At 60.1% G+C, this 914,098-nt stretch carries 842 protein-coding genes, 15 tRNA genes, 3 rRNA genes, 3 other RNA genes, 6 pseudogenes and 2 riboswitches (2 of these 871 running past the window's edge); of the genes and pseudogenes, 485 read left to right on the forward strand and 384 right to left on the reverse strand.

Annotation, left to right across the window (positions count from 1 at the left end; genetic code table 11):
* From arcB to mtgA, 3 genes are all read left to right on the forward strand, one after another.
* Positions 1-363, forward strand: partial view of an aerobic respiration two-component sensor histidine kinase ArcB gene (arcB, locus tag ACMGF9_RS02140; RefSeq protein WP_015379167.1) — the 3' portion only. 1,977 nt of this gene lie to the left of the window's left edge; only the last 363 of its 2,340 coding nucleotides appear in the window; its start codon lies off the left edge, out of view; its stop codon occupies positions 361-363.
* 237 nt (positions 364-600) lie between these two features.
* Positions 601-1,254, forward strand: coding sequence for an isoprenoid biosynthesis glyoxalase ElbB (gene elbB, locus ACMGF9_RS02145; RefSeq protein WP_414160513.1), 654 nt, complete (start codon positions 601-603; stop codon positions 1,252-1,254).
* Entirely contained in the window at positions 1,251-1,982 is a 732-nt protein-coding gene (mtgA, locus tag ACMGF9_RS02150; RefSeq protein WP_015379165.1) for a monofunctional biosynthetic peptidoglycan transglycosylase, read from the forward strand. The genes elbB and mtgA overlap by 4 nt, the downstream gene beginning before the upstream one ends.
* A 39-nt stretch (positions 1,983-2,021) precedes the next feature.
* Here the strand turns inward: mtgA and dolP are convergent, their stop codons facing one another.
* The 4 genes from dolP to ACMGF9_RS02170 are packed head-to-tail and all read right to left on the reverse strand — an operon-like array spanning position 2,022 to position 5,638.
* Positions 2,022-2,597, reverse strand: coding sequence for a division/outer membrane stress-associated lipid-binding lipoprotein (gene dolP, locus ACMGF9_RS02155; protein WP_004937101.1), 576 nt, complete (start codon positions 2,595-2,597; stop codon positions 2,022-2,024).
* Positions 2,598-2,606: 9 nt separating this feature from the next.
* On the reverse strand, positions 2,607-3,197 hold the full coding sequence (diaA, locus tag ACMGF9_RS02160) for a DnaA initiator-associating protein DiaA (protein WP_004937103.1): 591 nt from the start codon (positions 3,195-3,197) through the stop codon (positions 2,607-2,609).
* 51 nt (positions 3,198-3,248) lie between these two features.
* Positions 3,249-3,602, reverse strand: a complete 354-nt coding sequence (locus ACMGF9_RS02165) for a YraN family protein (protein WP_015379164.1) — start codon at positions 3,600-3,602, stop codon at positions 3,249-3,251.
* Entirely contained in the window at positions 3,599-5,638 is a 2,040-nt protein-coding gene (locus ACMGF9_RS02170) for a penicillin-binding protein activator (RefSeq protein WP_015379163.1), read from the reverse strand. The genes ACMGF9_RS02165 and ACMGF9_RS02170 overlap by 4 nt, the downstream gene beginning before the upstream one ends.
* Before the next feature lie 62 nt (positions 5,639-5,700).
* Between ACMGF9_RS02170 and rsmI the strand changes: the two genes are divergently transcribed.
* Together rsmI and rnpB are read left to right on the forward strand one after the other, a co-directional pair.
* The gene (rsmI, locus tag ACMGF9_RS02175; protein WP_015379162.1) at positions 5,701-6,564 is read left to right on the forward strand and encodes a 16S rRNA (cytidine(1402)-2'-O)-methyltransferase; all 864 of its coding nucleotides are present in this window, start codon (positions 5,701-5,703) and stop codon (positions 6,562-6,564) included.
* A 41-nt stretch (positions 6,565-6,605) separates the two neighbouring features.
* Positions 6,606-6,983: RNase P RNA component class A (rnpB, locus tag ACMGF9_RS02180), an RNA gene on the forward strand.
* 56 nt (positions 6,984-7,039) lie between these two features.
* Here the strand turns inward: rnpB and ACMGF9_RS02185 are convergent.
* The gene (locus ACMGF9_RS02185) at positions 7,040-7,741 is read right to left on the reverse strand and encodes a pirin family protein (protein WP_048794646.1); all 702 of its coding nucleotides are present in this window, start codon (positions 7,739-7,741) and stop codon (positions 7,040-7,042) included.
* Positions 7,742-7,848: 107 nt separating this feature from the next.
* Here ACMGF9_RS02185 and ACMGF9_RS02190 point away from each other — a divergent pair, with 107 nt between their 5' ends.
* Positions 7,849-8,745, forward strand: coding sequence for a LysR family transcriptional regulator (locus ACMGF9_RS02190; RefSeq protein WP_004937113.1), 897 nt, complete (start codon positions 7,849-7,851; stop codon positions 8,743-8,745).
* Positions 8,746-8,796: 51 nt separating this feature from the next.
* Here ACMGF9_RS02190 and ACMGF9_RS02195 read toward each other — a convergent pair whose 3' ends face one another.
* The 11 genes from ACMGF9_RS02195 to ACMGF9_RS02245 all read right to left on the reverse strand — a co-directional run bounded on the left by ACMGF9_RS02195 (position 8,797) and on the right by ACMGF9_RS02245 (position 16,331).
* Positions 8,797-9,783 (reverse strand): glutathione S-transferase family protein, encoded by a 987-nt coding sequence (locus ACMGF9_RS02195; protein ID WP_075685003.1) that lies wholly within the window; start codon positions 9,781-9,783, stop codon positions 8,797-8,799.
* A 70-nt stretch (positions 9,784-9,853) separates the two neighbouring features.
* Positions 9,854-10,249, reverse strand: coding sequence for a DoxX family protein (locus ACMGF9_RS02200; protein ID WP_031300242.1), 396 nt, complete (start codon positions 10,247-10,249; stop codon positions 9,854-9,856).
* Between the two features lie 294 nt (positions 10,250-10,543).
* A complete protein-coding gene (locus ACMGF9_RS02205; protein ID WP_004937121.1) occupies positions 10,544-10,831 on the reverse strand; it encodes a YqjK-like family protein in 288 nt (95 codons plus the stop codon).
* The gene (locus tag ACMGF9_RS02210; RefSeq protein ID WP_015379160.1) at positions 10,828-11,229 is read right to left on the reverse strand and encodes a phage holin family protein; all 402 of its coding nucleotides are present in this window, start codon (positions 11,227-11,229) and stop codon (positions 10,828-10,830) included. The genes ACMGF9_RS02205 and ACMGF9_RS02210 overlap by 4 nt, the downstream gene beginning before the upstream one ends.
* A gap of 2 nt (positions 11,230-11,231) precedes the next feature.
* The gene (locus tag ACMGF9_RS02215) at positions 11,232-11,537 is read right to left on the reverse strand and encodes a DUF883 family protein (protein ID WP_004937125.1); all 306 of its coding nucleotides are present in this window, start codon (positions 11,535-11,537) and stop codon (positions 11,232-11,234) included.
* Positions 11,538-11,700: 163 nt separating this feature from the next.
* Entirely contained in the window at positions 11,701-12,072 is a 372-nt protein-coding gene (locus tag ACMGF9_RS02220) for a DUF1090 domain-containing protein (protein WP_015379159.1), read from the reverse strand.
* 243 nt (positions 12,073-12,315) lie between these two features.
* Entirely contained in the window at positions 12,316-12,690 is a 375-nt protein-coding gene (mzrA, locus tag ACMGF9_RS02225) for an EnvZ/OmpR regulon moderator MzrA (RefSeq protein WP_004937130.1), read from the reverse strand.
* Positions 12,687-13,367 (reverse strand): DedA family protein, encoded by a 681-nt coding sequence (locus ACMGF9_RS02230; RefSeq protein ID WP_004937132.1) that lies wholly within the window; start codon positions 13,365-13,367, stop codon positions 12,687-12,689. Before ACMGF9_RS02230 ends, mzrA begins: the two co-directional genes overlap by 4 nt.
* Before the next feature lie 136 nt (positions 13,368-13,503).
* Positions 13,504-13,950, reverse strand: a complete 447-nt coding sequence (locus ACMGF9_RS02235) for a hypothetical protein (protein WP_004937135.1) — start codon at positions 13,948-13,950, stop codon at positions 13,504-13,506.
* Between the two features lie 186 nt (positions 13,951-14,136).
* Positions 14,137-14,913: a transcriptional regulator ExuR gene (exuR, locus tag ACMGF9_RS02240; RefSeq protein WP_004937137.1), complete on the reverse strand. Its 777-nt coding sequence runs from the start codon at positions 14,911-14,913 to the stop codon at positions 14,137-14,139.
* Positions 14,914-15,032: 119 nt separating this feature from the next.
* Positions 15,033-16,331, reverse strand: a complete 1,299-nt coding sequence (locus ACMGF9_RS02245; RefSeq protein ID WP_015379157.1) for an MFS transporter — start codon at positions 16,329-16,331, stop codon at positions 15,033-15,035.
* Positions 16,332-16,626: 295 nt separating this feature from the next.
* Between ACMGF9_RS02245 and uxaC the strand changes: the two genes are divergently transcribed.
* Together uxaC and ACMGF9_RS02255 are read left to right on the forward strand one after the other, a co-directional pair.
* Complete coding sequence (uxaC, locus tag ACMGF9_RS02250; protein WP_004937143.1) at positions 16,627-18,039, forward strand: glucuronate isomerase; 1,413 nt, start codon at positions 16,627-16,629, stop codon at positions 18,037-18,039.
* Positions 18,040-18,059: 20 nt separating this feature from the next.
* Positions 18,060-19,547, forward strand: coding sequence for a UxaA family hydrolase (locus ACMGF9_RS02255; protein WP_021505094.1), 1,488 nt, complete (start codon positions 18,060-18,062; stop codon positions 19,545-19,547).
* 53 nt (positions 19,548-19,600) lie between these two features.
* Here ACMGF9_RS02255 and sstT read toward each other — a convergent pair whose 3' ends face one another.
* The 7 genes from sstT to ACMGF9_RS02290 form a co-directional block, all read right to left on the reverse strand.
* A complete protein-coding gene (gene sstT / locus ACMGF9_RS02260) occupies positions 19,601-20,836 on the reverse strand; it encodes a serine/threonine transporter SstT (RefSeq protein ID WP_004937146.1) in 1,236 nt (411 codons plus the stop codon).
* Between the two features lie 262 nt (positions 20,837-21,098).
* A complete protein-coding gene (locus ACMGF9_RS02265) occupies positions 21,099-22,067 on the reverse strand; it encodes a TerC family protein (protein WP_015379153.1) in 969 nt (322 codons plus the stop codon).
* Positions 22,068-22,319: 252 nt separating this feature from the next.
* Positions 22,320-23,051 carry a glutamine amidotransferase gene (locus ACMGF9_RS02270; RefSeq protein ID WP_015379152.1) on the reverse strand — a complete coding sequence of 244 codons (732 nt, stop codon included), beginning with the start codon at positions 23,049-23,051 and terminating at the stop codon, positions 22,320-22,322.
* A gap of 1 nt (position 23,052) precedes the next feature.
* Positions 23,053-24,033, reverse strand: coding sequence for a Gfo/Idh/MocA family protein (locus tag ACMGF9_RS02275; protein WP_004937152.1), 981 nt, complete (start codon positions 24,031-24,033; stop codon positions 23,053-23,055).
* 50 nt (positions 24,034-24,083) lie between these two features.
* A complete protein-coding gene (locus ACMGF9_RS02280) occupies positions 24,084-24,596 on the reverse strand; it encodes a M48 family metallopeptidase (protein WP_016930176.1) in 513 nt (170 codons plus the stop codon).
* Positions 24,589-24,912 (reverse strand): HigA family addiction module antitoxin, encoded by a 324-nt coding sequence (locus ACMGF9_RS02285; RefSeq protein ID WP_015379150.1) that lies wholly within the window; start codon positions 24,910-24,912, stop codon positions 24,589-24,591. Before ACMGF9_RS02285 ends, ACMGF9_RS02280 begins: the two co-directional genes overlap by 8 nt.
* Positions 24,913-24,926: 14 nt before the next feature.
* Positions 24,927-25,217, reverse strand: a complete 291-nt coding sequence (locus ACMGF9_RS02290; protein WP_048325546.1) for a type II toxin-antitoxin system RelE/ParE family toxin — start codon at positions 25,215-25,217, stop codon at positions 24,927-24,929.
* A gap of 230 nt (positions 25,218-25,447) precedes the next feature.
* Here ACMGF9_RS02290 and rlmG point away from each other — a divergent pair, with 230 nt between their 5' ends.
* Positions 25,448-26,587: a 23S rRNA (guanine(1835)-N(2))-methyltransferase RlmG gene (rlmG, locus tag ACMGF9_RS02295; protein ID WP_015379148.1), complete on the forward strand. Its 1,140-nt coding sequence runs from the start codon at positions 25,448-25,450 to the stop codon at positions 26,585-26,587.
* A 194-nt stretch (positions 26,588-26,781) separates the two neighbouring features.
* Here rlmG and ACMGF9_RS02300 read toward each other — a convergent pair whose 3' ends face one another.
* The gene (locus tag ACMGF9_RS02300) at positions 26,782-28,803 is read right to left on the reverse strand and encodes an FAD-dependent oxidoreductase (RefSeq protein WP_118891652.1); all 2,022 of its coding nucleotides are present in this window, start codon (positions 28,801-28,803) and stop codon (positions 26,782-26,784) included.
* A gap of 307 nt (positions 28,804-29,110) precedes the next feature.
* Between ACMGF9_RS02300 and ACMGF9_RS02305 the strand changes: the two genes are divergently transcribed.
* Positions 29,111-30,730, forward strand: a complete 1,620-nt coding sequence (locus tag ACMGF9_RS02305; protein WP_118891653.1) for an ABC-F family ATP-binding cassette domain-containing protein — start codon at positions 29,111-29,113, stop codon at positions 30,728-30,730.
* 22 nt (positions 30,731-30,752) lie between these two features.
* On the opposite strand, the gene ACMGF9_RS02310 is transcribed toward ACMGF9_RS02305, so the two are convergent.
* The gene (locus ACMGF9_RS02310; RefSeq protein ID WP_118891654.1) at positions 30,753-32,225 is read right to left on the reverse strand and encodes a PLP-dependent aminotransferase family protein; all 1,473 of its coding nucleotides are present in this window, start codon (positions 32,223-32,225) and stop codon (positions 30,753-30,755) included.
* A 121-nt stretch (positions 32,226-32,346) separates the two neighbouring features.
* Here ACMGF9_RS02310 and ACMGF9_RS02315 point away from each other — a divergent pair, with 121 nt between their 5' ends.
* The 3 genes from ACMGF9_RS02315 to ACMGF9_RS02325 are packed head-to-tail and all read left to right on the forward strand — an operon-like array spanning position 32,347 to position 36,379.
* The gene (locus ACMGF9_RS02315; RefSeq protein WP_016930169.1) at positions 32,347-33,612 is read left to right on the forward strand and encodes a 4-aminobutyrate--2-oxoglutarate transaminase; all 1,266 of its coding nucleotides are present in this window, start codon (positions 32,347-32,349) and stop codon (positions 33,610-33,612) included.
* Positions 33,613-33,624: 12 nt separating this feature from the next.
* A complete protein-coding gene (locus ACMGF9_RS02320) occupies positions 33,625-35,079 on the forward strand; it encodes an NAD-dependent succinate-semialdehyde dehydrogenase (protein ID WP_021505087.1) in 1,455 nt (484 codons plus the stop codon).
* 58 nt (positions 35,080-35,137) lie between these two features.
* Positions 35,138-36,379, forward strand: a complete 1,242-nt coding sequence (locus ACMGF9_RS02325; RefSeq protein WP_004937169.1) for an amino acid permease — start codon at positions 35,138-35,140, stop codon at positions 36,377-36,379.
* A 74-nt stretch (positions 36,380-36,453) separates the two neighbouring features.
* Here the strand turns inward: ACMGF9_RS02325 and yfcF are convergent, their stop codons facing one another.
* On the reverse strand, positions 36,454-37,089 hold the full coding sequence (gene yfcF / locus ACMGF9_RS02330; protein ID WP_004937171.1) for a glutathione transferase: 636 nt from the start codon (positions 37,087-37,089) through the stop codon (positions 36,454-36,456).
* 171 nt (positions 37,090-37,260) lie between these two features.
* Between yfcF and ACMGF9_RS02335 the strand changes: the two genes are divergently transcribed.
* Positions 37,261-37,977 (forward strand): HPP family protein, encoded by a 717-nt coding sequence (locus ACMGF9_RS02335; RefSeq protein WP_088381934.1) that lies wholly within the window; start codon positions 37,261-37,263, stop codon positions 37,975-37,977.
* Here the strand turns inward: ACMGF9_RS02335 and aac(6') are convergent, their stop codons facing one another.
* From aac(6') to ACMGF9_RS02350, 3 genes are all read right to left on the reverse strand, one after another.
* The gene (aac(6'), locus tag ACMGF9_RS02340; protein WP_118891655.1) at positions 37,978-38,418 is read right to left on the reverse strand and encodes an aminoglycoside 6'-N-acetyltransferase; all 441 of its coding nucleotides are present in this window, start codon (positions 38,416-38,418) and stop codon (positions 37,978-37,980) included.
* Positions 38,419-38,556: 138 nt separating this feature from the next.
* Positions 38,557-39,459: a pirin family protein gene (locus ACMGF9_RS02345; protein WP_088381932.1), complete on the reverse strand. Its 903-nt coding sequence runs from the start codon at positions 39,457-39,459 to the stop codon at positions 38,557-38,559.
* 148 nt (positions 39,460-39,607) lie between these two features.
* Positions 39,608-40,216 (reverse strand): FMN-dependent NADH-azoreductase, encoded by a 609-nt coding sequence (locus ACMGF9_RS02350; RefSeq protein ID WP_021505084.1) that lies wholly within the window; start codon positions 40,214-40,216, stop codon positions 39,608-39,610.
* 96 nt (positions 40,217-40,312) lie between these two features.
* On the opposite strand from ACMGF9_RS02350, the gene ACMGF9_RS02355 reads away from it, so the two are divergent.
* On the forward strand, positions 40,313-40,717 hold the full coding sequence (locus ACMGF9_RS02355) for a winged helix-turn-helix transcriptional regulator (RefSeq protein ID WP_021505083.1): 405 nt from the start codon (positions 40,313-40,315) through the stop codon (positions 40,715-40,717).
* Positions 40,718-40,952: 235 nt separating this feature from the next.
* On the opposite strand, the gene ACMGF9_RS02360 is transcribed toward ACMGF9_RS02355, so the two are convergent.
* Together ACMGF9_RS02360 and ACMGF9_RS02365 are read right to left on the reverse strand one after the other, a co-directional pair.
* Positions 40,953-42,017, reverse strand: a complete 1,065-nt coding sequence (locus ACMGF9_RS02360) for a tyrosine-type recombinase/integrase (protein ID WP_142816319.1) — start codon at positions 42,015-42,017, stop codon at positions 40,953-40,955.
* Between the two features lies 1 nt (position 42,018).
* The gene (locus ACMGF9_RS02365; RefSeq protein WP_164123014.1) at positions 42,019-42,579 is read right to left on the reverse strand and encodes a phage repressor protein CI; all 561 of its coding nucleotides are present in this window, start codon (positions 42,577-42,579) and stop codon (positions 42,019-42,021) included.
* 130 nt (positions 42,580-42,709) lie between these two features.
* Between ACMGF9_RS02365 and ACMGF9_RS02370 the strand changes: the two genes are divergently transcribed.
* The 12 genes from ACMGF9_RS02370 to ACMGF9_RS02425 all read left to right on the forward strand — a co-directional run bounded on the left by ACMGF9_RS02370 (position 42,710) and on the right by ACMGF9_RS02425 (position 49,013).
* Positions 42,710-42,928 (forward strand): regulator, encoded by a 219-nt coding sequence (locus ACMGF9_RS02370; protein ID WP_142816323.1) that lies wholly within the window; start codon positions 42,710-42,712, stop codon positions 42,926-42,928.
* A 32-nt stretch (positions 42,929-42,960) separates the two neighbouring features.
* Positions 42,961-43,470: a phage regulatory CII family protein gene (locus tag ACMGF9_RS02375; protein ID WP_046897809.1), complete on the forward strand. Its 510-nt coding sequence runs from the start codon at positions 42,961-42,963 to the stop codon at positions 43,468-43,470.
* 9 nt (positions 43,471-43,479) lie between these two features.
* Positions 43,480-43,683 (forward strand): phage filamentation protein Fil family protein, encoded by a 204-nt coding sequence (locus tag ACMGF9_RS02380; protein ID WP_046897808.1) that lies wholly within the window; start codon positions 43,480-43,482, stop codon positions 43,681-43,683.
* Entirely contained in the window at positions 43,683-44,066 is a 384-nt protein-coding gene (locus ACMGF9_RS02385) for a hypothetical protein (RefSeq protein WP_164123016.1), read from the forward strand. The genes ACMGF9_RS02380 and ACMGF9_RS02385 overlap by 1 nt, the downstream gene beginning before the upstream one ends.
* A 7-nt stretch (positions 44,067-44,073) precedes the next feature.
* Complete coding sequence (locus tag ACMGF9_RS02390) at positions 44,074-44,478, forward strand: hypothetical protein (RefSeq protein ID WP_072628540.1); 405 nt, start codon at positions 44,074-44,076, stop codon at positions 44,476-44,478.
* A 75-nt stretch (positions 44,479-44,553) separates the two neighbouring features.
* Entirely contained in the window at positions 44,554-44,781 is a 228-nt protein-coding gene (locus ACMGF9_RS02395; RefSeq protein WP_046897806.1) for a DUF2732 family protein, read from the forward strand.
* A 2-nt stretch (positions 44,782-44,783) separates the two neighbouring features.
* Complete coding sequence (locus ACMGF9_RS02400; RefSeq protein WP_164123018.1) at positions 44,784-44,936, forward strand: hypothetical protein; 153 nt, start codon at positions 44,784-44,786, stop codon at positions 44,934-44,936.
* 10 nt (positions 44,937-44,946) lie between these two features.
* Positions 44,947-45,384, forward strand: coding sequence for a hypothetical protein (locus ACMGF9_RS02405; RefSeq protein ID WP_414160516.1), 438 nt, complete (start codon positions 44,947-44,949; stop codon positions 45,382-45,384).
* Positions 45,377-46,282: a Dam family site-specific DNA-(adenine-N6)-methyltransferase gene (locus tag ACMGF9_RS02410; RefSeq protein WP_341480183.1), complete on the forward strand. Its 906-nt coding sequence runs from the start codon at positions 45,377-45,379 to the stop codon at positions 46,280-46,282. Before ACMGF9_RS02405 ends, ACMGF9_RS02410 begins: the two co-directional genes overlap by 8 nt.
* On the forward strand, positions 46,275-46,667 hold the full coding sequence (locus tag ACMGF9_RS02415) for a DUF5405 family protein (protein ID WP_060431881.1): 393 nt from the start codon (positions 46,275-46,277) through the stop codon (positions 46,665-46,667). The genes ACMGF9_RS02410 and ACMGF9_RS02415 overlap by 8 nt, the downstream gene beginning before the upstream one ends.
* A complete protein-coding gene (locus tag ACMGF9_RS02420; protein ID WP_414160518.1) occupies positions 46,667-48,718 on the forward strand; it encodes a replication endonuclease in 2,052 nt (683 codons plus the stop codon). Before ACMGF9_RS02415 ends, ACMGF9_RS02420 begins: the two co-directional genes overlap by 1 nt.
* 76 nt (positions 48,719-48,794) lie before the next feature.
* Positions 48,795-49,013 (forward strand): hypothetical protein, encoded by a 219-nt coding sequence (locus ACMGF9_RS02425; RefSeq protein ID WP_060706394.1) that lies wholly within the window; start codon positions 48,795-48,797, stop codon positions 49,011-49,013.
* On the opposite strand, the gene ACMGF9_RS02430 is transcribed toward ACMGF9_RS02425, so the two are convergent.
* From ACMGF9_RS02430 to ACMGF9_RS02440, 3 genes are read right to left on the reverse strand one after another with little or no spacing between them, the layout of a single operon-like run.
* Positions 48,981-49,310 (reverse strand): ogr/Delta-like zinc finger family protein, encoded by a 330-nt coding sequence (locus ACMGF9_RS02430; RefSeq protein WP_046897803.1) that lies wholly within the window; start codon positions 49,308-49,310, stop codon positions 48,981-48,983. The genes ACMGF9_RS02425 and ACMGF9_RS02430 overlap by 33 nt on opposite strands.
* The gene (locus ACMGF9_RS02435; protein WP_391581131.1) at positions 49,307-50,356 is read right to left on the reverse strand and encodes a phage portal protein; all 1,050 of its coding nucleotides are present in this window, start codon (positions 50,354-50,356) and stop codon (positions 49,307-49,309) included. The genes ACMGF9_RS02430 and ACMGF9_RS02435 overlap by 4 nt, the downstream gene beginning before the upstream one ends.
* Entirely contained in the window at positions 50,353-52,143 is a 1,791-nt protein-coding gene (locus ACMGF9_RS02440; RefSeq protein WP_414160519.1) for a terminase large subunit domain-containing protein, read from the reverse strand. Before ACMGF9_RS02440 ends, ACMGF9_RS02435 begins: the two co-directional genes overlap by 4 nt.
* 164 nt (positions 52,144-52,307) lie before the next feature.
* Here ACMGF9_RS02440 and ACMGF9_RS02445 point away from each other — a divergent pair, with 164 nt between their 5' ends.
* From ACMGF9_RS02445 to ACMGF9_RS02550, 22 genes and pseudogenes are all read left to right on the forward strand, one after another.
* Positions 52,308-53,129, forward strand: a complete 822-nt coding sequence (locus tag ACMGF9_RS02445) for a GPO family capsid scaffolding protein (RefSeq protein WP_414160520.1) — start codon at positions 52,308-52,310, stop codon at positions 53,127-53,129.
* Positions 53,130-53,172: 43 nt separating this feature from the next.
* Positions 53,173-54,201, forward strand: coding sequence for a phage major capsid protein, P2 family (locus ACMGF9_RS02450; protein WP_060431885.1), 1,029 nt, complete (start codon positions 53,173-53,175; stop codon positions 54,199-54,201).
* A 6-nt stretch (positions 54,202-54,207) separates the two neighbouring features.
* Positions 54,208-54,912 (forward strand): phage terminase small subunit, encoded by a 705-nt coding sequence (gene gpM / locus ACMGF9_RS02455; protein ID WP_414160521.1) that lies wholly within the window; start codon positions 54,208-54,210, stop codon positions 54,910-54,912.
* A gap of 99 nt (positions 54,913-55,011) precedes the next feature.
* Positions 55,012-55,464, forward strand: a complete 453-nt coding sequence (locus tag ACMGF9_RS02460) for a head completion/stabilization protein (RefSeq protein ID WP_414160522.1) — start codon at positions 55,012-55,014, stop codon at positions 55,462-55,464.
* Positions 55,461-55,961, forward strand: a complete 501-nt coding sequence (locus tag ACMGF9_RS02465) for a phage tail protein (RefSeq protein WP_060431888.1) — start codon at positions 55,461-55,463, stop codon at positions 55,959-55,961. The genes ACMGF9_RS02460 and ACMGF9_RS02465 overlap by 4 nt, the downstream gene beginning before the upstream one ends.
* Positions 55,958-56,668, forward strand: a complete 711-nt coding sequence (locus tag ACMGF9_RS02470; protein ID WP_046897795.1) for a hypothetical protein — start codon at positions 55,958-55,960, stop codon at positions 56,666-56,668. The genes ACMGF9_RS02465 and ACMGF9_RS02470 overlap by 4 nt, the downstream gene beginning before the upstream one ends.
* Complete coding sequence (locus ACMGF9_RS02475) at positions 56,665-57,789, forward strand: DUF2586 domain-containing protein (protein WP_284065694.1); 1,125 nt, start codon at positions 56,665-56,667, stop codon at positions 57,787-57,789. Before ACMGF9_RS02470 ends, ACMGF9_RS02475 begins: the two co-directional genes overlap by 4 nt.
* Positions 57,786-58,241, forward strand: a complete 456-nt coding sequence (locus ACMGF9_RS02480; RefSeq protein ID WP_046897793.1) for a DUF2597 family protein — start codon at positions 57,786-57,788, stop codon at positions 58,239-58,241. Before ACMGF9_RS02475 ends, ACMGF9_RS02480 begins: the two co-directional genes overlap by 4 nt.
* A gap of 9 nt (positions 58,242-58,250) precedes the next feature.
* Positions 58,251-58,553 carry a phage holin family protein gene (locus ACMGF9_RS02485; protein ID WP_060431890.1) on the forward strand — a complete coding sequence of 101 codons (303 nt, stop codon included), beginning with the start codon at positions 58,251-58,253 and terminating at the stop codon, positions 58,551-58,553.
* Positions 58,540-58,881 carry a M15 family metallopeptidase gene (locus ACMGF9_RS02490; RefSeq protein WP_060431891.1) on the forward strand — a complete coding sequence of 114 codons (342 nt, stop codon included), beginning with the start codon at positions 58,540-58,542 and terminating at the stop codon, positions 58,879-58,881. Before ACMGF9_RS02485 ends, ACMGF9_RS02490 begins: the two co-directional genes overlap by 14 nt.
* On the forward strand, positions 58,881-59,252 hold the full coding sequence (locus ACMGF9_RS02495) for a hypothetical protein (protein ID WP_060435828.1): 372 nt from the start codon (positions 58,881-58,883) through the stop codon (positions 59,250-59,252). The genes ACMGF9_RS02490 and ACMGF9_RS02495 overlap by 1 nt, the downstream gene beginning before the upstream one ends.
* A 120-nt stretch (positions 59,253-59,372) precedes the next feature.
* A complete protein-coding gene (locus ACMGF9_RS02500) occupies positions 59,373-59,648 on the forward strand; it encodes a putative phage tail assembly chaperone (protein WP_262189443.1) in 276 nt (91 codons plus the stop codon).
* Positions 59,649-59,698: 50 nt separating this feature from the next.
* Positions 59,699-59,836 (forward strand): DUF6890 family protein, encoded by a 138-nt coding sequence (locus tag ACMGF9_RS02505; protein ID WP_373275230.1) that lies wholly within the window; start codon positions 59,699-59,701, stop codon positions 59,834-59,836.
* A complete protein-coding gene (locus ACMGF9_RS02510; protein ID WP_164123038.1) occupies positions 59,836-62,235 on the forward strand; it encodes a phage tail tape measure protein in 2,400 nt (799 codons plus the stop codon). The genes ACMGF9_RS02505 and ACMGF9_RS02510 overlap by 1 nt, the downstream gene beginning before the upstream one ends.
* Complete coding sequence (locus tag ACMGF9_RS02515; RefSeq protein WP_164123040.1) at positions 62,235-62,582, forward strand: DUF2590 family protein; 348 nt, start codon at positions 62,235-62,237, stop codon at positions 62,580-62,582. The genes ACMGF9_RS02510 and ACMGF9_RS02515 overlap by 1 nt, the downstream gene beginning before the upstream one ends.
* Positions 62,560-63,744, forward strand: a complete 1,185-nt coding sequence (locus tag ACMGF9_RS02520) for a baseplate J/gp47 family protein (RefSeq protein ID WP_164123042.1) — start codon at positions 62,560-62,562, stop codon at positions 63,742-63,744. Before ACMGF9_RS02515 ends, ACMGF9_RS02520 begins: the two co-directional genes overlap by 23 nt.
* Positions 63,737-64,336: a phage tail protein gene (locus ACMGF9_RS02525; protein ID WP_060431896.1), complete on the forward strand. Its 600-nt coding sequence runs from the start codon at positions 63,737-63,739 to the stop codon at positions 64,334-64,336. Before ACMGF9_RS02520 ends, ACMGF9_RS02525 begins: the two co-directional genes overlap by 8 nt.
* A 5-nt stretch (positions 64,337-64,341) precedes the next feature.
* A pseudogene (locus ACMGF9_RS02530) lies at positions 64,342-65,226 on the forward strand (phage tail protein); the annotation flags it as partial.
* Between the two features lie 1,979 nt (positions 65,227-67,205).
* Positions 67,206-67,637, forward strand: coding sequence for a tail fiber assembly protein (locus tag ACMGF9_RS02535; RefSeq protein ID WP_241005045.1), 432 nt, complete (start codon positions 67,206-67,208; stop codon positions 67,635-67,637).
* A gap of 4 nt (positions 67,638-67,641) precedes the next feature.
* Positions 67,642-68,349 (forward strand): hypothetical protein, encoded by a 708-nt coding sequence (locus ACMGF9_RS02540; RefSeq protein WP_241005046.1) that lies wholly within the window; start codon positions 67,642-67,644, stop codon positions 68,347-68,349.
* A complete protein-coding gene (locus ACMGF9_RS02545) occupies positions 68,324-68,890 on the forward strand; it encodes a hypothetical protein (RefSeq protein WP_060431899.1) in 567 nt (188 codons plus the stop codon). Before ACMGF9_RS02540 ends, ACMGF9_RS02545 begins: the two co-directional genes overlap by 26 nt.
* Positions 68,877-70,529 carry a hypothetical protein gene (locus ACMGF9_RS02550; RefSeq protein WP_164123048.1) on the forward strand — a complete coding sequence of 551 codons (1,653 nt, stop codon included), beginning with the start codon at positions 68,877-68,879 and terminating at the stop codon, positions 70,527-70,529. Before ACMGF9_RS02545 ends, ACMGF9_RS02550 begins: the two co-directional genes overlap by 14 nt.
* A gap of 49 nt (positions 70,530-70,578) precedes the next feature.
* Here ACMGF9_RS02550 and ACMGF9_RS02555 read toward each other — a convergent pair whose 3' ends face one another.
* A complete protein-coding gene (locus ACMGF9_RS02555; protein WP_164123050.1) occupies positions 70,579-71,160 on the reverse strand; it encodes a hypothetical protein in 582 nt (193 codons plus the stop codon).
* A gap of 780 nt (positions 71,161-71,940) precedes the next feature.
* Here ACMGF9_RS02555 and ACMGF9_RS02560 point away from each other — a divergent pair.
* Positions 71,941-72,588 carry a hypothetical protein gene (locus ACMGF9_RS02560; protein WP_072628551.1) on the forward strand — a complete coding sequence of 216 codons (648 nt, stop codon included), beginning with the start codon at positions 71,941-71,943 and terminating at the stop codon, positions 72,586-72,588.
* Positions 72,551-72,772 carry a hypothetical protein gene (locus tag ACMGF9_RS02565; RefSeq protein ID WP_139276980.1) on the forward strand — a complete coding sequence of 74 codons (222 nt, stop codon included), beginning with the start codon at positions 72,551-72,553 and terminating at the stop codon, positions 72,770-72,772. Before ACMGF9_RS02560 ends, ACMGF9_RS02565 begins: the two co-directional genes overlap by 38 nt.
* A 106-nt stretch (positions 72,773-72,878) precedes the next feature.
* Here ACMGF9_RS02565 and ACMGF9_RS02570 read toward each other — a convergent pair.
* A tRNA-Ile gene (locus ACMGF9_RS02570) sits at positions 72,879-72,954 on the reverse strand.
* A gap of 146 nt (positions 72,955-73,100) precedes the next feature.
* Here ACMGF9_RS02570 and mug point away from each other — a divergent pair.
* Positions 73,101-73,589, forward strand: a complete 489-nt coding sequence (gene mug / locus ACMGF9_RS02575; protein ID WP_414160523.1) for a G/U mismatch-specific DNA glycosylase — start codon at positions 73,101-73,103, stop codon at positions 73,587-73,589.
* 15 nt (positions 73,590-73,604) lie between these two features.
* The gene (locus ACMGF9_RS02580) at positions 73,605-74,057 is read left to right on the forward strand and encodes an ester cyclase (protein WP_118891681.1); all 453 of its coding nucleotides are present in this window, start codon (positions 73,605-73,607) and stop codon (positions 74,055-74,057) included.
* A 55-nt stretch (positions 74,058-74,112) separates the two neighbouring features.
* Here ACMGF9_RS02580 and rpoD read toward each other — a convergent pair whose 3' ends face one another.
* The 3 genes from rpoD to rpsU all read right to left on the reverse strand — a co-directional run bounded on the left by rpoD (position 74,113) and on the right by rpsU (position 78,212).
* Positions 74,113-75,954 (reverse strand): RNA polymerase sigma factor RpoD, encoded by a 1,842-nt coding sequence (gene rpoD, locus ACMGF9_RS02585; protein ID WP_004937194.1) that lies wholly within the window; start codon positions 75,952-75,954, stop codon positions 74,113-74,115.
* A 157-nt stretch (positions 75,955-76,111) separates the two neighbouring features.
* Positions 76,112-77,860 (reverse strand): DNA primase, encoded by a 1,749-nt coding sequence (gene dnaG, locus ACMGF9_RS02590; RefSeq protein WP_015379098.1) that lies wholly within the window; start codon positions 77,858-77,860, stop codon positions 76,112-76,114.
* A gap of 136 nt (positions 77,861-77,996) precedes the next feature.
* Positions 77,997-78,212 carry a 30S ribosomal protein S21 gene (gene rpsU / locus ACMGF9_RS02595; RefSeq protein WP_001144069.1) on the reverse strand — a complete coding sequence of 72 codons (216 nt, stop codon included), beginning with the start codon at positions 78,210-78,212 and terminating at the stop codon, positions 77,997-77,999.
* Between the two features lie 325 nt (positions 78,213-78,537).
* Here rpsU and tsaD point away from each other — a divergent pair, with 325 nt between their 5' ends.
* Positions 78,538-79,551, forward strand: a complete 1,014-nt coding sequence (tsaD, locus tag ACMGF9_RS02600; protein ID WP_015379097.1) for a tRNA (adenosine(37)-N6)-threonylcarbamoyltransferase complex transferase subunit TsaD — start codon at positions 78,538-78,540, stop codon at positions 79,549-79,551.
* A 30-nt stretch (positions 79,552-79,581) separates the two neighbouring features.
* On the opposite strand, the gene plsY is transcribed toward tsaD, so the two are convergent.
* On the reverse strand, positions 79,582-80,220 hold the full coding sequence (gene plsY, locus ACMGF9_RS02605) for a glycerol-3-phosphate 1-O-acyltransferase PlsY (protein ID WP_004937201.1): 639 nt from the start codon (positions 80,218-80,220) through the stop codon (positions 79,582-79,584).
* A gap of 107 nt (positions 80,221-80,327) precedes the next feature.
* Between plsY and folB the strand changes: the two genes are divergently transcribed.
* Together folB and bacA are read left to right on the forward strand one after the other, a co-directional pair.
* Positions 80,328-80,687: a bifunctional dihydroneopterin aldolase/7,8-dihydroneopterin epimerase gene (folB, locus tag ACMGF9_RS02610; RefSeq protein WP_015379095.1), complete on the forward strand. Its 360-nt coding sequence runs from the start codon at positions 80,328-80,330 to the stop codon at positions 80,685-80,687.
* Between the two features lie 133 nt (positions 80,688-80,820).
* Positions 80,821-81,645 carry an undecaprenyl-diphosphate phosphatase gene (gene bacA / locus ACMGF9_RS02615; RefSeq protein ID WP_015379094.1) on the forward strand — a complete coding sequence of 275 codons (825 nt, stop codon included), beginning with the start codon at positions 80,821-80,823 and terminating at the stop codon, positions 81,643-81,645.
* 39 nt (positions 81,646-81,684) lie between these two features.
* Here the strand turns inward: bacA and ACMGF9_RS02620 are convergent, their stop codons facing one another.
* Both ACMGF9_RS02620 and ACMGF9_RS02625 read right to left on the reverse strand, forming a co-directional pair.
* Positions 81,685-82,929 carry a multifunctional CCA addition/repair protein gene (locus ACMGF9_RS02620; RefSeq protein ID WP_004937206.1) on the reverse strand — a complete coding sequence of 415 codons (1,245 nt, stop codon included), beginning with the start codon at positions 82,927-82,929 and terminating at the stop codon, positions 81,685-81,687.
* Positions 82,930-83,051: 122 nt separating this feature from the next.
* A complete protein-coding gene (locus ACMGF9_RS02625) occupies positions 83,052-83,672 on the reverse strand; it encodes a TIGR04211 family SH3 domain-containing protein (RefSeq protein WP_004937209.1) in 621 nt (206 codons plus the stop codon).
* Between the two features lie 278 nt (positions 83,673-83,950).
* Here ACMGF9_RS02625 and ACMGF9_RS02630 point away from each other — a divergent pair, with 278 nt between their 5' ends.
* The 3 genes from ACMGF9_RS02630 (at position 83,951) to hldE (ending at position 89,649) form a co-directional block, all read left to right on the forward strand.
* Complete coding sequence (locus ACMGF9_RS02630) at positions 83,951-85,258, forward strand: inorganic triphosphatase (RefSeq protein ID WP_021505075.1); 1,308 nt, start codon at positions 83,951-83,953, stop codon at positions 85,256-85,258.
* 45 nt (positions 85,259-85,303) lie between these two features.
* Positions 85,304-88,141, forward strand: coding sequence for a bifunctional [glutamate--ammonia ligase]-adenylyl-L-tyrosine phosphorylase/[glutamate--ammonia-ligase] adenylyltransferase (glnE, locus tag ACMGF9_RS02635; RefSeq protein WP_031300231.1), 2,838 nt, complete (start codon positions 85,304-85,306; stop codon positions 88,139-88,141).
* A gap of 77 nt (positions 88,142-88,218) precedes the next feature.
* A complete protein-coding gene (hldE, locus tag ACMGF9_RS02640; protein WP_004937214.1) occupies positions 88,219-89,649 on the forward strand; it encodes a bifunctional D-glycero-beta-D-manno-heptose-7-phosphate kinase/D-glycero-beta-D-manno-heptose 1-phosphate adenylyltransferase HldE in 1,431 nt (476 codons plus the stop codon).
* A gap of 51 nt (positions 89,650-89,700) precedes the next feature.
* Here the strand turns inward: hldE and ubiK are convergent, their stop codons facing one another.
* Complete coding sequence (gene ubiK, locus ACMGF9_RS02645) at positions 89,701-89,976, reverse strand: ubiquinone biosynthesis accessory factor UbiK (protein WP_004937216.1); 276 nt, start codon at positions 89,974-89,976, stop codon at positions 89,701-89,703.
* A gap of 145 nt (positions 89,977-90,121) precedes the next feature.
* A riboswitch (FMN riboswitch) is annotated at positions 90,122-90,282 on the forward strand.
* Between the two features lie 109 nt (positions 90,283-90,391).
* On the opposite strand from ubiK, the gene ribB reads away from it, so the two are divergent.
* Positions 90,392-91,045: a 3,4-dihydroxy-2-butanone-4-phosphate synthase gene (gene ribB, locus ACMGF9_RS02650; protein WP_004937218.1), complete on the forward strand. Its 654-nt coding sequence runs from the start codon at positions 90,392-90,394 to the stop codon at positions 91,043-91,045.
* A gap of 53 nt (positions 91,046-91,098) precedes the next feature.
* Here ribB and ACMGF9_RS02655 read toward each other — a convergent pair whose 3' ends face one another.
* Positions 91,099-92,631: an alkaline phosphatase gene (locus tag ACMGF9_RS02655; RefSeq protein ID WP_414160525.1), complete on the reverse strand. Its 1,533-nt coding sequence runs from the start codon at positions 92,629-92,631 to the stop codon at positions 91,099-91,101.
* A gap of 325 nt (positions 92,632-92,956) precedes the next feature.
* Here ACMGF9_RS02655 and ygiD point away from each other — a divergent pair, with 325 nt between their 5' ends.
* Positions 92,957-93,739, forward strand: coding sequence for a 4,5-DOPA dioxygenase extradiol (gene ygiD / locus ACMGF9_RS02660; protein WP_076740999.1), 783 nt, complete (start codon positions 92,957-92,959; stop codon positions 93,737-93,739).
* Between the two features lie 48 nt (positions 93,740-93,787).
* Here the strand turns inward: ygiD and ACMGF9_RS02665 are convergent, their stop codons facing one another.
* Positions 93,788-94,948 (reverse strand): glutathionylspermidine synthase family protein, encoded by a 1,161-nt coding sequence (locus ACMGF9_RS02665; RefSeq protein ID WP_015379088.1) that lies wholly within the window; start codon positions 94,946-94,948, stop codon positions 93,788-93,790.
* A gap of 3 nt (positions 94,949-94,951) precedes the next feature.
* Positions 94,952-95,614 (reverse strand): DUF1190 family protein, encoded by a 663-nt coding sequence (locus ACMGF9_RS02670; RefSeq protein WP_004937226.1) that lies wholly within the window; start codon positions 95,612-95,614, stop codon positions 94,952-94,954.
* Between the two features lie 353 nt (positions 95,615-95,967).
* On the opposite strand from ACMGF9_RS02670, the gene ACMGF9_RS02675 reads away from it, so the two are divergent.
* From ACMGF9_RS02675 to dhaM, 4 genes are read left to right on the forward strand one after another with little or no spacing between them, the layout of a single operon-like run.
* Positions 95,968-97,068, forward strand: coding sequence for a glycerol dehydrogenase (locus ACMGF9_RS02675; RefSeq protein WP_075685414.1), 1,101 nt, complete (start codon positions 95,968-95,970; stop codon positions 97,066-97,068).
* A gap of 50 nt (positions 97,069-97,118) precedes the next feature.
* Positions 97,119-98,189, forward strand: a complete 1,071-nt coding sequence (gene dhaK, locus ACMGF9_RS02680) for a dihydroxyacetone kinase subunit DhaK (RefSeq protein ID WP_015379086.1) — start codon at positions 97,119-97,121, stop codon at positions 98,187-98,189.
* A 9-nt stretch (positions 98,190-98,198) separates the two neighbouring features.
* Complete coding sequence (dhaL, locus tag ACMGF9_RS02685) at positions 98,199-98,831, forward strand: dihydroxyacetone kinase subunit DhaL (protein WP_414160526.1); 633 nt, start codon at positions 98,199-98,201, stop codon at positions 98,829-98,831.
* An 11-nt stretch (positions 98,832-98,842) separates the two neighbouring features.
* On the forward strand, positions 98,843-100,273 hold the full coding sequence (gene dhaM, locus ACMGF9_RS02690; protein WP_414160527.1) for a dihydroxyacetone kinase phosphoryl donor subunit DhaM: 1,431 nt from the start codon (positions 98,843-98,845) through the stop codon (positions 100,271-100,273).
* On the opposite strand, the gene dhaR is transcribed toward dhaM, so the two are convergent.
* Both dhaR and hasF read right to left on the reverse strand, forming a co-directional pair.
* Complete coding sequence (dhaR, locus tag ACMGF9_RS02695) at positions 100,270-102,219, reverse strand: dihydroxyacetone kinase operon transcriptional regulator DhaR (protein WP_265261079.1); 1,950 nt, start codon at positions 102,217-102,219, stop codon at positions 100,270-100,272. The two genes, dhaM and dhaR, sit on opposite strands and share 4 nt — an antisense overlap.
* Before the next feature lie 149 nt (positions 102,220-102,368).
* Complete coding sequence (gene hasF, locus ACMGF9_RS02700) at positions 102,369-103,868, reverse strand: multidrug efflux transporter outer membrane subunit HasF (RefSeq protein ID WP_021505067.1); 1,500 nt, start codon at positions 103,866-103,868, stop codon at positions 102,369-102,371.
* A 347-nt stretch (positions 103,869-104,215) separates the two neighbouring features.
* On the opposite strand from hasF, the gene nudF reads away from it, so the two are divergent.
* From nudF to ACMGF9_RS02730, 6 genes are all read left to right on the forward strand, one after another.
* Complete coding sequence (gene nudF, locus ACMGF9_RS02705; RefSeq protein ID WP_004937242.1) at positions 104,216-104,848, forward strand: ADP-ribose diphosphatase; 633 nt, start codon at positions 104,216-104,218, stop codon at positions 104,846-104,848.
* Positions 104,848-105,273 carry a DUF1249 family protein gene (locus ACMGF9_RS02710; RefSeq protein WP_004937244.1) on the forward strand — a complete coding sequence of 142 codons (426 nt, stop codon included), beginning with the start codon at positions 104,848-104,850 and terminating at the stop codon, positions 105,271-105,273. Before nudF ends, ACMGF9_RS02710 begins: the two co-directional genes overlap by 1 nt.
* Positions 105,274-105,300: 27 nt before the next feature.
* On the forward strand, positions 105,301-106,128 hold the full coding sequence (gene cpdA, locus ACMGF9_RS02715) for a 3',5'-cyclic-AMP phosphodiesterase (RefSeq protein ID WP_004937250.1): 828 nt from the start codon (positions 105,301-105,303) through the stop codon (positions 106,126-106,128).
* Complete coding sequence (gene yqiA, locus ACMGF9_RS02720) at positions 106,128-106,712, forward strand: esterase YqiA (RefSeq protein WP_015379081.1); 585 nt, start codon at positions 106,128-106,130, stop codon at positions 106,710-106,712. Before cpdA ends, yqiA begins: the two co-directional genes overlap by 1 nt.
* Before the next feature lie 46 nt (positions 106,713-106,758).
* Complete coding sequence (gene parE, locus ACMGF9_RS02725) at positions 106,759-108,654, forward strand: DNA topoisomerase IV subunit B (RefSeq protein WP_004937254.1); 1,896 nt, start codon at positions 106,759-106,761, stop codon at positions 108,652-108,654.
* An 82-nt stretch (positions 108,655-108,736) separates the two neighbouring features.
* Positions 108,737-109,633: a LysR substrate-binding domain-containing protein gene (locus ACMGF9_RS02730; RefSeq protein WP_015379080.1), complete on the forward strand. Its 897-nt coding sequence runs from the start codon at positions 108,737-108,739 to the stop codon at positions 109,631-109,633.
* Between the two features lie 8 nt (positions 109,634-109,641).
* On the opposite strand, the gene ACMGF9_RS02735 is transcribed toward ACMGF9_RS02730, so the two are convergent.
* On the reverse strand, positions 109,642-109,950 hold the full coding sequence (locus tag ACMGF9_RS02735) for a putative quinol monooxygenase (protein ID WP_004937258.1): 309 nt from the start codon (positions 109,948-109,950) through the stop codon (positions 109,642-109,644).
* Between the two features lie 33 nt (positions 109,951-109,983).
* The gene (locus ACMGF9_RS02740) at positions 109,984-110,565 is read right to left on the reverse strand and encodes an NAD(P)H-dependent oxidoreductase (RefSeq protein WP_004937260.1); all 582 of its coding nucleotides are present in this window, start codon (positions 110,563-110,565) and stop codon (positions 109,984-109,986) included.
* 325 nt (positions 110,566-110,890) lie between these two features.
* Here ACMGF9_RS02740 and parC point away from each other — a divergent pair, with 325 nt between their 5' ends.
* From parC to ftsP, 3 genes are all read left to right on the forward strand, one after another.
* Positions 110,891-113,164: a DNA topoisomerase IV subunit A gene (parC, locus tag ACMGF9_RS02745; protein WP_015379079.1), complete on the forward strand. Its 2,274-nt coding sequence runs from the start codon at positions 110,891-110,893 to the stop codon at positions 113,162-113,164.
* A 246-nt stretch (positions 113,165-113,410) separates the two neighbouring features.
* Positions 113,411-114,145 (forward strand): 1-acylglycerol-3-phosphate O-acyltransferase, encoded by a 735-nt coding sequence (locus tag ACMGF9_RS02750; RefSeq protein WP_004937266.1) that lies wholly within the window; start codon positions 113,411-113,413, stop codon positions 114,143-114,145.
* A 132-nt stretch (positions 114,146-114,277) separates the two neighbouring features.
* Entirely contained in the window at positions 114,278-115,693 is a 1,416-nt protein-coding gene (ftsP, locus tag ACMGF9_RS02755) for a cell division protein FtsP (RefSeq protein WP_004937270.1), read from the forward strand.
* A 17-nt stretch (positions 115,694-115,710) separates the two neighbouring features.
* On the opposite strand, the gene ACMGF9_RS02760 is transcribed toward ftsP, so the two are convergent.
* Positions 115,711-116,622 carry a LysR family transcriptional regulator gene (locus tag ACMGF9_RS02760; protein WP_075685046.1) on the reverse strand — a complete coding sequence of 304 codons (912 nt, stop codon included), beginning with the start codon at positions 116,620-116,622 and terminating at the stop codon, positions 115,711-115,713.
* 137 nt (positions 116,623-116,759) lie between these two features.
* Between ACMGF9_RS02760 and xapA the strand changes: the two genes are divergently transcribed.
* Complete coding sequence (gene xapA, locus ACMGF9_RS02765) at positions 116,760-117,581, forward strand: xanthosine phosphorylase (RefSeq protein WP_004937273.1); 822 nt, start codon at positions 116,760-116,762, stop codon at positions 117,579-117,581.
* A gap of 80 nt (positions 117,582-117,661) precedes the next feature.
* The gene (locus ACMGF9_RS02770) at positions 117,662-118,912 is read left to right on the forward strand and encodes a nucleoside permease (RefSeq protein ID WP_015379077.1); all 1,251 of its coding nucleotides are present in this window, start codon (positions 117,662-117,664) and stop codon (positions 118,910-118,912) included.
* Between the two features lie 34 nt (positions 118,913-118,946).
* On the opposite strand, the gene ACMGF9_RS02775 is transcribed toward ACMGF9_RS02770, so the two are convergent.
* Together ACMGF9_RS02775 and ACMGF9_RS02780 are read right to left on the reverse strand one after the other, a co-directional pair.
* Positions 118,947-119,879 (reverse strand): PfkB family carbohydrate kinase, encoded by a 933-nt coding sequence (locus ACMGF9_RS02775; RefSeq protein ID WP_033632069.1) that lies wholly within the window; start codon positions 119,877-119,879, stop codon positions 118,947-118,949.
* Positions 119,876-121,273, reverse strand: coding sequence for a purine-cytosine permease family protein (locus tag ACMGF9_RS02780; protein ID WP_004937281.1), 1,398 nt, complete (start codon positions 121,271-121,273; stop codon positions 119,876-119,878). Before ACMGF9_RS02780 ends, ACMGF9_RS02775 begins: the two co-directional genes overlap by 4 nt.
* Positions 121,274-121,930: 657 nt before the next feature.
* Here ACMGF9_RS02780 and ACMGF9_RS02785 point away from each other — a divergent pair.
* Together ACMGF9_RS02785 and ACMGF9_RS02790 are read left to right on the forward strand one after the other, a co-directional pair.
* Positions 121,931-122,665: a GntR family transcriptional regulator gene (locus ACMGF9_RS02785; RefSeq protein ID WP_004937283.1), complete on the forward strand. Its 735-nt coding sequence runs from the start codon at positions 121,931-121,933 to the stop codon at positions 122,663-122,665.
* An 80-nt stretch (positions 122,666-122,745) separates the two neighbouring features.
* A complete protein-coding gene (locus ACMGF9_RS02790) occupies positions 122,746-124,914 on the forward strand; it encodes a YgiQ family radical SAM protein (RefSeq protein ID WP_004937285.1) in 2,169 nt (722 codons plus the stop codon).
* 63 nt (positions 124,915-124,977) lie between these two features.
* Here ACMGF9_RS02790 and ACMGF9_RS02795 read toward each other — a convergent pair whose 3' ends face one another.
* From ACMGF9_RS02795 to yqhD, 3 genes are all read right to left on the reverse strand, one after another.
* Positions 124,978-125,583, reverse strand: coding sequence for a transglycosylase SLT domain-containing protein (locus ACMGF9_RS02795; protein WP_004937286.1), 606 nt, complete (start codon positions 125,581-125,583; stop codon positions 124,978-124,980).
* Between the two features lie 141 nt (positions 125,584-125,724).
* Complete coding sequence (dkgA, locus tag ACMGF9_RS02800) at positions 125,725-126,549, reverse strand: 2,5-didehydrogluconate reductase DkgA (protein ID WP_004937289.1); 825 nt, start codon at positions 126,547-126,549, stop codon at positions 125,725-125,727.
* Positions 126,550-126,832: 283 nt separating this feature from the next.
* On the reverse strand, positions 126,833-127,996 hold the full coding sequence (yqhD, locus tag ACMGF9_RS02805; protein WP_015379073.1) for an alcohol dehydrogenase: 1,164 nt from the start codon (positions 127,994-127,996) through the stop codon (positions 126,833-126,835).
* Between the two features lie 226 nt (positions 127,997-128,222).
* On the opposite strand from yqhD, the gene ACMGF9_RS02810 reads away from it, so the two are divergent.
* On the forward strand, positions 128,223-129,110 hold the full coding sequence (locus ACMGF9_RS02810; RefSeq protein WP_156866316.1) for an AraC family transcriptional regulator: 888 nt from the start codon (positions 128,223-128,225) through the stop codon (positions 129,108-129,110).
* A 7-nt stretch (positions 129,111-129,117) separates the two neighbouring features.
* On the opposite strand, the gene ACMGF9_RS02815 is transcribed toward ACMGF9_RS02810, so the two are convergent.
* Positions 129,118-130,146 carry a zinc-dependent alcohol dehydrogenase family protein gene (locus tag ACMGF9_RS02815; protein WP_076740996.1) on the reverse strand — a complete coding sequence of 343 codons (1,029 nt, stop codon included), beginning with the start codon at positions 130,144-130,146 and terminating at the stop codon, positions 129,118-129,120.
* Between the two features lie 108 nt (positions 130,147-130,254).
* Between ACMGF9_RS02815 and ACMGF9_RS02820 the strand changes: the two genes are divergently transcribed.
* Positions 130,255-131,175 carry a LysR family transcriptional regulator gene (locus ACMGF9_RS02820; protein WP_076740995.1) on the forward strand — a complete coding sequence of 307 codons (921 nt, stop codon included), beginning with the start codon at positions 130,255-130,257 and terminating at the stop codon, positions 131,173-131,175.
* Positions 131,176-131,185: 10 nt separating this feature from the next.
* On the opposite strand, the gene ACMGF9_RS02825 is transcribed toward ACMGF9_RS02820, so the two are convergent.
* Positions 131,186-131,848, reverse strand: coding sequence for a DedA family protein (locus ACMGF9_RS02825; protein ID WP_004937300.1), 663 nt, complete (start codon positions 131,846-131,848; stop codon positions 131,186-131,188).
* A gap of 145 nt (positions 131,849-131,993) precedes the next feature.
* A complete protein-coding gene (gene metC, locus ACMGF9_RS02830; protein ID WP_033632075.1) occupies positions 131,994-133,190 on the reverse strand; it encodes a cystathionine beta-lyase in 1,197 nt (398 codons plus the stop codon).
* Between the two features lie 431 nt (positions 133,191-133,621).
* On the opposite strand from metC, the gene exbB reads away from it, so the two are divergent.
* Positions 133,622-134,602, forward strand: coding sequence for a tol-pal system-associated acyl-CoA thioesterase (gene exbB, locus ACMGF9_RS02835; protein ID WP_414160529.1), 981 nt, complete (start codon positions 133,622-133,624; stop codon positions 134,600-134,602).
* A gap of 3 nt (positions 134,603-134,605) precedes the next feature.
* A complete protein-coding gene (exbD, locus tag ACMGF9_RS02840; RefSeq protein ID WP_004937307.1) occupies positions 134,606-135,028 on the forward strand; it encodes a TonB system transport protein ExbD in 423 nt (140 codons plus the stop codon).
* Between the two features lie 56 nt (positions 135,029-135,084).
* Here the strand turns inward: exbD and ACMGF9_RS02845 are convergent, their stop codons facing one another.
* From ACMGF9_RS02845 to ACMGF9_RS02880, 8 genes are all read right to left on the reverse strand, one after another.
* Positions 135,085-136,128, reverse strand: a complete 1,044-nt coding sequence (locus ACMGF9_RS02845) for a LacI family DNA-binding transcriptional regulator (protein WP_015379068.1) — start codon at positions 136,126-136,128, stop codon at positions 135,085-135,087.
* 21 nt (positions 136,129-136,149) lie between these two features.
* The gene (locus ACMGF9_RS02850; protein WP_075685054.1) at positions 136,150-137,559 is read right to left on the reverse strand and encodes a sucrose-6-phosphate hydrolase; all 1,410 of its coding nucleotides are present in this window, start codon (positions 137,557-137,559) and stop codon (positions 136,150-136,152) included.
* Positions 137,559-138,929: a sucrose-specific PTS transporter subunit IIBC gene (locus ACMGF9_RS02855; protein WP_015379066.1), complete on the reverse strand. Its 1,371-nt coding sequence runs from the start codon at positions 138,927-138,929 to the stop codon at positions 137,559-137,561. Before ACMGF9_RS02855 ends, ACMGF9_RS02850 begins: the two co-directional genes overlap by 1 nt.
* 63 nt (positions 138,930-138,992) lie before the next feature.
* Positions 138,993-140,402: a carbohydrate porin gene (locus ACMGF9_RS02860; RefSeq protein ID WP_172575174.1), complete on the reverse strand. Its 1,410-nt coding sequence runs from the start codon at positions 140,400-140,402 to the stop codon at positions 138,993-138,995.
* A 194-nt stretch (positions 140,403-140,596) separates the two neighbouring features.
* The gene (locus tag ACMGF9_RS02865; RefSeq protein ID WP_172574952.1) at positions 140,597-141,523 is read right to left on the reverse strand and encodes an aminoimidazole riboside kinase; all 927 of its coding nucleotides are present in this window, start codon (positions 141,521-141,523) and stop codon (positions 140,597-140,599) included.
* A 178-nt stretch (positions 141,524-141,701) separates the two neighbouring features.
* Positions 141,702-143,228: a p-aminobenzoyl-glutamate transporter gene (abgT, locus tag ACMGF9_RS02870; protein ID WP_048325457.1), complete on the reverse strand. Its 1,527-nt coding sequence runs from the start codon at positions 143,226-143,228 to the stop codon at positions 141,702-141,704.
* Between the two features lie 100 nt (positions 143,229-143,328).
* Positions 143,329-144,780, reverse strand: coding sequence for a M20 family metallopeptidase (locus ACMGF9_RS02875; protein WP_414160530.1), 1,452 nt, complete (start codon positions 144,778-144,780; stop codon positions 143,329-143,331).
* Positions 144,777-146,093, reverse strand: a complete 1,317-nt coding sequence (locus ACMGF9_RS02880) for a M20 family metallo-hydrolase (protein WP_076740993.1) — start codon at positions 146,091-146,093, stop codon at positions 144,777-144,779. Before ACMGF9_RS02880 ends, ACMGF9_RS02875 begins: the two co-directional genes overlap by 4 nt.
* Before the next feature lie 272 nt (positions 146,094-146,365).
* On the opposite strand from ACMGF9_RS02880, the gene ACMGF9_RS02885 reads away from it, so the two are divergent.
* Positions 146,366-147,262, forward strand: coding sequence for a LysR family transcriptional regulator (locus ACMGF9_RS02885; protein ID WP_076740992.1), 897 nt, complete (start codon positions 146,366-146,368; stop codon positions 147,260-147,262).
* A gap of 26 nt (positions 147,263-147,288) precedes the next feature.
* Here the strand turns inward: ACMGF9_RS02885 and ACMGF9_RS02890 are convergent, their stop codons facing one another.
* From ACMGF9_RS02890 to ACMGF9_RS02965, 16 genes are all read right to left on the reverse strand, one after another.
* Positions 147,289-149,412 carry a TonB-dependent receptor family protein gene (locus ACMGF9_RS02890; RefSeq protein ID WP_015379060.1) on the reverse strand — a complete coding sequence of 708 codons (2,124 nt, stop codon included), beginning with the start codon at positions 149,410-149,412 and terminating at the stop codon, positions 147,289-147,291.
* A 160-nt stretch (positions 149,413-149,572) separates the two neighbouring features.
* Positions 149,573-150,709: an ABC transporter substrate-binding protein gene (locus ACMGF9_RS02895; protein ID WP_414160531.1), complete on the reverse strand. Its 1,137-nt coding sequence runs from the start codon at positions 150,707-150,709 to the stop codon at positions 149,573-149,575.
* An 85-nt stretch (positions 150,710-150,794) separates the two neighbouring features.
* Positions 150,795-152,942, reverse strand: a complete 2,148-nt coding sequence (locus tag ACMGF9_RS02900; RefSeq protein WP_166445410.1) for a phosphocholine-specific phospholipase C — start codon at positions 152,940-152,942, stop codon at positions 150,795-150,797.
* 123 nt (positions 152,943-153,065) lie between these two features.
* Positions 153,066-153,905: an NADPH-dependent 7-cyano-7-deazaguanine reductase QueF gene (gene queF / locus ACMGF9_RS02905; protein WP_156866315.1), complete on the reverse strand. Its 840-nt coding sequence runs from the start codon at positions 153,903-153,905 to the stop codon at positions 153,066-153,068.
* Entirely contained in the window at positions 153,883-154,779 is an 897-nt protein-coding gene (locus ACMGF9_RS02910) for a queuosine precursor transporter (protein ID WP_004937338.1), read from the reverse strand. Before ACMGF9_RS02910 ends, queF (ACMGF9_RS02905) begins: the two co-directional genes overlap by 23 nt.
* The gene (locus tag ACMGF9_RS02915) at positions 154,780-155,394 is read right to left on the reverse strand and encodes a helix-turn-helix domain-containing protein (RefSeq protein WP_004937341.1); all 615 of its coding nucleotides are present in this window, start codon (positions 155,392-155,394) and stop codon (positions 154,780-154,782) included. It lies immediately after the preceding gene.
* A 529-nt stretch (positions 155,395-155,923) separates the two neighbouring features.
* On the reverse strand, positions 155,924-157,225 hold the full coding sequence (locus tag ACMGF9_RS02920; protein WP_004937343.1) for a cytosine permease: 1,302 nt from the start codon (positions 157,223-157,225) through the stop codon (positions 155,924-155,926).
* 20 nt (positions 157,226-157,245) lie between these two features.
* Positions 157,246-157,935 (reverse strand): helix-turn-helix transcriptional regulator, encoded by a 690-nt coding sequence (locus tag ACMGF9_RS02925; RefSeq protein WP_004937346.1) that lies wholly within the window; start codon positions 157,933-157,935, stop codon positions 157,246-157,248.
* A gap of 27 nt (positions 157,936-157,962) precedes the next feature.
* Entirely contained in the window at positions 157,963-158,373 is a 411-nt protein-coding gene (locus tag ACMGF9_RS02930) for a GNAT family N-acetyltransferase (RefSeq protein ID WP_004937348.1), read from the reverse strand.
* 427 nt (positions 158,374-158,800) lie between these two features.
* Entirely contained in the window at positions 158,801-159,715 is a 915-nt protein-coding gene (locus ACMGF9_RS02935) for an alpha/beta hydrolase (RefSeq protein ID WP_075686721.1), read from the reverse strand.
* A 638-nt stretch (positions 159,716-160,353) separates the two neighbouring features.
* Positions 160,354-161,238, reverse strand: a complete 885-nt coding sequence (locus tag ACMGF9_RS02940; RefSeq protein ID WP_076740989.1) for an ATP-grasp fold amidoligase family protein — start codon at positions 161,236-161,238, stop codon at positions 160,354-160,356.
* Positions 161,239-161,288: 50 nt separating this feature from the next.
* Positions 161,289-162,584, reverse strand: coding sequence for a lysine N(6)-hydroxylase/L-ornithine N(5)-oxygenase family protein (locus tag ACMGF9_RS02945; RefSeq protein WP_015379054.1), 1,296 nt, complete (start codon positions 162,582-162,584; stop codon positions 161,289-161,291).
* A 923-nt stretch (positions 162,585-163,507) separates the two neighbouring features.
* Entirely contained in the window at positions 163,508-164,368 is an 861-nt protein-coding gene (locus tag ACMGF9_RS02950) for a hypothetical protein (protein WP_226883070.1), read from the reverse strand.
* 36 nt (positions 164,369-164,404) lie between these two features.
* Positions 164,405-164,887, reverse strand: coding sequence for an Hcp family type VI secretion system effector (locus ACMGF9_RS02955; RefSeq protein ID WP_004937359.1), 483 nt, complete (start codon positions 164,885-164,887; stop codon positions 164,405-164,407).
* Between the two features lie 47 nt (positions 164,888-164,934).
* Complete coding sequence (locus tag ACMGF9_RS02960; protein WP_004937362.1) at positions 164,935-165,417, reverse strand: Hcp family type VI secretion system effector; 483 nt, start codon at positions 165,415-165,417, stop codon at positions 164,935-164,937.
* A gap of 771 nt (positions 165,418-166,188) precedes the next feature.
* Positions 166,189-166,264 (reverse strand) — tRNA-Phe (locus ACMGF9_RS02965).
* A gap of 705 nt (positions 166,265-166,969) precedes the next feature.
* Between ACMGF9_RS02965 and speF the strand changes: the two genes are divergently transcribed.
* Positions 166,970-169,135: an ornithine decarboxylase SpeF gene (gene speF / locus ACMGF9_RS02970; protein WP_041922371.1), complete on the forward strand. Its 2,166-nt coding sequence runs from the start codon at positions 166,970-166,972 to the stop codon at positions 169,133-169,135.
* A gap of 48 nt (positions 169,136-169,183) precedes the next feature.
* Here speF and mltC read toward each other — a convergent pair whose 3' ends face one another.
* From mltC to mutY, 3 genes are all read right to left on the reverse strand, one after another.
* Positions 169,184-170,260, reverse strand: coding sequence for a membrane-bound lytic murein transglycosylase MltC (mltC, locus tag ACMGF9_RS02975; protein WP_033632087.1), 1,077 nt, complete (start codon positions 170,258-170,260; stop codon positions 169,184-169,186).
* A gap of 63 nt (positions 170,261-170,323) precedes the next feature.
* Entirely contained in the window at positions 170,324-170,596 is a 273-nt protein-coding gene (locus ACMGF9_RS02980; RefSeq protein ID WP_004937404.1) for an oxidative damage protection protein, read from the reverse strand.
* On the reverse strand, positions 170,593-171,693 hold the full coding sequence (gene mutY / locus ACMGF9_RS02985; protein WP_414160532.1) for an A/G-specific adenine glycosylase: 1,101 nt from the start codon (positions 171,691-171,693) through the stop codon (positions 170,593-170,595). Before mutY ends, ACMGF9_RS02980 begins: the two co-directional genes overlap by 4 nt.
* A 177-nt stretch (positions 171,694-171,870) precedes the next feature.
* Between mutY and trmB the strand changes: the two genes are divergently transcribed.
* The 6 genes from trmB (at position 171,871) to ACMGF9_RS03015 (ending at position 175,257) form a co-directional block, all read left to right on the forward strand.
* Positions 171,871-172,590 (forward strand): tRNA (guanosine(46)-N7)-methyltransferase TrmB, encoded by a 720-nt coding sequence (gene trmB / locus ACMGF9_RS02990; RefSeq protein WP_048325379.1) that lies wholly within the window; start codon positions 171,871-171,873, stop codon positions 172,588-172,590.
* The gene (locus ACMGF9_RS02995; RefSeq protein ID WP_004937412.1) at positions 172,590-172,916 is read left to right on the forward strand and encodes a YggL family protein; all 327 of its coding nucleotides are present in this window, start codon (positions 172,590-172,592) and stop codon (positions 172,914-172,916) included. The genes trmB and ACMGF9_RS02995 overlap by 1 nt, the downstream gene beginning before the upstream one ends.
* Before the next feature lie 95 nt (positions 172,917-173,011).
* Positions 173,012-173,935, forward strand: a complete 924-nt coding sequence (gene glsB, locus ACMGF9_RS03000) for a glutaminase B (protein WP_004937414.1) — start codon at positions 173,012-173,014, stop codon at positions 173,933-173,935.
* A gap of 30 nt (positions 173,936-173,965) precedes the next feature.
* Positions 173,966-174,688 carry a DUF2884 domain-containing protein gene (locus ACMGF9_RS03005; protein WP_015379052.1) on the forward strand — a complete coding sequence of 241 codons (723 nt, stop codon included), beginning with the start codon at positions 173,966-173,968 and terminating at the stop codon, positions 174,686-174,688.
* 94 nt (positions 174,689-174,782) lie between these two features.
* Positions 174,783-175,025, forward strand: coding sequence for a DUF4160 domain-containing protein (locus ACMGF9_RS03010; RefSeq protein ID WP_004937418.1), 243 nt, complete (start codon positions 174,783-174,785; stop codon positions 175,023-175,025).
* On the forward strand, positions 175,009-175,257 hold the full coding sequence (locus ACMGF9_RS03015; RefSeq protein WP_414160533.1) for a DUF2442 domain-containing protein: 249 nt from the start codon (positions 175,009-175,011) through the stop codon (positions 175,255-175,257). The genes ACMGF9_RS03010 and ACMGF9_RS03015 overlap by 17 nt, the downstream gene beginning before the upstream one ends.
* 36 nt (positions 175,258-175,293) lie before the next feature.
* On the opposite strand, the gene hemW is transcribed toward ACMGF9_RS03015, so the two are convergent.
* The 6 genes from hemW to ACMGF9_RS03045 are packed head-to-tail and all read right to left on the reverse strand — an operon-like array spanning position 175,294 to position 179,462.
* On the reverse strand, positions 175,294-176,436 hold the full coding sequence (gene hemW, locus ACMGF9_RS03020; protein ID WP_049189058.1) for a radical SAM family heme chaperone HemW: 1,143 nt from the start codon (positions 176,434-176,436) through the stop codon (positions 175,294-175,296).
* Positions 176,429-177,022 (reverse strand): XTP/dITP diphosphatase, encoded by a 594-nt coding sequence (locus ACMGF9_RS03025; protein WP_004937429.1) that lies wholly within the window; start codon positions 177,020-177,022, stop codon positions 176,429-176,431. Before ACMGF9_RS03025 ends, hemW begins: the two co-directional genes overlap by 8 nt.
* Positions 177,023-177,040: 18 nt before the next feature.
* Positions 177,041-177,331: a DUF167 family protein YggU gene (gene yggU, locus ACMGF9_RS03030; RefSeq protein ID WP_004948014.1), complete on the reverse strand. Its 291-nt coding sequence runs from the start codon at positions 177,329-177,331 to the stop codon at positions 177,041-177,043.
* On the reverse strand, positions 177,328-177,882 hold the full coding sequence (locus ACMGF9_RS03035) for a YggT family protein (protein WP_049189057.1): 555 nt from the start codon (positions 177,880-177,882) through the stop codon (positions 177,328-177,330). Before ACMGF9_RS03035 ends, yggU begins: the two co-directional genes overlap by 4 nt.
* Positions 177,883-177,913: 31 nt before the next feature.
* The gene (gene proC / locus ACMGF9_RS03040) at positions 177,914-178,735 is read right to left on the reverse strand and encodes a pyrroline-5-carboxylate reductase (protein WP_004937440.1); all 822 of its coding nucleotides are present in this window, start codon (positions 178,733-178,735) and stop codon (positions 177,914-177,916) included.
* A 19-nt stretch (positions 178,736-178,754) separates the two neighbouring features.
* A complete protein-coding gene (locus ACMGF9_RS03045; protein ID WP_414160534.1) occupies positions 178,755-179,462 on the reverse strand; it encodes a YggS family pyridoxal phosphate-dependent enzyme in 708 nt (235 codons plus the stop codon).
* Positions 179,463-179,482: 20 nt separating this feature from the next.
* Here ACMGF9_RS03045 and ACMGF9_RS03050 point away from each other — a divergent pair, with 20 nt between their 5' ends.
* Positions 179,483-180,505 carry a type IV pilus twitching motility protein PilT gene (locus tag ACMGF9_RS03050; protein ID WP_015379047.1) on the forward strand — a complete coding sequence of 341 codons (1,023 nt, stop codon included), beginning with the start codon at positions 179,483-179,485 and terminating at the stop codon, positions 180,503-180,505.
* Here the strand turns inward: ACMGF9_RS03050 and ruvX are convergent.
* The 6 genes from ruvX to ACMGF9_RS03080 form a co-directional block, all read right to left on the reverse strand.
* Positions 180,502-180,924 (reverse strand): Holliday junction resolvase RuvX, encoded by a 423-nt coding sequence (gene ruvX, locus ACMGF9_RS03055; protein WP_015379046.1) that lies wholly within the window; start codon positions 180,922-180,924, stop codon positions 180,502-180,504. The genes ACMGF9_RS03050 and ruvX overlap by 4 nt on opposite strands.
* Positions 180,924-181,487 (reverse strand): YqgE/AlgH family protein, encoded by a 564-nt coding sequence (locus tag ACMGF9_RS03060; RefSeq protein WP_004937452.1) that lies wholly within the window; start codon positions 181,485-181,487, stop codon positions 180,924-180,926. Before ACMGF9_RS03060 ends, ruvX begins: the two co-directional genes overlap by 1 nt.
* Positions 181,488-181,632: 145 nt before the next feature.
* Positions 181,633-182,583: a glutathione synthase gene (gene gshB / locus ACMGF9_RS03065; protein WP_021504752.1), complete on the reverse strand. Its 951-nt coding sequence runs from the start codon at positions 182,581-182,583 to the stop codon at positions 181,633-181,635.
* Between the two features lie 10 nt (positions 182,584-182,593).
* Positions 182,594-183,325, reverse strand: a complete 732-nt coding sequence (rsmE, locus tag ACMGF9_RS03070) for a 16S rRNA (uracil(1498)-N(3))-methyltransferase (protein ID WP_015379044.1) — start codon at positions 183,323-183,325, stop codon at positions 182,594-182,596.
* A 69-nt stretch (positions 183,326-183,394) separates the two neighbouring features.
* Positions 183,395-184,090, reverse strand: coding sequence for a deoxyribonuclease I (gene endA / locus ACMGF9_RS03075; protein WP_118891696.1), 696 nt, complete (start codon positions 184,088-184,090; stop codon positions 183,395-183,397).
* Positions 184,091-184,191: 101 nt separating this feature from the next.
* Positions 184,192-184,704 (reverse strand): SprT family zinc-dependent metalloprotease, encoded by a 513-nt coding sequence (locus ACMGF9_RS03080; protein ID WP_004937462.1) that lies wholly within the window; start codon positions 184,702-184,704, stop codon positions 184,192-184,194.
* Between the two features lie 349 nt (positions 184,705-185,053).
* On the opposite strand from ACMGF9_RS03080, the gene fumA reads away from it, so the two are divergent.
* Together fumA and ACMGF9_RS03090 are read left to right on the forward strand one after the other, a co-directional pair.
* The gene (fumA, locus tag ACMGF9_RS03085) at positions 185,054-186,700 is read left to right on the forward strand and encodes a class I fumarate hydratase FumA (RefSeq protein ID WP_004937467.1); all 1,647 of its coding nucleotides are present in this window, start codon (positions 185,054-185,056) and stop codon (positions 186,698-186,700) included.
* A 153-nt stretch (positions 186,701-186,853) separates the two neighbouring features.
* Positions 186,854-187,720 (forward strand): helix-turn-helix domain-containing protein, encoded by an 867-nt coding sequence (locus tag ACMGF9_RS03090; protein ID WP_004937469.1) that lies wholly within the window; start codon positions 186,854-186,856, stop codon positions 187,718-187,720.
* Here the strand turns inward: ACMGF9_RS03090 and ACMGF9_RS03095 are convergent.
* Together ACMGF9_RS03095 and ACMGF9_RS03100 are read right to left on the reverse strand one after the other, a co-directional pair.
* Positions 187,644-188,696 carry an XdhC family protein gene (locus ACMGF9_RS03095; RefSeq protein WP_076740985.1) on the reverse strand — a complete coding sequence of 351 codons (1,053 nt, stop codon included), beginning with the start codon at positions 188,694-188,696 and terminating at the stop codon, positions 187,644-187,646. The two genes, ACMGF9_RS03090 and ACMGF9_RS03095, sit on opposite strands and share 77 nt — an antisense overlap.
* Positions 188,697-188,704: 8 nt before the next feature.
* Positions 188,705-189,289 carry an NTP transferase domain-containing protein gene (locus ACMGF9_RS03100; RefSeq protein ID WP_004937476.1) on the reverse strand — a complete coding sequence of 195 codons (585 nt, stop codon included), beginning with the start codon at positions 189,287-189,289 and terminating at the stop codon, positions 188,705-188,707.
* 208 nt (positions 189,290-189,497) lie between these two features.
* On the opposite strand from ACMGF9_RS03100, the gene ACMGF9_RS03105 reads away from it, so the two are divergent.
* The 3 genes from ACMGF9_RS03105 to ACMGF9_RS03115 are packed head-to-tail and all read left to right on the forward strand — an operon-like array spanning position 189,498 to position 194,070.
* Positions 189,498-192,287, forward strand: coding sequence for a xanthine dehydrogenase family protein molybdopterin-binding subunit (locus tag ACMGF9_RS03105; RefSeq protein ID WP_015379039.1), 2,790 nt, complete (start codon positions 189,498-189,500; stop codon positions 192,285-192,287).
* On the forward strand, positions 192,284-192,838 hold the full coding sequence (locus ACMGF9_RS03110; protein ID WP_118891697.1) for a (2Fe-2S)-binding protein: 555 nt from the start codon (positions 192,284-192,286) through the stop codon (positions 192,836-192,838). The genes ACMGF9_RS03105 and ACMGF9_RS03110 overlap by 4 nt, the downstream gene beginning before the upstream one ends.
* Positions 192,835-194,070 (forward strand): c-type cytochrome, encoded by a 1,236-nt coding sequence (locus ACMGF9_RS03115; RefSeq protein ID WP_414160535.1) that lies wholly within the window; start codon positions 192,835-192,837, stop codon positions 194,068-194,070. Before ACMGF9_RS03110 ends, ACMGF9_RS03115 begins: the two co-directional genes overlap by 4 nt.
* 64 nt (positions 194,071-194,134) lie before the next feature.
* Here the strand turns inward: ACMGF9_RS03115 and ACMGF9_RS03120 are convergent, their stop codons facing one another.
* A complete protein-coding gene (locus ACMGF9_RS03120) occupies positions 194,135-195,511 on the reverse strand; it encodes an amino acid permease (protein ID WP_088381920.1) in 1,377 nt (458 codons plus the stop codon).
* Positions 195,512-196,142: 631 nt separating this feature from the next.
* On the opposite strand from ACMGF9_RS03120, the gene pdhR reads away from it, so the two are divergent.
* The 6 genes from pdhR to yacL all read left to right on the forward strand — a co-directional run bounded on the left by pdhR (position 196,143) and on the right by yacL (position 206,904).
* Entirely contained in the window at positions 196,143-196,907 is a 765-nt protein-coding gene (pdhR, locus tag ACMGF9_RS03125) for a pyruvate dehydrogenase complex transcriptional repressor PdhR (protein WP_004937490.1), read from the forward strand.
* 165 nt (positions 196,908-197,072) lie between these two features.
* Positions 197,073-199,736, forward strand: coding sequence for a pyruvate dehydrogenase (acetyl-transferring), homodimeric type (gene aceE / locus ACMGF9_RS03130; protein WP_004937495.1), 2,664 nt, complete (start codon positions 197,073-197,075; stop codon positions 199,734-199,736).
* A gap of 13 nt (positions 199,737-199,749) precedes the next feature.
* Entirely contained in the window at positions 199,750-201,633 is a 1,884-nt protein-coding gene (gene aceF / locus ACMGF9_RS03135; RefSeq protein WP_075684628.1) for a pyruvate dehydrogenase complex dihydrolipoyllysine-residue acetyltransferase, read from the forward strand.
* A gap of 233 nt (positions 201,634-201,866) precedes the next feature.
* Positions 201,867-203,291 (forward strand): dihydrolipoyl dehydrogenase, encoded by a 1,425-nt coding sequence (lpdA, locus tag ACMGF9_RS03140; protein ID WP_004937500.1) that lies wholly within the window; start codon positions 201,867-201,869, stop codon positions 203,289-203,291.
* A gap of 513 nt (positions 203,292-203,804) precedes the next feature.
* The gene (gene acnB, locus ACMGF9_RS03145; RefSeq protein WP_004937504.1) at positions 203,805-206,402 is read left to right on the forward strand and encodes a bifunctional aconitate hydratase 2/2-methylisocitrate dehydratase; all 2,598 of its coding nucleotides are present in this window, start codon (positions 203,805-203,807) and stop codon (positions 206,400-206,402) included.
* 139 nt (positions 206,403-206,541) lie between these two features.
* Positions 206,542-206,904, forward strand: coding sequence for a protein YacL (gene yacL / locus ACMGF9_RS03150; protein ID WP_004937507.1), 363 nt, complete (start codon positions 206,542-206,544; stop codon positions 206,902-206,904).
* A 32-nt stretch (positions 206,905-206,936) separates the two neighbouring features.
* Here yacL and speD read toward each other — a convergent pair whose 3' ends face one another.
* The 3 genes from speD to ACMGF9_RS03165 form a co-directional block, all read right to left on the reverse strand.
* Positions 206,937-207,731 carry an adenosylmethionine decarboxylase gene (gene speD, locus ACMGF9_RS03155; RefSeq protein ID WP_004937510.1) on the reverse strand — a complete coding sequence of 265 codons (795 nt, stop codon included), beginning with the start codon at positions 207,729-207,731 and terminating at the stop codon, positions 206,937-206,939.
* Between the two features lie 27 nt (positions 207,732-207,758).
* Complete coding sequence (gene speE, locus ACMGF9_RS03160; protein WP_015379035.1) at positions 207,759-208,622, reverse strand: polyamine aminopropyltransferase; 864 nt, start codon at positions 208,620-208,622, stop codon at positions 207,759-207,761.
* 125 nt (positions 208,623-208,747) lie between these two features.
* A complete protein-coding gene (locus ACMGF9_RS03165) occupies positions 208,748-209,095 on the reverse strand; it encodes a YacC family pilotin-like protein (protein WP_004937515.1) in 348 nt (115 codons plus the stop codon).
* A 217-nt stretch (positions 209,096-209,312) separates the two neighbouring features.
* On the opposite strand from ACMGF9_RS03165, the gene cueO reads away from it, so the two are divergent.
* Together cueO and hpt are read left to right on the forward strand one after the other, a co-directional pair.
* Entirely contained in the window at positions 209,313-210,980 is a 1,668-nt protein-coding gene (cueO, locus tag ACMGF9_RS03170; RefSeq protein WP_414160537.1) for a multicopper oxidase CueO, read from the forward strand.
* 98 nt (positions 210,981-211,078) lie between these two features.
* On the forward strand, positions 211,079-211,615 hold the full coding sequence (hpt, locus tag ACMGF9_RS03175) for a hypoxanthine phosphoribosyltransferase (RefSeq protein ID WP_048234659.1): 537 nt from the start codon (positions 211,079-211,081) through the stop codon (positions 211,613-211,615).
* A 38-nt stretch (positions 211,616-211,653) separates the two neighbouring features.
* Here hpt and can read toward each other — a convergent pair whose 3' ends face one another.
* Positions 211,654-212,310, reverse strand: coding sequence for a carbonate dehydratase (gene can, locus ACMGF9_RS03180; RefSeq protein WP_015379031.1), 657 nt, complete (start codon positions 212,308-212,310; stop codon positions 211,654-211,656).
* Positions 212,311-212,520: 210 nt separating this feature from the next.
* Here can and ACMGF9_RS03185 point away from each other — a divergent pair, with 210 nt between their 5' ends.
* The 3 genes from ACMGF9_RS03185 (at position 212,521) to ACMGF9_RS03195 (ending at position 215,669) form a co-directional block, all read left to right on the forward strand.
* Positions 212,521-213,444 carry an ABC transporter ATP-binding protein gene (locus ACMGF9_RS03185; RefSeq protein ID WP_021504747.1) on the forward strand — a complete coding sequence of 308 codons (924 nt, stop codon included), beginning with the start codon at positions 212,521-212,523 and terminating at the stop codon, positions 213,442-213,444.
* A complete protein-coding gene (locus ACMGF9_RS03190; RefSeq protein ID WP_004937535.1) occupies positions 213,441-214,211 on the forward strand; it encodes an ABC transporter permease in 771 nt (256 codons plus the stop codon). Before ACMGF9_RS03185 ends, ACMGF9_RS03190 begins: the two co-directional genes overlap by 4 nt.
* Positions 214,212-214,388: 177 nt before the next feature.
* Positions 214,389-215,669: a polysaccharide deacetylase family protein gene (locus ACMGF9_RS03195; RefSeq protein ID WP_015379029.1), complete on the forward strand. Its 1,281-nt coding sequence runs from the start codon at positions 214,389-214,391 to the stop codon at positions 215,667-215,669.
* 34 nt (positions 215,670-215,703) lie between these two features.
* On the opposite strand, the gene panD is transcribed toward ACMGF9_RS03195, so the two are convergent.
* From panD to panB, 3 genes are all read right to left on the reverse strand, one after another.
* Positions 215,704-216,084: an aspartate 1-decarboxylase gene (gene panD / locus ACMGF9_RS03200; RefSeq protein WP_004937544.1), complete on the reverse strand. Its 381-nt coding sequence runs from the start codon at positions 216,082-216,084 to the stop codon at positions 215,704-215,706.
* Between the two features lie 145 nt (positions 216,085-216,229).
* Positions 216,230-217,084 (reverse strand): pantoate--beta-alanine ligase, encoded by an 855-nt coding sequence (gene panC / locus ACMGF9_RS03205; RefSeq protein WP_015379028.1) that lies wholly within the window; start codon positions 217,082-217,084, stop codon positions 216,230-216,232.
* 23 nt (positions 217,085-217,107) lie between these two features.
* Positions 217,108-217,902, reverse strand: a complete 795-nt coding sequence (gene panB, locus ACMGF9_RS03210; RefSeq protein WP_004937548.1) for a 3-methyl-2-oxobutanoate hydroxymethyltransferase — start codon at positions 217,900-217,902, stop codon at positions 217,108-217,110.
* Positions 217,903-218,068: 166 nt separating this feature from the next.
* Here panB and qseB point away from each other — a divergent pair, with 166 nt between their 5' ends.
* Both qseB and qseC read left to right on the forward strand, forming a co-directional pair.
* The gene (qseB, locus tag ACMGF9_RS03215; protein ID WP_004937550.1) at positions 218,069-218,731 is read left to right on the forward strand and encodes a quorum sensing response regulator transcription factor QseB; all 663 of its coding nucleotides are present in this window, start codon (positions 218,069-218,071) and stop codon (positions 218,729-218,731) included.
* Positions 218,728-220,086, forward strand: coding sequence for a quorum sensing histidine kinase QseC (qseC, locus tag ACMGF9_RS03220; RefSeq protein ID WP_118891700.1), 1,359 nt, complete (start codon positions 218,728-218,730; stop codon positions 220,084-220,086). Before qseB ends, qseC begins: the two co-directional genes overlap by 4 nt.
* A gap of 5 nt (positions 220,087-220,091) precedes the next feature.
* On the opposite strand, the gene folK is transcribed toward qseC, so the two are convergent.
* The 6 genes from folK to thpR all read right to left on the reverse strand — a co-directional run bounded on the left by folK (position 220,092) and on the right by thpR (position 225,193).
* A complete protein-coding gene (gene folK, locus ACMGF9_RS03225; RefSeq protein ID WP_021504744.1) occupies positions 220,092-220,592 on the reverse strand; it encodes a 2-amino-4-hydroxy-6-hydroxymethyldihydropteridine diphosphokinase in 501 nt (166 codons plus the stop codon).
* Positions 220,592-222,139 carry a polynucleotide adenylyltransferase PcnB gene (gene pcnB / locus ACMGF9_RS03230; protein WP_071591451.1) on the reverse strand — a complete coding sequence of 516 codons (1,548 nt, stop codon included), beginning with the start codon at positions 222,137-222,139 and terminating at the stop codon, positions 220,592-220,594. Before pcnB ends, folK begins: the two co-directional genes overlap by 1 nt.
* A gap of 61 nt (positions 222,140-222,200) precedes the next feature.
* The gene (gene gluQRS / locus ACMGF9_RS03235; RefSeq protein ID WP_015379024.1) at positions 222,201-223,112 is read right to left on the reverse strand and encodes a tRNA glutamyl-Q(34) synthetase GluQRS; all 912 of its coding nucleotides are present in this window, start codon (positions 223,110-223,112) and stop codon (positions 222,201-222,203) included.
* 195 nt (positions 223,113-223,307) lie between these two features.
* Positions 223,308-223,763: an RNA polymerase-binding protein DksA gene (gene dksA, locus ACMGF9_RS03240; protein ID WP_004937569.1), complete on the reverse strand. Its 456-nt coding sequence runs from the start codon at positions 223,761-223,763 to the stop codon at positions 223,308-223,310.
* Between the two features lie 183 nt (positions 223,764-223,946).
* Positions 223,947-224,654 (reverse strand): DNA/RNA nuclease SfsA, encoded by a 708-nt coding sequence (gene sfsA / locus ACMGF9_RS03245; protein WP_118891703.1) that lies wholly within the window; start codon positions 224,652-224,654, stop codon positions 223,947-223,949.
* Positions 224,651-225,193 (reverse strand): RNA 2',3'-cyclic phosphodiesterase, encoded by a 543-nt coding sequence (gene thpR / locus ACMGF9_RS03250; protein WP_118891704.1) that lies wholly within the window; start codon positions 225,191-225,193, stop codon positions 224,651-224,653. Before thpR ends, sfsA begins: the two co-directional genes overlap by 4 nt.
* 190 nt (positions 225,194-225,383) lie before the next feature.
* On the opposite strand from thpR, the gene hrpB reads away from it, so the two are divergent.
* The 7 genes from hrpB (at position 225,384) to ACMGF9_RS03285 (ending at position 237,079) form a co-directional block, all read left to right on the forward strand.
* Entirely contained in the window at positions 225,384-227,822 is a 2,439-nt protein-coding gene (hrpB, locus tag ACMGF9_RS03255) for an ATP-dependent helicase HrpB (RefSeq protein ID WP_180295564.1), read from the forward strand.
* A gap of 118 nt (positions 227,823-227,940) precedes the next feature.
* Positions 227,941-230,433 (forward strand): bifunctional glycosyl transferase/transpeptidase, encoded by a 2,493-nt coding sequence (gene mrcB, locus ACMGF9_RS03260; protein WP_015379021.1) that lies wholly within the window; start codon positions 227,941-227,943, stop codon positions 230,431-230,433.
* 251 nt (positions 230,434-230,684) lie between these two features.
* The gene (gene fhuA / locus ACMGF9_RS03265) at positions 230,685-232,877 is read left to right on the forward strand and encodes a ferrichrome porin FhuA (protein ID WP_015379020.1); all 2,193 of its coding nucleotides are present in this window, start codon (positions 230,685-230,687) and stop codon (positions 232,875-232,877) included.
* 47 nt (positions 232,878-232,924) lie between these two features.
* Complete coding sequence (gene fhuC, locus ACMGF9_RS03270; protein WP_021504741.1) at positions 232,925-233,722, forward strand: Fe3+-hydroxamate ABC transporter ATP-binding protein FhuC; 798 nt, start codon at positions 232,925-232,927, stop codon at positions 233,720-233,722.
* Complete coding sequence (gene fhuD / locus ACMGF9_RS03275) at positions 233,722-234,630, forward strand: Fe(3+)-hydroxamate ABC transporter substrate-binding protein FhuD (RefSeq protein ID WP_118891705.1); 909 nt, start codon at positions 233,722-233,724, stop codon at positions 234,628-234,630. The genes fhuC and fhuD overlap by 1 nt, the downstream gene beginning before the upstream one ends.
* The gene (fhuB, locus tag ACMGF9_RS03280; RefSeq protein WP_118891706.1) at positions 234,627-236,621 is read left to right on the forward strand and encodes a Fe(3+)-hydroxamate ABC transporter permease FhuB; all 1,995 of its coding nucleotides are present in this window, start codon (positions 234,627-234,629) and stop codon (positions 236,619-236,621) included. Before fhuD ends, fhuB begins: the two co-directional genes overlap by 4 nt.
* A 305-nt stretch (positions 236,622-236,926) precedes the next feature.
* Positions 236,927-237,079 (forward strand): Hok/Gef family protein, encoded by a 153-nt coding sequence (locus ACMGF9_RS03285; protein WP_004937610.1) that lies wholly within the window; start codon positions 236,927-236,929, stop codon positions 237,077-237,079.
* A gap of 124 nt (positions 237,080-237,203) precedes the next feature.
* Here ACMGF9_RS03285 and metK read toward each other — a convergent pair whose 3' ends face one another.
* The gene (metK, locus tag ACMGF9_RS03290; protein ID WP_004937596.1) at positions 237,204-238,358 is read right to left on the reverse strand and encodes a methionine adenosyltransferase; all 1,155 of its coding nucleotides are present in this window, start codon (positions 238,356-238,358) and stop codon (positions 237,204-237,206) included.
* A 908-nt stretch (positions 238,359-239,266) separates the two neighbouring features.
* Between metK and speA the strand changes: the two genes are divergently transcribed.
* The 13 genes from speA (at position 239,267) to ACMGF9_RS03355 (ending at position 252,313) form a co-directional block, all read left to right on the forward strand.
* Complete coding sequence (speA, locus tag ACMGF9_RS03295) at positions 239,267-241,243, forward strand: biosynthetic arginine decarboxylase (protein WP_004937600.1); 1,977 nt, start codon at positions 239,267-239,269, stop codon at positions 241,241-241,243.
* A gap of 836 nt (positions 241,244-242,079) precedes the next feature.
* Positions 242,080-242,577 carry a fimbrial protein gene (locus tag ACMGF9_RS03300; RefSeq protein WP_380692182.1) on the forward strand — a complete coding sequence of 166 codons (498 nt, stop codon included), beginning with the start codon at positions 242,080-242,082 and terminating at the stop codon, positions 242,575-242,577.
* A gap of 135 nt (positions 242,578-242,712) precedes the next feature.
* Complete coding sequence (locus ACMGF9_RS03305) at positions 242,713-243,225, forward strand: fimbrial protein (RefSeq protein WP_380692181.1); 513 nt, start codon at positions 242,713-242,715, stop codon at positions 243,223-243,225.
* A gap of 128 nt (positions 243,226-243,353) precedes the next feature.
* Positions 243,354-244,028: a molecular chaperone gene (locus ACMGF9_RS03310; RefSeq protein WP_076740974.1), complete on the forward strand. Its 675-nt coding sequence runs from the start codon at positions 243,354-243,356 to the stop codon at positions 244,026-244,028.
* Positions 244,029-244,075: 47 nt separating this feature from the next.
* Positions 244,076-246,604, forward strand: coding sequence for a fimbria/pilus outer membrane usher protein (locus tag ACMGF9_RS03315; protein ID WP_414160539.1), 2,529 nt, complete (start codon positions 244,076-244,078; stop codon positions 246,602-246,604).
* A 10-nt stretch (positions 246,605-246,614) separates the two neighbouring features.
* Positions 246,615-247,535, forward strand: coding sequence for a fimbrial protein (locus ACMGF9_RS03320; protein WP_080497845.1), 921 nt, complete (start codon positions 246,615-246,617; stop codon positions 247,533-247,535).
* Between the two features lie 11 nt (positions 247,536-247,546).
* The gene (locus ACMGF9_RS03325) at positions 247,547-248,101 is read left to right on the forward strand and encodes a fimbrial protein (RefSeq protein WP_277496634.1); all 555 of its coding nucleotides are present in this window, start codon (positions 247,547-247,549) and stop codon (positions 248,099-248,101) included.
* Positions 248,102-248,142: 41 nt separating this feature from the next.
* Positions 248,143-248,655, forward strand: a complete 513-nt coding sequence (locus ACMGF9_RS03330; RefSeq protein WP_198636806.1) for a fimbrial protein — start codon at positions 248,143-248,145, stop codon at positions 248,653-248,655.
* A gap of 80 nt (positions 248,656-248,735) precedes the next feature.
* Positions 248,736-249,269, forward strand: coding sequence for a fimbrial protein (locus tag ACMGF9_RS03335; protein ID WP_198636805.1), 534 nt, complete (start codon positions 248,736-248,738; stop codon positions 249,267-249,269).
* Positions 249,270-249,328: 59 nt separating this feature from the next.
* The gene (locus ACMGF9_RS03340; RefSeq protein WP_198636804.1) at positions 249,329-249,880 is read left to right on the forward strand and encodes a fimbrial protein; all 552 of its coding nucleotides are present in this window, start codon (positions 249,329-249,331) and stop codon (positions 249,878-249,880) included.
* 41 nt (positions 249,881-249,921) lie between these two features.
* Positions 249,922-250,485 (forward strand): fimbrial protein, encoded by a 564-nt coding sequence (locus ACMGF9_RS03345; protein ID WP_380692177.1) that lies wholly within the window; start codon positions 249,922-249,924, stop codon positions 250,483-250,485.
* A 417-nt stretch (positions 250,486-250,902) separates the two neighbouring features.
* Positions 250,903-251,823 (forward strand): agmatinase, encoded by a 921-nt coding sequence (gene speB, locus ACMGF9_RS03350; RefSeq protein ID WP_004937606.1) that lies wholly within the window; start codon positions 250,903-250,905, stop codon positions 251,821-251,823.
* Positions 251,824-252,160: 337 nt separating this feature from the next.
* A complete protein-coding gene (locus ACMGF9_RS03355; protein WP_033638576.1) occupies positions 252,161-252,313 on the forward strand; it encodes a Hok/Gef family protein in 153 nt (50 codons plus the stop codon).
* Between the two features lie 110 nt (positions 252,314-252,423).
* Here ACMGF9_RS03355 and ACMGF9_RS03360 read toward each other — a convergent pair whose 3' ends face one another.
* Entirely contained in the window at positions 252,424-253,665 is a 1,242-nt protein-coding gene (locus tag ACMGF9_RS03360) for an MFS transporter (RefSeq protein WP_015379014.1), read from the reverse strand.
* A 397-nt stretch (positions 253,666-254,062) separates the two neighbouring features.
* Between ACMGF9_RS03360 and ACMGF9_RS03365 the strand changes: the two genes are divergently transcribed.
* The 14 genes from ACMGF9_RS03365 to ACMGF9_RS03430 all read left to right on the forward strand — a co-directional run bounded on the left by ACMGF9_RS03365 (position 254,063) and on the right by ACMGF9_RS03430 (position 267,033).
* Entirely contained in the window at positions 254,063-254,380 is a 318-nt protein-coding gene (locus ACMGF9_RS03365; RefSeq protein WP_004937614.1) for a non-heme iron oxygenase ferredoxin subunit, read from the forward strand.
* Between the two features lie 2 nt (positions 254,381-254,382).
* Positions 254,383-254,691 carry a recombinase-like helix-turn-helix domain-containing protein gene (locus tag ACMGF9_RS03370; RefSeq protein WP_004937617.1) on the forward strand — a complete coding sequence of 103 codons (309 nt, stop codon included), beginning with the start codon at positions 254,383-254,385 and terminating at the stop codon, positions 254,689-254,691.
* A 20-nt stretch (positions 254,692-254,711) separates the two neighbouring features.
* Positions 254,712-255,755, forward strand: a complete 1,044-nt coding sequence (locus ACMGF9_RS03375; protein ID WP_322193038.1) for an aromatic ring-hydroxylating dioxygenase subunit alpha — start codon at positions 254,712-254,714, stop codon at positions 255,753-255,755.
* Positions 255,752-256,507 carry an SDR family oxidoreductase gene (locus tag ACMGF9_RS03380; RefSeq protein ID WP_015379012.1) on the forward strand — a complete coding sequence of 252 codons (756 nt, stop codon included), beginning with the start codon at positions 255,752-255,754 and terminating at the stop codon, positions 256,505-256,507. The genes ACMGF9_RS03375 and ACMGF9_RS03380 overlap by 4 nt, the downstream gene beginning before the upstream one ends.
* A gap of 37 nt (positions 256,508-256,544) precedes the next feature.
* Positions 256,545-257,339 (forward strand): IclR family transcriptional regulator, encoded by a 795-nt coding sequence (locus tag ACMGF9_RS03385; RefSeq protein WP_004937625.1) that lies wholly within the window; start codon positions 256,545-256,547, stop codon positions 257,337-257,339.
* A 109-nt stretch (positions 257,340-257,448) separates the two neighbouring features.
* The gene (locus tag ACMGF9_RS03390; protein ID WP_015379011.1) at positions 257,449-258,390 is read left to right on the forward strand and encodes a VOC family protein; all 942 of its coding nucleotides are present in this window, start codon (positions 257,449-257,451) and stop codon (positions 258,388-258,390) included.
* Positions 258,387-259,598 carry an NAD(P)/FAD-dependent oxidoreductase gene (locus ACMGF9_RS03395; RefSeq protein WP_414160542.1) on the forward strand — a complete coding sequence of 404 codons (1,212 nt, stop codon included), beginning with the start codon at positions 258,387-258,389 and terminating at the stop codon, positions 259,596-259,598. The genes ACMGF9_RS03390 and ACMGF9_RS03395 overlap by 4 nt, the downstream gene beginning before the upstream one ends.
* 23 nt (positions 259,599-259,621) lie before the next feature.
* Positions 259,622-260,878: an MFS transporter gene (locus ACMGF9_RS03400; protein ID WP_015379009.1), complete on the forward strand. Its 1,257-nt coding sequence runs from the start codon at positions 259,622-259,624 to the stop codon at positions 260,876-260,878.
* 32 nt (positions 260,879-260,910) lie between these two features.
* Positions 260,911-261,435 (forward strand): cupin domain-containing protein, encoded by a 525-nt coding sequence (locus ACMGF9_RS03405; RefSeq protein WP_004937634.1) that lies wholly within the window; start codon positions 260,911-260,913, stop codon positions 261,433-261,435.
* On the forward strand, positions 261,435-262,253 hold the full coding sequence (locus ACMGF9_RS03410; RefSeq protein ID WP_015379008.1) for an alpha/beta fold hydrolase: 819 nt from the start codon (positions 261,435-261,437) through the stop codon (positions 262,251-262,253). Before ACMGF9_RS03405 ends, ACMGF9_RS03410 begins: the two co-directional genes overlap by 1 nt.
* Entirely contained in the window at positions 262,250-263,044 is a 795-nt protein-coding gene (locus tag ACMGF9_RS03415; protein ID WP_004937639.1) for an SDR family oxidoreductase, read from the forward strand. The genes ACMGF9_RS03410 and ACMGF9_RS03415 overlap by 4 nt, the downstream gene beginning before the upstream one ends.
* Positions 263,045-263,059: 15 nt before the next feature.
* Positions 263,060-263,854 (forward strand): aspartate dehydrogenase, encoded by a 795-nt coding sequence (locus ACMGF9_RS03420; protein WP_004937643.1) that lies wholly within the window; start codon positions 263,060-263,062, stop codon positions 263,852-263,854.
* A gap of 16 nt (positions 263,855-263,870) precedes the next feature.
* The gene (locus tag ACMGF9_RS03425) at positions 263,871-265,340 is read left to right on the forward strand and encodes an aldehyde dehydrogenase (RefSeq protein WP_004937646.1); all 1,470 of its coding nucleotides are present in this window, start codon (positions 263,871-263,873) and stop codon (positions 265,338-265,340) included.
* Positions 265,341-265,392: 52 nt separating this feature from the next.
* Complete coding sequence (locus ACMGF9_RS03430; protein ID WP_021504733.1) at positions 265,393-267,033, forward strand: thiamine pyrophosphate-binding protein; 1,641 nt, start codon at positions 265,393-265,395, stop codon at positions 267,031-267,033.
* 42 nt (positions 267,034-267,075) lie between these two features.
* Here ACMGF9_RS03430 and ACMGF9_RS03435 read toward each other — a convergent pair whose 3' ends face one another.
* A complete protein-coding gene (locus ACMGF9_RS03435; protein ID WP_004937650.1) occupies positions 267,076-267,828 on the reverse strand; it encodes a M48 family metallopeptidase in 753 nt (250 codons plus the stop codon).
* Between the two features lie 238 nt (positions 267,829-268,066).
* Here ACMGF9_RS03435 and tkt (ACMGF9_RS03440) point away from each other — a divergent pair, with 238 nt between their 5' ends.
* Positions 268,067-270,061 (forward strand): transketolase, encoded by a 1,995-nt coding sequence (gene tkt, locus ACMGF9_RS03440; protein ID WP_380692174.1) that lies wholly within the window; start codon positions 268,067-268,069, stop codon positions 270,059-270,061.
* Positions 270,062-270,130: 69 nt separating this feature from the next.
* Here the strand turns inward: tkt (ACMGF9_RS03440) and brnQ are convergent, their stop codons facing one another.
* The 3 genes from brnQ to ACMGF9_RS03455 form a co-directional block, all read right to left on the reverse strand.
* A complete protein-coding gene (gene brnQ / locus ACMGF9_RS03445; RefSeq protein WP_414160544.1) occupies positions 270,131-271,453 on the reverse strand; it encodes a branched-chain amino acid transport system II carrier protein in 1,323 nt (440 codons plus the stop codon).
* 199 nt (positions 271,454-271,652) lie between these two features.
* Positions 271,653-272,534 carry a 2OG-Fe dioxygenase family protein gene (locus ACMGF9_RS03450; protein WP_099982744.1) on the reverse strand — a complete coding sequence of 294 codons (882 nt, stop codon included), beginning with the start codon at positions 272,532-272,534 and terminating at the stop codon, positions 271,653-271,655.
* Positions 272,535-272,564: 30 nt separating this feature from the next.
* A complete protein-coding gene (locus tag ACMGF9_RS03455; protein ID WP_004931561.1) occupies positions 272,565-272,897 on the reverse strand; it encodes a tRNA-binding protein in 333 nt (110 codons plus the stop codon).
* A gap of 287 nt (positions 272,898-273,184) precedes the next feature.
* Here ACMGF9_RS03455 and ACMGF9_RS03460 point away from each other — a divergent pair, with 287 nt between their 5' ends.
* The 4 genes from ACMGF9_RS03460 to ACMGF9_RS03475 all read left to right on the forward strand — a co-directional run bounded on the left by ACMGF9_RS03460 (position 273,185) and on the right by ACMGF9_RS03475 (position 278,271).
* Positions 273,185-274,102: a DMT family transporter gene (locus ACMGF9_RS03460; protein WP_004931563.1), complete on the forward strand. Its 918-nt coding sequence runs from the start codon at positions 273,185-273,187 to the stop codon at positions 274,100-274,102.
* Positions 274,103-274,271: 169 nt separating this feature from the next.
* Positions 274,272-275,360, forward strand: coding sequence for an ABC transporter substrate-binding protein (locus ACMGF9_RS03465; RefSeq protein WP_041922370.1), 1,089 nt, complete (start codon positions 274,272-274,274; stop codon positions 275,358-275,360).
* 78 nt (positions 275,361-275,438) lie between these two features.
* Complete coding sequence (locus ACMGF9_RS03470) at positions 275,439-277,208, forward strand: ABC transporter permease (RefSeq protein WP_004931567.1); 1,770 nt, start codon at positions 275,439-275,441, stop codon at positions 277,206-277,208.
* Positions 277,201-278,271 (forward strand): ABC transporter ATP-binding protein, encoded by a 1,071-nt coding sequence (locus ACMGF9_RS03475; protein WP_015379001.1) that lies wholly within the window; start codon positions 277,201-277,203, stop codon positions 278,269-278,271. The genes ACMGF9_RS03470 and ACMGF9_RS03475 overlap by 8 nt, the downstream gene beginning before the upstream one ends.
* 30 nt (positions 278,272-278,301) lie before the next feature.
* Here ACMGF9_RS03475 and ACMGF9_RS03480 read toward each other — a convergent pair whose 3' ends face one another.
* The 5 genes from ACMGF9_RS03480 to ACMGF9_RS03500 all read right to left on the reverse strand — a co-directional run bounded on the left by ACMGF9_RS03480 (position 278,302) and on the right by ACMGF9_RS03500 (position 285,014).
* Positions 278,302-279,267: a PDR/VanB family oxidoreductase gene (locus ACMGF9_RS03480; RefSeq protein ID WP_076741296.1), complete on the reverse strand. Its 966-nt coding sequence runs from the start codon at positions 279,265-279,267 to the stop codon at positions 278,302-278,304.
* Positions 279,268-279,308: 41 nt separating this feature from the next.
* The gene (locus ACMGF9_RS03485; RefSeq protein ID WP_164123856.1) at positions 279,309-280,757 is read right to left on the reverse strand and encodes a succinate-semialdehyde dehydrogenase; all 1,449 of its coding nucleotides are present in this window, start codon (positions 280,755-280,757) and stop codon (positions 279,309-279,311) included.
* A 45-nt stretch (positions 280,758-280,802) separates the two neighbouring features.
* Positions 280,803-281,927 (reverse strand): aromatic ring-hydroxylating oxygenase subunit alpha, encoded by a 1,125-nt coding sequence (locus tag ACMGF9_RS03490; protein WP_015378998.1) that lies wholly within the window; start codon positions 281,925-281,927, stop codon positions 280,803-280,805.
* A gap of 26 nt (positions 281,928-281,953) precedes the next feature.
* Positions 281,954-283,564 carry a BCCT family transporter gene (locus ACMGF9_RS03495; protein ID WP_021505733.1) on the reverse strand — a complete coding sequence of 537 codons (1,611 nt, stop codon included), beginning with the start codon at positions 283,562-283,564 and terminating at the stop codon, positions 281,954-281,956.
* Between the two features lie 364 nt (positions 283,565-283,928).
* A complete protein-coding gene (locus tag ACMGF9_RS03500) occupies positions 283,929-285,014 on the reverse strand; it encodes a tartrate dehydrogenase (protein WP_015378996.1) in 1,086 nt (361 codons plus the stop codon).
* Positions 285,015-285,096: 82 nt separating this feature from the next.
* Between ACMGF9_RS03500 and ACMGF9_RS03505 the strand changes: the two genes are divergently transcribed.
* The 4 genes from ACMGF9_RS03505 to fbaA all read left to right on the forward strand — a co-directional run bounded on the left by ACMGF9_RS03505 (position 285,097) and on the right by fbaA (position 289,814).
* Positions 285,097-286,056 (forward strand): LysR substrate-binding domain-containing protein, encoded by a 960-nt coding sequence (locus tag ACMGF9_RS03505; protein WP_274517900.1) that lies wholly within the window; start codon positions 285,097-285,099, stop codon positions 286,054-286,056.
* A 311-nt stretch (positions 286,057-286,367) separates the two neighbouring features.
* Positions 286,368-287,384: an erythrose-4-phosphate dehydrogenase gene (gene epd / locus ACMGF9_RS03510; RefSeq protein ID WP_004931582.1), complete on the forward strand. Its 1,017-nt coding sequence runs from the start codon at positions 286,368-286,370 to the stop codon at positions 287,382-287,384.
* A 70-nt stretch (positions 287,385-287,454) separates the two neighbouring features.
* Positions 287,455-288,618, forward strand: a complete 1,164-nt coding sequence (gene pgk, locus ACMGF9_RS03515; RefSeq protein WP_015378994.1) for a phosphoglycerate kinase — start codon at positions 287,455-287,457, stop codon at positions 288,616-288,618.
* A gap of 116 nt (positions 288,619-288,734) precedes the next feature.
* A complete protein-coding gene (gene fbaA / locus ACMGF9_RS03520) occupies positions 288,735-289,814 on the forward strand; it encodes a class II fructose-bisphosphate aldolase (RefSeq protein WP_004931586.1) in 1,080 nt (359 codons plus the stop codon).
* A gap of 219 nt (positions 289,815-290,033) precedes the next feature.
* On the opposite strand, the gene ACMGF9_RS03525 is transcribed toward fbaA, so the two are convergent.
* Positions 290,034-290,702, reverse strand: coding sequence for a DUF1345 domain-containing protein (locus ACMGF9_RS03525; protein ID WP_015378993.1), 669 nt, complete (start codon positions 290,700-290,702; stop codon positions 290,034-290,036).
* 205 nt (positions 290,703-290,907) lie between these two features.
* Between ACMGF9_RS03525 and mscS the strand changes: the two genes are divergently transcribed.
* On the forward strand, positions 290,908-291,774 hold the full coding sequence (gene mscS / locus ACMGF9_RS03530; protein ID WP_015378992.1) for a small-conductance mechanosensitive channel MscS: 867 nt from the start codon (positions 290,908-290,910) through the stop codon (positions 291,772-291,774).
* Between the two features lie 82 nt (positions 291,775-291,856).
* Here the strand turns inward: mscS and ACMGF9_RS03535 are convergent, their stop codons facing one another.
* The 3 genes from ACMGF9_RS03535 to ACMGF9_RS03545 all read right to left on the reverse strand — a co-directional run bounded on the left by ACMGF9_RS03535 (position 291,857) and on the right by ACMGF9_RS03545 (position 295,413).
* The gene (locus tag ACMGF9_RS03535) at positions 291,857-293,206 is read right to left on the reverse strand and encodes an MFS transporter (protein WP_118891721.1); all 1,350 of its coding nucleotides are present in this window, start codon (positions 293,204-293,206) and stop codon (positions 291,857-291,859) included.
* Positions 293,207-293,378: 172 nt separating this feature from the next.
* A complete protein-coding gene (locus tag ACMGF9_RS03540; RefSeq protein WP_004931594.1) occupies positions 293,379-294,410 on the reverse strand; it encodes a methionine synthase in 1,032 nt (343 codons plus the stop codon).
* 25 nt (positions 294,411-294,435) lie between these two features.
* Positions 294,436-295,413 carry a DUF1852 domain-containing protein gene (locus ACMGF9_RS03545; protein ID WP_033632135.1) on the reverse strand — a complete coding sequence of 326 codons (978 nt, stop codon included), beginning with the start codon at positions 295,411-295,413 and terminating at the stop codon, positions 294,436-294,438.
* 304 nt (positions 295,414-295,717) lie between these two features.
* Here ACMGF9_RS03545 and ACMGF9_RS03550 point away from each other — a divergent pair, with 304 nt between their 5' ends.
* On the forward strand, positions 295,718-296,257 hold the full coding sequence (locus ACMGF9_RS03550) for a DUF2058 domain-containing protein (RefSeq protein ID WP_004931599.1): 540 nt from the start codon (positions 295,718-295,720) through the stop codon (positions 296,255-296,257).
* 7 nt (positions 296,258-296,264) lie between these two features.
* Here the strand turns inward: ACMGF9_RS03550 and ACMGF9_RS03555 are convergent, their stop codons facing one another.
* From ACMGF9_RS03555 to ACMGF9_RS03610, 12 genes are all read right to left on the reverse strand, one after another.
* Positions 296,265-296,963, reverse strand: coding sequence for an RluA family pseudouridine synthase (locus tag ACMGF9_RS03555; protein ID WP_049186812.1), 699 nt, complete (start codon positions 296,961-296,963; stop codon positions 296,265-296,267).
* 142 nt (positions 296,964-297,105) lie between these two features.
* Positions 297,106-297,801, reverse strand: a complete 696-nt coding sequence (gene araD, locus ACMGF9_RS03560; RefSeq protein ID WP_079452420.1) for an L-ribulose-5-phosphate 4-epimerase — start codon at positions 297,799-297,801, stop codon at positions 297,106-297,108.
* Positions 297,795-298,655: an L-ribulose-5-phosphate 3-epimerase gene (locus tag ACMGF9_RS03565; RefSeq protein ID WP_082997448.1), complete on the reverse strand. Its 861-nt coding sequence runs from the start codon at positions 298,653-298,655 to the stop codon at positions 297,795-297,797. The genes araD and ACMGF9_RS03565 overlap by 7 nt, the downstream gene beginning before the upstream one ends.
* Position 298,656: 1 nt before the next feature.
* Positions 298,657-299,313: a 3-keto-L-gulonate-6-phosphate decarboxylase UlaD gene (ulaD, locus tag ACMGF9_RS03570; RefSeq protein ID WP_085058856.1), complete on the reverse strand. Its 657-nt coding sequence runs from the start codon at positions 299,311-299,313 to the stop codon at positions 298,657-298,659.
* On the reverse strand, positions 299,310-300,800 hold the full coding sequence (locus tag ACMGF9_RS03575) for an FGGY-family carbohydrate kinase (protein WP_118891723.1): 1,491 nt from the start codon (positions 300,798-300,800) through the stop codon (positions 299,310-299,312). The genes ulaD and ACMGF9_RS03575 overlap by 4 nt, the downstream gene beginning before the upstream one ends.
* Entirely contained in the window at positions 300,800-302,095 is a 1,296-nt protein-coding gene (locus ACMGF9_RS03580) for an MFS transporter (protein ID WP_118891724.1), read from the reverse strand. Before ACMGF9_RS03580 ends, ACMGF9_RS03575 begins: the two co-directional genes overlap by 1 nt.
* A gap of 124 nt (positions 302,096-302,219) precedes the next feature.
* On the reverse strand, positions 302,220-302,690 hold the full coding sequence (locus tag ACMGF9_RS03585; RefSeq protein WP_099982737.1) for a YhcH/YjgK/YiaL family protein: 471 nt from the start codon (positions 302,688-302,690) through the stop codon (positions 302,220-302,222).
* Between the two features lie 13 nt (positions 302,691-302,703).
* On the reverse strand, positions 302,704-303,702 hold the full coding sequence (gene yiaK / locus ACMGF9_RS03590) for a 3-dehydro-L-gulonate 2-dehydrogenase (protein ID WP_085337109.1): 999 nt from the start codon (positions 303,700-303,702) through the stop codon (positions 302,704-302,706).
* A 256-nt stretch (positions 303,703-303,958) separates the two neighbouring features.
* Complete coding sequence (locus ACMGF9_RS03595; RefSeq protein WP_174435778.1) at positions 303,959-304,834, reverse strand: SMP-30/gluconolactonase/LRE family protein; 876 nt, start codon at positions 304,832-304,834, stop codon at positions 303,959-303,961.
* Positions 304,831-305,931, reverse strand: a complete 1,101-nt coding sequence (locus ACMGF9_RS03600; protein WP_033632144.1) for a substrate-binding domain-containing protein — start codon at positions 305,929-305,931, stop codon at positions 304,831-304,833. The genes ACMGF9_RS03595 and ACMGF9_RS03600 overlap by 4 nt, the downstream gene beginning before the upstream one ends.
* 14 nt (positions 305,932-305,945) lie before the next feature.
* Positions 305,946-307,031: an ABC transporter permease gene (locus ACMGF9_RS03605; RefSeq protein WP_103086245.1), complete on the reverse strand. Its 1,086-nt coding sequence runs from the start codon at positions 307,029-307,031 to the stop codon at positions 305,946-305,948.
* A complete protein-coding gene (locus tag ACMGF9_RS03610) occupies positions 307,024-308,577 on the reverse strand; it encodes a sugar ABC transporter ATP-binding protein (RefSeq protein ID WP_118891726.1) in 1,554 nt (517 codons plus the stop codon). The genes ACMGF9_RS03605 and ACMGF9_RS03610 overlap by 8 nt, the downstream gene beginning before the upstream one ends.
* A 373-nt stretch (positions 308,578-308,950) precedes the next feature.
* Between ACMGF9_RS03610 and ACMGF9_RS03615 the strand changes: the two genes are divergently transcribed.
* From ACMGF9_RS03615 to ACMGF9_RS03625, 3 genes are all read left to right on the forward strand, one after another.
* The gene (locus tag ACMGF9_RS03615) at positions 308,951-309,769 is read left to right on the forward strand and encodes an IclR family transcriptional regulator (RefSeq protein ID WP_033632146.1); all 819 of its coding nucleotides are present in this window, start codon (positions 308,951-308,953) and stop codon (positions 309,767-309,769) included.
* A 125-nt stretch (positions 309,770-309,894) separates the two neighbouring features.
* Positions 309,895-310,512 (forward strand): arginine exporter ArgO, encoded by a 618-nt coding sequence (gene argO / locus ACMGF9_RS03620; protein ID WP_004931603.1) that lies wholly within the window; start codon positions 309,895-309,897, stop codon positions 310,510-310,512.
* A gap of 121 nt (positions 310,513-310,633) precedes the next feature.
* Entirely contained in the window at positions 310,634-311,365 is a 732-nt protein-coding gene (locus tag ACMGF9_RS03625; protein ID WP_004931607.1) for an oxidative stress defense protein, read from the forward strand.
* 48 nt (positions 311,366-311,413) lie between these two features.
* Here the strand turns inward: ACMGF9_RS03625 and ACMGF9_RS03630 are convergent, their stop codons facing one another.
* The gene (locus tag ACMGF9_RS03630) at positions 311,414-312,307 is read right to left on the reverse strand and encodes a LysR family transcriptional regulator ArgP (protein WP_004931613.1); all 894 of its coding nucleotides are present in this window, start codon (positions 312,305-312,307) and stop codon (positions 311,414-311,416) included.
* A gap of 204 nt (positions 312,308-312,511) precedes the next feature.
* Between ACMGF9_RS03630 and rpiA the strand changes: the two genes are divergently transcribed.
* Positions 312,512-313,168 (forward strand): ribose-5-phosphate isomerase RpiA, encoded by a 657-nt coding sequence (gene rpiA / locus ACMGF9_RS03635; RefSeq protein ID WP_004931614.1) that lies wholly within the window; start codon positions 312,512-312,514, stop codon positions 313,166-313,168.
* Between the two features lie 292 nt (positions 313,169-313,460).
* On the forward strand, positions 313,461-314,699 hold the full coding sequence (serA, locus tag ACMGF9_RS03640; protein WP_004931617.1) for a phosphoglycerate dehydrogenase: 1,239 nt from the start codon (positions 313,461-313,463) through the stop codon (positions 314,697-314,699).
* Positions 314,700-314,747: 48 nt separating this feature from the next.
* Here the strand turns inward: serA and ACMGF9_RS03645 are convergent, their stop codons facing one another.
* The 3 genes from ACMGF9_RS03645 to zapA all read right to left on the reverse strand — a co-directional run bounded on the left by ACMGF9_RS03645 (position 314,748) and on the right by zapA (position 315,961).
* The gene (locus ACMGF9_RS03645) at positions 314,748-315,356 is read right to left on the reverse strand and encodes a 5-formyltetrahydrofolate cyclo-ligase (RefSeq protein ID WP_033632150.1); all 609 of its coding nucleotides are present in this window, start codon (positions 315,354-315,356) and stop codon (positions 314,748-314,750) included.
* Positions 315,357-315,408: 52 nt separating this feature from the next.
* Positions 315,409-315,591: non-coding RNA, 6S RNA (gene ssrS / locus ACMGF9_RS03650), on the reverse strand.
* 40 nt (positions 315,592-315,631) lie between these two features.
* Positions 315,632-315,961 carry a cell division protein ZapA gene (zapA, locus tag ACMGF9_RS03655; RefSeq protein ID WP_004931621.1) on the reverse strand — a complete coding sequence of 110 codons (330 nt, stop codon included), beginning with the start codon at positions 315,959-315,961 and terminating at the stop codon, positions 315,632-315,634.
* A gap of 319 nt (positions 315,962-316,280) precedes the next feature.
* On the opposite strand from zapA, the gene ACMGF9_RS03660 reads away from it, so the two are divergent.
* The 8 genes from ACMGF9_RS03660 to ACMGF9_RS03695 all read left to right on the forward strand — a co-directional run bounded on the left by ACMGF9_RS03660 (position 316,281) and on the right by ACMGF9_RS03695 (position 326,571).
* A complete protein-coding gene (locus ACMGF9_RS03660) occupies positions 316,281-316,859 on the forward strand; it encodes a YecA family protein (RefSeq protein WP_004931622.1) in 579 nt (192 codons plus the stop codon).
* 55 nt (positions 316,860-316,914) lie between these two features.
* Entirely contained in the window at positions 316,915-318,231 is a 1,317-nt protein-coding gene (gene pepP, locus ACMGF9_RS03665) for a Xaa-Pro aminopeptidase (RefSeq protein WP_076741298.1), read from the forward strand.
* A gap of 1 nt (position 318,232) precedes the next feature.
* A complete protein-coding gene (gene ubiH / locus ACMGF9_RS03670; RefSeq protein ID WP_242141794.1) occupies positions 318,233-319,411 on the forward strand; it encodes a 2-octaprenyl-6-methoxyphenyl hydroxylase in 1,179 nt (392 codons plus the stop codon).
* An 81-nt stretch (positions 319,412-319,492) separates the two neighbouring features.
* Complete coding sequence (gene ubiI / locus ACMGF9_RS03675; RefSeq protein ID WP_004931629.1) at positions 319,493-320,695, forward strand: FAD-dependent 2-octaprenylphenol hydroxylase; 1,203 nt, start codon at positions 319,493-319,495, stop codon at positions 320,693-320,695.
* A 506-nt stretch (positions 320,696-321,201) separates the two neighbouring features.
* Complete coding sequence (gene gcvT, locus ACMGF9_RS03680) at positions 321,202-322,299, forward strand: glycine cleavage system aminomethyltransferase GcvT (protein ID WP_004931631.1); 1,098 nt, start codon at positions 321,202-321,204, stop codon at positions 322,297-322,299.
* Between the two features lie 46 nt (positions 322,300-322,345).
* Entirely contained in the window at positions 322,346-322,732 is a 387-nt protein-coding gene (gene gcvH / locus ACMGF9_RS03685; RefSeq protein WP_004931633.1) for a glycine cleavage system protein GcvH, read from the forward strand.
* A gap of 92 nt (positions 322,733-322,824) precedes the next feature.
* Positions 322,825-325,704, forward strand: a complete 2,880-nt coding sequence (gcvP, locus tag ACMGF9_RS03690; RefSeq protein ID WP_015378983.1) for an aminomethyl-transferring glycine dehydrogenase — start codon at positions 322,825-322,827, stop codon at positions 325,702-325,704.
* A gap of 108 nt (positions 325,705-325,812) precedes the next feature.
* Positions 325,813-326,571 carry a zinc-binding alcohol dehydrogenase family protein gene (locus ACMGF9_RS03695; RefSeq protein ID WP_414160545.1) on the forward strand — a complete coding sequence of 253 codons (759 nt, stop codon included), beginning with the start codon at positions 325,813-325,815 and terminating at the stop codon, positions 326,569-326,571.
* A 10-nt stretch (positions 326,572-326,581) separates the two neighbouring features.
* On the opposite strand, the gene ACMGF9_RS03700 is transcribed toward ACMGF9_RS03695, so the two are convergent.
* The 3 genes from ACMGF9_RS03700 to ACMGF9_RS03710 are packed head-to-tail and all read right to left on the reverse strand — an operon-like array spanning position 326,582 to position 329,191.
* Entirely contained in the window at positions 326,582-327,109 is a 528-nt protein-coding gene (locus tag ACMGF9_RS03700; protein ID WP_031300620.1) for a GNAT family N-acetyltransferase, read from the reverse strand.
* Between the two features lie 11 nt (positions 327,110-327,120).
* Positions 327,121-328,527: an ATP-binding protein gene (locus ACMGF9_RS03705; RefSeq protein ID WP_021505718.1), complete on the reverse strand. Its 1,407-nt coding sequence runs from the start codon at positions 328,525-328,527 to the stop codon at positions 327,121-327,123.
* 4 nt (positions 328,528-328,531) lie between these two features.
* Positions 328,532-329,191: a response regulator gene (locus ACMGF9_RS03710; protein ID WP_004931642.1), complete on the reverse strand. Its 660-nt coding sequence runs from the start codon at positions 329,189-329,191 to the stop codon at positions 328,532-328,534.
* 189 nt (positions 329,192-329,380) lie between these two features.
* On the opposite strand from ACMGF9_RS03710, the gene ACMGF9_RS03715 reads away from it, so the two are divergent.
* The 12 genes from ACMGF9_RS03715 to rbsK all read left to right on the forward strand — a co-directional run bounded on the left by ACMGF9_RS03715 (position 329,381) and on the right by rbsK (position 339,458).
* The gene (locus ACMGF9_RS03715) at positions 329,381-329,614 is read left to right on the forward strand and encodes a hypothetical protein (RefSeq protein WP_004931645.1); all 234 of its coding nucleotides are present in this window, start codon (positions 329,381-329,383) and stop codon (positions 329,612-329,614) included.
* 96 nt (positions 329,615-329,710) lie between these two features.
* A complete protein-coding gene (locus ACMGF9_RS03720; protein ID WP_031300616.1) occupies positions 329,711-330,457 on the forward strand; it encodes an SDR family oxidoreductase in 747 nt (248 codons plus the stop codon).
* Between the two features lie 77 nt (positions 330,458-330,534).
* Positions 330,535-330,858: a BrnT family toxin gene (locus tag ACMGF9_RS03725; RefSeq protein ID WP_118891732.1), complete on the forward strand. Its 324-nt coding sequence runs from the start codon at positions 330,535-330,537 to the stop codon at positions 330,856-330,858.
* Positions 330,821-331,138: a BrnA antitoxin family protein gene (locus ACMGF9_RS03730; RefSeq protein WP_004931651.1), complete on the forward strand. Its 318-nt coding sequence runs from the start codon at positions 330,821-330,823 to the stop codon at positions 331,136-331,138. Before ACMGF9_RS03725 ends, ACMGF9_RS03730 begins: the two co-directional genes overlap by 38 nt.
* 381 nt (positions 331,139-331,519) lie before the next feature.
* Positions 331,520-332,338, forward strand: coding sequence for a DeoR/GlpR family DNA-binding transcription regulator (locus ACMGF9_RS03735; protein WP_004931653.1), 819 nt, complete (start codon positions 331,520-331,522; stop codon positions 332,336-332,338).
* Between the two features lie 47 nt (positions 332,339-332,385).
* Positions 332,386-333,369, forward strand: coding sequence for a substrate-binding domain-containing protein (locus ACMGF9_RS03740; RefSeq protein ID WP_025304134.1), 984 nt, complete (start codon positions 332,386-332,388; stop codon positions 333,367-333,369).
* 2 nt (positions 333,370-333,371) lie between these two features.
* The gene (locus ACMGF9_RS03745; RefSeq protein ID WP_021505711.1) at positions 333,372-334,889 is read left to right on the forward strand and encodes a sugar ABC transporter ATP-binding protein; all 1,518 of its coding nucleotides are present in this window, start codon (positions 333,372-333,374) and stop codon (positions 334,887-334,889) included.
* Positions 334,882-335,868 (forward strand): ABC transporter permease, encoded by a 987-nt coding sequence (locus ACMGF9_RS03750; protein WP_118891733.1) that lies wholly within the window; start codon positions 334,882-334,884, stop codon positions 335,866-335,868. Before ACMGF9_RS03745 ends, ACMGF9_RS03750 begins: the two co-directional genes overlap by 8 nt.
* Positions 335,869-335,878: 10 nt before the next feature.
* On the forward strand, positions 335,879-336,913 hold the full coding sequence (locus tag ACMGF9_RS03755; RefSeq protein WP_021505709.1) for an ABC transporter permease: 1,035 nt from the start codon (positions 335,879-335,881) through the stop codon (positions 336,911-336,913).
* A gap of 31 nt (positions 336,914-336,944) precedes the next feature.
* Positions 336,945-337,616 carry a D-allulose 6-phosphate 3-epimerase gene (alsE, locus tag ACMGF9_RS03760; RefSeq protein ID WP_118891734.1) on the forward strand — a complete coding sequence of 224 codons (672 nt, stop codon included), beginning with the start codon at positions 336,945-336,947 and terminating at the stop codon, positions 337,614-337,616.
* A gap of 10 nt (positions 337,617-337,626) precedes the next feature.
* A complete protein-coding gene (gene alsK / locus ACMGF9_RS03765) occupies positions 337,627-338,535 on the forward strand; it encodes an allose kinase (RefSeq protein ID WP_414160546.1) in 909 nt (302 codons plus the stop codon).
* Positions 338,532-339,458 (forward strand): ribokinase, encoded by a 927-nt coding sequence (gene rbsK, locus ACMGF9_RS03770; RefSeq protein WP_015378971.1) that lies wholly within the window; start codon positions 338,532-338,534, stop codon positions 339,456-339,458. Before alsK ends, rbsK begins: the two co-directional genes overlap by 4 nt.
* A 40-nt stretch (positions 339,459-339,498) precedes the next feature.
* On the opposite strand, the gene ACMGF9_RS03775 is transcribed toward rbsK, so the two are convergent.
* Positions 339,499-340,107: an HD domain-containing protein gene (locus ACMGF9_RS03775; protein ID WP_004931670.1), complete on the reverse strand. Its 609-nt coding sequence runs from the start codon at positions 340,105-340,107 to the stop codon at positions 339,499-339,501.
* A gap of 183 nt (positions 340,108-340,290) precedes the next feature.
* Between ACMGF9_RS03775 and trhA the strand changes: the two genes are divergently transcribed.
* Together trhA and ACMGF9_RS03785 are read left to right on the forward strand one after the other, a co-directional pair.
* Positions 340,291-340,965, forward strand: a complete 675-nt coding sequence (gene trhA, locus ACMGF9_RS03780) for a PAQR family membrane homeostasis protein TrhA (RefSeq protein ID WP_021505704.1) — start codon at positions 340,291-340,293, stop codon at positions 340,963-340,965.
* A gap of 150 nt (positions 340,966-341,115) precedes the next feature.
* Positions 341,116-341,613, forward strand: a complete 498-nt coding sequence (locus tag ACMGF9_RS03785; protein WP_044030541.1) for a DUF2165 family protein — start codon at positions 341,116-341,118, stop codon at positions 341,611-341,613.
* Between the two features lie 38 nt (positions 341,614-341,651).
* Here ACMGF9_RS03785 and ygfZ read toward each other — a convergent pair whose 3' ends face one another.
* Positions 341,652-342,644 (reverse strand): tRNA-modifying protein YgfZ, encoded by a 993-nt coding sequence (gene ygfZ / locus ACMGF9_RS03790; protein WP_044030542.1) that lies wholly within the window; start codon positions 342,642-342,644, stop codon positions 341,652-341,654.
* A gap of 320 nt (positions 342,645-342,964) precedes the next feature.
* On the opposite strand from ygfZ, the gene sdhE reads away from it, so the two are divergent.
* Both sdhE and ACMGF9_RS03800 read left to right on the forward strand, forming a co-directional pair.
* Positions 342,965-343,231 (forward strand): FAD assembly factor SdhE, encoded by a 267-nt coding sequence (gene sdhE / locus ACMGF9_RS03795; RefSeq protein WP_004931679.1) that lies wholly within the window; start codon positions 342,965-342,967, stop codon positions 343,229-343,231.
* Entirely contained in the window at positions 343,212-343,634 is a 423-nt protein-coding gene (locus ACMGF9_RS03800; protein ID WP_004931681.1) for a protein YgfX, read from the forward strand. Before sdhE ends, ACMGF9_RS03800 begins: the two co-directional genes overlap by 20 nt.
* A 65-nt stretch (positions 343,635-343,699) precedes the next feature.
* On the opposite strand, the gene fldB is transcribed toward ACMGF9_RS03800, so the two are convergent.
* The gene (gene fldB, locus ACMGF9_RS03805; RefSeq protein ID WP_004931683.1) at positions 343,700-344,218 is read right to left on the reverse strand and encodes a flavodoxin FldB; all 519 of its coding nucleotides are present in this window, start codon (positions 344,216-344,218) and stop codon (positions 343,700-343,702) included.
* A 106-nt stretch (positions 344,219-344,324) separates the two neighbouring features.
* Between fldB and xerD the strand changes: the two genes are divergently transcribed.
* The 6 genes from xerD (at position 344,325) to ACMGF9_RS03835 (ending at position 350,720) form a co-directional block, all read left to right on the forward strand.
* Positions 344,325-345,224 carry a site-specific tyrosine recombinase XerD gene (gene xerD, locus ACMGF9_RS03810; RefSeq protein ID WP_004931685.1) on the forward strand — a complete coding sequence of 300 codons (900 nt, stop codon included), beginning with the start codon at positions 344,325-344,327 and terminating at the stop codon, positions 345,222-345,224.
* 26 nt (positions 345,225-345,250) lie between these two features.
* On the forward strand, positions 345,251-345,967 hold the full coding sequence (gene dsbC, locus ACMGF9_RS03815) for a bifunctional protein-disulfide isomerase/oxidoreductase DsbC (RefSeq protein WP_004931688.1): 717 nt from the start codon (positions 345,251-345,253) through the stop codon (positions 345,965-345,967).
* 6 nt (positions 345,968-345,973) lie between these two features.
* Positions 345,974-347,707, forward strand: coding sequence for a single-stranded-DNA-specific exonuclease RecJ (gene recJ, locus ACMGF9_RS03820; RefSeq protein WP_015378966.1), 1,734 nt, complete (start codon positions 345,974-345,976; stop codon positions 347,705-347,707).
* Positions 347,708-347,873: 166 nt separating this feature from the next.
* Positions 347,874-348,972 (forward strand): peptide chain release factor 2 gene (gene prfB, locus ACMGF9_RS03825; RefSeq protein WP_096242572.1). Its coding sequence is split into 2 segments (ribosomal slippage): positions 347,874-347,948 and positions 347,950-348,972, totalling 1,098 coding nucleotides; the frame shifts between segments, so codons are not numbered across the junction.
* A gap of 9 nt (positions 348,973-348,981) precedes the next feature.
* A complete protein-coding gene (gene lysS, locus ACMGF9_RS03830) occupies positions 348,982-350,499 on the forward strand; it encodes a lysine--tRNA ligase (protein ID WP_004931697.1) in 1,518 nt (505 codons plus the stop codon).
* 147 nt (positions 350,500-350,646) lie between these two features.
* Positions 350,647-350,720, forward strand: a tRNA-Gly gene (locus ACMGF9_RS03835).
* Positions 350,721-350,920: 200 nt separating this feature from the next.
* Here the strand turns inward: ACMGF9_RS03835 and ACMGF9_RS03840 are convergent.
* Positions 350,921-352,231: an MFS transporter gene (locus ACMGF9_RS03840; RefSeq protein ID WP_015378964.1), complete on the reverse strand. Its 1,311-nt coding sequence runs from the start codon at positions 352,229-352,231 to the stop codon at positions 350,921-350,923.
* A gap of 85 nt (positions 352,232-352,316) precedes the next feature.
* The gene (locus tag ACMGF9_RS03845; RefSeq protein WP_286093568.1) at positions 352,317-353,267 is read right to left on the reverse strand and encodes a 2-hydroxyacid dehydrogenase; all 951 of its coding nucleotides are present in this window, start codon (positions 353,265-353,267) and stop codon (positions 352,317-352,319) included.
* A gap of 571 nt (positions 353,268-353,838) precedes the next feature.
* Between ACMGF9_RS03845 and ACMGF9_RS03850 the strand changes: the two genes are divergently transcribed.
* The 4 genes from ACMGF9_RS03850 to ACMGF9_RS03865 all read left to right on the forward strand — a co-directional run bounded on the left by ACMGF9_RS03850 (position 353,839) and on the right by ACMGF9_RS03865 (position 358,315).
* Positions 353,839-354,309: a YhcH/YjgK/YiaL family protein gene (locus tag ACMGF9_RS03850; protein ID WP_414160547.1), complete on the forward strand. Its 471-nt coding sequence runs from the start codon at positions 353,839-353,841 to the stop codon at positions 354,307-354,309.
* A 375-nt stretch (positions 354,310-354,684) separates the two neighbouring features.
* Complete coding sequence (locus ACMGF9_RS03855) at positions 354,685-355,272, forward strand: sugar dehydrogenase complex small subunit (protein ID WP_015378961.1); 588 nt, start codon at positions 354,685-354,687, stop codon at positions 355,270-355,272.
* Entirely contained in the window at positions 355,269-356,921 is a 1,653-nt protein-coding gene (locus ACMGF9_RS03860; protein ID WP_004931708.1) for a GMC family oxidoreductase, read from the forward strand. Before ACMGF9_RS03855 ends, ACMGF9_RS03860 begins: the two co-directional genes overlap by 4 nt.
* Complete coding sequence (locus tag ACMGF9_RS03865) at positions 356,918-358,315, forward strand: c-type cytochrome (protein ID WP_164123850.1); 1,398 nt, start codon at positions 356,918-356,920, stop codon at positions 358,313-358,315. The genes ACMGF9_RS03860 and ACMGF9_RS03865 overlap by 4 nt, the downstream gene beginning before the upstream one ends.
* Positions 358,316-358,434: 119 nt before the next feature.
* Here the strand turns inward: ACMGF9_RS03865 and ACMGF9_RS03870 are convergent, their stop codons facing one another.
* From ACMGF9_RS03870 to ACMGF9_RS03880, 3 genes are all read right to left on the reverse strand, one after another.
* On the reverse strand, positions 358,435-359,427 hold the full coding sequence (locus tag ACMGF9_RS03870; RefSeq protein ID WP_031300612.1) for a LacI family DNA-binding transcriptional regulator: 993 nt from the start codon (positions 359,425-359,427) through the stop codon (positions 358,435-358,437).
* Between the two features lie 287 nt (positions 359,428-359,714).
* Positions 359,715-360,947: a cysteine desulfurase-like protein gene (locus tag ACMGF9_RS03875; RefSeq protein WP_021505696.1), complete on the reverse strand. Its 1,233-nt coding sequence runs from the start codon at positions 360,945-360,947 to the stop codon at positions 359,715-359,717.
* Positions 360,944-361,558: a 2OG-Fe dioxygenase family protein gene (locus ACMGF9_RS03880; RefSeq protein ID WP_226883068.1), complete on the reverse strand. Its 615-nt coding sequence runs from the start codon at positions 361,556-361,558 to the stop codon at positions 360,944-360,946. The genes ACMGF9_RS03875 and ACMGF9_RS03880 overlap by 4 nt, the downstream gene beginning before the upstream one ends.
* Positions 361,559-361,946: 388 nt before the next feature.
* Here ACMGF9_RS03880 and ACMGF9_RS03885 point away from each other — a divergent pair, with 388 nt between their 5' ends.
* Positions 361,947-362,423 (forward strand): hypothetical protein, encoded by a 477-nt coding sequence (locus ACMGF9_RS03885; protein ID WP_015378956.1) that lies wholly within the window; start codon positions 361,947-361,949, stop codon positions 362,421-362,423.
* 3 nt (positions 362,424-362,426) lie between these two features.
* Complete coding sequence (locus ACMGF9_RS03890; RefSeq protein WP_015378955.1) at positions 362,427-363,035, forward strand: OmpA family protein; 609 nt, start codon at positions 362,427-362,429, stop codon at positions 363,033-363,035.
* A gap of 188 nt (positions 363,036-363,223) precedes the next feature.
* Here ACMGF9_RS03890 and ACMGF9_RS03895 read toward each other — a convergent pair whose 3' ends face one another.
* Both ACMGF9_RS03895 and ACMGF9_RS03900 read right to left on the reverse strand, forming a co-directional pair.
* Positions 363,224-363,562: a hypothetical protein gene (locus tag ACMGF9_RS03895; RefSeq protein ID WP_015378954.1), complete on the reverse strand. Its 339-nt coding sequence runs from the start codon at positions 363,560-363,562 to the stop codon at positions 363,224-363,226.
* 135 nt (positions 363,563-363,697) lie between these two features.
* A complete protein-coding gene (locus tag ACMGF9_RS03900; RefSeq protein ID WP_004931723.1) occupies positions 363,698-364,267 on the reverse strand; it encodes an HdeD family acid-resistance protein in 570 nt (189 codons plus the stop codon).
* A gap of 149 nt (positions 364,268-364,416) precedes the next feature.
* Between ACMGF9_RS03900 and actS the strand changes: the two genes are divergently transcribed.
* Positions 364,417-365,166 (forward strand): amidase activator ActS, encoded by a 750-nt coding sequence (actS, locus tag ACMGF9_RS03905; RefSeq protein WP_031300610.1) that lies wholly within the window; start codon positions 364,417-364,419, stop codon positions 365,164-365,166.
* Positions 365,167-365,200: 34 nt separating this feature from the next.
* On the opposite strand, the gene ACMGF9_RS03910 is transcribed toward actS, so the two are convergent.
* Entirely contained in the window at positions 365,201-366,058 is an 858-nt protein-coding gene (locus ACMGF9_RS03910) for an AraC family transcriptional regulator (protein ID WP_015378952.1), read from the reverse strand.
* A gap of 180 nt (positions 366,059-366,238) precedes the next feature.
* Here ACMGF9_RS03910 and ACMGF9_RS03915 point away from each other — a divergent pair, with 180 nt between their 5' ends.
* Complete coding sequence (locus tag ACMGF9_RS03915) at positions 366,239-368,008, forward strand: ABCB family ABC transporter ATP-binding protein/permease (protein ID WP_033633586.1); 1,770 nt, start codon at positions 366,239-366,241, stop codon at positions 368,006-368,008.
* A gap of 18 nt (positions 368,009-368,026) precedes the next feature.
* On the opposite strand, the gene betI is transcribed toward ACMGF9_RS03915, so the two are convergent.
* Positions 368,027-368,623, reverse strand: a complete 597-nt coding sequence (gene betI, locus ACMGF9_RS03920; protein ID WP_160125905.1) for a transcriptional regulator BetI — start codon at positions 368,621-368,623, stop codon at positions 368,027-368,029.
* 158 nt (positions 368,624-368,781) lie between these two features.
* Between betI and ACMGF9_RS03925 the strand changes: the two genes are divergently transcribed.
* Positions 368,782-370,326, forward strand: coding sequence for a BCCT family transporter (locus ACMGF9_RS03925; protein WP_044030569.1), 1,545 nt, complete (start codon positions 368,782-368,784; stop codon positions 370,324-370,326).
* A 6-nt stretch (positions 370,327-370,332) separates the two neighbouring features.
* On the opposite strand, the gene ACMGF9_RS03930 is transcribed toward ACMGF9_RS03925, so the two are convergent.
* Both ACMGF9_RS03930 and ACMGF9_RS03935 read right to left on the reverse strand, forming a co-directional pair.
* Positions 370,333-370,764: a VOC family protein gene (locus tag ACMGF9_RS03930; protein WP_015378948.1), complete on the reverse strand. Its 432-nt coding sequence runs from the start codon at positions 370,762-370,764 to the stop codon at positions 370,333-370,335.
* 158 nt (positions 370,765-370,922) lie between these two features.
* Complete coding sequence (locus ACMGF9_RS03935) at positions 370,923-371,840, reverse strand: TIGR03571 family LLM class oxidoreductase (RefSeq protein ID WP_004931740.1); 918 nt, start codon at positions 371,838-371,840, stop codon at positions 370,923-370,925.
* Between the two features lie 669 nt (positions 371,841-372,509).
* Between ACMGF9_RS03935 and ACMGF9_RS03940 the strand changes: the two genes are divergently transcribed.
* Positions 372,510-373,775, forward strand: a complete 1,266-nt coding sequence (locus ACMGF9_RS03940) for an MFS transporter (RefSeq protein ID WP_172574923.1) — start codon at positions 372,510-372,512, stop codon at positions 373,773-373,775.
* A 36-nt stretch (positions 373,776-373,811) separates the two neighbouring features.
* On the forward strand, positions 373,812-374,621 hold the full coding sequence (locus ACMGF9_RS03945) for a MoaF C-terminal domain-containing protein (protein ID WP_015378943.1): 810 nt from the start codon (positions 373,812-373,814) through the stop codon (positions 374,619-374,621).
* A gap of 1 nt (position 374,622) precedes the next feature.
* On the opposite strand, the gene lldD is transcribed toward ACMGF9_RS03945, so the two are convergent.
* The 3 genes from lldD to ACMGF9_RS03960 all read right to left on the reverse strand — a co-directional run bounded on the left by lldD (position 374,623) and on the right by ACMGF9_RS03960 (position 378,632).
* Entirely contained in the window at positions 374,623-375,762 is a 1,140-nt protein-coding gene (gene lldD / locus ACMGF9_RS03950; protein WP_015378942.1) for an FMN-dependent L-lactate dehydrogenase LldD, read from the reverse strand.
* Between the two features lie 42 nt (positions 375,763-375,804).
* Positions 375,805-377,388 (reverse strand): L-lactate permease, encoded by a 1,584-nt coding sequence (locus ACMGF9_RS03955; RefSeq protein ID WP_414160548.1) that lies wholly within the window; start codon positions 377,386-377,388, stop codon positions 375,805-375,807.
* 323 nt (positions 377,389-377,711) lie between these two features.
* Positions 377,712-378,632, reverse strand: a complete 921-nt coding sequence (locus ACMGF9_RS03960) for a LysR family transcriptional regulator (protein WP_021505685.1) — start codon at positions 378,630-378,632, stop codon at positions 377,712-377,714.
* Positions 378,633-378,810: 178 nt separating this feature from the next.
* Here ACMGF9_RS03960 and ACMGF9_RS03965 point away from each other — a divergent pair, with 178 nt between their 5' ends.
* The 3 genes from ACMGF9_RS03965 (at position 378,811) to ACMGF9_RS03975 (ending at position 381,156) form a co-directional block, all read left to right on the forward strand.
* Positions 378,811-380,463 carry a multidrug ABC transporter permease/ATP-binding protein gene (locus tag ACMGF9_RS03965; RefSeq protein ID WP_099982454.1) on the forward strand — a complete coding sequence of 551 codons (1,653 nt, stop codon included), beginning with the start codon at positions 378,811-378,813 and terminating at the stop codon, positions 380,461-380,463.
* Positions 380,464-380,851: 388 nt separating this feature from the next.
* On the forward strand, positions 380,852-380,965 hold the full coding sequence (locus ACMGF9_RS03970; protein WP_049232362.1) for a YmiA family putative membrane protein: 114 nt from the start codon (positions 380,852-380,854) through the stop codon (positions 380,963-380,965).
* 23 nt (positions 380,966-380,988) lie between these two features.
* On the forward strand, positions 380,989-381,156 hold the full coding sequence (locus tag ACMGF9_RS03975; RefSeq protein WP_021505683.1) for a hypothetical protein: 168 nt from the start codon (positions 380,989-380,991) through the stop codon (positions 381,154-381,156).
* Here the strand turns inward: ACMGF9_RS03975 and ACMGF9_RS03980 are convergent.
* On the reverse strand, positions 381,149-382,369 hold the full coding sequence (locus ACMGF9_RS03980) for a CynX/NimT family MFS transporter (protein WP_118891740.1): 1,221 nt from the start codon (positions 382,367-382,369) through the stop codon (positions 381,149-381,151). The two genes, ACMGF9_RS03975 and ACMGF9_RS03980, sit on opposite strands and share 8 nt — an antisense overlap.
* A 503-nt stretch (positions 382,370-382,872) precedes the next feature.
* On the opposite strand from ACMGF9_RS03980, the gene agaR reads away from it, so the two are divergent.
* The 6 genes from agaR to agaF are packed head-to-tail and all read left to right on the forward strand — an operon-like array spanning position 382,873 to position 387,553.
* The gene (gene agaR / locus ACMGF9_RS03985) at positions 382,873-383,646 is read left to right on the forward strand and encodes a transcriptional repressor AgaR (RefSeq protein WP_004931804.1); all 774 of its coding nucleotides are present in this window, start codon (positions 382,873-382,875) and stop codon (positions 383,644-383,646) included.
* Between the two features lie 23 nt (positions 383,647-383,669).
* Positions 383,670-384,953 (forward strand): D-tagatose-bisphosphate aldolase, class II, non-catalytic subunit, encoded by a 1,284-nt coding sequence (locus ACMGF9_RS03990; protein ID WP_103086258.1) that lies wholly within the window; start codon positions 383,670-383,672, stop codon positions 384,951-384,953.
* Between the two features lies 1 nt (position 384,954).
* Positions 384,955-385,431, forward strand: a complete 477-nt coding sequence (gene agaV, locus ACMGF9_RS03995) for a PTS N-acetylgalactosamine transporter subunit IIB (RefSeq protein ID WP_015378936.1) — start codon at positions 384,955-384,957, stop codon at positions 385,429-385,431.
* Between the two features lie 14 nt (positions 385,432-385,445).
* Positions 385,446-386,225 (forward strand): PTS N-acetylgalactosamine transporter subunit IIC, encoded by a 780-nt coding sequence (agaW, locus tag ACMGF9_RS04000; RefSeq protein WP_015378935.1) that lies wholly within the window; start codon positions 385,446-385,448, stop codon positions 386,223-386,225.
* Entirely contained in the window at positions 386,215-387,108 is an 894-nt protein-coding gene (locus ACMGF9_RS04005) for a PTS system mannose/fructose/sorbose family transporter subunit IID (protein ID WP_015378934.1), read from the forward strand. Before agaW ends, ACMGF9_RS04005 begins: the two co-directional genes overlap by 11 nt.
* A gap of 10 nt (positions 387,109-387,118) precedes the next feature.
* Positions 387,119-387,553 (forward strand): PTS galactosamine/N-acetylgalactosamine transporter subunit IIA, encoded by a 435-nt coding sequence (gene agaF / locus ACMGF9_RS04010; RefSeq protein ID WP_004931813.1) that lies wholly within the window; start codon positions 387,119-387,121, stop codon positions 387,551-387,553.
* Between the two features lie 36 nt (positions 387,554-387,589).
* Here the strand turns inward: agaF and ACMGF9_RS04015 are convergent, their stop codons facing one another.
* Complete coding sequence (locus tag ACMGF9_RS04015; RefSeq protein WP_015378932.1) at positions 387,590-389,317, reverse strand: ABC transporter ATP-binding protein/permease; 1,728 nt, start codon at positions 389,315-389,317, stop codon at positions 387,590-387,592.
* A 205-nt stretch (positions 389,318-389,522) separates the two neighbouring features.
* On the opposite strand from ACMGF9_RS04015, the gene ACMGF9_RS04020 reads away from it, so the two are divergent.
* Positions 389,523-390,230, forward strand: a complete 708-nt coding sequence (locus tag ACMGF9_RS04020) for a hypothetical protein (RefSeq protein WP_021505679.1) — start codon at positions 389,523-389,525, stop codon at positions 390,228-390,230.
* A gap of 28 nt (positions 390,231-390,258) precedes the next feature.
* On the opposite strand, the gene ACMGF9_RS04025 is transcribed toward ACMGF9_RS04020, so the two are convergent.
* A complete protein-coding gene (locus ACMGF9_RS04025; RefSeq protein WP_021505678.1) occupies positions 390,259-390,906 on the reverse strand; it encodes a DsbA family protein in 648 nt (215 codons plus the stop codon).
* Between the two features lie 68 nt (positions 390,907-390,974).
* Positions 390,975-391,859, reverse strand: a complete 885-nt coding sequence (locus tag ACMGF9_RS04030) for an MBL fold metallo-hydrolase (RefSeq protein WP_004931820.1) — start codon at positions 391,857-391,859, stop codon at positions 390,975-390,977.
* A gap of 108 nt (positions 391,860-391,967) precedes the next feature.
* On the opposite strand from ACMGF9_RS04030, the gene ACMGF9_RS04035 reads away from it, so the two are divergent.
* Positions 391,968-392,876, forward strand: coding sequence for a LysR family transcriptional regulator (locus tag ACMGF9_RS04035; protein WP_049240061.1), 909 nt, complete (start codon positions 391,968-391,970; stop codon positions 392,874-392,876).
* Between the two features lie 27 nt (positions 392,877-392,903).
* On the opposite strand, the gene ACMGF9_RS04040 is transcribed toward ACMGF9_RS04035, so the two are convergent.
* Positions 392,904-393,827 (reverse strand): LysR family transcriptional regulator, encoded by a 924-nt coding sequence (locus ACMGF9_RS04040; RefSeq protein ID WP_004931824.1) that lies wholly within the window; start codon positions 393,825-393,827, stop codon positions 392,904-392,906.
* Between the two features lie 133 nt (positions 393,828-393,960).
* Between ACMGF9_RS04040 and lysA the strand changes: the two genes are divergently transcribed.
* Entirely contained in the window at positions 393,961-395,223 is a 1,263-nt protein-coding gene (lysA, locus tag ACMGF9_RS04045) for a diaminopimelate decarboxylase (RefSeq protein ID WP_021505676.1), read from the forward strand.
* 27 nt (positions 395,224-395,250) lie between these two features.
* Here lysA and ACMGF9_RS04050 read toward each other — a convergent pair whose 3' ends face one another.
* The 3 genes from ACMGF9_RS04050 to galR all read right to left on the reverse strand — a co-directional run bounded on the left by ACMGF9_RS04050 (position 395,251) and on the right by galR (position 397,082).
* Complete coding sequence (locus tag ACMGF9_RS04050; RefSeq protein WP_004931828.1) at positions 395,251-395,553, reverse strand: helix-turn-helix domain-containing protein; 303 nt, start codon at positions 395,551-395,553, stop codon at positions 395,251-395,253.
* Between the two features lie 5 nt (positions 395,554-395,558).
* Complete coding sequence (locus ACMGF9_RS04055) at positions 395,559-395,903, reverse strand: type II toxin-antitoxin system RelE/ParE family toxin (RefSeq protein WP_160125901.1); 345 nt, start codon at positions 395,901-395,903, stop codon at positions 395,559-395,561.
* A 159-nt stretch (positions 395,904-396,062) separates the two neighbouring features.
* Positions 396,063-397,082 carry an HTH-type transcriptional regulator GalR gene (galR, locus tag ACMGF9_RS04060; RefSeq protein ID WP_004931832.1) on the reverse strand — a complete coding sequence of 340 codons (1,020 nt, stop codon included), beginning with the start codon at positions 397,080-397,082 and terminating at the stop codon, positions 396,063-396,065.
* A gap of 221 nt (positions 397,083-397,303) precedes the next feature.
* Here galR and ACMGF9_RS04065 point away from each other — a divergent pair, with 221 nt between their 5' ends.
* The 3 genes from ACMGF9_RS04065 (at position 397,304) to lplT (ending at position 403,245) form a co-directional block, all read left to right on the forward strand.
* Positions 397,304-399,562 (forward strand): molybdopterin guanine dinucleotide-containing S/N-oxide reductase, encoded by a 2,259-nt coding sequence (locus tag ACMGF9_RS04065; RefSeq protein WP_004931835.1) that lies wholly within the window; start codon positions 397,304-397,306, stop codon positions 399,560-399,562.
* 345 nt (positions 399,563-399,907) lie between these two features.
* Positions 399,908-402,061 (forward strand): bifunctional acyl-ACP--phospholipid O-acyltransferase/long-chain-fatty-acid--ACP ligase, encoded by a 2,154-nt coding sequence (gene aas / locus ACMGF9_RS04070; RefSeq protein ID WP_103086262.1) that lies wholly within the window; start codon positions 399,908-399,910, stop codon positions 402,059-402,061.
* Entirely contained in the window at positions 402,061-403,245 is a 1,185-nt protein-coding gene (gene lplT, locus ACMGF9_RS04075) for a lysophospholipid transporter LplT (RefSeq protein ID WP_004931838.1), read from the forward strand. Before aas ends, lplT begins: the two co-directional genes overlap by 1 nt.
* A gap of 33 nt (positions 403,246-403,278) precedes the next feature.
* On the opposite strand, the gene ACMGF9_RS04080 is transcribed toward lplT, so the two are convergent.
* From ACMGF9_RS04080 to mutH, 4 genes are all read right to left on the reverse strand, one after another.
* Positions 403,279-404,319 carry an NADP(H)-dependent aldo-keto reductase gene (locus tag ACMGF9_RS04080; protein WP_015378923.1) on the reverse strand — a complete coding sequence of 347 codons (1,041 nt, stop codon included), beginning with the start codon at positions 404,317-404,319 and terminating at the stop codon, positions 403,279-403,281.
* 205 nt (positions 404,320-404,524) lie between these two features.
* Positions 404,525-404,743 (reverse strand): YgdI/YgdR family lipoprotein, encoded by a 219-nt coding sequence (locus ACMGF9_RS04085; RefSeq protein WP_004931843.1) that lies wholly within the window; start codon positions 404,741-404,743, stop codon positions 404,525-404,527.
* A gap of 154 nt (positions 404,744-404,897) precedes the next feature.
* Positions 404,898-405,614: a TerC family protein gene (locus tag ACMGF9_RS04090; protein WP_004931845.1), complete on the reverse strand. Its 717-nt coding sequence runs from the start codon at positions 405,612-405,614 to the stop codon at positions 404,898-404,900.
* Positions 405,615-405,713: 99 nt separating this feature from the next.
* Positions 405,714-406,400, reverse strand: a complete 687-nt coding sequence (mutH, locus tag ACMGF9_RS04095; RefSeq protein WP_004931848.1) for a DNA mismatch repair endonuclease MutH — start codon at positions 406,398-406,400, stop codon at positions 405,714-405,716.
* Positions 406,401-407,096: 696 nt separating this feature from the next.
* Here mutH and rppH point away from each other — a divergent pair.
* The 12 genes from rppH to recD all read left to right on the forward strand — a co-directional run bounded on the left by rppH (position 407,097) and on the right by recD (position 425,739).
* Positions 407,097-407,624 (forward strand): RNA pyrophosphohydrolase, encoded by a 528-nt coding sequence (gene rppH / locus ACMGF9_RS04100; RefSeq protein ID WP_004931849.1) that lies wholly within the window; start codon positions 407,097-407,099, stop codon positions 407,622-407,624.
* A 12-nt stretch (positions 407,625-407,636) separates the two neighbouring features.
* Positions 407,637-409,883: a phosphoenolpyruvate--protein phosphotransferase gene (gene ptsP / locus ACMGF9_RS04105; protein WP_015378921.1), complete on the forward strand. Its 2,247-nt coding sequence runs from the start codon at positions 407,637-407,639 to the stop codon at positions 409,881-409,883.
* Between the two features lie 222 nt (positions 409,884-410,105).
* Entirely contained in the window at positions 410,106-410,978 is an 873-nt protein-coding gene (lgt, locus tag ACMGF9_RS04110; protein WP_015378920.1) for a prolipoprotein diacylglyceryl transferase, read from the forward strand.
* A gap of 7 nt (positions 410,979-410,985) precedes the next feature.
* Positions 410,986-411,780, forward strand: a complete 795-nt coding sequence (gene thyA / locus ACMGF9_RS04115) for a thymidylate synthase (RefSeq protein ID WP_015378919.1) — start codon at positions 410,986-410,988, stop codon at positions 411,778-411,780.
* 174 nt (positions 411,781-411,954) lie between these two features.
* Positions 411,955-412,458 (forward strand): prepilin peptidase-dependent protein, encoded by a 504-nt coding sequence (locus ACMGF9_RS04120; protein WP_076741318.1) that lies wholly within the window; start codon positions 411,955-411,957, stop codon positions 412,456-412,458.
* Positions 412,452-413,030 carry a prepilin peptidase-dependent protein gene (locus ACMGF9_RS04125; RefSeq protein ID WP_015378917.1) on the forward strand — a complete coding sequence of 193 codons (579 nt, stop codon included), beginning with the start codon at positions 412,452-412,454 and terminating at the stop codon, positions 413,028-413,030. The genes ACMGF9_RS04120 and ACMGF9_RS04125 overlap by 7 nt, the downstream gene beginning before the upstream one ends.
* A complete protein-coding gene (locus tag ACMGF9_RS04130) occupies positions 413,027-413,473 on the forward strand; it encodes a YgdB family protein (RefSeq protein WP_015378916.1) in 447 nt (148 codons plus the stop codon). Before ACMGF9_RS04125 ends, ACMGF9_RS04130 begins: the two co-directional genes overlap by 4 nt.
* Complete coding sequence (locus ACMGF9_RS04135) at positions 413,463-413,819, forward strand: prepilin-type N-terminal cleavage/methylation domain-containing protein (RefSeq protein WP_261438683.1); 357 nt, start codon at positions 413,463-413,465, stop codon at positions 413,817-413,819. Before ACMGF9_RS04130 ends, ACMGF9_RS04135 begins: the two co-directional genes overlap by 11 nt.
* 32 nt (positions 413,820-413,851) lie before the next feature.
* A complete protein-coding gene (gene recC / locus ACMGF9_RS04140) occupies positions 413,852-417,223 on the forward strand; it encodes an exodeoxyribonuclease V subunit gamma (protein WP_075686104.1) in 3,372 nt (1,123 codons plus the stop codon).
* A gap of 232 nt (positions 417,224-417,455) precedes the next feature.
* On the forward strand, positions 417,456-420,344 hold the full coding sequence (ptrA, locus tag ACMGF9_RS04145) for a pitrilysin (RefSeq protein ID WP_261438686.1): 2,889 nt from the start codon (positions 417,456-417,458) through the stop codon (positions 420,342-420,344).
* A complete protein-coding gene (gene recB / locus ACMGF9_RS04150; protein ID WP_414160550.1) occupies positions 420,341-423,892 on the forward strand; it encodes an exodeoxyribonuclease V subunit beta in 3,552 nt (1,183 codons plus the stop codon). Before ptrA ends, recB begins: the two co-directional genes overlap by 4 nt.
* Positions 423,889-425,739, forward strand: coding sequence for an exodeoxyribonuclease V subunit alpha (gene recD, locus ACMGF9_RS04155; protein ID WP_414160551.1), 1,851 nt, complete (start codon positions 423,889-423,891; stop codon positions 425,737-425,739). Before recB ends, recD begins: the two co-directional genes overlap by 4 nt.
* A gap of 38 nt (positions 425,740-425,777) precedes the next feature.
* Here the strand turns inward: recD and argA are convergent, their stop codons facing one another.
* Positions 425,778-427,103, reverse strand: a complete 1,326-nt coding sequence (gene argA, locus ACMGF9_RS04160) for an amino-acid N-acetyltransferase (RefSeq protein ID WP_004931881.1) — start codon at positions 427,101-427,103, stop codon at positions 425,778-425,780.
* Positions 427,104-427,342: 239 nt separating this feature from the next.
* Here argA and amiC point away from each other — a divergent pair, with 239 nt between their 5' ends.
* Complete coding sequence (gene amiC / locus ACMGF9_RS04165) at positions 427,343-428,596, forward strand: N-acetylmuramoyl-L-alanine amidase AmiC (protein ID WP_004931882.1); 1,254 nt, start codon at positions 427,343-427,345, stop codon at positions 428,594-428,596.
* Between the two features lie 90 nt (positions 428,597-428,686).
* Here amiC and ACMGF9_RS04170 read toward each other — a convergent pair.
* The 3 genes from ACMGF9_RS04170 to ACMGF9_RS04180 form a co-directional block, all read right to left on the reverse strand.
* Positions 428,687-428,763, reverse strand: a tRNA-Met gene (locus tag ACMGF9_RS04170).
* A 65-nt stretch (positions 428,764-428,828) separates the two neighbouring features.
* Positions 428,829-428,905, reverse strand: a tRNA-Met gene (locus ACMGF9_RS04175).
* A gap of 58 nt (positions 428,906-428,963) precedes the next feature.
* Positions 428,964-429,040: transfer RNA gene (locus tag ACMGF9_RS04180), tRNA-Met, on the reverse strand.
* 216 nt (positions 429,041-429,256) lie between these two features.
* On the opposite strand from ACMGF9_RS04180, the gene mltA reads away from it, so the two are divergent.
* Together mltA and tcdA are read left to right on the forward strand one after the other, a co-directional pair.
* Positions 429,257-430,393 carry a murein transglycosylase A gene (gene mltA / locus ACMGF9_RS04185; protein ID WP_004931884.1) on the forward strand — a complete coding sequence of 379 codons (1,137 nt, stop codon included), beginning with the start codon at positions 429,257-429,259 and terminating at the stop codon, positions 430,391-430,393.
* 84 nt (positions 430,394-430,477) lie between these two features.
* Complete coding sequence (gene tcdA, locus ACMGF9_RS04190) at positions 430,478-431,284, forward strand: tRNA cyclic N6-threonylcarbamoyladenosine(37) synthase TcdA (RefSeq protein WP_004931886.1); 807 nt, start codon at positions 430,478-430,480, stop codon at positions 431,282-431,284.
* Here the strand turns inward: tcdA and csdE are convergent.
* Both csdE and csdA read right to left on the reverse strand, forming a co-directional pair.
* The gene (csdE, locus tag ACMGF9_RS04195) at positions 431,275-431,709 is read right to left on the reverse strand and encodes a cysteine desulfurase sulfur acceptor subunit CsdE (RefSeq protein WP_021505663.1); all 435 of its coding nucleotides are present in this window, start codon (positions 431,707-431,709) and stop codon (positions 431,275-431,277) included. The two genes, tcdA and csdE, sit on opposite strands and share 10 nt — an antisense overlap.
* A 19-nt stretch (positions 431,710-431,728) precedes the next feature.
* The gene (csdA, locus tag ACMGF9_RS04200; protein WP_015378907.1) at positions 431,729-432,934 is read right to left on the reverse strand and encodes a cysteine desulfurase CsdA; all 1,206 of its coding nucleotides are present in this window, start codon (positions 432,932-432,934) and stop codon (positions 431,729-431,731) included.
* Between the two features lie 196 nt (positions 432,935-433,130).
* Here csdA and ACMGF9_RS04205 point away from each other — a divergent pair, with 196 nt between their 5' ends.
* The 4 genes from ACMGF9_RS04205 to rlmM all read left to right on the forward strand — a co-directional run bounded on the left by ACMGF9_RS04205 (position 433,131) and on the right by rlmM (position 436,201).
* Positions 433,131-433,355, forward strand: a complete 225-nt coding sequence (locus tag ACMGF9_RS04205) for a YgdI/YgdR family lipoprotein (protein ID WP_025304050.1) — start codon at positions 433,131-433,133, stop codon at positions 433,353-433,355.
* A gap of 385 nt (positions 433,356-433,740) precedes the next feature.
* A complete protein-coding gene (locus ACMGF9_RS04210) occupies positions 433,741-434,658 on the forward strand; it encodes a transcriptional regulator GcvA (protein ID WP_004931894.1) in 918 nt (305 codons plus the stop codon).
* A 51-nt stretch (positions 434,659-434,709) separates the two neighbouring features.
* Positions 434,710-435,105 carry a DUF423 domain-containing protein gene (locus tag ACMGF9_RS04215; RefSeq protein ID WP_021505660.1) on the forward strand — a complete coding sequence of 132 codons (396 nt, stop codon included), beginning with the start codon at positions 434,710-434,712 and terminating at the stop codon, positions 435,103-435,105.
* Entirely contained in the window at positions 435,098-436,201 is a 1,104-nt protein-coding gene (gene rlmM, locus ACMGF9_RS04220) for a 23S rRNA (cytidine(2498)-2'-O)-methyltransferase RlmM (protein WP_015378905.1), read from the forward strand. Before ACMGF9_RS04215 ends, rlmM begins: the two co-directional genes overlap by 8 nt.
* A gap of 39 nt (positions 436,202-436,240) precedes the next feature.
* Here the strand turns inward: rlmM and xni are convergent, their stop codons facing one another.
* The 3 genes from xni to queF (ACMGF9_RS04235) all read right to left on the reverse strand — a co-directional run bounded on the left by xni (position 436,241) and on the right by queF (ACMGF9_RS04235) (position 439,456).
* Positions 436,241-436,999: a flap endonuclease Xni gene (xni, locus tag ACMGF9_RS04225; RefSeq protein ID WP_414160553.1), complete on the reverse strand. Its 759-nt coding sequence runs from the start codon at positions 436,997-436,999 to the stop codon at positions 436,241-436,243.
* A gap of 54 nt (positions 437,000-437,053) precedes the next feature.
* Complete coding sequence (ppnN, locus tag ACMGF9_RS04230) at positions 437,054-438,418, reverse strand: nucleotide 5'-monophosphate nucleosidase PpnN (RefSeq protein WP_021505658.1); 1,365 nt, start codon at positions 438,416-438,418, stop codon at positions 437,054-437,056.
* 192 nt (positions 438,419-438,610) lie between these two features.
* A complete protein-coding gene (gene queF / locus ACMGF9_RS04235; protein ID WP_021505657.1) occupies positions 438,611-439,456 on the reverse strand; it encodes an NADPH-dependent 7-cyano-7-deazaguanine reductase QueF in 846 nt (281 codons plus the stop codon).
* Positions 439,457-439,519: 63 nt separating this feature from the next.
* Between queF (ACMGF9_RS04235) and syd the strand changes: the two genes are divergently transcribed.
* Positions 439,520-440,068, forward strand: coding sequence for a SecY-interacting protein (gene syd, locus ACMGF9_RS04240; protein WP_015378901.1), 549 nt, complete (start codon positions 439,520-439,522; stop codon positions 440,066-440,068).
* A 609-nt stretch (positions 440,069-440,677) separates the two neighbouring features.
* On the opposite strand, the gene ACMGF9_RS04245 is transcribed toward syd, so the two are convergent.
* On the reverse strand, positions 440,678-441,916 hold the full coding sequence (locus ACMGF9_RS04245; RefSeq protein WP_015378900.1) for an MFS transporter: 1,239 nt from the start codon (positions 441,914-441,916) through the stop codon (positions 440,678-440,680).
* Positions 441,917-442,094: 178 nt separating this feature from the next.
* Between ACMGF9_RS04245 and ACMGF9_RS04250 the strand changes: the two genes are divergently transcribed.
* From ACMGF9_RS04250 to ACMGF9_RS04270, 5 genes are all read left to right on the forward strand, one after another.
* Positions 442,095-442,421 (forward strand): YqcC family protein, encoded by a 327-nt coding sequence (locus tag ACMGF9_RS04250; RefSeq protein WP_028127529.1) that lies wholly within the window; start codon positions 442,095-442,097, stop codon positions 442,419-442,421.
* A 146-nt stretch (positions 442,422-442,567) separates the two neighbouring features.
* Complete coding sequence (locus tag ACMGF9_RS04255; protein WP_414160554.1) at positions 442,568-448,543, forward strand: alpha-2-macroglobulin family protein; 5,976 nt, start codon at positions 442,568-442,570, stop codon at positions 448,541-448,543.
* A gap of 49 nt (positions 448,544-448,592) precedes the next feature.
* Positions 448,593-450,941, forward strand: coding sequence for a penicillin-binding protein 1C (pbpC, locus tag ACMGF9_RS04260; RefSeq protein ID WP_015378898.1), 2,349 nt, complete (start codon positions 448,593-448,595; stop codon positions 450,939-450,941).
* Between the two features lie 60 nt (positions 450,942-451,001).
* A complete protein-coding gene (truC, locus tag ACMGF9_RS04265; protein WP_312425326.1) occupies positions 451,002-451,772 on the forward strand; it encodes a tRNA pseudouridine(65) synthase TruC in 771 nt (256 codons plus the stop codon).
* 33 nt (positions 451,773-451,805) lie between these two features.
* Positions 451,806-452,258: a flavodoxin gene (locus ACMGF9_RS04270; protein WP_015378896.1), complete on the forward strand. Its 453-nt coding sequence runs from the start codon at positions 451,806-451,808 to the stop codon at positions 452,256-452,258.
* A gap of 57 nt (positions 452,259-452,315) precedes the next feature.
* Here ACMGF9_RS04270 and ACMGF9_RS04275 read toward each other — a convergent pair whose 3' ends face one another.
* The 4 genes from ACMGF9_RS04275 to map all read right to left on the reverse strand — a co-directional run bounded on the left by ACMGF9_RS04275 (position 452,316) and on the right by map (position 457,224).
* Complete coding sequence (locus ACMGF9_RS04275; protein ID WP_004931929.1) at positions 452,316-452,705, reverse strand: DUF3461 family protein; 390 nt, start codon at positions 452,703-452,705, stop codon at positions 452,316-452,318.
* Positions 452,706-452,834: 129 nt separating this feature from the next.
* Positions 452,835-453,659 (reverse strand): 2,3,4,5-tetrahydropyridine-2,6-dicarboxylate N-succinyltransferase, encoded by an 825-nt coding sequence (gene dapD / locus ACMGF9_RS04280; protein WP_004931932.1) that lies wholly within the window; start codon positions 453,657-453,659, stop codon positions 452,835-452,837.
* Between the two features lie 42 nt (positions 453,660-453,701).
* Positions 453,702-456,356, reverse strand: a complete 2,655-nt coding sequence (gene glnD, locus ACMGF9_RS04285; RefSeq protein ID WP_004931933.1) for a bifunctional uridylyltransferase/uridylyl-removing protein GlnD — start codon at positions 456,354-456,356, stop codon at positions 453,702-453,704.
* Positions 456,357-456,429: 73 nt separating this feature from the next.
* On the reverse strand, positions 456,430-457,224 hold the full coding sequence (gene map / locus ACMGF9_RS04290) for a type I methionyl aminopeptidase (RefSeq protein WP_004931936.1): 795 nt from the start codon (positions 457,222-457,224) through the stop codon (positions 456,430-456,432).
* Positions 457,225-457,569: 345 nt separating this feature from the next.
* Here map and rpsB point away from each other — a divergent pair, with 345 nt between their 5' ends.
* The 25 genes from rpsB (at position 457,570) to ACMGF9_RS04415 (ending at position 488,850) form a co-directional block, all read left to right on the forward strand.
* Positions 457,570-458,295 (forward strand): 30S ribosomal protein S2, encoded by a 726-nt coding sequence (rpsB, locus tag ACMGF9_RS04295; RefSeq protein ID WP_004931937.1) that lies wholly within the window; start codon positions 457,570-457,572, stop codon positions 458,293-458,295.
* Positions 458,296-458,424: 129 nt separating this feature from the next.
* Positions 458,425-459,276, forward strand: a complete 852-nt coding sequence (tsf, locus tag ACMGF9_RS04300; protein ID WP_004931939.1) for a translation elongation factor Ts — start codon at positions 458,425-458,427, stop codon at positions 459,274-459,276.
* A 148-nt stretch (positions 459,277-459,424) separates the two neighbouring features.
* On the forward strand, positions 459,425-460,150 hold the full coding sequence (gene pyrH / locus ACMGF9_RS04305; protein WP_004931940.1) for a UMP kinase: 726 nt from the start codon (positions 459,425-459,427) through the stop codon (positions 460,148-460,150).
* 118 nt (positions 460,151-460,268) lie between these two features.
* Positions 460,269-460,826: a ribosome recycling factor gene (gene frr / locus ACMGF9_RS04310; protein ID WP_004931943.1), complete on the forward strand. Its 558-nt coding sequence runs from the start codon at positions 460,269-460,271 to the stop codon at positions 460,824-460,826.
* Between the two features lie 157 nt (positions 460,827-460,983).
* On the forward strand, positions 460,984-462,189 hold the full coding sequence (ispC, locus tag ACMGF9_RS04315; protein WP_015378893.1) for a 1-deoxy-D-xylulose-5-phosphate reductoisomerase: 1,206 nt from the start codon (positions 460,984-460,986) through the stop codon (positions 462,187-462,189).
* A gap of 268 nt (positions 462,190-462,457) precedes the next feature.
* Complete coding sequence (gene ispU / locus ACMGF9_RS04320; protein ID WP_004931947.1) at positions 462,458-463,216, forward strand: (2E,6E)-farnesyl-diphosphate-specific ditrans,polycis-undecaprenyl-diphosphate synthase; 759 nt, start codon at positions 462,458-462,460, stop codon at positions 463,214-463,216.
* A 9-nt stretch (positions 463,217-463,225) separates the two neighbouring features.
* Positions 463,226-464,068: a phosphatidate cytidylyltransferase gene (gene cdsA, locus ACMGF9_RS04325; protein ID WP_004931949.1), complete on the forward strand. Its 843-nt coding sequence runs from the start codon at positions 463,226-463,228 to the stop codon at positions 464,066-464,068.
* 27 nt (positions 464,069-464,095) lie between these two features.
* Entirely contained in the window at positions 464,096-465,451 is a 1,356-nt protein-coding gene (gene rseP / locus ACMGF9_RS04330; RefSeq protein ID WP_004931952.1) for a sigma E protease regulator RseP, read from the forward strand.
* 35 nt (positions 465,452-465,486) lie between these two features.
* Positions 465,487-467,913, forward strand: coding sequence for an outer membrane protein assembly factor BamA (gene bamA / locus ACMGF9_RS04335; RefSeq protein WP_004931955.1), 2,427 nt, complete (start codon positions 465,487-465,489; stop codon positions 467,911-467,913).
* Between the two features lie 156 nt (positions 467,914-468,069).
* Complete coding sequence (gene skp / locus ACMGF9_RS04340) at positions 468,070-468,567, forward strand: molecular chaperone Skp (RefSeq protein ID WP_004931958.1); 498 nt, start codon at positions 468,070-468,072, stop codon at positions 468,565-468,567.
* A 3-nt stretch (positions 468,568-468,570) separates the two neighbouring features.
* A complete protein-coding gene (gene lpxD, locus ACMGF9_RS04345) occupies positions 468,571-469,593 on the forward strand; it encodes a UDP-3-O-(3-hydroxymyristoyl)glucosamine N-acyltransferase (protein WP_004931959.1) in 1,023 nt (340 codons plus the stop codon).
* 160 nt (positions 469,594-469,753) lie between these two features.
* Positions 469,754-470,209, forward strand: a complete 456-nt coding sequence (fabZ, locus tag ACMGF9_RS04350) for a 3-hydroxyacyl-ACP dehydratase FabZ (RefSeq protein ID WP_004931962.1) — start codon at positions 469,754-469,756, stop codon at positions 470,207-470,209.
* Between the two features lie 3 nt (positions 470,210-470,212).
* Positions 470,213-471,001, forward strand: coding sequence for an acyl-ACP--UDP-N-acetylglucosamine O-acyltransferase (lpxA, locus tag ACMGF9_RS04355; protein WP_004931964.1), 789 nt, complete (start codon positions 470,213-470,215; stop codon positions 470,999-471,001).
* A gap of 3 nt (positions 471,002-471,004) precedes the next feature.
* The gene (lpxB, locus tag ACMGF9_RS04360; protein ID WP_015378891.1) at positions 471,005-472,153 is read left to right on the forward strand and encodes a lipid-A-disaccharide synthase; all 1,149 of its coding nucleotides are present in this window, start codon (positions 471,005-471,007) and stop codon (positions 472,151-472,153) included.
* Positions 472,150-472,743 carry a ribonuclease HII gene (gene rnhB, locus ACMGF9_RS04365; RefSeq protein ID WP_015378890.1) on the forward strand — a complete coding sequence of 198 codons (594 nt, stop codon included), beginning with the start codon at positions 472,150-472,152 and terminating at the stop codon, positions 472,741-472,743. The genes lpxB and rnhB overlap by 4 nt, the downstream gene beginning before the upstream one ends.
* Before the next feature lie 77 nt (positions 472,744-472,820).
* Entirely contained in the window at positions 472,821-476,309 is a 3,489-nt protein-coding gene (gene dnaE / locus ACMGF9_RS04370; protein WP_004931970.1) for a DNA polymerase III subunit alpha, read from the forward strand.
* 12 nt (positions 476,310-476,321) lie between these two features.
* Positions 476,322-477,281, forward strand: a complete 960-nt coding sequence (gene accA, locus ACMGF9_RS04375; RefSeq protein ID WP_004931972.1) for an acetyl-CoA carboxylase carboxyl transferase subunit alpha — start codon at positions 476,322-476,324, stop codon at positions 477,279-477,281.
* A 111-nt stretch (positions 477,282-477,392) separates the two neighbouring features.
* On the forward strand, positions 477,393-479,537 hold the full coding sequence (locus ACMGF9_RS04380) for a lysine decarboxylase LdcC (RefSeq protein WP_075685484.1): 2,145 nt from the start codon (positions 477,393-477,395) through the stop codon (positions 479,535-479,537).
* Between the two features lie 107 nt (positions 479,538-479,644).
* Entirely contained in the window at positions 479,645-480,034 is a 390-nt protein-coding gene (locus ACMGF9_RS04385) for a VOC family protein (protein ID WP_015378887.1), read from the forward strand.
* 89 nt (positions 480,035-480,123) lie between these two features.
* On the forward strand, positions 480,124-481,680 hold the full coding sequence (cadC, locus tag ACMGF9_RS04390; protein ID WP_015378886.1) for a lysine decarboxylation/transport transcriptional activator CadC: 1,557 nt from the start codon (positions 480,124-480,126) through the stop codon (positions 481,678-481,680).
* A 370-nt stretch (positions 481,681-482,050) separates the two neighbouring features.
* A complete protein-coding gene (gene cadB, locus ACMGF9_RS04395) occupies positions 482,051-483,394 on the forward strand; it encodes a cadaverine/lysine antiporter (protein WP_414160555.1) in 1,344 nt (447 codons plus the stop codon).
* A gap of 95 nt (positions 483,395-483,489) precedes the next feature.
* A complete protein-coding gene (gene cadA / locus ACMGF9_RS04400; RefSeq protein ID WP_004931982.1) occupies positions 483,490-485,628 on the forward strand; it encodes a lysine decarboxylase CadA in 2,139 nt (712 codons plus the stop codon).
* Positions 485,629-485,696: 68 nt separating this feature from the next.
* Positions 485,697-487,148 (forward strand): dipeptide permease DtpD, encoded by a 1,452-nt coding sequence (gene dtpD / locus ACMGF9_RS04405; protein ID WP_021505644.1) that lies wholly within the window; start codon positions 485,697-485,699, stop codon positions 487,146-487,148.
* A 56-nt stretch (positions 487,149-487,204) separates the two neighbouring features.
* The gene (gene tilS, locus ACMGF9_RS04410; protein WP_351006120.1) at positions 487,205-488,536 is read left to right on the forward strand and encodes a tRNA lysidine(34) synthetase TilS; all 1,332 of its coding nucleotides are present in this window, start codon (positions 487,205-487,207) and stop codon (positions 488,534-488,536) included.
* Positions 488,536-488,850, forward strand: a complete 315-nt coding sequence (locus ACMGF9_RS04415; protein WP_004931989.1) for a c-type cytochrome — start codon at positions 488,536-488,538, stop codon at positions 488,848-488,850. Before tilS ends, ACMGF9_RS04415 begins: the two co-directional genes overlap by 1 nt.
* A gap of 50 nt (positions 488,851-488,900) precedes the next feature.
* Here the strand turns inward: ACMGF9_RS04415 and rof are convergent, their stop codons facing one another.
* Both rof and ACMGF9_RS04425 read right to left on the reverse strand, forming a co-directional pair.
* Positions 488,901-489,164 (reverse strand): Rho-binding antiterminator, encoded by a 264-nt coding sequence (gene rof / locus ACMGF9_RS04420; RefSeq protein ID WP_004931991.1) that lies wholly within the window; start codon positions 489,162-489,164, stop codon positions 488,901-488,903.
* Positions 489,151-489,351 carry a YaeP family protein gene (locus ACMGF9_RS04425; RefSeq protein WP_004931993.1) on the reverse strand — a complete coding sequence of 67 codons (201 nt, stop codon included), beginning with the start codon at positions 489,349-489,351 and terminating at the stop codon, positions 489,151-489,153. Before ACMGF9_RS04425 ends, rof begins: the two co-directional genes overlap by 14 nt.
* A 214-nt stretch (positions 489,352-489,565) precedes the next feature.
* Here ACMGF9_RS04425 and ACMGF9_RS04430 point away from each other — a divergent pair, with 214 nt between their 5' ends.
* Genes ACMGF9_RS04430 through nlpE form a run of 3 tightly spaced genes read left to right on the forward strand, consistent with a single transcriptional unit; the run spans position 489,566 to position 491,244 of the window.
* A complete protein-coding gene (locus ACMGF9_RS04430; protein ID WP_015378883.1) occupies positions 489,566-490,114 on the forward strand; it encodes a YaeQ family protein in 549 nt (182 codons plus the stop codon).
* Positions 490,115-490,117: 3 nt separating this feature from the next.
* Complete coding sequence (gene arfB, locus ACMGF9_RS04435; RefSeq protein ID WP_004931997.1) at positions 490,118-490,531, forward strand: alternative ribosome rescue aminoacyl-tRNA hydrolase ArfB; 414 nt, start codon at positions 490,118-490,120, stop codon at positions 490,529-490,531.
* A gap of 29 nt (positions 490,532-490,560) precedes the next feature.
* Positions 490,561-491,244, forward strand: a complete 684-nt coding sequence (gene nlpE / locus ACMGF9_RS04440; RefSeq protein WP_004932000.1) for an envelope stress response activation lipoprotein NlpE — start codon at positions 490,561-490,563, stop codon at positions 491,242-491,244.
* A gap of 60 nt (positions 491,245-491,304) precedes the next feature.
* Here the strand turns inward: nlpE and proS are convergent, their stop codons facing one another.
* The 6 genes from proS to metN all read right to left on the reverse strand — a co-directional run bounded on the left by proS (position 491,305) and on the right by metN (position 496,899).
* Positions 491,305-493,023 carry a proline--tRNA ligase gene (gene proS, locus ACMGF9_RS04445; protein WP_075685478.1) on the reverse strand — a complete coding sequence of 573 codons (1,719 nt, stop codon included), beginning with the start codon at positions 493,021-493,023 and terminating at the stop codon, positions 491,305-491,307.
* A gap of 120 nt (positions 493,024-493,143) precedes the next feature.
* A complete protein-coding gene (tsaA, locus tag ACMGF9_RS04450) occupies positions 493,144-493,851 on the reverse strand; it encodes a tRNA (N6-threonylcarbamoyladenosine(37)-N6)-methyltransferase TrmO (RefSeq protein ID WP_411748754.1) in 708 nt (235 codons plus the stop codon).
* The gene (rcsF, locus tag ACMGF9_RS04455) at positions 493,848-494,252 is read right to left on the reverse strand and encodes an Rcs stress response system protein RcsF (RefSeq protein WP_004932006.1); all 405 of its coding nucleotides are present in this window, start codon (positions 494,250-494,252) and stop codon (positions 493,848-493,850) included. The genes tsaA and rcsF overlap by 4 nt, the downstream gene beginning before the upstream one ends.
* A gap of 114 nt (positions 494,253-494,366) precedes the next feature.
* Positions 494,367-495,182 (reverse strand): MetQ/NlpA family lipoprotein, encoded by an 816-nt coding sequence (locus ACMGF9_RS04460; protein WP_004932008.1) that lies wholly within the window; start codon positions 495,180-495,182, stop codon positions 494,367-494,369.
* Positions 495,183-495,221: 39 nt separating this feature from the next.
* Positions 495,222-495,875: a methionine ABC transporter permease MetI gene (locus ACMGF9_RS04465; protein WP_004932010.1), complete on the reverse strand. Its 654-nt coding sequence runs from the start codon at positions 495,873-495,875 to the stop codon at positions 495,222-495,224.
* Positions 495,868-496,899, reverse strand: a complete 1,032-nt coding sequence (metN, locus tag ACMGF9_RS04470; protein ID WP_004932012.1) for a methionine ABC transporter ATP-binding protein MetN — start codon at positions 496,897-496,899, stop codon at positions 495,868-495,870. The genes ACMGF9_RS04465 and metN overlap by 8 nt, the downstream gene beginning before the upstream one ends.
* 189 nt (positions 496,900-497,088) lie before the next feature.
* Here metN and gmhB point away from each other — a divergent pair, with 189 nt between their 5' ends.
* From gmhB to ACMGF9_RS04505, 7 genes are all read left to right on the forward strand, one after another.
* The gene (gene gmhB, locus ACMGF9_RS04475) at positions 497,089-497,652 is read left to right on the forward strand and encodes a D-glycero-beta-D-manno-heptose 1,7-bisphosphate 7-phosphatase (RefSeq protein ID WP_015378880.1); all 564 of its coding nucleotides are present in this window, start codon (positions 497,089-497,091) and stop codon (positions 497,650-497,652) included.
* Positions 497,653-498,044: 392 nt separating this feature from the next.
* A 16S ribosomal RNA gene (locus ACMGF9_RS04480) occupies positions 498,045-499,586 on the forward strand.
* A 74-nt stretch (positions 499,587-499,660) separates the two neighbouring features.
* Positions 499,661-499,737 (forward strand) — tRNA-Ile (locus ACMGF9_RS04485).
* Positions 499,738-499,776: 39 nt separating this feature from the next.
* Positions 499,777-499,852: transfer RNA gene (locus ACMGF9_RS04490), tRNA-Ala, on the forward strand.
* A gap of 207 nt (positions 499,853-500,059) precedes the next feature.
* Positions 500,060-502,967, forward strand: a 23S ribosomal RNA gene (locus ACMGF9_RS04495).
* Between the two features lie 97 nt (positions 502,968-503,064).
* A 5S ribosomal RNA gene (rrf, locus tag ACMGF9_RS04500) occupies positions 503,065-503,180 on the forward strand.
* Together the 16S, 23S and 5S rRNA genes with 2 tRNA genes alongside form the textbook arrangement of a ribosomal RNA operon.
* 258 nt (positions 503,181-503,438) lie before the next feature.
* Complete coding sequence (locus ACMGF9_RS04505) at positions 503,439-504,749, forward strand: MFS family transporter (RefSeq protein ID WP_015378879.1); 1,311 nt, start codon at positions 503,439-503,441, stop codon at positions 504,747-504,749.
* A gap of 36 nt (positions 504,750-504,785) precedes the next feature.
* On the opposite strand, the gene pssA is transcribed toward ACMGF9_RS04505, so the two are convergent.
* The 4 genes from pssA to trxC form a co-directional block, all read right to left on the reverse strand.
* Positions 504,786-506,141 carry a CDP-diacylglycerol--serine O-phosphatidyltransferase gene (pssA, locus tag ACMGF9_RS04510; RefSeq protein WP_076741035.1) on the reverse strand — a complete coding sequence of 452 codons (1,356 nt, stop codon included), beginning with the start codon at positions 506,139-506,141 and terminating at the stop codon, positions 504,786-504,788.
* A gap of 152 nt (positions 506,142-506,293) precedes the next feature.
* Positions 506,294-508,942, reverse strand: coding sequence for a bifunctional acetate--CoA ligase family protein/GNAT family N-acetyltransferase (locus ACMGF9_RS04515; protein WP_322192609.1), 2,649 nt, complete (start codon positions 508,940-508,942; stop codon positions 506,294-506,296).
* A 42-nt stretch (positions 508,943-508,984) separates the two neighbouring features.
* On the reverse strand, positions 508,985-509,680 hold the full coding sequence (locus tag ACMGF9_RS04520; RefSeq protein WP_049187045.1) for a tRNA-uridine aminocarboxypropyltransferase: 696 nt from the start codon (positions 509,678-509,680) through the stop codon (positions 508,985-508,987).
* Positions 509,681-509,793: 113 nt separating this feature from the next.
* The gene (gene trxC, locus ACMGF9_RS04525) at positions 509,794-510,213 is read right to left on the reverse strand and encodes a thioredoxin TrxC (protein ID WP_031300169.1); all 420 of its coding nucleotides are present in this window, start codon (positions 510,211-510,213) and stop codon (positions 509,794-509,796) included.
* Positions 510,214-510,420: 207 nt separating this feature from the next.
* Between trxC and ACMGF9_RS04530 the strand changes: the two genes are divergently transcribed.
* Positions 510,421-511,509 (forward strand): tRNA/rRNA methyltransferase, encoded by a 1,089-nt coding sequence (locus ACMGF9_RS04530; protein ID WP_015378876.1) that lies wholly within the window; start codon positions 510,421-510,423, stop codon positions 511,507-511,509.
* A 58-nt stretch (positions 511,510-511,567) separates the two neighbouring features.
* Here the strand turns inward: ACMGF9_RS04530 and emrB are convergent, their stop codons facing one another.
* From emrB to ACMGF9_RS04565, 7 genes are all read right to left on the reverse strand, one after another.
* The gene (gene emrB / locus ACMGF9_RS04535; protein WP_161800767.1) at positions 511,568-513,109 is read right to left on the reverse strand and encodes a multidrug efflux MFS transporter permease subunit EmrB; all 1,542 of its coding nucleotides are present in this window, start codon (positions 513,107-513,109) and stop codon (positions 511,568-511,570) included.
* 14 nt (positions 513,110-513,123) lie between these two features.
* Positions 513,124-514,296 (reverse strand): multidrug efflux MFS transporter periplasmic adaptor subunit EmrA, encoded by a 1,173-nt coding sequence (emrA, locus tag ACMGF9_RS04540; protein ID WP_015378875.1) that lies wholly within the window; start codon positions 514,294-514,296, stop codon positions 513,124-513,126.
* Between the two features lie 23 nt (positions 514,297-514,319).
* Positions 514,320-515,771, reverse strand: coding sequence for an efflux transporter outer membrane subunit (locus ACMGF9_RS04545; RefSeq protein WP_274872324.1), 1,452 nt, complete (start codon positions 515,769-515,771; stop codon positions 514,320-514,322).
* A gap of 28 nt (positions 515,772-515,799) precedes the next feature.
* The gene (gene mprA / locus ACMGF9_RS04550; RefSeq protein ID WP_004928879.1) at positions 515,800-516,318 is read right to left on the reverse strand and encodes a transcriptional repressor MprA; all 519 of its coding nucleotides are present in this window, start codon (positions 516,316-516,318) and stop codon (positions 515,800-515,802) included.
* 162 nt (positions 516,319-516,480) lie between these two features.
* Complete coding sequence (gene ygaH, locus ACMGF9_RS04555) at positions 516,481-516,828, reverse strand: L-valine transporter subunit YgaH (RefSeq protein WP_004928882.1); 348 nt, start codon at positions 516,826-516,828, stop codon at positions 516,481-516,483.
* Positions 516,818-517,564, reverse strand: coding sequence for an AzlC family ABC transporter permease (locus ACMGF9_RS04560; protein ID WP_004928884.1), 747 nt, complete (start codon positions 517,562-517,564; stop codon positions 516,818-516,820). The genes ygaH and ACMGF9_RS04560 overlap by 11 nt, the downstream gene beginning before the upstream one ends.
* A gap of 121 nt (positions 517,565-517,685) precedes the next feature.
* Complete coding sequence (locus ACMGF9_RS04565; RefSeq protein ID WP_021504985.1) at positions 517,686-518,885, reverse strand: MFS transporter; 1,200 nt, start codon at positions 518,883-518,885, stop codon at positions 517,686-517,688.
* A 105-nt stretch (positions 518,886-518,990) separates the two neighbouring features.
* On the opposite strand from ACMGF9_RS04565, the gene ACMGF9_RS04570 reads away from it, so the two are divergent.
* On the forward strand, positions 518,991-519,869 hold the full coding sequence (locus ACMGF9_RS04570) for a LysR family transcriptional regulator (RefSeq protein ID WP_004928891.1): 879 nt from the start codon (positions 518,991-518,993) through the stop codon (positions 519,867-519,869).
* A gap of 30 nt (positions 519,870-519,899) precedes the next feature.
* On the opposite strand, the gene proX is transcribed toward ACMGF9_RS04570, so the two are convergent.
* The 3 genes from proX to proV form a co-directional block, all read right to left on the reverse strand.
* Complete coding sequence (gene proX / locus ACMGF9_RS04575) at positions 519,900-520,901, reverse strand: glycine betaine/L-proline ABC transporter substrate-binding protein ProX (RefSeq protein ID WP_322192611.1); 1,002 nt, start codon at positions 520,899-520,901, stop codon at positions 519,900-519,902.
* 69 nt (positions 520,902-520,970) lie between these two features.
* Complete coding sequence (gene proW, locus ACMGF9_RS04580) at positions 520,971-522,077, reverse strand: glycine betaine/L-proline ABC transporter permease ProW (protein WP_004928897.1); 1,107 nt, start codon at positions 522,075-522,077, stop codon at positions 520,971-520,973.
* A complete protein-coding gene (gene proV / locus ACMGF9_RS04585; RefSeq protein ID WP_004928900.1) occupies positions 522,070-523,272 on the reverse strand; it encodes a glycine betaine/L-proline ABC transporter ATP-binding protein ProV in 1,203 nt (400 codons plus the stop codon). Before proV ends, proW begins: the two co-directional genes overlap by 8 nt.
* A 126-nt stretch (positions 523,273-523,398) precedes the next feature.
* On the opposite strand from proV, the gene ACMGF9_RS04590 reads away from it, so the two are divergent.
* A complete protein-coding gene (locus ACMGF9_RS04590) occupies positions 523,399-523,656 on the forward strand; it encodes a hypothetical protein (RefSeq protein WP_135638569.1) in 258 nt (85 codons plus the stop codon).
* Between the two features lie 22 nt (positions 523,657-523,678).
* Here the strand turns inward: ACMGF9_RS04590 and ACMGF9_RS04595 are convergent, their stop codons facing one another.
* Both ACMGF9_RS04595 and ACMGF9_RS04600 read right to left on the reverse strand, forming a co-directional pair.
* Positions 523,679-524,365 (reverse strand): response regulator, encoded by a 687-nt coding sequence (locus ACMGF9_RS04595; RefSeq protein ID WP_004928904.1) that lies wholly within the window; start codon positions 524,363-524,365, stop codon positions 523,679-523,681.
* Positions 524,366-524,397: 32 nt separating this feature from the next.
* A complete protein-coding gene (locus tag ACMGF9_RS04600) occupies positions 524,398-525,990 on the reverse strand; it encodes an ATP-binding protein (protein ID WP_414160558.1) in 1,593 nt (530 codons plus the stop codon).
* Between the two features lie 326 nt (positions 525,991-526,316).
* Here ACMGF9_RS04600 and ACMGF9_RS04605 point away from each other — a divergent pair, with 326 nt between their 5' ends.
* Positions 526,317-527,672 carry a 2-hydroxycarboxylate transporter family protein gene (locus ACMGF9_RS04605; RefSeq protein WP_004928909.1) on the forward strand — a complete coding sequence of 452 codons (1,356 nt, stop codon included), beginning with the start codon at positions 526,317-526,319 and terminating at the stop codon, positions 527,670-527,672.
* Positions 527,673-527,769: 97 nt separating this feature from the next.
* On the opposite strand, the gene ACMGF9_RS04610 is transcribed toward ACMGF9_RS04605, so the two are convergent.
* Positions 527,770-528,741, reverse strand: coding sequence for a patatin-like phospholipase family protein (locus tag ACMGF9_RS04610; protein WP_414160559.1), 972 nt, complete (start codon positions 528,739-528,741; stop codon positions 527,770-527,772).
* A gap of 206 nt (positions 528,742-528,947) precedes the next feature.
* On the opposite strand from ACMGF9_RS04610, the gene ACMGF9_RS04615 reads away from it, so the two are divergent.
* The 5 genes from ACMGF9_RS04615 (at position 528,948) to ACMGF9_RS04635 (ending at position 531,697) form a co-directional block, all read left to right on the forward strand.
* Positions 528,948-529,892, forward strand: coding sequence for an MBL fold metallo-hydrolase (locus tag ACMGF9_RS04615; RefSeq protein WP_414160560.1), 945 nt, complete (start codon positions 528,948-528,950; stop codon positions 529,890-529,892).
* A gap of 153 nt (positions 529,893-530,045) precedes the next feature.
* Positions 530,046-530,786, forward strand: coding sequence for an SDR family oxidoreductase (locus ACMGF9_RS04620; RefSeq protein ID WP_076741038.1), 741 nt, complete (start codon positions 530,046-530,048; stop codon positions 530,784-530,786).
* A 64-nt stretch (positions 530,787-530,850) separates the two neighbouring features.
* Complete coding sequence (locus ACMGF9_RS04625; protein WP_075201911.1) at positions 530,851-531,045, forward strand: DUF1289 domain-containing protein; 195 nt, start codon at positions 530,851-530,853, stop codon at positions 531,043-531,045.
* A gap of 77 nt (positions 531,046-531,122) precedes the next feature.
* Positions 531,123-531,410 carry a CopG family ribbon-helix-helix protein gene (locus tag ACMGF9_RS04630; RefSeq protein WP_033632276.1) on the forward strand — a complete coding sequence of 96 codons (288 nt, stop codon included), beginning with the start codon at positions 531,123-531,125 and terminating at the stop codon, positions 531,408-531,410.
* A complete protein-coding gene (locus ACMGF9_RS04635) occupies positions 531,410-531,697 on the forward strand; it encodes a type II toxin-antitoxin system RelE/ParE family toxin (protein WP_033632277.1) in 288 nt (95 codons plus the stop codon). The genes ACMGF9_RS04630 and ACMGF9_RS04635 overlap by 1 nt, the downstream gene beginning before the upstream one ends.
* A gap of 43 nt (positions 531,698-531,740) precedes the next feature.
* Here ACMGF9_RS04635 and nrdF read toward each other — a convergent pair whose 3' ends face one another.
* The 5 genes from nrdF to ACMGF9_RS04660 all read right to left on the reverse strand — a co-directional run bounded on the left by nrdF (position 531,741) and on the right by ACMGF9_RS04660 (position 536,196).
* Complete coding sequence (gene nrdF, locus ACMGF9_RS04640; RefSeq protein WP_004928917.1) at positions 531,741-532,712, reverse strand: class 1b ribonucleoside-diphosphate reductase subunit beta; 972 nt, start codon at positions 532,710-532,712, stop codon at positions 531,741-531,743.
* Positions 532,713-532,720: 8 nt separating this feature from the next.
* A complete protein-coding gene (nrdE, locus tag ACMGF9_RS04645; RefSeq protein WP_015378866.1) occupies positions 532,721-534,865 on the reverse strand; it encodes a class 1b ribonucleoside-diphosphate reductase subunit alpha in 2,145 nt (714 codons plus the stop codon).
* Positions 534,847-535,251, reverse strand: a complete 405-nt coding sequence (gene nrdI / locus ACMGF9_RS04650) for a class Ib ribonucleoside-diphosphate reductase assembly flavoprotein NrdI (RefSeq protein ID WP_015378865.1) — start codon at positions 535,249-535,251, stop codon at positions 534,847-534,849. Before nrdI ends, nrdE begins: the two co-directional genes overlap by 19 nt.
* A 9-nt stretch (positions 535,252-535,260) precedes the next feature.
* A complete protein-coding gene (gene nrdH, locus ACMGF9_RS04655; protein WP_004928934.1) occupies positions 535,261-535,491 on the reverse strand; it encodes a glutaredoxin-like protein NrdH in 231 nt (76 codons plus the stop codon).
* A 273-nt stretch (positions 535,492-535,764) separates the two neighbouring features.
* A complete protein-coding gene (locus ACMGF9_RS04660; protein ID WP_015378864.1) occupies positions 535,765-536,196 on the reverse strand; it encodes a carboxymuconolactone decarboxylase family protein in 432 nt (143 codons plus the stop codon).
* 95 nt (positions 536,197-536,291) lie between these two features.
* Here ACMGF9_RS04660 and ACMGF9_RS04665 point away from each other — a divergent pair, with 95 nt between their 5' ends.
* The gene (locus ACMGF9_RS04665) at positions 536,292-537,722 is read left to right on the forward strand and encodes a PLP-dependent aminotransferase family protein (protein ID WP_015378863.1); all 1,431 of its coding nucleotides are present in this window, start codon (positions 536,292-536,294) and stop codon (positions 537,720-537,722) included.
* A gap of 61 nt (positions 537,723-537,783) precedes the next feature.
* Here ACMGF9_RS04665 and ACMGF9_RS04670 read toward each other — a convergent pair whose 3' ends face one another.
* Entirely contained in the window at positions 537,784-538,092 is a 309-nt protein-coding gene (locus tag ACMGF9_RS04670) for a DUF883 family protein (RefSeq protein WP_004928950.1), read from the reverse strand.
* Positions 538,093-538,321: 229 nt separating this feature from the next.
* Between ACMGF9_RS04670 and asr the strand changes: the two genes are divergently transcribed.
* Positions 538,322-538,672, forward strand: coding sequence for an acid resistance repetitive basic protein Asr (gene asr, locus ACMGF9_RS04675; protein WP_004928953.1), 351 nt, complete (start codon positions 538,322-538,324; stop codon positions 538,670-538,672).
* 196 nt (positions 538,673-538,868) lie between these two features.
* On the opposite strand, the gene ACMGF9_RS04680 is transcribed toward asr, so the two are convergent.
* Both ACMGF9_RS04680 and ACMGF9_RS04685 read right to left on the reverse strand, forming a co-directional pair.
* On the reverse strand, positions 538,869-539,249 hold the full coding sequence (locus ACMGF9_RS04680) for a DUF4440 domain-containing protein (protein WP_166730288.1): 381 nt from the start codon (positions 539,247-539,249) through the stop codon (positions 538,869-538,871).
* Positions 539,246-540,628: an MFS transporter gene (locus ACMGF9_RS04685; protein ID WP_118891761.1), complete on the reverse strand. Its 1,383-nt coding sequence runs from the start codon at positions 540,626-540,628 to the stop codon at positions 539,246-539,248. Before ACMGF9_RS04685 ends, ACMGF9_RS04680 begins: the two co-directional genes overlap by 4 nt.
* A 105-nt stretch (positions 540,629-540,733) precedes the next feature.
* Here ACMGF9_RS04685 and ACMGF9_RS04690 point away from each other — a divergent pair, with 105 nt between their 5' ends.
* The 3 genes from ACMGF9_RS04690 (at position 540,734) to ACMGF9_RS04700 (ending at position 543,343) form a co-directional block, all read left to right on the forward strand.
* The gene (locus ACMGF9_RS04690) at positions 540,734-541,639 is read left to right on the forward strand and encodes a LysR family transcriptional regulator (protein WP_118891762.1); all 906 of its coding nucleotides are present in this window, start codon (positions 540,734-540,736) and stop codon (positions 541,637-541,639) included.
* A gap of 90 nt (positions 541,640-541,729) precedes the next feature.
* Positions 541,730-542,902 carry an MFS transporter gene (locus ACMGF9_RS04695; RefSeq protein WP_414160562.1) on the forward strand — a complete coding sequence of 391 codons (1,173 nt, stop codon included), beginning with the start codon at positions 541,730-541,732 and terminating at the stop codon, positions 542,900-542,902.
* Between the two features lie 102 nt (positions 542,903-543,004).
* Positions 543,005-543,343 (forward strand): DUF2002 family protein, encoded by a 339-nt coding sequence (locus tag ACMGF9_RS04700; protein WP_004928971.1) that lies wholly within the window; start codon positions 543,005-543,007, stop codon positions 543,341-543,343.
* A 25-nt stretch (positions 543,344-543,368) separates the two neighbouring features.
* Here the strand turns inward: ACMGF9_RS04700 and ACMGF9_RS04705 are convergent, their stop codons facing one another.
* The gene (locus tag ACMGF9_RS04705; protein ID WP_025303978.1) at positions 543,369-543,815 is read right to left on the reverse strand and encodes a DUF1198 family protein; all 447 of its coding nucleotides are present in this window, start codon (positions 543,813-543,815) and stop codon (positions 543,369-543,371) included.
* 64 nt (positions 543,816-543,879) lie between these two features.
* The gene (locus ACMGF9_RS04710; RefSeq protein WP_004928976.1) at positions 543,880-544,215 is read right to left on the reverse strand and encodes an MbeD/MobD family mobilization/exclusion protein; all 336 of its coding nucleotides are present in this window, start codon (positions 544,213-544,215) and stop codon (positions 543,880-543,882) included.
* A 184-nt stretch (positions 544,216-544,399) separates the two neighbouring features.
* Between ACMGF9_RS04710 and smrA the strand changes: the two genes are divergently transcribed.
* A complete protein-coding gene (gene smrA / locus ACMGF9_RS04715; protein ID WP_075686641.1) occupies positions 544,400-544,972 on the forward strand; it encodes a DNA endonuclease SmrA in 573 nt (190 codons plus the stop codon).
* 50 nt (positions 544,973-545,022) lie between these two features.
* Here smrA and ACMGF9_RS04720 read toward each other — a convergent pair whose 3' ends face one another.
* A complete protein-coding gene (locus tag ACMGF9_RS04720) occupies positions 545,023-545,436 on the reverse strand; it encodes a DoxX family protein (protein WP_004928980.1) in 414 nt (137 codons plus the stop codon).
* A 192-nt stretch (positions 545,437-545,628) separates the two neighbouring features.
* Here ACMGF9_RS04720 and ACMGF9_RS04725 point away from each other — a divergent pair, with 192 nt between their 5' ends.
* Both ACMGF9_RS04725 and ACMGF9_RS04730 read left to right on the forward strand, forming a co-directional pair.
* On the forward strand, positions 545,629-545,871 hold the full coding sequence (locus tag ACMGF9_RS04725; RefSeq protein ID WP_004928981.1) for a (4Fe-4S)-binding protein: 243 nt from the start codon (positions 545,629-545,631) through the stop codon (positions 545,869-545,871).
* On the forward strand, positions 545,861-546,139 hold the full coding sequence (locus ACMGF9_RS04730) for a GNAT family N-acetyltransferase (protein ID WP_004928983.1): 279 nt from the start codon (positions 545,861-545,863) through the stop codon (positions 546,137-546,139). The genes ACMGF9_RS04725 and ACMGF9_RS04730 overlap by 11 nt, the downstream gene beginning before the upstream one ends.
* Positions 546,140-546,173: 34 nt before the next feature.
* Here ACMGF9_RS04730 and ACMGF9_RS04735 read toward each other — a convergent pair whose 3' ends face one another.
* Positions 546,174-546,356 carry a YodC family protein gene (locus tag ACMGF9_RS04735; protein ID WP_015378856.1) on the reverse strand — a complete coding sequence of 61 codons (183 nt, stop codon included), beginning with the start codon at positions 546,354-546,356 and terminating at the stop codon, positions 546,174-546,176.
* A gap of 120 nt (positions 546,357-546,476) precedes the next feature.
* Here ACMGF9_RS04735 and ACMGF9_RS04740 point away from each other — a divergent pair, with 120 nt between their 5' ends.
* A complete protein-coding gene (locus ACMGF9_RS04740; RefSeq protein ID WP_118891764.1) occupies positions 546,477-546,983 on the forward strand; it encodes a DUF1543 domain-containing protein in 507 nt (168 codons plus the stop codon).
* 69 nt (positions 546,984-547,052) lie between these two features.
* Here the strand turns inward: ACMGF9_RS04740 and ACMGF9_RS04745 are convergent, their stop codons facing one another.
* Positions 547,053-547,787: a class I SAM-dependent methyltransferase gene (locus ACMGF9_RS04745; protein WP_004928990.1), complete on the reverse strand. Its 735-nt coding sequence runs from the start codon at positions 547,785-547,787 to the stop codon at positions 547,053-547,055.
* Positions 547,788-547,887: 100 nt separating this feature from the next.
* Here ACMGF9_RS04745 and ACMGF9_RS04750 point away from each other — a divergent pair, with 100 nt between their 5' ends.
* The 8 genes from ACMGF9_RS04750 (at position 547,888) to ACMGF9_RS04785 (ending at position 556,468) form a co-directional block, all read left to right on the forward strand.
* On the forward strand, positions 547,888-548,340 hold the full coding sequence (locus tag ACMGF9_RS04750) for a GNAT family N-acetyltransferase (protein ID WP_079007667.1): 453 nt from the start codon (positions 547,888-547,890) through the stop codon (positions 548,338-548,340).
* A 558-nt stretch (positions 548,341-548,898) separates the two neighbouring features.
* Entirely contained in the window at positions 548,899-549,528 is a 630-nt protein-coding gene (locus tag ACMGF9_RS04755) for a DUF1120 domain-containing protein (protein WP_021504967.1), read from the forward strand.
* 157 nt (positions 549,529-549,685) lie between these two features.
* The gene (locus tag ACMGF9_RS04760) at positions 549,686-550,327 is read left to right on the forward strand and encodes a DUF1120 domain-containing protein (RefSeq protein ID WP_021504966.1); all 642 of its coding nucleotides are present in this window, start codon (positions 549,686-549,688) and stop codon (positions 550,325-550,327) included.
* Positions 550,328-550,375: 48 nt separating this feature from the next.
* Positions 550,376-551,014, forward strand: coding sequence for a DUF1120 domain-containing protein (locus ACMGF9_RS04765; protein WP_021504965.1), 639 nt, complete (start codon positions 550,376-550,378; stop codon positions 551,012-551,014).
* Positions 551,015-551,095: 81 nt separating this feature from the next.
* Positions 551,096-553,465 carry a fimbria/pilus outer membrane usher protein gene (locus ACMGF9_RS04770; protein WP_230199820.1) on the forward strand — a complete coding sequence of 790 codons (2,370 nt, stop codon included), beginning with the start codon at positions 551,096-551,098 and terminating at the stop codon, positions 553,463-553,465.
* A 16-nt stretch (positions 553,466-553,481) separates the two neighbouring features.
* The gene (locus tag ACMGF9_RS04775; protein ID WP_021504963.1) at positions 553,482-554,165 is read left to right on the forward strand and encodes a fimbria/pilus chaperone family protein; all 684 of its coding nucleotides are present in this window, start codon (positions 553,482-553,484) and stop codon (positions 554,163-554,165) included.
* Positions 554,166-554,318: 153 nt separating this feature from the next.
* Positions 554,319-554,735, forward strand: a complete 417-nt coding sequence (locus ACMGF9_RS04780) for a DUF2946 domain-containing protein (RefSeq protein ID WP_414160565.1) — start codon at positions 554,319-554,321, stop codon at positions 554,733-554,735.
* Between the two features lie 71 nt (positions 554,736-554,806).
* Positions 554,807-556,468: a DUF2534 family protein gene (locus tag ACMGF9_RS04785; RefSeq protein WP_414160566.1), complete on the forward strand. Its 1,662-nt coding sequence runs from the start codon at positions 554,807-554,809 to the stop codon at positions 556,466-556,468.
* Positions 556,469-556,524: 56 nt separating this feature from the next.
* Here the strand turns inward: ACMGF9_RS04785 and ACMGF9_RS04790 are convergent, their stop codons facing one another.
* Positions 556,525-557,460, reverse strand: coding sequence for a LysR family transcriptional regulator (locus tag ACMGF9_RS04790; protein WP_015378823.1), 936 nt, complete (start codon positions 557,458-557,460; stop codon positions 556,525-556,527).
* 135 nt (positions 557,461-557,595) lie between these two features.
* Here ACMGF9_RS04790 and ACMGF9_RS04795 point away from each other — a divergent pair, with 135 nt between their 5' ends.
* Genes ACMGF9_RS04795 through ACMGF9_RS04805 form a run of 3 tightly spaced genes read left to right on the forward strand, consistent with a single transcriptional unit; the run spans position 557,596 to position 559,778 of the window.
* Positions 557,596-558,249, forward strand: a complete 654-nt coding sequence (locus ACMGF9_RS04795) for a DUF3313 domain-containing protein (RefSeq protein WP_015378822.1) — start codon at positions 557,596-557,598, stop codon at positions 558,247-558,249.
* A 38-nt stretch (positions 558,250-558,287) separates the two neighbouring features.
* Entirely contained in the window at positions 558,288-558,632 is a 345-nt protein-coding gene (locus tag ACMGF9_RS04800) for a DUF3302 domain-containing protein (protein WP_015378821.1), read from the forward strand.
* 9 nt (positions 558,633-558,641) lie between these two features.
* A complete protein-coding gene (locus tag ACMGF9_RS04805; RefSeq protein ID WP_041036389.1) occupies positions 558,642-559,778 on the forward strand; it encodes an HlyD family secretion protein in 1,137 nt (378 codons plus the stop codon).
* A gap of 134 nt (positions 559,779-559,912) precedes the next feature.
* Here the strand turns inward: ACMGF9_RS04805 and ssrA are convergent.
* Together ssrA and smpB are read right to left on the reverse strand one after the other, a co-directional pair.
* Positions 559,913-560,276: a transfer-messenger RNA gene (ssrA, locus tag ACMGF9_RS04810) on the reverse strand.
* A 49-nt stretch (positions 560,277-560,325) separates the two neighbouring features.
* Positions 560,326-560,808, reverse strand: coding sequence for an SsrA-binding protein SmpB (gene smpB, locus ACMGF9_RS04815; RefSeq protein ID WP_004929094.1), 483 nt, complete (start codon positions 560,806-560,808; stop codon positions 560,326-560,328).
* 161 nt (positions 560,809-560,969) lie between these two features.
* Here smpB and ACMGF9_RS04820 point away from each other — a divergent pair, with 161 nt between their 5' ends.
* Both ACMGF9_RS04820 and ACMGF9_RS04825 read left to right on the forward strand, forming a co-directional pair.
* On the forward strand, positions 560,970-561,404 hold the full coding sequence (locus ACMGF9_RS04820; RefSeq protein ID WP_004929096.1) for a type II toxin-antitoxin system RatA family toxin: 435 nt from the start codon (positions 560,970-560,972) through the stop codon (positions 561,402-561,404).
* Positions 561,397-561,681: an RnfH family protein gene (locus tag ACMGF9_RS04825; RefSeq protein WP_004929098.1), complete on the forward strand. Its 285-nt coding sequence runs from the start codon at positions 561,397-561,399 to the stop codon at positions 561,679-561,681. The genes ACMGF9_RS04820 and ACMGF9_RS04825 overlap by 8 nt, the downstream gene beginning before the upstream one ends.
* Before the next feature lie 118 nt (positions 561,682-561,799).
* Here the strand turns inward: ACMGF9_RS04825 and bamE are convergent, their stop codons facing one another.
* The 3 genes from bamE to nadK all read right to left on the reverse strand — a co-directional run bounded on the left by bamE (position 561,800) and on the right by nadK (position 565,005).
* Positions 561,800-562,138 (reverse strand): outer membrane protein assembly factor BamE, encoded by a 339-nt coding sequence (bamE, locus tag ACMGF9_RS04830; protein WP_004929101.1) that lies wholly within the window; start codon positions 562,136-562,138, stop codon positions 561,800-561,802.
* A gap of 240 nt (positions 562,139-562,378) precedes the next feature.
* Entirely contained in the window at positions 562,379-564,040 is a 1,662-nt protein-coding gene (gene recN / locus ACMGF9_RS04835) for a DNA repair protein RecN (RefSeq protein WP_004929104.1), read from the reverse strand.
* Between the two features lie 86 nt (positions 564,041-564,126).
* Positions 564,127-565,005 (reverse strand): NAD(+) kinase, encoded by an 879-nt coding sequence (nadK, locus tag ACMGF9_RS04840; RefSeq protein ID WP_118891772.1) that lies wholly within the window; start codon positions 565,003-565,005, stop codon positions 564,127-564,129.
* A 125-nt stretch (positions 565,006-565,130) separates the two neighbouring features.
* On the opposite strand from nadK, the gene grpE reads away from it, so the two are divergent.
* On the forward strand, positions 565,131-565,715 hold the full coding sequence (gene grpE / locus ACMGF9_RS04845) for a nucleotide exchange factor GrpE (RefSeq protein WP_015378816.1): 585 nt from the start codon (positions 565,131-565,133) through the stop codon (positions 565,713-565,715).
* Positions 565,716-565,771: 56 nt separating this feature from the next.
* Here grpE and ung read toward each other — a convergent pair whose 3' ends face one another.
* Positions 565,772-566,455, reverse strand: a complete 684-nt coding sequence (ung, locus tag ACMGF9_RS04850; protein ID WP_004929112.1) for a uracil-DNA glycosylase — start codon at positions 566,453-566,455, stop codon at positions 565,772-565,774.
* 346 nt (positions 566,456-566,801) lie between these two features.
* On the opposite strand from ung, the gene grcA reads away from it, so the two are divergent.
* From grcA to ACMGF9_RS04865, 3 genes are all read left to right on the forward strand, one after another.
* Complete coding sequence (gene grcA / locus ACMGF9_RS04855; RefSeq protein WP_004929114.1) at positions 566,802-567,185, forward strand: autonomous glycyl radical cofactor GrcA; 384 nt, start codon at positions 566,802-566,804, stop codon at positions 567,183-567,185.
* A 182-nt stretch (positions 567,186-567,367) separates the two neighbouring features.
* Positions 567,368-568,333: a phospholipase gene (locus ACMGF9_RS04860; protein ID WP_414160567.1), complete on the forward strand. Its 966-nt coding sequence runs from the start codon at positions 567,368-567,370 to the stop codon at positions 568,331-568,333.
* Complete coding sequence (locus ACMGF9_RS04865) at positions 568,326-569,081, forward strand: ankyrin repeat domain-containing protein (RefSeq protein ID WP_021504955.1); 756 nt, start codon at positions 568,326-568,328, stop codon at positions 569,079-569,081. Before ACMGF9_RS04860 ends, ACMGF9_RS04865 begins: the two co-directional genes overlap by 8 nt.
* Positions 569,082-569,133: 52 nt before the next feature.
* Here ACMGF9_RS04865 and srmB read toward each other — a convergent pair whose 3' ends face one another.
* A complete protein-coding gene (srmB, locus tag ACMGF9_RS04870) occupies positions 569,134-570,459 on the reverse strand; it encodes an ATP-dependent RNA helicase SrmB (protein WP_015378813.1) in 1,326 nt (441 codons plus the stop codon).
* Positions 570,460-570,558: 99 nt separating this feature from the next.
* Between srmB and trmN the strand changes: the two genes are divergently transcribed.
* The gene (trmN, locus tag ACMGF9_RS04875; protein ID WP_414160568.1) at positions 570,559-571,338 is read left to right on the forward strand and encodes a tRNA(1)(Val) (adenine(37)-N(6))-methyltransferase TrmN; all 780 of its coding nucleotides are present in this window, start codon (positions 570,559-570,561) and stop codon (positions 571,336-571,338) included.
* A gap of 38 nt (positions 571,339-571,376) precedes the next feature.
* On the opposite strand, the gene nadB is transcribed toward trmN, so the two are convergent.
* The gene (gene nadB / locus ACMGF9_RS04880; RefSeq protein WP_172574894.1) at positions 571,377-572,978 is read right to left on the reverse strand and encodes an L-aspartate oxidase; all 1,602 of its coding nucleotides are present in this window, start codon (positions 572,976-572,978) and stop codon (positions 571,377-571,379) included.
* Positions 572,979-573,192: 214 nt separating this feature from the next.
* Between nadB and rpoE the strand changes: the two genes are divergently transcribed.
* Genes rpoE through rseC form a run of 4 tightly spaced genes read left to right on the forward strand, consistent with a single transcriptional unit; the run spans position 573,193 to position 575,884 of the window.
* A complete protein-coding gene (gene rpoE, locus ACMGF9_RS04885; RefSeq protein ID WP_004929136.1) occupies positions 573,193-573,768 on the forward strand; it encodes an RNA polymerase sigma factor RpoE in 576 nt (191 codons plus the stop codon).
* Positions 573,769-573,798: 30 nt separating this feature from the next.
* Positions 573,799-574,452, forward strand: a complete 654-nt coding sequence (gene rseA, locus ACMGF9_RS04890) for an anti-sigma-E factor RseA (RefSeq protein WP_015378809.1) — start codon at positions 573,799-573,801, stop codon at positions 574,450-574,452.
* Complete coding sequence (gene rseB, locus ACMGF9_RS04895; protein ID WP_004929141.1) at positions 574,452-575,408, forward strand: sigma-E factor regulatory protein RseB; 957 nt, start codon at positions 574,452-574,454, stop codon at positions 575,406-575,408. Before rseA ends, rseB begins: the two co-directional genes overlap by 1 nt.
* Positions 575,408-575,884 carry a SoxR-reducing system protein RseC gene (rseC, locus tag ACMGF9_RS04900; protein WP_004929144.1) on the forward strand — a complete coding sequence of 159 codons (477 nt, stop codon included), beginning with the start codon at positions 575,408-575,410 and terminating at the stop codon, positions 575,882-575,884. The genes rseB and rseC overlap by 1 nt, the downstream gene beginning before the upstream one ends.
* Here rseC and ACMGF9_RS04905 read toward each other — a convergent pair.
* Positions 575,881-576,717: a hypothetical protein gene (locus ACMGF9_RS04905; protein ID WP_021504530.1), complete on the reverse strand. Its 837-nt coding sequence runs from the start codon at positions 576,715-576,717 to the stop codon at positions 575,881-575,883. The genes rseC and ACMGF9_RS04905 overlap by 4 nt on opposite strands.
* 519 nt (positions 576,718-577,236) lie before the next feature.
* Between ACMGF9_RS04905 and lepA the strand changes: the two genes are divergently transcribed.
* The 7 genes from lepA (at position 577,237) to acpS (ending at position 583,787) form a co-directional block, all read left to right on the forward strand.
* On the forward strand, positions 577,237-579,036 hold the full coding sequence (gene lepA / locus ACMGF9_RS04910; RefSeq protein ID WP_015378806.1) for a translation elongation factor 4: 1,800 nt from the start codon (positions 577,237-577,239) through the stop codon (positions 579,034-579,036).
* Positions 579,037-579,068: 32 nt separating this feature from the next.
* Positions 579,069-580,046, forward strand: a complete 978-nt coding sequence (lepB, locus tag ACMGF9_RS04915) for a signal peptidase I (protein WP_160125873.1) — start codon at positions 579,069-579,071, stop codon at positions 580,044-580,046.
* A gap of 234 nt (positions 580,047-580,280) precedes the next feature.
* Positions 580,281-580,961 (forward strand): ribonuclease III, encoded by a 681-nt coding sequence (rnc, locus tag ACMGF9_RS04920; protein ID WP_004929158.1) that lies wholly within the window; start codon positions 580,281-580,283, stop codon positions 580,959-580,961.
* A complete protein-coding gene (era, locus tag ACMGF9_RS04925) occupies positions 580,958-581,866 on the forward strand; it encodes a GTPase Era (protein ID WP_004929162.1) in 909 nt (302 codons plus the stop codon). The genes rnc and era overlap by 4 nt, the downstream gene beginning before the upstream one ends.
* A 6-nt stretch (positions 581,867-581,872) precedes the next feature.
* Positions 581,873-582,604, forward strand: a complete 732-nt coding sequence (gene recO, locus ACMGF9_RS04930) for a DNA repair protein RecO (protein WP_004929165.1) — start codon at positions 581,873-581,875, stop codon at positions 582,602-582,604.
* 71 nt (positions 582,605-582,675) lie between these two features.
* Positions 582,676-583,407: a pyridoxine 5'-phosphate synthase gene (pdxJ, locus tag ACMGF9_RS04935; protein WP_004929166.1), complete on the forward strand. Its 732-nt coding sequence runs from the start codon at positions 582,676-582,678 to the stop codon at positions 583,405-583,407.
* Entirely contained in the window at positions 583,407-583,787 is a 381-nt protein-coding gene (gene acpS, locus ACMGF9_RS04940) for a holo-ACP synthase (protein ID WP_004929169.1), read from the forward strand. Before pdxJ ends, acpS begins: the two co-directional genes overlap by 1 nt.
* 45 nt (positions 583,788-583,832) lie before the next feature.
* Here acpS and ACMGF9_RS04945 read toward each other — a convergent pair whose 3' ends face one another.
* Both ACMGF9_RS04945 and ACMGF9_RS04950 read right to left on the reverse strand, forming a co-directional pair.
* A complete protein-coding gene (locus ACMGF9_RS04945; protein ID WP_021504526.1) occupies positions 583,833-584,093 on the reverse strand; it encodes a YfhL family 4Fe-4S dicluster ferredoxin in 261 nt (86 codons plus the stop codon).
* A gap of 53 nt (positions 584,094-584,146) precedes the next feature.
* Positions 584,147-584,995 carry a MurR/RpiR family transcriptional regulator gene (locus ACMGF9_RS04950; RefSeq protein WP_004929178.1) on the reverse strand — a complete coding sequence of 283 codons (849 nt, stop codon included), beginning with the start codon at positions 584,993-584,995 and terminating at the stop codon, positions 584,147-584,149.
* A gap of 167 nt (positions 584,996-585,162) precedes the next feature.
* Here ACMGF9_RS04950 and murQ point away from each other — a divergent pair, with 167 nt between their 5' ends.
* Genes murQ through yfhb form a run of 3 tightly spaced genes read left to right on the forward strand, consistent with a single transcriptional unit; the run spans position 585,163 to position 588,096 of the window.
* Positions 585,163-586,056, forward strand: coding sequence for an N-acetylmuramic acid 6-phosphate etherase (gene murQ, locus ACMGF9_RS04955; RefSeq protein WP_015378800.1), 894 nt, complete (start codon positions 585,163-585,165; stop codon positions 586,054-586,056).
* 18 nt (positions 586,057-586,074) lie between these two features.
* The gene (locus tag ACMGF9_RS04960) at positions 586,075-587,436 is read left to right on the forward strand and encodes a PTS transporter subunit EIIC (RefSeq protein ID WP_015378799.1); all 1,362 of its coding nucleotides are present in this window, start codon (positions 586,075-586,077) and stop codon (positions 587,434-587,436) included.
* A 3-nt stretch (positions 587,437-587,439) separates the two neighbouring features.
* Entirely contained in the window at positions 587,440-588,096 is a 657-nt protein-coding gene (gene yfhb / locus ACMGF9_RS04965; RefSeq protein WP_021504522.1) for a phosphatidylglycerophosphatase C, read from the forward strand.
* Between the two features lie 45 nt (positions 588,097-588,141).
* Here yfhb and ACMGF9_RS04970 read toward each other — a convergent pair whose 3' ends face one another.
* Positions 588,142-589,194, reverse strand: a complete 1,053-nt coding sequence (locus tag ACMGF9_RS04970; protein WP_015378797.1) for a DUF2157 domain-containing protein — start codon at positions 589,192-589,194, stop codon at positions 588,142-588,144.
* A 117-nt stretch (positions 589,195-589,311) separates the two neighbouring features.
* Here ACMGF9_RS04970 and tadA point away from each other — a divergent pair, with 117 nt between their 5' ends.
* A complete protein-coding gene (gene tadA, locus ACMGF9_RS04975) occupies positions 589,312-589,818 on the forward strand; it encodes a tRNA adenosine(34) deaminase TadA (RefSeq protein WP_015378796.1) in 507 nt (168 codons plus the stop codon).
* Here the strand turns inward: tadA and mltF are convergent, their stop codons facing one another.
* Positions 589,819-591,279 (reverse strand): membrane-bound lytic murein transglycosylase MltF, encoded by a 1,461-nt coding sequence (mltF, locus tag ACMGF9_RS04980; RefSeq protein WP_004941352.1) that lies wholly within the window; start codon positions 591,277-591,279, stop codon positions 589,819-589,821.
* A 278-nt stretch (positions 591,280-591,557) separates the two neighbouring features.
* On the opposite strand from mltF, the gene purL reads away from it, so the two are divergent.
* The 15 genes from purL to ACMGF9_RS05055 all read left to right on the forward strand — a co-directional run bounded on the left by purL (position 591,558) and on the right by ACMGF9_RS05055 (position 613,495).
* Complete coding sequence (gene purL / locus ACMGF9_RS04985; protein WP_160125870.1) at positions 591,558-595,448, forward strand: phosphoribosylformylglycinamidine synthase; 3,891 nt, start codon at positions 591,558-591,560, stop codon at positions 595,446-595,448.
* A gap of 886 nt (positions 595,449-596,334) precedes the next feature.
* Complete coding sequence (locus ACMGF9_RS04990; RefSeq protein ID WP_004941357.1) at positions 596,335-597,771, forward strand: sensor histidine kinase; 1,437 nt, start codon at positions 596,335-596,337, stop codon at positions 597,769-597,771.
* 3 nt (positions 597,772-597,774) lie between these two features.
* On the forward strand, positions 597,775-598,647 hold the full coding sequence (gene qseG, locus ACMGF9_RS04995) for a two-component system QseEF-associated lipoprotein QseG (protein WP_004941359.1): 873 nt from the start codon (positions 597,775-597,777) through the stop codon (positions 598,645-598,647).
* Positions 598,644-599,984 (forward strand): two-component system response regulator GlrR, encoded by a 1,341-nt coding sequence (glrR, locus tag ACMGF9_RS05000; protein WP_004941361.1) that lies wholly within the window; start codon positions 598,644-598,646, stop codon positions 599,982-599,984. The genes qseG and glrR overlap by 4 nt, the downstream gene beginning before the upstream one ends.
* A 130-nt stretch (positions 599,985-600,114) precedes the next feature.
* The gene (locus tag ACMGF9_RS05005; RefSeq protein ID WP_021504519.1) at positions 600,115-601,737 is read left to right on the forward strand and encodes an NAD+ synthase; all 1,623 of its coding nucleotides are present in this window, start codon (positions 600,115-600,117) and stop codon (positions 601,735-601,737) included.
* 11 nt (positions 601,738-601,748) lie between these two features.
* Positions 601,749-602,087, forward strand: coding sequence for a nitrogen regulatory protein P-II (glnB, locus tag ACMGF9_RS05010; protein ID WP_004847623.1), 339 nt, complete (start codon positions 601,749-601,751; stop codon positions 602,085-602,087).
* 216 nt (positions 602,088-602,303) lie between these two features.
* Complete coding sequence (locus tag ACMGF9_RS05015) at positions 602,304-603,227, forward strand: LysR substrate-binding domain-containing protein (protein WP_015378793.1); 924 nt, start codon at positions 602,304-602,306, stop codon at positions 603,225-603,227.
* A 115-nt stretch (positions 603,228-603,342) separates the two neighbouring features.
* A complete protein-coding gene (locus tag ACMGF9_RS05020; protein ID WP_242141453.1) occupies positions 603,343-604,806 on the forward strand; it encodes a gamma-aminobutyraldehyde dehydrogenase in 1,464 nt (487 codons plus the stop codon).
* 73 nt (positions 604,807-604,879) lie between these two features.
* A complete protein-coding gene (gene ydcS / locus ACMGF9_RS05025; RefSeq protein ID WP_015378791.1) occupies positions 604,880-606,034 on the forward strand; it encodes a putative ABC transporter substrate-binding protein YdcS in 1,155 nt (384 codons plus the stop codon).
* Positions 606,035-606,087: 53 nt separating this feature from the next.
* Positions 606,088-607,116, forward strand: coding sequence for an ABC transporter ATP-binding protein (locus tag ACMGF9_RS05030; protein WP_414160570.1), 1,029 nt, complete (start codon positions 606,088-606,090; stop codon positions 607,114-607,116).
* A gap of 1 nt (position 607,117) precedes the next feature.
* Positions 607,118-608,062 carry an ABC transporter permease gene (locus ACMGF9_RS05035; RefSeq protein ID WP_414160571.1) on the forward strand — a complete coding sequence of 315 codons (945 nt, stop codon included), beginning with the start codon at positions 607,118-607,120 and terminating at the stop codon, positions 608,060-608,062.
* A complete protein-coding gene (locus ACMGF9_RS05040) occupies positions 608,052-608,858 on the forward strand; it encodes an ABC transporter permease (RefSeq protein ID WP_033648928.1) in 807 nt (268 codons plus the stop codon). The genes ACMGF9_RS05035 and ACMGF9_RS05040 overlap by 11 nt, the downstream gene beginning before the upstream one ends.
* A 35-nt stretch (positions 608,859-608,893) precedes the next feature.
* A complete protein-coding gene (gene patD, locus ACMGF9_RS05045; RefSeq protein ID WP_049200734.1) occupies positions 608,894-610,318 on the forward strand; it encodes an aminobutyraldehyde dehydrogenase in 1,425 nt (474 codons plus the stop codon).
* Positions 610,319-610,403: 85 nt separating this feature from the next.
* Positions 610,404-612,314: an NAD(P)-binding protein gene (locus ACMGF9_RS05050; protein ID WP_176326491.1), complete on the forward strand. Its 1,911-nt coding sequence runs from the start codon at positions 610,404-610,406 to the stop codon at positions 612,312-612,314.
* Positions 612,311-613,495 carry a c-type cytochrome gene (locus ACMGF9_RS05055; protein WP_049186753.1) on the forward strand — a complete coding sequence of 395 codons (1,185 nt, stop codon included), beginning with the start codon at positions 612,311-612,313 and terminating at the stop codon, positions 613,493-613,495. The genes ACMGF9_RS05050 and ACMGF9_RS05055 overlap by 4 nt, the downstream gene beginning before the upstream one ends.
* 37 nt (positions 613,496-613,532) lie before the next feature.
* Here the strand turns inward: ACMGF9_RS05055 and hmpA are convergent, their stop codons facing one another.
* Positions 613,533-614,723, reverse strand: coding sequence for an NO-inducible flavohemoprotein (hmpA, locus tag ACMGF9_RS05060; protein WP_004941387.1), 1,191 nt, complete (start codon positions 614,721-614,723; stop codon positions 613,533-613,535).
* A 357-nt stretch (positions 614,724-615,080) separates the two neighbouring features.
* On the opposite strand from hmpA, the gene glyA reads away from it, so the two are divergent.
* Both glyA and ACMGF9_RS05070 read left to right on the forward strand, forming a co-directional pair.
* Positions 615,081-616,334 (forward strand): serine hydroxymethyltransferase, encoded by a 1,254-nt coding sequence (gene glyA / locus ACMGF9_RS05065; protein ID WP_025303922.1) that lies wholly within the window; start codon positions 615,081-615,083, stop codon positions 616,332-616,334.
* Between the two features lie 156 nt (positions 616,335-616,490).
* Positions 616,491-617,636, forward strand: coding sequence for a 3-phenylpropionate MFS transporter (locus tag ACMGF9_RS05070; RefSeq protein ID WP_021504511.1), 1,146 nt, complete (start codon positions 616,491-616,493; stop codon positions 617,634-617,636).
* On the opposite strand, the gene csiE is transcribed toward ACMGF9_RS05070, so the two are convergent.
* Positions 617,637-618,902: a stationary phase inducible protein CsiE gene (gene csiE, locus ACMGF9_RS05075; RefSeq protein ID WP_049186752.1), complete on the reverse strand. Its 1,266-nt coding sequence runs from the start codon at positions 618,900-618,902 to the stop codon at positions 617,637-617,639.
* A gap of 182 nt (positions 618,903-619,084) precedes the next feature.
* Here csiE and ACMGF9_RS05080 point away from each other — a divergent pair, with 182 nt between their 5' ends.
* Positions 619,085-619,720, forward strand: coding sequence for a DUF1007 family protein (locus tag ACMGF9_RS05080; protein ID WP_031299949.1), 636 nt, complete (start codon positions 619,085-619,087; stop codon positions 619,718-619,720).
* On the forward strand, positions 619,711-620,733 hold the full coding sequence (locus ACMGF9_RS05085) for a nickel/cobalt transporter (protein ID WP_049186750.1): 1,023 nt from the start codon (positions 619,711-619,713) through the stop codon (positions 620,731-620,733). The genes ACMGF9_RS05080 and ACMGF9_RS05085 overlap by 10 nt, the downstream gene beginning before the upstream one ends.
* A gap of 56 nt (positions 620,734-620,789) precedes the next feature.
* Here ACMGF9_RS05085 and suhB read toward each other — a convergent pair whose 3' ends face one another.
* Entirely contained in the window at positions 620,790-621,593 is an 804-nt protein-coding gene (gene suhB / locus ACMGF9_RS05090) for an inositol-1-monophosphatase (RefSeq protein ID WP_004941400.1), read from the reverse strand.
* 119 nt (positions 621,594-621,712) lie between these two features.
* Between suhB and trmJ the strand changes: the two genes are divergently transcribed.
* The 22 genes from trmJ to ACMGF9_RS05200 all read left to right on the forward strand — a co-directional run bounded on the left by trmJ (position 621,713) and on the right by ACMGF9_RS05200 (position 641,681).
* Complete coding sequence (gene trmJ, locus ACMGF9_RS05095; RefSeq protein WP_015378781.1) at positions 621,713-622,447, forward strand: tRNA (cytosine(32)/uridine(32)-2'-O)-methyltransferase TrmJ; 735 nt, start codon at positions 621,713-621,715, stop codon at positions 622,445-622,447.
* 193 nt (positions 622,448-622,640) lie between these two features.
* Positions 622,641-623,135: a Fe-S cluster assembly transcriptional regulator IscR gene (iscR, locus tag ACMGF9_RS05100; RefSeq protein ID WP_004941404.1), complete on the forward strand. Its 495-nt coding sequence runs from the start codon at positions 622,641-622,643 to the stop codon at positions 623,133-623,135.
* Between the two features lie 54 nt (positions 623,136-623,189).
* A complete protein-coding gene (iscS, locus tag ACMGF9_RS05105; protein WP_015378780.1) occupies positions 623,190-624,404 on the forward strand; it encodes a cysteine desulfurase in 1,215 nt (404 codons plus the stop codon).
* A 24-nt stretch (positions 624,405-624,428) separates the two neighbouring features.
* Positions 624,429-624,815 (forward strand): Fe-S cluster assembly scaffold IscU, encoded by a 387-nt coding sequence (iscU, locus tag ACMGF9_RS05110; protein ID WP_004941408.1) that lies wholly within the window; start codon positions 624,429-624,431, stop codon positions 624,813-624,815.
* Positions 624,816-624,869: 54 nt separating this feature from the next.
* Positions 624,870-625,193 (forward strand): iron-sulfur cluster assembly protein IscA, encoded by a 324-nt coding sequence (gene iscA, locus ACMGF9_RS05115; protein WP_004941410.1) that lies wholly within the window; start codon positions 624,870-624,872, stop codon positions 625,191-625,193.
* Between the two features lie 62 nt (positions 625,194-625,255).
* Positions 625,256-625,777, forward strand: coding sequence for a co-chaperone HscB (gene hscB / locus ACMGF9_RS05120; protein ID WP_004941412.1), 522 nt, complete (start codon positions 625,256-625,258; stop codon positions 625,775-625,777).
* A gap of 32 nt (positions 625,778-625,809) precedes the next feature.
* A complete protein-coding gene (gene hscA / locus ACMGF9_RS05125; RefSeq protein WP_118891782.1) occupies positions 625,810-627,660 on the forward strand; it encodes a Fe-S protein assembly chaperone HscA in 1,851 nt (616 codons plus the stop codon).
* Between the two features lie 2 nt (positions 627,661-627,662).
* A complete protein-coding gene (fdx, locus tag ACMGF9_RS05130) occupies positions 627,663-627,998 on the forward strand; it encodes an ISC system 2Fe-2S type ferredoxin (RefSeq protein ID WP_004941417.1) in 336 nt (111 codons plus the stop codon).
* A gap of 32 nt (positions 627,999-628,030) precedes the next feature.
* Complete coding sequence (gene iscX, locus ACMGF9_RS05135; RefSeq protein WP_006327336.1) at positions 628,031-628,231, forward strand: Fe-S cluster assembly protein IscX; 201 nt, start codon at positions 628,031-628,033, stop codon at positions 628,229-628,231.
* Between the two features lie 83 nt (positions 628,232-628,314).
* On the forward strand, positions 628,315-629,610 hold the full coding sequence (pepB, locus tag ACMGF9_RS05140) for an aminopeptidase PepB (protein WP_033632327.1): 1,296 nt from the start codon (positions 628,315-628,317) through the stop codon (positions 629,608-629,610).
* Between the two features lie 89 nt (positions 629,611-629,699).
* Positions 629,700-630,530 carry an enhanced serine sensitivity protein SseB gene (gene sseB / locus ACMGF9_RS05145; RefSeq protein ID WP_049186747.1) on the forward strand — a complete coding sequence of 277 codons (831 nt, stop codon included), beginning with the start codon at positions 629,700-629,702 and terminating at the stop codon, positions 630,528-630,530.
* Positions 630,531-630,692: 162 nt separating this feature from the next.
* Complete coding sequence (ndk, locus tag ACMGF9_RS05150; RefSeq protein ID WP_004941424.1) at positions 630,693-631,118, forward strand: nucleoside-diphosphate kinase; 426 nt, start codon at positions 630,693-630,695, stop codon at positions 631,116-631,118.
* Positions 631,119-631,350: 232 nt separating this feature from the next.
* The gene (locus ACMGF9_RS05155; RefSeq protein ID WP_004941426.1) at positions 631,351-632,547 is read left to right on the forward strand and encodes a bifunctional tRNA (adenosine(37)-C2)-methyltransferase TrmG/ribosomal RNA large subunit methyltransferase RlmN; all 1,197 of its coding nucleotides are present in this window, start codon (positions 631,351-631,353) and stop codon (positions 632,545-632,547) included.
* Between the two features lie 98 nt (positions 632,548-632,645).
* Positions 632,646-633,395, forward strand: coding sequence for a type IV pilus biogenesis/stability protein PilW (gene pilW, locus ACMGF9_RS05160; RefSeq protein ID WP_049186790.1), 750 nt, complete (start codon positions 632,646-632,648; stop codon positions 633,393-633,395).
* On the forward strand, positions 633,385-634,359 hold the full coding sequence (rodZ, locus tag ACMGF9_RS05165; RefSeq protein WP_004941432.1) for a cytoskeleton protein RodZ: 975 nt from the start codon (positions 633,385-633,387) through the stop codon (positions 634,357-634,359). The genes pilW and rodZ overlap by 11 nt, the downstream gene beginning before the upstream one ends.
* Before the next feature lie 47 nt (positions 634,360-634,406).
* On the forward strand, positions 634,407-635,528 hold the full coding sequence (ispG, locus tag ACMGF9_RS05170) for a flavodoxin-dependent (E)-4-hydroxy-3-methylbut-2-enyl-diphosphate synthase (protein WP_004941434.1): 1,122 nt from the start codon (positions 634,407-634,409) through the stop codon (positions 635,526-635,528).
* A 139-nt stretch (positions 635,529-635,667) separates the two neighbouring features.
* A complete protein-coding gene (hisS, locus tag ACMGF9_RS05175; protein ID WP_004941437.1) occupies positions 635,668-636,942 on the forward strand; it encodes a histidine--tRNA ligase in 1,275 nt (424 codons plus the stop codon).
* 13 nt (positions 636,943-636,955) lie between these two features.
* The gene (locus ACMGF9_RS05180; protein WP_015378775.1) at positions 636,956-637,576 is read left to right on the forward strand and encodes a YfgM family protein; all 621 of its coding nucleotides are present in this window, start codon (positions 636,956-636,958) and stop codon (positions 637,574-637,576) included.
* A gap of 11 nt (positions 637,577-637,587) precedes the next feature.
* Entirely contained in the window at positions 637,588-638,769 is a 1,182-nt protein-coding gene (gene bamB / locus ACMGF9_RS05185) for an outer membrane protein assembly factor BamB (RefSeq protein ID WP_004941440.1), read from the forward strand.
* Positions 638,770-638,900: 131 nt separating this feature from the next.
* On the forward strand, positions 638,901-640,391 hold the full coding sequence (gene der, locus ACMGF9_RS05190; RefSeq protein ID WP_004941442.1) for a ribosome biogenesis GTPase Der: 1,491 nt from the start codon (positions 638,901-638,903) through the stop codon (positions 640,389-640,391).
* A 98-nt stretch (positions 640,392-640,489) separates the two neighbouring features.
* Complete coding sequence (locus ACMGF9_RS05195; RefSeq protein ID WP_015378773.1) at positions 640,490-641,446, forward strand: AEC family transporter; 957 nt, start codon at positions 640,490-640,492, stop codon at positions 641,444-641,446.
* Positions 641,447-641,459: 13 nt separating this feature from the next.
* Positions 641,460-641,681: a zinc ribbon domain-containing protein gene (locus tag ACMGF9_RS05200; RefSeq protein WP_049186743.1), complete on the forward strand. Its 222-nt coding sequence runs from the start codon at positions 641,460-641,462 to the stop codon at positions 641,679-641,681.
* A gap of 4 nt (positions 641,682-641,685) precedes the next feature.
* On the opposite strand, the gene ACMGF9_RS05205 is transcribed toward ACMGF9_RS05200, so the two are convergent.
* From ACMGF9_RS05205 to ACMGF9_RS05215, 3 genes are all read right to left on the reverse strand, one after another.
* Positions 641,686-642,027: a protealysin inhibitor emfourin gene (locus tag ACMGF9_RS05205; protein WP_048325197.1), complete on the reverse strand. Its 342-nt coding sequence runs from the start codon at positions 642,025-642,027 to the stop codon at positions 641,686-641,688.
* The gene (locus tag ACMGF9_RS05210) at positions 642,027-643,052 is read right to left on the reverse strand and encodes a M4 family metallopeptidase (protein ID WP_049186741.1); all 1,026 of its coding nucleotides are present in this window, start codon (positions 643,050-643,052) and stop codon (positions 642,027-642,029) included. Before ACMGF9_RS05210 ends, ACMGF9_RS05205 begins: the two co-directional genes overlap by 1 nt.
* Positions 643,053-643,115: 63 nt before the next feature.
* On the reverse strand, positions 643,116-644,198 hold the full coding sequence (locus tag ACMGF9_RS05215) for a LacI family DNA-binding transcriptional regulator (protein ID WP_004941451.1): 1,083 nt from the start codon (positions 644,196-644,198) through the stop codon (positions 643,116-643,118).
* A gap of 359 nt (positions 644,199-644,557) precedes the next feature.
* Between ACMGF9_RS05215 and ACMGF9_RS05220 the strand changes: the two genes are divergently transcribed.
* Positions 644,558-645,868 carry an MFS transporter gene (locus ACMGF9_RS05220; protein ID WP_049186739.1) on the forward strand — a complete coding sequence of 437 codons (1,311 nt, stop codon included), beginning with the start codon at positions 644,558-644,560 and terminating at the stop codon, positions 645,866-645,868.
* An 11-nt stretch (positions 645,869-645,879) separates the two neighbouring features.
* A complete protein-coding gene (locus ACMGF9_RS05225; RefSeq protein ID WP_414160576.1) occupies positions 645,880-648,246 on the forward strand; it encodes a TIM-barrel domain-containing protein in 2,367 nt (788 codons plus the stop codon).
* Between the two features lie 3 nt (positions 648,247-648,249).
* Here the strand turns inward: ACMGF9_RS05225 and xseA are convergent, their stop codons facing one another.
* Positions 648,250-649,626 (reverse strand): exodeoxyribonuclease VII large subunit, encoded by a 1,377-nt coding sequence (xseA, locus tag ACMGF9_RS05230; protein WP_414160577.1) that lies wholly within the window; start codon positions 649,624-649,626, stop codon positions 648,250-648,252.
* 170 nt (positions 649,627-649,796) lie between these two features.
* Between xseA and guaB the strand changes: the two genes are divergently transcribed.
* The 4 genes and pseudogenes from guaB (at position 649,797) to ACMGF9_RS05250 (ending at position 653,637) form a co-directional block, all read left to right on the forward strand.
* The gene (gene guaB, locus ACMGF9_RS05235) at positions 649,797-651,260 is read left to right on the forward strand and encodes an IMP dehydrogenase (RefSeq protein WP_004941460.1); all 1,464 of its coding nucleotides are present in this window, start codon (positions 649,797-649,799) and stop codon (positions 651,258-651,260) included.
* A 103-nt stretch (positions 651,261-651,363) separates the two neighbouring features.
* A complete protein-coding gene (gene guaA / locus ACMGF9_RS05240) occupies positions 651,364-652,941 on the forward strand; it encodes a glutamine-hydrolyzing GMP synthase (protein ID WP_015378768.1) in 1,578 nt (525 codons plus the stop codon).
* A gap of 214 nt (positions 652,942-653,155) precedes the next feature.
* Positions 653,156-653,287 (forward strand): annotated as a pseudogene (locus tag ACMGF9_RS05245) (type II toxin-antitoxin system Phd/YefM family antitoxin); the annotation flags it as partial.
* 31 nt (positions 653,288-653,318) lie between these two features.
* Positions 653,319-653,637 (forward strand): annotated as a pseudogene (locus ACMGF9_RS05250) (type II toxin-antitoxin system RelE/ParE family toxin).
* Between the two features lie 254 nt (positions 653,638-653,891).
* On the opposite strand, the gene ACMGF9_RS05255 reads toward ACMGF9_RS05250, so the two are convergent.
* From ACMGF9_RS05255 to ACMGF9_RS05270, 4 genes are all read right to left on the reverse strand, one after another.
* Positions 653,892-654,920, reverse strand: a complete 1,029-nt coding sequence (locus ACMGF9_RS05255) for an MAE_28990/MAE_18760 family HEPN-like nuclease (RefSeq protein ID WP_126180966.1) — start codon at positions 654,918-654,920, stop codon at positions 653,892-653,894.
* A 6-nt stretch (positions 654,921-654,926) separates the two neighbouring features.
* The gene (locus tag ACMGF9_RS05260; RefSeq protein ID WP_075201110.1) at positions 654,927-656,108 is read right to left on the reverse strand and encodes a DUF262 domain-containing protein; all 1,182 of its coding nucleotides are present in this window, start codon (positions 656,106-656,108) and stop codon (positions 654,927-654,929) included.
* A gap of 161 nt (positions 656,109-656,269) precedes the next feature.
* Positions 656,270-658,051 carry a hybrid sensor histidine kinase/response regulator gene (locus ACMGF9_RS05265; protein WP_049186735.1) on the reverse strand — a complete coding sequence of 594 codons (1,782 nt, stop codon included), beginning with the start codon at positions 658,049-658,051 and terminating at the stop codon, positions 656,270-656,272.
* A complete protein-coding gene (locus ACMGF9_RS05270; RefSeq protein WP_015378765.1) occupies positions 658,048-658,680 on the reverse strand; it encodes a response regulator transcription factor in 633 nt (210 codons plus the stop codon). Before ACMGF9_RS05270 ends, ACMGF9_RS05265 begins: the two co-directional genes overlap by 4 nt.
* Before the next feature lie 175 nt (positions 658,681-658,855).
* Here ACMGF9_RS05270 and ACMGF9_RS05275 point away from each other — a divergent pair, with 175 nt between their 5' ends.
* Together ACMGF9_RS05275 and ACMGF9_RS05280 are read left to right on the forward strand one after the other, a co-directional pair.
* The gene (locus tag ACMGF9_RS05275; protein WP_015378764.1) at positions 658,856-659,170 is read left to right on the forward strand and encodes a hypothetical protein; all 315 of its coding nucleotides are present in this window, start codon (positions 658,856-658,858) and stop codon (positions 659,168-659,170) included.
* 194 nt (positions 659,171-659,364) lie between these two features.
* A complete protein-coding gene (locus ACMGF9_RS05280) occupies positions 659,365-662,382 on the forward strand; it encodes an autotransporter domain-containing protein (RefSeq protein WP_126180967.1) in 3,018 nt (1,005 codons plus the stop codon).
* A 138-nt stretch (positions 662,383-662,520) separates the two neighbouring features.
* Here the strand turns inward: ACMGF9_RS05280 and rluF are convergent, their stop codons facing one another.
* From rluF to ACMGF9_RS05295, 3 genes and pseudogenes are all read right to left on the reverse strand, one after another.
* Positions 662,521-663,390: a 23S rRNA pseudouridine(2604) synthase RluF gene (rluF, locus tag ACMGF9_RS05285; protein ID WP_021504493.1), complete on the reverse strand. Its 870-nt coding sequence runs from the start codon at positions 663,388-663,390 to the stop codon at positions 662,521-662,523.
* Between the two features lie 138 nt (positions 663,391-663,528).
* Entirely contained in the window at positions 663,529-664,332 is an 804-nt protein-coding gene (locus ACMGF9_RS05290; protein WP_370531168.1) for an aminoglycoside adenylyltransferase family protein, read from the reverse strand.
* Positions 664,333-664,374: 42 nt separating this feature from the next.
* Positions 664,375-664,812: pseudogene (locus tag ACMGF9_RS05295) on the reverse strand (winged helix-turn-helix transcriptional regulator); the annotation flags it as partial.
* 95 nt (positions 664,813-664,907) lie between these two features.
* Between ACMGF9_RS05295 and ACMGF9_RS05300 the strand changes: the two are divergent.
* Positions 664,908-666,131, forward strand: a complete 1,224-nt coding sequence (locus tag ACMGF9_RS05300) for an MFS transporter (protein ID WP_088381850.1) — start codon at positions 664,908-664,910, stop codon at positions 666,129-666,131.
* Here ACMGF9_RS05300 and ACMGF9_RS05305 read toward each other — a convergent pair.
* The 4 genes from ACMGF9_RS05305 to ACMGF9_RS05320 all read right to left on the reverse strand — a co-directional run bounded on the left by ACMGF9_RS05305 (position 666,128) and on the right by ACMGF9_RS05320 (position 669,904).
* Positions 666,128-666,553 carry a GNAT family N-acetyltransferase gene (locus tag ACMGF9_RS05305; RefSeq protein ID WP_021504444.1) on the reverse strand — a complete coding sequence of 142 codons (426 nt, stop codon included), beginning with the start codon at positions 666,551-666,553 and terminating at the stop codon, positions 666,128-666,130. The genes ACMGF9_RS05300 and ACMGF9_RS05305 overlap by 4 nt on opposite strands.
* A 70-nt stretch (positions 666,554-666,623) precedes the next feature.
* The gene (locus tag ACMGF9_RS05310) at positions 666,624-668,588 is read right to left on the reverse strand and encodes an FUSC family protein (protein ID WP_160125859.1); all 1,965 of its coding nucleotides are present in this window, start codon (positions 668,586-668,588) and stop codon (positions 666,624-666,626) included.
* 4 nt (positions 668,589-668,592) lie between these two features.
* Complete coding sequence (gene mdtN, locus ACMGF9_RS05315; protein WP_015378757.1) at positions 668,593-669,630, reverse strand: multidrug transporter subunit MdtN; 1,038 nt, start codon at positions 669,628-669,630, stop codon at positions 668,593-668,595.
* A gap of 10 nt (positions 669,631-669,640) precedes the next feature.
* Positions 669,641-669,904, reverse strand: a complete 264-nt coding sequence (locus ACMGF9_RS05320; protein WP_004941494.1) for a YtcA family lipoprotein — start codon at positions 669,902-669,904, stop codon at positions 669,641-669,643.
* Between the two features lie 217 nt (positions 669,905-670,121).
* Between ACMGF9_RS05320 and ACMGF9_RS05325 the strand changes: the two genes are divergently transcribed.
* From ACMGF9_RS05325 to ACMGF9_RS05340, 4 genes are all read left to right on the forward strand, one after another.
* Positions 670,122-670,736 carry a TetR/AcrR family transcriptional regulator gene (locus tag ACMGF9_RS05325; RefSeq protein ID WP_261438558.1) on the forward strand — a complete coding sequence of 205 codons (615 nt, stop codon included), beginning with the start codon at positions 670,122-670,124 and terminating at the stop codon, positions 670,734-670,736.
* Between the two features lie 91 nt (positions 670,737-670,827).
* Positions 670,828-670,924: riboswitch (TPP riboswitch) on the forward strand.
* Between the two features lie 35 nt (positions 670,925-670,959).
* Positions 670,960-671,751: a hydroxyethylthiazole kinase gene (gene thiM / locus ACMGF9_RS05330; RefSeq protein WP_015378755.1), complete on the forward strand. Its 792-nt coding sequence runs from the start codon at positions 670,960-670,962 to the stop codon at positions 671,749-671,751.
* Positions 671,751-672,551 (forward strand): bifunctional hydroxymethylpyrimidine kinase/phosphomethylpyrimidine kinase, encoded by an 801-nt coding sequence (gene thiD / locus ACMGF9_RS05335; RefSeq protein WP_048325239.1) that lies wholly within the window; start codon positions 671,751-671,753, stop codon positions 672,549-672,551. The genes thiM and thiD overlap by 1 nt, the downstream gene beginning before the upstream one ends.
* An 84-nt stretch (positions 672,552-672,635) precedes the next feature.
* Positions 672,636-673,094: an inhibitor of vertebrate lysozyme family protein gene (locus ACMGF9_RS05340; protein WP_033644072.1), complete on the forward strand. Its 459-nt coding sequence runs from the start codon at positions 672,636-672,638 to the stop codon at positions 673,092-673,094.
* Between the two features lie 39 nt (positions 673,095-673,133).
* Here ACMGF9_RS05340 and gutQ read toward each other — a convergent pair whose 3' ends face one another.
* The 17 genes from gutQ to ACMGF9_RS05425 all read right to left on the reverse strand — a co-directional run bounded on the left by gutQ (position 673,134) and on the right by ACMGF9_RS05425 (position 690,251).
* A complete protein-coding gene (gutQ, locus tag ACMGF9_RS05345; protein ID WP_004941509.1) occupies positions 673,134-674,105 on the reverse strand; it encodes an arabinose-5-phosphate isomerase GutQ in 972 nt (323 codons plus the stop codon).
* Positions 674,098-674,871 (reverse strand): glucitol operon DNA-binding transcriptional repressor SrlR, encoded by a 774-nt coding sequence (srlR, locus tag ACMGF9_RS05350; protein WP_414160578.1) that lies wholly within the window; start codon positions 674,869-674,871, stop codon positions 674,098-674,100. The genes gutQ and srlR overlap by 8 nt, the downstream gene beginning before the upstream one ends.
* Before the next feature lie 83 nt (positions 674,872-674,954).
* Positions 674,955-675,311, reverse strand: a complete 357-nt coding sequence (gene gutM / locus ACMGF9_RS05355; RefSeq protein ID WP_004941515.1) for a transcriptional regulator GutM — start codon at positions 675,309-675,311, stop codon at positions 674,955-674,957.
* 46 nt (positions 675,312-675,357) lie between these two features.
* Positions 675,358-676,137, reverse strand: coding sequence for a sorbitol-6-phosphate dehydrogenase (srlD, locus tag ACMGF9_RS05360; protein ID WP_015378751.1), 780 nt, complete (start codon positions 676,135-676,137; stop codon positions 675,358-675,360).
* 10 nt (positions 676,138-676,147) lie between these two features.
* Positions 676,148-676,510 (reverse strand): PTS glucitol/sorbitol transporter subunit IIA, encoded by a 363-nt coding sequence (gene srlB, locus ACMGF9_RS05365; RefSeq protein WP_021504438.1) that lies wholly within the window; start codon positions 676,508-676,510, stop codon positions 676,148-676,150.
* A gap of 22 nt (positions 676,511-676,532) precedes the next feature.
* A complete protein-coding gene (locus tag ACMGF9_RS05370; RefSeq protein ID WP_015378750.1) occupies positions 676,533-677,513 on the reverse strand; it encodes a PTS glucitol/sorbitol transporter subunit IIB in 981 nt (326 codons plus the stop codon).
* 15 nt (positions 677,514-677,528) lie between these two features.
* Complete coding sequence (locus tag ACMGF9_RS05375; protein ID WP_004941528.1) at positions 677,529-678,077, reverse strand: PTS glucitol/sorbitol transporter subunit IIC; 549 nt, start codon at positions 678,075-678,077, stop codon at positions 677,529-677,531.
* Positions 678,078-678,313: 236 nt separating this feature from the next.
* The gene (fbaB, locus tag ACMGF9_RS05380) at positions 678,314-679,363 is read right to left on the reverse strand and encodes a class I fructose-bisphosphate aldolase (RefSeq protein ID WP_015378749.1); all 1,050 of its coding nucleotides are present in this window, start codon (positions 679,361-679,363) and stop codon (positions 678,314-678,316) included.
* 205 nt (positions 679,364-679,568) lie between these two features.
* On the reverse strand, positions 679,569-680,255 hold the full coding sequence (locus ACMGF9_RS05385) for a GntR family transcriptional regulator (protein WP_021504437.1): 687 nt from the start codon (positions 680,253-680,255) through the stop codon (positions 679,569-679,571).
* 98 nt (positions 680,256-680,353) lie between these two features.
* A complete protein-coding gene (locus ACMGF9_RS05390) occupies positions 680,354-681,685 on the reverse strand; it encodes an MFS transporter (protein ID WP_048325252.1) in 1,332 nt (443 codons plus the stop codon).
* Complete coding sequence (locus tag ACMGF9_RS05395; RefSeq protein ID WP_015378746.1) at positions 681,666-683,171, reverse strand: mannitol dehydrogenase family protein; 1,506 nt, start codon at positions 683,169-683,171, stop codon at positions 681,666-681,668. Before ACMGF9_RS05395 ends, ACMGF9_RS05390 begins: the two co-directional genes overlap by 20 nt.
* A gap of 52 nt (positions 683,172-683,223) precedes the next feature.
* Positions 683,224-684,513, reverse strand: coding sequence for an MFS transporter (locus tag ACMGF9_RS05400; protein WP_306377888.1), 1,290 nt, complete (start codon positions 684,511-684,513; stop codon positions 683,224-683,226).
* 90 nt (positions 684,514-684,603) lie between these two features.
* Positions 684,604-685,620: a Zn-dependent oxidoreductase gene (locus tag ACMGF9_RS05405; RefSeq protein ID WP_161800768.1), complete on the reverse strand. Its 1,017-nt coding sequence runs from the start codon at positions 685,618-685,620 to the stop codon at positions 684,604-684,606.
* Between the two features lie 5 nt (positions 685,621-685,625).
* Complete coding sequence (manD, locus tag ACMGF9_RS05410) at positions 685,626-686,840, reverse strand: D-mannonate dehydratase ManD (RefSeq protein ID WP_015378743.1); 1,215 nt, start codon at positions 686,838-686,840, stop codon at positions 685,626-685,628.
* A 168-nt stretch (positions 686,841-687,008) separates the two neighbouring features.
* Positions 687,009-687,914, reverse strand: coding sequence for a lipid kinase YegS (gene yegS / locus ACMGF9_RS05415; protein ID WP_015378742.1), 906 nt, complete (start codon positions 687,912-687,914; stop codon positions 687,009-687,011).
* A gap of 467 nt (positions 687,915-688,381) precedes the next feature.
* Positions 688,382-689,734: a tRNA 5-hydroxyuridine modification protein YegQ gene (yegQ, locus tag ACMGF9_RS05420; protein WP_004941558.1), complete on the reverse strand. Its 1,353-nt coding sequence runs from the start codon at positions 689,732-689,734 to the stop codon at positions 688,382-688,384.
* Between the two features lie 178 nt (positions 689,735-689,912).
* Positions 689,913-690,251 carry a YegP family protein gene (locus ACMGF9_RS05425; protein ID WP_004941561.1) on the reverse strand — a complete coding sequence of 113 codons (339 nt, stop codon included), beginning with the start codon at positions 690,249-690,251 and terminating at the stop codon, positions 689,913-689,915.
* Between the two features lie 337 nt (positions 690,252-690,588).
* On the opposite strand from ACMGF9_RS05425, the gene ACMGF9_RS05430 reads away from it, so the two are divergent.
* On the forward strand, positions 690,589-690,852 hold the full coding sequence (locus ACMGF9_RS05430) for an antitoxin (protein WP_004941563.1): 264 nt from the start codon (positions 690,589-690,591) through the stop codon (positions 690,850-690,852).
* 3 nt (positions 690,853-690,855) lie between these two features.
* Positions 690,856-691,245 carry a type II toxin-antitoxin system VapC family toxin gene (locus ACMGF9_RS05435; protein WP_049239890.1) on the forward strand — a complete coding sequence of 130 codons (390 nt, stop codon included), beginning with the start codon at positions 690,856-690,858 and terminating at the stop codon, positions 691,243-691,245.
* A 7-nt stretch (positions 691,246-691,252) separates the two neighbouring features.
* Here ACMGF9_RS05435 and baeR read toward each other — a convergent pair whose 3' ends face one another.
* The 6 genes from baeR to ACMGF9_RS05465 are packed head-to-tail and all read right to left on the reverse strand — an operon-like array spanning position 691,253 to position 702,238.
* Positions 691,253-691,969: a two-component system response regulator BaeR gene (gene baeR / locus ACMGF9_RS05440; RefSeq protein WP_015378739.1), complete on the reverse strand. Its 717-nt coding sequence runs from the start codon at positions 691,967-691,969 to the stop codon at positions 691,253-691,255.
* Positions 691,969-693,351 (reverse strand): two-component system sensor histidine kinase BaeS, encoded by a 1,383-nt coding sequence (gene baeS / locus ACMGF9_RS05445; RefSeq protein ID WP_004941570.1) that lies wholly within the window; start codon positions 693,349-693,351, stop codon positions 691,969-691,971. Before baeS ends, baeR begins: the two co-directional genes overlap by 1 nt.
* Positions 693,348-694,778 carry a multidrug transporter subunit MdtD gene (mdtD, locus tag ACMGF9_RS05450; RefSeq protein ID WP_103086182.1) on the reverse strand — a complete coding sequence of 477 codons (1,431 nt, stop codon included), beginning with the start codon at positions 694,776-694,778 and terminating at the stop codon, positions 693,348-693,350. Before mdtD ends, baeS begins: the two co-directional genes overlap by 4 nt.
* Positions 694,779-694,788: 10 nt before the next feature.
* Positions 694,789-697,869: a multidrug efflux RND transporter permease subunit MdtC gene (gene mdtC / locus ACMGF9_RS05455; protein ID WP_015378737.1), complete on the reverse strand. Its 3,081-nt coding sequence runs from the start codon at positions 697,867-697,869 to the stop codon at positions 694,789-694,791.
* Positions 697,866-700,985 (reverse strand): MdtB/MuxB family multidrug efflux RND transporter permease subunit, encoded by a 3,120-nt coding sequence (locus ACMGF9_RS05460; protein ID WP_015378736.1) that lies wholly within the window; start codon positions 700,983-700,985, stop codon positions 697,866-697,868. Before ACMGF9_RS05460 ends, mdtC begins: the two co-directional genes overlap by 4 nt.
* Positions 700,985-702,238 (reverse strand): MdtA/MuxA family multidrug efflux RND transporter periplasmic adaptor subunit, encoded by a 1,254-nt coding sequence (locus tag ACMGF9_RS05465; protein WP_004941577.1) that lies wholly within the window; start codon positions 702,236-702,238, stop codon positions 700,985-700,987. Before ACMGF9_RS05465 ends, ACMGF9_RS05460 begins: the two co-directional genes overlap by 1 nt.
* A 272-nt stretch (positions 702,239-702,510) precedes the next feature.
* Here ACMGF9_RS05465 and ACMGF9_RS05470 point away from each other — a divergent pair, with 272 nt between their 5' ends.
* Together ACMGF9_RS05470 and ACMGF9_RS05475 are read left to right on the forward strand one after the other, a co-directional pair.
* Positions 702,511-703,464, forward strand: a complete 954-nt coding sequence (locus ACMGF9_RS05470) for an aldo/keto reductase (RefSeq protein ID WP_015378734.1) — start codon at positions 702,511-702,513, stop codon at positions 703,462-703,464.
* A gap of 61 nt (positions 703,465-703,525) precedes the next feature.
* On the forward strand, positions 703,526-704,143 hold the full coding sequence (locus ACMGF9_RS05475; RefSeq protein WP_004941582.1) for a pyridoxamine 5'-phosphate oxidase family protein: 618 nt from the start codon (positions 703,526-703,528) through the stop codon (positions 704,141-704,143).
* Here the strand turns inward: ACMGF9_RS05475 and ACMGF9_RS05480 are convergent.
* Together ACMGF9_RS05480 and yegD are read right to left on the reverse strand one after the other, a co-directional pair.
* Complete coding sequence (locus ACMGF9_RS05480; RefSeq protein ID WP_075684606.1) at positions 704,140-704,706, reverse strand: GNAT family N-acetyltransferase; 567 nt, start codon at positions 704,704-704,706, stop codon at positions 704,140-704,142. The genes ACMGF9_RS05475 and ACMGF9_RS05480 overlap by 4 nt on opposite strands.
* A gap of 49 nt (positions 704,707-704,755) precedes the next feature.
* Positions 704,756-706,108, reverse strand: a complete 1,353-nt coding sequence (gene yegD / locus ACMGF9_RS05485; RefSeq protein WP_033632391.1) for a molecular chaperone — start codon at positions 706,106-706,108, stop codon at positions 704,756-704,758.
* Positions 706,109-706,272: 164 nt separating this feature from the next.
* Here yegD and alkA point away from each other — a divergent pair, with 164 nt between their 5' ends.
* Positions 706,273-707,763 carry a DNA-3-methyladenine glycosylase 2 gene (gene alkA / locus ACMGF9_RS05490; protein ID WP_099982101.1) on the forward strand — a complete coding sequence of 497 codons (1,491 nt, stop codon included), beginning with the start codon at positions 706,273-706,275 and terminating at the stop codon, positions 707,761-707,763.
* Positions 707,764-707,771: 8 nt separating this feature from the next.
* Here the strand turns inward: alkA and ACMGF9_RS05495 are convergent, their stop codons facing one another.
* The 6 genes from ACMGF9_RS05495 to ppk1 all read right to left on the reverse strand — a co-directional run bounded on the left by ACMGF9_RS05495 (position 707,772) and on the right by ppk1 (position 717,361).
* Positions 707,772-708,125, reverse strand: coding sequence for a DNA-binding protein (locus ACMGF9_RS05495; RefSeq protein WP_414160579.1), 354 nt, complete (start codon positions 708,123-708,125; stop codon positions 707,772-707,774).
* Between the two features lie 195 nt (positions 708,126-708,320).
* Positions 708,321-711,650: a diguanylate cyclase gene (locus ACMGF9_RS05500; protein ID WP_118891791.1), complete on the reverse strand. Its 3,330-nt coding sequence runs from the start codon at positions 711,648-711,650 to the stop codon at positions 708,321-708,323.
* 185 nt (positions 711,651-711,835) lie between these two features.
* Positions 711,836-713,269, reverse strand: a complete 1,434-nt coding sequence (mgtE, locus tag ACMGF9_RS05505; protein ID WP_015378729.1) for a magnesium transporter — start codon at positions 713,267-713,269, stop codon at positions 711,836-711,838.
* A 103-nt stretch (positions 713,270-713,372) separates the two neighbouring features.
* A complete protein-coding gene (locus ACMGF9_RS05510; protein WP_004941600.1) occupies positions 713,373-713,555 on the reverse strand; it encodes a YfgG family protein in 183 nt (60 codons plus the stop codon).
* A 181-nt stretch (positions 713,556-713,736) separates the two neighbouring features.
* Complete coding sequence (gene ppx, locus ACMGF9_RS05515; protein WP_033632396.1) at positions 713,737-715,287, reverse strand: exopolyphosphatase; 1,551 nt, start codon at positions 715,285-715,287, stop codon at positions 713,737-713,739.
* Between the two features lie 10 nt (positions 715,288-715,297).
* Complete coding sequence (ppk1, locus tag ACMGF9_RS05520) at positions 715,298-717,361, reverse strand: polyphosphate kinase 1 (protein WP_004941606.1); 2,064 nt, start codon at positions 717,359-717,361, stop codon at positions 715,298-715,300.
* A 396-nt stretch (positions 717,362-717,757) separates the two neighbouring features.
* Here ppk1 and ACMGF9_RS05525 point away from each other — a divergent pair, with 396 nt between their 5' ends.
* Genes ACMGF9_RS05525 through pstB form a run of 3 tightly spaced genes read left to right on the forward strand, consistent with a single transcriptional unit; the run spans position 717,758 to position 722,416 of the window.
* On the forward strand, positions 717,758-719,929 hold the full coding sequence (locus tag ACMGF9_RS05525) for an ABC transporter permease subunit (RefSeq protein ID WP_414160581.1): 2,172 nt from the start codon (positions 717,758-717,760) through the stop codon (positions 719,927-719,929).
* The gene (pstA, locus tag ACMGF9_RS05530) at positions 719,926-721,575 is read left to right on the forward strand and encodes a phosphate ABC transporter permease PstA (RefSeq protein ID WP_015378727.1); all 1,650 of its coding nucleotides are present in this window, start codon (positions 719,926-719,928) and stop codon (positions 721,573-721,575) included. Before ACMGF9_RS05525 ends, pstA begins: the two co-directional genes overlap by 4 nt.
* Positions 721,576-721,603: 28 nt before the next feature.
* Entirely contained in the window at positions 721,604-722,416 is an 813-nt protein-coding gene (gene pstB, locus ACMGF9_RS05535) for a phosphate ABC transporter ATP-binding protein PstB (RefSeq protein WP_004941613.1), read from the forward strand.
* 64 nt (positions 722,417-722,480) lie between these two features.
* Here pstB and ACMGF9_RS05540 read toward each other — a convergent pair whose 3' ends face one another.
* Entirely contained in the window at positions 722,481-722,972 is a 492-nt protein-coding gene (locus ACMGF9_RS05540) for a TIR domain-containing protein (protein ID WP_118891792.1), read from the reverse strand.
* Positions 722,969-724,423, reverse strand: coding sequence for an SIR2 family protein (locus tag ACMGF9_RS05545; RefSeq protein ID WP_015378725.1), 1,455 nt, complete (start codon positions 724,421-724,423; stop codon positions 722,969-722,971). Before ACMGF9_RS05545 ends, ACMGF9_RS05540 begins: the two co-directional genes overlap by 4 nt.
* A gap of 367 nt (positions 724,424-724,790) precedes the next feature.
* On the opposite strand from ACMGF9_RS05545, the gene ACMGF9_RS05550 reads away from it, so the two are divergent.
* From ACMGF9_RS05550 to ACMGF9_RS05560, 3 genes are all read left to right on the forward strand, one after another.
* Complete coding sequence (locus tag ACMGF9_RS05550) at positions 724,791-726,458, forward strand: ShlB/FhaC/HecB family hemolysin secretion/activation protein (protein ID WP_414160582.1); 1,668 nt, start codon at positions 724,791-724,793, stop codon at positions 726,456-726,458.
* 61 nt (positions 726,459-726,519) lie between these two features.
* Positions 726,520-732,447, forward strand: coding sequence for a DUF637 domain-containing protein (locus ACMGF9_RS05555; RefSeq protein WP_414160583.1), 5,928 nt, complete (start codon positions 726,520-726,522; stop codon positions 732,445-732,447).
* A gap of 8 nt (positions 732,448-732,455) precedes the next feature.
* Positions 732,456-732,818, forward strand: a complete 363-nt coding sequence (locus ACMGF9_RS05560; RefSeq protein WP_414160584.1) for a DUF596 domain-containing protein — start codon at positions 732,456-732,458, stop codon at positions 732,816-732,818.
* 216 nt (positions 732,819-733,034) lie between these two features.
* On the opposite strand, the gene ACMGF9_RS05565 is transcribed toward ACMGF9_RS05560, so the two are convergent.
* The 22 genes from ACMGF9_RS05565 to purM form a co-directional block, all read right to left on the reverse strand.
* Positions 733,035-733,250, reverse strand: coding sequence for a hypothetical protein (locus tag ACMGF9_RS05565; protein WP_021504419.1), 216 nt, complete (start codon positions 733,248-733,250; stop codon positions 733,035-733,037).
* 196 nt (positions 733,251-733,446) lie between these two features.
* A complete protein-coding gene (speG, locus tag ACMGF9_RS05570; RefSeq protein ID WP_021504418.1) occupies positions 733,447-733,998 on the reverse strand; it encodes a spermidine N1-acetyltransferase in 552 nt (183 codons plus the stop codon).
* A gap of 106 nt (positions 733,999-734,104) precedes the next feature.
* Complete coding sequence (locus ACMGF9_RS05575) at positions 734,105-734,443, reverse strand: hypothetical protein (RefSeq protein WP_057525203.1); 339 nt, start codon at positions 734,441-734,443, stop codon at positions 734,105-734,107.
* A gap of 45 nt (positions 734,444-734,488) precedes the next feature.
* Positions 734,489-734,923, reverse strand: a complete 435-nt coding sequence (locus ACMGF9_RS05580; protein WP_021504416.1) for a toxin-activating lysine-acyltransferase — start codon at positions 734,921-734,923, stop codon at positions 734,489-734,491.
* Entirely contained in the window at positions 734,920-736,485 is a 1,566-nt protein-coding gene (locus tag ACMGF9_RS05585) for an MchC protein (protein ID WP_414160585.1), read from the reverse strand. The genes ACMGF9_RS05580 and ACMGF9_RS05585 overlap by 4 nt, the downstream gene beginning before the upstream one ends.
* Positions 736,486-736,505: 20 nt before the next feature.
* Complete coding sequence (locus ACMGF9_RS05590) at positions 736,506-740,453, reverse strand: amino acid adenylation domain-containing protein (protein WP_414160689.1); 3,948 nt, start codon at positions 740,451-740,453, stop codon at positions 736,506-736,508.
* Positions 740,454-740,836: 383 nt separating this feature from the next.
* On the reverse strand, positions 740,837-742,006 hold the full coding sequence (locus tag ACMGF9_RS05595) for an ABC transporter permease (RefSeq protein WP_021504413.1): 1,170 nt from the start codon (positions 742,004-742,006) through the stop codon (positions 740,837-740,839).
* Positions 742,003-743,097, reverse strand: a complete 1,095-nt coding sequence (locus ACMGF9_RS05600; RefSeq protein WP_021504412.1) for an ABC transporter permease — start codon at positions 743,095-743,097, stop codon at positions 742,003-742,005. Before ACMGF9_RS05600 ends, ACMGF9_RS05595 begins: the two co-directional genes overlap by 4 nt.
* A 59-nt stretch (positions 743,098-743,156) precedes the next feature.
* Positions 743,157-743,867: an ABC transporter ATP-binding protein gene (locus ACMGF9_RS05605; RefSeq protein WP_021504411.1), complete on the reverse strand. Its 711-nt coding sequence runs from the start codon at positions 743,865-743,867 to the stop codon at positions 743,157-743,159.
* Entirely contained in the window at positions 743,860-744,894 is a 1,035-nt protein-coding gene (locus ACMGF9_RS05610; RefSeq protein ID WP_414160587.1) for an efflux RND transporter periplasmic adaptor subunit, read from the reverse strand. The genes ACMGF9_RS05605 and ACMGF9_RS05610 overlap by 8 nt, the downstream gene beginning before the upstream one ends.
* A gap of 6 nt (positions 744,895-744,900) precedes the next feature.
* Positions 744,901-745,116: a hypothetical protein gene (locus ACMGF9_RS05615; protein WP_021504409.1), complete on the reverse strand. Its 216-nt coding sequence runs from the start codon at positions 745,114-745,116 to the stop codon at positions 744,901-744,903.
* Positions 745,109-747,646, reverse strand: coding sequence for a lantibiotic dehydratase family protein (locus ACMGF9_RS05620; protein ID WP_261438551.1), 2,538 nt, complete (start codon positions 747,644-747,646; stop codon positions 745,109-745,111). Before ACMGF9_RS05620 ends, ACMGF9_RS05615 begins: the two co-directional genes overlap by 8 nt.
* Positions 747,643-748,674 (reverse strand): PqqD family peptide modification chaperone, encoded by a 1,032-nt coding sequence (locus ACMGF9_RS05625; RefSeq protein ID WP_414160588.1) that lies wholly within the window; start codon positions 748,672-748,674, stop codon positions 747,643-747,645. The genes ACMGF9_RS05620 and ACMGF9_RS05625 overlap by 4 nt, the downstream gene beginning before the upstream one ends.
* 1 nt (position 748,675) lies before the next feature.
* Positions 748,676-751,078, reverse strand: a complete 2,403-nt coding sequence (locus ACMGF9_RS05630; protein WP_414160691.1) for a nitroreductase family protein — start codon at positions 751,076-751,078, stop codon at positions 748,676-748,678.
* Complete coding sequence (locus tag ACMGF9_RS05635; RefSeq protein ID WP_021504405.1) at positions 751,078-751,695, reverse strand: hypothetical protein; 618 nt, start codon at positions 751,693-751,695, stop codon at positions 751,078-751,080. The genes ACMGF9_RS05630 and ACMGF9_RS05635 overlap by 1 nt, the downstream gene beginning before the upstream one ends.
* A 12-nt stretch (positions 751,696-751,707) precedes the next feature.
* Complete coding sequence (locus ACMGF9_RS05640) at positions 751,708-753,054, reverse strand: YcaO-like family protein (protein WP_021504404.1); 1,347 nt, start codon at positions 753,052-753,054, stop codon at positions 751,708-751,710.
* Complete coding sequence (locus ACMGF9_RS05645) at positions 753,041-753,949, reverse strand: thiopeptide-type bacteriocin biosynthesis protein (protein WP_071796768.1); 909 nt, start codon at positions 753,947-753,949, stop codon at positions 753,041-753,043. Before ACMGF9_RS05645 ends, ACMGF9_RS05640 begins: the two co-directional genes overlap by 14 nt.
* Before the next feature lie 18 nt (positions 753,950-753,967).
* Positions 753,968-755,023, reverse strand: a complete 1,056-nt coding sequence (locus ACMGF9_RS05650) for an ABC transporter permease (protein ID WP_021504402.1) — start codon at positions 755,021-755,023, stop codon at positions 753,968-753,970.
* Position 755,024: 1 nt separating this feature from the next.
* Positions 755,025-756,035: an ABC transporter ATP-binding protein gene (locus ACMGF9_RS05655; protein WP_021504401.1), complete on the reverse strand. Its 1,011-nt coding sequence runs from the start codon at positions 756,033-756,035 to the stop codon at positions 755,025-755,027.
* A 72-nt stretch (positions 756,036-756,107) separates the two neighbouring features.
* Positions 756,108-756,350, reverse strand: coding sequence for a hypothetical protein (locus tag ACMGF9_RS05660; RefSeq protein WP_127897176.1), 243 nt, complete (start codon positions 756,348-756,350; stop codon positions 756,108-756,110).
* Positions 756,351-757,072: 722 nt separating this feature from the next.
* Positions 757,073-757,711: a phosphoribosylglycinamide formyltransferase gene (gene purN, locus ACMGF9_RS05665; RefSeq protein ID WP_015378720.1), complete on the reverse strand. Its 639-nt coding sequence runs from the start codon at positions 757,709-757,711 to the stop codon at positions 757,073-757,075.
* Positions 757,711-758,748 carry a phosphoribosylformylglycinamidine cyclo-ligase gene (purM, locus tag ACMGF9_RS05670; protein ID WP_021504399.1) on the reverse strand — a complete coding sequence of 346 codons (1,038 nt, stop codon included), beginning with the start codon at positions 758,746-758,748 and terminating at the stop codon, positions 757,711-757,713. Before purM ends, purN begins: the two co-directional genes overlap by 1 nt.
* Positions 758,749-759,003: 255 nt before the next feature.
* Between purM and upp the strand changes: the two genes are divergently transcribed.
* Together upp and uraA are read left to right on the forward strand one after the other, a co-directional pair.
* Positions 759,004-759,630: a uracil phosphoribosyltransferase gene (gene upp, locus ACMGF9_RS05675; RefSeq protein ID WP_004941642.1), complete on the forward strand. Its 627-nt coding sequence runs from the start codon at positions 759,004-759,006 to the stop codon at positions 759,628-759,630.
* Positions 759,631-759,706: 76 nt separating this feature from the next.
* On the forward strand, positions 759,707-760,996 hold the full coding sequence (gene uraA / locus ACMGF9_RS05680; RefSeq protein WP_004941645.1) for a uracil permease: 1,290 nt from the start codon (positions 759,707-759,709) through the stop codon (positions 760,994-760,996).
* A gap of 47 nt (positions 760,997-761,043) precedes the next feature.
* On the opposite strand, the gene ACMGF9_RS05685 is transcribed toward uraA, so the two are convergent.
* Both ACMGF9_RS05685 and ACMGF9_RS05690 read right to left on the reverse strand, forming a co-directional pair.
* Positions 761,044-761,292: a GlsB/YeaQ/YmgE family stress response membrane protein gene (locus ACMGF9_RS05685; RefSeq protein ID WP_004941647.1), complete on the reverse strand. Its 249-nt coding sequence runs from the start codon at positions 761,290-761,292 to the stop codon at positions 761,044-761,046.
* 33 nt (positions 761,293-761,325) lie between these two features.
* On the reverse strand, positions 761,326-761,847 hold the full coding sequence (locus ACMGF9_RS05690; RefSeq protein WP_004941652.1) for a hypothetical protein: 522 nt from the start codon (positions 761,845-761,847) through the stop codon (positions 761,326-761,328).
* Between the two features lie 272 nt (positions 761,848-762,119).
* Between ACMGF9_RS05690 and hda the strand changes: the two genes are divergently transcribed.
* The gene (gene hda / locus ACMGF9_RS05695; protein ID WP_025159568.1) at positions 762,120-762,821 is read left to right on the forward strand and encodes a DnaA inactivator Hda; all 702 of its coding nucleotides are present in this window, start codon (positions 762,120-762,122) and stop codon (positions 762,819-762,821) included.
* A gap of 48 nt (positions 762,822-762,869) precedes the next feature.
* Here the strand turns inward: hda and arsC are convergent, their stop codons facing one another.
* Both arsC and ACMGF9_RS05705 read right to left on the reverse strand, forming a co-directional pair.
* On the reverse strand, positions 762,870-763,223 hold the full coding sequence (arsC, locus tag ACMGF9_RS05700; RefSeq protein ID WP_015378717.1) for an arsenate reductase (glutaredoxin): 354 nt from the start codon (positions 763,221-763,223) through the stop codon (positions 762,870-762,872).
* A gap of 20 nt (positions 763,224-763,243) precedes the next feature.
* A complete protein-coding gene (locus ACMGF9_RS05705; protein WP_004941664.1) occupies positions 763,244-764,713 on the reverse strand; it encodes a tetratricopeptide repeat protein in 1,470 nt (489 codons plus the stop codon).
* Positions 764,714-765,052: 339 nt separating this feature from the next.
* On the opposite strand from ACMGF9_RS05705, the gene ACMGF9_RS05710 reads away from it, so the two are divergent.
* On the forward strand, positions 765,053-765,592 hold the full coding sequence (locus ACMGF9_RS05710) for an RrF2 family transcriptional regulator (RefSeq protein WP_015378716.1): 540 nt from the start codon (positions 765,053-765,055) through the stop codon (positions 765,590-765,592).
* A 164-nt stretch (positions 765,593-765,756) separates the two neighbouring features.
* Positions 765,757-766,965: an NAD(P)/FAD-dependent oxidoreductase gene (locus ACMGF9_RS05715; protein ID WP_015378715.1), complete on the forward strand. Its 1,209-nt coding sequence runs from the start codon at positions 765,757-765,759 to the stop codon at positions 766,963-766,965.
* A gap of 34 nt (positions 766,966-766,999) precedes the next feature.
* Here ACMGF9_RS05715 and ACMGF9_RS05720 read toward each other — a convergent pair whose 3' ends face one another.
* Positions 767,000-767,461, reverse strand: a complete 462-nt coding sequence (locus ACMGF9_RS05720) for an Lrp/AsnC family transcriptional regulator (protein WP_021504394.1) — start codon at positions 767,459-767,461, stop codon at positions 767,000-767,002.
* A gap of 194 nt (positions 767,462-767,655) precedes the next feature.
* Here ACMGF9_RS05720 and ACMGF9_RS05725 point away from each other — a divergent pair, with 194 nt between their 5' ends.
* Entirely contained in the window at positions 767,656-768,273 is a 618-nt protein-coding gene (locus tag ACMGF9_RS05725; protein WP_021504393.1) for a LysE family translocator, read from the forward strand.
* A 2-nt stretch (positions 768,274-768,275) separates the two neighbouring features.
* Here the strand turns inward: ACMGF9_RS05725 and ACMGF9_RS05730 are convergent, their stop codons facing one another.
* Together ACMGF9_RS05730 and ACMGF9_RS05735 are read right to left on the reverse strand one after the other, a co-directional pair.
* The gene (locus ACMGF9_RS05730; protein WP_015378713.1) at positions 768,276-768,728 is read right to left on the reverse strand and encodes a GNAT family N-acetyltransferase; all 453 of its coding nucleotides are present in this window, start codon (positions 768,726-768,728) and stop codon (positions 768,276-768,278) included.
* Positions 768,729-768,771: 43 nt separating this feature from the next.
* Positions 768,772-769,200, reverse strand: a pseudogene (locus ACMGF9_RS05735) (cupin domain-containing protein); the annotation flags it as partial.
* Here ACMGF9_RS05735 and ACMGF9_RS05740 point away from each other — a divergent pair.
* Positions 769,185-769,379, forward strand: a pseudogene (locus tag ACMGF9_RS05740) (hypothetical protein); the annotation flags it as partial. The pseudogenes ACMGF9_RS05735 and ACMGF9_RS05740 sit on opposite strands and share 16 nt — an antisense overlap.
* 6 nt (positions 769,380-769,385) lie before the next feature.
* Here the strand turns inward: ACMGF9_RS05740 and ACMGF9_RS05745 are convergent.
* Positions 769,386-769,601 (reverse strand): hypothetical protein, encoded by a 216-nt coding sequence (locus ACMGF9_RS05745; RefSeq protein WP_004941687.1) that lies wholly within the window; start codon positions 769,599-769,601, stop codon positions 769,386-769,388.
* 852 nt (positions 769,602-770,453) lie between these two features.
* Between ACMGF9_RS05745 and ACMGF9_RS05750 the strand changes: the two genes are divergently transcribed.
* Positions 770,454-771,530: an AI-2E family transporter gene (locus ACMGF9_RS05750; protein WP_414160589.1), complete on the forward strand. Its 1,077-nt coding sequence runs from the start codon at positions 770,454-770,456 to the stop codon at positions 771,528-771,530.
* Positions 771,531-771,574: 44 nt separating this feature from the next.
* Here the strand turns inward: ACMGF9_RS05750 and bcp are convergent, their stop codons facing one another.
* Together bcp and ACMGF9_RS05760 are read right to left on the reverse strand one after the other, a co-directional pair.
* The gene (bcp, locus tag ACMGF9_RS05755) at positions 771,575-772,039 is read right to left on the reverse strand and encodes a thioredoxin-dependent thiol peroxidase (protein ID WP_015378709.1); all 465 of its coding nucleotides are present in this window, start codon (positions 772,037-772,039) and stop codon (positions 771,575-771,577) included.
* A 2-nt stretch (positions 772,040-772,041) separates the two neighbouring features.
* Entirely contained in the window at positions 772,042-772,647 is a 606-nt protein-coding gene (locus ACMGF9_RS05760) for a glycine cleavage system transcriptional repressor (RefSeq protein ID WP_369783268.1), read from the reverse strand.
* Positions 772,648-772,757: 110 nt separating this feature from the next.
* On the opposite strand from ACMGF9_RS05760, the gene dapA reads away from it, so the two are divergent.
* The 6 genes from dapA to ypfH all read left to right on the forward strand — a co-directional run bounded on the left by dapA (position 772,758) and on the right by ypfH (position 779,550).
* Complete coding sequence (dapA, locus tag ACMGF9_RS05765) at positions 772,758-773,639, forward strand: 4-hydroxy-tetrahydrodipicolinate synthase (protein WP_004941701.1); 882 nt, start codon at positions 772,758-772,760, stop codon at positions 773,637-773,639.
* A 16-nt stretch (positions 773,640-773,655) separates the two neighbouring features.
* The gene (gene bamC, locus ACMGF9_RS05770) at positions 773,656-774,708 is read left to right on the forward strand and encodes an outer membrane protein assembly factor BamC (RefSeq protein ID WP_015378707.1); all 1,053 of its coding nucleotides are present in this window, start codon (positions 773,656-773,658) and stop codon (positions 774,706-774,708) included.
* Between the two features lie 170 nt (positions 774,709-774,878).
* A complete protein-coding gene (gene purC, locus ACMGF9_RS05775) occupies positions 774,879-775,592 on the forward strand; it encodes a phosphoribosylaminoimidazolesuccinocarboxamide synthase (RefSeq protein WP_004941708.1) in 714 nt (237 codons plus the stop codon).
* A gap of 209 nt (positions 775,593-775,801) precedes the next feature.
* Entirely contained in the window at positions 775,802-776,671 is an 870-nt protein-coding gene (locus ACMGF9_RS05780) for a neutral zinc metallopeptidase (RefSeq protein WP_028127776.1), read from the forward strand.
* Between the two features lie 56 nt (positions 776,672-776,727).
* Positions 776,728-778,740: a tRNA(Met) cytidine acetyltransferase TmcA gene (locus tag ACMGF9_RS05785; protein WP_076741114.1), complete on the forward strand. Its 2,013-nt coding sequence runs from the start codon at positions 776,728-776,730 to the stop codon at positions 778,738-778,740.
* 120 nt (positions 778,741-778,860) lie between these two features.
* On the forward strand, positions 778,861-779,550 hold the full coding sequence (gene ypfH, locus ACMGF9_RS05790; protein ID WP_015378704.1) for an esterase: 690 nt from the start codon (positions 778,861-778,863) through the stop codon (positions 779,548-779,550).
* A gap of 30 nt (positions 779,551-779,580) precedes the next feature.
* Here ypfH and ACMGF9_RS05795 read toward each other — a convergent pair whose 3' ends face one another.
* The 5 genes from ACMGF9_RS05795 to ACMGF9_RS05815 all read right to left on the reverse strand — a co-directional run bounded on the left by ACMGF9_RS05795 (position 779,581) and on the right by ACMGF9_RS05815 (position 782,755).
* Positions 779,581-779,766: a YpfN family protein gene (locus ACMGF9_RS05795; RefSeq protein ID WP_004941720.1), complete on the reverse strand. Its 186-nt coding sequence runs from the start codon at positions 779,764-779,766 to the stop codon at positions 779,581-779,583.
* Positions 779,767-779,768: 2 nt separating this feature from the next.
* Positions 779,769-780,443, reverse strand: coding sequence for a M15 family metallopeptidase (locus ACMGF9_RS05800; protein ID WP_004941723.1), 675 nt, complete (start codon positions 780,441-780,443; stop codon positions 779,769-779,771).
* Positions 780,440-781,567 (reverse strand): succinyl-diaminopimelate desuccinylase, encoded by a 1,128-nt coding sequence (dapE, locus tag ACMGF9_RS05805; protein WP_015378703.1) that lies wholly within the window; start codon positions 781,565-781,567, stop codon positions 780,440-780,442. The genes ACMGF9_RS05800 and dapE overlap by 4 nt, the downstream gene beginning before the upstream one ends.
* Positions 781,564-781,950 carry an ArsC family reductase gene (locus ACMGF9_RS05810; protein ID WP_004941730.1) on the reverse strand — a complete coding sequence of 129 codons (387 nt, stop codon included), beginning with the start codon at positions 781,948-781,950 and terminating at the stop codon, positions 781,564-781,566. The genes dapE and ACMGF9_RS05810 overlap by 4 nt, the downstream gene beginning before the upstream one ends.
* 253 nt (positions 781,951-782,203) lie before the next feature.
* The gene (locus tag ACMGF9_RS05815) at positions 782,204-782,755 is read right to left on the reverse strand and encodes a LuxR C-terminal-related transcriptional regulator (RefSeq protein WP_015378702.1); all 552 of its coding nucleotides are present in this window, start codon (positions 782,753-782,755) and stop codon (positions 782,204-782,206) included.
* Positions 782,756-783,286: 531 nt separating this feature from the next.
* Between ACMGF9_RS05815 and ACMGF9_RS05820 the strand changes: the two genes are divergently transcribed.
* Positions 783,287-783,712: a GNAT family N-acetyltransferase gene (locus tag ACMGF9_RS05820; RefSeq protein WP_015378701.1), complete on the forward strand. Its 426-nt coding sequence runs from the start codon at positions 783,287-783,289 to the stop codon at positions 783,710-783,712.
* Positions 783,713-783,719: 7 nt separating this feature from the next.
* Here ACMGF9_RS05820 and ACMGF9_RS05825 read toward each other — a convergent pair whose 3' ends face one another.
* Positions 783,720-784,151 carry a GNAT family N-acetyltransferase gene (locus ACMGF9_RS05825; RefSeq protein WP_004941740.1) on the reverse strand — a complete coding sequence of 144 codons (432 nt, stop codon included), beginning with the start codon at positions 784,149-784,151 and terminating at the stop codon, positions 783,720-783,722.
* Positions 784,152-784,160: 9 nt separating this feature from the next.
* The gene (locus ACMGF9_RS05830; RefSeq protein WP_414160592.1) at positions 784,161-784,640 is read right to left on the reverse strand and encodes a tetratricopeptide repeat protein; all 480 of its coding nucleotides are present in this window, start codon (positions 784,638-784,640) and stop codon (positions 784,161-784,163) included.
* Between the two features lie 216 nt (positions 784,641-784,856).
* Here ACMGF9_RS05830 and ypfM point away from each other — a divergent pair, with 216 nt between their 5' ends.
* Complete coding sequence (gene ypfM, locus ACMGF9_RS05835; protein WP_100396732.1) at positions 784,857-784,916, forward strand: protein YpfM; 60 nt, start codon at positions 784,857-784,859, stop codon at positions 784,914-784,916.
* Positions 784,917-785,042: 126 nt separating this feature from the next.
* On the opposite strand, the gene acrD is transcribed toward ypfM, so the two are convergent.
* Entirely contained in the window at positions 785,043-788,180 is a 3,138-nt protein-coding gene (gene acrD / locus ACMGF9_RS05840; RefSeq protein WP_004941747.1) for a multidrug efflux RND transporter permease AcrD, read from the reverse strand.
* Between the two features lie 293 nt (positions 788,181-788,473).
* Between acrD and ACMGF9_RS05845 the strand changes: the two genes are divergently transcribed.
* Positions 788,474-788,752, forward strand: coding sequence for a winged helix-turn-helix domain-containing protein (locus ACMGF9_RS05845; protein ID WP_004941750.1), 279 nt, complete (start codon positions 788,474-788,476; stop codon positions 788,750-788,752).
* 32 nt (positions 788,753-788,784) lie between these two features.
* Here ACMGF9_RS05845 and ACMGF9_RS05850 read toward each other — a convergent pair whose 3' ends face one another.
* The gene (locus tag ACMGF9_RS05850) at positions 788,785-789,417 is read right to left on the reverse strand and encodes a response regulator (protein WP_015378698.1); all 633 of its coding nucleotides are present in this window, start codon (positions 789,415-789,417) and stop codon (positions 788,785-788,787) included.
* 161 nt (positions 789,418-789,578) lie between these two features.
* The gene (gene narQ, locus ACMGF9_RS05855; protein WP_015378697.1) at positions 789,579-791,255 is read right to left on the reverse strand and encodes a nitrate/nitrite two-component system sensor histidine kinase NarQ; all 1,677 of its coding nucleotides are present in this window, start codon (positions 791,253-791,255) and stop codon (positions 789,579-789,581) included.
* Positions 791,256-791,613: 358 nt separating this feature from the next.
* Here narQ and nudK point away from each other — a divergent pair, with 358 nt between their 5' ends.
* Positions 791,614-792,189: a GDP-mannose pyrophosphatase NudK gene (gene nudK, locus ACMGF9_RS05860; RefSeq protein WP_019453874.1), complete on the forward strand. Its 576-nt coding sequence runs from the start codon at positions 791,614-791,616 to the stop codon at positions 792,187-792,189.
* 50 nt (positions 792,190-792,239) lie between these two features.
* Here the strand turns inward: nudK and tkt (ACMGF9_RS05865) are convergent, their stop codons facing one another.
* The 3 genes from tkt (ACMGF9_RS05865) to rpiB all read right to left on the reverse strand — a co-directional run bounded on the left by tkt (ACMGF9_RS05865) (position 792,240) and on the right by rpiB (position 795,855).
* Positions 792,240-794,234 (reverse strand): transketolase, encoded by a 1,995-nt coding sequence (tkt, locus tag ACMGF9_RS05865; RefSeq protein ID WP_411748781.1) that lies wholly within the window; start codon positions 794,232-794,234, stop codon positions 792,240-792,242.
* An 18-nt stretch (positions 794,235-794,252) separates the two neighbouring features.
* Positions 794,253-795,203, reverse strand: coding sequence for a transaldolase (gene tal / locus ACMGF9_RS05870; RefSeq protein ID WP_004936597.1), 951 nt, complete (start codon positions 795,201-795,203; stop codon positions 794,253-794,255).
* A 193-nt stretch (positions 795,204-795,396) separates the two neighbouring features.
* Positions 795,397-795,855 (reverse strand): ribose 5-phosphate isomerase B, encoded by a 459-nt coding sequence (rpiB, locus tag ACMGF9_RS05875; RefSeq protein ID WP_004936593.1) that lies wholly within the window; start codon positions 795,853-795,855, stop codon positions 795,397-795,399.
* Between the two features lie 318 nt (positions 795,856-796,173).
* On the opposite strand from rpiB, the gene ACMGF9_RS05880 reads away from it, so the two are divergent.
* The 6 genes from ACMGF9_RS05880 (at position 796,174) to ACMGF9_RS05905 (ending at position 802,176) form a co-directional block, all read left to right on the forward strand.
* Positions 796,174-797,286, forward strand: coding sequence for an MDR/zinc-dependent alcohol dehydrogenase-like family protein (locus ACMGF9_RS05880; protein ID WP_031300581.1), 1,113 nt, complete (start codon positions 796,174-796,176; stop codon positions 797,284-797,286).
* A 66-nt stretch (positions 797,287-797,352) separates the two neighbouring features.
* On the forward strand, positions 797,353-798,621 hold the full coding sequence (locus ACMGF9_RS05885) for an MFS transporter (protein WP_414160593.1): 1,269 nt from the start codon (positions 797,353-797,355) through the stop codon (positions 798,619-798,621).
* Positions 798,622-798,656: 35 nt separating this feature from the next.
* A complete protein-coding gene (locus tag ACMGF9_RS05890) occupies positions 798,657-799,427 on the forward strand; it encodes an SDR family oxidoreductase (protein ID WP_414160594.1) in 771 nt (256 codons plus the stop codon).
* Positions 799,428-799,456: 29 nt separating this feature from the next.
* Positions 799,457-800,458, forward strand: a complete 1,002-nt coding sequence (locus tag ACMGF9_RS05895; RefSeq protein WP_004936581.1) for a dihydroxyacetone kinase subunit DhaK — start codon at positions 799,457-799,459, stop codon at positions 800,456-800,458.
* A 3-nt stretch (positions 800,459-800,461) separates the two neighbouring features.
* The gene (gene dhaL, locus ACMGF9_RS05900) at positions 800,462-801,118 is read left to right on the forward strand and encodes a dihydroxyacetone kinase subunit DhaL (protein ID WP_118891798.1); all 657 of its coding nucleotides are present in this window, start codon (positions 800,462-800,464) and stop codon (positions 801,116-801,118) included.
* Positions 801,119-801,213: 95 nt separating this feature from the next.
* Positions 801,214-802,176 (forward strand): sugar-binding transcriptional regulator, encoded by a 963-nt coding sequence (locus ACMGF9_RS05905; RefSeq protein ID WP_004936575.1) that lies wholly within the window; start codon positions 801,214-801,216, stop codon positions 802,174-802,176.
* A gap of 63 nt (positions 802,177-802,239) precedes the next feature.
* Here ACMGF9_RS05905 and ACMGF9_RS05910 read toward each other — a convergent pair whose 3' ends face one another.
* Positions 802,240-802,833, reverse strand: a complete 594-nt coding sequence (locus tag ACMGF9_RS05910) for a lytic polysaccharide monooxygenase (RefSeq protein ID WP_004936574.1) — start codon at positions 802,831-802,833, stop codon at positions 802,240-802,242.
* Between the two features lie 404 nt (positions 802,834-803,237).
* Between ACMGF9_RS05910 and ACMGF9_RS05915 the strand changes: the two genes are divergently transcribed.
* Positions 803,238-804,179 carry a LysR family transcriptional regulator gene (locus tag ACMGF9_RS05915; protein WP_414160596.1) on the forward strand — a complete coding sequence of 314 codons (942 nt, stop codon included), beginning with the start codon at positions 803,238-803,240 and terminating at the stop codon, positions 804,177-804,179.
* A gap of 85 nt (positions 804,180-804,264) precedes the next feature.
* Here the strand turns inward: ACMGF9_RS05915 and ACMGF9_RS05920 are convergent, their stop codons facing one another.
* Positions 804,265-805,764, reverse strand: a complete 1,500-nt coding sequence (locus tag ACMGF9_RS05920; RefSeq protein ID WP_044030722.1) for a glycosyl hydrolase family 18 protein — start codon at positions 805,762-805,764, stop codon at positions 804,265-804,267.
* Between the two features lie 294 nt (positions 805,765-806,058).
* Here ACMGF9_RS05920 and ACMGF9_RS05925 point away from each other — a divergent pair, with 294 nt between their 5' ends.
* From ACMGF9_RS05925 to ACMGF9_RS05955, 7 genes are all read left to right on the forward strand, one after another.
* A complete protein-coding gene (locus ACMGF9_RS05925) occupies positions 806,059-806,385 on the forward strand; it encodes a phage holin, lambda family (protein ID WP_004936551.1) in 327 nt (108 codons plus the stop codon).
* The gene (locus ACMGF9_RS05930) at positions 806,375-806,776 is read left to right on the forward strand and encodes a M15 family metallopeptidase (RefSeq protein WP_015378690.1); all 402 of its coding nucleotides are present in this window, start codon (positions 806,375-806,377) and stop codon (positions 806,774-806,776) included. Before ACMGF9_RS05925 ends, ACMGF9_RS05930 begins: the two co-directional genes overlap by 11 nt.
* Complete coding sequence (locus ACMGF9_RS05935) at positions 806,773-807,153, forward strand: hypothetical protein (RefSeq protein ID WP_414160597.1); 381 nt, start codon at positions 806,773-806,775, stop codon at positions 807,151-807,153. Before ACMGF9_RS05930 ends, ACMGF9_RS05935 begins: the two co-directional genes overlap by 4 nt.
* The gene (locus tag ACMGF9_RS05940) at positions 807,134-807,307 is read left to right on the forward strand and encodes a hypothetical protein (protein ID WP_414160598.1); all 174 of its coding nucleotides are present in this window, start codon (positions 807,134-807,136) and stop codon (positions 807,305-807,307) included. Before ACMGF9_RS05935 ends, ACMGF9_RS05940 begins: the two co-directional genes overlap by 20 nt.
* A 214-nt stretch (positions 807,308-807,521) precedes the next feature.
* Positions 807,522-809,801 (forward strand): NADP-dependent oxaloacetate-decarboxylating malate dehydrogenase, encoded by a 2,280-nt coding sequence (maeB, locus tag ACMGF9_RS05945; RefSeq protein WP_004936542.1) that lies wholly within the window; start codon positions 807,522-807,524, stop codon positions 809,799-809,801.
* A gap of 109 nt (positions 809,802-809,910) precedes the next feature.
* Positions 809,911-810,120 (forward strand): type II toxin-antitoxin system Phd/YefM family antitoxin, encoded by a 210-nt coding sequence (locus tag ACMGF9_RS05950; protein WP_004936539.1) that lies wholly within the window; start codon positions 809,911-809,913, stop codon positions 810,118-810,120.
* A complete protein-coding gene (locus tag ACMGF9_RS05955; protein WP_019453865.1) occupies positions 810,117-810,473 on the forward strand; it encodes a type II toxin-antitoxin system death-on-curing family toxin in 357 nt (118 codons plus the stop codon). The genes ACMGF9_RS05950 and ACMGF9_RS05955 overlap by 4 nt, the downstream gene beginning before the upstream one ends.
* Before the next feature lie 9 nt (positions 810,474-810,482).
* Here ACMGF9_RS05955 and mmuM read toward each other — a convergent pair whose 3' ends face one another.
* Both mmuM and mmuP read right to left on the reverse strand, forming a co-directional pair.
* Entirely contained in the window at positions 810,483-811,421 is a 939-nt protein-coding gene (gene mmuM / locus ACMGF9_RS05960; RefSeq protein WP_414160600.1) for a homocysteine S-methyltransferase, read from the reverse strand.
* Positions 811,411-812,820: an S-methylmethionine permease gene (gene mmuP / locus ACMGF9_RS05965; RefSeq protein ID WP_021505633.1), complete on the reverse strand. Its 1,410-nt coding sequence runs from the start codon at positions 812,818-812,820 to the stop codon at positions 811,411-811,413. The genes mmuM and mmuP overlap by 11 nt, the downstream gene beginning before the upstream one ends.
* Positions 812,821-812,997: 177 nt before the next feature.
* Between mmuP and ACMGF9_RS05970 the strand changes: the two genes are divergently transcribed.
* The 4 genes from ACMGF9_RS05970 to ACMGF9_RS05985 all read left to right on the forward strand — a co-directional run bounded on the left by ACMGF9_RS05970 (position 812,998) and on the right by ACMGF9_RS05985 (position 819,299).
* The gene (locus ACMGF9_RS05970) at positions 812,998-813,837 is read left to right on the forward strand and encodes a ChaN family lipoprotein (protein ID WP_099982434.1); all 840 of its coding nucleotides are present in this window, start codon (positions 812,998-813,000) and stop codon (positions 813,835-813,837) included.
* A 102-nt stretch (positions 813,838-813,939) separates the two neighbouring features.
* Complete coding sequence (locus tag ACMGF9_RS05975; protein WP_176326395.1) at positions 813,940-814,737, forward strand: TonB family protein; 798 nt, start codon at positions 813,940-813,942, stop codon at positions 814,735-814,737.
* A gap of 54 nt (positions 814,738-814,791) precedes the next feature.
* Positions 814,792-816,915 (forward strand): S9 family peptidase, encoded by a 2,124-nt coding sequence (locus tag ACMGF9_RS05980; protein WP_414160601.1) that lies wholly within the window; start codon positions 814,792-814,794, stop codon positions 816,913-816,915.
* Between the two features lie 122 nt (positions 816,916-817,037).
* Entirely contained in the window at positions 817,038-819,299 is a 2,262-nt protein-coding gene (locus ACMGF9_RS05985) for a TonB-dependent receptor domain-containing protein (protein ID WP_004936517.1), read from the forward strand.
* Positions 819,300-819,321: 22 nt separating this feature from the next.
* On the opposite strand, the gene ACMGF9_RS05990 is transcribed toward ACMGF9_RS05985, so the two are convergent.
* The 3 genes from ACMGF9_RS05990 to amiA all read right to left on the reverse strand — a co-directional run bounded on the left by ACMGF9_RS05990 (position 819,322) and on the right by amiA (position 821,644).
* Positions 819,322-819,777, reverse strand: coding sequence for a YaiI/YqxD family protein (locus ACMGF9_RS05990; protein ID WP_004936514.1), 456 nt, complete (start codon positions 819,775-819,777; stop codon positions 819,322-819,324).
* Positions 819,777-820,697 (reverse strand): oxygen-dependent coproporphyrinogen oxidase, encoded by a 921-nt coding sequence (gene hemF / locus ACMGF9_RS05995; RefSeq protein ID WP_015378680.1) that lies wholly within the window; start codon positions 820,695-820,697, stop codon positions 819,777-819,779. Before hemF ends, ACMGF9_RS05990 begins: the two co-directional genes overlap by 1 nt.
* A gap of 65 nt (positions 820,698-820,762) precedes the next feature.
* Positions 820,763-821,644 (reverse strand): N-acetylmuramoyl-L-alanine amidase AmiA, encoded by an 882-nt coding sequence (amiA, locus tag ACMGF9_RS06000; RefSeq protein WP_021505629.1) that lies wholly within the window; start codon positions 821,642-821,644, stop codon positions 820,763-820,765.
* Between the two features lie 205 nt (positions 821,645-821,849).
* Between amiA and ACMGF9_RS06005 the strand changes: the two genes are divergently transcribed.
* The gene (locus ACMGF9_RS06005) at positions 821,850-822,275 is read left to right on the forward strand and encodes a GNAT family acetyltransferase (RefSeq protein ID WP_004936504.1); all 426 of its coding nucleotides are present in this window, start codon (positions 821,850-821,852) and stop codon (positions 822,273-822,275) included.
* Between the two features lie 41 nt (positions 822,276-822,316).
* Here ACMGF9_RS06005 and ACMGF9_RS06010 read toward each other — a convergent pair whose 3' ends face one another.
* A complete protein-coding gene (locus ACMGF9_RS06010) occupies positions 822,317-822,715 on the reverse strand; it encodes a YgiW/YdeI family stress tolerance OB fold protein (protein ID WP_414160602.1) in 399 nt (132 codons plus the stop codon).
* Between the two features lie 173 nt (positions 822,716-822,888).
* Here ACMGF9_RS06010 and ACMGF9_RS06015 point away from each other — a divergent pair, with 173 nt between their 5' ends.
* From ACMGF9_RS06015 to ACMGF9_RS06060, 10 genes are all read left to right on the forward strand, one after another.
* Positions 822,889-823,353, forward strand: a complete 465-nt coding sequence (locus tag ACMGF9_RS06015; RefSeq protein ID WP_048324662.1) for a DUF2919 domain-containing protein — start codon at positions 822,889-822,891, stop codon at positions 823,351-823,353.
* Positions 823,354-823,509: 156 nt separating this feature from the next.
* Positions 823,510-824,097, forward strand: a complete 588-nt coding sequence (locus tag ACMGF9_RS06020; protein ID WP_004936494.1) for an RpoE-regulated lipoprotein — start codon at positions 823,510-823,512, stop codon at positions 824,095-824,097.
* Between the two features lie 177 nt (positions 824,098-824,274).
* The gene (locus tag ACMGF9_RS06025) at positions 824,275-825,174 is read left to right on the forward strand and encodes a Dyp-type peroxidase (protein ID WP_004936493.1); all 900 of its coding nucleotides are present in this window, start codon (positions 824,275-824,277) and stop codon (positions 825,172-825,174) included.
* Between the two features lie 200 nt (positions 825,175-825,374).
* On the forward strand, positions 825,375-826,397 hold the full coding sequence (locus ACMGF9_RS06030) for a sulfate ABC transporter substrate-binding protein (RefSeq protein WP_176326398.1): 1,023 nt from the start codon (positions 825,375-825,377) through the stop codon (positions 826,395-826,397).
* Positions 826,398-827,237, forward strand: coding sequence for a sulfate/thiosulfate ABC transporter permease CysT (gene cysT, locus ACMGF9_RS06035; protein ID WP_004936486.1), 840 nt, complete (start codon positions 826,398-826,400; stop codon positions 827,235-827,237).
* Entirely contained in the window at positions 827,237-828,112 is an 876-nt protein-coding gene (gene cysW, locus ACMGF9_RS06040; RefSeq protein WP_015378675.1) for a sulfate/thiosulfate ABC transporter permease CysW, read from the forward strand. The genes cysT and cysW overlap by 1 nt, the downstream gene beginning before the upstream one ends.
* Positions 828,102-829,190, forward strand: a complete 1,089-nt coding sequence (gene cysA / locus ACMGF9_RS06045; protein WP_049243150.1) for a sulfate/thiosulfate ABC transporter ATP-binding protein CysA — start codon at positions 828,102-828,104, stop codon at positions 829,188-829,190. Before cysW ends, cysA begins: the two co-directional genes overlap by 11 nt.
* A gap of 82 nt (positions 829,191-829,272) precedes the next feature.
* Positions 829,273-830,154 (forward strand): cysteine synthase CysM, encoded by an 882-nt coding sequence (gene cysM / locus ACMGF9_RS06050; RefSeq protein ID WP_004936477.1) that lies wholly within the window; start codon positions 829,273-829,275, stop codon positions 830,152-830,154.
* A 256-nt stretch (positions 830,155-830,410) separates the two neighbouring features.
* Positions 830,411-831,091 carry a response regulator transcription factor gene (locus ACMGF9_RS06055; RefSeq protein ID WP_021505622.1) on the forward strand — a complete coding sequence of 227 codons (681 nt, stop codon included), beginning with the start codon at positions 830,411-830,413 and terminating at the stop codon, positions 831,089-831,091.
* Positions 831,092-831,097: 6 nt separating this feature from the next.
* Entirely contained in the window at positions 831,098-832,420 is a 1,323-nt protein-coding gene (locus tag ACMGF9_RS06060; protein ID WP_160125677.1) for an ATP-binding protein, read from the forward strand.
* Between the two features lie 83 nt (positions 832,421-832,503).
* On the opposite strand, the gene crr is transcribed toward ACMGF9_RS06060, so the two are convergent.
* From crr to cysZ, 5 genes are all read right to left on the reverse strand, one after another.
* Entirely contained in the window at positions 832,504-833,013 is a 510-nt protein-coding gene (gene crr, locus ACMGF9_RS06065) for a PTS glucose transporter subunit IIA (protein WP_118891808.1), read from the reverse strand.
* A 49-nt stretch (positions 833,014-833,062) separates the two neighbouring features.
* Positions 833,063-834,790, reverse strand: a complete 1,728-nt coding sequence (gene ptsI / locus ACMGF9_RS06070; protein WP_118891809.1) for a phosphoenolpyruvate-protein phosphotransferase PtsI — start codon at positions 834,788-834,790, stop codon at positions 833,063-833,065.
* A gap of 46 nt (positions 834,791-834,836) precedes the next feature.
* A complete protein-coding gene (gene ptsH / locus ACMGF9_RS06075) occupies positions 834,837-835,094 on the reverse strand; it encodes a phosphocarrier protein Hpr (protein WP_004936458.1) in 258 nt (85 codons plus the stop codon).
* A gap of 399 nt (positions 835,095-835,493) precedes the next feature.
* Positions 835,494-836,462 carry a cysteine synthase A gene (cysK, locus tag ACMGF9_RS06080; protein ID WP_004936453.1) on the reverse strand — a complete coding sequence of 323 codons (969 nt, stop codon included), beginning with the start codon at positions 836,460-836,462 and terminating at the stop codon, positions 835,494-835,496.
* Positions 836,463-836,647: 185 nt separating this feature from the next.
* Positions 836,648-837,406 (reverse strand): sulfate transporter CysZ, encoded by a 759-nt coding sequence (gene cysZ / locus ACMGF9_RS06085; RefSeq protein ID WP_015378670.1) that lies wholly within the window; start codon positions 837,404-837,406, stop codon positions 836,648-836,650.
* Positions 837,407-837,627: 221 nt separating this feature from the next.
* On the opposite strand from cysZ, the gene zipA reads away from it, so the two are divergent.
* The 3 genes from zipA to ACMGF9_RS06100 all read left to right on the forward strand — a co-directional run bounded on the left by zipA (position 837,628) and on the right by ACMGF9_RS06100 (position 840,969).
* Positions 837,628-838,653 (forward strand): cell division protein ZipA, encoded by a 1,026-nt coding sequence (gene zipA / locus ACMGF9_RS06090; protein WP_021505621.1) that lies wholly within the window; start codon positions 837,628-837,630, stop codon positions 838,651-838,653.
* A gap of 79 nt (positions 838,654-838,732) precedes the next feature.
* Positions 838,733-840,754 (forward strand): NAD-dependent DNA ligase LigA, encoded by a 2,022-nt coding sequence (gene ligA, locus ACMGF9_RS06095; RefSeq protein ID WP_015378668.1) that lies wholly within the window; start codon positions 838,733-838,735, stop codon positions 840,752-840,754.
* Entirely contained in the window at positions 840,754-840,969 is a 216-nt protein-coding gene (locus tag ACMGF9_RS06100; RefSeq protein ID WP_004936441.1) for a DUF3820 family protein, read from the forward strand. The genes ligA and ACMGF9_RS06100 overlap by 1 nt, the downstream gene beginning before the upstream one ends.
* A gap of 26 nt (positions 840,970-840,995) precedes the next feature.
* Here ACMGF9_RS06100 and ACMGF9_RS06105 read toward each other — a convergent pair whose 3' ends face one another.
* Positions 840,996-841,988 carry a bile acid:sodium symporter family protein gene (locus tag ACMGF9_RS06105; protein ID WP_414160603.1) on the reverse strand — a complete coding sequence of 331 codons (993 nt, stop codon included), beginning with the start codon at positions 841,986-841,988 and terminating at the stop codon, positions 840,996-840,998.
* A 97-nt stretch (positions 841,989-842,085) separates the two neighbouring features.
* Between ACMGF9_RS06105 and ACMGF9_RS06110 the strand changes: the two genes are divergently transcribed.
* On the forward strand, positions 842,086-843,006 hold the full coding sequence (locus ACMGF9_RS06110) for a LysR family transcriptional regulator (protein WP_075684643.1): 921 nt from the start codon (positions 842,086-842,088) through the stop codon (positions 843,004-843,006).
* Position 843,007: 1 nt separating this feature from the next.
* Here the strand turns inward: ACMGF9_RS06110 and ACMGF9_RS06115 are convergent, their stop codons facing one another.
* Both ACMGF9_RS06115 and ACMGF9_RS06120 read right to left on the reverse strand, forming a co-directional pair.
* Positions 843,008-843,475, reverse strand: a complete 468-nt coding sequence (locus ACMGF9_RS06115; RefSeq protein WP_004936433.1) for a FlxA-like family protein — start codon at positions 843,473-843,475, stop codon at positions 843,008-843,010.
* Between the two features lie 52 nt (positions 843,476-843,527).
* The gene (locus ACMGF9_RS06120) at positions 843,528-844,076 is read right to left on the reverse strand and encodes a nucleotidyltransferase family protein (protein WP_015378665.1); all 549 of its coding nucleotides are present in this window, start codon (positions 844,074-844,076) and stop codon (positions 843,528-843,530) included.
* A 159-nt stretch (positions 844,077-844,235) separates the two neighbouring features.
* Between ACMGF9_RS06120 and ACMGF9_RS06125 the strand changes: the two genes are divergently transcribed.
* Positions 844,236-845,621, forward strand: a complete 1,386-nt coding sequence (locus tag ACMGF9_RS06125) for an ethanolamine ammonia-lyase subunit EutB (protein ID WP_414160604.1) — start codon at positions 844,236-844,238, stop codon at positions 845,619-845,621.
* Positions 845,618-846,409 (forward strand): ethanolamine ammonia-lyase subunit EutC, encoded by a 792-nt coding sequence (eutC, locus tag ACMGF9_RS06130; RefSeq protein WP_075684645.1) that lies wholly within the window; start codon positions 845,618-845,620, stop codon positions 846,407-846,409. The genes ACMGF9_RS06125 and eutC overlap by 4 nt, the downstream gene beginning before the upstream one ends.
* On the opposite strand, the gene ACMGF9_RS06135 is transcribed toward eutC, so the two are convergent.
* Complete coding sequence (locus ACMGF9_RS06135; protein WP_021505614.1) at positions 846,388-847,290, reverse strand: LysR family transcriptional regulator; 903 nt, start codon at positions 847,288-847,290, stop codon at positions 846,388-846,390. The genes eutC and ACMGF9_RS06135 overlap by 22 nt on opposite strands.
* Positions 847,291-847,741: 451 nt before the next feature.
* Between ACMGF9_RS06135 and budA the strand changes: the two genes are divergently transcribed.
* The 3 genes from budA to ACMGF9_RS06150 all read left to right on the forward strand — a co-directional run bounded on the left by budA (position 847,742) and on the right by ACMGF9_RS06150 (position 851,966).
* Positions 847,742-848,521: an acetolactate decarboxylase gene (gene budA, locus ACMGF9_RS06140; protein ID WP_004936416.1), complete on the forward strand. Its 780-nt coding sequence runs from the start codon at positions 847,742-847,744 to the stop codon at positions 848,519-848,521.
* Positions 848,522-848,553: 32 nt separating this feature from the next.
* Positions 848,554-850,239: an acetolactate synthase AlsS gene (gene alsS, locus ACMGF9_RS06145; protein ID WP_004936413.1), complete on the forward strand. Its 1,686-nt coding sequence runs from the start codon at positions 848,554-848,556 to the stop codon at positions 850,237-850,239.
* A gap of 140 nt (positions 850,240-850,379) precedes the next feature.
* Positions 850,380-851,966: an ABC transporter substrate-binding protein gene (locus tag ACMGF9_RS06150; RefSeq protein WP_088381828.1), complete on the forward strand. Its 1,587-nt coding sequence runs from the start codon at positions 850,380-850,382 to the stop codon at positions 851,964-851,966.
* A gap of 28 nt (positions 851,967-851,994) precedes the next feature.
* On the opposite strand, the gene ACMGF9_RS06155 is transcribed toward ACMGF9_RS06150, so the two are convergent.
* The 8 genes from ACMGF9_RS06155 to ACMGF9_RS06190 form a co-directional block, all read right to left on the reverse strand.
* Positions 851,995-852,801: an ABC transporter ATP-binding protein gene (locus ACMGF9_RS06155; protein WP_075684646.1), complete on the reverse strand. Its 807-nt coding sequence runs from the start codon at positions 852,799-852,801 to the stop codon at positions 851,995-851,997.
* 17 nt (positions 852,802-852,818) lie between these two features.
* Entirely contained in the window at positions 852,819-853,856 is a 1,038-nt protein-coding gene (gene fepG / locus ACMGF9_RS06160; RefSeq protein WP_004936405.1) for an iron-enterobactin ABC transporter permease, read from the reverse strand.
* Entirely contained in the window at positions 853,856-854,911 is a 1,056-nt protein-coding gene (gene fepD / locus ACMGF9_RS06165; RefSeq protein WP_021505612.1) for a Fe(3+)-siderophore ABC transporter permease, read from the reverse strand. Before fepD ends, fepG begins: the two co-directional genes overlap by 1 nt.
* Positions 854,912-855,123: 212 nt before the next feature.
* Positions 855,124-856,131, reverse strand: a complete 1,008-nt coding sequence (fepB, locus tag ACMGF9_RS06170) for a Fe2+-enterobactin ABC transporter substrate-binding protein (protein ID WP_004936399.1) — start codon at positions 856,129-856,131, stop codon at positions 855,124-855,126.
* Between the two features lie 466 nt (positions 856,132-856,597).
* A tRNA-Lys gene (locus ACMGF9_RS06175) sits at positions 856,598-856,673 on the reverse strand.
* A gap of 7 nt (positions 856,674-856,680) precedes the next feature.
* Positions 856,681-856,756, reverse strand: a tRNA-Val gene (locus ACMGF9_RS06180).
* Between the two features lie 39 nt (positions 856,757-856,795).
* A tRNA-Val gene (locus tag ACMGF9_RS06185) sits at positions 856,796-856,871 on the reverse strand.
* A gap of 29 nt (positions 856,872-856,900) precedes the next feature.
* Positions 856,901-856,976 (reverse strand) — tRNA-Val (locus ACMGF9_RS06190).
* Between the two features lie 294 nt (positions 856,977-857,270).
* Between ACMGF9_RS06190 and gltX the strand changes: the two genes are divergently transcribed.
* On the forward strand, positions 857,271-858,686 hold the full coding sequence (gltX, locus tag ACMGF9_RS06195) for a glutamate--tRNA ligase (RefSeq protein WP_033632443.1): 1,416 nt from the start codon (positions 857,271-857,273) through the stop codon (positions 858,684-858,686).
* Positions 858,687-858,756: 70 nt separating this feature from the next.
* Here gltX and ACMGF9_RS06200 read toward each other — a convergent pair whose 3' ends face one another.
* Positions 858,757-859,542 (reverse strand): formate/nitrite transporter family protein, encoded by a 786-nt coding sequence (locus ACMGF9_RS06200; RefSeq protein WP_015378658.1) that lies wholly within the window; start codon positions 859,540-859,542, stop codon positions 858,757-858,759.
* A 308-nt stretch (positions 859,543-859,850) separates the two neighbouring features.
* Here ACMGF9_RS06200 and ACMGF9_RS06205 point away from each other — a divergent pair.
* Positions 859,851-859,926: transfer RNA gene (locus ACMGF9_RS06205), tRNA-Ala, on the forward strand.
* A gap of 59 nt (positions 859,927-859,985) precedes the next feature.
* Positions 859,986-860,061 (forward strand) — tRNA-Ala (locus tag ACMGF9_RS06210).
* 118 nt (positions 860,062-860,179) lie between these two features.
* On the opposite strand, the gene ACMGF9_RS06215 is transcribed toward ACMGF9_RS06210, so the two are convergent.
* Positions 860,180-861,367, reverse strand: coding sequence for a NupC/NupG family nucleoside CNT transporter (locus tag ACMGF9_RS06215; protein WP_004936373.1), 1,188 nt, complete (start codon positions 861,365-861,367; stop codon positions 860,180-860,182).
* 377 nt (positions 861,368-861,744) lie between these two features.
* Here ACMGF9_RS06215 and ACMGF9_RS06220 point away from each other — a divergent pair, with 377 nt between their 5' ends.
* Entirely contained in the window at positions 861,745-862,980 is a 1,236-nt protein-coding gene (locus ACMGF9_RS06220) for an Nramp family divalent metal transporter (RefSeq protein WP_004936371.1), read from the forward strand.
* Positions 862,981-863,021: 41 nt separating this feature from the next.
* Here ACMGF9_RS06220 and ACMGF9_RS06225 read toward each other — a convergent pair whose 3' ends face one another.
* Both ACMGF9_RS06225 and mgrA read right to left on the reverse strand, forming a co-directional pair.
* Positions 863,022-863,432: a DUF2502 domain-containing protein gene (locus tag ACMGF9_RS06225; RefSeq protein ID WP_103085537.1), complete on the reverse strand. Its 411-nt coding sequence runs from the start codon at positions 863,430-863,432 to the stop codon at positions 863,022-863,024.
* Between the two features lie 222 nt (positions 863,433-863,654).
* Positions 863,655-864,644 carry an L-glyceraldehyde 3-phosphate reductase gene (gene mgrA / locus ACMGF9_RS06230; RefSeq protein ID WP_306377884.1) on the reverse strand — a complete coding sequence of 330 codons (990 nt, stop codon included), beginning with the start codon at positions 864,642-864,644 and terminating at the stop codon, positions 863,655-863,657.
* Between the two features lie 188 nt (positions 864,645-864,832).
* On the opposite strand from mgrA, the gene ACMGF9_RS06235 reads away from it, so the two are divergent.
* A complete protein-coding gene (locus tag ACMGF9_RS06235) occupies positions 864,833-866,494 on the forward strand; it encodes an alpha-keto acid decarboxylase family protein (protein ID WP_414160605.1) in 1,662 nt (553 codons plus the stop codon).
* Here ACMGF9_RS06235 and ACMGF9_RS06240 read toward each other — a convergent pair.
* The gene (locus tag ACMGF9_RS06240; protein ID WP_044030749.1) at positions 866,491-867,360 is read right to left on the reverse strand and encodes a LysR family transcriptional regulator; all 870 of its coding nucleotides are present in this window, start codon (positions 867,358-867,360) and stop codon (positions 866,491-866,493) included. The two genes, ACMGF9_RS06235 and ACMGF9_RS06240, sit on opposite strands and share 4 nt — an antisense overlap.
* Positions 867,361-867,458: 98 nt before the next feature.
* Here ACMGF9_RS06240 and ACMGF9_RS06245 point away from each other — a divergent pair, with 98 nt between their 5' ends.
* Both ACMGF9_RS06245 and ACMGF9_RS06250 read left to right on the forward strand, forming a co-directional pair.
* Positions 867,459-867,911 carry a multidrug/biocide efflux PACE transporter gene (locus ACMGF9_RS06245; RefSeq protein WP_004936357.1) on the forward strand — a complete coding sequence of 151 codons (453 nt, stop codon included), beginning with the start codon at positions 867,459-867,461 and terminating at the stop codon, positions 867,909-867,911.
* Positions 867,912-867,977: 66 nt separating this feature from the next.
* Positions 867,978-868,670: an aspartate/glutamate racemase family protein gene (locus ACMGF9_RS06250; protein WP_015378654.1), complete on the forward strand. Its 693-nt coding sequence runs from the start codon at positions 867,978-867,980 to the stop codon at positions 868,668-868,670.
* Here the strand turns inward: ACMGF9_RS06250 and ACMGF9_RS06255 are convergent.
* Positions 868,667-869,914 (reverse strand): ion channel protein, encoded by a 1,248-nt coding sequence (locus ACMGF9_RS06255; protein WP_021505606.1) that lies wholly within the window; start codon positions 869,912-869,914, stop codon positions 868,667-868,669. The genes ACMGF9_RS06250 and ACMGF9_RS06255 overlap by 4 nt on opposite strands.
* 310 nt (positions 869,915-870,224) lie before the next feature.
* Between ACMGF9_RS06255 and glk the strand changes: the two genes are divergently transcribed.
* Positions 870,225-871,187: a glucokinase gene (gene glk / locus ACMGF9_RS06260; protein ID WP_015378652.1), complete on the forward strand. Its 963-nt coding sequence runs from the start codon at positions 870,225-870,227 to the stop codon at positions 871,185-871,187.
* 69 nt (positions 871,188-871,256) lie between these two features.
* Here glk and ACMGF9_RS06265 read toward each other — a convergent pair whose 3' ends face one another.
* Positions 871,257-872,486, reverse strand: a complete 1,230-nt coding sequence (locus ACMGF9_RS06265; protein ID WP_004936347.1) for an OFA family MFS transporter — start codon at positions 872,484-872,486, stop codon at positions 871,257-871,259.
* Positions 872,487-872,883: 397 nt separating this feature from the next.
* Here ACMGF9_RS06265 and ACMGF9_RS06270 point away from each other — a divergent pair, with 397 nt between their 5' ends.
* A complete protein-coding gene (locus ACMGF9_RS06270; protein ID WP_033632450.1) occupies positions 872,884-873,216 on the forward strand; it encodes a DUF2502 domain-containing protein in 333 nt (110 codons plus the stop codon).
* Between the two features lie 4 nt (positions 873,217-873,220).
* Here ACMGF9_RS06270 and ACMGF9_RS06275 read toward each other — a convergent pair whose 3' ends face one another.
* From ACMGF9_RS06275 to ACMGF9_RS06285, 3 genes are all read right to left on the reverse strand, one after another.
* Positions 873,221-873,955, reverse strand: coding sequence for a LytR/AlgR family response regulator transcription factor (locus tag ACMGF9_RS06275; RefSeq protein WP_004936341.1), 735 nt, complete (start codon positions 873,953-873,955; stop codon positions 873,221-873,223).
* Positions 873,952-875,643 carry a sensor histidine kinase gene (locus tag ACMGF9_RS06280; protein ID WP_021505604.1) on the reverse strand — a complete coding sequence of 564 codons (1,692 nt, stop codon included), beginning with the start codon at positions 875,641-875,643 and terminating at the stop codon, positions 873,952-873,954. Before ACMGF9_RS06280 ends, ACMGF9_RS06275 begins: the two co-directional genes overlap by 4 nt.
* A gap of 92 nt (positions 875,644-875,735) precedes the next feature.
* Positions 875,736-876,980 (reverse strand): DUF1479 domain-containing protein, encoded by a 1,245-nt coding sequence (locus ACMGF9_RS06285; protein WP_021505603.1) that lies wholly within the window; start codon positions 876,978-876,980, stop codon positions 875,736-875,738.
* A gap of 168 nt (positions 876,981-877,148) precedes the next feature.
* Between ACMGF9_RS06285 and ACMGF9_RS06290 the strand changes: the two genes are divergently transcribed.
* The 3 genes from ACMGF9_RS06290 (at position 877,149) to ACMGF9_RS06300 (ending at position 879,672) form a co-directional block, all read left to right on the forward strand.
* Positions 877,149-877,688, forward strand: coding sequence for a GNAT family N-acetyltransferase (locus ACMGF9_RS06290; protein WP_015378646.1), 540 nt, complete (start codon positions 877,149-877,151; stop codon positions 877,686-877,688).
* Positions 877,689-877,807: 119 nt separating this feature from the next.
* Positions 877,808-879,037 (forward strand): alanine transaminase, encoded by a 1,230-nt coding sequence (gene alaC / locus ACMGF9_RS06295; protein ID WP_004936329.1) that lies wholly within the window; start codon positions 877,808-877,810, stop codon positions 879,035-879,037.
* Between the two features lie 110 nt (positions 879,038-879,147).
* On the forward strand, positions 879,148-879,672 hold the full coding sequence (locus ACMGF9_RS06300) for a cytochrome b (protein ID WP_015378645.1): 525 nt from the start codon (positions 879,148-879,150) through the stop codon (positions 879,670-879,672).
* A 66-nt stretch (positions 879,673-879,738) separates the two neighbouring features.
* Here ACMGF9_RS06300 and ypdK read toward each other — a convergent pair whose 3' ends face one another.
* A complete protein-coding gene (gene ypdK, locus ACMGF9_RS06305) occupies positions 879,739-879,813 on the reverse strand; it encodes a membrane protein YpdK (RefSeq protein ID WP_099782600.1) in 75 nt (24 codons plus the stop codon).
* 364 nt (positions 879,814-880,177) lie between these two features.
* On the opposite strand from ypdK, the gene ACMGF9_RS06310 reads away from it, so the two are divergent.
* Positions 880,178-880,951 (forward strand): CDP-diacylglycerol diphosphatase, encoded by a 774-nt coding sequence (locus ACMGF9_RS06310; RefSeq protein ID WP_031300561.1) that lies wholly within the window; start codon positions 880,178-880,180, stop codon positions 880,949-880,951.
* A gap of 274 nt (positions 880,952-881,225) precedes the next feature.
* On the opposite strand, the gene ACMGF9_RS06315 is transcribed toward ACMGF9_RS06310, so the two are convergent.
* Positions 881,226-881,663 carry a hypothetical protein gene (locus ACMGF9_RS06315; RefSeq protein WP_004936322.1) on the reverse strand — a complete coding sequence of 146 codons (438 nt, stop codon included), beginning with the start codon at positions 881,661-881,663 and terminating at the stop codon, positions 881,226-881,228.
* Between the two features lie 580 nt (positions 881,664-882,243).
* On the opposite strand from ACMGF9_RS06315, the gene pgaA reads away from it, so the two are divergent.
* From pgaA to pgaD, 4 genes are read left to right on the forward strand one after another with little or no spacing between them, the layout of a single operon-like run.
* Entirely contained in the window at positions 882,244-884,700 is a 2,457-nt protein-coding gene (gene pgaA, locus ACMGF9_RS06320) for a poly-beta-1,6 N-acetyl-D-glucosamine export porin PgaA (protein WP_021505601.1), read from the forward strand.
* 10 nt (positions 884,701-884,710) lie between these two features.
* Positions 884,711-886,717 carry a poly-beta-1,6-N-acetyl-D-glucosamine N-deacetylase PgaB gene (gene pgaB / locus ACMGF9_RS06325; RefSeq protein ID WP_031300559.1) on the forward strand — a complete coding sequence of 669 codons (2,007 nt, stop codon included), beginning with the start codon at positions 884,711-884,713 and terminating at the stop codon, positions 886,715-886,717.
* Entirely contained in the window at positions 886,714-888,048 is a 1,335-nt protein-coding gene (gene pgaC / locus ACMGF9_RS06330; RefSeq protein WP_015378640.1) for a poly-beta-1,6-N-acetyl-D-glucosamine synthase, read from the forward strand. The genes pgaB and pgaC overlap by 4 nt, the downstream gene beginning before the upstream one ends.
* Positions 888,045-888,485 (forward strand): poly-beta-1,6-N-acetyl-D-glucosamine biosynthesis protein PgaD, encoded by a 441-nt coding sequence (gene pgaD / locus ACMGF9_RS06335; protein WP_261438500.1) that lies wholly within the window; start codon positions 888,045-888,047, stop codon positions 888,483-888,485. The genes pgaC and pgaD overlap by 4 nt, the downstream gene beginning before the upstream one ends.
* On the opposite strand, the gene ACMGF9_RS06340 is transcribed toward pgaD, so the two are convergent.
* The gene (locus tag ACMGF9_RS06340; protein ID WP_015378638.1) at positions 888,482-888,937 is read right to left on the reverse strand and encodes a DUF805 domain-containing protein; all 456 of its coding nucleotides are present in this window, start codon (positions 888,935-888,937) and stop codon (positions 888,482-888,484) included. The genes pgaD and ACMGF9_RS06340 overlap by 4 nt on opposite strands.
* 285 nt (positions 888,938-889,222) lie before the next feature.
* Here ACMGF9_RS06340 and mltB point away from each other — a divergent pair, with 285 nt between their 5' ends.
* The gene (mltB, locus tag ACMGF9_RS06345) at positions 889,223-890,311 is read left to right on the forward strand and encodes a lytic murein transglycosylase B (RefSeq protein ID WP_015378637.1); all 1,089 of its coding nucleotides are present in this window, start codon (positions 889,223-889,225) and stop codon (positions 890,309-890,311) included.
* 57 nt (positions 890,312-890,368) lie between these two features.
* Here the strand turns inward: mltB and ACMGF9_RS06350 are convergent, their stop codons facing one another.
* Positions 890,369-891,520: a porin gene (locus ACMGF9_RS06350; protein ID WP_015378636.1), complete on the reverse strand. Its 1,152-nt coding sequence runs from the start codon at positions 891,518-891,520 to the stop codon at positions 890,369-890,371.
* 397 nt (positions 891,521-891,917) lie between these two features.
* Here ACMGF9_RS06350 and ACMGF9_RS06355 point away from each other — a divergent pair, with 397 nt between their 5' ends.
* The 3 genes from ACMGF9_RS06355 to ACMGF9_RS06365 are packed head-to-tail and all read left to right on the forward strand — an operon-like array spanning position 891,918 to position 893,484.
* A complete protein-coding gene (locus tag ACMGF9_RS06355) occupies positions 891,918-892,208 on the forward strand; it encodes a hypothetical protein (RefSeq protein WP_015378635.1) in 291 nt (96 codons plus the stop codon).
* Between the two features lie 46 nt (positions 892,209-892,254).
* Positions 892,255-893,178, forward strand: coding sequence for a DMT family transporter (locus ACMGF9_RS06360; protein ID WP_031300558.1), 924 nt, complete (start codon positions 892,255-892,257; stop codon positions 893,176-893,178).
* A 3-nt stretch (positions 893,179-893,181) separates the two neighbouring features.
* On the forward strand, positions 893,182-893,484 hold the full coding sequence (locus ACMGF9_RS06365; RefSeq protein ID WP_015378633.1) for a hypothetical protein: 303 nt from the start codon (positions 893,182-893,184) through the stop codon (positions 893,482-893,484).
* 11 nt (positions 893,485-893,495) lie between these two features.
* Here the strand turns inward: ACMGF9_RS06365 and dsdC are convergent, their stop codons facing one another.
* From dsdC to ACMGF9_RS06380, 3 genes are all read right to left on the reverse strand, one after another.
* Positions 893,496-894,425, reverse strand: coding sequence for a DNA-binding transcriptional regulator DsdC (gene dsdC / locus ACMGF9_RS06370; RefSeq protein WP_015378632.1), 930 nt, complete (start codon positions 894,423-894,425; stop codon positions 893,496-893,498).
* 466 nt (positions 894,426-894,891) lie between these two features.
* Positions 894,892-895,143 carry a CsbD family protein gene (locus tag ACMGF9_RS06375; RefSeq protein ID WP_004936297.1) on the reverse strand — a complete coding sequence of 84 codons (252 nt, stop codon included), beginning with the start codon at positions 895,141-895,143 and terminating at the stop codon, positions 894,892-894,894.
* 134 nt (positions 895,144-895,277) lie between these two features.
* Positions 895,278-896,774, reverse strand: a complete 1,497-nt coding sequence (locus tag ACMGF9_RS06380; protein ID WP_015378631.1) for a helix-turn-helix transcriptional regulator — start codon at positions 896,772-896,774, stop codon at positions 895,278-895,280.
* A 227-nt stretch (positions 896,775-897,001) separates the two neighbouring features.
* Between ACMGF9_RS06380 and ACMGF9_RS06385 the strand changes: the two genes are divergently transcribed.
* The 4 genes from ACMGF9_RS06385 (at position 897,002) to ACMGF9_RS06400 (ending at position 900,994) form a co-directional block, all read left to right on the forward strand.
* Positions 897,002-897,973 carry a hypothetical protein gene (locus tag ACMGF9_RS06385; RefSeq protein WP_076740570.1) on the forward strand — a complete coding sequence of 324 codons (972 nt, stop codon included), beginning with the start codon at positions 897,002-897,004 and terminating at the stop codon, positions 897,971-897,973.
* A 1-nt stretch (position 897,974) separates the two neighbouring features.
* Positions 897,975-898,196, forward strand: a complete 222-nt coding sequence (locus ACMGF9_RS06390) for a hypothetical protein (protein WP_004936288.1) — start codon at positions 897,975-897,977, stop codon at positions 898,194-898,196.
* A 702-nt stretch (positions 898,197-898,898) separates the two neighbouring features.
* Positions 898,899-899,699, forward strand: a complete 801-nt coding sequence (locus ACMGF9_RS06395) for a helix-turn-helix domain-containing protein (protein ID WP_021505596.1) — start codon at positions 898,899-898,901, stop codon at positions 899,697-899,699.
* Between the two features lie 20 nt (positions 899,700-899,719).
* On the forward strand, positions 899,720-900,994 hold the full coding sequence (locus ACMGF9_RS06400; RefSeq protein WP_230199830.1) for a lactonase family protein: 1,275 nt from the start codon (positions 899,720-899,722) through the stop codon (positions 900,992-900,994).
* 93 nt (positions 900,995-901,087) lie between these two features.
* On the opposite strand, the gene ACMGF9_RS06405 is transcribed toward ACMGF9_RS06400, so the two are convergent.
* Together ACMGF9_RS06405 and ACMGF9_RS06410 are read right to left on the reverse strand one after the other, a co-directional pair.
* Positions 901,088-901,162 (reverse strand) — tRNA-Arg (locus ACMGF9_RS06405).
* 129 nt (positions 901,163-901,291) lie between these two features.
* On the reverse strand, positions 901,292-902,218 hold the full coding sequence (locus ACMGF9_RS06410) for a formate/nitrite transporter family protein (protein ID WP_172574863.1): 927 nt from the start codon (positions 902,216-902,218) through the stop codon (positions 901,292-901,294).
* A gap of 229 nt (positions 902,219-902,447) precedes the next feature.
* Here ACMGF9_RS06410 and ccmA point away from each other — a divergent pair, with 229 nt between their 5' ends.
* The 10 genes from ccmA to mlaA all read left to right on the forward strand — a co-directional run bounded on the left by ccmA (position 902,448) and on the right by mlaA (position 910,301).
* The gene (gene ccmA / locus ACMGF9_RS06415; protein WP_015378626.1) at positions 902,448-903,080 is read left to right on the forward strand and encodes a cytochrome c biogenesis heme-transporting ATPase CcmA; all 633 of its coding nucleotides are present in this window, start codon (positions 902,448-902,450) and stop codon (positions 903,078-903,080) included.
* Positions 903,080-903,739: a heme exporter protein CcmB gene (gene ccmB / locus ACMGF9_RS06420; protein WP_015378625.1), complete on the forward strand. Its 660-nt coding sequence runs from the start codon at positions 903,080-903,082 to the stop codon at positions 903,737-903,739. The genes ccmA and ccmB overlap by 1 nt, the downstream gene beginning before the upstream one ends.
* 120 nt (positions 903,740-903,859) lie before the next feature.
* Positions 903,860-904,597, forward strand: a complete 738-nt coding sequence (locus tag ACMGF9_RS06425) for a heme ABC transporter permease (protein ID WP_004936270.1) — start codon at positions 903,860-903,862, stop codon at positions 904,595-904,597.
* Entirely contained in the window at positions 904,594-904,830 is a 237-nt protein-coding gene (ccmD, locus tag ACMGF9_RS06430; RefSeq protein WP_004936267.1) for a heme exporter protein CcmD, read from the forward strand. The genes ACMGF9_RS06425 and ccmD overlap by 4 nt, the downstream gene beginning before the upstream one ends.
* On the forward strand, positions 904,827-905,321 hold the full coding sequence (gene ccmE, locus ACMGF9_RS06435; RefSeq protein WP_004936264.1) for a cytochrome c maturation protein CcmE: 495 nt from the start codon (positions 904,827-904,829) through the stop codon (positions 905,319-905,321). The genes ccmD and ccmE overlap by 4 nt, the downstream gene beginning before the upstream one ends.
* Complete coding sequence (locus tag ACMGF9_RS06440; RefSeq protein ID WP_015378624.1) at positions 905,318-907,288, forward strand: heme lyase CcmF/NrfE family subunit; 1,971 nt, start codon at positions 905,318-905,320, stop codon at positions 907,286-907,288. The genes ccmE and ACMGF9_RS06440 overlap by 4 nt, the downstream gene beginning before the upstream one ends.
* On the forward strand, positions 907,285-907,836 hold the full coding sequence (locus ACMGF9_RS06445) for a DsbE family thiol:disulfide interchange protein (RefSeq protein WP_015378623.1): 552 nt from the start codon (positions 907,285-907,287) through the stop codon (positions 907,834-907,836). Before ACMGF9_RS06440 ends, ACMGF9_RS06445 begins: the two co-directional genes overlap by 4 nt.
* The gene (locus ACMGF9_RS06450; protein WP_015378622.1) at positions 907,833-908,300 is read left to right on the forward strand and encodes a cytochrome c-type biogenesis protein CcmH; all 468 of its coding nucleotides are present in this window, start codon (positions 907,833-907,835) and stop codon (positions 908,298-908,300) included. The genes ACMGF9_RS06445 and ACMGF9_RS06450 overlap by 4 nt, the downstream gene beginning before the upstream one ends.
* Entirely contained in the window at positions 908,300-909,514 is a 1,215-nt protein-coding gene (gene ccmI, locus ACMGF9_RS06455) for a c-type cytochrome biogenesis protein CcmI (RefSeq protein ID WP_021505591.1), read from the forward strand. Before ACMGF9_RS06450 ends, ccmI begins: the two co-directional genes overlap by 1 nt.
* Before the next feature lie 28 nt (positions 909,515-909,542).
* Positions 909,543-910,301, forward strand: a complete 759-nt coding sequence (gene mlaA, locus ACMGF9_RS06460; protein ID WP_021505590.1) for a phospholipid-binding lipoprotein MlaA — start codon at positions 909,543-909,545, stop codon at positions 910,299-910,301.
* A 117-nt stretch (positions 910,302-910,418) separates the two neighbouring features.
* Here mlaA and fadL read toward each other — a convergent pair whose 3' ends face one another.
* The gene (gene fadL, locus ACMGF9_RS06465) at positions 910,419-911,741 is read right to left on the reverse strand and encodes a long-chain fatty acid transporter FadL (protein WP_414160607.1); all 1,323 of its coding nucleotides are present in this window, start codon (positions 911,739-911,741) and stop codon (positions 910,419-910,421) included.
* A gap of 405 nt (positions 911,742-912,146) precedes the next feature.
* Between fadL and ACMGF9_RS06470 the strand changes: the two genes are divergently transcribed.
* From ACMGF9_RS06470 to fadJ, 3 genes are all read left to right on the forward strand, one after another.
* Complete coding sequence (locus ACMGF9_RS06470; RefSeq protein ID WP_004936240.1) at positions 912,147-912,443, forward strand: YfcZ/YiiS family protein; 297 nt, start codon at positions 912,147-912,149, stop codon at positions 912,441-912,443.
* Between the two features lie 197 nt (positions 912,444-912,640).
* A complete protein-coding gene (fadI, locus tag ACMGF9_RS06475; protein WP_004936237.1) occupies positions 912,641-913,951 on the forward strand; it encodes an acetyl-CoA C-acyltransferase FadI in 1,311 nt (436 codons plus the stop codon).
* Positions 913,951-914,098: the start of a fatty acid oxidation complex subunit alpha FadJ gene (gene fadJ / locus ACMGF9_RS06480; RefSeq protein WP_015378619.1), read on the forward strand. Its footprint extends 2,018 nt past the window's final position; only the first 148 of its 2,166 coding nucleotides appear in the window; its start codon is at positions 913,951-913,953; its stop codon lies beyond the right edge, outside the window. Before fadI ends, fadJ begins: the two co-directional genes overlap by 1 nt.

Consider the following 914,098-nt stretch of genomic DNA (forward strand, 5'->3'; position numbering starts at 1 on the left):
CAGATTAATGAGTCGTTACTCGATACCGCGATGCTGGAACAGTACATGGATCTGGTTGGCCCGCAGCTGATCCACCAAAGTCTGGAGATGTTCGAACAGATGATGCCGGGCTATCTGGCGGTGCTGGACTCCAACATGACGGCGCGCGATCAGAAAGGCATCACTGAGGAAGGGCATAAGATCAAGGGCGCCGCCGGTTCGGTCGGTCTGCGCCATCTGCAGCAGCTGGCGCAGCAGATTCAAACGCCGACGCTGCCGGCCTGGTGGGATAACGTGCAGGATTGGGTGGATGAGCTGAAACAAGAGTGGCGCAACGACGTGCAGGTACTGCGGGCTTGGGTTGAGAACGCTGAAAAAAAATGACCCCGACCTAGGCCGGGGTGCGCGAATATTGCGCCAACACCAGGGAAATTGTGAACCTGCGTATTGGTTTCAGTGTTCTGGTCGAGCAGGTTGTTGCGAATTCCTAAACATCATACAGCCAACAACATAGCAAATGTAAGCGCTCTTGTTAGAAGATTCATTAAAATGTGTGATGTAGATTAGTGTTTGTCAACTCCGAGCACGAACCAGTTGACAGCAGCGACAGGAGTAAGAGTGATGAAAAAGGTGGGTGTAGTCCTCAGCGGCAGCGGCGTTTATGACGGTACGGAGATCCATGAAGCGGTGCTGACGCTGCTGGCGTTGGATCGTGCCGGCGCCCAGGCGGTGTGCTTGGCGTCTGATAAACCACAACGCCATGTTATTAATCACTTATCTGGTGAGGAGATGGCGGAGTCGCGCAATGTTCTGATTGAATCGGCGCGCATTGCCCGCGGTGCGGTGCAGCCGCTGGCGCTGGCGGAGGCCGCGCAGCTGGATGCGCTGATCGTGCCCGGCGGCTTTGGCGCCGCCAAGAACCTCAGCAATTTCGCCGAAGCCGGCGCGGAATGTTGGGTCGATGAAGATTTGGCGCGCCTGACGCGCGAGATGCATAAGGCCAACAAACCAATTGGCCTGATGTGCATCGCGCCGGCGCTGTTGCCGAAACTGCTGGATCAACAAGCGCGGCTGACCATTGGCAACGATCCGGATCTGGGGGAAGTGATTGACGCCATGGGCGGCGAACCGGTGATTTGCCCGGTGGACGACATCGTGGTGGACAGCGAACATAAGATCGTGACCACGCCGGCCTATATGCTGGCGCCGTCTATCGCGCAGGCGGCCCTGGGCATCGATAAGCTGGTGGCGCGGGTGCTGGAACTGGCTGAATGAGAAAATCGCTCGTCGGATGGCGGCGGCTGCGCCCGTGGTATTGGCTGAAGCGCGGCGTCATCGCGATTATCGGCCTGTGGGCGTTGGGCATTGTGCTCTTCGCCTTCCTGCCGGTACCGTTTTCCGCCGTGATGGTGGAACGGCAGGTCAGCGCCTGGCTGAGCGGCGACTTCGGCTATGTCGCCCATTCGGACTGGGTGTCGATGGACGACATCTCGCCGCAAATGGCGCTGGCGGTGATGGCGGCGGAAGATCAGAAGTTTCCAGACCATTGGGGCTTCGACGTGGCGGCCATTGAAAAGGCGCTCAGCCACAATGAGAAGCGCCCGACGCGCATCCGTGGCGCGTCCACGCTGTCGCAGCAAACCGCCAAGAACCTGTTTTTGTGGGATGGCCGCAGCTGGCTGCGCAAAGGATTGGAGGCCGGGCTGACGTCCGGCATCGAATTGGTGTGGACCAAGCGGCGCATTCTGACGGTGTACCTGAACATCGTCGAGTTCGGCGATGGGGTGTTCGGCGTGGAAGAGGCTTCACAGCGCTTTTTCCATAAGCCGGCCAAGCGCCTGAGCGCGGCCGAAGCGGCGCTGCTGGCGGCGGTATTGCCGAATCCGCATCGCTTCAGGGCCGATGCGCCGTCCGGCTATGTGGTGCAGCGTCAACAGTGGATCATGCGGCAGATGCGGCAACTGGGCGGGGAAGCGTTTTTACGCGAGAACAAGCTGGATTAAACGGGCGGGAACGGCACGGTGCCACTCCCGCCAGGCGGATTATTTTACGTAGGTAAAGGCGGTCGTGACGTGCTTCACGCCGCTGACCTGGCTGGCGATCTGCGCCGCCGACTGCCCTTCCTGCTGCGTGACCAGGCCCAGCAAGAACACTTCGCCGTTTTCGGTGGTGACCTTCACGTTGGACGATTTCACCGTATCGCTGGTGAGTAGCTGCGAACGCACCTTGGTGGTGATCCAGGTGTCGGAGGATGCGGTGCTCAGGCTGACCGGCGTGCCCTGACGGATTTCGTTATACACTTCGGTCGTGCCTTCCACGCCCATGGCGATCTGCTTGGCGCGCGCGGTGAGATCGGCGTTAGGCGACTGGCCGGTCAACAGCACCTTGCCCTGATAGGCGGTGGCGACCACCCGGGCATCTTTCTTCAACTGCTGGTCTTTGCTCAGGGCGCTTTCGACTCTGGCTTCCAGCGTGCCGTCATCCACCTGGGTCCCTACGCTGCGCGGATCGGTGGCGGTTTTGGTGGCGACGGCCGCACTGCCGACGACGACGCCGGCGATACAGCCTTGCAACAGCAGGGCGCTGGACAGCACTGCAAATGTGGCTTTTAGCTTCATCTCAGTTCCTTAATCGTCCTGGTGGGGGAATAACGTATTGTCTATCAGGTCGCACAGGCAGTTTACGGTCAGCATATGCATTTCCTGAATGCGCGAGCTGCGGTGCGACGGGATGCGGATTTCGACATCCTGCTGGCCGAGCAGCCCGGCCAGCTCGCCGCCGTCGTAGCCGGTAAGTGCGACGATGGTCATATCGCGCGTCACGGCCGCCTCGACCGCTTTCACAATATCACGGCTATTGCCGCGGGTGGAAATCGCCAGCAGCACGTCGCCGGTGTGCCCGAGCGCACGCACCTGCTTGGCGTACACTTCGTCGTGCAGCCGATCGTTGCTGATTGCCGTCAGCACCACGTTGTCGGCGTTGAGAGCGATGGCCGGCAGGCTGGGGCGCTCGGTTTCAAAACGGTTGATCATGCTGGCGGCGAAGTGCTGCGCGTTGGCGGCCGAGGTGCCGTTGCCGCAGCACAGGATTTTGTTGCCGTTGAGTAAGGATTGAACCAGCGTCATCGCAGCGCGGGAAATGGCGTCCGGCAGTGCTTCCGCCGCCGCGATCTGGGTTTGGATGCTTTCGGTGAAACAGACTTTAATTCTATCCAGCACGTTGTATTAATCCACTAAGTCAAAGGGCCGGTCTGCGCCGCAAAACCCCGATTAATCCGCATTGAAGGCGTTGGGTATCCATTCTAACTGGCTACCGGTAATGGCCAAAACATCAAAACGGCAAGATGATGTGTCAAAACTGGCTCCGCGCCCCGCCAGCCAGACGGCGGCGGCGTGCAGCAACCGCTGTTGTTTGCGAAAGGTGACGCTGGCGGCCGCGCCGCCGAAGGCGTCGTTGCGGCGGTAGCGCACTTCGACGAACACCCAGGTGGTGCCGTCGCGCATGATGAGGTCGAGCTCACCGCCGCGCACCGCGACATTGGCGGCGCAGAAGGTGAGCCCGGCATGTTCCAGGTGACGGCGGGCCAGTAACTCATAGCCCGCCCCTGAGGCGCGTGGGTTCAAGAGACTGGAACGACCGTACCCTGACGGTATTGCAGCCAAGGCAGCTTACGGTTGATCACGCAGTTCGGCGACGCGCTCAGCGTACCGGTGGTGCCGGAAACCTGGAAGCCCGGCAGCTGGCGCATTTCAGCAAAGTGGTTGGCCAATGTCCAGGCATCCATCCCCATCGCATACAGGCGCACCAGCGAGTAGTCGTTGCGGAAACGCGCGCTGGCCTGCTGCAGCAGCTGAGGGTTTGAGCCGGCCAGCAGCGGAATATCGCTGAACTGCAGGCCTTCCATTTCCAGACGGAAGTCCGGGCCGGCGCCGGCCTGGTAGCTGCGCGAGCTGGCGTACATCGCCGGCTTGCCGCGCGAGCTGGTGGCCATGTCGATCATCGGTTTGATCAGCGTCAGCTGAGACTGCGTGGCGACGATGTACACCGCGTCGACGCTGCCGCCGGTGGCGGCGGGCACGTCGCTCGGCGGCGCAGGAATGGTCAGCCCGGCGATGGTGACGCTCTGCGGCGCCGGGGCGCTCGACATCGGCGTACCGGTCATGCGGATGCCGCCGCTGTTCACCATTTGGCGCAGCTCGCCGGCGGAGCCGATATCCTGGCGCAGCACGGTTTGCCCGCCTTGCTTCTGCCATTCCTGGTTAAAGGCCCTGGCGACGCGATCGCCGAAGGCGCCGCGCGGCACCAGCAGCAGCGGTTGACGCTTCTGCTGTTCCCAGATGTGGCGGGCGGCGTCGCGGGCTTCATCTTCCGGCGACAAGGCGAAGTAACAGATGTTCAGGTTGTCCTTCGGCGTTTCCGGCTGGTTAAGCGCCAGCACGTTCAGCGTGGTGGTGCTGGCGGACAACTGATCGACGTTCTCTTTCAGCAGTGGGCCGACCACCAGGGTGGCGCCATCCTGCTGCGCCTGGCTCAGTAAGGCGGCCAGCGGCTGGCTGGTGGTGTCGTACACTTTGACCTGCGCGTTGGCGGCCTGCAGCGGCGTTATCGGCGCGCTGGACGGCGCAGCGGGTTGCGCGGCGGTGACGGCAGGCTGGCTCTCTTGGGCCGAAGGGCTGACCGCGCCGTTGGCGTTGATGTCACCCGTAGCGGCCTGATCGGCAGGCGCCGTTTGAGCCGGCGTGCTGGCCGGTTGTGCGGCTTGAGGCTGCGGCGCCGGCATGGAACCGCCGTTTTTCGCCGCTTCGAAGCCTTGCTGGATGGCGTCGGCGAACACTTTCGCCTGGCCATTCAACGGCAGCAGCAGGGCGATTTTCGAGGTGGAGGCCTGGGTGAAGTTCAGCACCTGATTCAGGCGAGCCGGCAGCGTTTTGGCCGCCGGGTTCTTCGGATAACGGTTCTGCCAGTCTTTGATGCCGGCCTTCAGCAGATCGGGATCCTGCTTGTTGTCCTGATAAACGCGCAGCAGATCCAGCCAGCCTTGCAGCACGTTCTCGTCGGCGTTGATCACCAGGCTGTTCATCTCCTGCGGCGTCAGTTGCAGCAGCGCCTGCCAGGTTTGATCCAGGTTGTCCTGGTGCGCCTTGCCGGTCAGCAGCGGCTCCTGAGCGATATAGGCGCGGATCAGCGGCAGCGACGCTTTGCCCTGATTGGCGGCGATCTGCGCCTGGTAGTAGCGCACCTTCTGATTCGGCGACAGCGCACCGCTGTCCAGGTGGCCCAGCGTGCTGCGGGCGCTGACGTAGCTCTTGTTGGCGATCTGCAGTTCGGCGGTCAGCAATTGGCGTTCGGTCTGCTGCGCGCCGCTGAGATTTTTCGGCAGCTGGTTCAACTGGTCGCCGGCCTGCGGCAGTTTTCCTTCACGCAGCAAGGCGCGAATAGCAAGTAATTGCCAGTCAGCCTTGTTATCATCGCTGCTTTGCTGCAACTGCTGCAGGTAGTAATCGGAGCTGGCGCTCGCTTCGTCCTGTATATTGGCGGGCGGCGTTTGCGGGGCCCGACTTGGACAGCCCGCCAGGAAAAGGGCGGCGGCGATGACTGCGGTCAGTCGGACAGGCTTGGAACGCCCTGCTTTGGTACGAACGAATGTTGAGGAAAGCATACTGTATCCAGTGATGTTTTTTTCAAGATGCTCAATATTAAATCGGCAACCCGGATGAAACAATGAATCAACACCAACAATCAGTCATTTCTGCATCAACGCTGTATGTGGTGCCCACCCCCATCGGCAATCTGGGCGATATTACCCACCGTGCGTTAGAGGTACTGAAAAGCGTTGATCTGATCGCGGCGGAAGATACGCGCCATACCGGATTGCTGTTGCAACACTTCGCGATCAACGCGCGTCTGTTCGCGCTGCACGATCACAACGAACAGCAAAAGGCCGAGCAGCTGCTGGCGAAACTGCAGGAAGGCCAAAGCATTGCGCTGGTTTCCGACGCCGGCACGCCGCTGATCAACGATCCCGGTTATCACCTGGTGCGCCGCTGCCGCGAGGCCGGCATTCGCGTGGTGCCGCTGCCGGGCGCCTGCGCCGCCACTACCGCGCTGTGCGCCGCGGGCGTCGCTTCCGACCGTTTCTGCTACGAAGGTTTCCTGCCGGCGAAAACCAAGGGGCGCAAGGATACGCTGATGGCGCTGGCGGAGGAACCGCGCACGCTGATTTTCTACGAATCCACCCATCGTCTGCTGGAAAGCCTGCAGGACATGGTCACCGTCTGGGGCCCGCAGCGCTATGTGGTGCTGGCGCGCGAGCTGACCAAAACCTGGGAATCCATCCACGGCGCGCCGGTGGGCGAGCTGCTGGCGTGGGTGCAGGAAGATGAAGTGCGCCGCCGCGGTGAGATGGTGCTGATCGTCGAAGGCCACAAGGCGCAGGAGGATGCGCTGCCGCTCGAGGCGCTGCGCACGCTGGCGCTGCTGCAAAAAGAGCTGCCGCTGAAAAAGGCGGCGGCGCTGGCGGCGGAAATCCACGGCGTGAAGAAAAATGCGCTGTATAAGCACGCGCTGGAGCAACAACAGCCGTAAAGCGGTTGACCTGCCGCCGCCGCGACGCTACTATCCGCGCCGGAGTTGACCAGACAGTCGCCGCTTCATTGCCGTCCTCTTCGGGGAGACAGATGGAGGGGAGGAAAGTCCGGGCTCCATAGGGCAGGGTGCCAGGTAACGCCTGGGAGGCGCAAGCCTACGACTAGTGCAACAGAGAGCAAACCGCCGATGGCCCGCGCAAGCGGGATCAGGTAAGGGTGAAAGGGTGCGGTAAGAGCGCACCGCGCGGCTGGCAACAGTTCGTGGCACGGTAAACTCCACCCGGAGCAAGGCCAAATAGGGGTTCACATGGTACGGCCCGTACTGAACCCGGGTAGGCTGCTTGAGCCAGTGAGCGATTGCTGGCCTAGAGGAATGACTGTCCACGACAGAACCCGGCTTACCGGTCAACTCCCTCGACAAAAGAAAACCCCGCGCAACGCCAGTTGCGCGGGGTTTTTCGTTTTCGGCCGGCTTACACCGGCAGGTCAATCAGCAGCGCGCGCAGCGGCGTCTCGGCGCGGATCGTCAGGCGATTCTCCTCACGCACGAAGGCGCCGTCGCCGCAGGTCAGACGCTGTTCCTCGTGGCGCTCGCCGGTGGCGGCGATGGTGCCGTGAATCGACTGCAAATAGGCGCGCGGCCCGTTAATCGTCAGCGTTTGTTCTTCGCCCGGCTGCAGATCGAGATGGTGGATCCAAACCTGCTGACGCAGCTGCAGGCTGCCCTGCGCGCCGTCCGGCGAGGCCAGCAGCAGGTTGCCTGCCGCCGGCAGCGCCAGGCGCTGCACCCGCTCGTTGTTGCGTTCCGGGCAGGCGTCCAGCCACAGCTGCAGGCGGGTCAGCGGCGTATCGCTGCTGACGTTCTGTTCGCTGTAACTCAGACCCGGCTGGGTGGCCAACAGCAGCGCTTCGCCGGCTTTGGCGCGCGCGGTGTTGCCGTCGCTGTCGCGGTACTCCGCCTCGCCCTGCAGGATCAGGTTCAGGATATCCACGCTGGGATAGGTGCGCGGCTGGAACGACGCGCCCGGTGCCAGCACCTCCTGATTCAGCACCCGCAGCGACGCGTAGCCCATCAGTTTGGGATCGAAGTAGTGACCAAAGGAAAAGGTGTAGCGAGCCTGCAGCCAACCAAAGTCAGCTTGCCCGCATTGTTGTGCTGTTCTGCATGTAATCATGGCAATCGGCTCTCTAAATTCATTATCCAAATGGTAAGCATCTGGACGTCGGATTGTTAGCCAGTTAATCTGGTCGGCATATTCAAATTTCCTGACAGAGGGATGTGATGGCCAGAGATCGGGCGCTCACGCTTGAGGCGCTGAGAGTGATGGACGCGATCGACCGGCGTGGCAGTTTCGCCGCGGCCGCCGACGAATTGGGCCGGGTGCCGTCGGCACTCAGCTACACCATGCAAAAATTGGAAGAAGAATTGGACGTGGTGCTGTTCGACCGTTCGGGCCACCGCACCAAGTTCACCAACGTCGGGCGTATGCTGCTGGAGCGCGGGCGGGTGCTGCTGGAAGCGGCAGACAAGCTGACCACCGACGCCGAAGCGCTGGCGCGCGGTTGGGAAACCCACCTGACCATCGTCAGCGAAGCGTTATCACCGCCGAGCCTGCTGTTCCCGCTGGTCGACAAGCTGGCGCTGAAGGCCAATACCCAGGTGTCGATTTTCACCGAAGTGTTGGCGGGCGCCTGGGAGCGGTTGGAGCAGGGGCGCGCTGACATCGTGATCGCACCGGATATGCATTTCCGCGCATCCTCGGAGATCAACACCCGCAAACTGTACAAGGTGATGAGCGTTTATGTCGCCGCGCCGGATCACCCGATCCATCAGGAGCCGGAGCCGTTGTCCGAGGTGACCCGCGTGAAGTACCGCGGCATCGCCGTGGCGGATACCGCCCGCGAGCGCCCGGTGTTGACCGTTCAGCTGCTGGATAAACAACAGCGTCTGACGGTGAGCACCATTGAAGACAAGCGTCTGGCGCTGCTGGCCGGGTTGGGGGTGGCGACCATGCCGTACCCGATGGTGGAGAAAGATATCGAAGCCGGGCGGCTGCGGGTGGTGGGGCCGGAATACAGCCGCGAAGCCGATATCATCATGGCCTGGCGGCGCGACAGCATGGGGGAGGCGAAAGCCTGGTTCCTACGCGAAATTCCTCGCCTGTTCGCACAGCGTTAACGTTCGTTGAATGACATCCCCTTGCCGGGTGGCAAGGGGATTTTTTTCGTCTTAACCGAAGCGCTGGTCGCGGCCGTGCGGCTCGTCCAGATCCTGCGCCGGCCCGATGGAAATGATGCCGTGCGGGTTGATGGTGGCGTGGCTGCGGTAGTAGTGGTTGCGAATGTGCGGCAGGCTGACCGTTTCGGCGATGCCCGGCATCTGGTAGATGTCGCGCAGGAAACCGTACAGGTTCAGATAGTCGCTGATGCGGTGTTTGTCGCACTTGAAGTGGGTGACGTACACCGGATCGAAACGCACCAGCGTGGTCCACAGACGCAGGTCGGCCTCGGTCAGCCGATCGCCGGTCAGGTAGCGATGTTGCCCCAGGATCTGCTCAAGGCGCTCCAGCGCGTTGAATACCCCGTTGACCGCTTCGTCATAGGCTTCCTGGCTGGTGGCGAAACCGGCCTTGTACACGCCGTTGTTCACTTGATCGTAAATCCAGCCGTTCAGCTCATCGATCTTACCGCGCAGATCGGTCGGGTAGTAGTCCCCAGCCCGAGCGCCGACGCCGTCAAACGCGCTGTTGAACATGCGGATGACGTCGGCGGATTCGTTGCTGACGATGGTTTGCCGCTGTTTATCCCACAGCACCGGCACGGTCACGCGCCCGCTGTAGTGCGGATCGGCCCGCAGGTAGATCTGGTACAGGAAGTCGGCGTGATACAGCGGATCGCCGGTGGTTTCAGGAAAATCCTGGCCGAAGGTCCAGCCGTTTTCCAGCATCAGCGGGTGCACCACCGAGACCGGAATAATCTGCTCCAGCCCTTTCAATTTGCGCATCAGCAGCGTGCGGTGCGCCCAGGGGCAGGCGAGAGAAACATACAGGTGATAACGGCCCGCTTCGGCCTGGAAGCCGCCCGCGCCGTGTTCGCCGGGCTGACCGTCGGCGGTCACCCAATTGCGAAACTGAGCGGTTGAACGTTTGAAACGGCCGCCGGTAGATTTCGTGTCATACCAGATGTCTTGCCAAACGCCATCGACGAGTTGTCCCATGGGAATCTCCTTGGTGTCCGAGTGAAAAACGACAGGGCCCGGCATGCCGGGCCCTGAATGACAGTTTAGATTACCATTTCTTGTTCAGAAGACGGTCGATGCTGAAGCCGCCCGGGCCTGCGATCGCCAACACGATGAAGCCGCCGGCGATGGTCAGGTTTTTCATGAACATCAGCTGGTTTACGCCTTCCGCAAAGTCAGTGTGGAACAGCAGCGCGGTCAGGATGGTGAAACCGGCAGTGAACAGCGCCACGGTGCGGGTCAGGAAGCCGAACAGGATCGCCAGACCGCCGCCAAACTCCAGCAGAATGGTCAGCGGCAGCAAGAAGCCAGGCACGCCCATCGATTGCATGTACTGTTGGGTTCCGGCATAAGCGTCACCCATTTTGCCGTAGCCTGCCACGATAAACAGGATTGGCATCAGAATACGAGCAACCAACAAACCTGTATCTTCTAATTTTTTCATCATCTACTCCAAAGTGTTTTTGTATGCCTGTTCGGCGGAAGCCATGTCAACGAGCGGTATATCAGGACATTCGCCCTGTCCGGCTCGTATCGTATTGATGGAGTGAATGTTAAGCGGGAAGTGCTCAGGTTGTTAGCAAGTAAAACTGTCGTAATTTTTCAAAAAATCTGAATCTTTAGCGTGCTAATAAACTGACGCTTGTCAGCAGGTTGCCCAGCCCTCGGGATAAACAGCGCTGTTTTAAGGGGAAAACGAGGGCAGAGCAACAGGATGTTTGAAGGAAAAACGCGGGGCTTACTTGGCGGAGAAGGTCTTTTTAAACAGTCGGATAGCGCTCCAGGCACCGAAAGCGCGACGCGACCAGCGGATCATCTTGCTGGGGTGGCGGATGCCGTACAGCGCCATGACGCTGGAACCGAGTACCAGATAGCGGCGCAGGCCAAAAACGGTCTGCCAGCCGCGGTCAATGCGTTCGGTTTTTTCCAGCCACAAAGACTTGTGTTCGGCCAGATCCAGACGCTGTTGCTGGATCTGGCGAATCAGCCTCTCTTTTTTCCATTCCAGGTAGCGGCGGCGGCTCATGGCTCGCGCTCCAGTTCGGCGCGGTCGAGCTCCAACTGCTTGCGCGTGGCGCCCAGCAGCGTGGTGCGACGGGCCTTGACCAGCGTCCAGATGGTGCCGACTACGGCGAGGAACAGCAGCACGCCGGTTGTCGCGCCCAGCGCCACCAGCCGATAGACCGGATCGATGGCCCAGAAGATCAGGATCAGCAGGCTCATCAAACCGAAGGCGGTGAACAGCAGTGTCATACCGGCCATGATCAGCAGCTGAATGAGGTTGGCTTTCTCCTCTTCCAGCTCGACGACCGCCAGCCGGACACGGGTTTCCACCATGCCGACCAGGATCGTGATGATGCGCTGACCGATATCCAGAACCCCTTTGGCGGGGCCCTGCGCGCGCACTTGCGGTTGTTCAGCCATGATTAGCGACGCGCGAGCAGCACGCCCAGCACCACGCCGACCGCCGCGCCGATACCGATGCCGGTCCACGGGTTGTCGCGCACATAGTCGTCGGCCTGGCCGGCGATCTGTTTGGTTTGCGAAGCCAGCTTGTCACCGGCGTCGCTCAGGCGAGCGCGGGTCTCTTTCAGCGCGCCTTCCGCCTTCGAACGCAGCTTCTCCAGCTCGGCTTTCGGCTTGTCGGTGGAGGAGTTCAGCACTTCCTCCAGCGTATCGGCTAAGGACTTCAGTTCAGCGCGTAAGTTTTCTGCATTTGAATCATGTGCCATGTGATTATTCCTTAACGTTTATTTCGACAGACTTTTAACATAGCGGATTTTTTCGCCGGAGCAAAGGGGTGATGGCCAGCAGATAACACCAGACATCAATTCCATATGCTTAAGAAATCCCGTGTGATGGGGCTCTCATCGATAAATCCGCTGGTGTAAAAAATTATTCCGCCTGGGCGCGTTTCAACTCAGCTTGCGCTTCCGCCAGCTTTTGCTGCTTCTTGGCGACCTTGTCCAGCTTGCCGGTTTGCTGCGTTTCTTTCAGCTCCTGCCGGCGTTCTTCGACCTTGCGCTGTTTCTCTGCGATGTTTTTCTGGCGTTCGGCCTGCAGGCCGGCTTCGGTGCAGTGAGTCTGCACTTCGCTCAGCGCTTTTTTCAGCCCGTCCACGCGGTGGGTGTTGCCGTGTTGGGTGGCGTAGTCGATTTGCTGTTGGATGTTTTGCGCTTTGGCGGCGCAACCGCCCTCTGCGGCCGAAGCGAGGGCCGGCAGCGTGCAGAGTGGCAACAGCAGTAACAGGGAGTGGCGTAATTTCATCTTTCAGTTCCTTGTTCATGGGATGCCTGAACAGGCATCCGCTTTCCTGGCTGCCGAAGGCGGCAGCGCGAGAGGAGGGCGTTCATCGCCGGCTGAAGTTACCCTTCAGCATAGTCATGAAACCGGCGAGCCCCCAAAGAATCAGCCGTGACCCAGTGCTGACTGATTAATTCTTGAGCTAATCGATGCGAATGAAAATGAAGATTATGGCAATGAAAGGAAACCCCTTCATATGAAGGGGGATTATCCCAGATTGAGCGGGGAGCGCGCAAATTCGCGCACCCAATGCGACGGCACGGGGGACTCGCTCAATGCGATGTGGTAACCGGGTGGCAGAATGGTTTGCAAAGCTTCGCGCGCCAGCAACTGCTGCTCCGGCGAATCCAGACGGATGACCAGGCCATCGCCTTCCGGCGTAATGCTTTTGATGCGGATGCCGCGTTCATCCAGGCGCTGGTAGACATAAAAGCCGTCGGGCAGCGACAGCCCTTGCTGGCTGGCGCGGATGCGCAGCTCGCTCTCGGTGCGCACCATGCAGGGCACCAACAGCGTCGCCAACGCCAGCAGGGCGAGCGCGATCATCAGGACGTATTGCCAGCGCGGGCGCTTTGCTGTCACGCCCCTTTCCCCGGATTCTGGCTGTTGGCGCGCTTCTTGCGCCACAACACGATCAGCGAGCCGACCAGCCCGACCACCAGCAATACCAGCGGCAGCATCATCAGGCAGAACATCAGCTGATCTTCATACTTGCGGAACACCGGCGTTTTCCCCAGGGCGAAGCCCAGCGTCGTCAGGATCAAGACCCACAGCAGGCCGCTCATCCAGTTGAAGAACTGGAAGCGTGCGTTGCTCAGGCCGGACAGGCCGGCGATGGTCGGCAGCAGGGTGCGCACGAAGGCCAGGAAGCGGCCGACCAGCAGGGCGGAAAGGCCGTGACGGTGGAACAGGTTATGTGCACGCTGATGGTAGTGGGCCGGCAGATGCGAAAGCCAGCCTTGCACCGTTCGCGTATTGCCGAGCCACCGGCCTTGTATATAACTGACCCAGCACCCCAGGCTGGCGGCGACGGTCAGGATAACGATGGTCAATGGGAAGCCCATGGTGCCTTTGGCGATCAGCACACCGACCAGGATCAGCAGGCTGTCACCCGGCAGGAAAGCGGCCGGCAGCAGGCCGTTCTCCAAAAACAGGATCATGAACAGCAGGATGTAGAGGGTCCACACCAACGAGGGGTTCGCCAGCGTCTCAAAATCCTGCTGCCATAAGGCATGTATCAGTTCTTTAATGATGTCCATCCGGTGTTCCTAAAACGTCATTGTTTATTTTTATCTCAGCGGCGGAGCGGGCGTGAGCTGAAAGCGCGCGGCGATCCTGAGTGCTGATAACGATGAAACGGCGTTGCTTTAAGGTTTCTAAGCGGTGCGACACCGGTCATAGGTGGTAAGTCAGCGTGCCACGGTACTGCATGTTGCTTTCTTTCCAACCGGCCTGGCGACTCTGTTGCCTGGAAGCGTCCAGCATCCAGTCGACCTGGGCAAGCCGGTTGGGAGCCGGGGTGTCCTGGCGGGGGAAGCGAATTCGGTAACCCGGCTCTGCGGCCAGGGTATAGACCGGCGCCGGCAGGGAGGATGCGAGCAGCGAACCGGAGAAAGAGTGCGCTCTGGGCAGCAGCAGCGGCAACTTGCCGGGGGCTTTGCGGCGCGCTTCGGCCGGCGCCCGATACACATGATCATAGGGGGAAAGCGCCGGCTCCGCCAGCAGCGGCAGGCTGCTCAGCGCGCTGGGGGTTGGCTTGGGTGACGCCACGCATAGCTGTTGGCCGGAGACCGAACCGGTCCAGCAGAAAACAGCAATCAGCATGGCAAACAACCAGCGCATTTATTCGCGTCCCGCCCCCGCAGCAATGGGTAAAAAAGTGGGCTAACTCTACCAAAATAGCACGATTGGCAACAGGGAAATCTACGTTGCCGACGGTGAAATAGTACACGGCAAACGGCGGCTCCGGCATCGATTCAGCGGATTTTACATTACCTGACATAAGCCGACGGTTTTTGACCGCCGTGGCTATTTCGGCTCGTGGTTCACGCCATCCAGATGCACCACCGGATTCTCGGCAAACAGGTAGCGATCGGCGTTGTATTCGAAGTCATCGCTGGTGGCGTTGAACAGCATCTGTTTGGTGTTTTCCAGGTGCTGCCACATCGCCAGTTTGGCGGCGTAAGGGTCTTTGCGCATCAGCGCCTTGAGGATCTGATCGTGATCGTCACACCAGCTGGCGATCGAGCGTTCGTCGATATGCTCGTGCAGCTTTTTCCAGTAAGGGTTGTTGACCCGCTGCACCCACATTTTTTCCACGATGGTGGCCATGGCGGTGTTCTGGGTGGCCAGCGCCACCTGCACGTGGAACTTCAGATCCCACTGCGAGTCGCGGAAGCGATCCTCTTTACGGGCGTGCTCCTGGATCTCCATCAACTGCACGATATCTTGTTTGGTCACCTGGGTGGCGGCGAATTCGGCGATGTTGCTTTCAATCAGCTGGCGCGCCTGCAGCAGCTCAAACGGGCCGGCGGTGGCGAACTCGATGCTGTCGCCCGGCACCACCAGGTGCTTTTGCTGGTTGGACACCACATGGATCCCGGATCCCTTGCGCACGTCCACATAGCCTTCCACTTCCAGCATGATGATCGCTTCGCGCACCACGGTACGGCTGACATTCATCTCTTCGGCGATGTATCGCTCGGCCGGCAGCTTGTCGCCTACCGGGTAGCGGCCGCTTTCGATGCGTTGCTTAAGCTCGGCGGCCAGTTGCTGATACAGGCGTCTGGTTTCGGTGAATTCCATAGTGAATGCTCTATACGGTGCGGTGGGAAGGGGCGCATGGCCATCGGATTTGTTATACCACTTATTCGGCACCGCTGCCAGAGGAGCAAGAGGCCCGGCGCGGCGGCCGGGCGGCGGGATCAGCTGCGCGCCGGGGCCGGTTGCAGCGTGGCCGGCTGGGTTTCGGCGGCCGGACGGTTTTGCAACACCGTCCAGATGACGATGGCGCCGAGAATGTCGAAGACCGACAGCGCGGCGAACAGCGGGCTGAAGCCGAGGGTGTCCGCCAGGGCGCCGACCACCAGGGCGAACAGCGTGCTGGCGGTCCAGGCCGCCATGCCGGTGAGGCCGTTGGCAGTCGCCACCTCATTGCGGCCGAACACGTCGGAAGAGAGGGTGATCAGCGCGCCGGACAGCGCCTGATGGGCGAAGCCGCCGACGCACAGCAGCGCGATAGCCGCGTAAGGGCTGGTGAACAGGCCGATCATGCCGGGGCCGATCATCAACACCGCTCCCATCGTCACCACCAGCTTGCGTGAGACGATCAGGTTGACCTTGAAATACTTCTGGAACAGCGGCGGCAGATAACCGCCGACGATGCAGCCGAGATCGGCGAACAGCATCGGCATCCAGGCGAACATGGCGATCTCTTTCAGGTTAAAACCGTAGGCCTTGAACATGAACAGCGGGATCCAGGCGTTGAAGGTGCCCCACGCCGGCTCCGCCAGAAAGCGCGGCAGCGCGATGCCCCAGAACTGGCGGTTGCGCACGATCTGCCAGGCGGACATCTTTTTGGCGTTAGAGGTCTGGTGCTGGGCTTCCTGGCCTTCGAGGATGTAACGGCGCTCTTCCTGGCTCAATTTCTTCTGATCTTTCGGGTGTTTGTAGAACAGCAGCCAACAAATGGCCCAGATCAGGCTCAGCACGCCGGTGATGATGAACGCCATTTCCCAGCTGTGCGCCACGATGGCCCATACCACCAACGGTGGGGCGATCATGCCACCGATCGATGAACCCACGTTGAAATAACCGACGGCGATCGAACGCTCTTTGGCCGGAAACCACTCGCTGCTGGCCTTCAGCCCGGCGGGGATCATCGCCGCTTCCGCCATGCCGACCGCGCCGCGCGCCAGCGCCAGGCCGCCCCAACTGTTGGCCAGCGCGGTGCCCATACAGAACAGCGCCCACAGAATGGCGAACATGGCGTAACCGACCTTGGTGCCCAGCACGTCCAGCACATAGCCCGCCACCGGTTGCATCACGGTGTAGCAGGCGGAATAGGCGGCGACGATATAGGAATACTGTTGGGTGGTGATGTGCAGCGTATCTTCCAGCGTCGGCGCCGCGACGGCGATGGCGTTGCGGGTCAGGTAGCCCAGCACGGTGCCGATGGTCACCAGTCCAATCATGTACCAGCGTAACCCTTTAATTTTACGCATCCGAAATGTCTCCCCGTTTTAAGGTGTGGCCGTCGATGCGGCTGGCGAGACAATAACCTGTCATACAGGTTTAAAAGTTGAGTGATATCACAAAAGGAATTATTCGCCTGAGCGATACTGTCGCCGGTGAAATAGTGCGTTTACGCCGCAAATTTGCCGTAAAATTGAGCGAAAAAGGGATTGAAGGACCTTAAATCAGCAGCTCATGGGAAAAATTTGCTGGACGCTTGTGAAAATTGGTGTGATAACTTTCGTGATTCGAACCCCGTGCCGCACGGCAAGTAAGGAGCCCGAGATGGCGACGTTTTTGAGCGAAGATTTCCTGCTGGACAACGAATTTGCCCGGCGCTTGTATCACGACTATGCGGCGCCACAGCCGATTTTCGATTATCACTGCCATTTGCCGCCACAGCAGATCGCGGAGAACACCCGCTTCAGCAACCTGTACGATATCTGGCTGCGAGGCGATCACTATAAATGGCGGGCGATGCGCACCAACGGCGTGGCGGAGCGGCTGTGTACCGGCGATGCGGGCGATCGTGAGAAATTCGACGCCTGGGCCGCCACGGTGCCGCATACCATCGGCAACCCGCTCTATCACTGGACGCATCTGGAGCTGCGTCGGCCGTTCGGCATCACGGATACGCTGCTGTCGCCGGCCACGGCGGATGAGATCTGGCAGCGCGGCAATGCGCTGCTGGCGCAGGATGAGTTTCGCGCGCGCGGCATCATGCGGCAGATGAATGTGAAAATGGTGGGCACCACCGACGATCCGATCGACGATCTGCGCCATCATCGGGCGATCGCCGACGATCGTGGCTTCGATATCAAGGTATTGCCGAGCTGGCGGCCGGACAAGGCTTTCACTGTCGATGCACCGGGCTTCAATGACTATCTGCGGCAGCTGGAGGCGGCGGCGGATACCGCCATCGGCCGCTTCAGCGCGCTGTGCGACGCCCTGTACAAGCGCATGGATCACTTCGCCGCCCACGGCTGCAAGGTGGCCGACCATGCGCTGGACGTGGTGGTGTTCGGCGAGGCCGATGAAGCGGCGCTGGATGCGATCCTGCTGCGCCGCCTGAACGGCGAGCTGCCGACGCCGGAACAGAGCGCCCAGTTCAAAAGCGCGGTGCTGCTGTTCCTGGCCGGCGAGTACCGGCGCCGCGGCTGGGTGCAGCAGTATCACATCGGCGCGTTGCGTAATAACAACAGCCGCATGCTGGCCGCCGTCGGGCCGGATATCGGTTTCGATTCGATCAACGATCGGCCGCTGGCGGAGCCGCTGTCGCGGCTGCTGGATGCCCAGGCGCGGCAGGGCGGCCTGCCGAAAACCATTCTCTACTGCCTCAACCCGCGCGATAACGAAGTGATCGGCACCATGATCGGCAATTTCCAGGGGGAAGGCACGCCGGGCAAGATGCAGTTCGGTTCCGGCTGGTGGTTCAACGATCAGAAGGACGGCATGCAGCGCCAAATGACGCAGCTGGCGCAGCTCGGGCTGCTGAGCCGCTTCGTCGGCATGCTGACCGACAGTCGTAGCTTCCTGTCGTATACGCGCCATGAATACTTCCGCCGCATCCTTTGCCAGATGATCGGCCGCTGGGTGGCGGACGGCGAAGCGCCGGCGGATATCGCGCTGCTGGGCGAAATGGTGAAAAACATCTGCTTCGACAACGCCAAAGACTATTTCGCCATTGAACTGGCGTAGCCGTTATCCGGGACCGGTTTATGCAAAGTACGATAAAGATTCACGAGCAGGATAACGTGGCGGTGGCGCTGCGCGATCTGGCTGCCGGAGAGTGCGTTGAGCTGGAAGGCGCGGTCATCCAACTGGCGCAGCCGGTGGCGCGCGGGCACAAATTTGCGCTCGGCCCGATCGCCAAGGACGAGGACATCATCAAATATGGCCAGCCGATCGGCCATGCGCTCGCGGCCATCGGGCCGGGGGAGCATATTCATTCGCAAAACGCCAAAACCAACCTGAGCGATCTGGACAGCTACCGTTACCAACCGCAGTTCCCGACGTTGCCGCCGCAGGCCGCGGATCGCGAGGTGCAGTTGTACCGACGGGCCGGCGGCGAAGTGGGGATCCGCAATGAGCTGTGGATCGTGCCGACCGTCGGCTGCGTCAACGGTATCGCTCGCCAGATCCAGCAACGCTTTTTGCAGCAAACGCAGGCAGAGGGGATCGACGGCGTGCATCTGTTCAGTCACCCGTTCGGCTGCTCGCAGCTGGGGCAGGATCATGCCAACACCCGCATCATGCTGCAGAACCTGGCGCGCCATCCCAACGCCGGCGCGGTGCTGGTGATCGGGCTGGGTTGCGAGAACAATCAGGTGGATGCCTTTCGCGCCACGTTGGGGATAGAGGACGAGCGGCGGCTGCGCTTTATGGTGTGCCAACAGCAGGACGACGAAGTGGAAGCCGGGCTGGCGCTGTTGCACGAGCTGTACCGGGAGATGCGCCACGATCGCCGCGAGCCGGGCCGCCTGAGCGAGCTGAAGTTCGGCCTGGAGTGCGGCGGTTCGGACGGATTGTCGGGTATCACCGCCAACCCGCTGCTGGGGCGGTTCTCCGATTATGTGATCGCCAACGGCGGCACCACGGTGCTGACCGAAGTGCCGGAGATGTTCGGCGCCGAGCGCATTCTGATGAGCCGCTGCCGCGATGGGGAGACCTTCGACAAAACCGTCGACATGATCAACGATTTCAAACGCTATTTCATCGCCCATCAGCAGCCGATTTATGAGAACCCGTCGCCGGGCAACAAGGCCGGCGGCATCACCACGCTGGAGGAGAAATCGCTCGGCTGCACCCAAAAGGCGGGGTTAAGCCAGGTGGTTGACGTGCTGAAATACGGCGAGCGGCTGCGCGTGCCGGGGCTGAATCTGCTCAGCGCGCCGGGCAACGACGCCGTGGCGACCAGCGCGCTGGCCGGCGCCGGCTGCCATATGGTGCTGTTCAGCACCGGGCGCGGCACGCCGTACGGCGGCTTTGTACCGACGGTGAAGCTGGCCACCAACAGCGAGCTGGCGGCGAAGAAACCGCACTGGATCGATTTTGACGCCGGCAGCCTGATCCACGGCGTGGCGATGGAGACGTTGCTCAGCCGCTTCATCGATCTGATTGTCGAGATCGCCAACGGGCGTCCGGCGCGTAATGAAACCAACGACTTCCGCGAGCTGGCGATCTTTAAAAGCGGGGTGACGCTGTAAGGCTGACAAAAAAGGCGCTCGAAGGAGCGCCTTTTTGATGAAGCAACGCGCGATTAACGCACCTTCAGCGGATCTTCGTTCGCCAGCCGCTGGTCTTCCGCCTGGCAGGCCGCGGCGGTGAACAGCACGTCGGTGGAGGAGTTGAGGGCGGTTTCCGCCGAATCCTGCAGGACGCCGATGATAAAGCCGACCGCCACCACCTGCATCGCAACGTCATTCGGAATGCCGAACATGTTGCACGCCAGCGGGATCAGCAGCAGCGAACCGCCGGCCACGCCGGAGGCGCCGCAGGCGCACAGCGCCGCCACCACGCTCAGCAGCAGGGCGGTCGGGACGTCCACCGCGATGCCCAGCGTGTTTACCGCCGCCAGCGTCAACACGGTGATGGTGATCGCCGCGCCGGCCATGTTGATGGTGGCGCCCAGCGGGATGGAAACCGAGTAGGTGTCCTCATTCAGGTTCAGCTTCTTGCACAGTTCCATGTTCACCGGGATGTTGGCGGCGGAGCTGCGGGTGAAGAAGGCGGTCACGCCGCTCTCGCGCAGGCAGGCGAACACCAGCGGATACGGGTTGCGGCGGATCTTCCAGTAAACGATCAACGGGTTGAGCACCAGCGCCACCAGCAGCATGCAGCCAAGCAGCACCATCAGCAGCTGGGCGTAGCCCCACAGCGCGCCGAAGCCGGTTTCCGCCAGCGTGGAGGCCACCAGGCCGAAGATGCCGAGCGGCGCACAGCGGATCACCGCGCGCACCACCAGCGTGACCGCATGGGACATGTCGTTGATCAGCCCCTTGGTGGTCTCGGAAGCGTGGCGCAACGCCAGCCCCAGACCGACGGCCCAGGCCAGAATGCCGATGTAGTTGGCGTTAATCAGCGCATGGAACGGGTTGGCCACCACGCTCATCAACAGGCCCTTCATCACCTCCACAATGCCGCCCGGCGGGGTAATGTCCGTCGCGCCGGTGGTCAGCGCCAGCGTGGAAGGGAAGATAAAGCTGACGACCACCGCCACCAGCGCGGCGGCAAAGGTGCCCAGCAGGTAGAGGAACAGGATCGGGCGAATGTTGGTCTTCTGCCCCTGTTTATGGTTGGCGATCGAGGCCATGACCAGAATCAGCACCAGCACCGGCGCCACCGCTTTCAGCGCGCCGACGAACAGGGTGCCGAGTAGGCCGACCGCCGCTGCCGCCGCCGGTGAAACCAGCGCCACCAGAATGCCGGCCACCAGGCCGACCATGATTTGTTTGACCAGGCTGCCCTGCGTGATCTTTTGTAGTAGTTTTTGCATAGTGCTTTCTTCCTGATGTTATCTGGCCGCCGCGGCGGGAACGACGCCGGGCAGCTTTATATGATTCTGTAACTAAGTGTGTTTGCCGAATCAGTATTCAGCAATCGAATGATGTTGGAAAGAGGCGAGGGTGAAATTCTGAGCGCGGATCAACACTTGATAACATACTGGTTACATTTGTGTGATCGCAATAACGTTTGGCGTTTTGGGGGAATTGCCAAACAATCACGGGGCGACTAGCGCCCCGGATAACAGATTATGGTTATTTCTTCGCCAGGCGATCGTTGCGGTGATTGACCCAGGCGTTGATCAGCAAGGTGAACGTCAGGATGCCCGCCACCACGCCGAGCGAAACGCCGATCGGGATGTGGAAGAAGTCGATAATCAGCATCTTGATGCCGATAAATACCAGGATCACCGACAGGCCGTATTTCAGCATCGAGAACCGTTCCGCCACGTTGGCCAGCAGGAAGTACATGGCACGCAGGCCCATAATGGCAAACAGGTTGGAGGTCAGGACGATAAACGGATCGGTGGTTACGGCGAAGATCGCCGGAATGCTGTCCACCGCGAAAATCACGTCGCTCAGTTCCACCAGGATCAGCACCAGCACCAGCGGGGTGGCGAACAGAATGCCGTTGCGGCGCACGAAGAAACGCTCGCCTTCCAGGCTGTCGGTCATGCGCAAGCGGCTGCGCAGCCATTTCACCAGCGGTTTGTCGCCGATCGCCGAGTCATCTTCCTTCGCCAGCGCCATTTTAATACCGGTGAACAGCAGGAAAGCGCCGAACAGATACAGCAGCCACTGGAACTGGCTGACCAGCCAGCTGCCGGCGAAGATCATGATGGTACGCAGCACGATCGCGCCCAGCACGCCGTAGATCAGCACCCGCCGTTGCAGGTTGGCCGGCACGGCGAAGTAGCTGAACAGCATCAGCCAGACGAACACATTATCCACCGCCAGCGCTTTTTCGATCAGGTAGCCGGTCAGGAAGGCCAGCGCCTGGGTATCGGCGACGGCGCGCCCGGCGGTTTCATTCAGGTAGTACCAGAAACCGAAGTTGAACAGCAGGGAGAGGCTGACCCACACCAGCGACCAGCTGGCGGCCTGCTTCATAGTCATGGTGTGCGCGCCTTTACGGCCCTGCAACAGGAGATCGATTGCGAGCATCACGACTATGACGGCGGCAAAGCTGCCCCATAACCACGGTGTGCCAACGGAATTCATCATCAGAGGTATCCTTCAAAAACAAAAACGGCCAACGTCGGAAGACGCCAGCCGCTCTGTGAACGCTGCAAGCAAACCTCGCCTTCCGGCAAGGTCTCACTTACAACGTTGATGAAGGTGGTTACACCTTTGACATCAGGTTGCCCGGTAACCGGATGCTTGCGCATCGTAATGACGATTGACCGGCAATGAAGTTACTCCCCTTTGCAGAGCAGAAAGTAATGCAAAATGTGTCGGCGGTCAACGTGAATCGCGTTAACCGGCCATCGCTTTTTGCGCGCCGAGGCTGACGACGAATCCCTGCAGCAGCAGGCGGCTGAATGGCGTGTCGCTAACCTGTTGTTGTTGCTGTTGGTAGCGGGCCTGCTGCTCGGGATGCAGCTCGCCGAGCCACTGCAGATACTGGCTCATCACCGCGCCGTTGAATTCCGGGTGGAACTGGGTGGTCAGGGCGTGATCGCCATAGCGCAGGATTTGGTGCGCGTCCTGCTGCGAACGCGCCAGCGTCTGCGCGCCGGCGGGCGGCGTCAGCACGCTCTGCGAGTGGATCAGGTTGGCCTTGAAGCGCGGCGGCAGCAGGGTGAGCCGCCGATCGTCGGCCGCGGCGGGCAGCAGTTCGATCTCCAGCGTACCCACCTCCATGCCCTGCGGGTGGTAGCCCACTTCGCCGCCGAGCGCGTAGGCCAACAGCTGGTGGCCGTAGCAGACGCCGAACAGCGGCAGTTTGATCGCCATCGCCTGGCGCAGCCATTCGGCGGCTTCCTCGCTCCACGGCAGCCGTTCGGTCACCATCGCCGGCGAGCCGGTGATGACTACGCCGCAATAGGCGGCAGGCGGCAACGGCCGTTCGCCGGCGGGCAGGTGCACGATGTGCGCGCGTTCGGCGTCGATATTGCCTTGTTGCAGGAACATGCCATCAAAGTTGGCCAATTCCTGACGAATGGCCTGCGGCGCGTCGCCGGTTTGCATCACGAGCAGCGGTTTCATCTCATTCTCCGTCGGCGGGGAAGACGACGCCGGTCTGGCGGCGGATATCGGTCAGCAGGCGGGCGACGATCAGCGAATTCTCCAGCCCCGGATGCTCCACCCGGTGATTTTCCACCAGCTCGGCAAAGGCCAGCGCCTCATACAGCATGGTGTTGATGTGCTGCGGCTGGCTCAGATCCTGGCGGTTGCCGCCGCGCGGCGTCAGCGCCACGCCCTGGCACTCGGAAATCTTGTCGATAATCAGCGTGCCTTCCTCCCCCTGGATCTCGCTGGGGATCGCCGAGTCGCTGACCTTGGAATGGGAAAGCGTGACGTCGAAATCACCGTAGTTCAGGCAGACGGTGCCGTGGGCGTCAACGCCGGTATCGAGCAGTGTGGCGCTGGCGAGCACCGACTGCGGCGCGCCGAACAGCGCTACCGCGCTGGCCAGGCAGTAGTAACCGATATCCATGATCGAGCCGTTGGAGAACTGCGGGTTAAAGGTGTTGGGGTTCTCGCCGGCGAGGTAGCGCGGATAGCGCGAAGAGTATTGGCAGTAGTTGATAAAGGCTTTGCGTAACCGGCCGACGTTCGGCAATGCCTGTTGCAGCGCCAGAAAATTCGGCAGATAGGCGCTTTTGAACGCCTCGAACAGCACCACCTGGTTTTCCCGCGCGCAGGCTACCAGCTGTTCCGCTTCGCGCTGGTTGGAGGCCAGCGGTTTTTCGCAGATCACGTGCTTTTTATGGCGCAGGAACAGCAGCGATTGCGGGCAGTGCAGGGAATTGGGGCTGGCGATATACACCGCGTCTATGGCGTCAGACTGCGCCATCGCCTCGAGCGAGTCGAAAAACTGCGTGACCTGATAGTTGGCGCCAAACGCCTGCGCCTGTTCCAGCGAGCGTGAATACACGGCGCTCAACTTGAGTTTGCCGCTTTCATGGGCGGCATCGATAAAACGTTCCGTAATCCAGTTGGTGCCGACGACGGCAAAGCGAATCATGGCGAGCTCCGGTCCAGGCTTAAAACCGCAGATTATCACGCCCTCATTCGCTATGCATATAGCTCGCCGAACAGCGAAAGGTGCGTCAGATACAGCCGGGTATCGAACTCCAACTGGTGGTAATCCGGCTCCATATGGCAACACAGGCTGTAGAACGCCTTGTTGTGATCTTTCTCTTTCAGGTGCGCCAGCTCATGCACCACGATCATGCGCAGGAACGGTTCGGGCGCGACCTTGAACACCGTCGCCACGCGAATTTCCGCCTTGGCTTTCAGCTTGCCGCCCTGCACGCGGGAGATGGCGGTGTGCAGGCCCAGCGCGTGCTTCATGACGTGGATCTTGCTGTCGTAGGCCACCTTGCTCAGCGGCTGGGCGTTGCGCAGATACTGGTTTTTCAGATCGACGGTAAACTGATACAGCGACTTGTCGGTGGTGCAGTCATGCACCTGCGGATAGCGCTGCAGCAGCACGTCTCCCAGCCGATTCTGATGGATCAGTTGCTGCACCTGGCTTTGCAGATGCGTTGGGTAGCCTTGCAGGTAGGCGAGTTCGATGTCATGCATGAGTGATATTGCGTCCCAGTATTTCTTTGATTGGCCGCAGCCGCACACGTTGCGCATCGGCCTGTCTGGCTTCCCAGCGATCGTGTGCCGCCTGCAGGTTTAGCCAAAAGTCGGCGGTCGTTTCGAACAGGTCGGCAAACAGGTTGGCCTCGGCAACGCTCATGCGTCGATGCCCGTTGCACAGGCGGTTAACAGTGGCACGGGTGACGCCCAGTACCTTCGCCAGTTCTTCCTGGCCGATGCCCAACGGCGTTAAATACTCTTCCTGCAGCACTTCCCCCACCGTGGTGGGTTCGCGAGTCGTGGTTTCCAACATAGGTTCCCCCTCGTTCAGGTATCTTGGTGAGGATCGAGGTAAATTTTTTCAGCGGCATCATGCCGCCACTGGAACATCAGCCGCCAGTGCATATTGACGCGCAGACTTGACCATCCCTGAAATGGCCCGGATAGCCGCTTGTAATAGTTACCCGTGGGGTGATGCAAATCACGCTCTTGCTGCGCGGCGGCCAATATATCGAGCTTTCTGGCCAACTGCCGCTCGAGCACGCCGGGGATCAGACGGCTGCGTTTGCCTTCCAGATAGAACTGCTCCAGATAGCGATCGCGGAAAGATTTAATCATGCTTTCCCCCTTCCATAGGGACTGGCAGTGTAACATTTAAAGTTACACCTCGTCAGGTTAAAAAAACGTCGACATGGGTGCTTGGGAGGGAAAGGTTAATGTTGTTAAAGGAGAAAAGGGACGCGGGTTTTCAGATACGCGGCGCAATACGCAATTTATCCGAAAAAACATTTTACTGACGGGCGTTTTTAGGGGATAAACAGCCCAAATTTTATCAGTCAGGAGGGGCAATGAGCCAACTCGATCTGGGAACACAGCAACTTGAGCTGGAGCGTTATCCCCAACAGGAAGAATCCACCCAACTGCAGGCGTGGGAAGCGGCGGACGAATATCTGCTGCAACAGCTTGAAAACGTAGATATCGGCGGCCGCCCGGTGCTGATTTTCAACGATAACTTCGGCACCCTGGCCTGTGCGTTGCACGCGCATCGCCCTTACAGCGTCAGCGACTCGTACATGAGCCAGCTGGCGACGCGCCACAACCTCAAACTCAACGGTCTGGATCCTGAGCAGGTCACGCTGCTGGACAGCCTGGCCGAGCTGCCGGCGGCGCCGGCAGTGGTGCTGATTCGCGTGCCGAAAGCGCTGGCGCTGCTGGAACAGCAGCTGCGCGCGCTGCGCCACGTCGTGACCGAAGACACGCTGATCGTCGCCGGCGCCAAAGCCCGCGACGTGCATACCTCGACGATGCAGCTGTTTGAAAAAGTGCTGGGCCCGACGCGCACCAGCCTGGCGTGGAAGAAAGCGCGTCTGATCTTCTGCCAGGCGGCGGATATCGTCCCGCCGGCAGCGGCGGAAACCACCGACTGGACGCTGGACGGCACCGATTGGCTTATCCATAACCACGCCAACGTCTTCTCGCGCGGCAGCCTGGATATCGGCGCGCGCCTGTTTATGGAACATCTGCCGCGCGGCCTGAACGGCCATATCGTCGATCTGGGCTGCGGCAACGGCGTGATTGGCCTGACGGCGCTGGCGCAAAACCCGGAAGCGCAGGTGACCTTCGTCGATGAATCTTACATGGCGGTGGCCTCCAGCGAGCTGAACGTGGAGCACAACCTGCCGCAAGAGCTGGACCGCTGTCAGTTTGAGGTGAACAACGCGCTGGCAGGCATCGAGCGTGAAAGCGTGCAGGCGGTGCTGTGCAACCCGCCGTTCCACCAGCAACACGCCATTACCGATCACACCGCCTGGCAGATGTTCTGCGACGCCAAGCGCTGCCTGCAGGTGGGCGGTGAACTGCGCATCGTCGGCAACCGTCACCTCGACTACCATCAGAAGCTCAAGCGCCTGTTCGGCAACTGCACGCTGGTGGCCTCGAACAAGAAGTTCGTGATCTTGAGAGCGGTGAAATCCGGCGCGCGTCGCTGAGCGTGAATAACAAGGGGCGCCGGGCGCCCCTCTGGCTGTAGACAAAGGGGGAAAAAGCGTGGTTTTTCCCCCTTTGTGGATATCAGCCGAAAATCAATAAATTGATTTTCCTTGTTCTCTATTCGCTGCTCTCTGCCAACCCGGCATGGGGATGAGGTTTGTCATCAATATCAGGGGCGCCGGGCGCCCCTTTTTTACAGCGTCATCGCCAACCGCGTACCCTGATCGATCGCGCGGCGGGCGTCCAGCTCGGCGGCCACGTCGGCGCCGCCGATCAGGTGCACGGTTTTCCCCATCGCCAGCAGCGGCTGCTGCAGTTCGCGGCGCGGTTCCTGCCCGGCGCAAATGACCACCGTGTCCACCGGCAGGCAGCTGTCTTGCTCGGCGCGGGTGATGTGCAGCCCTTCGTCGTCGATCAGCCGATAGCTGACGCTGTTGAGCATCTTCACGCCGCGCATCGCCAGGCTGGCGCGGTGGATCCAACCGGTGGTTTTGCCCAGGCCTTCGCCCACTTTGCTGGTTTTGCGTTGCAACAGATAGATTTGCCGGGCGGCGCGTGGCGCCTGAGGGCCTTGCTCAGCCAGACCGCCGCGCTGTTCAAGGCGCCCGTCGATGCCCCATTCGCGGTTGAATTCCGCCTGATCCAGGCTGCTGGACACGCCGTGCTGGCTGAGGTACTCGGCGGTATCGAAGCCGATGCCGCCGGCGCCGACGATCGCCACCCGCTGGCCGACCGGTTTTTTATCGCGCAGCACGTCCAGATAGCTCAGCACCTTGGCGTGCCCGATGCCGGGGATGTCCGGGGTGCGCGGCACGATGCCGCAGGCGAGGATCACCTCATCGAATTCGCTTAAATCCGCCGCTTCGACCTTGACGCCCAGCCTGACCGTCACTTCACGCAGCGCCAGCTGGCGGCGGAAGTAACGCAGCGTTTCATGGAATTCTTCCTTGCCGGGGATCTGCTTGGCGATGTTGAACTGGCCGCCGATCTGCTCGGCGGCGTCGAACAGCGTCACCCGATGGCCGCGGCTGGCGGCGGTGGTGGCGAAGGCCAGCCCGGCAGGGCCGGCGCCGACCACCGCCAGTTTTTTCGGTTTTTCCGCCATCGTCAGCGGCATTTCGGTTTCGCGGCAGGCGCGCGGGTTGACCAGACAGGAAGTCAGCTTGCCTTCAAAAATCTGGTCGAGACAGGCCTGGTTGCAACCGATGCAGGTATTGATCTCGTCGGCGCGCCCTTCGGCGGCTTTTTGCACAAAGGCGGCGTCGGCGAGGAACGGGCGCGCCATCGACACCATGTCGGCGCAGCCGTCCGCCAGCACCTGCTCGGCCACCGCCGGATCGTTGATGCGGTTGGTGGTGATCAGCGGGATGCTGACCTTGCCCATCAGCTTGCGGGTCACCCAGCTGAATCCGGCGCGCGGCACCATGGTGGCGATGGTCGGAATACGCGCTTCGTGCCAGCCGATGCCGGTATTGATGATCGTGGCGCCCGCCTGTTCGATCGCCAGCGCCAGCTGCTCGATCTCCTGCCAGCTGGAGCCGTCTTCCACCAGATCGAGCATCGACAGCCGGTAGATCAGAATGAATTCCGGGCCCACGGCCTGGCGCACCGCCCTGACGGTTTCGACGGCGAAGCGCATGCGATTGGTGAAGCTGCCGCCCCATTGGTCGTCGCGCTGGTTGGTGCGCGTCGTCAAGAATTGGTTGATCAGATAGCCTTCGGAACCCATCACCTCAACGCCGTCGTAGCCGGCCTGCTGCGCCAGCGCCGCACAGCGGGCGAAATCGGCGATGGTTTGCTCAATCTCCGCTTCGCTGAGCGCGCTCGGCGTAAACGGGTTGATCGGCGCCTGCAGCGCGGAAGGGGCCACCAGCTTGGGTTGATAGCTGTAGCGGCCGGTGTGCAGGATCTGCAGCGCAATTTTGCCGCCCGCCCGGTGGACGGCCTCGGTCACCGGTCGGTGGTGAGGCAATTGCGTCTCGCTGTTGAGGAGCGAACCGCCGCGAAACACTACGCCCTGTTCGTTCGGGGCAATGCCGCCGGTGACGATCAGCGCCACGCCGGCGGCGGCGCGCTCGGCATAGAACGCGGCCAGGCGCTGCGGGCCGTCGGGCAGCTCTTCCAGGCCGGTATGCATCGATCCCATCAGCACCCGGTTTTTCAGGGTGGTGAAGCCGAGATCCAGCGGCGCCAGCAGGTGAGGGTAATTGCTCATTGCACTCTCCATCGGGTGAAATCGGGGCCCGTTGTTATAATTATGTGAACACAAGTGGTCGGATGAGATAAATCTAGCCGTTGTCGCGCCGCTTGGGAATCTGCGTTGCGCCGAATGTGATAGATGTCATGAATCTCAGACTCTGTTTGCATAACGAACAAAAGATCGGTTAGCCTTTACGCGTTGCAAATTCCTTCTCTCTGCGGAGCCATAACCGAAAATGAACAACCACGCCTGTTGATATCTGGTCCCACGCCGTGCGCTCTCGCGCCCTGTGGGGATGTTTTGATCTCATTCAGGAGTGCTTATGGCTCATTTAGCGCAGTCCCCTTATTTCGTTTTACATCAACTGACCTGCCAATTTGCTGACGGCGAAACGCTGTTCGGCCCGCTGGATCTCGCTTTTGATCGGTCGCGCTGCGGCCTGGTGGGGCGCAACGGCGTTGGCAAAACCCAGCTGCTGCGCCTGATCGCCGGATTGGATCTGCCGGGCAATGGACACGTTGAATCTCATGCCGCAGTAGCTTACGTTGCGCAGCAGCCGGAGATCGCGCCGCACACTACGCTGGCGCAGCTGCTGGGCTACGGTGAGGTGTTCGCCGCGCTGGCGCGTCTCGAGCAGGGGCGGCCGTTGACGGACGATATCGATCGTCTGGAAGGGCGCTGGGATCTTCACGATCGTCTGCAAAACGCCTTTGCCGCCGCCGGGTTGCCGGCCTTCGATCCGTTGCGATCCGCCAGTTCGCTGAGCGGCGGCGAGCGGATGCGCGCGTCGCTGTGCGGCGCCTTGCTCGGCGAAGCGGATTTTCTGCTGCTGGACGAACCGACCAACCACCTCGACAGCGCCGGCCGCGCCTGGCTGTATCAGCAGTTGGATCAGTGGCGGGGCGGACTGTTGATCGCCAGCCATGACCGGCAACTGCTGGGGCGCATGGAGCGCATCGTCGAACTGACGCCCGGCGCGCTGCGCAGCTACGGCGGCAACTATGAGGACTACCGGCGCCAGCGCGATACGGAGCAGCAGGCGGCGCGCGCCGATCTGGAGCATGCGCGCGAGGAGCGCCGCCGCACCCGCGCTCGCCAACAGAAAGAGCACGACATGAGCCAGCGGCGCTCGGCGCAAACGCTGCGCGTCGTCGATACGCTGAATATCGCCTCTTTCGAACGGGTGGCCTACAAGTCGGCGGCGAAGGAGAGCCTCGGCACGCTGCGCAAACAGCATCAGGATCGGCGCGACAGCCTCGATGCGGCGGTGCGTGAAGCCTATCAGCGGGTGGAGGAGGAACCGCCGGTGTTGCTGGCGCTGCCGGGCAGTGAAGTGAACGCGAACAAGCAGGTGCTGGTGCTCGAGCGGCTGCAGCTGCCGTTCGTCAGCGCGCCGCCGCTGGATTTGCGGATCGACGGCCCGATGCGCGTGGCGTTGACCGGCCCCAACGGCTGCGGAAAATCCACCTTGCTGAAGACCCTTCTCGGGCAGCTGACGGCGCTTTCCGGCCATTGTCATTGCCCGCTGTCGACGGCCTACCTCGATCAAACCCTGTCGCAGCTCGATCCGGGCCTGTCGGTGATGGAACATCTGGGGCTACAGGATTCGCCGCTGGCGGAAGGGGCGTTGCGCACCCGGCTGGCGCAGCTGCAGCTTGGCGCGGATCGCATCGCGTTGCCGCTGGGCTCGCTGAGCGGCGGTGAACGCTTGAAGGCGGCGCTGGCCTGCGCGCTGTGGCGGCGACAACCGGCGCAGCTGCTGTTGCTCGACGAGCCGACCAACCACCTGGATCTGGCGTCGTCGCTGGCGATCGAAACCGCGCTGGCGGATTTCCCCGGCGCGATGCTGGTGGTGTCGCACGACGAAGACTTCCTGCAGGCGCTGAGGCCGACGCACCGCCTGAACAGGCAAGCGGACGGCTGGCGGCTTCAGGCCTGGTGAGGCAGGCGGGCGGCGATCTGACCTAGTGCGGGGCGTTGATGCACGCCAGCAGCTGGGTGAAGGCGGCGGCCATTTGCTCTTCCGGCACGCAGGCAAAGCCCATCAGCAGGCCGCGCCGGCGGTTGGGCTGCATATAGTAGCGCGACAGCGGCCGCACCAGCACCCCGCGCGCGCCGGCGGCGGCGGCGATCGCCACGTCGTCGGCCTCGTCCGGCAGGTTGAGGATCAGGTGCAAGCCGGCGTTGCTGTTGAATTCGCTGAGCGCCTGCTTGCCGAGATGTTGTTCGATCAACCCGGTCAGGAAGGCGCGCCGCCGGGCATACAGCAACCGCATGCGGCGGATATGCGCCGTGTAGTGCCCCGCCTGAATAAACTCCGCCAGCGCGCTTTGGATCAGCAGGTGCCCGCCGCGGTACAGCTCGGCATGGGCGGTTTTCAGCGCCTGCACCAGCGGCGGCGGCAACACCACATAGCCGAGGCGCAGCGCCGGGTAGAGCGTTTTGCTGAAGGTGCCGATATAGATCACCGGCGCGTCGGCTTCCAGCCCTTGCAACGCCGGGATCGGCTGGCCGGAAAAACGGAATTCGCTGTCGTAGTCGTCCTCGACGATCCAAGCGCCGGCGTTGCGCGCCAGCGCCAGCAGCCGTTGGCGGCGCGCCAGACTCATCACCGAGCCGAGCGGATACTGGTGCGACGGGGTGACGAAAATCAGGCGGGGCGGCGTCGTGGGCTGCTCCGGCGGCACCAGCCCGGCCTCGTCCACCGCCAGCGGGCAGACGTTCAGCGCATTGATGCGCAGGATATTGCGGATCCCCCAATAGCCCGGCTCTTCGATCCAGGCGTCATCCCCCGGATTGCACAACATGCGCGTCACCAGATCGATCGCCTGATGGATGCCTTCAGTGATCAGGATCTGTTCCGGCGAGCAGCGTACCGAGCGCGCCACCCGCAAATACTCCACCAACGCATGCTGTAGTTCCGGGCTGCCGCCCTGATTGCTGTAGGTCAGCCGCTGCGGCGCCGGGCGGCGGCTGAGGCGCGCCTGGATCTTGCTGAACAGCTGATGAGGAAAGGCGTTGACGTCGGGCACGCCGGGAATGAATGCCCCCCACTGTTTGGGGCTGGCGCTGGCGTGGTGCAGCAGCGTGGCGCCGCGCTCCGACAGTTCGACGCGCCGCGGTTGCCCGCTGGCGTCCGCCGGGGCGCCGCCGGTGGAGAGGCAGCTGTCCGGCACCGTGTCGGCGACGAAGGTGCCGCTGCCGGCGCGCGCCGATACATAGCCTTCCGCCAGCAGTTGTTCATAAACGGTTAACACGGTGTTGCGGGACAGGCTGAGCTCCTGCGCCAGATCGCGCGAGGCGGGCAGGCGGCTGGAGGGCGGCAGGCTGCCGTCGAGAATGCTGGTGCGGATCGCGTTGTAAAGCCGCTTGTGCAGCTTGTCATCGGGCTGTTCGCCGAGGCGCTGCAGCAACAGATCACCACTCAATGAGCGCAATTGGATCCCTCAATTATTCGTAACTGGCACTCGATTATAGGGCCACATCCTGTGTAAATAAACGGCATTGTTTCACGAATGTGAACGAAACGTGTAACTGGCACCGACCGGAGAGAACAGCATGAAAAACGCAGAATTGAACCAACGCCGTCAGGACGCCACCCCGCGCGGAGTGGGCGTGATGTGTGGTTTTTACGCCGAGCGCGCAGAGAACGCCACGCTGTGGGATGTGGAAGGCAAAGAAGTGATCGACTTCGCCTCGGGGATTGCCGTGCTGAACACCGGCCACCGTCACCCGAAGGTGATCGCCGCGATTGAAAAGCAGCTGCAGGCCTTCACTCACACCGCCTATCAGATCGTTCCTTACGAAAGCTATGTTTCTTTGGCGGAGCGCATCAACCAGCGCGCGCCGATCGCCGGTCCGTGTAAAACCGCCTTCTTCACCACTGGCGCGGAAGCGGTGGAAAACGCGGTGAAGATCGCCCGCGCTTACACCGGCCGCCCGGGGTTGATCACCTTCGGCGGCGGTTTCCACGGCCGCACCTACATGACCATGGCGCTGACCGGCAAAGTGGCGCCTTACAAACTGGGCTTTGGCCCATTCCCCGGCTCGGTGTTCCACGGCCAGTACCCGAACGCGCTGTACGGCGTGACCACCGAAGACGCGATGAACAGCCTGGACCGCCTGTTTAAAGCGGATATCGATCCCAAGCAGGTGGCGGCGATCGTGCTGGAGCCGGTGCAGGGCGAGGGCGGCTTCAACGTGGCGCCGGCCGATTTCATGCAGGCGCTGCGCGCGCTGTGCGACCAGCACGGCATTCTGCTGATCGCCGACGAAGTGCAGACCGGCTTCGCCCGCACCGGCAAGCTGTTCGCCATGGAACACTACAGCGTTAAGCCCGATTTGATCACCATGGCGAAAAGCCTGGCGGGCGGCATGCCGCTGTCGGCGGTGGCGGGCCGCGCCGAGGTGATGGACGCGCCGGCGCCGGGTGGGCTGGGCGGCACCTATGCCGGTAACCCGCTGGCGGTGGCCGCCGCGCACGCGGTGCTGGACGTGATCGAAGAAGAGCAGCTGTGCCAGCGCGCTCAGCGCTTGGGTCAACACCTGGTGGAAGTGCTCCAGCAGGCGCGTAAAACCAGCCCGGCGATCGCCGATGTGCGCGCGCAGGGGTCGATGGTGGCGGTGGAGTTCAACGATCCGGCTACCGGCAAGCCTTCGGCGGAGATCACCCGTCAGGTGCAGCAGAAGGCGATGGAGGAAGGGCTGCTGCTGCTGAGCTGCGGCGTGAACGGCAACGTGATCCGCTTCCTCTACCCGCTGACTATCCCGGACGATCAGTTCACCAAGGCGATGGGCATCCTGTCCCGCGCGCTGGCCCACTAAGGAGCGAACGGCATGAAATTGAACAATCCCGAGCTGTTGCGCAGCCAGTGTCTGATCAACGGCGAATGGTGCGACGCCCTGAGCGGCAAGCGCGAAGCGGTGATCAACCCGGCCACCGGTGCCGAACTGGCCAGCATTCCGCTGGTCAGCGAAGAGGAAACCCAGCAGGCGATCGCGGCGGCGCAGCGGGCGCAAAACGACTGGAAACAGCTGACCGCCAAGCAGCGTTCCGCGCTGCTGTTGGCCTGGGCTGATAAGGTGCTGGCCGCGCAGGAAGATCTGGCGCAGCTGATGACCGCCGAGCAGGGCAAATCGCTGGCGGAAGCGCGCGGCGAAGTGACCTACGCCGCGTCGTTCATCACCTGGTTCGCCGAAGAGGCCAAGCGGGTGGACGGCGCGGTATTGCAGGCGCCTCAGGCTTCGCAGCGCCTGGTGGTGGTGAAGCAGCCGATCGGCGTGTGCGCGGCCATCACCCCGTGGAACTTCCCGGCGGCGATGATCACCCGCAAGGTGGCGCCGGCGCTGGCGGCCGGTTGCGCCATCATCGTCAAACCGGCCGAGCAAACGCCGCTGACCGCGCTGGCGTTGGCCAAGCTGGCGCAGGACGCCGGCATTCCCGCCGGCGTGTTGCAGGTGGTGACTGGGGAAGCGGCGCAGGTGGGCAAGGTGTTGTGCGACAGCCCGGTGGTGCGCAAGCTGAGCTTTACCGGCTCGACCGAGGTCGGCCGCATCCTGATGGCGCAGTGCGCGCCGAGCATCAAGAAACTGTCGCTGGAACTGGGCGGTAATGCGCCGGTTATCGTGTTCGACGACGCCAATCTGGACGCGGCGGTGGCGGGCATCATGGCCTCCAAGTTCCGCAACAGCGGCCAGACCTGCGTGTGCGCCAACCGCATCTACGTGCAGGACGGCATCTACGAGCGGCTGGCGGAGAAGCTGGTGGCGGCGGTCGAGCAGTTGAAAGTCGGCGACGGCAGCCAGGAAGGTACCACTCAGGGGCCGCTGATCGACAGCGATGCGGTGGCGAAGGTGCAGAGCCACATCGACGACGCGCTGATCAAAGGGGCGCAGATCGCCACCGGCGGTCAGCCGCACGCGCTGGGCGGCACCTTCTTCCAGCCGACGGTGGTGACCGGCGTGACGCAGAAGATGCGCTTCGCCAAAGAAGAGACCTTCGGGCCGGTGGCGCCGCTGTTCCGTTTCCATGACGAGGCGGAAGCCATCGCCATGGCCAACGACACCGAATTCGGTCTGGCCGCCTATCTGTTCACGCAGAACGCTGCGCGCCAGTGGCGAGTGCCGGAAGCGCTGGAGTACGGCATGGTCGGCATCAACACCGGGCTGATTTCCAACGAAGTGGCGCCGTTCGGCGGCGTGAAACAGTCAGGGCTCGGGCGTGAAGGATCGCGCTACGGGATAGAAGAATATCTGGAGCTGAAATACCTGTGTATCGATGTGAGCCGTTGAGCGTCAGGACGTTAACCCATCCCGGCGGCCAGCGTCGCCGGGCGATAAAGGATGATGCATGTCTGATAATATCTCTGTTTCTCCGGCGCTTGCCGCCGGGGTGCGAGCACCTGCACCCGCCAAATCGTTAAGTTTCCTCGAAGGGGTGGCGATGATCGTCGGCACCAACATCGGCGCCGGCGTGCTCTCCATCGCCTACGCCTCCAGCAAGGCGGGTTTCCTGCCGCTGCTGTTCTGGCTGGTGCTGGTGGGGAGCCTGACCACCATCACCATGCTGTACGTTGCCGAATCCACGCTGCGCACCCGCGCGCATCTGCAGCTGAGCGGGCTGGCGAAGCGCTACGTCGGCGGCCTGGGCGCCTGGTTGATGTTCGCTTCGGTGTGCGTCAACAGCGTCGGGGCGCTTACCGCCTACATGACCGGCAGCGGCAAGCTGCTGCAATCGCTGTTCGGCATCTCGCCGGCGCTGGGCAGCCTGCTGTTCTTCGTACCCGCCGCCGGCGTGCTCTATCTCGGTTTGAAAGCGATCGGCCGCGGCGAGAAGTTCATCAGCATCGGCATGGTGGTGATGCTGACCGCGCTGGTGGCGGCGACGCTGCTGAAAGACACCACTCAGATGCGCAACCTGCTGGACGGCGACTGGCGCTATATGGTGCCGGTGTTCAACGTGGTGGTGTTCTGCTTCTCGGCGCAGTACATCGTGCCGGAGATGGCGCGCGGCTTTGCCGATAAGCCGGAGCAGCTGCCGAAGGCGATCATCGTCGGCATGGTCGTGACCTTCATTTTGCTGGCGGCGGTGCCGATGTCGGTGATCGCGCTCAGCGGGCTGGATGACATCTCCGATGTGGCCACCATTTCCTGGGGCCAGGCGCTGGGGCAGTGGGCGTTCTTCTCCGCCAACATCTTCGCGCTGTGCGCGATGCTGACCTCGTACTGGGGGTTGGGCGGCAGCTTCCTGACCAATATCTTCGACAAGTTCCGGCTGGGCAACGACGAGTTGCCGCTGCGCCGCTTCGGCGTGCTGCTGCTGGTGGTGGTGCCGCCGTTCGCGCTGGCCTACAGCGGGCTGGTGTCGTTCGTCAACGCGCTCTACTTCGCCGGGGTGTTCAGCGGGGTGATCCTGTCGATCATGCCGATGCTGATCCTGCGCGGCGCGCGCAAACACGGCGACCAAACCCCACGCTGGCAGTGCAACTGGATCACGCATCCGCTGCTGCAGATCAGCATTGTGTTGCTGTACCTGGCCAGCGCGGTGTACGCCATCGCTTCATTGTTAGGCTATCTGCCCTCTGGATGGTGATTTGCCTTCCCTCAAGCAGTGATGTTGTTTCTCGGCATTGAGAACGGCGGCGTCGTGGCCGCCGATTTTTTTCCTCAGGCGCGTCGTTTTTCCGACAGCGCCAGCCAGGCCTGCACCGACGGGCGCTGCCACTGCTTGTGCGCATAGTGGCGCACGCGCTCCGGCACCGGATCGCCGTGCATTACCAGCCGGTTGAGCATCAGCGCCAGATCGGTGTCGGCGATGCACCACTCCCTGAACAAATTATCCTGCCCGTGGCTCAACAGCTTTTCCACGGCGGCGATCAGCTTGCGCGCGGCCTCCTGCGCGGCTTCGGACAGCGGCGGGAACTTGCCGTTGTTGAACACCACTTCGGTCGAGCGCTCGGCGCGGATCGGCAGCAGATCGCTGCGCAACCAGGCCTGGATCTCGCGCGCCTTGGCGCGCAGCTTCACGTCGCGCGGGTACACGGCGTGGGCCGGGTGGATGTCTTCCAGGTATTCGGCGATTGCTGAAGACTCCGAGAGCTGAAATTCGCCGATCGCCAGCGTCGGCACCCGGCGGGTGAGCGACAGCGCCGCGTAGGCCGCTTCTTTGTTCTCTTCTTTCGCCAGATCCACCGGCTTCACGGTGAACGGAATGCCTTTTTCCGTCAGCACGACAAAGGCGGACATGGCGTACGGGCTGAAAAATTCACTGTCGGTATAAAGCTCGGTGATCGGTTGAGACATCGGCGGTTCCTCGGGGTTAAGGGGGGAACATTCATCATTGTCGAGGGGAGGCTAAAAATCAATCTGTTAGCCTAAAAGTTCTTGGGCGGCGCGGTTTACGGCGCCGTGAGCTCCTTCAGGATGATGTGATATATTTGTTGCCAACACGTGAATTGAGCCGTATTGGGTAACATGAAGACGCAGTGGATAGAACGAGTGAAAGTGGGATGCGCGCGCCTGTGGCCGCACCCGCTGGCGGTGGGCAAACGAGAGATGCTGATTTCCAGCGTTGGCGCCGGTTTGGGGCTGATGCTCGCCGGCTGGATCAGCCACTTTATTTTGGGCGAGGTAAACCTGTGGTTTATCGCGCCGATGGGCGCTTCGGCGGTGCTGCTGTTCGGCGTGCCCAACAGCCCGCTGGCGCAGCCCTGGTCGATCGTTGGCGGCAATGCGCTGGCGGCGACGGTGGGCGTGAGCGCCGGTCTGCTGATCCCCGATCCGGGCCTGGCCTGCGGCGCTGCGGCGGCGGTGGCCATCGGCCTGATGTTCAAGCTGCGCTGCCTGCATCCACCCGGCGGCGCGGTGGCGCTGACCGCCATCCTCGGCGGCCCCGGCATTCATCAGATGGGCTACCACTTCGTGTTGTACCCGGTGCTGCTGAACTCGGTGCTGCTGGCGGCGCTGGCCATTCTGTTCAATAACCTGGCCGGGCGGCGCTACCCGCACGCGCTGGCGCCGGCGGAGGCCAAGCCGGCCAATCTGCCGATCGATGCCGTTTCCATCACCCGCGCCGATCTGCACGAGGCGCTGATGGAGGGGGATCTGTTCGATATCGATGAGGACGATCTGCAGGAGATCCTGCTGCGTGCTGAGCAGCTGGCGCATCAGCGGCAAAGCAAGACCGCCTGATCAGCCCAGCGTTTTGCGGTAAAACACCACCCGTTCCGTTTCGGCAAAGCCCAGCGCGGCATGCAGGCGCTGGGAGTCCAGATTGGCGATATCGGTATCCGACGCCAGCTCGCTGCAGCCCTGTTGCTTCGCCCACTCCTGCACTTGCGCGATCAAACGCGCCGCCCAGCCCTGGCGGCGGGCGCGTTCGACGGTATAAATCCCTTCCAGAAACGCCACCGGCGACGATTCGCAGCCGTTGACGTAATCGTAGCGCAGTGCGGCCTCGGCAAAGCCAACGAAAGCGCCGTCCAGCCCCCGCGCCATAAACGCGGTGTGGTGCGGCGAAGCCAATATTTCGCGCATCTCCGCGCGGTGTTCTTCCAACGGACAGGTGGGCCACTGCGCTGAGCGCAGCGCCAGCCAGGCGTCGAGGTTGTCGTGGTCGCAGATGACGATCATGCGGGATCCTTATCCGGCAACTGAAGGGAGTGGGGTGATAATATCACGTTGCGCCGCCAGCGAACGGCCGGATGCGTCGGCGCATGTGAGTAGCCTGCCCTGGATCGTTCGTCGCAGATTGTGATCCCATCATCAACGTCATCGAAAGACGGGGATCGTACCCGAGGCCGTACGCCGCTCGCCGGCCTCTTTAAGTCTGCGCCCCAGTTCGGCGATGCGACGTTCGCCGGCTTCCAGCGCGGATGCTGAGGTATGTACCGAATAGGAACCGAGGTGCAGCGGATACGGGTGAGGCACGGCTGAGCCGAGAACGAATACGGCATCTTCATTGCCGGATGCTTCAAGCGCTATGGGCATTTCCCCCGGTTCGAATACCACCAGCTCGCCCGCGTTGACAGGCGCGTCTGCGCTGAGACGGCCTTTGGCCAGTGCGAGCCAGCCGACAGAATGATTCGCTGGCGGCCGATAAGTCCAGCGTTCGCCCGGTTTGAGGGTGACGAGCAAGTAATTGATGCCTTCCTGCGCGGGCACCGGGCTTTGCACGCCCTCATGGTTGCCAATGATGACATGCGCCGGCCCGATTTGGCGCATGTTCCGGGCTTCGATATAACGGCTTTCCTGTTCACCGTTCTCCAGCTCGGCGGGCAGGGCCAGCCAGAGCTGGAATCCCTGGATGCGCGGCGTATCCGTGGCGGACAATTCCTTGCCGTGCCACATCCCACCGCCGGCACGCGCCCACTCCACTGCGCCATAGCCGAGCGTCCCGACAGCGCCGCTGGCGGGATCTTCGTAGTGAAAAGCGCCTTCGAGCGGCACGGTCACGGTGGCTATGCCTGAATGCGGATGCAGCGGCATGTTGGCCAGCATTGCCATGGTGCGCTGATCCGCCTCGAACAGATCGAGGAATACGAAAGGTTTAATCACCTGGCCCAGGTCGGAAGGGCTCATCAGTCGGGTGATCGGGCCGTGGCCGTGGCCTCGGGTGCGTTGTGTAATACGCCGCGGGTTGGGCGCGAGTGGTGAGGTCAACGTGGTGTTCATGATTGAATCTCCAGTTTACAAATCCGGCGCGAACGAATTCCGGGGTACGCGGCACAGCCATAGGATTGAGCGGTATTGCATCGCCGGTGGCCAGCCCAAAAAAGGGACTGGCCGCGAGCCTGCTCTTGCTGTTCTGAACCGGCCCCGATTAAGCGGTCAGGCCGTCAATCTGAGCCGCAGCTGCATCGATGGCGACAGTGCGGTTTTCCGGGCTGAGTGCCAGTCCCTCTGCTCGAATGAAGGTGATGTCCGTAATGCCAAGGAAGCCGAAGAAACTGCGCAGATAGGTTTCCTGATGGTCCAGGAAGGCCAGTGGCGTGCCTTCGCCGTACAGGCCACCGCGGGTGGAAGCAACGATAACGCGTTTCCCCTTGGCGAGGCCTTCAGCGCCGTTTTCCGTATAGCGGAAAGTTCTGCCTGGCACTGCAAGTCGGTCAAGCCAGGCGCGCAGCTGAGTCGGCAACGTAAAGTTATACATAGGCGCACCGACGATAATGACATCGGCGGCAAGGAAGTCGTCGACGAGTTTGGCGTTGCGGGCAACGGCCTGTTTGACGTGCTCGTCTTGCGGCTCCACACCCTGCAGAGCCAGAAATTCGGCGCTGGAAAGGTGGTTAATCGGGTCGGCGGCGAGATCGGTGTGGATGATCCCGGCGTCTGGCTTAGCTGCAGACAGCTGTTTGGCGATCGCCGCCGTGAGCTGGCGGCTAACCGATTGTTCGTTGAGAATGCTGGAATCGATATGAAGCAGTGTCATGATGAAATCCTTAGGTATAAAATGGTAACCAGGGATAACAATATAACCATGCCCTAAAATGACAGACAATAAGGCACATTAGGAGAACCCGGTATCATGAATGTGACTAATCAACCTCGAGATTTAAGACATGCCGACTGCCAAAAGATCAGCCAGGTATTGGCGCGCGTTGGTGAGAAGTGGAGTGTCCTGATCATTATGCTCTTGGCGAACGGGCCACGCCGATTCACTGAAATAAAGCGTACAATCAATGGAATATCTCAGCGGATGCTGACGCTGTGCCTGCGCAATATGGAACGAGATGGGTTAGTCAAGCGGACAGTTATTGCCGTCATGCCGCCGCACGTCGAATATGAATTGACGCCGCTCGGTTGCTCATTGACCGTACCCGTCATCGCGCTGGGAACCTGGGCGAATGAGCATATTGCCGATATTGATGCGGCGAGAACCGCATTCGACGCGCAAAATAGCGAGGCCGGTGAGGATGTTAATTCACGCTAGAGGCGGCAGGGGGGCGAATGAAATTTGCGTTCTGTTGCCAAAAGAGGCGAATGCCTGGTTGCGCCGCAGAAAAAACTAAGGGGCTACGCTGTTAACGTAACCCCTTGATAATTTGGTGGCCCCTGTTGGGTTTGAACCAACGACCAAGCGATTATGAGTGGCGTGTACAGGTCATTTAAAACAATAACTTACATTAATATCAATAAGTTGTGAGCGCTAATAATCTTGAATGGCCTTAAATATCCTTATGCTGTGTTGCCATTTTGCTGCCATTTTCCATCAACGCAAGCGGGTTTAATGATACGGCATCATTAAGATGATCTGGTGCGAAGTGAGCATAACGCATTGTTACTTTTATATCCGTATGGCCAAGTATGCGTTGTAACACCAGAATATTGCCACCTGCCATCATAAAGTGGCTTGCAAAAGTATGACGCAAAATATGTGTTAGCTGGCCATCTGGTGGTTCAATACCCGTACGTTTCAATGCCGTGCGGAACGCAGAATAGCAGGAGTTGAAAAGTGGCTTGTTGCCGATCCCTTTTGGGGCAAACGCGATCAGTTCATCATAGAGTTCTTGGCTAATGGGGACTGTCCTATTTTTTTTGCCTTTGGTTTTTATGAAAGTAATCTTCCTCGGTAAAATTTGTGGTTTAGTTAGCTTTTCGGCCTCACTCCATCGTGCACCAGTTGCCAGACATATTTTAACTACTAAAAGCAGACTATCGGATTGGCTGGCGGAGCAGGATTGCAAAAGCTGTTGCGCCTGGTCGAGTTCGAGATATGCCAGCTCGCTTTCTGATGTCCGGTATGCTCTTACTTTCTCGAGTGGGTGCGGTGCTCTCCATTCGTCGAGTCGAATTAGTTCGTTGAACATCGCCCGGAAGTAGGCCAGCTCAAGGTTAACAGTCCGCGGTGCTACTTTTTCAACACGATTGGATCGCGATATTTCACCACTAAGCCGTTTTTCTCGGTAGGATGAAAACAGCTTAGCCGTGAATTCTGTTGCCAAAGGCCTGCCCATGCTTTCATAAGCAAATTCCATTGAGCCTTTCCGCTTATCCCCGTCTTCCAAGGTGATGCCGTGCGCACGGTGCCAAGTTTGGATCAGGTCGTACAGTGTACGCGTGTCTCGCTTTTCCTCAAGCCAGGGCTTGTTGGCGTGCTCATCGATAATATGCTTCTCATACGCGAGTGCTTCGCCTTTGGTTGCGAACTGTTTGCGGATGCGTTTCCCGTTCCGACCAAATGGGAAACACTGCATCAACCATTTACCTGACGGTAGTTTTTTTACGGTCATATTATTTAGAGCAGGTCATGGCCACTTTGGCCAAAATCTTTATGTCATCAACCCCGCACTCGAAAGAGTCACCGTTACCGTTAACGCGTACTCGCCCCACGGGGATACGTGTTAAATCTTTTATGCTAGTTTCACCTTCGACTTCAATTAGCCATTTCCCATTGCTGAGTTCTCTCGATGAGAGATCCACTATGTAGACGGTTTCCCCGTCAAGAACTGCCGAAGGGTTATGCAAGTTTTCAGGCAAAAAGGCCTTATCAAACAGATAGTAATTTGATTCGTATAATTTCCCGTCAACCAGCTTTAGCCGTTTAATGTTAGCCATGTCGTTGGTGGCGTTATCAAACATTGGGCCGTTTCCGGTAGCCAACCAGACAATTGAAGCACCCGTTTCCAAGGCACACTGCACAACGAAATCAGCTGGAAAGGTATCCCTTAAGTATCTGTTTGCTAAGGTGCTTTTTGAGACTCCTAGCTGTTCGCAAAGCTGTTGCCTTGTTGTAAACCCATAGGCTTCGATTAAGCGATCGATTGCAGCCTTCCCGCCAGTATCAAAATCCATTGCGTTCTCCAATAGAGATCTTTTTTCTTGACATAAACATTTTAAGATTCTAGATTTGCATCATGATCTCTCGTAGAGACCATATAAGCCTAAATATCACTAAATAAGATTTAACAGGAGATAATGCCTTATGCGCCCCAACATTACAATTTCAATCCCTGAGCCTTTTCTCCCGCTGGCAGAGTACCGCCGCCGCACGGGTCTAAGTAAGTCAACAGCTGAGCAGATGATCCGAGATGGTCGTTTACCTGTTCGCAAAAAAGACACAAGCCGTGGGCTTGTAGAAGTGAACATGGCTGATCTGACCGTGCAAGCGTTGTCGGCTTGCCGAATTGCTCTTAATCCCTAACGAGATTCTGAGCTGACGTGAGGTTGAGGGCTATGTTTGATTTTGTGAACTCCATACATCCGCACCTTGATAGCGCTTGCCGCCGCTTCGCCCTGATGCACAATCTGGCCGAGTTGGCGCCGGCGCTGAATGTTTCCGCCCAGGTGCTCCGCAACAAGCTGAATCCGGATCAGCCGCATGAACTGACGTTGTCCCAACTGATAAAGCTGACAGCTATCACAGACGACGCGGCGATCCTGGACGGCTTGCTGGCTCAACTGAATTGCCTGCCTGCGGTGCCAGTGAATGAAGCCAAGCCGGGCAATCTGCCTACCCACACGTTGAGTGCTACCGCTGCGATCGGCGCCATTGCCGGCGAAACCGCATCCGGCGCACCTATGACGCAATCCCGTAAAAACGCCATTCTCGACCGTGCCAATCAGGCTATTCGTGATCTGTCGCTGATCGTTGTGTCGGTTGAAGCGCGTTTCCAATCCACGCCAATGTTGGCGGCCGCTGTTGACGTGTTCAGCACCTGCGCCCCCGCGTTCGGTATGAGCTGAGGTAACACCATGAAAGTATTTGCGCATTTCCTGAAACAACAATCACCTAGCCCGCAACTGCCAAGTTATGGCCACGGCTGGCTGGAATTACCGAACGGCCAACGCTGGCAGCCATGCGCCAGCCAAGTGGTGTTTTCACGTGGTTGCGTATTGCAGCCGATACAGGCCCGCCGCCGCCCTTGGTGGTTCCGCCTGATGGGGCTGAGGGGGTAATGATGGCAAATCATGAGCATTGGCTTGCGGTGTGCCGTGCCACGGTAACCGGCCACCACAGCAAAGCCCGCAAGGTGTGGAACGGGCTTAGCCCGGCTCGCCGTGGGGTGCTGCTGCACGCTGCCGGCATGAAATCTTTCTTTTGCAACTACAGCTGGGACGACTTCAACGAGCGTGAGTTGCACCAGTTGAAAAGGGGCATTCAGCGCTTGCAGGCAATGGTGAGCCTGTTCGGCGGTTTCAACGATCTGGACTTCCGCACCGAGGCGCCAGGTATACCGACGAAGAAGGCAGCGGCCACGAAGGCACCCACGGGCGCCAACTCCCTGCGGGCCAAGGCCGAGTTGTTGCAACGGATTAACGGCTTACACGTCAATCACTGAGGTAGTTATGAAAACAATTGCGGTACAAAAAGAAGGGCTGTTGTCCGACTTCAACGCCTGGGGCGTAAAGCCCAGCTACGCGCGTTTCTTCCTGGATAAGTGCGAAGAAACCAACGGGCTGATCTCGCTGGGGCATGAGTTGGTCAATGACTCCTACCATCTGACCAACCCTTACCAATGGTTTGCCGCCAACGTTGCGTTCTGGTGCCGAGTGTACCGCGAAGCGCAGGTGCCGGCGGGGCAGATGGAAGCGCTGGCCGCTATCCGCGCCATTTACTACATCGCGGGCAGCCTTGGGCTTGAGGTGACAACGCGCATGATCGCCTTGTGGTGGAAAAGCGCCCAACCCCTGCACGGACTGCCGGCCCCGAATCAATCGCATCACAGCGGCGAAACCCGCCAAATTCACTAATTAATCCACGGCAGAGCACCACGGCTTCCAACAGGTTGCCGGGGCCGCGCTTTGCCCAAATGGGGAGAAAACACCATGCCAACCATCGGACAAGACATTAGCAACCGTGCGGCGGCCGAGTCGTTCGAATACGTGATCAATCTGGCCCGCAATGAGGCGCTTGCTGATGCGGCGGTTTTGTTCTCGGGCCAGTTGGATCGCCTGGCTACAGATGTGGCCATTAGAGAACTGTCCGCCGTTGAGATTATCGACCTGCTGCGCCAGGAGGCCGAGAACTGGAAAAACAGGGGGATGGACTCATGACAATGGACGCCATTTTTATCATCGCCGTAGCGCTGGCCTTCCTGCTGGTGATTGCCGCAGCGGCTGCGATCTTCTTCGTGGTCTCTATCGCGCTGGATATTCGGCGTTTTCGCCAGCGCAAGACACCACGTTACGAAACCAAAAATTACGATTAAGGACACTGCCATGATTAGCACTGAACAGCTACGCAAAACCATTGAAGAATGTACGCAAAAGCGTCCGTCAGGACAAAGTGTGGTCTTTGCCAGCAAATTTGTTGAGGCACTGGCCCGCGATCTCCTGGCTAACCGGGAGTCTTGGCCGGTGTATCAGTATCGAATGCGTAACCCTTACAACGGGCAGGTAACTGGATGGGAAACCATCAGGGCCGAACAAGTAGACTTCATACTGAAGGAAACCATCGCAGCCAGCGTTGAGTTTCGAATCATCGCCGCATCGCCAGCGCCAGCACTGCAAAAAGATGTTGAAGCCGTAGTTGGTTTGCTGGAGTCGGGCGAATGGGCTGAACACTGTACAAACACAGAACTTGGCCAGCGTCTAGAGTCTGCTGTAACTGCATTGATGAACAATGCCCCGTCAGCGCCGGAGGTATCCGGTGAATAAAACCGTATTGAAATGGGCGGGCAGCAAGGCCCGTCTGTCGGCAAAATTGCGTGAATATCTACCGGAAGGCGATCGGCTGGTTGAGCCGTTCGGCGGCTCCTGCGCTGTGATGATGAATACCGATTACCCGGAATACCTGGTAGCGGACGTTAACCTCGACCTGATCAACTTGTACCAGGTGATCCAAGAGGATGCACAGGGATTTATCGACTCCGCGAAAGCCTTATTCATGACGGCGAACACGCCCGAGCAATATCTTGAATTTCGTCAGGTGTTTAACCATACCTGTGCCGAACGGTTTCGGCGTGCGGTTATTTTCCTGTATTTGAATCGTCACTGCTTCAATGGGCTGTGCCGCTACAATCGTGCCGGCTTTTTCAATGTGCCTTATGGCAAATACAAAGCGCCTTATTTCCCCGAAGAAGAGATCCGCGCCTTTGCTGAAAAAGCGAAGCGTGCAACGTTTATCTGCGCCGACTTTCACGAAACTCTGCGCCTGGTGCGTTCTGGTGACGTGGTGTACTGCGATCCGCCCTATCTGCCGGAGAAGGGCAAAGACGCATTCACAAATTACCACTCTGGAGAGTTTGGAAAGCGCGAGCACTTGAGTTTGGCCGTCAACGCCCGCCGCATTGGTCAGTCAGGCATACCGGTAGTGATCTCGAATAGCATCAGGGCCGCCGAGATTAATCTATACCACGGGTTCGATGTGGCCGAAATTGACGCGCCACGCAGTATTGGCGCCAGTGGCGATAGCGCCAAAACCGCAAGGGAAGTTTTGGCGTCAATTACGCCTATGGAAGCCTTACCTCCTGGGCATTCGATCCGAGTCAGTTACCCGGCATGGTGCGGAATAGACCTTGCTGCCGAAGCGGTGCCGGAGGTGACCAGTGAATGACGCTCGCGGGTTCATCCAGTGGCTGATTGATAACGGCCGCGAAACCGAAGGTTCGATCATGCCGCTCTATGCGGCATGGCGTGATCGTCCGGTGTCAGAGGAAACGGCCAGGCTGATGCCGGCCGGTCGTTCCGCTAAATGCTGTATCGATCATCGCTACGTCATTGCCAAGACCGATAAGACCTACACGCTTTACGAGCTGCGCCATAATGCCGCCGGCGGCCGCGCGGTGGTGATTGCGCTGTATGCGGACGAGGTGGCGCTTGTTAGCGATCTGATAAACCACAGCATCCGCCAGACCAAGGTCGCCAGCATCGGAGAACTGGTTGCGGAAACCCAGCGTCTGGCCATGCAGTGCGATGCGGCGTTGGCCGAGTTCCAGTGATGGCGGTAGAAGCTGTGCAAAACGGGCAGTATCACGCCACTGCCCGCGCCCAACGTGAACTGTTCGCGCCCACCGTGCCCGATGGCATTAGCGTGGTGGAGCGCGATTTGTGGCATCTGGACAGTGAGGATCATGCGTGGCGCTCCCAATTCTTTAGCGAGATACCGGACTATCTGGCCCGGTACTTTGGCGAGCGCTACGCCAAAATCTACCGCGATGTTAAAAAAGGCGGCCGCCGCCGCGCCAATGCATTTTTGCGCACCACGCTGGGCAAAAGTGTTTTGCCGCGCCTACGGCTGGTAACTCAACGTTTCCAAACTCAATTCCATGCGGCCGGCGTTGTGCCGTTCCCCTTCAATGACGATCTGGCCAGGCTGCCGACGCTGGGCCGTGACGAGCTGCGCAACCTGGCGCACCGCGTGGCGGACTTTATGGCCGCCAGCTTTGCCGACTACATCGATCGCACCTTTGCCGAACCGGCCGAAGGCCAAAAAGACATGGCGGCCCGCACGCTGGCCACCTACCGCAATTTGGCCGGACTGAGCCGGGAAATAGGCACCGAACCACCGTATTGGTTGCTGTTCATCAAAGGGCGGATCTCCGTGCGCCAGATGGAATCCGGGTTGCTGCGCATGATGGCGCCGGAGTGGTGGCGCGTCCGGTTGAAGGGACGCCGCGATCTGATGCGCGAGCACATGGCGATCGCCGTGGGCCAGGTGCAAAAAGCCGCGTCGTCATACGTGAGCCGCAGCACCCTGGGCGAGTGGGCCGAGCAGAAAAAGCGCAACCGCGAATTCTTCAAGGCGTTCGATCTGGAGAACGAGGAAACCGGCGAGCGTGTTTCTATGGCGGATATGGTCAACGGCAGCAACGCCAACCCGGCTATTCGTCGCTGTGAGCTGATGGTCAGAATGCGCGGCTTTGAAGACATCGCCAAGGAAAAGGGCTATGTCGGCGAGTTCTACACCATCACGGCGCCGTCAAAATACCACTCCGTCCACAGCGGTGGCGGCTTTGTCGAACAGTGGAACGGCGCCAACCCGCGCGACACGCAAAAATACCTGTGCCGGGTGTGGGCCAAGGCCCGCGCGGCGATTGCCCGCGCCGGGATCAGCGTGTTCGGCTTCCGCGTCGTCGAACCGCATCACGATGGCACACCGCACTGGCACATGCTGCTGTTCACCCTCGCCGCCGACCTCAAGCCGCTGCGCCGCATCCTGCACAAATACGCCTGCGCGGAAGACAAGCAGGAGCTGCGGACGTTCAAGGCCCGCAAGGCCCGTTTTCACTTCAAAACCATCGACGAGAGCAAGGGCAGCGCCACCGGCTACATTGCCAAGTACATTTCCAAGAACATCGACGGGTACGCCCTCGACGGGGAAAAAGACGAGGAAACCGGCGAGAACCTGCGGGATATGGCCAAGGCGGTCAGCGCCTGGGCGAGCCGCTGGCGTATTCGGCAGTTTCAGCAAATAGGCGGGGCGCCGGTCACCGTCTGGCGGGAGCTGCGGCGGCTGCGGGGTCAGCAGCTGGATAATCCGCAGATGGATGCCGTGTTGGCGGCTGCCGATGTGGCCGTCGATTGGGCGGCATACACCGAGGCCCAGGGCGGGCCGTTGGTGGCGCGGGCGGATCTGGTGGTGCGCCTGGCCTATGACATCACCGAGCAGGGCAACGCTTACGCCGAGGACGTCCAGCGGGTTGCGGGCGTCTATTCGCCGCGCCTGGGCGAGGCATCGCGCGTGTGCACACGGCTGGTGCAGTGGAAGGTGGTTCCGAAGTTGGCCGAAGCGTCAGCGCAGGCCGGTGTTTCTGGCGGCAACGCCGCCCCTTGGAGTTCTGTCAATAACTGTACGCCGGGGCCAGGGCGTCAATTATCGACACTGCTTAAACGCCGCGGATTTGAGGGTAGCGATCGGGAGATAGCCATTCTGGAACGGGGCAGCAGCCTGGTTATTCACGACGACCGGCGGCTGATTTTGCGCCAGGGGCGGCTGGAAGAGGTCGGCAGTCAGCCAGAGCATGAGCTTTGGCCGGGCTGGAATGGGTGACAATTTAGCAGGTTGCTAAAATAAAATCGCTCCTGTATAAATATACAGTATAATTAATCAATAAGAGGGATCTGAAATGCGTGATGGTTTCTTCCAATCTCTGGCCTTTGAACGTGTCGATTTGGTGGCTCGCCTGGTGGCGGGTGCGCCGGTTAAGCCTGGCGACCATGAGTTGGCGATCGCCTGGATTGCGGAAATGACAACGGCAATTGTTGAAAGGCAACAGGAAGAAGAAAAACGCCCCCAGGGTGGAGGCGTTAAGTCAGGCGGCGGGGGTAGCAGCACCCTGCAATAAATCCAGCATCATCTGCCGCTGCTGAAGGTTCATGCCGTCAATGACGGTTTTCAGCAGCTTATCCCCGGTTTTGGCGCTGGGGCTGAGGGTATGCGAAAAGGTCACATTCATCACAAAGGTGTGACCGCATTCCACGTCAGTGCAGGCACAATACAGGTCAGAAATTTGGCGATGCTTCCGGGCGGTCTTTCTGATAATGGCATTGGCGCCGCATTCGGGGCATAGGACTTTCATTACGCGCATGTTTCTGGCTCCAAAAGTGGCAAACTTCTGGAATTTTAGCGGTTTTCTGCTCATAGCGCACCCGATTGTGTTGTTTCGATGTCGAATTTCAAATGTAAGTGCGCTGGCACGTCACGATCGGTATTTACCGCGTCCATTATCATGCGCTGCAACGGGATCACCTCGTCCTGCCGGTAGGTCTCGCGGGCCTTCACCGGGTCGCCGAGGCCTGCCGCGTTGCTGGGAATAATACCGGCCAGCCCTGCCGGGTAGCGGTGGGCGGTCAGCACGTCCTGGGCGCTGATGTTCTTGATATTGGAAAATTCATCCTTGGCGCTGATGTCGCCGATCGGAATAAATTTAATCCCCTCCGGATCGCCCTTCGGGATGTTCACAAACAGCGTGCTGAAATTCCCGATCCCCTTGCTTTGCTCCAGGCATTGCACGATTTCTTCTTCCACCTCGGTGCTGAGGTTCGGGTCGTTGGTGTAGATGATGCCGCCCGTATGGGCGCCGTTGTGGTAGTACAGACGGCGAAATATCGTCGCCTCGCTGTTGAGCAGGGCCGAGTGAATGCCGCCGATGTAATCGGGCAGGCCGTAAATCTGCTGCTGCGGATCGTACTGCTGCAAGAAGATAATATCCTGCGGCAGGTACACCAACGGCTCGCCTTTTTGCAGCACCACAAACGAGTTGTCCTTGCGGATGCGCAGATAGAGCGACGGCAGCGGCTCCAGGCCGATCACCTCGCCCCAGCCGTTGCGCACCTTGAGGATGGCCAGATCGCCAAAGGTCAGGTAATCGAACACGCCGGCTTTCAGCTTTTCATGGGACAGGCCGCCGCCCTGGTAGTTGGCCGCTACCATATTGCGCCGCGCATAGAGCACGCCGCCATGCTGGCCGTTGAGGTTGACCAGTTGCGCCAGCGCCAGGCGGTCAATCGGTTGGCTGTAGTGGTCAAAGTCGTTGTCATACCAGATTTCGCGGTAATCGGTGCCGGTGGTGAGTACCGGCTCGGGCTTGCCGAGGTTGCCCAGGTTCATGATGCTCATTTTTCGGTTGCTGCCGGCGGCGCTGGCCTGGCGCGGTTCAGCGCGGCGGCGGTGTTTGTTCTTCTTCATGCGGCTTTTCTCGTTTTCCATGTTGATTTGCGGGCGTTCTCGTAGTTGAGCGGCTCATTGTCGGCGGCGTGGGACAGGGCAAAGAACACGTCAGCGTGCCCGGTCTCGGCGCTGCGATCGGCGGTGAACGTCATGCTGCCGCCCTTGGCGGTGGTGGTGCGACGGATGGCCAGGAAGCTGGCGGGGATTTCCTTCTGCTCGTTGTCCCATTCGATGCGCTGGTTTTCCACCAGGTCGACCATCTTGAGCACCAGCCGGTTTTTGGTTTCCACCCCGTAACGAATAGCGACGGTCTGGCGCGGCGCGAATGCCTCCACCATCTCGAACACGCCGCTGCCGATCCCGGTGGTATCGATACCGATGTGCGTCATGTTGTAGCGCTTGAACAGCTTCTTGATCTGGCTGGCCTGGTGCTTCCAGTTCATGCCCTGCCAGTAGAAGGTGGCCAGCACGCGGAAGCGTTCGCCCTCGTAGAGCGGCGGCGCCAGAATAACGAAAGTCGAGGTATCCCCGGAGCGGGCCGGGTCGAAGCCGCCCCACACCTCGCGACTGCCAAAGGGCCGCGCGGCTTCCGGATCGTGATCTTGCCAAACGGCAATGTCGACGCCGCAGCCTTCCAGATCGTGGAACTTGAACACGCTGTCGCCGCTGTCGACGAACACGCACATAAACAGCATGTTGAACGTGTCGCGCGGGTACTTGTTGCGCAGGCGGTCGATGCTGGCCAGATTGAACCCGCCGGCGATCGCATCTTCCAGGGTAATGACGTAACGCCATTGTTCATCCGGGCAAAGGCGCCCGCCGTCGCGCAGTTCGTCAAAGGCGGGGAAGTCCACCTTTTTGCGCTTCGCGTCGCCGCGCTTCCATTCTTCCCCCGTCCAAAACGGGTAAGCCTGGTGCGTCTTGCTGCTGGGCGTGGAAAAGTAGGTGGTGCGCCACCGGTCATGCGTGGCCATCGCGCTGGCCACCTCGTTCAGGCGGGTAAAGTTCTGGATCCAGAAATACTCGTCGATATAGAGGTGCCCGCTGTAGGACTGCGCGGTGTTGGAGTTGGTGGACAAAAACCGCAGTTCGGCGCCGTTACTGAGGCGGATCGGGTTGCCGGTCAGCTTCACGCCAAAATACTGTTCGGCGATGTTGACGATATAGGAGCGGAACACCTCCGCCTGCGGGCGCGAAGCCGACAGGAAGATTTGCGGCTCGCCGGTCAGTACCGCGTTCTCCAGCGCTTCAAAGGCAAAGTACCAGGTCGCGCCAATCTGGCGGCTTTTGAGGATGTTGCGGATCTGCTGGGTGATATTCAGGCGCAGGTGCTTCTGGTAGCCGAAAAGGTGTTCATCAGCGAAGGCGTCGAAGTCGTCCTTGGACAGTGACGAAATGTCATTTTTGCGATACTTGCGTTTTTTCTTGCCGCCCTCGCGTTCGTCGCCGGCGCCGGTGTAGTCGTCGCCGCCGTCACCGGCTCCCTGGCTGCTGAGCGCCGCCATTTTTTCCGCGTGTTTCGCCTGCTGGATACGCAGTTTGCAGTGGTGCGCGATCAGGCTATCGAGTTCTTTAAGCTCGATGTCCGTTTTATTATCGCGGTGAGTCAGCACCTGAATGCGGCGGTTGATCACTTCCTCAATGCTTTCATGGCTGAGCAAGTCGGCCCATTGCCATTTATCCGCCCAATAATAAACGATCCGCGCATTCGGCAGATTTAATTCGCTGGCGATTTCCTTGGGCGTCCAGTGTTTTAAATACAGTGAACGCGCTACGCCGATAAGTTCTTGTGAGTATTTAGCCATGCGGCAATTATGCGGGCTTTATTTTCTGTTGACGCTGGCTTTATATCGGTTGGTTTCGGTTAAAGGCGCTTATCCGAAAGTGTCAGAAATTAATGGGGTGCGCGGTTTTTATTGCGGGGTAATAATCAGGTTCTCGATATAACCGGATAAGAAAAGAGCGTGCAGTGTCCCAATTAATGACCGATTGGATTTGTATTTGCGCGGAAGGCGAAACCGGCGACAAACGTTTTGTTGAGCGTCAATGGTTAATCGATGCCGCCGAGCTATACGATCCGAAATTAAAAACCGCCATGATCTGGCCTGAACATAGCCGCGAAACCGAATACGGGAATTGTGGCGAAGTGCTGGCCCTGAAATGTGAAGAAGGCGAAGACGGCATTATGCGGCTGTTCGCTCGCCTGCGCCCCAATATCGGGCTGATGCGAGCCAATGCAGCGGGGCAATTGGTGTTCTGCTCGGCCGAATTTACCCCCGATGGCAATTTCCGGGGCACGGGCAAATCGTATCTGGAAGGGCTGGCCGTCACCGACGAGCCGGCGAGTGTCTACACCGAACGGCTGCACTTTAGTCAGACCCGCAAGCAGGGTTTGATTTATGCGGCCACTCAACCCTTGAACCTGATAGGTAAAAATATGGCTAAGGACAAAAAAAACAGCTGGCGTAAATTCTTCTCGCTGGAGGATGAATTACCGGAAGAAACCACCGGCGAGCCGGATAAATTGCAGGCGTTGGCGGAAGCTGTCGCCGCATTGGAAAATCGCGTTTCCGCGCTGGAAGGCAAAACCGAAGAAACCGCCGCGACGGTTGAAGAAGTCCAGGATGATGTGGAAACCGTGAAGGAAGTGGTGGACACCCAGGAATTCAAACTGCTGCGCGACAATATCGGCGGCATCGTGAAGAATTTCAGCAAACTGGACGATCGCATTACCAAGTTGCCAAACAAAAATCCAAAGGGCGACGCGCGTAAGCCGTTCAAGTTCCTTTAATCGACCATCCGCTTTTATTTCATCCTGTGGATGAGGGGAAACTATGCAATTAAATCAACGTGCGCGTGAGATGCTGGATAAATACAGCGCCGGCCTTGCGCAAGAATACGGCCAGTCGCGTGCTGACCGCTATTTTTCTCTGACCGACCCGAAAGAAACCCAACTGCGTGCGGCGCTGCTGGAGTCCGTGGACTTCCTGTCCATGATCACCTGCGCCGATGTTGACCAGTTGCAGGGCCAGGTGGTCAACGTGGGTAATCCGGGCATCTTTACCGGGCGTAAAGAGGGCGGCCGTTTTATCCGCAATACCGGCGTCGACGGGCTGGAGTACAAGCTGGTTGAAACCGACTCCGGCGCGGCCCTCAAATGGGCGTTGCTGTCGGTGTGGGCGAACGCCGGCGATGAAAACGAATTCTTCCAGCGTATGCAGGAATTCACCAACCAGTCCTTTGCGCTGGATATGCTGCGCATCGGCTTCAACGGCACCAACGTGGCGAAGTCTACCGATCCGGAGAAGAACCCGAACGGCGAAGACGTCAATATCGGCTGGCACCAGTTTGTCCGCAACTACGACAAAAACCAAATCATCGATACGCCGATCACGCTGGATGAAAAGGGCGATTACAAATCACTGGACGCGATGGCGTCAGACCTTATCAACAGCAAAATTCCGCAGCAGTTCCGCAACGATCCGCGCCTGGTGGTGCTGGTTGGTGCCGACCTGGTCGCAGCGGAACAGTATCGCCTGTATCAGGCTGCCGATCGCCCAACCGAGAAAATCGCCGCGCAGATGCTGGGCACCTCCATTGCCGGCCGTCCGGCTATCGTGCCGCCGTTCATGCCGGGCAAGCGCATGATCGTGACGCCGCTGAGCAACCTGCATTGCTACACCCAGCGCAACACCCGCCAGCGCAAGGCGGAGTTCGTGGAAGACCGCAAACAGTACGAGAACAAATACCTGCGCAACGAAGGTTACGCGGTGGAGTACCCGGAACTGTACGCGGCCTTTGATGAAAGCGCCGTCACCATCGGCAAGGTGAAAGAGCCAAGCGAACCGGTGGCGAAGGAGTAACACGGCATGGCCCTGTCACCCGCCCAGCGCCACAGCGCCATGATCCAGGCGCAGCGCAAACTGGATAACCAGCAGGCGATTGCCGGCTGGGACAGCCTGCACATTCAGGTGCGGGCAATGGAAAGCGACATTGCGCGGCTGCGCAACCTGCCGACCATTGCCGATCGCATCCTGATGAAACGCGACGTGTTGCTGCCACGCTGGCAGCCCACGGTGGAGGCTTATCTTGCGGCGGGTGACGTTCACGCCAATCCGATTTTTGCCTGGTGCGTGATCTGGTTGTTCGACGTAGGCGACTTTGATTTGGGGCTGGATTGGGTGGACATCGCGATCGCCCAGCGTCAGCAGACGCCCGACCGGATGCGGCGCAGTTTTGCCGCCTTTGCGGCGGACACCGTGCTGGCCTGGGCGGAAGAAGAAGCCGCCCAGGGCAACAGCGTGGAGCCGTACTTTTCCCGCACCTTTGAGAACGTGCGGGACAACTGGCGGCTGCATGAGGAAATCAGCGCCAAGTGGTTCAAGTTTGCCGGGTTGTTGCTGTTGCGTGACGACAACGGCGAACCCCGCGCCACGGCGGTGGAAGATGTGGCCACGCTGGAGCAGGCCGACAATTTGCTGATGCAGGCGCACGCGTTCGATCCGGTTGGGGCCAAGGTCAAAACGCACCGGCAGCGCATCGCCGCCCGGTTGCGTGCCCTGGCGAAAGAGTAAAACGACTACCGCAAGCCAAAGCGGGCGCGGTGGAGGCAAGGCACTTCGGTGCGATGTGCTATGGAAACCGGTCTGCCCGCTTTTTTTCGGAGTGAAACGATGTTTAGCGGTGAACCCATTGATTACCAGAATGAAGTGCTGACCAATGACGGATTTTGGCCGGATCTGAACCTGGCCGACTTCCAGCAGCGGCGCAACATTCCCAGCGACATCGACGCGGGCACGTTATCGGCGGCCCTGGTGGCGACGGTGGCGGAAATCAATATGGATCTGGCGAAGCTGGCCACCCAGCTAAAAGGCAAGGGGTATCAGGCGGCCGCAGAGGTGCCGGGGCCAAATATCGACGGTAAAACCGCGCTGATAGCCCAATACGAGAAAGCCGTGTTTGCCAGGGCCAAGGCGGATTTGCTGGGCGAGTATTCCACGCAGTTCAGCCGGGCGCCCAACGCCGGGCAGGAAAACCCGGAAACCCGCAGCCGCTTGCTGGCCGAGGCCGCTTTTGTGCTGCGCAACATGAAGGGGGTGCGCCGATCGTCGGCGCGGCTGGTATGAGCAAACTCGACTCATTGACCCAATTTATCAAGGCGCATTTGCCGGCGCGGATCGCCAACCTGGAATTTACCAGCGACATGGACGGGTTGCGGTTTATTCCGGCGCAGCGCGAGCTGGGATTAGACCAGTACCAGCTGGCGGTGATGCAGTTCGAGGTGGTGTTGTCCTGGGGGCGTTTCCCCTTCCGCCTGTTTGATCCGCGCAATCTGTGCGCCCTGCTGATGTCCTGGCTGATAGAGCACACCGACGAGGGGCTGGCAGAGCAGGGCTTTGATCTGGAAATGCCAGAGATAGTGATCCTGGCGGATACGCAAACGGCCGTTGTTGAGGTGACGCTGACGCTGTATGAGGCGCTGACGGTGGTCAGGGATGCGGAAGGCATGATCCCCTTCGATGGCGAGCGCTGGCGACTGGCCGACCCGCAAATCTGGTGGGCGCTGGAAGGGACGGTATACGGCGCCGATGCGACCGGGGCGCCGATCGGTAAAACGTCATGATCATCAATGGCGAGCTGAGTAAAAAACAGCTGCGAGAGTTGCGCGGCGAGCTGGCCAGGCTGGAGCTGGGCCAGAAGAAGAAACAGCGCTTTTTGTGGCGCATGGCCAAGTACGGCGTGATCCAGACGGCAAAGCAGCACGTCAAAAAGCAGCAGACCCCGGACGGTGAGGCCTGGGCGGCAAGGAAAACGCGTCGGCGCGGCAAGATGCTGCGCAATCTGCCCAATTTGCTGCACATCCGCGACCTGCCGGACATCGAGGCGGTGCGGGTTTACCTCCAGGGCGGCGGGTATCGCAACGGTGAGAACCCGGTGCCGGCCGGGGTGGTCGGCGCGGCCCAGCAGGAGGGGATGCGCACGCAAATCCGCCGCCAACGGACGGGCAAGCGGCACAACGACCCCAACCGCAAGGCGACATTACGCCAGGCCAAAAAGCTGCGGCAATTGGGTTACCGCATCAAGCGGGGGGCGCGGTGGCGGCGGCCACCGTTGAAAGAAATTGCCGGGGTGATGTCGTTCGCCCAGGCGGGGTTGCTTATCAGAAAACTGAGCGGGAAAGCGGCGAAATCCGTTTGGACGGTAGAACTTCCCGCCCGTCCGTTCCTGGGCATGAGCGACGAAGAATTTAACAAGGCGTTGGCACGTCAACTACAGGCGATCGGGTTCGGCTGGGATGTCAAGGCGCAGGATATGAAGGGGAAATTATGAGTTGGCCAGAGATTCAGGTTAACCAGGTTAACCGGTTGCAAGGTGAAACCAAAGACATTGAGCGGGTGTTGCTGTTCGTCGGCAGCGGTAAGACCAATGTCGGCAAGACGCTGGCGGTCAACACGCAAAGCGATCTGGATGCGCTGCTAGGCATGGGCGATTCGGTGCTGAAAAGCAACGTGAAGGCGGCGATGCTCAATGCCGGGCAAAACTGGTTCGGCTATGTGCATGTGCTGGCTGAACCGGATGCGCCGGCAACCTGGGCGGCGGCGGTACGCAGTGCGCAGCAGGTGGCGAGCGTGGAAGGGGTGGTGTGCCTGGTGCCGGCAACGGCGGAAATCATCAAGACGGCCGCCAGCCTGCGGGCGGAGTTCATCGCCAAGTTTGGCCGGTGGCAGTGGTTTATTTTGTCTGCCGAGGGCGTGCAGAAGGGCGAAACCTGGGCGGACTACCTGGGCCGGGTGAAAGACCTGCAAAAAGGGGTGGCGGAGCCGGGCATTCAGTTGACGCCGCGCCTGTGGGGCAACGAGCCGGGCGTGCTGGCGGGGCGTCTGTGCAGTCGCAAGGTCACCATCGCCGACAGTCCGGCCCGCGTGGCCACCGGGGCGCTGGTCGAAATGGGCAGCACGGCCCTGCCGGTGGATGGCACCGGGGTGCAGTTGGAGCTGGCCACGCTCCAGGCGCTGGAGGCGCTGCGTTTCAGCGTGCCGATGTGGTATCCCGACTATGACGGCATGTATTGGTCAGACGGCCGCACGCTGGATGTGGAAGGGGGCGACTATCAGGCCGTTGAGAACCTGCGCGTGGTCGACAAGGTGGCGCGGCGCGTCCGCCTCCAGGCGATTGCCAAGATTGCCGATCGGTCGCTGAACAGCACGCCGGGGAGCATTGCCGCGCACCAGGCGTACTTTGCCCGCGTGCTGCGTGAAATGTCGCGCAGCACCCAGATTAACGGGGTGACGTTCCCCGGTGAAGTGAAGTCCCCGCAGGACGGCGACGTCAAAATCACCTGGCGCACGTCCACCAAGGTAGAAATTTATCTGGTGATCCGTACCTACGAATGCCCGAAAGGCATCACGGTGAGCCTGATGCTGGATAACTCGCTGGAGGCAACAGCATGACAAAGCGTATTTCGGGCCAGTCGGTCGACTTCAACATGGACGGCGCACTGATCCACGCGGAAAAGGTCAGTTTGAGCATTACCGACAACACCGCCGCCGCCCAAACCCAGGGCGTGCCGGACGGGTGGGTAAGCGGCGACGTGGCGGCCGAGGGCGAAATCGAATTGAGCACCAAGGCCTTTGCCCAGGTGAAAGCCAGGGCGCAGGCCGCCGGCAGCTGGCGCGGCATCCCGCCTATCGATCTGATGTGGTATGCCAAGGCCGGCAATGAAGAACTGAAGGTTGAGGCGTTCGGTTGCAAGCTGATTGTGAGCGACATTCTGGACGTTGATCCCAAGGGCGGCAGCATCATGACCCACAAAATCAAGTTCGTCGTGACCGATCCCGATTTTGTGCGCCTGGGGGGCATTCCTTATCTGGAGTCGGACGTTACGCAGAACCTGATCGGGTAAGGGTAGGCAATGCAGGAGCATGAGAAAAATATTGTCTGGCTGTTGGTGCTGGGGGCGATTATCGCCGTGGGGCAGGTGCTGAGCAGCCAGGAGCCGATCACCCTGCGGTTGTTTATTGGCCGCATCGTGCTGGGTTCGGCCACCTCGATGGCGGCGGGCGCCGCGCTTATCTGGGTGCCGGGGTTGTCGCCGCTCGCGATCGTCGGGCTGGGGGCGGCGCTGGGGATTGCCGGCCACCAGGCGGTGGAACTGTGGTTGCGGCGCAAGGGCAGCAGCCTGCTGAAAGGGAAGGGAAAACATGACACTGAGTGAAAAACAGCAGCTTTTTACCGTGATGATCGCCCAGCTGATTTATTGGGCGGACGAGCGAGGCTATCGGCTGACCTTCGGCGAAGCCTACCGCACGCCGGAGCAGGCCGCCCGCAATGCCAAAACCGGCGCGGGTATTGCCAACAGTCTGCACACCCAGCGGCTGGCGGTGGATTTTAATCTGTTCATCAACGGCCAATACCAGACGCAGACCGAGGCCTATTTACCGCTCGGCGAGTTCTGGGAGTCCATCGGCGGCAGTTGGGGCGGGCGCTTCAAGAGTCGCCCCGATGGCAATCACTTTAGCCTGGAACACAACGGGGTGCGCTGATGAACAGGGCGGCAGGGTTGGGACTGGCGGTGTTGGTGGCGGCGTTCTGGCTTGGATGGCTGGCCAATGGCTGGCACCGGGACAGCGTGCAGTTGGCTGTCGAGCGGGCGGCGTCGCAGGCCGGTGAGCAGTCCAGGCAGGAAGCGCAGGCGGTGGCCAGCGCCTCGGCCCGCCAGTTGGAGGAAAAGTTGGATGCAATACGAAACGCGCCACCCAAAGAGATCCGCACCGAAGTGGTTAAGCCGGTTTTTACCCGCGTGTGTCTGTCTGATGACTTTATCAGGATGTACAACGACGCCGCCGACCGTGCCGAACGTGCCCTTTCAGGAAAATCTGCGGGTGAAGTGCCCGGAAACGCTACCGCGCCTTAATGGCGTGACGGGCAAGGATATTAGCGACGCGCTGCTGTGGTATTTCGATAATTACCCGGCGTGCGCCGCCAGACATAATCAATTAGTTGACGAAATAAACCAGCGAGAGGAATTAGTACCATGAGTAAAGACGCAGCCGTAAATAAAATCACCCTGACCATTCAGGGCGAAGTGGTGACCTTTGAGCCAAACACCACCGCGTATAACAGCCTGATTAACGACATGACAATGGACAATAAGGTGGCGCCGCACGATACCTATTTGCGCCGCATTGTTTCCAATGACACCAAGGCGGCGCTGGATGAATTATTAAAACTGCCGGGCGCCGCGCTCCAGATTGCCGAAGCGGTCAATGCGAAATATGCGCCTAAGCTGGAAATTGAAGTAAAAAACTGACCAACCGGCTGCGGGCCATTGACGGTAATTTCATTGAGCAGGCGTTAACGCTGCGTCGGCATTATTTGCCGAATGAGAATGATTCTACCGAAAATCTGGCCCGCGCCATTTGGCTGGATAACCGGTATTGGGAAAATAACGCCATTTCCGTGGCAAACGGCATTTCTTTGGCATTTAAAGGCGAATAATGAAACAGCTAGATTTTACCCTGAGCCTGATCGACAAGCTGACGCGGCCATTAAAACAGGCGCAGGCGTCGGTGACCGGCTTCGCGGAAAAATCACAGGCGGCCTTTGGCAAGATTGCCGTAGGCGGTGCGGCCCTGGTGGGCGTCGGCTTGTCAATCAAGGGGGCACTCGGCCCGGCCATTGAAATGACCGACGCGCTCAACTCGGCCGCCACCAAGGGCATTGACGACAAAACCCTGCAAAAGGTGGCCGGCGATGCGCTGGCGTTCAGTGCCCGGTACGGGAAATCCGCGACCGAGTTTATCGGCTCCACGGAGGCTATTCGCAGCCAGGTGGCGCGGCTGAGCAATGATGAGCTGCCGGCCTTCGCGGTGGCGACCAACACCCTGGCCGCCGCCGTCAAGGGCAGCGCCGCCGAGGCGGCGGAGTACATGGGCAGCATGTACAACAAATTCGACAGCTACGCCGAGAAGATTGGGCGGGTGGAGTTTGCCGAGCAGGTGGCCGGCAAAACGGCCTATATGGCGCAGGCGTTCGGCACCAGTATGCAGACGATCTCCGATCTGATGGAAGGCGCCAAGGGCGTCGGCTCCAACTACGGCGTGGGGCTGGATGAACAGTTTGCGGTGCTGGGGCAACTGGAGAAGACGTTGGGCACCGAGGCCAGCGGCAGCTATGAATCCTTTTACAAGGTGGCGCAGCAGGGGGCCAAGCAGCTGGGCCTGAGCTTCGTGAATGCGTCCGGGCAAATGCTGACCATGCCGCAAATGCTGGAGAAGCTACAGGCCAAATATGGCGCCAGCATTGAGGGCAATCTCAAGGCGCAGGCCGAGCTGGATAAAGCCTTTGGCGATGGCGCGAACGTTATCAAGCAGCTGTACGGCAACGTTGACATCTTGAATCGCCATATCAACACCCTCGGCAGCAGCGACGGCATGAAGCGGGCCACGGAAATGGCGCACAAGATGGCCAATCCGTGGGAGCGGCTGACGGCGATCTGGTATTCCATCCGCGCGGCGATGGGTTTAACCCTGCTGCCGGTGCTGTACCCGCTGATCAACAAGATGGCGGATGCTGGCCAAACGCTGGTTCGCTGGTTGAAGCTGTTCCCCAATCTGGCCCGTGCCATTGGCCTGGCCGTGATCGCCTTCATGAGCCTGGCGGCTGCCGGCGCCATTGCCAACATTGCGATCGGCGTTCATGCCTTCCTGATGTTGGGGCTTAAGAATCTGCTGGGGCCGGTGGCCAAATTGCTGGGACTAAACCGCCTGGCCATGCTCGCCGGCGGCGCCGCGACAACCGTTTTTAATCGGGGGCTGAAAGGCGTGCGGGCCGCCCTGTTGGCGACCAGTATCGCCGCACGTACCGGGGCCGCCTCGTTCCTGCTGATGGCCTGGCCGATAGCGTTGGTGGTTGCAGCGATCGGCGCGGCAGTGGCGGCGGTTTACATCTTCTGGCAGCCCATCAAGGCGTTTGTGAAAGGGTTTATCAGCGGGTTTAAACAGGCCGCCGGCACGCTGGCGCCGTTCGCCGGGCTGTTCAGTCCGATTTCGCGGGCGATTGGCGCCGTGTGGGGCGCGGTCAAAACCTTGTTCGGGTGGTTCATGAATCTGTTGGCCCCGGTGCAGTGGACAGCCGGCGAACTCCAGGGCGTGACCAGTGCCGGCGAAGCCTGCGGGCAGATTGTGGCGGGTGCGCTCGGGTTGCTGTTGGCTCCGCTCGAACTGGTGATTAACATGGTCGGTCACCTGTTCGATGCGATTGGCATTGTTTACCAGGGCTGGCTGGATGTTATCGCCGCCTTTGATCCGGCGCGGCCTGTCGAGTCGTTCAAGAAAATCGGCCAGGTGGTGAGCAGCGTGTTTTCCAACCTGTGGAAGGTGCTCAAGGCCTCGTTTGCCGACACCTACAATTGGATCGTGGACAAGCTGAATATGCTGCCGGGCATCGATATTGATGCCATGACGGTAGATGTGGTGCCCGCCGTGGCTGATGTGCCGGCTTTGCCGGGGGCTGCGGTGGCGGTGTCGGGTGAAGTCCTGCCGGCGCCCTCCGCATTACCGGTGGGGCAGTCGCTGCCGACCGCGGCCGCGTCGGTTGCCGGGACGGTGCAGAGAACGCCGGCGCCCGTTGCACTTGCCATTCCACAGCCGCCGGCGCCGCAGGTTAAAGCGATGGCGGCCGTACAGCCCGACAAGGCCAAACCGGCAGCGCTAACCGGTAATACGCTTATCACCGGCGGCAAGTTAAAAGGGATTGGGCCGGGCGGATTAAGCAAGGACATCACCAATAACACGCGCACCGTCACCGATAACAGTAAGCAAATACGCATTGAAAATATCAACGTCAAGCAAGGCATGACGCCAGAGCAATTAATGGAATGGCAGGAATTAAACTGATGCACGATCCCTTATATATCGACCTGCTGATTGAGAACGGCAATTTTACGTTAAATCCCGGTAATGAACCGGTGTTATGCAATAACCGGGTGAGCATTGGTCAAGACTGCGTACACGCCATTATTGAAAGTGGGTTAATTACCCAGCTTGTGGCGGAAAGAAGTCCGACACTTCGCGCGGATGTGCTGATGCAGATTATTTTATTGGTCGAGGATGATGAACGCATTATTCCCGGCACCGTGGTGGTGCATGAGGAAACAAAATCCCGGCTTTGGGTGACCGCAGAAACCTATGATTTCGGCAAAGTGGAGGCCAGCGTTAATTATGGCGACGAAACCGCAAATTGATTATGAGCAGGCGCTTACCGAAAGCGGTATGCCACTGACCGAAGAAGACGTAAACCAGAAATTTAATGACCTGGTCACCCATGAAGGCTTAATTACCAACACCTCCAGAATGTCGCCGTTCTGGCGGTTAATTCAGGTCATTGTGACCACACCCGTGATGTGGCTCAAGGCGGTGCTGGTCACGGTGGTGATGCGCAACATGTATCTGGCCACCGCCGCCGGCAGCTTTCTGGACGTGTTCGCCTGGGGCGTGAACGTCAAGCGCAAGCCGGCAACGGCAGCGGCGGGCATGGTGCGTTTTTTCAAGGACAACGCGCAGGCATCGGTGACCGTGCCGGCGGGAACCGTCATACAAACCGAGCGTATCAACGGTAACGTTTACAGCCTGGCCGTGGCGCAGGAAACCACGCTGCCGGCCGGCAATGCCTCCGGATTTGTCGCAGTGACCGCCACCGAGCCGGGCGGGGCGCACAATCTGGCGCCGGGCTATTTCCGTATCCTGCCGCAGGCCGTGCCGGGGATCGTGCGTGTTGAAAACGAGGACGGTTGGTTAACCACGCCGGGCGCCGATCGGGAGTCGGACGACGATTTGCGTGACCGCTGCCGCAACCAGTACAACCTGGCCGGAAACTATCACACGGATGCGGTGTATCGCAGCATGATTGCAAGCGTCGCCGGCCTGAGTATCGATCGCATCTTCTTCAAGCATGACGCCCCGCGCGGGCCGGGCACCGCTAATGCCTATCTGCTGCTGGATTCGGGCGTGGTCTCACAGCCCTTTATCAGCGCGGTTAACGACTACATCAACGGGCAGGGCCACCACGGCCACGGCGATGATATGCAGTGCTTTGCGCTGCCGGAAACCCAGCACGCACTGGCGGTGACGCTGTTCGTCGAGAATAAGGCCAACTTTACCGCCGACGAGCTGGCGCAGTTGGTGCGCAATTGCGAAGCCCTGATCCGCTGCGCCTTTCGGCAGAACGCGGAGTATGACGTTAAGAAGACCTGGCCGTATGCGCGATTTTCATTTTCCAACCTGGGCCGGGAGCTGCACCGCGCGTTCCCGGTGCTGGAGTCGATCACCTTTTCCCTGGGCGACATTGTGAGCGAGCTGAACGTGCCGCGCCTGTCGTCGCTGAAAGTGGGGGTAAGCAATGCCTGATTTCGATAAGCAACTGGACGGCCTGCGCCTACCGTCATGGATGAACCGAGGCGAACCGGCCAAGTTGCTGCGGGCGGCCCGCGCATTCTGGCGCTGGGTGCATGGCTGGCTGGTGTGGCCGCTGCGTCAACTGGATGCGGCCACCTGCACCGTGGCGCTGCTGCACATTTTGGCCTATCAGCGGGATATTGCCCGCTTTGACGGCGAGCCGCTGGATCTGTTTCGCAAGCGGGTGATGTACGCGTTTATCAACGCCCGCGATGCCGGTTCCGTTGCGGGCTTTGTCGCCATTTTCGAACGGCTGGGCGTGGGCTATGTGGAGATCCTGGAGCGCCAGCCAGGCATTGATTGGGACGTGATCAGCGTGCGCGTCACCGATGGCCAGGTGGCCGGCAACCCCGATTTGCTGATGCAGATCATCCGGCAGTACGGGCGCACCTGCCGCCGCTATCGATTTGAAGTTATCAACAATTCCTCCTTGCAGCTGCGTGTCGGCTGGGTCGGGGGTGAATACGTGTGCTACAGCGCGACGCTTGCCGGCACCCAACAACCGAGCAGCGCCAGCGTGTCGCGTGCGTCTTTAAAGGGGTAAGAAGTATGTCACAAACTGCGATCACCTTTGCTTTCGAGCAATGGAAAGCCAAAGAGGCCGTCGACGGCACGCGCGTGGTGCTGGATGAATTTGTGTTCGCCAACGTACCCGGCCTCGATCCGAACAAGCCCATCGACCGCAAGGAAGGGATGCCGGCGGCGGGGCATATCGTGCATCGCCAGGCCGTCAACAAAACCGGCGTCGTGAACAGCAATACCGTGGTGTACTCGGTGACGCTCGGCACCGAGATCGGCGACTTTGATTTCAACTGGATCGGCCTGGTCAATAAGGCCAGCGGCACGGTGGCGATGGTTATCCATGCCCCGACTCAGCGCAAGGTGGCGAACCGTGCCGGCCAACAGGGCAACGCGATAACGCGCTCTTTCCTGATGGAATATGACGGCGCTGCCAAAGAAACCGGCATCACCACGCCGGCCGAGACCTGGCAGATTGATTTTACCGCGCGGCTCGGCGGTATTGATGACATGCAACGGCTTATCAATCGTGACCACTACGGCGCCGGCGCGTTTTTCGGCAACGGCTTTTTGGTGGTGAAGAACGGGGCGCAGTATGTAGTGAATGCCGGCACCGGTTACGTGGGCGGGCTGCGTGCGGTACTGGCGACGAACCAAACCATCACCGTGGGCGCCAAGCCGGTCAAGGTGTGGGTCGATGCAAGCTACCAGGGCAACGTGGTAAGCCAATGGGCGGCGGTGGTGAAACTGACGGTTGCCGCCACGGCGGCCGATTACACCGACGCCGCCGGGTTTAAGCATTACCTGTTTGCGGTGGCCAGCATTGACGCTGCCGGCAACATCACCGACCTGCGACCCAAGGGATCGTTGTCAGACCAGAACGGCACCGAGGCGTTTTTGCGCAAGGACAAGAATCTGGCCGACCTGAAAAATCCGGCGGTGGCACGCGGCAGCCTGGGGCTGGGAACGGCCGCGACGCGCAATGTGGGCATTCAGGGCGGACAATTGATGGAAGTCGGGGCGTTTGGCCTCGGTTCCGGCTCCCGACACCGCGATGATGCGTACTGTAATCAGGCGGAGATCTACCGGGTTAATAACACCTCGAAGAACGCGCCAGGCCGGGAGGTCTACGGCGTGCTTAGCCTGCCGTGTGACGGTGGGCCATCCGGCGGCTATCTTGCCGTACAAAATAACGGCGATGCTTTCTTTGGGCGGTCGAATATTGCCAGTAACGGGGTGACCTGGTTCCAAGCCTACACCACGAGATTTAAGCCTACGGCTGCCGATGTTGGGGCGCTGACTGATGCCCAGGCCGCGCAGAAATATGCGTTGCGCTCGTTCAAGGTGAACGGCAAACCGTTGTCCGGCGATGTCAACCTGGTGGCCGGCGACGTCAACGCCTGGAACAAGACCGAGGCGGATGCACGGTACGTGAAACGTGTGGGCGACGATATGACGGGGCCGCTTAAGCTGCCGCGCCTGGTGTTCCCGGATGTCAGCACGGCCAGTTCTGACGGTGATATTGATAGGGATAATGGTTTTACGGTTGAGTCTCTGGTCGCAGCCAACAACAAGGGGTATCCGGTGCCGGGCGGCATGGGGGTGTTGTTCACGGGCAAGGTCAACGAATATCGCAATGTGCAATTTGCTGTCGGGTCTGGTGATCGTGCGTTTTATTTGCGTTCGCTGCGTAAAGACAACGCGGAATCGAAAACATGGGCCAGGGTTTACACCACGGACTACAAGCCGAGCATTAGTGATGTGAAGGCCGCCGACCATAGCAATAACTTCGCCGCGCGGATGGGGGTAGTACGCGTCCTTACCGGTGCCAATAAGCCGACATCGCCCGGCCCCTGGAGTGTGGAAAATAGCTCTTGGACGCCTGTTCCGTGGGGTTCGCTGTATGTGTCAACGAATGGCACCGATTTAAGCACAGCCTCCGGTAACGGAAAGTTTATCCATTACCTGTTTATCGCCCACGGTACCGCGAACAAGTTTTATGTGGCGACGGATGTTAACGGCGGATTTACGGGCTGGGAAAGCTACCTGCCCAGGAACGGCGGTCAGCTTTCCGGAGCGGTTAAGAGCAGCGCTGAAATCACGGCAAAATACCTTTCGACGCCTGCGGGTGCGGCGCCGGAAGGGAGCGGCGCGTATGCAGCGCAACTCGACACCAAAGCGCCGTTCTACCAGGAAAACTTTGATTGGGATGTCGCCGAGGGTGGGCGCTATGTGCCGCTAGTGAAAGGCCGGAGCAACCGCAAGGGGCAGGGTTACCCGACGGCGGTGAGCTTTGGGTATCTGCTGAGTGGTCAAGGCAGCTTTGCCAAGCCTTGCATCCACGTGCGGGGAGACAACAACGCGGAAGCGATCTGGCACTTTGATCCCAACAACAAGCAATTTGTCGCACCCGGCAACCTGATCGCCGGCTCGGCGGTGTACCAGAATGATGGCAACATCAACGGCACGATTTGGGGCGGGTATCTCAGCAACTGGCTGAACAATCAGTTCACGGCCCGCGATAACAACATCAACAGCCGTGTTGATTGGAACACGTTTAACCGCGAGGTAGGCGCCAGGGCTACCATTGATTTCGTCAATAGCCGCTCGGCCGTTGCCGGCGGCCGCAATGCCTGGTGGTACAAGGACGAGGTGACGGGGTTCATCATCCAGGGCGGCGTCGTCAACCGTGGCGATTATATTAACCGTGTGGGTTTTCCACGCGGCTATGTACGCGAATGCTTTGGCGTACAACTGACGCTGTCCAGTTCCAACGGGAGCTGGTTTGGTGACAGTCGGGTCAATATCCAGGCGCGGGATCTGGATAACAACGGGTTTAATGCAATGATGGATGGCCAGGAACAGGTGGTGTTCTGGCAATCGGTGGGGGTGTGATGATGAACTATGGATTCAGTGCGACGACCGGCGCCTTTTATGTCTATGAAGACCGCGCCGATTATGAAGCCAATGGCAACTGGCCGGAGGATGTTACCCCGGTTTCCACCTCCACCTGGGAACGGTATTGCGGCCAGGGGCCGGCCGGCAAGGTGCGCGGCGCCAACAGCCGGGGGCTGCCTTGCTGGGTCGATGCACCGGCACCGACCAAAGCCGAACTTGCCGAGCACGCCGCCAGGCAAAAAGCGGCGTTGATGGACAACGCCGCCAGGGCGATAGCGCCACTGGAAAGGGCGGTAAAATTGCGCATGGCAACCGATAAGGAAAAAGCCGCGTTGACGGCATGGGAAACCTACAGTGTGTTGCTTAATCGCATCGATCCTGCCGCCGCGCCGGATATTGCTTGGCCGGAGGTGCCGGGTGTGGCGTAAGTCAATGTTGAAGATGCCGGGCGACATGCAGGCGTTAACCTGTTCTATGGTGCCGGTGCATCCGTGGGTGCACGGCATCGGCCGCGCGGAGGCGTCGGGTAATTACCTGAGTCCGCAGAATGCGGTGAACTACCTGGCCGAACGGCTTGGCGCCGGCGGTGATGAACTCTCCGTTACCGTGCTGTTGGTGTGTGCGACCTCATACGCGGAGTTTATGCCCCTGCTGGCCAGCATGGCGGACGTGTTGCCATTGCCGGTGCTGGGCCAGGTGAAACGGATGGCACAAACAGCGGCCACGCAAGCCGTGGAGAAAATGCAGATCCCCGGCAAATTCGGCGGCGGGTTGCCGGCGGCGGTGCCGTTGTCGACCTCTGCCCAGCGCCTGGCGCTGAACGCGCAGCGTATTGTCGAGGCCAAAGCCGGCGCCGCCGTTGGCGCCAGTGTGGCGGGGCTGCAATCCGCCCTGGCCGGTTTTATGCAGGTGCGGCAGTCCGCATTAGACGGGGTGAGCCAGGCCATGACGGCCCTACAGGGGAAGACGGCGCCGGCGTGGGCGTTCACGGGCAAGGGGAATGTGGCGAGTTTGGCCGCCGAAATGAAAAAGAACGTGCCGCAGCAGGATGCCGTGTTTACGCTCGGAATGCTGTTTGCAGGCAAAGATTTATCGACGCTGGAGGCGATGATCCATGACGATAGTCACCCTAGCCCTTAATGGCGAGGCCATCGCGTTAAAAGGCCTGATGGTCACCCCGATGATGCAGTTTCAGGATAAAGACCAATCCGGCCAAACGTCCAGCACCGCCAATGCCGAACAGGGCATTAAGCCCAAGGAGTTGCGCATTTCGGGCATGATCCCGTTCAGCGAGGCCAAGGTGCTGACGCGGCTGTTCGCGCTGGCGGAGGCAACGGAAGGCGGGAAGTTGAAGCGTTACCGCGTGGCCAACCATACCGCGCAGGCCATCAACTTTCGCCTGGCGACGTTCACCGGCTCAATCGACGCCCCCAAGCAGGACGGCAAGCAGGCCTGGCTGGTGACGTTCACGTTGCGTGAACACCTCAGCGTGCCGGAGAAAAAAAGCGCCCGTGAAGACAACAAAACCGCCGCCCGTAAACAGACGCCGGGCGGCAATGGCGCAGTGAAGGGCGGCAAAGCCGCCGAAGACGATCAGCAATTGAGCTGGTTCGAGCGCAAGGTGTTGAAACCGGCGGATGCGCTGGCCGCCAAGGTGGTGGGGAACGATGAAAACAGTTAAACGCCTGATGCTGTCCGGGGATGCGGTGCCGTTGGTGGATGTCAATCTGGTGCTGGAGTTGAACGCCTGCGGGCGGGGGTTTATCACCGCGCAAACGGGGCAGGACTACACCGGCAAGCTGGTGCGGCTGGATGTCGGCTATACCGACAATATTCTGCGCTGGTTTACCGGCTACGTTGAGCGCTCCCAGCCGGCAGAAAATGGCTTTCAACGGCTGTTCGTGCGCGAGCTGGCGGGCGTATTCGATAAGTTGTGGCCCTGCGCCTTCCAGCACCCGACGCTGCGCCAGGTGGCCGACTGGTTGCAGGAAAACAGCGGGATCACCTTCACCTTGCCGACCGCCGACTACACCGACAAACCGATCCCGCATTTTACCCACAGCGGTAACGGCTATCAGCTGCTGGCCAATTTGGGGCCGGCTTTTGGCGTGCCGGATTACATCTGGCAGCCGCTGCCGGACGGCGGGGTGTTCCTGGGCAGTTGGGCGCACTCGATGCTGGCCGGCACCCCGATCGATATTCCCGCCGAGTTCAGCCAGAGCCAATCCAGCGGCAACAGCATGACGATCCCCCTGATACAGGCGTTGCGACCGGGCGCGGTCGTCAACGGCAAACGCCTGTCTAAGGTTCGGCTGGATAACGACAATACGGCCATCACCTGGCTGGCGTTGAATCCGCTTACCGGTAAGGCCGAGGACAAGCCGGCGGCGCAGCGCCAGATTGAAGCGGCTTACCCTGAACTGGCCGCCGGGCTGCACCTGCCGAAGTTTGCCAGGGTGGTGGCGCCAACGGAGGCGGTCAGCAGCGGGAATCTGGCCGATCCGTTCCGACCCCGCTATGCGGTAGACGTGCAACTGCTGGATGCGGACGGAAGCCCGGCCAAAAACACGCCGATTTATCCGGCGGTGCCTTTGCCGGTGCCGATGGCCGGCAGTGAGTCCGGGATGTTCCAGTTTCCGCCTGCCGGTGCGTTGGTGGAGGTGGGCTTTACCGGCGGCCGCCCGGATAAACCGTTTGTGCGTCAGACGGTAGCAGAGGGCCATGCGCTGCCGGACATCAAGCCGGGTGAGCAGCTGCAACAGCAACGCGCCGAGGTGTCCCAGCGTGTGACGCAGGCGGGCGATTGGGAACGCCAAACCGATCAGACCATCCGCGAGCATTCGATGAACCGCGAGATCCACGCGGACGAAGAAACCCGCACCCTGGTGGCCAGAACGGCCACGGTGCAAGCCAATGACAAAACCACGGTATTGGGAACGGCGACGCTGTTGGCCGGCGCCATCGTGCAAATCGCCGAGGGCGACTACAGCCTGGCCACGCAATCCGGGTATGTGGCCAGCGTGGCGAAGGATGCCAAAACGGAAGTCGGCGGCAGCCTGATCGAGAAGATAGGGAAAATCCGTAGCAGCATCGCCGCCGTTCGCCAGGACGTGATCGCGCCGGTGGTGTGGGTAGGCAGTCAGCAGATTAACGTGATGTCGCTTATGCTGGACACTCTGGACGTAGTGCAGGAGCTGGCGCGGCAGACTGCCACTCACACTCACAGCAACACCGGCGCACCGCAGAACGCGCAGGCTATCAGCGCCGCCGGCACGAAGTCTAGCCAGCTGAAAAGCAAATACGCACCCGTGATTGGATAATGTTGCAAAAATCGGGTTACTAAAGTGTAGGGCTGTGGTGGGTTCAGAATTACTTAAAATTCATGCATCTTTCCCGGAACATCTTGCCCATCCGCGCTCCGGCATTTCGGAGTTCATGCATTTCATTATTGAAATTAAAACCACCTTCTGACGAAGACACTCGGCGTTCAGCAGGAACCTTACTGGTACGCATACCCGTCACGACAATATGTTGCAGCGTTACTTTTTCCATTGTCTGTGCTTCATCAGGCAGAAGATAAGGGAGCAAACCAAACACTTTGTGCTCCAGATTTTTTTGGTCTTCTTTTATTTTTTCATCAGGAACCGACTTTTCGGGCATTTTTCCACCATATACCAACATCAGGTCATGCAGAGTCACAGTGTTGGGATATCCCCTGTCAGCACGGAAAACAATCTCAGCTGCCAGAGAAGCGCTTTCCTCGAGCTTCGTACAGTGCAACTCGGTCGCCCGCCGTCTGGCATCGGCATGTAGGTTGTCCTCGGTTTCTTGCTTTTTAACGTCAAGCATAAAGAATGCAGAAAATACGTTACCTAAGCCGGTTGCAATAGTTATCAACAAGGTAAATATTACTCCCTGAAGAAGTTTTTTCTTTGTAAAATCCTCACTCATATTATGTATTCCTTTATTTGGTTTCATTTATCGAGTAAATGTGAACTCATAATCAATTCTTACACTCAAGTAACTTAAAGATGCAAGAGGGTAGAAACAAACAATTTACACTACTGAAGCACTGGTTCGTACTCTTGGTGCACGGCGGATTCAAGTTCGAAGAGCAACGCTAAGCCGCCTGTCTTAAATCTGCAAAGACCACCGAAGGTTGCCGAAACCCGAGGGATTTTCGTGGCCTGCCATCTATGCCGCCTGTGCGCCCCGTAGCGCCTTCGCAAACAAAAAACACCCCGCCTTACCCACAGAGAAGATCAAACCAACAGCGAGCCGCCAGCGCGACAGAATCCCCACGAAATAAACGTTCGCACCACGAAAACGGCACTACACCGCACCCGCCTGCGCGTTTTGGATCATAAAAATTTTTCAGTTTTATTTTTCTACAAATCACCCCGCCAGCCCGCGCCGCTGCTGGGGTTTTGCGAACAGGGCCAAACTGAAAACTTTGAAACGGATTTCAGGTTTTTACAGTTTTGACGATCTCGGCAGGATCTCGGTAAAAAGTCAGTTGATTGAAAATTAAGGGAAAAGTTTGTTTTACGTGGGTTTTATGCTTGCTGGGAAGGATCGTTAGAGTTTTGGAGAAAAGTTCGCGATACCAAGCACGGCAAGGGCTGGGAGGAAATTAGGCCGTGTCGAGTGAACTGAAAAAAGCGTGAATTGGTAATCGGTTTGTTGTTTGGTTATTCTCTGACCTGAACAACGTGTGCTTAAGGAAAATTTATGGACGCCAAGCAGATAGCTAAGGGAATTGCTGAGGGGATCGGTTCGTTACCGGTTAGCCTTGGCTACAGCGTTAGAAGAACGTGGGAGGGTTCGGGTGCGGCTGGTAGCAGTCTAAAGGAGCGAAATTTTAGGGAAACTGAACGGTTTGTTTCCTTGATCCGTTCAGCCGTTGATAAGCAAGAGCCAATACGAAAGTTGGTGATGATTGTCATCAACGATTTTTATTCAAAACTCGATGAAAGCAGTAAGAGTGCTGTCGCGGGTGAGATTAACCGCGCGGAGGGGTTTATTGCGGGCCGTAGTGTGACACAATTTTTCATTGCCAATAAAATTGCCTCAAACATCATACGCAAGGCGAGCTACGGCCTCGTCTACAAGCGGTTTATCAAATACAGCACGACCGCCATTCTGAACGTGGTTATGTTCCAAGGGATGATTGAGGAAGCTGCGCTTGCTTCCAGGCGTATGCAGGTGAAATTCCCCAAAACGTTTTACAAGATAAGGGGGATGAATTTGGATATGGCGTATTTTCTCGTTGAGAGCTTCTTAGAGCCATATCTAATCTACATCAATAATTCTTCCAATCAGTTTTGCGCAGGTGTTAACCATGAGCTGGCTAAAATCCTTTCTTGCGAAGTTCGTTAAATTTGTTGGACGGCAAACTGCTGACCTGGCTGAGTCCATAATCATTGGCCTGTTCTCAATAGCTGCATTTGTTGCATTGTTTTGGTTTGACGAGTGGTGGAAATCAATCGCTACGGCTGTCGCGATCTTCTTTGCTGGCTTCCTGGTGAGCTTGGCTATTGGGTGGTTGCGAGGTGAGAAATGAAAGAAAATGGCGGCAGGCCGCTGCCATTTTGCTGCCACTGGCATCAGAAAATAAAAAAGCCACCTTTCGCATGGTGGCTTAATTATATGATTTTAATGCTAAAATTTGGTGGCCCCTGTTGGGTTTGAACCAACGACCAAGCGATTATGAGTCGCCTGCTCTAACCACTGAGCTAAGGGGCCAAGCCGCGAGATTATAGGGAATCCTTAAGCATCGGTCTACTGTTACCCGCCCGTATGTTGCTTTTCTGCGCAGTTCTAGCCTGTTGTAATTGCTGGCGGATTTTGCGATAACCGCAGTAAATCCCTGCAATGGACTCACGACACTCATGGAACTTCTGGCGCCCAACCTGCGGGTGGTGTTTTGCGGCATCAACCCCGGCCTTTCTTCCGCCCATCAGGGCTATCCTTTCGCCAACGGCAGCAACCGCTTCTGGAAGGTGATCCATCAGGCCGGCTTTACCAAGAGCCAGCTGGCGCCGGAGCAGTGGCAGCAGCTGAAGGACAACGGCTGCGGCATTACCGCGCTGGTGGCGCGCCCGACGGTGGCGGCCAGCGAGCTGTCGCGCGACGAGTTGCGCAGCGGCGGCGAGGCGCTGCAAGAGAAGATCCTGCGCTATCAGCCGCGCGCGCTGGCTATTTTAGGCAAGCAGGCGTTCACCACCGCCTTCGGGGTGAAAAACGTGCCCTGGGGCAAGCAGACGATGATGCTGGGAGAAACCGAGGTCTGGGTATTGCCCAACCCCAGCGGATTGAATCGCGCCACGCTGGAGCAGCTGACCGCCAGCTATCGCGAGCTGTTCCTGGCGCTGCAATGAGATAAGGAAATTGCGATGACATCGATGATGAAAGGTTGTTTGATGGCGCTGTTATTGGTGACCTGCGCTGCACAGGCGGGGCATTCGCCGCAGGAAGCGCGCAACAAGCAGAACGTGCTGGAGTTTTATCGGCAGGGGCTGAACAACAAGGATTTTGCGGCGGCGCGGCCGTTTTTGGGCGAACAATACAAACAGCATAACCCCAATGCCAAAGACGGCGTGGCGGGTTTTCGTCAATTTGTCGAGCTGCTGAAAACGCGTTACCCCAATTCGCACAGTGAGGTGAAACAGGCGTTCGTCGACGGCGACTTCGTGATTTTGCATGTGGAGGTCAGCGGGCGCGAGGCCGGTAAAACCGCGGCGATCGTCGATATCTTCCGTCTGGACAGCGCCGGAAAGATCGTTGAACACTGGGACGTGACACAGCCGGTGCCGGAGAAGACCGCCAGCGGCAACAGCATGTTCTGAGGCATAAAAAAACCCCGGCAGGCCGGGGTTTTTGTTTTGAGTGCAACCGCCTGACTTAATCGTCCAGGAAGCTGCGCAGCACTTCGGAGCGGCTTGGGTGACGCAGCTTGCGCAGCGCCTTGGCTTCGATCTGACGAATACGCTCACGGGTAACGTCAAACTGCTTGCCAACCTCTTCCAGCGTGTGGTCGGTGTTCATGTCGATGCCGAAACGCATGCGCAGCACTTTCGCTTCGCGCGCGGTCAGGCCGGCCAGCACGTCGTGGGTGGCGGAACGCAGGCTTTCCGAGGTCGCGGAGTCCAGCGGCAGCTCGAGGGTGGTATCCTCGATGAAGTCGCCCAGATGCGAATCTTCGTCGTCGCCGATCGGCGTTTCCATCGAGATTGGCTCTTTGGCGATCTTCAGCACTTTGCGGATCTTGTCTTCCGGCATCAGCATGCGCTCGGCCAGCTCTTCCGGCGTCGGCTCGCGGCCCATCTCTTGCAGCATCTGGCGCGAAATACGGTTGAGCTTGTTGATGGTCTCAATCATATGCACCGGAATACGGATGGTGCGCGCCTGGTCGGCGATGGAGCGGGTGATAGCCTGACGGATCCACCAGGTGGCGTACGTCGAGAACTTGTAACCGCGGCGGTATTCGAACTTGTCTACCGCTTTCATCAGGCCGATGTTGCCTTCCTGGATCAGATCCAGGAACTGCAGGCCGCGGTTGGTGTATTTCTTGGCGATAGAAATAACCAGACGCAGGTTGGCCTCAACCATCTCTTTCTTAGCGCGGCGAGCTTTCGCTTCACCGATCGACATGCGACGGTTGATGTCTTTGACCTGCTCGATGGTCAGGCCGGTTTCTTCTTCGATCTGACGCAGTTTCTGCAGGCTACGCTGCACGTCTTCAGCAACGTCTTTCAGCTTTTCCGACCATGGCTTGGCCATCGCCAGCGCCGCTTCGAACCAGGAATCGCTGGTTTCGTTGCCGGCGAACAGGGTGACGAAGTTTTTCTTCGGCATTTTGCACTGTTCAACGCACAGCTTCATGATGATGCGTTCCTGGGTGCGAACGCGGTCCATCATGGTGCGCATGCTGTTGACCAGGAAGTCGAACTGTTTCGGCACCAGGCGGAACTGCTTGAACACTTCAGACAGCTTCAGGATCTCGTCCGCGGCGCTGGCGTGGCTGCGGCCGTTTTTCTTGATCACCAGGCGGGTCGCTTCATACTGATCGCGCAACTCGGCGAACTTCTGACGCGCCAGCTCAGGATCGATGCTGTTGTCGTCTTCGGTGTCGTCGTCTTCGTCGTCTTCATCTTCTTCGTCGTCGTCTTGCTCTTCGCTCGACAGTTCAGAACCGATGTGAGTGGCGGTTGGGGCGATGTCCTCTTCCGCGTTAGGATCGACGAAGCCGGTGATCAGATCGGACAGGCGCGCTTCACCCGCTTCGACGCGATCGTACTGCTCAAGCAGGTAGGTGATGGCTTCCGGGTATTCGGCAACCGAGCACTGTACCTGGTTGATGCCGTCTTCGATGCGCTTGGCGATGTCGATTTCGCCTTCGCGCGTCAGCAGTTCGACGGTACCCATTTCGCGCATGTACATGCGCACCGGGTCGGTGGTGCGGCCGATTTCGGATTCCACGCTGGACAGAACCTGTGCGGCGGCTTCTTCCGCATCTTCGTCCGTGCTGTTCGAGTTTTCGGCGAGCAGCAGGTCATCGGCGTCCGGTGCTTCTTCCATCACCTGGATGCCCATGTCGTTAATCATCTGGATGATGTCTTCGATCTGATCGGAGTCGACGATATCTTCCGGCAGATGGTCATTGACCTCAGCATAGGTCAGATAGCCTTGCTCCTTACCACGGGTGACAAGTAGCTTCAGCTGTGACTGCGGGTTTTGCTCCATAAGACGGTATCCACACTTCAGAGTATTTAGGTTGGTGTCGGTCGGCGAAACCGCCAACAATAGCATTTGGGGCGTTTTCGTTATCGCCGCGGCCCACTATGGCGGCACTGTGCAGGGCTCTGCCCTCGCAATTATCGGCACTTAAGCCGTTTGGTATTCAGTTTTTCTTCGCTAAAACCTGGTTGAGAGAACGGACTTCTTCACGTTCCTCCGCGCTCAGACCGCGCGTTCTGGCCTGGGCGATCAGCGTTTCCAGCCGTTGCTCGAGCACCGAGTCGTACAGGCTGGCCAATGTATCCAAAAAGGTCTGCTCGACCATGTCCTCAACGATCATATGGTTCCAGGTCGCCAAGGTTTCAAGCTGCTGGCTGAATTTGTTGTCGCGATACAGCTCCAGCAATTGCCCGGTCGTCAGGCCCGGCTGCGCCAAACAGGTCTGCACCAGTTCGACGAACAGCGGCAATCCCGCCTGTTTGGTCTGCTCCAACCCTTCCAGCGAAGGGATAAGTGTAGCCAACTGCGGATTTTGCACCAGTAACCCTATCAGTATACGCATGGTTGTGCGTTTTAGCTGGGGCGCCTGATAAGGATTCGCATTTTCAGCCTGCTTGGGCATCAGCTTGTCGAGCTGGCTGTCGTCCAGTAGCCCCAGCTTGTTGCCGAGCTCCTGGCGCAGGTACAAGCGCAACGTTTCGCCCGGCACCTGAGTAATCAGCGGCAGCGCCAGCGTGCTCAGCTTGGCGCGCCCGTCCGGGCTGCTTAAATCCACCTGCGGCAGCAGGCTTTCGAACAGGAACGTGGACAGCGGCTGCGCCTGCTCCATTCGCTGTTCGAAGGCTTCTTTGCCCTCCTTGCGCACCAGCGTGTCCGGATCTTCGCCGTCGGGCAAAAACATGAACCGCAGCTGGCGCCCGTCATTCAGGTACGGCAGCGCGGTTTCCAGCGCCCGCCAGGCCGCTTCGCGGCCGGCGCGGTCGCCGTCGTAACAGCAGACGACGTTGTCGGTGGCGCGGAACAACAGCTGAATGTGTTCCGCCGTCGTCGAGGTTCCGAGCGAGGCGACGGCATAATCGATGCCGAATTGCGCCAATGCCACCACGTCCATATACCCTTCCACCACCAGCAGCCGCTGCAGGGTAGGGTGGTTCTGCTGTGCTTCATACAGGCCGTACAGCTGGCGGCCCTTATGGAAAACTTCGGTTTCCGGCGAGTTCAGGTATTTCGGCATACCGTCGCCCAGCACGCGGCCGCCGAAGGCGATCACGCGCCCGCGCTTGTCGCGGATGGGGAACATCACCCGTTCGCGGAAACGGTCGTATGAACGCCCCTGATCGTTAGTCACCAGCATGCCGGCATCGTTCAATGCGCGGCGCGAGTCGGCGTCGCGGCCGAAACGCTTCAGGGCGTTGTCCCATCCCGCCGGCGCGAAGCCGATGGCGAAATGGCGAATAACGTCGTCACTTAACCCGCGCTGCTGCAAATAGTTGCGCGCCGGCGCCCCGGAGGACTGCTGCAGTGACTGTTGATAGAACGCGCTGAGCTGTTCCATCAGTTGGTACAGGCTCTGGCGCTGATGGCGTTCGATCTGGGTTGGCCCGGTGCCCGCTTCGTAAGGCACTTCCAGCCCGTGCATGGTCGCCAGTTCTTCGATGGTTTCGACAAACTCGAGTCGGTCGTAATTCATCAAAAAGTCGACGGCGTTGCCGTGCGCACCACACCCAAAACAGTGATAAAACTGCTTTTCGCCATTAACGGTAAAGGAAGGCGTCTTTTCGTGGTGGAACGGACAGCACGCGTGATAGTTCTTGCCTTGCTTCTTGAGCTTCACGCGGGCGTCGATCAAATCGACGATGTCGGTGCGAGCCAGCAAGTCATTGATAAATACGCGCGGAATTCGTCCAGCCATAAGCCCTTACTTCATTAGCCTATAAACGAGAACAAGCCGCGCATTCCTTTCGGAAAGCACGGCCTTCGTATGCAACTACTCGGTCTGCGCGATTTTGAAAATCAGAAATTCACGCGGTGGGGTTGCCCCCGAAGAATTAATACAGACGAGTGCGGCGTGCGTTTTCGCGAGCCAGTTTCTTCGCGTGACGTTTCACAGCAGAAGCTTTAGCGCGTTTACGTTCGGTAGTTGGTTTTTCATAAAACTCACGACGACGAACTTCAGCTAAAACACCTGCTTTTTCGCAAGAGCGTTTGAAACGACGCAGAGCAACGTCAAATGGCTCGTTTTCACGTACTTTAATTACCGGCATGTGCCTCTCACCTCAATAAAATTCGGTTTGTTGCTGGCCAAGCGCCAGCCTTTTCAAAATGGTGCGGAATTTTACTCCAATGGATGCTGCTTTGTAAAGCATCACAGCAAATTGAAACCCGCGTCGCTCTGCCGCAACGTGCGCAATTTTGCACCGGGCGCTGATTATAGACTAATCAGAAAAAAATGCTCGTGTTTAATCGCTCAGGCATTTTCTGGATGAATCATCGACATAGGCGCAAGCCGGTGACAAGATGCGCCGCACCGGCGGTAAATGCGGCGGAATGTGGTAGACTGGCGGCCGCACGTGAATGATGGGAAATGTAATGCGAGTACTGGGTATAGAAACGTCCTGCGATGAAACCGGAATTGCAGTGTATGACGATCAAACCGGTTTGTTGGCCAACCAATTATACAGCCAGGTGAAGCTGCACGCCGACTACGGCGGCGTGGTGCCGGAACTGGCCTCCCGCGATCACGTGCGCAAAACCGTGCCGCTGATTCAGGCGGCGCTGAAAGAGGCCAACCTGACCCCGGCCGATATTGACGGCGTGGCTTATACCGCCGGGCCGGGCCTGGTGGGGGCGCTGCTGGTCGGCGCAACCGTGGGGCGCGCGCTGGCGTTCGCCTGGAACGTGCCGGCAGTGCCGGTGCACCATATGGAAGGCCACCTGCTGGCGCCGATGCTGGAAGACAACCCGCCCGCGTTCCCGTTCGTCGCGCTGCTGGTCTCCGGCGGCCACACTCAACTGATCAGCGTCACCGGCATCGGTGAGTATGAACTGCTGGGCGAGTCGATCGACGATGCCGCCGGCGAAGCGTTCGACAAAACCGCCAAGCTGCTCGGCCTGGATTATCCCGGCGGGCCGATGCTGTCGAAGATGGCGCAGCAGGGCACGGCGGGGCGCTTCACCTTCCCGCGGCCGATGACCGATCGTCCGGGGCTGGACTTCAGTTTCTCCGGGCTGAAAACCTTTGCCGCCAACACCATTCGCTCCAACGGCAACGACGATCAGACGCGTGCCGACATCGCCCGCGCCTTCGAGGATGCGGTGGTGGATACGCTGGCGATCAAATGCAAACGCGCGCTGGAGCAGACCGGCTTCAAACGCCTGGTGATGGCCGGCGGCGTGAGCGCCAACCGCACGCTGCGCGCCAAACTGGCGGAGATGATGCAGAAACGCGGCGGGGAGGTGTTCTATGCCCGCCCTGAATTTTGCACCGACAACGGCGCGATGATCGCCTATGCCGGCATGGTGCGCCTGAAGAGCGGCGCCAACCCGGCGCTGAGCGTTTCGGTGCGGCCGCGCTGGCCGCTGGCGGAACTGCCTGCGGTATAAAGCAAAGGGCCGGATTATCCGGCCCTTCTGTTATTCCTCTCTCGGCTGGTCGCCGTTATCCGCGTCGTTTTTCTTCTTGCGGAACTTGCCCCAGATCTTGCCTTCCTGGCCGCGCCACAGGCGCTGAATATTGTCGTGATGCCGCATCAGGATCAGGCAGGAGAGCATCGCTACCGGGAAGGTGAACTGCGGTTTGAACCACCAGACGTAGAACGGGGCGATCAACGCGCTGACGATGGCGCCGAGCGAAGAGTAGCCGCTGAGCAGCACCGTCAACAGCCAGGTGCCGGTCATCAGGCCGGTCAGATCCCAGCCGATAGGCGCGATGGCGCCAAACGCCGTCGCCACGCCTTTACCGCCGCGGAAGTGGAAGAACACCGGATAGATGTGCCCCAGACAGGCGGCGATCGCCGTCAGGCCCAGATACAGCGGCGGCACATCGAGTTTGTAGGCCAGCCAGACCGGCAGCATCCCTTTCAGAATATCGAACACCAGCACCGCCGCCGCCGCCAGCCGGCCGCCGATGCGCAGGACGTTGGTCGCCCCGGGGTTTCCTGAGCCATGTTCACGCGGATCCGGCAGCCTGGCGATCCGGCAAACCAGGATCGCGCTGGAAATCGAGCCGCACAGATACGCGAAGATAATCATGCCAAGCGCGGTAGCACTCATAACGCGGTTCCGTTTAATAATGGTCGTTTTACTCGCAACATCTATGGATAATACGCACATTCCGCTGGAAGTGGTATCCGGCAAGGCCAAAAACAGAGAATGACGTGATGGATATCGTATTTATTGAAGAGCTTACCGTAATTACCACCATTGGCGTTTATGAGTGGGAACAGGGCATTCGTCAGAAGCTGGTGTTCGATATCGAAATGGGCTGGGATAACCGGCCGGCCGCCGCCAGCGACGATGTAAATGACTGTCTGAGCTATGCCGATGTCAGCGACGCCGTGATCCAGCATGTTGAATCGAACCGGTTCGCGCTGGTGGAGCGCGTGGCGGAGGAAATATCCGAAATTTTGCTTCAGCGCTTCAATTCCCCGTGGGTCCGTATTAAGGTCAGCAAACCGGGCGCTGTAGCACATGCCAATCGGGTCGGCGTGATCATTGAGCGCGGCACTCGTCCCGCATGATTTTATGTCATCTGCTTGCAACGAAAGACCGTTAATCTGGTCTTAATCCTGAGAATTGTTTTAGCGGCATTGTCTTTTAAGCACTGCCGCTTTTTTATGTGATGGCCGTTATTTTATGGGGTGAGCGAAGCACATGGCTGACATGCATTCACTGTTTATTGCGTTTGTTCTTGGGGTTGTCGAAGGGTTAACCGAATTTCTGCCGGTGTCTTCCACCGGGCATATGATTATCGTTGGCGAGTGGCTGGGTTTTACCGGCGACAAAGCCAAAACCTTTGAAGTCATCATCCAACTGGGGTCTATCCTGGCCGTGGTGGTGATGTTCTGGCGCCGGTTGTTCGGCCTGATCGGCATCCATTTCGGCGGCAAGCCGGTGGAGCACGAGGGCAAAACCAGCGGCCAACTGAAGCTGGGGCATATCCTGCTGGCGATGATCCCGGCGGTGGTGCTGGGTCTGGTATTCCACGATGTGATTAAATCGCTGTTCGCGCCGAAAAACGTGATGTACGCGTTGGTCGTCGGCGGCCTGCTGTTGCTGGCGGCGGAATGGCTGAAGCCGAAGACACCGAGAGCGGAAGGGCTGGATGACATCACCTACCGCCAGGCGTTCATGATCGGCTGCTTCCAGTGCCTGGCGCTGTGGCCGGGTTTCTCCCGTTCGGGGTCCACTATCGCCGGCGGTATGCTGGTGGGCGTAAACCGCTATGCGGCGTCCGAGTTCTCCTTCATCCTGGCGGTGCCGATGATGATTGGCGCCAGCGGTCTGGATCTGTACAAGAGCCTGCACTTCCTGACCTGGGGTGATCTGCCGATGTTCGCCGTCGGTTTCGTTACTGCCTTCGTGGTGGCGCTGATTGCGATCAAGACCTTCCTGTCGCTGATCAAACGCATCTCGTTCGTGCCGTTTGCCATCTACCGCTTTATCGTGGCGGCCGTGGTTTACATGGTATTCCTGTAAGCCCGATGGCAAGAAAAAACCCCGCTCTGCGGGGTTTTTTTATGCCTGATCGTTGAGGATGGTTTGGTTGAGTTTCCAGTCGGCCAGCGCCTGCTGGCGACGGCGTTTGAGCTCATCGCGGATCGCGGTGCCCTGCAGCCCGCTGGCTACCACCTCTTTAATAGATACCGCGTTCGCCACCTGATACGCCTGGCGCAGATAGTCGCCCTGAGGATAAGGATTCTCCTCAAAGCCGGTGCGGCCGCGCGCGTCCGCTTCGCTGGTCAGGATCATCTGCTCCAGCCTTTGGGGCTTGCGCCAGACGTCGATGGCGTCGAACAGCTTCAGCAGGGTCTCCGGCCGCAGCTTGTTCACGGTGTGGATCAAATCATGGTACTCGGCCACCAGCTTGCTCAGATCGCGCACCGGATTGGGCACCCGCAGCCGTTGACATAGCGCTTCGACCAGCCGCACGCCCGCCGGGCCGTGGCCGTGGTGATGCGGCCAGAACTCTTTTGGCGTCAATCCTTTGCCGAGGTCATGACACAGGGTGGCGAAGCGCACGTCCACCTCGGGAGTGAGGCGGGCGGCCATCGCCAGCGCCATCAGCGTATGTACGCCGGTGTCGATCTCCGGATGCCATTTGGCGGGGGCCGGCACGCCGAACAGCGCGTCGATTTCCGGGAACAGCACCGCCAGCGCATCGCAGTCGCGCAGCACCTGAAAATAGACCTGCGGGCTCTGGCTTTGCAGCGCCTTTTCGGTTTCCTTCCAGACGCGTTCGGCGGTCAGCGCGGCCAGTTCACCGCTGTGCGCCATCCGGCGCATCAAGGCCAGCGTTTCGTCGGCGATGCGAAAACCCAGATGGGCGAAGCGAGCATTGAATCGCGCCACGCGCAGCACGCGCAGCGGATCTTCGCCGAACGCGTCGGAAACGTGGCGCAGCACGCGCGCCTGCAGATCGGCCACGCCGCCGTAGGGGTCAATCAGTTCCCCTTCGGCGGAACGGGCGATGGCGTTGAGGGTCAGATCGCGCCGCAGCAGATCTTCTTCCAGCGTGACGTCCGGCGCGGCATAGCAGGTAAAACCGGTGTACCCCTGGCCGGATTTGCGCTCGGTGCGCGCCAGCGCGTACTCCTCGTGGGTATCGGGATTGAGGAACACCGGAAAATCTTTGCCGACCTGCTGGTAGCCCAACGCCAGCAGCTCCGCCGGCGTGGCGCCCACCACCACCCAATCATGATCGACCACCGGAATGTTGAGCAGGCTGTCGCGAACGGCGCCGCCGACCAGATAAATCTGCACTGTTGACTCCTGAATATCGTGTAAGGCTCTGTCTATCAGATTACATGAATTGGCCGCGGGATGTCGGCGCCAATGAAAAAGGCGCCCGCAGGCGCCCAAACTCAAACTGAACGATACTGAGATCAGTTCATCCAGCGATTGTTGTTCTTGCGACGCGGGATCAGGTGCGGCAACAGCAGACCCAGCAGCAAACCGACGCCGGCGACGCCGCCGCCGTACATGAACCATTGCAGGATAATGGTGCGCTGCTTGTCGTCGAGCTGCAGGTTAACGGCGTTGACCTTCTTCTGCGCGACCACCAGCTGGTTTTTCAGATCCTGGTTTTCCTTCTGCAGGCTGCTGATGGTGCTGTCGCTGCCTGCGACTTTTTCCTGCATTTCCGCCGTGCGCTGGTTCCAGGTGTTGTCGATGTTGGCGAGCTTGTCGGTCAGGGTTTTCACCTGCTGTTCCAGCTCCGGCACGCGGGTGCGCAGGCTTGGCGTCTGGCTGAGTTGGTCGAGCGGGATCCAGGTGGTGCGGCCTTTCGGATCGCGGATCTGGCCGTAGTTGGTGCTGTCGTTGACGCTCAGCAGGGTCACTTCTTCACCGGCGTTCAGAGTGCCGACAATACGGTACTGATTACCTGGGCCGCTATGGACGTAAGTGCTTAACTCATCGGAGATATAGCGTTTATCTTCGGCATGTGCGGCCCAAGTGATGCTGAAGCTCAGCGCGGCAAGGAAAATCAGGCGTAATTTCTGCATTAGTTCATCGTTTCTGGGTGAATTTATGGAACGATAGTAGAGGGTTCAGTCTGACGACGCAACGCCAAAACCGGAATGAGAACTATCTTACTGTGGCTGATTCTGTGAGTTGCGCAGCGTTTTATAACGTAACAGGTTTTTTCTACAGTTAGCAGGGTTAAGGCGCCGGGAATCGCGGTAAGATAACGGCAACTGTGCGTCAGTGGGCAGCATACGGCGGGCCGAGCGCGCCGCGCTGAAACCGACGCGAATGCGTAACTTATTGGTGTTAAAGAATTATGACCGTTGAAATTGAACTGAAATTCATCGCCGCGCCGCAAGCGGTGGCCGCTCTGCCACACTGGCTCGCCGCCTGGCCGCATCAGCATTCCGCGCCGCAAAAGCTGACCAACATTTACTTCGAAACGGCCGACAACTTCCTGCGCAGTCACGACATGGGGCTGCGCATTCGCGGTTTCGACGATCGCTATGAGATGACCATCAAAACCGCCGGTAAAGTGGTGGGCGGCCTGCACCAGCGCCCGGAATACAATGTCGCTATCGCCGAGCCGCAGCTGGCGTTGGCGCAGTTTCCTGCCGACATCTGGCCGCAGGATTGCGATATCGCGGCGCTGCAGCAGGCGTTGCAACCGCTGTTCCGTACGGATTTCGTGCGTGAGAAGTGGGTGGTTACTTACGGCCAAAGCGAGATAGAGATTGGCCTGGATCAGGGAGAAGTGCGTGCTGGTGGCCTCAGCGAAGCCCTGAGCGAGATAGAACTGGAGCTGCTGAAAGGCAATACCGCCGATCTGCTGGCGTTGGCCGGTGAGCTGGCGGCGCACGACGGGCTGCGTCAGGGCAGCCTGAGCAAGGCGGCGCGCGGTTACCACCTGGCGCAGGGCAATCCGCCGCGTGAGGTGCGCCCGCTGCGGGTGCTGAAGCCGGCGGCGAAGGCGACCGTGGAGCAGGGGATGATCGCCGCCTTCGAGCTGGCGCTCAACCACTGGCAGTACCATGAAGAGCTGTGGCTGCGCGGCGACGCGCAGGCGCGCGCTTCGGTGATTGAGGCGGTTGGCACGATCCGCCAGGCGCTGGTGATCTTCGGCGGCCTGGTGCCGCGCAAGGCCAGTGCCGATCTGCGCGCCCGCCTGACCGAGCTCGAACCGCTGTTGGCGGACAAAACCGCGCAACCGGAGATCCTGTGTTACAGCGCGGTCTACCTGCAATGTAAGTTGGCGCTCACATCATGGCTGGTGCGCGGCGCCTGGCGGCCGTTTATCGACGCCAAAGCGCAGGCCAAGCTGGACGGTTCTTTCAAACGCTTCAGCGACATCATGCTGGGGCGCAGCGGCGCGGAGCTGAAAGAGGCCTTCAGCCGTACGCTGAACGAAGATGAATATCAGGAACAATTGCCGCGCCTGACGCGTCAGATTTCGGCGCTGGTCCTGCTGTCGGGCGCTTACCCCGACGAGCAGACCGGGCCTTATATCGACGCCTGGCGTGAGCTGCAGGCGGCGCTGAGCGAGCGCCGCCAGGGCTGGTATGAAGCCAGCCGCAAACAGGCCTTATCGCATGCGCCATTCTGGTTAAACGGCGCGCTTCGTTAATCCAGCCGGCCCGCCAGCCGCGGGCCGCAGAACGGGTCATACACTATGTCGCCACTTTCAGCCGCGTTACAGGCTCAGGCACAGCAGGTTGTGCAGCGTTTTCAGGAAGTTCACGGCGCGGACTGCGCCTTTAGCGAGCAGGAGCAGTGGGTGCTGGCGTCGAGCGATTTCGTCAGCGACGCGCTGCTAGCCCAGCCGGCCTGGCTGGCGACGCTGCGCGAACAGCCGCCGGCACCCGGCGAGTGGCAACACTATGCCGCCTGGCTCCAGGACGAGCTGGAAGATGTGCGCGACGAAGCGCAGCTGATGCGTACGCTGCGTCTGTTTCGCCGCGAAACGCTGGTGCGCATCGCCTGGGCGCAGGCGCAGGGGCTGTGTTCGACCGAAGAAACGTTGCTGCAGCTGAGCGGGCTGGCGGAGACGCTGATCGTCAGCGCGCGCGACTGGCTGTATCAAACCTGCTGCCGCGAATGGGGCACGCCGTGCAACGCCGCCAGCGAGCCGCAGCCGCTGTTGATCCTCGGCATGGGTAAGCTGGGCGGCGGCGAACTGAACTTCTCATCGGACATCGATCTGATCTTCGCTTACCCGGAAAATGGTCAAACCCAGGGCGGGCGACGCGAGCTGGACAATGCTCAGTTCTTCACCCGCCTCGGCCAACGGCTGATCAAGGCGTTGGATCAACAGACCATCGATGGCTTCGTCTATCGCGTGGACATGCGGCTGCGGCCGTTCGGCGACAGCGGCCCGTTGGTGATGAGCTTTGCGGCGCTGGAGGATTACTACCAGGAACAGGGGCGCGACTGGGAGCGCTATGCGATGGTGAAGGCGCGCCTGATGGGCGGGGCGGAAGACGCCTACAGCCAGGAGCTGCGCAAAACGCTGCGGCCGTTCGTGTTCCGCCGCTACATCGATTTCAGCGTCATTCAGTCTCTGCGCAACATGAAGGGCATGATCGCCCGTGAAGTGCGGCGGCGCGGCCTGAAGGACAACATCAAGCTGGGCGCCGGCGGCATTCGCGAAATCGAATTCATCACCCAGGTATTCCAACTGATCCGCGGCGGCCGTGAACCGGCGTTGCAGGGGCGTTCACTGCTGCCGACGCTGCAGGCGGTGGGCGAGCTGGGGCTGCTGGAAAGCGAGCAGGTGCGGGCGCTGAGCGCCGCCTACCTGTTCCTGCGGCGGCTGGAGAACCTGCTGCAGGCGATTGGCGATCAGCAAACACAGACGCTGCCGCAGGAGGCGCTCGATCAGGCTCGGTTGGCCTACGGCATGGGGTTGGCGGATTGGCCGGCGCTGATGGCGGCGCTGGACGCGCACATGCAGGCGGTGCGCGCGGTGTTCGACGACCTGATCGGCGACGATAGCCCGGATGTCGGCGAAGATCCCGACTACCAGCACTACCACAGCCTGTGGCAGGACGCGCTGGAGGAGAACGAGCTGGCGCCGCTGACGCCGCACCTCGATGAAGAGGGGCGCCGACAGATGCTGCGCACCATCGCCGATTTCCGCCACGACGTCGACAAGCGCACTATCGGCCCGCGCGGCCGCGACGTGCTCGATCAGCTGATGCCGCGCCTGCTGGCGGAGGTATGCCCGCGCCAGGACGCCCCGATCGCGCTGGTGCGGCTGGCGCAGCTGCTGCTCAGCATCGTCACCCGCACCACCTACCTCGAGCTGCTGGTGGAGTATCACGCGGCGCTCAGCCATCTGATCCGCCTGTGCGCCGCGTCGCCGATGGTCGCCAACCAGCTGTCGCGTTACCCGCTGTTGCTGGACGAGCTGCTGGATCCGGCCACGCTGTATCAGCCGGTGGCGCTGGACGCCTACCGCAGCGAGCTGCGTCAGTACCTGCTGCGGGTGCCGGAAGACGATGAAGAGCAAAAGCTGGAGGCGCTACGCCAGTTCAAACAGGCGCAGCAGCTGCGCATCGCCGCGGCGGATATCGCCGGGGCGCTGCCGGTGATGAAAGTGAGCGATCACCTGACTTATCTGGCTGAGGCGATCATCGACGCGGTGGTGCAACAGGCCTGGAGCGACATGGTGGCGCGCTACGGCCAGCCCACCCATTTGCAGGAGCGGGAGGGGCGCGGCTTTGCGGTAATCGGCTACGGCAAACTGGGCGGCTGGGAGCTGGGGTACAGTTCCGATCTCGATCTGGTATTCCTGTTGGATTGCCCGCCGGAGGTGATGACCGACGGCGATCGCTGCATCGACGGCCGCCAGTTCTACCTGCGGCTGGCGCAGCGGGTGATGCATCTGTTCAGCACCCGCACCTCCTCCGGCATTCTGTATGAGGTGGACGCGCGCCTGCGGCCTTCCGGCGCCGCGGGGATGTTGGTCAGCACCGTCGAGGCATTCGCCGACTACCAGCAAAACGAAGCCTGGACCTGGGAGCATCAGGCCCTGGTGCGCGCGCGCATCGTGCACGGCGATCCGGCGCTGCATCAGCAGTTCGACGCGATCCGGCGCGAGATCCTGTGCAAAACGCGCGATGCGCAGGTGCTGAAGCGTGAAGTGCGCGAGATGCGCGAAAAGATGCGCAACCATCTCGGCAACAAGCAGCGCGATCTGTTTGATATCAAAACCGATGAGGGCGGCATTACCGACATCGAATTTATCGCCCAATATCTGGTCTTACGCTATGCGCCGGGTGAACCGCGGCTAACGCGTTGGTCGGACAACGTGCGTATCTTCGAGCTGATGGCCAATTACGACATCATGCCGGAAGAGGAGGCGCGTGCGCTGACCCAGGCCTATGTCACCATGCGCGACGAGATCCACCACCTGGCGCTGCAGGAACATTCCGGCAAGGTCGGCAGCGAGCTGTTTGCCGCCGAGCGCGAGCAGGTGCGCGCCAGCTGGGCCAAATGGCTGGATTAATACCTTTTTGCGGGTATTCCGGCGGTCTGTGGTAATATCTGCGCCACTAAAATTTTGTTCTTTTTTGGAGTTATCGGATGAAAGTTACGCTGCCTGATTTTCGCCGCGCCGGTGTGCTGGTGGTCGGTGACGTCATGTTGGATCGCTATTGGTATGGGCCGACCAGCCGCATTTCACCGGAAGCCCCGGTGCCGGTGGTCAAGGTCGATACCATCGAAGAGCGTCCCGGCGGCGCGGCTAACGTGGCGATGAACATCGCTTCGCTGGGCGCCACTTCCCGTCTGGTGGGCCTGACCGGCATCGACGATGCGGCGCGGGCGCTGAGCGCCAAGCTGAATGAAGTCAACGTGCGCTGCGACTTCGTCTCGGTGCCGACCCATCCGACCATCACCAAGCTGCGCGTGCTGTCGCGCAACCAGCAGCTGATCCGTCTCGACTTCGAAGAAGGCTTCTCCAACGTTGATCCGCAGCCGATGCTGGAGCGCATTCAGCAGGCGCTGCCGCAGATCGGCGCGCTGGTGCTGTCCGATTACGCCAAGGGGGCGCTCAGCCAGGTGCAGGGCATGATCCAACTGGCGCGCGCCGCCAAGGTGCCGGTGCTGATCGATCCGAAAGGATCCGATTTCGAGCGCTATCGCGGCGCGACGCTGCTGACGCCGAACCTGTCCGAGTTCGAAGCGGTGGTGGGCCACTGTAAGGATGAAGCGGAACTGGTGGAACGCGGCATGAAGCTGGTAGCGGATTTCGAGCTGTCGGCGCTGCTGGTTACCCGCTCCGAACACGGCATGACGCTGCTGCAGCCTGGCGTTGAGCCACTGCACTTGCCGACCCAGGCACAGGAAGTGTTCGATGTGACCGGCGCCGGCGACACCGTGATCGGCGTATTGGCCGCCTCGCTGGCCGCCGGCAACTCGCTGGAAGAGTCCTGTTTCCTGGCCAATGCCGCCGCCGGCGTGGTGGTGGGCAAGCTCGGTACGTCTACCGTGTCGCCGATCGAGCTGGAAAACGCGGTGCGCGGCCGCGCCGAAACCGGCTTTGGCGTGATGACCGAAGCACAGTTGAAAAACGCCGTGGCGCAGGCGCGTCAGCGCGGCGAGAAAGTGGTGATGACCAACGGCATCTTCGACATTCTGCATGCCGGCCACGTCTCCTATCTGGCCAACGCCCGTAAGCTGGGCGATCGCCTGATCGTGGCGGTGAATAGCGACGCCTCGACCAAGCGTCTGAAAGGGGAGAAACGCCCGGTCAACGCGCTGGAGAACCGCATGATCGTGCTGGGCGCGCTGGAAGCGGTGGATTGGGTGGTGCCGTTCGAGGAGGACACGCCGCAGCGCTTGATCGCCGACATCTTGCCGGATCTGCTGGTGAAAGGCGGCGATTACAAGCCGGAAGAGATTGCCGGCAGTGCGGAAGTGTGGGCCAACGGCGGCGATGTCAAAGTGCTGAACTTTGAAGACGGCCTGTCGACCACCAACATCATCAAAGCGATCAAAGACGGGCGCGGCTAACGCCGGGCAACCTAAAGATCAAGGGCGCGCGGTGCGCGCCCTTGGCGGGAATTATTCGTCTTCCTGCTTGGCGGCCGGCGCCGCGCTCAGCTTGCTTTCCAGCTCGGCCATGCGCTGCTCCAACAGCGCCAGCTTCTCGCGGGTGCGCAACAGCACCTGAGTCTGCACGTCGAACTCTTCGCGGTTAACCAAATCCAGACGGGTCAGCTGCGACTGCAGCACCTGACGGATTTTTTTCTCAACGTCTTCCCCGAATTCACGAACGCCTTTAGGCATGGACTCATGAACCTGGCGTGCGATTTGTTCGATTTTTTTCGGGTCAATCATGGCGTATCCCTTTCAGAGTTTAATAGCTGCCGCTTAGTGTAATGCGAGTTGCCCGCCGGATAAACCATTAAGCGCATTCGCCGCACGTGGCCGAATTGTGCTTTTGCCAATTGCCCTGTCTACCCATTAGCGTTATAGTCATCTTGCTTATTCTCAGGGCGGGGTGAAAGTCCCCACCGGCGGTAAATCACCTTCTACGGTGAAAGCCCGCGAGCGCTCAGCCAGCCTGTAAAGGCCGGTTAGAGGTCAGCAGATCCGGTGTAATTCCGGGGCCGACGGTTATAGTCCGGATGGGAGAGAGTAACGGTATCTGCCGGGCATGCGCCCGCTTGCGTTATTTTTTTAGCTATTGCTAGCTACTCCTCAAGATCGCCCTGGTTCTGGTAATCCATAATTTTTAATGAGGTTTTTTACCATGAATCAGACGCTACTTTCAGACTTCGGCACGCCAACAGAACGCGTTGAACGCGCGATCGACGCACTGCGCAACGGGCGCGGCGTAATGGTGCTCGATGATGAAAACCGTGAAAACGAAGGTGACATGATCTTCGCCGCGGAAACCATGACCGTTGAGCAGATGGCGCTGACCATTCGCCACGGCAGCGGCATCGTGTGCCTGTGCATCACCGAAGAACGCCGTCAGCAGCTTGAGCTGCCGATGATGGTGACCAACAACTCCAGCCAGTTCCAGACCGCCTTCACCGTGACCATCGAAGCGGCGCAGGGCGTGACCACCGGGGTTTCCGCTTCCGATCGCCTGACCACCATCCGTGCGGCGGTGGCAGACAGCGCCAAGCCGAGCGACCTGAACCGTCCGGGCCACGTGTTCCCGCTGCGCGCGCAGCCGGGCGGCGTGCTGAGCCGCCGCGGCCACACCGAAGCGACCATCGATCTGGTTTCCATGGCCGGTTTCAAACCCGCCGGCGTGCTGTGTGAACTGACCAACGACGATGGCAGCATGGCGCATGCGCCGGAAGTGATTACCTTCGCCAAACAGCACGACATGGTGGTGCTGACCATCGAAGATCTGGTGGCCTACCGCCAGGCGCACGAGAAAAAAGCCAGCTGATCGCCGGCCGCTTTCAACGATAAAAAAGCCGCGTAAAGCGGCTTTTTTTGTGGCTAGCGTTTTGACAGGCGTTCGCCGATGCGGCTGGCGTAATTCATCACATGGAAGGTGTAGTTCTCCTCCACCGTGCCCTGGAACAGGTGCGCCCAGGGGCCGATGGCGTAGATGCCGAGATCTTCCCCGCCGTGCGTCTCGCTGTTCAGCGGCACCAGCGCCGGCTGAATAAAGTCAGGCGCGGTGGCCTGTTCCATGGTTAATGCCGGGCGCTCGGTCAGCGGGATTATGCCGCCGGGGCCGTTGGCGAAGCCGACGGTGGTGTAGGGCTTGCCGTCGCTGCCCAGCCTCGGTTTGCCGTCGACGCCGACGGAAATGCCGAGGATAGGATTGCCGCGCTTGGCATAGCCGGCGATGGTCAGCGTGTGGCTGTGATCTCCGGTCACGATCACCAGCGTGTCGTCCAGATTGACCTTATCGATGATGGTTTTCACCGCTTCGTTCAGCGCGACCGCGTCGCTCAACGTGCGGTAGGCGTTGCCGTTATGGCTGCCGTGATCGATGCGTCCACCCTCGACCAACAGCAGGTAACCTTCGGGATTCCTGGCCAGAATATCGATGGCCTTGCCGGTCATTTCCGCCAGTGAGGGTTCTCCCGCCGCGTCTTGCCGCCGATCGTGCTCGAAGTTCATGTGCGACGGTTCGAACAGGGCCAACAGGTGGTCGACTTTGGTCGGATCGATTTTGTCGAACTGCGCCTGATTCCAGACGTATTGCCCACGCTCGCCGTAGCGTTGCATCCAGACCTGCGTCAGGTCGCGGCCGTCCTTTCTGGCGCCTTTCTTGCCGGGATATTCCGGATCGCTCACGCTGTCGGGCAGAAAGTTGGCGCGCCCGCCGCCCATCGCTACGTTCAGGCCGTTGCCGTACTTCATTTCCACCAGCTGGCGCGCGATGTCGCGGCAGCCTGCGGCCAGGGCATCCGCCGGCATTTTGGCGTCAGATTCCCAGTCGCGATTGGCGATATGGGCATAGGTGGCGCCCGGCGTGGCGTGGGTAATGGTCGCGGTCGTCACGGCGCCGGTGGACATGCCGAGCGTTGCGGCCATCTCCCACAGCGTGGTGACGGTCTTGGTTTGCTGATCCTCGCAGTTGTTGAGGGTAGCCGTATGGTTGAGGCCCATCAGATCGTTGATGGTTTTGACGCCGGTGGTCATCGCTACCGCGCTGGGCGCAGAGTCGGTGATCTGGGCGTCGGCGGAATAGGTTTTGGCCGCCGCCAGATAGGGGAAGGCCTCCCAGGCCAGCACGTTGGATTCGCCATCCACGCCGCGCTGCTGCCCTTCAAAAATGCGGGCGGCGGTCACGGTGGAAAACCCCATGCCGTCACCGACGACCAGAATGACGTTTTTGGCGCGGTTGGTGTTTGGCGTTTGCTTCAGCCGCTGTTGCAGCTGAGTTTGCGCCTGAAGGAAGTAAGGATCTTCGCGCTGCGTCAGCTGCGCGTTGTCCGCCGCGCCGGTGCTTGCCGTCCAGCCGGCGAGTAAGAACATGGAAAGCGTCAGGCGGGTTGCCAGTGTGAGTCTGAACATGAATTCCTCCTTGGTGAGACGTGATTCCCGTAGCGCCGACGGGCTGCCAACACCCTGTCGACTGACAGAGGAGTGTATCGAATGCGTTAACAAAAAATACATAAATTGTTCACAAATTAGATCTGTGTGGCAGTAATGCCATGGTATTCACGGAATTTATTAATTAATTGAAAAGTATGTGTTTTTTAACTTTCTGTTGGCCGGTGCATTTTTGCGCTTTTTAATTCAAATTTATTGAATATCTTCATCACGGTTATCCGGCTGTGTTGCTGCGGCAAAGCGCGTAATGTAGCGGCATAGCACAATTTGAACTAAGGATCCCTCTATGAACACCTCTCGTATGCCGGCACTGTTTCTTGGCCACGGTAGCCCGATGAACGTGCTGGAAGACAACCGTTACACCCGGGCATGGCGTGCGTTGGGTGAGTCATTGCCGCGCCCGAAGGCGATCGTGGCGGTTTCCGCGCATTGGTATACCCGCGGCACTGCGGTCACCGCGATGGAAAAACCCAAAACCATTCACGACTTTGGCGGGTTCCCGCAGGCGCTGTTTGATACCCGCTATCCGGCGCCGGGCTCTCCCGCGCTGGCCGCGCAGCTGCAGCAAATTCTGGCGCCGGTGCCGGTAACGGCGGATCTCGGCGAGTGGGGATTGGATCACGGCACCTGGGGTGTCCTGATCAAGATGTATCCCGATGCTGACATTCCGGTGGTGCAGCTTAGCCTCGACGGCACGCAGCCGGCGGCCTATCACTATGAGCTGGGCCGCAAACTCGCCGCGCTGCGGGACGAGGGCGTGATGATCGTCGCCAGCGGCAACGTGGTGCACAACCTGCGCATGGTGAAATGGCAGGGCGATACCAGCGCCTACCCGTGGGCGGAATCATTCAATAACTTTGTCCGGGATAACCTGCGTTATCGGGGCGATAACCATCCGCTGGTGGATTTCATGCGCCATGAGGGGGCGGCGCTGTCGAATCCGACGCCGGAACACTATCTGCCGTTGCTGTATGTGCTCGGCGGCTGGGATGGAAAAGAGGCCATCAGCGTGCCGATCGACGGTATCGAAATGGGGGCGCTTAGCATGCTGTCGGTGCAGGTGGGCTAAAGAAAAAACGCCAGTCAGAGACTGGCGTTTTTACCTTCAGTGGAGCGATCAGCCGAGGATGGTGTGCGGATAGAAGCGCGACAGATCCTGCGTGATCAGTTCGCGATCTTCGCGCAGGCCGATGCCGCAGGGCTGATCGTTCACCAGCCAGCTGCCGATCAGCGTGTAGCTGTCTTCGAACTTCGGCAGCGGATGGAACTGCTGCACGATCATACCTTCTTCGCCGTACGGCCCATCGACGCGCGCCACTTCCTGACCGTTTTCGACGATCTGGATATTGGCGCCTTCGCGCGAGAACAGCGGTTTGGTGACGTAATGATCCATCGGCGGATGATCGTCTTGCGCGAAATAAGCCGGCAGCAGGTTAGGGTGGTTCGGGAACATTTCCCACAGCAGCGGCAGCAGCGCCTTGTTGGAGATGATGCTTTTCCAGGCCGGCTCCAGCCAACGCACGCCGGCGTCTTCCAGCTTGGTGGAGAACATCTCGCGCAGCATGAATTCCCACGGATAGAGCTTGAACAGGTTGCCGATCACCTGATCCTGCAGATCGGTGAATTGACCTTTCTCGCCAAGGCCAATCTCTTCCATGAACAGGAACTCGGTCGGCAGACCGGCTTCCTGCGCGCAGTCCTGCAGATATTGCACCGTGCCGCGATCTTCTTCGCTGTCCTGGCAGCAGGCCAGGTGCAGCAGGCCGAAGCCGTGATGCGCTTTCAGCTCGGCGAAACGCTCGATCAGCTTCTCCTGCAGGCTGTTGTACTGATCCGATTGCGGATCCAGCTTGCCGGCATTGATCTGATCTTCCAGCCACAGCCACTGGAAGAAGGCCGCTTCATACAGCGAGGTCGGCGTATCGGCGTTGTTCTCCAGCAGCTTCGGCGGGTTGATGCCGTCGTAGGCCAGATCGAGACGCGAATACAGCGACGGCTGGTTGGTGCGCCAGGAGCTGCGCACGAACTCCCAGGTGTGTTTCGGGATGCAGAACTTGGCCATCAGCTCGTCGCTGCCGACCACTTTCTCCACCACCTGCAGGCACATCTGATGCAGCTCGGCGGTGGCGCTTTCGATCTCTTCAATCTGCGCCAGCGTGAACTGGTAATAGGCGTCTTCACACCAGTACGGCTCGCCGTACATGGTGTGGAAACGAAAACCGAACTCGGTCGCTTTTTCACGCCAGTCCGGGCGCTCAGTAATAGCAATACGTTTCATGCATCAACCGCCCATGCTGCGAGAGCCGGAGTTGGAGGTGGCGCTGCTGCGCTGCATGCTGGTCTGCTTGGCCACGGTCTCGCCGAAACCGCCGCGGGTAACGGTATTGGTGACCGCAGGCTTCGGCGCCATGGCTGTTTTCGGCACCGTCATGGTGCGGCCGCCGGCGGTGGCCGGGCCGTAGCTCTTGCCGCTGGCGTCGACAAACTTGCCGTTCGCCGGGCTGGCGGCATTCTTGGAGGTGAACAGCGGCTGCTGCGCGAAGCCGGAACCGCCCATCAGGCGGCCCATCATGTAGCCCGCCATCAGCGGCATCCAGAAGCTGCCGCTGCTTTGTGATTCCGCCGCCATGCCGGCCTGTGCCGGAGCCTGGGTACACTGCGCTTCGCCGAACTCGGCGACGCAGTCTTCGCGAGTGGCGTATTTCGGCGCGGTTTTCGCCGCTTCTTTCAGGGCATTGTTGTAGGCGGTGGTGCACTGCTCGCTCATCGAAGGATTGGCGCGCGAACAGTCATCGGCATTCTGATACAGGGAGACCGTTTCATCGCTCTTCTCGCAGCCGGCCAGCATAAAGACGGCGCTGATCGCCAAAGCCACGGGCGCGACACGGTAGCTGCGCCAGGATTTGCGGAACGTCTCTTGGTTGATGTTTTTTGTCCGTTTCATCGTTATCAATCCCATCATGCGGGCTGTTTTCGCCCTTTCCCAGTAGTGGCGCTAAGGATAGGGGAAACATGGTCAAAATTAAAGCTGAAACGCCCGCAGAATCCACTCTTTACGCAGTTATACGTTGGGGTGTGCGCCAGTTCGCTTTCGCGGCGAAAAAACGCGCGTTAGCGTTTCATCATGAAACGTTGTCGCTATGATGATGTTCCATAATGGAACAAAAATCGCGTGACTCGCCAGGCGGGCGACAGGCGCTCATAGTCGAAGCACAACAACAAGCCGGCGGCGAAGCCGGCGCGTCATCACCTGATATCTGAACGTTACCATCGCCAACTCCCTACAAGGATCCGGTTATGTTGAGAATCATCCAGTCACCAGGCAAATACATTCAGGGCGCCAATGCGCTGTCCGCCGTCGGCGAATACGCCAAATCCCTCGCCGACCATTATTTCGTGATCGCTGACGACTTTGTGATGCAGCTGGCGGGCGACACCCTGATGGGCAGCCTGCAGCAGCACGGCGTGAAACATCATGCGGCCCGCTTCAACGGCGAGTGCTGCCGTAAAGAGATAGACCGCCTTGGCCGCGAGCTGCAGACCCACGGCTGCCGCGGGGTGATCGGCGTCGGCGGCGGTAAGACGCTCGACACCGCCAAGGCCGTCGCCCACTACCAACGGCTGCCGGTGGTGCTCATTCCCACCATCGCCTCCACCGATGCGCCGACCAGCGCGCTGTCGGTTATCTACACCGAACAGGGCGAATTCGCTGAATACCTGATCTACCCGCGCAACCCGGACATGGTAGTGATGGACAGCGCCATCATCGCCAAAGCGCCGGTGCGCCTGCTGGTAGCCGGCATGGGCGACGCGCTCTCCACCTATTTCGAAGCCCAGGCCTGCTTCGACGCGCAGGCCACCAGCATGGCCGGCGGCAAATCGACGCTGGCGGCGCTCAGTCTGGCGCGGCTGTGCTACGACACGCTGCTGGCCGAAGGGGTGAAGGCCAAGCTGGCGGTCGAAGCCGGCGTGGTGACGGAAGCGGTGGAACGCATCATTGAGGCCAATACGTATCTGAGCGGCATCGGCTTCGAGAGCAGCGGGCTGGCGGCGGCGCACGCCATTCACAACGGTTTCACCGTGCTGGAGGAGTGTCACCACCTGTATCACGGCGAAAAAGTGGCGTTCGGTACCCTGGCGCAGCTGGTGCTGCAGAACAGCCCGATGGCGCAGATTGAAACCGTGCTGGCGTTTTGTCATGGCATCGGCCTGCCGATCACGCTGGCGCAGATGGGCATTACCGGCGACGTGGCGACGAAGACGATGGCGGTGGCCGAGGCCAGCTGCGCCGCGGGTGAAACCATTCACAACATGCCGTTCAAGGTCACCCCTGCCGGGGTGCAGGCGGCGATCCTGACGGCGGATAGGCTGGGCGCCGCCTGGCTGCTGCGTCATTGATACCGTTGGGGCGCGGTGCGCCGCGCCCCTGGCTTACAGAGGAAACCATCGTGAAAAAACTGATTAATCAGGTCGAGTCGGTGTTGGAAGAGCAGTTGCAGGGGCTGGCGGAAGCTCACCCCGAGTTGCTGGTGCACGCGGATCCGGTGTTCGTGACCCGCGCCGACGCGCCGGTGGCGGGCAAAGTGGCGATCCTGTCCGGCGGCGGCAGCGGCCATGAGCCGATGCACTGCGGCTTCGTCGGTGAAGGGATGCTCGACGGCGCCTGTCCGGGCGAGATTTTCACCTCGCCGACGCCGGATAAAATGTACGAGTGCGGTCAAGCGATCGACGGCGGCGCCGGGGTGCTGCTGCTGATCAAGAACTACACCGGCGACGTGCTCAACTTCGAAACCGCCACCGAGCTGCTGCACGACAGCGGCGTCGCGGTGGCGACGGTGCTGGTGGATGACGACGTGGCGGTCAAAGACAGCCTGTTTACCGCCGGGCGGCGCGGGGTGGCCAACACCGTGCTGATGGAGAAACTGTTGGGCGCCGCCGCGGCGCGCGGCGACGATCTGGACAGCGTGGTGACGCTGGGGCATCGCATCAACAACCACGGGCATTCGATCGGCATCGCGCTGGGCGCCTGTACCGTGCCGGCCGCCGGCAAGCCGTCGTTCACCCTGGCGGAGAACGAAATGGAGTTCGGCGTCGGCATTCACGGCGAGCCAGGCATTGCGCGCCGCCCGTTCACCACGCTCAACGCAGCGGTGGACGACATGTTCCATACGTTGATCGACCACGGCCACTATCAGCGCGCGATCCGCGTCTGGGATCGTCAGCAGGGCGAGTGGCGCGACGAGATGCAGACCAAGCAGCCGTTGACGCGCGGCGATCGGGTGATCGCGCTGGTCAACAATCTGGGCGCCACGCCATTGTCTGAGTTGTATGGCGTGTACCATCGGCTGGCGGAGCGCTGTGCCGAGGCGGGCATCATCATTGAACGCAACCTGGTGGGTTCTTATTGCACCTCGCTGGATATGCAGGGGGTATCCATCACGTTGTTGAACGTGGACGACGAGCTGTTGTCCTTGTGGGATGCGCCGGTGAAAACGCCTGCGCTGCGTTGGGGGTGCTGAGGAGGAATCATGGCGTTGACCAAACAACAGGTTGTCGATTGGCTGATGCGTTGCGGCGAGGTGTTCAGCCGGGAGCGCGATTTTCTGACCCAGTTGGACACCGAGATCGGTGATGCCGACCACGGTTTGAACATGAATCGCGGTTTCAATAAGGTGATGGAAAAACTGCCGTCGGTGGCGGACAAAGACATCGGTTTTATCCTGAAAAACACCGGCATGACGCTGCTGTCGAGCGTGGGGGGCGCCAGCGGTCCGCTGTTCGGCACCTTCTTCATCCGCGCGGCGCAGACGGCGAACGCCAAGCAAAGCCTGGATCTGACGGAGCTGCATCAGGTGATGCAGGAAGGGGTTGAAGGCGTGGTGATGCGCGGCAAAGCGGAGCCGGGCGACAAGACCATGTGCGACGTCTGGTGGCCGGTGGTGGAAAGCCTCGGCCAGTCCGCGCAGCAGAACCTGAGTGTGGCGGAGGCGCTGCAGCGCGCCGCCGACAGCGCCGAGCGGGCGGTGGAGAGCACCATCACCATGCAGGCGCGCAAGGGGCGGGCCAGTTACCTGGGCGAGCGCAGCATCGGCCACCAGGATCCCGGCGCCACTTCGGTGATGTTGATGATGAAAACGCTGGCCGAGGTCGCCGGCAGTTAGCAGGAGGCGAGATGATTAATATCGTGGTGGTTTCGCACAGCGCGTTGCTGGCGCGCGGCGTTGAGCAGTTGGCGCGGCAGATGATGCGCGGCGACGGCTGCAAACTAGCGCTGGCGGCGGGTGTGGATGACGAGCAGCACCCGATCGGCACCGACGCGGTCAAAGTGATGGAGGCGATCGAAGCGGTCGCCGACGGCGATGGCGTTCTGGTGCTGATGGATCTGGGCAGCGCGCTGCTCAGTGCCGAAACCGCGCTCGATCTGCTGGACCCGGATCTGGCCGCCAAAGTGCGGCTGTGTGCGGCGCCGCTGGTTGAAGGCACGCTGGCGGCGGTGGTTGCCGCCAACTCCGGCGCCTCACTGGAGCAGGTGGTAGCGGAGGCGCAGGGGGCGCTGCAGGGCAAACAGGCACAGCTGGGCGAGGCTTCACCTACGGCGAAAACCGTGGCCTTGCCGCTGGCGCAGGGCAAAAGCGCAACCTGGACGGTGCAGAATCCGCACGGGTTGCATGCGCGCCCGGCGGCGCGGCTGGTCGAGACGCTGGCGCCGTTCAAGGCCGAGCTGGTGCTGGAAAAGCAGGGGCAGTGCGTCGATCCGCGCAGCCTCAATCAGCTGGCGCTGCTGCAGGTGCGTCACGGCGACACCATCCGTTTGATCGCCGACGGCGCGCAGGCGGACGAGGCGCTGGCGGCGTTCAAAGCGTTGGCGGAGCAGCATTTTGGCGAGACGGTCTCCGAGCGGCAGCAGCCTTCGCTGCACGGTATTCCGGTGGCGGAAAGCGTCACCAGCGGGCCGGTGTTCCAGGCTTACAGCTTCTGGCCACCCACGTCCGAGCGGCGCATCGGCGCGGACGAGGTATTGGGCGAACAGCAACGCCTGCGGGAGGCGCTACAGCATACGCTGAGCGATCTGAACCGGCTGGCGGAACGCACCGGCACGCTGATCGGCAAGCCGCAGGCGGCGATCTTCGGCGCCCACAGCATGCTGCTGGACGATCCGGATCTGCAGCAGGCGGCTTACACCCGCATCGCGCAACAGCTGTGCAGCGCCGAGCAGGCCTGGCGACAGGTGCTGGAGGCGATCGCCGAAGAGTACCGCGAGCTGGATGACGACTACATGCGGGCGCGCGAACTGGACGTGCGCGACATGCTGCGCCGCACGCTGTGCCATCTGCAGGGGCTGCCGCTGCCGGTTATTGCGCTGACAGAACCGTCAATATTGGTGATGGACGAACTGATGCCTTCGGAGGTGGTGATGCTCGACAGGCGGCTGGTGTTCGGCATCTGTCTGAGTGGCGGCAATGCCCTGTCGCACAGCGCCATTCTGGCGAAAGCGATGGGCATTCCGATGGTGGTCGGCATGCAGGATTGCCTGAGCAAAACCCGCAGCGGGCAGAAGGCGATGCTGGACGCCGCGCGCGGGGTATTGCAGCTCAGCCACTAGGCGCGCAGCTTGAACTGGCGGATGTCGATCCCGTGCTGTTTGATCTTCCGCCACAGCGTGGTGCGGCCTATGCCCAGCAGCTGCGCCATTTCCGTCAGCTGGCCGCGGCTGACGGTCGCTGCGCGCAGGATCGCCTGGCGTTCCATGTCTGTCAGCGTCAACAGCGGTGCGCCGGGCTGCGGATCGCTTTCCAGCAGCGACGGCTGGCCGAGCAGGTGCGCCGGCAGATCCGCCAGCTGGATGTGGTGGCCGTGGCAAATCATCGCCGCGCGCTCCACCACTCCTTTCAGCTCCAAATCGTTGCCCGGCCACAGGTAGAGAGCCAGCTGGGCCATCACTTCGTCATCCACCCGAAAGCGACACTGGAAATGCTGCTCCAGCGTGCGCAAATGGTGTTTGACCAGCAGCGGAATATCGCTCAGCCGCTGGCGCAGCGGCGGGATCTGGATCTCGAACGCCTGCAGGCTGTAAAACAGCTGGCGGCGGAAGCGGTTTTGCTGCACCAGCAGCGGCAGATCGGCGGCGCTGCCGGCGATCACCCGCACATCGACCGGGATCACCCGGCTGGAATTGAGGCGGATCACCACGCCGGTTTTCAGCACCTGCAGCAACGCCGACTGCATCTCCGCCGGCAGGTATTCGATCTGTTCGAGGTACAGCGTACCGCCGTTGGCCAATTCGAATTTGCTGAGCTGGCCCGCCTCTTCTTCGCTGGCGTCGCTGCCCAGCAGCTCACGCAGCCCCTGCGCCTGCGGCAGCAGTTGGCAGTTGAGGGCGATATACGGCCCGGCGGCGCGTTCGCCGGCGTTGTGGATGGCCTGGCTGAGTAGCTCTTTGCCGACGCCTTCCTCCCCGCGCAGCAGGATCGGATGCTGGCCTTTGGCCGCCTGCTGGCCGTAACGGATCAGTCGCCGCATCTCCAGCGAGGCGGAGGGCATCTGCTCGAAGCTGTGGCTGACGCGCCCCAGCTGGCTGCTGACATACTGACGCAGCCGTTCGAGCGGGTGCAGCAGGGCGATGAAACTGCAGCGATCGCCGTCGAAAATCGGCTTGAGCGTCAGCAAGGCGGCGATAAATTGCCGCTGGCTTTCGAAGGTGACTTCGACGTGTTGCAGCGGTTGCCGATCGGCGATGGCGCGCTTGAGCAGAGCGGGCAGCGTCAGCAACTGCGCCAGCGGTTTGCCCTGGCTCTGCTGCTCGTCCAGTTTTAGCAGGCCGGCGGCGCGCTGGTTGATGTATTGCAGGTAGCCGCGATGATCCCAGGCCATCACGCCGTCGTCCACGCCATCCAGCAGGCCGTAAAGCTGGTTCAGATGGCGGTTGGATTCCGCCAGCAGGCCGTCGGCGTTCAGCGAATTGCCTATTTCGCGGGCGATGGCCAGCGTCAGCGACAGATCGCCGGCGGCGCTGTCGGCCAGCAGGCAACCCAGGGCGATCGAGCCGCGCTGGCGGCCGCTGTTGTCGTAGACCGGCGTGGCGCAGAACGACCAGCCGTGCAGCGCCCGGCGCACGTGTTCTTCACCGCTCACCCGCACCGGGTGGCCTTCCGCCGCCGCCAGCGCCGGGGCATTGGTGCCGATCTGTCCCTCGGCCCAGTAAGCGCCGGGGGCGAATCCCAGTTGCTGCAGAGTCTCCCAGGTTTGGGCGTCGCCGCAGTGCCACAGCATGCAGCCGCTCTCGTCGAGGATCATCAGCAGGCAACGCCGCGGCTCCATGTATTCGCAGGCGTCTTCCAGCGCCGCCTGGCCGAGCGTCAGCAGATCGTTCTTGCGGCGGCAAATCGATTCGAAGGTCGCGCCCTGCGCGCGGTGCGGCGCTTGCCAGACATCAGGCTGCATCAGGCTGCGGCAACGCAGCCAGGAGGCATACACCGCCGGCGTTGGGCGCAGCGGCGGCGGCAGTTCGCCGTCGTTAATCAGACGCTGCCAGCGTGAATCGTTGTCCATCGAACCTCATCCAACTGCGAAAACGAGAGTGACGATGATATCACCTGGCGCAGCGGCGGCTGTGAGGCGGCGGGCAGAAGTGGCGAAATCGAGGCAAAAAAAACGGGGCGCGGCGCAGGCCGAACCCCGTGTTTATCCGCGTGCGCGCATCAGTTGCGGAATGGGTTGCCGCTGTGGCGAGCCGGTTGGCTGGTGGTAACGGCCGGCGCGGATGCGCGAGTGGCCGCCGGTACCGGCGCCGCGGTCTGTTGCATCGGCGCATTGTCCTGATAGCCGTCTGCATAGGCGTCCTGCGCGCGGTTTTGCGGTGCGACGGCGTCAGGCGCGGTCGATACCGGTTTGCCCAACGCGCCGTTCAACAGCAGCAGATCGTTCTGGTTCAGCGTGCCGAGCGCCGACTTGATGTTCAGCTGGTTGATCAGATAGGTATAACGCGCGTCGGACAGCTGACGTTTGGCGTTATACAGCGTGGTGGTGGCGTCCAGCACGTCGACGATGGTGCGGGTACCGACCTGATAACCGGCTTCCATCGCGTCCAGGGAGCTTTGCGCGGAGATCACCGCCTGTTTGTAGGCGTTGATGCTGCTGATCGAAGCGTTAACGTTGTTGAACGACGAACGAACGGTCTGCACCACGCTGCGGTGTGAGCTTTCCAACTGCTCGCTGGCGCCGACGAAGCCGTACTGCGCTTGTTTCACCTGCGAATTGGTCGCGCCGCCGCTGTACAGCGGCAGGTTGAAGCTCAGACCGACTTTGTTCTGACCGATATCGGCGTCAGGAGTGGTATTGCGCGAGCCATTGTTCTTGGTATTTGAAATCGCTGTGGACGCGCTGAGATCTATGGTCGGCATATAGCCGGTCTGTGCGGCGCGGATTTGCTCGCGCGCCAGATCCTGGCTCAGGCGGGCGGACAGCAGGCTCAGGTTGCGCGCCTCCGCTTCTTTCAGCAGGTTGTTCACCGCTTCCGGGCGCTGGGTGCTGAAGCGATCGGTGTTCAGCGAGGCAAGCTCAGGGTAGAAGCTGCCGGTGACCTGACGCAGCGTTTCCAGCGCGTTGTCCAGATCGTTGCGGGCGGAGACTTCCGCCGCCAGCACGGTGTCGTAGTTCGAGCGGGCGTTCTGCACGTCGGTGATCGCCACCAGGCCCACGTTGAAGCGCTGGGTGGTTTGATCCAGCGTGCGATACACCGCGTCTTTCTGCGCCTGAGTATAGGACAGCGTATCGATCGCTTTCAGCACGTTGAAGTAAGCGGTCGCCGTGTTGAGAATAAGCTGCTGTTCCGCTGTCTGGAAGGTGACGTCGGAGATGCCGGCGGTCTTTTCCTGCAGCGTCAGCTGGCGCCATTTCGACATGTCGAAGATAGTTTGCGTCAGCGCCAGCGAGCCGCTGGTTGCGTTGCTGTTCTGATCGCGCTGGTCACGATAGCCATTGGTATGGGTATAACCGGCGGTCAGGCCGAGCTGCGGCAGCAACGGGCTGCGCGCTTCATTGATCTTTTCGAATGCGGCGTCGCGGTCAGCTGCACTTTTGCGCAGATCCGGGTTACTTTCCCTGGCCTGTTTGTAGACCTGCAGCAGGTTCTCTGCCTGGCTCATTGCACTGAAGCCGCCCAGGCTCAGTCCGATAAGAAGGGGGAGCAGTTTCTTCATTTGCATTCCTTGTTGTGCAGCAATATTGCTATGTTAGCGCTGACGATAGACGAAATAGTTGCCGATTCTAGCAGAGTCTGAGGTACGCATCAGGTGGCTGAATGTGCCATCTCACGTAACTTTTACCTTTCAGACCGCCCATTTACCTTGGCGTACTGCCCGGGCCGACTGCAGCTGATATTATGGCTGACAATCCGGATTGTTTCCCGCTATTACCTGCGAGCGCACAAACGTGCCGCATCCGGCGGCGAAAAACAGCCTAACATAAAGCCGCGGCGGAGAGTCCCGCTGTTTCTGTCATCAAAACCGTTTATTTTATCGGCATACTCAAGCAGGAGAATTCGCGCATGAACCGTTCGCAGCCATCGCCCGTTACTTTCGATAAAAAAGATGTAGAAATTATTGCACGCGAGACGCTGTACCGTGGTTTTTTTTCACTCAATTTATACCGGTTTCGCCATCGGTTGTTCAATGGCGAAATGAGCCCTGAAATCACGCGTGAAATTTTCGAACGCGGCCATGCGGCGGTGCTGCTGCCCTACGATCCGGTGCGCGACGAGGTTGTGCTGATTGAACAACTGCGCATCGCTGCGGTCGATACCAGTAATTCGCCCTGGCTGCTGGAAATGGTGGCGGGTATGATCGAAACCGGTGAAAGCGTCGAGGACGTGTGCCGCCGCGAAGCGCAGGAGGAGGCCGGCGTGGTGGTCGGGCGCTGCAAACCGGTGCTGAGCTATCTGGCCAGCCCCGGCGGCACCAGCGAACGTTTGTCGATCATGGTCGGCGAAGTGGACGCCGGCACCGCCGAGGGCATCCACGGCCTGGCGGAAGAACATGAAGATATCCGCGTTCATGTGGTCAGCCGCGAACAGGCTTACCGCTGGGTTGAGGAAGGCGCGATCGATAACGCCGCATCAGTGATTGCATTGCAATGGCTGGCGTTGCACCATGAATCGTTGAGAAAAGAGTGGGCCAACTAATGAAACAGCGCTATACCCCTGATTTCCCCGAAATGATGAGATTGTGCGAAACCAACTTCGCGCAATTGCGCCGCTTGCTGCCGCGCAACGACGAAGCGGGCGAAACGGTGACTTATCAGGTGAACGGCGCCGGCTATCGTTTGACCATCGTTGAGTCCACGCGTTACACGTCGCTGGTGGAGATCGAGCAGATCTTTCCGGCGGTCAGCTACTGGAGCCTGCCCGCGATGACGGTGCGGTTGTACCATGACGCCATGGTTGCGGAAGTGTGTTCCAGTCAGCAGATCTACCGCTTTAAAGCGCGTTATGATTATCCTAATAAAAAGTTGCATCAACGCGACGAAAAGCATCAAATTAACCAGTTTCTTGCTGATTGGCTGCGCTACTGTTTGGCGCATGGAGCGATGGCGGTTCCGGTTTGTTAGACAGACTGAAATAACAAAGGACACCATTTGGAAAGCCTGTTTAAACTGCCCGTGGCGAGTGGGGCCGCGGTCAGGATTCTACAAATAACAGATACCCACCTTTTTGCCGGCGAACACGAGACGTTGCTCGGCATCAATACCTATCGCAGCTATCACGCGGTGCTGGACGCCATCCAGGCGCAGCGCCGCGACGTCGATTTGATCGTCGCCACGGGAGATTTGGCGCAGGATCATTCGCAAGAGGCGTACCGCCACTTCGCCGCCGGCATCGCGCAACTGCCTGCCCCCTGCGTGTGGCTGCCGGGCAACCACGATTTTCAACCGGCGATGGTCGACGCATTGGCCGCCGCGGGCATCGCGCCTTCCAAACAGGTGCTGCTGGGCGATAACTGGCAGGTGCTGATGCTGGACAGCCAGGTGTTCGGCGTGCCGCATGGCGAGTTGAGCGAATACCAGCTGGAGTGGATGGAGCGCTGCCTGCAGGCTCACCCCGAGCGCTATACGCTGTTGTTGCTGCACCATCATCCGCTGCCGTCCGGTTGCACCTGGCTCGATCAGCACAGCCTGCGCAACCCGCATATGCTGGGCGCGATCCTGCTGCGTTATCCGAAAGTGAATACCGTGGTGTGCGGGCACATTCACCAGGATCTGGATCTGGAATGGCAGGGGCGGCGCCTGTTGGCGACGCCGTCTACCTGCGTGCAATTCAAGCCGCACTGCACGAACTTCACCATTGACGACGTTTCCCCCGGCTGGCGCTACCTCGATCTGCTGCCGGACGGTCGCGTCGAGACGCAGGTGTTCCGCCTGGAAAACGACGACTTCCGCCCCGATATGGACTCGGATGGATACTGATGCCTTCGACACTGCTCTACCTGCACGGTTTCAACAGCTCGCCGCAGTCGGCCAAGGCGGTGGCCTTCAAGGCCTGGCTGGCCGAACACCATCCCGATATCGAGATGTTGGTGCCGCAGCTGCCGGCCTTTCCGGCGGAGGCCGCCGAGATGCTGGAAAATCTGGTGCTGGAACGCGCCGGGCAAACGCTCGGGCTGGTCGGCTCATCGCTGGGCGGCTATTACGCCACCTGGCTGTCGCAGTGTTTTTCCCTGCCGGCGGTGGTGGTCAACCCGGCGGTCAAGCCGTTTGAGCTGCTGGTCGACTACCTCGGCGCCAACGAGAACCCCTACACCGGCCAGCAATATGTGTTAGAGTCTCGGCACGTTTACGATCTGAAAGTGATGCAGATCGATCCTTTGGAGTCGCCGGATTTAATCTGGCTGCTGCAGCAAACGGGCGATGAAATTCTCGATTACGGCCAGGCAGTGGCGTATTACACCGCGTGTCGGCAAACGGTGGAGTCGGGTGGAAACCACGCCTTCGTCGGTTTCGAGCACTACTTCCCCCAGATTGTGGATTTTTTAGGGCTAAACGCGGTCTGACGGGCCGTTCCGGCACCTCCCTTTAACCACGAAAAAATAATCAACGATGACTCAATCCAGCTATAACGCTGATGCCATTGAAGTACTCAGCGGTCTAGAACCAGTGCGCCGTCGTCCCGGCATGTATACCGACACGACGCGCCCAAACCACCTCGGCCAAGAGGTGATCGATAACAGCGTCGACGAAGCGTTGGCCGGCCACGCCAAGCGCATCGACGTGATCCTGCACGCCGATCAGTCGCTGGAAGTGATCGACGACGGCCGCGGCATGCCGGTGGACATCCACCCGGAAGAGGGCGTGCCGGCGGTTGAGTTGATCCTGTGTCGGCTGCACGCCGGCGGTAAATTCTCGAATAAAAACTACCAGTTCTCCGGCGGCCTGCACGGCGTGGGCATCTCGGTGGTCAACGCCCTGTCGAAGCGGGTGGAAGTCAACGTGCGCCGCGACGGCAACGTTTACAGCATCGCCTTCGAAAACGGCGACAAAGTGCAAGATCTGACGGTGACCGGCACCTGCGGCAAACGCAACACCGGCACCAGCGTGCACTTCTGGCCTGACGAACAGTTCTTCGACAGCCCGCGTTTCTCGGTATCGCGCCTGACTCACCTGCTGAAGGCTAAAGCGGTGCTGTGCCCCGGCGTCGAGATCTATTTCATCGACAAGGTGAACAACACCGAGCAGCGCTGGTGCTACCAGGACGGCCTGACCGACTACCTGATGGAAGCGGTTAACGGCCTGATCACCCTGCCGGAAGCGCCGTTCGTCGGCAACTTCGCCGGTGACACCGAAGCGGTGGACTGGGCGCTGCTGTGGCTGCCGGAAGGCGGCGAGCTGCTGACCGAAAGCTACGTCAACCTGATCCCGACCATGCAGGGCGGCACTCACGTCAACGGCCTGCGTCAGGGGCTGCTGGACGCGATGCGTGAGTTCTGCGAATTCCGCAATATTCTGCCGCGCGGCGTGAAGCTGTCGGCGGAGGATATCTGGGATCGCTGCGCCTACGTGCTGTCGGTGAAGATGCAGGATCCGCAGTTCGCCGGGCAGACCAAAGAGCGTCTCTCCTCGCGTCAGTGCGCGGCCTTCGTTTCCGGCGTGGTGAAAGACGCCTTCAGCCTGTGGCTGAACCAGAACGTTCAGGCGGCGGAACAGCTGGCCGAGCTGGCGATCTCCAGCGCCCAGCGCCGTCTGCGCGCCGCCAAGAAAGTGGTGCGCAAGAAGCTGACCAGCGGGCCGGCGTTGCCGGGCAAGCTGGCGGACTGCACCTCGCAGGATCTGGCCATGACCGAACTGTTCCTGGTGGAAGGGGATTCGGCGGGCGGATCGGCCAAGCAGGCGCGCGATCGTGAATATCAGGCGATCATGCCGCTGAAGGGCAAGATCCTGAATACCTGGGAAGTCTCCTCGGACGAAGTGCTGGCCTCGCAGGAAGTGCACGACATTTCCGTGGCGATCGGTATCGATCCGGACAGCGAAGATCTCAGCCAATTGCGCTACGGCAAAATCTGCATCCTGGCGGATGCGGACTCCGACGGCCTGCATATCGCCACGCTGCTGTGCGCGCTGTTCGTGCGCCACTTCCGTTCGCTGGTGAAAGGCGGCCACGTCTATGTCGCCATGCCGCCGCTGTATCGCATCGATCTCGGTAAAGAAGTGTTCTACGCGCTGGATGAAGAAGAGAAAGCCGGCGTGCTGGAACAGCTGAAGCGCAAGAAGGGCAAGCCGAACGTGCAGCGCTTTAAAGGGCTGGGCGAGATGAACCCGCTGCAGCTGCGCGAAACCACCCTCGATCCGAACACCCGCCGTCTGGTGCAACTGACGGTGGCGGAAGATGACGTCGATCAGACGCTGGCGGTGATGGACATGCTGTTGGCCAAGAAGCGTTCGGAAGATCGCCGCAACTGGCTGCAAGACAAGGGCGACATGGCCGAATTGGCGGTCTGAGCCTGACCCTGGCCCGGCGAAACGCCGGGCCGGCTTTCCCGCAGGGCGTTCATGCGGCGCCCGATAACCTGGGCCGGAATGCATGAAGATCACGCTCGAAGAATTGCTGGCGTTCACCTCGGTGGTCGACAGCGGTTCTATCACCGCCGCCGCCGATCGGCTCGGTCAGACAACATCCGGCATCAGCCGCGCGCTCAGCCGCCTGGAGAATAAGCTCGATACCACCCTGATGCGCCGCACGACGCGTCGTTTGGAGCTGACCGAAGAGGGGCTGAGCTTCCTGAACCATGCGCGTACGATCATCAGCTCGGTGGAAAATGCCGAAGAGCAAATGGCGGTGCGCCGGCAAATGCCCGCCGGGCGGCTGCGGATCAATGCGGCCGCACCTTTTATGGAGCACGTCATCGTGCCGCTGGTGGCGGGATTCAGAGAACGTTATCCGCAAATTTCGCTCGAGCTGAACACCGACAACCTGATTATCGATCTGCTGGAAAAACGCACGGATATTGCCATTCGCATCGGGGCGTTGCGTGATTCGACCATTCATGCGCGCGCGCTGGGAGCCAGCCGGCTGCGCATCCTCGCCAGCCCGGCTTATCTGCAGCAGCACGGCACGCCGCAGAGCGTGGAGGAGTTGCATCGGCATTGTCTGCTCGGTTTTACCCAGCCGGAGTCGCTGAACCAGTGGCCGTTGCGCTATCGCCAGGCGCCGCATTTCGCTATCACGCCGACGATCTCTGCGTCCAGCGGTGAAACGCTGCGGCAATTGGCGCTGCAGGGCGAGGGGATCGTACAGCTGGCAGACTTTATGACCCGTCGCGATCGGGAAGCCGGCAAGTTGGTGACGTTGCTGGAGCAGGAGACGCTGGACGTGCGCCAGCCGATCAACGCGGTGTATTACCGCAATACGCAATTGGCGGCGCGCATCACCTGTTTTCTTGACTACGTCAGCGCGCACATCGACGCGCAGACGTTATAAGGCGGAGCTTACAGGGCGTTTTCCAGGATGTAGATCTCGGTGTCCAGCACGCTGTCCTTGATGGTCTCGCGGTGTTTGAGCATGTGCTCAATGGCCAGGTGTTTTTCCAGATGCGCCATGCTTTCCCATTTCTCCAGCATGAACACCGAATCCGGCGACCGTTTCTGCCAGGGGGCCTGGGTATTGCTGTCGACCATCGGCGTATATTCGCCGCAGCCGTCTTCCGCCAGCACCAGCGGCACCAGTTTTTCAATGGCTTGCAGTACGGTGGCGCGGTGGCCGGGTTTCACTTTGATTTCTGCGATTACGGTGATCATGTCTGCCTCGTTGATGAGAATGTTCTGCGTCAGTTAAGCAAAAATTTTCGCCAAATGCTCGCGATAACGTGCGATGTCCGCTTCGATATCCGGTTGTTTTATCACGTTATTGCAGATAAAGGTCGGCAGCGCTTCCATTCCCAGGAACTGGTTGGCCTTGTGGAAGTGCAGGTAAACGCCGTCGACGCCGACGCCGTGGAAGAACTGATCGGGATCGGTGAAGGCCTCCATCGGGGCGTTCCAGGTCAGGCTCAGCAGGTATTTTTTGCCCTGGATCAGGCCGCCGGAGCCATATTTTTTGCTTTCGTCAGAACGAGAGCGCCCGTCGTTGGCATACAGGCTGCCGTGACCGGCGGTGAACACTTCATCGATGTATTTTTTCAGGATCCAAGGTTCGCCCATCCACCAGCCCGGCATCTGATAGATGATCGCGTCGGCCCACAGGTATTTCTGTACTTCGGCTTCGATGTCATAGCCGTCGTCGACCACGGTGACCTGCACATCGTGCTGCAGATCGCGCAGGAAGCTTTCCGCCACGTCGCTCAGGGTTTGGTTGAGTTCGCCGTTGGAATGGCCGAATTGTTTTTTAGCGTTGATAATCAGGATATTGCTCATCTTTCGCGGCTCCCGTCAGTGTTAAGATATGGCATGCTTCCCGCGGAAAAGGCGGAAACCATCTCGCTGGTGACGAGTGTAATCGTGAGTCAGGCAAGTAAAAATGCGATCCAGCGCACAACAGTGTTGACTGTCAGTCAATAAAGAGGCCGCCAGGTAGCTAAATTTTGCATAAACCGCATCGCGCAATCGGCCGTCGCCGGCGATCCTTGCGCCAACTGTGACAGCTACCCCGCAGATGGGTTACTATCGCGGGCAGAATCGACAAGCGATGCCTTTTGTCGTCCAAGGGATTGCCAAGCCACGGTCTGAGGATAATTGAGTAATGAGTGATCTGACTCATGACGGTGTAGAGCGTTTACCGCTGCACACATTCACTGAAAACGCCTATCTGAACTATTCCATGTACGTCATCATGGATCGGGCGTTGCCGTACATTGGCGACGGTTTGAAGCCGGTACAACGCCGCATCATCTACGCCATGTCTGAGCTGGGGCTGACCAACAGCGCCAAATTCAAGAAATCCGCCCGCACCGTGGGCGACGTGCTGGGTAAGTATCACCCGCATGGCGACAGCGCGTGTTATGAAGCCATGGTGCTGATGGCGCAGCCGTTCTCGTATCGCTATCCGCTGGTGGACGGTCAGGGGAACTGGGGTGCGCCGGACGATCCCAAGTCGTTCGCGGCGATGCGTTATACCGAATCGCGCCTGTCCAAATACGCCGAGGTCTTGCTGGCCGAACTGGGCCAGGGCACGGTCGACTGGATCCCGAACTTTGACGGCACGCTGCAAGAGCCGAAGATGCTGCCGGCGCGTCTGCCGAACATCCTGCTGAACGGCACCACCGGCATCGCGGTCGGCATGGCGACCGACATTCCGCCGCACAACGTGCGCGAGGTCGCCGCTGCGGCGGTGGCGCTGCTCGACAAGCCGGGCGCCTCGCTCGATGACCTGCTCGAGTTCGTGCAGGGGCCGGACTTCCCGACCGAAGCCGAGATCATCACCCCGCGCGATGAAATTCGCAAAATTTACCAGAGCGGCCGCGGCTCGGTGCGCATGCGCGCCGTGTGGAAGAAAGAGGACGGCAGCGCGGTGATTACCGCCTTGCCGCATCAGGTCTCCGGCGCCAAGGTGCTGGAGCAGATCGCCAGCCAGATGCGCGCCAAGAAGCTGCCGATGGTCGAGGATCTGCGTGATGAATCCGACCACGAAAACCCGACGCGTCTGGTGATCGTGCCGCGTTCCAACCGCATCGATCTGGAGCAGGTGATGAATCACCTGTTCGCCACCACCGATCTGGAACGCAGCTACCGCATCAACATGAACATGATCGGTCTGGACAACCGCCCGCAGGTGAAAGGGCTGGTGGAGATCCTCACCGAATGGCTGGCCTATCGTCGCGATACGGTGCGCCGCCGCCTGAACTACCGCCTCGAGAAGGTGCTCAAGCGTTTGCATATCCTCGAAGGTTTGCTGGTGGCGTTCCTCAATATCGACGAGGTGATCCACATCATCCGCAGCGAGGATGAGCCGAAGCCGGTGCTGATGCAGCGTTTCGGCATCTCCGATACCCAGGCGGAAGCGATCCTCGAGCTGAAACTGCGTCACCTGGCCAAGCTGGAAGAGGTCAAGATCCGCGGTGAGCAGGACGAGCTGGCGAAAGAGCGCGATCAACTTCAGGCGCTGCTGGCGTCCGAGCGCAAGCTGAATACGCTGATTAAGAAAGAGATCCAGGCCGACGCGCAAACCTACGGCGACGATCGCCGTTCGCCGCTGACCGAGCGTGCGGAAGCCAAGGCGATGAGCGAACACGATTTCGTGCCGTCCGAGCCGGTGACCATCGTGCTGTCGGAAATGGGCTGGGTGCGCAGCGCCAAGGGCCACGACATCGATCCGGCAGGGTTGAGCTACAAGGCCGGCGACAGCTTCCGCGGCGCGGCGCGCGGCAAGAGCAACCAGCCGGTGGTGTTCATCGATTCTACCGGGCGCAGCTATGCGCTCGATCCGATGACGTTGCCTTCGGCGCGCGGGCAGGGCGAACCGTTGACCGGCAAGCTGACGCCGCCGCCGGGCGCCACCATTGAGCAGGTGCTGATGGCGGCCGACGATCAAAAACTGCTGATGGCTTCCGACGCCGGTTACGGTTTCGTTTGTACCTTCAACGATCTGGTGGCGCGCAACCGCGCCGGCAAGGTGATGATCACGCTGCCGGACAACGCCAGAGCGCTGCCGCCGATGGAGATCCACGGCGCAGACGATATGCTGCTGTCGATCACCGCCGCCGGGCGCATGCTGATGTTCCCGGTCGCCGATCTGCCGCAGCTGTCGAAGGGTAAGGGCAACAAGATCGTCTCCATTCCGGCGGCGCAGGCCGCAGCCGGTGAAGACAAGCTGGCCTGGCTGTTCGTGCTGCCGCCGCAGGCCTCCGTCACGCTGCATGTCGGCAAACGCAAGCTGACGCTGCGTCCGGAAGATCTGCAGAAGTTCCGTGCGGAGCGCGGCCGTAAGGGCACCCAGCTGCCGCGCGGCCTGCAGCGCATCGATCGCGTGGAAGTGGATGCGCCGGTGCGGGCGTCGGGTGGCGACAGCGAAGAGTAAGCGTTGGCGCCGGCGTTAACGGGCGGTCGCAGCGAGCTGTGGCCGCCTTATTTATTTTTGCTGGCGTTTATTTTCCAAATAGTTAACATTTCTGCGCATAAAATTATTGTGCGTACTGCCGCCTGGCAGGAAAATAGCGAGAAATGCAGGCGACATCGGCGTGCTTACCGCCTGGCCGGCAAATAATGAGTAAAGGAATCTGCGCAGCGAAGTAAACTGCGTTGGCAGTGTGCTAATGAGGTTGTTATGTTATTGATTTTGCGTGCCGTTCTCGCCACTCTTTTCTGTATTCTGGTGTGTATTTTCGGTTCTGTTTATTGCTTGTTCAGCCCGCGCAACCCTCGCCATGTGGCGACCTTCGGCCATCTTTTCGGCCGCCTGTCGACGCTGTTCGGCATCAAGGTTGAAACCCGCGTGCCGGCCGATGCGGCCAACAATGGCAACTGCATCTATATCGCCAACCACCAAAATAACTACGACATGGTGACGGCCTCCAATATCGTGCAGCCGCGCACCGTGACCGTCGGTAAAAAAAGTCTGGTGTGGATCCCGTTTTTCGGCCCGCTGTATTGGCTGACCGGTAATCTGCTGATAGATCGTGATAATCGCGCCAAGGCGCACGGCACCATCGCCCAGGTGGCGGAGCAGTTCAAAAAGAAAGACATTTCGATCTGGATGTTCCCGGAAGGGACCCGCAGCCGCGGTCGTGGGCTGATGCCGTTTAAAACCGGCGCGTTCCACGCGGCTATCGCCGCCGGCGTGCCGATTGTGCCGATCTGCGTATCGACCACCAGCGGTAATATAAATCTTAATCGCTGGAATAACGGTCATGTGATCGTCGAGATGTTGGCGCCGGTGGATACCAGCAAATACGGCAAAGAAAACGTGCGTGAGCTGGCGGCCCATTGCCGCGAGCTGATGGAGGCGAAAATCGCCGAATTGGACGCCGAAGTCGCCCAGCGCAACGCCGCCAAAAAATAAGAGTCTACCGGCTTCAAAGAATAGGATTTTAATTGGCGTTCAGCGCCGTTAACGCCTGAACGCCTGCTAATCTTGATTGGCGGGCGTTTGGGTTTTGCACACGGTTTAGTTATTGCTTTTCATGGAGAAAATATGTCACTCAGTCGACGTCAGTTTTTACAGGCATCGGGCCTGGCGCTGTGCGCGGGCGCCGTGCCGCTGAGGGCTGAGGCGAGCGGAACGCAGACCCCGTTACCCATTCCCCCGCTGCTGGAGTCTCGCCGCGGTCAGCCGCTGTTCCTGACCTTGCAGCGCGCCCATTGGGCGTTTATGGATAACCGTAAAGCGGCGGTGTGGGGCATCAACGGCATGTACCTGGGGCCGACGGTGCGGGTTTACAGCGGTGACGACGTCAAACTGATCTACAGCAACCGCCTGCAGGAGCCGGTAGCGATGACCGTCAGCGGTCTGCAGGTGCCTGGCACGCTGATGGGCGGCGCGCCGCGCATGATGTCGCCTAACGTCGACTGGTCGCCGGTGCTGCCCATTCGTCAGGCGGCGGCCACCTGCTGGTACCACGCCAACACGCCGAACCGTATGGCGCCGCACGTTTACAACGGGCTGGCCGGGCTGTGGTTGGTGGAAGATGCCGTCAGCAAAGCGCTGCCGCTGCCCAACCACTACGGCGTCGACGATTTCCCGCTGATCATTCAGGACAAACGCTTCGATAACTTCGGCACACCGCAATACGATGCACCGTCGCAGGGCGGTTTTGTCGGCGATACGCTGTTGGTCAACGGCGTGCAAAACCCGTATGTCGACGTGTCGCGCGGCTGGGTGCGTCTGCGCCTGCTTAACGCCTCCAACGCGCGTCGCTATACCCTGCAGCTCAGCGACGGGCGGCCGTTCAACGTGATTGCCAGCGATCAGGGCTTCCTGCCTGCGCCGGTCGCGGTGCAGCAGCTGTCGTTGGCGCCTGGCGAACGCCGGGAAGTGCTGATCGACATGTCGAAGGGCGAGGAGGTGACCATCACCGCCGGTGAAGCGGCGGGCATCATGGATCGCCTGCGCGGCCTGTTCGAGCCGTCGAGCATTCTGGTGTCCACCCAGGTGCTGACGCTGCGCCCGACCGGCCTGCTGCCACTGGTGACCGACAACCTGCCGATGCGCCTGCTGGCGGATCAGCTGTTGGACGGCAGCGCCAGCCGCACCCGCGATTTCCGCCTGGGCGACGGCGGCGTCGGCATCAACGGCGCGATTTGGGACATGAACCGCATCGACGTACAGGCGCAGCAAGGCACCTGGGAACGCTGGAACATTCACGCGGATACGCCGCAGGCGTTCCATATTCAGGGCGTGCAGTTCCTGATCAAACGCGTCAACGGCGCGCAGCCGATGGCGGAAGATCGCGGCTGGAAGGACACCGTCTGGGTCGATGGCGACGTCGAGCTGCTGGTGTATTTCAACCAACCTACCTCCGAACACTTCCCGTTCCTGTATTACAGCCAGACGCTGGAGATGGCCGATCGCGGCACCGCCGGCCAGCTGATGGTGCAGCCGACGATGTAATCTGCGCTGTGGGCCGCTTACGGCGCCCGCAGCATTTCCAGGAAGGCCTGCACCACCGGCGTGACGCTGTCGGCGCGATACACCGCGTATAAATCCGCCGGCGGCGCCTGTTGCAGCGAGCAAAAGCGTACGCCGGGCCACGGGATGCGGCCGTAGCTGTCCGGCAGCAGCGTGATGCCGCAGCCTTCCGCCACCAGCGCCAGCAGGGTCTGCGGTTCGTTGACCTGATAAGCGACGTCCGGCAAAAATCCCTGCTGCAGACACAGATTGTGCAGATACAGCCCCAGGCTGGCCTCATGCGGCGGCAGCACGATGAAGCTGTCGTTCTGCAGCGCCGCCAGCGGGATGTTTTCCTGCCGCGCCAGCGGATGATCGAGCGGCAGCACCACGGCGATGCTCTCGCTTGCCAACCGTTGGCAGGTTAACCCCGGCAGCGTCTGCTGCTGCGCCTCTCGCCAGACCCCGATGTCGATATGCCGCTTTTGCAGCGCGGCGATTTGCTGGCTGGGCGTCAGCTCGTTCAACGACCAGGTGACGCCGGCGCTCCGCTCGCTGAACCGCCGCAGCGCCGCGATCAGGCCGCCCCAGGCCGAGGTGCCGACCATGCCGACCACCATGTGGCCGCCTTCGCCACGCCCCATCTGTTGCACCTGATGCAACGCGCTGTCGGCCTGATCCAGCAGCCGCTCGACGTTGCGCAGCAGCGTGCGCCCGGCCGGCGTCAGCGTCATGGAGCGGGTGGTGCGTTTGAATAGCACGACGCCAAGCTGACTCTCCAGCTCTTTGATGTGTTTGCTGAGCGGCGGCTGTGACATATTCAGCCGCCGCGCCGCCTGGGTGAAGTTCATCTCTTCCGCCACCACGCGGAAATAGTGCAGCAGGCGGAAGTTAATCCGGCCGGGATCGGGCAGGGCTTGGGGCGGGTTCATCCGGGGTATCGCCTCCTTGTGACGCAGCTCAACTTATAGGTAAATGGAATAAATCGGCCGCCAAGAATGTATTGGTCTCGGCCGCGCCTCGCTCTCTACTATGGGGCTTATTATCCCCCGCTGAAAGAGAGAATACGATGTTTAATCAAGAAGATGCTTTTACCTGCGCCGATGTCGTCCGCGCACGCCTGCCGGGTTTCCAGCCGAAAGCGGCCTTGATTCTCGGCTCCGGGCTCGGCGCCCTGGCGGAGGTGATGACCGAAACCGTCACCCTCGATTACGCGGAGCTGCCGGGCTTCCCGGTGAGCGGCGTCGCCGGCCACGCCGGGCAACTGGTCGCCGGCAAGCTGGAGGGCGTGCCGGTATTGTGCATGAAAGGGCGCGGTCATTTCTATGAAGGGCGTGGCATGCAGGTGATGACCACCGCAGTGCGCACCTTCAAACTGCTGGGTTGCGAATTCCTGCTGGCGACCAATGCCGCCGGTTCGCTGCGCCGTTCGGTGGCGCCGGGCAGCCTGGTGGCCATTACCGATCACATCAATTTCATGCCGGAATCACCGCTGGTCGGCGCCAACGACGATCGCTTCGGGCCGCGCTTCTTCAGCCTGGCGAACGCCTACGATCGCGATCTGCGCGCCCGGCTGGCGGCGGTGGCCGAAAGCGCGGGCATCCCGCTGGCGGAAGGGGTATTCGCCGCCTACACCGGGCCGAACTTCGAAACGCCGGCGGAGATCCGCATGATGCAGACCCTGGGCTGCGACGTGGTGGGCATGTCGATCGTGCCGGAAGTCCTGACGGCGCGCCACTGTGGCCTCAAGGTGCTGGTGGTGTCCGCGATGACCAACTACGCCGAAGGGCTGTCGGATACGCCTCTTTCTCACGAACAAACGCTCAGCTGCGCGGCGCTGGCGGCGGACGATTTCATGCGCCTGATCCGCGAGCTGTTCAAAACGCTGTGACACCGTAAGCAAACCGGCGGCGGGCTGCAGGGGCCCGCCGCACCAATCATCGTTGAAAGCATAATAACAAGGTGATGGCGATGGCGATAAAAACACGATTAAAAGTCATGATTTTCCTGCAGTTCTTTATCTGGGGCGCCTGGCTGGTGACGCTGGGCTCCTACATGATCAACACGCTGCATTTCAGCGGCATGCAGGTGGGGATGGTTTACAGCGCCAAAGGCATCGCCGCGCTGATCATGCCGGGCCTGGCGGGCATCATCGCCGACCGGTGGATGAAGGCCAACTATCTGTATGCGCTTTGCCACCTGCTCGGGGCGCTGGCGCTGTACTGCGCAGCGCAGGTCGAGCAACCGATGCTGATGTTCTGGGTGATGCTGTTCAATGCCATGGTTTATATGCCGACCATCGCGCTCTCCAACGCCATTTCCTATTTTTGCCTGGAGAAACACGGCTTTGACACGGTGAGGGACTTTCCGCCGGTGCGGGTGTACGGCACCGTGGGGTTCATTCTGGCGATGTGGTTGGTCGGTTTCAGCCGCATCGAGCTCAGCAACCTGCAGCTGTATCTGGCTTCTGCGGCGTCGCTGCTGCTGTCCGCCTATTCGCTGACGCTGCCGCGCTGCCCGACCAACCGCGCGGCCGAGTCGAAGAGCTGGGTGAGCGTGTTGGGGCTGGATGCGCTGGTGTTGTTCCGCCAGCGGCGCATGGCGCTGTTTTTCCTGTTCGCCATGTTGCTTGGCGCTGCGCTGCAGATAACCAATACCTTCGGCAACCCGTTCCTGCACGATCTGTCGCTCAATCCGCTGTATCAGGACAGCCTCAGCGTCCGGTATCCGGCGGTGCTGCTGTCGCTGTCGCAGATCTCTGAAGTGTTCTTTATCCTCACCATACCCTTCTTCCTGCGCCGTTACGGCATCAAGCAGGTGATGCTGATCAGCATGGCGGCCTGGACGCTGCGCTTTCTATTCCTGGCGTACGGCACGCCGGTCGGCTTTGGTTTCGTGCTGCTGTTGCTGTCGATGATTGTCTACGGCTGTGCGTTCGACTTCTTTAATATCTCCGGCGCCATCTTCGTCGAGAAGGAGGCCGATCACCGCATCCGCGCCAGCGCGCAGGGGCTGTTCATGACCATGGTAAACGGTTTGGGCGCCTATCTGGGGGCGCTCGCCAGCGGTGAGGTGGTGGACTTCTTCAGCCATGACGGCGTGAAAGACTGGCAGAGCATCTGGCTGGTGTTTGCGCTGTATACGCTGGTGCTGGGGATTGTGTTCGCGTTGAGCTTCAACTATCGCCACCTGCCGCAGGAGAACGCGGCGGCGGCGCAGTGAGGCAGAGGGCGCGGCTTTGCTGCGCCCTGAAACGTCAGGCCTGCGGGAAGCGCTGCTGCAGCTGCTGCTGGTCCGGCGGATTGGCGGCCCCGAGGCTGGCCACCACGCAAGCGGCGACCCGGTTGGCCAGATCGACCGCCTGCGGCAGCGGCCAGCCGGCGGACAGGCCCGCCAGCAAACCGGCGCAGTGGGCATCGCCCGCGCCGATGGTGTCAACGACCTCTACCGGATAGGCCGGAACGTGCAGCGGCGGCGTACGGCCGTCGCAGATCCATGCGCCGTCGCGATCCAGGCGGCAAATCAGCGTCAGATTACGCGCGGCGGCATAGCGCTGTGCGGCCTCCACGGCGTCGCCGGCGCCGCACAGCGTGGCCACTTCGTCGCGGTTAAGCGTCAGCAGGGTGTGGCTGTCGCTGAGCATGGCGAAGAAATCTTCGCTGAGCTGGGCGATGCGCGGGCCGGGATCGATCAGGCGCGGTTGGTCGAACGGCATGCGCGTCAGCCACTCGCGCAGCGCTTCGCCGTTTTCGCCCGCCAGCTCGTAGCCGCTGGCGTAGATCAGCGTGTGTTCCGTCAGCGGCAGGGTCGCCAGCTGCGCTTTATTCCATTGGCTTTCGCAACCGGAAACCGTGATAAAGGTGCGTTCGCCGTCCGGTTCCACCAGCGCCAGGCACCAGCCGTTGTCCATCTGGCCGTGGCGCAACAGCACCTCCAGCCCCAGTTCGCCCATGGCGGCTTCGATCGCCGCGCCCCATTCGCCGTTGCCGACCGGCATACCGTTGATCACCGGCACTTCAAGGCGCGTCAGCGCGCGCGCTACGTTGAACGCGCAGCCGCCGATTTGCCGCGCCTGCGGCTGGGCTTCGATATCTTCGCCGCTGGTCGGCAGGCGGGGCAGCGTCATCACCAGATCGCCGACCGCGCCCCCCATCACCAGGACAGGTGTTACAGCTTCCCACTCATTCATTGATGTTCTCTGCGTTGGGTCAGGTACAGACCGTAAGCGATCAGACTAACCGCAAACGACACAAACAGCCCCAGGCTGGAGTCGGCGAACAAGCCTTTGGCCAGCGGGCCGTCGATAAAACCGGTTTTGGTGACCAGCAGGCCGCACAGGGCGCCGAGGAACCAGCAGAACAGCGGGGCTTTGCGCACGCCGCGGTTCTGGCCATGCAGGCCGTACAAAGCGTTGCCATCATACCCGTGGCGGCGGCGCAGGCACAGGTAATCGAGCAGGAAAATCGCCTCCCAGGCCGCCAGGAACACCCCGCAGAACACCAGGAAGGAGATGAACGGCCCCATGAAATCCCCGGAGATGAACAGGACATACAGGGCGATGCCCAGCACCACTACGGCGTCGATCGATACCGCCAGCCACTGTTTGACCTGCACGCCGATGGTCAGCAGGTTAAGGCTGGCGGAATACAGGCTGAGCACCGCGATGGTGACGATGCCGGCGGTGGCGGCCAGCAGATAAGGGATGGCCATCCAGGCGGGCAGCACGGAGCCTATCAGCGCGATGGGGTTGGCGGCGCTGGCCAGATCGGGGAGCTGCACGGAAAGCAGAATACCGGCCAGCATCAGCAGCATTAGCGGCAAACAGGCACCGCCCATCACCGCGGCGAAAATGCCTTTGCTCGACGAGCTCGGGCTTTGATAGCGGCTGTAATCGGCGCCGGCGATTGCCCAGCTGATGCCGGTGCCGGCGGCGATCACCGATACCGCCGGCAGGAAACCGGTCAGCCAGCTGCCGGATGGCAGCGCCAGCACCTGGCTCCACTCGGTATTGAACAGGATATAGAGCACCACGATCAGCGTCATGGTGCCGAAGATGCGGCTGAACCAGCTTTGCATCCAGACCACGGTATTTTGCCCCAGCAGGCTGACGACGACAGTGAGCCCGCCGAACAGCAGCAGGCTGAGCGCGGTCAGCAGGTGGCTGGTTCCCAGTCCGAAGGCTTCGAACAGCGCCGCCAGCGTCAGGGTGCCGGTGATCACGTTGACCGCTTCCCAGCCCATTAGGTTGATCCAACTGAACAGGGTGGGCGCCACGTTGCCCTTCAGCCCGAAAATCACCCGCGAGAGCGTCAGCGTAGAGGTGCGCCCACGCTTGCCGGCGAAGCTGGTGAGGCCGACCAGCACGAAGCTGGCGACGCCGACCAGCGCGGCGAGTACCGATTGCAGAAAGGATAAGCCGAAGCCGACGATGATGGCGCCGTACACCACGCCGAGAATACCGATATTGGCCGCAGACCAGATCCAAAACAGCTCGATGGGCTTACCGGTCTGTTCTGCGTCCGGCACCCGGTCGATACCGGTGCTTTCTACCTTCCATGCTTCATTGCGATTGATATCGGTCATAGCAAATGATCCCTGTTGCGCAGGGCCGCGAGGGCCGCCGCAGTTGACTGAAAATCGATTCCGTTGGCGCGGTTGAGGCCGGCTATCCCGTTGTCGGTGAGGACGCCGATTCCGCGCAGTGTGTAGCGGCTGATGCCGCCGGGTCTGTCAAAATGAGGGCGGTATCCGCCTTATCGGGTGAGGCACGTCGGCCGCACGGCGCCAATGAGTGTAGTCAAAGAGTGGGTCTGCAGCGGGGTTTGGCGAAGCGGGAACCTTTCTATTTGCCGACATCGATCCGGTTCGCCCACCGCGCGGGGATCCTGTGATGCGGCGATGAGCAGTGAGCAAGCTATCCATTAGCTACGTTGCTTATTCTCGGCCGTTTGTGCTGACAGTATAGGCCCGCTACCGACCATCAAGGGTATCCTTTAGGGCTGGCAGCGGGTTTTTTATTGTTTTTAAAGTGGGTCCCTGGTGTTGGTGCGATTGATGTATCAACATCAATAAGCACAGATTACGCGCGATCTAGATCCAATGAAAGTCCATTAGGCAAAAATTGTGATGCCACTCTGAAAACATTAGCGATATTTTAGTTAAGGTGAGGGGCTTATCGCTGGATCGGCGATAGGATAAAAACGAAATCCAGACAAATGGCATAGGTAAGAGGGCGGGCGAATGACGGATTTTATGGCCTGGCTGCGTGGCCATCTGGCCCAGGGGGCGGTAGCGCCGCGTTATATTCAGCTGGCGACGGCGATAGAAACCGCGATCAGGCAGCAGGTGTTGGCGGCGGAGGCATTTCTGCCGCCGGAACGGCAGATGGCGGAAGGTTTGGCGCTGTCGCGTGTCACCGTCAGCAAGGCGATGAAGCTGCTGGAGGAGAAGGGGCTGATTTCGCGGCAGCAGGGCGTTGGCACCCGCGTGGCGATGCGCATCGGCTATTCCCTCGATAAGGACAGCGGGTTTACCGCTCAGGCGCTGCGTCATGGCAGCCGCGTCAGCAATCGATGGCTGCTGCGCACCCGAGTCGGCGCGCCGGCCAAGGCCGCGGCGGCGTTGGGGCTGGCGGAGGGGGATGAAGTTATCAAACTGCGGCGGTTACGCTTGCTGAACGGCAGCCCGGTCTCGCTGGAAACCACCTATATACCACCGCGCTTCTTGCCCGAACCGGCGCAGCTGGAACACTCGCTGTATGCGTTATGGCAATCGCGCGGCATCGTGCCGGAGGATAAACACTTTCTGTTGAAGGCAGTGTCCTGCAGCGACGAGGTCGCCGAACTGCTCAACGTGCCGTGCGGCGCGCCGTTGTTGCACATCATCCAAACCAGCCGCAACGCTCAGGGTGAGGCGCTGGAGTTCAGCGATATCTTGTGCCGCAGCGACGTTTATGAATTCGAAGTGAACGGTTAGCGAAATAACCATGCTCTTTTTGCCACTAGTGCGTATAATCGCCGCCCGGCGATTAATTAACCTGTAAAAAGAGCAGCAGAATGAGCACCACCAGCCTGATCCAACCCGATCGTGAACTGTTTTCCTATAAGCCTTATTGGGCCGAATGTTTTGGCACCGCGCCGTTTTTACCGATGTCGCGGGCAGAGATGGATCAACTGGGCTGGGACAGCTGCGACGTGATCATCATCAGCGGCGACGCCTACGTCGATCACCCAAGCTTCGGCATGGCGATCATCGGCCGCATGCTGGAAGCGCAAGGCTTTCGCGTCGGCATCATCGCGCAGCCGGACTGGAGCAATAAAGAAGATTTCATGCGGTTGGGGAAACCGAACCTGTTCTTCGGCATCACCGCCGGCAACATGGACTCGATGATCAACCGCTACACCGCCGATCGCAAACTGCGCCACGACGATGCCTATACCGCCGGCAACGTCGGCGGCAAGCGCCCGGATCGCGCTACCCTGGTCTACAGCCAGCGCTGCAAAGAAGCCTATAAAGACGTGCCGATCGTGCTGGGCGGCATTGAAGCCAGTCTGCGTCGCATCGCCCACTACGATTACTGGTCTGATACCGTGCGCCGCTCGGTGCTGGTGGACTCCAAAGCCGACATGCTGATCTACGGCAACGGCGAGCGTCCGCTGGTGGAAGTGGCGCACCGTCTGGCCGCCGGTGAGAAGATCGGCGATATCCACGATATCCGCAATACTGCGGTGATGCGCAAAGAAGCGCTACCGGGCTGGAGCGGCGTGGATTCCACCCGCCTCGACAAGCCGGGCCGCATCGAACCTATCCCGAACCCGTACGGCGAGGATCTGCCGTGCGCCGACGGCGCCAAGCCGAAAGAGCCGGAAGCCAAGCCTGTCACGGTGCGCGCCGCCAAACCGAAGCCGTGGGAGAAGACCTACGTGCTGCTGCCGTCCTTCGAGAAAGTGAAGGGCGACAAGGTGCTGTATGCGCACACCTCGCGCATTTTGCACCATGAAACCAACCCAGGCTGCGCCCGCGCGCTGATGCAGAAACACGGTGACCGTTATGTGTGGATCAACCCGCCGGCGATCCCGCTGACCACGCCGGAGATGGACAGCGTCTTCGCCCTGCCTTATCAACGCGTACCGCACCCGTCCTACGGCCAGGATCGCATTCCGGCCTATGACATGATCCGTTTCTCGGTGAACATCATGCGCGGCTGCTACGGCGGCTGTTCGTTCTGTTCGATCACCGAGCATGAAGGGCGCATCATCCAGAGCCGTTCGGAGGATTCGATCGTTCGCGAAATCGAAGAGATCCGTGACAAGGTGCCGGGCTTTACCGGCGTGATCTCCGATCTGGGCGGCCCGACCGCCAACATGTATATGCTGCGTTGCACCAACCCGCGCGCTGAGCAGACCTGCCGCCGCGCCTCGTGCGTGTATCCGGAGATCTGCACCTATATGGATACCAACCACGAGCCGACCATCAAGCTGTACCGCCGCGCGCGTTCTCTGGAGGGCATCAAGAAGATCCTGATCGCTTCCGGGGTACGTTACGATCTGGCGGTGGAAGATCCGCGCTATATCAAGGAACTGGCGACCCACCACGTTGGCGGCTACCTGAAGATCGCGCCGGAGCACACCGAAGAAGGCCCGTTGTCGAAGATGATGAAACCGGGCATGGGCAGTTACGATCGCTTCAAGCAGCTGTTTGATCACTATTCGAAGCTGGCGGGCAAAGAGCAGTACCTGATCCCATACTTTATCTCGTCGCACCCGGGCACCCGTGATGAAGACATGGTGAACCTGGCGCTGTGGCTGAAGAAGAACCGTTTCCGCCTCGATCAGGTGCAGAACTTCTATCCTTCGCCGATGGCCAACTCCACCACCATGTATTACAGCGGCAAAAACCCGCTGAGCAAGGTGGGGTACAAGAGCGAAGATGTGGTGGTGCCGCGCGGCGATCGCCAGCGCCGCCTGCATAAGGCGCTGCTGCGTTACCACGATCCGGCCAACTGGGCGCTGATCCGCGCCGCGCTGGAAGAGATGGGCCTGAAGCACCTGATCGGCAGCCGCCGCGATTGTCTGGTGCCGGCTCCGAGCATCGACGAGCAGCGCGAAGCGAAACGGCTGCAGCGCCATACCCGGCCGGCGCTGACCAAACATACCGATATCAATCGGCAGCGCACGCCATCCAACCGGCCGCCGCGCAAACCGATTCGCAAAGCCAAGCCGTAACGGCCGCACCGCGTGCGTAAACAAAAAGGAGAACCCCCGGGTTCTCCTTTTTACTTTTGAGCGTCACAGCTGCTCGTAGGCGGCTTCCACTTTCATCAAATGGCGCGGCGCCTGCGGCGCGGGATGGTATTTGCGCACGTGCCAGTTAAAGGCCTCCGGCGACAGGTTGTTGATCATCGCGATGGCCTGCTGACGGTTGCTGGAGAAGGTGCGCAGCAGCGCGCCGGTGCCGTTGACGTAGGCGATGATGGTGGCGTAGCGCAGCGTGACGGGATTGGCGATCCCTTTAAGCTGTTGTTTTTGCAAGGTGGCCAGATAGGCGGCGCCGAGATCGATATTGGTGTCGGGATCCCGCAGGTCATCGTCGTCCGGGCAGCCGCGTTTGCCTTTGTAGCGATAGGCATCGCAGCCGGCGGTATCGGCTTTCAGCTGCATCAGGCCGATCGCATTGGATCTGCTCACTGCGGAAGGGTTGAAGCCGGACTCCACCTGGATCATGGCGGTGATCAGCTTGGCGTCCACGCCGTATTCGCTGGCGGCGTCTTTAATGGCGCTGTCGAAGGCGTGGCGATCGTAGCTGACGCGCTGTTTCTTGCCGGCGCAACCCGCCAGCACCAGCATGATGCAAAGCATGCCCAGCCGTGACCCGTGTGAGAAAGAAAATTTCATGGTGCTCCGTGCTTGTCTGTTTTTTTAACGGCGTGAACCGGCGGCTGGAGCCTCCGGCGTCGTCATCATAACGTCAGGCGGCGCAAGGGAGCAATGTGCGGGAAGGAAAAGCCCCCTCCGGCCGGAGAGGGCTTGAGGGGGTTACAGGGTATCCGGATCAGGCCCCAGGCGGTTGCCGACGTCCAGCTTGGCGATCTCGCCCAGCTCGTCCTTATCGAGTTTGAAATCAAATACCTCGAAGTTTTCGCGGATACGCGACGGCGTGACTGATTTCGGGATGACGATAAGACCGCTGTCCAAGTGCCAGCGCACCACAATCTGCGCCGGGGTTTTCTCGTATTTCTCGGCCAGCGCCTTGATCAGCGGCTGGTCGAACACCCCTTCACCGCCTTGCGCCAGCGGGCTCCAGGATTCGGTGGCGATGTGATGGGTAGCGTTCCAGGCGCGCAGCTGGCGCTGTTGCAGCAGCGGGTGCAGTTCGATCTGATTGACCACCGGCGCTACGTTGGTTTCATCCAGCAGGCGCTGCAGGTGCGGCGTATGGAAGTTGCATACGCCGATGCTTTTCACCAGGCCTTGCTCGCGCAGTTTGATCAGCTCGCGCCAGGCGGAGACGTATTGATCCTGCTGCGGGCGCGGCCAGTGGATCAGATACAGATCCACATAGTCCAGCTTGAGTTTTTCCAGGCTGGTTTCCAGCGCCGCCAGCGGATCGCCCTGATCGTCGTTCCACAGCTTGGTGGTGATGAACAGGTCGCTGCGCGGCAGCGAGCTGGACTGCAGCGCGGCGCCGACGCCTTCCTCGTTCTTGTAGATCGCGGCGGTGTCGATGGAGCGGTAACCGATCTCCAGCGCTTTGCTCACCGCGCGGGTGGTCTCTTCAATACTCGCCTGCCAAACGCCGAGACCCAACTGCGGCATCAGATTACCATCGTGGAGTTTGATGATGGGTTGTTGCGTTGTCATGCGCATCTCCTTGTGTACGGATTGCGGCGCCTGCGGCGCCGAAACGGCTATAGATAAATTCTAGTTGGCAAAATGGGCGGTTGCCGGGTTTGCCAGCCTAATTTCAGCGGTGGCGGGAGGGCTATTTTTTCCCGCTCTCCCTGCGAATGAGCGGTAAGACGAGTGGTGCGAAACGATCGGCGGCGCTGAAGCGCCCGACTGCGCCCGGTGATCGGCCGGGCGCAGGATGCGGCGAAAATGGCTGGCGGAGACTAAAGCCTAGCAAAAAATCGCCGTTTTGCGATTAACGCGCCGCTTCATAAATGCGGCGGCTGACGTCCAGGGTGATGTCCTGATGCTCCCCCAGGGCGGTCATGCCGTGCTGATGGAGCTTGTCGAGCAGCGCCGGAATGCTGCTGCCGTCGAGCTGATAATCCGCCATGCGGGTCGGCACGCCCATCTGCTCGAAGAAGGCGCGGGTGGCGGCGATGGCGCCGTCGATGCGGCTGTCTTCGCTGCCTTCGCGCAGGCCCCAGACGCGGTCAGCATACTGCAGCAGTTTTTCGCGCTTCTGCGCTTTCTTCTCGTGCAGCAGCGCCGGCAGCACGATGGCCAGCGTTTGCGCGTGGTCGAGATCGTGCATGGCGGTCAGCTCATGGCCCAGCATGTGGGTCGCCCAGTCCTGCGGCACGCCGGCGCCGATCAGGCCGTTCAGCGCCATGGTGGCGCTCCACATCACGTTGGCGCGCACCGCATAGTTCTCCGGCTCGGCCAGCGCGCGCGGGCCGTCTTCCAGCAGGGTCAACAGCAGGCCTTCGGCGAAGCGATCCTGCACCTTGGCGTCGACCGGATAGGTCAGATACTGCTCCAGGGTGTGCACGAAGGCGTCGACCACGCCGTTGGCGATCTGGCGCGGCGGCAGCGAGTAGGTTACCACCGGATCCAGCACGGCGAAGCGCGGCTGCACCAGCGGTGAGAAGAAGTGCTGCTTGTCGCCGCTGCTTTTGCGGGTGATCACCGCGCCGCTGTTGGACTCGGAGCCGGTGGCCGGCAGCGTCAGCACGCAGCCCATCGGCACCGCGTCGGCGATGTGGCTGCCGACGGTCTGCAGAATGTGCCAGGCGTCGCTGCTGGCGGTATAACGGGCGGCGGCGGCGATGAACTTGGTGCCGTCAACCACCGAACCGCCGCCGACCGCCAGCAGGAAATCGATGTTTTCCGCTTTCACCACCTCGACCGCTTTCATCAGCGTTTCGTAGGTCGGGTTCGGCTCGATGCCGGAGAACTCCCGCACGTCGCGGCCGGCCAGCGCGCTATGCACCTGATCCAGCACGCCGTTTTTCTTCACGCTGCCGCCACCGTAGGTGATCAGGATGCGCGCGTCCGCCGGGATTTGGCTGGCCACTTCGGCAATTTGCTCCTTGCCGAACAGGATTTTGGTTGGGGTATGCAAAATGAAGTTGTGCATGGTTGATTTCTCTCTTTCTGTCAGGCGGGCGCCAAAGCGGCGCAAAGGTGTCTGGCCCGTATTGTCAGGAACCGGGCGGCAACGCACAATGCACATTCCTGTTTGGTTCTTGCCTATTCCTACAAGTCACTGTAGAAATGGCGAGTTTTAAATTATGATTTATGCCGAATCGTTCTGACTGTAAGAGGGTGTTTCCGTGATTGAAATCGATGCGCTGCGCAGCCGCATGGCGCGCCAGGCGATGGCTATCGCCAGCGGCAACGGCTACACGCCGTCGCCGGTGCCGCGGGTGAAGATTTTGTATGTCGATCGCCACAGCCCGCGTCAGCCGGTGATGTATGAACCGGGGATCGTCATCGTTTTTCAGGGGCACAAGGTCGGTTATTGCGGCAATAAGAAGTTCCAATACGATCCGCGCAACTACCTGCTGATGACGGTGCCGCTGCCGTTTGAATGCGAAACCTTCGCCAGCCCGGAACTGCCGCTGGTTGGGTTGGCGGTCAATATCGATACCCAAATGCTGCAGGACTTGCTGATCGACATCGGCGATGACGACTACCTGATGCAACCGCGGGCGGAGAGCAACGGGGTGAACCTGGCGGAAATGACGGAAGAGTTGCTGTGCGCCACCGAGCGTCTGCTGGACGTGATGGCCAATCCGCTCGACGCCCGGGTGCTTGGGCCGCAGATCGTACGGGAGATTCTCTATTATGTGCTGCGCGGCGCCTGCGGCGCGTCGCTGCAGGAGTTGGTCAATCGGCATACCCACTTCAGCCAGATCGCCAAGGCACTGCGGCGTATCGAACATCAGTATGCCGACAGCATCAACGTCGAGCAGTTGGCCAGCGAGGTCAACATGAGCGTCTCGGCGTTCCATCACAACTTCAAGGCGGTGACCAACACTTCGCCGCTGCAGTACGTGAAGTCGTACCGGCTGCATAAGGCGCGCCTGTTGATGGTGCATGACGGTCTGAAGGCCAGCACGGCGGCGATCCGCGTCGGCTACGAAAGCGCGTCGCAGTTCAGCCGCGAGTTCAAACGGCTGTTCGGCATGACGCCGAGCGATGAAGTCGCCCGGCTGCGCGAGGCCAACCCGCTGCTGCTGGAGGGCTGAGCCGCGTTTATGGGGTTAAGACGATCTTGCCGAATGGCCCGCGATCGAGGTGATCCAACGCCTGAGACAGCTGATCGAAGCAGTATACCTGGTCGATCACCGGCTGCAGGTTGACGGCGTCCACGGCGCGCACCAGGTCTTCCAGCGCGCGGCGGTGGCCGACGCCGATGCCCTGAATCACTGCGGATTTTAATAGCAGTGGGCCGGCGGGAGCGGAAATCTCGTTGCCTTCCAGGATGCCGATTACCGAGATGCGTCCTCCCACCGCCACGGCGCGCACCGAGTTGCCGAGGTTGGTGCCGCCGACGGTGTCGATCACATGGTCGATGCCGCGATCCTGCGTCAGCGCATAAATCGCCTCCACCCAATCGCCGTCCAGCCGGTTGATGCCATGATTGGCGCCCAATGCCAGGGCTCGCGCCAGCTTTTCATCGCTGCCGGAGGTGACATAGACCTCCGCGCCGTGGGCTTTGGCGATCTGCAGCGCGAACAGCGCCACGCCGCCGGTGCCTTGCACCAGCACCGTATCGCCGGCATGCAGTTTGCCTTGTTCCACCAGCGCGAACCAGGCGGTCAGCCCGGCGCACGGCAGGGTGCTGGCCTGGACGTCGTCCAGCGACGCCGGCGCCGCTACCAGCCAGTCTTCATGCAAAATCACGTATTCCGCCAGCACGCCCTGATAAAAACCGCCGAGGGTGTGGTAAGGCACCCGGCGCGCATCGCCGTAGGGTTTTTGCTCGCCGTCGAGCCAACCGGGGCTGAAGGTGGAAATGACGCGCGCGCCGGGCTGAAAGCGGCTGACGCCGGGGCCGATGGCATCGACCTCGCCGGCCATGTCCGAGGCGGGCGTGAACGGCTGCGGCAGCGTGAGCCCCATGCCGCTTTCTATCATCAGTTTGTCACGGTAATTGAGTGAGATAGCCTTCACTTTCACTCTGATTTCGTGCGGCCCCGGCTGTGGGATGGCGCTTGCGCTCAGCTGCAGGTGCTCACGCCCCAGGGCGCTCATCGTCCAGTGTTGCATTGTATTGGTCATGATGTTCTCCAAAGTCAGCGATTAACAGACCTGCCGATAATATCGTTGATGAAGGTTCGCCAGTGGCGATAAGATTTCCGCAGATTGTTTCTTTCAGAGCGACAAATCATGAGCGATCGGTTGAGCGGCATTTCGGTATTCGTTACCGCCGTGGAGGCGGGCAGTTTTGCAGTGGCGGCCAGTCGGCTGCATCTTTCGCGTTCGGCGGTCGGCAAAACTATCGCCCGGTTGGAGCAGCGGCTGGGGGTGCGGCTGTTTCATCGCACCACGCGCAGCCAGAGCCTGACCGACGACGGTGCGCTGTTCTACGAGCGCTGCCTGCGGGCGCTGGAGGAGATCCGTGGCGCGGAAACGCTGCTGGAGTCGGGCAAGCGGCAGGTCAGCGGTCGGCTGCGGGTGTCGATGCCGGTGCTGTTTGGCCGCATGTGCATTGCGCCGCTGCTGACCGAACTGACGCGCGAGCATCCTGGGTTGGAGTTGGAGCTGTCGTTCAGCGATCGGGTGGTGGATCTGATTGAGGACGGCTTCGATATGGCGATCCGCAACGGTACGCTGGCCAACAGCAGCGGCTTGGTGGCGCGCCGCATCGGCGATCACCGTATGACGCTGTGCGCCTCGCCGGCCTATCTGCAGCGGTGCGGCGAACCGCACAGCATCGAGCAACTGGCGCAGCATGAGGCGGTGACCTATATGCGCGCCGGCGCACGGCGCAACTGGCTGGTATTGGATAGCGACGGCAAGCCGCAGGACGTGATGCCGAACAACCGGCTGCAAATGGACGACCTGCAGGCGATTGCGGATGCGGCGACGGCGGGTTTCGGCATCGCCTGGCTGCCGTGCTGGCTGGTGCGTGAGCAGTTGTTGAGCGGGGCACTGGTGCGCTTGCTGCGCGATCGGCCGGGCGCCGCCTTTGAAGCGCATGCGGTGTGGCCGCACACGCCTCACCTGCCGCTGAAGGTGCGGCTGGCGGTGGATACGCTGGTGAGCAAACTGCCTGCCAGTCTGGCGTTGGTCGAGAAGGCGCTGTAGCGCGCCCGATTCAGGAAGAGGCGGCGCGTTTTTTACGCCAGATCACCAGCATGGCGCCCAGCAGGCCGACAAACAGCAGCAGCAGCGGCAGCAGCATCAGGCCGGTCATCACCTGGCTTTCGTAGCGTTTCACCAGAGGGATTTGGCTGAACGCGTAGCCGAGGCCGACCAGCGCGCAGACCCAGATCGCCGCGCTCAGCCAGTTGAACACCTGGAAACGAGAGCTGTTGAGCCCGGAAATGCCGGCCATGGTCGGCAGCAGGGTGCGCACGAAACCGAGGAAGCGGCCGATCAGCAGCGCCGTCAGCCCGTGGCGGTTGAACAGGTTGTGCGCGCGCTGGTGGTACTGTGCCGGCAGTTGCAGCAGCCAGCTCTTCACCAGGCCGGTGTGGCCCAGCCAGCGGCCCTGGATATAGCTCAGCCAGCAGCCGAGACCGGCGGCGGCGGTCAGAATCAGCAGGGTGGGGGCAAAGCCCATCACGCCTTTGGCGATCAGCGCGCCCGACAGCAGCAGCAGGCTGTCACCGGGAAGGAAGGAGGCGGGCAGCAGTCCGTTTTCCAAAAACAGAGTGGTGAAAAGTACGGCGTAAACCACCCAAATTACGCTTGGATCGGCGAGGGCGATAAAGTCCTGCTGCCAAAGCGCATGAATAATCTCTCGTAATACATCCATTTTATGTCCTGTTGCATGCCGGTTGCGCCCGGGGTCACATTCTCCAGGATGCGGCGGTTACCGTATCTGACAGTTACCCGGTTAGTGTACCGCTAATAGCTTAAGCCGACATTAAACGAGACGAAGAAAATTATCGGAATCCGCCTTAGCGCACGCCGTTGAGGCGATCGAAGCCGGCCGCCAGATCGGCGATCAGGTCTTCGACGTTCTCCAGGCCGATATGCAACCGCACCAGCGTGCCGGAAAAATCGACGCCGCCCGCCGGGCGGATCGCTTCCAGTTCTTCCGGCTGGTTGGCCAGGATCAGCGACTCGAAGCCGCCCCAGGAGTAGGCCATGCTGAAGTGGCTGAAGTTATCCAGGTAAGCGGCCAACTGCGTATCGTCCAGCCGTTCCTTCAGCACGAAAGAGAACAGCCCGTTGCAGCCGCTGAAGTCGCGGCGGTAGAACTCGTGGCCCTTGCAGCTCGGCAGGGCCGGATGATTGACCGTCGCCACCTCCGGCCGCGCCGCCAGCCAGTTGGCGACCTCGATGCTGCTGCGTTCGTGCTGCTTCAGGCGCACGCTCAGGGTACGCAGGCCGCGGCTCGCCATGTAGGCGGTGTCGGCATCCACCATCTGCCCCATCAGATAGGAGTACTCGCGCAGTTGATCCCAACAGCGCGCGTTGGCGACGGCGGTGCCAAGCATGTAATCGGAATGGCCGATCAGGTATTTGGTGCCGGCCTGAATAGAAATGTCGATGTCGAAATCCAGCGCCTTGAACAGCACCCCCGCCGCCCAGGTGTTGTCTATCATGATCACCACGTCCGGCGCCACGGCGCGAATGGCTTGCACCATCGCCGGGATATCCTGCACTTCCAGGGTGATGGAGCCGGGGGATTCCAGGAACACCACGCGGGTATTGGGCTGGATCAGTTTGGCGATGTCGGCGCCGATCAGCGGATCGAAATAGGTGGTGCTGACGTTCATGCGGCCGAGGATATGGGTGCAGAAATCCTGGGTCGGCTCGTACGCAGAGCCGGTGACCAGCAGGTGATCGCCGGCGCCGACGAACGACAGGATCGCATTGGCCACCGCCGCCGCGCCGCAGGGGTACAGCACGCAGCCGGCGCCGCCCTCCAGCTCCACCATCGCATCCTGCAGGGCGAAGTGGGTCAGGGTGCCGCGTCGGCCGTAAAACAGCTCGCCGTGAGCGCGTTGCGCGGTGGCGTGTTTTTTGGCAGCGACGGAGTCGAAGACCAAAGAAGAGGCGCGTTGCGTGACGGGATTGACGGAGCCCTGGGTGTAGCGTTTGCCGCGGCCGGCGCCGATCAGCGCGGTTTCGATATGTTTTGACGTCATGGTACCTGGCTCACCTCTGGTTGCTCTGCACGTGCCCGTTTACGATAGCCCTTACGTTAACATGAGTTAATATAGCCATCCAGACGTTTTAACTTCCAGATATAGAAACGGCTATAATTGTCTGTCGGGCGTGCATTTCTCGCCTCATCCTTCTGCCGTGGTGCGAGAGAGAAGCCCATTCATCGGTCAAGACGCCGTTCGGCAGCGTGGCGTTGTTGCGTCGTTGTGGAAGAAAAGTAACGAAATCACCCTATAAAAGGGGCATTTGGCGGTGAACGGACACAGATTGGCGCTTTGTGGCGATGCTGGCTAAAATTTTCTCGTTTATTTGGTAAATAATAATGAGAACCACTATCAATCCCCGGTTGGTTTGATATGATCGCACGCTGAATTATTCCTTAATTTTGATCGGTAATGGGTGGAGGCACAGCGTGAAAACGGCTGGCAAGAATTTAAATCAAGGATCGTTCGGCCAGGGCCGGGCGCAGTGGGGCAAGGCCTTCGGCCGCAGCCTGATGGCATCTATGGTGCTGGTCGTAGGGCTGGCCGGCAGCGCGCAGGCCGCGCCGGCGAGCAATCCGGCCGTTGCCGAAAGCGTTGCGCCGACCACCGCGCCTGCACCTGCTGCAGCCGCCGCGCCGGAGAGCATTACGCCGGTGAACCCGGCGCCAACGATCCAGCCACCGGAAACCCGCGGCATGGACCTGTCCGTTTGGGGCATGTACCAGCACGCCGACGCGGTGGTGAAAGCGGTAATGATCGGCCTGGTGCTGGCCTCGATCGTGACCTGGACCATTCTGTTCTCCAAAGGCAGCGAACTGCTGCGCGCCAAGCGCCGTCTGCGCCGCGAACAGCTGGCGCTGGCCGAAGCGCGCTCGCTGGATGAAGCCTCCGAACTGGCGCAAAACTTCGGTCCGGAGAGCGTCAGCGCGGTATTGCTGAACGACGCGCAAAATGAGCTGGAGTTGTCTGCGGAATCCAACGACAACAACGGCATCAAAGAGCGCACCGGCTTCCGCCTCGAGCGCCGCGTGGCGGCCTACAGCCGCAACATGGGCCGCGGCAACGGTTTCTTGGCCACCATCGGCGCCATCTCGCCGTTCGTCGGTCTGTTCGGCACCGTGTGGGGCATCATGAACAGCTTCATCGGCATCGCCCATTCGCAGACCACCAACCTGGCGGTTGTGGCGCCGGGCATCGCGGAAGCGCTGTTGGCGACCGCACTGGGTCTGGTCGCGGCGATCCCTGCCGTCGTTATCTACAACATCTTCGCTCGCGTCATCAGCGGCCATCGCGCTCAGGTGGGCGACGTGGCGGCGCAGGTCTTGCTGCTGCAGGGCCGCGATCTGGATCTGGCCGCAACGGCAGAAGCCAAGCGCTCACAGCACGCACACCAACTGCGGGTGGGGTGAGTCATGGCGATGCGCTTAAATGAAGATTTGGACGACAGCGGCGAACTGCATGAAATCAACGTGACGCCGTTTATCGACGTCATGTTGGTGCTGTTGATCATCTTTATGGTGGCCGCGCCGCTGGCAACGGTAGATATCCGCGTCGATCTGCCGGCCTCCTCCGCCAAACCGCAGCCGCGGCCGGAAAAACCGGTGTTCCTGTCGGTGAAGGCCGACAAGCAGCTCTACGTCGGCGATCAGCCGGTGAATGCCGATCAGTTGACTTCGGTGCTGGATCAACGCACCCAGGCGAACAAAGAAACCACCATCTTCTTCCAGGCGGACAAGAGCGTGGACTATGAAACGCTGATGAGCGTGATGGACACCCTGCGTAAAGCCGGCTACCTGAAAGTGGGGCTGGTGGGCATGGAAGGCGCCGCCAAGTAGCGGGCTGATGAAACAAAAAAGGGCGCTTCGGCGCCCTTTTTACTGGTTCAGAGATATCACTCTTCGGCCAACAAAGCCCGGGAACCGGCATGGCGCCAGCGGATACGGCCCGGCAGATAAAGCGCGTTCTGTTCCAGCGGCCGCTCGTCGATCAGTGCGGTGACTTGGTCGAAGCTATGTTGCGCCAGCGCCCGGCAGTCCTGTGCGACCGTATCGATCTTCAGCGTCATGCAGTCGAACAGGTAGTGATCGTCGAAGCTGCACAGGTGGATGTCGCTCTCCATCAGCTGATGTTGAGTCAGATAACGCAATACCCCTTCCAACAGGCCGCAGGCGGCGGTAAACAGCGCTTTGGGCGGCCGCCCCAGCTGTGCGCACAGCTGAGCGAACATCTCGTACCCTGAGCTGGGGTGATAGTTGCCGTTGATGATCCATTCCGGTTTGCACTCGATGCCGGCGCGCTGCAGGCCAAGCTGGAAACCGGCCAGCCGATCGCGGGTCGGCGAAATGCGCGGCTGCCCGCCGAGAAAATAGATCTCGTCCGGATGTTGGCGCGCGACCTTTTCCACCAGGTCGGCGGTCGAGTTGACCGAATCGGTGATCACCAGCGGCAGTTCGGAACCGGCGATCAGACGGTCCATCTGCACCACCGGCAGTCCGACATTGATCTTCTGGTATTCCGCGTCGTTTAGCTGGCTGGAGGCGACAATCAAGCCGTCCACCTGCCGCTGCACCAGACTGTTCACCGCCATCATTTCCTGCGCCGGGTTTTCATCGGTACAGGCGATCAACAGCTGCAGCCCGGCTTCGCGGCACAGCGTTTCCAGCTCGCGCGAAATCACCGCAAAGCCGTAGTTGGTCATCTCCGGTACCACCAACCCCAGCGTGTGGCTGCGGTTGGAGCGCAAAGAGCGGGCGTGGATGCTGGGCTGATAATGGTGTTCGTGCGCCAGCGCCAGAATGCGATCGCGGGTGTCGTCGGACACCCGGTATTCCTTGCTGCGGCCGTTCAGCACCAGGCTGGCGGTCGATTTCGACACCCCGGCCAGCGTGGCGATGTCACTGATGGTAATGCGTTTATTTTTTTTCACTGACGCCATCTGAAGTCATCGGAGGATGCGTCATTCTAGCATGCATGGCGTCAGCGGCCAGTATTCCAACGCCAGCGGCGCGCTCCCGCACAGCCGCAGTTGCGGCTCACCCGCCGGGAAGTAGCGTGCGCTCATCACCGCCTCGCCGTGGTTGATGAAAATCTCCACGCTGGAACGATCGAACAGCAGTTGCAGATGCGTGACCGGGCCGCGCCAGTAACGGTGCTCCGGCCGGCCGTCGGTCAGGGAAGCACGTGTCAGCCGCAGCCTTTCGCCGTCCCAGTTCAGCGTCATCGCGTCGCCAAAGGTTGCGTTGAACGAGCCCTGCGGCGTCAATTGCAGCTCCGCGGCCCCCAGCGCATAGGCGGGGGCGTTATCGGCGCGGCCTTGCCAGCCTGCTCGCTCACCGCGCAGCTGTTGCAGCTCGCGCGCCGGGCGCTGGTGGAGGCGGCCATGCCGCAGCGACAGTTCGCGCGGGCAGGTCATGGTGTGGATCCAGCCGTAACGGCGCGTCGGATGGGCTTCTTCATCTTGCTCGGGCACGCCCATCCAGCCGAACAGCAGGCGGCGGCCATCTTCCGCCAACGTCGTCTGCGGCGCGTAGAACTCGAAGCCGGCGTCCAGCTCGCGGAATTCGCCGTGGCTGAAGGCCGCCTGCCGGTAATCCAGCTTGCCGAGCAGATAACCGGCCTGATAACGGTTGAGATAGCGTTCCGGCTGCGGCGTCAGCCCCTGCGGACAGCAGATCAACACCTCATCGCCGTCCAACGAGAACAGGTCCGGGCACTCCCACATGTAGCCGAATTCCTCTAAGCCGTTCAGTCCGGAACCGGCGATCTCTCCCAGCGCTTGCCAGTCGCGCAGATCGCTGGAACGAAACAGCAGCACCTTGCCGCGATCCTGCAAGTCACGCGCGCCGAGCACCATGTACCAGTCATTTTGATGACGCCACACTTTCGGATCGCGTACGTGACCGCTGTAGCCCTCCGGCAGCGGCAGCACCGGCCCGAGTTTGCGATATTCGCCCCGTTCGCTTTCCTGAGCCAGGCATTGGTAAGCGGTGCGTGAGCCGTCTGGGAATTTCACGTTGCCGGTGTAGATCAGCGTGATTTTGCCTTCCGCCACCACCGCCGAGCCGGAGTAACAGCCGTGGCTGTCGTAACAGGCGCCGGGCGCCAGGGCGATTGGCTGGTGCTCCCAACGCAGCAAATCAGCCGACTGCCAGTGTCCCCAGCATTTGTTGCGATGATCGCAACCCAGCGGATTCCACTGATAAAACAGATGATAAACGCCGTTATGCTGGATAAAGCCGTTGGGATCGTTCAGCAGGCCAACGCTGGGTGCCAGATGCCAGTCCGGTCGGTGCGGATCGCGCAGCGCAAGCGGCTGGCCGTTCATTACCGCCCGCAGTGCCTGTTTGATTAAGCTGAGTTCTTCCATCATTGCGCGTCCGTGTTGTATTTCAGCAGTAGGGAGAGGACAAAGGCGCTGCCAAACGCGATCGCCAGACCGATGATATAGCTGACCAGAGAACTGGCCTGCACGATCGCCATGCCGGGGATCGCCGTCAGCCCGACCGCGTTCATGCCGACATGGTTGGCCACCACCCAGGCGCCGCCGAGCGCGCCGCCCGCCAGCGCCGCCAGAAACGGTTTCACGAAGCGCAGGTTGATGCCAAACAGCGCCGCCTCGGTGATGCCGAGCATGGCGGAAAAGGCCGAAGGCACCGCAATGGCTTTGATTTTGGCGTCGCGGGTTTTGAAATAGACCGCCAGGCAGGCGCCGCCTTGAGCGATGTTGGCCATCGACCAGATCGGCAGCAGGAAGTTGACGCCGATATTGGGGTTGCCGAGCAGCCCGGCTTCTACCGCGTGGAAACTGTGGTGGATGCCAGTGATGACGATAGCGGAATAGAGGCCGCCGAACAGCAGCCCGGCTAACCACCCCGCATGAGCAATCAGCGTGCTGAGCACGAAGGAGATGCCATCGCCCAGCGCGCGGCCGGCGGGGCCGATAAACAGCAGGGCGACAAAGCCTGAGATCACCACCGTCAGGAACGGCGTCAGGATCAGATCGAGCGCGTTGGGGATCACCTTGCGCAGCCGTTTTTCCAACAGGCTCATGAACCACACCGTCAGCAGCACCGGGAATACCGTGCCCTGGTAGCCGATCATGGCGATGTCCAGACCGAAGAAGTTCATGGTGTGGAACCCTCCGGCGACGCCCCAGGCATTGGTCAGCGCCGGATGCGTCAAAATGCCGCCGAGCGTGGCGCCCAGATAGGGATTGCCGCCGAATTCGCGTGCGGCGGTGAAGCCGATCAGAATCGGCAGAATAATGAACGCCGCCGAGCTGAACATATCCAACATGATGAACAACGCGCTGTTGGCATCGGCCCAGCCGTAGGTTTTCACCATGCCGAGCAGCCCCATCAACAGGCCGGAAGCGACGATCGCCGGGATGATAGGCACGAAGATGTTCGACAGCAGGCGGGCGATGCGCTGCAGCGGGTTGAGCTTTTTCGCCGCGATATCGGCGGCTTCGGCCTTGCTGGATTCGCTGACGCCCGCCGCCTTGATGAATTCCGCATGCACCTTATTGACCAGCCCGGTGCCGAAGATCACCTGGATCTGGCCGGCGTTGCTGAAGCAGCCTTTGACGCCGTCCAGTTTGCCGATGGCCTCTTTGTCCACCTTGCTGTCGTCCACCAGCACCAGGCGCAGGCGCGTGGCGCAGTGGGCGGCGCTGGCGATGTTCTCTTTACCGCCGAGCAGCGGCAACAGCGCGTTGGCGGTTGCGGTAATGTCCATGTTGTCCCCTTGCTAAATAAAAATGCCGCTGCGCAGTTTGCGGCGCAGCGACGTGAATCGATGTCAGAAGAAATACTTGAATCTGGCGCGCATGCCGTAACGCTGGTCGTTGTCGCCGTTGGCTATCTTGCTGTCGGCGTTGGCTTCCAGCAGCGAGACATAGGCGCCTAAATACAGGTTGAAATTCTTCATATTCATAATGTTAGGTATCTGATACGACGCATGAACGGTGTGGATGTCGTAGTTGCCCGGTTCGCTGAGCGGGTTGTGGATATCGGCGGCGATCCCGGCGGTATTGAACTCTTTGATATTGTTGTGCGCATAGATATAACCCAGTTCGAAGCGTCGCCACAGCACGTTGACGCCGGCGGTCAAGTCTTGCTCGCCGGTGGCATCCAGGTAGGCGGCGCTCAGGTTGGCCACCACGCCGTTATCCGGATCGGCCGCGTTGGTGTTCCAGCTCATGGTCATGCCGTAGCCGTTGCGCTTGGATTGATCGACGAAGCGGCCCTGGCTGTCCTGATAGCCGTAGGCGTTATTCACCACGTTGCTTTCCATCGCCGCCGCGATGCTGAAGGCGTCTTTCTTCCAGGCGATCACCGGGCGCAAATAGGCGACGTTTTTCTTATTTTCCAGCGCATTGCCGTGGTAGCTGTTGTCCTGGAACAGCGAGGTGCCGTCTTCCACCAGCGTGTTCAGTTCGAAATAGACATCCCCGGCGTATTTGCTCAGCATCAGGTTGCCGCCGCTGCTGCTACGGCCGCGGCCTTCTTTCATCATGTAGATATAGCCGAAGCCGTCGGCGTACAGGTCGTTGGCGGTATTGCCGGAGTATTGAATGAAGGTGTCCTGATTCAGCGGGAACATGTCGTAGGCTTCGAAGCGGCCGATTTTGGTTTGCCAGTTCTTTTCATTGCCGAAGAAGAAAGCGGCGTCGTCCAGGTTCATTTTGCCGCTCATGTCCGCCAGCGGCTGGACGCTGAAGCCGGAGAAGTTACCGTCCGGATTGCGGCGGTAGCCGTCCAGCCCGACCAGAATGCGGCCGTTGATGTCCCAGCGCTCTTTGTTGCCGGGTTTCCAGTCCTTGTGGTCGCTGCCTTTCAACGACGTCAGCTGGCCGCTGCGGCTGGCGCCGTCCAGGTTGAACTCCACGTCGCCATACAGTTTCAGATCGTTGAAACCGTTCAGTTTCAGCGCGCTGGTCGGAGAGGATTGCGTTTCCAGCGTGGCGGCGCGCTGCGCGACCTGCGCGGTTTGCCTTTCGGTGCTGGCGGTGCGCTGTTCCAGCTGTTGCGCCCGGCGTTCCGCCGCCGTGGCGCGGGTTTCAGCCTGAGCGGCGCGCCGTTCCGCCTGCGCCAGACGTTGTTCCAGCGCGTTGAGACGCGCCTCGATACTGCCGCCGCCCGAGGCCGCAGCGGCAGACGTGGAGAGGAAAAGCCCTGTTGTTATCGCCAAATAGCTGAGTTTTTTCATCATCGTCTATCATCCGGGAAGGGTTGTTATTATTTTTTGCTAAATTGCTAAACCGGTTTTTCATGGCGAAAGATAGCGATCGAGAAGCGGACTGGCAATCAAGTTTGCTAACCCGATTCAGCTATTGTGATCGAGTACGCAAATCGCGGGTTAAAAGACCACGGCGCTCAGGGGAGCGCCGTGGATGCAGAGAATCAACGCAGGAAAGCAGCCAACTCGTCGGCGCGGGGCAGGGCGGTCATAGCGCCCTTGGCGGTGGTGGCCAGCGCACCGCAGGCCTGCGCCTGGGCGATAACCGCCGGCCACTGCGCTTCCTGAGGTAATTCGTGAAGGCGTGCCAGCGCCGCTAACAGCCCAGCGACGAAGGCGTCGCCGGCACCGGTGGTATCGACCGGCACGACAGGCGGCGCGCGGAAATGACGCAGACGATGCCCATCGTGTACGCAGACGCCGTCGCCGCCCAGCGTTACCAGCAGCAGGCGCAGCGGATAGGTTTGCATCATCCAGCGCATGGCGTTCTCCAGATCGTCAAGATGGCTGATGAAAGCCAGCTCTTCGCGCGACAGTTTCACCACGTCCGCCAGCAGCAGCGCCTTTTGCAGGCAGGGGCGCAGCGCTTCCGGCTGGCGCCAGACCTCTTCGCGGATGTTGGGATCGAAACTGACCCGGCCGCCGGCCGCCCGCATGCGTTCCATCGCCGTAAAGGCCGCGCTGCGGCTGGGCTCCTGCGACAGCGCGATGGAGCAGAGGTGCAGCCATTCCCCCCGCTGGAAAGCCGGCAGATCGTCGGGCTGCAAAAACAGATCGGCGCTGGGCTGCACCATAAACGTGAATGAGCGCTCACCCTGAAGATCGAGATCCACCACCACCGTGGAGGTGTGGTGTTCGGGATCCGGCCGCATATGGCCGATATCCACCCCTTCATCGCTCAGCACCTGCTGCAGAAAGGCGCCGAAGCTGTCTTGCCCCACCCGGCCGATAAAGGCGCTGTCGCCGCCCAGGCGGGCGATACCCACCGCCACGTTCGCCGGCGCGCCGCCGGGGCATTTGAGATAACCGTTGGCATTTTCCGGCACCAGGTCGATCACGGCGTCGCCCAGTACCCATACGCGATTCATCATGCTTAATCCCTGTTTTTGTCGTTGTCAGATGGTGAGCTAAAATAGAAGAACCGGTTTAGCAAGGCAATGAAATAATCCTCAGAGCCGCTTGGTCAGTGAGGAAGATCAATCTTTCTGCTGGGCTTGGGGAGAAGGGGATCTGCCCCGCGAACCGGCGCGGGGCGAGATAGCGGGGCGTTTAGCCCAGCTTCGGATAGACGCCGGGTCCGATTGGCAAGCCTAGCGCATACCAGACCAGCAGCAGCAAAATCCACACGCTGAAGAACACCAAAGGATAGGGCAGGATCAGCACGTAATAGGTGCCGAGCTGCGCGTCTTTGCGGTAGCGCTGCAGGAAGCCGAGGAACAGCGGCAGGAACGGCGACATCGGCGCCAGCGGCAGCACCGCAGAGTCGGCGATGCGGAAGATCATCTGGGCGAACGCCGGGTGGAAACCGAGCAGCATAAACATCGGCACGAAGATCGGCGCCAAAATTGACCAGATCGCCGAGCCGCTGGCGATGAACATGCACAGGAAGGCGGAGAGGAACATCAGGCCGAGAAATGCCGGTGCGCCGCTCATGCCGGCGGCTTCCAGCATATCGGTCAGGCCGACGGCCATAAACTTGCCCATGTTGCTCCAGTTAAAGAACGCCACGAACTGCGACAGTGGAAACACCATCACGATGAAACCCGCCATGCTTTTCATCGGATCGAGCAAGTGGTGGGGAATATCGTCCGGCCGCCGGATCTGTTTGGTGACCACGCCATAGGTAATGGCGACGGTGAAGAAGAACAGGATGATGATCGGCACAATACCCTTGATGAACGGGGAAGGGATCACCGAACCGGTGTTCGGATCGCGCAGCGGCGCGGCCTCCGGCACCACCAGAGCGGCGATGATGGCGATAAACACCAGCGCGGCGATGCCGCTCATCATCAGCCCCCGGTTCTGCAGCGGGGTCAGCGCTGCAATTTTGTCTTCGGTGCCGCCTTGCCACTTCGGCAGACGGGGCTCGATAAACTTGTCGGTGAGCAGCGCGCCGGCGATGGTCAGCACGATCACGGAGGTGGCCATAAAGTACCAGTTGTCGATCACGCTGACGTGAACCGCGCCGTCCACCGCTTTGGTGGCTTCGGTGCTGATGCCGGAAAGCAATACGTCGGTGGTGACGATCAACAGGTTGGCGGTAAAGCCGGAGGCGACGCCGGCGATCGCCGCCAGCAGCCCGGCTATCGGGTGGCGGCCCACTGCGATAAACATCAGCGCGCCGAGCGGCGGCATCACCACCAGCGCAGCGTCCGACGATATATGGCTGAAGAAGGCGATAAACAGCACCATATAGCTGGCGTAGCGGGCGCTGACGCGCGAGGCCATTTTGTACATCAGCGCCTGCAGCAGGCCGACCTTTTCCGCCAGGCCGGCGCCTATCACCAGCGCCAAAATAGCCCCCAGCGGCGCAAAGCTGCTGAAGTTATGGATGATATTGGGAAATATCCACTGCATGCCCGCCACGCTCATCAGGTTATTCACCTTGATGAGCTCGCCGGTGGCCGGATTTTTCACCGCCACATCGAGCCAGGAAAACAGCGCGGTGGCCAGCATAAGCACCAGGATCAAATAGACGAACAGTAAAAACGGATTGGGGATCTTATTGCCGATGCGTTCCACCCAGTAAAAAACGCGTCCGGGGCTTTTATTGATTGGCGTTGTGGCCTCACTCATGATTTTACCCTCTGTGTTTGCTCTGTTGTGTGATTGTTATTATTTGATTTATTTATAATTATACTTAGTGGCCCGGTTGTCCGGGCCCTGTCTGTTCATGCTATTCCAATGGCGATGGTTGCACCCCTTGCGGGATTGGGCAGCGGTACGGCTGTTCGGCGCGCCGGCGCTCGAACTCGCTGCGGCAGCGCGCCAGCAGGGCGCTGTCGCTCAGCAGATCGATGGCGGTCGCCGCCATCACCTTGCCGGCCAGGCACATGCCCTTATGGGCGATAGCGGTACGGCCCTGCGCCACCAGTTGCCAGGTGTGCAGCGGAGTGCCGAGTGCGAAACAAGGACTGAAGCATTGGGCGGTCGGCGCCACCCAGCTCACGTCGCCAACGTCGGTAGAGCCGTACAGCAGGTCGTCGGATTCCACATAAGGCGCGACCTCGTCCATCAGCACCTTATCTCCCAACTGCTGCACCCACTCGCGTCCGGCCGCGCCGCCGGTGCGGGCAATGTTGAGTTTGGCGTTGCGCAGATCGTCGCGGCTCAGGGTCTGGCGGATTTCCTCGGCGAAGCGGCGCTCGGCGTCGCTGTACTCGGGCAGACCGAAATCACACAGGTTTTGATACATCGCGCGTTCCAGGCTGCGGTTCGGCACATAGTTGGAGCAGGCCTTGTCGAAGCGCACTTCCACCTGGGTGTCAGTCATCAGCGCTGCGCCCTTGGCGATGTTGATCACCCGTTGGTAAATGTCCTGCGCCTGATCGAGCTGCGGCGCGCGGATCAGGTACAACACCTCGGCGTCGGCCTGCACCACGTTGGGGGAGCTGCCGCCGGTGTTGGTAACTGCGTAGTGCAGCCGCGCTTCCTGCACGATATGTTCGCGCAGGAAGTTGGCGCCGGTATTCATCAGCGTCACCGCGTCCAGCGCGCTGCGCCCCAGGTGCGGCGAGTTGGCGGCATGGGCGGCGACGCCCTTGAAGTGAAACGCCGCCTGGATGTTGGCCAGCGTGCTGGTATTGAACATGCCGCTGAAGCCTTCCGGGTGCCAGGTGAGTGCGGCGTCGACGTCATCGAACAGGCCTTCGCGCACCATAAAGGTCTTGCCGGAGCCGCCTTCTTCGCCGGGGCAGCCGTAGAAGCGCAGGGTGCCGCTCAGCCGGTTCTGCTGCATCCACGCCTTGGCGGCGAAGGCGCCGGCCAGCGCGGCGGTGCCCAGCAGGTTGTGGCCGCAGCCATGGCCGTTGCCGTTTTCCACCAGCGGCTGCGGCGTGGCGCAACCGGCCTGCTGGCTCAGCCCGGCCAGCGCGTCGTACTCGCCCAGCAGCGCGATAATCGGGTGGCCGCTGCCGTAGCTGGCGATGAACGCCGTCTCGATGTCGCCCACGCCGCGTTCAACCGAGAAGCCTTCCTGTTCCAGCGCATCGGCCAGCAACGTGGCGGAATAGGTCTCGTTAAAGCGCGTTTCCGGGTGGTCCCAAATCGCGTCGCTCAGCGCGCTGAAGCGGGGCTGGCGTTGGTCAATGTAGTCGTCGATAAAGGCCTGCAGTTCTGAGTTGCTCATGCTCCGCTCCCGAATGTCGGCAGGTTCAGCGCCAGCGACGCCAGCGTTTTCACCGCCACCGCCATCACCTGCTCGTTGAAGTCGAATTTCTCGTTATGGTGCCCGGCGCTCAGTTCGGTGCCGAAAATGACGTATGAGGCCTGGCCGCCGCGGGATTTCACCCGTTCCATCATGTAGGTGGCGTCTTCTGAGCCGGCGGCCTGTTCGCGGCGATCGACCACCGAGGCCAGCTCGGTTATCTGCTGCGCCTGGCGGCGGATGTAATCCACCCACGGTTGGGTCGGTTTGCTGCTCTGCGCCGCGCCCATCAGCGCGATATCGCAGGCGACGCCGTGCATTTTGGCGGCGCCTTCGATGGCGTTCAGCGCCTGTTGATAGACAAACGCGTTGATCTCATTGGTGGCGCCGCGCGTTTCTACCTTCATAAACGCCCGATCGGCGATCACGTTGCGGCCGGTGCCGGCCTGCAGCACGCCGACATTGATGCGCGAGCTGCCTTCGCTGTGGCGCGGGATGGCGTAAAGCCCCAGCGCAGCCTGCGCCGCTGCCAGCAGCGCGTTGCGGCCGTCTTCCGGCTTGGCGCCGGCGTGGGAGGCGACGCCGCGGAAAGTAACGTCCAGCTTGCTGGTGGCCATAAAGCTATCGCTGCCGCACACCAGCTCGCCGGGCGGCACGCCGGTGCCGATATGCACCGCGGTGAAGAAATCGACGTCGTCCACCACGCCGGCCTCCACCATCGATTTTGCGCCGCGTGTGCCTTCTTCCGCCGGCTGGAAGATCAGTTTGACGGTGCCGCGAAGCTGGGATTCCAGGCTTTTGAACACGTGCGCCAGCCCCAGGCCGATGGTGGTATGGCCGTCATGACCGCATGCATGCATCATGCCGCTGTTGCAAGAGGCGAACCCTTCGAGGAACGGCAGGTGTTCGGGTTCCAGCAATTCGTTGAGATCGAGGGCGTCCATATCCACGCGGTAAGCGATAGTCGGGCCGGGGCGGCCGGTATCGAGCGTTGCGACGATGCCGGCGAAGCCGCCGGAAAAATGCGGCAGCCATTTCTCCAACGCCCCCTGATTGCGGGCGCGCTGTTCCTGCGCTTCCAGCTCGGCGGGCGAGGGCAGCCCCATGCGCGCCTCGGCCTTGATGACCTCGCGGCCCAGCTGCAGGCGATAGCCCAGCCGATCGAGTTCTTCCGCCACCAGGGTGGCGGTGCGGAACTCAAACCAGCCGGATTCGGCATAGCGGTGGAAGTCGCGGCGCCAGGCCTGCAATTGCGGGTACAAATCAGCCACCAACATCGAAAGCGAATTAGTCATAGTGATATCTCATAAGTTATCGCGCGCTGGATCGCTCCAGGCAGCAGTTATGCTCTGAACTGAAATCAGACGGTGAAGCTATTGCAAAGAAAAAGGTGCGTTTGGTTACTAACTGCCGTGAATGGCGCTTATTGGCGCAGAAAATGCGCTTAATTAAGCGAAATAAGAATTTGGTTATTTATTATGTTTTTTCCGAATGTACACAATGGAATCTGGCTAAATAAGATGCCAATATCTTGCTATTGATAAACAACGGTTATCGCCTTTCGCCTATGCCAGCCTCGATAAAATTGCACCAATTGCGTGCATTTGTGGACGTTAGCCGCCAGGGCAGCATCCGCGCCGCCAGCCGCACCTCTCGCCTTTCCCAGCCTGCGCTGACCAAGGCCATTCAGGAGCTGGAAGAGGTGCTGGGCGCCAAGCTGTTTATTCGCCGTAGCCAGGGGGTGGTATTGACCGACTGCGGCGATAACTTTTTCCAGCATGCCAGCCTGATCCTCGAGGAGCTGCGGGTGGCGCAGGAAGACATTCAGCAGCGGCTGGGGTTGGCGGGCGGCACGGTGAATATCGGCGTTGGCGGCAGCATTGCGCGCACCGTGATGCCGCAGGTGGTCACCCAGTTTCACCGTGAGTATCCCAACGTGAAGGTGCGCATCGTCGAGGGGCAACTGGTGTCGATGATCCCAGAACTGCGCCAGGGCGAGCTGGATTTTACCGTCAATACCTATTACCCCAGCAGCCTCGACAACGAGCTGCAGTATGAACGGCTGATGGAAAAAGAGTATCGGGTGGTGGTGCGCAAAGGGCATCCGATGGAGGGGGCGACCTCGCTGAAACAGCTGCAGCACTGCGACTGGACCATGCCGACGCCGAAAGGCAGTTACTATCGGCTATTGCACGATCTGTTCGGGGACTTGGGCATGGCGCCGTCGATCAGCGTGACCTGCGAGACCTTTATGGCCTGTACCAGCCTGGTGGCGCAGAGCGATTTTGTCAGCATTCTGTCGGTGGACGTGATTTCGGATCCGATTTTGGGCAAGCATTTGGTGCCGCTCGAGCTGAAAGAGCGTCTGCCGAAAGCGACGTTTTATCTTATCCAACGCAAGGACACCACCCTGACGCCGATGGGCGCGCACCTGGCGCGCCTGTTTCGCCTTTACTGTCGGTGATACCGAGGCCCTGCCGGGCCCCGGCATTAGAAGGCGATTGACCCCTGCACGAAGAAGGTGCGCGGTTCGCCGACGTACTTGCCGAAGTTGTTGTCGTTGGAGCGGGTGAAGTAGCGCTGATCGAACAGGTTTTTCACCCCGGCACCCAGCGTCAGGTTCGACAGCTGCGGCCCGAAGTTATATTCCCCGCGCATATTCCACACCATGTAACCGGCGATATTGCCGAACTGGCCATCGGCGCTTTCCTGCGTGATGTACTCCGGCCCGGTGCCCGGCGAATGCTGTTTCGACTGCGCATAACCGTCCAGATTCCATACCCAGCTGCCGGTGGCGTAACGTGTACCGACGGTATAGACCTGGCGCGAGTAGAACGGCAGATCTTTACCGGCGAAGTCGCCCTTGTCGGTGCTGGCCTTGGTGTAGGTATAGCTGGTGTAGACGCTGGCGCCGTCGAGCGCGCGATTCAGTTCGCTGAGATCGTAGCTGAGTGCCAGCTCGATGCCTTTGTGCTTGGTGGCACCCATGTTGGTCCAGCCCACGTCGTTGCTGATGTACTGCAGCTGGTTATCGAAATCGATGTAGAACAGCGTGGCCTCGGCCTTGACTACGGTGTCGTCGTAGCGGGTGCCGAATTCATAGGTGTGCGCTTTTTCCGCCGTTAGCCCCGGCGCCGGCTGGTTGCCGTTGCCGCCTTTGGTCAGTTGGAAATACTGCATGCTGCCGAAAGAAGTGTTGGCGTTGGCGAACAGTTTCCAGGCGTCGGACAGGTGGTACATCACGTTCAATGACGGCAGCGGCTCGCTGTAGCTTTTCTTGCGGCTGATGTTGTTGAACGAATCGTCCACGTGGGTACGGATGCTTTCATAACGCAGGCCCGGCGTGACCGTCCAGTTGCCGACGTTAATGGTGTCGTCGATATAGAACGCGTTGGCCGCGGTGCCGCCGGAGGTGTGCTGGTAATAATCCGGGGTCTCCGGCGTCGAGCCGATATTCGCCGGGTTATACCAGGCCGAACGCGACGCCTTTTCATCCATGGTTTCATTCAGATAGCGGTAACCGAGGGTGATCTCGTGCGCCATATCCCAGAAACGGAAGACCTGCGAGTAACTTGGTTCGATAGCCCAGGTTGAATAGTGGCGCGGATAGGAGACCATGCGCCGCTGGCCCGCGTTTTTGCCGGTGCCTTCCGATTCGATGTTGCTGCCGCGGTAGCTGTCGGTGAAGTAGGTCAACACTTCGAACTGTTTGTCGTCTTCCTGATGTTTGTACTTGAACGACATATCCTTGCGGCGGCCTTCGAACTGGTCCCACGGCCGCGTGGATTGGAACGGGTTTTGCGCGTATTGCGCGGTGCTCAGCCCGCCCGGCATGCCGGCTTTGGCGTCGTAGTAGTGGAAATTGGCCAGCAGCTCGTCACGATCGGTGAACGCATAACGCGTTTTCAGCATGAAATCGTCGATGTCGGTGTTGTCGTTGTTGTCGCGGTAACCCTGGCCGTGCAGCCCGGAGTAGAGCAGTTCGGCGCCGAGGCCGTTGTCTGCGGTGCCGCCCACGGAGGCGCTGGTCAGGGTCTTCAGGCCGCCGTGGCTGGCGCCCTGGGTTTGTACGCTGGCGGTGCCGCCAAACGTTTTGGGAATGTCACGGGTAACGAAGTTGATCACGCCGCCGACGTTCTGCGGCCCGTAGCGCACCGCGCCGCCGCCGCGCACCACGTCTACCGATTGCAGATTACCGATAGACAGCGGGGCCATCGACAGCTGCGGCTGGCCGTAAGGCGCGACCGCCAGCGGGACGCCGTCCATCAGAATGGTGGAGCGTGGAGAAAGACGCGAAGTCAGGCCGCGCACGCCGACGTTAAGCGAGATGTCACTGCCGCCGGTGCCGTTGCTGTCGCGCACTTGCACGCCGGGTACGCCGCGCAGGCTGTCGGCGATGGTTTGGTCGCCCTGTTCGTGCATTTGCTGCTGGGTGACGATGGAACGCGCGCCCGGATGGTTGAGCAGCACCGAACTGGTATCGGGGTTGTCCAGCCAGTTGCCGACGACGGTCACGGTGTCGGTATCGTTCTGAGATGAGTTATCAGTAGCAAGGACAGGGAATGCGACGGCGATGGAAGCCGTCAGCAGAGAAAGCCGAAAAAGAGGTGACATAATAATGCCTTAAGAGTTTCAGACCCGGATGTGTTTTTTTAGAAAAGACAATCTTAATGATAATTATTGGCAAGTAAATAGAATTGTTACGGGATAGTTAAGCGGGTAACTAAATAATGAATGCGGGAAACAGGGCCCGGCTGGCGGGCCCTGGCGGGGGTTATTGCGGCGTAAGCCAGAAGACGCCGCTGTAATCCAGCGCGGTGAATTTCCGGTGCACCATTTCGATATCCGCTTGCGGATCAATATCTTTAAACAGCGCCGGGTGCAGGAACTTGGCGATCGCCTCAACCGCGATAAAGTTGAGCGGCGTGTCGTAAAATTGATGGTAAATCGCCATCACGCGTTTTTCTTTCACCGCTTTCAGCACGTTAATGCCGGTGCGATCCAGCAGATGCGCCAGTTTCTTTTGGCTGGTGGCCATATCGGTGGCGTAACCCAGCGGCACCGCCAGCGTGCCGCGATGCCCGCGGCTCCAGTCGGCGCCGGTCAGCAGATAGAAATCCGGGTTGCTGCCGATCACCTGTTCGACGTTCACTTCACCGCCCATGTCTGAAAACAGCGTGCTGCCGATATTATTGCCGCCGGCGGTCTCGATGAACTGCCCGAAGCTGCCTTTGCCGAAGGTGTTGCAGCACTGTTCGCCTTTGATGCCGGCGCTGCGCTCGATGAAGACGCTGGGGCGCTGCTCCGGTTTCAGCGTGGCGACCCGCTGCCGCACCAGCTCGAGGCGCTGCTGATAGAGACGGATGAAGGCGTCGGCATTGGGCTGCTCGTCAAATACTTTACCCAACAGCGCCATGCTGGCGACGGTGTTGGTCAGCGGCTGTTGGCGAAAATCGATGATCAGCACCGGGATGCCGACCTTTTCCAACTGGGTCAGCACGCCGCTGTCTTTCAATTTGCTCAGCAGGCCAATGTCGAAAATGATCAGATCCGGTTGACGCACCACCGCGCTTTCCACGCTGAAATCACTGGTGTAGGGGTTGTCGAAGGTGGGGATCTGCATGACCTGTGGGAATTTTTTCGCGTAGGCTTCAACCAGATCCGGCGCTTTGACCTTCAGCGAGTTGTCCCAGGCGATGATGTTTTTCAGCGGCTCCTGCGGATGCAGAATATTCAGCGCCAACAGCGCGCGGGCGTCGGCCAGGATAACGCGCTTGGCCGGTTGCGGCAGCGTAACCTGGCGGCCGGCGACATCGGTGACGACGATCGGCGCGGCTTGAGCGGCGCCGGCCAACAGTAAAACGCAGGCGGCCAACCAGCGGCCGGCTTTGGCGATAAGAACAGCGGGCATGAAGATCCTTGGGTAATCGGCGAAGAACGAGAGCGCAATGATAAGCGATATCCTTTCGATTTTTGAACTCCCTCGATGCCGATAGTTATTCATGGCCCATCAGCGGGTCGCTGACGCTGTGTTCGCCATCTTCCAGCCGCCCCGCCAGGCGACGCAGCCAGCCCCCGGCGCTTTGCAGCGTAATATCGTACCAACCGCCGCTGGCGCGGGCGTCAAACGCTTGCTGATGGCTGCCGCCCGCAGGCAGCGTGATAGGCCACGGGCCTTGCTGCGTGTAAGGGCAGCGTTCGAGGGTGACCGTTATCGCTTCGGGGGCCGGGTTATTCAACTGCAGCAGCAGGTTGCGGCCCGTCGGGCGCAAACGCACCTCCGGCTGCGGCCGGCTCAGGGCACCGCGCAACTCACGATGAAAGCCGTTGGGGCCAAGCAGCCACAGATGGTACTCATTCTCCGTTTGCCAGTCGTCGCTGACCGCCTTGCCCGCCTCGACGGTAAAACGGCGCGGGATCTGCGCCAGATCGCGCCGGTCGTAGACGTGAAACACCGCTCCCTGCTCGCCGGTATTGAACAGGTTCAGCGTCACGCGGCGTTGCTCGGCCGCGACGCCGGCCTCGACGTGCAGCTGGTAGGGCAACGCGCGGGAAGGGCGTGCCAGGCGGCGTTGGTGGGGTAAACGCTGGTGGGCGGGTGATGGCAGCGGCACTTGCGGCAGCTGTTCCTGACGCTGGCGCAGGCCGTCGGCGGCGTGGCGGCTGGTGGCGGGCAGGCTCGGCAGCGCTTCGCCGTTAGGATCGACAAAGTTGAACGCCGAAGTGAGATCGCCGCACACCGCGCGGCGCCAGGCGCTGATGTTGGGTTCATGCACCTGAAAGCGCTTTTCCAAAAATTGCAGCACCGAGGTGTGATCGAAAACCTGCGAATTGACCCAGCCGCCGCGGCTCCAGGGTGACAGCACCAGCATCGGCACCCGCGGGCCGGGCCCGTAGATGCGGCCGTCCGGCGGCGGTTGATCCTGCGAACCGGGTGGCGCCACGTGCTGGAAGATCTCGGTGTCGAACGGCACCGTCGATTTACCGGCGAAGCTGCCGTCTTCGCGCAGCGACGGCGCGGAAGGCGAAGGCATATGGTCAAAAAAGCCGTCGTTTTCGTCGTAGTTGACCAGCAGAACGGTTTTACTCCACACCTCCGGGTTGTCGGTCAGCGCGTTGAGGATCTCTTGGGTGAACCAGCCGCCCTGTACCGGGCTGGAGGGATCGGGGTGTTCCGAATAGGCCGCCGGCGCGATGATCCAACTGACCTGCGGCAGTTTGCCCTGCTGTACGTCGGCGCGGAATCCGGCCAGCATGGCGTCCAGATCGTTGCCGTCGGCGGCCGGCAGGGTGTTGCCGTTGCCTTTGTACAGCGGTGCGGCCTCGTTGAGCGCATCGCTATAAGGCACGAAAGCGTTGAAGTCTTTCGGCGGCCACGCCGGGTTGCCCACCTGAATGCTGGCGGCGCGGTATTGGCGAAAACCCGCCAGCGGGTTGTCGGTAAAATTGTCCGGCAGGAATTGATATACCTTCCAGCTGACGCCGCTCGCCTCCAGCCGTTCCGGATAGGTTGTCCACTGGTAGCCGCGGTCCGCCGGACCGGGGCTGTCCCATTCGTTGACCACCACCGCCACGTCGGCGGCGGATGGGCCGTTGGTGCCGGTCCAGTGGAACAGCCGGTTGGTGTTGGTGCCGGCGTGGATGGAGCAGTGATAGGCATCGCACAGGGTGAAAGCGTTGGCCAGCGCAAACTGGAACGGCAGCTCCCGCTGGCGGTAGTAGCCCATCGAGGCCGGCGTTTTGTAGGTGGGCCAGGCGCTCATGCGGCCGTGATCCCAGGCGGCTTGCTCATCCACCCACGAGTGCGGCGTGCCGGTGACGCGCTGGGCGTTGCCGCGTTTGCTGTCCAGATGGTAGGGCAGCACCAGCCGTTCGGCGCCCTGTTGCTGCCAGACCAGGCGATCGCCGGGCAGTGGAATGGTAAAGCGATCGCTGAAGCCGCGCACGCCCGGCAAGGTGCCGAAGTAGTGGTCGAAAGAGCGGTTCTCCTGCATCAGGATCACCACGTGTTCGACGTCGCGCAGGGTACCGGTGCGGTTATTGGCGGGAATGGCCAGCGCTTTGCGAATCGAGGCGGGCAACAGCGAGAACGCCGATCCGATGGCGGCAGCCCGCAGGATGTCTCTGCGAGAAAGGTCAGGCATGCGTCGTTAATCTCCGTCAGTGTGCTTTGAAGATAGCCGCTGACGACGATAATGGCGAAAAATAACAGGGAGATGAAATCGAGGAAAACAATGCTCCCTGGCGGGAGCATTGGTGGATGACGCTTACTGTCTGATCAGGCGGCCGAGCGCCGGCGCCGTTTCGAAATCGCTGCGGAAGGGGTTGATATCCAGGCCACCGCGGCGGGTATAGCGCGCGAACACGCTGAGTTTTTCCGGGCGGCAGTGCTGCTTGATGTCGTTGAAAATACGTTCGACGCACTGCTCGTGGAATTCATTGTGCTGGCGGAAGGAGATCAGGTAGCGCAGCAGGCTTTCGCGATCGATTTTGCGGCCTTCATAGCGGATAACCACGCTGCCCCAGTCTGGTTGATTGGTGACCAGGCAGTTGGACTTCAGCAGGTTGGAAGACAACGTCTCCGTTACCGGTTCCCCTTGATCGGCCGCGCCGCACAGGTATTCCGGCTTGAACGTGAAGTCGTCAACCGCGATGTCCAAATCGTCGATGTTGATGCCCGGCAGGCGGTCGATCTGCGCCGGATAACCTTCCAGCCCCGGATAGAGTTTGACGGTGACCTGGCCGTTGGCCGCCTGCGACAGATCCTTCTGCATAGCGGCGCTCACCTGTTCCACGCTGTCGAAGCGCGTTTGGTTGAAGCTGTTGAGATACAGCTTGAACGATTTGGATTCGATCAGGTTGGAAGAAGAGTGCGGGAAGGTAAATTCGCCGATGCCCACCACCGGCTTGCCCTTGGCGTTGAGCCAGGACAGCTCGAAGGCGGTCCACAGATCAAAGCCGCTGAACGGCAGCTGCCGCTCGTCCACGCCGATCAGATCGCGGCCGCGGGCACGCGGCAAGGCTTCGAGCAATGCGGGAGCATATTGATCCGGATAATCGGAGTTCGCGCCAAGATGGGTGATTTTATCTTGCTTTTGGATATGCATATTCATTGCCCTTTGCTTGTTCGGTATTGATGTAGCGATTAAACAGACTGCGGGTGGCGTAGATCGGCCCGACGCCCAGCAGGGCGTAAACCACCTTGATCAGGAACTGCGACAGGATCATGGTTTTGATGATGTCCCAGCTCAGCACGTTATAGAACGCCAGCGTACAGAACACCACGCTGTCGATGGCCGAAGCCACTACGGTGCTGGTGATCACGCGCACAAACAGGTAGCGGGAATTGGTCAACTCTTTGATTTTGCAGAGCAGGTAGGAGTTGACGTTTTCGGAGATCAGATAGGCCGCCGACGAGGCCACCAGCACCGCCATGATGCTGTGCACGATGCCGTTGTAGGTCTCGCTGTACTCCCACTGCGGAATGCTCGGCACCAGCGTCGTTACCCAAACGCCCAGGACGAAGGTCAGATTGGCGATAAACGAGATGATGATGGTGCGCCTGGCCAGCCGTAAGCCATAGAATTCGTTGAGGATATCCACCAGAATGAACGTGAGCGGGTAAATGAAGATCGCCGGCGGCGTGATGAGATTCAGCACCGGGATTTGGATCGGCTTGACGCCGCACAGCGTTGAGAAAATATAAATCACGCTGAGCGCCACGGTAATAATCAGGTAGGCGTACCAGGATCGTTCATGGCGATCGCTGAGCTCGTAGGCGGTTTTTTGTTGGTTGTCACCATAGAGTTTACGGTACAGCGCCTGCAGCTCATGCCGGCTTAAATCTTCTGATATTTCGCTGTCGGCCAGCTCATTCAGCCCCATGGTGATGGTTTTGCCGGTGGCCAATACCATGACATTGGCCGCGATGGTGCCATGCCGGGTGAAGCCCAACAGCTTGAACTTCTGATTCGGTTCCATTTATAGCCTTTCTCCAACGATGTAACCCAGGAATTGCACGGTGTCCTGAGGGCGTTTGTCCATGCTTTCGCTGTCTTTGTCGTCAACCACAAAGAAGCCGCTTTTTCCCGAGTGATACAGCAAAGGCGAATCGCAAATCAGTACCGGCGGGCGTTTGATGATGATGACTTCGCCGGGAATAAATGACCCTTTAATTTCGGTCTCTATTTTCATTGCCAACATGTTCGACTCATCGCCGAAGAAATAAGTCAAAGGGAACTCAGTGACCAGTTGCCCGATCTTGCGCTGCGAGACGGCCAGATAGCGCGACTGCGGGATTACCGGAATGGCGGAAGGGTTCTTGTTGCCTTCGGTGGACAGCGTTTCGTTAAGCAGCTCCAGCTTTTCCAGATCGTAATCTTCGATCTCTTCACAGGAGACACCGAAGAAATCGGAGATCCTATTCACGGTGGATTGCTGAACGTTGTTCACTCTTCCGTCAAGAATTTTGTAGAGAGTCGTACGCGTCAGGCCGCTGCGATTGGAAAAGGAAGCCTTGGTTTCACCGCGGGTACGCATCAGATATTCAATATTTTTAATGATGTTGATTTTGCGCTGTGCGTTGGTGGTTTTCATTGGCTGTCCTTACAAACATTACGCAGGCTTCACTATATCTTACGCAGTGGCGTTGTCCAGATAAAAAGGCGCAGGCGAGCAGGTAACGAACTGATTATTAGCAGTAATTATTGTTTTCCGTCAGCCGTTTAGCGCAATGATATCAGCGGAGGCGGTCTGCTTCCTCTGCGCGAAAGATAAAGCCGTGCAAATCAATTGATTAGGTTTTTCTTATGGAAAAGTGAACACAAAAGCCGGTTTTATGTTTACTTTTATGTTGACCAAAGCCGATTTCATGGGCTACTGTTCATGCAAGCTGAAGTTTCTCTTTACGATCAAAACACGGAAGCCGACAGTTTTTATAATAAAAAGCTCAGAGGGGGCGTTGCCACACTCTGAGCATAATGGATAGCTTGCTACCGACACCAGGGACCCTAATCACCATGGCCGTTTGTCTGCGCGATCGGCTCATTCTTTTGCATTGAATCCCCTTTTCGAGCGTCTAACACTCCCCCGTTATCGGAGGAGTGCATTACCGCGTTCACGAAAATCAGAGCGATTTCTGTGATGCCAGCGGTTTTTGCGCCCGGCTGAAGACCAGTTTAAGCAGCCAATACAGCAGGCTGGCAGCGACCAGGGAATTGATGGTCGGTACGCCCCATTCGGTTGCCAGGCCAACGGCGCCGCCGGCGATGCTGGCGACGATCGCCGCCCAGCCGATAGTTGGCGTTTCGTTCGGCAGCTGGCCGGTCCGGCGGCTCTCATCCAGGATCTTGCGATGGCTGCGCAGCAGGTAATAGTCCACCAGCATGATGCCGATAATCGGCGGGAAGACCACGCCAAGCACCGTCAGAAAGTCGACAAAGCGGTCAAGAATGCCCAGCACCGACAGGGTGGTGCCCAGAATACCGATCACCAGCGTAGTGTAGGTGTACTTCAGCTTCTTGCCGGTGATGCCTTCCACCGCATTGACGATGCCCAGCGAAGAAGAGTACAGGTTGAGATCGTTGACGCGCAGGGTGGAAAACACCACCACCAGCAAACCGGCGCCGCCGGCCGCTTGCGACATGATGGTGACCACATCCGCGGTGCCCAGGGTTTTGGCGATCAGGATCGCCAGGCCGTTCACCACGAACTCGCCGGCGATAATGGTGAAGAGCGTGACGCCGAGCACGTGCTTGCCGTTTTTGGAGTAACGGGTCAGATCGGGGGTCATCAGGCTGGCCACGATGGCGCCGCCGACGACGATGGTGATGCCGGCGCTGATGGTCAGCGGCTCACCCGGCGGCGCCAGCTGGATGATCTCCTGCAGGTTATGGCCGGAAAGCGCGGTCACCGAAATATAGGCCACCAGCATGATGAACATCGGCACCGCGATACGGGCGGCGATGCGCAGCGCCTTGAAGCCGAATGCCACCAGGATGGTCAATAGCGTGCCCGAGAGCCCGGCGGCCAGGCCGAAGCCCAGCTTATTGCCGAGCGCGAAGTCGAGCGACTTGGCGAAAATGGCGTTCTGAATGCCGAACCAACCCAGCAGGCTGACGGCAACCACCACGCCTATCAGCACCGAGCCCAGACGGCCGAAGCCGCACCAGCGCGCCAGCAGGCTGCCGGAAATGCCTTCGCGCATGCCCGCCAGCCCCAGGCCGTAGGTCACCACGCCGAAGATCAGGCTGCCGACGAAGATGGCGGTGAAGGCGTCAATCAGCGTCATGGAATTGCCGAGTACGGCGCCGAGCATGAACTGGTCCAGTGCGGTCAGCATGCCCATATGCACGATGGCCACGCTTAAAAACGAAACTCGTTTATCCTGCGGCACCCGGGTGAGCGGATAATCTTCGATCTTTATCACGGTGAGATCTTCCTTGCGGTTCAAATAAACTGAATGCCTTTGGTTATCAGGCGATCGGGAATGTAGTTATCCAGATTGGCGTATTTGCAGTATTCCTCAAATTGCTGCTGAGTATGCACGTTGGCCTTCTGGTAAATGTTATAAATGCGGTTTTCGATGGTCTTATTGCTGACATTATAGATTTTGGCGATCTCTTTCACCGTAAATCGTTGCAGCATAAGGAAAATAACATCGAGTTCGGCACGGGTGAACAGCTCGTTATTGACTTCGGTGGTCAACACGCTGGGTTTTTGCTGATTGATGTACTTCAGCGGTGACAGGCTGTTCATCGGCTTGGCGTTCCAGATCACGCCAATCACCTGTTTGTCATCGTTGTACACCGGCAGCTTTTCGCTGATAAACGGCGTCAGGCTGTCTTTGCCGTACCAGTAGTGCGTTTCTATGACCGTGACCCGATCGCGCGCCGCTTCGGTCATTTTGTCATGCTCGATAAAGTCGGCGGCGGAGTCGGCCCAGTCGGCGGGGAACTCGTGGTCATATTTGCCGGCGACGTCGAAATTCAGCGGCGTATTGGTATAGAGATAAGCGGCGCGGTTCATATAGAGGTGGCGGGACAGGTGGTCTTTGATGCCCCAGGGTTCGCTCAGGTGCTCCATCATGGTGATGAGGCCCTTAAAATAAGATTCATTATTTTTATGTGATGAACCCATACCCACCTCTGTGCCGCTCAGGCCGCGTTACAGGCTTTTAGCCAGATAATGGCGGGTGTGGCGATGCGCATAGTCGCCCAGCTCGCCGTAGACCCGGTAGCCCAATTTTTCGTAGAAGCCTCTGGCCTGGAAATCGAAGGTATCGACATAGGCCATATGGCAACCGCGCTTGCGGGCTTCTTCTTCGGCCAACTCCATCAATTGGCGGCCATACCCGCTTTTGCGGCATTGATCGCCAACCCACAGATATTGCACTTCCAGGCCGCCCCACCAGGTGCGCGCGACTAGGCCGCCGACGATCTGCTGGTTGTCGTCGGTAACGGTCAGGAACAGCGGGTGAATGTCTACGGGCTGGGTTTTGTGATTGTGCGCCCAAAGGCTGTCGATAACGAACTCTTCATCCTGCGGGTTGGGTTTGTCGGTGATATTAATATTCATTTTTAATATAATTCCCTGATTTAATTATTCAAAACTGAACTAGGCGCTTTCGCCCCAACCGCTTCTAATATCACTTTCGTTAATGTATTTCAAGGGTGGTTTTCACCCTTTTCCGCCTGGTGAACGGGCGCTTATGATAGGCGCCACAGGGAGAAGAAAATAGTGAAACAGGCGGTATTAAAACGCTGAAATGCCCTGCTTACACCATCTTTTCCTACTTGCGCCTCACCAGGGCCCCACCGGGAAAACTGCAGTACTGTATGGCTCCACCGGATAGAGCAAGCTCACTTGCCGACGGGGGAGCCACTTTGTTTTTTGACGCGCCCGCCCGCGGCCACCGTTCTCTGTCTCAGATATTAAACACTCTTCTTATCAGAAGATATGCGCTGCAGATGAAAATGTGGCCGATGCCTTCTGAGCCGCGAATTCAGTCTTCTGCGATGACGCTGCCCAGCGCCGGCTCGATGGTCGCGCCCAGCATGGCGCCGTGCCCTAAGGCGGGCCATTCCCGATAGCCGACGGTGAAACCGTCGAGCTGCGCCAGCTGTTCGGCCAGCAAATGCGTTGCGTCCGCCGGCAGAGCGGGGCTCTTTACACCGGGCGGGGCCGCGCGATCGCGTTCCGCCAGGCCAACCCACAGTTGCAGCCTTATCGCCGGCGCCGCGCGCCGTTCCGTCATCTGCTGCGCTTCTTGCAGGATCATGCCGTTGCCCCACCACAGCGAGGGTTCCACGGCGATATAGCGCTGAAAGGCGGCAGGATGGGTAAACAACGTGTGCAGAACGAAGAGCCCGCCGTAGGAGTGCCCCCACAGCGTCTGCCGCTGCGGATCGACCGCCAGTCTGGCGGCGATCGCCGGTTTGATCCGAGTTTCAATCAATTGCAGGAACGCATCCGCGCCCCCGCCGGCCCGCGGCGGTGTCTTCATGCCTGCCGGCAGAGGGAGCGTATAGTCGTAGGCGCGGCCGGCGGCATCGATGCGCAGATCGTTGTCATAGCCGATCATGACCAGCACCGGCGGCCGCTTCGCCGCTGCCAATTTGGCCAGTAAGGCGGCGTTTAACTCCATCAGCACCGCGTTGCCGTCGAGGAAATAAACCGTTGGATAGCCGCCCGGCTCAGGCGCCCGATGCGGTTGGGCGATGCGAACGCGGTAATGCCGTCGGCCATCGGCGGAGGTGAAGCGCAGGTCGCTGAAGCGGTAATCCGCAGAATCGCTATCGGCTACGGTAGCGCCGATCTTGCGTTCCAAATCGGGCCTGGCCAGCACGGAACCCGGCAGCCAAAGGCCGATGGCGAGCGCCAGAAGCGCAGAGATAAAATGCCGGTTGGACAAAAACATGCGGGTTAGCACCTTCGGAAAAAGGCCGATAGTAGCATCCGTTCGCGCCCGGCAAAAACCTACCTTTAGGGCGGACATTCCGGCCGCGAATGGCGGCCAAAACCCGGAAGAGGGCCGCCAGTTGCTTTGCCGGGTTAATAGCAACTCATTGTTATTATTGGTAAGTCAGGAATAAGAGAGATTGCAATTAATTAGAAATGGTTATGGTTTTTATGGGGAGGGGAATGGCGAATAGCGGGGGAAATACACGGTTATCAACGATTTTTAGCAAAAAAAGCCCTATAAAATAGGGCAAAGACACACAACAACACCAGGGAAACTTTCCGGTATCTTATATTATAGCTTCCTATACATATAGAACATTTTATTATAAATATGTAAGTGATTCTTATTGATTATTTAATGGCATTATTTTTCAAATGGTTATGTGGTCCGGCTGAGGTATTGCGCCTGGGCCGGTTGCGGGCTATCAGGGATAGGTGGCGGGGTTTTTCTGTAACGGCGGTATGAACAAGCGAGATCATGGGCCCGATACCTTCAGGGCAATACCGGCCGGCAGGTTGCGAACATGTCGGCCGGTATTCCTCTCGCGTTGGGCACTGCGCCGCCCGATCTTCCCTGTGGGCGTCCGGTGAAAATCAGTGCTGCTGCAGCGTCAGCATCTTGCCAAGCAAAATATCGGTCGGCGGCAAAATATCCGTATCCAATCCGGCGGAGGGGGTAAAGGTTAGCTCGCCAAAAATGATCTGGCCTTGCGAGATGTAGAAATCAACGCGAACAAACTCAAAGGGCGCCGACAAGCGAGTGGCGTACTCAAACAGCTCATCATATCCCTCAGGTTTCACGAAAGCGTCTATCTCCTCCTGGCTCAATGCCAGACAGTCTTCGCTATAGCAAAGGAACTTGAACTCTTTGTCGAAGAAGTAATATTTTGGCGTCCCGGTATCCCTGCCGACGCACAGCAAGGTGCAGTAAGGCACACCGCGGAAACAATAGATTTTATAGTCTTCAGGCCCGTGACCATTGGTCGATTCGATATACTTTTCCCCAATGATCTTTTTTTGTATCCCTTTGTAGTTGAGTTCTACATAGGTTTTCCAGTAATCGTCTTTCATCCATCCATCGATCAGATGAGAGGCGCTTTTAATGTTCAACGATTGTTTATTTTGGCAAATTAAATTATACCCTGAACCGTGGTTTCCCTTAATGACAAATTTATCAGGCAGCGTTTCCCACGGTATTTCCTGCACTGAATCACAGGAAAAATACAACTCATTAAGAATCTCTTCGCATCCCTTTTCTTTGATGTACTCTCTCACCGCATATTTATCTGCACATTGAGTCACTAATGCGTTATTACTGTAGCCATTCAACTTAAGATGATTTATTTTTTCATTCCAGGTTGAGGGTGACTGTAAATTCAGCGGTTTGCCAAATGCCCTTTTGTATATCAATCTGGCCTTGAACTCGGGGGCTAATACGGCCAGCTGATTCAGAATAAACTTCTTGAATTGTCTCTTCATATACGTAATTCCATCAAAGCATAGTGACAATGATTAAGACGTTCTTGTATTTAAAACGCGGGCGGCACGCTTTCACTGCGCCATTGAATGGCTGTCGGCGTTGTTCCCAGATCAAATGGCTTGTGGTCTAACGCCCGATTAAGAATGCGGGCCGATCGCCAGGCCATCAGGCTCAGCTGAGGATCGGCAATGCCGTGATTATGCATACTGGCGTTCATCGCAAATAAGCAGTTCTCCGCTGGGCCTTCCCACTCAAAGGTAAAGTCCGGGGCTATGCGGTATTCGCCGTCCGCAGTCTTTAACAACCGGTGGGCCAAAGGCTCAAGGAACTCAGGCGTCGCCGATTGATAACCGGTAGCAAAGATCACCACGTCCGCCTTGAAGGTTTCCTGGCCGTGATCGAGATGATGACGCGTTTCGAGCTGGTAGGCGTTATCCAGCGTGTGTTTCACGGCCGTCAGCGAACGGCTGGGCAGCAGGCGCACCCATAATTTCTCGCGCAGGACGTCGAAGCGGTGGTACATGGCGCGATAAATCGCCAGCAGCGACTCACTGGTGATGCCATCTGAGGTCATCTTCTGTTCGGCCAGCATATGCCGCTTGGCCGCGCTGTCCAGTGAGTAAAAGCTCTCGACGTAATCGGGTGTGAAGTATTCGTTGGCAAAAGCAGCCTCATCGAGCGCATTGTAGTTATTGCGGCGCGATATCCAGTCGAGCTGCGCCGGCTGCCCCCATTCCCCTTTAAAAATATTCAGGAACAGATCTGCGCCGCTCTGGCCGCCGCCGACGATCGCCACGCGTTTGCCGGTCAGATCGGGGTTGCGCAGCATCATTTCGCTGGCATGGAAACAGCGATCGCTTTGCGTCGTCACGCAATCCGGCAACTTTATTTTCTTGCCTATGCCAATGCTGACGTGTTTGGCGTGGAAGACCTTATTCGAGGTGGTCACCACAAACTGGCGCTGCCGATCGTCAAATTCGACCCGCTGAACGTCTTGATTGAATGCCAATGATCCCATCCCGGCGGCGGCCCAGGTGAGGTAATCGGCGAACTCTTCGCGCGATGCGGTGCGCTGCTCCGTCGTCAGGAAACGATAAAATTTTCTGTTTTTTACCAGATAGTTGAGAAAGCTATAGCGATTGGTTGGGGCAACCGCGCTCACTAAATCTTTTAAAAAGTTGGTCTGCATACTGCAATCCGCCAGGATCATCCCTGGGTGCCAGGAGAAATGAGGTTTGCGCTCAAGGAACTGTCCCGTAAATCCCTCTATTTCACTTCCTAAGGCTGCCAGGCTAAGATTCGACGGGCCAAGGCCAATACCGATGATATCCAAACGCTGATTCATTAATAAGCTCCAGTATAATGAGAATAATACCCAGAAATACGACTGCAGATAGGGTGGCTTATAGCAACCAGGCTGCCTTTTTCTTATAAGTAAGCTTCACGAATTAAATGTAATTAAAAGGTGTACGGGCCAAAAATACCGCAATTTTAAATGCCCGTTTAGCATTAGGTAGCGCATCAGGCAAAGGCTACGGGCGTATTTCTTTCCATGAAAATCCCTATGAAGGTTTGCGCGTGTATTTAATGAATATTCCTAAGTAAAATTCCGATGTCCCCCTGATTCATCAAGCCATGAAAACGGCCACCAGGGAGGATGCCCACTGTATGAGTTCTTATCTGCTTTTCTGATGTATATGCCATTGCACGCCGGGCTCGGTGTATTCGTTGCTTAGAATAGCCTTAAAATAGGCGCGGGGAAGGTGAAATAACGTGATATTAGAGGCAGGATGCTTTTTGCAAAGATGAAATCGGAAGTGAAATTATGAAATCCGTGCGTTGTAAGTTAATTTTTATCATTTAATTCAATGCTTTATTTTGTTTTTGCGGCAGGGCATCACACTTTTCCACTAAGGTGATACGCACACTTCTGTACCTTTATCTCCTCTTGTTGCCCCCCGAACGGCAATATTTTACCCCGAGTTGCACCCTATGGACGCGGAGGGTTCGCGTTAACTACCGGGGGTAGGGTTCGTTTAATTAATGCCGGACAAAGACTGCCCGGAGAGGGCGCTTGCTCGAGCCGAGTGTGAAAAAACTGGCCACGCTGGCGCAACGATCGCGTCCGATCCGGCAGTCTGCCTTGTCATCGTCATTGACCATTCTTACCGACAATAAAAATCTTTCCGTCAGTTCGGGGCATTTTTGCACCCTGGACAGAATGACAACCGTTGCGCCAGAACCGCGAAGACCTGCCAGGTTGATCAATCACGGGAGCTTCAAATTGCTGAGGTAGTCATACTGGGCTTGCGAAATGTCCAGTTCCCCATCGCTGAAAAAGACTTTTATAAACATATCGCCCTGGCCGACGATATCTACACGTTGGTAAGTTCCCGTTACAAAACGGCGCACGATAGCCTGAATGGCATCGGTATGATTAGCAGGAACTGCATTGTTATCCGTGACTTTCTGTTCAAAAGTAATAGGGTGCTCTGCCTGAGGATCAGGACTGTATTGTGCGCGCTTGGCTGCGCTTTCGAACTTGAAATCATTAAAGGCGTTGTGGGTGGAGTTAAACATATCGGCAAGGTTTTTGATATGCGCCGCCATCTGATTCACGACCATGGTTTTATTGGTCACGAAGCGTTTACCCAAATACGTGCCAGTCACTACCGCGAGCTGGGCGGCATTTCTGCCTAAAATGCTGCCAACGCCAGAACCGGCCCCCGTCCATAATCCCGCGATCAAAACCAGACCGGCTCCGCCGACGGTACTCGACGCGATATTCTCAAAATGCTGAACACGCGCTCCCATTTGCCATGAGGTTCCGGGAAAAGAGACATTAATGCGGTTATCCAGGTGATTAATTCTTCCGCCTGGTCGTTGTCCTGACTCAATATTATTGGCTGTCAATCGGCGGTTGTTTTCATCTTTGAGTTCACCCAGCGTAAACGCGATCTGGCCGGTCTCCGTTTTTGTTAATCGAAAGACTTCTTCTGGTGACAGAGACCTGACGAGGATCAGCGCCTCATTCAAAATCTCACGGGTCAAAAAGTTGGCTGACACCCGATTATTCGATTCGTGTTGCGATGTCAGAGCTAAAATTTCATGTGACTTAGGAAATGCCATAATCCCCCCGCCATTACGATATGCACCGTAATGTGATTAGCTTTCTTTATTTTGCTTAATGTCCCAGCCCATCTGCACCGAAGCTCCTTTATTGCCTTGCTTCGCTTGCTCCCAGTATTCCATCGATACTTTACCGGCCTGAAAAGAGTATTCAATGCCTAGCGTGGAACCGTGCTCGACACCGATGAAGTCGGTATGAGTCACTAATACATCTTCCAGAGTAATGCGGGTATATTCCACTTCCTGCCCACCGGCTTTGCAAAGCGACAACTGCACCTTGGCGAGGTGTTTACCGGCCGAACAGTATTTCAATAAGGCAGGTGTCGCTTTATCTATCAGAGCCTGTACGGTCAGATCGCGAAAATTCACTTTACCCGTACCGCCGCCGCCGCCAACGGCCATATTGCCAGGCTGCCGCGCGCCCCAGTTAAAGGAAAAGACATCGATCCATTGCTTGTGATTCGCATTTTTCGATTCGCCATTAATGCCTTCAACTTTTAAAAACATATCCATTGCCATGATTTTATCACCCGATCATTAACGTATTGTTAGGTGCCAGAATGCACTTAGCTCTCTTTATTCTGCTTGATATCCCAACCAGATTTGCTTTCCGCGCCTTTAGTGCCGCTGCTGCCTTGTTCCCAGTAACTCATGGTGACTTTTGACGCCTGGAAGGCGTAATCAACCAGGATCGCATCATTTTGACCGACACCATTAAAATCGGTTTGCGTCACCAGCACGTCTTCGAGAACGATTTTGGAATATTCCACCTGGTTGCCGCCCGCTTTGCATACGGAAAGCTCGATTTTCGCGACATGTTTTCCACTGGAACAATATTTAAGAATGGCGGGTGTAGATTTGTCGATAAGCGCTTGAATACGGAGGTCTTGATAATTCACTTTCCCGGAACCGCCCCCACCGCCGACAGCCATATTTCCTGGCTGTGAAGCGCCCCAGTTAAACGAAAGTACGTCGGTCCATCCTTTATGATTGCTGTCTTGGGACTCGCCCGTCATTCCTTCAACTTTCATATACATATCAATTGCCATTGTCGCCGGATCCTCCATTATTTCGCGTTGGCAGCGGAATAGGTTAAAAATGTCTTATCAATAGGTAAAACTCAGCATAGCCTTATATGAATGAATTAACAGCAATGTCGTTTTTATTCGGAATGTTCCTAGTTTTAATTCAATATGTTTTTATTTAACAAAGTGATACCGTTAGAGGTTCGTGGCTATATTCCATCACCGAATGGCAATAAAAAACACTCGATAAACGGAGAATATGAGTGCGCTCGTTTGACGCCTGGAGGATTGGGGGTGGGCCTTTTGAGAAAGTGCACCTGTAATGCGAAATTGCACATCCATCGGATGATGCGGTGGCGCTTTAGCGCTGGCGCGCAGGGTGAGGCCGTAAGATCGAATAATCGAACGCAGTTCGATGGAGAGTCCGTATCTCAGAAAGCGAAAAACCCGCCATAGGCGGGTTATTCTGAATAGGGTGCCCGGACTCGGACAACCGGCGCTGGCGCCGCGTTGAACAGCGCTTTAGCGCTGGCCCGCAGGGTGAGGCCGTAAGATCGAATAATCGAACGCAGTTCGATGGAGAGTCCGTACCCCAGAAAGCGAAAAACCCGCCATAGGCGGGTTATTCTAAATATGGTGCCCGGACTCGGACAACCGGCGCTGGCGCCGCGTTGAACAGCGCTTCAGCGCTGGCCCGCAGGGTGAGGCCGTAAGATCGAATAATCGAACGCAGTTCGATGGAGAGTCCGTATCCCAGAAAGCGAAAAACCCGCCATAGGCGGGTTCTTCTGAATATGGTGCCCGGACTCGGAATCGAACCAAGGACACGGGGATTTTCAATCCCCTGCTCTACCGACTGAGCTATCCGGGCAACGGGGCGCATTAAACCGTATTGGCCGGATGGCGTCAATCGCTTTCTGTCACAAAGCCGATCGGTTGCTCTATTTTCAGGCAGTAAGCCCGGAGGGGCGGGGGACGGGGGGATATCCGCATTCAATAAATATGCATATAAAACGTGTATTTATACCATCTTAAAACGCGCGATTTTTGGTTTTTCAATTAAATAACAATGAATTATGCTTTAATCAATGGACGTTCAATCAAGGCGATTCTCGCTTGAACCCTGCAACGAATCATGCAATCATTGCGCAAATTTTAGCACTCTCCGTTCCCTGACGGTGTTTCCGCTTCTTATAAGCCAGAGGGTTATTGGCATGACTGGTTTTGTTGCTCAAGCGCTGCTGCGCACCAGACATCTGACGCCGCCACCGTTCCGCCGTTGTTTCCTCCGCACGTCATCCGCCCGAATACGCCTGCCGGCCATGCGGTAAGGCCGCCTGACGCTCGCTGTTAGGCATGCGTAAAGCCAGCGCTGCGGCCCTGATTTTACTGATGCCTGTCGGACGCTGCCAAGACCAGTTCCCCCGATAGCCGCCTGATGATCCCCGATCATGAGCCGGTCACGCACGCCGCTTATGCTGCCGTGCCCGGGTATCGCTTTTACCGGGATAACCGCGTTATCTCATTACCGTGCCGGTGGCACACCCTCATCCTTCACCGTTTGAGAGTCAGCATGATGAAAGAATTGAAAATCGCGACCAGCGCCAGCCTGGTCGCCACCATTGAGACGCTGCGCCAGATCGTGCGCGTAGAGCAGACGGACTACACTGACGTGGCGGCGGCGGTGGTGTCGGTCGCCGACGTGAACGCCGGCATTCTGGCGCGCTTGCAGGCGACGGGGTTCGACATTCCGACCTTCGTGGCGGTGGAAGGGGACGAGCATCTCTCGCCGGACTATCTGCCGTTTGTCAGTGGGGTTTTCGCGCTGCTGGCCGGCGCCAGCAAGCCGTTCTACATGGCGCAGCTGGAGGCCGCCGCCGACGCCTACGAGCAGGCGCTGCTGCCGCCGTTCTTCAAAACGCTGAAGACCTACGTCGAGATGGAAAACTCAACCTTCGCCTGCCCGGGGCATCAGGGCGGCGAGTTCTTCCGCAAACACCCGGCCGGCCGGCAGTTTTTCGATTTCTACGGCGAGACCCTGTTCCGTTCCGATATGTGCAACGCCGACGTCAAGCTGGGCGATTTGCTGATCCACGAAGGCTCGGCCAAGGATGCGCAAAAGCACGCGGCGCGGGTGTTCAACGCCGATAAAACCTACTTCGTGCTCAACGGCACCTCGGCGGCCAACAAGGTGGTGACCAACGCGCTGCTGACCCGCGGCGATCTGGTGCTGTTCGATCGCAACAACCACAAATCCAACCACCATGGGGCGCTGATCCAGGCCGGCGCCACGCCGATCTATCTGGAAACCGCCCGCAACCCGTTCGGCTTTATCGGCGGCATCGATGCGCACTGCTTCGACGAACGCTATCTGCGTGAGCAGATCCGCGAGGTGGCGCCGGAGAAAGCCGCGGCGGCGCGGCCGTTCCGGCTGGCGATCATTCAGCTCGGCACTTACGACGGCACGATTTACAACGCTCGCCAGGTGATCGACACCATCGGCCACCTGTGCGATTACATTCTGTTCGACTCCGCCTGGGTGGGTTACGAAGGCTTTATTCCGATGCTGAAAGAGTGCTCGCCGCTGCTGCTGGAGCTGGACGAGCACGATCCGGGCATTTTCGTCACCCAGTCGGTGCATAAACAGCAGGCAGGGTTCTCGCAGACCTCGCAGATCCATAAGAAAGACGACCATATCAAAGGGCAAAAGCGCCACTGCAACCACAAGCACCTGAACAACGCGTTCATGCTGCATGCGTCGACCAGCCCGTTCTATCCGCTGTTCGCCGCGCTGGACGTCAACGCCAAGATGCACGCCGGCCCCGCCGGGCGCCGCATGTGGATGGACTGCGTCAAGCTGGGCATCGAGACGCGCAAACAGCTGCTCACGCGCTGCTCGCAGCTAAAGCCGTTTATTCCGCAGCAGGTGGCGGGCAAAGACTGGCAGGATCACGATACCGATCTGATCGCCAACGACGCGCGCTTCTTCACCTTCGTGCCGGGGGAGACGTGGCACGGCTTCGAAGGCTATGCCCAGGATCAGTATCTGGTGGATCCGTGCAAGCTGCTGCTGACCACGCCGGGGATTGACGCCGCGACCGGCCAATACACCGAGTTCGGCGTGCCGGCCACCATTCTGGCCAACTTCCTGCGCGAGAACGGCATCGTGCCGGAGAAGTGCGATCTCAACTCGATTCTGTTCCTGCTGACCCCGGCGGAGAACCCGGCCAAGATGGAACAACTGGTGGAGATGCTGGCGCAGTTCGAACGCTATGTCGAAGAGGATGCGCCGCTGAGCGTGGTGCTGCCGACGGTGTACCGCAAGAACGAGCAGCGTTACCGCGGCTACAGCATTCGCCGGCTGTGTCAGGAGATGCACGATCTGTACGTCAGCTTTGACGTTAAGCAGCTGCAAAAGGAGATGTTCCGTCAGGATCATTTCCCGCCGGTGGTGATGAACCCGCAGGACGCCAACGTGGAGTTTATCCGCGACAACGTCGAGCTGGTGCCGATCGGCCAGGCGGAAGGGCGCATCGCGGCGGAAGGGGCCCTGCCGTATCCGCCGGGCGTGCTGTGCGTGGTGCCGGGCGAAGTGTGGGGCGGCGCGGTGCAGCGCTACTTCCTGGCGCTGGAGGAGGGTATCAACCGCCTGCCGGGCTTCTCGCCGGAGCTGCAGGGGGTCTACATCGAGAAAAAAGATCACGGCTGGAAGCGCATCTTTGGCTATATGATCAAGCAGTAAAAAAAGGGCCGGTTCGCACCGGCCCTTCTCATTTCCACGCGGGAAGCGCTACTTTCTGCGGTAGCTCTTCTGTGCGGTATTCACTTTCACCAGATAGCGGCGCGACTCGGCGGCCGGGTGTTTGGTGGTCAGCGTTTGGTACACGTCGCCCGGCTGCATGCCGTTGATGATGCCCACCGCGCGCGTCCTGTCGCTGGAGAACACCCGCAGCACGCTGCCGGCGCCGCCGTTGTAGGCGGTGATCACCGCATAGCGGCGCGAGGTCGGGTTCTGAATGCCGCCCAGGTAGTTGTTCTGCAGGATCGCCAGGTAGGCGGTGCCGGTATCGATGTTGTTCTCTGGATCGAACAGGTAGCTGCGGCTCGGGGTGCCCCATTTGCCGCGCATCTGGAACACATCCTTACCGGCGGTGTGCTGCACCACCTGCATCAGGCCCAGCGCGTCCGAACCGCTCACCGCATACGGGTTGAAGCTCGATTCGGTCTGCATGATCGCCAGGATCAGCGATTCGTCCACGCCGTATTTTTCCGACGCCTTGCGCACCATCGGCAGATATTTGTGCGCACGTTTGTCCAGGTGGTTCGGCACCAGTTGGATGGTGACCGAGTAGATGACGTGCAGGCCGGAGGTGCGTTTTTGCAGCTTGGTCTGCAGCAGGTAATCGGCGAAGTGCGCCGCGCGCCATTCCCAGCGGATCGGCGCGCCTTTGTTATCCAGCACCTGGCCGTACAGGAACGGCTCTTTGCTGATCTGGATATCGTTGGCGTCGGAATAGAGATCGATGGAACTCGGATCGTCACCCATCAGCAGCGTGCTGATGATCGCCTGGCGCAGGTGCGCGGCCGGATCGGTGGTGGCGATGGTTTCGATGGTGATGGCACCGGTGTCGAAGTTGATGTGGCTGCGGGTTTGGTATTGGTCGGTATATTTGACGTAGTCTTTCGGCCCGGCGATCAGAACTTCGTTCAGACCCCAGATGTTCTCGATGTTGTGAGCGAATTGCCCCATCAGAATGTCGAAGCCGTTGGTGTCTTTGATCCAGGCTTCGTTGATTTCTTCACTTTTTTTGCCGGAACAGGAGATCAGCAAAGGCGCTATTACGAGCAAAGCTAAAATTTTCTTCATCTTAAAGCCGTTTGGAAGAAGTATAAGAGGATTGAAGCGGGCCAGCGCCTGGCCCCAACAGCGTTATTCGCTCGGCGGCGTATAGCCTTCGATGTGCACGTCGTGCCCTTCGAACAGGAACTTGATCATTTCCTCTTCCAGCAGTTTGCGATCATCCACGTTCATCATGTTCAGCTTCTTCTCGTTGATCAGCATGGTCTGCTTCTTCATCCACTCGCCCCAGGCTTCCTTGGAGATCTCGTTGTAGATGCGCTTGCCGACATCGCCGGGATAAAGCTGGAAGTCCTGGCCCTCGGCGTCGCGCTGCAGGAAAGTACAAAAAATGGTGCGGCTCATGCTAATTCCTCGTCGATGGCGCTATCGCCATATAAGTTTTGTTGGATCGGGGGCTGCTTCGCCAGCTGTTGCAACAGGCGATCCACCGGCGCTGCCAGCCCGACCGACGGCGGCTGCGCTAAGTTATACCAGAGACCCGCGCCCTCATCCATGCCGCTGCCCGCCGCGTCGAGCGACAGCCACATCGGCACGATATCGAGATGGAAATGGCTGAACGTGTGGCGAAACGCGGTCAGCTGTTCCAGGCGCTTGCCTTTCAGACCGCGCTGCTGCAGCCAGAGTTCCACATCCACGCGCGCGCTGAACTGTGGGAAGCAGAACAGGCCGCCCCACAGGCCCACCGCCGGGCGCTGCTCCAGCCACACGCGGTCGCCGTGCTGCAGCAATAAGAAGTAGGCGGTTTTTTCCGGCAGGGTCTGCTTGGGCTTCTTACCGGGGTAGTTGGCCCAGCTGTGATTGGCGTAAGACAGGCAGCCGACGTTGAGCGGGCAGAGTTCACACTTGGGCTTGGAGCGGGTGCAGACCATGGCGCCCAGATCCATCATCGCCTGGTTGAACTGGCCGACGCCCTGCGCCGGGGTGACCTCTTCGCTGATTTTCCACAGCCGATTTTCGACTTCTTTCTTGCCCGGCCAGCCTTCCACCGCGTAGCAGCGAGCCAGCACGCGCTTCACGTTGCCGTCGAGGATCGGATAGTGTTGGCCCAGCGCCAACGACAGCACCGCGCCGGCGGTGGAGCGGCCGACGCCCGGTAAATCGGCGATTTCTGCGAAGGTTGTCGGGAACTCGCCGCCGTGCTGTGCGACAATGGTCTGCGCCGCCTTGTGCAGGTTGTGGGCGCGGGCGTAATAGCCGAGGCCGGTCCACAGATGCAGCACTTCGTCCAGCGGAGCCTCCGCCAGCGCGCGCACGTTGGGAAAACGGGCCATAAAGCGCTGAAAATAAGGAATGACGGTGGCAACCTGAGTCTGTTGCAACATCACCTCGGAGAGCCATACTTGATAGGCGGTTTTCTCCAGCTGCCACGGCAGGGTCTTGCGACCGTAGCGTTGGTACCAGTCAAGCACCACCTGTGCGAATTGTTGTGCTTGCATCATGAGCAGCGTCGTTATCCGGCAGAAAATGAAGCGAGATTGCAGCATAGAGTCATGATGCTGTAAACCGGAACTTTCCGACGCCGCACGGCGGGTACAGAAGATGAACACTTGCTAAACCAATGTATCTTTGCATAATGCGCGTTTCCCTAATTGGCAGCCAAACAGACAGAAAGCACTATGATTAATGACGTCATCTCCCCGGAATTTGATGAGAACGGCCGCGCGATGCGCCGTATCCGCAGTTTTGTCCGCCGCCAGGGGCGGCTGACCAAAGGCCAGCAGCACGCGCTGGAGAACTATTGGCCGGTGATGGGCGTGGAGTATCAGGCTGACGCTGTCGATCTCTCCGCGCTGTTCGGCCGCGAAGCGCCGACGGTGCTGGAGATCGGTTTTGGCATGGGCGCCTCGCTGGTGACCATGGCGGGCAACAATCCGCAGCAGAACTTTTTAGGGATCGAAGTGCACTCGCCGGGCGTGGGCGCCTGCCTGGCCGACGCCCACGAGGCGAAGCTGAGCAACCTGCGCGTGATGTGCCACGATGCGGTTGAAGTGCTGGAAAACATGATCCCGGACGGCTCGCTGGACATGGTGCAGCTGTTCTTCCCCGATCCGTGGCACAAGGCGCGCCACAACAAGCGCCGCATCGTGCAAACGCCGTTTGTCGAACTGGTGCTGCGCAAGCTGAAGACCGGCGGCGTCTTCCACATGGCTACCGATTGGCAACCTTATGCGGAACATATGTTAGAGGTTATGAACGGGGTCGCAGGCTACCGTAATCTTTCCAGCGATAATGATTACGTGCCGCGTCCGGATTCGCGCCCGCTGACGAAATTTGAATTACGCGGCCAGCGCCTGGGACATGGCGTTTGGGACTTGATGTTTGAGAGGAAAGAATAATGGCTAAGAACCGCAGTCGTCGTTTACGTAAAAAGTTGCACATTGAAGAATTTCAGGAGCTGGGTTTCTCCGTAGCCTGGCGTTTTGCCGAAGGCACGTCGGTGGAAGACATCGACAGCACGCTGGATACCTTCATCGATGAAGTGATCGAGCCGAACGGCCTGGCGTTTGACGGCAGCGGCTACCTGCAGTGGGAAGGTCTGATCTGCCTGCAGAAGATCGGTCACTGCACCGACGAGCATCGCGAACTGGTGAAAAACTGGCTGGAAGCGCGCAAACTGACCGACGTTAAGGTCAGCGATCTGTTCGATATCTGGTGGGATTGATCGCGCTTGCCCGATGAGCGCGGCTTCGCGCCGCGCCGTTTTATTGATCTAAGGTGCCTTAACGGCGCCTTTGTTTTGCCCGGAGTGTGACCGAGGTGGTAACTACATTGGATAACGCGTTGCTGGAGGAGATCCTGCAACAGGTGCGCCCGCTGATTGGCCAGGGGAAAGTGGCCGACTACATCCCGGCGTTGGCAGAAGTGCCCGCCGATCGGTTGGCGATCGCCGTGTGTACGGTGGACGGTGAACTGTTCCAGGCCGGCGACGCCGCGGAGCGCTTCTCCATCCAGTCGATCTCCAAAGTGCTGAGCCTGACGCTGGCGCTGACGCGCTATCAGGAGCCTGAGATCTGGCGGCGCGTGGGCAAAGAGCCTTCCGGCCTGCCGTTCAATTCGCTGCTGCAGCTGGAGATGGAGCAGGGCAAACCGCGCAATCCGTTTATCAACCCCGGCGCGCTGGTGGTGTGCGACATGCTGCAAACCCGGCTCAGCGCCCCCAAACAGCGCATGCTGGAGGTGGTGCGTCAGCTGGCCGGCGAAGACGACCTGGCCTATGACCTGCGGGTGGCGCGTTCCGAATTCGAACACTCCGATCGCAATGCGGCCATCGCCTATCTGATGAAGTCGTTCGGCAACTTCGAGAACGACGTGATCACCGTGCTGCAAACCTATTTCCATTACTGCGCGCTGCGCATGAGCTGCGTGGAGCTGGCGCGCAGCTTCGTCTATCTGGCCAATCACGGCCGCGATCTCAGCGGCGAGGCGGTGATCAGCCCGCTGCAGGCTCGGCAGATCAACGCCCTGATGATGACTAGCGGCATGTACGACGGCGCCGGCGAATTCGCCTATCGGGTGGGAATGCCGGGCAAGTCCGGCGTGGGCGGCGGCATCGTGGCCATCGTGCCGGACGAGCTGTCGATCGTCGTCTGGTCGCCGGAGCTGGATGCTTCCGGCAACTCGCTGGCGGGAACTGCGGCGCTGGAATTGTTGTCTCAACGTATCGGTCGTTCGATTTTTTAATCCCAGTCTGGATGGGAGTCAGGAGAAGCTATGTTGAAGAAAACCGGGTTAGCCTTACTGCTGCTGGCGGCGACTGCCGCGCAGGCCCACGCCGAGTACCAATGCAGCGTTAAACCCCAGGACGATGTGATCATCAGCCCGCAGAGCGTGCAGGTGAAAGGCGCCAGCGGCGACCTGCAAATCTCGCCGGATGGCGACGTGATCCGCAACGGCCAGGCGCTGAGCCTGAACGACAGCCAGCGGCAGAAAGCCTTCAGTTACCAGAGCGCCTTGCGCAAGCAACTGCCGTGGATCGACGACGGCGCGCAGAAACACCTGGAGAAAGCCCGCGCAGCGCTGGATAAAGTGATCGTCAAAGAGCTGGGCAGCAACAGCAACGTGCGCAACCGGCTGACCACCCTAAACGGCCAGCTGAAACAGCAGATGAACCGCATCATCGAGCACCGCAGCGACGGCCTGACCTTCCACCACAAGGCGATCGACCAGGTGGAACAGGACGGCCGCAACATCGTGCAGCAGAGCATGGGTGGCGTGCTGCAGGACAGCCTGAACGAGATGGGCGTCAAACAGGCCGCCAACAGCGGCGGTAACCCGCTGCAGGCGATCATGGGCAACCTGGGCGGCTTGCAGAAGGCGATCCAGAACGAATGGAACAACCAGGAGCAGGACTTCCAGAACTTCGGCCATGATGTGTGCAACCGCGTCACCGCACTGGAAACCCAGCGCAAGGATCTGCTGAAGGCGTTGAAGTAACGGATAGGCGTAGCCGCCGTGCGTTTTTGACCTCACGACGGCTATCTGACAAACTGGCTAAACTATAATCAATCGGCAAAAGGATTTTGCATTGATGCCAGTGATATTCCGTTATAAAGGCTACAGGTTCTTTTTTTATTCCAATGAGGGTGACCCGCTTGAGCCGCCGCATGTTCATATCAGAGACGCTGAGGCTGAAGCGAAATTCTGGTTGGTTCCTGGCGTGCAGTTGGCGCGCAATGACGGCTTTAACGCCAGAACGCTAAAAGAGCTGGCGGGTCTGGTTGATACCTATCAGGCATTGTTTTTGGAGGCTTGGCATGAGTATTTCGGCTAAACGCGTCAGCTTTGACGATGCGACGATGTGGGTCGAACTGAGCGACGCCCGAATTATTGGCGTGCCACTGGCCTGGTTTCCGCGTTTGTTGAATGCGACGCAAGAACAGCGGGCAGAGTATGAACTCAGCGCTCGCGGCATCCATTGGGATGCGTTGGACGAGGATGTTTCCGTTGAGGGATTGCTGAAGGGGCGTGGCGACGTGACGCATCGCCCTCATAATACCGCCTGAACATGAAAAAAAGCGCTGATTATTCAGCGCTTTTTTTTACTCGTCGTCCGCCAGGAACAGTTCCAGCAGCGAGTTGAGGAACAGTTTGCCCTTCTCGGTGATCTGCCAGTACTCCGCGGTTTCTTCCAGATAGCCTTTGGCCAGCGCCTCGTCCAACTGCGAGCGAATGACGCTTTCCGCCAGCCCGGTGTAGTTGACGAAGTCGGCGCGCGGCGCGGCTTCCAGCAAGCGGAAGCGGTTCATGAAGAACTCGAACGGCCGATCCGCCGCCACCACCTCATGCTGCTTGTCCATGTAGTCGCCGCGCATAAAGCCGCGCGGGTGCTTGGTTTTGGCGGTGCGCAGGATGCGTCCGTCGCTGAAGGTCACCTTGCCGTGCGCGCCGCAGCCGATCCCCAGATAGTCGCCGAAGCGCCAGTAGTTGAGGTTGTGCTGGCATTGGTAGCCTGATTTGGCGTAGGCCGAGGTTTCATACTGCTGGTATCCGGCGGCGCTCAGCAACTGGTGGCCGCGTTCGAAGATGTCCCACAGCGCGTCGTCGTCCGGCAAAACCGGCGGGCGTGAGCTGAACAGGGTGTTCGGTTCGATGGTCAGCTGATACCACGACAGATGCGGCGGATTGAGGGCGATAGCCTGGCGCAGATCGTCCAGCGCCTCTTCCAGCGACTGATCCGGCAGGCCGTGCATCAGATCGAGGTTGAAGCTGCGCAGGCCAAGATCGGTCGCCAGCGTCGCCGCGCGTTTGGCTTCTTCCGGGCCGTGGATGCGCCCCAGACGGTTCAGCTTCTCGGCGCTGAAGCTTTGCACCCCGATGGAGATGCGGTTGACGCCGGCGCGCTGGTAGCCGCTGAAGCGATCGGCCTCCACGGTGCCGGGATTGGCTTCCATGGTGATTTCGGCGTCGTCGGCGACGCGAATGCGCGCCCGCACGCCGTCCAGCAAGGCCTGCATCGCCTCGGCGCTCAGCAGGCTGGGGGTGCCGCCGCCGATAAAGATAGTGCTGATTTCCCGGCCGCCGGCCAGCGGCAGATCGGCATCCAGATCCGCTAACAGATGATCGACATACTCCTGATGCGGCACGTCACCCTTCAGGGCATGGGAGTTGAAGTCGCAGTACGGGCATTTCTGCACGCACCACGGGATATGGATGTAGAGACTCAGCGGGGGCAGCTTAAGCATTGCGCATGGCTTCCAACATCAGCTTCAGCGCCTTGCCGCGGTGCGAAATCGCCCGCTTCTCGTCGCGGCTCAGCTCGGCGGCGGTGCGGCCCAGCTCCGGCACGTAGAAGACAGGATCGTAACCGAAGCCGCCTTCACCGGCGGCCTGCTCGGTGATTTCGCCGGCCCAACTGCCGTGGAACACCAGCGGCGTCGGGTCTGCCGCATGGCGCAGATAGACCAGCACGCAATGGAATTGCGCGCCGCGCCGGCCCGGCGCTACGTCTTTCATCGCCGCCAGCAGCTTGTCGAGGTTCTGCCGATCGTCGGCATCTTCACCGGCATAGCGCGCGGAGTAGATGCCCGGCGCGCCGCCCAGCGCGTCCACTGCCAGGCCGGAGTCGTCGGCGATCGCCGGCAGGCCGGTGACCTGTGCCGCATGGCGCGCTTTCAGAATGGCGTTTTCGATAAACGTCAGGCCGGTCTCTTCGGCGGACTCCACGCCCAGATCGGTTTGTGCGACCACGTCCAGGCCGAAATCGGCCAACAGGTCGGCGAGTTCGCGCACTTTGCCCGGGTTACCGGTGGCAAGAACGACTTTTTGCATAAATGACTACCTTGAAAATTATTCGATGAGCGCCGCGACCACGGCGGGGATCTGTTGCGGATTCACGATGCGTAACTGTTTATGCCGCCCCAGTTCGCCTTTCTCGATGGTGACGTTGCTTTTCGCCACTTTGAACTGCTTGGCGATAAACTTGATCAAATGGGCGTTGGCTTGGCCGTCGACCGGCGGGGCGGTGATGGCGACTTTCAGTTCGTCGCCATGCAAGCCGATAATTTGGTCGCGGCTGGCTTTCGGCTGAATATATAGCCTGATCGCCAGCCCGTCCAGCACCGGAGTGACTGCACTCACAGCAGGAACCAGATCTCACCGAACAGATCCATGCCCAGGTAGTTGATCAGATAGAGGATCAGGATCACCACCATGGCGGAAAAGTCGATGCCGCCCATCGCCGGGATGATGCGACGGATCGGCGCCATCAAGGGTTCGGTCAGTTGGTACATCACGTAGTCGATCGGGCTGCGGCCCTGGCTTACCCAGCTCATCAGCGCACGAATGATCATCACCCAGAAGATCAGGTAGCCGGCGGACTTCACCAGCGAGATCAGGCCGAACAGCAGGTTATACGGGCTGAGCGACATCGCGCCGCCCTGAATCAGCAGCAGCAGCGGGTACTTGATGGTCATCAGCAGGAACGCCAGCAGCAGCGAAGCGCTGTCGATGGGCCCCAGTGACGGGATGATGCGGCGCAGTGGGCTGACCACCGGCTGGGTGATCTTCACCACAAACTGTGAGAACGGGTTGTAAAAATCGGTGCGCGCCCACTGCATCCAAATGCGCAGCAACAGCACCATCACGTACAGATCAATAACGGTCTTGACCAGGAAAGTCAGCGTTAGCATGAAGTGGTCCTTCTCCTTAACTCGCGGTTATTTAAAATAATTTTTCCATCTCTTGGGCACGGGAAACGGCGGCCTGCATCGCTTGCGCCACGGTTTCCGGCAGTTGGCGTTCGTTGAACACCCGCAGCGCTTCGGCGGTGGTGCCGCCTTTGGAGGTCACCTGCTCGCGCAGCGTGCCCAGCGGCGTATCCGGGTTGGCTTCAACCAGCGCGGCGGCGCCGGAAGCGGCCTGTTGTACCAGATCGCGCGCGGTCTGGCTGTCGAAGCCCATGCGCTCGGCCTCTTTTTGCATCGCTTCCATAAACAGGAAGAAATAGGCCGGGGCGCTGCCCGCGGCGGCGATCACGCCGTTGATGCCATTTTCGTCATCGACCCAGCAAACTTTACCGACCGACGCCATTAAATCGCCGGTGTAATCGCGATCCCGCTGGCTGACCTGCGCCGGCGCGTACAGCCCGCTCATGCCTTTGCCGACCAGCGACGGAGTGTTGGGCATGATGCGCACGATGTCCAGCTTGTCGCCGAGCAGCTGATAGAAACGGCTGACCTGAATACCGGCTGCGATCGACAGCACCAGCTTGCCGCTGAAGTCGACCTGTTCGCGCAGCGGCTGACACACGTCGGCCATCATCTGCGGTTTGACCGCCAGCACCACCACTTCGGCTTCACGCGCGCAGGCGACGTTGTCGCCGCTGCTGACGATGCCGTAGTCTGCAGCCAGCGCATCACGGTTTTTCGGCGAAGGGGCGCAGACGCTGATGGATTTGGCTGGATAGCCGCCCGCCACCAGGCCGGCGATGATTGCACGCGCCATGTTGCCGGCGCCGATAAAGGTAATCTTGCGATGTTGCATCAAATCCCTCGTCTGTGTGTCAGGCCTGCGAGTAGTCGCGGGCGCCAAAAATTGCGGTGCCGATGCGCACCAGGGTGCTGCCGGCGGCGATCGCCGCCGCCATATCGTCCGTCATGCCCATCGACAGCGTATCGGTCTGCGGATAACGCTGACGCAGGGCGAGAAATGCGTCGTTCATCCGGCTGAATACCGCCAGCTGCCGCTGATAATCCTCTTCCGGCGCCGGAATAGCCATCAGGCCGCGCAGCGTCAGGTTCGGCAGCGCGGCGATCGCTTCGGCCAACGCCGGCAGCTCGGCCAACGCGATGCCGGATTTGCTTTGCTCGTCGCTGATGTTGATTTGAATCAGCACGTTGAGCGGCGGCATGTCGGCCGGGCGCTGATCGCTCAAGCGCTGGGCGATGCGCAGCCGATCCACGGTATGGCACCAGGCGAAGTGTTCCGCCACCAGCCGACTCTTATTGGATTGCAGCGGGCCGATAAAGTGCCACACCAACTCGCCGCTTTGCGGCGACTCGGCGAAATGCCGGATCTTGTCTACCCCTTCCTGCACGTAGTTCTCGCCGAAGGCGCGCTGGCCGGCGGCGATGGCTTCTTCGATCGCCGCCACAGGTTTGGTTTTGCTGACGGCAAGCAGGGCAACTTCTTCTGGCGCACGCGCGCAATTTCGCGCGGCGGCCGCAATGCGGTTTCTGACATCCTGCAGGTTCTGTTGGATAGTGCTCATTATTGACCCGGGAGAGTGATATGGATATCGATGAATTCGTGGCCCTTAGTGTAAAGCATAATGCTTCCGATCTGCACCTTTGTGCCGGTCATCCGCCGATGTTGCGCATCGACGGTGAACTGCAGCCGCTGGCGGCGGCGCCAACGCTGACGGCGCAAGGCGTGCAAGCGCTCTGCGACGGATTGCTGAATGCGCAGCAGCGCGAGAGCCTGCGGCGGCTGGGGCAGGTCGATCTGGCGCTGCACAGGCCGAGCGGGGAACGGCTGCGGGCCAACGTTTTTCAGCAAAGCGCGGGAATTTCTCTCGCGTTGCGGCGTATCGCCGGGCAGTCGCCTTCGCTTGCCGAGCTGGCGGCGCCGGCCATCGTCCCGGCGCTGCTGCGGCGCGCCGACGGATTGATCCTGGTCACCGGCGCCACCGGCAGCGGCAAGTCCACCACGCTGGCGGCGATGATCGACGAGATCAACCGGCACCAGCCGCGGCACGTTTTGACGCTGGAGGATCCGATCGAATTCCTGCACCGCAGCCGGCGATCGCTGATCCAGCAGCGGGAGATCGGCCGCGACAGCCACAGCTTCGATGCGGCGTTGCGCGCCGCGCTGCGCGAAGATCCGGATGTGATCCTGCTGGGCGAGCTGCGCGATACCGCCACCATCCGGCTGGCGCTCACTGCGGCGGAGACCGGCCACCTGGTGCTGGCGACGCTGCATACCCGCAGCGCGCCGCAGGCGGTGGAACGGCTGGTGGATGTGTTTCCGGCGGAAGAGAAACCCTATGTGCGCGCCCAGCTGGCGGGCAGCCTGCAAGCGGTGATCGCGCAAAAGCTGATGAGGCGCCCCGGCGGCGGACGCGTGGCGATCTTTGAAGTGCTGACGGCGACGGCGGCGGTCAGCAACCTGATCCGCGAAGGGAAAACCCATCAGTTGGCGAGCGTGTTGCAAACCGGCGCGCAGTCCGGCATGCAAACCTTTGAGCAGGGTTTGCAGCAGCGGATCGACGCCGGCGTGTTGGGGGAGTGCGCGGGGGAGGGAACGAGGGGTTAACCCAGCTGCCGTTCGAACCAGCTTTCGAGGATAACCACCGCGGAGGCGGAATCCACGCTGCCTTTATCAAGGGCGCGGAAGCCGCCGCGATCGAACAGGTTGGCGCGCGCCTCCACGGTGCTCAGGCGCTCGTCATGCAGATCGATCTGGATGCCGAAGCGACCGTGCAGGCGGTTGGCGAACTTGCGCGCCTGGGCGGTAACGGGCTGTTCGGTGCCGTCCATGTTCAGCGGCAGGCCGACCACCACCAAATCCGGCTGCCACTCCTTCAGCAGTTTTTCGATTTTCAGCCAGTCCGGCGAACCGTCCTGCGCTTTGAAAGCCGGCAGGGCGCGGGCGCTGCCGGTCAACTCCTGGCCAACGGCCGCGCCGATGCTTTTGGTGCCAAAGTCGAAGGCGATAATGGTGCGGTTACTCATCAGGCGTGTCCTGCGTGGTTGGCGATGCTGCGAATGTCGATACCCAAAAGGTTCCCCGCCTCGCGCCAGCGGCTGGCGATCGGCGTGCGGAACAAAATGTCGGTGTTGGCTTCGATGGTCAGCCAGGCGTTTTCCAATACTTCCTGCTCCAACTGGCCCTTTTCCCAACCCGCATAACCCAGCGCCACCAGCACGTCGTCCGGTTGCTCCGGCGTGCCGAGCGTTTCCAGCACGTCTTTCGAGGTGGTGATCATGGTGTTGGGGGAAATTTGAATGCTGGCGCCAAAGCCGTGGCGCGGCGTATGCAGGATAAATCCGCGATCGTCCGCCAGGGGGCCGCCGGCGAACACCGGCTTGTCCAGGCTGATGGCCGGATCGCGCGCAGGCGGCATGATCTTCAGCTTGCTCAGCACCGTGGCTACCGTGAACTGCTCCACCGGTTTATTGATCACCAAACCCATGGCGCCTTCTTCATTGTGCTCGCAAATGTAAATCACCGAGCGTTTGAAGCGAGGATCCTGCAGCGTTGGCATGGCGATCAGAAAATGGTGCTGTAAATTCATGGCGTTAGTATAAGGTAATCAATGGGTGAGAAAATAAACAGCCGCCAGTATGCGGCTATACCCGCCGCCTTTCAAGGCGCGCGCAAAGGCGAGCTTTGGCGGGCGCGATGCAGAACAGCGGGCGGCATGCCGCCCGCATTGCGCATTACTTCGCCGCCAGGCGCTTTTCAATCGCGTCCATCAGCATGCCGGTAATCGAAATCGGGAATGCCGCCTCGATCTCGCGCGCGCAGGTCGGGCTGGTGACGTTGATTTCAGTCAGGCGATCGCCGATCACGTCCAGGCCGACGAAGATCAGCCCTTTCTCTTTCAGCGTCGGGGCGACGGTGCGGGCGATTTTCCAGTCGCTCTCGCTCAGCGGGCGCGCTTCGCCGCGGCCGCCGGCCGCCAGGTTGCCGCGGGTCTCGCCCTGCGCAGGAATGCGCGCCAGGCAGTAAGGCACCGGCTCGCCGTCCACCACCAGGATGCGCTTGTCGCCGTCCTTGATCGCCGGCAGGAAGTTCTGCGCCATGCAGAAACGGCTGCCGTGTTCGGTCAGGGTTTCGATGATCACCGACAGGTTAGGATCGTCCTGCTTCACGCGGAAGATCGACGCGCCGCCCATACCGTCCAGCGGCTTCAGGATGATGTCGCCGTGCTGCTGGTGGAATTTGCGGATGTGCGCGGCGCTGCGGCTGACCAGCGTATCCGGCGTCAGCTCCGGGAACCAGGCGGTGAACAGCTTCTCGTTGCAGTCGCGCAGGCTTTGCGGCTTGTTGACCACCAGCGTGCCTTTAACTTCGGCGCGTTCCAGAATGTAGGTCGCGTAGATGTATTCGGTATCGAACGGCGGATCTTTGCGCATCAGGATCACGTCCAGCTCGTGCAGCGCCAGATCCTGCTCGGCGCCGAAGCTGAACCAGCTCTCCTTGTCTTCCTTCACGCTCAGCAGGCGGGTGTGTGCGCGCCCGTCGCCGGCATGCAGATAGAGATCGTTCATCTCCATGTAGTGCAATTCGTAACCGCGGCGCTGCGCTTCGAGCAGCATGGCGAAGCTGGTGTCTTTCTTGATGTTGATGGAATCGATAGGGTCCATCACGATGCCGAGCTTAATCATCTTTTCTCCTTTAACCCAGGTCGCCGAAGCGAACCTGCAGAGCGGTAATGGCGGTGAGCGCTGTGGTTTCGGTACGCAGAACGCGTGGTCCCAGCAGAATATCAGTAAATCCGTGGTCGGTGGTCATGGCGATTTCGTCGGCGGACAAACCGCCTTCCGGGCCTATCAGCAGGCGAACGCGATCCACCGGCTGCGGCAGCGTGTTGATGCTGTGGCTGGCGCGCGGGTGCAGGTTGAGTTTCAGGCTGCCGTCCTGCTCGGCGCACCAGGCCTCCAGCGACATCGCCTCGCGGATTTCGGGAATGCGGTTGCGGCCGCACTGTTCGCAGGCGGCGATGGCGATCTTTTGCCATTGCTGGATTTTCTTCGCCAGACGCTCGCCGTCCAACTTCACGCCGCAGCGCTCGGAAAACAGCGGGGTGATGACGTTGACGCCCAGCTCGATGGATTTCTGGATGGTGAACTCCATCTTCTCGCCGCGCGAGATCACCTGGCCCAGATGCAGGTTGAGCGGCGATTCGATGTCATCCACGCGGCCGTCGCCAAGGCGCACCAGCACGCTCTTTTTGTCCACCCGGATTATTTCGGCGTCGAACACCTGGTTGCTGCCATCGAACAACTGCAGCGCCTGGCCGGCGCTCATGCGCAGCACGCGCCCGACGTGGTTGGCGGCGTCCTCGCTGAGGGCGATCTCCGCCCGGTCGGTCAACGGCTGCGGATGGTAAATGCGGGGTATGCGCATGGGTAGTCTGATCCTGACGAAACGGCGCCGCAGGTTGGCGGCACCATGAAAGATAAAGGCTATAGTAGGTTAGCTTTTCCGCTGCTGACAAGCCTGTTGAATATAGGGGTTGTGGTTGCCCTGCACCTTGGCGATACGTGCTTCGCGCTGACATTCCCATTGGCTCACCGGATATTGCCGGTTCCACACCTCGAACAGCTGGGTTTGCTGGCGTGACAGCCGCAGCTGGTAGCGATCGCGCATGTAGAAGTAGGTTCGGGCAATGGCGCCGCGGGCGCGGGCGGGCGGCTCCGCCTGTTTATTCTTGAAGTCCACCTTCATTGGGCATTGCCCGTACTGGCCTGCGCCGCCGTTCCATTGGTTGTACATGAAGTTGTTGCGGTCGCCGTTCACTTCGCCGATCGCCGGCTGCAGGTTGTGCAGATCGGTTTCTATCTGGCGATAGGTGGCGTCTTTGTTGCAGTTTTTGCGCCCGCCGTCTTGCCAGCACTGCAGCTGGTGGCCGAACTGCCAGGCCGGCACCACGTGTTCCCACTCGATACGTTGCGCGCGTTGGGCGTTTTTACGCACCTGATAGCCGCAGCCGGCGAGATCGGGAATGCCCTTCTTGCCTTGCCACTCGATGCGGCAGCCACAGTAAAAACTGCCCGGCGCATCCTGGTTAATCTTGGCCGCCGCCGTCTTGGCCTGAGAGAAGTTATTGATGCCGTGCGCCTGTGCGGCGCCTGCGGCGAAAACCGCCATAAACAAAATTCTGCGAAGCATATTCCAAAACAGCTCAAAATTGGAAAAGCAGGCAGGGTAACGGAACTTGTCGGCAGTGGCAAATGGCGATATTTACTTGTTTTAACGTATAAATCGTTTAACTAAAGGTTCTCGCTAGCAAGAAATTTCAGTTTTTCGCCGCACCGGCGGCAGCGGTATTCGCTTTCGCCGCGCAGCACGCGGTTATGGCGGCGAATGGTGAGCTGGTGCTGCCCGCAGCCGCAGCGGTAGGGGAAGGTTTTGCTTTGCACCGAGGCGGTTTCGAAACGATGAGTGCGGCTGGCGGGCGTCAGCAGCACGCTTTCCATCATCCAGCGCCATTCGCGGCCGTGCGGCGCTACCCGGCCGAATTGGCGAAACACCAGCAGGTGCGCCAGTTCGTGCGGCACCACTTCATCGATAAACGGCTGTTGGTTTTCCAGCAGCAGCACCGGGTTCAGACGGATTTCCCAGCTTTGCAGCCAGGCGGTGCCCGCGCTGGTGCCGCGTTGCTGATAGACGATGCTGGGTTCGGGGAATTCGACGGCAAAATGCTGGCGGGCCAACTGCAGCTTTTCTCGCAGGCAGCGCATCACCGCTTGTTGCAGCGCGATGGGGATTCTCGGTTTGTTCATTGCGGCTAGCTTAAGCAATGGCGCGGCGGCTGACAATATGCCCCGGTGCAAATCGCATCCGGCGCTTTTTCACCACATTGATAAGACGATCGCTGCCGATGGATTGTAATCAATGTGTTAACTGCGGGATAATAAAGCGTGCATGATGAGCCTGTACCCGCAGTTCTCACCGAGCAAGGTTGAAACGCCGCCTGTGGTAATTCCTTACGCAAAGAGCGGTTATTTTGCGATTTGGCGCAATAACTGACTGATTAAAAATACGTAAGGTGGAGGCAGTTTTTTGACAAGGCGCCGTGTCGCGCGCCGCAAGTGTGAATTTAACGCAGCTGATGTTGCAAGTGAGAGATCAATGTCGAATAAACCGTTCCACTATCAAGATCCGTTCCCGCTGAAGAAAGACGATACCGAATATTACCTGCTGAGCCGCGACCATGTTTCCGTGAGCGAATTTGAAGGCCAGGAAATTCTGAAAGTTGCCCCTGAAGCGTTAACCCTGCTTGCCCAGCATGCGTTCCACGACGCCTCGTTCATGCTGCGCCCGGCGCACCAACAGCAGGTGGCCGATATCCTCAAAGATCCGGACGCCAGCGAAAACGACAAGTACGTTGCGCTGCAATTTCTGCGTAACTCAGAAATCGCCGCCAAGGGTATTTTACCGACCTGCCAGGACACCGGCACGGCGATCATCGTCGGCAAAAAGGGCCAGCGCGTCTGGACCGGCGGCGGCGATGAAGAGGCGCTGTCGCGCGGGGTTTATAACACCTACATCGAAGAGAACCTGCGCTATTCGCAGAACGCCGCGCTGGATATGTACAAAGAGGTCAATACCGGCAGCAACCTGCCGGCGCAGATCGATCTCTACAGCGTGGACGGCGAAGAGTACAAATTCCTGTGCATCGCCAAGGGCGGCGGCTCCGCCAACAAAACCTATCTGTATCAGGAAACCAAGGCGCTGCTGTCGCCGGGCAAGCTGAAAAACTACCTGGTCGACAAGATGCGTACTCTGGGCACCGCGGCTTGCCCGCCGTACCATGTGGCGTTCGTCATCGGCGGCACCTCGGCGGAAGCGACGCTGAAAACCGTCAAACTGGCCTCGACCAAGTATTACGATGGCCTGCCGACGGAAGGTAACGAGCATGGCCAGGCATTCCGCGATCTGGAACTCGAAGCGGAACTGCTGCAAGAAGCGCAAAACCTGGGGCTGGGCGCACAGTTCGGCGGCAAATACTTCGCACATGATATCCGCGTCGTGCGCCTGCCGCGCCACGGCGCCTCCTGCCCGGTTGGCATGGGCGTCTCCTGCTCGGCGGACCGCAACATCAAAGGCAAGATCAACCGCGACGGCATCTGGCTGGAAAAACTGGAGCACAATCCGGGTAAATTCATTCCTCAGGAGCTGCGCCAGGCCGGGGAGGGCGAGGCGATCAAGGTCGATCTCAACCGCCCGATGGCCGAGATCCTCAAACAGCTGTCGCAGTATCCGGTTTCCACCCGCCTGTCGCTGAGCGGCACCATCATCGTTGGCCGCGATATCGCGCACGCCAAGCTGAAAGAGCGCCTGGATCGCGGTGAAGGCCTGCCGCAGTACGTCAAGGATCACCCGATCTACTACGCCGGCCCGGCTAAAACGCCGGAAGGCTATGCGTCCGGTTCCTTGGGGCCGACCACCGCCGGGCGTATGGATTCCTACGTCGACCTGCTGCAATCCCACGGCGGCAGCATGATCATGCTGGCGAAAGGCAACCGCAGCCAGCAGGTGACGGATGCCTGCCACAAGCACGGCGGCTTCTACCTCGGCAGCATCGGCGGCCCGGCGGCGGTGCTGGCGCAGCAGAGCATCAAGAGCCTGGAGTGCGTGGAGTACCCTGAGCTGGGCATGGAAGCGATCTGGAAAATCGAAGTGGAAGATTTCCCGGCGTTTATCCTGGTGGATGACAAAGGCAATGACTTCTTCCAGAAGATCCAGGCCGGTCAGTGTTCCAGCTGCCTGAAATAATCGCCTCTCCCCCTCCACCGCCCGCGGGCGGTGGAGGGGGTTGTGTAAAGTCCTGTAGCTTGCTGGACGCCGAGTTTTAACCTGTATACCCTACGTGGATAGCACTAAAATTCGACTAATGGAATATCGGCAACAGAAGGTTTCAGCAAGCACATGGGAACGCAGGAAAATCATATCAGGGAACTGCTGGTCTGGATTGAAGATAACCTGACCAATCCGCTGTCGTTGGATATCGTTTCCGCCAAGTCAGGCTATACGAAATGGTACCTGCAGCGCATGTTCAAGAAGCAGACCGGATTATCGTTAGCTTCCTACATTCGCGCTCGCCGCCTCTACATCGCCGCCTTCGCCTTGCGTTTCACGCAGAAGAGCATCCTCGATATTTCGGTCGAGTATCAATTCGATAACCAGCAGACGTTCTCGCGCTGTTTCAAGAAACACTTCGCCGAATCGCCCAGCGTGTATCGTCATGCCCGCAAACAGGACTTCAGCAATCTGGTGCGTTCGCTGGCGGCCAGCCAGCCTGGCGATATTCAGGTCGAACGCGTCAGCATCGCCAGAGGGCAATACGCCTTTCACGGCAAACAGTACGCTTATCACCTGGATATCGAAAAGTTGGATAAGTCGCATCTGCCGCAGCGCAGCGCGCTGCGGGCGCAGTTCTACACTTTGTTGGGCGAGCGTCCGGCGCAAACCTATTCGTTTACCCAACTGGTGCCGGACGGCGAGCGGGTCAGGGTCGACTATACCCTGGGCGTGACGGCGGACTACCCGCTGCGTGAAGGCGTGGCGCTGGAGCCGCTGCCGGAGATCCACGGCGAGTTTTGCCGTTTTCGCTATTCCGGCAAGCCGGTGGCGCTCAATGATCACATCATTCAAATCTACACGCAGGTGCTGCCCGAAATGGGGCTGGCCCGCGGTGACGGGCCGGACATGACGGTGTTCAGCTATTCGCTGAGCGGGAAAGAGGAGTTGCACCTGGAGCTGCAGCATCTGGTGCCGGTGGTGCCGCTGCACTGATCCCGTCGGCGGCCGGCAGCCGGTTTTTTTGCTGCACGATCGCCGCCATCACCGCCAGGGCGATTTCCGCCGGGGTTTTGCTGCCGAGCGGCAGGCCGATCGGCGCATGAATGCGTTCCAACTCCTGCGGCGTGAATTCGGCAATCTGCTGCAACCGCTGGCGCCGGCGCGCGCTGTTTCTGAGCGAGCCCATGGCGCCGATATAAAACGCCGGGGTGTGGATCGCTTCCATCAGCGTCAGATCGTCCATACGCGGATCGTGGGTCAGCGCCACGACGGCGGTATTGGCGTGGCAGCCCCCCTCTTCGATGAACTTGGCCGGAAACTGGCGCAGCAGCGTCACGCCGGGCTTCAGCTCGGCGGCGAAGTTGTCCAGCGCCTCCGGGCGGTTCTCGCACACCAGCACCTCAAACCCCAGCGCCACGGCGAAATCGGCGCAGTACAGCGCCACGCTGGACAGCCCGGCGATCAGCAGGCGCGGCGCGGCCGCGATGTGCAGGGTGATCTGCTCGAGCCGGCGTTCGACCTGAGTGGCGCTGGTGAAGTGGCTTTGCTCGAGGCTGTGGCAGGCGTTGGGCAGCGTCAGGCGTTTGAGCAACGCATGATGCCCTTCCAGCGCGCCGGCGATGCGCTGCAGGTAAGCGACGCTGGCTTCTCCCGCCGGCAGATACTCGATCAGCACGTCCAGCACGCCGCCGCACGGCAGCGCCACGTTGGGCGTCATGCCGCCTTCGCCGTAACGAATCACCTGGCTGGCCGCCTGATACTCCCCGGCGGCCACGCGCCGCAGAAAGTCCTCCTCCACGCACCCGCCCGACAATGAGCCGCTGTAGCGGCCGTCGCGGGTCGCCGCCATCAACGCGCCCGGCGAGCGCGGCGAAGAGCCATAGGTGCTGAGCACGGTGCATAACCAAACCGGCTGTTGTTGCAGCCAGCTTATCGCCTGGCTGACCACGGTGACATCAAGATGTTGCATAGGTGAATTTACTCGCTGGCCGGGAGTTGCGATGGAAGATCAATATCCCGCACGACGCCGGGGTGCTCAAGCGGCAGCAGGTGGACTGCCGCGCCTTGCAGCAGTTCACGCGCGCCATTATCGCCGCGCAGTTGGCAAAGTGGTTTGCGCAATCGGGCGGAAAAGCCGACCGGGTGACCGGGCTGTTGCGCATAACAGGGGCGCACGATCGGGTGCTGCCGTAAGGCATCCGCCACCTGTCGGAAAACGTCGGCGCCGACGAATGGCATATCGGCCAGGTGGATCAGCCAGCCCTGCCAGTGCGGCGTGGCCGCAACGCCTGCTGCGATCGAGTCGCCGAGGCCCGCGCTGGCGAGCAGGGTGACCGGCACCTGGTTGGCGGCGCAGGCTGCCAGTACCGGCAGATTATCCGGCCGGGTCACCACCTGTACCGGCAGGCCGGAGGCCAGCGCCTGGCATAGGGTGTGCTCGAACAGCGAACGCCGCTCGCCCGCCGCATCGGCAAACCCGGCGTTCAATTTGTTGCCCTGGCCGCCGGCCTGAATAAAGCGCTCTCCGCGTCCGGCGGCGGTAATGACAATGCCCGTGGTCATGGTTGAAGTCCGCGTTTGCGCAAATTATTTATTAGCCTACAAACTACCTGTGTTTTGTAAATGTTTTTTTGTTGAAAACAGCCTGTTAATCATCACATAATTTTAGTTATAAGCATATGCTTATGACGTCTACGGCAAGGTCGTCAGCGTTTGCGCAACAACACCGCGAACAAAAACCAATTACAAGAAAGACGTGAAGGACTTACTTATGAGCAATTTCAACCCGTCGCGGCGCCGCTTTATCAAAAGCGCCGTGATTGCGGGGGTCTCCGTGTACCTCGCCCCCCTGTACAGCCGCGCCTACGCCGCGCTGTTCGAGCAAAAAATCCTCCAGTCACCCAACTGGGATCCGCAGGCCAAGCGCGTGCGTTTCCGTATCGACGGCCGCGCCAAGGTCATGGGGCAGAAGGTGTTCGCACGCGATATCCGCGCGGTGGACATGCCGCACTGGCCGCAGAAACAGGCGCACGCCTTCATTCTGCGCGTGACCAAAGCCGACCGGCTGTTCGAGGGGGTCGATCTGTCGCTGCTGGGGGACGATCTGCAGCCCGATCGCCTGGTGACGGCGGAAGATCTGGCGCGCGATGGCCTGGCCTTTCCGGCGTTCTACGGTGACGACATGCTGCTGCCGAACGGCAAAACCCCTGCCTATCTCGGCCAGGCGGTGGCGATCCTGATCTATCACGACTTCGCCCGTTTCCGCTTCGCCAAGGACAAGCTGAAATTCCGTGAGGAAACCATCAAATACGGCGCGGTCACCGGCCCGCTGGAGCGCGATCCCTGGGGCAGTTTCCGTTACGTGCGGGTGGGGGGAGAACAGCCGTTCGACGACGATCGCTTCTCCAGCCTGAAGGACACGCCGATCTTCCCGGTATCGATGAAAAAACATCTGCCGGTGTGGCCGGAAGGGCGCGAGGGCGGCAAGCTGGATCAGGAAGGCATGCGCTATGCGGGCCTGATCGCCGACGAGTTGGCGAATCCGCCGGCCGACTGGCTGGTAATGTCGCGCCGCTACACCACGCAGTCGATCGACACCTCGGCGCTGGAGCCGGACAACGCCAACGGCTGGTTTGACGCGCAGACGCAAACCCTGCATCTGGTGGTGCCGACTCAGTCGCCGCAGGAAGTGGCCGACGAGATGCCGCGCATGCTGGCCAAGCGCAATCCGCCGGTGAAACAGCTGATCCTGCACCCGTGCTACACCGTGGGCTACGGCTCGAAAGATCACTATAACTTCCCGTATTACGGCGCGGTGGCGGCGATGTACGGCGACGGCCACCCGGTGCGCCTGGCCAATGACCGCTTCGAGCAGTTCCAGACGGCGCTGAAGCGCCATGCGTTCGACATGAACTACCGCATCGCGGTGAATAAGCAAACCGGCGTCATGCAGTCGTTCCTCGGTGACATGACCGCGGACGGCGGCGGCCGCAGCAACTTTACCCCTTCGGTGGTGATGGTCGGCGCGACCGCCGCCCAGTCGATTTACTACTTCCCGAAAAGCGATCTGTCGTCGGTCGGGCTGGCCTCACGCGCCATCGATGCCGGCTCGGCGCGCGGTTACGGCACGCTACAGAGCATGGCCGCCACCGAGATGATGGTGGATGAGCTGGCCGCCGAGCTGAAGATCGACCCGATCGAGTTTCGCCTGCGCAACGTGCTGAAATCCGGCATGAAAAACACCCAGGGGGCGATCCCGGCCGGTGCGATCCGCGCTGATGAAGTGCTGGAGAAGGCGGCGAAGCACGAGATGTGGCTCAAGCGCGCCGAACGCAAGGCCGAGTTTGAGAGCCGCCATCCCGGCAAGCGCTATGGCGTCGGCTTCGGCTGCGTGCAGAAAGATTTCGGCACCGGGGCGGAAACCTCGTTCGCCCGGGTGGAGCTGAGCGAAGACGGCCGCATCACGCTGCATCACAGCGGCGCGGAGATGGGCACCGGCATGTCGACCTCGCAGTCGGTATTGTGCGCGCAGTGGCTGGGCAAACCGGCCGACGAAGCCCACTTCTCGGTCACCGACTGGTCGGTATTGCCGATGGTCACCAGCGGCGATCCTTACCTGATGTCGCAGGAAGAGCAGGATAAGCTGCAAACCAACCCCAACTGGACGCCGAGCTACTGTTCGCCGTCGAGCGCCAGCAACTCGGCCTATTACTTCTCGCACAGCACCCGCGAAGCGGCGCGCCTGATCTTCGATCACGGCCTGTGGCCGGCGGCGATGGCGCTGTGGCAGGCCGGCATCGGCGGCGGCCAGGCGGCGCCGCTGGTGGTGCGGCGCGAAGATGCGCGTTGGGTCGAAGGCGGCCTGACGGCGGCGGGCATGTCGGTGCTGAGCCTCGAGCTGCTGGCCAAGACGGCTTATCAGATGGGCGGCGTCACCGGCGCGGCGGTGCACGTCTTCAACCGCTGGCAGTGGGCGGAGGCCGATTTCACGTTGAACGGCAAAAGCGAGCGCCTGCCGATCGACGGCATGGCGCTGCGCAATGCCAACGGTGAATTCAAGCCGCTGGCGCGCGGGCAGGTCTACTACCCGCCGACCCAGCGCAACAATGCGGCAGTGACCTACTACAGCGCCGTCGGCACGCTGGCGGAAGTGGCGGTGGATATCGCCACCGGCCAGGTGGAGTTGTTGAATCACCATTCGATCATGGAGTGCGGCAACCTGATCGTGCCGGAACTGGTTTCCGGCCAGCTGCAGGGCGGGCTGGCGATGGGCATCGGCCATGCGCTGCACGAATATTTACCGCTGTACGAAGACGGCCCGGGCAACGGCACCTGGAACTTCAACCGTTACCACCTGCCGCGCGCCAGCGACGTGGCGGTGTGGAAACAGAGCGGCGACATCCTGCCGGCGCTGTCGGAAACCGATCCGCCGAAAGGCATGGCGGAGGTGGTGATGATCCCGATCGTGGCCGCACTGGTCAACGCCATTGCCGACGCCACCGGTCACCGTTTCCGTGATTTGCCCGTTCGTGCAGAAAATATTCGTGAGGTATTACAATGAGCATTAAAACCCAGCCGATTTCCCTGACCATCAACGAGAAACCGTACGGCCCGATCGAGGTGCCGGAAGGCTTGATGATGATCGATTTCCTGCACGAGTATCTCGATTTGACCGGTTCGCGCCTCGGCTGCGGGCAGGGCATTTGCCATGCCTGCGTGGCGATTGTCGATCACCCGAGCGGCACCAGCGAAGAGGTGCGCACCTGCATCACCGGCGCGCATTTCTTCAACGGCAAGAAAGTGCGCACCGTCGAAGGCCACGCCAGGGTGGACGAACAGGGGGAGGTGGTTGAGCTGTCGCCGATCCAGCAGGCGTTTCTGGAGCACTACAGCTTCCAGTGCGGCTACTGCACGCCGGGCTTCGTCAACGCCGCCACCATTTTCGTGGAAAAGCTCAAGCGTGAGCCGATCGCCCGCGATCAGCTGGAGAACGCCATCGAGCAGGCGCTGGACAGCCACATCTGCCGCTGCACCGGCTACGTGCGCTATTACGAAGCGGTGCGCGACGTGGTGCTGAAAACGCCGGGCCTGCTGAAGGAGACGGCGCAATGAAAAAACGTCTCGCAGTGTTGATTGTGCTGGTGGCGATCGTGGTGATCGCGCTGCTGTGGTGGCGGGAAAACCGCCGTTACGACGGCCCGGTGCAGCAGGTGACCGCCGGCGCCGAACAGATCGCCCGCGGCCGCTATCTGGCGCAGGCCGCCGACTGTGCCGCCTGCCATACCGCCAGCGGCGGGGCGCCGTTGGCCGGCGGCTATCCGTTGGAAACGCCGTTCGGCACGATTTACGGCAGCAACCTGACGCCGTCGGCCGACCACGGCATCGGGCGCTGGAGCAAGGACGACTTCTTCCTGGCGCTGACGCAGGGAGTGGCGCCGGGCGGGCGGCACCTGTACCCGGCGATGCCTTACACCTCGTATAAGGGCATGTCGCGTCAGGACGCCGACGACATCTACGCTTACCTGATGACGCGCCCGGCGGTGGACGTGGCCATTCCGGCCAACGAGATGCCGTTCCCGTTCAACCAGCGCATGGCGCTGATCGGCTGGAACCTGCTGTTCCGCAGCCAGGCTCCGCTGCCGGCCAGCTCGCAGGGCAGCTCACCGCAATGGCAGCGCGGCCGCTATCTGGCCGATGTGCTGGGCCACTGTGGCGAATGTCACACGCCGCGCGGTGCGCTGGGGCAGATGGATCTCGGCAAGCCGATGCAGGGCGGCGATCTCGGCCGCTTCATGGCGCCGGACATTACGCCGCACGGTCTGGCGCAGCGCGGCTGGACGCCGCAGGACGTCAGCCGCTTCCTCAGCACCGGTCTTGCGCCGCAGGGTTCGGCCTTCAGCGAGATGCATATGGTGGTGGATCTCAGCACCCGTTATTTGACGCCGGAAGACCATCAGGCGCTGGCGCTGTATCTGATGGGCGAGCAGCCGCCGGCGGCAGTGCCGGTGAAAATGGGGCAGGGCAGCGATGCCGGGCGTATGGTCTATCTGGATCAGTGCGCCGGCTGCCATGCACGTGAAGGCGAGGGCAAACCGCACGTCGCGCCGGCGATGCGCGATAACGCCACGCTGCGCCAGGCGGACGGCAAGAACCTGATCGTGTCGGTGCTGGACGGCCTGCCGGCCCAGCAGTTCCCGAACGGTGAAAGCATGCAGAGCATGCCGGGCTTCGGCGAGCGTTTGAGCGATGCCGACGTGGCGGAACTGGTAAATTACCTGCGGGTGACCTGGGGCGGTTTGCCGGCGGACATCACCGCCGAGCAGGTGAAAGCGCTGCGCAAGTAAGCGGCGTTCAGGCAAAAAAAAATGGCCCGCATCTGCGGGCCATTTTATTGCGCGGTCGCGGGATTCAACGGCTGGTGACGCCGTCGACGCGTTGGCTGCGCTGTTTGATGGCGTAACCGACGGCCAGGATCGCCACCCATACCGGGATCAGCAGCACCGAGATTTGAATGCCCGGCGTCAGGTACATGATCACCAGGATACCGGTCATGAACAGCAGGCACAGGTAGTTGCTGAACGGGTACCAGAACGCTTTGAACTTCGGCACCACGCCTTCGCGGTTTTTGGCGGCGCGGAATTTCAGGTGCGCCAGGCTGATCATCGCCCAGTTGATCACCAGCGCCGACACCACCAGCGCCATCAGCAGTTCGAAGGCGCGGCCCGGGATCAGGTAGTTAATCAGCACGCACAGCGCGGTGGCGAGGGCGGAAATGCCGATGGCCACCACCGGCACGCCGCGGCCGTCGACCTTCAGCAGGCTTTTCGGGCCGTTGCCCTGCTGCGCCAGGCCGTACAGCATGCGGCTGTTGCAGTAGACGCAGCTGTTGTAGACCGACAGCGCGGCGGTGAGCACCACGATGTTCAGCACGGTCGCCACCAGGTTGCTGTTCAGCGCGTGGAAGATCAGCACGAACGGGCTGCCGCCTTCGACCACTTTGCCCCACGGGTACAGCGACAGCAGAATGGCCAGTGAACCGATATAGAAGATCAGGATGCGGTAGATCACCTGATTGGTGGCTTTCGGAATGCTTTTTTGCGGGTTGTCGGCTTCGGCGGCGGTGATGCCGACCAGCTCGAGGCCGCCGAAGGAGAACATGATCACCGCCATCGCCATCACCAGGCCCATGACGCCGTTCGGGAAGAACCCGCCCTGCGCCCACAGGTTGGTGACGGTGGCTTCCGGGCCGCCCATGCCGCTGAACAGCAGGTAGGCGCCGAACACGATCATGCCGATAATCGCCACCACTTTGATGATGGCGAACCAGAACTCCATCTCGCCGTAAACTTTGACGTTGGCCAGGTTGATGGCGTTGATCGCCAGGAAGAATACCGCGGCGGAAACCCAGGTGGGGATCTCCGGCCACCAGTACTGCACGTAGATGCCGACCGCGGTCAGCTCCGCCATCGCCACCAGGACATACAGCACCCAGTAGTTCCAGCCGGAGGCGAAGCCGGCGAAGTTGCCCCAGTATTTGTAGGCGAAGTGGCTGAAGGAGCCGGCGACCGGCTCTTCCACCACCATTTCCCCCAGCTGGCGCATGATCAGAAACGCGATGAAGCCGCCGATGGCGTAGCCGAGAAGCACTGACGGGCCGGCCATTTTTATTGTTTGAGCGATACCGAGAAATAACCCGGTGCCGATTGCGCCACCTAAGGCGATGAGCTGAATATGGCGGTTTTTCAGGCCGCGCTTCAGCTGGTCACCATGCTGTTGACCATCCATCAATCTAACCCTCTGTCGTTGTGAATGCCCACCTGCCTGTAAAGCAGTGGTTACGATGTGTGTTTTGTTTTATTTACGGCGTTATAGCTATTAATTCCACGGCGCCGCTACCGTTTGGCAGAGAATAATGTTATGCGCGTCGGTTTGCACCTGCTTTGTCGTGTGAGTGATTAAGATTGCAGCAGTTTAGGAAACAAAATGCGGGTTGTGTGACGGCAGGGGGGATTCAGTGCATGAAATAAGCAACAAATCACATAATGCGCAAAAATAACGTAGATCTGAACGGTGGGCTGCGTTCAAATAATGAACGAACCGCCGTTGCGCTGCTCGCCAAATAGCCATTCATTAAAGCGTAATAACCATGCAATAAAACTCGGGCAAAAAGTTTGCACTCTGCCTTGCGTAAGGTTTGGTAAAAGTTAAATCCCCAACCCGCCGCGTAAATGGTAATACCATCACGGCGTTACCGGTTTGCAGCGGGGTTTTCAGCGGGGTGTTAAAATGTGCGGGTAACCTGATTTCGATCAAGGCCCGTATGGACAGGAGGTGAATACTTTGTTACTTTACCGTCACGTTTTTGAAATTGGTATTACCAATTGACTCCGCGCCATTCGCAGAGAAGAATTCACTCATGGCCTACAGCAAAATCCGCCAACCCAAGTTGTCAGATGTTATCGAGCAACAGCTCGAATACCTGATCCTCGAGGGGACACTGCGCCCAGGCGAAAAACTGCCTCCGGAGCGCGAGCTGGCGAAACAATTTGATGTCTCCCGTCCTTCTCTGAGAGAGGCCATTCAGCGCCTTGAAGCGAAAGGGCTGCTCCTGCGCCGTCAGGGCGGCGGCACCTTCGTGCAAACTAATCTGTGGCAGAGCTTCAGCGATCCGCTGGCCGAGCTGCTGGCCGACCATCCCGAATCACAGTTCGATCTGCTGGAAACCCGTCACGCGCTGGAAGGCATTGCCGCCTATTACGCGGCGCTGCGCGGCACCGATGAAGATCTGGCGCGCATCCGCGATTGCCACATCGTGATTCAACAGGCTCAAGACAGCGGCGATCTCGACGCCGAAGCCGATGCGGTCATGCAGTATCAAATCGCCGTGACCGAAGCCGCTCACAACGTTGTGTTACTTCACCTGCTACGCTGCATGGGGCCGATGCTGGAACAGAACGTGCGTCAGAACTTTGAATTGCTCTACTCGCGCCGTGAGATGTTGGCAAAAGTGAGCAGCCACCGCGCCGGAATTTTTGAGGCGATTGTGGCACGCGAGCCGGAAAAGGCCCGTGAAGCCTCGCATCGCCACTTGGCGTTTATCGAGGAAATCTTGCTGGATCTCAGCCGGGAGCATACTCGGCGCGAGAGATCGCTGCGGCGTCTCCAGCAACGCAAGGATTAAGAGCTGTCCTCTTCAGGGTACACCAGCCTGCGGGGGTTAAGTTCGAGGTACTTAGTTAAGTACTTAAGCGGCAACTAAACTGATGGGCCTGTCTTCGTGTGTTTTGGCACAGAACACAGGAAGACAGGCTCCAAACAAACCATTAGACAGATAAGGAATACCACCATGTCAGAACGTTTAAACAATGACGTGGATCCGATCGAAACCCGCGACTGGCTGCAGGCGATCGAATCGGTCATCCGTGAAGAGGGTGTTGAGCGAGCTCAGTTTCTGATTGATCAGGTATTGGGAGAAGCCCGCAAAGGCGGCGTTAACGTTGCGGCCGGTGCTGCAGCGCACAACTACGTCAACACCATCGCGGTAGAAGACGAACCGGCTTACCCAGGCAACCTGGATCTGGAACGCCGCATTCGCTCTGCGATCCGTTGGAACGCGATCATGACCGTTCTGCGCGCATCCAAGAAAGACCTGGAGCTGGGCGGCCACATGGCTTCCTTCCAGTCTTCCGCGACCTTCTATGAAGTCTGCTTTAACCACTTCTTCCGCGCACGCAACGAGAAAGACGGCGGCGACCTGGTCTACTTCCAGGGCCACATCTCTCCGGGCGTTTACGCGCGCGCCTTCCTTGAAGGCCGCCTGACCGAAGAACAGATGAACAACTTCCGTCAGGAAGTGCACGGCAACGGCCTGTCCTCTTACCCGCATCCTAAGCTGATGCCGGAATTCTGGCAGTTCCCGACCGTATCCATGGGCCTGGGCCCAATCAGCGCCATCTATCAGGCGAAGTTCCTGAAATACCTGGAACACCGCGGCCTGAAAGACACCTCTGAGCAGACCGTTTACGCCTTCCTGGGCGACGGCGAGATGGATGAGCCGGAATCCAAAGGCGCCATCACCATCGCCACCCGCGAGAAGCTGGACAACCTGGTGTTCGTCATCAACTGCAACCTGCAGCGCCTGGACGGCCCGGTCACCGGTAACGGCAAGATCATCAACGAACTGGAAGGCATCTTCTCCGGCGCAGGCTGGCAGGTGCTGAAAGTGATCTGGGGCGGCCGTTGGGACGAGCTGCTGCGCAAAGACACCAGCGGTAAACTGGTTCAGCTGATGAACGAGACCCTGGACGGCGACTACCAGACCTTCAAATCCAAAGACGGCGCTTACGTGCGCGAGCACTTCTTCGGCCGTTACCCGGAAACCGCGGCGCTGGTCAAAGACATGACCGACGACGAAATCTGGGCGCTGAACCGTGGTGGTCACGATCCGAAGAAAATCTTCGCTGCACTGAAAAAAGCGCAGGACACCAAAGGCAAACCGACCGTTATCCTGGCCCACACCATCAAAGGTTACGGCATGGGTGAAACCGCGGAAGGTAAAAACATCGCTCACCAGGTGAAGAAAATGAACATGGAAGGGGTTCACCACTTCCGCGATCGTTTCAACGTGCCGGTTGCCGATGCTGACATCGAAAAACTGCCGTACATCACCTTCGAGAAAGATTCCGAAGAGTACAAATACCTGCACGAACGTCGCCAGGCGCTGAAAGGCTACGTGCCTACCCGTCTGCCGGAGTTCACCCAGAAGCTGGAAATGCCGGCGCTGGAAGATTTCAGCTCGCTGCTGGAAGAGCAGAACAAAGAGATCTCCACCACTATCGCCTTCGTGCGTGCCCTGAACGTGATGCTGAAGAACAAGTCGATCAAAGATCGTCTGGTGCCAATCATCGCCGACGAAGCGCGTACCTTCGGTATGGAAGGTCTGTTCCGTCAGATCGGTATCTACAGCCCGAACGGCCAGCAGTACACCCCGCAGGACCGTGAGCAGGTTGCTTACTACAAAGAAGACGAGAAAGGCCAAATCCTGCAGGAAGGCATCAACGAACTGGGCGCAGCCTCTTCCTGGCTGGCCGCAGCGACCTCCTACAGCACCAACGATCTGCCGATGATTCCGTTCTACATCTACTACTCGATGTTCGGTTTCCAACGTATCGGCGACCTGTGCTGGGCAGCGGGCGACCAACAGGCGCGCGGCTTCCTGATCGGCGGGACCTCGGGCCGTACTACCCTGAACGGCGAAGGTCTGCAGCACGAAGATGGCCACAGCCACATTCAGTCTCTGACCATCCCTAACTGCATCTCTTACGATCCGGCTTACGCGTACGAAGTGGCGGTGATCATGCACGACGGTCTGGTGCGCATGTATGGCGACAACCCGGAAAACGTGTACTACTACCTGACCACGCTGAACGAAAACTACCACATGCCTGCGATGCCGCAGGGTGCGGAAGAAGGTATCCGCAAGGGTATCTACAAGCTGGAAACGCTGGAAGGCAGCAAAGGCAAGGTGCAGCTGCTGGGCTCCGGCGCCATCCTGCGCCACGTGCGCGAAGCTGCGCAAATCCTGGCGAAGGACTACGGCGTGGGTTCCGACACCTACAGCGTGACCTCGTTCACCGAACTGGCGCGCGACGGCCAGGATTGCGAGCGCTGGAACATGCTGCACCCAACCGAAACGCCACGCGTGCCTTACATCGCTCAGGTGATGAGCGACGCGCCGGCGGTAGCCTCTACCGACTACATGAAACTGTTCGCCGAACAGGTTCGTACTTATGTGCCGGCCAGCGATTATCGCGTACTGGGCACCGACGGCTTCGGTCGTTCGGACAGCCGCGAAAACCTGCGTCACCACTTCGAAGTCGATGCGTCCTACGTGGTGGTTGCTGCTCTGGGTGAACTGGCTAAACGCGGTGAGATCGAAGCTTCTGTGGTTGCTGACGCAATCAAGAAATTCGACATCAACCCGGAAAAAGTTAACCCGCGTCTGGCCTAAGAGGTACTGAATAATGTCTATCGAAATCAACGTACCGGACATCGGTGCAGATGAAGTCGAAATCACCGAGATTCTGGTGAAGGTCGGCGATAAAGTTGAAGCGGAACAATCGCTGATCACCGTGGAAGGCGACAAGGCTTCCATGGAAGTGCCCTCCCCGCAGGCGGGCGTGGTGAAAGAGATCAAAGTGGCGGTCGGCGATAAAACCGAAACCGGCAAACTGATCATGATCTTCGAAGCGGCAGGCGCAGCGGAAGCTGCTCCGGCGGCGAAAGCGGAAGAAAAACCGGCGGCGGCAGCAGCTGCTCCGGCTGCCTCTGCTGCCAAAGACGTTGCCGTGCCTGACATCGGCGCCGACGAAGTCGAAGTGACCGAGATCCTGGTGAAAGTGGGCGACAAGGTGGAAGCCGAGCAGTCCCTGATCACTGTGGAAGGCGACAAGGCTTCCATGGAAGTCCCTGCGCCGTTCGCGGGTACCGTGAAAGAGATCAAGATCGCGACCGGCGACAAAGTGAAAACCGGTTCCCTGATCATGGTGTTCGAAGTGGCCGGCGCCGCTTCCGCTGCTGCTCCGGCTGCGGCTGAAGCACCGGCTGCCGCTGCAGCGCCTGCGGCCTCTGCGGCCAAAGACGTCGCCGTGCCGGACATCGGCGGTGACGAAGTCGAAGTGACCGAAGTGATGGTCAAGGTAGGCGACAAGGTTGCCGCCGAGCAGTCTCTGATCACCGTGGAAGGCGACAAGGCCTCCATGGAAGTGCCAGCGCCGTTCGCGGGCACCGTGAAAGAGATCAAGATCGCGACCGGCGACAAAGTGAAAACCGGCTCCCTGATCATGGTGTTCGAAGTGGAAGGCGCTGCGCCTGCCGCTGCCGCCGCGCCAGCCGCTAAAGCGGACGCTGCGCCGGCGCCGGCCGCCGCTAAAGCCGCCGCTCCGGCTGCGAAAGCTGAAGACAAAGGCGAGTTCGCCGAGAACGCGGCCTACGTGCACGCGACCCCGGTCATTCGTCGTCTGGCGCGTGAATTCGGCGTTAACCTGGCGAAAGTGAAAGGCACCGGTCGTAAAGGCCGCATCCTGCGCGAAGACGTTCAGGCTTACGTGAAAGACGCGGTGAAACGCGCTGAAGCGGCTCCGGCTGCTGCCGGCGGCGGTCTGCCGGGCATGCTGCCATGGCCGAAAGTGGACTTCAGCAAGTTCGGCGAGATCGAAGAAGTCGAAATGGGCCGCATCCAGAAGATCTCTGGTGCGAACCTGAGCCGCAACTGGGTGATGATCCCGCACGTGACTCACTTCGACAAAACCGATATCACCGATCTGGAAGCGTTCCGCAAGCAGCAGAACGAAGAAGCGGCCAAGCGCAAGCTGGACGTGAAGTTCACGCCTGTCGTGTTCATCATGAAAGCCGTTGCTGCCGCTCTGGAGCAGATGCCGCGCTTCAACAGCTCGCTGTCCGAAGATGGCCAGAAGCTGACGCTGAAGAAATACATCAACATCGGCGTGGCGGTAGATACCCCGAACGGCCTGGTGGTTCCGGTGTTCAAGGACGTGAACAAGAAGAGCATCACCGAGCTGTCTCGCGAGCTGATGACCATCTCCAAGAAAGCGCGCGACGGCAAGCTGACCGCGGGCGAGATGCAGGGCGGCTGCTTCACCATCTCCAGCCTGGGCGGTATCGGGACGACTCACTTCGCGCCGATCGTCAATGCGCCGGAAGTGGCTATCCTGGGCGTCTCCAAGTCTGCGATGGAGCCGGTCTGGAACGGTAAAGAGTTCATGCCGCGCCTGATGATGCCGATGTCGCTGTCCTTCGACCACCGCGTTATCGACGGTGCCGATGGTGCGCGCTTCATCACCATCATCAACAACATGTTGTCCGACATTCGCCGTCTGGTGATGTAATGCAAAAGGGGCGCAGCATGCTGCGCCCCTGACGATTCTGTAGCAGTTTTGTCGGATTTTGCATAACTCGACAAAATTGTTGAGACACGGGTCACTCGAACACGCTTTGCAGATTATTAACAATTCTGTAAACTGCTCGCGGTGTAAGCGTCCCGGTGGATGAAGGGCGTTATGAGATCGATTAGCAATAAAAATGACGTCTGACCCGCCGGACAATCAATTAAGAGGTCATGATGAGTACTGAAATTAAAACTCAGGTCGTGGTACTTGGGGCGGGCCCGGCAGGTTACTCTGCAGCCTTTCGTTGCGCTGACTTAGGTCTTGAAACCGTTCTGGTTGAACGTTATTCCACTCTGGGCGGGGTTTGCCTGAACGTGGGATGTATCCCTTCCAAAGCACTGCTGCACGTTGCCAAAGTGATCGAAGAAGCCAAAGCGCTGGCCGAACACGGCATCGTTTTCGGCGAGCCGAAAACCGACATCGACAAAGTGCGCGTCTGGAAAGAAAAAGTCATCACTCAGCTGACCGGCGGTCTGGCTGGCATGGCCAAAGGCCGTAAAGTGAAAGTGGTCAACGGCCTGGGCAAGTTCACCGGCGCTAACACCCTGGTTGTGGAAGGCGAAAACGGCCCAACCACCATCAACTTCGACAACGCCATCATCGCCGCAGGTTCTCGTCCGATCCAACTGCCATTCATTCCTCATGAAGATCCACGCGTGTGGGATTCTACCGATGCGCTGGAACTGAAAACCGTCCCAGAGCGTCTGCTGGTTATGGGCGGCGGCATCATCGGCCTGGAAATGGGCACTGTATACCATGCGCTGGGTTCACAGATCGACGTCGTTGAAATGTTCGATCAGGTTATCCCGGCGGCAGATAAAGACGTGGTGAAAGTCTTCACCAAACGTATCAGCAAGCAGTTCAACCTGATGCTGGAAACCAAAGTGACCGCGGTAGAAGCCAAAGAAGACGGCATCTACGTCACGATGGAAGGTAAAAAAGCGCCGGCAGAACCACAGCGTTACGACGCGGTGCTGGTGGCGATCGGCCGCGTGCCGAACGGCAAACTGCTGGATGCCGGCAAAGCCGGTGTTGAAGTTGACGAGCGTGGCTTCATCAACGTCGACAAACAGCTGCGCACCAACGTGCCGCACATCTTCGCCATCGGCGACATCGTCGGTCAGCCGATGCTGGCGCACAAAGGCGTGCACGAAGGCCACGTCGCCGCAGAAGTTATCGCCGGCATGAAGCACTACTTCGATCCGAAAGTGATCCCATCCATCGCTTACACCGAGCCGGAAGTGGCGTGGGTGGGTCTGACCGAGAAAGAAGCGAAAGAGAAAGGAATCAGCTACGAAACCTCCACCTTCCCGTGGGCGGCTTCCGGCCGTGCGATCGCTTCCGACTGTGCAGACGGCATGACCAAACTGATCTTCGACAAAGAAACTCACCGCATCATCGGTGGCGCGATTGTCGGCACCAACGGCGGCGAGCTGCTGGGTGAAATCGGTCTGGCTATCGAGATGGGCTGCGACGCGGAAGACATCGCGCTGACCATCCACGCTCACCCGACCCTGCACGAATCCGTGGGCCTGGCGGCGGAAATCTACGAAGGCAGCATCACCGATCTGCCTAACCCGAAAGCCAAGAAGAAGTAATTCTGCTGGTTTGACCGGTCATCAAGCGGCTCCTGAAAAGGGGCCGTTTTTTTTGCTCAGATGCAGAACGCGGTTTTTTGTGGCCGCTGCGCCAAATTCCGATCCTTATGCTTATGTCCACTCTAATTATATGGATATAATGTCCTGCTAGTCCGGCAGCCGATTACGCTGCGCTCAACGATTCAGCAAAGATTTAATGTTGCTTTTATGTGAACGAATTAACAACCGTTTCAAATCCTGATATGCTGGCTGAGCGGAACCGGGCACTGTACCTTACAGTCCAGGACATCGACAGCAGTGCCCCGTCAGGATAGATGGCATCAATATCGCCGTGCGCTCTACCCATCAGTCTTTCATGCTGTAACGCTGTTTGACCGTGCTTGTTTGCCCCAATCACCGTTTCGGGGCCTTTACGGGCCGATCGCCTAGCCACAGAGTGAAACCCAAAGGGTATAAACCCGGTTTGCATATACGCCAGGCACAATAAATGACAATGAGAGCGAGGAGAACGTCGTGCTAGAAGAATACCGTAAGCACGTAGCCGAGCGTGCTGCTGAGGGCATCGCCCCTAAGCCGCTAGACGCCACCCAAATGGCCGCGCTGGTCGAACTACTGAAGAATCCGCCAAAAGGCGAAGAAGAATTCCTGTTAGACCTGCTGATTAACCGTGTTCCACCGGGCGTCGACGAAGCCGCCTACGTCAAAGCAGGTTTCCTGGCGGCCATCGCCAAAGGTGAAGCGACATCCCCCCTGGTTACCCCCGAGAAAGCCATTGAACTGTTAGGCACCATGCAGGGCGGCTATAACATTCACCCGCTGATCGAAGCGCTGGACAACGAAAAGCTGGCGCCGATCGCCGCCAAAGCGCTGTCCCACACGCTGCTGATGTTCGACAACTTCTACGACGTGGAAGAGAAGGCCAAGGCCGGTAACCCGCACGCCAAACAGATCATGCAGTCCTGGGCCGACGCCGAATGGTACCTGTCGCGCCCGGAGCTGGCGGAAAAGATCACCGTCACCGTGTTCAAAGTCACCGGCGAAACCAACACCGACGACCTTTCTCCGGCGCCGGACGCCTGGTCGCGCCCGGACATCCCGCTGCACGCGCTGGCGATGCTGAAAAACGAACGTGAAGGCATCGTGCCGGATCAGCCTGGCAGCGTCGGCCCGATCAAACAGATCGAGCTGCTGAACAAGAAAGGCTTCCCGCTGGCCTACGTCGGCGACGTGGTCGGCACCGGCTCCTCCCGTAAATCCGCCACCAACTCGGTGCTGTGGTTCATGGGCGACGACATCCCGCACGTGCCGAACAAGCGCGGCGGCGGCGTGGTGCTGGGCGGCAAGATTGCGCCTATCTTCTTCAACACCATGGAAGATGCCGGCGCTTTGCCGATCGAAGTGGACGTGTCCGAGCTGAACATGGGCGACGTGATTGACGTTTACCCGTACAAAGGTGAAGTGCGCAACCACGAAACCGGCGCGCTGATCGCCAACTTCGAGCTGAAAACCGACGTGCTGCTGGATGAAGTGCGCGCCGGCGGCCGTATCCCGCTGATCATCGGCCGCGGCCTGACCACCAAGGCGCGCGAAGCGCTGGGCCTGCCGCACAGCGACGTGTTCCGCATCGCCAAACCGGTTGCCGCCAGCAGCAAAGGCTTCTCGCTGGCGCAGAAAATGGTCGGCCGCGCCTGCGGCGTCGCCGGCATTCGCCCTGGCGAATACTGCGAACCGAAGATGACCTCCGTCGGCTCTCAGGACACCACCGGCCCGATGACCCGCGATGAGCTGAAAGACCTGGCCTGCCTCGGCTTCTCCGCCGATCTGGTCATGCAGTCGTTCTGCCACACCGCTGCGTACCCGAAACCGGTCGACGTGACCACGCACCACACGCTGCCTGATTTCATCATGAACCGCGGCGGCGTCTCGCTGCGCCCGGGCGACGGCGTGATCCACTCCTGGCTGAACCGCATGCTGCTGCCTGACACCGTCGGCACCGGCGGCGATTCCCACACCCGCTTCCCGATCGGCATCTCCTTCCCGGCCGGTTCCGGCCTGGTGGCGTTTGCCGCCGCGACCGGCGTGATGCCGCTGGATATGCCTGAGTCGGTGCTGGTGCGCTTCAAAGGCAAAATGCAGCCGGGCATCACCCTGCGCGATCTGGTGCACGCCATCCCTTACTACGCGATCCAGCAAGGTCTGCTGACCGTCGAGAAGAAGGGCAAGAAAAACATCTTCTCCGGCCGCATTCTGGAGATCGAAGGCCTGCCGGATCTGAAGGTCGAGCAGGCGTTTGAGCTGACTGATGCGTCCGCCGAACGTTCCGCCGCCGGTTGTACCATCAAGCTGGACAAGGCGCCGATCGAAGAGTACCTGAACTCCAACATCGTGCTGCTGAAGTGGATGATCTCCGAAGGCTACGGCGATCGCCGTACGCTGGAGCGCCGTATTCAGGGCATGGAAAAATGGCTGGCGGATCCGCAACTGCTGGAAGGCGATGCGGATGCGGAATACGCAGCGGTGATCGACATCGATCTGAACGAGATCAAAGAGCCGATCCTGTGTGCGCCGAACGATCCTGACGACGCACGCCTGCTGTCCGACGTGGCCAACAGCAAGATCGATGAAGTGTTCATCGGCTCTTGCATGACCAACATCGGCCACTTCCGCGCGGCCGGCAAGCTGCTGGATCAGCACAAAGGCCAGTTGCCGACCCGTCTGTGGGTGGCGCCGCCAACCAAGATGGATGCGGCTCAGCTGACCGAAGAAGGCTACTACAGCGTCTTCGGCAAGAGCGGCGCGCGTATCGAGATCCCGGGCTGCTCACTGTGCATGGGCAACCAGGCGCGCGTGGCGGACGGCGCGACGGTGGTTTCCACCTCAACCCGTAACTTCCCGAACCGTCTGGGCACCGGCGCTAACGTCTATCTGGCGTCTGCCGAACTGGCCGCGGTAGCGTCCCTGCTGGGCCGCCTGCCGACGCCGGACGAGTACCAGACCTATATGGCGCAGGTCGACAAGACGGCGGCGGATACCTACCGCTACCTGAACTTTGACCAGCTGGGGCAGTACACCGAAAAAGCCGACGGCGTGATCTTCCAAACCGCCGTGTAAGCCGCTATATTGCGCAGCTGTTTAACGGGAGGCCTTGGCCTCCCGTTTTATTTTGCTCAGTTGCCAACTTTGCGAGCGCTCACTGAGTTAGCCAGCCATTTATGTTTACACTAAGAAAAAGGGCTCAGGAGGGCATGCTATGGATTACGAATTTCTGCGTGACGTCACCGGTCAGGTGATCGTCAGATTTTCGATGGGGCATGAGGCGATTGGCCACTGGATCAACGAAGAAGTCAAAGGCGATTTCAACCTGCTGGACCGCATTGAAGCCGGTGCGGCCGAGGTCAAAGGCAGCGAGCGTCAATGGCAGCTGGAAGGCCATGAATATACGCTGCTGATGGATGGTGAAGAAGTGATGATCCGCGCCAATCAGCTGGAGTTCGAGGGCGATGAAATGGAAGAGGGGATGAACTATTACGACGAAGAAAGCCTCTCATTCTGCGGCGTTGAGGATTTCCTGCTGGTGTTGAAAGCCTATCGTTCTTTCATGCTGAAGTACTAAGCATCAGGGCGCGGCGTGCCGCGCCCTTTCCATCACAGATGCGGAATATTGCGGCCGTAATAGATTTCCTGCATCTCTTTCCATAACAGATCGGTGATCTGCTTGCGTTCGGCGGCGCTCAACGCCTCCGGCTCCGCGTTAAACAGGTAGTGCTTCAGATCGAAATCCTTCAGCAACATCTTGGTATGGAAGATATTTTCCTGGTAAACGTTCACGTCCATCATGTGGTACAGCGCCTTGATGTCTTCCGACATAAAGTTCTGGATCGAATTGATCTCATGATCGATGTAATGTTTCACGCCGTTCACGTCGCGGGTAAAACCGCGCACGCGATAGTCCATGGTGACGATGTCGGATTCCAGCTGGTGAATTAAATAGTTCAGCGCCTTGAGGGGCGAAATGACGCCGCAGGTCGAAACCTCGATATCGGCGCGGAAGGTGCACAGCCCGCCTTCCGGATGGCTTTCCGGGTAGGTGTGCACGCAGATATGGCTTTTGTCCAGGTGCGCGACGACCGTATTCGGCAGCGGACCGGGGTGTTCCGACGTATCGACGTCTTTCGGATCGATCGGCTCTTCGCTGACCAGGATGGTGACGCTGGCGCCCTGCGGCTCGTAGTCCTGACGCGCGATGTTCAGAATATTGGCGCCGATGATCGAGCAGGTTTCGCTCAGGATCTCGGTTAACCGGTTGGCGTTATATTGTTCGTCTATGTAGGCGATATAGCCGTCGCGATCGTCCGCGGTTTTGGCGTAACAAATATCGTAAATACAAAAACTCAGGCTCTTGGTCAGGTTGTTGAAGCCGTGCAGTTTTAGCTTATGCAATTTGGGCCACCTCCTTTATCTTCTCGCTTAACGTGTTACGTTCAGGGCATTGAGCAAATATTGCGGCAGGGCAAAGCTGCCGACGTGAATTGCCGGGTTGTAATAACGGCAGTGTAGGCCGCTTTGGTTAAAGCGCTGTTGCAGGGCAGGCAGATCGCGCTGGCGCAGCGCCGGGTCCTGGCTCGCCCAGGCGAAGGTCATGATGCCGCCGTAATAGGTCGGGATCGCCGCCTGATAGAAGCTGACGTCGCTAAAGTAGTGGCTCAGTTTGGCGTGGCTGTTGACCGCCTCGTCCTGCTGCAGGAAACAGACGCCGTTCTGCGCGACGAAAATGCCGCCCTCATTCAGGCAGCGGGCGCAGCCTTCATAAAACGCCGAGGTGAACAGGCTTTCGCCGGGGCCGATCGGATCGGTGCAGTCGGAGATGATCACATCGAACGTTTCGTCGGTTTGATTCACGAAGTTGACGCCGTCGTCGATCACCAGCTTGAAGCGCGGATCGTCATAGGCTCCGGCGCTGTGGTTGGGCAGGTACTGGCGGCAGAACTCGACGACGCCGGCGTCGATCTCGACCATGGTGATCTGCTCCACGCCAGGGTGCCGGCTGACTTCACGCAGCATACCGCCGTCGCCGCCGCCGATAATCAGCACTTTCTTCGCCCGGCCGTGCGCCAGCAACGGCACGTGGGTCAGCATTTCGTGATAGATGAACTCGTCACGCTCGGTGGTTTGCACCACGCCGTCGAGCGCCATCACGCGCCCCAGCTCCGGGTTCTCGAAGATCACCAGATCCTGATGATCGGTCTTCTCGCGGTACAGCACCTTCTCTACCGAGAAGTACTGGCCGAAGCCCGTATGCAGCGTTTCGTACCAAATTTCTTTCTGGGTCATGTGCGGGAAACTCCGTAATAACAGCCATGAAAAATCGGCGCAACATCATAGCTAACTCTGCCTGGCGATGCACGGTTGAATTTCAGACAGAGAGAGCGTTAAGCGGATGGGAGAAGGGGAAAGAATTAATTGGCGTAGGCCAGCAGGCTCAACGAGTCACGCGCCAGCGATTTGCACTTCTTGGGCGTTGGAATGGCGATGCCGCTGAGATCGCGATAGCTGTCTTCGCCCAGCGCCTTCATATTGAAACTGTTGTAGTTGCTCAAATCCCAGCGGTTTTGTTGCGCGAAATAGACAATGGCGCGTTTGATTTGCGCGTTTGGCAAATCGTTGTAGCCGCAATCATTTTTCAAATAAATAAATACCGCCGTAAGATCGGCCAGATCTTCCGCCTCGGATTCATTCAGCGCCAGACTGGCGTTGGAGAAGCCCAGCATCGCCAGCAACAGCATCGATAACGTTGTTTTTTTCATCATGAAATAGGCCTGTTTGTCGTCTGCTGACGTTACCACACTTGTCTGTAAAGGCACCAAATTTTATTGCCGGCGGGCCGGCGTCGCGCTTGCCAGTCACACTCTCTTGATTGTGAGGCATAGCTTAAAATACCGCCAGGAAAGGCTTGACCTTCCGCCAGGGGGAAGGTTTAGGCTGGCGGCATTGAGTTATGTCACTGAGAAAAGGGAGTCAGCGATGTTACGCCGTGATTTTATTAAATTAACCGCCGCGCTGGGCGCGGCGAGCGCATTGCCGTTATGGAGCCGAGCCGCCTGGGCGGCCGATAGGCCGGCCCTGCCGGTACCGCCGCTGTTGATGCCGGACGCGCAGGGAAAGATTGCGCTGGCGCTGCAGGCGGGGGAAACCCGCTGGTTGCCCGGCGCCGCGACCAAAACCTGGGGATTCAACGGCGCGCTGCTCGGGCCGGCGGTGAAGCTGCAGCGTGGCCAACCGGTGACGGTCGATATCAAAAACCGCCTGGCGGAGGCCAGTACCGTCCACTGGCACGGCCTGGAAATTCCCGGCGACGTCGATGGCGGCCCGCAGGCGCTGATCCATCCCGGCGCGACGCGCACGGTGAATTTCACCGTTGATCAACCGGCGGCCACCTGCTGGTTCCACCCGCATACACACGGTAAAACCGGCAGCCAGGTGATGATGGGGCTGGCGGGGCTGGTGCTGCTGGAAGACGACGAAAGCGCCAAACTGCCGCTGCCGAAAACCTGGGGGCAGGATGATATTCCGGTGATCCTGCAGGATAAGCGGCTGGGCAAAGACGCGCAGATCGAATACCGCCTGGACGTGATGAGCGCGGCGGTGGGCTGGTTTGGCGATCGCATGTTCACCAACGGCGCGCAGTATCCTCAACATCTGGCGCCGCGCGGCTGGCTGCGTCTGCGTTTCCTCAACGGTTGTAACGCCCGCTCGCTGAATCTGGCGGCCAGTGACAACCGTCCGCTGTACGTCATCGCCAGCGACGGCGGTTTCCTGGCGGAGCCGGTGAAGCTGACCGAGCTGCCGATGCTGATGGGCGAGCGTTTTGAAGTGCTGGTCGATGCCTCCGACGGGAAAGCATTCGATATCGTGACGTTGCCGGTGAAACAGATGGGCATGACGTTGGCGCCGTTCGATCAACCGCTGCCGGTGCTGCGCATTCAGCCCTCGCTGGCGCAGGGCATTAAAGCCATGCCGGATAGCCTGGTGAAGCTGCCGACATTACCTGCTATCACCGGTATCCAGGAGCGCTGGCTACAGCTGATGATGGATCCGCAGCTGGATATGCTGGGCATGCAGGCGCTGATGGATCGCTATGGCCACCAGGCGATGGCCGGCATGAGCATGAATCATGGCGCGACGGGCGCTGGAGACATGCAAGGCATGGACCACGGTAACATGAAAGGCATGGAAAAGGGCGGCATGCAGGGCATGGATCACGGCAACATGAAAGGCATGGATCATGGCAAGATGGCCGGGATGGATCACGGCGGCGCGCAGGGCAAAGCCAAACCGTTCGACTTCAGCCACGGCAACATGATCAACGGCAAGGCCTTCGACATGACCAAGCCGATGTTCGCCGCCAAACGCGGCCAGTATGAGAAATGGACCATTTCCGGTGAGGGCGACATGATGTTGCACCCGTTCCACATTCACGGCACCCAGTTCCGTATCTTGTCGGAAAACGGCAAACCGCCGGCGGCGCATCGCAGCGGCTGGAAGGACACGGTGCGCGTCGAAGGGTGGCGCAGCGAAGTGCTGGTGCGCTTCGATCATCCGGCAAGCAGCGAACATGCGTATATGGCCCACTGCCACCTGTTGGAACACGAAGATACCGGCATGATGATGGGCTTTACCGTCGACGAATGATCGCGGCCCGGTGCTCATGTGGCGGCGCGCTCGCGTCGCCACCGGCGAAAGGCTATGCTAAACTCTGCGCCTTTCTTCCGGCAACTGACCTGAATACTATGAAACACACTGTAGACGTAATGATTTCCGAGCAGGAAGTTAAGACCCGTATCGCCGAACTTGGCCGCCAGATCACCGAACATTACCGCGACAGCGGCAGTGACATGGTGCTGGTCGGGCTGCTGCGCGGCTCCTTCATGTTCATGGCCGATCTCTGCCGCGCGATTGACGTGCCGCACGAAGTCGACTTTATGACCGCCTCCAGCTACGGCAGCGGCATGTCCACCACTCGCGACGTGAAGATCCTCAAGGATCTGGACGAAGACATTCGCGGCAAAGACGTGCTGATCGTGGAAGACATCATCGATTCTGGCAACACGCTGAACAAAGTGCGCGAGATTTTGGCGCTGCGTGGGCCGAAGTCGCTGGCGATTTGCACCTTGCTGGACAAGCCTGAGCGCCGTGAAGTGCAGGTGCCGGTCGAATACGTCGGCTTCTCGATCCCGGATGAGTTCGTGGTGGGGTATGGCATCGACTACGCCCAGCGTTATCGTCACCTGCCGTACGTCGGCAAAGTGGTGCTGCTGGACGAGTAATTGGATGTGGGGCGCGGCAAGCCGCGCCCGCGGCGGGGTTATACGCCTTTATCCTGCTTCAGTTTGGCTATCGCTTTGCGGTAGCCCATCTCCAGGCTCTCGCGGCTGGTCGCCAGCACTTCCATATCGCGCAGGCGGCCGTCCTGAATGCCGTACACCCAACCGTGGATCATCACCTTCTGGCCGCGCTTCCAGGCCGATTGCATGATGGTGGAATGGCCCAGGTTGTACACCTGTTCAATGACGTTGATCTCGCACAGCATGTCGAAACGCTGTTCCGGCGGCAGCTCGCCCAGCAGCGAGCTGTGCTTGTACCACAGATCGCGAATGTGCAGCAGCCAGTTGTCGATCAAACCCAGCTCCGGGTTTTCCACCGCGGCCTGCACGCCACCGCAGCCCAGGTGGCCGCAGATGATGATGTGTTCGACCTCCAGCACATCTACCGCATACTGCACCACCGACAGGCAGTTAAGATCGGTGTGGATAACGAGGTTCGCCACGTTGCGATGGACGAACAGTTCACCCGGCTCGAGGCCGGTCAGGCGTTCTGCGGGAACGCGGCTGTCAGAGCAACCAATCCATAAGAAGCGGGGCTTTTGCGCCTGGGCTAAACGTTCAAAAAAATCCGGGTCTTCCTGACTGATATTGGCCGACCAGGCCTGGTTGTTGGCGATAAGCTCTTCGATTTCTTTCATGAAGGTGATTGACCCGTAACGGACAGATTGCGTTGGGGTAATATAGGGTAAGCGTCACAATTTGGAAATCGGAACAGTGGTGCAGCCTCATTTACCGCACGGATTCGACGCAGTGAAAACGCCGTCGATGCTAGGATTATTGTTAGTGTTTCAAGCCTCGCAAACAGGGGCGCGGCGGCATACTCATCGTTATAAGGTACTATTTTACATATGAATTATGCACTGGAATTAGCGCAGCTGACCAAGACTTACGCCGGTGGCGTCAAGGCGCTGCGCGGCATCGACCTGAGCGTCGAAGCGGGGGACTTTTATGCCCTGCTGGGGCCAAACGGCGCCGGAAAGTCCACCACCATCGGCATCATCAGCTCGCTGGTGAACAAAACCGCCGGCAGCGTGCGGGTGTTCGGTTACGACATCGATAAAGACATCGTCAACGCCAAGCGCCAGCTCGGCCTGGTGCCGCAGGAGTTCAACTTCAATCCGTTTGAGACCGTGTTGCAGATCGTGGTGAATCAGGCGGGTTACTACGGCGTCACGCGGCGTGAAGCGATGGCGCGCGCCGAAAAATACCTCAATCAGCTGGATCTGTGGGGCAAGCGCAACGAGCGCGCCCGCATGCTGTCCGGCGGCATGAAGCGCCGCCTGATGATCGCCCGCGCGCTGATGCATCAGCCGAAGCTGCTGATTCTCGATGAGCCGACCGCCGGGGTGGATATTGAGCTGCGTCGCTCGATGTGGGGTTTCCTGAAAGATCTGAACGCCCAGGGCACCACCATTATCCTCACCACCCACTATCTGGAAGAGGCGGAAATGCTGTGCCGCAACATCGGCATCATCCAGAACGGGGAACTGGTGGAAAACACCTCGATGAAGGGGCTGCTGGCCAAGCTGAAGTCGGAAACCTTCATCCTCGATCTGGCGGCGAAGAGCCCGCTGCCGAAGCTGGACGGTTACCACAGCCGCCTGACGGATACCTCGACGCTGGAAGTGGAGGTGATGCGCGAGCAGGGGCTGAACGGCCTGTTCGCCCAGCTGAGCGCGCAGGGCGTGCAGGTGCTGAGCATGCGCAATAAGGCGAACCGCCTGGAAGAGCTGTTTGTCACCCTGGTTAACGGCAATGGAGAGAAAGCATGACGCGTTTGTATTGGGTGGCCTTACAGAGCATCTGGGCCAAAGAGGTAAACCGGTTCGCGCGCATCTGGATCCAGACCCTGGTGCCGCCGGTGATCACCATGACGCTGTACTTCATCATCTTCGGTAACCTGATCGGCTCGCGCATTGGCGATATGCACGGCTTCAGCTACATGCAGTTCATCGTGCCCGGCCTTATCATGATGGCGGTGATCACCAACTCCTATGCCAACGTCGCCTCGTCGTTCTTCAGCGCCAAGTTTCAGCGCAACATTGAGGAACTGCTGGTGGCGCCGGTGCCGACCCACGTGGTGATCGCCGGCTATGTCGGCGGCGGCGTGGCGCGCGGCATCTGCGTCGGCGTACTGGTGACCATCATCTCACTGTTCTTCGTGCCGCTGCAGGTGCACGCCTGGTGGGTGATTGCGCTGACGCTGCTGCTGACGGCGATCCTGTTCTCGCTGGCGGGGCTGATCAATGCGGTGTTCGCCACCACTTTCGACGACATCAGCCTGATCCCGACCTTCGTGCTGACGCCGCTGACTTACCTGGGCGGGGTGTTCTACTCGCTGTCGCTGCTGCCGCCATTCTGGCAGGCGGTGTCCAAGCTGAACCCCATCGTTTATATGATCAGCGGCTTCCGCTACGGTTTCCTCGGCATCAACGACGTGCCGCTGGCGTTCACCATGGCGGTGTTGGTGGCGTTTATCGCGGTGTTTTACCTGCTGTCCTGGTACCTGATCGAGCGCGGCCGCGGCCTGCGCAGCTGATCGTATCGCGCCCTCGCTTTCCCGGCGGGGGCGCTTTTCTTGATTTGGCGCAGGCGGCGCGTAAATCAATAGAATTGCTCAAATAACCGCTAGTTCCCCGCTGTTCAAATCGTGCTATGCTGGCGCTCCACATTTCCTCCACTTTTGTCATTACGCACTCGTAAGCAGAACATCATCATGCGGTCTCAATACACGTTAACGGCTGGGTTGCTCGGCATTCTGATGTCGTTGGTTTCCCCTGTGAGCCTGGCTAGTCTGCTGTCGGAAGACAGCGCGGTTAAATCTGAATACATGGAAGCGCAGCGCGATAGCGAAGTCTATGCGTTGGTGGGCGAGCATGTGATCCCGGTAGGGGAAGTGAAGCGCGGGCAACTGCTCCAAGTCTTCCCGGCGGATGCGGAATACTACGAATTCAAATTCGGGCACGGTACCGGCTTTATCGATAAAGACGACGTGCGTGAATTGAAGAAGTCGCGCAAGGTGCAAGACGATCTAGGCGAGCTGAACAAACCGCTGACCAACCAGAATCTGATCACGCAAAAAACGATCGACGTATACACCGCAGCGGACAAGGACAGCGAGGTATTGGGCACGCTGGAAGGCAACCTGCGCTATCCGATCATCGGCAAGCTGAAGGATCGCCTGAACAACACCTGGTACGAGGTCAACATCGGCGAGCGGCTGGGGTTCATTAATGAGTTGGACTGCGAGATCGATAACGGCATACCGGTGCTGACTTACCACCACCTGCTGAAAAACGAAGAGAACAAACGCTTCCGCCACACCTCGACCACCACTTCAGACGTGGCGTTCAGCAACCAGATGACCTACCTGAAGCAGGCGGGCTACGACACCATTTCGCTGTACCAGCTGGAAGCCTACCTGAAAAATCAGATCAACCTGCCGGGCAAGGCGGTCGTGCTGACCTTCGACGACGGGCTGAAATCGGTGTATCGCTACGCTTACCCGGTATTGAAGGATTACGGTTTCCGCGCCACGGCGTTCATCATCTCTTCGCGCATCAAACGCCATCCGCAGAAATGGAACCCGGACTCGTTGCAGTTTATGAGCGTCTCGGAGCTCAAGCAGATTCAGGACGTGTTCGACGTGCAGTCGCATACCCATTTCCTGCACCGCACCGACGGTAATCGCCAGCCGATTTTGCTGAGCCGTTCGCTGCACAATATCGAGTTTGATTTTGAGCGCTCTCGCCGCGCGCTGTCGCAGTTCAATCCGCACGTGCTGTATCTGTCTTACCCATTCGGCGGCTATAACCAACGGGCGATTCAGGCGGCGCAGGACGCCGGTTTCCATCTGGCGGTGACCACGGTGCAGGGCAAGGTAAAGCCGGGGGATAACCCCTATACGCTAAAGCGGCTGTATATTCTGCGCACCGACTCGATCCAGACCATGGCGGATCGGATAGCCAACAAGCCGGGCACGGTGGTGGTGCAATAAGGAAGAACGGGCGCGCAAGGCGCCCGTTTTATTGTCAGGCGACCTGAACCGGCACGGCTTTCGCCTTGCGCTGCAGGTTGTTGTCACCTTCGAAATAGGCGACTTTCGGGTGGTGTTGGCGGGCGTCGGCGTCGGTCATTTGCACATAGGAGCAGATGATCAGTTTGTCGCCGACGCAGGCGCAGCGCGCGGCGGCGCCGTTGACCGAAATGATGCGCGAACCGCGCTCGGCGGCGATGGCGTAGGTGGAGAAGCGCTGGCCGTTATCCACGTTGTAAATATCGATCGCTTCATATTCCAGAATGCCGGCCGCTTCCAGGAAATCCTGGTCGATGGCGCAGGATCCTTCATAGTGCAAGTCAGCCTGAGTGACTTTGACGCGATGCAGCTTGCCTTGCAGCATAGTACGTATCATAGCTTTACCTAACTGAATATCGGCCTTCACAGGCGCTGGGGTTGAACATCTCTCCTGCATCCCTGCAATCTCTATCGTCACCGATTGCCCCGCCATTGTCTACCTATGGTCAGGGCGGTAGGGTGACGACAGTATAAAAAACGGCTTACAGCGTCAGGTCGACCTGCTGGTTGTCGATAAGACGCGCCTTGCCCAGCCAGGCTGCCATCAGCACCACCGCTCGCTGGCTGTCCACCGTCAGCGGCTGCAGGCTGTCGGCGTCGCGAATAAACAGCTCATCCGGCGTAAAGCCGGCGGCGCGCAGCTGCTCGGCGGTCTGCTCCAGCAGCGCTTCGATCTGGCGCTCGCCATTGGCCAGCTGTTGCGCCAGCGCGTTCATGATCTTGCTCAGCTGCGGCGCTACCTTGCGCTCTTCGGCGGTCAGGTAGCCGTTGCGCGAACTGAGGGCCAGGCCGTCTTTGGCGCGCACGGTCGGCACGCCGACGATATCGATGTCGTAACCCATGTCCGCCACCATTTTGCGGATCAACGCCAGCTGTTGGTAATCCTTCTCGCCGAAACAGGCCAAATCAGGCTGCACCAGGTTGAACAGCTTGCTGACGATGGTGGAAACGCCGCGGAAGTGGCCCGGCCGGCTGGCGCCTTCCAGGATGGTGGAGATGCCCGGCACGTCGACGTAGGTCTGCTGCTCCAGGCCCTGCGGATAAACCGCGGCCGGGGCCGGCGCGAACACCAGATCGACGCCGCGGCGGGTCAGCTTTTCGCTGTCTTCCTGCAGCGTGCGCGGGTAGCGCGCCAGATCGTCCGGGCGATCGAACTGCATCGGGTTAACGAAGATGCTCACCACCACCACGTCGGCGCGGGCGCGCGCTTCATCGACCAGCGTCATGTGGCCGTCGTGCAGGTTGCCCATGGTCGGCACCAGCGCGATGCGTTTGCCTTCCTGGCGCCAGCGGCGGATCTGCTGACGCAGCATCGGCAGGGTTTCGATAATAATCATTGGGTGACTCCTGGAACCATCGCTTAGTTAAAAGAGTGTTCAGCCGCCGGGTAGAGGCCTTGCTCCACTTCCTGAATGTAGTGCTGCACCGCCGTGCGGATATCGCCGCTCTGCGCCAGGAAGTTCTTGGCGAACTTCGGCGTGTGGCCGCCGGTGATGCCGAAGGCGTCGTGCATCACCAGGATCTGGCCGTCGGTGCCGTTGCCGGCGCCGATGCCGATGACCGGAATGGACAGCGCTTCGGTGATCTGGCGCGCCAGCTCGGTCGGCACGCATTCCAGCACCAGCAGCTGAATGCCGGCCAGTTCCAGATTCTGCGCGTCCTGCAACAGCTGCTTGGCGGCCAGTTCGTCGCGCCCTTGCACCTTATAACCGCCGAACACGTTGACCGACTGCGGCGTCAGGCCCAGGTGGCCGCATACCGGCACCGCGCGCTCGGCGAGCATTTTCACCGTGTCGCACAACCAGCTGCCGCCTTCCAGTTTCACCATGTTGGCGCCGGCGCGCATCAGCTCGGCGGCGTTGGCGAAGGTTTGTTCGGGGGTGGCGTAACTCATGAACGGCAGATCGGCCAGCAGCAGACAGGCCGGCGCGCCGCGGCGCACGGCGCGCGTGTGATAGGCCACGTCGGCGACGGTGACCGGCAGCGTGGAGTCGTGGCCCTGCAGCGTCATGCCCAGCGAATCGCCCACCAACAGGACTTTGATGCCTTGCTCTTCAAACAGTTTGGCAAAGCTGGCATCGTAGGCGGTAAGGGTAGCAAACTTGCGTTGCTCCTGTTTCCACTGGCGCAAGTGGGTCACGGTGGTGGGTTTCATCACAACGTCTCCTGAAACGGGCCGTGCGGCGTACGCAGGCCCAGGCTGCAAAAAAGTGCAGTCATTCTACTGTAACCCGATCGGGGTGGGTAGCGCGGATCGCCATGCTTAAGCGGTTCTTAAGAACCTTGTGGTGCAATGGCGCCAAGACTCAAAAGGGATACTCATGCGAATTCTGTTGATCGAAGATGACAAACTGATCGGGGACGGCATCAAGGCCGGGCTGACCAAACTCGGCTTCAATCTGGACTGGTTCACCGACGGCGCCGTCGGCAAAAATGCGCTGGACAGCGCGCCGTACGACGCGGTGATCCTCGATCTCAGCCTGCCGGGCCTCGACGGCCTGGATCTGCTGCGCCAGTGGCGCCAGGCCGGGCAGGACGTGCCGGTGCTGATCCTCACCGCCCGCGATGCGCTGGAGCAGCGGGTCAGCGGGCTGCAAAGCGGCGCCGACGATTACCTGTGCAAGCCGTTCGCGCTGGCCGAAGTGGCGGCGCGCCTGCAGGCGCTGATCCGCCGTCGCCACGGCCAACTGATGCCGCAGCTGACGCACGGCAACGTGGTGTTCGACAGCGCCACTCGCAGCGTGAGCTGCAACGGCGAGCCGGTGACGCTGACGCCGCGCGAATTGGCGGTGCTGGAGCTGTTTCTGCACAACAAAGGGCGCGTGCTGGCGCGGCCGTTGATTCAGGAGAAACTGTACAACTGGGACGACGAAGTGAGCAGTAACGCGGTGGAGGTGCATATTCACCACCTGCGGCGCAAGCTGGGCAACGGCTTCATCCGTACCATCCACGGCGTGGGTTACACGCTGGGGGATGCGCCGTGAAGCGTCTCAGCCTGCGGCTGCGCCTGATCCTGATCTTCAGCCTGCTGGCGCTGCTGACCTGGAGCACCGCCAGCGTGGTGGCCTGGGTGATGTCGCGCAACACCATCAACGAAGTGTTCGACACCCAGCAGATGCTGTTCGCCAAGCGGCTGGCGACCGCTAACCTCGGCGATCTGTTGGCCGATGAAAGCGCGCGCAGCCTGCCGAAAACCAAGAAGCTGGTGCATCACGGCAAGCGCGGCGAGCAGGACGACGACGCGCTGGCGTTCGCCATCTTCGATCGCCAGGGCAAGATGCTGCTCAACGACGGCGAGAACGGTGCCGACTTCCTGTTTGACGGGGAGCGTGAGGGTTTTACCGACGGCGAGCGCAAAGGCGATGACGACAGCTGGCGCCTGGTGTGGCTGACCAGCCCGGACGGGCGCTACCGCATCGTGGTCGGCCAGGAGTGGGATTACCGGCGCGATATGGCGCTGGGCATGGTGACCGGCCAACTGGTGCCCTGGCTGGCGACGCTGCCGGTGCTGATGCTGCTGATCGCGCTGATGGTCGGGCGCGAGCTGCGGCCGCTGCGCGCGGTGGCGGCCGGTTTGCGCCGGCGCGCGCCCGATGACGCCGCGCCGCTGGACGCGCGCCAGGTGCCGACCGAGGTGCGCCCACTGGTGGATGCGCTCAACGCGCTGTTCGCCCGCATCAACGCTTTACTGGTGCGGGAGCGGCGTTTCACCTCCGATGCCGCGCACGAATTGCGCAGCCCGCTGGCGGCATTGCGGGTGCAGACCGAAGTGGTGCAGTTGGCGGGGGACGATGCGCCGATGCGCGAGCATGCGCTGGACAATCTGACGGTCGGCATCGATCGCGCCACCCGGCTGGTGGATCAGCTGCTCACGCTGTCGCGGCTGGATTCGCTGTCGGATCTGGCCGAACTGGCGCCGATCGACTGGAACAATCTGGTGACGATGACCCTAGCGGAACAGGACCGGCAGGCGCATGCGGCGGGCGTGACGCTACGCTATGAACATCGGGGAACGCCGCCGCCGCGTCAGGGAGAAACCTTGCTGCTGTCGCTGCTGTTGCGCAATCTGCTGGACAACGCGGTGCGCTATACCCCGCAGGGCGGCGTCGTCACCATGACGTTGAGCGAACGTTCACTGACGGTGGAGGACGACGGTCCGGGTGTCACCACGGAGCATCTGGCGCGGCTCGGAGAGCGCTTCTATCGCCCGCCGGGGCAGGAACAAACCGGCAGCGGGCTGGGGCTCTCGATCGTACAGCGTATTGCCGGCTTGCATGGTTTACAGATCAGTTTCGCCAATCGCCCGGCGGGGGGATTTGTCGCGCGGCTGGCGCTGTAGGCGGGTCAGGATTTCGGTTTTGGCGAGTGCCACAGCGCCATGCCGTTTTCCGGCACGCGCTTGAGGCAGCTGGCGAGCGGTTCGCCATCGGGGAAAATCAGATCGGGGGCGATTTCTGCCAGCGGGTAGAGCATGAATTCGCGCTCTTTCAGGCCGTAATGCGGCACCGTCAGGCGATCGGTATGGATCACCTGGTCGCCGTACAGCATGATGTCCAGATCGAGCGTGCGCGGCCCCCAGCGTTCATCCTTGCGCACGCGCCCCTGATTGCGTTCTATCGCCTGGGTATGGTCGAGCAGCTGTTCGGGCGGCAACAGGGTATCCAGCGCCACCACCGCATTGAGAAAGTCCGGCTGGTTTTGCGGCCCCAGCGGCTTGGTGCGGTAAAACGAAGAACTGGTGACCAGCCGGGTGCGCGGGAGATGCTCCAGCGCCTCCAGCGCGGCGTTAACCTGTTGCAGCGGCTGCGCCAGGTTGCTGCCCAGCGCGATATAAACGCGGATCATTATGCCCCTTCTTTACGCGGTGCCCGGCGGCGAGGGCGGCGTTGGCGCGCGCGGCGCGGCGCCGGATCGTCACCCAGGGTGCTCAGCATGGCTTTCTGCCGCGCCGGCGTGGCGTCCTGGAACTCGCCCCACCACTCGGCCAGACGCAACATTTCCTGATTGTCTTCCACTTCCGCACGCAGCGCCAGCAAATCATAGGCGGCGCGGAATTTCGGATGCTCCATCAGTTTGTGCGCGCGTTTGCCCTGGCGGCGGGACAGGCGCAGCTGCAGCTGCCAGATATCGCGCACCAGCGTGGTGATGCGTTTCGGGATGGCCAGCGAGCGGCACTGCTCGTCGAGCACGTCGTTCATCGCCAGCGCGAAGGCGTCGTAGTAGGCCAGGCCGCTTTCCTGCGCCAGCTTCTGCGCATGCTCCAGCAGCGGGTACCACAGCATGGCGGCGAACAGGAACGCCGGGTTGACGCGCATGTCGTTCTGCAGACGGTGATCGGTGTTCTTCAGCACCTGCACCAGAATGCGCTCCATCGGCGTATCGTGGTTCGGCGTGAAGTTACGGGCGATCAGCGGGAACAGCGGTTGGAACAGCTGGTATTCGCACAGCTTCAGGTAGGTCTGGAAACCGTAACCCGCCTGCAGCAGCTTGAGGGATTCTTCGAACAGGCGCGCCGGTGGGATCTCATGCAGCAGCGAAGCCAGACGCGGGATCGGCTCGGCGGTCTCTTCGCTGATGCGCATGTCCAGCTTGGCGGCGAAGCGCACCGCGCGCAGCATACGCACCGGATCTTCGCGGTAGCGGGTTTCCGGATCGCCGATCAGGCGGATCACGCCTTGCTTCAGATCGTTCAGGCCGCCGACGTAATCGCGCAGGGTGAAATCCGCCACGCCGTAGTACAGGCTGTTGATGGTGAAATCACGGCGCTGGGCGTCTTCCTCGATCGAACCGAAGATATTGTCGCGCAGCAGCATGCCGTTTTGCGCCTGCTGGGAGGAATTCTTGTCGGATTCCTGATTCTGTTCGTGGTGACCGCGGAAGGTGGCCACTTCGATGATCTCCGGCCCGAACATCACGTGCGCCAGGCGGAAACGGCGGCCGACCAGGCGGCAGTTGCGGAACAGCTTGCGCACTTGCTCCGGCGTGGCGTTGGTGGTGATGTCGAAGTCTTTCGGCTTTTTGCCGAGCAACAGATCGCGCACCCCGCCGCCGACCAGATAAGCCTCGTAGCCGGACTTGTTCAGGCGATAAAGCACTTTCAGCGCATTCTCGCTGATGTCTTTACGGGAGATCGAGTGCTGTTCGCGCGGGATCACGGTCATCGAGTCGTTGCTCTCGGCGATAGGAAAAGGCGGACGCTTGCGCGGCGTTGAGCGGCGGGCAGGGGCGTTGCTGCCGTTATCGGCGGCGCGCGGCTGCGGCGCAGGGCGGCTTGGCGCCGCGGCACGCTCTTCGCGGACTACGTTTTTATCGCCGGCCGCCGCGTCGTCGCGGGGCAGCTTGTCATCGCGGGTCAGTACCTTACGACAGAAGTTGGCTACTCGGGTAAAAATGGTACACCTCGATAGTGACTGATAAAAATGGAGCTAACAAAAAATAGCGGCTAATCATAGCTCACCATGGCTCCTTTGAGAATGCCGGCGTGTTTTCATCCAGAGGGATAGCCTCCTGACGCGGCACGTTTTCCAACCGCCAGTGTTCGATCGCCCAGCTCAATAATAATGGCAGGTCAAGATCTTGCCAGCTTTCCGGCAGCGGTTGGCGCAGAAATTTCAGCGCGGCGATCAGCACCGGGCGCGGATCGCCGGCGGGCAACGCCGGCGCATGATTTTGCTTCGACAGCTTGATGCCGTTGGCGCCCAGAGCCAGCGGCAGATGCACATAGGCGGGCACCGGCGCCTGCAGCTGGCGGTAGAGGGCAATTTGGCGCACCGTCGGTTCGATCAGATCGGCGCCGCGGACAATCTCGGTCACGCCCTGAAAATGGTCGTCGATCACCACCGCCAGGTTGTAGGCGAACAGCCCATCGCGGCGGCGAATGATAAAGTCTTCCCCCGCCAGCGCCGGATCGGCGTGCAATTCTCCCTGCAGGAGATCGTTGAACCGGTAAACGGGGGCGGTCTGACGCAAGCGGATAGCGGCACCCTGCGGGCCGAGCTGCAAATCGCGGCAGTGGCCGTCGTACAATCCGCCGATGTGCTGGATGCGGCTGCGGGTGCAGGTGCAGTAATAGCTGAGCCCCTGGCGCTGCAACAGATCCAGCGCGGCGCGATAGGCGTCGTGACGTTGGGATTGATAGATGACCTGGCCGTCCCAGTGGAGACCATAATGTTCCAGCGCAGACAGGATGCGAGCGGCGGCGCCGGGGACTTCGCGCGGCGGGTCGATATCTTCGATGCGAACCAGCCACTGCCCGCGTTGGGCGCGAGCCTGAAGGTAGCTTCCCAGAGCGGCAATCAGCGAACCGAAATGCAGATCCCCGGAAGGCGATGGGGCAAAGCGCCCCACATAATGACTTTCTTGCATATCAGAGGGGAGAGGTTCCCTTTTCTCTGTGCGGCGCACGCGGGTGCGCACGCCGCAGCGATAACATACTCGTTATGCTTGAAACTGCATCTGTGTTAGCTGCGCCTGCTTACCCGAATCACTTACTTGAGTAAGCTCATCGGGATGCGCATTCTTGCCGCCTTGATGCAGCTCCAATCATGTAGAGTAGCGGTATTAGCCGGCCATCTGCTTTTCGCGGATCTCAGCCAGCGTCTTGCAGTCGATGCACAGATCGGCGGTCGGACGCGCTTCGAGGCGACGAATACCGATCTCCACGCCACAAGATTCGCAGTAGCCGAAATCATCGTCTTCCACTTTCTTCAGCGTTTTCTCGATCTTTTTGATCAGTTTGCGTTCACGGTCACGGTTACGCAGTTCAAGGCTGAACTCTTCTTCCTGAGTGGCACGGTCGGCCGGATCAGGGAAGTTGGCTGCCTCTTCTTGCATATGCGATACAGTACGGTCCACTTCGTCCCTGAGCTGGTTGCGCCACGCTTCAAGAATGCGCTTGAAATGCGACAACTGGGCGTCGTTCATGTACTCTTCGCCCGGCTTCTCTTGGTACGGCTCCACCCCAGCGATGGCGAGAATGCTCAAGGACGAGGTTTTACGGTTTTGCCCTTCTTGCATGTTGCTTCTCCTACATACACACGCACTATCGAATCCCCAATGCGGGGGAAAAACAGGCCGCTATAAATAACAGAAGGAAGGTAGGTTGGCAATTATTCCTGTCGCCCGCTTGACAATCGTGTGAAGGAGGGCGTATTTGGCGATCGTGCTGGCCGGTTGTCTATTTATAGGGACCCGACTGCGCTAATCGATAAAAAACGGCAGCTTATCGCAGAGATAAATACCGTCAGGTGATAACTTTGCCCCGTAGCAAACCACTTCCACTCCCAACTGCCGGACCTGTGCCAACAGCGCCGCATAGCGCTCATCTATATGATGTGCCGGTGCGACCTGCTCAATACCGCTGTGTAACACGGCAAAGAACAACACCGCCCGTTGCCCGCTTTCAACCACGCTGAGCAACTCACGCAGGTGCTTTTGCCCTCTGAGCGTTACCGCATCAGGAAAGTAACCACGTTGTTGTTGCAGTAATGTGACTGACTTAACTTCAATATAGCAGTTAACCCGATTTTCTGCCTGTAATAACAAATCGATACGGCTGTTTTCACCGCCGTATTTCACCTCGCCGCTGATTTTACTGTAACCGGATAATTCATCGATTAAATTATGTTCAATCGCCTCGCGCACCAGCGCGTTGGCGCGCAGGGTATTGACGCAGATCCAGTGCCCCTGTTGGGTATGGGTCAACTCCCAACTGTGGGCGTATTTGCGCTTGGGATTGTCCGAGGTGGAGTACCAAACGGTGTCGCCGGGCGTGGCGCAGCCGGTCATGGCGCCGGTATTGGCGCAGTGCAGCGTAAAGGTTTCCCCTTCCGGGGTGATCACGTCCGCCAGAAAGCGTTTGTAACGTTTGATCAGCGTAGCGGAACGCAGCGGTGGAGAGAAAATCATGCGGATGCCTGTTTGGCCAGCGGCCACTGTTCGAGGTGTTGATAGCGGGTGCGGCCGTTTTCGAACACCGACTCATATAAGGAAAAGGCGTCGGCGCTGAACGCCCAGCCCGGCGTCGCCGGCGGGATCGCCACCGGCTGAGTGGCGGCGCGCAGCAGCGTGATGTGCGGATGGAACGGCAGCGCGCTTTGATGGCAGCCGCTGCGTGCGGCCTGCGAACGCAGCAGCTCGGCCAGCTGCAGCAGCCCGCGCGGCGCGCGGCGGGTGCCGAGCCAGACCACGCCGGGGCGCGGCCAATGGCCGAGATCGTCGAGCCGCATGCTGAAGCCGGGTTGCACGATACGGCCGGCCAGTTTGCGCAGCGCCAGTTCTTTCTGCGCGCTGACCTCGCCGAGAAACGCCAGCGTCAGGTGCAAATTGGCCGCCGCCACCGGCCGGCCGGCCTCCGGCGCAAACGCCTCGGCGCGCCAGCGGATCACCTGCCGTTGCAGGGCGTCAGGCAAGGACAGGGCGAAAAACAGGCGGCGCGAATTGGACATAAGGACTCGGCAAATGCATGACAAAACGGTCGGGAACAGCGGTAAACGTTACTGGCAGCGGCCCCGCGAGCGGCGCGGCGCACGAATGAGCTCCGTACTATAGCTAACGCCGCCGCAGTTTGAAAGGTTACGGGGACAAAGCTAATGCTACACTGTACGCCGTTTAACGCTAACCACTACGGAGAATTCAGTGTCTTCATTGCCCGTCAGCGCGGTGCTCGATGAGTTGCTGGCTGCGCTGCAGTCTGCCCCGCAGGTGCTGTTGCACGCCCCGACCGGCGCCGGTAAATCCACCTGGTTGCCGCTGCAGATCCTGGCTAAGGCCGGGTTGCCGGGGCGCATTATCATGTTGGAGCCGCGGCGGCTGGCGGCGAAAAACGTCGCCTATCGCCTGGCGCAGCAACTGGGGGAGGAGCCTGGTCAGACCGTGGGCTACCGCATGCGCGCCGAAAGCAAAAGCGGGCCGCAAACCCGACTGGAAGTGGTGACGGAAGGCATTCTCACCCGCATGCTGCAGCAGGATGCCGAGCTGCAGGGCGTGTCGTTGGTGATCCTCGATGAGTTCCATGAACGCAGCCTGCAGGCCGATTTGGCGCTGGCGTTGCTGCTCGACGTGCAGCAAGGGCTGCGCGACGATCTGAAACTGCTGATCATGTCGGCCACCTTGGATAACGCTCGCCTGTCGCAGTTGCTGCCGGAAGCGCCGGTAGTGGTGTCTGAGGGGCGCAGTTTCCCGGTTGAACGCCTGTATCAGCCGTTGGCCAGCCATCAGCGGCTGGAGGACGGCGTAGCGGCGGCGGTGAAGCGGTTGCTGGCCGAACAGCCGGGATCTTTGCTGCTGTTCCTGCCGGGCGTGGCGGAGATCAATCGGGTGCTGGAGCGATTGACCGGCGAGGTGGCGAGCGATACCGATCTTTGCCCGCTGTATGGTGCCTTGCCTCTGGCGCAACAGCAAAAAGCGATTCAGCCGGCGGCGCCTGGCCGCCGCAAGGTGGTGCTGGCGACCAACATCGCCGAAACCAGCCTGACGATCGAGGGCATTCGGCTGGTGGTGGACAGCGGCCTGGAGCGCGTGGCGCGTTACGACGTGCGCAACGGTTTGACACGGCTGGCGACACAGCGCATCAGTCAGGCCTCGATGGTACAGCGTGCCGGGCGCGCCGGGCGCCTGGAGCCGGGCCTTTGCTGGCATCTGTTCGCCAAAGAACAGGCGGAACGCGCGGCGGAACATGCCGAACCGGATATTTTACAGAGCGATCTCACCGGCTTCTGGCTCGAACTGTTGCAGTGGGGTTGCCACGATCCGGCGCAGCTGACCTGGCTTGATGCGCCGCCGGCGGCGGCATTGGCGGCGGCCAGGGCGTTGCTGCGTCGGTTGGGGGCTACGGATGACGGCGACAAACTCACCGCGCCGGGGCGCCAGATGGCCGCGTTGGGATGCGAGCCGCGGCTGGCGGCGATGCTGGTCGCCGGCGCGACGCTGAGCGCCGACGGCCTGGCGACGGCCGCGTTGCTGGCGGCATTGCTGGAAGAACCGCCGCGCGGCGGGCAGATGGATATCGGTTATTGGCTGAGCCGCCCGCAGCCGAACTGGCGGCAGCGCGCCGCGCAGTTGGCCAAACGTCTGCCGCAACGTGCGGGGCAAGTTGACGCCGATTTGGCGCCGCGGCTGTTGGCGCTGGCATTTACCGATCGCATCGCCCAGCGTCGCGGTCAGGACGGCCGCTACTTGCTGGCTAACGGCATGGGGGCGGCGATGAACCAGGATGAGGCGCTGTCGCGCGCGCCCTGGCTGATCGTCCCCAGCCTGTTGCAGGGCCACAACAGCCCCGATGCGCGAATCCTGTTGGCGTTGCCGGTGGACATCGAAGCGCTGGCGGCGCAGCTGCCGGCGATGGTCATGCAGCGCACGGCGGTGGAATGGGATGAAGAGAAGGGCACGCTGCGCGCCTGGAAGCGCCAGCAGATCGGCCGTCTGACGCTGCGCGCTCAGCCGCTGGCCAAACCGGCGGACGAAGAGCTGCAGCAGGCGCTGCTCGATTGGGTGCGCGCGCAGGGGCTGGCGGTGCTCAACTGGGAGGGCGCAGCCGAACAATTGCGGGTGCGCCTGCAGTGCGCGCAAGCCTGGCTGCCGGAGGCGGAGTGGCCGGCGATGGATGAAGAGCCGCTGCTGGCGGCGCTGGATCAGTGGCTGCTGCCGTCGCTGAACGGCGTGCGCGATCTGCGCGGCTTGAAGCAGGTCAACCTCGCCGAGGCGTTGTCCCGCCTGCTGGACTGGCAGCAAAAGCAGCGGCTGGATAATGCGCTACCCACTCATTACACTGTGCCGACCGGCAGCCGCCTGCCGATCCGTTATGAGGCCGGCAAACCGCCGGCGCTGGCGGTGCGTTTGCAGGAGATGTTCGGCGAGCAGCGCAGCCCGATGTTGGCGGAGGGTCGCATCCCGGTGGTGCTTGAGTTACTCTCACCTGCGCACCGGCCGTTGCAAATCACCGGCGATCTGGCGGCCTTCTGGCAAGGCGCCTACCGCGAGGTGCAAAAAGAGATGAAGGGCCGCTACCCGAAACACGTGTGGCCGGACGATCCGGCCACGGCGGTACCGACGCGCCGAACGAAGAAATATCAGTAGGTCGCGATCATTCAAGGTTTGGAATTCAGATGTTTCTTCTGGTCAGCGCTGCGGCGTCGGCACAGATTAAGCGACTAATCATGGCCGGCAGTGTCGGCAAGCTCGGAGAACAACAGCCATGGCTGGGGATGACCGCGAGCCCATCGGGCGCAAAGGAAAACAACCAAAAAGCACCGCGTCGCGCAAGCCGCCGCGCCGTCGCCGAGACGACGATTATGACGATTACGAAGAAGACGAGTATGACGATGATGAGTATGAAGAGGAGGAGGAACGCATGCCGCGTAAGGTAAAAGCGACTCCGCCGCGTAAAAAACGCCGCTGGCTCGGCCTGATTATCAAACTGATCCTGGTGCTCGCCGTCCTGTTGGCGATCTACGGCGTCTATTTGGATTCCCAGATCCGCAGCCGCATCGACGGCAAAGTCTGGCAATTGCCGGCGGCGGTGTACGGCCGCATGGTCAACCTGGAACCGGGCATGCCGTACAGCAAGAAGGAGATGGTCAACCTGCTGGAAGGCATGCAGTACCGTCAGGTCAGCCGCATGACGCGTCCGGGCGAGTTTACCGTACAGGCCAACAGCATCGAGATGCTGCGCCGCCCGTTCGACTTCCCGGATGGTAAAGAAGGGCAGATCCGCGCCCGCCTCGATTTCCAGAACAACCGCCTGGCGAAGATCGAAAACCTGGACAGCGGCCGCAGCTTCGGCTTCTTCCGCCTCGATCCGCGTCTTATCACCATGCTGCAGTCGCCGAACGGTGAACAGCGCCTGTTCGTGCCGCGCTCCGGTTTCCCGGATCTGTTGGTGGATACGCTGATCGCCACGGAAGACCGCCACTTCTATGAGCATGACGGCATCAGCCCGTACTCCATCGGCCGCGCGGTGCTGGCCAACCTGACCGCCGGCCGCGCGGTGCAGGGCGGCAGTACCCTGACGCAGCAGCTGGTGAAGAACCTGTTCCTGACCAACGAACGTTCGCTGTGGCGTAAGGCCAACGAAGCCTATATGGCGCTGTTGGTCGATTACCGTTACAGCAAGGATCGCATTCTGGAGCTGTATCTGAACGAGGTGTATCTCGGCCAGAGCGGCAGCGACCAGATCCGCGGCTTCCCGCTGGCCAGCCTGTATTACTTTGGCCGCCCGGTGGACGAGCTGAGCCTCGATCAGCAGGCGCTGCTGGTCGGCATGGTCAAGGGCGCGTCGCTGTACAACCCGTGGCGTAACCCGAAACTGGCGCTGGAACGCCGCAATCTGGTGCTCAAACTGCTGCAGAACCAGGGTGTGATCGACGGCGAGCTGTATGACATGCTGAGCGCGCGTCCGCTGGGCGTACAGCCGAAAGGCGGCGTCATTACGCCACAGCCGGCGTTTATGCAGATGGTGCGTCAGGAACTGCAAACCAGGCTGGGCGATAAGGTCAATGACCTGTCCGGCGTGAAGATCTTCACCACGCTGGATCCGGTGTCGCAAGACGCGGCGGAAAAAGCGGTCGAAGACGGCATCCCGGCGCTGCGCGCCGCGCGTCACCTGCAGGATCTGGAAGCGGCGATGGTGATTGTCGATCGCTTCAGCGGTGAAGTGCGCGCCATGGTCGGCGGCGCCAACCCGCAGTTCGCCGGTTTCAACCGTGCCATGCAGGCGCGCCGTCTGGTCGGCTCGTTGGCCAAGCCGCCGACGTATCTGACCGCGCTGTCCGAACCGGATAAATACCGCCTCAACACCTGGCTGGCGGATGCGCCGCTGTCGCTGAAACAGCCGAACGGCGCCGTCTGGCAGCCGAACAACTATGATCGCAAATTCCGCGGTCAGGTGATGCTGGTGGATGCGTTGGCCAACTCGCTGAACGTGCCGACAGTGAACCTCGGCCTGTCGGTCGGGCTGGATCAGATCAGCGCCACGCTGCAACGCCTGGGCATCCCGAAAGCGGAGATCAACCCGGTGCCTTCGATGCTGCTGGGGGCGATCGGCCTGACGCCGATGGAAGTGGCGCAGGAGTACCAGACCATCGCCAGCGGCGGTAACCGTGCGCCGCTGTCGGCGGTGCGTTCGGTGATCGCCGAAGACGGCACGGTGCTGTACCAGAGCTTCCCGCAGGCGGAGCGCATGGTGCCGGCGCAGGCCGCTTACCTGACGCTGTACGCGATGCAGCAGGGCGTGGCGCGCGGGACCTCCCGCTCGCTGTCGGTGAAGTTCCCGAACTACAACCTGGCGGCGAAAACCGGTACCACTAACGATCTACGCGACAGCTGGTTCGCCGGCATCGACGGCAAGGAAGTGGCGATCGCCTGGGTCGGGCGCGATAACAACGGCCCGGCCAAGCTGACCGGCGCCAACGGCGCGTTGACCCTGTATCGCCGCTATCTGGAAAACCAGACGCCGCTGCCGCTGATGCTGCAGCCGCCGGAAGGCATTAACCAGATGAGCATCGACTCCGCCGGCAACTTTATCTGCGGCGGCGGCAGTTGGCGCACCATCCCGGTCTGGACCGACAATCCGCAGGGATTGTGCCAGGCCAGCCAGGCGGCGGTGCAGCAACAGCAACAACCGGCGGCGGGTGAGCAAAAAGATGGCGATGGCGTCGCCGGCTGGATCAAGGATATGTTCGGCCAGTAATCGCTACCGGGGCGTCGGCCCCGGTGAAAGTTTTTTCTTTGTTATTAAGCCCGTAACCTTGGTTGCGGGCTTTTTTATTTTTCCGCTCGTTTTATTTCCCTGTTAACTGCAAGGCTAAGCGCCTAATCCTTAACCTATTTGCCCTATGAATTCGGCTTGCAGTTTAATTTGGCTTCTGCATAAAATGCGACGCTTATAATAATTATTATCGTTTACATTCGTCATTTAATAATTCATCAGAGAAATAAATCATGCTGACCAAGCGTCTTTCATCATCCGCGGCCAAGCAGGGCCGTCTCCCCGTCAACGCGTTAGCGATCACCGTCGCTGCGGCGTTGGGCACGCTGGCGATGCCGGCTTTTTCCGCCGACGCCAAGCCGGCCGCCAAGGAAGACACGATTACCGTTGTGGGCGGTAGCAACACCGCCCAGCAGGAAAGCGCCTGGGGGCCGGTCGGCACCTATGTCGCCAAGCGCAGCGCCACCGGCACCAAAACCGATACGCCGATCGAGAAGAACCCGCAGTCCGTTTCCGTGGTAACGCGTGAAGAGATGGATATGCGCCAGCCGGATACGGTGAAGGGCGCACTGGCCTATGCGCCGGGCGTATTCGCCAGCCGTGGCAGCTCCACGACCTATGACGCGGTGGCAATCCGCGGCTTCCCGGCCACCAACACCACCCAGTATCTGGATGGCCTGCGGTTGCTGGGCGACAACTACAGCGAAGCGTCCATCGATCCTTATTTCCTCGAACGCGCCGAACTGCTGCGCGGCCCGGTCTCGGTGCTGTACGGTAAAAGCAACCCGGGCGGTTTGGTCTCGATGGTCAGCAAGCGGCCAACCACCGAGCCGCTGCGCGAAATCCAGTTCAAGATGGGCAGCGACAACCTGTTCCAGACCGGTTTCGATTTCAGCGACGCGCTGGACGATCAGGGCATCTATTCCTATCGCCTGACCGGCCTGGCGAAAGACAGCGATACGCAGCAAAACATGAGCAAAGAGAAGCGCTATGCGATCGCGCCGTCCTTTAGCTGGCGCCCGGATGACAAAACCAACTTCACGCTGCTGGCCAACATTCAAAACGATCCCTATACCGGTTATTACGGCTGGCTGCCGAAGCAGGGCACGCTGATCCCGTTGCCGGACGGCAGCAAACTGCCGACCGATTTCAACGAAGGCGAAGCCAGCAACTATATGGCGCGCAAGCAGCGGATGATTGGGTACAGTTTCGAACACGCCTTCAACGATACCTGGGCGGTGCGCCAGAACCTGCGTTATATGCAGGTGGACACCGATATGAAGAGCATCTACGGATTTGGCTTGTCATCACCGACGACGATCAATCGCGCTTATGTTCAGTCGAAAGAGCACCTGAACAATTTTGCGGTTGATACTCAGGCGCAGGCGAAGGTGAAAACCGGCGATATCGACCATACGCTGTTGTTTGGCGTAGATTATTCGCGTATGCGCAACGATATCAATTCCGACTATGGTTCCGCAGACGGCCTGAGCATGACCCAGCCGCAGTATGGCAATGATGTGGTCAATATCAACTTCCCATACAAGTATTTGAACCGTCAGGAGCAAACCGGCCTGTATGTGCAGGAGCAAGGGGAGTGGAACCAGTGGCTGTTGACGCTGGGCGGGCGCTATGACTGGGCGAAAACGTCGGCCAATAACCGCGTTCTCGGGTACACCAACGAACGCTCCGATGGGCAGTTTACCTGGCGCGGCGGATTGAATTACCTGTTCGACAACGGCGTGACGCCGTATTTCAGCTACAGCGAGTCGTTTGAACCGACCCTCGATACGTCAATCAACGGTCAGACCTTTAAGCCCTCGATCGGCAAGCAGTATGAAGCCGGTGTGAAATACGTGCCGAAGGATCGCCCAATCGTGCTGACCGGCGCGCTGTACCAACTGACCAAGAACAACAACCTGACGCCGGATCCGGATAACGCGCAGTTCAGCGTGCAGAGTGGCGAGATCCGTTCGCGCGGCGTGGAGCTGGAAGCCAAGGCGGCGTTGAATGCCAACGTCAACCTGATCGCCTCCTATACCTATACCGATGCGAAGTACACCAAGGACAATACCTATCAGGGCAAACCGACCGTCGAGGTGCCGAAACACATGGCGTCGCTGTGGGCGGATTATACCTTCCACGAAACGGCGGTGAGCGGTCTGACGCTGGGTTCCGGCGTGCGTTACGTCGGCTCCAGCTCGAGCTTCAACAGCGATAACTCCACCTTCAAGGTGCCGGACTACACGCTGGTGGACGCGACCATTAAATACGATCTGGCGCGCTTTGGCCTGCCGGGTTCGTCCGTGGGCGTCAACATCAACAACCTGTTCGACAAGACCTACGTGTCGAGCTGCTACCGCGACTACGCCTGCTACTGGGGCGCAGAACGCCAGGTGGTCGCCACCGCAACCTTCCGTTTCTAACCGGATAGCCGGGGCGGCGCCGCGTCGCCCCGGACAAAGCAGGATCTATGCAGGACAAACTTCTTAATCCCGGCGCGACCTTCGCGCTGGATAACGCCAGTTTCGCCGTCCCCGGCCGGGTGCTGCTGCAACCGCTGTCGCTCAGTTTTCCCCAGGGCAAAGTCTGCGGCCTGATCGGCCATAACGGTTCCGGTAAATCCACCCTGTTGAAACTGCTCGGGCGGCACCATGCGCCCAGCGGCGGCCAGGTCTTGCTCAATCAGCAGCCGTTGGCGCAGTGGGACAGCAAATCCTTCGCCCGCCAGGTGGCCTACCTGCCGCAGCAGTTGCCGGCGGCGGAAGGCATGACGGTGCGCGAGCTGGTGGCCGTCGGCCGTTATCCGTGGCATGGCGCGCTGGGGCGTTTTGGCGCCAACGATCGTCAACAGGTGGAAGAGGCCATCGCGCTGGTGGGCTTGAAGCCGTTCGCCAACCGGCTGGTGGACAGCCTGTCCGGCGGCGAGCGCCAACGCGCCTGGCTGGCGATGATGGTGGCGCAGGACAGCCGCTGCCTGCTGCTCGACGAGCCGACTTCGGCGCTGGACATCGCGCACCAGGTCGAGGTGCTGGCGCTGATCCAGCGCCTGAGCCGCGAACGCGATCTTACAGTGATCGCCGTACTGCACGACATCAACATGGCGGCGCGCTACTGTGACCATTTGGTGGCGCTGCGCGGCGGTGAAATGATCGCCCAGGGCAGCCCGTTGGAGCTGATGCAGGGGCCGGTGCTGGAGCAAATTTACGGTATTCCTATGGGCACGTTGCCGCATCCGAGCGGCGGCGCGCCGGTGAGTTTTGTCTACTGATGTCCTCTACATTCACTTCTTCTCACGATCCGCTGCGCCGCCGTTTGTTGATGGCGCTGGCGCTGTCGCCGCTGTTGGGTTCGTTGCCCGGCCGAGCGGCGGATGCGCCGCCGGATATCGCGCGCGTTGCGGCGCTGGAATGGTTGCCGATCGAGCTGCTGTTGGCATTGGGCGTGACGCCGCTGGCGGTGGCCGATGTGCATAACTACAACCTGTGGGTGGCGGAGCCGACGCTGCCGGCGACGGTGGTCGACGTCGGCCAGCGCACCGAACCGAACCTCGAACTGCTGCAGCAGCTTCGGCCTTCGCTGGTGTTGCTGTCGCAAGGCTATGGCCCGAAGCCGCGCAAAATCCAACCCATCGCGCCAACCATGAGCTTCGGCTTCAACGACGGCAGCGGCAAACCGCTGACCGTCGCCCGCCAGTCGCTGCTGGCGCTGGGCCAGCGGTTGGGCATAGAAAGCCGGGCGGTAAACCACCTGGCGCAGTTCGACAGCTTTATGCAGGACGCGCGTCAGCGCCTGCAAAGCTACACCCGGCAACCGCTGCTGTTGTTTTCTCTGATCGACACGCGCCATGCGCTGATCATCGGCCAGAAAAGTCTGTTCCAGGAAGCGATGGATCAACTCGGCATTCGCAATGCCTGGCAGGAGCCAACCGACTTTTGGGGCACGGCGGTGGTGGGGATTGAACGATTGGCCACGGTGCGTAACGCCCGGGTCATTTATCTCGATCACGGCAATCAGGCGATGATGGACAAGGTCAGCGCGACGCCGCTGTGGCAGTCGTTGCCCTTCGTGCGGCAAAACCAGCTGCGGCAGGTGCCGGCGGTGTGGTTCTATGGCGCTACGCTGTCGACGATGCGGTTTTGCCGCCTGTTGGCGCAGGCTCAGGAGAGTGCGTCATGAATGCGGGCATCCGGAAATTGCCGCTGACGCTGATCTTGCTGTTGCTGTTGCTGGCGGCGGCAGGCGGTTTGACGATATATAACCTGGTGCAGCAGCTGCCGCCGGCGCAATGGGTGCGGGCGCTCAGCGCGCCGGACATCGACGACGTGCGGCAAATGCTGTTCCATTACAGCCTGCTGCCGCGGTTGACGGTGTCGCTGTTGGCCGGCGCCGGTCTGGGGTTGGTTGGCGTGCTGTTCCAGCAGGTGTTGCGCAATCCGTTGGCGGAACCGTCGACGCTCGGCGTGGCCGCCGGCGCGCAGCTCGGCCTGACCATCGCCACGCTGTGGGTGCTGCCGGGGGGCGAGTTCACCCGCCAGTTGGCCGCTATGGTGGGGGCGATTGCGGTGGGCGGGCTGGTGTTCGGCGTCGCCTGGGGCAAGCGGATGTCGCCGGTGACGCTGATTCTGGCCGGGCTGGTGCTGGGACTTTACTGCGGCGCGGTCAACAGCCTGCTGGCGCTGTTTCATTACGATCAACTGCAGGGCATGTTCCTGTGGGGCACCGGCGCGCTGAACCAACAGGATTGGAGCACGGTGCAGTTTATCCTGCCGCGTTTGCTGGTGGCCGGTGCGCTGGCGGCGCTATTGCTGCGCCCGCTGACGCTGCTGGGGCTGGACGACGGCGTGGCGCGCAACCTGGGGTTGGGGCTGTCGATGGCGCGCTTCTGCGCCCTGGGGCTGGCCATCATCTTCAGCGCCATGTTGGTGAGCGCCGTGGGCGTTATCGGCTTTATCGGCCTGTTTGCGCCGCTGATGGCGAAGATGCTGGGCGCGCGCCGTCTGGCGCACCGCATGATGCTGGCGCCGTTGCTGGGGGCGCTGTTGCTGTGGCTGACCGATCAGGTGATGCTCGGGGTGACGCAGGTGTGGCGCGAGATCCCGACCGGTGCGGCCACCGCGCTGTTCGGCGCGCCGCTGCTGCTGTGGCTGTTGCCGCGTTTGCGCAGCGCCGCCACGCCGCCGCCGATGAACCTGGGCGATAAGGTGCCTGCCGAGCGCGGGAATCTGCCCGGCTGGATCCTGCTGGGTGGCCTCGTATTGCTGATCGGCCTGACGCTGGCGCTGATGCTGGGTAAAAATGCCGGCGGCTGGCACTGGAGCCTGGGGGCAGAACTGGACTCCCTGCTGCCGTGGCGCTGGCCGCGGGTGCTGTCGGCGTTGGCCGCGGGCATGATGCTGGCGGTCGCCGGCACGCTGATTCAGAAACTGACTGGTAACCCGATGGCCAGCCCGGAAGTGTTGGGCATCAGCTCCGGCGCCGCTTTTGGCGTCGTGATGATGCTGTTTATGGTGCCGGGCGACGCCTTCGTTTGGCTGCTGCCCGCCGGCAGTCTGGGGGCGGCCGCGACGCTGCTGATCATCATGATCGCCGCAGGCCGCGGCGGTTTCTCGACGGAACGCATGCTGCTCGCCGGTATCGCGCTCAGCACCGCCTTTACCACCGTCATCTTCCTGCTGTTGGCCAGCGGCGATCCGCGTATGGGGGGCTTGCTGACTTGGCTCTCCGGCTCGACCTATTCGGTGGAGCCGGCGCAGGCGCTGCGCACCGCGCTGGTGGCCGCCGGCCTGATGATATTGGCGCCGCTGTGCCGTCGCTGGCTGACCATCCTGCCGCTCGGCGGAGCCACCGCCCGTTCGGTGGGGATTGCGCTGACGCCTGCGCGATTGACCATCCTGTTGTTAGCCGCCACGATGACCGCCATGGCGACCCTGACCGTGGGGCCGCTGAGCTTTGTCGGACTGATGGCGCCGCACATGGCGCGCATGTTGGGCTTCCGCCGCGCGCTGTCGCAGATGGTGATCGCCGCGCTGTTGGGCGGTTTGCTGATGGTATTTGCCGACTGGTGCGGGCGGATGCTGCTGTTTCCGTATCAGATCCCCGCCGGGTTACTGGCGACCTTTATCGGCGCGCCGTACTTCGTTTATCTGTTGCGCAAGCAGACGTCGTAAGCTTCACCCCTACTTTGCTTTCTCCGCCATCAAGGGCCCAGCGTTGCTGGGCCTTTTTTCAACGCCTTGCAAGGCGTTGCGTGTCGCTGCGCAAGAAAGACATTTAACGTGAAAAGGAACGCGGGAAGAGAGGGGGAGGTGAATATACTGCGTGCGGGTGCTCTGGATCTTTGTCTCTGGAGCCTGCGTGAAAGATACAAAGAGAAAAGCCCCGAGTCGATGTCCATCAACCCGAGGCCTACTCTAACGCGTGACAACGTTAAGTTAGCCTCTTACCCGCCGCGAGGCAAGGAGAAGAAGGCATGATGCCGAACAAACGGAGCCTGTTAAAATTGGTGGTTATTTGTGCCACGGTAATATCACTGGCATGGATAACGCGCAGCACGCTGTGTGAGCTGCGTATCCGATCGGGCACTACGGAGGTTGCGGCCATTTTGGCTTACGAATCCGAACGGTAAGGCAACCCGGCGGCGGGGGCTTTGCCTCCGCCGGCCGGCAGTCGATGCGTTGATCCATGAGCACCCATCCGTTCAAAAAAAACGGCGAGCCAAGGCTCGCCGTTTTTCATGTTGATGTCGGGGCTTATTTCAGGCCGGCGGCATCGCGCAGCAGCTCAGCTTTGTCGGTCGCTTCCCACGGGAAGTGCTCGCGGCCGAAGTGGCCGTAGGCGGCGGTTTCGCGGTAGATCGGCTGCAGCAGATCCATCATCTGGATCAGGCCGTATGGGCGCAGATCGAAGAATTCGCGCACCAGCAGCGTCAGTTGTTCGGTTGGCACTTTCTCGGTACCGAAGGTTTCCACCATGATGGAAGTCGGTTCCGCTACGCCGATAGCGTAAGACACCTGGATCTCGCAGCGATCGGCCAGGCCGGCGGCGACGATGTTTTTCGCCACGTAGCGCGCCGCGTAAGCCGCGGAACGGTCAACCTTGGACGGATCCTTACCGGAGAAGGCGCCGCCGCCGTGGCGAGCCATGCCGCCGTAGGTGTCGACGATGATTTTACGTCCGGTCAGGCCGCAGTCGCCCATCGGGCCGCCGATAACGAAACGGCCGGTCGGGTTGATGTGGTATTTGGTGCCCGCCGTCAGCCATTCCGCCGGCAGTACCGGCTTGATGATCTCTTCCATCACCGCTTCTTGCAGATCTTTCAGCGCGATGTCTTCGGAATGCTGGGTGGACAGAACGACGGCGTCGATGCCGACGATTTTGCCGTCGTCGTATTGGAAGGTCACCTGGCTCTTCGCGTCCGGGCGCAGCCACGGCAGGGTGCCGTTTTTACGCACTTCGGACTGGCGCTGCACCAGACGGTGTGCGTAGGTCACCGGAGCCGGCATCAGCACGTCGGTTTCGTTGGTGGCGTAGCCAAACATCAAGCCCTGATCGCCGGCGCCCTGCTCGAGAGGATCGGTACGGTCAACGCCCTGATTGATATCCGGGGATTGCTTGCCGATAGCGCTCAATACTGCGCAGGAGTTGGCGTCAAAGCCCATGTCCGAATGAACGTAGCCGATCTCGCGCACGGTCTTGCGGGTGATCTCTTCGATATCGACCCAGGCGCTGGTGGTGATTTCACCGCCGACCAGGACCATGCCGGTTTTCACGTAGGTTTCGCAGGCGACGCGCGCCTTCGGATCTTGTTCCAGGATGGCGTCGAGGACGGCATCGGAGATCTGGTCGGCGATTTTATCTGGATGTCCTTCGGAGACGGATTCGGACGTGAAGAGGTGTTTAGCCATTGTGTTCTTTACCTTGCATAAGACGGGTTAGAAATTACTGCACAGCGCTGGAGATCCGGCATCGAAGCGAAGGGTCTTCCGCTGATGGCGCGAGATGCATCCTGCAACGCCCCTCAGGCAAAGCCGTTAAGCAGTTTATCAGTTAACCAGTATAGATGGATTAACATCTGGACGTCTATTTTAGGTCAGGGTTTAGCCAGATTGCCAGTAATTTTTTGCGCTTTCGCTCTTTTGCGCAAACGGGTTGGCGCCATTTTCATCGCTTGAAACAGTTTTCGGCGAATTTTCATTTTGCTTTTTCACCTGCTTACCGGTATAAACTGCGCGCGCGGTTCATTTGCTGCACAGTACGGCGGTCTGGCGTGGGGGAAGGTACGATAAACTTCCGCTTTGCATTCGCCGGCATTGCGCTATTATCCGTCGCGGGCGTTCGCCGTGGCGCCGCCGCTTCATCGAACGGTCACGTTCTTACACTATTTTAGAGGCTGGGTCGTTCACTCCGAACGGCGCGCGTGGAGGTGGTTGGATTAATGATCCGTTGTCTACCGGTTGTTGGTTCCCAACAGCAGTGCCGTTCTGGCGCACATTCTTCTGCTATTTCCCGTCTTGTCTCTCTGTCACTTACCAGGTGCGATAAACACTTGGCCGCTACTCAGGATTCTCGGGCCGGCTAACGGTCGTCTGAAGAACTGAACAAGGGTAGCCTGCAGCCTTCCTGTGGGATGTTTCTTGGCCCGATTCACGAGGTTTGAACAGGGTGTCTTACAATTATATGAGTGATAAACCGATCGCTGACCGCGAACGGCAGTTCTCTTCGCTGCCGCCGGCGCGGCTTGTTGGGTTGTTCTCGCGGGTTGTAGCTGCGATAGTGGCTGGCGGTTTCGTCAGTACGGAATGTGAGGCGAACCATGTCTGATGATCTGTTGATTCACCGTCCGCCGGTTGCGGGCGAGTCTTTATCTTTGCGCTCCATGCAGGAGGTTGCCATGAATGATCGTAATGCCAGCAAGATGCTGCGTACTTATAACGTCGCCTACTGGGGCAACAATTACTATGACGTCAACGAGCTGGGCCATATCAGCGTGTGCCCGGATCCGGATGTCCCGCAGGCGCGCGTCGATCTGGCAGAACTGGTGAAAACGCGCCAGCAAGACGGCCAACGTCTGCCGGCGCTGTTCTGCTTCCCGCAGATCCTTCAGCATCGCCTGCGTTCGATCAACGCCGCGTTCAAACGCGCGCGCGAGTCCTTCGGTTACCAGGGCGGCTATTTCCTGGTGTATCCGATCAAGGTGAACCAACATCGCCGCGTGATTGAATCGCTGGTGAATTCCGGCGAACCGCTGGGGCTGGAAGCCGGCTCCAAGGCCGAGCTGATGGCGGTGCTGGCGCATGCCGGCATGACCCGCTCGGTGATCGTCTGTAACGGTTATAAAGATCGTGAATACATTCGCCTGGCGCTGATCGGGGAAAAACTGGGGCACAAGGTGTACCTGGTGATCGAAAAGATGTCCGAGATCAACCTGGTGCTGGAAGAAGCCGAACGCTTGAACGTCATACCGCGCCTGGGCGTGCGTGCGCGTCTGGCGTCGCAAGGCTCCGGCAAATGGCAGTCGAGCGGCGGCGAAAAGTCCAAATTCGGTCTGGCGGCGGTGCAGGTGCTGAAGCTGGTGGAGACCCTGCGCGAAGCGGGCCGTCTCGACAGCCTGCAGCTGCTGCACTTCCACCTGGGCTCGCAGCTGGCCAACATTCGCGATATCGCCACCGGCGTGCGCGAATCGGCGCGCTTCTACGTTGAGCTGCACAAACTGGGCGTCAACATTCAGTGCTTCGACGTGGGCGGCGGTTTGGGCGTCGACTACGAAGGCACCCGCTCGCAGTCCGATTGCTCGGTCAACTACGGCCTGAACGAATACGCCAACAACGTGATTTGGGGCATCGGCGACGCCTGTAACGAACACGGCCTGCCGCACCCGACGGTGATCACCGAGTCCGGCCGCGCCGTGACCGCGCACCACACGGTGCTGGTCTCCAATGTGATCGGCGTAGAGCGCAACGAATTCAGCGAACCGCAGCCGCCGGAAGCCGACGCGCCGCGCGCGCTGGAAAGCATGTGGGAAACCTGGCTGGAAATGAACGAGCCGGAGAACCGCCGCTCGCTGCGTGAATGGCTGCACGACAGCCAGATGGATCTGCACGACGTGCATACCCAATATGCGCACGGCATGCTGGACCTGACCAAGCGCGCCTGGGCCGAGCAGCTGTATCTGAACATCTGCAACAAGATCCAGCAGCAGCTCGATCCGAGCAACCGCGCGCACCGCCCGATCATCGACGAATTGCAAGAGCGCATGGCGGACAAGTTCTACGTCAACTTCTCGCTGTTCCAGTCGATGCCGGATGCCTGGGGTATCGATCAACTGTTTCCGGTGCTGCCGCTGGAAGGGCTGGATAAGCCGCCGGAAGGCCGTGCGGTGCTGCTCGACATCACCTGCGATTCCGACGGCACCATCGACCATTACGTCGACGGCGACGGCGTGGCGACCACCATGCCGATGCCGCCGTACGATCCGGAGAACCCGCCGGCGCTGGGCTTCTTCATGGTCGGTGCGTATCAGGAGATCCTCGGCAACATGCACAACCTGTTCGGCGACACCGCCTCGGTTGACGTGTACGTGTTCCCGGACGGCAGCGTCGAGACCGAATTGTCCGACGAGGGCGACACCGTGGCGGACATGCTGGAGTACGTGCAGCTCGATCCGAGCGCGCTGCTGTCCAAATTCCGCGATCAGGTCAAAGAAACCGATCTGGACAGCGAGCTGCAGGCGCAGTTCCTGGAAGAGTTTGAAGCCGGCCTGTACGGTTACACGTATCTGGAAGACGAGTAATGAAGTGAAGGAAGGCCGGGCGGCTTAAGGACGCCCGGCCTTTTCTTTTCTGTCGCACGACTAAGTTTTCGATGGCGTACAGGTTGCAGACAGCCATGCTGCCGTTCGAACGGCGGCGCAGGGCGTAATTAACATTACCGGGCTTTTGCCGCCCTGATGCAACGTCCAACTCTGCAGTGGTGAGTTCAACACGTTACGAAAAGTATGTTTTCTTTCATCTTCTTTATTGAATGCATCCTATATTATAAATCCATCTACTAAATACAAGAAGTCTCTGAAATTAACCTTCTCATTCACTAGTTAGATCTTTCAATTATAAAACATAACCAGTATTAGTTATTGTTGTTCATTATAAATGCGATAATTGATCAGTTTCTCTTTCATTTTACCTCTTTTTCTTGATGGGTTTGAATTTTTAATCAAGTATCTATATGTTTTTGTCTTTATGAGTGTGGTGGGTAATCTCTTTGTTTTATAAGGTATTATATTTTATTTTATATTTTATATTCCTGTGGATAGGGCATGGTTCTGATTTTTTAAAAAAATAAACCCATTAATTATGAATTATGGTTCTGTTTTTTTGTTCCATTTATCTTTGTGGTTGAATTAATGTTTTTAAATGACTTATTATCCTTGGTGGGTTTCTGATTACTAATGACCTTCCTCAGGTTTTATAAAGCCGATGCAATGCATGGTGCCCGTATTTTTCGTGCATGCGCACCATATATTGGCATCGGTAATAGCGACGCGTAGTAAGCGTGGTGTTCATGCCACGGTCAATGGATGTATGTATGTCGATATATAACTTAGTAGTTTAAATAATATAAGGGAATTATATGAAAAAATATCTGGTAGCGTCTGCACTGGCCTGTACGGTGCTCTCTTCTTCTGCATTTGCCGCTGATGGTGTGATTAACTTCACCGGTAAAATTGTCGATAACGCCTGTGTGGTTAACCCGACGCTGAATGTACAGATGGGCGATGTGGCGGCGGCTAAGTTTAAAAATGTGGGTGACGAATCTGACTATCATGGCTTCGTGCTGGAACTGAAAGACTGCCCGGCCAATCTGAAAGCGGCTAAAGTGACTCTGGATGGTGCAGTGGACGATAAAGACGCTAAGCTGTTCAAATTAGATGACGGCGGTGCTACAGGCTTGGCGCTGCGTATTAACGGGCCAGATGGCGAGCACCTGCTCCCCGGCGCGGCCTCGGCGGAGATCCTTTTAAATGAGGGTGATAATGTAGGGCTTTTCGCCGCGGCTTATCGCTCTACAGATAAAGTCACCGCCGGTGATGCCAACGCCACTATCCAATTCAGCGTTTCGTATAACTAGTTTTCTATCCGGGCGTTAATCTACCGGTGAAATACGCTTTCGCCGGTAATTCGTTAATTTCTCATTGGGCGGAAGGTTTTTTGCAGGTGAGAAGTGGGGTATTTGAAAACCCAAAATGCGTTTTAGGGAACTTAGATGAAAAAGTATCTGGTTACTTCTGTGTTGGCGTGTACTGCGCTCTGCTCCTCTGCGTTTGCGGCAGATGGCGCGATTAACGTTACTGGCAAAATTGTTGATAACGCCTGTGTGGTGAACCCAACTCTGGATGTGCGTCTGGGAGACACGGCTGCGGCTGATTTTGAACACGTGGGAGATTGGGGTTATGCAGAAGAGTTCTTCTTGGAGCTTAAAGATTGTCCGGAAAATATCAAGGCGGCTACTGTACAGCTGGATGGCGAGGCAGATTCCAATAATAAAAATCTATTCCAACTTATCTCTGGCGGCGCCACTGGTGTAGCTTTAGAACTTATTGCAATAAGTGGGAGTGGTTGGGGAAAACAGCCGATTGTGCCTGGTGGTACTTCGGAGGAATTTTCGCTGAATGAGGGTGAGAATCGTCTGTCTTTTGCGGCACGTTACAGATCAACAGATAAAGTCACCGCCGGTGATGCTAATGCCACTATCCAATTCAGTGTTTTATATAATTAATTTATATGCCTGAATTGCTATTTGCCGGCGAGGCTGTATTTAGCCGGCTATTAGTTTTGCTTCAATCATATTGCAGCAGTTATTGCTCTAAAGCGTTTCAGTAAAAAACATCAAGGGAATGACCCATAATGAAACCAGTCTATATTGCGCTTTGTGCCGCACTGTTAATCAACAGTTTTCAGGCCGCTGCCGGTGTGGTGATCGGCGGCACCCGGCTGGTGTATCCCGGCGGCAAGAAAGAAGCGACCATCACGGTGAAAAATCCGGACGATATTCCTTATTTGGTGCAATCGTGGGTCAACGCCGATCTGGAAGGCAACGTCAAGGCGCCGTTCCTGGTCACGCCGCCGCTGTTTCGTTTGAATGGCGGCAAAGAGAATACGCTGCGGGTGGTGAAAACCGCTCAGGCGCTGCCGGAAGATCGCGAGTCGGTATTCTGGTTCAGCGTCAAGACCGTGCCGCCGGAGGCGGAAGGCAAGGGCAACCATCTGCAAATCGCGGTGCGCACCCGCATCAAACTGTTCTATCGCCCGGCGTCGCTGGCCGGCTCGCCGGAAGAAGCGGCGAGCAAAGTACGCTGGGAGCGCAGCGGCAATACGCTGAAAGCGATCAATGATTCCCCCTACTACCTGAGTTTCTCCACGGTCTCGGTCGCTGGTGAAAAGATCAAGGAGCCGCAGATGGTGGCGCCGTTCGCCACGCTGGCCTATACCCTGCCGCCTTCAGCCACCGGCAAACAGGTGAGCTGGCAGGTGATCAACGACTACGGCGGCCTGAGCGCGCAGCACCAACAAGCGTTGTGATGGCGCGGTTGATAACCAGGGGCGCGGTGTGAACAGGGATGTGGAACATGAACAGCAAAACAGCGCGTCGCCAATCTGGGCGGCGCGGCGAATATCGGCTAACGCCGTTGGCCTGGCAACTTGCCGGCCTGCTGATGTACAGCGGTGTGGCACAGGCGGAATACCGTTTTAGCTCTGCTTTATTGCAGATAGGCAATACGCCGCAAACCGAAGTGGACCTGGCGCTGTTCAGCGATGAGGAGAAACAGCCACCAGGGGAGTATCGCGTTGATCTGTTCCTCAACGAGCAGCGGCTGGATACCCGCACGCTGGCCTTTTCTCTGCAGCCGGATGAGCAGGGCAAAGAGCGTCTTCAACCCTGCCTGCAGTGGGAGGATCTGAAGGGCTTTGGCGTGGATCTGGCCGCCTTTCCCGCGCTGCAGCCCTCCGAGGCATGCATCAACTTGCCGCAGGCCATTCCCAGCGCCAGAACGGAACTGCTGTTCGAGCAACAGCAGTTGAAGCTGAGCATCCCGCAGGCGGCGTTAAAACGCCAGGCGCGCGGCTATGTGCCGCCAGAGCAGTGGGACAGCGGCATTCCGGCGTTGCTGAGCAACTATACCCTGCGCGGGGCGCACGATCACAGCCGTCAGGGCGGCGGCAATGAAAGCAGCTATTTCGTCAATTTGCGCAATGGCGCCAACTGGGGAGCCTGGCGGTTGCGCCACGACGGCGTGTGGAACCGGAACGGCCAGGGAGAGGCGCACTGGCGCACCCTGAACAGCTATGTACAGCGGGACATCACCCCGCTGAACGGGCTGTTGACGCTGGGCGATGCCACCACGCCGGGCGATATCTTCTATTCGCTACCGCTGCGCGGCGTACAGCTGGTCTCGGTGGAGGAGATGTACCCGGACAGCCTGCGCGGCTACTCGCCGGTGGTGCGCGGCATCGCCAAAAGCAACGCGGAGGTGATCATTCGCCAGAACGGCGTGGTGGTCGATCAGCGCTATGTGCCGCCGGGCGCCTTTGAAATCAGCGATCTGTATGCGGTCTCCGGCAGCGGCGATCTGGATGTCATCATCAAAGAAAGCGACGGTACGGAACAGCGCCTGCTGGTGCCGTTTGCTTCGCTGCCGGTGCTGCAGCGCGAAGGGCGGCTCAGCTACGGCCTGGCCGCCGGGCAATACCGTGCGCAGGACGCGAGCGCCGATGACGAGAAGTTTATGCAGGGCACGCTGATCTACGGCCTGCCGCTCGGCGCCACGCTGTATGGCGGTGGCCAATGGGCCAATCGTTACCGTTCGCTGGCGCTGGGCGTGGGGCAAAACCTGGGCCGCGCCGGCGCGTTGTCGCTGGATATGACGCAAAGCTGGGCCCGGCGGCCGGAAGAGGCCGTTCAGAGGGACGATCGGCAGGGCAAAATGTGGCGTCTGCGCTATGAAAAAAGCTTCCCGCTCACCGGCACCCAGCTGAGCATGGCCGGTTATCGCCATGCCAGTGAGGGCTACACCACGTTGCAACAGGCGATGCAATCTCGCGAAAGCACAGGCAACAGCGCTACCCGCAGCCGTAAAGAACTGTCGCTGCAGCAGGGGTTGGGGCCGCTGCCAGGCTCGCTGTTCCTGAGCCTGGCGGAAGATCGGCGCTGGGGAGAACAAGGCAAGCGCCAGTCCGTCAGCCTGGGCTACAACGGCAGCATCAAAGGAGTGAGTTATGGCCTTAACTACAGCCAGAACCAGAGTTATCAGGCCCAGACCGATCGCGTCGTGGCGCTGAATGTCAGCATTCCACTGAACCTGTGGGCACACAACACCTGGGCCGGTTACGGCATCAGCAATAGCAACAACGGCAAAACGTTGCAGACGCTGGGGCTGAACGGCACCGCGCTGGAAGGCGATAACCTGAACTGGGGGCTGACCGGCGGCTATGGCAATCAAGGGGAGGGCGAGAACGGCAATCTGGCGCTGGGCTATCGCGGCAGCAAGGCGTTGCTTGGCGCCGGGCTGAGCCACGATGGGCAGCGCCAGCGGCTGAATTACGACATTCAGGGCGGGGTGTTGCTGCATGCCGGCGGGGTGACGCTGTCGCAACCGCTTAACGATACGGTGGCGCTGGTGCGCGCGCCGGGTGCCGGCGGGGTCAGCGTGGTGAATCAGGTGGGGGTGAAAACCGATAGCCGTGGCTATGCGGTGGTGCCTTATCTCTCTGCCTATCGCCAGAATGCGATCGCGCTGGATCCGACCACCCTGGCGGACAACGTGGAGCTGGGGCTGACCAGCCAGACGGTGATCCCAACCCGTGGCGCGGTGGTGCTGGCGGATTATCAAACCAAGGTAGGCGCACGGATGATGATGACGCTGACGCGCGCCGATGGCCGGCCGGTGCCGTTCGGTGCGATTGCCAGGCTGACGGGCGCAGGCGGTGACGGCAGCATTGTCGGCGACGGCGGGCAGCTGTTCCTGGCCGGCATGCCGGCCAACGGCATGCTGCACGTGCAGTGGGGCAAACAACCGGACCAGCAATGCCAGGTCGTCTACAGCCTGCCGGAAACGGCCGGCCCGGAGATCCCAGAGATAGCGGCAGAGTGTCGTTAAGGAGCAAAGGATGAAAGCGGGAGTATGGATGCTCGGCCTGTGCGGGCTGTGGGCGGCGGGCGGCGCCTGGGGAGCGGAATGTCCGCCGGCCGGCAACCCGGAACGGCTGCTGTTCGACATTCCGGCGCAGACGTTGCAACGCGATCTGCCGGTCGGCAGCGTGGTGTGGCAGGGCACGCGCCAGGTGCAGCAAGCCGCGTCGCTGGCGCCCTGTGCGGGAGCGGAAGACGCACGTCTCAACCTGTTGGGCAGTGATAGCGGGTTGAAAAGCGGCAACAGCGCGGTCTACGGCACCACGATCAGCGGGCTGGGTTATGCGCTGGATACCGACGCCGCCTTCAGCGAGGGTTGGCCGGCGAGCGGCGCCCTTGCCGCCGGAAAACGGCAAATCAGCCTGCGCCTGGTGGTGACCGGGCCGCTGGCCTCCGGCGTGTTGGCGACGGAAACCCTGGCCCGCCGCACGCTCAACGGCCAGCCGGTGCTGGATATCGCCTTGCAAAAGCCGGTTGCCATCACCCGGCTGGCCTGTGAGCTGCAGGGCGGCCGCCACCGCACGGTGGCGTTGGGCGAGGTGGCGCGCAGCGATTTTCGCGGCGTGGGCAGCACGCGCGGCGAACAGCCGTTCTTGCTGGATCTGGCCTGCGATGCCGGCGCCCGGGTCAATATTCAGTTCGATGGCATCGCTGCAGAGGATGACCTGCCCGGCGTGTTGGCGCTGGTTAACCCCGATGCGCAGGCCAGCGCGCGCGGCGTCGGGGTGCAGTTGCTCTACCGCGGCGTGCCGCTGACGCTGGGCGAACGGCTGCCGCTGGAAACGGCCTTACAGGGTCTGCGCAGCTACCCGTTCAGCGCCCGTTATTACCAAACGCAACCGCAGATCGCCGCCGGCGAGGCCAACGCGGTAGCAACCTTTAGCCTCACCTATCAATAAGGACAAAGATAATGATGAGAAAAATAGCACTGCCCCTGACGCTGCTCGGCGCCGCCGTGTTGGCGCCGCCGCTGCAGGCTGCGGATGGGAATATTAATGTGACCGGTAGAGTGATAGAGAGTAGTTGCGTACTGGATGCCAGTTCTAAAAGCCAGACGGTGATTTGGGGAAAGACGGTCCCCATCGTACCAAAGACGGTTTTAGCGTATTCCCGAAGTATCTATGTACAGCTGGCGGATTGCCCAGACAGCATAGACCAGGTGAAAGTCAGGTTTGAGGGGACGCAGGCAAATACCCAAAAATTCTCTGGAAACGTTTTTGCTACCGATAATAGCGATCAACCCGATGCAGCAGAGAATGTTGGTTTCATAATTAGTAATGCTCAGGGAAAAAATGGTGGTTTCTGGAACGATCTTCTGAGGGTTAATGAGTTCAGTCCCGCTATTGAATTGAAAAAAGGGGAGGTGAATAAGCTTGAGTTCCGGACGGGATATTCCACCGATGACAAAATGCCTACCGCTGGGGTTGCGCGAACGCGAGTTCAGTTTAGTCTGATTTATCCTTAATACGATTGAAATAGTAGTTTTATTTATATAAGGAGCCGTTAATGAAAAATATCGTAAGGGGATTGCTGCTGGCCTGCAGCGGATTGACTTTCAGCGTTAGTGGTGCTGACGGTAGTGTAGATCTAGAAATGCGCCTTGTACATGGGACATGTAATTTGACAGCAGACAGCAAGAATATGCAGGTACTGTTAGGTAATATTTCTCGCACTGAGTTGGCATCGATTGGTGCAGTCAGTAAGCCAGTTTCGTTTACCATCAAGGGTACTGATTGTGTACCTGATATGGTCACCTGGTTCCGTTTTGACGGCACTACAGGCGAACAGGATTCATTTGCGTTAAATGAGGAGTCCGAAGCTAAAGGAGTAGGTGTTCGGCTGCTTGAAGATGATGGTATTCAAGCAAAAAGACCTAATACTGATAGCGGCTATGGGACATACTCAAGAGATAACGGTACTTTCTCGCAGTCATATCAGGTGCAATATATCGCTTTATCTGACAAGGTAACTCCCGGTACAGCTAATGTCACTACGCAACTCAATCTTGTTTATAGATAAGTAACCTAGAATATCACTCCGTCGGGTTATTTGAATTATCAGTATGAATAATGCCCTGTCCAGTAATAAGGAATATAGCGATGATAGCGACAGTAAAAAGCAAGATACCGCTGCTGGCCTTATTCAGTGCGGCAATGTTATCCCCGCCGTTATATGCAGCGGATGGCAATATTAACGTCACCGGCCGCATCATCGAGCAGGGGTGTAATCTGGTGGTTGAAAGTCAGGCGCTGTCCGTATTGATGGGCACGATACCGCGCCAATATTTTGAACGGCCGGGAATGAGTAGCGATCCGACACCTTTTACTCTCTATGCCACCGGTTGCCCTAAAGATCGCGGTGTGGCGTTAAAATTTGACGGTGCTGCTGCAGGAGAAAACCCCGGCCTTTTCGCCCTGGATAAAGATTCGCTTGCCGGCGGCATCGCGGTCAGAATTCTGGGGGATTACGGCGCTCATCTCCAGGTGGTGCCCGGCGGTCTGGGATATACCTATTACCCCGAACCAGACGGCTCGCTGAAAATCAGCGGGGCGGCTTCCTATGTTGTCTCTGAACAAAAGGTCACCCCCGGCAGCGCCAACCTGACCACGCAGATTAGTCTGGTTTATCCATAATAAACGGGCCGATTCCAGCACGATGATTGTTTGGCATTATCAGAAATATAAGGAGATTAATGATGATAGCAACAGTAAAAAAAGTGCCTCTGCTGGCCTTATTCAGTGCGGCAATGCTGGCGCCACCGCTCCACGCAGCGGACGGCAATATTAACGTGACCGGCCGGGTGGTGGAGAACGCCTGTTTGGTGGCCGCCGAGTCTAAGAATATGGTAGTGGATTTTGGTGAGCTTGCAGGCCAGCAGAACTCACAGTTTCTAGGTCTTGGGTTATTTAAACCGATAACACTTTTGGATTGTCCATCAGGGGCTAATCAGGTGAAAGTTAGATTTGAAGGTACTGCCATTAGTGAAGAAGGTTTTTTCGGGAAGGATTACATTTTTGCCCCCGATGCTGGCTCAGTCAGTAATGTGGGTTTTCGGGTTATAGAAAGAGAGTCTTGGGACTCTGTTAAAGTTAATGGTGATACCAAACCTTATAATTTGATGACCGGCGCCGGTAGCAAAAATGATATTATGTTTATAATAGAGGTGGTTAAAGTTGATATGGATAAGCCTATTGCCTTGGGGCAGGCTACCGGGAATATACAATTTTCCATTCTGTATAATTGAACCGATAATAGCGTGCTTATATAAAGATTAAGGAATATTTAATGAATAGAAAAATCAAAAGAGCACTTCAAGGGGTATTGTTCTGTCTAGGCGGGGGAGTGTTTTCTGCACAGGCGACGGATGGTGCGATTAGAACTAAAGCGAAATTTATTCAGTTCACTTGTGATCTGAGTGCGGATAGCAAAAATATGATTGTACCTTTGGGGAATATTAACCGTAGTCAACTGTTAAAAAAAGGAGATGCCAGTTCTCCTGTGGCATTTAAAATAAAGGCGACAGATTGTTCAAAAATAATTGATGAAGATTTGGTTAGAGTAAATGTTTCATTGCGTTTAGCTGGTGCCGCACCGCCAGAAGATTGGCAGCTTTTTGCCCTGGATGAAAGTTCTACAGCGACAGGAGTGGCTGTCGGGATAAATCAGGGAACCCATGTTAATGGGGAGCCTTCTTATATTTCGCCAAATGGTATTTTATCGTTTAGTGATTATTCAAAAGAAAAGCCAGAAGTGGAGTTCTGGTTATATGCACGATATGTTGCTCTGAGCGATAAAGTGACACCGGGTACGGCCAACCTGACGACCCAAGTTGACTTGTATTACTATTGAATTACCCGGCCCGATGGCGTAAAAACTGTCGGGCTGATGCTATTGATAGCAAAGTAAAACTACCCAAAATAATTCGCGCCGCAGCGCCGCAGCGCGGCGGCAACGGAGCGAGTTCCCACGAGCTTATTTCTGACTTCTTCAGGTGAATGATGCTTATTCGCCTTAATTTATGGGTAGAGTCAGGGCACCATTTTCCTCATCAGCCGGGGAAAATATGATTGATATGGCCGCGCAACCTGCGCGCATCATACCCCCTTGAAGCATGAGCAAAATGCAGCCATAATCTGCCGTATCGGTAGCACCGAAACACACATCGAATAAATCCCTTTCTCGTCGGGCTAACGACGCGGGAGGGATTTTTTTTTGTAACGGCCCGGCGTCTGCGCCCGGCAACTTGTTGAACTACGAGGGTTTACTATGAGCACCTTAGGCCATCAGTCCGATAATTCATTAGTGTCCAACGCCTTTGGTTTCCTGCGCTTTCCGCTGAACTTCATGCCTTACGACAGCGATGCAGAGTGGGTCATCACCGGCATTCCGTTTGACATGGCGACCTCCGGCCGCGCCGGCGGCCGTCATGGCCCGGCGGCCATCCGCCAGGTGTCCACCAACCTGGCCTGGGAAGGCAACCGTTGGCCGTGGAGCTTCGATCTGCGCGATCGCCTGAACGTGGTTGACTGCGGCGACATCGTGTTCAACTTCGGCGATGCGCAGGACATGAGCGACAAGCTGCAGGCGCACGCGGAGAAACTGCTGAAGGCCGGTAAGCGCATGCTCTCGTTCGGCGGCGACCACTTCGTCACCCTGCCGCTGTTGCGCGCGCACGCCAAGCATTTCGGCAAGCTGGCGCTGGTGCACTTCGACGCCCATACCGATACCTACGCCAACGGCAGCAAGTTCGACCACGGCACCATGTTCTACCATGCGCCGAACGAAGGCCTGATCGATCCGCATCACTCGGTGCAGATCGGCATTCGCACCGAGTTCGATCATGACAACGGCTTTACCGTACTGGACGCCGCGCAGGTGAACGATCGCAGCGTGGACGACCTGCTGACCCAGATCAAAGGCATCGTCGGCGATATGCCGGTGTACCTGACCTTCGACATCGACTGTCTGGATCCGGCGTTCGCACCGGGCACTGGCACGCCGGTGATTGGCGGTCTGACTTCCGATCGCGCGCTGAAACTGGTGCGCGGCATGCAGTCGCTGAACATCGTTGGCATGGACGTAGTGGAAGTGGCGCCGGCTTATGACCAGTCCGAGATCACCGCGCTGGCCGCGGCGACGTTGGGTCTGGAGATGCTGTACCTGCAGGCGGCCAAGAAACACGCCTGACGCCAGGCCACGCCTCGCTGAAAAAGCGGCTCCCATCGTATGGGGGCCGCTTTTTTTATTTCATTTGTCGCCATCCGTGCGGCGATTTTCAGCCTGTTGCAACGCCTTTGCGCAATCCTGCGCAGAAATGAAAAAGAGTCAGGAAAAAGGGAGCCGGGATAGCGGGGTGGATGAATATACTGCGCGCGGGTGCTCTGGATCTTTGTCTCTGGAGCTTCTGCGAAAGATACAAAGAGAAAAGCCCCGAGTCGATATTCATCAACCCGAGGCCAACTCTAACGCCAGACAACGTTAAGTTAGCCTCTTACCCGCCGCGAGGCAAGGAGAAGAAGGCATGATGCCGAACAAACGGAGCCTGTTAAAATTGGTGGTTATTTGTGCCACGGTAATATCACTGGCATGGATAACGCGCAGCACGCTGTGTGAACTGCGGATCCGATCGGGCAACACGGAGGTTGCGGCCATTTTGGCTTACGAATCCGAACGGTAAGGCAACCCGGCGACGGGGGATGTCCCCCGTCTGCTGGTTGTTGGCGTCCAGATCCCTGAGCACCCACTTAAAGCATTCGGTTTTCCGCTACGGAGGAGAGGGGAACGGGGTTATGCCCGCTTCACCTGCCGCGCCAGCAACATGCGGCCAAACAACGCGCCGCCGGCCAGCAGCGTCAGCAGCTGTGAGGCAATCAGCACCGCAAAGCCCGAGGACACCTTACCCTGGCTGGCCATCACCATGCCCATCACCATCGGCACAAACGCCGAGAACAGATTGCCGATGCCGTTGATCAGCCCATAGGCGCTGCCGACCGCCTCCGGCCGTGCATAATGCTGCAGCAGCGTGGGGATCGCCGCGCCCTGCACGCCCCAACAGGCGTTGGCCGCCAGCAGGAAGAAGGCGATCCAGCCAAGCTGATGGCTGTTCATTACGCCATAGATGCACAGTGCGGTCGCCGCGCCGCCAAAGACGAAGATCAGCGGCGCCTGATAAGGACGGATGCGATCGAGCAACGCGCCGCCGAGGTATTTGGAGGCGATGCTGACGATGAAAGGCAGCGCGGCCATCCAGCCCATTTGCTTGATGGAGAACCCCTTTTCATCGGTCAGGTAAGCCGGCAGCCAGGCGCTGGAGCCCCACAGGTAACTGAGCGTGGCGATCTCGATCAGCAGGATCCAGCCGAGCATCGGCGTGCGCCAGGCCAGCGCAAAGGTGTGCCAGACGCGGCTTAGCACCGGTTGCGGATCGGCGGGGCGTGAAGATGAAGATAAGGCGAGCGGATGAACGAACAGCCGCACCAGCATCAGGCCCAACAGCAGGTTGAGCAGCGCCAGCAGGTGAAACGACATCGCCCAGCCGAAGTGCGCCATCAGAAAACTCACCAGCGGAAAGCCGATCACCAGCCCCAACGAGACGCCCAGCGCGCTGACCGCGTTGGGCTTGCCGCGCTCGTCGGCGGCGAAATGATCGCTGATGTACATGGTTTTCAGCGAGAACAGCGGCCCTTCGCTGACGCCAAGCAGCGCGCGCACCACGCACAGCAACAGCAGCGATCCCGCCAGCGGCGAGGCGGCGGTGAGCAGCGCCCACAGCACCACGCTCAGCGTCAGCGCGCGGCGGTAACCCATCAGCGTTTCCAGAAACGGCGTCAGCAACATGGCGGAGAGGCCGTAACCGAATAAAAACACCGTCATCAGCGTGCCCTGGTGAGCGCGGTCACCGCCGAGTTGAAAGTGTTGCAGGAAGTCGGGATTGACCAACATCACGGCGATATTAACTCGATCCGCATAGGCGATAACGATCAGAAACAGCAGGGCGATCACCCCAAACCAGCGTTGACGTTGTTGCACGGCGCGTTCCTCAGTGCGAGCGGTTGACGAATTCAGGCAGCAGTAAACTCACCCGAGGATGCCATTTGGCGCAAACGCGGGGATGGGGCTGATTGATGTAAATTTATTGTTATCAAATAGGGTGTAAAAGACAGAGAGAAAACACTTTTACGCGCAATACGCCGCCGGGATCAACGCATTTTTTGCCATAAATTAGCGAGGGAGCGCACAACTGACATAGGTTTTTCATATCGGTGCATGATTTCGTGATCTTTCCCGCATTTGTCATTTTTAAACAACCTTTCATTAACATTTGCCGTTCCGCTCGCTTGACGAAAGTTTCGCCAGACTTATAGTGGCTGTATTAAATAAGAAACTGAGTTTCATATATGAAACAATCAGATAGAGGATAAAAGCAATGAGCTGGAAGAATGTGTGCGAAGTGTCTCAGGTGAAAGAAGATTTTCCTTTCTCCGGCAAAGTGGAAGGAAAGGAGATCGGGGTGTACCTGCTCGACGGTAACTACTACGCGCTGGAAGACGTCTGCCCGCATGCTTATGCCTTGCTCAGCCAGGGGTTTGTAGACGACGGCAAGGTTGAGTGCCCGCTGCACGAAGCGCTGTTTGACGTGCGTACCGGCCAGTGCCTGCGCGAGCCGGGCGGCCGCGATCTGCAAACCTATCCCACCCGGGTGGTCGACAACCAAATCCAGATCACCTTTATCGCGGAGGAGTAATCATGCAGCACATCACCGATTTCAATCCCTGGCTGCCGGACACCCAACAGGTGACGCCGGCCCGCGAAGGCGGCAACGGTCAAATCCATCAGCCGGGTCAGTTCCGCAATGTCATCTGGCAAAACCGTGCCCGGGTGCCGGACGGCTTCGAAACCGCCCTGGTGGCGGCGCTGGAAACGATCTTCGATCAGGGGGCGGAAGAGCTGGAGCAGATCGTCAGCGCGTTGAATCAGCGTCGTCTGTTCGATCGCAGCGGCCAGCCGTGGAATGAGGCGACGTTCCGCGAATTCCTTCACGTTAACGGTTTCTGAGCGATACCCGGGAGAAGACAATGACAGCAAACACAACATCCTCCGAACAGAGCTTGCAGGACTATCTTGACCAGGGGCTGCGCGGCATGTGGTATCCGGTGCTGGCCAGCTGGGAAGTGGGCAACAACCCGGTTGGTATCACCCGCCTGGAGCAGCAAATCGTGGTGTGGCGCGACGCTGAAGGCCAGATCCACGCGCTGGAAGACCGCTGCCCGCACCGTGGCGCGCGGCTTTCCATGGGGTGGAACCTCGGCGATCGCATCGCCTGTTGGTATCACGGGGTGGAAGTCGGCGGCGACGGGACGGTGAAAGACGTGCCGGCGGTGGATCGCTGCCCGCTGGTGGGGCAAAAATGCCTGCGATCTTACCCGGCCAAAGAAGCCTATGGCGCGGTGTTCCTCTATTTCGGCGTGACGGCGGATGAAACGCCGGCGGAGCTGACTTTCCCGCAAGAGCTGGCGGACGAAGCGTCGTACAGTCATTTTCTGTGCACCGCCAGCTGGAACTGCAACTACCAGTACGCCCTGGAAAACGTGATGGATCCGATGCACGGCACCTACCTGCACTCCTCTTCACACTCGATGGCGGAAGGGGATCGCAAGGCGGACATGGCGCTGGAGCCGACCGACAGCGGCTTCATCTTCAAGAAAAACGGCCAGATCGGCGTCAACTTCGACTGGGTGGAATTCGGCAACAGCGGCGCGTATTGGATGCGCCTGTCGATCCCGTACAAGAAGCGCTTCGGGCCGGGCGGTCACTTCTGGATCATCGGCATGGTGGTGCCGGAGGACAAGGATCACTGCCGGGTATTCTTCTGGCGCATTCGTAAGGTCAAGGACTGGCAGCGCGACATGTGGCGCTTCATGTACCGCAATCGTCTGGAATCGTTGCATTGGGACGTGCTCGAGCAGGATCGCATCGTGCTTGAGAACATGGCGCCTAACGCCCGCGGCCGCGAATATCTGTACCAGCACGACGTCGGTCTTTCTCGCCTGCGCCGCCTGATGCAGAAAGAGGCGCAAAAACAGCTGGCGACGCTGCGCGAGCGGGAGGCGGCGCAGTGAACGGCCTGCTGAACGGTAAACGCATCGTGGTCACCGGCGCGGCGCGCGGCCTGGGCTACAGCTTCGCCGCCGCCATCGCCGCTGCCGGCGCGCAGGTGGTGATGTGCGACATTTTGGCGGATGAGCTGGCGGCGAGCGGTGCCGCGCTGCGCGAGCAGGGTGCTCAGGTGGAAACGCAAACCATCGATCTGGCGTCACCGGATTCGATCCGTTCGGCGTTCGAGAAGATCGCCGCCGGCGGCGGGATCGACGGCCTGGTGAACAACGCGGCGCTGGCGACCGGCGTCGGCGGTAAAACCATGATGGAATACGATATCGAACTGTGGGATCGGGTGATGCAGGTCAACGTGCGCGGCACCTGGCTGGTGAGCCAGGCGGCGGTGCCGCTGCTGGCGCGCAACCCGCACGCCAAGATCGTCAACGTGGCGTCGGACACCGCGCTGTGGGGCGCGCCGCGCCTGATGGCCTATGTTGCCAGCAAAGGCGCGCTGATCGCGATGACCCGATCGATGGCGCGTGAGCTGGGTCCGCAGGGCATCTGCGTCAACGCCATCGCGCCGGGCCTGACGCGGGTGGAAGCTACCGAGTATGTCCCCGCCGAGCGCCACCAGCTGTACGAGCAGGGGCGCGCGTTGGCCGGGGCGCAGCACCCGGACGATGTGAACGGTACGGTGCTTTATCTGCTGTCGCCGCTGGCGGATTTCGTCACCGGTCAACTGCTGCCGGTCAACGGCGGCTTCGTATTCAACTGACGGCCCGCAGGGCAGGCGCACAGCGCAGGAGCGAGAGATGGCGGACGAGCAAGCATGTAAATATCTGATCCCGGGGCTGGATCGCGGGTTGCAGTTGCTGCTGGCGTTTGGCGAGCAGCATAAGGAGATGACCTTCGCCGAGTTGCATCGCCTGGTCGATATGCCGAAGGCCACCGCTTATCGCGTGGTGCAGACGCTCGAACACCTCGGCTTTCTGGAGCGCAATCCGCGCACCAACACCTTTGCGCTCGGCATCAAGGTGCTGCGTCTCGGCTTCGAATATATCGCGTCGCTGGACGTGGCGCAGGCCGGCCAGCCGGTGATCGAGCAGCTGCGCGATCGCAGCCAGTGCAGCAGCCATCTGGCGATCCGCGACGGGCGTGACGTGATCTATATCGCCCGCGTCAGCGCCGCCGGTTCGCAGATCAATCAAGTCAGCGTCGGCACCCGCTTGCCGGTGCACCAAACCTCGCTCGGCCGCATGTTGTTGACCAGCGCGACTCGCAGCGAGTTCGAACAACTGTATCCAGACGCGCAGCTGCCGGGCAATGCGCCGGGCACCCCGGCGGATCGCGAAACGCTGTGGCAGATGGTGCAGCAAGACAAGGCGCGCGGCTATGTGATCGGCGAATCGTTCTTCCGCCACGGCATCTCCTCGATCGTCTACCCGATCTTCAACCGCGAGCAGCGGGTCGAGGCGGTGGTCAGCATCATGGTGCCGTCCGATGAGATCCCGAAAGCGGATCGCGAGCGGCTGCGCATGGAAGTGCGCGACGCGGCGGAGAAAATTTCCGGCTTCCTCGGCGCGCCGCCGCAGGCCAACGTCGGCTAACCGACAGGACCGACTCTTTTACTCAGGCAGGGACAAGGCCCGTAGCAAACAGGGGCCGGGGTTCACTCATGCCTGAAAACCGTATGCAGCGAGAACGTGAGGCTGAACAATGAGCGTAATCGGAATCGAAAAACTGGAATTTGGCGTCGAAGATCTGCCAACCTGCGAAAAATTCATGCAAGACTTCGGCCTGCAGCCCGCCACGCAACATTGGGGCGAAGCGCTGCGCGAATTCACTACCCTGAGCGGGGCGCGGGTTGTCCTGCATCCGCTGCAAAGCGCGGCGCTGCCTGCGGCGTTTGAAGGCGGTTCCACCCTGCGCCGCATGACCTGGGGCGTGGCCTCGCCCGCCGATCTGGCGCGCCTGCAGCCGCGTTTGGCGCTGATGCCCGGCTTCCGCCAGGTGGGAGAAGAGCTGGAGTGCCTCGATCCCAACGGCATGACGCTGCGCTTCGTCGTCAGCCGCCAGCAGGCGGTCGAGGTGCCGGTCACGCCGATCAACCAATGGGGCGACGTGCGCCGCATCGATCAACCCAGCCCGGTCTATTCGCAGGCGCAGCCGATCAACATTGGCCACGTGGTGTTCTTCGTTGAAGATCTGGCGGCGACCGAGCGTTTCTACCGCGAGCTGTTGGATTTCCAGGTTTCCGATCGCTATATCGATCGCGCCGTCTTCCTGCGCACCCAGGCGCGCGGCGGCCACCATAACCTGTTCCTGCTGAAGCTGCCGAACCGCCCACGCGGCCTGAACCACGTGGCGTTCACCGTGCGCGATATCCACGAAGTGATCGGCGGCGGCATTGCCATGAACAAAGAGCAGTGGAGCACCTTTATCGGCCCCGGCCGTCACCCGATCTCCTCGGCCTATTTCTGGTACGTCAACAGCCCGACCGGCGGCGCGTTCGAGTACTACACCAACGACGATTATCTGACGGAAAACTGGCAGCCGCGCGAGCTGGAACATTCGCTGGTCTCCTTCACCGAATGGGCGGTAGAGGGCGGCATCGATCACGACACGCGCCGCCAGCATAAAAAGGCGGAGGCGTTATGAACCGGCCGGAGCAGGCGGGCATCGTCATCATCGGCGGCGGCCAGGCCGGCGGTTGGGCGGCCAAGACGCTGCGCGACCGGGGTTACAGCGGCCGGCTGACGGTTGTCAGCGACGAACCCTACGATTTTTACGAGCGGCCGCCGCTGTCGAAAGCGGCGCTGCTGGATGCCGCGGTGCCCCTCAGCCGGCTGTTCAGCGAACAGACGGTGGCGGAGCTGAATATCGACTGGCGCCGCCCGCTGCGCGCCGAATCCATCGACGCTGAACAGCAAATCGTTACGCTCAGCGACGGGCAACGGCTGCAGTTCGAGCAGTTGCTGATCGCCACCGGCGGGCGGCCGCGTTTGCCGAGCGCTGCCTGGGCGCAGCACCCGCGCGTGATGACGCTGCGTTCCTGGGACGATGCGGCCCGGTTGCGGCAGGGGCTGCAGGGCTGCCGTCGCCTGGCTATCGTCGGCGGCGGTTGGATCGGGCTGGAGATCGCCGCTTCCGCGCGGCGTCTCGGCGCCGAGGTGACGGTGTTTGAACGCCAGCCTGCGCTGTGCATGCGCAGCGTCGGCGCCGATGTCTCACAGGCGTTGCTCGAACTGCATCGCCAGCAGGGCGTCACGGTGCTGTGCGGCTGCGGCGAGATCTCGCTGGAAGATCGCGACGGCGCCGCCTGGATCGGCAGCGAAGTCAGCGATCCGCAGGTCTTCGATCTGGTAGTGGTGGGGATCGGCGTCGAGCTGAATCTCGAACTGGCGCGCAGCGCCGGGCTGGCGATCGAGTCCGGCATTGTGGTCGACGGCCAGGGGCGCACCAGCCATACGGCGATCTTCGCCGCGGGCGATGTGGCGCGTCACCCGACGCTTGGCCTGTGCCTGCAGTCCTGGGCCTACGCGCAAAACCAGGCCATCAGCACCGCCTGCGCGATGCTCGACGCCTTCGCCGCCCCGTATGACGACGTGGCCTGGCTGTGGTCGGATCAATATGACGTCAATATCCAGATCCTCGGCGTGCCGAGCGGCGGTGTGCACCATGTGGTGCGCCGCACGCCGCAGTCGCAGGTGTTCTTCACGCTGAACGCCGATCGGCAGCTGGTGCAGATGGTGGCGTTCAACGACGCGCGTACCATCAAGCTCGGCAAGCGTTGGTTGGCGAGTGGCCGGGTGCTGGATCCGCAGCAACTGGCGGATGCGGAGTTTTCTTTGATGGCGTTGAAATAACGCCCGAACCTCGGGAGCGTTTTATGACTACGCAAGACATTGACGCCCGCGCTGGACGGGCGGGGGAAACCGTTGCCGAAAATCCGCAGCAGCGGGTGCGCTGGTCGGTGCCGATCGCGCTGTTTGCCTGCGTGCTGCTGGCGTTTTTCGACAAGATCAGCATCGCGGCGCTGTTTTCCGACGCCGAGTTTCAGCAGGCGTTGGGCATCGGTTTTGACCCGGCGCGGCTGGGCTTGCTGATGAGCGCGTTTCTGTTCTCCTACGGCATTTCCTCCATGCTGCTCAGCGGCATCGGCGATCGGCTTAATCCGGTCAAGGTATTGATTGGCATGATGGTGGTGTGGGGCGTGCTGATGGTGTTGATGGGGCTGGTGCGTTCCTATCACGCCATGATGACGCTGCGCATTCTGCTCGGCATCGCCGAAGGGCCGCTGCTGCCGATGGCCTACGCCATTATTCGTCAGGCTTTCCCGCCGCAGCTGCAGGCGCGCGCCACCATGCTGTGGTTGCTCGGCACGCCGCTGGGTGCCGCGCTCGGCTTCCCGGTCACCCTGTACATTCTCAATACCTTCGACTGGCAGGCCACCTTCTTCTTTATGGCGTTTCTGACACTGCCGGTGATGTTGCTGGTGCTGTTCGGCATGCGCCACCTGAACGTCGCGCGTCCGGCGGCGGCGGCCAAACCGGCGGTGTCCGAACGCAAACAGCACCGCCGCGAGCTGTTGCGCAGCCCGCATTTCTGGATGATTTGCCTGTTCAACATCGCCTTCCTGACCTACCTGTGGGGCATGAACGGCTGGCTGCCGAGCTATCTGATCAAGGGCAAAGGCATTCATCTGGAACATGCCGGTTACCTCTCTTCGCTGCCGTTCATCGCCATGCTGCTCGGCGAAGTGCTGGGCGCCTGGCTGTCGGACAAGCTGGATCGCCGCGCGCTGGCCTGCTTCCTGTCGCTGTGCGGCGCCGGCCTCGGTCTGGCGGTGGTGTTGCACCTGCAGGGCACCTACAGCGTGATCGCCGCCATGGCCTTCAGCACCTTTATGTGGGGCGCCGGCGCGCCGAATATTTTCGCGCTGTTGGCGAAGGCCACCAGCAGCAAGGTGAGCGCCACCGCCGGCGGCATCTTCAACGGATTGGGCAATTTTGCCGGTGCGCTGGCGCCGGTGCTGATGGGGGCGCTGATCGCCGCCACCGGCAATATGGATAACGGCCTGCTGTTCCTGGTGGTGATGGCTTTCGTCGGCTGCCTCATTCTGCTGCCGTTGCTGAGAAAGTACTGATTAATCAATCGATTCAACAGAGGAGTGACAACATGTCTCAGGTTGAGAACAAAGCCGGCGTCAAGCCGCAGGATCTGTCGATGGAAAACTGGGTGGAGTCGCGCATCGCCCGTTTCGAGGGCCGCAAATATGACTGGAACGCGCTGAAATTCCAGGCCGACTTCGACCCGAAATACCGCCGTGCGCAGATGCGCTACATCGGCACCGGCGCCACCGGCGTGGCCAGCGATGCCAACACCATTCCGGCAGGCAACTTCACCTTCTCCACCATGGTGCTGCCTTCGAAGTGCGAGGGCCCGCTGCACCTGCATGATGACGTGGAAGAAGTGTTCTTCATGCTGAAAGGCAGCATCACGCTGATGATTCAGGATGGCGAAGAGTATTACGAAACCAGGCTGAAAGAGCGCGATCTGATCTCGGTGCCGGCGGGGGTGTATCGCGGCCTGTTCAACCACGGCGAGGAAGAGGCGCTGATGTGCGTGATGCTCGGCACCGCCAAGCCGGAGATCCCGACCTATCCGGCGGATCACCCGCTGTCCAAAGTGAAGCGCAACTGATGAACGGCCTGGCGCAACGCCAACGGGCGCGCTGCGGGGCGTACACCCTGAGCTGGCGCGAGGCCGGGCAGGGGCGGCCGGTGGTGTTGCTGCATGGCATCAGCTCCGGATCCGCCTCGTGGATCAAGCAGTTCAACGATAACGGCCTGACGGACGGCCACCGTCTGGTGGCATGGGACGCGCCGGGCTACGGCGGCAGCCTGCCGTTGGCGGATCCGCAGGCCGATGCCGCCGGTTATGCGGCGGCGTTGGCGGCGCTGATTGATGAGCTGCAGCTGGTGCAGCCGCTGATCGTCGGCCATTCGCTGGGGGCGCTGATCGGCAGCGCCTATGCCGCCGGCTATCCGGATGGGCTGTGTGGGCTGGTGTTGGCGGATCCGGCGCAGGGCTATGCCACGGCGCCGGAGGAAAAGCGTCGGCAGGTGTACGGCCAGCGCCAGCAGATGATAGAGACGCTGGGGCCGGTGGGCTACGGCGAGCAGCGGGCGGCGGCCTTGCTGCGTGAAGGGGCGGATCCGCAGGATATCGCCTGGGTGCGCAACGGCATGCAGCAGCTCGATCCCGACGGTTTTCTGAGTGCCGCCTGGATGCTGGCTAACGATGATATCGGCCGCTATCTGGCGCGCTATCGCGGCCCGCTGGAGGTGTGGTGCGGCGAACAGGATCGCATTACGCCACCGGAGAAGGCAGCCGAGCTGGCGGGTGAACAGGACGCGGCGCTGCGTCTGATCGCCGCCGCCGGTCATGCCAGCTACCTCGATGCGCCGGCGTGTTTCAACCGCTATCTGCGGGACTTTACGGGAGCAATCCAACGATGAATTTTCAGCTTGAGGATCGGGTGGCGGTGGTGACCGGCGGCTCGTCGGGCATCGGTTTCGAAACCCTGAAGCTGCTGCTGGCCGAAGGGGCGAAAGTGGCGTTCTGCGGCCGCGATCCGGACAAACTGGCCGGCGCAGCAGCCAGCCTGCGCGCGGACTTCCCGCAGGCGGATATCCTGGCGCTGCGCTGTGACGTACTGGACGCGCAGCAGGTGGCGCAGTTCGCCGCTCAGGTGACGGCGCATTTCGGCGGCGTGGATCTGCTGATCAACAACGCCGGTCAGGGCTTCGTCGCCCATTTTGACCAGACGCCGCGCGAGGCCTGGCTGCATGAGGCCGAGCTGAAGCTGTTCGGCGTGATCAACCCGGTGCAGGCGTTCTTACCGGCGCTGGAACGATCGGCGATCGCGTCTATCACCTGCGTCAACTCGCTGCTGGCGCTGCAGCCGGAAGAGCACATGATCGCCACCTCGGCGGCGCGTGCCGCGCTGCTCAACATGACGCTGACGCTGTCGAAAGAGCTGGTGGGCAAAGGCATTCGCGTTAACTCGATCTTGCTGGGGATGGTGGAGTCGGGCCAGTGGCGCCGCCGTTTCGACGATCGCAGCGATAAAGATCAAAGCTGGGAGCAGTGGACGGCGGCGATCGCCGAACGCCGCGGCATCCCGATGAAACGCCTCGGCAAGCCGCAGGAGCCGGCGCAGGCGCTGTTGTTCCTCGCTTCGCCGCTGGCTTCCTTTACCACCGGCGCGGCGCTGGACGTTTCCGGCGGCTTTAACCGCCATGTGTAGCAGGGGCCGAGAAAGATGAAGAAGATCATGATGATTGGCTACGGCGCAATGGCGAAGGAAGTGATCGCCCGTTTGCCTGAAGGCGTGGAGGTCGGTTGGATCCTGGCGCGCGCAGCTCATCATGCGGCGATCGCCGAGGCCTTCGGCGGGCGGGTGCAGGCGCTGACCCATCCGGAGCAGTGTTCGCAGCGGCCGGATTTGGTGCTGGAGTGCGCCAGCCAGCAGGCGGTGGCGGAGTTTGGCGAGGCGGTGCTGCAGCGCGGTTGGCCGCTGGCGGTGATCTCGACCGGCGCGCTGGCGGACGCCGCATTGCAACAGCGGCTGCAGCAGGTTTGCCGCAGCCATCACGGGCAACTGATCGTGCTGTCCGGCGCGGTGGCGGGGATGGACGGGCTGGCGTCGGCGCGTGAAGGCGGGTTGGAGAGCGTGACCTATCAGGCCAGCAAGAGCCCGGCCAGCTGGCGCGGCAGCCCGGCGGAGCAACTGATCGACCTCGATGCGGTGCGCGAGGCGCAGGTATTTTTTGAAGGCTCGGCGCGCGAAGCGGCGCGTTTGTTCCCGGCCAATGCCAACGTGGCGGCCACTATTGCGCTCAACGGTCTGGGGATGGACGCCACCCGGGTGCGCCTGCAGGTCGATCCCGCCACCCGGCGCAATACCCATCGCCTGCAGGTGTGCGGCGACTTTGGCGAGTTTCACATTGAGCTGAGCGGTAACCCGCTGGCGAGCAATCCCAAAACATCAACCCTGGCGGCGCTGAGCGCGGTACAAGCCTGCCGCCGTCTGGTGGACGGCGGTTTTATTGCCTGAACGGCAGGAGCGGAGCATGGAACGATTGAATATTTTTGTCGCCGGGCGCTGGCGTGAAGGGCGTGGCGAAGAGATGGCTTCGGTATTCCCGGCCGACGGCAGCGTCAACGCGCGGCTGCGCGCCGCTAACGTCGAGGACGTGAACGAGGCGGTGGAAGCGGCGGAACGCGCCTGGCGCGCGCCGGAGTGGCGCGGACTGGTGCCGCACCAACGCGCCTCGATTCTCTACCGCGTCAGCAACCTGATCCTGGCGCAGCAGGAACAGCTGGCCGAGCTACAGACTCGCGACAACGGCAAACCGCTGGCGGAAACCCGCGGCCTGGTGGCCAGCGCGGCGGCGACCGCGCGCTATTTCGCCGCCGCCTGCGAGGTGTTGGAAGGCGAGCTGCCGACCCCGCGCAGCGCCGAGGTGATGACCCTCAGCCAGTATCAACCGATGGGAGTGATCGCCGCCATTACGCCGTGGAACTCACCGATCGCCAGCGAAATGCAGAAGGTGGCGCCGGCGCTGGCGGCGGGCAACGCGGTGGTGCTCAAACCGGCCGAAGCCACGCCGCTGATGGCGCTGAAGCTGGCCGAGCTGTTCGAACAGGCGGGACTGCCGGCCGGGCTGCTCAGCGTGTTGCCGGGCAAAGGTTCGGTGATCGGCGAGGCGTTGGCGCGCCATCCGCTGGTGAAGAAGATTTCCTTTACCGGCGGGACCAGCACCGGGCGCCATTTGGCGCATATCGCCGCCGATAAGCTGATCCCCACCTCGCTGGAGCTGGGGGGCAAATCGCCGACCATCGTGCTGGAGGACGCCGATCTGGAACAGGCGGCGCGCGGCATCTGCTACGGCATTTTCAGCTCCGCCGGCCAGGCGTGCATCGCCGGCTCGCGCCTGTTCGTACACCGTTCGCTGTATCAGCCGCTGCTGGCGCGCTTGACCGAACTGAGCGCGGGATTGCGCATCGGCAACCCGCTGGTGCCGGGCGTGCATCTTGGCCCGCTGATCAGCGCCAAACATCGGCAAAGCGTGGCGGACTACGTGGCGCTGGCGCGGCAGGAGGGCGGCCGGGTGGTCATCGGCGGCGAAGCGCCGGCCGATCCGCAACTGGCGAGCGGCAGCTATTACCTGCCGACCATTATTGAAGGCTTGAACAACGACGCCCGCGTTTGCCAGGAAGAGATCTTCGGCCCGGTGCTGGTGGCGCTGCCGTTCGACGACGAGCAACAGCTGATCGAACAGGCCAACGACTCGGTGTATGGCCTGGCGGCCGGCATCTGGAGCCGCGACTTCCCTCGCGCGATGGCGCTGGCGGAGCGGCTGGAAACCGGCACCGTCTGGGTCAATACCTACAAAACGTTCTCGATTTCCACGCCGTTCGGCGGTTTCAAGGAGAGCGGGTTGGGCCGCGAAAAGGGCCTGAACGGCATCAAGGCCTACATGCAGCAGAAAAGCGTGTATCTGGCGCTGAGCCATCAGGTGAACCGCTGGAGCGACTAGGCCGACACCTCTACGCATAACCCTAATAACGATTACCCTAAGAAGGCAGATGATGAGCGATAAAATCACGGTTGGCGAGGCGATAGCCCGGACTCTGGAACAGTACGCGGTGTCGGCGATGTACGGCATCATTTCGATTCATAATCTGCCGATCGCCGATGCGGTGGGGCAGCGCGATAAAATTCGCTTCGTGCCGGCGCGCGGCGAAGCGGGGGCGGTCACCATGGCCGACGCGCATGGGCGCTTCTCCGGCCTGGGCGTGGCGTTGACCAGCACCGGCGCCGGCGCCGGCAACGCGGTGGGGGCGATGATTGAGGCGCTCAACGCCAACACGCCGCTGTTGCATATCACCGGCCAGGTGGAAAAAGCCTATCTGGATGCCGACGCCGGTTTTATTCATGAAACCCGCGATCAGCTCGGCTTCCTGCGCGCCTGCTCCAAGCGCGCTTACCGTGTCAATTCGCCGGAGCAGGCGGTGGCGGTGATCCAGCGAGCGATCCTGGATGCGCAAACCGTGCCCTGCGGCCCGGTGGCGGTCGAGATCCCGATCGATATTCAAAGCAGCCTGGTGTCCCGTTCGGTGCTGACCGAGCCGTTGGCGCCGGCGCCATTGCCGAAGGCGGACGATGCCGCGGTGGAACGGCTGCATCAGCGGCTGAAACAGGCCAAGCGTCCGCTGCTTTGGTTAGGCGGCGGCGCCTTGGCCTGCGGCGACGCGGTGCGCAAGCTGGCGGACGCCGGCGTGGCGGTGATCTCCAGCACCCACGGGCGCGGCATTCTGCCGGACAGCCATCCGCGCAGCCTGCGGGCGTTCCATAACTCACCGAGCATCGAAGCGATCCTGACGCAGTGCGATCTGACGCTGGTGGCCGGTTCGCGCCTGCGCAGTAATGAAACCCGTACCTGGACGCTGCCGCTGCCGCGCCCGCTGGTGCAGATTGACATCGATCCGGCGGCTGCCAACCGCAACTACCTGGCCGATGAGCAGATCAACGGCGACTGCGCGGCGCTGCTGGCGGCGCTGGCGGCGCGGTTGGCCCCCGGCGAAAAGGTCAACGCCGAGTGGGATGCCGAAATCGCGGGGGCGGTGCAGCAGGCGGAGAGCGCGCTGCGCCAGCAGTCCGGTGAATACGCCAAACTCAATGACGCCATCGACGCCGCACTGCCGCAGGACGGGCTGTTGGTGCGCGATATCACCGTTTCCGGCAGCGTCTGGGGCAGCCGTCTGTTCCGTGCGATCTCGCCGCTGTGCAACATTCACTCGCTGGCCGGCGCTATCGGCATGGGGCTGCCGATGGCGATCGGCACCGCGATTGCCAACCCGCAGCGCAAGGTGGTGGGGCTGGTGGGCGATGGCGGTTTGGCGCTGGGCCTGGGGGAGCTGGCGACCATGGCGCAGGAACAGGTGAACATCACTCTGCTGATCATGAATGATGGCGGTTATGGTGTAATGCGTGGCATTCAGGACAAGTATTTCGCCGGGCGCCAGTATTACAACGAGCTGCATACGCCGGCCTTTACCCAGATCGCCGAAGCGATGGGGTTGAAAGCCTGGAAGGTGGACGCGGCGTCACAGTTCAACGGCGTGCTGGCCGAGGCGATCAATTACCCGGGGCCGTCGGTGGTCGAGGTGGACATGAAGCAGGTCGGGCCGCTGACCTTCGCCGGGCCGCCGCAGAAAACGCTGTATTGAGACGATAAAAAAACGCCCGGCGGTTGCCGGGCGTTCTCGTGGTTATTTCTCTGCCGCGATGCGATCGCGAATGTGCTGTGCGCGCGCTTGGGAAGACGGGTGATCGTCGAACATGCTGCTCTGACGACCGGCTTCCATTTGGGCCAGTTTTTCGAAGCTGGTGGCCAGGCCGTTCGGATCGATACCGCGTTTTTTCAGCAGATCGAACGAGTAATCATCCGCTTCGCTTTCCTGCTTCTGCGAGAACTGGGCGCTGACCAGCTTCTCGCCGATATCCGCCAGCTGCGACTGCGACAGCGAGCCGATGACGCCGCCGGCGGAGGACGCCGCGGTGCGCAGCGCCACGGTGCCGTAAGCCACCTGCATCGCTTTACGGGTGTGGCCCAGCGCCACGTGGCCCATTTCGTGGCCCAGCACGCCTTCCACTTCGTTGTCGTTCATGATGTCCATCAGGCCGCTGTAGACGCGAATGCAGCCGTTGGCCATCGCCCAGGCGTTGACGTCTTTGGTCACGTAGACCTTGTAGTTGGCCGGGGTGCCGTTGATGTTGTCGCCCAGCGCCGCAGCGATTTTGTTGAGGCGCTTGGCATAGGTGCTGTCGGCCGGCGCGATTTGTGCCTTGCTGTCCATCTCGGCGCAGGATTTATCACTCAGGGCCTTAACGTCGTTGTTGCTCAGGGTCGCCGCCTGGAACGCCTGCGCGCCGGACTGCATCAGGGTTTCGGTATTCAGGTTTTGACAGCCGGTTGCCAGGGTGGCAATGCCCAACGCAATCAAAGAGGTACGAATTTTCATAACGCCATCTTCCTGTGAAGGTAACAAGGTAAAAGAGTCATTTTGCCTGGAGGAAATCTTGTCGCAAGAGCCTAGTGTACGCCAGCCGGAGCGAGAATAGTGTTATTCCGAAAAAGCGTCCAATCGTGCTAATAAGTGGTGAACTCGCTCTCATTTGGCATTAGGGATTGCCGTTGTGATGTGGAGTCTGAGAAAATAGGGAACTTGACTGCTTTTTTTATCCGACCTGGAGTAAAACATGTCCTCTCGTAAAGAGCTTGCCAACGCTATCCGCGCACTCAGCATGGACGCCGTACAAAAAGCAAATTCCGGCCACCCGGGGGCCCCTATGGGCATGGCGGACATCGCCGAAGTCCTGTGGCGTGACTACCTCAACCACAACCCGACTAACCCGCACTGGGCTGACCGCGACCGTTTCGTGCTCTCCAACGGCCACGGCTCCATGTTGATTTACAGCCTCCTGCACCTCACCGGCTATGACCTGCCGATGCGCGAGCTGGAAAACTTCCGTCAGCTGCATTCCAAAACCCCGGGCCACCCGGAGTACGGTTACACCCCGGGCGTTGAAACCACCACCGGCCCGCTGGGCCAGGGCATCGCCAACGCCGTCGGTTTCGCCATCGCCGAACGCACCCTGGCGGCGCAGTTCAACCGCCCCGGCCATGACATCGTCGACCACCACACCTACGCCTTCATGGGCGACGGCTGCATGATGGAAGGCATCTCGCACGAAGTCTGCTCCCTGGCCGGCACCCTCAAGCTCGGCAAGCTGACCGCCTTCTACGATGACAACGGCATCTCCATCGACGGCCACGTCGACGGCTGGTTCACCGACGACACCGCCCTGCGCTTCGAAGCCTACGGTTGGCACGTGGTGCGCAACGTCGACGGCCACAACCCGGACGCCATCAAGGCGGCGATTGAAGAAGCCCGCCAGGTGACCGACAAGCCGTCGCTGCTGATGTGCAAGACCGTTATCGGCTTTGGTTCGCCGAACAAGGCCGGCACCCATGACGTGCACGGCGCCGCGCTGGGCGCCGCCGAAGTGGCCGCCACCCGCGAAGCGCTGGGCTGGAAATACGCCGCCTTTGAAATCCCGCAGGACATCTACGCCCAGTGGGACGCCAAAGAAGCCGGTCAGGCCAAGGAAGCGGCCTGGAACGACAAGTTCGCCGCCTACGCCAGGGCCTTCCCGGAACTGGCCGCCGAGTTCAAGCGCCGCATGAACGGCGAGCTGCCGGCCGACTGGAAAGCCGACGCCAGGGCGTTCGTGGAAAAACTGCAGGCCAACCCGGCCAACATCGCCAGCCGCAAGGCGTCGCAGAACGCGCTGGAAGCGTTCGGCAAGGTGCTGCCGGAGTTCCTGGGCGGCTCCGCCGACCTGGCGCCGAGCAACCTGACCATGTGGTCCGGCTCGAAAGCGCTGAACGTTGACCCGGCGGGCAACTACATTCATTACGGCGTGCGCGAGTTCGGCATGACCGCCATCACCAACGGCATCGCGCTGCACGGCGGCTTCCTGCCGTACTCGGCGACCTTCCTGATGTTCGTGGAATACGCCCGCAACGCGGTGCGCATGGCGGCGCTGATGAAGCTGCGCAACGTGTTCGTCTACACCCACGACTCCATCGGTCTGGGCGAAGACGGCCCGACCCACCAGCCGGTGGAGCAGCTGGCGAGCCTGCGCGTGACCCCGAACATGAGCACCTGGCGCCCGTGCGACCAGGTGGAATCGGCGGTGGCGTGGCAGTACGGCATCGAGCGTAACGACGGCCCGACCACGCTGGTGTTCTCGCGCCAGAACCTGACCCAGCAGCCGCGCACCGCAGAGCAGCTGGCGAACGTGTACCGCGGCGGCTACGTGCTGAAAGACTGCGCGGGCACGCCGGACGTTATCCTGATTGCCACCGGCTCCGAAGTGGGCATCACGGTGGAGGCGGCGGACAAACTGACCGCGGCGGGCCGCAAGGTGCGCGTGGTGTCGATGCCGTCGACCGACGCGTTCGACAAGCAGGATGCGGCGTACCGTGAGTCGGTGCTGCCGGCGGCGGTAACGGCACGTGTGGCGGTGGAAGCGGGTATCGCGGACTACTGGTACAAGTACGTGGGGCTGAACGGCGCCATCGTGGGCATGACCACCTTCGGTGAGTCGGCGCCGGCGGAGCAGCTGTTCGCCGAGTTCGGCTTCACCGTGGACAACGTGGTGGCCAAGGCGCAGGCGCTGCTGAAGTAAGCCGCCGGGCGCCAGCCGATAAAAAAGCCGGTCATCATGACCGGCTTTTTTTATGGGCGGAAATCGCGATTACGACGCGGCCTTGACGCTTTCGGCGCTGCGCAACCGGTCGTAAGCCGCCGCCAGCAACAGCACCAACAGCGTAGGCTGCAGCCAGACCAGACCCTGCTCGGCCAGCGGCAGCTTATCGAACCAGGCGGGCAGCAGGCCGCTGAAGCTTGAAGCCTTCAGGCCATCGGCCAGGCCGAACACCAGGCTGGTGGCGATCACCGGCGCGAAGACGCGCCTGGCGCTGCGCCAGCGGTTCTGGCTGAAGCTGAGCAACACCAGCGCGATGCAGGGTGGGTAGATCGCCGTCAGCACCGGCAGTGAGACGCGGATCAGATTGGCCAGCCCCATGTTGGAAACCAGCATGGCGAAGAGGGCGAGGATGACCACCAGCGCGCGATAAGAGAGCGGCAGGTAGCGTGAGAAAAAGTCCGCGCAGGCGCAGGTCATGCCAACCGCCGTTACCAGGCAGGCGATGAACATCAGCACCGCCATAAAGACGCTGCCCAGATCGCCGAAGGTGTGCTGTACATAGGCGTGCAGGATTGCCGCGCCATCCTGAGCGCCATTCTCGATCAGGCTGCCGCTGCCGGCGCCGAGTTTGAACATGCAGATATAGACCAGCGTCAGGCCGACGCCGGCGATCAGGCTGGCCCACAGCGTATAACGCAGCAGCAACCCGCTGTCGCTGACGCCGCGCGAGCGGGCGGCGGTAACGATAATCGAACCGAACATCAGCGCCGACAGCGTGTCCATGGTTTGATAACCCTGCACGAAGCCGGTGGAAAACGCCGCGGCCTGATAGCTGCCGACGGCGGAGAGCGGCGCGCCTGCGGGCCAGATCAGGGCGGCGATGCCGAGCGCGGCCAGCGCCAGAATTTTCAGCGGCGCCAGAAGATGGCCGACGTTATCGAGCAACCGTCCGGGATATAGCGACACAATCATCGCCAGGGTAAAGAACAGCAGGCTGTAGATGAACTGCGGCAGGGCGCCGTCGCCGGTGAAAGGCGCAATGCCGAGGGCGAAAGAGACATTGGCGGTTCGCGGCGTGGCGAACAGCGGGCCGAGCGCCAGATAGCAGACGGTCGCCAGCAGCAGGCCGGCGGTGCGGCCGATGGGGCCGGTAAGCAGGCTGATGCTGCCGCCGACGCGCGCCAACGCGATCACGGCGATCACCGGCAGGGCGACGGCGGTCACCATAAACCCGAGGGCGGCCGGCCACAGATGTTCGCCGGACTGCAGCCCCACCAGCGGCGGGAAAATGATGTTGCCGGCGCCGACAAACAGGGCAAAGGTCATAAAGCCCAGGGCGATAATGTCTTTCGGGGATAAACTCTTGGTCATAACGGTATGGCACTGCCTGTATTCATGAAATAAACGGCCCGCCTGCAGAGGGCTGGCGCGTGGGGCAGCGAGCGCCCGCAAAAATTTTCGTCCGGCAGGATATAATAATTCGGCGACAAAAACCTGATTAATCCAGCGCTGTTTATCCTGGCGTGAACCGGCCGCACAGAGGGATCATGGCGGCCGGCCCGGCAGCGCGTTAGCTCGCGCGCGCCACCATGTCTATCGACAGCGGGATTTCGATATGCGGTTTAAAAGAGTCGTACGCGAAAGAGACGTGGCCGTCTTCGACCGGTTTGCGGGTGAAAAAGATCAGCATATCGCGGGTTGAATCCTTACGTTTGTCCTGCGCTTTCACCGGAGAGAGGCTGTGTTTGCGCTCGTGGTCGACAATCAGCAGGGTGTCGAGGAAATGCCGATGCTGTATTTCGCCCAAAATCCATTCCGGCCGGGCCCGATCGAATTTGATCCCGCTGGTTTCGCGCATATCGTGAATAAAGGTCTTGGCGCTGTCGTCGGTCATGTTGTCGCAGCCGAGGAAGGTTGTCATGGTGTGGTCGACGCCGTCGCTGTGCACGCCTTCCAGCGCCGGTTCGCCCAGCATCTGCGGCGTGGTGACGGTGCGCAGGTTGAACACGGTGCAGACGAACTTGTTGATCTCCTGATTAAGCCGGGGGCGCGGCGTCACGCTCACGCCATCGATCACGTAGGCTTTGAATTTCATCAGCGCCTGAAAGGCCGTATTCAACTGCAGATCGTCGTTGATGCCGCGGAAATGGCGCACCTTTCCCGAATCGTAGCGGATGAAGTCTTCCTCGACCGAGAGCACGAAAGGCTGGAACTCCAGCCGCTCAATCCGGGCGCGATCGAAGTCGAAACAGAAACGGCCGTTTCTGGACTTGCGGAAAGGCAGCGTGGGATCGTCCGCCAGATTGGCGCTGACCTGCTGCAGCCTGGCGAAATCTTCCGGCCGCGCGCCCAGCGCCAGCAGGATTGCCTGCATGGTAGCGCCGGGGATAAAGGCTGAACGGTGTTCCTGGTATGCCTTCTTAACTTCATCAAGCAGAGATAACTGTCGCATTTCTCGGTGGCCTCACGAATGATGGGGCGGTTATAAAATCTTGCTGCCGATCTCCACGTCGAAATCGGGTTTCAGCAAGACGGTGCCTTGATCCCTGGTGACCGCGGCAAGAACCAGCACTTCGGATTTAAATCCGGCAACTCGCCTGGCGGGGAAATTAACGACGGAGATGACTTTTCTGCCAAGCAGGTCATCTTCCTGATAGTTTTCGCATAATTGTGCCGAGCTGTTTTTAATGCCAATTTCCTCGCCGAAATCAATGCGCAGCTTATAGGCGGGTTTTAACGCCTTGTCGTTATATTCCACGGAAATAATTTCGCCAATACGCATATCCAGTTTCATAAAATCAGTGATTTCGGCCATGAGTCAGTCCCGTTAATTAAATGGCTTCAGAAAGGCTAGCAAAGGGGAATTATCCCGACAATGTCGCCAAGAGGGGAATATTTATACCCGATGTAGCAATTAATTTACATTGTCGTAACGTAGCGTAATTAATTATAAGCTTGATGAATTATATGAAATTGAAACTTCATTATTCACCGGTAATTATGTGCACCATCTGAACTTGGGCGTCCGCTCGGCACTGTTAAGCCCGTGTTAAATTGGTTAGTATGCCTTCATTCATCAACCGCATTCTTTCAGGTAGTGATATGGAAATAACCCCGCGTGAAAAACGCGATCGGCGAAAGGCATTTATCGCGCCGTTTTTCCTGATATTAATTTGGTCGACGGGTTTTATTGCCGCGCGGGCGGTGGCGGATCATGCCGATCCCAACCTTTTCCTGACCTTTCGCTTTTTGATCGCCGCCGCGGTATTCGCTTTGCTGGCATTGCACTGCGCCTGGCCCAAGGGGCGGCAGTTCGTGATGCACCTGCTGACCGGCATGTTGATGAATGGCGTTTATCTCGCTGCAAGCTGGTGGGCGGTAGCGAACGGCCTGGCGGCCGGGGTGATGTCGCTGATCGGCGGCTTGCAGCCGCTGTTCACCGCGCTGATTTTCGCGTTGGTGCTGCGCAAATCGATAGGGTTACGCTCCTGGGCCGGGCTGGCGATCGGCTTTATCGGCGTTGCGCTGGTGCTTTCTCCCCGGCTGACCGGCATTGATGTCGGCAATATGGCGCTGTTGCCGATCCTGATGGGGTTTGGCAGCATCGTCGCGCTGACGATCGGCATCATGGTGCAGAAGTCTTCGCTGGCGGCGGCCGATCTGCGGGCGGCGGGCGCCATTCAGCACCTCGGCGCGGCGATCGTGACCGGCGCGTTGGCGGCCGTGATGGGCTCCGGCGCCTGGGACAATTCGCCGACGCTGTGGTTCTCGCTGCTGTGGTCGGCCGGCGTGTTGTCGCTGGGCGGCACCGCGCTGTTCATCTGGATGGTGCGCCACGGCGATTTGACTCGTATTACCGCGCTGATGCTGCTGGTGCCGCCGGCGGCAGCGCTGCAGGCTTATGCGCTGTTTGGCGAGGCGCTGTCGCTGGTGCAGTTGGCGGGGTTTGCCCTGACCCTGCTGGGGGTCGCCATCGTACAGCGAATTCGCCTGCTGCGGCGTTCTCGCCTGGCCGAATAGTTTGCGACTGGAAGTGCCGTAAAGCCCGCGCTGCCGGGCTTTTTTATTGGCTGAAAAACGTCCAACCTCACAAAACCGAAAGATAACAAAGCAACGCCGTTGCTACGTCTCAGTTATTAACTATATGTTAATTTTTGGTTTATTAAATGTGATCAGGGGATGGATGATGATGATGAAAAAAATCAGCGCGACCGTAGCGGCAATCACCTTGCTGGGCTCCGTGTCCGCCTATGCGGCCTTCCCGGCGGGCTACCCCGCCGACTATCAGAAACTGGTCGACGGCGCGAAGAAAGAAGGCAAGGTGGTGATTTACTCGACCACCGACACCAAGGCGGCGGCGCCGCTGATCCAGGGGTTCGAGGCGTTGTATCCGGGCATCAAGGTCGAATACAACGACATGAACAGCACCGAACTGTATAACCGCTTTATCAGCGAGCAGGCGGCCGGCGGCACCAGCGGCGACGTGGTGTGGAGCTCGTCGATGGACACCATTTTGAAACTGGCGGGCGATTACGCGCAGGAATATGCCTCCCCCGAGCAGGCTCAGCTGCCGAAATGGGCGGTATGGCAAGAGAAGGTGTATGGCACCACCTACGAGCCGGTGGTGTTTATCTATAACAAACGCCTGATCCCGCAAGGCGATGTGCCGGATTCGCATGCGGCGCTGGCCAAGCTGATCGCCGGCCAGACGGACAAATTCAAGAAGAAAGTCACCACCTACGACATCGAAAAATCCGGCGTCGGCTTCATGCTGTCGGTGCAGGACTTCAAGGCCGATCCCAACTACTTCAAAACGCTGGCCGATGTGGCCAAGGGCGGGTTGGCGGTGCAATCCTCCACCGGCACCATGATGGAACGCGTTTCCTCCGGTGAAAACCTGATCGGCTTCAATATCCTCGGTTCATACGCCGAGGCCCGCGCCAAGAGCGATCCGTCGCTCGGCATTGTCTATCCGAAAGACTATACCCTGGTGCTGTCGCGCGTGAGCTTCATCAGCAAAGAGGCCGGCAACCCTAACGCCGCCAAGCTGTGGTTCGACTACGTGCTGTCGGAGAAAGGGCAAAATATTCTCGCCAATCAGGCGGATATCCCCTCGATCCGCAACGACATCGAAGGCAAGAACGACATCGATGGCATGACCAAGCTGTTGGGTAACGCGCTCAAGCCGATCCCGGTCGATGACAGCCTGCTGGAATATCTGCAGCCGGCCAAGCGTCTCGACTACATCAAACAATGGCGCGCCGCCGCGGCGAAATAACAGGGACTGCATTCGGACGCGCGCCTGTCGCACGGGCGCGCGCCCTTTGGTCGTCGTTTACAACCATAGGGAGCATTTATGCAAGCATGGCGCAGAAAGTGGCAGAGCCTGCCGCGCGGCCTGGTGGTGTTGATAACCGCGCTGGTTATCTATGTCCCCCTGTCGTTTATCATCATTCAAAGCTTCCTCTCGGCACCGTTTTTCTCTCCTTCCAAGGTCTTCAGCCTTGAGGCCTTTGAGTTCATCTTTACCGACCCGGATTTCTACAAAGCCCTGAAAAGCGGATTTATTCTGGCATTCGGCCTGGTGATTATCGCCATCCCGCTCGGCGGTATTTTGGCCTTCCTGATGGTGCGCACCGATCTGCCGGGGCGGCGAATCATCGAACCGCTGATTCTGGTGCCGATCTTCGTGTCGCCGATGGTGCTGGGTTTCGGTTACGTGGTGGCGGCGGGGCCGGTAGGCTTCTTCTCGCTGTGGGCGGAGGCGCTGCTGGGCTTCGTGCCGTGGAACATCTACTCAATGGCCAGCATCGTGGTGATAGCCGGATTGACGCACGTGCCCCACGCCTACCTGTACATCTCCTCGGCGCTGCGCAGCGTGGGCTCCGACGTTGAAGAAGCGGCGCGCACCGCCGGCGCCACGCCGCTGCAGGTGATGACCGCCGTCAGTCTGCCGATGGTGCGGCCGTCTATCTTGTACGCCGGGGTGCTGCTGTTCTTCCTCGGGCTGGAAGTGTTCGGCCTGATGCTGGTGCTGGGCGATCCGGAAGGCAACCTGGTGCTGGCGACCTACCTGTACCAGTTGACCAACAAGCTGGGCACGCCGTCTTACCATCTGATGGCGGCGGTGGCGGTGGTGCTGATTTGCATCACTATTCCGTTGGTGATGCTGCAGCGCCGGCTGATGCGCACTGCCAACCGCTTTGTCACCGTCAAGGGCAAAGCCTCGCAGGCCCGCGCGCTGCCGCTGGGTAAATGGCGCTGGGTGGCCGGCGCGGTGGTGGTGTTCTGGCTGACCGTGACCATCGGCGTGCCGCTGATCGGCGTGGTGCTGCGCGCCTTTATCTCCAACTGGGGCGTGGGCGTGTCTGTCTGGGACGAACTGTCGATCAACACCTTTCGCACCATCTGGGCGCAGCCCAACCTGCTGCGCGCCATCGTCAACTCGATGGCGATCGGGGTGATCGGCGGGGCGCTGGCGGTGGCGTGCTACCTGTTTATCGGCATCGCGATGCACCGCAAGCCGGATGGCGCCACGCGCTTCCTCGACTACAGCGTGCTGGTGCCGCGCGCGGTGCCGGGGCTGCTGGCCGGTCTGGCATTCCTGTGGGTGTTCCTGTTCCTGCCGATGTGGCTGGACAAATCGCTCAAGGAAGGCTGGCTGTCGGCGTTGCCGATGGCCGAATGGCTGCGTGCTAACTGGATTGTCTGGCTGCGTTCGCTGCGCAGCACCATATTCAGCGTCTGGCTGGCCTACACCGTGGTGTGGATGGCCTACGGCCTGCGGCTGATCTCTTCCACGTTGCTGCAGGTGGGGCCGGAGCTGGAAGAGGCGGCGCGCAGCGCCGGCGCCAGCCGCGGCCAGATCACCCGCCACGTCACCATTCCGCTGTCGCGCTATGGCCTGATCGGCTCCTGGCTGCTGATGTTCCTGATTTTTGAACGCGAATATTCCACCGGGGTGTATCTGCTGTCTCCGGGCACGGAAACCATCGGCTCGATGCTGGTTTCTCTGTGGGCCGCGGGCGCTATCGATATCGTCGCCGCGCTGTCGTTCATCAATATTCTGCTGGTGGTGCTGGGGCTGGGGATCGCCTTGCGCTTTGGAGTGAAATTACATGATTGAACTTTCGGTAGAGAATCTGCATTTGACCTATGGCGACAACCCGGTGCTGAAAGGGGTGTCGATGGATCTGAAACGGGGCGAAGTGGTCTCGCTGCTGGGCCCGTCGGGCAGTGGCAAAACCACGCTGCTGCGGGCGGTGGCCGGGCTGGAGAAACCGAGCCAGGGGCGGATCGTCATCGGCAACAGCGCGGTGTACAACGGCAGCGCGCGCAGCGAAATTCCCGCCGAAGAGCGCAACCTGGGGCTGGTGTTTCAGTCCTATGCCCTGTGGCCGCATAAAACAGTGTTTGAGAACGTCGCTTACCCGCTGAAGCTGCGTAAGACCGGCTCGGCGGAAATCGCCCAGCGGGTACAGGCGGTGCTGGATCAGCTCGGGCTGGGGCATTTAGCCAAGCGGCACCCGCACCAGCTTTCCGGCGGCCAGCAGCAGCGTGTGGCGATCGGGCGTGCGCTGGTCTACAACCCGCCGGTGATCCTGCTGGATGAGCCGCTGTCCAATCTCGACGCCAAGCTGCGCGAAGAAGCGCGGGTATTCCTGCGCGAGCTGATCATCAAGCTCGGTCTGTCGGCGCTGATGGTGACCCACGATCAGAACGAGGCGATGGCCATTTCCGATCGCATCCTGCTGCTCAATAACGGCAAAATCGAACAGCAGGGCACGCCGCAGGAGATGTACGGCTCGCCCACCACGCTGTTCACCGCCGAGTTCATGGGCAGCAACAACCGCTTGCCGGGCAAGATCGTGGCGCTGGAAGGCGACCGGGCGCGCATCGAAGGCAAGGATTGGGCTCTGTGGGGCAAAGCGGGCGCAGGCGTGCAGGTCGGGCAGGAGGGCACGGCGGTGATCCGCGTGGAGCGCGTGCAGTTGGGCGAAGATCCGCAGGGCAACCAGCTTGAGCTGCCGTTGCTGACCAGCATGTATCTTGGCGATCGCTGGGAATACCTGTTCCGCACCGTGGCCGAAGACTTCGTGGTGCGCGCCTATGGGCATGAGGCGCGCGATCGGGCGCTGTGCCGGCTCTCCCTGCCGGCCGAGCATCTGTGGATATTCCCGAAAGCCTAACCAGGACGCCCGCCGATGCGGGCGCTCCTTTTACAAATCCAGCACCAGCCGGCTGCCTTTGGCGCGCGAGCAGCAAATCAACAGGGTTTGCTGCGCCGCGCGTTCTTCGTCGCTGAGATACTGATCGCGGTGGTCGGCTTCCCCCTCGACGATGCGGGTTTCGCAGGTGCCGCAAATGCCTTCGCGGCACAGGCACTCGACCCTGGCTGCCTTGCTGTTTTCCAGCGCCTGCAGGATGGTCATGTCTTCCGCCACTTCAAGTTCAATACCCGATCGAGCCAGCACCAGCGTAAAGGCGCCGCCCGCCGTGTCTTCGGCGGCAAAGGCTTCGCTGTGTAAACGCGCGGCATCGATACCCCGTTCGGCGGCGATCCGGTAGACCGCTTCGTTCAGCGCCGCCGGGCCGCAGACGTAGATATGGGCGCCGGGTTCCACGTCGGCCAGCGTGCGCGCCAGATCCAACCGGCCGCCAAGGCTGGAGACATGGCAACTGACGTTGTCTGCGAACGGCGCTTGCATCAGCTGCTGCTGGAAGGCGTTGTGCTCTTCACTGTGGAAGCAGTAGTGCAGATGGTAGCGCTGGCCGCTGCGTTGCAGCTCATGCAGATGGGCCATAAACGGCGTGATGCCGATGCCGCCGGCGATCAGCACGTGATGTTGCGCTTCCGGCGCCAGCGCGAACAGGTTATTCGGGGTGCTGATGGTCAGCGTATCACCGATCGCCAGCCGATCGTGCATGAAGTCGGAACCGCCTTTGGAAGGGGACTCACGGCGCACGGCGATCTGGTAACGGTCGAGCTCGAACGGTGAACTGAGCAGCGAATAGGCGTTGCTGTAGCGCTGCTCGCCGTCCTGCATTTGCACGATGATGTGGCTGCCGCCGCTGAAGGCGGGCAGTGGCCGGCCTTGCGGATCCGCCAGGGTAAAGCGCTTGACCTGTGCGGTGACGGTTTCGATGTCGACGACGCGAACATCAAGCATCTGATAGCTGGTCATTCATTGGCTCCAAAGCGCGGGCGTCCCCGCGCATAAAAAAGTTATACCGCCTGGCACAGGTATTTGAGCTCCAGATAGTCTTCGATGCCGTATTCGGAGCCTTCACGCCCCAGGCCTGACTGTTTCACTCCGCCGAACGGCGCCACCTCGTTGGAGATAAGCCCGGTATTGATGCCGACCATGCCGTACTCCAGCCGCTCCGAAACGCGCCAGATGCGCGCCGCATCGCGGGTGTAGAAGTAGGCGGCCAATCCGTAGATGGTGTCGTTGGCCTGGCGGATCGCCTCGGCTTCGTCATCGAATATCACCAGCGGCGCGACCGGGCCGAAGATCTCTTCTTCCAGCAGCAGCGAGCCGGGCTGTACGTCGCCCAGCACCGTCGGGGTGAAGAAGTTGCCGCCCAGCGTGTGCGGCGTAGCGCCGGTCAGCACCTGGGCGCCTTTGCTCAGCGCATCATCGAGTAGCTCCAGCACCTTGTCGCGCGCCTTGCGGTTGATCAGCGGGCCTATTTGCACGCCCGGTTCGAAACCGTTGCCGACCTGCAGCGCCGCTACCCGGGCGACAAATTTTTCGGCGAACTGGGCGTAAACGCCGCGCTGTATGTAGAACCGGTTGACGCACACGCAGGTCTGCCCGGCGTTGCGGTATTTGGCGATCAGCGCGCCTTCCACCGCGGCATCGATGTCTGCATCGTCAAACACGATGAACGGCGCGTTGCCGCCCAGCTCCAGCGACACTTTCTTGATGGTGTCCGCGCTCTGGCGCATCAGCAGCCTGCCCACCGGTGTGGAGCCGGTAAAGCTGAGTTTGCGCACCTGCGGGTGGCGAGTCAGCTCGGCGCCGATCGCCTGCGAATTGCCGGTCACCACGTTGAATACCCCGGCGGGAATGCCGGCGCGCTCGGCCAACTCGGCCATCGCCAGCGCCGAATAAGGGGTTTCGTTGGCGGGTTTGACCACCAGCGTACAGCCGGCCGCCAGCGCCGGCGCAGCCTTGCGGGTGATCATCGCCGCCGGAAAGTTCCAGGGCGTGATCGCCGCGCACACGCCGATGCCCTGCTTCAGCACCATCAGGCGTTTATCGCTGCTCGGCGAGGGGATGATGTCGCCATTGGTGCGCTTGGCCTGTTCGGCGAACCATTCGATAAAGGAGGCGGCGTAGCGGATTTCGCCCAGCGATTCCGCCAGCGGTTTGCCTTGTTCCAGCGTCATCAGGCTGGCCAGATCCTGCTGGTGTTCCAGCATCAGTTCGAACCAGCGGCGCAGCAGCTGCGCGCGCTGTTGCGCCGGCAGCGCGCGCCAGCCTTCCAGCGCCTGCTGGGCGGCGTCGATCGCCGATTGGGTTTCGGCCATCGCCATGTTGGGCACGCTGCCGATGAGTTGGCCGGTGGCGGGATCGCTCACCGGCAGGGTTTCCTGGTTGTCGGCGTCGCGCCATTGGCCGTTGATGTAGGCCTGTTGGCGGAATAGCGCCCGATCGGAAATATTCACGAGAACCTCACAAGTCAGGGAAAGGGGCCCTTGGGCCCCGTCGCATCAGGGTTGATAAACCTGCGCCAGCAGGTTGTGGAAGTGGGCGATGCCGTGCTCGCTGACGCCGCTGCCAGCGCCGTCGGCCATGATGCGCCCCTGCCCGCGATAGCCGCGCGATTTGAGGCCTTTTTGCACGCTCTCCACCAGCCGCAAATCTTCCGGGCGGAACACGTCGCGGTACCAGTCGATCAGTTTGAGCTGTTCGTCGCTCAAATCGGCGTTGGTGAAGTAAATGTCGTAGTGCTGCAGGGTGGTTTCCGCATCAACCGGGAACTCATAGATCACCGTCATCATGCCTTCCAGCGGCGGCATGTTGAACATGGTGCACGGCCACAGCCAGATGCCGTGGAAGCTGGCTTCTTTACCCTCTTCAAACTTGAACGACTGCTCGGAAGGGCGGGCGTAGCCGAACTGCAGCGTCCAGTTGCCGTGCAGGGTGTGCCAGTAGCGGTCGACCTGCACCGAGTCGGCGAAGCCGGGGTGCGCCGGGCCGCAGTGGTAGCACTCGAGGTAGTTGTCGACGATGTTCTTCCAGTTGGCCGGGGTGCGGGTGACGAAGCGCGCCGCCAGCTTGAGATCGTCGACCTGCGGGCAGGCCTCGCGCACTTTGGCGCCGAGGCCCGGCAGCTGGTCTTCCACCGTGCCGGCCTGCGAGTCCAGATTGACGTAAATAAACCCGGCGTACTCTTCGACCCGCACCGGCACCAGATGCGAGTTTTCCTTATCGAAGTTCTGCACGTTTTCGCAGTTGCGCGCGTGCGCCAGTTCGCCGTCCAGCTTGAACGCCCAGGCGTGATAAGGGCAGGTGATGACGTTTTTCGCCCGGCCGTCGCCCGCCAGCAGCTGGTGGCCGCGGTGCGGGCAGACGTTGTAAAAGGCGCGCAGTACTTTGTCGCGGCCGCGCACCACCAGAATGTTTTCACCGATGATCTCGCGGGTGATGTAGTCGTTCGGTTGGGCGAGCTCGCTGCGGTGCGCCACGCAGATCCAACTGGTGGCGAACACCTGCTCTTTCTCGTGCTCGAACGCTGCCTGGTGGGTATAGAACCGGGCCGGAATGGTGTAAGCCTCGCGGGCGTCGGCGCAGAAATCTTTCGGTAAGGTAAATTCAGGGATCAGAGTGCTCATAAGTTAACCTTCCTCTTTTCTTATTGTCATTTCGCCATAGGGCGCGGTTGATACGACGATGGAGCGGAGAGTTCGGCGGCCGGCGGCGCGTCTGGCAGCGCCGGTGGGCTGCTTTCGATCAGGTGCGCCGGGATGGCCGCGTAGTCCTGTTTCAGCCAGCGGGCAAAGCCGTAGGTTTTCACCAGCAGCACCAGCAGGAACGGCAGCGCGGTCAGGATCACCGTGGTTTTCATGGTGTCCAGCGAGGCGCCGGTAAACAGGATCGACAGCGGGATCAGGGTGATCACTACGCACCAGAACAGGCGCAGCATCGGGCTGGGATCTTGCCCCTCCTGCAGGTTGCGGGTGCTGGTGGCGGCCATGGTGTAGGCCACGGCGTCCATGTGCGAGGCCAGGAAAATGATCATGATGAACAGATAGGCGGCCAGGAACAGCTTGCCAAGCGGCAGCGCCGTCAGCAGCATCTGCACGGCGGTTTCGCCGCCCTGAGTGCTGAGGATCTCCGGCACGTTGAGCTGCCCGCTGATGAACTGGTGCATGGCGTAACTTTCCAGCGAGCCGAAGAAGAACCAGCAGCCGAGGGTGCTGCCGAGCAGCAGCGCCCAGATCACCTCTTTAATCTTGCGGCCGCGCGAGACGCGGGTGACGAACATCGCCACGCCCGGGGTATAGGAGATCCACCACAGCCAGTAGAACACCGTCCAGCTGCGGCTGAAGCTGCCGTCGCCCATCGGGTCGGTGAACAGGCTCATCTGCAGGAAGTTTTGCGCCGTCAGGCCGATGGCGTTGATGGTGTTGTTGATGGTGAACTCGGTGGGGCCGACCAGCAGCACCAGCCCGGCGAAGGCGAAGGCGCCCCAGCCGACCATTTTGCTCAGGCGCTGCATGCCGCCGTCGATGCCGATGTAAGAGCTGAGACAGAAGATCACTGCCGCCAGCAGGATCACCGTCGCCTGTACCGTGAAGTTATCCGGGATGCCGGTCAACGCCGTCAGCCCGCGGGTAAAGGTGGAGGCGGTCAGCACCAGCGAAATGGTGAGGGCGCCGACGGTGGCGACCAGGAAAATCAGATCCACCATCCGCCCGATCGGGCCGTTGGCACGCACGCCGGTGATGGCGGCAATGATCCCCGACAGGCTGAGCCCTTTGTTCTTACGCACGTGGAAGTGGTAGGCCATGATCAGCGAGGCGAGGGCGTAGGTCGCCCAGGCGCTCAGGCCCCAGTGGAAGAAGGAGTAGCTGATGCTGTATTCCAGCGCCTTTGGGGTGCGCGGCGCGATGTTCAGCCCCGGCGTCTGGTAATAATACGCCCATTCCATCACCCCCCAGTACAGGGTGGACGAGCCCAGGCCGGCGCAGATGAACATGAACAGCCAGGCCAGCGTGGAGTATTGCGGTTTGCCTTCGCCGAGGCGGATGTTGCCGTATTTGCTCAACGCCAGATACAGCACCACCAGCAGGGCGATCAGCACCAGGATTTGAATGGTTGAACCGAACAGCCGGGTGACGCCGTTGAAAATGGTGTTGGCGATAAGCGCGGATTGAGCCGGAAAGAGCATCAGGCAAAGGGCGATCAGCGCAATACTGCACAGGCTGATGGCGATGAGCGTGACATCCTTTTTAGGGGTGCTCTGCATGGGAGTGAACTCCTGTTATCGGTGGTGGGCCGGTGCGCGAAGCGTAGGGCGCGCCCGGGCCTTGTTGGTTTGAACCCTTTGTTTTGTTACACCGCGAGGAGCAAACGCCCCGACAGAACGCCACCGGAAATGTTTACTCTTCATTAACATTTTTGAGTGTGCACAAATTACAGGAGGGCCACAATTAGGGCATCTGTAAAAGGATAAAACACAGTATGTAAACAATTTGTTGTGATCTTGGCCGGGGTATTGGCGTGCTTTCTGCGGTGATTTTCAGCGGATTTGCGGCGGCGATCGAAGCGGAAAAACGGACGTGGCAAAGCAGGGCGCGAAAGGGCGCCCTGCGCAGGAAAATCAACGGCGTTTAGCGTTGCAGCAGGGCGGCGATCGCCTGGCCGACTTGCTGGGTGGAGGCGTCGCCGCGCATGTCCGGCGTGCGCGGCCCGTCGGCGATAATGCGCTCAATCGCCTGCAGGATGCCGTCGTGCGCCTGGCGGTAGCGGGCATCGCCGTCGCCGAGGAAGTCCAGCATCATCGCGCCGCTCCAGATCATGGCGATCGGGTTGGCGATGTTTTTGCCGAAAATGTCCGGCGCCGAGCCGTGTACCGGCTCGAACAGCGACGGGAAGTTGCGTTCCGGGTTCAGGTTGGCCGACGGCGCGATGCCGATGGTGCCGGTACAGGCCGGGCCGAGATCCGACAGGATATCGCCGAACAGGTTGGAAGCCACCACCACGTCGAAGCGTTCGGGGTTCAGCACGAAGCGCGCGCACAGAATATCGATGTGCTGTTTATCCCAGGCGATATCAGGGTATTGGCGCGCCATCTCCGCCACGCGCTCATCCCAGTACGGCATGCTGATGGCCATGCCGTTGGACTTGGTGGCGGCGGTCAGGCGTTTGCGCGAGCGCTGCTGCGCCAGCTCAAAGGCGTACTTGAGGATGCGGTCCACGCCCTGACGGGTGAACACCGATTCCTGGATCACCATCTCGCGTTCGGTGCCTTCGAACATCCGTCCGCCGAGCGAGGAGTATTCCCCTTCGGTATTTTCGCGCACCACGTAGAAATCGATGTCTCCCGGCTGCTTGTTCGCCAGCGGGCAGGGCACGCCGGGAAACAGTCGCACCGGGCGCAGGTTGACGTATTGCTCGAAGTCGCGGCGAAATTTAAGCAGTGAACCCCACAGCGAAATGTGGTCGGGCACCGTGTCCGGCCAGCCGACGGCGCCGAAATAGATGGCGTCGAAGCCCTTGAGCTGCTCAAACCAATCGTCCGGCATCATCTGGCCGTGGTGCTGGTAGTAGTCGCAGCTGGCCCACTCGAAGGTGTCGAATTCCAACGACAGATCCCAGCGCGCCGCCGCCGCCTGCAATACCCGTATGCCTTCCGGCAACACTTCCCGTCCGATACCGTCCCCGGGGATAGCGGCAATCTTGTAAGTTTTGCTCATACAGAGGTCTCATTTGTAGGTAGGGGAGATTGACAACACTCTTATCCTATAATTGACTAACTGTTAATCAATCGCGAAAACGGTGAAACATAAAACACGAATCATGAACAATATGCCGATCCTGAGTGACCTGCGGGTGTTCGTGCTGGTGGCGCGCCGCGCCGGGTTCGCCGCCGCCGCCGAAGAGCTGGGTGTTTCGCCTGCCTTTATCAGCAAGCGCATCGCGCTGTTGGAGAAGGCGCTGGACGTGTCGTTGCTGCACCGCACCACGCGGCGGGTGGCGATCACCGAAGACGGCGAACGCATCTACGAATGGGCGCAGCGCATTCTCAACGATGTCGATCAGATGATGGACGAACTGTCCGAGGTGCGCCAGGCGCCGCAGGGCATGCTGCGCGTGGTCAGCAGCTTCGGCTTCGGCCGGCGTTTCGTGGCGCCGGCGCTGTCGGCGCTGGCGCGGCAGTACCCGCAGCTGGAACTGCGGCTCGACGTGTCCGATCGGCTGGTGGATCTGGTCAGCGAAGGATTCGATCTGGATATCCGCATCGGCGACGATATCGCCCCCAATTTGATTGCGCGCAAGCTGGCGGACAATCAGCGCATCCTGTGCGCTTCGCCGGCGTACCTGCAGCGCCACGGCGTGCCGAAAAATCCGGCTGAGCTGGCGGGCCGTTCCTGTCTGGTGATCAAGGAACGCGATCACCCGTTCGGGCTGTGGCGGCTGCAGGGGCCGGGCGGCGAAGAGACGGTGAAGGTGACGGGGGCGCTGGCGTCGAACCACGGCGAAATCGTGCACCAGTGGTGCCTGGACGGGCAGGGCGTCGCGCTGCGTTCCGCCTGGGACGTGAAAGAGAACATCGACAGCGGCAGGCTGGTGCACATCCTGCCGGAGTATTATCAGCCGGCCAATATCTGGGCGGTGTACGTTTCCCGGCTGGCAACGTCGGCGAAAGTGCGGGTGACGGTCGAATTTTTGCGCGACTATTTTCGTGAGCACTATGGCGAAACGGGGCCGGCGAGCGAAAATCCGTCGCGGTCTTGAGGCCAAAAATGTGCGCCAGATCATCTTATGCTCGTAAAACTCCCCTCCGTTACCTGAGGAACTGTTGCACCTGTTCCTTTTGCCAAAACTTTGGTTTATGCTCAGCTGAAGCGTTTCAGTTGAAGCACTCTTCAACAGAAATGCCGATGTGACGGCGGTGAAAAACCGCTGAAGCGCGGGAATAATGCAAACTCGGCGATTCACAGCGGGCGGTACGATCCACTACTCTATGCGGGTTAGTGAGACAACCAGTCAGCGCCGGGCGGCGCCGGTGAGTCACCCGGCGTGGACGGCCCTTTTTCAGGAGCAGCATGACCATCCGCATAGCGATAAACGGCTTTGGCCGCATCGGCCGCAGCGTATTGCGCGCACTGTACGAATCGGGACGACGGGCGGAAATCTCCGTGGTGGCGATCAACGAGCTGGCGAACGCCGAAGGCATGGCCCATCTGCTGAAGTACGATTCCAGCCACGGCCGCTTCGCCTGGGATGTGCGGCAGGAGTGCGACACGCTGAGCGTCGGAGACGACGCGATTCGCCTGTTGCACCAGCCGGCGGTGGAGCAGTTGCCCTGGGGCGAGCTGGGCGTCGACGTGGTGCTGGACTGCAGCGGCGTGTACGGCAGCCGGGCGGATGGCGAAGCCCATCTGGCGGCGGGGGCGAAGAAAGTGCTGTTCGCCCACCCGGGCGGCAACGATCTGGACGCCACCATCGTGTTCGGCGTCAACCATCAGACGCTGCTGGCGGAACATCGCATCGTGTCCAACGCCTCGTGCACCACCAACTGCATTATTCCGGTGATCAAGCTGCTGGACGACGCCTACAGCATCGAATCCGGCACCGTGACCACCATTCACTCGGCGATGAACGATCAGCCGGTGATCGACGCGTATCACGCGGATTTGCGGCGCACCCGCGCGGCGAGCCAGTCGATCATTCCGGTCGATACCAAGCTGGCCGCGGGCATCACCCGCATCTTCCCGCAGTTTTGCGACCGCTTCGAGGCTATCTCGGTGCGCGTGCCGACCATCAACGTGACGGCTATCGATCTGAGCGTCAGCGTGAGCGCCGCGGTGAAGGTGGCGGAGGTCAACCAGCTGTTGCAAAAGGCCGCACGGGAATCATTTCGTGGTATAGTTGACTACACGGAATTACCATTGGTCTCGATCGATTTTAACCATGACCCGCACAGCGCTATCGTCGACGGTACGCAGACCCGGGTCAGCGGGCAGCACCTGATAAAGACCTTGGTCTGGTGCGACAATGAATGGGGCTTTGCCAATCGGATGTTGGATACAACACGGGCAATGGCTGCCAGCGGTTTCTAGTACGGCGGCGCCGGCGTGATTGGCGCGCTGCTCAGGCAATTTTATAGAGATTCAATAAAGAGGGTTCACCATGTCTGTAATTAAGATGACCGATCTGGATCTGGCGGGTAAACGCGTACTGATCCGCTCCGATCTGAACGTGCCGGTAAAAGACGGTAAAGTGACTTCCGACGCGCGTATCCGCGCTTCCCTGCCGACTATCGAAGCTGCGCTGAAGCAAGGCGCCCGCGTGATGGTAACCTCCCACCTGGGTCGTCCTACCGAAGGCGAGTACAACGAAGAATTCTCCCTGCTGCCTGTGGTCAACTACCTGAAAGACCATCTGAAATCCCCAGTGCGTCTGGCGAAGGATTATCTGGATGGCGTCGACGTCGCCGAAGGCGAACTGGTGGTGCTGGAAAACGTCCGCTTCAATAAGGGCGAGAAGAAAGACGACGAAACCCTGTCCAAGAAATACGCGGCGCTGTGCGACGTGTACGTGATGGACGCATTCGGCACCGCGCACCGCGCGCAGGCTTCCACCCACGGCGTGGGCAAGTTCGCGCCTGTCGCCTGTGCCGGCCCGCTGCTGTCCGCCGAACTGGAAGCGCTGGGCAAAGCGCTGGGCAACCCGGCCCGTCCGATGGTCGCCATCGTGGGCGGTTCTAAAGTCTCCACCAAACTGACCGTGCTGGATTCTCTGTCCAAAATCGCCGATCAGCTGATCGTCGGCGGCGGCATCGCCAACACCTTCGTGGCGGCGCAGGGCAACAACGTGGGCCAGTCCCTGTACGAACCTGACCTGATCCCGAACGCGCAGAAACTGCTGGAAACCTGCGACATTCCGGTGCCGACCGATGTGCGCGTAGCGACCGAGTTCTCCGAAACCGCAACCGCGACCGTGAAGCCGGCGAGCGAGATCCAGGACAACGAGCAAATTCTGGATATGGGCGACGTCTCTGCCGAGCGTCTGGCCGTTATCCTGAAGAACGCCAAGACCATTCTGTGGAATGGCCCGGTTGGCGTATTCGAGTTCCCTAACTTCCGTAAGGGCACCGAAATTGTCGCCCGCGCGATCGCCGATAGCGACGCTTTCTCTATCGCTGGCGGCGGCGACACTCTGGCAGCCATCGATCTGTTCGGTATCGCTGACAAAATTTCCTACATCTCCACCGGCGGTGGCGCATTCCTGGAATTCGTTGAAGGGAAACCGCTGCCTGCAGTCGTGATGCTGGAAGAGCGCGCTAAGCAGTAATTCAGACAACGGGAGGCGAAAGCCGCCCGTTTGTTTTATACCGCGCGGCTAACGCTGCGCGGCGTGAAAACATCGATTTACATCCATCTACGGCCGACGAAACAGGACAAAGTAACATGTCTAAAATTTTTGATTTCGTAAAACCGGGTGTCATCACGGGTGATGACGTTCAGAAAGTCTTCGCAGTTGCTAAAGAGAACAACTTTGCACTGCCAGCGGTAAACTGCGTGGGTACCGACTCCATCAACGCAGTGCTGGAAGCCGCGGCTAAAGTGCGCGCGCCGGTCATCGTTCAGTTCTCCAACGGCGGCGCCGCGTTTATCGCCGGCAAAGGCGTGAAGACCGATGTGCCTCAGGGCGCAGCGATTCTGGGCGCTATCTCCGGCGCACACCACGTTCACCAGATGGCTGAACACTACGGCGTGCCGGTGATCCTGCACACCGACCACTGCGCGAAGAAACTGCTGCCATGGCTGGACGGCCTGCTGGACGCCGGCGAGAAGCACTTCGCCGCTACCGGCAAACCGCTGTTCTCTTCCCACATGATCGATCTGTCTGAAGAATCTCTGGAAGAAAACATCGAGATCTGCAGCGCCTACCTGAAGCGCATGGCCAAAATCGGCATGACGCTGGAAATCGAACTGGGCTGCACCGGCGGTGAAGAAGACGGCGTGGACAACAGCCATATGGACGCTTCCGCGCTGTACACCCAGCCGGAAGACGTGGCTTACGCGTACGAAAAACTGAACGCCATCAGCCCGCGCTTTACCATCGCAGCCTCGTTCGGTAACGTGCACGGCGTGTACAAGCCAGGTAACGTTAAGCTGACTCCGACCATCCTGCGCGATTCTCAGAAATACGTTTCCGAGAAATTCAACCTGCCGCATAACAGCCTGAACTTCGTGTTCCACGGCGGTTCCGGTTCCAGCGATGCGGAAATCAAAGAGTCCGTCAGCTACGGCGTGATCAAGATGAACATCGACACCGATACCCAATGGGCGACCTGGGACGGCATCCTGCAGTACTACAAAGCGAACGAAGCTTACCTGCAGGGCCAGCTGGGCAACCCGAAAGGCGCCGATCAGCCGAACAAGAAATACTACGATCCACGCGTCTGGCTGCGCGCAGCGCAGACCAGCATGGTGACGCGTCTGGAGCAGGCCTTCAAAGATCTGAACGCGGTAGACGTTCTGTAATCTTCGTCAGCTGTTGCACGATGCAAAAGGCTCCCTGCGGGGAGCCTTGTTGTTTATGACAAGCCTGATGGCGTTGCCTGGCTCGCCGTTGGCAAAATATAAAAAATAAGGAAAATCAATTTATTGATTTTCGGCTGATGATCACAAAGGAGGAAAAACCACGTTTTTTCCTCCTTTGTTTGTGATTAAAAGGCTCCCTGCGGGGAGCCTTTTTCGTTTTCAGCCCAGCAGGCCGGCACCGACGTTGATCGACAGGCCCAGGATCAGCATGTTGAACACGAACGAAATAACCGACTGCACGAGCGCGATTTTACGCACCTCCGCGGCGCCGACCGCCACATCGGCGGTCTGCGACGCGACCGCGATGGTGAAGGAGAAGTAGGCGAAATCCAGATAGGTCGGCTCGGTGAGATTGCCGGGGAACAGCAGCGGCAAAGGATCCTGCTGTGCGCCCTGGCGATAAAACTGATGAGCATAGTGCATGGTGAAGGCAGTTGGCAGCAGCAGCCAGGATACCGCCAGCGTTCCGCCGGTTAGTGCCAGATGCAGGGTTTTCAGCGAGTCGCTGGCCTGTTTGGCGCTGCTCAATTCGAACAGGATCGCCAGAATGCTCACCAGACAACCGAAACTGACCAGCGCCAACACCGTGCTGGCGCTTTCATCCTGTCGCCGGGCGATCTGGCGAATGTGCTGCGGCGTGCTGACCAGCATCAGCCGCCAGAGAAACAGCAGATAGAGCCAGGCCAGCGTATTCCAGCCGATCATCAAGCGTTGCAGCAGCGAGAGCTGTGCGGGCAGCAGCAGGAAGCACAACAGCCCGGCGCCGACGGAAAGCAGCAGCCTGGGCCGCACTTGCCAATAGTGTTTAAGCGAAGAGCGAATGTGCATGAAGAACGGATCCCTTGTCGTGAAATGGCCAACGCGCTGTTTTCAGCATAGAAGAAGCGGCGGGCGGTTTCGGCTATTTTTAACGCTGACGGTTGGCATGAGCCTTTAATGTTGGTTACCCTTAGGCGGTGGTTTCCTACTGGCTGCCGAAGCCAGTGTATTTTTGCGAGTTTCTCCCGTTAGGGACTGAGTTAGGACGACACGAATGAAAGATTTGAATGTAGTAGACGGCATCAACGGTGCCGGCGACTGGTTGGTGAAGAACCAGGATCTGTTGATCCAGTACGCGGTGAATATCGTCGCCGCCATCGTTATCCTGATCATCGGTTCGATCGTGGCCCGCGTGGTCGGCAATGCGCTGAACCGCGTAATGAAGCTGCGCGGCATCGACGCCACGGTGGCGGACTTCCTGTCGGCGATCGTACGTTACGGCGTGCTGGCGTTCACCTTCATCGCGGTGCTGGGGCGCGTCGGCGTGCAGACCACCTCGGTGATCGCCGTGCTGGGTGCCGCCGGTTTGGCCGTCGGCCTGGCGCTGCAAGGCTCGCTGTCCAACTTCGCCGCCGGCGTGCTGCTGGTGATCTTCCGCCCGCTGCGCGTGGGTGAGTATGTCGATCTGGGCGGCGTGGCCGGTACCGTCGATCAGGTGCAGATTTTCTCCACCACCCTGCGTACCGCAGACAACAAAACCATCGTGGTGCCGAACGGTAAAATCATCGCCGGCAACATCATCAACTATTCCCGCGAACCGAACCGCCGCGTGGACATCGTGGTAGGCGTGGCCTACAACGCCGATATCGACGTGGTGAAGAAGGTGTTGGGCGACGTGATCGCCGCCGACAAGCGCATCATGCACGCTAAAGGCGTGACCGTGCGTCTGAACGAGATGGCGCCGTCCTCTCTGAACTTCGTGACCCGTTCCTGGACCACCAACGCGGAATACTGGAACGTGTACTTCGATCTGATGGAAAACTTCAAGCGCGCGCTGGATGCCCACAACATCGGCATTCCGTTCCCGCAAATGGACGTGCACCTGTATCGCACCGAAGACGCTTCCGCCAAGGCGGAATAACGCAGAAGGGAGCCTTGGCCCCCTTTTTGATTGCAGGCCGAGACGTCACTGATGGCGTCTCGGCCTTTTATTTTCCGCGAGTTCAGATGCCGGCCGCCGGTTCGGTGAGCGGCGCGCGGCGGCGCAGGCTGAGGCGATAAAGCAGGAAGATGGCGACTGCGCCCAGCAGCGCCGGCAGCGCCAGCCAGAGGAAGAACACTTCCGGCGAACCGGCGGCGGTCATCATCCAGGCGCCGAGCATCGAGCCGACGATCGAGCCGAAGCGGCCATTGGCCATGGCCCAGCTGACGCCGGTCACGCGGGCTGCGGTCGGGTAAAGGGTGGCGGAAACCAGATTCAGGCCGTTTTGCGCGCCGGCCACGCCGAAGCCTATCAGGAACACGACGGCGGCCAGCGTGTATGCGTCGCCCATCAGGTAACCGGTAGCGCCGATCACCAGCGCGGCGCCCAGGTAGGAGAAGGCCAGCACGCGATAGGGCCCGACCCGATCCATCAGCAGCGCCATCAGGATGGCGCCCAGGGTGCCGCCGAGCGGCACCATCGCGCCGATGCGCGAGGCGTGGGCGATATCGAAACCGGCGTCTTTGAGGATCGTCGGCAGCCAACTGGTGAGCAGGTAGAACACGAACAGCGAACAGAAGAATGCCGCCCACAGCAGCAGGGTGCGCACGGCGCGCCCTTCGATAAACAGGTGCGAGATCGGCGACCTGGCCTGCGCCGGGCGCTCGTCATCGACAATGGGTCCCCCCGTCCAACGCTGGCCGGTGATACGCTCGACCACCCGGCGCAGCCGATCGGCATGTTTGGCGCTGGCGGCCATAAAGCGCACCGACTCGGGCATCTGCCAGGCCAACAGCGGCAGCAGCGCCAACGGTGCAATGCCGCCGACCAGCAGCAGGCCGCGCCAGCCGAACGCTGGAATGATCTGCCCGGCCAGCAGGCCGCCCAGGGCCAGCCCGGCGGTAAAGCCGCTCCAGCTTAGGGTGACCATCAACATGCGCCGGCGCGCCGGTGAGTACTCAGAGCTGAGGGTGATGCAGGTCGGTATCGCGCCGCCGAGGCCAATGCCGGTGATAAAGCGCAACCAGGTCAGGGATTCGATCGAATGCGCATAGGCTGAAGCCAGGGTGCAGCCGCCAAACACCAGCACCGCGACGAGCAGCACGCGCTTGCGGCCGATAGCGTCGGCGATCGGCCCGAACAGCAGGCTGCCGATCAGCAGACCGAACAATCCCGCACCGAAGGCGGGGGAGAGCTGCGCTGGCTGCAGGCCCCACTCTTCGCGCAGCGCCGGGGCGATATAGCCGATGATGGCGGTATCGAAGCCGTCCAGCAGGGCGATGAGGAAACATAAGGTCAGGATCAGGATTTGGTAGGGTGAGATCCTGGCGCGATCGATGATTTCGCTGATGCGAGCGGTATCTGGGCTCATGAGGGTTCCACTGTTATTAAGCTGGTGTGGGCTGGCTGAGGGGCCGTTCAGGCCGCTGTGGCTGGCATCGCGTAGAAATCCGAGTATACACCAGCGCGGGGGCGTTGCGGGGAGAAGGAGTCGATTGATAATCGCCCGCCGCAGGAGGCTACTGCGGCGGGCGCTGGCGCGGTTATTTGGCCAACAGCTCTCGGCGCACGATCTCGGCGCCTGCGCTTAACGCATTCAGCTTGCCGCGGGCGACCTGACGAGGCAGGGGAGCCATGCCGCAGTTGGTCGACGGATAGAGCTTGTCGGCATCGACAAACTGCAGCGCTTTGCGCAGCGTAGCGGCCACTTCTTCCGGCGTCTCAACGGCATGATTCGCCACGTCGATGGCGCCGACCATCACCTTTTTGCCGCGGATCAGTTCAAGCAGATCCATCGGCACGTGCGAGTTATGGCACTCCAACGAGATAATATCGATAGTCGACGTTTGCAGCTTGGGAAACGCCTCTTCATATTGTCGCCACTCAGAGCCCAGCGTCTTTTTCCAGTCGGTATTGGCCTTAATGCCGTATCCATAGCAGATATGTACGGCGGTTTCACACTTAAGCCCTTCAACGGCTCTTTCCAGGGCGGCGATGCCCCAGTCATTCACCTCGTCAAAGAACACATTAAATGCGGGCTCATCAAACTGAATAATGTCGACGCCTGCGGCCTCAAGCTCTTTGGCTTCCTGATTGAGGATCTTGGCGAACTCCCAGGCCAATTTCTCGCGGCTTTTATAGTGGTTGTCATAGAGCGTGTCGATCATGGTCATCGGCCCCGGCAGGGCCCATTTAATCGGCTGCTGGGTCAGCTGGCGTAAAAATTTGGCGTCTTCAACGAAAACGGGCTTTTGACGCGAGACCGCCCCCACCACGGTTGGCACGCTCGCCTCGTAGCGATTGCGGATTTTAACCACTTCGCGTTTCTCGAAATCGACGCCGCTGAGGTGTTCGATAAACGTAGTGACGAAGTGCTGACGGGTTTGCTCGCCATCGCTGACGATATCGATGCCGGCCTGTTGTTGCTCTGCCAGCGATAAACGCAGGGCGTCTTGCTTGCCTTCGATTAATTCTTCATTTTGCAATTTCCAGGGCGACCACAGGGTTTCCGGTTGGGCCAGCCAGACCGGTTTGGGTAAGCTGCCGGCGGTCGATGTGGGGAGCAATATTTTCATGATAGGTGACCTGTATTTAAGTGAATCAAAGCGCGTAGTGGGCAGACCATTGCTCAAGAATAGGCTTGTAGGGTTTGATAAATTGCTCTTCCGTAAATTTCCCCTGCTCAATCGCCAACTGGCTACGCTCTTCGCGATCGTAAACAATCTTGGTTAATGAATGATCCTGGTTATTCAGGCTTGGCTGATAGCATTGCCCCGCCGCCGAGTTGGCATTGTAAATTTCAGGCCGATAGATTTTTTGGAAGGTCTCCATCGTGCTGATGGTGCCAATCAGCTCCAGATCGGTATAATCGCTCAGCAAATCCCCGGGGAAATAAAACGCCAGGGGGGCGACGCTATTTTTCGGCATGAAATAGCGCACCTGCAGGCCCATTTTTTTAAAATACCGGTCGGTCAGCGAAGCGCCGTCTTGCCGATACTCGTCGCCCAAGACCGGGTGTTGATTGCCCGTCCGATGATAGGTGTCTTTGCTGGACACGCTGAGGCAGATCACCGGCGGTTTGCTGAAATTCTCATGGTATTCGTTTGAATTGACGAAGTGCTTAAAGATATTGCCATGCAAATCGCCGAAATCATCCGGAATGGTAAATTCCGCCGTGTTTTTATTGTGCGCCGGCAGCAAGACGCTAAAGTCGTAATCGCGCACGTAAGAGGAGAAATTGTTCCCGACGATGCCCTCGATACGCGTTTGCGTTTTTTTATCAAGGATGTTGGTTTTCAGGATTTCTATCACCGGGAAGCTGGCGCTGTGATCTTCAATGCGCATCTCAACCGAAATGATTTCAAGCTCGACCGCATAGCGATCGGCCTTGGGGTTATCCCAATGCGCCAACGAATTGAAGCGGTTGTTAATCATCACCAGCGTGTTGCGCAGGTTCTCCCGGCGGTTTTCTCCTCTGGCCAAATTGGCGAAGTTGGTGGTGATACGCGTATTTTCAGAAGGGTTATAATCTTCATCGAAAGAACTGCTCTTAATCGTAAAGGTAAAGTCTCTATTCATCGTCTTATAGCATCCTGTTATATGATATGAGGGCTGGGTTTATCCATTTATTTCAATGGCTTGTTTTTCTATTTTTTCATTCAGCCGATTTCATATTGTCTGTCGTTAATGAGGTCTATTTTTGCCAGAGTCCCGGTGGGAGTGAAAGAGACTTAATTTCATTACCACATGAGCCACATTCATGATCTGGGGTTCAGGTGGGGTTGCCGCCGTTGCCCTGCGTTGCAAGCCGCCCGGCAAGCTGGTGCAGCCTGAAAAATTACGGGTATAATCCCACCATGACCCCACTGCTTCAGACACGAACATGACAAAACTCACCTTACAAGAGCAGATGCTCAAAGCGGGCTTGGTAACCAGCAAGAAAATGGCCAAAGTCCAGAGAACGGCTAAAAAATCACGCGTTCAGGCGCGCGAGGCCAGAGAGGCGGTGGAAGAGAATAAAAAGGCGCAGCTTGAGCGCGATAAGCAATTGAGCGAGCAGCAAAAGCAGGCCGCGCTGTCCAAAGAATACAAGGCGCAGGTGAAGCAACTGATCGAGATGAACCGCATCGTCCTGGCGAAAGGCGATATCGGTTTCAACTTCACCGACGGTAACCTGATCAAGAAAATTCTGGTGGATAAAGCGACCCAGACGCAGCTGATCAATGGCCGCCTCGCCATTGCCCGCTTGGTTGTCGAGAGCCGCGAAGAGTGTGAATACGCGATTATCCCCGCGAGCGTCGCCGATAAAATCGCGCAGCGCGATGCGGCCAGCATAGTGCTGCACAGTGCGCTGAGTCAGGAAGAGCAGGATGAAGACGATCCGTACGCCGACTTTAAAGTGCCCGACGATTTGATGTGGTAAGCCGCGTTCAGAACGGCGCGGCGTGACGAGCGGCTATCCGCTCTCCGCTGATGGGGTGCACAAAGTCCAGCTCGCTGGCGTGCAGCATCAGCCGCGGCGTCTGTTCGGTACCCGGCAGCAGGCGCCCGCCATACAGATCGCAACCTAAAATAGGATGGCCCAATTGCCGGCTGTGAATACGTAGCTGGTGGGTGCGTCCGGTCTCCGGGGTGAGCTGCACCCGCGTCAGCGGCAGCGAGATCCCGCCTTCCGTTTCACGATAAAAACGTTCGACGACCCGATAGCGGGAGCGGGCGGGCTTGCCGTGGAGGGCGCAAATCGACATCAGCGGGAACAGCGCCGGATCTTTGGCGATCGCCGCGTCTATTACCCCTTCGTTATCCGCCAGATGGCCGCAGAGCAGCGCGCTGTACACTTTGCCGATGGTGCGTTCGCTGAACTGCCGGCAGAGCGCGGCGTTGACGGCCTTGTTGCGGGCCACCACCATCAAACCGGACGTGCCGAAATCCAGGCGGTGCGCCAGGGCGCAGCCGGGGAACAGCTGTACCAGCCGGTGGTGTACCGAATCGAGATTCTGCGGATTCTTGCCCGAGAGGCTGAGCAGCCCGGCCGGCTTATTGATCAGCGCCAGATGATCGTCCTGATAGAGGATCTCTATCTGGTCATGGCATGGCGGGGCGATAAAGGTATCGGTGATCGTAGACATCGGGTGGCCGGCTGGAGGGTGGGGGCGGATGATAGCGAATTTCGCGTCGATGAGCGAATGCGGTTTTCGCTACACTGCGCCTCATGCCCGTTGGCACCCGATGCGGCAAAGCATCGGGTGCCACGGTTAAAGCCCCGGCGCGCTACTGCCCGTAGTAGGCGTGTTGGCCGTGTTTGCGCAGGTAGTGTTTGTCCAACAGTTCGCGCTGCATGCTGTGAATGCCCGGCGTCAGCTGGCGCGAGAAAATGCCCATGTAGGCAATTTCTTCCAGCACCACCGCATTATGCACCGCATTGTGGGCGTCTTTGCCCCAGGCGAAGGGGCCGTGGGCGTTGACCAGTACCGCCGGGATCGCGTTGGGATTGATATCGCGCCGGCGGAAGGTTTCGATAATCACGTTGCCGGTTTCCAGTTCGTAATCGTGCTCAATTTCATCCTGGGTCATCAGGCGAGTGCAGGGGATCGCGCCATAAAAGTAGTCGGCGTGGGTGGTTCCCCAGGCGGGGATATCCAGCCCGGCCTGCGCCCAGATGGTGGCGTGGCGCGAATGGGTGTGCACGATGCCGCCGATATCGGCGAATTCGCGGTACAGCGCCAGATGGGTGGCGGTGTCCGACGACGGTTTTTTTACCCCCTCGACGGTGCGGCCGCTGGCCAGATCGACCACCACCATATCCTCCGCCGTCATATGCTCGTATTCAACGCCGGAAGGCTTGATCACCACCAGGCCGCGTTCGCGATCCACCGCGCTGACGTTGCCCCAGGTAAAGGTCACCAGCTTATGGCGCGGCAGATCGAGATTGGCCTCCAGCACCTGTTGTTTTAACTGAGTCAGCATGTCATGCCCCCTTGTTGCATTTTCTGTTCGATCCAGCGGCGGGCCTGAACGATCTCGGCCACCGGCTCCTCGGCTTTTTCGGTCCACATCTCAATCAGGAATGCGCCGCGGTAATTGAGGCGCTGCAGCGTGCGAAACACCTCGACGAAGTCGACGCAGCCTTCGCCAAACGGCACGTCGCGGAATTGTCCCGGCGAAACGGCGGTGACCGGGTAGGTGTCTTTCAGGTGAATGGCGGCGATGCGATCGATGCCCAGCTCCAGCTCGCGCGGCACGTCATTGCCCCAGGCGCTGAGGTTGCCGACGTCCGGATACACCGTGAACCACGGCGAGGCCAGCAGGGCGTCCCAGGCTTTCCATTTACCGATCGAGTTCATAAAGGCGGTATCCATGATTTCCACCGCCAGCATCACCTGGGCGGCGGCGGCACGCTCTACCGCCCACTGCATGCCTTCGCTAAAGCGCGCCAGCGTCCCCTCGTCCTGCTCTTCGTAATACACGTCGTAGCCGGCCAGCTGGATGGTGCGGATACCAACGTCTTTGGCCAGCTGAATGGCCTGTTCCATCACGTCGAAGGCGCGCTGGCGCAGCGCCGGATCGTGGCTGCCAAACGGAAAGCGCCGGTGGCCGGAGAGGCACATCGACGGGATGCGGATGCCGGTTTCCAGCACGGCTTCCACCAGCGCCAAGCGCTGCGCCTTGCTCCAGCTCAGGCGCGCCAGGCGTTCATCGCTTTCGTCCACCGACATTTCGACGAAGTCGAAGCCGCAGGCCTTGGCCAGCGCCAGGCGCTCGGGCCAGCTCAGGTGTTTCGGCAGTGCTTTCTCGTAGATTCCCAACGGGTGCTGACGCATATCATGATCTCCAGATGTCATCGATGGCGGCGCGGAACTGCCTGGCGGCCGCCGGCGGATCGCCGGCCTCGGCCAGCGCGCGGCCGGCGATAAAGGCGGTGACGGCGATCTCTTTAAACAGCGGCAGGTCGGCGGGCGTGATGCCGCCGGTCACCGACAGCTCGATGCCCAGATCGGACAGCGCCTTCATCCGATCCAGATCCTGTCGGCCCCAGGTTTGCCCGCTGGCCTGCGCGTCGCGGCCGCGGTGATAGATCGCCTGGCGAATGCCAAGGCCGTGCCATTGCCGCGCATCCTCCAATGTCCAGCGGCCGAACAGTTCGATCTGGATTTCGCCGCCGTGACGCTCGGCGACCTCCCGCGCGCTGGCCATGGTGGCCAACGGCGCGGCGCAGATCACGGTCATCCAGTCCGCGCCCTGGTCGAAGGCCTGCTCGGCCAGCGTCGCACCGGCGTCGGCCACCTTGAGATCGGCCACCAGCGTGTGCTGCGGACAGCGCTCGCGCAGCGCGCTAACCGCCTGAATGCCGGCGCTGATGCACAAAATGGTACCGGCCTCGATGATGTCCACATGGGGGCTGAGGGTCTCGGCGGTGCGCAGCGCCGTATCCAAACGGGTTTGATCGAGCGCCAGCTGCAGGCGCGGTTTCGTGCTCATGGAGCCTCCTTGTTGGCGGGCTGCAGATGTTGCAATGCAGCAATCAGCGCCTGATAACGTTGGTGTTTGTGGTCGTAAGCTTTGGCGGCGGCCGCATCAGGCAGCAGCCGCTCTATACGCGGCGCCAGCCGGCGCTGGGCGGCGGTGAAATCGCTGAAGACGCCGCTGCCGACCATGGCCGCCATCGCCGCGCCCAGACAGCCGGTTTCTTCCACCTGCGGCAGCTCAACCGGCAGGCCGCTGACGTCGGCGAACATTTGCATCCAGGGGAGGGATTTGGCGGGGCCGCCGGTCACGCGCAGCGCCTGCGCCTCAGGGAAACGCCGGCGCATGCGGTTAAGGTGCGTCATGTGGCAGAACACCACGCCTTCGTAGATCGCCTGCACCAGGTGCTCGCGCTGGTGGAAGGCCAGCAGGCCGTAGAAGCTGGCGCTCAGCCCCAGGCCGGCGTTGGAGCCATACAGGAAAGGGGCGAACAGCAGATCGCCGGCGGCTTTCGGCAGGGCGGCGACCCAGCGGTTAAGCTGGTCGTAGTCCTGCAGCCCCCATTGGTGACAAAACCATTCCAGGTTGGCGGCGGAAGTGGGGCTGGCTTCGTGTACGATGTATTGGCCGTTTTCGGCGTGGCGGCCATAGACAAAGGGATGATCGAAACCCTCGACGATGGCGTCGGTGATGCCGCTGGTGACCGACCAGGTCCCCATCACCGCGTTGAGCCGGGTTTCGTCCTGCAGGCCGGCGCACAACGCGGTGGACACCACGTCGAACAACCCGCCGACCACCGGGGTGCCGATTTGCAGGCCGGTAATGGCCGCGGCGTTTGCCGCGACGCGCCCGGCGATATCGGCCGAACCGACAATCGTCGGAAGGGCGGGCATGATGTCGCCGATGCCCAGCAGCTGCGCCAGCGCCGGGTCATAGCGTCCACTGCGCATCTGATACAGGTTGGATTCGGAGATATTGGTTTCTTCGCAGGCCAGCTCGCCGGTCAGGCAATAGCGCAGGTAGTCGTGCGCCATCAGCACGCTGCCGATGCGGGCGTAACGTTCCGGCTGATGCCGCTTCAGCCAGCGCAGCAGCGAGACCGGGTGCCCAGTCCACAGCGTTTGGCGCGTTTGCGGATACAGCGCTTGCGGCACGCCCTGCCGTTGCCATTCCTGCACCAGCGCCAGCGCGCGCTGATCGGAAGAAAGCATGGCGTTGCCCAGCGGCTGCCCCTGTTTATCCAGCAGAAACGCGCCCTTGCCCTGCGCCGAGATGCCGATGGCCTGGATGGCGCCGGCGACGACGCCGCTGGCGGACAGCACTTCACGGATCACCTCGGCGGCGGTGTGCCACAGCGATGCCATATCGCGCTCGGCCCAGCCAGGCTGTGGCGCGACGATCGCCAGATTACGCCGCGCAACGCCGTGTTCATGGCCCCTGCGGTCGTATAAACCCGCCTTGATGAAGGTGCCGCCGCAGTCGAGCCCCAGCCAATATTCCATCATTCGCTCCTCGTACTGTGGTCGCATTTATTGGGCAGCATCAACGCCAGCACGGAGGCGATCGCCAACGAGGCAGCCAGGCTGTAGACACCGACATCCTTGTTGAACAGGCTGATCAGGACGCCGACCATATACGGGCCGCAAAAGCCGCCGAGGTTGCCCAGCGCATTGATCACGCCGCGCGCGCCGCCGGCCACTTCGGCGTTGAACAATTTGGGCGGGATGGTCCAGAACACCCCGGCCGCCGCCTGAATAAATACGCCGCAGCCGACCAGCGCAGCGTAAGACCACCAGACGTGATCCTTCAGCAGCACCGACAGCGCCATGCAGGCGGCAAAGCAGGCCAGCGGCAGGGCGACGAAGACTTTGCGCTTACCGGTGCGATCGGAGAGGGTGGAGATGATCAGCATGCCGAAGATGGCGCCGATATAGGGCAAGATAGCCAGCAGGCCCACTTGTTCCATATCGCCGTGGGTCAGCTCTTTCAAAATGGTCGGCAGCCACAGGGTGTAGCCGTAGATACCGGTCTGGTAGAAAAAATTCACCAGGATCAGCTGCCACATGATCCGGTCGCCGAGCACCCGGCGCAGCGAGGCGTTGCGCACCGTTTTTCCTTTGATCAGCAGCTGTTCGTCGTGCAGGGTCTTTACCAGATACTCTTTTTCCGCCTGCGAGATCCATTTGGCCTCCTGGGGCCGGTTGCTGATGGTGAAGTACCACAGCGCCATGACGACCAGCGACAGAGCGCCCTCCACCAGAAACAGCATGCGCCAGTCCCAGGCGGTGATGATCCAACCCGACAGCGGGGCGGTGAGAATGCCGGCGATCGGCACGAACATGATGACGATGGCGTTGGCGCGGCCGCGCTCCTTATCCGGGAACCAGTTACTGATCATGGTCAGCACCACCGGCAGCATGCCGCCTTCGGAAACGCCGAGGGCGAAGCGCAGGAACAGCAGCTGGTACTGGTTGGTGACCAGCCCGGTCAGCACCGATATCACCGCCCAGGCCAACAGTGACCAGCCGATGAATTTCTTGCCGTTGCCGTATACCGCCAGCTTGCCGCCGGGCACCTGCAGAAACAGGTAACCGATGAAGAAGATGCCGCCGGCCAGCCCGGCCATCGAGGCGGTGATGCCGAGTTCGTCATCCATGCCGCCGGGCATGGCGAAGGCGATGTTGACCCGGTCCATGTAAGAAATGATGCAGGTGATGAGGATCGGCGGCACGATCCTCAGCCAGCGGAGCTTGGGGATCGCCTGGCTTTGGCTGATGGAAACGGAGGCTGTATTCATAAGGACCTCTTTCGATGTTCGCTTTTTTGTAGGGTCGGGCGTTATTGTTTTGCTTGATTTGGGCGCAGGGGCGCCCGCACAGGCCCATGGACCGGTGTTGTTATCGTTACGGGTGTGGCGGCTATCAGGCGCTAAACGACGCCAGCGGTATTTTCACCACCACCTTGCGTATCGCGCTGGGGCGTTGGTTAATGCAGGCCGGGCGATGCACGTCCTGTGGGAAAAATACCGCGAAGTTGCCGGGCCGCATCGTGAGCCAGGATTCGTCGGCCACGTCCTGATAAAACAGGATGTCGCGCTGCGCCAGCAGCTCCTGATGAACGATGTTGTCGCCATTGTCCGCCGCTACGCCGATAAGTTCGGTGCCGCTGACCAGAAACTGCACGTCGACGTTTTGCCGGTGGACTTCCGGGCGCAGCGCATCCGGTGGTTGGGTATGCAGATCCAGCACTTGCACCACGTAGCCGGTGGCGGGATCTTCATAGCGCCCTGCGGGCAAGACGCTGAAATCGGTGCGCTGCAAATAGGCGACGGCGTTGGCGACCGGCGTCGGGTACTGCTCGGGCGCGGTGTTGGCGATGTGGCCGAATATCATGATGCTCCTCCCGTTACAGCGCCTGAATGCGCGCCCAGACTCGTTCGTCGACCGGAATGCCGTCGCGCAGGTTTTCTGCCAGAATGCGCGGGAACTTGTGGCCCGGCAGGCGAATGGCGACGTCGGGGTTGTCCCGTTCGGCGCTGGTGACGTAATCCATGATGCGCTGCAGTTTTTGATCGCGGCTGTCGCCGTCGATCAACCGGTCGATCTCAATCGCGATGAACACCTGCGAGACGCCGTACTCGTCGCGGTGATCCTCCGTCACTTCCGCCACCGAGGCGCCGCCGGACAGCAGGGTGGCGATCATGTCCAGCACGATCGACAGCGCCGATCCCTTCCAATACCCCATCGGCAGAATGCGCCGATTCTCTTCGATGATGGCCGGATCGCGGGTCAGGCGGCCGTCGTTGTCGAAGCCGCCGTCCACCGGCAGGGTTTTACCCGCCAGCCGGTTCAGCTCCAGCGCGCCGTAGGAAAACATCGACATCGACATGTCCACCATGGTGATCGGGTTGCCGGGCACGGCGACGATCAAAGGGTTGGTACCGATACGGCACGTTTTGGCGCCCCACGGCGGCATCACGGCGATCGAGTTGGTCCAGCAAATGCCGATATAGCCTTTCTCCGCCGCCTGCCAGCCGTAACCGCCGCCGCGCATCCAGTGGTTGGCGTTGCGCAGCGCCACCAGGCCGATGCCATGATCGTCGGCCAACTGCATGGCGCGATCCATCATGCGGCGGGCGGTAAGGTTGCCGATGCCCTGGTGCGCATCCCATTGCTCGATCGCCCCCAGAGACAACAGTTTGCTGGGTTCGGCGTCCGGCACGATATCGCCGGCGTCCAACTGCTGAATAAAGCGCGGAAAGCGGTTAACGCCGTGGGAGTAAACGCCGCTGGCGGTGGTGTCGGCGAACATGCCGGCGCAGTCGTCGGCGAGATGTTCCGCCACGCCGCGCGCCAGCAGCACGCGTTTGAATTGCTGTTTTAACTCGCTGTAACTCACTCTCATGCCGGTTCTCCGCCTGTGCGAATCGTCTGTTTTTGGTTCGCCAAATTTCAATATGCGAAATTGCATTTCAAATAAATGCTATCCCGGCGGTTCAGGGAAGTCAAAGCAAGGGGGAGTAAAATTATTCATGAAAAACATGACGTTAAAATTGAGTGGTGATTTTGTGATCGCCGCCACGTTTTGGTGGGGATGGCGTGCTTCAGACGTGACAAAGCAGGGCGGATCGAAATCCCCCCTGCGTCTTACAAGACCCCGGCTAACCGCGGGTGTTCAGCACCATGCGGTAGAGCGAGGTGGTGGCGGTGATATAGAGCTCATCACCGTTCGGGCCGCCGAAGGTACAATTGGAGACGCGTTCCGGCACGCTGATTTTGTCGATCTGTCGCCCCTCTGGATCAAAGACCAGCACGCCGTCGGCGCAGCTACAAAACAGATTGCCGGCCCGATCGACGCAGAACCCGTCCGGGAAACCGGGCTCCACCGTCGCGAAATGGCGGCCGGCTTCCAGCTCGCGGCCGTTGACCGCATAGACGCGCAGCTCGCGGCGGCCCAGCGTCGGGAAATCCACGATCGACATGTCCGCCACATACAGCCACTTTTCATCCGGTGAAAACGCCAGGCCGTTCGGGCGCTGCAGGTCGCAGGCGGCAATAGTTAGCGAACCGTCGCGCGGATCGAAGCTGTAGAGGTAACAGCCGATCACCTGGCTTTCCGATTTGTAACCCTCCTCGTCGCCGATGATGCCGTAGGGCGGATCGGTGAACCACAGGGTGCCGTCGGAACGCACCGCCACGTCGTTCGGCGAGTTAAAGCGCTTGCCGTCGACGCGGTCGATCAACAGGCGCACTTCGCCATCGCTTTCGGTGCGGCTGATGCCGCGCCGCCCGTGTTCGCAGCTGACCACGCGCCCCTCGCCGTCGCGCGCATTGCCGTTGGCGTAGTGCGACGGTGAACGGTATAGGGCCAGCTCACCCCGGCGCGACCAGCGGAACATGCGGTTGCCTTTCACGTCGCTGAACACCACCGTATCCTCCTGCGGCAGCCAGACCGGCCCTTCGGCCCAGATCGCCGGTGAGCACAAGCGCTCGAGCTGAGCGTGCGTGCGCAATGAATGCCGAATGCCGCCGTTCACTTCACGCCCCAGATCGCTTTGTAATGGCCCTGATAATCATTTTGCGGGTCATACAGGTTATTGGCGCCGCCGTCGGCGGCGATATTGTCGCGTGTCACCAGGTGCGCCGGCGTGACGTAGCCGGAAGGCGGCTGCTTGGCGAAGGCGCGGTTGAATTCGTCCAGCAGTTGCCAACCGTGCAGTTTCAAGGGCTCCGGCACCGTCGCCGACTGGCTGTCGCCTGACCGGATACGCTGGTAAGCGGAGATCGAACCGTCGCCGGCCGACACGTTGTAAGGCGCGTTCTTGCCGCCTTTGCCGGCAGTCTTCAGCGCCGGAGCCATAAAGTCGAAGTACAGATCGTTGATCGCCAGCGCATATTGGAATTTGTCGCCGTACTTCTGCAGCAGGCTGAAGGTCATCGCCGGCATGCGGTTGGCGGTATCGGCCAGCGGCGTGTCGATGAATTCCAGCAGCGTGCAGCCGCTGCATTTGGCGATCTCTTCTTTCATGACGTTGGCCTTGTCCAACGCGATTTGGTACAGCGAGTCGGTGAAGATCAAGACGCTCGCCTTGCCGCCGGACTGCACCACCGCGTATTGCGCGGCGATACGCGCCACTTCGTTGGAATCCGACGTGACGTTATAGAACACGTTGTATTTGGCGATGGGGCCCGGTTCCGGCACCGCGTGCCAGGCGGTCAGCACGATGCCCTGCTGTACGGCCTTTTTCAGCGGGATCTTGGCGACGTTAGGGTTCCAGCCGCCGATCACAATGCCGTCCGGTTTCTGGGCGATGGCCTGATTGAGCGATGCCAGCTGATCTTTCACCGAGCCGCCGCCGTCGAGCGTTTCCAGCCTCCAGCCGGCGGCTTTCGCCGCTTCGCTCAACCCCTGTTGCACCCCTTGCACGCCGCCGTTCTTCATGTCGGAGGCGATAAAAATGATCTTCTTGTTGGCCTGCAGCTGCGGGCCGCTGGTGGGGCCGTCCCACTGGGTGGCGCTGGCGGTGGCCTTCGCGACGGCGGCGGTGGCCTGATCGAGATAGGCGTCGGCCCAGGCCGGCGATGCGGCGAGCAGCAAGGTCGTGAACCCCGGTAACAGCCAAATGCGTTTCATGGTGTGCTCCTGGTTTAAGGGTGGGTCGCTGTCTGATTGTTGTTGTTGTCAGCCGGCGTCGCCTGGCTGCGTTGTACCGCTTTCTGATTGAGCAGCCGACGGCGTTGGGCATAGCCGGCCAGGGTGATCGACAGCAACAGCGTCGCGCCGTTGAACAGCGGCTCGACCCAGAATTCGCCGCCGAACTGCTGAATGCCGGCGATGCCGATTGCCAGAATGGCGATGCCGACCACGGTGCCCCAGACGTTGACGCGCCCTGGGCGAATGGTGGTGCTGCCGAGGAAGGCGCCGACCAGCGCCGGCAGCAGATAGTCCATGCCGACGCTGGCCTGGCCGACGCCCTGTTCGGCGGCGATCAATACGCCGCTGAAACCGGTGAGCACGCTGGAGGCGATGAAGGCGCCGATGGTAAAGCGATTGACCGAGATGCCGTTCAGACGCGCCGCCGCCGGGTTGCCGCCCACCGCATACATGCAGCGGCCGAGCGGGGTATGTTCGGTGATGAGCCAGAGCACCACCGCGACGATCAGCACGTAAAACGCCACGATCGGAATGCCGGCGATCTCGGTGTGGTGCAGCGCGATAAAGGCATCCGGCAAGTCGCCGACGATCTGCCGCCCGCCGGAGTGCCACAGGGCAATGGCGTACAGTACGGTGCCGGAGCCGAGGGTGGCGACGAAGCTGTCGATATCGGCCAGTGCCACCAGAATGCCGTTCAGCAACCCGTACAGCGCCGAAATCGCCAGCACCGTCAGCACCGCCATCTGCCAGGAGAAGCCGTATTCCACCTGCAGCGTGATCGCCAGGATGTGCCACAGCACAATGCCGAAGCCGACGTTAAGATCGATCTTGCCCACGATCATCGGGATGGTCGCCGCCAGCGCCAACAGGGCGATTTTGGCCTTGCTCGACAGGATCGCCTGCAGCGTCAGCATCGATGCGAAGGAGGGGGTGAGCAGTGAGAACAGCACGACCAGCGCGATGCACAGCAGCAGCAGGCCATAGCGGGTGAGAACCTGCATCAGCCACGGGCCGGCGCCGTCCTGCGCCAGGCTGACGCGCTGCTCCAGCGCGGTTGATTTAACGGATGTTTTAGACATGGCCTACCTCGGATTCTGACGTGATTGCGACGCTTTCCCCGGTGCTGGCGGAGGCCAGCTCCAATAAATTGGCGAATGACACCTGTTGATTTTTCAATTCGCCGACCACTTTCCCGCGGTTGAATACCAGCGCGCGGTTGCAAATATGGGCGATCTCCTCGAAATCGTTGGAGATCACCAGCACCGCCACGCCTTCCGCCAGGGATTTATTCAACAGGTGGTAGATTTCCGCTCGTGCGCCGACGTCCACGCCGGCGGTGGGATCTTCCAGGATCAGCAGCGGCGCCCCCAGGTGCATCCAGCGCGCCATCACCACCTTTTGCTGGTTGCCGCCGGACAGCGCGCTGATATCGATATTGACGTCCTTGGGGCGTACGTCGAACAGCTGCACCTTCCACCAACTGGCGCCGATCTCCGCTCGCCGCCCGTAGCGGGAGAGCAGCCGGTGGCCGCTGGCGCAGGGGTTGATAAACAGGTTTTCACGCACGCTCATCGACATCACCAGGCTTTCACCGGTGCGATCGCCCGCCACCAGTGAAACGCCGCAGGCCATCGCCTGCTGCGGGGAGCTCGCCAGATAGGGCCGATCGCGAAACTGAATCGCGCCGCCGTCGGCCTGACGCAACCCGAACAGCAGCCGGCCAATCTCTTCTTGCCCGGCCCCGCGCAGGCCGGCCAACGCCAGCATCTCGCCCGGCTGCAACTCGAAGCTCACCGGGCCGATGTCGCCCACCGTGACGCTATCGAGCTGCAGCACCGGCGGACGATGCTCCGGCAGCGGTTCGCGCTGATCGTCCGCCATCGCTTCGCCAACGATGGTTTGCACCAGATCGCGCAGCGAGTAGTCGGCGGTGCGGCCGCCGGCGACATAGCGCCCGTCGCGCATCACGCAGACCCGATCGGCGATTTCGATCACTTCGTCCAGACGGTGGGTGACATAAATCATGCCGACCTTTTTGGCGCGCAGCCGGTTGATCACGGCGAACAGATGACGCACGTCGTTGGCGGGCAGGGAGGCGGTCGGTTCATCCAGCACCAGCAGCTCGGCGTTGACCGCCACCGCGCGGGCGATCGCCAGCAGCGATTTTTCGGTGCGCGACAGTTCGAAGACGCGCGCATCGGGATCGAGCGCGATGCCGACGTCTTGCAGCGCCTGCGCCGCTCGGCGGCGAATGGCGCGCCAGTCGATCAACCCAAAGCGGCGGGGAAACCCCATCACCAGCGCCATGTTTTCCGCCACCGTCATCCATTCGATCAGGCCGAGATCCTGATGAATAAAGGCGATCGGCTGGCGGCTGGCGCTTTTTATCGCGGCGGCGGAGGCGATGCTTGCGCCCTGAAAGCGAATATCGCCGCCGTCACGCGGGTAGACGCCTGCCAGCACTTTGATCAGCGTCGATTTGCCGGCGCCGTTTTCGCCCAGCAGCGCCAGAACCTCGCCCGGCATCACCTGCAGGCTGACGTCGTTGACCGCCACGTTGCCGCCAAATCGTTTGACGATGTGGCTGAGGGTAAGGATGGGTTGTGCCGCATTATCGATAGTCATGTGATGCGCCCCTGGTGTTGCGCCCGTGCGAAGATGCCGGGCAAATCAGCTAAACCGCTGGTGGTTATCTGGCCTTTAAATTTCAACATGCGAAATTCAATTTCAAAAATAATATGACGTTCGTTGCGCTAAATCAAAGGCGATGAGGTTTTAATTACTGTTATTAAACAATGGGTTATTTTTTACTTTGCGGAAGTGTGACCGATGGCTCACTTCAATGCGGGGGAAATATTGCGGATTTTTGGCCGCTGCGGACAATGAAACGGCGTTCCGTCTTCACCTGATGCGGGCCTTGGGGTAACATGCCCGGCAAAGAGCCTGCTGACTTCGCCGCAGCGCCGGTTGGCGGTTCGACACTGGAGAGATTTTCGCTATGAGCCTGAAAGCCGTCGACGAGAAAGATGACAAGAAAGACAAACCGCTGGGCAGCCAAAGCCTGTTCCGCGGTTTGCAGTTGATTGAGATCCTGAGCAATTTTCCCAACGGGTGCCCACTGGCGCATCTGTCTGAGCTGGCCGGCATGAACAAGAGCACGGTGCATCGTCTGCTGCAGGGGTTGCACACCAGCGGCTATGTGACCCAGGCGCCGTCGCCGGGCAGTTACCGCCTGACCACCAAGTTCATTTCCATCGGCCAGAAGGCGCTGTCGTCACTCAACATCATCCACGTGGCTGCGCCGCATTTGGAGCAGCTGAACCTGGAAGTGGGGGAGACGGTCAACTTCTCCAGCCGCGAAGACGACCACGTCATCCTGATCTACAAGCTGGAGCCGACCACCGGCATGATGCGCACTCGCGCCTATATCGGCCAGCATATGCCGCTGTACTGTTCGGCGATGGGTAAAATCTTCATGGCCTACGGCAACGACGATTATCCGGCTCACTACTGGCAGACTCACCAGCAGGAGATTCAGACGCTGACGCGCAATACCATTACCGAGCTGCCGAAGATGTATGAGGAACTGGCCGATATTCGCCAGCGCGGCTTGGCGATGGATCGCGAGGAAAACGAGCTGGGGGTCTCCTGCGTGGCGGCACCGGTGTTCGATATTCAACAGCGCGTGCCTTATGCGGTGTCAGTTTCTCTGCCGACCGCCAAGCTGCAGCAGATCGGCGTCAAAAGCCTGATCAAACCGGTGCTGGCCACCGCGCAACGCATCTCGCAGGAGCTGGGGTTCGTCACGCCGATTTGAGTATTAGTGCTTCTGATACTGGATTAGAAACATCAATTTCACCTAATGATCGCTTCCTCGTATGATGCGCGTGTTAACCGATACGCGCCCACGTCCGGCGCCTTTTATCATTCGAGGAATCTCCCATGTTAGCCGTCTTCCTGCAGGGCTTTGCCCTGAGCGCCGCCATGATCCTGCCGCTGGGCCCGCAGAATGTATTCGTGATGAATCAGGGCATTCGCCGTCAGTATCATTTGATGATCGCCTCATTGTGCGCACTGAGCGATATCGTGCTGATCTGCGCCGGTATTTTCGGCGGCAGCGCGTTGCTGACCCGCTCGCCGCTGCTGTTAGCGCTGGTCACCTGGGGCGGTGTGGCGTTTCTGCTGTGGTACGGCTGGGGCGCGTTCCGTTCCGCCTTCAGCCCGCAACCGGCGCAGGCCGCGGCGCAGGAGTTGGCGCAGAGCCGCTGGCGCATCGTGGTCACCATGCTGGCGGTCACCTGGCTGAATCCGCACGTCTATCTGGACACTTTCGTGGTGCTCGGCAGCCTGGGTGGACAGCTGACGGCGGATGTCCGCTCCTGGTTCGCGCTTGGCGCGGTCAGCGCGTCGGCGGTGTGGTTCTTTGGCCTGGCGCTGCTGGCCTCCTGGCTGGCGCCGTGGCTGAACACCCAGCGGGCGCAGCGCATCATCAACGCGCTGGTCGGGCTGGTGATGTGGGGCATCGCGCTGCAGCTGGCCTGGCAGGGGGCAAATTTATAAGAATTTGTCACTAATCCGAATTCAAAACGCCGTGCGATATGCTACGTTTGATGCCAGGAATCCGGCGGTTCTCGCAGGGAAAAGCCGGCGATCAGAGACAGCCTGTCATTAAGGAGACACTGTGAAGCTAAAAGCATTGGCTATGGCCGCAATGGTCGGATTAGGGACGTTACCGATGGCGCTGCAGGCGGCTGAAGTGCCTGAAGGGCCGCACGTCGTCACCTCCGGCACCGCCAGCGTGGACGCCACGCCGGATATCGCCACCCTGGCGATCGAAGTGAGCGTTTCCTCCAAAGACGCCGCCCAGGCGAAGAAGCAGGTGGACGAGCGCGTGGCGCAGTACTTTGATTTCCTGCAGAAAAACAACATCGAGAAGAAAGACATCAGCGCCGCCAACCTGCGCACCCAGCCGGAATATGACTACCTGAAAACCGGCGAGTCGGTGCTGAAGGGCTACCGGGCGGTGCGTCAGGTGCAGGTTACCCTGCGCCAGTTGGACAAACTGAACGAGCTGCTGGACGGCGCGCTGAAATCCGGCCTGAACGAGATCCGCGCGGTGGAGCTGGGTGTCGCCAAACCGGACGTCTATCGCGAGCAGGCGCGGCAAAAAGCGATCGAGAACGCGACTCAGCAGGCCGAATCCCTGGCCAAGGGCTTCCACGCCAAGCTGGGGCCGGTGTACAGCATTCGCTACCGGGTCGCCAACTACCAGCCGATGCCGGTGGCGCGGATGTATAAGGCGGCCGGCGCGGCGGCGGAAAACGACGCGGCGCAAACCTATGAACAGCAAAGCATTCACTTCGACGATCAGGTGGATGTGGTGTTTGAGCTGCAGCGCAACGCCGCGCAGTAAGGGTGTGGTATTGAAGAAAAGGTTCGCCGCGGCGAACCTTTTTTCGTTTTAATCCTGGCGCAATACCTGGTGGCCGTGTTCCAGCAACGCGTCGGTCACTTTACGCATCATGCGGCTCTCCGGCGCGAAGCGGTGCCAGTACAGCATGCGGCGCTGGTACAGCCCCGGCGTCAGATCGATCAGTTCGCCGGATGCCAGCTCCTTTTCGATCTGCAGATGCGGGATCATACAGCAGGTGGTGCCCTGACGCGCCAGCTGCACGAAGGCTTCCGATGAGTTCACGATGTGGCAGGGCACGCTGCCCGGCGACAGATCGAAGTTCTGCTGCAGGAATGCCTGGTGCATGTCGTCGAGATGGTCGAAGGCCACCGCCGGCGCTTTCAACAGCGCGGAGCGGGTGACGCCGTTCGGGAAATAGCGCTCGGCGAAGCCGCTGGAGGCCACGAACAGGTAGTCCAGCGCCCCCAGCCGATCCACCAGGCAGCTCGGCAGCGGCTGCGGCTGAATACTCACCGCGCCCACCACTTCACCGCGGCGCAGCCGCTCCTGGGTGCGGGTTTCATCTTCCACCTGCAGATTCAGGCGAATGGGGGAGTCCGCCAGCACCGGCTTCAGCGCCGGCAGCAGCCAGGTCGCCAGACTGTCGGCGTTGACCGCCAGCGACAGCAGCAGCGGCGTATCGACGCCGGTGTCGTTGCCCAGCCACTCTTCCTCCAGCAGCTCCACCTGATGCAGCAGCGCCAGCAGCTTTTGCCCCTGTTCGGTCGGGCGCGGCGGCACGGTACGAACCAGCAGCGGTTGGCCGAACAGGTTTTCCAGCTGTTTGATGCGTTGGGATACCGCCGATTGCGTGATACAGAGTTTTTGCGCGGCGCGCTCGAAGCCGCGCTCACGGATCACCGCGTCCAGCGCTTGCAGCGTACGATAGTCTGGGCGTTTCATCGGAAAGATATCCCTTAAATTAGAATGATACCGGCACTATGCCACATTTTACGCATGGCGCAGGTGGAAAAATCACGCCCCCAGCTCGCCGCCAAGCGGGTAAAAATGCGGGCTGCGGTAAATAAGTGTGATCCTGCCGGCGTGAAAAACAGCGTTTTACCCTATAATACGCACACGTTTTCGTACAGAGGCAAGGGACATATTATGACGCAGGATGAACTGAAAAAAGCGGTGGGCTGGGCGGCGCTGGAATACGTGACGCCGGGCACCATCGTCGGGGTCGGCACCGGCTCTACCGCCGCCCACTTTATTGACGCGCTGGGCTCTATCAAGCACCAGATCGAAGGCGCGGTGTCCAGCTCCGATGCCTCCACCGCCAAGCTGAAAAGCCTCGGCATCCACGTGTTCGACAGCAACGAAGTGGACTCGCTCGATATCTACGTGGACGGCGCGGACGAAATCAACGGCCATATGCAGATGATCAAGGGCGGCGGCGCGGCGCTGACGCGCGAGAAGATCATTGCCGCCATCGCCAAGAAATTTATCTGCATCGTCGACGCCAGCAAGCAGGTGGACGTGCTGGGCAAATTCCCGCTGCCGGTGGAAGTGATACCGATGGCTCGCTCTTACGTGGCGCGTGAGCTGGTGAAACTCGGCGGCCTGCCGGAGTATCGCCAGAACGTGGTGACCGACAACGGCAACGTGATCCTCGATGTGCATAACCTGAGCATTACCGACGCCGTGGCGCTGGAGAACAAGATCAACGGCATCGCCGGCGTGGTGACCGTGGGGCTGTTCGCCAACCGTGGCGCGGACGTGGCGCTGGTCGGCACCCCGGAAGGCGTGAAAGTGGTCAAATAAGCTTCTGCCGTCTGTGGCCCGGCGGTGCCGGGCCGCATAATTCTTCGGTTAAAATATCTTTTCTGAAAAACGGCAAATTTGGTGACTTATGTCACATTGTGAAAACTGACTCCCCAAAGCTTCTGCCGAAAACTTTCCCTATGGCATTTTCTGCCGTAAACCGCCATCAACGCTGCGCCTTGTCCTGCCGGGCAGGCAATCGTTTGTATTGCCGCCCGCGTTATTTTTGTTATGTTGGATGGGAGCTGTGTCGTCACAGCCGCTTCTGAAGTCTGAACATAGGGTCGGGTAAATGGCAAAAGTATCATTGGAGAAAGACAGGATTAAATTCCTGTTGGTGGAAGGGGTTCATCAGAGCACGGTCGATAATTTGCGTGCCGCCGGTTATACCAACATCGAATACCACAAGGGTGCGTTAGACACCGAATCTTTGAAGGCATCCATCCGCGATGCACACTTCGTCGGCATCCGATCGCGTACGCATCTGACTGAAGAGGTGTTCGCCGCCGCAGAAAAACTGGTGGCGGTGGGCTGCTTCTGCATCGGCACCAACCAGGTTGATCTGAAAGCGGCGACCAAACGCGGTATTCCGGTCTTCAACGCCCCCTTCTCCAATACCCGATCCGTGGCCGAAATGGTGCTGGGCGAGCTGCTGTTGATGCTGCGCGGCATTCCGGCCGCCAACGCCAAGGCGCACCGCGGCGTGTGGCACAAACTGGCCGTGGGCTCCTATGAGGCGCGCGGCAAAAAGCTGGGCATCATCGGCTACGGCCATATCGGCACCCAACTGGGCATTCTGGCCGAAGGGCTGGGCATGAAGGTGTTCTTCTACGACATCGAGAACAAGCTGCCGCTGGGCAATGCGCAGCAGGTGCGCCATCTGTCCGATCTGCTCAATATGAGCGACGTGGTGACGCTGCACGTGCCGGAAACGCCATCGACCAAAAATATGATGGGGGCGGAAGAACTGGCGCTGATGAAACCGGGTGCCATTCTGATCAACGCCTCGCGCGGCACCGTGGTGGATATTCCCGCGCTGTGCGACGCGCTGGCCAGCAATCACCTGGCGGGCGCGGCGATCGACGTCTTCCCGGAAGAGCCGGCGACCAACAGCGATCCGTTCAACTCGCCGCTGTGTGAGTTCGACAACGTGCTGCTGACGCCGCACATCGGCGGTTCCACTCAGGAAGCGCAGGAGAACATCGGCGACGAAGTGGCCGGCAAGCTGGCGAAATACTCCGACAACGGATCGACTCTGTCCGCCGTCAACTTCCCGGAAGTGTCGCTGCCGGCGCATGGCCCGAACGCCAGCCGCCTGCTGCACATCCACGAAAACCGTCCGGGCGTGCTGACGCAGATTAACCAGATCTTTGCCGAAGAGGGGGTTAACATCGCCGCACAGTATCTGCAAACCGGGCCGGAAATCGGCTATGTGGTGATCGACATCGAAGCGGAAACCGCGCGCGCCGACGCCGCGCTGCAGCGTATGAAAGCCATCGACGGCACCATCCGCGCCCGCCTGCTGTTCTGATTCGGCGGCATGCCGCAACGAAAAAGGCCGGAGCGATCCGGCCTTTTGCTATTTTGGCTCATGCCACGCCCAGCTGCAGAGCGGGGTGAGGATTTCCGGCAGCGGGATATCCCAGTGTTCGGTCGGCAGATGCTCCACCTGCTGGCAATCATGGGCCAGGCCGATGGGATAGGGGCCGCCGCTGCGCCAGTTTTGCAGGGTGCGATCGTAAAAGCCGCCGCCCATGCCCAGACGCTGCCCGGTATGATCGAACGCCACCAGCGGTGTCAGCACCACCTCCAGTTCACCCAGCGGCAACACCTTGCGCACATCGAGGCGCGGTTCGAGAATATTGAAGCGATTGCGCACCAGCGGCGTTTCCGGCGCATAGCGCAGGAACAGCAGGTGGCCCGGGCTGAACGGATGCAGCACCGGCAGGTAAACCCGTTTGCCGAGCGTCCACAGCCGCTCGATCAGCGGCCCGGTATCGAGTTCGCCGTCAAACGACAAAAACACCGCGATGCTGTGCGCCGCCTGAATGCGTTCATGCGTGACGAGGCGTTCGGCTATCTTTTCTGCGGCAAAGCGTTGCTGGCCCGGCGTAAGCTCGCGCCGACGTTGGCGAATGAGTTGACGAATGGTTTGGCGCTGCTGCGCAAATTGGGGTTGAAAAGGCATCGTATCAGGCTTGCTCTGTGTGGTGTTCAGCACACATAAACCGCTGAGAAGGGGAATCTCCGAGATGCCGTCGCAGGCTGTAACCCTTGAACCCATGGTTCAAGGTGAACGTGCCGTCGCAATCTTAAGGCTTCTCGGCGCACCGAGCGTGCTCACCGATCGCGGAGCAACACATTCTGTTTGTACTAAATATCGGCTCAGGGGACTGGCCCGCTGGCGAACATCTCAGAGAAATTTTGTACTCGTTGCCGAAACTTTGATTTCAACAACTTAAGTTATTCGAATTGTGCATCCTGACGTTCAGAGATGCGACCTTGTTCAAGCAGCGCTTGTTCAATGGTCTGCTGCAGCATCCGTATGCGTTGTTCCATATTGGACGCATAGTCACGGGTTTTCAACCGTTCTTGAGCAAGTTCGTGACAGACGTTCAATGCCGCGATGAAAACCAGTTGCTCAGTATTGGAGACTCTAGTGCGAACTTTAAGATCTTGCAACCGTTGGTTAAGATCGTCCGCCGCCATATTCAACGCATCTTGTTGTTCTGGCGGGCAATTGACTCTTAACGAGCGGCCAAAAATTTGAATATCTACCGGTTGTGCAGACATGCCACCTTCCTGCCTAAATTTCGCGCCAGCCTTGTCCGCCCTGGCCGGGCCGTCAAAGCGGGCGCCACTATATATACCTCGGTACCAAGATACAACCCCTTTTTCAGTACCTGGTTGTAATCTACTGTGGCGCACATTGCCAGTCAAAAAAGGGTTTCAAAATGCGTATTTACCGCACTTTCGTCACCCGCCGGCGCAGTGTGAAACCTGCCACATCGCGATTATAACTAGCCACTGAGGTGTCGCGCTTATCTGGTATAGCGACGGACCTTGGTGGTAGCATAACACGAACTTATCCTGCCAACGATGACGAATGCGCATGTCTATACAGAATACATTTCCAAGTTACCAATCTTTAACCGTGGCCCTCAACCAGCAGTCGGTGGCGTTGACCGCGGCAGAAATGCACGGCCTGATCAGCGGCCTGCTGTGTGGCGGCAGCCGTGACGCCGGCTGGCAGGCGCTGGTGCACGATCTGACCAACGAAGGCGTCGCCTTCCCACAGGCGCTCAGCCAACCGTTGCAGCAGCTGTATGAAGCGACGCGTGACACGCTGGAAGATGACGAATTCCTGTTCCAACTGATGCTGCCTGAAGGGGAGATCGTCAGCGTGTTCGATCGCGCCGACGCGCTGGCCGGTTGGGTCAACCACTTCCTGCTCGGTCTGGGCATGATGCAGCCGAAGCTGGCTCAGGTGAAAGACGAAGTCGGTGAAGCGATCGACGATCTGCGCAACATCGCACAACTGGGCTACGACGAAGACGAAGATCAGGAAGAATTGGAACAGTCGTTGGAAGAAGTGGCGGAGTATGTGCGGGTCGCCGCCATCATGTGCCACGGCGAATTCACCCGTCACAAACCGACGGCGCCGGAAAATATCAAACCGACGCTGCACTAAACGTTCTATCGCCCCTCCGCCGGCGGTGCGGATGGCATGATTTCAGGAGAAGGTAATGACTCAGCAGGAATTCAACAACCGCCGCCAGGCGCTGTTGGCGAAAATGGCGCCGGCCAGCGCGGCGGTTATTTTCTCTGCGCCGGAAACGACGCGCAGTGCAGATTCAGACTATCCCTACCGGCAGAACAGCGATTTTTGGTACCTGACCGGCTTCAATGAGCCGGAAGCGGTGCTGGTGCTGATTAAAAGCGACGAAACGCACAACCACAGCGTGTTGTTCAACCGGGTGCGCGATTTGACGGCGGAAATCTGGTTTGGCCGCCGCCTGGGGCAAGACGCCGCACCGGCAAAGCTGGGCGTGGATCGCGCGCTGCCGTTCGATGAAATCAATGACCAACTGCACCTGCTGCTCAACGGCCTGGATACGGTCTACCACGCGCAGGGCGAATACGCCTATGCCGATCAGATCCTGTTCGGCGCGTTGGACAAGCTGCGCAAGGGGTTCCGCCAGAATCTGCAGGCGCCTGCCACCGTGACCGACTGGCGGCCGTGGCTGCACGACATGCGCCTGTTCAAATCGCCGGAAGAGCTGGCGGTGATGCGCCGCGCCGGTGAGATCAGCGCGTTGGCGCATACCCGCGCGATGGAAAAATGCCGCCCGGGCATGTTCGAATATCAGCTGGAAGCGGAAATTCATCATGAGTTCACCCGCCTCGGCGCTCGCTACCCGTCTTACAACACCATTGTCGGCAGCGGCGAAAACGGCTGCATCCTGCACTACACCGAGAACGAGAGCCAGATGCGCGACGGCGATCTGGTGCTGATCGACGCGGGCTGCGAGTTCCAGGGGTATGCCGGCGACATCACCCGCACCTTCCCGGTCAACGGCAAGTTCAGCCGGCCGCAGCGCGCGGTGTACGATATCGTGCTGGCGTCGCTGCAGCGTGCGCTGGAGCTGTTTAAGCCCGGCACCAGCATCCGCGAAGTCAACGACGAAGTGGTGCGCATCATGGTGGTCGGGCTGGTGGAGCTGGGCGTATTGAAAGGTGAAGTCGATCAATTGATCGCCGAGCAGGCTCACCGTCAGTTCTTTATGCACGGGTTGAGCCACTGGTTGGGTCTCGACGTGCACGACGTTGGCCACTACGGCACGCCGAGCCGCGATCGGCTGCTGGAGCCGGGCATGGTGCTGACCGTGGAGCCGGGGCTGTATATCGCGCCGGATGCGGACGTGCCGGAGGAATACCGCGGCATCGGCATCCGCATCGAGGACGACATCGTGATCACCGCCGACGGCAATGAAAACCTGACCGCCACCGTGGTGAAAGACGCCGATGCCATCGAGGCCTTGATGGCGGCGGCAAGGTCGTAGCATGAGCGTTATTATCGTTGGCGGCGGGATGGCGGGCGCGACGTTGGCGCTGGCCATTTCGTCGCTTACTCAGGGAAAAATGGCGGTGGATTTGGTCGAGGCGACCCGGCCGGACGACCGCAGCCATCCTGGCTTTGACGCCCGCGCCATCGCTTTGGCGCAGGGCACCTGCCAACAGCTGGCGCGCATCGGCGTTTGGCCGGCGCTGCGCGACTGCGCCACGCCGATCACTCAGGTGCACGTCAGCGATCGCGGTCACGCCGGTTTCGTTAATCTGCAGGCGCAGGATTATCAGGTCGATGCGCTCGGCCAGGTGATCGAACTGCACGACGCCGGGCAGCGGCTGTTCGCGCTGCTGGCGAAGGCGCCGGGCGTCACGCTGCACTGCCCCGCGCGGGTGGTGGACGTGATTCGCACCGCGGAGCGGGCGGAAGTGCTGCTGGACAACGGCCAGCGTCTGCGCGGGCAGCTGCTGGTGGCGGCCGACGGCTCGCGTTCGGCGCTGGCGCAGGCCTGCAACGTGCAGTGGCGGCAGGAGGACTATCCGCAGTTCGCCACCATCGCCAACGTCACCACGGCGGAAGATCCGCAGGGGCGAGCTTTCGAGCGCTTTACCCGTTATGGGCCGCTGGCGCTGTTGCCGATGTCACAGGGGCGCAGTTCGCTGGTGTGGTGCCATGCGCGCGAAGATCGCGCCCGGGTGGATGCCTGGGACGACGCGCGTTTTATCGCCGAGCTGCAACAGGCCTTCGGCTGGCGGCTGGGGCGCATCCTCAAGGCCGGTAAGCGGCACAGTTATCCACTTGGCCTGCTAACCGCCGATCGTCATGTCAGCCACCGGCTGGCGCTGGTGGGCAACGCGGCGCAGACGCTGCATCCGATCGCCGGGCAGGGGTTCAACCTTGGTCTGCGCGATGTGATGTCGCTGGCGGAAACGCTGGCGGAAGCGATGAACAGCGGCGAAGACGCCGGCGGTTATGCGCTGCTGAGCCGCTATCAGCAGCGGCGGCAAAACGATCAGCAGGCGACGATCGGCGTGACCGACGGATTGATCCGCCTGTTCGCCAACCGTTATGCCCCGCTGGTGGTCGGCCGCAATCTGGGGCTGATGGCGATGGCGCGTTTGCCGGCGGTGCGCGACGCCTTCGCCAAGCGCACATTGGGCTGGGTGGAACGTTAGACACAGAATCGGGCGCCCTGTGGCGCGCCCAAAAACGCGGCGTGGCAAGGCGTCGCGCGTTATTTAAGGAAATCGAGCAGCATGCAATCATTTGACGTGATTATCGCCGGTGGCGGTATGGTGGGGCTGGCGTTGGCCTGCGGCCTGCAGGGCAGCGGGCTGCGCGTGGCGGTGCTGGAGCAGCGCCAGCCGGATATGGCGCCGCCGTCGGAGCAGCCTGCGCTGCGCGTTTCCGCCATCAATGCCGCCAGCGAGCGTTTGCTGCAGCATATCGGCGTGTGGGACGACATCCTCCAGCAGCGCGCCAGCGCCTACAACGCGATGGAAGTGTGGGATCGCGACAGCTTCGGCAAAATCGCCTTCCGCGGCGACGAGTGCGGTTTCAGCCATCTCGGCCACATCATCGAAAATTCGGTGATCCAGCAGGCGCTGTGGAAGCGCGCCGAAAGCCTGTCGGACATCACGCTGATTACCCCGGCCGCGCTCAAGCAGGTGGCGTGGGGCGAGAATGACGCCTTCATCACGCTGGAGGACGGCCGTATGCTGACCGCCCGGTTGGTGATTGGCGCCGACGGCGCCCAGTCATGGCTGCGCCAGCATGCCGATATCCCGCTGACCTTCTGGGACTATCGCCACCACGCGTTGGTGGCCACCATCCGCACCGAAGAGCCGCATCAGGCTACGGCGCGGCAAATTTTCCACGGCGACGGCATTCTGGCGTTCCTGCCGTTCAGCGATCCGCATTTGAGCTCCATCGTCTGGTCGGTCGCGCCGGAAGACGCTGAGCGTCTCAAGCAGCTGGAGCCGGAACAATTCAACCGCGAACTGGCGATGGCCTTCGATATGCGTCTGGGCGCCTGCAGCCTGGAAAGCGAACGGCTGGCGTTCCCGCTGACCGGCCGCTATGCGCGCAGCTTCGCGGCGCACCGCCTGGCGCTGGTGGGCGATGCGGCGCATACCGTGCATCCGCTGGCCGGACAGGGCGTGAATCTGGGCTTTATGGACGCCGCCGAGCTGATTTCCGAACTGCGCCGCCTGCAGCGGCAGGGCAAGGATATTGGCCAGCACCTCTATCTGCGCCGCTATGAGCGCCGCCGCAAACACGGCGCGGCGGTGATGTTGGCCAGCATGCAGGGTTTCCGCGAACTGTTCGACGGCAACCACCCGGCCAAAAAGCTGCTGCGCGACGTGGGGCTGCGGCTGGCGGACAGCCTGCCTGGCGTCAAGCCTAAGCTGGTGCGTCAGGCGATGGGCCTGAACGATCTGCCCGAGTGGCTTGCCTGACACCTGCCTTCTGCGAGCCCGCAGCGGGCTCGCGCTTCTCGCTTTATGCCATCGCGTTTCCTTATATAACCCTTCATTTGAAATAATCTAATTTCAGCCGCTTTTTATCATTACTTTTTCTAATTCCATGTTCGGTTATCAAAAGTCCGGATCCCATGTGCGGCCATAGGTTTGTTATATAAGTTCGGCATTTTGCCGCTTTAATTGTTAATTTTGTGCCTTAAGGCGCATTTTTCCAGTGAAAAACTCTGCACACTAGCCCGGCATTTTACCGCCCCGGAACGGCGATGAGCCTATTTTAACTTATGGTTAATGTGGTCGTTCGGTGATAAGTTCGGGGGAAAGGTATCGTTTGCGTCACGGCGGTTGCACGCAGTTTTCGCCCGTCCCGGCGCAGCATTTGTGTTGAGCAGTCAGTGCGCCATGGCGATCGGGCCGCGAGCCAGGCTCCGCCGCATTGCGTGGCAGCACCCTAACTTCTAGCGACGAGTGGAAAGAGGGAAAAGATGGCAAAGCAAACCCCACTGTACGACCAGCACGTGGCGTGCGGTGCGCGCATGGTAGACTTTCACGGCTGGATGATGCCGCTGCACTACGGCTCGCAGCTCGATGAGCACCACGCGGTACGTCAGGATGCCGGCATGTTCGACGTGTCTCACATGACCATCGTGGATCTGCACGGCGCTCGCACCCGCGAGTTCCTGCGCTACCTGCTGGCGAACGACGTCGCCAAACTGACCCAACCCGGTAAAGCGCTGTACACCGGCATGCTGAATGCTTCCGGCGGCGTGATCGACGACCTGATCGTTTATTTCCTCACTGAAGACTATTTCCGCCTGGTGGTGAACTCCGCCACCCGCGACAAAGACCTGGCCTGGATCGAAGAGCACGCCGCGCCGTATGGCGTCGCGCTGACGGTGCGCGACGATCTGGCGCTGATCGCGGTGCAGGGCCCGCAGGCCAAAGAGCGCGCCGGCACCCTGTTCACCCCGGAACAAAAAAGCGCGGTCGAAGGCATGAAGCCATTCTTCGGCGTGCAGGCCGGCGAGCTGTTCATCGCCACCACCGGTTACACCGGCGAGGCCGGCTATGAGATCGCGCTGCCGAAAGAGCAGGCGGCTGATTTCTGGCAAAAATTGCTGGCCGCGGGCGTCAAGCCGGCCGGTCTGGGCGCGCGCGACACCCTGCGCCTGGAAGCGGGCATGAACCTCTACGGGCAAGAGATGGATGAAGGCGTTTCGCCGCTGGCCGCCAATATGGGCTGGACCATCGCCTGGCAGCCGGAAGATCGCCGTTTCATCGGCCGCGAAGCGCTGGAACAACAGCGCGAGCAGGGCACCGAGCAACTGGTCGGCTTGATCATGACGGAAAAAGGCGTATTACGTAATGAGCTGCCGGTGCGTTTCACCGACGCGGCGGGGCAAACCCACGAAGGCGTGATCACCAGCGGTTCGTTCTCCCCGACGCTGGGCTTCAGCATCGCGCTGGCGCGCGTGCCGGCGGGTATCGGCGAGCAGGCCATCGTGCAGATCCGCAACCGCGAGATGCCGGTCAAAGTGACCAAGCCCGGTTTCGTTCGCGCCGGCAAGCCGCTGACAAATTGATTTTTTATTGATTGATTCTTTTATTTCTTCGAAGGAGTAACCGGCGATGAGCAATGTGCCAACAGAATTGAAATACGCATCCTCTCATGAGTGGGTTCGCGCAGAAGGTAACGGCGTTTACACCGTAGGCATCACCGAACATGCGCAGGAACTGCTGGGCGATATGGTGTTTGTCGATCTGCCGGAAGTGGGCCGCACAGTCGCCGCCGGTGAAGACTGCGCCGTGGCGGAATCCGTCAAGGCGGCGTCGGACATCTACGCGCCAATCAGCGGTGAAATCGTGGCGGTGAACGCCGAGCTGGAAAGCTCCCCGGAGCTGGTGAACAGCGAACCTTACGGTGACGGCTTCCTGTTCCAGATTAAAGCCTCCGACGAAGGCGAGCTGGCGAACCTGCTGGACGCCGCGGCTTATCAGGCCTCGATCGACGAGTAATCGTGCCCACGCCCCAGGCCTTTCGGCCGGGGCGTTTTAGTTACCGTTCAAGCTATATCCCGTATCACGCAAGCATTCAGGAATTTGTAGCAATGACTCAGACACTCAGCCAACTCGAACACAGCGAAGCGTTCATCGAACGCCACATCGGCTCTTCTGCGGAACAACGCCAGGAGTTGCTGGCAGCGGTGGGCGCTCGCTCGCTCAGCGCGCTGATCCAACAGATCGTGCCGGCGGACATTCAGCTGCCGGGGCCGCCGCCGGTTGGCGACGCGGCGACCGAACATCAGGCGCTGGCTGAGCTGAAGGCGATCGCCTCGCAGAATCAGCGCTACAAATCCTACATCGGCATGGGCTACAGCGCCGTGCTGACGCCGCCGGTGATCCTGCGCAATATGCTGGAAAACCCGGGCTGGTACACCGCTTACACCCCTTATCAGCCGGAAGTGTCGCAGGGCCGTCTGGAAGCGCTGCTGAACTTCCAGACTGTGACCCTCGATCTGACCGGACTGGATCTGGCCTCCGCATCGCTGCTGGATGAAGCCACCGCCGCCGCCGAGGCGATGGCGTTGGCCAAACGCGCCAGCAAGCTGAAAGACGCCAACCGCTTCTTCGTGGCTGACGACGTGCATCCGCAGACGCTGGACGTGGTACGCACCCGCGCCGAAACCTTCGGCTTCGACGTCATCGTCGATAAAGCGGAAAAAGTGCTGGAGCTGGACGGCGTGTTCGGCGTGTTGCTGCAGCAGGTGGGCACCACCGGTGAACTGCACGACTACAGCGCGCTGCTGGCCGAACTGAAATCGCGCAAAATCATCACCAGCGTGGCCGCCGATATCATGGCCCTGGTGCTGCTGACCGCGCCGGGCAAGCAGGGCGCCGACGTGGTGTTCGGCTCCGCACAACGCTTCGGTGTGCCGATGGGCTACGGCGGCCCGCACGCCGCCTTCTTCGCCTGCCGCGACGAGTTCAAGCGCTCGATGCCGGGCCGCATCATCGGCGTTTCCCGCGATGCCGCCGGCAACACCGCGCTGCGCATGGCGATGCAGACCCGCGAGCAGCATATCCGCCGCGAGAAGGCCAACTCTAATATCTGCACTTCGCAGGTGCTGCTGGCCAACATCGCCAGCCTGTATGCGGTGTATCACGGCCCGCAAGGGCTGCAGCGCATCGCCGGGCGTATCCATCGCCTGACCGACATCCTGGCCGCCGGGCTGCAGAAGGCCGGCCTGACGCTGCGTCACCACACCTGGTTCGACACCCTGACCGTTGAAGTGAAAGACAAGGCGGCGGTGCTGGAGCGCGCGCTGAGCTTCGGCATCAACCTGCGTACCGACATTCACGGCGCCGTCGGCATCACGCTGGATGAAGCCACCTCGCGTGAAGACGTGCAAACGCTGTTCGCACTGCTGGCCGGCGACAATCACGGTCTGGACATCGACGCGCTGGACGCGGCGGTGAGCAAAAACAGCCAATCGATCCCGGCCGCCATGCTGCGCCAGGATCCGATCCTGACCCACCCGGTATTCAACCGCTATCACAGCGAAACCGAGATGATGCGTTACATGCATCGCTTGGAGCGTAAGGATCTGGCGCTGAACCAGGCGATGATCCCGCTGGGTTCCTGCACCATGAAATTGAACGCCGCGGCGGAAATGATCCCGATCACCTGGCCTGAATTCTCCGAACTGCACCCGTTCTGCCCGCCGGAGCAGGCTGCCGGTTACCAACAGATGATCGGCCAACTGTCTCAGTGGCTGGTGCAGCTGACCGGCTATGACGCGGTGTGCATGCAGCCGAACTCCGGCGCGCAGGGCGAATACGCCGGCCTGCTGGCGATCCGCCGCTACCACGAAAGCCGCAACGAAGCGGGCCGTCACGTCTGCCTGATCCCGAGCTCGGCGCACGGCACCAACCCGGCCTCCGCCCAGATGGCGGGCATGAGCGTGGTCGTGGTCGCCTGCGACAAGAACGGCAACATCGATCTGCACGATCTGCGCGTCAAGGCGGAGCAGGCAGGCGAAGAACTCTCTTGCATCATGGTGACCTACCCGTCGACCCACGGCGTGTATGAAGAAACCATCCGCGAAGTGTGCCAGATCGTGCATCAGTTCGGCGGTCAGGTGTATCTCGACGGCGCCAACATGAACGCCCAGGTGGGCATCACCACGCCTGGCTACATCGGCGCGGACGTTTCGCACCTCAACCTGCATAAGACCTTCTGCATCCCGCACGGCGGCGGCGGCCCGGGCATGGGCCCGATCGGCGTGAAAGCGCACCTGGCGCCGTTCGTGCCGGGCCACAGCGTGGTGCAGATCGACGGCGTGACCACCCAGCAGGGCGCGGTCTCCGCGGCGCCGTTCGGCAGCGCCTCCATCCTGCCTATCAGTTGGATGTACATCCGCATGATGGGCGCGGAGGGCCTGAAGCAGGCCAGCCAGATGGCGATCCTGAACGCCAACTACATCGCTACCCGTCTGAAAGACGCATACCCGATTCTGTATACCGGCCGCGATCACCGCGTGGCGCACGAATGCATCCTCGACATTCGTCCGCTGAAGGAAGAGACCGGCATCAGCGAAATGGACATCGCCAAGCGCCTGATCGACTTCGGCTTCCACGCGCCGACTATGTCGTTCCCGGTGGCGGGCACGCTGATGGTCGAGCCGACCGAGTCGGAAAGCAAGGTGGAGCTGGATCGCTTTATCGATGCGATGCTGGCGATCCGCAGCGAAATCGACCGCGTCGCCAAAGGCGAATGGCCGCTGGAAGACAACCCGCTGGTGAATGCGCCGCACGTGCAGGCGGAGCTGGTCAACGACTGGCAGCACCCGTACAGCCGCGAGCTGGCGGTGTTCCCGGTGGCCGGCGTACGTGAGAACAAGTACTGGCCGAGCGTTAAGCGTCTGGACGACGTGTACGGCGACCGTAACCTGTTCTGCTCTTGCGTGCCGATGAGCGATTACGAATAACACGTTCGGCAAAGTTTGTGTTTGGGGGACACCGCATGATGCGGTGTCCCTTTTTATTTTATCGCGGCCTATTCTTTCCAGTACGTTCCCACGATTTGAGGAGTCATCATGCAAGCGGCAATCGTAACAGCGCTGGGGCAAGCCCCGGTTTTCGGCACCTTTGAGGAGCCTCAGGCGCAGGCGAATGAAGTGCCGATCGACGTTCTGGCTGCCGGCATCAAGCAGCTGGATCGCGCCACCGTCGCCGGCACTCATTATTCCAGCCCGAAGCAATTGCCGATCGTGCCCGGCACCGACGGCGTGGGCCGTACGGCGGACGGGCAACGGGTGTACTTCGCCTCTTTCCGTCGCCCTTACGGCGCGATGGCCGAGCGCAGCGTCGCGTCCTGGACGGTGCCGGTGCTGGAGGCGTTGGGCGTGGACGCCACGGTGGATCTGAACCTGCAGGGCGAGGCGCTGGCGCAGGCCTTCGCGGCGGCGGCGGGGCCGGGTGGTTATCAGGTGATTGTCGATTACATCTGGGGCCCGGCGACCGAAGCGCTGCTGGCGACGCTCAATAATCACGATCTCTCGTCTTACGCCGGGGGGCGCGGCATTCGCTTGGTCAACGTCGGCTCGATGGCCGCGCCGGACATCCGGCTGCCGGCGGCGGTGCTGCGCAGCAATCAGCTGCAGATCCTCGGCAGCGGCACCGGCAACTTCCCGCCGATCCCGGAGATGCAGCGCTACGCGACCGAGATTTTGGCGCTGGCGGCGACCGGAGCGCTCACTATCGAGACGCAGGAGCACGCGCTGGCGGAGATCGCCGAGGTGTGGGATCTGAACAAGAAAAGCGACGTGCGTTCGGTGATACGCATCGCCCGCTAAGCCCTGGCCGCTAGCGGCAGAGGCAGACCAGGTGAATGTCCTCCGGCTCACGGGCGAACAATTCGGTATCCGGCTGTTCGATGAGCCGGCAGCCCTGCGCCAGATAGAAGTCTACGGTGCTTTTGTTGGGAATGGAGGAGACGTACAGCCCGGCGGCGCCTTCTTGCGCCGCCTGCCGCAGACAGAGCTGGAACAGCTGCTTGCCTAACCCCTGGCCGCGTTGGTGCGCGCTGACGTAAAAGAACAGCAGCTGGCGCAGATCTTGCCGCGGGCCGCGCGGTTCGGTGTCCAGCGCCGCCGCTGCCACGATCTCCTCGCCTTCGAACAGCGCGAAGAACGCGCCGCCGCGATCGAAGCACGCTTCGTGGATCGGCGTATAGGTTTCCCGATCGTGCGGATCCCAGCCGCGCACATCGTAGTAGTCCGGGTAGGGGTGTAGCTTGCCGTCCTGCAGGCGATACAGGGTGTCGATAATTTCGCTGCGGTCGATATCCCACAGCCGGTCGAGTTGCTGCCGTTGCAGCAGTACAGGGGCGATCATGCTCGTGGTTAACTCTCAATCTGTGGCCGGTAACTTTCCGGCAAATCGATGATAAAGCCGATGCCGCGATCGTCGAGACCTTCGGTGACGCGCAGCTGCGCGCCGATTTTGTCGGCCAGGTTGCGGGCGATGGCCAATCCCAGCCCGCTGCCGGTCTGTTGCGTGCCGGGCACGCGGTAAAAGCGCTCAAACAGGCGCGGAAGGTGCTCTTCGCTCACCCCGGGGCCGTTGTCGCGCAACGTAATATAGCAGCCGAGCGGCGCCAGCGAGCGGATATTGGCTTCGATGCGGCTGCCGGGCGGCGCGTATTTGAGCGCATTGTCCAGCAGATTGGTGAAGATGGCGATCAGCGCATGGCGGTCGGTACTCACCACCACCTCCTCGCTGCCGTCGAGCGACAGTTCGACATCTTTTTCCAACGCATAGGGGACGTGCTGCGCGATGCATTTGCCGATCTCCGCATAGATATCCACCGCCTCAATCTTCAGCGGAAAATCTTCCGCCTCCAGCTTGGCCAGGTTGATCAGCTGGCGCGACAGCGACGCCGCCCGATCCAGCCCTTGCTGCATGTCGCCGATGATTTCCCGGCGCTCCTGCTGCTCGCTGACCTGGGTCAGCAAATGCAGCTGCGCCAGCACGGCGGCGATCGGCGTGCGCAGCTCATGCGCGGCGTCGGCCATAAATCGTTTCTCGCGCTGATTGGCGGCGTCGATGCGCGCCATCAGTTTGTTAACCTCCATCACCACCGGCCGGATTTCCTGATACTGCTCGCTGACGTTGATCGGCGACAGATTGCCGGGCTGACGATCGGAAATGGTTCGGGCGATCTGGCGCAGCGGCCGCAGGCTGAAATAGGCCGTAAACAGCAAAGTGATGATGATGGCCGCCAGAATGCCCAGCAGCGGTACGGCGGTGCTCTCCGCCGGGTTGCCGAACAGCGTGGTGCGATCGTTGAACGATTCGCCGACGATCACCCGGTACTGGCGATTCTCGCTCCAGCTGCCGGCGAGATGCCAGTTGGCGCCGGCGTAATTGACCGAGCCGGACAGCACCGAAGGCGGCAGGCGCAGCGGCTCTCCCTGCGTTTGCGAACTGTAAAGCACCCGGTTGTCTCGATCGTAAACCACAAACAGCGGGTGATAGTCGATTTCATCCTGCATGCCGTTATTGATGGAATCAATGTACATGCCTTCAATGGTCTTGATGATGCCGCGGTAATCGATATGGTCAGTGCCGGTTTCGTCGAGAATATTGGCGATGCCTGCAGCGACGATGCGTTGCTGGTTATCGAAATATTTCTCCATGTCGGGGTAATACCAATATTTCACCCAGGCGACGAGGATCCCCCACAATAATAAAATGGCCAGCACCTGGAAAATAATGGTGCGCATAAAGAAGGATTTGAAACCGATCATTTCGCTACTCTTTCTTCAGCAAATAACCAATGCCGCGTACGGTAATAATTCTTTCTTTACCGATCTTGCGCCGTAAATTATGCATGTGCACTTCCAGCGAGTTGCTTTCCACGCTGTCGCCGTGGCCGAACAGCCGCTGTTCCAACACCGCTTTGCGCACCACGGTGCCGGCGCAGCGCATCAGTTCGTGCAGCAGGTGATACTCTTTTTTCGACAGCATCAGCAGTTCGTTATCCAGCATGACCTGATGGTTGACCGGATCGAGATACAGCGCGCCGAGGCTCCAGGTTTGTGACGCGAAGCCCGCCATGCGCCGGTTGACCGCCTTGACGCGCGAGATGAGTTCGGGCAGCGCAAAGGGTTTGGCCAGAAAGTCGTCCGCGCCGGAATCCAGGCTGTTCACCAGGCTTTCAATGCGGTCGCGGGCGGTCAGGATGATGATCGGGATATTTTGCCCGGCGGCGCGCCAGGCGATCAGCCTCTGCAAACCGTCACCGTCCGGCAGCGTGAGATCCAGCAGCATCAAATCGAACCCGCCGGATGAAAGTTTATTTTCCGCGTCGACGAGCAGGCGCACCCAGCACAAATTAAAGCCGGCCAGCTCCAATGCTCGGCACAGCGCCTTGCCTAATTGCAGGTCGTCTTCCACCAACAGTATGTTCACGTTATTTCCGCTGAGATCCTTGAGTCGCGCTTATCTAACTATAACGCTGACGGGAAGACAACGGGGAAACCTGCGCTGCCTGCACGTTCTTAAGCAAACCTTAATCTGGCTTTAATCTCGCGTTAAGGGAACGAGGGGGGATTTCAGTTATTTTGCTGCCATTCGAAATCATGGCTGAGGGAGCGAAACATGCAGACTGACGGTTCCCCGCTCGCGGGCGCCTCGCGGCGGCTGATGTATTCAGGCGTGGCGATGCTGCTCGTGCTGTTGATGCTGTCGTTTCGCGGCGATGTGCACAGCCCTGCTCACAAAGGCCTGCATGCTTCCGGTTTGCAGCGGGGCCATCAGGTGGCGGTAACGGACGCCTCCGGCTGCGCGAAATATCGGATTAAAAAGCTGCTGCGCCGCCTGGCTCAGCTCTGAAGCGTTTTCTAGAGCGCCGCTCTATACTCTGACTGGCAAACGGGGAGCCTGTGCGCAGGCCGTTATTTTTATATCGCCAACCAGAGAAAAAATACGATGACGAAAGTGGCATTGGTGACTGGCGCAAGCCGGGGAATTGGCCGCGCGACCGCTTTGCTGCTGGCCCGGCAGGGCTATGCGGTGGGTGTGAATTACCTGCGTGACGAAAGTGCGGCGCGGCAGGTGGTGGCGGAGATTGAAACGCAGGGCGGTAAGGCGCTGGCATTGCAGGCTGACGTGGCCGACGAAGCGCAGGTGATGGCGATGTTCGGCGCACTGGATGCCGGGCTGGGCACGCTCAGTGCGCTGGTCAACAACGCCGGCATTCTGTTCCAGCAGGCGAACATTGAACAGTTGACCGCCGAGCGCATCAATCAGGTGCTCGGCACCAACGTTACCGGTTACTTCCTGTGTTGCCGCGAGGCGGTGAAGCGCATGGCGCTGCGCTATGGCGGGCGGGGCGGCGCCATCGTCAACGTTTCCTCCGCGGCGTCCCGACTGGGGGCGGCGGGAGAGTACGTCGACTATGCCGCCTCGAAAGGCGCCGTCGATACGCTGACCATCGGGTTATCGCGGGAAGTGGCGGCGCAGGGCATTCGCGTCAACGGCGTGCGGCCCGGATTCATCTATACCGAGATGCACGCCAGCGGCGGCGAGCCTGGCCGGGTGGATCGCGTGAAGGACAGTTTGCCGATGCAGCGCGGCGGCCAGCCGCAGGAAGTGGCGGAGGCGATCGCCTGGTTGCTGTCTGACGCCGCATCTTACGTGACCGGCACCTTTATCGAGGCCGCAGGCGGGCGTTGAACGCATCCGTAGGGTTTTGACATCCCTCCGGATGCGAGGTATTTTGATTAAATAACAATCAAAATGTAGTTACAAAAATGTATGTTTATTTTGAATGGAATCAGGATAAAAATCACAGTAACCAGCGCAAACACCGTGTCAGTTTTGAGATTGCGCAACGGGTTTTTCTGGATCCCAACCATTTGGCTGTGTTGGAAAGGAGCGAGGGTGGAGAAGAACGTTGGCAAACGATCGGCATGGTCGGATCCTGCTTGCTGTTGCTGGTGGCACATACGACGATCGAAACGGATGTCGAAGGCGATACAGTAGAGATCGTGCGTATCATTTCAGCACGCAAGGCCGATGCCAAAGAGAGGGGAAGAGATGAAGCGCAAAAATTCCGCCAAAAATCTGGCCCATAGCGTACTCCCGCCGTTGACGGAGGAGCAGAAAGCGCAAATTGCTTCACTGAGTGCGTTGCCGGACGAGGACATCGATTATGCCGATGCGCCGGCACTGGATGAGGAAAAGTGGCAGGCTGCGGTTCAGGGGCGTTTTTATAAACCGATGAAAGTATCGAAAACCATCCGCATCGATGCGGATGTGTTGGCCTGGCTTCAGCGGCCAGGCAAAGGCTATCAGAAACGCCTGAACGCCGTGTTGCGTGAGGCGATGTTGAAAGAGCATGAACACGGGGAATAATGTGTGCCAGGCGGCTAACGATCCGGTGAGGTTCTCACCGGATTTTTTTTGCTGTTTTTTCAGGTAATGCGTTATCAACGCCGGCGGTCTAATTGCGGCGCTCGGTCAAAACCACAAAAACGGTCATTAACGGTCATGCTGCGGAGCGTGGAATTGTGACCGTTTACCGTTTCTCTCCTGTTTACCTCAGGCGTACGCGCATCATAACTGCCTGTTACTCCACACTTTCGTAATTATTCATTTCATTTCCTTCCCGATTTTTTTGACAACTATCACATCGCGATCGTTGACCGATCGCAGGGCGATGCGCTTTGCGTCCGCGCGCAAAACGCGGCGCGGCAAATCGATATCGTAATCAACGTTGTGGAGGAGAAAAGAAACATGCTGCCTGTAGAACGTCATCGCTTTATCACCGAAGTCTTGAGCCAGCGCGGCCGCGTGATGGTGCAGGAGGTGGCGCAGCTGTGCCACATCTCTATCGAGACGGCGCGGCGTGATCTGGCCTTGCTTGAACGGCGCGGCCTGCTGCTGCGCAGCCACGGTGGCGCAGTGTTCGTCGAGCCGCCGGCGGTGGAGAAAACCTATGTGCCCGCCGAGATAGACCAGGGGGAATCTTTCCGCCAGCGCAGCAACGAGGCGCCGGAACAGAAGACGCGCATTGCCAAACGCGCGCTGGAATTTATCGCGCCGGGGGACTGCCTGCTGCTGGACAGCAGTTCCACCAGTTGGTTTTTGGCGCGCCAACTGCCGGATATCTCGCTGGTGGTGCTGACCAACTCGCTGCACATCATCCAGACGCTGGCCTGCAAGGCCAACGTGCGCACCATCGGCCTGGGGGGCGAGTATTCCGCCAAGTACGAGGATTTTATCGGCGTGCTGGCGGAGCAGATGCTGAAGGAGTTCGTGATCAACAAGCTGTTTTTCTCCTGCCACGGCATCTGCCAGGACGGCGGCATCCGCGAAAGCAATGAGCACCATGCGCGGCTGAAGCAGCAGATGCTGCTGGCGTCGGAACGCAAGTTCCTGCTGGTGGACAGCAACAAGTTCGGCCGCCGCTCGTTCGCCCGCATTTGCCATTACCGGGAAATAGACACGCTGATCACCGACAGGCTCAGCGACGACGAATTTCGTCAGGAACTGGCCTGGAACAACGTCGACGTGATTGAAGTTTCACCCGCCGCGAAAAGGGCGGCGCGATAACAACAATGAAAACCCTTATTACAGCCAACACTTGTGGAGAGAGAACAATGAAAAAATCCGTACTGGTCGGTCTGTTTGCCTCGCTGCTGCTGTCGGTCTCTGCGCAGGCGGCGGACAAGCTGAAAATGGGCGTGGTGGTGAAGATCGGCGGCATTCCCTGGTTCAACGCCATGGAGGCCGGCATCAAAAGCGAGAGCGCCAAACGCGGCATCGACGCCTGGATGGTTGGGCCGACGGCGGCGGATCCGGCGCTGCAGGTGCGCGCCATCGAGGATCTGATCGCGCAGAAGGTGGACATCATCGGCGTGGTGCCGAACGACGCCCGGGTGCTCGAGCCGGTGCTCAAGCGCGCGCAGGAGGCGGGCATCAAGGTGATCGTGCACGAATCCCCCGGCCAGAAGTACGCCGACTGGGATTTTGAGCTGGTGGACGCCTCGCAGCACGGGGTCAACCACATGAAAGCACTGGCCGCCTGCATGAAAGAGCAGGGCAAGTACGCGGTATACGTCGGCAGCCTGACGGTGCCGCTGCACATCACCTGGTCGGACTCGGCCATCAACTACCAGAAGCAGCACTACCCGAACATGCAACTGGTGGGCGACAAGTTCGGCGTGGGGGAATCGCTGGATGACAGCGTGCGCACCACCAACGATCTGATGGCCAAGTATCCCGATCTGAAAGGCGTACTGGCGTTCGGCTCGCAGGGGCCGATCGGCGCCGGGCGCGCGGTGCTCAACCGCGGCAAAAGCAACGATATCTGCGTCATCGGGCCGTTCAGCCCGGGCCAGGGCGCTTCGCTGGTCAATCGCGGCGCCATCAAGGGCGGTTACATCTGGAATCCGATGGTGGCCGGCGAAGTGTTCGTGCGCATCGCCGACATGATGCACAAGGGGGAGAAAATCACCGACGGCATGACCATCGAAGGCATGGGCAAGGTGCAGGTGGATGCGCAGCAGCACACCATTCTCGGCAACGCCACCGAAAGCCTGGATAAGCAAAACCTGCCGAAGCTGGTGAAAATGGGGCTGTAATCATGGCGATTTCCGGCAATACGGCAACGCAGGGCGCGCCGCTTATCGAACTGCAACAGCTGTCGATGACCTTTGGCGGGCAGCGTGCGCTGAACGATATTTCATTGGCGCTGATGCCGGGGGAGGTGCACTGTCTGGCCGGCACCAACGGCTGCGGCAAGAGCACGCTGATCAAGGCGATCGCCGGCGTCTATCAACCGGACGACGGCAGCCGCATTACCCTCGATGGGCAAACCTTCGGCCGGCTGTCGCCGGATCAGGCGCGCGCCTTCGGCATTCAGGTGATCTATCAGGATCTGTCGCTGTTTCCCAACCTGACGGTGGCGGAAAACATCGCCTTCGAACACAACCTGCGCGGGTTGCTGGGTTGGCACCGCCCGGCGCGGCTGCGGCGCGCCGCCGAACGCCAGCTGCAATCGCTGAGTTTCAATCTGGATCTCGACAAACGGGTGGCGGAGCTGCCGATCGCGCAGCGCCAACAGGTGGCGATCTGCCGTGCGCTGGTGGCGCAGGCGCGGCTGGTGATCATGGACGAACCGACCGCTTCGCTGACCCGCACCGAGGTCAACCAACTGCTGCGCACGGTGGACTATCTGAAAGCGCAGGGCATCTGCGTGGTGTTCGTCAGCCACCGGCTGGACGAGGTGCTGGAGATCTCGGATCGCGTCACGGTGATCCGCGACGGCAACAAAGTCGGCACCTGGCCGGCGGCGGAGATCACCGGCGATCGTCTGACCGAGCTGATGACCGGTCTGAAGCTGGACTATCGCCTGAAAGCGCCCAGCCTGAATAAGGATCGGGTGATGCTGGAGGCGGATCGCCTGAGCCGCGCTGGGCAGTATCAGGATGTGAGTTTCCGTCTGCATCAGGGGGAGGTGCTCGGTCTGTGCGGGCTGCTCGGCTCCGGGCGTACCGAGCTGGCGCTGAGCCTGTTCGGCATGACCCGGCCGGACAGCGGCAAACTCTACCTCGACAGCAAACCGGTGCGCTTTCGCGGCCATGAGGACGCGATCAAGGCCGGCATCGGCTACGTCTCGGAGGATCGCCTGACGCTGGGGCTGGTGCAGCAACAGTCGGTGGCGGATAACGCGGTGCTGACCATTCTCGATAAGCTGCGCGGGCGTTTTCGCCTGATCGACGACTACCGCAAGAATCGCATCGTCGCGGAGTGGATCGCCAAGCTCGGCGTGCGGGTGGCGGATCCGGATCAGGCGGTTTCGACGCTGTCCGGCGGCAATCAGCAAAAGATCGTGCTGGCCAAGTGGGTGCTGACCCAGCCGCGGATCTTGATCCTCGACTCGCCGACCGTCGGTGTCGACGTCGGTGCCAAGGCCAGCATCTACCAACTGATCCATCTGCTGGCGCAGGAGGGGATCGCCATTTTGCTGATCTCCGACGAGGTGCCGGAGGTGTATTACAACTGCGATCGGGTGCTGCACTTCAGCGGCGGCAGCGTGATCGGTGAATACCTGCCGGGGCAGGTGAGCCAGCAACAGCTGGCGGAGGCGGTCAATGCGTAGATTCAGTTTGAAACCGCGCGGCAACGAAGGCTATCTGGCCTGGGTGTTGCTGCTGACGGTCATGGTCTTTTCACTGCTCAGCGATCGGTTTTTAACGGTGCAAAACCTGCTCGATCTCAGCGAAAGCTATGCGGTGAGCGGTATTTTCGCCCTCGGCCTGTTTGTAGTGCTGGTGACCGGCGGCATCGATATCTCCTTCGCCGCAGTCGCCTCGGTGGCGCAGTACCTGATCGCCACGCTGGCGACCCACTACGGCCTGGCCAGCCCGGCGGGCAGCATTCTGCTGGCGTTGGCGATCGGCGCCGCGCTGGGCATGGTCAACGCGCTGCTGATCTACTGCCTGCGCATCGTCTCGATCATCGTCACCATCAGCATGCAGGCGTTGTTGTTCGGCATGCTGATGTGGCTGACCAACGGCCGCAGCCTGTACGCATTGCCGGACTGGTGGACGCTGCCGCGCAGCGTGCTGCCGTTCCAGCTGGATGAGCAGAGCTATCAGCTCGGTTTGCCGACGCTGGTGATGCTGGCGGTGGCGCTGCTGACCTGGCTGCTGCTGAACAAAACGCACCTCGGGCGCCAGCTGTTTGCCGTGGGCGGGGATGCGGAATCGGCGCGGCGCATCGGCATCCGCGTTGGCCTGCTGCATTTGTTCGCCTATGGCTATCTGGGCGCGATGGCGGCGATCGGCGGCCTGGTGCAGGTGTACCGCATGGGGGAAGTGGTGCCCAACGCGCTGGTGGGCGGGGAGCTCGACGTGCTGGCGGCGGCGGTGCTGGGCGGCGCCAGCCTGAACGGCGGCAAGGGCAGCGTGGTCGGCACGCTGATGGGCGTGTTCCTGATCGGCGTGCTGAAAAACGGCCTCAACCTGATCGGCGTGTCCAGCTACTTCATGAACGTGGTGATCGGTCTGGTGATCGTCGCGGCGATCACCGTCACTCACTACAAGAAACGCAAAGAAACCGACGTCGGTTTCGCCTGAGGAGCGCCTGATGGGCAACAACCTGAAATTTCGTCCGGACGGGGTCGCCGTCGGTCTGCTGGCATTGCTGCTGGCGGTGGTGCTGGGCTTTAGCCTGCTGATGCCGGGGCGCTTCTTCAGCGGCGCCACCTTCACCAGCGTGGCCTTCCAGCTGCCGGAGCTGGGCCTGCTGACGCTGGCGATGTTCATCCCGATCCTCAGCGGTGGCCTGAACCTGTGCATTATCGCCAGCGCCAACCTGACCAGCCTGCTGATGGCCTGGCTGTTCATCAGCTACCTGCCGGCGGATGCCGGGCTGGGCTTGCAGGCGCTGTGGCTGGCGTTGGCGCTGGCGGCGGCGATGCTGTTGGCCGGGCTTATCGGCGCGGCGACCGGCGCGTTGGTGGCCTACGTCGGCGCGCATCCGATTCTGGTGACGCTGGCCACCATGACGACGGTCAACGGCATCGGCATTTACCTGACGCGCGGCGCGGCCCTGAGCGGCATGCCGGAGATCGTGCGGTTTATCGGCGCCGAGCGCGTGCTGGGCGTGCCGGTACCGCTGTGGATCTTCCTGGTGGTCGCCGCCTTGCTGGCGCTGTTCTTGCAGAAAACCCGGCTCGGCAAATGCATCTACATGAGCGGCAGCAACATCAACGCCACCCACTTCAGCGGCGTGAATACCCATCGGGTGTTGATCGCCATTTACACCCTCTCCAGCCTGCTGTGCGTCATTGCCGGGCTGGTGATGATGGCGCGCTTCAACTCGGCGCGCATGGGTTACGGCGACTCCTACCTGCTGCTCACGGTGCTGGCGATCATACTGGGCGGCACCGATCCGTTCGGCGGTTTTGGCCGGGTCAGCGGCGTGGTGTTGGCGCTGATCGTGCTGCAGGTGATCGCGACCGGTTTGAACCTGATGAACGTCAGCCCGCATTTCAGTCTGGCGATGTGGGGCGCGGTGCTGATCGCGGTGCTGGCGCTGAAGTTTTTCCGCCATCGCTATCAGCAGCGGCGGGCGATGCGCCGCAGCGCGGCCCAGGCCAGAATCGCGGCGGGCCACTGATCCCTTTTCCCTTTTGCGCAGGATAACGCTAATGAAATACCAGATTTCACCTTCACTGATGTGCATGAACCTGATGGATATCCGGCAGCAATTGGCGGTGCTGAATCGCCGCGCCGATATGCTGCATATCGACATCATGGACGGGCACTACGTTAAAAACATCACGCTGTCGCCGTTCTTTATCGAACAGATCCGCCCGCATACCTCGTTGTTGCTGGACGTGCATTTGATGGTGGAGAACCCAACCGATTTTATCGAGCCGATCGCCCGCGCCGGGGCGGACTTTATCTGCCCGCACGCCGAAACCATCAACCGCGACGCGTTCCGCGTGATCAATCAAATCCGCGCGCTGGGCAAAAAAGTGGGGGTGGTGCTGAACCCGGCCACGCCGGTGGAGTTTATTCGCCACTACCTTCACCTGCTGGACAAGGTCACCGTCATGACCGTCGATCCGGGCTATGCCGGGCAGCCGTTCATTCCCGAAATGCTGGACAAGATCCGCCAGTTGCGCGATCTGAAACGCCAACAGGATCTGAACTATCTGATCGAAATAGATGGATCCTGTAACCAGCGCACCTACCGCGATCTGATGGGCGCCGGCGCGGAAGTGTTGATCGTCGGCAGCTCCGGGTTGTTCAATCTCGATCCGGATCTGGAGGCGGCATGGGAAAAAATGCTGGATCAGATGCGGCAGGCGGCCTGAGGCGGGGGATATGATGCGGTATTTTCTTGGCGTTGACGTTGGCGGCACCAATACCCGCCTGCTGTTGATGGATGATGACGGCGAGTTTAGTGCTTACCGCAAGATAGCGACCGCCGATTGGGCGCAGCGGGCCGATCCGCTGGCGACGTTGGGCGATCTTATCGCCCGGCATTGCGAGGATCGTCAGGTGGCGCAGGTGATGCTGGGGCTGCCGGGGATCCTCAGCCGCGATCGCTCGCGGGTGCTGTCGCTGCCGTTCATTCCGGCGCTGGATGCCCAGCCGGTGGCGGCGCTGTTGGCCGATTTGCTGGCGCTGCCGGTGCGAATGGACAAGGACGTCAACCATCTGCTGTGGTGGGATTTGCAGCAGCTGCCGGCGCTGCCGCAGGTGGCGGTAGGACTGTATCTGGGCACCGGCATGGGCAACAGCCTGTGGCTGAACGGCGATTTTTACCACGGGGCGCATGGCGCCGCCGGCGAGTTGGGGCACATTCCCTGGCCGGGCCATCTGGGCGAGTGCCCGTGCGGCAAACGGGGCTGCGTCGAGAGTTTGACCTCCGGCCATTGGCTGACCGGCTGGGCGCGCGCCAACGCGGCGCAAACGCCGTTCGACCGGCTGTTCGAACGCCATGGCGATCATCCGGATTTGCGGCGTTTCGTTGAACGATTGGCGCAGACCATTGCCATCGAAATGAACGTGATCGACCCCCAACGGCTGATCCTGGGCGGCGGCGTGATCGCCATGCGCGGTTTTCCGTTGGCGCGGCTGGAGCAAGAGATCCGCCGTCATCTGCGCGGGCCGCAGCCGGCACAGGGATTGGCGATCTCCATCAGCCGCCTGACCGATGAAACCGGCAGCAAAGGCGCCTGTCTGGCAGCCCGGCGCCACCTCCAATTGAGCAGGGAGTACCAGCAATGAAAGGCAAAGTCTGCGTGTTCGGTTCGTTCAACCTGGATATCGTCGCCGGTATGGCGCGGTTTCCGCAGCCCGGCGAATCGCTGATCGCCCGTAACAGTATGATGGGGGCGGGCGGCAAGGGCGCCAACCAGGCCACCGCCGCGCTGCGCGCCGGGGCGCGGGTGCATTATATCGGCAAGGTGGGGCGCGACGACTTCGGCACCTTCGCCCGGCGTCATCTCGCCGCGGCCGGCTTCGATGCGGTGACGCTGTTCTCGACCGGCGATTGCCCGACCGGCAATGCGCTTATCTACGTTGCCGGCGAGGATGCGGAGAACATGATCGCCGTCGATCCCGGCGCCAACCTGACGGTCAGCGAGGACGAGGTGCGCCAGTGCCGCCCGGCGATCGCCGCGGCGGATATTCTGTTGACCCAGTTGGAGAACAACCTGCCGGCGATCGAACAAGTGATTGCCATCGCCCGCGAGGCGCGGACGTTCATCATTCTCAACCCGGCGCCGTTTCAGCCGGTGCCGGACAGCCTGCTGGCGCAGGTCGATCTGCTGACGCCCAACGCCACCGAATGCACATTGCTGACCGGCGTGCCGGTGCGGGATGTGGCTTCGGCGCGTCAGGCGGCGCAGGTGCTGCACGCCAAGGGCATTCGTTTGCTGATCGTGACCTTGGGCACGCAGGGAGCGTTGTTCTCGGACGGGGAAAACAGTGAGCTGATCCCGGCGTTTCCGGCGCAGCCGAAAGACACCACCGGCGCGGGGGATGCGTTTAACGGCGCTCTGGCGGCGCAGCTGGCGAATCAGGTGCCGTTAGCCGATGCGGCGCGCTTCGCCGCCGCCTACGCGGCGGTCTGCGTGGAACGCGCCGGGGCGGCGGGATCGATGCCGAGTTATGAGGAGGCGTTGGAACGCCAGCAGGCGTTCGCTTGACGTTGACGGGCTGCGGCGCAGAGGCGGCAGCCCGGCTCCCTTACTTCAACCAGCCTTTGCGCTGCGCGTCCCGCAGATGTTGCTCCATATGGCGCCACAGCTCGGGATGCACGTCGGCGATCGACGCATTGCGCGCCAGCACCTGCTCCAGGCTGATGCCGTTTTCCACCCAGCTCTGGCCTTCATTGTGCAGGTTCATCAGCATCGGCATGGTGCGATCCAGCAGCAAGGCAAAGCGCGCATCGGCGCTTTCGCCGTCTTCATATTCCTGCCATAAAGCGGTGAAATACTCGCGCTGAGCCTCCGGCAACATGCCGAACAGACGGCGCGCCGCCGCCACTTCCTGATCGTGGATCGCCGCGCGGGCCGCCAGATCGTAGACCAGCACGTCGCCGGCGTCGATTTCCACGATGTCATGCAGCAGCGCCATCTGGATCACGCGCTGAATGTCTACGTCATCACCGGCGTAGGGCGCCAGACTCATGGCGGCGATGGCGAAATGCCAGCTGTGTTCGGCGGAGTTTTCCTGGCGCTGGGTGCCCAGTACCTTGGTGCGGCGTTGCACGCCTTTCAACTTATCGATTTCCATCAGGAACTGGATGGCCTGGGTCATTGAACCGAAATCTAACGCGGGTACAGCGGATGACATGGTGTAAACCTCAAGGTGGGTGGGTTGAAGCCTGACGATTGTAGACCAGCGGGCGGGGGATTTCGATGGTTACACGCGTTCACATTTTTATTTTAGCGTACACGTGTACACTGGAATTATTCTCAGTTAAGCTGCTTTGCGTTAATTTCGCACAAAGCAGGGCATTTTGAGGGGTTGCGCGTTATGGGGAAAACGGACGTAGTGAAAGCCGGGAACAATAAGATTGTCACCGCGGCTTATCCGTGGGCGGAAGAGATCGCCAACAGCATCAGCCACGGCATCGGGCTGGTGTTCGGTATTGTCGGCCTGGTGTTGCTGCTGGTGCAGGCGGTGAATACCGGCGCCGATGCGACGGCCATCACCAGTTACAGCCTGTACGGCGGCAGCATGATCCTGCTGTTTCTCGCTTCTACGCTGTACCATGCGATCCCGCATCAAAAGGCCAAGCATTGGCTGAAAAAATTTGACCACTGCGCCATTTATCTCCTGATTGCCGGCACTTACACGCCGTTCTTGCTGGTAGGGCTGGATTCGCCGCTGGCGAAGGGCCTGATGGCGGTAATCTGGGGGTTGGCGCTGCTCGGCGTGCTGTTCAAGCTGGCCTTCGCCCACCGTTTTGAAGCCCTGTCGCTGGTGACCTACCTGACGATGGGCTGGCTGTCGCTGATCGTGATTTATCAGCTGGTTACGCGGCTGGAGGCCGGCGGCGTCACGCTGCTGGCGATCGGCGGGGTGGTCTACACCCTGGGCGTGATTTTCTATGCCTCCAAGCGCATTCGCTTTGGCCACGCCATCTGGCACGGCTTCGTGCTCGGCGGCAGCGCCTGCCACTTCATGGCGATCTACCTGTACGTCTAAGCGTTGCCGCTACGTCTGAATGCGTATTGAACTAGCGCCTCTTTTGTTTTAAAAAAGAGGCGCTTGCTTCTTTCGGGTATCCAGCAAGCCCGTTCCTTCATTTCTGAGCCCGCATACCGTTTCTTTAACCTCTGTTCAGGACTCACCAAGATGATCGTTCGCTTATCCAAAGCGCTGCTGGTCTGCGCTATCGCCTTGTTCGCTTCGCTGGTCGCCTTCGGCAACCTCACCGACTACGGCTCCAATTTCGCCTTCGTGCGCCACGTCTTTATGATGGATACCCTTTTCCCCGACGCCACCATCGGCTACCGCTCGATACAGACGCCGTGGCTGCATCACGCCGGTTATATTTTCATCATTGCGTTGGAGAGTCTGACCGCGCTGCTGTGCTGGATTGGTGGCCTGCGCCTGCTGTGCGGCCTGAAACTGCCCGCCAACGCCTTCAACGGCCGCAAAAAATGGGCGGTAGCGGGGCTGACGTTGGGCTTCCTTACCTGGCAGGTCGGTTTTATGTCGATTGGAGGGGAGTGGTTCGGCATGTGGATGTCGCAGCAATGGAACGGCGTGCCGAGCGCGTTTCGCTTCTTCGTCACCATCATCTTGGTGCTGATCTATCTGGTGCAGCGCGACGGGGAGTTGGACGAGTAACGAAGATGGCCGCAGGCAGGGGGCCTGCGGCCGACGGATTATTTCTCTTCGGCCAGCGAGTAGGGCAACGGTTTGATCGCCAGCTGGCTGGCGGCATCGTCGCGCACCCGCAGCTTGCTGTCGGCATCCAGATCGTTGTTCATCACCACCTGCACCCACAGCGTACCGTCGGCTAACTGGCTCGACGCCAGTACGGTGCCGGTGCGACGCCAGTTTTCCCCCAGCTGCAGCTCCAGATCTTCCGCCGCCTGCGGGGCGCGAGCCGCTTTACCTTCCAGCCAGTAGAGCGCACGTTTGTTGGCGCCGCGGAACTTGGCGCGTGCCACCATCTCCTGACCGGTATAGCAGCCCTTGCTGAAACTGATGCCTTCCAGCGCCTGGAGGTTGGTGGCCTGCGGGATCAGCTGCGCGCTGTTGGCGGCGTCGATAACCGGATAACCGGCTTCGATCTCCAGCGCCAGCCACTGGCTGCTGTCATTCCGTTCCGCCTGGTCATGCAGTTTGCCGATCAGCTGTTCGGCCACGGCGGGGCGTGTCACCAGCAGAAAACGTTCCGCCGGCGCATTGAAGTGCAGAATCGTGGTCTCGCCGTCCTGCACCACCGGGTGCTCAGCGCTTGGCAGCGTGGCGAACAGGCCCGCCAGCGCGGCGCGCGCCTGGAAACCGGCGACACCCAGCAATACCGCGTCATTATCGGCGGCGATGGTGACTTTGGAGAACACCGCGTATTTTTTGATTTCCGCCAGTTGGCTGTCCAGCACGCTGCGGCGCTCCAGATAGGCGAAGCCTTCGCCACGGTGGAACAGACGCAGGTTGCTCCACATTTTGCCCTTGGCGTCGCAGTGGGCGCACAGCACGTGTTGATCGGCCGCCAGCGCGTCGATGTCCGCCGTCACCTGGCCCTGGAGATATTTCACCGTGTCCGGCCCGTTCAGCGTCACCAGCGCCCAATCTTCCAGCGAGATCAGCGTCAGGGGCAGATGGGTGGAAGCGGAGGGCTGACGGGGTGGGAATGGAATGTTATGCGCCATAGTAAGTTCCTGCTCAACGTTTAGCTTACCTGAAGGGTATTGGACCCATGGTAAAAGAGGCGACGGGCTTTGCAAACTGTTATTCGCGCCGCGGCGCCGGGGGGCGCTTTTTTTGGCATTTTGCGCTTTATTGCGTTTTCCGCCACAAAGCGCCTTCCCGGCGTGTATGTCAAATTGTTACTCTATAGGCTTGCGGCCAGGGCACCCTTGCAGACAGATCCCCGGTTGATGGAATTATATTGCGACGGCGTTGCCATACAGTGTGTCATTTGAACCCTGCGCTGGCGCTGCCGCGCTGAAAAGAGGTGAGTCATAACAACATGGATATTAACAACAAAGCACGTATTCACTGGGCTTGCCGCCGTGGCATGCGCGAGCTGGACATCTCCATCATGCCGTTCTTCGAATACGAATACGACAGCCTGAATGATGCGGACAAGGCGCTGTTTATCCGCCTGCTGGAGTGCGACGATCCCGATTTGTTCAACTGGCTGATGAATCATGGCGCGCCGCAGGACGGCGAGCTGCAGAGAATGGTGACCCTGATCCAAACGCGAAATAAAGACCGTGGCCCAGTGGCGATGTGATATCCGCATTTCCTGGCGCACCCAGCTGTTTTCACTGTTGACCCACGGCGTTCTGATCCTGCTGATCCTGATTTCGCCCTGGCCGGAAGGCTTTGGCCCGCTCTGGCTGGTGCTGCTGACGCTGGTGGTGTTTCAGTGCATTCGCAGCCAGAAGCGCATCGCCGCGGTGCAGGGCGAGCTGCGGCTGCTGGCGGATCGGCGTTTCAGCTGGCACGGCCGCGAGTGGCGACTGGCGAAAAAACCGTGGATGCCGGGTTACGGCATGCTGTTGACGCTGCAGCCGATGGAAGGCAAAAAGCGCCGCCGGCTGTGGCTGGCTTCCGACTGCATGAGCAAAGAGGAATGGCGCCACCTGCGGCAGCTGTTGCTGTATCCGCCGGCGGGTGACGGCGAACAAGGTTGATAGGGGGCGCCGGCGCGAATCATGCCGCCGGCGCTCGGCGTTTGGGGAGGAACGCCCGATAGCGGCTACAGCAGCGGCTCCATCTCCAACAGGATCTGTTCGCACCATTGCTGCAGGCGCTCTTCGCTCAGATCGTATTGGTTGACCTCATCGAGCGCCAGGCCGACGAAGTGTTTGCCGTCGGCGCTCAGCGGTTTGGGGCTGGTGAACTCGAAGCCCTCAGTGGGCCAGAAGCCGATGAACTGTACGCCCAGCGGCGCGATGTGATCGTGCAGCATGCCCAGCGCATCGAGGAACCACTCACCGTAACCGAGCTGATCGCCCATGCCGTACATGGCGACGATTTTGCCTTTCAGATCCAGCGCCGCCAGCTGCGGCCAGATCGCTTCCCAGTCTTCCTGCAGTTCGCCGAAATCCCAGGTCGGGATGCCGAGGATCAGAATGGAATAGTCCTCCATCAGCTTGGGCGAGACGTCTTTCAGGTTGTGCAGGTCGACCAGGTCTTCACCCAGAATCTCACGGATTTTTTCTGCCGCCATTTCGGTGTAGCAGGTGCTGGAGCCGTAAAACAGACCAATCTTCATGTGTAAACCGTTACGTTGCTGTTTAGAGAATTGCAGCGAGTATACCTGATTTGCGCCGGCTTAAGGCATAATGGCGCGGGTGGAAATGCAACAAAGAGAGGACCGCGTGCAACAGCAAGACAATGCGCTGATTGAACAATTCCTGGATGCGCTGTGGCTTGAGCGCAATCTGGCGGAAAATACGCTGGCCTCCTATCGGCTGGATTTGCAGGCCCTGGGCGCCTGGCTTGGCCAGCAGAAGACCGATTTGCTGCAGGCGCAGGCGCTGGATCTGCAGGCGTTTCTCGCCGAGCGGGTGGATGGCGGTTACAAAGCCACCAGCTCCGCGCGTTTGTTGAGCGCCATGAGGCGCCTGTTCCAATATCTGTACCGCGAAAAGCTGCGCGCCGACGATCCCACCGCGCAGCTGGCGTCTCCCAAACTGCCGCAGCGCTTGCCGAAGGATCTGAGCGAGGCGCAGGTCGATGCGTTGCTGCAGGCGCCCTGCGTCGATCAACCGCTGGAGCTGCGCGACAAGGCGATGCTCGAAGTGTTGTACGCCACCGGGCTGCGGGTTTCCGAGCTGGTGGGGCTGAACATCAGCGACGTCAGCCTGCGTCAGGGCGTAGTGCGGGTGATCGGCAAGGGCAACAAGGAGCGGCTGGTGCCGCTGGGCGAAGAGGCGGTCTACTGGATCGAAAATTATCTGGAGCACGGCCGCCCATGGCTGGTCAACGGCCAGACGCTGGATGTGCTGTTCCCCAGCACCCGCTGCCAGCAAATGACCCGACAGACGTTCTGGCATCGCATCAAACACTATGCCATCCTTGCGGGCATCGACAGCGAGCGTCTGTCGCCGCACGTGTTGCGGCACGCGTTCGCTACCCATTTGCTGAACCATGGGGCCGATCTCCGTGTCGTACAGATGTTGTTAGGGCACAGCGATCTCTCGACCACGCAAATTTATACTCATGTAGCGACCGAACGACTGAAACAGCTACATCAACAGCATCACCCGCGCGCCTGAGCGGCGGGTTCGAAAGGATTGGAATAATGAAAAAAGGTTTAATGCTGCTTTCACTGCTGGTGGCCTCGGTGGCCGGCGCCGCCCATGCCGATGACGCGGCGATCAAAAAAGCGCTCGCCAGCCTGGGCATCCAGCAGGCGGACGTGCAGCCTTCACCGGTCAACGGCCTGAAAACCGTGCTGACCGACAGCGGCGTGCTGTACGCCTCCGAAGACGGCAAGCACATCCTGCAGGGCCCGCTGTTCGACGTCAGCGGCAAAGAGCCGGTCAACGTGACCAACCAACTGCTGAGCAGCAAGATGGACGCGCTGAAAGATCAGATGATCGTGTACAAGGCGCCGAAAGAGAAACACGTGATCACCGTGTTCACCGACATCACCTGCGGTTACTGTCACAAGCTGCATCAGCAGATGAAAGAGTACAACGATCTGGGTATTACCGTGCGTTACCTGGCATTCCCGCGCCAGGGGCTGGCATCCCAGGCTGAAAAAGACATGCAGTCGATCTGGTGCACCGCCGACAAGGCCAAGGCGTTCGACGCCGCCATGAAGGGCGACGCCGTTTCTCCGGCGACCTGTAAAACCGACATCAGCAAGCATTACGAGCTGGGCGTACAGTTCGGCATTCAGGGCACGCCGGCCATCATCCTGGAAAACGGCATGATGATCCCGGGCTATCAGGGGCCGAAAGAGATGGCCGCCATGCTGGATGCGCACCAGGCCGCCACCAAAGCCGGTGGTTAATCGCCGGTGAGTATCAAAACGCAACTACGCCGCCGCCCGGCGGCGGACGACACGCATCTGCCCGCCAGTTTGCCGCCGCTGCTGCGCCGGCTTTACGCCCTGCGCGGCGTGCAGGCTGAGCAAGAGCTGGAACGCAGCGTCAAGGGCATGCTGCCCTGGCAACAGCTGGACGGTATCGACGACGCCGTCAGCCTGCTGCAACAGGCGCTGGCCGACGGCCGCCGCATCATGGTGGTGGGCGATTTCGACGCCGATGGCGCCACCAGCACCGCGCTGACGGTGTTGGCGCTGCGCAGCATGGGCGGCGCAGCCGTCGATTATCTGGTGCCAAACCGCTTCGAAGACGGCTACGGCCTGAGCCCCGAAGTGGTGGAGCAGGCGGCGGCGCGCGGCGCAGAACTCATTGTCACCGTCGATAACGGCATCTCCTCCCACGCCGGCGTCGACGTGGCGCACGCCAAAGGCATGCAGGTGCTGGTGACCGATCACCACCTGCCGGGCGAGACCCTGCCGGCGGCTGAAGCGATCGTTAACCCCAACCTGCGCGGCTGCGCCTTCCCGTCCAAATCGCTGGCGGGGGTAGGCGTGGCGTTCTACCTGATGCTGGCGCTGCGCGCCCGCCTGCGGGACAGCGGCTGGTTCGAGCAGCGCGCGCTGGCGATGCCCAATCTGGCGGAACTGCTGGACCTGGTGGCGCTCGGCACTGTGGCCGACGTGGTGCCGCTGGACGCCAACAACCGCATTCTGGTGTATCAGGGGTTAAACCGCATCCGCGCCGGCAAATGCCGCCCGGGCATCCGCGCGCTGCTTGAGGTGGCCAACCGCGACGCCCGCCAGCTGGCGGCCAACGATCTCGGTTTCGCCCTCGGCCCGCGGCTCAACGCCGCCGGCAGGCTGGACGACATGTCGATCGGCGTGGCGCTGCTGCTGAGCGACGACATCGCGCAGGCGCGCATGCTGGCCAACGATCTCGATGCGCTGAACCAGACGCGCCGCGAGATCGAGCAGGGCATGCAGGTGGAGGCCTTGCAGCTGTGCGATCAGCTGGAGCGCACCAGCACCGAGCTGCCTTATGGGTTGGCGATGTATCACCCGGAATGGCACCAGGGCGTGGTGGGCATCCTCGCTTCGCGCATCAAAGAGCGTTTCCACCGCCCGGTGATCGCGTTCGCGCCGGCGGGCGACGGCATCCTGAAGGGCTCCGGCCGTTCGGTGCCCGGCTTGCACATGCGCGACGCGCTGGAGCGGCTGGATATGCTGAACCCCGGGCTGATGATGAAGTTCGGCGGCCACGCGATGGCGGCCGGGCTGTCGCTGGAAGAGGCCAAATTCGACGAGTTCCGCCAGCGTTTCGGCGAGCTGGTGGGGGAATGGCTCGATCCGGCGATGCTGGAAGGGGTTATCTGGTCCGACGGCGAACTGGCGATGCAGGAGCTGTCGCTGACCACGGCGGAGCTGCTGCGCGAGGGCGGCCCGTGGGGCCAGGCTTTCCCGGAACCGACCTTCGACGGCAAGTTCCGCATTCTGCAGCAGCGGCTGGTGGGCGAGAAACACCTGAAGCTGATGGTGGAACCGCTCGGCGGCGGCCCGCTGCTCGACGGCATCGCGTTCAACGTGGACACCACGCTGTGGCCGGACAGCAGCGTGCGCGAGGTGGAACTGGCCTACAAGCTCGACGTCAACGAGTTTCGCGGCAACCGCAACGTGCAACTGCTGATCCAGCATCTTTGGCCGCGCTGAAGTGAAATTGAACACAACTCGGGGATTGGGCTCTCCAATCCCCGGCATCCTTCCCGATCGCCACAAAAACTGACCAACTCGCTATAAACTGCCGCCCGGATCCGTTAGAATTAGCGGTTCCAATGGCATTCCGCCATCGACGACATCAACGTAAAAGAACGAAACCATGTTTGAAATTAACCCGGTAAAAAACCGAATTCAGGACCTGTCCGAGCGGACTGCGGTTCTTAGGGGGTATCTTTGACTATGATGCCAAGAAGGAACGCCTAGAAGAAGTCAACGCCGAGCTGGAGCAGCCGGACGTCTGGAACGAGCCGGAGCGCGCACAGGCGCTCGGCAAAGAGCGCGCCGCGCTGGAAGCCATCGTTGAAACCATCGATCAGCTGGAGCAGGGCGGCGAAGACGTCGGCGGGCTGCTGGAACTGGCGGTAGAAGCCGACGATGAAGAGACCTTCAACGAAGCGGTCGCCGAGCTGGATCAACTGATGAGCAAGCTGGATCAGTTGGAATTCCGCCGCATGTTCTCCGGCGAATACGACAGCGCCGACTGCTACCTGGATATCCAGGCCGGCTCCGGCGGCACCGAAGCGCAGGACTGGGCCAGCATGCTGCTGCGCATGTACCTGCGCTGGGCTGAAGCCAAGGGCTTCAAGACCGAAGTGATCGAAGAGTCCGACGGCGACGTCGCGGGCCTGAAATCGGCCACCATCAAGATCATCGGCGACTACGCGTTCGGCTGGTTGCGCACTGAAACCGGCGTGCATCGCCTGGTGCGCAAGAGCCCGTTCGACTCCGGCGGCCGTCGCCACACCTCGTTCAGCTCGGTGTTCATCTACCCGGAAGTCGACGACGATATCGATATCGAAATCAACCCGGCGGATCTGCGTATCGACGTGTACCGCGCCTCCGGTGCGGGCGGTCAGCACGTCAACAAAACCGAATCCGCCGTACGTATTACTCACCTGCCAACCAACATCGTGGTGCAGTGCCAGAACGATCGTTCTCAGCATAAGAACAAGGATCAAGCGTTTAAACAGCTGCGAGCCAAGCTGTACGAGTTTGAGATGCAAAAGAAAAATGCTGATAAGCAGACGATGGAAGACAACAAGTCCGACATCGGCTGGGGCAGCCAAATCCGTTCTTACGTGCTGGATGACTCCCGCATCAAGGATTTGCGCACCAACGTCGAAACGCGTAACACGCAGGCCGTACTGGATGGCGACCTGGATAAATTCATTGAGGCAAGTTTGAAAGCCGGGTTATGAGGAATAGAAATGTCTGAACAACAAGTACAGGGCGCCGATCAGGCGCTGGATCTCAATAACGAACTGCAGTCCCGCCGCGAGAAACTGGCCGGCCTGCGTGAGAACGGCATTGCGTTCCCGAACGACTTCCGTCGCGACTCCACCTCCGACAAGCTGCACGCCGCGTACGGCGATAAAGACAACGAAGAGCTGGAAGCGCTGGGCGTAGAAGTGACCGTCGCCGGCCGCATGATGACCCGCCGCATTATGGGCAAGGCATCCTTCGTTACGCTGCAGGACGTGGGCGGCCGCATTCAGCTGTACGTCGCGCGCGACGATCTGGCTGAAGGCGTGTACAACGAGCAGTTCAAGAAGTGGGACCTGGGCGATATCCTCGGCGCGCGCGGCAAGCTGTTCAAAACCAAGACCGGCGAACTGTCGATCCACTGCACCGAACTGCGTCTGCTGACCAAAGCGCTGCGCCCGCTGCCGGACAAATTCCACGGCCTGGCGGATCAGGAAACCCGTTACCGCCAGCGTTACCTGGATCTGATCGCCAACGAAGAATCGCGCAACACCTTCAAGGTGCGTTCGCAGGTGATGTCCGCTATCCGTAACTTCATGGTGGAACGCGGCTTCATGGAAGTCGAAACCCCGATGATGCAGGTGATCCCGGGCGGCGCGTCCGCGCGTCCGTTCATCACCCACCACAATGCGCTGGATATCGACATGTACCTGCGCATCGCGCCGGAACTGTATCTGAAGCGTCTGGTGGTCGGCGGCTTCGAGCGCGTGTTCGAAATCAACCGCAACTTCCGCAACGAAGGCGTTTCTCCGCGTCATAACCCAGAGTTCACCATGATGGAACTCTACATGGCTTACGCGGATTACAAAGATCTGATCGAGCTGACCGAGACCCTGTTCCGCACCCTGACCGAGAAAGTGCTGGGCACCTCTCAGGTGCAGTACGGCGACGAAGTGTTCGACTTCGGCAAGCCGTTCGAGAAGTTGACCATGACCGAGGCGATCAAGAAATACCGTCCGGAAACCGATCTGGCTGACCTGGCCGACATGGGCAAAGCGGTGGCCATCGCTGAATCCATCGGCATCAAGGTTGAGAAGAGCTGGGGCCTGGGCCGCGTCGTGACCGAGATCTTCGAAGAAGTGGCGGAAAGCCATCTGATTCAGCCGACCTTCATCACCGAGTACCCGGCTGAAGTGTCGCCGCTGGCGCGCCGCAACGACGTGAACCCGGAAATCACCGACCGCTTCGAGTTCTTCATCGGCGGCCGTGAAATCGGCAACGGCTTCTCCGAGCTGAACGACGCCGAAGACCAGGCGCAACGCTTCGCCGACCAGGTGAACGCCAAAGACGCCGGCGACGACGAAGCGATGTTCTACGACGAAGACTACGTCACCGCGCTGGAGCACGGCCTGCCGCCGACCGCCGGTCTGGGCATCGGCATCGACCGCATGGTGATGCTGTTCACCAACAGCCACACCATCCGCGACGTGATTCTGTTCCCGGCGATGCGCCCACAGAAATAATCCCGTTTAGCGTGCAACAACCGGTGCAGGCAACTGCGCCGGTTTTTTTTCGTCTACGGGACTTAACCGCTTAAAACATCGACAGTTACGCGCCATCTCCGCTTGCCCGTCGCCGATAACCGGTTATAATGCCTGTCGCACACCGATGCGGGTGTAGTTCAATGGTAGAACGGCAGCTTCCCAAGCTGCATACGAGGGTTCGATTCCCTTCACCCGCTCCAATCTCCCTATGCATCACCCCATTGAGTTATAACCGTTTTTAGAAAAGCTGATTCTCAACGATTGCATCACCGTTTGGTGCGGGTTGGCTTGTGAGTCGCTCAAGCCATTGGCCTGGCATTTAACCGCGATAATACAACGCGCCGCCCAATCCTGATGCGGGTGTGAGCCGCCGTTGCTGCCCACAGCGCGCCATTACCGTTTAACTCCACTTCTGTTTAGCCCCGGATGGCAGGCGGTTGTCCGTTTCTTCGCAGGAGCGGTCGCATTCTTTCGGCAGCAGGAAGGTGATACTTCCTGCCAGCAACAGCGATGCCGCCAGCGCGCAAACCGCGACGTTCTGTCCGTACAGATAAATCATGACGCCTACCAGATAGGGGCCGCAAAACCCACCGAGGTTGCCCAGCCCGTTGATCACCCCGCGTGCGCTGCCCGCCACTTCCGCCGCCGCAATGCGTCCGGGAATTGACCAGAAGGGGCTGGTCGCCGCTTTAAGAAAGAAGCCGCACACCACCAACGCGATATAGGCGGCCACCACATGCTCATGCAGGATCACCGAGGCTATCAGCGCCGCCGCAAAACAGTACAGGGAGATCCTGACCCACAAACGGCGTTTACCGCTGCGATCGCTGAACATCGAAATCACATAAATCCCCGCCAGAGTGGCAACAAACGGCAGGATCGCCAATACCCCAACATTGGCCATGCTGCCACCGGTCAGGTTTTTCAAGATGGTGGGCAGCCACAACGTATATCCATAGTCCCCGGTCTGGTAAAAGAAATTCAGCACGACCAGGCGCATCAATCCCTTGTTGCGAAACACCGCTTTTAACGGCGCCTTCGCTGCCGGCACCCTCCCTTCCCGCGCTTTGCGCTCCCGGGCCAGTTCGGTCAATAAATAGTCGCGTTCCTTCGCCGGTAGCCAACGCGCCTCTTCCGGACGGTCACTGATCACCAGCCACCAAATGGTCAACACCACGACCGACAGCAAGCCTTCGATAATGAACAGCCAGCGCCAGTCGAGAGTGGCAATAATCGCGCCAGAAACCGGGGCGGTCAGCATCCCCCCTAGTGGGGCAAACATCATGACAAAGGCATTGGCGCGCCCCAGTTCTTTTTCCGGGAACCAATTGCTTACCATGGTCAGCACGACGGGCAACATTCCCCCTTCGGAGATCCCGAGAATAAAACGCAGCACGAGCAGTTGATATTCATGGGTGACGAATCCGGTGGCGATAGAGACAATCGCCCAGGCCACGAGCGACCAGGCTATAAAACGTTTTCCGCTACCGTAAACCGCAAGTCGTCCGCCAGGGATTTGCAGAAATAAATAACCAATAAAAAAGATACCGCTGGCCACGCCAGCCATCTGGCTGGTAATGCCTAAATCCTGTTCCATGCCGCCCGGCAGAGCAAAGCTGATATTAACGCGATCCATAAATGAAATAATACAGGTGATAAGGATCGGCGCGATAACCCGCAGCCAGCGAGTTCCTGGTATTTTATCGGTCATAATAGCGTCTCGATGATATCCGCCATTCACAGAGGATATTGAGTTGGCGGATAAAAATGATTATTCGTAACTCAAACGATCATTTTTATTGAATTAACCCAGGAATATCCTGATGTGAAAAATAACCTGCCAGATTATCCAAAACGGATTGGCTCATTCCCTGACGAGTTTCTACGGTAGCGCTGGCCACATGGGGTTGAAGCAGAACATTCTCGAGAGCAAAGAACGCGGTCGGAACATGGGGTTCGTTTTCAAAGACGTCCAGAGCGGCCCCGGCGATAACATGATTTTGTAACGCCTTTATCAGCGCCGCCTCATCGACCAGGCTGCCGCGGGCGATATTGATAAGCCAGGCGCGTTCGGGCATGGCGTTAAATACGCTGGCATCAATAATCCCGCGGTTTTCCGCACTGCCGGATGCCGCGATCACCAGGAAATCACTCTGCGCTGCGAGCGTGTGCAGATCGGCGCACCACTGGTAATCCAGGCCTTCTTTGCGCTGGCGGTCAGTATACAGGATGGTCATATCGAAGCCTTTCGCCCGGCGGGCGATGGCTTGGCCAATATTCCCCATGCCGAAAATACCGATGCGTTTACCGCTCACTTTAGTCGCCAGCGGTGGCGGCGTCGTTTCCCAGCGGCCTTCGCGTACAAATCGGTCCCCTTGGCAGAGGCGGCGGCTGGCGGACAGCATTAGCCCCAGAGCCAGATCTGCCACATCATCGGTCAGCACGCCGGCGGTGATCCCGACGCTGATATGGCGTTCCCGGGTGTAGTTGAGATCAATAGCGTCGGTTCCCACGCCAAAGACAGCAATCATGCCCACCTGCGGCAACTGCTCCAGCGTCTCTCGGGTTACCCCCACATCACCACGGGTGACCACCGCCTGAACGTCTGCGCCATGGCGAACCAGGAAGGCTGGAATATCTGATTGTTCATAGAGACGGAATACCCGGTAGCGGGCGTCCAACGCGGCTTGCAAAGCATCCATCACTGGCGCGATAAGCAAAATGGTAGGTTGAGTGTCAGTGTGCATCGTTGCGATCCTGTCTGAAAAATAGGGGATACCCTGTATCAGACGTTTTTTTACCGCTTATTTTTGCGATCTGCATCACGCCAAAGAGTGTTAAAAAAGCATGTTACTGCTGGCGTGATCTCGTGTGCAATTTCGTGGTTTCTGTCAGTGACTATCGGGGAAAATAACTCATTATGCCCGTAGGGGGAGAAGGCTAAATCGATCGATTTTGGTGAAAGCGGTGAATATCCAGTGATTTTCTGCCGTGGATCACAGGATAAGTAACGTCGTTTCGTAACACTTAATTAAGTGACTTTTGTCACAGTTTTAAGCGGCTAAAAACCGTGAGATAGGTCATGACTTATTTCACCATGCCGAATAGTCTTTCAGGTGGAGTTTACTCACAGTGGTGATAGGTTGTAAATATTAGCCACAAAGCGATTTGCTTTGTGGCTTATTCATAGTGGCGCCCGTAGAACGATCGAATAGCGATTCTACCGTAATTACACCGAGATTGCCTGTTGCCATAAAACTACCCAGCCATTGTTATTGTCGGTGTAATGCCAAATCGATCTCTACCAGAGAAAATATTATGATTATTGATTCCTTAACCACTGCCGTAAATAATAAATTCTATCCGGCAGCCATTCGAAAAATGCTGGCCAGCATTATTGAAAGTGAGCCGTACAATTTACCTGTCGGCCACTATCAGGTGCAGGGTAAACAGATGTTCTTTAACGTCGTTGAAGGGGAAACCAAACTATTGGCCGACCAGAAGCCGGAGTTTCATCGCCAGTATCTGGATATCCATCTTGTCCTGGAAGGGAGAGAAGTGATTGGCGCCGGGGTTCTGGGGCTGCCTTTGCCCCTGAGTGAGCCATTTAACGAGGCGCACGACCTTGGGTTTAGCCCGGCGATCCCCGGTGAGACTCTCATCCACCTGCAACCCGGTGAACTGGCCGTTATCTTTCCGGGGGAGCTGCATCGCCCGATGAGTACCTGCACAACGCCAGCAGTTCTGCGTAAAATTGTGGCGAAAATCGACGGCGCCCTGCTGACGTAGCAAGACGTTCAGCGGCGGCTGGTATCGCTACTTCAGGCTGCCCGGCGGAAAGCCTTGCTCATCCGCCGTCTGCAGCGATTCCGAAGAATGCGCCTTTCCCGTCAAAGCCATAGCCCCTAAATTTTAAAAATTGAGTTGGGTTGAATAAATGTACGGCAGAGATTACGCCGTATTATTTACAGGGATATTTGCTTCAGATTCAGATTACATCATTAAAGGCCGGAGTTTACCTCTGTAGTCGATGTAGCCAATCTCATAACGCCTTGATCTTTTAATGCGGTTCCTCCCCATTAGCACAATTTTTTATTTTGGTTTGCCTGCGTTCTGATAGATATTAAAAAAACTATATAAAAATAAATTATTTCGGAGCTAATAATGTCGTTGCAAATCGTGCTTACCCGCAGGGAGGCGCTGGGGAAAATGGTGGGCGTCATCGTCGCCGCCAGCCTGTTGCCTTATTCAAATATAACCTATGCCGAACGGGCGCAAATTGCCGCCTCGCCCGTTGAATACGCGCAATTTTTGCAAATTTCGAGAAAAATTACCGAGTTTGACGATTTGGACGTCACACTCTCCGCCCGCTATTTTTCCGCACTGCGCGAACATTTTCCGCAGTTGAACTCGCAACTCAACGCCCTGTTCATCCTGAGCCAGCAAGCCACCGATGCGGAAACCTTGAACCGACATGCGATTGAACAGGGGCAGAGGGAGCTTATCCAGGCAATTGTGACCGCGTGGTATACCGGGACCGTAGATCCTTCAAACGCTGAGCAGGGTCAGCTGATTAGTTATAAAGAGGCGCTGATGTATCGCACGGTTCAGGATGCCCTGATTGTGCCGACCTGGTGCAATTTTGGCCCGCTGTGGTGGACCGGCTTGCCGCCGGGCGTTACCCGCCAACCTTCCATTCCCGCAACAGATTTGCCTGCCGTAGCCGATAAAAAATATGAGGACCGCGTGTGAAAAGCCCAATAATTAATGCTTCCGGCGATGCAGAGGCCGATGTCGTCATTGTCGGTTCCGGTATTGTGGGCGGTCTGATGGCGGATGCTTTGGTGAGCCAAGGCTACTCGGTGCTGGTGCTTGAGGCAGGCCCGCGCATTGAGCGCGCACAGGCTGTGGAAAACTGGCGCAATATGCCACTGCACAATCGTGCGGGGTCGGATTTTCAGGGGCTTTACCCGCAATCGGAGTACGCCACCGCGCCGCTCTATTTCCCGGAGAACGACTATATCAAACTGACCGGCCCCAATGGCTCAGGCTTTAAACAGGGCTATTTGCGTGTGGTGGGGGGAACCACCTGGCACTGGGCCGCTTCTTGCTGGCGCAACCATCCCAATGATTTTCGCATGAAATCCCTCTATGGCGTGGGGAGAGACTGGCCTATTTCCTACGAAGATATCGAACCGTGGTACGCGAAAGCCGAAGAGGAAATAGGCGTTGCCGGCCCGAATAATCCGGAGTGGCAGTCCCCTGCGGAACGCAGCGGGCCTTACCCGATGGACATGGTGCCCTGGGCCTACGGCGACAGACGCATTGCTGAGATTGTTAATCCTCACGGTTTTAAATCGGTGCCCATTCCGCAAGGCCGCAGCACCCGCCCCTGGAACGGACGGCCCACCTGCTGCGGCAATAACAATTGCCAGCCGATTTGCCCTATAGGGGCGATGTACAACGGCATTCACCACGTTGAACGGGCCGAACACAAGGGGGCGAAGGTGATCCCCGAGGCGGTGGTGTACAAAATTGACACCGACGACAATAACCGCGTCACCGCCGTTCACTGGTACGACACGGCGCATAACTCCCATCGGGCGATCGGTAAAACGTTCGTTCTGGCCTGCAATGGGATTGAGAACCCGCGCTTACTGCTGCTGGCGGCCAACGAAAAGAACCCGAACGGCATCGCGAACAGCTCGGATCAGGTGGGGCGCAACATGATGGATCACTCTGGCCTGCACTGCTCCTTCCTGGCGCGAGAGGCCCTGTGGGTTGGCCGCGGCCCGGCGCAGAGCAGCTGCATGGTGGGGTATCGTGACGGCGCGTTCCGCAGCGACCACTCCGCCAACAAGATCATCATCAACAACATCAACCGGGTGATCCCCTCCGCCCTTGAAGTCCTGAAAACGGGCAAGGTCGGCAAGGCGCTGCAGGATGAAGTGCGCGATCGCGCCAGCCGCTCGGTGGATCTCTCCATCAGCCTGGAACCGCTGCCGGACCCGAACAACCGTCTGACCCTGAGCCCCACCCGCAAAGACAAGCATGGCCTGGCCTGCCCGGACATCCACTACGACGTCGGCGATTATGTGCGTAAAGGGCTGGAAGTGGTCAAAATCCAGCTACGGCAGATTGGCGACTTGTTCGATGCGCAAGAGTTTGTGATTAACGACAAGCTGAATGCCAACAACCACATTATGGGCGGCACGATCATGGGCAGCGATCCCACGAACTCGGTGGTGAACGGCAATTGCCGCGCCCACGATCATGACAACCTTTGGATCCCGGGTGGAGGCGCCATGGTTTCAGCCAGCGTTGTCAACACCACGTTGACGATGGCGGCGCTTGGACTCAAGGCGGCCAATGACGTACTGCGCGCCCTGGAGAGCAAATGAATAAAATCACCCACTCGCTGGCAGCGACGCTGCTGCTGGGAAGCGGCTTCGCGGCGCATGCCCAGGACGGCGATCTGATCGCTAGAGGGCAAGCGCTGGCTATCGCCTCGGACTGCATGGCCTGCCATACGAATACGCAGCAGCAGGGCAAGCCTTTTGCCGGGGGGTACGGCATTGCTTCTCCCATGGGCACTATCTACGCCACCAATATAACCCCATCGGTAAAATACGGCATCGGCGGCTATTCTGAAGCGGCGTTTGCCGAGGTTCTGCGTTCTGGGATCCGGCAAGATGGGACGTATCTCTATCCGGCAATGCCTTACACCGCCTATACCCGTCTGAGTGATGACGAGATCCACGCGTTGTATACCTATTTCATGCATGGCGTTGCCCCGGTCGATGAGCCGGCCAGGCGCCAAACCGATCTGCCGTTTCCGTTCAACATCCGCCTCTCCATGGCGGTGTGGAACATGCTTTATTTGGACAATCGGCGTTTCACCCCGGATGTGACGAAAGGTGAGGCGTGGAACGAGGGGGCTGCGCTGGTGCAGGGCCCGGCTCACTGCGGAACCTGTCATACGCCGCGTAATGTGCTGATGGCGGAAGACAATTCGCGCTTCCTGATGGGGGCATCGTTGGGGGCTTGGTACGCGCCGAATATCACCGCCGATCGCCAGGAAGGGATCGGCGACTGGAGCGAGCAGGAGTTAGTGGACTACCTGAAAACCGGTCGGGCGGAAGGGCGCGCACAAGCTGCGGGGCCAATGGCTGAAGCCGTTGAGCACAGCTTCCAATACCTGACCGACCGGCAGCTGCGGGCGATTGCAACTTACCTGAAGACCGTGCCGTCACAGGGCGAGGGGCGCCAGGGCAATGGCCTTAGCCAGGCGCACTACAACGTTGAGCCCCATCTCCGCGGCATGAATTCGCCCAACGCCAACCACACGCTCAATAGCGGCGAGGCGCTCTACAGCGGCTACTGCGCCAGTTGCCATCAGCCGGACGGCAGCGGCAGTTTGAACCAGGCCTACCCTTCGCTATTCAACAACTCCACCACGGCCGCGAGCAATCCGTCAAACCTGATTGCCGCCATTTTGCAGGGGGTTGATCGCCGGGTTGACGGCAAGCACGTACTGATGCCGAGCTTTGGCGCCGGTTCCTATGTCGGAGAGCTGACGGATAAGCAGGTTGCCGATATCGCTAACTTCGTGCTGCAGAAATACGGCAACAGCACGCTGAGCGTGACTGAGGAGGACGTGAGTGAGGTGCGCGCCGGGGGCCCGAAACCGCTGTTGGCGCGCGCACAGCCGATGATTCTGCCTGGCATGGCCGTCGCGGCGGTCGTCATTATTCTGCTGGTCCTATTCTGGCTCCGGCGCCGCAAGGCACGTTAAGGGGGCGTTCGGTCAGGTGGGTGGCGCCATCTGGCCGAATTTCTGGTCGGGATAGCGAGTGATGTTTTTCTGGCGAAGCGGGCAATTATGGCCAGTACTGAAGTGACTGGCGGGGAAAGCTATATTGTCTCCCCCATTGACAGGCGGAAGTGGAGATCGACACGTTCAATGGTCGGCAGCCCTTTAATTTTTTTTATTATGATTTCTGTCGCCACTTTCCCCATCTCATACCGTGGCGTCAGTACGCTGGCTAACCGGGGGGTGATGATCTGCCCGATCTCAAGACCGTGAAATCCGGCAATGGCAATTTGCGCTGGAACGCTGATACCGTTTGCCAGGCATTCCTGTAACACCCCAACGGCCAGATCGTCGTTGGTACAGAGAATACCATCCATATCCGGATACATTTGGCTCGCAAGCGTCATCATGCCCGTCCCAATTGAAATGGAAGAGATCTTATTGGGGGAAATACGACCGGTAGGTAAATCATGGTTAGCCATTGCCTGACAATATCCCGTGTAACGCTGTTCATCGCGGATATCAGACATTGAACCAAAATAGATAATGCGTTTTTTACCGCTGGCCAGCAACATGGTGGTCATATCGTAGCCGGCTTTCACATTATCAAAACCCACGTTAATTCGATCTGCATTGCCTGACAGCCCCATGATTTCAGCAACGGGTATTTTTGCCGTCTTCAGGAATTTTTCCGCCCGCAGACTATGAACTGACTCGGTCAGCAGCAGCCCTTTGATCTTAAAAGCCAGGATCGCGGCAATTTGCTCCTCTTCGCGTTTGCTGTTGTAGTCATAATTGACGACCAGCGTCTGATAACCCTGTACAGACGTCACGGATTCAATGCCGGCGAGGACATCAGCAAATATCAGATTGTTAAAAGAAGGAACCAGAACGCCGATGAGGGGAGGGCTATTGGAATAGAGGGCGGGATTGTCAGGATCGGCCTGATAGCCGACTTCCTCGATCACGGCGGCGATGCGCGCAGCGGTTTCCGGTTTAACCCTGTCCGGCGTGCGCAGATAGCGGCTGACCGTCATTTTGGTGACACCAGCCAGTACAGCAATGTCATTTAACGTAATGCGCTGCGACTTCACCATTCATACTCATCTGATCCAGACCGTGTTTGTCATTATGCCCACTGCCGAGTCAAAAGAGAATGCGCGCAATGTGCTGCCTCCGCCGTATCCGGTGACAACCGCACGATGCGCCGATCCAGGTCTTTTTTCCCGTTCCGGCATTATATGTTCGTTATCTCCGCATTTCGTAACGCGGGGAAAGAAAGGCACGCATCTGTGCGCCGTGGACGCGGTGGAAGAAAAGACGGGCAGTTTGATACTTGATTCGGCCCGCTCAATAAGATGAACGGGCCGATATGGCCGGATTAACTGAGAATATCTTCGGCGATCACGTTGAACAGCGTATCGATCTCGCCCCGAGTGTTGTAGTGCATCATGCCGATGCGCAGCACGCCGCCGTCCTGCAACCCCAGCTGTTGCACCAAGCCCAACGCATAGAAATGCCCGCTGCCGGCGCAGATGTTGTGCTGCCCCAGGCGGCGGGCGATCGCGTCAGGCGTATGGCCGCTGAAGGTCAGGGCGAAGGTCGGCGTGCGGCGCGCGCTGTCCGCCCGGGGGTTGCCATAAAGCCGCACGCCGTCGAGTTGTTGCAGCCGCTGCAGGAAGTGGCTGCACAACGCCTCTTCATGCTGGTGGTAGGCGGCGAAGCTCTCCTGCAGACGCTGCCTTAACGGCGCACCGGGCGTGCCCCACTGCGCCAGATACTCGATAGCGGCCGCGACGCCGGCCAGCGCTTCGAAGCTTTGCGTGCCGGTCTCGAAACGGCCGGGGCCGACGTCGGTGGCCGGCTCGACCTTGTAAGGGCGCAGGCGCTGCAACCACTGCGGCGCGATGTAGGCCATGCCGACGTGCGGGCCAAAGAACTTGTAGGCGGAGCACACCAGGAAGTCACAGCCCAGCGCCTGCACGTCAATCAGGTTGTGCGGCGCATAGTGCACGGCGTCGACATACACCTGCGCGCCAACCCGATGCGCGGCTTCGACGATGGTTTTGATATCGACGATGCTGCCGGTGACGTTGGAGGCGTAGCTGACCGCCACCAGACGGGTGTTGGCGTTGATGCGCTCGCACACTTTCGCGGCATCCAATGCGCAGTCGGCGCTCTCCAGCGGTATCTGATGCACCGCGGCTCCTTTGTCAGCGGCAGCCTGCTGCCAACTGGAGACGTTGGCGTAGTGATCCAGTGCGGTGACGATGACTTCATCGCCGGCCTGCCAGTCGCGGCTGATGATGCGGCTGAGATGGAAAGTCAGCGTGGTCATGTTCATGCCGAAGACGATGTTGTCGGGCGACGGCGCATTTAACAAGGCGCGCACCGATTCCCGCGCCTGGCCCATCACCTCGCCGGTGACCCGGCTCGAGAAATAGTGGCCGCCCAGGTTGGCGTTGTACCTTCCCAGGTAGTCGGTCATTTTTTCCAGCACGCCCCGTGAAACCTGCGCACCGCCGGGGCCGTCGAAAAAGATGGCCGGTTTGCCGTCGATCTGCTGTGACAGCGCGCTGAACTGTGCGCGGGCGAGCTCGGGGGTAAAGGTCATGCTTTCTCCCCCCGAGCGGTGAGGACAAAGAGATCCAAATGACCTTCTTCTTCCGGGCTCACGGCGTTGATCGGCGTGGCGTTGTGCCACAGTTTGCTGTCCGCCAGCAGCACGGCTTCACCGTCCGCCAGCGCTTTTTTAAAGAAAGGGTCGTGGTGGCTGTCGTCATACAGCATGATTTCACCGCCGACGATGTTGTGCCGATGAATGGCGATCATTGCGATATGGTCGAAACCGTCCTGGTGAATGCCTTCCGGCGCCACCTGGGTGTCTTTCTCGATGGCGACCACGCGCATCTGGTGGATCTCTATCTCGGCGCCTTCCGGAAGTTCGTTGCTTTCTGCAAACAGGTTGCACATCTCTGCCATGCCGGCGCTCTGCAACACGGCGCTGTCGATAGGTTCGAAGCGGCGAACCACATTGCCCTGGAAGTGGTTGATCTGATCCGACTGCATGAAGGTGCGCGGCCCCACTTCGGCGACGTTGGGGTTGAGGTATTTAACGACCGAATAACGGCGCAGGCGATATTTGCCGTCGGCGTGTTGCGTGTGGGGCAAGGAGGAGAACGATGGCATCAGCTGTTGGGTGGCTTGCGGGCTTAGTACAGTCATACTTATTACGTTTTCGTGTTTCTGTAACATAATCACCTCTAATAATAATAATTTCTGATGTTGTAGGGGGTAATTCGATTGAATTGTAGACGACTCTATAACCAACGCAATTTAGCGGTAGCGAGGTGTGACGGCGGTCGTAAAGTGGGGTGAACAGCAGAGAGGATGAGCAGAAGGCAATGCCTGTATGAAGCCGGTCATTCAGCAAAATAAGCACTACGGGTGAGAGTTCATGCGCAAGCATAACGTGACCAAGGTTACGCTTTCAGGGATAACTCTCATGAATATGAGGTGCTTTACTATAATTCCGGGACCGAGTGACCGCAGTGGAATTGCCTGATTGTTGAAAGAACAATCTTCAACTCCCTCCTGAATAAGGACTCCGATCATGCAGCATGTCAGAAAATTCGTCATTTCCTGCCTGTTTGCTTCGATAATGTTTCCCGGCATGGCGTTCGCGGAGGATCCCCCCGTGACCCCGTTGGCTACCGGGATCGTCAGCAGCGGCGTAGCCGAAGCGCAAGTGACCGAGGCCGTGCGCCACGGTGAAATCCTGACCATCAAAGTGCGTTTCAAAGGGTTGAAAGACAACCTTAATGGACAAGGCTTGTATAGCAGTCTGGATAAAAGCAGTCTTGAGAAATCCTTCTACATTCTGGTGGGTAATAAAAAATACCTGCTGCTTACCGATAGCAATAATGTCCCACTGGCCTCTCCCAACGTGTCATTCAGCTCAAGCTCAGGCATTCCCTATGTCGCCACCTGGTTTGGCAGCTTCCCCGCGCCTCCACCTGATGTGAAAGAGGTGTACCTGACGATCGCCAACGTCGAGCCGCTCGGGCCGATAGCCATTACGGATCGTTGAGCGATGAACGGCCTCAGGAAAGCCGCCTGTGTGGGTGGGATGTTAGCCTTTGGGCTGGTGTCATTGGGTTCATGGGCTGACAGCGGAGAGCCGGCGTCCGTGGGGAAACCGGTGATACTCGATCTCAAGGCTACCCGGCTGGATTTGGTTGGTTTGCCTTCGGGGCTGAATGCCGGCGTCCTTGATCTGCAGAGTAAGGCAGCGGATTTGGCTAAACAATCCGCCGACATTTCCGTCAGAGACAGCAAAAATGCCGTAACGTTATCGATGCGCAGCGATGTGCTGTTTGCCTTCGACAGCGATGCGATTGCTGCTAAAGCGGAGCCTGCGCTGCGACAGGTGGCGCAATTTATCGCTGCCGAACCGGTAGGGAACGTGGTGATCGAGGGACACACCGATGCGGTGGGCAGCGATAAATATAATCAGGATCTGTCGCTGCGACGCGCACGTGCGGTGGCTGTTTGGCTGATCGCACATGGGGTAGAAAAATCTCGTCTGAGTGAACGGGGAAAAGGGGAGGCTGAACCGGTGGCTTCCAACGACACGCCGACGGGCCGGGCCAAGAATCGGCGGGTTGACTTCGTGTTGCCGAAAACCGCTGCCGCCGGTTAACCCCGCGCCGGTGGACGTTTCCTTTGCCAGAGCCGCTTTTAAACGGGCTCCTCCCGCTGACTGCTCGCGGAGTTCAGGCTGTATGGCGTGGAGCCGGTGACGCTAATGATTGATGAACACGATCGCGTCGCCAAAAGCCCGTATCTCGCTTTCGGCTTTCGCTTTAGCGGCGCCGACAAAATGCGGGATCAGAACGTCTCGAAATACAGCTCGCGCAACAGCCAGGATATTTCGTTATTGGTGCGGTTTAGGACGTCAATTCTGTGAACCCCTATCGCTTCTGCGCGCAGATCGAGCAGCAAGTTGCGAATCTGCCGGAATAACGGGGTTTGCGGGTTGGGTTTGGCCAACTGCTGGCCGCACAGTTTGATTCCGGCGTCGCAACCGGTGGCGATGTCCGTCAGGCAGCACGGGCAGGTGGTATTTTGGCGCGCCATATTGCGGCATTGTTGCCCGATTACCTGATTGAAATGGCGTAATTGCAGGCAGACTTCCCGCGAGTTCAACGGGTTGGAATGGGTTGTCATCGGTTTCAGCTCCCTTGTCTGCGCCTATATTGGCACTTACCGATGAAGATAACCACGGACAAGCCGAGGGGGTATCGCCTTGTTTTGTCTGGAAGCAACAAAAGCGATGAGGCCCGCGATGGCGGGCCGGTAGCGTCAGGCGCGTTTAAACAGATTCGCCGCCTGGAACAGTGCAAAGGAGCTGACCAGCATTTCGATGCCGACGATCGCCGTCACCAGCGTGACCGACGCCGCCGGGCCTGAGCCGATCAGCATCCAGGCGATGATCAAATCGAGTACACCAATGACGAACTGCAGCCAGTTGCCCGGCAATCCGCGGCGCATATAGCCGGCCGCCAGGCGCGCGATGCCGCCGAGCGCGAACAGCACGGCAAGGTAGACCGCCAGCGCCAGAATGCCCGCCAGCGGGCTGGTGATGAACACATAACCGATAATCAGGTAGGCCACGCCCAGCAGAATGCCGCCGATCATCGGCCAGGTATTCTGCGCCCGGTTGGCGATCATGGCGATAATCAGCCCGGCGCCGCTCAACAGCAGCAGGACGCCGACCACGATGCTCAACGCCGCGCCGGAGGCGAAAGGGTTGACCAGGCACAGTATGCCGCCCGCCAGCAGCAGGAAGGCGATGATCAGCAGGGTGGTGCGTTGCTTTTTGAGCAGTTCTTCGCTCAGGAGGGGCAGATTATTGCGGTCGAGGTTCAACATGACAGTACTCCATTTCGTCGTTGGGTAATTAATCAGTCATCCTTACCTGTTTAGCATAGACCGTCTGGGGGTTTTTGACTGACCCGGCGCAAATGTTACACTGTGCGGCTGAGGCGTATCAGAACCGAAAAGACGATTGGGGACAGGATTTGAGCACAGGAAGCAAGCTGGCGAGGTGGCGCCGCATCGCGGTGTGTCTGACATTGGGGCTGTTGTTGGCCGGATGTTCGGGTAAAAACACCTACAACCGCGACTACGACAAACTGCCGAAGGGCAGCTACACCGGCAAGTCCTACACCGTCAAACGGGGCGATACGCTGTATTACATCGCCTGGATCACCGACAGCGAAGTCAGCGATCTGGCCAGAATCAACAAGATACGCCCGCCCTATAATCTGGAAGTGGGGCAAAAGCTGCGGCTGAGCGGCGGCGCGCCGACCAAAACCGCCGCCACGCGCCGTAAAACATCTTCCTCCGCGATCGCCAAGCAAACGCCGCCGCCGGGCGCCGCACGTTGCTGGCGCTGGCCGACCAGCGGCCGGATCGTGCAGGCGTACTCCAATGCCGATGGCGGCAACAAGGGCATCGACATCGCCGGTAAACGCGGCCAGCCGATCTATGCTTCCGCCAAGGGCAAAGTGGTGTACGTCGGCAACCAGCTGCGCGGCTACGGCAACCTGATCATGATTAAGCACGGCGAAGACTTCATTACCGCCTATGCGCACAACGACACCACGCTGGTGCGCAACGGCCAGGATGTGAAAGCGGGGCAGAAGATCGGCACCATGGGCAGCACCGGCACCGATTCGGTGTTCCTGCATTTCCAGATCCGCTACCGCGCCACCGCGCTCGATCCGCAGCGCTATCTGCCGCCGCAGGGATCGTCGCCGTCCTGTTAACGTCAATCCGGCTCCTTGCGGGGCCGGATGTCAGCTATTTCAGCGGCAGATAAAGATCGGTCACCAGTTCATATTCCGCCACCTCGTGCACGAAGTTGTGGTAGTGGAAATAGAGCGGAAAATCGCGCAGCTCCTCGCCGCTGGCCGGCAACCACTCGCTGTAAAGATAGCGGGCGCTTTCCGAGAGCCCATCCAGCGATCCGAGATGGCGCAGCACCGCGCAGCGCCCGGCCGGCAGCGTGCTGTTCACCACGCCGAAGGCGTTGTCCTCCGGGATCGGCGCAGTGACCTCTCCGCAGATGTAGAAGCGGAAGTCCTGCGCTTCGGTGGTGGCCGGATCGTGCGGCGCGATACCGTAAGTGCGGCTGCTTCTGACCGGCGACAGGCCGCTGGTTTTGCGCCACTCGATAAAGCGTGCGGCGGTTTCGTTGACCAGCGCGGATGGGCCGCGATGTTCGATCATCGCCACCGGCGTGGCCGGGAAGTCGAGAATGTCTACCTTCATGGGTTGTTTCCTTTTGTGTTTCGGCTCGGGAAAGCGCTGTTGCCAATCGATCCAGGCCGGCCGTTTGCGAAACTGGCTTGGCGTTTGGCTGAACGCCTGTTTGAAGGCGCGGCTGAAGGACTCCGGGTTTTGAAAACCGGCGTCCAGCGCGATGTCAATCACCGGCTCCAGCGGGTTATACGCCAGGCGGTACGAGGCGCGTTTGAGCCTCATCCACTGGATATAACGCCACACCGAGATGCCACAATACGCGCTAAACTGGCGTTGAAAGTGAAAACGCGAAAAGTGGGCCACTTCGCTCAGTTTTTCGACGGTGAGCGCCTCGTCCAGGTGGCGGTCGATATAGTCAAAGACCAGCGCAAAGCGCTTTGCATACGTCTGGGTCATGTGATTGTCTCCTCCATGCCTGAACTTTGCCCGAGCCGCCGCCGCTTCTCCTGACGGATGATGCTGAGTTATCGCTGCAGGAAAAGGGAATGGTGCGGCGTTCGCCGCCGGCCAGGCCAAACTCATAACCCCCGCGCGGCTGTGCGCCGCGATCCCGACCGAGAAGATGAATATTACATGATGGATCGTTCCCGTTTGCTGAAATTCCTGCTGCCCTATCTGTGGCCGAAAGATAACCCGCGGCTGCGTTGGTATCTGGTGGTGGCCTTCGTGTTCATGGTGGCGGCCAAGGTCAGCACCACGCTGGTGCCGCTGGCCTACAAAGCGATGGTTGATGCGCTGAGCGGCGAGACGGCGAAAATGCTGGCGGTGCCGCTGGGGCTGATCGTCGCCTACGGCGTGGCGCGGGTGGGCGGCGCGCTGTTTGAGGAACTGCGCAACGTGATGTTTATCCACGTCAGCCAGAACGCCACGCGCCTGTTGGGCGTGCGGGTGTTCCGCCAGCTGCATGCGCTGAGCCTGCGTTTCCATCTGGAGCGCCAGACCGGCGGATTGTCGTTGTCCATCGAGCGCGGCACTCAGGCGGTGTCCACGGTGCTGTCACGGCTGCTGTTCTCCATCGTGCCGATCCTGTTCGAGCTCTCGCTGGTCACGGCGATCATGTGGCATATGCTGAACGGCTGGTTCGCGCTGGCGATCCTGACGACGGTCGGTTGCTACATCCTGTTCACCGTGCTGGCGGTCAGCTGGCGCACCCGCTTTCGCCGCGAGCTCAACAAGGCCAACGCCGACGCCAACAGCAAATCCATCGACAGCCTGCTGAACTATGAGACCGTGAAGTACTTCGGCAATGAAGAGTTCGAGGCCGAGCGTTTCGACCTGTCGCGCCGGCTGTACGAATACGCCGCCATCAAGAACCAATTCAGTTTTACGGCGATCAACCTGGGGCAAACCGCCATTATCTCGATCGGACTGATCGTGATGATGACTATGGCGGCGCGGGGCATTACGCAGGGGACGATGACGGTCGGCGACTTCGTGCTGGTCAATGCCTATCTGCTGCAGCTGTATCAGCCGCTGAACTTCTTCGGCTTTATTTATTCCGAGGTGCGCCAGGCGCTGATCGACATGGAGAACATGTTCGATCTGCTGCAGGAACCGCGTGAGATCGTCGATAGCCCGGATGCGCAGCCGCTGCGCCTCGATCGCGGCGAAGTGAGGTTCGACGCGGTCAGCTTCGGTTACGACACGCGTCGGCCGATCCTCAAGCAGGTGAGCTTTACCATTCCGGCGGGCCACACGGTGGCGGTGGTCGGCGCCTCCGGCGCGGGCAAGTCCACGCTGTCGCGCCTGCTGTTTCGCTTTTACGACGTGCAGGGGGGCGCCATTACCCTCGACGGCCAGGACATTCGCCAACTGACCCAGGCCAGCCTGCGGCAGGCGATCGGCATCGTGCCGCAGGATACGGTGCTGTTCAACGATACGTTGCGTTATAACATCGGTTACGGCAAAACCGGCTCCAGCGATGAAGAAATCGAACGGGCGGCGCGGCTGGCGCATATCCATGATTTTATCGTCGGTCTGCCCGACGGTTACGACACCCGGGTGGGCGAGCGCGGGCTGAAGCTGTCGGGCGGGGAAAAGCAGCGGGTGGCGATTGCGCGCACCATTCTGAAAAATCCGGCCATCCTGGTGTTTGACGAGGCGACCAGCGCGTTGGATACCCAGACCGAGCGCGAAATCCAGGGGCACCTGCGCGAGGTGAGCCGCAACCACACCACGCTGGTGATCGCTCATCGGCTCTCCACCGTGGTGGATGCCGATGAAATTATCGTGCTGGAGGCGGGGGAGATCGTCGAGCGCGGGGGGCACGAGGCGTTGCTGGCCGCGAACGGCCGCTACGCCGCCATGTGGCAAACCCAGTACAGTGAAGAGCAGGAACCGCACTGATGGAGCCGCCGTTCACGTTCACCCCTGCTGCTGGGCGGCGTTGAGCCGCTGCGCCACGTAGTCGCAGGCGATGCGGCAGTCCTGCTTTAGGTCTGTCTCGCCGCCGGCCAGGCTGCCGCGCAGCCAAAGCCCATCGATCATCGCCGCCAGCCCGCGCGCCGCGTCGCGCGCCTGCTGCAGCGGCAGCTCGCGGCGGAACTGGCAGCAAATATTGGAATAGAGCCGCCGATCGTTGGCGCGCTGCAGGCGGCGCAGCACCGGCTGATGCATGCTGGCGGCCCAGAAGTCGAGCCAGGCGCGCATGGACACGGCGTTGGTTTGGCTGGGGTGGAAGTTGCCCTGGATAATGGCGAACAGCTGTGACTGGCTGTCGCTCGCCGCTTGCGCGCGGCACTCGGCCACCGCGTCGCGCAGATCGCGCAGGATCTTGCGCATGGTGGCGCTCAGCAACCCCTCTTTATCGCCAAAATAGTGGCTGACGATGCCGGTCGACAGCCCGGCTTCTTTCGCGACCTGAGACAGGGTGACGCCGGCCAGCCCGACGACGTTTATGGTCTCGAAGGCGGCGTTAATCAACTGCTCCTTACGCTGCTCCGGAATGTCTCTTCGGTACATATTTTCCTCAACTGATAGGCCAATCACACTTTGGATTTGATTGATTGAACGGTCAATCAATACTCTATATGCTGCGAAAATGTCAAATAAATGACGATAAAATGTTAATTAAAAGTTGCATTTAAATCGTCTGTCTTTCGCATCATGGAAGCCTGCCAATGACAACAAAAACTCCTCCATCGCTTGACGAAGAACCTGTCAGATTGAATGTCCCGGTATTTTTCGGCTCGGCGGCGGTGATCCTGCTGCTGGGATCGCTGGTCGTGCTGTTTCCCGCAGCCAGCAAACAGTGGTTGAACGTCGCGCAAAGTTGGGTCGCCGACGTGTTCGGCTGGTACTACATGCTGTTGATGGTCGCCTGCATGGTGTTCGTCTTCTGGCTGGCGCTGTCGCGCTTCGGCCATATTCGCCTCAGCCAGGATGACGAACCGCCGCAGTTCAGCTATCCCTCGTGGGTGGCGATGCTGTTCTCGTCGGGCATCGGCATTGCGCTGGTGTACTACGGCGCCTATGAACCGTTGGATCATTTTTTGTCGCCACCGGAAGGCAGCGGCGGCACCGTGCAGGCGGCGCGGCAGGCGATGGCGCTGACCTTTTTGCACTGGGGGCTGCACGGCTGGGCGCTGTATGCGCTGATCGCCACCGCGCTGGCCTATTTCGCCTATTGCCGCGGCCTGCCGCTGGCGCTGCGCTCTGCGTTATACCCGATCTTCGGCGAGCGCACCCACGGCGGCGCCGGCCATCTGGTGGACAGCTTCGGCATTCTGGTGACGGTGATTTCGATGGTAACCAACCTGGGGATCGGCGCGCTGCTGGTGAACTCGGGGCTGTTTTATCTGTTCGATATTCCGCAAAACACCGGCGTGCTGCTGGCGCTGATCGTGGTGATGATGGTGGTGGCCACGCTGGCGGCGGTCACCGGCGTCGAGAAGGGCATTGCGATGCTGTCGAACATCAACGTCGGCTTCCTGTGCCTGCTGTTGCTGTTCGTGTTTCTGGCCGGCCCGACGCTGAATCTGCTCAACGGCATGTTGCAGAACCTCGGCGATTATCTCACTTCGCTGGTCAGCCGCAGCTTCGATATGTATCTGTACGGCAAGGCGCGCCAGTGGCAGGGCGCCTGGACGTTGTTCTATTGGGCCTGGTGGGTGGCGTGGGCGCCGTTTGTCGGGCTGTTCATCGCGCGCATTTCCAAAGGGCGCACCATTCGTGAATTGATCTTCGGCGTGTTGCTGATCCCGCTGGGCTTCACGCTGGCGTGGCTGTCGATCTTCGGCAATACCGCCATCAGCCTGGTGTTGGAAGGCGGGCAGGCGATCCTCGGGCAGGTGGCGCAAAGCGATCCGCCGATGGCGGTGTTCAAGCTGTTCGAATACCTGCCCTATACCCAGCTGACCGCCGGTTTTGTGGTGGTGATCAGTTTCGTGCTGTTCCTGACGCCGGTTGATTCCGGCACGCTGATGATAGCGAACCTCTCCTGCCAGGGCGGTTCCGCCCACGATGACGCGCCGGCCTGGCTGCGGGTATTTTGGGCGGCGGTCACCACGTTGATCTGCGCCGGGTTGCTGTACGCCGGCAGTTTCAGCGCGATGCAGACCGCGGTGGTGCTGTGCGGCCTGCCGTTCTCGGCGGTGATCGTGTTGTACATGGTCAGCCTGCGCAAGGATCTGCGCGGTTACGCCATGACGCCGGCGCTCCCTTGAGGCGGCTTATTCGTCCGCGCGCGGCCGGTGATGCACGTATTCGATAATCGTGCCGTCCGGCAGGCGCGCATTGAAACAGGCGCCGGTGGGCACGTCCACCGGGCCAAAGAAGATATCGGCCCCGGCGGCCAGCAGCCGCTGGTGGTAAGGATAAATGTCATCGACCAGCAACGTGCCGACGGTGCTGCGGAAAGGACGCAGGCTTTCTTCCGAGCCTTCCAGGATCAGAAACGGCCCCACCGCCGCCAGCACCAGCCGATGTTCGGGAAAGTCGAAACGCATATCCGCTTCCACGCCGTGCAGCCGCTCGTAAAACGCGATGGCGCGGTCAATCTCGCCTTCGTCGACGTAGACCCGGATCAGCACGCGCGGCTCGCGCAGCGATGAAGAGTCGGCGGTTTTGCGCCAAAAGCCCGCTTCTGTCAGTTTTGCCGTCATTGCTCATTCCTCATGGTGGCTCGTTTCCCCGTCATCATGCCGCCGTTTGGCCGCAGGGATTAGACTGAGTTGTTATGAACTAGCAGCGGCGGAAATAAAAAAGCCCCGGTAACGGGGCAAAGACCCGCTCAGGTCGGAATAGCGGGCTAAAGCGGGCGTCAGGCGCGATGGAATTCCGGCAACACCAGTTGACCGATCTCCTGCATCGTCTCTTCCAGCGGCCGCTGGTTGCGGCGGAAATGCAGGCCGATGTGGTTGACCCCGGCGTCACGCATGGCGCTCAGTTCCTGAATCAATCCATTGCGGCCGCTCTTGATGCCGAAGCGATGGCGCTGAATCGGCGCGTCGGCGTTATCGGTGAGGTCGAGATGAATAAAGCTGACGTAGGGCTTGTCACCGGCTACGTTACGCCAGAGTTTGACTCGCGAAACGTGGTCCGCAGGCGTGCCGGGATATGACAGCCAGCCATCCATATTTTTGCCCACCCACTCGGGCGTTTGTTGCGCCAGCCCGGCGACCAGCAGCGGCGGCGGCGGCGTGGCCGGCAGCAGGCGCAATCCGGGCTGTAGCGCGCTGTCGGCTTCACCTTTGAGAATGCCGACGCTGGTGCGGAAGTTTTCACCGCGCGCGGCGTAATCGGCGCCGAACAGCGGGTACTCCACGGGGCGATCGCCGCTGGCGACGCCGAGCAGCAGACGATCGCCGCTCAGCGTTTGCAGCGTGGAAGCCGCTTTGCGCACCAGCCAAGGCTGGCGCAGCGGCAGCACCACGGCCGCGGTGCCCAGCAGAATATTGCGCGTCAGGCTGGACAGGTAGCCGAGGTAGGTAAAGGTCTCAAACACCTGCGCGGCGTCGCCGAAGTCAGGATCGTACAGCGGCACGTCGCGAACCCAGGCGGCGCGAAAGCCGAGCTCATCGGCCAGCTTGATGCGCGCAGCGTGTTCACTCATGTCCGGTACGCCGAACGGCCGCCCGTCCTGCTGGCGTTTCAGCTGCCCGCTGGTGGACCAATCATTGTCCAACGGCAGCTCAATACCGATGGAAAGCGGCTCCCGGGTTAGTCTTTCGATGCTCATGTGTCACTCCGTCTCAGGCCTTGCGGCGCGGTGTCGAACGATGGCACGAAGTGTTGCATGACGATTAATTGAGATAAACAGCCCTAATCGCAATAGATAATTGCTGTTGCTAGCATAATTACCTTACAGGATACGGCATGATTGCCGTGATTTACGTCACGCTCTGCGCTTTTGCTATTGTCCAGATGAAATTATGTAACTCTGCCAATAGCCTTTCCCTCATAAGAGTTAGTTTGTTGTGCGGCAATAAAATAAAACTAAATGATTCAATAGATAAAAATAAAACTGAATATTCCCCAGCGTTCATTCAATACGGGTAAAAAATTAATAAGCCTGAAGAGTGATCGTTGAGATTATTCGCAAATGGCGTGAAAATAGGCGTTTTTAACCGAAGAAAAATACCCGTTATTATTTTATTGGCTGTAAAAACAGAAGGGTAAAATATCTTTTTGTGATAATGCGATTTTAAAATAGTACCGAACAAAAACTTCATTCGTCTCTAAGAAAGCGCCGGTTGACAGACCGCCGGCTTGCGATAATTTTATGTCATTAACATGTTAATGAGTTGTTGTCGTGACGGAGGGCCAATTTCTCTCTTGGCCGAGCGCTTAACACACTTATGCCATGGCGGGTCGCCATTCATAAGTTAACTTATGGACAAATGACGCTATGAATACATCGCCAGAGCCTCGCAGCGCATTAAGTGAAGAGAACCGGTTGCTGATTATTTTATTTTTCGTTTTCGGCTGCGTGTTTGTCGACCGTCTGACCATCTCGTTTCTGTTTCCGATGATTGCCGCCGACCTCAAGCTCAGCAACGTGCATCTCGGCACCCTGTCGGCGGTGCTGGCGTTAACCTGGGCGCTGTCTGGCGCCGGGCTGGGGGCGATAGCCGATCGTTTTAATATCCGTAAACCGATGCTGATCCTGTCGATCCTGGTGTTTTCGCTGTTCTCCGCGCTGTCGGGGTTGGTCAGCGGCTTTGCCATGCTATTGATCTTCCGGGCGTTAATGGGGATCGCCGAAGGGCCGGTATTACCGATCGCACAGTCGTTGATGGTGGAAAAATCGCAGCCGCAGCGCCGCGGTTTCAACATGGGGTTGATCCAAGGGGCGGCGCCGGGATTGTTGGGCGGTATTATCGCGCCGCCGCTGATCATCTATCTGGCGCAGAAGTGGGGCTGGAGCATGGCGTTTCACCTGACCGCCGTGCCGGGCATCATTCTGGCGTGGCTGATCTATCGCTATGTGAACGGCAAAAAGGATCCCGCTTTCAGCGCAGTGCCGGCGGCCGACAAGGCGGCGAACAAAGGTGCTTACGGCGAGTTGTTCAAAATCAAGAACGTGGCGCTGTGCATTCTGATCTCCTGTGTGTTCGTCACCTGGTTCATGATCATCATTACCTTCACCCCCAACTTTTTGGTGACCGACCGCGGCTTCGGCGAAGGCACGATGGGCGGCATCATGAGCGCCATCGGTGCCGCCTGGGTGTTCTGGGGCGTGGCGGTGCCGGCGATTTCCGATCGCTTCGGGCGCAAGCCGACGCTGATCTTCTTTTCGCTGCTGGCGGTGTGCTGCCCGCTGTTTCTGAGCTACGTCGATAATCCGTGGCTGCTGGGCGTGCTGGTGTTCCTGTCTTATACCGGCCTTGGCTGTTTCACGCTGTTTATGGCCACCATCCCGTCTGAAACGGTGTCGCCGGCGCGCATCGCTACCGCGTTGGGGCTGGTGATGGGAATTGGCGAGGTGATTGGCGGCTGCCTGGCGCCGTTTATCGCCGGGCTGATCGCCGATCGCTACGGGCTGGTCAGCGTGATGTGGCTGGCGGCCGCCGGCGCCGTGTGCGCCGGCGTACTGAGTTGTTTTCTCGATGAAACTGCCCCTGCCGTGGTGAACCGCCGAGCGGTGAAACCGGCGGGCGTCGCCGATGTCTGAGGCGGTTTTCATCCCATTCAATCAAGGAGAGCGAAGATGTCAGCAGAACCATCCGTACTGAATCAAAATGCCGAACCGGACTGGAAGAATTACGACGATTTTGCGCGCGGCATCGACACCAACCGGCTGCCGGGCACTCAGGACTGGCGCGGCAAAACGTTGCAGATCGCCTTTGAAGACGGCGGGGAAATCACGCTGCGTTTCAGCGCCGATCGGCAGCGGGTGCTGTGGGCCTGGGGCGGGGAGAGCGGCGAGGACGCTTACGAAGAGGTACAAACCTCCGCCGCGCGCTATTTCTTCAATATTCCGTTGCAGTCGCCGGGCAACGAATGCCTGACGCTGGTGCTCAACCGCGACAGCGGCCGGGCGCTGCTGGTGCGCAGCACGCTGTTGCCCGAACAAACGGTGGAAAAGGGATCCCGCCTCAAGCAAAGCTTCCACGTTGGGCTGATTGCCGGCGTTACGCCGGGCGGCATCGCGCCGCATCTGACCCGCGAGCTGATCGGTTATCGCACGCTGAACGTTTACAGCCCCAACCATTACTACGAGCACTTCTACGTCAACACCGAACGTTATGCCTGGCAAAACCTGCGCGGCGAGCAGTTCGGGCACGGCGACATGGATTACGCCACTTACTACAAGTTTGAGGACGAGATGTTCCTGTTCACCTTCCGGGAAAAGATTATCCCGGTGTGCTCGGTGTTCTTCTTCGACTTTATCTCCGGGCGCTGCACCGGCACCTTCCTCGGGTTGGACGCCGCCGGCCGGGTTCTGGTGTCACCGGCCGGGGCCTTCATCAGCAAGATGAGCTACAACGCCTACCCGGAGGGCGTGCAGCCGCTTTGATTCAGGCGTTTCTGACCAGCGATCCGGCGTTGATCTCCGCAATGGTTTTCGCGCCGGTGAGCGTCATGGCGACGCGCATCTCTTTGTCGATCAGATCCAGCAAGTTAGCCACCCCGGCTTCGCCGGCCGCCGCCAGCGCATAGACGAAGGCGCGCCCCAGCAGCACGCTGTCGGCGCCCAACGCGATCATGCGCACCACGTCCAGGCCGCTGCGGATGCCGGAATCGGCCAGCAGAGTGATGTCGCCTTTCACCGCGTCGGCGATCGCCGGCATGGCGCGCGCGGTCGACAGCACGCCGTCCAGTTGGCGGCCGCCGTGGTTGGAGACGATGATGCCGTCGGCGCCGAAGCGCACCGCGTCTTTGGCGTCTTCCGGATCAAGAATGCCTTTGATGATCATCGGGCCGTCCCAGAATTCGCGGATCCACTCCAGATCTTTCCAGGAAATAGACGGATCGAAGTTGGCGCCCAGCCAGCCGATGTAGTCTTCCAGGCTGGTCGGTTTGCCGCGGTAGGCTGAGACGTTGCCCAGATCGTGCGGCTTGCCGAACAGGCCGACATCCCAGGCCCACTGCGGATGGGTAAACGCCTGCAGCACGCGGCGCAGGGCGGCGTTAGGGCCACTCATCCCCGAATGGGCGTCGCGATAACGGGCGCCCGGCACCGGCATGTCGACGGTGAACACCAGCGTTTTCACGCCGGCGGCCTTGGCGCGCTCCAGCGCGTTGCGCATAAAGCCGCGATCTTTCAGCACGTAGAGCTGGAACCACATCGGCCGATCGATCGCCGGCGCCACCTCTTCGATCGGGCAGACAGACACGGTGGACAGCGTGAACGGAATACCTTTTTTGGCCGCGGCGCGCGCGGCCTGCACTTCGCCGCGGCGGGCGTACATGCCGGTCAGCCCCACCGGCCCCAGCGCCACCGGCATCGCCAGCTGCTCACCGAACAGCGTGGTCTCCAGGCTGAGTTCGGACATATTGCGCAGCACGCGCTGGCGCAAGGCGATATCGGCCAGGTCTGCGGTATTGCGCTTCAGCGTATGCTCCGCGTAGGCCCCGCCGTCGATATAGTGAAACAGAAACGGCGGCAGTTTGGCCCGGGCGGCGGCCCGGTAGTCGGTTGACGCGGAGATGATCATAGTGTTTACCTTCTTGTCTTGCTTGCGATAACGAGTTGTCGGTCAGAGCGTGAGGATCGCCGCCATACCGGCCGCAATCCCGCCGTACGCCAGCATCGGCAGTACGGTCTTTCTGATGATTTTGCCTTCGGCGTTGCCGATCCCGAGGATCGAACAGACCGCGATAATGTTGTTCAGGCACACCATGTTGCCCATGGCGCCGCCGACGGACTGCAAGGCCAGCGTCAGGTTGACGTCAAGACCGCTGCTCTGGGCGATCGACTGCTGAATGCCGCCGAACGTCAGGTTCGAAACGGTATTGGAGCCGGAGAAGAACGAGCCCAGCGCGCCGAGGAACGACGAGAACAGCAGCCAGCTGCCGCCGGTCAGCGCCGCCAGCGCTTTACCGATCAGGATCACCGGCGCGTTGTCGCCGCCCTGCATCATCAGGTTGACCATCACCAGCGCGCCGAACAGCGCAATAAAGGGCCGCGCGATGCGCCCGCCGGTTTCGCTGAACATTTGCCGCACCTGGCCGCCATTCAGCCGGAACAACGGAATGCACAGCAGCACCACCAACAGGAACGGGATCAGCGCCGGGACATACAGCGTTTTGTAGCCGGCGGCGGCGGAGGTGCCCAGCACCTGCTGCAGTTCGACGATCAGCGCCCGGCTGATGCGCAGCTCTCCGAGCCAGCCGAGGTTTTCCCGCCACAGCAGCGCGGTGTTGTTGAGCAGCGCTTTGAGGCCCAGCTGGTGGACGCGCGTCACTATCAGAATAGCAATCAGCAGCAGGGTCGGGGTCATGGCCTTGACCACCTGCATGAACGGCACCGCCTGCCCGGCGTTCTGCGGTTTGTCGCCGCGGGCGAGGCCGATGCCGCCGCGCGCCAGCAGCACCGAGAGCGCCAGGCCGATTGCACCGCCGACCAGCGCCGGGAACTCATAGTTCACCTGGGCCAGCAACAGATAGGGCACAGTGCAGCTCAGCACGCTGAGCAGGATAAACGGCAGGTTGCGGCGGATATCCTGCCAGGAAACGATAAAGCGCAGCGCCAGCAGAGGAATGACGAAGCCGGCGACGAAGTGGATCAGCGCGGTTTGCCGGCCGATCTCCAGCAGGCTTGCGTCCGACAGGCCGAGATTGGCAAAGCCGAACCAGGTAGGGGTGCCCACGGCGCCGAAGGAGACCGGTACCGAGTTCATCACCAGCGTCAGCAGGGCGACGCGCAGCGGGTTGAAGCCCAGCCCGACCAGAATCGGCGCGGCGATGGCGGCCGGGGTGCCGAAGCCGCTGGCGCCCTCGATCATAAAGGCGAACGCCCAGCCGATAATCATCAGTTGGGCCACGGGATTGGGGCTGATGGTTTCCAGCCAGCGGCGCACCACGTTTTCCGCGCCGCTTACCTGCATCAGTTTGTTGAGCAGGATGGCGCCGGCAATGATGGTGATCGGCGTCAGCGTCGACACCAGCGCGGTGATGATATTGGCATGCAGCAGCCGCAGCGAGGCATCGAACCACAGGAGCTGTACGGCATACACCACGGCGGCCGTCAGCGGCAGGGCGAGGTAAGAGGGCACGCCATTCCTTTTGGTCATCATCCAAATCAGCAGGACGATGGGCGCAATACTGAAAAGCAGGGGCATAAGATCCTCAGGGTTATTATTTTTATGGGCAGAGATATGTAGCTGAAAGGTTAATTACCGCAACATTTTCATTCTAATCACAACGTTGGCGACGATGCCATGCGGTAATTTTTTAACATCGGCGAACGGCGCCGGCGGTGGGAAACTGGCCGGCAGGAGGCGTTAAATTAACTGCTTTAAAATCAGTTTGATAGGAAGTAATTTTGTGTGATGAATGCGTGAGCTCACATTAATTAAGCGGTAATGTTCAATAGTTCATGTCCAAAAATGCGGTAATCCCCGCGTCTTTTTACGGCCGCAGGGAAATAATCAGAGCAGGGAACTCAAAAATAATGGCTGATATTTTGGTAGGAACCGATGATATGTTCGATCAGCAGACGGGTTTTTAACGGCAGATTGCGGGTGTAAGGATAAACGGCGTAAATGCCCAGCACTTTGCCGCAGTGGCCGGCCAGGATCTCCATCAGTTTACCGTCCTGCAAATCTTCATACACCATGCAGCGCGGCACCATGGCGATGCCGTGGCCGCCGATCACCGCTTTGCGGATCGCCCGCGCATTATTGGCCGACAGGTTGCCGTTAACCTGCAGCTCGTAGATGTCGTTGCGCCCCGGCCGCTTCATCAGCCAGTTGGCGGTGCCGCTCTCCTGGTAGGTGTAGGTCAGGCAGTTGTGGCTCAGCAGATCGTCGGCGCTACGCGGTTCCGGGTGGCTTTCCAGGTAGCCCGGCGAGCAGACGATCACCCAGCGGGAATCGAAGATCGGCCGGGCAATCAGGCTGGAATCCGGCATGGTGCCGGTCCGGATCGCCAGATCGATGCCTTCTTCCACCAGATCGACGAAGCGGTTTTCCAGCCGCATTTCGACCTTCAGGCTGGGATGCAGGGCGCAAAATTCCGCCACGCTTTCGCTCAGCAACAGCTCGCCCGAAATGGTCGGCACCGACATACGGATGGTGCCGGTCAACTCTTCGCTCTTTTCGCTGACGGCGTACAGCGCCTCCTGCACTTTGGCGCCGATCTCTTTGGCCTGCTGGTAGAGCGCCTGGCCGCTTTCGGTCAGCGTCAGGCTGCGGGTGGTGCGGTACAGCAGGCGGGCACCCAGCGATTTTTCCAGCCGCCCGATGCGTTTGCTGACCACCGAGCTGGTGATGCCGGCGCTCTCCGCGGCCTTGCTGAACGAGCCGCAGTCGACAATCAGGGCAAACAGAATCAGGTCGTTGGCGTATTCGTGAGTGGCGAGCATAATCGGCTGTTCCCTTCAGCGGCAAGTGGCGCCAGTGTAAGTCTCTCGTTTCAATAAGCAATCATCAAAATGCCCTTGGCGTCGAATTCAGAGGCTGCGCGAGCAATGAGAATTCGTCTTGATCTCATTCTCGCGCCGCTTACAATGCCTGCCAGATCGCGACTTCAGAGGTTTTTTCATGGAACTGCTACGGGTGGTTTATCACCAGTATCGTTGGCCATTTCTGGCGGTTATGGCATTGACCATGACCAGCGCCGGCTTGGGTATCGGTATCATTGCGTTTATCAATCAATACCTGATGGACGCCGGCGGCGATGCATTGGCTGTGCTGCCGATGTTTCTCGCTCTGCTGGCATTGCTGATGGCGGTCACGCTGGGATCGCAATTGGCGCTGACGACATTGGGCCATTACTTCGTCTACCGCCTGCGCGGGCAGTTAGTGAAGCGCATCCTGGATACCGATATTGAACGCCTTGAACAGTTAGGCAGCGCCTCATTGTTGGCCAGTCTCTCCAGCGATGTCCGTAATATCACCGTCGCCTTCGTGCGCTTGCCCGAACTGGTGCAAGGGGTGATTTTAACTCTGGGGTCGGCGGCCTATCTGGGGTGGCTATCACCGAAAATGCTGGCGGTGACGGCGGTGTGGGTCGCCGTCACCGTGGTGGGCAGCGGTTGCCTGGTCTCGCGGGTTTATCGCCATATGGCCAGTTTGCGCGAGTCGGAAGAGCGCCTCTATCATCATTACGAATCGGTGATTGACGGTCGCAAGGAACTGACGTTAAACCGCAAGCGAGCGCAGGCGCTGTACGAACAGACCTATCAACCCGATGCGCAAGCTTACCGCCACCATATCATTCGCGCCGATACCTTCCATTTGAGTGCGCTCAACTGGTCAAATATCATGATGTTGGGGGCGATCGGACTGGTGTTCTTTATGGCTAACAGCCTGGGATGGGCGAACTCGGCGGTGGCCGCCACGTATTCTCTGACGCTGCTGTTCTTGCGCACGCCATTACTGCAGGCGGTCGGGGCGTTTCCGACGCTGGTCAGCGCCGAAGTCGCTTTCAACAAGCTGAAGACGCTGCGCCTGGCCGAGTACCAACCGGCATTCCCTGCCGCCGCCGGCCGTTCCTGGCAGACGCTGGAGCTGCGCGACGTGGTTTTTCACTATGCCGATACGGAGCAACAGCCCGGTTTTGCCGTCGGGCCGCTTAATCTGACGCTGCGGCGTGGCGAGCTGATCTTTTTGATCGGCGGCAACGGCAGCGGCAAGTCAACGCTGGCGATGCTGTTGACCGGGTTGTACCGGCCGGTGAGCGGGCACATCGTTCTGGATGGCGTCGCGCAGACCGCGGCGGATATGCCGGACTATCGTCGGCTGTTTTCGGCGATTTTCACTGATTTTCATCAGTTCGATCGTTTGCAAGGGCCGGAAGGCGGCGAACCCGATGCGGAACTGGTCGCCGGCTGGATCGAGCGGTTGAATATGAAAAGCAAGCTGCAGTTCGACGGCGCCAGGGTGACTAACCCGCAACTGTCGCAGGGGCAGCGCAAGCGTCTGGCTTTGCTGCTGGCCGTGGCGGAACAGCGCGATATCTTGCTGTTGGATGAATGGGCCGCGGATCAGGATCCGCAATTCCGGCGCATTTTCTATCGCGAGCTGTTGCCAGAACTGCGCGCGCTGGGCAAAACGGTGTTTGCCATCAGCCATGACGATCACTATTTCGAACATGCCGATCGGCTGCTTGAGATGCGCTCGGGTCATTTACGTGAGCTGACCGGCAGCGAGCGTGAACACGCCAGCCGGGATTCCGTCAGCAGAATCGGTTAACTCACGCCGGCCCGAGCGAGACCAACGCGGGCCGGTGCTTCTCACCGTATGATCCCAGTGCGTCGCTTCATTTTATCCCCCGCCTTCAGCGCTGTCTGTTGCCGATTTGGCTTATGACCAGTCAAATAATTGATGGTTGAATTATTTACCAGTGGTTTGATTTTGACCTTTCAAGGTATGGCACACTGCACGTTCGTTCGCCTATCAATTCAAGTTATCGCCTGCCGATAACAGTGATATCCACGGTGCCGTTCTTACTGAGGCGGTGATGCAGGTCTATGGCTAGCAGCTGTTTTTTAAATTTCCATAGGAAAAAACGACTTTATCGATCGTTAAAACAGATCAATAATTGCTGTTTGAGTGGTTTAATCTATTGGTTGGGGGCGCTGTGGTGAGCAAGGATGGATCGGATATCAAACGTAGAGCATGGCTGTGTGTGTTTATCGGTAGCGGGCTGTTCTGGCTGTTAACCGCCGCCGTGATTTACTGGTTACTGAGTTAGCAGGTTAAGCAGGAAGGCGATTCGTGAACAAAAAGCAGGCTAAAAACCGTGAGGGCGCTGAGCGTCGCGCACAGTCCAAAATTCCGCCGTCATGGGTGCTGAGCGATGAGCAGCGCGCCTTTATTGATGATTTATGGCAGGACACCGACTCTGAGCCCGTGCGGCCCCCATTGCGCCGCAGCGTTAGCTGATCACGCGGCTGCGGCCGGCCAGCGCGCCGAACAGCATTTGCAAGACGGTCAGGCCCAGCAGGGCGATCAACGGCAAGCGCCAGCCTTCCGTCAGATCGTGCAGCAGGCCGAATAGGGTGGGCCCCAGCGCCGCCAACAGATAACCGACGGATTGCGCCATACCCGACAACAGCGTCGCCTGATGATGATGCTGACTGCGCAATCCAAAGAACGACAGCGCCAGCACCAGCGAACTCCCCGCCCCCAACCCGGCAAACGTCAGCCACACCAGTGAACTGGCGGGTTGCACCAATAATCCCCCGACGCCGATGAAGATCAGCAGAGAGCTGCCCAACGCGATCGCCTGCTGATCGCGCGCCCGCGGCAAAATCACCACCATGACAAAGTTGGCGACGATCGCCACCACCTGGTAAACGAACAGTTCGAAACCCGCCTGCTGAGCGGAGGTGCCGTGGCTGGCGGCAAAAGCGCTGAACCAGCCGATGATGGTGTAGAAGGCGATCGATTGCAGCCCCATGAACATCGCCACTTGCCAACCCAGCGCGCTGCCCCAGGGAGAGCGATAGCGTTGCGGCTCCGTCGGCTGCGGCTCTTTAGTGGCGGGTGTGGCGGAGCGCCGCAGCTGCGGCAACCACACCAGCAGCGCCAACAGCGCAGGCAAGCCCCAGCATAACAAGGAGAACCGCCAGCCAAGGTCGGCCAGCGAAGCCAGTGGCACGGCCAAACCTGAAGCGATGGCGGCAACCAGCGACATCACCGCCGCATAGGCGGCGATCATCGCGGCGGCGCGATGTGGGAAATCTCTTTTCACCAGCGTCGGCAGCACCACGTTGGCGAAGGCGATGGCGGCGCCGATCAGGATGCTGCCCGGCCATAGCATGGCGTCTTGCGGCAGGGAGCGCAGGGCGATGCCGCAGATCAGCAGCGCGAGGGCGAGGCCCAGGGTGCGCTCGATACCGATGCGTTTCGCCAGCGTCGGGGTCAATGGCGAGAGGATGGCGAACAGGATCAGCGGCAGCGAATTGATCAGGCCGGCGGCGGTGGCGGACAACGCCAGCTGTTGCTGGATCTGCTCCAGCAGCGGGCCGACGCTGGTCAGGGCGGCGCGCAAATTGGCCGCGATCAGCATAATGCCGACGATCAGCAGAATAGGGCGGTGTAACCGGCGACGCGGGGTCCCGGTGGACGCTGGGGGTGAAGCGGGTTGCGGCATGGGTTCCTCGCACCAAGGCATGCAGTCAATCAGTGCTGCATGGCGTGATGCGTTGATTGACGTTAACGCTTACGTACCGAAAATCGACGGTATCCGTTCGCCAGTGTAGGGAAGATGTCTCGTGCTGACAAGGGGACGGCCCGGCGGGATGGCGGCGGTTAATCCCCGCCGGCCGACGGATAATTGCCATTATGTGATCCTGGTCACTGAGTGAACTAAAAGTCATGGCGCGGGGCGCACCATGCGTCGCTTTCGCTTTCCGTGCAGCCCACGCCTCAGCGCTCCGGGGGTTATCGCCCGTCATGGCATTTCACTTTTCCCCCCTTCCGCTTTTAGGTTTTTCGATCCGTTTCGATTCGAAAGGTTTTTTGGCGGTTTTTTTGCTAAAACGGGGCTGTAAGCCCGATCACAATTTCATTGCTTTCGCTTTGCTGTAATGCCAGCGCAGTAGAGCGAAAGCCATCTTCTCCCCGGCGATGCCGGAAACCTGAGGACCGCAGCTCATGCCAGTGAATACCGCAAAGCGACGTGAACACATTATCGATCTGTTATGCGAGCACGGCAGCGTGCGCGTGGAGCAGCTCAGCAAACAGTTTGCGGTATCCACGGTGACGATCCGCAACGATCTGCGCTTTCTGGAACGAAAAGGGTGTGCGCTGCGCGCTTACGGCGGCGCGATGCTCAATCAGCAATTCGCTTTCGATCGGCCGCTGCGGGACAAAGGGCGGTTGAATCGCGACGTCAAAACGCTGATCGCCAACGCGGCGGCCGGCTATGTGCGCGACGGCGATGCGCTGATCCTCGATTCCGGTTCAACCACCGCGCAGATCGTGCCGTTTCTGAAGGGACGGCGCGATCTGGTGGTGATGACCAATGCGCTGAACATTGCCTACGAGCTTTCGGGAAACGACGGGGTGGAGGTCATGGTGCTGGGGGGCAGCGTGCGCCGCAACTCTTACTCGCTCTACGGTCCGGCTGCCGAGCAGCAATTGCGTCAGTACCGCTTCGACAAACTGTTTTTGGGTGTCGACGGGTTCGATCTGAGCGCCGGCATCACCACGCCTCACCCCGGTGAGGCGCACCTCAATCGCGTAATGTGCGAGGTGGCGCGCGAGATTATCGCGGTGGCGGATGCCAGCAAATTTGGTCGCAAGAGCTTTTGCATGATTCGCGAAGCCGGACAAATCCATCGGCTGATCACCGACAGCCGTCTTCCGGACGATTACGAGCGGGCGTTAACCGAGCTGGGCGTTGAGGTCATCATCGCCGATCGGTAGCACGGCGCCTGCATGGGGGCTTCATGCAGCAGTTGTTACAGCTTGTCGAGCAGCACAAGGCCGGTATGCCGGTCGGGATTTTTTCCGTCTGTTCCGCCCATCCCTGGGTTCTGAAGGCCGCGCTGCGGCAGGCCAAAGCGCGTGGCACGCCGGTGTTGGTGGAGGCGACGTCCAATCAGGTCAATCAGTTCGGCGGCTATACCGGCCAAACGGCGGCCCAGTTTCGCGATGCGCTGTGGCGTCTGGCGGATGAAGTGGGCCTGGCGCGCGAGCGCGTGTGGCTGGGCGGCGATCATCTGGGGCCCAACGCTTGGCAAGATCGCCCGGCTCAGGAAGCGATGGCGCTGGCGGAAACCTTGATAGACGATTACGTTCGCGCCGGATTTCGCAAAATTCACCTCGATTGTTCCATGTCGTGCGCCGATGATCCCTCGCCTCTGGGGGATGCCGCGGTTGCCGAGCGGGCGGCGCGTTTGTGCGCGGTAGCGGAACGCGCCTGGGCGCAGAGCGGCGGCGAAGCGCCGGTCTATGTGATCGGCACCGAGGTGCCGGTGCCGGGCGGCGCGCAGGAGGCGTTGGTGGGCCTGCAGGTCACCACGCCGCAGGCGGTGGCGCAAACCCTGGAAACACACCGTATCGCCTGGCAAAAGGCCGAGCTGAACGATGCCTGGCAGCGAACCATTGCGCTGGTGGTGCAGCCGGGCGTCGAGTTCGATCACCACAGCGTCGAACGTTACCAGCCGCAGCGCGCCGACGCACTGAGCCATTTCATCGAACGGCAGCCGGGCATGATCTATGAAGCGCACTCCACGGACTACCAACCGCCGCAGGCCTATCGCCAGCTGGTGCGCGATCATTTCGCCATCCTGAAGGTGGGGCCGGCGCTGACCTTTGCGCTGCGCGAAGCGCTGTTCGCCCTCGATCGCATCGAACGCGAATGGCTGGGGGAACGCCAGTCGGCGCAGCTGTGCGCCACGCTGGAGCAGGTGATGCGCGAGCAGCCGCAGCAGTGGAGCCGCTATTACCACGGCACGCCGCACCAACAGTACCTCGATCGCCACTACAGCCTGAGCGATCGGGTGCGTTACTACTGGCCGCAGCCGCAGGTGCAGCAGGCGGTCGACGGTTTGCTGGACAACCTGCGCCGCAGCCCGGCGCCGCTGGCGCTGCTCAGCCAGTACCTGCCGGATCAGGCGCGGGCGCTGAACGCCGGCGAATTGAGCGCCGATCCGCAGGAGTGGGTGCTGCATAAAGTGACGCAGGTGCTCGACGATTACCACGCCGCCTGTTACCCGGAGGGCCGCTGATATGCCGAACATTTTAATGACCCGCATCGACAATCGCCTGGTGCACGGCCAGGTAGGCGTGACCTGGACCAATACCCTCGGCGCCAACCTGGTGGTGGTGGCCAACGACGAGGCCGCCGCCGATCCGGTGCAGCAGAACCTGATGGACATGGTGGTGGCGGAAGGGGTGCAGACCCGTTATTTCACGCTGCAGAAAACCATTGACGTGATCCACAAGGCGGCGGATCGGCAGAAGATCTTTCTGGTGTGCAAAACGCCGCAGGATGTGTTGACGCTGGTGCGCGGCGGGGTGCCGATCCGTTTCGTCAACGTCGGCAATATGCACTTCGCCGAGGGGAAGCGGCAGGTGCACAAAACGGTGTCGCTGGACGACGGCGACGTGGCCGCGTTCCGCGCGCTGGCGGAGCTGGGCGTGGAGTGCGAAGTGCGCCGGGTGCCGGATGAAGCGGGCGAGTCGATCGGCAAACTGCTCTTTTGAGCCAGGGGGAAAGCATGTTGACGGATGCGTTATTGATTGCGCTGTTGGCTGGGCTGGCGGGGGTTGACCTGTTCGACGGTCTGACCCACTTCCACCGGCCGGTAGTGATGGGGCCGCTGGTGGGGCTGATTTTGGGCGATGTCTATACCGGGTTGCTGGTGGGCGGCACGCTGGAGCTGGTGTGGATGGGGATGGTGCCGCTGGCGGGCGCCCAACCGCCGAACGTGGTGATCGGCGGGGTGATCGGCACCGCATTCGCCATTCTGACCAAGGCCGATCCTAAAGTGGCGATCGGCGTGGCGGTGCCGTTCTCGATTGCGGTGCAGGGCTGCATCACGCTGCTGTTTACGCTGTTTTCACCGATGATGCACCGCTGCGATCGCATGGTGAAAGCGCTGAACTGGCGCGGCATCGAACGGGTGAATTACCTGGGCATCAGCATTCTGTTCATCTTCTATTTCGTGGTGGCGTTCCTGCCGATTTACTTCGGCGCCGATGCGGCCAGCGCCATGGTGCAGAAGGCGCCGGGCTGGCTGCTGGACGGGCTGGCGGTGGCGGGCGGCATGATGCCGGCGATCGGTTTCTCGCTGCTGATGAAAGTGATGATGAAAAAAACCTACGTGGCCTATTTTATCCTCGGTTTCATCTCGGTCACGTTTCTCAAGCTGCCGATCCTGGCGGTGGCGCTGGGGGCTCTGGCGATCGCTCTGATCGACTTCTTCAACACGCAACGCGGCGCGGCAGAGGCAACCACCCGGCCCGCTCCGCAGGAGGACGCCGAAGATGGCATTTAACGATTCCGACGATCTGCTGGCGCAAAAAGCCGAGCAGCGCATGGCGCAGGCGCTGGCCACCAGCCAGGTGGAACAGGACGATTATCTGGACAGCCAGCCCGCCGAAGCGCTGACGCGCGGCGACATCAACCGCATGGCCTGGCGTTCGCTGCTGTTGCAGGCGTCGTTCAACTACGAGCGCATGCAGGCGGGCGGCTGGCTGTATCAGTTGATCCCCGGGCTGCGCAAGATCCACCGCAACCCGCAGGATCTGGCCAACTCGATGAAGATGCACATGGAATTTATCAACGTGCACCCGTTCGACGTCACCTTCCTGTCCGGCCTGGTGCTGGCGATGGAGCAGAACAAGGAGAAAATCTCCACCATTCGCGCGGTGAAAGTGGCGCTGATGGGGCCGCTCGGCGGCATCGGCGACGCGCTGTTTTGGCTGACGCTGCTGCCGATCTGCGCCGGCATAGGCGCTTCGCTGGCATTGGAGGGCAGCCTGTTCGGGCCGATCGTCTTCCTGCTGCTGTTCAACCTGTTCCACTTCGGCCTGCGTTTTGGGCTGGCGCACTACGGCTATCAGGCCGGCACCAGCGCGCTGGCGCTGCTGAAGACCCACACCCGGCGCATTTCGCACGCTGCCTCCATTGTCGGCATGACGGTGATCGGCGCGCTGGTGGCCTCGTATGTGCACCTGTCCACGCCGCTGGTGATGCATGCCGGCAAGGCCAGCGTGGCGCTGCAGACCGACGTGCTGGACAAGCTGATGCCCAACTTGTTGCCGCTGTGTTTCACGCTGCTCATTTTCTTCCTGATGAAGCGCGGATTCTCGCCGGTGAAGCTGATTGGCGTCACCGTAGTCATCGGCGTGGCGGGCAAATTTATCGGTATTTTGTGAGGAGCGGGCTATGCCAGGCATTGTGATTACCGGCCACGGCGGCTTTGCCACCGGGCTGTTGCAGGCGGTGGAACAGGTGGTGGGGCCGCAGCGGCACTGTGCGGCGGTCGATTTCCCCGAACAGATGAGCACCGCGCAGCTCAACGACGCCTTACGCTCGGCGTTGGCGGCAGTGGCGCAGCCGGACGGCGTGGTGTTCCTCACCGATATGCTCGGCGGTTCGCCGTTTCGCAGCGCCTGCGAGCTGGCGGATGCGCAGGGGGATTGTGAAGTGCTGACCGGTGTCAACATGCAGTTGGCGGCGGAAATGATGCTGGAGCGCGATGGGCTGAGCCTGGATGAATTTCGCGAGATGGCTTTGGCGTGCGGTAAACGCGGGCTGACCAGCCTGTGGCATGAACGCCGCCGGGTGAAGTGCGAAGACGCGCAGGCCGATGGCATCTGAACGAAAACCGGGCGCGCTTGCGCCCGGCTTCGTGAGTTATGCCGGCAACGGGCTCAGCGCCAGGCGCGCCGGTTGGTCTTCGCCGCGGCTGAAGCGCCAGCAGGTCTGGTGGTACTTAGCCACGCTGTTGCGGTGCGCTACGCTGATCAGCGTCATGTCCGGCAGTTCATCCACCAGCAGGCAGTACATCAGTTGCTCGGTTTCGTCGTCCAGCGCGCTGGTGGCTTCGTCGAGGAACAGGAGGTTCGGGCGAATCAACAGGGCGCGGGCGAACGCCAGCCGCTGTTGCTCACCCGGCGACAGGCGATGGCTCCAGTTGGCGGAGGTATCCAGCCAGCGCTGCAGGTGTTTCAGACGGCAGTTTTCCAGCACCCGCATCAACTGTTCGTCGCTGTATTCTGACGCCAGGCTCGGGTAGCTCAGCGCCTCGCGCAGCGTGCCGATCGGAATGTAGCTGCGCTGGGGCAGGAACAGCGTGTTGGCGTTGGCCGCCACCCCGATGGCGCCCGCGCCGTAAGGCCAGATACCGGCGATGGCCCGCAGCAGCGTCGACTTGCCGCAGCCGGAAGGGCCGACGATCAGCAGGCGATCGCCGCGTTGCAGCGTCATCTCGGCGCCGGCCAGCAGCGGCTGGCCGTCGGGCAAGTTCAGGCTGAGGTTATCCAGCGTCAACGGATGGGCGCTCTCTTCCCGCAACTGAATGCCGCGCGGCTGATGGTGAACCTGATCGACGGCGGCGTTGAAGCCGGCCAAACGGTTAACGCAGGCTTTCCAGGTCGCCAAGTCGTTAAACGCGTCGATAAACCACGACAGCGCACCCTGCACCTGGCCGAAGGCCGAGGCGATCTGCATCAGGCCGCCCATCTGAATGGCGCCGGAGAAGTAGCGCGGCGCCGCCACCAGCAGGGGAAACACGATGGCGAACTGGCCGTAGAAGTTGGTGGCGATGTTCAGCCGCCGGGTGATGCGCATGATCGCCCACCAGTTGCTGCGAATGGTGTCGAAACGGTCACCCAACTGTTGCGCCTCGCGCGGTTCGCCGTGGTATAGCGCAATGGCGTCGTTGTTTTCGCGGATGCGGATCAGGCCGAAACGGAAGTTCGCCTCATACCGCTCCTGGTTAAAGCCCAGCATGACCAGCGGTTTGCCGACCCACCAGATCAGCAGCGATCCCAGCACCGCATACAGCAGCGCGAACCACACCATATAGCCGGGTAAGGTGATGGCGTGTTGACCGAGCGCGAAGGTCATCGGCCCGCTGACGTGCCATAAAATGTCGATGAAGGAAAACAGCGTCACCAGGCTGGAGAGCAGCCCGAGCGACAGTGACAGGGTATATTGGGTCAGTACGTTGAGATCTTCAGCGATACGCTGATCGGGGTTATCGACGATCTGCTGCTGCTCGGTGTGGTAATACGCCTGGTGCGCCAGCCATTTTCCCATGAACTTTTCCGTCATCCAGCGCCGCCAGCGCATCTGCAGCCCCTGAGTCAGGTAGATCTTGTAGACCGCCAGCACGATGAAGATCAGCGCCAGATAGGTGAAGCGCCACAGCTGCGCCTTGAACACCGGGTAGTTTTTGTTCTGCAACGCATCGTAGAACACCTGGTTCCACTGGTTGATCTGCACGCTGATATAGACCAGACCGAGCGACAGGATGACGATGGCGATCAGCATCGCCCAGGCGCGCCATCGCTCCTCAGACACCCAAAAGGGTTTGATCAGCTGCCACACGGCGTGTTTCTGCAAGGGGGTTGCGTTCATAACGGCTCGATAATTGCGGTATTTTGTTCAGCATGGGCTGCGGGCCGGTAACAAACAAACCGCGACTGTAAGCAGTTTTGACTCCGCTAACCGTTTGAAATAAGGCGGCTGAATCGCCAGCGGCACGCTGGCGGGCGCAATTGCGGCATACACTCCGGCGCCGGGCGGTTATACTGGCGCCGAATTTTTGCAGAAAGGATAAACGATGAAGGCTTGGTTTCCCCTGTTGCTGACCTGCGGCGTCTTCGCCAGCGCCCGGGCCTGGGCGCACATTGACGAGCCGGACATCGCCGCCGATTGCCAAAAGGTGGCGAGCTACGCCGAACTGGGAAAAAAGGCCTATCAGCGGCAAGATTACGCCAAAGCCGCCGACATCTTTCGCGATCAGGCGGCCTGGAGCGAGTTTTGCGGCCTGAGCGAGCAGGCTGTCGCCACGGCTTACAACAACGTGGCGCTGTCGCTGATGCACGCCGGCGAATTGCTCAAGGCGCAGGCCTATCTGGCGCTGGCGCCGCACGATGACAAATCGCAGCACAACCTGAGCCTGTTGCGCCAACGGCTGGCGCAGCGGCCGCAGCCGCAGGGGCCGGGCGGCGTGTACTGGCAATACGCCGGGCGAGGCGTGTGGAGCGAAGTGGCGGTGAAGCCGCAGGGCGAGCGCTGGTTGATCGATTTCTCCGGCTACGCCATGCCGCAGATGGGGCTGTATTACGGGCCGAACATGGGGGACTTCTCCGCCGAGCTGCCGATCGAACACGGCAAGGCTGTCTACCACCAGCATGAAGCGGAAAGCGCGCAGGTCTGCGACGTGACGATGGAGTTTGGCGAGCAAGCGTTGGAAATGCACACGCGGGGCGATTGCGGGTTCGGTCACAACGTGCGGGCGGAAGGGCGGTTCGTGCGGGTAGAATGACCCGCCCCGGCGATCGGGGCGAGCAGGGTTATGCCAGCGCGGCGGCGCCCAGCAGGTTCTTCCAGGCTTCCACATTACCCAGATAGTTGCCGGCCGGCAGCAGATGCAGGCGGCCATCACTATCCTGCAGCGCAAAGGTCGGGAAGCCCTGGCCTTGCACTTTGGCCAGCAACGCCCGGCTTTCCGCGATGTGTTGCGCGGTCGGTGCGCCGCTGTTGAAGCGCATTTCGGCGATAAACGCCGCCGAAGGCAACCCCAGCTCTTTCGCCAACGCCTCCAGCACCGGCGTGTCGGCGATGCGCCGGCCTTCCTGATAGTGCGCCTGCTGAATGCGGTGCAACATATCCAGCCCGCGTCCAGACAGCTTTTCCGCCGCCAGGATAGCGGTGATCGGCGGTTCGGAATCCATCACCGCCGTGGTGTCGCGCAGCAGGCCGTTGAAATAGGCTTCGCCGAACGGCTGGCCCGTCATTTCGGCGATGCGTTTGTCGTGCGGAATGACGTAGTTGCGCCACTCGTCGGTGATCTGGCGGCGATTGTTGCCGGTCATCATGCCGCCGGCGTGCGGCACAACCTTCAACCCGGGGAGACTTTGAGCCGCTTTCACCAGCGGCGCGGCGCCGTAGCACCAGCCGCACAGCGGATCGAAAATGTAATGCAGAGTGGTTTCGGTCATTTTTACTCCTCGCTTGGCGCGCGGCAGCTCGCCGCGACGCCAGGGCTGGCTCAATCACGCAGGGGCGCTTATTGCGGCCACTTCATCTCGCCTTTCAGCACTTTCGCGCTCAGTTCCAGGCTCGATTCGTCTTTCAGCGTCGGGTAGTGTTTTTTCATCGCTTCAATCAGCGCGGCGGAATCCTTGGCCTTCGGCAGTTCGGCTTCCAGCGTGGTCAGGTATTTCTGGGTAAAGTGCACCGATGCCAGCGTCTGTGCGGCACCCGGCAGGAAGTGGCCCGGCACGACGACCTGCGGCTTCAGCGCTTCGATGTTTTTCAGCGTCTGCTGCCAGTGCTGGCGCGATTCCACGGTCTGGTTGTCGGCGATCCACGGATGGATATTGTCACCGGCGACCGCGACGCCGCCCACGACCGCTTTCAGCGCCGGGATCCACACGAAGGTGCGATCGGGGGTCGGGCCGTTCAGGCCTTTCACTTCCACTTTCTGGCCGTCGATGGTGAAGCTGTCGCCCTGCAGCGGCTGCGGCACGATCACGGTTTTCGGCGCGTTGTCTTTCAGGATCGGGCCCCAATAGGCGACTTTGCCGTCTTTGGTGGCGTTGATGTCCTTGATGGTGCCTGGCGAAGCGATGATTTTCGCCTCCGGGAAGGCCGCCTTAATCACGTCCAGACCGAAATAGAAATCCGGGTCTGAGTGGCTGATATAAACGGTGGTCAGCTTCTTGCCGGTCGCCTTGATCTTTTTCACCAGCTCTTCGGCATCGTTACGCTGGAACTGAGCGTCAATCAGCGCCACTTCGTGTTGGCCGCTGACGATTTCGGAAGACACCGGGAACACGCTTTTCTCGCCCGGGTTATACACTTCCATGGTCAGGGTATCGGCAGCGGTGGCGTAAGTGCTCAGGGTGGCGACGCCGGTGAAGGCCAGAGTTAACAGTGATTTCTTAAACATGGGCAGAGGTCCTTAGGTATCGGTTAATGTTGTAACGATGTTAGGTTGCATAAAGCGATAGAAAAACCGGATAATAAGCAATTATTCGTTGCATAAATCGGACTAATCATGGATCGCATTACCGCCGCTGAAGTTTTTGTCACCATCGTCGATCGCGGCAGCATGATCGCCGCCGCGGAAACGCTGGAGATGTCGCGCGCGATGGTGACGCGCTACCTGGCGCAGATGGAGCAATGGGCCGGGGCGCGTTTACTGCACCGCACTACCCGTAAGCTTAGTCTGACCGATGCCGGTGAGCGTACTCTGGAACGTTGCCGACAAATGCTGGCGCTGGCGGGGGAGATCGACCTGGTGGAGGAAGGGCAGAGCGACGAACTGCGCGGCCTGCTGCGCATTACCTGTTCGCAGTCGCTCGGGCAAACGGCGCTGGTGGGGGCGGTCGCTCAGTATCTGAAGCGTCACCCGCAGGTGGCGGTCGATCTGCAGATGAACAACCGGGCGGTGAACCTGGTGGAAGAGCGCATCGATCTGGCGCTGCGCATCACCAACGAGCTGGATCCCAACCTGATCGCCCGTCCGCTGTCCACCTGCGCATCGGTGGTGTGCGCCGCGCCGGTGTATCTGGCGGCACACGGCACCCCGCGCCAACCGCAGGATCTGGCGTTGCACAACTGCCTGACCTACTCCTATTTCGGCAAAAGCCTGTGGCACTTCGATGCTCAGGGGGTGAAATCGGCGGTGGCGGTCAGCGGCAACCTGAGCGCCAACGAGTCGGTGGTGTTGATGGCCGGCACGGTGCAGGGCGCGGGCATTTCCATGCAGCCCTATTATTCGGCGGCCCCGCTGCTGGCCAGCGGCGAACTGGTCGAATTGTTGCCGGATTACCGGCCGCAGTCGATGGGCATCTACGGCATCTACACCTCGCGTCGCCAGATGCCCGCCACCTTGCGCACCATGCTGGACTTTCTGGTGGAGTGGTTCGCCACCGATCCGCAGTGGCAGGCGACGCTGCGCTAAGGTCTCGGCAATATTCCCTGGCCGCTTTCAGCGCCTGACAGCGGCGGCCAGCCGGGCGGAGAAGCGTGCCGCCTGCTGATGCAGATGGTCGACAAAGGCCGTGACCAGCGCCGATGAAGGGCGGTGCAGCGGCCGGATTAGGCTGACGGTGAACGGCACGTCGATGCTGAACGGCCGCACGTGCACGCCGCTGCCGGCATAGTCGAGCGCCGTCAGCGGGTTAACGATCGACACCCCCACGCCGGCTCTCACCATGGCGCACACCGACGCCGCACTGTGCGTTTCCATCACCATGCGGCGCTCGACGCCCTGTTCGCCGAACAGCGCATCCAGCAAGTGACGATAGCTGTCGGTGCTCGACAGGCTGATAAAGTTCTGCCCGGCGAAGTCCTGCGGCGTCAGCTGGTCTTTTACCAGCAGCGGGTGGCCCGTCGGCAGCACGCACACTTCGTTCAACGTCATCAGCGTCACCCGTTCGGTGCCCGCCGGCGTGAGGGTGGTTTCCGTCAGCCCGAGATCGTGGCGCTGGGCAGACAGCCACTCTTCCAACAGCGGCGACTCTTGCGGGATCACGCTGAAGCTGACTTCCGGATAACGTTCGATAAAGGGCTGGCACACCGCCGGCAGCAGCGATTGGGAGAATACCGGCAGGCACACGATCGACAGCTGCGCCTGTTGAAACTGGCGGATGCCGGCGGCGGCGTTGACGATGCGATCGAGGCCGTAATAGGAGCGCTGTACCTCTTCGAACAGCCGTAACCCTTGCACGGTGGGGGACAAACGCCCGCGCACCCGGTCGAACAGCTGCAGCCGAATCAGCTTTTCAAAGCGCGCCAGCTCGCGGCTGACGGTCGGTTGCGAGGTTTGCAGCAGGGCTGCCGCCTCGGTCAGGTTGCCGGTGGTCATCACCGCCCGAAAGATTTCGATCTGCCGCAAAGAGATACTGTGCATGGCGAGGCCGCTCGACTGTAGAGAAAGCCATATCATAAATGAATAGACTACGGCTAAATAGATATTTTCCACTCGATTCAGCGTGCGGCACTATGGCCTTATCTGCCGTCATTTTCGAATTGGGAATATCGCCATGCCACGCCCGTTGCACGACACCTCCACCGCGTTGAACGCCGCTAACCTGCTGGCCTTGCCGCAGCGTTTCGGTTGCCCGGTCTGGGCCTATGATGCGGACATCATCAGCCAGCGCATCGCTCAGCTGCGCCACTTCGACACCATTCGTTTCGCGCAGAAGGCCTGTTCGAACATTCATATTTTGCGCTTGATGCGCGAGCAGGGTGTGAAGGTGGATTCGGTGTCGCTGGGCGAGATCGAACGGGCGCTGCAGGCCGGTTTTCAACCGGGCGGCGAACCGAGCGAGATCGTGTTTACCGCGGACGTGTTGGATCACGCCACGCTGGCGCGCGTCAGCGAATTGAAGATCCCGGTTAACGCCGGTTCCATCGACATGCTGGATCAGCTCGGCCAGGTTTCCGCAGGGCATCCGGTGTGGCTGCGCATTAATCCGGGGTTTGGCCATGGCCACAGCCAGAAAACCAACACCGGCGGCGAGAACAGCAAGCACGGCATCTGGTATGCCGACCTGCCGCAGGCGGTGGAGAAAATTCGCCGCTACGGCCTGAAGCTGATCGGCGTGCATATGCACATCGGTTCCGGGGTCGATTACCAGCATCTGGAGCGGGTCTGCGATGCGATGGTGCAGCAGGTGATCGATCTCGGTCATGACATCAGCGCCATTTCCGCCGGCGGCGGCCTGTCTATCCCGTATCAGTACGGCGAAGAGGCGATCGATACCGAACACTATTTCGGTTTGTGGAACCGGGCGCGTGAACGCATCGCCGCGCATCTGGGGCATCCGGTGCAGCTGGAGATCGAACCCGGGCGTTTCCTGATGGCAGAAGCGGGCGTCTTGGTGGCCGAAGTGCGGGCGGTAAAAGACATGGGCAGCCGCCACTTCGTGCTGGTGGACGCCGGTTTTAACGATCTGATGCGCCCGGCGATGTACGGCAGTTACCACCATATTTCGCTGTTGCCGGCCGATGGGCGCGATACCTCGGGGCAAGCGCTGCGCGACACGGTGATCGCCGGGCCGCTGTGCGAATCCGGCGACGTGTTTACCCAGCAGGCGGGCGGCGGCGTGGAAACTCGCGAGCTGCCGCCGGTGCAGATCGGCGATTATCTGGTGTTCCACGATACCGGCGCCTACGGCGCGTCGATGTCCTCCAACTACAACAGCCGTCCGCTGTTGCCTGAAGTGCTGTTCGAAAACGGCGAGCCGCGTTTGATCCGCCGCCGCCAAACCATCGAAGAGCTGATCGCGCTGGAACTTATCTGATCAGCGGGCGGGCGCCCGGCGCCCGCTTCACAGCGTCATGCGGCGGTGCTGGCCATTGGGCAATTGCACATCCAGCGACAGCGTGCCGCCCATCGCCTCAATATAGCGTTTGAGCGACGACAGTTTGATTTCGCTGCCGCGCTTTTCCAAATTGGCGACGGAGGGTTGGCTGATGCCGAGCCGCTTCGCCAATTCAACCTGAGAAACCGCCAACTCTTCCCTCAGCATCGCCAGCCGCAGCTCGAAAATCTCCTGGTCCGCTTTTTGCCTGGCGGCGGCAACGACGGCGGGATCGAGTTTATCGATCAGTTGGGATAAAGGTTTGGCCATCTGCACTACCTCCGGGTTGCCAGATAATGTGAAAACTCCATGGCGGCGATGGGCAACATGCGCTGGTAAAAGCGTTTGTCGCCGGTTTTATCGCCGCCGCACAGCAATACCGCTTGCCGCTGTGGATCAAAGGCGAAAAACACCCTGAAAGGGCGCCTGCGATGTTGAATGCGCAGCTCCTTCAACTGCCGGACCGCGTCGGAAAAATGCAGCGTATCGGCATGCGGCCGCGCCAATTGCGGACCGAACGTCTGCAATTTGTAGATCGCCGCCAGGATGCTTGTTTGCTGGGCGTTGTTCAGCGCTAAAAACCAGTCGTCAAACCGTTCGACGGTCACCACTTGCCACATGACGCGCTCCAAATATAGCGTTTATGCTATATAGTGTAAAGGTTATTGTGCCAACAATATGTACGAACGCTGGGAGCGGAAAAAATCCAAAAGCGGGAAATGCGGCGGGCTGCGCAATCTGAGCGCATGGGTGACGGCTCACCCATGCGGCGGTGGGAATTACGGCTGTTCGTGTGCGTTGTTGAGGGTGGCGACCGAGTGGCGGCGCACCAGCGTTGGGCTGAACATGTTGGTGATTTCCGGCAGCGGTTGCCGGTTGGCCAGTGCCAGCGCCAGCTCCGCCGCCTGGGTCGCCATCGCCACGATCGGGTAGCGAATGGTGGTCAGGCGCGGCCGAAGATAGCGCGAAATCAGCACGTCGTCGAAACCGATCAGCGAAATTTCCCCCGGTACGTCGACGCTGTTATCGCTCAGCACCGAAAGCGCGCCGGCGGCCATCGGATCGTTGTAGCAGGTAATGGCGGAGAACGAACGGCCGCGGCCGAGCAATTCGGTCATCGCCTGTTCGCCGCCGATTTCGTCCGGTTCGCCATAGGCGATCAGCTTTTCATCCACCGCGATACCGTGTTCCCGCAGCGCGTCGAGATAGCCCTGCAGCCGGTCGGTGGCGTCGGAAATCTGGTGGGTGGAGCAGATGATGGCGATGCGCTGATGCCCTTGCTGGATCAGATGACGGGTTGCCAGCCAGGCGCCGTAGCGATCGTCGAGCGCCACGCAGCGCGTTTCGAAGCCCGGCAGCGTGCGATTGATCAGCACCATGCCCGGGATCTGTTGCATCCAGCCGCAAAGTTCCTGATCGCTCAGCCTTTTGGCGTGCACAACCAGCGCTTCGCAGCGGTGCCGCACCAGCTGTTCAATCGCCTGACGCTCTTTTTCGGCGTCGTGGTAACCGTTGCCAATCAGCAGAAAATTGTGGGTGGCGTAGGCCACCTGCTCGACCGCTTTGACCATCGCGCCGAAGAAGGGATCGGAAACGTCGGAGACGATCAGCCCCAGCGTCTCGGTGGATTGCTGCGCCAGCGCCCGAGCGTTGGCGTTAGGGTGATACTGCAGCTGTTCCATCGCGGCCTGCACTGCGGTGCGCGACCCTTCGCTGGCCTTGGGGGAATTGTTTATCACGCGGGATACCGTGGCCACGGAAACCCCCGCCAGCCTGGCAACATCCTTTATCGTAGCCATATCAGTCAACACATCCTGGGTAATCGCTTACATCCCCCAGTTTTGCGGAAAAAAACCGGGGCTGCAAGCGGTCTCGTGCGCAACTTGTGGCGGCGGTTGCAGAATCTCTTCGAGTCTGTACGCATAACCAACTGCTACCGAACGATAGCGCAATTTGTACGTTGGCACCGGCGGTGGGCTTGAGGTAACGTCTGTGCATTCCGATTTGCGCCGAGAACGCCATGTCCATTAAACGCTATCCGCAGCTCGCCCATTGGGGCGCTTATACCGCCGTGGTTGAAGACGGCCGGCTTATCCGTTGTGAACCCTTCGTCGACGATCCCGACCCTTCGCCGCTGCTCGATTCCATCGCGCCGATGGTTTACTCCGACAAACGCATTCGCAAGCCGGCGGTGCGCCGCTCGTGGCTGCAAAAGCGCGAGGGCAGCGACCGTACGCTGCGCGGCAGGGAAGATTTCGTCGAGGTGGACTGGGAATTGGCGCTCGATTTGGTGGCGCAGGAGAATCGCCGGGTGCGCGAGCGCTACGGCGCCTCCGGGTTGTTTACCGGCTCTTATGGCTGGTCGTCGGCCGGGCGGTTGCACCATGCCCGCTCGCTGGTGCGGCGATTCTATTTCAGCGGCGGCGGCGGGGTCGATCAGCAGGGCAACTACAGCTGGGGTGCAGCGCAGTTCTTTCTGCCGTATGTGATCGGCACTTTCTCGCCGTTGACCGGGCGCGTCACCAGTTGGCCGAGCGTGGTGGAGCATTGCGAGCTGTTTGTGGCGTTTGGTGGGTTGGCGCTGAAAAACGCTCAGGTCTCTTCCGGCGGCGCGGCGGAACATGCGCTCAAGCCCTGGCTGCAAAAGCTGGCGCGCAAGGGTACGCCGGTGGTCAACATCAGCCCGATGCGCGATGATTGCCCCGAGTTCGTCAATGCGGAATGGATCCCGATCCGGCCGAATACCGACGTGGCGCTGATGCTGGCGCTGGCTTACGAAATCCAGCGGCTGGGCGCGCAGGATGAAGCCTTCCTGCACAGCCACTGCGTGGGTTATCAACAGTTGGCGGATTACCTGAACGGCGTGAGCGACGGCGTGGCGAAAACGCCGGCCTGGGCCAGCGCCATCACCGGCATTCCGACGGCGCGCATAGCGCTGCTGGCGCGGCAGCTGATCGGCGTGCGCAGTTTTATCACCTGTTCCTACTCTGTGCAGCGCGCGCATCGTGGCGAGCAACCGTACTGGATGATGATCGCGCTGTCGTCGATGCTGGGTCAGGTGGGGCTGCCGGGCGGCGGTTTTTCGTTCGGCCATGGCTCAATGAACGGCGTCGGCAACCCGCGCGTGGATACCCCCGCGCCGACCATGCCGGTAGGGGATAACCCGGCCGGGCTGGCGATCCCGGTGGCGCGCATCTGCGACATGCTGCTGCACCCCGGCGAAGCCTATCAATTTTGCGGCGAGACGCGGCATTATCCGGATATCCATCTGGTGCACTGGGCCGGCGGCAACCCGTTCCATCACCATCAGCAGTTGAACCGACTGGTGGAAGGTTGGCAGAAGCCGGATACGGTGATCGTCCAAGATATCTGGTGGACGGCGGCAGCCAAAATGGCGGATATCGTGTTGCCGGTCACCAGTTCGCTGGAACGCAACGACATCGGCGGCTCGTCGCGCGATCGCTACGTGTTGGCGATGCATCAGGCCATTTCGCCGCAGCATCAGGCGCGCAACGATTTCGATATCTTCGCCGATCTGGCGGAGCGTCTCGGTTATCGCGAGCGCTTTACCGAAAACCGCGATGAGCGCGCCTGGATCGAAGCTATCTATCGGCAATGCGGCGCGGCGCAGCAGCGCGCCGGCGTCGCCTGGCCCGAGTTTGAGGCGTTCTGGCAACGGGGCTATGTCGAGCTGCCCGCGCCGGCCAAAGAGTTTGTATTTTTTGACGCGTTTCGCGCCGATCCCCAGGTTAACCCGCTGCAAACGCCCAGCGGCAAGATCGAATTGTTCAGCGAGCGGATCGCCGGCTATCGCTACGAAGATTTCGCTCCGCATCCGCAGTGGCGGCCGCCGGTGGAGTGGCTGGGTGCGCCGCAGGCCAAAAACTGGCCGCTGCACCTGATCTCCATTCAGCCGAGCGATCGCCTGCATAGCCAGATGGATCCGGCGCCGCTGGCGCAGGGCAACAAGACCGCCGGGCGAGAAACCCTGTATATGCATCCGGACGATGCGGCGCCGCGCGGCGTGGCGGACGGCGCCGAAGTGCTGGTCAGCAATGCGCGCGGCAGCTGTCTGGCGGGGGTATCGCTCACCGATGGCGTGACGCGCGGCGTGGTGTTGATGGCGACCGGTGCCTGGTTCGAGCCGGGTTTCGACGCGCAGCGCCGGCCGGTCGAGCAGGCGGGCAACCCGAACGTGCTGACGCTGGATATCGGCACCTCGCCGCTGACGCAGGGGCCGAACGCCATGAGCTGCCTGGTCGAGGTCAGCGCGCGATGAGTGAAGATTTCACGTCTGGGTCACTGGCTCGTCGTTGTTATATTTATTTTTTCGTCGCTGCGGGAAGGTTTAAGTTTCATTGAGTTATTACAGCAGATCGCGGGAAATTTACAGCTGGTTGCATTTGGAGCAGAACTCTTGCGATTCGGCGGTAGTTTCCTGCATGCCATCTCTCTAGAGTAGGTGATCCCAGAGGTATTGATTGGTGAGAAATCAGCATACTCTGTATGTTGAAGCCATTTTCAATTGCACCAACCTACGCGGATGCGTAGGTTTTTTTTTGCCTGCCATATAGTATTCTTTTCCCTACAACGATTTACGCCTCCATGGCCAAGGGAGAAGGGCATGATCTTTTCACTGCTGCGCGCGCTGTTTCGCCTGTTGTTTCGGGTACGGGTCGAAGGGGACGTCCAGCACTTCGAACGGCAAAAATTACTGATTACGCCGAACCACGTCTCTTTCCTCGACGGCGTACTGCTGGCGCTGTTCCTGCCGATAAAACCGGTGTTTGCGGTCTATGCCAGCATCGGCGAGAGCTGGTTTATGCGCTGGCTGCGGCCTTACATCGATTTCGTCTCGCTCGATCCCACCAAGCCGATGGCCATCAAGCAGCTGGTGCGCATGGTCGAACAGGGGCGGCCGATCGTGGTGTTCCCTGAAGGGCGCATCACCGTAACCGGCGCGCTGATGAAAATCTACGACGGCGCGGCGTTTATCGCCGCCAAATCGGGCGCCACCGTGGTGCCGGTGCGGATCGACGGCCCCGAATTCAGCCCGTTCGGCCGCATGGCCGGGGTGTTCAAGATCCGCTGGTTTCCGCAAATCAGCATCCGCATCTTGCCGCCGACCACGCTGCCGATGCCGGAGGCTCCGCGTGCGCGCGAGCGGCGGGCGCTGGCGGGCGATCGGCTGATGCAGATCATGATGCGGGCGCGCATGGAGACGCGCGAACCGCAGACGCTGTTCCATGCCTTGCTGGCGGCGCAGCAGCGCTATGGGCACCGCAAGCCCTGTATCGAAGACATCGCTTTCAAAGAGGACAGCTACCAAACGCTGATCAAGAAATCGCTGGGCGTCAGCCGCATTCTGCAGCGCTTTACCGCCGAAGGGGAGCACGTCGGGCTGCTGTTGCCCAACGCCACCATCACCGCGGCGGCGATCTTCGGCGCTTCGCTGCGCAACCGCATTCCGGCGATGCTCAACTACACCGCCGGCGCCAACGGCCTGAACAGCGCGATGACCGCCGCCGGCATCAAGACCATCGTCACCTCGCGCCAGTTCCTGGAGAAGGGCAAGCTGACCCATCTGCCGGAGCAGGTGACGCAGGCCAACTGGGTGTATCTGGAGGATCTGAAAGACACCGTTACGCTGGCGGACAAGCTGTGGATCCTGCGGCACTTGCTGCAACCGCAGCGCGCGATGTTGCCGCAACGCCCGGAGGACGCGGCGCTGATCTTGTTCACTTCCGGCTCCGAAGGCCACCCCAAGGGCGTGGTGCATTCGCATGCCAGCCTGCTGGCCAACGTAGAACAAATCCGCACCATCGCCGATTTCACGCCGCGCGACCGCTTCATGTCGTCACTGCCGCTGTTCCACTCGTTCGGCCTGACGGTGGGGCTGCTGACGCCGCTTCTCACCGGCAGCCGCATTTTCCTCTACCCCAGCCCGCTGCACTATCGCGTGGTGCCGGAGTTGGTGTATGACCGTAACTGCACGGTACTGTTCGGCACGGCGACCTTCCTCAACAACTATGCGCGCTTCGCGCATCCGTATGATTTCGCCCGCTTGCGCTATGTGGTGGCCGGCGCGGAGAAACTGGCGGACAGCACCAAACAGATCTATCAGGATAAATACGGCATCCGCATTCTGGAAGGCTATGGCGTGACCGAGTGCGCGCCGGTGGTGTCGATCAACGTGCCGCTGGCGACCAAGGTGGGCACCGTTGGCCGTATCATGCCGCAGATGGAGGCGCGTTTGATCGCGGTGCCGGGCATCGATAACGGCGGCCGCCTGCAGCTGAAGGGGCCGAATATCATGAAAGGCTACCTGCGGGTTGAACGTCCCGGTGAGCTGGAACCACCGGCGGCGGAAGATGCGAACGGTGTGCTGCAGCCGGGTTGGTATGATACCGGCGATATCGTCAGCCTGGATGAGCAGGGTTACTGCACCATTCGCGGACGCGTGAAGCGCTTCGCCAAGCTGGCGGGCGAGATGGTGTCGCTGGAGAGCGTCGAACTGCTGGCGCAACGGCTGTCGCCGGAAAAACTGCATGCCGCCACGGTCAAAAGCGACAGCAGCAAAGGCGAGGCGCTGGTGCTGTTCACCACCGATCCCGCCATTACCCGCGAGGCATTGCTGCGGGTGGCGCGCGAGCTGGGCAGCCCGGAGCTGGCGGTGCCGCGCGATATTCGCCTGTTGAAAACGCTGCCGGTGCTCGGCAGCGGCAAACCTGATTTCGTCACCTTGCGTCATATGGCCGAACAGCCGGAGAGTGCCTGATGAATCCTTCGACCGAATCCCCTTTGTTGTCACGCGGCATGATCGCGGTGATCAGCGCGCAGTTCCTCTCGGCGTTCGGCGACAATGCGTTGCTGTTCGCCACGCTGGCGCTGATCAAGCAGCAGCTGTATCCGGACTGGAGCCAGCCGATCCTGCAGATGGCCTTCGTCGCCACCTACATCATCCTGGCACCGTTTGTCGGCCAGGTGGCCGACAGCTTCGCCAAAGGGCGGGTGATGATGTTCGCCAACGCGCTGAAGCTGGCGGGGGCATTGGTGATCTGTTTTGGGGGGAACCCGTTTCTGGGTTACAGCCTGGTCGGCGTGGGGGCCGCCGCGTATTCTCCGGCCAAATACGGCATTCTGGGCGAGATCACCAGCGGCGAGAAGCTGGTCAAGGCTAACGGCCTGATGGAGGCCTCGACCATCGCCGCCATTCTGACCGGTTCGGTGGCCGGCGGTATTCTGGCGGACTGGCACGTGGTCGCGGCGCTGGCGGCCTGCGCGTTGGTTTACGCGGGGGCGGTGGTCGCCAACCTGTATATTCCACGTCTGGCGGCGGCGCGCCCAGGGGCTTCATGGCGGCCGCGGGCCATGACGAACAGTTTCTTTACCGCCTGCGTCACATTATGGCGCGATGGGCAGACGCGTTTCTCATTGATTGGCACCAGCCTGTTTTGGGGGGCCGGCGTGACGCTGCGTTTTCTGTTGGTGCTGTGGGTGCCGGTGGCGCTTGGCATCGCCGATAACGCCACGCCGACGCTGCTGAACGCCATGGTGGCCGTCGGCATCGTGTTGGGCGCGGGTGCTGCCGCGCGCTTCGTCACGCTGAAGACGGTGAAACGCTGCATGCCGGCCGGGATCCTTATCGGCATCGCGGTCGCGGTGTTTGCGCTGCAAACGACCATGCTCAATGCCTACGTCTTGCTGGCGCTCATCGGCATGCTGGGGGGCTTCTTCGTCGTGCCGCTCAATGCGTTGCTGCAGGAGCGGGGCAAACATTCGGTCGGCGCCGGTAATGCGATCGCAGTGCAAAACCTGGGTGAAAACGCCGCCATGTTGCTGATGCTGGGCCTGTATTCTTTGGTCGTGAAGCTGGGCGTGCCGGTGGTGGGCGTCGGCGTAGGGTTTGGCGTGGTGTTTGCGCTGGCGATTAGCGCATTGTGGTGGTCTCAGCGGCGGTGAAACGGGGCGCAGCCAGGCTGCGCCCTCAGGCTATCAAGGCGCCGGAATGGTAAACCGGGTGTGGATTTCTTCGAGCGCCTGCAGCACATCCTCATCCAGAATCACGTCGAGGCTGTCGAGGTTGATTTTCAACTGATCCACCGAGGTGGCGCCCAGCAGAGTGCTGGCGACGAACGGCTGCTGACGCACGAAGGCCAAGGCCATCTGCGAAGGATCCAGCCCGTGTTTTTTGGCCAGCGCCACGTATTCGGCGATCGCCAACTGGGTTTGCTGCCCTGAATAACGGTTGAAACGGGTGAACAGCGTATTGCGCGCGCCGGCCGGTTTTGCGCCGTTGAGGTATTTACCGCTCAGGGTGCCGAACGCCAGGCTGGAATAGGCCAGCAGTTCCACCCCTTCGTGCTGGCTGATCTCGGCCAGGCCAATCTCAAAGCTGCGGTTCAGCAGGCTGTACGGATTTTGAATCGACACGATGCGCGGCAGCTCATGTTTCTCCGCCAGCTGCAGGTAGCGCATCACGCCCCAGGGCGTTTCATTGGAAACCCCGATATAGCGGATCTTGCCGGCGCGCACCTGCTCGGTCAGCGCTTCCAGCGTTTCCAACAGCGTGACCGTAGCTTTGTCCTCAGTGTATTGATAGTTGAGTTTGCCAAAGCAGTTGGTAGCACGCTGCGGCCAGTGCAATTGATAAAGATCGAGATAATCGGTGTTCAGCCGCTTGAGGCTGGCGTCGAGCGCGGCGCGGATGTTTTTGCGATCCAGCGCCTGCTGCGGACGGATGCTGCTGTCGGTGCCGCGTACCGGGCCCGAAACTTTGCTGGCCAGGACGATTTTTTCGCGATTGCCGCGCGCCTTGATCCAACTGCCGATATAGCTCTCGGTCAGGCCCTGGGTTTCCGGGCGAGGCGGCACCGGGTACAGTTCGGCGGTGTCTATCAGGTTCACGCCTGCGGCCAATGCATAGTCCAGTTGCGCATGGGCGTCGGCTTCGCTGTTCTGTTCGCCAAAGGTCATGGTGCCCAGTCCCAGCACGCTCACTTCTAAAGAACTGTGGGGAATACGGTGGTATTGCATTAACGGCCTTCCTTTCTTGTTAGCGCTGACGGGCCGCGCGGCCCGGTGAAACAGGAGCCCAATTCAGAAGACGGCGCAAAGTCCGTCGGGCGGCGATGTCGCCTTTCCTGACTATAACCAAGCGGTGAAGATGGGGGAAGCGGATTCAGTGCGGAGACGAATGAGGGCTACCGCGCTTGAACGGGCGATAGCCGGCGAGCGGTGATTAGCGTTCGATAACCTGGGAAACCTGATCGCCGTTGATCTGGCGGTGGTTGCCTTTCTCGTCTTTATAACTGATGAGTCCGGTGTCTTCGTCGATCTCTGGTTTGCCTTGCGTCAGGATCATGTTGCCGTCTTTGGTCGCCATGACGTAGTCGCTGGAACATCCCGCCAAACCGGCCGCCATCACCAGCGCAGACACTGCCATTACCCACTTTTTCATCCTGCGGATCCTCGATTATGCAAAAACAATATTCTTTCAAGATTAGCAAACTCTTGGCCGGGGACGTCTCAGATAAGTCTTTATCTGATAAGAAAAACTGAAATGAGGGGGCAACGAAACGGCGGAAGCCGCCGATGGCGGCCTCCGCGCAGGGTTATTCCGGCGAACGATTTTTCTTGCTGCGCATCAGATTGAGCGCTTCTACCGACATGGAGAAGAACATGGCGAAGTAGATGTAGCCTTTCGGCACGTGCACCTGGAAGCTTTCCAGCATCAGCGTGAAGCCCACCAGGATCAGGAACGCCAGCGCCAGCATTTTCACCGACGGATGGCGATTGACGAATTCGCCGATCGGCCGGGCGGCGAACATCATCACGCCGACGGCAATCACCACCGCCGCCATCATGATGAACAGGTGATCGGAAAGGCCCACGGCGGTAATCACCGAATCCAGACTGAAGATGATATCCAACAGCATGATCTGTACGATCGCGCCGAAGAAGCTGTGCACCTTGGTGTGGTGCTCTTCTTCCGACCCTTCGATGGTTTCGTGGATCTCTTTGCTGGCTTTCCAGATCAGGAACAGTCCCCCCAGCAGCAGGATCAGATCGCGGGCGGAAATGGCGTGATCCAGCACGGTGAACAGCGGGTGCGTCAAGCGGATCACCCAGGCGATGGAGGCCAGCAGCGCCAGGCGCATCAGCATGGCGGCGGCCAAGCCCATTCGGCGAGCTTTGTTCTGTTGCGCTTTGGGCAGCTTCGCCACCACCAGCGACAGAAAAATGATGTTATCAATACCCAGTACGATCTCAAGAATGGTTAGCGTACCTAACGCTAACCAGGCATTGGGATCCATAATCCATTCGAACATTGCCCGACACACCTTAATACTTAATAATGCAAAGCGTGAATTATACGCGTTTATCGTGGCGCTGACAGGTTTAGCTAAACCAGAGTTAAACGAAATCGCTTAGATTGAGAAATGTCTTGCCAGCAGCGCGCCGGTAAAACCCTTTTTCAGATAGAAACCGCGCGGCAGCGTCATGATAGGTTGCCCCTGTTCGCCGATGGCTTCGGTGAGCGCCTTGTTGTTGGCCGCTTTGGGGCGCAGTTGCAGCACTTCGCCGTGGCGTGCGGTGATGCGTTCTACGTGACCGAGCACAATCAGATCCATCAGCTCTTCCCAATCGCGGCGCAGCATCTCTTCTTCAGCAAGGCTCGGGCTCCATAGCAGCGGCGAACCGACGCGGCGCTGCGCCAGCGGGATTTGCCGTTCGCCTTCTACCGGTATCCACAACACGCGCGCCAGCTTGTGGCGAACGTGGCTGCTGGCCCAGGTGACGCCGCTGTTGCCGGTGAGTGGGGCGACGCAGACGAAAGTGGTCTCCAGCGGTTTGCCGGCGGCGTCGACAGGAATGGTTTTCAGCTCAATGCCCAGCTCAGGAAAATCCTGTTCCGGTTTGCTGCCGGCCATGGCGCCGAGATACAGCTCCAGCAGCATGCCCACCCAGCCTTTATCGCGTTTCAGATCCTTGGGGATCGGCAATTGCGCGCGGGCGGCCAGTTCGCCAAAACTGAAGCCGGCCAGCGCCTGAGCGCGCTCGAACAGCTGCCGTTCATTTTCCGGCGGGGGCGGCAGAGGGGATAAAAACGCCATAAATCAAGCCTGTTGAATTTGGTTGAAAAACGTACTGCATAGATACACGGGAAACGCTAACCCCAGTCGCCTGGGGAAAAGAATAATAGTAGCATGATTTTACATGACTTTTTTTCTTTCCTTGCGCGGGCGACAATGCACTTGCGGGGCTTGTTCACCTGAAGCCACCGACAATAAACAGGATCTTACACCTATTTATCCACAGATTTATGGGATAACCCAAATTTTTACCGATCACTGGTTCAATTTACAGCCTTGACTCAGGCGGATTTTTACGAATTTGTCCGTTTTGTGCGTAACTTGCCCGGATAATCTGTGGATAAAAACGGCGTTGGTGGATCTTTCGCCAAGGTAAGATCCTTACCGTGCATAGATCACATTTTTGCCCTGTAAATCACTGTGGGGTATTGGTTAACTGTATGTTTTTAAGTTTAATATTTGTTTTTAGGTATGAGGGGGGATTTTAGGGGACGAGAGTTTTACCGGCTTATCCCTCGAGTTCTGCACACACCTATCCACAGAAAAAGTGAATAAAACCGGTCTGAAAGGCTAGGGTATGTTTATAACTTTGCCTATATCTGTGAGTTATTCCAATGTTATCCGGCCCGCAGCGCCGTAAAGCAGTGGTTTACCGCCTGTAGCTTGTGTGAAACAATCAGGACATCTATGCGAATTTAAGCTTATCGAGGTAGTCCGGTGATCGATGATGATGGCTACCGCCCGAATGTTGGTATCGTAATCTGTAATCGTCAGGGGCAGGTCCTATGGGCCCGCCGTTACGGTCAGCACTCCTGGCAGTTTCCCCAAGGTGGGATTAACCCTGGCGAAACTGCGGAGCAGGCGATGTACCGTGAGCTGTTCGAAGAAGTGGGGCTGAGTAAAAAGGATGTGCGCATCCTGGCTTCGACCCGCAACTGGTTGCGCTATAAATTGCCGAAACGTTTGGTGCGTTGGGACACAAAGCCGGTTTGTATCGGCCAAAAGCAAAAATGGTTTTTGTTGCAGCTACTGTGCAATGACGCTGATATCAATATGCAGCGCAGCAGCACGCCGGAGTTCGACGGTTGGCGCTGGGTGAGCTTCTGGTATCCGGTGCGCCAGGTGGTGTCGTTCAAACGCGACGTCTACCGCCGGGTGATGAAAGAATTCGCCGTGACCGTGATGCCGATGCAAGAGCAGGCGGCGCCGCGGCAGGCCCCCGCTTATCGCCGAAAGAGAGGTTAAGTTAAGCCGACTATGCTCACGCGCTTGCGAGAAATTGTAGAGAAGGTGGCCGCGGCGGCCAGTCTGACGGATGCGCTGGATCTGCTGGTCAATGAAACCTGTCTGGCGATGGACACCGAAGTGTGTTCCATCTACCTGGCGGACAACGATCGCCGCTGTTACTACCTGATGGCCACGCGCGGGCTGAAAAAGCCGCGTGGGCGCACTATCGCATTGGCGTTTGACGAGGGCGTCGTCGGGTTGGTCGGCCGCCGAGCCGAGCCTATCAACCTGGCCGATGCCCAAAGCCACCCCAGTTTTAAATACGTTCCGCAGGTGAAAGAGGATCGTTTCCGATCCTTCCTCGGGGTGCCGATCATTCATCGGCGCCAACTGCTGGGGGTGCTGGTGGTGCAGCAGCGCGAGCTGCGCCAGTTCGATGAAAGCGAAGAGTCTTTCATGGTCACCCTGGCCACGCAGATGGCCGGGATCCTGTCACAGTCGCAGCTCAACGCCATTTTCGGTCAGTATCGCCAAACGCGCGTGCGCGCGCTGGCGGCCTCGCCCGGCGTGGCGGTGGCGGAAGGGTGGCAGGACAGCAGCCAGCCTTCGCTCGATCAGGTTTACCGCGCGTCGACGCTGGACACCGCCAGCGAGCGCGAGCGCCTGACGCTGGCGCTGGAAGAGGCCGGCGCGGAGTTTCGCCGTTTCAGCAAGCGTTTTGCCGCCAGCTCGCAAAAAGAGAGCGCGGCGATCTTCGATCTTTATTCTCACCTGTTAAACGACGCTCGCCTCAAGCGCGAACTGTTCGCCGAAATCGACAACGGTTCGGTGGCGGAGTGGGCGGTGAAGCAGGTGATAGAAGCCTTTGCCGAACAGTTCGCCAAACTGCAGGACACCTATATGCGCGAGCGCGGCAGCGACCTGCGCGCGCTGGGCCAACGCCTGCTGTTCCACCTCGACGACACCACCCAGGGCGCCACCCAGTGGCCGGCGCGTTTTGTGCTGGTGGCAGATGAGCTGACCGCGACATTGCTGGCCGAAGTGCCGCAGGATCGCCTGGTCGGCGTGGTGGTGCGCGACGGCGCCGCCAACTCGCATGCGGCGATTTTGGTGCGTGCGATGGGCGTGCCGACGGTGATGGGCGCCGACATCCAGCCTTCTCTGCTCAGCCAGCGGTTGCTGATCGTCGACGGTTATCGCGGTGAACTGCTGGTCGATCCTGAGCCGGTGTTGGTGCAGGAATACCAACGGCTGATCAGCGAAGAGCTGGAGTTGAGCAAGCTGGCGGAAGACGACGTCGAGCAGCCGGCGCAGTTGAAAAGCGGCGAACGCGTTCAGGTGATGCTGAACGCCGGCCTCAGCCCGGAACATGAACAGCTGTTGGGCGGCCGAGTGGATGGCGTGGGGTTGTACCGCACCGAAATCCCGTTCATGTTGCAAAGCGGTTTCCCGTCCGAAGAAGAACAGGTCGCGCAGTATCAAGGCATGCTGCAGCTCTATCCGAGCAAGCCGGTTACGCTGCGCACCCTGGATATCGGCGCCGACAAGCAACTGCCCTATATGCCGATCAGCGAAGAAAACCCTTGCCTGGGGTGGCGCGGCATCCGCATCACTCTGGATCAGCCGGAGATTTTTTTGATACAGGTGCGCGCTATGCTGCGCGCCAATGCCGGCACCGGCAACCTGGGCATTTTGCTGCCGATGGTCACCAGCCTGGAAGAGGTCGATGAGGCCAAGCGCTTGATTGACCGCGCCGGGCGCGAGGTGGAAGAGGTGCTTGGCTACGCGATCCCGAAACCGAAAATCGGCGTGATGCTGGAAGTGCCGTCGATGATTTTCCTGATCCCGCATTTGGCCGGGCGCGTCGACTTCATCTCGGTCGGCACCAACGATTTGACCCAGTACCTGCTGGCGGTGGATCGCAACAACACGCGGGTAGCCTCGCTTTACGACAGCCTGCATCCCGCGATGCTGCAGGTGCTGAAGCTGATCGCCGAACAGGGGAAAGCAGCCGGGCTGCAGCTTAGCCTGTGCGGTGAGTTGGCCGGCGATCCCATGGGCGCGCTGTTGTTGGTGGGCATGGGCTATCGCAATCTGAGCATGAATGGCCGCAGCGTGGCGCGCATCAAATACCTGCTGCGACATATCGACCTGGCCGACGCGGAAGTGTTGGCGCACCGGGTGTTGAACACCCAGATGACCACCGAAGTGCGCCATCTGGTGGCGGCGTTTATGGAGCGGCGCGGCATGGGCGGGCTGATCCGCGGGGGCCGATAACCGCTGCGCGGTGTGATTTTTTTACAGAACTTTTCCCGCGCTGCCGGCCCGGACCGCGCTAAGCCTATGTTATGATGCGCAACCTCAGCGCGACGCATGTTCGTCGTCTTGCAAACCGCAGCGGTCAACGCTGCCGTTTGAAAGGCGTGTGACAACCTGCGCCGACGTTTGGCACCTGCCGCCCCCACATGGGGAAAAATAACAGACATGTTGTGGTGATAGATGAGCAATAGCTATCTGGCGTTTCCTAAATTTGATCCGGTCATTTTCTCCATTGGCCCGGTTTCTTTGCATTGGTACGGCCTGATGTATCTGGTCGGCTTCGTTTTTGCCATGTGGCTGGCGGTGCGCCGCGCCAACAAGCCGGGCAGCGGCTGGACCAAAGACGAAGTGGAAAACCTGCTCTACGCCGGTTTCCTGGGCGTATTCGTCGGTGGCCGCGTGGGCTATGTGCTGTTCTACAACCTGCCGCTGTTCCTGGATAATCCGCTCTATCTGTTTAAAGTCTGGGATGGCGGCATGTCGTTCCACGGCGGATTGATGGGGGTGATTCTGGTGATGTTCTGGTTCGCTCGCCGCACCAAACGCACCTTCTTCCAGGTTTCCGATTTTATCGCGCCATTGATCCCGTTCGGTTTGGGCGCCGGCCGCCTCGGCAACTTCATCAACGGTGAACTGTGGGGCCGCGTGACCACCGACACCCCTTGGGCGATGCTGTTCCCAAGCTCGCGCAGCGAAGACGTGGCGCTCGCCGCCGCCGACCCTTCTCTGCTGCCGCTGCTGAATCAGTACGGCGTGCTGCCGCGTCACCCGTCCCAGCTGTATGAACTGCTGCTTGAAGGCGTGGTGCTGTTTATCATTCTGAACCTGTTCATCCGCAAGCCGCGGCCGATGGGTGCCGTATCGGGCCTGTTCCTGATCGGTTATGGCGCATTCCGCATCATCGTTGAAGCGTTCCGCCAGCCGGATGCCCAGCTTGGCCTGTTCGACGGCGTGATCAGCATGGGGCAGATCCTGTCCATCCCGATGGTGGTGGCCGGTGTTATTATGATGATTTGGGCGTACCGTCGTCGCCCGCAGCAACAACTGTCGTGAGGGACAAATGAAACAGTATCTGGATTTGATGAACAAGGTGCTCGCCGAGGGCACCCCTAAAGCCGACCGTACCGGCACTGGCACATTGTCGATTTTCGGCCACCAGATGCGTTTCAACTTGCAGGAAGGTTTCCCGTTGGTGACCACCAAGAAATGTCATCTGCGTTCGATCATTCATGAGCTGTTGTGGTTCCTGAACGGCGATACCAACATCGCCTATCTGCGTGACAACAAGGTCACCATTTGGGACGAGTGGGCCGATGAAAACGGCGATCTCGGCCCGGTGTACGGCAAGCAGTGGCGCGCCTGGGGCGCGGCGGACGGTCGTCAGATCGATCAGCTGAGCAACGTGCTCCAGCAGCTGAAACAAGATCCGGATTCGCGCCGCATCATCGTTTCCGCCTGGAACGTCGGTGAGCTGGACCAGATGGCGCTGGCGCCGTGCCACGCGTTCTTCCAGTTCTACGTGGCGGACGGCAAGCTCTCTTGCCAGCTGTACCAGCGTTCCTGCGACGTCTTCCTCGGCCTGCCGTTCAACATCGCCAGCTACGCGCTGTTGGTGCATATGATGGCGCAGCAGTGCGATTTGGACGTCGGCGACTTCGTCTGGACCGGTGGCGATACCCATCTGTACAGCAATCATATGGAACAGACGAAGCTGCAGCTGACGCGTGAACCCCGTCCGTTGCCGAAGCTGGTGATCAAACGCAAGCCGGCTTCGCTGTTCGATTACCGTTTCGAAGACTTCGAGATCGAAGGTTACGATCCGCACCCGGCCATCAAGGCGCCGGTCGCGATCTGACCTTAACCGCATCACACCAGGGGCGCAGCGATTGCGCCCCTTTTTTTATCCGCATTGCGCGTCGCGCCGCATTTTATTGTCGCCATTTGTCGCTACAGGGAAAACATTGCGCAGTTTGCCGCAAGGCTTGCGCATGCGGCTTTACCGCCTTGTTACGGCCCTTAAACTGGCCGCATGAATGAAAATACGCTCTCGAACATCGATCACCGCCAGCGTGGCATGACGCTGATTGAGCTGTTGGCGGCGCTCCTGATCGTCGGCATGCTCACCGGCTGGGGCGTCGGTCAATGGCGCCACCATCAGCAAACGTTGCGCCTGGAACATACTGCCCAGCAGCTGCTGGCGTTTTTACTGCGACTGCAGGCGGACGCCAACTGGCGCAACCGCACGACGCTGCTGTGGTTCAAGAACGGCACGCCCTGGTGCCTGGGCGGCGGTGTGCCGCCGCCGGATTGCGCTTCCGCCGAGGGTTCCGTTTTCTCACCGTCTTACCGCGACGTCGTTTTGAGCGGCTACACCGACAAAGAGATCGGGTTTTACGGCTTGCGCAATACCGCGCAGGCGGGGCACATCCTGCTCAGCAACGAGGCAGGCGGCCTGCGGCTAGTGCTGTCCGCCCGAGGGCGGCTGCGTTTGTGCAGCGAAGGGCTCCGGATAAGGGGGATCGCGCCATGCTGACTGTAGAACGCGGTTTTACCTTGCCGGAGGTGATGTTGGCGCTGGTGTTCGGCAGCGTGATCGCGCTCGGCGCCGCGAAAACCTACCCGCTGTTGCGCCAGCAAAACGTGGCCGTCGGCCAGCATTTTCGGCTGGAGTCAACGCTGCGGCAACTGGCGTTCGGCATCGAGAAAGACCTGCGCCGCGCCGGTTTCTGTGCCGGGCAGTGCGCCGGCCGCCCGCTGCTGATCGGCCAGGCGGTGGGAGAAGCGGCGGGCAGCTGCGTTATCGTCGCTTACGATATCACCCGCAGTGGGCAATGGCTCACCTCGGGCGAGGATGCAGGTTATTTCGGCTATCGGCTGCGCAATGGCGGCTTGGAAGGGCAGCGCGGCGTAAGCCAATGCGACGGCGGCGGCTGGGAGCGGCTGCTCGATCGTGACGAAGTGCGCATTGAGCGGTTTCATGTGGCGATAGAGCGCGGGGAGTATGGCGGTGCGCTGGCCCGTTTGACTCTGGCGGGGCGCTCTGTCGGCGATGCGCGTATCAGGCGCAGCCTGAGCGGGAGCGTCGAAATGGCGGCGTTGCCATGAACCGGCGGAGCCAGCGAGGTGGCAGTACTTTGGCGGCGGTAATGTTGCTGCTGGCGTTGGGGTTGATGTTGCTCAATGCCCAGCACCGGCAATTGGATAACGCGCTGTTACTGGCCGCCGATCAGCAGCGCTACCTCCAGGCTTACAATCAGGCCGCATCGGCGCTGAGTTGGGGCATGCTCCAGCGTTGGCCGCGCGCCGAGCTGAGTGCGGCGGCCTGGTTATGCAGGCAGCGCGCGGAACTGACGGCCTGCGCCCGGCTGTCTGCCAGAGCGGGCGTCGTGACGGTACGCGGCCTTGGGGAGATGCGCGGCGGTGAGCCGCTTTGGCTGTATCAATGGGGCGCGTTTGACGGTGCGGAATCGGTCGGCAGGGTGCAAGCGCAGCCGGGCGGCCGGCTGGATTTTTGCCCCGAGAAAAGGCCGGCCGACTGTGAGGGTTAACGCTCGCGCAGGGCGGTTATCCCGCAACGGCTTCAGCCTGCCGGAAGTGTTGGTGGCGGCATTGTTGTTCTCGGTGTCGCTGCTGGGCTTGTTACAGTATCATCAGGTGCTGTTGCAGTCGTTCCAGCGCCAGTGGCACTACCGGCAAGCCTGGGTGATGGCGCATCAGCAGTTGGAGGCGTTCGCAGTCACCGGTCGGCTCGATGCCGAACCGCTGCCGGAAGGCTGGCGACGCGAGGCGGCGTTCGACGGCGCGGATGCGGATTGCCGCCGATTGACGGTCAGAGTACAAACTCCGCAACGGCAGTGGGCGACGCTGAGCCGCTGGTATTGCACCCGTTTTTGAGCCGGTACGTATCTTGTTTTAAAGGAGTCTTCATGTTCACGGTTTATCATTCCAATCAGCTGGATTTGTTGAAAACGCTGACCAGCGCGCTGATAGCCAGAGATCCGTTGACCGATCCTTTTCAACAGGAGGTGGTGCTGGTGCAAAGCCCCGGTATGGCGCAATGGCTGCAGATGCAGCTGGCGGAACAGTTCGGTATCGCCGCCAATGTCGCGTTTCCGCTGCCGGCGACCTTCATTTGGGACATGTTCACCCGGGTGTTGCCGGATATTCCGAAAGAGAGCGCCTTCAGCAAGGATGCCATGACCTGGAAGCTGATGTGGTTGTTACCGGAGATGTTGACTCAGCCGGCGTTTGCGCCACTGCAGCACTATCTGACCGATGACGGCGACAAGCGCAAAATCCACCAGTTGGCTGGCCGGGTCGCCGACCTGTTCGACCAATATTTGGTTTATCGCCCGCAGTGGCTGGAGAGCTGGCAGCGCGGCGAGCGCATCGACGGTCTGGCGGAGGCTCAGCAATGGCAGGCGCCGCTCTGGGCGCGACTGGTGGAATACACGCGCGAATTGGGGCAGCCGGAATGGCACCGCGCCAATCTGTACAGCCGCTTTATCCACGCGCTGGAGCAGGCAAAAACGTGCCCGCCCGGTTTGCCGCCGCGGGTGTTTATCTGCGGCATCTCGGCATTGCCGCCGATCTATCTGGAAGCGCTGCAGGCGCTGGGGCGGCATATCGACATCCACCTGATGTTCACCAACCCCTGTCGCTACTATTGGGGTGATATTCAGGATTACGCCTTTCTGGCCCGCTTGCAGAGCCGCAAGCGTCGTCACTATCATCAGGCGCGCGAGCAAGGGCTGTTCCGCGAGCCGGATGACGCGGCGCGCCTGTTTGACGCCGAAGGGCAGCAGCAACTCAGCAACCCGCTGCTGGCCTCCTGGGGCAAGCTGGGGCGCGATCACCTTTACCTGCTGTCGCAGATGGAAGGGGCGCAAGAGGTCGACGCCTTTGTCGATATCCCGGCCGATACCATGCTGCACGCCGTTCAGCGCGATATGCTGGAACTGGAAGACCATGCGGTAATCGGTATTACCGCGGAAACGCTGGAAAGCAGCTTCAGCAAACGTCCGCTTGATGAAAACGACCGCTCCCTCAGCCTGCACGCCTGCCACAGCCCACAGCGGGAAGTGGAGGTGCTGCACGATCAACTGCTGACCATGCTTGCGCAGGATCCCGCGTTGACGCCGCGCGACATCATCGTGATGGTGGCGGATATCGACAGCTACACGCCTTACATTCAGGCGGTGTTCGGCAATGCCCCCGCCGAGCGCTACCTGCCGTTTGCCATTTCTGACCGTAAAGCGCGCCAGGCGCATCCGGCTTTGCAGGCGTTCATCTCCCTGCTCGATTTGCCGCAAAGCCGCTTTACGTCGGAACAGGTGCTGGCGCTGCTGGAAGTACCTGCCCTGGCCGCCCGTTTCGCCATTGGCGAAGAGGGGTTGCGCCTGTTGCGTCACTGGGTCGGTGAATCCGGCGTGCGCTGGGGTCTGGACGACGATAACGTGCGCGAACTGGATCTGCCCGCCACCGGCCAGCACACCTGGCGATTCGGCATTACGCGCATGCTGCTCGGTTACGCGATGGACAGCAACGCCGGCGATTGGCAGGGCATTTTGCCTTACGATGAATCGAGCGGGTTGGTCGCCGAACTGGCGGGGCAACTGGCAGACCTGCTGGCGCAGCTCAGCCACTGGCGGCAAATCTTGAGCGAAGCGCGCTCGCTCGAGGCGTGGCTGCCGCTGTGCCGCCAACTGCTGGATGCCTTCTTCGCAGCGGACAGCGATACCGAAGTGGTGCTGGCATTGATTGAGCAGCAGTGGCAGCAGGCCATTAATTTTGGCTTGGCGGCGCGCTATCCCGATGAGGTGCCGTTGACCATTCTGCGCGACGATCTGGCGGCGCGCCTCGATCAGGAGCGCATCAGCCAGCGCTTCCTCGCCGGGCAAATCAACTTCTGTACGCTGATGCCGATGCGCTCGATTCCGTTCAAGGTGGTGTGCCTGCTGGGCATGAACGACGGCGTGTATCCGCGCACGCTGCCGCCGCTGGGCTTTGATCTGATGGCGCAGCAGGTCAAGCGCGGCGACCGCAGCCGCCGCGATGACGACCGATATCTGTTCCTGGAAGCGATTCTGTCCGCTCAGCAGCGGCTATATATCAGCTTCATCGGCCGTTCCATTCAGGACAACAGCCCGCGCTACCCTTCTGTGCTGGTCACTGAGCTGCTTGAGTACCTGGAGCAAAGCTATTGCCTGCCGGGAGATGAGGAACTCAGCGCAGACGACAGCGCCCGGCGGGTTGGTGAGCACTTGCTGAAGTGGCATGCGCGCATGCCGTTCGCCGCCGAGAATTTCTTGCCGGGCTCGGAGGCGCAAAGCTATGCCGCCGAGTGGCTGCCCGCCGCAGATGGTCGCGGTGCGGCGCATCCGGCGTTCAACCAGCCGCTGCCTGCCGAAGCGCTGCAGCAAATATCATTGGATGAGCTGCTGCGGTTTTACCGCCATCCGATTCGCGCGTTTTTCCAATTGCGGTTGGGCGTCAGTTTTATCCTGGAAGAGACTGAGCTGCCGGACGAAGAGCCCTTCACGCTGGATAACCTCAGCCGCTACCAGTTCAACAGCCAACTGCTGAATACCCTGATCGACGGCGACGATCCCGAACGGTTGTTCCAGCGGGTGCGTGCCGCCGGCGGCTTGCCCTATGGCGCCTTTGGCGAGATCTATTGGCAAAAGCAGCAGGAAGAGATGAGCGAACTGGCCGAGCAGGTGCGTGCGGAACGCGCAGAGAGCCATAGCCTGGAATTGGATATCGATATTGCCGGCGTACGTCTCAGCGGCTGGCTGCATCAGGTGCAGGATGACGGCCTGTTGCGCTGGCGGCCCGCCACGTTGTCGGCGGTGGATGGCATATTGCTGTGGCTGGAGCACCTGGTGTACTGCCGCGCCGGCGGCACCGGCGAGAGCCGCATCTACGGCCGCAAGAACTCCGCCTGGCGCTTTGCCGCGCTGGCGCCTGAAGAGGCGCAGGCGCAGTTGGCGGAGCTGCTGGCGGGTTATCAGCGCGGTCTGTGTCAGCCGCTGTTGTTGCTGAACAAGAGCGGCTGGGCGTGGCTGAGTCAGTGCTATCAGCCGGAAACACAGCAAATCGACTGGGAGGAAGAAGCGCAAACAAAGGCTCGCGCCAAATTGCTGCAGGCCTGGCAGGGCGATCAGCGCATTCCCGGAGAAGGGGAAGATCCCTACGTTCAGCGAGTGTTCCGCCAATTGGATAATGAATACTTAGCGCAAATACTGGCCGAAACAGAGCGTTATCTGCTGCCGGTGGCGCGTCATAACCTGGGGTAACAATCCCCCGGTGGTGCTGTGCGGCGGGAGGTGGTAAAAATAACGAAGGTTATATTCAACCATTGGGGTGATTCCCGGTCTTACATAACGTACAGGCATATACCCGCCGCGTTTTGGGGCGCCACATTGGCGAAGAATCCGGCGAGTACAGATTTGGTTATGTGGTTTTGATGTACGTCGCCAGCGTCAGGGAGTGGGCGTGGCGATGTCAGAATAGGGGTTTATTTTGGATATGCGCAGACAGTTGGCCCGCATCACCGGGCTGGTATTATTGGCTATGTGTTGGGCGCCGTTGAGTTGGGCCGCACAAGGATGGCAACCGCTGGCGGAGAAGATCAACAAGAGCGAGCACGATCCGCGTCAGTACGAGGCGATCAAGTTGGCTAACGGCATGACGGTGCTGCTGGTGTCCGATGCCCAGGCGCCGAAATCGCTGGCGGCGCTGGCATTGCCGGTTGGATCGCTCGAAGATCCGAACAGCCAACTGGGATTGGCGCACTATCTGGAACATATGGTGCTGATGGGCTCCAAACGCTATCCAGAGCCGGAAAACCTGTCCGAATTCCTGAAAAAGCACGGCGGCAGCCACAACGCCAGCACGGCCTCTTATCGCACCGCCTTCTATCTGGAAGTGGAAAATGACGCGCTGGAGCCGGCGGTCGACCGCATGGCCGACGCCATTGCCGAGCCGCTGCTGGATCCGGGCAATGCCGATCGCGAGCGTAACGCGGTGAACGCCGAGTTAACGATGGCGCGTTCGCGCGACGGCATGCGCATGGCGCAGGTCGGCGCGGAAACCCTGAACCCGGCGCACCCGAGCGCGCGCTTCTCCGGCGGCAATCTCGATACGTTGAAAGACAAGCCGGACAGCAAGTTGCACGATGAACTGACCGGCTTCTATAAGCGTTACTATTCCGCCAATCTGATGATGGGCGTTTTGTACGGTAATCAGTCGCTGCCGCAGTTGGCTGGCATTGCGGCGAAAACCTTTGGCCGCGTGCCGAATCATGACGCCAGCGTGCCGCCGATCACCGTGCCGGCCGTCACGCCGGAACAGCAGGGCATCATCATTCACTATGTGCCGGCGCAGCCGCGCAAGCAGCTGAAGGTCGAGTTCCGCATCGATAACAACAGCGCCGCGTTTCGCAGCAAAACCGATACCTACATCAGCTACCTGATCGGCAACCGCAGTAAAAACACCCTGTCTGACTGGCTGCAGAAGCAAGGGTTGGCGGACGCCATCAATGCCGGCGCCGATCCGATGGTGGATCGCAACGGCGGCGTCTTCGCCATCAGCGTTTCACTTACTGACAAAGGCCTGGCCCAGCGCGATGAGGTCGTCGCCGCCATTTTCAACTACTTGAAAATGCTGCGCAGCGAGGGCATCAAGCAGAGCTACTTCGATGAAATCTCGCATGTTCTGAACCTGGACTTCCGCTATCCCTCGATCACGCGCGACATGGACTACATCGAATGGCTGGTGGACACTATGCTGCGCGTGCCGGTTGAGCATGCGCTGGACGCGCCTTACCTGGCCGATCGCTATGATCCTAAGGCGATCGCCGAACGCCTGGACGCCATGACGCCGCAAAATGCGCGCATCTGGTTCGTCAGCCCGGATGAACCGCACAACAAGACGGCCTATTTCGTCAATGCGCCTTACCAGGTCGACAAAATCACGCCGCAGCGCTTTACGCAGTGGCAGCAGTTGGGCAGCGGCATTTCCCTGTCATTGCCGGCGCTCAACCCGTACATTCCAGATGATTTCACCCTGACCAAACCATCGCACGAGTTCAAAAAGCCGGAAATGGTGGTGGATAAGCCCGGCCTGCGCGTGTTGTACATGCCGAGTCGTTACTTCGCCGACGAGCCGAAGGCCGACGTCACCGTCGCTTTCCGCAACGCCAAGACCATGGATTCCGCGCGCAATCAGGTGCTGTTCTCGCTGACGGATTATCTGGCCGGCCTGGCGCTGGATCAGCTGAGCTATCAGGCATCGGTCGGTGGGCTGAGCTTCTCGACCTCGCCGAACAACGGCCTGATGTTTAACGCCAACGGTTTCACCCAGCGTCTGCCGCAGTTGCTGACGGCGCTGATCGAGGGCTATTCCAGCTTCACGCCGACGGAAGATCAGCTGGCGCAGGCCAAGTCCTGGTATCTGGAGCAGCTGGACGCCGCCGAGAAGGGCAAGGCGTTTGAGCTGGCCATTCAGCCGGTGCAGATGGTTTCCCGCGTGCCGTATTCCGAACGCAGCGAGCGCCGCGAAGTGCTGAAGACGTTAACGCTGAAAGACGTGCTGGCCTATCGCGACAGCCTGCTGGCCGAGGCCACGCCGGAGCTGCTGGTAGTGGGCAACATGAGCAAGCAGCAGGTCGACACGTTGGCGTCGACGCTGAAACATCGTCTGGGCTGTACCGGGAGCGAATGGTGGCACGGCGAAGACGTGGTGGTGGACAAGGATCATCTGGCCAACCTGCAACAGGTAGGCAGCAGCACCGACTCGGCGCTGGCGGCGGTCTATGTACCGACCGGTTACGACGAAGTGACCGGCATGGCCTATAGCTCGCTGTTGGGGCAGATTATTCAGCCGTGGTTCTACAGCCAGCTGCGCACTCAGGAACAATTGGGGTATGCGGTCTTTGCCTTCCCGATGTCCGTGGGCCGCCAGTGGGGCGTTGGCTTCCTGTTGCAGAGCAACAGCAAACAGCCGGCCTACCTGTACCAGCGCTATCAGGATTTCTACCCGAAAACCGAGAAACGCCTGCGTGAAATGAGCGAGGCCGATTTTGAGCAGTACAAACAGGCGCTGATCAACGAACTCAAACAGCGGCCGCAAACTCTCAGCGAAGAGGCCAGCCGGTTCGCCAACGATTTCGATCGCGGCAACTTCGCCTTCGATACTCGTCAGAAACTGATCGCGCAGGTGCAACAGCTGACGCCGGCCAAACTGGCGGATTATTTCCACCAGGCGGTGATCCAGCCGCAGGGGCTGGCGGTGCTGTCGCAGGTCAGCGGCAGCGGGCAAAACAAGGCGGATTACGCGGCGCCTAAGGATTGGGTTACCTATCCGAACGCGTCGGCATTGCAGCAGATTTTGCCGCGTAAAGTGGCAACACCATGACGGAAATTGCCCCGCAGAGGCTGGAGCCGCTGTCGTTGCCGCTGTTCGGCGAACGCCTGATAGAAGCGTCGGCGGGCACCGGCAAAACTTTTACCATCGGCGCGCTGTACCTGCGCTTGCTGCTGGGGTTGGGCGGTGACGCGGCGTTTCCCCGCCCGCTGACGGTCGAAGAAATCCTGGTGGTGACCTTTACCGAGGCCGCCACCGAGGAGCTGCGCGGGCGCATCCGCGACAATATCCACGGGCTGCGCATCGCCTGCGTGCGCGGTGTCAGCGTCAACCCGTTGTTTTCGGCGCTGATGGAAGAAATTGACGATTTGAGCGACGCCGCCTCACAGCTGCTGGCGGCGGAGCGGCAAATGGACGAAGCGGCGATCTACACCATTCACGGCTTTTGCCAACGGATGCTGACGCACAACGCCTTCGAGTCCGGCATGTTGTTTGAACAAACGCTGGTGCAGGACGAGCTGCCGCTGCGGCGGCAGGCCTGTGCCGACTTTTGGCGTCGCCACTGCTATCCGTTGCCGCTGGGCGTGGCGCGTGCGGTCAGCCTGGAGTGGAGCGGCCCGGAAGCGTTGCTGGCCGATCTCTCCGGCTATCTGCACGGTGAAGCGCCGGCGCTGCGGCGGCCGCCGAAGGACGAAGAAACCGTCCTGATGCGCCACGAGCAGATCGTCGCGCGCATCGACGCCATCAAGGCGCAATGGCGGGCGGCGGCGGGCGATCTTGAGGCGTTAATCGCCCAGTCCGGCGTCGATAAGCGCAGCTACAGCAGTAAACACCTGCCGAACTGGCTGAACGAGGTCGGCGAATGGAGCGGGCAGGAGACTCAGGACTACCAGCTGCCGAAGGAACTGGATAAATTTCGCCAGTCGGTGCTGCTGGAGAAGACCAAGAAGGGCGAGCCGCCGCGTCATGCGCTGTTCACGGCGATAGATGAGCTGTTCGATGAACCCTTGACGCTGCGCGACCTGATCATGGCGCGTGCGCTCAGCGAGATCCGCACTTCCATTCAGCAGGAAAAGCGCCAGCGCGCCGAGCTGGGGTTTGACGACCTGCTCAGCCGGCTGGACGGCGCCCTGCAAAGCGGCGGCGGCGAACAGCTGGCGCAGGCGATCCGCCAGCGCTATCCGGTGGCGATGATCGATGAATTCCAGGATACCGATCCGCAGCAATACCGTATTTTCCAAAAACTTTACGTCGGCCGGCCCGATTGCGGCCTGCTGCTGATCGGCGATCCCAAGCAGGCGATTTACGCCTTTCGCGGCGCCGACATCTTTACCTACATGCGTGCGCGTTCAGAGGTGAGCGCCCACTATACGCTGGAGACCAACTGGCGCTCGTCGCCGTCGATGGTCGCCAGCGTCAATCACCTGTTTTCTCAGGTAGAAAAACCTTTCCTGTTCGGCCAAATCCCCTTTATTGAGGTTAACGCGGCGGAAAAGAACCAAGGGCTGGCGTTTGAATTGCACGGCACGCCGCAGCCGGCGATGCAGTTCTGGCTGCAGCAGGGAGAAGGCGTGGGTGTAAGTGATTACCAACAGCTGATGGCGCGCCTGTGCGCCACGCAAATTCGCGACTGGCTCAGCGCCGGGCAGCAGGGGCTGGCGCGGCTGCAGAGCGGCAAGGCGTCACGGCCGGTACAAGCCTCCGATATCACGGTGCTGGTGCGCAGCCGCAATGAGGCGGCGTTGGTGCGCGATGCGCTCAGCGCGCTGTCTATCCCGTCGGTCTACCTGTCCAACCGCGACAGCGTGTTTGACACCCCGGAGGCCAAAGACCTGCTGTGGTTGCTGCAGGCGGTGTTGGCACCGGAGCAGGAGCGTACGCTGCGCAGCGCCATGGCCACCGGGCTGATGGGGCTGGACGCGCCGACGCTGGACGGCCTGAGCCGCGATGAGCGCGCCTGGGACGCGCTGGTTAATGAATTCGACAATTACCGCACGCTCTGGCTGCGCCGCGGCGTGTTGCCGATGCTGAGCGAGGTGATGAAAGCGCGCCAACTGGCGGAGAACCTGCTGGCCAGCGCCGGCGGCGAGCGTCGCTTGACCGACGTGCTGCATCTGGGGGAGCTGTTGCAAGAAGCGGCGGCGCAGCTCGACAGCGAGCATGCGCTGGTGCGCTGGCTGGCGCAGCAGATCGCCCAGCCTAATCGCCAGTCCGACAATCAGCAGCTGCGGCTGGAGAGCGACCGGCATCTGGTGCAGGTGATCACGATCCACAAGTCCAAGGGGCTGGAGTTCGATCTGGTGTGGCTGCCGTTCGTCGGCAACTTCCGCCAGCAGCAGCAGGCGCTGTATCACGATCGCCACAGTTTCCAGGCGTTGCTGGACCTCGACGCCAATGAAGAGAGCCAGGCCTGGGCGGAGGAGGAGCGCTTGGCGGAAGATCTGCGTCTGCTGTACGTGGCGCTGACCCGCTCGGTGTACCACTGCAGCATCGGCATCGCGCCGCTGTTCCAGGGCACGCGCAAGAAACAGGGCGATACCGATCTGCACCGCAGCGCATTGGGCTATCTGGTGCAGGGCGGGCAGCCCGGCGACGCCGTGTATCTGCAGGAGCGGCTGCAGCAATTGGCGGGCGGCGGTATCGCGCTGTCGCTGGTTGAACCGCCGGATGCAGAACCCTGGCAACCCCAGGCGTCGCTGGCCGAAGCGTTGGCGGCGAAAAGCTTTACCCGACGGATCCAGGATTTTTGGCGGGTGACCAGCTATACCGGTTTGCAACAGCACGGCGCGAGCCTGATGCAGGATCTGCTGCCGCGTCTGGATGTCGACGCGGCCGGTGAGCGCGGGGAAGAAAGTGAGCCAGCGCTTACACCGCATACCTTCCCGCGCGGCGCAACGCCCGGCACCTTCCTGCACAGCCTGTTCGAAACGCTGGACTTCACCCAGCCGCTCGACGAACAGTGGCTGCTGGAACAGCTGCAGCAGCAAGGGTTCGCCGAACACTGGCAACCGATACTGCTGGCGTGGATGCAGGTGCTACTCAACACGCCGCTCGATGACAGCGGCGTGACGCTGGCGGCGTTAACGCCGCAGCACAAGCAGGCGGAGCTGCAGTTCTATTTGCCGATCAACCGGTTGTTGCAGGCGAAGGAGCTCGATGCTCTGGTGAAGCGTTACGATCCGCTTTCCGCCCGCTGCCCGGCGCTGGATTTCCATCAGGTGCAGGGCATGCTGAAAGGCTTTATCGACCTGGTGTTCTGTTGGCAGGGCAAATACTACCTGCTGGACTACAAGTCCAACTGGTTAGGGGAAGACAGCAGCGCCTATACCCGGCCGGCGATGGAGCAGGCGATGGCGGAGCATCGTTACGATCTGCAATATCAGCTGTATACGCTGGCGCTGCACCGTTATCTGCGTCATCGGCTGCCGGATTACGATTACCGGCGCCATTTCGGCGGGGTGATTTATCTGTTCCTGCGCGGCGTGGATGCGGCGCACCCGGGCAACGGCATTTTCACCTGTCTTCCCGAGTTTGAGCTGGTGGCGGGGATGGATCGCTTGTTCAGCGGCGAAGCTGCGGCGACGGAGGAAGGATCATGATCGCACTGCTGGAGCAGGCGGTGGCGCTTGGCGTGTTGCGCCCGCTGGACGTGCAGTTCGCCCGCGTGGTGGCGAACGAAGACGAGCCCGATATTTTGCTGGCCGCCGCCTGCCTGAGCGCAGAGGCGGGGGCCGGTCACGTCTGTCTGATGCTGGAGCAGCTGCAGGCGGATACGCTGTTTGAAGGGCGCCAACCGGCGCTGGCGCTGGCGCTGTGGGAGGCGGCCGGGCGACCGGATAGCGAGCGTTGGCAGCAGCGCCTGGCGGCCAGCGCTGCGGTCGGGGACGGCAGTAGCGCTACGCCGCTGGTGCTGCGCGGGCCGCGCTTGTATCTGCAGCGCATGTGGCAAAACGAAGGTGAAGTGGCGGCGTTTATCGGCGGCGAAGGCGAGTCGCTGGCGGTGCCGGAGGCTGAACTGCGCACTATTCTCGACCGCTTGTTCGGTTCGGCGAGCGACGAACCCGATTGGCAGAAGATCGCCGCCGCGGTAGCCGCCACGCGGCGCATTGCGGTCATTTCCGGCGGGCCGGGCACCGGTAAAACCACCACCGTCGCCAAGCTGTTGGCGGCGCTGGTGCAGTTGGATGAAAGCGCGCGCTTGCGCATTCAGCTGGCGGCGCCAACCGGCAAGGCGGCGGCGCGCTTGACGGAGTCGCTTGGCAGCGCCAGCCGTCAGCTGGCGTTGACCCCGGCGCAGCAGGCCTTGTTCCCGACGGAGGCGGCGACGTTGCACCGCCTGTTGGGGGCGCAACCCAACAGTCAGCGCATGCGCTATCACCGCGGCAACCGGCTGCATTTGGATGTACTGGTGGTGGATGAGGCCTCGATGGTCGATCTACCGATGATGGCGCGCCTGATTGCGGCGTTGCCCGATCGGGCCCGGGTGATTTTCCTCGGCGATCGCGATCAGCTGGCCTCGGTGGAGGCCGGCGCGGTGCTGGGGGACATTTGCCGTTTTGCCGAGCAGGGATACAGCGATGCGCGTGCTGCAGAGCTAAGCCGCCTGACCGGCTGTTCGCTCGAAGGGCGGCAGGCCGACGCGGAAGCGGCGGTGCGTGACAGCCTATGCCTGCTGCGCAAGAGCTATCGCTTCGATGCCCGCTCCGGCATCGGCCAACTGGCGTTGGCGGTTAACGCCGGTGCCGGGGAGCGCGCGCTGGCAGCCTTAAGCGGCAGTTTCGGCGATGTCGCGGGCTATGCGCTGGCGACGAGCGAAGAGTATCAGGCGCTGCTGGATGCCTGCGTGGCGGACTATCGCGACTATCTGCGGCTGACTGCCGAAGGCGCGGATGCGGCGGCGGTGCTGGCCGCCTTTAGCCGCTTCCAGGTGCTGTGCGCGCTGCGTGAAGGGCCTTTCGGCGTTGCCGGCCTGAATGAACGTATTGAACTCGGGCTGCAGCGCGCCGGTCTGATCGACCGCAAACCGGGCGTTCTCGGCCGCTGGTATCGGGGGCGGCCGGTGATGATCGGCCGCAACGACAGCGCGCTGGGGTTATTCAATGGGGATATCGGCATTACGCTGCCGGATGAGCGCGGCGAGCTGCGCGTGCATTTCCAACTGCCGGATGGAAGCATCAAGTCGGTGCAGCCGAGCCGTTTGCCGGCGCATGAAACCGCCTATGCCATGACGGTGCACAAATCTCAGGGATCGGAGTTTGACCATACGGTGCTGGTGTTGCCGAATCACTTCCTGCCGGTGCTGACGCGTGAATTGGTCTATACCGCGATCACTCGCGCGCGTAAGCAGCTCTCGCTGTATGCCACGGAGGCGGTGCTGCTGCGGGCCATTCGTATGCCGACCCAGCGCCGCAGCGGATTGGCTGAACGGCTGCAGGCAACGGAATAAGCGATGAAGGGGCGCGGTAGCGGCCGCGCCAACAGGGATTACAGATCCGCCAGCAGAATTTTGGAGCGGCGTTGGTAGTTGTACAACGCCTGCTTCTGCATCGGCAGCACGTCGACCTCCGCCGGGGTGAAGCCACGCTCCTGGAACCAGTGGATGCTGCGGGTGGTCAGCACGAACAGCTTCTTCAATCCCATCTGCCGCGCCTGATTTTCCACCCGCTGCAGCAGCATTTCGCCGCGCGAAGAGCTGCGGTAATCGGGATGCACCGCCACGCAGGCCATTTCACCGATTTTTTCCTCCAGGAACGGGTACAGCGCCGCGCAGGCGATGGTCAGGTTGTCGCGTTCGATAATGGTGAATTTGTCGATCTCCATCTCCAGCTGTTCACGCGAACGGCGCACCAGAATACCCTGCTGTTCGAGCGGCCGAATGAGTTCCAGAATACCGCCGATGTCGTTGATCGTCGCCCGGCGCACCTGTTCGGCGCTCTCCATCACGATTTGGGTGCCGATGCCGTCGCGCGAGAACAGTTCCTGCACCAGCGCACCGTCTTCCTGGTAGCTGATCAGGTGGCTGCGGCGCACGCCGCTGCGGCAGCCTTTCACCGCGCCGCGCAGGAAGCGCACGGTGCCGGAATGGTAGTCACCGCCTTCCTCCAGCTCTTCAAGACGCTTTTGCGCGTCGTTGGGGAACAGCTCGGAAAGGATGTTGCCTTCCGCGTCGGTCACGCCCTGTGAGGAGCAGAAACCGATCATTTTTTCCGCCTTCAGCTTGATCGCCAACTGGGTGGCCACTTCTTCCGAGGTCAGGTTGAAGCTCTCGCCGGTGACCGAAACCGCGACCGGGCCGATCAGCACGATGGCGTTGCTGTCGAGCTGACGGTGGATCGCTTCTTCATCGATGCGGCGAATGCGGCCGCTGTGGCAGTAGTCGATGCCGTCATCGACGCCCAGCGGCTGCGCGATGATGAAGTTGCCGCTGACCACGTTAATATGCGCGCCCTGCAGTGGCGTGTTGTTGAGGCTCATCGACAGCCGAGCGGTGATGTCGAGCTGCAGCAGGCCGGCGGCCTGCTTGACCAGTTCGAGCGTATGGGCGTCGGTCACGCGGGTGTGTTTGTGGTAGATCGGCTCATAGTTATGCTGAGCCAGATTGGCGTCGATCTGCGGCCGCGCGCCGTAAACCACCACCAGGCGAATGCCCAGGCTATGCAGCAACCCGATATCGTTGACGATGTTGGAGAAATTCTCGTGTTCGATGGCTTCCCCGCCGAGCATGATGACGAACGTCTTGCCGCGGTGGGCGTTGATATAGGGGACTGAGTGACGGAATCCTTGCACCAGCTCTGTACTACGTTCCTTCACGGCCAAACCTCTTTGCATATTTATACGATATTTTTGTATTTTTATTCTTTTATTGCGCCGATGGCAAGTGGGAAATCGTCATGAAGCGTGCGCTAAGGGCGCTAAATCGTTAATAAATTGAAAAACCATAAAAAGATTTTCTGATGACAGGGCTGGAATGATTGGTTAAAGTTTTCGGCATCCCCATTTCATTGGTGTTTTTTTCATCTGTTGTAAACAGCTATTACTGCCGGAGCCGCATGCCAAACGCTAATCACAATCTGGGCCGCCGTCGTTTATTACAGGGCGTTGCCGCCAGCTGGTTGCTGAGTGTGAGTCGTACGGGCTTCGCCGCATCATCGCACGTGATCGCCGTGCGCGTCTGGCCATCCTCCACCTATACCCGCGTCACGCTGGAATCCAACGTCGAGCTGAAATACAAGCAGTTCGCCCTGACCAATCCCGATCGCGTGGTGGTGGATATCGAAGGCGTTCACCTCAACAGCGTGCTGAAGGGCATCGCCGGGCAGGTGCGCGCCGACGATCCTTATCTCAAGCAGGCGCGCGTCGGCCAGTTCGATCAGAATACCGTGCGGCTGGTGCTGGAGCTCAAACAAAGCGTCAGCCCGCATATTTTCACGCTGGCGCCGGTGCCGGAGTATCGCAACCGTCTGGTGATGGATCTCTATCCGACCAAGGGCGGCAGCGGCGGCGAGGAATATGATCCGCTACTGGCGTTACTGGAAGATTACAACAAGGGCGATCTGGAGCGCACGCTGCCGCCGGAAGCGCCGCAGGCCGGCAAAGCGGGGCGCGATCGGCCGATCGTCATCATGCTGGATCCCGGCCACGGCGGCGAAGATCCCGGCGCGATCGGCAAGTACAAGACGCGCGAGAAAGACATCGTACTGCAGATTGCCCGCAAGCTGAGCGCCATGATCAAGCGCGAGCCGAACATGAAAGTGTTCATGACGCGTAATGAGGACGTGTTTATTCCGCTCAAGGTGCGCGTCGCCAAGGCGCGCAAGCAGCGCGCCGATCTGTTCGTTTCGATTCATGCCGACGCCTTCACCAGCCGCGCTGCGCGCGGGTCATCGGTGTTCGCATTGTCCACCAAAGGCGCCACCAGCTCGGCGGCCAAGTTCCTGGCGCAGACGCAGAATGCCTCGGACCAAATCGGCGGCGTCAGCAAGAGCGGCGACCGCTATCTCGACCACACCATGTTCGATCTGATCCAGACCGCGACCATCAACGACAGCCTGAAATTCGGCAAGGAAGTGTTGAACCGGATGGGCAAAATCAACCGGTTGCACAAGAATCGCGTCGATCAGGCCGGTTTTGCGGTGTTGAAGGCGCCGGATATCCCGTCGATCCTGGTGGAAACGGCGTTTATCAGCAACATCGAAGAGGAGCGCAAGCTGCGCACCAGCCACTTCCAGCAGCAGGTGGCGGAGTCGATTCTGGCGGGCATCAAGGCTTATTTCGCCAACGGCGGCGCGCTGGCGAGTCGATAACGGCAGGGCCGGGCGCGAGTCCGGCTATTTTCGCGGATTGCAGATACAAAAAAACACCCGTCAGGGTGCTTATCTGTTGTCATCAAGAGTTGGTTGCGGGGGCCGGATTTGAACCGACGACCTTCGGGTTATGAGCCCGACGAGCTACCAGGCTGCTCCACCCCGCGTCCGTCTTGATGCGGTATTACGACGAAACCACCGTTCATTTTATGCCGCTGGTACGGCATTCGGTTGGTTGCGGGGGCCGGATTTGAACCGACGACCTTCGGGTTATGAGCCCGACGAGCTACCAGGCTGCTCCACCCCGCGTCCGTGTAATACTTTGTTATCGAAACCAAACGAAAAATACCGCCAATGCGGCATCGGTTGGTTGCGGGGGCCGGATTTGAACCGACGACCTTCGGGTTATGAGCCCGACGAGCTACCAGGCTGCTCCACCCCGCGTCCGATGGATGCGCACTATACTCTCCATGCGTTTTGTTGCAAACCCTTTTTGCATTTTATTGCCCTAAACCCGTTTTTCTGCTGAATTTGCCCGCAATTTGCCTTCTTTTTCATCACCATCCTCCGTGCGGCTTTTTTTATTTGCAGCGATTCCTTTATCAATGAGCGTTTGTTATCGTTCAGCCGGTAGATCATATCAGTTTGAGAGTGTGCGCGATGAAAGGACGTTGGGGCAAATACCTGCTGGGCGGGTTGATGGTGGCGGTGTTGGCGGGCTGTTCGTCCAAGCCGACCGATCGGGGTCAGCAATATAAGGACGGCCGTCTGGATCAATCGCTGGAGCTGGTCAATCAGCCCAACGCCAAAGGTTCGCCGGTCAACGCCAAGGATTACTCGGATCAGCTGATGGAGATCAAGTACGCGTCGCCTTCGCTGTTTAACCGCAACAACAGCACCTATCAGGCGGTGCAAAGCTGGATGGCGTCCGGCGCCGACACGCGCATGCTGAGCCAGTACGGCCTCAGCGCTTACCAGATGGAAGGCGTCGACAATTACGGCAACGTGCAGTTTACCGGCTACTATACGCCGGTGGTGCAGGCGCGCTATACCCAACAGGGCGAGTTCCGCTATCCGCTGTACCGCATGCCGCCGAAGGGCAGGGGCCGCTTGCCGGATCGCGCGGGCATCTACTCCGGCGCGCTCGACGATCGCTATATCATCGCTTACACCAACTCGCTGATGGACAACTTCATGATGGAAGTCCAGGGCAGCGGTTATGTCGACTACGGCAACGGCCAGCCGCTGGTGTTCTTCGGTTACGGCGGCAAGAACGGCCACGCCTATCGCAGCATCGGCAAGGTGCTGATCGATCGCGGCGAAGTGGCCAAGGCGGACATGTCGATGCAGGCGATCCGTCAGTGGGCGGATACCCACAGCGCCGCAGAGGTGCGTGAGCTGCTGGAGCAGAACCCGTCGTTCGTGTTCTTCCGCCCGGAAGCTTTTGCGCCGGTGAAAGGCGCCAGTGCGGTGCCGCTGATTGCCAAAGCCTCGGTGGCTTCCGACCGTTCGCTGATCCCGGCGGGCACCACGCTGCTGGCCGAAGTGCCGCTGCTGGACAACAAGGGTAAATTCACGGGAAAATACGAGATGCGTCTGATGGTCGCGCTCGACGTGGGCGGCGCCATCAAGGGCCAGCATTTTGACATGTATCAGGGCATCGGGCCGGAAGCCGGCCACTCGGCGGGGTACTACAACCACTACGGCCGCGTCTGGGTGCTGAAGAACAACGGCGGTGGCCAGCTGTTCAGCGCCAATCAGTCAAACGGCGGCGGTTCGTTGCTGGCCACCCGCTAAACGCATACGGCGTGAAAAGATTGACCCGCAAGGGCCGGATTTTCCGGCCCTTATCATTTGCATTACGAAGGTAATTAAAGCGTTATGAGCACAGCTTATTCGGAAGCCTATCTGCAGCGTTTCGGCGGCACGGCGCGGTTGTACGGCCAGCAGGCGCTGGCGGTGTTCGCGCAGGCACACGTCTGCGTGATCGGCATCGGCGGCGTGGGTTCCTGGGCGGCTGAGGCGCTGGCGCGCACCGGCATCGGCGCCATCACCCTGATCGACATGGATGATGTCTGCGTCACCAATACCAATCGTCAAATCCACGCATTGCGTCAGCATGTCGGGCAATCCAAAACCGAGGTGATGGCGGAGCGTATCCTGGCGATTAACCCGGAATGCCGGGTGACCTGCATCGATGATTTCATTACCCCGGACAACGTCGCCGAGCTGCTGGACCATAACTTCAGCTATGTCATCGACGCCATCGACAGCGTGCGGCCGAAGGCGGCGCTGCTGTCCTACTGCCGCCGTTTCAAGATCCCGGTGGTGACTACCGGCGGCGCCGGCGGGCAAATAGACCCGACTAAAATCGAAGTGGCCGATCTGGCGAAGACTATTCAGGATCCGCTGGCCGCCAAACTGCGCGAGCGGCTGAAGCACGATTTCAACGTGGTGAAAAACGGCAAGGGCAAGCTGGGCATCGACTGTGTCTTCTCCAGCGAGCCGCTGGTTTATCCGCAGCCGGACGGCTCGGTATGCGCTTCGCGCAGCACGGCGGAAGGGCCGAAAAGAATGGATTGCAGCGCAGGTTTCGGCGCGGCGACCATGGTCACCGCCACCTTCGGCTTCGTCGCCGTGTCGCACGCGCTGAAAAAGATGGTGGCGAAGGCGGCGCGTCAGGCGTAACGGGCGGCGATCGCCTTTACGGCGGCGGCCAACGCCGCCAGGCCGCTGGCGCGGGTGGCGCTCAGCTGCGCGCGCAATGCCAGGCGGTCGAACAGCGCCAGCGGATCCATTGCGGCGATCTGCGGCGGCGTTTTCCCTTCCACTTCGGTCAGCAGCACCGCCAGCAGGCCGCGCACGATGCGGCCTTCGCTGTCGCCATAGAAGTGCAGCGTGCCGTCTTCCAGCAACTGGTGCCCCAGCCAGACGCGGTTTTCACAACCGCTCAATGCCATTTCTTCACTGCGCAAGGCTTCCGGCAGCGGCGGCAGCCGTTTTGCGAGCATAATCAGCTGGCGGTAGCGGTCTTCCCACTGTTTCAGTGCGCTGAAGGTGGCGATCAACGCGTCGGCGGTGATCTCTCGGCCAAAAGGATGGGGGGCGAGCATAGCGTCTCCGGGAGTCAAGTCAGTCGGCCAGCAGATCGAGGGCGTAAGTTAACGCGCTGACCAGCGTATCGACGTCCTGTTGAGTATTGTAGGGAGCGAACGACGCGCGCAGCGTGCCGCTGACGCCTAACGCCGCCATCAGCGGCTGCGCACAGTGCTGGCCGGCGCGCAGCGCAATGCCTTGCTCCGCCAGCAGCGTGATGATGTCGCTGTGGTGTACGCCGGCGATATCGAACGCCAGCAGGCTGGAACCGGAACTGCGGAAGCTGCGAAAGCCCGGCAGCTGCGCCAACCGCTGTTCCGCCCGGTCCGCCAGCTCGCGGCTGTAGCGCTCCGCCGCCGCCATATCCTGTTCGCTGAGCCAGGTGAGCGCAGCGGCCAATCCCAGCACGCCGGCGATGTTTGGCGTGCCGGCCTCGAAGCAGTGCGGCGGCTTTTGCGGGGTAAAGCCGTCGAACGACGCCTGGATCAGCATCTTTCCCCCTCCTTGCCACGGCGCCATCTGCGCCAGCAGCTCGGCTTTGCCGTACAGCGCGCCGATGCCGGTCGGGCCATACAGCTTGTGGCCGGAGAAGGCGTAAAAATCGATGTCGAGCCGCTGTACGTCGGCCGGGCCGTGCACCACGCCCTGGGCGCCGTCGATCATCACGCGCGCGCCGGCGGCATGGGCCAGCGCGATAGCCGGCGCCAGATCCGGGCAGCCGCCGGTGACGTTGGACATTTGCCCCAGCGCCAACAGGCGGGTTTTGTCATTGAGCAGGGCGGGCAGCTGCGCCAGGTCCGGCAACCGATCGGCGCCGATCGGCAGTTTCACCACCCGCGCGCCGGTTTGCTCCGCCACCATCAGCCAGGGGATCAGGTTGGCGTGGTGTTCCGCTTCGCTCACCAGAATTTCATCATCTGGCTGCAGACGCGGGCGCAGGTAGCTCTGTGCCACCAGGTTGATCGCCTCGGTGGTGCCGCGCGTCCAGACGATGTCGTCGGCCGACGGCGCATGGATCAGTTGCGCGACCTGGCCGCGCGCCTGCTCGAAACGGGCGGTCAGATCCTGCGCCGCCCGATGCTGGCTGCGGTGCACGGTGGCGGCGTCGTCGCGATAAAACTGCTGCGTGGCGTCGATCACCGCCTGCGGTTTCAACGCGGTGGCGGCGCTGTCCAGATAGATGCCGTCCTGCGCGAGCGCGGGAAACTGTTGGCGAAAAAGGCTGGGGTTAAAAGGCGTCATACCCTGATTGTCACTGGCTTGAGTCGATGGGTGATCCTGTCCTATTTTGCCGCCGGAGACAAGCGTTCGCGCCGATTAGGACTTATCGCCTGGCAAAATTGGGAAAGTTTGTTATGCTATTAAACGTGCGCTTATTAATCGCATCTATACACATAAAAGGTATTTATCAGCATTTAAAACTACAAAGGAGTCCTCAATGAAGAAAACAGCCGCAGTTCTCTCTGCCCTGATGCTTACGTTCACCCTGGCCGCCTGTTCCAGCAACTACGTGATGCATACCAATGACGGACGCACCATTGTCGCTGACGGTAAGCCTAAAGTGGATAACGATACCGGCATGATCAGCTATAAAGACGCCAACGGCGTCGAGCAACAGATCAACCGCGCCGATGTGAAAGAGATGGTTGAAAGCAACCAGTAACCGTCAGGCAAAAAAAAGCACCGCAAGTTTTGCGGTGCTGCATAAAATCACTATGGACAGACAGGGTAAATGTACAGGAAGTGAAAAAACAGTAGCCTAGCTACCATGTCCGGAATCGCCGGACAATTTGCAAACACAACATCACAACCACAAGCCAAAAGTTCATCGGCGTCCTCGACACCCACTCCCTTTTCGTTCCGGCCCGGGAAGTGCCGCCACTATAGGTATTTGCTGGCGCATCCTCAACGGACAAATTATAATGGCTCGGATAAAAAAAACTAATGGCAATACGCCGTTAGCGTTTACCGATGGCTTGCCACGCAAAGCCGCCCGATTTTCGGCGCCGAATCATTCGGATTAATGTTACACAAAAGTAGCTAATTTAATGTCTAAACGCTTACCTCCCCTCAATGCGCTGCGCGTGTTCGATGCGGCCGCTCGCCACCTGAGTTTCACCAAGGCGGCGGAAGAGCTGTTCGTGACCCAGGCCGCGGTGAGCCACCAGATCAAGTCGCTGGAGGACTTCCTCGGGCTGAAGCTGTTTCGTCGGCGCAACCGCTCGCTGCTGCTGACCGAAGAGGGGCAAAGTTACTACCTCGATATCAAGGAGATCTTCTCTTCGATCAACGAGGCGACGCGCAAGCTGCAGGCGCGCAGCGCCAAGGGGGCATTGACCGTCAGTCTGCCGCCGAGCTTCGCCATTCAGTGGCTGGTGCCGCGCTTGTCCGGCTTTAACTCAGCTTATCCGGGGATCGATGTGCGCATCCAGGCGGTGGACCGCGAAGAAGACAAGCTGGCGGACGACGTCGATGTGGCGATTTTCTACGGCCGCGGCAATTGGCCGGGGCTGCGCGCCGAGCGCCTGTATGCGGAATATCTGCTGCCGGTTTGTTCGCCGAGCCTGCTGACCGGCGATCATCCGCTGAAAACCGCAGACGATCTGGCTTATCATACGTTGCTGCATGACGTTTCACGCCGTGACTGGCTGGCCTATACGCGCCAGCTGGGGTTGCAACACATCAATGTGCAGCAGGGGCCGATCTTCAGCCACAGCGCCATGGTGGTGCAGGCGGCGGTGCACGGTCAGGGCGTGGCGCTGGTGAACAACGTGATGGCGCAAACCGAGATTGAAGCCGGTCGTCTGGTGTGCCCGTTCAACGATGTGTTGGTCAGTAAAAATGCTTTTTATCTGGTATGTCATGACAGCCAGGCAGAACTGGGTAAAATAGCCGCCTTCCGGCAGTGGATCCTGGCGCGTGCCGCCAGCGAACAAGAGAAGTTCCGCTTCCGCTACGAACAATAAGGCCGGCCGCCGCCTTGCCGCGGCCGGTGATTTTTAATGGGATAGATCACGATGAGCAGCCGTTCCATGCTGGTTTTCGCCGCTATCAGCGGCTTTGTATTTGTCGCGCTGGGCGCATTCGGCGCGCATGTGTTAAGCGGCACGCTGGGCGCCAACGAAATGGCCTGGATCCGCACCGGGCTGGAGTATCAGGGGTTCCACACCCTGGCTATCCTGGCGCTGGCGATCGCGATGCAGCGCCGCGTGAGCCTGTGGTTTTACTGGAGCGGAGCGCTGTTGGCGTTCGGCACCGTGTTGTTCAGCGGCAGCCTCTATTGCCTGGCGCTGTCGCACCTGAAGGTCTGGGTATATATCACGCCGGTTGGCGGCGTGTGCTTCTTGATCGGCTGGATATTGATGTTGATTGGCGCTTTGCGTCTGAGGAAAAAGGCCGAGCGCCATGAATAAGATTGCGTTGTACTGCCGCCCCGGCTTCGAAAAAGAGTGTGCGGCGGAGATCACCGATAAAGCCGCCCAGCTGGAGATTTACGGCTTTGCGCGGGTAAAAGAGCACAGCGGTTACGTGTTGTTCGAATGCTATCAGCCGGACGATGCCGACCGTTTGGCGCGGGAAATTCCGTTCCGCGAACTGATTTTCGCCCGCCAGATGATCGTGGTGGGGGAGTTGCTGCGCGATCTGCCGCCGGAAGATCGGGTATCGCCGATCGTCGGCATGTTGATCGGCGTGGTCGATCGCGGCGGCGAGCTGCGGGTGGAAGTGCCGGACACCAACGAAAGCAAAGAGCTGATGAAGTTCTGCCGCAAGCTGACGGTGCCGCTGCGCGCCGCGATGCGCGAGCAGAAGGTGCTGATGGCGCGCGAGAACCCGACTCGCCCGGTGGTACATGTATTTTTCATCGCGCCGGGCTGCTGCTACGTCGGTTATTCCTACAGCAACAACAACTCACCGTTCTATATGGGCATTCCGCGTCTGCGTTTCCCGGCCGATGCGCCGAGCCGCTCGACGCTGAAGCTGGAAGAAGCGTTCCACGTGTTCATCCCCGCCGACGAGTGGGACGAGCGCCTGGCCAGCGGCATGCACGCAGTCGATCTGGGGGCCTGCCCGGGCGGCTGGACCTATCAGCTGGTGAAACGCAGCATGATGGTGCATTCGGTGGATAACGGCCCGATGGCGCCGAGCCTGATGGAAACCGGCCAGGTAACGCATCACCGCGCCGACGGCTTCAAGTTCGAGCCGAACAGCAGCAAGATCTATTGGTTGGTGTGCGACATGGTGGAAAAACCGGCGAAGGTGACCAGCCTGATGATTCAGTGGCTGGTGAAAGGCTGGTGCCGCGAAGCGATCTTTAACCTCAAACTGCCGATGAAAAAGCGCTATGAGGAAGTGTCGCAAAACCTGATGAACATCCGCGAAGCGTTGAGCGCCGCCGGCATCAGCGCTGAAGTGCACGCCAAGCAGCTGTATCACGATCGTGAAGAGATCACCGTACACGTGCGCCGCATGTGGTCGGCGGTGCCGGGCCGCCGCGACGAGCGCGATTAACCGCGTTAAACCTGATGAAGGGCGCTGCTTGCAGCGCCCTTATTGTATCGGCAGGCGCAGCTGCTGCAGGTTGCCGTCCAGCGACAGATCGGTGCGCAGCGTGGCGACTTGTTTGCTGACGTAGGCCAGCTCGCGGTGCTGCTCCAGCTTACTGCGCCATTTTTCCGGCACCTGCTCCAGGTGCTGATAAAGCCCGTCCAGACTGCCCGACTGCTGCAGCAGCAGCACGGCGGTTTTCGGTCCGATGCCGGCCACGCCGGGGATCTTGCTGCTGCCGATCCCCGCCAACCCCCAGTAGTCCGGCAGCTGCTGCGGCTGCACGCCAAACTCCTGTTGCACGAAAGGTATATCCAGCCAGCGTTTCTGGAAGTAATCGCGAATTTGTACGTTCGGCGCCAGCAGTTGGCAATAGCCTTTGTCGGTGGAGACGATGGTCACCTGGTGGCCACCGCCGGCGACCTTCGCCGCCAGCGTGGCCGCCAGATCGTCCGCCTCATTGCCGGGCGAATGCCAGCTGGCGACGCCCAACTCGGCGAAGGCCTCGCGCAGCTGCGGCATCTCCTGCTGCAGGTTTTCCGGCATCGGCGAGCGCCCGGCCTTGTAGTCCGGCAGAATTTGGTGGCGCCAGCTGTCGCTGCGGTCGTCCTCGTCGAATACCGCCACCGCGTGGGTCGGGCGGCTGTGCTGGAGCAACTGCTGCAGCGCGTGGCGGCAGGCGTTGACGCAAGGGGAGCCCTGCACGGCGTGAATGCGGCGGATGAGGTTCAGGGCGTCGACAATCAGTAGGTGTATCATCATGGGCGGTAAGGTCAGAAAAAACAGGGCGGCCGTTACGCCGCCCGGGATTGAGGGTCAGGCGACGATTTCGTAGCAGGGCACATAGGCGCTGCCCGGCAGCTTCATGCGGTGCTGGGCGACAAAGCCCTGCAGCAGGCTATCCATCTGCTTCATCATTTGCGGTTCGCCGTGCAGCTTGTACGGGCCGAACTGCTCAATGGCGTGGATGCCGTTTTCCTTCACGTTGCCAGCGACGATGCCGGAGAAGGCGCGGCGCAGCGCGGCGGCCAATTGCTCCGGCGGCTGGTTCGGATACAGGTTGAGGTTAGCCATGTTTTCGTGGGTCGGCTCGAACGGCAGTTGCAGATCCGGCGCGATGCGGATCGACCAGTTAAAGCTGTAGGCGTCGCCGGTGTTGCGGCGGTTTTCCTTCACCAGTGGCATGGCTTTTTTCATCTGCCGCGCCACTTCCGCCGGATCGTCGATGATGATGGTGTAATGGCGGCGCGCTTCGTCGCCCAGCGTGTTCATGATGAACTCGTCCAGCACGCGGAAGTAGTCGGCGCTCTCTTTCGGCCCGGTCAGGATCAGCGGCAGCACCTGTTCACTGTTCTCCGGGTTCATCAGGATACCCAACAGGTACAGCAGCTCTTCGGCGGTGCCGACGCCGCCCGGGAAGATAATGATGCCATGCGCGATGCGCACGAAGGCTTCCAGGCGTTTTTCGATGTCCGGCATGATCACCAGCTCGTTCACCAGCGGGTTAGGCGGCTCGGCGGCGATGATCGAAGGCTCGGTCATGCCGATAAAGCGGCTGTTGCGGTAACGCTGCTGCGCGTGGCCGACCGCCGCGCCTTTCATCGGCGCTTCCATGGCGCCCGGCCCGCAGCCGGTGCAGATGTTGAGCTCGCGCAGGCCCAGCTGGCTGCCGACCTTGCGCGCGTACAGATATTCGTTCTCGTTGATCGAGTGCCCGCCCCAGCACACCACCATGTTGGGATCTTCATCCAGATGCAGCGTGCGCGCATTGCGCAGGATCGAAAATACCAGGTTGGTGATGTGGGCCGAGTTTTCCAGGTTCAGGTGCTGGAAACGGCCGGCGCTGGCGATTTGGCCGTGCACGAACAGGATGTCGCGCAGTACGGCGAACAGGTTGGCCTGCAGCGAACGGATGATGCGGCCGTCGACGAACGCCTCTTCCGGCGGGTTGACCAGCTCCAGCTTCACCCCGCGCTCGCGGCGCAGCACGTTGATGTCGAAGGTTTCATAGCGCGACAGCAGCTGTTTGCTGTTGTCGGTTTGGCTGCCGGAGTTCAACACGGCCAGCGAACAGTTGCGGAACAGGCGGTACAGGTCGCTGCTGGCGGTGCGCTTCAGCATGTCTACTTCCAGCTGCGACAATAAATCCATAGAGCCAAGCGGGCTGATGTGTGTAATCAAGGTAACTCCTTTGCACCCGGTGCGGGGCGGTAGTAATCCATACGCAGCAAAACAGCATCTCGTTATGGTTGGCGTGCTGCGGCGCAGCGGGCGCTCTGCCCGGCCGCAGCCTCGTTTTAACCTTACCGCCGTCCCTGGGCTTTTACCAACATAAACCGCTCGTTAGCTCAGTTGTTGAGCAATGTTTCGCACTTATTGGCGCGCCAGGCGGCCGTGCGCGGGAGCGAATACGACGTTGCTGCGCCACGGGTTGATGTCCAGCCCGCCGCGGCGGGTGTAGCGGGCGTAAACCGTCAGGCTTTGCGGCCGGCAGTAGCGCATCAGATCGTTGAAGATGCGCTCGACGCACTGCTCGTGGAATTCGTTGTGGTGGCGGAAGGAGACCAGGTAGCGCAGCAGCGCTTCGCGATCGATCTTGCCGCCGCGGTAGCTTATCTGCACCGAGCCCCAGTCCGGTTGATGGGTGATCAGGCAGTTGGACTTCAGCAGGTGGCTGACCAATTGCTCTTCCACCACCTCTTCACCGGCGGCGTTCAGCAGGCAGTCGGCGTTGAACTCATAATTGTCGATGCGGATATCCTGCTGGTCGATGCAGTCGCCGGCCAGACGCGCGATCGGCGTGCCTTCCAGCTGCTCGACGCTGAACAGGGTGACGCTTACCTCACCCTGGGCACAGGCAGACAGATCGCGCTGCAGGGTACTGCGCACCGTTTCCCAATCGGCGAACGGGGTTTGGTTGAAGCTGTTGAGATACAGTTTGAAGCTTTTCGATTCGATCAGGTTCAGGCTGTCGGCGTTGAGGCTGATCTCGCCGACCGCCACCTGCGGCAGCCCGTTGGCGTTCAGCCAGGAGAGTTCGTACAGCGTCCAGATGTCCGCGCCGTGGAAGGGCAGGTTGTCGGGATACAGCCCCAGCGGCTCGCGGTTCATGCTGCGCGGCACCGCCTGCAGCAACGTGGCGTCGTAGCGATCGCGGTAGGCGGTGGGTTTGCCCAGCGTCAGCCCTGACAGGGCCTGGTGGTCTTGATAGGAGGACATCTGCTGTCACCTCGCTCAGAGATAGGTACAATGGCCGTCAGTTTAACGTATGCGAGAAAGAATATGGACCATGATGTATCGCACGCTCTGCGTGAATTCACTCAACGCTATGTCGAGTTGTGGCAGCAAGCGCGCGGCCACGCGCCGGCCAGCCAGGCATTGTACGGCGTGCCGTCGCCCTGCATCGTGGAGAATCGCGAGGACGAGGTGCTGTGGTTGCCGCAGCCTTTCGAGCCGGCGGCGACGCTGGAGAGGGTAGAAGCCGCGCTGGAGCTGCGTTTGCAGCCGGATGCGCACCGTTTTTACACGCAGCAATACGCGGGCGACATGAGCGCGCAATTTGGGGAGCATCGCCTGAGCCTGCTGCAGGTCTGGAGCGAGGAGGATTTTATCCGCCTGCAGGAGAACCTGATCGGTCATCTGGTGACGCAAAAACGTCTCAAACTGTCGCCAACGCTGTTCCTGGCGACCACCGAATCCGAGATGACGATGGTGTCGCTGTGCAACGTTAGCGGCAACGTGGTGCTGGAACAATTCGGCAGCGATAAGCGCACCTTGTTGGCGGCGACGCTGGGGAATTTCCTCGATGCGCTGCGCCCGGTGCTGGACTGAAGCGCGGCGGATTCGCCGTCGCCCGTGTAAGAGATCTCTCACACGGGGTGTGAGAGATCGCTCTTAATTTTTCCCACCTTTTTCCAGACTATGAGATTATTGTTATCCAGATCAATTGGTTAGAATTTCTTTAGGATAACTCTTAGGCTTAATTTAGTGTGAGACGCCTCCCAAACCCTTGTGATTCCGGGGAATTTAAGCGATCTTATCGTTACCGGAACGGAACCGGCGGAGCAGGAAAGCATCAGGATGATGCAGCTTCAGGACGAAGAAAGGGATGCGCTCAGGCAAGAGCGAAGGATGGCGTCAGGAGATGCCCAGGATGTTTCAGGATAGAAACCAGGGACACCTCCAGGACGGAGATTGAGAGCCGGCACAGGACTGTCGGCGGGTCAGGAAGGCTGAGGAACCGCGTCAGGACGATGCTGCAGGATGATGCAAGGACCACTTGGTCAGGATGGCCGCAGGAAAAGTTTTCAAGGATTGAGCAGGGAGCACGCTGTGTAGCGGGATGGCTATAAAACGAACCGGGGGCACTGTTAACGCAGTGCCCCCAACTTTTTGTTCTATCCCGCCGTGCGTGCTTCTCTGCTTAATCCATCGCCAGCGTTAACCAATCGCGCCCAGCGTATCGCCTGCGCCCTGTTTTTTCGGCAGCAGGAACAGCGTGGCGTAGATATCCAGCAGGTAAATCGCCGCCAGCAGGCTGATAGCGGCGGTGAACGACACCTGCGTCACCAGCGCGCCGATCACCAATGGCCCCAGGCCGCCGACGCCGCGCCCGAGATTGAACAAGATGTTTTGCGCGGTGGCGCGCGCCTGTACCGGGTAAGTATCGGAAATCAACGCGCCGTAGCCGCCTATCATGCCGTTAACGAACATGCCCATCACGGCGCCGGCGAACAACATCAGCATCGGGTCGCTCAACTGGGCGTAGCCGATCACCATCACCACCGCGCCGACCTGATACAGCACGAAAATCTTCCAGCGGGCGAAGCGGTCGGCCAGCACGCCAAACAGCCAGATGCCGAACGTCATGCCCACGACCGTCACCGCCGTCCACAGGCCGGACTTGGTGAGCGAGAAACCAAAGTTTTTCGCCAGGTAAGTCGGCATCCAGATCATCAGCCCGTAGTAACCGAAGTTCTGCACCGAACAGAGAATGAAGATGCCGATGCTGGCCTTGCCGGTGGCGCGATCCTTAAACAGCAGGCGCAAACGCTGCAGGAAGGAAAGCGGCTGCCCGGCGTCTTTCTGCCGCACGAATTCCTCCGGTTCGCCCAGCGTGCGGCGGATCAGAAATGACGCCAGCGCCGGCAGCAGGCCGACCAGGAACATGCCGCGCCAGCCGATGTGTTCCAGCAGCAGCGGCGTCAGGAAAGCGGCCGCCAGCACCCCCAACTGCCAGCCCATGCCGACGTAAGCCGAAGCGCGGTTGCGCTTCTCCGCCGGCCAGGCTTCGGCGATCAGCGCCATGCCGATGCCGAACTCGCCACCCAGCCCGATGCCCGCCAGGGTGCGATAGGCCAGCAGATCCCAATAGCCTTGCGCCACGGCGCACAGGCCGGTGAACAGGGAAAACATCAGGATGGTGATCGTGAGTACCCGGATGCGGCCGAAACGATCGCTGAGGTGGCCAAAGATCACGCCGCCCAGCACCGCGCCGATCAGCGTCCAGGTGACCAGCGAACCGGCGGCCGATGAGGATAATCCCAATTCGATGCTGATGGCCGGCAGCATAAAGCCGAGGATCAGCAGGTCAAACCCGTCCATGGCATAACCGGTGACCGAGGCCAACATGGCCTTACCGGGCGTCGCGTGGTTTTTTTTCTCTGTTATTACGGACATGAATCTTTATCTGTGTGGTGAATTCGGTGGGCCTATTGTGCCGCGCGACGGCGAACGTCACCAGATAAAAACGGCGAGCTGTCTCAGGCGCGCCGAATTTGGGCTATAAAAATGCTATGCTTTGCCGCCTTTCAGCCAGAGCGCTGAATACCATGATGAAAAGAGATCGGGAATGCAGATGAGTATACATAACCAGGTGCGCCGCAGTTTGCAGGCGATTGAACAATCCATGCGCGATCTGGCGCTGTGGCAGGCCGCGCCCCCTGAGCATGAGGCTTTCTCCAGCACCGAGCCGTTCTGCATCGACAGCATGTCGGCCGAAGCCTGGCTGCAGTGGGTGTTCTTGCCGCGCATGTATGCGTTGTTGGACGCCGAGGCGCCGTTGCCGACGCGCTTCGCCATCACACCTTATTTCGAAGAGGCGTTGAAAGATCGTGAACCGAGCAGTCTGCCGCTGCTGGTGCTGCTGCAACAGCTGGATTTGATGTTGAATAAAGAGCCGTAATGCGCTGGCGGTGCGCAGATTTTTGCCGCCCGGCAGTGTAGAGTACTCGCGCGGATGCCGGGCAGGAGAGCCGACGGCGTCTTTCGGCTCGGTTTAACCGCGGCGGTTGACCGGGAGCTGCATTAGGATGATGAGGTGCTGCAATAATGGATTTATTAAGGTTTATCCTGCGTTTGCCTTTTACCCTGGTTAAGGGCGTTTGTCGCCTGCTGGGCGGGGCGTTGTCGCTGTTGGGGCGGTTGCTGAGACCGCTGGTCGGCAACCTCAGCTGGCGTGCGCCGGCCTGGTGGGCTGCGCTGCCGCGCGGTTTTTTGCGGCTGGAAAGCGGCGTGGATAAACACCCGAAAGCGGTCGGTCTGAGCCTGCTGCTGCTGGCAGGCGTTGCGGGCGGCGCATTTTACGGTTGGCACTGGTGGCAAAACCGGCCCCAACCGATTGAACCGGCGCCGATGGTGGTTCAGGAGATCAACGCCGAGTTGTCCAACCCCGAGCCGATAGACTACGCCGCCGCCCGGCAGGCGCCGCAAACGGTGAGCCTGACCTTCAGCGGCTCGGCTGCGCCGATAACCGCGGCGGGCAAAACCGTGAGCGCCGGCATCACTCTGAAACCGTCGGCGGAAGGGCAGTGGGCATGGAGCAATGAGTCGACACTGGTGTTCACGGCGAAAAAGCCGCTGCCGATGGGCGCGAAATATGAGGTGACCCTTGAACCCGCCACGTTGCTGGCGCCGCAGGTCAAGCTAGTCAAAACCCGTTATGCCTTCACCGTGCCCGCGTTCGATTACCGCCTGGGGCAGGCCGAGTATTACCGCGATCCGCAAAATGCGCAAAAACGCAGCGCGATCTTCAATTTGCAGTTCAACGCGCCGGTTGACGTCGGCAGCTTTGAAAAACAGATTTCGCTGGGATTGAAAGAAGGCAGCGCCACCTCCGAGAAAAAGCTGAACTTCTCTCTGGTCTATGACGAGAAAAAACTGAACGCCTGGGTGCATTCCGAGCCGCTACAGGCGCTGGATCAGGGCGGCGCGGTACATCTGACCGTCGGCAAGGGCGTTAAATCGACGGCGGCCGGCAACGCGGTCGAAGAGGCGAAAAGCAACTGGGTCAAGGTTCCCACCCTGTACAGCCTGGCGCTGAGCGACGCCAGCGCCCAGGTGGTGGACACCGACGGCGGCAAAGGGCAGCGTGCCCTGGTGGTCGGTTTCAGCGATGCGGTGAAGGATAAAGAGCTGGCGCGGGCCGCGAAAGCCTGGCTGCTGCCGCAGCGCGATCCGAGCGATGCCGAGGCCGCCAACGATGCCGACGATTTCTATCAATGGACGGTCGACAGCGTCGGTAAAAACGTGCTGGCGCAGGCGACGCCGCTGCCGTTGACGCTTAACGAGGCGGAAGAGGCCTACCAACCGCAGTTCAGCTTCCGTTTCGACGCCCCGGCGCACCGCTTTGTGCTGCTCGAGATCGATAACCAGCTGGTTTCCGCCGGCGGTTACAAAATGCCGAAGAAGGTTTACCGCGTGGTCGAAGTGCCGGAGTTCCCGAAATCGCTGCAGTTCATGTCGCAGGGCTCGCTGCTGTCGGTCAACGGCGACAAGCAGATCAGCGTGGCGGCGCGCAACGTGGCGGGCCTGCGGCTGGACATCAAGCGGGTGATCCCGAGCCAGCTGCAGCATATCGTCTCCTTCAAAAGCCGGGAATACTCCTCCACGGAATTCAACCGGCTCAACGACGAGTATTTCACCGAGCATTTCAAATACCAGACGGCGCTCAACAACGAGCGGCCGGGGGAAGTGAACTATCAGGGCATCGATCTTTCCCGCTATCTCTCCACCAACGCCAGTTCCCATCGCGGGGTGTTCCTGCTGACGCTGTCTGAATGGCAGCCGAATCGAAAACCGGCGGCGGAAGAGGCGGGCGCCGAGCAGGATCAGGAACAGGATGAGAGCGAAGGGGAAGAACAGCCCGACGTCGGCGATTCGCGCTTTGTGGTGGTGACCGATCTGGGCATCGTCGCCAAGAGCTCGCAGGACAAGACGCGCGACGTCTTTGTGCAGTCGATCCAAAGCGGCGCGCCGGTCAGCGGCGCCACCGTGTCGGTGGTGGCCAAAAACGGCGTGACGCTGCTCAGCCAAACCACCGGCGCCGATGGGCACGTGCGTTTCCCGGCGCTGGATGTGTACACCAACGAGCGCCAGCCGGTGATGTTCCTGGTGGAGAAAGAAGGGGATGTCTCCTTCCTGCCGACCGGCAGCTATAACGATCGCGGGCTGGATTTCTCGCGCTTCGACGTTGCCGGTGAACAAACGCCGACCGATCCGCGCACGCTCAGCAGCTACCTGTTCTCCGATCGCGGCGTTTATCGGCCGGGGGATACCTTTAACATCGGCCTGATCACCCGCGCCGCCGACTGGGGCGTTGGCCTGGCCGGCGTGCCGGTGCGCGCCGAAATCCGCGATCCGCGCGACAAGCTGATGTCCACCGTGCCGCTGACGCTGGGCGCCAGCGGTTTCAACGAGCTGAGCTATACCACCGATGAAAATTCGCCTACCGGCGAGTGGAACGTCTATCTGTATCTGATCGGCAAAAATAACGATACCTCCACGCTGCTCGGCCATACCGCAGTCAATGTGAAGGAGTTCGAACCGGATCAGCTGAAAGTGAAGCTGGCGTTGACGCCTGACCGCCAGCAAGGCTGGGTAAAACCGTCCGAGCTGAAGGCCAGCATCGATGTGCAGAACTTGTTCGGCACCCCGGCGCAGGATCGCCGTGTGACCACCAGGCTGACGCTGCGGCCAATGTATCCGAGCTTCGATCGCTTCCCGGATTATGCGTTCTACGAAAACCGGCAAAACAGCGACGGGTTCGAGACCGAGCTGGAAGATCGCACCACCGATGAGCACGGCGCGGCCGATATTCCGCTCGATCTGAAATCCTACGCCGACGCCACTTATCAGCTGCAGCTGTTGTCGGAGGCGTTCGTTGCCGGCGGCGGGCGCTCGGTGGCGGCGACCGCCCGTACGCTGGTTTCCCCTTACGATTACCTGATTGGGGTGAAGGCGGACGGCGATCTGGGCTACATCAACCGCGACGCGGAGCGGCATCTGAACGTGATCGCCATCGATCCGGCCCTGAAACAGATCGCCATGCCGAACCTGAAGCAGGTGTTGATCGAGCAGAAATACATTTCGGTGCTGACCAAACAGGATTCGGGCGTTTACAAATACCAGTCGAAGATGAAGGAAGTGCAGCTGTCGGAACAGCCGCTGGCGCTGAGCGAGCAGGGCGCGGATCTGCGGCTGGCGACCGATAAGCCGGGCGACTTCGTGCTGGTGATTGAAGATGCGCAGGGCAAGACGCTCAATCGCGTCGCCTACAGCGTGGCCGGCAACGCCAACCTGAGCCGTTCGCTGGATCGCAATGCCGAACTGAAGCTGAAACTCAACCAGGCGGAATACCAGCCGGGCGAGGAGATCGAGGTGGCGATCAACGCGCCTTATACCGGTAGCGGCTTGATCACCATTGAAAAGGACAAGGTTTACGCCTGGCAGTGGTTCCACACCGACACCACCAGCTCGGTGCAGACGATCCGCGTGCCGGCCGGCATGGAGGGCAACGGCTACATCAACGTGCAGTTCGTGCGCGACATCAACTCCAGCGAGATCTTCATGAGCCCGCTGAGCTACGGCGTGATGCCGTTCAAGATCAGCACCAAGGCGCGCCAAAACAGCCTCGAGGTGACGGCGCCGGAGGTCATCAAGCCGGGTGAAAACCTGACGATGACGGTCAAGACCGATGCGCCGCAGCAGGTGGCGCTGTTCGCCGTCGATGAGGGCATTCTGCAGGTGGCGCGTTACCGTCTGAAGGATCCGCTGGAGTTCTTCTTCAGCAAGCGCGAACTCAACGTGAGCAGCTCGCAGATCCTCGATCTGATCCTGCCGGAATTCAGCAAGCTGATGGCGCTGACCGCGGCGCCGGGCGGCGATGCGGGCGAAGGGCTGGATCTCAACCTCAACCCGTTCAAGCGCAAGCGCGATAAGCCGGTGGCCTATTGGTCCGGCATTACCGAGGTCAGCGGCGAGAAACAGTTCGTCTATCCGGTGCCGGATTACTTCAACGGCAAGATCCGCGTCATGGCGATTTCGGTGACGCCGGAGAAAATCGGCAAGGCGCAAACCGCCGCCACGGTGCGCGACAGCTTCATCATGACGCCGAATGTGCCGGCGATGGTGGCGCCGGGCGACGAGTTCGACGTCAGCGTGGGTGTCAGCAACAACCTCGAAGGGCTGAACGGCCAGTCGGTGGCCATCAACGTCCTGCTGACGCCGCCGCCGCAGTTGGAGGTGGTGGGCAACGCGACGCAAAGCCTGACGCTGGCGGAAAAACGTGAAGGCGTTATCACCTTCCGCCTGCGCGCCAAAGCCGTGCTGGGTGATGCGCCGCTGGTGTTCGACGCCCGTTACGGCGACCAGGCCAGCCGCCGCACCGTCAGCACCTCGGTACGGCCAGCGGCGCCGTACCGCACCCAGTCGGTGATGGGGCGCATGAGCGGCGGCAGCCAGAACGTCGACGGCCTGCGCCAGATGTTCGACGCCTTCGCGCAGCGCCGGGCGGCGGTGTCGAATTCGCCGCTGGTGCTGACCAGCGGGCTGGCGCAATACCTGGCGGATTACCCGTATTACTGTTCCGAGCAGATCGTCAGCCGCTCCATTCCGCTGATGCTGCAGAGCCGTCATCCGGAGATGAAAAGCAGCCTGAGCCAGGCGGAAGTCAGCAAGCAGCTGCGCAATCTGCTGGGCGTGCTGCGCGCCCGTCAGAATGACAGCGGGGCGATCGGCGCCTGGCGTTCGTCGCCGGATGCCGATCCTTTCGTCACGCCTTATGTGGTGCAGTATCTGCTCGAAGCCAAAGCGGCGGGCTACGCCCTGCCGGAAGGCATGCTGGATGAAGCCAACGGCGCGTTGCGCGAGCTGGCGGCCAGCGGATTCGACGATCTGTATCTGCTGCGCCTGCGCAGCTGGGCGGTTTACCTGCTGACGCTGCAGGGCGAAGTGACCACCAACTCGCTGGCGGCGGTGCAGGATACGCTGCAAAAACGCTATGGCGAAGGCTGGAAAACCGATCTGAGCGCACTCTATCTGGCCTCTTCCTATCGCCTGTTGAAGATGGACGACGAAGCCGCCGCGCTGTTGCAACCGAGCTGGCAGCAACTGAGCAAAGCCTATGACAGCGCCTGGTGGACGCAGAACTATTTCGATCCGCTGGTGCAGGATGCGACGCGGCTGTATCTGATTACCCGTCACTTCCCTGAGAAGGTGGCGTCGATCCCGCCGCAGGTGCTGGAGAATATGGTCAAGGCACTGAAAGAAGAGCGTTACACCACCTACTCCTCTGCAATGAGCATCCTGGCGCTGGAAAGCTATTCGGCCCAGGTGGCGGCGCAATCCGCCAATGCGGACGCGTTAGGCATCGTGCAGGTGGGCAAAAGCGGCGGCGACCCGCAGCGCATCAGCGAGCTGCAGGGGCTGTTCGTTCAGGGGCAATTTAACGCCGACGCTACCGCCGTGCGCTTCACCAACGGCGGCAGCGCGCCGGCCTGGTATGTGGTGACGCAGGCCGGTTACGATCTGAATGCGCCGCAAAAAGCGCTGTCGCGCGGGATTGAGATCGTCCGCGATTACACCGACGAACAGGGCAAGCCGGTGACGCAGGTGACGCTGGGGCAGAAGATCAACGTTCATCTGAAGGTGCGCGCCAACTCGAAAGAGAGGCAGAGCAACCTGGCGATCGTCGATCTGCTGCCGGGCGGGTTCGAAGTGGTGCAGCAGACGCCGCCGGAGCCGGCCGACGCAGGCGAGGAGAGCGACGAGCATGGCGGCTGGCAGTCGCCGCTGGCCGCATCTGGCTCCACCTGGGCGCCGGACTACAGCGATATCCGCGAAGATCGGGTGATCATCTACGGCAGCGCCGGCACTGAGGTGCAGGAGTTCGTTTATCAAATCAAAGCCACCAATACCGGCAGCTTTATTGTTCCACCGGCCTACGGCGAAGCCATGTACGACCGTGAAGTGCAGGCCATGTCGGCCGGCGGCGGCAAGCTGGTAGTGGTGCCGGCGGGCAACGACTAGGCCGTATCCGGCGCCAGGCCAGCGTCTGGCGCCGGAATGCTGAGAACGTATGAAGATCCTGACCGGGCGCGTGCTGCAAAACGGCTTGATGGCGGTGTTTTTACTGGCGCTGCTGTTGACCGCAATTCGGCTGTGGCCGCATCCGCCCCTGTGGCAGGGGCTGCCGCAGTCTTCCGTTTATTACGACAGGCACGGCGCGCTGCTGCGCATTACGCTGGCCAACGACGATCGCTACCGGCTGTGGACCCCGCTGGAGCAAGTGTCGCCGCTGGCGGTGCGCGGATTGCTGCTGCACGAAGATCGCTGGTTCTACTATAACCCCGGCTTTAACCCCGTCAGCCTGATGCGTGGTTTCTGGCGCAGCTATGTCGCCGGCGGCAAAATGCAGGGCGGTTCGACCATCAGCATGCAGCTGGCGCGCATGCGCTGGCATCTCAATACCCGTACGCCGGGCGGCAAGCTGCTGCAGGTGTTGCGTGCGGTGCAGCTGGAACTGAGCTACTCCAAGCGCGATATCCTGGAAGCCTATCTGAATTACGCGCCCTACGGCCGCAACATTGAAAGCATCGGCGCCGCCAGCCTGATCTATTTCGCTAAGTCGCCGCGGGAGTTGACTCTGCCGGAGGCGCTGACGCTGGCGGTGTTGCCGCAGTCACCCAGCTACCGTCTGGAGCCGAAAACCGGCGTGCTCGGCGCCGCATTGACGCAGGCGCGCAACCGTCTGTTCCTGCGCTGGCAACAGGTTTACCCCACCGACGCCAGCCAGCAAACGCTGTTCCGCCTGCCGTTGGCGCTGCGGCAGCCTGAACAAGTGCCCTATATTGCGCCGCACTTTATCGAACAGCTGCGCCTGCAGACGCAGCAATTGGTGCAGCGCGATACCCGCGTCGACACGACGCTGGACGCCGGGTTGCAGCGGCTGGTCGAACGGCAGGTCAACGCCTTTATCGCCCGCAACCGCAGCCGCGGCATTCAGAACGCCGCGGTGCTGCTGGTGGACAGCCGCGATATGGGGGTGCGCGCGCTGGTGGGATCGGCGGACTATTACAATCGCCCGATTCAGGGGCAGGTGAACGGCACCAACGCCAAACGCTCGCCGGGATCGACGCTGAAGCCGTTCATCTACGCGCTGGGCATGGAGCAGGGCGTGCTGCATCCGATGACCATTCTGAAAGACGTGCCTTCGTCGTTTGGGGCCTATGCGCCGGAAAATTTCGACCGGCGCTTTCTCGGCCCGGTGACCGCCACCGACGCGCTGAATTTCAGCCGTAACATCCCGGCGGTCTATGTCGCCTCGCAGCTGCGTCAGCCAACCTTTTATCAGTTCTTGCGCCTGACCGGCGTCGCCAATATGGCCAACGAGAGCCACTACGGGCTGTCGCTGGTGCTGGGCGGCGGCGAGGTAACGGCGCAGGAATTGGCGAAGCTGTATGCGCTGCTGGCGAATCGCGGCGAGCTGCGGCCGCTGCGCATGCAGCTGAACCAGGCCGAATCGACGCCGGTACGGCTGCTGAGCGAGGAGGCCAGTTTCATCACGCTGGATATGCTGCGCCAGCACCGGCGGCCGGGCGATACGCTGGCGCAGCGTTCTTCGTCGCTGCCGGTGTACTGGAAGACCGGCACCTCATGGGGCTTTCGCGACGCCTGGAGCGTCGGGATTTTCGGCCCTTATGTGCTGGTGGTGTGGGAAGGCAACTTCGACGGGCGCGGCAACAATGCGTTGGTCGGCGCCGAGGCGGCCGCGCCGCTGTTCTTCAACATCATCGACAGCGTCAACGCCAGTTACCCCGGCCTGCGGGAACCGAAGCATCCGTTCCCCAAACGGCTGCGGCGGGTGGACATTTGTCTCGCCAGCGGCGATCTGCCGACGCCGTGGTGCCAGCAAAAGGGCAAGACCTGGTTTATTCCCGGCAAGTCGCCGATCAAGGTCGACAGCGTTTACCGGCCGGTGGTGCTGGATATTCACAGCGGTGAGGTCGTTTGCCCGCCGTATGATGCGGCGCAGACCCGCACCGAAATCTTTGAGTTCTGGCCTTCCGATCTGGCCAATGTGTTCGCTCAGGCCGGGTTGCCGAAGCGGGCGCCGCCGATCAATCGCTGCAAGGACAACGGCATCGCCGTCGGCGGCAACGCGCCGCGCATCACCTCACCGCTGAAAAACACCACCTATACCCTGCGCCAGTCGCAGCAGGGGCGGGACAAAATCGCCTTCAATGCGGTGACGGACGCCGACAGCAAGACGGTGTACTGGTTCGTCGACGATATCTATCTCGGCAGCAGCGCCAGCAAAAAGCCGATCGACTGGCGGCCTATCGACAACGGGCGCTACCGCATTCGGGCGGTGGACGAGCGCGGCCGCGCCGATACGCGGCTGGTGACCATCGAATGGGTGAACTAGCGTTGCGTCTCATGCCTGTTATACTCGCGCCCGAAACGGCTATTGACCTGGGAACGTGATGTGATTGAGATTTTGTATCAGGATGAACACCTGGTGGCGGTGAACAAGCCGTCGGGTTGGTTGGTGCACCGCAGTTGGCTGGATCGTCATGAAACCCGCTTTATGATGCAGACGGTGCGCGATCAGCTCGGGCAGCACGTTTTTACCGTGCACCGTCTCGATCGTCCGACCTCCGGCGTGCTGCTGATGGCGCTCTCCAGCGAGGTGGCGCGCCTGCTGTCGCAGCAGTTCGAACAACATCAGGTGCAGAAAACCTACCATGCGGTGGTGCGGGGTTACGTGCAGGAGGGGGCGACTCTCGATTATCCGCTGACGGCGGAACTGGACAAAATCGCCGATAAACATGCCGATGCCGACAAGGGGCCGCAGCCGGCGGTGACGCACTACCGGCCGTTGGCGCAGGTGGAGATGCCGGTGGCCGTCGGCCGCTACGACAGCGCGCGGTATAGCCTGGTGGAACTGCAGCCGGAAACCGGCCGCAAACATCAGCTGCGGCGCCATATGGCGCATCTTCGCCATCCGATCATCGGCGACAGCAAGCACGGCGATCTGCGGCAGAACCGCGGGATGGCGCAGCATTTCGGCTGCCCGCGCCTGATGCTGCACGCCAGCCATCTGCAGCTGACGCACCCGGTGACCGGCGAACCGCTGCAGGTGACGGCGCGCTGGGACGAAGACTGGCAAGGGGTGATGGCGCAGTTCGGCTGGGCGGGGCTATTCCCTGAACTTGCCGGGGTTGAGTTTAGCGCGGCTAACGGTCAGGATAGCTGACAATTTTTAAAGGTAATGAAGGGAGTAGGAGCCATGGCTCAGGTTGGTATCTTCGTAGGAACGGTCTACGGCAATTCGCTGCTGGTGGCGGAAGAGGCGCAAAACATCCTCAGCGAGCAGGGCCATGAGGTCAAACTGTTCGAAGAGGGCACGCTGGAGGCCTGGCAGTATTATCGTCAGCACTACGCGCTGGTGATCACCTCCACCACCGGGCAGGGCGATCTGCCGGACAGCATCGCGCCGCTGTTCCACGCTATCCGCGATCGGGTTGGCTATCAGCCGGAGCTGCGCTATGGGCTGATCGCCCTAGGCGACAGCAGCTATGACAACTTCTGCGGCGCCGGGCGCGCGTTCGACGCGCTGCTGCAGGAGCAGGGCGCCACCCGCGTTGGCGAAGTGCTGGAGATCGATGCGATGGAACAGCCGGAGCCGGAAGTGGCCGCCTGCCCGTGGGTCGAGCAGTGGGGCACGCTGCTGCAATCGTAAAGTAAAAAGGCGCCGCAAAAGGGCGCCTTGGCGATGATGCGGGTCAACCGATCCGCATTATTTGCCGCGGGTGAGTTTTTCCAGATCGGCCTCGATCTCGGCAATCTTGTGCGACACCACGCCTTCGAGATGGCGCAGGTCGTCGAGGATTTTACGCTTCAGATCCACTTCCACCTGATCGCGCTGGCACAGCTGATCCAGCTCGTCGATTACATAACGCAGGTTCGGGTTGATCTCGTGAATTTCCTTGTAGCCCTGGCCGGCGTTGTCCGCCACCACGGTTTTACGCTGGCGCGGGTACTTGAATTTCACGCTCTTGGCGAAGAACTCGCCCTTGTCCTTGCGGAAATAGATCTTGAGGATGTCGTTGTTGGCCTCTTGACGCAGGCTATAGCGATCGACGTCTTCCGGTTGATTGATGCCCAAACTTTTCAAGTTATCGTACATACTGCGCCCTCTTTAGATGTGATCGTTATATTCCACGACTGCGATTATGGCGGAAAGCGAGATCTGCGACTGTGACTGCCAGCGAAACGCAGACAAAAAAATAGCGGGTGAATCACCCGCTATTTCAATTTAGTCGATAGTGCGCAATAACTCATTAATGCCGACTTTACCGCGCGTTTTGGCGTCGACCTTCTTGACGATCACCGCGCAGTACAGGCTGTAAGAACCGTCTTTCGACGGCAGGTTGCCGGAAACCACCACCGAACCCGCCGGCACGCGGCCGTAATGGATTTCGCCGGTTTCGCGATCATAGATGCGGGTGCTCTGGCCGAGGTACACGCCCATCGAAATCACCGAGCCTTCTTCCACGATCACGCCTTCCACCACTTCGGAACGCGCGCCGATGAAGCAGTTGTCTTCGATGATGGTCGGGTTGGCCTGCAGCGGCTCCAGCACGCCGCCGATGCCGACGCCGCCGGACAGGTGAACGTTTTTGCCGATCTGCGCGCAAGAGCCGACGGTGGCCCAGGTGTCGACCATGGTGCCTTCGTCGACGTAGGCGCCGATGTTAACGTAAGACGGCATCAGCACGGTGTTGCGAGCGATGAACGCGCCCTGGCGCACGGTGGCCGGCGGCACGACGCGGAAGCCTTCCTTCTGGAAGCGCGCTTCGTCGTAGTCGGCGAATTTCATCGGCACTTTGTCGTAGTAGCGGGTTTCCGCGCCGTCCATCACCTTATTGTCGTTGATGCGGAAAGAGAGCAGCACGGCTTTCTTCAGCCATTGATGGGTGACCCATTGACCGTCGATCTTCTCGGCGACGCGCAGGGCGCCGCTGTCCAGCAGGCCGATCACCTGGTTTACCGCTTCGCGCGTTACGGTGTCTACGTTCGCCGGGGTGATGTCCGCACGGCGTTCGAAGGCGCTTTCAATAACGTTCTGTAATTGCTGCATGCTGTTCTCTTTCCTGATGTTGTCGGTAAAAAGTTACTTGTATCACATTTTATCGTTTGGGGTGAGGGCCTCTGTCAACCGTTGCTCCAACTTTCTGCGCGTTTCTTGGTCGAGCGCGCGCCGCTCGCCGTCGGCCAGGATAAACAAATCCTCGACCCGCTCGCCAATGGTGGAAATGCGCGCGCCGTGCAGCGACAGCCCCAGATCGGCGAACACTTCGCCCACCCGCGCCAGCAGGCCGGGTTGATCGAGCGCGGTCAGCTCCAGGTAGCTGCGGCGATCGGTGTGGGTCGGCAGGAAGGTGACCTCGGTCGGCACGCTGAAGTGGCGCAGCTTGGAAGAGGGGCGGCGCACGCGCGGCGGCTGGTACTCCCGCTGGGTGATGGCCTGCAGCAGCGCCTGGCGGATCGCCGCGTGGCGATCCTGCGCCAGCGGGCTACCGTCCGGCTCCAGCACAATAAAGGTGTCCATCGCCATACCGTCGCGGTTGGTGAAGATCTGCGCGTCGTGCACGCTCAGGTTGCGGCGATCCATCTCTCCGGCGACGGCGGCGAACAGGTAAGGGCGATCCGGGCTCCAGATGAAGATCTCGGTGCCGCCGCGCGTCGCCTGGCGGCTGACCAGCACCAGCGGCTGGGTGGAGTCGTGGGCCAGCAGGTGGCGGGCGTGCCAGGCCAGCTGATTCGGCGAGTGGCGCAGGAAGTAATCGGCGCGGCAGCGGCTCCAGATGCGGTGCAGCGCCTCTTCGTCGATGTTGTCCATGCGCAGCAGCGCCAGCGCCTGCAGGCGATGGTGGCGCACCCGTTCGCGCAGATCCGGGCTGTTTTGCATGCCGCGGCGCAGCTGTTTTTCGGTGGCGAAATACAGCTCGCGCAACAGGCTCTGCTTCCAGCTGTTCCACAGGGTTTCGTTGGTGGCGCAGATATCCGCCACCGTCAGGCACACCAGATAGCGCAGGCGGGTTTCGCTCTGCACTTCGCTGCTGAACTGCTGGATCACCGTCGGATCCTGGATATCGCGGCGCTGCGCGGTGACCGACATCAGCAGGTGGCAGCGCACCAGCCAGGCCACCAGCTGGGTTTCTCGCGAGTTGAGGCCGTGCAGTTCGGCGAACTCCACCACGTCTTCCGCGCCGAGGATCGAGTGATCGCCGCCGCGCCCTTTGGCGATATCGTGGAACAAGGCCGCCAGCAGCAGCAGTTCCGGGTGTGGCAGGCGCGGGTACAGCTCCACGCACAGCGGATGGCGCGGCCGGGTTTCAGGCTCGGCGAAGCTCTCCAGCTTCTGCAGCACGCGGATAGTGTGTTCGTCGACGGTATAGGCGTGGAACAGATCGAACTGCATCTGCCCGACGATCTTGCCCCACTGCGGCATATAGGCCCACAGCACGCTGTGACGGTGCATCGGCACCAGCGCGCGCGACACCGCGCCGGGGTGGCGCAGGATGGCCATAAACAGATCGCGCGCTTCCGGGATGGTGCACAGCGGCTGTTTCAGGTGGCGGCGCGCGTGGCGCAGCTGGCGCACGGTGGTGGAGTAAATGCCTTTGATCTCGCGGTTGCGCACCATCAGGTAGAACATGCGCATGATGGCTTGCGGCTCGCGGATGAACAGCGTTTCATCGCGCAGATCGATCAGATCGCCGCGCAGCTGGAAATCGTCGTTCAGCGGGCGCGGCTTTTCGGTGGCGTCCAGCGCCAGGATGGCTTCGTCGAACAGCTGCAGCAGCATGTGGTTCAACTCACTGACGCGGCGCGTCATGCGGTAGAAGTCTTTCATCATGCGCTCGACCGGCTCGTTGCCTTCGCCTTCATAGCGCAGCAGCTGCGCGACGCTGAGCTGACGATCGAACAACAGACGGTTGTCGTAACGCGGCAGCACCAGATGCAGCGCGAAACGGATGCGCCACAGGAAGCTCTGGCATTCGTTCAGCTCGTTGCGCTCGGCCTGGGTGAGGAAACCGAAGCCGACCATTTCGTCCAGCGAGGTGGCGCCGAAGTGGCGACGCGCCACCCACAGCAGCGTGTGGATGTCACGCAGGCCACCGGGGCTGCTTTTGATATCCGGTTCCAGGTTATAGCTGGTGCCGTGGTAGCGCTGATGACGCTCCTGTTGCTCGCTGATCTTGGCGTGGAAGAACTGCGGCGAAGGCCAAAAGCCGTCGCTGAAGATATGTTTTTGCATCTGCAGGAACAGCGCAACGTCGCCGCAGATCATGCGCGATTCGATCAGGTTGGTGGCCACGGTCAGATCCGCCAGCCCTTCCAGCAGACACTCTTCCAGGGTGCGCACGCTGTGGCCCACTTCCAGTTTGAGATCCCACAGCAGGGTGATGAATTCGCCGACCCGCTGCGACTGTTGCTCCGTCAGCCGGCGCTGGCTGAGCACCAGCACGTCGATATCCGACAGCGGATGCAGCTCGCCGCGGCCGTAGCCGCCGACCGCCACCAGCGCGGTTTCCGGGATATCTTCAAAGCCGTAGAACGTCCACAGCCGGCGCAGCAGGCGATCGATGAAGTCGCTGCGCGCCGCCACCAGGCTTTCGGCGCTGGATCCGGCGTCGAACGCCGCCGCCAGCCACAGCTGGAACTGCTCCAGCCGCTGTTTCAGCAGCGGGCAGGTGAGCTCGTCGTCGCCGTAGACGCTGGGAGAGGCGGGCGGCATCGGCACAGCCGGTTGAAGGAGATTGTCAGACATAGTGCGCAGCCCATAAAAAAGGCCGGCATAAGCCGGCCTGGTGACATTCTGCACGCGGCGTGCGCCGCAGTGCTTACATCTCGTGCGTAATGATGTTGGGGATGGTGTCATCCTTGCGCAACGTCATTATCTCGCAGCCGTTATCAGTGACCACAATAGTATGCTCATACTGCGCCGACAAGCTGCGATCTTTGGTTTTTACCGTCCAGCCGTCTTTCATGGTGCGGATGCGATAGTCGCCGGCGTTGACCATCGGTTCGATGGTGAAGGCCATGCCCGCCTGCAGCACCACGCCGCCGTCGTCCGCGTCATAGTGCAGCACCTGCGGCTCTTCATGGAACACTTCGCCGATGCCGTGGCCGCAGTACTCGCGCACCACGGAGAATTTCTCGGCCTCGACGAATTGCTGGATGGCCTTGCCCAGGGTGCGCAGACGGATGCCCGGTTTGACCATCTTCAGCGCCAGATACAGGCTTTCCTGAGTGACGCGGCACAGGCGCTCGCCCAGAATGGTCGGTTTGCCGACGATGAACATCTTCGAGGTGTCGCCGTGGAAACCGTCTTTAATCACGGTCACGTCGATGTTGACGATGTCGCCGTCTTTCAGCGTTTTGTCGTCGCTCGGGATGCCGTGGCACACCACTTCGTTCACCGAGATGCACACGGATTTCGGGAAGCCGTGGTAGCCGAGGCAGGCGGAGATGGCCTGCTGCTCGTTGGTGATGTACTCGTGACAGATACGGTCCAGCTCGCCGGTGGTCACGCCAGGTTTGACGTGCGGCTCGATGATCTCCAGCACTTCGGCGGCCAGGCGGCCGGCCACGCGCATTTTTTGGATGTCATCAGGTGTTTTAATTGAGATTGCCATGAAATTCGTCCGCAGGTGTCGTTATCGTCGACAATAAGAAGCAGTGACTTATGGTATCAGCCCGGCCGGGGGCTGCCAAATTTCATTTCCTGACGCCCGGCGAAACGCAACAAAAGTTGGTGTCGGCGGCGGGTTTATGGTATAAAGCGCGCCGGCGATCCGCGACTTGGTTCTTGTGACCTGGCGGGAATCGGCCGAAAATACTTTAACTGCACTCATTTTGTGTAAATAACACACACGTATCGGCACATCCGCCGGGGTGCCCTGAGGTGACTTGTCGCCGCCAGGGTCGGCGTTATGGGATACGTGGAGGCATAACCCCAATTAATCTATAGAGGTTTAATCATGGCAACTGTTTCCATGCGCGACATGCTCAAGGCTGGTGTTCACTTTGGTCACCAGACCCGTTACTGGAACCCGAAAATGAAGCCTTTCATCTTCGGCGCTCGTAACAAGGTTCACATCATCAACCTGGAGCAGACCGTACCAATGTTCAACGCCGCTCTGGCTGAACTGACCAAGATCTCTTCCCGTAAAGGCAAGATCCTGTTCGTTGGTACCAAGCGCGCAGCAAGCGAAGCGGTAAAAGACGCTGCGAACAGCTGTGACCAGTTCTTCGTGAACCACCGCTGGTTGGGCGGTATGCTGACTAACTGGAAAACCGTTCGTCAGTCCATCAAGCGTTTGAAAGATCTGGAAATCCAGTCTCAAGACGGCACCCTGGACAAGCTGACCAAGAAAGAAGCGCTGATGCGCACTCGTGAACTGGCCAAGCTGGAAAACTCCCTGGGCGGTATCAAAGATATGGGCGGTCTGCCAGACGCACTGTTCGTTATCGATGCCGATCACGAGCACATCGCGATCAAAGAAGCCAACAACCTGGGTATCCCGGTATTCTCTATCGTTGATACCAACTCCAACCCAGACGGCGTTGACTTCATCATCCCTGGTAACGACGACGCAATCCGTGCAGTAAACCTGTACCTGACTGCTGTTGCTGCCGCTGTGCGTGAAGGTCGTTCTCAAGATCTGGCCGTTCAGGCGGAAGAAGGCTTCGTAGAAGCTGAATAATAAGGCAAGCTCGTCACTGAGCCCTTATTAACCAGGTATTGACATATGTTGGTTAGGGGGGCCTGTTAAGGCCCCCTTTGCTTATCTGAATGAGAACTGTCTCCACGCGAGATAACCGAGGAAAAAGAAATGGCTGATATTACCGCTGCCCTGGTAAAAGAACTGCGCGAGCGTACCGGCGCTGGCATGATGGATTGCAAGAAGGCGCTGGTTGAATCCAACGGCGACATCGAACTGGCAATCGAAAACATGCGTAAGTCCGGTGCGATCAAAGCCGCTAAAAAAGCAGGCAACGTGGCTGCTGACGGCGTGATCAAAACCAAGATCGAAGGCAACTACGGCATCATTCTGGAAGTTAACTGCCAGACTGACTTCGTAGCAAAAGACGCCGGTTTCCAGGCGTTCGCCGACAAAGTGCTGGATGCCGCTATGGCTGGCAAAATCACTGACGTTGACGTGCTGAAAGCACAGTTCGAAGAAGAGCGCGTAGCGCTGGTGGCAAAAATCGGCGAAAACATCAACATTCGTCGCGTTGCTTCCCTGGAAGGCGAAGTGCTGGGCAGCTACCTGCACGGCGCGCGTATCGGCGTTCTGGTTGCGGCTAAAGGCGCTGACGAAGAGCTGGTTAAGCAAATCGCAATGCACGTTGCGGCGAGCAAGCCAGAATTCGTGAAGCCAGAAGACGTGTCTGCTGAAGTGGTAGAAAAAGAGTACCAGGTTCAGCTGGACATCGCCATGCAGTCCGGCAAGCCGAAAGAAATCGCAGAGAAAATGGTTGAAGGCCGCATGAAGAAATTCACCGGCGAAGTTTCTCTGACCGGTCAGCCTTTCGTTATGGATCCGAGCAAATCCGTTGCTCAGGTGCTGAAAGAGCACAACGCTGACGTGACCAACTTCATTCGCTTCGAAGTGGGCGAAGGCATCGAGAAAGTCGAAACCGACTTCGCTGCTGAAGTTGCCGCGATGAGCAAACAGTCTTAATGACTGTCGATGGAACCGCCGTCTGGCGGTTCCATACTATCCAGCCAGAATTACACCGGTGGCAAGCCCTGCAGCGTGATACTCACCTCAGGCGCGTTTCATCGGCTGAAATCCCCAATACTAATACTGCTTCTTAGGACAGAACACCATGGCAACCAATGCAAAACCCGTATATCAGCGTATTCTGCTTAAACTGAGTGGCGAAGCCCTGCAAGGTGCAGAAGGTTTTGGTATCGACGCCAGCGTTTTGGATCGCATGGCTCAGGAAGTGAAAGAGCTGGTCGAACTGGGAATTCAGGTCGGTGTAGTTATTGGCGGCGGGAACCTGTTCCGCGGCGCGGGCCTGGCGCAAGCCGGCATGAACCGCGTAGTGGGCGACCACATGGGAATGCTGGCTACCGTGATGAACGGCCTGGCTATGCGTGATGCACTGCACCGTGCCTATGTGAACGCCCGCCTGATGTCGGCGATCCCGCTGAACGGCGTGTGTGACAATTACAGCTGGGCAGAGGCGATCAGCCTGCTGCGCAACAACCGCGTGGTGATCTTCTCCGCCGGTACCGGCAACCCGTTCTTCACCACCGATTCCGCTGCTTGCCTGCGCGGCATTGAGATCGAAGCGGACGTGGTGCTGAAAGCCACCAAAGTGGATGGCGTCTACTCCGCCGATCCGGTGAAAAACCCGGATGCGACGCTGTATGAACAATTAACCTATCAGGACGTGCTGGAGCGCGAGCTGAAAGTGATGGATCTGGCGGCGTTTACGCTGGCTCGCGATCACGGTCTGCCGATCCGCGTGTTCAACATGAACAAGCCTGGCGCGCTGCGCCGCGTGGTGATGGGTGAGAACGAAGGTACGCTGATCAGCAAATAAGGCTGTTCACACCCCTTTTCGGAGCGCGTGACGCCAGGCGCCGCGCGCTCTCCGAGTACGATTACGGGCTATACTTGAGTATCGCCTGCCAAGTAACCAGCTTCCAAGGGTTTGCAACGTGACTAATGAAATCAGAAAAGATGCTGATTCACGCATGGAAAAAAGCGTAGAAGCATTCAAAAACCAAATCAGCAAGATCCGCACCGGCCGCGCTTCGCCAAGCATTCTGGACGGCATCATGGTGGAATACTACGGCGCCGCTACCCCGCTGCGTCAGCTGGCCAACGTGACCGTGGAAGACTCCCGCACGCTGAAAATCAACGTGTTCGACCGCAGCCTGAGCCAGGCCGTTGAGAAAGCGATCATGAGCTCCGATTTGGGCCTTAACCCGTCTTCCGCCGGTTCTGACATTCGCGTTCCGCTGCCTCCGCTGACCGAAGAACGCCGTAAGGATCTGATCAAGATCGTACGCGGTGAAGCCGAGCAGGGCCGCGTAGCGGTGCGTAACGTGCGTCGCGACGCCAACGACAAGGTCAAGGCGCTGCTGAAAGACAAAGAGATCAGCGAAGACGAAGAACGTCGTTCACAAGACGAGATTCAGAAAATGACCGACGCTTACATCAAGCTGGTCGACGCCGCGTTGGCGGAGAAAGAAAAAGAGCTGATGGATTTCTAATCAGCATCGCGCAGAAAAAAAGCGTCGCCTGGGCGGCGCTTTGTTTTTTGTGGCGCAGATCCCGTTTCATCGTACTGAAAGATCATGGACAAGCGCTGTCCAAGGTTCCACACTGGAGCACCTCCGATCTCATCAGACAGTTATTCAGAGTGAACTCATGAAGCAACTGACCATTCTTGGCTCGACCGGCTCGGTAGGGACCAGCACCCTGGCCGTGGTCAGGGCGAATCCCGAGCGTTTTGCGATCAAAGCGTTGGTGGCCGGCCGCAACGTCGCGGTTATGGCGCAGCAATGCATCGAATTCCGGCCCGCCTTCGCCGCGATGGCGGATGAAAGCGCCGCCCGCGAGCTGCGCGCCATTCTGGCGGAAAACGGCGTCGCTACCGAGGTATTGGCCGGGGAGCAAGCGGCCTGCGAACTGGCGGCTTTGGACGACGTCGATCAAGTGACGGCGGCCATCGTTGGCGCTGCGGGGCTGTTGCCGACGCTGGCGGCGATCCGCGCAGGTAAGCAGGTGCTGCTGGCCAACAAAGAGTCGCTGGTCACCTGCGGCCGCCTGTTTATGGACGCGGTGCGGCAAAGCCAGGCGCAACTGCTGCCGCTCGACAGCGAGCACAACGCGATTTTTCAGAGTTTGCCTGAGAGTATTCAGCGCCAGTTGGGATACTCTTCACTGGACAGTCATGGTGTTTCGCGCATCGTACTTACCGGCTCCGGCGGCCCGTTCCGCACCACGCCGCTGGAACAGTTCGCCGCGATGACGCCGGATCAAGCCTGCGCCCACCCGAACTGGTCGATGGGCCGCAAGATCTCGGTGGACTCCGCCACCATGATGAACAAAGGTCTGGAATACATTGAGGCCCGCTGGCTGTTTAACGCCTCGGCCGAGCAAATGGAAGTGATCCTGCACCCGCAGTCGGTGATTCACTCGATGGTGCGCTATGCCGACGGCAGCGTGCTGGCGCAGTTGGGTACGCCGGATATGCGCACGCCGATCGCCCATGCGATGGCGTATCCGCAGCGCGTGAACTCCGGCGTGGAAGCGCTGGACTTCTGCCGCATCGGTTCGCTGACCTTCGCTGAACCGGAACGCGAACGTTATCCTTGCCTGTATTTGGCGATCGAAGCGTTCGAGGCCGGCCAGGCGGCGACCACCGCGCTGAACGCGGCCAATGAAATCGCCGTGGCGGCATTTTTGCAGCAGCAGATTCGCTTTACCGACATTGCGGCGGTCAATCGCCAGGTGGTGGAGCGTCTCGCGCTGCAGGAACCGACCAGCATCGAAGCGGTCTTAGACATTGACCGCCAGGCGCGCGCCGCCGCCGAGGAACGCGTTCGCACGTTGTGCGGCCGATCACGGTGATTATCCGATTTTGCTCGTAATTCGCGCGTGCCGCCGCGGGGCCGTTTGTTCATGCCCCGCTGAGGTGGTATAGTCTGCGCCACCTGTCAGCGGTTATACCGTTGAATTATGGCTCGATTGGCGCCTTGTGCGCCAATGGCGACCCGGCTGCGTCGGGTATCGCGAGGGCAGGCTGAAAGCCGTGTCGGGCACACGGCTTTTTTTGCGCGTAAGGGTCTGATGTTCCGGAAAGGCAGTTATATTTCTATTGAGGAAATAAGTACGAGTTATGTCGTCCGCAAACCAACAAGAGGCTAATCCATCTTCCCCGGGGCCGCGCCATGTCGCCATTATCATGGACGGTAACGGACGCTGGGCCAAACGTCAGGGCAAGTTACGTGTCTTCGGTCATAAAGCAGGGGTGAAATCGGTTCGCCGCGCGGTCAGTTTTGCCGCCAGCCACCATTTAGATGCACTCACGCTTTATGCCTTCAGCAGCGAAAACTGGAACCGTCCGGTGCAGGAAGTTTCTGCCCTGATGGAGCTTTTTGTCCGCGCTTTGGATAGTGAAGTAAAAAGCCTGCATAAACATAACGTCAGGCTGCGGGTGATCGGCGATATTAGCCGGTTCAGCGCGCGTTTGCAGGAGCGGATCCGCCGCTCTGAAGCACTGACGGAAAATAACGATGGCCTGACGCTCAATATCGCTGCCAACTACGGCGGCCGTTGGGATATCATTCAGGGAGTAAGGGAACTGGCCGAGCAGGTTCGGGGCGGGGAGTTGCACCCGGATCAGATCAGCGAGGAATTATTGAGCGAACGGGTTTGCATGAGCGACCTGGCGCCGGTGGATCTGGTTATCCGCACCGGTGGCGAGCATCGCATCAGTAACTTCCTGCTGTGGCAAATCGCCTATGCTGAACTTTACTTTACTGATGTGCTCTGGCCTGATTTCGATGAACTTGTCTTTGAAGGTGCGCTGAATGCATTTGCACAACGTGAGCGCCGCTTCGGGGGAACAACACCTATCGGCGCCGATGCGTCCTAGGGAGAACTTTTGCTGAAGTATCGCCTCATAACTGCTCTGATTTTAATCCCGATCGTTATCGCGGCGCTGTTCCTGTTGCCGCCGCTGGCCTTTGCTCTGGTAACGCTCGTCGTGTGCATGTTAGCAGCCTGGGAGTGGGGCCAACTGGCCGGTTTTACCTCCCGTTCGCAGCGCATCTGGCTGGCGATACTGTGCGGTTTTCTGCTGGCGCTGATGATGCTCAGCGTTCCCGCCTACCATCAATCCGTGCCGCAGGTAAGCGGCTCGCTGTGGCTGTCGCTGGCCTGGTGGCTGGCGGCGCTGCTGCTGGTGCTGTTTTACCCCGGCTCGGCCGCCATCTGGCGCAATTCGCGCCCGCTGCGCCTGCTGTTCGGCCTGCTGACCATCGTGCCGTTTTTTTGGGGCATGCTGGCGCTGCGCCAGTTCGGCTATGAGCAAAACCCGTTTACCGGCGCCTGGTGGCTGCTGTACGTGATGCTGCTGGTGTGGGGCGCGGATTCCGGCGCCTATATGTTCGGCAAGCTGTTCGGCAAGCATAAGCTGGCGCCGAAGGTCTCGCCGGGTAAAACCTGGGAAGGGTTGATCGGCGGGCTGCTGACATCGGCGGTCATTTCCTGGCTGTTCGGCCGCTACGCGCCGCTGAACGTGGTGCCGACCACGCTGTTGGCCTGTTCGGTGATCGCCGCGCTGGCTTCGGTGCTGGGCGATTTGACCGAAAGCATGTTCAAACGCGAAGCGGGCATCAAGGACAGCGGTCATTTGATTCCCGGCCACGGCGGCATACTGGACCGTATCGACAGCCTGACCGCGGCGGTGCCGGTGTTTGCCTGCCTGATGCTGTTGGTGTTTTAATCCGTCAATGACGGAAAGTGAGGGATGATGGTCAGCGTGCTTTGGAACCTGGTGGCGTTTCTGATTGCGCTCGGTATTTTGATTACCGTGCACGAGTTCGGACACTTTTGGGTTGCCCGTCGTTGCGGCGTGCGCGTTGAACGCTTCTCCATCGGCTTCGGCCGGGCGCTGTGGCGCCGCACCGATCGCCAGGGCACCGAGTACGTCATCGCTTTGATTCCGCTCGGTGGCTACGTGAAGATGCTGGACGAGCGCGTGGAGTCGGTGGCGCCGGAAATGCGCCATCAGGCCTTCAACAACAAAACCGTCTGGCAGCGCGCGGCCATCATCAGCGCCGGCCCCATCGCCAACTTCCTGTTTGCTATCCTTGCCTATTGGTTGGTGTTCATCATCGGCGTGCCGAGTTTCCGCCCGGTGATCGGCGAAATCGCGCCGCAATCCATCGCCGCCAAGGCCGAAATTTCGTCTGGCATGGAACTAAAGTCGGTTGACGGCATCGAAACGCCTGATTGGGAGTCAGTTCGTCTGGCGCTGGTGGCGAAGATTGGCGATGCGCAAACCGAAGTCGGCGTAGCGCCGTTCGGCTCTTCGCAGGTGGTGACCAAAACCCTGGACTTGCGCCAGTGGAACTTTGAACCGGACAAGCAGGATCCCGTTGTCGCGCTGGGCATTATGCCGCGCGGCCCGCAGATCGAATCCGTGTTGGCGGAAGTGCAGCCTAACTCGGCGGCGCAAAAGGCGGGTTTACAAGCGGGGGACAGGATCGTTAAAGTCGATGGTCAGCCGTTGGGTCGTTGGCAGACGCTGGTGAAGCGTATCCACGATGGCCCGGGGCAACCGCTGGCTTTGGAGATTGAAAGAAACGGCGCCCCCTTGTCTTTGACGCTGATACCGGATACAAAGCCGGTGGGAAAAGACAAATCGGTGGGGTTTGCAGGCATCATTCCAAAAGTGCTGCCGCTGCCGGACGAGTATAAAACGATTCGCCAGTATGGACCGTTCCCGGCGCTGTATCAGGCCGGCGACAAGACCTGGCAGCTGATGCGGCTGACGGTCAACATGCTGGGCAAATTAATAACCGGTGATGTAAAGCTGAACAACCTGAGTGGCCCGATCTCGATTGCACAGGGAGCTGGGGCGTCAGCCGGAGTCGGGTTCGTGTATTATCTGATGTTCCTGGCGTTGATTAGCGTCAACCTGGGTATCATCAACCTGTTCCCATTACCGGTGTTAGATGGTGGGCATCTCCTCTTCCTGGCGATAGAAAAGCTGAAGGGGGGGCCGGTTTCCGAGCGAGTACAGGACTACAGCTACCGCATAGGTTCGATCGTGCTGGTGTTGTTGATGGGTCTTGCACTTTTCAATGATTTTTCCCGCCTCTAGGGGCGGGGATAGGTTAGGAAGAACGCATAACAACGATGGCGATGAAAAAGTTGCTCATAGCGTCGCTGCTGTTTGGCAGCGCCACCGTATACGGTGCAGACGGGTTCGTAGTGAAAGACATTCATTTCGAAGGCCTGCAGCGAGTCGCCGTCGGTGCGGCGTTACTCAACATGCCGGTTCGCGTCGGCGATACCGTCACTGACGATGACATCAGTAATACCATCCGTGCCTTGTTTGCCACCGGCAACTTCGAGGACGTGCGCGTGCTGCGCGATGGTAATACCTTGATCGTGCAGGTGAAGGAACGTCCTACCATCGCCAGCATCACTTTCTCCGGCAACAAGTCGGTGAAGGATGACATGCTCAAGCAGAACCTGGAAGCCTCCGGCGTCCGGGTGGGCGAGGCGCTCGACCGCACCACGATCTCCAGCATTGAAAAAGGGCTGGAAGACTTCTACTACAGCGTCGGTAAATACAGCGCCTCGGTGAAAGCCGTAGTCACGCCGTTGCCGCGCAACCGTGTCGACCTGAAGCTGGTGTTCACGGAAGGGGTCTCCGCCAAGATTCAACAAATCAACATCGTCGGCAACCATGCCTTCACCAACGACGAACTGATCTCACGCTTCCAACTGCGTGACGAAGTGCCATGGTGGAACCTGGTCGGCGATCGCAAATACCAGAAGCAAAAACTGGCGGGCGATCTCGAAACCCTGCGCAGCTTCTATCTGGATCGCGGCTATGCCCGCTTCAACATCGATTCTACCCAGGTGAGCCTGACGCCGGATAAAAAAGGCATCTACATCACCATCAACATCACCGAAGGCGAGCAGTACAAGCTTTCCGATGTTGTCGTGAACGGCAATCTGGCCGGCCACTCGGCGGAAGTCGCTCAGATCACCAAAATCGAGCCAGGCGAGCTGTACAACGGCAGCAAGGTGACCAAAATGGAAGACAACATCAAAACGATGTTGGGCCGTTATGGTTACGCCTACCCGCGCGTCGGCACTCAGCCTGAGATCAACGACGCGGATAAAACCGTCAAACTGCACGTCAACGTTGACGCGGGCAACCGCTTCTACGTGCGTCGCATCAAGTTCGAAGGCAACGACACCAGCAAGGATTCCGTACTGCGTCGCGAAATGCGCCAGATGGAAGGCGCCTGGCTCGGCAACGAGCAGGTCGAGCAGGGCAAAGAGCGTCTGAACCGTCTGGGCTACTTCGAAACGGTTGACGTGGAAACCCAGCGCGTGCCGGGCACCGCCGATCAGGTCGATGTGACCTACAAGGTGAAAGAACGCAACACCGGTACCTTCAACTTCGGCGTCGGTTACGGCACCGAGAGCGGCGTCAGCTTCCAGGCGGGCGTGCAGCAGGATAACTGGTTGGGTACCGGGTACTCGGTCGGCATCAGCGGCACCAAGAACGACTATCAGACCTATACCGAACTGTCGGTCACCAACCCGTACTTCACCGTTGACGGTGTGAGCCTGGGCGGCCGCATCTTCTACAACGACTTTAAGGCGGATGACGCGGATCTGTCGGACTATACCAACAAGAGTTACGGTATCGACGGCACGCTGGGCTTCCCGATCAACGAAAACAACTCGTTGCGTACCGGCCTGGGCTACGTCCACAACGGCCTGTCGAACATGCAGCCGCAGATCGCCATGTGGCGTTACCTCGACTCGATGGGCGTGGATGCGAACAAAACCGACCGCGCCAGCTACTCGACCGACGACTTTACGCTGAACCTGGGCTGGACCTACAACAACCTGGACCGCGGCTACTTCCCGACCTCGGGTAACCGCACCACGTTGAACGGTAAGGTCACCATTCCGGGCTCGGACAACGAATACTACAAGGTGACGCTGGACAGCGTACAGTACGTGCCGATCAACGACGATCGCACCTGGGTGCTGTTGGGCCGTGGCCGTCTGGGTTACGCGGATGGGTTGGGCGGCAAGGAAATGCCGTTCTACGAGAACTTCTACGCCGGTGGTTCGAGCACCGTGCGCGGCTTCCAGTCCAACACCATTGGTCCGAAGGCGGTGTACTACAACTCCAACTCGTACCAGTGTCAGTTCAACGCCGGCAGCACGACCTCGCGTCAGAGCATCTGTAGCTCGGATGACGCGGTGGGCGGTAACGCCATGGCGGTCGCCAGCCTGGAGCTGATCACCCCGACGCCGTTCATCAGCGAGAAATACGCCAACTCGGTGCGGACCTCGCTGTTCATCGATGCCGGTACCGTGTGGGATACCAAGTGGAAGAATACCGACGAAACGCTGATGTACGGCGTGCCGGACTACAGCAAGGCCAGCAATATTCGTTCTTCCGCCGGTATCGCGCTGCAGTGGATGTCGCCATTGGGGCCATTGGTGTTCTCTTACGCCAACCCGATCAAGAAATACGAAGGCGACAAGTCCGAACAGTTCCAGTTTAACATCGGTAAGACCTGGTAACGGGTCTCGCCTCTGGGCATAACAGTTATTAAGAATCGCAATGGCCAGGCGCCCGCCGGCAGAGGGAGATGATTCTCATTGTTTGGTGGGACAAGTCTGGCAAATTGTGTACTTCAGTGTCATATGACACAAATGGGTGATGGTAAGGAGTTTATAGTGAAAAAGTGGTTGTGTGCCGCAGGCCTCGGTTTAGCAATGGCTGCTTCAGCTGGCGTTCAGGCAGCAGATAAGATCGCTGTCGTTAACGTCTCCAGCATTTTCCAACAGCTGCCGGCCCGCGAAGCGGTCGCTAAACAGCTGGAAAACGAGTTTAAAGGCCGTGCAAGCGAACTCCAGAACATGGAACGTAGCCTGCAGACCAAAATGCAACGTCTGCAGCGTGACGGCGCTACCATGAAAGCCAGCGACCGCAGCAAGTTGGAAAAAGACGTGATGGCGCAACGCGAGCAGTTCTCTCAGAAAGCCCAGGCTTTCGAGCAGGACAACCGCCGTCGCCAGATGGAAGAACGTAACAAGATCCTGAGCCGTATTCAGGACGCGGTGAAATCTGTCGCCAGCAAAGGCGGTTATGACGTGGTGATCGACGCCAACGCCGTTGCCTATGCAGACTCTTCCAAAGATATCACTGCTGACGTGCTGAAACAGGTTAAATAACACATGCTTTCAATTCGACTGGCTGATTTAGCGCAGCAGTTGGATGCACAATTGCACGGTGATGGCGATCTCGTCATCACCGGCATTGCTTCTATGCATTCGGCACAGCCTGGCCAAATCACGTTTTTGTCAAACAGCCGCTATCAAGAGCAGCTGTCTTCCTGCCAGGCAAGCGCCGTGGTGCTTACCGAAGCGGATTTACCACACTGCCGTGCTGCGGCGCTGGTGGTTAAAAACCCTTATCTGACCTACGCGCGCATGGCGCAACTGATGGACACTACGCCGGCACCGGCGCAGGATATCGCGCCAAGCGCGGTGATCTCGCCTGAAGCGCAGCTGGGGCAGAACGTCGCCATTGGGGCGAACGCGGTGATTGAGTCGGGTGCGGTGCTTGGCGATAACGTGGTTATCGGCCCGGGCTGCTTCATCGGCAAACACGCACGCATCGGCGCGGGAACGCGTCTGTGGGCGAATGTCACAATTTATCATGCGGTTGAAATCGGCCAGCGCTGCCTGATCCAGTCCGGCACCGTGATCGGCGCGGACGGTTTCGGCTATGCGAACGAGCGCGGCGAGTGGATCAAAATCCCTCAGTTGGGCACGGTGATTATCGGCGATCGCGTCGAAATCGGCGCTTGCACCACCATTGACCGCGGCGCTTTGGATAACACCCAAATCGGGAATGGTGTTATCATCGACAACCAATGTCAGATTGCACATAACGTCGTGATTGGCGACAATACCGCCGTCGCCGGCGGTGTGATCATGGCCGGCAGCCTGAAAATCGGCCGCTACTGCCAGATCGGCGGTGCCAGCGTGATCAACGGTCACATGGAGATTGCCGACAAGGTTGTTGTTACCGGAATGGGAATGGTTATGCGACCAATCACCGAACCTGGGGTATACTCTTCGGGCATTCCGTTGCAGCCTAACAAGGTTTGGCGTAAAACCGCTGCGTTGGTGATGAATATCGATGAGATCAGCAAACGCTTGAAAGCTGTCGAACGTAAAGTCGGAAAAGACTAATCATTGCCGCCCGCCCTGGCGGGTACAAAACGAAACGCGTTGGTCGTGAGACCAAAAGCGCAAAGAGATGTTAATTTGCGGCCTGCATGATGATCTCCTTTTGGGGTCAGCGCAGGCCGTGTTGTTGATGCCATCAGTTTTTAGAGACAGGAAGAGTATTTTGACTACTGACACTCATACTCTGGATATTGCAGAAATTTTGGATCTGCTTCCTCACCGTTACCCGTTCTTGCTGGTCGACCGCGTCCTCGAGTTTGAAGAGCACAAATATCTGCGTGCGGTGAAGAACGTATCGGTGAATGAACCGTTTTTCCAGGGCCATTTCCCTGGCAAACCGATTTTCCCAGGCGTATTGATCCTGGAAGCCATGGCGCAGGCCACCGGTATTCTGGCGTTTAAAAGCGTCGGCAAACTGGAGCCGGGCGAGCTGTATTACTTCGCCGGTATCGACGAAGCACGTTTCAAGCGCCCTGTGGTGCCAGGCGATCAGATGGTCATGGAAGTCACCTTCGAGAAAACTCGCCGCGGTCTGACTCGCTTCAAAGGCGTGGCGACCGTTGACGGTAAAATTGTCTGCGAAGCAACCATGATGTGTGCCCGCAGCCGGGAGGCTTAATCCGTGATTGACCAAACCGCCTTTATCCATCCTAGCGCGATAGTCGAAGAAGGCGCCGTGATCGGCGCCAACGTGCATATCGGCCCTTTCTGCTACGTCGGCTCCCAGGTGGAAATCGGCGCCGGCACGGTGCTGAAATCCCACGTGGTGGTGAACGGCATTACCAAGATTGGCTGCGATAATCAGATTTATCAGTTCGCCTCTATCGGCGAAGTGAATCAGGATCTGAAATACGCGGGCGAACCGACGCGCGTTGAAGTGGGCGATCGCAACCGCATCCGCGAAAGTGTGACCATTCATCGCGGCACCGCGCAGGGTACCGGCCTGACTAAAGTGGGCAACGACAACCTGCTGATGGTCAACGTGCACGTCGCCCACGATTGCGTGGTCGGCAATGCTTGCGTGCTGGCCAACAACGCCACGCTGGCGGGGCATGTGGAAATCGACGATCACGCCATCATCGGCGGCATGACGGCGATCCACCAGTTCTGCATTATCGGCGCGCATGTGATGGTAGGCGGTTGTTCCGGTGTCGCTCAGGACGTGCCTCCTTTCGTCATCGCTCAGGGCAACCACGCTACGCCGTTCGGCGTCAACGCGGTCGGCCTGAAGCGCCGCGGTTTTGACAAGGATGAAATGCAGGCAATCCGCAACGCCTACAAAATCCTGTATCGCAGCGAGAAAACGCTGGATGAAGCGAAAGCGGAAATCGAAGCCCTGGCCAAAGAACAGCCGGTGGTGCAGCAATACCTCGATTTCTTCACCCGTTCCACCCGTGGCATCATTCGCTGAGTTATGTCGAATCGTCCATTGACTATCGGACTGGTCGCCGGAGAAACCTCCGGTGACATTCTCGGCGCCGGCTTGATCCGTGCGCTCAAGGCGCAGATCCCCGGCGCGCGTTTCGTAGGCGTCGCCGGCCCGCTGATGCAGGCCGAAGGCTGCGAAGCCTGGTACGAAATGGAAGAGCTGGCGGTCATGGGCGTGGTGGAAGTGCTCGAGCGTTTGCCACGCCTGTTGAAGATCCGCAAGGATCTTACCCGCCGCTTCGGTGAGCTGCGGCCGGACGTGTTTGTCGGCATCGACGCGCCGGACTTCAACATCACGCTGGAAGGCCGCCTCAAGCAGCGCGGCATTCGCACCATCCACTACGTCAGCCCTTCCGTGTGGGCCTGGCGACAAAAGCGCGTTTTCAAAATAGGCAAAGCCACCGATTTGGTGCTGGCCTTTCTCCCTTTCGAAAAAGCGTTTTACGATCGTTTCAACGTCCCCTGCCGGTTTATTGGCCACACTATGGCGGACGCCATGCCGTTGCAGCCCGACCGGCTGGCGGCGCGCGCTCAGCTTGGCATCGCTCCGCAGGCGCGCTGTCTGGCCTTGCTGCCGGGCAGCCGCGGCGCCGAAGTCGAGATGCTGAGCGCCGATTTCCTCAAAACCGCGCAGCTGCTGCGCACCCGTTATCCCGAGCTGGAAGTGGTGGTGCCGCTGGTCAACGCCAAACGGCGCGAGCAGTTTGAGCGCATCAAGGCCGAGGTTGCGCCGGATTTGACCGTACACCTGCTGAATGGGCAGGGGCGCGAAGCGATGATCGCCAGCGACGCGGCGCTGCTGGCATCCGGTACGGCGGCGCTGGAGTGCATGCTGGCCAAGTGCCCGATGGTGGTGGGCTATCGCATGAAGCCGTTCACTTTCTGGCTGGCGCAGAAGCTGGTGAAAACGCCTTACGTTTCGCTGCCGAATCTGCTGGCGGGGCGGGAGATCGTCACCGAGCTGTTGCAGCATGACTGCGTGCCGGACAAACTTGCCGCCGCCGTGATGCCGCTGCTGGAAGAGAGCCCGGAAACCGACGCGCTGAAACAGACTTTCCTTACCTTGCACCAAAGCATCCGTTGCGGTGCGGACGAACAGGCCGCTCAGGCTGTGTTGGAGCTGGCGAAAGCATGATTGAACCCTTTATCTATCCCGCTGCCACGCTGATTGCCGGTGTGGACGAAGTGGGCCGCGGCCCGTTGGTCGGCGCGGTGGTCACCGCCGCCGTGATCCTCGATCCGGCGCAGCCGATCGTCGGTCTGGCGGACTCCAAGAAACTCAGTGAAAAACGCCGCCTGGCGCTGTATGACGAAATCGTCGCCAAGGCGCTCTCCTGGAGCCTGGGGCGCGCCGAACCGGCGGAAATCGACCAACTGAACATTTTGCACGCCACCATGTTGGCGATGCAGCGCGCGGTGGCCGGGTTGCATATCGCGCCGGACATGGTTTTAATCGACGGTAACCGTTGCCCGAGCTTGCCGATGCGTTCGCAGGCGGTGGTGAAGGGCGACAGCCGCGTGGCGGAGATCAGCGCGGCGTCCATTCTGGCGAAGGTCACGCGCGATCGCGAAATGGCCGAGCTGGACAGCGAGTACCCGGACTACGGTTTCGCGCAGCATAAAGGCTACCCGACCGCCTTCCACCTGGAGCGGCTGGCCGCGCTGGGCGCCACCGAGCATCATCGCCGCAGTTTCGCGCCGGTGAAAAGAGCGCTGGCGCTGTAGTCTGCGAGCCTGACCGGCTCGACGATAGCATTAACCCGGGCTCAGCCTGCTGAGCCCCTTCAATCAGGTATCTGGAGATGGCCGAACCTCGTTTTATTCACCTGCGCGTCCACAGTGACTACTCCATGATTGATGGATTGGCCAAGACGGCGCCGCTGGTGAAAAGAGCCGCCGCGTTAGCCATGCCTGCACTGGCAATCACCGATTTCACCAACCTGTGCGGGCTGGTGAAATTCTATGGCAGCGCGCACGGCGCCGGGATCAAACCGATCATCGGCGCGGATTTCCATGTGCAAAGCGAAGAGCTGGGCGATGAACTGGCTCAGTTGACGGTGCTGGCCAGCAACAACGAAGGCTACCAGAACCTGACGCTGCTGATTTCCCGCGCCTATCAGCGCGGCTACGGCGCCGCCGGCCCGACTATCGATCGCGACTGGCTGATTGAACATCGCGAAGGGCTGATCCTGCTCTCCGGTGCGCGTCAGGGCGACGTCGGCAAGTTTCTGCTGCGCGGCAACCAGGCGCAGGTGGATCAGTGTCTTGATTTCTACCAGCAGCATTTCCCGGACTGTTACTATCTGGAACTGATCCGCACCGGCCGTCAGGACGAAGAGAACTACCTGCATGCGGCGGTGGCGCTGGCCACTGAGCGCGGCTTGCCGGTGGTGGCCACCAACGACGTGCGCTTCCTGGTGGAAGATGACTTCGACGCCCATGAGATCCGCGTCGCCATTCACGACGGCTTTACGCTGGACGACCCCAAGCGGCCGCGCAACTACAGCCCGCAACAATACATGCGCAGCGAAGACGAGATGTGCGAGCTGTTCGCCGACATCCCGGAAGCGCTGCTGAACAGCGTCGAAATCGCCAAGCGCTGCAACGTCACCATTCGCCTCGGCGAATACTTCCTGCCGCAGTTCCCGACCGGCGATATGAGCACCGAGGACTTCCTGGTGCTCAAATCGAAAGAGGGGCTGGAAGAGCGTCTGGAGTTCCTGTTCCCCGATCCTGAAGTGCGCGCGCAGCGCCGCCCGGAATATGACGAGCGTCTGGACGTAGAGCTGAAGGTGATCAACCAGATGGGCTTCCCCGGCTACTTCCTGATCGTGATGGAGTTTATCCAGTGGTCGAAGGACAACAACGTGCCGGTGGGCCCGGGGCGCGGCTCCGGCGCCGGTTCGCTGGTGGCCTATGCGTTGAAAATCACCGACCTCGATCCGCTGGAGTTCGATCTGCTGTTCGAACGCTTCCTGAACCCGGAACGTGTCTCAATGCCCGACTTTGACGTCGACTTCTGCATGGAGAAGCGTGACCAGGTGATCGAGCACGTGGCGGAGATGTACGGCCGCGAAGCGGTATCGCAGATCATCACCTTCGGCACCATGGCGGCGAAAGCGGTTATCCGCGACGTGGGCCGCGTGCTGGGGCACCCGTACGGCTTCGTCGATCGCATCTCCAAGCTGGTGCCGCCGGATCCGGGCATGACGCTGGAGAAAGCCTTCGCCGCCGAACCGCAGCTGCCGGAAATTTACGAGGCCGACGAAGAGGTCAAGGCGCTGATCGACATGGCGCGCAAGCTGGAAGGGGTAACGCGCAACGCCGGTAAACACGCCGGGGGCGTGGTGATCGCGCCGACCAAGATCACCGACTTCGCGCCGCTGTACTGCGATGCCGAAGGGAACCATCCGGTGACCCAGTTCGACAAGAACGACGTGGAATACGCCGGGCTGGTGAAGTTCGACTTCCTCGGTCTGCGCACCCTGACCATCATTGACTGGGCGCTGGAGATGATCAACGCCCGGCGCGCCAAGACCGGGCTGGAGCCGATCGACATCGCCGCCATTCCGCTCGACGACAAGAAAAGTTTCGACATGCTGCAGCGCTCGGAAACCACGGCGGTGTTCCAGCTTGAATCGCGCGGCATGAAAGATTTGATCAAACGTCTGAAGCCCGACTGCTTCGAAGACATGATCGCACTGGTGGCGCTGTTCCGTCCGGGGCCGCTGCAGTCGGGCATGGTGGATAACTTCATCGACCGCAAACACGGCCGTGAAGAGATCTCCTACCCGGACATTCAGTGGCAGCACGAGTCGCTCAAGCCGGTGCTGGAGCCGACCTACGGCATCATCCTGTATCAGGAACAGGTGATGCAGATTGCCCAGGTGCTGGCCGGCTATACGCTGGGCGGCGCGGACATGCTGCGCCGTGCGATGGGTAAAAAGAACCCGGTCGAAATGGCCAAGCAGCGCGGCGGCTTTGAAGACGGCGCCAAAGCGCGCGGCATCGACGGTGAACTGTCGGTGAAAATCTTCGACCTGGTGGAGAAATTCGCCGGTTATGGCTTCAACAAATCGCACTCCGCCGCCTATGCGCTGGTGTCGTACCAGACGCTGTGGCTGAAGGCCCACTACCCGGCCGAGTTTATGGCGGCGGTGATGACCGCCGATATGGACAACACCGACAAAGTGGTGGGGCTGGTGGACGAATGCTGGCGCATGGGGCTGAAGATCCTGCCGCCGGACATCAACAGCGGCCTGTATCACTTCCACGTCAACGACGACGGCGAGATCGTGTACGGCATCGGCGCCATCAAGGGCGTAGGGGAAGGGCCAATCGAGGCGATTATCGAGGCGCGCAACAGCGGCGAACAAGGTTACTTCAAAGACCTGTTCGATCTCTGCGCGCGCTCCGACATCAAGAAACTGAACCGCCGCATTCTGGAAAAACTGATCATGTCCGGGGCGTTCGATCGCCTTGGGCCGCATCGCGCCGCGCTGATGAATTCGCTCGGCGACGCGTTGAAAGCGGCGGATCAGCATGCGAAAGCCGAAGCTATCGGCCAGGTGGATATGTTTGGCGTGCTGGCGGAAGCGCCGGAGCAGGTAGAGCAATCCTACGCCAATATCGCGCCCTGGCCGGAGCAGGTGGTGCTGGACGGTGAACGGGAGACGCTGGGGCTGTACCTGACCGGCCACCCGATCACCCAGTACCTGAAGGAGATCGAACGTTACGCCGGTGGCCAGCGTTTGAAAGACATGCACCCGACGGATCGGGGCAAAATGACTACCGCCGTCGGGTTGGTGGTCGCCGCGCGGGTGATGGTGACCAAGCGCGGCAACCGCATCGGCATCTGCACGCTGGATGACCGTTCGGGCCGTCTGGAAGTGATGTTATTCACCGAAGCGTTAGAAAAATACCAGCATTTGTTGGAAAAAGACCGTATCCTTATCGCCAGTGGACAGGTCAGCTTTGATGACTTTAGCGGCGGGCTTAAAATGATGGCCCGCGAGGTAATGGACATCAGTGAAGCCCGGGAAAAATACGCTCGCGGGCTTGCTATCTCGCTGACTGACAGGCAAATTGATGACCAGCTTTTGAACCGTCTCCGTCAGTCGTTGGAACCCCATCGATCGGGGACGATTCCAGTGCATCTCTACTATCAACGGGAAGATGCGCGAGCCAAGCTGCGTTTTGGCGCAACCTGGCGCGTGACGCCCACCGACCGCTTGTTGATCGACTTGCGGACGTTGGTAGGCAATGAGCAGGTGGACTTGGAATTTGACTAAAATAGGAATGCTATGAGTCTGAATTTTCTTGATTTTGAACAGCCGATTGCAGAGCTGGAAGCGAAAATTGACTCGCTGACTGCAGTCAGCCGTCAAGACGAAAAATTAGATATTAATCTGGACGAAGAGGTTCAGCGCCTGCGTGAAAAGAGCGTTGAGCTGACGCGCAAGATTTTTGCCGATCTTGGGGCCTGGCAGATTGCCCAATTGGCACGCCACCCGCGCCGTCCTTATACCCTGGATTATATCAAACACATCTTTACCGACTTCGAAGAGTTGGCGGGCGATCGCGCTTACGCTGACGACAAAGCGATCGTCGGTGGCATTGCGCGCCTGGATGGCCGCCCGGTGATGATCATCGGGCACCAGAAAGGCCGTGAAACCAAAGAGAAGATCCGCCGCAACTTCGGCATGCCGGCGCCGGAAGGCTACCGCAAGGCGCTGCGCCTGATGGAAATGGCCGCACGCTTCAAGATGCCGATCATCACCTTTATTGATACCCCGGGCGCTTATCCAGGCGTGGGCGCGGAAGAACGCGGCCAGTCGGAAGCTATCGCGCGCAACCTGCGTGAGATGTCGCGTCTGAACGTGCCGGTCATCTGCACCGTCATCGGCGAAGGCGGCTCCGGCGGCGCGCTGGCGATCGGCGTGGGCGACAAGGTGAACATGCTGCAGTACAGCACCTACTCGGTGATTTCGCCGGAAGGCTGTGCTTCCATCCTGTGGAAGAGCGCCGATAAGGCCCCGCTGGCCGCAGAAGCGATGGGCATCACCGCACCGCGTCTGAAAGAGCTGAAGCTGATCGACTCGGTGATCCCAGAGCCGCTGGGTTCCGCGCACCGCGACGTGCCGGCGATGGCCGCCGCGCTGAAAGCGCAGCTGCTGGCCGATCTGAAAGATCTGGATGGTCTGAACGACGAAGAGTTGCTCAACCGCCGTTACCAGCGTCTGATGAACTACGGCTACTGCTGAGTTCTGTGCTTCGCTGCAAGAAACCGCCTCCGGGCGGTTTTTTTTTGGCTACACACCGCCGGATTTTCGTGGTGTTATAGAGACTTGGCCGTTAACTGACAGGAGCTGCCGATGAATATCATCGCCATCATGGGCCCGACGGGCGTCTACTACAAAGATGAGCCGATTCGCGAGCTCCACGCTGCGCTGGCCGCCATGGGATTCCAGCTGGTGTACCCAAAAAACAGCGGTGATCTGCTGAAGCTGATCGAAGCCAACGCCCGCATCTGCGGGGTGATCTTCGACTGGGACGACTACAGCCTGGAGCTGTGCAGCGAGATCAACGAGCTGAACGAATACCTGCCGCTGTACGCCTTTATCAATACCCACTCCACCTTCGACGTCAGCCTGCATGAAATGCGCATGGTGCTCTATTTCTTCGAGTACGGCCTGAATGCGGCGGACGACATCGCGCAGCGCATCCAGCAGTACACCGCGGAATACATCGACACCATTACGCCGCCGCTGACCAAGGCGCTGTTCAACTATGTGCGCGAAGGCAAGTACACCTTCTGCACGCCGGGCCACATGGCCGGCACCGCGTTTCAAAAAAGCCCGGTGGGCTGCCTGTTCTATGACTTCTTCGGCGCCAATACCCTGAAGGCCGACGTCTCGATTTCGGTCACCGAGCTCGGTTCGCTGCTGGATCACACCGGGCCGCACCTGGAGGCCGAAGAGTACATCGCGCGCACCTTCAACGCCGAGCAGAGCTATCTGGTCACCAACGGCACCTCCACCGCCAACAAGATCGTCGGCATGTATTCGGCGCCGGCGGGCAGCACGGTACTGATCGACCGCAACTGCCACAAATCGCTGTGCCACCTGCTGATGATGAGCGATATCGTGCCGATCTATCTGCGCCCGCTGCGCAACGCCTACGGCATCCTCGGCGGGATCCCGCAGCGCGAATTCACGCGCGAGAGCATCGCCGCCCGGGTGCAGGCGACGCCGAACGCCACCTGGCCGGTGCACGCGGTGATCACCAACTCCACCTATGACGGCCTGTTGTACAACACCGACTACATTAAGCAGACGCTGGAGGTGCCGTCGATTCACTTCGATTCCGCCTGGGTGCCTTACACCAACTTCCATCCGATTTACGACGGCAAGAGCGGCATGAGCGGCGAGCGGGTGCCCGGCAAGGTTTTCTACGAAACCCAATCCACCCACAAGCTGCTGGCCGCCTTCTCGCAGGCCTCGATGATTCATATCAAGGGCGACTACGATGAGAGCACCTTCAACGAAGCCTACATGATGCACACCACCACTTCGCCGCACTACGGCATCGTGGCGTCGATGGAGACCGCCGCCGCCATGCTGCGCGGCAACCCGGGGCGCCGTTTGATCAACCGTTCGGTGGAACGCGCGCTGCATTTTCGCCGTGAAGTGCAGCGGCTGCGCGAGGAAAGCGACAGCTGGTTCTTCGATATCTGGCAGCCGGAAGAGATCGATGAGGCGCAGTGCTGGCCGCTGGATCCGGACGATAACTGGCACGGTTTCGGCCAGACCGATCGCGATCATATGTACCTCGATCCGATCAAGGTGACGATCCTGACGCCGGGCATGAATGAGCTGGGCGCGCTGGAGGAAGAGGGGATCCCGGCGGCGCTGGTGGCGAAGTATCTCGACGAACGCGGCATCGTGGTGGAGAAGACCGGGCCGTACAACCTGCTGTTCCTGTTCAGCATCGGCATCGATAAAACCAAGGCGATGAGCCTGCTGCGCGGCCTGACCGACTTCAAGCGCGCCTACGATCTCAACCTGCGGGTGAAGAACATGCTGCCGGATCTGTACGCCGAAGATCCGGATTTCTATCGCCATATGCGCATCCAGGATCTGGCCGCCGGCATTCATCGCCTGATCCGCCAACACGATCTGCCAGGCCTGATGCAGCGGGCGTTCGACGTGCTGCCGGAAATGAAGCTGACGCCGCACCAGATGTTCCAGGAGCAGGTGCGCGGCAATGTCGAAACCTGCGAGCTGGATCAGCTGGTGGGCAAGGTGGCGGCCAATATGATCCTGCCTTATCCGCCGGGCGTGCCGTTGGTGATGCCGGGGGAAATGATCACCGAAGAGAGCCGGGCGGTGCTCGATTTCCTGCTGATGCTATGCTCGATCGGTGAGCGCTATCCCGGTTTTGAAACCGATATCCACGGCGCCAAACTGACGGAAGACGGGTGCTATCTGGTGAAGGTGCTGAAAGCCCCGCAGCCATAAGGCCATAACGCGCCCGGCGGTTTGGCAAGATAAGCCGGGCTTTTTCATTGACGGCATCGCCGCCGCCGGATACCGTGCCCCATCAGAATGAACAGGAGAGGGTTTCTATGCTGGCATTACGTCAGGTGCACCACATCGCGATCATTGGCGCGGACTACGCCGCCAGCAAGCGTTTTTACTGCGACATTCTCGGGTTTACCCTGCTGAGCGAAGTCTACCGTGAGGAGCGCGGCTCCTGGAAAGCGGATCTGGCGCTCAACGGGCAATACACCATCGAGCTGTTTTCTTTCCCCTCGCCGCCGGCTCGCGTCAGCCGCCCGGAGGCCTGCGGCCTGCGCCATCTGGCGTTCAGCGTCGACGACATCGATCAGGCTATCGCTCATCTGCAGGCGGCCGGCGTTGCCTGCGAACCGGTGCGTGTCGATCCCTACACCCAATCCCGCTTTACCTTTTTCAGCGATCCCGATGGTTTACCGTTAGAATTATACGAGAGTTAACGGCTTAATCGCCTCCCGGCGGCCACAGCCGGGGGCGGTTATGCTATGATCGCGCCCTTGCCCTACATGCCTACAGAGTTATTTCCGCCATGCAAGAGCCTGCTTTTCGCGTCGGGGAGTGGCTGGTTACTCCTGCCGACAACACCATCAGCCGCGATGGTCGCCAGAAAACGCTGGAACCGCGCCTGATCGACATGCTGTGCTATTTCGCCCGGCACCCCGACGTGGTGCTGAGCCGCGACGAGCTGATCGACAACGTCTGGAAGCGCAATATTGTCACCAACCACGTGGTGACCCAATGTATTTCAGAGCTGCGCAAGTACCTGAAAGACGGCGACAGCGATAGCCCGGAATACATTATCACCGTGCCCAAGCGCGGGTATAAGCTGGCGACGTCGGTGATCTGGTGTGAAGAGGGGGAGACACAACCCGCGATTGCACCGGCGCCGCAGATCGCGGTGATCATGCATGAGCCGGAAGACGGCAGCGATGATGAAGAGGATACGCCCTATGTGCCGCCGCGCCGGGCAAGCGTGCCGGCTGCCGCGCCCGGCGAGAAGAAGCCACATTTTTATCGCCGCTCGACGTTCTGGGTGTGGCTGGCGTTTCTGAGTGCGCTAAGCGTCTGCGTGGCGTTTGTCGGCATCGCCACGCTGTCGCAGCGCGTGCCGGTATCGACCATGCCGGTGCTGCTCAACCCGCGCGATATCGATATCCGCATTCAGGGCGGCGAGAGCTGCAGCAACTGGATGCCGCAGCTCTCTTATGTGGTGGGCGTCAGCGAGCTGATTACCGATTCGTTGAACACTTACTCGACCTTCCTGGTGCACGACCAGACCAACTACAACTATTCCGGCCCCAGCAACTCGGGCAAGTCGCTGTATATCGAGTTCGTCAATCAGCGCCACTACCGCGCCCAGCAGTGTTTCCTCTCCGTGCGGCTGGTGGATAACGCCGACAGTTCGATCATGTTGGACAAGCGTTACTTCATCACCGCCGATAACCAGCTGAAGATCCAGACCGACTTCCTCGCCAGCCTGTCCGCGGCGCTGAAGCAGCCTTGGCCGCCACAGCTGGAGCAGCGTCTGGCGCAGTTGCTGCCGGACAACGGGCCGTTGCTGCAGCGTTTCTACCAGGCGCATCAGTTGCTGATCCGCGGTGACGCCGATTCGTTGACCCGCGCCAGCGCCCAGCTGAGCGAGCTGATTAACAGCGCGCCGAACTTCCGCTATCTGCTGGCTGAAAAAGCGTTGGTGGATCTGCTGCGCAATTCTTATCAACCGTTCGACAGCCCGGCCTTGGGGCAACTGCGCGCCGATATCAGCCATCTGGCGACGATCCCCGAATTGAAGAACACGCCGATTATGCAGCAGGTTCTGGCGGTAGATGCCTTGACGCAGGGGCGCATTGACGAGGCGCACCGGGCGATCGATCTGGGGATTGAATTGCAAATGTCGTGGCTGAATTATGTGCTGCTGGGCAAGGTGTATGAAATGCAGGGGCAGAATCATTTGGCGGCCGACTCTTATATTACCGCCTTCAATCTTCGCCCCGGTGAGGATACCTTGCATTGGATCACCAATGGCGTATTCCAGACGTCATTGACCAACGTCGTGCCTTATTTAAATAACTATCAGCGCCAATAATTAACCCAATATCACGCCGCTCTTATTCTTCGGGGATCATGGCGGCGTTATTTATTGGTGAAGTCATGTTGCATGAATGTATTATTTTGCTGCGCGATATTATCTCTTTTTTGCCATTTGTTATGCGTTATTAACCTTGTCATCTTTTTGTTTTTAAATGATGTTTATCTTTTCTTTAGCCTGTCTTTTTATCTTGATGTGTTAATAAAAAACCTCAGGTTATCATTTGTATGATCATGAGCGTAATCTCACTTTATCTTTAGGACTTTATTCCCCCCGATGGTTAGCATCCTGACTATCAAGCCGGCTCATTAAAATCTTTTATTTATGGGCGTGGCTTATAAGAAACGTAAATCAGGAGAAACTGACCATGGCTTCACCCAAGAAAATAGGGCTTATTGCCTGCACCGGCGTCGTCGCCGGTAATATGATGGGGAGCGGGATTGCCTTATTGCCCGCCAACCTGGCGAGTCTCGGATCCATCGCCATTTGGGGATGGGTGATCTCGATTATCGGGGCGATGTCGCTGGCTTATGTGTATGCCCGCCTCGCCACCAAAAACCCACAGCAGGGCGGCCCTATCGCCTACGCCGGTGAAATTTCCCCGGCCTTCGGTTTCCAGACCGGCGTGCTTTATTACCATGCCAACTGGATCGGTAACCTGGCCATCGGCATTACCGCCGTTTCTTATCTCTCCACCTTCTTCCCGGCGCTGAACAACCCGGTGCCCGCCGGCATCGCCTGTATCGCCATCGTGTGGGTCTTCACCTTCGTTAACATGCTGGGCGGAACCTGGGTCAGCCGTTTGACCACCCTGGGCCTGGTGCTGGTGCTGATCCCGGTGATCGTGACCGCCACCCTCGGCTGGCACTGGTTTGACGCCGCCACCTACCAGGCTAACTGGAATACCTCCGGCACCGCCGACAGCCATGCGGTCATCAAAAGTATCCTGCTGTGCCTGTGGGCGTTCATCGGCGTGGAATCCGCGGCGGTCAGCACCGGCATGGTGAAAAACCCGAAACGCACCGTACCGCTGGCGACCATGCTCGGCACCGGTCTGGCGGGCATCATCTACATCGCCGCCACCCAGGTGATCAGCGGCATGTTCCCGGCGTCTGAAATGGCCGCCAGCGGCGCGCCGTTCGCCATCAGCGCCTCGGCGATTATGGGCAACTGGGCCGCACCGATGGTTTCCGCCTTCACCGCCTTCGCCTGCCTGACCTCGCTCGGTTCGTGGATGATGCTGGTCGGCCAGGCCGGGGTGCGCGCCGCCAACGACGGCAACTTCCCGAAAGTGTACGGCGAGCTGGATAAAAACGGCATTCCGAAGAAAGGCCTGCTGCTGGCCGGTTGCAAAATGACCGCGCTGATGGTGCTGATCACCCTGATGAGCTCCGCCGGCGGCAAAGCGTCCGACCTGTTCGGCGAGCTGACCGGTATCGCGGTGCTGCTGACCATGCTGCCTTACTTCTACTCCTGCGTAGACCTGATCCGCTTTGAAGGGGTCAACGTGCGCAACCTGCTGAGCCTGATCGCTTCCGTGTGCGGCTGCGGCTTCTGCTTCATCGCGCTGATGGGCGCCAACTCTTTCGAACTGTCCGGCACCTTTATCATCAGCCTGATTATCCTGATGTTCTACGCCCGGAAAATGAATACCCGCCAGGCTGCCAGCGCAGCGGCGGTCGATGAAAACACCACGGCCAAAGCGCACTGATTCGCGTCCGCTGACCGACTGAATTTACCCAGCCCCTTTCTTTCCGACCTGTCAGCCGCGACGGGAAGGGGCTTGCTTTGCCAGGAGAAATGCATATGAACGTTATCGCCATCATGAATCACATGGGTGTCTACTTTAAAGAAGAGCCTATCCGTGAACTGCATCAGGCGCTGGAAAGTCTGGATTTCCGCATCGTTTACCCTAACGATCGCGAAGACCTGCTGAAACTGATCGAGAACAACGCCCGCTTGTGCGGGGTGATCTTCGACTGGGACAAATACAACCTGGAGCTGTGCGAAGAGATCAGCCAACTGAACGAGTACATGCCGCTGTACGCCTTCGCCAACACCTATTCGACGCTGGACGTCAGCTTGAACGATCTGCGCATGCAGGTGCGCTTCTTCGAGTATGCGCTCGGCGCGGCAACCGACATCGCCGCCAAGATCAAACAGAATACCGACGAATATATCGACACCATCCTGCCACCGCTGACCAAGGCGCTGTTCAAATACGTGCGCGAAGGCAAATACACCTTCTGTACGCCGGGCCACATGGGCGGCACCGCGTTCCAGAAAAGCCCGGTCGGCAGCCTGTTCTACGATTTCTTCGGCCCGAACACCATGAAGTCGGATATCTCGATTTCGGTGTCTGAACTGGGATCGCTGCTGGATCACTCCGGCCCGCACAAAGAGGCGGAAGAGTATATTTCTCGCGTGTTCAACGCCGAACGCAGCTACATGGTCACCAACGGCACTTCCACTGCCAACAAGATCGTCGGCATGTATTCGGCGCCGGCGGGCAGCACGGTGCTGATTGACCGTAACTGCCACAAGTCGCTGACTCACCTGATGATGATGAGCGACATCACGCCGATCTATTTCCGCCCGACCCGCAACGCTTACGGCATCCTCGGCGGTATTCCGCAGAGCGAGTTCCAGCGCGCCACCATCGCCAAACGCGTGAAGGATACCCCGAACGCCACCTGGCCGGTGCACGCGGTGATCACCAACTCCACCTATGACGGCCTGCTGTACAACACCGACTTTATCAAGAACACCCTGGACGTGAAGTCTATCCACTTCGATTCCGCCTGGGTGCCTTACACCAATTTCCACCCGATCTATAAAGGCAAGTGTGGCATGAGCGGCGGCCGCGTGGAGGGCAAGGTGATCTATGAAACCCAGTCCACCCACAAACTGCTGGCGGCCTTCTCGCAGGCGTCGATGATCCACGTGAAGGGCGACATCAACGAAGAGACCTTCAACGAAGCCTACATGATGCACACCACCACTTCGCCGCACTACGGCATTGTGGCCTCGACCGAAACCGCTGCGGCGATGATGAAAGGCAACGCCGGCAAGCGCCTGATCCACGGTTCTATCGAACGCGCGATCAAGTTCCGTAAAGAGATCAAACGCCTGAAAGTCGAGTCCGACGGCTGGTTCTTCGACGTCTGGCAGCCGGAGCATATCGATGAGCCGGAATGCTGGCCGCTGCGCTCCGACAGCGCCTGGCACGGTTTCAAGAACATCGACAATGAACACATGTATCTGGACCCAATCAAGGTCACCATTCTGACGCCGGGGATGAGCAAGGAAGGCGAGATGCAGCCGTTCGGCATCCCGGCCAGCATCGTGGCGAAATACCTCGACGAGCGCGGCATCATCGTCGAGAAAACCGGGCCGTACAACCTGCTGTTCCTGTTCAGCATCGGCATCGATAAAACCAAGGCGCTCAGCCTGCTGCGCGCGATGACCGACTTCAAACGTTCGTTCGACCTGAACCTGCGGGTGAAAAACATGCTGCCTTCGCTGTATCAGGAAGCGCCTGATTTCTATGAAAACATGCGCATTCAGGATCTGGCGCAGAACATTCACCGCCTGGTGGAGCAACACAACCTGCCGGACCTGATGTACCGCGCATTCGAAGTGCTACCAACCATGGTGATGAACCCGTATCAGGCGTTCCAGAAAGAGCTGCACGGCGAAGTGGAAGAGGTCTATCTGGAAGAGATGGTCGGTAAGGTCAACGCCAACATGATCCTGCCATACCCGCCGGGCGTGCCGCTGGTGATGCCGGGCGAGATGCTGACCGAAGAGAGCCGGCCGGTGCTGGAGTTCCTGCAGATGCTGTGCGAAATCGGCGCGCATTATCCGGGCTTTGAAACCGACATTCACGGCGCCTACCGTCAGGCGGACGGACGTTATCGGGTGAAAGTGCTGAAGGCGAAATAACCGCAGCCAAAAACAGGGGAGGCGCTCGCGCTTCCCCTTTGTCGTTCACCGACTGATGGGAGACCACCATGAAAACACCCTCACAGCCGCGCGCAATCTACTATGTCGTAGCGATACAAATTTGGGAATATTTCAGCTTTTACGGCATGCGTGCGTTACTGATCCTCTATCTGACCCACCAACTCGGCTATACCGACAGCCACGCCATCGATCTCTACAGCGCTTACGCTTCGTTAGTTTACGTCACTCCTATTTTGGGCGGCTGGCTCGCCGACCGCCTGCTGGGCAACCGCGTCGCGGTGATCGCCGGCGCGGCGCTGATGACCCTGGGGCATATCGTGCTCGGCCTGAGCGCGGTCTCCGCCCAGTCGCTCTATCTGGCGCTGGCGATCATCATCTGCGGTTACGGCCTGTTCAAATCCAATATCAGCTGCCTGCTGGGCGAGCTTTACCCGGCGCAGGACTCGCGCCGCGAAGGGGGCTTCTCGCTGCTGTACGCCGCCGGCAACGTCGGTTCCATTTTGGCACCGATCGCCTGTGGGTTGGCGGCCGAGCGCTATGGCTGGCACGTCGGCTTTGCGTTGGCCGGGATCGGCATGTTCGCCGGCCTGGTGATTTTTCTGCTGGGCGGACGCCATTTCCGCCACACCCGCGGCGTGAATGCCCCGCTGATGCGCGCCAGAAGCCTGGGCCTGCCGCACTGGGGATGGCTGCTGGCGGCGTTGCTGGCGTCGCCGTTGTTCTTCACGCTGCTGTTTGAACGCGACTGGGCCGGCTATTTGCTCGGGTTGGTGTGCGTGGCGGCGGTGGCGCTGGTGGCGCGCATTATGCTGCGTGCGGACGCCGGCCAGCGGCGGGGGCTGTGGCAGATCATCGTACTGATGCTGCTGGGCACGCTGTTCTGGGCTTTTGCCCAGCAGGGCGGCAGCTCCATCAGCCTGTTTATCGATCACTTCGTCGACCGGCGCTGGTTCGGCTGGACGGTGCCGACCGCGCTGTTCCAGTCGGTTAACGCCTGCGCGGTGATGCTGGGCGGCGTGGCGCTGGCCTGGCTGGCGAGCGGCGGTGGCGCGGGCGACCGGACGCTGCGCATCTGGTGCAAGTTCGCCTTCGGTCTGCTGTTGATCGGCGTCGGCTTTATGCTGATGGCGCTCAATACGCGGCTGCACGGGCCGGGTTCGATGGGGCTGATGATCGCCGGCCTGGCGGTGATGGGCTTCGCCGAACTGTTTATCGATCCGGTGGCGATGGCGCAGATCACCCGGCTGAATATCCCCGGCGCCACCGGCGTGTTGACCGGTATCTATATGCTGGCGACCGGTTCGATCGCCAACTATCTGGCGGGCATCATCGCCAATCAGACCGCCGAGGATCACATCGAAGGGGCGGCGATGCAGGCGTATGGCCGCATTTTCGCCCAGATCGGCTGGGGGGCGGCCGGGTGCGCGCTGGCGGTGATCGCGGTGCTGGGCGGCTGGTGGCTGCTGACGCGACGCCAGGCCCGGACGGTTAATGCTTGATTGATGGCGGTAGGCGGGGTTAACGTGCAGCTATGTAGAAGTGACAAAGCCTACCGATGGATACTGATCAATTAACGACGCAGGTAGCGGACCAACTGGGCGCGCAGCAGCGGCTGATGGTGGCGTTCAGCGGCGGCCTGGATTCCAGCGTGCTGCTGCATCTGCTGGCGACGTTGCGCCGCCAACGTCCGGCGCTGCAGCTGCGTGCGCTGCACGTGCATCATGGCCTGAGCGCCTTTGCCGACCGTTGGGTGGAGCATTGCCGCAGCCGATGTGCCGAGTGGCGGATCCCGCTGACGGTGACGCACGTGCAGGTGGATGCCCGCCAGGGCGGCATCGAAGCGGCGGCGCGTGCGGCGCGCTATGCCGCTTTCAGCGCAGCATTGGTTGAGGGAGAAGCGCTGCTTACCGCCCAACACCTTGACGATCAAAGCGAAACCTTCCTGTTGGCGCTCAAGCGCGGCAGCGGGCCGGCGGGGCTATCGGCGATGGCGGCGCGCGCCACGCTGGGCGAGCATTTGCTGTTGCGGCCGTTGCTGGGCTGCTCGCGTCAAACGCTGGAAAGCTACGCGCAGCGCCACGCCTTAAGCTGGATAGATGACGACAGCAATCAGGACACGCGCTTCGATCGCAATTTCCTGCGTTTGCAGGTGTTGCCGCAGCTCAACCAGCGCTGGCCGCACTTCGCTTCGGCGGTGGCGCGCAGCGCCAGCCTGTGCGCCGAGCAGGAGCAGCTGCTGGACGAACTGCTGGCGGAACCGCTGCAAAGCCTGTTGGCGGCGGACCGCTCATTGGCGATCGACGGCCTGACCGACTGTTCGCCGGTGCGGCGTTTCGCCTTGTTGCGGCGCTGGATCGCGTTGTTTAACGTCACTATGCCGGCGCGTGAGCAGCTACAGCGCCTGTGGGAGGAGGTGGCGCTCAGCCGGGAAGACGCCGAACCGCAGCTGCAGCTCGGCGCCTATCAGATCCGCCGATTCCGTGGCCGACTGCACCTGCTGCCGCCGCTGGCGGCGCTGCGCGGTGTGCATCTGCACTGGCGGCCTGACGAGCCGCTGACGTTGCCGGACGGGTTGGGGCAGTTGGTTGCCGGTGAGGGCGATCTGGCGCTACGCGCGCCGCAGCCAGCGCAGCGGATCAGCATTCGTTTCGGCGGCGTGCAGGGCGCCGTGCGTATCGTGGGGCGCGCCCATTCGCGGCCGATAAAAAAACTGTGGCAGGAGCTGGGGATCCCTCCCTGGCAGCGTGATCGCATCCCGTTGATTTATTATGATGAGCAGCTGATCGCTGCTTTGGGCGCATTCGTCTGTGAGGCGGGGCAGGTGCCGGAAGGCGAACGCCCGTGGCGGCTGCGCTGGGAAAAAAATCATAATCGCGAGGAGCACTGATGAAGTTAGTGGGGATCACGCTGTTGGCCGCCGGCCTGTTCAGCCTGCCGGCGTTGGCGGCGGGGGATGCGGCCGCCGGTCAGGCCAAAGCCGCCGCTTGTGCGGCGTGCCACGGCGCGCAGGGCAAGGTGACGGTGCCGATGTACCCGAATCTGGCCGGGCAGAACGCCATGTACCTGCAGCACGCGTTGCAGGCGTATAAGAAAGGGGAGCGCAACGGCGGCCAGGCCGAGGTGATGAAGGCCTATGTGTCGGGGCTGTCGGATGACGATATCGCCGATCTGGCGGCTTACTATGCCAGCCTGAAGCCGTAAATGACGAGGGCAGCCGTTGGGCTGCCCTGTTGGGATGGGGTTACCGCTGCTCAGTCCGACAGACTGACGACCACGGTACCGATTTCCGGATGACTGAAACTGCTGATATGGTCCAGCCGCAGGTCGCGCTGCTGGCCGTTCTGTTCGATGGTCAGATACTCAACGCGTTTCTTTTGCAGCAGGTCGATCGCCTTGGCCTCGATCACTTCTCCGTCGCGTAACTCCAGCTTCAGAATAAGTTTATGCTGACAGGCGAGTTCCAGGTTGTCGTAGTCATCGCAATTGATGGGTTGGTACTCATCATTCATCAACATAGTCGCTCACCAATAAGTTAGCGGCGGCAAAGGCCGCCTGTTCCCTAACGGAGGACGGTAGCGCGTCGTTCGCTGCGACATCGTCCAATGCCTTTAACGCACAAGCCAGCGCATCAGGCACGTAGCCAAGATCTCCACTGCCAATCTCGGCGTAAGTACGGCGTACTAACTCACAGTATTGTTGCACAGTTTCCTCCCTTAAGAACCTCTGCATCATCAAGACCGCTCTCGCGATGAGGCGCAGGCTCTCGGAGTTTTATCCTATCCTAGACGACTATAGCACAGCTGTTATGGAGTTATCAGCACCCCGACACGCCTTTCGTTCTGCGCCGAGCCGGGCTGCGCTGGCGGCGTTCACCCCTGATCAAGTACACTGTCGCCGAATAACAACGAGGTCACCCATGGCGCTGAAAGCAACCATTTATAAAGCCGCGGTCAATATCGCTGATATGGATCGTCACTTCTATCACGACGCCACGCTGACGCTGGCGCAACACCCGTCCGAAAATGAACAGCGCATGATGCTGCGCCTGTTGGCCTGGATCTGCCATGCCGACGAGCGGCTGGTGTTCACCAAAGGGCTGAGCGCCGACGATGAGCCGGAGATCTGGCAGCGCAACGACCATAACGGGCTGGAAATGTGGATCGAGATGGGGTTGCCTGACGAGAAGCGCATTCGCAAGGCCTGCAACCAGTCGCCGCGCGTGGTGTTGTACGCTTACGGCGAGCGCGCCGCGCACGTTTGGTGGCAGGCGATGCAGGGCAAAGTGGCCGGTTACAAGAACCTGAGCGTACGCTTCCTCGACGACGAGCAGCTGGCGCGGCTGACGGCGCTGGCCAGCCGCACCATGACGCTGCAGGCGACGCTGCAGGAAGGAACTATTTGGCTGTCCGATGCTCAGAATAGTCTGGAAATCCAGTTTGCCGAGTGGCAGCGGGCGCAGGTGTGACCGGTGCTGGAACTGTCAAGAAACGTCGCCATACCGGATAATGAGCTGGAATTGACGGCGATCCGCGCGCAGGGCGCGGGCGGCCAGCACGTGAACAAAACCTCAACGGCGATCCATTTGCGCTTTGACATCCGGGCATCCAGCCTGCCAGAGTATTATAAGGAAAGGCTGCTGGCGCTGAATCATCATTTAATTACCGCCGATGGCGTGGTGATTATCAAGGCGCAAGAGTATCGCAGTCAGGAATTGAATCGCGAAGCGGCGTTGGCCAGGCTGGTCGCGTTGATTCAGCAGGCGATGGTGGTGGAAAAAACGCGCAAGGCGACCAAGCCGACGAAAGGAGCGAAACTGCGTCGCCTGGAAGGCAAGACGCGTAAAGGCGCCACCAAGGCGCTGCGCGGCAAGGTTCGCACTTAGGAATACATGAACACAGTAGGAGAATAACTGTGAAGAAAATTACGATAGCCCTGTTCTTGGCGGCAGGCGCACTCTCGTTGTTGGGATGCAACAATCATTATCAACCGAAGGAACAACCGCTGCAGGCGATGCCGCAGAGTTATCAAGGGGTGTTGCCTTGCGCCGATTGCGGCGGTCTGGATACGGCGCTGTTCCTGGATGAAGACGGCACCTTCGTGCTGCAGGAAACCTATCGCGGCAGCAAAGACGGCGATCAGACCTTTGCCGACTACGGCAAATGGGCGCGCACCGCGGATAAGCTGGTGCTGACCGACAGCACCGGCGAGAAACGCTACTTCCGTCCGGTGGGCAAGAGCCTGGAGATGCTGGATCGCAGCGGCGCGCCGATCGAGTCCAAGCTGAATTACCGTCTGGAGCCGGTCGAAAAGCCGTTGCCTAAAACGCCAATGGTGATGAAAGGCAGCTACAGCTATATGGCCGACGCGGCGGTGTTCAAAGATTGCGCCACCGGCATCACTTTCCCGGTGGATAACAACATCGCGCTGGAGCAAGGTTACGCCAAGGCCAATAAGACTGCCGGCGAGCCGGTGTTCCTGACCTTCAACGCGCACTTCAGCGTGCAGCCGTCGATGGAAGAGGGGCAGATTGAAAAAGCGGTGGTGCCGGACGGCAAGATCGCGTTCGACCGCAGTAAAAGCTGCAGCAGCAAGTAACGCGTTTCGGATATAAAAAAACCCGCCTAGGCGGGTTTTTTATTCTCTGGCGATCGGCGCTTAGCGTTTGATCTGGCCCAGCAGGAAATCAACGATTTCGCCGGTTTTGATCATTTTCTTCTCGCCGACGCGGCGGTTCTTGTACTCGATCTCTTCGTTATCGAGGTTACGATCGCCGATAACGATAGAGTGCGGCACGCCGATCAGTTCCATATCCGCGAACATCACGCCCGGACGCTCTTTGCGGTCATCGAGGATCACATCGATGCCGTGGGAGCGCAGGGTGTTGTACAGCTCTTCCGCCAGCGCCTGCACGCGGAATGACTTGTGCATGTTCATCGGCAGGATCGCCACCTGGAACGGCGCGATGGCGTCCGGCCAGATGATGCCGCGTTCGTCGTGGTTCTGCTCGATGGCGGCGGCCACGACGCGCGTGACCCCGATGCCGTAGCAACCCATGGTCAGCACCTGGTTGCGGCCGTCTTCACCCTGCACGGTCGCTTTCATCGCTTCCGAGTACTTGGTGCCGAGCTGGAAGATATGGCCCACTTCGATGCCGCGTTTGATCAGCAGCGTACCCTGACCGTCCGGGCTGGCGTCGCCTTCCACCACGTTACGGATATCGGCCACCTGCGGCAGCGGCAGATCGCGCTCCCAGTTGATGCCGAAGTAGTGTTTGCCGTCAACGTTGGCGCCGGCGCCGAAATCGCTCATCGCCGCTACGCTGCGATCGGCTACCACTGGCATCGGCAGCTTGACTGGGCCAAGCGAGCCTGGGCCGGCGCCGACGATGGCGCGGATCTCTTCTTCGGTGGCGAAGGTCAGCGGCGCGGCAACCTGCGCCAGCTTCTCGGCCTTGACTTCGTTCAGTTCGTGATCGCCGCGCACCAGCAGGGCGACCAGCTTGTGGCCGCTCTCTTCGGTGGCGCGCACCATCAGCGTCTTCACGGTTTTTTCCACCGGCAGCTGGAATTGCTCGACCAGCTCGGCGATGGTTTTGGCGTTCGGCGTATCCACCAGGCGCAGCTCTTCGCTGGCTGCAGCGCGCGGTTCTGCCGGCGCGACCGCTTCCGCCAGCTCGATGTTGGCGGCGAAATCGGAACCGGTGGAGAACACGATATCGTCTTCACCGCTCTGCGCCAGCACCTGGAATTCGTGCGAGGCGCTGCCGCCGATCGAGCCGGTATCCGCCTGCACCGGGCGGAAATCCAGGCCCATGCGGCTGAAGATTTTGCTGTACGCTTCGTACATCGCGTCGTAAGTCTCCTGCAGAGACTCCTGTGAGGTGTGGAAGGAGTAGGCATCCTTCATCAGGAACTCACGGGAACGCATCACGCCGAAACGCGGGCGCACTTCATCACGGAACTTGGTCTGGATCTGGAAGAAGTTCAGCGGCAGCTGCTTGTACGAGCTGATCTCGTTGCGGATCAGATCGGTGATCACTTCTTCATGCGTTGGGCCCAGCACGAACGGACGATCGCCGCGGTCGACGAAGCGCAGCAGCTCGGGGCCGTATTGCTCCCAACGGCCGCTTTCCTGCCACAGATCGGCAGGCTGAACCACCGGCATGGAAACTTCGATCGCGTTAGCATTGTTCATTTCTTCGCGAACGATGTTTTCAACCTTTTTCAGAACGCGCAGGCCGGTCGGCAGCCAGGTGTAAAGACCGGAGGCCAGCTTGCGGATCATCCCGGCGCGCAGCATCAGCTGGTGGCTGATCACTTCGGCGTCGGCAGGTGTCTCCTTCAAAGTGGAGAGCAGATATTGGCTAGTACGCATGGTGTTTTGGTTCCGTTAGAACTGCAAATTGCATCGGGCTGCCAGAGTGGCGGCCAAAAGTGACAAAAGTGGTTTAGTTTACCAGCGCGAGCGGGTCGCCAAAAGAGAGGCGGCGGAATTTTAACGCGGGTCGAGCGCCAACACTTCGGTGTGGCCGTCCACGACGCGCCAGCGCACGTTGAAATCCAACAGCCAGACGGCGTAATCCCGTTCGATGTCCTCTCCTTTACGATAGGCGGGACGGGGGTCTTGCGCCAGCACCTGGCTGATAAAACGCCTTAATTGCGGGTAGCACGCCTGATGTTGCTGCAGCTGCTGCTCGGCCTGCGGTGCGAAACGCACGGGCATATCGCCGGCGGGCGCGGCCTGAGCAAAGCCGGCGCGGGCCTGCGGCTGGCTCTCGGCGAACGGCAGATAAGGCTTGATGTCCACCACCGGGGTGCCGTCGACCAGGTCGAGGCTGCCCAGTTCCAGCGCCACTTCACCGTTTTTCACCCGCACGCCCTTCAGCTCAATGAGCGACATGCCGAGCGGGTTGGGGCGGAAGGTGGAGCGGGTGGCGAACACGCCCATGCGGGCATTGCCGCCTAAACGCGGTGGACGCACCGTCGGGCGCCAGCCGCCCTCCATGGTTTGATGGAAAATGAACATCACCCACAGATGGCTGAAATCGCTGAGGCCGCGCACCGCTTCCGCCTGGTTGTAAGGCGGCAGCAGCAGCAGTTCGCCGCCGCCGTCTTCGACCAGCCCCGGCTGGCGGGGCACGGCGAATTTCTCTTTATAGGGCGAGCGGATCACGCCGATCTGCTCGAAAACGAATTCGGTCATTTGGACGAGACGTTAAGCGCCGAGCCCTGACAAACGGCCTGTTGATAGCAACCGGCGACGCCGCTGACAATCTGGCAGTCGTGCAGCAGCACGGCGTTGGCCTTCATGTAAGACGCACGGATTTGCATGCGTTTACGGGCGGTGGCCAGATTCGGTGGAGAGTCTTGCACGGTGGTTTGGCACGATTCGCCGGACACTTCACCCAGATCGCGGAACGGCTTGCCCACGAGCTCTTCTGCACTTTTGTACAGTTTTACCGGAGCGGGGCGGGCGGCCGGCGTGGTCTTGGCCGGAGCGGTGGTGGTCGGCTTGCTGGTGCTGCTTGTTGAGGACGGCGCGATACGCTGCGATGAACATCCGGCCAGCGCGAGCGCTAACAAACAGAGAGGTAAAACACGCATTGAGATTCCTCTGCCTTAATGAAAGTGGCGCTATTGAAGCAAGCTATGGCGGAAATAACAAGACGGGCCTTGGCCCGTCTTGCAATTATAGGAATAAAATGGGTGAATAAGCGCTTACCAGCCTTTCACCGCTCCGCCGTTGAAGATTTTGTTGGCGGCCGCGTCAACTTCGTCAGACTGATAGGCCTGAACGAATTTCTTCACGTTTTCCGCATCTTTGTTATCTTCGCGCGCAACCAGCAGGTTGACGTAAGGCGAGTCTTTATCTTCCACGAACAGACCGTCTTTCGCCGGTGTCAGGCCGATCTGGCTGGCGTAGGTGGTGTTGATCACCGCCAGCGCGATCTGCTGATCGTCCAGAGAACGCGGCAGCTGAGGCGCTTCCAGCTCAACCAACTTCAGGTTTTTCGGATTCTCGGTCACGTCCAGCACGGTCGGCAGCAGGCCAACGCCGTCTTTCAGCTTGATCAGACCGACTTTCTGCAGCAGCAGCAGCGAACGGCCCAGGTTGGTCGGATCGTTAGGCAGTGCGATCTGCGAACCTTCTTTCAGCTCGTCCAGCGATTTGATTTTCTTGGAGTAACCGGCGATCGGGTAAACAAAGGTGTTGCCGACCGGCACCAGCTTGTAACCGCGGTCTTTGATCTGCTGATCCAGATAAGGCTTGTGCTGGAAGGCGTTCAGATCGATATCGCCTTTGCTCAGCGCTTCGTTAGGCAGCACGTAGTCGTTGAAGGTGACCAGTTCAACGTCCAGACCGTATTTCTCTTTCGCCACTTTCTGCGCCACTTCAGCCACTTGCTGCTCAGCGCCGACGATCACGCCGACCTTGATGTGGTTCGGATTCTTTTCATCCTGGCCACAGCCCGCCAGAGCCAGCGTGCCGATCAGTGCGCCAATTGCCGCGATGGATTTAAATTTTAACGACATATCCCTTCCTCATTAGACTCGCATTAATATGCGGTGAAATTATTTATGGGTAACGGCTTTGACGATGCGATCGCCGCAGAATTGGATCAGATAAACCAAAACTACCAGTAATACTAATACGGTATTCATCACTGTGGCGTTATAACCGATATAACCGTATTGGTAACCGATTTGGCCCAGGCCGCCGGCGCCGACCGCGCCGCCCATGGCGGAGTAACCCACCAGGGTGATCAGGGTGATGGTTGCGGCGTTGACCAAGCCCGGCAGGGCTTCCGGCAGCAACACTTTCTTGATGATCTGCATCGGCGTGGCGCCCATGGCGCGCGCGGCTTCCACCAGGCCGGACGGGATTTCCAGCAGGGCGTTTTCCACCATGCGCGCGATGAACGGTGCGGCGCCCACGGTCAACGGCACGATGGCCGCCTGCAGGCCGATCGAGGTGCCGACGATCATGCGGGTAAACGGAATCATCCAAACCAGCAGGATAATGAACGGAATGGAACGGAAGATGTTCACCAGCCCGGACAGGATCTTATACAGCGAATTGTTGGCGATGATCTGCCCCGGGCGGGTGACATACAGCAGCACGCCTACCGGCAGGCCGAGCACGAAACCGAAGAAGCCGGAGACAAAGGTCATCATGACGGTTTCCCACACGCCACGCGCCATCAACCACATCATTGCCTCAGACATAACCCAGAACCTCTACTTTTACCTGATTTTCTTGCAGGAACTTAATCGTCGCCAGCGCGTCTTCGTCGCTGCCGTGCAGCTCCGCCAGCATCACGCCGAATTTCACGCCGCCGGCATAATCCATCTGGGCGCTGATAATGTTGTTGTTCACGTTGAAGCGGCGAGCGGCTTCAGACAGCAGCGGCGCATCGACCGACTGACCGGTGAACTCCAGGCGCAGCAGCGGCTGGCGGTCGCCCTGACGCTCCGGCGACAGGCGCGCGGCGTAGTCGTCCGGGATATCCAGATGCAGCGTGGACTGAATGAACTGCTGGGCCAGCGGGGTTTTCGGGTGTGAGAACACTTCGCTGACGCTGTCTTTTTCGATCAGCTGCCCCTGGCTGATGACCGCGACCTGGTCGCAGATGCGTTTCACCACGTCCATTTCGTGGGTGATCAGCAGAATGGTCAGACCCAGACGGCGGTTGATGTCTTTCAGCAGCTCCAGGATGGAACGGGTGGTGGCCGGATCCAACGCGCTGGTGGCTTCGTCGCACAGCAGCACTTTGGGATTGCTGGCCAGCGCGCGCGCGATCGCCACGCGCTGTTTCTGGCCGCCGGACAGATTGGCCGGATAGGCGTCGTGTTTGTCCGCCAGGCCGACCAGCTCCAGCAGTTCGGTCACGCGCTTTTTGATCTCGGCGCGCGGCGTATTGTCCAGCTCCAGCGGCAGCGCCACGTTGCCGAACACCGTGCGGGAAGAGAGCAGGTTGAAGTGCTGGAAGATCATGCCGATTTGGCGACGGGCGCGCGTCAGTTCGCTTTCCGACAGAGACGTCAGATCCTGGCCATCGACCAGCACCTGGCCGGAGGTAGGGCGCTCAAGCATGTTGGCGCAGCGGATCAGCGTGCTTTTGCCGGCGCCGGAAGAGCCGATAACGCCATAGATTTGCCCGGCAGGGACGTGAAGGGTCACGTCAGAGAGCGCGGTAATGGTGCGCGAACCCTGCTGGAACACTTTAGTGATGTTAGAAAGTTTAATCATATTCTTCTTATTTTAGCGTGGTTGCCCGTGGCTAGATAAAAGTAAACCTCGGCGTGGAACCAAGGTATGACTCAGATGTTAAGGCGTCTAGACGTCTAAGTCAACGACCAGCGACGTTCTCCGGCGTTCTCAGTGCGGGGTAAAACATGCGATACTTGTCAGCGTATTCAGCCCCTCAGGAGCAAAGCGGTGACACAAAGCGTTCCAGCAATTTTTCTCGATCGTGACGGTACGATTAACGTTGACCATGGTTATGTCCATGAAATCGACAATTTCCACTTTATTGACGGCGTGATTGACGCCTGTCGCGAACTCAAAAAGATGGGGTTCGCGCTGGTGATGGTGACCAACCAGTCGGGCATTGCGCGCGGCAAGTTCAGCGAAGACCAGTTTATGTACCTGACCGAGTGGATGGACTGGTCGCTGGCCGATCGCGACGTCGACTTCGACGGCATCTATTTCTGCCCGCATCATCCGGAGGCGGTAGTGGAAGAGTATCGTCAGGTCTGTGACTGCCGTAAACCGCAGCCGGGCATGCTGCTGCAAGCGCAGCAGGAATTGAACATCGATATGGCCGCTTCTTATATGGTGGGTGATAAACCGGAAGATATGCAGGCGGCGATCGCGGCTGGCGTCGGCACCAAGGTGCTGGTGCGTACCGGCAAGCCGGTGACGGAGCAGGGTGAAAAGCTGGCCGATTGGGTGCTAAATAGCCTGGCGGACCTGCCGGCAGCCATCAAAAAGCGGGTTTAATAGGCGTTACGCATGAATAGTGAGCGGTCAGATAAAAAATGCATATTATCGCTTGTCATTCTGAACCGGCTCCCTATAATGCGCCTCCATCGACACGGCGCAAGTGATTCACTTCACACAGCGGCCGGGAAGAAAGAGAAAAAATCCTGAAAATTAGGGTTGACTCTGAAAGAGGAAAGCGTAATATACGCCACCTCGAGTTAGCAAGCGAAAGCGCCTAACTCACTGCTCTTTAACAATTTATCAGACAATCTGTGTGGGCACTCCACAAGACGATATCCAGCATCTTCGGATGCGAAAAAATATCAAGTCTTGAAGAGTGACTAACTGAAGTAAAATTCATGCAGTAAATCTTTGAGCATCGCTTCTCGAGTGGAAGCAAATCAAGCTTTTAATTGAAGAGTTTGATCATGGCTCAGATTGAACGCTGGCGGCAGGCTTAACACATGCAAGTCGAGCGGTAGCACAGGGGAGCTTGCTCCCTGGGTGACGAGCGGCGGACGGGTGAGTAATGTCTGGGAAACTGCCTGATGGAGGGGGATAACTACTGGAAACGGTAGCTAATACCGCATAACGTCGCAAGACCAAAGAGGGGGACCTTCGGGCCTCTTGCCATCAGATGTGCCCAGATGGGATTAGCTAGTAGGTGGGGTAATGGCTCACCTAGGCGACGATCCCTAGCTGGTCTGAGAGGATGACCAGCCACACTGGAACTGAGACACGGTCCAGACTCCTACGGGAGGCAGCAGTGGGGAATATTGCACAATGGGCGCAAGCCTGATGCAGCCATGCCGCGTGTGTGAAGAAGGCCTTCGGGTTGTAAAGCACTTTCAGCGAGGAGGAAGGTGGTGAGCTTAATACGCTCATCAATTGACGTTACTCGCAGAAGAAGCACCGGCTAACTCCGTGCCAGCAGCCGCGGTAATACGGAGGGTGCAAGCGTTAATCGGAATTACTGGGCGTAAAGCGCACGCAGGCGGTTTGTTAAGTCAGATGTGAAATCCCCGGGCTCAACCTGGGAACTGCATTTGAAACTGGCAAGCTAGAGTCTCGTAGAGGGGGGTAGAATTCCAGGTGTAGCGGTGAAATGCGTAGAGATCTGGAGGAATACCGGTGGCGAAGGCGGCCCCCTGGACGAAGACTGACGCTCAGGTGCGAAAGCGTGGGGAGCAAACAGGATTAGATACCCTGGTAGTCCACGCTGTAAACGATGTCGATTTGGAGGTTGTGCCCTTGAGGCGTGGCTTCCGGAGCTAACGCGTTAAATCGACCGCCTGGGGAGTACGGCCGCAAGGTTAAAACTCAAATGAATTGACGGGGGCCCGCACAAGCGGTGGAGCATGTGGTTTAATTCGATGCAACGCGAAGAACCTTACCTACTCTTGACATCCAGAGAACTTAGCAGAGATGCTTTGGTGCCTTCGGGAACTCTGAGACAGGTGCTGCATGGCTGTCGTCAGCTCGTGTTGTGAAATGTTGGGTTAAGTCCCGCAACGAGCGCAACCCTTATCCTTTGTTGCCAGCGGTTCGGCCGGGAACTCAAAGGAGACTGCCAGTGATAAACTGGAGGAAGGTGGGGATGACGTCAAGTCATCATGGCCCTTACGAGTAGGGCTACACACGTGCTACAATGGCGTATACAAAGAGAAGCGACCTCGCGAGAGCAAGCGGACCTCATAAAGTACGTCGTAGTCCGGATTGGAGTCTGCAACTCGACTCCATGAAGTCGGAATCGCTAGTAATCGTAGATCAGAATGCTACGGTGAATACGTTCCCGGGCCTTGTACACACCGCCCGTCACACCATGGGAGTGGGTTGCAAAAGAAGTAGGTAGCTTAACCTTCGGGAGGGCGCTTACCACTTTGTGATTCATGACTGGGGTGAAGTCGTAACAAGGTAACCGTAGGGGAACCTGCGGTTGGATCACCTCCTTACCTAAAGATATTAGTTCGCGTGGCGTGCTCACACAGATTGTCTGATAGAAAGTAACGAGCAGAAATACCTTTATAGGCTTGTAGCTCAGGTGGTTAGAGCGCACCCCTGATAAGGGTGAGGTCGGTGGTTCAAGTCCACTCAGGCCTACCACTTCTCATGAAGTGGAAAAGGTACTGCGCGTGACTGTATGGGGCTATAGCTCAGCTGGGAGAGCGCCTGCCTTGCACGCAGGAGGTCAGCGGTTCGATCCCGCTTAGCTCCACCATATAGTCCGGTATTTCAATACTTCAGAGTATATTGGCGACAGTATGCTGCGAAGTATTTTGCTCTTTAACAATCTGGAACAAGCTGAAAATTGAAACATGACGGCTGAAATTTATCCCTCCGTAGAAGTATTGGGATAAAGAGTAACCTGTCATAGAGTCTCTCAAATGTTTGCAGCGCGAACGATGGAAACATCTTCGGGTTGTGAGGTTAAGTGACTAAGCGTACACGGTGGATGCCTAGGCAGTCAGAGGCGATGAAGGGCGTGCTAATCTGCGAAAAGCGCCGGTAAGGTGATATGAACCGTTATAACCGGCGATACCCGAATGGGGAAACCCAGTGTGTTTCGACACACTATCATGTCATGAATACATAGTGGCATGAGGCGAACCGGGGGAACTGAAACATCTAAGTACCCCGAGGAAAAGAAATCAACCGAGATTCCCCCAGTAGCGGCGAGCGAACGGGGAGGAGCCCAGAACCTGAATCGGCTTGTGTGTTAGTGGAAGCGTCTGGAAAGTCGCGCAGCAAAGGGTGATAGCCCCGTACACTAAAATGCACAGGTCGTGAGTTCGATGAGTAGGGCGGGACACGTGACATCCTGTCTGAATATGGGGGGACCATCCTCCAAGGCTAAATACTCCTGACTGACCGATAGTGAACCAGTACCGTGAGGGAAAGGCGAAAAGAACCCCGGCGAGGGGAGTGAAATAGAACCTGAAACCGTGTACGTACAAGCAGTGGGAGCACCTTCGTGGTGTGACTGCGTACCTTTTGTATAATGGGTCAGCGACTTATATTTTGTAGCAAGGTTAACCGTATAGGGGAGCCGTAGGGAAACCGAGTCTTAACTGGGCGATTAGTTGCAAGGTATAGACCCGAAACCCGGTGATCTAGCCATGGGCAGGTTGAAGGTTGGGTAACACTAACTGGAGGACCGAACCGACTAATGTTGAAAAATTAGCGGATGACTTGTGGCTGGGGGTGAAAGGCCAATCAAACCGGGAGATAGCTGGTTCTCCCCGAAAGCTATTTAGGTAGCGCCTCGTGAACTCATCTTCGGGGGTAGAGCACTGTTTCGGCTAGGGGGCCATCCCGGCTTACCAAACCGATGCAAACTCCGAATACCGAAGAATGTTATCACGGGAGACACACGGCGGGTGCTAACGTCCGTCGTGAAGAGGGAAACAACCCAGACCGCCAGCTAAGGTCCCAAAGTCATGGTTAAGTGGGAAACGATGTGGGAAGGCATAGACAGCCAGGATGTTGGCTTAGAAGCAGCCATCATTTAAAGAAAGCGTAATAGCTCACTGGTCGAGTCGGCCTGCGCGGAAGATGTAACGGGGCTAAACCATGCACCGAAGCTGCGGCAGCGACGCTTAGGCGTTGTTGGGTAGGGGAGCGTTCTGTAAGCCGTTGAAGGTGGCCTGTGAGGGTTGCTGGAGGTATCAGAAGTGCGAATGCTGACATAAGTAACGATAAAGCGGGTGAAAAGCCCGCTCGCCGGAAGACCAAGGGTTCCTGTCCAACGTTAATCGGGGCAGGGTGAGTCGACCCCTAAGGCGAGGCTGAAAAGCGTAGTCGATGGGAAACAGGTTAATATTCCTGTACTTGGTGTTACTGCGAAGGGGGGACGGAGAAGGCTAGGCTAGCCGGGCGACGGTTGTCCCGGTTTAAGCGTGTAGGGGGTGTGACCTGGTAAATCCGGTTGCATACTAACCCTGAGGCGTGATGACGATGCACTACGGTGCAGAAGTAGTTGATGCCCTGCTTCCAGGAAAATCCTCTAAGCTCCAGGTAACATTAAATCGTACCCCAAACCGACACAGGTGGTCAGGTAGAGAATACCAAGGCGCTTGAGAGAACTCGGGTGAAGGAACTAGGCAAAATGGTGCCGTAACTTCGGGAGAAGGCACGCTGGCATGTAGGTGAAGTCCCTCGCGGATGGAGCTGAAGCCAGTCGAAGATACCAGCTGGCTGCAACTGTTTAATAAAAACACAGCACTGTGCAAACACGAAAGTGGACGTATACGGTGTGACGCCTGCCCGGTGCTGGAAGGTTAATTGATGGGGTCAGCCGCAAGGCGAAGCTCTTGATCGAAGCCCCAGTAAACGGCGGCCGTAACTATAACGGTCCTAAGGTAGCGAAATTCCTTGTCGGGTAAGTTCCGACCTGCACGAATGGCGTAATGATGGCCAGGCTGTCTCCACCCGAGACTCAGTGAAATTGAACTCGCTGTGAAGATGCAGTGTACCCGCGGCAAGACGGAAAGACCCCGTGAACCTTTACTATAGCTTGACACTGAACATTGAGCCTTGATGTGTAGGATAGGTGGGAGGCTTTGAAGCGTGGACGCCAGTCTGCGTGGAGCCATCCTTGAAATACCACCCTTTAATGTTTGATGTTCTAACTCGGCCCCGTGATCCGGGGTGAGGACAGTGTCTGGTGGGTAGTTTGACTGGGGCGGTCTCCTCCCAAAGAGTAACGGAGGAGCACGAAGGTTAGCTAATCACGGTCGGACATCGTGAGGTTAGTGCAAAGGCATAAGCTAGCTTGACTGCGAGAGTGACGGCTCGAGCAGGTACGAAAGTAGGTCTTAGTGATCCGGTGGTTCTGAATGGAAGGGCCATCGCTCAACGGATAAAAGGTACTCCGGGGATAACAGGCTGATACCGCCCAAGAGTTCATATCGACGGCGGTGTTTGGCACCTCGATGTCGGCTCATCACATCCTGGGGCTGAAGTAGGTCCCAAGGGTATGGCTGTTCGCCATTTAAAGTGGTACGCGAGCTGGGTTTAGAACGTCGTGAGACAGTTCGGTCCCTATCTGCCGTGGGCGTTGGAAGATTGAGAGGGGTTGCTCCTAGTACGAGAGGACCGGAGTGAACGCACCACTGGTGTTCGGGTTGTCATGCCAATGGCATTGCCCGGTAGCTAAGTGCGGAAAAGATAAGCGCTGAAAGCATCTAAGCGCGAAACTTGCCTCAAGATGAGTCTTCCCTGGGCCTTTAAGGCCCCTGAAGGAACGTTTAAGACTAAGACGTTGATAGGCTGGGTGTGTAAGTGCAGCGATGCATTGAGCTAACCAGTACTAATGATCCGTGAGGCTTAACCTTACAACACCGAAGGTGTTTTAGAGAGATTTTCAGCGAAGTTCCGAGATTGGTTCTGATGGCGACACGAGAGTGAAGCGGTTGGAATAAAACGAATTTGCCTGGCGGCAATAGCGCGGTGGTCCCACCTGACCCCATGCCGAACTCAGAAGTGAAACGCCGTAGCGCCGATGGTAGTGTGGGGTCTCCCCATGCGAGAGTAGGACACTGCCAGGCATCAAATAAAGCCGAAAGCCCTGAACTGACGTTCAGGGCTTTTTGCTATGGGAAAAATGGAAAATCCCCGTTGTAATCCGCTTCAGCTTTCATCGTACTGTTTAATATTCATCACAAAACCAACGCATTGTTTCTCTGAATGTCAGATATTCTTCGTCCGCTATTAAGTTTGGCTGTTAACTTATAAATAACAATAAAGTAACAACCAGGGCGGCAGGAAGCCGAATTTCATCATTGCTATGGCTCGGAGAAAATATCATGACAGAAACAACCTCGGCTCTTGGGGATGAGCACGGCGTCGAACAGGGGGCGCTGGATAACAAGAAACGCATTTTCGCTATCGTCGGAGCTTCATCAGGCAATCTGGTGGAGTGGTTTGATTTTTACGTTTATTCCTTCTGTTCCATTTACTTTGCCGCCTCGTTCTTTCCGGCGGGCAACAGCACCACGCAGCTGTTGCAAACCGCCGGGGTATTCGCCGCCGGCTTCTTTATGCGGCCGATCGGCGGCTGGCTGTTCGGCTATATTGCCGACAAGCATGGCAGAAAAAACTCCATGCTGCTTTCAGTCTGCATGATGTGCGCCGGATCGCTGGTGATCGCCTGCCTGCCGACGTATGAATCGATCGGCAGCTGGGCGCCAGCGTTGCTGCTGATCGCCCGCCTGTTCCAGGGGTTGTCGGTGGGCGGCGAGTATGGCACCAGCGCCACCTACATGAGCGAGGTGGCGATCAAGGGGCGGCGTGGCTTCTACGCCTCGTTTCAGTATGTCACGCTGATCGGCGGGCAACTGTTGGCGCTGCTGGTCCTGGTGATCCTGCAGCAGATATTGCCCGCTGAAGAGCTGAAAGCCTGGGGATGGCGCATTCCGTTTGCCCTGGGGGCCGTGTTGGCGATAGTCGCGCTGTACCTGCGCCGTTCGCTGAATGAAACCTCCGATGCGAAGACGCGTAACCACGAGGATGCCGGTTCGCTGACGGGGCTGTGGAAAAATCGCAAGGCGTTCCTGATGGTGCTGGGCTTTACCGCCGCCGGTTCACTGACCTTTTACACCTTCACCACCTACATGCAGAAATACCTGGTGAACACCGCCGGTATGGACGCCAAGCTGGCCAGCGCCATCATGACCGTCGCGCTGTTCGTCTTTATGCTGCTGCAGCCAGCGGTAGGCGCGTTTTCGGACAAAATCGGCCGTCGCAGCTCGATGTTGATCTTCTCGGCCTTCGCCACGGTGTTGACGGTGCCGATCCTGTTCGCTCTGAAAGAGGTGAGTAATCCTTATATGGCGTTTGGCCTGATCGTGCTGGCGCTGTTCATCATCAGTTTTTACACCGCGATCAGCGGGCTGCTTAAAGCCGAAATGTTCCCGCCGGAGGTGCGCGCGTTAGGGGTGGGCTTGTCTTATGCGGTGGCGAACGCCATGTTCGGCGGCTCGGCGGAATATGTCGCGCTGTCGCTTAAATCGTTTGGCGTGGAGAACGCTTTCTTCTGGTATGTCTCCGGCATGTGCCTGCTGGCGTTGCTGGTTTCACTCCGACTGCATCGCAAAGGCAAGGAGATACAGCTGTAATAAAAACCCCGGCCTTGGCCGGGGTCAGCATACCGCTTACAGGATACGGCTGATCAGCCGATCGATGCGGATGCGGCGCAGACGGCGAATCAGCTTACGCACCTTGATCGGATACTGCTGAATGCTTTGCAGTTCCTGATAATGGCCGACTACAGTGGTATGAGTTCGGATGCATTCCAGCTCTTTCTGCCGTTGCTCGCGCAGCTCTTGCTTGGGATCGTGGATCAGAATGGCGTTTTCCAGATCCAGCCGCCAGGCGCGCGGGTTGAGGTTATTGCCGGTAATCAGCTGCCACTCTTCGTCTACCCACATGCCTTTCAGGTGATAGCTGTTATCGCCATCCTTCCACAGCCGCACGATCAGTTGGCCGGTGTCGATGTAACGCTGCAAGCGGCTCAGGAAGCGGCGCAGGTTGATCTCATACAGGTAGGGCAGCGCGCCGATGATTTTGAACGGCTGGTCTTCAGGAATATAGAAGTCGTTGGCGGTTTTATCGCCGACGATGATTTCCACCTGCTTACCCTGTCGCAGCAGATAAATGATGTTGCGCACCAGCAGCGCCGGCAGGTTGAAGTAGGGGGTACAGAGCGTCAGTTTCTGGTCGGCGCACGACATCAAGTGATGAATGGTTTTATTCAGCACGCTTTGTTTGCCTAGCCCAACCATCGGCGTCACCGCCAGCTCATCGTTGCCGGCTTTGCCGCGGAAGTGATAACCGGCGCGGCGCAGGGCGAAACGGAACAGACGGGTCTCGTTTTTGATCTCCGGGCTTTTCGGCCGATCGCTGCGATCCAGGCGTTGTACGGCGCCGGCAGTGAGCAGATGCTGCTTGATGTAATCGATCAGGGTATCGGCCAGCACGCCGTTGGTGATCAGCTGGTAGCGATCGTAACGGTATTTCTCATGCTGATGCAGATAAACGTCGTTAATGCTGGCGCCGCTGTAGATCACGGTATCGTCGACCACAAAGCCCTTCAGATGCAATACGCCCAGCGCTTCGCGGGTATTGACCGGCACGCCGTAGATCGGTACCGACTGTTCCGGATGTTGGCTGGCCATGGCGCAGTACCAGTCGGCGTTGGTATTGGCGGCGGCGGCGCCGATGCGCCCACGCTGTGCGCGGTGCCAGTCGACCAGTACGCAGATTTCCAGCTCGGGCCGCCGCTGTTTGGCTTGATACAACGCATTGAGGATCTCGCGCCCGGCGTCGTCATGCTCCAGATACAGGGCCACCAGATAGATGCGTTGGGTGGCGTTGGCGATGGCGTCCAGCAGCGTGGTGCGAAAATCGGACGGCGCGTACAACGTACGAACATCAGCAACCGTCTGGGGGAGTTTGGGCAGTTGTGCAAGGTGTTGTTGATGTTTGCTACGTTTAAATTTTGACAACATCACAGTGCGTTTCTTCTCTCATGATTGATGGCCAGAACGCCACAGGCATAAAAACAATAAACCGAATAATCGGGCGATAATACCATTAGTTGCCCCGATTGTGCGTATGTTTTGGCGTTAAGTGGTGGATTCGTAGCGCATTGCGACGCAGGTCACTGCGCGCCGTCGGCCCGCAGCGGCAGCGTCAGATTGACGATGCCGTCCTCAAGCTGCACCTCGATGCCAAAGCCCAGCCGCTGAGCCAGTGCGATCATGCCGCGGTTATTCGGCATGGTGATGCCGCTCAGACGGGTCAGGCCATGAGCGCGCGCATAGGCGATCATTTTCTCCAGCAATTGACGCCCCAGGCCCAGGCCTTTCAGGTCGGAACGCACCAGCACGGCGAATTCGGCGTCGGTGTTGTCCGGATCGGACAGCGCGCGGGTCACGCCGATGATCTCTTCTGCGCGCACCGCCACAAAGGCCATTTCTCGATCGTAGTCGATCTGCGTCATGTTGGCCAAATCGTCATGGGTAAACTCATTGATCTCGCTGAAGTAGCGATAATAGAGATCTTCCTTGGTCACCCGGTCGATGAAATGCTTCAGCGCCGGTTCGTCTTCCGGCAGGATCGGGCGGAACAGGCACTGGCTGCCGTCTTTCAACGCGATGGTCTCTTCCAGCTCATGCGGATAAGGGCGGATCGCCAGCCGCGCCTGCGGATCGCCGCTGAACGGCGCGAGCTGCATCGAAACGTCCAGCAGGGTGAATTCGCTGCCGGAAGCCAGCACCGGGTGAATATCCAGCCGGGCGATCTCCGGGCAGTCAAGGATCAGGTTGGAAACCTGCACCAGCAAGCGGCTCAGCCCGGGGATATCTAAAGGCCGCAGTGCGCTGCGCCCGCGGATCTTGCCGCCTTTCACCGCCTGCAGCACCAGATAACGCGCCAGCGCCATATTCAACGGCGGCAGCGCGACCGCCACCTGATTTTCCTGGCGCCACTCTACGCCGCCTTCGCCCAGCATGATCAGCGGGCCGAAAATGGCATCCTGCTCCACGGCGATGCGCAGCTCCTGGGCGCCGGCGCGGTTGGCCATGCTCTGCACCAACAGGCCGTGGATGCGCGCCTGAGGATAGGTACGCTTCACGCGGTCGAGGATCGCCTCCGCCGCGCGCTGCACTTCGGTCGCGGTGCGCAGGTAAAGCATCACGCCCTGAACTTCCGACTTGTGCGGGATATCCGGCGAGCGCAGCTTCAGCGCCACCGGGTAGCCGATCTGCTCGGCAATGTGCACCGCTTCGGCGCTGTCTTCGGCGATCCAGGTCGGCAGGGTGCTCAGGTCATAAGCCTGCAGAATGGATTGCACCTCGTGGGTATCCAACTGGGTGGCACCTTCGGCCAGCGCCTGATGGATCAGGCGGTGGGCGTCGGCGGTATTGGCGGTCAGGCCGACCGGCAGCGCCGGCGTCTCCTTCAGCTGCTTCTGGTTGCGGCGGTATTCCACCATATGCATAAAAGCGGTCACAGCGCCTTCCGGCGTGCGATAGGTGGGAATGGCGGCCTCGGTAAACAGCCGGCGCGCCTCTTGAGAAGAGTATTCGCCGCACCAGTTGGTCAGCAAGGTGATGCGTTTGCCGCGCGCATGGCGGTGCAGCGCGTCGATCAGCCGCTGCGCCGTGGCGGTGCCCGGCGCCGCCGCGCTCGGCGCATGGATCAGCAGCAGCGCGTCATAGTCGTGGCTGTCGAGCAGCGCTTCAAGAGCCGCCAGGTAGCGCTGCGGCGTGGCGTCGTCGCGCAGATCGAGCGGGTTGCCGGCGCGAATGAAATCCGGCAGCGCGTCGCTCAGCGTTGCCAGGCTCTCCTCGCTCAGCGTCGCCAGCTTGCCGTTGCGCCCGAGCAGCTCGTCCAGCGCCATCGCCGCCGGCGCCGCTCCGTTGCTGACGATCATCAGCCGTTCGCCGCGCAGCGGATGCATATGGCTGAGGGTTTCCACCGCCGAGAACAGCTCATGGGTATCCTGCACGCGCAGCAGACCGGCGCGCTGGATGGCGGCGTCGTAAGCGGCGTCCAGCCCTTGCTGGCTGTTGAGCAGTAATTGCGCCTGTTGGCTGCGGCCGCTTTTGATCACCAGAATGGGCTTATTGCGTGAGGCGCTGCGCGAGGCAGAGAGAAAGCGCCGTGCGTCGCTGATGTTTTCCAGATACAGCAGGATGGCGCTGGTCTTGCCGTCGCGCGCCAAAAAGTCGAGTAGATCGTCGACGTCGATATCCAGGCTGTCGCCCAGCGCAATGAAATAGGAGAAGCCGACTTCGCGCTGCTGCGCCCAGTCGAGAATGGTGTTGGCGACGGCGGCGGACTGCGAGATAAACGCCAGCTTGCCTTTTTGGATCGGCACCGGCGAGAAGCTGGCGTTAATGCCCTGCCACGGCGCCAGCAGTCCCAGACTGTTGGGGCCCAGCAGCCGCATGGCGTAGCGCTGCGCGCAGGCTTTCAGCTCGGCGAACTGTTCTGGCGGTGAAGAGAGCACGATGGCGGTTTTACAGCCGCGCTGCCCCAGCGCGTCGAGCAGCGCCAGATTACGCTTGGCGTGGGTGCAGATGATCGCCAGATCCGGCGTCAGCGGCAGGCTGGCGACGTCGGGATAGGCCATGACGCCGCATACCGCCTTGTAGCGCGGCGTCACTGGCAGGATGGGGCCGCCGAAACCGCCGGCCAGCAGGTTGCTCATCATCAGGTTGCCGGAGCGGCCCGGCTGCTGCGAAGCGCCCAGCACGGCGATCGATTTGGGACGTAGTAGCGCTTCTAACCCTCGCTGGCTCATGCACGGCTCCTTTTGGCAACGTTACGCCTGATTTTAGGCGCTTTATGGCTGCATTGCTGTGACCGGTGCCTCCGGCCGGGTCGGTTTTCCCGCCAGATACTGTTGACGGAAATAGCGAAAATGCTGATTCAACCCTTCGGCGGCCGGCAGATCGCCCGCCTGTTGCAGCAGGGCGGCGGCCACTTCCGCCGTGCAGTGTTGCTCGGCGCGGCTGGCTTCGCGCAGCTGGTAGTCCGATGCGGCGTCGACGTTGAGGGAAAACACCGGGAATTGATTGAGATACGGGCTTTTACGGAACATTTTGCGCGCCTCCGCCCAGGTACCGTCCAGCATGATGAACAGCGGCGGTTTGCCGCCGACGGGCAGCGCGCTGAACACCGGCCGTTCGGCGTCGGCGTAGGACGCGGGGAACACCACATAAGGCTGCCGTGTCGGATCGTTGATGGCCGCCAGCAGGGCGGGATCGACCTCGGTGCGCGACCAGAGGAACGCCTGGGTGTCCGGCAGGATATCGGCGATCAGGCGGCCGGTGTTGCTGGGCTTGAGCGGCTCGGCGCCGAACATGATCAGGCAGAAACGGCTGCCGGCCTGCTGTGGGCGAATGGTGTCGCACAGGCAGTTTTTATGCGGCAGCAGGCAACCCTGACAACGCGCCACCCGGCAACCGCGCGCCAAAAAAGGGCGGGTGGCGCGGTCTAAACGGAATTGGCGCAGGCGAAGTACGGCGTTGTCGGTCATAACGATCCTGGGGAAAAACCGCTATTGTAACGCAGAAAAAAGCCCGCCGGGAGGGGCGGGCTCGATCGGGGGCGTTCGCGCGCAATGGCGGGATACGGCCTATACTTGCCGAATCACACTAACTCGTTGAGCCAGTTGTCAAACGGCGCTTTCGGCATCGCGCCGTTGAGCATGTCGATCATCTTGCCCTGACGGAACACCATGATGGTCGGGATGCTGCGGATGCGGAAACGGGCGCTCAGCTCCGGCTCGGCTTCGGTGTTCACTTTCACGAAGCGCACTTTGCCGGCGCGCTCTTCGGCCACGTCTTCAAAGATCGGCGCAAAGCTGCGGCACGGGCCGCACCACGGCGCCCAGAAATCGACCACGACCGGCAGATCGTCCTGCAGCAACTGGTCCAGCGTGGCGGCGGTGGCGTTGATCACTTCACCGTCGAAGAGCTCATGGCCGCAGCGGCCGCATTTCGCATTGTCCGCCAGACGTTCTTCCGGCACGCGGTTGGTGGCATTGCAAGCTGCACAAACTGTATTCATGTTGACCTCGGGTACAGAGAAAGCATGGTCCCCGCAACGCGGTTGCGGAGATGTTTCTTTAATGCTGACAATTATCGGCAAAACCCGGCGCGTGAACAATGAGGTTTGTTCAATGGATGTGATAGTTGGGAGCTTTTAGCGCAAGTTGGTGGCTTCGTGCACCAACATCAGGTAATCTTCGCGCCCTGCGCGTTGGTGGAGAAGACAATGAACGATTCATTTAGTGGCAAGAACGGTAAAGTCAAAGTGATGTACGTCCGCAGTGACGACGACAACGGCGACGACCGTAACAAGAATAAACGTCCGGCCGGCAAAGGCCGTCCGGCTGACGGTGCGCGATCGGGCCGCACCGGTCAAGACAAGGCGCGCGGCGGCAACGATCGCCGCGGCGCCGACTCCCGCCGCAGTGAAAGCGATCGTCCTCGCCGTCCGGCGCGCTCTGAAGATCGCGGTGGCAATGAGTCGCCGTGGAGAACCGTCTCGCGCGCGCCGAATGAAGAGCCGGCGTTCGATCATGGCGGCATCAGCGGCAAAAGCTTTATCGATCCTGAGCAGCTGCGCCGCCAGCGCGCGGAAGAAACCCGCGTTTACGGTGAAAATGCCTGTCAGGCGCTGTTCGCCAGCCGTCCGGAAGCGATCGTGCGCGCCTGGTTCGTGCAGTCGGTCACCCCGCGCTTCCGCGAAGCGCTGCGCTGGATGGCGGCTAACCGCAAAGCTTACCACGTGGTGGATGAAGAAGAACTGGCCAAGGCTTCCGGCACCGAGCACCACGGCGGCGTCTGCTTCCTGATCAAAAAGCGTCAGGGCCTGGATGCGCAGACCTACCTGAAAAGCGCGCCGGCGACCGACTGCGTATTGGCGCTGGAAGAAGTGGGCAACCCGCATAACCTGGGCGCCATCGTTCGTTCTTGCGCCCACTTCGGCGTCAACGGCGTGCTGCTGCAGGATCCGGCGCTGCTGGAGTCCGGCGCGGCGGTGCGCACCGCAGAAGGCGGCGCGGAGCACATCAAGGCGATCAACGCCGATGATTTCCTGTCGGTGCTGGATACCTTCCGCAAGGCGGGTTACACCATCGTCACCACCTCCAGCCACAAAGGCACCGCGCTGGCGCAGGCCAAGCTGCCGGCCAAGATGGTGCTGGTGCTGGGCCAGGAACGCGACGGTCTGAGCGACAGCGCCTGGCAGCAGGGCGATATGAACGTGTCCATCGGCGGCACCGGCAAGGTGGAAAGCCTGAACGTTTCCGTGGCGACCGGCATTCTGCTGGCGGACTGGTGGCGTCAGAATCAGGCGTAATTTTCTACGTCGGATAAAAAAACGGGCGCCCCAGGGCGCCCGTTTCGTTTATTGAAGCTTAGTGAGCGCCGCCGCCCCCGCCGCCGCCGGAGCTGAATGGCGGTTTCGCCACCCACACCAGCACCAGCAACACCAGGAACACCCCGGCCGACAGCCAGAATATCTCGTTGGCGGAGATGATCAGGCCCTGCGCGGTGATCTCGTTGGCGATATACGCCGACGCCTGCTGCTTGCTCATGCCGAGCTGCTCCAGTTGCCGGTACATCTCCTGCGACTGCGGGTTGTACGGGTTGACGAACTCCGTCAGTTGCGAATGGTGCTGCGATTCGCGCTGCGTCCACAGGGTGGTGGTGATCGAGGTACCGATCGAGCCCGCCAGCGTTCGCGTGAAGTTCGACAGGCTCGATGCCGCCGCCATGCGTTCCGGCGGTAGGCCGGACAGCGTGATGGTGGTCAACGGCATGAAGAAGCAGGCGATGGCGAAGCCCTGAACGAACTGTGGCCAGGCGGATGCGCCGAAGTCCATGCCCGGTTCAAACGTATAGGCGCGCCAGTAGAAGCACACGGCATACATGATGAAGCTGAAGGTCACCAGCCGGCGCATGTCGAGCCGGTTGCCGAACTTGCCGATGATCGGCGACAGCAACACTGGGATCAGCCCGACCGGCGCCGACGCCAGCCCCGCCCAGGTGGCGGTATAGCCGTACACCTCTTGCAACAGCTGCGGCAGCAGCACGATGGCGCCGAAGTACAGCATGTACGCCAGACTGATGCACAGGCAGCCGATGGTGAAGTTGCGCGACTTGAACAGCGACAGATCCACCACCGGATGGTCGTCCGTCAGCTCCCACACCACCAGGAACAGCAGCGCCACCACCGCCACGACGGTGAGCGTGATGATCTCGGTCGAGTTGAACCAGTCCAGCTCCTTGCCCTGATCGAGCATGATCTGCAGAGAACCGATGCCGACGATCAGCAATACCAGGCCGACGGTGTCGATCGGTTTGATCTCGGTTTTGGTTTCCCGCCCCTTCAACGTCGCCATCGCCGCCACGATCACGAAGACGCCGATCGGGATGTTGATGAAGAAGATCCAGCCCCAATGGTAGTTGTCGCTGATGTAGCCGCCGAGGATCGGCCCGAAGATTGGCGCGACGATAACGGTCATCGACCACAGCGCCAGGGCCATCGCTCGCTTGGCGGGCGGGTAGTTGTTCAACAACAAACTCTGCGACAGCGGGATCAGTGGCCCGGCCACCACGCCCTGGATCACGCGGAAGAAGATCAGCATGCCAAGGCTGTTGGAGATGCCGCACAGCCAGGAGGCGATGGCGAACAGCGCGGTGGACCAAAGGAACAGCCGCACTTCGCCGAAACGCTTCGCCAGCCAGCCGGTGATCGGAATCGAGATGGCGTTCGCCACGCCGAACGAGGTGATCACCCAGGTGCCCTGCGAGTTGGAAGACCCGAGGTTACCGGAAATGGTGGGGATCGCCACGTTGGCGATGGTGGAGTCCAGCACCTGCATGAAGGTCGCCATGGCGAGCGCGACCGTCATCCAGGCAAGCTGGGCACCTTCAAGCGGTTTCTGTGGCAAGATGGCCTCCCGCGCGCTTAGCCGGCGTTCGCATGGATCACGTCGGCGATCAGCTGGTTAACCGGCGCCAGATTCAACGCCAGCGCGTCGCTCTGATACAGCGGTTTGTCGCGCACCACGTCGGCCAGCACGCGGCCGTCCAAATTGGCGGTGTCGACGGTCACCAGCGTCGAAAGACCGATGCGCAGCGGATGATCGGCCACCTGCTTGGCGTCGAGCTCAATACGCACCGGCAGGCGTTGCACCACCTTGATCCAGTTGCCGGTGGCGTTTTGCGCCGGCAGCAGCGAGAAGGCGCTGCCGGTGCCCATGTCGATACCGGCCACTTTGCCCTGATACACCACGTCGTCGCCGTAGACGTCGCTGACCACCGTCGCCGGCTGGCCGATGCGCATATTGGCGATCTGCGTTTCCTTGAAGTTGGCGTCAACCCAGATGTGATCGGCCGGCACTACCGCCATCAGCGGCGAACCGGCGGCGATCTGCGCGCCGACCTGCACGCTGCGGCGCGAGACATAGCCGGTAATCGGGCTGATCACTTTGGTACGCTGCAGCGCCAGCCAGGCGTCGCGCATCTGCGCGGCGGCTTGCTGGATCGCCGGCTGCTGTTCCAGCGGGGTGTTCAGCACCATCGCCTGGTTGGCGTTGTATTGCTGCACCGCCACTTCCAGCGCGGCTTTGGCGCTGTCGACCGCATCGCGAGCGTGTTGCAGCTCTTCGCGGCCGATGGCGTCAACGCTGCCCAGCACCACGCGGCGTTTCAGATCGTTCTCGGCCTTGCTCAGATCGGTCTTGCGCAGGGCGATGTTGGCCTGATACTGCTTGCTGTTGATGATCAGCTGGTGGGTCTGACGCACGCTGTTGGCCAGGCCGGTTTTGGCGCGTTCAAACGCCTGCTCGGCATCGGTCGGATCGAGCGTCAGCAGCACGTCGCCCTGCTTGACGTAGTCGGTGTTGTCGAAGTTGACGCTGTTCACGCTGCCGGACACCTGGGCCATGATCTGCACCTGGTTGCCGGAGACGTAGGCGTCGTCGGTTTCCTGGTGATGACGCAGCACCAGGAACCAATACACTAAATAAGCCACCCCTATAACAATGAAAATAACCGTCAGCAACAGCAGCCAAAATTTGCGCTGCTTCTTTTTGCCGCTCGGCTGCTGCGGGTTTTGGGTTTCCGCGCTTGCGCTCATGGTGTTCTCCAAGCCTTATATTATTATGCTTTCGAATCCGCTGCGGCCGGGGCCTGATAGCCACCGCCCAACGCGCGGATCAGTCCTATCTTCGCCTGCAGTAAATTGCTGCTGGCATTCAACTCCGCCTGTTGCTGCTGCAATAGCTGCGTCTGGCTGGTCAACAGATCGTCGCGCCCGATAATCCCTGCCTGGTAACGGGCGTTGGCGACCTGATACACCTGTTGCATCGACTGGGCCGCGGACGCCGCCTGCAGTTGCTGCTGCGCAGAACTCTGCTGGATGGTGATGGCGTCGGCGGTTTCCTGTACCGCATTCAGGATGGTTTGGTTGTAGGATTCCACCGCTTCGTCATACAGCGCGGATTCCTCGCCCAGCTTGCTGCGCAGGGCCCCGGCGTGGAAGATCGGCAGCGAGATCGCCGGCATCACGTTCCAGGCCTGGCTGGCCGCTTCAAACAGATTCGGGCTGGTGCCACTGGTATTGGTGGTCATCAGGCCGGCGAAGGCTGAAATGGTCAGGCTGGGGTAAAACTCTTTACGCGCGGCGCTGACGCGCTGGCTGTAAGACTCCACCAGCTGGCGTTGCGCGGCGATGTCCGGGCGTTTGCCCAGCAGATCCGCCGTCAGCTCGCCCTGCGGCGCCATCAGGTTGTCTGCGGGCAAAGGCACCTGACGCAGGTGCTGCATGGCGTTCGGCCCCTGGCCCGCCAGCGCGGCGAGCTGGTGTCTGAGCTGTTCGATTTGCGACTGCAGCTGCAAGATCTGCTGCTTGGCGACGTCGGACTGCGCCTGGGTTTGTTGCGGCACATCGACGCCGGTCAGGCCGGCCTGATAGCGCTGTTGGCGCAGCGCGGTCAGGCGCTCGTTGTTGTTCACTTCCTGCTGCAGCAGCTTCTCGAGCGCCAGATTGCTCTGCAGCTGGTAGTAGGCGGACGCCACCGAGCTGGTCAGCGTCAACGCCGCCTGTTCCTGCTCGGCGCGCGCTGCGTTCACTTGCGCCTTGGCGGCGTTCACCTGGTTGCGGTATTTGCCCCACCAGTCGAACTCGTACGCCAGGTTCAACCCCAGCGAGTTGGAGCTTGAATAGATCGGCTTATGCGGATACCCCAGCCCCATATTGACGTTCTGCGGCACACGCTGGCGCTGGGTGCTGGCGTTCAGATCCAGGTTCGGCCCGTTGGCGGCGCTGGCTTCGCCCACCACGCTCTGCGCTTCGCGCACGCGGGCGGCGGCCTGACGCAGGGTCGGCGAACTTTGCAGCGTCTGCGTCATCAAGGCGTCCAGCTGCGGATCCTTGAGGGCGCGCCACCACTGCGGGCTGACGGCCAGCGAACTGACTTTCGGCTGAGCCAACTGCAGGCTCTGCGGATCCATCAGCGTGGATTGCGGGGCAATATTATCGGTCGAAGCACACCCGGCCAGCAGCAACACGGCGAACAGCGGGGTGAATCTCCAGTTGAATGGGGATCGCATAAGTAGGTACCTGAACAGAAATTGTGAATTAGGGTAACTGTTCTGTGATTTCCATTTGATCCAGACGTGCCAGCAATTTGCGCGTCAGCTGTTCCAGCTGTTTTTGCTCATCGTCGGTCAGCGTGGACCACAGGAAATGCAGACATTGGTGCTGCGGCGGCAGCAGTTGACTGAGAAATTCTTCCCCCTGCGGCGTCAGATGCAGATGCAGGCAGCGGCGATCGTTGTCGCTTTCCCGGCGTTCGATCCAGCCGCGCTTCTCCAGCTCGTCGGCGATGCGGGTTGCATTGGTGCGCGAGGAGCCCAGGGCAGAGCTTAGCTCAGAAGGTTGGATGCTGTGGCTTTCCTGCGCATCCAGGGTAATCAGCGCCATAAACAGTGTTTCGTTAATCCCCTGCGCTTTCAGCATCTTATTGCGGTTTTCCAGCAGCTTGCCTTGCATGTGCATGCACAGGCGGGTCAGCAGGATTTCCTGATAAGGGAAATCTTTCTGCCGCGTGGCGCGGAAATTCAGCATTTGTTCTATGGGGGCAAACGAGCTTTCCATAATTTAGGGCCTCATTAATTTCGTTCGAGATAGTAACGACGGTGACAAATAATGTAAATGTTCAGCCGTGCGGATAATTTAGCAATTCGTGTCATTTGTCAGTGTTTGTAAAGATGTGGCGCCTGAAAACGCCAATGTGAAGCCAAACGATCGGGAGCGGCGTCAGCCTGCACCGAAAAGCATTAACAGTTTTAATGTGACGCCGAAGGCCGTTGCGCCGAGCAGCGTCGACAGAATGATGCTTTTGCTGCGGTAGAAGCACAGTGCCAGCGCGGCGAACCCCACCAACGTCGGCAGCAGCTTGTCCGGCTCGCGCATCACCACCGGCGTGCTGGAGACCACCAGCAGGGCGCAGATCGAGGCGATGCCAATGCTGTCGAGCAACAGGGCGGCTTTACCGCGTTTGAGGCCGGGCTGGGCGCGCGCCGGCGCCAGCCGCAGCGGCAGATAACGGAACAGGTAATTGGCGCAGCCCACCACCAGGCCAATCACCAGCACATCAATGTTCATGGCTGGCCTCCGCCGGGGCTGGCTGGAACAGGGCGGCAATGCAGCCGGCGCCGATGCCGGCCAAAATGGCGACCGGAATGGAGAACAGCACCACGCCGAGCAGCGCGCCGGCCAGCGCGGCGGCGATAGTCAGGCTCTGCGGGCGGCGGAAGGCGGCCAGCAGGAAACTGAGAAACAGCGCCGGCAGCATGAAGGCCAGCGAGGCCTCGATCACCGGGAACTGCTCCAGCGGGCCGTTGCCGAACAGCGCGCCGAGCGCGGTGCCGGCCACCCAGGAGAGCCAGGAACAGAGCGCGATGCCCAGCATCCAGTTTTCGCTCCAGCTGCGGTTATTGCGCATCAGCCTGGCGGTGGCGGCGGCGAAGACCTCATCGGTCAGGCCAAAGGCCCATATCGCCGTTTTGCCGGGCGACATGCGCGAGACGATGCGGTGACGCAGCGCCGGGCCGTACAGCAGGTGGCGCACGTCCATCGCCATCACCGTCAATGCGGAGACCCACAGCGACATCCCGGCGCTCAGCAGGGCGGTGATCACGAACTGGCTGGCGCCGGCGTAGATGATGCAGGAGAAGAAAATGCTTTCCAGCGGGGAAAAACCCAGTTTGACGGCGCTGAGGCCGAAGGCGAACGCCACCGGGACATACCCGATGACGATCGGCAAACTGTCGACGACGCCGTTGGCGAAGGTGGCGCTGACGGCGGGCGGATTGAGGCTGTCTGCAGCTTGGCTTTGCATGGTTGTGGATCGCAGGGTAGATAGGACTTCAATAGTTTATGCCCAGAACATTACCAGAGAGTAAGTAATGTTTATACCCTGCACCGCTAATAAATTTCTTTAGTGACTATTTGCACGATAATCAGATTGCCGCCGGCCCCTGCGGATCGTGGTGCTTGCCGAGCCACCAGGTCAGCAGGTTGAGCAGGCATAACACCCCGCCGGCGGCGGCCACGCCGTACCAACCGGCATGTTGATAGGCCGAGGCGGAGAGCAGCGAACCGAGCGCGCCGCCGATAAAGTAGCTGGTCATGTAGCCGGCGGTCAGGCGGTTGCGCGCGTCCGGCATGATGCGGTACATCACGCTCTGGTTGGTGACGTGTACCGCCTGCACCGCCAGATCGAGGATCAGGATGCCGGCGATCAGCGCCCACAGCGATTGTTTGGCGAACGCGATAGGGATCCAGGACAGCAGCAGCAACACCAGGCCGACGGTGGTGGTCAGCCCGGCCTTGCCTTTGTCCGCCAGATGCCCGGCGCGCGAAGCGGCCAGCGCGCCGGCGGCGCCCACCAGGCCGAACAGCCCAATCACCCCCTCGGAATAGTTGAACGGCGGCGCGGCGAGCAAAAAGGCCATTGAGGTCCAGAGCACGCTGAAGTTGGCGAACGACAGGGCGCCGAGGATGGCGCGGGTGCGCAGCAGCGGCGTGCGGCAGAACAGGCTGAAGATCGAGGCCAGCAGCTGCGGGTAGTTCAGCCCGGAGTGTTGCTTATAGCGCGGCAGCGCGCGCCACAGGATCAGCGCCATCAGGATCATCAGCACGCTGGCGGCCCAGTAGATGGTGCGCCAGCCGCCGAACGACGCCAGTGCGCCCGCGACGGTGCGTGCCAGCAGGATGCCGAGCAGCAGGCCGCTCATGATGATGCCGACGGTCTTGCCGCGCTTTTCCGGGTGGGCCAGCGTGGCGGCCAGCGGCACCAGGATCTGCGCCACTACCGAGAACAGCCCGGTGAGCGCGGTGCCGAGGATCATCATCGGCAGCGTGGCGGAGGTGGCGGTGATCAGCATGCCGCCGGCGGCCAGCAGCGTCATGAAAACGATCAGCCCGCGGCGCTCGAACATATCACCGAGCGGCACCAGCAGCAGCAGGCCGGTGGCGTAACCGAGCTGCGCGGCGGTGACGATAAAGCCGGCCTGGTTGACCGACAGGTTGAAACTGGTGGCGATGGTTTCCAGCAGCGGTTGCGCGTAATAGTTGCTGGCGACCGCCAGGCCGGTGGCGATGGCGATCAGCACGGTCAGCGCCGGGCTGAGGCCCGGATGGGCGTTTTTTGGGGTCATGATTTTTTCATCACGGGAAGAAGATAGCGCGCAGTATCCGGCAACGCGTCTGCGGAAACCAATGTATAATTTTCATTTGATTTATCTCATTTCAAGATAGATGCCATGAACCTGAAACAGATCCGCTATGCGCTGGCGGTGGCGGAAGAACAGAGTTTCACCCGGGCGGCGCAGCGCTGCCATACGGTGCAGTCGGCGCTCAGCCACCAGATCGCCAAACTGGAAGAAGAGCTGGGCTGTACGCTGTTTGAACGCACCTCGCGCCGGGTGCGATTGACCCCCGCCGGCCAGGCTTTCATTCCGTCGGCGCAGCGGCTGTTGGCGGCGCAGCAGGCGCTGGTGGAAGAGGTGACCGCCGCCGGCGATGCGGTGTCCGGCACCCTGACCATCGGCACGATTTCAACCATAAACGCGATTGATCTGACCGAAAAGCTCGACAAGTTTCATCGCCACTATCCGGCGGTGAACATCCGCCTTTACGTTGGCATGAGCGAAGCCCTGTTGGAGGACGTGCGTCAGCAGAAGTGTGATATGGCGTTTGTCGGCATCTGGCCCGGCGATGTCGATTTACTGCCGATGTCGCACCGGCAGTTGACCGATGAGCCGCTGGTGGCGTTGGTGGCACCGCAGCACCCGCTGGCCAACCGCGAGCGGGTCAACCTGCAAGCGCTGGCGGAAGTGCCGCTGGTGGATTTCTACAGCGGCACCGGCGCGCGGCGCCAAACCGATCGCGCCTTCCTGGCGGCGGGCATCCGCCGGCACGTCAGTTTTGAGATCGATCATATCGAATGGCTGGAGAATCTGGTGCGGCGCGGGTTGGCGGCGGGTATCGTACCTGTCTCGACCGCGCAACGCTTAAGCGCGTTGGTGTCGATTCCGATTGAAGACGGGCCGCGGCGCCAGGTGTATTGCATTTGGCCGCAGCCCTTGTCGAACGCCGCCGCACGTTTTTTACAGTTCAGCGGCATCGATATGGCGGGGTAGGGGCGCGGCAAAGGCGGCGCCCCTGAACGGTTACGGCTTCGCCGCTGCGGCGGCGGTTTTCACCCAGCCGTCGAAGGTGGCCTGATGAGCCTTGATCCAGCCGTTAATGTGGTTCTGGATATCGGCTTCCGAAGCCTGGCCTTCATGCATGCGCAGGTTTTGCGCGTTGATGTCGGCGATCGGCAGCTTCATGATGGCGAACAGCTTGGCGGCCGCCGGATTGGCTGCGGCCCACTGCTTGTTGGCGGCGATGCGCATGGTGTTGACCGGGAAGCCGTAGTTGGCGCCGTTAGGCAGTTTGGTGTCAACGTTTTTCTGCTCGCCCGGCAGGGAGGAAAACGGCACCTGCAGCCAGACCACGTCGCGGCCCGGCACCATCACATCGCTGACCCAGTACGGCGTCCAGGTGTAATACAGCACCGGTTTACCCTCTTTGTAGCGGGTGATGGTGTCGGCGATCATCGCCGCGTAGTTGCCCTGATTGTGCTCGACGGTGTTGCTCAGGCCATAGGCCTTGATGTGGTGGTTGATCACCGCTTCGCAGCCCCAGCCCGGGGTGCAGCCGGTCAGATCGGCCTTGCCGTCGCCGTTGGTGTCGAACAGCTTGGCGATCTTGGGATCCTTGAGCTGCTCGACGTTGGTGATGTGGTATTGCTCGGCGGTTTTCTTGTCGATCAGGTAGCCCTGCGCGGCGCCGTTGACGTAGACGCCTTCGCGGTAGAACTTGGCGTCGCCGCCGGCGGCCTTGTACTGATCGGCGTGCAGCGGATCCCAGTTGACCGCGATAAAGGTCGCGTCACCGGAGGCGATCGAAGTGTAGGCGACGTTGTAATCCACTTCACGCGGTTCTTTCACGTCGTAACCCAATTTTTCCAGCGCCTTGCTGACCAGCAGCGTCTGGAAAGTCTCTTCGGAAATGGTGCTTTGCACCGGCTGTACCGCGATCCCCTTGCCGGGTAAATCTGCCGCGCTCACGCTCTGTGAGCCAATCAGCGTCGTCAGGGCGAGAGCCCAGATGCCCGTGGTGCGCATAGTGTTTCCCCTCTTTCGATGTGGTGGTGTCATAGCCCGCCGGGGCCGCAGCCGCCGGCGGGAAAAGCGTCAGGCTTGCTTGATGAACGGGCGAGTCAGTAACCCGATGGGGCCGCGGCGATACCAGCGACCGATGCCTTTACTGCGGCGATCGCGCCCCAGCGATTGGGTGAGGCGATCGAGAATGATCGCCAGGATCACGATGCCGACCCCGCCGACGGCGGCCAGGCCCATGTCCAGCCGACCGATGCCGCGCAGCACCATCTGTCCCAGGCCGCCGACGGCGATCATCGAGGCGATGACCACCATCGACAGCGCCAACATCAGCGTCTGGTTAACGCCGGCCATGATGGTCGGCATCGCCAGCGGCAGCTGCACCTTGAACAGCAGCTGGCGCGGGCTGGCGCCAAAGGATTCGGCGGCCTCGATCAGATCCTCCGGCACCTGCTTGATGCCGAGAATGGTCAGACGCACGATCGGCGGCAGCGCGAAGATGATGGTTACCACCACGCCTGGCACGTTGCCGATGCCGAACAGCATGACGATCGGCACCAGATAGACGAAGGCCGGAGTGGTTTGCATGGCGTCGAGCAGCGGCCTAATCACCTTGGCGGCATGCTTGCTGCGCGCCAGCCAGATGCCGAGCGGCAGGCCGATAAGGATGCAGAAGAACAGCGCAGTCAGCACCAGCGCCAGCGTGACCATCGCCTGCGACCAGGCGCCGATGGCACCGATGGCGATCAGGGAGAGCAGCGTCGCGGCGCCCATGCCGAGGCCCGAGACCTGCCAGGCGAGCAGCGAGAACACCAGAATGGCGATCGGCGCCGGCATGCCCAGCAGCAGTTGTTGGAAGCCGCTCAGGATCATGTCCACCGGCACGCGGATGCCCTGGAACAGCGGGCGGAAGTGCAGCACCAGCCAGTCGATGCCTTGCGTGACCCAGGTGTCGAACGGCACCCAGGCTTTGTGGAACGGATCGAGCAGGCTGAAGTGCTCCGGCTGCGCCGGGGCGCCGCTGAGCCAATCGGCGCTTTGCCCGGCGGCGTCATGTGCGGCCGGCGGCGGCGCGCTGGACCAGGCGTCACCGGCGTTGGCGGCGGCATCGCTGGCAGGTGCGGCGCCGGTATCGGCCGGTGCGGTAGCCCAGGGATCTTGGGTTTGCGTGGTATCACTCATTGGTTGAGCCCTCCTTGTCCAACGCCTGCAGCAGCATGGCCTTGGAGATGATGCCGAGATAGTTATGTTCTTCGCCCACCACCGGCACCGCGCACGGCGCCTGGGCGACCAGGGAAATCAGATCGCTGAGCGGCGTGTCGGCCGGCACGGCGGCGGGGGCCTCGAGCAGGGCATCGTCCAGCGTTTGATTGGCGGACAGCGCCTTTTTCAACGACTCTATCGACACCACGCCGATAAATTTCTTCCCGCGTTCAACAACATAACCATAATCACGGTCCTCATCGCGCAGCAGCTGCAGCGCCGAGCGGGGGCCAAAACCGGGGGTTTTGCGGATCAGCGTCACCGGGCGCCGTTGGGCGATATCCTTGGCGCTGAATACATGACTGATGTCCACGCCGCGGAAGAAGGTGCGCACATAGTCGTTGGCCGGGTTGTTCAGGATCTCGTCCGGCGTGCCGACCTGGATCACCTCACCGCCCTGCATGATGGCGATGCGATCGCCAATGCGCATCGCTTCGTCCAGATCGTGGGAAATAAACACGATGGTGCGCTGATGCTGAGCCTGTAATTTCACCAGCTCATCCTGCATTTCGGTACGAATTAACGGATCGAGCGCCGAGAAGGCTTCGTCCATCAATAATATATCCGGGTTATTGGCCAGGGCGCGGGCTAATCCCACGCGCTGGCGCATACCGCCGGATAATTCATCCGGATAAGACAGCGCATAATTCTCCAGCCCGACCTGACGCAGGGCATCCAGCGCTTTTTCCTGGCGCTCCTGCAGCGGTATGCCGGCTAACTCCATACCGAAAGCGGTGTTATTCAGCACATTCATGTGCGGCATTAGCGCGAATGACTGGAATACCATGCTGATCTTATTTCGCCGCACGGTGCGCAGTGCGGTGTCAGATATTTTGGCGATGTCCTCACCGTCGATCAGCACCTGACCGCGAGTGGGTTCTATCAGACGATTGAGAAGGCGTACCAGGGTGGACTTGCCGGAACCGGAGAGCCCCATGATGACAAATATCTCGCCTTCTTCAATGGCCAGAGTGGCGTCTTTTACGCCGAGCGATAAGCCGGTTTTTTCAAACAGCCGATCTTTTGTCAGACCTTTATCCAGCAGTTTGAATGCGCGTTCCGGGTGTTCGCCAAATATCTTATACAGGTTCTTTACTTCGAGTTTAATTGCCATGCAATTTGCTGTTTCCTCTGGTTTAATTAACGCGTTATGGGCTGTCCTTAGCAAAATAAAAGAGCTTTTTACCCTAACACAGTGAATATCTGAGACAACCCTCAATGTCATTTAAATGGGATATTAGTGGTTTACATCAAGGTTTTAATTAGTTATGGTAATTTGGCCCGTGACTCAAAATTGACGGCCATTATTCGGCATAATGGTTTGGTTTTTTGGAAAATAATACGGTGTGGCGCAGAGAGATATTTTGGCGCCGCGCCTGCCGTTCGGATAATAAAAAACCCGACCAGAGGCCGGGCAAAAGTCATCAGTATTTCATCAGTTTTAACGACAGGTGCCGATATCGAGGGGGATATCGTCGAGCGTCATGTTATCGCCTGAGTATGACAGCCAGATGGCAGCCTCAGGCCTTGCGATACAGCCGCCGCGGATGGCCGATATTGCCGTACAGCATCTCCACCCGCACGAACTGGGTGGCGACGCAATATTCCAGATACCGGCGAGCGGTGGTCTTGCTGATGCCGACTTGCTCAACCACGTCTTCCACCGCATGCGCCACCGCCGGCTGGGCGATAAACAGCGCCTGCACCAGCTCCAGCGTGTTGGTTTCGATGCCTTTGGCGCTCGGCTCGCTGGAGAACTGTTTCGACTGCAGGTTATACAGCGCATCGACGTTGTCCTGATCGATGATCTTGAAGGTGCGCTGGGTCTGCACGAACTGCATGAAGCGTTCGAGCGAATTGCGCAGCCGCTTGTAGGACACCGGTTTGATGATGTAATCGAAGGCGCCGTTGCGGATCGCCTGGCTGCAGGTATGCATGTCGCTGGCGGCGGTGATGAAGATCACCGAACAGGCGGGATTCTTCACCGCCGGTTCTTCCATCAACTCGATGCCCTGGCCGTCCGGCAGGAAGTTATCCAGCAGGATTAGCCGAGGCTGATGCTCGTTGGCTTTGGCCCGCGCTTCGGCCAGCGTGGCGGCGTAAGCCACCACCCGCAGGTTGAAATTTTTCTCGATGAACTCCGCGTGCAGCGTCGCCAGTTGCGGCTCGTCTTCCACGATCAGAACGTCCAGTGCTAGGTGTGACATAATCGGGTGCTCAAAAAATCGGGTTATGGGTTTTATTTAGGGATAAATATAGAGAATATCGCGCCGTGCGGCTCGTTGTCCGACACTTCTATGCTGCCGTGCGCCTGCGCCACATGGCTGGCGACCAGATGCAGGCCAATGCCGTGGTCGCTTTTATCCGCTTTGGTGGTGACGCCCTGTTCAAACAGCGTATCACGAATCTCCTCGGCGATGCCGGTGCCGCGATCCGCCACCTCGATCACCAGCTCGTCGCTGCCATCGCTGATATAGAGTTCGATCGCGTCGTGCGGAGTCGGGCAGTGCAGCGTCGCTTCCACCGCATTATCCAGCAGGTTGCCGACGATCGACATCAGTTCGGTCTCATTCAGCGCCGCCGGGATTTGCCGCAGTTGGCAGGCCGGATCGAAGCGCAGCTCGATGCCTTTTTCTCTGGCGCTGGAATATTTGCCCAGCAGCAGGCCGCACAGCGCCGCCGAACTGAAGCGCTGCGAGATGAAATCGAGGATCTCCTGCGCGCCCTCGGATTGGGCTTCCACATAGCGAATGGCCTCGTCGTAGCGCTGCATATGCAACAGCCCGGCCAACGTGGCGGTCCAGTTCAGCTGCTCGTGGCGCATGATGCGCAGGTTGTCGGCATAGCGTTTCACCTGGCTGAGCTGGCTGCTCAGGGTATTGATGTCGTTTTTGTCGCGGAAGCTGATCACCCAGCCTTGCAGCTCCTGCTCCTGCATGATGCGCACCCGGCTGGCGATCACCCGAACGTGGTTGAAGCGGCACACCTCGTCGTGCGTATCCTGGCCCAGTTGCGCGGCGGCGAAGAAGTCCGGCTGCGCCTGGATCACCTCGCCGATCGGCCGGCCCAGCAAACTGGCGGCGGGCTGGTGCAGATCCAATAGCTCGCGCGCCGCATGGTTGATGGTGATGATCCGCAGCTGTGGATCGATGGCGATCACGCCCTCATAAATGGCTTCCAGCAGCGCTTTTTGCTGGCGCACCAGCAGCGCGATCTCTTTCGGCTCCAGCCAGAACATCTGGCGCTTGAGGTTTTTCGACAGCAGCCAGGAAAAGACGAACAGGGCGATCAGCAGCAGGACGATGGAGCCGATAATTTGCGTCAACGTCCTGGCATTTAAATTATCGATATGCGATTTCAAATAGCCGACGGAAACGATGCCGATCACGTGATTATTTTCATCCAGGATCGGCGCCTTGCTGCGCAATGAAACACCAATGCCGCCCTTGCGAATGGAAATAATGCTTTTCCCTTCCAGCACCTCTTTATTATCGCCGCCGATCATCGGCGTACCCAGGCGGCCTTCGTATTCGGAATGATAAAGATGGCGGGCGTGATTATCGCCGATGACGATATAACTGGCGTCACTGCTGGCGCGGATTTTTTTCATCAGCGCGGCAATTCTGGCGGCGTCGTGTTTTTCCACTGCGTCCACCAGCGAAGGAATGAGGGCGATTTCCCGCGCCTGCACCTGGGCGCGGGCGCCGAGATCGCGGTGCAGCTGCGCATCCAACTGGTAATAGGTGTAGGCGCCGATACAGGTCAGCAGCAGGCAGGAGAAGGCCACCAGGCACAGAAACAGCTTGATTTGAAATGAGAGTTTGAGGCGCATGGCGGAGCTTCACCGTAAAGAGATCCTGAAGCCTTACCCTATCACGAGAAGCGGGGTCTGTAATATTGCGCCCGATCAACTTGTGATCCTTCACACGGGATTAGAGTGAACCGGACGAGAATTGTTCGCCTGCGATAAAATTGATAAGCTTTAAAATAAAAACGGTATTAACACCATTAAAACCACGCCGGTTTTTACATAATCTTAATTAACCCCATAGAAACCATAACCACCATTAAAAACCCTTTTTAACTTTGAACATAATCACAGCAGATAATCCGTGCGCTTCTCTATGATGGCTGAACAAACTAATAAGAGGCCAGATTATGAGCACAACAGATGATTCTTACCTCGTAGCCAAAGACAAGACCGCCGATATTCCTCTGCGTGAGAAATGGTGGCGGATACTGGACAATTATAAAGTAGGGATTATTCCGTTACCGTTCTTTATTCTGGCCGGCGTATTGATTCTGCTCGACTGCCTGGAAGGCAAATTGCCGAGCGATATCGTGGTGATGGTGGCCACCCTGGCGTTCTTCGGTTTCGCCTGCGGCGAATTCGGCAAACGCCTGCCGTTGATCGGCAAAATGGGCGCGGCGGCGATCTGCGCCACCTTTATTCCTTCCGCGCTGGTGCACTATGGCCTGTTGCCGGACGTGGTGGTGGAATCGACCACCAAGTTCTACAAATCGACCAACATTCTTTATCTCTACATCTGCTGCATCATCGTCGGCAGCATCATGAGCATGAACCGCCAGGTGCTGATCCAGGGTTTCCTGCGCATCTTCATTCCGATGCTGTGCGGCGAGATCGTCGGCATGCTGGTGGGGATGGGCGTCGGCATGGCGCTGGGCCTGGAGCCGTTCCAGATCTTCTTCTTCCTGATCTTGCCGATCATGGCCGGCGGCGTAGGTGAAGGGGCGATCCCGCTGTCGATGGGCTACGCGGCGATCCTGCACATGGAGCAGGGCGTGGCGCTGGGGCGCATTCTGCCGATCGTGATGCTCGGCAGCCTGACCGCCATCGTCATCGCCGGCCTGCTCAACCAACTGGGCAAGCGTTATCCGCACCTGACCGGCGAAGGCAGCCTGATGCCGAGTAAGCAGGGCGACAGCAACATGAACGCGGTGGAAAAAATCAGTGGCAAGGTGGACGTCAGCACCATCGCCTGCGGTGCGCTGTTGGCCATTCTGCTGTATATGGTGGGCATGCTGTTGCACCGCCTAATTGGCCTGCCGGCGCCGGTGGGCATGCTGTTCGCCGCCGTAGCGGTGAAGCTGGCGCACGGGGTGTCGCCGCGCATTCAGGAAGGTTCGCAGGTGGTGTACAAATTCTTCCGCACCGCCGTGACTTATCCGATCCTGTTCGCGGTCGGGGTGGCCATCACGCCGTGGCAGGAGCTGGTGGACGCGTTTACCGTCCAGAATCTGATCGTGATCGTCACGACCGTCAGCGCGCTGGTGGCGACCGGTTTCTTCGTTGGCAAGAAAATCGGCATGCACCCTATCGACGTGGCGATCGTCTCCTGTTGCCAGAGTGGGCAGGGCGGCACCGGCGACGTCGCGATCCTCACCGCCGGCAACCGCATGTCGCTGATGCCGTTCGCCCAGATCGCAACCCGTATCGGCGGCGCTATCAACGTCTCGCTGTCGCTGCTGGTGTTGGCCAAGTTCTTCGTATAACTCCTATAAATCCTTAGCGTTACTTTGCCTTTCCCCGCCCCCGCGGGGATTTTTTTTGCCCGCGCGCCGGCCTGACGCGCAGGCGGGAAAACACCGGTTACGCCGCCTGTTTCATGGCGGCGTCATACCAGGCGAAGTAGCGCTCTACGCCGCGACGGCCGGATTCGATCAGCGCGCGTTTCTTCTCCTCGCTGATGCCGAACTCCAGCGTGCCGACGTCGAGCGTGTCGACATACACGGTGCGCTTCCAGTCGTCGCTGTCCAGGTGCACCTTGGTTTGGATGTCCAGCATCACGTTGGCCACCGCCAGGGTGAAATCAAACAGGTTGTTGACCGGTGTGCGCGGACCGGCCTGCCCGGCAGCCTGGGCGATTTCACCGGCGGAGTCGAGGCGAAGGCCCAGGGTGCGGGTGTTGATGCGTTGGCTGGAGGCGTCGATGTAAGGCGGCGTGGCGGAGAAGTCATAGTCGAACAGCCGCACCGGGTAGTTGTCGATCATGCCACCGTCGATGCACAGATCGCCCAGGGTATTGTTCTTCGCTACGAAGGCAAACGGGAACGACATCGAAATGCGCAGGCCGTCCGCCACTTTCATGCGCGGCGTGGTGCGGTGAGAATAGACCTCGCGTTGGCCGCTGTTGAGGTTGGCGCCGATAAAGTAAATCGACTTGAACCCTTTCGCCGTTTTCATCGCTTCGAACTGCTCGAAGGTAATATCCGGGTTGCCGGTATATTGTTTGATAATATCGCGCGACCATTGATAGAAATAATCGCCGGGCGCGATGCCGTATTGATTGAACAGGCGATAGGCGTCCTGGATCGTGCCGAAAAAGCCGCCGTTATAATCGAGGAATTTTTTAAAATCCATCGCCGACAGAATTTTGGTTACGTCTGCCGAGCTGCAGCCCAGGCCGACCAGCAGTGCGGCGATGGCGCCCGCCGAGGCACCGGAGGTTTGCTTGATCTGCGGCATGATGCCTTTGGCCTCCAGCAATTCCAGCGCGCCGCCATAGGCGATGCCTTTTACGCCGCCGCCTTCAAAGACCAGGTTTTCGAATTGATAGTTCATGATATTTCCTCACTCTTGGTTTAGGGAGTAAGGAAAATAACCAAGTGGCGAACGAGAAAATATGGATTGGGGTTGTGTGGGGCGGCAAACAAAATTATTAATAATAAATATATTGTTTATATATTTATCAAAGGCATTTATTAAACAGGCGCATCGGGCTTTTTGCGTCAATACTTAGCGCTGTTCAATTCTCGCAAGGAGTCATCATGTTCTGGAAACGTTGTCTGTTGGGCGCGGCGCTGGCCGTTATGTCGTTACAGGCCGGCGCCGCCGCGCCGCAGGCCAAAACCCCGACGCCGGGATTTTACCGCATCATGCTGGGCAGCTTTGAAGTGACCGCGTTGTCCGACGGCATTATTCGCCTGCCGGCGGACAAGCTGTTGCTGAACAGTACGCCGCAGCAGATCGCCGCCGGGTTGGCCGAGCGGCATCAAAGCCTGCCGGTGGTCACCTCGGTCAATGCTTATCTGATCAATACCGGCGACAAGCTGGTGATGATCGACAGCGGCGCTGGCCAGCTGCTGGGCGACGGCCTGGGCAAGCTGGTGGATAACCTGCGTGCGGCGGGCTACCAGCCGGAGCAGGTGGATGAGATCTACCTGACCCACATGCACCCGGACCACCTCGGCGGCCTGACGCACGACGGCAAGGCGGTATTCCCCAATGCGGTGGTGCGCGCCGCCAGCCAGGACGCGGACTTCTGGCTAAGCGCGGACAAACTGAAACAGGCTAGCGCGGGCAATAAGAGCAACTTCGAAAGGGCTCAGGCAGTGATCAAGCCGTATCAGGCGGCCGGCCACTTTAAGCCGTTCAGCGGCGACGGTGAGCTTTCCCCGGGCATTGCCGCCTTTGCCGCCCACGGCCATACGCCGGGGCATAGCGTGTATCAGGTGACCAGCCAGGGCCAGAAGCTGTTGCTGCTGGGGGATCTGATCCACGTGGCGGCGGTGCAGATGCCGCATCCGAAGGTGGCTATCAGCTTTGATAACGATGCCAAGGCGGCGGTCGCTCAGCGGCTGCGGATATTTGGCGATAGCGCGCGGCAGAGCGAGCTGGTGGCGGGCGCACACCTGTCGTTCCCGGGGTTGGGGTATTTGAACCGCCAGGGCGACGGTTACACCTGGGTGCCGCTGAATTACGGCGCGCTGTAACGGAGATGGCCGCCCGTTGGGCGGCCATCGAACAGAGCCCAGCGGCATTGTTCGATAATTTGGGATTATGATGCCAGAGAATCGGGGCTGATTCGCCGTGATAAACCGTGCATGATTAACGTCATGCCTGTCGTTTTCTTTAAGGAGCTCCCGATGAACCAGAAAACTCACTCCGTCGCCATCGTCACCGGCGCATCCCGCGGCATCGGCGCGGCCATCGCCGAGCGTCTGGCCGCCGATGGCTTTACCGTCATCATCAACTATTCAGGCAATCCGGCACCGGCCGATGAGCTGGTGCGCAAGATAGAACAGCGCGGCGGCCGCGCCTTGAGCGTCAAGGCCGACGTCAGCGATGCGGCTGCGGTCACCCGGCTGTTCGACAGCGCCGAACAGGCGTTTGGCGGTGTCGACGTGCTGGTCAATAACGCCGGGGTGATCGCGCTGGCGCCGATAGCGGACATGAGGGATGAAGACGCGGATCGCCTGCTCGACATCAACCTGAAAGGCAGCTTCAATGCGATGCGCGAGGCGGCGAAGCGCCTGCGCGACAATGGCCGCATCATCAACTTCTCCTCCAGCGTGGTGGGGTTGCTGCAGCCGGGTTACGGCATGTATGCCGCCAGTAAGGCGGCGATCGAAGCGCTGACCAGCGTGCTGGCGAAAGAGCTGCGCGGCCGCAATATCACGGTGAACGCCGTCGCGCCGGGGCCGACTGCCACCGGCTTGTTCCTCGACGGCAAAACCCCGGAGCTTATCGAGCGGCTGGCGAAGATGGCGCCGTTGGAACGCCTGGGTACGCCGGACGATATCGCCGCGGCGGTGGCTTTTCTCGCCGGGGCCGACGGCGGCTGGATCAATGGCCAAACCCTGCGCGCCAACGGCGGCATCATCTGATTGGCGACGCGCCGCCGCCGGATCGGGTATCCTGTGGCGGAACATATCACATCAAGGGCAACGTATGGCGGGCCACACTCAGCAATCCCATCCTGGCGTCAGATCGCCCTGTGTCAGCCTGTGCCGGATCGACGACGAAACCCAGCAGTGCCGCGGATGCCGGCGCACGCGGGCGGAGATCGCCGCCTGGCCGACCGCCAGCGACGCGGAGAAACGCGCTATTTGGCGGCGGCTAGAGTTGCGTCAATGGGTGAAATAATCCTCAGTGTTATTGCGCTGTCAGACTTCGTGTAGCACAATTGAGCTACATGTAACAGACCGACGTTGGGAGCGCTTATGTCTACGACGACCATCCGTATTCCAGATGAGCTTAAAGCCCGCGTGGCCGCCGTCGCCGAGCAGACTGGCGTGACGTCTCACAGCTTTATTTTGCAGGCAATAACGGAGAAAACGCAGCAAGAAGAGTTGCGCCGCGACTTTGAGAATGAAGCGGAAAAACGCTATGCCAAGATAATTGCGACGGGAGAGACGGTTTCTTGGAAAGAGATGCGCGGTTATTTGGAAAATTACGCTGCGGGTAACACCGCTGCGGTTAAACCTGCCGTTAAAAAACTGGGGCGCTGATGGCAAATGTCGAGTTGGCGCCAGAGGTCAGGGATGATATCGAACGTATTCTCGCTCATTTGGCTCAGTATGCTGCCGCGGATTCAGGGCGGCGCATTCAGGAAATCATCCAGGCGGTTGCGGTATTGGAACATAATCCATTGATCGGACGGTCCCTTGGCGCAGGGCTGCGTGAATTGATTATTGGGCAGCAAGCTCGCGGTTATTTGGCGCTCTACAAATATATCCCTGATATCGATACGGCATTTGTTCTGGCGATCCGCAGTCAGAAAGAACAAGGGTATTGAATGCACGATACCGGCCTGAAAGACCGGTATCGTTGTCATGTCCTCAGAAATCCCAGTCCTCATCCTCGGTGTTGACCGCCTTGCCGATGACGTAGGACGACCCTGAGCCGGAGAAGAAGTCGTGGTTTTCGTCGGCGTTCGGCGACAGCGCCGACAGGATCGCCGGGTTGACCTCCGCCATCGCCGGTGGGAACAGCGCTTCATACCCGAGGTTCATCAGCGCCTTGTTGGCGTTGTAGTGCAGGAAGGTCTTCACGTCTTCCGTCCAGCCGACGCCGTCGTACAGCTCCTCGGTGTAACGCACCTCGTTGTCGTACAGATCCTGCAGCAGATCGAAGGCGAAGTTTTTCACCTGCTGGCGCCGCGCGGCGTCCACCTTCTCCAGCCCTTTCTGGAACTTATAGCCGATATAGTAGCCGTGCACCGCTTCGTCGCGAATGATCAGGCGGATCAGATCGGCGGTGTTGGTCAGCTTGGCGCGGCTGGACCAGTACATCGGCAGGTAAAAGCCCGAATAGAACAGGAACGACTCGAGGAAGACGCTGGCGACTTTTTTCAGCAGCGGATCGTCGCTGCGGTAGTGAGCCAGAATGATGCCGGCTTTCTTCTGCAGCGCGCGGTTTTCCTCGCTCCAGCGATAGGCGTCATCCACGTCCGGCGTTTGGCACAGGGTGGAGAAGATTGAGCTGTAAGAGCGGGCGTGCACCGCCTCCATAAAACTGATGTTGGAGTACACCGCCTCTTCGTGCGGCGTCAGCGCATCGGCGATCAGGGCCGGCGCGCCGACGGTGTTCTGGATGGTGTCCAGCAGCGTCAGCCCGGTGAACACCCGAATGGTCAGCTGCTGCTCCTTCGGCGTCAGCGTGGCCCAGGAGGGGATATCGTTGGACAGCGGCACCTTCTCCGGCAGCCAGAAGTTGGAGGTCAGGCGGTTCCACACCTCCAGATCCTTGTCGTCTTCGATGATGTTCCAGTTGATGGCGCGCACCAGCGGCGCCGATGTTACGGTCGTCATAAGTTGCCTCACAGCGAGCAGGACACGCAGCCCTGCACCTCGGTGCCTTCCAGCGCCATCTGGCGCAGGCGGATGTAGTAAATGGTCTTGATGCCTTTGCGCCAGGCGTAGATCTGCGCGCGGTTGATGTCGCGGGTGGTGGCGGTATCGCGGAAGAACAACGTCAGCGACAGCCCCTGATCGACGTGTTGCGTGGCGGCGGCATAGGTATCGATGATTTTCTCCGGGCCAATCTCGTAGGCATCCTGGTAATACGCCAGGTTGTCGTTGGTCATGTAAGGCGCCGGGTAGTAAACGCGGCCGATCTTGCCTTCCTTGCGGATCTCGATGCGCGAAACGATCGGATGAATGCTGGAGGTGGCGTTGTTGATGTACGAGATGGAGCCGGTCGGCGGCACCGCCTGCAGGTTCTGGTTGTACAGCCCGTGCATCATCACCGACTGGCGCAGCGCGCGCCACTCGTCGCGCCCCGGAATGGCGATGCCGGCGGCGGCGAACAGCTCGCGCACCCGCTCGGTCTGCGGCAGCCAGTCGCGTTCGGTGTATTTGTCGAAGTACTCGCCGCTGGCATAGCGCGAGTGCTCAAAGCCGTCAAAGGCGCCGCCGCGCTCGATCGCCAGCCGGTTAGAGGCGCGGATGGCGTGATAGGCCACGGTATAGAAATAGAGATTGGTGAAGTCGATGCCTTCTTCCGAGCCGTAGAAGATACGCTCGCGCGCCAGGTAACCGTGCAGGTTCATCTGACCGAGACCGATGGCGCGGGCGCTGCGGTTGCCTTCGGCGATCGACGGCACCGAGCGGATGTCGCTCATGTCGGCCACCGCGGTCAGCGCACGGATCGCGGTCTCGATCGCTTTGCCGAAGTCCGGTGCGTCCATGGTTTTGGCGATGTTCAGCGAGCCGAGGTTGCAGGAGATGTCCTTGCCGATGCGATCGTAGCTCAGATCTTCATGATACGTACTGGCGCGGTTGACCTGCAGGATCTCCGAACACAGGTTGCTCATGTTGATGCGACCGGCGATCGGGTTCTCCCGGTTGACCGTGTCCTCGAACATGACATACGGGTAGCCGGATTCGAACTGGATCTCCGCCAGCACCTGGAAGAATTCGCGCGCATTGATGCGCGACTTGCGGATGCGCTTGTCGTCCACCATCTCGCGGTACTTCTCGCTGACGGCAATCTCCGAAAACGGCACGCCATACACCCGCTCGACGTCGTAGGGCGAGAACAGGTACATCTCCTCGTTGTTCTTCGCCAGCTCAAAGGTGATATCCGGGATCACCACCCCCAGCGACAGCGTTTTGATGCGGATCTTCTCGTCGGCGTTTTCCCGCTTGGTGTCGAGAAAACGCAGAATGTCCGGGTGGTGGGCGTTGAGATATACCGCGCCGGCTCCCTGGCGTGCGCCGAGCTGGTTGGCGTAGGAGAAGGCATCTTCGAGCATTTTCATGATCGGAATGACGCCGGAAGACTGGTTCTCGATGCGCTTGATCGGCGCGCCCACTTCGCGAATATTGCTCAGCAGGAAGGCCACGCCGCCGCCGCGTTTCGACAGCTGCAGCGCGGAGTTCACCGCCCGGCCGATCGATTCCATATTGTCTTCGATGCGTAGCAGGAAGCAGGAGACCAGTTCGCCGCGCTGGCGTTTGCCGCAGTTGAGGAAGGTCGGCGTGGCCGGCTGGAAGCGGCCCGAAATCATCTCCTCCACCAGATCCTGCGCCAGGGCGGTATCGCCCGCCGCCAGCGTCATCGCCACCATGCACACCCGATCTTCGTAGCGTTCCAGATAGCGCTTGCCGTCGAAGGTTTTGAGCGTATAGCTGGTGTAGTACTTGAAGGCGCCGAGGAAGGTCTCGAAGCGGAATTTTTTGGCGTAGGCCTGCTGGAACAGCTGCTTGATAAACGGGAACTCGTACTGCGCCAGCACCTGCGGCTCGTAGTAGCCTTCTTCCACCAGATAGCGCAGCTTTTCCTCCAGGTTATGGAAGAACACGGTGTTTTGGTTGACGTGCTGCAGGAAGTAGTGCCGCGCCGCCAGCCGATCCTTGTCGAACTGGATCCGGCCTTCCGCATCGTAAAGATTGAGCATCGCGTTGAGCGAATGGTAATCCAGCGCGCCCGTCTCGGGCCTGGTCAGTTCTGTCGTTGCCAAAATGCGGTTACTCCCTGTCGAACGTTTTCAACGTCTTGCGCGGTGCCGAGCAGCTCGAAGCGGTACAAAAAAGGCACCTGGCATTTTTTGGCGATGATGTCGCCGGCGATGCCGTACGCTGCGCCGAAGTTGGTGTTCCCGGCGGCGATGACGCCGCGCAGGTATGAACGGTTTTGCGGAACGTTGAGAAAGCGGATCACCTGGATCGGCACCGCGCCGACGGCGCTGCCGCCGCCATAGCTGGGCACGATCAAGATATAGGGTTGTTCCATCAGCAATTTGCTGCGGGCGCCGGCGATCGGAATGCGGATCGCCGGCAGGCCCAGTTTCTCAACGAATCGGTGGGTGTTCTCCGAACTGCTGGAGAAATAGACCAGCGGATTCATCGTCGAGCCTCAGCAGGTGAGCGCCAGCGCGCCGATTTTGTCCGGCCGGAAACCGGACCAGTGATCGTCACCGGCGATAATCACCGGAACCTGCTGATAACCCAATGATTTAACGTGGTTCAGCGCCTGCTGATCCTGGGTGAGATCGATCACCTGATAATCAATCCCCTGCTTATCAAATGCGCGATAGGTGGCGTTGCACTGGACACAGTCCGGCTTACTGTAAATAATAATGCTCATGATTCGCATTTACCTTTAGACTGAAGGAAAGGCGGACAAGTCAGATAACGGAGCATCGTTCCTGGCGTTTCTGACGGCGTTATCAACCGAACGACATTCCCTGCGGCTGACCTATAAAATACTATATGTTGATATTTGTTTTATCAACCACGCTATATATGGTGTTTTGTGGGGTTAAGTGCGCAGACCGCGTCGGAGCTGGGAAGGCGAGGGGAAAATTTTTTTTCGGGTGGGAAATTCCCCCCTCTCAGAGAAGAGGGGGAGGCGAACGCATTATTGGCGCATGCTGACGGCCAGCCGGTTGAAGGCGTTCATGATGCTGATGGCGAAGGTCAGATCGGCGATCTCGGTATCGCTGAAGTGCGCTTTCAGCGCCTCAAAAGCGCTGTCCGGCGCGCCGGTGGCGGCGATCAGCGTCACCGACTCGGCCCATTCCAGCGCGGCGCGTTCGCGCTCGCTGAACTCATGGCTGACGCGCCAGCCCGCCAGCGTATCGAGTTTGGCGTGGCTGAAGCCGCTTTCGCGCAGCGCTTTACCGTGCATGTCCAGGCAGTAGGCGCAGCCGTTGATCTGCGAAACGCGCATAAACATCAACTCGATGGTCGCTTTGTCCAGAGCGCCTTTCTCCAGCGCCATCAGCGCGCTCACCATATTTTTGTACGGGGCGGGCGCCAGCTCGGCGTAATTCAAACGTTGCTTAATCATGGTCAACCTCAATCGATAGTAACGAAATCATGGCGCTACTTTAGCGGCCTTATGGTCTATGCTATAGGGCCATAAAATGATTATTTAACCGGGCCATGATGCCAACTTTCCTGACCTCGCTGCGTTTGGACAGCCGTCTCGCCGAACCGCTGTACCGGCAGATTTATCTGCGAATCAAAGACGCCATCGCCCAGGGCAACCTGGCGGCGGGCAGCCGGCTGCCTTCGGTACGCGGGTTGGCGAGCGATCTTGGCGTGGCGCGCGCCACGGTGGAAAGCGCCTATGCTCAACTGATCGCCGAAGGTTTTTTGCAGAGCCGGGGGCAGGCAGGCACCTATGTCTCGCCGCAGTTGCCGCCCATGCAGGGGGCGGCGTCCGCTGCACCGCCGTTGCCGGCGGTGGCGCCCGATCCGCTGCAGCCGCAGGGCATGCTGCAGCCTTTCCAACTGGGCGTGCCGGCGCTGGATGCGTTTCCACGTGCGCTGTGGCAGCGCATTGTCGCCCGCCAGCTGCGCGGTTCTACGGTGGCTTCCCTGGCGCTGCCGCCGGCCGGCGGCCTGCCTGAACTGCGTGAGGCGATCGCCCATTATCTGCATTTGTCGCGCGGCATCAGCTGCCAGCCGGAGCAGATTTTCCTCTGCGCCGGCTACCCGGCGCTGTTGGACTGGGTGGTGGAGACGCTGTTGCACGCCGGTGACGCGGTATGGATCGAAGATCCCGGTTATCCGGTTACGCGCCCGCTGCTGCGGGCCGCCGGCGTGAGGCCGGTCGCCGTGCCGGTGGATGAACAGGGAATGGACGTGGCCGCCGGTATCCTGACGGAGCCCGAGGCGCGGCTGGCGGTGGTCACGCCGACTCATCAGAGCCCGCTCGGCGTCTCGCTCAGCCTGGCGCGGCGGATGGCGCTGCTCGACTGGGCGCAGCAGCGCGGGGCCTGGATCCTCGAGGATGACTACGACAGCGAGTTTCGCTATCACGGGCGACCATTGCCGCCGCTGAAAAGCCTCGATGTTCAGGGGCGGGTGCTGTACGCCGGCACTTTCAGCAAAACGCTGTTCCCGGCGCTGCGCATGGCTTATCTGGTGGTGCCCGCCGGTCTGACGGCGGCATTCGCGCGCAGCAGCCGGCTGCGCGGCTGCGGCTGCCCGCCGCTGCTGCAGGCAAGCGTGGCGGATTTCATCCGCCAAGGGCATTTCTACCGCCACCTGAAACGCATGCGGCCGCTGTACCGCCAGCGTCGCGAGTGGTTGACGCAGGCGCTGGAACGGCAGCTGGGGGCCTGGCTGACGGTGGTGCCGCAGCAGGGCGGCATTCAGCTGTTGGCTCGGCTGCATCACGGGCTGGCGGATGCGCCGTTGGCGGCGAAAGCGTGGCGGCAGGGGCTGGCGGCGCAGGCGTTGTCGGATTGGCAAATCGATCGTCCGGCGGGGCAGGGGTTACTGTTGGGGTTCGCCAATTTCAGCCGGCGAGAGGAGGCGGAGCGGGCGGTGCAGGGGCTAGCGCAGCTGTTTAAACACGCAAATTAAACGGCCCGCGATTTCCGCGGGCCAGACGCACATCTGTTTTATCTTTATGACTGCAGGGGTGTTAACGCCGGGCCAGCAGCACGCCGAGCACGATGCCGACGGCGGCACCGATCCCTACGCCCTGCCAAGGTTTGTCACGCACATAGCTGTCGGCTTGATCGACCGCGTCGCGCGCATGCTGTGTCAGACTGGTGGAGCCATTGAACCGCGCCCGGGCGTCGCGCAACACGCCTTTCGCCTTGCTGTGCAGCTCTTTCAGTTCCTCTTTGGTCTTGTCACCGGACTCGCGCAACACTTCATCCAGCGTATCGGCCAACAGAGTGACGTCCTGATCGATGTCGCGTTCTGTTCTTTCCGCTTTCTTAAACATTCAGCTCTCCATTTCGACACATGTCTTTTAAGTGTAGACCATGTCGAGATTTGCGTGGCCGATCACGGAAAAAAACCGCCGTCACGCAGGTGTTTGCCGGCACCTGGGCTTTGTACATTTGGTTACTCGGCGAAACCAATCACTCACGGAAGCGGCGGTTTGATTCCACTAGTATCTGTTTCAACGGCTCCACCGGAGCTTACCGAAACAACACTCTGAGGATTTAAAGATGAAAAAAGTATTAGCGCTGATCGTTGCTGCCACTATGGGTCTGTCTTCTGTTGCTTTCGCTGCTGATACTGCAGCTACTGCTCCGGCTACCACCACCGCGCCAGCTGCGACCACCACTACCGCTGCGCCAGCGGCGGCTGCTGAAAAAGCGCCAGCTAAAGCGACGCACCACAAGAAAGCCAAGCACCACAAAAAAGCGCCAGCCCAGAAAGCTCAGGCCGCTAAAAAGCACCACAAAAAAGCGCCGGCTCAGAAAGCCCAGGCAGCTAAAAAGCACCACAAAAAAGCGCCAGTGCAGAAAGCTCAGGCCGCTAAAAAACACCACAAAAAAGCCGGTAAAAAAGCGTAATTAAGTGATGTTTGCGGAACCGACAAGGTTCCGCACGCTACAGCCCGTATTCCAGACACCCGGTCTTTCCGGGTGTCTTCTTTTGAGGCTACTCACGATGATCCATCGCTATCTGTTTGAAGTCATTTTCAGCGCGGTAACCCTGTGCGGGGTGATCGTCGGTTGGGAACTGTTTCTGGCCGGCAGCTTCCTGTAATTATTGCGCCGCGGCGGTTTCGTGCAAATGCCGCCAGCCGAGCGCGTCGGGCAGGCGTTCAAACACCACCGTGGAGTAGCGCAGCGTGGCGCTTTGCCCCGGCAGACTCTGTTTTTCCCGGTAGCTGACTACCGCGCCCGACGGCCATTCGGCCACCAGCTTCATCTCTTCTATCTCGATTTCCAGTCCCGGTTTGGCGGCGCGATGCGCGCGGAAAAAAGCGCACAGCGCGGTGAAATCCAGCGGGGCGCCGTTCAGCGCGATCATGCTGAAATCCGGCGTAAAGCGCGCCAGCAGCGCCTGCTCCTCTCCGGCGCCTTTGCCCAGCCAGCGTTCAATGGCGATGTGGGCGTCGATCACTTCGGTAAAATACGGGTTCATAAAGCATCCTGTTGAGCATTGAGTTGGCGCACGATGGCGCGGTTGGCGAGGCGCAGACACAGCAACAGCGGGATAAGTGTGCTGGCGCCCGCCAGAATGAAGCAGGTTCGGTAAGCCGCCGCGGGCGGCAACACGGCCAGCAGCAGATTCAGCAGCAGACTGAGCAGCGCCACGCCGAGGCAAAAACTGAGCTGGCGGTTGATATTCCACAGTGCGCTGGCGTCCGCCAGCTGAGCGTCGGGGATCTGCAGAAACGCGCTGCTCTGCGCGGTGCTGCTGCACAGGCTGCCGCCGAACCCCATCAGGGCGAAGGCGGCGATCTGCCACGCGTGCTGCCCGGCCTGATCGATCTGCGCCAGCGTCAGCATGCCGGCACCTTGCAACAGACAGCCGGCGATCAGCAGCGGCCGCGGGCCGAGGCGATTAAAGCTTTTGCCGGTCAGCGTGATGGCCAGGAACGACGCCAGCGCCCAGGGCAGCATCAGGCCGCCGACCTGCGCGGCGGGCATCCCCAGCTGGTTTTGCAAATACAGCATCGCCACCAGGCTGATGCCGATGAACAGGCCGGGAATGCACAAATAAACCGCCATGGCGTTGCGCAGCAGCGGATCGCCGACCAGCCGCAGGTTCAGCAGCGGCTGCGGGGTGCGCAGGCTATGGCGCAGATAATAGGCCAGCACCAGCAGGCCGGCGGCCAGCAGCGCCGCGCCGGAAACCTGATGACCGGCTTCGCTCAGCCGGGTCAGGCCGAGCAGCAGCAGCGTCAGCGCCGCGCAGGCGCTCAGTAATCCAGTCGCGTCGAGCGGTTTGCGCGCCGCCGTCGGCGTTTCCGCACGTAGCCACAACGCCGCCAGTGCCAGGGCCAGGGCCGCCAGCGGCAGGTTGGCGAAAAACACCCAGCGCCAGTCCAACCGATCGACGAGCCAGCCGCCCAGCGCCGGTGACAGCGCCGGCGCCAGCAGCCCGACCAACATGATGGCGGCCGACAGCCCGGCGCGTTCATGGCTGCGGTACAGCTGATAGGTCAGCGTCTGGCCGATGGGGATCAGCAAGCCGCCGCCCATGCCCTGCAGGGTGCGCCAGCCGATCAGCGCGCCGATGCTCTCGGCGTTGCCCGCGCCGAGGGTGGCCAGCATGAACAGCGCCAGCGAGAGCAGAAACACCCGCCGCCCGCCGATGCGCTGCGCCAGCCAGGCGCTGAGCGGGATCACCAGCGTCAGGCCGAGAATATAGCCGTTGCTGACCCACGCCAGCTGGCTGACCGATGCTCGCATCGCCTGGCCGATGGCGGGGTAGGCGACGTTGGCGATAAACATATTGATCAAATCGACGAAAAAGCCGAGCAGATAGACGATTGCCACTTTGCTGCGATAAGACATGGTGCCTCCGGTTGAAGGCGAGCAGTGTAGCGGGGGGAAAAGTGCGGATAAATCGGCGGCGGGCGATTACACTGTCAAAATCATTTTGACAATAAGGGCGGCGAAATGCTGAATTTGCAGCGCCTGGCGATCTTCGCGGCGGTGGTGGAGGCGGGCAGCTTTACTGCAGCGGCGGTGGCACTGGGGCAAACCAAGGCGGTGGTGAGCTTTAACGTCAAGCAGCTGGAGAATGAGCTGGGGGTGTCACTGCTGGTGCGCAGCACCCGCCGATTATCGCTGACCGATGCCGGCGAACGCTTCTACCAGCGCAGCCTGCAGCTGTTGCAGGAGGCGGAGAACGTGCTCGACGACGTGCGCCGCGATCATCACGGGCTGAGCGGCGTGCTGCGCATCACCAGCACGCCGGAGTACGGCGCGCAGGTGGTGGCGCCGGCGCTGGCGGCGTTTTCGCGCCAGCATCCGCGCCTGCGCATCCAGCATGTCTCTTCTTCTTATCATGCCGATCTGATCTCGGAGCGCTTCGACGTGGCGATCCGTCTGGGCCAGCTGGCGGATTCCAGCCACCGCGCGGCCTTGATCGACAGCTTCGCCATTTTTCCGGTGGCGGCGCCGGATTATCTGGCCGACCAGCCGATTCATTCGCTGACGGATCTGGCGCAGGCGCAGTGGATTGCCCACAGCCGGCTCAGTTCGCCCCTCAGCTGGCAGGTGGTCACGCCGCAGCGCGAAGCGGTACTGTTCAAGGTGGCGGACGCCGCCACGCTTACCGGCGACAGCGCCGCGGCATTGCTGGCGTTCGCCCTGCATGGCGCCGGGGTGGCGTTGCTGCCGGCGTGGCTGGCGCAGCCCGAGATCGACGCCGGCAGGCTGCAGCGGTTGCTGCCGGATTACCGTTTCCCCGAGCAGAGCATCTATGCGCTCTACCCGAATACCCGCCATGTGCCGGAGAAGGTGCGGGCGTTTATCGATTTTCTGCGCGCGCGGGTGGCGGCAAAATCGTTAGCGAAATAATAATTCGTTATCACTCTCTCATTTATCATCAAATCTCATCGGGGTATGCTGGAGGGCTTCGTCTACCTCGTCCGATGCGAGCCACCTTCGATGACCGCAGAAAATAACTTCCAGCTGAACCGACGCATTCTGTCCGTGGTGATGTTCACCTTCGTCTGCTATCTGACCATCGGCCTGCCGCTGGCGGTGCTGCCGGGATTTGTGCATGACCACCTGGGCTACAACTCGGTGCTGGCGGGCCTTATCATTAGCGCGCAGTACTTCGCCACGCTGTTCAGCCGCCCGCATGCCGGGCGCTACGCCGATCAGCTGGGGCCGAAGAAGGTGGTGCTGTTCGGCCTGGCGTGCTGCGGCGCCAGCGGGCTGTTTTACGCGCTGGCGTTTGGCGTTGACGGTTATCCGTGGCTCAGCCTGCTGTTGCTGTGCGTGGGGCGGGTGTTTCTCGGCGTCGGCGAAAGCTTCGCCAGCACCGGTTCCACGCTGTGGGGCATCGGCCGGGTCGGGGCGATGCACACCGCACGGGTGATTTCCTGGAACGGCGTCGCCACCTACGGGGCGATGGCGGCCGGCGCGCCGCTCGGCGTGTACCTGAATCAGCAGTGGGGCTTGGCCGGAGTGGCGGCGCTGATCGTGCTGGCGGTCGCGGTGGCGCTGCTGTTGGCGAGCGGCAAGCCGGACGTCTCGATCGCCGCCGGGCAGCGCATCGCCTTCAGCGCGGTGTTCGGCCGCATCTGGGCCTATGGTCTCGGGCTGGCGATGGGCACCGTCGGCTTCGGCGTCATCGCCACGTTCATCACCCTTTACTACGCCGACAAGGGCTGGAGCGGCGCGGCGTTTTCGCTGACGCTGTTCAGCTGCGCCTTCGTCGGCATCCGCCTGATCTTCAGCAACGTCATCAACCGCCACGGCGGGTTGAAGGTGACGCTGGCATCGTTTCTGGTCGAGATCGTCGGGCTGCTGTTGATCTGGCAGGCCGGCGAACCCTGGATGGTGCAAACCGGCGCGTTGCTGGCCGGCGCCGGTTTTTCGCTGGTGTTCCCGGCGCTGGGCGTTGAGGCGGTGAAACAGGTGCCGCCGCAGAACCAGGGCACGGCGCTCGGCACTTATTCGGCGTTCCTCGACCTGGCGTTGGGCATCACCGGCCCGCTGGCCGGGCTGCTGATTGGGCAAGCGGGCGTGCCGTCGATCTATCTGGCGGCGGCACTGCTGGTGGCGATCGGGGTGCTGCTCACCCTGCGTCTGCTGCAGCGCAACCGGCGCTGATTCAGGAATAGTCCGAAACCCGGATTCCTCCCCAGAAAATCGTTGTTTCGGTGAATGATTACGGTAAGGTCGCTCAGCGGTCCAGAATGAGAGGAGGAATCGATGTATTTACGGCCGGATGAAGTGGCTAAAGTGTTGGAGAATACCGGCTTTGAGCGTGATTATGTCACCGATCAGGCCTATGGCTACCGCAAGGGTACGCATTATGTGTATGTGAATCGCGAAGCGCGGATGGGCAGAACCGCATTGGTGATCCACCCGGCGTTGAAAGAGAGAAGCGTGCATTTCGCCACGCCGACCTCTCCGGTGCGCACCAGCGAGCAGTATCTGGAGTTTCCCCTGGATTTAAGCAGCGACGCCCCGAACCTGCGTTACGGCATCGCACACGGCTTCAGCTCGCGCGAAGCGCTGTCGCGCTACCTCTACAGCATGTTCCTGTAATCGGTCCCCCGCCCGGGGGACGCGATCAGCCGTGGGCCAACGCTTCGCGGTTGAAACGCTCATTGTAGGCGCGGCGGAACTGCGCCAGTTCAAATGCATCGATATCCAGCTCGGCGAAGTAAAACAGCGCCGCTTCGGTGTGCTCGGCGTGCAGCTCCGGCGACAGCCCGGCGCGCAGCAGCACGTCGCGCCACAGGGCAATCTGTTCGTCGTCCGCCTGTTTGATGAACGTCAGATAGATGAACAGCAGGTAAGCGGCCTGGTGCATCTCTTCGGTGTAGCCGTTGTTCAGCATGCGGATAAAGGTCTGGCTTTGGCGGCCGCCCATTTCCTGGATCATCGATTCGATCAGCATCGGTTTGACCCTCAGCAGATGGGCCAGCGAATCGATGGCTTTGCGGGTGTCGGACGTCAGAATGCGGTAACCGATAATAAATACGACGATCAGGGCGGCGAGGATGATCCAGGTCATTTAGGCTTTATTACACTCTCAATACGCCAGAAGAGGGAGAGGCGCTGTGCGACAGCGCCCGCTATCAATGCTGTTCGCCGCTGAAATTACCGACCGCGCTCTGCTGGCGCAGATGGTGGTTAAAGGTGGCCGCGTCTTTGGCCAACGCGTCGAGATGGGCGCCAAGCATTTTGATCTGCTTCACCAGCGCATGTTGTTCCGGCACCGAACTGGCGGTGCTCAGTTTGCGCGCCAGTTGTTCATTCTGCGCCCGCAGCGCGGCTTCGCGCTGTTTGGCTTCTTCCAGCAGTTGCTGCAGCGCCTGGTAGCTCTGCTGCCATTCGCGGTGTTGCCGTTCGAAGCTGCTCTGCAACTCATTCATCGCATTTTGAAACTGGATTTCCAGCTCGCGCATTGTCATGGGCTCGATCCTTTGCGGCACTCAATGATGGCTTAGCAGTATAGCGAAAACTGTTCGCAAGCTCACCCGTTGACGACAAATGAGACACATGCCACTGACAATTCCCGGCTTGCAACCGTGGCAAGGCGTCTTACAATCGACCCCATTCCCGGCCGTAAAGGCTGCCGTTCAAGAGAGGTGGAACATGAGCGAGCAGGAAAAAGACTTTTTTGAACAGGCGATGGCGGACGTGGTGCCGCTGGCGAACGGGCGGCAGACGTTGCACCTCCGGCCGCAGGAGACGGTGGACAAAAGCGCGCGGCGCGAAGCACAGCGGCTGCGGCAGGAAAACTTCCTCAGCACCGATTTTCTCGAGGTGATCCCCTGCGAACAGCCGCTGGAGTTCAAAGGGGAAGGCATTCAGCAGGGCGTGCTGGACAAGCTGCGCAACGGGCGTTACCCGCCGCAGGCGTCGCTGAACCTGCTGCGTCAGCCGGTTGAAGCCAGCCGGCAGGCGCTGTTTCGCTTCATCGTGCAGGCGGAGGCGCAAAACCTGCGTTCGCTGCTGATCGTGCATGGCCATGGGCGGCAGAACGACAGCCATCCGAATATCGTGCGCAGTTACGTCGCCAAATGGCTGGCGCAGTTTGAACAGGTGCAGGCGTTTTGCCGCGCCTTACCGCGCGACGGCGGCGAGGGCGCCTGCTACGTCACGCTGCGTAAATCGGCGCAGGCCAGGGCGGAAAACTTTGAGCGCCACGCCAAGCGCAGCCGTTGAAAGGATTGCCGAAATAAAATGGCCGGCGAATATCGCCGGCCATCGATGAATTATTTATTAAATATTTTATAGTCCAGCGAATAACGGCCGGCGCCGGTCACCGCCAGCAACAGCAAACCACCAATGATGCTGATGTTTTTAAAGAAGTTGATTTCGTTGCCCATCATTTCCATACCGGTCATTTTCCAGAATGGATGGCCGATAAACGCGGTGCCCAAAACATAGAGGGCGAAAATGACCGCGATAGGGCGAGTAAACAGGCCGAGAATAAGCGCGATGCCGAAAATAAACTCCACCACCACGGCAACGATCGCCGCCAAATAAGGCATCGGCGTGCCGTAACCTTCCATCGCCGTGACGGTCGCACCGAAGTTGACCAGTTTCATCCAACCGAAAATGATAAACAGAATCATCAGCAATATGCGGGACAGCAGAATTACGCCGTCTTTTGAGCTATCACCCATTTCGAACTCCTTAGCCACTGTCGGAATTATGTTGTCTTACTGTATAAAGATTAGAACAATTTACGTTTTTTTCTAGCGGCGACGGGCGGTTGCGCCACTTTTTTCGATGGGCGAGACGCGTGGTGAAGCCGGCAGTATTGCCTATACTTGACTCTGGAGCAAAAACAATAAAACAGGCAATGTGAGGCCATGATGGATGAGGAATTGACCGCCGCCGGTTACCGCCGTTATTCCGGTGATAAGATTGACGTTTATTTTAACAGTGCAGTTTGCCGCCATTCCGCCAACTGCGTGCATGGCAACGCGGCTATTTTTACCCTGAATCGCCGCCCGTGGATTATGCCGGACAATGCCGAGCCGGCCGAGGTGAAACGCGTTATCGACAGCTGCCCCAGCGGCGCACTTAAATATAGGGAGAAATCATATGGATCATAAAATCTTGGCAGACGACAAGCGTTTTTATATCAATGATGAGCAAGGCAAGCTGATCGCCGAGATCTCTTTCGTGCCGAGCGGCGACAAGCTGACCATTATCGATCACACCTGGGTGGATGAGTCATTGAAGGGGCAGGGCGTCGGCAAAAAGCTGGTGGCGCTGGTGGTGGAGAAAATGCGCGCTGAGCAGCGTAAAATCATTCCGCTGTGCCCGTTCGCCAAGCATGAATTTGATACCACGCCAGCCTATCAGGACATTCGCGCCTGAGGCGATAACGGGGCGCGGCGCGCGCCCCGAGCGTTCAGCAGACGCCGAAATCGCCGTCTTCATGGTACAGCGCCACCTCGCTGGCCTGCACCTCCGTGCGCTGCTCTTTACCCAGTTCATTCCAGCTGCAAACCAGGGTTTCGCCATCGATCGCCACCACGGTCATCTTTGGGCCGCCGGTGGTGCGTTGTACAAAATCACCGATATTGAATGCCATGCGTTCCTCCACAACAGATTAAACCTCACCTATTGATAACACAGAATGGCGCTACCGTTGGCAGATGTTTCGTTATGCATTAAATTATACAGCGTTTATCACCAGGGAGAGCAGACTAACATGCCGGGATTATTGATGTTTTATGTGGGCGGTACGGCACCGGGCGCCAATATTGAGTTGCACGACGTGCAGTTCGCGGCGGCGGATCGGCCGGATGAGGCGTATCCGCTGCTGCGCGAAAAGTGGTTCGGCGATAAGCGCAAGGTGCATGTCGACGGTTATGCGCGCATCGACTGGGCGGACGGTTACGACGTGAGCCTGGAGCCTGCGCCGTTCGCCGGTGAAGAGAAGCTGTTTTTCGTTAACGTGGGCGGTTACCGCAGCGATGAGCTGGCGGAACTGCACCAGTTCGGCCTGTTTGTGGCGCGCTCTGCCGGCGAGGCGAAAGACAAAGCCAAACGAGTGCTGCTGACCGATAGCGCGCAGCAGCACAAGGATGACCTGGCCGAGGTGGACGACTGCCTGCTGCTGCAGGCGCTGCAGGGTTATCACGTTCATCTGCGGGCCAACCCGCACGGCAAACCGGCCCGGCCGCTGTGGCAGGGGTATCTGCCGATTGGTGAGTAACGTTGGGGGAAGGCGGCCTCCCCAAATTTGGCGGTGTTAATGGTGTACTGCAGGTGAATCAGGCAAGCATCAGGCGGGTTTGCGGGCGGCGAGAATGAAGATCATCGGGCGTTCCTGCTCTTCGTCCAGCGCCGGGGTAGCGGCGATTTGCTGCGCGCTGGGGCCCCATTCGTTCAAATGCTGGATGATAAATCCTTGCTGCGCCAGCGGGTTGATATAGCTGCCGAGCGTGCGGTGCTGCTTGATGACGCCTTCCGCCAGCCAGTTGGAGACGCGCTGGCCTTCCCGCTGGTAGCCGTTGACCGGCCAGGATTTCTGCCCGTTGCCGTCGGTCAGCCAGCCCTGCTGCGCCGGGGCGGTGTAGATCGGGTGCTCGGCGGTGAAGATGAACTGCCCGCCGGGTTTCAGCGCGGCGTAAACCGTGGCGAACAGCGCGGCCAGATCCTCGAGGTAGTGCAGCGTCAGCGAGCTGTAGACCAGATCGTAACTTTCCGGCGGCAGTTGCAGCTGCGCCAAATCTTGCCGGCGGTACTCGATGCCCGCGTCGGCGGTCATCTCCCGCGCCTTGGCCAGCATCTTTTCCGAGACGTCCAGCCCCAGCACGCTGGCTGCGCCCTGTTCGCGCGCGCTGCGGCAAAACCAGCCGTAGCCGCAGCCGAGATCGACCACGCTTTTGCCCTGCAAGTCCGGCAGGATGCGGCGGATGGCGGGCCATTCCGGCGCGCCGTCCAGGCCGTGCTGCGAGCGGCTGAGCTGCGCGTAGCCGTCGAAGAAGGCCTGATTGTCATAGATGTTTTGCGTCATGATGACTCCTTGGGATGAATGACGGCGGCGGAATGCCGCTGCCATACTCTGCATATTGCTGCATAATTCTACGCTGACAACATGAATAACGGGAATGACGATGGACATGATTTCGGTGCGGCAAGCGCCCGAGCTGGCGCCGCGCGCCATTGCATATTTTCAGCGGCACTGGGCCACGGCAGAGACGCTGATGATGTATGAAGACGCTATCAACCGCAGCCTCGGCGCCGCCAACCCGCTGCCGCAGTGGTACCTGCTGATGGAAAATGACCAGATCCTCGGCTGTGCGGGGCTGATTACCAACGACTTTATCAGCCGCGGTGAGCTGTATCCCTGGCTGTGTGCGCTCTACGTAGAGGAAACGCAGCGCGGCCGGGGCTGCGGCGCCAAGCTGATTGAGCATGTGGCGGCGGAAACTCGCCGGTTGGGCTTCCCGCAGCTGCACCTGTGCACCGATCTGGAGGGTTACTACGAGCGCAGCGGTTTCGTTTATAACGGGCTCGGCTATCACCCCTGGGGCGAGGCCTCGCGGGTCTATTCGCGGGTGCTGTAAACAGATCCGCTGTTTACCAAGATTCAGCTTATTATCTGCAACGGAAAAAACGGCACGCGGAGAAGCGAGCCGTTTTTTCTTTGAATCTGAATTGGGAGCGTCTGACTGACGGTATATTATTCGCTATTGTATTGAAATTAATGAAAAGATTCATCTTGGTTATTTCATTTGAGTTTAATGCTTTGTTTATGTCATTAACTGACATCTGTGCTGGGTAATTATGCATAATTATCATGGGTGTTTGTCTGCTGTATTGTTGTTTTTTTTCTGTTCTCATGTCTTTTTATCTATTTTTACCTATTTTTTTTACCTTATGTTCTGAATTTCTGATGGTGTTTAGGTTTATATTTTAATCCCCGTTCTGGGACGCTAGATTAGCGCTTACTGTATCGGTGGCGAAAACGACGCGACTGAGCTGTACCTCGAAAAATAAATTGATGACTCTCTAATGAGAGAATGTTTTTTTCGCCTCCGCATTGGAATGAATAAGTATTTATTTCGTCAATGGTTTGTGTGATTAAAAGGGTATGGACTAATGGGAACGGAAACCACACTGTGATGAAAAAGAGACTGTTGCAAAATAAATTATGGCCAATAAGCGTATTTAGCCTGTTGATGTTTTTTCCCGGTCAACTTATTGCCGCGCCTGCTGCTGAGTTGAAAGTGTCTGGGAAAATAAAGCATTCAGGATGCACTGTTATTGCCGGTAACGATGGCGTTTATGATTTTGGCACCGTGCGGGAAGGCCCCCGGGGGAAGGTACAGAGATTGCCGGCCTTGAAACAAACCTGGCAGGTGCGCTGTGAGGGCGATGCTTACCTGGCGCTCATTCCGATGGATAACCGCTCTGCCAGCCGCAACGGGTCGGACCTGAGTCGTTTCGGGCTGGGGAATGCGTCCGATGGGAACTCCATTGGGTATTTTATGTTGGGCCTGTCTCGCTCTACGGTGAACAGTGTTCCGGCAGCTTTGCGCGCACATAATGCGGCCGGGACTTCACCAGGTAGCGAAGTGGCGTTGATTTCCGGTGAGCGTACCGATTGGTTGCTGGCGGATTCGACGCGAGCCTTTGGTCGTACTTATACCATGGATATTTCGGTGACGCCGGTTCTGGCTGCCGACATTCCCACTGCCGATAAAGTGGAGCTGGACGGTTCGGTAACGTTGAATTTTGTTTTTGGGCTCTGAATAAAGCAATAAATGCGCAGTGTCAAATTCATACCTGGTTTTTACGCCTGTGCGGGTGAAGACAACGAATTTGATTGAGCAAGAGGGGATTTATCCTCGTTTAACATCCTGCCATCTTTTTTGAACAGGATAATATTAACTATGAGTATGGATATTCATGATGAAAAAAACAGTAATCTCTGCAAGCATCGCCGCAGTCTTGATGATGGCGAATCAGGTTTCTGCGGCATCTATGTCACCAGAGCTGAAGGTCAAAGGGCAAATGGCGGTACCGTCTTGTCAGGTATCCATTGTTAACGATGGCGTTTTCGATCTTGGCAAGCTGTCCAATGCGTTGGTGAGCTCCACGACAGCCACCGCGCTGGCTAAATCGCAAAAACAGTTGGTCGTTGACTGTGAAGCCGAAACCTTTCTGAATTTCACCGTGGTCGATAACCGCGAAGGCACTGCCAGCGTAACGGGCAGCGCCAACTTTGGCCTGGGTGGTGTCAATGGCTCCGGCAAACTCGGTTATTATAAAGTCAATGCCCTTAATGCCGCAGTTAACGGCGTTTCTTCAGCACTGTACAGCGTTCAGAAAGGCGCCACGACATTCTCTACCGTCAGTTCGGCCTATGTCGATAAAAACAACGTCACGGGTTGGGCAAAGTCGGGTAATGTTCAAAACAGCGGAAGACTCTTCTCCGTAATGCTGGAGGTTGAACCTTATTTGGCTTCTTCTAAAGACATGAACGGTCCTATTACCGATAGCGTAAAACTGGATGGATCTTCCACCCTTAATTTTGCGTACGGCATCTGAGTGCCTGAAAAAGTTATTTGGATTGTAGCGATATAAGGATGTCGACTAATGAATAAAATTGCGTTGCGCATGATGGTAGCTGCCACGCTGCTTGTTACCGGGGGGAGTTTGGCCGCCGGCCCGAGCGCGGAAATTAAAGTAGTGGGTGAACTGATAGCGCCGACCTGTGAGGTCAAACTCCCTAACGAGGGCATTTTCGATTATGGCAGCATCAGCCATACGAGAATCAGCAAGGACAAGCCGGTTAGCCTGGGAGTTAAAGGCGGCAGTACCATGGAGGTGAAATGCGATGCTGAAACACCGATGACTTTTAACGTTATCGACAACCGTCTGGGCAGCGCCAGTGAGACAGGAAAAACCTTTGGCCTCGGTAACGTCAATACTACCGGTAAGCTGGGGTTCTATTCGATTCAGGCCTATTTCCCTCAGATTGATGGGGTGACTGGCAGATTGTTCGTTACTTCAGACACGTCGATCACTTCACCTCAAACCGTGGTTAATCTTGAGCACGGTAAGCGTGTGGGTTGGGCCTCAGCTTCAGGCAATACGTTAGCTATCGGTAAAAACTTCACCGCTCAGCTGTTGGTTGAAGCCTTCCTGGCCAAAAGCGGCGATATGCACGGCGGGGTGAGTGAAGACGTTAGTCTGGATGGGTCTACCACGCTGGAGTTCGGCTTCGGGCTGTAATACCGGATAGATAGCGCAGGGGGAGCTCTCTCCCCCTTTTTCTGAATCTATCACTCCCTGAATTAACCCAGAGAAGATGACGTGTCTATCAGGCAAAGCGCATCGGCACTGCTGTTTCTGTTGGTCTGGCCGATGACGAAAACTGCTGCCTCCGGATTCGATGTCAAAACCCTGGCGCAACTGGGGTATAACGCGGACATCGCTGCCTTTTTCAATACCGCTCGGTTTTTGCCGGGCGTACACCGGGTGATGCTGGAGGTCAACGCGGCGCAGCGCTACCAGGAGGAGGTGCGCTTCGACTCTGAAGGTGAGTTATGCCTGGATGAACGGCTAGCACAGACGCTGCGTTTACGGGTTGCGTCGCCTCCAGGCCGCTGCGAACGTCTTGAGACGTATTGGCCGCAGGCGGTGGTGAGGGTATTTCCCGGCGCCTTTCGGGTGGAAATAACCCTGCCGGAGGTGGCGTTCGACCCGGATAAATTGCGTACCGAGCAGTCAGGTGGCCATGCGCTGCTGCTGAACTACGATCTTTACGCCAACCGCCGCCAGGGGCGCTACGGCAATCAGCAGACGCTGCAGGCGATGCTGGAGCCGGGCATCAACCTCAGCAACTGGGTACTGCGCAACCGTTCGAGCTACAGCAACGACGAGAACGGTAGCCGGCTCGAGGTGTACGAAACCTCGGCGAGCAAAGATTTTCCTGGCTGGGGTGCGTTTGTGCAGCTCGGCGAATTCAGTGCCGGCGGCGTACTAAGTGGTAACGTGCCGCTGAGCGGTGGGCAACTGGCGTCCGTGGATATCGGAGGACACAACGCTGCACTGACAGTGCCGCTGCAGGGCAGCGTTGTGAACCCGGCGACGTTAGAGGTCAAACAGCACGGGCAACTGATATTCCGCACCCTGCTACCAGCCGGGCCGTTTTCGCTGAGCGAGTTGGGGCCGGTGATGGCCGGGGTGGAGGCAGAGGTCACCGTTATCGAAACCGACGGGCGGCGGCAACGCTTTACGGTCACGCCCGATACAGGCGATCCAGCGGATCGCTCGGGCGGCTATCGTTTGGCGGCAGGGCGTTATCAGCCCTACGGGGGCGACCATTATGGGACATCGCCGCCAGCGCTGCTGCTGGGGGAGAAGGCGTTCCGTCTCGGCCAGGGGCAGATAACGGTGGGCGGTTTGTTGGCTCATACCTATAAACGACTGGGCTGGCAGGGCAGTTTGGGAGACGACGGCGGCAACTGGTTATCGGGCAGTGCTATTTTCACCCGTGGCCGGCAGCCTGGCGCGCAGCTGGAGACCCAAGGGCAGGTGGCTATGGGGCGGAGTCTGGCGCTGTCTCTGTCGTCACAGTACCGCACGGAAGGCTTCCGGGAGGCGGACGAAGGGCTGCTAAACCCGTCCTCAGTAGAGGCAGAGACGGCACGGTTGCGCTACAGCGGCGGGCTGGCACTTTCCTGGCGAGCCCTGAACGCCGGCGTGCTGGCTTACTCACTGTCGCATGAACGCTATTACCGCGGCAGCCGGCGCAGCTGGACGCATGCACTGGCATATGGTGCGAGCCTGGGGCGGGCGACGTTAAGCGTTAACCTACAGTCTTCCGCTTATGATCGTGCTGCGGTCTATGCCGGGTTGAGTCTGCCTTGGGGGGCGGGCAGCGTTAGCAGCCGGTTGCAGGCGCGGCGTAACAAGCAAATGACGTTGGGCGGCAGTTGGCAGGGGCCGTTGAGCGAACGGCTCAATGGCTATCTGGACGTGACGCGGGACGCGGACGGTGACTATCAGAGCGCCGGCAACCTGAACGGCGAGACGCCCTATACCCGGCTTGGGTTGGGCGCCTCGCGCAGCGGGCAAGGTAGCACATCGCTGTCGCTGTCGTCGTCGGGAGGGCTGGGGGTGGCCAACGGCACCTGGGTGACGTCGCCGCAGCGCATCGGCGACACCTTCGCGGTGATGAAGGTGCCAGGACAGTCCGGTGTGAAAATATCGGGCAGCGGCAATGGCGTCACGGATTTCGCCGGTGACGCGCTGCTGCCGGTGCTGATGCCCTACATGCCGCTGCGTGCTCAGGTCGATACGTTGTCGCTACCGCTGAACCTACGGCTGGACAGCACGGATGCGGCGCTTGAGCTGGCACGCGGCACTGTGGCGGAGCGGCGTTTTCGGGTGACCGAAGTGCGCCAGCTGCTGCTGACCCTGCGGGATGAGAGCGGCGCGCTGCTGCCGACCGGGGCGTCGGTGCACGACGAGCGGGGGCAGCTGCTGGGCACGCTGATAGGCGAGGGTAACCTGATGCTGGTGAACGACGATATCGGCAAGGCGCTGCGGGTGCGGCGTCTGAACATGAACGAATGCGTGGTGAGTTACGCGGTGCCGGCGGCGTTCGACCCGTCGGTGTTGTACGAAGAGGGCGATGGCGTCTGCCGTGCGGCGGGCGGCTCGTCCGATAATGGATGAGAAGAGAGGAGCAATCATGACGATAAAACGGAGACTGGCGCAACTGCTGGGCGGGCTGTGGTTGACGCTGGGGCTGGCGCATTCCGCCGGGGCGTCGTTTCAGCTGGAGAGCATGGGCATCGTGCTGGAGGAGAACCCGGGGCGGGTGAGCTTCAGCATCAGGAACAGCTCGTCGGAGCCGATATTGCTGGCGACGAAGGTGGAGGATTTGGATGGCAAAGGGTTCAGCAAGGCGGTGCTGCTGTCGCCGCCGATAGCGCGCATCGAGGCGGGGCAGAGCCAGCAGGTGAACTTTGTGCTGAAGCCGGGTACGGCGCTGCCGCACGAGGTGATGCTGAAGGCGTCGTTCGAGGGGATAGGGCAGGCGGTGGACAACAGCGCGCGGATGCCGGTACGGCAGAGCATCGGGCTGATTCTGCAGCCGAAAGCGGTGGCGGTGAGCAAGACGCCGTGGGACGACCTGCGGTTGAGCGCAGGAGCCGGTCGGCTGACGCTCACCAACGGCGGGTTGCACGTGGTGCGGCTGGCGCCGCAGCTGACGTTGCAGCCGTCGGGCAAGGTGGTGACGCTGGAGAACTACTACCTGATGGCGGGCGAGACGCAGACGCTGGCGGTGGAAGGGCAGCCGACGTCGGTTGTCATCACGCCGCTGAGCCGCTATGGCTTCAAGCAGGATGCGGTGACGCTGACGGTGAAGTGATTTGGATGAAAATCAGACGCCTTGCATAAGCAAGAGATGTAGTTAGGCATGGTGAATGCCGCGAGAAATGAAACGTTTTTTCGTTCACCCCGGAGGTAGAGCGGGTTACACTGGCCGCTTGTTCGCCACCGACCGGGTTAATTCGCCGCCGCGATGAGAGTGCCACGCCAGCTACCGCAACGCTTTACCGCCTGCATCGCCATTATGGCGGTGCTGTTGCTGTTTGTTGCGCCGGTGGTGTCGAAATCGCTGATGCACCATCAGATGATGGGCGGCATGGCGCAGCCGGCAGCCGCCATGCCGCATGACATGCATGGGATGGCGATGCCCGCCGCCGAACATGCCGGCCACCATGGCATGGATCCGGCAGAGATGATCTTCTGCGGCTATTGCGAGCTGCTGATCCACGTGCCGCTGCTGCTGTGGGCATTCGTCCCGCTGCTGTGGCTGATGACGCGCATCGCGCGCCTGCCTTGCGCGCCGCGCATCGTCCCCCCGCCCCTTCGGCGCCTTACTCTGCGGCCGAGCCCGCGCGGGCCGCCCGGCCAGCCGTTTTTCCCTAATGCTTGATCATGGGTAACGCCGTTCGTATCGCTGCGGACGGTTTGCCTGCGCGCACAGTTTGAAAAACGAGAAAGGCCATGTCTTCAATAACCAAAACTCCACCTGCCGCATCGCCGCGTGGCGCGATGCTGAACCTGATCAGACGGCTGCATTTCTATATCGGCCTGCTGGTTGCCCCTTTTATTCTGGCCGCCGCACTGACCGGCACGCTGTATGTGCTGACCCCGCAGCTTGAAGAGGCGCAGTATCGCGATGCGCTTTTCACCGAACCGCACGGGCAGGCGAGATCGCTGGCTGATCAGATCGCGGCTGCCCGCCGTGAGGCGGGTGCCGAGGCGCGCATTTACGCCGTGCGCCCGGCGCCCAGCGCAACGGACACCACTCGCGTGCAGTTCGTGAGTGCCGATCTGGGCGCTTCCGAGTCGCGCGCGCTGTTTGTCGATCCTTACACGTTGGCGATCAAGGGCGACATGACGGTGTACGGCACCTCCGGCGTACTGCCGCTGCGCACCTGGCTGGACAAGCTGCACAGCAGCCTGCTGCTTGGCGATCTGGGCCGCAACTACAGCGAGCTGGCGGCTTCCTGGCTGTGGGTGGCCGCGCTGGGCGGCGTGGCGCTGTGGCTGGCGACGCGGCCGAAGCGCAAGCTGAAAAGGGCAAAAGGGCGTTTCGCCGCCAATCGGCAGTGGCATATCACGCTGGGCGTAGCGCTGCTGGCCGGGCTGCTGTTCTTCTCGGCCACCGGGCTGACCTGGTCGCAGTGGGCCGGCGGCAACATCGACGCGCTGCGGGCCAACCTGGGCTGGCTAACGCCGCAGGTCAACGCCAGCCTGCAGGCCGATGCGCCGCAGACGCCGGCCGATCCGCACGCCGAGCACCGCGGGATGATGCCTGGCATGAAGATGAACCCTGCCGCACAGGCCAATGCGCTGAACGGTGATTGGGATCGGGCGCTGCATGCCGCGCGCGCCGCCGGGATCGATGCCGCCAAGATAGAGCTGCGCCAGCCGAAAGGCGAGGGCAAAGCCTGGACGGTGACCGAAGTGGATCGCAGTTGGCCAACGCAGGTGGACGCGGTCGCCATCGCGCCGCAGAGCTTCGCCGTCGTCGACCAGGTGCGGTTCGACACCTTCCCGCTCATCGCCAAGCTGACCCGTTGGGGCATCGACGCCCACATGGGCATTCTGTTCGGCTTGCCGAATCAGCTGCTGCTGGCGGCGTTCGGCCTCGGGCTGTGCCTGATGATTGCGCTGGGTTACCGCATGTGGTGGATCCGCCGCCCGGCGGCGGGGGCGCAGCATCCGGTGCATACGCTGATTGCCGCCTGGCTGGCGCTTTCCCTGCCGGCGCGCGCCGTTACGCTGCTGGTGGCAGCGGCGCTGGGTTATTGTCTGCCGGTGATGGGCGTGAGCCTCGCGGCGTTGTTGCTGGTGGACGTATGGCGCTGGCGCGGCCAGCGGCAAGGCTTGCGGGATGAAACGCCAGAAGCGGCCGCCCGCCGCGCCGAGGTGCGCAAGTTCCGCGCGGCGGTGGCGACGGTCGCGGTGGTGGTTGGTTGCGTGATGGGCCGGGCGATCCTCGGCGGCACCGTCGAGCAGTTTCAGCTGCCGATCGGCGCCTGGAGCGCCCAGATGGTGATCATGCAGAGCCTGATGGTGCTGCTGTATACGCTGGTGTTCACCCTGCTGCTTTCCATTCCGCTGTGGTATTTCTTCCTGGGGGAAAAAGAGGGGCGGTGAGGTATTTTGCGCTGATGTGATGCGTTAAACCCCGCTGTGGCGGGGTTTTTTTTTGGCTATATCAGCCGGTGTGCGTGCAGTTTGACGCTTTCCATGATGCTGTCCATCGTCACCTGCACGCGGTGCGGCAACACGCCGCGCCGGCGGTAGATCAGGTAGGCCTGCATATCGATGCCGCGCTCGCGCGCCAGGCAGGGCAGAAGAGTGCCGGCATCGAGCTCGGCGGCGACGGAATAATATGGGGCGTAGACGATGCCCAGGCCCTGTTTGGCCAGCTCGATCGCCGGCAGAATGTTATCACAGACGCTGGCGCCGTTGATCTCGACCTGCACCAACTCCCCCTGCGCACTGTAGCCGCTCCAGGTATTGCGAATGCCGCCCAGCATGCGCAAGGTAATGCAGCGATGCTGCGACAGTTCATCCAGCTCATTCAGCGGCGAGCGGGCGATGTAATCCGGCGCGGCGAACAGCCCGACGCGAAAACGGGTAAAGGGCCTGGCGATCAGGCTTTCGTTTTGCGGCTGGAAGAAGCTGATCAGCAAATCGCAGTCGCTGTCGAACACCGCACCATACTTTTTTTCGCGTTCATCGGGATTGCGGGTCACCAGATCGACCGTCAGTTCCGGTGCGGCATGCAGCACCGGCGGCAGCAAATAGCTGGCCAGGAACGCGTGGATACCGATCGGCGCGCCGAGCGTGACCATGCCGCTCAGGCTGCGCTTATAGGTGCCGGACATATCGAGCAGATCGCTATGCTCGTCCAGCAGCAGTGCGGCGCGGCGCAAGAATTGTTCGCCGAACTCGGTCAGCGCCAGCGCACGCGGGCTGCGCAGGAACAGTTCCAGCCCGAGCCGTCGCTCCAGCGCGGTGAGGGCGCGCGACACGTTAGACTGCGGCATATCCAACAGCTGCGCCGCTTTGCTGACGCTCGCCGTTTCGGCAATGACGCGGACAATCCTGAGTTCTTCAATGCGGAAGTCTTTCTCTTTCACTGGCCGGCTCGCATGAATTTGTATATCAAAAATGATATACACCTTTGGCGGCATTGTCATATGACTTATCACGGGTGGGTGGGTATCATTCGATTTGATTATTTGCTATCCACAAAAATAAAGAGAAATCCGTCAATGAAAGTGACAAGAGCGGTTATTTTACCTGCGCTGTTATTACTGGCCGCGTGCTCGTCCGCCGTGACCGAAAAAGAAAAATACTCGACCTTTCTGACCAATTATGACGATATCAATAAAGGTCAATCCGCGTCCGGCAAAGACGTTTTATATTGGAAAGATCAGAGCGTCGATTTTTCCCGTTATCAATATTTGGTTTATCAACCGATGATCTATTTCCCGCGGCCGAAACCGAGCGAAATGGTGAGTCAACGCGCGCTCGACAATATCCTGAATTACACCAACCAGCAGTTTAAGCAGGCGATGGGCACCCACTTTACGCTGGTGGACATGCCGCGCGAGCATACCCTGATTTTCCGCGGCGCCATCACAGCGATCGACACGCAGAAGAAAGGGCTGCAGGTCTATGAAGTCTTGCCAATCACGCTGCTGATCGCCGCGACGCAAAGCGTAACCGGGCACCGTACTATGGAGAGCGCGGTCTATATGGAAGGCGAGTTTATCGATGCCGCGACCAATCAGCCAGTGATTAAAGTGGTACGTAAGGCTTCGGGAGAAAATCTTAATAATGAGAAAGCACAGCTGAAAGTCACCGACGTGAAGAACGCCATCGATACCATCGCCAACGACATCAGACAATATAACACGCTATAGAGATTATTTATTTCCATTATTCTCAACCAGGACTTTACATGTTTCTTAACTATTTTGCTTTAGGCGTACTGATTGCGGTATTCCTGATATTATTCTACGGCGTCATTATTATTCATGACATTCCTTATTTGCTGGCGAAAAAGCGCCGGCACCCGCATCAGGATGCGATTCACGTTGCCGGTTGGGTCAGCCTGTTTACGCTACACGCCATTTGGCCACTGCTGTGGATCTGGGCGACGCTCTATCGGCCGGAACGCGGCTGGGGCATGAGTGAAAGAACGGAATCCTCAACGGATCTGCAGGCGCGCATCGCACTGCTCGAAACCGAATTACAACGCCTGCAGGAAAAGCCGACGGCGGTTCCCGGCCCCACGGTAAGTTGAGCGTAGCCTATGGATTTGCTCATTATTCTCAGCTACGTGGCGCTGAGCTACGGCGTATTTAAACTGTTCCGCATTCCGGTCAACAAATGGACCGTGCCGACCGCCGTACTCGGCGGGATCGTTATCGTCGGTGCGTTGATTCTGACGATGAACTACAACCATCCGTACAGCGATCGGGCGCAGAAAATTGCCGTGTCGGTGCCGATGGTGCCGCAGGTCTCGGGCATGATCGTTGAAGTGACGGAGAAAACCAACGTGCTGCTGCGCAAGGGCGAGGTGCTGTTCCGTCTCGACGACAGCCGTTACCGCGCGCGGCTCACCAGGCTGGAGGCGGATCTGGCCGGGGCGGAGGCGGAGATCAGAACGCGCCGGGCGGCGCTTAGCGAGTCCGCCGCCAACGTGCAGCGGGCGAACGCGGAATACGAGCGTGCCCGTAAGGATTACCAGCGCTACGCGAAAGGGGCGGCCATGCCAGTCAATCCGTTTTCGGAGCAGGACGTCAGCCATGCGCAGCAACAGTACCAGGCGCAATCCGCCGCACTGCAGGCGGCGAAAGCCCAGTTCCAACAGGAACAGGCGCGGTTGTCCGGGCGCTATGACGGCGAAGACGCCACGATAGCCAGCCTGAAATCGCAAATAGCCGAAGCTCGTTACAACCTGGAACAAACGGTGGTGCGTGCGCCGAGCGATGGCTATGTCACGCAGGTGCTGGCGCGGCCGGGCACGGCGGCGGTGCGCTTGCCGTTCAAACCGGTGATGATCTTTATCCCGCAGCAAAAGCGCCAGGTGGTGGCGGTATTCCGCCAGAACGCCATCTTGCGCCTGGCGCAGGGGGATCAGGCTGAGGTGGTGTTTAACGGCTTGCCGGGACAGGTTTATGGCGGCACCGTGAGCCGGGTGTTGCCGGCGATACCGGACGGCAGCTACCAGGCCAGCGGCGCACTGCAGGGCCTGAGCGCCACGCCAGGGCGGGAAGGGGTGTACGTAATGATCGATCTGGCAGCCAACCCGGATCTGGCTCACTTGCCCGACGGCGTGAGCGCCCAGGCGGCGGTCTATACCGGGCACTTCGAGCACGTCTCCGTGATGCGCAAAGTGCTGCTGCGCATGACCAGCTGGCTGCATTACCTCTATCTGGATCACTAGCCCGCATTGGCCCGGAACAGCCCGGGCCAAGGGGCGAGCCTTCGGAATACGACAAAAACAAAAAAGCCCGCAACCGAAGTTGTGGGCTTTTTCGCTATTATCGCCGGGTCTATCTGGTTCACTGGCGACGTATTTGGTGGAGCTGGCGGGAGTTGAACCCGCGTCCGAAATTACTACACCGTCGGCACTACATGCTTAGTCCAATCTTTACATTCGCCGGCCAGCTGCGGATGGACACGCTACTGACAGACTAGCCTGATTGAGTTTAACGCTTCGGCCCCAGGCAGGACGTCCACGCGATCTCTTTTGGGTTTGACCTCTCTTGATCCCCGTCCTAAGAGCGGAGGCTAGGGAGAGAGGGCTCTAAGCAGGGTATTAAGCTGCTAAAGCGTAGTTTTCGTCGTTTGCGACTATTTTTTTGCGGCTTTTTACGAGGCCAACCGCCCCTCGGCATGCTCCTAGGGCTTCGCAAATCCCGTCGAATCCAGAATCAGCCCCAAGTAACTTTGTGCAGTATACCAGAAGTTTACCTCGATAAGCCAGCGGCTTAACGATTGGCGTGCTTCATGATACGGGCTTTCGCCGTCTGCCATTCGCGATCTTTGATGTCATCGCGTTTGTCGTGCTCTTTCTTGCCTTTGGCTACGCCGATCTTGATCTTGCTCCAGGCATTTTTCCAATACAGGGACAAGGCCACCACGGTGTAACCTTCGCGGTTGACGCGGCCGAGCAGGGTGTCCAGCTCGCGTCGGTTCAGCAGCAGTTTACGGGTACGCGTCGGATCGCACACCACATGCGACGAAGCCACGTTGAGCGGGGTGATGGTGGCGCCAAACAGGTAGGCTTCACCGTCACGGAACGTCACGTAGCTGTCGCTGAGGTTGGCTTTGCCTGCACGCAGCGATTTAACTTCCCACCCTTGCAGCGACAGGCCCGCCTCGAACTCTTCTTCAATGAAGTATTCGAAACGTGCGCGCTTGTTTTGGGCAATGGTGGCGGAACCGGGTTTGTGTGCTTTTTTCTTTGTCATAGTGCGTTCATTATACTGGATGCTTCAGCGAAAGAAATCCTTTCCCGTTCAGCACCTGCGCAATTTTTCGCATTTTTGGTGCCCTCATCCCGTAGCAGATTTTTTGTTTGCCGCCAGATAAATGGTATTATCTGTACGTTTTATGTCTTACAGGAAATGATATGCCCCAGATCAGTCGGTCTGCATTAGTGCCGTTCAGCGCCGAGCAGATGTATCAGTTGGTTAACGATGTTCATTCTTACCCCGATTTTCTGCCAGGCTGCACCGGCAGCCGGGTGCTTAACGCTACCTCCAACGAGATGACCGCCGCGGTGGACGTCGCCAAGGCCGGTATCAGCAAGACCTTCACCACGCGCAATACGCTGCTGGATAACCAGAGCATCAATATGCAGCTGGTTGATGGCCCGTTCCGCAAGCTGATGGGCGGCTGGCAGTTCACGCCGCTGAGCGAAGAGGCCTGCAAGGTGGAGCTGCACCTGGACTTCGAGTTCACCAACAAACTGATTGAGCTGGCGTTCGGCAAGGTGTTCAAAGAGCTGGCGGGCAGCATGGTGCAGGCATTCACCCAGCGGGCGAAAGAGGTCTACAGTGTCTGACATCCAGGTCGAGGTGGTGTACGCCTTGCCGGAGCGGCAGTACCTGCGCAAGGTGAAGCTGGCCGAGGGCAGCAGCGTCGAGCAGGCGATCCAGGCTTCGGGCCTGCTGGAGCTGCGCCAGGATATCGATCTCAAGAGCAACAAAATCGGCATCTACAGCCGCCCGGCCAAGCTGGGCGATACGCTGAACGACGGCGACCGGGTGGAGATCTACCGGCCCTTGATAGCCGATCCGAAAGAGCTGCGCCGGCAACGGGCAGAAAAGGCAAAAAAATAAGGCGCTTATAGCGCCTTATTTTTTTATCTGAAGCTGACTTTTTCTTCCGCGTTGCAGCCTGCGACTGTCATGAGGAACATCATGCCCCCTCATGGGCCGGAAGAGCGGGCGGCACCGATTACTTGGTCAGCGCCGGTTTGTTCTGGATGTCGGTCAACACGCCTGCGCTGTCGAAGGTCAGCGTCAGCGTCTGCTGGGTGATGTCTTCATGGCCAGGCTGCTGGCGGAACACATAGAACCACGTTTGCGTTCCGAACGGGTCTTGCAGCATTGGGGTACCCAATGTGTAAGCGACCTGTTGTTGGGTCATCCCTTTCTGGATTTTCGCCACGTCGGTCGACGTCAGGTAGTTCCCCTGGTTGATGTCAGGACGATAAACCACCTTTTCAAAAGTAGAACAGCCTGCAGTCAGCATCACAAGAACTACAGCGGCGGCAGTCAGCGTTTTACAGCGCATAGTAATCACATTCCTTTAGGGCATAGGATGCCGATGATAATAGACCTTGCGGCAGTTGGAAACCTTTATACCCTTCATCTTTCACGTTGCGACGCATTGGCTTTCCTTTAGCACCTCAAGCGCTTGGCCTTTTTCAGGCCGTTGAGATGGCTTTGGATCACCGCCGCACCGCACTTTAGATATTTCTCGGGCCAACAGCGTCACTGTCAGACCGCAGGAAAGTGAAAAAGTTGAGCTTTTTTATGCGGCCAGCAGTTCTTTGGCGTTGGCCAGCGTATTGCGGGTGACTTCGCTGCCGCCGAGCAGGCGCGCCAGCTCCTGCAGCCGGGCGCGTTTATCCAGCGGCGCCATCTGGGTTTCGGTAACCGTGCCGTCGGTCTGCTTGCTGACGAACAGGTGCTGATGCCCGCATCCGGCCACCTGCGGCAGGTGGGTGACGCACATCACCTGGGTGGATTCGCCGAGCTGGCGCAGCAGGCGGCCGACGATGGCGGCGGTTGGGCCGCTGATGCCCACGTCCACCTCATCGAAGATCAGCGCCGGGGTTTCCATCTTGCGGGCGGTGATCACCTGAATGGCCAGCGCGATGCGCGACAGCTCGCCGCCGGAGGCGACTTTCGCCAGCGGCTGCAGCGGCTGCCCCGGGTTGGTGGAGACGCAGAACTCGGTACGGCTGGCCCCTTCGGCGCTCAGATGCTGCGGTTCGAAACGCACGTCGATGTTGAATTTGCCGTGCGGCATGGAGAGGGCCTGCATGCTGTCGGTAATGAGCGTGGTCAGCTCGGCGGCGTAGTGCAGGCGTTTCTGGTGCAGCTCTTCCGCCAGCGCCAGCGCCTGCTGGTGATGCAGGGTGACCGCCTCGTTCAGGTGTTCATGATCGCTTTCCTGTTGAGACAGCAACTGCTGTTCATCCAGCAACTGCTGATGCAGCTGCGGCAGCTCCTCCGGCGCGACCTGATGTTTGCGCGCCAGGCTGATTTGGCGCGACAGGCGTTGTTCCAGCTCGTGCAGGCGGTTGGGATCAAGATCCATGCGATCGGCGTAATGGCGCAGCTCGTCGCTGGCTTCGCTGATCTGGATAGAGGCCTCTTCCAGCATGTCCAGCAGGCCGCTGAGCTTATCGTCCAACCCGGCCAGCTCAAGCAGCAGGTGTTTGGCGCTGTAAAGCTGGCTGAGCATGTTGTTCTCGTCGCTGTCGGCCAGCAGCTGCAGCGTCTGCTGGCTGAGGGTCAGCAGCTGGCCGCTGTTGGCCAGGCGCTTGTACTCGGCGTCGGTCTGCTCGAACTCGCCGGCCTGCGGCGCGAATTCGTTCAGCTCTTTCAATTGGTATTGCAGCAGCTGCTTGCGCGCTTCGCGCTCGATGGACTGCTGTTGATGGTGCGCCAGCTCGCGGCAGCTCTGATGCCAGCGTTGGTAGGCCTGGCTCATCGCCGCCAGCAGGGCGGGTTCGTCGGCGTAGGCGTCGAGCAGCGCTTTTTGGTGCTCCGGCTTGAGCAGCAGCTGATGGGCGTGTTGACCGTGGATTTGAATCAGGCGTTGCCCCAGCTCGCGCAGCTGCGACAGCGGCACGGCGGTGCCGTTGATAAAGCCGCGCGAACGGCCGTCGGCGTTGATCACCCGCCGCAGCAGGCATTCGTTGCTGTCGTCCAGCTGGTTCTGCTCCAGCCATTCGCGCGCGGACGGGGTGTCCGCCAGCGAGAAGCGGGCGCAGATATCGGCGCGGGCGGCTCCCAGGCGCACCACGTTGCCGTCGGCGCGGTTGCCGAGGCACAGCCCCAGCGCATCGATAGCGATGGATTTGCCGGCGCCGGTTTCACCGGTGATCGCCGTCATGCCCGGTTGAAAATCGATTTCCAACTCACGAACGATAGCAAAGTTGCTGATGGTTAATTGCGCCAGCATGGGAACCTTCCTGTGTATAAACACATAACTGTAGTTTCATACAGTATAAACTGGTTTTATATACAGTAAAGTGGCCGACGCAGATTTTAGAACAATTTTTTCGACCAGCCCAACTTGGTGCTTAACGTGTTGAAATAGCTGTAGTCCTTCGGGTGAATCAGGTTCAGATGGAAGTTGCTGCGGCGGATCAGCACTTCTTCGCCTTCCTGGATCGGCAGCGCGATCTGGCTGTCGCAGCTGATCTCCAGATCGCTGCCGATCTGCGAAAACTTCAGGCGGATGGTGCTGTCGCCGTTGATCACCAGCGGCCGGGCGGAGAGGGTATGCGGGAACATCGGCACCAGCGCGATCGCCTCCAGCGACGGGGTGAGGATCGGCCCGCCGGCGGAGAGCGAGTAGGCGGTGGAACCGGTCGGGGTGGCGATGATCAGGCCGTCGGAGCGCTGTGAGAAGGCGAAGCGATCGTCGATGTACACCTCGAATTCGATCATGTGCGCCACTTTGCCGGGGTGCAGCACCACTTCGTTGATGGCGGTGCTGATGCGGCACTGCTGGTGCTCTTTATGCACGATGGTTTCCAGTAGGAAACGCTGTTCGTCGATGTACTCGCCTTCCAGCACGTCCGCCAGCTGCTGCAGAGCGTTGTCGGGATCGAGATCGGTAAGGAAGCCAAGGTTGCCGCGGTTGACTCCGATCACCTTGATGTCGTAGCGCGCCAGCACGCGCGCGGCGCCGAGCATGTTACCGTCGCCGCCGACCACCACCGCCAGGTCGGCCCGCTGGCCGATATCCGCCAGGCTGCCGGTCACGGCGTCTTTCAGCCCCAAATCATGGGCGATTTGGCGTTCGACCATCACCGAATAGCCGCGGGCGACCAGCCAGTGGAACAGCATCTCGTGGGTTGCCAGCGCTGAAGGGTGACGCGGGTGGCCAACAATGCCAATACAGGTGAATTTTTTATTCATTTGCTGTGATTTTCCTCACCGGGATCCGTTTATGCCCCACATTGTGACCGGTTGACTTGAAACCCCGGTTTTGATCCCCATAATAAGCCAAGTTGCGAGATTAATGCTAAAACGCGGAGATATTCATGAGTAGTAAAGAACAGAAGACGCCAAACGAGCAAGTCTCGGAAGAAATGGAACAACACGCTCATCACGAGGATACGCTGCCGGAAGCGGCGGAAGGCGTCGATCTGCGCGATGCGCGTATCGCCGAACTGGAAGCCCAACTGGCGGAAGCTCAGCAGCACGAGCGCGACAGCCTGCTGCGCGCCAAAGCGGAAGCGGAGAACATCCGTCGCCGCGCCGAACTGGACGTCGAGAAAGCGCACAAGTTCGCCCTGGAGAAATTCTCCGGCGATCTGCTGCCGGTGATCGACAACCTGGAGCGCGCGCTGGATCTGGCGGATAAAAACAATCCGGAACTGGCCGCGATGATCGAAGGCATCGAGCTGACGCTGAAATCGCTGCTGGACGTGGTGCGCAAGTACGGCATCGAAATCGTCGGCGACGTCAACGTGCCGTTCAACCCGGAAGTGCATCAGGCGATGAGCATGATGGAATCTACCGATCACCAGCCGAACCACGTGATGATGGTGATGCAGAAAGGCTATACGCTGAACGGCCGCCTGCTGCGTCCGGCGATGGTCGCGGTCTCCAAAGCCAAGGCGTAATCGCCCCGGCAACGGCATAAAGAAAGGCACCCGAGGGTGCCTTTTTTGTCTCTGGGCTACGCCTGCGGCAGACGCGGCATCCAGTCGATCGGCGTGAGCCCTTGCTGCTCCAGCAGCTGATTGGCCTGCGAGAAGTGGCGGCAGCCGAGGAAACCGCGGTGGGCGGAAAGCGGCGATGGGTGTGGCGCTTTCAGCACATGGTGGCGGTTGCGGTCGATAAAGTTGCCTTTCTTCTGCGCGTGCGAGCCCCACAGCAGGAACACCACGCCTTCGCGGTTCTCGTTCAGGGCGGCGATCACTTTATCGGTAAAGGTTTCCCAGCCCAAATTGGCGTGCGAGTGCGCGCGGCCGCCTTCCACCGTCAGCACGGTGTTGAGCAGCAGTACCCCCTGTTCGGCCCAGCTTTGCAGGTAGCCGTGATCCGGGCGTTCGAAACCGGGAATGTCGGTTGCCAGTTCTTTATACATATTCACCAGCGACGGCGGCGCCGGCACGCCGGGGCGCACCGAGAAAGAGAGACCGTGCGCCTGATTGGGGCCGTGGTAGGGATCCTGGCCGAGGATGACGACTTTGACGTCCGCCAGCTCGGTAAAGCGGAACGCGTTAAACACGTCTTTCTGCGGTGGATAAATGGTCTTACCGGCCTGGCGCTCAGCGGCAACAAAGGCGAGCGTTTCAACAAAATAGGGCTGCTCTTTCTCTTTGCCGATCACGTCATGCCAGGTGAGGGAGGTGGCCATAAACGCTCTCCTTTGTTTTCTTTAGCAATTCATGGGCTATAGCTTACCGTGTCGGCCCGCGCAGCGAAACCCGCTTTTCATTTCTCGCCGCCGTTTGCAATGCAATTATTTTTGAAAATTTACAAAAATAATTGTTTTTTAGCGCGACGGGAAAATTGATATAAAACATAAATTTGCCCCTTCACGCCCTGTGCCTACCCGGAAAAAATTGACTTTAATCAAAGAACTGGCCCGGTCAGGCTGGTATACAGAACAACAAGACAACAATGGTTTTACCAAATGGCCGAAACCAGGATTGGGTTTTCTCACGATGTGAATTTTTACGCCCTTGTACGGAGGCAACATAATGATTACCGGTATTCAAATTACCAAAGCGAACGACCAGGCGCTGGTGAATTCTTTCTGGCTGCTGGACGATGAAAAAGCGGAAGCTCGCTGCGTGTGCGCCAAGGCCAACTACGCGGAAGATCAGGTTGTCGCGGTCAGCGACCTGGGCCAGATCGAATACCGTGAAGTGCCGCTGGAAATGCAGCCGACCGTGCGTGTGGAAGGCGGCCAGCACCTGAACGTCAACGTGCTGCGCCGTGAAACCCTGGAAGACGCGGTCAAGCATCCGGAAAAATACCCGCAGCTGACCATCCGCGTGTCCGGCTATGCGGTGCGTTTCAATTCTCTGACGCCGGAACAGCAGCGCGACGTTATCGCTCGCACCTTTACCGAAAGCCTGTAATTTGCGGCGCAGCCAATCAGGGAGCTTCGGCTCCCTTTTTGCGTTTGGCGGCCGAAAACCAAACGTGGATCACAATTTGCACAAAGTTAAGCATTCCTGATACAGAACTCATCCGACCTGCCGATAGCTAAGTCAGTACCTATTCAGGTGCTCAATAAAAAGTCTATCGACAAGGAGTCGGCATGAGTATGCCTTTAAGTTTTACCTCTGCAGTATCCCCGGTGGCCGCGATCCCTACACCTCGCGCCATCGCCGAGACGGCACCGGCGGCGCAGCCCGCAGCCGCGCCGGCAAATCCCGCGCCGGTGGCCACCCCCTCTCAGAACACGCTCAATGCGCAGAATCTGTTGAATACGTTGGTCGGCGATCTCTCCGCAGCGGCGCCGACGGCGGCGGCGGCAGTGCCGGGCGTGACCCGGGGGCAGCAATCGCAAGAGGGCGATTATGCGTTGGCGCTGTTGGCTAAGGACGTTTACTCGCTGAACGGCCAGGGCGCCGCCGGGTTCAACCGTCTGAGCGACAGCGCGCTGCTCGGTTTCGGCATCGATCCCGCCAGCCTGCACGACGCGGGCAGCGGTTTCCAGGCCGGGGTTTACAGCAACGACAAGCAGTATGTGTTGGCGTTCGCCGGCACCAACGACTGGCGCGACTGGCTGAGCAACGTGCGGCAGGCGACGGGTTATGATGATGTGCAGTACAATCAGGCAGTTGCCGCCGCCAAAAGCGCCAAGGCGGCCTTCGGCGATGCGCTGGTGATCGCCGGCCATTCGCTCGGCGGCGGTCTGGCGGCTACGGCGGCGCTAGCGACCGGCACCGTCGCGGTCACCTTCAATGCGGCCGGGGTGTCGGATTACACCCTGAATCGCCTGGGTATCGATCCGACGGCGGCGAAGAAAGATGCCGAAGCCGGCGGCATCCGTCGTTACAGCGAGCAATATGACATGCTGACCAGCACCCAGGAGTCGACTTCGCTGATCCCGGACGCCATTGGCCACAACATCACCCTGGCCAACAGCGATACCCTGACCGGTATCGATGACTGGCGGCCGAGCAAACATCTCGATCGCAGCCTGACGGCGCACGGCATCGACAAGGTGATAAGCTCGATGGCGGAACAAAAGCCGTGGGAGGCGAAGGCCAATGCCTGAAGGGCGTCGCTTGCGGCGGGCGCTGGCGATAGCCTTACTGGCGCTGGTCGCGGTGACCGGTTTACTGATGATGGCTAAGGAGCAACAGATGGGGCAGGAGATTTCACCGTTTGACGGCCGCAGCAACCAGGCGCTGGCTCAGGCGGTGGCGCGCGGCGATACGCAGGGCATCGGTGCGCAGGCCACACAGGAGCGCTTGCGCGAACGGGGCGATCGGCAGGTCACGCTGTTGCAGTGGGCGGTGCTTTCGCAACAGCCGGCCAGCGTGCAAGCGTTGCTGGATCTCGGCGCCGATGCGGCGGCGGCGGGGCTGGACGGCAACAGTGCGCTGCACACCGCAGCGATATTGCACGATGCGCAGTACTTGCGGTTGCTGCTGGCCAAGGTTAAGCAGGTGAACGTGCGCAATGCCGTTACCGGCGCCACACCGCTCGCGGCGGCGGTGCTGGCCGGGCGTGAGGAGCAACTGCGGCTGCTGCTGGCGGCCGGGGCGGACACCACCCTGAGCGATCGGCTGGGGGATACCCCGCTGCATCTGGCGGCGAAGATTAATGCGCCGCATCTGGCGCTGTTGCTGTTGCAGGCCGGGGCCGATGCCCGGGCGCGCAATCAGCAGGGTTTTGCGTTCCAGTTTTATTTCTCGCAAACGCCGGCGCATTTGCAGAATGACGAGCTGAAGGCGCAGTTCCGCGAGCTGGATAAATGGCTGCAGGGGCACCGCCTGGCCACGCATTACGCGCAGCAGTAAACGCCCATAAAAAAACCGCCTGTAAAGGCGGTTTTTTCTTGAACAGTGGCGGTTATTGCGCGTCGCCGGCCGGTTTGGCCTTCGCCTGACGGCGTTTGCCGACGTTTTTGGCGTCGCGATGGCGCACTTTCACCTTGTTGGCTTTTTCTTTGCTTTTCGCTTTTTCTTCCGCGCGTTTGGCCAGCACTTTCTTCGACGGTTTACCGTTGCTCTTCTCGTTTGGCACCTTGGTTTTCGGCCGCAGTTCGTCGATCACGCGCGCTTTCAGCGGCTCGTTCAGGTAACGGCCCACTTTGCCCAGCAGCAGATGGTCGTGCGCTTCCACCAGTGAAATGGCGGTGCCTTTGCGCCCGGCGCGGCCGGTACGGCCGATGCGGTGCAGGTAGGTATCCGCCGTGCGCGGCATGTCGAAGTTGAATACGTGGGTGATATCGAGGATATCCAGGCCGCGCGCGGCAACGTCGGTGGCTACCAGCACGTTAACCCGGCCATCCATCATGCGTTTGACCGCTTCGTTGCGTTTGGCCTGCACCATTTCGCCTTCGAGATAGCAGGTATTGATGCCCGCTTCGCGCAGCCAGGTGGCCAGCTCGTGCACGCGCTCGCGCTTGCGCACGAAGATCACCGATTTTTGCACGTCCGGCTGTTTCAGCAGGTGGATCAGCAGCGCGGTTTTGTGCTGCACGTCATCGGCGCGGTAGTACCACTGCAGGATTTTTTTGCGTTCGCGGCGCGACGGGTCGGCTTCCACTTCCACCGGCTCTTTCAGGATGCGCTCGGCGAATTCGCGGATCGCTTCGCCTTCCAGCGTGGCGGAGAACAGCAGCGTCTGGTTGCGCCAGCGGGTTTCGGCGGAGATGGTTTCGATGTCCTGCGCGAAGCCCATGTCGAGCATGCGGTCGGCTTCGTCGAGGATCAGGGTTTCCACCGCGCGGCAGTCGAAGTTCTCTTCTTTAATGTATTGCAGCAAGCGGCCGGTGGTGGCGACCACCACGTCCTGGTTTTCGCTGAACACTTCCGCGTGGTTCATGTAAGCGACGCCGCCGGTGATGGTGGCGATATCCAGCGAGGTATGAGCAGCCAATTCACGCGCCTGGTCGGCGACCTGCATCGCCAGTTCACGCGTTGGCGTCAGGATCAGCACGCGCGGCGGGCCGGATTTCTTGCGTGGAAAGTCCAGCAGGTGCTGCAACACGGGCAGCAGGAAGGCGGCGGTTTTGCCGGTGCCGGTCGGAGCCGAACCTAAGACGTCGCGCCCGTCCATCGCCGGCGGGATCGCAGCGGCCTGAATGGCAGTGGGGCGATCGTAGCCTTTGTCGCGCAGCGCGTCGATCAGGCGATCATCGAGTTCGAGTTCGGAAAAAGTGGTTGCTGTCATGGTCTACCTCTACTTGGGGCGCCGATTATAGACGGGTTGGCCGCGATCTTCACCTATTTAAGCGGAAAGCCGCTCTTTTCCCGCCGATCAGATTGCCTTATGCTACGCCAGTTTTATAGCCAGGTGGTGAGTGTGAGCAAGCGATCGAAAGCCGATTTTACCCCGCGTCGCGGGGGGTTTACCTTTAAACAATTCTTTGTCGCCCACGATCGTTGCGCCATGAAAGTGGGCACCGACGGGGTGTTGCTCGGCGCCTGGGCGCCGGTGGGGCAGGCGCGCCGGGTGCTGGACATCGGCAGCGGCAGCGGGCTGATCGCGCTGATGCTGGCGCAGCGCAGCGGCGACGAGGTGACCGTCGACGCGGTGGAACTGGACGAAGCCGCCGCCGGCCAGGCGCGCGAAAACGCGGCGGAATCGCCGTGGCCGCAGCGCATCCGCGTGCATGCGCAGGATATTCATCATTATGCGCAGCAGCATGCCGCTGAGTATGATCTGATCGTCAGCAATCCGCCTTATTTTGAGCCGGCGGTGGCCTGCCGCGATCAGGCGCGCCACAACGCGCGCTACACCGAAACCTTAACGCACGACGCGCTGTTGGCCTGTGCAGTACAGCTGCTGGCGGAACAGGGTACGTTCTGCGTGGTGCTGCCGCACGACATCGGCACCGAATTCGAACGCCTGGCGCAGCAAAGCGGTTGGCACACGGCGGCGAAAGTGAACGTCAGCGATCGGGCCGATACGCCGCGGCACCGGGTGTTGCTGGCGCTGACGCGTAAGGAAACGCCGCTGCGGGAGCAGGCGCTGGCGATCAAACAGGCCGACGGCAGCTATACCGACGATTTCCGCCGGTTGATCACCGACTTCTACCTGTTCTACTAAAAAGAAAAGGGCGCCGATAAGGCGCTCTGTCGCAGAGTTTAAGGCTGCAAAATGGTCGGCAGCGCTTCCGGCAGCAAATCCGGGTAGTCCAGCGTGTAGTGCAGGCCGCGGCTCTCTTTGCGCGCCATGGCGCTGCGCACGATAAGCTCGGCCACCTGCACCAGATTGCGCAGCTCCAGCAGGTTGTTGGAGATGCGGAAGTGAGCGTAGTACTCGTCGATTTCCGCCTGCAGCGTATTGATGCGGCGCAGGGCGCGCTCAAGGCGCTTGGTGGTGCGCACGATGCCGACGTAATCCCACATGAACAGCCGTAGCTCGTGCCAGTTGTGCTGGATCACCACCCGTTCGTCCGCATCGTCCACCCGGCTTTCATCCCAGTGCGGCACCTGTTTGGCCTGCCGGATGAAGGGCAGGCGCTGCAGAATGTCTTCCGCCGCCGACCAACCGTAAACCAGGCACTCCAGCAGCGAATTCGACGCCATGCGATTGGCGCCGTGCAGGCCGGTGTAGCTGACCTCGCCGATGGCGTACAGCCCGTCGAGATCGGTGCGGCCGTGCTGATCGACCATCACGCCGCCGCAGGTGTAGTGCGCCGCCGGGACGATAGGGATCGGTTGCCGGGTCAGATCGAAGCCCAGCGTCAGCAGCTTTTCGTGGATCATCGGGAAGTGCTGGGTGATGAACGCCGCCGGCTTGTGGCTGATGTCCAGGTACATGCAGTCGGCGCCCAGGCGCTTCATTTCATGGTCGATGGCGCGGGCGACGATGTCGCGCGGGGCCAGTTCGCCGCGCGGGTCGAAATCCGGCATAAAGCGGCTGCCGTCCGGGCGTTTCAGGTAGGCGCCTTCGCCGCGCAGCGCTTCGGTCAGCAGGAAGTTGCGCGCCTGCGGGTGAAACAGGCAGGTCGGGTGGAACTGGTTGAACTCCAGGTTGGCGACCCGGCAGCCGGCGCGCCAGGCCATGGCGATGCCGTCGCCGGAGGAGATGTCCGGGTTGGTGGTGTATTGGTATACCTTGGCCGCGCCGCCGGTGGCCAGCACCACCGTTTTGGCGCGGAAGGTTTCCACCCGCTCCAGCTCGCGGTTCCAGACGTAAGCGCCCACCACTCGGCGGGTGCCCGGCAGGCCGATTTTGTTCGAGGTAATAAGGTCAACCGCGTTGCGGCGTTCCATCACGCAAATATTGGGGTGAGCGCTTGCTTTCCCTACCAGCGTGGTCTCTACTTCCTTACCGGTAGCGTCTGCGGCGTGCAGGATGCGGCGATGGCTGTGGCCGCCTTCGCGCGTGAGGTGATAATGCTCCTCGCCCTGCGCGTTGACCTCGGTGTCGAACAGCACGCCCTGATCGATCAGCCATTGCACGCAGTGGCGCGCGTTGCCGGCGATGAATTCGACGGCCTCTTTGTCGCACAGGCCGGCGCCGGCAATCAAAGTGTCATCAACGTGTGAGGCAATGCTGTCCGTCTCATCGAACACCGCGGCGATCCCGCCCTGGGCGTAAAAGGTGGCTCCCTCGCTGAGCGGCCCCTTGCTGAGAACGGTAACCTTGCAATGCTGCGCCAGGCGCAGCGCCAGTGACAGGCCCGCAGCGCCGCTGCCGACGATCAGTACATCGCTAACATGTTCAGATGATGGTTGCATAACGTATGATGTGTGCAGAAGAAGAGTGAATTTCATGTTAGCCTAACTGTCCGGGCAAAAGCCACGGATAGGGTGACATCAACAGAAAAAACAATGGCGATATGGAACTTCGTGTTCTATATGAACTCCAAGCGAGTGCTTGCTCAGGAAAATAATGTATGGCTGGCAGTACAATTTTACGCGTGGAGACGGATTTGGGGAGAGTTTACCTCGGATGAGCGAGCAGTTAACGGATCAAGTTCTGGTCGAGCGGGTCCAAAAGGGCGACCAGAAGTCGTTTAACCTACTGGTAGTGCGCTATCAGCATAAGGTGGCGAGTCTCGTTTCCCGCTATGTGCCGCAGGGCGATGTGCCCGATGTGGTGCAGGAGTCGTTTATCAAGGCCTATCGCGCACTGGAATCGTTCCGTGGCGACAGCGCTTTTTATACCTGGTTGTATCGAATCGCCGTGAACACGGCAAAGAATTATCTGGTTGCTCAGGGGCGCCGTCCGCCATCCAGTGATGTGGACGCCAACGATGCGGAAAATTACGAAAGTGCGGGCGCACTGAAAGAAATTTCGAACCCTGAGAACTTAATGTTGTCAGAAGAGCTGAGACAGATAGTTTTCCGTACCATTGAGTCTCTCCCTGAGGATCTTCGCATGGCGATTACCCTGCGGGAGTTGGATGGTCTAAGCTACGAAGAAATAGCCGCCATCATGGATTGCCCGGTCGGAACCGTACGTTCGCGTATTTTCCGCGCCCGGGAAGCTATCGATAATAAAGTTCAACCGCTGATCCAGCGTTAGCAATGGCGGGCACAGGAAGGGTACTTAGGCATGCAGAAAGAAAAGCTTTCCGCTCTGATGGATGGTGAATCGTTCGACAGCGAGCTGTTGAGTTCTCTGTCGCAAGATCGAACGCTTCAACAAAGCTGGCAGAGCTATCACCTGATACGTGACACACTGCGAGGTGATGTCGGACAAGTGATGCATCTCGACATCGCCGATCGCGTCGCCGCTGCACTTGAGAAAGAACCCGCCCGGCTGGTGCCTTCCGCCGTTCAGGAATCTCAGCCGCAGCCTCACACCTGGCAGAAAATGCCGTTCTGGGACAAAGTGCGTCCTTGGGCGAGCCAGATTACGCAAATCGGCATGGCGGCCTGCGTGTCGCTGGCGGTGATCGTCGGCGTGCAGCACTACAACCAGCCTTCTGCGACATCGAACGCGTCCGAATCGCCGGCCTTCACCACGCTGCCGATCATGGGGCAGGCCTCGCCGGTCAGCCTGGGCGTTCCTGCCGACAGTTTCTCCACCGGCAGCGGCCAACAGCAGCAGGTGCAGGAACAGCGCAAGCGTATCAACGCCATGCTGCAGGACTATGAACTGCAACGTCGCCTGCATTCGGATCAGCTGCAGCTTGAGCAAGGCAACCCGCAACAGGCTGCCATTCAGGTTCCCGGAACTCAGTCTTTAGGAATGCAACAGCAGTAATGAAGCAAATCTGGTTCTCCGTTTGTTTATTGACGGGCAGCCTGCTCTATTCCAGCATCGCCCCGGCGCAGCCAACTGCGTCCGGGGCGTTATTGCAACAGATGAGCAGCGCCAGCCGTTCTCTCAATTACGAGCTCGCCTACATCAGCGTCAGCAAGCAGGGAATCGAGTCGTTGCGCTATCGCCATGCGGTGATCGGCAACGTGCCGCTCGGCCAGCTGCTGCATATGGATGGCCCGCGCCGCGAAGTGTTGCAGCGCGGCGGCGGGATCAGCTACTTCGAACCCGGTCTGGAGCCGTTCACGCTCACTGGCGATCACATCGTCGACGCGCTGCCGGCGATCGTTTATGCCGATTTCACCCGTCTGGCGAAGTATTACGACTTCATCTCCGTGGGCAGCACCCGCATCGCCGATCGGCCGTGTGAAGTGCTGCGCGTGGTGGCGCGCGACGGTTCCCGCTACAGCTACATCGTCTGGATGGACGAAGACACCAAGCTGCCGCTGCGGGTGGATTTGCTCGATCGCGACGGCGAAACGCTGGAGCAATATCGGGTGATCTCCTTCGCGGTCGGCGCCGAGGTGCAGGGCGCGATGCAAGGACTGCTCAAGGCCAACCTGCCGCCGCTGCTGTCGCTGCCGGCGGTGGAAAATGTCCAGCTCAGCTGGAGCACCGGCTGGCTGCCGGCCGGCGTGGACGAGGTGGCGCGCAATCGCCGCAAATTGCCGAACGTCGCCGTGCCGGTGGAATCCCGGCTCTACAGCGACGGCCTGTTCAGCTTCTCGGTCAACGTCAGCCCGGCGGGCAGCGGAGCCGGGCAGCAGTACTACCGTCAGGGGCGCCGCACCATTCAGACCGAAGTGCGCGCGGGCAACGAAATCACGATTGTGGGCGAATTGCCGCCGGCGACGGCCAAGCGCATCGCCGACAGCATTTCTTTCAAGGTATCGCCGTAATGATGAAAGAGTGGGCCACGGTGGTTTCGTGGCAACAGGGCGTAGCGCTGCTGCGTTGTGAACCCAAGGCCGGCTGCGGCAGCTGCACCGCGCGCTCCGGCTGTGGCGCGCGTGCGCTGAACGAGCTGGTGCCGGAAACCGAGCATCAGCTGCAGGTACATATCGATCAGCCGCTCGAACCTGGGCAGCGCGTCGAGGTCGGCATCGCGGAAGGCAGCCTGCTGCGCTCCGCCATGCTGGTTTACCTGACGCCGCTGCTGGGTATGATGCTGGGCGGCACGCTGCTGCAATATTGTTTCGGCAGCGACGCCTCGGCGGCAGTCGGCGCCGTGTTGGGCGGCGGTGCGGCCTTTATGCTGGCTCGCCGCTTGGCCCGACGTCTGGGCGAACAGGCCGATTACCAGCCGGTGGTGCTGCAAATTGGGTTGCCGCCTACCGCGATGCGCATGCAGGCGGAAAACTCCCCGCTGATTTAAACCGATGGCCGCGTCATCGCCGGGTTGTGATAGGCGGGGATGCGGTTGTGGATCATATGCTCCAACAGCGCGATGAATAGATCGGCGCTGAGCAGCGAATCGTAGTTAATCGCGAACAGCACATTTCCCTGGCCGTCGAATAAGCGGATGCCGCGCTGCGGATGATTTTCCAACGCGCGGATCTGTTCGATAGGCACGTTTCCCCGTTCCGTCGTCAGCAGGGTGGCGCTCAGCCGCAGCGTTTCGGTCGGCGTGCCTTGCTGCTTGCCGAGCAGCAACTGCCACAGCCAGCGCGCGTCGCCCTCTATGGTGTGAAACGACACCGTTCCCCCCTGATAGAGCGCATTCAACGCCAGCGGCCCGCGCTGCTGCAGCTGTTGGTCGACGATCACGTCCGCCAATCGCCACGAGTGGGCGACGTTGCTGAAAACCGTGCACCAAGGCTGATCTGCACCGGCGCGGAACGCCGTAACGTCAAACAGCCCGCCAAAAGCCTGGCCGCCGCGAAAGCGATAGATGTCGCCGATCTTCTCAAACGGGATGAAACGCTCTTTGTGATGGTGGCTGTCAAAGACCCGCACGCCGTGCTCGTACAGACGATAGGTCAGCGTCGGACGCAGATAATGCCGCAGCGCCAGCAGCGTACAGCCGAGTAAAATCGTGCCCGCGCCGGCTTGCAACAGCGTGATGACCTGGCTCTCGTCAATGTTGCTCAGCAGCGGCAGCACCAACAGCGCCGCCCCCACGCTAAACAGCAGCGCCGCCGCCGCCAGTATGCCCCAGTTGACCTTTGAAAAATCGTGCCGGCTCAGCATTTGCCCTTTATCGATCATAATGCACCTTCCAATCAACGTACGCAGATATGCTGGTGAACCCCGGTGGGCTGCCGATGTAGTGCCCTGAATAATGTTTTGTCGCGGAGCTCATGCCCTTTCTATCCGAGGGACGGTGGTGGCGTATATGGGGTTTTTCCTAAAGGAAGTGGGGCAAAATGGAATTCTAAGAGGTTGATCCAAATATTCTTTTTTTATAATTTCGGAGAGGGTTTATTGCGCTGTGGCCGGTTATGTATTAGCGCCGAAGTTTGACGGCCACGAAGCACCGGCAAGCCTTGGGTTCAGGCCGCATCGTCCGCGTTAACATCTGTTTTCACCCGCCGGGGCGCCCTGTAACATTTAGCGGCGCATAATAGAATGCCTTCACTGCACCGATCGCTAGGTTTTCAGTGGTGTGGCATGTAGAATGCAGCGATTCAGGTGCAAGACGGCCTCACCCATTCACTGTCGCTTTAGGTCCATGCGGGTTTCTATAGGCGAGTAATTCAGAAATACCAAGGCAGAAAAACTTTTATAATGAAGCATATACGAAATTTCTCCATTATTGCCCATATTGACCACGGTAAGTCGACGCTGTCTGACCGCATTATCCAAATCTGCGGTGGCTTGACCGACCGTGAAATGGCTGCGCAGGTGCTCGATTCCATGGATCTGGAGCGCGAGCGCGGCATCACCATCAAGGCGCAGAGCGTGACGCTGGATTATAAAGCGCAGGATGGGCAGACCTATCAGCTTAACTTTATCGACACTCCCGGCCACGTTGACTTCTCCTATGAAGTTTCCCGCTCGCTGGCGGCCTGCGAAGGCGCGCTGCTGGTGGTGGATGCCGGCCAGGGCGTAGAAGCCCAGACGCTGGCCAACTGCTACACCGCGATCGAAATGGATCTGGAAGTGGTACCGGTGTTGAATAAAATCGACCTGCCGGCCGCCGATCCGGATCGCGCCGCGCAGGAAATCGAAGACATCGTCGGCATCGACGCCACCGATGCCGTGCGCTGCTCGGCCAAAACCGGCGTCGGCGTGCCCGACGTGCTGGAGCGCCTGGTGCGCGACATTCCTGCGCCGCAGGGCGATCCGGATGCGCCGCTGCAGGCGCTGATCATCGACTCCTGGTTCGATAATTACCTGGGCGTCGTGTCGCTGGTGCGCGTCAAGAACGGCACGCTGCGCAAGGGCGACAAGATCAAGGTCATGAGCACCGGCCAGGTGTATAACGCCGATCGTTTGGGCATCTTCACGCCGAAGCAGGTCGATCGCGACGTGCTGAACTGCGGCGAAGTGGGCTGGCTGGTCTGTGCGATCAAAGACATCCTCGGCGCGCCGGTGGGCGATACCCTGACGCAGGCGCGTCAGCCGGCGGATAAAGCGTTGCCGGGCTTCAAGAAAGTGAAGCCGCAGGTGTACGCCGGTCTGTTCCCGATCAGCTCCGACGACTATGAATCTTTCCGCGATGCGCTGGGCAAGCTGAGCCTTAACGACGCCTCCCTGTTCTACGAACCGGAGAGCTCCACCGCGTTGGGCTTCGGCTTCCGCTGCGGCTTCCTCGGTCTGCTGCACATGGAGATCATTCAGGAGCGTCTGGAGCGTGAATACGATCTGGATCTGATCACCACCGCGCCGACGGTAGTCTATGAAGTGGAAACCACCGGCAAGGAAGTGATCTACGTCGACAGCCCATCCAAGCTGCCGCCGTTGAACAACATCCAGGAACTGCGCGAGCCGATCGCCGAATGTCACATGCTGATGCCGCAGGAATACCTGGGCAACGTCATCACCCTGTGCGTTGAGAAGCGCGGCGTGCAGACCAACATGGTCTACCACGGCAACCAGGTGGCGCTGACTTATGAAATCCCGATGGCGGAAGTGGTGCTCGACTTCTTCGACCGCCTGAAGTCCACGTCGCGCGGTTATGCGTCGCTGGATTACAACTTCAAGCGCTTCCAGGCCTCCGACATGGTGCGCGTGGACGTGCTGATCAACAACGAGCGCGTGGATGCGCTGGCGTTGATCACTCACCGCGACAACTCGCAGTACCGCGGCCGTGAATTGGTGGAGAAGATGAAAGATCTGATCCCGCGTCAGCAGTTCGACATCGCGATTCAGGCGGCGATCGGCACGCACATCATCGCGCGCTCCACCGTGAAGCAGCTGCGTAAAAACGTGCTGGCGAAATGCTACGGCGGTGACGTCAGCCGTAAGAAAAAGCTGCTGCAGAAGCAGAAAGACGGTAAGAAGCGCATGAAGCAGGTCGGCAACGTCGAGCTGCCGCAGGAAGCGTTCCTGGCCATTCTGCACGTCGGTAAAGACGGCAAGTAACCGCGACGAGTTCGCGAAACGAGGGAGTTTGCATGGCGAATATGTTTGCCCTGATCCTGGCGTTGGCCACCCTGGTCACCGGGATCATCTGGTGCTTCGAGCGCTTTAAATGGGCGCCGGCCCGCCGCGCGAAGATTGCGGCGGTCAACGAGCAGACCGCGGGCGCCGTAGACGATAAAACGCTGGCGAAAGTGGCGAAGCAGCCAGGCTGGGTGGAGACCGGCGCATCGGTCTTCCCGGTGTTGCTGCTGGTGTTTGTGGTGCGTTCGTTTATTTACGAACCGTTCCAGATCCCGTCCGGCTCAATGATGCCGACGCTGTTGATTGGCGATTTCATTCTGGTGGAGAAATATGCCTACGGCATTAAAGATCCGATTACCCAGACGACGCTCATTGAAACCGGCCATCCGAAGCGTGGTGATATTGCGGTATTTAAATATCCGCTGGATCCGAAACTGGATTATATCAAGCGCGTGATTGGCCTGCCGGGCGACCGTATTACTTACGATCCGGTGAATAAGCGCGTCACGGTGCAGCCGTCCTGCAACAGCGGGCAGTCCTGTGATACCGCGCTGGCCGTGACCTACGCCGATGCGCAGCCGAGCGACTTCGTGCAGCTGTTCAGCCGCAGCGGCATGGGCGAGGCCAGCAACGGCTTCTACCAGATCCCGCTGAACGATAGCGTGCCGTCGGGCGGCATTCGCATGCGTGAGCGCCAGGAAAGCCTCGGCAACGTCACGCACCGCATCCTGACCGTGCCGGACGCGCAGGATCGGGTGGGCGCTTACTACCAACAGCCGGGCAAACCGTTGGCGGAGTGGGTGGTGCCGGCCGGGCATTACTTCATGATGGGCGACAACCGTGACAACAGCGCGGACAGCCGTTACTGGGGCTTTGTGCCGGAGAAGAATCTGGTGGGCAAAGCCACGGCCATCTGGATGAGCTTTGAAAAACAGGAAGGCGAGTGGCCTACCGGCGTGCGTTTCAGCCGGATCGGCGGCATTCATTAATCGCTGATTTATTCCCTGTCAATTTCACGCCGCAGCCTACTGCGGCGTGAAAGATTAAGAGGATATAAACACAGCATTATGTTTCCACTCGTTGTAGAATACCTTCTCGAGCGATAAAAGTTGGCTCCTGCTGGGAGCCACTGCAAACGAAACAGCTTTGGATCGGCTTTCGGCGAAGCAGGCCTGTTCCGTGTGCTGCAAGTTTTTGACGCATTCTTGATCTATTGGTAACTCATGAACCCCATCGTAATAAACAGGCTGCAGCGGAAGCTGGGCTACACTTTTCAACAGCAGGAGCTTTTACTGCAGGCTTTGACTCACCGCAGCGCCAGCAGTAAACACAATGAACGTCTTGAGTTTCTGGGTGACTCGATTCTGAGCTTTGTCATCGCCAATGCGCTCTATCACCGTTTTCCTCGCGTAGACGAGGGCGACATGAGCCGCATGCGCGCCACGCTGGTGCGCGGCAACACGCTGGCGGAGATGGCGCGCGAGTTTGACCTGGGCGAATGTCTGCGGCTTGGGCCGGGCGAATTGAAAAGTGGTGGGTTCCGCCGCGAGTCAATCCTGGCGGATACGGTGGAGGCATTGATCGGCGGCGTGTTCCTGGACAGCGACATCCAGACCGTCGAGCGCCTGATTTTGGACTGGTATCGCAGCCGGTTGGACGAAATCAGCCCCGGTGATAAGCAGAAAGACCCGAAAACCCGTTTGCAGGAATTTTTGCAGGGGCGTCATCTGCCGTTGCCTTCTTATTTGGTGGTGCAGGTTCGCGGTGAAGCGCACGACCAGGAGTTTACCATCCACTGCCAGGTGAGTGGTTTGAGCGAGCCCGTGGTGGGCACCGGCTCGAGCCGCCGTAAAGCCGAGCAGGCGGCAGCGGAACAAGCGCTGAAAAAGCTGGAGCTTGAATGAGCGAAGTAAAACAACACTGCGGGTTTATCGCCATCGTCGGCCGCCCAAACGTGGGCAAATCGACGTTGCTGAACCAACTGCTGGGGCAGAAGGTTTCCATTACGTCGCGTAAGCCGCAGACGACCCGTCACCGCATCATGGGCATCGACACCGATGGCGCCTATCAGGCGATCTACGTCGATACCCCCGGGCTGCACATCGAAGAAAAACGCGCCATCAACCGTTTGATGAATCGTGCGGCCAGCAGCTCGATCGGCGACGTTGAGCTGGTGATCTTCGTGGTCGAAGGCACCAACTGGACCGCCGACGACGAAATGGTGGTCAACAAGCTGCGCAGCCTGCGTTGCCCGGTATTGCTGGCGATCAACAAGGTCGATAACGTTACCGACAAATCCAAGCTGTTGCCGCACATCGCGTTCCTCAGCCAGCAGATGAACTTCCTCGACGTGGTGCCTATCTCCGCCGAGAAAGGGATGAACGTCGACACCATCGCCGGCATCGTGCGCAAGCTGCTGCCGGAAGCGGAACACCACTTCCCGGAAGATTACATCACCGATCGCTCCCAGCGCTTTATGGCGTCCGAAATCATCCGCGAGAAGCTGATGCGTTTCCTGGGTGAAGAGCTGCCGTATTCGGTGACGGTAGAAATCGAACAGTTTGTGGCTAACGATCGCGGCGGCTACGATGTGCACGGCCTGATCCTGGTCGAGCGCGAAGGCCAGAAGAAAATGGTCATCGGCAACAAGGGCGCCAAGATCAAAACCATCGGCATCGAAGCGCGTCAGGACATGGAACAGATGTTCGACGCCAAAGTGCATCTCGAGCTGTGGGTGAAAGTGAAATCCGGTTGGGCGGACGACGAACGTGCGCTGCGCAGCCTGGGCTATGTTGACGATCTGAAGTAACGATCCGTGGACGGCTGGGAGCGCGCTTTCGTCCTGCATGGGCGGCCGTACAGTGAAACCAGTCTGATGCTGGATCTGTTTACCGAAGGTCATGGGCGGGTGCGCTTGCTGGCGAAAGGCGCGCGCAGCCGCCGCTCCAATCTAAAGGGTTGCCTGCAGCCCTTTACCCCCCTGTTAGTGCGCTGGGGCGGCCGCGGCGAAGTGAAAACGCTGCGCAACGCCGAAGCGGTCTCTCTCGGTTTACCCCTCAGCGGCATGATGCTTTACAGCGGCCTGTACGTGAACGAACTGCTGGCGCGCGTGCTGGAGCAGGAAACCAACTACTCGGTGCTGTTCTTCGACTACTTGCAATGCCTGCAGGCGCTGGCGGCGGAAGACAGTTCACCGGAACAGGCGCTGCGCCAGTTTGAGCTGGCCTTGTTGCATCATCTCGGCTACGGCCTCGATTTTCTGCACTGCGCTGGCAGCGGCCTGCCGGTGGATGACGCCATGACCTACCGTTACCGCGAAGAGAAAGGCTTTATCGCCAGCCTGGTGGTGGATCACTACAGCTTCACCGGGCGTGAACTGCGCGCGCTGGCGGAGCGGCAGTTTCCCGATGCCGAGACGCTGCGCGCCGCCAAGCGTTTCACCCGCATGGCGCTGAAACCCTACCTCGGCGGCAAACCGTTGAAGAGCCGCGAACTGTTCCGCCAGTTCGTGCGCAAACAGCCGAATACGCCGGTTGACGACGCCTGACCTTTTCCCCTTTTGCCGCCCTGCGCCCGCGTGTAAACTGCTGGCACTGAAAATCGTATTTAGAGGTTGTCATGGCTGATTTGCTGCTGGGCGTCAATATCGATCACATCGCCACGTTACGTAACGCGCGCGGAACCCAATACCCGGATCCGGTTCAGGCGGCATTCATTGCCGAACAGGCGGGGGCCGACGGCATTACCGTGCATCTGCGCGAAGATCGCCGCCACATCACCGACCGCGACGTGCGCTTGCTGCGCCAGACCATCCAGACGCGCATGAACCTGGAGATGGCGGTGACCGACGAGATGCTGGACATCGCCATTGAGCTGCAGCCGCATTTTTGCTGCCTGGTACCGGAAAAACGCGAGGAAGTGACCACCGAAGGCGGCCTGGACGTCGCCGGCCAGCTGGACAAAATGAGCGTGGCGGTCGAGCGCCTGGCGCAGGCGGGCATTCTGGTTTCGCTGTTCATCGATCCCGATCATCGCCAGATCGACGCGGCGGTGGCGGTGGGCGCCCCTTATATCGAAATCCACACCGGCGCCTATGCGGAAGCGCAGGGCGAGCTGGCGGTACAGGCCGAGCTGCACCGCATCGCGGTCGCCGCCGCCTACGCGGCCGAGAAGGGGCTGAAGGTCAACGCCGGCCACGGCCTGACCTACCATAACGTGCAGCCGATCGCCGCGCTGCCGGAAATGCACGAGCTGAACATCGGCCATGCGATTATCGGCCAGGCGGTGATGAGCGGGCTGCCGGCCGCGGTTGCCGACATGAAAGTGCTGATGCGGGAAGCGCGCCGGTAATGGCGGTGCTCGGGCTGGGTACCGACATCGTCGAGATGGCGCGTATCGAGGCGGTGGTGGAGCGCAGTGGCGATCGTCTGGCGCGCCGCGTGCTGAGCGACGCCGAGTGGGCGCTGTATCAGCAGCACCAGCAGCCGATTCGCTTTCTGGCCAAGCGTTTCGCGGTGAAAGAGGCCGCCGCCAAGGCGTTCGGCACCGGCATTCGCAACGGCCTGGCGTTCAACCAGTTCGAGGTGTTCAACGATGCGTTGGGCAAACCGAATATTCGTTTGCACGGCCGCGCCGCCGAGCTGGCGGGGGAGATGGGGGTCACCGCGATCCACGTTTCGCTGGCCGACGAACGGCGCTATGCCTGTGCGACGGTGATCGTCGAAAGCTGAAAATAGAAAGGGCGCCTATGGCGCCCTTGTCAGTCCTGCGGCGGATTAAATGCGATCGGCGTGGTGCAACACCACGAACTTGTCCCACAGCTGTTCGTTGGTCTCACGATGCTGCGGATCGGTGATGATGGTGTTGTCGATAGGGCAAACCTGCTGACAGGTCGGCGTATCATAATGGCCAACGCACTCGGTGCAGCGCTCGGTATCGATCTGGTAGATCTCATCGCCCATCGAAATTGCCTGGTTCGGGCATTCCGGCTCGCACATGTCGCAGTTGATGCATTTGCGTGTGATTAGCAGGGCCATGACGTATCTCTCATTATTAACAGGGGTATTTTTCGCAGCGGCGATTATACCGGTTAAACCAACTTTTTCATCAATTGTTCGCTGTGTTTGATGCGATCGCGGGCATGATCAAGGTCGTGCTGGATCAGCGCCATAAACAGCAGGTCGGTAAGGGCGAACTGGGCCGTGCTGGAGGAGATGGCCGCGCTGCGGGTGTGGGGTTCTTCGGCGATGGTATAGAGGCAGTGGTCCGCGCGTTGCTGCAGGCCGTTGGGCGAGAAGCTGGTCAGCGCCAGCACCCTGGCGCCGGCCTGGCGCGCTTCTTCCGCCGCCAGATTGATTTCACGCCGCTCGCCGCTGAAGGAGATAGCCAGCAGCAGATCGCGTTTGTCCAGCGCCTGCACCGCCGCCAGCTGGACGTGCATATCCGCTTCGGCCACCGCCATCACGCCAATTTTCAGCAGCTTGAAGGAAAAATCCTTGGCCACCAGCCCGGAGGCGCCGATGCCGATCAGCATCACCCGGCGCGCCTGGCGCAGCATGTCCAGCGCCTGGTGCAGCCGCTCTTCGCTGTTGATGTCGAGCGTCGCGCGCAGCGCCGCCTGCTTTTCCGCCAGCAGCTTTTCACCGACGATTTTCAGCGTATCGCTGCTGAGAATGTGGTTGTGAACGGTCACCACTGGCTCGGCCTGCGGTTGGGCCAGCGTCTCGCTCAGCGCCAGCTTCAGCGCTGGAAAACCTTTATAGCCCAGCTTTTGGGCGAACTTCACCACGCTCGACTGGCTGATGCCGGCCAACTGAGCCAGCTTTTGCGAGCTGAGATGGCGCGCCTGCTCGGCGTTATTCAGCAGAAAGTCCGCCAGCTTGCGGTCGTTTTGCGCCAGTGTCGGATACATCTGGCGAATGCGCAGAAGGGTACTCATTGTTCTTTCCCTGGAAACCAGCGGCCATTTTGCCATGCAGAGGGCGAAAACGCGCGGTGAAAATTTTTGTGAGCTCACCGTTAAAATAGCAAATAGCGCTCGCTTTGTTGAATAAAATATTCAAATATTGATTTAATTTTGTGAATTAAAAATTCAAAGGTGAACAGATGAACTTAGGCGCACTGGTATCGGAAACCCGTAACCCGGCCACCATGGGGCTGGATGAAATGTCGACGCTGGACATGGTCCGTTGCTTTAACCAGGAAGACCGCAAGGTGCCGGAGGCGATTGAACAGGTGTTGCCGGCGATCGCGCAGGCGGTCGATTTGGCCGCGGCGGCGCTGAAGGCCGGTGGGCGGTTGATTTATTTGGGCGCCGGCACCAGCGGCCGCCTGGGCGTATTGGACGCCTCCGAGTGTCCGCCGACCTTCGGCGTGCCGCACGGCGTGGTGGTGGGGCTAATCGCCGGCGGGCCGGGCGCGCTGCTCAAAGCGGTGGAGGGGGCGGAAGATGACGAGGCCCTGGGTGAAGCCGATCTCCGGGCGCTGAACCTCACCGCCGTTGATATGGTGGTAGGGCTGGCGGCCTCGGGGCGTACGCCCTACGTGATCGGCGCACTGCGCTATGCGCGCGGGCTGGGCTGCCCGACGGCGGCCATCTCCTGTAACCCGGATTCGCCGATTGCGCACGAAGCACAGGTGGCGATTTCGCCGGTGGTGGGGCCGGAGGCGCTGACCGGCTCAACGCGCCTGAAATCCGGCACCGCGCAGAAACTGGTACTCAACATGCTGTCGACCGGTGCGATGGTCAAACTGGGCAAGGTCTACCAGAACCTGATGGTGGACGTGAAGGCCACCAACGTCAAACTGGTGGATCGCGCCTGCCGCATCGTGATGGAGGCCACCGGCGCCGAACGCGCTCAGGCGGAGGCGGCGTTGGCGCAGACCGGCTTTGAGGTCAAACCGGCGATCCTGATGATTTTAGCCGGCGTCAGCGCCGAAGAGGCGCAGCAGCGGCTGCAGCGGCACGATGGCTACCTGCGCGCGGCGCTGGCGCGTTAATTTACGGTGGGGGCGGCGATGGACAAGACAACGGCATTGGCGACACAGATCCTGGCGGGCGTGGGGGGCGAGGGCAATATCCTCAAACTGGAAAACTGCATGACGCGGGTGCGCGTCGAGGTCAGCGATGAGCAGCGCCTGGATCTGGCGGCCCTCAAGCAGCTGCCGGGGGTGAAGGGCTATATCAAACAGGGTGAACAGCATCAGTTTATCGTCGGTCCGGGCGCCGCCGCCAAGGTGGTGGACGTCATGCGCGCCTTGCTGAGCGGCAGCGCGCAGCCCGCCGTTGGTGACGCCGCCCGCACCAAGGCGCAGGCCAAGCAAAAATACGCTGCGCCGATGAGCGGCGCGCTGAAAAAGCTGGCCGACGTTTTTATTCCGCTGATCCCGGCGTTTATCGCCTCGGGGCTGATCACCGGCATCATCAACCTGCTGAAGCGGCCCGACATCGCCGGACAGCTGGCGTTGGACTACCCGAACGCGCTGGGGCTGCTGGCGATCTTCGGCAGCGCGGTATTCGCCATTATGAACATTCTGGTCGGGGTGAACGCCGCGCGGGTATTCGGCGGCTCACAGGCGATGGGCGGCGTGATGGCCGGCATTCTTTCCAGTCCGGCGCTGGCGCAGATCACCCTGTTCGGCGAGGCGCTGCAGCCGGGGCGCGGCGGGGTGATCGCCGTGCTGCTGGTGGTGGCGTTGATGTGCTGGGTGGAGAAACGCCTGCGCACGCTGCTGCCGGAGTCGGTCGAACTGATCCTCAATCCGCTGCTGACCACGCTGGTCACCGCCTCGTTGGCGATCCTGATCCTGCAGCCGATCGGTGGCGCCATTTCCGATGCCATCGCCCACGGCGCCAATCTGGCGATCGACAAGGGCGGGCTGCTGGTGGGGGCGCTGCTCTCCGGGCTGTTCCTGCCGCTGGTGCTCTCCGGCTTGCACCAGGGGCTGGTGCCGATCCACGTCGAGCTGGTGCAGGCGCACGGTTCCAATCCGCTGTTGCCGATCCTGGCGATGGCCGGCGTCGGTCAGGTGGGGGCGGCGCTGGCGGTGCTGCTAAAAACCCGCAACGCGCGGCTGAAGAAGGTGATCAAAGGGGCGTTGCCGGTCGGCATTCTCGGCATCGGCGAGCCGCTGATCTTCGGGGTGACGCTGCCGCTGGGCCGGCCGTTTATCGGCGCCTGCCTTGGCGGGGCGGTCGGCGGTGCGCTGATCAGCTACTGGAAGGTGGCGACGGTGATTACCTTCGGCATTTCGGGGCTGCCTTTGGCGTTGACCATCGTCTCAGGTAAGGTGATGTTGTATCTGGCGGGGATGCTGATTACGATTATCGCCGGTTTTCTCTTCACCTGGATGATGGGGTTCGACGATCCCGAGGAGTAGCGTTTGAACGACAAGCAGCAACCGTCGGCCGCAGCAGGGCGCCGCGTGGTCTTTTTCGATCTGGACGGCACTCTGCATCAGGAGGATATGTTCGGCAGTTTCTTGCGCTTTCTGCTGCGCCGCCTACCGCTGAACCTGCTGCTGGTAATACCGCTGCTGCCGCCGATCGGGTTGGCGCTGCTGCTGCTGGGGCGCGCCGCGCGCTGGCCGATGAGCCAGCTGCTGTGGGCGATTACTTTCGGGCGTTCTGAAGCGACGCTGAAGGCGCTGGAGCGGCAGTTTATCGAGGCTTTCCGCCAGAAGGTGACCGCGTTTCCGGTGGTGCAAATGCGGCTGCGGCAGTATCTGGAGGAGCACGATGCCGAAGTGTGGCTGATTACCGGCTCGCCGGAGCAACTGGTGGAGCAGGTGTATCGGGATTCGGCGTTTCTGCCGCGGGTGCGGTTGATCGGCAGCCGCATCACGCGCCGCTGCGGCGGTTGGGTCTTGACCCTGCGCTGCCTGGGGGCGCAGAAAGTGGTGCAGCTGGAACAGCGGCTCGGCGCGCCGCTGAAGCTGTACAGCGGTTACAGCGACAGCAAGCAGGATAATCCACTGCTGTTCTTTTGCGAGCACCGCTGGCGGGTGAGCAAGCAGGGCGAGCTGCAGCAGCTGGAATAAACAAAGGGCGGAGAATTCCGCCCTTTGCTGTTATCGCTGCCGCGATCAGTCGTCGGTTACGTCGTGTGGTTTGCGCCCGAGCTGCCAAATCTTTTCCGCATAATGCCCCAACGCCCACAGGCTCAGGCCGAGCAGCGCGAAGAAAATCGTTTTCGGCATGCTGTCCCAGAAAAACTCGAACAGGCGGGTATAGAGGTTGATGCCGAGGAAGGTCAGCCCGAAACCGCGCAGCATGGCGTCGTCATGCTTCAACCCCAGCCAGATGGCGACGAGGGCGGCCAGCCCGAACAGCAGGCTCCAGTGGAACAGCTCAATCTGGCGCGCGCGGTACCAGCTGTCGAGATCGCCGTAGTTGCCGAAGATGGACAGCAGCCACAGCGCGATGAACAGGTACAGCAGGCCCATCGCCAGCGACACCCGCTGCAGGCCGCGCTGCGCCAAGAGCGGCCGCAGCAGCAATGCGGCGGCGATCAGCACCCCGCCGAAGGCGATAAAGCGAATCGGGTAGCTCATGCCGAGCCAGTAGGCGCCCCAGCCGGACAGGTAGCCGGTCTCGGCGCCGAAGGCATTGCCGAGCGACAGCAGGGCGAACCACCATACCAGCCCGGAGCGGCTGAACCAGCCGATCGCGCCGTACAGCAGCGCGGCGACCAGCAGCAGCACGGAAACCCGCCCGCTGCCGTTATCCAGCCAGACGCCCAGTTGCCATAAGGCGCAGGCGGTGAGCAACACGGCGACAAACAGCGCCGCCTCATTGCCGTAGCGTTTTTCCGGATGGCGTTGACGACGACGCAGCGCCCAAACGTAGGCCAGCGCCGCCAGTACGCCGGCGATCGCCATGCGCACCGGCGCGTCGAAGCGGAACAGTTCGCTCAGCCATGCAAGCAGTTCGCTGTCGGCGAACAGGCTGGTGACGGCGATCAGCAGCGAGGCCAGCGCGGCGAGAAACGCATAGCGCGCCAGTCGCCGCCAGTCGAAAGGTTGCACGTCCACATGCTGCAGCAGTTGCTGCCGTTGTTCGGGCGTCATGGCGCCTTCCCCAACCCAACCGTCCAGCGCCTTGCGCACCACGACGGCGTTCTTTTTACTGAGTTTCATGCTTCTTGTCCCTGAATCATCGGCCGATTCGGCCAGTATAGCCATTGGCGGGCGGCTACGACAAAGGGAGGCTAGTGTGTATAATGCCCGCCGCAAAAGCGCACGAGGAATTATGCGATGACTGAATATAACGATGAGTACTGGATGCGTCAGGCATTGCAGCTGGCCCTGCGCGCGCAGGAAGAGGGCGAGGTGCCGGTGGGTGCGCTGCTGGTGCTGGACAATCAGGTCATCGGCGAGGGCTGGAACCGGCCGATCGGCCGCCACGATCCTACCGCACACGCCGAGATCATGGCGCTGCGCCAGGGCGGCGCGGTGCTGCAAAACTATCGCCTGCTGAACGCCACGCTGTACGTCACGCTGGAGCCCTGCGTGATGTGCGCCGGCGCGATGGTGCACAGCCGCATCCGCCGGTTGGTGTACGGCGCCGCCGACGAGAAAACCGGCGCGGCCGGCTCGCTGGTGGACATTTTGCGCCATCCGGGCATGAACCATCAGGTGGAGATCGTCTCGGGCGTGCTGGCGGACGAATGCGCCGCCACCCTGAGCAATTTCTTCCGCCTGCGCCGCGAACAGAAAAAAGCGCTCAGGCTGGCGCAGCGGGCGGCGGATAAGCCGGAATAATCAGTAGTTGAGCGCCAGTTCCGGCATCACCGTCGGGTAGCCTTTCCCCAACGCTTCCTGCTCGGCGGCCGCTTGCGCCGCCTTTCTCTCTTTTTCCTGCAGATAGCCCACCAGGCTGACCTGATAGCGGCGGATGTTTTCTACATAGTTGTAGGCTTCACGCCCGCGCGCATAGCCGTAGGTCAGCTGCGGGTAGTAGCGCTTTTGGCTGAGCATCGGCAGGCGCTGTTTGACGTCGACCCAGCTGTCCGGGTTGCCTTTTTGCGTCTTGGTCAGCTTGCGCGCGTCCAGCATATGGCCCCACCCCATGTTGTAGGCCGCCAGCGAGAACCAGATGCGCTCGTCTTCCGGCACGCTGTCCGGCACCTTGGCCATCAGCCGCTGCAGGTACAGGGCGCCGCCCTGAATGCTCTCTTCCGGATCGAGGCGATCGTTGACCCCCAGGCCGTCGGCGGTGGCGCGGGTCAGCATCATCAGGCCGCGCACGCCGGTGGGGGAAGTGGCCTGCGGATTCCAGTGCGATTCCTGATAGGCGATGGCCGCCAGCAGCTTCCAGTCGATCTCGTTGGCGTGCTTCTCGAACAACGGGCGGAAGTTGGGCAGCACCGAATCGATGGCCGACAGGAAGGTTTTGGTGTCCACATAGTCGAAGCTGCCGACGTGGCCGAGGTATTTCTCTTCCAGCCGCGCCAGGGTGCCGTCGTCCACCATCTGACTGTAGAAATCCAGCATCGCCGCGTACAGGCTGTCGTCGCCGTCGCGTTTGAGGTACCAGGTGACCGGCTCTTCGTCGGTGACGTCGAACGCCACCGCCAGCTGCGGATGGATGCGCTGCAGCAGCGCGATGGTCACCGAATCGCCGAGGGTATAGTCCAGCTTGCCGTCGGCCACCCGCTCCAGCAGTTCTTTGGAGGTGAGATCGCTGGAGGACTCCCAGGCGAGATCCGGGTATTTATCCTGTTTGAGCTGCTTTAGCGTGCTGACGTGCGCGGAACCGGAGGCGACCGCCAGCTTGCCTTTGATGTCGGCGAAGCTTTTCGGCCGCGGGGTGCCCAGCCGGTACACCAGCTGTTGGGAAACGGAGTAGTAGGCCGGGCCGGTGCGCGCGCGGCTGAGGCGCTCCTGGTTGTAGATCAGGCCCGCCGCCAGCAGGTCGGCGTCGTCGTCGTCCAGATCGTCGAACAGGTCATTGATGTTCTGATGGGGGATCACCACCAGTTTTACCCCGAGGTAGTTGGCGAAGCGCTTGGCCAGTTCGTAGTCGAGCCCACCCGGCCCTTGCTTGGTGTTGAAATAGGTCAGCGGTGAATTCAGCGTGCTGATACGCAACTCGCCGCGGGAAATGATCTCCTGGAGTTGCCCGCCCTGGCCGCTGCGCCAGGTGATGTTGGGCCACAGCGCGAGAGCCAGAAGCAGAGTGACAACGCCGATGAGGATGTAGTTTATTTTAAGACGTTTCAAATAGTTATCCAGTGGTGGCACAGGTACGCCGGCGACGACAACCGCGACTTTTCTCATGGTTAAATCACCAGTGCGGGGGGCATTTTGCGCAACAAAACGCCAGTGTGCAACTTTATTGACACGTTATGACAATTCGACGGTGCGGCACGCTTTTATCAATAATCCCTACGCAAACGGTTTCGTCGGCGCCGAGGATTCTCTATAATGACGCGCGTTTTCCCCTGTTGCGCCCAATGAAGCGTCTTATCCTTCGCTTCGAAGACGAGAGAACTTTGATTATGGAAATTCTGCGTGGTTCGCCCGCTTTATCGGCTTTTCGCATTACCAAACTGCTGTCCCGCTGCCAGGACGCTCACCTGCCCGTCAGTGATATCTACGCCGAGTACGTCCACTTTGCCGATGTCAGCGCACCGCTAAGTGCCGAAGAACACGCCAAGCTTCAGCGTCTGCTCAAGTACGGTCCTTCTCTCGCCGAACACGCCCCTGAAGGCCGGCTGCTGCTGGTTACGCCGCGTCCGGGCACCATTTCTCCCTGGTCTTCCAAAGCCACCGACATCGCCCACAACTGCGGTCTGCAACAGGTGCTGCGGCTGGAGCGCGGTCTGGCGTTCTACGTCAAGGCGCCCGAGCTGACGGAAGCCCAGTGGCGGCAGCTCGCTGCGCTGCTGCACGACCGCATGATGGAAACCGTCTTCAGCGAGCTGCAACAGGCCGAACAGCTGTTCGCGCACCATCAGCCGGCGCCGTATCAGTCGGTCGACGTGCTGGGCGCAGGGCGCGCCGCGCTGGAGCAGGCCAACGTTCGGCTCGGCCTGGCGCTGGCGCAGGATGAGATCGACTACCTGCTGAATGCCTTTACCGGTTTGGGGCGCAACCCGACGGATATCGAACTTTATATGTTCGCGCAGGCTAACTCCGAGCACTGCCGCCACAAGATTTTCAACGCCGACTGGATCATCGACGGCGAGCAGCAGCCCAAGTCGCTGTTCAAAATGATCAAGAATACCTACGAGCAGACGCCGGACTACGTGCTGTCGGCGTATAAAGACAACGCCGCCGTGATGGAAGGTTCGCAGGTCGGCCGCTTCTTCGCCGCGCCGGAGAACGGCACGTACGATTACCATCAGGAAGACGCGCACATCCTGATGAAGGTGGAAACTCACAACCACCCGACGGCGATTTCGCCGTGGCCGGGCGCCGCGACCGGCTCCGGCGGCGAGATCCGCGACGAGGGCGCCACCGGCCGCGGCGCCAAGCCGAAGGCCGGCCTGGTGGGCTTCTCGGTGTCCAACCTGCGCATTCCCGGCTTTGAACAGCCGTGGGAGCAGGACTTCGGCAAGCCGGAACGCATCGTCACCGCACTGGACATCATGACCGAAGGCCCGCTGGGCGGCGCGGCGTTCAACAACGAATTCGGTCGCCCGGCGCTGCTGGGCTACTTCCGCACCTATGAAGAGCGCGTCAACAGCCATAACGGCGTCGAGCTGCGCGGCTACCACAAACCGATCATGCTGGCGGGCGGCATCGGCAACATCCGCGCCGATCACGTGCAGAAAGGGGAAATCACCGTCGGCGCCAAGCTGGTGGTGCTGGGCGGCCCGGCGATGAATATCGGCCTGGGCGGCGGCGCGGCGTCCTCGATGGCGTCCGGCCAGTCCGATGCCGATCTGGACTTCGCTTCGGTGCAGCGCGACAACCCGGAAATGGAACGCCGCTGTCAGGAAGTGATCGACCGCTGCTGGCAGCTGGGCGACCAGAACCCGATCCTGTTTATCCATGACGTCGGCGCCGGCGGCCTGTCCAACGCCATGCCGGAGCTGGTGAGCGACGGCGGCCGCGGTGGGCGCTTCGAGCTGCGCGATATCCTCAACGACGAGCCGGGCATGAGCCCGCTGGAAGTGTGGTGCAACGAATCGCAGGAACGTTACGTGATGGCGATCGCCCCGGCGCAGATGGCGCAGTTCGACGAGATCTGCCGCCGCGAGCGCGCGCCTTATGCGGTGATCGGTGAAGCGACCGAAGAACAGCACCTGACGCTGAACGACCGCCACTTCGACAACCAACCGATCGACATGCCGCTGGACGTGCTGCTCGGCAAAACGCCGAAGATGACCCGCGATGTCACCCGTCTGCAGGCGCAGGGCCAGGCGGTGCAGCGTGGGGACATCACGCTGGCCGACGCGGTGAAGCGCGTGCTGCATCTGCCGGCCGTCGCGGAGAAAACCTTCCTGATCACCATCGGCGACCGCACCGTCACCGGCATGGTGGCGCGTGACCAAATGGTCGGCCCGTGGCAGATCCCGGTGGCCGACTGCGCGGTCACCACCGCCAGCCTGGACAGCTATTACGGCGAGGCGATGTCGATCGGCGAACGCGCGCCGGTGGCGCTGCTGGACTTCGCCGCTTCCGGCCGCCTGGCGGTCGGGGAAGCGCTGACCAACCTGGCTGCCACGGAAATCGGCAGCCTGAAGCGCGTGAAGCTGTCCGCCAACTGGATGGCCGCCGCCGGCCACCCGGGTGAAGACGCCGGCCTGTACGAAGCGGTGAAAGCGGTGGGCGAAGAGCTGTGCCCGGCGCTGGGCATCACCATCCCGGTGGGCAAAGACTCCATGTCGATGAAAACCCGCTGGCAGGAAGGCGACGAACAGCGCGAAATGACCTCGCCGCTGTCGCTGGTCATCACCGCCTTTGCCCGTGTGGAAGACGTGCGCGACACCGTGACGCCGCAATTGCGCACCGATAAGGGCGACAGCGCGCTGCTGTTGATCGATCTGGGCAACGGCCATAACGCGCTGGGCGCTACCGCGCTGGCGCAGGTTTATCGCCAACTGGGCGACAAACCGGCCGATGTGCGCGATGTCGCGCAACTGGCGGGCTTCTTCAACGCCATGCAGCAGTTGGTGGCCGATCGCGCGCTGCTGGCTTATCACGACCGCGCCGACGGCGGCCTGCTGGTGACGCTGGCGGAGATGGCCTTCGCCGGTCACTGCGGCGTAGAGGTTAACCTCGATGGCCTCGACGACGATGCGCTGGCGGTGCTGTTCAACGAAGAGCTGGGCGCGGTGATCCAGGTGAGCGCCGAACGTCTCGACGAAGTGAAGCAGGCGTTCGCGCAGCACGGTTTGACCGACAACGTGCATCAGATCGGCAGCGCGCAGGCCGGCGATCGTTTCGTCATCAACCAACATGGCAAGGCGTTGTACAGTGAAAGCCGCAATACGCTGCGCACCTGGTGGGCGGAAACCACCTGGCAGATGCAGCGCCTGCGCGACAACCCGGCGTGCGCCGATCAGGAACATCAGGCCAAGCAGGATGAACAAGATCCCGGCCTGAACGTGAAGCTGACCTTTGCACCCGAGGAAGACATCGCCGCGCCGTACATCGCCAAGGGCGCTCGCCCGAAAGTGGCGGTGTTGCGCGAGCAGGGGGTGAACTCCCACGTTGAAATGGCGGCGGCGTTCCACCGCGCCGGCTTTGACGCCGTGGACGTGCACATGAGCGATCTGCTGGCCGGGCGCCGCGATCTGCAGGACTTCCACACGCTGGTGGCCTGCGGCGGCTTCTCTTACGGCGACGTCCTGGGCGCCGGTGAAGGCTGGGCGAAGTCTATCCTGTTCAACGAGCGGGTGCGCGACGAGTTTGAAGCGTTCTTCCACCGTCCGCAGACGCTGGCGCTGGGCGTATGCAACGGCTGCCAGATGATGTCCAACCTGCGTGAGCTGATCCCGGGGGCCGAACACTGGCCGCGCTTCGTGCGCAACCTGTCGGATCGCTTCGAGGCGCGCTTCAGCCTGGTGGAAGTGGCGGCCAGCCCGTCGCTGTTCCTGCAGGGCATGACCGGTTCGCGCATGCCGATCGCTGTTTCCCACGGTGAAGGGCACGTCGAAGTGCGCGATGCGGCGCATCTGGCGGCGCTGGAAAGCCATGGTCTGGTGGCGCTGCGTTTCGTCAACAACGCCGGTCAGGTGACGGAAGCTTACCCGGCTAACCCGAACGGTTCGCCGAATGGCATCACCGCCGTGACCAGCGCCAACGGGCGCGCCACGGTGATGATGCCGCACCCGGAACGCGTGTTCCGCACCGTCAGTAACTCCTGGCACCCGGAAGAGTGGGGCGAGGACAGCCCGTGGATGCGTATGTTCCGCAACGCCCGTAAGCAGCTGGGCTAAAAACGGCCACCACCGTACAGAGGGCGCAAGCAATTGCGCCCTTTTTTATGGCCGGCGTTCGCCGTCTGGCGGCAGTGTCTGCATTTTGCGACAAGCGCTATTTTCTCTGTCGCCAAATGGAGACGTTTAACTCATTGATTTTATTGTGGGTAAGCAGGTTTGACTTTAGTTGTCTGCATTTGGCGACAGCACGGCGTTTTTTTCATCGCTCATCAGTGCGTAATGGGTGGGGGAATTTGCTGATGTAATTTTATTTTTAAATAAAATCATTGTGTTATTATTTTTATTGCAAAGTTGGCACGCTACGTGCATTATTCTTGGCGGCTGCTCATTCACCTTTTTATGACGGCGCCGTAATTAGACGGCAAATCGCCTCATAAGCCTCCGAATGATGCCAAAGAAATGGTGCCTATCGTCCAACCAAACCGATAACAGACCGCGCAAGCGGCTTTATCAAGCATCGGGCGACACGTGGAGTGAGGCACCGCCTGTATCCAACTGTGATGAAGGGTTCATCAATCCTGGATACTTACGGATGCTATTCGTCCTGTTCGATGCCAGCCGCTGCGCTACATCACCCTGGGGACGAGGTTTAAGGGCATCCACACTTTCCTTGCGTTGGGGCAAGTTTCTTGCCCCGATGTCAATTCTCAACGCTGCGCTATGCCCGTTTCGTTGCCTATGCCCTCGAACGCAGACGCTATCCCCACACTCTCGTTTTCGCGCCGGTTGATGTTACCGGGGCCGCATGCCGTCGGCAGGCCAGGCCCATGGGCGCGCTTCGCCGATCCCGCGGCTTTTTCCTTGCGCGTTCAGGATTCTCCCCTGCCGGGCTTTTCTCTTTCCGGCGAGTCAGTTAGCATCGTGACAGAGCTGAGAGAATGAGATGATTTCGTTGAAAAAATGGCGTTTATTCCCCCGTTCGCTGCGGCAATTGGTGCTGCTGGCCTTCCTGTTGGTGCTGTTGCCGCTGTTGGTGCTGGCCTATCAAGCCTACCAGAGCCTGGATCACCTCAGCGCGCAGGCGGCGGACATCAACCGCACCACGCTGGTGGACGCGCGGCGCAGCGAGGCGATGACCAGCGTGGCGCTGGAGATGGAGCGCAGCTATCGTCAGTACTGCGTGCTGGTCGATCCTACGCTGCAGAAGCTGTACCAGAACCAGCGCAAACAGTATTCGCAGATGCTGGACGCCCACGCGCCGATCCTGCCGGACGAGCGCTACTACCAAACGCTGCGTCAGTTGCTGACCCAGCTGGCGGCGATCAAATGCCATAACAGCGGGCCGGACCAAGAGGCTTCGGCCCTGCTCGAATCGTTCTCCCGTTCCAACGCCGAAATGGTGCAGGCCACGCGCGCGGTGGTGTTCTCGCGCGGCCAGCAGCTGCAGCAAGCCATCGCCGAGCGCGGCCAGTTCTTCGGCTGGCAGGCGCTGCTGTTGTTCCTGGTCAGCGTGCTGCTGGTGGTGCTGTTCACCCGCATGATCATCGGGCCGGTCAAGGCCGTGGAACGGATGATCAATCGCCTGGGGGAAGGGCGCGCGCTGGGCAGCACCGCGTCGTTCAAAGGGCCGCGCGAGCTGCGTTCGCTGGCGCAGCGCATCATTTGGCTGAGCGAGCGGCTGGCGTGGCTGGAATCGCAGCGCCACGAGTTCTTGCGCCATATCTCGCACGAGTTGAAAACGCCGCTGGCCAGCATGCGTGAAGGCACCGAACTGCTGGCCGACGAAGTGGCGGGGCCGCTGACCTCCGATCAAAAAGAGGTGGTGGCGATCCTCGACAACAGCAGTCGCCACCTGCAGCAGCTGATTGAACAACTGCTGGATTACAACCGCAAACTGGCCGACGGCCCGGCGGAACACGAGAACGTCGAGCTGCGCGAGATGGTCGATTTGGTGGTCGCCGCGCACAGTTTGCCGGCGCGGGCGAAGATGATTTCCACCGAAATCGCGCTGGAGGCGGAAATCTGCTGGGCAGAGCCTACGCTATTAATGCGCGTGCTGGATAATCTCTACTCCAATGCGGTGCACTACGGCAAGGAATCCGGTAACATTTGGATCCGCAGCCGTCAGGTTGGACAACGGGTGCAAATCGACGTCGCCAATACCGGCACGCCGATCCCCGAGGCTGAAAGAGCCATGATTTTCGAGCCTTTTTTCCAGGGTAGTCACCAGCGAAAAGGGGCGGTAAAAGGAAGCGGACTGGGGTTGAGCATCGCTCAGGACTGTATCCGTCGCATGCGCGGTGAGCTGCAACTGGCGACGGTCGCCGGTGCAGACGTCTGCTTCCGCATTGAACTGCCGTTAACCGCCGAGAATGAATAAATAATGTACACATGGTCTAAGCGCCTTCGTCTTTCGCAGACCGAACGTTCACCGCGTGCCACGCACAGAGCGCCGCTCGGCAAACGCCCGATCAGCTGGTTGGGCGCCGTTTTCTTTATGCCGCTGTTGCTGGCGGGCTGCGTCGATCGCGCGGTCAGCGGCGGCCTGAGCGCTCAGCAGCAAGAAGCGATCCCGGATACCAAGGTGATCGATTACCGCACCGCGGCCTGCGATACCCTGTGGCAGTTGGACGACAAGGACGCGCTGGATAACGCGCTCTACTGGCTGCGTGCGATGGACTGCGCCGATCGCATCGGCTCAACCCAGGCGCGCGCGCTGGCGAAAACGGTGCCTGGCGACAGCTGGTCCGGCGTTTTCAAACAGAGCATCCTGCTGGGGAGCGCACAGCCGACCTCCGGCGAACGCCGCCAGATGATCGACAGGATCAACAGCTACCGGATGGAGTTTCCCGGTTCGCTGCGTCCACTGACGCAGCTGTGGCGCCAGCAGCAGATGCTGCAGATCACGCTGTTCGATGAGAAAGCGCGTTATCAGCATCTGCAGGAAAGCAGCGACAGCCAGATCGATTCGCTGCGCCAGAGCCAGGCGCGCTTGCAATCGCAGCTGCAGGACACCTCGCGCAAGCTGGAAAACCTGACCGACATCGAGCGCCAGCTCTCATCGCGCAAGCAGCTGCAAGGGGAAATACCGGACAACGGCACAGGCTCGCAAAAGGGCGAAGCCGCCGGTAAAAACGGCGCGGCCGCGAAAGGGGCTGAGCCGCAGGACGAGCCGGAAAAGGGCACTGCGCTGCCGGTTGAACCGGAAGACACCTATACGCCGCACCCTGCCAATAAGGAGTCCCACGCGCAATGACCGCACGCAAACCGGCCAACCTGTTATTGGTTGACGACGATCCCAGCCTGCTGAAGCTGCTGGGCATGCGCCTGACCAGCGAAGGTTTTCACGTCACCACCGCCGAAAGCGGCCAGGAAGCGCTGCGCCTGCTGGCGCGCGAACAGATCGATCTGGTGATCAGCGATCTGCGCATGGATGAGATGGACGGCATGGCGCTGTTCGCCGAGATCCAAAAACATCAGCCGGGCATGCCGGTGATCATTCTCACCGCGCACGGTTCGATTCCCGATGCGGTGGCCGCTACCCAGCAGGGGGTGTTCAGCTTTCTCACCAAGCCGGTGGATCGCGATGCGCTGTACAAGGCCATCGACGAGGCGCTCGCGCTGTCGGCCAGCCCGGCCGGCGACGATGCCTGGCGGGAAGACATCGTCACCCGCAGCCCGTTGATGCTGCGCCTGCTGGAGCAGGTGAAAATGGTGGCGCAGTCCGACGTCAGCGTATTGATCAACGGCCAGAGCGGCACCGGTAAAGAGGTGGTGGCGCAGGCGATCCACGCGGCCAGCCCGCGCGCCAGCAAGGCGTTCATCGCCATCAACTGCGGCGCGCTGCCGGAGCAGCTGCTGGAGTCCGAACTGTTCGGCCACGCCAAGGGCGCCTTTACCGGCGCGGTCAGCAGCCGCGAAGGGCTGTTCCAGGCGGCGGCGGGCGGCACGCTGTTCCTCGACGAGATCGGCGATATGCCGCTGTCGCTGCAGGTGAAGCTGCTGCGCGTGCTGCAGGAACGCAAGGTGCGGCCGCTCGGCAGCAATCGCGATCTGGACATTGACGTACGCATCATCTCCGCCACCCACCGCGATCTGCAAAAGGCGATGGCGAAGAACGAGTTCCGCGAGGATCTCTACTACCGCCTCAACGTGGTGAACCTCAAGATCCCGGCGCTCAACGAGCGCGCCGAAGATATCCCGCTGCTGGCCAATCACCTGTTGCGCGAAGCGGCTCAGCGGCACAAGCCGTTCGTGCGCAGCTTCTCGACCGACGCCATGAAGCGGCTGATGACCGCCAGCTGGCCGGGCAACGTGCGTCAGTTGGTCAACGTCATCGAGCAGTGCGTGGCGCTGACCTCTGCGCCGGTGATCAGCGAAGCGTTGGTGGAGCAGGCGCTGGAAGGGGAAAATACCGCGCTGCCGACATTTGCCGAAGCGCGCAACCAGTTCGAGTTGCATTACCTGCGCAAGCTGCTGCAGATCACCAAGGGCAACGTGACCCAGGCCGCGCGCATGGCGGGCCGCAACCGCACCGAGTTTTACAAATTGCTGTCGCGCCACGAGCTGGACGCCAACGATTTTAAAGAATGACAGTTTCCCGCCGGCGCCTGCCACGCAGGTTCTCAACAAATCCGGCGGAATGATTTACACTCCGTTCTCTTTGCCGCGGCGCGCCCCGGCGTAGAGCACCATGGAACGTATTAAGCGGGATCGTACACAAATGAGCAGATCACTTTCCATCGCCCTGGCCCAGCTGAACCTGCTGGTCGGCGACATTGAAGGCAACACCGAACGCATGTTGCAAATCGTGCAGGAGCAGCAGAAGGCGGGAGCCGATCTGGTCATGTTCAGCGAACTGGCGCTGTCCGGCTACCCGCCGGAAGACCTGCTGTACCGCAATGATTTCTATCAGCGCTGCGATGCGCAGCTGCTGCGCCTGCAGCAGGCCTCCGCCGAGACGGCGATCCTGGTCGGCCACCCGTGGCGCGAAGGCGACAAGCTGTACAACGCGCTGTCGCTGTTCGCCGAAGGCCGCCTGCTGACCCGCTACTTCAAGCAGCAGCTGCCGAACTACGGCGTGTTCGATGAGAAGCGCTATTTCCACGCCGGCAACGACACCTGCGTGGTGGAGCTGAAAGGCTACCGTCTGGGGCTGCTGATCTGCGAAGATCTGTGGTTCCCTGAGCCGATCGACGCCGCCAAGGCGGCCGGCGCGGAGATTATCCTGTCGATCAACGCCTCACCGTATAATCGCGAAAAACCGTATATCCGCAAAACGCTGATGGCCGGCCACTGCCAGCGCACTCAGCTGCCGCTGGTGTACCTCAACCAGGTCGGCGGCCAGGATGAGCTGATCTTCGACGGCTGCTCCAAGGTCTTCGACGCCGCCGGCACCATGACTCACCGTCTGGCGGCCTTCGACGAGCAAGTGACCCGCCTGGAATTCAACGAGCTGGATGTGGTGCCGATGGCCGATCCGGCCGCTGAGCTGCCGCAGCTGGCGCAGGTGTACCAAGCGCTGGTGCTGGCGGTGCGCGACTATGTGACCAAAAATGGCTTTAAAGGCGCGGTGCTGGGGCTGTCCGGCGGCATCGACTCGGCGCTGACGCTGGCGATCGCCGTGGATGCGTTGGGCAAAGACAAGGTGCAGGCGCTGATGATGCCATTCCGCTACACCGCGGATATCAGCATCGCCGACGCCAAGGAAGAGGCGGAAATCCTCGGCGTGGAGTTCGATATCGTCTCCATCGAACCGATGTTCGACGCCTTTATGGGCCAGCTGTCGCCGATGTTCGCCGGCACCGAGCGCGACACCACCGAAGAGAACCTGCAGGCGCGTTGCCGCGGGGTGGTGCTGATGGCGCTGTCCAACAAGCGCCGCAGCATCGTGCTGACCACCGGCAACAAGAGCGAAATGGCGGTCGGTTACGCCACGCTGTACGGCGATATGGCCGGCGGTTTCGACGTGCTGAAGGACGTGCCGAAAACGCTGGTGTTCAAGTTGTCTGAATACCGTAACACCGTCTCCTACGTGATCCCGCAGCGGGTGATCGATCGCCCGCCGTCCGCCGAGCTGGCGCCGGATCAGGTCGATCAGGACAGCCTGCCGCCGTACGATATCCTGGATGCGATCCTGGAAGGCTACGTCGAGCGCGACAAGTCGGTCGCCGATCTGGTGGCCGAAGGGTTCGACGAAGCGATCGTGCGCAAGGTGATCCGCCTGGTGGACATCAACGAATACAAGCGGCGTCAGGCCGCCGTCGGGCCGCGCATCACCGCCCGTAACTTCGGCAAAGACCGCCGCTACCCCATCACATCCGGTTTTGGCCGCAAAAATTGGTAAAAGGAAAGAAGATGAAAAAGATCGACGCGATTATCAAGCCGTTCAAACTGGATGACGTCCGCGAAGCGCTGGCCGAAGTGGGCATCACCGGCATGACGGTCACCGAAGTCAAAGGCTTCGGCCGCCAGAAGGGCCACACCGAGCTGTACCGCGGCGCCGAATACATGGTCGATTTTCTGCCTAAGGTGAAGATCGAGATCGTGGTTGCCGACGACATCGTCGACACCTGCGTGGAAACCATTATGCAAACCGCGCAGACCGGCAAGATCGGCGACGGCAAAATCTTCGTCTTCGACGTGGCGCGCGTGGTGCGCATCCGTACCGGCGAGCAGGACGAAGAAGCGATCTGATCCTCCGCAGGATCATCGGCCATCAGGGCGCAGCATGCTGCGCCCTTGTCATTTCTGTCCCCCGCACATCGCACTTCTTCGCCTCATTGTTCCCCCCATTTTTGCCTGTCGGCATTCTAAAAAAGCGAACGCTATCGCGTTTTTGATACTTTTCCCGATCGCTTCACGGCCGACGTCTACACTCAACGCAATGTTTTTGCTTGAGGAATCACCCCCATGATGACGTTACGCCAAATCCGCCACTTCATCGCCGTGGCGGAAACCGGGTCGATCTCCGCCGGCGCCCAGGCGGTGTTTGTCTCCCAGTCTTCGCTGACGCTGGCGATCCAGCAGCTGGAAACCGAGATTGGCGTGCGGCTGTTCGATCGCCACGCCAAGGGCATGACGCTGACCCATCAGGGGCACCAATTCTTGCGCCAGTCGTATCTGATCCTGGCGACGGTGGACAACGCCAAGCGCAGCCTGCAGATCGGCACCGAAAGCCTGACCGGCAAGCTGACTATCGGCGTCACCAGCCTGGTGGCTGGTTACTTCCTGGTGGAGCTGCTCACGCGCTTTAAATCGGCCTATCCCAACGTCACCGTGCAGGTGGTTGAAGACGAACGCCCGTACATCGAGCATCTGCTGGTCAGCGGCGAGATCGACATCGGCGTGCTGATCTTGTCGAACATCGAAGACCGCGACGCGCTGCAGACCGAGGTGCTGATGCACTCGCCGTATCGCCTGTGGCTGCCGCCGCTGCACCCGCTGCTGGAGCACGAGAGCATCAGCCTGGCGGACGTGGCCAAACAGCCGCTGATCCAGCTCAACGCCGATGAAATGGACGTGCACGCGCGGCGCATCTGGGCGCGCGCCGGGCTGAAGCCGGAGATCGCCATGAAGACCGCCTCGACCGAGGCGGTGCGCAGCCTGGTGGCGGCGGGGATGGGAGTCTCCATCCAACCGGACATGGCGTACCGCGCCTGGTCGCTGGAGGGCAACATGATCGAGGCGCGCAAGCTGGACGATCTGCTGGAGCCGCTGGATATCGGGTTGGCATGGCGGCGCGGCAGCGCGCGGCCGGAGCTGGTGACGCCGTTCCTCACCATCGCGCGCGAGAACGGCAGCAAACATGCCGCCGGGCTTAAGCATTCGATTTAATCGAACGCGTCGTTCAGTATTTAGAATTTGTTGCCCGCCAGAGGCTCGCTTAGGCTGATTAAAACTAACTTATTCACATTTGGTTAACGTTTTTGTCACTTAGGGGCGTCAGGCGATGGCGGATGTGCAGGTTCTCTCAGGTTTGTCCTGTCAGCAGTTCATTAACGGTCAGCTTATCGACGGCGAAGGCCAGCAGGAGTGCATCGTCAATCCGGCCAACGGCGAGACGCTGATCGCCCTGACCGAAGCCTCTGCGGCACAGGTCGGCAGCGCGGTGAAAGCCGCGCAGCAGGCGTTTGGCCATTGGTCGCGCACTACGCCGGCCCAGCGCGCCACGCTGTTGCTGCGCATCGCCGACGCCATCGAGCGGCAGGCGCCGCAGCTGGCGCAGCTGGAGGCCCTCAACTGCGGCAAACCGCTGCATCAGGCGCTCAATGACGATCTGCCGGCGGCGGTCGACGTGTTCCGCTTCTTCGCCGGCGCAGTGCGCACGCAGCAAGGGCAACTGGCCGGTGAGTATGTGCCGGGCCACACCTCGATGATCCGCCGCGATCCCATTGGCGTGGTGGCCTCGATCGCCCCCTGGAACTATCCGCTGATGATGGCGGCGTGGAAGATCGCGCCGGCGTTGGCGGCGGGCAATACCGTGGTGTTTAAACCCTCCGAACATACGCCGCTGACCATTTTGGCGCTGGTGCCAGCGCTGCAGGAGATCCTGCCGCCGGGCGTGCTGAACATTGTCTATGGCGGCGGTGAAGGGGTCGGCAGCCAGCTGGTGGGGCACCCGCAGGTGCGGCTGGTGTCGGTCACCGGTGATATCGTCACCGGGCAAAAAATCCTCCAGGCGGCGGCTAAAAGCGTCAAGCGCACCCATCTGGAGCTGGGGGGCAAGGCGCCGGTGATCGTTTGCGACGACGCCGATCTCGACGAGGTGGTCAACGGCATTCGCACCTATGGCTATTACAACGCCGGCCAGGACTGCACCGCCGCCTGCCGCATCTACGCGCAGGCCGGCATCTATCCCAAACTGGTGGACGCGCTGGGCGAAGCGGTCGCCAGCCTGCGCTTCGCCCGCAAGCGCGATCAGGACAACGAGATCGGCCCGTTGATAAGTGCCCGCCAGCGCGATCGCGTCGCCAGCTTTGTCGAGCGGGCGCTCAGCCAACCGCATATCGAATTGATCACCGGTGCCGCGGCGCACTCCGGACCGGGGTTCTACTACCAGCCGACCCTGCTGGCGGGTTGCCTGCAAAGCGACGAGATCGTGCAGCGTGAGGTGTTTGGCCCGGTGGTCAGCGTCACGCGCTTCGAACACCTGGAGCAGGCGGTCGCGTGGGCCAACGACTCGGAATACGGGCTGGCCTCGTCGGTGTGGACGCAAAATATCGATCGGGCGCTGCACATTGCCGCCCATCTGCAGTACGGCAGCACCTGGATCAACACTCATTTCACCTTGGCGAGCGAAATGCCGCACGGCGGCCTGAAACGCTCCGGCTACGGCAAGGATCTGTCCAGCGATTCGCTGCAGGATTACAGCGTTGTCAGGCACGTAATGGCGAAGTTCAAAGCCAGCTTCTAGCGGTTCTATAAAGCAAAATCAGGCGGCAGCCGTTCCCTGCCGCATACCGATAAGCAACACAGGGGTAATTACGATGGGAAAAACTACCGCAGTCACCACCACCGTCTCCGCGCTCTGTCTCACCGTGCTGTGCGGCCTGGCCCAGGCGGCCGATCTGCCGCAGGCGCTGGGCAAAGGCGAAGGCCGACTGGACATCATCGCCTGGCCCGGCTACATCGAACGCGGCCAGTCCGACAAAAACTACGACTGGGTCACCCAGTTTGAAAAGCAAACCGGCTGTGCGGTGAACGTGAAGACCGCCGCCACCTCCGATGAAATGGTCAGCCTGATGGCCAAGGGCGGCTACGATCTGGTGACCGCCTCCGGCGACGCCTCGCTGCGCCTGATCTTCGGCAAACGGGTGCAGCCGATCAACACCGCGCTGATCCCGAACTGGAAGAACATCGATCCGCGCCTGCTGAACGGCGCCTGGTACACCGTGGACGGCAAAACTTACGGCACGCCGTACCAGTGGGGACCGAACCTGCTGATGTACAACACCAAAACCTTCCCGACGCCGCCGGACAGCTGGGCGGTGATCTTCCAGCAGCAGAACCTGCCGGACGGTAAGAGCAACCAGGGGCGGGTGCAGGCTTACGACGGCCCGATCTACATCGCCGACGCGGCGCTGTTCCTGAAGGCCACCCAGCCGCAGCTCGGCATCAGCGATCCTTACCAGCTCAACGAAGAGCAGTATCAGGCGGCGCTGAAGCTGCTGCGCAGCCAGCACGCGCTGATCCACCGCTACTGGCACGATACCTCGGTGCAGATGAGCGACTTTAAAAACGAAGGCGTGGTGGCCTCCAGCGCCTGGCCGTATCAGGCCAACGCCCTGAAGGGCGAAGGGCAGCCGATCGCCACCGTGTTCCCGAAAGAGGGCGTGACCGGCTGGGCGGACACCACCATGCTGCATGCCGATGCCAAACACCCGAGCTGCGCCTACCAGTGGATGAACTGGTCGCTGGAGCCGAAGGTGCAGGGCGACGTGGCGGCCTGGTTCGGGTCGGTGCCGGCTTCACCGGCGGGCTGCAAGGCCAGCGCGCTGCTGGGTGAGAAGGGTTGCGAAACCAACGGTTTCAACCAGTTCGACAAAATCGCCTTCTGGAAAACGCCGCAGGCGCAGGGCGGCAAGTTCGTGCCGTACAGCCGCTGGACCCAGGATTACATCGCCATCATGGGCGGCCGCTAAGCCGCGGGGCGCAGCCCGCTGCGCCCGAATTACATCAGAATGGAGCACAGAAAATGACCATTGCCGTGCAATTCATCGATGTTTCGCGGACTTTCGGCGATGTTCGCGCCGTGGATCGGGTATCCATCGACATTCAGGACGGGGAATTCTTCTCCATGCTCGGGCCGTCCGGCTCGGGCAAAACCACCTGCCTGCGCCTGATCGCCGGCTTTGAACAGCTCACTTCCGGCTCGATTCGCATTCACGGCCAGGAAGCCGCCAACCTGCCGCCGTATCAGCGCGACGTGAATACCGTGTTTCAGGATTACGCGCTGTTTCCGCACATGTCGGTGCTGGAAAACGTCGCCTACGGCCTGATGGTGAAGGGCGTCGTCAAACGCGAGCGGCAGGCGCGGGCGCAAGAGGCGCTGGAGAGCGTGGCGCTCGGTTTCGTCGCCGAGCGCAAGCCGGCGCACCTGTCGGGCGGCCAGCGGCAGCGCGTGGCGCTGGCGCGCGCGCTGGTCAACCGGCCGCGGGTGCTGCTGCTGGACGAACCGCTCGGCGCGCTGGATCTCAAGCTGCGCGAGCAGATGCAGGGCGAACTGAAGAAGCTGCAGCGCCAGCTGGGCATCACCTTTATCTTCGTCACCCACGATCAAAGCGAAGCGCTGTCGATGTCCGATCGGGTGGCGGTATTCAATAACGGCCGCATCGAGCAGGTGGATACGCCGCGCGAGCTTTACATGCGGCCGAAGACGCCGTTCGTCGCCGAGTTCGTCGGCACCTCCAACGTGGTGCGCAGCGAACTGGCGCAGCGTCTGCTCGGCGAAAGCCGAACCTTCTCGATCCGGCCGGAGCATATTCGCCTGCTGGAGCAAGGCGGCGCGGCGCAGGACGAAATCCAGGTGCAGGGCACGCTGCAGGAAATCCACTACCAGGGCGCGGCCACGCGCTATGAGATCGCGCTGAACGGCGGCGAAAAGCTGCTGGTCAGCCAGGCCAATCCACAGTGGATCGCCGCAGGGCAACAGCGGCAGATCGGCCAGCCGATCGTCGCCTGCTGGCCGCGCGCGGCGATGGTGCCGCTGCTGGAGGAGAGGTGAGATGGACATGAGCATCGATTCCCCCCCGGCGCGCGGCGGTAGCGTGCGCGCGCTGTCGACCTGGCTCTATCGCCGGCCGACGCTGTATCTGCTGTTACTGCTGGTGCCGCCGCTGCTGTGGTTCGGCGCGGTGTACCTCGGCTCGCTGCTGACGCTGCTGTGGCAGGGGTTCTACACCTTCGACGATTTCACCATGGCGGTGACGCCGGATCTGACCTTCGCCAACCTGGCGGCGCTGTTCAACCCGGCCAACTACGACATCATCCTGCGCACGCTGACCATGGCGGTGCTGGTGTCGCTGGCCAGCGCGGTACTGGCGTTCCCGATCGCCTATTACATGGCGCGCTACACCAGCGGCCGCGTCAAGGCGTTCTTTTACATCGCGGTGATGATGCCGATGTGGGCCAGCTATATCGTTAAAGCCTATGCCTGGACCCTGCTGCTGGCGAAAGACGGCGTGGCGCAGTGGTTCCTGAAGCACCTGGGGCTGGAGCCGCTGTTGGCTTCGCTGCTGACGGTGCCCGGCGTCGGCGGCAACACGCTGTCGACCTCGGGGCTGGGGCGTTTTCTGGTGTTCGTTTATATCTGGCTGCCGTTCATGATCCTGCCGATCCAGGCGGCGCTGGAGCGCCTGCCGCCCTCGCTGCTGCATGCCTCGGCGGATCTGGGCGCCCGGCCGGCGCAGACCTTCCGCCACGTCATTTTGCCGCTGGCGGTGCCGGGCATCGCCGCCGGATCGATCTTCACCTTTTCGCTGACGCTGGGCGACTTTATCGTGCCGCAGCTGGTGGGGCCGCCGGGCTATTTCATCGGCAGCATGGTCTACGCCCAGCAGGGCGCGATCGGCAATATGCCGATGGCCGCGGCCTTTACGCTGGTGCCGATCGTCCTGATCGCCATCTACCTTTCCATCGTCAAACGTCTGGGGGCTTTCGATGCACTCTGAACGCGCGCCCTTAGGGCTGAAGCTGGCCGCCTGGGGCGGACTTATCTTCCTGCATTTCCCGTTGGCGATCATCGCCATTTACGCCTTCAACACCGAAGACGCGGCCTTCAGCTTCCCGCCGAAGGGCTTTACGCTGCACTGGTTCAACGTCGCCGCCGGGCGGCAGGACATCCTCGATGCGGTGCTGCTGTCGGCGCAGATCGCCTGTCTGGCGACCGCCATCGCGCTGGTGCTCGGCACCCTGGCGGCGGCGGCGCTGTATCGGCGCGATTTTTTCGGCAAAGACAGCATTTCGCTGTTGCTGCTGCTGCCGATCGCGCTGCCGGGGATCGTCACCGGCCTGGCGCTGCTGGCGGCGTTCAAGGCGCTGAACATCGAGCCGGGCATCCTGACCATCGTCGTCGGCCATGCGACGTTCTGCGTGGTGATCGTGTTCAACAACGTCATCGCCCGGTTCCGCCGCACCTCGTACAGCCTGATCGAGGCTTCGATGGATCTCGGCGCCGACGGCTGGCAAACCTTCCGTTACGTGATCTTGCCGAACCTCGGCTCGGCGCTGCTGGCCGGCGGCATGCTGGCGTTTGCGCTGTCGTTCGATGAAATCATCGTGACCACCTTTACCGCCGGCCACGAGCGCACGCTGCCGCTGTGGCTGCTGAACCAGCTCGGTCGCCCGCGCGACGTGCCGATCACCAACGTGGTGGCGCTGTCGGTGATGCTGTTGACCATGCTGCCGATCCTCGGCGCTTACTACCTGACCAAAGGTGGGGAAAGCGTCGCCGGCAGCGGAAAATAATTTCCTTACCCGACCTCTGACAAAAGGATAACCCTATGCAAAGCCAACTGTTGATTGACGGCCAACTGGTGAATGGCCAGGGCGCGACCCAGCCGGTGTATAACCCGGCGACCGGCGAAGTGATCGCGCAGGTGGCGGAGGCCAGCCCGGAGCAGGTCGATCGCGCGGTGCTGGCGGCGGACGCCGCGTTCGCCGCCTGGGGGCAAACCACGCCGAAGGAGCGCGCCGAGCATCTGCTCAAGCTGGCGGATCTGATCGACGAGCATGCCGAGACCTTCGCCAGGCTGGAGTCGCTCAACTGCGGCAAGCCTTATCACTGCGTGCTGAACGACGAGCTGCCGGCGGTGGCCGACGTATTTCGCTTCTTCGCCGGCGCCAGCCGCTGCCTGACCGGCATGGCGGCCGGTGAGTATCTGGCCGGGCACACCTCGATGATCCGCCGCGATCCGCTCGGCGTGGTGGCCTCGATCGCGCCGTGGAACTACCCGCTGATGATGGCGGCCTGGAAACTGGCGCCGGCCTTGGCGGCGGGCAACTGCGTGGTGATCAAGCCTTCGGAGCAGACGCCGCTGACCACCTTCAAACTGGCCGAACTGGCCGCCGGGCTGTTCCCGCCGGGCGTGCTCAATGTGCTGTTCGGGCGCGGCGCCGGCGTCGGCGATCGGCTGACCGGGCATGACAAGGTGCGCATGGTGTCGCTGACCGGGTCGATCGCCACCGGCGAGCACATCATCGCCCACACCGCCGCCGGCATTAAACGCACCCATATGGAGCTGGGCGGCAAGGCGCCGGTGCTGGTGTTCGACGACGCCGATCTGCAGCAGGTGGTGGACGGCATTCGCGGTTTTGGGTTCTACAACGCCGGCCAGGATTGCACCGCCGCCTGCCGCATCTACGCGCAGAAAAGCATTTATCCCGAGCTGGTGAAGCGGCTGGGCGAGGCGGTGGCCAGCCTGAAGATCGGCGCGCCGGACGACGAGAGCACCGAGCTGGGGCCGTTGATTACCGCCCAGCATCTGGAGCGGGTGGCCGGTTTTGTCGAGCGAGCCAAAGCGTTGCCGCATGTGCAGGTGGTCACCGGCGGCGAGAAGGTGAAGGGGCCGGGCTACTATTTCCAGCCGACGCTGCTGGCCGGCGCGCGCCAGGAAGACGAGATCGTGCAGCGCGAAGTGTTCGGCCCGGTGGTGACGGTGACGCCGTTCGACGACGAAGAGCAGGTACTGGCCTGGGCGAACGAATCCAACTACGGGCTGGCGTCGTCCGTATGGACCCGCGACGTGGGCCGCGCACATCGCTTAAGCGCCCGCCTGCAATACGGCTGTACCTGGGTGAACACCCACTTCATGCTGGTGAGCGAGATGCCGCACGGCGGCCAGAAACTGTCCGGCTACGGCAAGGATATGTCGATGTACGGGCTGGAGGATTACACGGCCATTCGTCATGTGATGTTCAAACATTGATTTTACAATAATTATCCGCACAATAGCGCGGCCTTTGGGCCGGCCCCGGCCGGCCGATGATAATAAAAATTGAAAGGAAGCCTATATGGGTATCACCAGACGCGATTTTCTCAACGGGGTGGCGATCACCATCGCCGCCGGGTTGACGCCGCTGCAAATCCTGCGCGCGTCACCGCAAACCGCCAATCAAACCCTGTACTACCCGCCGGCGCTGACCGGGCTGCGGGGTAACCATCCGGGCTCGTTCGAGCATGCGCACCAGCTGGGGCGCGACGGCAAAACCTTTGATTTCGGCAGCGTGCCCGCCGTTGAAGAGTTCGATCTGGTGGTGGTCGGCGCCGGCATCAGCGGGCTGGCGGCCGCCTGTTTCTGGCAGCAGCTGAAGGGCGAGCGGCAGCGCATTCTTTTGATCGACAACCACGACGACTTCGGCGGCCACGCCAAGCGCAACGAGTTCAACAGCGACGACGGCATGCTGCTCGGCTACGGCGGCAGCGAATCGTTGCAGTCGCCGCGTTCCAACTTCAGCCCGGTGGCGATGGGGCTGCTGCGCAAGCTCGGCGTCGATATCGACCAACTGGAACAGGCTTTCGACACCACCTTCTACCCGGATTTGAATTTGAGCCGCGGCGTTTACTTCGATCGCAAAAACTTCGGCGTCGACAAGGTGGTGAGCGGCGATCCGGGGCGCACGGTGGCGGACGACATTCCGCGCGATCGCCTCAACGGCCGCTCTTATGAAGCGTTCATCGGCGATTTCCCGCTGCCGGAAAGCGATCGCCAGGCGCTGATCGCGCTGCACACGGTGGAGAAGGATTATCTGCCGGAGATGACGCTGGAGCAGAAGGTCGAATGGCTCGATACCCACAGCTATACCCAGTTCCTGCGCGAGAAGGTGGGCCTGAGCGAGCTGGCGATCCGTTATTTCCAGCAGACCACCAACGATTTTCAGGCGGTGGGCATCGATGGCACCTCGTGCAGCGATGCGCGCATTTGCGATCTGCCGGGCCTGAACGGCATGAATCTGCCGCCGCTGGACGAAGAGTCGCAGGCAGATCTCGACGATCCTTACGTGTTCCACTTCCCGGACGGCAACGCCACGCTGGCGCGCCTGATGGTGCGCCAGCTGATCCCGGCGGTGGCGCCGGCCGGCAAGGACATGAACGATGTGGTGCTGGCTAAATTCGACTACAGCCAGCTCGATCGGCCGGAGTCGCCGGTGAAGCTGCGTTTGAACAGCACCGGACTGCACGCGGCCAACGTCGGCGACAAGGTGGAAGTCACCTACATGACCGGCGAGAAGATGACCAAAGTGCGCGCCGGGCAGGTGGTGATGGCCGGCTACAACATGATGATCCCGTATCTGGTGCCGGAGATGGCGCACGAGCAGCAGGAGGCGCTGAAGCAGAACGTCAAGGCGCCGCTGGTGTACAGCAAGGTGGTGATCCGCAACTGGCAGCCGTTCATCAAGCTGGGCGTGCACGAGGTCTATTCGCCGGCCGCGCCGTACAGCCGCGTGAAGCTGGATTATCCGGTGAGCATGGGCGGCTATCAGCACCCGCGCGATCCGGATCGGCCGATCGGCCTGCATATGGTGTATGTGCCGACGCTGCCGGGCAGCGGCCTCAGCACGCGCGAACAGTCGCGCAAAGGGCGCGCGCTGCTGCTGGGCACGCCGTTCGAAGTGCACGAGCAGATGATCCGCGAACAGCTGCAGGGCATGCTGGGCGAGGCCGGTTTCGATCATCAGCGCGACATTCAGGCGATCACCGTCAACCGCTGGTCGCACGGTTACTCCTACTTCCTCAACGGGTTGTTTGACGACGAAGACGAAGCCAAGAAAATCATCGAAACGGCGCGGCAGCCGATCGGCAAGATCGCTATCGCCAACTCCGATGCCGACTGGAGCCCGTACGCCAACTCGGCGATCGATCAGGCGTGGCGTGCGGTTAACGAACTGGCCTACGGCAAGGTTGCTGCCAAGGAGGGAGCATGAGTCTGCGTTCACTGTACCTGTTGAGCCTGCTGGCCGCCGGCGGTTCTGCCCAGGCGATGTCGGCCGGGGAATACGTCGCCAAAGCCGGTGACTGCACCGCCTGCCATACCGCGCCGGGCGGCGCCGAATTGGCGGGCGGCATGAGGTTCCCGACGCCGCTCGGGGCTATCTACGCCACCAACATCACGCCGGACAAGCTGCACGGCATCGGCGCTTACTCATTCGAAGAGTTCGATCGCGCCATGCGTCAGGGGATCGCCAAAGACGGTCACCGGCTTTATCCGGCGATGCCGTACACCTCGTACGCCAAAATGAGCACGGAAGACATGCGCGCGCTGTATGACTATCTGATGAACGAGGTGCCGGCGCAGAACGTCACCAACCGCGACAGCGACATCACTTGGCCGCTGTCGATGCGCTGGCCGCTGGCGGTGTGGAATCAGCTGTTCCACGACGACCAGCCGTATCAGGCAGATCCGCAGCAGAGCGCCGAGTGGAACCGCGGCGCCTATCTGGTGCAAGGCGCAGGCCATTGCGGCAGCTGCCACACGCCGCGCGGCTGGGCGATGCAGGAGAAGGGCCTGGACGGTAAGGAGCCGGTGTTCCTGAGCGGCGCCGAGCTGGACGGCTGGTACGCCTCCAATCTGCGCGGCCTGCCGCCGGAAGAGGTGACGGCGCTGCTGAAAACCGGCCGCAGCCGCCATGCGGCGGTCGCCGGGCCAATGAGCGAGGTGGTGACCCACAGCACGCAGTACCTCAGCGACGGCGATCTGAACGCCATCGCGGTGTACCTGCGCAGCCTGGCGCCGGACACCGCCGCCAAACCTGCTTCATCTGCTGCGCAGGCGGATAATTCGGGCGGCAAGGCGACCTATGCGATGTACTGCTCGACCTGCCACGGCAATAAGGGGGAGGGCACCGACTTCGCCATTCCGGCGCTGGCAGGCAATGCCACGGTAACGGCGGATAATCCGCTGACCGCGCTGCGGGTGGTGCTGGAAGGGGCGCATACGCCGATCACGCAGCAGGCGATGGCGTTCGACATGCCGGCTTATGGCTGGGCGTTGAACGATCGTCAAGCGGCCGATCTGATGAGCTATCTGCGGGGAAGCTGGGGCAACCAGGCGGCGCCGGTGACGGTGCAGCAGGTGCAGGACGCGCGCCAACTGCAGGAGAAATGAAGGGGGAGCGCGGTCTGACGGCCGCGCTCCGCACGCATTACAGCACCTTATGCGGGCCGAAGCATTCGTAGTGGATGCGTTCGGCCTCTACGCCCATCTCCAACAGCTGTTTGCCCACGAACTGCATGAAGGCCACCGGGCCGCAGAAGTAATAGTGCATTTGCGGATCGGCCAGGCTGCCTTGCAGCGCGCTCAAATCCATCAATCCGCGGCTGTGGTAGTCGCGGCCTTCCACGTCATCGGCGCCCGGCTCGCGGTACCACACATGGCGGCTCAGATTCGGCATGCGCCCGGCAATATCCGCCACTTCCTCGGCAAAGGCGTGCACGCTGCCGTTTTCCGCCGCGTGCAGCCAGTGGACCTGCGCCTGATGTTGGCTGTCGTGCAGGCTGTTGAGCATGCCGAGCATTGGGGTTTGGCCGACGCCGGCGGAGATCAGCGCCACCGGCGTGGTCGGCGTCACGTCGAGGAAGAAGTCGCCGTGCGGCGGGGCGATGTCGATCACGTCGCCTTCCTGCGCCTGCTGGTGCAGGTAGTTGGACACTTTACCTTGATCTTCACGCTTCACCGCGATGCGGTAGAACTCGCCGTTCGGCGAGGTGGTCAGCGAGTACTGGCGAATTTCCTGATGTTCCAGGCTGTCGTGCTTGATGTAGACCGCCAGGTATTGCCCCGGTTTGAAGTCCGCCACCCGGCCGCCGTCCACCGGCGCCAGCACGAAGCTGCAGATCACGTCGCTCTGCGGCTGCTTCTTCAGAATGCGGAATGCGCGCAGATCGCGCCAGCCGCCGTTGTCGGTTTCGCTCTGCTGATAAATCTGCTCTTCACGCTGAATAAATACGTTGGCCAGCACGCCGTAGGCTTTGCCCCAGGCGTCCAACACTTCCTGACCCGGGCTGAACATTTCGTCCAGCGTCGCCAGCAGGTGCCCGCCGACGATTTGGTACTGCTCCGGCTGAATATTGAAGCTGGTGTGCTTCTGCGCGATGCGTTCCACCGCCGGCAGCAGCGCCGCCAGGTTCTCGATGTTGGCGGCATAGGCGCAGATGGCGTCGAACAGCGCCTGACGCTGATCGCCGTTGCGCTGATTGCTCATATTGAAAATGTCTTTCAATTCCGGGTTGTGGGCGAACATGCGATCGTAAAAGTGGGCGGTCAGCTTCGGCCCGGTTGCTGCCAGCAGGGGGATGGTGGATTTCACGGTGGCGATGGTTTGGCTATCCAGCATGGGAGCGCTCCTTGGGTTGGGATCTTGACGAGAATTTTAATGATGCATTTTAAATGCATCTTATTGGGTTCCGCGCCGCTTGTAAATACCCTTGTTTTCGTTGCGGTGTTCTTCGGGCGTCGATCGCGCTCACAGAACATGAAAAAAGCGCATTGTTCGCATGAGGAAATGTCCGTTGATAAACGGCAGCGTTTCGCGGATCAAAGCCTTGCGCCGCCTTATGCCAATCGTTTGCGTAAAAACCTCTGTCAAGACCTATCTTCGGTAGGGCGAAACGGTTTACACTGTGGCCCAGACCCCAAACGGGTAGTTATTTGGTGATTTTTTAGTTAGCTGATTTAAGTCAGGAGATGCCGGATGTTAAAGCGTGAAATGAACATTGCCGATTACGATGCGGAACTGTGGCGTGCCATGGAGCAGGAAGTGGTGCGTCAGGAAGAGCACATCGAGCTGATCGCGTCTGAGAACTACACCAGCCCGCGCGTAATGCAGGCTCAGGGTTCCCAGCTGACCAACAAATACGCTGAAGGCTATCCGGGCAAGCGTTACTACGGCGGCTGCGAATACGTGGATATCGTTGAGCAGCTGGCTATCGACCGCGCCAAAGAATTGTTCGGCGCCGATTACGCCAACGTGCAGCCGCACTCCGGCTCCCAGGCTAACTTCGCCGTGTACACCGCGCTGCTGCAGCCGGGCGACACCATTCTGGGCATGAACCTGGCGCACGGCGGCCACCTGACCCACGGTTCCCCGGTTAACCTGTCCGGCAAACTGTATAACGTGGTGCCTTACGGCATCGACGACAAAGGTCAAATCGACTATGACGATCTGGCCAAACAGGCGCAAACCCACAAGCCGAAAATGATCATCGGCGGCTTCTCCGCCTACTCCGGCGTGGTTGACTGGGCCAAAATGCGCGAAATCGCCGACAGCATCGGCGCTTATCTGTTCGTCGACATGGCGCACGTGGCCGGCCTGATCGCCGCCGGCGTGTACCCGAACCCGGTGCCGCACGCGCACATCGTCACCACTACCACCCACAAAACCCTGGCGGGCCCGCGCGGCGGCCTGATCCTGGCGAAGGGCGGCGACGAAGAACTGTACAAGAAGCTGAACTCCGCCGTGTTCCCTGGCGGCCAGGGCGGCCCGCTGATGCACGTGATCGCCGGCAAGGCGGTGGCGCTGAAAGAAGCGATGGAGCCTGAGTTCAAGGTTTACCAGCAGCAAGTGGCGGTCAACGCCAAGGCGATGGTGGACGTGTTCCTGCAGCGCGGCTATAAAGTGGTCTCCGGCGGCACCCATAACCACCTGTTCCTGCTGGATCTGGTCGACAAGAACCTGACCGGTAAAGAAGCTGACGCCGCCCTGGGCCGCGCCAACATCACCGTCAACAAAAACAGCGTGCCGAACGATCCGAAGAGCCCGTTCGTTACCTCCGGCGTGCGTATCGGCACCCCGGCCGTGACCCGTCGCGGCTTCAAAGAAGCCGACGTGCGCGAACTGGCCGGTTGGATCTGTGATGTGCTGGACAACATCAACGATGAAGCCACCATCGAACGCACCAAGAAGAAAGTGCTGGATATCTGCGCCCGCCTGCCGGTTTACGCCTAATCCCGCTTTCGCCTGACAAAACCCGCTGCGGCGGGTTTTTTTATGGCCGCTTGCGGCAAACTGTGAGCTGTCTGGCACTCTAACGCATTGAAGTGGAATGAAGATTGCGGGCCGGTGTGAGCTCTGTCAAAGTATTGCCCTCACACCGGAGGGATCATGGTTCTGCAATCCACGCGTTGGCTCGCGCTCAGTTATTTCACCTACTTCTTTTCCTACGGCATCTTCTTACCGTTCTGGGGCGTGTGGCTGAAAGGCGAGGGCATCGCGCCCGAAACCATCGGCATGTTGCTAGGCGCCGGTTTGGTGGCCCGCTTCCTCGGCAGTTTACTGATTGCTCCGCGCGTTAAAGATCCCTCTCATCTGGTCTCCGCCTTGCGCTTGCTGGCGCTGCTGACCCTGGCTTTCGCGGTTGGCTTCTGCTTCGGCAACGGCTGGGGCTGGCTGATGCTGGTGATAGCGGGGTTCAACCTGTTCTTCTCGCCGCTGGTGCCATTGACCGACGCGCTGGCCGCCACCTGGCAAAAGCAAATCCGCATGGACTACGGCCGGGTGCGGCTGTGGGGCTCGCTGGCGTTCGTCATCGGCTCGGCGCTGACCGGGCAGCTGGTGGCGGTGTGGGGCCATAACGCCATTCTCTACAGCCTGATCTTCAGCGTGCTGGCGATGCTGCTGGGCATGTTGCTGAAGCCGAGCGTCATGCCGCAGGGCGAAGCGCGCACGCACGGCGGAGCCGAGCGTTCGCTGTGGGCGCTGTTGAAAGAGGGGCCGGTGTGGCGCTTCCTGCTGTGCGTCACGCTGCTGCAGGGGGCGCACGCCGGTTACTACAGCTTCGGCTCCATTTACTGGCAGGAGGCGGGCTATTCGGCCTCGACCATCGGTTATCTGTGGTCGCTGGGCGTGGTGGCGGAGGTGATTATTTTCGCCAGCAGCAACGTGCTGTTCCGCCGCTGGAATGCGCGCAACCTGCTGCTGCTCTCCGCCTGCTGCGGCGTGTTGCGCTGGAGCCTGATGGCCTACAGCACCGAGCTGGGTTGGCTGCTGCTGATCCAGATCCTGCACTGCGGCACCTTCACCGTCTGCCATCTGGCGGCGATGCGCTTTATCGCCGCTCGTCAGGGGCAAGAGGTGATCCGGCTGCAGGCGGTGTATTCGGCGTTGGCGATGGGCGGCGGTATCGCCGTCATGACGGTGATTGCCGGGTTCCTGTTCGAACATTGGCAGGGCGGAGTGTTCTGGGTGATGGCGGCGGTCGCGGCGCCGGCCTTGTTCATCCGGCCGCCGGCGGTCAGCGTCAGCCGTTGATTAAGGCGCTTCCAGCAGCGCGCGGATGGCCTGGCGCTGCCGGGTTTCCAGCGGCAGCTCGGTGTAGATCAGCGGCGGGTGCGGAGCGCTGTGCACTGCCGCGTAGGGGGTGATCACCAGCGTGACGCCCTGCGGCGCGCCGCCGCACAGATAGTCGCTCAGCGGCAGATACTTGATGTTCAGCGGCAGCAGCGTGAGCTCGCGGATCTGATATTCCACTTCCTCTTCCAGCTGCGGATTGTCCAGCGTCAGCAGCAGCACCTGTTTTTCCTGCAGCGCGTTGTCCTGCATCAGCCAGGCGCCGAAGCTGATGGCCACCAGGCCCGCCTCCTCGTTGGAAAAATGCACGCCGTACTCCTGCTCCAGCGGTATCAGCGCTTCCTGCGTGGTGCGCATCAGCCGCGGGTATTTGCGCACCACGTCTTCCAGCAGCATATTGTCGATGCCGATGGCGAAACGGCAGCGCTCCAGCGCCGGCGCCAGGTGGGCGAACAGCTGGCTGACCAGCTCGGCCTTGCTGCTGAAGGCCATGCCGGAAAGTTGCTGGAAACGCTCGACCATGCTGCCGATCGCCGCCATCAATCTCTGCTCTTGCGCCGAGTCATTGCTGTGGTAGCTGTGATTTTTCAACAGGGTGAAGGTCAGCGCTAAAAAATCGCGCTCGTCCGCCTGCGGCGGCTGGTTAAACAGCCGGTTGCAGGCCTGATGCAGCCAGGCGGCGGCTTGCTGTTCCGGCTTTTGCCGCAGCCAGTCGCGCTGAACGGCGTCGAAACGCGGATGGCGCTGCAGGCGATTTTGCCAGGCGCAGTAGAGCAGATAATGCTGCAGGAATTGGCGGTCGCGCGCGTCGAAGTGGCGGTTGAGCAGCGGCTCGCAAGCATCTATCACTTGAGCCAGCTGCGACGCCGACCCGGCATCGGCCGCCAGCGCCAGCCGCAGGCGCGGGGCGAAGTCGCTTTCGACGAACTGCGGGCTGCAGCGCAGGGCCCGCCGCAGCCAATGGATCAGGCACAGGCGTTGGTCGAGCGCGCTGCCCCGCAGTTGGTAGCCATGGTCGGGATCGACGGCGATCTCCAGATGGTGGAAACGCTGGATTTCACTGGCCACCTCGGCTATATCTTGCCGGGTTATCGGGGGGGCGACGCCATTGATTCGGCTTAAGGTCTCCAGCTGTAACTCGGGCTCCGGCGTGTACAGCATCAGCAGCAGATGACAGCGCCGTTGTTGTCCGGAGAGCTCGGGCACGGGAGAGGTGTCCAGGCTCATTATCACCTTCCGGCATTAAAGGTTGCGATTATGCCTAAGCATAGCAAAAGGCTTTGTAACGTCAGGATGACAGCGCGGCTTTTACTTCGGCTTACAACTTTCGTCACAAATATCGCCGGGAGAGGCGGGCCGTTCGGCAGTTATTTGTGTTACGTTATAACAAATGCAGGTAAGACAGGATAATGATGAAGTTACGTCGTCTTTTGGCTGCCCTCGGCGCCGTGTTCAGCGCTGGAGCGGCCGCTCATCCGCACAGCTTTATCGACATGAACACCACCTTCGTCGCCAAGGACCAGCGGCTGGTCGGCCTGAAAATGGTGTGGGTGATGGATGAAATCACCTCGGCGGATCTGCTCTACGATGCGAAAAACGCCAAGAGCGATTCGGAAGTGTGGAAAAAGCTGGCGGCGGAAGTGATGGCCAACGTGCTGGGGCAGCACTATTTCACCGATCTTTACCGCGACGGCAAGCCGGTGAAATACCTGAACTTGCCCAGCGAATATCACCTGTCGCGCCAGGGCAACCAGGCGGTGCTGGAGTTCGTGCTGCCGTTGGCCGAGCCGCAGCCGCTGGCGGGCAAGCCGTTCGAGCTTTCTACTTACGATCCGACTTATTTCGTGGATATGACCTATAAAGACCAAAATGCGCTGCATTTGCCGCCGGAGATGGCGCAGCAGTGCAGCTACAAGCTGATCACGCCGAAGCCGAATGCGTCGCTGCAGGCCTATGCGCTGTCGCTCGACAAGAACGACTCGCCCGGCGAAGACCTGGCGCTGGGGCAACAGTTTGCCCAGCGGGTGACGCTGCAATGTCGCTAAATTTCTCGCCGCCGACGATAAGCCGACGCCATTGGGCCTTTGGCCTGTGGCCGCTGCTGCCGTTCACGCTGGCGCTGATGGCCGCCGCGTTGCTGGCGTGGCACTACTGGCCGCAGCTGCTGATGCAGAGCGTGGTATGGCAAAAAGCGCTGCATCAACAGATGGCGGGGCTGTTGCAGCAGGTGAAGGCCGCGCCGCAGCAGGCCGGGCTGGCGCTGATGCTGTTCAGCCTCGGTTATGGCGTTTTGCATGCGCTTGGGCCCGGCCACGGTAAAGTGGTGATCGCCACCTATCTGGCCACCCACCCGGCGCGGCTGAAAAGCAGCCTGAAGCTGACCTTCGCCGCTTCGCTGGTGCAGGGGCTGGTGGCGATCGCGCTGGTGACGTTGATGCTGGTGGTGTTGCAGCTCTCTTCGCGCCAGCTGCACCAAAGCAGCTTTTGGCTGGAGAAGGGCAGTTTTATTCTGGTGATGCTGCTTGGCGTGCTGCTGAGCTGGCGCGCGCTGAAACGTCTGTTTGCGGCGATCAAAGCGATGCGCCCGGCGCCGGCGCTGCGCATCAACAGCCTGACGCCGCTGGCGGCTGATCATGTGCACAGCGCCGACTGCGGCTGCGGCCACCGGCATCTGCCGAGCGACAGCGAGCTGCTGGCGGGGAGCGACTGGCGCACCCGAACCGCCATCGTGCTGGCGATGGGCATGCGCCCCTGCTCGGGGGCGATTTTGGTGCTGCTGTTCTCCAAGGTGATCGGCGTGTTCGGCTGGGGCGTGCTTTCCGCGCTGGCGATGGCGTTCGGCACCTCGTTGACCATCTCCATGCTGGCGCTGCTGGTGCATTACAGCCGCCGGCTGGCGGTGCGCCTCAGCCGTTCGCGCGCGCCCGCCGCCTGGAGCGCGGTAGCCTGGGGGGCGTTGGCGCTGGCCGGGGGGCTGATCCTGTTGGCCGCCGGGCTGTTGCTGTACGTCAGCGCGCAGCCGGAATTCGGCGGCGGTATCCGCCCCTTCTCCCGCTAACGGGCATAAAAAAAGCGCTGCATCGGCAGCGCTTTTTTTCGATTCGCTTCTGGCGATTAACGCTTCAGCGCTTCGCTCAGTTCTTCACGCATGGTGGCCAGCATGGCTTTCACCACGCGCGGGTTGCCTGCGACCACGTTGCCGGAGCTGAAGTGGTTGTGGCCGCCGACGAAGTCGGTGACCAGGCCGCCGGCTTCACGTACCAGCAGTTCGCCTGCGGCGAAGTCCCACGGCTTCAGGCCGATTTCGAAGAAACCGTCCACGCGGCCGGCGGCGACATAGGCCAGATCCAGCGCAGCGGAACCGGTGCGGCGGAAGTCCGCGCACTGGGTGAACAGTTTGCCGACGATGTTGATGTAAGGCGTGGCGTGCTGTTTGACTTTGAACGGGAAGCCGGTCGCCAGGATGGTGCCATCCAGATCTTTGGCGTTGGTGCCGCGCAGACGGTAACCGTTGAGCTGTGCGCCCTGGCCGCGCGTGGCGGTGAACAGTTCGTTGCGCATTGGATCGTAAACCACGGCCACTTCAGTACGGCCTTTGATGCGTACGGCGATGGAAACGGAGAAATGAGGGAAGCGTTTGATGAAGTTTGCAGTGCCATCCAGTGGATCGATCACCCATTGCACATCGCGATCTTCGCCGATCAGCTCACCGCGTTCTTCGCTCACGATACTGTGTTGCGGATAAGACTTGCGGATGACGTCGATGATCAGATGCTCTGCATCGCGATCGACGTTGGTGACGAAGTCATTGGTCCCTTTCTGGCTCGCTTCTACAGCGTCCGGGGTTTCGTAGTTTTTGGCAATCAGGTTACCGGCCTTGCGCGCAGCGCGCACGGCGATAGTCAGCATCGGATGCATGGGTATCTTCCAACTAGGATGTTAAAGAACAGGAAACGGCGCGAAGTATAGCAGCTGTTCGGCAAATTGCCTACGGCTGTGTTAAGATGCTGCGATTTTCCGCCACGCTCAGAGTTTGTATGCTGCACAATATCCGCATTGTTCTGGTAGAGACTTCACATACCGGCAACATGGGCTCGACCGCCAGAGCCATGAAAACCATGGGTTTAACCAACCTTTATCTGGTTAATCCGCTGATCAAACCCGATTCTCAGGCCATCGCCCTGGCCGCCGGCGCCAGCGACGTGATCGGCAACGCCACTATCGTCGATACCCTCGATGACGCCATCGCCGGCTGCAGCCTGGTGGTGGGTACCAGCGCACGTTCTCGCACCTTGCCGTGGCCGATGCTGGAGCCGCGCGAATGCGGCGTGCGCGCGGTGCACGAAGGCGAGCACGCGCCGGTGGCGCTGGTGTTCGGCCGCGAACGCGTCGGGCTGACCAACGATGAATTGCAAAAGTGCCACTACCACGTCGCCATTCCGGCCAACCCGGACTACAGCTCGCTGAACCTGGCGATGGCAGTGCAGATCCTGGCGTACGAAGTGCGCGTGGCTTACCTCGATCGCCAACAGGCAGGCGCGCCGCAGCTGGAAGAGACACCGTATCCGCTGGTGGACGACCTCGAGCGTTTCTATCAGCATCTGGAGCAGACGCTGCAGCGCACCGGTTTCATTCGCCCGTCGCATCCGGGCCAGGTGATGAACCGTCTGCGTCGGCTGTTCACCCGCGCGCGCCCGGAAGGGCAGGAGCTGAATATCCTGCGCGGCATGCTGACGTCGATCGAGAAACAGGATAAACATCAAGGTAATTAATTGATGTGGCATCACGGTGGGCGACAATAGTATTAGTTATCCAAAGGTTATAACATGTATTTTATATACCTTTGTTCTTGCTAAGTTCAAAACGTGCTAATACTTGAGTTAATTACTGGGTTAAATAGTTGACTGTTTTACTCGGGAATGTCAGACTTTCGGCCATATTTGACCAACAGGTAACCATTGAGCTATGAGACTGACATCCAAAGGCCGTTATGCCGTAACCGCTATGCTCGACGTAGCGCTGCATTCTCAGGAAGGGCCGGTGCCACTGGCGGACATTTCCGAACGCCAGGGTATTTCGCTCTCTTATCTGGAACAATTATTCTCCCGTCTGCGCAAGAATGGCCTGGTGGCCAGCGTGCGCGGTCCGGGCGGTGGTTATCTGCTGGGTAAAGACGCGGGTGAGATCGCCGTTGGCGCTGTCATCACTGCTGTCGATGAATCGGTAGATGCAACCCGTTGCCAGGGCAAAGAAGGCTGTCAGGGCGGCGATCGCTGCTTGACCCACGCCCTGTGGCGCGATCTGAGCGAGCGCATCAGCGGGTTCCTGAACAATATTACGCTGGCAGAACTGGTCAACAACCAGGAAGTGCTGGTGGTGGCGGATCGTCAAAACAACGATACGCGCCGCACGGCCAACGGCCGTCCGCAAGAAACTATCAACGTTAATCTGCGCGCATAAGCAGCTGGCGAAATTATTTTAGTTTTTGGAAGTGATGTACGGAGCACAAGAGCAATGAAATTACCGATTTATCTGGATTACTCAGCAACGACGCCGGTTGACCCGCGCGTTGCTGAGAAGATGATGCAGTTTTTGACCCTGGACGGCACTTTCGGCAACCCGGCTTCCCGTTCCCACCGTTTTGGTTGGCAGGCGGAAGAGGCGGTAGACATCGCCCGTAACCAAATCGCCGAACTGGTGGGCGCTGACCCGCGCGAAATCGTCTTCACCTCCGGGGCGACCGAATCCGACAACCTGGCGATCAAAGGCGCTGCCAATTTCTACCAGAAAAAAGGCAAGCACATCATCACCAGCAAAACCGAACACAAAGCCGTGCTCGACACCTGCCGTCAGCTGGAGCGCGAAGGGTTTGAAGTGACCTACCTGGCGCCGCAGAGCAACGGCATCATCAGCCTGCAGGATCTCGAAGCCGCGATGCGCGATGACACCATTCTGGTCTCCATCATGCACGTCAACAACGAAATCGGCGTGGTGCAGGACATCGAAGCGATCGGCGAAATGTGCCGCGCGCGCGGTATCATCTACCACGTTGACGCCACCCAGAGCGTGGGCAAACTGCCTATCGATCTGAGCAAGCTGAAAGTCGACCTGATGTCGTTCTCCGGCCACAAAATCTATGGCCCGAAAGGCATCGGCGCGCTGTACGTGCGCCGCAAGCCGCGCATCCGCATCGAAGCGCAGGTACACGGCGGCGGTCACGAGCGCGGCATGCGTTCCGGCACCCTGCCTGTCCACCAGATCGTCGGCATGGGCGAAGCTTATCGCATCGCCAAAGAAGAGATGACCGAAGAGATGGCGCGTCTGCGCACCCTGCGTGACCGTCTGTGGAACGGCGTGAAAGATATGGAAGAAGTGTATCTGAACGGCGATCTGGAGCACGGCGCACCGAACATCCTGAACGTCAGCTTCAACTACGTTGAAGGCGAGTCGCTGATCATGGCGCTGAAAGACCTGGCCGTTTCTTCCGGTTCAGCCTGTACCTCCGCCAGCCTCGAGCCGTCCTACGTGTTGCGCGCGCTGGGCATGAGCGATGAATTGGCGCACAGCTCGATCCGTTTCTCCCTGGGGCGTTTCACCACGGAAGAAGAGATCGACTACACCATTCAACTGGTGCGTAAATCCATCGGCCGTCTGCGCGATCTGTCCCCGCTGTGGGAGATGTTCAAGCAGGGCGTGGACATCAACAGCATCGAATGGGCGCATCATTAATTCTCAGGTTTCAGGAGCAAGGTCATGGCTTACAGCGAAAAAGTAATCGATCATTATGAAAACCCGCGCAACGTGGGTTCTTTCGACAACGAAGATCCTACCGTCGGCAGTGGCATGGTAGGGGCGCCGGCTTGCGGCGACGTGATGAAGCTGCAAATCAAGGTTAACGATGAAGGCATCATCGAAGACGCGCGCTTTAAAACTTACGGCTGCGGTTCCGCCATCGCCTCCAGCTCGCTGGTGACCGAATGGATGAAAGGCAAGTCGCTGGATCAGGCTGAAGCGATCAAAAACACCCAGATCGCCGAAGAGCTGGAATTGCCGCCGGTCAAAATTCACTGCTCGATCCTGGCTGAAGACGCCATCAAAGCAGCGATTGCCGACTATAAGAGCAAGCATAGCGCCAAGTAATTTGTCTGAGTCGGCCCGGCCGCGCCGGGCTTTGATGTGAAGTGTGAGGTTGTGATGTCTATTACCATGAGCGACAGCGCTGCGCAGCGTGTTCAGGCGTTTTTGACGAACCGCGGCAAAGGTCTCGGCCTGCGTCTGGGAGTGCGAACTTCCGGCTGCTCCGGGATGGCGTACGTGCTGGAATTTGTTGACGAAGCCAACGATGACGACATCGTGTTTGAAGACAAAGGCATCAAGGTGATCATCGACGGCAAGAGCCTGGTCTACCTTGACGGCACCGAGCTTGATTTCGTTAAGGAAGGCCTGAACGAAGGCTTCAAGTTCAACAACCCGAACGTCTCAAGCGAGTGCGGCTGCGGCGAGAGTTTCAACGTCTGACAGTCCATCGTGCCCCCCCGTTTCGGCGGGGGAACTTCATCCGCTAACGCCCAGAGCACGCTATGGATTACTTTACTTTATTCGGGCTGCCAGTTCGCTACACCGTGGACGGCAGCCTGCTTGCGTCCCGCTTCCAGGATCTGCAGCGCCAATTCCACCCCGATCGTTTCGCCAACCAGCCGGAGCGCGAACGCCTGATGGCGTTGCAGCAGGCGGCGACCATCAACGAAGCCTACCAGGCGCTGAAGCACCCGTTAAAACGCGCGGAGTATATGCTATCTTTGCACGGCTTCGATCTGGGCAACGAACAGCATACGATGCGCGACACCGCGTTCCTGATGGAACAGCTGGAACTGCGCGAAGAGCTCGACGCCATTGAGCGCAAGCCGGAGGCGGAAAGCCTGCTGGCCGATTTCGGCGCGCGGCTGGCCGTCTCCATCAAACAGCGCAGCGCGCTGATGCTGCAGCAGTTGGACAGTGAGCAGTGGGCGGACGCCGCCGACACCGTGCGCAAGCTGCGCTTTTTGGACAAACTCCAGCAACAGGTTGAACAACTCGAAGAAAAACTGCTGGGTTTTGAGTAACACCTTCTGATTCTGATTGTGGAAGCTTCAACATGGCCTTATTACAAATTAGTGAGCCTGGCCTCAGCGCCGCGCCGCACCAGCGACGCTTGGCCGCCGGCATCGACTTAGGCACCACCAACTCGTTGGTCGCCACGGTGCGCAGCGGGCAGGCGGAAACGCTGGCCGACGAACAGGGGCGCCATTTGCTGCCTTCGGTGGTGCATTATCAGGCGGACGCGCAGCGCGTCGGCTGGGAGGCGCGCCAACAGGCGGCGCAGGATCCGGCCAATACCGTCAGCTCCATCAAACGCATGATGGGCCGCTCGTTGGCGGACGTGCAGCAACGTTACCCGAACCTGCCGTATCAATTTCAGGCCAGCGACAACGGCCTGCCGCTGATCGTCACCGCCGCCGGCCCGGTTAACCCGGTCGGTGTCTCCGCCGATATCCTGCGGGCCCTGTCCGCGCGCGCGCAAGCGGTGCTGGAAGGCGAGCTGGATGGCGTGGTGATCACCGTTCCCGCCTACTTCGACGACGCGCAGCGCCAGGGCACCAAAGACGCAGCGCGTCTGGCCGGCTTGCACGTTCTGCGCCTGTTGAACGAACCGACCGCGGCGGCGATCGCCTACGGGCTGGATTCCGGCCAGGAAGGGGTGATCGCGGTTTACGATCTGGGCGGCGGCACCTTTGATATCTCCATTCTGCGCCTCAGCCGCGGCGTGTTCGAAGTGCTGGCCACCGGCGGCGATTCCGCGCTGGGCGGCGACGACTTCGATCATCTGTTGGCCGACTGGCTGCGCGAGCAGGCCGGCGTGGCCGATCGCAGCGACCACGGCGTGCAGCGTCAACTGCTGGATGCCGCCATCGCCGCCAAAATCGCGTTGAGCGATGTCGACAGCGTGCGCGTCGAGGTGGCCGGCTGGCAGGGCGAGGTGACCCGCGCCCAGTTTGAAGCGCTGATCGCTCCGTTGGTGAAACGCACGCTGATGGCTTGCCGCCGGGCGCTGAAAGACGCCGGCGTCGCCGCCGACGAGGTGCTGGAAGTGGTGATGGTCGGCGGTTCCACCCGCGTGCCGTTGGTGCGTGAGCAAGTGGGCGCCTTCTTCGGCCGCACGCCGCTGACGTCGATCGATCCGGATAAAGTGGTCGCCATCGGCGCCGCGATCCAGGCCGACATCCTGGTGGGCAACAAGCCGGACAGCGATATGCTGCTGCTGGACGTGATCCCGCTGTCGCTGGGCCTCGAAACCATGGGCGGCCTGGTGGAGAAAGTGATCCCGCGCAACACCACTATCCCGGTGGCGCGCGCGCAGGAGTTCACCACCTTTAAAGACGGCCAGAGCGCGATGATGATCCACGTGCTGCAGGGCGAGCGCGAGCTGGTGCAGGATTGCCGTTCGCTGGCGCGCTTTACGCTGCGCGGCCTGCCGCCGCTGCCTGCCGGGGGCGCGCACATTCGCGTCACCTTCCAGGTGGATGCCGACGGCCTGCTGAGCGTCACCGCGATGGAGAAATCCACCGGCGTTGAAGCGTCGATCCAGGTCAAGCCGTCGTACGGCCTGTCGGACAGCGAAATCGCCGGCATGATCAAAGACTCGATGGCCAACGCGCAAAGCGACGTGGGCGCGCGCAAGCTGGCGGAGCAACGCGTGGAAGCCGCGCGGGTGCTGGAAAGCCTGCAGGGCGCGCTGGCCACCGACGCCGCGCTGCTGAGCGAGGCGGAAAGCCAGGCGATCGCCGCCGCGACCCAGGCGTTGCAGCAGGCGGCGCAGGGTGAAGATCCCGCCGCTATCGAAGACGCCATCAAAACATTAGATGCACAAACGCAAGATTTTGCCGCGCGCCGCATGGACGCTTCCATTCGCCGCGCGCTGGCTGGCCATTCTGTGGATGAGGTTTAACCATGCCTAAAATTGTTTTCCTGCCCCATCAAGATCTTTGCCCGGAAGGGGCGGTTCTGGAAGCCGAAAAAGGGGAGTCGATCCTCAACGTTGCGCTGCGCAACGGCATTGAAATCGAGCACGCCTGTGAGAAATCCTGCGCCTGCACCACCTGCCACTGCATCGTGCGTGAAGGCTTCGATTCGCTGGAAGAGAGCAGCGAGCTGGAAGACGACATGCTGGACAAAGCCTGGGGGCTGGAGCCGGAAAGCCGTCTGAGCTGCCAGGCGCTGGTCGCCGACGAAGATCTGGTGGTCGAAATGCCGCGCTACACCGTCAATCACGCGCGTGAGCATTAATTGTTAGCCGCAGCGTCAACCCGGAGATCATAATGGGACTGAAGTGGACCGACAGCCGTGAAATCGGCGAAGCCCTGTACGACCAATACCCGGATACCGATCCGAAAACCGTGCGTTTTACCGACATGCATCAGTGGATCTGCGATCTGGAAGAGTTCGATGACGATCCGCAGGCTTCCAACGAAAAAATACTGGAAGCGATCCTGCTGGTCTGGTTAGATGAAGCGGAGTAAATAGCGTAACGGGCTGCCATGGGCGGCCCGTTTATTTTGTATCCGACAAGATTAATAAAAGAATAATCCGGAGTAAGAAGGCTATGACAACAGAATTCATGCAGGTCACGCTGTCGCAACAACCTGCCGACGCCCGCTGGGGCGAAAAAGCGCTGCTGAGCACCAACGGCGAAGGAATGACCATCCACCTGACCGGCGCCGACAAGCTGGGCGCGATCCAGCGCGCGGGCCGCAAAATTGATGGCCAGGGCATCAAAAACGTCAAGCTGGCCGGCGACGGTTGGGATTTGGAAAACAGCTGGGCGTTCTGGCAAGGCTATCGCGGGCCGAAAGGGCAGCGCAACGTCGAATGGGCCGAGCTGCCGGAAGCCGCGCGTCAGGAACTGGATAAGCGCCTGAAGATCGTCGACTGGGTGCGCGACACCATCAACATGCCGGCGGAAGAGCTGGGGCCGGAGCAATTGGCGACCCGCGCCGTCGATCTGATGTGCGACGTCGGCTGCGATGCCGTCAGCTACCGCATCACCAAGGGCGAAGATCTGCGCGAGCAGAACTATGCCGGCATCCACACCGTCGGCCGCGGCTCCGAGCGCCCGCCGGTGCTGCTGGCATTGGACTTCAACCCGACCGGCAACCCGGATGCGCCGGTGTTCGCATGCCTGGTCGGCAAGGGCATCACCTTCGACAGCGGCGGCTACAGCCTGAAGCAAAGCGCCTTTATGGATTCGATGAAATCCGACATGGGCGGCGCGGCCACCATCACCGGCGCCCTGGCGCTGGCGGCGGCGCGCGGCCTGAAGCAGCGCGTGAAGCTGTACCTGTGCTGCGCCGACAACATGGTCAGCGGCAACGCCTTCAAACTGGGCGACATCATTCGCTACCGCAACGGCAAAACCGTTGAGGTGATGAACACCGATGCGGAAGGGCGCCTGGTGCTGGCCGACGGCCTGATCGACGCTTCTGAGCAGAACCCGCAGCTGATTATCGACTGCGCCACCCTGACCGGCGCGGCGAAAACGGCGGTAGGCAACGACTATCACGCGCTGTTCAGCTTTGACGACGCGCTGGCGCAGGAGCTGCTGAGCAGCGCCGCCGCCGAGCACGAGCCGTTCTGGCGTCTGCCGCTGGCCGAGTTCCACCGCAGCCAGCTGCCGTCCAACTTCGCCGAGCTGAACAACGTGGCCGGCCCGGCCTATACCGCCGGTGCCAGCACCGCGGCGGCCTTCCTGTCGCATTTCGTTAAGAACTACCAGCAAGGCTGGTTGCACATCGACTGTTCCGCCACCTACCGCAAAGGCGCGGTGGATCAGTGGTCGGCCGGCGCGACCGGTTTGGGCGTGCGCACCCTGGCCAATCTGTTGCTGAGCAAAGCCAAATAATTGAACGCCCGCCGCGTCGGGCGCTAGAATGCGCATTATCTTCGGGGCCCAGCATGCTGGGCCTCGCTATTTGATCCCTGGAGTTTGCCATGAGTGCCCATCATCACGATGCCGCCCCGAGCGAGAACGAACTTGAACGCCTGCTGAAGCTGGCGGTGACGGAGCCGGCCCACCGCCCGGCGTTCTTCCGTGAACTGCTCGAGGCCACGGTGCTGATCCTCGGCGACAGCGAGCAGGTGCAGCAGGACGGCGACATTACGCTGAACGCGGATACGCCGGTCAATATCCAGCATTGGGAAAAACAGGACGGCGGCAGCATTATTCCGTTCTTCACCTCGCTGGAAGCGCTGCAGAAGGCCGTTGAGGATGAACAGCCGTTCATCGCCATGCCGGCGCGGGTGCTGTTTGAAATCACCCAGGGCGCGGATCTGTTCCTCAACCCGAAGGCGGAATACGGCAAAGAGTTCTACCCGGAAGAGGTGGCGATGCTGCTGGCGACCGGCGGCGTTGTCAAACCGGTGGAGCATTACGTCGACAAAGAGACCCAAATCCTGCTGGGGCAGCCCGAAGAGTATCCGTCGGCGATGGTGGATGCGCTGACCACGCTGTTCAGCCAGCGCAAGCCGGTGCGCCGCGCGTTTCTGGCGCTGATGCACGACCAGGCGGCGGACGAGAAGCCGAATCTGCTGATCGGGCTGGAAGTGGATGCCGAGCCGGCGGAGATCGAGGCGTTGATCAACGAGGCCGGCAGCGTCGCCAGCGAAACGGCGCCGAATGACGAACCGGTGGATTTCTGCCTGGTATCGGAGAAAGAGCGGGGCGTCAGCCACTACCTGATCGCCCATACGCAGCCGTTTTATCAGCGCCGCTGGGGCAGTTGGCTGCGCAATGTGATCCCGTCTACCGACAAGACCCAATAACGTCGGCGTGCCGCTGAAAGTGGCGAACGAAGATCATATTTTTTTAATGAAATGTTGATTTTCCCGTAGGCAAGCGTTAACGGCGCACATATAATCTGCGCCACTTGAGAAGGCCGGCAACATTGCAGACCGGCCTGTTTTGGAAGTCATACAGAGGCCATCATGACCGTAGAACGTACCTTTTCCATCGTTAAACCAAACGCTGTAGCCAACAACGACATCGGCGCTATCTACGCGCGTTTCGAGCGCGCCGGTTTCAAAATCATCGCCGCTAAAATGCTGCGTCTGACTCGCGAGCAAGCTGAAGGCTTCTACGCTGAGCACAAAGGCCGCCCATTCTTCGACGGTCTGGTTGAGTTCATGACCTCCGGCCCAATCATGGTGCAGGTTCTGGAATCTGAAAACGCCGTGCAGCGCAACCGCGACATCATGGGCGCAACCAACCCGGACAACGCACTGGCCGGCACCCTGCGCGCCGACTACGCGGACAGCTTCACCGCTAACGCCGTTCACGGTTCCGACTCCGTTGAATCCGCACAGCGTGAAATCGCTTACTTCTTCAACGAAAGCGAAATCTGCGCACGTTAATCGTGCCGTTGCTGATAACCAGGCATTCACCGGCTGAAACAATAAAAATGCCCTGAATGCCTTTCAGCCATAGAAACCCGCTACTAAAATTTGTACAATGCCGCGCCCCTGATAAGACGACTTGTCAGGGGCGTGTTTTTAGTGCCGCCACCCGAATCATGCGGGCTGAAATGCACAACTTACTTTCCATTCTTTAGCGCCATAACGTGTAATAACGAGGCCAGAGATCATTATGTTAGAACCCATCACGTCCGAGCACACCGTGTCTGAAAATAATTCGCTGACTACCCCCTCCGTTAACGTGGAGCAACCGGCTGCGGCCAAAATCAACCTGCTGGACCTGAACCGCCAGCAAATGCGCGAGTTCTTCGCCGAAATGGGCGAAAAACCGTTCCGCGCCGATCAGGTGATGAAGTGGATTTACCACTACTGCTGCGACGATTTCGAGCAGATGACCGACATCAACAAAGTCCTGCGCGGCAAGCTGCAGCGCGTAGCGGAAATCCGCGCGCCGGAAGTGGCGGAAGAACAGCGTTCGGCCGACGGCACCATCAAGTGGGCGATCAAGGTGGGCGATCAGCAGGTCGAAACCGTGTATATCCCGGAAGCCGACCGCGCGACGCTGTGCGTCTCCTCGCAGGTAGGCTGCGCGCTGGAGTGCAAATTCTGTTCGACGGCGCAGCAGGGCTTCAACCGCAACCTGCGCGTGTCGGAAATCATCGGCCAGGTGTGGCGCGCGGCGAAGATCATCGGCGCGCTGAAGGTGACCGGCCAACGCCCGATTACCAACGTGGTGATGATGGGCATGGGCGAGCCGCTGCTCAACCTGAACAACGTGGTGCCGGCGATGGAAATCATGCTGGACGACTTCGGCTTTGGCCTGTCCAAACGCCGCGTGACCCTGTCTACCTCTGGCGTGGTGCCGGCGCTGGACAAGCTGGGCGACATGATCGACGTGGCGCTGGCTATTTCGCTGCACGCGCCGAACGACACCATCCGCGATGAGATCGTGCCGATCAACCGCAAGTACAACATCGAGACCTTCCTGTCCGCGGTGCGTCGCTACCTGGAGAAATCCAACGCCAACCAGGGCCGCGTCACCGTCGAGTACGTGATGCTGGATCATATCAACGACAGCACCGATGACGCGCATCAGCTGGCGGAAGTGCTGAAAGACACGCCGTGCAAGATCAACCTGATCCCATGGAACCCGTTCCCGGGCGCTCCGTACGGCCGCAGCTCCAACAGCCGGGTGGATCGTTTCTCCAAGGTGTTGATGGAATACGGCTTTACGACTATTGTTCGTAAAACCCGTGGTGACGATATCGACGCCGCCTGCGGGCAACTGGCGGGTGAAGTGATCGACCGTACCAAACGTACCCTGAAGAAGAAAATGGCCGGGGAACCTATCAACGTACGGGCGGTCTGAATCCTATAGCACCATTTTTTGTTATCTAACAGCCTGTTATGCGAAAGCGTGTCGCTGGCGGGCGTTAGCTGACGGCCGATAAGGAAATGAATGCGGGCATGAAGCTGAAACTGTGGGGTATGTGGCTGGCGGCCGGATTGTTGGCCGGGTGTTCCGGTTCAGCGCCGGAAAAGGAAGCACAGGTCTCTGAAGCGGGCCAGACGCGCCTGCAGCTGGGGCTGGAGTACCTGCAGCAAGGCGACATGAACGCCGCGCGCCAGAACCTGGAAAAGGCGCTGGACGCGGCCCCGCAGGATTACCGCACGCAGTTGGGCATGGCGCTCTACGCGCAGCGCAGCGGTGAAAACGCCGAGGCCGAACAGCGTTATCGGCAAGCGCTCAAACTTGCGCCGGGCAATGGCACCGTACTGAATAATTACGGTGCGTTTCTTTGCGGTTTAGGGCAGTATGTACCGGCGCAACAGCAGTTTAACGCTGCGGCGCTGGCGCCCGATTATGGCCAGGTCGCCGACAGCCTGGAAAACGCAGGTTACTGTTTTCTCAAGGCCGGACAAAACGACGAAGCGCGCACGCTGTTGAGCCGCGCGCTGAAGGTCGATCCGGACAAAGGCACTCCGCTGCTGGCGGAGGCCGAAAAGCAATTTGGAGAAGGGAAGCGCGCCCAGTCGCAACTTTTATTGGATGTTTATCAGCATGTTCTGCCGGCCAGCGCCAGCAGCTTATGGTTACAGATTCGTTTCGCCGCGTTAGCCGGCCGCCAGGATAGCGTTCAACGCTATGGCAAGCAGCTAGCGCGAAGTTTTCCACAATCCAAACAGTACCAGCAGTTCTTAGCTAATGAATACTGAAGCCTCCCAAGATAAAACCGTATCCATGACGACGGGCCAGCGCCTGCGTCAGGCCCGTGAGCAACTCGGGCTGAGCCAACAGACCGTTGCAGAACGCCTGTGTCTCAAAATGTCCACCGTGCGCGATATCGAGGAAGACAGCGTGTCCGCTGACCTCGCGTCCACCTTCGTGCGCGGCTACATCCGTTCCTACGCCAAGCTGGTGCATCTGCCGGAAGACGAACTGCTGCCGATGTTGGCCAAGCAGGCGCCGTTGAAGATGGCGAAAGTGGCGCCGATGCAAAGTTTCTCGCTGGGCAAGCGCCGCAAGAAACGCGACGGCTGGCTGATGAGCTTCACCTGGCTTATCGTGTTCGTGGTGATCGGCCTGACCGGCGCCTGGTGGTGGCAAAACCACAAGGCGCAGCAGGAAGAGATCGCCACCATGGCCGATCAATCCTCGGCGCAGCTTTCACAGAATAACGAAGGGCAGTCCGTGCCGCTGACCGACGGCAATGCCGACGCCGGCACCAACGTGCCGTTGACCGACAACAGCGCCGCGCCGGCCGATACCGGCGCAGCGGCTCAGGCGCCGGCGGCGACCGCCCAGGCGCCGAGCGCGGCTCAGCAGCAGCCTGCCGTGGTGTCGCCAAGCCAGACCACCCTGCCGGAAACCGCGCCGGCGGCGCAAGCGCCGTTGCCGACCGCCGATGCGGGCGTGGCTGCGCCGGCGGCCGATCCGAACGCGCTGGTGATGGATTTCTCCGCCGACTGCTGGCTGCAGGTGACCGACGCGAGCGGTAAAACGCTGTTCAGCGGCACCCAGAAGCAAGGCGGCAAGCTGAACCTGACCGGCACTGCGCCGTATAAACTGACCATCGGCGCGCCGGCGGCAGTTCAGATCCAGTATCAGGGTAAACCGGTTGATTTAAGCCGGTTCGTTAAGTCAAACCGTGTTGCTCGCCTGACCGTCGCCGCGCAGTAATCGCGCGGCACCGGTCGTGATGTCAGAGCAGCAATGGAGAGTAAGTAATGCATAACCAAGCGCCCATCAACCGTCGAAAATCTACACGCATTTACGTCGGCAAGGTGCCTATTGGTGATGGCGCGCCGATTGCCGTGCAGTCGATGACCAACACCCGTACCACCGATGTTGAAGCAACGGTTAATCAGATCAAAGCGCTGGAGCGCGTGGGCGTCGACATCGTCCGCGTTTCGGTTCCAACCATGGACGCCGCCGAGGCGTTCAAACTGATCAAGCAGCAGGTCAACGTGCCGCTGGTCGCCGATATCCACTTCGATTATCGCATCGCACTGCAGGTGGCCGAATATGGCGTAGACTGCCTGCGCATCAACCCGGGCAACATCGGCAACGAATCGCGCATTCGCTCGGTGGTGGACTGCGCCCGTGACAAGAACATCCCGATTCGCATCGGCGTCAACGGCGGCTCGCTGGAAAAAGACCTGCAGGAAAAGTACGGCGAACCTACGCCGGAAGCGCTGCTGGAATCCGCCATGCGCCACGTGGACATCCTCGATCGCCTCAACTTCGACCAGTTTAAGGTCAGCGTCAAGGCGTCGGACGTGTTCCTGGCGGTGCAATCCTACCGCTTGCTGGCGTCGCGCATCGATCAGCCGCTGCACCTGGGCATCACCGAAGCCGGCGGCGCGCGCAGCGGGTCGGTCAAATCGGCCATCGGCCTGGGCATGCTGCTGTCTGAAGGCATCGGCGACACCCTGCGCATCTCGCTGGCGGCGGATCCGGTCGAAGAGGTGAAGGTCGGTTTCGACATCCTGAAGTCGCTGCGCATCCGCGCGCGCGGCATCAACTTCATCGCCTGTCCGACCTGCTCGCGTCAGGAGTTCGACGTGATCGGCACGGTGAACGCGCTGGAGCAGCGCCTGGAAGACATCATCACGCCGATGGACGTTTCGATCATCGGCTGCGTGGTGAACGGCCCGGGCGAAGCGCTGGTGTCCACCATGGGCGTAACCGGCGGCCACAAGAAGAGCGGCTTCTATGAAGACGGCGTGCGCCAGAAAGAGCGTTTCGACAACGAACAGATGATCGACCAGCTGGAAGCGAAAATTCGCGCCAAGGCCGCGATGATGGACGAAAGCAAACGCATCACGGTCAACCTGCTGGAAAAATAAGCGTTATCGCTACACGGCGGGCCTGTTGGCCCGCTTGTTTATGAACCTGAAGGGCAGAAAACCGCATCCGCGTTGAATACCGGGCGGCAAAGTCCCTATAATCGGGTTCATTTTTACAGACAACGGACAGAGAACTCACGTGGCAAAGAACATTCAAGCCATTCGCGGCATGAACGACTACCTGCCGGAAGAAACGGCATTATGGCAGCGTATTGAAGGCACCCTCAAGCAGGTGCTGGGCGGCTACGGTTACAGCGAAATCCGGTTGCCGATTGTAGAGCAGACCCCGTTATTCAAACGCGCGATCGGCGAAGTGACCGACGTCGTGGAAAAAGAGATGTATACCTTCGAAGACCGCAACGGCGAAAGCCTGACGCTGCGTCCGGAAGGGACGGCTGGCTGCGTGCGCGCCGGCATCGAACATGGTCTGCTGTACAATCAGGAACAGCGTCTGTGGTACATCGGCCCGATGTTCCGCTACGAGCGCCCGCAGAAGGGGCGTTACCGTCAGTTCCATCAGCTGGGCGCGGAAGTGTTCGGCCTGCAAGGCCCGGATATCGACGCCGAGCTGATCCTGCTGACCGCCCGCTGGTGGAAAGCGCTGGGCATCGCCGAGCACGTCACGCTGGAGCTGAACTCCATCGGTTCGCTGGAGGCGCGCGCCAACTACCGCGACGCGCTGGTGGCGTTCCTGGAGCAGCACGTCGAGGTGCTGGACGAAGACTGCAAACGCCGCATGTACAGCAACCCGCTGCGCGTGCTGGACTCCAAAAATCCTGAGGTGCAGGCGCTGCTGAACGACGCGCCGCGCCTGTCCGAGTACCTGGATGAAGAATCCCGTGCTCACTTCGCCGGTCTGTGTGAACTTTTGGCGCAGGCAGGTATCCCATATACCGTTAACGAGCGCCTGGTGCGCGGTCTGGATTACTACAACCGCACCGTGTTTGAGTGGGTGACCACCAGCCTGGGCGCGCAGGGCACCGTCTGCGCGGGCGGCCGTTACGACGGCCTGGTCGAGCAACTGGGCGGCCGCGCCACCCCGGCGGTCGGTTTCGCCATGGGCCTGGAGCGTCTGGTGCTGCTGGTGCAGGCGGTCAACCCGGAATTCAAGGCGCCGTCGGCTATCGACGTGTACGTCATTTCTTCCGGCGCGGGCACCCAGAGTGCGGCGATGCGGCTGGCTGAACAGGTGCGCGACGCGGCGCCGCAGCTGAAGCTGATGACCAATTACGGCGGCGGCAACTTCAAGAAGCAGATCACCCGTGCGGACAAATGGGGCGCGCGCATCGCGCTGATCCTGGGTGAGAGCGAAGTGGCGGCGCAGCAGGTGGTGGTGAAAGACCTGCGCAGTGGTGAACAAGAAACGCTGGCGCAAAGCGAAGTCGCTGCGCGTCTGGCTTTGATGTTAGGTTAAGGAGAAGGACACCGTGGAAGTCTATACCACTGAAAACGAACAAGTCGACGCACTGCGTCGGTTCTTTGCCGAGAACGGCAAAGCGCTGGCGGTGGGCGTGGTGCTCGGAATTGGTGCCCTGGTTGGCTGGCGTTATTGGCAGAGCCATGAAAACTCCAACATGATGGCGGCATCGCAATCCTATCAGGAAGCCAGCGATCGTCTGGCGGCCGGCAAGCCGGATGACGTGGCTGCCGCAGAGAAATTTGTCCAGGCCAACGGCAACAGCTACGGCGTACTGGCCGCGCTGCAGTTGGCCAAGCACTTTGTCGAACAGAATGATTTCGCCAAGGCGGAACAACAATTGGTGCTGGCGCAGGGCCAGACCAAAGACGACAACCTGTTGGCGATGATCGACCTGCGTCTGGCGCGCGTCCAGCTGCAGGAGAAAAAGCTGGATGAAGCGCTGAAAACGCTGGATGGCGTGAAAGGCGAAGGCTGGGTGGCGATGATGCAGGATGTGCGCGGCGATGTATTGCTGGCCAAGGGCGACGCCAAGGGCGCGCGCGAAGCTTACAGCAAAGGCATTGAGTCCAATGCTTCTCAGGCGCTGCAGGTTCTGCTGCGCATGAAATTGAATAACTTGTCCAGCTAAGGGGAATTCCCATGCAATTGCGTAAAACACTCTTGGTCGGACTGGTTTCCGCTGCCTTGCTGAGTGGTTGCTCGCTGTTTAACAGCGAAGAAGACGTGGTTACCATGTCGCCGTTGCCGAAAGTTGAAAATCAGTTTACGCCGAGCAAGGCGTGGAGCACCTCGGTGGGCGACGGTATCGGTGAGTATTACTCCCACCTGCGCCCGGCCTATCAGGACAGCACCATTTACGCCGCCGATCGCTTTGGCATCGTGAAAGCGATGGACGCCGACAGCGGCAACGAGAAGTGGAAGGTCAATCTCTCCGAGAAGACCGGCTTCTTCTCCAGCAACCTGTCTGCGCTGCTGTCGGGCGGCCTGACGGTTGCGGGCGACAAGGTTTACGTCGGCAGCGAAAAAGCGGTGGTTTACGCATTGAACACCGCCGACGGCGCCATCGCCTGGCAGACCAAAGTGGCCGGCGAAGCGATCTCCCGTCCGGTTGTCAGCGACGGCATGGTGTTGGTGCACACCTCCAACGGCATGCTGCAGGCGCTGAACGAAGCCGACGGCGCGGTGAAGTGGACGGTTAACCTGGACATGCCTTCGCTGTCGCTGCGCGGTGAATCCGCGCCGGCCGTCGCCTTTGGCGCCGCCATCGTCGGCGGTGACAACGGCCGCGTCAGTGCGGTGCTGATGCAGCAGGGCCAGATTATCTGGCAACAGCGTATTTCTCAGCCGAGCGGCGCGACCGAAATCGATCGCCTGAACGACGTGGACACCACGCCGGTGATCGTTGACGGCGTGGTCTACGCGCTGGGTTACAACGGCAACCTGACGGCGCTGGATCTGCGTTCCGGCCAGATTATCTGGAAACGCGAGCTGGGTTCGGTGAATGATTTCATCGTCGACGCGGGCCGCATCTACCTGATCGACCAGAACGATCGCGTGGTGGCGCTCAGCACCGAAGGCGGCGTGACCGTGTGGACGCAGAGCGATCTGCTGCACCGTAACCTGACGCCGCCGGTGATGTATAATGGTTATCTGGTGACCGGTGACGCCGAAGGTTATCTGCACTGGATCAACACCACCGATGGCCGTTTTGTCGCCCAGCAGGAAGTGGACAGCTCCGGCTTCCTGTCTGCGCCGATGGTGGCCAGCGACAAGCTGATCATCCAGGCTCGCGGTGGGAAAGTTTACGCTTTCACCCGCTAACGCCGCTCGTCGCATGGCTTGAAAACGGCTCCTGAATGTTCAGGGGCCGTTTCGTATTTTTATAAGCTGCACCGCTGGTGTCTATCCACAGTGCAGTAACGCATTGATTATTAAGTAATGAGGCTTCAACAATGATACCTGTCGTCGCGCTGGTCGGGCGCCCGAATGTGGGTAAATCCACCTTGTTCAACCGTTTAACCCATACGCGTGATGCGCTGGTGGCGGATTTCCCGGGGCTGACGCGTGACCGCAAGTATGGTCGTGCTGAAATCGAAGGCAATGAATTCATCATCGTCGATACCGGCGGCATCGACGGCACCGAAGACGGCGTCGAAACGCGCATGGCCGGTCAGTCGCTGCTGGCGATCGAAGAAGCGGACATCGTGCTGTTCATGGTCGACGCCCGCGCCGGCCTGATGCCGGCGGATCAGGGCATCGCCCAGCACCTGCGCAGCCGCCAGAAGGCGACCTTCCTGGTGGCCAACAAGACCGACGGTCTGGATCCGGACACCGCCACCGCCGATTTCTACTCGCTTGGCCTGGGTGAAGTGTTCGCTATCGCCGCTTCTCACGGCCGCGGCGTGACCCAGCTGATTGAACACGTGCTGGTGCCGTTCGTGCCGGAAAAACCGGAAGACGTCGAGCTGACCGAGGAAGAGGCCAACGCCGCTTACTGGGCTGAGCAAAACGGCGAAACGCTGGAAGGCGAAGAAGACGAAGAGCCGGAAGAAGCGTTCAATCCGCAGGATCTGCCGATCAAACTGGCGATCGTCGGCCGCCCGAACGTCGGTAAGTCTACGCTCACTAACCGCATCCTCGGCGAGGAGCGCGTGGTGGTGTACGACATGCCGGGCACCACCCGCGACAGCATCTACATTCCGATGGTGCGCGACGAACGCGAGTACGTGCTGATCGACACCGCCGGGGTGCGTAAACGCGGCAAGGTGACCGAAACCGTCGAGAAATTCTCGGTGATCAAGACCCTGCAGGCGATTGAAGACGCCAACGTGGTGCTGCTGGTGATCGACGCGCGTGAAGGCATTTCCGATCAGGATCTCTCTCTGCTCGGCTTTATCCTCAATAGTGGGCGCTCACTGGTGATTGCGGTCAACAAGTGGGACGGCATGAGCGAAGAAGATCGCGAGCACGTGAAAGAGATGCTCGATCTGCGTCTGGGCTTCGTCGACTTCGCGCGCGTGCACTTCATTTCCGCCCTGCACGGCAGCGGCGTCGGCAACCTGTTCGAATCGGTACAGGAAGCCTACGAGTGCGCAACCCGCCGCGTAAACACCTCGATGCTGACCAAAATCATGCAGATGGCGGTTGACGATCACCAGCCGCCGTTGGTGCGCGGCCGCCGCGTGAAGCTGAAATATGCCCATGCCGGCGGTTACAACCCGCCGATCGTGGTGATCCACGGCAACCAGGTCAGCGATCTGGCCGATTCGTACAAACGCTATCTGATGAACTACTTCCGCCGCTCGCTGAATGTGATGGGGACGCCGATCCGCATCCAGTTCAAAGAGGGTGACAACCCGTTCGCCGGCAAACGCAATCTGCTGACGCCAACCCAGATGCGTAAGCGCAAGCGCCTGATGAGCCACCTGAAAAAGAGCAAGTAATCGCTCATGAGGGGCGCGGCAGTGATGCCGCGCCCTTTTTTATTGGCCCGAAATCGTTTTATTATCTGAAGATTACCTCGCCTGCCTGAAGGAACACCATGTCCTGGGAAACCTGGAGTTTTGCGTTTAACGTCACCGTGCCGAATCTGCTGATGATGCTGCTGGGGATCCTGCTGCGCCATTGGCGCCTGATGGATGACCGCTTCGTCGACGGTGCGACCCGCCTGGTGTTCAATCTGGCGCTGCCGTGCCTGCTGTTTTTCAGCATTGCCACCAACCATCCGCAACTGCTCGGCAACCTGCCGCTGGTGCTGTTCGGCGCGGTCGGCACGCTGGCGACCTTCCTGCTTTTGGAGCTGGCGGCCAGGTGGTTGGTGAAAGAACCGCGTGAGCGCGGGGTGTTCGTGCAGGGCGGCTTCCGCGCCAATACCGCCATCGTCGGCCTGGCCTACGCCATGACCGCCTACGGCAGCGAAGGCATTGCGCTCGCCTCGCTGTACCTGACGGTGACGGTGATCCTGTTCAACATACTGTCGGTCATCACCCTCACGCGCAGCCTGCAGGGCGGGCAGGGCAAGAAAATCAGCCACCTGTCGCTGCTGCGCAGCATCGTCACCAACCCGCTGATCATCGGTCTGGTGTGCGGGCTGGCGTATGCGCAAACCGGGCTGGGCATCCCGGCCGTGATCCGCCAAACCGGCAGCTATATCTCCGCGCTGTCGCTGCCGTTGGCGCTGCTGTGCACCGGCGCCAGCCTGGATTTTCGCGCCATGTTCCGTTCGTCCAACGTGGCGGCGCTGTCGTCGGCGGCCAAGCTGTTTCTGGTGCCGTGCCTGATGACGCTGGCCGGCTGGCTGTGCGGGTTCCAGGGGGCGGCGCTGGGGATTATCTTCCTGTTTTCCGCCACGCCGACCGCTTCGGGCAGCTATGTGATGACGCGCGCCATGGGCGGCAACGCCACGCTGGCGGCCAATATTATCGCCATCACCACCGTCGGTTCGTTCTTCACCACCGCGTTGGGGATCTATTTTTTGCGCTCATGGGGCGCGATTTAACCTGGGAGTCGTTATGGACGCGCACTGTCCGCACTGTCGTCAGACCATGAATTGGGTAGCGGGTCACTACCATTGTGCCGCCTGTCAGCGCGATTATCGGCAGCTGGCGAGCTGCCCGGAGTGCGGGCAGCCGCTGCAAGAATTGAAAGCCTGCGGGGCGGTGGATTACCTGTGCCAGTACGGGCACGGGCTGATCTCCAAAAAGCGGGTGAATTTCAGCTATCAGCCGCTGTAAGCCCTCACTCATCCACCTGGCCGGTTTTCCACAGATCCACCAGCGCCTGCGGCGCGCTGCTTTCCGGGATTAACAGCACGATCTCGGTGCTCAGGGTGGGGCTGGTGTAGTCGATCTGTATGCGGTAGTAGCGTTGGTCGCCGCAGCCGGGGGAGTTGGGCTGGCCTTCTTCCTGCGCATAGGGCAGCGTCTGGTTCAGCAGCTGATTCAGGCGCTGCCGCTGCTCCGGCGTGATATCGGCCAGCGCGATGCGGCGCTGGCCCGCCAGTTTGGGAATGTAGGCGAAGCCTCCCTCGCGCGCCAGCTCAATGACCGTATCCTGATTGAGCGTCGGCAGCGGTTTCATTATTCCACCCCCACCTGATGCCAGGCTTGCTGCACCTTGTCCGCCACGCTCTGGTCGAAACGCGCTTGCGCATGTTTCACCGTGGCGCGGGCGAAGGTGGCGAAATCGGCATTTTGCGGCAGCGCTTTGTCGCATACCGTGTCATACCAGACGTAGCCGGCTTTCTCCCAGGCGAAGCCGCCCAGCGCCGTCGCCGCCAGGTAGAAGGCGCGGTTGGGGATGCCGGAGTTGAGGTGCACGCCGCCGTTGTCTTCCTTGGTCTGGATATAATCCTTCATGCTGGCGGGCTGCGGGTCTTTGCCCAGCAGCGGGTCGTCGTAGGCGGTGCCGGGCGCCGACATTGAGCGCAGCCCTTTGCCTTTAATGCCCTCGGCAAGCAGCCCGGCGCCGATCAGCCAGTCGGCTTTATCGGCGGTTTGCTGCAGGTGGAACTGCTTGACCAGCGAACCGAACACGTCGGACAGCGATTCGTTGAGCGCGCCGGACTGCTGGTAGTAGATCAGCCCGGCTTCGCTCTCGGTCACGCCGTGCGCCAGCTCGTGGCCGACCACGTCGATGGCGATGGTGAAACGGTTGAAAATCTCGCCGTCGCCGTCGCCGAACACCATCTGCTGGCCGTTCCAGAAAGCGTTCTGGTACTCCTTGCCGTAGTGTACGCTGCCGACCAGCGGCAGCCCCTGGTTATCCAGTGAGTTGCGGCGGTAGGCCTGCCAGAAGAAATCGTAGGTGACGCCGAGGTAGTCGTAGGCTTCGTCCACCGCCACATCGTGGTTGCTGGGCTGGCCCTCTTTACGTACCTGTTTGCCGGGCAGTTGGGTGCCGTTCTGGGCGTCGTAGATATCGCGGAGCGCTTCGCCGGCTCGGGCGTTTTTCTCGGTCGGTGAACGCAGCGGCTTGTTGCCGAGCAGGCTTTGCACGTGGTTCAGAGTGTGCAGCGCGCAGTCGCGCTGCGGGGCATTGCCGTGTTCAATGATGCGGCGCAGCATGTAGGGAGGAATGACGGAACGCATGCGCTGGGCTGGCATAGTGGCTCTCCTTAGGCAAAAAATTTTACCTCATCGAATGAATGCACTGTGCCTAAGTGTAGCCTACTCGTCATAAAGCCTGTGGTCATGCGTGCTCACCGCCGGCGCAGTCTTGTGCGGGCTGATGCGCCGCACCGAGGCGCGCACCGCCAGCCGGCCGTGCAGCAGCAGATTGCACGGCGGTGCGTCGGCGCGCAGCATGCGCCGCTGCAGCAGTTGGATCGCCTCGTAACCCAGTTCGTCGCGCGGCACCTGCACCGAGGTCAGCGGCACGTCATGGATTTCCGCCAGGTTGAAGCCGTCGGTGCTCATCACCGACACGTCGCCCGGCACGTTCAACCCTCGCTTGTTGAGCGCCTTGACCGCCCCGACCGCCATGTAGTCGCCACCGGCCAGGATCGCCGTCGGCAGCGGGGCGTGGCCGTGGATGCCATCGAGATAGGTGGTCAGCGCCTGCTCGGCCTCTTCGCTGCCGAAGCCGGAGGTGGTGACCAGATGGCGGCCGTCGTCGAACGGCAGATGATGCCGGGCGTAGGCTTGCCGGATGCCCGCCAGCCGCAGCTCCATGGTGTGGCGGCGCAGACACTGCAGGTTGAGAATATGGCTATGCCCCTGCTGGAACAGGTAGCTGGCGGAGTAATCGCCGATCAACTGATGATCCGGCGAGACGCTGTCCAGCCGCATCTGCCGATCGCTGCAGTTGATCAGCACGCAAGGTTTGTGCAGATCGGCCGCCAGGGTGTGGATATGCTCGTCGTCGATGCCGATGATCAGCGCCGCTTCGGTGTGCGGATCGCTCATCTTTTCCAGAAACAGCGCGCCGTCGCTGCGCTGCTCTTCCAGCCCGCAGTAGCGGATGCGCACCTCGTGCTCCATCAGCGCGGCGGCAATGCCCTGAATGACCTTGTAGTAGAAGATGTCGGTGCGCACGTCGAACGCGCGCTGCGGCGCGAACACCATCACGTTGTTCAGCATCAGCCGGCCGCTGGAAATGCCCTGCAGAATGCCGTTTTGCTGCGCACAGTCCAGCACCTTGCGGCGCGCCTCGGCGCTGGTGTTGGCCTTGCCGGCCAGCACGCGGGAAACGGTGCTGATCGACAGCCCGGTTTGGCGGGCGATCTCCTGGATTTTCAGCTTTCCGTTCATTTTGTGATCTCCTTCAAATTCGTCCATGAGAATATTTTCACTGCGGATTTTCAGCGTCTTGACTGGATTTATCGGCCATTATGACTATTTTTTCACCCGTCTGTGAAAATCTTTGCAAAAAACTCCGTTTCGCTGTGCGCTATCGCTGAGTAGTCTGCATTGGTACACCAATTTTAACGACCTGTCAGTCCAATTTTAACGGTGTGCGAAAAAGAAAACAAAAAATAAATCATGGGGTTGTGATGGACTGCCGGTCTGTTATGCGAGCGTTGGCCTGTGTTCACCGTCCCCTTTTGATAGCGCAACGTACCTTACCAATGCGCGCGTCGCTGTCACAGGCGGCCGCGGGGAGATAACCGATGAGTGTGGAGATCAATCAGACGGTCGCGCAGAGCGGCCGGCGCAAGTTCAAATCGCTGCGCTGGTGGATGCTGGCGCTGTTCTTGCTGGGCGTCACGGTCAACTACATTACCCGCAACTCGCTGGGCATTCTGGCGCCGGAGCTGAAAACCAGCCTGAACATGAGCACCGAGCAATATGCCTGGGTAGTGGCGTCGTTCCAGCTGGCCTACACGGTGTTCCAGCCGATCTGCGGCTGGCTGATCGACGTTATCGGCCTGAAGATGGGCTTTCTGATCTGCGCCGGCATTTGGGCGGTGGTATGCATGCTGCACGCCGGCGCCGGCAGCTGGCTGCAACTGGCCATTCTGCGCTTCTTCATGGGGGGCGCGGAGGCGGCGGCTACCCCGGCCAACGCCAAGGCGATCTCCGACTGGTTCCCGAAAAAGGAGCGGCCGATCGCCGCCGGCTGGGCGGGCGTCGGTTTCTCCATCGGCGCCATGCTGGCGCCGCCGATCATCGTCATCGCTCACGTCTCCTTTGGCTGGCAGGGGGCGTTCCTGTTCTCCGGCGGGCTGGCGCTGATCTGGGTCGTGCTGTGGTGGCTGTTCTACCACTCGCCGCAGCAGCACCCGAACCTCAGCCAGCAAGAGCTGGATCTGATCCGCGAAGACAACGAGCCGGTGTTGCCGAAGCTGCCGTTTTTCACTTCGCTGGCCAGCCTGTGCAAGAACAAGAAGTTTTACGGCATCGCCATCCCGGCCTTTCTCGCCGAGCCGGCCTGGGCGGTCTTCAGTTTCTGGGTGCCGCTGTACCTGGCCACCGAACGCGGCATGGATCTGAAACAGATCGCGATGTTCGCCTGGCTGCCGTTCCTGGCGGCGGATATCGGCAGCGTCGCCAGCGGCTATCTCACCACCCTGTACCGCAAATGGTTCGGCTGCAGCCGCGTCAACTCGGTGGTCGCCAGCTCGGTGACCGGCGCTTTCCTGATGGTGTCGCTGGCGTTCGTGGCGATCACCCAAGATCCCTATGTGGCGATCCTGCTGATCTCGATCGGCGGTTTCGGCCATCAGGTGATCTCCTGCATGCTCAGCGCGCTGGTGGTGGAGTCGTTCGATAAAAACCAGATGGCGACGGTCAACGGCATGCGCGGCTCCAGTGCCTGGATCGCCAGCTTCCTGTTCACGCTCCTGATCGGCGCGGTGTCCGACACCATCGGCTTCAACCCGCTGTTCATCGCGATGGGCTTCTTCGATCTGATCGGCGCTGTGTTCCTGATTGCCCTGATCGCCGAGCGCGGCGGTAAGAAAACCCCTTCACACAGCTAAGTGGAATATTTATGAAAACCTTGAAAAATTGGACGCTGGCGGCGCAGTATGCCGACCATGTCGAGCTGCTGGTCGATGAACGCCACCGTTTCTGCCTGTACGTGCTGGAAGACGGCCTGTTCCGCGTGCTGATCAAACGCGACGGCGAGCTGGCGCTGGATCGCACCTGGAGCATCGCGCCGCAGGACGATGTGCCCTGGGAGGGGCGCGATCGGCTCAGCGTCGCCGGTTTCAGCCTGCCGGGCTATCAGCTGCGCCAGGAGAGCGATCGGCTGGTGGTCAGCACGCCGCTGCTGCGCGTGACGGTGCATCAGCCGCTGTGGTTGGAATGGGAGCATTGCAATGCCGCCGGCGAGTGGCGGCCGCTGGCGGCGGATCGGCCGACCAGCGCCTACCTGCTCAATGCGCACGGCGACGGCGTGGCGCACTACCAGCGACGTTTCGCCGATGAGCGCTATTACGGCCTGGGGGAGAAGGCCGGCGATCTGGAGCGCACCGGCCGCCGCTTCGAGATGCGCAACCTGGACGCCATGGGGTACAACGCCTCCAGCACCGATCCGCTGTACAAGCACATTCCGTTTACCATCACCCGCGGGCCGGAGGCGAGCTTCGGCCTGTTCTACGACAACCTGAGCAGCTGCTGGCTGGATCTGGGCAACGAGATCGACAACTACCATACGGCATACCGCCGCTATCAGGCCGAGGCGGGCGATCTGGATTACTACCTGTTCCTCGGGCCGAAGGTTTTGGATGTCACCAAGGCGTTCGTGCGCCTGACCGGCCGCACCCACTTCGGGCCGAAGTGGAGCCTGGGCTACAGCGGTTCGACCATGCACTACACCGATGCGCCGGATGCCCAGCAGCAGCTGCAACAGTTCATTGCGCTGTGCCGCCAGCACGCCATTCCCTGCGACTCCTTCCAGCTGTCGTCGGGCTACACCTCGATTAACCACAAGCGCTACGTGTTCAACTGGAACTACGACAAGGTGCCGCAGCCCAAGCTGCTCAGCCAGGCGTTTCACGACGCCGGCCTCAGGCTGGCGGCCAACATCAAGCCGTGCCTGCTGCAGGATCATCCGCAGTATCAAGAGGTGGCGGCGCAGGGGCTGTTTATCCGCGATTCGCAAAGCGACGCGCCGGAGCGCTCCAGCTTCTGGGACGACGAAGGATCGCACCTCGACTTCACCAACCCGGCGGCGGTGCGCTGGTGGCAGCAGGGCGTCACGCAGCAGCTGCTGGAGATGGGCATCGATTCCACCTGGAACGACAACAACGAGTACGAAGTGTGGGATGGCGAAGCGCGCTGCCACGGCTTCGGGCGGCCGATCGCCATCAAGCACATCCGCCCGGTGATGCCGCTGCTGATGATGCGCGCCTCGATGGAGGCCCAGCAGCGCTTCGCGCCGCAGAAACGCCCGTACCTGATCTCGCGCTCCGGCTGCGCCGGCATGCAGCGCTACGTGCAGACCTGGAGCGGCGACAACCGCACCAGTTGGCAGACGCTGCGCTACAACATCCGCATGGGGCTGGGCATGAGCCTGTCCGGGCTGTATAACCTCGGCCACGACGTCGGCGGCTTCTCCGGCGACAAACCGGACGCGGAGCTGCTGGTGCGCTGGGTGCAAAACGGCGTGATGCACCCGCGTTTCACCATACACTCCTGGAACGACGACGCCACGGTCAACGAGCCCTGGATGTACCCGAGCGCCACCCCGGCGGTGCGCGAGGCGATCAACCTGCGTTACCGGCTGCTGCCGTATTTCTACACCTTGCTGTGGCAGGCCTGCGCCGACGACGAGCCGATGCTGCGCCCGACCTTCCTCGACCACGAACAGGATGCGCGCACCTTTGGCGAGAACGACGATTTTCTGATCGGCCGCGATCTGCTGGTGGCCAGCGTGGTGGAGCCGGGGCTGCGTCGCCGTTCGGTGTATCTGCCGGATAACGGCGAAGGCTGGTACTGCTTCTACAGCGGCCAGTGGTTCGGCGGCGGCCAGACGGTGACGCTGGCGGCGCCGTTGGAGCGTCTGCCGCTGCTGGTGCGCGCCGGGGCGGCGCTGCCGCTGTCGCAGCGGCTGGCGCATGTGGACGTGGCCGCCGACGATCGGCGCGAGCTGCGGCTGTTTCCGCTCAAGGGCGGTGGTGCAAGCAGCGGGCTGTTGTTTGAGGACGACGGTGAAAGCGACGGCTGGCGGCAGGGCGATGCGCTGTGGCTGCGCTGGGAAATGCGCTGCGACCATCAGCGCATCATGCTGGATATCACGACGGAAGGGCGTTTCCGCCCGGCCTGGCGCACGCTGACGCTCAGCCTGCCGGAAGGCGAAACGCGCGCGCTGTGGGTGAACGGCGAACCGGGCGAGCGCTTTACGCTGGGGTAGGGGCTATTCGGCCGCGCGTTTCTTGCGCGGCTTCTTGGCGACGGTGATGGTTTTCACCTCGCTTTCCACCCAGCCATCCTGCAGACGGGTTTTCAGCAGTTCGCCGACCTGCGCCTGCTTGGTGGTTTTCAGCAGTTCGCCGCGCGGAGTTTGCGTCACGCTGTAGCCGCGTGCCAGCGTCGCCAGCGGGCTGACGGTCTCCAGCTGGCTGCAGGCCACGCCGAAGCGCTGGCGGTAGGCGTTGAGCTGCCGCTCCATCGCCTGCTGCAGACGGTATTCCTGCTGCTGCACGCGCTGTTGGTAGCGGTGAATGCGGCCCTGCGGCTGCACCTGCGCCAGCCGCTGCTGGGCGCGCTCGCTGCGGCGGGCGGCCAGGCGCAGCTGTTGCTGCATGCCGTCTTCCATCCGGCGCTGCAGCTTGAACAGCAGCGTCTGCTGGCGCGCCAGGCGCAGATGCGGATGCTGCTGCTGTAAACGGTGATGAATGCGGGTGAACTGCTGCTGACGCTGCGCCAGGTAGTAATCCATCGCCATCTCCAGCCGCTGCTGCTGCGACTGCAGCTGGCGCAACAGCTCAAGCTGATTGCGGCTGACCAGTTCGGCGGCGGCGGAAGGGGTCGGCGCGCGCAGATCGGCGACGAAGTCGGCGATGGTGACATCGGTTTCATGGCCGACGGCGCTGACGATCGGAATGCGGCTGGCGAAGATCGCCCGCGCCACGCGTTCGTCGTTGAAGCTCCACAGATCTTCCAGTGAACCGCCGCCGCGGCCGACGATCAGCACGTCGCATTCGTCGCGGCGGTTGGCGGTCTCGATGGCGCGCACGATCTGCATCGGCGCTTCGGCGCCCTGCACCGAGGTGGGGTAGATGACGATCGGCAGCGACGGATCGCGCCGCTGCAATACCTGCAGGATATCGTGCAGCGCCGCGCCGCTGGCGGAGGTGATCACCCCGACGCGTTTGGCCGGTGCGGGCAGCGGCTGCTTGAACTGCTGATCGAACAGCCCTTCGACGCTCAGGCGCTGTTTCAACTGCTCGAACTGTTGCTGCAGCAGGCCGTCGCCGGCGGGCTGCATGCTCTCGGCGATCAGCTGGTAGTCGCCGCGCGGTTCATACAGCGTGATGCTGGCGCGCACCAGGACCTGCTGGCCGTTTTGCGGCCGGAAGGTGACGCGGCGGTTGCTGTTGCGGAACATCGCGCAGCGCACCTGGGCGCGGTCGTCCTTCAGCGTGAAATACCAGTGGCCGGAGGCGGGCTGGGAGAGGTTGGAGATCTCGGCGGAGAGCCAAATCTGCCCCATTTCCCTTTCCAGCAGTTGGCGAACCGTCTGATTCAGGCGGCTTACGGTAAAAATGGAAGGCGAAACAGGTAGCGACATGTGACCCAGATCAAATTTCAAAACAATCACTTAATTGGTCGATACTACATGGCTGAAAAAGGTAATCAAGACTTTTTGTAAGAAAGTGCTGGAGGCAACCGATTCCGCTCTGTATAATGCCGCGGCAATATTTTATCTTTTTCACAGCCCACCCTGGTGAGATATTGCCCATGCTACGTATCGCTAAAGAAGCTCTGACGTTTGACGACGTCCTCCTGGTTCCAGCCCACTCCACGGTTCTGCCTAACACCGCAGAGCTCGGCACTCAACTGACCAAAACCATCCGCCTGAACATCCCTATGCTGTCCGCAGCCATGGATACCGTTACCGAATCCGGCCTGGCCATCGCGCTGGCGCAGGAAGGCGGCCTGGGCTTCATCCACAAAAACATGTCCATCGAGCGCCAGGCTGAAGAAGTCAGCCGCGTGAAGAAACATGAAAGCGGCGTAGTCACCGACCCGCAGACCGTTACTCCGGCCACCACGCTGCAGGAAGTGAAAGAGCTGACCGCGCGCAACGGCTTCGCCGGTTATCCGGTCGTCACCGAAGACAACGAGCTGGTCGGCATCATCACCGGCCGCGACGTGCGCTTCGTGACCGATCTGACCCAGCCGGTGACTGCGGTGATGACGCCGAAAGATCGCCTGGTCACCGTGAAAGAAGGTGAAGCGCGCGACGTGGTGCTGCAGAAGATGCACGAAAAGCGCGTAGAGAAAGCGCTGGTGGTGGACGACAGCTTCCACCTGCTGGGCATGATCACCGTTAAAGACTTCCAGAAAGCGGAACGTAAGCCGAACGCCTGTAAAGACGAGCACGGCCGTCTGCGCGTAGGCGCGGCGGTCGGCGCCGGCGCCGGCAACGAAGAGCGCGTTGACGCGCTGGTGGCGGCGGGCGTTGACGTTCTGCTGATCGACTCCTCGCACGGCCACTCCGAAGGCGTGTTGCAGCGCATTCGCGAAACCCGCGCCAAATACCCGGATCTGCAGATCGTCGGCGGCAACGTCGCGACCGCAGCGGGCGCCAAAGCGCTGGCTGAGGCCGGCGTGAGCGCGGTGAAAGTTGGTATCGGCCCTGGCTCCATCTGCACCACCCGTATCGTGACCGGCGTGGGCGTGCCGCAGATCACCGCCATCGCCGACGCGGTGGAAGCGCTGGAAGGCACTGGCATTCCGGTTATCGCCGACGGCGGCATCCGCTTCTCCGGCGACATCGCCAAAGCGATCGCCGCAGGCGCATCCTGCGTGATGGTCGGCTCCATGCTGGCGGGCACCGAAGAATCTCCGGGCGAAATCGAGCTGTATCAGGGCCGTTCGTTCAAATCTTACCGCGGCATGGGCTCGCTGGGCGCGATGTCCAAAGGCTCTTCCGACCGTTACTTCCAGACCGATAACGCCGCCGACAAACTGGTGCCGGAAGGTATCGAAGGCCGCGTGGCCTATAAAGGCATGCTGAAAGCCATCGTGCACCAGCAGATGGGCGGCCTGCGCTCCTGCATGGGCCTGACCGGCTGCGCCACCATCGACGATCTGCGCACCAAGGCGGAGTTCGTGCGCATCAGCGGCGCCGGCATTCAGGAAAGCCACGTGCACGACGTGACCATCACCAAAGAGTCGCCGAACTACCGCATGGGCTGATGCCTTAACCTCTCCTGAGTGAGAGGCCGGGGTGGGGCGCCAAGCCCCATCCCGAAAACATACATTTTCGCTCTTTTTCTCTTGTTGCTGGAATTCGCCTCACATGACACAAAATATCCATAAGCATCGCATCCTCATACTGGACTTCGGTTCGCAATACACCCAACTGGTCGCCCGCCGCGTGCGCGAAATCGGCGTTTACTGCGAACTGTGGGCCTGGGACGTTAGCGAAGCGCAGATCCGCGAATTCAACCCAAGCGGTATCATCCTGTCCGGCGGCCCGGAAAGCACCACCGAAGCCGGCAGCCCGCGCGCCCCTGACTACGTGTTCAACGCCGGCGTGCCGGTGCTGGGCGTGTGCTACGGCATGCAGACCATGGCGATGCAGCTGGGCGGCCATGTGCAGGGCTCCAACGAACGCGAGTTCGGCTACGCGCAGGTGGAAATCGTCAACGAGAGCGCGCTGCTGCGCGACATCGAAGACGCCATCAGCCCGGCCGGCAAACCGCTGCTGGACGTGTGGATGAGCCACGGCGACAAAGTGACCGCGATCCCGTCCGACTTCGTGACCGTTGCCAGCACCGACACCTGCCCGTTCGCCATTATGGCCAACGAAGAAAAACGCTTCTACGGCGTGCAGTTCCACCCGGAAGTGACCCACACCCGTCAGGGCCAGCGCATGCTGGAGCGCTTCGTACTGGACATCTGCCAGTGTGAAGCCCTGTGGACGCCGGCCACCATTATCGAAGATGCGGTTGAGCGCATCCGCGAGCAGGTGGGTGAAGACCACGTGATCCTCGGCCTGTCCGGCGGCGTTGACTCCTCCGTGACCGCGATGCTGCTGCACCGCGCGATCGGCAAGCGCCTGACCTGCGTGTTTGTCGACAACGGCCTGCTGCGCCTGAACGAAGCCAAGCAGGTGATGGAAATGTTCGGCGACCACTTCGGCCTGAACATCGTGCACGTTGAGGCGGAAAACCGCTTCCTGACCGCACTGGCGGGCGTGGACGAGCCGGAAGCCAAGCGTAAAATCATCGGCCGCGTGTTCGTTGAAGTGTTCGACGAAGAAGCCTGCAAGCAAGAGCAGGTGAAATGGCTGGCACAGGGCACCATCTACCCGGACGTGATCGAATCCGCCGCTTCCGCCACCGGCAAAGCGCACGTGATCAAGTCGCACCACAACGTGGGCGGCCTGCCGAAAGAGATGAAGCTGGGCCTGGTCGAGCCGCTGAAAGAGCTGTTCAAAGACGAAGTGCGCAAAATTGGCCTGGAACTGGGCCTGCCGTACGACATGCTGTACCGTCACCCGTTCCCGGGCCCGGGTCTGGGCGTGCGCGTGCTGGGCGAAGTGAAGAAAGAGTACTGCGATCTGCTGCGCCGCGCCGACGCCATCTTCATCGAAGAGCTGCACAAAGCCGACCTGTACAACAAAGTCAGCCAGGCGTTCACCGTGTTCTTGCCGGTGCGCTCGGTCGGCGTGATGGGCGACGGCCGCAAATACGACTGGGTGGTCTCCCTGCGTGCGGTAGAAACCATCGACTTCATGACCGCGCACTGGGCGCATCTGCCGTATGACTTCCTCGGCCGCGTCTCCAACCGCATCATCAACGAAGTGGACGGCATCTCCCGCGTGGTGTACGACATCAGCGGCAAGCCGCCGGCGACGATTGAGTGGGAGTGATTTGACACTTCCTGCAGCCTGTTAGTAACCAGGCCTTAGTGACTAAAACCCTCTGTTTTTACAGAGGGTTTTTCTTTATATGGTCATGTTTTTTCTGCCATGCTTCCAGCCTTGGGTAAAGCCGAACATTGTTTGTGGTCGAAATATGGCCTATGTTCGGACCTTGGTATGATTGGTAGCACCAGGGGGCATAATGAAAGTAGAGACCATCAACTACGTTATAGAATCCTATGAGCAGCAGAAGCGAGAGAACGCCATTGCTCTGCTGAAATTGCTGAAGCTGTCAGAGAAGGATAAAGCGGAAGGGCGCGTGTTCTCGAAGGAACAGCTGTTGGATGGGCTTTAAGCATTACAGTGCGCAACATTAAGGGATTGCAATGGAACCGTCGGTGACATTTGAGTATACGCTTACGGTAAAGCACTGCATCGACACAATAGCGGGTTTCCTTTGAGCCATGCCCGGTTATCGCAGACATTCTCACTCAGTTTGAGCGCATCGTTGGCCAGTTTCCACAGGGATGCCAGATTTGCCCTGAGCTACTGAAGATTGGCTGCGCAAAGTACCGGGAGTTTAATCACGCTGAAGGTTACCGGGTTCTGTATTCCGTAGAAGTAGCCACCGTGACTGCCCATGCTATCTTGTCACATCGTCAGGATATCCAGCAGCTGTTGTTTAAGCGTCTGATCATGGCCTGATAACCCTCAATATGTGCTGCCTGGCAATAATAAAAATCAAAAGAGAGTGTTTTTAAATTGTTAAAAAAATGTTGGGTGTTTTCTGAATCACTGAGTGGGAACCGGACTACTCTGGCGATGAATGGCCTAAAATAATCCCTAAGCCCACTTAATTGCGGGCTTTTACTGGTATTCTGGATGCATGTTGGCAATGACATCAGAGAATCCTACGTAAATGCCTAGTGGGCTAGGTACATATCTATTTACCGAGAGTTTTATTGAAAACAAACCATTTCATCAAGACTATACAGCCTTGCACTTTTATGTGGGAGTATTTCTGTACATAAACCTATTTCTTCATTTTTAGTCGCCATCCATGCGCAAGCTGAGTTTCCATTTAATTGAATTGACACCAAGATATCGATATAGCATCTCATGTTTGTTACAACAAGGATTTTCATTCCCTTCCATAACCCAGTTTTATTGGCGCAGATAACAAATGCGTTATGCTTTTTGAATACCTCACCGATTTTCCCAATATTGGGTAATTCTAGTTTATTGCCATTTATGATAGGGTTTCTTTCCACAATGCAGATCATGTTGTAAACAATAAACTCTGCTATTGCTGTGGCTAAAGATAGCACTAGTGATGCAGCATCTTTTATTAATGTTACTGACCAGAATTCATCCGGCATTTTATTTCCGTGAGCTGCTTCATTTCTGCGGTCAACAAGTTCTTTTAAGAATTTCTCTGGTGTCGTGTCTGATGTCTCACATCCTTCCTTAAGAGGGGGAAAGGCGTTTAGCCATTCAGATGCACCTATAAGTTCAAGGGATTCTAGTGCGCTAATTACATCATTAAATCTCAAGTTTGGTGATGTCGCAAATATAGGGTCTATCCCAAGATGAGTGTCTTGGTTATTATGTAGAGCAGTTAGGCTATTTACTAGTGCTGTGATGTTTATTTTTGAAAATCTTGACTCAGTTGAGCGTTTTAGTATTTCTCCTACACCGTAGCGATAGCGGGAAATTGCCTTATCTGATTGTGATAAGATAGGTAGTTTATTTTTAACTATCCAGTCTAACCATTTTTGAAGTGAGTCAATGATAAAACGTTCAAAACTAGAGTATAAACGTAATATTGCAGAGCAGTAATCATAACGACGCCAATATAATTCATCAATTGGAGTTGAAACGGGATGAGAATCGTTGCTAATACTATTCCTAACTTCTTCATTTATTTCTACAATAGATTTTATTTGAGAAATTTGGTCTTCTAGAGATGTTAGTGCTGTAAATGGCATGGGGATTTATCCTATGCTGTCTAGTAGAGCAGTTACGGTATCAATTCTTTTAATTACATCTCTTTTTGTGTTCCCTCTGCCAGTTAATGATCCTTCTTCAACTTGAGAAAACATATTACGAGTTGCTTCAATAACTTTTTCTCTATTCGAAATTAAAAAATCTGACTTTTCAATATTTCTTGATATACCAACTAAGACAGCATCAGCAAAGGCCTTTTGCTTAGAATCTAACCATTTTTCCTTTTCGGGATCATAAACTCGGAAAAGATAATCATCATAAATTTTCAATGCGGTTGAAATTGTTTTAGTATATATTGATTTCAACTCATCTATGTCATGACTTGAAAATATTTTTGACTTTAGCATATATAAATCTAGGAACCCTCGCATTCCCTTTTGGTAATTTTCTGAGTTTCTAAGGGCAAAAAACCGTAATATAACTTCAACGTCTTCCATTTTTTTATAGAAAGACGAATCATCTAGATAAGCTGGTGAACCTTGGATTTCGGATGCTGAAAAATGAGGTAATCCCCAAGCATCTCTATGTTCAGGTAAGCGTGAAAGTTCGAGTAAAGCATCATTAAACTCACCAGAAAAAAGTGCATTGCGGATTTCTTGGTGGCTTAATTCTACACCACCTGTATTAAGACGTTCGAAGACAAGCTGTTTTAGAAGCATTGCTTCTTCTTCGTTTTCGGTTGACTCACGAAGGACAGATATCCACGTTATAGATCTGCGGTCAATACCATCTTGTATTGCCTTAGGCAGTTTGCTGTATGTTCTACCGTTTAGTTCTGGCCACCGTTCCAGCCCTTCAAGGACTAATTCATTTGAATAAAAAGCTTTGATTGCTGATATTCTTTGCTGTCCGTCCATAACTTCATGCACGTTTGAACGGATTTCATAAACAAATAGGGGTGGGATGGGAATGTTAATCAGTATAGACTCAATAAGTCTGGATTGAAGTTTTGGTGTCCACCTAGAGCGTCTTTGGTAAAACGGTCGGGTGTTCATATAATCAGGTTTTTTCAGTGCTTCATAAAAGTTTGGTAACTTTTCTCTATTTGTCTCAGTGACAATTCTTTCTGATTTTGTATCATACTTTGCTTCTATTTCTGCGTCAGTTGTCGCCGTAGATCTTTGTTTTTTTTCTTTTTCCCACATTTTTATTTCTGCTTCTAAAATCATGTTGAAATCCTATGTTTGTTTGTGATTTTTACTTTAAGTGAGACACTCTTCGATTATACCATACTATTATTTTGGTGTGGGTAAAAATCTTATAATTAAATTAATATTGCTACTCAACTAATTATTCTAGAAATAACCTCGCCTTAAAGATCTATAGATCTCTAACTGCTTACCCACTGCGTCAGCAGCGCATGCAGCCTGGCCGGCTCCAGCGGCTTGCGCAGCACCAGATAGCCTTCCTGCTCGGCCTCCTGCAGGATCGGTGAATTGAACTCGCCGCTGACCATCGCACCGCTTACGTCCGGCAGGCGTTCGAACAGCGCCTGCAGGATGTCGAAGCCGCTCTCGCCGGAGCGCAGGCGCTGGTCGCACAGCACGGCGAACGGCGTGAAGCCGCTATCGACGATGGCGAAGGCTTCCTCGGCGGAGGCCGCGCAGCGCACGGTGATGCCCCAGGTACTCATCAGGCTCTCCCAGGCGGAGGTCACCAAGGGATCGTCGTCCACCACCAGGCAGGCGCCGCGCAGCGGTGCATAGCGGGTAGGCGTGGCGGTGTTGCCGTAGGCGGCGGCGGTTTCCGGCGCTTTATCTTCGCCGATGTATTGCGTGAAGCGCATCCAGAAGCGTGAGCCTTTGCCTTCGACGGAGTGCATGCCGTACTTCACCTTCATCAGCTTGGCGCAGCGCGCCACCACCGCCAGCCCCAGCCCGTGGCCGGCGCTGTCGATTTTCCACGCCAGCTCGGGGCGGTAGTAAGGGGAGAAGATTTTGCTTTTCTCTTCGTCGGCGATGCCCACGCCGGTGTCCCACACTTCCACCAGGCACTCGGCGCCGCGCGGGCGGATGGCGATCAGCACGCCTCCCCGTTGCGTGTAGCGCAGGGCGTTCTGGATCAGGTTGATCAGCGATTGCCGCACCAGCAGCGGATCGCCCATCACGCTGATACGCCGTCTGGGGCGCCAGGTGCGCAGCGCCAGGGCGCGGCTGTTGGCCTCTTCGCGGAACAGGGTGACCACCGAGTCGAGCAGGGCGCCGATATCCACATGGGTGGCGGCGGTGCGCACGTTGCCGGATTCGATCTTGCTGAGATCGAGCAGCGAATTGAACATCAAATGCACCGAACGCACGCTCTGCTGCAGATCCAGCAGCTGCGGCGTCAGGCTGTCGTCGCGGTTTTTGTGGATGATGGCCTCGATCAGAAAGCCCATGGCGTGCACCGGCTGGCGCAGGTCGTGGCTGGCGGTGGTCAGGAATTGGTTCTTATCCAGCAGCGCCTGTTCCGCCTCTTCTTTGGCCTGACGGAACTGCTCCGCCAGGCGCGAGCTTTGTTCTTCGAGCAGCGCCTGCTGAATAAAGAACGCATGCGAGGTTAACGCGTGGCGGTAAATGGCGAAGCCGTACAGCAAGTTCAGCATCAGCACGATGAACATCACGTCTTCCAGCCGCCAGATGATGCCGAGGTTCAGCAGCCCCCAGGAGGCGAAGAAAAAGCGGGTAAAGGTGCTGATGACCGGCGTCAGGTGCGTTGCGTTGGCGGCGACGATCGCGGCGATGCTGATATTGAGCAGCAGAAAAAAGTCAAAGTTATGGGTCTGCGGGGTAATTAAATAGAGTAAGGAGATCCCCAAGCCGTGAATAAAGGCCACCTTATTAATGCGCGGCAGCCAGCGGCGCAGCACGGCGTCTTCATCATTTTCTTTGGCCTCATGCAGGTAGCGCCGATGCCATATTCTGATCGCCACGGCGCATAGCAGGTAAACCATGATCCAGGCAATGGTTGGGCCAAGTTCATCCCCCAGCAAATAAATCCAGATGGCGAATGGGATGCCGACGAAAGGCACGGCGGTAAAGCTGAACACCAGCCGCATGAAGGTGTTGTCCAGCAGGCGGATCTGCGCGCGTGGGGAGATGCCATCATTTTGTAAATGCTGGAAAAACCTCATGACGACGGATCCCGTTTGCCGTGCAACAGCGTGATGGCTTCCACCCGGCTGTTGACGCCGATCTTTTTCAATATATTGCTGATATGTTCTTTGACGGTGGGTTCGGAAATAGACAGTTGCGTCGCAATTCTTTTATTTGGCAGGCCGCGCAGCATCATAGTTAATACGTCGATTTGCCTCGGCGTTAAATTGAATTTATTTAAGTGCTCATGATGGCTTTTAATGCAGGTTTCATTACCGTCAGGGAACCAATCCTGATTGTTATTCAGCGCAAAAACCGCCCTGGCGAATAATTCAGGCGGTTCGTTTTTTAATACAAATCCATGCCCGCCGGCAGTGTGCACTTTCTGCCAGATATCGTTATTCTCGTCGCCGCTAACCACCAAGATCCGCACCTGAGGGTAAAGTTGCTTTACTTCTTTGAGTAATTTCAACGCTGTACCGGAAGAAAGCCAAAAATCGATCACCAGTAAACGCGGTGGGCCATTTTCCCTAATATGGCGGTAGCAATTCTCTTCATTGGTCACCACATGCGCCTGTTTGAATCGGCAATGCGTGCTGAGAAAATTGGCGATGCCGCTTGCTACCAATGGATGGTCATCAACGACCAACGCATAATCCTGCCCCAAAGGATTCTCCTTTCGCCTTCAAATATCAGATAGGTCTGATGAATTATTATCAACCCTCCCTACTTTAGGAGGGTTTTTTCGTTTAGGAAAGGGAAATATATTATTCGAGGATTTGGATAAGAGAAAACATAAAGCCAATCGGTAATTTTAACTGATTGGTTATAAAGGATAATTTATGAAGAAACCACTTATCGCTTTAACCGTTACGATGATGGTAGCCGGTTGTTCCACCTTGAAAACCGATCAGGCCATTCCATTACTGCAGGCGGAAACCGCCAAAATGCTGGGGCTGGGATCGTCGGACGAAATTACCGTGACCAACGTCAATGGCGCACAGCCGGATGCGCTGGGCGGCCAAAAACTTTCATATCGCGCCACCACGGAAAAAGGCCGCATTTTCGATTGCTCGTCGCTGATGATGCCGGGAATTTTAGGTTCCTCGCCGTCGCTGAGCGCGCCGACCTGTACACCGGTGGTCACGCATAAATAATTCGATTTGGGGGCGGTATTACCGCTTCCTGGTTTTTCATCGTCGGAGCGTCAGCGCCGGGGGGCAATAAGCTTTTGCTTCGACGATCACTAAACCGGCGTGCGCGAAATAACGCCTCACTTCTCCTCTAGTGTATTGAGTTCCCTATAACAATAAATTTCGCGACATCACGCTAACGAGTACGGAGATAGCCCGTGAATGACAAAACATCGCATCCTTTAGCGGTTAGAACACCGCTTTCCAAACTTTACCTCGCTCTATTTTCCGCGCCGTTGTTGATGCTGGCGCCCGCCGATCTCGCTCGCGCAGACGATGCCATTTTTGACGGCGACTCAAAAATTACCGAATCATTGGCCTACACCGGGGACGTTTACGTCGGCCGTAATCAAAGCGGCAACCTGCTGATCGAGAATGGCAAGATCAGCGCCTATAACATCAATATCGGCCGGATGTTCAACGGCCAAATTCACGACAGCGTGGTCACGGTTCGCGGGCCGAACGCCGAGCTGAACGCGGTGAACGATCAGTTCGTGCTGCGCGGCGGCCTGAATCTGGGGCGGGGCACGCTGCGGGTTGAAGACGGCGCGCTGGCCAGCGCGAAAGAGATCGTGGTCGGCACCACCCGTGGCTACGACAGCCACCTGATCGCCACCGGCGCCGGTTCTCGCGTCACCAGCAATTTTCTCAGTGTCGGCACCGATTTAGGGGCACGATCCACGCTGGCGATCGAAGACGGCGCGGTGCTGAGCACCGCTTTTGACGCGCGCATCGGCAATGGCAGCGGGCCGGGTGAGAGCGATACGCTGAGCCCGAAAGCCACGGTCACCGGGGCCAATTCCCAGTGGAACGTCGGCCGTGCGCTCACGCTCTACGGCGATCTGGACGTGCTGAACGGCGCTGCGGTCAACGTCGGCAACATCCAGGTGGCGGGCGTCTCGGGCGCGCGTAAAACCGCTGAGCTGGTGGTCGCCGGCAACGGCTCGCGCTTTACCAGCGGCAGCAGCGTCAACGTCGGCGATTACGGCAACGGCGTGTTGGCGGTCATGGACGGCGGGACATTCTCCGCCGGCGGCAACGAAGTGGTGCTGGGCAAGACCGGTTCCGGCTCGAACCGCGGCGCGCTGATTATCGGCAGCCGCGGCAATATGGACACCGGCACCGGGTTGACCGAGCCGACGCTCGGCGCGGCGGGCGCCGCAGGCACCATCGATGCCCAGACGGCGATCGCCCTGCGGGGCGGATTGTTCCGCAGCTATGTGTACTTTAACCATACCGACGGCAATTACGTTTTCAGCAACAAGATGAGCGGCGAAGGCGAGGTGATCAACACCGCCGGGCACACGACGCTGAACGGCGATCTCACTGGGCTGCAGGCCAACGTCACCGCGCGCGGCGGCAAACTCATCATCGCCAGCGACATCAATACCCAGAAAGAAGACGACATCTTCGAGATCCAAACCCTCGGCGCCGAGAACGGCGGCACGCTGATCCTGAACGCGACGGCGGGTACCGACGTCAATAACGGGCTGGGCTACAGCAGCGCCGCGTCGATCAAGGCCGGCGGCACGCTGGGCGGCAACGGCACGCTGGGCCAGACCGAGATCCAGTCCGGCGGCCATATCTCGCCCGGCGACGGCAATATCGGCACGCTGACGCTGAAACGCTACCTGAACTTTATCGGCGAATCCTTCTATGACGTCGATATCGCCGGCGACGGCCGCAGCGACCAGCTGCTGGTGGCGGGCAAAACCACCATCAGCGATCAGGCCAAGGTGCAGGTGACGGCGCTGGATCCGCAAACCAGCTATAAAACCGGCCAAAGCTACCGCATTCTGACCTCGGACGGCGGCATTGACGGCCAGTTCGCGGCGGCGGTCTCCAAGTCTGCCTTCCTCGATGTGGCGTTGAACCACAGCGCCAACGCCGTCGATCTGACCATCGCGCAGAAAGACACGGGCGGGGAAAACCCAGGCGGTGAGAATCCGGGCGGAGAAAACCCAGGCGGTGAGAATCCAGGGGGCGAGAACCCGGGCGGAGAAAACCCTGGCGGGGAAAATCCGGGGGGCGAGAATCCAGGCAGCGGCAAGCCGGGCATTTTCCAAACGGTGGCCGAGAGCGGCAACCAGTGGAATACCGCCGGCGCGCTCTCGACGCTGACGCAGAGCGGACCTTCGCTGGCGCTGTACAACTCGCTGCTGCTGCTGAGCGCGCCGGAAGCGCGCGAGGCGTTCAATCAGCTGTCCGGCGAAGTCTATCCGTCGATGCAGTCTAACCTGATCGCCGGCAGCACCCAGCTGTTCAATGTGCTGAACCAGCGCATGCTGCGCCTGTTCGACAACGACAGTCTGCCGGTACCGCCGTTGGCGATGTCGCTGGTGCAACCGGCGCCGGCGCAAAACAGCGGCGTCTGGGGGCAGACCTTCAGTTCCTGGGGCAGAAACAGCGGCAACGGCAACGTGGGCAAGCTGGATGGCAACACCACCGGCTTCCTGTTGGGGGCGGAGCGCAAACTGGCGGACCATAACGTGCGCATCGGCGGTTACTTCGGTTACAGCCGCGGCGACTATGACGTCGACAGCCGCCGCTCCAAGGCCGATACCGACAACTACCATCTCGGCCTGTATGCGGCCGGGCAGCAGGATGCGTTCTCGCTGCGCGGCGCGTTGGGTTACACCTGGCACAAGATTGAAGGCAAGCGCAACGTCGATTTCAGCGGCTTCTCGGATCGGCTGAAGTCGGATTACGACGCCAACTCGCTGCTGGCGTTCACCGAAGCGGGTTACCGTTTCGGCCAGCCGGAGATGAACGTCGAACCGTTCATCAACCTGAGCTACATCCGACTGCATACCGACAGCTTCCAGGAGTCGGGTGGCGCGGCAGCGCTGAGCGTGCGCAATGAAACGATGAACACCTTCTACTCCACGCTCGGGGTGCGCGGCGTGACCGAACTGCCGAAGAACGTCAGCCTTTACGGCTCGCTCGGCTGGCAACATGCCTACGGCGATAAGAACACCTCATCGCGCATGGCGTTTGCCGGCAGCGACGCGTTCGTCACGCAGGGCCAGGCCGTGGATGACAACGTGATGGTGGGCGATATCGGCGTGAGCGTGAAGCTGTCGCGCGCTGCGACGCTGGATGTCGGCTATCAGGGGCAATTCGGCGCCGATACCCGCGTTAATTCGGTCAACGCCAACCTGCGCTGGTCGTTCTGATTTTCCCTCTAGACTTCTCTGGTACCGACGGGCCCGCATGATGCGGGCCTTTTTTATGGTGAGAACTCAGTGGCGGCCTGTGGCTGACTTTCACGATAAAAAAGCCCGCGCAACGGCGGGCTGAACGGGGGAAGGCGTTTAACGCCCTTTTTTCTTGCGCCCCGGCTGGGTAAAGCGCTTGCGGCCGGCCGGCGCAGCGGCTTTGTCGGCGCTTTTTGGCCCGCCGGCGCTCGGCTTTTTCGCCGCGGCGGATTTGGCCGGGGCTTTTTTCGCCGGCTTGGCCTCGGACGAGGAGCCTTCAATCAGCTTGAACAGTTCAATCAGCTCGTCATCGGTCAGATCGCGCCATTCGCCCAGCGGCAAGCCTTTCAGGCTGACGTTCATGATGCGCGTGCGTTCCAGCTTGGTGACCTCGTAGCCGAAGTGTTCGCACATGCGGCGGATCTGGCGGTTCAGCCCCTGCACCAGCGTGATGCGGAACACGAACGGCGCTTCTTTCTTCACCTTGCACTTTTTGGTCACCGTGCCAAGCATCGGCACGCCGGCGCCCATGCCGCGAATAAACTCGTCGGTCACTGGCTTGTTGACCGTCACCAGATACTCTTTCTCGTGATTGTTGCCGGCGCGCAGGATCTTGTTGACCAGATCGCCGTGGTTGGTCAGAAAGATCAGCCCCTGCGAATCCTTGTCCAAACGGCCGATCGGGAAGATACGTTTGCTGTGGTTGACGAAGTCAGCGATGTTGTCGCGCTCGCCGTCTTCGGTGGTGGTGACGATGCCGACCGGTTTGTTCAGCGCGATCAGCACCAGATCTTCTTCGTTACGCGGTTCGATCAGCTGACCGTTAACCTTCACGACATCGCCGGCAAATACCTGGGCGCCAACGGTGGCGCGTTTACCGTTGATGAAAACGTTGCCCTGTTCGATGTATCGATCGGCGTCGCGGCGTGAGCAGATGCCGCTCTCGCTAATGTATTTGTTCAAACGAATGGATGAGTTGGTCAGCATGGGATCTCCGTAAAACGCGGACTATACATTACCCGGATGGCGCTGCGAAGCGAATCATGCAGGAGGCGGCGGCTATGAACAAAATCCGTCCCTGCATCAAAAAGTGCAGACGATAAGTGGTGTCGACAGGCCTGCGTCTTATTGCGATGCTGTTGTCGTCAATAGACTTGCGATCGTCGTTTTGGCATAGCCGATGAATGCCGCCAACGGCTGCTGATGCTGAGACAGGTCATCTATCGCTTGTCCGAGATAAACTCGCCGCGCGGTGCTAAGTACCGGCTGGTGTTCAGATGGCAAGCGTGCCAGCAGCCATTCGGCGGCCACATCTTTGGGGGCGATCCGACCGGTTGCCGCGCTGAACCAGATGCGCGCCAGCGCAAGCACAATGTTGCATTCGTCGCCATGCCAGTCATCAGGTTCGTTCCATTGACTCAGGGTATCGGTGAGCGCGGCGATGAAGTCGCTGCGAGGGACGCTGTCATACAGGAGTTCAAAGGAGGCGCCGAACAGATGTCGATGATGCTGCCGGGCTTTGGTAAGCAGGATCGCCACATCAGGATCCAAGGTGGCGGGGGAGACAATTCCCACCAGCAACTCTTCACGCAGCCATTCGCCAAACTGTAGCTCACGTCGTGGCGGATAGCGCCAGGGTTTGATGTCGGTCTGTACCAGCACGGTGACTTCCAGCGGGCGAAAAATACTGTCGGCACCTGGCGGAGCCGACACGGTCAGCAAAGCTTTCATAAGGGCGGCCCGAGTGGTTGACATCAGCGGCTTGCTGATGACGACCAAGATGTCGATATCGCTGTTGGGTTTAAGACCGCCATCGACCGCAGATCCATACAGATGGATGCCCAAGAGTGTCTCGCCGAGTTGCTCTGTCAGCACATTGTATGCGGCGTCGATCTGTGCGGCGATTTCGGCTGGAAGTGTTTCTTTTATCGCTAATTGGGGATTGTTAAAAGATGGCTCAAAGCGTTCCCCCACCTTCACCACCCGGGTATTCAGCGGGGTGAGCGTCTGCCCGGCGTTGCCGATCGGTGTCAGGCGCGGCACGGTGCGGCCGCTGTCACTTTCCACCAGCGTTGAGTGCGCCTCTCCCTCGGCGAACAGATGATCTTCCCCCCACTGGCGCAGGCCAACGATCACCGGAAACAGCGCGCGGCCTTTCTCAGTCAGCACATACTCCTGATAGGCACTGCCGTCCGCGGCGGGCACGATCTCCAGCACGCCGTGCGTCACCAGGGCGCGCAGCCGGGTGGCAAGAATGTTCTTCGCCATCCCCAGCCCTTTTTGAAATTCGCTAAAGCGGGTGACGCCGTCGAAGGCGTCGCGCACGATCAGCAGCGACCACCAGTCGCCAATCACATCCAGCGTGCGCGCTACCGGGCACGGCGCGTCTTCCAGGCTTTTACGTTTCACGGCGTTTATCTCCAGCTATATATTCTGGTTGCATTATAAAACCTCCGCATCTAAAGTTCATTAGGTTTAATTATGAAACCAGATTGAGGTGTGCGATGAGCGACAAACTGCTGGATCCTCCCTGTGCGGCGCTGGGGCGCCTGCCGGCCGCCCTGGTGCTGCTGTTGGCCGGTGCCAGCGCCTTTAGCGTGGCCAACGTTTATTATGCGCAGCCGCTGCTGGACGCCATTGCCTGTGATTTTTCCATCAGCCTGGCGGCGGTCGGCATGGTGATCACCGTGACTCAGTTGGGCTGCGCGCTGGCGTTGCTGTTGGTGGTGCCGCTGGGGGATCGGTTGAACCGGCATCGATTGCTGGCGGGGCAACAGCTGGGGCTGATCGGCGCGCTGCTGCTGGTGGGCTGGGCGCACAGCGCGCCCTGGCTGCTGGCGGGGATGTTGTTGGTGGGGCTACTGGGCACCGCCATGACGCAGGGGCTGATCGCATTCGCTGCGGCCCTGGCGGCGCCGCAGGAGCGCGGGCGGGTGGTCGGCGCGGCGCAGGGTGGGGTGGTGCTGGGGCTGTTGCTGGCGCGCACTCTCTCCGGCGCGCTGGCGGACGTCGGCGGCTGGCGCACGGTGTACTTCTTCTCAGCCGGAGTGACGCTGGTATTGCTGCCGATCCTGTCGCGCCTGCTGCCTGTGCCGCGCACCGCGCCCAGCACGCTGAGTTATCCCGCGCTGCTGCGTTCAATGCTGAGCCTGTTGCTGCGTGACCGCACGCTGCAAATTCGCGGCATGCTGGCGCTGCTGATGTTCGGCGCTTTCAGCCTCTTTTGGAGTTCGCTGGTGTTGCCGCTGAGCCGGCCGCCGTTCAACTTCACCCATGCCGCGGTGGGAGCGTTCGGCCTGGTCGGCGCGGTGGGCGCGCTGGCGGCGGTGCGCGCCGGGCATCTGGCGGATCGCGGGCTGGGGCAGGTGGCCAGCGGCGCGTGTCTGCTGCTGTTGACGCTGGCCTGGCTGCCGCTCGGTTTGCTCGGCAGCGGCCTGGTTTGGCTGGTGGCGGGCATTGTGCTGCTGGATCTGGCGGGCCAGGCGATCCACGTGCTGAACCAGAGCATGATCTTCAGCGCCCACCCGCAGTCGCATAGCCGGCTGGTGGGCTGCTACATGCTGTTTTACGCCGTCGGCAGCGGGCTGGGCGCCTTTGCCGGCACCCATATGTACGCCTGGGCGGGGTGGAGCGGCGTCTGCTGGCTGGGGGCAGGCGTCAGCCTGAGCGCGCTGCTGTTTTGGCGGCTGACGCTGCGCGGGATGACGGATGCGGCGGGTAAGAGCTAGCGTGCCGGTGAGTGCATCAGGTAATAATCTTCTTCGCCGTCGTTGCCGGTGGAGATGATGCGCCAGCCGTGTTTGCGGTAGAACGTCAGCGCCTTTTCATTCTTCACCAGGCATTTCAGCGAGCCGGTGGCGGTGAAGGTGGCTTGCGCCGCTTGCAGCAGCGCACTGCCGACGCCGCGCGGCGGCTGATGGGGATCGACATACAGGTTATGAATGAAGTTGTCTTCGCGGTAGATGGAGACGAATCCCAGCAGCACGCCGCCGTCTTCCGCCACCCAAATCGCTTCGCCCAGCGTCGCGCGGTCGAAATCTTCCAACTGATAGTTCGAGGTATCGCGCCAACCGAACGCCGCCTTGCGCGACGCCAGGTACAGCGTGCGCAGGAAGGGGCGATCGGCCTCTTGGTAAGGTCTTATTTGCATGGCATCTCCCGGTGGTTTTTGCTCACTATAGCGCATGGCGCCGGGCGTGCATGGCCGCAAACGGAAAATGCTAGGCGTCGCCCCAGGCGGGCAGGCGATTGACCCCGTCGCTCAGCTCCTGAGCCAGGTGGCGCACGGTGTCGGCGTGCAGGGCGGCCAACGGTGGATGAAAGTCGGGCGCCCGCAACGCTTGCGGCGCACGGGAAAGCTGCGCCGCATACTCGGCGAGAACGCGCCCGCCCTGACGTTGCACCTCGAACAGCGCCTGGCGTTCCTGCGCGGACAGCGCCGCGCCACTGCCTGCCAGATAGGTGTTGAGCTTTTCGCTGGTCAGCAACAGGCTGCGCGTCTGGTTAAAGATCAGTTGGATATGCCGGGTGAAGCTTTCATGGTTATCGTCCGCCAGCTGCCAGGTTGGCTCCAGCGTCACCCGGGCCACTACCGCTTCGCAGCCCTCGATCTTTTGCCAGATGCCGATGGCGTTTGTGTTCTCGCCGCCGAGGAAGCGCGACAGTTCCCGCAGCACGTTGGCAACCTGCTGCCGCAGTGACTCCCCTTCGTATTCCGGCCACAGCGTGGCGTGAATGAAGGTGGCGAACCCTACCCCCAGCACGATGCCGATCAGGCGATCGCGGATCTCGGTCAGCCCGGTGACCGGGCCGAAGCTTTCCAGCAGCGCCAGGGAAAAGGTGAACAGGATCTGTACCCCGGCATAGCTTATTTTCTCGGAGCCGGCGGCGATCCAGGCGGAGAGGGCGATCACCGGCAGCGTCAGCAGCAGCAAGCCGACGAGGCTGTCGAGGTGAGGCATGATCCACACCACCGAGATCAGCGCCAGCAGGCTGCCGATCGCCGCGCCGCCGAGACGCAGCCGCGCCCGCCGCTGTGTGGCGCCGAGGCTGGGCTGCGCCACGATCAGGCAGCTCAGCATGATGGTATGAATGCCGGACCAATCGACGGCGGTATAAAACACGTAGGCGACCAGTACGGTCAGCAGCGTTTTCAACGAAAACTGGATGTAAACCGGGTTGGTCAGGGCGTCGGGGGTAAAGAAGGGCACTTTCGGCGGCGGCGCGGCCTGCAGGGCGTCGGCGTAGTCGCTGCGGTTGGCGTAGACCTGCAGGAGGCTGGCCATTTCATTGAGCGGCGCCGGCACCTGCGGATCGTCGCTGCCGGCGATCGCGACGGAAAATCGCAGTGCGCTTTCGTGGCTTATCGCGGTTTGCAGTGCGCGGCAGGCGGCATCTATCTCTTGCGCCAATTGACGCGCGGCCGCGCCGAAAGCCGGCGGCAGCTGGTAGGCCAGGATATTGAGCTGCAACACCAGGGTGATCAGCGCCAGATAACCGGGCTCGTTGGCGCGGCAGCGATCGCTGCGCATCACCGAAAAGCGCAGCAGCTTATGCAGCTCGGTGGCGTGCTGGGAGATGGCGCTCAGATCGCGCGTCTCGCCGCCGTTGGTCAACATAGCGCGGGTTTCGTCCAACACCGCGTTCATCCGACCCTTTAGCTGTTTCAGCGGTTCGGCCGGCAGCAGCAGGGTATTAACGATCAGGGTGAGCAGGATGGCGTAGTTGATCGCCACCCATACCCACAGCACCAGTCGTATCACCACTTCCGCCTGCGGAGTGAGATCGACAAAGCTTTGCGTGTAGATCACCACCAGCGCCATCAGGAAGAACAGCACCCCAACCTTGGTCACCCGCATCAGGAACACGCTGAGGAAAAACAGCGCGCTGGAGAGCAAGATGCGCAGCATCGGGTAGTCGTAGGTGAACTTCAGCACCAGAATAGCGGCGCCGATCGCCAGCGTGGAGCTGACGAAAAACAGGATACCGATCGCGCGGGTGATCACGATATTGGACTGCGTGATAAAGAAGACCGCGATCAGCGACAGCGCCAGCCACGGTACCTGCAGCGTCTGCGAGATCACGATGGCGATCGCGCTGGAGAGCAGGGCGCGGATCACCAGGTTTATGCGGCTGTCCGAAGGGCGCAGCTCGTCGATCAACCGGGACAGCCAGCCGCGAGACATCGTTTTATTCTTCATGGCGCAGGTTCAGCTTGGCCACCGCCGAAGCGCCCACGCGGAACAGCGCCGGGTTGGGAGCCTCTACCGCGATCTTGACCGGGAAGCGCTGAGAAACGTGCACCCAGTTGATGTTGCGCGACACGTTGGGCAGCCCGCCCAGCACGCTGCCGCCGTCGTCGGGCTGCACGCCGTAGCTGACCGACTCTACCTTGCCGCTGAAGGTCTGGCCGGCGTCGCTCATTAAATACAGCGTGGCCGGCACGCCGGGATGCACGCCTTTCAGGTCGGTTTCGCGGAAGTTGGCGACCACGTACCAGTGGCGGGTGTCGATCAGCGTGAACACCGGTTTGGCGCTGGAGGCATATTGGCCGACGGTGGTTTTCAGGGAGGCGATGCGGCCGTCGAACGGCGCTCGCACCTCGGTAAATTCCAGATTCAGCTTGGCGATGGCGATGTCGGCCTGCACTTCGGCGCGCTGCGCGACCAGGGCTTCGACGCCGCTGACGGCGGCTTCCGCCTGTTTCGCCTGCAGCAATGCGGCCTGCAGTTCCGCCTGCGCCGAGCGCTGGGAGGTGCGGGCGGTTTCCACTTCTTCCGCCGAAACGTAGTTCTTGCCGAGCAGCTTCTGCCGGCGGTTGAGGGTGTCGGTCGCCTGCGCCACCAGCGCCTGCGAGCGTTTGACGATGGCGTTCATCGATTCGGCGTTGTACTGCTGCGCGTTGACCGAACGCTGCGTCAGTTTGATCTGTTCATTCAGCGTGATCAGGCGCGCTTCGCTGGCCGCCAGCGCGTCCTGGTAAGGGCGCGGATCGATGCGGAACAGCAGATCGCCTTGCCGCACTTCCTGGTTGTCGCGGATCGGCATCTCGACGATGCGGCCGTTCACCTCCGGCACTACGTCGATGGTGTCGGCATAGGCGTAGGCATCGTCGGTAGTGGGGGCGTTTTCCACCCGCCAGACGACGACGGCGGCCACGATGAGCGTCAACGCCAGGATGGTAAGCACCAGCAGTCTGCGCTTGTTGGAGGTTTGTGGTTGGGTCATGGCGTCAGTCTCAGTGGGGGAAAACCAGTAACCAGGTCAGCATGGCGATCAGCGCGGTCAGCGCCGGATACGTCAGCAGCTGCGGCGCCAGCCAGGCGCGTTTTTCCGGGGTGCGCAGCAGCAGGTGGATCGCCACCATGCCCGCCACGCCGCCGCACAGGCAAAACAGCCAGTCGGGGAACGAAGCGCCGAACACCACCATGGACGGTGCCGGTGAGCACCCGGTGAGCAGCAGCGCGGTCAGGCAGGTGATAAGCAGTTTTTTGTCGGGCATAGGGCTTTCTCTGGCGATTGGCTTGGTCGACGGGCCGAATGGAATGACTCTTTTTCAGTGAGTGAGGTCACTGTTTGTCTTCCCCACGCTTGCGCAAGGAGAAACTAGAATAAATACTCTACTCTAAACTAGAGGAGTTAATCTAGTTTTTTGTGTCACCCTGCCTTCGCGGCGGCAAATGGGTATAATGCGTTGATGACAGCGGGCAGAAACGAATATGCAAATCGACGAACACATCACCGGGCGGGAGCCGCAGCAGGAAAGAGGGCGGCAACGCGTACAAACCATTCTGGATTCGGCGGCGGCGATCGTGGCGCAGGACGGGCTGGCGGCGCTCAGCATGCAGCGGCTCGCCAAGCACGCCAAAACCTCCATCGGCTCGATGTATCACTTTTTTCCCGATCGCCACGCGGTGATCAAGGCGCTGGCGGATCGGCACACCGAATCGATCGAGGCGCTGGTGCGCGACATGGCGTTGGCCAGCGACGACGAGTGGCGGCGCCTCTCCGCTGAAGAGGTGATCCAGCGACTGTTTTCTCCCTATGCGCAGTACCTGCGCGAGCACGCCGACTACCTGCCGGTGATGCGGGAAATGAACCTGCCGGATGAAAAGTCCAGCTTCCTGGCGCTGATCGCCCGAGTGCTGCAGCTGCGCCGCCCCGAGACCGCCGAAGCGGAGCTCCTGCAGCAAACCCGGCTGTTGCAAAGCCTGGTGGCCGGCACCTTGCACCACATCTTCAAAACGGCGCCGCAGAACGTGGCGTTTACCCTGGCGGAGCTGCCCGGCGTGCTGAGCCTGTATCTGGCGGGAAAAGAGGGAAGCATCGCTTAGGCGCGAGCCAATTTAATCGCTTGTTTGTCCGCGCCGCCGCTGGCATGATCCCCTGCAGGGATTAACGCAACGTTGATCACAACCTATTGATTTTCATGACTCGGGGTGCCCTTCTGCGTGAAGGCTGAGAAATACCCGTATTACCTGATCTGGATAATGCCAGCGTAGGGAAGTCACGGCCGCTCAACCGGCGCCGCCTTCTTGAACGCCGGTTGGGAGGAATATGATCGCTCGACCTGATGCACTACCCGGCGCCCGCGCCGCGGCCTGCCTGACCCAATTCCAACAGCGGCCTCCGCTGATCCACTGCCTGACCAACGAAGTGGTGCAATCGCTGACTGCCAACGTGCTGCTGGCGCTCGGCGCCTCCCCGGCGATGGTGGTGGAGCCGCAAGAGGCGGCGCAGTTCAGCGCGCTGGCCGACGGCCTGCTGATCAACGTCGGCACCCTCAATGCGCTGCGCGCCGAATCGATGCGGGCGGCGGTGGCCGCCGCCAATCAGGCCGGCAAGCCCTGGACGCTGGATCCGGTGGCGGTCGGCGCGCTCTCCTACCGCACCGCCTTCGCTAAACAGCTGCTGGACGAGCAACCGGCGGCGATACGCGGCAACGCCTCGGAAATCATGGCGCTCAACGGGTTGCTGGCCAGCGGCCGCGGCGTGGACAGCGGCGACGATTCCTTGGCGGCATTGCCCGCCGCGCGTGAGCTGGCGCGGCGCAGCGGCGCGGTGGTGGCGGTCACCGGCGCGGTGGATTACGTCACCGACGGCCAACGCGACTGGGCGATCGAAGGCGGCTCCCCGCTGATGACGCGGGTGGTGGGCACCGGCTGCGCGCTGTCGGCGGTGGCGGCGGCGTTTTGCGCCCTGCCGGGCGATCGCCTGGACAACGTGGCGACCGCCTGTCGGGTGATGTCACACTGCGGCGGCCTCGCGGCCAGGCAGGCCGCCGGGCCGGGCAGCTTTACGCCGGCGTTCCTCGACGCCCTGTATCAACTGCGCGGGGAGGATCTGTGATGAAACGTATTAACGCGCTGACCATCGCCGGCACCGATCCCAGCGGCGGCGCCGGCATTCAGGCCGATCTGAAAGCTTTCTCGGCGCTTGGCGCCTACGGCACTTCGGTGATCACCGCGCTGGTAGCGCAGAATACCCGCGGCGTGCAGTCGGTGTATTACATCGATCCGGCGTTCGTCGCCGCGCAGCTGGACTCGGTGTTCAGCGACGTGCGCATCGACAGCGTCAAGATCGGCATGCTGGCCAATGCCGACATCGTGCAGGCGGTGGCCGAACGTCTGCGCCATTACCGGCCGGAATTTGTGGTGCTGGATACCGTGATGCTGGCGAAAAGCGGCGATCCGCTGTTGGCGCCGGAGGCGGTAGAGTCTATCCGGCGCGAGCTGTTGCCGCTGGTGTCGATCATTACGCCGAACCTGCCGGAAGCGGCGGCGCTGCTGGCGTGCGCGCCGGCGGAAGATGAAGCGCAGATGCGCGAGCAGGGGCGGGCGCTGCTGGCGATGGGCTGCCGGGCGGTGCTGATGAAGGGCGGCCACCTGAGCGAAAGCGAGAGCCCGGACTGGCTGTTTACCGCCGAAGGCGAGCAGCGTTTTACCGCGCCGCGCGTCGCCACCCGCCATACCCACGGCACCGGTTGCACGCTCTCGGCTGCACTGGCGGCGCTGCGCCCGCGCCATGCCGACTGGGCGGCCACGGTGGCCGCCGCCAAGGACTACCTGCAACAAGCGCTGCAACAGGCGGATACGCTGGAAGTGGGGCACGGCATTGGGCCGGTGCATCATTTTCACGCCTGGTGGTGAGCCAACTTTTTGCCGCAACCGTGGTCTGACTAGTTCAGGCCCGGTTTTATGGGCGAAACCTGATTTAACCTAGGGAGAAGGACTATGACGGGACACCAGGCGCTGCGTTGCGCCCTCTTCGGCGCACTGCTCAGCTTCAGCGCGGGCAGCTTTGCCCAGCAGATCGTCACCACGTCGGATTTGATTCAGCAGCCGGGGTATCAGGCCAGTTGGCAAAACATGGTCAAAGGCCAGGCGCGGATGCCGGGCTGGGCGCGCAAGGGCGTCGGCACCTCTACGCCGGCGCAAAACTTGAGCTGGAAGGGCAAAGAGTATCTGGTCGGCAACCTGTGCAAGCCGCACGACTGCGGCAACAACTTTTTGATCGTGGCGTTCAGCGCGGACAAATCCCAGGCCTGGGGCGTGCGGGTGGAAGTGGAAGATCGGCCGGAAGCCGTCGATCATCCGAAGAAATACGCCAAGTACCAGTGGCTCGGCAAGCCGGATGACGACATGAAAGCGCTGCTTAAGCAGCAGTTCGAGAACAATCCCGACTGGAAATGATCTGACCGGGGGCGCTGACGATGCCGCCCCCGGCGTTGATCAGCCGATGCCGGCCTGATGCAGATCGTGCAGGTTGAGCGCCCCCACCAGCACGCCGTCCATGTTGACCACCGGGGCCGCGCTGATGTGCTGTTCGTGCAGCGCTTCCAGCGCTTCGCCGGCGCGCCACTGCTCCGGCAGCCGATAGCCGGGGCGGGTGATCGCCGGGCTGAGCGGATCCTGCAGGCTGTTGCCCTTCACCAGCCAGCGGCGCAGGTCGCCGTCGGTAAATACGCCCACTACCCGCTGCTGCGCGTCGCACACCGCCACCAACCCGAGCCCGGTGCGGCTCAGTTCCAGCATCGCTTCCATCACGTTGGCGCTTTCGCTCACGCGCGGCAGGCGATCGCCGGTGCGCATCAGGTGATGCACGCGGTTCAACAGGCGCGCCCCCAGGCTGCCGCCCGGGTGCGAGCGGGCGAAGTCTTCCGCATTGAAACCGCGCTGGCGCATCAGCGCCATCGCCAGGGCGTCGCCCATCATCAGGGTGTTGACCGCGCTGGAGGTCGGCGCCAGCCCCATCGGGCAGGCTTCGCGCTCAACGCCGATATCCAGCACGCAGGCGGCGGCCAGCGCCAGCGGCGACTCTTTGCCGCCGGTGATGGCGATCACCGGAATGCCGTTCTCCGCCAGCAGCGGCAGGATCAGATCCAGCTCTTTGGCGCGGCCGGAATAGGAGATGAACACCACCACGTCGTCGGCGCCGATCATGCCGAGATCGCCGTGCAGCGCCTCCGCCGGATGCACGAAGAACGACGGCGTGCCGGTGCTGGCCAGCGACGCGGCGATCTTCTTGCCGATATGGCCGGACTTGCCGATGCCGGAAATCACCGCTTTGCCGCGGCAGTTCAGCAGCAGCTCGCAGGCGCAGACGAAGTTGTCATCTAGGCGTGCCAGCAGGCGCTGCGCTTCGGTCAGCTCGATCTCCAGCGTTTCGCGGGCAAAGGCGAGCAGGGCGTTGGCGTTACTCATCGGGGTCTCCTACCAGAATAATATTGATGCCTTTCGCCTGCAGGGCGGCGAGGTAATCGGGATTGATGTCTCGGTCGGTGATCAGCGTATCGACGGCGCTGAGCTCGCACACCACGTTCGGGCTCTTGCGGCCGAATTTCGAGGAGTCTACCAACAGAATAATGCGGCTGGCGGCTTCGCACATCGCCTTGCTGACGTTGTGCACTTCGTTGAAGGTGGTGACGCCGGCGTTGAGATCGACGCCGTCCGCGCCGATAAACAGCTTGTCGAAGCTGAATTGCTGAAACGCCGATTCCGCCAGGCTGCCGTGGAACGAGGCCGATTTTTTGCGGTAGGTGCCGCCGGGCATCAGGATGGTCTGATCGTTGTCCAGCTCCACCAGCGCGTTGACGATGGTCAGGCTGTTGGTCATCACCGTGATGTTGTTGAACTGTGCCAGGTGCGGCACCATCTGCAGCACCGTGCTGCCGGCGTCGAAGATCAGCGAGTCGCCGTCGGCGATCAGCGCCACGGCGGCGCTGGCGATCTGGCGTTTTTTCTCGGTGTTGATATGGGTTTTGCGGTCGATCGGCTGATCGCCGTCGTCGCGGCTGAGCACCACGCCGCCGTAGGTGCGGATCACCTCGCCTTCTTCTTCCAGCAGGGTGAGATCCTTGCGGATGGTGGTGCCGGTAGTGGAGAAATGCTCGGCCAGGGCGTCCACTGCCGTTTTGCCATGCCGCTGCAGATATTCAAGGATAGCGGACTGCCGCTGCTTTGGTTTCATCGCGATTCCCGTTCACAAGAGTTGGGCATTTCCCCTCGCTGAATAATTCACTATGAAAGGTAATGTCTTTTAATGTGAAAATATCACGATTTGGGTTCAATCGCTAACGATAGTGCAGACTGGCATGCGCGATCCTCGGGGAAGATCACATCTGGGCGCAAATCCCGCTGATGCAAACCGTGCAAATGAGGCAGCGGGCGGGGCCGGGCGAAAACGGTCAGGCCGCGCAGCAACAGGCTGCCGCACACCCGCCGATCGGCGTCGAAGGCCAGCGCCAGCACCACCCGCGGGCGGAAACGGCCGCCGGAACGGCCGACGCCGACGGCGCCCAGCCGGCATAAACCGTCGAAGGCGCGGTTGAAGCGCTGCAGTTGCCACCAGCCGAAGGCGATTTGCAGCAGCCAGGCCAGCAGCGCGAAGGCGATCAAAGCTTGTGTCATGGGGTTCTCCTTACGCCCCCTTCCGCGGAAGGGGGCGCCGGTGGCGTCAGAACATCACCTGGCCGCCGGTGATGTTGATCGATTGGCCGGTGCAGTAAGAGGCCTTGTCGCTGGCGTAGAACAGCAGGGTGTTCAGCACATCCTGGTAGTCGCAGCCGCGCTTCAGCGGCACCTTGTCGATGTAGTACTGCTCCACCTGATCCGGCGCGATGCCCAGTTTTTGCGCGTACTGCGGCAGCAGCGACTGGAACATCGGCGACTTCAGCAGGTTGCCGAGCATCAGCGAATGCACGGTGATGCCGTACTCCGCCAGATCGAGCGCCAGCGACTGCGTCAGCCCCACGCCGCCGAACTTGGCGGCGCTGTAGCCGGAGTTGTGCTTGCTGCCGACCTTGCCGGACTTGGAGTTGATCTGGATGATGCGCCCGGCGATGCCGTCGCGGATCATCAGGCGCGAGAACTCGCGGGCGCAGAGGAAATAGCCCACCAGGTTCACCTGCAGCGAGCGGTCGAAGTCGCCCAGCGGGAAATCGGTGATCGGTGCCGCCTTGGCGATGCCGGCGCTGTACACCAGCAGGTTGGCCTGGCCGAACGCCCGGTCAACCGCCGCCGCCAGCGCGATCACGCTCTGCTCGTCGGTGGCGTCGGCCTGAAAACCGCAGGCGCTGCCTGTGCCGTACTCTTCGTTGATCTGCTGTGCCACCAGACTGGCGTTGTCGGCGTTCAGATCGGCCACCGCCACCCGATAACCGGCCTGCGCCAGCCCGTGGCTCAAAAAGGCGCCTAACGTTTGGCCGCCGCCAATCACTACAGCTACTTCAGACATGGTCTACTCCTTATGCGATAAATGACAGCGTGCTGCCCAACGGGATATCGGTCGGCGTCGGGCCGGATACGTGGATCGAGCCGGGAAATTCGGCTTCGGCTTCGCCGTCGAAGCGCACGGTGATATGGCCCAGCTCGCGCAGATTCTGCGTGGCGACGCTGCCGACGGCGGTGATGGCGTAGCGCCGCTGCGCCAGTTCCATCACGCCGCCCACCTGCAGCTCGCCGGCGGTTGCGCCGTGGCGGTGGATGAAGCAGAACTCTTCGATATCCGCCGGGGCGCCTTCACGGAAGGTGATCAGCATGTTGTCCAGCAACGCGTCGCGGGCGCAGCCGCCGATCTGCGTGATGGTGGTGTGAAAAATGGTGTGCATAAACGTCTCCCTGGGGATCACATTATTGATAAATGAAGGCCGAGGCGGCCCAGGCGATCAGGACCGTCGGCGCGCCGGTCAGGAAGCGGCCAACCAGCACTGAAGGCACGCCGACCCGCACGGTGTCCTGTTTGGCTTCCGCCAGCGACAGGCCGACCGGAATAAAGTCGCAGGCGGCCTGCGCGTTGATGGCGAACAGCGCGGGCAGCGCCAGCTGCGGCGGAATATGGCCAAGGCCGATCTGCACCCCGACCAGCACGCCGATCACCTGGGCGATGACCGCGCCGGGGCCGAGGAACGGCGACAGCAGCGGGAATGAGCAGATCAGCGCCAGCGTCACCAGGCCGATCGGGCTGTTGGCCAGCGGCGTCAGGCCATGAGCGATAAAGTCCCCGAGGCCGGAGGCCATGATGATGCCGATCAAGGCCGAGACGAATGCCATAAACGGCAGAATGGTCTTCAGCACGGTGTCGATAGTGTCGCGCCCGGCCTGGAAGAACACCGCCACCACCGATCCCATGCCCATGCCGACCTTCGCCAGCAGCCCGTCGCTTTGCTCGGTGATCTTCTTGCTGGTGTCGTAGTCGCGCGCCTTGGGCGGCGCGGCAACGGCGGCGGCGGGTTGGCTATCTGCCGCTTCGATTCGGTTGATGTTGTGGTCGCGCACGCCGGAGACATAGATGTCTTCGAGGATAAACTGCGCCAGCGGGCCGGACTGACCGGTGGCATGGATATTGACCGTCGGAATGCGGCGTTTCGGGTACAGGCCGCAGCGCAGGGTGCCGCCGCAGTCGATCACCGCCACGCCGATCTCTTCCGCCGGCGGCTCGCCCTCTTTGAAACCGTCGACGGCCGGCCAGCCGGTCAATTCGCTGAGGCGATCGACGATGGAAGGCCGGGTGCCGGCGGTGATGTACACCACTTTTTTGCCGGGTTCGATCGGCAGTTCCAGGGGGCCGCCCCAGCCGCTGGCGCCTTTTTCAATACGGATATAAGCACTCATGCTGCACTCCACGAATTAAAGTTGCACCTGGCGATCCAGACGGATGCCCATCTTGCGTTCGAACAGGCTGGTGGTGAGATCGGTAACCCAGCCGCGGAAGAAGTTGGTGAACAGCCCCACCAGGAAATAGCTCACCGCCAGCGGGCCGAGCGGCAGGCCGAGGGTGGTCAGGCCGCTGGCGATGCCGAGGTAAACGAACAGCTCGCCGGGGTTGATATGTGGAAACAGGCCGTTCATCGAGTGGCAGCTGTAGGAGGCCGCCGCGTAGTAGCTCGGCTTGTATTTCTCCGGCATGAAGCGCCCCAGGCTGAGGGTCATCGGGTTGCAGAAGACAAAGGTGCCAATCAGCGGCAGCAGCAGATAACGCGAGACGGGGTTGCCCGCGCAGCGCTGCGCCAATCGTTCGATACGTTCCTGGCCAACAAATTTGATCAGCGCGTTCATGATAACCAACAGGCTGATCAACAAAGGCAAAATGCCGGTCACCATGCCGACAAACACTTCACCGCCTTTCTGAAACAGGCCGATAAACCACTCGGCGCCGTGGGTGATTAGCTCAATCATTATGTTCTCCTGTAATGGACTGTTATGGCCTGGAGCGAACGGCGGCTCTGTCGCCATGGGCCTTACAGTAGTCACTTTGTTGGGCTATTTGTTTTAAATAGATCACAATTTGAAAGATAAATATTTTATTTTGAAAGTTTAAAGTGAAAGAAAGAGAAGGTTGGCAGCGTCGGGTTAAGGGGAGCGGGCACAAAAAAGCCCGGCGAACCGGGCTTTGGGACAGGCGGTCCGTCACATCAGGCGATGGTGACCTTCTTGTCCAGATAGGCATCTTGCACGGCGTTGATCAGCGCCACGCCGTCTTTCATCGATTTCTTGAAGGCTTTACGCCCCAGGATCAGGCCCATGCCGCCGGCGCGTTTGTTGATCACCGCGGTGCGCACCGATTCCTGCAGATCGTTCTCACCGGCGGCGCCGCCGGAGTTGATCAGCCCGGCGCGGCCCATGTAGCAGTTGGCCAGCTGGTAGCGCACCAGATCGATCGGGTGATCGGTGGTCAGCTTGGTGTAGACGCGGTCGTCGGTATAGCCGAATTTCACCGCACGGTAGCCGCCGTTGTTTTCCGCCATTTTCTGTTTGACGATGTCGGCGCCGATGGTGGCGGCGATGTGGTTGGCCTGGCCGGTCAGATCGGCGCTGGAGTGGTAGTCCACGCCGTCCTTGTTGAACGCCGGGTTGCGCAGATAGGCCCACAGCACGGTGACCATCCCCAGCTCATGCGCGCGCTCGAAGGCGATCGAGATCTCTTCGATCTGGCGGCGCGACTGCTCGGAGCCGAAGTAAATAGTGGCGCCGACCGCCACTGCCCCCATGTTGAACGCCTGCTCGACGCTGGCGTACAGGGTCTGGTCGTACTGGGTCGGATAGCTCAGCGTTTCGTTGTGGTTGAGTTTGACCAGGAACGGAATTTTATGCGCATAGCGGCGCGATACCGACGCCAGCACGCCGTAGGTGGAGGCGACGCAGTTACAGCCGGCTTCAATCGCCAGCTCGACGATGTTCTTCGGATCGAAATACAGCGGGTTGGCGGCGAACGAGGCGGCGGCGGAGTGCTCGATGCCTTGGTCGACCGGCAGGATAGACAGATAACCGGTGCCGCCCAGGCGGCCGTGGTTGAACAGGGTTTGCATCGAACGCAGCACGCTGTTGGGGCGGTTGTTATCGATCATTACGCGGTCGACGAAGTCGGCGCCCGGCAGGTAGAGATTCTCGGCGGGGATAGTGGTACAGCGGTGTTGCAGCAGATCTTCCGCTTCCTTTCCTAGCAACTGCACAATATCAGTCATGATTCACTCCCGATTAAGCTTCTTCATACACCGGCAATGCAAGGGTTTTTGACCACCGGCGCAGTAAAAAGCGGTGATTGAAGCTGTAAAGCGATGCTACCGAACTTGCTCCGGCAAGGACAAACAATAGATGCGATTGAGAGGAAATGCCATTTGCGTGGCCAAATACGCGGGGGCGATCGCCCCCGGCGCGCTAAGCGATTGATTATTCGATCTCGAACCACGCGGTATTCTGTTGAGCGATCGGGGTGATGGAGTAGATCATCTCCTGCAGATGATCGTGGATGGCGCGCTCCGCCGCCTCGGCATCGCGCGCTTTCAGCGCTTCGTAGATGCGGTAGTGCTGCTTGATCAGGCTCTCCGGCGGCGAGACTTCGCTCAGGCTGAGGAAACGCACCCGATCCATGGTGGCCTTGATGGTTTCGATGGTCTCCCACGCCAGCGGGCAGTCGGCAAACTGGGTCAGCAGCTGGTGGAACTCGTCGTCCAACGCCAAAAATTCGCGCGTTTGCCCGTTCTGCGCCGCCAGCTCTTGACGGTGCAGGTTATGCTCCAGCGTCATCAGCTGCGCCGGAGTGGCGCGCTCGGCCGCGCGGCGCACGATGGCGCATTCCACCGCCTGACGGATAAAGCGCCCGTCGGCCACGCGTTTGGCGGAAATCTTCATCACGAAGGTGCCGCGCTGCGGCAGGATCTGCACCAGGCCGGCCTCCGCCAGCTTGATGAAGGCTTCGCGCACCGGCTGGCGCGAAACGTTGAAGCGGGTGGAGATCTCTTTCTCGGACAGCAGGGTGCCGGGGGGGATGGTGCAATCGACGATATCTTTGCGCAGAAAGCGATAGATCTGCTGGTTGACCGGGACGTTGTTGGTGAGACTGTACGTTTCAGACATGGCGACAATCAGGCATCTGGCTGGAGTTCGAATGCCACCATACTAGCAGATTATTGGTTGAGGGCGGGGGGATAAATCCACCCGCCAGGCAGGGGAACTCAGTGATGCCAATCCTGATATTCCTGCTTGCGCCGCTCTGGCGCGGTTTCCGGCATCAGGCTCAGGCCGAGGGCCGACACCACGCCCAGCACCATCATGTAACCGGCCAGCCCGTAGTAATGGCCGCCGGTCACCTGCAGGATCTTCACCGCCAGCAGCCCGAGAATGCCGCTGCCGATCAGCGAGCCGATCTGCCAGATCAGCGCGATGCCGCTGCAGCGCACGCGGGTGGGGAACAGCTCCGGGAAGTAGGAGGCCTGCGGCGCGTAGCACATGCTGTGGCCGAAGGTCAGCACCACGATCATGGCGATCTGCGTCACCCAGAAATTATCGAGGTTGATCGCCATAAAGAACGGCACGATGCACACCACCTGCAGCAGCGCGCCGGCGATGTAAACCGGTTTGCGCCCCAGCCGATCGGAGAGGCGGCCCATCAGCGGAATGGCGAAAATCTCCAGCAGCACCGCCACGATCATCGCCTCCAGCAAAATGCTTTCGTTGAGGTGGTTGGCCTTGCCGTAGGCCAGCACGATCACGGTGAACATGGCGAAGGCGCAGGCTTCGATCAGCTTGGCGCACACCCCTTTGGCGATAAGGCCGGGATAGCGGCGGGCCACTTCCACCACCGGCCGGCTCTCCACCGCTTTGGTGGCGCGGATTTGGGTAAACACCGGCGACTCGTCGATCTTCAGGCGAATAAACAGCCCGACCAGCACCAGCAGCAGGCTGAGCAGGAACGGAATGCGCCAGCCCCAGTCCAGCATCTGCGCCGGCGACAGCACGGCGGTCAGCAGCGCGAACAGCCCGGACGGCAGCAGGAAACCGGCCGGCGCGCCGATCTGCACCCAGCTGGCGTAGAAACCGCGCCGCGGCGGCGGCGCGTATTCGGCGGTCATCAGCACCGCGCCGGCCTGTTCGCCGCCGACGCCGAAGCCCTGCAGCACGCGGATAAAGATCAGCGCGATCGGCGCCCAGATGCCGATCTGCTCATAGGTAGGCAGCAGGCCGATGCAAAAGGTGCCGAGGCCGACGATCAGGATGGTGATCACCAGCGCCTTCTTGCGGCCGACTTTGTCGCCGATATGGCCGAACACGATGCCGCCCAGCGGGCGCGCCAGGAAACCGACCGCGTAGGTGGCGAAGGCCGCCAGCGTGCTGATCAGCGGATCGGCGCTGGGGAAAAACAGCTGGCCGAAGAACAGCACCGCGGCGGTGCCGTAGGCGAAGAAATCATAGTATTCGGCGGCGGTGCCGATGGCCGACGCGCTGGCGACGCGCCGCAGCAGCGGTTGATTGCCGGTATTGACGGCGTTATGCGTGGTGACGGTCATCGGAAACCTCCCGGTCGGTAAGCGGCAGAGCGGCGACGGCGGCTTTGGCCCCCAGGCTCAGCAGTTGGTGATAAGCGTGGCTGACGGCGTGGACGAAGTCAGGCGAATCGGGCAGATCGCGGCCGAAGACGCTGTCGAGTTGCAGCAGCGCCAGGACGCGGGGCCGGCCTTCCTCGCTGCCGGCGACCAACGCGGCGAGGCGCTCGCGCAGCGGATCGCTGATGGCGATCGGCTCGCCTTGTTCATCGCGGCCGCCGACGTAGCGCATCCAGCCGGCGACGCCCAGCGCCAGGCAGTCGAAGCGGCTGCCGCGCGCCAGATGCCAGCGGATCGCGTCCAGCAGCCGTTGCGGCAGCTTCTGCGTGCCGTCCATGGCGATCTGCGCGGTGCGGTGTTTCAACGCGCGATTGCGGTAACGTTGCAGCAGCGAGTCGGCATACTGCGCCAAATCGACGTTCGGCACCTGCAGGGTCGGCGCCTGTTCCGCCAGCATCAGGTGACGGGCGGCGCGGACAAAATCCGCATCCTGCATGCAGTCGCCGATGTGCTGATAACCGGCCAGGTAGCCGAGGTAGGCGAGAAACGAATGGCTGCCGTTCAGCATGCGCAGCTTCATCTCCTCGTACGGCAGCACGTCGCTCACCAGTTCGGCGCCGACCTTGTCCCAGGCCGGGCGCCCTTGGGGAAATCGATCTTCAATGACCCACTGGCTGAACGGCTCGCAGGCTACGCCGACCTCATCTTCGACGCCGCCCAGCCAGGTGCGCAACTGCCGGCGGGCCTCCGGCGTTACCGCCGGCACGATGCGATCCACCATGGTGGAAGGGAAGGCGACCTCTTGACGCACCCAGTCGGCCAGCGCCGGATCCTGCCGCTGCGCCAGTTCGACCAGCACCTGGCGCGTGACCCGGCCGTTGGCCGGCATGTTATCGCAGGACATCACGGCGAACGGCGGCAGCCCGCGTTCACGGCGCAGGCGCAGCGCCGCCAGCAGCAGCCCCGGCGCCGACTGCGGCTGTGCCGGGTGGGCGATATCATGCGTGATCGCCGGGTGTTCCGCCATCAGTCGGCCGCTGGCGGGGTGGTGGCAATAGCCCTTTTCGCTGATGCTCAGCGAGACGATGGCGATCTCGGGCTGCGTCAGGGCCGCCAGCACCGCCGCCAACCCGTCGGTTTGCAGGTGCAGCGCCTGGCGCACCACGCCGATGACCCGGCCCCGCCAACCGTCGTCGTCCATCTCCGCCACCGAGAACAGCAGGTCCTGTTGCCGTAGATCGGCGATCTTTTGCCGGCCGTGCTGCATGCTGATTTCGCAGTAGCCCCAGTCACTGCCGTGCTCGCTGGCCAGCCTGTCGGCGTACATCGCCTGGTGCGCGCGGTGAAACGCGCCGAAGCCGATATGCGCCATGCGCGGTTTCACGCGCTCACGTGCGTAGCCGGGCCGGATAACGGCGGCCGGCAGCGCGCTGTGGTCGGAAAGTCTCATGTTCAATGTCCCTGGAGAGGTAAGCAAAGGGGCGAAGCCGCCCCGTCTGGCGTTAGGGTTTTAAGATTTGCACGCCCGCCGTTGCGCGCGGCGCCTTGATCACCAGCAGCACCAGCAGCGCGCCCAGCGCGGCGACGCCGCCCGCCAGCATAAAGGCGCTGTCGAACTTGCCGGTGTTCTGCACGATGTAGCCGGTGGCGATCGGCCCGATGATGCCGGAGACGCTGCCGATCAAATGAATGAACCCGCTGGCGCCGCCGACCCGGGATTTATGCACCACGTCCTGGATGATCGCCCAGTAGAGAGCGCCGGTAATGTAGAGGAAGAAGATCGACACCGACATCAGCATCACCGCCGGCACCACGCTGCTGACGGTGCCCGCCAACGCCACGCACACCGCCGCCGCCAGCAGGCTGGTGACCAACACGATCTTGCGCGACAGCAGCAATTTGCCGGTGATGTTGAAGATCTTGTCGGAAATATAGCCGCCGAGCGCCAGCCCGACGAAGCCGACGATCCACGGGATCATCGTGGTCAGGCTCATCTCTTTGATGTTCAGGTTGTGTGCCTGCACCAGATACGAGGGGAACCAGCTCAGGAAGAAGAACAGGATGTAGTTGTAGCAGAAGAAGGCGAAGGCGGTGACCAGAATGATCGGCTGCTTCAGGTAGTAGCCCAGCCCGTGCGGGGCGTCGCTCAAAGCGCTTTCCTCGCCGAGATTTTCCTGTTTCAACCGTGCGATCAGCTCCCGTTCTTCGTTGCTGACGCGTTGGCTTTTCGCCGGGTTATCCGCCACCACGAAGAACCACACCAGCATCCAGACGATGCCGATGGCGCAGATAATCATAAACGCCGGCCGCCAGCCGAACGCCAGCGCCAGATAGCCGACGATCGGCCCGGCCACCGCGCCGCCCAACGGCGAACCGGCGCTGAGCAGGCCCACGGCGGTCGCCGCCTGTTTCTTCGGGAACCAGCCGTTGATCATCTTGTTGGCCGAGGCGCAGATCGGCCCTTCGGCCATGCCGAACAGGACGCGCAGGATCAGCATTGAGTAAAAACCGGTGGCGATCGCCGTCATGCCGCAGAAGATGGACCACAGGCCGACCGCCACGCCCAGCACCAGCGTCGGGCCGAAGCGGTCGACCGCCAGCCCGCCGACGAAGTTGAAAATGGCGTAGCCGAAGAAGAAGCTGCCGAAGATCAGACCGAACTGTTCGGCGTTCAGCATCAGATCCTGTTCGATCATCGGCACGGTGATCGACAGCGCCACGCGGTCGAGGTAGTTGATCATGTAGACCATGAACAGCAGGAACACGATGGTCCAACGCAGGTTTTTAAACATAAAGCGCTCCACTGGGTGTCGTTTTAATCGTGATGCTTCGTTGTTTGCATGGGCGGCGGGCGCCGCCCATGCCCCGATGCCGCCTTGGCGTTACTCAAACTGCAGCAGCACCTTGCAGCAGGTGCGCTGATCCCGCTCGAACATCTGCATCGCCCGTTCGACGTCGTCGGCGGGCACGCAGTGAGTGAGCAGCCGCTGCGGGTCTAGCTTGCCGTCCGCCATCCAGGCGATCACCTGCGGAAAGCGCGCGCTGTTCAGGCGCGAGGAGAAGATCGACAGCTCCTTGCTGGTGATGCTCTGCTGGGTCAGGGTGCAGGCGTCGCCGGAAAAGCCCATGATGCCGATGCGTGCCGCCGGCGAGGCCAGCGCGATCGCCTCCGGTAAAATGGCGGGGTGGCAGGCGGCATCGACGATCAGCGTCGGTTGAACGCCGCGCTGCTGCAGCGCCTGCGGCAATGCGGCCTCGGCGTTGTTGAATGTTTGGTCGGCGCCGTTGGCGCGCGCCATCTCCAGCCGCTCGGCGATGCGATCGACGACCCACACCTGCCTGACGCCGTACACCCCTTTCAGCGTCTGGATCACCGTGAGCCCCATCGGCCCGGCGCCGTAGATCAGCGCGATGTCGTCGGGGCGCGGTTGCAGATGGGCGGTAATGTTGGCGGCGATGCTGAAGGGTTCGATCATCGCGGCGTGGCGATCGCTGATGGCCGGCGGAACCGGATAGGCGTTGCGCGCCGGCACGCAGGCATAGTCGCTGAAGCCGCCGTCGCGGTGCACGCCGATCACCTGCAGCGAGGTGCAGACGTTGGGGCGGCCGACCGAACAGGGATAGCAGTGGCCGCAGCTCACCACCGGGTCTACCGAGACGCGTTCGCCGAGGCGCGCCGGATCGACGCCTTCGCCCAGCGCATCGATCAGGCCGAAGAACTCGTGGCCGATCACACGCGGATAGCGGGCGAACGGGTTATGGCCGTGATAGATATGGACGTCGGAGCCGCAGATGCCGGCGAATTTCACCTTGACCCGCACCTCGCCGGCCGCCGGCTGCGGCAGCGCGCGCGTCTGCAGCGCCAGGCGCCCGGGCTGTTCGATCACGACGCTGCGCATGGTGTTTACCAGTTCCATAAGGTGCCATCCTCCAGACGCGCGACCGGCAGGTAGGCCGGTTCATAGGGGTAACGGGCCGCCAGCTTCTCATCGAACTCGATGCCGATGCCCGGCTTGTCGCCCGGATGCATATAGCCGTCGTCGAACGTCCAGCTGTGCGGGAACACCTCGAGCATTTGCTCGGAATAGCCCATGTATTCCTGCACGCCGAAGTTCGGCACCCACAGATCGAAGTGCAGCGCCGCCGCCATGCAGATCGGCGACAGATCGGAAGGGCCGTGTGAACCGGTGCGCACCTGATACAGCGAGGCGAAGTCGGCGATGCGCCGCATGCCGGTAATGCCGCCCGCGTGCGTCAGGGTGGTGCGGATGTAGTCGATCAGCTGTTCTTCGATCAGCTGTTTGCAGTCCCAGATGCTGTTGAACACCTCGCCGACAGCGATCGGCGTGACGGTATGCTGGCGGATCAGGCGGAAACAGGCCTGATTTTCCGCCGGCGTCGGATCTTCCATCCAGAACAGGCGATACGGTTCGGCGCTTTTACCGAAGCGCGCCGCTTCAATTGGCGTCAGGCGGTGGTGCATGTCGTGCAGCAGGTGTTCGTTGAAGCCGAACTTGTTGCGCACCGCGTCGAACAATTTGGGGGTGAAGTCGAGGTATTTTTCCGTCGACCACAGCTGCTCTTCCGGCCAGTCGCCCTTGGTGGCCGGCTCATAAGCCTGGCCTTTGCCCTTGGCCATGCCGTAGGTGGTTTTCATGCCCGGCACGCCGCATTGAACGCGGATCGCCTTGAAGCCTTGCTCTTTATGTTTGGCGTAGTCGTCGAGCACTTCGTCGATCGAGTGGCCGGTGGTATGGCAATACACCATCACTCCCGAGCGCGAGGCACCGCCCAACAGCTGATACAGCGGCATGTTGGCGGCCTTGGCCTTGATGTCCCACAGCGCCATGTCGACGGCGGAAATGGCGGACATGGTCACCGGGCCGCGCCGCCAGTAAGCGCCTTTGTAGAAGAATTGCCAGAGGTCCTCGATCCGCTGCGCGTCGCGGCCGATCAACTGCGGGCAGAGGTGATCTTTCAGGTAAGAGGCCACCGGCAATTCGCGCCCGTTCAGCGTGGCGTCACCGAGGCCGATGATGCCGTCATCGGTGGTGATTTTCAGCGTGACAAAGTTGCGCCCCGGGCAGGTGACGAACACCTCGGCGTTGACGATTTTCATAACCTTCACATCCTGTAGCTGCGGAGAGATAGCGCGAAAATACGCCATGAACCAACTACCATACAAGTATGAATTAATGAATTTGCCGGAGAGGATCACATTTGATCGTGCGCGGAAGCGGGTGAACAGAGGGGAAGAAGCGGGGCGCAGCGGCTGCGCCCGACAAGGTCAGCCCAGCAGGGCGCAGTTAGGCGGCAGGCGGCATTCGATGGCCTGCGGCAACACTTCGATGCGGAAATGGCGGCCTTTGAGCGGTTCGCCGTCGAGGTTGAAAGTCATCTCATGCGGCGCGTCGATCTCGAGCCACGGCAGCGCCGCGCTGAGGATGCTGTTGCTCTCTTCGTCGTTGAACAGGGCGGCGACCAGCGCCGGCAGCAGTTCATCGGCGATCAGCAGGCGCAGCTGCAGCAGGCCGTCGTTGATCAGCGCGCTGGGGCACAGTTCCTGGCCGCCGCCGGCCTGTTTGCCGTTGCCGATGCCGATCACCAGCGCCTCGCCGGCCCAGCGAAAGTCCGGCCCGCGGATTTCACAGCGGTCGGCCTGCAGCGTATCCATGCGCAGCAGGCCGTGCACAAAGTAGGACACGCCGCCCAGCGCCGCTTTCAGCTTCTCCGGCGTTTCGGTGGTGATGCGGGTGCCGAAGCCGCCGGTGGCCATGTTGATGAAATAGCGCTCGCCGTTGACTTTCGCCAGATCGATAGGCACCGAGCGGCCCTTGATCGCCAGCTGCAGCGCCAGTTCGGGGGACGGAGGGATATTGCACGCCATGGCGAAGTCGTTGGCGGTGCCGAGCGGCAGGATGCCCAGCGCCGGCCGGTTGTGCGCCGGCAGCTGCACCAGCGCGGCGGCCACTTCGTTGATGGTGCCGTCACCGCCGCCGGCGACGACGGTGCCGACGCCGAGCTGCGCGGCTTCCGCGACATAGCGCGCGGCATCGCCGTGCTCCCAGGTGACGCGCACGTGCAACGTTATCTGTTCTTTGCGCAGCCGGTTGACCGCCTGACGCAGCTCTTCGTTACCGGCGCCTTTGCCGTTGATGATAAGCAGGGCGGACGCATGTGAGTGTTGAGGCATTGCCGATATCCTCCGGCGGAAAACCAAGAATGCCTCAAGATAAACCAGCTGCCGCCACCAGGCCATCAGAATATTCAGCTAATTCCGGTTATTTGCCGACGCTCAGTGAATATGAAGCAATGCGAATTTATCTGAATTTTACGCAGAAATAAGCGAAGTGTTAAAGAAGCGAGGATTAATCGCTGTAGCGTTATTTATATATCGAAGCGGCGTGATTATTATTATTAAAACGGATAACGGGAATAAGTTATGGAAATAGGCATGGTGGAAAAAAATAGGCGCACCCATAAAGAAAAAGCCAGCCCAAGGGAGATTGGGCCGGCTAAGGAGGTGGTTCCTAGTATTGCTATGCAAATATTTTCGTTGTTCGTTTTAAGCAGCGTGATAGTAACCAAGCTGCGCGCGCATTGATGTGATCCAATTCTAATATTTGCTAAAAATCGCCGCCGAATGACGGCGATTCATTTTTATGCCCCGGCGCTATTTTCTTCCGCCAAATTGCGGATCAGCAACGCATAATTGAGATCGATATCCTGCGGGATCGGCAAATAAACGATATGGCCGTTGCCCGGCGCCACCTCAATCGATTCGCCTTTCTTATTTTGCATGCTCTCGAGGGTGAACACCACGTTGCCGCCCGGCGTCATCATTTCGACGCTGTCGCCGAGCGCGAACTTATTCTTCACGTCGACTTCCGCCCAGCCATCACGGCGCACGCCGGTGAATTCGCCGACGAACTGCTGGCGCTCGGAGAGCGAGGAGCCGTAGTCGTAATTCTGCTGCGCTTCGTGCACGTGGCGGCGCAGGAAGCCTTCGGTATAGCCGCGGTGCGCCAGGCCTTCCAGCGTGGTGAGCAGGGTCGGATCGAACGGTTTGCCGGCGGCCGCGTCGTCGATGGCGCGGCGATAGACCTGTGCGGTGCGGGCGCAGTAGTAGAACGACTTGGTGCGCCCTTCGATCTTCAGCGAATGCACGCCGAGCTGCGTCAGACGCTCCACGTGCTGGATGGCGCGCAGATCCTTGGAGTTCATGATATAGGTACCGTGTTCGTCCTCGAAGGCGCTCATATATTCGCCTGGCTTTTGCGCTTCAGACAGCATGAACACCTTGTCGGTCGGCGCGCCGATGCCCAGCGTCGGCTCGACGGTTTGCACCGGGATCGGCTCGTGCAGGTGCACGATATTGCCGGTGTCGTCCTCTTTGCCTTCCTCCGCTTTGTACTGCCAGCGGCAGGCATTGGTGCAGGTGCCCTGATTGGGATCGCGCTTGTTGATGTAGCCGGACAGCAGGCAGCGGCCGGAGTAGGCCATGCACAGCGCGCCGTGGACGAAGATCTCCAGCTCCATGTCCGGCACTTCGGCGCGGATCTCGGCGATCTCTTCCAGCGACAGTTCGCGCGACAGGATCACGCGGGTCAGGCCCATTTGCTTCCAGAACTTCACCGTCGCCCAGTTAACGGCGTTGGCCTGCACCGACAGGTGGATGTCCATCTGCGGGAAGGCTTCGCGCACCATCATGATAAGGCCGGGATCGGACATGATCAGCGCATCCGGGCCCATATCGATAACCGGCTTCAGATCGCGCAGGAAGGTTTTCAACTTGGCGTTGTGCGGGGCGATGTTCACCACCACGTAGAACTTTTTGCCCAGCGCATGCGCTTCGTTGATGCCCTGCGCCAGATTCTCGTGGTTGAACTCGTTGTTGCGCACCCGCAGGCTGTAGCGCGGCTGGCCGGCGTAAACCGCATCGGCGCCGTAGGCGAAGGCGTAACGCATATTTTTCAGCGTGCCGGCCGGGGAGAGAAGTTCTGGTGTAAACATAGTGTGTCTCGGTCTGATTTCAGGTCAGCACCACGCCACCTGATGGCGCAGTAAAAGCGGGGGATTGTAGCCGCAGCGCGGCAAGAAATCAGCAGTTAACCGGATTTATTCAAGGGAGATTGATCCCGGTCAAACGGAAAACGCGCGGTGGACGCCACCGCGCGGGTGAAACGGGGGATCAGGCGCTCAAATCGCGGATATCGGTGGTCGGGCCGTTTTTTATCACCGACTGGATACCGTTTTTGGCCGCGCTTTCGGAGCTGTACATTTCGCTGACGCCGATCACCTGATGGTTCTTGGCCTTCAGCACAAAGTAGGGCTGATTGCTGGCGCTGTGCTTCAGTTCGTACTGCGCTTCGTGCGGTGAATTGGTCTGCACCGAGGCGATGCCGTTCTCCGCCGAGGCTTTGCTGGCATACATCTCGCTGGCCAGAATGATCTCGCCGTTACTGGCTTTCAGGTTGAAGTGGTACTGTCCGTTCTTTGCTTTTTTCAGCTCGTAATGACCGATTGCCATGGTTCTTCTCCTGTAGGTTCCGATTCGTGATGTAAGTGTAGCCAATCGCTTGAAAATCGGCGGCTAAACCTCACAGCAGCTTAGTTGAAAAAATGCGCAGTTTTTTTGCGCCGGCGCGGAGTTTTCGCCCGAGAGGCACAGCGCCGCACGGGAAGCTAAGGGAGAAGGCGTGATTGCGCAGTGCGCCGCATAACGAGGGGAACAGGGTGTCACCCCGTGAGATTGTGCGTTACTGTTTGGCAGTTTCGTCAATGCGGATGAAAAATGAGCGATACATCTTGGCATCGACACGCTACAGGCATATGCTTTGGCCTATGCCTGCTGTGGAGGTGTCGAGATGGAAAGGATCGCAAAGCTGTTTAAAAACGGCAGAAATCAGGCGGTGAGGTTACCGGTGGAATTTGAATTTGATACGGATCGTGTCTATATCCGTCGCGATCGGGAGGGCAACGTGATTTTATCCAAATATCCGGCAAAGCCGGACAGCTGGGCACCGCTGCTGAGCATTATCGCCCAAACGCCGGTGCCGCAAGAGTTTCTTGGCGCGGAAGATCGTCAGCAAGGGGTTGCCGACCGCGATCCCTTCTCAGAGGAAGAGTAGGCGATGTACATGTTTGATACCAACACCGTCAGCCACTTGTTTCGGCAGCATCCGCAGGTGCTTAACGTCATGGAAAAGCTCCCGCCTTCTGCCGTATGTATTTCCAGCGTCACGGAGGCGGAACTGCGTTACGGTGTGGCTAAACGGCGGAACAAGGCGTTGCAAAACATGGTCGAGGCCTTTCTTGCTGCGGTGACGGTCTATGCATGGGATAGCGAGGCCGCCCGCTGCTACGGTGAAATGCGGGCAAACATGGAGAGAAAGGGCAAAATCATGGGCGCGATGGATCAACTGATCGCCGCTCACGCGCAGAGCCGTGGCGCGACGCTGGTGACCAACGATCGCGCATTCGCCATGGTGCCCGGGTTGGCGGTTGAAGACTGGACGCGCTGATTTCCCCCTAAACCCCATTCATCAGCCGGCAGGGCTCGGCTTCCCAGCGGTAGCCCACGCCGTATACCGAGCGGATAAAGGATTTTTCCCCATCGATCAGTTCCAGCTTGCGGCGCAGGTTTTTGATGTGGCTGTCGATGGTGCGGTCGGTGACCACCCGGTAGTCGTCGTACAGGTTGTTCAGCAGCTGCTCGCGTGAAAACACGTTGCCCGGCTGGCTGGCCAGCGTTTTCAGCAGGCGGAACTCCGCCGGCGTCAGATCCAGCAATTGCCCCTGATAGCTGGCCTGGAAGCGCGGTTCATCGATGTGCAGCAGATCATCTTCCCGCGCGTTCTCCTGCGGCCGATAGCTGCGGCGCAGGATGGTTTTCACCCGCGCCACCACTTCGCGCGGGCTGTAGGGTTTGCAGATGTAATCGTCGGCGCCGATCTCCAGCCCCAACAGGCGGTCAATCTCTTCAATTTTCGCCGTCACCATCACGATGGGCACGTCGCTGAAGCGGCGCAGCTCGCGGCACACCGTCAGGCCGTCGGCCCCCGGCAACATCAGGTCGAGCAAGATCAGCGCCGGCGGATGCTGGTGCACGGTCGGCACCACCTCATTGCCGTTGGTTAGCCAGCGGGTGGCGTAGCCCGCCGCCTGGAGATAATCCACCAGCAGCTGGCCCAGCTTGGGCTCATCTTCAACAATCATGATCTGCAGGGGTTGATTCTGAATGTCCATCAGGGCGCCTTATTTTTTATCGGGGTAGCAAATTCTACTGTAATGCGCACGCCGCCTAAAGGCGAATGCTCGGCGCGGATTTTCCCGTCGTGCGCTTCCACGATGTTGTGGCAGATCGCCAACCCCAGCCCGGAACCGCCGCTGGCGCGGTTGCGTGAACCTTCCGCCCGGTAGAAACGTTCGAAAATGCGCGTCAGTTGCTGATCGCTGATGCCCGGCGCGCTGTCCTGCCAGTAAAGAAGCAGCCGCCCCGGCTGCAGTTCGACGCCGATCTCCAACCGGCCGCCGGCGTCGGTGTAACGCAGGCTGTTTTCCAGCAGGTTATTGAACAGTTGGTTCAGGCGATCGGGATCGCCGAACAGCGGCGCCTGGGCCGGCAGATGGGTGACGATCTCCAGCCCTTTGGCGCGGAAGCGTTCGCGAAAGGCGGCGACGGCGATCTGCACCAGGTGCACGCAGTCCACCGACGCCTTGCGATAGGCCAGCGCGCCGAGATCGGAGAGCGACAGCTGGTGCAGGTCGTCGACCAGTTTGGTCAGGGTGGATACCTCGGCCTGCAGCGAACTGAGCGACGCCGGCGTCGGCTGGCGCACGCCGTCCTGCAGCGCCTCCAGCTCGCCGCGCAGCACTGCCAGCGGCGTGCGCAGCTCATGTGATACATCGGCCATAAAGGCGCGGCGCATCTGCTCGTTTTTTTCCAGCGAGGTGGCCAACTGGTTGAAGTCGTGCGCCAGCCTGCCCAGTTCATCCTGGCTGCTGACCGCCACGCGGGTGGTGAAATCGCCCGCCGCCAGGCGGTGGGTGCCCGCCACCAGGCGCTTGACCGGGGCCAGCATGCCGCGCGACAGCAGCCAGGTCACCGCCGCCGCCAACAGGGTGGAGAGCGCGACGATAATCCAGCTGGTGCGCCGCTGCTGGCGATCGAAGTTGATGTCGGTATTGCGCGTCAGGCGCTCGACCGGGGTGGTGAGCACCCAGCCGACGATCTCGTTGTTGTAGCGGATCGGGTGGCGCGGCCCCTCCTTCGGCAAGGGGCCCGAATGCCCGACCAAGCGATTGAACTGGCTGTCTACCACCCAAAACTGGGTGCGCCACCCCTTGGGCGGCAGATTGTGGCTGCTGTCGCTATTCTGCTCGAACGAACGCATGATCTGGTAGACCACCTGATCGTTGTTGCGCAGGAATATCCAGTTGCCATGATGGCTGTACTGTTCCTCCAGCGCTTCGCTCAGCATGTTGATGCGCTGCTCGTTGCTGCTCTTGATGTAATCGATAAAGCCGCGCTCAAAGCTGACGCGCACCCCCCAATGCATGGTGATCAACACCAGCATGCAGGTAGCGAAAATGGCCAGGAACAGTTTTCCGGTAATGCCTATCCTCATTGCAACCTCGTTGAGCCGGTACCCGGCTCTTTGGTCAGCGTGCGGTTGGGCGCGCTATCGGCCGGCACGCGCGCGAAGGCAAGCGCGGGCAGAGCGATAATCAACGCCATACAGCAGTAGCTGTAAATAAATGCGCTGTGGATGGCCGGGCTATCGGCCACCACCTGGTGATGGGCGAAGCTGCCGATCAAGATGCCGGCGACGCTGACGCCGAGGCTCATCGACAGCTGCATGACCATCGACAGCAGGCTGTTGCCGCTGCTGGCCAGCCGGTCCGGCAGATCTTTCAGCGTCAGGGTGTTCATCGCCGAGAAGCGCAGTGAGTTGATCATCCCCTGGAAGAACAGCACCACCGGCAGCAGCCACAGCCAGCCGAGCATCGCCGCCAGCAGGAAGCTCAGGCTGACCAGCGCCAGCAGCAGCGTGGCGGCCACCAGCACGTTGCGGTAGCCGAAGCGGTTGACTACCTGCACCACGATGCGCTTCATGCCCATGCTGCCGATGATCATCGGGATCATCATCAGCCCGGCGTGGAACGGCGTGAAACCCATGCCCACCTGCAGGAACAGCGGCGTCATGAACGGCAGCATGCCGCTGCCGATGCGCCCCAGCAGGCTGGCCAGCAGCCCGATTTTGTAGGTCGGGGTGCGCAGCAGCCGCAGCGAGAACAGGGCGCGGCTATTGCCGTAGGCATGCCAAACATACCCCAACAGCGCCGCTGCGCCCAGCGCCACCAGACCGGCGATGGCGCCGACGGACAGCCCCATGCCTTTATGGCCGTCGAGCGCCAGCGTCAGCGACGCCATGCCGATCGCCAGCAGGATAAAGCCGCTGAGATCGAAGCGGCGGGTCTGCATTTGGTAGTTGGGCATCAGCAGCAGCGTGGCGATGGCGCCCACGATGCCCACCGGAATATTGATCAGGAAAATCCAGTGCCAACTGGCGTATTGCACCAGGAAACCGCCCAGCGCCGGCCCCATCAGCGGGCCGATCTGGCCCGGCAGCGTCACGAAAGTCATCGCCGCCATGTACTGCTCGCGCGGCACGATCTTCATCACCGTCAGGCGCCCGACCGGCACCATCATCGCGCCGCCGACGCCCTGAATCACGCGCGAGGCGATCAGCTCGTTCAGGGTTTCCGAGCGGGCGCAGAGGAGGGAGCCGAGGGTAAACAGCACGATGGCGCTGAAAAACACCCGCTGTACGCCGATCTTGTCCGCCAGCCAGCCGCTGGCCGGCAGCGTCACTGCCACCGTCAGCACATAGGAGACGATCACCGACTGCATGCGCAGCGGGTTCTCCCCCAGGCTGGCGGCCATCGAGGGCAGGGCGGTGTTGACGATAGTGGTATCCAGCGTCTGCATAAAGAAGCCGAATGCCACTATCCAGAGTTGCCAGCGTACCGTGGCGGTGTGTTTCATCAGCATCGGTCGGCCATTAATGGGGCAGCGGGGCCAGTTGCTTGTTGCGGCGGAACTTCGCCTGCAGCCGGTCGAAGTAAAGGTAGACCACCGGGGTGGTGTACAGCGTCAGCAGTTGGCTCATCACCAGGCCGCCGGCGATGGTGATGCCGAGCGGCTGGCGCAGCTCCGCGCCGTCGCCGCGGGTCAGCACCAGCGGCAGCGCGCCGAACAACGCCGCCAGCGTGGTCATCATGATCGGCCGGAAACGCAGCAGGCTGGCCTGGAAAATCGCCTCGCGGGCGCTGATGCCGCCGTTGCGCTGCGCCTCGAGCGCGAAGTCGACCATCATGATGGCGTTTTTCTTCACGATGCCGATCAACAGCATGATGCCGATCAGCGCGATCAGGCTGAACGGCGCGCCGAACAGCTCGAGCGCCAGCAGCGCCCCCACGCCGGCGGAAGGCAGCGTGGAAAGGATGGTCAGCGGATGGATATAGCTCTCATATAGCACGCCGAGCACGATGTACACCGTGGCGATCGCCGCCAGGATCAGGATCAGCTGCGACTTCAGGGTGTCCTGGAACACCTGGGCGGTGCCGGCGAACGCGCCGCGCACCGTAGACGGCACGCCGAGCTGAGTCATGGTGCGCTCGACCGCGGCGGTGGCGTCCGACAGGCTGCCGCCGTCCGGCAGATTAAAGGAGACGGTCGAGGCGGCGGACAGCCCCTGATGGTTGACCGACAGCGGCGCGTTGGCCGGCCGCCAACTGGCGAAGTAGGAGAGCGGTATCGCTTTGCCTTCGTTGTTGATGATGAACATTTTGTCCAGCGAACTCACGTCCTGGGTGTAGGGCGGCGCCACTTCCATCACGACTTTGTATTGGTTGAGCGGTTGGTAGATGGTCGAAATCTGTCGCTGGCCGAAGGCGTTGTTCAACAGGTTGTTGGCGTCGGACACCGAAATGCCGAGGCGCGCCATGGTTTCACGATCGTAGACCAGATCCATCTCCGAGCCTTTATCCTGCTGATCCGAGTTGACGTCCGCCAGCTCGGGCAATGCGGCCAGTGCGGTGCGGATCTTCGGCTCCCATTCGCGCAGCGCGGCGAGATCGTCCGCCAGCAGCGTATATTGATAGCTGGCGTTGGCCTGCCGGCCGCCGACGCGGATATCCTGCACCGCCATCAGAAACAGGCTGGCGCCCGGTTCTTTGGCCAGGCGGGCGCGCAGGCGGGCGATCACTTTCTGCGCGTCGTCGCTGCGTACCGACAGGGGTTTCAGTGAGATGAACATCGAACCGCTGTTGGTGCGCGAACCGCCGGTAAAACCGGTGACGTTTTCCACGTCCGGATCTTCGCGCACGATTTTCATGAAGTCTTCCAGTTTGCCGCGCATCGCCTGGAACGAAATGCTTTGGTCGGCCTGGATAAAGCCCATCAGGCGGCCAGTATCCTGTTCCGGGAAGAAGGTTTTCGGGATGCTGATATACAGCCAAACGTTGAGCGCAACGGTGGCGAGGAACACCGCCAGCACCCAGCGCGAGTGGCCGAGCACCCAGTTCAGCGAGCGCCCGTAGCCCTGCTGCAGCCCCAGCAGCATTTTACCGAAGCCGCGCGCCCGCCGCTGCGAACGCGGCGGCTGGTGGCGCAGCAGGTAGGCGCACATCATCGGCGTGAGCGTCAGCGAGACGATCAGCGACAGCCCGATCGACACCGACAGAGTGACGGCGAACTCGCGGAATAGCCGGCCGGGCAGGCCTTCCATCAGCAGCAGCGGGATAAACACCGCCACCAGCGAAACGCTCATCGACAGCACGGTGAAACCGACCTCCCGCGCGCCCAGCAGCGCGGCGTTGATCGGTTTCATGCCGGCCTCGACGTGGCGGGAAATGTTTTCCAGCACCACGATGGCGTCGTCCACCACAAAACCGGTGGCGATGGTCAACGCCATCAGCGACAGGTTGTTGAGGCTGAACCCGCACAGATACATGGCGGCGAACGAGCCGATCAGCGACACCGGTACGGCGACAGCCGGGATCAGCGTGGCGCGCCCGGAGCGCAGGAAGATGAACACCACCAGGATCACCAGCCCGATGGCGATCGCCAGCGACTGCTCCACCTCGGCCAGCGACGCGCGGATGGTCGGCGAACGATCCTGCGCGACGTTGAGTTGAATCGAAGCCGGGATATTCTCCTGCAGGGCGGGCAGTTCGGCGCGAATGCGATCGACGGTTTCGATGATGTTGGCGTCCGGCGCGCGGCTGATGGCCAGAATGATCGCCGGTTTGGCGTCGGTCATCCCGGCGTTGCGCACGTCTTGCACCGAGTCTTTGACCTCGGCCACGTCGGCTAAACGCACCGCCGAACCGTTGTTGTAATGAATGATCAGCGGACGATAAGCATCGGCGGTTTTCAGCGCGTCGTTGGCCTGGATCTGCCAGCGCTGCTGCGGGTTTTCCACGGCGCCCTGCGGGCGGCGCACGTTGGCGTTGGCGATGGCCTGCCGTACGGTGTCCAGCGACACGCCCTGATTGAACAGCGCCGAAGGGTTCAGCTCCACCCGCACCGCCGGCAGCGAGCTGCCGCCGACGGAAACGTCGCCGACGCCCTCGGTCTGGCTGATCTTCTGCGCCAGCTGGGTGGAGGCGAAATCGTAAAGCTGCCCCTGACTGTAGGTGTCCGAGGTCAGCGTCAGGATCATGATCGGCGCGTCGGATGGGTTGACCTTGCGGTAGCTGGGGCGGCTCGGCATGCCGGTCGGCAGCAGGCTTTGCGCGGCGTTAATCGCCGCCTGCACGTCGCGCGCGGCGCCGTTGATATCGCGATCGAGATCGAACTGCAAAATGACCCGGGTACTGCCGAGCGAGCTCATCGAGGTCATTTCGTTAACCCCGGCGATGCGGCCCAGCGCGCGCTCCAGCGGCGTTGCCACCGAGGACGCCATGGTTTCCGGCGAGGCGCCCGGCAGCGACGCGCTGATCGAAATCACCGGAAAATCCACCTGCGGCAGCGGCGACACCGGCAGCAGGCGAAAGCCGATCGCGCCGCTGATGGCGATGGCCAGCGTCAGCAGGGTGGTGGCCACCGGCCGGTGAATGAACAGGGCGAAGAATTTCACGGCAGCTCCTGCGTATCCGGCTGGCGATGCGTGTTGCGCGCCAGTTTGTCAAACAGCAGGTAGATCACCGGCGTGGTGAACAGCGTCAGGATCTGGCTCATGATCAAACCGCCGACCATACAGACGCCGAGCGGATGCCGCAGCTCCGCGCCGACGCCGGTGCTCAGCATCAGCGGCAGCGCGCCGAGCAGGGCCGCCAGCGTGGTCATCAGGATCGGCCTAAAACGCAGCAGGCAGGCCTGATAGATGGCGTCGCGCGGCGATAAGCCCTGCTCGCGTTCCGCCGCCAGCGCGAAGTCGATCATCATGATGGCGTTCTTCTTCACGATGCCGATCAGCAGGATGATGCCGATGATGGCGATCACGTCCAGCTCGCTGCCGGCCATCATCAGCGCGAGCAGTGCGCCGACCCCGGCGGTCGGCAGGGTGGAGAGGATGGTCACCGGGTGAATGAAACTTTCATACAGCACGCCCAGCACGATGTACATCGCCACTACCGCCGCCAAAATCAGCCACAGCGTGCTGCCGAGCGCCGCCTGGAAGGCCAGGGTCGCCCCCTGGAATTGGGTGGTGATGTCCCTTGGCATGTTGAGATTTTTTTCCGCCTGGGTGACCGCGTCCACCGCTTCGCCGAGCGAGTAGCCGTCGGCGACGTTGAACGAAACGGTGGCCGACGGGAACTGATCGAGATGGTTGACCGACAGCGGGCCGAAGCGCTCTTCGATTTTGGCGATGGCGCTCAGCGGCACTACGGCGCCGTCGTTGCCGCTCAGACGGATCTCATTGAGCGCCGCCAGCCCCGGTGTCGCGCTGACGTCGTGCTCCAGCACCACGCGGTATTGGTTGGCCTGGGTGTAGATGGTGGAGATCAGGCGTTGGCCGAACGCGTTGTACAGCGCATTGTCCACGTCGCTCATGGTGACGCCGAGACGGGAGGCCGAATCGCGATCGACGTTGACGTAGGCCACCAGCCCCTGATCCTGCCAGTCGCTGGTGACGTCCGCCAGCTGCGGGGTTTGTTTCAGCTCATCCATCAGCTGCGGCACCCACAGGCTGAGATCGTCCAGCGACATCGCCTGCAGGGTGAACTGGTACTGGGTGCGGCTGACCTGGGTATCGATGGTCAGATCCTGCACCGGCTGCAGGTACAGCTTCACGCCGGGGAACTGCGCCGTTTGCTGCTGCAGGCGGCTGATGATCGCCGGAATGCGGTCGCTGCGTTCGCTCAGCGGTTTCAGGTTGATCTGCAGCCGGCCGCTGTTGAGCGTGGCGTTGCTGCCGTCGACGCCGACGAACGAGGTCAGGCTTTCCACCGCCGGATCCTTGAGGATCTGCGCCGCGACCTGCTGCTGGCGCTCGGCCATGTTGCTGAACGAGACGCTCTGCGGCGCTTCCAGCGTGCCCTGAATGATGCCGTTGTCCTGCACCGGGAAGAAACCTTTCGGGATCAGCAGGTACAGCAGCACCGTCAGCGCCAGGGTGCCCACGGCCACGCCGAGCGTCAGCCAGGGGTGGTTAAGCACCGTTTTCAGCCACTGGCCGTAGCGCGCGATCACCCGCTCGAAAAAGCGTTCGGAGGCGGCGGAAAAACGGTTCTGCTTGCGCAGCGATTCGTGGCTGAGCATGCGCGCGCACATCATCGGCGTCAGCGTCAGCGACACCACGGCGGAGATCAAAATCGCTACCGCCAGCGTGACGGCGAACTCGCGGAACAGGCGGCCGACGATGTCGCCCATGAACAGCAGCGGGATCAGCACCGCCACCAGCGAGAAGGTCAGCGAGATGATGGTGAAGCCGATCTCGCCGGCCCCTTTCAGCGCGGCGTCGAGCGGTTTTTCCCCTTTCTCGATGTAGCGCGAGATGTTCTCGATCACCACGATGGCGTCGTCCACCACGAAGCCGGTGGCGATGGTCAGCGCCATCAGCGTCAGGTTGTTGATGGAGAAGCCGAGGAAGTACATGGCGGCGAAGGTGCCGACCAGCGAAAGCGGCACCGCTACGCTGGGGATAATGGTCGCCGGCACGTTGCGCAGGAACACGTAGATCACCATCACCACCAGCGCGACTGCCAGCAGCAGCTCGAACTGCACGTCGCTGACCGAGGCGCGGATGGTGGTGGTGCGATCGGTCAACACCTTGACGTCGACCGACTTGGGCAGGCTTTTAATCAGCGTCGGCAGCATTTCGCGGATGCTGTCGGCGGTGGTGATGACGTTGACGCCGGGCTGGCGTTGGATGTTCAGCACGATCGCCTGCTGCTGGTTGGCCCAGGCCGCCAGCCGGGTGTTTTCCGCCCCTTGTTCGATGGTGGCGATATCCTGCAGGCGGATCGCCGCGCCGTTCTGATAGGCGACGATCAGCTGGCGATAGTCGTCGGCGGATTTCATTTGGTCGTTGGCGGACAGGGTGACCGATCGGGTCGGGCCGTCAAGGCTGCCTTTCGCCGAGTTGACGTTGGCGTTGCTGATGGCGGCGCGGATGGTTTCGCTGTTCAGGCCATAGGCGGCGACCGCCGCGGCGTTCAATTTTACGCGCACCGCCGGGCGTTGGCCGCCGGCCAGGGTCACCAGGCCGACGCCGGTCACCTGAGAAATTTTTTGCGCCACGCGGGTTTCCACCATGTCTTCCACCTGCGTCATCGGCATGGCGGTGGAGGTCACGGCCAGCGTCAGGATCGGCGGATCGGCGGGGTTAACCTTGCTGTAAATCGGCGGGTAGGGCAGATCGTTCGGCAGCAGGTTGGTGGCGGCGTTGATCGCCGCCTGCACTTCCTGCTCCGCGACGTCGAGCGGCAGCGTCAGCTGGAATTGCAGCGTCACCACCGAGGCGCCGCCGGCGCTTTGCGACGCCATTTGCTTCAGGCCGGACATCTGGCCGAACTGGCGTTCCAGCGGCGCGGTAATGGCGGAGGTGACTACGTCCGGGCTGGCGCCAGGGTATAGCGTCACCACCTGGATGGTGGGGTAATCCACTTCCGGCAACGCGGATACCGGCAGCGCGCGATAGCCGATAATCCCCGCCAGCAATATCGCCACCATCAGCAGCGTGGTGGCGACCGGGCGCAGAATAAACAGGCGGGACGGACCGCCGCCGGCGTTGGGAGGCATCACCTGCATCAGGACTTCCTCTGAACGTCAGGTTCGCGCTTGGCTTTTGACGTCGCAGGCGCGTCGTTCGGCGCGAGCACTTCCACCTGCATGCCTTCGGTCAGGCGATCGATGCCGTCGGTCACCACCCGATCGCCGGCGTTGAGGCCGGCGCTGATCACCACCTGCCGGCTGTCCTGCACGCCGGCGGTGACCCGATGTTTGCTGACCTTGTTGTCTTCGCTGAGCGTCCAGACGAAGTTGCCTTCGTTGCCCATCTGCAGCGCGGCGGTCGGGATCACCACCGCATCGTGCAGGGTATCCACCTGCAGCCGCGCGTTGACGAACTGGTTGGGGAACAGCGCGTCATCTTCGTTGGCGAAACGCGCTTTCAGCTTGATGGTGCCGGTGGCGGTATCAATTTGGTTGTCCAGGCTCAGCAGCGAACCGGTCGTCAGCTTGTTCTGGTTGGTGCGATCCCAGGCTTCGACGCTCACCGGCCCGGCTTTTTGCGCCTTGAGCAGATCGGCGATGTTGCCTTCGGGCAGCGTGAACACCACGTCGATCGGGTGCGTCTGCGTGATCACCACCAGACCGGTGGTGCTGCCGCTGGTGACGTAGTTGCCGACGTCGACCAGTTTCAACCCGACGCGGCCGTCGATTGGCGCAGTGATGCGGCTGTAGGTGATCTGCAGTTTGGCGCTGTCGACCGCGCCCTGATCGGCTTTGATGGCGCCTTCGGTTTGCTGCACCAGCGAGGCCTGCGTATCCAGCTCCTGACGGGAAACCAGATTGGTTTTCACCAACTGCTGATAGCGCGCCAGATCGCGCCGGGCGTTGGCCAGCGTGGCCTGATCTTTTGCCAACTGCCCCTGAGCCTGGGTCAGCTGCACCTGGAACGGCCGGGGATCGATCTCCGCCAGCAGATCGCCGGCTTTGACCTGCTGGCCTTCGGTAAAGTGGATCGCCATCAGTTGGCCATCGACCCGGCTGGTGACGGTCACGGTATTGGCGGCGGTGGCGGTGCCCAAGCCGGAAAGATAGCGCGGCACGGTTTGTTGCGTGGCTGTCGCCGCCTGCACCGGCGACATCGGCGCGCCGCGTCTGCCACCCGCCGCGCGGCCCGCTCCCGTTTTACCGGCGGCCTGGTGCGCGCCCGGCGTCGTCCCGGCGGTCGGTTGGGCTGCGCTGAAATGGCGCCAGGCCAGAACGGCGACGATGATCGCAATCGCCGCAGCCAGCAGGCGCAGCAGCAGGGAACGACGTTGGGGTTTTGCATTCATGGTGGTGAAAATTCTCTCCAAAAGGCAGGGGCGCGGGCACTCATTGCCACAAAAATGACACTCCTTACAGGATACTAGTTTAGCCAGCGAAGACGGCATAAAAATGAAGGAAATATGGAGGAACCGTCAGCATTGTCTTAATAAGTGGGTGATTTGCGCGTGCTATGTTTATAAGTGATTTATTCCGGCTTATAGCCAATACGTTTTAACGATTTCCTGCATTTGGCGCTAATAATTAACAGGCAAATCATTTAACCCATGGAGCCTTTGTGATGAGCAAGAAACAACTGGGCCGTTCGGGCATTCAGGTGCCGGCGTTGACCTTTGGCGGCAACGTGTTCGGCTGGACGGCGGATCAAGCGACCTCGTTCAATCTGCTGGATGCGCTGGTGGACAATCAGCTCAACTTTATCGATACCGCCGACGTTTATTCCAGCTGGGCGCCGGGCAACCGGGGCGGCGAATCGGAAACCGTCATCGGCGAATGGCTGAAGAAGAGCGGCAAGCGCGACCAGGTGATCATCGCCACCAAGGTGGGCAAACCGATGGGCGAAGGCAAACAGGGGCTGTCGCCGCGCTATATTCAGCAGGCGGTGGAAGATTCGCTGCGCCGTCTGCAAACCGATTATATCGATCTCTACCAGTCGCACGACGATGACCGCGATACGCCGCTGGAAGAGACGCTGGCGGCGTTCGATGCGCTGATCAAGGCCGGCAAGGTGCGGGCGATCGGCGCCTCCAACTATCAGGCGGATCGCCTGGAAGAAGCGCTGCGGGTGAGCGAAAGCAACGGATTGGCGCGCTACGAAACCCTGCAGCCGGAATACAATCTGTATGCGCGCGAAGGGTATGAAGCCGAGCTGGAAGGCGTGGCGCAGCGCCATGGTCTCGGGGTGATCAACTTCTTTGCGCTGGCCAGCGGCTTCCTGACCGGCAAATACCGCAGCAAAGCGGACGAGGGCAAAAGCCAGCGCGGCGATCGCATCGTCGAACGCTACCTGAACCCGCGCGGTTTCCGCATTCTGGCGGCGCTGGATCAGGTGGCAGGTAAACACGGCAGCTCTCCGGCGCAGGTCTCGCTGGCCTGGCTGATTGCGCGTCCGAGCATCACCGCGCCGATCGTCAGCGCCACCTCGTTGCCGCAGCTGGATGAGTTGGTCAGCGCCACCCGCCTGACGCTGGATGCGGACGACATTCAGACGCTGAACCACGCCAGCGCTGAGTAAGAGCCGCCGGCGATTTTGCTCTATGCTGAAGGGGTCAATATGACTTATTCAGGAAACTGCAATGTCTGGCGATATCATCAACGACCTCGCGGCGCTGGAACAGCTTTACGGCAAACCTGCCGCGCCCTCGGTTTTTAAAGAAGTCAGCTATATCCACCCGGCGTACCGTCCGTTTATCGAGGCGGCGCCGTTTGCCGCCCTCTCGACGGTCGGGCCGGACGGCATGGATGTCTCCCCGCGCGGCGATCCGGCCGGTTTTATCCAGATCGAAGACGAGAAAACCCTGCTGTTGCCGGACCGGCGCGGCAATAATCGCATCGATAGCCTGCGCAATATCCTGCACGATAACCGGGTGGCGCTGCTGTTGCTGATCCCCGGCATCGGCGAAACGCTGCGGATTAACGGGCGGGCGGAGATCGTGGTGGCGCCGGCGGTGTTGCAGCGCTTCGCCCACCGCAACCAGCTGCCGCGTTCGGTGCTGCGCATTCGGGTGGAGGCGGTGTTCTTCCAGTGCAGCCGGGCGATCTTGCGTTCGGGGTTGTGGGAAGAGGGCCGCCGCCTCGAACGTTCGGCGCTGCCCAGCCCCGGCCAAATCTTGGCCGCGGTGAGCCAAACGCGCTTCGACGGTGAGGAGTACGACAGCGCGCTGCCGCAGCGGCTGAAGGATACGCTGTATTAATCGCCGTGGCGTTCGCGCCACGTTTGCCGGTTAAGCCGGTACAAGACGTGCTGTTGCAGCGGATGGCCCGCCGGCAGGCGCGGGTGCAGGAAGGTTTCACCGTCGAAGCGCATACCGATGCGCGTCATCACCCGGCGCGACGGCTGGTTATCTTCGGCGGTGAAGGACACCACTTCCGGCAGGTGCAGCGTGTCGAAGGCGCACGCCAGCGCGGCGCGCGCCGCCTCAGCGGCGTAGCCGTTGCCCCAGTGAGCCGCCGCCAGCCGCCAGCCAATCTCCACGCAGGGGGAGCAGGGCAGGTCGTCACCCGGCCGCGCCAGCCCGACAAAGCCGATAAAAGGCGCGCCGTCTTTCACTTCCACCGCCCACAGCCCCCAGCCGTGTTGTTGCATGAAGGCGCGGATGCGTTCGGCCTGCGCGCGGCTTTCCTCGGCCGTCATCAGCGCCGGGAAATAGCGCATCACCTGCGGATCGGCGTTAAGCGCGGCGAAGGCCGGCAGATCGTCGTCACGCCAGGGGCGCAGCCGCAGCCTGGCGCTGTCGAGGGTAAGCAAGGTGGACATGATAGGGCCTCCAATAAACAAAGGCGCGGCGAGCCGCGCCCTTGGGCTGTCAACGGAACAGCGTTTGCGCCCAGCGCGCCAGCCCGGCGGTGACCGAGCCGAAGTCGTTGCCGCCGACGATCGGAATGCCCGGCAGCTGCTGTTGCAGCGCGGCGCGCAGCAGCGGCGAACGCGCGCTGCCGCCGGTCAGGTAGATCACCTGCGGCGCGGTCTGGCTGCTGGCCAATGCGGCGCTGACCTGCTCCTGGATGCGCATCAATGGCTGCGAGATGGCGTCGGCGAGCTGATCCTGGCTGATGCTCTCCGCCAGATCGGCCTGCACGAAATTGAGCGGCGCGCTGATGGCCGTTTGGCCGGACAGGGCTATCTTACTCTCTTCGGCCGCCCGCACCAGTCGGTAGCTCAGGCGCTGCTGGTACACTTTCAGCAGGCGTTTCACCTTTTCCGGCTCCGCCGCGTCGAGGATCAGATCGCGCAGCACGCGGCCGTTGGCGGCGCTGTAGAAGTCGTTTTGCGCCGGCACGTCGTTGGTCGCCACCGCGTTCCAGTAAGGCAGCGCCGGCAGGGCGATGCCCTTCGCGGTTTCGCCGCCGAGGCCGAACAGCGGCATCAGCTGTTTGAAGGCCAGCATGATGTCCAGATCGTTACCGCCGACCCGGCAGCCGCTGTGGCCCAGCAGGCTCTGCTGGCGATCGGCGCGGTCGCGCCACTGCGGCCCCATCAGCAGCACCGAGCAGTCGGTGGTGCCGCCGCCGATGTCCACCACCAGCACGGTTTGCTCTTCGCTCAGCGTCGCCTCGAAGTCCAGCCCCGCCGCCACCGGCTCGAACTGGAATTCAATGTCCTTGAAACCGGCGCGTTCGGCGGCGCGCTGCAAAATGCCCTGCGCCTGCCGGTTGGCTTCGTCGCCGCCGATACCCTGGAAGTTGATCGGCCGGCCGATCACCGCCTGATCGATGCCGGTCTGCAGCACATTTTCCGCCTGGCGTTTGATGTGGAACATCATGGCGCACACCAGGTCTTCGAACAGCGCGATCTGCTGCGGCTTCAGGCCGTTGGCGCCGAGGAAGGATTTCGGCGAGCGCACGAAGTACACCTCTTCCGGATCTTCCATGTAGTGCGCCAGCGCCTGCAGGCCGAACAGCACGCTGTCGCCGTTGACCGGAATGTCTTCTTCGCGGTTGTAACTGATGGCGCGGCGCAGCAACTGCTGGTTTTCTTCGCTGCCGGTTGGGATCTGCCAATGGCGGTGCAGGCATTCGCTCACCGCTTCGCGGGTCGGCGCGCACAGCATCGAAGGCAGATAGGGCGCGTTGTTTTCCAGCGTCAACAGCTCGGGGCCGTGGTCGCGCATCACTGCAACGGAACAGTTGGCGGTCCCGTAATCGAATCCAATAAACATCTCTTTTTTGTCCCCATGCCAATGAAGGGGGGCGACTTTACCCGAGACGAGGCCGGCGGGCAATGCGCCAATGCGCGAGTGTCGAAAAATTTAGCGGGCGCGGCTGCGGCGTGCTTAACTTAATGTCCGAATTCCGCACGTCAGCACGCCAGCCGAGCCCCATAATGCAGAAAAAACCGACCCCGAGCGTTGCCATGAATACTCAACAGCAAGCGTTGTACGACGCGCTGCGCGCGCGTGACCGCAAATTCGACGGCCGTTTTTTCGTCGGCGTTTCCTCCACCGGCATTTATTGCCGCCCGGTGTGCAGCGCCCGCACGCCTAAGCTGGAAAACTGCACCTTTTATCCGAGCGCGGCGGCGGCAGAGTTGGCGGGATTTCGCCCCTGCCTCAAATGCCGGCCGGAGCTGGCGCCCGGTCTGGCGCTGATCGATCTGGGCAACCGCTATGCGCAGGTGGCAGTGCAGCTCATCGAGCAGGGGTATCTGTCTGAACACAGCTGCGAAGCGCTGGCGGCGCGGCTGGGCATTTCCGATCGCCATCTGAGGCGCATTTTCGCCGAACAGTTTGGCGCCTCACCGATCGATTACGCGCAGTCACATCGGCTGCTGCAGGCCAAACGCCTGCTGGCGGACACCGATCTGCCGCTCAGCGAGGTGGCGTTCGCCGCCGGATTCGGCAGCCTGCGGCGTTTCAACGAGCTGTTCAAGGCGCGCTACCGCCTGATCCCGTCAGCGCTGCGCAGCGGCGGCGCGCGCGGTGAACGGGCCGCCGCCAGCGGGCTGGTGTTTCACCTGGGCTATCGGCCGCCCTATGACTGGGAGCGCATGCTGAATTTCTTGCAGGCGCGCGCCGTGCAGGGCGTGGAGCGGGTCGACGGACGCCGCTACCTGCGCTCGATCGCCGTCAGCCAGGGCGGCACGGAACACCGCGGCTGGGTCAGCGTGCAGCCGGAAGAAGCGCGCAATCGGGTTCGGGTAGAGATCGCGCCTGCGCTCAGTCTGGTGACGACGGAGGTGTTGCGCCGGGTGCGCCTGCTGTTTGATCTGGATGCCGCGCCGGACCGCATCAATGAGGCGCTGGGCTCGCTGGCGGCCGATGCGCCGGGATTGCGCCTGCCGGGCTGCGTGAACAGTTTCGAGCAGGCGGCGCGGGCGGTGCTGGGCCAGTTGGTCAGCGTAAAAATGGCGGCGACCTTCGCCGGGCGGATGGCTGAACGCTGGGGGGAAACCCTGGCGACGCCGTATGAGGGCATCACCCATGTCTTCCCCTCCGCAGAACGGGTGGCGCAGCTGCAGCCCGAAGAACTGCGCCCGCTCGGGGTGCAACTGAAGCGCGCGGCGGCGCTGATCGAGATCGCCCGCGCGCTGGGCGAAGGGCGGCTGCAGCTCGATAACGTGCTGGATATCGAACAGGGCATCGAGGCGCTGACCGCGCTGCCGGGCATCGGCAACTGGACCGCCAGCTATATCGCGATGCGCGCCTGGTCGTGGCCGGACGTGTTCCTGGCCGGTGATTACCTGATCAAACAGCGTTTTCCCGGCATGACGCCGCGCCAGATTGAACGCTACGCTGAACGTTGGCGCCCGTGGCGTTCTTACGCCACGCTGCATCTGTGGCACAACGACGGCTGGGCGCCGGAAGGGGAGAGTTGAACGCAGAGCTAGCGAGGGGTGTCGATCAGCTGCAGCAGGCGGCTCATGCCCTCGCGCATCAGGAACGCCAGCAGCTTTTCCCGCTCGGCCGGCGTCAGGTGGTAGTAATACTCGATCCAGACCCGTATCGGATCCTGGCGTTTGACGTCGTAATCCGGATGGTCGGTTTCGCGCAACGCCGACAGGCTGCGCGCGCCGAACGGCAGACTGTCGATATGGTATTCCAGCGCTTTGCCCTGTACGCCGCTGCGGTGGCGGCTGACCCAGCCTTCACGCCGGGCCATCAAATTGACCCCTTGCGGAGTTGAAGGCAACCCCGCCTTACCCATCAGTTCCCTGGCGGAAAACCATTTCTTTTCCATAGTCCCTTATCCCTGAGCCATCACATGCCGAGGAAAATCAACGGATACGCTGATAGTCGCATGGGCGCTTCATCTTACTTAATCGTTTAAGCTTCAGGTGTTATTTATATCACTAATCTTGTCTTGGTTAATATCATGTAACGAACGAGATGCGAGGCGCCGCCTGGGAGACGGCGCCTGAGAGGGGGGAGAAGGTTAACGGATGCCGAAATAGCCGTCGCTGAGCAACACCGCCAGCGGCTGCTCCAGCGCCACCTGGTCGCCGTCCGCCAGATCGACGCCGATGTCGCGCAGCGCCTGCAGCGTCACCGGCTGGTGAGCCGGCCCGGCGAAGGTCTGCGCTTTAATGCGATGCGCCGCGCCGTTGAGCATCGAGACCATCAGCTCGTCCATCTGGTTGCAGTGCACGTTGGTGATAAAGCGCTCATCGATGCGAATGATGTCGATCTTCTGATCGCTGAGTTCATCGAACGCATTGATGTTATGTCCGAAGCCGTTGACGATCAGCCGGCAGCCCTGCTGCTGCAGTTCGCGGAGAAATGCCCGACACTGTGCGGCGTGCTCCAGTATCGCGGCCTCATCGACGCTGAACAGCAGCGCCTGCGGCGGCAGCGAGGAAGCGCGCACCGTTTCCGTCAGGTAGCGCTGGAAGTCGGCGCTCAGCAGGCTGTCGATGGCCAGCGGCAGCGCGAGCGACAGCCCTTTGCGTTTGATGTCGTCGGCATATTTCACCAGCAGTTGCGCCGCCGTCCAGCGGTCGATGTCCGGCATCAGGCCGTACAGCTGCGCGGCGGTGATGAACGCCTCGTGCGACAGCGGGCGCTCGTCCGGCGCCATCACCTGCAGCTTCACCTGGTGAAACGCGGCCGACAGCGGCGTCGCCGGCGGCGCGACCGCATGAGTCAGCAGCCGCAGTTGCCCCTCGCTGATGATCGTCTGCACTTCCTGCTGGCTCAGTACCTCGTGTTGCCGCTCCAGCAGCTGTTTCTGCCGCGTTTCGTACAGATAAACCTGGCCGCGCCCCTGGTGCTTGGCGGTATAGCAGGCGATATCGGCCTGCGCCAACAGTTCGCTGCTTTTGGCGTCGGCACTGATGCGCGTGATGCCGGCGCTGGCGCCGACGCGATAAATCTTCCCTTCCCAATAGAACGGGTGCTGGCTGATTTGATTAACCACTTGCTGCACCAGCGATTTGGCCTGTTCCAGCCGGCAGTCGTACAGGATCAGACCGAACTCGTCGCCGCCCAAACGCGCCAGGCAGTCGCTGCCGCGCAGTTGGTGCCGCATCAGCTGGGCGATATCCCGCAGCAGGGCATCTCCCGCCGCATGGCCGGCGGTGTCGTTCACCGCCTTGAACCGATCCAGATCGAGGAACACCAGCGAATGCGGCGACGACGGTTCCCCGCCGGCGACGATCGCCGCTTTCAGCTGTTTCTCGAAGCGGGTGCGGTTCGGCAATCCGGTCAGCGCATCGTGCGAGGCGCTGTAGCTGAGTTTTTTCATCAGCTCGCGCGAGGCGGTGACGTCCTGCAGCACCATCACCGCGCCCATGGTTTCCCCGTCGAGGGTTTTCAGCGGTGAGACCGACTGCTGTACGTCGAAATAACGCCCGTCGCGGCTGTGCAGCACCAGCGCATAATCCGCCGGCCATTGCCGTGGGTATTGCGTGAGGTTTTCGATTTCCGGGCCGTCTTTGCCGTTGGTCAGGCGCACCACGCCGGCGACGGGCATACCGATCGCCAGGTCGAGTGGCCAGCCGCACATCTGTTCCGCCACCGGATTCATAAAGGTGATGCGCAGGTGGCTGTCGGTGGAGATCACCCCTTCGCCGATGGCGTCGAGGGTGATGTGCAGGCGCTCTTTCTCTTCGTGCAGCGCCTCGGCGAGGCTCTTGAGCTCGGTCATGTCGATATTGGTGCCGATCAGGCGCAGCGGCCGGCCCTGATCGTCGAGGATCACGTTGCCCTGGCCTCGGATATGGCGCACTTTGCCGCTGCGCGTAGTGATGCGAAATTCCATGACGAACGGTCGCGGCTGCGCCAGGATCTCGGCCAGCTCGCGATCGGTACGCTCGCGATCTTCCGGCACCAGCAGGGTGCGCCACAACGCCAGCGTCGGCGTTTGGTCGGGGGGGAGATCGTAGAGTTCGAACATGCGCTGATCCCAGGTGAAGTTTTCCTGGCTCATCACCCATTCCCAGATACCGACGCCGCCCACCTGGTTGGCCAGCGTGATGCGCTCCACCAACCGGTTGTTCTCCGCCTCGCTGCGCTTAAGGTCGCTGATATCCTCCACCTGAGAGATGAAGTACAACGGCCGGCCTTCGCCGTCGCGCACCAGCGAGACCGCCAGCAGCGCCCAGACCGTCTGCCCGTCGCTGCGGATATAGCGCTTCTCCATGGTGTAGCTGCTGATATGGCCGTCGAGCAGTTCGTGCAGTTGGGTCAGGTCGGCGTTCAGATCGTCCGGGTGGGTGATCTCTTGAAAGGTCAGGCGATAAAGTCTTTCGGGCGGATAGCCGAGCAGCTTGCACAGCGCCTGATTGACCTGCAGCCATTTGCCCTCCGGCGACACCAGCGCCATGCCGATGGCGGAATACTCCAGCGCGCTGCGAAAGCGGCTTTCGCTCTCGACGATATGTTGCTTTTCCACCCGGAAGGTGTGCATCACCATCGCCATGGCGTGCGCCGGGATCAGGATCAGCAACATCGGCAGATAGAGGCCGAGTTCGCCCAGGAAAGTGTGCTGGGAAGACTGAAGGTGCAGCAGACCCAGCGACAGCAGGACGGTGATCAGCAGGAGAGTGCAGAAACAGACGGTGAAGGTTTCGAAGCGCGACAGGGCGATAGCCGCCCACAGCAGTGGCAGGATGACGAAGGTAAAGGGGAAGGGCAGATGCGTCAGCGCCAGATAGCTGAAGGCCAGCGAGCCCATCAGGGTCAACAGCAGCGGATACGGATTCAGCCCGGCCAACAGACGGCGGTGATAGGTGAGCCCGAGCGGCGCCAGCGACAGCACCCCTATCGCTTCAGAGATGAACCAGGTGCCGAACGATTGCCAAAACGTCAGGTCCGGCGTGGGGGTTAGTCCGGCGGCCAGCAGCGCGCTGAACAACGGGGTAAAGATCACCGCGCAGACCACGAAGCGCAGCCAACAGCCCAGATCGCTCAGCGGATCGATCGCCGGCAGCGTGCGGCGCAGCAGCAGAGCGCACACTGCCGCTTCCAGCAGGTTGATGGCGGCCAGCTTGACCGGAATGGCGCTGAAGCCGAACAGCAGGAAGCTGGCGAGTACGATGCCTGTGCCGCTGGCCAGCAGCGGCAAACCCCAATGACGCGGAGGATGGCGATACAGCACGGCGATCGCGGCGGCGGTCGGGAACCACAGCGGCGTGAAGTGATGAGCCTCACTGGATAACGACAGGCTCAGCAAGGCGAGCAAAAATGTCGCCAGCGCCACGAACAGAGAATGTGTCAGCATAACGCCTTTGTGTGTGCCGAACGCGTTCGGCGCGCTGATATCCATAGACATCCTTACCGATGACCTCTGCCTGTGATTGGATTCATGACGTGGATGAATCAAGATGATTTATTGAAAAAGGGTAGTACAGCGCGGGAGGAAAACCTATCGGGAGGGCCGACTTTACTGCGTTAGCGCAAACCCGGCGACAGAATGACGAAAAAGCCGGCGCGGGGCCGGCTTTGAGCGTCTTACAGCAGGAACAGGGTGGCGAGGCCGAGGAAGATGAAAAAGCCGCCGGTATCGGTCAGCGCGGTGATGAGCACGCTCGAGCCGACCGCCGGATCGCGGCCCAGTTTGAGCATGGTCATCGGGATCACCACGCCCATCAGCGCCGCCAGCAGCAGGTTGAGCAGCATCGCCAGCGTCATCACGCCGCCCATCGCCGCGTCGCCGTACAGCAGCCAGGTGATCACGCCCATGATGCCGCCCCACACCACGCCGTTGATGATGGCGACGCCCAGCTCTCTGAGCATCAGGCGCGAGATGTTGCCGACTTCGATCTGGTGCAGCGCCAGCGCGCGCACGATCATGGTGATGGTCTGGTTGCCGGTGTTGCCGCCGATGCCGGCGACGATCGGCATCAGCGCCGCCAGCGCCACCAGCTGGGAAATGGTGTGCTCGAACAGGCCGATCACCCGCGAGGCGACAAACGCGGTGCAGAGGTTGATCGCCAGCCAGGCCCAGCGGGTTTTAACCGCCTTGCTGACCGGGGCGAACACGTCTTCTTCCGGGCTCAAACCGCCCATGCGGCGCAGGTTGGTGTCGCTCTCTTCGTTGACGGCGTCGACGATCTCTTCGATGGTCAGGCGGCCCATCAGTTTACCTTTGGCGTCAACCACCGGGGCGCTGATCAGGTCATAACGTTCGAACGCGCCGGCCGCTTCATCGGCCTTGTCCTCAGGCTGAAAGGTGGCGGGATCGCTGTCCATCACTTCGCGCACCGGGATTTCCGGGTCGTTCAGCAGCACTGCGGTGAGCGGCAGTTCGCCCAGCAGGGTGTTTTTGCGATCGGTGACGAACAGTTTATCGGTGGCGTCGGGAATGGTTTTGCGCATGCGCAAAAAACGGTGTACCGCGCCGAGCGTGACGTCCGGCCGCACCGTCACCAGTTCGAAATCCATCATCCAGCCGACGCTGTCTTTGGCGTACTGGCTCATCTCGCGCACCTGAGCGCGCTGCTCCGGCTCCAGCGAGGTCAGTAACCGGCCCATCAGGTTACGCGGCAGGTATTGCGCCAGATAGGCCTGTTCGTCCACGTCCAGCGTTTTGATCGCTTTGAGCAGGTCTTTATCGCTCATTTCCTCGATCAGGCTGTCCCAGACCGGTTCGGCGACTTCCACCAGCGTCTGGCCGCGCTTGCTGTTGCCCACCAGCCGCCACAGCGCCATGCGTTCGTCCTGCGGCAGCGCCTCCAGCAGGTCCGCCAGGTCGGCGGCGTGCATGTCGTCCAGCAGGCCGGTGATTTCCGCCGTCTGGTTCAGCAGTTCGCTTTGGCTGAGGGCGTGTTCATCCCCTGGCCGGCCGAGAATGCCGTCGACCAATTCCTTATTGTTCAACAACAGAGTGAGAATGCGCTGGCGGTGTTCAGCGACTTTTTTGACGTTATGGGTTGCGGCTGACATGGTGTTCCTTAACGGGCGCTCGGCGTTCCTGACGCAGGCTCATTAAAAGATAGAGCATAGCGAGTGCCGGAGTCATTTTTATGAAACGGACGGGGCGCGGCGGTTATTCAGAGGAGGCGTCCTGTTGCGGCGCGCTGACTTCGGCGGCGTTTTGCGCAGCGGCCTGCTTTTTTTCCTGATGATGAGGCACCGCCACCACGGCGGCGTACAGCAGTCGGCCGACTAAAATGATAAAGCTGATAAACAACACTATCTTCGTCATCTGTCCGGTGGTTTTCTTGCGCATATATCACCCGGTATGCCGGTGTCCTGTGTTATTCGCTCGAGAATTTGTAACCGGATTTTAGGCGCTGATGACAAAAGTTGTCCATTTTTTTCCGGCGAGCGGCGCGCCGTATTAGGGTTTCGTTTAGGTTGGCGGAGCGGGGGCGGAAAGAAAAACCCCCTGGCTGGCAGGGGGCGCGGGATCAGGCGGAGCGCTGTTCGTCTTGCGAACCTTCTTCGTCGATCAGCAGCTTCCAGCCGACGACGTCGTTCCAGTAGGCCTGCTCGCGCTCGAAGTCCAGCTGCACCAGGTTGTTTTGCGCCAGGTAGCCGGCCGGGAAGCGCAGCGTCCAGTGGTTGTCGTCGGTGGTCAGGCGCAGCGTTTCCGGCGTGGTGGTCGACTGGCGCTGGTTGTTGAGCAGGGTGCTCAGACGCAGCAGCTGGATCAGCGGCAGGTAGTGTTTCTTTTTGAACAGGTTGAGGCGCGGCAGCTCTTCCAGCTTGATCGCCTTGCGGTGGAAACGCACCAACGCCGCCAACAGCAGCTGCTGTTCTTGGTTAAAGCCAGGCAGGTTGGAGTTTTGCAGAATGTAGGCCGAATGGCGGTGCATGCCGCTGTGGTTGATGCTCAGCCCCACTTCGTGCAGCATGGCGGCCCATTTCAGCAGGGCTTCCAATTGCGGATGCACCAGCTTGGTGTTTTGCGCCATCCACTGCGAATAGAGCAGCTCGGTGGTTTCCAGCACCCGCTTGGCCTGTTCGCGGTCGATGTTGTAGTGATCGGCCAGGCTTTTGGCGGTGCGGCTGCGGATGTCCTGGTGGCGGAAACGGCCTTCCATTTCATACAGCACGCCTTCACGCAGCGCGCCGTCAGACAGGCGCAGATCGCGGATCGCCAGCGCATCGAACACGCCGCACAGGATAGCCAGCCCCGGCACGAACACCGATTGGCGATCTTCCGACAGCCCCGGCAGGCTCAGCGAGCTGAAGCTTTTGAACTGCAGCACCTGTTCGGCGAGCATTTCCAGGCGTTCCAGGGTGATCAGACCGTCTTTTTCACCCATCGCTACCAGCACTTCGTGGGCGGCCTTGATGGTGCCCGAGGCGCCCAGCGCGTACTGCCAGCCCTGAATGCGGTACTGCCAGGCCAGCGTTTCCAGCTTCTGCGCCGCCGCCAGCCGCGCGCGGCGGAAGTTGTTTTTGCTGATCTCGCCGCCCGGGAAGAACAGCTGGGCGAAGCTGACGCAGCCCATGCGGCGGCTTTCCGCCAGCAGCGGCTCGAAGTCTTCGCCGATCACCAGCTCGGTGGAGCCGCCGCCGATGTCGATCACCAGCTTGCGGCCTTTCTCCGGTTGAGTGTGCTCCACGCCCATGAAGATCAGGCGCGCTTCTTCCTGGCCGGCGATGATTTCGATCGGGTAGGGGATCACTTTGGCGGCGCGCTTGAGGAACACTTCGGCGTTCACCGCCTGGCGCAGGGTGTGGGTCCCGACGATGGTGACGTTATCCGCCGGGAAGCCCTGCAGCCGTTCGGCAAACAGCGCCAGGCAGGCCAGGCCGCGTTCTATCGCCTCTTCACTGAGTACGTTGTTGCTGTCCAATCCGTCGGCGAGATGCACCCGCTGTTTTAAACGGCCCAATACCTGTAAGGCGCCGTTGACGACGCGGGCGATCACCATGTGGAAACTGTTCGACCCGAGGTCGATGGCGGCGATTTCCTGCGGTTTGTTCGTTGCAGTGTTTTTTAGCGGCATAGTTGCTGGCCTACTGTCCTGGTTGTTCCAGAGCTTTTAAATACTCGTAAATAGCCACCTGGGCGCGCACTTTGCGGCGGTTGCCGCGCGGCACGTACTGGTTGCTCAGTTCTTTATCCACATAACGGGCCTTGACCGTATCGCTGAACAGGATCTCCAGAATGTCCAGAACGCGCTGTTTCAGCGCCGGATCCAGCAGCGATACCGCCACTTCGATACGGTAATCTATGTTGCGGGTCATCCAGTCGGCGGAGGACAGATACACCCGTTTGTCACCTTTGTTGTCGAAAACGTAAACCCGATCGTGTTCCAAAAAGCGATCGACGATGCTGATCACCTGAATATTGTCGCTGATCCCCGGCAGGTTGGGAATCAGGGAACACATGCCCCGCACCAGCAGACGGATCTTCACGCCGGCGCCGGACGCGGTATATAACCGATCTACCAGCCCTTTATCCACCAGATTATTTATTTTCAACATAATGCCGGCCTGTTCCCCGGCCTGGGCGTTGGCGATTTCGTTGTCGATCAGCTCATACAGCTTCAGGCGCGAGTTCTGCGGCGACACCATCAGGTTATCGAAGGTGACCGGGCGGTAGGGGTTCTCGATAAAGTTGAATACCCGGCGCACCTCGTTGGTGATGCGCGAGTCGGCGGTCAACAGCGAATAGTCGGTGTAGATGCGCGCGGTTTTTTCGTTAAAGTTGCCGGTACCGATATGAGCATAGCGCACAATTTCATCGCCTTCACGGCGCGAAATCAGGAACAGTTTGGCGTGGATTTTCAGCCCCGGCGCCGAGAAGATCACGTGCACGCCGGCCTCGGTCAGGCGCTTCGCCCAATGAATGTTGGCCTCTTCGTCGAAGCGCGCCTGCAGCTCGACCACCACCGTGACCTTTTTGCCATTGTGCGCGGCGTGGATCATCGATTCGATGATGCGCGAATCTTTCGCCACCCGGTAGATGTTGATTTTGATCGCCAACACGCTCGGATCGAACGACGCCTGGCGCAGCAGCTCCAGCACGTGTTCAAAGGTGTGGTACGGGTAGTAGAGCAGCACGTCCTTTTCGCGAATGGCGTCGAAGCCGTTGCGGAAACCGTCGAACCAGATGTGGCGCAGGCGCGGCAGCGGCTTGTTGACCAGATTGGCCTTGCCGACGTTCGGGAAGCTGATGAAGTCTTTAAAGTTGTGGTAACGGCCGCCGGCGATCACCGAATCGTAGTTGGAGATGCCCAGCTTGCCGCGCAGCAGCTCTACCATCTCGTTCGGCATGTCGCGCTGATAAACGAAGCGCACCGGCTCGGCGGTGAGGCGCTGTTTCAGGCTGGAGGACATCAGTTCCAGCAGGCTGGATTCCATTTCGGTGACCAGATCGTATTCGGCGTCACGGGTCATCTTCATCGAATAGGCGTTGAGCGCGTCGTAGTCAAAGAAGCCCTTGAAGATATCGTCCAGGCAGTAACGCAGGATGTTGTCGAGCAGGATCATCGGCTTACGGCGGCGCGGCGCTTCCGGCGGCAGATTGACGAAGCGCGGCACCTTGTCGGACGGGATTTCCAGCAGCGCATAGTCGATGCGCGCGCCGCGGATAATTTCCACCGCCAGATAGGTGTAATCGTCTTTCAGGAACTGCACCAGGTTGGTGTCGTGGTTGATCAGGATCGGCGTGATGTGCTGGCGCAGGTGCTGTTTGAAATATTGCCGCAGCCAGATTTGCTGGTTCTCGGACACCTGGCGTTCGTTGATCAGGAAGATCTGGTTGCGCGCCATTTCCAGCAGCAGATCGTTGTACAGACCGTCGAACTCCTGATCGGTTTTCAGCACCTTGGCCTGGATCTTTTTCAGCAGATGGCGTGAGGAACCGGCGGAGCCTTGCTCTTCGCTGATCAGGATGCGCCGTTTGAGATCGGCGAAGCGGACTTTATAGAACTCGTCGAGGTTGTTGGAGTAAATGCCCAGAAAACGCATACGTTCAATCAGGGGATTGCTCTTATCTGCGGCTTCCTGCAACACGCGCTCATTAAAGGATAACCAGCTTAGTTCTTTTTCGATGTAGAGCTTTTCCTGACCCATTGCCACTCCAGTTCAAATTTAGAATAGGATCCGGGACGCAGCGCCCGGATGCCGCTCTAGTGTCCTTCATCATTATTGCGAGAGATTGACAGGAAAGTCCAACATATCCATTGCGTTGGCGCGCGGCGTTTTTCGGCGGCAATAAATTTTCCCCGCGGCGGGATGCCCGGCAGTGAAATGATCAGCATGAAATGACGGTTATCAGGCTTATTCTTGGCGTTATAAAGCGTGTTTATGGTCATTTTTCAGCAATATATCAAATTCATATTGTCTGATGGCAGTGTAAAAAACCTGAGTTATGGCGGGTAACTTTGTCATGCAAACGTCATAAAACTGACATAAGATGCCCGGTTATCTTACGGCGCAAGCCCGATTACATCAGCGACAGCGAGACACATGACACAGACGACGGCCAATCAACATCCCCGAGATCGCATGCGCGGGCGCATCGACCGCGGCGTGCAGGCGGCAGTGACCGCCAGCGGGCTGATGGTGCTGATGACGTTGATGCTGATCTTCGTTTATCTGCTGTTCGCGGTGCTGCCGTTGTTCAAACCCGCCTCGCTCGGCCAGGCGCAGCCGCTGCCGTTCACGGTATCGGCCCCGGCGCTGGCGCTGGGCATGGACGTGCAGCAGCGCGTCGGTTATCGCATCGACGCGCAGGGCGCGGGGCAATTTTATCGTCTGACGCCGGTGCCGAGCGGCCAGGCCCAGACGCCGCTGGCGCAGCAGACGCTGTTGGCCAAACCGACGCTGCTCGCGCAGGCCGCCGGCGAGCGCGATCTGTTCGCGTTGGCGCAGGCCGACGGCCGGTTGGTGGTGGCGCGCGCGGATTTCGCCACGGCGGAAAACGGCCGGCCGCAGTGGCAGTTCCCGCTCGGGCAGCAGCCATTGGCGCTGGATCCACAGCGCAAGCCGCTGAAACTGCTGTCGCTGGCGGATGCGCATCGCGGGCAGTATCTGCTGGCCGGAGTGACCGACGATCGGCGGCTGGTGTTCGGCCGCTTCAGCCCCGACCGGCCGCCACAGTTCAGCGAGCGGCCGCTGGAGCACGACGGGGAGCAACTGGTGCTGACGCCGGATGGCCGCCAGCTTTATCTGCTGACCGGCAACCGGCTGGCGCGTTATCAGATCGACGGCGCACAGCTGCAGCTGCGTGAAACGCGTACCCTTGGCGAACACGCCCCGTATCAGATGACGGCGCTGCCCGGCGGCAGCGCGCTGCTGATCAAGGGCGCCGACGGCAATCTGCGCGAGTGGTTCGAGGTGGAAAAAGATCGGCGCTGGCGTCTGACGCCGGTGCAGCATTTCGACCACGGCGCCGACGGGCAGGAGCTGACGGTGGCTGAGCCTTACCGCCGGGTGTTCGCCACCCTGCGGCCCGATGGCGGCTTCTCGCTGTTCTCCGCCATTCAACCGCAGCCGCTGCTGAATACCCGTTTGGGCGCCGAGGTGCGGCAGATGGCGTTCGCGCCGCGCGGCGATGGCCTGCTGCTGGAGAGCGCGCAGGGCTGGCAGCGCTATGCGCTCGACAACCCTTATCCGGACGTTACCTGGCGTTCGTTGTGGGGCAAGGTGTGGTATGAGAACTACCCGCAGCCGGCCTATGTCTGGCAGTCCACCTCCGGCGAAGACAGTTACCAACCCAAATTCAGCCTGATGCCGGTGATCTTCGGCACCTTTAAGGCGGCGGCTTACGCGATGCTGTTCGCCATCCCGCTGGCCTTGGCCGGCGCCATCTATACCGCTTACTTTATGACGCCGGGGCTGCGGCGGGTGATCAAACCGGCTATCGAAGTGATGGGCGCGCTGCCGACGGTGGTGATCGGGCTGGTGGCCGGCATTTGGCTGGCGCCGATCATCGAGCAGTATCTGTTGGCGGTGCTGGCGTTGCCGCTGCTGCTGGCGGCGGCGGTGCTGCTGTGCGGCGCGTTGACCCATCGCTTTATGCCGCGCTGCCGGCCGGGCGTCGATCTGCTGTTGCTGCTGCCGCTGCTGGCGTTGACGGTGTGGCTGGCGCTCAACCTGGGGCCGCGGCTGGAGGTGGCGTTGTTCGGTGAGCCGCTGCATTTCTGGCTGGGGGATAATTATGACCAGCGCAATGCGCTGGTGGTAGGTGTGGCGATGGGCTTCGCGCTGGTGCCGATCATCTTCTCGCTGGCGGAGGACGCACTGTTCAGCGTGCCGGCGACCCTGAGCCAGGGTTCTTTGGCGCTGGGCGCTACCCAGTGGCAGACGGTGATCAAGGTGGTGCTGCCATCCGCCAGCGCCGGCATTTTCTCCGCGCTGATGATCGGCTTTGGCCGCGCGGTGGGGGAAACCATGATCGTGCTGATGGCTACCGGCAACACGCCGATTATCGACGGCAGCCTGTTCCAGGGGCTGCGCGCGCTGGCGGCCAACATCGCCATTGAAATGCCGGAGGCGGTCTCCGGCAGCAGCCATTACCGCGTGCTGTTCCTGACCGCGCTGGTGCTGTTTGTCTTCACCTTCGTGTTCAACACGCTGGCGGAGGCGGTGCGCCTGCGGCTGCGCAAGCGCTACACGCCGAATCAGGAGGCGCCATGAAGAACTGGGTGAAGAGCGGGTCGCCGTGGATATGGCTGACCGCCGGTTCGGTGGCCGTCAGCCTGCTGGCGCTGATCGGCATTCTGTTGCTGCTGGCCGGGCAGGGGATGCGCTATTTCTGGCCGAGCCCGGTTTATCAGTTCGAACTCAATCAGAACGGCGCCGGACCGGTGACGGTGATCGGTGAGCTGTACCAGCAGCAAAGCATTTCCCGGCGCCAGCTGGCCGAGGCGGGCGTTACGCCGCCGGGCGAGGCGCAGAGCGTCGAACGCTATCTGATTAAGGTCGGCAACCGCGAGCGCGAGGGGCAGGATTTCCGCACCTTGCTGGCCAGCGATGTCCACAGCCAAAGCACGCCGCGCAGCCTGCTGGTGCTGGAACGCGACAGCCACGGCACCGCTTACGGTTATCTGGCGGGGCTGCTGGAAGACGGGCAACCGCTGACTGGCCGCAATCTGGGGCAGGCGTTGCAGCAGCGCCTGCCGCAAATCGCCGCGCTCTCGCGCCAGGCGCACGACATTCAATTCCGCGACATGGCGCGCATCAATCAGCAGTTTGACGCGCTGCGGCTGCGGGAAAAGCGCCTGCAGCGCGACGATAAGCTGGACGCCCGCGCACAGGACGCCATCAAGGCCGAACGGCTGGAACTGCAGCGGCAGTATCAGCTGTTGTCCGAACGTCTGGCGGGGCTGAACCGCGATCGCCAGCGCGATGCGTTGCTGCTGCGCGACATGCACGGGCAGACGTTGACCATTCCGCTCAGCCAGGTGCGCGATGCCTGGTACCCGAACGCCATGAACACCACCGAGAAGCTGGCACACTGGGGCGAGCAGGTGAAGAAGTTCCTCACCGACAGCCCGCGCGAAGCGAATACCGAAGGCGGGGTGTTCCCGGCCATTTTCGGCACGGTGTTGATGGTGATCCTGATGTCGATCGTGGTGATGCCGTTTGGCGTAATTGCGGCGGTATATCTGCACGAATATGCCGGCAACAATCTGCTGACGCGGGTGATCCGCATCGCGGTGGTCAACCTGGCCGGCGTGCCTTCGATCGTCTACGGCGTTTTTGGCCTCGGCTTCTTTGTTTACATGATTGGCGGCACGCTCGATCAGCTGTTCTATCCCGAGTCCTTGCCCAACCCGACCTTCGGTACGCCCGGCGTGCTGTGGGCGGCGCTGACGTTGGCGCTGCTGACGCTGCCGGTGGTGATCGTCGCCACCGAGGAAGGGCTGTCGCGCATTCCCGCCTCGCTGCGGCAGGGCTCGATGGCGCTGGGCGCCAGCCGGGCCGAGACGTTGTGGCGCATCGTGCTGCCGATGGCGGCGCCGGCGATGATGACCGGCCTGATCCTGGCGGTGGCGCGCGCCGCCGGTGAGACGGCGCCGCTGATGCTGGTGGGGGTCGTGAAATCGGTGCCGGTGCTGCCGGTGGACGAGATTTTCCCGTATCTGCACCTGGAGCGGAAGTTCATGCATTTGAGCTTCCAGATCTACGATATGGCATTCCAGAGCCCGAGCGTAGAGGCGGCGCGGCCGCTGGTGTTCGCCACCGCCTTCCTGCTGGTGACGATCGTGGTGAGTTTGAATCTGGCGGCGATGGGTATCCGCCATTCGTTGAGGGAGCGGTACCGAGCATGGTCGCAGTAACAATGACGCTATTTTTGGGGAGTGCGTAATGGGTTTGATGACGCCAGGCAGTTTGCCCCGGCTGGATGTCCAGCATCTCGACGATGAACAGACCGCGCTGGCGGTCAACGGCCTGAACCTGTTTTATGGCGACAAACAGGTGCTGCATGATATTTCGCTGCGTATCCCGAAGCACCGGGTGACGGCTTTGATTGGCCCCTCGGGCTGCGGTAAATCGACGCTGCTGCGCTGTTTCAACCGCATGAACGATCTGGTGGACAACTGCCGTATCGAGGGCGAACTGCAGCTGAACGGCGCGGCGATCTCCGGCGCGCAGATCGACGTGGCGGCGCTGCGGCGGCGGGTGGGCATGGTGTTCCAGCGGCCGAACCCGTTCCCGAAATCGATCTATGAAAACGTGGTGTACGGCCTGCGGCTGCAGGGCGTGCGCGACCGGCGTTTGCTGGATGAGGCGGTGGAGCGTTCGCTGCGCGCCGCCGCGCTGTGGCATGAGGTGAAGGACCGGCTGCGCGAAAACGCGTTCCGCTTGTCCAGCGGCCAGCAGCAGCGCCTGGTGATCGCGCGCGCCATCGCCATCGAGCCGGAGGTGTTGCTGCTCGACGAGCCGACCTCGGCGCTGGATCCGATCTCCACGCTGACCATCGAAGAGCTGATTTCCGCACTCAAGCAGCGCTATAGCGTGGTGCTGGTGACGCACAATATGCAGCAGGCGGCGCGCGTCTCCGACTACACCGCCTTTATTCATCAGGGGCGGCTGGTGGAATACAACGATACCGACGCGATTTTTACCTCGCCGCGCCAGCGCCGCACCGAGGATTATATTACCGGGCGGTATGGGTGAGGCGTTTGGGCTATAAACAAACGAAAGGCTGCATCAACATGCAGCCTTTTGTCTATCAGGGGCATCAGTAATTTGCGCGGATGCGGATCGCTTCTTCTACCCACTCAGCCAGATTTTCTTTGATGTGGCTATAGACATTGGTGCTGGTCAGGTAAGGCGGATCATAGGCTTTGGCGATAGCGGAGAGTTTTGTGTCACCCAGCTTGATGTGATCCAACGGGTTTTTACCTTTCGTGGTTTGGTCGCCGGCGCTGTCTTTCAAATTGTGGATATACACCACCAGCACGCCCATGCCTTTTTTCCAGGCCTCGCAGATTTCGAAATTAATCCATTTGCGATTAGCGGTATCTTTACCGGCGAGAATCACGGCGCAACTGCGATTGTCCAACTGGCTTTTGATCCAATCGGCAATGGCTTTATCGCCGCCTTTTTTCACCTCCTCCCAATCATTATCCGTGGCCGGCCGGTTACCTTCCAGCGTGCCCATTTCACGTATCTGAGAAGCGCGCCAGTTGTCCGGCTCATAATGGAAACTGTAAAAACATTTTCTGGTCATCGGGGGTTATCCTTAGTAATGATATCGATAAGTGCCAACAGGCATTTTTTCTTCTCCGCCAGGCTGCCCGGTTCGTTAAGCTGATCCAGCAGATTCATGGCGGCGGGGTGGCGGTGGTAGAGGGTTTCTTTCATTTCCTCCTTGATTTTTCGGTAGATCTCGGCGGATGCGCTGCCAGTACAACCGATAGGTATGCAGACGCAGCCTTGTTCCGTGGCGATCTGGAACTCTTTCAATAAACCGTCGGCCAGCACGTATTCGCCTTCGGCGTTGCGTTTGTTGCCGAACAAAAAGATTGCGATGCCGCTGAGCGAAATCATGTTCTGACGGTATTCGTGCCAAAGTGCCGGTAGGGTAATGCCGCCGCTGGCGAATTGGGGGAACGGACGCAGCACCAGTTGGCTTTCGCTGATTTTCCCTTGGCTGTCGTAAATGGCTTCCAGTGCGCCGTTGATCACCGCCGTGCCTACGCCCCAGCCGAAGCCGTTGACGATGCGGTGCTGTTTGCGGATAAGCAGGCGCGCCAGACGATGTATGAACTGGATGGACTCTTCACGGGCATAAGGATGGTAGTTGTCGGCGCTGCCGGAGATAAACACCGTGCTTTTCTTAAACTGCGTTTCGATGGCATACAGCAGGTCGGTGATTTGCCGATAGTCATCCACCAGCAGCGTTTGAATGCCGTAACGGCGCAGATCGTTGATCATCAAGCTTTGTTTACGGCTGTTGTAGTCACAGGACGCCTGATCTTCACTGCCGCTGTCGCCGAGCTGAACGCGCCGCATAATGCAGTAGTGATTTCTTTTCCCTTCGGCATACTGTGCATAGAGGCGGCTCAACACATACTGCAGATTGGGATCTTCGAAGCTGAAACCGATAAACAGGAACGTTTTAGCGGTCAGTTCCGCCATCAGCATGTTGATAAAGGGAAGGTGTGTTCGGGAGTAAGTTTCGTATTGTTCGCGGGTGATAATCGCCTGGTTGGGATTTCTATAGTCACCATGCATTTTATATAAAACAACATCACGTTTGTGAATGTTATTGGTCAGGCTTTCCGGTGTGGTTTTAACGTCGCATACGCGATTATAACGGGCATAGCTTTTTTCAATCAGGTCGTCGTAGTTAGTGGTCCAAAGTGACGCTATCGGTAATCTGGCGATAATCCGGTGGTTTTCTGTTTCTTCCGCCTGTTCAGCGAACTCTGTAATGATTTTTTGATTTATCTTATGTCTGTTGCCTTTTTCATTGAGGTGATACTGCGCCAGGGAAATAAGATCGCTCTCTTTTTCGATATCCAGCTCCAGTTCATAAGCGATATCGCCGATAAGCTCTTTCCAGCTGACGAAACCGGCGGGGATGGACAGCCCGGCGCCGGCAAACAGCGCAGCGCTGCCAGCCTTAATATCATTAACGTAATCACGAATAAACAGTTCTATATCACGGTTAAACATGAGATTATTCCCGATATTTTTTCTTTATTGATTAACTAATAACTATGTTTTTTATGAATTAATTATGCGAATAGAACTACCAAGATAAAAGGGTGAATTAACTTTGTAAACTCTGCTTGTTTGTTTTTGTCGATATTGAACGTGTTATTTTTATATTGAATTTATTTGTTTTTATTATTCTTTTTTTTAATTTTAATATTAATTAAATGCGCTCTGGGTAATAAGCTGCAGTAGCTGTGGCATATGCGCATTTTTTCCGCGTTGTGATTTAGATCAAACAAAAATAATTCTCATTATTATTGATTGGTGGCATAAAATGTATATACTCCGCTAAGGTGTGTAAATTAATGTAAATGGATGTATTTAAATGTGTGCATGGAAGCCGAGGGTTTGGCCTGTGCTTTTGGTGTTTTGCAGCTCTGCGTGGTGCGCGGAAATCACCAGCCCTGCCGATCGCGACAGCATTACCCAACAGCAGAAAACGTTGCTGGAACAGGCCCAGCAACAGCGCGAGGCGCTGCAAAATAACGTTGAATTGCAGGCGTTACCGTTGCCTGTGCCGGCCGCCGCAGGAGCGGTTTGCCAGCCGGTGCGGCAGATTGTTTTTGAGGGCGCCGAGCATCTTTCCTGGTCGGTAAAAGAAAGCCTGGCGCGCCCGTATCAGGGGCGCTGTCTGACGCTGGAGCACATTAACCGCCTGGTGCGCGAAACCACCAACGCTTATCTGCAACGCGGCTATGTCACCTCACAGGCCTGGCTGCAGGAGCAGGATATCTCCCGCGGCGTGTTGATCGTCAGCGCCAGCGAGGGGCGAATCGAGTCCATCACGCAAAACGGCGAGCAGACGCCAGCGTTGAAGATGGCGTTCCCCGGTCTGGTTGGTGGCGTATTGAATCTGCGCGATATTGAGCAGGGCATGGAGCAGCTCAACCGCCTGCCCTCGCAACAGGTGACTATCGATATCCAACCTGGCGAGCAACCCGGCTTTTCCAACGTGGTTTTGCTGCGTGGCGCCACGCGCGCGCCGGTTTCTTTTTCTTTCGGCGCGGATAACAGCGGCCAGAAAAGCACCGGCACCGGACAGATGAACGCCGCCTTCTCGCTGGATAATCCGCTGCGTCTTGCGGATCAATGGTCGCTTTCCGCAGCGCGCAATAACGATTTCAGCCCGCATCATCGCAGCCGCAACCTGAACGGCAGCGTCACCTTACCCTATGGCTATTGGCTGTTCAGCTATCAGTATGCCTGGAACGATTTTTTCCAGCAGGTGCCGTTCAACGGTGCCGCTTACCGCTATCAGGGCAATAACCAGACCCAGCGTTTGGGCGCCAACCGCACGTTGCTGCGGGATGGCAAACGTAAGCTGGCTGTGGATATCGGGCTGGCGCGGCGCACCACGGAAAATAAGCTGGCGGGGGAACGGTTGAGCGTCAGCAGCCCGACGCTCAGCATCGCCAGCCTGGGCCTCAATTACAGTACGGTCACGGGCGGCGGTTATATGACGCTGAACCCAACGATAAGCCGTGGGCTGCGCATGCTGGGCGCCACCGCCGACGATCCTGAGCGAAACGGGGCGCCGCGCAGCGAGTTCCGTAAGCTTGGCCTCAGCGCCAGTTATTTCTATCCGCTCGCCCCCTCTCTTTACTACCTGACCTCGGCCTACGGGCAAACCAGCGCAGACAACCTGTATGCCGGCGAGCGCATTTCCATCGGCGGGCAATACTCGGTGCGCGGCTTTAAAGAGCAGTACCTGACCGGTAATCGCGGCGCCTACTGGCGCAATGAACTCAACTGGCAATGGCAGACCTTGCCGGGACTGGGGGAGCTCTCTTTGACCGGCGCGTTAGACGCCGGCTGGCTGCAGGGGCGCGCCGGGCAGATAGACGGCGGCAGCGTCGTCGGTGCGGCGCTGGGCGCCACGCTAAGCGGCCGTTGGTTTAATCAGGCGATCACCGTCGGTAAACCGCTGACGCACCCAGACAGCCTGCAACCGGATCGTTGGGTGGCCTACTGGCAAGCCACCGTCACGTTATAACGCCAGCACACAGCAGGAACGCCCTCGGCGTTCACAACAACATCCTTTCGAAGGAATGAATATGGATAAGCTCAACCCTCCGTTGGCGCGGGGCGCCAGCTATTTGCTGATCTACCTGACGGCTTTCCAACCGTTGCACCCGGCGTTCGCTGCCGGTATCACCGCCGCTAACGGCAATACGCAGGTGGTTATCAAGCCGGGCGACGTACCGGTGGTGAATATCGCCACGCCGAACGGTGCGGGCATCTCGCACAACACCTATAAAGATTTCAACGTTGGGCCACAGGGCGCCGTGTTGAATAACGCCACGCACGGCGGCAAAACGCAGCTGGGCGTGGAGATCTACAGCGCGCAGGGCAACACCTACCTGAAGGGAAAACCGGCGGAGTTGATCATCAATGAGGTGATCGGCGGCAGTCGTTCCGAGCTGCAGGGCAAGCTCGAGGTATTCGGCAACAAGGCCAACGTGATGATCGCTAACCCGAATGGCATCACCTGCGACGGCTGCGGCTTTATCAATGCGCCGGGCGTGACGCTGACCACCGGCAAACCGCAGTTCGACAAGCAGGGCGCGCTGGAAGCGCTGGAGGTGAAAAAAGGCGGTGTCACCATCGGCGGTAAAGGGCTGGACGGTAGCGGCGCCGACTACGTCGATATCATCAGCCGCGCCACCGAGCTGAACGGCAAAATCAATGCACAAAATCTGTCGCTGACCCAGGGCGCCAACCGCATCAGCTTCAAGGACGGCAGCATCAAACCGATCGCCGGTGAAGGCGCTAAGCCCCAACTGGCCGTGGATACCAAGGCGCTGGGCGGCATGTACGCCAACAAAATCCGCCTGGTGGCCAATGAGGATGGAGTAGGGGTGAACCTGAAAGACCTCACCAGCAAACAGCGGGATATTACGCTGAGCGTTAACGGGATGATTGAGTTGGGCAATACACACGCCGCGACAGACTTGAACGCCAGCGCCAGAGAAATTCATATCTCATCGGGCGTGAAGGTTCGTGGGGAACGTGACGTGACGATGGCCGCTGATACGCTTAATAACAACGGTAATGTTACGGCACATCGCGATATGCGGGTGTTTGCCGATACGATACGCAATGTGGCATTACGTGATGGTGACAACACCGCATTGCATAGCAACAATAATCTTTGGATCCAGAAAGATGCTCAGGGGAATAAATCCAAACATATAGAAAATCGCTCCGCGCGCATTCAGACCAACAGTGGCGATTTGGTTATTCGTGCCAACAAGCTTGATAACGTGCGGCAGACATTGGCGATTTCTGATCAAATAGAGCCTGTTGATCAAGAAGGAATGCGATTATTTGGTAGCGTATTCAATGCGTATAAAAACGGAGATATAAAAAACCGACAAGATCTTTATAAAGAAGACATGTCGAAGTGGGAGAAATGGCTGCTACCTTGCACGACATCGGAGGAATGTACTTATGCAAATCGGCACTTAGCTAATTGGATACTCGATGAGCGAGTTCGAACCCGCGTTACCTCTAATTCTTCTCCTGCCATTATAGCGTCTGGCAAAAACAGCTACATTAATGCTGGCTCATTGTGGAATGATGCCAGCCAACTGAAGGCTAAAGGAGATATGATCCTTACAGGTAATACCTTCAGTTCCATCAACCACGCCTTTGGTACAAAAGAACGCTTCAACAAATTTAAACCAGATACGGAAGCTTACATCCAATATGAAAAGCTGGGATGGCCTTACCCCCCATTAAGTTATGTCGATACCGGAGAGCGAGCTTTCCGTTGGAGTTATGACGGTATAATTGATGGCGGTATGGTCGCTGATGGCAATCTGATTGCAGACTTCAAGAATCAGATCGAAATCAGAACGGTGATGCCCAATGAAAGCCAATTAAACGACATCAATACGGCTGGGCGCCCGGAAACTATCAGGGCAAAGAATGTACTCCTGCATGCGGCTAATATCGTCAATACCGATGCCATCAACGCGGTAGGCAACATCACCGCTATCGCCGAAGACCGCATCGTGCTGGGTCAAGGTATCCTTTCTGCCGGCAAAGAGCTGAATTTGAGCGCCGTTAATACTATCGATGTATGGCAAAGCGAACTGAAAGGGCAAGACATCACGCTTACCGCGCGTACCGGTGAGATAAAAGTTCACACCAGCGAAAAGCCTAATTACTACCATCAGGATGGTGTGCGTTGGCTGGGCAGTCTGCTGGCCTCTCGTGACCTGACGCTGACTGCAGGCAGCACCATTACGCTGCTCAATACGTTGCTGGCGCCACAAAGTCGCAATATCAGCATGACTGCTTCCGGTAGCATCTCTCTTATCAAAAATGATGCCGTACTGATGCGCGATCGTCCCGGTGAATATCTGCCATCAGACAAGCTGCAACACTACTTCAATGGCCTGTTGAACACAGGAAAACTGAACGCCACCGGCTCGGTCTCACTCAATAGCGGCGGTTATCTGGCGCTGCGCGGTGTCAACATCAATGCCGGCAAGGATGTGACGCTGCTGGCCGGGCATAATGCCGACCTCAACTACCGGGCGCTGGGCGGTAATTCTGGGCATCTTTTTGCAACCTCACGTACCCCAGAACTCGGCAGCAAGATACACGCTGGCGGTAATTTACTGATTAACTCGGCCCGCGACATCGGCACCCAGGGCGGCGCGCTCTCCGCCAACGGCAATATCACGCTGCTGGCCGGGCAGAATCTATGGTTATCGAATGTCGCCTATTCCGCCATTGATGCTGCCAACGACAACAACAAAGACGATCGCCATGTGGTCACTACCCTCAGCGCCGGGAAAAACCTGACCGCGGCGGCGAACAACCAACTGCTGACTTACGGTGCCAGGTTGACTTCCGGCGCTAACATGACGCTAACCTCCGGCGGCGATATGCGCTTCGAGGCGGTGCAAAACCACACTTACCGAGAAGGTGGCAACGAATTTACCGAAACTCGCACCCAGCAAGGGACCGAGCTGAATGCCGGTGGCCTGATGACGGTGATTTCCGGCGGCAGCATTCTGTTCCAGGCGACCAAACTGGTAGTGAAAGGGTTGGGGGCAAACTGGAAACCGCCGGTAGCGGTGACTGATTGGGGCAGCCGCATCGCCGTTGCCGAGCAGCAACTTCAAAATGCGCAGCAGCGCATTAATCAGGCGCAGCAGGATAAGAGTCGCGCTGAACAAGCGAAGCACGGTAAAAGCAATGAGTTAACTACGCTGCAGCGTGACATTAACTCGCTAAAACAAAGACAAGCGGAGGTAATCAAGAAATCTCAAGAGTTTACAGCCAAGCACGGCAAGCTAATGGAAATAAACGACTGGGGTTTATGGCAACAAAGTGCTGCCATCGCAGCCGAAGGTATCGGCATTACCCATGATTTATTGGAAAAGGAGAAGCGAGCGAATGCGCTCCCCAATGAAATCAATGCCGAACAATCCGCCCTCAATGATGCACAACAGCGCCTCTCTCAGGCCACCCAAGACCGCGATGGCGCACAATCACGTCTGACTACCGCACGCAATGAAGCTAAAAGCAAAGGGGCAGACGAGGCTAAGCAAAAAGCTCAGGTCGACGCCCACAACCAGGCTGAAGCCATGCGCGCCGGGAATATGGATATCGCCGCCAAGGGCGGCTATCTCTACGCCCAGGCGATGGAAGAGTCCAGCCATTACGAAAAAAAGGAAACCAAGCGCAAATGGTGGGGCAAGAAAACCGAGGTTAAGCAGACCCGCCACGACGTGACCAACAAGGTCACCGAGTTTACCGCCGCCGGCAATATCACGCTGATGAGCCGCGACGACAGCACCTATGAAGCCAGCAAAATCGCCGCCGGGCAAAACGCGCGCCTGACCAGCACGCATGGTCAGGTTAACTTCAGGGCAGTGAAGAACACTAGCTTCGAACAGACCGTCAGCAATTCGAAAGGCTTCTTTATCAAGCAGGCCAATAAAGGCTACGAAGACAATAAGTGGGTGCTGCCGAGCATTCATACCGGTGGCGCCTTGACCGTAGAGGCCGCCAAGGGCGTCAGCGCCGATGTGAAGGTAAAAAACGGGCAGGCGTTGCAAAGCGCTATCGACGCGCTGGGCAATACGCCGGGCACTACCTGGGTCAAAGATCTGAATAAGCGCAACGACGTGCAGTGGAGCAAGGTCAAGGACGCCTACGACAGCTGGGATTACAAGAGCCAGCACTTGAACCCGGCGGTGGCGGCGGTGATCTCCATCGCAGCCGCGGCGGTGACCGCAGGCAGTTCACTGGCGGCCACGGCGGCCTCCAGCGTTTCCGGCGCCGTGGGCGGCGGGGCGGTAACCAGCGGCGCGGTCACCGCCGGGATGTCTTCGCTGGCCTCCCAGGCGGCAGTCGCGCTAGTGGAGAATCAAGGCAACCTGTCGAAAACCCTGCAGGCGCTGGGCAGCAATGAAAACGTCAAGGCGACTGCCACGGCGATGGCGATCGGCGGCGCGCTCAACGGCTTCGACAGCGCTATGGGCTGGAGCAAGGACGCGGCGGGCAAACCGCTTAACCCGAACAACGTCAAACTGCCGCAGCTGAGCAACGGCGACTGGAGCAAAGTGGCGCAGCGGGTGGCCGGGCAATCGGTCATCAGCTCCAGCCTGAATACCGCCATCAATGGCGGCAGCTTCAAGGACAACCTGACCAATGCGCTGCTGGCGAACATCGGCAGCCAGGTGCAGGCCGAGGGTGCCAATCTGATTGGGGATAACGGCGAAGTCCTGGGCGCGGCCGGGAAGTCAGTCAGTCATGCGGTTGTGGCGGGCATCGCCGCGGAAATCGGGCGCGGCGACGGTAAAGGGGCTGCTGCCGGGGCGCTGGCGGCGGAGCTGGCCGGCGTCGTTATGCAGAGCACGTTGTTCGAACCGGCCAATCTCAACGAAAAAGAACGCCAGCTCTACCGTCTGCAGGAGGCGCTAAACGGCAATGAAGTAAAAGAGCAAACGGCACGAGTGATCGGGGCTTTGACCGGGGCGTTGACAACGCATACACCGGAAGGCGCCTACAGCGCTGCGGACAGTGCACAGTCGGTTTATCGCTACAACATGACCGAACATATGTTGATGCAGTATGCGCTGGATAATCAGAAAGACATTCTGGCCGCTGATAAAGGCGATGTTGCTGCGGCAAAACGTGTTGTGGCTCGCCGAGAGGCTGCCGCAATAGTGGCGACCGTCGGTGGTGGCGGTCTGGTACTTACTGCGGGGGGGATGACGTTGGTGGGCGCTGCGCCAGAATTGGTTCTGGCTGCAAGATTGGCGATTGCCGGTTGCAAAACCAACCCCGCGCTTTGCCTGAACCAAGCCGGTATTTATGCGGCAGATATTGTTGCACCTGAGGCCATCATTGGTACGGGAGCCGTAACGACCGGCAGCACATTGATTTTGGGTAAAACCGAAGACAGCGTGAGGAAGTTGAGCCGACAGCTGGTGAACGCTTCCGATGAACTATACAAAACAAAAACGTTCAACACTCAGCCGGTTGCCGATTTTATCAAAGGAGAAACGGCAGCCGGGATGAATTTGTCGACTAAAACGGCAGATTATCTGCGGGACATGCAGAAAGCTAACACTAACCAGTTGGTCAAGGTGTTTGATCCGAAACAGAACGAAAGTAAGCTAAACGTGTTTGGTCAGCAGTTCGAGCAGGTATTAGGTGAGGGCGGCAGCAACAAGCAAGGTAATACAAAAGTGTTTGCCACTGAGAATTTATCGAAACAGGCGATCTTCGATTATGCGCAATCTCTTACCGGAGGGAAACCATTAATAGAAGTCAGAAAAGATGCACTATGGACGGTGGTTTTAAATGAAAAAACAGGTGAGAAATTAACTCTTAGGAGTGTGTCAAGTAGCCAGGAAGATACCAAAGCACGTTGGACGATTGATATCATAGATAATGAACAGCTGAATGCGCTTCAAGGTAAAGTGAAAAAAAGAGTAGAAATCAAATTTCGATGAGGGCAACCATGTTGTATAGCGATGATCAATACAAACTGTTTAGTGAAGAGTTGGACGGTGCTTCCATTGGAACCGTATGGTCAGCTATGAGAGCTGATAATTTTGATAGGAATACATTGTCCTACGAAGAAAAGAAAAACTATTTTTTCGAATTAATTCATCACCTTATGACTGAAGGAAGAGTAAGGTTAGGCAAACATGGCCAATTCCTTGAGGGAGACATTGAAGAACAGGTAACACATTACAAAGCTGTATTCCCTAAGACAGAAGAGGAATGGAAAACAAAAAATGAAGACATTTGGTTCTATGAAGAGGAATGCCCTGGTGGCCTTGTCTGGATTCATGAAGACGGCTACCAAGATTGGACGTAGTTACTGATACTGTTAGTGGCGTGATAAGCTGTTAACCGGTGATAAAAAACCCGCAAAAGTGGGTTTTTTATTACGCAGTAATAAAAATAATGTGTTTATTTTATTGGTGTTTTAAAATGATTCGGTTTGCAATATATGCACATTGCAGAAGTATTCGCTTTGATAATGAATATGGCGCATATATCGCTCTGCAATATCTACGATGAAATTGGGTTTTTATTGTCCCCGCCCCGTAACCCGCAGCACCACCCCCACCAGCAGCAACGCAGCGCCCGAGGCATAGAGCGGGAACCAACGCGTCCACCAGAGCGGGGAAAACAGCGGGGTGCTATTGGGATCTGCAGGCGCGTAGCCGCTATAGGTATTCAGGCCGGCGGCGATGGCGAGCATCGCCAGGCCGATAAAAAGCAGCAGGTTTGAGACGGTCGTCATGGCATTTTTCCTTTGTAGAGGTAGAGGGTAATTCTTACTATTAATTATTTTTCGATTAATTATCTTGAGGAATATTATTTATTTTCGTATTCATCAGGTTGTTTCCTGACGATAAAATAGCATGCCTTAATACTAGTCGCTTATTTGCCAATAAAAAACCCGCCTGGGCGGGTTTTCACTTTTTTCTCGCTAAGCGTCACTTTACCAGCGGCTTCTCATTGGGCGTTTTGAACTTCGCCAGATATTGCGGCTGGAAGATGCACATGCGCAGCACGGTGCGGTATTCGCCGTTGACGAAGAACTCGTCGATCAGCTCGCCTTCCACGTTGAAGCCCAGCTTGCTGTAGATGTGGATCGCCTTCGGGTTCTCCTTGTCGACGATCAGGTACAGTTTGTACAGGTTCAGCACCGAGAAGCCGTAGTCCATCGCCAGCCGGGCGGCGGTGCTGGCGTAGCCTTTGCCCTGATGGGCGGGATCGATGATGATCTGGAATTCTGCGCGGCGGTGGATGTGATCGATCTCCACCAGTTCCACCAAGCCGACCTTGGCGCCTTCGTGCTCGATGATAAAGCGGCGCTCGCTCTGATCGTGGATGTGTTTGTCGTAGAGATCGGAAAGTTCGACAAAGGCTTCATAGGGTTCTTCAAACCAATAGCGCATAACGCTGGCGTTGTTGTCCATCTGGTGGACGAACGACAGATCGTCCCGTTCCAATGGGCGTAATCTGACGCTGGCAGTGCTGGACATGTGGGCTCCTCTGTGCCGTGAAATTGTGCAAAGTATAACTTCACAGAATGGATGAAGGCGAAAAAAAACGGCGCCGCGTGGGCGCCGTTTAGGCAAGGTTCAGACTTCAGACGGTGCAGGTATTAGCTGGCCTAGCGACGCTTTTGGCCTCTGGTGGCGATGGGGTCTGCAATAAGATTTGTTCGGCGATTTCCGCCGATACGTTCTTAATCGCAACAATCAATTGAATTGCCGAATTTAGGACAACGCTTTTTATTTCTTCCACGCTTTTGCCGCGAAGAAACGGATGCAGGAAGATATCGCCAAACGCGCTGCTGTTCAAGTCGCTGCGGGTTTTACAGACCATCAGACGCTCAAATCCGTTATCGCTGTCATAGGGGCCTTCACAGAAAAATGCCGTTTCTACCGCGATTCGTTTGATCGCCATGAGTACAAATCCGTCCATCGAGGGGCTCTCTATTCGTTTTATTTAAGGAGCGGGCCGTGCGGATCAGGCCAGCGTCATTACCTTTCTCTTTCTGTTCTGCCATCGCACCTGGCCCTCTCCCCAGGGTTTGAGCTTGTTGAAGCGCTTGATTGCCTGAGGCGCGAAGCCGGGCCTGCAACAGAAATCGAGCAGCCATATCCTGTCCCCCTCATTCCATTCGGAAGGGTGAAGTAGGAACTCCGGATCGCGTTGCAATTGCGTTTCGGTGTCCTCCGTCAGACAGGCCCAGAGAACATAGGCCAGCGGTTGGTCATTGGTGTCGAAAAGAAACTTGATCTGCCCGTGCTGTATGGCAAATATCAAGCGCTCTTGAACGCTTTTTATCGGATGAAGGCTGTAGTTTCGGTGATGTAACATGCAGCTCACGGCAAAACCAAGCTGCTCATAGTCTGACCATTGATCTTGGCCGCCGGCGGTTTCTCGAATATAGAGCGTCATGCTGGTTCATTTCTCCTGGAGGGGATGACAAGCGGCTGCCCGCCAAAGGTTTCTTTGGCGAAGGCCGCCGCCTTTATCCGCATGTCGGTTAACAGTTGCCGCAAGCGTCGGTCGTCATCACCATTGGCCTCCACCAGAGCCGTAATTTCGTTGAGCATCTGTATTTTCCCGCACTGGGGACGGGGCCGCAGCCTGAGGCGAGCCTGTTGCGCCATGCCTTTCTGAATAACGGTGGCATCGATTCCCTGAGCGCGGCAGGTTTCGACCAACCAATGATTGACCTGAGAGAAAGCGCGCAGGGTGTCCATAAAACGCGCATCCCGTGAGAAATCGTCATGCGCGGGGACGGGGTGCCCTTGGCTGCAGCGAATCAAGGTCACGACCAAACGTTCCAGCGGCGATTCGTCTGCCGCTATTTCCGCTGAGACATAGAGTTTTCGGCAACGGTGGATAAGCAACAGCAGGAAACTGTTTGCCAGCCTCTCTAAGGGTTTTGGCGTCTCAGCCGGTGAGAGCAGGTCGACGGGAATGCCCAGTAGCGTCAAATAGCCGCGGCAACAGGCCTGCTGAAAAAAATGCCAGAAATAGGTTTTTACCTGTTGCTGGGCGATGGCAATGAAAGGCCGATCAAACAGGTACTTCCCAAGGTAGAAGCACAGCTCGGATAGGCTGTTCTGAATGATTGCCGGTTCTCTCATCAATTGTGCGAACTTGAGCTGGTATTCGAAATCGTAACGATGATCGCTGGGGAATAAACAGGTTAGCCCGTTAAAATCCAATACCCTGCCGTCCATGGTGATGTTGGAGGATGAGGTGGTCAACATCAGGAAGCGGGTGCGGCAAAACGCCATTTGCCGAGCCAGACGTTTGGTAAGCTCATACATCCCCTCAAGGCAGCGGCGCCGCGGATCGCGAGCGGCCTGCTCGCTGAAGCCCGCGGAGGGGACCGGCAAATAGTCCGGCAGGCGGCGAAGCACGGATTTAACCCGTTGAACGTCATGCATGAGCTGCCCGGCATATTCCGCTTTGGGCCGGAAGTAGGGCGTTCGTTCAAAATGCGCCGGGCGGACCAGGGGGTCGCGAACCAGAAGGGCACGGCGAGAGCGGCCCTTTGTGCGGGCGAAATCCCCATGGGTATAGCTGTCGGTGAGCAAAATCGCGTGGGTGCGCGCGGCGCCATAAGGCAACGCCTGCGCCAGCATTTCGCTCCATAGGGCTTCATAGATCGCCTGTTCGGCGCGCAGTTCGCCATTGGAGTGATACCAATCCGAACCTTGCCCGACCAGCGGATTAGCGCCGATTCCTTTCACCTGGTAACGGCCATCAAAACCGCAGCGGGCGCCGCCGCCGTTACGTTGAATACCGCCGCCGCCGTAACGTTCCGCGTGGAAAACTTTGGCGGCGCCTGGCGTATCGGGAGTGACCAGATAGCTGCACGCGGCGTGCAGCGCTTCGCCGTCAGCCTTTTCTTCGGCGGACCAAATGAGAGAGGACGCAACCCGCTGTGCCGTGAAAGGCACTAAATTTTCCGCCAGGTCCTTAAGTAAAAAAGAATCGCTCATTGGGTAATGTACTCTATGGTTTAGTTCAGTTCTGATACGGACGCGCGCTGCGCGAAACGTGCGAAAGCGGCGTCCAGATGCCCGGCGATGTCGCGCAATGCTTCCGCCCTGGCCATCGCCGGGTGATCGCAGTCGATGTCGATATTTTGTATTCGTCCATGTACATAGGGGCGCCAGGCCTCCAAATCCAACCAGTCTTCTGCGCGCGGCGCCGCTGCCGTGAAGAACAGCAAATTACCGTAGAAGTGGCCGTGTTCCGACTGGCCGACCAGGCGGCGGCTATTGATCACCACGTCAATCAAGCGGTCGAGCGTGCCGTCATCCAGACTGGCCAGGGCGCTGCCGTGTTTTCGCAACAGGGCGATTGTTTCCGCGCGTTGTAGGATCTCGCCTTTCGGCACGACCAGCGAAGGCAATTCTTGATCGAAGGGCAAGGCGATGCCCGCAATGAACAACAGGGCGGCCAGCGCCAGGCTCTCCTCCTCTTCGCCATTGAGCGTTTCAAAAGCGAAGCGTCGCCACAGATCGCTGGGATAGGCATCCATCATCGCCAGCAATTCGACCTGCTGATCTTGTTGCTCCAGGTGGATGGCGACATTGTGGGCGATCATGCCGCCAACCGACCACCCGATGATCCAGTAAGGCCCCTCGGGCTGATGGGCGCGTATGCGCCTGGCATATTCTGCGGCCATTTCATCCATCGTTCGGGTGATATTGCTGCCCCGCGTCAGGCCTTGAGCTTGCAAGCCGACGATTTCACACGGCGTTTTGAGAAAACGCGCCAGGCCGCTGTAACACCAGGCGATGCCGCCGGCCGGGTGGATGCAAAACAACGTCGGCAGCGCGTTTCGCGAAGCGCCGGCGCCAGGGCGCAGCAGCAGTGTGGCATCGAGCATATCCGGCGCTGAGTGCTGGCCTTGTTCGGCCAGCGCCCGGGCTGAAGGATGGGCAAAGATGCTGGCGATGGTGATTTGCCAACCCAGGCCGGCGTTAATGCGGGCGGCGACATCAACGGCGCTCAGCGAGTTGCCTCCCAGTTCGAAGAAGTTGGCTTCAGGCGCCACGGCAGGCAGGCGCAGCGCATCGGCAAAATATTCGCACAGCCGTTGTTCCGTCAGGGAGGAGGGGATGCCGCCGCCCTGTGATTGCGGGCTTTGCGGAGCGGGCAGCGCTTTTCTATCCAGTTTGCCATTGCGGCTGAGCGGCAGTTCGGAGAGAAACACCAGGCACTGCGGCAGCATGTAGGCAGGGAGATATTCCCGGCAGAGCGCCAGTAAGGCTTTTTCATCGGCCTCGGCGCCGCTGGCCACGACATAGGCGACAATGCGCCCGTCATGCATGTTGGCGCAGGACTGGAGCACCTGCGGGTGTCGATTGAGAACCGCGTCAATTTCCTCCAGCTCAATACGCTGCCCGTGTATTTTTATCTGGTGATCCAGCCGCCCCAAATAGTCTATTTCGCCATTCGTGCGCCAGCGCGCCAGGTCTCCCGTGCGGTAAAGCCGCTTACCGTCCGCCGTGGCGAAAAACCGTTCTGCCGTCAGCTCGGGTTGGCCCGCATAGCCGTCAGCGAGACAAATGCCCTCAATGTGCAATTCCCCTTCGATGCCGATGGGGGTGGTGTTGCCGAAGGGATCCAGCACGTGGATGCGCGTATTCCAAATGGGGCGGCCGATAGGCACGCTGCGCTTCTCGTCGCTGCAGCCCAGCGCGTGGTAAGTGACATCGATGGCGGCCTCCGTCGGGCCGTAAAGATTATGCAAAGGCGCCGTCAGCAATGTCCGGTGCCGTTGGGCAAGCTCCGGCGACAAGGCTTCCCCGCTGGCGAATACCCTGAGCAGCGGCAGCGGTTCGGGCCTGCGTTCGACGGCGTCGAGAAACAGCGCCAGCATCGATGGAACAAAGTGCAGCGTTGTGATGCGATGCTGCACGATGCAACTCAGCAGGTACGCCGGATCGGTATGGCCGCCGGGCCGCGCCATCACTAAGGTTGCGCCCCCGATCAGCGGCCAGAAAAACTCCCAAATCGACACATCAAAGGTGGCCGGTGTTTTCTGCAGCACGCGATCCTGCGTTCCGAGAGGATATTCGGCCTGCATCCATTGCAGGCGATTGGCCAGGGCAAGATGGCTCACGATCACCCCTTTGGGTTCGCCGCTGGAACCGGAGGTGAACAGAATATAAGCCGGATCTGCGCCGCTTTGCTGCGTGACGAGCGGCAATGCCGCGTCGCCCTGATGGGCGGCAAGTGAGTACAGCGCGGCGAGATCGAGTCGGGGAACGCTGTCCGGCAACCTGTCGTCATCGGCGCGATCGGCTATCAGCAACGCCGCATTGGCCTGCTCGAGCATCTTTTGCTGTCGCCGCGTCGGCAGCTCGGGCGACAGCGGCAATAGCGTGGCGCCGGCACGCATAATGGCCAGCAGAACCACTTCTAAGGCTACGCTGCGTTCAAGTGTGACGGCAATCACCTGGCCGCGAGCGCCTTGCAGATGGCGCTCAAGGGCATGCGCGTACCGCCGTGAGCGCAGTTCCAACGCCGAATAGCTCAGCCGTTCGTTTTCGTCGAGCACGGCTAGCTGATGCGGCGTGGCTTGAACCTGTTTGAGGAACAGGCCGAGGATCGTGTTGGCGGGCAACGGCTGGGCGGTGTCGTTCCATTGCGCGATTAACGCCAGTTCCGCCGGTGCCGCCAGCGTCAGTTGTTGCAGCGGAAGGGTCGGCGCCGCAACCAACTGCATGATCCAATGCAACAGCCGCCGCACATGCAATTGCAGCTCTGCGTGATGATGGCGCGCGGCATTGGCGATAAGACGCAGGCGGCGCGGTTGCAGGTCCGTACCCAGTTCCAGGTGGAGGTTAAGATCGCGTACGGGGCCGGTGGCGACATGTTTGACCGTGGCGCTTAGCTCCGCAAAATCGAGCGTCGCAGGCGGAGGCAAGATGTTCAGTTCGATGCCGTAAAGGGGCAGAGTATCGCCTACCCTGCCGATGGCTCGGCCGATCCATTCTCCGCGGTAGCGCTGGTGCGCGAGCAGCTCGCGCCGGCTGCGGGCGACGGTGGCGCAAACGTCGCGAAAGTGCGCGTGTTGCGGCAAATCCAGCAGAAGCGGCAGGATATTGCTGCGTGTGACCGCCGCCTGGGCGCCATAAGTATCAAGCCGCCCCATGCAGGGCAGGCCGAACAACAGTTGCCGCTCGCCCGACTGACAGCGGGAGAAATAGCTGGCGAACGCGCTGAGCAAGACGTCGGATAACGCGATCCCGCTGCTTTGGTAGAAGCTGCCCAGGGCTAGCGCCAGCTCGGTATCGATAACGGTCTCGACTTCCAACGTGTGCTCGGCCATGGCTTGCGCTGGCGCACCCAGAAAGGTCGGCGCAGGCAACTGCGCGCAGCGCTGCATCCAGTAGCGGTGATCGTCCGCATATTGCGCGCTCTGCCTGTAGAGGACGTCGTCCTGGCAGAGCGTGGTCAGTTTGACAAAGCGGCTGGGGAGCGGCGGCGTTCCTTGCAACAGCGCCCGGTAATGCTCCCCCGCACGGCGGTGGAGCAGGGAATAGGCGTAGGCGTCGAAAGCGATATGGTGTATTCGGGAAAACCATATCGCTTCGCGTTCATTCAAAACATACAGCTGATGTTCATGAAGATGTAAATTCTCCGGCCCCTGTTCCCGTTGCGTTATCTGTTCCATTGCGCGCCAGGCGAGCGCCTCCGGGTCTGCGTGATGGCTGAGATCGCAGACGGTCACGCGGCCAGCAGGCTGGCGGATGCCGAAAGACGGGGTGCCATCGATATCGAGGAAACGGTGGTTGAGCACCTCAATATCCTGCAGAGCCAGTTCGATGGCGTTGAGCAATAATGTCCGATTAATTTCACCGTGCAGGCGCAGGGCTTGCGCCGTCGCATAGAGTTTGGAAGAGTGGCTCGCTTGCGATGCGTACCATACGCCCTGCTGGGTGTCCGCCAGGGGGTATTATTAAGGGATGAATCATTCATTTTTTCTCTGGCTCCTGTTCTGGAGTGGTACTCAAGTGCCTTGTTACCAGGCTTTCCATTTTTCTTTTGGCCTGCAAAATCAAATCAATATCTCTGTGTAATTGATATTCAGTGCTTTGGGTTTTTCACCTTGCGCGATTTCATTCAATGAATGCCCTGCGCTCTTCGTTGGCGACAATGACCAGCGGGGAAATTGCCTTGCCCTTATCGCCAAGGTCATCGCAAAATCTTCTGCCGCGTTTCGCCGGGCATACCGCAATAAATTAAGTAGTTATCATTTTTAAATCGCTATTGGGCCGCACCCCGGCGGCGACGCGCGGCTTGCTTTTCGCCGGCTCTCTGTTGCGCCCGGCATTATTTTCCCTTTGTCGCTGCGCGAATGGCCGGCAGCACAAACAGTGAGGCGATAAAGCTGATGAATACGCCATAAGCGATACTGATCATCTGCATTTTTCCGCTGACCATCATGGGGAACACCAGCTCATGCGCGTGGCCAAACGTGGTGAACGTGATGCCGTTGAACAGCAACATGCTCAACAAGGCGCCAATGGAAGAGCCTGCCAGGCCCAGCAAGAGGGTTTGGCAGAGATAAGACACATCAATAACCCTGCCGAATCCCAGCAACAGCGTTATTGCCAGCTGGTCTTGTTGGTTGGCGATGAGCGATTCACACAGCGCGATGATGCCCGCAGTCACCGACACCCCCGCCAGCAATGAAAATAACAGGCCGAACCACAGCAGCACCTGGCCCAACCCTTCGCTGCTGCCGGCATAGTAGGTTCGGCTGTCGCTAATGGCGACTCGGTCATTGAGCGTCCCCTGGATGGCTTGTTGCAGTTGCTCGACAGAGGCGGCATTGCTAGTCAATGCCACCAGGTTGTAATCGAGTCCCGCGCCCCAGCTGGTGCGGATATGTTCCAGATCGGCCATGAACTCGGACTGCCGCGGCGAACCGCCGGTGGTAAATTCACCGACGATTTTCCAATCGCGGTCGTGCAGGCGTATGGTCTCGCCCACGTGGAACGCCGGATAATGCCGCGCCAATGACGCGCCGACGACGAGTTCATTTTGCCCCGGCTGAAATGCTCTGCCGTGGGTGAGGGTGACCAGCGGTTGCCCGTTGTTCGCGTTCATCAACGTGAATGCTGCCGGCGTTACGCCGCGCACCAGATACTCTTTCTCCACGTTGTCTGGGCGGAGCCGCACCAGGACAACCCACTCCGGCGAAGCCGCAACAAGGCCGGGCAAGCGCGAAAGTTGTGCCGCCTGCGTTCGCGTTATCGTGCTGGTCAGTTCGGAAGAGGAGTCTTTGCTTTGCGCAAAATACAGGCCGGGTTCCGCACTCGACTCCAGCGCGCCGATCAGCCCTGCGCGCAGTGAAAATAACGATGTCACAATGACCGCGAGAAAAATGAAGCTGGATAGAATCGCGGTGAAATAAAGCGGCCGCCGCCACAGGTTGCGTAATCCAATGCCCAGCAATATCCCGAGCTGGTGGATTTTCGAGGATGAGCGCGGGTTCATTTTCTCTCCTCCTGCAGGCGAGCGATTTGCAAGAGGGAGGGCAATGCGCAGACCAGGGATAAAATAAAGACCAGCAGGAGGCCGATGGCATAATCCTGGAAATGCGGCTCAACGCCGTTTAATACGGCGGGGAACAGCGTCGGCAACAGCAGAATAAAAATAACCGACAACACTATGCCCACGATGGCACCCGCCAAGGTGATGGCGCCGAGTTGCACGGCAACCGCTTTAATCAACTGTGATTTGCGAAAACCCAGATAATTAAGGGTGCGGTAGTCGCTCAAGGCTTTATGCGTCATGACATAGAAGTTGGTGCTGAGCAGCAGCGCCAATAACAGGCACAGCGCCAGATTGACCCAAAAAATCACGCGATGGAAATCGAACAATTTACTCATAAACAATTTTATATGCATGCGTACGGGGGCTGTCTGCGTGGTGCCGCGCAACCGCTCCGCGCCAAACAGGGCATCAATCTGCCGGGAGAGGTTCTCGGCAGACATGCCGGGTTTAGGTGTCGCCATGAAAAAACTCACCAGCCGTTTGCCATTTTGTCTCACGCTGTCGAGGTAGTCATAATGCATCCAGACCGCGGGAGGGGTGTCGGTTTGGGTTTCTTCAACGATGCCAGTAATGTAAAGATCGAGAATGGGGTTAGGCGCGAGCTTCCAAATCGCGGATGAAAGCGGCAGCCGATCGCCCGCTTTTAAGCGATATTGCGCCGCAAAACGGCTGTCGACCAGCACGCCTTGCCGGTCATTCTGCCAACGATCCAGTAAGCCCGGCGCTATTTTTAAAGAGGGGATCATGGCGAAGTAGTGTTGGTCTTCTACCGCGATAGCGGGCACGAACCATCCGGGGTGGCGATAGTACGCACCGACCCAAACTCCCCAGCTCAGCCGATCCAACGCCGGTAGTTGACTCATTTTCTGATGATAAAACTGCGGCAGCAGCATCTGAGAACTGAGGGCATTCAGCACCAGTAGCCGGTGGTCTGCGCCGGGCGGATCGTTTGCCTTTAAGCTGAAGGCGCGATCAAAGGTCAGCATGAGCTGCAGCAACATGACGCCGCTGGCGATAAACAGCAAGATCATGATAAATCTTCTCGACTGCTCAGTGGCGGAGCGCCACAACCAGAGGTAAAACACGGCTCTCATGGCATATCCCTACGGATCAGCTTGCCGTCCCTGAGTTGGAGTTGGCGCTGTGCCCGCGCGGCGACCTGAATATCATGCGTCACGACGATGATAGCCTTGCCCTGCTCCCGGCTCAGTAGCGTCATAATATCCATAATTTCCTCCCCCGCCTCTTGGCTGAGATCGCCGGTAGGCTCATCGCACAGCAGCAGATCCGGATTAGTGGCTATCGCACGCGCAATGGCCACGCGCTGGCGCTCTCCTCCGGAGAGTTCATCCGGCAAGTGGCGGCGCCGGTGTTCCATCTGAACCAGCTCCAGCGCGGCATCGACGCGTTGCCGGCGCTGTTTGGCGTCCATATGCCAAAGGTGCAGGGGGAGGGCGACATTCTCCTCGGCGCTGAGCACGGGCAACAGGTTATAAAACTGAAAGACGAAGCCAATATGGCGGGCTCGCAGCGAGGTGCGTTCTTCAGGCCGCAGCCGATGCAGCGGATGCCCTTGCAAAAATACCTCGCCCCGATCGCAGACATTGACGCCGGAGATCAGATTGAGCAGCGTCGATTTCCCTGAGCCGGATGGCCCCATGATGCTGACCATCTCGCCGCCGCGCAGGCTAAAATCAAGATCGTGCAATACCGTGATGTGCTCGCGCCCTTTTTTATAGTCTTTGCCGGCCTGTTGCAGTTGCACGACCGGATCGCTCGGCGCGGTTGCCGTTTTATTCATAAAAATCTACCTGAATTGACATATTATGTTTCAGCCAGGGCTGTTGCTGAGCGAGCTTGATAATGACTAAAACCGCCGCGCGTTGCTCATCCACCACCGAAGAGATAAGGCTGACGGTGCCTGAGAGCTGTCGATCGGGGAGGCCATCCGGCTTGATTGTCACTCGTTGTTGGGGCGCGACTTTCGCCAGCTGGCTTTCGGGCAGCCAAACTTCGGCATCAAAGTCATCCAAACCGACAATGGTGGCAATCCCCGTGCGGGTGAAACCGCCGCCGGCGGAAATGGGCGAAACCGTTTCCCCCGGGGAGGCGTCTAACGACACCACCTGGCCGTCGAAGGGCGCGCGGATAATCGTGCGCAATAGGTCGATTTCACTGGCTTTTATCTGCCAGCCCACTTGTTGTAATTCTGCCTGATATTGGCGGCGCTGCGCCTCGAACGAATCCAACTCCGCTTTGGCACTGTCGACATCATCCTGGCTCACATAGTTGAGCGGCAACAAACGGTTCAATCGATGCAGCTGATTGCGTGCGCGCGGCAGGCGGGACTCCGTCTGCGCGAGTTTGCCCGCCGCGATTTGCTGGCTGGCCTGGAGCGACGCAAGCTGCGCTCTTAGCGAACGCCCATCGAGTGATGCCAATCGCTCGCCTTTTTTTACCTTATCGCCGCGTTGCACATAAATCTCTTGCACCGTTCCCGTAATCTCTGCCGAAACGGTGGAGAGGCGCGAGGCCTTGATGAATCCTGCGGCCGTGACTGCAGGCGCGGCCGCCGTGGGGGCCGCTGGCGCGACAGGTGCTCCGGTGTTGGCCTGAGGTTCGGCGGCGCTGGCGCGCTCGGCCGCTGCTGGCTGGGTAAACCATGCCCTGCCGGCAACGAGACCTAAGGCTAACGCCAGCGCAATCGCTCCGACGAGCGCCGCTTTGCGCCATGGCCGCCCGCGCGGCGGAGTATGAGGCGAGTTCAGCAGGTGCAGTGCCTGCTGGCGGGCGGCGTTGCGCGGTGCCTCTGAAGATGGGGAACGCATAGGTGTTTAACGATCCCCTACGGTTAGGCGCAAGATCACACCAATGAAGAGCAGAGCGGCTCCCGAAGCGTAAAGCGGGAACCAGCGCGCCCACCAGTTGGTGGAGAACAATGACGCACCGTTGGCGTTGCTCGCCGTGTAGCTGCTGTAGATATTGAGAGCCAGGGCGACAGCGAACATGACGAGGCCGATAAAAAGCAGCAAGCCTGATACTTTATGCATGGGATTTCTCCTTCAGAGGGGACATAAGAGAGGCGTCGAGGTAATCGCCAGGGATGACCATCTCAGTGTGTATTTCAGTGAGATAGCTTTCATTCTTCACTTCCATCCAACTGTTTTCCGGTGACGGGAGAGCCTCTCTGAAGACTAACCAGTCAACTTTTCGCGCCAGCAGCAGCAATTGGTCAAGGCAATGTGAATTGCCCAGCCTGCACCACATCGGTTTGCGAATCTTGTCGTTGTTAAATGACTGCCAGCTAAGATGATCGTTGAATTGCCCGTTCACATAGCTGTCCGTCGGAATGCCGTTCTTCAGTAACAATGCCAGCAGGCGCGCCGGATGCTCCGCCGCCTGATGCCCGGACAGCTCATGGAAAATGCGGGAAGAGCGCACCCACCAGGTTTCACGGATCAGGACACAGTCTTCCTCCTCCATGCGCGGGGCATGGCGGAAGTCATGATCCAGCTCATCGGCCATCAATCGCTTGTAGGCGGGGCGGCCAATCTGCACCGGTTCGGCCAGTACGGTAAGCAGGTATTTGGTTCCCCAGGCCACCATCGGCGTCGCCGCGCCGAGGTAGCATAATTGGAACGCTTGCCCCTGGTTGTCCGTCAGCTTCAGCAGGCCGCTCTGCGTATCATGATGCAGTTGGAGCCGGTCGAGCGTCAGGTCGCCGGCAACCTGCGGCGGCTCATCCAGGCACAGATGATGATCGGCCAGGCGGGCCTGGGCCTGGAGATTGCTGGACTCGCCGCTGACGCTGAAGGTTAATGGCAGCGCCGGCGCGGCGAACTGGCGCAGCCAGTTTTGCAGCCGATGGCGCCTGTCGTCGGCCTGGCTGTCGTTGGTCAACGTGGTGCGCGCCAACTGCCAGCCGATACGCGAATACGCATTGTTGATGACCACTTTGCCCCGGGGATGCGCCAGCTGCCCCACATGACGGGCATCCAATTGCAGGAAGAGCGTTACCGGCAGCTTCAGGGCGGCGGGGTTGATATTGTGCTGCCGCCAGCGGGCCGTTGCGGCGACGGCCTGTGAGATGCGTTGTTGGGTGAATTGAATAAATCCCTGCCAGCTCTGCTGCAAAAACAATGAGACATCGGTGCAGTGGCCGCCTGCGCCGTATTTGTCGATAAAGTTCTGCAGCAGCCAGAGGTACTCCTGCGACAACGTGGCGCGTTTGGCCACCGCTTTCGCTACGCGGGCCAGCACATTGGGAATGAAAGCGTCAGGCAATGTCATCCTGATCCCTTCCCGCCAGGCGTCTTCATATAAAATATTGCGAATTTCGGGCATCTGATGGCGGGTCAGCCGCTCCCAGCTCTGTTGAATCGTCTGCTGAGCCTGCTCAAGCAGCGCAATGCGCTCCGCGTTTTCCGCCGCACCAAAGCGTTCGGGCAGTTCGGGCAGGCTGCGCAGAGCGTCGTTGGAGAGCTCCGCCGGCATCAGCGCCAAAACATCGACCAGGGGGGCAGGATGATGCGTTCCCCACTGTAATGTCGGGCGCAATACGTCCTTGCGCACCAGCTTTCTCAGCAGTCTTTCCGCTTCGGGCGGGGCCATCCCGGCCAGTTCGAAATGCGCTCGCCATGCGTTCCAGCTTTGCTGGTGGCTGGCGCTCAGGACGGCGTCGATTTCCGCCGCCTCCAGGCCCAGGACAAATTGCTGCTCTTCGTTCCATAACAAGCCGTGGCGTTTCTCATAGCGATAGAAATGGCCGCGCATCTGGCTGGCGGAAATGCGTTGCAAGGAGGGGTTGCGGCACAGCGGCAGATCATGTTTCGCCAACCAGTGCTGCGTATACAGCGCGTCGCGCAAGGCTAATGCGATGGAGCGGTTGAGGTGTATGGTCGAGGTCACCTTGCCTTCGCCGGTTTGCAGAGTGGCTTCGCCGGCCGAGCTTTCAAACGGGACCAGGCTAAAAGAGGAAAAGGTGCTGAATGGGCTGACTTTGCCCGCCGCTCGAATCATGTAGGCAAACAAGGAGCGCTCAACGCGCCGGCGCCGTTTGGCCGGCCAACTCTGCCAATTTTGGTCCAGATCGCAAAGCAACTGCGGGGAGGCAAGGCAGAGCGCCCGGCGCAGGGCCGGTTCGTTGGCGGCTTTGAGCAACCAGGCCTGCGTCTGTTCGTTGACACGCTGCCAGCGCTGGTTAAAGGTTGCCACCAACTGCTGGCGTTCATCCGCTATCGCCAACCATTCGGTCAGTTGCTCCAGAGCGGCTGGGTCGTAATGTGCCAACCAGGCGCGCATTTCGGCAGACAGGTTGAAATAGCGATCGTTGAAGATATGGCGGCGACAGCGAATCATGTCCTGGCGAACGCTGTCCGCCGAGGGTAATGCGACATTCGCATGCAGCCTGGCGATAAGCGCCTGCCCGAGTTGCCGCCAGGCCGGCTCCTGCAAGTGGTGTTGCCGGATAATCGCGGATAAATCATCCGGAAGTTGGCTGACATAGTGCGCCGGCAAGCCTGCAGTGCGCAGCATGATAAAAGGGGCGACGAGCAACAAAGGCTGTGCGGGTAACGTCATGATAATACTCCAGATGCCAACCAGTTATTCACCTTCTGCCAACTCACGAGACTTAACCAACCCATCGCCGCCGCCATGCAGAGGCTGTAAAGCAGGCAATAACTGCGGAATAGGCGGCGGCCTCGGGCGGACCACACGCGGGTTTTCTTATTGGCGCCGGGTTGGGCAAAGGCGCGAAATGCCCGCGTGGCATCCGAAAGCCGAAAAGGGGTGAGATTGAAAAGCAGGCCGAATAGTATCAACAGCAGTAACGGCCGTGTCGCGGTGGCGGCGGCGCTTTCACTCAGCGCCGCGAGCGCTCCCAGACACAAGAGATCCATCAATGGTCCTGCCATCGCCACCCAGGCCTTCATGCCGCGCTGTGGGAATAGCGCGATGGCGCTGGTGTTGACAAACGCGGAGGGCAGCCACCAGCCGCGAAATTGCAGACCCGCCCCCAGAACCGGGCAGCCGTAAAGACGGCAAACGACGGCATGCGCCATTTCATGCAAAAACAGCCATAACGGTATGCCGACAAGCATCACCAGCAGCTGGACGCTGGCCCATTCGCCCTGCAGCAGCCAGGCGTTTAGCCCTGGCAAACACGCGATGAAACGCCACAAGGCAGCGGCAATCGCGAGGCTCAGCAGGCCGTAACCTAACCTGCGCGGGACAACCCGCAGCACGGTGGCGATTTTATGTGCGGCGCGATCGGGGTTAGGCAGCCGATATCGCCCGGCCACTTTCGCCGCCGCAGGCCGCTTTTGCGCGCCATCAACGATCATATTCGCCTGTTTCAACCGCAGCAGAAACGCGGACAGCGCCTGTTGACACTGCTCGGGCGTTGCGTTCGGGTGGTGTTCTGCCAGCTCCGCAAGGAGGGCCGCCATGGAGCAGCCCCCTTGCAACTGTTGGGCAAGCCGGGCAGAAAACCCGCTCAGCTTTAACGGCGCATTACTGTTTTCTTGCAGCAACAGCGCCACATTCGCCTGCGGAGAGACCAGTTTCACATCCTCGTTTAAACGCAACAGGGTGGATGCAGGCGGCATGTTAAACACCCTCTGCCGGCGGAGGAGACGCCAGCACCAGACAGAACAGCGGCGCCTCACGATAGCCGTCGGCGCCCGCGTGGCGAATGAGCCCTTCTTCGATCACGCCTCCCGCCAGCGTTCCGGTCAAGCCGCAGTCCAGCGCCGCCAACCAGCACTGCATCGCGCTTGCCGCGGCGTTTTGCAGCTGCATGCGGTATCCCGCCGCGCCATGGTCATGCAGGGTCTTTTCAAGATCGGCAACCCACATCAGCAACGCGCCGGCTTTATGGAACGCCAATTGATTGATGCAATCAGCCAAATGTGCGCGGCCAAACCCGCTATCCCGTTTCCGCCAGTAACGGCGGTCTGCCTGACTGCACTGATAAATGCCCGCGGCAAGTTCGCCGCTGGCTTCCGGCAGCAACATCCAGGGTTCCATTGGCAACGCCGGCATCCCGCGCAGGCGGCTTTGTTCAAGACCGGCATGCGCGACGGCGATCAGGGTATTCAGCCAAGTTTCCGGTAACGGGCTATCGGCATAGTCATACGTCGCCCGGCGGCGCTCCAGCAACGCGGAGAGCGGCTCATCGCGGTGCACAGCCGCCAGTGATGAGAGAGCGGCGGGCGCGGGCGACGCTGGCGCGGTGGCCGGCCGTGGGCGGTGGCTAACGGCGACCAGGCTGCTCGCCGTTTCATAAAGTGGAGCAGGGCACGGCTCATCCTGTGACGGGGGCGCTTGCACATGCAAGACCTGGCAGAGGATATGGGGGTTATCCTGTTGCGTGAAGAAGAGCAATGACGCCAACCATTGCAGGTCGACGCCATGATCTTCTCTCAGCGTCCAGCCCGCCGCGCGCGCGGAAAGCGCGCAATATTGATTAACCACTCCGGCGTCAAGGTTAACGATGTTATAGCTGAAGTCGTTATATTTGCCGCGCACGCGGTTCAGGTTGCCGCTGGTAATGAGTGAAATCGGCTCTTCGGGATGCTGGAGCAAGTACTCCAATTGCTGGCAGTCAATGCCGTCAATCCTGACGAGCTGGTGCTTTTCACCGAGATAGAACCAGACCCCGCAAGGCATCTCCGGCAGCGGCCGGCGGACGACCACAAACATATCGCACGAGAGCAGTTGCCCGCCGCTGGGCGCGATGCGGCGTAATGTGCTGTCTGCGCCATTTTGATAACCCGTGGCGTGGCGCAGCAACCAGCCCAGATTGGCCGGCGTCAACGGCTGTGGCGGCGCCGCGGACATGCGCCAGGGTGGCGGACAGCGCTCCGCCAATGCGCTGCCGGGCAGGTTGATATGCTGCTGCCCATGTAGCCTGACCGGCCTTGAGGCGTGGCGGTTGAGGTTATCCAGCGTGAAGTGCATCTGATGCGAACGCGGTGGCAACAGGCCATGCGGCGGCAAGCGTGTGCCGATATGGTGTTGCCAGGCAGTAAACGCCTCTTCCCCTGGCGGCAGATAGGCGACATGGCCTAAACCGCTTAGCGCGGTGCCGGGAATGCGGGCGACCTTATAGGCTAAGGTGTACTCCCCCTCGCCCCGATGGCTATGGGAAACGACCTTGTTGAGGTAGCTTTCAGAGGATAGCCCGAGCAGAATTTGCCCCAGCTCATGGGCGGCATAGACGGCGCGGAACGCCACCTCTTGCCGATCGTTGGCGGGCGATGGCTGCTCACATTGCGTGCGCGCGCATTGATAACTGGCGCTGATGTTCGGGAGGGTATAGGGGCCCACCAGCGTGCGATCCGCGCCAATAATGCAGCTCAGATAACGCACACCGGCCTGGTGCAACCCATCGGCGCATGCCTGGCGGAAAGCGTCGGACTCGCTGCCGTCAAAAATGATCAGTGCATCATCCCAGGGAAGGGCGCTGGTCGTTGGGCGCTCGGTCAGAACGTCAATGCTGGCGGCCATTGGCGCCAACGCGTGTTGCAGCAGCGATGACACATCTTCCGGGCAAACCAGGGCGAGCCTGCGGCGGCGGGCGGACTTCAGCGCCGCAGTACGGTTGGCGTGCAGGCGGGTATTGTCGACAAAGCGGCCGCAATAGCTTGCCAAATGGCTTGGGGCGCCGTTATCCAGGCCTTCACCTTCTTCAAGGAAGCCATAGCGAAACAGTAAGGACAACATGCCCAGGGCATTCTCGCGGCTCATGGTCGCGTCGTCGGTCAGCACGCTTTCCAGCGCGTTGACGCCATCGAGGCGCTCGAGGAAAGCCGCCAGCGTGTTTATCCCCTGAACGCAGGTCAGGATGCGCGGCTGATAGGCGCCATACACGGCTACGCGGGTATCGCTTTCAGGAATGAAAATCAGTTCCGGAATTAATTTGGGGCGCTTGGGCAGCAAAGCGTAAAGATCGTTATGGTGGCTAAACTGTGCGCCCGACAAGACGGTCGACATGTGAGTGGCTTTCATTAGCGTAAGGCTCCTTCCAGGTGTTCGGCCAACAAGGCCGTGCCCTGAGCCTGCGAAATATGCCGGTTTTCACGGCAGCTGCAGCCGTGTAACGCCACCACGGAACTGCTCGCGGTGCGATTGCTGCCAAAGCTCACGGCAGTCAGTTTGCCGAATTGGTCTTCGGGGAGCTGCGCATACTGCTTTAACCGTAATCCAGCCATCAGCACCAGCGCCGGCGTATATCCGCGCAATGCGTTCTGCGGCTGCTGTTCATGATATCGCTGCAGGTTCAAATCCATCATTGCCGTACGCGGCGTTTCGGCGAGGCTGAGCAGGCGCTTCGCCGCACAGGCATAACAGGCGGTTCGGCCTGGGATGACCAGGGGGCCGCAAAATAGCATATGGTCGTTCAACACGGTGCAAGCGTGAGGGATCCCGGCGCGAAACAGCTGCGTGGTGAGCTGTTCAAGCTTAAGCGGCGCGCCGCCGGATAGCGCGATCCCGACGAACGAAGCCTTGCTGTCGGCCCAGGAATAGTTCAGTGCGGTTGCCAATGTCAGTTGAGAGATCCCTTCCTGGCAGTGCATATAATCGGCCACGTCATTGCCGAACGCGGTGTCACTGACGATAATCATTACCACTCTCCTTCAGGCAAAAGGTTGCGGCCACGGATTTATCGTGGCGGCTTTGCCTAATTGTTCACTCAACCGTTGCTGCTGTTCCCGTAGGCGCGGATGCCCGAGATAGCGGGCGCGATAGCATGCCGTCATGGGCAAAAGGGCGGGGATGACAGCGCGCACCACATGTAAACCGGCATCGCGCAGTTCATCCGTCGTCATGTCCGCTATCACGACGTCCATCTTGAGTTGACGAAAACGCGCCACCAATTTTTTCAGCTGTGCTGTCGGCGTTTGCGGTTGCCCGGCCTGCAGGCGGCTAATCGGCATCTGCCGCTCGCTGGCGGTGAGAAAATCGAATGCGGAGCGCTGTTCGGCTCGCCCCATGAAGATGGCGCCATGTTCGAGAGCGATAAAATCGCGTATATCGTCCGGCACCGGCAGTTGATGTTCGAGTACCGAACGCCCCATGGCGCTTTCTCGGATAATCTTGCCGCAGCTGCCCCAGGGATCGAACCCCGTAGAGCAGTTGACGAACTGGGCCGAGGTCGGATGCCCGTTGCGCAGCTGCAATCCGTAGATTGTCGGGCAGCCGATGTCGGTAGTGGCATCGAAGAACAGCTGTTCCAGCCCACTGGCCGCCAGGCGTGAAAACTTGTCTTGTAATCTATCCGGTACCGGTTCATCGAAGCGGATGCGCGCTAAAGGCATTTGCAATAGCCAGGTAAGGGCAATCGCATCGCGTTCGATGACTTCATTGATCGCGGTTACCGTGGCGGTGGTGAGGTCGGTGTGCGCCGCGACGCCTGTCGATATCGGCAACCAGAAACGCTCGCTTTCCCAGGGCCGCACATACAGATGCGACATGATCAACGGGATCTTGCGCGGGCGGGAGTCCGTCAACGAGTAACCTTCCACCCAGCGCAACGGCTGGGCGTCATCAATGGGTTTGACCGGGCAAAGCGGATCCGCGAGCTCCTCCTCGCTGCAGCGGGGCAGGCTGTCGGCCGCCAAACCGTCAGCCCCGAGTTCGCGGAAGCTGGCGACCGAAACATCGCGAGGATGGTAGACGCAGGTGGCGTATCGCTCTGCCGCTTCGGCGACAGCGCGGACGATCGCCATATCGACGTGTTCATCGGCGCCGCAGCCAGCAAGCGCGATTTTTTGCAGGTCGTTGCCTTTATTGTCAATGATATGGGGATATGGCATTGACAGATTGCCCAGGCTGGCCAGAACCGACGAAAAGCGGGGGATATGCATCTCCTGCGGTTCCAACGGGTAGACGCTGCCGACAACGCCCGTCAGCGGCGAGAGCAGCGACATGAACGGATATTTCTGGCGCATGGACGCGGAAACGGCAAAGTTATGATGATGCATGAATAACTCCGCTTTCCAGGCTTTTGCTCAGCAACACGGCCAGCCAGGCCTCATCCAGCGTGCTTAAGCCAAGGCGATTGTTCATTAGGTGCATGAATTGGAATGCCAGATTTTTCGCGAGGCCGTCACTGTATCGTTCGCAATGGCGTTCATAGTTACGCCGGGTCTGGTCTAGCGCAGACTGCCAGCGATCCACCAGTTCGGCGCTTTGCGCGTCTTGCCGTATCTGCGGCGACAGAAGAACCGAGTTTTCATCAATCAGTTCCCATGCGCGATCGGTAAAGCTGTTTTTGATCATTCCGATATCCGCAGAGCCCGCCAGCCAGAAAGTCGAGAAGCTTTCAAGGAAGGCGGAACGCCGGGCAACAGGAATGAACGTTTCCAACATGGCCAGCATCAGAGGCAACGCAAACTCTTTGCGCGTCATGCCGCCGCCTGCCTCGGCCAGCAATATGGCACGAGCAATGTCACTGGATTGGTGAAACAGCGCTTCGGCGATGCCAATGCCCGTTTCGCCCCCGTAGACGTCCGTTTCCGGCTCATATTCCGCGCGTTCGCAATGGACCGGGAGTTCATGCGCGGGAAACGGCGTGTTGCCGCGGAAGCTGACCAATGGCGTCCACAGGTTGGCCGGGCGCAGCGGCAGGCTATTCAGCGCATCATGCAGCGCAGCGTAAATGGCGGTTTCCAGGCGCTGGCTGTCCTTTTCCTGCAGCAGAAAACGAACGCGTAAATGTAATCCTTTTTCATCGATATAACGTAAGAAGAACCAAGGAGAATCAGGAGCGTACGCCAGTGCTTGGGTCAATCCCTGGGTGATCAGAAAGTCCATTCCATCATGATGGCTACCGATATACAGCTTGTAAAAATGCCAAGATGCCGATCTGTTTTTCATCTTTGCGTACCTGTTTTTTTAAGATTGTTTTGGCTGGAAAAGGAACCACTTAACGCCGACAAACAGCGTGATCACACCCCATATCGCCATGCCGATACAGTTAATGAAGAAGGGGAATACGCCTTCGCTGCCATTCATGGCGTATCGCAGCGCATCGGAGACAAAACCGACCGGCGTCGTCAAAATTAACCATTTGAGTGGCGGGAATGCGCTCAGATTGAGGAACAATTGCCCGAAACACATGCACCAAAAGTTGAGTAAGGTCAGGGCGATTGTCGCGACGGTATTCGTGCGGAATAAGCCGGCCAGCGCATACCCAAAGCTCACCAACAACAGCGCGCCGGCGACGAGCAGCACGATAAACAGCAGGGGATACTGAAGGGTAAAGCCAAAGACCAGACTGCTAATGAGCATTAACAGGGCGATCTGAACCAGTGATATTACCAGGCGGACGCTGACCTGTGACGCGAGCAGGATCCAGCGCGGCAACGGAATGACGTCGTAATAGCGGTAAGTGCCTTTTTCACGCGCGGCGATCAGCGGCGTCGCCGTGCCAAATAAGGCGACTTGCAACAGGGCCAGCGTCAGCAAGGACGGGAAGATAAAACTAAAATAGTTGAAACGCTCAGTTTTCAGCGTAATGAAGCGTATCGGCTGCTGGGCGTCGGCCGGTTGCTGATTGAGTGCGGCGGAAACCAGTTGAGCGACGGAGCTCATGGATTCCGTCGTGGTGATCGCGGGGCGCTGTTGTACTGCATCCCAACTCACCGCCGCGTTCACTTCATTCGCGCGCACCAGCGCTTCCGGATCGCTTCTAAGCTGGCGCTGGACGGCCAGGCCAGGATAATTGTTCAATTTAAGCCAGAGAGCCTCTGTTTCCGGCGTGTCTCCGACAACGCTCACCTGCATGGAGAACGGTTGATGATTGCCATTAATAATTTTTGCCGTTATGCCAAAGGTAAAGATGAAAAATAACGGCAATACAAGAGAAAATAAGGTTGATAGCGGATCGCGTAAATATTCTTTGGTGTTAGCGCCGAAGAAGCGCCGATAAATCTGCCAGCTATGGCTCATGTTAATCCCTTAATGCTTCGCCTGTCAGATGAATGAACACGTCCTCGAGGGTATTTTTGCTTACCTGCATTTGTTCGGGTTCACAGCCCAAACGTTGTGATAACGCAATCACTTGCGGTAACACCTGTGCCAATTCTTGGGTGGGAATATGTAGGCGGCGGAAAGTTTGATCATGTTCATCGCTTTCCTGCGTCGCCTCAGGGAAGAGCGCAAGGAACTCGTCAACCGACGTCAACGGCACTGAGAATCGGATATGATGACCAGGACAATAACGCTCAATAAGTTGTTGTGGGCTGGCATTCTCCAGCAACCGGCCGTGGTTGATGATCATCACCCGGTCGCATAAATTCTCCGCCTCATCCATTTGGTGAGTGGCGATCAATACGCCCGTGCCCGATTGACGAGAATTCGCAATGATGTGCCGCCAAATATAGCGTCGGCTTTGCGGGTCAAGATCGCTGGTGGGTTCATCCAGCAAAAGAAGCTTGGGTTTGCCAGCTAAGGCCAGCGCCAATGCCAAACGTCTTTTTTGCCCTCCGGAAAGCCGCGAGAAACGCATTTTACGCTGCGCTTTTAGCGCCACAATGTCCAATAACTGCTTAACCGACAGCGCATCCGTATAAAGTACCTGATAGAGCGAAATGATCTCTTCAACGCGCAGCAGCGCAGGTAAACTAAAGGATTGCGGAACGACGCCTAACTGTTGCTTGATGACGTGATTAAGCCCTTGTCGAACGTCTTCGCCAAATAAACGCACCAAGCCGCTTTCAAAGGGCTGCCCCCCGTACAAGGTTTCCATGAGCGTCGTTTTTCCGGCACCGTTAGGTCCGACCAATCCAATGATTTCTCCCGGCTTGATTTGCAGCGAGATATCATGAAGAACTTGCGTGTCACCATAAAACTTATTCAGTGACTCGACGTCTAATAGCGGCCGTTGGCGATCCCAGGATATATCCAGGGTTGGCTTATGACTGCTGTCGAAATCTAAAGTGGTGTCAGTGTACGTGCTCATTGTTTAAAGCCAGTGAGTAGAGTTTCAGATAACTAACTGGCACAGTATCTTGTACCGGTTGTGGGTAATGATTTAGCTACCGCTACTGGTAACGCTGCCCATTGTGCCGATGCAGCTCGCTGTTGCAATGCAGCCGCAGCCTGCTGTAGAGGCGGTGCTGACGCTGCTGCCGGTTGAGGCGCAATCGCTGGCAAAGTGCAGCGTTTCAGGCAGTTCTTCGACTAATAAATCAATGCCGTCAGAGGGCATGGAAGGCGAGTCGAGAACAATATCGAAACGGTGGGATTGACGAGTCAGAGAGGTATGATTAAGCATAAATATCCTTATTAATCAGTTTATTGATGAGTTAGCTATAACGTGATTCGAGCTGCTGCATATCGTTGAAATATATTCAAACGAATTCATCTCAATGGGGTATTCCCCACTAAATATTTATCTGAAAAATAAAAATCAATTTTAATATCGCGCTAATTATATAAAAATAAGCAGCGGCGACATTGAATTCTTTCATGTTGAATTATTTACATTTGAAGGCGTCATATATGACTGGCGCTTGCGAATATGAAAGGAATCCTATGTATGTAACGTCAAGTTATCGTGTTAGACATACTCTTACATACTTGTAATAGAACGGCAACACATCATTACAATTGGCAGGGATGTTTTCTGTTATTGCAACGAAGCTCACAATAATCATGGGGTTGACGTTAATTTATTTAATTTAAAACTATGTATAAGGGATAAATGTATTCTTTTTTGAAAAATTTCACCTAATATTGTTTAGGATGGAAAATATTATAATGGTTTTATTTTTTGACAAGGATTATTGCACGCGGAACCACAGTTGGCTTGGCGCCCGTGATGCGTTCGGTTCCCGGCGGGGCATTGATGCGACATGCCGGGGGCGCTCACGCCGGGGTTGGCCCTGAAGCGGGCAGTTTGGCCACGGCGCCGCGAGCCTTTTGGACCATCGTGGCGGGCAGCGAAAAAAACGGCGCCGCGTGGGCGCCGTTTAGGCAAGGTTCAGGCTGCGCGCATCAGTCGGCGGCGTGCCCCTGCTCAGGCAGGCGTTCGCCGTCCAGCCAGGCGGCGCCGTCGCGCATCGCCAGGCGGCCGTCGACGAACCAGCTCACCACCAGCGGATAGATCGTGTGTTCCTGGGTTTGCACCCGTTCAACCACGTCATCCTCTTCATCGTCAGCGAAAATCGGCACCTTGGCCTGCAAGATCACCGGGCCGCCGTCGAGCTGTTCGGTCACGAAGTGCACCGAGGTGCCGTGTTCGCTGTCGCCGTTGTCGATGGCCTGACGATGTGTATGCAGCCCCGGGTATTTCGGCAGCAGGGAAGGGTGAATGTTCAGCATGCGACCGGCATAGCGCTGCACGAACTGCGGGCTGAGGATGCGCATGTAGCCGGCCAGCACCACCAGATCGGGCTGGTACTGGTCGATGGCGTCCGCCAATGCGGCGTCGAACGCCGCGCGATCGGCGTAAGCCTTGGCATCCAGCGCCTGGGCGGCGATGCCCGCCGCTTCGGCGCGCTGCAGGCCGTAAGCCTGCGCCTTGTTGCTGAATACCGCCACGATCTCGGCGGCGATGCGGCCCTGCTGGCAGGCGTCAATCAGGGCCTGGAGATTGCTCCCCTGGCCGGAGACCAACACCACGATCTTTTTCATCAGTTGATGACCACTTGTTGTTCGTCGGAAGAGGCAGTCAGTTTACCGATTTTCCACGCTTTTTCACCTGCCGCGGTCAGCAGCGCGATGGCCGTTTCCACTTCGGCTTCCGGCAGGGCGATGACCATGCCTACGCCGCAGTTGAAGGTGCGGTACATTTCATGACGGCTGACGTTACCGGCCTGCTGCAGCCAGGTGAACACCGCCGGCCACTGCCAGCTGGCTTCGTCGATCACCGCCTGCATGCCTTCCGGCAGCACGCGTGGAATATTTTCCCAGAAGCCGCCGCCGGTGAGGTGAGCGATGGCGTGGACGTCAACCTTCTCGATCAGCTCCAGCACGGACTTCACGTAAATTTTGGTCGGCGCCAGCAGGTGGTCGGCCAGCGGTTTGCCTTCCAGCTGAGTGGCGGTCGGGTCGGTGTTGCTCACTTCCAGGATTTTGCGCACCAGCGAGTAGCCGTTGGAGTGCGGGCCGGAAGCGCCCAGGGCGATCAGCGCATCGCCGGACTGCACTTTGCTACCGTCGATGATCTCGGATTTTTCGACTACGCCGACGCAGAAACCGGCCACGTCGTAATCTTCGCCGTGGTACATGCCCGGCATTTCAGCGGTTTCGCCGCCCACCAGCGCACAGCCGGACTGCTTGCAGCCTTCGGCGATGCCGGTGATCACGCTGGCCGCGGTGTCCACGTCCAGCTTGCCGGTGGCGTAGTAGTCGAGGAAGAACAGCGGCTCGGCGCCCTGAACCACCAGATCGTTGACGCACATCGCCACCAGATCGATGCCGATGGTGTCGTGGCGTTTCAGATCCATCGCCAGACGCAGCTTGGTGCCCACGCCGTCGGTACCGGAAACAAGCACCGGCTCGCGGTATTTCTGCGGCAACGCACACAGGGCGCCAAACCCGCCCAGACCGCCCATCACTTCCGGGCGACGGGTCTGTTTAACTACACCTTTGATGCGATCTACCAATGCGTTGCCTGCATCGATATCGACACCTGCGTCTTTATAGCTGAGAGAGGTTTTGTCGGTCACTGCGCGATTCCCCACGACGGTTTGCGGTTTGAAAACTGTGCTTCCGATGTTGATTCCGGAATAAGGCGCGGCAATTCTAACAGCGCAGGCAAACGTTTGCGAGCGGCTTGTGAACCGGCTCTGCTTTTTCGTCATCTATACTGATATTCAAACTTTTGTTGATCCCGATCGGGCTATTGTGGGTGGCGCGGCGAAAAAAAGGAGGTATAATCCCGCGATTTTTTTGGCCGCAACCACCTTAATAGGAGAAAAATGATGAAGATCGTTGAGGTGAAACACCCGCTGGTAAAACACAAGCTTGGCCTGATGCGCGAAAATGACATCAGCACCAAACGCTTCCGTGAGCTGGCCTCAGAAGTGGGTAGTTTACTGACCTATGAAGCGACCGCCGATCTGGAGACGGAAAAAGTCACCATCGAAGGCTGGTGCGGGCCAGTTGAAGTGGACCAGATCAAAGGGAAAAAGATTACCGTAGTACCAATCCTGCGTGCCGGTCTGGGCATGATGGAAGGGGTGCTGGAGCACGTGCCGAGCGCGCGCATCAGCGTGGTGGGCGTATACCGCGACGAAGAAACCCTGGAGCCGGTGCCGTATTTCCAGAAGCTGGTTTCCAACATCGAAGAGCGCATGGCGCTGGTCGTCGACCCGATGCTGGCCACCGGCGGTTCGATGATCGCCACTATCGATCTGCTGAAGAAAGCCGGCTGTCACAGCATCAAGGTGCTGGTTCTGGTCGCGGCGCCGGAAGGCATCGCCGCACTGGAGAAAGCGCACCCGGACGTTGAACTGTACACCGCTTCCATCGATCAGTGTCTGAACGACAAGGGCTACATCGTGCCTGGCCTGGGCGATGCGGGCGACAAGATATTTGGTACCAAGTAAACATTTGAGCCGACTTAATGAGTCGGCTTTTTTTTGACTAAAACCTATAAAACCAATAAACCGAGGAAAAACACACATGACCCGTCGCGCCATCGGCGTCAGCGAGCGCCCGCCGCTGCTCCAGACCATTCCGCTCAGCTTCCAGCACCTGTTCGCCATGTTTGGTGCCACCGTGCTGGTGCCTATCCTGTTCAAGATCAACCCGGCGACCGTGCTGCTGTTCAACGGCATCGGCACGCTGCTGTATCTGTTCATCTGTAAAGGCAAGATCCCGGCCTACCTCGGTTCCAGCTTCGCGTTTATCTCGCCGGTGCTGCTGCTGTTGCCGCTCGGTTATGAAGTGGCGTTAGGCGGTTTCATCATGTGCGGCGTGCTGTTCTGTCTGGTGGCGCTGATCGTGAAAAAGGCCGGCACCGGCTGGCTGGATGTGATGTTCCCGCCGGCGGCGATGGGGGCGATCGTCGCCGTCATCGGCCTGGAGTTGGCGGGCGTGGCGGCCAATATGGCGGGGCTGCTGCCGGCTGAAGGCGCCAGCGCCGACTCGACCACCATCACCATTTCGCTGGTGACGCTGGCGGTCACGGTGCTCGGTTCAGTGCTGTTCCGCGGCTTCCTGGCGATTATCCCGATCCTGATCGGCGTGCTGGTGGGCTATGCGTTGTCATTCTTCATGGGCGTGGTGGATTTGACTCCGATCCGCGAGGCGCACTGGTTCGCGCTGCCGACCTTCTACACCCCGCGCTTTGAGTGGTTCGCCATCTTCACCATTCTGCCGGCGGCGCTGGTGGTGATCGCCGAGCACGTTGGCCACCTGGTGGTGACCGCCAACATTGTGAAAAAAGACCTGATCCGCGATCCGGGCCTGCACCGTTCGATGTTCGCCAACGGCATCTCGACGGTATTCTCCGGTTTCTTCGGCTCCACGCCGAACACCACCTACGGCGAGAACATCGGCGTGATGGCCATCACCAAGGTCTACAGCACCTGGGTGATCGGCGGCGCGGCGGTGCTGGCGATCCTGTTGTCCTGCATCGGCAAGCTGGCGGCGGCGATCCAGGCGGTGCCGGTGCCGGTGATGGGCGGCGTTTCCCTGCTGCTGTACGGCGTGATCGGCGCCTCGGGCATTCGCGTGTTGATCGAGTCCAAAGTGGATTACAACAAAGCGCAAAACCTGATTTTAACCTCGGTGATCCTGATTATCGGCGTGAGCGGCGCCAAGGTGCACATCGGCGCGGCGGAGCTGAAAGGCATGGCGCTGGCGACCATCGTCGGCATTGGCTTGAGCCTGCTGTTCAAGGTCATCAGCCTGTTCCGCAAGGAAGAAGAGGTGCTCGACGCGCCGGACGAACCGGCAGAGCAGAAGTAACGAAAAGGGCAGCCCAGGGGCTGCCCTTTTGACTGATGGCATTCGCCTCAGCTGCGAATTTTGCGGTACACGAACAGCACCACGATGGCGCCGATAACCGCCACCACGAAGCTGCCGAAGTTGAAGCCGTCAACCTTGCCGTAGCCGAAGAAGGTGCTGATATAGCCGCCGACCACGGCGCCGACGATCCCCAGCACGACGGTCAGAATAAAGCCGCCGCCGTCTTTGCCGGGCATGATCCACTTAGCCAAAATACCGGCGATCAGGCCGAAGATAATCCAGGAAATAATCCCCATTTACTGCTCCTTTCTTTTGTGGCTGAGAATAGCTTACTGCTGGGTGGCTGGCTGAGTCTGAGTATTGCCGTTCACCGCCGCATCGGTCTCTTGTTTCAACTCTTGCGCTTTGTTTTCGGCGCTGTTCTTGATGGCTTCGGTCTTGGCCTTGGCCTGCTCGGTCAGATCGTTGGCGCCGTTGATGGCGTCGTTTTTGATGGCCTTGGCCTGATCCACCAACTGCTGGCTCTGCTTGCCGGCGTCATCTTTGATCGCGGCGGCCTTGGCCTTGGCGTCGTTGGTGATGGCGTCCGCCTGCTTGGCGGCTTCATCTTTAATCGCCGAAGCTTTGTCCTTCAGCTGGTCAGCCTGCGTGGCGGCCTCTTTTTTGATTTCATCCGCCGTCGCTTTCGCCTTGTCCGTCAGATCGTCCGCTTTTTTCTGGGCGGCGTCTTTCATCTGCTCGGCGCTGTCTTTGGCTTTATCCAGGTTGGCGTCAACCTTGGACGAGTCATCACAGCCGGCAACCAACAACCCGATAAAGGAGGCCAACAGCACTTTATTCCATACTTTCATCGTCTATATCCTTGCAGAAACCTTGTTGATGGTGATTGCGTTTAGCCTACCTATACTAGGCCAGATTTGGCTTAAATGACAAATTTAACCTGCGCAGGCATGGGGTTAGGGAATGATATCGGATAATTCTTGCCTTGGCGGGAGCCGCAGCCAATCAAGCGGCGCTTAGGCATTGTTCACTATTGCGGCATAAGATCCTGCCGGTTCAACAGCGCCCGTTTTCTGTGTTAAACTGCCCACGTTTTTCTGCCAGTTTTGGTTGAGGTGCTTCTCTGAATACGCCGGCACAGCTTTCACTGCCACTTTATCTTCCCGATGATGAAACTTTCGCCAGTTTTTATCCGGGCGAGAACCCATCCCTATTAGCCGCGATCCAATCCGCCGTCCGTCAGGAACATGGCAGCTATATCTATTTCTGGTCGCGTGAAGGCGGCGGGCGCAGCCATTTGCTGCATGCGGCCTGCGCCGAGCTTTCGCAGAAGGGGGAAGCGGTGGGCTATGTGCCGCTCGACAAGCGCGCTTACTTCGTGCCTGAAGTATTGGACGGCATGGAACAGCTGGCGCTGGTCTGCATCGACAATATCGAATGCATCGCCGGCGACGAAGAGTGGGAGATGGCGATCTTCAACCTTTACAACCGCATCCTGGAAACCGGCCGCACCCGTTTGTTCATCACCGGGGATCGCCCGCCGCGTCAGCTGAACCTGCGTTTACCGGATCTGGCTTCGCGTCTGGACTGGGGGCAGATCTACAAGCTGCAGCCGCTGTCGGACGAAGAGAAGCTGCTGGCGCTGCAGCTGCGCGGCAAACTGCGCGGCTTCGAGCTGCCGGAAGACGTGGGCCGCTTCCTGCTGAAGCGGCTGGATCGCGAGATGCGCACGCTGTTTATGACCCTCGATCAGCTCGATCGCGCCTCGATCACCGCCCAACGCAAGCTGACCATCCCGTTCGTTAAAGAGATCCTGGGGCTGTAGCCGCTACCGTAAAAGAAAGGGCGCAATAGTCCGCGCCCGAATTCGAATTTACAAAATCTCCAGCACCTGCTCCGGCGGCCGGCCGATGCGCGCCTTGCTGCCTTTCACCACGATCGGGCGTTCGATCAGTTTCGGGTTCGCCGTCATCGCCGCCAGCAGTTGCTCTTCGCTCAGGCTGTCGTCCGCCAGCTTCAATTCCTTGTACAGATCTTCTTTTTTGCGCATCAGATCGCGCGCCGATGTGAAGCCCAGTTCTTTCAATAGTTTTTTCAGCTCATCGACCGTAGGGGGCGTATCGAGGTACAGCACCACCTTGGGATCGACACCGTGCTGCTCCAGCAGCGCCAGGGTTTCACGGCTCTTGGAGCAGCGCGGGTTGTGGTAAATCGTGACGTTTTTCATGGCGTTCATTCCTTGTTGAATCAGCTGCGCTGGTATTGGCGGAAGCGCTGTTGCAGTTGGCGCAGCTGGTCGATGCGCGCATCGTAGCGCGCCTGTTTCAGGCTGCCGAGTTTCTGCAGCGAGCTGGCATTGCTGAGCAGGCCGATGGCCTGATCGAGCCGGCCGGTCAGCGCCAGGCTTTCGGCGCGGGCCGACAGCTCTTCATCGCGCAGCCCCTGAGCGGCGCTGGCCTGCGCCAGCAGATCCCAGCCGTTCGGATCGTCCGGATGGGCAAAGGTGTAGCGGTTCAGGATCTTCGACGCCTGCGCCGGCTGGTTGCCTTCGACATAGGCGTTGGCCAGATTGAGCTGCAGCACCGGGTTGTTGTTCTGGGCGGCGTTGGCCGCCTGCAGGCGGGCGATGGCCTGCGGCGCGCGTTTCTGACCGAGATCGATGTCGGTCATCAGGTCGATCAGCCAGACGTTTTTCGCATCCTGCGCCAGCATCGGCTGAATGATGTTGCGCGCGTCGTCGTATTTTTTCGCTTCATAGAACAGAATGGCGCGGCCGTATTTGGCGGCCGCCTGTTCGCGCACGTTGCCCTTGCTGAGTGAGCCGAGCAGCTCTTCGTTCAGGCCGTAGCCTTCCGAGCTGTACATGCCCAGGGCGCGCACCTTGGCCATCAGGTAGTCCTGCGAAGACTGCACGATGTGTTTCGGCATCTGGTTGGCGCGGTTGCGCGCGTCGGAGAGGCGGCTGTCCGGCAACGGGTGCGTCAGCAGCATTTCCGGCGGCTTGGAGGCGTAGCGCGACTGATCCGAGAGTTTCTGCAGGAAGTCGGGCATCGCTTCCGGATCGAAACCGGCGCGCTGCAGCACCTGAATGCCGATGCGGTCGGCTTCCTGTTCGTTCGATTGGGTAAAGCTGATCATGCCTTGCTGGGTGCCGGCCATGGTGCCGCTCAGCGCCGCCATGCCCATGGTCGGGTTGGCCATCGCCAGCAGAATGGAACCGAGTGCGCCCACCCAGGTCAGCGGGGCGTTGCGCTGCTGATCTTCCATGGCGCGCGCCAGGTGGCGCTGGGTGACGTGTGAGATTTCGTGCGCCAGCACCGAAGCCAGCTGGCTTTCGTTGTCGCTGACGCGAAACAGCGCGGAATGCAGCACCACGTTGCCGCCGAAGAAGGCGAAGGCGTTGATTTCGTCGTTGCGCACCAGATAGAAATGGAACGGCGTGCGCACCGAATAGGCGCTGGCCACCAGCCGGTTGCCCAGCTGATTGATGTACTGGCTCAGCAGCGGATCGTTGATCAGCGGGGCGCTGGCGCGCAGTTGGCGCACATAGAAATCGCCCATCGCCAGCTCTTGTCCAATGCTCAGGGTGCCGCCGGCGGAGGTGCCCATATCCGGCAACTGGTCCTGGCTTTCCGCCTGTGCTGGCGCCAGGGCGGTGGCGTTCAGCGTGCTGAGCAGCAGCACCGCTAACGCGGTTTTGGTCAACCGGTTGGTCATAGTCAGGCGTTTCCCTTAAATAATCATTTCTAAGACGTCAGCAGCAGACAAGAGTTCTTTATTCCCGCGGCGCAATCCGCGCGAAAGTGCGGCGGCTCACAAACCGCGGCGGCGGCACCCATCACATCATAGTCAGCCGCAGGCGACAAGGAAACGTTAGCCGAGCGCGAATCGAGCAAAAAAGTTTTATTTTTCATTTTGAAGGGCGCTTTTTCGTCGCTGGCGACATGCATTTTGAATTGAACGCGGACAAAGTTGATCCGTGTTTTATTGACAGGATAAACGCAGACTCATATAGTCTGCGTTATTGAAGATTCACTGACGGTCGAAAACGGACATATGGCGTACATCACAACCAGCGTTGAATATGGCATCCACTGTCTGCTGTGGCTGGTCGGCGATAACCAGCGCGCGCTCAGCAGCCGCGAACTCGCCGAGCTGCAGGGCATCTCCCCCAGCTTTCTGGCCAAGATTTTTCCCAAGCTGGAAAAGGCGGGGATCGTCGCCGCCAGCGAAGGGGTGCGCGGCGGTTACCGGCTGGCCCGTCCGGCGGACGAGATCAGTTTTCTGGAAATTATCGACGCCATCGAGGGGCACAAGCCGCTGTTCGATTGCCAGGAGGTGCGCGGGCGCTGTGCGGTGTTCGATGATTCCCCGCCGGATTGGGCGGTCTCCGGCAAATGCGCTATCCATGCGGTGATGCTGCAGGCGGAGAAGGCGATGCGCGACGCACTGGCGGCGCAGACCCTCGGCGACGTCGCGGCCCGCTTTGGCCGCAAAGCGCCGCAAGGCTTCTTCGGTGAGGTCAACCTCTGGCTCGACGAACGCATGACGGAACGCACCGCGCGCAGCGGCAAAACGGCGCGCGCCAAGACCTAAGCTCCGCCTTTCCTTAAAGAAAGCAAACACACTTATTCCCGCCTCCTCGGAAGGGGCGGGCGGGCCTTCTGCACCCTGCTACGGGAGCGGAACGGCATCGTTCATCCGAAAAAACTGCGGGCACGCCTTATCGCCCGGTTAACCCTGTATGAAGGAGTCATCTCATGACGCAAAAAATAGTGATTGCCGGTTCCGGTTTTGCCGGTTTTTGGGCCGCCGTGTCCGCCATGCGCGCCATTACCCTCGCCGGTAAGCATGACGATATCGAGGTGCTCATGGTCTCGCCGACCCCAACGGTCACCATCCGCCCGCGCCTGTATGAAGCGGTGTTGGAAAACATGAACCCGGACATTTCCGCGCAGCTCGCCGCCGTTGGCGTGCGGCACCTGGCCGGGGTTGTTGAGCGTATCGATGCCGCTGCTAAAACGCTCACGGTGGCGCCGACGGCGGGGGAACCCCTTGAGTTGGCCTACGATCGTTTGGTGTGGGCCACCGGCAGCCGGCTGTCCGTGCCTGCGGTGCCGGGCTTTGCCGAATACGGTTTCAACGTCGATACGCTGGAAAGCGCTCAGCGTTTGGGCGCCCATATCAATGCGCTGGCGGCCAAACCTTCGACGCCTGCGCGCAACACTGCCGTGGTAGTGGGCGCGGGGCTGACCGGGCTGGAGAGCGCGGCGGAGATGCCGCAGCGGCTGCGGGATGCGCTGGGCAAAGACGAGAACGTGCGCGTGGTGATCGTCGATACCGCGCCGGAAGTAGGCGCGGGGATGGGGGCAGAGCCGGGGGCGGTGATACGCCAGGCGTTGGCGGAGTGCGGCGTGGAAGCGCGGGCCGGCCTGCGCGTCTCGGCCATCGACGCTGAGGGAGTGATGCTGTCGAACGGTGAGCGTATCGCTGCCAACACGGTGATCCTGGCGGCGGGCGTGCGGGCGCATCCGCTGACCGAGCAGATCCCTGGCGAGCGCGACGGCAGCGGCCGGGTGATCGGCGATGCCTTCCTGCGCGCGCCGGCGGCGGCGGGCATTTTCGTGACCGGCGATACGGTGAAGGCGGCGACCGACGATCTCGGTAATCACAACCTGATGACCTGCCAGCATGCGATGAGCCTTGGCCGCGTGGCCGGCCACAATGCGGCGGCGGAGCTGGCGGGGTTGCCGACGCATCCGTACAGCCAGCCGAAGTATGTGACCTGCCTGGATTTGGGGCCCTGGGGCGCGCTCTATACCGAAGGCTGGCAGCGCCAGGTGCGCTTTACCCGCCAGGAAGGCAAAAAGATTAAGCAGGAGATCAACACGCAGTGGATTTATCCGCCGGCGGCGGATCGCGAGGCGCTGTTCGCCATCGCCAATCCGGATTTCGTGATTGTGCCTTAAGGTCGTCAAAACGGGAGCGGCAACGTTCCCGTCCTCATTTTCCCAACGGCAGGAACGAGCGTTCCGGCACCACGGTTTTCATCACCAGCGTGGAGCTCAGGCGTTGCACGCCCGGCAGGGCGGAGAGCTTCTCGTCGTAAAGTTGCTGGAAGGCGGGCAGATCGCGGGCGATAACGTGCAGCAGATAGTCGGGATCGCCAAACAACCGCTGTGCTTGCACCACCTGGGGAATGTCCACCATGGCGTTTTCGAAGGTTTCAACGGCGCGGCGATCGCCTTCGCGCATGGTGACGAACACCAGAGCGGAAAAGTTATAGCCCAGGCTGCCGGGATCGAGTTGGGCGCGGTAACCCCTGATCACCCCAGACTCCTCTAATGCCCGCACCCGGCGGTGACAGGGAGACACGCTCAAACCGATCCGCTCGGCCAGCTCGGTCACCGACAACCGGCCGTCGGTCTGCAATTCAGCAAGAATCTTGCGATCAATCTTATCCATTTGGAAAAATTTCCCCGTTTATGCCGATTTAAGGCAAGTAATTGAAAGCACATTTTAACGTCATGAGGATATTCTTGCCATCTGTTGAACGGTTTTGACGGCCCCCGCGGCAGGCGGAGGCCGTTCTTCTTCCACGAGGAAAGCGCAATGGTTCTCTGTTCGGTGTGGCGCGGTGCGTTTGAGAGGGCGCCGGCATGACGCTCGCTCTGTTCGCCGCGTTTTGGGCGGTGTCGATTTTGTTGGTGATCACGCCGGGTATGGATTGGGCCTATGTGATCTCGGCGGGTATTCGCGGTCGGGTGGTAGTGCCCGCCGTCGCCGGTTTGCTGTTTGGCCATTTGTTGATGATTGCGATCGTGGTGGCGGGCGTCGGCGCGCTGCTGGTCGGCAACCCGCTGGCGCTGACGGCGCTCACCCTGTTGGGGGCGGCTTACCTCTTGTGGATCGGTTTCAACATGCTGTTGCACCCGCCGGTGCCCGGCGCCGGTGAAGATCAGCGTTCTGATTCCTGGCTGCGCTGGGCCGGCAAAGGCGTGTGCGTCAGCGGGCTGAACCCCAAGGTGTTTCTGCTGTTTCTGGCGCTGCTGCCACAATTTACCGACACCCGAGCCGAATGGTCGGTGCCGATGCAGATGCTGGCGTTGGGCGTCGTGCATTTGATCAGCTGCGGCCTGGTGTATCTGCTGGTGGGGTTTGGTTCGCAGTCGGTGCTGCGCACGCGTCCGCAGGCCGCAAAGGTGGTGGGGCGCATCTCCGGCGCGGCGATGATCGTCATCGCCCTCGGGCTGCTGGCCGAGCAGGCGCTGAAATAGCATTACCGTCGGTAGATGTCCGGCCGGGCGATCTGCCAGACAAAATCGGGGCGGTTGATGGCCGAATAGCCCACTTTCTCATAGAGCCAGGGGGCGGTGCTGGTGACCAGCATGACTCGCCTCAGCGTCGCCATCAGCGGATGGGCCTGGCAACATTCCGCCAGCCACAGGCCCAGCCCGCTTTTTTGGAATGTTTCCAGCACGTACACGTCGCACAGATAGCCGAAAGTGGCGTAATCGGTGATCAGCCGGGCGAAACCGATCTGCCTGGCGCCGTGATACAAACCGAAACACAAGCTGTGGGCGAGGGACTGGCGAACGGTTTCTCTATCGATTCCTTCCGCCCATGACGAACGGGTCAGAAAAGCGTGGATGGCATCGAGATCCAGCAGGGCGGGATCGGTGCTGACGAGATAGTCCGCACGCTGCCACTCCAGTGGGGCAGGGGTTGTCATGATGGCTCTTCTCCTGTGCAAGCGTTCAGGTCAGGGTCGCCGTTCAGGCGTGCAGTTCGGCGACCGTCATGGTGAAAATCAGCGTGTCTTCGCCTTCGTTGGCGTACCGATGTGGGCCGTCCGTTTTGGCGACCGCCGAACAGCCCGGCGCAATCATGAGCTCGGTCTGTTCGACGGCAAGGCTCAAGACGCCTCGCTCAACGTGCAGCAGCTCGAAGGTGCCCGTCGGGTGGCCGCCCGATGCATAGGCTTCCCCCGGCGCCATTTCCCACCGCCACAGTTCTATCATGTTCGGGCCTTGGGTGCCCGCGAGCAAACGTGCCGAGCCGCCGCGATCGCCATGCCACAGCGTGGGAATATCTTGGCTTTCAATCAGGTAGACGGCGGGCGCGCGGGTGACGTTGACGATGTCCGCCACCGACAGGCCCAGCGCCGCCGCGAGCTTGCACAGGATGGCGATGCTGGAATTGGCGCCAGGGGGTCAGAACCCGGTTGAGCGCCGAGGCCGAGCGGATGTGGTTCATCCTGGAGAGCCTGCCGGCGATGCCGTTGGCGGCGCTGCACGAGGCGGGCGACGAATTGATTGCCGGTTTACGGCAAATGATGCCCGGCGTCACGGTAGAGCAACGGCTCATCGGCCGCGCCTCGTAACAGGCGTCAGCACTGGCGGCGAACCAAACCGGTGATCAAATCCAGCGCGTCGTCCGCCGCCGCGATTTCGCTTTCGCTGAGCGCCTGCCGTTCGATGAAGCTCTCGATGGCTTCCAGCAGGGAGAAGATGCTGATTTCATCTCCTATCTTGACGACTTCGCAAACGCCACGCCCGATCGCCAGACAGATGGCTTCATCAAATTCACACGGTTTGCTGTTCATTTTTCCCCCTACGGCATTTGGGATTATATCGGCCATGCTACCGGTTTTTTCCCGGTGGCTGTCTGACGAAAATCCCATTTTTTCGTTGATGCTGACGGGCGCGCGATCGCGGGCATTGGCGAAATTCTGATTTCCTCACCGTGGCCAAATTTCCCTTGTGACCACCGTGCCGGCGCGGTATTGTCGCCAAATGACGACAATGCCGCCTCATTGTCCGCATAAAAAATTCATGACGTTATCATCCCTTCATCCCGCTGCCGTGCGGGATTTTTTTATGAGGTTTATCCCAAAGTGCGGATAACCTCGACGCGATCGCTTGCCATGTTCTGGGAATAATCCTAGCTTGAAATAGTCATTTAGGGTTAGCAATCCCTCATGACCTCCTTGTAACACTTGATGCACCAGAACGTTTTCTCCCCCGCTTAGGCGGGGGTTTTTAATGACGTGCATCGGAAAAGGCCGTGAACGTAGAACCGACAGAGTTCGTGACGATAACCAGTTTAAGCATCAGGGGACGGGACAATGAAAAATGATCTGGCGGCGGCGATCGCGATTGGCTGTGTGTTGTTGTTCGCATTGGCGGTCGGTTCGCCCCTTTCTGTCGCTACTTCGCTGTAATCTTCCGCGGCCCCGTTCGGGGCCGCTCATCGAGCCAGTCGCCGCGTCTGCGGATTTTTGCGTCGATCGTCTGCCCGTGCGATAAAATCAGCCAGATCGCTGTTGATGTATGGCGAACTTTGAGTACTCTGAGTGCTTTGCACATCCCGCGTGCGCCCGTTCTATCTATGCTTTAATCAGGCCCATCACAGGAATCGCCATGCCCGCCCGCCAAATCTCAAGGAGCCCGCTCTGATGCTGGAGATGTTATTACAGTGGTACCGCCGCCGCTTCACCGATCCTCAGGCCATCGCGCTGCTGGTGATCCTGGTTGCCGGGTTCCTTATTCTCTATTTTTTGCACGGCATTCTGACCCCGTTGCTGGTTGCCATCGTGCTGGCGTATCTGCTCGAGTGGCCGACCGCGCGCCTGCAGCGCATCGGCTGTTCGCGCACCTGGGCGGCGAGCATCATGCTGCTGGTGTTCTCGGGCGTCGCCATGCTGCTGGTGTTCGTCGTCGCGCCGACCGCCTGGCAGCAAGGCATCAATCTGATGAGCGATCTGCCGGGCATGCTCAATCAGTTCTATAACTTCGCCGCGACGCTGCCGAAGCGTTATCCGGCGCTGGTGGATGCCGGCATCATCGACATGATGGCGGAAGACCTGCGCAGCCGGTTGTCCGGCATGGGCGAATCGGTGGTGAAATTCTCGCTGGCGTCGCTGGTCGGCCTGCTGACGTTGGCTATCTATCTGATCCTGGTACCGATGATGATGTTCTTCCTGCTGAAGGACAAAGAACAGCTGCTGAACGCGGTGCGCCGCGTGCTGCCGCGTAATCGCGGCCTGGCGGGGCAAGTCTGGAACGAGATGAATCAGCAGATCACCAACTATATTCGCGGCAAAGTGCTGGAGATGGTGATTGTCGGCGTGGCGACTTACCTGGTGTTCGCCGTGCTGGACATGCGCTACTCGCTGCTGCTGGCGGTGCTGGTGGGGTTCTCGGTGCTGATCCCCTACATCGGCGCGGTGCTGGTCACCATACCGGTGGTGGTGGTGGCGCTGTTCCAGTGGGGCGTCGGCGCCGATTTCTGGACGCTGATCGTCGCCTACCTGGTGGTGCAGGGGCTGGACGGCAACCTGTTGGTGCCCATTTTGTTCTCCGAAGCGGTCAACCTGCATCCGCTGGTGATTATCCTGTCGGTGATCGTGTTCGGCGGGATGTGGGGCTTTTGGGGCGTGTTTTTCGCCATACCGCTGGCGACGCTGGTGAAGGCGGTGATCCATGCCTGGCCGGATGAACTGCGGGTCGAGGTGGAAGACAAGGCCGACTGACAGGGAAGAAACGAAGCGCAGCAGGCCGCTGCGCTTCGTGAGAATTACTGCTGCAGGTAGTTCAGAACGATGTCGTGGTGATTGGTGGTTTTGAAATCATCAAACACTTTTTCAATCTTGCCGTTGGCATCGATCAGGAAGCTGATGCGGTGAATGCCGTCGTAGGTCTTGCCCATGAAGGTTTTCTCGCCCCACACGCCAAACTGTTGTGACACCTGATGATCTTCATCAGACAACAGCGTGAAGTTGAGCAGCTCCTTTTCGGCGAAGCGCGACAGTTTTTCCGGTTTGTCGGTGCTGATGCCCAGCACTTCGACGCCGACCTTTTTTAATTCGTCCATGTTGTCCCGCAGGCCGCAGGCTTGCACGGTGCAGCCCGGCGTCATCGCCTTCGGATAGAAATAGACCAATACTCGCTGTCCCTGGAAGTCGGCCAAATTAATTTCCTCACCGTCCTGGTCAGGCAAACTAAATTTCGGCGCTGTGTCACCGGCTTTCAATGGGCTCATCACTACTCTCCATCTTTCTCGTCATGCTGTGGATAGTTCACCACGCTAATACTGCCTTGCGCGTTCAATTCTGTACATAGGCGATGGAAGGCTTGCTCAATATTTGAGGCGTCCCGATCGCCGGAGCTGTGGGCGGTAATTTGGATATACAGCTGCGGCGGCAGGTCGCCGTCCGCCGGCTGCGTGCGCGAGACCAGTTCGGCGATATTCATCTGGCTGGAGTCGAACAAATCGGTAAAGCGTTCGATGATGTGCGGCGAGTCCTTCACTTCCACCTGCACCCACACCGTGGCCGGCATCGGCGGCCTTTCGTGCGAGTTTGTGCGCTTCATCACGATCAGCAGATCCAGCTCCGCGCCTTTTTGCGGCAGGGTGGATTCGATCAGGGTGATGGCGTTCCAACTGCCGGACAGCAGCATGATGAACGTGAACTCCTCTCCCAGCATGGCCAGACGGCTATCTTCGATATTGCATCCGCAACTGCTGACGTGGCGGGTGATGGTATTGACGATACCGGGGCGGTCGGCGCCGAGCGCGGTAATCACGAGATAGTGTTCGTCTGACTGAGGCAAAATAGCGCTTCCTGTCGTGCTTAATGGGGTTACCATGGTAAACATAAAAAAAACCGCCTGCCAAGCGCTTACAACGCGGTTGTGCGCTTGCTTTTGGATAGGCAGCAAAAGTACCATGAGTGACTTGTTTGTGGAGGGGACGGCCAATGTTTACGGGAAGTATTGTTGCACTGGTTACGCCGATGGACGACAAAGGTGCTGTCGATCGCGCGAGCCTGAAAAAATTGATCGATTATCATGTAGCCAGTGGCACCGCGGCGATCGTTTCCGTAGGGACCACCGGCGAGTCCGCAACGCTTGCCCATGACGAGCACGTTGACGTGGTGCTGCAGACGCTGGAGTTGGCCGACGGCCGCATTCCGGTGATCGCCGGCACCGGCGCCAACGCCACCGCCGAAGCCATCGCGCTCACCACTCGCTTCGCCAACACCGGCGTGGTGGGCTGCCTGACGGTAACGCCGTACTACAATAAGCCGACGCAGGAAGGGCTGTATCAGCACTTCAAGGCGATCGCCGAGAGCACCGAACTGCCGCAGATCCTGTATAACGTGCCTTCGCGCACCGGCTGCGACATGCTGCCGCCGACCATCGCTCGGCTGGCGAAAATCAAGAATATTGTTGCTGTAAAAGAAGCGACGGGGAACTTAAGTCGCGTTAGTCAGATCCAAGTGCTGGTTGACGATGAAGATTTCATTTTGCTGAGCGGCGACGACGCCAGCGGGCTGGACTTCATGCAACTGGGCGGCAAAGGGGTGATTTCCGTGACGGCCAACGTGGCCGCGCGCGAGATGGCGGAACTTTGCGCGCTGGCGGCGCAGGGCAAATTTGCCGAAGCGCGCCGCTTAAATCAGCGCTTGATGCCGTTGCATCAGGATCTATTTGTAGAAGCAAACCCAATTCCGGTGAAGTGGGCCTGTAAGGCGTTGGGATTGATGGCAACCGATACGCTGCGTCTGCCGATGACGCCGTTGAGCGAAGCCGCCCGCCCGGTGGTGGAGCGCGCGCTGAAAAGCGTCGGCTTGCTGTAACTCTAAGGGAAATTTGATGGCTTATTCATTGCAAAAGTCGACGGTAGCAAAAGTAGTGGGCATCTCATTGGTGATGATGCTGGCAGCCTGCAGCAGCGATCAGCGCTACAAGCGCCAGGTCAGCGGCGACGAGGCCTACCTCGACGCGGCTCCGCTCAAGGCGCTGAACGCGCCGTCCGGCATGATCCTGCCGGTGCAGAGCGGCAACTATGACGTGCCGGCCACAACGGTGCAAGGCAACGTCGGCAAGCAGCTGGACATTCGTCCGCCGGTGCAGCCGTTGGCGCTGCTGAGCGGTTCACGCGCGCAATACGCCGGCGACAGCGGCACGCTGCTGCTGGAAAACAGCCCGCAGAACCAGAACCTGTGGTCGCGCGTGGTCAGCCTGCTGCAGGCGAAGAACATCGCGATCGCTTCCCGTCAGGACGCCGGTCAGACCCTGACCACCGACTGGGTGAAGTGGAACCGTCTGGACGAAGACAACCAGTACGAAGGCCGTTATCAGATCAGCGTGCAGCAGCAGGGCTATCAGCAGGCGCTGGTGGTGAAAAGCGTTGGCCTGCAGCAGCAGGGCAAGACCGAACAGGTGACCGATCAGTCTGAGATCCAGCGCTACAACGGCATGATGATCAACACCCTGATCGAAGGCCTGGACAAGCAGGATAACCTGGCGAGCTCCCAGACGGCCAGCCGCTTCGGCGCGCTGGACGTGCAGAGCGGTGCCGATGATACCGGCCTGCCGATGCTGGTGGTGCGCGGCCCGTACACTGTCGTGTGGGATCGCCTGCCGCCGGCGCTCGAAAAACTGGGGATGAAAGTGGGTGACCGCAGCCGTCCGCAGGGCACCGTCGCCGTGACTTACAAGTCCCTGAGCAGCAGCGATTGGGATGCGTTGGGCGTCAAGGATCCTGAACTGACGGAAGGCGATTACAAACTGCAGGTCGGCGATCTCAACAACCGCACCAGCCTGCAATTCATCGATCCGAAAGGCAAACCGCTCACCCAGTCGAAAAACGACGCACTGGTGGCGGCATTCCAGTCAGCCTTCAGCAAAACCAGCGTTAACTAATCAAAAAGGGGCTTCGGCCCCTTTTTGTTTTGTCTATACGGTATCGTTTGCGTCGCAGGTTTGGCACAATAGTGTCCGGCACGCCAAAGAATTCATTAGGTCAATTCTATACCCCCTAATTTCGGGCCGCGCTCGGGAGACAACGGGGATACATCACTGGAGTAAGTAAGATGCAAAAGCTAGCTGAGCTGTATCGCGGAAAGGCAAAAACCGTTTACACCACCGAGAATCCCGATCTGTTGGTGTTGGAGTTCCGCAACGATACGTCAGCACTGGATGGTCAGCGCATTGAGCAGTTCGATCGCAAAGGCATGGTGAACAACAAGTTTAACCATTTCATCATGAGCAAACTGGAAGAAGCCGGCATCCCGACCCAGATGGAGCGTCTGCTGTCCGACAACGAAGTGCTGGTGAAGAAATTGGACATGGTGCCGGTGGAGTGCGTGATCCGCAACCGCGCCGCCGGTTCGTTGGTGAAGCGTCTGGGCATTGAAGAAGGTCTGGTGCTGAACCCGCCGCTGTTCGATCTGTTCCTGAAAAACGACGCCATGCACGATCCGATGGTGAACGAATCCTACTGCGAAACCTTTGGCTGGGTGAGCAAAGAGCATCTGGCGCGCATGCGCGAGCTGAGCTACCGCGCCAACGACGTGTTGACCCAGCTGTTCGACGACGCCGGCCTGATCCTGGTCGACTTCAAACTGGAGTTCGGTCTGTTCAACGGCGAAGTGGTGCTGGGCGATGAGTTCTCGCCGGACGGCAGCCGCCTGTGGGACAAAAACACCCTGGACAAGATGGACAAAGATCGTTTCCGTCAAAGCCTGGGCGGCCTGATCGAAGCCTACGAAGAAGTGGCGCGCCGCATCGGCGTGAAACTCGACTAAGCGTCGGCACCGCCATTCGGGGCGATCCGGCCGGATCGTCCCGCTATTCTGCGTTTTTCCAGAAAATTTCTACATTTCCTCCGCGGCAGACCATTTATAATGATGGATGTGAGATGACTAAAACCTATCCCACTCAGGCTTGAAGCTGCCTTTGCGCTTACGATCGCGGCGCAACTTCAACGAGCAGGGGAAATATCTGGAGTGTATTTATGCGTTGGCAAGGGCGTCGGGAAAGTGACAATGTTGAGGATCGTCGCGGGCAGTCTTCAGGTTTGGGCGGCGGTGGCGGCGGTTTCCGCGTGCCGGTGGGTGGCAAGGGCGGCATCGTTATTCTGGTAGTGGTGCTGGTGGCCGGTTATTACGGCATCGATCTGTCGCCGCTGTTGAACGGCGGTAACGTCGCTCCTCAGGGTCAACAACAGAGCGCCAGCATCAGTCCGAAAGACGATGAGCTGGCCAAATTCACCTCAGTGGTGCTGGCTTCGACCGAGGATAACTGGAAAGAGATTTTCCAGCGCATGGGCAAAACCTATCAACCGCCGAAGCTGGTGATGTATCGCGGCGTAACGCGCACCAGCTGCGGCACCGGTCAGGCGGCGATGGGGCCGTTCTACTGCCCGGGCGACAGAACGGTGTATATCGATCTGTCTTTCTATCAGGACATGAAGACCAAGCTGGGCGCCGGCGGTGATTTCGCTCAGGCCTATGTGGTGGCGCACGAAGTCGGCCACCACGTGCAGAACCTGCTGGGCATCGAGCCGAAGGTGCGCCAGATGCAGCAAGGCGCCAGCCAGGCGGAAGTGAACCGCCTGTCGGTGAAAATGGAGCTGCAGGCGGACTGCTTTGCCGGCGTGTGGGGCAAATACGCCGAGAAGCAGCAGATGCTGGAAGAGGGTGACCTGCAGGCGGCGTTGAATGCCGCGCAGGCGATTGGCGACGACCGGTTGCAGCAGCAGAGCCAGGGCCGCGTTGTGCCGGACAGCTTCACCCACGGCACTTCGCAGCAGCGCTACACCTGGTTTAAACAGGGCTTCGACAGCGGCGATCCCAATACCTGCAACACCTTTGCATCCCGTTAACGCCTCAAGTGCCGGAGCCTGACTCCGGCATTTTTTTCGGATTGAGATACAGCCTTATGCTACAGGCAGCGCAACAACTCATGCGGCGGCAGGGCATCCGGCGTTTGCTGGTGCTCAGCGGTGAACCCGAGTGGTGCCGCGAACAGGCGCAGCGGCTGGCGGCGACGCTGCCGGGCGACTGGCCGTGGGTGGGGGAAAACCCGCCGCCCGGCCTGTCGGCTTTGCCGAGCCGCGCGGTGCGCCAATTGCTGGGGCAGGAGCGGCTGCACGCGGTGTTTGATGCCGGTCAGTCGCTCGACGTGGAGGCGTTGGCGGCGCTGTGCGGCGCATTGCGCGCCGGCAGCTGGCTGCTGCTGTTGACGCCGCCCTGGCGGCAATGGCCTCAGTTGCCGGACGGCGACAGCCTGCGCTGGAGCGATTGTCCGCAGCCGATCACCACGCCGCATTTCATTCATCATCTGCAGCATCATTTGGCCGACGACAGCGAAGTGACTGTCTGGCGGCAGGATGAGCCCCTGACGTTGGCCGCGCTGCCGGCGCGTGAAGGTTGGCAGCCGCCGGATGGCGGGCCGACCGAGGAACAACAGGCGATCTTGACGGCGTTGTTGCAGGCCGAGTCCGGCGTGTGGGTGCTGACCGCCGCCCGCGGCCGCGGCAAATCGACGCTGGCCGGCATGCTGATGGCGCAGTCGCCGCTGACCTGCTGGATCACCGGGCCGAGCCGCGCCGCCACAGAGGTGGCCGGGGAATGGGCGCAGGGGCGCGCACAGTTTTGGGCGCCCGATGCCTTGCTGGCGCAGTGCCGGGAGGGGGACGTCAGTGACGTGGGCTGGCTGCTGGTGGATGAAGCGGCGGCGATCCCCGCGCCGCTGTTGCAACAGCTGATCGGCTATTTCCCGCGCGTGTTGCTGACCACCACGGTGCAGGGCTATGAAGGCACCGGCCGCGGTTTTCTGCTGAAGTTTTGCGCCGGGCTGCCGTCCTATCAGGCGTTGAGTCTGCAACAGCCGATGCGCTGGGCGCAGGGCGATGCGTTGGAACGGGTCACGGACAATGCGCTGTTGTTCAACGAGCTGCCCGCCTGGCCGGTGGATGGCCAGGCGATCGATTATAGCCAGGCGGAGCAGCGTGAACTGTGCGCCGATCCGCAGCGGCTGGCGCGTTTCTATGCTCTGCTGAGCAGCGCGCATTACCGCACCTCGCCGCTGGACTTACGCCGGCTGATGGACGCGCCCGGCATGCATTTCGGGCTGGCGCAGGCCGGACAGGAGGTGGTCGGTGCCGTGTGGCTGGCGGACGAAGGCGGGTTGAGCGCCGAGTTGGCGCACGACGTGTGGGCCGGCCGCCGCCGGCCGCGCGGCAACCTGGTGGCGCAGTCGCTGGCGGCGCATGGCGGCCAGTGGTGGGCGCCGACGCTGCGGTCACGGCGCATTACCCGCATCGCGACGCTGCCGACGCTGCGGCGGCAGGGTATCGCGCGTCAGCTGGTCGAGCGGCAACGCCGCCAGGCGCAGGGGCTGGACTTCCTGTCGGTCAGCTTCGGCTATACCGAGCCGCTGTGGCGCTTTTGGCAATCCTGCGGTTTCGAGCTGGTGCGTATCGGCAGCAAGCCGGAGGCCAGCAGCGGCTGTTATACCGCGATGGCTATCTTGCCCCTGAGCGAGCAAGGGGAGGCGCTGCGGCACGCGGCGCACAAGCACCTGGCGCGCGACTGGCCCTGGCTGCGGCAGCGCATCGAACTCGTGCTGGCGATCCCGGGCGATGACGGCGACACGTCGCTCGGTGAAGAGGACTGGCGCGAGCTGGCCGGTTTCGCTTTCGCCCATCGGTCGCTGGAGGCCAGCCTGGGGGCATTGCAGCGTTTGCTGTTGGCCAGCAGTCTGCCGCTGCCCGCGCTGCGCGGCCATCTGCAACGGCGGCAATCCCCGGCGGCCTGCGTGGAGCAGGCGGGCGTAAGCGGCCAGAAAGCCTTGCTGCGCCACTGGCGGCACGAAACGGCGCAGGCGCTGGAACAGTTGAATGCGCAACACTGCCGCTACTGGCGCGACTGGGCGCAGTCGTTGCAATAAATTGAATAACTCGCTCAATAAAACCCGATTTTCCCGATTTCTCAACGGCGTATAGTCACTGTCAGCGGTGCGGCGGCGACTGTCGCCACACCAGGTTTGGTTACTATTAAGGAGTCATCGATGAAACATGAGCATTTCGTTGTCCAAAGCCCGGCGACCCCGGCGGCGCAGCTGATCTTGCTGTTTCACGGTGTCGGCGACAACCCGGTGGCGATGGGGGAGATCGGCAGCTACTTCGCCAAAGACTTTCCTCAGGCCCAGGTGGTGAGCATCGGTGGTCCCGAAGCGTTTGGCAACGGCGCCGGGCGCCAGTGGTTTTCGGTACAGGACGTGACCGAAGAGAACCGCGCGGCCCGCATAGCAGACGTGATGCCGCAGTTTGTGGCCGTGGTGCGTCATTGGCAGCAGCTGAGCGGCGTGGGCTATGCCGGCACTGCTCTGGTGGGGTTCTCGCAGGGGGCGATCATGGCACTTGAGGCGTTAAAAGCGGAAACCCGGCTGGCCGGGCGCGTGGTCGCGTTCAGCGGGCGTTTCGCCCAGTTGCCTGAGCAGGCTTTCGGCGACAGCGTGGTGCATTTGATCCACGGTGAAGAGGACGCGGTGATCGCGGTGCAACACGCTCACGCGGCGGCGGAAGCGTTACGGGCCAACGGCGTGGATTTCACGCTCGACGTGGAAGAGAACGTCGGGCATGCGATCAATCAGGGCATGATGAACGCCGCGCTGGAAAGGCTGCATTATTACGTGCCGCAGCGCTACTGGGACGAGGCATTGTCCGGCAAGCGCGGCGAGCTGATCGCCTTTCGCTAAAAACTCAGGGCGCCGATGAGCGCCCTGATGTCATTTCTTTTTCGGCCAGTCGTCTTCGTCATCCCACTGGGCGTTGTTGTCGCGGTGCGGCGGTATCTCCGGCTTGTTGGCCAGATAGCTTTTCACGTCGACGCGGCGCAGTTCCTTGATGCCGCTGACGACCATCCCCACCAGAACCAGCAGAATAATCCACCAGTAATCAGCTAACCATTGCATAGCTACTCCTTTCCTTCACTGCGTATGAAACGCGAAAAAATCGAGGGCAGATGGCGTTCGAGCCATTCGACACCGGCGACCTCCTTGTCTTGCCAGGCCGCCAGCAACAACGCCGGGGTCAGCAAATGTTCAGCCTCTTGCGCCAGCGGCCGGTAGCTTAGATGCCACGGCTCCACCGCCACGCCGCCGCTGTCTTCGGTAAAGGGGCGATAGAAACCGAACTCGGCCATATGCGCCGTCAGCCACTGGTTGAGCGGCGCAAAGTAACCGCCTTCTTCATATTCCCACGGCTCCAGCTGCAGCTTTTGCCCTTCCGGCAACAGCGACGGATCGTACACGTCCAAATCGCTGCCCCAGTGATGGCGGCTGGCGCCAGGCAGGGCTGACCAGCGCAGGATCGCCTCACAGCGTTCGGCGGCGGACAGCGGCGCGACGTCGATCGGTTGACTGTCCTTATCTAATACTGGCCGCTGGCCGCAGAATTTGCCATTCCAAATCGCCAACTGGCGGTCGAAGTCGCGGAAGGTGCTGGCGGGCTGGAGATCGAATCCGGCTTCACGCGCGGCCTGCTGCATCGCCAGGAAGGCATTGACCGCCTGCGGCTGCAGCCGATGGTTGCCGCTCAGCGGCGCCAGGTGTTCGGTCGAACGGCCGGTGAGCATCTCTGCGGTGATCATGCGACCAATTGCTCCATGATGCGTTGATACATGCGGCTCAGCAGCTGCAGATCCGCGGCGTTGACACATTCGTTGACCTTGTGGATGGTGGCGTTGACCGGCCCCAGTTCCACCACCTGCGCGCCCATCTGCGCGATGAAGCGGCCGTCGGAGGTGCCGCCGGTGGTCAGCAGCTGCGGCGTCAATTCAGAATAGTGCTCGACGGCGTTGACCACCGCATCAACCAGCGCGCCGCGCGAGGTGAGGAACGGTTGACCGGACAGCCGCCATTCGATGCTGTAATTCAACTGGTGGCGTTCCAGCAGCTCTTCCACGCGCTGCTTGATCATCGCGTCGGTGAGTTCGGTGCTGAACCGGAAGTTGAACTGCACGTAGAGATCGCCCGGGATCACGTTGTTGCTGCCGGTGCCGGCCTGCACGTTGGCGATCTGCATGCTGGTCGGCGGGAAGAACTCGTTGCCGCGATCCCATTCGATCGCCACCAGTTCATTCAGCGCCGGCATGGCGCGGTGCACCGGGTTGTCCGCCAGATGCGGATAGGCGACGTGCCCCTGTACGCCGTGGATATGCAGGTTGGCGGTGATGGAGCCGCGACGGCCGTTTTTCACCACGTCGCCGACGCGTTCGGTGCTGGACGGCTCGCCGACCAGGCAGTAATCCAGCCGCTCGTTGCGCGCCATCAGCGCTTCGACCACTTTAACCGTGCCGTGGGTGGCGCTGGCTTCTTCATCCGAAGTGATCAGAAATGCCAGGCGGCCCCGGTGATTCGGGTTGGCGGCGACAAAGCGTTCCGCGGCCACCACCATCGCGGCCAACGAGCCTTTCATGTCCGCCGCGCCGCGGCCATACAGCATGCCGTCGCGGATTGCCGGTTCAAACGGCGGGTTGTCCCAGCGTTTTTCATCGCCGGTCGGCACTACGTCGGTGTGCCCGGCAAACGCCAGAGTTTGCCCTTCGCCGCGCCAGGCCCAGAAGTTTTGGGTGTCTTCGAAGTCCATGGCTTCGACGGTGAAGCCGATCGCCTGCAGGCGTTCGATCATCAGTTGCTGGCAGCCTTCGTCACTCGGGCTGAGGGAAGGGCGTTTGATCAACTGCTGGGCCAGTTCGATAACCGGGCAAGTCATACGGCAACCTCGGCGATAAATTGTTGGTAAGCGTCGGCGTTGAAACCGAGCAGAGCGTGGCCGTTGCCGTCGTCCAGCAGCGGACGTTTAATGATTGCCGGCTGCGCCAGCATCAGCGCGATGGCGGCGTCGGCGTTATCACAGGCGTTGCGCTGCGCTTCATCCAGCTTGCGCCAGGTGGTGCCGCGGGTATTGAGCAGCGGCTCCCAACCCAGTTGCGCGACGAAACCGCGCAGTTGCTGTTCGGTCAAGCCGTCGGCGCGGTAGTCGTGAAAATGATAGGCTATGCCCTGATCTTCCAGCCAGCGGCGGGCTTTTTTGATGGTGTCGCAGTTTTTGATGCCGTACATCGTCAGCGTTGTCTGTTGCGGTTTATTTGCCATGGCGTAAAGCTACCTGTCTCGTCGAGTCGATACTGAGCGGCGGGCGCGGTCTTAGGCCTTCTCGCCGCCCGGCGATAGCAGAGATAATGCCAGTAAAGCGGCGGCGAGATCCAGACAACGATGCGCGCGAGAGACGATTGGGCGCCAGGGAGAGAGGTTGGCAAATTGATGAAACGGCTATCTTCGCCGGCGGGGCTGTTAAAAGGCGCCGGCGAACGCGTTCTGCCGCCAATGCGGCGCGGGGGAGAGAGAACTACTCTTTATTGATTCTTATGTTTAAACGCTCGGTCAAACACCGTACGCGGGTAATATGCAACAGCGGTTTTATCCTGCTGGCGCCGAGTTTTTTCATGATTCGTGATTTGTAATGATTGGCGGTTTTATTTCTGATATTCATGGCATTGCTGATGTCGGCCAGCGATTTTCCCGTTGACCACTCCGAGAGAAAATGCGATTCGCGCTGAGAGAGTTGCGGCGGCTCGGTATAGTGACTGTAACGCTTATATAAGTCGCCGATCAGGTGGCTGAAGCGGATCAATGATATAAGGTTTGATAATATAATGGTCTTATTGTCGACAATCACCATCTCATGCAGGCAGTCGGTAATAATGATTATTTTGTAGGTATTGGGGTTGGCATATTCATCGCGGTAACGCGCTTCAAAGTTGGCGATGGTGACATCGATAAAGCAGACCCTTCTGCGGCTAAAGCCGGCCGGCGCGCGTTTTTCCGCCCAGGTTTGGTTAATGAGTTGTCGGATGCCGACGGTGGTATAAGCACACTCGCTGAAAATATCAATTTCCATTTTATTATAATCCTTTACTTTTTATTTCCCGGTGAGGATGGCTATCTTAAAACATAAAAAAAGAAAAAATCCAAATAATTGCATGTTGAACTTTTCTTGCGCCGCAAATGAATGAGCGTTATCTGGGCGCGAGCTTTGAAGGGGAGGTTATATACTAGCATGATTTATAAAGAGTAAATCTTTTTTTTCAACCGAATTTTTAAGCAAGGTAAGGTTAATAGAATAGACATCTTCTATTAATACCTCGGTAATTAAAAGGAATTAACATAGATTAAGACTATCAAAATATGTAAAATGATCGGTTTTGACGATCATTTAAGGGGGCTGTTTGGGCTTAACGAATTAATAACTAAGATTTTTCTTGGTTTTGTCACGATGAGTGGCTTTATTTTGAACGTCACCAGAGTCGGCGATGAGGTCATGAAAAAATTAACGTTGAAATTGAGACAAAGATAATTCTAAACAAAGAAACTGCGATGTTTTAAGCTGTAATCAGAGTGTGAACATGGATGATTGATCCGGAGAGCCGGCGTGAAAAAATGTCATATCGAAATTTCCGAGCGGGTAACGCAGGAAATAACGTCCTGTATCGCGGAGGGATTGGACCGTTTTAACGATCAACATATCGGCTACGGCGATCGTCTGCCGCTGGCGGTGGTGGTAAGAGATCCCGACAGTGGGGAAGTTCTGGGAGGGATTACCGGACGCTCATCGTTAGGGCTGCTGTTTCTCGATCTCTTTTATCTGCCGGAAGCGCTGCGCGGCGCGGGGTTGGGCAGCGAACTGTTGCGCCGCTTCGAACAGGAAGGCCGTCGGCGCGGTTGCCTTTCCGCCGTGTTGTACACCATCAGCTTTCAGGCGCCGGACTTTTATCAACGGCATGGCTGGCAGCGTATGGGTGAAGTGCCTTGCTTGCCGCCGGGAACCCGCCGTATCTTTATGAGCAAAACCTTGTGATGCACATTTAACGCACGTAGCCCCCTTGTTGCAGGCGCTGCAGCGCAGCGCCGTCCGCATACACCATGCCGGTGGTCAAATCGTGAAAGCCGTACTTTTTATAGAAGGCGAGCTTTTCCGGCACGGAATAGATGAAAATCTTGCCGAGCGGCGCCAGATCTTGCATCACCCGATCCATCAACCTGCGCCCCAGCCCTTGTCCCTGAAAACGCGGATCGATCGCCACGTCCGCCAGGTAAGCGACCGATGTCAGATCGCTGATGGCATGTGCAGTGGCGATCAACTCGTCGCCGATAAACCCCCAATAGCAAAACTGGCTGTGTTGGTAAACGCGCCGCAAGGTGTGCGGATCGCGCTTGCCCAGCCCGGCGGCCTCCAGCAATTCACACAGCCGCTGCCAGTCGATGGCGCGGCGACTCGGGTCGGTGATAATTTCCATCGTTTTCCTCTAACCGATAAGACTGAGATCGGCGGCATAGTGCCGAATGGCGCGTTGATAACCGCGGATGTCGGGGTCTGACGAGGTTTCCGCCAGCAGCAGCAACAGATCGGTCACGGCCCGTTTATTTTCACCCAGGTTGTACAGCGCTATGGCGCGAAACAGCATCAGCTCGTTGGCCTGCGGGAACTCGGCCAGGCCGTCGTCGAAAGCCCGTAGCGACGCCGAATATTCTCCCAGGGCGCGGTAGGTGCTGCCGAGACCCAGCCAGGCCTCGCGGCGTTGGGCGGGCGGCAAATCGCGAGCCAACGCCGCGAGGTAACAGGGAATGGCCTGTTGCTCCAGGCCCTGTACGTCATACAGGCAGGCCAGCTGAAAGTGCAGCGTTGCCGCTTCCGGCTCTGCCGCCAGTTGCCTTAGCGCCAGCGCGGTCGCCTCTTGATAGCGGCCCTGCGTTTTTAACTCTAAGAGAGACAAAGAAGTGGACATGATCTGGGCTCCATTGGCGTATTTTTATACCTTTTACACGCTATCGTGGAGAAATTGATATCACAAGGGAATAGCTGCACTGAACATTGATCAGATAAATACGAAAATGTGCGCTAAGCCCGGTTTCCGAGCCCGGCATCGTTCCCGTTTCCCTTCACATGGTCAAAAAACAGGCGTAGAATCCGCTTCGTCAAATAATTGAGGTTGTAAAGTATTATGGTTGATCGTGAATTAGGAAACTGGAAAGACTTCATTGATGAGATGTTGGGCAACTGACACAGCGTTGAAGCAGATGGCAAGGTTGAGTCATTGGAAAGTCACTGAAACACCTTGGGAACGAGATTTTCGTTCGAAATAAAGCAGCATCGGTAACCCGACGCTGCTTTTTTTATATCTCGCGGATCAGTCCCCGGTGGCCGGCGTATTGCCTGCCGGATGCGCTTTACCCGGGAAACGGCGGCGAACCAGCACAAAGAACAATGGCACGAAGAAAATCGCCAGCAGGGTGGCGGAGATCATGCCGCCCATCACCCCGGTGCCGACCGCATGCTGGCTGCCGGAACCGGCGCCGCTGCTGGTAGCCATCGGCAGCACGCCGAAGATGAACGCCAGCGAGGTCATCAGGATCGGTCGCAGGCGCATGCGGGACGCGTCGAGCGTCGCCGACATCAGATCCTGCCCTTTATGGTTCAGCTCATTGGCGAACTCGACGATCAGAATGGCGTTTTTCGCCGACAGCCCAATGATGGTCAACAGGCCGACCTGGAAATAGACGTCGTTCTCCAGGCCGCGCAGCCAGGTGGCGGCGACCGCGCCGATCACCCCCAGCGGCACCACCAGCATCACCGAGAACGGTATCGACCAGCTTTCGTACAGCGCCGCCAGGCACAGGAACACCACCAGCAGCGAGATGGCGTACAGCGCCGGCGCCTGCGAGCCGGACAGCCGTTCCTGATAGGACATCGCCGTCCATTCCAGCCCGAAACCGGTCGGCAGTTGGCTGACCAGTTTTTCCATTTCCGCCATGGCGGTGCCGGTGCTGACGCCGTTGGCCGCCTCGCCGACGATCTCCAGCGCCGAACTGCCGTTATAGCGCTCCAGCCGCGGCGAACCGTACTCCCAGTGCGAGCTGGCGAAGGCCGAGAACGGCACCATGCCGCCCGCGCTGTTGCGCACATACCATTTGTTGATGTCATCCGGCAGCATGCGGAACGGCGCCGCGGCCTGCACGTAGACTTTTTTCACCCGGCCGCGGTCGACGAAGTCGTTGACGTAGGTCGAGCCCCAGGCGGTGGAGAGGGTATTGTTGATGTCGTCGATCGATACGCCCAGCGCCTGAGCCTTGCGTTGATCGATATCGATTTGCAGCTGCGGGCTGTCGTCCAGGCCGTTGTGGCGCACGCGCGACAGCAGCGGGTTTTGCGCCGCCAGCTGCAGCAGCTGATCGCGCGCCGCCATCAGTTTGGCGTGGCCGAGCCCGGCGTGGTCTTCCAACTCCATGTCGAAGCCGGAGGAGTTGCCGAGACCGGTGATCGCCGGCGGGCTGCTGGCGATCACCCGGGCTTCGTTAATCTTGTTGAATGCCAGCGTGGCGCGGTCGATGATGTCGAACGAGCTGTTGGCACCCGAGGTGCGCAGATCCCAGTCTTTCAGCCGTACGAACAGGCGCGCCACGTTTTGGCCGTTGCCGCCGGGCCCGGAGCCGATGATGGCGAACACCGACAAAACGTCCTGTTTCTCTTCGGTGAGGAAGTACCGCTCGACCTTTTCCACCACTTTGGAGGTTTGCTGCAGGGTCGAGCCCGCCGGCAACTGCACCTGTACGGTGAAGATGCCGCGGTCTTCCTGCGGCAGGAACGAGGTCGGCAGCTTGATGAACAGCAGCGCCATGCCGCCGAGCAACAGCAGATAAATCACCATGTAGCGGCCGCTGGCGTGCAGAATGCGCCCCACGCCGCGCTCATAGCGATCGGCATTGCGGTTGAACATGCGGTTGAACCAGCCGAAGAAGCCGCGCTTGCCGTGATGGTGCCCTTTGGCGATCGGTTTAAGCAGCGTCGCGCACAGGGCCGGGGTCAGGATCATCGCCACCAGCACCGACAGCACCATGGCGGAGACGATGGTGATGGAGAACTGGCGATAGATGGCGCCGGTGGTGCCGCCGAAGAACGCCATCGGCACGAACACCGCCGACAGCACCAGGGCGATGCCGACCAGCGCGCTCTGGATTTGCCCCATGGATTTGCGCGTGGCCTCTCGCGGCGGCAAGCCTTCCTCGCTCATCACGCGCTCGACGTTCTCCACCACCACGATGGCGTCGTCCACCAGCAGGCCGATCGCCAGCACCATGGCGAACATGGTGAGGGTGTTGATGCTGAAGCCGCAGGCGGAGAGGATGGCGAAAGTGCCCATCAGCACCACCGGCACGGCGATGGTGGGGATCAGCGTGGCGCGGAAGTTCTGCAGGAACAGATACATCACCAGGAACACCAGCAGGATGGCCTCCAGCAGCGTTTTCACCACGTCCTTGATCGAGGCTTTGACGAACGGGGTGGTTTCATAGGCCACTTTGGCCTCCAGCCCGTGCGGGAAGTATTGTGACAGCTCGGCGATCTTGTCCTTCACCAACTGGTCGGTCTGCAGTTCGTTGGCGCCGGAGGCCAGCTTGATGTTCATGCCGGCGGCCTGCATGCCGTTGTAGCGGCTGAGGTAGTTGTAGTTCTCGCCGCCCAACTCAACGGTGGCGACGTTGCCCAGCGTCACCAGCGAACCGTCCTGATTGACCCGCAGGGTGATCTGGCGGAACTGTTCCGGCGTCTGGAGCTGCGACTGGGCGTTGATGGTGGCGTTCAGCGCCTGTTTATCGACCGACGGCGTGCCGCCCAACTGGCCGACCGCCACCTGGGCGTTCTGCGACTGAATGGCCTTGACCACGTCCTGGGTCGTGAGCTGATAGCTGTTGAGCTTGTTGGGATCGAGCCAGATGCGCATGGCGTATTGTGAGCCATACACGTCCATGCTGCCGACGCCGTTGATGCGGCTGAGCGGATCCTGCAGGTTGGAGACGATGTAATCGGCGATGTCCTGCTTGTCCATGCTGTTGTCGGTGGAGACGAACGCCACCATCATCAGCGTAGTGTCGCCGGATTTCGAGACCGTGACCCCTTGATTCTGCACCGCCTGCGGCAAACGTTTGATCGCCGCCTGCAGCTGGTTTTGCACCTGCTGCATCGCCTCGTTGGGATCGGTGCCGGCTTCGAACGTCAGCGTGACGGTCGCCTGGCCGGTATTGGTGCTCTGCGACGACATATACATCATGTTGTCGAGGCCGGTCATATTCTGTTCAATGATCTGCGTGACGGTGTTTTCCAGCGTTTGCGCCGAGGCGCCTGGATAAGTTGCGCTGATGCGCACGTTCGGCGGCGCCAAATTCGGGTATTGTTCTACCGGTAAAGAAAAAATCGCCAATGCCCCGGTCAGGCAAAGAATAATTGCCAGCACCCAGGCGAAAATCGGGCGATCAATAAAAAAATTGGCCATGCAGCGCGAACCTCGTTATGACTTGTTCTATCTTTAAAACGCATCGGAAATATGCATTTCAGCGGCAGGGAAGGATTCCGGCGCTATTGCACTTTACTCGGGATAGTCGAGGAAAGCGTGGAGAAAAAAAGGAGATAGTGTAAATAACGGTAGCGGGAAACGGCGTGGGTGCCCCGGTGTCGATAATTGTACGCTATTAAGACATTTTTATTACTATCAAAGGCCTTGCGCATGTCTTCGCCGCAGGGAGCCGAAAAATAAAAACTGGATCCACCTTACAGCAGGAGCTTGGCATGGGAATTAACCCGGTATTTGCCCGTCGGCTTTATTTATGCTGGCTGATCAGCCACAGTGAGCGGCCCAATGTGCCGCGGTTGATGGCGCTGACCGGCTGGCCGCGCCGCACGTTGCAGGATGTGCTGAAGGCGCTGCCCGGCATGGGCGTCGAGCTGCAGTTCGTGCAGCAGGGCGTGCGCAACAACGACGGTTTTTATCAGTTGGAAAGCTGGGGGCCGTTCAACAAGAGTTGGGTGCATCAGCACCATCAGGCGCTGCTCAGCGCCATCGAGTAAGCGGCCCCGGCGTATTGGCCGGGGCGGGGCGATCAGTGGCTTTTGTACTCCAGGTACATCACCGTCGCCGCCACGCGAGAACGCACGTCCAGCTTGCGCAGTATGTTGCGGATGTGCACCTTCACGGTTTCTTCAGAGATATGCAATTGCGCCGCCACCTGTTTGTTGGACAGGCCGCGCGCCACCTCTTGCAAGACGTCCAGTTCGCGTTCGGTCAAGGCGGTGAAGGGATCGCGCTGCTCGCTGCGCGCCAGCAAATAGTCGGCCATGGCGTCGCTGATCACGTTTTGCCCCTCGGCGGCGGCGCTGATGTGTTCCAGCAGCTGCTCCGGTTCACTGTCTTTCAGCAGATAACCGTCGGCGCCGGCGTCGATCAGCGCATACAGATCGCTGCGCGCGTCGGAGACCGTCAGCACGATGATGCGTGCGTCCACGCCTTCGTCGCGCAGAGCCTGCAGCGTATCCAGCCCGGACATGCCCTTCATGTTCAGATCCAACAAGATCACGTCCGGCGCGTGCTGCAGCGCCAGCGCAACAGCCTCGCTGCCGTTGCCGGCCTCTGCCACCACGCCAAATCGCGCATCCAGTCCCAGCAGTTGTTTGATGCCGCGCCGCATCAACGGATGATCGTCAACGATCATGACTCGGTATTGCTTCATCACCATGAAATATGCTCCCTGTAGCAAGTAAAGCCACTCAAACGCGCCCGGAGGCGTGCTTCACAGTGGGACTGTCTCTTCAAAAATAGCGGCATTCTGCACCGCAAACCTCTCCGGGCGGCCTTCTGCCCGGCGGCAACCGTAACGCAGAGTGAACAGCCGCAAGGTCAGGGCGAGAATGTCAGGCAGACCGCCGTGCCGCCGCGGCTTCTGCGCCGGATGCGCAGCGTTCCTCCCAGTCGCGCCGCGCGTTCGCTCATGATGGTCAAGCCGTAATGCCCTTCCGGTTCTTCCAGACTGGCGATACCGCAACCGTCGTCGGTAATGCTGAATACGTTGTCGCCTGCGGCGTTGACCTCGCAACACACCGCGATCTCGCTCGCTCCTGCGTGCTTGACGGCATTGAGCACCGCCTCGCGCACGATCTGCAGCGCGTGCACCTGCTGCTGGGCGTTGAGCGCCTGCGAGGGCAGCCGACAGTGTAACTGAATCCGCGCGGTGGTTAGCGCCTTTAATGGCTGCAGCAGTTGCTCCAGCGCGGCATTCAGATCCGCCTCCTGAATGTTGAGGCGGAAGGTGGCCAGTAATTCTCTCAGCTGGCGATAGGCATCGGCCAGCGTGCGATCGAAATCGTCGATAATCGTCTGCGCCGCCGGATCGTCGGCGGCGCGCCGGAGCAGCGTCAGCTGGATGCGTAGGAACGACAGCGTCTGCGCCAGCGAATCGTGCAGCTCGCGGGCGATGGTCCCACGTTCTTCCATCAACAGCAGATATTGGTGCTGCTTTTGCGCCCGGTTGAAGTAGACGCCACGCCCCAGCATGTTGGCCAGGCTCTGCATCAGGTGAGGATGCGGCGGCTGCGCTTCGGGCTGCCATCGCAATTCACCCAGCAGTTTATCGCCTTGGGTGATCGGCAGCGCGCTCCAGGTTTGCGCCGGCGCCGGCTCTCCTTCGTTCAGTTGCCACTGGCCATGATCGTCCGCCACGTTCAACCGGATGCAGCGCAGTCGTTCGCTTTGGCGCACGATGCGCAGCACATTCTCGAATGCCTGCTGATCGATCTGGCGCACGCTCAGCGCCTGTGAACAGCGATACAGCACCTCCAGCGTTTCGTTGGCCTGCTGCAGGCGCTGGGTTTTTTCCTGCACTTTCAGCTCCAGCGACTGATAGAGCCGGGCCAGCTCGTCAGACATGGCGCTGAAGGTTTGCGACAGCACGCCGAGCTCGTTCGGCAGCGCCACGTCCAGCTGCGGGTGGCGAAAGTCGCGCTGTTGCACGCGCTGGCTGGCGTCGACCAGATGCTGCAGCGGCATGACCACCTGGCGGCGCATAAAGCGGATGCAAAACAGCACCAGACCGATGATGGCGGCGTAGCCCAGCACGCTGACGGCGGCCACCAGGGTGAGTTTCAACTCGGAATAACGCTGCAGAGCGGAAACAAAATGATCGACACGGTTGACGTAGCCGGCGACCTCCGCCCGGTAGGCGGCCGCTTGCCCGTCACGGATCTGCCGCTCCATCGCTTGCCATGTTCGTTGCAGCGCCAGATAGTGGTTGCGCACCTCGGCCGGGACGTAAAAGCGCGCCAGCTTTTGCAGCGCCGGCGCCTGCAAAGATTGTCGGTACTGCTGCAGGTGCAGCTCCAGCTCCGGGCTCTGTCGATCGAGATCAAAGGCCAGGCGGTAGCTTTGCATGCGCAGCGAACCGGCAATGTTGATCGCCTCGGCATCGCTCTGGCTGCCGGCGACGGTCGTCAACGCCAACCCGGTGGCGAGCACCGACAGTATCACGATGCCGAACAGCGCCCTGGCCAGGCTGCCGGTCACGGAACGTTTAACAAGCAATCACGGAATCCTTTTCTCTCAGGTGAGGGCTGCGCCAGTTTCATTCGAAAGCAAAACTATAACTTTTGCAACTAAATTGCACCGCGATTTGTATCAAGTTGTCAACAAAACGGGAACAATTGTCGTCGTGTAATCAAATGAATAGCGAAATGCCCGCCGATGTTCAGCCGCAGCTCGGTTTCCACTGAGGATTTGTCTTTGCGGATGCAATTCGTCTGTCAGATTATGCGTCTGCCCACGATGTATTTTTAATCCTGGTTTGCCCGGAGAGGCGTTGTGATTTTTGTTGCAAATCGTCTGCTGCGGCGCAGCGTAATCGCGGTATGATTTTCACGTTGCAACTCAAGGAAAAAGGGTCATGTCGTCGAAAATTGAGAATGTGAAGAAAGAGCTGTTGTCGGACAACTGGTATGTGCTGCACAAGTACACGTTTGATCTGAAACGCAAAAATGGCGGTTCGGTGCAACAGATGCGCGAGGTTTACGATCGCGGCAACGGCGCCACCATTTTGCTGTACAACCGCGCCAAGGGCACGGTGGTGTTGACCAACCAGTTCCGCATGCCGACCTATGTCAACGGCAACGAAAGCGGCATGCTGCTCGAGGCCTGCGCCGGCCTGCTGGACGCCGATTCGCCGGAGCAGTGCGCGCGCCGCGAAGCGGTGGAAGAGACCGGTTTTCAGGTGGGCGAGGTCAAAAAAATCTTCGAAGCCTACATGTCGCCGGGCGGCGTGACCGAGATCGTGCACTTCTTTATCGCCGAATACCATGACGATGAGCGGCGCGCGGCCGGCGGCGGCATTGAAGATGAAGATATCGAAGTGATCGAACTGCCGTTCAGCGAAGCGGTGGCGATGATCGCCGATGGCCGGATTAAAGACGGCAAGACCATCATGCTGCTGCAGTATTTGCAGATTCATCGGGTGATGGAATAAAAAAAGCCGGTCATGATGACCGGCTTTTTTATCGGCTGGCGCCAGACCGCTTACTTCAGCAGCGCCTTCGCCTTGGCCACCACGTTGTCCACGGTGAAGCCGAACTCGGCGAACAGCTGCTCCGCCGGCGCCGACTCACCGAAGGTGGTCATGCCCACGATGGCGCCGTTCAGGCCCACGTACTTGTACCAGTAGTCCGCGATACCCGCTTCCACCGCCACGCGCGCCGTCACCGCCGCCGGCAGCACCGACTCACGGTACGCCGCATCCTGCTTGTCGAACGCGTCGGTCGACGGCATCGACACCACGCGCACCTTGCGGCCCGCCGCGGTCAGTTTGTCCGCCGCTTCCACCGTGATGCCCACTTCGGAGCCGGTGGCAATCAGGATGACGTCCGGCGTGCCCGCGCAGTCTTTCAGCACGTAGCCGCCGCGGTACACGTTCGCCAGCTGCTCTGCGGTGCGCGGCTGCTGGGTCAGGTTCTGGCGCGAGAACACCAGCGTGGTCGGGCCGTCGTTGCGCTCGATGCCGTACTGCCACGCCACCGCCGATTCCACCTGGTCGCACGGGCGCCAGGTGCTCATGTTCGGGGTCACGCGCAGGCTCGCCAGCTGCTCCACCGGCTGGTGGGTCGGGCCGTCTTCGCCCAGACCGATGGAGTCGTGGGTGTAGACGAACACGTTGCGCAGCTTCATCAGCGCCGCCATGCGCACCGCGTTGCGGGCGTATTCCACGAACATCAGGAAGGTCGCCGAGTACGGCAGGAAACCGCCGTGCAGCGCGATGCCGTTGGTGATGGCGGTCATGCCGAACTCGCGCACGCCGTAATGAATGTAGTTGCCCGCCGGGTCAACGTTCAGCGCTTTCGAGCCGGACCACATGGTCAGGTTGCTCGGCGCCAGGTCGGCGGAGCCGCCCAGGAACTCCGGCAGCACCTTGCCGAACGCTTCCAGCGCGTTCTGCGACGCCTTGCGGCTGGCGATGTTGGCCGGGTTGGCCTGCAGTTTTTCCACGAACGCCCTGGCGTCGGCTTTCCAGTCGGCCGGCAGCTCGCCGTTCATGCGGCGCTTGAACTCGGCGGCCAGTTCCGGGAAGGCCCTGGCGTAGGCGGCGAACTTGTCGTTCCAGGCCGCTTCCTTGGCCTGACCGGCTTCTTTGGCGTCCCACTGGGCGTAGATGTCCTGCGGGATTTCAAAGGCGGCGTATTTCCAGCCCAGCGCTTCGCGGGTGGCGGCCACTTCGGCGGCGCCCAGCGCGGCACCGTGCACGTCATGGGTGCCGGCCTTGTTCGGCGAACCAAAGCCGATAACGGTCTTGCACATCAGCAGCGACGGCTTGTCGGTCACCTTGCGGGCTTCTTCAATCGCCGCCTTGATGGCGTCCGGGTTGTGGCCGTCGACGTTGCGCACCACGTGCCAGCCGTAGGCTTCGAAGCGCAGGGCGGTGTCGTCGGTGAACCAGCCGTCGACGTGGCCGTCGATGGAGATGCCGTTGTCATCGTAGAAGGCGGTCAGCTTGCCGAGCTTGAGGGTGCCGGCCAGGGAGCAGACTTCGTGCGAGATGCCTTCCATCATGCAGCCGTCGCCCATGAAGGCGTAGGTGTGGTGGTCGACGATGTCGTGGCCAGGGCGGTTGAACTGCGCCGCCAGGGTGCGTTCGGCGATGGCGAAACCGACGGCGTTGGCGATGCCCTGGCCCAGCGGGCCGGTGGTGGTTTCAACGCCCGGGGTGTAGCCGTACTCCGGGTGGCCCGGGGTTTTGGAATGCAGCTGACGGAAGTTTTCCAGCTCGCGCATCGGCAGGTCGTAGCCGGTGAGGTGCAGGAGGCTGTAAATCAACATGGAGCCGTGGCCGTTGGAGAGCACGAAACGGTCGCGGTCAGCCCAGTGCGGGTTAGTCGGGTTGTGGTTGAGGTAGTCACGCCACAGGACTTCGGCGATGTCCGCCATGCCCATAGGGGCCCCCGGGTGGCCGGAATTTGCTTTTTGTACGGCGTCCATGCTGAGTGCGCGGATGGCGTTGGCAAGCTCTTTACGAGAAGACATAACGAAACTCCAGTGCGATTACAGTTGAGCGGCCAACATGTCTTCCAGCTTCTGCTGGTCGACGGCGAACAGGCGAATGCCTTCGGCGAGTTTTTCCACCGCCATGGCGTCCTGATTGTGCAGCCAGCGGAACTCCGCTTCGGCCAGCGGGGCAGGTTGGTGGAAGCCCTCGGTAGACGGGGTCAACTTGCGTTCGACCGGCTGCTCGCTGTTTTTCAGCTGTTCCAGCAGGTTTGGCGCGATGGTCAGGCGATCGCAGCCGGCCAGCGCCAGGATCTGCTCAACCTTGCGGAAGCTGGCGCCCATGATCACCGTCTGGTAACGATGACGCTTGTAGTATTCATAGATGGTGCGCACCGATTTCACGCCCGGATCCTGATCGGCGTCGTAGTCGGCGGCAGGCTGTTTGGCCTGGTACCAGTCATAGATGCGGCCGACGAACGGCGAGATCAGATACACGCCGGCTTCGGCGCAGGCGCGGGCCTGGGCGAAGGAGAACAGCAGCGTCAGGTTGGTGTTGATGCCTTCTTTTTCCAGCTCTTCGGCGGCTTTGATGCCTTCCCAGGTGGAAGCCAGTTTGATCAGGATGCGCGATTTGTCGATGCCTTGTTCTTGGTACATGGCGATCAGTTTGCGCGCTTTGGCGACGCACATGCCGCGGTCGAACGACAGGCGGGCGTCCACTTCGGTGGAGATGCGGCCCGGCACGCTTTTGAGGATCTCGACGCCGATATTGACCGCCAGCTTATCGCTGGCGTTGATCAGCTGGGTTTCCTTGCTGCCGCCCTGGCGGCGGGCATACTCCAACGCTTCGGTGATCAGCGCCTTGTACTGCGGCAGCGCGGCGGCTTTCAGGATCAGCGAAGGGTTGGTGGTGGCGTCCTGGGGTTCGAACTGGCGGATGGATTCGATATCGCCGCTGTCGGCGACCACCGTGGTCAGCTGCTTGAGTGCGTCTAATTGATTCATTGATAAGCTCCTTGACCAAGCTCAATGTAGGGAAATGAGAACCTTTTTCATCATAGGGGGAACACACTGCATCATCGGATCGAGAATGAAAATGCGCTTTTTCTGATTGTTGCGATGGATAATAACAATGAATGCCGAATAAACCCAGGCGGAGCGCGGCTTGCGCGCGACCGCCATCGAGACGGCAGGCGGTTTAACGCCGTCCGGCCGCGTTTTCGTAATAGCCGATCCGCTCGACTTTCGGCGCCGATCCTCCCCCTTCAAACTCCGATTCCAGCCAGGCATCGACGATGGTTTTCGCCAGTTCGGCACCGATGACCCGCGCGCCCAGCGTGATGATCTGAGCATCATTGCTTTTGCGCGCCCGCTGGGCGGAGTAGGTATCGTGACATTGCGCCGCACGAATGCCGGGCACTTTATTGGCCACGATGCTCATACCGATGCCGGTGCCGCACAGCAGGATGCCCCGCCGATGTTTTTCCTCCCGTATCGCCTGCGCGACGCGATAGGCGATATCGGGATAGATCCCCGTTTCTGCGGCGCGATCCGTCGTGTAGTCAATGACGGGGATGTCCCGTTGTTGCAGGTGGGCAACGATCAGATCTTTCAGTTCAATGGCGGCATCATCGGCGCCGATGGCGATAGGCAGCATAGCGATCTCCTGATTGGTAATGAAAAGGGTGGCGATCCTCGGTGGCGCCACGTTCATTACCGTATCCCTGTTTAATCAAATGTTCAATCTGTGTTCTTTTGTTTTTTGCCTGGCTTTTCAGTTTGCCACTGTAAAAGGTGATCTTAGTCACTAAAAAAGGGCTTTTAATCGTTGTTCACTCTAGTGGAGACGGGTTTTTGAGCGATATCACACTTTGATAAGTTCACTGTGGGCAAATTGAACGCATAGCGTTAGTGTTCATTTGTTCTTTGTTTGTGTTAATGATCAAAAGAAGTTTCCCTACCAGAGGAGAGTGCTATGTGTCAGACCTGCATAACAGAGGCGAAAATGGCGGCCGGTATCCCCGAGATCATGAAGGCGGTTGTGGCGTACGCCCCGAAAGATTACCGCCTGGAACAGGTGCCGGTACCGACGATCGGCCCGAAAGAGATCCTGGTGAAGATCGAAGCCTGCGGCATCTGCGCCGGTGATGTTAAAGCGTTCGAAGGGGCGCCCAGCTTCTGGGGCGATGAAAAACAACCGGCGTACATCAAGGCGCCGATGATCCCCGGCCATGAATTCATCGGCCATGTCGTGGGGTACGGTGAAGGCGTCGAGGGCTTCAATCTCGGCGATCGCGTGATATCAGAACAAATCGTTCCCTGCTGGCAATGCCGCTTCTGCAACCGCGGTCAGTATTGGATGTGCGAAAAGCATGACCTGTACGGTTTCCAGAAAAACGTTAACGGCGGCATGGCCGAGTACATGAAGTTCACCAAAGAGGCGATTAACTATCATGTGCCGGCCGACCTGCCGATCGAAAAAGCCATTCTGATCGAACCCTATGCTTGCTCCTTCCATGCGGTGCAACGCGCCAATATCAAACTGGGCGATGTGGTGGTGTTGGCCGGCGCCGGCACCCTGGGGCTGGGCATGATCGGGGCCATCAAGAAATCCGGGCCCTCGAAGCTGGTGGTGCTGGATCTGTCCGACGAACGTCTGGCCTTGGCGAAGCGCTTCGGCGCGGATGTGACGCTCAATCCCACCCGTGACGACGTGCCCGCCGCGGTTAAAGCGATGACCGAGGGCTACGGCTGCGACATCTACATCGAGGCGACCGGCGCACAGAAGTCCGTGGAACAGGGCCTGACGCTGATCCGCAAGCTCGGCACCTTCGTCGAATTTTCCGTGTTTAAGGATCCGGTGACCGTCGACTGGAGCATCATCAGCGACCGCAAGGAACTGGACGTGCTCGGTTCGCACCTCGGCCCTTACTGCTATCCGCTGGTGATCGAAGGCATCGCCAATGGCGATCTGCCGACCGAAGGCGTGGTGACGCATACGTTGCCGCTGGAACAGTTCGCCGAAGGTTTCGAGCTGATGAAGCGCGGTATCGGTTCAATCAAAGTGGTGCTTAATCCAAACCTCTGAAACCTGCGTCGTTCCTCGGGTGCGGGCGAGCCTGCGCCTCCATAATCACATGTGCTGGGGTGTTCTATGTTGCATGGACTGATTCATCGCATTGGTCTGTCACCGAAACTGCTGCTGGGCTATGCCGGCGTGTTGGTATTCATGATGGGCGAAGGGCTGGAACAGGGCTGGCTGTCGCCGTATTTGATTGGCAAAGGGCTGAGCATTCAGGAATCGGCGCTGCTGTTCAGCGTTTATGGCTTTGCGGCCGCCATCGCCGCCTGGTTTTCCGGCGTGTTGGCGGAAATCTTTACCGCCCGGCGGGTGATGTTGGCCGGCCTGCTGCTGTTTCTGTTCGGTTCGGTGTGTTTTTTGACGTTCGGCCTGCCGAGCAACAACCTGGCGATCATGGTGCCGACCTATGCGCTGCGCGGCTTGGGTTATCCGTTGTTCGCCTACGGTTTTCTGGTGTGGGTGGCGTATGAGGCGCCGCCGGAAAGGCTGGGGTCGGCGGTGGGGATTTTCTGGTTCGTCTACAGCGGCGGGCTCAGCGTGCTGGGCGTGCTGTATTCCAGCATCATGCTGCCTTATCTCGGCGAGATCCACACGCTGTGGAGCGCGCTGATTTTCGTCGTGCTGGGCGCGGTGATTGCGCTGATGCTCAATCGCGACGACGGCGCGGCACAGAGCGGCAACCGTGAAAAGGCGTCGCTGGGTTATGTCTTGAAGGGCATCACCATCGCGTTTGAAAACCCGAAGATTGGCCTGGGCGGCATCGTGCGCACCATTAATACCTCTGCGGCTTACGGCTTCGTCGTATTCATGCCCATGTACATGATGGATATGGGGTTCACCCGCACGCATTGGTTGCAGATGTACGCCGCGCTGTGGACGGTCAACATCATTTTCAACCTGATTTTCGGCGTGATCAGCGACGGGCTCGGCTGGCGCAATGTGGTGATGTGGTTTGGCTGCGTCGGCTGTGCCTTGACCACGCTGATGTTCTACTACGTGCCGCAATTCTTCGGCGCCAACTACCTGCTGACCGTGTGCGCCGCCGGGTTGTTTGGCGCCTGCCTGGCGGCGTTCGTGCCGCTGTCGGCCATCATGCCGTCGCTGGCGCCGGACAATAAGGGCGCGGCGATGTCGATTCTCAATCTGGGTGCCGGCCTGAGCACCTTTGTCGGCCCGGCGGTGGTGGGGCTGTTTATCGGCAGCCTCGGCACCGTTGGCGTGATCTGGATCTTTACCGGTTTGTACCTGTTCAGCGGCGTGCTGATGAAATTTGTCACGCTGCCGAAGGAAAGCGCGACGGCGCAGGAAGAACGCGGCGCGAGTTTTGCGAAAATATCCTGACCGAGGGTGAAGTTCACAGTTTTAAGGGGAAATTTATGATTAATCATCAAACTACGGCGCCGCGCGAGCTCTCGCTGCAGGGCAAGGTGGCGCTGATTACCGGCGGCGCTGCGGGGATCGGTCTCGCTATTGCCGAACGCTATCTGCAAAACGGCGCGCGCGTGGCGCTGCTCGATCGGGCGCCGCAGGTTGCGGAAGTGGCGCGACAGCTGGACGCCGAGTCGGCGGTGGGCGTCGTGGCCGACGTCACCGATGCCGCATCGGTGGAGCGGGCGGTGGCGCAGATTGAGGCGCATTTCGGACGGCTGGACGTGCTGGTCAACAGCGCCGGCATCGTTGCACTGCATCCCGCTGAGGAACTGCCGGAAACGGCGTGGGATGCAACCCTGGCGGTCAATCTGAAAGGCGTGTTTCTTACCTGCCAGGCGGTGGGGCGCCGTTTCATTCGCCAGCGCGGCGGCAGCATCATCAATCTCGCCTCGCAGGCCGGCGTAGTGGCTTTGCCTAATCACCTGGCCTATTGCGCCAGCAAGGCGGGCGTAATCGGTCTGACCCAGGTGTTGGCGCTGGAGTGGGGGCCGCACAGCGTGCGGGTCAACGCCATTTCGCCCACCGTGGTTTTGACGGAGCTGGGCCGTAAGGCCTGGTCAGGCGAGGTGGCGGAACAAATGAAGCAGAAAATCCCGCTGCGGCGTTTCGCCGAGCCGCAAGATATCGCCGCCAGCGCCCTGTTTTTGGCCGGCGACGCGGCGGCGATGATCACCGGCGCCAACCTGGTGGTCGACGGCGGTTACACCATTCAATAATTTCTTATTCAGGCGACAGAGAGGCCGCGATGAACAGAATCATTAACGATCCCGATCACGTAGTGGAAGACGCCATTCAGGGCTACAGGCTGGCCCACCCGAACTATTATGCCGCCACCGACAATGCGCGGGTGTTGAAATATCCGCCTGCGCCGATCGCCGGCAAAGTGGGCATCGTCACCGGCGGCGGTTCCGGCCACGAGCCGGCGTTCCTGGGGTATGTCGGCAAAAACATGTTGGATGCCGTCGCGATTGGCGAGATTTTTTCATCGCCTACGGCGGGGGCTTTTCTCGACGCTTTCAAGGCGGCGGACAGCGGTGCGGGCGTCGCTTGCCTGTACGGCAACTACGCCGGCGACAACATGAACGTCAAGATGGCGATCAAGAAGGCCACGGCGGCCGGCATACGGGTGAAAACCGTGGTGGCCAACGATGACGTCGCCTCGGCGCCGGCCAGTGAGATCGATAAACGGCGCGGCGTGGCCGGCGAAATTCTGATGTGGAAGGTCGGCGCGGCGGCGGCGGCCAAGGGATACGATCTGGACGGCGTGATCGGCGCGGCGCAAAAGGCCATCGACCGGTGTCGTTCGATCGGCGTCGGCCTCAGTTCCTGCACCATTCCCGCGGTCGGCAAACCCAATTTTCATATCGAAGACGGCAAGATGGAGATCGGCATCGGCCATCACGGCGAACCGGGCATTGAGGTATCGCCGATCCAGTCGGCGTCGGCGATGGCCGGCACCATGCTCGATTTCGTGCTCAACGACATGCCGCTGGAACAGGGGCAGGAGGTGGCGTTGCTGATCTCCGGGCTTGGCGCCACGCCGGTGATGGAGCTGTATATCTATTATGCCGAAATAGAGCGTCGGTTGACGGCGAAAGGCGTGCGGGTGCATCGGCGCTACGTCGGCAATTACTTCACGTCGCTGGAAATGATGGGCGTGACGCTGACGCTGATGACGCTGGATGACGAACTGAAAACGCTGCTGGACATGCCGGCGCAATCTTTAGGCTTAACCCAGGTGGAGTGAATCATGACGGAACAAATTTCAACCCGGTACGGCAGTGAGATCGTTACGGGGCTGATAGAAACCATTGTCAGCAACCGCGAATACCTGAGCGAAATCGACGGCGCCATCGGCGACGGTGACCACGGCATTAACATGTCGAAGGGATTCGCGATGTGCGGCGATGCCATTCGCGGCCGCGAGCTCACGCTGGCGCAGGCGTTCGATGCGGTATCGGATGCGCTGATGGAGGGCATCGGCGGTTCGATGGGGCCGCTGTACGGCAGCCTGTTCATGGGCATGGCGGAGAGCGTCCGTGAGCGCAGCGTGCTGGACAAGCAGGCATTTTTGGCGATGTTGCACGGCGGGTTGCGCGAACTGCAGGACATCAGCAGCGCGGGCGTGGGCGACAAGTGTCTGATGGATACGCTGATACCGGCGGTGGCGGCATTTGAGCAGGCGGTGGGACGCGGTGACGACTTCACCGCTGCGCTGGAACAAATGAAAATCGCCGCAGAGCGCGGGCGGGACTCCACCCGCGAGCTGGTGGCGAAAATCGGCCGCGCCAGCCGTCTGGGCGAGCGTTCGCGCGGCGTACTGGACGCCGGCGCGGTATCTTGCTGCCTGCTCTTGACCCGATTGGCGGACGAGGTGGAGCAACGACTGAATACCGTTGCCGCCTGAACGCGTTATACTAGCGGGCATTCAGCCTTGTCGGAGGGGCGTGTATCGTCCCTCCGCCATCATCAACCGGCCTGCCGTGGGGAAACGTCTAACGGATGGAAAAACAAACTGTGTCCCAGGATAACGAACTGCTGACCGAAATCGCCGTTGCTTATTATCAGGATGAGATCACGCAGGAAGAGATCGCCAAAAAGTTCGGCATCTCACGGATCAAAGTCGGTCGTTTGCTCAAGCGCGCCAAGGAAGAAGGCATCGTCGAGATCAACGTGCGTTATCACCCGGTATTCAGCACCCGGCTGGAACAGCAGATGATGGAACGTTTTCCCATCAGCCGCGCGTTGATCGCGCTCGACCATCAGGACGAAGAGGAACAGCGTCGGCAGGTGGCGGCGCTGGTGTCCAATTATCTGGCGATGTCGCTGAAAGACGATATGGTGTTGGCGGTCGGCCAGGGACGCAACGTGGCGGCGATCGCCGATCATGTCGGCAGCGTGACGGAACGCAACTGCAAGTTCATCTGCGGCATCGGCGGCACCCACCGTCCGGGCGACGCGATCAACGCCGACCATATCAGCCGGCGTCTGGCGAAGAAGTTCGGCGGCAGCAGCGAGACGCTCTATGCGCCGGCCTACGTCGAAAATCGCGCGCTGAAAGACGCCTTCATGCAGAACGGCACGATCAAGGAAACGCTGGATCGTGCGCGTAAGGCCGATGTGGCGTTAGTCGGCATTGGCGACATGAATGAAAACAGTTATATGGTGAAATTGGGGTGGTTTACGCCGCACGAGATTATCGACGCCAGCCTCAATCAGGGCGTGATCGGCGACATCGCCGGCTATGACTTTTTCAATGCTCAGGGGCAGCATGTCGACACGGTGATGAATGACAGAGTGATCGGGCTGAGCATTGATGAGCTGCGCAAAATCCCTTGCGTGATCGCCATTGCTTCCGAGAATACCAAGGCGCTGGCGATTTTGGGCGCTTTGCGCACCGGCGCCATCGACATTATCGCCACCAGCGCGCTCAATGTGCGCACTATCCTCAACATGTCGCAATAGCGGCACCTGCAAAAAAGGGTTCAGCGCCAGGCTGAACCCTCAACGATCTCCTCATTTGACCGATTATTTGCTCAGGTTGACGTCGATCGCCTGATAGAAGGCGTTAGCGGTGTCGGCTATGTCCCACACGGCAAGGATCACGTGCGAACCGCTGCGATCTGCCGGTATGTTGCACTGGTGGGTGACCTGTGCGGCAGGGATGGCGCCGCCGTCGTTGAACTGGCAGAACGGCGTCAGGTCAAAGGAAGCGCGGGTCAGCGGCTGCGAAGCGTCCCAGTTCGGCTTGGTGATGAAATAGCGCCAGCTGGTGGTGCTGTGACGCGCGGTCAGCTTCCAGGTAAAGGAGTTCGGACCGGTTTTCAGGTTGAGCTTGTTCCAGCGCGTCGGCGTTTGCTGATCCAGTTCGAAGAAGGTGGACTTGTCGGCGCTGGCGATATGGCCGTCAGCCGGGCCGGCCTGCGGGAAGCCTTTCAGGCCCTCGACGCTCTGCGGTTCGTACTGCACGCTGCCGCACTGCGTGTTGAGCTGCAGTTTGCACTGATAGGCGCGGCTGGCCGGCGATTCGACATAACCGTGGGCATTCGCCTGTTGCGAAACGCCGAACATGGCCGCGCTCAGCAGGCCCAGAGAGAGCAGGGTACGGGAAGTTTTGTTCATAAGTCACTCCTGACTGAAATTATGTTGTAAGTTGAGCGTATTTCACCGACAAAATGAGAGACTAATAACGCAATTGGAAATAACCATTTCTGTCGGCTTGTTTTATTTTTACCATTCTGGTTTGGCCGTAGATCGGAATGTTTTACCGGCTATTAACGAAAAATATTATGATGACAATCTTTGATCGTTAGGCCGAATTTATTTAACTGTCACAGTGTAAAAGCACGGCGCTATGATGAAATTTATATCAAGTAGTGATGAATAGTATTTAAGATAGCGCTCTCATTTATGAAGTATATTGCTTGTTGCTATGAGTACCCTTGTTCGATTTGATCGATTTTTGTGCGCCACCACCTTGGGAATTTAGTGTCATTTTTCTTATTTTATTTTAAAGAGGAATTTGTATGACTAGATTATCCCTGGACGCGATTAAAATAATCAGCACCATCAAGAGCACCGGATCTTTCTCTATGGCCGCGGAGGCGCTGCATAAAACGCCTTCGGCGATCTCTTATCGGGTTTCCAATATTGAAAGCAAACTTTGCGTGAAACTTTTTCATCGCAATGGCCCCATGATTACCCTGACGGATGAAGGGGAATTTCTCCTGCAGGAAGGCAGTTGGATTTTAAATGCGGTGCAGGATCTGGAAAGCCGGGTGCGCAACATCCCCAAGCTGGACAATAATATCCGCCTGGCGGTAGACACCTTCTTCCCGCTGGAAACGCTGACGCAGGATATCCGCGACTATATTCAGCATTGCCCGAACGCCAATATCTCGGTGCAGCGGGAAGCGTTGAACGGCACCTGGGATGCGCTGAAAAACAACCGGGCGGATCTGATCATCGCCATCGGCCAAATTCCCGACAGCGTGCAGGCCAAAACCCTGATGCTCGGCAAGCTCAATTTCGTGCTGTGCGTATCGCCTTCCCACCCATTCGCGGCGCAGAGAAAGCCGGTGTGCAAGAAACAGCGGTTGAACGACATCGTGGTGGTGATCGCCGACAGCAGCCATGAGCTGCCCAAGCGCAATCACGGTACGCTGCCCTTGCAGCGTCAACTGGTGGTGTGCGATGTGGAAAGCAACCTGGCGCTGCTCAAGCGCGGCATCGGCCACGCTTTTCTGCCGCCTGCGCTGATCGAAAAAGAACTGGCCAGCGGCGAACTGGTGACGGTGCCGGTGGAGATGCAAAAGGGCGACGAAATGATTTGGCTGGCGTGGCATCCGGCCAGCAAGGGCGCCGGGTTTAACTGGTGGCATGAGCGGCTGACGCGTAAAAGCGATGTCTACAGCCTGATGGGCCGCGAAGTGGTGCGGGATGGCAGCTATCCATGGTGCCACAACTGAAGGAATAGAGACGAAGGGACGCGAAAATCAAACGGTTAACTCAATGAAAACCCCGCAGCATTCGGCTACGGGGTTTTTTTATGGTTTACGCTACGCGGCCCACCTTCAGCCAGGCGCTGTCTGAACCCGGCGCAGAGGTGATGTAACCCCACTTGGTCTGCCAGACGTAGCCCTGGTAGGACACCAGCGCGCCCTGCGCGTAAGTGGTGCCCGGCACATAGGCCGGCGCGGTCATGATAGGCAGGTTGCCGGGGCCGACGCCGGTGTAGCGCAGCCCGGTGCCCATATCCAGCTGGCTGTCGTCGTAGTCTGCGGCGTTGAAATAGCGATCCAGCGAGGCCAGCAGATCGCCGTTGCGGTTGTCTTGCCCCAGATGCCAGAACATCACGCCGCCCAGCTGCTGCTGCTTGATGTACTTCGCTTTGTATTTGAAACTCTCGGCATCGTCATAGGTGACGAACAGCCCGTTCTGCGCATGATACAGATAAGGGGTTTTGGTCTTGTCGTTCCACAAGCGCTGATAGCCGTAGTTGCCCTGCAGCATCTGCTCCAACTGGCGATAGGAGGCGATGCGCGGATCCTTGTCGCGCACGCACTCTTCGCAGCCCACCAGCCAGTAGTCGGTGCTCGGATACGGATCTTCGCCCGGCGTGCTGTGGCTGCTGTATTGCCCACCGTTGCCGCCGCTGACGCCCTTGAAGGCGCGGCCATAGAAGGGCACGCCCATGACGATTTTGGCGCTCGGCACGCCTTCCATCATCAGGTGCTGCTGCACCGCGGCGTCGACCGTCAGGCTGAACGGGCTGGGGAAGGCGCGGGTCAGCTCTTCCCAGCTCCAGCCCAGATTGGCTTCGCGCAGCGCATTGTAGAAGGTCGGCCCGGCCGCGTCGCCGAACAGCGCCGCCTGGTGGTTGGTTACCTTCTCCCAGGGGCCGGCCAGATCGTAGGTCATCAGGTTGATGTAATCGAGCGGCGCGACGATCTGCGCCAGCTTGCTGTAATAGCGCGACAGGAAGAAGGCGCCGCCGGCGCCGGCGATGGTCAACTGATACGGCAGCGCCTGGCGGCCGTCGGCGACGGTTTGCTGATTCAGCAAGGTGCGGATCTCCTGCAGCGCGGCGATGAAGCCGTCCACTTCCGCCGCCTGCGGATACTCCCAGTCGATGTCCACACCGTCGAAACCGTAATCCTTCATGATGCGCACGCAGGATTGGGCGAACTTGGCGCGCGACGCCGGGGTTTTCACCGCGTTGACGTAGTTGGCGTGCGATACGCCCAGATCGTTGGAGTAGTACCAGCCGCCGATGGAGAACATGATGCGCAGGCTGGGGTTATGCGCTTTGAGCGCGGTCAAACGGTTGACCACATCGCGCGCCTTGGCGTCGTTGGTGGCCGGATCCCAGGCGCATTCCAGGTTGCTGTTGATATCCAGGAAAGAGAAGTTAATGTGCGTCAGCTGTTTGGCTTTGGCCGGCGTAATGTTGGAAACCGGGAATGGCACGACGGACGTATCGGTCTCGGTGTAATTATTGATTTGGTTGGTTGGAATAAAATAATACCCAATAACGGCTTTGCGTGTGGACATAGTATTTCTCCAGAGTGGATGTTTTTATGATGGGGAAGTATTTCCCACCGCCATTAATGTTTATTTTTCGTAAAAACAAAAGTCGAAATAAATCACCATAAGAATGAATTTTTTATTCACTGCCGCCTGTCTTGGCGTTTATGTGTTGTGCCAACGTTCAGCGTGAATGAATTCGACCATAGGGCCTGTATTTATTCATTTGCTTTGTAATAGCATCCTTAACTAGATTCTGATTATCCGATGTCCCACCGGCCGTGATTGGCATTTAATTAAAAATAAAAAAGGAGATGAGCTATGTCCAGCATAGAGCCTGACGCTGTTGGCTTAATAGTCCAGCGAGTATGTGAATATCTTCAGCCGGTATTGAACGCCATTTTGGCCGGCGTGATGGCGCTATTACATGGCGCCTACCGCAACGTGGGTATTCGGCGACGCTTATTGAATGCGGCGATGTGCGCGTTATTGGCCTGGACGGTGCGCGATGCGCTGGCGTTGATGGGCCTGGAATTAAAGTGGGCGAATTTGGCCAGCGTACTGATTGGTTTTATGGGGGCGGATTACATCAACGCCTTAATTAAAAAATTCATCGGCAAAAAGACGGGGTTTAAAAATGTTAAATGACATCGAAGAGATTCGCTTTACCGCCCGCAGCGAAGAAAACCTGCGCGGCGTGCACCCGGATCTGGTGCGCGTTATTCGCCTGGCGCTGCGTTATTCGCTGGTGCCGTTTTCCGTCAGCGAGGGGCTGCGCAGCATGGCGCGCCAGCGGGAAATGGTGCGCGCCGGCAGCAGCCAAACGCTGCGCAGCCGCCACCTGACCGGGCACGCGGTGGACGTGGTGGCGATGCCGGCGGGCGTGGTCTCCTGGGAGTGGGATTACTACGCGCAGATTGCAGTGGCGGTGCGGCGCGCGGCGCGTGAATGCGGCATCAACGTCGAATGGGGCGGTGAATGGAAAACCCTCAAGGATGGCCCGCACTTCCAGCTGCCGTTTCGGGACTATCCGGCATGAGCGGCTGGCTGCAGAAACTGATGCAGGGCGGGTTGCTGCTGCTGTTGCTGGCGGCTATCTGCCTCGGCGGCTACAGCGCGCTGTTGTCGCACCAGTTGGCGTCCGCGCGGCAACAGGCGGCGGAACTGCAAAAAAGCCTGGCGCAGCAGGCGGGGCTGATCGCCACCTTGCAGACACAGGACGCGCAAAATCGTGCGCTGATGGTGGCGCAGCAGCGGCAGGAACAGCAGCTGCGCCAGCAACACGAGGCTTATCAGAGGAAATACCGTGAAGCGATTAAAAACGATCCCTGCGCCGCTCAGCCTCTGCCTGGCGCTGTGTTTGAGCTCCTGCGCCCGGCCGCCGGCGCCGCAGGCCGTGCCGCTGTTGCCCCCTGAGTCGGTGTTCGCGCCCTGTGAGCAGCCGCTGCTGCAGGGGGAGACCTGGGGCGATGCGGTGAGCTATGCCCTGGCGTTACAAACCTCGTTACACATTTGCGCCGGCCAGGTGGAGACGCTCAACGCCTGGCGCGCCAGGCTGCCGCCGCGCTGACGGCGGCGTTTCTCTGCTCGTCCCGCAGGCCTTCTTTTTTTACTTTTAAAACGCTCTTTCGACCAAGGTTATGGCGCGCTTCAAAGTTTGTGATGTTTCTCTCACTATACTTCAAGTCTGTGCCCTGTCATTGTAATTGGGCGCCATGGCCCACGGCAGGGCGCAGCCTCAAAGCCTTACCTCAACATAAAAGCAAAAAACAAAGGAATCCATAATGGACGAACAGCTCAAACAGAGTGCCCTTGATTTCCATCAGTTTCCTGTCCCAGGGAAGATCCAGGTTTCCCCTACCAAACCGTTGGCGACTCAGCGCGATCTGGCGCTGGCCTATTCGCCGGGTGTCGCCGCGCCTTGCCTCGAGATCGCCGAAGATCCGCTGGCGGCCTACAAATACACCGCGCGCGGCAATCTGGTGGCGGTGATTTCCAACGGCACGGCGGTACTGGGTCTGGGCAATATCGGCGCGTTGGCCGGTAAGCCGGTGATGGAAGGCAAGGGCGTTTTGTTCAAGAAGTTTTCCGGTATCGATGTATTTGATATCGAAGTGGATGAGCATAACCCTGACAAGTTAATCGACATTATCGCCGCGCTGGAACCGACCTTCGGCGGCATCAACCTGGAAGATATCAAGGCGCCGGAGTGTTTCTACATCGAGCAGAAACTGCGTGAGCGCATGAAGATCCCGGTGTTCCACGACGACCAGCACGGCACGGCGATCATTACCACCGCCGCGGTGCTCAACGGCCTGCGCGTGGTGAAGAAGAACATCTCCGATGTGCGGCTGGTGGTGTCCGGCGCCGGCGCGGCGTCCATCGCCTGCCTGAACCTGCTGGTGGCGCTGGGGCTGCGTCAGCAGAACATCACCGTCTGCGACTCCAAAGGCGTCATCTATAAAGGCCGCGACGCCAATATGGAACAGACCAAAGCCGCCTACGCCATCGAGGATAACGGCCAGCGCACGCTGGGCGACGCCATCCCGAACGCCGACATCTTCCTCGGCTGCTCCGGCCCGGGCGTCCTGACGCAGGATATGGTGAAAACCATGGCGCGCGATCCGCTGATCATGGCGCTGGCCAACCCGGAACCGGAAATTCTGCCGCCGCTGGCCAAAGCGGTGCGCCCGGACGCCATCATCTGTACCGGCCGTTCCGACTACCCGAACCAGGTGAACAACGTCCTGTGCTTCCCGTTCATTTTCCGCGGCGCGCTCGACGTGGGCGCCACCACCATCAACGAAGAGATGAAGCTGGCCTGCGTGCACGCCATCGCCGATCTGGCGCTGGCGGAGCAGAGCGACGTGGTGGCTTCCGCGTATGACGATCAGGATCTCTCCTTCGGGCCGGAATACATCATTCCGAAACCGTTCGATCCGCGTCTGATCGTCAAGATCGCGCCGGCGGTGGCCAAGGCGGCGATGGATTCCGGCGTGGCGACGCGCCCGATCGAAGACTTCGACGCCTACGTGGAGAAGCTGGCGGAGTTCGTCTACAAAACCAACCTGTTCATGAAACCGATCTTCTCGCAGGCGCGCAAAGAGATGAAGCGGGTGGTGCTGGCGGAAGGCGAGGAAGAGCGCGTGCTGCACGCCACGCAGGAGCTGGTGTCGCAAGGGCTGGCTTTCCCGATCCTGGTCGGCCGGCCGAGCGTGATCGAGATGCGCCTGAAAAAGCTGGGCCTGCAGCTGACGCCGGGCAAAGATTTCGAAGTGGTGAACAACGAGTCGGATCCGCGCTTCAACGAATACTGGGGCGAGTACTACCAGATCATGAAACGCCGCGGCGTCTCGCAAGAGCAGGCGCGCCGCGCGGTGATCGGCAACCCGACGCTGATCGCCGCCATCATGCTGCACCGCGGCGAAGCGGATGCGATGATCTGCGGCACCATCGGCAGCTACCACGAGCATTACGACGTGGTGAAGAACGTGTTCGGTTTCCGTGAAGGCGCGCACGTCGCCGGCGCGATGAACGCGCTGCTGCTGCCGAGCGGCAACACCTTTATCGCCGACACCTACGTCAACGACGATCCGACGCCGGAACAGCTGGCGGAGATCACCCTGATGGCGGCGGAAACCGTGCGCCGCTTCGGCATTGAGCCGAAGGTGGCGCTGCTGTCTCACTCCAGCTTCGGCTCGTCTGACTGCCCGGCGGCGCGCAAGATGCGCAAAACGCTGGAGCTGGTGAACGAGCTGGCGCCGGAGCTGGAGATCGACGGCGAAATGCACGGCGACGCCGCGCTGGTGGAAAGCATCCGTCACGATCTGATGCCGGACAGCCCGCTGAAAGGCTCGGCCAACCTGCTGATCATGCCGAACATGGAAGCGGCGCGGATCAGTTACAACCTGCTGCGCGTCTCCTGCTCGGAAGGGGTGACCGTCGGGCCGGTGCTGATGGGGGTCGCCAAGCCGGTGCACATCCTGACGCCGATCGCCTCGGTGCGCCGCATCGTCAACATGGTGGCGCTGGCGGTGGTGGAAGCCCAGACCGAACCGCTGTAAGGCCGGGATGAGTGACTGGCCCCCTGCGCCGTTGGCGCCGGGGGCTTTTTTATTTCCAGCGGACGTGGTACAAATAATCGTCAAACATGTACATGTACAGGTAAAGAAAATGACTACGATCAGCTACACGGCAGCGAGAAACAATTTGGCCGAGGTGCTTTTGGAAGCGCAAAAACAGCCGGTGGAAGTGACGCGCCGCGGACACGATGAGGTTTACATCATCAGTAAGGCCGACTATGAGGTTTTGGTCAAAGCCAAGGTGAAAGCGCGCATTCAGGCTAAACACGCGGATACGATTAAGGCGCTGGCCAATAGATGATCTTTTTGACCGCAGAGGATATTGCGGAATTCAATGCTGAAATTGTGCCTCACGGCCGCCAGGATGGCAGCAAAGTTGAGGCTGTAGCCAACCGCGTGCTCAATGCTTACCACTATGAGAACGTCACCGACGTTTACCGTTTGGCCGCACTTTATCTCATTGCTATCAGCCACGGTCATATTTTTCTTGATGGCAATAAGCGCACGGCCTTCCAAAGCATGGCGTTATTTCTCGGTATCAATGGCATTGCACTGCGTGAAGATGCGCAGCTGGTTGAACTCACGGTCGAGGCTGCTCAAGGCCGCCTCAACGTCGAACAAGCCGCGGAGCAACTGCGCCGGTTAACCGAATAACCCCCTTTCTCATGCCTTGCAGCGCGCGGCGATGGCGCGGATATCCTGCGGGGTGGTGCGGCAACAGCCGCCGATCAATTGCGCGCCGAGCGCGCGCCACTCTGTCGCCTGATCGGCCAGGCTGCCGTGTTCGCCGCCGCAGGCGTGCCAGGTTTTACTCACCGCATCGTAATGCTCGCCGGAGTTCGGGTAGACCAGCAGCGGTTTGTCGGCCAGCGCGCTCAGCTGGCGCAGCGCCGGGGCGACCTTGTCCAGCGCGATGCAGTTGATGCCGATCGCCAGCACCTGCGGGTTGCCGCGCAGTGCAGACATGACCTCCGTCAGCGGCGTGCCGTCACTGAGGTGTTGGCTGTCGCGCAGGGTGAAGGCGAACCAGGCGCCGAGCGTCGGGAACTCCTGCAGCAGCGTCAGCAGCGCCTGCAGTTCAGCGAACGACGGCAGCGTTTCGCAGGCTAGCAGATCGACGCCGGCGGCGGCCAGCGCGGCGAGGCGCGGGCGGTGGAAGGCAATGAAGTCATCCTGCGCCAGCCGATAGTCGCCGCGGTATTCCGAGCCGTCGGCCAGATAGGCGCCGTACGGGCCTACCGAACCGGCGATCAGCAGCGGCGCCGCCTGCGGGTGTGCGGCCAGATAATCGCCCCGCGCCCGCTGCGCCAGCTGTACGCTTTTGGCGATCAGCGCCAGCGATTGCTCCTGATCCAGGCCGCGGCGCAAGAAGCCCTGCGGCGTGGCCTGATAGCTGGCGGTGATGGCGCACTGGGCGCCGGCGTTGAAATAATCGAGATGCACCTGATAGATAAGCTCGGGATTTTCAATCAGCACCTTGGCCGACCACAGCGGATCGGTCAGATCGCAGCCGCGCGCTTCCAGCTCGGTGGCCAGCGCACCGTCCAGGATCAGCGTCGGCTGTTCGGCCAGCAGGCGGGCGACGGGGTTATTAACCGACATGTTGTTCTCCCAAAGCGTTTTTTTGCCCGGCGCGCCGGGTCAGGAAATAGGTGAGATAGCACAGGGCGACGAACGGCAGCCCGCAGTAGAGCGCAATGCGCTGCTCCGGATCGAACGCCAGCCCGATGCAGGCCAGCAGGCACAGCGCAAAGCCGAGGATCGGCGTCAATGGATAGCCGGGGGCGCGGTATTTCAGGCCGTTTATCGGCTGGCCGCTGCGCAGATAGGCGCGGCGGAAAGCATAGTGGGCGGCGCAGATGCTCAGCCACACCGCCACCACCGCAAAGCCGGAGATCGCCGACAGGGCGACGAACACCGTGTCCGGTGCGATCACGCTGGTCAGCAGCGCCAGCACGCCGCCGAGCATGCTGAAGGTCAGGGCGTTGATCGGAATGCCGCGCGCATTGACGCGCGCAAAGTAGGCCGGCAGGGTGCGCTGGTGGGCCAGCGACCACAGCATGCGCCCCGAGGCGTACAGGCCGGAGTTGGCCGCCGAGAGGATGGCGGTCAGGATCACGAAGTTGAAGATATCGGCGGCGTAAGGCACGCCGATGCGTTCAAACACCAGCACGAACGGGCTTTTGACGATCCCCGCCTGATCCATCGGGATCAACGCTGCCAGCACGAAGACCGTGCCGATAAAGAACAGCATCAGGCGGATCACCGTGGTGCGGATCGCCAGCGGCACGACTTTCTCCGGGTTCTCGGTTTCACCGGCGGCGATGCCGATCAGTTCCGTGCCGGAGAAGGCAAAGTTCACCGCCACCATGGTCATCAGGATCGGCAGCGTGCCGTGCGGCAGCCAGCCGGAAGCGGTCAGGTTATGCAGGAACGGCGCCGGCGTGCCGTCTTTCATCGGCAGCAGGCCGAACATGGCGGCGCCGCCCAGAATGATGAACGCCAGAATGGTCACCACTTTGATCAGCGAAAACCAGAATTCGCTTTCGGCAAAAAAACGGGTGGTCACGACGTTGAGCAGGAAAATGGCCGCGCAGAAGATCAGGCACCACAGCCACACCGGCGACTGCGGGAACCAGTACTGCATGCAGAATCCGGCGGCGGTCAGGCTGGAGCCCAGCGCCACCGTCCAGGTGAGCCAATACAGCCAGGCGACGGCATAGCCGGTGGCCGGCCCCAGATAGCGCGAAGCGTAGACGTGAAAGGCGCCGGTTTCCGGCATCGCCACAGACAGCTCACCCAGGCACAGCATCACCAGATACACCACCAGCGCGCCGATCAGGTAAGCCAGCAGGGTGCCGAGCGCGCCGGTGGTGGAGATGATGTAGCCGGTGTTGAAAAACAGCCCGGTGCCGATCACGCCGCCCAGCGACAACATCACCAGGTGCCGGGCCTTCATGCTGCGTTTGAACTGCCCTGCGGCGGGCGCCGATGCGTGCATAATAATCTATCCGTATAGACGTCTAAATATCTGAATGGCTATTGGTTATACCCGTAATGCCTTTTTAACGCAATGCGCCACCGGCGATCGCCGCGTAAAAAAATCGTTAAGTCGGATCTATATGCAAATGATAATTATTATCTATAATGTCGCCATTTTCGCTAATGGGACAACATGATGAGATATCTGATTTTATTGGCGGCCTTGGCGCTCGGCGCCTGCAGCCAAACGCCGGTGAAGGCACCGGCCAATGACATCGCGAGTTTGGGGAGCATCACCGATCTGCACAGCGGTGCGAGCCTGACGCCGGAGCAGCTGTTGACGCGATTGGCGCAGCAGCCGCGGGTGATCGTCGGGGAAAAACATGACAATCCTTACCACCATCAGGTTGAGCAATGGCTGGTGCAGCAACTGCCGGCGCGGCGGCCGCAGGGCAGCGTGCTGATGGAGATGATCAACCCGAACCAGCAGGCGCAGGTGGACAAAGTCAAGCAGTGGCTGCAGAGCGACCCCACAGTGCGTGACGGCCGCGTGGCGGAGCTGATCGCCTGGCAGCCGGGCTGGAAGTGGGAACTGTATGGCGGGGTGACGATGGCGGCGATGCGCGCGCCATACCCGCTGTGGTCAGCCAACCTGGATCGCAGCGAGATTACGGCGTTCTATCAGCAGCCGCAGTTCCCGGCGGGGCAGCTATCGGCGCAGCCGGCGGTGCGCAAGGCGCTGGAAGAGACCATCCGCACTTCGCACGGCGGCAAGATTGAGGCCGACCAACTGCACGCGATGTTGGCGATCCAGCAGCAGCGCGATCGGCGCATGGCGGAACGTTTGCTGGCGGCGCCCACGCCCGCGCTGTTAATCGCCGGCGGCTATCACGCCGCCAAATCGGTGGGCGTGCCGCTGCACGTGCGGGATCTGCAACCGGCGGCGGCGCCGACGGTGCTGATGCTGGCGGAGCCGGGCGTACAGGTCGATGCGAACACGGCAGACTACCTGTGGATCACACCATCAGTGAAATGAATACGTTAAGGCAGTGAAAAGGGGTGTTAATTATAGTTGCAAATGATTATCATTAGTAAATGTGATCTGCAATCATTCGCAATTAAGCAAGCTAATGCCCCTATGTTAAGTCAGTCTTATTCCCTTTCGGCCTTTGAGCTGCCGCAGCCGCGCTGGGCGCGCGGCCTGCTGCTCGCCCTGGCGGCGCACGCGGCGTTGGTGCTGCTGTTTTATTGGCCGCAGACGGCGCTGGAGCCGGTGGCGCTGCCGCCGCCGGCGGTGATGATGAGCTGGGCGGCGCAGATTGAAGCGCCGGAAAGCAAACCGCTGCCGCTGGGCGTGCAGCAGGCGGAGTCCGCCGCGGCGCAGCCCGCTGAGCAGCAGCAACAGCCGGATCTGCCCAAGCTGGCGCGCGCCGATAAAGCGAAGATCGTGACGGTGCAGAAGAAGCGCGCCGAACACCGCCCCCCGCAAAAAGCGCAGCCGAAACCGCAGGAACAGGCCAAAGAGACGCGCAACGCCGCCGCGTCCAGCGCCGCCGCCCCACAGGCGCAGACGCTCTCCCACCAAACCGCCGCCCCGATCAACAGCGATGCCAACAGCAGCGCGCAGGCCAAGCTGTCGTGGGAGAGTCTGGTGAAGGGCAAGCTGAACCGCATCAAGGAATATCCCCCGGATGCCCGCAACCGCCGGCGCAGCGGCATGCCGCAGGTCAGTTTCAGCGTCGACGCGCAGGGGCGGGTATCGAACGTGATCCTGCTGGCGCGTTCCGGCACCGCGTCGCTGGATCGGGAAGCGGTAGCGGTGGTGTCGCGCGCGCAGCCGTTGCCGCCGCCGCCGCCGGAGATGCTCCAGCAGGGGGCCGTCAGGGTAACGATGCCGATCGATTTCAATCTGGCGGAGCTGAACGCCCGCCGTTAATGCCCGCAGACGCGGCAGCGCCGCCGTCCGGCTCTTCAAACTTCGTGAGGGATTATGAATCCGCTGTTATTTACCCCGCGCCGTCGCATCGCGGCCGCGCTCTGGCTTTCTTTAGGCGTCGCCGGCGCCGCGCTGGCGCAACCGCAGCCGCCGTTGGCGGAACGCGCGCCGAAAGCGCTGACTGCCCACGGCGAGACGCGCACCGACGATTACTACTGGCTGCGCGACGACAGCCGAAAAGAGCGGAAGGTGCTGGACTACCTGAAGGCGGAGAACCGTTACACCGAGCAGATGATGGCGCCGTACCAGAAGCTGCGCGCCACGCTGTATCAGGAGATGCTGGGCCGCATGAGCCCTGACGATCGTTCGGTGCCGTATCAGCTCAACGGCTATCGCTATCAGGAAAGCTACGCCGCCGGTAAAGATTTCGCGCGGTATCAGCGCCAGGCGCTCACCGGCGACACGCCGTGGCAAACCCTGTTGGACGCCAATCAGCGCGCGGCAGGCCATGCCTATTATCGCCTGGGGGCGCTGGACGTCAGTCTGGACAACCGCCGCCTGGCGGTAGCCGAAGATCTGCAGGGCCGTCGCCAATACCGCATCTCCCTGCGCGAGATAGACAGTGAGCGTTGGTCGCCGGAAACGCTGGAAAACACCTCCGGCAACATGGTGTGGGCCAACGACAGCCAAACCCTGTTCTACGTGCGCAACCACCCGCAAACGCTGTTGCCGTACCAGGTCTATCGCCATCAGTACGGTACGCCGACGGCGGAAGATAAGCTGGTGTACCAGGAGAACGATCCGGCGTTCTACCTCAGCCTCAGCCGTTCTTCTTCGCGTGACTACTTGATACTCACCATCAGCGGCAACACCACCTCCGAAGTGCGCCTGATCGACGCCAACCAGCCGCAGCGCGAGCCGCAGCTGTTCGCCGTCCGGCAAAACGGCCGCGAGTATTACCTCGATCACTACCGCGGAGAGTTCTATCTGCGTTCCAACCATCAGGATCCGAACTTCGGCCTGTACCGCACGGCGGCGGGCAACCCCTGGCAGACGCTGATTGCGCCGCAGGCGCAGCACGAGGTGGAGAGCTTCAGCCTGTTCCGCGACTGGCTGGTGGTGCAGGAACGCGCCAACGGGCTGGTGCAGCTGCGGCAAATCAGCTGGGACGGTAAAACCGAGCGCGCCATCCCGTTCGACGATGCCAGCTACATGGCCTGGTTGGGCTATAACCCGGAGCCGGACAGCGATCGGTTGCGCTACGGCTATTCGGCGATGACCACGCCGACCCGCACCTATGAGTGGGATCTGAACAAGGGCGAGCGCACCCTGCTCAAGCAACAGGAAGTGAAAGGCGTCGATCCCAGCCTGTATCACAGCGAACGCATTTGGATCACGGCGCGCGACGGCGTGAAGGTGCCGGTCTCGCTGGTGTATCGCAAATCGCTGTTCAAAAACGGGCATAACCCGCTGCTGGTCTACGGCTATGGCGCTTACGGCATGAGCATGGATCCGGCGTTCAGCGCCAACCGTATCAGCCTGCTGGATCGTGGCTTCGTCTATGCGCTGATCCACGTGCGTGGCGGCGGCGAGTTGGGGCAGAGCTGGTACAAACAGGGCAAGCTGACGCAAAAACCGAACAGTTTCAACGATTTCATCGACGCCACCCAGGCGTTGATCAACGGCGGCTACGGCCAACCGGGACGCATCTACGCCATGGGCGGCAGCGCCGGCGGTTTGCTGATGGGGGCGGTGATCAATCAGGCGCCGCAGCTGTACAACGCGGTGGTGGCGCAGGTGCCGTTCGTCGACGTGGTGACCACCATGCTGGATGACAGCATTCCGCTGACCACCGGGGAATACGAGGAGTGGGGCAACCCGCACCAGCCGGCCGCCTATGCGCTGATGAAGTCCTACAGCCCGTACGACAACGTGCGCAAGCAGCATTATCCGAACCTGCTGGTCACCAGCGGTTTGTACGACTCGCAGGTGCAGTATTGGGAGCCGGCCAAATGGGTGGCGAAGCTGCGGCGTTTCAAACAGGGCGATTCGCTGTTGCTGCTCTCCACCGACATGACCGCCGGCCACGGCGGCAAATCGGGCCGCCTGGCGCGGCTGGAAAACGGCGCGCTGGAGTACGCCTTTATTTTGGCGGCGGATCGGCAGATGCAGAAATAACCTTCAGCGCCGCGGCACGCTGCGGCGCAATAAAACAATAACAATCTTTTACCGCGCGTTTCGGCGGGCTTTTTGCTGGGCATTGTCGGCCATCAAACCTTATTGGCTATTTCTGGGGATATATGAAAATCAAAATGATAGCGAGCCTGATCGGCGCGGGACTGGCGCTGTACGGGCCGGCTGCGGCCGCGCAGGAACAGGCGGAAAACAATAAAGGCAGCGTGGCGTTCAGCCCGCTTAACGTCTCGGCCGCCGACGGCGGCAAGAGCAGCGAAAAAGAGGCGTTGGCGAAGCCTGGCGCATTCAGCTCGCGCGACGAAAACAAAAATCTGGAGTCGGTAGACAGCATTCTGCGCAGCATGCCGGGCACCTATACCCAGATCGACCCCAGTCAGGGGGCGGTCAGCGTCAATATTCGCGGCCTGAGCGGCTTTGGTCGGGTCAACACTATGGTCGATGGCATTACCCAAAACTATTACGGTACTTCCACGTCTGGCGTGATATCGCACGGTTCGACCAATAACCAGGCGGGCGTTTTGATTGACCCCAATTTCATCGTCGGCGTGGACGTGGCGCGCGGTGAGAACAGCGGCGGCAGCGGCGTAAACGCGTTGGCGGGCAGCGCCAACTTCCGCACTATCGGTGTTGATGATGTGATCTTTTCCGGCAATCCTTTCGGCGTGAGAACCAAATTCTCGGTCGGCAGCAACGGCATTGGCCGCAGCGGCATGATCGCCGTCGCCGGTAAGGGACAGGCGTTTACCGATACCGGCAGCATTGGCGCGATGGCCGCGGTCAGTGGGAGCTCTATTTATTCGAACTTCAACAATGGCGACGGTATCAGCAGCGAAGATTTTGGGTACGATGAATTTATGAAGCAAAATCCCAAGTCACAGCTGTTCAAACTGGATATCAAGCCTAACGAGTTCAATAGCATTGAGTTTTCCGCCAGGAACTACCAAAACCGCTTTTCTCGGCGCGATATCGATAGTCATGACCTCTACCTCAAATATCACTATGCGCCGTTTTCGGAGCTGGTGGATTTAAACTTCACCGTCAGCACCAGTAAAGGCAATCAGAAATACGACGGCGGTTCGCTATTCACCTTCTTTAACACCAATGCAAAAAACCGCTCCGATGCGCTGGATATCAACAACACCAGCCGATTCAGCCTGCTGGATACTGATGTAGCCTTCAGTTATGGCGGCAAGCTGATGCGCAACCAATACCGCAAACATGTTGAATCGGCGATAGAGAATGCGCAGACGGCGCAGGAGGCGATAGAAAATAACACCTTCGCGCCATCCGGCGAGCAGCGAATCGGCAGTTTATATACCGGCCTGCAGCTTAACCGGGATATTTATCAACTCGATCTCAATCTGAACTACACCAGCAACAAGCTGACCGGCTACAAGCCTGAATGCGATTATCGCGTGGAATGCTTCCCGCAAGGGGCCGCGAACATCAATTTGAAAGAGCAAGGGTTCAATCCTTCGGTAATGCTATCGGCGCAGGTGACGCCGTGGTTGCAGCCATTCGTCAGCTACAGCAAATCGATGCGTGCGCCGAACATTCAAGAAGTGTTCTATTCCAACTCGGGTGGCGCATCGATGAACCCGTTCCTCAAGGGGGAACGGGCGGAAACCTGGCAGGCCGGCTTCAATGCCAACGGACACGATCTGTTGGTGAAGGAAGATTCATTGCGCCTTAAGGTCGTGGGCTATACCAGTAAGGTACGTAATTACATCTTCAGCGAGTCCTACATGGTATGCCGCAATGGGCGGAAATGCAGTTATCGCGAAAATCTGGAAAACGATTGGGCCGATGCGAGCGAAGATTACTCGGACAACATGTATATCTACGTCAACTCTCTGACGCCGGTACGCATGCATGGTGTTGAGGTTGAAGCCAACTATGACGCCGGTCGAGCATTCGCCCGCGTCTCTTTCAGCAAGCAACACACCGAGCAGCCGACCTCCATCGCCAGCACCTATTTCGGCGCCGGGGATATCAATGAACTACCGGACATGTATTTTACGTTGGATACCGGGGTGCGTTTCCTTGATGAATCGCTAACCGTCGGCAGCATCGTGAAATACACGGGCAAAACGCGTCGCTTGTCGCCGGATTATGAACAGAGCGAAGTGACCGGTGAAATCCTGAAGCAAGAGATGCCGAACATTCCTACCATTATTGACCTGTACAGCACTTATCAGATCAACCGCAACGTCATGCTGAAATTTAGCGTGCAAAACGTGATGAACAAGAGCTATTCCGAGGCGTTGAACAAACTGAATATGTTGCCGATCCAAGGGGATGACGCGACGGCCGCCAACACCGCCCGTGGGCGGACTTATATCTTCGGCGGGGAGGTGCGCTTCTAAACCGCAGCAGAGCAGGGCGCAGTCACTGCGCCCGTTTCGCCTGCAGCAGCCATTTGTCCAGCTCGTTGGCGAACTGCTGGCGGTCGCGCTGGTTCAGGGCGTTCGGGCCGCCGGTCTGAATGCCGCTGGCGCGCAGAGTATCCATAAAATCGCGCATGTTGAGGCGCTCGCGGATGGTGTCCGGCGTATAGCGCTCGCCGCGCGGGTTCAGCGCCACCGCGCCTTTCTCTATCACCTCCGCCGCCAGCGGGATGTCGGCGGTGATCACCAGATCGCCCGCTTCGCAGCGGCGCACGATCTCGTTGTCGGCCACGTCGAAACCGGCCGCCACCTGCAGCGAACGGATGTACTTCGACGGCGGCGTGCGCAATGGCTGGTTCGCCACCAGCGTGACGGTGATGGCGGTGCGATCGGCGGCGCGGAACAGCACCTCTTTGATCACGTTCGGACAGGCGTCCGCATCGACCCAAATCTGCATCATTTCGGCTCCTGCAGCCAGTCGCGCACCGGCAGGAAATCGCGCGTCAGCGCCGCTTCCGGGCTGTCGGCCTCCGGCTGGTAGTTATATTCCCAACGCACCAACGGCGGCATCGACATCAGGATGGACTCGGTGCGCCCGCCGGTTTGCAGCCCGAACAGCGTGCCGCGATCCCACACCAGGTTGAATTCCACATAGCGGCCGCGGCGATACAGCTGGAACTGGCGCTCGCGCTCGCCCCAGGTCAAGGCCTTGCGTTTTTCGACGATCGGCAGATAGGCGTCGAGGAAGCCCTGGCCCACCGCGCGGGTGAAGGCGAAACAATGGTCGAAATCAGGGGTGTTCAGATCGTCGTAGAACAGGCCGCCGATGCCGCGCGCTTCGTTGCGGTGCTTGATGAAGAAGTAATCGTCGCACCATTGCTTGTATTTAGGGTAAACCTCGTCGCCGAACGGCGCGCACAGCTCGGCCGCGGTGCGGTGCCAGTGCACGGCATCCTCTGCGAAACCGTAGAACGGCGTCAGGTCAAAACCGCCGCCGAACCACCACACCGGCGCCTCGCCCGGTTTTTCGGCGATGAAGAAGCGCACGTTGGCGTGGCTGGTGGGTACATAGGGGCTGAGCGGGTGGATAACCAACGAGACGCCCATCGCCTGGAAGCTGCGCCCGGCCAGTTCCGGACGGTGCGCGGTCGCCGAGGCCGGCAGAGTGGCGCCGGAGACGTGCGAGAAGTTGACCCCTGCCTGTTCGAACACCGCGCCGTTGGTCAGCACGCGGCTGCGGCCGCCGCCGCCTTCTTCACGCGTCCATTGGTCTTCGGTGAACACGGCGCCGCCGTCGGCCTGGGCGAGCTGCGCGCAGATGTGATCCTGCAGCGCCAGCAGGAAGGATTTTACTTCAGCGATGTTAGGTAAACTCATGCGGGGTCTTTATAGCGTCTGGCTGAACAAGGCGCTGAGTATACTCTTATTCGCCGCCCGCGGCATCAGCGGGGTTTGCGTTGGTGTGCGTCGAAATAGTCGAAGAAGTTGATGATGCCGTCCGCGATGGCGCGGGCGATTTTCTCGCGAAACGCGGTGGTGCCCAGCAGCCGCTCTTCGTTCGGGTTGGTGATGAACGAGGTTTCCACCAGCACCGAGGGGATGGACGGGGATTTCAGCACCGCAAACGCCGCCTGTTCGGTGCTGTCGCTGTGCAGATGATGCACCGGGCGAATTTGGCCGAGCACGTGGCGGCCGAGCGTCAGGCTGTTGTTGATGGTGTCGGTTTGCACCAGATCGAACAGCACCTGCTGCAGGTAGTTGTCCTGATCCTTGTACTTGCCGCCCGCCACGTCGTCCGCGGCGTTTTCACGGTTGGACAGGTAGCGCGCCATGGCGCTGCTGGCGCCGCGGTTGGAGAGGGCGAACACCGAAGCGCCGGAGGCCGACGGGCTGGTGAAACCGTCGGCGTGAATCGAAATGAACAGATCGGCCTGGTGCTGGTGGGCGATCTCCACCCGCTGGAACAGCGGAATGAATTCGTCTTCTTCGCGCGTCAGGCGCGCCTCGACGTGATCGTGCTCATGCAGGAAACGGCGCACGTGGTTGGCGATTTCCAGCACGATGTGTTTTTCCTGCGAGCCTTCATGGCCGACCGCGCCGGAGTCGATGCCGCCGTGGCCGGGATCGATCATCACCCGCTTTTTGCCGCCGGCCGGTTTCGCCGCCGGTTTGCTGTGCTGATTGCGCAGCAGGCCTTCCGCCTTGGCGTTTTGGCTTTTCACGCCGAACAGCGCCACCGCCAGACCGGAAAGCAAAAGTTGGCGTCGCGTCGGGGAAACGGCAAGCGGTTTAAAATTGAGGAAGGGTTTACCCTGCTTTTTCATTACGCAACGCTCCGTCGACGTTTCTATTTTGCGACGTTATATCGTATTGATAATCATTAATCGACCCGATAACTATTTCCATTTATTACGCCTGTTACCGGCGATTTCCGGGCAAAATAGCGCGCTAAATCGCAGTTTGATATTGCGTAAGTGAATAATCACGCGATAATCAGATAAACACCTTAATTAACAGCGGCCAACATCGATGGAAATTCGCGTATTTCGACAAGACGACTTTGAAGAAGTCATTACCCTGTGGGAGCGCTGCGATCTGCTGCGCCCCTGGAACGATCCGGAAATGGACATCGAGCGCAAGCTGAACCACGACCCGGAGCTGTTCCTGGTGGCGGAAGTCGGCGGCGAAGTGGTCGGTTCGGTGATGGGCGGCTATGATGGGCACCGCGGCTCGGCGTATTACCTCGGGGTGCATCCCGACTATCGCGGGCGCGGCATCGCCAATGCGTTGATCAACCGTCTGGAGAAGAAGCTGATCGCCCGAGGCTGCCCGAAGATCCAGATCATGGTGCGCGAAGACAACGACACGGTGGTTGAGATGTACGAGAAGCTCGGCTACGAAATCCAGGGCATCACCAGCCTGGGCAAACGGCTGATCGAAGATCAGGAATATTGATCGAGCGGCGGACGGCGGTATAGCCCGCCCGCCGCAGCGCATTACGGCAGCTTTTTGACGGTTTTTACGTCCACTTCCACGCTGCTCCAGTCTTTATCCACTTTCCCTTCCAACTGCACCTTGTCTTTCGGTGTGACGGTTTGGCCGTTCCAGCGCTTGCGATCGATCTCGACCGTCAGGGTGCCGGTGGCGTCGCGGAAGGTGTAGGTATCGTCGCCGATGCGCTGCTCGATGTTGCCCTGCAGCATCACCCAGGTGTCGTCGCTCAGCGATTTCACCTTGTCCACGGTGGTCAGCGCCGCGCTGGGGCCGGAGAAACCGCCCTGCGGAGCGGCTTGCGTTTGCGCCTGCGGCGCGGCCGGATCGAGGAACCCGCCTTGTTGCGCCAGTACCTGTGCGCTGCACAGCGCGATCAGAGCGGCCAGAGTCAGTTTTTTCATGTTGCGCTTCCTTATCGTTATTGAAAATCACATCCCGCTGATATCGGGTGCTTGCTAAGTGATAAGGATTAAAACACGCCGATCTTAAGAGCTTCTTAAGCCGACGCATTGAAATTCTCGCTGGCGGCGCCCATCTGTAGCCATAGTCTTTATTCTGTGGCAAGGAACGAGCGTTGAAGCCATTCTCCCCCCGGTTTTCCCCGGACGATTACGACCAGCATGGCGCGCTGCGGCTGCCGCTGGGATTTTGGGCCGTGCTGATTTTGCAGGCGCGCACCTGGCTGTTGTTCGTGATGGCCGGCGCTTCACGTGAGCAGGGCGAAAGCCTGTTGGCGCTGTTTTATCCGGATACCCAACGTTTTTGGTACGGCATGCTGCTCGGCCTGCCGGCGGCGCTGGCGTTTTTGCTGAGCGGCCGTCGCCACCAATGGCCGCGACTGTGGCGCGGCTGGCGCTGGGGGCTGGCTGTCTCGCTGCTGGCGTCGCTCGGCGGCTCGCTGTTCAGCCTGTGGCGCCAGGACGGCGATGCGCCGGGGCTGGAGCTGGCGTTGGTGTTGCTCGACGCGCTGGCGCTGAGCTATCTGCTGCTGAATGCGCGCCTGAAAGCCTGTTTCGCGCCGGCGGAGCAGGCCGACTAATTGCCGAGAAGTGCGGCACTTTTCGCATTTTCCGCACTCCAAGCAGGCAACCGTTGGCGTAGTGCGGGCCGTTGTGAGAGGCTGGCACGCAGCAAAACGCCGAGTGCGGCAGGCGCGGGCTACCGCGCCGTGCCATTGATGTCTAAGGAGCTAGAGATGAATATTCGCCCCCTGTTGTTAGGGCTTCCGCTGTTACTGACCGGCTGTTCGAGCATGTCCAATTTCTCCTGGTCCAGCCTGTCGCCGTTCAACTGGTTCGGCAGCAGCCTGGAGGTCGGCGCCAAGGGCGTCGGCAAGCTCAACGCCGGCACGCCGATGTCGGAAAGCGCCATCAATGACGGGCTGGACGGCAACTACCGCCTGCGCGGCGGCATGGCGACCAACAACGGCCAGATCGTCTCTTATTACCAGGCGCTGTCCGGCGACGAAGTGAAACTGGTGATCACTGGCGAACCGAAAGGGCGCCTGCAGCGCGTGGACGTGCTGGATCCGAAAGTGGCGACGGAGTGGGGCAACAAGCTCGGCACGCCGTTCGGCGATATGTACAGCAAGGCGTTCGGCTCCTGTAAGCCAGGCAGCGGCGAAGACGCCGGTAAAGTGGAGTGCGTGGCGGAGCAGAGCAAGTACGTCACCTACATCTTCAGCGGCAAGTGGGCCGGGGCGCAGGATATCATTCCGCCGGACGACACCCTGAAAAGCTGGACGGTCAGCAAAATCATCTGGCACGCCAAGCCGCAGCAGTAACGTGTTCAACGGGCGCCGGTTCGCGGCGCCTGCCTTTTCAAGCCATTACCCCTATTTTCTTTGCGCTGCTGCAAGGCAATCGTCCGCGCTTGCGGTATGATAGCGCGCGTTTGTAACAGGGAACCCGCGCGTCAACCGCCATACCTGTTGCCTGGTTTTGGTATTGAGGATAACAACATGACACAGGTTCAGAGCGGCATTCTGCTGGAGCACTGCCGTTTCGCCATTTTTATGGAAGCCAGCGTACAGGGCGAATTCGCCGACTTGCGCCAGGGCTGCAAGCAGTTTTGTCAGACCCTGAGCGAGCTGCAGCAGCAGTTCCCCGATGCGCGCCTCGGCGCGGTGATCGCTTTCGGTTATGACGTTTGGCACGATCTCTCCAGCGGCCAGGGTGCGAAAGAGTTGAAGCCGTTCACGCCGCTCGGCAAAGGGCTGGCGCCGGCCACCCAGCGCGATATGCTGATCCACATCCAGTCGCTGCGCCACGACGTCAACTTCACGCTGGCGCAGGCGGCGCTGGCGGCGTTCGGCAATGTCATCAAGATTGAAGAAGAAACCCATGGCTTCCGCTGGGTGGAAGAGCGCGATCTGAGCGGCTTCATCGACGGCACCGAAAACCCGCAGGGGGACCAACGCCCGGCAGTGGCGACGATCGCCGAAGGCGAAGAGGACGCCGGCGGCAGCTATGTGCTGGTGCAACGCTACGAGCACAACCTGCGCCAGTGGCAGCGCTTTACCACCGAACAGCAGGAGCAGATCATCGGCCGCACCAAGCACGACAGCGAAGAGCTGCCGGCCGATCAGCGCCCGGATACCTCGCACGTCAGCCGCGTCGATCTGAAAGAGAACGGCAAGGGCCTGAAAATTTTGCGCCAGAGCCTGCCTTACGGCACCGCCAGCGGCAAGCACGGCCTGTTTTTCATCGCCTATTGCGCGCGCTTGCACAATATCGAGCAGCAGCTGCTGAGCATGTTCGGCGATCTGGACGGCAAACGTGACGCGATGTTGCGCTTCAGCCGTGCGGTGACCGGCAGCTACTACTTTGCGCCATCGCTGACGCGCCTGCTGTCACTTTGATGCCGTCGCCGAAGCCGGCGCGTCCGGCTTCGGTCTGTTTTCCCTTCCCAAAACGCCTCGCATTTCCTGCCTTATAGCGTTTGATGCTTGTAAATCACTAAACGGTATATAAAAGCGTTACAGCTCCGCACCGAGTTATAAATACACTGGTCGTCAATAAGGCGAAAGCCTGAAGGAATGACTCAGTGATAAGGTGCAGAATGAAACAAAACCGGGTTAAAAATCTCGTGCTGAAAGGTTGGCTGGCGGCTGCGCTGTTGGCGAGCGGCGCCGCGTCGGCGGCGGAATTGCTGAACAGCTCTTATGACGTTTCCCGTGAATTGTTCGTCGCGCTGAATCCCGGCTTTGAACAGCAGTGGAATCAACAGCATCCGAACGACAAGCTGACCATCAAACAATCGCACGCCGGCTCGTCGAAGCAGGCGCTGGCTATCCTGCAGGGCTTGCGCGCCGACGTGGTGACGTACAACCAGGTGACCGACGTGCAGATCCTGCACGATCGCGGGCAGCTGATCCCGGCGGACTGGCAGGCGCGCTTGCCCAACAACAGCTCGCCGTTCTATTCCACCATGGCGTTTTTAGTGCGCAAGGACAACCCAAAGGGCATCCACACCTGGAGCGATTTGGTGCGCGACGACGTGAAGCTGGTGTTCCCGAACCCGAAAACCTCCGGCAACGGCCGCTACACCTATCTGGCCGCCTGGGGCGCCGCCAGCCAGGCTGACGGCAACGATCCGGCCAAGACCCGCGCCTTTATGACCCGTTTCCTGAAAAACGTGCTGGTGTTCGATACCGGCGGTCGCGGCGCGACCACCACCTTCGTCGAGCGCGGTTTGGGCGACGTGCTGATCAGCTTCGAGTCCGAAGTGAACAACATCCGCAAGCAATACGGTGAAGACAAGTACGAAGTGATCGTGCCGCCGGTCGATATTCTGGCGGAGTTCCCGGTGGCCTGGGTCGACAAAAACGTAGAGCGCAACGGCACCGAGCAGGCGGCCAAAGCCTATCTGAACTACCTCTACAGCCCGGCGGCGCAGCAGGTGATCACCAGCTTCTACTACCGCGTCTATGACCAGAAAGCGATGGCGGCGGCGAAGGGGCAATTCCCGGACACCCAACTGTTCCGGGTGGAAGACCAGTTCGGCGGTTGGCCGCAGGTGATGAAAACTCACTTCGCCACCGGCGGCGAGTTGGATCAGCTGTTAGCGGCAGGGCGCAAGTAAATGTTGGCGTTGTCGTCCAGTAAACGGGTGCTGCCCGGATTTGGCCTCAGCCTCGGCAGCAGCCTGTTTTATACCTGTTTGATCCTGCTGCTGCCGCTCAGTGCGCTGGTGATGCAGCTGGCGCAGATGAGCCTGGCGCAGTACTGGGAAGTGATTTCCAACCCGCAGGTGGTGGCGGCGTACAAAGTGACGCTGCTGGCCGCCGGCGTCGCCAGCCTGTTCAACGCGGTGTTCGGCATGCTGATGGCCTGGATCCTGACGCGCTACCGCTTTCCCGGCCGTTCGCTGCTGGATGGCCTGATCGACCTGCCGTTCGCGCTGCCGACGGCGGTAGCCGGCCTGACGCTGGCCGGCCTGTTTTCCACCACGGGCTGGTACGGGCAGTGGCTGGCGCACTTCGACATCAAGGTCACCTTCACCTGGCTTGGGATCGCGGTGGCGATGGCGTTCACCAGCCTGCCGTTTGTGGTGCGTACCGTGCAGCCGGTGCTGGAAGAGTTAGGGCCGGAGTACGAAGAGGCGGCCGAGACGCTGGGCGCCACGCGCTGGCAGAGTTTTCGCCGCGTGGTGTTGCCTGAGGTGGCGCCGGCGCTGCTGGCCGGCACCGCCATTTCCTTTACCCGCAGCCTGGGCGAGTTCGGGGCGGTGATTTTCATCGCCGGCAACATCGCCTGGAAGACGGAAGTGACCTCGCTGATGATTTTTGTGCGTTTGCAGGAGTTCGATTACCCGGCGGCCAGCGCCATCGCCTCGGTGATCCTGGCGGCGTCGCTGCTGCTGCTGTTCAGCATTAACGTCTTGCAAAGCCGCTTCGGCAGACGTTTGGGAGGAGGGCACTGATGGCTGATGTTTCCGCCTTCAACGGCGCCGAGCGCCCGCGCGTCAACTGGGGCAAGTGGACGTTGATCGCCATCGGTACGCTGTTTTCGGTGCTGCTGCTGGTGGTGCCGATGATGTCGATTTTCGCCGAGGCCTTCTCCAAAGGGGTTGGCGCGATGTGGAGCAACTTGCTCGATCCGGACATGCTGCACGCCATTTGGCTGACGGTCTTGATCGCGCTGATCACCGTGCCGTTCAACCTGGTGTTCGGCACGTTGCTGGCGTGGCTGGTGACGCGTTTCACCTTCCCCGGCCGCCAGTTGCTGCTGACGCTGATCGATATCCCGTTCGCCGTCTCACCGGTGGTGGCGGGGCTGATTTATCTGTTGTTTTACGGCAGCAACGGCCTGCTGGGCGGCTGGCTGGATGCGCATAACATCCAGATCATGTTCTCCTGGCCGGGCATGGTGCTGGTGACCATCTTCGTCACCTGTCCTTTCGTGGTGCGCGAGCTGGTGCCGATGATGCTCAGCCAGGGCAGCCAGGAAGACGAGGCCGCCATTCTGCTGGGGGCGTCCGGTTGGCAGATGTTCCGCCGCGTGACGCTGCCCAACATTCGCTGGGCGCTGCTGTACGGCGTGGTGCTGACCAACGCGCGCGCCATCGGCGAGTTCGGCGCGGTGTCGGTGGTGTCCGGTTCGATTCGCGGCGAAACCTACAGCCTGCCGCTGCAGGTCGAGCTGTTGCAGCAGGATTACAACACCGTCGGGGCCTTTACCGCCGCCGCCCTGTTGACCCTGATGGCGATCGTTACCCTATTTTTGAAGAGCGCGCTGCAGTGGCGTCTGGAACGTCAAAACGCGCGTCTCGAGCGGGAGGAAAATCATGAGCATTGAGATTAACGGCATCAACAAGTACTTCGGTCGCACCAAGGTATTGAACGATATCTCGCTCGATATTGCTTCCGGCGAGATGGTGGCGCTGCTCGGGCCGTCCGGCTCCGGCAAGACCACGCTGCTGCGCATCATCGCCGGGCTGGAAAGCCAGAGCGGCGGCAAGCTGGGCTTCCACGGCACCGACGTCAGCCACATGCACGCGCGCGACAGGCGCGTGGGCTTCGTATTTCAGCACTATGCGCTGTTCCGCCACATGACGGTGTTCGACAATATCGCCTTCGGCCTGACCGTGCTGCCGCGCCGCGAGCGGCCGAATGCCGCGGCGATCAAACAGAAAGTCACTCAGTTGCTGGACATGGTGCAGCTTGGCCATTTAGCCAATCGCTACCCGTCGCAGCTGTCCGGTGGCCAGAAACAGCGCGTGGCGCTGGCGCGCGCCCTGGCGGTGGAACCGCAGATTCTGCTGCTGGATGAACCGTTCGGCGCGCTGGATGCGCAGGTGCGCAAAGAGCTGCGTCGTTGGCTGCGTCAGCTGCATGAAGAGCTGAAATTCACCAGCGTGTTCGTCACCCACGATCAGGAAGAGGCGATGGAAGTGGCCGACCGCATCGTGGTGATGAGTCAGGGCAATATCGAACAGGTTGGCTCGCCGGAGGAGATTATGCGCGAGCCGGCCAGCCGCTTCGTGCTGGAGTTTATGGGGGAAGTGAACCGTCTGAACGGCGAAATTCGCGGCTCCCAGCTGTTCGTCGGCGCGCACCAGTGGCCGCTGTCGTTCCAGCCGATGCACCAGGGCAGCGTCGATCTGTTCCTGCGCCCGTGGGAAATGGAAGTGGCGACCGAGAGCAGCGAGCGCTGCCCACTGCCGGTTCAGGTGTTGGAAGTCAGCCCGCGCGGCCATTTCTGGCAGCTGACGGTGCAGCCGATCGGCTGGCATCAGGAACCGATCGGCGTGGTGTTGCCGGAAGGCAACGCCACGCCGGTGCGCGGCGGCCGTTATTACGTCGGCAGCCTCAATGCGCGGCTGTATGCCGGCGATCAACTGCTGCAACCTGTTGCGTTAGCCAAAAGCGCCTGATAGGTTTTAGCCAGTCCTTTTCTTTAAGGCAACCCCGGGGTTGCCTTTTTACTTTACGCACACCAACACACAGGCAAAGATCGTGACAACGCTCGAACAATGCATCGGTAATACCCCGCTGGTACAACTGCAACGGCTGGCCGCCCAGGCGGGCAGCGAGGTATGGGTCAAACTGGAAGGCAATAACCCGGCGGGATCGGTGAAGGATCGCGCCGCGTTGGCGATGATCCAGCAGGCGGAGCTGCGCGGGGAGATCAAGCCCGGCGACGTGCTGATCGAGGCTACCAGCGGCAACACCGGCATTGCACTGGCGATGATCGCTGCATTGAAAGGCTATGCGCTGAAGCTGCTGATGCCGGAGAACATGAGCCTGGAGCGGCAGGCGGCGATGCGCGCCTACGGTGCGGAACTGATCCTGGTCAGCCGTGAGCAGGGGATGGAAGGGGCGCGCGATCTGGCGCTGGAGATGCAGCGCCAGGGGCAGGGCAAGGTGCTGGATCAGTTTAACAATTTCGACAATCCCTATGCCCACTTCACCACCACCGGCCCGGAGATCTGGCGCCAGACCGAAGGGCGTATCACGCACTTCGTTTCCAGCATGGGCACCACCGGCACCATTACCGGCGTGGGCGGTTACCTGAAGAGCCAGAATCCGCAGGTGCAGATCATTGGCCTGCAGCCGGCGGAAGGCAGCAGCATCCCCGGCATTCGCCGTTGGGCGCCCGCTTACCTGCCGGGTATTTTCCGCCCGGAGCTGGTGGATCAGGTGTTGGATATCGAGCAGCGCGATGCCGAGCAGACCATGCGCCAGCTGGCGCAGCGTGAAGGCATTTTCTGCGGCGTCAGCTCCGGCGGTGCGGTGGCCGGCGCCCTGCGCGTCGCGGCGGCTAATCCCGGCAGTGTGGTGGTGGCGATCGTCTGCGATCGCGGCGACCGTTACCTCTCCACCGGCGTGTTCGACTGACCGTTCCTTCCCGGCGGCGCGTCCCGCCGGGAAACGCCTTCTCACCTCCCTGTTACAGACTGCCTGTCCGGCCCGCCGACGCGGCGGCTATCGCCTGCTCGCGCGCCAATCCCCTGACTGAAGTAGAGAAATCGTGCGACAGCGGCCACACTAACGGTGGCGAGACGCCAAGAGCGATGTGTAAGGATTGAGTAAAACCGGCTGCGGGCCGGCGGAATTGGCGGGAAAATAACGAAAATCGGTGAAGGAGCAAGGCATGAAAATTTTACTGGTCGACGATGACCTGGAGCTTGGCACCATGCTGAGTGAATACCTGACGGGCGAAGGCTTTGACGCCACGCTGGTGCTGACCGGCAAGGCGGGGGTAGAGGGCGCGCTGTCGGGCGACTATACCGCGATGATCCTCGACATCATGCTGCCGGATATGAGCGGCATCGACGTGCTGCGCGACGTGCGTAAAAAGAGCCGGCTGCCGATCATCATGCTGACCGCCAAAGGCGACAACATCGATCGGGTGATTGGCCTGGAGATGGGTGCCGACGATTACATGCCCAAACCGTGCTACCCGCGCGAATTGGTGGCGCGTCTGCGCGCGGTGCTGCGCCGTTTCGAAGAGCGGCCACAAGAGGCGGAGGACGAGGCCGCCATCAGCTTCGGCGAGCTGACGCTGAACCCTTCTACCCGCAGCAGCGAATGGCGGGGCAAGGCGTTTGATCTGACGGCTTCGGAATTCAATCTGCTGGAGCTGTTGCTGCGCGCGCCGGACCGCGTGGTGTCGAAGGACGAACTGTCCGAGAAAGGACTGGGGCGCCCGCGCGAGGCCTATGATCGCAGCGTGGACGTGCATATCAGCAATATCCGCCAGAAGTTGAGCGCGCTGGCCGGCAGTAAGCTGAGCATCGAGACGGTGCGCAGCATCGGCTATCGCATACGGTAACCAGACATGCGCGGAAGACTGTTCTGGAAAATTTTGCTCGGCTTTTGGCTGACCTTTCTCATCATGACGCAGGCCTTGTGGGTGGCGTTTTCTCTTTATGGCGACCGCTATGTGCCGCCGGAGAATTCCATGGCGCGGCGGGCGATAGGCCTGCAGCTGACCTCCGCCGCCACCCAGTTGCGCAGTGGCGGCATGCCGGCGCTGGAAGCCCTGATGCGCGACTGGCCGGAGGACGATCGGCGTCTGCTGTCCGTTACGCCGATGACCCAACCGCCGCCTGAGCCGGAAGAACCGGTGTTTGAAGGGCGACGGATGCCGAAAGCGATTTCCGCCTGGGTGCAGACCGAAGAAGGGCAGGGTTACTGGCTGAGTTATAACGTGCGCGGGCTGCGGGAAGAGTATCGGCCGGAGCGGCGTTCCCACTTCTTCAACATTCCTGCGCCGATGCTGTGGGTCGGCGGGCTGGGCGGTTTGCTGTTCAGCGCCGTGCTGGCCTGGAACCTGACCCGGCCGATGCGCCAGCTGCGCGGCGGCCTGGATCGGGTGGCGCAGGGCGATCTGTCGGTGCGGCTGTACCCGAATATGCGGCGGCGTCATGACGAACTATCTGACGTGGCGCGCGATTTCGATACCATGGCCGAGCGGCTGGAGCTGCTGGTCAGCGCCCGCGAGCAGCTGTTGCACGATGTCTCGCACGAACTGCGTTCACCGTTGGCGCGCCTGCAGTTGGCCATCGGTCTGGCGCGGCAGAATGCCGGCAACGTCGAAACCTCGCTGAAGCGCATCGAACATGAGTCGGGGCGGTTGGACAAAATGATCGGCGAGCTGCTGGCGCTGTCGCGTACCGAACACAGCAGCCTGCCGGACGAAGAGTATTTCGATCTGTACGGCCTGGTAGACGCGGTGGTGAGCGATGCGCGCTACGAGGCGCAGGTGCCCGGCGTGGATATCGTGCTGCAGGCCGAATCGGACGTGGAGTACACCGTCAAGGGCAATGCGGAGCTGATGCGGCGTGCGGTGGATAACGTCGTGCGTAATGCGTTGCGCTTCTCCAGCCACGGCCAGCGGGTGACGGTGGCGCTGTCGCGCGTCGACAATCAGTTTCAGATCGCCGTCAGCGATCAGGGGCCGGGCGTCGAGGAGTCGAAGCTGTCGAGCATCTTCGATCCTTTCGTACGCGTGAAATCGGCGCTGTCGGGCAAGGGCTACGGCCTTGGGCTGGCGATTACCCGCAAGGTGGTGCTGGCGCACGGCGGCCAGGTTGAGGCTCGCAACGGCGACAAAGAGGGGCTGATCATCACTCTGCGCGTGCCGCGCTGGTCGTCATGACGCAGCGAGATGGGGATACCCCGAAGGGATAAAAAACGGCGCCAAGGGCGCCGTTTTTTACTGCTCATTCGCGATAACTTCGATTACTTCTTGATGCGGATGATCGGGGTTTCGCCAACGGTTACGCTGCCGGACAGTTTGATCAGCTCTTTGATCTCGTCCATGTTGGAGATAACGACCGGCGTCAGGGTCGACTTGGCTTTCTCTTCCAGCAGAGGCAGGTTGAACTCGATAACGACGTCGCCTTTCTTGACGCGCTGGCCTTCTTCGGCGATGCGTTTGAAGCCTTCGCCTTTCAGTTCTACGGTATCGATGCCGAAGTGGACGAACAGCTCAATGCCGCTGTCGGATTCGATAGAGAATGCATGGTTGGTTTCGAAAATCTTACCGATGGTGCCGTCAACCGGAGCAACCATTTTGTTGCCGGCCGGTTTGATGGCGATACCGTCGCCAACGATTTTTTCAGCGAACACTACGTCCGGCACATCTTCGATATTGACGATTTCGCCAGAAAGGGGAGCGACGATCTCGATAGTGCCCATGTCTTTCTTGTCATCAGAAACCAGAGATTTCAGTTTATCGAACAAACCCATGATCTTCTCCTAAGCATTAAATTGGGCGGCGTTCCAGTGTCGTGGAAGTTTAGCAGAGCGTTTTTTCTTCGATGAATTTATTGACGCAATTCATCAGGTCTTGTGCCGTTGGCTGTGCCAAGGCCTGCGCTGCCAACGCCTTCACATCTTCGAAATTCGTGTTACGAATAATTTTCTTGATGCGCGGGATTGAAATCGCACTCATGCTGAACTCATCCAGCCCCATGCCCAATAACAACAGTGTAGCACGCTCATCACCAGCCAGTTCGCCGCACATGCCGGTCCACTTGCCTTCCGCGTGAGATGCATCAATAACCTGTTTGATCAGGCCAAGCACTGATGGGGACATCGGGTTATAGAGATGAGAAATCAGCTCGTTGCCGCGATCTACCGCCAGAGTATACTGGGTTAGATCGTTTGTCCCAATACTAAAGAAGTCGACTTCTTTCGCCAGGTGATGAGCAATGACCGCCGCAGCCGGTGTTTCCACCATCACGCCCACTTCGATGCTCTCGTCAAACGCCTTGCCTTCTTCGCGCAGCTGCGCTTTCAGCGTCTCGATTTCGCCTTTCAGATCGCGCACTTCTTCCACGGAGATGATCATCGGGAACATGATGCGCAGTTTGCCGAACGCCGAGGCGCGCAGGATGGCGCGCAGCTGGGCGTGCAGGATTTCACGGCGGTCCATCGCGATGCGGATGGCGCGCCAGCCGAGGAACGGGTTCTCTTCCTTCGGCAGGTTCATGTACGGCAGGTCTTTGTCGCCGCCGATGTCCATGGTGCGGACGATCACCGCCTGCGAGCCCATGGCTTCCGCCACGGCTTTATAAGCCTGGAACTGCTCGTCTTCGGTCGGCAGCGAGTCGCGGTCCATGAACAGGAACTCGGTACGATACAGGCCGACGCCTTCCGCGCCGTTGCGCTCTGCACCTGCGACGTCGCGCACGGTGCCGATGTTGGCGCAGACTTCAACCTGATGGCCGTCCAGCGTAATCGCCGGCAGGTCCTTCAGCTTGGCCAGATCGTTTTTCTCGGTGATGTATTGGTTCTGGGCGACTTTCAGCTGATCGATAACGTCAGCGGTCGGGTTAACGTAAATTTTGTTGTTAACCGCGTCCAGAATCAGGTAGTCGTCGTTTTTCACCTGCTTGGTCACGTCGCTGGTACCGACGATCGCCGGCAGCTCCAGGGAGCGCGCCATGATGGAGGTGTGGGAGGTACGGCCGCCGAGGTCGGTGATGAAGCCCAGCACTTTGTCCAGGTTCAGCTGCGCGGTCTCGGACGGGGTCAGATCGGTGGCCACCAGGATCACTTCGTCCTGAATGGAGCCCAGATCGACGATCGGCATGCCCAAGATGTTCTGCAGCAGGCGCTTGCCGATGTCGCGCACGTCGGCGGCGCGTTCTTTCAGGTATTCGTCGTCCAGCTCTTCCAGCGCTTTCGCCTGGCCTTCGATCACGGTGTAGGCGGCGGCGTCTGCGGAGGCCAGATCGTCTTTGATTAGGGCTATGATTTCCTGCTCAAGCTCTTCGTCTTCCAGCAACATGATGTGGCCTTCGAAGATAGCTTCCTTCTCTTCGCCGAAGGTTTCGCCAGCTTTGGTCTTGATCGCTTCCAGCTGTTCGGACGCTTTCGCGCGGCCGGCCAGAAAACGTGAGACTTCCTGCTCTACTTGATCAGCAGAGATTTTCTTCCGGTTGATGACGATGTCGTCTTCTTTCAGCAAGAGAGCCTTACCAAAAGCGATGCCCGGTGATACTAAAATGCCTGAAATCATAACCCTACCTTACTCTTGACTGGTGTTAACTAAAAAGACGGGCCGATTACTCAAGCTCTGCCATCAGTTTTACCAAGTGCTCAACGGCTTTCTGCTCGTCTTCACCTTCAGCGGAGATGGTCACTACGGTCCCTTGAGTCAGCCCCAGAGTTTGCAGTTTGAACAGGCTTTTAGCGCTGGCGCTTTTGCCGTTGGAGGTCACGGTGATGTCAGACGTGAAGCCTTTGGCTTCTTTAACGAACTGAGCGGCAGGGCGAGTATGCAGACCATTCGGAGCGGTAATAGTAACTTCTTGCTGGAACATTGATGTTTCCCCAACTTATTGGATTAATGTTGTGGAGTTAAAGTTTAGCCCAGGGGACTGACTTTAACTTGTCTGGTTATAGCGCCTGACTATGGACAGGGGCGAACGTTGATGCAACAGAAAACGACGCGTTAGGCACTTCAGATCAAAAAACTCGGCTTTAGACGTCGTTCCAATCCGCTCCCCATTATGCCCGATTCGCCGCGTCGGCGACAGATGAGTAAATCGATTCAGCCTCGACCGGGCTCGGAGAGTGATTAATTTTGCGCATCGAAATAATGCACCGTTAAATACTAAAGGCGACGGGCAAAAGCAATCTTGGACTGCTATAAAGTTTGATCCAGTCCACAAAAAAGCACCCTACAGGGTGCTTTTTTAGCGATTTGTGCAGTGGCGGAATTACTGCTGCAATTCCTGCTCGGTGAACAGATCGGCGAACAGCGCGGTGCTGAGATAACGTTCGCCGGAAGAGGGCAGGATGACCACGATAGTCTTGTCGGCGAACGCCGGTTCTTCGGCCAGTTTCACCGCCGCCGCGACCGCTGCGCCGGAGGAGATGCCCGCCAGGATGCCTTCTTCGTCCATCAGGCGGCGCGCCATGCTGATGGCTTCGTCGTTGGAGACTTTCTCGACGCGATCCACCAGATCCAGATCGAGGTTGCCCGGAATGAAGCCGGCGCCGATGCCCTGGATCTTGTGCGGGCCCGGCTTCAGCTCTTCACCGGCCAGCGCCTGGCTGATGACCGGCGAGTCGGTCGGCTCTACCGCCACGGTGGTGATGGCTTTGCCTTTGGTGTTTTTGATGTAGCGGCTAACGCCGGTCAGCGTGCCGCCGGTGCCGACGCCGGAGATGAACACGTCGACTTCCCCGTCGGTGTCTTCCCAGATTTCCGGGCCGGTGGTTTTTTCATGGATGGCCGGGTTGGCCGGGTTGCTGAACTGTTGCAGGATCAGGTAACGGTTCGGATCGGTGGCGACGATCTCTTCCGCCTTGGCGATGGCGCCCTTCATGCCTTTCGCCCCTTCGGTCAGCACCAGGTTGGCGCCCAGCGCCTTGAGCAGCTTGCGGCGCTCGATGCTCATGGTTTCCGGCATGGTCAGCGTCAGCTTGTAACCGCGCGCGGCGGCGACGAAGGCCAGCGCGATGCCGGTGTTGCCGCTGGTCGGCTCCACCAGTTCTTTACCGGCGGTCAGCACGCCGCGTTGTTCCGCATCCCAAATCATATTGGCACCGATGCGGCATTTGACGCTGAAGCTCGGGTTGCGTGATTCAACCTTGGCCAGAATGCGTCCGTTGCCGATACGGTTCAGACGAACCAGCGGCGTATGGCCGATTGTTAATGAGTTGTCTTCATATATCTTGCTCATAGCCCGTCCTTTAACTCTATGAAAATGTGGGGAACATCGAAAGCATACGCTAACAGTACCGGCAGGGAAGTAAAGAATTGGTATATCTATATGTTATTAGGAAATAAGTTTTAAGCACAATGATAAGGGCGCGAAATGCGCGCCCTGTCGAAAATTTCCGCGCTATCGGCGGCAAAAAACGGCGGTTATCGGACGAATTGCGAGCGGTAGCGATCGACCCACATCGCGGTGGCGCCGCAGACGGCGACCGGCAGGATCACCAGGTTGAGGATCGGGATCATGGTGAACAGGCTGACCAGCGCGCCGAACTGCAGGTTGTCGGTTTTGTGCTGGCGCAGTGCGCGGCGCATGTCGGCAAAGCTCACCTTGTGGTTGTCGAACGGATAGTCGCAATACTGGATCGCCAGCATCCAGGCGCTGAACAGGAACCACAGCACCGGCGCCACCGTTTGACCGATGCCGGGCACGAAGTACAGCGCCAGCAGCAGCAGCGCGCGCGGCAGGTAATACATCAGCTTGCGCCATTCGCGCGCCATGATGCGCGGCAGATCTTTGGCGATGCCGAGCAGGCCGGTGTCCGGCAGCGGTTTGCCGGTCAGGCTGCCTTCGAGCTGTTCGGCCAGCAGGCCGCAGAACGGCGCGGCAATAAGATTGGTGAGGGTGCTGAACAGATAGCTGAACACCAGCAGCACCGAAATGACCGCCAGCGGCCACAGCAGGTAGCTCAACCATTGCAGCCAGTCGGGAACGTGGCTCATCATCGCCGGGATCCAGTCGCCGAGGCGGCTGAACAGCCACCAGAAAGCGGAACCCATCAGCAGCACGTTGACCAGCAACGGCAGAACCACATAGCGTTTAATCCCCGGGCGCGAAATCAGACGCCAGCCTTCGGCGAAATAGTGAATGCCGCTGGTCGATCGGGGAGAGGGCTGCGTATAGGACATATCTTAAGTTATCTCGTTGTCTGAACAGGCATCATTATCATATAGGGATGATTTTCCACTGGCTAGGGTAGGGTTGGCTGAAAAACCAGCAGAAAAAGGCAGTATAATCATCTTTATTGGCATAAAGTTCAGCACGGACTTGCACTTGTGTGCGCGGGCAAATAGAGTTAAAGAGTGAATGTTTGCCGCGGTGGCAATGTATTGGAACAACAGAGATAGCAATGATGCAGGATTTGCGTCTGATATTAATCGTTGTTGGCGCGATCGCCATAATAGCGCTGTTATTGCACGGTCTGTGGACCAGTCGCAAAGAACGGTCAGCGCTCTTCCGCGATCGCCCAGCCAAACGTTCCCAAAAGGAACGTGAACAAACTCCGATCGACGATCTCGAAGAAGGCGTCGGTGAGGTGCGCGTACGCGCCGCTCACCCGCAAGACGAGCCGTCATTCGGCCATTTCGATGCCGCACGCGAAGAACCCGTGGCCGCGCCGAAGCCCGCTCCGGCGGCTGCGCCTGCGCCCCGCGCCGTTCAGCCGACTGCTCATCAGACGCCGCCTCCGCTGTCTCAGCGGCCGGAGTACGATGACATCCTGCTGAACAACTACGCGCCGGACGAAGAACCGGCCGAACCGCAGCAACCGCAACCGGCCGCGCGCCGTGAGCCGCGCGTCGACGATCTGCCGCATGAACATGAGGCGCCGCAGGGGGCTGAACCGGCATTCCACGCCGAGCCGGCCCCTGTGCAGCCCGCGCCGGAAGTGAAGCCGGCGCAGGAGCCTGCGCCACAGCCACAACAGCCGGCGGCTGCGCCAATTCAGGCCAAGCTGAAAGAGACCGTGCTGGTGCTGCACGTCGCGGCCCATCAGGGCGGCGTAATCGGCGGCGAAGTGCTGCTGCAGAGCGTGTTGCAGGCGGGCTTCCAGTTTGGCGAGATGGGCATCTTCCACCGCCATATCAGCCCGGCCGGCAGCGGCCCGGTGCTGTTCAGCCTGGCGAACATGGTCAAGCCGGGGTCGTTCGATCCTGACATGATGTCCGACTTCTCCACACCGGGCGTGTCGATGTTCATGATGGTGCCGTCTTACGGCGACGCCAATCAGAACTTCAAGCTGATGCTGCAGTCGGCACAGCGCATCGCCGACGACGTGGGCGGCGTGGTGCTGGACGACGAGCGTCGCATGATGACGCCGCAGAAGCTGGAAACCTACAAAGCGCGTATCCGTGAAGTGTTGGAAAACAACGCCTGACCGGATTGCCGCGCGCACTGAACATCCGTAACAACAAAGCCCCCGCTAGCCGGGGGTTTTTTATCTTTGATGGTGAGCCATGGAATCGATAATCCAACAAATCAATCAACTACGAGCCACACTGCGCCATCATGAATACCAGTATCATGTGCTGGATGCGCCGGAAGTGCCGGATGCGGAATATGACCGCCTGATGCGCGAGCTGCGCGAGCTGGAGAGCGCGCATCCGGAGCTGATCACCGCCGATTCGCCGACCCAGCGCGTGGGCGCGGCGCCGCTGGCGGCGTTCGACCAGGTGCGTCACGAAGTGCCGATGCTGTCGCTGGACAACGTGTTTGACGAAGAGAGCTTCCTGGCGTTTTACAAGCGCGTGCAGGACAGGCTCAAAAGCAGCGATCCGCTGACCTTCTGCTGCGAGCTGAAGCTGGACGGCCTGGCGGTCAGCCTGCTGTATGAAGACGGCGAGCTGGTGCGCGCGGCGACGCGCGGCGACGGCACCACCGGCGAGAACATCACCTCCAACGTGCGCACCATTCGAGCCATCCCGCTGCGCCTGACCGGCGACAACATCCCGCGCCGGCTGGAAGTGCGTGGCGAAGTGTTCATGCCGCAGGCCGGGTTTGAACAGATGAACGAAGAAGCCCGGCGCAAAGACGGCAAGGTATTCGCCAACCCGCGCAACGCCGCCGCCGGCTCGCTGCGCCAGCTCGATCCGCGCATTACCGCCAAACGCCCGCTGACCTTCTTCTGCTATGGCGTTGGCCTGCTGGAAGGCGGCGAGCTGCCGCGCAGCCACTTTGAGCGCCTGATGCAGTTCAAGGCCTGGGGCCTGCCGGTCAGCGATCGCGCCCAGCGCCGCACCGGCAGCGAGGAAGTGCTGGCGTTCTATCGCCAGGTCGAGCGGGACCGCGCACAGCTCGGTTTCGATATTGACGGCGTGGTGATCAAGATTGACGACATCGATCTGCAGGAAACGCTGGGCTTCGTGGCGCGTGCGCCGCGCTGGGCGACGGCGTTCAAATTCCCGGCGCAGGAGCAGATCACCGTGGTGCGCGAAGTGGAGTTTCAGGTTGGCCGCACCGGCGCGATTACGCCGGTGGCGCGCCTTGAGCCGGTGCTGGTGGCCGGGGTGACCGTCAGCAACGCCACCTTGCACAACGCCGATGAAATTGAGCGGTTGGGGCTGCGCATCGGCGATACGGTGATCGTGCGCCGCGCCGGCGACGTGATCCCGCAGGTGGTGGGCGTGCTGGAAGACCGTCGGCCGCATGATGCGCGCGAAGTGGTGTTCCCGCTGCACTGCCCGGTGTGCGGTTCCGACGTTGAGCGCGTGGAAGGCGAGGCCGTGGCGCGCTGCACCGGCGGTCTTATCTGCGGCGCGCAGCGCAAAGAGGCGTTAAAGCATTTCGTTTCCCGCCGCGCGCTGGACGTTGAAGGCATGGGCGACAAGATCATCGAGCAGCTGGTGGACAAGGAGTACGTGAAGAACCCGGCCGATCTGTTCCGGCTGTCCGCCGGCATTCTGACCGGCCTGGATCGCATGGGGCCGAAATCGGCGCAGAATCTGGTCAACGCGTTGGAGAAATCCAAGCAGACCACCTTCGCTCGTTTCCTGTATGCGCTCGGCATTCGCGAGGTCGGCGAAGCGACCGCCGCCAACCTGGCCGCGCATTTCGGATCGCTCGAGAAGCTGTTCGCCGCCGACATTGAGGCGCTGAAAGAGGTGCCGGACGTCGGCGAAGTGGTGGCCAAACACACGCGCAACTTCCTCGATGAAGCGCTCAATCAGCAGGTGATCAACGAGCTGGTGGGGGCCGAGATCGGCATCCACTGGCCGGCGCCGGTGGTGGTGGTGGCGGAAGAGATAGACAGCCCGTTCGCCGGCAAAACCGTGGTGCTGACCGGCTCGCTGAGCCAGCTGTCGCGCGACGAGGCCAAAGATCGCCTGACGGCGCTGGGCGCCAAGGTCAGCGGCAGCGTGTCGAAGAAAACCGACCTGGTGATCGCCGGCGAGGCGGCCGGCTCCAAGCTGGCGAAGGCGCAGGAGCTGGGTATCGCCGTGATCGACGAAGCGGAGATGATCCGCTTGCTGGGTGAGTGATGGAAAAAGAAAACCTGCTGGAGATCGCCAATACCGTGATGCCGTTCGGCAAGTACCAGGGGCGGGTGCTGATCGATCTGCCCGAAGAGTACCTGCTGTGGTTCGCGCGCAAGGGCGAATTCCCCAAAGGCAAGCTCGGTATGCTGATGGAGATGACGCTGGCGATTAAAATCGAAGGGCTTGATCACCTGGTCAAGCCGCTGAAGAAAAGCTGATCTGACGGGCCTTGGCCCGTCTTTTTTTACCCGCGCGTCGCCTGCGCGTTGGGCACCGCCTGTTGCGCCTGCTGCTTGCGCTGATACCTTTTCGCCAATACCGCACAGGTCATCAGCTGCACCTGATGGAACACCATCAGCGGCAGCACCATGATCCCCACCGTCGCCGCCGGGAACAGGATATTGGCCATCGGAATGCCGTTCGCCAGGCTCTTCTTCGAACCGCAGAATACGATGGTGATCTCGTCCGCTTTGCTGAACCCCAGCCAACGTGCCATGTAAGTGTTCACCACTAGCACGATCGCCAGCAGCACGATGCTGCCGCCGACGATAAACGCCAGCGAACCAAGCCCTACCTGATGCCAGATGCCGTGCGTCACCGCTTCGCTGAAGGCGGCGTACACCACCAGCAGAATCGAGGTCTGATCGGTTTTACCGATAAGCGGCCGATGGCGTTCGATCCAGCCGCCGATCAGCGGCCGCAGCAGGTGACCGGCGACGAACGGCACCAGCAGCTGCAGCACGATCGAACCGACCTGCCGCAGGCCGCCGGTATCGCCGTGCACGTTCATCAGCAGGCCGACCAGCAGCGGCGACACGAAGATCCCGAGCAGGCTGGAGGCGGAGGCGCTGCACACCGCCGCCGCCACGTTGCCGCCCGCCAGCGAGGTGAAGGCGATGGCCGACTGCACGGTGGCCGGCAGGATACACAGGTAGATGAAACCGGCATACAGCTCGGGGCTGACGTCGATCGGCGCCCACCAGGCGAACAGCATGCCCAGCGCCGGAAAAATGATGAAGGTGCTGAACATCACCCACAGATGCAGCCGCCAGTTATTGCTGCCGGCCAGGATGGCCTCGCGCGACAGCTTGGCGCCGTGCATGAAGAACAGCAGGGCGATGGCGGCGATGGTCAGGGCGTTGAGCCAACCGACGAACTCGCCGCGCGCCGGCAGGAACGACGCCAGCAGTACGGTGGCGATCAGCGTCAGGGTAAAACGATCGGGCAGAAATCTCATGGCGATGCGCTCAGGGTAGAAAATCGATGGGGCTATTCTCCCGCGCGGGGATATAATAATTAAATTGATTTATTTAATTCATATATGAATAAAGCACATGAATTATTCACTCAAACAGCTGCGGGTGTTCGTCGCCATCGCCCGCCACGGCAGCTTCAGCCGCGCCGGTGAGGCGATCGGCCTGACGCAATCGGCGGTCAGCCACAGCGTGAAAGAGTTGGAAGCGGAGGTCGGCGTGCGCCTGCTGGATCGCACCACGCGTGAAGTGGTGTTGACCGATGCCGGCCTGCGGCTGGCCAACCGGGTCGAACGGCTGCTGGACGAGCTGCAGACCACTCTGCTGGATGTGCGCAGCTTTGGCGTACAGCGCAGCGGTACGGTGCGGGTGGCGACGAGCCAGACCATTTCCGCCCATCTGATGCCGCAGTGCATCGCCGCCGGCGAGCGTGAATACCCGGAGATCCGCATCATGCTGCGCGATCAGGCGCAGCAGCAGGTGCTGCACAGCGTGCGTAACGCCGAGGTGGATTTCGGTATCGTGGTCGATCCGGTGCAGGCGGTGGATCTGGAGTGCGAAGCGGTGCTGCATGAACCGTTTCTGCTGCTGTGCCGCGACGATCACCCGTTTGCTGCGCAGCAAGAGGTGCGTTGGTCGGCGCTAAACGGCTGCCGCCTGGTGTTGCAGGACTATGCGTCGGGCAGCCGGCCGCTGATCGACAGCGCGCTGAGACAGCAGGGCGTGGAGGCGCAGGTGGTGCAGGAAATCGGCCATCCGGCGACGCTGTTCCCGATGGTGGCGGAAGGGATTGGCATCAGCATCTTCCCAGCGTTGGCGCTGCCGTTGCCGGAAGGGGGGCTGCTTCGGGTGCGGCGGTTGGTGCCGGAGATCAACCGCGCGTTGATGCTGGTGCGGCGTAAGAACCGCTCACTGACGCCGGCGGCGGAGGCCATCTGGCAGGTGGCGCGTCAGCAGGCGGCGCTGCTGCACCAGCGCCGGCAGGAAAACGCGGCATATTGACTCAGATATAGACGTCCACCGCGTTGAGCGGCGTTGGGCGGTTTACGCCGTCGCCGGCTTGCGCCGCGGCTTTTGCCATCTGCTCCTGCTGTTGCTTTTCCATTTCTTCTTTCTGGATGCGCGCGATCTCGGCTTGCAACATCTTGATCTGCGCTTCGATCAGCTGCTTCTGTTTTTCGATTTCCTTAGGATCGGCGTCGGAGTCCTTTAGCTCCACCAACTTTTGCTGCAGCGACTGAATCTGCCGGTTCAGCGCCTTGATGCGGGCCGAGGCGCGGCTTTCATTGAGGTTGACCGGTTCGTCATTGCCGTTGGCGCGTTCGTTTTTCTCCATCTTGCCGCCTTGCGGCTGGTTGTTGACCGGTTTGGCCATCAGCAATTCGCCCTGATGGCCCGGCGCGCTGAACACGTTGCTGACGCCGGGAACGGTATTTTTGATCGGTACGATCATGGTGATGGTGGTCGACATGAATGCTCTCCCTGAGTCGGTATATCGCTGTTCAGGGTATCGGCAGCGGCGGCTAAATCTTTACCTGCCGCAGGCGCGGCCAACGCTGCAGCCAGCCTTTGTCGAGCACGCGCTGGGCATAGGCCGCGCGATCGCCGTTTTTCGCGTTAAAGGTAATGGTGTCGTCGAACAGCGCCGCGAGCCCGAAGGGGGCCACCAGCGTGATGCTGTCGTCGGCGTTCAGGCGCGCGCCGATCGCCGTTTCCACTTCGGTCCAGAAGCTGATGGCCTCTTCGCTGTCGCGATAAGGCGCCCGGCCGCCGCGCAGGTGCATGCGCGCCTGGTTCTTGACCGACCAAGGTCGCGGCAGCCACTGTTGCAAACGCACCTCCAGCATGCGATCGCGCTCAGCGTCCGCACGCTCCGCATCGAAGTGGATCACGTCGATATCGTTGAGCGGCGTGGGCTCCGTATAGCCATGGCGCCGATCCCACACCAGATTGCGCACAAAGCCGGCGCCGAGGCACCAGTCATTCAAGCCGAGCCGGCGCACGGTGCGCAGGGCGGCCATGCGTGCGTTATCTTGTTGCAGCCAGTCGATAATTTGCCGTTGCGGATCCATCACCCCTCCTGTTTTCGCGGCTACTGTAACCCGAAGCGGCAACGGGTGAAATGGGGGAAAGCGTGATGGCGGCGATCGCGTGCAAAATAATTTTCTTTTCCCACTGACTACACTTGGTGCAGGGCTTTTATCTCGTCACGCAGGGCAAGGGAGGGGGCTATGTTTCAGGCAACGGTGGGCCAACGCGGCTATCGCTTTGGCGATCTGCGCCAGCTGATGGCGAAAGCATCGCCGGCGCGTTCCGGCGATTATCTGGCGGAGGTGGCGGCGGAGAGCGCCGAAGAGCGCATGGCGGCGCGCATCGCGCTGGCGGATGTGCCGCTCAAGGCGTTCCTGCAGCAGGTGCTGGTGCCGTACGAACAGGACGAGGTGACGCGCCTGATTATCGACAGCCACGACGCCGCCGCCTTTGAGCCCATCTCGCACCTCACGGTCGGCGATTTTCGCGACTGGCTGCTGAGCGAGCAGGCGGACAGAGCCATGCTGGCGCAGGTGGCCGCCGGCATTACGCCGGAGATGGCGGCAGCGGTAAGCAAGATCATGCGCAATCAGGATCTGATCCTGGTGGCGAAGAAATGCCGGGTGGTGACGCGCTTTCGCAATACCATCGGCCTGCCGGGCCACCTCAGCGTGCGGCTGCAGCCCAATCACCCGACCGACAGCCTGCAGGGCATCGCCGCCAGCATGCTGGACGGTTTGCTGTACGGCAGCGGCGACGCGGTGGTCGGCATCAACCCGGCCAGCGACAGCCTGCCGCTGCTGGAAAAGCTCAACTACATGCTGGACGACGTGATCCAGCGCTTCGCCATACCCACCCAATCCTGCGTGCTGACCCACGTGACCAACACGCTGCGGCTGATGGAGCGCGGCACGCCGGTGGATCTGGTGTTTCAGTCGATCGCCGGCACCGAGGCGGCCAACCGCGGTTTCGGCATCAGCCTGGCGCTGCTGGCGGAGGCGCAGCAGGCGGCGCTGAGCCTCAGGCGCGGCACGCTGGGTGATAACGTGATGTATTTCGAAACCGGGCAGGGCAGTTGCCTGTCGGCCAACGCGCATCACGGCGTCGATCAGCAGACCTGTGAGGCGCGCGCCTATGCGGTGGCGCGCCATTTCTCGCCGCTGCTGATCAACACCGTGGTGGGGTTTATCGGCCCCGAATACCTGTATGACGGCAAACAAATTATCCGCGCCGGGCTGGAGGACCACTTCTGCGGCAAGCTGCTCGGCCTGCCGCTGGGCTGCGACGTCTGCTACACCAACCATGCCGAAGCCGATCAGGACGACATGGACACGCTGCTGACGCTGTTGGCCGCCGCCGGGCTGACGTTCCTGATCGGCGTGCCGGGCGCGGACGACATCATGCTCAACTACCAAAGCACTTCGTTCCACGATGCGCTCTATATCCGTGAACTGCTGGGGCTGAAGCACGCGCCGGAGTTCGCCGCCTGGCTGGCGGCGATGAACATCACCGACGAGCGCGGGCGGCTGCGCGACGCCGCCGCCAATCACCCGCTGTTGCTGGCGCTGCAGGGAGAACGCACATGAGCAAACCGGTTCACGTCAACAGTTGGGACTCGCTGCGCGCCTTTACCGACGCGCGCATCGCGTTGGGGCGCACCGGCGCCAGCCTGCCGACCGACGAGCTGCTGCGCTTCGGCCTGGCCCATGCCCAGGCGCGCGACGCGGTGCATCAGCCTTTCGACAGCGAACGGCTGGCGGCGGATCTGCACGATGCCGGTTGGCCCACGCTGGCGGTGCACAGCCAGGCCGCCGACCGCGCCGCCTATCTGCGCCGTCCGGATCTGGGGCGGCGATTGGCGCCGGACAGCCGCCGCCTGCTGCTCGGCGTGCCGCCGCGCCGGACCGATCTGCTGCTGGTGGTGGCGGACGGCCTTTCTTCCAAGGCGGTGCACCGCCAGGCATTGCCGCTGCTGCAGGCGCTGCGGCCCTATCTCGATACATTGGGGCTGGCGATCGCGCCGGTGGTGTTGGCGCATCAGGCGCGAGTGGCGCTGGGGGATGAGATCGGCGAGTGCCTGCAGACCCGGGCGGTGGCGGTGCTGATCGGCGAACGGCCGGGGCTGTCGTCGCCGGACAGCCTGGGCATTTATTTGACCTGGGAGCCGAATGCGCGCAGAACGGACGCCGAGCGTAACTGCATCTCCAACGTGCGGCCGGAGGGGCTGGATTACCCGCAGGCGGCGTTCCGTCTGGCCTGGCTGCTGGAGCAGGCGTTCCAGCGGCGGCTGAGCGGCATCGAGCTGAAGGACGAGAGCGACAATCCGGCGCTGCACAACCGGGTGACACCGCTTTACCCCCAGCTGGGCGGCTGACCGAGGGTTTGCTGCAGCAGGGCGGTGAAGGCCGCCAGCCGGGCGGACACCTTCGCCATCGGGCGCAGCAGATAGATGCCTTGCTGCTCATGGCGCGGATCTTCGAGCATCTGAACCAGTTGCCCATTCTGCACGTCTGGCCCCACCACCCAGTTGGGCAGGAAGGCGATGCCGAGGCCGAGCTGCGCCGCCTGGCGCTGCGCGGTGAAGTCGTCGCAGCGCAGCGCCATGGTGCAGCGGCTCATCAGCGCCGCGTCGAGGATCTGCGCCCAGCAGGCCGGCTGCTGTTTGTGGTAGCGGGCGATCAGCCGATGCTGCGGCAACGCTTCCAGATCGCTCGGCAGGCCATAGCGGGCGACGTAGGCGGGGCTGGCGCACATCACCCAGCGTTGGGTGGCGATACGGCTGGCGTACAGCGCGCTGTCCTTCTGTTCGCCGATGCGGAGGGCGGCGTCCAGCCGTTCCTGCGTCGGATCGGTCTGGCGTTCGGTCAGATCGAGATCGATAGACAGCTGAGGATAGCGTTCCGCCAGCGTCGGCAGCAGCGGCAGCACATAGGTTTTGCCGAAGGTCGGCAGGCAGCTGATGCGCAGCGTGCCCTGCGGCGTTTCGTTCAGCGCGTTCAGCTCGGCGTGAATGCCGGTAATGTCCGTCATCAGCGCGGCTGCGCGCGTCAGCAGCAGCTCGCCGGCGTCGGTCAGCAGCAGCCCACGGGTGGAGCGGACGAACAGCGTGGCGCCGAGCGCGCTTTCCAGGGCGTCGATATGGCGCACCAGCGAGGAGGGCACCATGCCCAGCCGGCGAGCGGCGGCGGAAAAGCTGCCCAGGCGGGCCACGTCGAGAAAAATCGGCAGATGTTCAACATAACGGGCGTCATTCATTTTTGCATTATATGCAAAAGCGTTTCTTATGAATACCCGCTTCTCTGTCGGCGGCGCTGCGGCTACTCTGGCTGCGGGTTGACGACGGGCTTCAACGCCGCCTTATCCCGGCCGTATAGAGAGAAAACGCATAAACCTCGCGGCGCTTAGCACTAAATAACAGATGTTTTTCCCAGGCTGCATGAGCCGCCTGCGGAGTTGATTGTCGCTCCAACACCAGATTAACCGTTCAATTTGATATCCGACTCGGCATTAATGATTAGTGAGCCTTTACTTTCACACGTCATGCCGTGGGTTCTGGATATCGGCCGGCCAGCCGTGCCGGTTTTTTTGTCGCCTCAGGCTGAATCGTTCCAACTGATGAACGCGCCTTGGGGGGCATCTTGGCCCACCGTCGGTGGGTCTTTTGAACGCGCGGAATCGCGATCCCGCGCTGGTGGAGGAGTGAGTCATGAACGAAAAACACGGGTGTTCCTGTGCGCGCCATTTGGCGCAGGGTTTTGCCAGGCAGTCGATCAACGCCGGGGAGGGCGAAATCTATCAAATCTCGCTGATGAGCGCGCTCATCGACGGGGTCTACGAGGGTGAAACCACCATTGCCGAGTTGCTCAAACACGGTGATTTCGGCCTCGGCACCTTCAATCACCTGGACGGCGAACTGATCGCTTTCGACCAGGAAATACACCAGCTGCGCGCCGACGGCAGCGCCCGCCCAGCCGGTTTGCAACAGAAAACCCCTTTCGCCGTCGTCACCTTTTTCCAGCCCAGTATCAGCCAGCAGTTCGACCGGCCGATCACCAAGGCGCAGCTGCACCAGTGCATCGATGAACAGGTCGCCTCGCCGAACCTGTTTTGCGCGGTGCGGGTCGACGGTGAGTTCAGCCACGTGGAAACCCGCACCGTGCCGCGTCAGGAACGGCCCTATCGCCCGATGCTGGAAGCGATAGAAGAGCAGCCGACCTTCTCGTTTCATCAACGGCGCGGCACGCTGGTCGGCTTCCGCTCGCCGGATTACATGCAGGGCATCGGCGTGGCCGGCTATCACGAACACTTCGTTACCGACGACCGCAGCGGCGGCGGCCACGTGCTGGATTACCAGCTCGATCACGGCCGCCTGCAGTTCGGCGTCATCACCCGTCTCAATCTTCAGTTGCCGCATGATGCGGATTTCTTGCGCGCCAACCTCTGCCCAGAGGATTTGGATCGCGCGATTCGTTCCGCCGAGGGCTAACCCCGGCGATCGTTTTCTTAGGAGGTGGAACCATGGCACAGGAAAAAACAGGCAATGACTGGCAATGCGGCGCCGATTTGGTGGTGAAAAATCTGGAAGCACAGGGCGTCAAACACGTTTTCGGCATTCCGGGCGCCAAGATCGACCGGGTGTTCGACTCGCTGGAGGACGCGCCATCGATTGAAACGGTGGTGGTGCGGCATGAGGCCAACGCGGCCTTTATGGCGGCGGCGGTCGGCCGCCTGACCGGCAAGGCCGGGGTGGCGCTGGTCACCTCCGGGCCGGGCAGCTCCAACCTGATCACCGGGCTGGCCACCGCCACCTCGGAGGGGGACGCGGTAGTGGCCTTTGGCGGGGCGGTGAAGCGCGCCGACAGCCTGAAGCAGACACACCAGAGCATGGATACCGTCAGCATGTTCCGGCCGGTGACCAAGTATTGCGCCGAAGTGCACGCCGGTTCGGCGATTTCCGAGGTGATCGCCAACGCCTTCCGCCGCGCCGAGTTCGGCCGCCCGGGAGCCTCGTTCGTCAGCCTGCCGATGGATATCGTCAATGAACCGGTCAGCGCGCCGGTGTTGGCCGGCTGCCGCTTGCCGCGCATGGGGGCCGCGGCGGCGGACGACATCCAGGCGGCGGTGAAGCTGATCCGCCAGGCCAAATGCCCGGTATTGCTGCTCGGTTTGCAGGCCAGCCGGCCGGAGAACAGCGAGGCGGTGCGCCATCTGCTGTATCGCACCCACATGCCGGTGGTCGGCACCTATCAGGCGGCGGGGGTGATCGACGTCAACCACTTCGCCCGTTTCGCCGGCCGCGTTGGCCTGTTCAACAACCAGCCGGCCGATCAGCTGTTGCAGAAGGCCGATCTGGTGGTGAGCGTCGGCTATGATCCGATCGAATACGATCCCTGCATGTGGAACAGTCATGGGCGGCTGAAACTGGTGCACATCGACGTGCTGCCGGCGGATATCGATACCTGCTATCGGCCTGACGTCGAGCTGGTGGGCAACATCAGCGCCACGTTGAACATGATGACCGAAACGTTCAATGAGGCGGTCTGCGTGCCGCCGGAGGTGGAGCTGATCCTCACCGATCTCGGCCGCCAGCGCACAGAACTGGCGGAGCGCGCCGCGCGCCGCGGCGGCATGCCGATCCACCCGCTGCGCATCGTCAAGGAGCTGCAGGACATCGTCAGCGACGACGTGACGCTGTGCGTGGACATGGGCAGTTTCCACATCTGGATCGCCCGCTATCTTTACAGCTTCCGCGCCCGCCAGCTGTTGATCTCCAACGGCCAGCAAACCATGGGGGTGGCGCTGCCGTGGGCCATCGGCGCGGCGTTGGTGCGCCCCGGCGACAAGGTGGTGTCGATCTCCGGCGACGGCGGCTTCATGCAGTCGAGCATGGAGCTGGAGACCGCGGTGCGGCTGAAAAACAACATCGTGCACGTGATCTGGGTCGATAACGCCTACAACATGGTGGAGATGCAGGAAGTGAACAAATACCAGCGCAAATCCGGCGTGGAGTTCGGGCCGATTGACTTCAAGGCCTATGCGGAATCCTGCGGCGCGGTCGGTTTCGCCGTGCAGTCGGTGGACGATCTGCGGCCGATGCTGCGCAAGGCGATGGCGATCCAGGGGCCGGTGGTGGTGGCCATTCCGGTCGACTACGCCGACAACTATAAGCTGATGGCGCAGATGAACTTCAGCCAGATGATTTAATTTCATCATCGCGTGGTTTCACCGGGGCAGGCCGCTTGCGCGCCTGCCCGTTTTTATGCGCGGAATTTGTCCTTTACATCGCTAACTGCATGATTTATTGCTATCCGTTGGGCTGTTTTTTCACCACTGGGGATAGCGCAATGAAAAGAAAAGCAATAACGATCGGGCTGCTGGCGTTGGCGATTGCCGGCGGCGCGCGGGCCAATACGCTGGTCTACTGTTCTGAAGGCTCGCCGGAAGGTTTCAACCCGCAGCTGTTCACCTCCGGCACCACGGTGGATGCCAGCTCGGCGGCGATCTATAACCGGCTGGTGGATTTCAAACCCGGCACCGTCGAGCTGCAACCCAGCCTGGCGGAAAGCTGGGAGGTCAGCGAAGACGGTAAGCGCTATACCTTCCACCTGCGCAAGGGCGTGGCATTCCAGAGCAATAAATATTTTACCCCCACCCGCGATTTCAACGCGGATGACGTCATCTTCTCGTTTATGCGCCAGAAGGACGCCAACAACCCGTATCACAAGGTCTCCAACGGTGCCTACACCAACTTCGAGTCGATGGAGTTCGGCACGCTGATTGACCGGATCGTCAAGGTGGATGACCACACCGTGCGCTTTGAGCTCTCCCGCGCCGAGGCGCCGTTCGTTGCCGATCTGGGCATGTATTTTGCCACCATTTTATCGGCGGAATATGCCGACGCGATGCTGAAGGCCGGCACGCCGCAGCGGGTGGACAACGATCCGATCGGCACCGGGCCGTTCCAGCTGGTGCAGTACCAGAAGGACGCAAAAATTCTCTACAAGGCGTTCGACCGCTACTGGGAAGGCAAACCGAAGATCGATCGGCTGGTGTTCTCGATCACGCCGGATGCGACGGTGCGTTACGCCAAACTGCAAAAGAACGAGTGCCAGGTGATGCCGTTCCCCAACCCGGCGGATCTGGCGCGCATGCGGCAGGACGGCAACCTGCAGGTGATGGAAAAATCCGGCCTGAATATCGGCTTCCTGGCGTTCAACACCCAGAAGAAGCCGTTGGATAACGTCAAGGTGCGCCAGGCGTTGGCGCTGGCTGTCAACAAGCCGGCGATCATCGACGCGGTGTTCCACGGTGCCGGCCAGCCGGCCAAGAATCTGCTGCCGCCGACCCAATGGGGCAGCAACGCGCAGCTTGAAGATTATCCGTATTCGCCGGAACGGGCGAAGCAGCTGCTGCAGGAGGCCGGGCTGGGGCAGGGGTTCGATATCGATCTGTGGGCGATGCCGGTGCAGCGGCCCTATAACCCCAACGCCAAGCGCATGGCGGAGATGATCCAGGCCGACTGGGCCAAGATCGGCGTGCGCGCCAAAATCGTCACCTTCGAGTGGGGCGAGTATTTGCAGCGGATTAAAAACGGCGAGCACCAGACCGCGCTGATGGGCTGGACCACCGCCAACGGCGATCCGGACAACTTCTTCGGCCCGCTGTTCACCTGCGCTTCGCTCGGCGGCTCCAACTCGGCGAAATGGTGCTACAAACCGTTCGACCAGCTGATCCTGCAGGCGCGCGAGGAGAACGATCACGTCAAACGGGTGGCGATGTATCAGCAGGCGCAGGTGGTGATGCACGATCAGATGCCGGCGCTGATGATCGCGCACTCGACCATCTTCGAACCGGTGCGCAAGGAAGTGAAAGGCTACGAGATAGACCCGTTCGGCAAACACATTTTCAAACAGGTGTCGCTGGAGAAATAACCAAGAGGCCGGGTTAACCCGGCCTTTTTCATGCCTGCGGCGCGTCGCAGTGGTAGCGGCCGCGCGGGATCACCAGCGGCGTGTGGGACAGCGGATCGTCGATGATCATGCACGGCATGCCGAACACCCGCTCCACCAGTTCGGCGGTGATGATCTCCGCCGGTTTCCCTTCCGCCACGATCTTGCCGTCGCGCATGGCGATGATGTGATCGGCATAGCGGCAGGCGTGGTTGAGATCGTGCAGCACCGCGATCAGGGTTTGACCGCGCTCGCGGTTGAGCTGGCGGAACAGATCCAGCAGTTCGATCTGGTGCGCGATGTCCAGATAGGTGGTCGGCTCATCCAGCAGCAGCAGCGGGGTTTGCTGCGCCAGCGCCATCGCCACCCAGACGCGCTGACGCTGCCCGCCGGACAGCTCGTCCACGCTGCGATCCGCCAGCTGGCTGACGTTGGTGGCCGCCATGGCGGCTTCCACCGCCTGTTTGTCGGCCTGCGTCCACTGTTTCAGCAGGCTTTGGTGCGGATAGCGGCCGCGCGACACCAGGTCCGCCACGGTGATGCTGTCCGGCGCGATCGAAGTTTGCGGCAGCAGCCCAAGCTCGCGCGCCAGCACCTTGGTGGCGAAGCTGCTGATGTTCTTGCCGTCCAGCATCACCTCGCCGGCGCTGGGTTTCAGCAGGCGGCACAGGGCGCGCAACAGCGTCGATTTGCCGCAGGCGTTCGGCCCGACAATCACCGTGAAAGCGCCGTCGGGGATCGCCACGCTCAGATCGTCAGCGATGATTTTATTGTCGTAGCCCAGCTTCAGGTGCGAGGCGTGCAGGCGGTGGCTCATGGCATTATCACTCTTCATTATCTGCGGGCCTCTCGGATGAGCAGCCAAATCAGGTACAGGCCGCCGATGCAGACGGTCACAACCCCGACCGGCAGTTGGATCGGCGCGAAAAGATGTTGGGACACCACGTCGGCGCCGAGCAGCAACGCCGCGCCCATCAGCGCCGAGGAGGTCAGGGTGACCGAGGATTGGCCGGCGAGGCGACGGGCGATCTGCGGCGCCGCCAGCGCGATAAAGGAAATCGGCCCGGCGGTGGCGGTGACGGCGGCGGTGAGGGTAACGCCGAACAGCATCAGCCACAGCCGGCTGCCTTCGGCGTTAACGCCCAGCGCGCGCGCCGTGTCATCGCCCATTTCCAGCAGCTGCAGCCGTTTGCCCATCAGCAGCGCGGCCGCGGCCGCCAGCACGATGAACGCCGTGGCGGGCTGGGCTTTTTGCCAGGTCATGCCGTTGAGCGAACCGGCCTGCCACATGGCGGCGTCCATGGCGCGCTCGAGCGAGGCGGTGATGATCAGCCAGGTGTTGGTGGAGACCAGCACCGCGCTTATGGCGATGCCGACGATGATCAACCGGAAGCCGGCGATGCCTTGCCGCCAGGCCAGCAGATAGATGGCCAGCGCGGCGAGAATGCCGCCGGCCAGCGCGCCGCCGGCGATGTAATAGTAGCCGCCGTTGAACAGGGTGATGGCGATCAGCGCGCCGGTGTAAGCCCCCATGTTAAAGCCGATCACGTCCGGGCTGCCGAGCGGGTTGCGGATAATCGACTGGAAGATGGCGCCGCTCATGCCGAGCGCGGCGCCTAACAGCAGCGCCATGGCGATGCGCGGCAAGCGCCATTGGGTGACCACGGTGACCAGGTTTTTCGGCGCCTCGCCGGTCAGCGCGGCAAAAACCTGCTCCAGCGAAAGTTGCAGCGTGCCGTAGCACAGGGCGGCGACGGCCATCGCCAGACACAGCGCCAACAGTGAAAGGTTGACCAGCAGCAGGCGCAGCGGCAGGCGCCCGTTGATGACGCCGTCCGGGCGGCCGATATGCAGCGTATGCGGCAGACTCATCACAGACCCCCCAGCGTTTTCTTGCGGCGCACCAGCCAGATCAGCACCGGCGCGCCGATGAAGGCCGCCACGATGGAAACCCGCAGTTCACCGGCCGCCAGCAAGCGGCCGACCACGTCGGCGCACAGCAGTAAAATCGGCGCCAGCAGCATGGAGTAGGGCAGGATCCAGCGCTGGTCGGGGCCGACCCACCAGCGGGCGATATGCGGCACCATCAGGCCGATGAAACTGATCGGGCCGACGGTGGCGGTTGCCGCGCCGCACAGCAGCGTGATGGCGATCACCGCGATCATCTGAGTAAGCACCACGCGTGCGCCGAGTGCGATAGCCAGATCTTCCCCCATGCCGATGGTATTCAGCGGCCGGGCGATGAGCAGCGTCAGCAGGCAGCCGAGCAAAATGGCGGGGGCGGTGACCGGCAGCGTGGACAGCGTGCGGATATCCAGCGTGCCAGCCTGCCAGAAGCGCAGTTGGTCGAAGGTTTGCGGATCGATCAGCGACAGCCCGGTGGTGATGCCGAGCAGCACCGCGCCGATAGCCACGCCGGCCAGCGTCAGCCGCACCGGGTTGATGCGCCCGCCCGCCAGCGTGCCGATCAGGTAGACCAGCAGGGTGGTGAGGGCTGCGCCGGCAAAGGCGTAGGCCATGTAGCTTTCGGTGGTGGCGGCGCCGAAAAACATGATGCCGATGACCACGGCGAAGCTGGCGCCGGCGTTGATGCCGAGCACGCCGGGATCGGCCAGCGGGTTGCGCGTCAGCGCCTGAATCAGCGCGCCGGCGGCGCCGAGCGCCATGCCGGCCAGGATGCCCGCCAGCGTACGGGGCACCCGGGCATTGAGAATGATGGTGCTGTCGGAACCGCTCGCGGCGCCCTGCAGGCTGAGCCAGACGGTATGGAAGGGGATGGCTTTGGAACCCAGCATCAGGCTGGCCATGATGCACAGCAGCAACAGCGCCAAACCGATACCGAACCCGGCGATGCGTTTGAAGCCACTGGCGTAAGCTGCGTGCGGTGCGGACGAAAGCGTCCGCTCAGTCGGAGTGGGTACGTTCACACCGGTAACTCCTGTATGATTTTTATTCTCATTGTTATTTGCGTTCATGCGGGGCAATAGTAGCACGAGTTTACGCCCGCATGCACCCGCCGGTTGGTGGCAAAGGTGCGTGGACAATGTTAATAACTATTGATATTTCAATTGATTGAATGTGAACGTTCGCCCCGCTTGCGGAAAGTGTCGGCAGGGGGCTGACCTGCCGACGGCGTGATTCAGGGCTTTTTGAACAACCGTTCGATTTGATTCAGCATGTTGGTGGCGCTGTAGTAATCGAGGCGGAAGGTGTCGTTGCCGACGGCGTAGACGTGCCGCTGTTCCACCGGCTCCAGATGTTTGAGGAACGGGTTGGTCAGCACCTCTTGCACTTTGCGCTCATTGGTGGCGAACAGGATCAGGGTTTTGCCATTCAGACCTTCGGCCATTTTTTCGCCGGAGATCTGGATGATGTCATGGCGTTTACCCATGCTGGTGTTGCCTTTGGCGCTTTCCGGCGGGGTGGCCAGTTGGAAGCCGAGCTGGGTCAGCAGTTTGCCCTGGGCAGAACCCGGCGTCCACAGCATGGCCTCGCGGCCGTTGTCGGCATACACCAGCGGAGTGGTGGGCTGCGGCGGCAGCGCGATCGCCTGTTTCACTTGCTCCACGCGCTGCTCGAAACGATCTTCCGCCTGTTTGGCGCCGGCTTCATGACCGGTGATCTCGCCGAGCTCGCTGGCCAGCTGTTGCCAGCTTTTGTCGCCATAGTCGAGCACCAGAGTCGGCGCAATGGCGGACAGCTGGTCATAAAGTTTCAACGCCGAATCACCGCCGGTCGCGGCGACGACGATCAAATCCGGCGCGGCGGCGGCGACGGCCTCGGCATTGGGCTCCACCTGGTACAGCCGCTCGACGTGGCGCTGTTTGGCCACCTCGCTCCACTGGGTAAAGAAACCTTGTTTATCGGCCACCAGGGGATTTGGGCTGGTGGCGGCGCTGGCGACCACCGGGGCGTCGATAGCCAACAGCGTGCCGGTGATGGTGACGCTGGTGGACACGATGCGCTGCGGCGGTTTTTCCAGCGTGAATTTCCCTTTGACGCTGTCGATGGTGCGCGGCCAACTGCCGTCGGCTGCGGGGGCGGACGGTTTCTGTCCGTCGCTCTTGTCGTCCGGGCCGCAGCCGCTGAGCAACAGGCTGGAAGTGGCGATAAATGCAATGAACAGCTGGCGTAAGGATAGGGTCATGAGCGGGCTCTTTCTTTCCTTGAACTAAGGCGTATCAATCCGGCGGCGGATTGGCTGCGTGGTGGATGCCGGCTAATTTACCATTCAAGCCGCCAAAATGATAACCATTCGTATCTCAGCGCGTGGTGAAGGAAAGAATAGAAAGAAGAAGCGGAGTGACAGAAACGAAAAAAGCGCCAAAAGGCGCTTTTTTCTGAATTGGTGGGTCGTGCAGGATTGATTCGGCCTGTGGCCTCACCCTGCGGGCAACGCTGCGCGTTGTCGTATCGCTGCGCGATGCTCGAACCTCTACGGCTATCCGCCTATTTCATAGACGGCCCCTTCGGGCCAGCGCAAGCGCTGTTCAAAAGCATGAATGCTTTTGTCTTATCCTGCACGATTCGGTGAACTCTGTCGGCAAGAAGATGAAGTCGGGAGCAGGTGGCGCAGAAACGAAAAAAGCGCCAAAAGGCGCTTTTTTCTGAATTGGTGGGTCGTGCAGGATTCGAACCTGCGACCAATTGATTAAAAGTCAACTGCTCTACCAACTGAGCTAACGACCCGCAGAAGTGGTGGGTGATGACGGGCTCGAACCGCCGACCCCCTCCGTGTAAAGGAGATGCTCTACCAACTGAGCTAATCACCCACTTCAGGACTTCCAGGTTACTGCTAAACGAGAGAATGATGGTGGGTGATGACGGGCTCGAACCGCCGACCCCCTCCGTGTAAAGGAGATGCTCTACCAACTGAGCTAATCACCCTCATTCGTTCTCATTTTTTCTCAACAAGATGGTGGGCGATGACGGGCTCGAACCGCCGACCCCCTCCGTGTAAAGGAGATGCTCTACCAACTGAGCTAATCGCCCCGTCTTGTTGGAGTCGCATTATAGGGATAGTTCAAAGTGAGTCAACGGTTTTTAAAATGATTTCAATCGTTCGCCGCAAATTTAGGCAGGGCGCGATAATAATCGCCAGCAGCGCCGATTCTTTGCGCGATGCTATGCGAAACTCGCCGCAAAACGCGCGAAATCGACCGGCGCAATATCGTGTCGGCGTTGAGGAATTAGCGCGTGGTGATACAATGTCGTCCACTCTTTTTTCAATTCCGAGCAATCGTCGGCAACCGCCGACACGCGTTGCGTAATAAGGCAGTGAACCCAATGAAAATCAAAACCCGTTTTGCACCGAGCCCGACCGGCTATCTTCACGTCGGCGGCGCGCGTACCGCACTTTATTCCTGGTTGTTCAGCCGCCATGCGGGCGGTGAGTTCGTTCTGCGTATCGAAGATACCGATCTGGAACGTTCTACCCAGGACGCGATCGACGCAATTATGGATGGCATGAACTGGTTGAACCTGGATTGGGATGAAGGCCCGTATTTCCAGACCAAGCGTTTCGATCGCTACAACGCGGTTATCGATGAGATGCTGGAGCAGGGCACGGCCTATAAATGCTATTGCTCCAGGGAACGTCTGGAAGCGCTGCGCGAGAAGCAGATGGAAAATGGCGAAAAGCCGCGTTACGACGGCCACTGCCGCGACAGCCAGTGCAGCCACACCGACGACGAACCGCACGTGGTGCGCTTCCGCAACCCGCAGGAAGGGTCGGTGATCTTCGACGATAAAATTCGTGGCCCGATCGAATTCAGCAACCAGGAGCTGGACGATCTGATCATCCGCCGCACCGACGGTTCGCCAACCTATAACTTCTGCGTCGTTGTCGATGACTGGGACATGGAAATCACCCATGTGATCCGCGGTGAAGACCACATCAACAACACCCCGCGCCAGATCAACATTCTGAAAGCGCTGGGCGCGCCGGTGCCGGAATACGCGCACGTGTCGATGATCCTCGGCGACGACGGTAAAAAGCTGTCCAAACGTCACGGCGCCGTGGGCGTGATGCAGTACCGCGACGACGGCTATCTGCCGCAGGCGCTGCTGAACTACCTGGTGCGTCTGGGCTGGTCCCATGGCGATCAGGAGATCTTCTCCATCGACGAGATGAAAGAGTTCTTCACGCTGGAAGCGATCAACAAATCCGCCAGCGCGTTCAACACCGAGAAGCTGCAGTGGCTGAACCATCACTACATCAACCATATGCCGGCGGAAGAAGTGGCGGTGCATCTGGCGTGGCACGTTGAGCAACTGGGTCTTGAAACCCGCAACGGTCCGGAACTGAAGGACATCGTCAAGCTGCTGGGCGAGCGTTGCAAGACGCTGAAGGAAATGGCGGAGTCTTGCCGTTACTTCTACGAAGACTTCAGCGAGTTCGACGCCGACGCCGCCAAGAAACACCTGCGCCCGGTTGCACGTCAGCCGCTGGAAGCGGTGCGCGCCAAGCTGGCCGCCATCACCGTCTGGACGCCGGAAAATGTGCATGATGCCATTCAGGGTACGGCGGACGAGCTGGGCGTCGGCATGGGCAAGGTTGGCATGCCGCTGCGCGTGGCGGTGACCGGCGCCGGTCAGTCGCCGGGCATGGACGTGACCGTGCATGCGATCGGCCAGAAGCGTTCGCTGCAGCGCATCGATATGGCGCTGGCTTATATCGCCGAGCGTGAAGCGCAGGCCTGATTAGGCTGATACGCTGTCCATAAAGAAAAAGCCCCGAGGAGCAATCTCGGGGCTTTTTTCATGGCGGTTGTCAGGCGTGTTCGCTGGCCGGCAAACCGGGGCGATAGGCGAGGAAATACATCAGCCCGACAAAGCCGGCGCCGCCCAGCGCATTGCCGAGAAATACCGCGACGAAATTAGGCAGATACTGCTCCCAGCCCATGCCGCCGGCAAAGATGGCCGCCGGGATGATGAACATATTCGCCACCACGTGTTGGAAGCCGATGGCGACAAAAGCCATGACCGGGAACCACATGCCGATCACTTTGCCCGGCACATCTTTGCTGGCGAAGGCTAACCACACCGCCAGGCATACCAGCCAGTTGCAGCCGACGCCGGAGATGAAGGCGTGCAGGAAGTCCGCATCCACTTTGGCCTGCGCGATCGCCAGCGTCTTATGTAAAAACGCGCCTTCGGTCAGGCCCAGCAGGTGGCCGAAGAAGTAGGCGACGGCCACGCTGCCGGCGAAGTTGGCCAGGGTGACCCAAAACCAGTTGCGCAGCACGGCGATGGCGGGAATTTCACGGGCGAACCAGGCCATTGGCAAGGTCATCATGTTGCCGGTCAGTAGTTCGCCGCCGGCCAGAATGGTCAGGATCAGGCCGATCGGGAACACCGCTGCGCCCAACAGCGCGCCGAAAGAGCCCCATTCGGCCGGCAGGGTGCCGATGACGTGAATATCCAGCAGGAAGCCGGTGGCGATAAAGGCGCCGGCGAGAAAGCCCAGAATCAGCAGATTAGCAAGAGGGGCGCGGCTTTTGTTTACCCCGGCCTGAACGGCGAGGGCGGCGATTTCTTTTGGTGAATGCAAAGACATGACGGACTCGGTTTATCGTAATAAAGTTTATGGCGCGGGCAGTCTATGCCGCTCGGGAGCCCGACTCAAGCGCATTTCGCTAACATTCCGTTAATTAAAAATCAACGTGATATGCAGGGTCTTTTGCCATTTTGAGATGTAGCGCGCAAAATGGATGAACTCTGCGCAAAGTGATGATTTTTTGGCGCCAAAGATGCTGATTTGGCGGCTTTTTCAACGCTTGATTCAGTAATTCAATTTAGCCGTTGACAGCTTTGAGCGGGTTTCATATTATGCGCCCCGTTCACAGCACAAAGTGATTGTGGAACGGGGCTATAGCTCAGCTGGGAGAGCGCTTGCATGGCATGCAAGAGGTCGACGGTTCGATCCCGTCTAGCTCCACCAATCTTCTTCTCAGAAAGGTTGGGGATACCGTAACGCCGGTCAAAGCGTACCACTTTTGTGGGGCTATAGCTCAGCTGGGAGAGCGCTTGCATGGCATGCAAGAGGTCGACGGTTCGATCCCGTCTAGCTCCACCACCATTTAAAAAGCCGACCTTAGGGTCGGCTTTTTGCTTTGTGTCATTTAACCTTCGCCGAATGCCGGCCAATAAAAAAGGCGCCCGCAGGCGCCTTATCATTGCTGTGAATTTCAGGCTTAGCCCAGCACCAGACCCGCGATAGAAGCGGACAGGATGCTGACCAGCGTAGAGCCGTACACCAGCTTCAGGCCAAAGCGTGACACCACGTTGCCCTGGTGTTCGTTCAGGCCCTTGATCGCACCGGCCACGATGCCGATGGAAGAGAAGTTGGCGAAGGACACCAGGAACACCGACAGGATCCCCAGGCTGCGCGGCGACAGCTCGGCAGAGACTTTCTGCAGTTCCATCATGGCCACGAATTCGTTGGAAACCAGCTTGGTGGCCATGATGCTGCCAACCTGCAGGGCTTCGTGCTTAGGAATGCCCATGATCCAGGCGAACGGATAGAAGAAGTAACCGAGGATTTCCTGGAAGCTCAGGCCGAAAATGGCGCTGAACACACCGTTGAGCGCGGCGATCAGGGCGATGAAGCCAATCAGCATCGCGGCGACGATAATCGCTACTTTGAAGCCCGCCAGGATGTATTCACCCAGCATTTCAAAGAAGCTCTGGCCTTCGTGCAGGTTGCCGAGGTGCAGCTCTTCTTCTTTATTGGTGTCGTACGGGTTGACCAGCGACAGCACGATAAAGGTGCTGAACATGTTCAATACCAGCGCCGCCACCACGAACTTGGCGTCCAGCATGGTCATGTAGGCGCCGACGATGGACATGGAAACCGTAGACATCGCGGTCGCCGCCATGGTGTACATGCGCTTTTCCGACATCTTGCCCAGGATATCCTTGTAGGCGATGAAGTTTTCGGATTGCCCCAGGATCAGCGAGCTGACGGCGTTAAACGACTCCAGCTTGCCCATGCCGTTCACTTTCGACAGCACGGTGCCGATAATGCGGATGATGAACGGCAGCACCTTGATGTACTGCAGAATACCGATCAGCGCCGAAATGAAGACGATCGGGCACAGCACCTTCAGGAAGAAGAACGCCAGGCCTTTGTCGCCCATGCCGCCGAACACGAAATCAGTCCCTTGTCCCGCAAACCCGAGCAGTTTGTCAAACAGCGCGGCGAATCCTTTTACGAAGCCCAAACCCGCTTCCGAATGCAGGAAAAAGTAGGCCAGCAGTACTTCGATAACCAGTAGTTGAATAACATAGCGAATGCGGATGCTTTTACGATCGCGGCACACCAACAGGGCCAGGATCGCTACCACCACTATCGCCAACGCAAAGTGCGCAATATGGGACATGTTTGCTCCAAATTTGAGGCAGGCTGAATTTCGGCTGTCATTTTATGTAACGCTACGTTTAAAAACGAGACTTCTATTGCAAATATGGAAAATCATAGTGGGAGTTCTCCTAAAGTGTTGCGCAAAAGCATAAAAAATCAAGATGTTAAAGCAGCAATAGGAAATTCGTATTCTTGTGCTAACCTGTCTTTCAGGGGTATTGCAGCCAAAATCCCATCAGAAAAGCACGGAAATCGGCAAGCTCCGCGCTGAACCCTTCGATAAAACCGTTAATGTTGGCTATTACAGAGATAAGTTTTACCGCTCTAAATGCGCTTGATAATTATTATCATTTATATAGAGTGGAGATAAACGTAATTTCAGTAAGGGTTCAACATATGCTGAACAGTCGCGTGGTTGAAACCACCTCCGGTCGCTCCGCCAGAAAAATCAAACTCTCGCTCATGGGGCCCGCCTTCATCGCCGCTATCGGCTATATCGATCCCGGCAACTTCGCCACCAACATCCAGGCCGGCGCCTCATTCGGCTACAGCCTGCTGTGGGTGGTGGTTTGGGCCAACGTGATGGCGATGCTGATCCAGCTGTTGTCCGCCAAGCTGGGCATCGCCACCGGGAAAAATCTGGCCGAGCATATTCGCGATCGCTTTCCGCGGCCGGCGGTGTGGGCCTATTGGGTACAGGCGGAGATCATCGCCATGGCGACCGATCTGGCTGAGTTTATCGGCGCGGCGATCGGCTTCAAGCTGCTGCTCGGTGTCTCTCTGTTGCAGGGCGCAGTGCTGACCGGCATCGCCACCTTTTTAATTCTGATGCTGCAAAAACGCGGGCAAAAGCCGCTGGAGCTGGTGATCGGCGGGCTGTTGTTGTTCGTCGCCGCCGCTTACATCGTCGAGCTGGCTTTCTCCCAGCCGCAGTTGGCGCCGCTGCTGAAGGGGATGGCGCTGCCCGATTTGCCTAACGGCGATGCGGTATTCCTGGCTGCCGGGGTATTGGGCGCCACCATCATGCCGCACGTGATCTATCTGCATTCGTCGCTCACCCAAATCGGCGGCGAGCACGACAAGGCGGAACGCTATGCCGCCACCAAAGTCGACGTCGCCGTGGCTATGACCATCGCCGGTTTCGTTAATCTGGCGATGATGGCCACCGCCGCCGCCGCGTTTCATTTCAGCGGCCACAGCGGCATCGCCGATCTCGACGTGGCTTACCTGACGCTGCAACCGCTGCTCGGGCACGCCGCCGCCACCGTGTTCGGCCTGAGCCTGGTGGCCGCCGGCCTCTCTTCTACCGTGGTGGGCACGCTGGCGGGGCAGGTGGTGATGCAGGGGTTCGTGCGTTTCCATATTCCGCTGTGGCTGCGGCGCGCGGTGACCATGCTGCCGTCGTTTATCGTCATCATGTTGGGGATGGATGCGACGCGCATTCTGGTGCTGAGCCAGGTGCTGCTCAGCTTCGGCATTGCGCTGGCGCTGGTGCCGCTGCTGGCTTTCACCGGCAATCGGGCGCTGATGGGGGAAATGGTCAACGGCCCGCTGGTGCAAAATCTGGGCAAGCTGATCGTACTGGTGGTGGTGGGATTGAACGGCTACCTGTTGATCGGCAGCGTGCTGTAAGCGAAAACAGTGCGGGCCGGCGTTGCGCCGGCCCGTCGTTGTTAATCGCGGTCGTCATCGCCGTGGCGGCGCCAGCGATCGCGGTCATGATCGTGATGGTGCTTTTTCTCTTTCTTCCAGTGGTGCTTATCGTAGTGTTTGTCGTATTTACGATAGCGTCCTTCATGATAGTAATAGTGTTTACGCCAGTAGTCGCCATCGCGCCAGCGATAGCCGTCCCAGTAGTAACCGCGACGGCTGCGGTCGCCGAGATAACGGCCCTGATGGCCTTGCCACCAGTCGCGATCCCGCCAATCGTAACCATCCCAATAGCGGCCGCGGTTATCCTGATCGCCGATGCGCAATGAAACGCCCGGCATCAGATCGATGCTGATCCCTTCGGCATGCGCATGCTGTGCGGCGGGCAGTACCGTCGCCGCCAAAATGGCGGCCAAGAGCAGAGGTTTAAACATGGCTTCTCCTTCCCGCTTGCGCGGCCTGGCCGTTTGTCACTTTATGAAGCGCGTTCATCAGTTTAAAAGCGGCCTTATCGTTATTTTTGCTGCAATATCGGCATCATAGCGCCGGCGTATAGGGTTGAATCTGAGAGCCACTCTGAAAATGATGCAGGAGGTTAAGATTTGAGATTTTTCTGGAGTATCGCCGCTCGATTGAACGGCGGAATTTGTAAACGATTACAATAAGATGTTCTCGATCTGCGCGAGCTCTTCTTCACTGAAGTGACGATTGGCCAGCATGCCCACCGCGTCTTCTATCTGCGCATTCTTGCTGGCGCCGATCAGCACTGAGGTCACGCGATCGCCGCGCAGCACCCAGGCCAGCGCCATCTGCGACAGCTTCTGCCCGCGTTGCCGCGCCAGCGCATCGAGGCGGCGCACCTTGTCCAGTCGCTCGGCGGTCAGCTGCTCCGGCTGCAGGAAGCGGCTGCCGCTGGCGGCGCGAGAATCTTGCGGGATGCCGTGCAGGTAGCGATCGGTCAGCAGGCCGCCCGCCAGCGGCGAGAAGGCGATAGAGCCGACGCCATGTTCTTCCAGCGTATCCAGCAACGCCGTCTCCGGCCCGCGTTCCAACATCGAATACTTCGGTTGGTGGATCACGCACGGCGTGCCGAGCTGCTGCAGAATGTCGAAGGCCTGTCGCGCGCGCTCGGCCGGGTAGTTGGACAGGCCGACATACAGCGCTTTGCCCTGGCGCACCAGCAGATCCAGCGCCGCCATGGTTTCTTCCAGCGGCGTGTCCGGATCCGGCCGATGATGATAAAAGATATCCACATACTCCAACCCCATGCGCCTCAGGCTCTGATCGAGGCTGGCGACCAGGTACTTTTTCGAGCCCCAATCACCGTAGGGGCCGGGCCACATGGTGTAACCGGCTTTGGAGGAGACGATCAGCTCATCGCGCCAGGCCCGCAGATCGGCGTTGAGAATGCGTCCAAAGTTCTCCTCGGCGGCGCCGGGCGGCGGGCCGTAGTTATTGGCCAGATCGAAATGGGTAATGCCGCGATCGAAGGCGCAGCGGATCAGGCCGCGGGCGTTATCGTACAAAGTGGCGTCGCCGAAGTTGTGCCACAGGCCGAGTGAGACGGCGGGCAGCTTCAGCCCGCTGCGGCCACAGCGCCGGTATTCCATAGCTTGATAACGCGAGGGGGAGGCTGGGTAAGACATAGTTATCCTTGTCGGCGAAAGGTGAAGTGCTTTGAGTGTATACGTTTCCACACCGCGTTGCCGCGGGAGCGATCACGACGCCGGCATGTAACGCCAGGTTGCCGTTCGATGCCGGGATGATTGTTCGAAATTTGAACGGCATCTTCGATAATTAAGATAATCGCTTCAGCTGCAGACCGGTGATGATCATGACTCAGACCTATACGGTGGCCGATTATCTGCTCGATCGTCTGGCCCAAATCGGCATCCGTCATTTCTTCGGCGTGCCGGGGGATTACAACCTGCAATTTCTCGATCACGTCCTCGCGCATCCGCAAATCACCTGGGTAGGCTGCGCCAACGAGTTGAACGCCGCCTATGCGGCTGACGGCTATGCGCGCTGCAAACCGGCGGCCGCGCTGCTCACCACCTTCGGCGTGGGGGAGCTGAGCGCGTTGAACGGGGTGGCCGGCAGCTACGCCGAATACCTGCCGGTGATCCACGTGGTTGGCACGCCGGCGCAGCGCGCCCAGCGCGCCGGTGATTTGCTGCATCATTCGCTGGGGGATGGCGACTTCACTCATTTCGCCCGGATAGCCAAAGAGGTGACCGTCGCGCAGGCCGACCTGACCGCCGACAACGCTGCGCTGGAGATAGACCGCCTGATCGGCGCCGCCTTGCTGGAGCATCGCCCGGTTTACCTGATTTTGCCCAGCGACGTCGCGCAGGCGCCGCTGCCGAGTAAACCGGCGCCGCTGATGCTGCGCCAGGCCAAACTGTCGCAGAGCGCATTGCAGGCGTTTATCGCCGCGGCGCGCGAAAAGCTGCTGTCGGCACGGCGGGTGTCGCTGCTGGCGGACTTCCTGGCCGATCGCTTCGGCGCCGAAGCGGCGCTGGACGAGTGGCTGCAGGAGGTCGATATGCCGCATGCGACGCTGTTGCTCGGCAAGGGCCTGCTGGACGAGAATCGCGCCGGTTTTGTCGGTACCTACTGCGGCGGCGCCAGCGATCCGGCGGTGAAACAATTGATCGAAAACGCGGATGTGGTGATCAACGTCGGCGTACGCTTGACCGACACCATTACCGCGGGGTTCACGCATCACCTGCCGGTGGAAAAATGCATCGATATTCAACCGTTCGAAGCCTGGGTCGGGCGGCAGCGCTTTAGCCGCATTCCGATGCGCGAGGCGGTGCAGGCATTGCACCGCCTGAGCCTGTCGCTGGCGTCGCGTTGGCCGTTGCCGCCGATCGTCCGCCCGGCGCTGCCGGAAGGCGATGGGGAAGGGCTGGATCAGCACGCCTTCTGGCGGCAAGTACAGGATTTCCTGCGGCCGGGGGATATCGTGCTGGCCGATCAGGGTACCGCCTGTTTCGGCGCGGCGGCGCTGACGTTGCCGCGTGGCTGCCGTCTGATCGTACAGTCGCTCTGGGGATCGATCGGCTATACCCTGCCGGCGACGTTCGGCGTGCAGACCGCCGAACCGCAGCGCCGGGCAGTATTGCTGATCGGCGACGGCGCCGCGCAGTTAACCGTGCAGGAACTGGGATCGATGCTGCGCGACGGGCTTAAACCGGTGATCTTCGTGTTGAACAATCAGGGGTATACCGTTGAGCGCGCGATCCACGGGCCGGAGCAAAGTTATAACGATATCGCGCGCTGGAACTGGACGCAGTTGCCGAAGGCGTTGGCCGGTGATCGGCCGGTGAAGGCGTTGCGGGTCAGCGATCCGGACGGATTGCGTCAGGCGCTGCGCGAGGTAGCGGGCGACGAGCGGCTGGCCTTCATCGAAGTGATGCTGCCGAAGATGGACATTCCGGAACTCCTCGATACCGTCTCTCGCGCCATTCAGGCGCGCAACGCCGCCGCTTAAGGCAGGGTGTCGCCCAGCAGGCGCTCCAGCATCCAGAACCCCGCCGGGCCCGGCGGGGTCAGTTTGGACCAGACCGCATCCACCGAAATCAGTTTGGGCCAGCCGCGCGGCCGCAGCTGGGTGAGCCTGCCGTGGCCGTATTGCTGCACCAACCAGTGCGGCAACACCGCCCAACCGAATCCCTGTTCCGCCATCTCGAGCAACAGCAGATAGCTGGGTGCCGACCAGACCAGCCCGCCTTGTCTGGCCGCCTCGGCGCCGGTGTAGGTGTTCAGGATCAACTGGCGGGTGCTGGACAATTGCTCCGGCGTCGGCGCAGCGACCTGCGCCAGCGGATGCTGATGGGCGACGAACAGCCCCATTTCGGTCTGCTCAGGCAGCCGGGAGAAGGCGATATCCGGCGGATAACTTTTTTGCACTTCCACCATGCCCAAATGCGCGCGGCCGCTTTGCAGCAGATCGATTACGTCGCCTTCCTCAGCGATCATCCATTCCAGCTCAATCTCCGGGTAGCGCTGTTCGAACAGTTGCATCAACCGATCGTGATGCTTGGGCTGGTAGGTATCGGAAAACACCATGCTCAGGCGCGGTTCAACCTCGCCCGCCAACTGAATGCTCAGGGCGTCGAGGCGTTCGCTGGCGGCCAGGATCGCCTGCACATGTCCCAGCACTTTGCGGCCGGCAGCGGTGAGCACCGGCTGGCGCGCGCCGCGATCGAACAGGGTCAGCGCCAGGTCGGCTTCCAGATTGGCGATGGCGGTGCTGATGGTGGATTGGCTTTTGCGCAGTTTGCGCGCGGCGGCGGAAAACGAGCCGAGGGCGGCGGCTTCGACAAACGCGTGCAACGCTTCCGGGGAATAGTGCATGATCTATCTACTTTATCGATGGAATCTATTTTTAATCTACCCAAAAAAGCGATGATAATCACCTGGCTTTCGCAACAACTGTTGAAAAAAGGTGATGTATGCAACTGCAAAACAAGTCTCTCATTGAACGTATCGTCCACGCCGTCGGTTTCGAGGCCATCGCCGTGATGGTTTGCGCCCCGCTGGGCGCGTGGCTGCTGAACCGTTCAATGGTGCAGGTCGGTGCGTTGGCGGTAATGCTCTCCACCGTCGCGATGCTGTGGAACATGGTTTACAACACGGTGTTCGACCGCCTGTGGCCGGTCAGCCGGGTGGTGCGTAACCTGAAGGTGCGTGCGCTGCACGCCGTCGGCTTTGAAGCCGGTTTTATCCTGATCGGCGTGCCGATCGCCGCCTGGATGCTGAGCATCTCCTGGACGCAGGCGTTTATGCTGGAAATCGGTTTCTTCCTGTTCTTCCTGCCGTACACCATGGCCTATAACTGGCTGTACGACATGCTGCGTCAGCGCTGGTTCGAGGCGCGCCAGCCGATCAATTCCGGCGCCAAATAAGGCGTCGTCAGACCGACGATTCTCAGGTAAGGTCAGAGGATCGTCGGAAATGCTGAGGAACGAAGGATGAAAGTGTTGGGTCTGCTGGGCGGCATGAGCTGGGAATCCACCATTCCGTATTACCGCACCATCAACGAGCAGGTAAAGGCGCGCCTTGGCGGGCTGCATTCGGCCAAAATCGTGCTCTACAGCGTCGATTTCCAGGAGATTGAGCGCTTGCAGCACCAGGGCGATTGGGACGGCGCCGGCCGGCTGTTGGCCGCCGCCGCGGTGGCTTTGCGCGCCGCCGGCGCCGAAGCTATCGTGATCTGCACCAACACCATGCACAAGGTGGCGGAGGCGGTCGAGCAGGCCAGCGGTCTGCCGCTGATTCACATCGCCGATGCCACGGCGCTGCAGGTGCGGGAAAAAAACATTTGCCGCGTTGGGCTGCTGGGCACGCGCTTTACCATGGAGCAAAACTTTTACCGCGGCCGCCTGCAGGAATTGCACGGCATCGACGTGGTGACGCCGGTCAGCGCCGATCGCGACATCGTACACCGCATCATCTATGACGAGCTGTGCCTCGGTAAAATTCGCGACGCCTCGCGCGACGAGTATCGCCGGATTATCAGCGATCTGGAACAACAGGGGGCGCAGGGGATTATTTTCGGCTGCACCGAAATAGGCTTGCTGGTGAGCGAGCGGGATGCGTCGGTGCCGGTGTTCGACACCACTGCAATCCACGCCCGCGCCGCCGCGGCGTTCGCGCTGGCCTAATCGTCGCGCGGCGGTTGCCGGCGGTTTACCAGCATCAGCGGCTTGCCCGCCAGCGCCAGCCAGGCGGGCAGCATCACGATGCACAAGACCGGCAGCAGGTGCAGATCCGGCACCACCGCCACCGCCATAAACAGGCTCAGCCAGCCGTCGCGCGTCACTACCAGCACCAGCCCCATGATGGCGCAGGAGACGGTGATCGCCGCCGGCACCGCCGGAACATGCTGGTGCAGCATCAGGCCCAGCGCCGCACCGACGAACACCGCCGGGAAGATGCGCCCGCCGCGAAAACCGCAGGCGGCGGCGATCACCAGCGCCGCCAGCTTGGTCAGGGTAATGGTCAACAGCGCCGGCACCGAATAGCTGTCGTCCACCGCCAGGCGTTTCATCTCATCCAGCCCCTTGAACAGGGTAATCTCTCCGCCCAACAGCGCCAGCAGCCCCAGCACAAAGCCGCCCAGCCCTAACATCAACACCGGATTCTTCATTGAATGGAACAGGCGGTGAACGTGCGGGAAACACCACAGCGCCACCATGCCGAGCGCGATGGCGATCAGCGCCACGATGGCGCCGCTGAAAATGTCCGGCAGCCGCGTCACGTCGTAGGCATCGAGCTGCAGGGCGAAATTGGGCACGAAGAACATCTGCGTGGTGACCGCGCCGGCGGCGGCAGCCACCAGCGGGGCGAACAGCCGATCCCACAGCGGCGTTTCGTTATTGCCGGCCAGGGTTTGCGAGAAGATCAGCGCGGCGGCGACCGGTGTGCCGAACATTGCGCCGATGGTGCCTGCCGCCGCCAGGATGATCCAGTCCATGCGCGGCACCTTCGGCAGCAGGCGCGCGCCGGCCGCCGCCACCAGTGCGATGTTGATGGCGGTGATCGGGTTCTCCGGCCCCAGACTGACGCCGCCGGCCAGGCCGACAATCAGCGCCAACCCCAACCCCGGCAAGGCGGAGAGTGGCAGCGGCATGCCGATCAGCGATTCCGTCGCCGGATCCGGCCCGGCGTGACCCGGCATATAACGCACGATCAGGCCGACCGCCACGCCGGTCAGCGTCAGCATCGCAACCGGCCACCAGGGCGACTGGGCGTCCAGGCTCAGCGCATCGGGCAGCGTCACCCACAGTAATTGCTGCAATGCGGCGGCAATTTTCATCACCAACAGCAGCACCAGACTGGAAACGGAACCGATAATCAGCGCAGGCAAAGCAAAGGCCAACATGGCATTGGCGCGCGGATGCAGCATGAATAATCCCTTGTCGATGCCTCCCTGCGGGGCAGGGAGTGCGGGTGGTTGGGCAGTGGCCACAGCTTGCCAGACTATCGGCGCGCAGGCACGCATTGATATTGCCCGGCGGCGATGACGGTTAACAGTCGCCGGGGGGCGTTTTTTGCCGCAATTTGTTTCAAATCGCGGCATAGCGGACAAGCTGAAACGTTTTTTGTGATCCGGATCGCTATTGAGGTGCAGATCCGAGGCGGGTGATTGTTGTTTTCGCAGCAGGATTTTACAGTGTGGGCAGCGTTTTATTTTTCATTTTGCGGAGACGAAATCAATGACCTATGCCCTCGTGGGTGATGTTGGCGGCACCAATGCCCGCCTGGCGTTGTGCACTGTTGCGACGGGTGAGATTACCCAGGCGAAAACCTATTCCGGCCTGGAGTTCGACAGCCTGGAGGCGGTGATCCGCCAATACCTGAAAGAGTGCGAGATCGAGGTGCAGGACGCCTGCATCGCGATCGCTTGCCCGGTGACGGAAGACTGGGTCGCGATGACCAATCACAGCTGGGCGTTCTCGATCAAAGAAATGAAGGCCAGCCTGGGGCTGAGTCACCTGGAAGTGATCAACGATTTCACCGCCGTCTCGATGGCGATCCCGATGCTCTCGCCGGACGACGTGCTGCAGTTTGGCGGCGGCGATGCGCAGCCGGGCAAACCGATCGCGGTGTACGGCGCCGGCACCGGGCTGGGCGTCGCCCACCTGGTGCAGGTCGATCGCCGCTGGGTCAGCCTGCCGGGCGAGGGCGGCCATGTTGATTTCGCGCCGAACAGCGAAGAAGAAGACATTATTCTGGAGGTGCTGCGCGGTGAAGTGGGGCACGTTTCCGCCGAGCGCGTGCTGTCCGGGCCGGGCCTGGTCAATCTGTATCGCGCCATCGTTAAGGCGGACAACCGCCTGCCGGAGAAACTGGAGCCGAAGGACATCACCGAGCGGGCGCTGGCCGACAGCTGTATCGACTGCCGCCGCGCGCTGTCGCTGTTTTGCGTGATCATGGGGCGCTTCGGCGGCAACCTGGCGCTGAATCTGGGCACCTTCGGCGGTGTGTACATCGCCGGCGGCATCGTGCCGCGCTTTATGGAATTCTTCAAGGCCTCGGGCTTCCGCGCCGCCTTCGAAGACAAAGGGCGTTTCCGTGACTATGTGCGAGACATTCCGGTGTTCATGATAACCCATGGCCAGCCGGGCCTGTTGGGGGCCGGCGCGCATCTGCGCCAGACGCTGGGCATGCGGCTGTAAGCCGCGCGGCGGGGCAATAAAAAAGGGGCGCAACCCGCAGGTTGCGCCCCTTGTCGTTTTCGCAGGGGATCAGGCTTTGGCCAGCTCCGCCGCCTGTGCGGTTTCTTCGCTTTCCATTTCCACCGCTTTCGGCGCTTTGATGAACAGTGTAATCAGCAAAGAAGCGGCAGACAGGACGCCAATCACCATGAAGGTGGCGTGGAAGCCGCCGAAGTATTTGGCGACGAACGAACCGGCCAGCGCGCCCAGGCCGAAGCCCTGATAGATGATGCCGTAGTTCTTGCTGTGGTTCTTCAGGCCGAAGAAGTCGCCGACAATCGCCGGGAACACGGTGATATTGCCGCCGAAGCAGAAGGCCACCGCGCCAACGCAGATGAAGAACAGCGTGTGGTTCAGGGTCATGAAACTCAGCGCGACAATCGCCAGCACGGTAACCAGCATGGTGAAGCTGATGACGCGCATACGGCCTACTTTATCAGACAGCGTACCCAGAATGATGCGGCCGGCGGTGTTGAAGATGGCGACGGCGGACACGGTGTTGGCGGCGGTGGCCAAATCCATCCCGGCCAGCTGAACGCCCATGTCTTTCACGATGCCAATCAGGTACAGACCGCTCATGCAGGCGGCGAAGAAGATGGTGAACAGCAGGTAAGCTTCTTTGGTGGCCAGCATCTGGCGCACGCTGAAGTCGTTGCCCAGACCGTTGGCGCCTGGCTGTGCGGCGCTGGTTGCCAGCACCGGCTCTTTCAGCAACAGGGAGCCGACGACGATCAGGCCCATCACGATGGCACCCCAGTAGAAGAAGGCGCCTGAAACGCCGACGTCGGCGATCAGGGCGGCGTTGACGTATTTGAACAGCAGGCTGCCGCTGCCGAAGGCGCCGACGGAGATGCCGGAAATCAGGCCTTTGTTGGCCGGGAACCATTTAATCAGGTTGGACAGGGTGGAGATGTAGGCGATACCGACCGCAAAGCCCACCACCACGCCGGCCAGCAAGTAGATCATGTCGAGCGAGCTGACATGGGCGCTGGCGATCAGGCCCAGGCCGACCAGGATGCCGGAACACAGCGTCAGGTTGCGGATGCCGAAGCGTTCTTGCAGCTTGCCGGCGAACAGCGTGGCGAAAGCCAGGAAGAAGCTGGTGATGGAGAAGGTGGTGGCGACGTCCGCCAGTCCCCAGTGGAACTTGTCGACCAGCGGCTGGTTGAACAGGCTCCAGGTGTAGATGGTGCCCAGACCCATCTGACAGATGATGGTGCCGAGAACGATTAAGCTGCGATTTGCCGGTTTGGTGTTCATGGCCGGTCTCCTTCCTGTGTGTGCGTTGCCGGGCGTGAGCCGCTGGCTGAAATTTGCGGGGTGAATCTGTGTTCCCGCGGTCTGGGCTTATTATATGGCCGGCCCCCCCGGCGGACGGCGGATCGGGAATGAATTGCACGGCAGAAGGAATGAAATGCATTTTATACGGCGTGAGTTGCCGTTTTTACGCCTAAAAGCGCGTGAAATGCCGGGAGTAACACGTGATCTACATCAAAGATATCAACGATTTATTGTTAATCGCCGGTGAACGATTGTGGTGAAATTGTGAAGGATGCGTCTGCAAGGCGTAAATCGGCATTGCGCCTATAGAGCGGCGGCGAGCGCGGGACTATGTTATCTGCGATCGGACGAGGTCCGCTCTGCAGGAGTCCATGAAATGAAAAAAACGCTGTTGTTACTGGCTGCGCTGCTGGCGCTGCCGCTGGCGAGCCAGGCCGACGTCTCCATCGGCGTGAACGTGCCGGGCCTGTCGTTGCATATCGGCGATCGCGATCATCGCGGCCACTACTGGGACGGCTATCGCTGGCGCGATCCGCGCTGGTGGGCCGATCATCACCGGTATGAACGTTCGCGCGGGTACTATTATGGCCCGCCGCCACGGGTGATTTACTACGGGCCGCCGCGGCGCGACTGGCGAGATCGGCCGCATTACCGCATGCCGCCACCACCGCCGCCCGGCTATTACTACCGTCCGGGCCCGCGCTGGTAAGCGCTTACAGGCGCATCAGCTTGCGAAATTCTTTCACCTTGCTGCGGCTGACCGGCACTTCAAACTCAAGATCGCTCAGCCGCAGAATGTAGGTATTGTTGAACCAGGGCACGATCTCGCGGATCTTGGCCAGGTTAACGCAGTAAGAGCGGTGGCAGCGGAAGAAATGCTCTTCCGGCAGCCGGCCGTAAAACTCGGTGAGGTTCATCGGCATCACGAATTCTTCCCGGCGAGTATAGACCCGCGTCACCTTTTCATCGGCGGCGGCGTAATAGATGTCGTTGATGTCGGTAACGATGATCCGCTCGTCTTTGATCAGGTTGATGCTGTGGCTACCGCGGCTCGGCGCGCTGGTCGGTTCCGCCGCGCCGGCGGGGCGATGATGCAGCGCCTCCAGTTTTTGCAACATGGTGACGATGCGCGCCTCGTGATAGGGCTTGAGGATATAGTCGAACGCCTCGATCTCGAAGGCTTCCACCGCGTGTTCTTTATAGGCGGTGATGAACACGATCGATGGCCGATGGGCGAACTTGCTGATGTTTTGCGCCAGCAGCACGCCGTCCAGCGACGGGATGTTAATGTCGAGGAAAATGGCGTCGACCTGGTGGGTTTGCAGGTATTTCAGAACGTCGAGGCCATCCTCGAAGGTAGCGACGATATCGATATTGCTGTGTTTCTTGATCAGGTAGCTGAGTTCTTCCTGCGCGAGGAATTCGTCTTCCACGATGATAGCTTTCATGAGGCCTCCCCGACCGGCGGCGCGCTCGGTTCCTGATGCAGCTTGCCGCCGTTTTTGCTGATATAGAACGCGATTTCGGTGCCCGGCTCCAGGCGGCGGATATGCAGCCCTTCACCGTACAGCAGCGACACGCGGTGATGCACGTTGAGCAGGCCGATATTGTGGCCCGGCATCTCGTTGCGCGCCACCCGATCGATGGTTTCCTGATTGATGCCGTGGCCGGTATCCTTCACCGAAATTTTCACCCGATCGCCCTGATCTTTCACCGCGATCACCACCACCCCTTTACCCTTGCAGGGCTGGATGCCGTGCACGATGGCGTTCTCCACCAGCGGCTGGATCAGCAGGCTCGGAATGCGCACCGAGACGTCGTCGTCGATGTCGTAAATCACCGCCAGCTTGGCGCCGAAGCGCGCTTGTTCGATGGCGATATAGTCCTGAATCTGATGCAGTTCCTTACGGATATCGATCAGTTCGTCGTTCAGCTCCAGGTTGTAGCGCAGGTAGCGCGACAGGTTGATGATCAGCTGGCGCGCGGTGTCCGGATTCAGGCGGATAGAGGAAGAGATGGCGTTCAGCGCGTTGAACAGGAAGTGCGGGTTAATCTTGCTCTGCAGCGCGCGCATTTCGGCTTTATCCGCCATCTGGCGCAGATGCTCGATGCGCGAAACCTCCATCTGGGTGGAGATGATCTGCGACAGCCCGACCGCCATCACCTTCAGCGTGTTGGTGATCTGGTGAGCGTGGCAGTAGTAAATTTTCAGCGCGCCGGTCACTTCGCCCTTTTCCCACAGCGGCACCACCAGCTGCGAATGGATCTGCGGCGCGGCCGGGTTTTCCAGGTTGTTTTTGATGATGATTTTGCCGTGGCGAATACTTTCGCGGGTAACGCGGCTCAGCCCTTCGCGGCCGATCGGGTAGGCTTCGCGCCCCACGCCAACGTAAGCCAGCACCTGATGGGTATCGGTGATCGCCACCGCGTCGGCGCGGATGTCCTGGCGGATGATATCGCAAATGGTGGCCAGCGATTCGCTGTTGATGTTGCGAAAATAGGGCAGCGTCTTGTGGGCGATATCCAGTGCCAGCTTGGCCTGGCGTGCGGCGATCACTTCTTTTTCATCTTCGACGCTCTGCACCAGCAGCACGATCAGGCCGATGCACACCGTGCCGAGGATCATCGGCAGCGCGATCTGCGACACGATGTCGAGCCCAAGCTCGGTCGGCTTGGCCCACAGCACGATCAGTAGCATGGTGAGGGATTCGCACAGCATGCCGCCGACGATGCCGGCGCGCCAGCGCTGCTCTTTTCTCACCTTGAGGTTGATGTAGCCGGCGCTGATGCCGGCGATGATGCTGGTGATGAGGCAGGGCACCGAGGTGATGCCGCCGATGTCGATCAGATAGCGGTGCACCCCGGCGATGATGCCGGTGACGATCCCCACCCAGGGGCCGAACAGAATGCCGCCGGCCATGATGGCGATGACGCGCACGTTGACCAGCGATCCCTCAACGTTGATGCCGGAGTAGGTGCTGAACAGCGCGAACAGCGAGAAGATCGCCGTGACGATGCCGAGCTCGAGCGGCGTATGGTCTTCTTTTTGCAGCAGTTGGCGGAACAGCCGGGTGCGGGTCAGAAAAAACAGACAGATTAACATCAGCGCGGCGCGATCAAACACCGCCAACAGCATTTCAAAAAAAGGGTGCACGACGGGTTCTCGCTGCGGCCTACGGATGGCGGCAGTATACCACAGCGAGAAAGGCCCGTGGCTCAGGCCGGCGGTCAGCGCATGCCGAGCTGCGCTTTGCCCAGCGGCGTCAGCAGATCGGCGGTGGCGCGGCCGTCAAAATCCACTTCGAAGTCGTCGGGAGCGAAGTCCGGCGGTGTTCTGCCGTCGATAAAGCTCGGCAGTTGGCGCTGCAGGTAGGCGTCGTTTTTCGCGCAGCCCGGCGCGGCGGCGATGTACATCACGTTGCTGTCGAACTCGCCGTTATGCTCGTTCTCCACCGCGTGGATCACGTCGCAATGCCAAAATACCGTGTCGCCCGGCTCCAGATCGGGAATAGGGGAAATCCCACTTAATAAAAGGGGATGCCATTTTTCCGAGATCGACAGCGCGCGGCCCGGCGCCGCATCGCATAGATCGTCGTCGGCGACGTCGTCCTGCAGCGCGCGCAGCAGCACATAGGCCATGGCGTTGGCGATCGGCACCAGGTTCAGCGTGCCGGCGTTGGTGCGTTGCGGCGTCAGCGCCGTCCAGCCCTGGAAGGTGCGGAACATCGAGCAGACTGCCGGGGAGGCTATTTCGCGCACTTCGGTGCGGCCGTCGGCGGCAAAGGGATCGTACTGCTGCCAGTCGCCGGAGAACACGTGGCGATACACATAGCGGAAATTCTCGTCCAGCCAGCGCTCGATGGTGCCGCTGTCGACGTGCGGCGACAGGCCCAGCGACGAGGAGTTCGGCGGGCGGCGGCGAGTGCGATCGGCGTAGGTGGCGATGCGGGTCGGATCGAAATGCTGCTTGCCGTTGCTTTCGGTGGCCCACAGGCCGTTGAGGAACACCTGCACCGCATGCATGCGCGCATCCTGCCGCGCTTCGACCTGCGGCTTTGACCAATAGATGCCATAAATCTGTGGCTTGCTGGCGGCCAGCTTGCCGAAATAGTTGTCTTCGGCGGCGTTTTTCAACCGCTCGACGAAGTTGTTGCGCTCGAGATAGTCGCCGATTTCCCGGTTCCAGCCTTCGGCCTTGGCGCGGGGAAACACGCCGCGAATGGCGCAGGCGCCGCGCTGTTTGATCAGCGCTATCTGTTGATCGCTGACGCGCTGCTGCAGGATATCTTCCGCGTCGATCTGCGGCACCGGATTATGGCCGGCGGCCAGTTCGCGGCGGATCTGGTCGACCTGGCCGCGGATGTTCTCCTCCAGCGCCAGAAAAACTTCGCGGTAGTTCGGCAAGGCCTGGCGCAGCTGGCGCTTGACGTTAACGATCGTCTGCGGAATATCATCGATGACTAAAGAGGCCATGGTGTTCTCCTGGTGCCGCGTGAGTCACTGCGGCGGACGGTTGTAGGGAATCGGGCAAGACGTTATGGTTTTGTGGTTTTAACGTGAATGATTATCGGCAACCAATCGGGGAAAATAAAGAGATATCTTTCATTCGTAAGTTCCTCTTTTTCGTTTTTCGGAGATTTTATGAAGCTGGTCACTGAACGCTTGTACTTACAGTCGATAACTGCCGAGGACTGGCCGCTGTTTCTGCGCCTTTACCAGGATCCTGAGGTGATCCGCTATATCGCCGATCCGCTCAGCGAAGCGGCGATCCGCGAGCGTTTCGACGCGCGGCTGCCGGCCTGGGACAAACACGGCGATCAGTGGCTGTGTCTGGTGATGCGTGAGAAGCACAGCGGGGAGGCGGTGGGCATTACCGGCTTTCGCCCGCAGTGGCTGCCGTATCGGCAGGCGGAGGTGGGATATGGCAGTTTGCCCTCCGGCCAGGGCAAGGGCTATGGTAAGGAGTCGCTGCGGGCGGTGCTGGATTTTGCGGTGAACGCCTGCGGTTTTCACAAGCTGACCGCTACCGTGACCTCCGGCAACCTCGCCTCGCGCGGCCTGCTGGAGTCGTGTGGTTTTCAGCTGGAAGGCACGCTGCGCGATAATTTCCGCCTGGCGGGAGAGTGGCGCGACGACTGGCTGTTCGGGCTGTTGGCGGCGGAGTTTCAGGGCGGCAAATAAAAATATCGCGCCGGGTATCGACAAGCTCGCCGGCGCTGCGCTATGTTCGATATTCGGTCAGTTCGCTGGCCAGCGTCGCTCGGACGGTCCGGGCGCTAACGTTTATCGAGGAATCCCCTATGGCTGATAACAGTCCACAGCGCCGTTTTACGCGCATTGAACGTCTTCCCCCTTACGTATTCAACATCACCGCCGAACTGAAGATGGCCGCACGCCGTCGCGGTGAGGATATTATCGATTTCAGCATGGGGAACCCCGACGGCCCGACGCCGCCGCACATCGTGGAAAAACTGTGCGCCGTCGCCCAGCGCGACGACACCCACGGTTATTCCACCTCGCGCGGCATTCCGCGCCTGCGCCGCGCCATTTCGCGCTGGTATGCCGATCGTTATCAGGTGGATATCGATCCGGAAAGCGAAGCCATCGTCACCATCGGTTCGAAAGAGGGGCTGGCACACCTGATGCTGGCGACCCTCGATCACGGCGATACCGTGCTGGTGCCGAACCCCAGTTACCCGATCCACATTTACGGCGCGGTGATCGCCGGCGCCCAGGTGCGTTCGGTGCCGCTGGTGGACGGCGTGGATTTCTTCAGTGAACTGGAGCGCGCCATTCGGGAAACCATTCCGCGCCCGAAAATGATGATCCTCGGCTTCCCGTCCAACCCGACTGCGCAGTGCGTGGAGCTGGATTTCTTCGAGCGGGTGGTGGCGCTGGCCAAACAGTACAACGTGCTGGTGATCCACGACCTGGCCTATGCCGACATCGTTTATGACGGCTGGAAAGCGCCGTCGATCATGCAGGTGCCGGGGGCGAAAGACATTGCGGTGGAGTTCTTCACCCTGTCGAAAAGCTACAACATGGCCGGCTGGCGCATCGGTTTCATGGTCGGCAACCCTGAGCTGGTCAGCGCGCTGGCGCGCATCAAAAGTTATCACGACTACGGCACCTTCACGCCGCTGCAGGTGGCGGCCATCGCCGCGCTGGAAGGCGATCAGCAGTGCGTGCGCGATATCGCCGAGCAGTATCGGCAGCGCCGCAACGTGCTGGTGAAGGGGCTGCACGAGGCCGGCTGGATGGTGGAAAACCCGAAGGCGTCTATGTACGTGTGGGCGAAAATCCCCGAGCCTTATGCCCACCTCGGTTCGCTGGAGTTCGCCAAGCGCCTGCTGGCGGAAGCCAAGGTCTGCGTCTCGCCGGGCATCGGCTTCGGCGACTACGGCGATACCCACGTGCGCTTCGCGCTAATCGAGAATCAGGATCGTATCCGCCAGGCGGTGCGCGGCATCAAGGCGATGTTCCGCGCGGACGGGCTGCTGAAGCCGGGTAAAGCCGGCAGCGCCAAATAACCCTGTCAGGCCGGGCGTTCGCCCGGCCTTATTTTTTCCGTCCCAAGGTTTTCTTCATTATTTCCCCATTATGCTCAACTACGCTGAATTTTATTTTTTGGACAGAGTGTATGAGCAACCGCTACGCGCGATCGCAAATCGTTTTACATTGGCTGACGCTGCTGATGGTGATCCTCACCTATGCGGCGATGTTGCTGAAAGATTCGGTGCCGGAGGCGTGGGCGCCGATGGTCAAAAATCTGCATTTCAACTTTGGGGTATCGGTCTTTGCCCTGATGCTGATTCGGTTGGCGGTGCGCTCTTTCCACGCTGCGCCGCCAACCACGCCTCCGCTGGAGGAGTGGCAGGAGGTAGGCGCGAAGATTTTCCATTGGCTGCTGTACGTGGTCTTCCTGATGTTGCCGCTGCTGGGCATGTTAACCCTGGCCTACGGTGGGAAATCGTGGTCTTTGCTGGGCTGGCCGATGCCGCAGTGGGTGACGCCGGATCCGGTGATGCGTAAGCTGGTCAAAACGGTGCATGAGACGCTGGCAAACGTTGGCTACTTTATCATTGGCGCGCATGCGCTGGCGGCGCTGTATCACCACTACCTGCGCAAGGACGACACCCTGCGCCGCATGATGCCGGGCAAATGAGCGCTAGCCGAAACGACAAAGGGACGCTTGCGCGTCCCTTTGTCTGTGTTCCTGGTGTGGCTGCTGTCAGGCAACCATCAACATGAAGGTGCCAACCCAGGCAACCAGCATGAATGACACGCCCATCAAAAAATATTTCACTGAACAACTCCTGTCTGGAGTCCTCGCCAGCAATGATCCCGATTGTTGTGCTGAGTATTTTATGGGCAACCTGCTTGTCGGGCGGATTCTTCCAAGCGGAAGAACAACGTCCTCGAGCGCGGGTTGTCCGGTTGTCGCGCCTCATGCTCCGTGAGGTAAAATCCGAACCGCGACAGGATCGGCGCTAATGTACTCTCAATACTGGTCTGATTTCAATACTGTGTTTTTGATCACAATTTTAGGCTATTTTTTAAACAGGGTGCACTGTTTTATAACGCTTTTTATTTATGTTTACCTATAGTAAGTTTCGACGCTAGGATAGCGTTGTAACGTAGGCTGGCTACAATCGAAAAGGATTTTTAATTTGTTGTTATTAAAGTTTTTTTTTAAAGCATCGGTGCTTTTTTTGATAGCGACCCCGCCGTCTGCTTTTGCCAGTAATGCTTTGTGGCGCGTAGTGAATAATCTATGTGTGTTTAACTATCAATATTTAGGAACACCATTTCCCTGCGATAAAGTTTCAATGGATGAAGGTGTCGCTCGTGGCTATGCCATCGTACGCGATCTTGAAAGCCGCTATCATTATTTGCTCGTGCCAACGTTGAAAATGGCGGGAGTCGAAAGTCCGGAACTGTTATTAGCTGATACGCCAAATTATTTTGCGTTGGCTTGGCAGAATCGACATGTTCTGGAAGAGGTTTATGGCTCTTCATTGCCACGAGAAGCTTATGCTTTAACAATAAACTCGCAGCGAGGCCGTACTCAAGGGCAATTGCACATTCACATTTCATGCTTGAAACCGCATGTCAGACGCAGTATAGACCGCCAGCTACCTAATATTGGGGATGAATGGACACCGTTGAAAGACAACTTGGTTGGGCAACATTATTTAGGTATGCGAATAAGGCAAGCGGATTTGGACGGTGTGTTTCCATTTATCAATATAGGTCATGATCTGATTAAAAAAAACGCGGATATGAGAAAGTTTGGTGTGGCGGTCGTCCCCGTTACTTTTGAAGATAAACAACAAGGGTTTATTTTATTGGCTGACGAGGAAGGGGCGATGAAAAACAATACGGGGCACACTGAGAATTTGCTTGATTTTTCTTGTAAGAACTTTACCACGCATTCCAGTTAGCGATACGTCGTGAACAGAAAGCCCGCCGTGTGGCGGGCTTTAAAATCGGGTATTGCAATACGGTGGCAGGCGCTCAGGCGACGGCGTTGATGCCGGTCGCCAAAATGACCCAAAAAACGAGACAAGACAGCAGAATAACGGCCCAAATATGACGGCGACTCCACTCCATTTTTAGCCTTCGTTGTTGCGACAAGTGATTAGGTAGCCATCATATCGGCGCAAAACGGGGGAAATTTAGCCCCCTTGGATAATATTTCGCTTACCTGCCGCTAACTTATTGGCAAACTTCACTTATCGTCACGCGCACTTCGTAGCCCAGCAGATACAACGCCTGCTCCAGCGCTTCCACTTTTGAAGCGTAGCCGATATCCAGCAACCGCTCCATTTGCCCGCCGTTGAAACCCAGCTTGCGCGCCAGCGCCGCTTTACCGGTGTTTTTGCGCAGCATCGCGTTGTGCAGTTCGATCTTCAGCGCCACCAGCGCCGGCAGATGTACCCTCAAGTCATCGGTTTGCGAAGGAGAAGGGGCGGGCAGGGGCAGCCCTTCATCCATCGCGGCGGCGATGGCGGCCAGCAGGCTTTCCTGCGCTTCCAGCTCGATGTCTTCGCGTTTATAGCAGGCAGATTGCCACTCGGGGAAGTCGTGGAAACCGATCTGCCAGGCGTCGCTGTCGCTATCGAAGGTGTAATGGGCGGGGTAGTGGCTGTACATGGCAATCCCTGATTGAAACCAGAATGAGGCGCTATTGTGACGGCATGCTCGGGAGATAGCCAGCATGAATGTATCCGTGGGGGAATTTAAATTGAATTGAATAATTATTAGCAGGCAAATTTAATGTTCGTGTTAACAATAATCTTGTTATTTTCTCCAACAAGGCAGGTTATTTAATTGGATGTTTGGATTAATATTCCTGTCGACCGGTGATAATGAGAATTAAAATCAAATATCACACCGGTTTTATACAATTTCACACGAAAGAGTGAAATTAAGAATATTGATCATTAATGTGTTTTATCTTATTGATTTATATTGTTTTAATTTTTGTTATTTCACTTATTGATAATTGTGAAATTCCAGTTTCAGGCAGATATCACCTGGCTGCGGTATTCATTGGCAGATTTATAAAATACTCTTTTTAGGCAAAGGCGCATTCGATTCTATTTAAGCGTGCGCCAGACAGAAATATTCATTACTCCATGCTTATTACCCGGCGGCTCTAGCCGACTTTTCGGGTGCCTGCTCGCATTTCTACTTTGCCAGGACAGCAGCTCACGGATTAAAGGAATACCTCGTGCCTAAAGTTAACTCGCGTTCATTACGCTTTACCGAACGCCACGCCACCAAATATGCGGCGTCATTGCTGTTTATCGGTTTATCCCTGCCGGCCACCGCGCTGGCGGATGAACGCTATGACGCGCTGATCCGTCAGGCCAGATCGGGCGATACTGCGCCGGTGCTGGCGTATTTATCGCAGCGGCGCGCTCAGGAGGGGTTGAGCCTGCAGCAGCGAGCCGATTATATCCAGGTGGCCGGGTGGGCCGGCCACGATGAAGAGGTAGTCGCGCTTTGGCGTGCCGACGGCGCCGCGCTGCAGCGGGATAGCGCCAGTCTGGCGACGGCGGCTCGCGCCTATCGCAACCTGAAGCAGTGGCAACCATCGCTGCGACTGTGGCGTACGGCGTTGCAGCTCGCTCCCGCCGACGGCGGCTTACAGCGTGGCTATGTGATGACGCTGGCGGATACCGGGCAGGATGCGCAGGCGCAAACGGAGGCGGCCAAAGCGGAGAAGCTGCTGGAGCCGGCGACGTGGTATCTGACGCGCGCCTATGTGGACCAGGCCGCCGGCCGCAGCTGGGCGGCGCTGGAAAACGCCACTCATGCCCGCGCGCTGGCGCCGTCCGACACCGGAATTCAGGCTTATTACGTGACGCTGCTGGCGGCGAATCGGGTTGCGGATCCGGCGCTGCGTGAAAGCCAGGGGCTGACATTGCCGCCCGTGCAGCAGCGGCGCCTGCAGGCGGATGAAGCCGCCGAGCTGGTGCGGTTGTCGTTTATCGATGCTCGCGGCGAACAGGAACGTTTCGTCATCGCCGATCGCGCGCTGGCGCGCTATGACCAACTGCTGACGCAGTGGCGGCCGCTGCCGGAGGCGCAGGACAGCTACCAACAGGCGCGTATCGATCGCCTTGGCGCGCTGCTGGCGCGTTATCGAATGGCCGACGTGGTGAGCGAGTATCAAACCCTGCAGGCGGAAGGGCGCACGGTGCCGGATTATGCCCAGCGCTGGGCGGCGTCCGCCTACCTCTATCTGCAGCAGCCGGACAAGGCGCAGGCCATTTTCGGCCGCCTGAACGCCGCCGCACCGCAGGCGGTGACCGCCGAAGACGAAACCGATCTGTTTTACGCGCAGGCGGAGAACGAACGCATCGATCAGGCGGCGCTGCTGGCGCAGCGCGTCAGCCAGCGCTATCCCTACGCGACCCGCCTGTACCAGCTGCCGACGCTGGCCTACAACGATGATTGGCTGGTCGGCCAATCGCTGCTGGCGCAGTCGCGGGTTTATCAACGCGATCTGGCCGAGGCCGAACGGCAGCTGACCCATCTGGCGCGCACGGCGCCGGGCAATCAGGGTCTGCGCATCTCCTTGGCCAGCGTTTATTTGGCGCGCGGCTGGCCGCGTCGCGCCGAGGAGGAGTTGAAACAGGTGGAAGGGCTGGAGCCGCGCAGCCTGCCGTTGGAGATCCAGCAGGGCTATGTCGCGCAGGGGTTGCAGGAGTGGCGCCAACTGGATTTGCTGGCCGACGACGTCATCCAGCGCGCGCCGGAAAGCGTCGCCGCTCAGCAGTTTGAACGTTCGCGCCGCATTCACCATATGTCTGAACTGCGCATCAGCGGCAATCAGGGCATCGATTCCGACGGGCCGGTCAGCGGCAGCCACGATTTCGGCATACACGCCGCGCTCTATTCACCGCCGATCGACGACAACTGGCGGCTGTTCACCGGCTGGGGATTCAACACCGGCCAGTTCGACGAGGGCAAGGGCATCAACCGCGATCTCAGCGCCGGTGCCGAGTGGCGCTCGCGCGATCTGTGGCTGGAGGCCGAGGTGGCCAACCGCAACTACGGCCACGGCAATGAGCTCGGCCTGCGCCTCTCATCCTGGTATGACCTGAATGATCAATGGCGCCTCGGCGGTTCGGTGGCGCGCCTGTCGGCCGAGACGCCGCTGCGCGCGTTGACCAACGGCATCAGCGCCAACGGCGGCAACCTGTGGCTGCGTTGGCAGCAGAACGAAAGCCGCGAGCTGCGCGCCAGCGTGGCGCCTTCGCACTTCTCGGACGGCAACAACCGGCTGGAATACGGCCTGGAAGGGCGGCAACGGCTGCTCGCCGGCGCCCGTTATCGGCTGGACATGAACCTGACGCTGTCCGGCAGCCGCAACAGCCAGGAGAACGTGCCGTATTACAACCCGAAGCGCGACTTCACGCTGCTGCCGTCGTTAACGCTCGATCACACCCTGTATCGCCATTATCAGACCGAGTGGAGCCAGCAGTTCCAGGCCGGCGCCGGCAGCTATTGGCAGCGGGACTATGCGCGCAAGCCGATCACCCAGCTGGGTTACGGCCAGCGCGTCAGCTGGAACGGAGTGCTGGACGCCGGCGTGATGCTGCAGTTTGAGAAGCATCCGTACGACGGCAAACGCGAGCGGAACATCGGCGTGACGTTTGATCTGAATTATCGTTTTTAAAGGAATCATCATGCTTATTCGATCCTCGCTTTTAGTGCTGGCCGCGTTGCTGACCACCGCCTGCAGTCAGGCGGACGTACCGCGCTTCACGCCGCCGGCGGAGCGAACCGTGGGGCCAATGGAACGCCCGTGGCCGGCCAACCGCTACGCGGTGCTGGCGTATCACGACGTGGAAGACGGCGCGGCGGACCAGCGCTACATGTCGGTGCGCACCAGCGCGCTTAACGAACAGTTCGCCTGGCTGAAGCAAAACGGCTATCAGCCGGTTTCGGTCGAACAGATCCTGCAGGCGCAGAACGGCGGCCCGGCGTTGCCTAACAAGGCGGTGCTGCTGACTTTCGACGACGGCTACCGCAGCTTCTACAGCCGGGTATTCCCGTTGCTGAAGGCCTACAACTGGCCGGCGGTGCTGGCGCCGGTCGGCGTTTGGCTGGATGCGCCGGCCGACAAGCCGGTCGATTTCGGCGGCCTGATGACGCCGCGCGATCGCTTCCTCACCTGGCAGCAGGTGCGGGAAGTGTCGGACTCCGGGCTGGTGGAGATCGGCGCGCATACCTACGCCTCGCATTATGGCGGCATCGCCAACCCGCAGGGCAATACCGAACCGGCGGTCGCCAATCGGCTGTACGACGCCAAGCAGGGCCGCTATGAAAGCGAGACGGAATACCGCCAACGCATCGAGAAGGACGTGGCGTTGATCACCCGGCGCATCACCGCTGCCACCGGTAAGGCGCCGCGCGTGTGGGTCTGGCCGTACGGTGCGGCCGGCGGCGTGGCGCTGGATATCGCGCGCAAGCACGGTTACCGCATGGCGCTGACGCTGGAGAACGGGCTGGGAGACGTCAACGCGCCTGAGAACGTGCCGCGCATGCTGGTGGCCGGCAATCCGTCGCTGACGAGCTTCGCCCAGCAGCTGACGCAGATACAGAACCGACAGATCATGCGGGTGGCGCACGTCGATCTCGACTACCTCTACGATCCCGATCCGCAGCAGCAGGCCAAAAATCTCGACAAGCTGATCCAGCGCATCTACGACCTGCGCATCAATACCGTTTTCCTGCAGGCGTTCGCCGATCCAAAAGGCGACGGCAACGTGCGCGAGCTCTATTTCCCCAACCGCTGGCTGCCGATGAAGGCCGACCTGTTCAACCGGGTCTCCTGGCAGCTCTCGTCGCGCACCGGCGTGGCCGTGTATGCCTGGATGCCGGTGCTGGCGTTCGAGCTGGGGTCTGACGTGCCGCGCGTGCAGCGCCTCGATCCGCAAAGCGGGCAGCTGTCGGTAGACGACAAGCAGTATCGTCGCCTGTCGCCGTTCAGTCCGGTGGCGCGCCAGCGCATCGGTGAGATCTACGAGGATCTGGCGGCCCACGCCACTTTCAAAGGGATCCTGTTCCACGACGATGCGCTGCTGTCGGACTTCGAAGATGCCGGCCCCGACGCCGTTGCGGCCTATCGCCAGGCCGGTTTCGCCGATTCGGTGGCGGCGATTCGTCAGGATCCGCAGGCGATGGCGCGCTGGACGCGCTTCAAGAGCCGGGCGCTGATCGACTTTACCCAGTCGCTGGCCGAACGGGTGCGGGCGATCCGCGGTCCGCAGGTGCAAACCGCGCGCAATATTTATGCGATGCCGGTACTCGATCCCGCCAGTGAAGCCTGGTTCGGCCAGAATTTAGCGGATTTCCTGCAGGCCTACGACTGGGTAGCGCCGATGGCGATGCCGCTGATGGAAAACGTGCCGCGCGCCGACAGCGGCCGCTGGCTGGATCAACTGGTGGGCAAAGTGGCCGCTTACCCCGGCGCGCTCGATAAAACGGTGTTTGAGTTGCAGGCTGTCGACTGGCGCAAGGAGCGCCGAATCAGCCTGGATGACGGTCAACTGCTGGCCGAATGGATGCGTCGCCTGCAGCGCAATGGCGCTCAGAGCTTTGGTTATTACCCCGACAACTTCCTCGACGATCGGCCTAAGCTGGACGCCGTTCGCCCGGTGTTGTCCTCAGCCTGGTTCCCACTGCCATGACAGATCGTTTAATTGCCTTATTTATCCTGTGTCTGGTGTTGAGCGTGCCTTTCGGCATCGTCCTGCTGTTTACCGGCGAAATGCTGCTCAACTTCGTGTTCTTCTGGCCGTTGTTCATGTCCGGCATCTGGATCGCCGGCGGCATCTATTTCTGGCTGCATCGCGAGCGGCATTGGCGCTGGAGCCCGGACATGCCCGCGCCGGCGCTGCCGGGCAACCCGTCGATCAGCGTGCTGATCCCCTGTTTCAACGAAGGGTTGAACGCGCGTGAAACCATTTCGGCGGCGATGGCGCAGCGCTATGACAATATCGAAGTGATCGCCATCAACGACGGCTCCAGCGATGACACCGCCGAGGTGTTGGACCAGTTGACGCTGGAGTTCCCCCGGCTGCGAGTGATCCATCTGGCGCAAAATCAGGGCAAGGCGATTGCACTGCAGGCGGGCGCAGCGGCGGCGCGCAGCGAGTATCTGGTGTGCATCGACGGCGATGCGCTGCTGGATCGCGATGCGGCAGCCTATTTGGTGGCGCCGCTGTTGGCCAATCCGCATGTCGGCGCGGTGACCGGCAATCCGCGCATCCGCACGCGCTCCACGCTGATCGGCCGCATCCAGGTCGGTGAGTTTTCGTCGATCATCGGCCTTATCAAGCGCACGCAGCGCGTTTATGGCCGCCTGTTCACCATCTCCGGCGTGGTCGCGGCGTTTCGTAAGCAAGCGCTTACCGATGTCGGTTACTGGAGTCAGGACATGATCACCGAAGACATCGACATCAGCTGGAAGCTGCAGCTGAAGCACTGGGCTATCTTCTTCGAACCGCGAGCGCTGTGCTGGATCCTGATGCCGGAGACCTTGCGCGGGCTATGGAAGCAGCGCCTGCGCTGGGCGCAGGGCGGCGCCGAGGTGTTTTTAAAGAATCTGCGCAACCTGTGGGCCTGGGAGCACCGGCATATGTGGCTGCTGTTCGCCGAGTATTGCCTCTCCACGCTGTGGGCGTTCACTTACCTGGTCAGCGTGCTGATTTTTCTGGTTGGACTGGCGATACCGCTGCCGGAGGGCATCCGCATTCACTCGCTGCTGACGCCGGCGTTTACCGGCCTGGTGCTGGGCGTGGTGTGCTTGCTGCAGTTCACCGTCAGTCTGCTGCTGGAGAAGCGCTATGAGAAGGGCTTTGGCCGTTCGTTGTTCTGGATCATCTGGTATCCGCTGGTGTATTGGCTGCTCAGCTTGCTGACCACGCTGGTGGCGTTTTCCAAAGTGATGTTGAAAGCTCGGCGCGGGCGTGCGCGCTGGATAAGCCCCGACCGGGGCATTGGGAGGATCAAAGAATGACGGACGTCCTGATTTATTCCGAGCGCGGCCTGCTGCCGCGCGTGGTAGACAGCCTGCTGACGCTTTTCGCCTGGTGCGGCTTTCTTTATCTGTTCAGCTGCGGCCTGATGTCGGTGATGGATCAGCACGGGGTGGGCTCCGCCCTGTCGCTGCTGGAAGTGATCTCGCTGTATATCATTGTGGCGTTGTTCAATGCCGTCACTCTGATCGCCTGGGCCAAATACAACCAGTATTTCTCCCGTCGCAGGGCGGCCGACCGCTGGCGGAAACAGCAACAGAACACCCACATCGGCTATATCACGCCGGAGCTGACCCGGCAGTTGCGGCGTTTGCCGATCGCCGTAGTGTCCCACAACAGCGGCGGCGGTATCAGCCAGGTTAGCGGCAGGCTGACGGCGGCCGAACCGGCAGCGAACAAGGTGGTGCAGCTGCGTTAATCGTCAGCGTTGCCGTCCGGCTTGCGGCGCAGCCCGTCGGGCGGCAACAGCAGGGCGCAGATCATCCCCGCCAGACTGAACAGCGGCAGCCAGCGCGCCACCGGGCCGGGAGAGTAATTGTTCAGCACCGAACACACATAGCACGCCACGGCCAGCGCCCATCCGGGCAGGCCGATATCGTTGAGCCGAAACGCGGTTTTGGCCATAAACCACGCCACCAGGCCAAAACAGAACAGCGCCCACACCATGATGCACAGCAGATACAGCAGCACCGAGACGAATTCCTCGGTATCGCCGTGCGCATGGGCGCGAAAATGGTTTTTATCCAGATAGGTCGACAGAAACGACAGTAGCACGATGCCAACGGCGAAGATCGCCAGCGAAAAAACAAAGGGTTTGCGCGAGATGCGCCCACGATAAAGGTCTTTGGCGAGTTGTCCGAGAGAGTCCATCACAATCCGTTGTCATAATCATTGACCGCCCGGCGGTGGCCGGATGGCAAGCAGCCGGGCATTTTATCGGGGTAAATGCGGGCGTCAAGGTGATAATTTTTCTCATTTAGTTGCGGTTGAGATTCCACGCGGCCGCATCGGGCGTCCCTTCACCGTGCAAAACGTCACAATTTGGCACGTTTGGCTACCTGGCGCGGTAATTGGCGGCATAATCCTGTTTGTTCGCGTTGAACAATGCATTAACATAACTCCCACTTATCTCTTGCATGGCTATATGGATATCCGATGCGTCACCTGGTTGCGCTTTTACCGCTGATTACCTTGCTTGCTGCCTGTAGCAGCACGCCGAAACCCAGTACCACCGCTACGCCGCAGAGCACCCCGGTAAAGGGCGGCTTTTTGCTGAGCCCGGCGCACAGCGGCGCGCCGCTGGGGGGGGATTTCGCCAATAACCCGAATACCGCGCGCTTTATCGATAAGATGGTGCAGGAACACGGCTTTGATCGGCAGCAGCTGCACGACGTGCTGGCGCAGGCACGGCGTTTGGATTCGGTGCTGCGGCTGATGGACAGGCAGGCGCCGACGCCGTCTACCCAGGGGCCAACCGGGCCGAATGGCTCCTGGCTGCGCTACCGCAACAAGTTCATCACCCCGGATAACGTGCAAAACGGCGTGGTGTTCTGGAATCAATATCAGGATGCGCTGCAGCGTGCCTGGCAGGTGTACGGCGTGCCGCCGGAGATCATCGTGGGGATTATCGGCGTGGAGACCCGCTGGGGCCGCGTAATGGGTAAAACCCGCATTATCGACGCGCTGGCGACGTTGGCCTTCAACTACCCGCGCCGCGCCGATTACTTCGCCGGTGAGCTGGAAACCTTCCTGCTGATGTCGCGCACCGAAGGCGACGATCCGCTCGAACTGCGCGGCTCCTTTGCCGGCGCGATGGGCTATGGGCAGTTCATGCCTTCTTCCTTCAAAAGCTATGCGGTCGACTTCAACGGCGATGGGCATATCAACCTGTGGGATCCGGTCGATGCCATCGGCAGCGTGGCCAATTACTTCAAGGCGCACGGCTGGTCCAAAGGCGAACCGGTCGCCATTCAGGCCAACGGCCAGGCACCGGGGCTGGAAAACGGCTTCAAGACGCGCTACTCGGTTGCCGCGCTGGCGGAAGCCGGCCTAAGCCCGCAGGGCTCGCTCGGCGATAATCAGGAAGCCAGCCTGCTGCGGCTGGACATCGGCACCGGCTACCAGTATTGGTATGGCCTGCCGAACTTCTACGTCATCACCCGCTATAACCACAGCACCCATTACGCCATGGCGGTATGGCAGCTGGGCGAGGCGGTCGGGCGCTCGGCGCGCGGCGGCTTCTGACGCTGCGTCAATAAACGAAAAAGGCCGCTTGCGCGGCCTTTTTTGCGTTCTGAGCAATCAGAAATCGTAGCGCAGGCGCACCACGGTCATATCGCCGAGGTTGTCGGTGCTCGATGTCAGCACGTGCTCCACGTCAACGCGGAAACCGTAGTCAAACTGCACGGTAACCCCGAGGCCGTTGTCGATGCGCTGGTAGTTGCGGCCGGTGATGTATTCCAGGCGGTCGCCCATGAAGTACGGCATCACCGATTTCACCGCGTACTGGCCAACCGGCACGGTATAACCGGCCAGGTATTCGATACCCCATGCGTCGCCGGCGAAGTAATTATTGATGTCGGCTTTCTTGGTGGTCAGGAAGTCGTTGTAGTAACCGCCGCCGAAGGTGAGGGTCCAGTTGTCCGGTTTCCAACTGATGGCGGTACCGAAAATGTTCTGGTCATAGCTCTTGCTGCCGCTGGTGGACGGATTGCGCATTTCGGCGCGGGTGTAGTTCCAGGCGGTGCCCCAGGTCAAATCCGGCGTAATGTGGTAATCCACGCCCAGTGAGCCGCCGCCTTTGCGCTTGTAGCGCAGGCCGTTGCCCGGCAGATAGTCGCTGTCGCTGAACAGGTACGAAGCGTAAACGTCCGCATCGCCGAAGCGGTTCTTGTACTTCAGCATTTTGCGTGAGCGGTAAGAGCCGTCGTAGTCACCGTTGATGCCGTTGCCCGGTGCCTGGGCCAGCATGTCGTAGTCCCAGATATCGGTTTTGGCACCCACCACGTCATAATAAACGCTGTTCTGTTGACCGAAGGTCATCTGGCCCCAGGTGTTGCTTTTCAGGCCGGTGTACAGCATGCGGCGGCTGGTGTTTCTCGCGCCGTCGGCATAGTGGTGATCCCAGTCGAACAGCGCCGGAATGTTCACGCCCAGCTCGTAGTAGCTGATCCAGCTGATATCGTCGAACAGGTAGTAGTCCGCCGCGAAACGGAAGCGGGTGCCGCCGTCGAAGCCGTTACGCTTGTAGGAGCCCTTGTCACCGTCGCCCGTCATGTTGTTGAACTGCGGACGGATACTGCCGCCAACGGTGAAGTTCAGGCGGCTGAGCGGATCGCCAGCCTGCGGATCCTGCTTCAGCAGGGTGATTTCCGCCTGAGCGGCGAACGACGCGCTGCCGATCGCCAGACCCAGCGCCACCGCTTGAGTCAATACGCGCAATTTCATTGCCATGTGTTATCCCTGTTTTATGTATGACCGCCCCCATCAGCGCCGCCATGCCGATGTTTTGCGCAGAACGTTGCGTTTTCACGCATTTTGACGGTTTTTTTGGTGTTTTAGCGGCGGGCGGCATTTGTAACATAAACGGTAAAATAAATAATTACTTTTCTTGCTAATTATTGGCCGGTTTTTGACCATTTCGTGCGGTGAAAAGGGCCGCTTTTCATGCCTTTCGATTCGGATGAATTCATCTAACGCCAAGGTTTATATTTTTCATTTGTCAGTCATCGGCGTCAGCCTGTAATTTTATCCGTGCAAGAGATAATTAATTAAAGCCTGTCACCGCCGTATTAACGTTAGCCGCTTTCTGCGTAATCGGTCGGCAGGAATAAGCGATTGGGAGGTCGCCATGAGGAATCTGTTAATGTTGTTGGTGGGGCTGTTTTCATTACCGGCGATGGCGGCGGAATCGCACGTTTGTCATTCTCAAGCTTATGATTATGCAGAGGTTAGTAAGCTCAGGTTGTCTGACGACACCCTGTTTTCCTGCCGCGGCGTGGGGCGCCTGACGATCCCGGAACTGGCGCGCAAAGGATGGAAGGTGATTCATTTAGCGCAGCAAACTGAATATACCGACTCCGTCGACAGCGACGGCGAGGTTATTAAACTTTATCAGGAAATCGTGGTGTATAAAGAATAACGCGACGGCAGCCTGTTATTATTTCAACGGCGACGAGAACCCTATTATGAATGCAAGAATCGGTATTGACGGCAGAGCTGCCGCCGCCATGGTGATGCTTTGCGCCATCTGGGGAATGCAGCAGGTGGCGATCAAGGCTGCCGAGGCGGATGTGTCGGCGGTGCTGCAAATTGCCATTCGTTCGGGTCTCGCCGCGCTGGGGGTATACCTGTTGGCGCGTTGCCGCGGCGAGTGTTTCACCTGGGATCGCGCCACGCTGAGCGCCGGTCTGAGCGTAGGGGCATTGTTCGCGCTGGAGTTCTTTTTTGTCTCCGAAGGGCTGCGCTATACCAGCGCCTCGCATATGGCGGTGTTTTTGTACACCGCGCCGCTGTTTTCTGCCCTTGGCCTGCATTTCCTGAATCGTCAGGAGCGTCTGTCGCCGGTGCAGTGGCTGGGCATGCTCATCGCCTTTGGCGGTGTGGTGCTGGCCATATCGGGCATGGCCGAGGGCAGCGGCGGGGCCGATCGGCTGAAAGGCGATTTCTATGGCCTGCTGGCGGGGATCGCCTGGGGCGGTTCTACCCTGGTGATCCGTACCACGCGCCTGGCGGAGTGCCCGGCCAAACAGACGCTGCTGTTCCAGTTGACGGGCGCCTGTGTGCTGCTGTCGCTGCTGGCGCTGGCTACGGACAATTTGCACGTCGTCCTGAGCCCCGTGGCGTGGAGCAGCCTGTTGTTCCAAACGGTGATCGTGTCGTTTTTCAGCTACCTGATCTGGTTTTCATTGTTGCGCCGTTATCAGGCTTCCTCGCTGGGCATTCTCACCTTTATGACGCCGGTATTCGGCATCCTGGCGGGGGCCGTCATTCTCGGCGAACCGTTGCAAATTGAATTTGTATTGGGTGCTGTGTTGATCGTACTGGGGTTAGTCGTAGTGAGTTGTTCATATCTTATTTATGTTGACCGAAGGGTGGCACCAAAAATATAAATTATGGATGTTGATGTACAGAACTACCAAATAAGCTGCGAAAGCCAATTCATTATTCAGCTGCAAATATCCCGCTATGCCTGGGGCGTGCCGCTGATTACGCTCAGCGATAACGGTGATTTTACCGTGATAAGAAGCCGAGGTTGGTCGAGGTTGGCTAATGGGATGCAATTGGAGGTTTATTATTTTGCCAATAATTCTCTGCTGACCTGGGATAAAAACCGCAAAAATATCTCTTATTCAAAGGCCGGCCGGCTCTACGCCTGCGCGCTGCATTTTTCTTATTCCCCCAAAGTATGGCGATAATCCTCTGGCCATCAGACCAGAGGGGAGATTTTCATGATCCACTGCTTAAACGCGAGGATCTTCGGCCACTGCCGCTCGGAGATGGTCGAGGTAAAATAGCAGTGCTCGCAGGGCACGGTCATGTCGGTGAACGGAATGATCAGTTCGCCGCTTTTGATCCAGTCCTGCACCAGATTGAGCCGCCCCATGGCGACGCCAAGGTGTCGCGTCGCGGCCAGCACGGCAAGATCGGAACGGTCGAACTCCATGCTTTTACTGTCGGTATCCAGCCCCAGCGCAAAGTGTTGCGACCAGGTTTGCCACTCATCTTCGCCGGAGTTGTAGCGATCGTGCAGCAGCGTGCAGAGGGCCAGGTTTTCCGGCGCATCGTACAGGTTATGCGTGGCGGCGTACTGCGGCGTGCAGATCGGCACCATTGATTCCTGCATAAAGGCTTCGTCCAGATGCCGCCCCGAGGGCAGTTTGCCGAAGTACATCGCCAGATCCACGCCGCGGTTGGCCAGGTTGATGATTTCCTGCCCGGTCAGAATATTGAGGTGAATGGTGGGGTGCTGGGCGATAAAGTCGCCGATGCGCGGCAGCAGCAGACATTGCACCAGGGATGGGTGCGAGTAGAGGGTCAAGGTCCCCGTCAACTCGCGATTTTTGATGTCCAGAATTTCTTGATTCAAGGTGTTGAAGGAACTGTCCAGCGCCCATTGCATGCGTTCGCCCTCCGGCGTCAGCGTAATCCGGCGATGAAAGCGTTGGAATAGCAGAAAACCCAATTCCTTTTCGAGCAAATTAATGCGGTGGCTCACGGCGCTGGGGGTGATCGACAATTCTTGCGCCGCCAGCGCAAAAGATAAATGACGGGCGACGCATTCGAAAGTATGCAGCCGGGAAAATTGATAGCTGGTCAGCGGGGTCGCCCGCTGCGAATGTTTTTTACTGGGGAACATGCTATTTCTCCATGCGCATAATCCGGCAATATTAACATTTAATGGCGCGGAGGATAAACCCAGGCTGATTGATATATTCAGTTTTTACGCTGAGAAATATCGTTATGTTGCAGGGGAATTAACTGGCTTGCATAACAACCGGAAATAACAGGTGGTGGGCGCGTTGAGTGAGAGGGTGATGATAATCTGCAATAGGACGAATATAATAAAAAGACGTGCCGTATAAGCAGCGAGTAAAGACGGTGTGCGGCAGCCTGAACGATAAAGGCTCATGTTCCCTGCGGGATATAGCGGTTTCACCGCAATAATTCGTCGCATGGCGACACAGAATACGCGTTAATTCCAGCGGCAAACGAGCGGAGGCATCAATCGATAATACTGCGTCCCTCAGGCCGATAGAACCGCGCCCGGTGGCTACCCACCGGGCGCGGCATTCAGGGAAAAGCGGTTTGTTCGCCGGCGCGCATCAACGGCGGCGCAGCAGCAGGCCGGTCAACAGGCCTGCGCCGGCAATGAGGGCCAATGCGGCGAGGGGGTTTTTCTTCATCATGTTGCCGGCGCAGCTCAGGGCATCGCCGTATTTTTCTTGCAGCACGCCCGCTGCCTGGCGCGCGGCGCCTTCGGCCTGCAAACGTTCGTTGCCGGTGACGTCGCCCGCGATTTCCTGCGCCTTGCCCGCCACTTTTTCCATCATGCCATTGGCTTTTTCGCTGTTCATTGTGATGCGCTCCTAAGGTTCGATCCGTTTGGCTTCCGCACAGGACGGAAGCCTGCATTTGCACCGCCATGTTATGCACTTCACTTTTGGCCTATAAGGGGCGTTTGCATCGGTTTGGGTAGTGCATTTGCAGGCTACTTGCCATTCCTGAAGGCCAGCCCACCGGTAAACAGCCCGCGTTCTCTGGCCCAGACGATGGCTTCGCTGCGGCTATGCACGCCGAGTTTGGAATAGACCGTCGCGACATGGTTGCGGATGGTGTTGAGCGCCAGATTGAGACGCGCCGCGATTTTCTTGTCCGGCAGCCCCTCGCAAATCAATTCCAGCACATCGCGCTCGCGCGGCGTGAGATCGCTGGCGGTAAATCCAGCCTGGTCGGGCCGATTGATGCTTTTCACGTTGGCCAATTTTTCGATCAGGGTTTGGCTGAACCAGGAGGCGTCCTGCATCACTTCTTCGATGGCGCTTACCAGCTCCAGCTCCGAGCGTTTGCGTTCGGTAATGTCCATGAGCACCAGCAGATAACAGGGCGCATTGTGGATGCTGACGGCATCCGCCGAGGCCACACAGTCAATCGACTCGCTCCCTTTCTTGCGCACCCGGATGTCCAGCCCTTCGACGTTGCCGCTTTTTTCCAGGGCGGCAAACAAACGGCGGTTCGCCTCCGGATCGTCAATAAACGGGATCTCTCCGACCGTCTTGCCGATCAAGTCTTCGGCGTCGTACTCGGTGGTGCGGGTGAAGGCTTCGTTGACATCCAGCACGCGCCGCTCGTGCGCGGTACATAACAACGTCGGCACCGGGCTTAGGCGAAATGCCTTGGCAAACCGTTCTTCACTTTCTCGCAGCGCCGATTCTGCCTGGCGCCGGGGTTCGAGATCGGTAAACGTGAATAGCATGCAGTCGTCTTCATTGATATCCAAGGGTTGGCCGGCAACCACCACCAGCTTGCTTCCGCCGCCGGGCAGCTTCAGCTCGGCCTCCATCTGCGGAATGGTAGCGCCTTCCCCCAGGCGCTGAACGGCCAGTTCTTTGTGCTCCGCCTGTTCCAAAACGTCGAGTTCATAAACCGAACGCCCCATGACCTGTTCACGTTGGTAACCGGTCATATCAAGGAACCCCTGGTTGACCTTGACGTAACGCAGGTCGCTTAGCCGACAAATGACTGCCGGTGCCGGATTGGCGTTGAAGGTTTTTTCAAAGCGCTGTTCGGCGCTGGCCCACTCCGTCGCGTCGCTCAGGATCAGTGCCAGCAGCTCCGGTTGCCCCTGCGCATCGGTGATAATCAGGCTCCGCAGGCGGTGCACCCAGAAGCTGTCCGGATCGTCGACCTGCCGAACCTCCACCACCACATCGGTGAAGGTTTCGCCTTCGGCAACCCGGTTCAGCGGGTACTGTTCCAAAACCAGCGGATGATTGTTGCGATAGCGCAGGGCAAAACGCGCCGCGTACTCGCCGGCATTGGCCCCCAGAGCTTTCTGATGACTCACGCCATGCATGGTCAACGCGGCCTCGTTGGCCCATAGCAAGGTTTGATCGGTATCCGTCAGGATCACGCCGTCGGACAAGCCGGAGATGATTTGCTGCAGGTGGCCGCGGTGGGTTTCGCTGGCCAAAACGGATTGGCTCATGTGTTCTCCGCTAGACAGAAGGGGGCGGCCTCTTAAGGCGGCCGCGGGTTACGCTATTCGCTGAGCAGCTTAGTGCATAACGTGCGTATTCGCAGGGTGTAAATGCACCAGGCATTCTGATGCAAATGAACCGGGACGGCCGACGACGCCGCGCGGCAGACTGAATTTGTCTGCGCGGTTACCCGCCGTGCGTGCAATCACTTGTCCAGAAAATATAAGGAACAACGATGACCACTGTCTATGAATCAAATCGCTTAGCGTTTCAGGTGTCATGGGGCTCGATATTGGCCGGGAGTGCCGTGGCGCTGGTGACTTATCTGACCTTCAGCGTGCTGGGCACGGCTATTGGTGCCCAGGCCGTGGATATGATGCAAAAGGGCAACCCGCTGAGCGGCTTTGGCACCGGCACCGGGATCTGGCTGCTGGTTTCAACGTTGGCATCGCTGGCCGCAGGCGCGTTCGTCGCCGGCCGCTCCGCACCGAATCGCGGCGGCTTGCATGGCTTGCTGAGCTGGGCGATCACCACCTTGTTGACCACCTGGCTGATGGTTTCATTGGCGAGCGGCGTAGTGGGGCTGGCGGGAAGCGCGGTGGGTAAAGGGCTTTCGCTGGCAGGCAGCGGCCTGGCGGCGGCAGCGCCAAACGTAGGCGAAGGCCTCAAGCAACGGCTGGATAAAAAGGGCATCAGCCTTGACTGGGGAAGCCTGGAAAATCAGTTGAACGCCACCCTTAAGCAGAGCGGTAAGCCGGAGCTGGATCCTGCTCGGTTGGAGCAGAGAGCCAATCGGGCGGCCGCCGACGGCAAACAGTCGGCCGTGGATGCCGCGGCCGATCCGGCGCAGTCCGCCACCGAGCTTAAGCAGTGGTTCGAGCGCGTCAAGCAGTCCGGTGAGCCGGCGTTGAGCGCCGCCGATAAGGACGCGCTGGTGAATATCGTTGCGGCACGCACCGGCAAGAGCCGCGATGAAGCGAGCCAAATCGTCGATAACTACGCCCAGGCTTACCAGCAGGCGGCGCAGAAGGTGGAAAAACTCAAGGCCGAGGCCGAGCAGAAAGCGCGTGAAGCGGCTGATGAAGCGGCCAAACAGCTGTCTCGCGCCGCGTGGGGTTCGCTGTTGGTGCTGCTGTTGGGCGCTGCGTTGAGCGCCGGCGTGGGGCGGATTGCCGAATCAACCCGCCGCACTGTCGCGGTAAGTTGAGATGAAAAAAAACCTGTCGTGCATCTCGCTGAATTATCGAAAAGTAGCGGGGGCCTCTGCTCCCGTGCTCGTCATCGATTTCTGCAACGAGAACAACGAGCGTTATACCCTGCGCTACAACCTGCCGCCGGATACCCCGGAACGCACCGAGCGGCGGGTATCTTTGCTGCTGTACCTGTTGCGCAAGCACAGGTCCGCAGAGATCGACAACCTGGCTGATTAATCAGGCCGTTAATGAAAAGCCCAGCCTCGCGTGCTGGGCTTTTTGTTTGCGGCCGCAGGCCGTTCTGACAACAAGGCGCGGGCGAGTCGGCTCGGCATTTTACCGGGGGAGAGATGGGCGATTCATGGGAGTAGGCAGGGTTCCCAATGGGCGCGGTTTGTAAAACAGGGCATCGAACAAGGTTTGTTAAAATATCCGTTTTCTCTGCGCAGGAACGATAAAAAAGAAACGCGCTATCGCGACGCGAGATTATTGAGACCGATGTTCAGCCTTGAGCTTATCCCTCCCGTCTTCTTTTACTGTCGGTCATACTTTATATCTCTTTCGCAGTACGTTTTATCGGCGGGCCAGGCATGTAAAATGCGTTTTCATTTGTGATGATGAAATTCCTATTCGGCCATGCAATCTGGCTGTAAAAAACACTTTAAGGTAAAACAATTATCAAAAAGTGTGATTCTGCCTGGTGTGGCAAGTGCATCTTTGATGAGTGCACTTTACGCGAGTTGATTTTGTTTTATGGGTTTCTTGCGGAGAGATTTATATAACATGATCATTTTCAGTTATTTATGCGATAGTTTTTCCTATACCGAAAAAAATGAATTGACAGGCTGGTTTTTTTTAGGATTAATCTTAATGACTTGGTTTGGTTGGTTAACGATTTTAATAAAAAGGACGCGAATCTTATAAAAGCAAGGAGCACAAATGGATTACAGAAAAGATATTCTTTTGCAGGTGTTGGAGTATATGGAAAAGAATATTGTCGAGGGGCTGACAGTTGAAAAGGTTTCCATTATCTCAGGTTACTCTAAATGGCATTTGCAACGGCTGTTTAAGCATTATTTTGGTATAACGCTAGGGACTTATATAAGGAATAGAAAACTGAGTCGCTCTGCTATTCTGCTCAAACAGCACCAAGGGAACATATTGGATGTCGCCCTGGCATCCGGGTTTGCCTCTCAGCAATGTTACACGCGGGCATTCAAACGTTTCTTTGGCGAAACGCCCAACAGCTTTAGAAACAGCCGGGGATGGGATTTTTCCACGCAGATCCCGCCGTATGGCAACGATAAGAAACCCTACTTCTACCACACGGTCATGCCGGATGACATTGAGATGTTAAAGCATTACAAATCACTGATTTTTCATTCTATAAGAAAATTCAGAGATACCGGCGACATTGCACGGACCAATGAAAAATGGTTAAGCAAGCAGCGGGGGGGATGTAATGTGGAAAAGAACAGGAGTAATAAATGGCATTCCAACAGCAAGGGGCAAGAGGTTTTTCATTCCATCTTTAACTTCTATATCCCTATGGGTAAATATATTGTCATCCCCTTTACGGGGGAGTTTTCAGAATATATTGACTTTTTCGATGTAATGTATGACGCTTATCTGCCTGCCATCAATGTCAAAATGAGGGAGAGCTTTTTTATAGAGTTATATAGGCAAGAGGATCTAAATGGCAAGGTTGTCAATGTCGATATACTTATTCCTGTGACATAGTGATGAGGCAAGAAGACATCATGAATAGAGAAAAAACTCTCGACTCGATTAATAAGCGCCATCCAGCTCGCTTTATGCTACCTTCTATATTGTCTGAACTTGGTCGAACAATCGTTGCCGGCTCAGGCCGGCAAGCCATTCAATTAACTGCGGTGTTAATTTCTCTCATGTTTTCAGGAAATGCGATGGCCAATAATCGGGAACATCAGCAAATAGCGTTAGTCGGTACCTGGACCCATATTCCGAATGCGCCTGCGGTGCAGAAACCGGCAAGACCCAGTGAAGGGCTCTATCGCCTGGCGGTTAATGGCGACGGCACGTTAACGCTGCTCGACGTGGTTAAAATGAACAGCCCATCGTGGATCGTAAAATCTCGCGATGGCCGTTTCGCCTATGCCACCAATGAGGAGAACGCGGGAACGGTGACCGCCTTGGCAATAGACGAAGCTGGCAGCGTGCGGGTGCTGAATACGGTGAGCAGTGCGGGCCAGCAGCCGACGCATGCCACCCTCAGTCCGGATGGCAAGTTTCTGTTTGTCGCCAACTACTCCGTCGCCAAAGGCGGCGCGGGGATGACGGTATTGCCAATTGGCAGTGACGGCAAACTGGGTGAACAGGTGCAGCATTATCCGTTTATATCAGGTTCTGGCGCCGTGCAGGGGCGTCAGGAAGGGGGCCATGCGCACTCAACCACCTTCAGCCGCGATGGTAAATATCTGTATGCGGCGGATCTCGGCGGGGACAAGCTGCACGCCTATCGCTATCGCTCGGATAGCGCACAGCCGCTGCAGGCGGACGCATCGCGCGATGTCAGCTTTGCGCCAGGCGCCGGCCCAAGGCACATGGTGTTCTCGCCGAAAGGCGAGTATGCCTATGTCATCACCGAAATGGCGGGTGAAATCGAGGTGTTTACCGTCAGCGACCATCGATTGACGCAACAAGGGAAAGTGAAACTGAACGGCGGGCAGGATTCAGCGGAGGCGAAAAGCGGCGGAGCCATTATCCTCAGCCCGAGCGGCAGATATCTTATTGCCACCAATCGCGGTGCCGATAACCATTTGCTGGTATTAAAAATTGGTGGGGATGGGCTGCCAGGGGAGACGACGCGCTATGAGGCTGGCGGCATTGAACCGCGTGCGCTCGCTTTCGATGCCACCGGCAACCATCTTTATGTCACGAATGTGTTCACCAATACCGTTACGCTGTTCGATTTCGATGATGAGACGGGTGAGTTGAAGGCCAGAGGCGAGGCGGCGACGATCTCAACGCCGACGGATATTAAGTTTTTCAATTAACGTCCATCATAACGCGCGGGGGAAATCGGATCTGGGGCGTGGAGAAGGGGGATTGCCGGTGCCGATGATAGGGAATGGCTTGATAATAAATAATGGCGTCCCCGACTGGAATCGAACCAGTAACTAGCCCTTAGGAGGGGCTTGTTATATCCGTTTAACTACGGGGACGCTGCGGGCTGGCAACCGAAGCTGTCGGGGCATTATACCTTTTTTTACCCGCAGAATAAGCGCTTAGCGGTGCGTTTGCTCAATACCTCGCCAGTTAGCGCCGAAATTTCCTCGCCTGACCGACGGCGATCACGGTTTTTCCCCGCCGTGGCGCCGTTTTTCCTCTTGCTGCCGCTCCGTCCGTTTTTGGGCGCTCAAATCGTTGCGGATCTGCGCATGGCTTATCAACGCAAAGATAAAGGTGCCGCCGATGATGTTGCCCGCCAGCGTCGGCAGGGCGAACGGATAGACGAATTCCTGCCACCCAATCGCGCCGTTGAACACCAGATAGAGGATCTCTACCGAACCGACCACGATATGGGTCAAATCGCAAATCGCCACCAGGTAGGTCATCAGCGCGATCACCCAGATTTTCGCCGCACCGGCGGCCGGGATCATCCACACCATGGTGGCGATGATCCAGCCGGCCAGGATGCCGTTGGCGAACATTTCTCCCGGCGTATGGCGCATCACCTCTTCGCCCAGGCTGATGAAGGCGCCGCGCGTCCCGGCGTCGAACAGCGGCATATGGGTAAACGCCAACGCCGCCAGCCCGGTGCCGATCAGGTTGCCGAGCAGCACCACGCCCCACAGACGCAGCAGGATCAGCAGGTTGCGCGGCGTGGGTTTATGCATGATTGGCAATACCGCCGTGACGGTATTTTCGGTAAACAGCTGTTGGCGCGCCATGATGACAATGATAAAACCGAAGGTGTAGCCGAGGTTCTCGAGGAAGAAACGGCTGGGATCGTCCGGCAGGCGGGCGTGGAAAATGCCCTTCGCCGCCAGCGAGGCGCCCATCGACAGCCCGGCGGCGATCGCCGACCACAGCAATGCCAGCCCGTCGCGCTCCAGCTCTTTTTCGCCTTCCATCCGGATCTGTTCATGCACCGCCGCCGCGCGCGACGGCAGATTTTCTTCCCTGACTTCGATTTCGCGCTTGCCCTGTTCCTGCTCTTCGCTCTCTACCCGCATCGTCTCATCCTGCTCGTGCTCCTGGCGTTGCTGTTCGTTCATGCTGTCGCTCCTGCTCAATAAGGGTGAGGTCACGTCATTAAGCGTAGTTGCCCAGCCTAAATGCGGCGAAATACAGAAAAAGGTAACAAGAGTTAAAATCCGCCGCTTTTTTCCGCGCATTCTTGATCCTGCTCGCCATATTGGCCCCCCGGCGCGCCCGCCGCAGGCTGCGTGTGGGGAAAGGCTTATGCTATGATTCGCTATCCCAAAGAAAAATATGAGTTCCCCGATGCTGGAAGCCAAAAGTCTGAGTTGCGTGCGCGATGAACGCATCCTGTTTAGCGAGCTAAGCTTTTCAGTTCAGCCGGGCGATATCATTCAGGTAGAAGGGCCGAACGGCGCGGGCAAGACCAGTTTGCTGCGCATCCTCGCCGGTCTGGCGCGGCCGGACGGCGGTGAGGTGTGCTGGCGCGGGCGCAACACGCTGCGCGATCGCGCGGCGTATCAGCAAGATTTGCTGTTTATCGGCCATCAACCGGGCATCAAAGCCGTATTGACACCCTTCGAAAATCTGCAGTTTTATCAGGCGGTGCGCGGCGCGGCCGAGCATCAGGCCATCTGGCGCGCGTTGGAGCAGGTGGGGTTGGTGGGGTACGAAGATCTGCCGGTGGCGCAGCTTTCGGCCGGGCAGCAGCGACGGGTGGCGCTGGCGCGATTGTGGCTCAGCGCGGCGCCGCTGTGGATCCTCGATGAACCGTTGACGGCAATCGATAAACAGGGCGTGGCCGAGTTGATTAGCCTTTTTGAACAACATGCGCAGCGGGGCGGCATGGTATTGTTGACCACGCATCAGGATTTGGCCGGCGTCAGCCAAACGGTGGGCAAAATTCGTTTGGCGGAACACGACGCGGGGAGTTTGTGATGTTTTTGACTCTGGTGCGTCGCGAATTGAAGATCGCCTGCCGTAAAGGGTCGGAGATCGTCAACCCGCTGTGGTTTTTCCTGATTGTGATCACGCTGTTCCCGCTGGGGATTGGCCCTGAACCGCAGCTGCTGGCGCGCATTGCGCCGGGCATCGTGTGGGTGGCGGCGCTGCTGGCCTCGCTGCTGTCGCTGGAGCGGCTGTTTCGCGACGATTTCCTCGATGGCTCGCTGGAGCAGCTGTTGCTGCTGCCGACGCCGCTGCCGATGACGGTGCTGGGAAAAGTGTGTGCTCACTGGGTCGTGACGGGATTGCCGCTGCTGATCCTGTCGCCGCTGGTGGCGCTGCTGTTGTCGCTTGATATGCAAACCTGGCTGGCGATGGCGGGGACGCTGCTGCTCGGCACGCCGACGCTGAGCCTGATCGGCGCTATCGGCGTGGGGCTGACCGTCGGCCTGCGCAAAGGGGGCGTGCTGCTCAGCCTGCTGGTGCTGCCGCTGTATATCCCGGTGCTGATCTTCGCCACCGGCGCGATCGACGCCGCCGCGATGGGTATGCCGATTGATGGTTACCTGGCGATACTCGGCGCGATGCTGGCGGGCAGCGTGACATTGGCGCCGTTTGCCGCCGCAGCGGCGCTGCGAGTGAGCGTGCACTAGCTAACAAATTGAATGAACAGACGGGGCAAGGCCGGCAAGAGCGTACCCCGCAGAAGATTTTCGCCGTTTCGAACGCTCGAGGCGGCCGACGCATAAAAATTACCGTGAGCACTGACGACAATGTGGAAATGGTTACATCAACTGGCGCGGCCTGAACGGCTGTATCACGTCTGCGGCCGCTTTATCCCCTGGCTGGGGCTGGCGGCAGCGGCCTGCCTGCTGCTTGGCTGGGCATGGGGCTTTGGCTTCGCGCCGAAGGATTATCAGCAGGGCGACAGCTTCCGCATCATTTATATTCACGTGCCGGCGGCCATGTGGTCGATGGGCATCTACGCCTCGATGGCGGTGGCGGCGTTTATCGGCCTGGTGTGGCAGATGAAAATGTCCGATACCGTGGTGGCGGCGATGGCGCCGATCGGCGCGGTGTTCACCTTTATCGCGCTGGTGACCGGCTCCGCCTGGGGTAAGCCGATGTGGGGCACCTGGTGGGTGTGGGACGCGCGTCTGACTTCCGAACTGGTGCTGCTGTTCCTCTATATGGGCGTCATCGCGTTGTATAACGCCTTCGAAGACCGCCGCCTGGCGGGCCGCGCCGCCGGCATTCTGGTGCTGGTGGGCGTGGTGAATATCCCGATCATCCATTTCTCCGTCGAATGGTGGAATACGTTGCATCAGGGTTCGACCAATATGCAGCAATCCATCGCGCCAAGCATGCGCACCCCGCTGCGCTGGGCGATCCTCGGCTATCTGCTGTTGTTCGTCACGCTGACGCTGATGCGCCTGCGCAATCTGATCCTGTTCCAGGAGCGCCAGCGCCCGTGGGTCGCCGGGCTGGTGAATAAGGAGCGTCAGTCATGAATGCCGCATTCGATTCCTGGTCGGCGTTTTTCGCCATGGGCGGTTATGCCTTTTATGTCTGGCTGGCGGTCGCCGCCACGCTGATTTCGCTGTTGGGGCTGGTGGCGCACACCGTCTGGCAGCGGCGGCAGTTGCTCGCCGAGATCGGTCGCCGTCAGGCGCGCGAACGGCGCATTCGCCATGCGCAACAGTCAAAACAAAAATCCGCCGCACCGCGGGAGAAATCATTGTGAATCCACGTCGTAAAAGCCGCCTTTATCTGGCGATCGTTGTGCTGATCGGCATCGCGCTGACCGCAACCCTGATGCTTTACGCGCTGCGCTCCAACATCGATCTGTTCTATACCCCGGGGGAAATCCTGCAGGGCAAGGGCGAAAACCACGAGAAGCCCGAGGTCGGCCAACGGCTGCGCATCGGCGGCATGGTGATGCCCGGCTCGGTGAAACGCGATCCCAATACGCTGCAGGTCAGCTTCAAGATTTACGACGCGCGTGGCGCGATCGGCGTAACCTACACCGGCATTCTGCCGGATCTGTTCCGTGAAGGGCAGGGCGTGGTGGCGCAAGGGGTGCTGGGCGAGGGCAACGTGGTCAATGCGCGCGAAGTGCTGGCCAAACACGACGAGAAATACACGCCGCCGGAAGTGGCCGACGCGATGAAAGAGAATCACAAAGGGCCGGCGGAAGCGTATAACGCGCCGCAGGCGGAGGGCGCCAAGTCATGATGCCGGAACTGGGCAGTTTTCTGCTGTGCCTGGCGCTGGCGATCGCGCTGCTGCTGAGCATTTACCCGCAGTGGGGCGCGGCGCGCCAGGACAGCCGCATGATGGCGGTGGCTCGGCCGCTGACCTATGGCATGTTCGCGGCGATTGCGCTGGCGTTCCTGTGCCTGGTGCATGCTTTCGTGGTCAACGATTTTACCGTCGCCTACGTGGCCACCAACTCCAATACCCAACTGCCGGTGTATTACCGCATCGCCGCCACCTGGGGGGCGCATGAAGGTTCGCTGCTGCTGTGGGTGCTGCTGCTGAGCTGCTGGTCGCTGGCGGTGGCGTTGTGCAGCCGGGCGATGCCACAGGACGCGGTGGCGCGGGTGTTGTCGGTGATGGGCATGATCACCGCCGGTTTCCTGCTGTTCATCATCATGACCTCCAATCCGTTCACCCGCACGCTGCCGAACTTCCCGATCGACGGCAGCGATCTCAACCCGCTGCTGCAGGATATCGGCCTGATCTTCCACCCGCCGCTGCTGTACATGGGCTATGTCGGCTTCTCGGTCGCCTTCGCGTTCGCCATCGCCTCGCTGATGGCCGGCCGGCTCGACACCGCCTGGGCGCGCTGGTCACGCCCGTGGACCACCGCCGCCTGGGTGTTCCTCACGCTGGGCATCGTGCTCGGATCGGCCTGGGCCTACTATGAGCTGGGCTGGGGCGGCTGGTGGTTCTGGGATCCGGTGGAGAACGCCTCCTTTATGCCGTGGTTGGCCGGCACCGCGCTGATGCATTCGTTGGCGGTGACCGAGAAACGCGGCACGTTCAAAGCCTGGACGGTGTTGCTGGCGATCACCGCCTTCTCGCTGTGCCTGCTGGGCACCTTCCTGGTGCGCTCCGGCGTGCTGGTCTCGGTGCACTCCTTCGCCTCCGACCCGGCGCGCGGCATGTTTATTCTCGCCTATCTGGTGATCGTCATCGGCGGTTCGCTGCTGCTGTACGCGGTCAAGGGCGGCCAGGTGCGCAGCCGGGTGCAGCACGAGACCTTCTCGCGCGAGACCTTCCTGCTGGGCAACAACGTGCTGCTGATCGCCGCCATGCTGGTGGTGCTGTTGGGCACGCTGCTGCCGCTGGTGCACAAACAGCTGGGGCTGGGCAGCATCTCGATCGGCGAGCCGTTCTTCAACACCATGTTCACCTGGCTGATGGCGCCGCTGGCGCTGCTGTTGGGTATCGGGCCGCTGGTGCGCTGGCGCCGCGATGAGCCGGGCAAACTGTGGCGCCGCCTCGGCGTGGCGCTGCTGGCGACGCTGGTGCTGTCGATTCTGCTGCCGTGGTTGCTGCAGGACAGCATCGCCGGCATGACGGTGGTGGGCCTGATTATGGCGCTGTGGGTGATCATCCTGACGCTGATGGAGCTGCATGAGCGCGCCACCCACCGCCACGGTTTCTGGCGCGGTCTGCGGCAGCTGTCTCGCAGCCACTGGGGCATGGTGCTCGGCCACCTCGGCGTGGCGGTGACGGTAATCGGCATCGCCTTCAGCCAGAATTACAGCGTGGAGCGCGACGTGCGGATGAAGGCCGGCGACAGCGTGGATATCCACAACTATCACTTCGTGTTCCGCGACGTGCATGACATTCGCGGCCCGAACTACAGCGGCGGCGTCGGCATCATCGACGTCACGCGCAACGGCAAGCCGGAGGCGACGCTGCACGCGGAGAAACGTTACTACAGCGTGGCGCGCAGCATGATGACCGAGGCGGCGATCGACGGCGGGTTCAGCCGCGATCTGTACGCGGCGCTGGGCGAGGAGCTGGAAGACGGTTCCTGGGCGGTGCGCCTGTATTACAAACCCTTCGTGCGCTGGATCTGGTTCGGCGGTGTCTTTATGGCGATCGGCGGCCTGCTGTGCATTCTCGACCCGCGTTATCGCATGAGCAAAAAGCTCAAGCGTGAAGGCAAACTGGAGGCGCAATCATGAAGCGTAAGCTGCTGTTTATCCCGTTGGTGCTCTTCCTGCTGCTGGTGGCGGCCCTGATGGTGCAGCTCACGCGCAACGCGGGCGGCGAAGATCCGACCATGCTGGAGTCGGCGCTGATCGGTAAGCCGGTGCCGACCTTCAGGCTGGAATCACTGGATCAGCCGGGCAAAACCTACGATCAGGCGGTGCTGCGTGACGGCAAGCCGATCTTGCTCAACGTCTGGGCCACCTGGTGCCCAACCTGCCGCGCGGAACATCAGTATCTCAATACGCTGGCGGCGCGCGGCGTACGGGTGGTCGGCCTGAACTACAAAGACGATCGCGCCAAGGCGGTGACCTGGCTCAACTCTCTCGGCAATCCCTACGCCCTCAGTCTGTACGACGGCGACGGCATGCTGGGGTTGGATCTCGGGGTGTACGGCGCGCCTGAGACCTTCCTTATCGACGGCCAGGGGATTATTCGCTATCGCCACGCCGGCGACATGAATGAGCGCGTCTGGCAGCAGGAAGTGCTGCCGCTGTATAAAAAGTACGGGGGTGAGGCATGAGGCTGATTGTTCTGCTGTGCGCCGCGCTGCTGAGCTGGAGCGCCGCCGCGGCGATCGATACCTATCGCTTCAACTCCGTCGAGCAGGAGCAGCAGTATCGCGAGTTGACCGAACAGCTGCGCTGCCCGAAATGCCAAAACAACAGCATTGCCGATTCCAACGCCATTATCGCCGCCGACATGCGCACCAAGGTGTACGAGCTGATGATGCAGGGGCAAAGCAAGCAGCAGATCATCGATTACATGGTGGCGCGTTATGGCAACTTCGTCACCTACGAGCCGCCGGTAACGCCGGCGACGCTGATCTTGTGGATCGGCCCGCTGCTGTTCGTATTGATCGGCGGGGCAGTGGTGATCCTGCGCACCCGTCGCAAGCCCGACGCGGCGGTGGACGATGCATTCTCCGAACGGGAACGGCAGCGCCTGGCTGCGCTGTTGCAAGAGACTGACAGGAAGAAACCCTAATGGCTTTTTGGCTGATTATTTGCGTGTTGCTGGCCGGCGCTGCCGCGTTGCTGGTGGTGCCGGCGATGCGCCTCGGCAAGCAGAGCGCCGCCACGCGCGATGCGCTGAACAAGGCGTTTTATCAGGATCGCCTCAGCGAGTTGGAGCAGGATGAGCAGCAGGGCGTGGTGGCCGAGCGCCCGGAACTGGTCAAAGAGCTGCAACAGAACCTGTTGAACGACATCCCGGCCGAGCAGATGGCGCAGGCGAAGCCGATCAACCGCTGGGCGCTGGTGCCGGGCGTGCTGTTACTGCTGGCGGTGACCGTTGGCTTTTATCTGAAAACCGGCGGGCTGGCGCAGGTGCTGGACTGGCGTCTGGTGCAGGCGCAAATGCCGGAATTGCGCGAGCGCGTTGCCAATGAGCGCGCCAAACCGCTGAGCATGGAAGAGATTGCTCGCCTCGGGCTGGGGCTGCGCACCGCGCTGCAACAGGACGATCGCAACATCAGTGACTGGATGATGCTGGGGCGCGTCGGCATGGCGCTGAATAATGCCACCACCGCTACGCAGGCGTTTGCTCATGCTTATCAATTGGATCCGAATAGTCTGGAAGTGCGGCTCGGCTATGCCGAGGTCTTGACGCGCTCCAACGATCCGGAGGATAACAAGCAGGCGGCGCAGCTGTTGCGGCGCATGATCGCGGAAAACCACGGCGATCCGCGGGTGCTGAGCCTGCTGGCGTTCAATGCCTTCGAACAGGGCGATTTCAAGCAGGCGATCGGCGCCTGGCAGGTGATGCTGCAGCTGCTGCCGGCCAACGATCCGCGCGCGGAAGTGATAAAGCGCAGTATTGCACAAGCAAAAGCCCAGGCAGGCGGAGAAAATGTTAAACTGAATGTGACCGTTGCGCTGTCACCGCAGGCGGCGAAAGCCATGCCGCCGCAGGGGACGCTGGTCATTTCGGTCACCGACGGCGTCAGCCCGGTGCCGGTCGCGGTAAAACAATTGCCGCTGAGCCGTTTTCCGCTGTCTTTCTCACTGGATGACAGCAACGCCATGATGCCCGAGCGTCTGCTCTCGGCGCAGCATCAGGTGCAGGTGCGTGTGCGCCTCTCACAGGACGGATTGGCCACGCCGCAGCCGGGGGACTGGTTCGGCGAAAGCTCGCTGCAGACATTCAGCGGTAAAGAGCAGGTTAGCGTTCAGATAAACAAGCAGGTCCCTGAAAAATAAGACCGAACGTGTTTTTATGGAGAAAAATATGAACTTTCGCCTGACTGGGGTGGCATTCGCAACGGTATTACTGGTGGGCTGTGCCAGCGCGCCAGACAACGATCCGCAAGGGCGTTCCGATCCGCTGGAAGGATTTAACCGGACGATGTTCGACTTCAACTACAACGTCCTGGATCCTTATATCCTGCGTCCGGTCGCGGTGGCCTGGCGCGACTACGTGCCGATGCCGGCGCGTAACGGCATCAGCAACTTCACCTCCAACCTGGAAGAGCCGGCCAGCATGGTCAACGCCTTCCTCAAGGGCGATCCCTACCGCGGGATGATCCACTTCAACCGTTTCTTCCTGAACACCCTGCTCGGGATGGGCGGCCTGATCGACGTGGCCGGCATGGCCAACCCGAAACTGGCGCGCGAAGAACCGAACCGCTTCGGCAGCACGCTGGGCCATTACGATGTGGGTTACGGCCCGTACGTGATGCTGCCGGGCTACGGCAGCTTCACGCTGCGTGACGAAGGCGGCGACTTTGCGGATACGCTGTATCCGATGCTGAGTTACCTGACCTTCTGGATGTCGGCGGGCAAATGGGTGGTCGAGGGTATTGAAACCCGCGCTCAACTGCTGGATTCCGACGGCCTGCTGCGCAACTCCTCCGATCCTTACATCATGGTGCGCGAAGCTTACTTCCAGCGCCACGATTTCATCGCCAACGGCGGTTCGCTCAAGCCGGAAGAGAACCCGAACGCCAAGGCGATTCAGGGCGAACTGGACGAGATCGACTCGCAGTAACCGCCGGCCTTATGCCCATGAAAACCCGCCGTCTGGCGGGTTTTTTTACGCCCGCGGCGAGCGACAGGCAAAGAAAAAGCGCCCCGCGGGGCGCTTTGGCATCCATCTCAGGCGAGATTAGAAGCGGTAGTTGAAGTTGGCGCCGTACAGCCAGGCCTTGCCTTCGGAGGTGAAGGTGTAAGGACCTTCATTGATGGTGACTTTCTGGCCGTGCATGTAGGACACGCCGACGTCAACCGAGGCGTCTTTGTTGAACGCATAGGTGGTACCGGCACTCAGCCAGAAACGGTCCTGATCCGGAATGGAGATCGAACGGTTTTGGGCAGGCACCGGGCTGTCATCGAAGGCGATACCGGTACGGAAGGTCCAGTTATCGTCGTAGAAGTAGGTGGTGCCCAGCGCGATGCGGTAAGCGTCTTTGAAGCCTTCATGCTTCTGGAACAGCGTCTGGCCGTTGTTGCCGGTGGCTTTCAGCTCCTGGAACTGGCTCCAGCTGGTGTAGGCCAGGCTGTAGTGGATAGCCCACTGCGGCGCCACTTTGTTGTAGCCGGACAGTTCCCACATTTCCGGCAGGTGCAGGCTCAGAGAACCCGGAATGGTGGTGCCGTTGGTGCCCCACGGCAGACCTTTAGAGGCCAGCAACGGGTTGAAGGCTGAAGGCAGGCTGCTTTTGTAATCGCCGTCAAAGTCGATTTTCACTTCTGAGCGATAGGTGAAGCCGTAACGGTTGTTTTCATCCACTTCGTACAGAATACCGGCGTTCCAGCCGAAGCCCCATTCGTCGCCTTTCAGGTGCGAAATCTGGGTATCTGCCGGGATCTGCGAAACCGGGCCGGCCAACTGCGGCGGTAACTGGCCCGATCCGGCGATCAGTTTTGGCAGATCGCCGGCATAGCGCTCGAGTTTGGCCTTGGCATAAACGGCGTCAAAGCCCAGACCGAAGCTGAAGTTCTTGTTCAGGCGATAAGCGCCGCTCAGGTTAAGGTTCAAGGTTTCCAGGTCGGTTTTGCCGCCCATGGAACCCGCCGCGTAACCGTCGTTGTATTCGGTCGCCAAACCGAAGTTGCTGGTGACCGAGCCGCCTACGGCGAATTGATCGTTAATCGGGTGAACATAATGCAGGTTCGGCACCCAGGCGGTCGGCGCGATGTTTTTCGCATCCAGACTGGCGCTGGAAGGGGATTGGCCACTGATATCGACGTCCGGATCGATGAAGACTGCGCCGAAAGAGAGTTCCGGGCGGGTATACATCATCAGCAACGCCGGGTTGCGGCTTGCGGAGGCCGCCGTATCCGCCATGGCGCCTTCGCCAGAATACGAACGTCCTAAACCAGCTGATGAGAACTCATTCAGCTGGAATCCTGCGGCAGACACGTTTGAAGAAATAATTGCCACTGCAGCTGCGAGAGCTGATTTAGTCAATAGGTTTTTCTGGCTCATGACCAAAACCTCATTATGTGTTTATTATTTAAACTATTGTTACACGAAGTAACAAGGAGCGCGGGATTGTAGGGTCCGTTATCGTTCAGACAAATCAGACCAGTGGCTGAAGTATAGGTCTGACCTGTGAAAATGTTGCAAGTTTGTTTTTGAAATATTTCCAACCTGATATCAAAAAAGAGATCTGCTTAACAAAAAGCCAGCGGTAAATAACAAAATTCTTACCATTCCTTAGCAGTCGCTCATTTTTATTTGTGATTTCCATCACTTAAAACACCCAGTAAAAGTAAGTGCTAGTGATTGCCGGCGCGGAAGCGTAAAATACCTGCAGAATTTTGTGGCTTTGTGCCGGTGAGTGAAACGGCAATTTGGGCTGATAACCGAGGCCCTTGAGGAGAACCAATCATGTCAGATGCAATTAATAAATGCAGCGCCCAGGAAACCGCCGCGTGTTGCTGCGTGGATGTCGGCACCGTGATGGATAACACCGATTGCACCGCATCCTACAGCCAGGTGTTCAGTAATCAACACGATGCGGAGGCGATGTTGGCGGCCCTGAGCGAAAAGGCGCGCGCGGTCGAATCCGACCCTTGTGACATCAGCAGTAGCATTAAACCGGTTGACGGCGGCGTGCAATTGGAGGCCGATTTCACCTTCGCCTGCCAGGCGGAAACTCTGATCTTCCAGCTCGGCCTGCGTTAATCCCGACTTTACCCCCGGCGCCGCCTGTTGTGCGCCGGGGATTTCCTTTCCCGTACCCCCTCCCGATAGAAAGTGCGCCTGCTCGCAGTTTTGATCTCTGCCGGTTTGCCAAATGTAACCGTTTGGTTAACAATGACCTCATCAGGTCAGACCTCTTTCTGCCCATTGCGCTGACGTTATTTTCTTCAGGAGCATTTATGAGTAAGGCACTGCCGTTGGTGACCCGTCATGGTGACCGCATTGCGATTGTGAATGGACTGCGTACCCCCTTTGCCAAACAGGCGACCGCCTATCACGGCATTCCGGCGGTGGATTTAGGGAAAACGGCGGTGAGCGAGCTGTTGGCGCGCAGCGGTATCGATCCGCAGCTTATCGAGCAGTTGGTGTTCGGCCAGGTGGTGCAAATGCCCGAGGCGCCGAACATCGCGCGTGAAATCGTGCTGGGCACCGGCATGAGCGTCCATACCGACGCCTACAGCGTGTCGCGCGCCTGCGCCACCAGCTTCCAGGCGATCGCCAACGTGGCGGAGAGCATCATGGCCGGCAGCATCAGCGTCGGCATCGCCGGCGGGGCGGACTCTTCTTCCGTCTTGCCGATCGGCGTCAGCAAGGCGTTGGCGCGCACGTTGGTGGACGTCAACAAGGCGCGCACGCTGTCGCAGCGCCTCAAATTGTTCAGCCGGCTGAAATTCCGCGATCTGATGCCGGTGCCGCCGGCGGTGGCGGAGTATTCCACCGGCCTGCGCATGGGCGATACCGCCGAACAGATGGCGAAAAGCCACGGCATCACCCGTGAAGCGCAAGATGCGCTGGCGCACCGTTCCCACGAGCTGGCGGCCAAGGCCTGGCGGGAGGGGTGGCTGCGCGATGAGGTGATGACCGCCTACGTGCCGCCATACCGCGCGCAGCTTTCCGAAGACAACAACATCCGTAAAGACTCCAGCCTGGCGTCCTACGCCAAGCTGAAACCGGCGTTCGATCGCAAACACGGCAGCGTCACTGCGGCCAACAGCACGCCGTTGACCGACGGCGCGGCGGCGGTACTGATGATGAGCGAATCGCGCGCCAAAGAGCTGGGCCTGCAGCCGCTCGGCTATCTGCGCAGTTTCGCTTTCGCCGCCATCGACGTGTGGGAAGACATGCTGCTGGGGCCTTCCTACGCCACGCCGCTGGCGCTGGATCGCGCCGGCATCGGTCTGGCCGATCTGACGCTCATCGATATGCATGAAGCTTTCGCCGCGCAAACGCTGGCTAACCTGAAGATGTTCGCCAGCGAAGCGTTCGCCCGTGAGAAGCTTGGCCGCAGCCAGGCGATCGGCGAGGTGGACATGGACAAATTCAACGTCCTGGGCGGTTCCATCGCCTATGGCCACCCGTTCGCCGCCACCGGCGCGCGCATGATCACCCAGACGCTGCGTGAGCTGAAACGCCGCGGCGGCGGGCTGGGCCTGACCACCGCCTGCGCCGCCGGCGGGTTAGGGGCCGCGATGATCGTGGAGGTGGAATAATGAGTTTCGAAAACGCATTGCATGAACAGCGCGCCAAACCGTCGGCCTTTCAACTGACGATCCGCCCCGACAACATCGGGGTGATCACCATCGACGTGCCGGGCGACAAGGTCAATACGCTCAAGGCCGAGTTCGTCGAACAGGTGA

This window comes from Serratia sp. BNK-23 (assembly GCF_047456145.1).
Lineage (GTDB): Bacteria > Pseudomonadota > Gammaproteobacteria > Enterobacterales > Enterobacteriaceae > Serratia > Serratia nematodiphila.

Coding starts and splice junctions, on each gene's coding strand:
- ACMGF9_RS05195 (WP_015378773.1), top strand. CDS start 640,490: ATGTCCTGGGAAACCTGGAGTTTTGCGTTTAACGTCACCGTGCCGAAT.
- ccmI (WP_021505591.1), top strand. CDS start 908,300: ATGGCTTTTTGGCTGATTATTTGCGTGTTGCTGGCCGGCGCTGCCGCG.
- ACMGF9_RS02270 (WP_015379152.1), bottom strand. CDS start 23,051: ATGAAACCGCTGCTCGTGATGCAAACCGGCGACGCGCCGCAGGCCATT.
- ACMGF9_RS05275 (WP_015378764.1), top strand. CDS start 658,856: ATGAAGAAACCACTTATCGCTTTAACCGTTACGATGATGGTAGCCGGT.
- mlaA (WP_021505590.1), top strand. CDS start 909,543: ATGAACTTTCGCCTGACTGGGGTGGCATTCGCAACGGTATTACTGGTG.
- ACMGF9_RS04785 (WP_414160566.1), top strand. CDS start 554,807: ATGTCTTCAATAACCAAAACTCCACCTGCCGCATCGCCGCGTGGCGCG.
- ACMGF9_RS03080 (WP_004937462.1), bottom strand. CDS start 184,704: ATGAACAAACCGAGAATCCCCATCGCGCTGCAACAAGCGGTGATGCGC.
- lysS (WP_004931697.1), top strand. CDS start 348,982: ATGTCTGAACAACAAGTACAGGGCGCCGATCAGGCGCTGGATCTCAAT.
- ACMGF9_RS05390 (WP_048325252.1), bottom strand. CDS start 681,685: ATGACCGTCACCACGCATAACGCCGTCAATACCGGCAATCAACCGCTG.
- ACMGF9_RS03005 (WP_015379052.1), top strand. CDS start 173,966: ATGTTGAAGAAAACCGGGTTAGCCTTACTGCTGCTGGCGGCGACTGCC.
- ACMGF9_RS04520 (WP_049187045.1), bottom strand. CDS start 509,680: ATGACCGACAACGCCGTACTTCGCCTGCGCCAATTCCGTTTAGACCGC.
- ACMGF9_RS03340 (WP_198636804.1), top strand. CDS start 249,329: ATGATGATAGCAACAGTAAAAAAAGTGCCTCTGCTGGCCTTATTCAGT.
- ACMGF9_RS04215 (WP_021505660.1), top strand. CDS start 434,710: ATGAGCAGCCGTTCCATGCTGGTTTTCGCCGCTATCAGCGGCTTTGTA.
- lldD (WP_015378942.1), bottom strand. CDS start 375,762: ATGATCATCTCCGCGTCAACCGACTACCGGGCCGCCGCCCGGGCCAAA.
- ACMGF9_RS02850 (WP_075685054.1), bottom strand. CDS start 137,559: ATGGAAGAACTCAGCTTAATCAAACAGGCACTGCGGGCGGTAATGAAC.
- trxC (WP_031300169.1), bottom strand. CDS start 510,213: ATGAATACAGTTTGTGCAGCTTGCAATGCCACCAACCGCGTGCCGGAA.
- mgtE (WP_015378729.1), bottom strand. CDS start 713,269: ATGTCAGCCGCAACCCATAACGTCAAAAAAGTCGCTGAACACCGCCAG.
- cadA (WP_004931982.1), top strand. CDS start 483,490: ATGAACGTTATCGCCATCATGAATCACATGGGTGTCTACTTTAAAGAA.
- ACMGF9_RS05525 (WP_414160581.1), top strand. CDS start 717,758: ATGACACAGACGACGGCCAATCAACATCCCCGAGATCGCATGCGCGGG.
- ACMGF9_RS04685 (WP_118891761.1), bottom strand. CDS start 540,628: ATGTCTTATCGCAGCAAAGTGGCAATCGTCTATCTGCTCGGCTTTTTC.
- ACMGF9_RS02580 (WP_118891681.1), top strand. CDS start 73,605: ATGACATCGATGATGAAAGGTTGTTTGATGGCGCTGTTATTGGTGACC.
- trmN (WP_414160568.1), top strand. CDS start 570,559: ATGCTACGCCAGTTTTATAGCCAGGTGGTGAGTGTGAGCAAGCGATCG.
- patD (WP_049200734.1), top strand. CDS start 608,894: ATGCAAAGCCAACTGTTGATTGACGGCCAACTGGTGAATGGCCAGGGC.
- ppx (WP_033632396.1), bottom strand. CDS start 715,287: ATGCCGCTAAAAAACACTGCAACGAACAAACCGCAGGAAATCGCCGCC.
- nrdI (WP_015378865.1), bottom strand. CDS start 535,251: ATGAATCCGCTGGTCTATTTCTCCAGCAGTTCGGAGAACACCCACCGA.
- ACMGF9_RS05895 (WP_004936581.1), top strand. CDS start 799,457: ATGAACAGAATCATTAACGATCCCGATCACGTAGTGGAAGACGCCATT.
- ACMGF9_RS03090 (WP_004937469.1), top strand. CDS start 186,854: ATGGGAACGCAGGAAAATCATATCAGGGAACTGCTGGTCTGGATTGAA.
- ACMGF9_RS02365 (WP_164123014.1), bottom strand. CDS start 42,579: ATGGATTTTGATACTGGCGGGAAGGCTGCAATCGATCGCTTAATCGAA.
- ACMGF9_RS05395 (WP_015378746.1), bottom strand. CDS start 683,171: ATGAGACTTTCCGACCACAGCGCGCTGCCGGCCGCCGTTATCCGGCCC.
- ACMGF9_RS04860 (WP_414160567.1), top strand. CDS start 567,368: ATGAGTATGCCTTTAAGTTTTACCTCTGCAGTATCCCCGGTGGCCGCG.
- ACMGF9_RS04755 (WP_021504967.1), top strand. CDS start 548,899: ATGAAAAAGAGACTGTTGCAAAATAAATTATGGCCAATAAGCGTATTT.
- ACMGF9_RS05630 (WP_414160691.1), bottom strand. CDS start 751,078: ATGAAAGCCACTCACATGTCGACCGTCTTGTCGGGCGCACAGTTTAGC.
- ACMGF9_RS03285 (WP_004937610.1), top strand. CDS start 236,927: ATGCCGAACAAACGGAGCCTGTTAAAATTGGTGGTTATTTGTGCCACG.
- exuR (WP_004937137.1), bottom strand. CDS start 14,913: ATGGAATTCACCGAAACCAGACGCCTGTATCAGCAACTGGCCGCCGAG.
- ACMGF9_RS03300 (WP_380692182.1), top strand. CDS start 242,080: ATGAAAAAATATCTGGTAGCGTCTGCACTGGCCTGTACGGTGCTCTCT.
- elbB (WP_414160513.1), top strand. CDS start 601: ATGAAAAAGGTGGGTGTAGTCCTCAGCGGCAGCGGCGTTTATGACGGT.
- ACMGF9_RS06470 (WP_004936240.1), top strand. CDS start 912,147: ATGTCAGATGCAATTAATAAATGCAGCGCCCAGGAAACCGCCGCGTGT.
- ACMGF9_RS04775 (WP_021504963.1), top strand. CDS start 553,482: ATGACGATAAAACGGAGACTGGCGCAACTGCTGGGCGGGCTGTGGTTG.
- ACMGF9_RS06010 (WP_414160602.1), bottom strand. CDS start 822,715: ATGAAAAAACTGACTCTGGCCGCTCTGATCGCGCTGTGCAGCGCACAG.
- ACMGF9_RS02170 (WP_015379163.1), bottom strand. CDS start 5,638: ATGCTTTCCTCAACATTCGTTCGTACCAAAGCAGGGCGTTCCAAGCCT.
- ACMGF9_RS05085 (WP_049186750.1), top strand. CDS start 619,711: ATGTCGCTAAATTTCTCGCCGCCGACGATAAGCCGACGCCATTGGGCC.
- ACMGF9_RS02860 (WP_172575174.1), bottom strand. CDS start 140,402: ATGAAAAAACTCAGCTATTTGGCGATAACAACAGGGCTTTTCCTCTCC.
- ACMGF9_RS02320 (WP_021505087.1), top strand. CDS start 33,625: ATGAAATTGAACAATCCCGAGCTGTTGCGCAGCCAGTGTCTGATCAAC.
- ACMGF9_RS05050 (WP_176326491.1), top strand. CDS start 610,404: ATGGGTATCACCAGACGCGATTTTCTCAACGGGGTGGCGATCACCATC.
- lplT (WP_004931838.1), top strand. CDS start 402,061: ATGAATCCTTCGACCGAATCCCCTTTGTTGTCACGCGGCATGATCGCG.
- ACMGF9_RS03565 (WP_082997448.1), bottom strand. CDS start 298,655: ATGCGTCAGCACCCGTTGGGAATCTACGAGAAAGCACTGCCGAAACAC.
- tal (WP_004936597.1), bottom strand. CDS start 795,203: ATGAATCAATTAGACGCACTCAAGCAGCTGACCACGGTGGTCGCCGAC.
- guaB (WP_004941460.1), top strand. CDS start 649,797: ATGCTACGTATCGCTAAAGAAGCTCTGACGTTTGACGACGTCCTCCTG.
- ACMGF9_RS05845 (WP_004941750.1), top strand. CDS start 788,474: ATGGGAATTAACCCGGTATTTGCCCGTCGGCTTTATTTATGCTGGCTG.
- ACMGF9_RS02730 (WP_015379080.1), top strand. CDS start 108,737: ATGAAGATCACGCTCGAAGAATTGCTGGCGTTCACCTCGGTGGTCGAC.
- ACMGF9_RS06275 (WP_004936341.1), bottom strand. CDS start 873,955: ATGAAAGCTATCATCGTGGAAGACGAATTCCTCGCGCAGGAAGAACTC.
- ACMGF9_RS02555 (WP_164123050.1), bottom strand. CDS start 71,160: ATGAGTGAGGATTTTACAAAGAAAAAACTTCTTCAGGGAGTAATATTT.
- ACMGF9_RS03540 (WP_004931594.1), bottom strand. CDS start 294,410: ATGAAAATATTGCTCCCCACATCGACCGCCGGCAGCTTACCCAAACCG.
- ACMGF9_RS02760 (WP_075685046.1), bottom strand. CDS start 116,622: ATGAACCCGCCCCAAGCCCTGCCCGATCCCGGCCGGATTAACTTCCGC.
- ACMGF9_RS03455 (WP_004931561.1), bottom strand. CDS start 272,897: ATGGCCGAAATCACTGATTTTATGAAACTGGATATGCGTATTGGCGAA.
- crr (WP_118891808.1), bottom strand. CDS start 833,013: ATGGGTTTGTTCGATAAACTGAAATCTCTGGTTTCTGATGACAAGAAA.
- ACMGF9_RS04745 (WP_004928990.1), bottom strand. CDS start 547,787: ATGACGCAAAACATCTATGACAATCAGGCCTTCTTCGACGGCTACGCG.
- glyA (WP_025303922.1), top strand. CDS start 615,081: ATGTTAAAGCGTGAAATGAACATTGCCGATTACGATGCGGAACTGTGG.
- ACMGF9_RS03050 (WP_015379047.1), top strand. CDS start 179,483: ATGGATATCGATGAATTCGTGGCCCTTAGTGTAAAGCATAATGCTTCC.
- ispG (WP_004941434.1), top strand. CDS start 634,407: ATGCATAACCAAGCGCCCATCAACCGTCGAAAATCTACACGCATTTAC.
- ACMGF9_RS05625 (WP_414160588.1), bottom strand. CDS start 748,674: ATGCCGCCTGCATCCACCCTGTTGCGTTTAAACGAGGATGTGAAACTG.
- ACMGF9_RS02930 (WP_004937348.1), bottom strand. CDS start 158,373: ATGAATATTAATATCACCGACAAACCCAACCCGCAGGATGAAGAGTTC.
- ACMGF9_RS04025 (WP_021505678.1), bottom strand. CDS start 390,906: ATGACCGAAACCACTCTGCATTACATTTTCGATCCGCTGTGCGGCTGG.
- ACMGF9_RS02285 (WP_015379150.1), bottom strand. CDS start 24,912: ATGTTGGAAACCACGACTCGCGAACCCACCACGGTGGGGGAAGTGCTG.
- ACMGF9_RS04005 (WP_015378934.1), top strand. CDS start 386,215: ATGGCATTTAACGATTCCGACGATCTGCTGGCGCAAAAAGCCGAGCAG.
- ACMGF9_RS03890 (WP_015378955.1), top strand. CDS start 362,427: ATGAACGGCCTCAGGAAAGCCGCCTGTGTGGGTGGGATGTTAGCCTTT.
- ACMGF9_RS05495 (WP_414160579.1), bottom strand. CDS start 708,125: ATGGAAAAGAAATGGTTTTCCGCCAGGGAACTGATGGGTAAGGCGGGG.
- ACMGF9_RS05255 (WP_126180966.1), bottom strand. CDS start 654,920: ATGCCATTTACAGCACTAACATCTCTAGAAGACCAAATTTCTCAAATA.
- dksA (WP_004937569.1), bottom strand. CDS start 223,763: ATGCAAGAAGGGCAAAACCGTAAAACCTCGTCCTTGAGCATTCTCGCC.
- ACMGF9_RS04600 (WP_414160558.1), bottom strand. CDS start 525,990: ATGCGCCTCAAACTCTCATTTCAAATCAAGCTGTTTCTGTGCCTGGTG.
- parE (WP_004937254.1), top strand. CDS start 106,759: ATGACTCAATCCAGCTATAACGCTGATGCCATTGAAGTACTCAGCGGT.
- dhaL (WP_118891798.1), top strand. CDS start 800,462: ATGACGGAACAAATTTCAACCCGGTACGGCAGTGAGATCGTTACGGGG.
- ACMGF9_RS06155 (WP_075684646.1), bottom strand. CDS start 852,801: ATGAGCCACCGCCTGCACGCCTCGCACCTGAAGCTGGGCTACGACAAT.
- ACMGF9_RS02275 (WP_004937152.1), bottom strand. CDS start 24,033: ATGATTCGCTTTGCCGTCGTCGGCACCAACTGGATTACGGAACGTTTT.
- cysW (WP_015378675.1), top strand. CDS start 827,237: ATGGCTGATGTTTCCGCCTTCAACGGCGCCGAGCGCCCGCGCGTCAAC.
- cysZ (WP_015378670.1), bottom strand. CDS start 837,406: ATGTCCTATACGCAGCCCTCTCCCCGATCGACCAGCGGCATTCACTAT.
- nadB (WP_172574894.1), bottom strand. CDS start 572,978: ATGCAACCATCATCTGAACATGTTAGCGATGTACTGATCGTCGGCAGC.
- ACMGF9_RS05710 (WP_015378716.1), top strand. CDS start 765,053: ATGGCGTACATCACAACCAGCGTTGAATATGGCATCCACTGTCTGCTG.
- ppk1 (WP_004941606.1), bottom strand. CDS start 717,361: ATGGGTCAGGAAAAGCTCTACATCGAAAAAGAACTAAGCTGGTTATCC.
- ACMGF9_RS02305 (WP_118891653.1), top strand. CDS start 29,111: ATGGCTCATTTAGCGCAGTCCCCTTATTTCGTTTTACATCAACTGACC.
- ACMGF9_RS04035 (WP_049240061.1), top strand. CDS start 391,968: ATGGATCGCATTACCGCCGCTGAAGTTTTTGTCACCATCGTCGATCGC.
- yegQ (WP_004941558.1), bottom strand. CDS start 689,734: ATGTTTACACCAGAACTTCTCTCCCCGGCCGGCACGCTGAAAAATATG.
- ACMGF9_RS03060 (WP_004937452.1), bottom strand. CDS start 181,487: ATGAATTTACAGCACCATTTTCTGATCGCCATGCCAACGCTGCAGGAT.
- ACMGF9_RS02195 (WP_075685003.1), bottom strand. CDS start 9,783: ATGGGACAACTCGTCGATGGCGTTTGGCAAGACATCTGGTATGACACG.
- ACMGF9_RS05620 (WP_261438551.1), bottom strand. CDS start 747,646: ATGACGTTACCCGCACAGCCTTTGTTGCTCGTCGCCCCTTTTATCATG.
- tcdA (WP_004931886.1), top strand. CDS start 430,478: ATGAGCACAGCTTATTCGGAAGCCTATCTGCAGCGTTTCGGCGGCACG.
- fhuA (WP_015379020.1), top strand. CDS start 230,685: ATGCTGACCAAGCGTCTTTCATCATCCGCGGCCAAGCAGGGCCGTCTC.
- nudF (WP_004937242.1), top strand. CDS start 104,216: ATGAACCGTTCGCAGCCATCGCCCGTTACTTTCGATAAAAAAGATGTA.
- ACMGF9_RS03705 (WP_021505718.1), bottom strand. CDS start 328,527: ATGATCGGTTTCAAATCCTTCTTTATGCGCACCATTATTTTCCAGGTG.
- tsaA (WP_411748754.1), bottom strand. CDS start 493,851: ATGACCGAATTCGTTTTCGAGCAGATCGGCGTGATCCGCTCGCCCTAT.
- speG (WP_021504418.1), bottom strand. CDS start 733,998: ATGTCCAGCACTGCCAGCGTCAGATTACGCCCATTGGAACGGGACGAT.
- mutH (WP_004931848.1), bottom strand. CDS start 406,400: ATGGCGTTTTTATCCCCTCTGCCGCCCCCGCCGGAAAATGAACGGCAG.
- ACMGF9_RS04700 (WP_004928971.1), top strand. CDS start 543,005: ATGTATTTACGGCCGGATGAAGTGGCTAAAGTGTTGGAGAATACCGGC.
- ACMGF9_RS04595 (WP_004928904.1), bottom strand. CDS start 524,365: ATGTCACACCTAGCACTGGACGTTCTGATCGTGGAAGACGAGCCGCAA.
- aceE (WP_004937495.1), top strand. CDS start 197,073: ATGTCAGAACGTTTAAACAATGACGTGGATCCGATCGAAACCCGCGAC.
- ACMGF9_RS05305 (WP_021504444.1), bottom strand. CDS start 666,553: ATGCAAATAAGACCTTACCAAGAGGCCGATCGCCCCTTCCTGCGCACG.
- ACMGF9_RS02665 (WP_015379088.1), bottom strand. CDS start 94,948: ATGAAACGTATTGCTATTACTGAGCGCCCGGACTGGCGTGAAAAAGCG.
- yqiA (WP_015379081.1), top strand. CDS start 106,128: ATGCCTTCGACACTGCTCTACCTGCACGGTTTCAACAGCTCGCCGCAG.
- ACMGF9_RS02300 (WP_118891652.1), bottom strand. CDS start 28,803: ATGAGCAATTACCCTCACCTGCTGGCGCCGCTGGATCTCGGCTTCACC.
- mprA (WP_004928879.1), bottom strand. CDS start 516,318: ATGGAAAGCTCGTTTGCCCCCATAGAACAAATGCTGAATTTCCGCGCC.
- suhB (WP_004941400.1), bottom strand. CDS start 621,593: ATGCATCCGATGCTGACTATCGCCGTGCGCGCTGCGCGCAAGGCCGGT.
- speB (WP_004937606.1), top strand. CDS start 250,903: ATGAGCACCTTAGGCCATCAGTCCGATAATTCATTAGTGTCCAACGCC.
- ACMGF9_RS06385 (WP_076740570.1), top strand. CDS start 897,002: ATGACCACTGTCTATGAATCAAATCGCTTAGCGTTTCAGGTGTCATGG.
- ACMGF9_RS03405 (WP_004937634.1), top strand. CDS start 260,911: ATGTCTCAGGTTGAGAACAAAGCCGGCGTCAAGCCGCAGGATCTGTCG.
- epd (WP_004931582.1), top strand. CDS start 286,368: ATGACCATCCGCATAGCGATAAACGGCTTTGGCCGCATCGGCCGCAGC.
- ACMGF9_RS02710 (WP_004937244.1), top strand. CDS start 104,848: ATGAAACAGCGCTATACCCCTGATTTCCCCGAAATGATGAGATTGTGC.
- ACMGF9_RS05040 (WP_033648928.1), top strand. CDS start 608,052: ATGCACTCTGAACGCGCGCCCTTAGGGCTGAAGCTGGCCGCCTGGGGC.
- ACMGF9_RS05705 (WP_004941664.1), bottom strand. CDS start 764,713: ATGACCAACCGGTTGACCAAAACCGCGTTAGCGGTGCTGCTGCTCAGC.
- ACMGF9_RS04415 (WP_004931989.1), top strand. CDS start 488,536: ATGAAGTTAGTGGGGATCACGCTGTTGGCCGCCGGCCTGTTCAGCCTG.
- glk (WP_015378652.1), top strand. CDS start 870,225: ATGACCTATGCCCTCGTGGGTGATGTTGGCGGCACCAATGCCCGCCTG.
- ACMGF9_RS02740 (WP_004937260.1), bottom strand. CDS start 110,565: ATGAGCAATATCCTGATTATCAACGCTAAAAAACAATTCGGCCATTCC.
- ACMGF9_RS03115 (WP_414160535.1), top strand. CDS start 192,835: ATGAAAAAACGTCTCGCAGTGTTGATTGTGCTGGTGGCGATCGTGGTG.
- ACMGF9_RS05750 (WP_414160589.1), top strand. CDS start 770,454: ATGCTGGAGATGTTATTACAGTGGTACCGCCGCCGCTTCACCGATCCT.
- ACMGF9_RS03745 (WP_021505711.1), top strand. CDS start 333,372: ATGGCGATTTCCGGCAATACGGCAACGCAGGGCGCGCCGCTTATCGAA.
- ACMGF9_RS02235 (WP_004937135.1), bottom strand. CDS start 13,950: ATGCGCTGGTTGTTTGCCATGCTGATTGCTGTTTTCTGCTGGACCGGT.
- ACMGF9_RS04570 (WP_004928891.1), top strand. CDS start 518,991: ATGAACCTGAAACAGATCCGCTATGCGCTGGCGGTGGCGGAAGAACAG.
- ACMGF9_RS03840 (WP_015378964.1), bottom strand. CDS start 352,231: ATGACCGATAAAATACCAGGAACTCGCTGGCTGCGGGTTATCGCGCCG.
- bamC (WP_015378707.1), top strand. CDS start 773,656: ATGGCTTATTCATTGCAAAAGTCGACGGTAGCAAAAGTAGTGGGCATC.
- ACMGF9_RS06315 (WP_004936322.1), bottom strand. CDS start 881,663: ATGTACAGCCACTACCCCGCCCATTACACCTTCGATAGCGACAGCGAC.
- ACMGF9_RS02925 (WP_004937346.1), bottom strand. CDS start 157,935: ATGGGTTCATCACATAAAAATAATGAATCTTATTTTAAGGGCCTCATC.
- yiaK (WP_085337109.1), bottom strand. CDS start 303,702: ATGAGAGTGAGTTACAGCGAGTTAAAACAGCAATTCAAACGCGTGCTG.
- mltB (WP_015378637.1), top strand. CDS start 889,223: ATGCGTCACCTGGTTGCGCTTTTACCGCTGATTACCTTGCTTGCTGCC.
- smrA (WP_075686641.1), top strand. CDS start 544,400: ATGAGCGAGCAGGAAAAAGACTTTTTTGAACAGGCGATGGCGGACGTG.
- csdA (WP_015378907.1), bottom strand. CDS start 432,934: ATGACGCCTTTTAACCCCAGCCTTTTTCGCCAACAGTTTCCCGCGCTC.
- mdtD (WP_103086182.1), bottom strand. CDS start 694,778: ATGCTGATGAAACACACCGCCACGGTACGCTGGCAACTCTGGATAGTG.
- ACMGF9_RS06025 (WP_004936493.1), top strand. CDS start 824,275: ATGACACAGGTTCAGAGCGGCATTCTGCTGGAGCACTGCCGTTTCGCC.
- ACMGF9_RS03930 (WP_015378948.1), bottom strand. CDS start 370,764: ATGACGGCAAAACTGACAGAAGCGGGCTTTTGGCGCAAAACCGCCGAC.
- ACMGF9_RS03910 (WP_015378952.1), bottom strand. CDS start 366,058: ATGACCCAGACGTATGCAAAGCGCTTTGCGCTGGTCTTTGACTATATC.
- ACMGF9_RS06240 (WP_044030749.1), bottom strand. CDS start 867,360: ATGCACTATTCCCCGGAAGCGTTGCACGCGTTTGTCGAAGCCGCCGCC.
- ACMGF9_RS04725 (WP_004928981.1), top strand. CDS start 545,629: ATGGATGAGGAATTGACCGCCGCCGGTTACCGCCGTTATTCCGGTGAT.
- trhA (WP_021505704.1), top strand. CDS start 340,291: ATGGGGAAAACGGACGTAGTGAAAGCCGGGAACAATAAGATTGTCACC.
- glnE (WP_031300231.1), top strand. CDS start 85,304: ATGTCGCCACTTTCAGCCGCGTTACAGGCTCAGGCACAGCAGGTTGTG.
- ptsH (WP_004936458.1), bottom strand. CDS start 835,094: ATGTTCCAGCAAGAAGTTACTATTACCGCTCCGAATGGTCTGCATACT.
- gcvT (WP_004931631.1), top strand. CDS start 321,202: ATGGCAAAGCAAACCCCACTGTACGACCAGCACGTGGCGTGCGGTGCG.
- pgaB (WP_031300559.1), top strand. CDS start 884,711: ATGCTTATTCGATCCTCGCTTTTAGTGCTGGCCGCGTTGCTGACCACC.
- ACMGF9_RS03735 (WP_004931653.1), top strand. CDS start 331,520: ATGCTGCCTGTAGAACGTCATCGCTTTATCACCGAAGTCTTGAGCCAG.
- ACMGF9_RS06235 (WP_414160605.1), top strand. CDS start 864,833: ATGACTCAGACCTATACGGTGGCCGATTATCTGCTCGATCGTCTGGCC.
- ACMGF9_RS02405 (WP_414160516.1), top strand. CDS start 44,947: ATGATTAGCACTGAACAGCTACGCAAAACCATTGAAGAATGTACGCAA.
- ACMGF9_RS04705 (WP_025303978.1), bottom strand. CDS start 543,815: ATGACCTGGATCATCCTCGCCGCCCTGATCGTCGTATTTATTATCGGT.
- ACMGF9_RS05385 (WP_021504437.1), bottom strand. CDS start 680,255: ATGTCTGAAACGTACAGTCTCACCAACAACGTCCCGGTCAACCAGCAG.
- proW (WP_004928897.1), bottom strand. CDS start 522,077: ATGAGTGATACCACGCAAACCCAAGATCCCTGGGCTACCGCACCGGCC.
- ACMGF9_RS04635 (WP_033632277.1), top strand. CDS start 531,410: ATGGCAAATGTCGAGTTGGCGCCAGAGGTCAGGGATGATATCGAACGT.
- manD (WP_015378743.1), bottom strand. CDS start 686,840: ATGAAAATCGTCAACGCCGAGGTGTTCGTCACCTGCCCGGGGCGCAAC.
- bacA (WP_015379094.1), top strand. CDS start 80,821: ATGGCTGACATGCATTCACTGTTTATTGCGTTTGTTCTTGGGGTTGTC.
- ACMGF9_RS02435 (WP_391581131.1), bottom strand. CDS start 50,356: ATGAAGAAGAACAAACACCGCCGCCGCGCTGAACCGCGCCAGGCCAGC.
- aceF (WP_075684628.1), top strand. CDS start 199,750: ATGTCTATCGAAATCAACGTACCGGACATCGGTGCAGATGAAGTCGAA.
- uxaC (WP_004937143.1), top strand. CDS start 16,627: ATGGCGACGTTTTTGAGCGAAGATTTCCTGCTGGACAACGAATTTGCC.
- ACMGF9_RS06250 (WP_015378654.1), top strand. CDS start 867,978: ATGAAAGTGTTGGGTCTGCTGGGCGGCATGAGCTGGGAATCCACCATT.
- ACMGF9_RS03875 (WP_021505696.1), bottom strand. CDS start 360,947: ATGACCTTTACCCCCGAGCTCGCCCGCGCACAGTTCAGCGCGCTGTCA.
- ACMGF9_RS03325 (WP_277496634.1), top strand. CDS start 247,547: ATGATGAGAAAAATAGCACTGCCCCTGACGCTGCTCGGCGCCGCCGTG.
- ACMGF9_RS03750 (WP_118891733.1), top strand. CDS start 334,882: ATGCGTAGATTCAGTTTGAAACCGCGCGGCAACGAAGGCTATCTGGCC.
- ygfZ (WP_044030542.1), bottom strand. CDS start 342,644: ATGGCGCATAACATTCCATTCCCACCCCGTCAGCCCTCCGCTTCCACC.
- ACMGF9_RS04275 (WP_004931929.1), bottom strand. CDS start 452,705: ATGTACGATAACTTGAAAAGTTTGGGCATCAATCAACCGGAAGACGTC.
- ACMGF9_RS02210 (WP_015379160.1), bottom strand. CDS start 11,229: ATGGCTGAACAACCGCAAGTGCGCGCGCAGGGCCCCGCCAAAGGGGTT.
- ACMGF9_RS04125 (WP_015378917.1), top strand. CDS start 412,452: ATGCTGACTGTAGAACGCGGTTTTACCTTGCCGGAGGTGATGTTGGCG.
- ACMGF9_RS03915 (WP_033633586.1), top strand. CDS start 366,239: ATGGATCGTTCCCGTTTGCTGAAATTCCTGCTGCCCTATCTGTGGCCG.
- ACMGF9_RS05690 (WP_004941652.1), bottom strand. CDS start 761,847: ATGAAAGTATGGAATAAAGTGCTGTTGGCCTCCTTTATCGGGTTGTTG.
- ACMGF9_RS05585 (WP_414160585.1), bottom strand. CDS start 736,485: ATGAGCGATTCTTTTTTACTTAAGGACCTGGCGGAAAATTTAGTGCCT.
- ACMGF9_RS02440 (WP_414160519.1), bottom strand. CDS start 52,143: ATGGCTAAATACTCACAAGAACTTATCGGCGTAGCGCGTTCACTGTAT.
- ispC (WP_015378893.1), top strand. CDS start 460,984: ATGAAGCAACTGACCATTCTTGGCTCGACCGGCTCGGTAGGGACCAGC.
- ACMGF9_RS03095 (WP_076740985.1), bottom strand. CDS start 188,696: ATGCAACATCTTGATGTCACCGTGGTCAGCCAGGCGATAAGCTGGCTG.
- ACMGF9_RS02865 (WP_172574952.1), bottom strand. CDS start 141,523: ATGATGAATCGCGTATGGGTACTGGGCGACGCCGTGATCGACCTGGTG.
- ACMGF9_RS03435 (WP_004937650.1), bottom strand. CDS start 267,828: ATGAAAATTCGTACCTCTTTGATTGCGTTGGGCATTGCCACCCTGGCA.
- ACMGF9_RS03695 (WP_414160545.1), top strand. CDS start 325,813: ATGCAAGCGGCAATCGTAACAGCGCTGGGGCAAGCCCCGGTTTTCGGC.
- mscS (WP_015378992.1), top strand. CDS start 290,908: ATGAAAGATTTGAATGTAGTAGACGGCATCAACGGTGCCGGCGACTGG.
- hpt (WP_048234659.1), top strand. CDS start 211,079: ATGAAACACACTGTAGACGTAATGATTTCCGAGCAGGAAGTTAAGACC.
- ACMGF9_RS03500 (WP_015378996.1), bottom strand. CDS start 285,014: ATGAGCAAAACTTACAAGATTGCCGCTATCCCCGGGGACGGTATCGGA.
- ACMGF9_RS06115 (WP_004936433.1), bottom strand. CDS start 843,475: ATGTCGACCACCATCACCATGATCGTACCGATCAAAAATACCGTTCCC.
- ACMGF9_RS06200 (WP_015378658.1), bottom strand. CDS start 859,542: ATGTCTTTGCATTCACCAAAAGAAATCGCCGCCCTCGCCGTTCAGGCC.
- agaV (WP_015378936.1), top strand. CDS start 384,955: ATGCCGAACATTTTAATGACCCGCATCGACAATCGCCTGGTGCACGGC.
- ACMGF9_RS05815 (WP_015378702.1), bottom strand. CDS start 782,755: ATGGAAATTGATATTTTCAGCGAGTGTGCTTATACCACCGTCGGCATC.
- proS (WP_075685478.1), bottom strand. CDS start 493,023: ATGCGTACTAGCCAATATCTGCTCTCCACTTTGAAGGAGACACCTGCC.
- ACMGF9_RS04970 (WP_015378797.1), bottom strand. CDS start 589,194: ATGAAACTCAGTAAAAAGAACGCCGTCGTGGTGCGCAAGGCGCTGGAC.
- argO (WP_004931603.1), top strand. CDS start 309,895: ATGTTAGCCGTCTTCCTGCAGGGCTTTGCCCTGAGCGCCGCCATGATC.
- ACMGF9_RS03845 (WP_286093568.1), bottom strand. CDS start 353,267: ATGCACACTGACACTCAACCTACCATTTTGCTTATCGCGCCAGTGATG.
- ACMGF9_RS03775 (WP_004931670.1), bottom strand. CDS start 340,107: ATGTCATCCGCTGTACCCGCGTTAGATTTCGGTTCAATGACCCAGGCC.
- pgaC (WP_015378640.1), top strand. CDS start 886,714: ATGACAGATCGTTTAATTGCCTTATTTATCCTGTGTCTGGTGTTGAGC.
- ACMGF9_RS03120 (WP_088381920.1), bottom strand. CDS start 195,511: ATGGATGGTCAACAGCATGGTGACCAGCTGAAGCGCGGCCTGAAAAAC.
- ACMGF9_RS04605 (WP_004928909.1), top strand. CDS start 526,317: ATGAGCACAACAGATGATTCTTACCTCGTAGCCAAAGACAAGACCGCC.
- ACMGF9_RS06060 (WP_160125677.1), top strand. CDS start 831,098: ATGCGCGGAAGACTGTTCTGGAAAATTTTGCTCGGCTTTTGGCTGACC.
- ACMGF9_RS02675 (WP_075685414.1), top strand. CDS start 95,968: ATGTTGAGAATCATCCAGTCACCAGGCAAATACATTCAGGGCGCCAAT.
- csiE (WP_049186752.1), bottom strand. CDS start 618,902: ATGAGCCTGGACACCTCTCCCGTGCCCGAGCTCTCCGGACAACAACGG.
- dhaL (WP_414160526.1), top strand. CDS start 98,199: ATGGCGTTGACCAAACAACAGGTTGTCGATTGGCTGATGCGTTGCGGC.
- ACMGF9_RS06390 (WP_004936288.1), top strand. CDS start 897,975: ATGAAAAAAAACCTGTCGTGCATCTCGCTGAATTATCGAAAAGTAGCG.
- ACMGF9_RS04735 (WP_015378856.1), bottom strand. CDS start 546,356: ATGGCATTCAATATCGGTGATTTTGTACAACGCACCACCGGCGGCCCA.
- queF (WP_156866315.1), bottom strand. CDS start 153,905: ATGCATATCCAAAAGCAAGATAAAATCACCCATCTTGGCGCGAACTCC.
- ACMGF9_RS04765 (WP_021504965.1), top strand. CDS start 550,376: ATGAATAAAATTGCGTTGCGCATGATGGTAGCTGCCACGCTGCTTGTT.
- zapA (WP_004931621.1), bottom strand. CDS start 315,961: ATGTCTGCACAACCGGTAGATATTCAAATTTTTGGCCGCTCGTTAAGA.
- nrdH (WP_004928934.1), bottom strand. CDS start 535,491: ATGAGCATTATTATTTACAGTAAGCCGGACTGTGTCCAGTGCAACGCC.
- ACMGF9_RS03165 (WP_004937515.1), bottom strand. CDS start 209,095: ATGAAAAAAACAACGTTATCGATGCTGTTGCTGGCGATGCTGGGCTTC.
- ACMGF9_RS05955 (WP_019453865.1), top strand. CDS start 810,117: ATGATCTTTTTGACCGCAGAGGATATTGCGGAATTCAATGCTGAAATT.
- csdE (WP_021505663.1), bottom strand. CDS start 431,709: ATGCTCGCCCCCCATCCTTTTGGCCGAGAGATCACCGCCGACGCGTTG.
- ACMGF9_RS02460 (WP_414160522.1), top strand. CDS start 55,012: ATGTTTAGCGGTGAACCCATTGATTACCAGAATGAAGTGCTGACCAAT.
- ACMGF9_RS03615 (WP_033632146.1), top strand. CDS start 308,951: ATGAGCCTGAAAGCCGTCGACGAGAAAGATGACAAGAAAGACAAACCG.
- ACMGF9_RS03345 (WP_380692177.1), top strand. CDS start 249,922: ATGAATAGAAAAATCAAAAGAGCACTTCAAGGGGTATTGTTCTGTCTA.
- srlR (WP_414160578.1), bottom strand. CDS start 674,871: ATGAAACCAAAGCAGCGGCAGTCCGCTATCCTTGAATATCTGCAGCGG.
- ACMGF9_RS03105 (WP_015379039.1), top strand. CDS start 189,498: ATGAGCAATTTCAACCCGTCGCGGCGCCGCTTTATCAAAAGCGCCGTG.
- ACMGF9_RS03925 (WP_044030569.1), top strand. CDS start 368,782: ATGACAACAAAAACTCCTCCATCGCTTGACGAAGAACCTGTCAGATTG.
- mutY (WP_414160532.1), bottom strand. CDS start 171,693: ATGATGCAAGCACAACAATTCGCACAGGTGGTGCTTGACTGGTACCAA.
- ACMGF9_RS03545 (WP_033632135.1), bottom strand. CDS start 295,413: ATGAATAGAGACTTTACCTTTACGATTAAGAGCAGTTCTTTCGATGAA.
- ACMGF9_RS02500 (WP_262189443.1), top strand. CDS start 59,373: ATGAGTAAAGACGCAGCCGTAAATAAAATCACCCTGACCATTCAGGGC.
- ACMGF9_RS06225 (WP_103085537.1), bottom strand. CDS start 863,432: ATGTTTAAACCTCTGCTCTTGGCCGCCATTTTGGCGGCGACGGTACTG.
- cadC (WP_015378886.1), top strand. CDS start 480,124: ATGCAAGAGCCTGCTTTTCGCGTCGGGGAGTGGCTGGTTACTCCTGCC.
- fadL (WP_414160607.1), bottom strand. CDS start 911,741: ATGAGCCAGAAAAACCTATTGACTAAATCAGCTCTCGCAGCTGCAGTG.
- ACMGF9_RS02465 (WP_060431888.1), top strand. CDS start 55,461: ATGAGCAAACTCGACTCATTGACCCAATTTATCAAGGCGCATTTGCCG.
- ACMGF9_RS06450 (WP_015378622.1), top strand. CDS start 907,833: ATGAGGCTGATTGTTCTGCTGTGCGCCGCGCTGCTGAGCTGGAGCGCC.
- ACMGF9_RS03480 (WP_076741296.1), bottom strand. CDS start 279,267: ATGACCAGCTATCAGATGCTTGATGTTCGCGTCGTCGACATCGAAACC.
- ACMGF9_RS04750 (WP_079007667.1), top strand. CDS start 547,888: ATGGACATGATTTCGGTGCGGCAAGCGCCCGAGCTGGCGCCGCGCGCC.
- srlD (WP_015378751.1), bottom strand. CDS start 676,137: ATGTCTGAAGTAGCTGTAGTGATTGGCGGCGGCCAAACGTTAGGCGCC.
- ptsI (WP_118891809.1), bottom strand. CDS start 834,790: ATGATTTCAGGCATTTTAGTATCACCGGGCATCGCTTTTGGTAAGGCT.
- ACMGF9_RS03935 (WP_004931740.1), bottom strand. CDS start 371,840: ATGAGCATCGAAAGACTAACCCGGGAGCCGCTTTCCATCGGTATTGAG.
- ACMGF9_RS03470 (WP_004931567.1), top strand. CDS start 275,439: ATGCAAGCATGGCGCAGAAAGTGGCAGAGCCTGCCGCGCGGCCTGGTG.
- ACMGF9_RS05655 (WP_021504401.1), bottom strand. CDS start 756,035: ATGAGCACGTACACTGACACCACTTTAGATTTCGACAGCAGTCATAAG.
- tkt (WP_411748781.1), bottom strand. CDS start 794,234: ATGTCTTCTCGTAAAGAGCTTGCCAACGCCATCCGCGCACTCAGCATG.
- parC (WP_015379079.1), top strand. CDS start 110,891: ATGAGTGATCTGACTCATGACGGTGTAGAGCGTTTACCGCTGCACACA.
- rseC (WP_004929144.1), top strand. CDS start 575,408: ATGATGAAAGAGTGGGCCACGGTGGTTTCGTGGCAACAGGGCGTAGCG.
- ACMGF9_RS04695 (WP_414160562.1), top strand. CDS start 541,730: ATGACCGCAGAAAATAACTTCCAGCTGAACCGACGCATTCTGTCCGTG.
- syd (WP_015378901.1), top strand. CDS start 439,520: ATGGACCATGATGTATCGCACGCTCTGCGTGAATTCACTCAACGCTAT.
- ACMGF9_RS05880 (WP_031300581.1), top strand. CDS start 796,174: ATGTGTCAGACCTGCATAACAGAGGCGAAAATGGCGGCCGGTATCCCC.
- ACMGF9_RS06340 (WP_015378638.1), bottom strand. CDS start 888,937: ATGGACTCTCTCGGACAACTCGCCAAAGACCTTTATCGTGGGCGCATC.
- ACMGF9_RS05605 (WP_021504411.1), bottom strand. CDS start 743,867: ATGAATAAAACGGCAACCGCGCCGAGCGATCCGGTCGTGCAACTGCAA.
- ACMGF9_RS05375 (WP_004941528.1), bottom strand. CDS start 678,077: ATGATTGAGCTAATCACCCACGGCGCCGAGTGGTTTATCGGCCTGTTT.
- ACMGF9_RS02490 (WP_060431891.1), top strand. CDS start 58,540: ATGACACTGAGTGAAAAACAGCAGCTTTTTACCGTGATGATCGCCCAG.
- mltC (WP_033632087.1), bottom strand. CDS start 170,260: ATGAAGAAAATTTTAGCTTTGCTCGTAATAGCGCCTTTGCTGATCTCC.
- ACMGF9_RS06245 (WP_004936357.1), top strand. CDS start 867,459: ATGCAACTGCAAAACAAGTCTCTCATTGAACGTATCGTCCACGCCGTC.
- ACMGF9_RS05510 (WP_004941600.1), bottom strand. CDS start 713,555: ATGCGCAAGAAAACCACCGGACAGATGACGAAGATAGTGTTGTTTATC.
- panD (WP_004937544.1), bottom strand. CDS start 216,084: ATGATACGTACTATGCTGCAAGGCAAGCTGCATCGCGTCAAAGTCACT.
- ACMGF9_RS02545 (WP_060431899.1), top strand. CDS start 68,324: ATGACGATAGTCACCCTAGCCCTTAATGGCGAGGCCATCGCGTTAAAA.
- iscS (WP_015378780.1), top strand. CDS start 623,190: ATGAAATTACCGATTTATCTGGATTACTCAGCAACGACGCCGGTTGAC.
- ACMGF9_RS05950 (WP_004936539.1), top strand. CDS start 809,911: ATGACTACGATCAGCTACACGGCAGCGAGAAACAATTTGGCCGAGGTG.
- rlmM (WP_015378905.1), top strand. CDS start 435,098: ATGAATAAGATTGCGTTGTACTGCCGCCCCGGCTTCGAAAAAGAGTGT.
- ACMGF9_RS03535 (WP_118891721.1), bottom strand. CDS start 293,206: ATGAGCCCAGATACCGCTCGCATCAGCGAAATCATCGATCGCGCCAGG.
- purN (WP_015378720.1), bottom strand. CDS start 757,711: ATGAAAAAGATCGTGGTGTTGGTCTCCGGCCAGGGGAGCAATCTCCAG.
- ACMGF9_RS05400 (WP_306377888.1), bottom strand. CDS start 684,513: ATGTTTAAAAACCTGCGTTGGACCATCGTGTTCCTGCTGTTCATGGTC.
- ACMGF9_RS05730 (WP_015378713.1), bottom strand. CDS start 768,728: ATGACAACCCCTGCCCCACTGGAGTGGCAGCGTGCGGACTATCTCGTC.
- ACMGF9_RS05785 (WP_076741114.1), top strand. CDS start 776,728: ATGCTACAGGCAGCGCAACAACTCATGCGGCGGCAGGGCATCCGGCGT.
- rpoE (WP_004929136.1), top strand. CDS start 573,193: ATGAGCGAGCAGTTAACGGATCAAGTTCTGGTCGAGCGGGTCCAAAAG.
- fepG (WP_004936405.1), bottom strand. CDS start 853,856: ATGAGTCTGCCGCATACGCTGCATATCGGCCGCCCGGACGGCGTCATC.
- ACMGF9_RS02825 (WP_004937300.1), bottom strand. CDS start 131,848: ATGGATGTATTACGAGAGATTATTCATGCGCTTTGGCAGCAGGACTTT.
- bamE (WP_004929101.1), bottom strand. CDS start 562,138: ATGCGCTGTAAAACGCTGACTGCCGCCGCTGTAGTTCTTGTGATGCTG.
- murQ (WP_015378800.1), top strand. CDS start 585,163: ATGAACTTAGGCGCACTGGTATCGGAAACCCGTAACCCGGCCACCATG.
- ACMGF9_RS06055 (WP_021505622.1), top strand. CDS start 830,411: ATGAAAATTTTACTGGTCGACGATGACCTGGAGCTTGGCACCATGCTG.
- speA (WP_004937600.1), top strand. CDS start 239,267: ATGTCTGATGATCTGTTGATTCACCGTCCGCCGGTTGCGGGCGAGTCT.
- trmJ (WP_015378781.1), top strand. CDS start 621,713: ATGCTGCACAATATCCGCATTGTTCTGGTAGAGACTTCACATACCGGC.
- dnaG (WP_015379098.1), bottom strand. CDS start 77,860: ATGGCTGGACGAATTCCGCGCGTATTTATCAATGACTTGCTGGCTCGC.
- ACMGF9_RS03880 (WP_226883068.1), bottom strand. CDS start 361,558: ATGACTGTACTAAGCCCGCAAGCCACCCAACAGCTGATGCCATCGTTC.
- ACMGF9_RS02785 (WP_004937283.1), top strand. CDS start 121,931: ATGACGGATTTTATGGCCTGGCTGCGTGGCCATCTGGCCCAGGGGGCG.
- ACMGF9_RS02625 (WP_004937209.1), bottom strand. CDS start 83,672: ATGCAGAAATTACGCCTGATTTTCCTTGCCGCGCTGAGCTTCAGCATC.
- ACMGF9_RS05930 (WP_015378690.1), top strand. CDS start 806,375: ATGTTAAATGACATCGAAGAGATTCGCTTTACCGCCCGCAGCGAAGAA.
- ACMGF9_RS04795 (WP_015378822.1), top strand. CDS start 557,596: ATGAAAGTGACAAGAGCGGTTATTTTACCTGCGCTGTTATTACTGGCC.
- pstB (WP_004941613.1), top strand. CDS start 721,604: ATGGGTTTGATGACGCCAGGCAGTTTGCCCCGGCTGGATGTCCAGCAT.
- proC (WP_004937440.1), bottom strand. CDS start 178,735: ATGCAACATCGCAAGATTACCTTTATCGGCGCCGGCAACATGGCGCGT.
- ACMGF9_RS03330 (WP_198636806.1), top strand. CDS start 248,143: ATGAAAAATATCGTAAGGGGATTGCTGCTGGCCTGCAGCGGATTGACT.
- brnQ (WP_414160544.1), bottom strand. CDS start 271,453: ATGACCAAGAGTTTATCCCCGAAAGACATTATCGCCCTGGGCTTTATG.
- pepB (WP_033632327.1), top strand. CDS start 628,315: ATGACAACAGAATTCATGCAGGTCACGCTGTCGCAACAACCTGCCGAC.
- ACMGF9_RS02790 (WP_004937285.1), top strand. CDS start 122,746: ATGAGCACCACCAGCCTGATCCAACCCGATCGTGAACTGTTTTCCTAT.
- ACMGF9_RS04945 (WP_021504526.1), bottom strand. CDS start 584,093: ATGGCCCTGCTAATCACACGCAAATGCATCAACTGCGACATGTGCGAG.
- ndk (WP_004941424.1), top strand. CDS start 630,693: ATGACCGTAGAACGTACCTTTTCCATCGTTAAACCAAACGCTGTAGCC.
- ACMGF9_RS02190 (WP_004937113.1), top strand. CDS start 7,849: ATGGCCAGAGATCGGGCGCTCACGCTTGAGGCGCTGAGAGTGATGGAC.
- ACMGF9_RS05470 (WP_015378734.1), top strand. CDS start 702,511: ATGAGCAAGAAACAACTGGGCCGTTCGGGCATTCAGGTGCCGGCGTTG.
- eutC (WP_075684645.1), top strand. CDS start 845,618: ATGAGCAAACCGGTTCACGTCAACAGTTGGGACTCGCTGCGCGCCTTT.
- ACMGF9_RS02480 (WP_046897793.1), top strand. CDS start 57,786: ATGACAAAGCGTATTTCGGGCCAGTCGGTCGACTTCAACATGGACGGC.
- rpoD (WP_004937194.1), bottom strand. CDS start 75,954: ATGGAGCAAAACCCGCAGTCACAGCTGAAGCTACTTGTCACCCGTGGT.
- ACMGF9_RS06280 (WP_021505604.1), bottom strand. CDS start 875,643: ATGCTGTTGGCGGTGTTTGATCGCGCCGCGCTGATGTTAATCTGTCTG.
- ACMGF9_RS05575 (WP_057525203.1), bottom strand. CDS start 734,443: ATGGACGGATTTGTACTCATGGCGATCAAACGAATCGCGGTAGAAACG.
- ACMGF9_RS04905 (WP_021504530.1), bottom strand. CDS start 576,717: ATGATCGATAAAGGGCAAATGCTGAGCCGGCACGATTTTTCAAAGGTC.
- ACMGF9_RS04090 (WP_004931845.1), bottom strand. CDS start 405,614: ATGTTCGAATGGATTATGGATCCCAATGCCTGGTTAGCGTTAGGTACG.
- ACMGF9_RS05825 (WP_004941740.1), bottom strand. CDS start 784,151: ATGGAAATTATCACCGACCCGAGTCGCCGCGCCATCGACTGGCAGCGG.
- rlmG (WP_015379148.1), top strand. CDS start 25,448: ATGAGCCAACTCGATCTGGGAACACAGCAACTTGAGCTGGAGCGTTAT.
- alsK (WP_414160546.1), top strand. CDS start 337,627: ATGATGCGGTATTTTCTTGGCGTTGACGTTGGCGGCACCAATACCCGC.
- yegD (WP_033632391.1), bottom strand. CDS start 706,108: ATGTTTATTGGATTCGATTACGGGACCGCCAACTGTTCCGTTGCAGTG.
- ACMGF9_RS04385 (WP_015378887.1), top strand. CDS start 479,645: ATGCTGGCATTACGTCAGGTGCACCACATCGCGATCATTGGCGCGGAC.
- ACMGF9_RS03715 (WP_004931645.1), top strand. CDS start 329,381: ATGCAGACTGACGGTTCCCCGCTCGCGGGCGCCTCGCGGCGGCTGATG.
- ACMGF9_RS06100 (WP_004936441.1), top strand. CDS start 840,754: ATGGAAAAAGAAAACCTGCTGGAGATCGCCAATACCGTGATGCCGTTC.
- ypfH (WP_015378704.1), top strand. CDS start 778,861: ATGAAACATGAGCATTTCGTTGTCCAAAGCCCGGCGACCCCGGCGGCG.
- fldB (WP_004931683.1), bottom strand. CDS start 344,218: ATGAAGATTGGTCTGTTTTACGGCTCCAGCACCTGCTACACCGAAATG.
- ACMGF9_RS03755 (WP_021505709.1), top strand. CDS start 335,879: ATGGGCAACAACCTGAAATTTCGTCCGGACGGGGTCGCCGTCGGTCTG.
- aas (WP_103086262.1), top strand. CDS start 399,908: ATGATCTTTTCACTGCTGCGCGCGCTGTTTCGCCTGTTGTTTCGGGTA.
- ACMGF9_RS02960 (WP_004937362.1), bottom strand. CDS start 165,417: ATGGCAATTGATATGTATATGAAAGTTGAAGGAATGACGGGCGAGTCC.
- ACMGF9_RS05990 (WP_004936514.1), bottom strand. CDS start 819,777: ATGCAGATTTGGGTCGATGCGGACGCCTGTCCGAACGTGATCAAAGAG.
- ACMGF9_RS05650 (WP_021504402.1), bottom strand. CDS start 755,023: ATGAGCCATAGCTGGCAGATTTATCGGCGCTTCTTCGGCGCTAACACC.
- can (WP_015379031.1), bottom strand. CDS start 212,310: ATGAAAGAAATCGAAGAGCTTATCGCCAACAACCAGGCCTGGTCGGCC.
- ACMGF9_RS06410 (WP_172574863.1), bottom strand. CDS start 902,218: ATGAACGAACAGCAACGCCAGGAGCACGAGCAGGATGAGACGATGCGG.
- pepP (WP_076741298.1), top strand. CDS start 316,915: ATGACTCAGCAGGAATTCAACAACCGCCGCCAGGCGCTGTTGGCGAAA.
- ACMGF9_RS02335 (WP_088381934.1), top strand. CDS start 37,261: ATGAAGACGCAGTGGATAGAACGAGTGAAAGTGGGATGCGCGCGCCTG.
- ACMGF9_RS05565 (WP_021504419.1), bottom strand. CDS start 733,250: ATGACGACCGTCTCAAACCTGCTGCTTTTTATCGGCCTGGCGATGCTC.
- ACMGF9_RS02375 (WP_046897809.1), top strand. CDS start 42,961: ATGTTTGATTTTGTGAACTCCATACATCCGCACCTTGATAGCGCTTGC.
- thiM (WP_015378755.1), top strand. CDS start 670,960: ATGATCGCTCGACCTGATGCACTACCCGGCGCCCGCGCCGCGGCCTGC.
- ACMGF9_RS05800 (WP_004941723.1), bottom strand. CDS start 780,443: ATGATCACCGCAGAGATGCTCACCGGCCGTTCGACCGAACACCTGGCG.
- ACMGF9_RS05640 (WP_021504404.1), bottom strand. CDS start 753,054: ATGCATCATCATAACTTTGCCGTTTCCGCGTCCATGCGCCAGAAATAT.
- ACMGF9_RS02205 (WP_004937121.1), bottom strand. CDS start 10,831: ATGAGCCGCCGCCGCTACCTGGAATGGAAAAAAGAGAGGCTGATTCGC.
- ACMGF9_RS05925 (WP_004936551.1), top strand. CDS start 806,059: ATGTCCAGCATAGAGCCTGACGCTGTTGGCTTAATAGTCCAGCGAGTA.
- rluF (WP_021504493.1), bottom strand. CDS start 663,390: ATGCTGACCAACTCATCCATTCGTTTGAACAAATACATTAGCGAGAGC.
- rof (WP_004931991.1), bottom strand. CDS start 489,164: ATGTTGATGAATGATGAGTACCAACCCATCAATTGCGATGACTACGAC.
- ACMGF9_RS03550 (WP_004931599.1), top strand. CDS start 295,718: ATGACAAAACTCACCTTACAAGAGCAGATGCTCAAAGCGGGCTTGGTA.
- ACMGF9_RS03730 (WP_004931651.1), top strand. CDS start 330,821: ATGAAGCGCAAAAATTCCGCCAAAAATCTGGCCCATAGCGTACTCCCG.
- ACMGF9_RS02390 (WP_072628540.1), top strand. CDS start 44,074: ATGAAAACAATTGCGGTACAAAAAGAAGGGCTGTTGTCCGACTTCAAC.
- ACMGF9_RS03395 (WP_414160542.1), top strand. CDS start 258,387: ATGAACCGGCCGGAGCAGGCGGGCATCGTCATCATCGGCGGCGGCCAG.
- fumA (WP_004937467.1), top strand. CDS start 185,054: ATGTCGAATAAACCGTTCCACTATCAAGATCCGTTCCCGCTGAAGAAA.
- ACMGF9_RS05055 (WP_049186753.1), top strand. CDS start 612,311: ATGAGTCTGCGTTCACTGTACCTGTTGAGCCTGCTGGCCGCCGGCGGT.
- ACMGF9_RS05260 (WP_075201110.1), bottom strand. CDS start 656,108: ATGATTTTAGAAGCAGAAATAAAAATGTGGGAAAAAGAAAAAAAACAA.
- hldE (WP_004937214.1), top strand. CDS start 88,219: ATGAAAGTTACGCTGCCTGATTTTCGCCGCGCCGGTGTGCTGGTGGTC.
- ACMGF9_RS02955 (WP_004937359.1), bottom strand. CDS start 164,887: ATGGCAATGGATATGTTTTTAAAAGTTGAAGGCATTAATGGCGAATCG.
- accA (WP_004931972.1), top strand. CDS start 476,322: ATGAGTCTGAATTTTCTTGATTTTGAACAGCCGATTGCAGAGCTGGAA.
- ACMGF9_RS02475 (WP_284065694.1), top strand. CDS start 56,665: ATGAGTTGGCCAGAGATTCAGGTTAACCAGGTTAACCGGTTGCAAGGT.
- ACMGF9_RS04560 (WP_004928884.1), bottom strand. CDS start 517,564: ATGCAAAGCCAAGCTGCAGACAGCCTCAATCCGCCCGCCGTCAGCGCC.
- ACMGF9_RS04610 (WP_414160559.1), bottom strand. CDS start 528,741: ATGAACTATCAATTCGAAAACCTGGTCTTTGAAGGCGGCGGCGTAAAA.
- thpR (WP_118891704.1), bottom strand. CDS start 225,193: ATGTCCAATTCGCGCCGCCTGTTTTTCGCCCTGTCCTTGCCTGACGCC.
- ACMGF9_RS02345 (WP_088381932.1), bottom strand. CDS start 39,459: ATGAACACCACGTTGACCTCACCACTCGCGCCCAACCCGCGGCGTATT.
- endA (WP_118891696.1), bottom strand. CDS start 184,090: ATGCTTCGCAGAATTTTGTTTATGGCGGTTTTCGCCGCAGGCGCCGCA.
- ACMGF9_RS05890 (WP_414160594.1), top strand. CDS start 798,657: ATGATTAATCATCAAACTACGGCGCCGCGCGAGCTCTCGCTGCAGGGC.
- ACMGF9_RS02220 (WP_015379159.1), bottom strand. CDS start 12,072: ATGAAATTACGCCACTCCCTGTTACTGCTGTTGCCACTCTGCACGCTG.
- ACMGF9_RS05475 (WP_004941582.1), top strand. CDS start 703,526: ATGTCTGGCGATATCATCAACGACCTCGCGGCGCTGGAACAGCTTTAC.
- ACMGF9_RS04015 (WP_015378932.1), bottom strand. CDS start 389,317: ATGAACGCAACCCCCTTGCAGAAACACGCCGTGTGGCAGCTGATCAAA.
- ACMGF9_RS03660 (WP_004931622.1), top strand. CDS start 316,281: ATGTCTATACAGAATACATTTCCAAGTTACCAATCTTTAACCGTGGCC.
- dsbC (WP_004931688.1), top strand. CDS start 345,251: ATGAAAAAAGGTTTAATGCTGCTTTCACTGCTGGTGGCCTCGGTGGCC.
- agaW (WP_015378935.1), top strand. CDS start 385,446: ATGTTGACGGATGCGTTATTGATTGCGCTGTTGGCTGGGCTGGCGGGG.
- mmuM (WP_414160600.1), bottom strand. CDS start 811,421: ATGTCGGTTAATAACCCCGTCGCCCGCCTGCTGGCCGAACAGCCGACG.
- gluQRS (WP_015379024.1), bottom strand. CDS start 223,112: ATGCAAGAAAGTCATTATGTGGGGCGCTTTGCCCCATCGCCTTCCGGG.
- ydcS (WP_015378791.1), top strand. CDS start 604,880: ATGGGAAAAACTACCGCAGTCACCACCACCGTCTCCGCGCTCTGTCTC.
- ACMGF9_RS06380 (WP_015378631.1), bottom strand. CDS start 896,774: ATGAGCCAATCCGTTTTGGCCAGCGAAACCCACCGCGGCCACCTGCAG.
- pdxJ (WP_004929166.1), top strand. CDS start 582,676: ATGGCTGATTTGCTGCTGGGCGTCAATATCGATCACATCGCCACGTTA.
- ACMGF9_RS06125 (WP_414160604.1), top strand. CDS start 844,236: ATGTTTCAGGCAACGGTGGGCCAACGCGGCTATCGCTTTGGCGATCTG.
- ACMGF9_RS05560 (WP_414160584.1), top strand. CDS start 732,456: ATGTTGTATAGCGATGATCAATACAAACTGTTTAGTGAAGAGTTGGAC.
- bamA (WP_004931955.1), top strand. CDS start 465,487: ATGGCGATGAAAAAGTTGCTCATAGCGTCGCTGCTGTTTGGCAGCGCC.
- gcvH (WP_004931633.1), top strand. CDS start 322,346: ATGAGCAATGTGCCAACAGAATTGAAATACGCATCCTCTCATGAGTGG.
- ACMGF9_RS03555 (WP_049186812.1), bottom strand. CDS start 296,963: ATGTCTACGATCACCGATACCTTTATCGCCCCGCCATGCCATGACCAG.
- ACMGF9_RS03865 (WP_164123850.1), top strand. CDS start 356,918: ATGAATAAAATCACCCACTCGCTGGCAGCGACGCTGCTGCTGGGAAGC.
- panB (WP_004937548.1), bottom strand. CDS start 217,902: ATGAAACCCACCACCGTGACCCACTTGCGCCAGTGGAAACAGGAGCAA.
- ACMGF9_RS02945 (WP_015379054.1), bottom strand. CDS start 162,584: ATGAATCAGCGTTTGGATATCATCGGTATTGGCCTTGGCCCGTCGAAT.
- ACMGF9_RS04565 (WP_021504985.1), bottom strand. CDS start 518,885: ATGACCCCAAAAAACGCCCATCCGGGCCTCAGCCCGGCGCTGACCGTG.
- ACMGF9_RS05935 (WP_414160597.1), top strand. CDS start 806,773: ATGAGCGGCTGGCTGCAGAAACTGATGCAGGGCGGGTTGCTGCTGCTG.
- dkgA (WP_004937289.1), bottom strand. CDS start 126,549: ATGACAACGCAACAACCCATCATCAAACTCCACGATGGTAATCTGATG.
- ACMGF9_RS06360 (WP_031300558.1), top strand. CDS start 892,255: ATGAATGCAAGAATCGGTATTGACGGCAGAGCTGCCGCCGCCATGGTG.
- ACMGF9_RS04730 (WP_004928983.1), top strand. CDS start 545,861: ATGGATCATAAAATCTTGGCAGACGACAAGCGTTTTTATATCAATGAT.
- ACMGF9_RS05885 (WP_414160593.1), top strand. CDS start 797,353: ATGTTGCATGGACTGATTCATCGCATTGGTCTGTCACCGAAACTGCTG.
- ACMGF9_RS02910 (WP_004937338.1), bottom strand. CDS start 154,779: ATGGAACCGAATCAGAAGTTCAAGCTGTTGGGCTTCACCCGGCATGGC.
- ACMGF9_RS05300 (WP_088381850.1), top strand. CDS start 664,908: ATGAGCGACAAACTGCTGGATCCTCCCTGTGCGGCGCTGGGGCGCCTG.
- ACMGF9_RS04380 (WP_075685484.1), top strand. CDS start 477,393: ATGAATATCATCGCCATCATGGGCCCGACGGGCGTCTACTACAAAGAT.
- ACMGF9_RS05830 (WP_414160592.1), bottom strand. CDS start 784,640: ATGTCCACTTCTTTGTCTCTCTTAGAGTTAAAAACGCAGGGCCGCTAT.
- guaA (WP_015378768.1), top strand. CDS start 651,364: ATGACACAAAATATCCATAAGCATCGCATCCTCATACTGGACTTCGGT.
- mrcB (WP_015379021.1), top strand. CDS start 227,941: ATGGCTGGGGATGACCGCGAGCCCATCGGGCGCAAAGGAAAACAACCA.
- ACMGF9_RS03990 (WP_103086258.1), top strand. CDS start 383,670: ATGCAGCAGTTGTTACAGCTTGTCGAGCAGCACAAGGCCGGTATGCCG.
- iscR (WP_004941404.1), top strand. CDS start 622,641: ATGAGACTGACATCCAAAGGCCGTTATGCCGTAACCGCTATGCTCGAC.
- ACMGF9_RS05015 (WP_015378793.1), top strand. CDS start 602,304: ATGATGACGTTACGCCAAATCCGCCACTTCATCGCCGTGGCGGAAACC.
- amiA (WP_021505629.1), bottom strand. CDS start 821,644: ATGAAAAAGCAGGGTAAACCCTTCCTCAATTTTAAACCGCTTGCCGTT.
- ACMGF9_RS02290 (WP_048325546.1), bottom strand. CDS start 25,217: ATGATTAAATCTTTCCGCGATCGCTATCTGGAGCAGTTCTATCTGGAA.
- qseB (WP_004937550.1), top strand. CDS start 218,069: ATGCGAATTCTGTTGATCGAAGATGACAAACTGATCGGGGACGGCATC.
- ACMGF9_RS04205 (WP_025304050.1), top strand. CDS start 433,131: ATGAAGAAAACAGCCGCAGTTCTCTCTGCCCTGATGCTTACGTTCACC.
- ACMGF9_RS05745 (WP_004941687.1), bottom strand. CDS start 769,601: ATGAACAGCAAACCGTGTGAATTTGATGAAGCCATCTGTCTGGCGATC.
- ACMGF9_RS05905 (WP_004936575.1), top strand. CDS start 801,214: ATGGAAAAACAAACTGTGTCCCAGGATAACGAACTGCTGACCGAAATC.
- ACMGF9_RS06220 (WP_004936371.1), top strand. CDS start 861,745: ATGCTGAACAGTCGCGTGGTTGAAACCACCTCCGGTCGCTCCGCCAGA.
- ACMGF9_RS03335 (WP_198636805.1), top strand. CDS start 248,736: ATGATAGCGACAGTAAAAAGCAAGATACCGCTGCTGGCCTTATTCAGT.
- folB (WP_015379095.1), top strand. CDS start 80,328: ATGGATATCGTATTTATTGAAGAGCTTACCGTAATTACCACCATTGGC.
- ACMGF9_RS04505 (WP_015378879.1), top strand. CDS start 503,439: ATGACAGAAACAACCTCGGCTCTTGGGGATGAGCACGGCGTCGAACAG.
- ACMGF9_RS06215 (WP_004936373.1), bottom strand. CDS start 861,367: ATGTCCCATATTGCGCACTTTGCGTTGGCGATAGTGGTGGTAGCGATC.
- ACMGF9_RS04460 (WP_004932008.1), bottom strand. CDS start 495,182: ATGTCGTTAAAATTTAAATCCATCGCGGCAATTGGCGCACTGATCGGC.
- ligA (WP_015378668.1), top strand. CDS start 838,733: ATGGAATCGATAATCCAACAAATCAATCAACTACGAGCCACACTGCGC.
- ACMGF9_RS02855 (WP_015379066.1), bottom strand. CDS start 138,929: ATGGACATTACCGCAACCGCCAACGCGCTGTTGCCGCTGCTCGGCGGT.
- ACMGF9_RS05780 (WP_028127776.1), top strand. CDS start 775,802: ATGCGTTGGCAAGGGCGTCGGGAAAGTGACAATGTTGAGGATCGTCGC.
- ACMGF9_RS05155 (WP_004941426.1), top strand. CDS start 631,351: ATGTTAGAACCCATCACGTCCGAGCACACCGTGTCTGAAAATAATTCG.
- ACMGF9_RS03100 (WP_004937476.1), bottom strand. CDS start 189,289: ATGACCACGGGCATTGTCATTACCGCCGCCGGACGCGGAGAGCGCTTT.
- ACMGF9_RS06440 (WP_015378624.1), top strand. CDS start 905,318: ATGATGCCGGAACTGGGCAGTTTTCTGCTGTGCCTGGCGCTGGCGATC.
- ACMGF9_RS03035 (WP_049189057.1), bottom strand. CDS start 177,882: ATGCTAACGCTGACTTTCCTGGTCAAGACCGTTATTGATCTGTACGTG.
- ACMGF9_RS02185 (WP_048794646.1), bottom strand. CDS start 7,741: ATGATTACATGCAGAACAGCACAACAATGCGGGCAAGCTGACTTTGGT.
- ACMGF9_RS05205 (WP_048325197.1), bottom strand. CDS start 642,027: ATGAAACCGCTGCCGACGCTCAATCAGGATACGGTCATTGAGCTGGCG.
- ccmD (WP_004936267.1), top strand. CDS start 904,594: ATGAATGCCGCATTCGATTCCTGGTCGGCGTTTTTCGCCATGGGCGGT.
- dapA (WP_004941701.1), top strand. CDS start 772,758: ATGTTTACGGGAAGTATTGTTGCACTGGTTACGCCGATGGACGACAAA.
- metK (WP_004937596.1), bottom strand. CDS start 238,358: ATGGCTAAACACCTCTTCACGTCCGAATCCGTCTCCGAAGGACATCCA.
- upp (WP_004941642.1), top strand. CDS start 759,004: ATGAAGATCGTTGAGGTGAAACACCCGCTGGTAAAACACAAGCTTGGC.
- exbD (WP_004937307.1), top strand. CDS start 134,606: ATGGCGATGCGCTTAAATGAAGATTTGGACGACAGCGGCGAACTGCAT.
- ACMGF9_RS06270 (WP_033632450.1), top strand. CDS start 872,884: ATGAAAAAAACGCTGTTGTTACTGGCTGCGCTGCTGGCGCTGCCGCTG.
- cysT (WP_004936486.1), top strand. CDS start 826,398: ATGTTGGCGTTGTCGTCCAGTAAACGGGTGCTGCCCGGATTTGGCCTC.
- plsY (WP_004937201.1), bottom strand. CDS start 80,220: ATGAGTGCTACCGCGCTTGGCATGATTATCTTCGCGTATCTGTGCGGC.
- ACMGF9_RS06005 (WP_004936504.1), top strand. CDS start 821,850: ATGGAAATTCGCGTATTTCGACAAGACGACTTTGAAGAAGTCATTACC.
- speE (WP_015379035.1), bottom strand. CDS start 208,622: ATGACCCAGAAAGAAATTTGGTACGAAACGCTGCATACGGGCTTCGGC.
- ACMGF9_RS05580 (WP_021504416.1), bottom strand. CDS start 734,923: ATGACGCTCTATATTCGAGAAACCGCCGGCGGCCAAGATCAATGGTCA.
- ACMGF9_RS06290 (WP_015378646.1), top strand. CDS start 877,149: ATGAAGCTGGTCACTGAACGCTTGTACTTACAGTCGATAACTGCCGAG.
- metN (WP_004932012.1), bottom strand. CDS start 496,899: ATGATTAAACTTTCTAACATCACTAAAGTGTTCCAGCAGGGTTCGCGC.
- ACMGF9_RS06285 (WP_021505603.1), bottom strand. CDS start 876,980: ATGGCCTCTTTAGTCATCGATGATATTCCGCAGACGATCGTTAACGTC.
- recC (WP_075686104.1), top strand. CDS start 413,852: ATGTTCACGGTTTATCATTCCAATCAGCTGGATTTGTTGAAAACGCTG.
- ACMGF9_RS03425 (WP_004937646.1), top strand. CDS start 263,871: ATGGAACGATTGAATATTTTTGTCGCCGGGCGCTGGCGTGAAGGGCGT.
- ACMGF9_RS02775 (WP_033632069.1), bottom strand. CDS start 119,879: ATGAATGAGTGGGAAGCTGTAACACCTGTCCTGGTGATGGGGGGCGCG.
- ACMGF9_RS05610 (WP_414160587.1), bottom strand. CDS start 744,894: ATGCGTTCCCCATCTTCAGAGGCACCGCGCAACGCCGCCCGCCAGCAG.
- ACMGF9_RS06425 (WP_004936270.1), top strand. CDS start 903,860: ATGTGGAAATGGTTACATCAACTGGCGCGGCCTGAACGGCTGTATCAC.
- fhuB (WP_118891706.1), top strand. CDS start 234,627: ATGAATGCGGGCATCCGGAAATTGCCGCTGACGCTGATCTTGCTGTTG.
- ACMGF9_RS04250 (WP_028127529.1), top strand. CDS start 442,095: ATGAGTATACATAACCAGGTGCGCCGCAGTTTGCAGGCGATTGAACAA.
- ACMGF9_RS05725 (WP_021504393.1), top strand. CDS start 767,656: ATGACGCTCGCTCTGTTCGCCGCGTTTTGGGCGGTGTCGATTTTGTTG.
- fdx (WP_004941417.1), top strand. CDS start 627,663: ATGCCTAAAATTGTTTTCCTGCCCCATCAAGATCTTTGCCCGGAAGGG.
- ACMGF9_RS04085 (WP_004931843.1), bottom strand. CDS start 404,743: ATGAAAAAGTGGGTAATGGCAGTGTCTGCGCTGGTGATGGCGGCCGGT.
- ACMGF9_RS05325 (WP_261438558.1), top strand. CDS start 670,122: ATGCAAATCGACGAACACATCACCGGGCGGGAGCCGCAGCAGGAAAGA.
- ACMGF9_RS03580 (WP_118891724.1), bottom strand. CDS start 302,095: ATGAATACAGCCTCCGTTTCCATCAGCCAAAGCCAGGCGATCCCCAAG.
- dtpD (WP_021505644.1), top strand. CDS start 485,697: ATGAAAACACCCTCACAGCCGCGCGCAATCTACTATGTCGTAGCGATA.
- yqhD (WP_015379073.1), bottom strand. CDS start 127,996: ATGCACAACTTCATTTTGCATACCCCAACCAAAATCCTGTTCGGCAAG.
- fhuD (WP_118891705.1), top strand. CDS start 233,722: ATGTCCTCTACATTCACTTCTTCTCACGATCCGCTGCGCCGCCGTTTG.
- tadA (WP_015378796.1), top strand. CDS start 589,312: ATGACTGAATATAACGATGAGTACTGGATGCGTCAGGCATTGCAGCTG.
- rseB (WP_004929141.1), top strand. CDS start 574,452: ATGAAGCAAATCTGGTTCTCCGTTTGTTTATTGACGGGCAGCCTGCTC.
- metC (WP_033632075.1), bottom strand. CDS start 133,190: ATGACGTCAAAACATATCGAAACCGCGCTGATCGGCGCCGGCCGCGGC.
- ACMGF9_RS05550 (WP_414160582.1), top strand. CDS start 724,791: ATGTGTGCATGGAAGCCGAGGGTTTGGCCTGTGCTTTTGGTGTTTTGC.
- ACMGF9_RS02535 (WP_241005045.1), top strand. CDS start 67,206: ATGATGAACTATGGATTCAGTGCGACGACCGGCGCCTTTTATGTCTAT.
- ACMGF9_RS02815 (WP_076740996.1), bottom strand. CDS start 130,146: ATGACCAATACAATGCAACACTGGACGATGAGCGCCCTGGGGCGTGAG.
- ACMGF9_RS05435 (WP_049239890.1), top strand. CDS start 690,856: ATGTACATGTTTGATACCAACACCGTCAGCCACTTGTTTCGGCAGCAT.
- ACMGF9_RS05225 (WP_414160576.1), top strand. CDS start 645,880: ATGAAAACCTTGAAAAATTGGACGCTGGCGGCGCAGTATGCCGACCAT.
- ACMGF9_RS05320 (WP_004941494.1), bottom strand. CDS start 669,904: ATGCCCGACAAAAAACTGCTTATCACCTGCCTGACCGCGCTGCTGCTC.
- ACMGF9_RS04120 (WP_076741318.1), top strand. CDS start 411,955: ATGAATGAAAATACGCTCTCGAACATCGATCACCGCCAGCGTGGCATG.
- ccmA (WP_015378626.1), top strand. CDS start 902,448: ATGCTGGAAGCCAAAAGTCTGAGTTGCGTGCGCGATGAACGCATCCTG.
- queF (WP_021505657.1), bottom strand. CDS start 439,456: ATGTCCTCCTATCAAGACCACCAGGCCCTGTCAGGGCTGACGCTGGGC.
- recB (WP_414160550.1), top strand. CDS start 420,341: ATGACGGAAATTGCCCCGCAGAGGCTGGAGCCGCTGTCGTTGCCGCTG.
- ACMGF9_RS02915 (WP_004937341.1), bottom strand. CDS start 155,394: ATGAAAACCACCAACGCACAGCGCAAAATCAACATCATTAAAAATATT.
- ACMGF9_RS05545 (WP_015378725.1), bottom strand. CDS start 724,423: ATGTTTAACCGTGATATAGAACTGTTTATTCGTGATTACGTTAATGAT.
- ACMGF9_RS05340 (WP_033644072.1), top strand. CDS start 672,636: ATGACGGGACACCAGGCGCTGCGTTGCGCCCTCTTCGGCGCACTGCTC.
- lgt (WP_015378920.1), top strand. CDS start 410,106: ATGAGCAATAGCTATCTGGCGTTTCCTAAATTTGATCCGGTCATTTTC.
- tkt (WP_380692174.1), top strand. CDS start 268,067: ATGTCCTCTCGTAAAGAGCTTGCCAACGCTATCCGCGCACTCAGCATG.
- qseG (WP_004941359.1), top strand. CDS start 597,775: ATGTACACATGGTCTAAGCGCCTTCGTCTTTCGCAGACCGAACGTTCA.
- alaC (WP_004936329.1), top strand. CDS start 877,808: ATGGCTGATAACAGTCCACAGCGCCGTTTTACGCGCATTGAACGTCTT.
- iscX (WP_006327336.1), top strand. CDS start 628,031: ATGGGACTGAAGTGGACCGACAGCCGTGAAATCGGCGAAGCCCTGTAC.
- ACMGF9_RS05910 (WP_004936574.1), bottom strand. CDS start 802,833: ATGAACAAAACTTCCCGTACCCTGCTCTCTCTGGGCCTGCTGAGCGCG.
- fadI (WP_004936237.1), top strand. CDS start 912,641: ATGAGTAAGGCACTGCCGTTGGTGACCCGTCATGGTGACCGCATTGCG.
- nudK (WP_019453874.1), top strand. CDS start 791,614: ATGTCGTCGAAAATTGAGAATGTGAAGAAAGAGCTGTTGTCGGACAAC.
- tsaD (WP_015379097.1), top strand. CDS start 78,538: ATGCGAGTACTGGGTATAGAAACGTCCTGCGATGAAACCGGAATTGCA.
- ACMGF9_RS02385 (WP_164123016.1), top strand. CDS start 43,683: ATGATGGCAAATCATGAGCATTGGCTTGCGGTGTGCCGTGCCACGGTA.
- ACMGF9_RS02735 (WP_004937258.1), bottom strand. CDS start 109,950: ATGATCACCGTAATCGCAGAAATCAAAGTGAAACCCGGCCACCGCGCC.
- ACMGF9_RS06110 (WP_075684643.1), top strand. CDS start 842,086: ATGAATTATTCACTCAAACAGCTGCGGGTGTTCGTCGCCATCGCCCGC.
- ACMGF9_RS04130 (WP_015378916.1), top strand. CDS start 413,027: ATGAACCGGCGGAGCCAGCGAGGTGGCAGTACTTTGGCGGCGGTAATG.
- ACMGF9_RS05795 (WP_004941720.1), bottom strand. CDS start 779,766: ATGCAATGGTTAGCTGATTACTGGTGGATTATTCTGCTGGTTCTGGTG.
- ACMGF9_RS02370 (WP_142816323.1), top strand. CDS start 42,710: ATGCGCCCCAACATTACAATTTCAATCCCTGAGCCTTTTCTCCCGCTG.
- ACMGF9_RS02875 (WP_414160530.1), bottom strand. CDS start 144,780: ATGAGCAACTCAGAACTGCAGGCCTTTATCGACGACTACATTGACCAA.
- ACMGF9_RS02890 (WP_015379060.1), bottom strand. CDS start 149,412: ATGTCACCTCTTTTTCGGCTTTCTCTGCTGACGGCTTCCATCGCCGTC.
- ACMGF9_RS05595 (WP_021504413.1), bottom strand. CDS start 742,006: ATGAACCCGCGCTCATCCTCGAAAATCCACCAGCTCGGGATATTGCTG.
- ygaH (WP_004928882.1), bottom strand. CDS start 516,828: ATGAACATTGATGTGCTGGTGATTGGCCTGGTGGTGGGCTGCGCCAAT.
- ACMGF9_RS02880 (WP_076740993.1), bottom strand. CDS start 146,093: ATGACTAATTCGCTTTCGATGTTGGTGGCTGATTTGTACCCGCAATTG.
- cysA (WP_049243150.1), top strand. CDS start 828,102: ATGAGCATTGAGATTAACGGCATCAACAAGTACTTCGGTCGCACCAAG.
- alsS (WP_004936413.1), top strand. CDS start 848,554: ATGGCACAGGAAAAAACAGGCAATGACTGGCAATGCGGCGCCGATTTG.
- ACMGF9_RS03575 (WP_118891723.1), bottom strand. CDS start 300,800: ATGGAATATTGGCTGGGGCTCGACTGCGGCGGCACCTTCATCAAGGCG.
- ACMGF9_RS04050 (WP_004931828.1), bottom strand. CDS start 395,553: ATGGCCAAACCTTTATCCCAACTGATCGATAAACTCGATCCCGCCGTC.
- ACMGF9_RS04625 (WP_075201911.1), top strand. CDS start 530,851: ATGGCGGGCCACACTCAGCAATCCCATCCTGGCGTCAGATCGCCCTGT.
- ACMGF9_RS02420 (WP_414160518.1), top strand. CDS start 46,667: ATGGCGGTAGAAGCTGTGCAAAACGGGCAGTATCACGCCACTGCCCGC.
- pssA (WP_076741035.1), bottom strand. CDS start 506,141: ATGTTGTCAAAATTTAAACGTAGCAAACATCAACAACACCTTGCACAA.
- ACMGF9_RS02380 (WP_046897808.1), top strand. CDS start 43,480: ATGAAAGTATTTGCGCATTTCCTGAAACAACAATCACCTAGCCCGCAA.
- galR (WP_004931832.1), bottom strand. CDS start 397,082: ATGGCTACGATAAAGGATGTTGCCAGGCTGGCGGGGGTTTCCGTGGCC.
- rcsF (WP_004932006.1), bottom strand. CDS start 494,252: ATGCGTGTTTTACCTCTCTGTTTGTTAGCGCTCGCGCTGGCCGGATGT.
- pilW (WP_049186790.1), top strand. CDS start 632,646: ATGAAGCTGAAACTGTGGGGTATGTGGCTGGCGGCCGGATTGTTGGCC.
- purC (WP_004941708.1), top strand. CDS start 774,879: ATGCAAAAGCTAGCTGAGCTGTATCGCGGAAAGGCAAAAACCGTTTAC.
- recD (WP_414160551.1), top strand. CDS start 423,889: ATGATCGCACTGCTGGAGCAGGCGGTGGCGCTTGGCGTGTTGCGCCCG.
- acpS (WP_004929169.1), top strand. CDS start 583,407: ATGGCGGTGCTCGGGCTGGGTACCGACATCGTCGAGATGGCGCGTATC.
- pstA (WP_015378727.1), top strand. CDS start 719,926: ATGAAGAACTGGGTGAAGAGCGGGTCGCCGTGGATATGGCTGACCGCC.
- ACMGF9_RS03940 (WP_172574923.1), top strand. CDS start 372,510: ATGAATACATCGCCAGAGCCTCGCAGCGCATTAAGTGAAGAGAACCGG.
- ACMGF9_RS02565 (WP_139276980.1), top strand. CDS start 72,551: ATGAGCTGGCTAAAATCCTTTCTTGCGAAGTTCGTTAAATTTGTTGGA.
- ACMGF9_RS05850 (WP_015378698.1), bottom strand. CDS start 789,417: ATGGTGATGAAGCAATACCGAGTCATGATCGTTGACGATCATCCGTTG.
- ACMGF9_RS03605 (WP_103086245.1), bottom strand. CDS start 307,031: ATGTCTAAAACATCCGTTAAATCAACCGCGCTGGAGCAGCGCGTCAGC.
- tilS (WP_351006120.1), top strand. CDS start 487,205: ATGGATACTGATCAATTAACGACGCAGGTAGCGGACCAACTGGGCGCG.
- rseP (WP_004931952.1), top strand. CDS start 464,096: ATGGTCAGCGTGCTTTGGAACCTGGTGGCGTTTCTGATTGCGCTCGGT.
- thiD (WP_048325239.1), top strand. CDS start 671,751: ATGAAACGTATTAACGCGCTGACCATCGCCGGCACCGATCCCAGCGGC.
- gltX (WP_033632443.1), top strand. CDS start 857,271: ATGAAAATCAAAACCCGTTTTGCACCGAGCCCGACCGGCTATCTTCAC.
- ACMGF9_RS05915 (WP_414160596.1), top strand. CDS start 803,238: ATGACTAGATTATCCCTGGACGCGATTAAAATAATCAGCACCATCAAG.
- lpxB (WP_015378891.1), top strand. CDS start 471,005: ATGTCGAATCGTCCATTGACTATCGGACTGGTCGCCGGAGAAACCTCC.
- ACMGF9_RS05370 (WP_015378750.1), bottom strand. CDS start 677,513: ATGAGTGCTTATATCCGTATTGAAAAAGGCGCCAGCGGCTGGGGCGGC.
- ACMGF9_RS03190 (WP_004937535.1), top strand. CDS start 213,441: ATGACGCGTTTGTATTGGGTGGCCTTACAGAGCATCTGGGCCAAAGAG.
- ACMGF9_RS02520 (WP_164123042.1), top strand. CDS start 62,560: ATGGCGACGAAACCGCAAATTGATTATGAGCAGGCGCTTACCGAAAGC.
- ACMGF9_RS05600 (WP_021504412.1), bottom strand. CDS start 743,097: ATGATCTTGCTGTTTATCGCCAGCGGCGTCATGTTGCTGCAGCTCATG.
- fbaA (WP_004931586.1), top strand. CDS start 288,735: ATGTCTAAAATTTTTGATTTCGTAAAACCGGGTGTCATCACGGGTGAT.
- pgk (WP_015378994.1), top strand. CDS start 287,455: ATGTCTGTAATTAAGATGACCGATCTGGATCTGGCGGGTAAACGCGTA.
- ACMGF9_RS04055 (WP_160125901.1), bottom strand. CDS start 395,903: ATGTGGCAAGTGGTGACCGTCGAACGGTTTGACGACTGGTTTTTAGCG.
- ubiH (WP_242141794.1), top strand. CDS start 318,233: ATGAGCGTTATTATCGTTGGCGGCGGGATGGCGGGCGCGACGTTGGCG.
- ACMGF9_RS02780 (WP_004937281.1), bottom strand. CDS start 121,273: ATGACCGATATCAATCGCAATGAAGCATGGAAGGTAGAAAGCACCGGT.
- srmB (WP_015378813.1), bottom strand. CDS start 570,459: ATGACAGCAACCACTTTTTCCGAACTCGAACTCGATGATCGCCTGATC.
- rsmE (WP_015379044.1), bottom strand. CDS start 183,325: ATGCGCATACCCCGCATTTACCATCCGCAGCCGTTGACCGACCGGGCG.
- ACMGF9_RS02845 (WP_015379068.1), bottom strand. CDS start 136,128: ATGGCGTCAGTGAAAAAAAATAAACGCATTACCATCAGTGACATCGCC.
- ccmB (WP_015378625.1), top strand. CDS start 903,080: ATGTTTTTGACTCTGGTGCGTCGCGAATTGAAGATCGCCTGCCGTAAA.
- ACMGF9_RS06020 (WP_004936494.1), top strand. CDS start 823,510: ATGAATATTCGCCCCCTGTTGTTAGGGCTTCCGCTGTTACTGACCGGC.
- ACMGF9_RS05920 (WP_044030722.1), bottom strand. CDS start 805,764: ATGTCCACACGCAAAGCCGTTATTGGGTATTATTTTATTCCAACCAAC.
- fhuC (WP_021504741.1), top strand. CDS start 232,925: ATGCAGGACAAACTTCTTAATCCCGGCGCGACCTTCGCGCTGGATAAC.
- ACMGF9_RS05500 (WP_118891791.1), bottom strand. CDS start 711,650: ATGGATATCAGCGCGCCGAACGCGTTCGGCACACACAAAGGCGTTATG.
- ACMGF9_RS05635 (WP_021504405.1), bottom strand. CDS start 751,695: ATGATTATCGTCAGTGACACCGCGTTCGGCAATGACGTGGCCGATTAT.
- ACMGF9_RS03110 (WP_118891697.1), top strand. CDS start 192,284: ATGAGCATTAAAACCCAGCCGATTTCCCTGACCATCAACGAGAAACCG.
- sfsA (WP_118891703.1), bottom strand. CDS start 224,654: ATGATTTTCTCTCCACCGCTGCGTTCCGCTACGCTGATCAAACGTTAC.
- ACMGF9_RS06300 (WP_015378645.1), top strand. CDS start 879,148: ATGAGCAACCGCTACGCGCGATCGCAAATCGTTTTACATTGGCTGACG.
- ygiD (WP_076740999.1), top strand. CDS start 92,957: ATGAACACCTCTCGTATGCCGGCACTGTTTCTTGGCCACGGTAGCCCG.
- ACMGF9_RS05975 (WP_176326395.1), top strand. CDS start 813,940: ATGTTAAGTCAGTCTTATTCCCTTTCGGCCTTTGAGCTGCCGCAGCCG.
- ACMGF9_RS05030 (WP_414160570.1), top strand. CDS start 606,088: ATGACCATTGCCGTGCAATTCATCGATGTTTCGCGGACTTTCGGCGAT.
- lepA (WP_015378806.1), top strand. CDS start 577,237: ATGAAGCATATACGAAATTTCTCCATTATTGCCCATATTGACCACGGT.
- ACMGF9_RS03045 (WP_414160534.1), bottom strand. CDS start 179,462: ATGAGCACTATCCAACAGAACCTGCAGGATGTCAGAAACCGCATTGCG.
- ACMGF9_RS06355 (WP_015378635.1), top strand. CDS start 891,918: ATGAGGAATCTGTTAATGTTGTTGGTGGGGCTGTTTTCATTACCGGCG.
- dsdC (WP_015378632.1), bottom strand. CDS start 894,425: ATGTTCCCCAGTAAAAAACATTCGCAGCGGGCGACCCCGCTGACCAGC.
- mgrA (WP_306377884.1), bottom strand. CDS start 864,644: ATGTCTTACCCAGCCTCCCCCTCGCGTTATCAAGCTATGGAATACCGG.
- ACMGF9_RS04710 (WP_004928976.1), bottom strand. CDS start 544,215: ATGACAATGCGCGAGCTGGAAATCCAGTTTCAAAATGCGATGAATGAG.
- ACMGF9_RS03415 (WP_004937639.1), top strand. CDS start 262,250: ATGAATTTTCAGCTTGAGGATCGGGTGGCGGTGGTGACCGGCGGCTCG.
- ACMGF9_RS05760 (WP_369783268.1), bottom strand. CDS start 772,647: ATGGTAACCCCATTAAGCACGACAGGAAGCGCTATTTTGCCTCAGTCA.
- ftsP (WP_004937270.1), top strand. CDS start 114,278: ATGTCACTCAGTCGACGTCAGTTTTTACAGGCATCGGGCCTGGCGCTG.
- emrA (WP_015378875.1), bottom strand. CDS start 514,296: ATGAGCGCAAGCGCGGAAACCCAAAACCCGCAGCAGCCGAGCGGCAAA.
- ACMGF9_RS05460 (WP_015378736.1), bottom strand. CDS start 700,985: ATGCAGGTGATGCCTCCCAACGCCGGCGGCGGTCCGTCCCGCCTGTTT.
- ACMGF9_RS03375 (WP_322193038.1), top strand. CDS start 254,712: ATGACAGCAAACACAACATCCTCCGAACAGAGCTTGCAGGACTATCTT.
- ACMGF9_RS03400 (WP_015379009.1), top strand. CDS start 259,622: ATGACTACGCAAGACATTGACGCCCGCGCTGGACGGGCGGGGGAAACC.
- cysK (WP_004936453.1), bottom strand. CDS start 836,462: ATGAGCAAGATATATGAAGACAACTCATTAACAATCGGCCATACGCCG.
- grpE (WP_015378816.1), top strand. CDS start 565,131: ATGAGTAGTAAAGAACAGAAGACGCCAAACGAGCAAGTCTCGGAAGAA.
- panC (WP_015379028.1), bottom strand. CDS start 217,084: ATGATTATTATCGAAACCCTGCCGATGCTGCGTCAGCAGATCCGCCGC.
- yacL (WP_004937507.1), top strand. CDS start 206,542: ATGGATTACGAATTTCTGCGTGACGTCACCGGTCAGGTGATCGTCAGA.
- dhaM (WP_414160527.1), top strand. CDS start 98,843: ATGATTAATATCGTGGTGGTTTCGCACAGCGCGTTGCTGGCGCGCGGC.
- ACMGF9_RS02900 (WP_166445410.1), bottom strand. CDS start 152,942: ATGCCTGACCTTTCTCGCAGAGACATCCTGCGGGCTGCCGCCATCGGA.
- ACMGF9_RS02450 (WP_060431885.1), top strand. CDS start 53,173: ATGCAATTAAATCAACGTGCGCGTGAGATGCTGGATAAATACAGCGCC.
- ACMGF9_RS05035 (WP_414160571.1), top strand. CDS start 607,118: ATGGACATGAGCATCGATTCCCCCCCGGCGCGCGGCGGTAGCGTGCGC.
- ACMGF9_RS03420 (WP_004937643.1), top strand. CDS start 263,060: ATGAAGAAGATCATGATGATTGGCTACGGCGCAATGGCGAAGGAAGTG.
- arsC (WP_015378717.1), bottom strand. CDS start 763,223: ATGAAAAACGTCACGATTTACCACAACCCGCGCTGCTCCAAGAGCCGT.
- ACMGF9_RS02550 (WP_164123048.1), top strand. CDS start 68,877: ATGAAAACAGTTAAACGCCTGATGCTGTCCGGGGATGCGGTGCCGTTG.
- ACMGF9_RS03885 (WP_015378956.1), top strand. CDS start 361,947: ATGCAGCATGTCAGAAAATTCGTCATTTCCTGCCTGTTTGCTTCGATA.
- agaF (WP_004931813.1), top strand. CDS start 387,119: ATGCCAGGCATTGTGATTACCGGCCACGGCGGCTTTGCCACCGGGCTG.
- ACMGF9_RS03895 (WP_015378954.1), bottom strand. CDS start 363,562: ATGACAACCCATTCCAACCCGTTGAACTCGCGGGAAGTCTGCCTGCAA.
- ACMGF9_RS05720 (WP_021504394.1), bottom strand. CDS start 767,461: ATGGATAAGATTGATCGCAAGATTCTTGCTGAATTGCAGACCGACGGC.
- thyA (WP_015378919.1), top strand. CDS start 410,986: ATGAAACAGTATCTGGATTTGATGAACAAGGTGCTCGCCGAGGGCACC.
- ACMGF9_RS04760 (WP_021504966.1), top strand. CDS start 549,686: ATGATGAAAAAAACAGTAATCTCTGCAAGCATCGCCGCAGTCTTGATG.
- mug (WP_414160523.1), top strand. CDS start 73,101: ATGGAACTTCTGGCGCCCAACCTGCGGGTGGTGTTTTGCGGCATCAAC.
- ACMGF9_RS02810 (WP_156866316.1), top strand. CDS start 128,223: ATGGCGCGCCAGGCGATGGCTATCGCCAGCGGCAACGGCTACACGCCG.
- ACMGF9_RS03945 (WP_015378943.1), top strand. CDS start 373,812: ATGTCAGCAGAACCATCCGTACTGAATCAAAATGCCGAACCGGACTGG.
- ACMGF9_RS02670 (WP_004937226.1), bottom strand. CDS start 95,614: ATGAAACGGACAAAAAACATCAACCAAGAGACGTTCCGCAAATCCTGG.
- ACMGF9_RS03015 (WP_414160533.1), top strand. CDS start 175,009: ATGAGTATTTCGGCTAAACGCGTCAGCTTTGACGATGCGACGATGTGG.
- ACMGF9_RS03475 (WP_015379001.1), top strand. CDS start 277,201: ATGATTGAACTTTCGGTAGAGAATCTGCATTTGACCTATGGCGACAAC.
- ACMGF9_RS05405 (WP_161800768.1), bottom strand. CDS start 685,620: ATGCGCAGCGTCGTGATCGAACAGCCCGGGCGCCTGGCGCTGCAGACG.
- ACMGF9_RS02200 (WP_031300242.1), bottom strand. CDS start 10,249: ATGAAAAAATTAGAAGATACAGGTTTGTTGGTTGCTCGTATTCTGATG.
- amiC (WP_004931882.1), top strand. CDS start 427,343: ATGCCAAACGCTAATCACAATCTGGGCCGCCGTCGTTTATTACAGGGC.
- ACMGF9_RS04740 (WP_118891764.1), top strand. CDS start 546,477: ATGCCGGGATTATTGATGTTTTATGTGGGCGGTACGGCACCGGGCGCC.
- mtgA (WP_015379165.1), top strand. CDS start 1,251: ATGAGAAAATCGCTCGTCGGATGGCGGCGGCTGCGCCCGTGGTATTGG.
- dapE (WP_015378703.1), bottom strand. CDS start 781,567: ATGACTTGCCCGGTTATCGAACTGGCCCAGCAGTTGATCAAACGCCCT.
- zipA (WP_021505621.1), top strand. CDS start 837,628: ATGATGCAGGATTTGCGTCTGATATTAATCGTTGTTGGCGCGATCGCC.
- uraA (WP_004941645.1), top strand. CDS start 759,707: ATGACCCGTCGCGCCATCGGCGTCAGCGAGCGCCCGCCGCTGCTCCAG.
- ACMGF9_RS02350 (WP_021505084.1), bottom strand. CDS start 40,216: ATGACACTGCTTCATATCGATTCCAGCATTCTCAACGAACAATCGGTT.
- ACMGF9_RS04800 (WP_015378821.1), top strand. CDS start 558,288: ATGTTTCTTAACTATTTTGCTTTAGGCGTACTGATTGCGGTATTCCTG.
- ACMGF9_RS02255 (WP_021505094.1), top strand. CDS start 18,060: ATGCAAAGTACGATAAAGATTCACGAGCAGGATAACGTGGCGGTGGCG.
- rodZ (WP_004941432.1), top strand. CDS start 633,385: ATGAATACTGAAGCCTCCCAAGATAAAACCGTATCCATGACGACGGGC.
- ACMGF9_RS05020 (WP_242141453.1), top strand. CDS start 603,343: ATGGCGGATGTGCAGGTTCTCTCAGGTTTGTCCTGTCAGCAGTTCATT.
- ACMGF9_RS03740 (WP_025304134.1), top strand. CDS start 332,386: ATGAAAAAATCCGTACTGGTCGGTCTGTTTGCCTCGCTGCTGCTGTCG.
- ACMGF9_RS03025 (WP_004937429.1), bottom strand. CDS start 177,022: ATGCAAAAAGTCGTTCTTGCCACCGGTAACCCGGGCAAAGTGCGCGAA.
- ACMGF9_RS03010 (WP_004937418.1), top strand. CDS start 174,783: ATGCCAGTGATATTCCGTTATAAAGGCTACAGGTTCTTTTTTTATTCC.
- ACMGF9_RS03315 (WP_414160539.1), top strand. CDS start 244,076: ATGAACAGCAAAACAGCGCGTCGCCAATCTGGGCGGCGCGGCGAATAT.
- ptsP (WP_015378921.1), top strand. CDS start 407,637: ATGCTCACGCGCTTGCGAGAAATTGTAGAGAAGGTGGCCGCGGCGGCC.
- ACMGF9_RS02280 (WP_016930176.1), bottom strand. CDS start 24,596: ATGCATGACATCGAACTCGCCTACCTGCAAGGCTACCCAACGCATCTG.
- ACMGF9_RS03585 (WP_099982737.1), bottom strand. CDS start 302,690: ATGATATTCGGCCACATCGCCAACACCGCGCCCGAGCAGTACCCGACG.
- cueO (WP_414160537.1), top strand. CDS start 209,313: ATGTTACGCCGTGATTTTATTAAATTAACCGCCGCGCTGGGCGCGGCG.
- der (WP_004941442.1), top strand. CDS start 638,901: ATGATACCTGTCGTCGCGCTGGTCGGGCGCCCGAATGTGGGTAAATCC.
- ACMGF9_RS04950 (WP_004929178.1), bottom strand. CDS start 584,995: ATGAGTACCCTTCTGCGCATTCGCCAGATGTATCCGACACTGGCGCAA.
- ACMGF9_RS04670 (WP_004928950.1), bottom strand. CDS start 538,092: ATGTTTAAGAAAGCGGAAAGAACAGAACGCGACATCGATCAGGACGTC.
- ACMGF9_RS02940 (WP_076740989.1), bottom strand. CDS start 161,238: ATGAAGAGACAATTCAAGAAGTTTATTCTGAATCAGCTGGCCGTATTA.
- hemW (WP_049189058.1), bottom strand. CDS start 176,436: ATGCTTAAGCTGCCCCCGCTGAGTCTCTACATCCATATCCCGTGGTGC.
- tsf (WP_004931939.1), top strand. CDS start 458,425: ATGGCTGATATTACCGCTGCCCTGGTAAAAGAACTGCGCGAGCGTACC.
- ACMGF9_RS02515 (WP_164123040.1), top strand. CDS start 62,235: ATGCACGATCCCTTATATATCGACCTGCTGATTGAGAACGGCAATTTT.
- mmuP (WP_021505633.1), bottom strand. CDS start 812,820: ATGCACGCATCGGCGCCCGCCGCAGGGCAGTTCAAACGCAGCATGAAG.
- nrdF (WP_004928917.1), bottom strand. CDS start 532,712: ATGACGACCGTAACATCGGCGCCGCTGGTGCGCGCCATCAACTGGAAC.
- agaR (WP_004931804.1), top strand. CDS start 382,873: ATGCCAGTGAATACCGCAAAGCGACGTGAACACATTATCGATCTGTTA.
- ACMGF9_RS02935 (WP_075686721.1), bottom strand. CDS start 159,715: ATGTTTTTGTCCAACCGGCATTTTATCTCTGCGCTTCTGGCGCTCGCC.
- ACMGF9_RS06150 (WP_088381828.1), top strand. CDS start 850,380: ATGAAAAGAAAAGCAATAACGATCGGGCTGCTGGCGTTGGCGATTGCC.
- ACMGF9_RS06400 (WP_230199830.1), top strand. CDS start 899,720: ATGAATAGAGAAAAAACTCTCGACTCGATTAATAAGCGCCATCCAGCT.
- ACMGF9_RS03600 (WP_033632144.1), bottom strand. CDS start 305,931: ATGAAACGCATTTGGCTGTTACCGGGGTTCACGACCTTGCTGCTCGCC.
- glrR (WP_004941361.1), top strand. CDS start 598,644: ATGACCGCACGCAAACCGGCCAACCTGTTATTGGTTGACGACGATCCC.
- dapD (WP_004931932.1), bottom strand. CDS start 453,659: ATGCAGCAATTACAGAACGTTATTGAAAGCGCCTTCGAACGCCGTGCG.
- ACMGF9_RS04865 (WP_021504955.1), top strand. CDS start 568,326: ATGCCTGAAGGGCGTCGCTTGCGGCGGGCGCTGGCGATAGCCTTACTG.
- ACMGF9_RS06255 (WP_021505606.1), bottom strand. CDS start 869,914: ATGCTGCATCCGCGCGCCAATGCCATGTTGGCCTTTGCTTTGCCTGCG.
- cadB (WP_414160555.1), top strand. CDS start 482,051: ATGGCTTCACCCAAGAAAATAGGGCTTATTGCCTGCACCGGCGTCGTC.
- map (WP_004931936.1), bottom strand. CDS start 457,224: ATGGCAATCTCAATTAAAACACCTGATGACATCCAAAAAATGCGCGTG.
- ACMGF9_RS04780 (WP_414160565.1), top strand. CDS start 554,319: ATGAGAGTGCCACGCCAGCTACCGCAACGCTTTACCGCCTGCATCGCC.
- ACMGF9_RS03900 (WP_004931723.1), bottom strand. CDS start 364,267: ATGTTGAACCTCGACCGCAATAATCTGCCCCTCCTGAGCGAAGAACTG.
- grcA (WP_004929114.1), top strand. CDS start 566,802: ATGATTACCGGTATTCAAATTACCAAAGCGAACGACCAGGCGCTGGTG.
- ACMGF9_RS03965 (WP_099982454.1), top strand. CDS start 378,811: ATGGAACTGCTACGGGTGGTTTATCACCAGTATCGTTGGCCATTTCTG.
- hemF (WP_015378680.1), bottom strand. CDS start 820,697: ATGAGTTTACCTAACATCGCTGAAGTAAAATCCTTCCTGCTGGCGCTG.
- ACMGF9_RS05685 (WP_004941647.1), bottom strand. CDS start 761,292: ATGGGGATTATTTCCTGGATTATCTTCGGCCTGATCGCCGGTATTTTG.
- ACMGF9_RS02360 (WP_142816319.1), bottom strand. CDS start 42,017: ATGACCGTAAAAAAACTACCGTCAGGTAAATGGTTGATGCAGTGTTTC.
- yfcF (WP_004937171.1), bottom strand. CDS start 37,089: ATGTCTCAACCGATCACCGAGCTTTATACCGACAGTGAATTTTTCAGC.
- mltA (WP_004931884.1), top strand. CDS start 429,257: ATGAAAGGACGTTGGGGCAAATACCTGCTGGGCGGGTTGATGGTGGCG.
- alkA (WP_099982101.1), top strand. CDS start 706,273: ATGCAGAAAAAACCGACCCCGAGCGTTGCCATGAATACTCAACAGCAA.
- ubiI (WP_004931629.1), top strand. CDS start 319,493: ATGCAATCATTTGACGTGATTATCGCCGGTGGCGGTATGGTGGGGCTG.
- gpM (WP_414160521.1), top strand. CDS start 54,208: ATGGCCCTGTCACCCGCCCAGCGCCACAGCGCCATGATCCAGGCGCAG.
- ACMGF9_RS05200 (WP_049186743.1), top strand. CDS start 641,460: ATGGACGCGCACTGTCCGCACTGTCGTCAGACCATGAATTGGGTAGCG.
- ispU (WP_004931947.1), top strand. CDS start 462,458: ATGTCGTCCGCAAACCAACAAGAGGCTAATCCATCTTCCCCGGGGCCG.
- ACMGF9_RS04960 (WP_015378799.1), top strand. CDS start 586,075: ATGGACAAGACAACGGCATTGGCGACACAGATCCTGGCGGGCGTGGGG.
- ACMGF9_RS06105 (WP_414160603.1), bottom strand. CDS start 841,988: ATGAGATTTCTGCCCGATCGTTTTACCCTGACGCTGATCGCCACCGTA.
- dolP (WP_004937101.1), bottom strand. CDS start 2,597: ATGAAGCTAAAAGCCACATTTGCAGTGCTGTCCAGCGCCCTGCTGTTG.
- ACMGF9_RS03490 (WP_015378998.1), bottom strand. CDS start 281,927: ATGAGCACTCTGATCCCTGAATTTACCTTACCGAAAGATTTCTGCGCC.
- ACMGF9_RS04820 (WP_004929096.1), top strand. CDS start 560,970: ATGCCCCAGATCAGTCGGTCTGCATTAGTGCCGTTCAGCGCCGAGCAG.
- ACMGF9_RS05540 (WP_118891792.1), bottom strand. CDS start 722,972: ATGACCAGAAAATGTTTTTACAGTTTCCATTATGAGCCGGACAACTGG.
- ACMGF9_RS02655 (WP_414160525.1), bottom strand. CDS start 92,631: ATGTTCAGACTCACACTGGCAACCCGCCTGACGCTTTCCATGTTCTTA.
- ACMGF9_RS03855 (WP_015378961.1), top strand. CDS start 354,685: ATGTCGTTGCAAATCGTGCTTACCCGCAGGGAGGCGCTGGGGAAAATG.
- ACMGF9_RS05480 (WP_075684606.1), bottom strand. CDS start 704,706: ATGTCCACCTTGCTTACCCTCGACAGCGCCAGGCTGCGGCTGCGCCCC.
- acrD (WP_004941747.1), bottom strand. CDS start 788,180: ATGGCCAATTTTTTTATTGATCGCCCGATTTTCGCCTGGGTGCTGGCA.
- ACMGF9_RS03430 (WP_021504733.1), top strand. CDS start 265,393: ATGAGCGATAAAATCACGGTTGGCGAGGCGATAGCCCGGACTCTGGAA.
- ACMGF9_RS03645 (WP_033632150.1), bottom strand. CDS start 315,356: ATGCCTTTTCAACCCCAATTTGCGCAGCAGCGCCAAACCATTCGTCAA.
- lysA (WP_021505676.1), top strand. CDS start 393,961: ATGCCACGCCCGTTGCACGACACCTCCACCGCGTTGAACGCCGCTAAC.
- gcvP (WP_015378983.1), top strand. CDS start 322,825: ATGACTCAGACACTCAGCCAACTCGAACACAGCGAAGCGTTCATCGAA.
- ACMGF9_RS03310 (WP_076740974.1), top strand. CDS start 243,354: ATGAAACCAGTCTATATTGCGCTTTGTGCCGCACTGTTAATCAACAGT.
- proV (WP_004928900.1), bottom strand. CDS start 523,272: ATGGCAATTAAACTCGAAGTAAAGAACCTGTATAAGATATTTGGCGAA.
- ACMGF9_RS02525 (WP_060431896.1), top strand. CDS start 63,737: ATGCCTGATTTCGATAAGCAACTGGACGGCCTGCGCCTACCGTCATGG.
- hscA (WP_118891782.1), top strand. CDS start 625,810: ATGGCCTTATTACAAATTAGTGAGCCTGGCCTCAGCGCCGCGCCGCAC.
- ACMGF9_RS03385 (WP_004937625.1), top strand. CDS start 256,545: ATGGCGGACGAGCAAGCATGTAAATATCTGATCCCGGGGCTGGATCGC.
- dnaE (WP_004931970.1), top strand. CDS start 472,821: ATGGCCGAACCTCGTTTTATTCACCTGCGCGTCCACAGTGACTACTCC.
- ACMGF9_RS05430 (WP_004941563.1), top strand. CDS start 690,589: ATGGAAAGGATCGCAAAGCTGTTTAAAAACGGCAGAAATCAGGCGGTG.
- ribB (WP_004937218.1), top strand. CDS start 90,392: ATGAATCAGACGCTACTTTCAGACTTCGGCACGCCAACAGAACGCGTT.
- ACMGF9_RS04615 (WP_414160560.1), top strand. CDS start 528,948: ATGTTCTGGAAACGTTGTCTGTTGGGCGCGGCGCTGGCCGTTATGTCG.
- ACMGF9_RS05970 (WP_099982434.1), top strand. CDS start 812,998: ATGAGATATCTGATTTTATTGGCGGCCTTGGCGCTCGGCGCCTGCAGC.
- ACMGF9_RS02230 (WP_004937132.1), bottom strand. CDS start 13,367: ATGGACATCATTAAAGAACTGATACATGCCTTATGGCAGCAGGATTTT.
- araD (WP_079452420.1), bottom strand. CDS start 297,801: ATGCTGACTCAGTTAAAACAACAGGTGCTGGAGGCCAATCTCGATCTG.
- ACMGF9_RS06265 (WP_004936347.1), bottom strand. CDS start 872,486: ATGAACACCAAACCGGCAAATCGCAGCTTAATCGTTCTCGGCACCATC.
- pbpC (WP_015378898.1), top strand. CDS start 448,593: ATGAAGATCCTGACCGGGCGCGTGCTGCAAAACGGCTTGATGGCGGTG.
- ACMGF9_RS06365 (WP_015378633.1), top strand. CDS start 893,182: ATGGATGTTGATGTACAGAACTACCAAATAAGCTGCGAAAGCCAATTC.
- alsE (WP_118891734.1), top strand. CDS start 336,945: ATGAAATACCAGATTTCACCTTCACTGATGTGCATGAACCTGATGGAT.
- ACMGF9_RS02425 (WP_060706394.1), top strand. CDS start 48,795: ATGCGTGATGGTTTCTTCCAATCTCTGGCCTTTGAACGTGTCGATTTG.
- ACMGF9_RS03785 (WP_044030541.1), top strand. CDS start 341,116: ATGATCGTTCGCTTATCCAAAGCGCTGCTGGTCTGCGCTATCGCCTTG.
- folK (WP_021504744.1), bottom strand. CDS start 220,592: ATGATCCGCGTTTATATCGCGCTGGGCAGCAACCTGGCGCAGCCGCTG.
- ACMGF9_RS03630 (WP_004931613.1), bottom strand. CDS start 312,307: ATGAAACGCCCAGACTATCGTACGCTGCAAGCGCTGGACGCGGTGATC.
- proX (WP_322192611.1), bottom strand. CDS start 520,901: ATGCGCACCACGGGCATCTGGGCTCTCGCCCTGACGACGCTGATTGGC.
- ACMGF9_RS04680 (WP_166730288.1), bottom strand. CDS start 539,249: ATGAACCCGTATTTTACCGAAGTGATCGACGCCCACATCGCCATTGAA.
- xapA (WP_004937273.1), top strand. CDS start 116,760: ATGTTTAATCAAGAAGATGCTTTTACCTGCGCCGATGTCGTCCGCGCA.
- recN (WP_004929104.1), bottom strand. CDS start 564,040: ATGCTGGCGCAATTAACCATCAGCAACTTTGCTATCGTTCGTGAGTTG.
- rpsB (WP_004931937.1), top strand. CDS start 457,570: ATGGCAACTGTTTCCATGCGCGACATGCTCAAGGCTGGTGTTCACTTT.
- sdhE (WP_004931679.1), top strand. CDS start 342,965: ATGGATATTAACAACAAAGCACGTATTCACTGGGCTTGCCGCCGTGGC.
- ACMGF9_RS04620 (WP_076741038.1), top strand. CDS start 530,046: ATGAACCAGAAAACTCACTCCGTCGCCATCGTCACCGGCGCATCCCGC.
- serA (WP_004931617.1), top strand. CDS start 313,461: ATGGCAAAAGTATCATTGGAGAAAGACAGGATTAAATTCCTGTTGGTG.
- rseA (WP_015378809.1), top strand. CDS start 573,799: ATGCAGAAAGAAAAGCTTTCCGCTCTGATGGATGGTGAATCGTTCGAC.
- ACMGF9_RS04040 (WP_004931824.1), bottom strand. CDS start 393,827: ATGCACAGTATCTCTTTGCGGCAGATCGAAATCTTTCGGGCGGTGATG.
- ACMGF9_RS04210 (WP_004931894.1), top strand. CDS start 433,741: ATGTCTAAACGCTTACCTCCCCTCAATGCGCTGCGCGTGTTCGATGCG.
- ACMGF9_RS03960 (WP_021505685.1), bottom strand. CDS start 378,632: ATGCTCGCCACTCACGAATACGCCAACGACCTGATTCTGTTTGCCCTG.
- rsmI (WP_015379162.1), top strand. CDS start 5,701: ATGAATCAACACCAACAATCAGTCATTTCTGCATCAACGCTGTATGTG.
- ACMGF9_RS05465 (WP_004941577.1), bottom strand. CDS start 702,238: ATGAATGCAAAACCCCAACGTCGTTCCCTGCTGCTGCGCCTGCTGGCT.
- rbsK (WP_015378971.1), top strand. CDS start 338,532: ATGAAAGGCAAAGTCTGCGTGTTCGGTTCGTTCAACCTGGATATCGTC.
- pdhR (WP_004937490.1), top strand. CDS start 196,143: ATGGCCTACAGCAAAATCCGCCAACCCAAGTTGTCAGATGTTATCGAG.
- srlB (WP_021504438.1), bottom strand. CDS start 676,510: ATGCACACCATTTTTCACACCACCATCACGCAGATCGGCGGCTGCGCC.
- ACMGF9_RS02315 (WP_016930169.1), top strand. CDS start 32,347: ATGAAAAACGCAGAATTGAACCAACGCCGTCAGGACGCCACCCCGCGC.
- trmB (WP_048325379.1), top strand. CDS start 171,871: ATGATTAATGACGTCATCTCCCCGGAATTTGATGAGAACGGCCGCGCG.
- pgaD (WP_261438500.1), top strand. CDS start 888,045: ATGACGGACGTCCTGATTTATTCCGAGCGCGGCCTGCTGCCGCGCGTG.
- xseA (WP_414160577.1), bottom strand. CDS start 649,626: ATGTCGCTACCTGTTTCGCCTTCCATTTTTACCGTAAGCCGCCTGAAT.
- ACMGF9_RS05715 (WP_015378715.1), top strand. CDS start 765,757: ATGACGCAAAAAATAGTGATTGCCGGTTCCGGTTTTGCCGGTTTTTGG.
- ACMGF9_RS03980 (WP_118891740.1), bottom strand. CDS start 382,369: ATGCCGCAACCCGCTTCACCCCCAGCGTCCACCGGGACCCCGCGTCGC.
- ACMGF9_RS04080 (WP_015378923.1), bottom strand. CDS start 404,319: ATGCAATACCACCGTATTCCCCACAGTTCTTTAGAAGTGAGCGTGCTG.
- pyrH (WP_004931940.1), top strand. CDS start 459,425: ATGGCAACCAATGCAAAACCCGTATATCAGCGTATTCTGCTTAAACTG.
- ACMGF9_RS06120 (WP_015378665.1), bottom strand. CDS start 844,076: ATGGATCCGCAACGGCAAATTATCGACTGGCTGCAACAAGATAACGCA.
- hasF (WP_021505067.1), bottom strand. CDS start 103,868: ATGAAGAAACTGCTCCCCCTTCTTATCGGACTGAGCCTGGGCGGCTTC.
- ACMGF9_RS04720 (WP_004928980.1), bottom strand. CDS start 545,436: ATGGGTGATAGCTCAAAAGACGGCGTAATTCTGCTGTCCCGCATATTG.
- baeS (WP_004941570.1), bottom strand. CDS start 693,351: ATGAGGATAGGCATTACCGGAAAACTGTTCCTGGCCATTTTCGCTACC.
- fepB (WP_004936399.1), bottom strand. CDS start 856,131: ATGACCCTATCCTTACGCCAGCTGTTCATTGCATTTATCGCCACTTCC.
- ACMGF9_RS06375 (WP_004936297.1), bottom strand. CDS start 895,143: ATGAACAGCGAAAAAGCCAATGGCATGATGGAAAAAGTGGCGGGCAAG.
- ruvX (WP_015379046.1), bottom strand. CDS start 180,924: ATGAGTAACCGCACCATTATCGCCTTCGACTTTGGCACCAAAAGCATC.
- rpiB (WP_004936593.1), bottom strand. CDS start 795,855: ATGCTGCCTATCGCCATCGGCGCCGATGATGCCGCCATTGAACTGAAA.
- ACMGF9_RS03450 (WP_099982744.1), bottom strand. CDS start 272,534: ATGCGACAGTTATCTCTGCTTGATGAAGTTAAGAAGGCATACCAGGAA.
- ACMGF9_RS04690 (WP_118891762.1), top strand. CDS start 540,734: ATGCTGAATTTGCAGCGCCTGGCGATCTTCGCGGCGGTGGTGGAGGCG.
- ACMGF9_RS05265 (WP_049186735.1), bottom strand. CDS start 658,051: ATGAGGTTTTTCCAGCATTTACAAAATGATGGCATCTCCCCACGCGCG.
- ACMGF9_RS02470 (WP_046897795.1), top strand. CDS start 55,958: ATGATCATCAATGGCGAGCTGAGTAAAAAACAGCTGCGAGAGTTGCGC.
- ACMGF9_RS04990 (WP_004941357.1), top strand. CDS start 596,335: ATGATTTCGTTGAAAAAATGGCGTTTATTCCCCCGTTCGCTGCGGCAA.
- ACMGF9_RS04805 (WP_041036389.1), top strand. CDS start 558,642: ATGGATTTGCTCATTATTCTCAGCTACGTGGCGCTGAGCTACGGCGTA.
- ACMGF9_RS04245 (WP_015378900.1), bottom strand. CDS start 441,916: ATGTCCGTAATAACAGAGAAAAAAAACCACGCGACGCCCGGTAAGGCC.
- sstT (WP_004937146.1), bottom strand. CDS start 20,836: ATGCAAAAACTACTACAAAAGATCACGCAGGGCAGCCTGGTCAAACAA.
- purL (WP_160125870.1), top strand. CDS start 591,558: ATGGAAATTCTGCGTGGTTCGCCCGCTTTATCGGCTTTTCGCATTACC.
- ACMGF9_RS04465 (WP_004932010.1), bottom strand. CDS start 495,875: ATGTCTGAGGCAATGATGTGGTTGATGGCGCGTGGCGTGTGGGAAACC.
- ulaD (WP_085058856.1), bottom strand. CDS start 299,313: ATGAGCACGAAACCGCGCCTGCAGCTGGCGCTCGATCAAACCCGTTTG.
- ACMGF9_RS02245 (WP_015379157.1), bottom strand. CDS start 16,331: ATGCGTAAAATTAAAGGGTTACGCTGGTACATGATTGGACTGGTGACC.
- dhaR (WP_265261079.1), bottom strand. CDS start 102,219: ATGGACAACGATTCACGCTGGCAGCGTCTGATTAACGACGGCGAACTG.
- ACMGF9_RS05555 (WP_414160583.1), top strand. CDS start 726,520: ATGGATAAGCTCAACCCTCCGTTGGCGCGGGGCGCCAGCTATTTGCTG.
- ACMGF9_RS04065 (WP_004931835.1), top strand. CDS start 397,304: ATGTCCATTAAACGCTATCCGCAGCTCGCCCATTGGGGCGCTTATACC.
- ACMGF9_RS05615 (WP_021504409.1), bottom strand. CDS start 745,116: ATGCATAAAGTATCAGGCTTGCTGCTTTTTATCGGCCTCGTCATGTTC.
- ACMGF9_RS02355 (WP_021505083.1), top strand. CDS start 40,313: ATGAATGTGACTAATCAACCTCGAGATTTAAGACATGCCGACTGCCAA.
- ACMGF9_RS02895 (WP_414160531.1), bottom strand. CDS start 150,709: ATGCCCGCTGTTCTTATCGCCAAAGCCGGCCGCTGGTTGGCCGCCTGC.
- ACMGF9_RS02995 (WP_004937412.1), top strand. CDS start 172,590: ATGGCTAAGAACCGCAGTCGTCGTTTACGTAAAAAGTTGCACATTGAA.
- rnc (WP_004929158.1), top strand. CDS start 580,281: ATGAACCCCATCGTAATAAACAGGCTGCAGCGGAAGCTGGGCTACACT.
- ACMGF9_RS02560 (WP_072628551.1), top strand. CDS start 71,941: ATGGACGCCAAGCAGATAGCTAAGGGAATTGCTGAGGGGATCGGTTCG.
- ACMGF9_RS06350 (WP_015378636.1), bottom strand. CDS start 891,520: ATGGCAATGAAATTGCGCGTATTGACTCAAGCGGTGGCGCTGGGTCTG.
- ACMGF9_RS02820 (WP_076740995.1), top strand. CDS start 130,255: ATGAGCGATCGGTTGAGCGGCATTTCGGTATTCGTTACCGCCGTGGAG.
- gutM (WP_004941515.1), bottom strand. CDS start 675,311: ATGACACAAGCTTTGATCGCCTTCGCGCTGCTGGCCTGGCTGCTGCAA.
- ACMGF9_RS02795 (WP_004937286.1), bottom strand. CDS start 125,583: ATGAAATTTTCTTTCTCACACGGGTCACGGCTGGGCATGCTTTGCATC.
- fbaB (WP_015378749.1), bottom strand. CDS start 679,363: ATGACTGATATTGTGCAGTTGCTAGGAAAGGAAGCGGAAGATCTGCTG.
- betI (WP_160125905.1), bottom strand. CDS start 368,623: ATGTACCGAAGAGACATTCCGGAGCAGCGTAAGGAGCAGTTGATTAAC.
- baeR (WP_015378739.1), bottom strand. CDS start 691,969: ATGGACATTCAGAATCAACCCCTGCAGATCATGATTGTTGAAGATGAG.
- ACMGF9_RS03305 (WP_380692181.1), top strand. CDS start 242,713: ATGAAAAAGTATCTGGTTACTTCTGTGTTGGCGTGTACTGCGCTCTGC.
- ACMGF9_RS05810 (WP_004941730.1), bottom strand. CDS start 781,950: ATGGCAAATAAACCGCAACAGACAACGCTGACGATGTACGGCATCAAA.
- smpB (WP_004929094.1), bottom strand. CDS start 560,808: ATGACAAAGAAAAAAGCACACAAACCCGGTTCCGCCACCATTGCCCAA.
- maeB (WP_004936542.1), top strand. CDS start 807,522: ATGGACGAACAGCTCAAACAGAGTGCCCTTGATTTCCATCAGTTTCCT.
- ACMGF9_RS05980 (WP_414160601.1), top strand. CDS start 814,792: ATGAATCCGCTGTTATTTACCCCGCGCCGTCGCATCGCGGCCGCGCTC.
- ACMGF9_RS05425 (WP_004941561.1), bottom strand. CDS start 690,251: ATGGCAATCGGTCATTACGAGCTGAAAAAAGCAAAGAACGGACAGTAC.
- glnD (WP_004931933.1), bottom strand. CDS start 456,356: ATGTCTGACAATCTCCTTCAACCGGCTGTGCCGATGCCGCCCGCCTCT.
- ACMGF9_RS02770 (WP_015379077.1), top strand. CDS start 117,662: ATGGCGATAAAAACACGATTAAAAGTCATGATTTTCCTGCAGTTCTTT.
- ACMGF9_RS03185 (WP_021504747.1), top strand. CDS start 212,521: ATGAATTATGCACTGGAATTAGCGCAGCTGACCAAGACTTACGCCGGT.
- ACMGF9_RS05070 (WP_021504511.1), top strand. CDS start 616,491: ATGGTTCTGCAATCCACGCGTTGGCTCGCGCTCAGTTATTTCACCTAC.
- hmpA (WP_004941387.1), bottom strand. CDS start 614,723: ATGCTGGATAGCCAAACCATCGCCACCGTGAAATCCACCATCCCCCTG.
- ACMGF9_RS02495 (WP_060435828.1), top strand. CDS start 58,881: ATGAACAGGGCGGCAGGGTTGGGACTGGCGGTGTTGGTGGCGGCGTTC.
- ACMGF9_RS05215 (WP_004941451.1), bottom strand. CDS start 644,198: ATGAACGGAAAGCTGAAAATCCAGGAGATCGCCCGCCAAACCGGGCTG.
- ACMGF9_RS03720 (WP_031300616.1), top strand. CDS start 329,711: ATGACGAAAGTGGCATTGGTGACTGGCGCAAGCCGGGGAATTGGCCGC.
- ACMGF9_RS02430 (WP_046897803.1), bottom strand. CDS start 49,310: ATGAGCAGAAAACCGCTAAAATTCCAGAAGTTTGCCACTTTTGGAGCC.
- ACMGF9_RS05310 (WP_160125859.1), bottom strand. CDS start 668,588: ATGTCTCGCGGCTGGCTGTCCCGGTTGATCGACGAGCTGCGCCCTTCG.
- ACMGF9_RS06135 (WP_021505614.1), bottom strand. CDS start 847,290: ATGAATGACGCCCGTTATGTTGAACATCTGCCGATTTTTCTCGACGTG.
- rpsU (WP_001144069.1), bottom strand. CDS start 78,212: ATGCCGGTAATTAAAGTACGTGAAAACGAGCCATTTGACGTTGCTCTG.
- nadK (WP_118891772.1), bottom strand. CDS start 565,005: ATGAATAAAAAATTCACCTGTATTGGCATTGTTGGCCACCCGCGTCAC.
- era (WP_004929162.1), top strand. CDS start 580,958: ATGAGCGAAGTAAAACAACACTGCGGGTTTATCGCCATCGTCGGCCGC.
- ACMGF9_RS03495 (WP_021505733.1), bottom strand. CDS start 283,564: ATGCAGAGCACCCCTAAAAAGGATGTCACGCTCATCGCCATCAGCCTG.
- ACMGF9_RS04530 (WP_015378876.1), top strand. CDS start 510,421: ATGAACGATTCATTTAGTGGCAAGAACGGTAAAGTCAAAGTGATGTAC.
- ACMGF9_RS03460 (WP_004931563.1), top strand. CDS start 273,185: ATGGAAATAACCCCGCGTGAAAAACGCGATCGGCGAAAGGCATTTATC.
- ACMGF9_RS05005 (WP_021504519.1), top strand. CDS start 600,115: ATGAGCAGATCACTTTCCATCGCCCTGGCCCAGCTGAACCTGCTGGTC.
- rnhB (WP_015378890.1), top strand. CDS start 472,150: ATGATTGAACCCTTTATCTATCCCGCTGCCACGCTGATTGCCGGTGTG.
- ACMGF9_RS04020 (WP_021505679.1), top strand. CDS start 389,523: ATGAAGGCTTGGTTTCCCCTGTTGCTGACCTGCGGCGTCTTCGCCAGC.
- ACMGF9_RS02485 (WP_060431890.1), top strand. CDS start 58,251: ATGCAGGAGCATGAGAAAAATATTGTCTGGCTGTTGGTGCTGGGGGCG.
- ACMGF9_RS05985 (WP_004936517.1), top strand. CDS start 817,038: ATGAAAATCAAAATGATAGCGAGCCTGATCGGCGCGGGACTGGCGCTG.
- ACMGF9_RS02885 (WP_076740992.1), top strand. CDS start 146,366: ATGCCAGCCTCGATAAAATTGCACCAATTGCGTGCATTTGTGGACGTT.
- sseB (WP_049186747.1), top strand. CDS start 629,700: ATGAGTGCCCATCATCACGATGCCGCCCCGAGCGAGAACGAACTTGAA.
- ACMGF9_RS04030 (WP_004931820.1), bottom strand. CDS start 391,859: ATGTTTAAGAAATCACTGTTAACTCTGGCCTTCACCGGCGTCGCCACC.
- ACMGF9_RS04515 (WP_322192609.1), bottom strand. CDS start 508,942: ATGAGCCAGCGAGGGTTAGAAGCGCTACTACGTCCCAAATCGATCGCC.
- ACMGF9_RS03370 (WP_004937617.1), top strand. CDS start 254,383: ATGCAGCACATCACCGATTTCAATCCCTGGCTGCCGGACACCCAACAG.
- ACMGF9_RS03525 (WP_015378993.1), bottom strand. CDS start 290,702: ATGCACATTCGCTCTTCGCTTAAACACTATTGGCAAGTGCGGCCCAGG.
- ACMGF9_RS03850 (WP_414160547.1), top strand. CDS start 353,839: ATGATTATTGATTCCTTAACCACTGCCGTAAATAATAAATTCTATCCG.
- ACMGF9_RS05660 (WP_127897176.1), bottom strand. CDS start 756,350: ATGCTTAATCATACCTCTCTGACTCGTCAATCCCACCGTTTCGATATT.
- ACMGF9_RS02630 (WP_021505075.1), top strand. CDS start 83,951: ATGACCGTTGAAATTGAACTGAAATTCATCGCCGCGCCGCAAGCGGTG.
- lepB (WP_160125873.1), top strand. CDS start 579,069: ATGGCGAATATGTTTGCCCTGATCCTGGCGTTGGCCACCCTGGTCACC.
- iscU (WP_004941408.1), top strand. CDS start 624,429: ATGGCTTACAGCGAAAAAGTAATCGATCATTATGAAAACCCGCGCAAC.
- ACMGF9_RS03610 (WP_118891726.1), bottom strand. CDS start 308,577: ATGACTATCGATAATGCGGCACAACCCATCCTTACCCTCAGCCACATC.
- gshB (WP_021504752.1), bottom strand. CDS start 182,583: ATGATTAAGCTCGGCATCGTGATGGACCCTATCGATTCCATCAACATC.
- ACMGF9_RS03410 (WP_015379008.1), top strand. CDS start 261,435: ATGAACGGCCTGGCGCAACGCCAACGGGCGCGCTGCGGGGCGTACACC.
- ACMGF9_RS02980 (WP_004937404.1), bottom strand. CDS start 170,596: ATGAGCCGCACCATTTTTTGTACTTTCCTGCAGCGCGACGCCGAGGGC.
- ACMGF9_RS03390 (WP_015379011.1), top strand. CDS start 257,449: ATGAGCGTAATCGGAATCGAAAAACTGGAATTTGGCGTCGAAGATCTG.
- gutQ (WP_004941509.1), bottom strand. CDS start 674,105: ATGAGTAACGCCAACGCCCTGCTCGCCTTTGCCCGCGAAACGCTGGAG.
- xni (WP_414160553.1), bottom strand. CDS start 436,999: ATGATGATACACCTACTGATTGTCGACGCCCTGAACCTCATCCGCCGC.
- lpxD (WP_004931959.1), top strand. CDS start 468,571: ATGCTTTCAATTCGACTGGCTGATTTAGCGCAGCAGTTGGATGCACAA.
- ACMGF9_RS02265 (WP_015379153.1), bottom strand. CDS start 22,067: ATGATGAATTCCGTTGGCACACCGTGGTTATGGGGCAGCTTTGCCGCC.
- ACMGF9_RS04545 (WP_274872324.1), bottom strand. CDS start 515,771: ATGCGATCCCCATTCAACTGGAGATTCACCCCGCTGTTCGCCGTGTTG.
- glnB (WP_004847623.1), top strand. CDS start 601,749: ATGAAAAAGATCGACGCGATTATCAAGCCGTTCAAACTGGATGACGTC.
- ACMGF9_RS03365 (WP_004937614.1), top strand. CDS start 254,063: ATGAGCTGGAAGAATGTGTGCGAAGTGTCTCAGGTGAAAGAAGATTTT.
- ACMGF9_RS05210 (WP_049186741.1), bottom strand. CDS start 643,052: ATGCCAGCCCAGCGCATGCGTTCCGTCATTCCTCCCTACATGCTGCGC.
- ACMGF9_RS04660 (WP_015378864.1), bottom strand. CDS start 536,196: ATGATTAAGCAACGTTTGAATTACGCCGAGCTGGCGCCCGCCCCGTAC.
- ACMGF9_RS06395 (WP_021505596.1), top strand. CDS start 898,899: ATGGATTACAGAAAAGATATTCTTTTGCAGGTGTTGGAGTATATGGAA.
- ptrA (WP_261438686.1), top strand. CDS start 417,456: ATGCGCAGACAGTTGGCCCGCATCACCGGGCTGGTATTATTGGCTATG.
- ACMGF9_RS04270 (WP_015378896.1), top strand. CDS start 451,806: ATGGCTCAGGTTGGTATCTTCGTAGGAACGGTCTACGGCAATTCGCTG.
- ACMGF9_RS03195 (WP_015379029.1), top strand. CDS start 214,389: ATGCGGTCTCAATACACGTTAACGGCTGGGTTGCTCGGCATTCTGATG.
- hscB (WP_004941412.1), top strand. CDS start 625,256: ATGGATTACTTTACTTTATTCGGGCTGCCAGTTCGCTACACCGTGGAC.
- lpdA (WP_004937500.1), top strand. CDS start 201,867: ATGAGTACTGAAATTAAAACTCAGGTCGTGGTACTTGGGGCGGGCCCG.
- ubiK (WP_004937216.1), bottom strand. CDS start 89,976: ATGATTGACCCGAAAAAAATCGAACAAATCGCACGCCAGGTTCATGAG.
- ACMGF9_RS06445 (WP_015378623.1), top strand. CDS start 907,285: ATGAAGCGTAAGCTGCTGTTTATCCCGTTGGTGCTCTTCCTGCTGCTG.
- speF (WP_041922371.1), top strand. CDS start 166,970: ATGAAAGAATTGAAAATCGCGACCAGCGCCAGCCTGGTCGCCACCATT.
- ACMGF9_RS03320 (WP_080497845.1), top strand. CDS start 246,615: ATGAAAGCGGGAGTATGGATGCTCGGCCTGTGCGGGCTGTGGGCGGCG.
- ACMGF9_RS02950 (WP_226883070.1), bottom strand. CDS start 164,368: ATGGCATTTCCTAAGTCACATGAAATTTTAGCTCTGACATCGCAACAC.
- bamB (WP_004941440.1), top strand. CDS start 637,588: ATGCAATTGCGTAAAACACTCTTGGTCGGACTGGTTTCCGCTGCCTTG.
- bcp (WP_015378709.1), bottom strand. CDS start 772,039: ATGAGCCCATTGAAAGCCGGTGACACAGCGCCGAAATTTAGTTTGCCT.
- ACMGF9_RS02395 (WP_046897806.1), top strand. CDS start 44,554: ATGCCAACCATCGGACAAGACATTAGCAACCGTGCGGCGGCCGAGTCG.
- ACMGF9_RS04430 (WP_015378883.1), top strand. CDS start 489,566: ATGGCGCTGAAAGCAACCATTTATAAAGCCGCGGTCAATATCGCTGAT.
- ACMGF9_RS02215 (WP_004937125.1), bottom strand. CDS start 11,537: ATGGCACATGATTCAAATGCAGAAAACTTACGCGCTGAACTGAAGTCC.
- ACMGF9_RS04665 (WP_015378863.1), top strand. CDS start 536,292: ATGATGCCAACTTTCCTGACCTCGCTGCGTTTGGACAGCCGTCTCGCC.
- ACMGF9_RS05645 (WP_071796768.1), bottom strand. CDS start 753,949: ATGAAAAACAGATCGGCATCTTGGCATTTTTACAAGCTGTATATCGGT.
- ACMGF9_RS02400 (WP_164123018.1), top strand. CDS start 44,784: ATGGACGCCATTTTTATCATCGCCGTAGCGCTGGCCTTCCTGCTGGTG.
- yegS (WP_015378742.1), bottom strand. CDS start 687,914: ATGCCTCAACACTCACATGCGTCCGCCCTGCTTATCATCAACGGCAAA.
- ACMGF9_RS03725 (WP_118891732.1), top strand. CDS start 330,535: ATGTATGTTTATTTTGAATGGAATCAGGATAAAAATCACAGTAACCAG.
- iscA (WP_004941410.1), top strand. CDS start 624,870: ATGTCTATTACCATGAGCGACAGCGCTGCGCAGCGTGTTCAGGCGTTT.
- rpiA (WP_004931614.1), top strand. CDS start 312,512: ATGACGCAGGATGAACTGAAAAAAGCGGTGGGCTGGGCGGCGCTGGAA.
- ACMGF9_RS03955 (WP_414160548.1), bottom strand. CDS start 377,388: ATGCCCCTGCTTTTCAGTATTGCGCCCATCGTCCTGCTGATTTGGATG.
- mdtN (WP_015378757.1), bottom strand. CDS start 669,630: ATGACCCAACCACAAACCTCCAACAAGCGCAGACTGCTGGTGCTTACC.
- ACMGF9_RS06030 (WP_176326398.1), top strand. CDS start 825,375: ATGAAACAAAACCGGGTTAAAAATCTCGTGCTGAAAGGTTGGCTGGCG.
- ACMGF9_RS05220 (WP_049186739.1), top strand. CDS start 644,558: ATGAGTGTGGAGATCAATCAGACGGTCGCGCAGAGCGGCCGGCGCAAG.
- ACMGF9_RS04630 (WP_033632276.1), top strand. CDS start 531,123: ATGTCTACGACGACCATCCGTATTCCAGATGAGCTTAAAGCCCGCGTG.
- ACMGF9_RS03465 (WP_041922370.1), top strand. CDS start 274,272: ATGATGAAAAAAATCAGCGCGACCGTAGCGGCAATCACCTTGCTGGGC.
- ACMGF9_RS02325 (WP_004937169.1), top strand. CDS start 35,138: ATGTCTGATAATATCTCTGTTTCTCCGGCGCTTGCCGCCGGGGTGCGA.
- ACMGF9_RS05080 (WP_031299949.1), top strand. CDS start 619,085: ATGATGAAGTTACGTCGTCTTTTGGCTGCCCTCGGCGCCGTGTTCAGC.
- ACMGF9_RS03355 (WP_033638576.1), top strand. CDS start 252,161: ATGCCGAACAAACGGAGCCTGTTAAAATTGGTGGTTATTTGTGCCACG.
- abgT (WP_048325457.1), bottom strand. CDS start 143,228: ATGAGTGAGGCCACAACGCCAATCAATAAAAGCCCCGGACGCGTTTTT.
- ACMGF9_RS04255 (WP_414160554.1), top strand. CDS start 442,568: ATGGATTTATTAAGGTTTATCCTGCGTTTGCCTTTTACCCTGGTTAAG.
- ACMGF9_RS02750 (WP_004937266.1), top strand. CDS start 113,411: ATGTTATTGATTTTGCGTGCCGTTCTCGCCACTCTTTTCTGTATTCTG.
- ACMGF9_RS02540 (WP_241005046.1), top strand. CDS start 67,642: ATGTTGAAGATGCCGGGCGACATGCAGGCGTTAACCTGTTCTATGGTG.
- ACMGF9_RS02510 (WP_164123038.1), top strand. CDS start 59,836: ATGAAACAGCTAGATTTTACCCTGAGCCTGATCGACAAGCTGACGCGG.
- asr (WP_004928953.1), top strand. CDS start 538,322: ATGAAAAAAGTATTAGCGCTGATCGTTGCTGCCACTATGGGTCTGTCT.
- ung (WP_004929112.1), bottom strand. CDS start 566,455: ATGGCCACCTCCCTCACCTGGCATGACGTGATCGGCAAAGAGAAAGAG.
- budA (WP_004936416.1), top strand. CDS start 847,742: ATGAACGAAAAACACGGGTGTTCCTGTGCGCGCCATTTGGCGCAGGGT.